This window comes from Pseudomonas sp. PB3P13 (genome assembly GCF_054897735.1).
Genome location: NZ_CM142702.1, coordinates 2,397,966 through 3,313,600 on the forward strand (window position 1 = coordinate 2,397,966; position 915,635 = coordinate 3,313,600).

The 915,635-nt window shown below is 58.9% G+C and carries 799 protein-coding genes, 5 tRNA genes, 33 pseudogenes and 2 riboswitches (2 of these 839 cut by a window edge); of the genes and pseudogenes, 448 read left to right on the plus strand and 389 right to left on the minus strand.

The window, feature by feature from the left end:
• A protein-coding gene (locus ACYZT1_RS11075) for a nucleoside hydrolase (protein ID WP_462018958.1) crosses the window boundary here: on the plus strand, positions 1-341 show its final stretch. The gene continues 688 nt to the left of window position 1, outside the view; only the last 341 of its 1,029 coding nucleotides appear in the window; its start codon lies beyond the left edge, outside the window; it ends in the stop codon at positions 339-341.
• 32 nt (positions 342-373) lie between these two features.
• Here ACYZT1_RS11075 and ACYZT1_RS11080 read toward each other — a convergent pair whose 3' ends face one another.
• Positions 374-586 carry a hypothetical protein gene (locus ACYZT1_RS11080; RefSeq protein WP_462018959.1) on the minus strand — a complete coding sequence of 71 codons (213 nt, stop codon included), beginning with the start codon at positions 584-586 and terminating at the stop codon, positions 374-376.
• A 131-nt stretch (positions 587-717) separates the two neighbouring features.
• On the opposite strand from ACYZT1_RS11080, the gene ACYZT1_RS11085 reads away from it, so the two are divergent.
• Positions 718-1,023 (plus strand): hypothetical protein, encoded by a 306-nt coding sequence (locus ACYZT1_RS11085; protein WP_462018960.1) that lies wholly within the window; start codon positions 718-720, stop codon positions 1,021-1,023.
• A gap of 164 nt (positions 1,024-1,187) precedes the next feature.
• Positions 1,188-1,508, plus strand: coding sequence for an I78 family peptidase inhibitor (locus ACYZT1_RS11090; RefSeq protein WP_462018961.1), 321 nt, complete (start codon positions 1,188-1,190; stop codon positions 1,506-1,508).
• Positions 1,509-1,579: 71 nt separating this feature from the next.
• On the opposite strand, the gene ACYZT1_RS11095 is transcribed toward ACYZT1_RS11090, so the two are convergent.
• Both ACYZT1_RS11095 and ACYZT1_RS11100 read right to left on the minus strand, forming a co-directional pair.
• On the minus strand, positions 1,580-1,792 hold the full coding sequence (locus tag ACYZT1_RS11095) for a cold-shock protein (RefSeq protein WP_003179963.1): 213 nt from the start codon (positions 1,790-1,792) through the stop codon (positions 1,580-1,582).
• Between the two features lie 290 nt (positions 1,793-2,082).
• Entirely contained in the window at positions 2,083-2,385 is a 303-nt protein-coding gene (locus ACYZT1_RS11100; protein ID WP_462018962.1) for a hypothetical protein, read from the minus strand.
• 372 nt (positions 2,386-2,757) lie between these two features.
• On the opposite strand from ACYZT1_RS11100, the gene thrS reads away from it, so the two are divergent.
• From thrS to ACYZT1_RS11145, 9 genes are all read left to right on the plus strand, one after another.
• Positions 2,758-4,680, plus strand: coding sequence for a threonine--tRNA ligase (thrS, locus tag ACYZT1_RS11105; RefSeq protein WP_462018963.1), 1,923 nt, complete (start codon positions 2,758-2,760; stop codon positions 4,678-4,680).
• On the plus strand, positions 4,680-5,231 hold the full coding sequence (infC, locus tag ACYZT1_RS11110) for a translation initiation factor IF-3 (protein ID WP_176469887.1): 552 nt from the start codon (positions 4,680-4,682) through the stop codon (positions 5,229-5,231). Before thrS ends, infC begins: the two co-directional genes overlap by 1 nt.
• 60 nt (positions 5,232-5,291) lie before the next feature.
• Positions 5,292-5,486: a 50S ribosomal protein L35 gene (gene rpmI / locus ACYZT1_RS11115; RefSeq protein WP_003442181.1), complete on the plus strand. Its 195-nt coding sequence runs from the start codon at positions 5,292-5,294 to the stop codon at positions 5,484-5,486.
• Between the two features lie 29 nt (positions 5,487-5,515).
• Positions 5,516-5,872 (plus strand): 50S ribosomal protein L20, encoded by a 357-nt coding sequence (gene rplT, locus ACYZT1_RS11120; RefSeq protein ID WP_007905879.1) that lies wholly within the window; start codon positions 5,516-5,518, stop codon positions 5,870-5,872.
• Between the two features lie 109 nt (positions 5,873-5,981).
• Positions 5,982-6,998, plus strand: a complete 1,017-nt coding sequence (gene pheS, locus ACYZT1_RS11125; protein WP_007905876.1) for a phenylalanine--tRNA ligase subunit alpha — start codon at positions 5,982-5,984, stop codon at positions 6,996-6,998.
• A 26-nt stretch (positions 6,999-7,024) separates the two neighbouring features.
• Entirely contained in the window at positions 7,025-9,406 is a 2,382-nt protein-coding gene (gene pheT / locus ACYZT1_RS11130; RefSeq protein ID WP_462018964.1) for a phenylalanine--tRNA ligase subunit beta, read from the plus strand.
• A gap of 3 nt (positions 9,407-9,409) precedes the next feature.
• On the plus strand, positions 9,410-9,712 hold the full coding sequence (gene ihfA / locus ACYZT1_RS11135; RefSeq protein ID WP_002553164.1) for an integration host factor subunit alpha: 303 nt from the start codon (positions 9,410-9,412) through the stop codon (positions 9,710-9,712).
• Positions 9,693-10,049 (plus strand): MerR family transcriptional regulator, encoded by a 357-nt coding sequence (locus ACYZT1_RS11140; RefSeq protein ID WP_003179985.1) that lies wholly within the window; start codon positions 9,693-9,695, stop codon positions 10,047-10,049. The genes ihfA and ACYZT1_RS11140 overlap by 20 nt, the downstream gene beginning before the upstream one ends.
• Positions 10,050-10,138: 89 nt before the next feature.
• A tRNA-Pro gene (locus ACYZT1_RS11145) sits at positions 10,139-10,215 on the plus strand.
• Positions 10,216-10,298: 83 nt separating this feature from the next.
• On the opposite strand, the gene ACYZT1_RS11150 is transcribed toward ACYZT1_RS11145, so the two are convergent.
• Genes ACYZT1_RS11150 through ACYZT1_RS11160 form a run of 3 tightly spaced genes read right to left on the minus strand, consistent with a single transcriptional unit; the run spans position 10,299 to position 12,135 of the window.
• Positions 10,299-11,453 carry a tyrosine-type recombinase/integrase gene (locus ACYZT1_RS11150; protein WP_462019226.1) on the minus strand — a complete coding sequence of 385 codons (1,155 nt, stop codon included), beginning with the start codon at positions 11,451-11,453 and terminating at the stop codon, positions 10,299-10,301.
• The gene (locus ACYZT1_RS11155; protein WP_462018965.1) at positions 11,354-11,755 is read right to left on the minus strand and encodes a hypothetical protein; all 402 of its coding nucleotides are present in this window, start codon (positions 11,753-11,755) and stop codon (positions 11,354-11,356) included. Before ACYZT1_RS11155 ends, ACYZT1_RS11150 begins: the two co-directional genes overlap by 100 nt.
• Entirely contained in the window at positions 11,752-12,135 is a 384-nt protein-coding gene (locus ACYZT1_RS11160; RefSeq protein ID WP_462018966.1) for a hypothetical protein, read from the minus strand. The genes ACYZT1_RS11155 and ACYZT1_RS11160 overlap by 4 nt, the downstream gene beginning before the upstream one ends.
• Positions 12,136-13,608: 1,473 nt before the next feature.
• Between ACYZT1_RS11160 and ACYZT1_RS11165 the strand changes: the two genes are divergently transcribed.
• Together ACYZT1_RS11165 and ACYZT1_RS11170 are read left to right on the plus strand one after the other, a co-directional pair.
• Positions 13,609-14,517, plus strand: coding sequence for a hypothetical protein (locus ACYZT1_RS11165; protein WP_462018967.1), 909 nt, complete (start codon positions 13,609-13,611; stop codon positions 14,515-14,517).
• A 547-nt stretch (positions 14,518-15,064) separates the two neighbouring features.
• Positions 15,065-15,451 carry a hypothetical protein gene (locus tag ACYZT1_RS11170; protein ID WP_462018968.1) on the plus strand — a complete coding sequence of 129 codons (387 nt, stop codon included), beginning with the start codon at positions 15,065-15,067 and terminating at the stop codon, positions 15,449-15,451.
• Positions 15,452-15,535: 84 nt separating this feature from the next.
• Here ACYZT1_RS11170 and ACYZT1_RS11175 read toward each other — a convergent pair whose 3' ends face one another.
• Positions 15,536-16,792 carry a hypothetical protein gene (locus ACYZT1_RS11175; protein WP_462018969.1) on the minus strand — a complete coding sequence of 419 codons (1,257 nt, stop codon included), beginning with the start codon at positions 16,790-16,792 and terminating at the stop codon, positions 15,536-15,538.
• A gap of 121 nt (positions 16,793-16,913) precedes the next feature.
• Between ACYZT1_RS11175 and ACYZT1_RS11180 the strand changes: the two are divergent.
• Both ACYZT1_RS11180 and ACYZT1_RS11185 read left to right on the plus strand, forming a co-directional pair.
• Positions 16,914-16,991 (plus strand): annotated as a pseudogene (locus ACYZT1_RS11180) (Nmad2 family putative nucleotide modification protein); the annotation flags it as partial.
• 50 nt (positions 16,992-17,041) lie between these two features.
• Positions 17,042-17,503 (plus strand): annotated as a pseudogene (locus tag ACYZT1_RS11185) (Nmad2 family putative nucleotide modification protein).
• Between the two features lie 156 nt (positions 17,504-17,659).
• On the opposite strand, the gene ACYZT1_RS11190 reads toward ACYZT1_RS11185, so the two are convergent.
• On the minus strand, positions 17,660-18,076 hold the full coding sequence (locus ACYZT1_RS11190; protein WP_462018970.1) for a hypothetical protein: 417 nt from the start codon (positions 18,074-18,076) through the stop codon (positions 17,660-17,662).
• Positions 18,077-18,479: 403 nt separating this feature from the next.
• On the opposite strand from ACYZT1_RS11190, the gene ACYZT1_RS11195 reads away from it, so the two are divergent.
• Both ACYZT1_RS11195 and ACYZT1_RS11200 read left to right on the plus strand, forming a co-directional pair.
• Positions 18,480-19,385 carry a hypothetical protein gene (locus tag ACYZT1_RS11195; protein WP_462018971.1) on the plus strand — a complete coding sequence of 302 codons (906 nt, stop codon included), beginning with the start codon at positions 18,480-18,482 and terminating at the stop codon, positions 19,383-19,385.
• Positions 19,386-19,528: 143 nt separating this feature from the next.
• Positions 19,529-19,663, plus strand: a pseudogene (locus ACYZT1_RS11200) (helix-turn-helix transcriptional regulator); the annotation flags it as partial.
• A gap of 68 nt (positions 19,664-19,731) precedes the next feature.
• On the opposite strand, the gene ACYZT1_RS11205 reads toward ACYZT1_RS11200, so the two are convergent.
• Positions 19,732-20,175, minus strand: a complete 444-nt coding sequence (locus tag ACYZT1_RS11205; protein ID WP_462018972.1) for a helix-turn-helix transcriptional regulator — start codon at positions 20,173-20,175, stop codon at positions 19,732-19,734.
• Positions 20,176-20,313: 138 nt separating this feature from the next.
• On the opposite strand from ACYZT1_RS11205, the gene ACYZT1_RS11210 reads away from it, so the two are divergent.
• The 3 genes from ACYZT1_RS11210 to ACYZT1_RS11220 are packed head-to-tail and all read left to right on the plus strand — an operon-like array spanning position 20,314 to position 21,645.
• Positions 20,314-20,478 carry an Arc family DNA-binding protein gene (locus tag ACYZT1_RS11210; RefSeq protein ID WP_462018973.1) on the plus strand — a complete coding sequence of 55 codons (165 nt, stop codon included), beginning with the start codon at positions 20,314-20,316 and terminating at the stop codon, positions 20,476-20,478.
• Positions 20,456-20,854 carry a DUF3077 domain-containing protein gene (locus ACYZT1_RS11215; protein ID WP_462018974.1) on the plus strand — a complete coding sequence of 133 codons (399 nt, stop codon included), beginning with the start codon at positions 20,456-20,458 and terminating at the stop codon, positions 20,852-20,854. Before ACYZT1_RS11210 ends, ACYZT1_RS11215 begins: the two co-directional genes overlap by 23 nt.
• On the plus strand, positions 20,851-21,645 hold the full coding sequence (locus ACYZT1_RS11220) for a phage antirepressor KilAC domain-containing protein (protein WP_462018975.1): 795 nt from the start codon (positions 20,851-20,853) through the stop codon (positions 21,643-21,645). Before ACYZT1_RS11215 ends, ACYZT1_RS11220 begins: the two co-directional genes overlap by 4 nt.
• Positions 21,646-21,691: 46 nt before the next feature.
• Here the strand turns inward: ACYZT1_RS11220 and ACYZT1_RS11225 are convergent, their stop codons facing one another.
• On the minus strand, positions 21,692-22,117 hold the full coding sequence (locus ACYZT1_RS11225; protein WP_462018976.1) for a hypothetical protein: 426 nt from the start codon (positions 22,115-22,117) through the stop codon (positions 21,692-21,694).
• 98 nt (positions 22,118-22,215) lie between these two features.
• On the opposite strand from ACYZT1_RS11225, the gene ACYZT1_RS11230 reads away from it, so the two are divergent.
• From ACYZT1_RS11230 to ACYZT1_RS11250, 5 genes are all read left to right on the plus strand, one after another.
• Positions 22,216-22,485, plus strand: coding sequence for a hypothetical protein (locus ACYZT1_RS11230; protein WP_462018977.1), 270 nt, complete (start codon positions 22,216-22,218; stop codon positions 22,483-22,485).
• A gap of 1,308 nt (positions 22,486-23,793) precedes the next feature.
• Positions 23,794-24,111 (plus strand): hypothetical protein, encoded by a 318-nt coding sequence (locus ACYZT1_RS11235; protein WP_462018978.1) that lies wholly within the window; start codon positions 23,794-23,796, stop codon positions 24,109-24,111.
• On the plus strand, positions 24,108-24,350 hold the full coding sequence (locus tag ACYZT1_RS11240; RefSeq protein ID WP_462018979.1) for a hypothetical protein: 243 nt from the start codon (positions 24,108-24,110) through the stop codon (positions 24,348-24,350). The genes ACYZT1_RS11235 and ACYZT1_RS11240 overlap by 4 nt, the downstream gene beginning before the upstream one ends.
• A complete protein-coding gene (locus ACYZT1_RS11245) occupies positions 24,334-24,552 on the plus strand; it encodes a DUF7940 domain-containing protein (RefSeq protein WP_150712710.1) in 219 nt (72 codons plus the stop codon). The genes ACYZT1_RS11240 and ACYZT1_RS11245 overlap by 17 nt, the downstream gene beginning before the upstream one ends.
• On the plus strand, positions 24,549-25,088 hold the full coding sequence (locus ACYZT1_RS11250) for a DUF2280 domain-containing protein (protein ID WP_462018980.1): 540 nt from the start codon (positions 24,549-24,551) through the stop codon (positions 25,086-25,088). The genes ACYZT1_RS11245 and ACYZT1_RS11250 overlap by 4 nt, the downstream gene beginning before the upstream one ends.
• A gap of 138 nt (positions 25,089-25,226) precedes the next feature.
• Here the strand turns inward: ACYZT1_RS11250 and ACYZT1_RS11255 are convergent.
• The 4 genes and pseudogenes from ACYZT1_RS11255 to ACYZT1_RS11270 all read right to left on the minus strand — a co-directional run.
• Positions 25,227-25,592: pseudogene (locus ACYZT1_RS11255) on the minus strand (terminase large subunit domain-containing protein); the annotation flags it as partial.
• An 87-nt stretch (positions 25,593-25,679) separates the two neighbouring features.
• Positions 25,680-25,829 carry a hypothetical protein gene (locus ACYZT1_RS11260; RefSeq protein WP_462019329.1) on the minus strand — a complete coding sequence of 50 codons (150 nt, stop codon included), beginning with the start codon at positions 25,827-25,829 and terminating at the stop codon, positions 25,680-25,682.
• Positions 25,826-26,233, minus strand: a pseudogene (locus ACYZT1_RS11265) (phage terminase large subunit family protein); the annotation flags it as partial. The pseudogene ACYZT1_RS11265 and the gene ACYZT1_RS11260, both read right to left, overlap by 4 nt.
• A pseudogene (locus ACYZT1_RS11270) lies at positions 26,234-26,704 on the minus strand (minor capsid protein); the annotation flags it as partial.
• On the opposite strand from ACYZT1_RS11270, the pseudogene ACYZT1_RS11275 reads away from it, so the two are divergent.
• Positions 26,700-26,978: pseudogene (locus ACYZT1_RS11275) on the plus strand (terminase); the annotation flags it as partial. The pseudogenes ACYZT1_RS11270 and ACYZT1_RS11275 overlap by 5 nt on opposite strands.
• Positions 26,979-27,233, plus strand: a pseudogene (locus tag ACYZT1_RS11280) (phage head morphogenesis protein); the annotation flags it as partial. It abuts the pseudogene before it with no gap.
• A 1-nt stretch (position 27,234) separates the two neighbouring features.
• Here the strand turns inward: ACYZT1_RS11280 and ACYZT1_RS11285 are convergent.
• Complete coding sequence (locus tag ACYZT1_RS11285; protein ID WP_462018981.1) at positions 27,235-27,750, minus strand: hypothetical protein; 516 nt, start codon at positions 27,748-27,750, stop codon at positions 27,235-27,237.
• Positions 27,751-27,866: 116 nt separating this feature from the next.
• Between ACYZT1_RS11285 and ACYZT1_RS11290 the strand changes: the two genes are divergently transcribed.
• From ACYZT1_RS11290 to ACYZT1_RS11330, 9 genes and pseudogenes are all read left to right on the plus strand, one after another.
• Entirely contained in the window at positions 27,867-28,574 is a 708-nt protein-coding gene (locus tag ACYZT1_RS11290; RefSeq protein WP_462018982.1) for a hypothetical protein, read from the plus strand.
• Between the two features lie 10 nt (positions 28,575-28,584).
• Entirely contained in the window at positions 28,585-29,553 is a 969-nt protein-coding gene (locus tag ACYZT1_RS11295) for a major capsid protein (RefSeq protein WP_462018983.1), read from the plus strand.
• A gap of 50 nt (positions 29,554-29,603) precedes the next feature.
• Entirely contained in the window at positions 29,604-29,906 is a 303-nt protein-coding gene (locus ACYZT1_RS11300) for a HeH/LEM domain-containing protein (protein WP_462018984.1), read from the plus strand.
• Between the two features lie 3 nt (positions 29,907-29,909).
• Positions 29,910-30,413 carry a DnaT-like ssDNA-binding protein gene (locus ACYZT1_RS11305; protein WP_462018985.1) on the plus strand — a complete coding sequence of 168 codons (504 nt, stop codon included), beginning with the start codon at positions 29,910-29,912 and terminating at the stop codon, positions 30,411-30,413.
• Positions 30,414-30,445: 32 nt separating this feature from the next.
• Complete coding sequence (locus ACYZT1_RS11310; protein ID WP_462018986.1) at positions 30,446-30,634, plus strand: hypothetical protein; 189 nt, start codon at positions 30,446-30,448, stop codon at positions 30,632-30,634.
• 20 nt (positions 30,635-30,654) lie between these two features.
• Positions 30,655-31,023, plus strand: a complete 369-nt coding sequence (locus ACYZT1_RS11315; RefSeq protein ID WP_462018987.1) for a hypothetical protein — start codon at positions 30,655-30,657, stop codon at positions 31,021-31,023.
• Positions 31,020-31,616 carry an AMP-binding protein gene (locus ACYZT1_RS11320; RefSeq protein ID WP_462018988.1) on the plus strand — a complete coding sequence of 199 codons (597 nt, stop codon included), beginning with the start codon at positions 31,020-31,022 and terminating at the stop codon, positions 31,614-31,616. Before ACYZT1_RS11315 ends, ACYZT1_RS11320 begins: the two co-directional genes overlap by 4 nt.
• Positions 31,607-32,227: pseudogene (locus ACYZT1_RS11325) on the plus strand (NADP-dependent oxidoreductase); the annotation flags it as partial. The gene ACYZT1_RS11320 and the pseudogene ACYZT1_RS11325, both read left to right, overlap by 10 nt.
• A 12-nt stretch (positions 32,228-32,239) precedes the next feature.
• Positions 32,240-33,136 (plus strand): alpha/beta fold hydrolase, encoded by an 897-nt coding sequence (locus tag ACYZT1_RS11330; protein WP_462018989.1) that lies wholly within the window; start codon positions 32,240-32,242, stop codon positions 33,134-33,136.
• Between the two features lie 138 nt (positions 33,137-33,274).
• Here the strand turns inward: ACYZT1_RS11330 and ACYZT1_RS11335 are convergent, their stop codons facing one another.
• The gene (locus tag ACYZT1_RS11335; RefSeq protein WP_462018990.1) at positions 33,275-33,853 is read right to left on the minus strand and encodes a TetR/AcrR family transcriptional regulator; all 579 of its coding nucleotides are present in this window, start codon (positions 33,851-33,853) and stop codon (positions 33,275-33,277) included.
• A 221-nt stretch (positions 33,854-34,074) separates the two neighbouring features.
• Here ACYZT1_RS11335 and ACYZT1_RS11340 point away from each other — a divergent pair, with 221 nt between their 5' ends.
• The 7 genes from ACYZT1_RS11340 to ACYZT1_RS11370 all read left to right on the plus strand — a co-directional run bounded on the left by ACYZT1_RS11340 (position 34,075) and on the right by ACYZT1_RS11370 (position 40,942).
• Positions 34,075-35,169: an alkene reductase gene (locus ACYZT1_RS11340; RefSeq protein ID WP_462018991.1), complete on the plus strand. Its 1,095-nt coding sequence runs from the start codon at positions 34,075-34,077 to the stop codon at positions 35,167-35,169.
• Between the two features lie 68 nt (positions 35,170-35,237).
• The gene (locus ACYZT1_RS11345; RefSeq protein WP_462018992.1) at positions 35,238-36,026 is read left to right on the plus strand and encodes an SDR family NAD(P)-dependent oxidoreductase; all 789 of its coding nucleotides are present in this window, start codon (positions 35,238-35,240) and stop codon (positions 36,024-36,026) included.
• A 109-nt stretch (positions 36,027-36,135) separates the two neighbouring features.
• Positions 36,136-37,032 (plus strand): alpha/beta fold hydrolase, encoded by an 897-nt coding sequence (locus ACYZT1_RS11350; RefSeq protein ID WP_462018993.1) that lies wholly within the window; start codon positions 36,136-36,138, stop codon positions 37,030-37,032.
• Between the two features lie 69 nt (positions 37,033-37,101).
• Complete coding sequence (locus ACYZT1_RS11355; RefSeq protein WP_462018994.1) at positions 37,102-37,596, plus strand: alcohol dehydrogenase catalytic domain-containing protein; 495 nt, start codon at positions 37,102-37,104, stop codon at positions 37,594-37,596.
• A gap of 288 nt (positions 37,597-37,884) precedes the next feature.
• Positions 37,885-38,505 (plus strand): TetR/AcrR family transcriptional regulator, encoded by a 621-nt coding sequence (locus ACYZT1_RS11360; protein WP_462018995.1) that lies wholly within the window; start codon positions 37,885-37,887, stop codon positions 38,503-38,505.
• A 312-nt stretch (positions 38,506-38,817) separates the two neighbouring features.
• Positions 38,818-39,501 (plus strand): thioesterase family protein, encoded by a 684-nt coding sequence (locus tag ACYZT1_RS11365; RefSeq protein ID WP_462018996.1) that lies wholly within the window; start codon positions 38,818-38,820, stop codon positions 39,499-39,501.
• A 169-nt stretch (positions 39,502-39,670) separates the two neighbouring features.
• A complete protein-coding gene (locus ACYZT1_RS11370; protein WP_462018997.1) occupies positions 39,671-40,942 on the plus strand; it encodes an OmpP1/FadL family transporter in 1,272 nt (423 codons plus the stop codon).
• 101 nt (positions 40,943-41,043) lie between these two features.
• Here ACYZT1_RS11370 and ACYZT1_RS11375 read toward each other — a convergent pair.
• Positions 41,044-41,828 (minus strand): annotated as a pseudogene (locus tag ACYZT1_RS11375) (SDR family NAD(P)-dependent oxidoreductase).
• An 82-nt stretch (positions 41,829-41,910) separates the two neighbouring features.
• Positions 41,911-43,371, minus strand: a complete 1,461-nt coding sequence (locus ACYZT1_RS11380; protein WP_462018998.1) for an efflux transporter outer membrane subunit — start codon at positions 43,369-43,371, stop codon at positions 41,911-41,913.
• 84 nt (positions 43,372-43,455) lie between these two features.
• On the opposite strand from ACYZT1_RS11380, the gene ACYZT1_RS11385 reads away from it, so the two are divergent.
• The 4 genes from ACYZT1_RS11385 to fabF all read left to right on the plus strand — a co-directional run bounded on the left by ACYZT1_RS11385 (position 43,456) and on the right by fabF (position 49,763).
• Entirely contained in the window at positions 43,456-44,070 is a 615-nt protein-coding gene (locus ACYZT1_RS11385; protein ID WP_462018999.1) for a TetR/AcrR family transcriptional regulator, read from the plus strand.
• Positions 44,071-44,145: 75 nt separating this feature from the next.
• Positions 44,146-45,255, plus strand: coding sequence for an efflux RND transporter periplasmic adaptor subunit (locus ACYZT1_RS11390; protein ID WP_462019000.1), 1,110 nt, complete (start codon positions 44,146-44,148; stop codon positions 45,253-45,255).
• Positions 45,252-48,341, plus strand: a complete 3,090-nt coding sequence (locus ACYZT1_RS11395; RefSeq protein ID WP_462019001.1) for an efflux RND transporter permease subunit — start codon at positions 45,252-45,254, stop codon at positions 48,339-48,341. Before ACYZT1_RS11390 ends, ACYZT1_RS11395 begins: the two co-directional genes overlap by 4 nt.
• A gap of 123 nt (positions 48,342-48,464) precedes the next feature.
• A complete protein-coding gene (gene fabF, locus ACYZT1_RS11400) occupies positions 48,465-49,763 on the plus strand; it encodes a beta-ketoacyl-ACP synthase II (RefSeq protein ID WP_462019002.1) in 1,299 nt (432 codons plus the stop codon).
• Positions 49,764-50,667: 904 nt separating this feature from the next.
• Here fabF and ACYZT1_RS11405 read toward each other — a convergent pair.
• Both ACYZT1_RS11405 and ACYZT1_RS11410 read right to left on the minus strand, forming a co-directional pair.
• Positions 50,668-51,072, minus strand: a complete 405-nt coding sequence (locus tag ACYZT1_RS11405; protein ID WP_462019003.1) for a hypothetical protein — start codon at positions 51,070-51,072, stop codon at positions 50,668-50,670.
• A gap of 112 nt (positions 51,073-51,184) precedes the next feature.
• The gene (locus ACYZT1_RS11410) at positions 51,185-51,355 is read right to left on the minus strand and encodes a hypothetical protein (RefSeq protein ID WP_462019004.1); all 171 of its coding nucleotides are present in this window, start codon (positions 51,353-51,355) and stop codon (positions 51,185-51,187) included.
• A 244-nt stretch (positions 51,356-51,599) separates the two neighbouring features.
• On the opposite strand from ACYZT1_RS11410, the gene ACYZT1_RS11415 reads away from it, so the two are divergent.
• Positions 51,600-52,517: a hypothetical protein gene (locus ACYZT1_RS11415; protein ID WP_462019005.1), complete on the plus strand. Its 918-nt coding sequence runs from the start codon at positions 51,600-51,602 to the stop codon at positions 52,515-52,517.
• Between the two features lie 360 nt (positions 52,518-52,877).
• Here ACYZT1_RS11415 and ACYZT1_RS11420 read toward each other — a convergent pair whose 3' ends face one another.
• A complete protein-coding gene (locus ACYZT1_RS11420; RefSeq protein ID WP_462019006.1) occupies positions 52,878-53,135 on the minus strand; it encodes an Arc family DNA-binding protein in 258 nt (85 codons plus the stop codon).
• A 148-nt stretch (positions 53,136-53,283) separates the two neighbouring features.
• On the opposite strand from ACYZT1_RS11420, the gene ACYZT1_RS11425 reads away from it, so the two are divergent.
• From ACYZT1_RS11425 to ACYZT1_RS11440, 4 genes are all read left to right on the plus strand, one after another.
• Entirely contained in the window at positions 53,284-53,595 is a 312-nt protein-coding gene (locus ACYZT1_RS11425; RefSeq protein ID WP_462019007.1) for a DUF3077 domain-containing protein, read from the plus strand.
• On the plus strand, positions 53,592-54,398 hold the full coding sequence (locus ACYZT1_RS11430) for a phage antirepressor KilAC domain-containing protein (protein ID WP_462019008.1): 807 nt from the start codon (positions 53,592-53,594) through the stop codon (positions 54,396-54,398). The genes ACYZT1_RS11425 and ACYZT1_RS11430 overlap by 4 nt, the downstream gene beginning before the upstream one ends.
• 137 nt (positions 54,399-54,535) lie before the next feature.
• Positions 54,536-54,880: a toxin gene (locus tag ACYZT1_RS11435; RefSeq protein WP_462019009.1), complete on the plus strand. Its 345-nt coding sequence runs from the start codon at positions 54,536-54,538 to the stop codon at positions 54,878-54,880.
• Positions 54,877-55,191, plus strand: coding sequence for a helix-turn-helix domain-containing protein (locus ACYZT1_RS11440; protein ID WP_462019010.1), 315 nt, complete (start codon positions 54,877-54,879; stop codon positions 55,189-55,191). Before ACYZT1_RS11435 ends, ACYZT1_RS11440 begins: the two co-directional genes overlap by 4 nt.
• 51 nt (positions 55,192-55,242) lie before the next feature.
• On the opposite strand, the gene ACYZT1_RS11445 is transcribed toward ACYZT1_RS11440, so the two are convergent.
• Positions 55,243-55,668, minus strand: coding sequence for a hypothetical protein (locus ACYZT1_RS11445; RefSeq protein ID WP_462019011.1), 426 nt, complete (start codon positions 55,666-55,668; stop codon positions 55,243-55,245).
• A gap of 97 nt (positions 55,669-55,765) precedes the next feature.
• Here ACYZT1_RS11445 and ACYZT1_RS11450 point away from each other — a divergent pair, with 97 nt between their 5' ends.
• The 5 genes from ACYZT1_RS11450 to ACYZT1_RS11470 all read left to right on the plus strand — a co-directional run bounded on the left by ACYZT1_RS11450 (position 55,766) and on the right by ACYZT1_RS11470 (position 59,443).
• The gene (locus ACYZT1_RS11450) at positions 55,766-56,002 is read left to right on the plus strand and encodes a YdaS family helix-turn-helix protein (RefSeq protein ID WP_462019012.1); all 237 of its coding nucleotides are present in this window, start codon (positions 55,766-55,768) and stop codon (positions 56,000-56,002) included.
• 796 nt (positions 56,003-56,798) lie between these two features.
• A complete protein-coding gene (locus ACYZT1_RS11455) occupies positions 56,799-57,629 on the plus strand; it encodes an oxidoreductase (protein ID WP_462019013.1) in 831 nt (276 codons plus the stop codon).
• Positions 57,630-57,649: 20 nt separating this feature from the next.
• On the plus strand, positions 57,650-58,588 hold the full coding sequence (locus ACYZT1_RS11460; RefSeq protein WP_462019014.1) for an AraC family transcriptional regulator: 939 nt from the start codon (positions 57,650-57,652) through the stop codon (positions 58,586-58,588).
• Positions 58,589-58,758: 170 nt separating this feature from the next.
• Positions 58,759-58,977, plus strand: a complete 219-nt coding sequence (locus ACYZT1_RS11465; protein ID WP_462019015.1) for a hypothetical protein — start codon at positions 58,759-58,761, stop codon at positions 58,975-58,977.
• A 268-nt stretch (positions 58,978-59,245) separates the two neighbouring features.
• Positions 59,246-59,443: a hypothetical protein gene (locus ACYZT1_RS11470; protein WP_462019016.1), complete on the plus strand. Its 198-nt coding sequence runs from the start codon at positions 59,246-59,248 to the stop codon at positions 59,441-59,443.
• 95 nt (positions 59,444-59,538) lie between these two features.
• Here ACYZT1_RS11470 and ACYZT1_RS11475 read toward each other — a convergent pair whose 3' ends face one another.
• The 3 genes from ACYZT1_RS11475 to ACYZT1_RS11485 form a co-directional block, all read right to left on the minus strand.
• Positions 59,539-59,781, minus strand: a complete 243-nt coding sequence (locus tag ACYZT1_RS11475) for a hypothetical protein (protein ID WP_462019017.1) — start codon at positions 59,779-59,781, stop codon at positions 59,539-59,541.
• A gap of 212 nt (positions 59,782-59,993) precedes the next feature.
• Complete coding sequence (locus ACYZT1_RS11480) at positions 59,994-61,031, minus strand: AraC family transcriptional regulator (RefSeq protein WP_462019018.1); 1,038 nt, start codon at positions 61,029-61,031, stop codon at positions 59,994-59,996.
• Positions 61,032-61,040: 9 nt separating this feature from the next.
• Positions 61,041-61,955 (minus strand): GGDEF domain-containing protein, encoded by a 915-nt coding sequence (locus tag ACYZT1_RS11485; RefSeq protein ID WP_462019019.1) that lies wholly within the window; start codon positions 61,953-61,955, stop codon positions 61,041-61,043.
• Positions 61,956-62,377: 422 nt separating this feature from the next.
• Here ACYZT1_RS11485 and ACYZT1_RS11490 point away from each other — a divergent pair, with 422 nt between their 5' ends.
• The 6 genes from ACYZT1_RS11490 (at position 62,378) to ACYZT1_RS11515 (ending at position 70,272) form a co-directional block, all read left to right on the plus strand.
• Entirely contained in the window at positions 62,378-64,906 is a 2,529-nt protein-coding gene (locus ACYZT1_RS11490) for a TonB-dependent receptor (protein ID WP_462019020.1), read from the plus strand.
• 96 nt (positions 64,907-65,002) lie between these two features.
• Positions 65,003-66,862 (plus strand): phytase, encoded by a 1,860-nt coding sequence (locus ACYZT1_RS11495; RefSeq protein WP_462019227.1) that lies wholly within the window; start codon positions 65,003-65,005, stop codon positions 66,860-66,862.
• Between the two features lie 94 nt (positions 66,863-66,956).
• Positions 66,957-67,658, plus strand: a complete 702-nt coding sequence (tolQ, locus tag ACYZT1_RS11500; RefSeq protein ID WP_462019021.1) for a protein TolQ — start codon at positions 66,957-66,959, stop codon at positions 67,656-67,658.
• Between the two features lie 13 nt (positions 67,659-67,671).
• Positions 67,672-68,118, plus strand: coding sequence for a protein TolR (gene tolR / locus ACYZT1_RS11505; protein WP_462019022.1), 447 nt, complete (start codon positions 67,672-67,674; stop codon positions 68,116-68,118).
• Complete coding sequence (locus ACYZT1_RS11510; RefSeq protein ID WP_462019023.1) at positions 68,115-68,933, plus strand: energy transducer TonB; 819 nt, start codon at positions 68,115-68,117, stop codon at positions 68,931-68,933. The genes tolR and ACYZT1_RS11510 overlap by 4 nt, the downstream gene beginning before the upstream one ends.
• 112 nt (positions 68,934-69,045) lie before the next feature.
• Entirely contained in the window at positions 69,046-70,272 is a 1,227-nt protein-coding gene (locus ACYZT1_RS11515) for an RtcB family protein (protein ID WP_462019024.1), read from the plus strand.
• Between the two features lie 6 nt (positions 70,273-70,278).
• Here ACYZT1_RS11515 and ACYZT1_RS11520 read toward each other — a convergent pair whose 3' ends face one another.
• Positions 70,279-70,692 carry a VOC family protein gene (locus ACYZT1_RS11520; RefSeq protein WP_462019025.1) on the minus strand — a complete coding sequence of 138 codons (414 nt, stop codon included), beginning with the start codon at positions 70,690-70,692 and terminating at the stop codon, positions 70,279-70,281.
• A 258-nt stretch (positions 70,693-70,950) separates the two neighbouring features.
• Between ACYZT1_RS11520 and ACYZT1_RS11525 the strand changes: the two are divergent.
• Positions 70,951-71,136: pseudogene (locus ACYZT1_RS11525) on the plus strand (ABC transporter ATP-binding protein); the annotation flags it as partial.
• 30 nt (positions 71,137-71,166) lie between these two features.
• On the opposite strand, the gene ACYZT1_RS11530 reads toward ACYZT1_RS11525, so the two are convergent.
• From ACYZT1_RS11530 to ACYZT1_RS11540, 3 genes are all read right to left on the minus strand, one after another.
• Positions 71,167-72,123 (minus strand): alpha/beta hydrolase, encoded by a 957-nt coding sequence (locus tag ACYZT1_RS11530; RefSeq protein ID WP_462019026.1) that lies wholly within the window; start codon positions 72,121-72,123, stop codon positions 71,167-71,169.
• Positions 72,124-72,276: 153 nt separating this feature from the next.
• Positions 72,277-73,275 (minus strand): NAD(P)H-quinone oxidoreductase, encoded by a 999-nt coding sequence (locus tag ACYZT1_RS11535; protein WP_462019027.1) that lies wholly within the window; start codon positions 73,273-73,275, stop codon positions 72,277-72,279.
• A 158-nt stretch (positions 73,276-73,433) separates the two neighbouring features.
• On the minus strand, positions 73,434-74,156 hold the full coding sequence (locus ACYZT1_RS11540; RefSeq protein ID WP_462019028.1) for a pirin family protein: 723 nt from the start codon (positions 74,154-74,156) through the stop codon (positions 73,434-73,436).
• Positions 74,157-74,372: 216 nt separating this feature from the next.
• On the opposite strand from ACYZT1_RS11540, the gene ACYZT1_RS11545 reads away from it, so the two are divergent.
• Together ACYZT1_RS11545 and ACYZT1_RS11550 are read left to right on the plus strand one after the other, a co-directional pair.
• Positions 74,373-75,323, plus strand: coding sequence for a GlxA family transcriptional regulator (locus ACYZT1_RS11545; protein WP_462019029.1), 951 nt, complete (start codon positions 74,373-74,375; stop codon positions 75,321-75,323).
• A 161-nt stretch (positions 75,324-75,484) separates the two neighbouring features.
• Complete coding sequence (locus ACYZT1_RS11550; protein ID WP_462019030.1) at positions 75,485-76,969, plus strand: ATP-binding protein; 1,485 nt, start codon at positions 75,485-75,487, stop codon at positions 76,967-76,969.
• Here ACYZT1_RS11550 and ACYZT1_RS11555 read toward each other — a convergent pair.
• Both ACYZT1_RS11555 and ACYZT1_RS11560 read right to left on the minus strand, forming a co-directional pair.
• Positions 76,934-79,738 carry an ATP-binding protein gene (locus ACYZT1_RS11555; protein ID WP_462019031.1) on the minus strand — a complete coding sequence of 935 codons (2,805 nt, stop codon included), beginning with the start codon at positions 79,736-79,738 and terminating at the stop codon, positions 76,934-76,936. The two genes, ACYZT1_RS11550 and ACYZT1_RS11555, sit on opposite strands and share 36 nt — an antisense overlap.
• Positions 79,739-79,929: 191 nt before the next feature.
• Complete coding sequence (locus ACYZT1_RS11560) at positions 79,930-80,379, minus strand: helix-turn-helix domain-containing protein (protein WP_462019032.1); 450 nt, start codon at positions 80,377-80,379, stop codon at positions 79,930-79,932.
• Positions 80,380-80,544: 165 nt separating this feature from the next.
• Here ACYZT1_RS11560 and ACYZT1_RS11565 point away from each other — a divergent pair, with 165 nt between their 5' ends.
• The 6 genes and pseudogenes from ACYZT1_RS11565 (at position 80,545) to ACYZT1_RS11590 (ending at position 86,579) form a co-directional block, all read left to right on the plus strand.
• On the plus strand, positions 80,545-81,471 hold the full coding sequence (locus tag ACYZT1_RS11565; protein WP_462019033.1) for a LysR family transcriptional regulator: 927 nt from the start codon (positions 80,545-80,547) through the stop codon (positions 81,469-81,471).
• Between the two features lie 372 nt (positions 81,472-81,843).
• Positions 81,844-81,912 (plus strand): annotated as a pseudogene (locus ACYZT1_RS11570) (LysR family transcriptional regulator); the annotation flags it as partial.
• On the plus strand, positions 81,905-82,516 hold the full coding sequence (locus ACYZT1_RS11575) for an antibiotic biosynthesis monooxygenase (RefSeq protein ID WP_462019034.1): 612 nt from the start codon (positions 81,905-81,907) through the stop codon (positions 82,514-82,516). The pseudogene ACYZT1_RS11570 and the gene ACYZT1_RS11575, both read left to right, overlap by 8 nt.
• Positions 82,513-84,351 (plus strand): amidohydrolase, encoded by a 1,839-nt coding sequence (locus tag ACYZT1_RS11580; RefSeq protein ID WP_462019035.1) that lies wholly within the window; start codon positions 82,513-82,515, stop codon positions 84,349-84,351. Before ACYZT1_RS11575 ends, ACYZT1_RS11580 begins: the two co-directional genes overlap by 4 nt.
• Before the next feature lie 69 nt (positions 84,352-84,420).
• Positions 84,421-85,047, plus strand: coding sequence for an isochorismate family cysteine hydrolase YcaC (gene ycaC, locus ACYZT1_RS11585; protein ID WP_462006554.1), 627 nt, complete (start codon positions 84,421-84,423; stop codon positions 85,045-85,047).
• Positions 85,048-85,154: 107 nt separating this feature from the next.
• The gene (locus ACYZT1_RS11590) at positions 85,155-86,579 is read left to right on the plus strand and encodes an IS1182 family transposase (RefSeq protein WP_462015231.1); all 1,425 of its coding nucleotides are present in this window, start codon (positions 85,155-85,157) and stop codon (positions 86,577-86,579) included.
• 272 nt (positions 86,580-86,851) lie between these two features.
• Here the strand turns inward: ACYZT1_RS11590 and ACYZT1_RS11595 are convergent, their stop codons facing one another.
• Both ACYZT1_RS11595 and ACYZT1_RS11600 read right to left on the minus strand, forming a co-directional pair.
• Positions 86,852-88,288 (minus strand): mechanosensitive ion channel domain-containing protein, encoded by a 1,437-nt coding sequence (locus ACYZT1_RS11595; protein WP_462019036.1) that lies wholly within the window; start codon positions 88,286-88,288, stop codon positions 86,852-86,854.
• A gap of 223 nt (positions 88,289-88,511) precedes the next feature.
• The gene (locus ACYZT1_RS11600; protein WP_462019037.1) at positions 88,512-89,531 is read right to left on the minus strand and encodes an alpha/beta hydrolase; all 1,020 of its coding nucleotides are present in this window, start codon (positions 89,529-89,531) and stop codon (positions 88,512-88,514) included.
• Between the two features lie 136 nt (positions 89,532-89,667).
• On the opposite strand from ACYZT1_RS11600, the gene ACYZT1_RS11605 reads away from it, so the two are divergent.
• The gene (locus tag ACYZT1_RS11605) at positions 89,668-90,561 is read left to right on the plus strand and encodes a LysR family transcriptional regulator (RefSeq protein ID WP_462019038.1); all 894 of its coding nucleotides are present in this window, start codon (positions 89,668-89,670) and stop codon (positions 90,559-90,561) included.
• A 15-nt stretch (positions 90,562-90,576) separates the two neighbouring features.
• Here the strand turns inward: ACYZT1_RS11605 and ACYZT1_RS11610 are convergent.
• Together ACYZT1_RS11610 and ACYZT1_RS11615 are read right to left on the minus strand one after the other, a co-directional pair.
• Positions 90,577-90,965, minus strand: a pseudogene (locus tag ACYZT1_RS11610) (type II secretion system F family protein); the annotation flags it as partial.
• A gap of 661 nt (positions 90,966-91,626) precedes the next feature.
• Positions 91,627-94,011 carry a DUF3772 domain-containing protein gene (locus ACYZT1_RS11615; RefSeq protein WP_462019039.1) on the minus strand — a complete coding sequence of 795 codons (2,385 nt, stop codon included), beginning with the start codon at positions 94,009-94,011 and terminating at the stop codon, positions 91,627-91,629.
• Positions 94,012-94,178: 167 nt separating this feature from the next.
• On the opposite strand from ACYZT1_RS11615, the gene ACYZT1_RS11620 reads away from it, so the two are divergent.
• Positions 94,179-94,400 carry a hypothetical protein gene (locus ACYZT1_RS11620; protein WP_462019040.1) on the plus strand — a complete coding sequence of 74 codons (222 nt, stop codon included), beginning with the start codon at positions 94,179-94,181 and terminating at the stop codon, positions 94,398-94,400.
• A 37-nt stretch (positions 94,401-94,437) separates the two neighbouring features.
• Here the strand turns inward: ACYZT1_RS11620 and ACYZT1_RS11625 are convergent, their stop codons facing one another.
• The 3 genes from ACYZT1_RS11625 to chrA all read right to left on the minus strand — a co-directional run bounded on the left by ACYZT1_RS11625 (position 94,438) and on the right by chrA (position 96,607).
• Positions 94,438-94,941, minus strand: coding sequence for a DUF6644 family protein (locus tag ACYZT1_RS11625; RefSeq protein WP_462019041.1), 504 nt, complete (start codon positions 94,939-94,941; stop codon positions 94,438-94,440).
• Entirely contained in the window at positions 94,941-95,291 is a 351-nt protein-coding gene (locus tag ACYZT1_RS11630; RefSeq protein WP_462019042.1) for a DUF6152 family protein, read from the minus strand. The genes ACYZT1_RS11625 and ACYZT1_RS11630 overlap by 1 nt, the downstream gene beginning before the upstream one ends.
• Positions 95,292-95,407: 116 nt before the next feature.
• Positions 95,408-96,607 carry a chromate efflux transporter gene (gene chrA, locus ACYZT1_RS11635; protein ID WP_462019043.1) on the minus strand — a complete coding sequence of 400 codons (1,200 nt, stop codon included), beginning with the start codon at positions 96,605-96,607 and terminating at the stop codon, positions 95,408-95,410.
• Between the two features lie 215 nt (positions 96,608-96,822).
• On the opposite strand from chrA, the gene ACYZT1_RS11640 reads away from it, so the two are divergent.
• Positions 96,823-97,254: a DNA methylase gene (locus ACYZT1_RS11640; protein ID WP_462019044.1), complete on the plus strand. Its 432-nt coding sequence runs from the start codon at positions 96,823-96,825 to the stop codon at positions 97,252-97,254.
• Positions 97,255-97,325: 71 nt separating this feature from the next.
• Entirely contained in the window at positions 97,326-98,018 is a 693-nt protein-coding gene (locus ACYZT1_RS11645) for a DUF72 domain-containing protein (RefSeq protein ID WP_462019228.1), read from the plus strand.
• 16 nt (positions 98,019-98,034) lie between these two features.
• Here the strand turns inward: ACYZT1_RS11645 and sodC are convergent, their stop codons facing one another.
• Positions 98,035-98,556, minus strand: a complete 522-nt coding sequence (sodC, locus tag ACYZT1_RS11650) for a superoxide dismutase [Cu-Zn] SodC (protein ID WP_462019045.1) — start codon at positions 98,554-98,556, stop codon at positions 98,035-98,037.
• A gap of 232 nt (positions 98,557-98,788) precedes the next feature.
• A complete protein-coding gene (gene ilvD, locus ACYZT1_RS11655) occupies positions 98,789-100,471 on the minus strand; it encodes a dihydroxy-acid dehydratase (protein WP_462019046.1) in 1,683 nt (560 codons plus the stop codon).
• A 377-nt stretch (positions 100,472-100,848) separates the two neighbouring features.
• On the opposite strand from ilvD, the gene mqo reads away from it, so the two are divergent.
• From mqo to ACYZT1_RS11675, 4 genes are all read left to right on the plus strand, one after another.
• Positions 100,849-102,495 carry a malate dehydrogenase (quinone) gene (gene mqo, locus ACYZT1_RS11660; protein WP_462019047.1) on the plus strand — a complete coding sequence of 549 codons (1,647 nt, stop codon included), beginning with the start codon at positions 100,849-100,851 and terminating at the stop codon, positions 102,493-102,495.
• 213 nt (positions 102,496-102,708) lie between these two features.
• Positions 102,709-107,508, plus strand: coding sequence for an RHS repeat-associated core domain-containing protein (locus ACYZT1_RS11665; RefSeq protein ID WP_462019229.1), 4,800 nt, complete (start codon positions 102,709-102,711; stop codon positions 107,506-107,508).
• Positions 107,508-107,924, plus strand: coding sequence for a hypothetical protein (locus ACYZT1_RS11670; RefSeq protein ID WP_462019230.1), 417 nt, complete (start codon positions 107,508-107,510; stop codon positions 107,922-107,924). Before ACYZT1_RS11665 ends, ACYZT1_RS11670 begins: the two co-directional genes overlap by 1 nt.
• Before the next feature lie 451 nt (positions 107,925-108,375).
• Complete coding sequence (locus tag ACYZT1_RS11675; RefSeq protein WP_462019048.1) at positions 108,376-108,609, plus strand: hypothetical protein; 234 nt, start codon at positions 108,376-108,378, stop codon at positions 108,607-108,609.
• A 243-nt stretch (positions 108,610-108,852) separates the two neighbouring features.
• Here ACYZT1_RS11675 and ACYZT1_RS11680 read toward each other — a convergent pair.
• Positions 108,853-109,275 (minus strand): annotated as a pseudogene (locus ACYZT1_RS11680) (catalase/peroxidase HPI); the annotation flags it as partial.
• A gap of 86 nt (positions 109,276-109,361) precedes the next feature.
• Here ACYZT1_RS11680 and ACYZT1_RS11685 point away from each other — a divergent pair.
• From ACYZT1_RS11685 to ACYZT1_RS11700, 4 genes and pseudogenes are all read left to right on the plus strand, one after another.
• Positions 109,362-111,224: pseudogene (locus ACYZT1_RS11685) on the plus strand (RHS repeat domain-containing protein); the annotation flags it as partial.
• A complete protein-coding gene (locus ACYZT1_RS11690) occupies positions 111,224-111,643 on the plus strand; it encodes a hypothetical protein (protein WP_462019049.1) in 420 nt (139 codons plus the stop codon). The pseudogene ACYZT1_RS11685 and the gene ACYZT1_RS11690, both read left to right, overlap by 1 nt.
• A gap of 143 nt (positions 111,644-111,786) precedes the next feature.
• Complete coding sequence (locus ACYZT1_RS11695; RefSeq protein ID WP_462019050.1) at positions 111,787-112,164, plus strand: hypothetical protein; 378 nt, start codon at positions 111,787-111,789, stop codon at positions 112,162-112,164.
• Between the two features lie 343 nt (positions 112,165-112,507).
• Positions 112,508-112,741, plus strand: coding sequence for a hypothetical protein (locus tag ACYZT1_RS11700; protein ID WP_462019048.1), 234 nt, complete (start codon positions 112,508-112,510; stop codon positions 112,739-112,741).
• Between the two features lie 246 nt (positions 112,742-112,987).
• On the opposite strand, the gene katG is transcribed toward ACYZT1_RS11700, so the two are convergent.
• On the minus strand, positions 112,988-115,252 hold the full coding sequence (gene katG, locus ACYZT1_RS11705) for a catalase/peroxidase HPI (RefSeq protein ID WP_462019051.1): 2,265 nt from the start codon (positions 115,250-115,252) through the stop codon (positions 112,988-112,990).
• A gap of 511 nt (positions 115,253-115,763) precedes the next feature.
• Between katG and ACYZT1_RS11710 the strand changes: the two genes are divergently transcribed.
• The 3 genes from ACYZT1_RS11710 to ACYZT1_RS11720 all read left to right on the plus strand — a co-directional run bounded on the left by ACYZT1_RS11710 (position 115,764) and on the right by ACYZT1_RS11720 (position 120,432).
• The gene (locus ACYZT1_RS11710; protein WP_462019052.1) at positions 115,764-118,259 is read left to right on the plus strand and encodes a TonB-dependent siderophore receptor; all 2,496 of its coding nucleotides are present in this window, start codon (positions 115,764-115,766) and stop codon (positions 118,257-118,259) included.
• A gap of 131 nt (positions 118,260-118,390) precedes the next feature.
• Positions 118,391-119,518 carry a GGDEF domain-containing protein gene (locus ACYZT1_RS11715; RefSeq protein ID WP_462019053.1) on the plus strand — a complete coding sequence of 376 codons (1,128 nt, stop codon included), beginning with the start codon at positions 118,391-118,393 and terminating at the stop codon, positions 119,516-119,518.
• A 203-nt stretch (positions 119,519-119,721) separates the two neighbouring features.
• Positions 119,722-120,432: a GNAT family N-acetyltransferase gene (locus tag ACYZT1_RS11720; RefSeq protein ID WP_462019054.1), complete on the plus strand. Its 711-nt coding sequence runs from the start codon at positions 119,722-119,724 to the stop codon at positions 120,430-120,432.
• A 14-nt stretch (positions 120,433-120,446) separates the two neighbouring features.
• On the opposite strand, the gene ACYZT1_RS11725 is transcribed toward ACYZT1_RS11720, so the two are convergent.
• Positions 120,447-121,070 carry a TetR/AcrR family transcriptional regulator gene (locus ACYZT1_RS11725; RefSeq protein ID WP_462019055.1) on the minus strand — a complete coding sequence of 208 codons (624 nt, stop codon included), beginning with the start codon at positions 121,068-121,070 and terminating at the stop codon, positions 120,447-120,449.
• 81 nt (positions 121,071-121,151) lie between these two features.
• Here ACYZT1_RS11725 and ACYZT1_RS11730 point away from each other — a divergent pair, with 81 nt between their 5' ends.
• Positions 121,152-121,760, plus strand: a complete 609-nt coding sequence (locus ACYZT1_RS11730; RefSeq protein WP_462019056.1) for an NAD(P)H-dependent oxidoreductase — start codon at positions 121,152-121,154, stop codon at positions 121,758-121,760.
• Positions 121,761-121,787: 27 nt separating this feature from the next.
• On the opposite strand, the gene ACYZT1_RS11735 is transcribed toward ACYZT1_RS11730, so the two are convergent.
• Entirely contained in the window at positions 121,788-122,729 is a 942-nt protein-coding gene (locus ACYZT1_RS11735; RefSeq protein ID WP_462019057.1) for a class I SAM-dependent methyltransferase, read from the minus strand.
• 217 nt (positions 122,730-122,946) lie between these two features.
• Here ACYZT1_RS11735 and ACYZT1_RS11740 point away from each other — a divergent pair, with 217 nt between their 5' ends.
• Positions 122,947-123,390: a response regulator gene (locus tag ACYZT1_RS11740; protein ID WP_462019058.1), complete on the plus strand. Its 444-nt coding sequence runs from the start codon at positions 122,947-122,949 to the stop codon at positions 123,388-123,390.
• Between the two features lie 51 nt (positions 123,391-123,441).
• A complete protein-coding gene (locus tag ACYZT1_RS11745; protein WP_462019059.1) occupies positions 123,442-124,113 on the plus strand; it encodes an HAD-IA family hydrolase in 672 nt (223 codons plus the stop codon).
• A gap of 136 nt (positions 124,114-124,249) precedes the next feature.
• Here the strand turns inward: ACYZT1_RS11745 and ACYZT1_RS11750 are convergent, their stop codons facing one another.
• Positions 124,250-124,546, minus strand: coding sequence for a DUF2388 domain-containing protein (locus ACYZT1_RS11750; protein ID WP_462019060.1), 297 nt, complete (start codon positions 124,544-124,546; stop codon positions 124,250-124,252).
• 261 nt (positions 124,547-124,807) lie between these two features.
• Between ACYZT1_RS11750 and ACYZT1_RS11755 the strand changes: the two genes are divergently transcribed.
• Together ACYZT1_RS11755 and ACYZT1_RS11760 are read left to right on the plus strand one after the other, a co-directional pair.
• Positions 124,808-125,404 carry a DinB family protein gene (locus ACYZT1_RS11755; RefSeq protein WP_462019061.1) on the plus strand — a complete coding sequence of 199 codons (597 nt, stop codon included), beginning with the start codon at positions 124,808-124,810 and terminating at the stop codon, positions 125,402-125,404.
• Between the two features lie 174 nt (positions 125,405-125,578).
• Positions 125,579-125,989 carry an SRPBCC family protein gene (locus ACYZT1_RS11760; protein WP_462019062.1) on the plus strand — a complete coding sequence of 137 codons (411 nt, stop codon included), beginning with the start codon at positions 125,579-125,581 and terminating at the stop codon, positions 125,987-125,989.
• Between the two features lie 151 nt (positions 125,990-126,140).
• Here the strand turns inward: ACYZT1_RS11760 and ACYZT1_RS11765 are convergent, their stop codons facing one another.
• The gene (locus ACYZT1_RS11765) at positions 126,141-126,335 is read right to left on the minus strand and encodes a hypothetical protein (protein WP_462019063.1); all 195 of its coding nucleotides are present in this window, start codon (positions 126,333-126,335) and stop codon (positions 126,141-126,143) included.
• A 24-nt stretch (positions 126,336-126,359) separates the two neighbouring features.
• Here ACYZT1_RS11765 and ACYZT1_RS11770 point away from each other — a divergent pair, with 24 nt between their 5' ends.
• From ACYZT1_RS11770 to ACYZT1_RS11780, 3 genes are all read left to right on the plus strand, one after another.
• Complete coding sequence (locus ACYZT1_RS11770) at positions 126,360-127,289, plus strand: hypothetical protein (protein ID WP_462019064.1); 930 nt, start codon at positions 126,360-126,362, stop codon at positions 127,287-127,289.
• Between the two features lie 474 nt (positions 127,290-127,763).
• Complete coding sequence (locus ACYZT1_RS11775) at positions 127,764-128,168, plus strand: TraR/DksA family transcriptional regulator (protein ID WP_007907888.1); 405 nt, start codon at positions 127,764-127,766, stop codon at positions 128,166-128,168.
• Positions 128,169-128,366: 198 nt separating this feature from the next.
• Entirely contained in the window at positions 128,367-129,971 is a 1,605-nt protein-coding gene (locus ACYZT1_RS11780) for a methyl-accepting chemotaxis protein (RefSeq protein WP_462019065.1), read from the plus strand.
• Between the two features lie 126 nt (positions 129,972-130,097).
• Here the strand turns inward: ACYZT1_RS11780 and ACYZT1_RS11785 are convergent, their stop codons facing one another.
• Positions 130,098-130,334 (minus strand): DUF2789 family protein, encoded by a 237-nt coding sequence (locus ACYZT1_RS11785; RefSeq protein ID WP_462019066.1) that lies wholly within the window; start codon positions 130,332-130,334, stop codon positions 130,098-130,100.
• Between the two features lie 334 nt (positions 130,335-130,668).
• On the opposite strand from ACYZT1_RS11785, the gene ACYZT1_RS11790 reads away from it, so the two are divergent.
• Both ACYZT1_RS11790 and ACYZT1_RS11795 read left to right on the plus strand, forming a co-directional pair.
• Positions 130,669-131,301, plus strand: a complete 633-nt coding sequence (locus ACYZT1_RS11790; protein ID WP_462019067.1) for a hypothetical protein — start codon at positions 130,669-130,671, stop codon at positions 131,299-131,301.
• Positions 131,294-131,872, plus strand: coding sequence for a hypothetical protein (locus tag ACYZT1_RS11795; protein WP_462019068.1), 579 nt, complete (start codon positions 131,294-131,296; stop codon positions 131,870-131,872). The genes ACYZT1_RS11790 and ACYZT1_RS11795 overlap by 8 nt, the downstream gene beginning before the upstream one ends.
• Positions 131,873-131,960: 88 nt before the next feature.
• On the opposite strand, the gene ACYZT1_RS11800 is transcribed toward ACYZT1_RS11795, so the two are convergent.
• Complete coding sequence (locus ACYZT1_RS11800) at positions 131,961-132,191, minus strand: hypothetical protein (protein ID WP_462019231.1); 231 nt, start codon at positions 132,189-132,191, stop codon at positions 131,961-131,963.
• Positions 132,192-132,343: 152 nt separating this feature from the next.
• Complete coding sequence (locus ACYZT1_RS11805; protein ID WP_462019069.1) at positions 132,344-132,592, minus strand: hypothetical protein; 249 nt, start codon at positions 132,590-132,592, stop codon at positions 132,344-132,346.
• 431 nt (positions 132,593-133,023) lie between these two features.
• Between ACYZT1_RS11805 and ACYZT1_RS11810 the strand changes: the two genes are divergently transcribed.
• From ACYZT1_RS11810 to ACYZT1_RS11820, 3 genes are all read left to right on the plus strand, one after another.
• Positions 133,024-133,473, plus strand: coding sequence for a hypothetical protein (locus ACYZT1_RS11810; protein ID WP_462019070.1), 450 nt, complete (start codon positions 133,024-133,026; stop codon positions 133,471-133,473).
• Entirely contained in the window at positions 133,473-133,676 is a 204-nt protein-coding gene (locus tag ACYZT1_RS11815) for a hypothetical protein (RefSeq protein WP_462019071.1), read from the plus strand. Before ACYZT1_RS11810 ends, ACYZT1_RS11815 begins: the two co-directional genes overlap by 1 nt.
• Before the next feature lie 115 nt (positions 133,677-133,791).
• Positions 133,792-134,808, plus strand: coding sequence for an ABC transporter substrate-binding protein (locus ACYZT1_RS11820; protein WP_462019072.1), 1,017 nt, complete (start codon positions 133,792-133,794; stop codon positions 134,806-134,808).
• 36 nt (positions 134,809-134,844) lie between these two features.
• On the opposite strand, the gene ACYZT1_RS11825 is transcribed toward ACYZT1_RS11820, so the two are convergent.
• From ACYZT1_RS11825 to ACYZT1_RS11855, 7 genes are all read right to left on the minus strand, one after another.
• A complete protein-coding gene (locus ACYZT1_RS11825) occupies positions 134,845-135,222 on the minus strand; it encodes a Na+/H+ antiporter subunit G (protein WP_462019073.1) in 378 nt (125 codons plus the stop codon).
• Positions 135,219-135,497 (minus strand): K+/H+ antiporter subunit F, encoded by a 279-nt coding sequence (locus ACYZT1_RS11830; protein ID WP_462019074.1) that lies wholly within the window; start codon positions 135,495-135,497, stop codon positions 135,219-135,221. The genes ACYZT1_RS11825 and ACYZT1_RS11830 overlap by 4 nt, the downstream gene beginning before the upstream one ends.
• Positions 135,494-135,982: a Na+/H+ antiporter subunit E gene (locus ACYZT1_RS11835; protein WP_462019075.1), complete on the minus strand. Its 489-nt coding sequence runs from the start codon at positions 135,980-135,982 to the stop codon at positions 135,494-135,496. The genes ACYZT1_RS11830 and ACYZT1_RS11835 overlap by 4 nt, the downstream gene beginning before the upstream one ends.
• Entirely contained in the window at positions 135,979-137,664 is a 1,686-nt protein-coding gene (locus ACYZT1_RS11840) for a monovalent cation/H+ antiporter subunit D (protein ID WP_462019076.1), read from the minus strand. The genes ACYZT1_RS11835 and ACYZT1_RS11840 overlap by 4 nt, the downstream gene beginning before the upstream one ends.
• On the minus strand, positions 137,661-138,005 hold the full coding sequence (locus tag ACYZT1_RS11845; RefSeq protein ID WP_007986256.1) for a Na+/H+ antiporter subunit C: 345 nt from the start codon (positions 138,003-138,005) through the stop codon (positions 137,661-137,663). The genes ACYZT1_RS11840 and ACYZT1_RS11845 overlap by 4 nt, the downstream gene beginning before the upstream one ends.
• Complete coding sequence (locus tag ACYZT1_RS11850) at positions 138,005-140,923, minus strand: monovalent cation/H+ antiporter subunit A (protein WP_462019077.1); 2,919 nt, start codon at positions 140,921-140,923, stop codon at positions 138,005-138,007. Before ACYZT1_RS11850 ends, ACYZT1_RS11845 begins: the two co-directional genes overlap by 1 nt.
• Positions 140,924-141,110: 187 nt before the next feature.
• Positions 141,111-142,037 carry a DMT family transporter gene (locus ACYZT1_RS11855; protein WP_462019078.1) on the minus strand — a complete coding sequence of 309 codons (927 nt, stop codon included), beginning with the start codon at positions 142,035-142,037 and terminating at the stop codon, positions 141,111-141,113.
• A gap of 84 nt (positions 142,038-142,121) precedes the next feature.
• On the opposite strand from ACYZT1_RS11855, the gene ACYZT1_RS11860 reads away from it, so the two are divergent.
• Together ACYZT1_RS11860 and ACYZT1_RS11865 are read left to right on the plus strand one after the other, a co-directional pair.
• Complete coding sequence (locus ACYZT1_RS11860) at positions 142,122-142,685, plus strand: helix-turn-helix domain-containing protein (RefSeq protein WP_462019079.1); 564 nt, start codon at positions 142,122-142,124, stop codon at positions 142,683-142,685.
• Positions 142,686-142,739: 54 nt separating this feature from the next.
• Positions 142,740-144,170: an FAD/NAD(P)-binding protein gene (locus ACYZT1_RS11865; RefSeq protein WP_462019080.1), complete on the plus strand. Its 1,431-nt coding sequence runs from the start codon at positions 142,740-142,742 to the stop codon at positions 144,168-144,170.
• A gap of 52 nt (positions 144,171-144,222) precedes the next feature.
• On the opposite strand, the gene ACYZT1_RS11870 is transcribed toward ACYZT1_RS11865, so the two are convergent.
• Complete coding sequence (locus tag ACYZT1_RS11870; RefSeq protein WP_462019081.1) at positions 144,223-144,492, minus strand: hypothetical protein; 270 nt, start codon at positions 144,490-144,492, stop codon at positions 144,223-144,225.
• 180 nt (positions 144,493-144,672) lie between these two features.
• Here ACYZT1_RS11870 and ACYZT1_RS11875 point away from each other — a divergent pair, with 180 nt between their 5' ends.
• Positions 144,673-145,272 carry a DinB family protein gene (locus ACYZT1_RS11875; protein ID WP_462019082.1) on the plus strand — a complete coding sequence of 200 codons (600 nt, stop codon included), beginning with the start codon at positions 144,673-144,675 and terminating at the stop codon, positions 145,270-145,272.
• A gap of 75 nt (positions 145,273-145,347) precedes the next feature.
• On the opposite strand, the gene ACYZT1_RS11880 is transcribed toward ACYZT1_RS11875, so the two are convergent.
• The 3 genes from ACYZT1_RS11880 to ACYZT1_RS11890 form a co-directional block, all read right to left on the minus strand.
• Positions 145,348-145,548 (minus strand): hypothetical protein, encoded by a 201-nt coding sequence (locus tag ACYZT1_RS11880; protein WP_462019083.1) that lies wholly within the window; start codon positions 145,546-145,548, stop codon positions 145,348-145,350.
• Positions 145,549-145,772: 224 nt separating this feature from the next.
• Complete coding sequence (locus ACYZT1_RS11885; RefSeq protein ID WP_462019084.1) at positions 145,773-147,518, minus strand: phosphoethanolamine transferase CptA; 1,746 nt, start codon at positions 147,516-147,518, stop codon at positions 145,773-145,775.
• Positions 147,519-147,788: 270 nt separating this feature from the next.
• A complete protein-coding gene (locus ACYZT1_RS11890) occupies positions 147,789-147,980 on the minus strand; it encodes a DUF6026 family protein (protein WP_462019085.1) in 192 nt (63 codons plus the stop codon).
• Between the two features lie 269 nt (positions 147,981-148,249).
• Here ACYZT1_RS11890 and gnd point away from each other — a divergent pair, with 269 nt between their 5' ends.
• Genes gnd through ACYZT1_RS11905 form a run of 3 tightly spaced genes read left to right on the plus strand, consistent with a single transcriptional unit; the run spans position 148,250 to position 151,571 of the window.
• Entirely contained in the window at positions 148,250-149,230 is a 981-nt protein-coding gene (gnd, locus tag ACYZT1_RS11895; RefSeq protein ID WP_462019086.1) for a phosphogluconate dehydrogenase (NAD(+)-dependent, decarboxylating), read from the plus strand.
• Positions 149,227-150,753 (plus strand): glucose-6-phosphate dehydrogenase, encoded by a 1,527-nt coding sequence (zwf, locus tag ACYZT1_RS11900; RefSeq protein ID WP_462019087.1) that lies wholly within the window; start codon positions 149,227-149,229, stop codon positions 150,751-150,753. Before gnd ends, zwf begins: the two co-directional genes overlap by 4 nt.
• Positions 150,750-151,571 carry an HAD family hydrolase gene (locus ACYZT1_RS11905; protein ID WP_462019088.1) on the plus strand — a complete coding sequence of 274 codons (822 nt, stop codon included), beginning with the start codon at positions 150,750-150,752 and terminating at the stop codon, positions 151,569-151,571. Before zwf ends, ACYZT1_RS11905 begins: the two co-directional genes overlap by 4 nt.
• 73 nt (positions 151,572-151,644) lie before the next feature.
• Here ACYZT1_RS11905 and ACYZT1_RS11910 read toward each other — a convergent pair whose 3' ends face one another.
• The 3 genes from ACYZT1_RS11910 to ppnN form a co-directional block, all read right to left on the minus strand.
• Positions 151,645-152,118: an LEA/WHy family protein gene (locus ACYZT1_RS11910; RefSeq protein ID WP_462019089.1), complete on the minus strand. Its 474-nt coding sequence runs from the start codon at positions 152,116-152,118 to the stop codon at positions 151,645-151,647.
• A gap of 57 nt (positions 152,119-152,175) precedes the next feature.
• Complete coding sequence (locus tag ACYZT1_RS11915; RefSeq protein ID WP_462019090.1) at positions 152,176-153,648, minus strand: nucleobase:cation symporter-2 family protein; 1,473 nt, start codon at positions 153,646-153,648, stop codon at positions 152,176-152,178.
• Between the two features lie 158 nt (positions 153,649-153,806).
• Complete coding sequence (gene ppnN / locus ACYZT1_RS11920) at positions 153,807-155,180, minus strand: nucleotide 5'-monophosphate nucleosidase PpnN (protein WP_462019091.1); 1,374 nt, start codon at positions 155,178-155,180, stop codon at positions 153,807-153,809.
• Between the two features lie 212 nt (positions 155,181-155,392).
• Here ppnN and ACYZT1_RS11925 point away from each other — a divergent pair, with 212 nt between their 5' ends.
• Entirely contained in the window at positions 155,393-155,920 is a 528-nt protein-coding gene (locus tag ACYZT1_RS11925; protein WP_462019232.1) for a DUF3087 family protein, read from the plus strand.
• A 33-nt stretch (positions 155,921-155,953) separates the two neighbouring features.
• On the opposite strand, the gene ACYZT1_RS11930 is transcribed toward ACYZT1_RS11925, so the two are convergent.
• Positions 155,954-156,328, minus strand: coding sequence for a DUF2784 domain-containing protein (locus ACYZT1_RS11930; RefSeq protein ID WP_462019092.1), 375 nt, complete (start codon positions 156,326-156,328; stop codon positions 155,954-155,956).
• A gap of 89 nt (positions 156,329-156,417) precedes the next feature.
• Positions 156,418-157,563 carry an acyltransferase family protein gene (locus ACYZT1_RS11935; RefSeq protein ID WP_462019093.1) on the minus strand — a complete coding sequence of 382 codons (1,146 nt, stop codon included), beginning with the start codon at positions 157,561-157,563 and terminating at the stop codon, positions 156,418-156,420.
• A 328-nt stretch (positions 157,564-157,891) separates the two neighbouring features.
• Here ACYZT1_RS11935 and ACYZT1_RS11940 point away from each other — a divergent pair, with 328 nt between their 5' ends.
• Complete coding sequence (locus tag ACYZT1_RS11940; protein WP_462019094.1) at positions 157,892-159,802, plus strand: hypothetical protein; 1,911 nt, start codon at positions 157,892-157,894, stop codon at positions 159,800-159,802.
• A gap of 59 nt (positions 159,803-159,861) precedes the next feature.
• On the opposite strand, the gene ACYZT1_RS11945 is transcribed toward ACYZT1_RS11940, so the two are convergent.
• Both ACYZT1_RS11945 and ACYZT1_RS11950 read right to left on the minus strand, forming a co-directional pair.
• Positions 159,862-160,134 carry a hypothetical protein gene (locus ACYZT1_RS11945; protein ID WP_462019095.1) on the minus strand — a complete coding sequence of 91 codons (273 nt, stop codon included), beginning with the start codon at positions 160,132-160,134 and terminating at the stop codon, positions 159,862-159,864.
• A 237-nt stretch (positions 160,135-160,371) separates the two neighbouring features.
• Entirely contained in the window at positions 160,372-161,091 is a 720-nt protein-coding gene (locus tag ACYZT1_RS11950) for an SOS response-associated peptidase (protein WP_462019096.1), read from the minus strand.
• Positions 161,092-161,275: 184 nt separating this feature from the next.
• On the opposite strand from ACYZT1_RS11950, the gene ACYZT1_RS11955 reads away from it, so the two are divergent.
• Positions 161,276-161,605: a hypothetical protein gene (locus tag ACYZT1_RS11955; RefSeq protein WP_462019097.1), complete on the plus strand. Its 330-nt coding sequence runs from the start codon at positions 161,276-161,278 to the stop codon at positions 161,603-161,605.
• A 6-nt stretch (positions 161,606-161,611) separates the two neighbouring features.
• Here the strand turns inward: ACYZT1_RS11955 and ACYZT1_RS11960 are convergent, their stop codons facing one another.
• Entirely contained in the window at positions 161,612-162,400 is a 789-nt protein-coding gene (locus tag ACYZT1_RS11960) for an alpha/beta hydrolase (protein WP_462019098.1), read from the minus strand.
• A 95-nt stretch (positions 162,401-162,495) separates the two neighbouring features.
• Here ACYZT1_RS11960 and ACYZT1_RS11965 point away from each other — a divergent pair, with 95 nt between their 5' ends.
• The gene (locus ACYZT1_RS11965; protein WP_462019099.1) at positions 162,496-163,782 is read left to right on the plus strand and encodes an NTP/NDP exchange transporter; all 1,287 of its coding nucleotides are present in this window, start codon (positions 162,496-162,498) and stop codon (positions 163,780-163,782) included.
• Positions 163,769-164,713 (plus strand): aldo/keto reductase, encoded by a 945-nt coding sequence (locus ACYZT1_RS11970; RefSeq protein ID WP_462019100.1) that lies wholly within the window; start codon positions 163,769-163,771, stop codon positions 164,711-164,713. The genes ACYZT1_RS11965 and ACYZT1_RS11970 overlap by 14 nt, the downstream gene beginning before the upstream one ends.
• A gap of 12 nt (positions 164,714-164,725) precedes the next feature.
• Here ACYZT1_RS11970 and yghX read toward each other — a convergent pair whose 3' ends face one another.
• Positions 164,726-165,613 (minus strand): YghX family hydrolase, encoded by an 888-nt coding sequence (gene yghX, locus ACYZT1_RS11975; RefSeq protein WP_462019101.1) that lies wholly within the window; start codon positions 165,611-165,613, stop codon positions 164,726-164,728.
• Between the two features lie 96 nt (positions 165,614-165,709).
• A complete protein-coding gene (locus ACYZT1_RS11980) occupies positions 165,710-167,473 on the minus strand; it encodes an L-lactate permease (protein ID WP_462019102.1) in 1,764 nt (587 codons plus the stop codon).
• A 226-nt stretch (positions 167,474-167,699) separates the two neighbouring features.
• Here ACYZT1_RS11980 and ACYZT1_RS11985 point away from each other — a divergent pair, with 226 nt between their 5' ends.
• Together ACYZT1_RS11985 and ACYZT1_RS11990 are read left to right on the plus strand one after the other, a co-directional pair.
• Complete coding sequence (locus ACYZT1_RS11985) at positions 167,700-167,936, plus strand: hypothetical protein (RefSeq protein WP_462019103.1); 237 nt, start codon at positions 167,700-167,702, stop codon at positions 167,934-167,936.
• A gap of 113 nt (positions 167,937-168,049) precedes the next feature.
• The gene (locus tag ACYZT1_RS11990; RefSeq protein ID WP_462019104.1) at positions 168,050-168,430 is read left to right on the plus strand and encodes a RidA family protein; all 381 of its coding nucleotides are present in this window, start codon (positions 168,050-168,052) and stop codon (positions 168,428-168,430) included.
• 18 nt (positions 168,431-168,448) lie between these two features.
• Here ACYZT1_RS11990 and ACYZT1_RS11995 read toward each other — a convergent pair whose 3' ends face one another.
• The 3 genes from ACYZT1_RS11995 to ACYZT1_RS12005 all read right to left on the minus strand — a co-directional run bounded on the left by ACYZT1_RS11995 (position 168,449) and on the right by ACYZT1_RS12005 (position 169,949).
• Positions 168,449-168,934 (minus strand): hypothetical protein, encoded by a 486-nt coding sequence (locus tag ACYZT1_RS11995; RefSeq protein WP_462019106.1) that lies wholly within the window; start codon positions 168,932-168,934, stop codon positions 168,449-168,451.
• 93 nt (positions 168,935-169,027) lie between these two features.
• The gene (locus tag ACYZT1_RS12000) at positions 169,028-169,276 is read right to left on the minus strand and encodes a DUF6555 family protein (protein ID WP_462019107.1); all 249 of its coding nucleotides are present in this window, start codon (positions 169,274-169,276) and stop codon (positions 169,028-169,030) included.
• A gap of 115 nt (positions 169,277-169,391) precedes the next feature.
• Complete coding sequence (locus ACYZT1_RS12005) at positions 169,392-169,949, minus strand: ATP-dependent Clp protease proteolytic subunit (protein WP_462019108.1); 558 nt, start codon at positions 169,947-169,949, stop codon at positions 169,392-169,394.
• A 336-nt stretch (positions 169,950-170,285) separates the two neighbouring features.
• Between ACYZT1_RS12005 and ACYZT1_RS12010 the strand changes: the two genes are divergently transcribed.
• Complete coding sequence (locus tag ACYZT1_RS12010; protein ID WP_462019109.1) at positions 170,286-170,732, plus strand: cupin domain-containing protein; 447 nt, start codon at positions 170,286-170,288, stop codon at positions 170,730-170,732.
• 7 nt (positions 170,733-170,739) lie between these two features.
• On the opposite strand, the gene ACYZT1_RS12015 is transcribed toward ACYZT1_RS12010, so the two are convergent.
• Positions 170,740-172,164: an MFS transporter gene (locus ACYZT1_RS12015; RefSeq protein ID WP_462019110.1), complete on the minus strand. Its 1,425-nt coding sequence runs from the start codon at positions 172,162-172,164 to the stop codon at positions 170,740-170,742.
• Positions 172,165-172,298: 134 nt separating this feature from the next.
• On the opposite strand from ACYZT1_RS12015, the gene ACYZT1_RS12020 reads away from it, so the two are divergent.
• On the plus strand, positions 172,299-173,216 hold the full coding sequence (locus tag ACYZT1_RS12020) for a LysR family transcriptional regulator (RefSeq protein ID WP_462019111.1): 918 nt from the start codon (positions 172,299-172,301) through the stop codon (positions 173,214-173,216).
• A 126-nt stretch (positions 173,217-173,342) separates the two neighbouring features.
• Positions 173,343-174,407, plus strand: a complete 1,065-nt coding sequence (locus ACYZT1_RS12025; RefSeq protein WP_462019112.1) for a hypothetical protein — start codon at positions 173,343-173,345, stop codon at positions 174,405-174,407.
• Positions 174,408-174,416: 9 nt separating this feature from the next.
• Here the strand turns inward: ACYZT1_RS12025 and ACYZT1_RS12030 are convergent, their stop codons facing one another.
• Entirely contained in the window at positions 174,417-174,611 is a 195-nt protein-coding gene (locus ACYZT1_RS12030) for a hypothetical protein (protein ID WP_462019113.1), read from the minus strand.
• Between the two features lie 60 nt (positions 174,612-174,671).
• Between ACYZT1_RS12030 and thpR the strand changes: the two genes are divergently transcribed.
• Positions 174,672-175,247 (plus strand): RNA 2',3'-cyclic phosphodiesterase, encoded by a 576-nt coding sequence (gene thpR, locus ACYZT1_RS12035; RefSeq protein WP_462019114.1) that lies wholly within the window; start codon positions 174,672-174,674, stop codon positions 175,245-175,247.
• 240 nt (positions 175,248-175,487) lie between these two features.
• Here thpR and ACYZT1_RS12040 read toward each other — a convergent pair whose 3' ends face one another.
• From ACYZT1_RS12040 to ACYZT1_RS12060, 5 genes are all read right to left on the minus strand, one after another.
• Positions 175,488-176,585 carry a polyamine ABC transporter substrate-binding protein gene (locus tag ACYZT1_RS12040; protein ID WP_462019115.1) on the minus strand — a complete coding sequence of 366 codons (1,098 nt, stop codon included), beginning with the start codon at positions 176,583-176,585 and terminating at the stop codon, positions 175,488-175,490.
• 206 nt (positions 176,586-176,791) lie between these two features.
• Entirely contained in the window at positions 176,792-177,676 is an 885-nt protein-coding gene (locus ACYZT1_RS12045) for an ABC transporter permease subunit (RefSeq protein ID WP_462019116.1), read from the minus strand.
• Positions 177,673-178,554 carry an ABC transporter permease subunit gene (locus ACYZT1_RS12050; protein WP_462019233.1) on the minus strand — a complete coding sequence of 294 codons (882 nt, stop codon included), beginning with the start codon at positions 178,552-178,554 and terminating at the stop codon, positions 177,673-177,675. The genes ACYZT1_RS12045 and ACYZT1_RS12050 overlap by 4 nt, the downstream gene beginning before the upstream one ends.
• 29 nt (positions 178,555-178,583) lie before the next feature.
• Positions 178,584-179,726, minus strand: a complete 1,143-nt coding sequence (gene potA, locus ACYZT1_RS12055) for a polyamine ABC transporter ATP-binding protein (RefSeq protein WP_462019117.1) — start codon at positions 179,724-179,726, stop codon at positions 178,584-178,586.
• A 448-nt stretch (positions 179,727-180,174) separates the two neighbouring features.
• Positions 180,175-180,936 carry a gamma-glutamyl-gamma-aminobutyrate hydrolase family protein gene (locus ACYZT1_RS12060; RefSeq protein ID WP_462019118.1) on the minus strand — a complete coding sequence of 254 codons (762 nt, stop codon included), beginning with the start codon at positions 180,934-180,936 and terminating at the stop codon, positions 180,175-180,177.
• A gap of 280 nt (positions 180,937-181,216) precedes the next feature.
• On the opposite strand from ACYZT1_RS12060, the gene ACYZT1_RS12065 reads away from it, so the two are divergent.
• The 4 genes from ACYZT1_RS12065 to ACYZT1_RS12080 all read left to right on the plus strand — a co-directional run bounded on the left by ACYZT1_RS12065 (position 181,217) and on the right by ACYZT1_RS12080 (position 186,604).
• On the plus strand, positions 181,217-182,593 hold the full coding sequence (locus tag ACYZT1_RS12065; protein WP_462019119.1) for a glutamine synthetase family protein: 1,377 nt from the start codon (positions 181,217-181,219) through the stop codon (positions 182,591-182,593).
• A 272-nt stretch (positions 182,594-182,865) separates the two neighbouring features.
• On the plus strand, positions 182,866-184,359 hold the full coding sequence (locus tag ACYZT1_RS12070; protein WP_462019234.1) for an aldehyde dehydrogenase: 1,494 nt from the start codon (positions 182,866-182,868) through the stop codon (positions 184,357-184,359).
• 51 nt (positions 184,360-184,410) lie between these two features.
• Positions 184,411-185,694 (plus strand): NAD(P)/FAD-dependent oxidoreductase, encoded by a 1,284-nt coding sequence (locus ACYZT1_RS12075; protein WP_462019120.1) that lies wholly within the window; start codon positions 184,411-184,413, stop codon positions 185,692-185,694.
• A 361-nt stretch (positions 185,695-186,055) separates the two neighbouring features.
• Positions 186,056-186,604, plus strand: coding sequence for a cupin domain-containing protein (locus ACYZT1_RS12080; RefSeq protein WP_462019121.1), 549 nt, complete (start codon positions 186,056-186,058; stop codon positions 186,602-186,604).
• A 151-nt stretch (positions 186,605-186,755) separates the two neighbouring features.
• Here the strand turns inward: ACYZT1_RS12080 and ACYZT1_RS12085 are convergent, their stop codons facing one another.
• The 5 genes and pseudogenes from ACYZT1_RS12085 to ACYZT1_RS12105 all read right to left on the minus strand — a co-directional run.
• Positions 186,756-186,974 (minus strand): PLD nuclease N-terminal domain-containing protein, encoded by a 219-nt coding sequence (locus ACYZT1_RS12085; protein WP_462019122.1) that lies wholly within the window; start codon positions 186,972-186,974, stop codon positions 186,756-186,758.
• A gap of 117 nt (positions 186,975-187,091) precedes the next feature.
• Positions 187,092-187,517, minus strand: a complete 426-nt coding sequence (locus tag ACYZT1_RS12090) for a hypothetical protein (RefSeq protein ID WP_462019123.1) — start codon at positions 187,515-187,517, stop codon at positions 187,092-187,094.
• 387 nt (positions 187,518-187,904) lie between these two features.
• Positions 187,905-188,756: a CAP domain-containing protein gene (locus tag ACYZT1_RS12095; protein ID WP_462019124.1), complete on the minus strand. Its 852-nt coding sequence runs from the start codon at positions 188,754-188,756 to the stop codon at positions 187,905-187,907.
• A gap of 147 nt (positions 188,757-188,903) precedes the next feature.
• A complete protein-coding gene (locus ACYZT1_RS12100; RefSeq protein WP_462019125.1) occupies positions 188,904-189,602 on the minus strand; it encodes a dienelactone hydrolase family protein in 699 nt (232 codons plus the stop codon).
• A 53-nt stretch (positions 189,603-189,655) separates the two neighbouring features.
• Positions 189,656-189,841 (minus strand): annotated as a pseudogene (locus ACYZT1_RS12105) (DoxX family protein); the annotation flags it as partial.
• Between the two features lie 232 nt (positions 189,842-190,073).
• Here ACYZT1_RS12105 and ACYZT1_RS12110 point away from each other — a divergent pair.
• Positions 190,074-191,576, plus strand: coding sequence for an aldehyde dehydrogenase family protein (locus tag ACYZT1_RS12110; RefSeq protein ID WP_462019126.1), 1,503 nt, complete (start codon positions 190,074-190,076; stop codon positions 191,574-191,576).
• Positions 191,577-191,632: 56 nt separating this feature from the next.
• On the opposite strand, the gene ACYZT1_RS12115 is transcribed toward ACYZT1_RS12110, so the two are convergent.
• Positions 191,633-191,935, minus strand: a complete 303-nt coding sequence (locus tag ACYZT1_RS12115) for a hypothetical protein (protein ID WP_462019127.1) — start codon at positions 191,933-191,935, stop codon at positions 191,633-191,635.
• 131 nt (positions 191,936-192,066) lie between these two features.
• Complete coding sequence (locus ACYZT1_RS12120; protein ID WP_462019235.1) at positions 192,067-192,396, minus strand: hypothetical protein; 330 nt, start codon at positions 192,394-192,396, stop codon at positions 192,067-192,069.
• A gap of 672 nt (positions 192,397-193,068) precedes the next feature.
• On the opposite strand from ACYZT1_RS12120, the gene ACYZT1_RS12125 reads away from it, so the two are divergent.
• The gene (locus ACYZT1_RS12125) at positions 193,069-194,004 is read left to right on the plus strand and encodes a LysR family transcriptional regulator (RefSeq protein WP_462019128.1); all 936 of its coding nucleotides are present in this window, start codon (positions 193,069-193,071) and stop codon (positions 194,002-194,004) included.
• Here ACYZT1_RS12125 and ACYZT1_RS12130 read toward each other — a convergent pair.
• The 8 genes from ACYZT1_RS12130 to ACYZT1_RS12165 form a co-directional block, all read right to left on the minus strand.
• Positions 193,989-194,450 (minus strand): GlcG/HbpS family heme-binding protein, encoded by a 462-nt coding sequence (locus ACYZT1_RS12130; protein ID WP_462019129.1) that lies wholly within the window; start codon positions 194,448-194,450, stop codon positions 193,989-193,991. The genes ACYZT1_RS12125 and ACYZT1_RS12130 overlap by 16 nt on opposite strands.
• Complete coding sequence (locus tag ACYZT1_RS12135; protein WP_462019130.1) at positions 194,447-195,796, minus strand: metal-dependent hydrolase family protein; 1,350 nt, start codon at positions 195,794-195,796, stop codon at positions 194,447-194,449. The genes ACYZT1_RS12130 and ACYZT1_RS12135 overlap by 4 nt, the downstream gene beginning before the upstream one ends.
• Positions 195,797-195,985: 189 nt before the next feature.
• The gene (gene rarD / locus ACYZT1_RS12140; protein ID WP_462019131.1) at positions 195,986-196,873 is read right to left on the minus strand and encodes an EamA family transporter RarD; all 888 of its coding nucleotides are present in this window, start codon (positions 196,871-196,873) and stop codon (positions 195,986-195,988) included.
• A gap of 202 nt (positions 196,874-197,075) precedes the next feature.
• Entirely contained in the window at positions 197,076-198,380 is a 1,305-nt protein-coding gene (locus ACYZT1_RS12145) for an efflux RND transporter periplasmic adaptor subunit (RefSeq protein ID WP_462019132.1), read from the minus strand.
• Entirely contained in the window at positions 198,370-199,851 is a 1,482-nt protein-coding gene (locus ACYZT1_RS12150) for a TolC family protein (protein WP_462019133.1), read from the minus strand. Before ACYZT1_RS12150 ends, ACYZT1_RS12145 begins: the two co-directional genes overlap by 11 nt.
• The gene (locus ACYZT1_RS12155) at positions 199,844-201,052 is read right to left on the minus strand and encodes an ABC transporter permease (protein ID WP_462019134.1); all 1,209 of its coding nucleotides are present in this window, start codon (positions 201,050-201,052) and stop codon (positions 199,844-199,846) included. Before ACYZT1_RS12155 ends, ACYZT1_RS12150 begins: the two co-directional genes overlap by 8 nt.
• Positions 201,040-201,750, minus strand: a complete 711-nt coding sequence (locus tag ACYZT1_RS12160; RefSeq protein WP_462019135.1) for an ABC transporter ATP-binding protein — start codon at positions 201,748-201,750, stop codon at positions 201,040-201,042. Before ACYZT1_RS12160 ends, ACYZT1_RS12155 begins: the two co-directional genes overlap by 13 nt.
• Positions 201,751-201,897: 147 nt before the next feature.
• A complete protein-coding gene (locus ACYZT1_RS12165; protein WP_462019136.1) occupies positions 201,898-202,362 on the minus strand; it encodes a hypothetical protein in 465 nt (154 codons plus the stop codon).
• Between the two features lie 193 nt (positions 202,363-202,555).
• Here ACYZT1_RS12165 and ACYZT1_RS12170 point away from each other — a divergent pair, with 193 nt between their 5' ends.
• Entirely contained in the window at positions 202,556-203,710 is a 1,155-nt protein-coding gene (locus ACYZT1_RS12170) for a glycerate kinase (protein ID WP_462019137.1), read from the plus strand.
• 171 nt (positions 203,711-203,881) lie between these two features.
• A complete protein-coding gene (locus ACYZT1_RS12175; RefSeq protein ID WP_462019138.1) occupies positions 203,882-205,507 on the plus strand; it encodes a methyl-accepting chemotaxis protein in 1,626 nt (541 codons plus the stop codon).
• A 203-nt stretch (positions 205,508-205,710) separates the two neighbouring features.
• Here the strand turns inward: ACYZT1_RS12175 and ACYZT1_RS12180 are convergent, their stop codons facing one another.
• The 6 genes from ACYZT1_RS12180 to ACYZT1_RS12205 all read right to left on the minus strand — a co-directional run bounded on the left by ACYZT1_RS12180 (position 205,711) and on the right by ACYZT1_RS12205 (position 216,537).
• Positions 205,711-206,811: a fimbrial protein gene (locus tag ACYZT1_RS12180; protein WP_462019139.1), complete on the minus strand. Its 1,101-nt coding sequence runs from the start codon at positions 206,809-206,811 to the stop codon at positions 205,711-205,713.
• A gap of 67 nt (positions 206,812-206,878) precedes the next feature.
• Positions 206,879-209,395, minus strand: a complete 2,517-nt coding sequence (locus ACYZT1_RS12185) for a fimbria/pilus outer membrane usher protein (protein WP_462019140.1) — start codon at positions 209,393-209,395, stop codon at positions 206,879-206,881.
• Positions 209,396-209,414: 19 nt separating this feature from the next.
• Positions 209,415-210,170 carry a fimbrial biogenesis chaperone gene (locus tag ACYZT1_RS12190; RefSeq protein ID WP_462019141.1) on the minus strand — a complete coding sequence of 252 codons (756 nt, stop codon included), beginning with the start codon at positions 210,168-210,170 and terminating at the stop codon, positions 209,415-209,417.
• Positions 210,171-210,245: 75 nt separating this feature from the next.
• Entirely contained in the window at positions 210,246-210,791 is a 546-nt protein-coding gene (locus ACYZT1_RS12195) for a fimbrial protein (protein WP_462019142.1), read from the minus strand.
• A 241-nt stretch (positions 210,792-211,032) separates the two neighbouring features.
• Positions 211,033-215,955, minus strand: coding sequence for an RHS repeat-associated core domain-containing protein (locus tag ACYZT1_RS12200; protein WP_462019143.1), 4,923 nt, complete (start codon positions 215,953-215,955; stop codon positions 211,033-211,035).
• A 57-nt stretch (positions 215,956-216,012) separates the two neighbouring features.
• The gene (locus tag ACYZT1_RS12205) at positions 216,013-216,537 is read right to left on the minus strand and encodes a hypothetical protein (RefSeq protein ID WP_462019144.1); all 525 of its coding nucleotides are present in this window, start codon (positions 216,535-216,537) and stop codon (positions 216,013-216,015) included.
• Between the two features lie 212 nt (positions 216,538-216,749).
• Here ACYZT1_RS12205 and ACYZT1_RS12210 point away from each other — a divergent pair, with 212 nt between their 5' ends.
• Genes ACYZT1_RS12210 through ACYZT1_RS12220 form a run of 3 tightly spaced genes read left to right on the plus strand, consistent with a single transcriptional unit; the run spans position 216,750 to position 224,425 of the window.
• Positions 216,750-218,528, plus strand: coding sequence for a hypothetical protein (locus ACYZT1_RS12210; protein ID WP_462019145.1), 1,779 nt, complete (start codon positions 216,750-216,752; stop codon positions 218,526-218,528).
• Between the two features lie 41 nt (positions 218,529-218,569).
• Positions 218,570-221,011: a hypothetical protein gene (locus ACYZT1_RS12215; protein WP_462019146.1), complete on the plus strand. Its 2,442-nt coding sequence runs from the start codon at positions 218,570-218,572 to the stop codon at positions 221,009-221,011.
• A 12-nt stretch (positions 221,012-221,023) separates the two neighbouring features.
• Positions 221,024-224,425 (plus strand): hypothetical protein, encoded by a 3,402-nt coding sequence (locus tag ACYZT1_RS12220; protein WP_462019147.1) that lies wholly within the window; start codon positions 221,024-221,026, stop codon positions 224,423-224,425.
• 130 nt (positions 224,426-224,555) lie between these two features.
• Here the strand turns inward: ACYZT1_RS12220 and ACYZT1_RS12225 are convergent, their stop codons facing one another.
• Positions 224,556-224,873, minus strand: a complete 318-nt coding sequence (locus ACYZT1_RS12225) for a hypothetical protein (protein WP_462019148.1) — start codon at positions 224,871-224,873, stop codon at positions 224,556-224,558.
• A 12-nt stretch (positions 224,874-224,885) separates the two neighbouring features.
• Between ACYZT1_RS12225 and ACYZT1_RS12230 the strand changes: the two genes are divergently transcribed.
• Entirely contained in the window at positions 224,886-229,184 is a 4,299-nt protein-coding gene (locus ACYZT1_RS12230) for an RHS repeat-associated core domain-containing protein (protein WP_462019149.1), read from the plus strand.
• Positions 229,185-229,281: 97 nt separating this feature from the next.
• Here ACYZT1_RS12230 and ACYZT1_RS12235 read toward each other — a convergent pair whose 3' ends face one another.
• Positions 229,282-229,956 carry a response regulator gene (locus tag ACYZT1_RS12235; RefSeq protein ID WP_462019150.1) on the minus strand — a complete coding sequence of 225 codons (675 nt, stop codon included), beginning with the start codon at positions 229,954-229,956 and terminating at the stop codon, positions 229,282-229,284.
• A gap of 600 nt (positions 229,957-230,556) precedes the next feature.
• Between ACYZT1_RS12235 and ACYZT1_RS12240 the strand changes: the two genes are divergently transcribed.
• Complete coding sequence (locus ACYZT1_RS12240; protein WP_462019151.1) at positions 230,557-231,750, plus strand: pyridoxal phosphate-dependent aminotransferase; 1,194 nt, start codon at positions 230,557-230,559, stop codon at positions 231,748-231,750.
• A gap of 136 nt (positions 231,751-231,886) precedes the next feature.
• The gene (locus tag ACYZT1_RS12245; RefSeq protein ID WP_462019152.1) at positions 231,887-233,548 is read left to right on the plus strand and encodes a fibronectin type III domain-containing protein; all 1,662 of its coding nucleotides are present in this window, start codon (positions 231,887-231,889) and stop codon (positions 233,546-233,548) included.
• Here the strand turns inward: ACYZT1_RS12245 and ACYZT1_RS12250 are convergent.
• From ACYZT1_RS12250 to ACYZT1_RS12270, 5 genes and pseudogenes are all read right to left on the minus strand, one after another.
• Positions 233,542-233,712: pseudogene (locus ACYZT1_RS12250) on the minus strand (bifunctional glyoxylate/hydroxypyruvate reductase B); the annotation flags it as partial. The gene ACYZT1_RS12245 and the pseudogene ACYZT1_RS12250 sit on opposite strands and share 7 nt — an antisense overlap.
• A 103-nt stretch (positions 233,713-233,815) precedes the next feature.
• Positions 233,816-234,074 (minus strand): annotated as a pseudogene (locus tag ACYZT1_RS12255) (AraC family ligand binding domain-containing protein); the annotation flags it as partial.
• A gap of 76 nt (positions 234,075-234,150) precedes the next feature.
• The gene (locus ACYZT1_RS12260; RefSeq protein ID WP_462019153.1) at positions 234,151-234,792 is read right to left on the minus strand and encodes a DUF1345 domain-containing protein; all 642 of its coding nucleotides are present in this window, start codon (positions 234,790-234,792) and stop codon (positions 234,151-234,153) included.
• 169 nt (positions 234,793-234,961) lie between these two features.
• The gene (locus tag ACYZT1_RS12265) at positions 234,962-238,060 is read right to left on the minus strand and encodes a multidrug efflux RND transporter permease subunit (protein WP_462019154.1); all 3,099 of its coding nucleotides are present in this window, start codon (positions 238,058-238,060) and stop codon (positions 234,962-234,964) included.
• Positions 238,061-238,075: 15 nt separating this feature from the next.
• Positions 238,076-239,233: an efflux RND transporter periplasmic adaptor subunit gene (locus ACYZT1_RS12270; RefSeq protein WP_462019155.1), complete on the minus strand. Its 1,158-nt coding sequence runs from the start codon at positions 239,231-239,233 to the stop codon at positions 238,076-238,078.
• 268 nt (positions 239,234-239,501) lie between these two features.
• On the opposite strand from ACYZT1_RS12270, the gene ACYZT1_RS12275 reads away from it, so the two are divergent.
• Both ACYZT1_RS12275 and ACYZT1_RS12280 read left to right on the plus strand, forming a co-directional pair.
• A complete protein-coding gene (locus ACYZT1_RS12275; protein WP_462019156.1) occupies positions 239,502-240,203 on the plus strand; it encodes a response regulator in 702 nt (233 codons plus the stop codon).
• Positions 240,204-240,207: 4 nt separating this feature from the next.
• The gene (locus ACYZT1_RS12280) at positions 240,208-241,509 is read left to right on the plus strand and encodes an ATP-binding protein (RefSeq protein ID WP_462019157.1); all 1,302 of its coding nucleotides are present in this window, start codon (positions 240,208-240,210) and stop codon (positions 241,507-241,509) included.
• Positions 241,510-241,659: 150 nt separating this feature from the next.
• Here the strand turns inward: ACYZT1_RS12280 and ACYZT1_RS12285 are convergent.
• The 5 genes and pseudogenes from ACYZT1_RS12285 to ACYZT1_RS12305 all read right to left on the minus strand — a co-directional run.
• A pseudogene (locus ACYZT1_RS12285) lies at positions 241,660-241,857 on the minus strand (tetratricopeptide repeat protein); the annotation flags it as partial.
• Positions 241,858-242,031: 174 nt separating this feature from the next.
• Positions 242,032-242,460 carry an NAD(P)-dependent oxidoreductase gene (locus tag ACYZT1_RS12290; protein WP_462019158.1) on the minus strand — a complete coding sequence of 143 codons (429 nt, stop codon included), beginning with the start codon at positions 242,458-242,460 and terminating at the stop codon, positions 242,032-242,034.
• An 18-nt stretch (positions 242,461-242,478) separates the two neighbouring features.
• Positions 242,479-243,501, minus strand: coding sequence for an alpha/beta fold hydrolase (locus ACYZT1_RS12295; protein WP_462019159.1), 1,023 nt, complete (start codon positions 243,499-243,501; stop codon positions 242,479-242,481).
• Between the two features lie 86 nt (positions 243,502-243,587).
• Positions 243,588-244,022 (minus strand): YqaA family protein, encoded by a 435-nt coding sequence (locus ACYZT1_RS12300; RefSeq protein WP_462019160.1) that lies wholly within the window; start codon positions 244,020-244,022, stop codon positions 243,588-243,590.
• The gene (locus tag ACYZT1_RS12305; RefSeq protein WP_462019161.1) at positions 244,022-244,468 is read right to left on the minus strand and encodes a DUF411 domain-containing protein; all 447 of its coding nucleotides are present in this window, start codon (positions 244,466-244,468) and stop codon (positions 244,022-244,024) included. The genes ACYZT1_RS12300 and ACYZT1_RS12305 overlap by 1 nt, the downstream gene beginning before the upstream one ends.
• Positions 244,469-244,704: 236 nt before the next feature.
• On the opposite strand from ACYZT1_RS12305, the gene ACYZT1_RS12310 reads away from it, so the two are divergent.
• Positions 244,705-244,893 (plus strand): hypothetical protein, encoded by a 189-nt coding sequence (locus ACYZT1_RS12310; protein WP_028620074.1) that lies wholly within the window; start codon positions 244,705-244,707, stop codon positions 244,891-244,893.
• Between the two features lie 18 nt (positions 244,894-244,911).
• Here the strand turns inward: ACYZT1_RS12310 and ACYZT1_RS12315 are convergent, their stop codons facing one another.
• On the minus strand, positions 244,912-245,283 hold the full coding sequence (locus ACYZT1_RS12315; RefSeq protein WP_462019162.1) for a fe2+ zn2+ uptake regulation protein: 372 nt from the start codon (positions 245,281-245,283) through the stop codon (positions 244,912-244,914).
• A gap of 252 nt (positions 245,284-245,535) precedes the next feature.
• Here ACYZT1_RS12315 and pvdQ point away from each other — a divergent pair, with 252 nt between their 5' ends.
• Positions 245,536-247,878: a bifunctional acylase PvdQ gene (pvdQ, locus tag ACYZT1_RS12320; RefSeq protein ID WP_462019163.1), complete on the plus strand. Its 2,343-nt coding sequence runs from the start codon at positions 245,536-245,538 to the stop codon at positions 247,876-247,878.
• A gap of 48 nt (positions 247,879-247,926) precedes the next feature.
• Here the strand turns inward: pvdQ and ACYZT1_RS12325 are convergent, their stop codons facing one another.
• Positions 247,927-248,928 (minus strand): FecR family protein, encoded by a 1,002-nt coding sequence (locus ACYZT1_RS12325; RefSeq protein WP_462019164.1) that lies wholly within the window; start codon positions 248,926-248,928, stop codon positions 247,927-247,929.
• A 98-nt stretch (positions 248,929-249,026) separates the two neighbouring features.
• A complete protein-coding gene (locus ACYZT1_RS12330; protein WP_462019165.1) occupies positions 249,027-253,844 on the minus strand; it encodes a dermonecrotic toxin domain-containing protein in 4,818 nt (1,605 codons plus the stop codon).
• Positions 253,845-254,049: 205 nt separating this feature from the next.
• Here ACYZT1_RS12330 and ACYZT1_RS12335 point away from each other — a divergent pair, with 205 nt between their 5' ends.
• On the plus strand, positions 254,050-255,090 hold the full coding sequence (locus tag ACYZT1_RS12335) for an Ldh family oxidoreductase (protein ID WP_462019167.1): 1,041 nt from the start codon (positions 254,050-254,052) through the stop codon (positions 255,088-255,090).
• A 64-nt stretch (positions 255,091-255,154) separates the two neighbouring features.
• On the opposite strand, the gene ACYZT1_RS12340 is transcribed toward ACYZT1_RS12335, so the two are convergent.
• Entirely contained in the window at positions 255,155-255,472 is a 318-nt protein-coding gene (locus ACYZT1_RS12340) for an ElaB/YgaM/YqjD family protein (protein WP_462015011.1), read from the minus strand.
• 161 nt (positions 255,473-255,633) lie between these two features.
• Between ACYZT1_RS12340 and ACYZT1_RS12345 the strand changes: the two genes are divergently transcribed.
• Positions 255,634-255,885: a hypothetical protein gene (locus tag ACYZT1_RS12345; protein WP_462015012.1), complete on the plus strand. Its 252-nt coding sequence runs from the start codon at positions 255,634-255,636 to the stop codon at positions 255,883-255,885.
• 37 nt (positions 255,886-255,922) lie between these two features.
• On the opposite strand, the gene ACYZT1_RS12350 is transcribed toward ACYZT1_RS12345, so the two are convergent.
• Both ACYZT1_RS12350 and ACYZT1_RS12355 read right to left on the minus strand, forming a co-directional pair.
• The gene (locus tag ACYZT1_RS12350; RefSeq protein ID WP_462015013.1) at positions 255,923-257,212 is read right to left on the minus strand and encodes a hypothetical protein; all 1,290 of its coding nucleotides are present in this window, start codon (positions 257,210-257,212) and stop codon (positions 255,923-255,925) included.
• 270 nt (positions 257,213-257,482) lie between these two features.
• The gene (locus ACYZT1_RS12355) at positions 257,483-257,749 is read right to left on the minus strand and encodes a hypothetical protein (protein WP_462015014.1); all 267 of its coding nucleotides are present in this window, start codon (positions 257,747-257,749) and stop codon (positions 257,483-257,485) included.
• A gap of 349 nt (positions 257,750-258,098) precedes the next feature.
• On the opposite strand from ACYZT1_RS12355, the gene ACYZT1_RS12360 reads away from it, so the two are divergent.
• Positions 258,099-259,424: a sigma-54 dependent transcriptional regulator gene (locus ACYZT1_RS12360; protein ID WP_462015015.1), complete on the plus strand. Its 1,326-nt coding sequence runs from the start codon at positions 258,099-258,101 to the stop codon at positions 259,422-259,424.
• A gap of 116 nt (positions 259,425-259,540) precedes the next feature.
• On the opposite strand, the pseudogene ACYZT1_RS12365 reads toward ACYZT1_RS12360, so the two are convergent.
• From ACYZT1_RS12365 to ACYZT1_RS12380, 4 genes and pseudogenes are all read right to left on the minus strand, one after another.
• A pseudogene (locus tag ACYZT1_RS12365) lies at positions 259,541-259,753 on the minus strand (heme utilization protein); the annotation flags it as partial.
• Between the two features lie 651 nt (positions 259,754-260,404).
• A complete protein-coding gene (locus tag ACYZT1_RS12370; RefSeq protein WP_462015016.1) occupies positions 260,405-260,929 on the minus strand; it encodes an AAA family ATPase in 525 nt (174 codons plus the stop codon).
• Positions 260,926-261,489, minus strand: a complete 564-nt coding sequence (gene pnuC, locus ACYZT1_RS12375; RefSeq protein WP_462015017.1) for a nicotinamide riboside transporter PnuC — start codon at positions 261,487-261,489, stop codon at positions 260,926-260,928. Before pnuC ends, ACYZT1_RS12370 begins: the two co-directional genes overlap by 4 nt.
• A gap of 262 nt (positions 261,490-261,751) precedes the next feature.
• Complete coding sequence (locus tag ACYZT1_RS12380; RefSeq protein ID WP_462015018.1) at positions 261,752-263,386, minus strand: methyl-accepting chemotaxis protein; 1,635 nt, start codon at positions 263,384-263,386, stop codon at positions 261,752-261,754.
• A 286-nt stretch (positions 263,387-263,672) separates the two neighbouring features.
• On the opposite strand from ACYZT1_RS12380, the gene ACYZT1_RS12385 reads away from it, so the two are divergent.
• Together ACYZT1_RS12385 and ACYZT1_RS12390 are read left to right on the plus strand one after the other, a co-directional pair.
• Complete coding sequence (locus ACYZT1_RS12385) at positions 263,673-264,503, plus strand: undecaprenyl-diphosphate phosphatase (RefSeq protein WP_462015019.1); 831 nt, start codon at positions 263,673-263,675, stop codon at positions 264,501-264,503.
• Positions 264,500-264,916, plus strand: coding sequence for a DUF1294 domain-containing protein (locus ACYZT1_RS12390; RefSeq protein ID WP_462015020.1), 417 nt, complete (start codon positions 264,500-264,502; stop codon positions 264,914-264,916). Before ACYZT1_RS12385 ends, ACYZT1_RS12390 begins: the two co-directional genes overlap by 4 nt.
• Here the strand turns inward: ACYZT1_RS12390 and ACYZT1_RS12395 are convergent.
• Complete coding sequence (locus ACYZT1_RS12395) at positions 264,913-265,272, minus strand: MmcQ/YjbR family DNA-binding protein (protein WP_462015021.1); 360 nt, start codon at positions 265,270-265,272, stop codon at positions 264,913-264,915. The genes ACYZT1_RS12390 and ACYZT1_RS12395 overlap by 4 nt on opposite strands.
• Positions 265,269-266,177, minus strand: a complete 909-nt coding sequence (locus ACYZT1_RS12400; RefSeq protein ID WP_462015022.1) for a LysR substrate-binding domain-containing protein — start codon at positions 266,175-266,177, stop codon at positions 265,269-265,271. The genes ACYZT1_RS12395 and ACYZT1_RS12400 overlap by 4 nt, the downstream gene beginning before the upstream one ends.
• A 126-nt stretch (positions 266,178-266,303) precedes the next feature.
• Here ACYZT1_RS12400 and ACYZT1_RS12405 point away from each other — a divergent pair, with 126 nt between their 5' ends.
• Complete coding sequence (locus tag ACYZT1_RS12405) at positions 266,304-266,915, plus strand: FMN-dependent NADH-azoreductase (RefSeq protein ID WP_462015023.1); 612 nt, start codon at positions 266,304-266,306, stop codon at positions 266,913-266,915.
• Between the two features lie 250 nt (positions 266,916-267,165).
• Here ACYZT1_RS12405 and ACYZT1_RS12410 read toward each other — a convergent pair whose 3' ends face one another.
• Together ACYZT1_RS12410 and ACYZT1_RS12415 are read right to left on the minus strand one after the other, a co-directional pair.
• Complete coding sequence (locus ACYZT1_RS12410) at positions 267,166-267,600, minus strand: tail fiber domain-containing protein (protein WP_462015024.1); 435 nt, start codon at positions 267,598-267,600, stop codon at positions 267,166-267,168.
• Between the two features lie 314 nt (positions 267,601-267,914).
• Entirely contained in the window at positions 267,915-269,504 is a 1,590-nt protein-coding gene (locus ACYZT1_RS12415; protein ID WP_084321611.1) for an ABC-F family ATPase, read from the minus strand.
• 487 nt (positions 269,505-269,991) lie between these two features.
• Here ACYZT1_RS12415 and lpxO point away from each other — a divergent pair, with 487 nt between their 5' ends.
• The gene (gene lpxO, locus ACYZT1_RS12420) at positions 269,992-270,891 is read left to right on the plus strand and encodes a lipid A hydroxylase LpxO (RefSeq protein WP_462015025.1); all 900 of its coding nucleotides are present in this window, start codon (positions 269,992-269,994) and stop codon (positions 270,889-270,891) included.
• A gap of 50 nt (positions 270,892-270,941) precedes the next feature.
• Here lpxO and ku read toward each other — a convergent pair whose 3' ends face one another.
• Entirely contained in the window at positions 270,942-271,823 is an 882-nt protein-coding gene (ku, locus tag ACYZT1_RS12425; RefSeq protein ID WP_462015026.1) for a non-homologous end joining protein Ku, read from the minus strand.
• Positions 271,824-272,030: 207 nt separating this feature from the next.
• Here ku and ACYZT1_RS12430 point away from each other — a divergent pair, with 207 nt between their 5' ends.
• Positions 272,031-272,381, plus strand: coding sequence for a hypothetical protein (locus ACYZT1_RS12430; RefSeq protein WP_462015027.1), 351 nt, complete (start codon positions 272,031-272,033; stop codon positions 272,379-272,381).
• Positions 272,382-272,433: 52 nt separating this feature from the next.
• A complete protein-coding gene (locus ACYZT1_RS12435) occupies positions 272,434-273,585 on the plus strand; it encodes a PQQ-dependent sugar dehydrogenase (protein ID WP_462015028.1) in 1,152 nt (383 codons plus the stop codon).
• Between the two features lie 80 nt (positions 273,586-273,665).
• On the opposite strand, the gene eco is transcribed toward ACYZT1_RS12435, so the two are convergent.
• A complete protein-coding gene (eco, locus tag ACYZT1_RS12440; protein ID WP_462015029.1) occupies positions 273,666-274,148 on the minus strand; it encodes a serine protease inhibitor ecotin in 483 nt (160 codons plus the stop codon).
• 304 nt (positions 274,149-274,452) lie between these two features.
• Between eco and ACYZT1_RS12445 the strand changes: the two genes are divergently transcribed.
• Complete coding sequence (locus ACYZT1_RS12445; RefSeq protein ID WP_462015030.1) at positions 274,453-274,722, plus strand: DUF1652 domain-containing protein; 270 nt, start codon at positions 274,453-274,455, stop codon at positions 274,720-274,722.
• 24 nt (positions 274,723-274,746) lie between these two features.
• Here the strand turns inward: ACYZT1_RS12445 and ACYZT1_RS12450 are convergent, their stop codons facing one another.
• The 17 genes from ACYZT1_RS12450 to ACYZT1_RS12530 form a co-directional block, all read right to left on the minus strand.
• Positions 274,747-275,025, minus strand: a complete 279-nt coding sequence (locus ACYZT1_RS12450) for a DUF2790 domain-containing protein (RefSeq protein WP_462015031.1) — start codon at positions 275,023-275,025, stop codon at positions 274,747-274,749.
• Positions 275,026-275,206: 181 nt separating this feature from the next.
• Positions 275,207-275,860 (minus strand): DUF2931 family protein, encoded by a 654-nt coding sequence (locus ACYZT1_RS12455; RefSeq protein ID WP_462015032.1) that lies wholly within the window; start codon positions 275,858-275,860, stop codon positions 275,207-275,209.
• A 17-nt stretch (positions 275,861-275,877) separates the two neighbouring features.
• A complete protein-coding gene (locus ACYZT1_RS12460; protein WP_462015033.1) occupies positions 275,878-276,531 on the minus strand; it encodes a DUF2931 family protein in 654 nt (217 codons plus the stop codon).
• Positions 276,532-276,548: 17 nt separating this feature from the next.
• Positions 276,549-277,202 (minus strand): DUF2931 family protein, encoded by a 654-nt coding sequence (locus tag ACYZT1_RS12465; protein ID WP_462019236.1) that lies wholly within the window; start codon positions 277,200-277,202, stop codon positions 276,549-276,551.
• Between the two features lie 17 nt (positions 277,203-277,219).
• On the minus strand, positions 277,220-277,873 hold the full coding sequence (locus ACYZT1_RS12470) for a DUF2931 family protein (RefSeq protein WP_462015034.1): 654 nt from the start codon (positions 277,871-277,873) through the stop codon (positions 277,220-277,222).
• Between the two features lie 134 nt (positions 277,874-278,007).
• Positions 278,008-278,661: a DUF2931 family protein gene (locus ACYZT1_RS12475; protein WP_462015035.1), complete on the minus strand. Its 654-nt coding sequence runs from the start codon at positions 278,659-278,661 to the stop codon at positions 278,008-278,010.
• On the minus strand, positions 278,654-282,124 hold the full coding sequence (gene tssI, locus ACYZT1_RS12480) for a type VI secretion system tip protein TssI/VgrG (RefSeq protein WP_462015036.1): 3,471 nt from the start codon (positions 282,122-282,124) through the stop codon (positions 278,654-278,656). Before tssI ends, ACYZT1_RS12475 begins: the two co-directional genes overlap by 8 nt.
• Before the next feature lie 310 nt (positions 282,125-282,434).
• Positions 282,435-283,379 (minus strand): carbohydrate kinase family protein, encoded by a 945-nt coding sequence (locus ACYZT1_RS12485; RefSeq protein WP_462019237.1) that lies wholly within the window; start codon positions 283,377-283,379, stop codon positions 282,435-282,437.
• Between the two features lie 13 nt (positions 283,380-283,392).
• Positions 283,393-284,886: a xylulokinase gene (xylB, locus tag ACYZT1_RS12490; RefSeq protein ID WP_462015037.1), complete on the minus strand. Its 1,494-nt coding sequence runs from the start codon at positions 284,884-284,886 to the stop codon at positions 283,393-283,395.
• Positions 284,887-284,899: 13 nt separating this feature from the next.
• Positions 284,900-286,375, minus strand: coding sequence for a mannitol dehydrogenase family protein (locus ACYZT1_RS12495; RefSeq protein ID WP_462015038.1), 1,476 nt, complete (start codon positions 286,373-286,375; stop codon positions 284,900-284,902).
• A gap of 16 nt (positions 286,376-286,391) precedes the next feature.
• Positions 286,392-287,495 (minus strand): ABC transporter ATP-binding protein, encoded by a 1,104-nt coding sequence (locus ACYZT1_RS12500; RefSeq protein WP_462015039.1) that lies wholly within the window; start codon positions 287,493-287,495, stop codon positions 286,392-286,394.
• A 160-nt stretch (positions 287,496-287,655) separates the two neighbouring features.
• Positions 287,656-288,486, minus strand: a complete 831-nt coding sequence (locus ACYZT1_RS12505; protein ID WP_462015040.1) for a carbohydrate ABC transporter permease — start codon at positions 288,484-288,486, stop codon at positions 287,656-287,658.
• A 10-nt stretch (positions 288,487-288,496) separates the two neighbouring features.
• On the minus strand, positions 288,497-289,423 hold the full coding sequence (locus ACYZT1_RS12510) for a carbohydrate ABC transporter permease (RefSeq protein ID WP_462015041.1): 927 nt from the start codon (positions 289,421-289,423) through the stop codon (positions 288,497-288,499).
• Between the two features lie 176 nt (positions 289,424-289,599).
• Positions 289,600-290,910 carry an ABC transporter substrate-binding protein gene (locus ACYZT1_RS12515; RefSeq protein WP_462015042.1) on the minus strand — a complete coding sequence of 437 codons (1,311 nt, stop codon included), beginning with the start codon at positions 290,908-290,910 and terminating at the stop codon, positions 289,600-289,602.
• A gap of 167 nt (positions 290,911-291,077) precedes the next feature.
• A complete protein-coding gene (locus ACYZT1_RS12520) occupies positions 291,078-291,983 on the minus strand; it encodes a helix-turn-helix domain-containing protein (RefSeq protein ID WP_462015043.1) in 906 nt (301 codons plus the stop codon).
• Between the two features lie 96 nt (positions 291,984-292,079).
• Complete coding sequence (locus ACYZT1_RS12525; RefSeq protein WP_462015044.1) at positions 292,080-293,372, minus strand: glycosyltransferase family 4 protein; 1,293 nt, start codon at positions 293,370-293,372, stop codon at positions 292,080-292,082.
• Between the two features lie 91 nt (positions 293,373-293,463).
• On the minus strand, positions 293,464-293,823 hold the full coding sequence (locus tag ACYZT1_RS12530; RefSeq protein ID WP_462015045.1) for a response regulator: 360 nt from the start codon (positions 293,821-293,823) through the stop codon (positions 293,464-293,466).
• A 262-nt stretch (positions 293,824-294,085) separates the two neighbouring features.
• Between ACYZT1_RS12530 and ACYZT1_RS12535 the strand changes: the two genes are divergently transcribed.
• From ACYZT1_RS12535 to ACYZT1_RS12555, 5 genes are all read left to right on the plus strand, one after another.
• A complete protein-coding gene (locus tag ACYZT1_RS12535; protein ID WP_462015046.1) occupies positions 294,086-297,577 on the plus strand; it encodes a response regulator in 3,492 nt (1,163 codons plus the stop codon).
• Positions 297,577-298,410, plus strand: a complete 834-nt coding sequence (locus ACYZT1_RS12540; RefSeq protein WP_462015047.1) for a CheR family methyltransferase — start codon at positions 297,577-297,579, stop codon at positions 298,408-298,410. Before ACYZT1_RS12535 ends, ACYZT1_RS12540 begins: the two co-directional genes overlap by 1 nt.
• Positions 298,407-298,997, plus strand: coding sequence for a chemotaxis protein CheB (locus ACYZT1_RS12545; protein ID WP_462015048.1), 591 nt, complete (start codon positions 298,407-298,409; stop codon positions 298,995-298,997). Before ACYZT1_RS12540 ends, ACYZT1_RS12545 begins: the two co-directional genes overlap by 4 nt.
• Positions 298,991-300,172, plus strand: coding sequence for a hybrid sensor histidine kinase/response regulator (locus ACYZT1_RS12550; protein ID WP_462015049.1), 1,182 nt, complete (start codon positions 298,991-298,993; stop codon positions 300,170-300,172). The genes ACYZT1_RS12545 and ACYZT1_RS12550 overlap by 7 nt, the downstream gene beginning before the upstream one ends.
• 77 nt (positions 300,173-300,249) lie before the next feature.
• Positions 300,250-300,627: a response regulator gene (locus ACYZT1_RS12555; protein ID WP_462015050.1), complete on the plus strand. Its 378-nt coding sequence runs from the start codon at positions 300,250-300,252 to the stop codon at positions 300,625-300,627.
• A 114-nt stretch (positions 300,628-300,741) separates the two neighbouring features.
• On the opposite strand, the gene ACYZT1_RS12560 is transcribed toward ACYZT1_RS12555, so the two are convergent.
• The 14 genes from ACYZT1_RS12560 to ACYZT1_RS12625 form a co-directional block, all read right to left on the minus strand.
• Positions 300,742-302,412, minus strand: a complete 1,671-nt coding sequence (locus tag ACYZT1_RS12560) for an ATP-binding protein (RefSeq protein ID WP_462015051.1) — start codon at positions 302,410-302,412, stop codon at positions 300,742-300,744.
• Positions 302,409-303,911: an ATPase domain-containing protein gene (locus ACYZT1_RS12565; protein WP_462015052.1), complete on the minus strand. Its 1,503-nt coding sequence runs from the start codon at positions 303,909-303,911 to the stop codon at positions 302,409-302,411. The genes ACYZT1_RS12560 and ACYZT1_RS12565 overlap by 4 nt, the downstream gene beginning before the upstream one ends.
• A gap of 112 nt (positions 303,912-304,023) precedes the next feature.
• Complete coding sequence (locus ACYZT1_RS12570) at positions 304,024-305,079, minus strand: tetratricopeptide repeat protein (RefSeq protein WP_462015053.1); 1,056 nt, start codon at positions 305,077-305,079, stop codon at positions 304,024-304,026.
• Between the two features lie 97 nt (positions 305,080-305,176).
• Positions 305,177-307,132, minus strand: a complete 1,956-nt coding sequence (locus ACYZT1_RS12575) for an acetoacetate--CoA ligase (RefSeq protein WP_462015054.1) — start codon at positions 307,130-307,132, stop codon at positions 305,177-305,179.
• A gap of 246 nt (positions 307,133-307,378) precedes the next feature.
• Positions 307,379-308,164, minus strand: coding sequence for a 3-hydroxybutyrate dehydrogenase (locus tag ACYZT1_RS12580; protein WP_462015055.1), 786 nt, complete (start codon positions 308,162-308,164; stop codon positions 307,379-307,381).
• A gap of 7 nt (positions 308,165-308,171) precedes the next feature.
• The gene (locus ACYZT1_RS12585) at positions 308,172-309,563 is read right to left on the minus strand and encodes a GntP family permease (RefSeq protein WP_462015056.1); all 1,392 of its coding nucleotides are present in this window, start codon (positions 309,561-309,563) and stop codon (positions 308,172-308,174) included.
• Between the two features lie 272 nt (positions 309,564-309,835).
• Positions 309,836-311,251 (minus strand): sigma-54 interaction domain-containing protein, encoded by a 1,416-nt coding sequence (locus tag ACYZT1_RS12590; RefSeq protein WP_462015057.1) that lies wholly within the window; start codon positions 311,249-311,251, stop codon positions 309,836-309,838.
• A gap of 101 nt (positions 311,252-311,352) precedes the next feature.
• Entirely contained in the window at positions 311,353-312,927 is a 1,575-nt protein-coding gene (locus tag ACYZT1_RS12595; protein ID WP_462015058.1) for an ABC transporter ATP-binding protein, read from the minus strand.
• Positions 312,928-313,001: 74 nt separating this feature from the next.
• On the minus strand, positions 313,002-314,024 hold the full coding sequence (locus ACYZT1_RS12600) for an ABC transporter permease (protein ID WP_462015059.1): 1,023 nt from the start codon (positions 314,022-314,024) through the stop codon (positions 313,002-313,004).
• A complete protein-coding gene (locus ACYZT1_RS12605) occupies positions 314,024-315,085 on the minus strand; it encodes a microcin C ABC transporter permease YejB (protein ID WP_462015060.1) in 1,062 nt (353 codons plus the stop codon). Before ACYZT1_RS12605 ends, ACYZT1_RS12600 begins: the two co-directional genes overlap by 1 nt.
• The gene (locus ACYZT1_RS12610; protein ID WP_462015061.1) at positions 315,085-316,953 is read right to left on the minus strand and encodes an extracellular solute-binding protein; all 1,869 of its coding nucleotides are present in this window, start codon (positions 316,951-316,953) and stop codon (positions 315,085-315,087) included. The genes ACYZT1_RS12605 and ACYZT1_RS12610 overlap by 1 nt, the downstream gene beginning before the upstream one ends.
• A 134-nt stretch (positions 316,954-317,087) precedes the next feature.
• Entirely contained in the window at positions 317,088-317,369 is a 282-nt protein-coding gene (locus ACYZT1_RS12615) for a peptidylprolyl isomerase (RefSeq protein ID WP_150615470.1), read from the minus strand.
• Positions 317,370-317,455: 86 nt separating this feature from the next.
• A complete protein-coding gene (locus ACYZT1_RS12620) occupies positions 317,456-318,337 on the minus strand; it encodes an esterase/lipase family protein (protein WP_462019238.1) in 882 nt (293 codons plus the stop codon).
• A gap of 296 nt (positions 318,338-318,633) precedes the next feature.
• Positions 318,634-319,701 (minus strand): 3-deoxy-7-phosphoheptulonate synthase, encoded by a 1,068-nt coding sequence (locus ACYZT1_RS12625; RefSeq protein ID WP_462015062.1) that lies wholly within the window; start codon positions 319,699-319,701, stop codon positions 318,634-318,636.
• A 606-nt stretch (positions 319,702-320,307) separates the two neighbouring features.
• On the opposite strand from ACYZT1_RS12625, the gene ACYZT1_RS12630 reads away from it, so the two are divergent.
• From ACYZT1_RS12630 to ACYZT1_RS12650, 5 genes are all read left to right on the plus strand, one after another.
• Positions 320,308-320,772 (plus strand): GNAT family N-acetyltransferase, encoded by a 465-nt coding sequence (locus ACYZT1_RS12630; RefSeq protein ID WP_462015063.1) that lies wholly within the window; start codon positions 320,308-320,310, stop codon positions 320,770-320,772.
• Positions 320,773-320,898: 126 nt separating this feature from the next.
• A complete protein-coding gene (gacA, locus tag ACYZT1_RS12635; protein ID WP_462015064.1) occupies positions 320,899-321,540 on the plus strand; it encodes a response regulator transcription factor GacA in 642 nt (213 codons plus the stop codon).
• Position 321,541: 1 nt separating this feature from the next.
• Positions 321,542-323,365 (plus strand): excinuclease ABC subunit UvrC, encoded by a 1,824-nt coding sequence (gene uvrC / locus ACYZT1_RS12640; protein WP_462019239.1) that lies wholly within the window; start codon positions 321,542-321,544, stop codon positions 323,363-323,365.
• A gap of 32 nt (positions 323,366-323,397) precedes the next feature.
• Entirely contained in the window at positions 323,398-323,958 is a 561-nt protein-coding gene (gene pgsA, locus ACYZT1_RS12645) for a CDP-diacylglycerol--glycerol-3-phosphate 3-phosphatidyltransferase (protein ID WP_462015065.1), read from the plus strand.
• Positions 323,959-324,021: 63 nt separating this feature from the next.
• Positions 324,022-324,097: transfer RNA gene (locus tag ACYZT1_RS12650), tRNA-Gly, on the plus strand.
• Between the two features lie 212 nt (positions 324,098-324,309).
• Here the strand turns inward: ACYZT1_RS12650 and ACYZT1_RS12655 are convergent.
• Both ACYZT1_RS12655 and ACYZT1_RS12660 read right to left on the minus strand, forming a co-directional pair.
• Positions 324,310-324,492, minus strand: a complete 183-nt coding sequence (locus ACYZT1_RS12655; protein ID WP_462015066.1) for a hypothetical protein — start codon at positions 324,490-324,492, stop codon at positions 324,310-324,312.
• A 13-nt stretch (positions 324,493-324,505) separates the two neighbouring features.
• On the minus strand, positions 324,506-326,119 hold the full coding sequence (locus ACYZT1_RS12660) for an IclR family transcriptional regulator domain-containing protein (protein WP_462015067.1): 1,614 nt from the start codon (positions 326,117-326,119) through the stop codon (positions 324,506-324,508).
• A gap of 172 nt (positions 326,120-326,291) precedes the next feature.
• On the opposite strand from ACYZT1_RS12660, the gene ACYZT1_RS12665 reads away from it, so the two are divergent.
• The 10 genes from ACYZT1_RS12665 to ACYZT1_RS12710 all read left to right on the plus strand — a co-directional run bounded on the left by ACYZT1_RS12665 (position 326,292) and on the right by ACYZT1_RS12710 (position 335,887).
• Complete coding sequence (locus ACYZT1_RS12665) at positions 326,292-327,101, plus strand: RraA family protein (protein WP_462015068.1); 810 nt, start codon at positions 326,292-326,294, stop codon at positions 327,099-327,101.
• Positions 327,102-327,103: 2 nt separating this feature from the next.
• The gene (locus tag ACYZT1_RS12670; RefSeq protein ID WP_049708973.1) at positions 327,104-327,550 is read left to right on the plus strand and encodes a nuclear transport factor 2 family protein; all 447 of its coding nucleotides are present in this window, start codon (positions 327,104-327,106) and stop codon (positions 327,548-327,550) included.
• A 12-nt stretch (positions 327,551-327,562) separates the two neighbouring features.
• Complete coding sequence (locus ACYZT1_RS12675; protein WP_462015069.1) at positions 327,563-328,969, plus strand: aldehyde dehydrogenase (NADP(+)); 1,407 nt, start codon at positions 327,563-327,565, stop codon at positions 328,967-328,969.
• A gap of 15 nt (positions 328,970-328,984) precedes the next feature.
• Positions 328,985-329,278, plus strand: a complete 294-nt coding sequence (locus ACYZT1_RS12680) for a Dabb family protein (RefSeq protein ID WP_462015070.1) — start codon at positions 328,985-328,987, stop codon at positions 329,276-329,278.
• Between the two features lie 82 nt (positions 329,279-329,360).
• Positions 329,361-330,650, plus strand: a complete 1,290-nt coding sequence (locus ACYZT1_RS12685; protein WP_462015071.1) for an MFS transporter — start codon at positions 329,361-329,363, stop codon at positions 330,648-330,650.
• Positions 330,651-330,703: 53 nt separating this feature from the next.
• Positions 330,704-331,513, plus strand: coding sequence for an NAD-dependent epimerase/dehydratase family protein (locus tag ACYZT1_RS12690; protein ID WP_462015072.1), 810 nt, complete (start codon positions 330,704-330,706; stop codon positions 331,511-331,513).
• A complete protein-coding gene (locus ACYZT1_RS12695; RefSeq protein ID WP_462015073.1) occupies positions 331,510-332,601 on the plus strand; it encodes a mandelate racemase/muconate lactonizing enzyme family protein in 1,092 nt (363 codons plus the stop codon). The genes ACYZT1_RS12690 and ACYZT1_RS12695 overlap by 4 nt, the downstream gene beginning before the upstream one ends.
• 89 nt (positions 332,602-332,690) lie before the next feature.
• Positions 332,691-333,560: an aldose 1-epimerase gene (locus ACYZT1_RS12700; protein WP_462015074.1), complete on the plus strand. Its 870-nt coding sequence runs from the start codon at positions 332,691-332,693 to the stop codon at positions 333,558-333,560.
• Between the two features lie 49 nt (positions 333,561-333,609).
• Entirely contained in the window at positions 333,610-334,890 is a 1,281-nt protein-coding gene (locus ACYZT1_RS12705) for an OprD family porin (RefSeq protein ID WP_462015075.1), read from the plus strand.
• A 70-nt stretch (positions 334,891-334,960) separates the two neighbouring features.
• On the plus strand, positions 334,961-335,887 hold the full coding sequence (locus tag ACYZT1_RS12710; protein WP_462015076.1) for an alpha/beta hydrolase: 927 nt from the start codon (positions 334,961-334,963) through the stop codon (positions 335,885-335,887).
• A 136-nt stretch (positions 335,888-336,023) separates the two neighbouring features.
• Here ACYZT1_RS12710 and ACYZT1_RS12715 read toward each other — a convergent pair whose 3' ends face one another.
• Positions 336,024-336,887: an SDR family oxidoreductase gene (locus ACYZT1_RS12715; protein ID WP_462015077.1), complete on the minus strand. Its 864-nt coding sequence runs from the start codon at positions 336,885-336,887 to the stop codon at positions 336,024-336,026.
• An 89-nt stretch (positions 336,888-336,976) separates the two neighbouring features.
• Between ACYZT1_RS12715 and ACYZT1_RS12720 the strand changes: the two genes are divergently transcribed.
• On the plus strand, positions 336,977-337,387 hold the full coding sequence (locus tag ACYZT1_RS12720; protein WP_462015078.1) for a winged helix-turn-helix transcriptional regulator: 411 nt from the start codon (positions 336,977-336,979) through the stop codon (positions 337,385-337,387).
• 202 nt (positions 337,388-337,589) lie between these two features.
• Here the strand turns inward: ACYZT1_RS12720 and ACYZT1_RS12725 are convergent, their stop codons facing one another.
• Positions 337,590-338,345: a GntR family transcriptional regulator gene (locus tag ACYZT1_RS12725; protein WP_462015079.1), complete on the minus strand. Its 756-nt coding sequence runs from the start codon at positions 338,343-338,345 to the stop codon at positions 337,590-337,592.
• Positions 338,346-338,480: 135 nt separating this feature from the next.
• Between ACYZT1_RS12725 and ACYZT1_RS12730 the strand changes: the two genes are divergently transcribed.
• From ACYZT1_RS12730 to ACYZT1_RS12745, 4 genes are read left to right on the plus strand one after another with little or no spacing between them, the layout of a single operon-like run.
• A complete protein-coding gene (locus ACYZT1_RS12730; protein ID WP_462015080.1) occupies positions 338,481-339,302 on the plus strand; it encodes an ABC transporter ATP-binding protein in 822 nt (273 codons plus the stop codon).
• Entirely contained in the window at positions 339,299-340,291 is a 993-nt protein-coding gene (locus ACYZT1_RS12735; RefSeq protein WP_462015081.1) for an ABC transporter substrate-binding protein, read from the plus strand. Before ACYZT1_RS12730 ends, ACYZT1_RS12735 begins: the two co-directional genes overlap by 4 nt.
• A 7-nt stretch (positions 340,292-340,298) precedes the next feature.
• Positions 340,299-341,048: an ABC transporter permease gene (locus ACYZT1_RS12740; RefSeq protein ID WP_462015082.1), complete on the plus strand. Its 750-nt coding sequence runs from the start codon at positions 340,299-340,301 to the stop codon at positions 341,046-341,048.
• Positions 341,049-341,100: 52 nt separating this feature from the next.
• A complete protein-coding gene (locus ACYZT1_RS12745) occupies positions 341,101-343,485 on the plus strand; it encodes a hypothetical protein (protein WP_462015083.1) in 2,385 nt (794 codons plus the stop codon).
• 217 nt (positions 343,486-343,702) lie between these two features.
• Here ACYZT1_RS12745 and ACYZT1_RS12750 read toward each other — a convergent pair whose 3' ends face one another.
• A complete protein-coding gene (locus ACYZT1_RS12750; protein ID WP_462015084.1) occupies positions 343,703-344,305 on the minus strand; it encodes a helix-turn-helix domain-containing protein in 603 nt (200 codons plus the stop codon).
• A 159-nt stretch (positions 344,306-344,464) separates the two neighbouring features.
• Between ACYZT1_RS12750 and ACYZT1_RS12755 the strand changes: the two genes are divergently transcribed.
• Both ACYZT1_RS12755 and ACYZT1_RS12760 read left to right on the plus strand, forming a co-directional pair.
• The gene (locus tag ACYZT1_RS12755) at positions 344,465-345,160 is read left to right on the plus strand and encodes a B3/B4 domain-containing protein (RefSeq protein ID WP_462015085.1); all 696 of its coding nucleotides are present in this window, start codon (positions 344,465-344,467) and stop codon (positions 345,158-345,160) included.
• 27 nt (positions 345,161-345,187) lie between these two features.
• Positions 345,188-345,469, plus strand: coding sequence for a dihydrodipicolinate synthase family protein (locus tag ACYZT1_RS12760; protein ID WP_462015086.1), 282 nt, complete (start codon positions 345,188-345,190; stop codon positions 345,467-345,469).
• Positions 345,470-345,621: 152 nt separating this feature from the next.
• Here the strand turns inward: ACYZT1_RS12760 and ACYZT1_RS12765 are convergent, their stop codons facing one another.
• From ACYZT1_RS12765 to ACYZT1_RS12800, 8 genes are all read right to left on the minus strand, one after another.
• On the minus strand, positions 345,622-346,098 hold the full coding sequence (locus tag ACYZT1_RS12765; protein WP_462015087.1) for a hypothetical protein: 477 nt from the start codon (positions 346,096-346,098) through the stop codon (positions 345,622-345,624).
• Positions 346,099-346,201: 103 nt separating this feature from the next.
• On the minus strand, positions 346,202-347,425 hold the full coding sequence (locus ACYZT1_RS12770) for a type III PLP-dependent enzyme (RefSeq protein WP_462015088.1): 1,224 nt from the start codon (positions 347,423-347,425) through the stop codon (positions 346,202-346,204).
• Positions 347,422-349,212: an IucA/IucC family protein gene (locus ACYZT1_RS12775; protein ID WP_462015089.1), complete on the minus strand. Its 1,791-nt coding sequence runs from the start codon at positions 349,210-349,212 to the stop codon at positions 347,422-347,424. Before ACYZT1_RS12775 ends, ACYZT1_RS12770 begins: the two co-directional genes overlap by 4 nt.
• The gene (locus ACYZT1_RS12780) at positions 349,209-350,351 is read right to left on the minus strand and encodes an MFS transporter (RefSeq protein ID WP_462015090.1); all 1,143 of its coding nucleotides are present in this window, start codon (positions 350,349-350,351) and stop codon (positions 349,209-349,211) included. Before ACYZT1_RS12780 ends, ACYZT1_RS12775 begins: the two co-directional genes overlap by 4 nt.
• Complete coding sequence (locus tag ACYZT1_RS12785) at positions 350,336-352,117, minus strand: IucA/IucC family protein (protein ID WP_462015091.1); 1,782 nt, start codon at positions 352,115-352,117, stop codon at positions 350,336-350,338. The genes ACYZT1_RS12780 and ACYZT1_RS12785 overlap by 16 nt, the downstream gene beginning before the upstream one ends.
• Positions 352,114-353,313 carry an ATP-grasp domain-containing protein gene (locus ACYZT1_RS12790; protein ID WP_462015092.1) on the minus strand — a complete coding sequence of 400 codons (1,200 nt, stop codon included), beginning with the start codon at positions 353,311-353,313 and terminating at the stop codon, positions 352,114-352,116. The genes ACYZT1_RS12785 and ACYZT1_RS12790 overlap by 4 nt, the downstream gene beginning before the upstream one ends.
• A 75-nt stretch (positions 353,314-353,388) precedes the next feature.
• The gene (locus ACYZT1_RS12795; RefSeq protein ID WP_462015093.1) at positions 353,389-355,494 is read right to left on the minus strand and encodes a TonB-dependent receptor family protein; all 2,106 of its coding nucleotides are present in this window, start codon (positions 355,492-355,494) and stop codon (positions 353,389-353,391) included.
• Between the two features lie 21 nt (positions 355,495-355,515).
• Positions 355,516-356,280: an HpcH/HpaI aldolase family protein gene (locus ACYZT1_RS12800; protein WP_462015094.1), complete on the minus strand. Its 765-nt coding sequence runs from the start codon at positions 356,278-356,280 to the stop codon at positions 355,516-355,518.
• A 477-nt stretch (positions 356,281-356,757) separates the two neighbouring features.
• On the opposite strand from ACYZT1_RS12800, the gene tssB reads away from it, so the two are divergent.
• The 28 genes and pseudogenes from tssB to ACYZT1_RS12940 all read left to right on the plus strand — a co-directional run bounded on the left by tssB (position 356,758) and on the right by ACYZT1_RS12940 (position 392,668).
• Positions 356,758-357,261 carry a type VI secretion system contractile sheath small subunit gene (tssB, locus tag ACYZT1_RS12805; RefSeq protein WP_462015095.1) on the plus strand — a complete coding sequence of 168 codons (504 nt, stop codon included), beginning with the start codon at positions 356,758-356,760 and terminating at the stop codon, positions 357,259-357,261.
• A gap of 33 nt (positions 357,262-357,294) precedes the next feature.
• On the plus strand, positions 357,295-358,833 hold the full coding sequence (tssC, locus tag ACYZT1_RS12810; RefSeq protein WP_462015096.1) for a type VI secretion system contractile sheath large subunit: 1,539 nt from the start codon (positions 357,295-357,297) through the stop codon (positions 358,831-358,833).
• A gap of 23 nt (positions 358,834-358,856) precedes the next feature.
• On the plus strand, positions 358,857-360,212 hold the full coding sequence (gene tssK / locus ACYZT1_RS12815; protein ID WP_462015097.1) for a type VI secretion system baseplate subunit TssK: 1,356 nt from the start codon (positions 358,857-358,859) through the stop codon (positions 360,210-360,212).
• Complete coding sequence (gene tssL / locus ACYZT1_RS12820; protein ID WP_462015098.1) at positions 360,209-360,892, plus strand: type VI secretion system protein TssL, short form; 684 nt, start codon at positions 360,209-360,211, stop codon at positions 360,890-360,892. The genes tssK and tssL overlap by 4 nt, the downstream gene beginning before the upstream one ends.
• 7 nt (positions 360,893-360,899) lie before the next feature.
• Positions 360,900-362,618, plus strand: a complete 1,719-nt coding sequence (locus ACYZT1_RS12825; protein WP_462015099.1) for an OmpA family protein — start codon at positions 360,900-360,902, stop codon at positions 362,616-362,618.
• Positions 362,619-362,642: 24 nt separating this feature from the next.
• A complete protein-coding gene (locus ACYZT1_RS12830; RefSeq protein ID WP_462015100.1) occupies positions 362,643-363,134 on the plus strand; it encodes an Hcp family type VI secretion system effector in 492 nt (163 codons plus the stop codon).
• 153 nt (positions 363,135-363,287) lie between these two features.
• Positions 363,288-365,951 (plus strand): type VI secretion system ATPase TssH, encoded by a 2,664-nt coding sequence (tssH, locus tag ACYZT1_RS12835; RefSeq protein ID WP_462015101.1) that lies wholly within the window; start codon positions 363,288-363,290, stop codon positions 365,949-365,951.
• Positions 365,952-365,953: 2 nt separating this feature from the next.
• A pseudogene (locus ACYZT1_RS12840) lies at positions 365,954-368,233 on the plus strand (type VI secretion system Vgr family protein); the annotation flags it as partial.
• Between the two features lie 1,706 nt (positions 368,234-369,939).
• Positions 369,940-370,578 (plus strand): DUF2931 family protein, encoded by a 639-nt coding sequence (locus ACYZT1_RS12845; protein ID WP_462015102.1) that lies wholly within the window; start codon positions 369,940-369,942, stop codon positions 370,576-370,578.
• Between the two features lie 46 nt (positions 370,579-370,624).
• A complete protein-coding gene (locus ACYZT1_RS12850; RefSeq protein WP_462015103.1) occupies positions 370,625-371,263 on the plus strand; it encodes a DUF2931 family protein in 639 nt (212 codons plus the stop codon).
• Positions 371,264-371,309: 46 nt separating this feature from the next.
• A complete protein-coding gene (locus ACYZT1_RS12855) occupies positions 371,310-371,948 on the plus strand; it encodes a DUF2931 family protein (RefSeq protein ID WP_462015104.1) in 639 nt (212 codons plus the stop codon).
• 46 nt (positions 371,949-371,994) lie between these two features.
• Entirely contained in the window at positions 371,995-372,633 is a 639-nt protein-coding gene (locus ACYZT1_RS12860; RefSeq protein ID WP_462015105.1) for a DUF2931 family protein, read from the plus strand.
• A gap of 46 nt (positions 372,634-372,679) precedes the next feature.
• On the plus strand, positions 372,680-373,318 hold the full coding sequence (locus tag ACYZT1_RS12865; RefSeq protein ID WP_462015106.1) for a DUF2931 family protein: 639 nt from the start codon (positions 372,680-372,682) through the stop codon (positions 373,316-373,318).
• A gap of 73 nt (positions 373,319-373,391) precedes the next feature.
• Entirely contained in the window at positions 373,392-374,369 is a 978-nt protein-coding gene (locus tag ACYZT1_RS12870) for a hypothetical protein (RefSeq protein ID WP_462015107.1), read from the plus strand.
• Positions 374,344-374,931: a hypothetical protein gene (locus ACYZT1_RS12875; protein ID WP_462015108.1), complete on the plus strand. Its 588-nt coding sequence runs from the start codon at positions 374,344-374,346 to the stop codon at positions 374,929-374,931. The genes ACYZT1_RS12870 and ACYZT1_RS12875 overlap by 26 nt, the downstream gene beginning before the upstream one ends.
• A gap of 33 nt (positions 374,932-374,964) precedes the next feature.
• Entirely contained in the window at positions 374,965-375,228 is a 264-nt protein-coding gene (locus ACYZT1_RS12880; RefSeq protein ID WP_462015109.1) for a PAAR domain-containing protein, read from the plus strand.
• Positions 375,229-375,314: 86 nt separating this feature from the next.
• Positions 375,315-376,466 carry a hypothetical protein gene (locus ACYZT1_RS12885; RefSeq protein WP_462015110.1) on the plus strand — a complete coding sequence of 384 codons (1,152 nt, stop codon included), beginning with the start codon at positions 375,315-375,317 and terminating at the stop codon, positions 376,464-376,466.
• 9 nt (positions 376,467-376,475) lie between these two features.
• Complete coding sequence (locus ACYZT1_RS12890; protein WP_462015111.1) at positions 376,476-379,850, plus strand: ImcF-related family protein; 3,375 nt, start codon at positions 376,476-376,478, stop codon at positions 379,848-379,850.
• Positions 379,847-382,540 carry a type VI secretion system Vgr family protein gene (locus ACYZT1_RS12895; protein ID WP_462015112.1) on the plus strand — a complete coding sequence of 898 codons (2,694 nt, stop codon included), beginning with the start codon at positions 379,847-379,849 and terminating at the stop codon, positions 382,538-382,540. The genes ACYZT1_RS12890 and ACYZT1_RS12895 overlap by 4 nt, the downstream gene beginning before the upstream one ends.
• Positions 382,537-384,363: a phospholipase gene (locus tag ACYZT1_RS12900; protein WP_462015113.1), complete on the plus strand. Its 1,827-nt coding sequence runs from the start codon at positions 382,537-382,539 to the stop codon at positions 384,361-384,363. Before ACYZT1_RS12895 ends, ACYZT1_RS12900 begins: the two co-directional genes overlap by 4 nt.
• Positions 384,363-385,643, plus strand: a complete 1,281-nt coding sequence (locus tag ACYZT1_RS12905; RefSeq protein WP_462015114.1) for an SEL1-like repeat protein — start codon at positions 384,363-384,365, stop codon at positions 385,641-385,643. The genes ACYZT1_RS12900 and ACYZT1_RS12905 overlap by 1 nt, the downstream gene beginning before the upstream one ends.
• A gap of 76 nt (positions 385,644-385,719) precedes the next feature.
• Positions 385,720-387,297, plus strand: coding sequence for a type VI secretion system protein TssA (tssA, locus tag ACYZT1_RS12910; protein ID WP_462015115.1), 1,578 nt, complete (start codon positions 385,720-385,722; stop codon positions 387,295-387,297).
• Positions 387,298-387,320: 23 nt separating this feature from the next.
• The gene (tssF, locus tag ACYZT1_RS12915; RefSeq protein WP_462015116.1) at positions 387,321-389,090 is read left to right on the plus strand and encodes a type VI secretion system baseplate subunit TssF; all 1,770 of its coding nucleotides are present in this window, start codon (positions 387,321-387,323) and stop codon (positions 389,088-389,090) included.
• Positions 389,054-390,151 carry a type VI secretion system baseplate subunit TssG gene (tssG, locus tag ACYZT1_RS12920; protein WP_462015117.1) on the plus strand — a complete coding sequence of 366 codons (1,098 nt, stop codon included), beginning with the start codon at positions 389,054-389,056 and terminating at the stop codon, positions 390,149-390,151. Before tssF ends, tssG begins: the two co-directional genes overlap by 37 nt.
• Positions 390,132-390,656 (plus strand): type VI secretion system lipoprotein TssJ, encoded by a 525-nt coding sequence (gene tssJ, locus ACYZT1_RS12925; protein ID WP_462015118.1) that lies wholly within the window; start codon positions 390,132-390,134, stop codon positions 390,654-390,656. The genes tssG and tssJ overlap by 20 nt, the downstream gene beginning before the upstream one ends.
• Positions 390,657-390,659: 3 nt before the next feature.
• Positions 390,660-391,127: a type VI secretion system baseplate subunit TssE gene (gene tssE, locus ACYZT1_RS12930; RefSeq protein WP_462015119.1), complete on the plus strand. Its 468-nt coding sequence runs from the start codon at positions 390,660-390,662 to the stop codon at positions 391,125-391,127.
• Complete coding sequence (locus ACYZT1_RS12935; protein ID WP_462015120.1) at positions 391,124-392,248, plus strand: OmpA family protein; 1,125 nt, start codon at positions 391,124-391,126, stop codon at positions 392,246-392,248. The genes tssE and ACYZT1_RS12935 overlap by 4 nt, the downstream gene beginning before the upstream one ends.
• Before the next feature lie 60 nt (positions 392,249-392,308).
• On the plus strand, positions 392,309-392,668 hold the full coding sequence (locus ACYZT1_RS12940) for a bleomycin resistance protein (protein ID WP_462015121.1): 360 nt from the start codon (positions 392,309-392,311) through the stop codon (positions 392,666-392,668).
• Positions 392,669-392,774: 106 nt separating this feature from the next.
• Here the strand turns inward: ACYZT1_RS12940 and ACYZT1_RS12945 are convergent, their stop codons facing one another.
• Positions 392,775-394,514: a dipeptidase gene (locus ACYZT1_RS12945; RefSeq protein WP_462015122.1), complete on the minus strand. Its 1,740-nt coding sequence runs from the start codon at positions 394,512-394,514 to the stop codon at positions 392,775-392,777.
• 234 nt (positions 394,515-394,748) lie between these two features.
• On the opposite strand from ACYZT1_RS12945, the gene ACYZT1_RS12950 reads away from it, so the two are divergent.
• The 3 genes from ACYZT1_RS12950 (at position 394,749) to nirD (ending at position 399,187) form a co-directional block, all read left to right on the plus strand.
• On the plus strand, positions 394,749-395,918 hold the full coding sequence (locus ACYZT1_RS12950) for a DUF1624 domain-containing protein (RefSeq protein WP_462015123.1): 1,170 nt from the start codon (positions 394,749-394,751) through the stop codon (positions 395,916-395,918).
• 330 nt (positions 395,919-396,248) lie between these two features.
• On the plus strand, positions 396,249-398,810 hold the full coding sequence (nirB, locus tag ACYZT1_RS12955) for a nitrite reductase large subunit NirB (RefSeq protein WP_462015124.1): 2,562 nt from the start codon (positions 396,249-396,251) through the stop codon (positions 398,808-398,810).
• Entirely contained in the window at positions 398,810-399,187 is a 378-nt protein-coding gene (gene nirD / locus ACYZT1_RS12960) for a nitrite reductase small subunit NirD (RefSeq protein WP_462015125.1), read from the plus strand. Before nirB ends, nirD begins: the two co-directional genes overlap by 1 nt.
• Before the next feature lie 4 nt (positions 399,188-399,191).
• Here nirD and ACYZT1_RS12965 read toward each other — a convergent pair whose 3' ends face one another.
• Both ACYZT1_RS12965 and ACYZT1_RS12970 read right to left on the minus strand, forming a co-directional pair.
• Positions 399,192-399,824, minus strand: coding sequence for a response regulator (locus ACYZT1_RS12965; RefSeq protein ID WP_462015126.1), 633 nt, complete (start codon positions 399,822-399,824; stop codon positions 399,192-399,194).
• A gap of 25 nt (positions 399,825-399,849) precedes the next feature.
• Complete coding sequence (locus tag ACYZT1_RS12970; protein ID WP_462015127.1) at positions 399,850-401,211, minus strand: cache domain-containing protein; 1,362 nt, start codon at positions 401,209-401,211, stop codon at positions 399,850-399,852.
• A gap of 398 nt (positions 401,212-401,609) precedes the next feature.
• Between ACYZT1_RS12970 and ACYZT1_RS12975 the strand changes: the two genes are divergently transcribed.
• Together ACYZT1_RS12975 and ACYZT1_RS12980 are read left to right on the plus strand one after the other, a co-directional pair.
• The gene (locus tag ACYZT1_RS12975) at positions 401,610-403,667 is read left to right on the plus strand and encodes a carbon starvation CstA family protein (protein ID WP_462015128.1); all 2,058 of its coding nucleotides are present in this window, start codon (positions 401,610-401,612) and stop codon (positions 403,665-403,667) included.
• A 14-nt stretch (positions 403,668-403,681) separates the two neighbouring features.
• Complete coding sequence (locus ACYZT1_RS12980; RefSeq protein ID WP_462015129.1) at positions 403,682-403,879, plus strand: YbdD/YjiX family protein; 198 nt, start codon at positions 403,682-403,684, stop codon at positions 403,877-403,879.
• A 91-nt stretch (positions 403,880-403,970) separates the two neighbouring features.
• Here the strand turns inward: ACYZT1_RS12980 and ACYZT1_RS12985 are convergent, their stop codons facing one another.
• Together ACYZT1_RS12985 and ACYZT1_RS12990 are read right to left on the minus strand one after the other, a co-directional pair.
• Positions 403,971-404,201 carry a DUF6555 family protein gene (locus tag ACYZT1_RS12985; protein ID WP_462015130.1) on the minus strand — a complete coding sequence of 77 codons (231 nt, stop codon included), beginning with the start codon at positions 404,199-404,201 and terminating at the stop codon, positions 403,971-403,973.
• Positions 404,202-404,329: 128 nt separating this feature from the next.
• Complete coding sequence (locus ACYZT1_RS12990; protein WP_462015131.1) at positions 404,330-404,635, minus strand: hypothetical protein; 306 nt, start codon at positions 404,633-404,635, stop codon at positions 404,330-404,332.
• Between the two features lie 243 nt (positions 404,636-404,878).
• On the opposite strand from ACYZT1_RS12990, the gene ACYZT1_RS12995 reads away from it, so the two are divergent.
• Genes ACYZT1_RS12995 through ACYZT1_RS13005 form a run of 3 tightly spaced genes read left to right on the plus strand, consistent with a single transcriptional unit; the run spans position 404,879 to position 406,931 of the window.
• Positions 404,879-405,607 carry a hypothetical protein gene (locus tag ACYZT1_RS12995; RefSeq protein WP_462015132.1) on the plus strand — a complete coding sequence of 243 codons (729 nt, stop codon included), beginning with the start codon at positions 404,879-404,881 and terminating at the stop codon, positions 405,605-405,607.
• Entirely contained in the window at positions 405,607-406,038 is a 432-nt protein-coding gene (locus tag ACYZT1_RS13000) for a phage holin family protein (RefSeq protein WP_462015133.1), read from the plus strand. The genes ACYZT1_RS12995 and ACYZT1_RS13000 overlap by 1 nt, the downstream gene beginning before the upstream one ends.
• A complete protein-coding gene (locus ACYZT1_RS13005; protein WP_462015134.1) occupies positions 406,035-406,931 on the plus strand; it encodes a DUF3618 domain-containing protein in 897 nt (298 codons plus the stop codon). Before ACYZT1_RS13000 ends, ACYZT1_RS13005 begins: the two co-directional genes overlap by 4 nt.
• A gap of 61 nt (positions 406,932-406,992) precedes the next feature.
• Here ACYZT1_RS13005 and ACYZT1_RS13010 read toward each other — a convergent pair whose 3' ends face one another.
• A complete protein-coding gene (locus ACYZT1_RS13010) occupies positions 406,993-407,223 on the minus strand; it encodes a hypothetical protein (protein WP_462015135.1) in 231 nt (76 codons plus the stop codon).
• A 194-nt stretch (positions 407,224-407,417) separates the two neighbouring features.
• Here ACYZT1_RS13010 and ACYZT1_RS13015 point away from each other — a divergent pair, with 194 nt between their 5' ends.
• Genes ACYZT1_RS13015 through ACYZT1_RS13025 form a run of 3 tightly spaced genes read left to right on the plus strand, consistent with a single transcriptional unit; the run spans position 407,418 to position 409,113 of the window.
• Positions 407,418-407,666, plus strand: a complete 249-nt coding sequence (locus ACYZT1_RS13015; RefSeq protein WP_462015136.1) for a hypothetical protein — start codon at positions 407,418-407,420, stop codon at positions 407,664-407,666.
• A gap of 9 nt (positions 407,667-407,675) precedes the next feature.
• Complete coding sequence (locus tag ACYZT1_RS13020; protein WP_462015137.1) at positions 407,676-408,842, plus strand: carboxylate-amine ligase; 1,167 nt, start codon at positions 407,676-407,678, stop codon at positions 408,840-408,842.
• A gap of 43 nt (positions 408,843-408,885) precedes the next feature.
• Positions 408,886-409,113: a PLD nuclease N-terminal domain-containing protein gene (locus ACYZT1_RS13025; RefSeq protein WP_462015138.1), complete on the plus strand. Its 228-nt coding sequence runs from the start codon at positions 408,886-408,888 to the stop codon at positions 409,111-409,113.
• Positions 409,114-409,370: 257 nt separating this feature from the next.
• Here the strand turns inward: ACYZT1_RS13025 and aceE are convergent, their stop codons facing one another.
• Positions 409,371-412,040, minus strand: a complete 2,670-nt coding sequence (aceE, locus tag ACYZT1_RS13030) for a pyruvate dehydrogenase (acetyl-transferring), homodimeric type (protein WP_462015139.1) — start codon at positions 412,038-412,040, stop codon at positions 409,371-409,373.
• Between the two features lie 172 nt (positions 412,041-412,212).
• Between aceE and ACYZT1_RS13035 the strand changes: the two genes are divergently transcribed.
• The gene (locus ACYZT1_RS13035; RefSeq protein ID WP_462015140.1) at positions 412,213-412,665 is read left to right on the plus strand and encodes a MarR family winged helix-turn-helix transcriptional regulator; all 453 of its coding nucleotides are present in this window, start codon (positions 412,213-412,215) and stop codon (positions 412,663-412,665) included.
• A gap of 13 nt (positions 412,666-412,678) precedes the next feature.
• Here the strand turns inward: ACYZT1_RS13035 and ACYZT1_RS13040 are convergent, their stop codons facing one another.
• Entirely contained in the window at positions 412,679-413,782 is a 1,104-nt protein-coding gene (locus ACYZT1_RS13040; protein ID WP_462019240.1) for a transketolase-like TK C-terminal-containing protein, read from the minus strand.
• A 99-nt stretch (positions 413,783-413,881) separates the two neighbouring features.
• Between ACYZT1_RS13040 and ACYZT1_RS13045 the strand changes: the two genes are divergently transcribed.
• Both ACYZT1_RS13045 and ACYZT1_RS13050 read left to right on the plus strand, forming a co-directional pair.
• Complete coding sequence (locus tag ACYZT1_RS13045; RefSeq protein WP_462015141.1) at positions 413,882-414,520, plus strand: glutathione S-transferase family protein; 639 nt, start codon at positions 413,882-413,884, stop codon at positions 414,518-414,520.
• 236 nt (positions 414,521-414,756) lie between these two features.
• Positions 414,757-415,482: a helix-turn-helix transcriptional regulator gene (locus ACYZT1_RS13050; RefSeq protein WP_462015142.1), complete on the plus strand. Its 726-nt coding sequence runs from the start codon at positions 414,757-414,759 to the stop codon at positions 415,480-415,482.
• A gap of 18 nt (positions 415,483-415,500) precedes the next feature.
• Here ACYZT1_RS13050 and ACYZT1_RS13055 read toward each other — a convergent pair whose 3' ends face one another.
• Positions 415,501-416,130: an acyl-homoserine-lactone synthase gene (locus ACYZT1_RS13055; protein ID WP_462015143.1), complete on the minus strand. Its 630-nt coding sequence runs from the start codon at positions 416,128-416,130 to the stop codon at positions 415,501-415,503.
• 242 nt (positions 416,131-416,372) lie between these two features.
• On the opposite strand from ACYZT1_RS13055, the gene ACYZT1_RS13060 reads away from it, so the two are divergent.
• From ACYZT1_RS13060 to ACYZT1_RS13080, 5 genes are read left to right on the plus strand one after another with little or no spacing between them, the layout of a single operon-like run.
• The gene (locus ACYZT1_RS13060; RefSeq protein WP_462015144.1) at positions 416,373-417,548 is read left to right on the plus strand and encodes a pyridoxal phosphate-dependent aminotransferase; all 1,176 of its coding nucleotides are present in this window, start codon (positions 416,373-416,375) and stop codon (positions 417,546-417,548) included.
• On the plus strand, positions 417,541-418,059 hold the full coding sequence (locus tag ACYZT1_RS13065; protein WP_462015145.1) for a DUF6190 family protein: 519 nt from the start codon (positions 417,541-417,543) through the stop codon (positions 418,057-418,059). Before ACYZT1_RS13060 ends, ACYZT1_RS13065 begins: the two co-directional genes overlap by 8 nt.
• On the plus strand, positions 418,049-418,852 hold the full coding sequence (locus ACYZT1_RS13070; protein WP_462015146.1) for a dihydrodipicolinate synthase family protein: 804 nt from the start codon (positions 418,049-418,051) through the stop codon (positions 418,850-418,852). Before ACYZT1_RS13065 ends, ACYZT1_RS13070 begins: the two co-directional genes overlap by 11 nt.
• Positions 418,849-419,706: an iron-containing redox enzyme family protein gene (locus ACYZT1_RS13075; RefSeq protein WP_462015147.1), complete on the plus strand. Its 858-nt coding sequence runs from the start codon at positions 418,849-418,851 to the stop codon at positions 419,704-419,706. The genes ACYZT1_RS13070 and ACYZT1_RS13075 overlap by 4 nt, the downstream gene beginning before the upstream one ends.
• Positions 419,690-419,926 (plus strand): Rieske (2Fe-2S) protein, encoded by a 237-nt coding sequence (locus ACYZT1_RS13080; protein WP_462015148.1) that lies wholly within the window; start codon positions 419,690-419,692, stop codon positions 419,924-419,926. Before ACYZT1_RS13075 ends, ACYZT1_RS13080 begins: the two co-directional genes overlap by 17 nt.
• 106 nt (positions 419,927-420,032) lie before the next feature.
• Here the strand turns inward: ACYZT1_RS13080 and ACYZT1_RS13085 are convergent, their stop codons facing one another.
• On the minus strand, positions 420,033-420,854 hold the full coding sequence (locus ACYZT1_RS13085) for a DUF1206 domain-containing protein (RefSeq protein ID WP_462015149.1): 822 nt from the start codon (positions 420,852-420,854) through the stop codon (positions 420,033-420,035).
• Positions 420,855-421,066: 212 nt separating this feature from the next.
• Here ACYZT1_RS13085 and ACYZT1_RS13090 point away from each other — a divergent pair, with 212 nt between their 5' ends.
• Together ACYZT1_RS13090 and ACYZT1_RS13095 are read left to right on the plus strand one after the other, a co-directional pair.
• Positions 421,067-422,725: an MFS transporter gene (locus tag ACYZT1_RS13090; protein WP_462015150.1), complete on the plus strand. Its 1,659-nt coding sequence runs from the start codon at positions 421,067-421,069 to the stop codon at positions 422,723-422,725.
• Complete coding sequence (locus ACYZT1_RS13095; RefSeq protein WP_462015151.1) at positions 422,722-423,861, plus strand: HlyD family secretion protein; 1,140 nt, start codon at positions 422,722-422,724, stop codon at positions 423,859-423,861. The genes ACYZT1_RS13090 and ACYZT1_RS13095 overlap by 4 nt, the downstream gene beginning before the upstream one ends.
• A gap of 132 nt (positions 423,862-423,993) precedes the next feature.
• Here ACYZT1_RS13095 and ACYZT1_RS13100 read toward each other — a convergent pair whose 3' ends face one another.
• Genes ACYZT1_RS13100 through ACYZT1_RS13110 form a run of 3 tightly spaced genes read right to left on the minus strand, consistent with a single transcriptional unit; the run spans position 423,994 to position 427,236 of the window.
• Positions 423,994-425,265, minus strand: a complete 1,272-nt coding sequence (locus ACYZT1_RS13100) for an NAD(P)/FAD-dependent oxidoreductase (protein ID WP_462015152.1) — start codon at positions 425,263-425,265, stop codon at positions 423,994-423,996.
• A 48-nt stretch (positions 425,266-425,313) separates the two neighbouring features.
• The gene (locus ACYZT1_RS13105; RefSeq protein ID WP_462015153.1) at positions 425,314-426,255 is read right to left on the minus strand and encodes a dihydrodipicolinate synthase family protein; all 942 of its coding nucleotides are present in this window, start codon (positions 426,253-426,255) and stop codon (positions 425,314-425,316) included.
• 54 nt (positions 426,256-426,309) lie between these two features.
• Positions 426,310-427,236 carry a 4-hydroxyproline epimerase gene (locus ACYZT1_RS13110; RefSeq protein ID WP_462015154.1) on the minus strand — a complete coding sequence of 309 codons (927 nt, stop codon included), beginning with the start codon at positions 427,234-427,236 and terminating at the stop codon, positions 426,310-426,312.
• A 291-nt stretch (positions 427,237-427,527) separates the two neighbouring features.
• Between ACYZT1_RS13110 and ACYZT1_RS13115 the strand changes: the two genes are divergently transcribed.
• A complete protein-coding gene (locus ACYZT1_RS13115; protein ID WP_462015155.1) occupies positions 427,528-428,301 on the plus strand; it encodes a PAS domain-containing protein in 774 nt (257 codons plus the stop codon).
• A 103-nt stretch (positions 428,302-428,404) separates the two neighbouring features.
• Here ACYZT1_RS13115 and ACYZT1_RS13120 read toward each other — a convergent pair whose 3' ends face one another.
• Complete coding sequence (locus ACYZT1_RS13120) at positions 428,405-429,697, minus strand: PQQ-dependent sugar dehydrogenase (protein ID WP_462015156.1); 1,293 nt, start codon at positions 429,695-429,697, stop codon at positions 428,405-428,407.
• Positions 429,694-430,122 (minus strand): DUF2231 domain-containing protein, encoded by a 429-nt coding sequence (locus tag ACYZT1_RS13125; protein WP_462015157.1) that lies wholly within the window; start codon positions 430,120-430,122, stop codon positions 429,694-429,696. Before ACYZT1_RS13125 ends, ACYZT1_RS13120 begins: the two co-directional genes overlap by 4 nt.
• Positions 430,123-430,584: 462 nt before the next feature.
• Here ACYZT1_RS13125 and ACYZT1_RS13130 point away from each other — a divergent pair, with 462 nt between their 5' ends.
• Positions 430,585-433,434, plus strand: a complete 2,850-nt coding sequence (locus ACYZT1_RS13130; RefSeq protein ID WP_462019241.1) for a PAS domain-containing hybrid sensor histidine kinase/response regulator — start codon at positions 430,585-430,587, stop codon at positions 433,432-433,434.
• Positions 433,435-433,690: 256 nt separating this feature from the next.
• Here the strand turns inward: ACYZT1_RS13130 and ACYZT1_RS13135 are convergent, their stop codons facing one another.
• The 3 genes from ACYZT1_RS13135 to ACYZT1_RS13145 form a co-directional block, all read right to left on the minus strand.
• Positions 433,691-434,566, minus strand: a complete 876-nt coding sequence (locus tag ACYZT1_RS13135) for a phosphate/phosphite/phosphonate ABC transporter substrate-binding protein (RefSeq protein ID WP_462015158.1) — start codon at positions 434,564-434,566, stop codon at positions 433,691-433,693.
• Positions 434,557-436,881, minus strand: coding sequence for a bifunctional diguanylate cyclase/phosphodiesterase (locus tag ACYZT1_RS13140; protein ID WP_462015159.1), 2,325 nt, complete (start codon positions 436,879-436,881; stop codon positions 434,557-434,559). The genes ACYZT1_RS13135 and ACYZT1_RS13140 overlap by 10 nt, the downstream gene beginning before the upstream one ends.
• 219 nt (positions 436,882-437,100) lie before the next feature.
• Positions 437,101-437,188: transfer RNA gene (locus ACYZT1_RS13145), tRNA-Ser, on the minus strand.
• A 123-nt stretch (positions 437,189-437,311) separates the two neighbouring features.
• Here ACYZT1_RS13145 and ACYZT1_RS13150 point away from each other — a divergent pair.
• A complete protein-coding gene (locus ACYZT1_RS13150) occupies positions 437,312-437,983 on the plus strand; it encodes a Bax inhibitor-1/YccA family protein (RefSeq protein WP_150579456.1) in 672 nt (223 codons plus the stop codon).
• Between the two features lie 65 nt (positions 437,984-438,048).
• Here the strand turns inward: ACYZT1_RS13150 and ACYZT1_RS13155 are convergent, their stop codons facing one another.
• Positions 438,049-438,486, minus strand: coding sequence for an Lrp/AsnC family transcriptional regulator (locus ACYZT1_RS13155; RefSeq protein WP_462015160.1), 438 nt, complete (start codon positions 438,484-438,486; stop codon positions 438,049-438,051).
• A gap of 135 nt (positions 438,487-438,621) precedes the next feature.
• Here ACYZT1_RS13155 and ACYZT1_RS13160 point away from each other — a divergent pair, with 135 nt between their 5' ends.
• A complete protein-coding gene (locus ACYZT1_RS13160) occupies positions 438,622-439,518 on the plus strand; it encodes a DMT family transporter (protein WP_462015161.1) in 897 nt (298 codons plus the stop codon).
• Positions 439,519-439,566: 48 nt separating this feature from the next.
• On the opposite strand, the gene ACYZT1_RS13165 is transcribed toward ACYZT1_RS13160, so the two are convergent.
• The gene (locus tag ACYZT1_RS13165; protein WP_462015162.1) at positions 439,567-441,189 is read right to left on the minus strand and encodes an NADP-dependent glyceraldehyde-3-phosphate dehydrogenase; all 1,623 of its coding nucleotides are present in this window, start codon (positions 441,187-441,189) and stop codon (positions 439,567-439,569) included.
• A gap of 185 nt (positions 441,190-441,374) precedes the next feature.
• On the opposite strand from ACYZT1_RS13165, the gene ACYZT1_RS13170 reads away from it, so the two are divergent.
• The 6 genes from ACYZT1_RS13170 (at position 441,375) to ACYZT1_RS13195 (ending at position 451,074) form a co-directional block, all read left to right on the plus strand.
• The gene (locus tag ACYZT1_RS13170) at positions 441,375-442,262 is read left to right on the plus strand and encodes a Dyp-type peroxidase (protein WP_462015163.1); all 888 of its coding nucleotides are present in this window, start codon (positions 441,375-441,377) and stop codon (positions 442,260-442,262) included.
• Positions 442,263-442,471: 209 nt separating this feature from the next.
• Positions 442,472-443,089, plus strand: coding sequence for a transcriptional repressor LexA (gene lexA, locus ACYZT1_RS13175; protein WP_462015164.1), 618 nt, complete (start codon positions 442,472-442,474; stop codon positions 443,087-443,089).
• Positions 443,089-443,706 carry a translesion DNA synthesis-associated protein ImuA gene (gene imuA, locus ACYZT1_RS13180; protein ID WP_462015165.1) on the plus strand — a complete coding sequence of 206 codons (618 nt, stop codon included), beginning with the start codon at positions 443,089-443,091 and terminating at the stop codon, positions 443,704-443,706. The genes lexA and imuA overlap by 1 nt, the downstream gene beginning before the upstream one ends.
• A gap of 7 nt (positions 443,707-443,713) precedes the next feature.
• The gene (locus tag ACYZT1_RS13185; protein ID WP_462015166.1) at positions 443,714-445,129 is read left to right on the plus strand and encodes a Y-family DNA polymerase; all 1,416 of its coding nucleotides are present in this window, start codon (positions 443,714-443,716) and stop codon (positions 445,127-445,129) included.
• Positions 445,105-448,203 (plus strand): error-prone DNA polymerase, encoded by a 3,099-nt coding sequence (locus tag ACYZT1_RS13190; RefSeq protein WP_462015167.1) that lies wholly within the window; start codon positions 445,105-445,107, stop codon positions 448,201-448,203. Before ACYZT1_RS13185 ends, ACYZT1_RS13190 begins: the two co-directional genes overlap by 25 nt.
• Before the next feature lie 228 nt (positions 448,204-448,431).
• On the plus strand, positions 448,432-451,074 hold the full coding sequence (locus ACYZT1_RS13195; RefSeq protein WP_462015168.1) for an excinuclease ABC subunit UvrA: 2,643 nt from the start codon (positions 448,432-448,434) through the stop codon (positions 451,072-451,074).
• Between the two features lie 34 nt (positions 451,075-451,108).
• Here the strand turns inward: ACYZT1_RS13195 and ACYZT1_RS13200 are convergent, their stop codons facing one another.
• Genes ACYZT1_RS13200 through ACYZT1_RS13225 form a run of 6 tightly spaced genes read right to left on the minus strand, consistent with a single transcriptional unit; the run spans position 451,109 to position 456,539 of the window.
• Positions 451,109-453,055 carry a response regulator gene (locus tag ACYZT1_RS13200; protein WP_462015169.1) on the minus strand — a complete coding sequence of 649 codons (1,947 nt, stop codon included), beginning with the start codon at positions 453,053-453,055 and terminating at the stop codon, positions 451,109-451,111.
• Positions 453,045-453,920 carry a sensor histidine kinase gene (locus ACYZT1_RS13205; RefSeq protein WP_462015170.1) on the minus strand — a complete coding sequence of 292 codons (876 nt, stop codon included), beginning with the start codon at positions 453,918-453,920 and terminating at the stop codon, positions 453,045-453,047. The genes ACYZT1_RS13200 and ACYZT1_RS13205 overlap by 11 nt, the downstream gene beginning before the upstream one ends.
• A complete protein-coding gene (locus ACYZT1_RS13210; RefSeq protein ID WP_462019242.1) occupies positions 453,913-454,923 on the minus strand; it encodes an ATP-binding protein in 1,011 nt (336 codons plus the stop codon). The genes ACYZT1_RS13205 and ACYZT1_RS13210 overlap by 8 nt, the downstream gene beginning before the upstream one ends.
• Positions 454,920-455,324: an anti-sigma regulatory factor gene (locus ACYZT1_RS13215; RefSeq protein WP_462015171.1), complete on the minus strand. Its 405-nt coding sequence runs from the start codon at positions 455,322-455,324 to the stop codon at positions 454,920-454,922. The genes ACYZT1_RS13210 and ACYZT1_RS13215 overlap by 4 nt, the downstream gene beginning before the upstream one ends.
• Positions 455,321-455,683, minus strand: coding sequence for an STAS domain-containing protein (locus ACYZT1_RS13220; protein ID WP_462015172.1), 363 nt, complete (start codon positions 455,681-455,683; stop codon positions 455,321-455,323). Before ACYZT1_RS13220 ends, ACYZT1_RS13215 begins: the two co-directional genes overlap by 4 nt.
• A gap of 4 nt (positions 455,684-455,687) precedes the next feature.
• The gene (locus ACYZT1_RS13225) at positions 455,688-456,539 is read right to left on the minus strand and encodes an STAS domain-containing protein (RefSeq protein WP_462015173.1); all 852 of its coding nucleotides are present in this window, start codon (positions 456,537-456,539) and stop codon (positions 455,688-455,690) included.
• Between the two features lie 170 nt (positions 456,540-456,709).
• Here ACYZT1_RS13225 and ACYZT1_RS13230 point away from each other — a divergent pair, with 170 nt between their 5' ends.
• Positions 456,710-456,988, plus strand: a complete 279-nt coding sequence (locus tag ACYZT1_RS13230; RefSeq protein ID WP_462015174.1) for a hypothetical protein — start codon at positions 456,710-456,712, stop codon at positions 456,986-456,988.
• A gap of 57 nt (positions 456,989-457,045) precedes the next feature.
• Here ACYZT1_RS13230 and ACYZT1_RS13235 read toward each other — a convergent pair whose 3' ends face one another.
• The gene (locus ACYZT1_RS13235; protein ID WP_462015175.1) at positions 457,046-457,567 is read right to left on the minus strand and encodes a DUF4142 domain-containing protein; all 522 of its coding nucleotides are present in this window, start codon (positions 457,565-457,567) and stop codon (positions 457,046-457,048) included.
• A 219-nt stretch (positions 457,568-457,786) separates the two neighbouring features.
• On the opposite strand from ACYZT1_RS13235, the gene ACYZT1_RS13240 reads away from it, so the two are divergent.
• Positions 457,787-458,029, plus strand: coding sequence for a DUF465 domain-containing protein (locus tag ACYZT1_RS13240; RefSeq protein ID WP_462015176.1), 243 nt, complete (start codon positions 457,787-457,789; stop codon positions 458,027-458,029).
• A gap of 234 nt (positions 458,030-458,263) precedes the next feature.
• Here the strand turns inward: ACYZT1_RS13240 and ACYZT1_RS13245 are convergent, their stop codons facing one another.
• The 4 genes from ACYZT1_RS13245 to ACYZT1_RS13260 form a co-directional block, all read right to left on the minus strand.
• Entirely contained in the window at positions 458,264-459,373 is a 1,110-nt protein-coding gene (locus ACYZT1_RS13245) for an SMP-30/gluconolactonase/LRE family protein (RefSeq protein WP_462019243.1), read from the minus strand.
• Between the two features lie 195 nt (positions 459,374-459,568).
• Positions 459,569-460,432 (minus strand): LysR family transcriptional regulator, encoded by an 864-nt coding sequence (locus ACYZT1_RS13250; RefSeq protein ID WP_462019244.1) that lies wholly within the window; start codon positions 460,430-460,432, stop codon positions 459,569-459,571.
• Between the two features lie 179 nt (positions 460,433-460,611).
• Positions 460,612-460,926, minus strand: coding sequence for an SCP2 sterol-binding domain-containing protein (locus ACYZT1_RS13255; protein ID WP_008154977.1), 315 nt, complete (start codon positions 460,924-460,926; stop codon positions 460,612-460,614).
• Positions 460,927-461,005: 79 nt separating this feature from the next.
• A complete protein-coding gene (locus tag ACYZT1_RS13260) occupies positions 461,006-461,716 on the minus strand; it encodes a histidine phosphatase family protein (RefSeq protein ID WP_462015177.1) in 711 nt (236 codons plus the stop codon).
• A 202-nt stretch (positions 461,717-461,918) separates the two neighbouring features.
• On the opposite strand from ACYZT1_RS13260, the gene sohB reads away from it, so the two are divergent.
• The gene (gene sohB, locus ACYZT1_RS13265; protein WP_462015178.1) at positions 461,919-462,947 is read left to right on the plus strand and encodes a protease SohB; all 1,029 of its coding nucleotides are present in this window, start codon (positions 461,919-461,921) and stop codon (positions 462,945-462,947) included.
• 63 nt (positions 462,948-463,010) lie between these two features.
• Here the strand turns inward: sohB and ACYZT1_RS13270 are convergent, their stop codons facing one another.
• The 4 genes from ACYZT1_RS13270 to metH form a co-directional block, all read right to left on the minus strand.
• Positions 463,011-463,505 (minus strand): DUF934 domain-containing protein, encoded by a 495-nt coding sequence (locus tag ACYZT1_RS13270; protein WP_462015179.1) that lies wholly within the window; start codon positions 463,503-463,505, stop codon positions 463,011-463,013.
• A complete protein-coding gene (locus ACYZT1_RS13275; RefSeq protein WP_462015180.1) occupies positions 463,489-465,147 on the minus strand; it encodes a nitrite/sulfite reductase in 1,659 nt (552 codons plus the stop codon). The genes ACYZT1_RS13270 and ACYZT1_RS13275 overlap by 17 nt, the downstream gene beginning before the upstream one ends.
• 453 nt (positions 465,148-465,600) lie before the next feature.
• Complete coding sequence (locus tag ACYZT1_RS13280; RefSeq protein WP_462015181.1) at positions 465,601-465,819, minus strand: DUF2970 domain-containing protein; 219 nt, start codon at positions 465,817-465,819, stop codon at positions 465,601-465,603.
• A 107-nt stretch (positions 465,820-465,926) separates the two neighbouring features.
• The gene (metH, locus tag ACYZT1_RS13285; protein ID WP_462015182.1) at positions 465,927-469,637 is read right to left on the minus strand and encodes a methionine synthase; all 3,711 of its coding nucleotides are present in this window, start codon (positions 469,635-469,637) and stop codon (positions 465,927-465,929) included.
• A 262-nt stretch (positions 469,638-469,899) separates the two neighbouring features.
• On the opposite strand from metH, the gene ACYZT1_RS13290 reads away from it, so the two are divergent.
• Together ACYZT1_RS13290 and nfuA are read left to right on the plus strand one after the other, a co-directional pair.
• A complete protein-coding gene (locus tag ACYZT1_RS13290; protein ID WP_462015183.1) occupies positions 469,900-470,934 on the plus strand; it encodes an acyltransferase family protein in 1,035 nt (344 codons plus the stop codon).
• A gap of 57 nt (positions 470,935-470,991) precedes the next feature.
• A complete protein-coding gene (gene nfuA, locus ACYZT1_RS13295; protein ID WP_007898222.1) occupies positions 470,992-471,576 on the plus strand; it encodes a Fe-S biogenesis protein NfuA in 585 nt (194 codons plus the stop codon).
• Positions 471,577-471,901: 325 nt separating this feature from the next.
• Here nfuA and cobM read toward each other — a convergent pair whose 3' ends face one another.
• The 4 genes from cobM to ACYZT1_RS13315 form a co-directional block, all read right to left on the minus strand.
• Positions 471,902-472,648 carry a precorrin-4 C(11)-methyltransferase gene (cobM, locus tag ACYZT1_RS13300; RefSeq protein ID WP_462015184.1) on the minus strand — a complete coding sequence of 249 codons (747 nt, stop codon included), beginning with the start codon at positions 472,646-472,648 and terminating at the stop codon, positions 471,902-471,904.
• A gap of 79 nt (positions 472,649-472,727) precedes the next feature.
• Positions 472,728-473,141, minus strand: a complete 414-nt coding sequence (locus ACYZT1_RS13305; protein ID WP_462015185.1) for a cobalamin biosynthesis protein — start codon at positions 473,139-473,141, stop codon at positions 472,728-472,730.
• Positions 473,138-473,842, minus strand: a complete 705-nt coding sequence (locus ACYZT1_RS13310) for a CbtA family protein (RefSeq protein ID WP_462015186.1) — start codon at positions 473,840-473,842, stop codon at positions 473,138-473,140. The genes ACYZT1_RS13305 and ACYZT1_RS13310 overlap by 4 nt, the downstream gene beginning before the upstream one ends.
• 11 nt (positions 473,843-473,853) lie before the next feature.
• A complete protein-coding gene (locus ACYZT1_RS13315) occupies positions 473,854-474,048 on the minus strand; it encodes a CbtB domain-containing protein (RefSeq protein WP_462015187.1) in 195 nt (64 codons plus the stop codon).
• A gap of 119 nt (positions 474,049-474,167) precedes the next feature.
• A riboswitch (cobalamin riboswitch) is annotated at positions 474,168-474,393 on the minus strand.
• Between the two features lie 268 nt (positions 474,394-474,661).
• Positions 474,662-474,875, plus strand: a riboswitch (cobalamin riboswitch).
• A gap of 98 nt (positions 474,876-474,973) precedes the next feature.
• On the opposite strand from ACYZT1_RS13315, the gene cobW reads away from it, so the two are divergent.
• The 5 genes from cobW (at position 474,974) to ACYZT1_RS13340 (ending at position 483,577) form a co-directional block, all read left to right on the plus strand.
• Positions 474,974-476,035, plus strand: a complete 1,062-nt coding sequence (gene cobW, locus ACYZT1_RS13320) for a cobalamin biosynthesis protein CobW (protein WP_462015188.1) — start codon at positions 474,974-474,976, stop codon at positions 476,033-476,035.
• 3 nt (positions 476,036-476,038) lie between these two features.
• Complete coding sequence (gene cobN, locus ACYZT1_RS13325; protein ID WP_462015189.1) at positions 476,039-479,917, plus strand: cobaltochelatase subunit CobN; 3,879 nt, start codon at positions 476,039-476,041, stop codon at positions 479,915-479,917.
• A 102-nt stretch (positions 479,918-480,019) separates the two neighbouring features.
• On the plus strand, positions 480,020-481,018 hold the full coding sequence (locus tag ACYZT1_RS13330) for an ATP-binding protein (protein WP_462015190.1): 999 nt from the start codon (positions 480,020-480,022) through the stop codon (positions 481,016-481,018).
• Positions 481,000-481,677 (plus strand): vWA domain-containing protein, encoded by a 678-nt coding sequence (locus tag ACYZT1_RS13335; protein ID WP_462019245.1) that lies wholly within the window; start codon positions 481,000-481,002, stop codon positions 481,675-481,677. Before ACYZT1_RS13330 ends, ACYZT1_RS13335 begins: the two co-directional genes overlap by 19 nt.
• 340 nt (positions 481,678-482,017) lie before the next feature.
• Complete coding sequence (locus ACYZT1_RS13340) at positions 482,018-483,577, plus strand: TerC family protein (RefSeq protein ID WP_462015191.1); 1,560 nt, start codon at positions 482,018-482,020, stop codon at positions 483,575-483,577.
• A 353-nt stretch (positions 483,578-483,930) separates the two neighbouring features.
• Here the strand turns inward: ACYZT1_RS13340 and ACYZT1_RS13345 are convergent, their stop codons facing one another.
• The gene (locus ACYZT1_RS13345; RefSeq protein ID WP_462015192.1) at positions 483,931-484,650 is read right to left on the minus strand and encodes a hypothetical protein; all 720 of its coding nucleotides are present in this window, start codon (positions 484,648-484,650) and stop codon (positions 483,931-483,933) included.
• Positions 484,651-484,895: 245 nt separating this feature from the next.
• Between ACYZT1_RS13345 and ACYZT1_RS13350 the strand changes: the two genes are divergently transcribed.
• From ACYZT1_RS13350 to ACYZT1_RS13365, 4 genes are all read left to right on the plus strand, one after another.
• Complete coding sequence (locus tag ACYZT1_RS13350) at positions 484,896-485,285, plus strand: RidA family protein (protein WP_462015193.1); 390 nt, start codon at positions 484,896-484,898, stop codon at positions 485,283-485,285.
• An 87-nt stretch (positions 485,286-485,372) separates the two neighbouring features.
• Positions 485,373-486,137: an IclR family transcriptional regulator gene (locus ACYZT1_RS13355; protein ID WP_462015194.1), complete on the plus strand. Its 765-nt coding sequence runs from the start codon at positions 485,373-485,375 to the stop codon at positions 486,135-486,137.
• 39 nt (positions 486,138-486,176) lie between these two features.
• Positions 486,177-487,394 carry an amino acid deaminase gene (locus tag ACYZT1_RS13360; RefSeq protein WP_462015195.1) on the plus strand — a complete coding sequence of 406 codons (1,218 nt, stop codon included), beginning with the start codon at positions 486,177-486,179 and terminating at the stop codon, positions 487,392-487,394.
• 86 nt (positions 487,395-487,480) lie between these two features.
• The gene (locus ACYZT1_RS13365; protein ID WP_462015196.1) at positions 487,481-488,398 is read left to right on the plus strand and encodes a sugar kinase; all 918 of its coding nucleotides are present in this window, start codon (positions 487,481-487,483) and stop codon (positions 488,396-488,398) included.
• A gap of 82 nt (positions 488,399-488,480) precedes the next feature.
• Here ACYZT1_RS13365 and ACYZT1_RS13370 read toward each other — a convergent pair whose 3' ends face one another.
• Together ACYZT1_RS13370 and ACYZT1_RS13375 are read right to left on the minus strand one after the other, a co-directional pair.
• A complete protein-coding gene (locus tag ACYZT1_RS13370) occupies positions 488,481-488,756 on the minus strand; it encodes a peptidylprolyl isomerase (protein ID WP_028622750.1) in 276 nt (91 codons plus the stop codon).
• Between the two features lie 54 nt (positions 488,757-488,810).
• Positions 488,811-491,348 (minus strand): PAS domain-containing hybrid sensor histidine kinase/response regulator, encoded by a 2,538-nt coding sequence (locus ACYZT1_RS13375; protein WP_462015197.1) that lies wholly within the window; start codon positions 491,346-491,348, stop codon positions 488,811-488,813.
• A gap of 117 nt (positions 491,349-491,465) precedes the next feature.
• On the opposite strand from ACYZT1_RS13375, the gene ACYZT1_RS13380 reads away from it, so the two are divergent.
• On the plus strand, positions 491,466-492,575 hold the full coding sequence (locus ACYZT1_RS13380; protein WP_462015198.1) for a PilT/PilU family type 4a pilus ATPase: 1,110 nt from the start codon (positions 491,466-491,468) through the stop codon (positions 492,573-492,575).
• 109 nt (positions 492,576-492,684) lie between these two features.
• On the opposite strand, the gene ACYZT1_RS13385 is transcribed toward ACYZT1_RS13380, so the two are convergent.
• Genes ACYZT1_RS13385 through mexE form a run of 3 tightly spaced genes read right to left on the minus strand, consistent with a single transcriptional unit; the run spans position 492,685 to position 498,554 of the window.
• On the minus strand, positions 492,685-494,106 hold the full coding sequence (locus ACYZT1_RS13385) for an efflux transporter outer membrane subunit (RefSeq protein WP_462015199.1): 1,422 nt from the start codon (positions 494,104-494,106) through the stop codon (positions 492,685-492,687).
• Positions 494,103-497,285 carry an efflux RND transporter permease subunit gene (locus tag ACYZT1_RS13390; protein WP_462015200.1) on the minus strand — a complete coding sequence of 1,061 codons (3,183 nt, stop codon included), beginning with the start codon at positions 497,283-497,285 and terminating at the stop codon, positions 494,103-494,105. The genes ACYZT1_RS13385 and ACYZT1_RS13390 overlap by 4 nt, the downstream gene beginning before the upstream one ends.
• A gap of 15 nt (positions 497,286-497,300) precedes the next feature.
• On the minus strand, positions 497,301-498,554 hold the full coding sequence (gene mexE / locus ACYZT1_RS13395) for a multidrug efflux RND transporter periplasmic adaptor subunit MexE (protein WP_462015201.1): 1,254 nt from the start codon (positions 498,552-498,554) through the stop codon (positions 497,301-497,303).
• Positions 498,555-498,881: 327 nt separating this feature from the next.
• Here mexE and ACYZT1_RS13400 point away from each other — a divergent pair, with 327 nt between their 5' ends.
• On the plus strand, positions 498,882-499,199 hold the full coding sequence (locus ACYZT1_RS13400) for a helix-turn-helix domain-containing protein (protein WP_462015202.1): 318 nt from the start codon (positions 498,882-498,884) through the stop codon (positions 499,197-499,199).
• Positions 499,192-500,451, plus strand: a complete 1,260-nt coding sequence (locus ACYZT1_RS13405; protein ID WP_462015203.1) for a type II toxin-antitoxin system HipA family toxin — start codon at positions 499,192-499,194, stop codon at positions 500,449-500,451. The genes ACYZT1_RS13400 and ACYZT1_RS13405 overlap by 8 nt, the downstream gene beginning before the upstream one ends.
• A gap of 53 nt (positions 500,452-500,504) precedes the next feature.
• Here the strand turns inward: ACYZT1_RS13405 and ACYZT1_RS13410 are convergent, their stop codons facing one another.
• Positions 500,505-501,920 (minus strand): purine-cytosine permease family protein, encoded by a 1,416-nt coding sequence (locus ACYZT1_RS13410; RefSeq protein ID WP_462015204.1) that lies wholly within the window; start codon positions 501,918-501,920, stop codon positions 500,505-500,507.
• A 250-nt stretch (positions 501,921-502,170) separates the two neighbouring features.
• Between ACYZT1_RS13410 and ACYZT1_RS13415 the strand changes: the two genes are divergently transcribed.
• On the plus strand, positions 502,171-503,082 hold the full coding sequence (locus tag ACYZT1_RS13415; RefSeq protein WP_462015205.1) for a LysR substrate-binding domain-containing protein: 912 nt from the start codon (positions 502,171-502,173) through the stop codon (positions 503,080-503,082).
• A gap of 159 nt (positions 503,083-503,241) precedes the next feature.
• On the opposite strand, the gene argE is transcribed toward ACYZT1_RS13415, so the two are convergent.
• Genes argE through ACYZT1_RS13435 form a run of 4 tightly spaced genes read right to left on the minus strand, consistent with a single transcriptional unit; the run spans position 503,242 to position 506,838 of the window.
• Positions 503,242-504,387 carry an acetylornithine deacetylase gene (argE, locus tag ACYZT1_RS13420; protein ID WP_462015206.1) on the minus strand — a complete coding sequence of 382 codons (1,146 nt, stop codon included), beginning with the start codon at positions 504,385-504,387 and terminating at the stop codon, positions 503,242-503,244.
• Positions 504,384-505,061, minus strand: coding sequence for a DUF1028 domain-containing protein (locus ACYZT1_RS13425; RefSeq protein ID WP_462015207.1), 678 nt, complete (start codon positions 505,059-505,061; stop codon positions 504,384-504,386). Before ACYZT1_RS13425 ends, argE begins: the two co-directional genes overlap by 4 nt.
• A gap of 11 nt (positions 505,062-505,072) precedes the next feature.
• Positions 505,073-505,483 (minus strand): RidA family protein, encoded by a 411-nt coding sequence (locus ACYZT1_RS13430; protein WP_003207327.1) that lies wholly within the window; start codon positions 505,481-505,483, stop codon positions 505,073-505,075.
• A gap of 23 nt (positions 505,484-505,506) precedes the next feature.
• A complete protein-coding gene (locus tag ACYZT1_RS13435) occupies positions 505,507-506,838 on the minus strand; it encodes a flavin-containing monooxygenase (RefSeq protein WP_462015208.1) in 1,332 nt (443 codons plus the stop codon).
• A gap of 195 nt (positions 506,839-507,033) precedes the next feature.
• Here ACYZT1_RS13435 and ACYZT1_RS13440 point away from each other — a divergent pair, with 195 nt between their 5' ends.
• From ACYZT1_RS13440 to ACYZT1_RS13455, 4 genes are all read left to right on the plus strand, one after another.
• Complete coding sequence (locus ACYZT1_RS13440) at positions 507,034-507,831, plus strand: helix-turn-helix transcriptional regulator (protein WP_462019246.1); 798 nt, start codon at positions 507,034-507,036, stop codon at positions 507,829-507,831.
• A gap of 30 nt (positions 507,832-507,861) precedes the next feature.
• Positions 507,862-509,244, plus strand: coding sequence for an aspartate aminotransferase family protein (locus ACYZT1_RS13445; protein ID WP_462015209.1), 1,383 nt, complete (start codon positions 507,862-507,864; stop codon positions 509,242-509,244).
• A gap of 159 nt (positions 509,245-509,403) precedes the next feature.
• Positions 509,404-510,783 (plus strand): APC family permease, encoded by a 1,380-nt coding sequence (locus ACYZT1_RS13450; protein ID WP_462015210.1) that lies wholly within the window; start codon positions 509,404-509,406, stop codon positions 510,781-510,783.
• A gap of 28 nt (positions 510,784-510,811) precedes the next feature.
• On the plus strand, positions 510,812-512,302 hold the full coding sequence (locus tag ACYZT1_RS13455; protein ID WP_462015211.1) for an aldehyde dehydrogenase: 1,491 nt from the start codon (positions 510,812-510,814) through the stop codon (positions 512,300-512,302).
• Between the two features lie 52 nt (positions 512,303-512,354).
• On the opposite strand, the pseudogene ACYZT1_RS13460 reads toward ACYZT1_RS13455, so the two are convergent.
• From ACYZT1_RS13460 to ACYZT1_RS13475, 4 genes and pseudogenes are all read right to left on the minus strand, one after another.
• Positions 512,355-512,428: pseudogene (locus tag ACYZT1_RS13460) on the minus strand (type II toxin-antitoxin system RelE/ParE family toxin); the annotation flags it as partial.
• 2 nt (positions 512,429-512,430) lie between these two features.
• Positions 512,431-512,721 (minus strand): type II toxin-antitoxin system ParD family antitoxin, encoded by a 291-nt coding sequence (locus ACYZT1_RS13465; RefSeq protein WP_462015212.1) that lies wholly within the window; start codon positions 512,719-512,721, stop codon positions 512,431-512,433.
• 268 nt (positions 512,722-512,989) lie between these two features.
• Positions 512,990-513,399, minus strand: a pseudogene (locus ACYZT1_RS13470) (IS4 family transposase); the annotation flags it as partial.
• Positions 513,400-513,431: 32 nt separating this feature from the next.
• On the minus strand, positions 513,432-514,346 hold the full coding sequence (locus tag ACYZT1_RS13475) for a LysR family transcriptional regulator (protein WP_462015213.1): 915 nt from the start codon (positions 514,344-514,346) through the stop codon (positions 513,432-513,434).
• A 269-nt stretch (positions 514,347-514,615) separates the two neighbouring features.
• Between ACYZT1_RS13475 and ACYZT1_RS13480 the strand changes: the two genes are divergently transcribed.
• From ACYZT1_RS13480 to pgm, 4 genes are all read left to right on the plus strand, one after another.
• Positions 514,616-515,638: a zinc-dependent alcohol dehydrogenase family protein gene (locus ACYZT1_RS13480; RefSeq protein WP_462015214.1), complete on the plus strand. Its 1,023-nt coding sequence runs from the start codon at positions 514,616-514,618 to the stop codon at positions 515,636-515,638.
• A gap of 562 nt (positions 515,639-516,200) precedes the next feature.
• Positions 516,201-517,676 carry a hypothetical protein gene (locus tag ACYZT1_RS13485; RefSeq protein WP_462015215.1) on the plus strand — a complete coding sequence of 492 codons (1,476 nt, stop codon included), beginning with the start codon at positions 516,201-516,203 and terminating at the stop codon, positions 517,674-517,676.
• On the plus strand, positions 517,673-519,073 hold the full coding sequence (locus ACYZT1_RS13490; protein ID WP_462015216.1) for an aminotransferase-like domain-containing protein: 1,401 nt from the start codon (positions 517,673-517,675) through the stop codon (positions 519,071-519,073). Before ACYZT1_RS13485 ends, ACYZT1_RS13490 begins: the two co-directional genes overlap by 4 nt.
• Positions 519,074-519,182: 109 nt before the next feature.
• On the plus strand, positions 519,183-520,829 hold the full coding sequence (pgm, locus tag ACYZT1_RS13495; RefSeq protein WP_462015217.1) for a phosphoglucomutase (alpha-D-glucose-1,6-bisphosphate-dependent): 1,647 nt from the start codon (positions 519,183-519,185) through the stop codon (positions 520,827-520,829).
• 98 nt (positions 520,830-520,927) lie between these two features.
• Here the strand turns inward: pgm and ACYZT1_RS13500 are convergent, their stop codons facing one another.
• Entirely contained in the window at positions 520,928-521,623 is a 696-nt protein-coding gene (locus tag ACYZT1_RS13500; RefSeq protein WP_462015218.1) for a pirin family protein, read from the minus strand.
• 234 nt (positions 521,624-521,857) lie between these two features.
• Here ACYZT1_RS13500 and ACYZT1_RS13505 point away from each other — a divergent pair, with 234 nt between their 5' ends.
• The gene (locus ACYZT1_RS13505) at positions 521,858-524,320 is read left to right on the plus strand and encodes a UvrD-helicase domain-containing protein (protein WP_462015219.1); all 2,463 of its coding nucleotides are present in this window, start codon (positions 521,858-521,860) and stop codon (positions 524,318-524,320) included.
• A gap of 67 nt (positions 524,321-524,387) precedes the next feature.
• Here ACYZT1_RS13505 and ACYZT1_RS13510 read toward each other — a convergent pair whose 3' ends face one another.
• A complete protein-coding gene (locus ACYZT1_RS13510; protein WP_462015220.1) occupies positions 524,388-524,669 on the minus strand; it encodes a DUF1652 domain-containing protein in 282 nt (93 codons plus the stop codon).
• 264 nt (positions 524,670-524,933) lie between these two features.
• Between ACYZT1_RS13510 and ACYZT1_RS13515 the strand changes: the two genes are divergently transcribed.
• From ACYZT1_RS13515 to ACYZT1_RS13530, 4 genes are all read left to right on the plus strand, one after another.
• On the plus strand, positions 524,934-525,749 hold the full coding sequence (locus tag ACYZT1_RS13515) for a helix-turn-helix domain-containing protein (RefSeq protein WP_462015221.1): 816 nt from the start codon (positions 524,934-524,936) through the stop codon (positions 525,747-525,749).
• 50 nt (positions 525,750-525,799) lie between these two features.
• Positions 525,800-527,206, plus strand: coding sequence for an NAD(P)/FAD-dependent oxidoreductase (locus tag ACYZT1_RS13520; RefSeq protein WP_462015222.1), 1,407 nt, complete (start codon positions 525,800-525,802; stop codon positions 527,204-527,206).
• Positions 527,207-527,247: 41 nt separating this feature from the next.
• Positions 527,248-527,589, plus strand: coding sequence for a cupin domain-containing protein (locus ACYZT1_RS13525; protein WP_462015223.1), 342 nt, complete (start codon positions 527,248-527,250; stop codon positions 527,587-527,589).
• A gap of 62 nt (positions 527,590-527,651) precedes the next feature.
• A complete protein-coding gene (locus ACYZT1_RS13530; protein ID WP_462015224.1) occupies positions 527,652-528,737 on the plus strand; it encodes a polyamine ABC transporter substrate-binding protein in 1,086 nt (361 codons plus the stop codon).
• Positions 528,738-528,839: 102 nt separating this feature from the next.
• On the opposite strand, the gene ACYZT1_RS13535 is transcribed toward ACYZT1_RS13530, so the two are convergent.
• Positions 528,840-529,055 carry a YgdI/YgdR family lipoprotein gene (locus tag ACYZT1_RS13535; RefSeq protein ID WP_462015225.1) on the minus strand — a complete coding sequence of 72 codons (216 nt, stop codon included), beginning with the start codon at positions 529,053-529,055 and terminating at the stop codon, positions 528,840-528,842.
• Positions 529,056-529,274: 219 nt separating this feature from the next.
• On the opposite strand from ACYZT1_RS13535, the gene ACYZT1_RS13540 reads away from it, so the two are divergent.
• The 6 genes from ACYZT1_RS13540 to ACYZT1_RS13565 all read left to right on the plus strand — a co-directional run bounded on the left by ACYZT1_RS13540 (position 529,275) and on the right by ACYZT1_RS13565 (position 537,981).
• A complete protein-coding gene (locus ACYZT1_RS13540) occupies positions 529,275-530,927 on the plus strand; it encodes a VRR-NUC domain-containing protein (protein WP_462015226.1) in 1,653 nt (550 codons plus the stop codon).
• On the plus strand, positions 530,924-533,203 hold the full coding sequence (locus tag ACYZT1_RS13545) for an ATP-dependent DNA helicase (RefSeq protein ID WP_462015227.1): 2,280 nt from the start codon (positions 530,924-530,926) through the stop codon (positions 533,201-533,203). Before ACYZT1_RS13540 ends, ACYZT1_RS13545 begins: the two co-directional genes overlap by 4 nt.
• Before the next feature lie 118 nt (positions 533,204-533,321).
• A complete protein-coding gene (locus ACYZT1_RS13550) occupies positions 533,322-535,241 on the plus strand; it encodes a hybrid sensor histidine kinase/response regulator (protein ID WP_462015228.1) in 1,920 nt (639 codons plus the stop codon).
• Between the two features lie 93 nt (positions 535,242-535,334).
• Positions 535,335-535,859, plus strand: coding sequence for a cupin domain-containing protein (locus ACYZT1_RS13555; RefSeq protein ID WP_462015229.1), 525 nt, complete (start codon positions 535,335-535,337; stop codon positions 535,857-535,859).
• A gap of 52 nt (positions 535,860-535,911) precedes the next feature.
• The gene (locus tag ACYZT1_RS13560; RefSeq protein WP_462015230.1) at positions 535,912-536,448 is read left to right on the plus strand and encodes a hypothetical protein; all 537 of its coding nucleotides are present in this window, start codon (positions 535,912-535,914) and stop codon (positions 536,446-536,448) included.
• 108 nt (positions 536,449-536,556) lie between these two features.
• Positions 536,557-537,981, plus strand: a complete 1,425-nt coding sequence (locus tag ACYZT1_RS13565) for an IS1182 family transposase (protein WP_462015231.1) — start codon at positions 536,557-536,559, stop codon at positions 537,979-537,981.
• A gap of 109 nt (positions 537,982-538,090) precedes the next feature.
• Here the strand turns inward: ACYZT1_RS13565 and ACYZT1_RS13570 are convergent, their stop codons facing one another.
• The gene (locus tag ACYZT1_RS13570; protein ID WP_462015232.1) at positions 538,091-538,567 is read right to left on the minus strand and encodes a hemerythrin domain-containing protein; all 477 of its coding nucleotides are present in this window, start codon (positions 538,565-538,567) and stop codon (positions 538,091-538,093) included.
• A 340-nt stretch (positions 538,568-538,907) separates the two neighbouring features.
• Between ACYZT1_RS13570 and ACYZT1_RS13575 the strand changes: the two genes are divergently transcribed.
• Positions 538,908-540,134 (plus strand): zinc-dependent alcohol dehydrogenase, encoded by a 1,227-nt coding sequence (locus ACYZT1_RS13575; protein WP_462015233.1) that lies wholly within the window; start codon positions 538,908-538,910, stop codon positions 540,132-540,134.
• A gap of 227 nt (positions 540,135-540,361) precedes the next feature.
• Here ACYZT1_RS13575 and ACYZT1_RS13580 read toward each other — a convergent pair whose 3' ends face one another.
• Together ACYZT1_RS13580 and ACYZT1_RS13585 are read right to left on the minus strand one after the other, a co-directional pair.
• The gene (locus ACYZT1_RS13580; protein WP_462015234.1) at positions 540,362-541,705 is read right to left on the minus strand and encodes a cation:proton antiporter; all 1,344 of its coding nucleotides are present in this window, start codon (positions 541,703-541,705) and stop codon (positions 540,362-540,364) included.
• A gap of 46 nt (positions 541,706-541,751) precedes the next feature.
• Positions 541,752-542,363 (minus strand): Yip1 family protein, encoded by a 612-nt coding sequence (locus tag ACYZT1_RS13585; RefSeq protein WP_462015235.1) that lies wholly within the window; start codon positions 542,361-542,363, stop codon positions 541,752-541,754.
• Positions 542,364-542,532: 169 nt separating this feature from the next.
• Between ACYZT1_RS13585 and ACYZT1_RS13590 the strand changes: the two genes are divergently transcribed.
• Positions 542,533-543,033, plus strand: a complete 501-nt coding sequence (locus ACYZT1_RS13590; RefSeq protein ID WP_462015236.1) for a CinA family protein — start codon at positions 542,533-542,535, stop codon at positions 543,031-543,033.
• Positions 543,034-543,151: 118 nt separating this feature from the next.
• On the opposite strand, the gene ACYZT1_RS13595 is transcribed toward ACYZT1_RS13590, so the two are convergent.
• Positions 543,152-544,009, minus strand: a complete 858-nt coding sequence (locus ACYZT1_RS13595) for an SDR family oxidoreductase (RefSeq protein ID WP_462015237.1) — start codon at positions 544,007-544,009, stop codon at positions 543,152-543,154.
• Between the two features lie 98 nt (positions 544,010-544,107).
• A complete protein-coding gene (locus ACYZT1_RS13600) occupies positions 544,108-545,262 on the minus strand; it encodes a MalY/PatB family protein (protein ID WP_462015238.1) in 1,155 nt (384 codons plus the stop codon).
• A 182-nt stretch (positions 545,263-545,444) separates the two neighbouring features.
• Between ACYZT1_RS13600 and ACYZT1_RS13605 the strand changes: the two genes are divergently transcribed.
• Positions 545,445-546,533, plus strand: a complete 1,089-nt coding sequence (locus ACYZT1_RS13605) for an AI-2E family transporter (RefSeq protein ID WP_462015239.1) — start codon at positions 545,445-545,447, stop codon at positions 546,531-546,533.
• Between the two features lie 30 nt (positions 546,534-546,563).
• On the opposite strand, the gene ACYZT1_RS13610 is transcribed toward ACYZT1_RS13605, so the two are convergent.
• The 17 genes from ACYZT1_RS13610 to ACYZT1_RS13690 all read right to left on the minus strand — a co-directional run bounded on the left by ACYZT1_RS13610 (position 546,564) and on the right by ACYZT1_RS13690 (position 567,045).
• A complete protein-coding gene (locus tag ACYZT1_RS13610; RefSeq protein WP_462015240.1) occupies positions 546,564-548,039 on the minus strand; it encodes a family 16 glycosylhydrolase in 1,476 nt (491 codons plus the stop codon).
• A 30-nt stretch (positions 548,040-548,069) separates the two neighbouring features.
• A complete protein-coding gene (gene galE, locus ACYZT1_RS13615) occupies positions 548,070-549,122 on the minus strand; it encodes a UDP-glucose 4-epimerase GalE (protein ID WP_462015241.1) in 1,053 nt (350 codons plus the stop codon).
• Positions 549,123-549,149: 27 nt separating this feature from the next.
• On the minus strand, positions 549,150-550,568 hold the full coding sequence (locus ACYZT1_RS13620; protein WP_462015242.1) for an oligosaccharide flippase family protein: 1,419 nt from the start codon (positions 550,566-550,568) through the stop codon (positions 549,150-549,152).
• A gap of 136 nt (positions 550,569-550,704) precedes the next feature.
• The gene (locus tag ACYZT1_RS13625; protein WP_462015243.1) at positions 550,705-551,640 is read right to left on the minus strand and encodes a glycosyltransferase family 2 protein; all 936 of its coding nucleotides are present in this window, start codon (positions 551,638-551,640) and stop codon (positions 550,705-550,707) included.
• Positions 551,634-552,962 (minus strand): O-antigen ligase family protein, encoded by a 1,329-nt coding sequence (locus tag ACYZT1_RS13630; protein ID WP_462015244.1) that lies wholly within the window; start codon positions 552,960-552,962, stop codon positions 551,634-551,636. Before ACYZT1_RS13630 ends, ACYZT1_RS13625 begins: the two co-directional genes overlap by 7 nt.
• Positions 552,959-554,071, minus strand: coding sequence for a glycosyltransferase (locus tag ACYZT1_RS13635; RefSeq protein WP_462015245.1), 1,113 nt, complete (start codon positions 554,069-554,071; stop codon positions 552,959-552,961). The genes ACYZT1_RS13630 and ACYZT1_RS13635 overlap by 4 nt, the downstream gene beginning before the upstream one ends.
• Positions 554,068-555,147, minus strand: coding sequence for a glycosyltransferase (locus tag ACYZT1_RS13640; protein WP_462015246.1), 1,080 nt, complete (start codon positions 555,145-555,147; stop codon positions 554,068-554,070). Before ACYZT1_RS13640 ends, ACYZT1_RS13635 begins: the two co-directional genes overlap by 4 nt.
• 17 nt (positions 555,148-555,164) lie before the next feature.
• Complete coding sequence (locus ACYZT1_RS13645) at positions 555,165-555,872, minus strand: WecB/TagA/CpsF family glycosyltransferase (RefSeq protein WP_462015247.1); 708 nt, start codon at positions 555,870-555,872, stop codon at positions 555,165-555,167.
• On the minus strand, positions 555,869-557,227 hold the full coding sequence (locus ACYZT1_RS13650) for a UDP-glucose dehydrogenase family protein (RefSeq protein WP_462015248.1): 1,359 nt from the start codon (positions 557,225-557,227) through the stop codon (positions 555,869-555,871). The genes ACYZT1_RS13645 and ACYZT1_RS13650 overlap by 4 nt, the downstream gene beginning before the upstream one ends.
• A gap of 22 nt (positions 557,228-557,249) precedes the next feature.
• Complete coding sequence (locus ACYZT1_RS13655) at positions 557,250-558,641, minus strand: undecaprenyl-phosphate glucose phosphotransferase (RefSeq protein WP_462015249.1); 1,392 nt, start codon at positions 558,639-558,641, stop codon at positions 557,250-557,252.
• Positions 558,642-558,780: 139 nt separating this feature from the next.
• Entirely contained in the window at positions 558,781-561,093 is a 2,313-nt protein-coding gene (locus ACYZT1_RS13660; RefSeq protein ID WP_462015250.1) for a GumC family protein, read from the minus strand.
• 2 nt (positions 561,094-561,095) lie between these two features.
• Positions 561,096-561,629 (minus strand): polysaccharide biosynthesis/export family protein, encoded by a 534-nt coding sequence (locus ACYZT1_RS13665; protein ID WP_462015251.1) that lies wholly within the window; start codon positions 561,627-561,629, stop codon positions 561,096-561,098.
• Between the two features lie 11 nt (positions 561,630-561,640).
• Positions 561,641-562,801: an outer membrane beta-barrel protein gene (locus tag ACYZT1_RS13670; protein ID WP_462015252.1), complete on the minus strand. Its 1,161-nt coding sequence runs from the start codon at positions 562,799-562,801 to the stop codon at positions 561,641-561,643.
• Positions 562,802-562,841: 40 nt separating this feature from the next.
• The gene (gene rfaH, locus ACYZT1_RS13675; RefSeq protein WP_462015253.1) at positions 562,842-563,375 is read right to left on the minus strand and encodes a transcription/translation regulatory transformer protein RfaH; all 534 of its coding nucleotides are present in this window, start codon (positions 563,373-563,375) and stop codon (positions 562,842-562,844) included.
• 844 nt (positions 563,376-564,219) lie between these two features.
• A complete protein-coding gene (ycaC, locus tag ACYZT1_RS13680; protein WP_462015254.1) occupies positions 564,220-564,852 on the minus strand; it encodes an isochorismate family cysteine hydrolase YcaC in 633 nt (210 codons plus the stop codon).
• Positions 564,853-564,976: 124 nt separating this feature from the next.
• Positions 564,977-566,098, minus strand: a complete 1,122-nt coding sequence (locus ACYZT1_RS13685; protein ID WP_462015255.1) for an ATP-binding protein — start codon at positions 566,096-566,098, stop codon at positions 564,977-564,979.
• Between the two features lie 206 nt (positions 566,099-566,304).
• Positions 566,305-567,045: an SDR family NAD(P)-dependent oxidoreductase gene (locus ACYZT1_RS13690; RefSeq protein WP_462015256.1), complete on the minus strand. Its 741-nt coding sequence runs from the start codon at positions 567,043-567,045 to the stop codon at positions 566,305-566,307.
• A 102-nt stretch (positions 567,046-567,147) separates the two neighbouring features.
• On the opposite strand from ACYZT1_RS13690, the gene ACYZT1_RS13695 reads away from it, so the two are divergent.
• Together ACYZT1_RS13695 and ACYZT1_RS13700 are read left to right on the plus strand one after the other, a co-directional pair.
• Positions 567,148-567,801 carry a TetR/AcrR family transcriptional regulator gene (locus tag ACYZT1_RS13695; RefSeq protein ID WP_462015257.1) on the plus strand — a complete coding sequence of 218 codons (654 nt, stop codon included), beginning with the start codon at positions 567,148-567,150 and terminating at the stop codon, positions 567,799-567,801.
• Positions 567,802-567,823: 22 nt separating this feature from the next.
• Complete coding sequence (locus ACYZT1_RS13700) at positions 567,824-568,765, plus strand: LysR substrate-binding domain-containing protein (protein ID WP_462015258.1); 942 nt, start codon at positions 567,824-567,826, stop codon at positions 568,763-568,765.
• A 19-nt stretch (positions 568,766-568,784) separates the two neighbouring features.
• Here ACYZT1_RS13700 and ACYZT1_RS13705 read toward each other — a convergent pair whose 3' ends face one another.
• Positions 568,785-569,453, minus strand: a complete 669-nt coding sequence (locus ACYZT1_RS13705) for an FMN-dependent NADH-azoreductase (protein WP_462015259.1) — start codon at positions 569,451-569,453, stop codon at positions 568,785-568,787.
• Between the two features lie 352 nt (positions 569,454-569,805).
• On the opposite strand from ACYZT1_RS13705, the gene ACYZT1_RS13710 reads away from it, so the two are divergent.
• The gene (locus ACYZT1_RS13710) at positions 569,806-570,420 is read left to right on the plus strand and encodes a dTMP kinase (protein ID WP_462015260.1); all 615 of its coding nucleotides are present in this window, start codon (positions 569,806-569,808) and stop codon (positions 570,418-570,420) included.
• A 96-nt stretch (positions 570,421-570,516) separates the two neighbouring features.
• Here the strand turns inward: ACYZT1_RS13710 and ACYZT1_RS13715 are convergent, their stop codons facing one another.
• Positions 570,517-570,672, minus strand: a complete 156-nt coding sequence (locus ACYZT1_RS13715; RefSeq protein WP_462015261.1) for a hypothetical protein — start codon at positions 570,670-570,672, stop codon at positions 570,517-570,519.
• Positions 570,669-570,903: pseudogene (locus tag ACYZT1_RS13720) on the minus strand (sterol desaturase family protein); the annotation flags it as partial. The pseudogene ACYZT1_RS13720 and the gene ACYZT1_RS13715, both read right to left, overlap by 4 nt.
• A gap of 266 nt (positions 570,904-571,169) precedes the next feature.
• Between ACYZT1_RS13720 and ACYZT1_RS13725 the strand changes: the two are divergent.
• Genes ACYZT1_RS13725 through ACYZT1_RS13735 form a run of 3 tightly spaced genes read left to right on the plus strand, consistent with a single transcriptional unit; the run spans position 571,170 to position 575,606 of the window.
• Entirely contained in the window at positions 571,170-572,891 is a 1,722-nt protein-coding gene (locus ACYZT1_RS13725) for a type I secretion system permease/ATPase (protein ID WP_462015262.1), read from the plus strand.
• Entirely contained in the window at positions 572,884-574,254 is a 1,371-nt protein-coding gene (locus tag ACYZT1_RS13730; RefSeq protein WP_462015263.1) for an HlyD family type I secretion periplasmic adaptor subunit, read from the plus strand. The genes ACYZT1_RS13725 and ACYZT1_RS13730 overlap by 8 nt, the downstream gene beginning before the upstream one ends.
• Positions 574,255-574,256: 2 nt before the next feature.
• Positions 574,257-575,606 carry a TolC family outer membrane protein gene (locus ACYZT1_RS13735; protein ID WP_462015264.1) on the plus strand — a complete coding sequence of 450 codons (1,350 nt, stop codon included), beginning with the start codon at positions 574,257-574,259 and terminating at the stop codon, positions 575,604-575,606.
• A 186-nt stretch (positions 575,607-575,792) separates the two neighbouring features.
• Here the strand turns inward: ACYZT1_RS13735 and ACYZT1_RS13740 are convergent, their stop codons facing one another.
• The 3 genes from ACYZT1_RS13740 to ACYZT1_RS13750 all read right to left on the minus strand — a co-directional run bounded on the left by ACYZT1_RS13740 (position 575,793) and on the right by ACYZT1_RS13750 (position 583,287).
• Positions 575,793-581,408: a putative Ig domain-containing protein gene (locus ACYZT1_RS13740; RefSeq protein ID WP_462015265.1), complete on the minus strand. Its 5,616-nt coding sequence runs from the start codon at positions 581,406-581,408 to the stop codon at positions 575,793-575,795.
• Between the two features lie 342 nt (positions 581,409-581,750).
• On the minus strand, positions 581,751-582,296 hold the full coding sequence (locus tag ACYZT1_RS13745) for a cysteine hydrolase family protein (RefSeq protein ID WP_462015266.1): 546 nt from the start codon (positions 582,294-582,296) through the stop codon (positions 581,751-581,753).
• 100 nt (positions 582,297-582,396) lie between these two features.
• The gene (locus tag ACYZT1_RS13750; protein ID WP_462015267.1) at positions 582,397-583,287 is read right to left on the minus strand and encodes an MBL fold metallo-hydrolase; all 891 of its coding nucleotides are present in this window, start codon (positions 583,285-583,287) and stop codon (positions 582,397-582,399) included.
• Between the two features lie 234 nt (positions 583,288-583,521).
• Between ACYZT1_RS13750 and ACYZT1_RS13755 the strand changes: the two genes are divergently transcribed.
• Positions 583,522-584,499 (plus strand): GlxA family transcriptional regulator, encoded by a 978-nt coding sequence (locus ACYZT1_RS13755; RefSeq protein ID WP_462015268.1) that lies wholly within the window; start codon positions 583,522-583,524, stop codon positions 584,497-584,499.
• 4 nt (positions 584,500-584,503) lie between these two features.
• On the opposite strand, the pseudogene ACYZT1_RS13760 reads toward ACYZT1_RS13755, so the two are convergent.
• Positions 584,504-584,578: pseudogene (locus tag ACYZT1_RS13760) on the minus strand (DUF2946 domain-containing protein); the annotation flags it as partial.
• Here ACYZT1_RS13760 and ACYZT1_RS13765 point away from each other — a divergent pair.
• A complete protein-coding gene (locus ACYZT1_RS13765) occupies positions 584,545-584,697 on the plus strand; it encodes a hypothetical protein (protein WP_462015269.1) in 153 nt (50 codons plus the stop codon). The pseudogene ACYZT1_RS13760 and the gene ACYZT1_RS13765 sit on opposite strands and share 34 nt — an antisense overlap.
• Before the next feature lie 387 nt (positions 584,698-585,084).
• On the opposite strand, the gene ACYZT1_RS13770 is transcribed toward ACYZT1_RS13765, so the two are convergent.
• Positions 585,085-585,870 (minus strand): LysR substrate-binding domain-containing protein, encoded by a 786-nt coding sequence (locus ACYZT1_RS13770; RefSeq protein ID WP_462015270.1) that lies wholly within the window; start codon positions 585,868-585,870, stop codon positions 585,085-585,087.
• A gap of 654 nt (positions 585,871-586,524) precedes the next feature.
• On the opposite strand from ACYZT1_RS13770, the gene ACYZT1_RS13775 reads away from it, so the two are divergent.
• On the plus strand, positions 586,525-589,332 hold the full coding sequence (locus tag ACYZT1_RS13775) for a TrlF family AAA-like ATPase (RefSeq protein ID WP_462015271.1): 2,808 nt from the start codon (positions 586,525-586,527) through the stop codon (positions 589,330-589,332).
• Positions 589,333-590,260: 928 nt separating this feature from the next.
• Here the strand turns inward: ACYZT1_RS13775 and ACYZT1_RS13780 are convergent.
• On the minus strand, positions 590,261-591,217 hold the full coding sequence (locus ACYZT1_RS13780; RefSeq protein ID WP_462015272.1) for a threonine dehydratase: 957 nt from the start codon (positions 591,215-591,217) through the stop codon (positions 590,261-590,263).
• Between the two features lie 94 nt (positions 591,218-591,311).
• Between ACYZT1_RS13780 and ACYZT1_RS13785 the strand changes: the two genes are divergently transcribed.
• Positions 591,312-592,145 carry a helix-turn-helix transcriptional regulator gene (locus ACYZT1_RS13785; protein ID WP_462015273.1) on the plus strand — a complete coding sequence of 278 codons (834 nt, stop codon included), beginning with the start codon at positions 591,312-591,314 and terminating at the stop codon, positions 592,143-592,145.
• Here the strand turns inward: ACYZT1_RS13785 and ACYZT1_RS13790 are convergent.
• A complete protein-coding gene (locus tag ACYZT1_RS13790; RefSeq protein WP_462015274.1) occupies positions 592,126-592,629 on the minus strand; it encodes a GNAT family N-acetyltransferase in 504 nt (167 codons plus the stop codon). The genes ACYZT1_RS13785 and ACYZT1_RS13790 overlap by 20 nt on opposite strands.
• Positions 592,630-592,697: 68 nt before the next feature.
• Positions 592,698-593,288 carry a YniB family protein gene (locus ACYZT1_RS13795; protein ID WP_462015275.1) on the minus strand — a complete coding sequence of 197 codons (591 nt, stop codon included), beginning with the start codon at positions 593,286-593,288 and terminating at the stop codon, positions 592,698-592,700.
• A 490-nt stretch (positions 593,289-593,778) separates the two neighbouring features.
• Here ACYZT1_RS13795 and ACYZT1_RS13800 point away from each other — a divergent pair, with 490 nt between their 5' ends.
• The 5 genes from ACYZT1_RS13800 (at position 593,779) to ACYZT1_RS13820 (ending at position 600,144) form a co-directional block, all read left to right on the plus strand.
• Positions 593,779-594,138 (plus strand): DUF6124 family protein, encoded by a 360-nt coding sequence (locus ACYZT1_RS13800; RefSeq protein WP_462015276.1) that lies wholly within the window; start codon positions 593,779-593,781, stop codon positions 594,136-594,138.
• Between the two features lie 103 nt (positions 594,139-594,241).
• Positions 594,242-596,368: a TonB-dependent receptor family protein gene (locus ACYZT1_RS13805; RefSeq protein WP_462015277.1), complete on the plus strand. Its 2,127-nt coding sequence runs from the start codon at positions 594,242-594,244 to the stop codon at positions 596,366-596,368.
• A gap of 81 nt (positions 596,369-596,449) precedes the next feature.
• The gene (locus ACYZT1_RS13810; RefSeq protein ID WP_462015278.1) at positions 596,450-597,991 is read left to right on the plus strand and encodes an efflux transporter outer membrane subunit; all 1,542 of its coding nucleotides are present in this window, start codon (positions 596,450-596,452) and stop codon (positions 597,989-597,991) included.
• On the plus strand, positions 597,984-599,102 hold the full coding sequence (locus ACYZT1_RS13815) for an HlyD family secretion protein (protein WP_462015279.1): 1,119 nt from the start codon (positions 597,984-597,986) through the stop codon (positions 599,100-599,102). The genes ACYZT1_RS13810 and ACYZT1_RS13815 overlap by 8 nt, the downstream gene beginning before the upstream one ends.
• Positions 599,092-600,144, plus strand: a complete 1,053-nt coding sequence (locus ACYZT1_RS13820; protein WP_462015280.1) for a DUF2955 domain-containing protein — start codon at positions 599,092-599,094, stop codon at positions 600,142-600,144. The genes ACYZT1_RS13815 and ACYZT1_RS13820 overlap by 11 nt, the downstream gene beginning before the upstream one ends.
• Before the next feature lie 270 nt (positions 600,145-600,414).
• Here ACYZT1_RS13820 and ACYZT1_RS13825 read toward each other — a convergent pair whose 3' ends face one another.
• Positions 600,415-601,323 (minus strand): helix-turn-helix domain-containing protein, encoded by a 909-nt coding sequence (locus tag ACYZT1_RS13825; protein WP_462015281.1) that lies wholly within the window; start codon positions 601,321-601,323, stop codon positions 600,415-600,417.
• Between the two features lie 161 nt (positions 601,324-601,484).
• Here ACYZT1_RS13825 and ACYZT1_RS13830 point away from each other — a divergent pair, with 161 nt between their 5' ends.
• From ACYZT1_RS13830 to ACYZT1_RS13860, 7 genes are all read left to right on the plus strand, one after another.
• The gene (locus tag ACYZT1_RS13830; RefSeq protein WP_462015282.1) at positions 601,485-602,843 is read left to right on the plus strand and encodes a glutamine synthetase family protein; all 1,359 of its coding nucleotides are present in this window, start codon (positions 601,485-601,487) and stop codon (positions 602,841-602,843) included.
• A 164-nt stretch (positions 602,844-603,007) separates the two neighbouring features.
• Positions 603,008-604,096 carry a polyamine ABC transporter substrate-binding protein gene (locus tag ACYZT1_RS13835; RefSeq protein WP_462015283.1) on the plus strand — a complete coding sequence of 363 codons (1,089 nt, stop codon included), beginning with the start codon at positions 603,008-603,010 and terminating at the stop codon, positions 604,094-604,096.
• On the plus strand, positions 604,093-605,385 hold the full coding sequence (locus ACYZT1_RS13840; protein WP_462015284.1) for an NAD(P)/FAD-dependent oxidoreductase: 1,293 nt from the start codon (positions 604,093-604,095) through the stop codon (positions 605,383-605,385). Before ACYZT1_RS13835 ends, ACYZT1_RS13840 begins: the two co-directional genes overlap by 4 nt.
• A 99-nt stretch (positions 605,386-605,484) precedes the next feature.
• A complete protein-coding gene (locus ACYZT1_RS13845; RefSeq protein ID WP_462015285.1) occupies positions 605,485-606,081 on the plus strand; it encodes a paraquat-inducible protein A in 597 nt (198 codons plus the stop codon).
• Positions 606,078-606,740 carry a paraquat-inducible protein A gene (locus ACYZT1_RS13850; RefSeq protein WP_462015286.1) on the plus strand — a complete coding sequence of 221 codons (663 nt, stop codon included), beginning with the start codon at positions 606,078-606,080 and terminating at the stop codon, positions 606,738-606,740. The genes ACYZT1_RS13845 and ACYZT1_RS13850 overlap by 4 nt, the downstream gene beginning before the upstream one ends.
• Positions 606,721-608,376, plus strand: coding sequence for a PqiB family protein (locus tag ACYZT1_RS13855; RefSeq protein ID WP_462015287.1), 1,656 nt, complete (start codon positions 606,721-606,723; stop codon positions 608,374-608,376). The genes ACYZT1_RS13850 and ACYZT1_RS13855 overlap by 20 nt, the downstream gene beginning before the upstream one ends.
• Before the next feature lie 16 nt (positions 608,377-608,392).
• Positions 608,393-608,938 carry a PqiC family protein gene (locus ACYZT1_RS13860; protein ID WP_462015288.1) on the plus strand — a complete coding sequence of 182 codons (546 nt, stop codon included), beginning with the start codon at positions 608,393-608,395 and terminating at the stop codon, positions 608,936-608,938.
• Between the two features lie 213 nt (positions 608,939-609,151).
• Here ACYZT1_RS13860 and ACYZT1_RS13865 read toward each other — a convergent pair whose 3' ends face one another.
• Positions 609,152-610,042 (minus strand): site-specific integrase, encoded by an 891-nt coding sequence (locus ACYZT1_RS13865; protein WP_462015289.1) that lies wholly within the window; start codon positions 610,040-610,042, stop codon positions 609,152-609,154.
• A gap of 312 nt (positions 610,043-610,354) precedes the next feature.
• Here ACYZT1_RS13865 and ACYZT1_RS13870 point away from each other — a divergent pair, with 312 nt between their 5' ends.
• The 3 genes from ACYZT1_RS13870 to ACYZT1_RS13880 all read left to right on the plus strand — a co-directional run bounded on the left by ACYZT1_RS13870 (position 610,355) and on the right by ACYZT1_RS13880 (position 613,459).
• Positions 610,355-611,065, plus strand: coding sequence for an HPP family protein (locus tag ACYZT1_RS13870; RefSeq protein WP_462015290.1), 711 nt, complete (start codon positions 610,355-610,357; stop codon positions 611,063-611,065).
• 132 nt (positions 611,066-611,197) lie between these two features.
• Entirely contained in the window at positions 611,198-612,304 is a 1,107-nt protein-coding gene (locus ACYZT1_RS13875) for an enoyl-CoA hydratase/isomerase family protein (RefSeq protein WP_462015291.1), read from the plus strand.
• 3 nt (positions 612,305-612,307) lie between these two features.
• Positions 612,308-613,459, plus strand: a complete 1,152-nt coding sequence (locus tag ACYZT1_RS13880; protein ID WP_462015292.1) for an acyl-CoA dehydrogenase family protein — start codon at positions 612,308-612,310, stop codon at positions 613,457-613,459.
• Between the two features lie 122 nt (positions 613,460-613,581).
• On the opposite strand, the gene ACYZT1_RS13885 is transcribed toward ACYZT1_RS13880, so the two are convergent.
• Both ACYZT1_RS13885 and ACYZT1_RS13890 read right to left on the minus strand, forming a co-directional pair.
• Complete coding sequence (locus ACYZT1_RS13885) at positions 613,582-614,355, minus strand: enoyl-CoA hydratase (RefSeq protein WP_462015293.1); 774 nt, start codon at positions 614,353-614,355, stop codon at positions 613,582-613,584.
• Positions 614,356-614,368: 13 nt separating this feature from the next.
• Positions 614,369-615,496 carry an acyl-CoA dehydrogenase gene (locus tag ACYZT1_RS13890; protein WP_462015294.1) on the minus strand — a complete coding sequence of 376 codons (1,128 nt, stop codon included), beginning with the start codon at positions 615,494-615,496 and terminating at the stop codon, positions 614,369-614,371.
• A gap of 16 nt (positions 615,497-615,512) precedes the next feature.
• On the opposite strand from ACYZT1_RS13890, the pseudogene ACYZT1_RS13895 reads away from it, so the two are divergent.
• Positions 615,513-615,623 (plus strand): annotated as a pseudogene (locus tag ACYZT1_RS13895) (outer membrane lipoprotein carrier protein LolA); the annotation flags it as partial.
• Positions 615,624-615,632: 9 nt separating this feature from the next.
• Here ACYZT1_RS13895 and ACYZT1_RS13900 read toward each other — a convergent pair.
• The 5 genes from ACYZT1_RS13900 to pssA form a co-directional block, all read right to left on the minus strand.
• Positions 615,633-616,826: an acetyl-CoA C-acyltransferase gene (locus ACYZT1_RS13900; RefSeq protein ID WP_462015295.1), complete on the minus strand. Its 1,194-nt coding sequence runs from the start codon at positions 616,824-616,826 to the stop codon at positions 615,633-615,635.
• A gap of 12 nt (positions 616,827-616,838) precedes the next feature.
• Entirely contained in the window at positions 616,839-617,600 is a 762-nt protein-coding gene (locus ACYZT1_RS13905; RefSeq protein ID WP_462015296.1) for an SDR family NAD(P)-dependent oxidoreductase, read from the minus strand.
• Positions 617,601-617,616: 16 nt separating this feature from the next.
• Positions 617,617-619,281: an AMP-binding protein gene (locus ACYZT1_RS13910; RefSeq protein ID WP_462015297.1), complete on the minus strand. Its 1,665-nt coding sequence runs from the start codon at positions 619,279-619,281 to the stop codon at positions 617,617-617,619.
• Positions 619,282-619,423: 142 nt separating this feature from the next.
• Positions 619,424-620,440, minus strand: coding sequence for an AraC family transcriptional regulator (locus tag ACYZT1_RS13915; protein ID WP_462015298.1), 1,017 nt, complete (start codon positions 620,438-620,440; stop codon positions 619,424-619,426).
• A gap of 110 nt (positions 620,441-620,550) precedes the next feature.
• Positions 620,551-621,894: a CDP-diacylglycerol--serine O-phosphatidyltransferase gene (pssA, locus tag ACYZT1_RS13920; protein ID WP_462015299.1), complete on the minus strand. Its 1,344-nt coding sequence runs from the start codon at positions 621,892-621,894 to the stop codon at positions 620,551-620,553.
• A gap of 194 nt (positions 621,895-622,088) precedes the next feature.
• On the opposite strand from pssA, the gene ACYZT1_RS13925 reads away from it, so the two are divergent.
• Both ACYZT1_RS13925 and ACYZT1_RS13930 read left to right on the plus strand, forming a co-directional pair.
• Complete coding sequence (locus tag ACYZT1_RS13925) at positions 622,089-622,565, plus strand: nuclear transport factor 2 family protein (protein ID WP_462015300.1); 477 nt, start codon at positions 622,089-622,091, stop codon at positions 622,563-622,565.
• A 267-nt stretch (positions 622,566-622,832) separates the two neighbouring features.
• Positions 622,833-623,612: a TSUP family transporter gene (locus ACYZT1_RS13930; RefSeq protein ID WP_462015301.1), complete on the plus strand. Its 780-nt coding sequence runs from the start codon at positions 622,833-622,835 to the stop codon at positions 623,610-623,612.
• On the opposite strand, the gene nudC is transcribed toward ACYZT1_RS13930, so the two are convergent.
• Together nudC and ACYZT1_RS13940 are read right to left on the minus strand one after the other, a co-directional pair.
• On the minus strand, positions 623,580-624,410 hold the full coding sequence (gene nudC / locus ACYZT1_RS13935; protein WP_462015302.1) for an NAD(+) diphosphatase: 831 nt from the start codon (positions 624,408-624,410) through the stop codon (positions 623,580-623,582). The genes ACYZT1_RS13930 and nudC overlap by 33 nt on opposite strands.
• Before the next feature lie 6 nt (positions 624,411-624,416).
• On the minus strand, positions 624,417-625,229 hold the full coding sequence (locus ACYZT1_RS13940) for a crotonase/enoyl-CoA hydratase family protein (RefSeq protein ID WP_462015303.1): 813 nt from the start codon (positions 625,227-625,229) through the stop codon (positions 624,417-624,419).
• Positions 625,230-625,805: 576 nt separating this feature from the next.
• Here ACYZT1_RS13940 and glgA point away from each other — a divergent pair.
• The 8 genes and pseudogenes from glgA to ACYZT1_RS13980 form a co-directional block, all read left to right on the plus strand.
• The gene (gene glgA / locus ACYZT1_RS13945) at positions 625,806-627,392 is read left to right on the plus strand and encodes a glycogen synthase GlgA (protein WP_462015304.1); all 1,587 of its coding nucleotides are present in this window, start codon (positions 625,806-625,808) and stop codon (positions 627,390-627,392) included.
• 12 nt (positions 627,393-627,404) lie between these two features.
• Positions 627,405-629,198 carry a malto-oligosyltrehalose trehalohydrolase gene (treZ, locus tag ACYZT1_RS13950; RefSeq protein WP_462015305.1) on the plus strand — a complete coding sequence of 598 codons (1,794 nt, stop codon included), beginning with the start codon at positions 627,405-627,407 and terminating at the stop codon, positions 629,196-629,198.
• On the plus strand, positions 629,195-631,273 hold the full coding sequence (gene malQ, locus ACYZT1_RS13955) for a 4-alpha-glucanotransferase (RefSeq protein ID WP_462015306.1): 2,079 nt from the start codon (positions 629,195-629,197) through the stop codon (positions 631,271-631,273). The genes treZ and malQ overlap by 4 nt, the downstream gene beginning before the upstream one ends.
• Positions 631,270-634,035 (plus strand): malto-oligosyltrehalose synthase, encoded by a 2,766-nt coding sequence (locus ACYZT1_RS13960; RefSeq protein ID WP_462015307.1) that lies wholly within the window; start codon positions 631,270-631,272, stop codon positions 634,033-634,035. Before malQ ends, ACYZT1_RS13960 begins: the two co-directional genes overlap by 4 nt.
• Positions 634,036-634,056: 21 nt before the next feature.
• Positions 634,057-634,389 carry a DUF2934 domain-containing protein gene (locus ACYZT1_RS13965; protein WP_462015308.1) on the plus strand — a complete coding sequence of 111 codons (333 nt, stop codon included), beginning with the start codon at positions 634,057-634,059 and terminating at the stop codon, positions 634,387-634,389.
• 137 nt (positions 634,390-634,526) lie between these two features.
• The gene (glgX, locus tag ACYZT1_RS13970; RefSeq protein ID WP_462015309.1) at positions 634,527-636,686 is read left to right on the plus strand and encodes a glycogen debranching protein GlgX; all 2,160 of its coding nucleotides are present in this window, start codon (positions 634,527-634,529) and stop codon (positions 636,684-636,686) included.
• Between the two features lie 168 nt (positions 636,687-636,854).
• Positions 636,855-637,655 carry an endonuclease/exonuclease/phosphatase family protein gene (locus tag ACYZT1_RS13975; protein ID WP_462015310.1) on the plus strand — a complete coding sequence of 267 codons (801 nt, stop codon included), beginning with the start codon at positions 636,855-636,857 and terminating at the stop codon, positions 637,653-637,655.
• A gap of 25 nt (positions 637,656-637,680) precedes the next feature.
• Positions 637,681-637,896: pseudogene (locus ACYZT1_RS13980) on the plus strand (autotransporter outer membrane beta-barrel domain-containing protein); the annotation flags it as partial.
• 79 nt (positions 637,897-637,975) lie between these two features.
• Here the strand turns inward: ACYZT1_RS13980 and glgB are convergent.
• The 3 genes from glgB to ACYZT1_RS13995 all read right to left on the minus strand — a co-directional run bounded on the left by glgB (position 637,976) and on the right by ACYZT1_RS13995 (position 645,713).
• Positions 637,976-640,207, minus strand: a complete 2,232-nt coding sequence (gene glgB, locus ACYZT1_RS13985) for a 1,4-alpha-glucan branching protein GlgB (RefSeq protein WP_462015311.1) — start codon at positions 640,205-640,207, stop codon at positions 637,976-637,978.
• Positions 640,208-640,209: 2 nt separating this feature from the next.
• On the minus strand, positions 640,210-643,551 hold the full coding sequence (treS, locus tag ACYZT1_RS13990; RefSeq protein WP_462015312.1) for a maltose alpha-D-glucosyltransferase: 3,342 nt from the start codon (positions 643,549-643,551) through the stop codon (positions 640,210-640,212).
• 167 nt (positions 643,552-643,718) lie between these two features.
• Positions 643,719-645,713 carry an alpha-1,4-glucan--maltose-1-phosphate maltosyltransferase gene (locus tag ACYZT1_RS13995; protein WP_462015313.1) on the minus strand — a complete coding sequence of 665 codons (1,995 nt, stop codon included), beginning with the start codon at positions 645,711-645,713 and terminating at the stop codon, positions 643,719-643,721.
• 205 nt (positions 645,714-645,918) lie between these two features.
• Here ACYZT1_RS13995 and ACYZT1_RS14000 point away from each other — a divergent pair, with 205 nt between their 5' ends.
• Positions 645,919-646,095: a hypothetical protein gene (locus ACYZT1_RS14000; RefSeq protein WP_462015314.1), complete on the plus strand. Its 177-nt coding sequence runs from the start codon at positions 645,919-645,921 to the stop codon at positions 646,093-646,095.
• 47 nt (positions 646,096-646,142) lie between these two features.
• Here the strand turns inward: ACYZT1_RS14000 and ACYZT1_RS14005 are convergent, their stop codons facing one another.
• The gene (locus ACYZT1_RS14005; protein WP_462015315.1) at positions 646,143-646,652 is read right to left on the minus strand and encodes an MgtC/SapB family protein; all 510 of its coding nucleotides are present in this window, start codon (positions 646,650-646,652) and stop codon (positions 646,143-646,145) included.
• Between the two features lie 122 nt (positions 646,653-646,774).
• On the opposite strand from ACYZT1_RS14005, the gene ACYZT1_RS14010 reads away from it, so the two are divergent.
• Positions 646,775-647,008: a DUF3203 family protein gene (locus ACYZT1_RS14010; protein WP_462015316.1), complete on the plus strand. Its 234-nt coding sequence runs from the start codon at positions 646,775-646,777 to the stop codon at positions 647,006-647,008.
• A gap of 70 nt (positions 647,009-647,078) precedes the next feature.
• On the opposite strand, the gene ACYZT1_RS14015 is transcribed toward ACYZT1_RS14010, so the two are convergent.
• The 7 genes from ACYZT1_RS14015 to tpx all read right to left on the minus strand — a co-directional run bounded on the left by ACYZT1_RS14015 (position 647,079) and on the right by tpx (position 659,913).
• Positions 647,079-647,825 carry an SDR family oxidoreductase gene (locus ACYZT1_RS14015; protein WP_462015317.1) on the minus strand — a complete coding sequence of 249 codons (747 nt, stop codon included), beginning with the start codon at positions 647,823-647,825 and terminating at the stop codon, positions 647,079-647,081.
• Positions 647,826-647,943: 118 nt separating this feature from the next.
• On the minus strand, positions 647,944-650,025 hold the full coding sequence (locus tag ACYZT1_RS14020; protein WP_462015318.1) for a putative bifunctional diguanylate cyclase/phosphodiesterase: 2,082 nt from the start codon (positions 650,023-650,025) through the stop codon (positions 647,944-647,946).
• A gap of 211 nt (positions 650,026-650,236) precedes the next feature.
• Positions 650,237-651,718 carry an efflux transporter outer membrane subunit gene (locus ACYZT1_RS14025; protein ID WP_462015319.1) on the minus strand — a complete coding sequence of 494 codons (1,482 nt, stop codon included), beginning with the start codon at positions 651,716-651,718 and terminating at the stop codon, positions 650,237-650,239.
• Positions 651,715-654,822 carry an efflux RND transporter permease subunit gene (locus tag ACYZT1_RS14030; RefSeq protein WP_462015320.1) on the minus strand — a complete coding sequence of 1,036 codons (3,108 nt, stop codon included), beginning with the start codon at positions 654,820-654,822 and terminating at the stop codon, positions 651,715-651,717. The genes ACYZT1_RS14025 and ACYZT1_RS14030 overlap by 4 nt, the downstream gene beginning before the upstream one ends.
• On the minus strand, positions 654,819-657,923 hold the full coding sequence (locus ACYZT1_RS14035; protein ID WP_462015321.1) for an MdtB/MuxB family multidrug efflux RND transporter permease subunit: 3,105 nt from the start codon (positions 657,921-657,923) through the stop codon (positions 654,819-654,821). The genes ACYZT1_RS14030 and ACYZT1_RS14035 overlap by 4 nt, the downstream gene beginning before the upstream one ends.
• Positions 657,920-659,233: an MdtA/MuxA family multidrug efflux RND transporter periplasmic adaptor subunit gene (locus ACYZT1_RS14040; RefSeq protein WP_462015322.1), complete on the minus strand. Its 1,314-nt coding sequence runs from the start codon at positions 659,231-659,233 to the stop codon at positions 657,920-657,922. Before ACYZT1_RS14040 ends, ACYZT1_RS14035 begins: the two co-directional genes overlap by 4 nt.
• 179 nt (positions 659,234-659,412) lie before the next feature.
• Positions 659,413-659,913, minus strand: a complete 501-nt coding sequence (tpx, locus tag ACYZT1_RS14045) for a thiol peroxidase (RefSeq protein ID WP_462015323.1) — start codon at positions 659,911-659,913, stop codon at positions 659,413-659,415.
• A gap of 234 nt (positions 659,914-660,147) precedes the next feature.
• Between tpx and ACYZT1_RS14050 the strand changes: the two genes are divergently transcribed.
• Positions 660,148-660,372, plus strand: coding sequence for a hypothetical protein (locus ACYZT1_RS14050; RefSeq protein WP_462015324.1), 225 nt, complete (start codon positions 660,148-660,150; stop codon positions 660,370-660,372).
• A 123-nt stretch (positions 660,373-660,495) separates the two neighbouring features.
• Here the strand turns inward: ACYZT1_RS14050 and ACYZT1_RS14055 are convergent, their stop codons facing one another.
• The 3 genes from ACYZT1_RS14055 to ACYZT1_RS14065 all read right to left on the minus strand — a co-directional run bounded on the left by ACYZT1_RS14055 (position 660,496) and on the right by ACYZT1_RS14065 (position 662,457).
• Positions 660,496-661,167: a DUF3313 domain-containing protein gene (locus ACYZT1_RS14055; RefSeq protein WP_462015325.1), complete on the minus strand. Its 672-nt coding sequence runs from the start codon at positions 661,165-661,167 to the stop codon at positions 660,496-660,498.
• A 141-nt stretch (positions 661,168-661,308) separates the two neighbouring features.
• Positions 661,309-661,803 carry a hypothetical protein gene (locus ACYZT1_RS14060; RefSeq protein WP_462015326.1) on the minus strand — a complete coding sequence of 165 codons (495 nt, stop codon included), beginning with the start codon at positions 661,801-661,803 and terminating at the stop codon, positions 661,309-661,311.
• 135 nt (positions 661,804-661,938) lie between these two features.
• Positions 661,939-662,457 (minus strand): GNAT family N-acetyltransferase, encoded by a 519-nt coding sequence (locus tag ACYZT1_RS14065; RefSeq protein ID WP_462015327.1) that lies wholly within the window; start codon positions 662,455-662,457, stop codon positions 661,939-661,941.
• A 230-nt stretch (positions 662,458-662,687) separates the two neighbouring features.
• Here ACYZT1_RS14065 and ACYZT1_RS14070 point away from each other — a divergent pair, with 230 nt between their 5' ends.
• Positions 662,688-663,254 carry a hypothetical protein gene (locus ACYZT1_RS14070; RefSeq protein ID WP_462015328.1) on the plus strand — a complete coding sequence of 189 codons (567 nt, stop codon included), beginning with the start codon at positions 662,688-662,690 and terminating at the stop codon, positions 663,252-663,254.
• 84 nt (positions 663,255-663,338) lie between these two features.
• Here ACYZT1_RS14070 and ACYZT1_RS14075 read toward each other — a convergent pair whose 3' ends face one another.
• A complete protein-coding gene (locus ACYZT1_RS14075) occupies positions 663,339-668,243 on the minus strand; it encodes an NAD-glutamate dehydrogenase (RefSeq protein ID WP_462015329.1) in 4,905 nt (1,634 codons plus the stop codon).
• Positions 668,244-668,745: 502 nt separating this feature from the next.
• Here ACYZT1_RS14075 and ACYZT1_RS14080 point away from each other — a divergent pair.
• The 10 genes from ACYZT1_RS14080 to ACYZT1_RS14125 all read left to right on the plus strand — a co-directional run bounded on the left by ACYZT1_RS14080 (position 668,746) and on the right by ACYZT1_RS14125 (position 681,862).
• The gene (locus ACYZT1_RS14080; RefSeq protein ID WP_462015330.1) at positions 668,746-669,099 is read left to right on the plus strand and encodes a hypothetical protein; all 354 of its coding nucleotides are present in this window, start codon (positions 668,746-668,748) and stop codon (positions 669,097-669,099) included.
• 279 nt (positions 669,100-669,378) lie between these two features.
• Positions 669,379-670,338 carry an AAA family ATPase gene (locus ACYZT1_RS14085; RefSeq protein WP_003218556.1) on the plus strand — a complete coding sequence of 320 codons (960 nt, stop codon included), beginning with the start codon at positions 669,379-669,381 and terminating at the stop codon, positions 670,336-670,338.
• A gap of 5 nt (positions 670,339-670,343) precedes the next feature.
• Positions 670,344-671,288, plus strand: coding sequence for a DUF58 domain-containing protein (locus tag ACYZT1_RS14090; RefSeq protein WP_462015331.1), 945 nt, complete (start codon positions 670,344-670,346; stop codon positions 671,286-671,288).
• The gene (locus ACYZT1_RS14095; protein WP_462015332.1) at positions 671,285-671,779 is read left to right on the plus strand and encodes a DUF4381 domain-containing protein; all 495 of its coding nucleotides are present in this window, start codon (positions 671,285-671,287) and stop codon (positions 671,777-671,779) included. Before ACYZT1_RS14090 ends, ACYZT1_RS14095 begins: the two co-directional genes overlap by 4 nt.
• Positions 671,772-672,848, plus strand: coding sequence for a vWA domain-containing protein (locus ACYZT1_RS14100; RefSeq protein ID WP_462015333.1), 1,077 nt, complete (start codon positions 671,772-671,774; stop codon positions 672,846-672,848). The genes ACYZT1_RS14095 and ACYZT1_RS14100 overlap by 8 nt, the downstream gene beginning before the upstream one ends.
• Positions 672,845-674,581: a VWA domain-containing protein gene (locus ACYZT1_RS14105; RefSeq protein WP_462015334.1), complete on the plus strand. Its 1,737-nt coding sequence runs from the start codon at positions 672,845-672,847 to the stop codon at positions 674,579-674,581. Before ACYZT1_RS14100 ends, ACYZT1_RS14105 begins: the two co-directional genes overlap by 4 nt.
• A complete protein-coding gene (locus ACYZT1_RS14110) occupies positions 674,578-676,212 on the plus strand; it encodes a BatD family protein (RefSeq protein WP_462015335.1) in 1,635 nt (544 codons plus the stop codon). The genes ACYZT1_RS14105 and ACYZT1_RS14110 overlap by 4 nt, the downstream gene beginning before the upstream one ends.
• Before the next feature lie 174 nt (positions 676,213-676,386).
• Positions 676,387-677,631 (plus strand): exonuclease SbcCD subunit D C-terminal domain-containing protein, encoded by a 1,245-nt coding sequence (locus ACYZT1_RS14115; RefSeq protein ID WP_462015336.1) that lies wholly within the window; start codon positions 676,387-676,389, stop codon positions 677,629-677,631.
• Positions 677,628-681,269: an SbcC/MukB-like Walker B domain-containing protein gene (locus ACYZT1_RS14120; protein WP_462015337.1), complete on the plus strand. Its 3,642-nt coding sequence runs from the start codon at positions 677,628-677,630 to the stop codon at positions 681,267-681,269. Before ACYZT1_RS14115 ends, ACYZT1_RS14120 begins: the two co-directional genes overlap by 4 nt.
• On the plus strand, positions 681,266-681,862 hold the full coding sequence (locus tag ACYZT1_RS14125) for a glutathione S-transferase (protein WP_462015338.1): 597 nt from the start codon (positions 681,266-681,268) through the stop codon (positions 681,860-681,862). Before ACYZT1_RS14120 ends, ACYZT1_RS14125 begins: the two co-directional genes overlap by 4 nt.
• A gap of 73 nt (positions 681,863-681,935) precedes the next feature.
• Here the strand turns inward: ACYZT1_RS14125 and ACYZT1_RS14130 are convergent, their stop codons facing one another.
• The 8 genes from ACYZT1_RS14130 to ACYZT1_RS14165 form a co-directional block, all read right to left on the minus strand.
• The gene (locus ACYZT1_RS14130) at positions 681,936-682,193 is read right to left on the minus strand and encodes a hypothetical protein (RefSeq protein ID WP_462015339.1); all 258 of its coding nucleotides are present in this window, start codon (positions 682,191-682,193) and stop codon (positions 681,936-681,938) included.
• Positions 682,190-682,402, minus strand: coding sequence for a hypothetical protein (locus ACYZT1_RS14135; protein ID WP_462015340.1), 213 nt, complete (start codon positions 682,400-682,402; stop codon positions 682,190-682,192). Before ACYZT1_RS14135 ends, ACYZT1_RS14130 begins: the two co-directional genes overlap by 4 nt.
• 281 nt (positions 682,403-682,683) lie before the next feature.
• On the minus strand, positions 682,684-682,863 hold the full coding sequence (locus ACYZT1_RS14140) for a hypothetical protein (protein ID WP_462015341.1): 180 nt from the start codon (positions 682,861-682,863) through the stop codon (positions 682,684-682,686).
• A 157-nt stretch (positions 682,864-683,020) separates the two neighbouring features.
• Positions 683,021-684,190 carry a lactonase family protein gene (locus ACYZT1_RS14145; RefSeq protein ID WP_462019247.1) on the minus strand — a complete coding sequence of 390 codons (1,170 nt, stop codon included), beginning with the start codon at positions 684,188-684,190 and terminating at the stop codon, positions 683,021-683,023.
• The gene (locus ACYZT1_RS14150; RefSeq protein WP_462015342.1) at positions 684,183-684,473 is read right to left on the minus strand and encodes a DUF5629 family protein; all 291 of its coding nucleotides are present in this window, start codon (positions 684,471-684,473) and stop codon (positions 684,183-684,185) included. Before ACYZT1_RS14150 ends, ACYZT1_RS14145 begins: the two co-directional genes overlap by 8 nt.
• Positions 684,474-684,650: 177 nt before the next feature.
• Entirely contained in the window at positions 684,651-686,237 is a 1,587-nt protein-coding gene (locus ACYZT1_RS14155) for an aldehyde dehydrogenase (NADP(+)) (protein WP_462015343.1), read from the minus strand.
• A 10-nt stretch (positions 686,238-686,247) separates the two neighbouring features.
• On the minus strand, positions 686,248-687,240 hold the full coding sequence (gene araD1 / locus ACYZT1_RS14160; protein WP_462015344.1) for an AraD1 family protein: 993 nt from the start codon (positions 687,238-687,240) through the stop codon (positions 686,248-686,250).
• Positions 687,241-687,385: 145 nt separating this feature from the next.
• Positions 687,386-688,708, minus strand: coding sequence for an MFS transporter (locus ACYZT1_RS14165; protein WP_462015345.1), 1,323 nt, complete (start codon positions 688,706-688,708; stop codon positions 687,386-687,388).
• 193 nt (positions 688,709-688,901) lie between these two features.
• On the opposite strand from ACYZT1_RS14165, the gene ACYZT1_RS14170 reads away from it, so the two are divergent.
• Both ACYZT1_RS14170 and ACYZT1_RS14175 read left to right on the plus strand, forming a co-directional pair.
• Positions 688,902-690,638: an IlvD/Edd family dehydratase gene (locus tag ACYZT1_RS14170; protein WP_462015346.1), complete on the plus strand. Its 1,737-nt coding sequence runs from the start codon at positions 688,902-688,904 to the stop codon at positions 690,636-690,638.
• 225 nt (positions 690,639-690,863) lie between these two features.
• The gene (locus ACYZT1_RS14175) at positions 690,864-691,583 is read left to right on the plus strand and encodes a FadR/GntR family transcriptional regulator (RefSeq protein WP_462015347.1); all 720 of its coding nucleotides are present in this window, start codon (positions 690,864-690,866) and stop codon (positions 691,581-691,583) included.
• Between the two features lie 102 nt (positions 691,584-691,685).
• On the opposite strand, the gene ACYZT1_RS14180 is transcribed toward ACYZT1_RS14175, so the two are convergent.
• From ACYZT1_RS14180 to ACYZT1_RS14215, 8 genes are all read right to left on the minus strand, one after another.
• Entirely contained in the window at positions 691,686-694,061 is a 2,376-nt protein-coding gene (locus ACYZT1_RS14180) for an efflux RND transporter permease subunit (RefSeq protein WP_462015348.1), read from the minus strand.
• Between the two features lie 25 nt (positions 694,062-694,086).
• Positions 694,087-695,139 carry a WD40/YVTN/BNR-like repeat-containing protein gene (locus ACYZT1_RS14185; protein WP_462015349.1) on the minus strand — a complete coding sequence of 351 codons (1,053 nt, stop codon included), beginning with the start codon at positions 695,137-695,139 and terminating at the stop codon, positions 694,087-694,089.
• 1,305 nt (positions 695,140-696,444) lie between these two features.
• Positions 696,445-699,102 (minus strand): aminopeptidase N, encoded by a 2,658-nt coding sequence (gene pepN, locus ACYZT1_RS14190; protein WP_462015350.1) that lies wholly within the window; start codon positions 699,100-699,102, stop codon positions 696,445-696,447.
• A gap of 10 nt (positions 699,103-699,112) precedes the next feature.
• Entirely contained in the window at positions 699,113-699,943 is an 831-nt protein-coding gene (locus ACYZT1_RS14195; protein ID WP_462015351.1) for a DUF2797 domain-containing protein, read from the minus strand.
• Positions 699,940-700,200, minus strand: coding sequence for a YeaC family protein (locus tag ACYZT1_RS14200; RefSeq protein ID WP_462015352.1), 261 nt, complete (start codon positions 700,198-700,200; stop codon positions 699,940-699,942). Before ACYZT1_RS14200 ends, ACYZT1_RS14195 begins: the two co-directional genes overlap by 4 nt.
• Before the next feature lie 37 nt (positions 700,201-700,237).
• Positions 700,238-701,107: a rhomboid family intramembrane serine protease gene (locus ACYZT1_RS14205; RefSeq protein ID WP_462015353.1), complete on the minus strand. Its 870-nt coding sequence runs from the start codon at positions 701,105-701,107 to the stop codon at positions 700,238-700,240.
• Positions 701,104-702,078: a metallophosphoesterase gene (locus tag ACYZT1_RS14210; RefSeq protein ID WP_462019248.1), complete on the minus strand. Its 975-nt coding sequence runs from the start codon at positions 702,076-702,078 to the stop codon at positions 701,104-701,106. Before ACYZT1_RS14210 ends, ACYZT1_RS14205 begins: the two co-directional genes overlap by 4 nt.
• Positions 702,075-702,965, minus strand: coding sequence for an NAD(+) kinase (locus ACYZT1_RS14215; protein ID WP_047528343.1), 891 nt, complete (start codon positions 702,963-702,965; stop codon positions 702,075-702,077). Before ACYZT1_RS14215 ends, ACYZT1_RS14210 begins: the two co-directional genes overlap by 4 nt.
• Positions 702,966-703,079: 114 nt before the next feature.
• On the opposite strand from ACYZT1_RS14215, the gene ACYZT1_RS14220 reads away from it, so the two are divergent.
• On the plus strand, positions 703,080-704,030 hold the full coding sequence (locus tag ACYZT1_RS14220; RefSeq protein WP_462015354.1) for a DUF1853 family protein: 951 nt from the start codon (positions 703,080-703,082) through the stop codon (positions 704,028-704,030).
• A 150-nt stretch (positions 704,031-704,180) separates the two neighbouring features.
• Here ACYZT1_RS14220 and ACYZT1_RS14225 read toward each other — a convergent pair whose 3' ends face one another.
• Positions 704,181-704,741: an NADPH-dependent FMN reductase gene (locus tag ACYZT1_RS14225; RefSeq protein WP_462015355.1), complete on the minus strand. Its 561-nt coding sequence runs from the start codon at positions 704,739-704,741 to the stop codon at positions 704,181-704,183.
• Positions 704,742-704,919: 178 nt separating this feature from the next.
• On the opposite strand from ACYZT1_RS14225, the gene ACYZT1_RS14230 reads away from it, so the two are divergent.
• Both ACYZT1_RS14230 and ACYZT1_RS14235 read left to right on the plus strand, forming a co-directional pair.
• Positions 704,920-705,180: a hypothetical protein gene (locus tag ACYZT1_RS14230; protein ID WP_462015356.1), complete on the plus strand. Its 261-nt coding sequence runs from the start codon at positions 704,920-704,922 to the stop codon at positions 705,178-705,180.
• Positions 705,181-705,268: 88 nt separating this feature from the next.
• Positions 705,269-706,162, plus strand: coding sequence for a LysR family transcriptional regulator (locus ACYZT1_RS14235; RefSeq protein ID WP_462015357.1), 894 nt, complete (start codon positions 705,269-705,271; stop codon positions 706,160-706,162).
• Here ACYZT1_RS14235 and ACYZT1_RS14240 read toward each other — a convergent pair.
• The 5 genes from ACYZT1_RS14240 to ACYZT1_RS14260 form a co-directional block, all read right to left on the minus strand.
• The gene (locus ACYZT1_RS14240; RefSeq protein ID WP_462015358.1) at positions 706,128-706,742 is read right to left on the minus strand and encodes a GNAT family N-acetyltransferase; all 615 of its coding nucleotides are present in this window, start codon (positions 706,740-706,742) and stop codon (positions 706,128-706,130) included. The two genes, ACYZT1_RS14235 and ACYZT1_RS14240, sit on opposite strands and share 35 nt — an antisense overlap.
• Before the next feature lie 14 nt (positions 706,743-706,756).
• On the minus strand, positions 706,757-709,018 hold the full coding sequence (locus ACYZT1_RS14245; protein ID WP_462015359.1) for an Orn/Lys/Arg family decarboxylase: 2,262 nt from the start codon (positions 709,016-709,018) through the stop codon (positions 706,757-706,759).
• 237 nt (positions 709,019-709,255) lie between these two features.
• Positions 709,256-710,008, minus strand: coding sequence for a DNA polymerase III subunit epsilon (gene dnaQ / locus ACYZT1_RS14250; protein ID WP_462015360.1), 753 nt, complete (start codon positions 710,006-710,008; stop codon positions 709,256-709,258).
• Positions 710,009-710,140: 132 nt separating this feature from the next.
• Positions 710,141-710,593 (minus strand): ribonuclease HI, encoded by a 453-nt coding sequence (gene rnhA, locus ACYZT1_RS14255; protein ID WP_008028618.1) that lies wholly within the window; start codon positions 710,591-710,593, stop codon positions 710,141-710,143.
• A gap of 92 nt (positions 710,594-710,685) precedes the next feature.
• Positions 710,686-711,444, minus strand: a complete 759-nt coding sequence (locus tag ACYZT1_RS14260; protein WP_462015361.1) for a class I SAM-dependent methyltransferase — start codon at positions 711,442-711,444, stop codon at positions 710,686-710,688.
• Between the two features lie 65 nt (positions 711,445-711,509).
• On the opposite strand from ACYZT1_RS14260, the gene gloB reads away from it, so the two are divergent.
• The 10 genes from gloB (at position 711,510) to ACYZT1_RS14310 (ending at position 727,234) form a co-directional block, all read left to right on the plus strand.
• Complete coding sequence (gene gloB, locus ACYZT1_RS14265; protein WP_462015362.1) at positions 711,510-712,277, plus strand: hydroxyacylglutathione hydrolase; 768 nt, start codon at positions 711,510-711,512, stop codon at positions 712,275-712,277.
• Between the two features lie 99 nt (positions 712,278-712,376).
• Positions 712,377-713,831, plus strand: coding sequence for a transglycosylase SLT domain-containing protein (locus tag ACYZT1_RS14270; protein ID WP_462015363.1), 1,455 nt, complete (start codon positions 712,377-712,379; stop codon positions 713,829-713,831).
• Between the two features lie 362 nt (positions 713,832-714,193).
• The gene (locus ACYZT1_RS14275; RefSeq protein WP_462015364.1) at positions 714,194-716,026 is read left to right on the plus strand and encodes an extracellular solute-binding protein; all 1,833 of its coding nucleotides are present in this window, start codon (positions 714,194-714,196) and stop codon (positions 716,024-716,026) included.
• Complete coding sequence (locus ACYZT1_RS14280; RefSeq protein ID WP_462015365.1) at positions 716,023-717,864, plus strand: extracellular solute-binding protein; 1,842 nt, start codon at positions 716,023-716,025, stop codon at positions 717,862-717,864. Before ACYZT1_RS14275 ends, ACYZT1_RS14280 begins: the two co-directional genes overlap by 4 nt.
• 4 nt (positions 717,865-717,868) lie before the next feature.
• On the plus strand, positions 717,869-718,942 hold the full coding sequence (locus ACYZT1_RS14285; RefSeq protein WP_028621121.1) for a microcin C ABC transporter permease YejB: 1,074 nt from the start codon (positions 717,869-717,871) through the stop codon (positions 718,940-718,942).
• Position 718,943: 1 nt separating this feature from the next.
• Positions 718,944-719,963 (plus strand): ABC transporter permease, encoded by a 1,020-nt coding sequence (locus tag ACYZT1_RS14290; protein ID WP_462015366.1) that lies wholly within the window; start codon positions 718,944-718,946, stop codon positions 719,961-719,963.
• A gap of 1 nt (position 719,964) precedes the next feature.
• Entirely contained in the window at positions 719,965-721,575 is a 1,611-nt protein-coding gene (locus ACYZT1_RS14295; protein WP_462015367.1) for an ABC transporter ATP-binding protein, read from the plus strand.
• Between the two features lie 21 nt (positions 721,576-721,596).
• A complete protein-coding gene (gene fabI, locus ACYZT1_RS14300) occupies positions 721,597-722,391 on the plus strand; it encodes an enoyl-ACP reductase FabI (RefSeq protein ID WP_090282903.1) in 795 nt (264 codons plus the stop codon).
• Positions 722,392-722,518: 127 nt separating this feature from the next.
• On the plus strand, positions 722,519-723,352 hold the full coding sequence (locus ACYZT1_RS14305) for a helix-turn-helix domain-containing protein (RefSeq protein WP_462015368.1): 834 nt from the start codon (positions 722,519-722,521) through the stop codon (positions 723,350-723,352).
• Between the two features lie 225 nt (positions 723,353-723,577).
• Positions 723,578-727,234 (plus strand): hypothetical protein, encoded by a 3,657-nt coding sequence (locus ACYZT1_RS14310; RefSeq protein WP_462015369.1) that lies wholly within the window; start codon positions 723,578-723,580, stop codon positions 727,232-727,234.
• Positions 727,235-727,258: 24 nt separating this feature from the next.
• Here the strand turns inward: ACYZT1_RS14310 and ACYZT1_RS14315 are convergent, their stop codons facing one another.
• Both ACYZT1_RS14315 and ACYZT1_RS14320 read right to left on the minus strand, forming a co-directional pair.
• Entirely contained in the window at positions 727,259-727,846 is a 588-nt protein-coding gene (locus ACYZT1_RS14315) for a LysE family translocator (RefSeq protein ID WP_462015370.1), read from the minus strand.
• 134 nt (positions 727,847-727,980) lie between these two features.
• Positions 727,981-729,312, minus strand: coding sequence for an aminotransferase-like domain-containing protein (locus ACYZT1_RS14320; RefSeq protein ID WP_462015371.1), 1,332 nt, complete (start codon positions 729,310-729,312; stop codon positions 727,981-727,983).
• A gap of 100 nt (positions 729,313-729,412) precedes the next feature.
• Between ACYZT1_RS14320 and ACYZT1_RS14325 the strand changes: the two genes are divergently transcribed.
• From ACYZT1_RS14325 to ACYZT1_RS14345, 5 genes and pseudogenes are all read left to right on the plus strand, one after another.
• A complete protein-coding gene (locus ACYZT1_RS14325; RefSeq protein ID WP_462015372.1) occupies positions 729,413-730,309 on the plus strand; it encodes a DMT family transporter in 897 nt (298 codons plus the stop codon).
• Between the two features lie 123 nt (positions 730,310-730,432).
• The gene (locus ACYZT1_RS14330) at positions 730,433-731,563 is read left to right on the plus strand and encodes a bifunctional transcriptional activator/DNA repair enzyme AdaA (RefSeq protein WP_462019249.1); all 1,131 of its coding nucleotides are present in this window, start codon (positions 730,433-730,435) and stop codon (positions 731,561-731,563) included.
• A gap of 39 nt (positions 731,564-731,602) precedes the next feature.
• Positions 731,603-732,223, plus strand: coding sequence for a DNA-3-methyladenine glycosylase family protein (locus tag ACYZT1_RS14335; RefSeq protein ID WP_462015373.1), 621 nt, complete (start codon positions 731,603-731,605; stop codon positions 732,221-732,223).
• A 39-nt stretch (positions 732,224-732,262) separates the two neighbouring features.
• A pseudogene (locus tag ACYZT1_RS14340) lies at positions 732,263-732,390 on the plus strand (GFA family protein); the annotation flags it as partial.
• A 126-nt stretch (positions 732,391-732,516) separates the two neighbouring features.
• Entirely contained in the window at positions 732,517-732,921 is a 405-nt protein-coding gene (locus ACYZT1_RS14345) for a PaaI family thioesterase (protein WP_462015374.1), read from the plus strand.
• A gap of 12 nt (positions 732,922-732,933) precedes the next feature.
• Here the strand turns inward: ACYZT1_RS14345 and ACYZT1_RS14350 are convergent, their stop codons facing one another.
• Positions 732,934-733,548: a MiaE family protein gene (locus ACYZT1_RS14350; protein WP_462015375.1), complete on the minus strand. Its 615-nt coding sequence runs from the start codon at positions 733,546-733,548 to the stop codon at positions 732,934-732,936.
• Between the two features lie 157 nt (positions 733,549-733,705).
• Between ACYZT1_RS14350 and ACYZT1_RS14355 the strand changes: the two genes are divergently transcribed.
• The gene (locus ACYZT1_RS14355) at positions 733,706-734,569 is read left to right on the plus strand and encodes a universal stress protein (protein WP_462015376.1); all 864 of its coding nucleotides are present in this window, start codon (positions 733,706-733,708) and stop codon (positions 734,567-734,569) included.
• A 78-nt stretch (positions 734,570-734,647) separates the two neighbouring features.
• Here the strand turns inward: ACYZT1_RS14355 and ACYZT1_RS14360 are convergent, their stop codons facing one another.
• The gene (locus ACYZT1_RS14360; RefSeq protein WP_462015377.1) at positions 734,648-735,118 is read right to left on the minus strand and encodes a DUF1289 domain-containing protein; all 471 of its coding nucleotides are present in this window, start codon (positions 735,116-735,118) and stop codon (positions 734,648-734,650) included.
• Positions 735,119-735,529: 411 nt separating this feature from the next.
• On the opposite strand from ACYZT1_RS14360, the gene acnB reads away from it, so the two are divergent.
• On the plus strand, positions 735,530-738,139 hold the full coding sequence (acnB, locus tag ACYZT1_RS14365; protein ID WP_462019250.1) for a bifunctional aconitate hydratase 2/2-methylisocitrate dehydratase: 2,610 nt from the start codon (positions 735,530-735,532) through the stop codon (positions 738,137-738,139).
• Positions 738,140-738,229: 90 nt separating this feature from the next.
• Here acnB and ACYZT1_RS14370 read toward each other — a convergent pair whose 3' ends face one another.
• Entirely contained in the window at positions 738,230-739,510 is a 1,281-nt protein-coding gene (locus tag ACYZT1_RS14370) for a serine/threonine transporter (protein ID WP_462015378.1), read from the minus strand.
• Between the two features lie 286 nt (positions 739,511-739,796).
• Between ACYZT1_RS14370 and ACYZT1_RS14375 the strand changes: the two genes are divergently transcribed.
• The 4 genes from ACYZT1_RS14375 (at position 739,797) to ACYZT1_RS14390 (ending at position 743,353) form a co-directional block, all read left to right on the plus strand.
• Positions 739,797-740,180, plus strand: a complete 384-nt coding sequence (locus ACYZT1_RS14375) for a tautomerase family protein (protein ID WP_462015379.1) — start codon at positions 739,797-739,799, stop codon at positions 740,178-740,180.
• A 177-nt stretch (positions 740,181-740,357) separates the two neighbouring features.
• Complete coding sequence (locus ACYZT1_RS14380; protein ID WP_462015380.1) at positions 740,358-741,323, plus strand: 2-hydroxyacid dehydrogenase; 966 nt, start codon at positions 740,358-740,360, stop codon at positions 741,321-741,323.
• 143 nt (positions 741,324-741,466) lie between these two features.
• Positions 741,467-742,534: a phosphotransferase family protein gene (locus tag ACYZT1_RS14385; RefSeq protein ID WP_462015381.1), complete on the plus strand. Its 1,068-nt coding sequence runs from the start codon at positions 741,467-741,469 to the stop codon at positions 742,532-742,534.
• Between the two features lie 51 nt (positions 742,535-742,585).
• Complete coding sequence (locus ACYZT1_RS14390; protein ID WP_462015382.1) at positions 742,586-743,353, plus strand: SDR family oxidoreductase; 768 nt, start codon at positions 742,586-742,588, stop codon at positions 743,351-743,353.
• Between the two features lie 435 nt (positions 743,354-743,788).
• Here ACYZT1_RS14390 and ACYZT1_RS14395 read toward each other — a convergent pair whose 3' ends face one another.
• Both ACYZT1_RS14395 and ACYZT1_RS14400 read right to left on the minus strand, forming a co-directional pair.
• Positions 743,789-744,040: a DUF1652 domain-containing protein gene (locus ACYZT1_RS14395; RefSeq protein ID WP_462015383.1), complete on the minus strand. Its 252-nt coding sequence runs from the start codon at positions 744,038-744,040 to the stop codon at positions 743,789-743,791.
• A gap of 187 nt (positions 744,041-744,227) precedes the next feature.
• The gene (locus ACYZT1_RS14400) at positions 744,228-745,721 is read right to left on the minus strand and encodes a helix-turn-helix transcriptional regulator (protein WP_462015384.1); all 1,494 of its coding nucleotides are present in this window, start codon (positions 745,719-745,721) and stop codon (positions 744,228-744,230) included.
• Positions 745,722-745,889: 168 nt separating this feature from the next.
• On the opposite strand from ACYZT1_RS14400, the gene copC reads away from it, so the two are divergent.
• The 9 genes from copC (at position 745,890) to ACYZT1_RS14445 (ending at position 754,599) form a co-directional block, all read left to right on the plus strand.
• Positions 745,890-746,258, plus strand: coding sequence for a copper homeostasis periplasmic binding protein CopC (gene copC, locus ACYZT1_RS14405; protein ID WP_462015385.1), 369 nt, complete (start codon positions 745,890-745,892; stop codon positions 746,256-746,258).
• A 3-nt stretch (positions 746,259-746,261) separates the two neighbouring features.
• Positions 746,262-747,119: a copper homeostasis membrane protein CopD gene (copD, locus tag ACYZT1_RS14410; RefSeq protein ID WP_462015386.1), complete on the plus strand. Its 858-nt coding sequence runs from the start codon at positions 746,262-746,264 to the stop codon at positions 747,117-747,119.
• A 359-nt stretch (positions 747,120-747,478) separates the two neighbouring features.
• A complete protein-coding gene (locus ACYZT1_RS14415) occupies positions 747,479-748,666 on the plus strand; it encodes an OprD family porin (RefSeq protein ID WP_462019251.1) in 1,188 nt (395 codons plus the stop codon).
• Between the two features lie 286 nt (positions 748,667-748,952).
• Positions 748,953-749,768, plus strand: coding sequence for an NAD-dependent epimerase/dehydratase family protein (locus tag ACYZT1_RS14420; protein ID WP_462015387.1), 816 nt, complete (start codon positions 748,953-748,955; stop codon positions 749,766-749,768).
• A 43-nt stretch (positions 749,769-749,811) separates the two neighbouring features.
• Positions 749,812-750,699 carry an SMP-30/gluconolactonase/LRE family protein gene (locus tag ACYZT1_RS14425; RefSeq protein WP_462015388.1) on the plus strand — a complete coding sequence of 296 codons (888 nt, stop codon included), beginning with the start codon at positions 749,812-749,814 and terminating at the stop codon, positions 750,697-750,699.
• A 65-nt stretch (positions 750,700-750,764) separates the two neighbouring features.
• The gene (locus tag ACYZT1_RS14430; protein ID WP_462015389.1) at positions 750,765-751,736 is read left to right on the plus strand and encodes a TRAP transporter substrate-binding protein; all 972 of its coding nucleotides are present in this window, start codon (positions 750,765-750,767) and stop codon (positions 751,734-751,736) included.
• A 78-nt stretch (positions 751,737-751,814) separates the two neighbouring features.
• Positions 751,815-752,342 carry a TRAP transporter small permease gene (locus ACYZT1_RS14435; RefSeq protein WP_462015390.1) on the plus strand — a complete coding sequence of 176 codons (528 nt, stop codon included), beginning with the start codon at positions 751,815-751,817 and terminating at the stop codon, positions 752,340-752,342.
• Positions 752,343-753,623: a TRAP transporter large permease gene (locus tag ACYZT1_RS14440; RefSeq protein ID WP_462015391.1), complete on the plus strand. Its 1,281-nt coding sequence runs from the start codon at positions 752,343-752,345 to the stop codon at positions 753,621-753,623. It begins immediately after the preceding gene.
• Positions 753,624-753,729: 106 nt separating this feature from the next.
• A complete protein-coding gene (locus tag ACYZT1_RS14445) occupies positions 753,730-754,599 on the plus strand; it encodes an aldose 1-epimerase (RefSeq protein ID WP_462015392.1) in 870 nt (289 codons plus the stop codon).
• Positions 754,600-754,602: 3 nt separating this feature from the next.
• On the opposite strand, the gene ACYZT1_RS14450 is transcribed toward ACYZT1_RS14445, so the two are convergent.
• Positions 754,603-755,403 (minus strand): sulfite exporter TauE/SafE family protein, encoded by an 801-nt coding sequence (locus ACYZT1_RS14450; RefSeq protein WP_462015393.1) that lies wholly within the window; start codon positions 755,401-755,403, stop codon positions 754,603-754,605.
• Between the two features lie 158 nt (positions 755,404-755,561).
• Between ACYZT1_RS14450 and ACYZT1_RS14455 the strand changes: the two genes are divergently transcribed.
• Positions 755,562-756,425: an MBL fold metallo-hydrolase gene (locus tag ACYZT1_RS14455; protein ID WP_462015394.1), complete on the plus strand. Its 864-nt coding sequence runs from the start codon at positions 755,562-755,564 to the stop codon at positions 756,423-756,425.
• A gap of 125 nt (positions 756,426-756,550) precedes the next feature.
• Positions 756,551-757,411, plus strand: a complete 861-nt coding sequence (locus tag ACYZT1_RS14460) for a tyrosinase family protein (RefSeq protein WP_462015395.1) — start codon at positions 756,551-756,553, stop codon at positions 757,409-757,411.
• Between the two features lie 12 nt (positions 757,412-757,423).
• Here ACYZT1_RS14460 and bkdR read toward each other — a convergent pair whose 3' ends face one another.
• Positions 757,424-757,912 carry a Bkd operon transcriptional regulator BkdR gene (gene bkdR / locus ACYZT1_RS14465; RefSeq protein ID WP_462015396.1) on the minus strand — a complete coding sequence of 163 codons (489 nt, stop codon included), beginning with the start codon at positions 757,910-757,912 and terminating at the stop codon, positions 757,424-757,426.
• A 186-nt stretch (positions 757,913-758,098) separates the two neighbouring features.
• Between bkdR and ACYZT1_RS14470 the strand changes: the two genes are divergently transcribed.
• From ACYZT1_RS14470 to ACYZT1_RS14490, 5 genes are all read left to right on the plus strand, one after another.
• The gene (locus ACYZT1_RS14470; RefSeq protein WP_462015397.1) at positions 758,099-759,334 is read left to right on the plus strand and encodes a thiamine pyrophosphate-dependent enzyme; all 1,236 of its coding nucleotides are present in this window, start codon (positions 758,099-758,101) and stop codon (positions 759,332-759,334) included.
• Between the two features lies 1 nt (position 759,335).
• On the plus strand, positions 759,336-760,394 hold the full coding sequence (locus tag ACYZT1_RS14475; RefSeq protein ID WP_462015398.1) for an alpha-ketoacid dehydrogenase subunit beta: 1,059 nt from the start codon (positions 759,336-759,338) through the stop codon (positions 760,392-760,394).
• Positions 760,395-761,681, plus strand: coding sequence for a dihydrolipoamide acetyltransferase family protein (locus ACYZT1_RS14480; RefSeq protein WP_462015399.1), 1,287 nt, complete (start codon positions 760,395-760,397; stop codon positions 761,679-761,681).
• 3 nt (positions 761,682-761,684) lie between these two features.
• Positions 761,685-763,067, plus strand: a complete 1,383-nt coding sequence (lpdA, locus tag ACYZT1_RS14485; protein WP_462015400.1) for a dihydrolipoyl dehydrogenase — start codon at positions 761,685-761,687, stop codon at positions 763,065-763,067.
• Between the two features lie 148 nt (positions 763,068-763,215).
• The gene (locus tag ACYZT1_RS14490) at positions 763,216-764,235 is read left to right on the plus strand and encodes a branched-chain amino acid aminotransferase (protein ID WP_462015401.1); all 1,020 of its coding nucleotides are present in this window, start codon (positions 763,216-763,218) and stop codon (positions 764,233-764,235) included.
• A 53-nt stretch (positions 764,236-764,288) separates the two neighbouring features.
• Here the strand turns inward: ACYZT1_RS14490 and ACYZT1_RS14495 are convergent, their stop codons facing one another.
• Together ACYZT1_RS14495 and ACYZT1_RS14500 are read right to left on the minus strand one after the other, a co-directional pair.
• Positions 764,289-765,131: a TIGR03915 family putative DNA repair protein gene (locus ACYZT1_RS14495; RefSeq protein ID WP_462015402.1), complete on the minus strand. Its 843-nt coding sequence runs from the start codon at positions 765,129-765,131 to the stop codon at positions 764,289-764,291.
• Positions 765,128-766,348, minus strand: a complete 1,221-nt coding sequence (locus tag ACYZT1_RS14500; RefSeq protein WP_462015403.1) for a putative DNA modification/repair radical SAM protein — start codon at positions 766,346-766,348, stop codon at positions 765,128-765,130. The genes ACYZT1_RS14495 and ACYZT1_RS14500 overlap by 4 nt, the downstream gene beginning before the upstream one ends.
• Before the next feature lie 309 nt (positions 766,349-766,657).
• On the opposite strand from ACYZT1_RS14500, the pseudogene ACYZT1_RS14505 reads away from it, so the two are divergent.
• Together ACYZT1_RS14505 and ACYZT1_RS14510 are read left to right on the plus strand one after the other, a co-directional pair.
• Positions 766,658-766,783: pseudogene (locus tag ACYZT1_RS14505) on the plus strand (SDR family NAD(P)-dependent oxidoreductase); the annotation flags it as partial.
• Positions 766,784-766,792: 9 nt separating this feature from the next.
• Positions 766,793-767,128 (plus strand): hypothetical protein, encoded by a 336-nt coding sequence (locus ACYZT1_RS14510; RefSeq protein ID WP_462015404.1) that lies wholly within the window; start codon positions 766,793-766,795, stop codon positions 767,126-767,128.
• A 312-nt stretch (positions 767,129-767,440) separates the two neighbouring features.
• Here ACYZT1_RS14510 and ACYZT1_RS14515 read toward each other — a convergent pair whose 3' ends face one another.
• Entirely contained in the window at positions 767,441-767,779 is a 339-nt protein-coding gene (locus ACYZT1_RS14515; protein ID WP_462015405.1) for an FKBP-type peptidyl-prolyl cis-trans isomerase, read from the minus strand.
• A gap of 146 nt (positions 767,780-767,925) precedes the next feature.
• On the opposite strand from ACYZT1_RS14515, the gene ACYZT1_RS14520 reads away from it, so the two are divergent.
• Both ACYZT1_RS14520 and ACYZT1_RS14525 read left to right on the plus strand, forming a co-directional pair.
• Positions 767,926-768,990 carry a M4 family metallopeptidase gene (locus ACYZT1_RS14520; protein WP_462015406.1) on the plus strand — a complete coding sequence of 355 codons (1,065 nt, stop codon included), beginning with the start codon at positions 767,926-767,928 and terminating at the stop codon, positions 768,988-768,990.
• Positions 768,987-769,310 (plus strand): protealysin inhibitor emfourin, encoded by a 324-nt coding sequence (locus tag ACYZT1_RS14525; RefSeq protein ID WP_462015407.1) that lies wholly within the window; start codon positions 768,987-768,989, stop codon positions 769,308-769,310. Before ACYZT1_RS14520 ends, ACYZT1_RS14525 begins: the two co-directional genes overlap by 4 nt.
• A gap of 44 nt (positions 769,311-769,354) precedes the next feature.
• On the opposite strand, the gene ACYZT1_RS14530 is transcribed toward ACYZT1_RS14525, so the two are convergent.
• Positions 769,355-769,657 (minus strand): RcnB family protein, encoded by a 303-nt coding sequence (locus ACYZT1_RS14530; protein WP_462015408.1) that lies wholly within the window; start codon positions 769,655-769,657, stop codon positions 769,355-769,357.
• Positions 769,658-769,843: 186 nt separating this feature from the next.
• Between ACYZT1_RS14530 and ACYZT1_RS14535 the strand changes: the two genes are divergently transcribed.
• A complete protein-coding gene (locus tag ACYZT1_RS14535; RefSeq protein WP_462015409.1) occupies positions 769,844-771,655 on the plus strand; it encodes a monovalent cation:proton antiporter-2 (CPA2) family protein in 1,812 nt (603 codons plus the stop codon).
• A complete protein-coding gene (locus ACYZT1_RS14540) occupies positions 771,655-772,755 on the plus strand; it encodes a DNA alkylation repair protein (RefSeq protein WP_462015410.1) in 1,101 nt (366 codons plus the stop codon). Before ACYZT1_RS14535 ends, ACYZT1_RS14540 begins: the two co-directional genes overlap by 1 nt.
• An 82-nt stretch (positions 772,756-772,837) precedes the next feature.
• On the opposite strand, the gene ACYZT1_RS14545 is transcribed toward ACYZT1_RS14540, so the two are convergent.
• Positions 772,838-773,734, minus strand: a complete 897-nt coding sequence (locus tag ACYZT1_RS14545; protein WP_462015411.1) for a LysR family transcriptional regulator — start codon at positions 773,732-773,734, stop codon at positions 772,838-772,840.
• Positions 773,735-773,855: 121 nt separating this feature from the next.
• Between ACYZT1_RS14545 and ACYZT1_RS14550 the strand changes: the two genes are divergently transcribed.
• The 4 genes from ACYZT1_RS14550 to lldD all read left to right on the plus strand — a co-directional run bounded on the left by ACYZT1_RS14550 (position 773,856) and on the right by lldD (position 780,702).
• Positions 773,856-775,520: a GMC family oxidoreductase gene (locus ACYZT1_RS14550; RefSeq protein WP_462015412.1), complete on the plus strand. Its 1,665-nt coding sequence runs from the start codon at positions 773,856-773,858 to the stop codon at positions 775,518-775,520.
• 154 nt (positions 775,521-775,674) lie between these two features.
• On the plus strand, positions 775,675-777,297 hold the full coding sequence (locus tag ACYZT1_RS14555) for an MFS transporter (protein WP_462015413.1): 1,623 nt from the start codon (positions 775,675-775,677) through the stop codon (positions 777,295-777,297).
• 267 nt (positions 777,298-777,564) lie between these two features.
• A complete protein-coding gene (locus ACYZT1_RS14560) occupies positions 777,565-778,815 on the plus strand; it encodes an IS256 family transposase (protein WP_462015414.1) in 1,251 nt (416 codons plus the stop codon).
• Between the two features lie 744 nt (positions 778,816-779,559).
• Entirely contained in the window at positions 779,560-780,702 is a 1,143-nt protein-coding gene (gene lldD, locus ACYZT1_RS14565) for an FMN-dependent L-lactate dehydrogenase LldD (RefSeq protein ID WP_462015415.1), read from the plus strand.
• 85 nt (positions 780,703-780,787) lie between these two features.
• Here the strand turns inward: lldD and ACYZT1_RS14570 are convergent, their stop codons facing one another.
• Complete coding sequence (locus ACYZT1_RS14570) at positions 780,788-781,156, minus strand: DUF427 domain-containing protein (protein WP_462015416.1); 369 nt, start codon at positions 781,154-781,156, stop codon at positions 780,788-780,790.
• 278 nt (positions 781,157-781,434) lie between these two features.
• Here ACYZT1_RS14570 and ACYZT1_RS14575 point away from each other — a divergent pair, with 278 nt between their 5' ends.
• Entirely contained in the window at positions 781,435-783,384 is a 1,950-nt protein-coding gene (locus tag ACYZT1_RS14575) for a DNA topoisomerase III (RefSeq protein ID WP_462015417.1), read from the plus strand.
• Positions 783,385-783,478: 94 nt separating this feature from the next.
• Here the strand turns inward: ACYZT1_RS14575 and ACYZT1_RS14580 are convergent, their stop codons facing one another.
• The gene (locus ACYZT1_RS14580) at positions 783,479-783,949 is read right to left on the minus strand and encodes a MarR family winged helix-turn-helix transcriptional regulator (protein ID WP_462015418.1); all 471 of its coding nucleotides are present in this window, start codon (positions 783,947-783,949) and stop codon (positions 783,479-783,481) included.
• A 295-nt stretch (positions 783,950-784,244) separates the two neighbouring features.
• Between ACYZT1_RS14580 and ACYZT1_RS14585 the strand changes: the two genes are divergently transcribed.
• Positions 784,245-785,198 carry a PDR/VanB family oxidoreductase gene (locus ACYZT1_RS14585; RefSeq protein ID WP_462015419.1) on the plus strand — a complete coding sequence of 318 codons (954 nt, stop codon included), beginning with the start codon at positions 784,245-784,247 and terminating at the stop codon, positions 785,196-785,198.
• 38 nt (positions 785,199-785,236) lie between these two features.
• A complete protein-coding gene (locus ACYZT1_RS14590; RefSeq protein WP_462015420.1) occupies positions 785,237-786,313 on the plus strand; it encodes a Rieske 2Fe-2S domain-containing protein in 1,077 nt (358 codons plus the stop codon).
• A 333-nt stretch (positions 786,314-786,646) separates the two neighbouring features.
• Here the strand turns inward: ACYZT1_RS14590 and ACYZT1_RS14595 are convergent, their stop codons facing one another.
• The 11 genes from ACYZT1_RS14595 to ACYZT1_RS14645 form a co-directional block, all read right to left on the minus strand.
• Positions 786,647-787,441 carry a cyclase family protein gene (locus tag ACYZT1_RS14595; RefSeq protein ID WP_462015421.1) on the minus strand — a complete coding sequence of 265 codons (795 nt, stop codon included), beginning with the start codon at positions 787,439-787,441 and terminating at the stop codon, positions 786,647-786,649.
• The gene (locus tag ACYZT1_RS14600) at positions 787,419-788,420 is read right to left on the minus strand and encodes an NAD-dependent epimerase/dehydratase family protein (RefSeq protein ID WP_462015422.1); all 1,002 of its coding nucleotides are present in this window, start codon (positions 788,418-788,420) and stop codon (positions 787,419-787,421) included. Before ACYZT1_RS14600 ends, ACYZT1_RS14595 begins: the two co-directional genes overlap by 23 nt.
• Positions 788,421-788,430: 10 nt before the next feature.
• A complete protein-coding gene (locus tag ACYZT1_RS14605) occupies positions 788,431-789,414 on the minus strand; it encodes a fumarylacetoacetate hydrolase family protein (RefSeq protein ID WP_462015423.1) in 984 nt (327 codons plus the stop codon).
• Positions 789,415-789,519: 105 nt separating this feature from the next.
• Positions 789,520-790,770, minus strand: a complete 1,251-nt coding sequence (locus ACYZT1_RS14610; protein ID WP_462015424.1) for an MFS transporter — start codon at positions 790,768-790,770, stop codon at positions 789,520-789,522.
• Positions 790,760-793,234 (minus strand): efflux RND transporter permease subunit, encoded by a 2,475-nt coding sequence (locus tag ACYZT1_RS14615; protein ID WP_462015425.1) that lies wholly within the window; start codon positions 793,232-793,234, stop codon positions 790,760-790,762. The genes ACYZT1_RS14610 and ACYZT1_RS14615 overlap by 11 nt, the downstream gene beginning before the upstream one ends.
• Before the next feature lie 4 nt (positions 793,235-793,238).
• A complete protein-coding gene (locus ACYZT1_RS14620) occupies positions 793,239-794,345 on the minus strand; it encodes a WD40/YVTN/BNR-like repeat-containing protein (RefSeq protein WP_462015426.1) in 1,107 nt (368 codons plus the stop codon).
• Between the two features lie 61 nt (positions 794,346-794,406).
• On the minus strand, positions 794,407-795,795 hold the full coding sequence (locus ACYZT1_RS14625) for a DUF1329 domain-containing protein (protein WP_462015427.1): 1,389 nt from the start codon (positions 795,793-795,795) through the stop codon (positions 794,407-794,409).
• Positions 795,796-795,807: 12 nt separating this feature from the next.
• Positions 795,808-797,505, minus strand: coding sequence for a DUF1302 domain-containing protein (locus ACYZT1_RS14630; RefSeq protein WP_462015428.1), 1,698 nt, complete (start codon positions 797,503-797,505; stop codon positions 795,808-795,810).
• Between the two features lie 44 nt (positions 797,506-797,549).
• On the minus strand, positions 797,550-798,674 hold the full coding sequence (locus tag ACYZT1_RS14635; protein WP_462015429.1) for an FAD-dependent oxidoreductase: 1,125 nt from the start codon (positions 798,672-798,674) through the stop codon (positions 797,550-797,552).
• A gap of 87 nt (positions 798,675-798,761) precedes the next feature.
• A complete protein-coding gene (locus tag ACYZT1_RS14640) occupies positions 798,762-799,172 on the minus strand; it encodes a Rieske (2Fe-2S) protein (RefSeq protein ID WP_462015430.1) in 411 nt (136 codons plus the stop codon).
• 99 nt (positions 799,173-799,271) lie between these two features.
• Positions 799,272-800,201, minus strand: coding sequence for a VOC family protein (locus tag ACYZT1_RS14645; RefSeq protein WP_462015431.1), 930 nt, complete (start codon positions 800,199-800,201; stop codon positions 799,272-799,274).
• A 279-nt stretch (positions 800,202-800,480) separates the two neighbouring features.
• Here ACYZT1_RS14645 and ACYZT1_RS14650 point away from each other — a divergent pair, with 279 nt between their 5' ends.
• Positions 800,481-801,443: a LysR family transcriptional regulator gene (locus tag ACYZT1_RS14650; RefSeq protein ID WP_462015432.1), complete on the plus strand. Its 963-nt coding sequence runs from the start codon at positions 800,481-800,483 to the stop codon at positions 801,441-801,443.
• 59 nt (positions 801,444-801,502) lie between these two features.
• Positions 801,503-802,660 carry an alpha/beta hydrolase family protein gene (locus ACYZT1_RS14655; RefSeq protein ID WP_462015433.1) on the plus strand — a complete coding sequence of 386 codons (1,158 nt, stop codon included), beginning with the start codon at positions 801,503-801,505 and terminating at the stop codon, positions 802,658-802,660.
• 106 nt (positions 802,661-802,766) lie between these two features.
• Here the strand turns inward: ACYZT1_RS14655 and hppD are convergent, their stop codons facing one another.
• On the minus strand, positions 802,767-803,843 hold the full coding sequence (gene hppD, locus ACYZT1_RS14660; RefSeq protein WP_462015434.1) for a 4-hydroxyphenylpyruvate dioxygenase: 1,077 nt from the start codon (positions 803,841-803,843) through the stop codon (positions 802,767-802,769).
• Between the two features lie 425 nt (positions 803,844-804,268).
• On the opposite strand from hppD, the gene ACYZT1_RS14665 reads away from it, so the two are divergent.
• Together ACYZT1_RS14665 and ACYZT1_RS14670 are read left to right on the plus strand one after the other, a co-directional pair.
• Complete coding sequence (locus ACYZT1_RS14665; RefSeq protein ID WP_462015435.1) at positions 804,269-805,804, plus strand: EAL domain-containing protein; 1,536 nt, start codon at positions 804,269-804,271, stop codon at positions 805,802-805,804.
• A 235-nt stretch (positions 805,805-806,039) separates the two neighbouring features.
• Complete coding sequence (locus ACYZT1_RS14670) at positions 806,040-806,405, plus strand: histone-like nucleoid-structuring protein, MvaT/MvaU family (protein ID WP_462015436.1); 366 nt, start codon at positions 806,040-806,042, stop codon at positions 806,403-806,405.
• 163 nt (positions 806,406-806,568) lie between these two features.
• On the opposite strand, the gene ACYZT1_RS14675 is transcribed toward ACYZT1_RS14670, so the two are convergent.
• Positions 806,569-807,093 carry a DUF4946 domain-containing protein gene (locus ACYZT1_RS14675; RefSeq protein ID WP_462019252.1) on the minus strand — a complete coding sequence of 175 codons (525 nt, stop codon included), beginning with the start codon at positions 807,091-807,093 and terminating at the stop codon, positions 806,569-806,571.
• 143 nt (positions 807,094-807,236) lie between these two features.
• On the opposite strand from ACYZT1_RS14675, the gene gloA reads away from it, so the two are divergent.
• Positions 807,237-807,758, plus strand: a complete 522-nt coding sequence (gloA, locus tag ACYZT1_RS14680; protein ID WP_462015437.1) for a lactoylglutathione lyase — start codon at positions 807,237-807,239, stop codon at positions 807,756-807,758.
• A gap of 71 nt (positions 807,759-807,829) precedes the next feature.
• Here gloA and ahpF read toward each other — a convergent pair whose 3' ends face one another.
• The 3 genes from ahpF to ACYZT1_RS14695 all read right to left on the minus strand — a co-directional run bounded on the left by ahpF (position 807,830) and on the right by ACYZT1_RS14695 (position 811,161).
• Positions 807,830-809,395 carry an alkyl hydroperoxide reductase subunit F gene (ahpF, locus tag ACYZT1_RS14685; protein WP_462015438.1) on the minus strand — a complete coding sequence of 522 codons (1,566 nt, stop codon included), beginning with the start codon at positions 809,393-809,395 and terminating at the stop codon, positions 807,830-807,832.
• A 125-nt stretch (positions 809,396-809,520) separates the two neighbouring features.
• The gene (gene ahpC / locus ACYZT1_RS14690; RefSeq protein WP_028620043.1) at positions 809,521-810,084 is read right to left on the minus strand and encodes an alkyl hydroperoxide reductase subunit C; all 564 of its coding nucleotides are present in this window, start codon (positions 810,082-810,084) and stop codon (positions 809,521-809,523) included.
• Between the two features lie 138 nt (positions 810,085-810,222).
• Positions 810,223-811,161: a site-specific integrase gene (locus ACYZT1_RS14695; protein ID WP_462015439.1), complete on the minus strand. Its 939-nt coding sequence runs from the start codon at positions 811,159-811,161 to the stop codon at positions 810,223-810,225.
• A 180-nt stretch (positions 811,162-811,341) separates the two neighbouring features.
• On the opposite strand from ACYZT1_RS14695, the gene ACYZT1_RS14700 reads away from it, so the two are divergent.
• Complete coding sequence (locus tag ACYZT1_RS14700; protein ID WP_462015440.1) at positions 811,342-812,352, plus strand: DNA-binding protein; 1,011 nt, start codon at positions 811,342-811,344, stop codon at positions 812,350-812,352.
• On the opposite strand, the gene gorA is transcribed toward ACYZT1_RS14700, so the two are convergent.
• Positions 812,349-813,707, minus strand: coding sequence for a glutathione-disulfide reductase (gene gorA / locus ACYZT1_RS14705; RefSeq protein WP_462015441.1), 1,359 nt, complete (start codon positions 813,705-813,707; stop codon positions 812,349-812,351). The genes ACYZT1_RS14700 and gorA overlap by 4 nt on opposite strands.
• A 131-nt stretch (positions 813,708-813,838) precedes the next feature.
• Entirely contained in the window at positions 813,839-814,678 is an 840-nt protein-coding gene (gene galU, locus ACYZT1_RS14710; RefSeq protein ID WP_462015442.1) for a UTP--glucose-1-phosphate uridylyltransferase GalU, read from the minus strand.
• Between the two features lie 288 nt (positions 814,679-814,966).
• On the opposite strand from galU, the gene ACYZT1_RS14715 reads away from it, so the two are divergent.
• Positions 814,967-815,155: a hypothetical protein gene (locus ACYZT1_RS14715; RefSeq protein WP_462015443.1), complete on the plus strand. Its 189-nt coding sequence runs from the start codon at positions 814,967-814,969 to the stop codon at positions 815,153-815,155.
• 142 nt (positions 815,156-815,297) lie between these two features.
• Complete coding sequence (locus ACYZT1_RS14720) at positions 815,298-815,579, plus strand: hypothetical protein (protein WP_462015444.1); 282 nt, start codon at positions 815,298-815,300, stop codon at positions 815,577-815,579.
• Between the two features lie 11 nt (positions 815,580-815,590).
• On the opposite strand, the gene ACYZT1_RS14725 is transcribed toward ACYZT1_RS14720, so the two are convergent.
• A complete protein-coding gene (locus ACYZT1_RS14725; RefSeq protein WP_462015445.1) occupies positions 815,591-815,821 on the minus strand; it encodes a hypothetical protein in 231 nt (76 codons plus the stop codon).
• A 72-nt stretch (positions 815,822-815,893) separates the two neighbouring features.
• Complete coding sequence (locus ACYZT1_RS14730) at positions 815,894-816,250, minus strand: hypothetical protein (RefSeq protein ID WP_462015446.1); 357 nt, start codon at positions 816,248-816,250, stop codon at positions 815,894-815,896.
• Between the two features lie 213 nt (positions 816,251-816,463).
• On the opposite strand from ACYZT1_RS14730, the gene ACYZT1_RS14735 reads away from it, so the two are divergent.
• From ACYZT1_RS14735 to ACYZT1_RS14810, 16 genes are all read left to right on the plus strand, one after another.
• Positions 816,464-816,766 carry a DUF1883 domain-containing protein gene (locus ACYZT1_RS14735; protein WP_007900033.1) on the plus strand — a complete coding sequence of 101 codons (303 nt, stop codon included), beginning with the start codon at positions 816,464-816,466 and terminating at the stop codon, positions 816,764-816,766.
• A gap of 35 nt (positions 816,767-816,801) precedes the next feature.
• Positions 816,802-816,972, plus strand: a complete 171-nt coding sequence (locus tag ACYZT1_RS14740) for a hypothetical protein (protein ID WP_462019327.1) — start codon at positions 816,802-816,804, stop codon at positions 816,970-816,972.
• A gap of 128 nt (positions 816,973-817,100) precedes the next feature.
• Positions 817,101-817,808, plus strand: coding sequence for a 2OG-Fe(II) oxygenase (locus ACYZT1_RS14745; RefSeq protein WP_462015447.1), 708 nt, complete (start codon positions 817,101-817,103; stop codon positions 817,806-817,808).
• 3 nt (positions 817,809-817,811) lie between these two features.
• On the plus strand, positions 817,812-818,480 hold the full coding sequence (gene alkB, locus ACYZT1_RS14750) for a DNA oxidative demethylase AlkB (RefSeq protein ID WP_462015448.1): 669 nt from the start codon (positions 817,812-817,814) through the stop codon (positions 818,478-818,480).
• Between the two features lie 81 nt (positions 818,481-818,561).
• A complete protein-coding gene (gene ada, locus ACYZT1_RS14755; RefSeq protein ID WP_462015449.1) occupies positions 818,562-819,626 on the plus strand; it encodes a bifunctional DNA-binding transcriptional regulator/O6-methylguanine-DNA methyltransferase Ada in 1,065 nt (354 codons plus the stop codon).
• 207 nt (positions 819,627-819,833) lie between these two features.
• Positions 819,834-820,601, plus strand: coding sequence for a molybdate ABC transporter substrate-binding protein (gene modA / locus ACYZT1_RS14760; protein ID WP_462015450.1), 768 nt, complete (start codon positions 819,834-819,836; stop codon positions 820,599-820,601).
• Positions 820,602-821,282: a molybdate ABC transporter permease subunit gene (gene modB, locus ACYZT1_RS14765; RefSeq protein WP_462015451.1), complete on the plus strand. Its 681-nt coding sequence runs from the start codon at positions 820,602-820,604 to the stop codon at positions 821,280-821,282.
• A 3-nt stretch (positions 821,283-821,285) separates the two neighbouring features.
• Positions 821,286-822,365 carry a molybdenum ABC transporter ATP-binding protein gene (modC, locus tag ACYZT1_RS14770; protein WP_462015452.1) on the plus strand — a complete coding sequence of 360 codons (1,080 nt, stop codon included), beginning with the start codon at positions 821,286-821,288 and terminating at the stop codon, positions 822,363-822,365.
• A gap of 75 nt (positions 822,366-822,440) precedes the next feature.
• Complete coding sequence (locus tag ACYZT1_RS14775) at positions 822,441-823,511, plus strand: DNA topoisomerase IB (protein ID WP_462015453.1); 1,071 nt, start codon at positions 822,441-822,443, stop codon at positions 823,509-823,511.
• A gap of 71 nt (positions 823,512-823,582) precedes the next feature.
• Positions 823,583-823,804, plus strand: coding sequence for a hypothetical protein (locus tag ACYZT1_RS14780; protein WP_462015454.1), 222 nt, complete (start codon positions 823,583-823,585; stop codon positions 823,802-823,804).
• A gap of 114 nt (positions 823,805-823,918) precedes the next feature.
• Positions 823,919-824,149 carry a hypothetical protein gene (locus ACYZT1_RS14785; protein ID WP_462015455.1) on the plus strand — a complete coding sequence of 77 codons (231 nt, stop codon included), beginning with the start codon at positions 823,919-823,921 and terminating at the stop codon, positions 824,147-824,149.
• Positions 824,150-824,491: 342 nt separating this feature from the next.
• Positions 824,492-825,001 (plus strand): ferritin-like domain-containing protein, encoded by a 510-nt coding sequence (locus tag ACYZT1_RS14790; protein ID WP_462015456.1) that lies wholly within the window; start codon positions 824,492-824,494, stop codon positions 824,999-825,001.
• A 228-nt stretch (positions 825,002-825,229) separates the two neighbouring features.
• Positions 825,230-825,946 carry an OBAP family protein gene (locus tag ACYZT1_RS14795; protein WP_462019253.1) on the plus strand — a complete coding sequence of 239 codons (717 nt, stop codon included), beginning with the start codon at positions 825,230-825,232 and terminating at the stop codon, positions 825,944-825,946.
• 142 nt (positions 825,947-826,088) lie between these two features.
• The gene (locus tag ACYZT1_RS14800) at positions 826,089-826,523 is read left to right on the plus strand and encodes a hypothetical protein (RefSeq protein WP_462015457.1); all 435 of its coding nucleotides are present in this window, start codon (positions 826,089-826,091) and stop codon (positions 826,521-826,523) included.
• Positions 826,520-828,001, plus strand: coding sequence for an ATPase domain-containing protein (locus ACYZT1_RS14805; protein WP_462015458.1), 1,482 nt, complete (start codon positions 826,520-826,522; stop codon positions 827,999-828,001). The genes ACYZT1_RS14800 and ACYZT1_RS14805 overlap by 4 nt, the downstream gene beginning before the upstream one ends.
• A 9-nt stretch (positions 828,002-828,010) precedes the next feature.
• On the plus strand, positions 828,011-829,033 hold the full coding sequence (locus ACYZT1_RS14810) for a sensor histidine kinase (RefSeq protein WP_462015459.1): 1,023 nt from the start codon (positions 828,011-828,013) through the stop codon (positions 829,031-829,033).
• Between the two features lie 165 nt (positions 829,034-829,198).
• Here ACYZT1_RS14810 and ACYZT1_RS14815 read toward each other — a convergent pair.
• From ACYZT1_RS14815 to ACYZT1_RS14845, 7 genes are all read right to left on the minus strand, one after another.
• Positions 829,199-829,285 (minus strand) — tRNA-Leu (locus ACYZT1_RS14815).
• A gap of 475 nt (positions 829,286-829,760) precedes the next feature.
• The gene (locus ACYZT1_RS14820; protein ID WP_462015460.1) at positions 829,761-830,129 is read right to left on the minus strand and encodes a type II toxin-antitoxin system RelE/ParE family toxin; all 369 of its coding nucleotides are present in this window, start codon (positions 830,127-830,129) and stop codon (positions 829,761-829,763) included.
• Positions 830,130-830,143: 14 nt separating this feature from the next.
• Positions 830,144-830,392: a type II toxin-antitoxin system prevent-host-death family antitoxin gene (locus ACYZT1_RS14825; RefSeq protein WP_462015461.1), complete on the minus strand. Its 249-nt coding sequence runs from the start codon at positions 830,390-830,392 to the stop codon at positions 830,144-830,146.
• A 475-nt stretch (positions 830,393-830,867) separates the two neighbouring features.
• Positions 830,868-830,941: transfer RNA gene (locus tag ACYZT1_RS14830), tRNA-Cys, on the minus strand.
• A 411-nt stretch (positions 830,942-831,352) separates the two neighbouring features.
• A complete protein-coding gene (locus ACYZT1_RS14835; RefSeq protein ID WP_462015462.1) occupies positions 831,353-831,688 on the minus strand; it encodes a hypothetical protein in 336 nt (111 codons plus the stop codon).
• 68 nt (positions 831,689-831,756) lie between these two features.
• Positions 831,757-831,975, minus strand: a complete 219-nt coding sequence (locus ACYZT1_RS14840; RefSeq protein WP_462015463.1) for a hypothetical protein — start codon at positions 831,973-831,975, stop codon at positions 831,757-831,759.
• Positions 831,976-832,118: 143 nt separating this feature from the next.
• A complete protein-coding gene (locus ACYZT1_RS14845) occupies positions 832,119-832,319 on the minus strand; it encodes an SPOR domain-containing protein (RefSeq protein ID WP_462015464.1) in 201 nt (66 codons plus the stop codon).
• Positions 832,320-832,536: 217 nt separating this feature from the next.
• On the opposite strand from ACYZT1_RS14845, the pseudogene ACYZT1_RS14850 reads away from it, so the two are divergent.
• Positions 832,537-832,898 (plus strand): annotated as a pseudogene (locus tag ACYZT1_RS14850) (NUDIX hydrolase).
• Positions 832,899-832,914: 16 nt separating this feature from the next.
• On the opposite strand, the gene ACYZT1_RS14855 reads toward ACYZT1_RS14850, so the two are convergent.
• On the minus strand, positions 832,915-833,814 hold the full coding sequence (locus ACYZT1_RS14855; RefSeq protein WP_462019254.1) for a polysaccharide deacetylase family protein: 900 nt from the start codon (positions 833,812-833,814) through the stop codon (positions 832,915-832,917).
• Between the two features lie 128 nt (positions 833,815-833,942).
• Here ACYZT1_RS14855 and ACYZT1_RS14860 point away from each other — a divergent pair, with 128 nt between their 5' ends.
• Complete coding sequence (locus tag ACYZT1_RS14860; RefSeq protein ID WP_462015465.1) at positions 833,943-834,344, plus strand: hypothetical protein; 402 nt, start codon at positions 833,943-833,945, stop codon at positions 834,342-834,344.
• Between the two features lie 13 nt (positions 834,345-834,357).
• Here the strand turns inward: ACYZT1_RS14860 and ligD are convergent, their stop codons facing one another.
• The 4 genes from ligD to ACYZT1_RS14880 all read right to left on the minus strand — a co-directional run bounded on the left by ligD (position 834,358) and on the right by ACYZT1_RS14880 (position 840,321).
• Positions 834,358-837,030, minus strand: a complete 2,673-nt coding sequence (ligD, locus tag ACYZT1_RS14865; protein WP_462015466.1) for a DNA ligase D — start codon at positions 837,028-837,030, stop codon at positions 834,358-834,360.
• Positions 837,027-838,019 (minus strand): methyltransferase, encoded by a 993-nt coding sequence (locus tag ACYZT1_RS14870; RefSeq protein ID WP_462015467.1) that lies wholly within the window; start codon positions 838,017-838,019, stop codon positions 837,027-837,029. The genes ligD and ACYZT1_RS14870 overlap by 4 nt, the downstream gene beginning before the upstream one ends.
• Before the next feature lie 10 nt (positions 838,020-838,029).
• Complete coding sequence (locus tag ACYZT1_RS14875; RefSeq protein WP_462015468.1) at positions 838,030-839,415, minus strand: iron-containing redox enzyme family protein; 1,386 nt, start codon at positions 839,413-839,415, stop codon at positions 838,030-838,032.
• A gap of 153 nt (positions 839,416-839,568) precedes the next feature.
• Positions 839,569-840,321: a tellurite resistance TerB family protein gene (locus ACYZT1_RS14880; RefSeq protein ID WP_462015469.1), complete on the minus strand. Its 753-nt coding sequence runs from the start codon at positions 840,319-840,321 to the stop codon at positions 839,569-839,571.
• Positions 840,322-840,571: 250 nt separating this feature from the next.
• Here ACYZT1_RS14880 and pcsA point away from each other — a divergent pair, with 250 nt between their 5' ends.
• Positions 840,572-841,294, plus strand: coding sequence for a phosphatidylcholine synthase (pcsA, locus tag ACYZT1_RS14885; RefSeq protein ID WP_462015470.1), 723 nt, complete (start codon positions 840,572-840,574; stop codon positions 841,292-841,294).
• Positions 841,295-841,398: 104 nt separating this feature from the next.
• Here pcsA and ACYZT1_RS14890 read toward each other — a convergent pair whose 3' ends face one another.
• From ACYZT1_RS14890 to ACYZT1_RS14905, 4 genes are all read right to left on the minus strand, one after another.
• Positions 841,399-842,214, minus strand: coding sequence for a class I SAM-dependent methyltransferase (locus ACYZT1_RS14890; RefSeq protein WP_462015471.1), 816 nt, complete (start codon positions 842,212-842,214; stop codon positions 841,399-841,401).
• Between the two features lie 34 nt (positions 842,215-842,248).
• Positions 842,249-842,521, minus strand: coding sequence for a DUF4242 domain-containing protein (locus tag ACYZT1_RS14895; RefSeq protein ID WP_462015472.1), 273 nt, complete (start codon positions 842,519-842,521; stop codon positions 842,249-842,251).
• Between the two features lie 201 nt (positions 842,522-842,722).
• On the minus strand, positions 842,723-843,934 hold the full coding sequence (locus ACYZT1_RS14900) for a cytochrome c biogenesis protein DipZ (RefSeq protein ID WP_462015473.1): 1,212 nt from the start codon (positions 843,932-843,934) through the stop codon (positions 842,723-842,725).
• A gap of 106 nt (positions 843,935-844,040) precedes the next feature.
• Entirely contained in the window at positions 844,041-844,304 is a 264-nt protein-coding gene (locus ACYZT1_RS14905; RefSeq protein WP_462015474.1) for a DUF2790 domain-containing protein, read from the minus strand.
• Positions 844,305-844,608: 304 nt separating this feature from the next.
• Between ACYZT1_RS14905 and ACYZT1_RS14910 the strand changes: the two genes are divergently transcribed.
• From ACYZT1_RS14910 to ACYZT1_RS14925, 4 genes are all read left to right on the plus strand, one after another.
• Positions 844,609-845,349, plus strand: coding sequence for a response regulator (locus ACYZT1_RS14910; protein ID WP_462015475.1), 741 nt, complete (start codon positions 844,609-844,611; stop codon positions 845,347-845,349).
• On the plus strand, positions 845,346-846,659 hold the full coding sequence (locus ACYZT1_RS14915; protein WP_462015476.1) for an ATP-binding protein: 1,314 nt from the start codon (positions 845,346-845,348) through the stop codon (positions 846,657-846,659). Before ACYZT1_RS14910 ends, ACYZT1_RS14915 begins: the two co-directional genes overlap by 4 nt.
• Positions 846,660-846,945: 286 nt before the next feature.
• Positions 846,946-847,992 (plus strand): class I SAM-dependent methyltransferase, encoded by a 1,047-nt coding sequence (locus tag ACYZT1_RS14920; protein ID WP_462015477.1) that lies wholly within the window; start codon positions 846,946-846,948, stop codon positions 847,990-847,992.
• 134 nt (positions 847,993-848,126) lie between these two features.
• Entirely contained in the window at positions 848,127-848,969 is an 843-nt protein-coding gene (locus ACYZT1_RS14925; RefSeq protein WP_462015478.1) for an NAD-dependent protein deacetylase, read from the plus strand.
• A 119-nt stretch (positions 848,970-849,088) separates the two neighbouring features.
• Here the strand turns inward: ACYZT1_RS14925 and ACYZT1_RS14930 are convergent, their stop codons facing one another.
• Positions 849,089-849,988, minus strand: a complete 900-nt coding sequence (locus ACYZT1_RS14930; RefSeq protein ID WP_462015479.1) for a LysR substrate-binding domain-containing protein — start codon at positions 849,986-849,988, stop codon at positions 849,089-849,091.
• Between the two features lie 200 nt (positions 849,989-850,188).
• Between ACYZT1_RS14930 and ACYZT1_RS14935 the strand changes: the two genes are divergently transcribed.
• The 5 genes from ACYZT1_RS14935 (at position 850,189) to ACYZT1_RS14955 (ending at position 854,592) form a co-directional block, all read left to right on the plus strand.
• Positions 850,189-850,887 carry a CoA transferase subunit A gene (locus ACYZT1_RS14935; RefSeq protein WP_462015480.1) on the plus strand — a complete coding sequence of 233 codons (699 nt, stop codon included), beginning with the start codon at positions 850,189-850,191 and terminating at the stop codon, positions 850,885-850,887.
• 36 nt (positions 850,888-850,923) lie between these two features.
• Positions 850,924-851,589, plus strand: a complete 666-nt coding sequence (locus ACYZT1_RS14940) for a CoA transferase subunit B (RefSeq protein WP_462015481.1) — start codon at positions 850,924-850,926, stop codon at positions 851,587-851,589.
• An 11-nt stretch (positions 851,590-851,600) separates the two neighbouring features.
• The gene (locus tag ACYZT1_RS14945) at positions 851,601-852,782 is read left to right on the plus strand and encodes an acetyl-CoA C-acetyltransferase (RefSeq protein ID WP_462015482.1); all 1,182 of its coding nucleotides are present in this window, start codon (positions 851,601-851,603) and stop codon (positions 852,780-852,782) included.
• Between the two features lie 380 nt (positions 852,783-853,162).
• A complete protein-coding gene (locus ACYZT1_RS14950) occupies positions 853,163-853,948 on the plus strand; it encodes a hypothetical protein (RefSeq protein WP_462015483.1) in 786 nt (261 codons plus the stop codon).
• A gap of 77 nt (positions 853,949-854,025) precedes the next feature.
• Positions 854,026-854,592, plus strand: a complete 567-nt coding sequence (locus tag ACYZT1_RS14955) for a DcrB/PsbP domain-containing protein (RefSeq protein ID WP_462015484.1) — start codon at positions 854,026-854,028, stop codon at positions 854,590-854,592.
• 3 nt (positions 854,593-854,595) lie between these two features.
• Here ACYZT1_RS14955 and ACYZT1_RS14960 read toward each other — a convergent pair whose 3' ends face one another.
• The 3 genes from ACYZT1_RS14960 to ACYZT1_RS14970 all read right to left on the minus strand — a co-directional run bounded on the left by ACYZT1_RS14960 (position 854,596) and on the right by ACYZT1_RS14970 (position 856,814).
• Positions 854,596-855,312 carry an alpha/beta hydrolase gene (locus ACYZT1_RS14960; protein WP_462015485.1) on the minus strand — a complete coding sequence of 239 codons (717 nt, stop codon included), beginning with the start codon at positions 855,310-855,312 and terminating at the stop codon, positions 854,596-854,598.
• A 131-nt stretch (positions 855,313-855,443) separates the two neighbouring features.
• A complete protein-coding gene (locus tag ACYZT1_RS14965; RefSeq protein ID WP_462015486.1) occupies positions 855,444-856,223 on the minus strand; it encodes an ABC transporter substrate-binding protein in 780 nt (259 codons plus the stop codon).
• Between the two features lie 156 nt (positions 856,224-856,379).
• Positions 856,380-856,814: a rhodanese-like domain-containing protein gene (locus ACYZT1_RS14970; RefSeq protein WP_462015487.1), complete on the minus strand. Its 435-nt coding sequence runs from the start codon at positions 856,812-856,814 to the stop codon at positions 856,380-856,382.
• Positions 856,815-856,912: 98 nt separating this feature from the next.
• Between ACYZT1_RS14970 and ftrA the strand changes: the two genes are divergently transcribed.
• The gene (gene ftrA, locus ACYZT1_RS14975; RefSeq protein WP_462015488.1) at positions 856,913-857,887 is read left to right on the plus strand and encodes a transcriptional regulator FtrA; all 975 of its coding nucleotides are present in this window, start codon (positions 856,913-856,915) and stop codon (positions 857,885-857,887) included.
• A 48-nt stretch (positions 857,888-857,935) separates the two neighbouring features.
• Here the strand turns inward: ftrA and cobF are convergent, their stop codons facing one another.
• Both cobF and ACYZT1_RS14985 read right to left on the minus strand, forming a co-directional pair.
• Positions 857,936-858,691, minus strand: a complete 756-nt coding sequence (cobF, locus tag ACYZT1_RS14980; RefSeq protein WP_462015489.1) for a precorrin-6A synthase (deacetylating) — start codon at positions 858,689-858,691, stop codon at positions 857,936-857,938.
• Positions 858,688-859,263, minus strand: coding sequence for a histidine phosphatase family protein (locus ACYZT1_RS14985; RefSeq protein WP_462015490.1), 576 nt, complete (start codon positions 859,261-859,263; stop codon positions 858,688-858,690). Before ACYZT1_RS14985 ends, cobF begins: the two co-directional genes overlap by 4 nt.
• 383 nt (positions 859,264-859,646) lie before the next feature.
• Between ACYZT1_RS14985 and ACYZT1_RS14990 the strand changes: the two genes are divergently transcribed.
• The 6 genes and pseudogenes from ACYZT1_RS14990 to hglS all read left to right on the plus strand — a co-directional run bounded on the left by ACYZT1_RS14990 (position 859,647) and on the right by hglS (position 865,717).
• Positions 859,647-860,663, plus strand: a complete 1,017-nt coding sequence (locus tag ACYZT1_RS14990) for an arginine N-succinyltransferase (protein ID WP_462015491.1) — start codon at positions 859,647-859,649, stop codon at positions 860,661-860,663.
• A 61-nt stretch (positions 860,664-860,724) separates the two neighbouring features.
• Complete coding sequence (gene astA, locus ACYZT1_RS14995; RefSeq protein ID WP_462015492.1) at positions 860,725-861,759, plus strand: arginine N-succinyltransferase; 1,035 nt, start codon at positions 860,725-860,727, stop codon at positions 861,757-861,759.
• A 135-nt stretch (positions 861,760-861,894) separates the two neighbouring features.
• Positions 861,895-862,764, plus strand: coding sequence for an isocitrate lyase/PEP mutase family protein (locus ACYZT1_RS15000; RefSeq protein WP_462015493.1), 870 nt, complete (start codon positions 861,895-861,897; stop codon positions 862,762-862,764).
• Positions 862,765-862,826: 62 nt separating this feature from the next.
• Positions 862,827-863,207 (plus strand): annotated as a pseudogene (locus tag ACYZT1_RS15005) (flavin-containing monooxygenase); the annotation flags it as partial.
• A 51-nt stretch (positions 863,208-863,258) separates the two neighbouring features.
• The gene (locus ACYZT1_RS15010) at positions 863,259-864,215 is read left to right on the plus strand and encodes an alpha/beta fold hydrolase (RefSeq protein WP_462015494.1); all 957 of its coding nucleotides are present in this window, start codon (positions 863,259-863,261) and stop codon (positions 864,213-864,215) included.
• Between the two features lie 110 nt (positions 864,216-864,325).
• Positions 864,326-865,717, plus strand: coding sequence for a 2-oxoadipate dioxygenase/decarboxylase HglS (gene hglS, locus ACYZT1_RS15015; protein ID WP_462015495.1), 1,392 nt, complete (start codon positions 864,326-864,328; stop codon positions 865,715-865,717).
• A gap of 51 nt (positions 865,718-865,768) precedes the next feature.
• On the opposite strand, the gene ACYZT1_RS15020 is transcribed toward hglS, so the two are convergent.
• Positions 865,769-866,446 carry a type 1 glutamine amidotransferase domain-containing protein gene (locus ACYZT1_RS15020; protein WP_462015496.1) on the minus strand — a complete coding sequence of 226 codons (678 nt, stop codon included), beginning with the start codon at positions 866,444-866,446 and terminating at the stop codon, positions 865,769-865,771.
• 398 nt (positions 866,447-866,844) lie between these two features.
• Between ACYZT1_RS15020 and ACYZT1_RS15025 the strand changes: the two genes are divergently transcribed.
• The 4 genes from ACYZT1_RS15025 (at position 866,845) to ACYZT1_RS15040 (ending at position 872,928) form a co-directional block, all read left to right on the plus strand.
• Positions 866,845-867,360 (plus strand): Hcp family type VI secretion system effector, encoded by a 516-nt coding sequence (locus tag ACYZT1_RS15025; protein ID WP_462015497.1) that lies wholly within the window; start codon positions 866,845-866,847, stop codon positions 867,358-867,360.
• Between the two features lie 131 nt (positions 867,361-867,491).
• Positions 867,492-869,573 (plus strand): type VI secretion system Vgr family protein, encoded by a 2,082-nt coding sequence (locus tag ACYZT1_RS15030; RefSeq protein WP_462015498.1) that lies wholly within the window; start codon positions 867,492-867,494, stop codon positions 869,571-869,573.
• The gene (locus ACYZT1_RS15035; protein WP_462015499.1) at positions 869,566-870,399 is read left to right on the plus strand and encodes a DUF4123 domain-containing protein; all 834 of its coding nucleotides are present in this window, start codon (positions 869,566-869,568) and stop codon (positions 870,397-870,399) included. Before ACYZT1_RS15030 ends, ACYZT1_RS15035 begins: the two co-directional genes overlap by 8 nt.
• 18 nt (positions 870,400-870,417) lie before the next feature.
• The gene (locus ACYZT1_RS15040) at positions 870,418-872,928 is read left to right on the plus strand and encodes a LysM peptidoglycan-binding domain-containing protein (protein ID WP_462015500.1); all 2,511 of its coding nucleotides are present in this window, start codon (positions 870,418-870,420) and stop codon (positions 872,926-872,928) included.
• Positions 872,929-872,963: 35 nt separating this feature from the next.
• On the opposite strand, the gene ACYZT1_RS15045 is transcribed toward ACYZT1_RS15040, so the two are convergent.
• From ACYZT1_RS15045 to ACYZT1_RS15070, 6 genes are all read right to left on the minus strand, one after another.
• A complete protein-coding gene (locus ACYZT1_RS15045) occupies positions 872,964-873,956 on the minus strand; it encodes a formylglycine-generating enzyme family protein (RefSeq protein ID WP_462015501.1) in 993 nt (330 codons plus the stop codon).
• A gap of 344 nt (positions 873,957-874,300) precedes the next feature.
• Positions 874,301-874,543, minus strand: a complete 243-nt coding sequence (locus ACYZT1_RS15050; RefSeq protein WP_462015502.1) for a hypothetical protein — start codon at positions 874,541-874,543, stop codon at positions 874,301-874,303.
• A 63-nt stretch (positions 874,544-874,606) separates the two neighbouring features.
• Positions 874,607-875,674 carry a lipocalin-like domain-containing protein gene (locus tag ACYZT1_RS15055; RefSeq protein WP_462015503.1) on the minus strand — a complete coding sequence of 356 codons (1,068 nt, stop codon included), beginning with the start codon at positions 875,672-875,674 and terminating at the stop codon, positions 874,607-874,609.
• Entirely contained in the window at positions 875,664-878,135 is a 2,472-nt protein-coding gene (locus tag ACYZT1_RS15060; RefSeq protein ID WP_462015504.1) for an ABC transporter permease, read from the minus strand. Before ACYZT1_RS15060 ends, ACYZT1_RS15055 begins: the two co-directional genes overlap by 11 nt.
• A gap of 1 nt (position 878,136) precedes the next feature.
• Positions 878,137-878,805, minus strand: coding sequence for an ABC transporter ATP-binding protein (locus ACYZT1_RS15065; protein WP_462015505.1), 669 nt, complete (start codon positions 878,803-878,805; stop codon positions 878,137-878,139).
• 206 nt (positions 878,806-879,011) lie between these two features.
• Entirely contained in the window at positions 879,012-880,709 is a 1,698-nt protein-coding gene (locus tag ACYZT1_RS15070) for a sulfatase-like hydrolase/transferase (protein ID WP_462015506.1), read from the minus strand.
• A gap of 388 nt (positions 880,710-881,097) precedes the next feature.
• On the opposite strand from ACYZT1_RS15070, the gene ACYZT1_RS15075 reads away from it, so the two are divergent.
• From ACYZT1_RS15075 to ACYZT1_RS15160, 18 genes are all read left to right on the plus strand, one after another.
• The gene (locus ACYZT1_RS15075) at positions 881,098-882,447 is read left to right on the plus strand and encodes a UDP-glucose dehydrogenase family protein (RefSeq protein WP_462015507.1); all 1,350 of its coding nucleotides are present in this window, start codon (positions 881,098-881,100) and stop codon (positions 882,445-882,447) included.
• Positions 882,444-883,472, plus strand: a complete 1,029-nt coding sequence (locus ACYZT1_RS15080) for an NAD-dependent epimerase (protein ID WP_462015508.1) — start codon at positions 882,444-882,446, stop codon at positions 883,470-883,472. The genes ACYZT1_RS15075 and ACYZT1_RS15080 overlap by 4 nt, the downstream gene beginning before the upstream one ends.
• A gap of 25 nt (positions 883,473-883,497) precedes the next feature.
• Positions 883,498-884,244 carry a sugar transferase gene (locus tag ACYZT1_RS15085; RefSeq protein WP_462015509.1) on the plus strand — a complete coding sequence of 249 codons (747 nt, stop codon included), beginning with the start codon at positions 883,498-883,500 and terminating at the stop codon, positions 884,242-884,244.
• Positions 884,245-884,892 (plus strand): CpsD/CapB family tyrosine-protein kinase, encoded by a 648-nt coding sequence (locus ACYZT1_RS15090; protein ID WP_462015510.1) that lies wholly within the window; start codon positions 884,245-884,247, stop codon positions 884,890-884,892.
• 22 nt (positions 884,893-884,914) lie between these two features.
• A complete protein-coding gene (locus tag ACYZT1_RS15095) occupies positions 884,915-885,940 on the plus strand; it encodes a polysaccharide biosynthesis/export family protein (RefSeq protein WP_462015511.1) in 1,026 nt (341 codons plus the stop codon).
• A gap of 17 nt (positions 885,941-885,957) precedes the next feature.
• On the plus strand, positions 885,958-887,550 hold the full coding sequence (locus ACYZT1_RS15100) for a GumC family protein (protein WP_462015512.1): 1,593 nt from the start codon (positions 885,958-885,960) through the stop codon (positions 887,548-887,550).
• Complete coding sequence (locus ACYZT1_RS15105; RefSeq protein WP_462015513.1) at positions 887,547-888,650, plus strand: glycosyltransferase family 4 protein; 1,104 nt, start codon at positions 887,547-887,549, stop codon at positions 888,648-888,650. The genes ACYZT1_RS15100 and ACYZT1_RS15105 overlap by 4 nt, the downstream gene beginning before the upstream one ends.
• Positions 888,647-890,014 carry an O-antigen ligase family protein gene (locus ACYZT1_RS15110; protein WP_462015514.1) on the plus strand — a complete coding sequence of 456 codons (1,368 nt, stop codon included), beginning with the start codon at positions 888,647-888,649 and terminating at the stop codon, positions 890,012-890,014. The genes ACYZT1_RS15105 and ACYZT1_RS15110 overlap by 4 nt, the downstream gene beginning before the upstream one ends.
• Positions 890,011-890,979, plus strand: coding sequence for a glycosyltransferase (locus ACYZT1_RS15115; protein WP_462015515.1), 969 nt, complete (start codon positions 890,011-890,013; stop codon positions 890,977-890,979). Before ACYZT1_RS15110 ends, ACYZT1_RS15115 begins: the two co-directional genes overlap by 4 nt.
• Entirely contained in the window at positions 890,972-892,108 is a 1,137-nt protein-coding gene (locus ACYZT1_RS15120) for a glycosyltransferase family 2 protein (protein ID WP_462015516.1), read from the plus strand. The genes ACYZT1_RS15115 and ACYZT1_RS15120 overlap by 8 nt, the downstream gene beginning before the upstream one ends.
• Positions 892,109-892,123: 15 nt before the next feature.
• A complete protein-coding gene (locus tag ACYZT1_RS15125; protein ID WP_462015517.1) occupies positions 892,124-893,125 on the plus strand; it encodes a polysaccharide deacetylase family protein in 1,002 nt (333 codons plus the stop codon).
• Positions 893,122-894,426 (plus strand): lipopolysaccharide biosynthesis protein, encoded by a 1,305-nt coding sequence (locus ACYZT1_RS15130; protein ID WP_462015518.1) that lies wholly within the window; start codon positions 893,122-893,124, stop codon positions 894,424-894,426. Before ACYZT1_RS15125 ends, ACYZT1_RS15130 begins: the two co-directional genes overlap by 4 nt.
• A complete protein-coding gene (locus ACYZT1_RS15135; protein WP_462015519.1) occupies positions 894,423-894,554 on the plus strand; it encodes a hypothetical protein in 132 nt (43 codons plus the stop codon). The genes ACYZT1_RS15130 and ACYZT1_RS15135 overlap by 4 nt, the downstream gene beginning before the upstream one ends.
• Positions 894,551-895,243, plus strand: a complete 693-nt coding sequence (locus tag ACYZT1_RS15140; protein WP_462015520.1) for an N-acetyltransferase — start codon at positions 894,551-894,553, stop codon at positions 895,241-895,243. The genes ACYZT1_RS15135 and ACYZT1_RS15140 overlap by 4 nt, the downstream gene beginning before the upstream one ends.
• Before the next feature lie 4 nt (positions 895,244-895,247).
• Positions 895,248-896,459, plus strand: a complete 1,212-nt coding sequence (locus tag ACYZT1_RS15145) for a GNAT family N-acetyltransferase (protein WP_462015521.1) — start codon at positions 895,248-895,250, stop codon at positions 896,457-896,459.
• On the plus strand, positions 896,431-897,231 hold the full coding sequence (locus ACYZT1_RS15150; protein WP_462015522.1) for a carbohydrate deacetylase: 801 nt from the start codon (positions 896,431-896,433) through the stop codon (positions 897,229-897,231). Before ACYZT1_RS15145 ends, ACYZT1_RS15150 begins: the two co-directional genes overlap by 29 nt.
• Before the next feature lie 102 nt (positions 897,232-897,333).
• A complete protein-coding gene (locus ACYZT1_RS15155) occupies positions 897,334-898,026 on the plus strand; it encodes an N-acetyltransferase (RefSeq protein WP_462015523.1) in 693 nt (230 codons plus the stop codon).
• 365 nt (positions 898,027-898,391) lie between these two features.
• Positions 898,392-899,351, plus strand: coding sequence for an EamA family transporter (locus ACYZT1_RS15160; RefSeq protein WP_462015524.1), 960 nt, complete (start codon positions 898,392-898,394; stop codon positions 899,349-899,351).
• Positions 899,352-899,362: 11 nt separating this feature from the next.
• On the opposite strand, the gene ACYZT1_RS15165 is transcribed toward ACYZT1_RS15160, so the two are convergent.
• The 4 genes from ACYZT1_RS15165 to ACYZT1_RS15180 form a co-directional block, all read right to left on the minus strand.
• Positions 899,363-900,292, minus strand: coding sequence for a FecR family protein (locus ACYZT1_RS15165; RefSeq protein ID WP_462019255.1), 930 nt, complete (start codon positions 900,290-900,292; stop codon positions 899,363-899,365).
• Positions 900,293-900,309: 17 nt separating this feature from the next.
• Positions 900,310-900,855 carry a sigma-70 family RNA polymerase sigma factor gene (locus ACYZT1_RS15170; protein WP_462015525.1) on the minus strand — a complete coding sequence of 182 codons (546 nt, stop codon included), beginning with the start codon at positions 900,853-900,855 and terminating at the stop codon, positions 900,310-900,312.
• 103 nt (positions 900,856-900,958) lie between these two features.
• Positions 900,959-901,630, minus strand: a complete 672-nt coding sequence (locus ACYZT1_RS15175; protein WP_462015526.1) for a phosphoribosyltransferase — start codon at positions 901,628-901,630, stop codon at positions 900,959-900,961.
• A gap of 86 nt (positions 901,631-901,716) precedes the next feature.
• A complete protein-coding gene (locus tag ACYZT1_RS15180; protein WP_462015527.1) occupies positions 901,717-903,075 on the minus strand; it encodes an MATE family efflux transporter in 1,359 nt (452 codons plus the stop codon).
• 439 nt (positions 903,076-903,514) lie between these two features.
• On the opposite strand from ACYZT1_RS15180, the pseudogene ACYZT1_RS15185 reads away from it, so the two are divergent.
• Positions 903,515-903,789: pseudogene (locus ACYZT1_RS15185) on the plus strand (hypothetical protein).
• A 62-nt stretch (positions 903,790-903,851) separates the two neighbouring features.
• On the opposite strand, the gene ACYZT1_RS15190 reads toward ACYZT1_RS15185, so the two are convergent.
• The 5 genes from ACYZT1_RS15190 to ACYZT1_RS15210 form a co-directional block, all read right to left on the minus strand.
• Positions 903,852-904,787: an NAD(P)-dependent oxidoreductase gene (locus ACYZT1_RS15190; RefSeq protein ID WP_462015528.1), complete on the minus strand. Its 936-nt coding sequence runs from the start codon at positions 904,785-904,787 to the stop codon at positions 903,852-903,854.
• Positions 904,788-904,882: 95 nt separating this feature from the next.
• A complete protein-coding gene (locus ACYZT1_RS15195; RefSeq protein ID WP_462015529.1) occupies positions 904,883-905,167 on the minus strand; it encodes a YciI family protein in 285 nt (94 codons plus the stop codon).
• A 147-nt stretch (positions 905,168-905,314) separates the two neighbouring features.
• On the minus strand, positions 905,315-906,217 hold the full coding sequence (locus ACYZT1_RS15200) for a LysR family transcriptional regulator (protein ID WP_462015530.1): 903 nt from the start codon (positions 906,215-906,217) through the stop codon (positions 905,315-905,317).
• 30 nt (positions 906,218-906,247) lie between these two features.
• Entirely contained in the window at positions 906,248-907,174 is a 927-nt protein-coding gene (locus ACYZT1_RS15205; protein WP_462015531.1) for a LysR family transcriptional regulator, read from the minus strand.
• A 30-nt stretch (positions 907,175-907,204) separates the two neighbouring features.
• A complete protein-coding gene (locus tag ACYZT1_RS15210; RefSeq protein WP_462015532.1) occupies positions 907,205-908,179 on the minus strand; it encodes a quinone oxidoreductase family protein in 975 nt (324 codons plus the stop codon).
• Positions 908,180-908,594: 415 nt separating this feature from the next.
• On the opposite strand from ACYZT1_RS15210, the gene ACYZT1_RS15215 reads away from it, so the two are divergent.
• Positions 908,595-910,226 carry an MFS transporter gene (locus tag ACYZT1_RS15215; RefSeq protein WP_462015533.1) on the plus strand — a complete coding sequence of 544 codons (1,632 nt, stop codon included), beginning with the start codon at positions 908,595-908,597 and terminating at the stop codon, positions 910,224-910,226.
• 38 nt (positions 910,227-910,264) lie between these two features.
• The gene (locus ACYZT1_RS15220; protein ID WP_462015534.1) at positions 910,265-911,791 is read left to right on the plus strand and encodes a CoA-acylating methylmalonate-semialdehyde dehydrogenase; all 1,527 of its coding nucleotides are present in this window, start codon (positions 910,265-910,267) and stop codon (positions 911,789-911,791) included.
• An 86-nt stretch (positions 911,792-911,877) separates the two neighbouring features.
• Here ACYZT1_RS15220 and ACYZT1_RS15225 read toward each other — a convergent pair whose 3' ends face one another.
• Positions 911,878-912,624: an NADPH-dependent F420 reductase gene (locus tag ACYZT1_RS15225; RefSeq protein ID WP_462015535.1), complete on the minus strand. Its 747-nt coding sequence runs from the start codon at positions 912,622-912,624 to the stop codon at positions 911,878-911,880.
• Positions 912,621-913,013, minus strand: a complete 393-nt coding sequence (locus ACYZT1_RS15230) for a MarR family winged helix-turn-helix transcriptional regulator (protein ID WP_462019256.1) — start codon at positions 913,011-913,013, stop codon at positions 912,621-912,623. Before ACYZT1_RS15230 ends, ACYZT1_RS15225 begins: the two co-directional genes overlap by 4 nt.
• Before the next feature lie 393 nt (positions 913,014-913,406).
• On the opposite strand from ACYZT1_RS15230, the gene ACYZT1_RS15235 reads away from it, so the two are divergent.
• Both ACYZT1_RS15235 and ACYZT1_RS15240 read left to right on the plus strand, forming a co-directional pair.
• Positions 913,407-914,072 (plus strand): polysaccharide lyase family 7 protein, encoded by a 666-nt coding sequence (locus ACYZT1_RS15235; protein ID WP_462015536.1) that lies wholly within the window; start codon positions 913,407-913,409, stop codon positions 914,070-914,072.
• Between the two features lie 148 nt (positions 914,073-914,220).
• Entirely contained in the window at positions 914,221-914,466 is a 246-nt protein-coding gene (locus ACYZT1_RS15240; protein ID WP_462015537.1) for a hypothetical protein, read from the plus strand.
• A gap of 212 nt (positions 914,467-914,678) precedes the next feature.
• Here the strand turns inward: ACYZT1_RS15240 and ACYZT1_RS15245 are convergent, their stop codons facing one another.
• Positions 914,679-914,918 (minus strand): Atu4866 domain-containing protein, encoded by a 240-nt coding sequence (locus tag ACYZT1_RS15245; protein WP_462019257.1) that lies wholly within the window; start codon positions 914,916-914,918, stop codon positions 914,679-914,681.
• A 90-nt stretch (positions 914,919-915,008) separates the two neighbouring features.
• Positions 915,009-915,548 (minus strand): annotated as a pseudogene (locus ACYZT1_RS15250) (nuclear transport factor 2 family protein); the annotation flags it as partial.
• A gap of 50 nt (positions 915,549-915,598) precedes the next feature.
• Between ACYZT1_RS15250 and ACYZT1_RS15255 the strand changes: the two are divergent.
• Positions 915,599-915,635 carry the 5' portion of an AraC family transcriptional regulator gene (locus ACYZT1_RS15255; protein ID WP_462015538.1) on the plus strand. 863 nt of this gene lie beyond the right edge of the window, so the window shows 37 of its 900 coding nt (coding positions 1-37); it begins with the start codon at positions 915,599-915,601; its stop codon lies beyond the right edge, outside the window.

Below are 915,635 nucleotides of genomic sequence, written 5' to 3' on the forward strand. Positions count from 1 at the left end.
GCGACGCGCGTCTGAAGCAGATTGCAGCGCTGAACAACGAAGCCAGCAAGTTGGTCAGCGGGATTCTCAATGAGTACGTCAAAGGCGACATGGAACACTACGGTCTTCCAGGCGGCCCGGTGCATGACGCTACCGTCGTCGCGTATCTGCTCAAGCCTGAGCTCTTCACCGGTCGTTCGGTCAACGTGGTGGTCGATAGCCGCGAAGGCCCGACTTTCGGCCAGACTGTCGTCGACTGGTATGACGGTTTGAAAGCGCCGAAGAACGCCTACTGGGTGGAAAACGGTGATGCCCAGGGCTTTTTCGATCTGCTGACCCAGCGCCTGGCGCGATTGAAGTAACCGCCAAGCCCGCAGGCATCGACCTGCGGGTTCTACTCTCGCACTGAATGCACAATGCCCATGTATTCGGCCGGGTACTTCTCGAAAACCTGCGCAATAAATGACTGCGCCGCTTCGGTGCCCAGTTCCTTGACCAACAGATCGATACCAATGATTGCCAACTCTTCCGGGCTGCCGGGGCTGTAGGAGCTGTGGCCCTGCGGCCACTTGGCCTTGATGTCGGCATCGATACTTACGGTGGTCATGATAGCGCTCGGAAATGTGGATAAGTCTGGGTGCGAGTTAACCATTTTGCGGGACGTTTGACACTCCGACTTAGGCATGAGGGGAGGGCTATGCGACACTTGGTCTTTGATGATTTCCAAAGGATCACGTTGTGCAGATCGATTTGAACAGTCCGGACGGCTTGACCCTTGAAGCTGTGCGTCAGTTGCTGGCCTCTGCCAGCGACGATGAGCACACGCAACTGCGAGTCACTAGAGAAGGAATTGCCTATATTTCGTCCGGCATTGTGGGTGGTACCGATATTGACGGGCTGTTGTTTCGGCTGGAGACGTGGGCCAAAGGCTCGGGGTATGTCGGACTGGTCGCTGCCAGTGATGAGGTCTGGGTGATGCAGATTTTCAACGCGCTCAAGGAGAACTGGCCAAATCCGCCCTTCGACTACATCGACGTCTACTGAGTCCTGTTCATATCCAGTCACGATTGACGGATGGACGGGGCATTTTGCTCAGGCAAACTCGCGGATTCTTCGATTTGCAGGCAGGGTGCTAGCACTCGTCCTGAAACGAAACGCCAGGTTGGCGGTCGCACGATTTCAGTTTAACTAACGAAATAGGAGGCTTCATGCCTTGGAAGCTCGCGTCATTGGGTACTTTGCTGGCAGCAACGCTGCTGGCTGGTTGCAGCAGCACATCTACCGAACCTGCAGCGGACCCCGTCACGGCGACTGATGCCGGTCATAGCCGCTGTGAGGCGAAGGCTGCGCAATTCACTGTCGGCAAAAAAGCTTCGCCAGAATTGCTGGAGCAGGCTCGCGCCCGCGCAGGCGCGCAGAATGCACGGTTCCTGATGCCGTCCGACATGGTGACCCTTGAGTACCGTTCCGATCGACTGAACCTGAACACAGACGCTGATCAAATCGTCACGCGCGTCAACTGCGGCTGATTATCGCGGCTTTTGTCCCGGCCATAAAAAACCCCGTCACATGGACGGGGTTTTTTTAGTGCGCCAGAAACTTACTCTGGGCGAACTTGTGCAGCTTGCATACCCTTTTGGCCTTTCTCAGCCACGAAGGAAACGGTTTGGCCTTCTTTCAGGCTTTTGAAACCGTCGCTTTCGATAGCTTTGAAGTGTACGAACAGGTCGTCACCGCCACCTTGAGGAGTGATGAAGCCGAAGCCTTTTTCATCGTTGAACCATTTAACGGTGCCGGTTTGGCGATTAGACATGGTGTATCTCCAAGAAACTTATATTTTCAGTAGTACTGTGCTGCTCAGGCCAACTGGGCACACCGGGATATCATAGTCGAAATGTTCGATTTGGGAGCCCCCCGGACGTGCTGTTTGACCCTTACTGGCGCATTCTTTGTTGCTCGGTATGGCTGAAAGCCCCGTCTTACAAGGCTTTCAGTCGAAAGTAAAGACCATAAAAAAAGCTGAAAAACCTGCATAAATCGTGTGAAAAAGCTGAAATCCATCACTTTTTACTGGATTGCGACCGCCTCGGAAGGCTGCTTTTCTCATTTTTTCGCCGGTACATCCGCCTTGCATTTGGCGATCTGGCCTAGCGCTTTTTGTTGCAGATCCGGGGTCGCCTTGTTGTCCATTAATGCCTGGATGTCGGCGGCCGGATACGATTTGATGGCATCCGCGCCGCAAGCGCAGTGTGATTTCGCTGCAGCGGCGCCGATTTGTGGGGCGGCAGCCTGAGTGCACTGAGCCATGTACTTATCACGCTCGCCCTTGGGCCAATCGGCGTGGGCGGCCAGCGGCAGCAGCAGAGCGACGGGGGCGATGACGGCGAATAAACGTTTCAGACGCATGCTGGGATGCTCCTTGTGGGTCAATGTCTGGTTATCTGAGGGGTAAAACGGCGATCTAGTTCAGACTCTGGCATAAATTTGACAGATTGGCCCTGCCCAATTCCCCGTTGCCGCGATGACCGTTCATCTGTGCTAGCATGCCCCGCTCGGGCGTTTGCAGGCTCCGGATGACCTTCAGTCCCGGTGGCGGTAACGTTTCGAATAACCCTGATTTGAATCCCAGTCACTCTGGTTCGGTTTTCCGGTTGGCCGCAAGGCTCCTGCCGCTGTAAGGCAGGCGTTCGTCATTGAATGGCCTGAATCGGATCTTGTACTGGCTCATCCCAACCCACGTGACCTTTGGTAGGGGTCACCACTAGGAGAGGAGGCGCCATGCCAACTATTACTCTTCCCGACGGCAGTCAACGTTCATTCGATCACCCGGTTTCCGTAGCTGAGGTCGCCGCATCCATTGGTGCTGGCCTGGCCAAAGCCACCGTGGCCGGCAAGGTCAATGGCAAGCTGGTCGACGCCAGCGATATCATTGACAGCGATTCCACGCTGCAAATCATTACGCCAAAGGATGAAGAGGGGCTGGAGATCATTCGTCACTCTTGCGCCCACCTGGTTGGCCATGCAGTCAAGCAGCTGTACCCGACCGCAAAAATGGTCATCGGTCCGGTCATCGACGAAGGCTTCTATTACGACATCGCCTTCGAGCGTCCTTTCACCCCGGACGACCTCGCTGCGATCGAACAGCGCATGCAGCTGCTGATCGAAAAAGATTACGACGTAATCAAGAAGGTCACGCCGCGCTCCGAAGTGATCGAAGTGTTCAAGGCTCGTGGCGAAGACTACAAGTTGCGCCTGGTCGAGGACATGCCGAACGAGCAGGCCATGGGTCTGTACTATCACGAAGAATACGTCGACATGTGCCGCGGTCCGCACGTGCCGAACACTCGCTTTCTGAAGTCCTTCAAGCTCACCAAGTTGTCCGGTGCCTATTGGCGTGGCGATGCCAAAAACGAGCAGTTGCAGCGTGTTTACGGCACCGCATGGGCCGACAAGAAGCAGTTGGCGGCTTACATTCAGCGCATTGAAGAAGCCGAAAAGCGCGATCACCGCAAGATCGGCAAGCGTCTGGGCCTGTTCCACACCCAGGAAGAGTCGCCGGGCATGGTGTTTTGGCACCCGAACGGCTGGACTCTGTACCAGGTGCTCGAGCAGTACATGCGCAAGGTTCAGCGCGACAATGGCTATCTCGAAATCAAGACCCCGCAGGTCGTTGACCGCAGTCTCTGGGAGAAATCCGGTCACTGGGCCAATTACGGTGACAACATGTTCACCACCCAGTCGGAAAACCGCGACTACGCGATCAAGCCGATGAACTGCCCGTGCCACGTGCAAGTGTTTAATCAAGGCCTGAAAAGCTACCGCGAGCTGCCGATGCGTCTGGCCGAGTTCGGTGCCTGCCACCGTAACGAGCCATCGGGTGCGCTGCACGGCATCATGCGCGTGCGTGCGTTCACGCAGGATGACGCCCATATCTTCTGTACTGAAGAGCAGATGCAGGCTGAGTCCGCCGCGTTCATCAAGCTGACCATGGACGTCTACGCCGACTTCGGCTTCAAAGACGTTGAAATGAAGCTGTCCACTCGTCCGGAAAAACGCGTCGGTTCCGACGAGCTGTGGGATCGCGCCGAAGCGGCATTGGCTGCAGCCCTTGATAGCGCTGGCCTGCCGTACGAACTGCAGCCGGGCGAAGGTGCGTTCTACGGGCCGAAGATAGAGTTCTCGTTGAAAGATTGCCTTGGCCGTGTTTGGCAATGTGGTACCCTGCAGCTCGATTTTAACCTGCCTGTCCGTCTGGGAGCCGAATACGTCTCCGAAGACAACAGTCGCAAGCACCCGGTCATGTTGCACCGGGCGATCCTCGGCTCCTTCGAACGTTTCGTCGGAATCCTGATCGAGCACTACGAAGGGGCATTCCCCGCGTGGCTGGCTCCGACCCAGGCAGTGATCATGAACATCACTGACAAACAGGCCGATTTCGCCGCCGAGGTTGAAAAAACCCTCAACGAAAGCGGATTTCGTGCCAAGTCTGACTTGAGAAATGAAAAGATCGGCTTTAAAATCCGCGAGCATACTTTGCTCAAGGTCCCTTATCTCTTGGTTATTGGAGATCGGGAAGTCGAGATGCAGACTGTCGCTGTGCGTACTCGTGAAGGTGCTGACCTGGGCTCGATGCCCGTCGCCCGGTTCGCTGAGTTTCTCGCGCAAGCGGTTTCCCGGCGTGGTCGCCCAGATTTGGAGTAATTACTATTAAGCGTGAAATGAGACAAGATAAACGAGCTGCACCGAAAGCCCCGATCAACGAGAATATCTCGGCACGCGAGGTTCGGTTAATTGGAGCTGAAGGTGAACAGCTTGGGATTGTGTCAATTGAAGACGCGCTTCTTAAGGCTGAAGAGGCCAAACTGGATTTGGTGGAAATATCCGCCGATGCAGTACCCCCTGTTTGCAAACTGATGGACTACGGCAAATCGATCTTCGAGAAGAAGAAACAGGTTGCCGCGGCCAAGAAGAACCAGAAGCAGATTCAGGTTAAAGAAATCAAGTTTCGTCCAGGGACGGAGGAAGGGGATTACCAGGTAAAACTGCGCAACCTGGTACGTTTCCTGAGTGATGGGGACAGGGCCAAGGTATCCTTGCGATTCCGCGGCCGTGAGATGGCCCACCAGGAGCTGGGGATGGAACTCCTCAAGCGGGTTGAAGGTGACTTGCTTGAGTACGGTTCGGTCGAACAGCATCCTAAGATGGAAGGACGCCAGCTGATCATGGTCATCGCCCCGAAAAAGAAGAAATAATCAACAGGGCACGGCAGGCCTTCTGATTATGTTTATCAACTGAATGCGGAGTATCCGAACATGCCAAAAATGAAAACGAAAAGTGGTGCTGCTAAGCGGTTTCTGAAAACTGCTAACGGTATCAAGCATAAACACGCTTTCAAGAGCCACATCCTGACCAAAATGTCGACCAAGCGTAAGCGTCAGCTGCGCGGTAGCAGCTTGCTGCACCCGTCCGACGTTGCAAAAGTCAAGCGTATGCTGCGCCTTTGCTAATTTTTGGTTAAGAATAGAGGAAGTAACTCATGGCTCGTGTAAAGCGTGGCGTCATTGCCCGTAAACGTCACAAAAAAATTCTGAAACTTGCTAAAGGCTACTACGGCGCTCGCTCGCGCGTATTCCGTGTTGCCAAGCAAGCGGTAATCAAGGCAGGCCAATACGCCTACCGTGACCGTCGTCAGAAAAAACGTCAGTTCCGCGCTCTGTGGATCGCTCGTATCAACGCTGGTGCACGTATCAACGGTCTGTCTTACAGCCGTTTCATCGCCGGCCTGAAAAAAGCGTCCATCGAGATCGACCGTAAGGTTCTGGCTGATCTGGCAGTGAACGAAAAAGCGGCGTTTGCTGCGATTGTCGAGAAAGCTAAAGCCACCTTGGCTTAAGTACCCCCGACAATCACCCGGCCTCACCTCCGTGGGGCCAGGTGTTAAACGTCATAAATAGGGGAAGAGCCTTCAAGCTCTTCCCCTATTTTGTATCTGGAGTCTGTACATGGAAAACCTGGATGCGCTCGTCTCTCAAGCACTAGAGGCTGTGCAAAGCGCTGAAGATATCAATGCCCTGGAGCAAATCCGAGTTCACTACCTTGGCAAAAAAGGTGAATTGACTCAGGTGATGAAGACCCTGGGGAATTTGCCGGCAGAAGAGCGTCCGCAAGTCGGCGCCCTGATCAACGTTGCCAAGGAGCGTGTCACAGAGGTTCTCAATGCTCGCAAGGCCCTGTTTGAAGAGGCCGACCTGGCTGCCAAACTGTCTGCCGAGTCCATTGACGTGACCCTGCCTGGCCGTGGTCAGACCTCCGGTGGTCTGCATCCGGTTACGCGCACTCTGGAACGCATCGAACAGTTCTTCACCCACATCGGCTACGGCATCGCCGAAGGCCCCGAGGTTGAAGACGACTACCACAACTTTGAAGCGCTCAACATCCCAGGCCATCACCCGGCCCGGTCGATGCATGACACCTTCTATTTCAATGCCAACATGTTGCTGCGCACCCATACCTCGCCGGTACAGGTCCGCACCATGGAATCGAAACAGCCGCCGATCCGCATCGTCTGCCCAGGCCGTGTGTACCGCAGCGATTCCGATATCACCCACTCGCCGATGTTCCACCAGGTTGAAGGCCTGCTGGTCGATCGCGATATCAACTTCGCCGACCTCAAAGGCACCATCGAAGAGTTCTTGCGAGTGTTCTTCGAAAAAGAACTGGCCGTGCGTTTCCGTCCTTCGTATTTCCCGTTCACCGAGCCGTCCGCTGAAGTCGACATGGAATGCGTGATGTGCAGCGGCAAAGGCTGCCGTGTCTGCAAACAGACGGGCTGGCTGGAAGTCATGGGCTGCGGCATGGTTCACCCGAATGTGTTGCGCATGTCCGGTATCGACCCGGAAGAGTTTTCGGGCTTTGCCTTCGGCATGGGCGTCGAGCGTCTGGCCATGCTGCGTTACGGCGTGAACGACTTGCGTCTGTTCTTCGACAACGACTTGCGGTTCCTCGCGCAATTTCGCTAGTCGTAACGAATTCTTAGGAGAGCAGGATGAAATTCAGTGAACAGTGGCTGCGTGGCTGGGTAAGCCCGCAGGTAAGTCGTGACGAGCTGGTTGCTCGTCTGTCGATGGCCGGTCTTGAGGTCGATAGCGTTACGCCGGCCGCCGGTGAATTCAGTGGCGTGATTGTGGGCGAGGTGCTCAGCACCGAGCAGCACCCGGACGCCGACAAGCTGCGGGTTTGCCAGGTCAGCAATGGCTCGCAGACCTTCCAGGTAGTCTGCGGCGCGCCGAACGTGCGCCCGGGCCTGAAGATCCCGTTTGCCATGATTGGTGCCGAACTGCCGGGCGATTTCAAAATCAAGAAAGCCAAGCTGCGTGGCGTTGAGTCCAACGGCATGCTGTGCTCGCAAGCCGAACTGCAGGTTGGCGAAGGCAACGATGGACTGATGGAGCTGCCGGTTGATGCGCCGGTCGGCAAGGACATTCGTGAATACCTGGGCCTGGACGACGCCAGCATTGAAGTCGACCTGACGCCAAACCGTGGCGACTGCCTGTCTTTGGCGGGTCTGGCCCGGGAAGTCGGCGCGCTGTACAACGCTGAAGTCACCCGTCCGGTTGTTGCAAGCGTTGCAGCGGTACATGACGAAGTGCGTTCGGTTGATGTCCTCGCACCCGCCGCCTGCCCGCGGTATCTGGGCCGTGTGATTCGTAACGTCGATCTGTCCAGGCCTGCGCCGCTGTGGATGGTCGAGCGTTTGCGTCGCGCTGACGTTCGCAGCATCGACGCCGCTGTGGACATCACCAACTACGTGATGCTGGAGCTGGGTCAACCGCTGCACGCCTTCGATCTCGCCGAAATCAACGGCGGCATCCGCGTGCGCATGGCTGAAGAGGGCGAGAAGCTGGTATTGCTCGACGGCCAGGAAGTCAGCCTGCGTAGCGATACGCTGGTGATTGCCGACCACACCCGCGCACTGGCGATAGCCGGTGTCATGGGCGGCGAGCACAGCGGCGTCAACACCGCGACCACGCGAGATGTGTTCCTCGAGAGCGCGTTTTTCGATCAGATCGCCGTCGCTGGCAAGGCCCGCTCATACGGCTTGCACACCGACGCTTCGCATCGCTACGAGCGCGGCGTGGACTGGCAGCTGGCCCGTGAAGCCATGGAGCGCGCCACCGGCCTGCTGCTGGAGATCACTGGCGGTGAAGCTGGCCCGATCATCGAAACCGTCAACGAAGAATTTCTGCCGAAGATTGCTCCGGTTACATTGCGAGCCCAGCGCATCACACAGATGCTCGGCATGGAAATGGACCCGGTCGAAGTCGAGCGTTTGCTCAACGCTCTGGGGCTGACAGTGACCGCTGACGGGCCAGGGCAGTGGCGCGTGGATGTGCCAAGCCACCGCTTTGACATCAGTCTGGAAGTGGACCTGATCGAAGAGCTGGCTCGTCTTTACGGCTACAACCGTTTGCCTGTCCGTTATCCGCAAGCGCGTCTGGCGCCGCAAGCCAAGGCCGAAGCACGCAGCGATCTGCCTGAACTGCGTCGCCTGCTGGTAGCTCGGGGTTATCAGGAAGCGATCACTTACAGCTTCATCGATCCGAAACAATTTGAGTTGTTTAATCCGGGTGTCGAGCCGCTGCTGCTGGCCAATCCGATCTCGAACGACATGGCAGCGATGCGCTCGTCCTTGTGGCCGGGCTTGGTCAAATCGCTTCAGCACAACCTGAACCGTCAACAGGACCGCGTGCGTCTGTTTGAGAGCGGCCTGCGTTTTGTCGGTCAGCTCGATGAGCTGAAGCAAGAGCCGATGATCGCTGGTGTCGCCTGTGGCAGTCGTTTGCCGGAAGGCTGGGCGCAGGGTCGCGATGTCGTTGATTTCTTCGACGTCAAAGCCGATGTGGAGGCAGTGCTTGGCTTCGCTGGTGCGCGGGATTCGTTCAGTTTCGTGCCGGGCAAACACCCAGCCTTGCATCCAGGTCAAACCGCGCGCATTGAACGCGAAGGGCGTCTGGTTGGTTTCATTGGTGCGATCCACCCTGAATTGTCGAAAACCCTTGGCCTCGATCGTCCGGTCTTTGTTTTCGAGCTGGTTCTGGCTGAAGTAGCACTGGGTAAAATGCCTGAATTCCAGGAGTTATCGCGCTTTCCTGAAGTGCGTCGTGACCTGGCGCTGATTGCGGCTACGGACGTCGCGGCCAGCGCTGTGTTGGACGTAATCCGTGAAAATGCAGGCGAATGGCTGACAGACCTCAGGCTATTTGACGTGTATCAGGGTAAAGGCATTGATCCTGATAGAAAAAGCCTCGCAGTCGGCTTGACCTGGCAGCATCCATCGCGCACTCTTAATGACGATGAGGTGAATACCACAACGCAAAACATCCTCACCTCGCTCGAACAAAGGTTGAACGCCACGTTAAGGAAGTGACGTATGGGGGCTCTGACGAAAGCTGAGATGGCGGAACGTCTGTATGAAGAGCTGGGCCTGAATAAACGGGAAGCCAAGGAATTGGTCGAACTGTTTTTTGAAGAAATCAGGCACGCTCTTGAAGACAACGAACAAGTCAAATTGTCCGGTTTCGGCAATTTCGACCTTCGGGACAAACGCCAGCGGCCTGGCCGCAATCCGAAAACGGGGGAAGAAATCCCGATCACGGCTCGCCGTGTGGTTACCTTTCGTCCAGGGCAGAAGTTGAAGGCCCGAGTTGAGGCTTATGCTGGAACCAAGTCATAACGACGAACTACCCGTCATCCCGGGCAAACGCTACTTCACCATTGGTGAAGTCAGCGAGCTATGTGCGGTAAAACCGCACGTGCTGCGCTATTGGGAGCAGGAGTTTCCTCAACTCAACCCCGTCAAACGCCGCGGAAACCGCCGGTATTATCAGCGCCAGGATGTGCTGATGATCCGGCAGATTCGCGCACTTCTTTACGATCAGGGATTTACCATCGGCGGCGCACGCCTGCGTTTGTCCGGTGATGAAGCCAAAGACGACACCACCCAGTACAAGCAGATGATTCGTCAGATGATTGCCGAATTGGAAGATGTGTTGGTTGTACTCAAGAAATAAAATCGTGCTTTTAAATACTTCCAGTTTTCAAAAGCTTGCGATATATTCTTGAGCGTTCTTCGAGGTGAGGAACGAGTTTCACGCCTAGTCGGGGCGTAGCGCAGTCCGGTAGCGCACTAGCATGGGGTGCTAGGGGTCGAGTGTTCGAATCACTCCGTCCCGACCATATTTTTCAATGACTTAGCCGCCTTTTGGTGGCTTTTTCATTTCTGCCCTAGTGACTTTCCGAGTGAGCTAGGGTTTTTTCATTCAAGCCTGCCTCCTTTTCAGAATCGTCAGCGCTGGTGCGCGTGAATCGGTGACTGATACCTTGTTCGCAGCCTCAATCAGTTGGTCCAGCTCTGCGGCCGAGTAGTGACTGGTGATGCTGCCGTTCTTGTGTCCAAGCAATGCTTTTCGATCCTCTTCGGTGACGCCTGCTGCTCGTAGCCTTCGGCCAAAGGTGTGCTTCAGGTCGTGAACCCGGATCTTGGTGAACCCTTCATGTGGTGCTCGAAGATGTTTTTCGAGCCACTTCTTGCTTGCCCTGACCCTCGCTCGCTTCCAGGCTGAGTCGTTCATCCGGTGGATCATGGTGGGCTCACCATCCTCGTCCGCCTTCCCGGAAGGGAAGACGAAATGCTCGTGCTGCCCTCGCTGCTTTTCGACGATCGACTTGGCCACACTATTCAATATCACCAAGCGCTCGTCCCGGTTCTTCACGCCGGATCGTTCACTCCTGCCACCGAAACTCGCCGGGATCAGAAACACGCTCGTTCCCAGTTCCGGTACCGCAATCTCCCAATCCCACTGAAGTTTGCACACCTCCTGCTCACGGCAACCGGTGTTGACCTTGAACATAGCCATGACCTGCAAATGGGCCGGTAGCTCAGAGAACAGAATCGATTGCTCTTCCCAAGAAAGTGGGTCGGGCTTGCGACTGGTCGTCTTCTCATCCAGCAGCGAGATCATTGGCACGGTATCGAGCCAGGGTCTGCGCTCATCATCTCGCCATTTCCTGGCACACAGGTTCAACACCCGAATGACTCGCTGAAGGGCGATGTTCACCGTCCTGTTTGTCACCGGCTTCTTCCCGTCCTTGGGGTTCAGCTTCGACTTGATGTACGGCGCCAAGGACGCGTCATCTATATGGGTGATCGGCATGTCCCCAATGAAGGGGTCGAGCTGAGCCATGTACGTCGCTGAAATGTGGATCGAGGCTTGGTCCTTAACCTCGAGCAGGAACTTGGTGGAAGCCTCCCGCCAGGTCCTGACCTGCTTTACCCCGTAAACCTTCTGTTGGCGCAGGTTTTCGAGTAGATGAATCAGGAATTGCTCTGCTTCCGCCCGGTCACGAGTGCCAGTACTCGTTTGAATTCTTTCTCCTCGGTAAATTTTGTCGATTTTCCAGATGCCACTCGGCATTTGCTGGAGGCCTGAGATTGCTTTTTGGGCCATGGCGTTTCTCCTTTTGCTCCGCCGTGGCGCTCGCTGCGGGGCTGATTGTTGTCTTGATTGGCGGCCTTTTCAATCGACTTGCGCGCGACATAGGCGTCCGCCCACTCGTCCAGCTCATGCCGGTCGAAGGCAACACCTTGTTTACCGATAGGAAATTCACGGATGTACGGGCGTACCTCGGCGTCAAATACCGCACGACACATCCCCAGGTAGGCCGGCGCCTGCTTCGCTCGGATGAAGCGGGGGAGAAGTGCTAGATCCGTTGTCATTTCTCGCAACTCTCTCGATCGAAGTGGCTAGTGGACTCGGCATCGCGTGTCGACTTCACGGGGGGCTGACGTGTAGGAAATGCCTCTCCCTCCCACTTTCCCGGCTTACCGCGTATAGCACCGTGTCGCGCATAGCAATGTGGTGTCTTGCTGGCAAAAAGCTTCTGGCAAGCTTCAAACAACGCTGTCTCCCCCTCGGTGGCTGCGAGTTCTTGGCCGGCCATCGACCCAACCTGGATCCATCCCGACTTGTCGCGGCCATAGTTTTCAGTCTTGAACAGCCGATAACGGTTCCTGTGCCCGGTATTGGGCGATGAACTCTCTGTGTTCAGATAGAAGTGGATGCCGCGTTGATGGACCTGCAGGATCGTTTTAGCCATTGCGTACCTCTGCTCTTGGGACTGAGCGAAGGTTCAGCAGCTTGATGCCGCAGGCCCTTGCTAGCTCTTGTAGATCCCTCACGGTGGTCTGGTCGCGCTTCATCGCCATGCCCAGGTCTATAAGGCGCTGGCCAAATTCCGCGAATTCGCTTGCTGGGCTCGGTGCTGGAGTGCTCACTGCGTTTCCTCTCGGGTTAAGGCTCGCCAACCGCACAGTTTCTCCAGGGCGAGCAGAGGCCCGCCGCGCTGTTGGGATTCGCGAAATTTGATAAAGGTTTAGGTTTGCCAGGAGACAAAGGAGAAGTAATGCGAAAATAGCAAACGCTAAATATTTCGTCAATACAAATTGCTAAATGATATTTTGCTCATGCGATGATAGAGCGACAGATGCGACGCGGTGCTGCTCGTAGAGGCGATTTAATGGTGCTGAATTTCGCTTCGGTGAGAACTAGCTAAGCCAGAAGAGGCCCTTCTAGGCTAGACCGACATCAGCCGAGCATAAATTGGGACATCAAGTGGAATTGAAGATGTGCACGCGTCAAATTGCCAGTCTATTGCTGGCGACGTCTCTCTCGGGTTGTAGCAGTGCCCCAAAGGAAAAGACTGAATTTGAGAAGCAGCTAGACGCGGCGCCGATGCCCACCACTGAGGCTGATCGGTTAAATCAATGCAAAAATCTCAGCGACCTGCTTTATTTTGAATTACAGGATATTGCCGGCTTAAATGGATTTTCTTCTGCTTTCAAGCCTCATGACCCTTCGAAATCCTTAGCACTTAGCCGGCGCATGGATTCGATAAACTGCACGAAAGCAGAAAGGCGAAACTGGCTCCAACGATTGCAGCCTTAGCAGGATAGATGGCTGGTTACGCTGATGAGGTGAAGGCGGGAAGCATGGTTTGGGACTAGGCTCAGTTACCCCAGATCGGAGTGGTACCTCAAGTGGATTGAGCTTGTCGACGAGAACTGTCGGTTTGTGGAATTGAAGGTTTTTGAGCAGCATTGCAAGGAGTGCGAAATGCCGGTAGTAGCCATATTGAACGACGAGTCGGACCTAAGTGAAATTCTTGGAGCATTGAAGGCCTACGGCCTGGTGCTGGCTAACCACTACACCCGCCCCGGAGCATCGGACCTTACGCGTGAGCTCAGAATTGCGCTGGGTCCTAGAGCTGAGGGGCACCAGCTGTTTTGCCACGAGCTACCTCTGCCAGTGGATGGGGAGCCTTGGTGGACTAGCGTACTCGTCCTCCCGCCTCGCTATTACTTTAAATATCGTGAAACCGTTGCCTTGGCAGCGAGAGCACTGAGCGCTGCGAATGAATCGAAGGAACAGGGCATGTTTATCTACCTTGAGCCCTAGGTAACGCCGGGCGAGGCACGCGGATGAGGTGAGGGCAGGAAATAAAGCCAGAGCTTTGCAAGAACGTTGATGCACACCACCTAAAAACGTTTAAAATCAGAAGGATATGAGAAAAATGGCTAACTTACCCACCAGCCCTAAAGCGCAGCTGCCATTGGCCATTGATGCTCAGATTGAAATCGACGGCATCGGCATGGGTGTGCTATCAGATGGCACGCCATTTCTTACCGCGCGAGGTCTCGCGAGACTGTGCGGCATTCAGCACACGTCGATATTGGATATCGCAAACGATTGGACGTCGAATCGACCTGCCATCACGAAGATCCACTCCCTTCTGCAAACCCACGGGCTCACTTATACCGAACCCTACACGACGGTCGTTGATAAGGGGACGATGTCTCACGCCTATCCAGACGGCGTATGCTTAGCAATTCTAGAATATTACGCATTTGAAGCCGGAATAAATCGTAAAGATGAAGCGCTGATGAATTTCAGGCTTCTAGCAGGGAAAGCTCTTCGTGATTTCATCTACACGCAAGTTGGATACGACCCAGAGAACCATGTTCCTACTCAATGGAAACAGTTCCACGACAGGATGTCGCTGGTTTACAACGCTGTTCCAGCAGGCTACTTTGGGATCTTCAAAGAAATCGCGGACATGGTAGTCCATCTCGGACAGAGCGGCATCCATATAGACAGTACCTTCGTCCCTGACGGCAGCGTGGGGATACACTGGGCAAAACACTGGAAGGGTGCTGAGTTAGAAAACTTTTATGGCGCTCCCATCAAATACGATCACAACTATCCGGATTACTTTCCACAGGCCCTGTCCAATCCTCAGGAATCAAACTGCTATCCAGAGGCGGCGCTGGGAGAGTTCCGTCGCTGGTTCCGTGAGGTTTACATAGGCGCTGGCAAATTTGAGGCATACCTAACAACGAAGGTCAAAGCCAAAGCTCTACCGATATCGGTTGCTCAGTTGGCTATCTCGTCGTATTCAAATCAGTCGCTTCTAAAGAATTGATCTTTGCCACTGTCCAGCCCGGCCAAACGCTGGACTTTTCGCTCCTTCGTTCAAGTAATTTCACAAGCCGCCGATTCCCTGGTACTGCAACTGCAGTGCATGGAGGCGTCATGAAAAAATTTGCTGCGCTTGGCTTGGTCATTCTGCTTTCCGCACTTCCGCTTACTGCGTCGGCCTGCCCGAAAGGCACCCATCCAACAGGCGGGACGGGGTCGCATCATAAAGGCGGAACCTGCTCCTGAGAAAAGCCCGGCTTAGAACCGGGCTTTTTCGTTTGCGCTTACACGCGTTTCCATAGGCTGCCGCATATAGTGACTTCAGCTCCTAGTAATCCATTAGGCTGCGCGACCAAGCGGGCATTACTTTGCCTGCAATTTACTGAGAGGTTCAGAGATTCACTGGAGCCACGAAAACTAGTTCTCTCGCTACCAGAAGCTCAGATGTTCCCATTTGGTTTATGTCTAATCGCAATGCGTACCATCGGCTTCCCCTAATGCTGTCTATCCTTTGGAACTGAACTCCAACCGTTCACGTCAGGGGATCCACCATGAGCAATCCAACATTTACGATGCGAGGCTACAATCCGGACACACAAATAACGATGCAAATAAAGAGATCTACCCCTGAGGGCTTTGGCTACGCGTTATCGGAGGGGGTGCAGTTCAATGTGAATATGCAGGTCCCTCCATCTGGAGCGATATTTGTAGACGCTAATAACAACGGCGTTATAGAGATCGCGTTGACAAGTGAACACTCCATCGATGACGCATGGGCGCTTTTCCCCCTCAGTTCCGAGCCGATCTCTGCCCCACATCTTGAAATTGCCACATTCATAGCGACGGACAAAAAATCAGTCACCTTCAACGTCCGAACGGCGGATTCCGGCGCATTGATATTTACAACTGCGTTCCTTGTTCAGTTCGCTCCTGCTTGAGCTGAGTCGGAATTATCGATTCTGATCCGCACGCCTGAAATTAGCCCGGATCGCGCGGGCGTCTTGGGTGGGCGTTCCCTGTGCTCAAGCTTCAGAGCTAATCTGAGCGACAACGGGGAGGGCGGCCGCGATCTCATCCATCGTCGCCTTTGCTTGCTCAAAATAAGAGGCTCCCGAGTGCGTCATCGCAAGCTGATGGTCACCAATCTCTACGACGTCGACCAAAGCAAAGAGCGAGATCAGGTCTAGCCCTTCGGCTCTGCCGATCTCTGTATCCCACGACTCATTTCCCTCTTTCAACATATCGGCAAAGTCTTTGGCCTCTTCGTGCGTGCCGAAGAGTTCAAGCATTTCTGTCGACGAAATTCTATTGAGATCGCGATACGCCACCGTCTCTGGGGATCCTGGACTCCCGAGATAAAAGGCATGCCTGTTTGTGAGGGCTTGAGTGTCCGGATGGTTGGGCCCGCGCCGAATTATCCAGGCGCCGTTCGGGCCCTTCGCGCTTACATGTGGAATGAGGACGTACTGCTTGATGGTAGGTTCATCATCGAAAAGATTGTAGGGCAGGGACGGCCGGCCCAAGCGTAAAGCGGTAGCGCCGCATCTCAATCTCCCACGATTGCTCTCGAGTGTGTTCCAAATGCCAAGAGGCTTGAGCCTGGCCATCAATCGAATTATTGCCGGTACCAGCACCTGGGACTTTTTGCCCATATAGGATGCGACTCGAATGAGCTTCCTATCCCGTTCGTTGACTTCATCTGCAGCTATCGGCTCGAGGTCCGCAGCAGTGAACTCTGCAAACTCCCACTCAAGCACGCCTTCTTTTTCTAAGGCCGCTAACGCCTTCAAACCCTCCGGCTCCATGTACAGCTGTTCCGACCGTAGTGGGATCGAATCTGTCTCGCGCGCTGCGCGGCCGGCGTCTGGGACGAGCTTAATGGCATCGATCGCAGCCCCCCAATCGCAGCCAGGCCCTGTCCAGATTGGGATTGAGTCAGGGAAAACCACGCCTGACGTGCTGCTCTCTGGCTTGCCGAAGTAATAACTAACGTACGGAACTGCGCCGAAGAACGTCCTCGTTATCGTCCGGGGCATAGGGTGATTCCCCTCGACGAGTCGATACTCAATGACGACATCTAAGTCACCACACAGTAGCGCGCCCCGAGCGTATGAGCCGACGACCCATAGCGAGGTGATCTCGACCTGGGAAGTCACTTCTTTTTTGAAGAAGTCTTTGTGCGCAACGGTGCGGGTCGATGCCTCGTCCAGCCTCTGGCAGATCCGCGCCAGCTTCTTGGTGAACGACTCGCGGGGATAACGCTTTTCGAGTGCTGCCATGCTGTTGACTCTTCACGCGGGGCGAGGAGACTGAACGTACCACCCTGGGCAGCTAAATCACCATTAGCAACTGATGAAGTTAGCAAGTGTTCCGACTGGCTATCTATACGGGAAAATTCACATGAGTCGAATTTATTGTTATGTCGTTATCCATGACACTGGTTTTGCTCCAAATCCCTTTGGAGGATCTTTAACGCTCGCCACCTGTATGCTGTTATCCGGCGCAATGCGAAGCCGGGGAGTTGGCTTGTGGGGACCGGGTCAGCGGTCTACGGTCTGCGCGGAAAGATCATCTACGCCGCCAAAATCGATCAGGTACTCCCGCTTGAGGACTATGGGGGCAATCCGCTCTATTTGGCCAAGCAACCTTCCGGAGATGGAGATGACGCTAATCGCCAAGGGGACAATATTTAATTCAAGGATGAGGTCGGTGATTGGTTTCAACGAGAAAGTGATAATCATGACTGCTCCCACATGGACCATGATCTGAGTGGGAGAAACGTCTTAATAGCTAAAAAATTTTGGTATTTCGAAAGCAAGTCATGCGATCTGCCGCAAGATTTGCAACAGATTATCCAGAATGGGCGGGGTTACAAATGCACCGACTCTCACGAGGTCATTGCCCGCTTGGAGAACTGGTTAGCGTCGTATCAGCCGGGCATCGTTGGTGAGGCTGTAGCTTCCGGCTCGAAGGTGTGCGGTTCGTGCTGACAGTTGCATCGATCTATGGAGCGTACGAAGAATTCGAGTTCTCGGTCGAGGCCGCCATTGAGTTCATCCTTTCCTGCTGCACCGGGTAATGGTGAGTTGAAATCCTGTCTTGTTCAAGTAAAGAGCTCAGTTTAAGTCTGAGCTCTCGCTTCCTAATCAACGTCCAGATTTCCGATTTTCCAGCTCCTTTGAAACGCGCTCTTTCATTTCCCCTATTTGGTCGTACTGCGCTTTAAAATTCACGTTTGGGACATCCATGATAATCCCCTGCAGTCGCATCAATGCTGTGTTAAGTTTTTTTCTCTCCTCTAAAAGTTCTGTATCTGAAGCGGTTTCCACACGAAAATCCGATGTTCGAATGCTCCAAGCAGGCGTTTCCTTTTGCTCAAACGCATAATTAAACAAATCGATTAAAACGTCGAACGGTAGCTCAGGCGAGCCCCTTGAAATTTTACCGCTAGCGTCCTTGTAAGCGTATTTGATGGAGCGCTTCGTGAGTGATCCATCGTCCCAAGACGCCCAGCCAACTCGGATTTCTCCATCGCGGTAGGGGATTTTGTGCGTGGTTATCATGCCTGTAATTCCTATAAAGGGTCAGATTTTTACAGTGTCGACATAGTATGGAGACACTGTGGTGATAGTGTTGGTCCGTGCCGGGGTTGTCAACCGATTTGTATGCTGGCTGGCCCTTTCGCCGATACCGCGGAGCCCAGGGGTAAGGTCGGTAGGGCGTTAGCTATTACATTTTGCTAACTGGCGATAGACTTGATGCTATCGGATCCAGAATTCAGTCAGCTTAAGGTGGAGTGTCATGGCGGCAACTCAATTTCTAGACAGGGTGTTGGATAGTTTTGTGTGCGTGGCTGACCTAATCACGAGTGTCGCGTATTCGGACGAGGGTGCAATCTTGCCTCTACATGACTCCGCTCGTGTAGTGCTGGGGTGCCTACGATCTGTGACTGGACCTATGCAGGAAATGAAGTTGGATAAGTCGGGACTTCCAGTGTTCGATCCCGAGCGCGCAGCTACTGCGCTTTTGAAAAGAGTGGCAGGCAGTCCGAGTTACTCTAGTTTGAAAGTCAGCGATATTGTATTCGACGAAGTATTACGCTCAGAAAGCAAAGAGCTTCTTGAGTTTGGTTTTTCACGGGATATTTGGGACGTTCTTCATGCCGGCGGCATTCAAACTAGTTGGCGTCTGAATTATAAAACTGGCCAGCGTGAGTATTCTTTTCTATCGTCTGTATGGAAAGCTACTCCGCGTGAAATTAGTGTGTTACTGGAGACCCAGGGCTATAAGCGGCCAGTAGTGGTAAGCCTAATAAGGAAGGGGTTTGCCATACCTGCAATTTCGTTAAGTGGTGCGTTGGAGCGCACAACCGACCTCGGAATCGATCAAGAAGTGGATTTAGGAGATGTGAGGCGTTGGTTGACAAAAAACGACATAGACTGGCCAATTCCGTTAATGGTCGAGCGCTCACCAAGTGAGTATTCAAGCATAGTCATTCCCCTCAACGAAAAAAGCGACATCCCCCCAGCGCTACGCCTCAAAAATCTTGAACGTCAAAATAGTGACCTGCTTCAAGAAAACGCCGACCTCCGGGCTCAGTTGCTGAGCTTAACGAATAGCCCGATTGAGAAAGAAACGAATCACCAAGGCCTAAGTTTTCCCTACTCCACAAAGGAGCTTGAGATTATGCGCCAGGTTGCCTTGGATTACTGGGCAAAGTACAAGCCTGAGATGCGCCAACCTACACAGGAAACTATCCAGCGGGAAATTTGCACTTTACTTGGCTTGAATGTGCCGTGGGATAAAACGCCGCCGCACAAGGCTGTTTACCTAGCTACAGCGATAAAACCTGACCATTTAGTCAAGCCATGACATAGGACATGTAACCATGTACTCCCTTTCTGTCATGCGCTTCAGAGAGGCAATCTGTTTCCAGTCCCATCCAATGGCAGGAAACAGATATGTCAAAATCTTTAGATCAAGCTCAACTTGAGCCAGCGAACACCATCATCCGTATGCCCGAGATCGAGAAAATCACCGGTCTAGCGCCATCAACAATTTACAAGCGTTTGAAACTCTATCCATCATTTCCGCGCGCTGTGCCTCTGAGCGATACAAGCACTCGCGGTTCGCCTGTGGGCTTTGTGCTCGCCGAGGTCCAGGGGTTGGTACTGCAGAGAACTGCGCTACAGAGGAGTATCAAACGGCATTCAAGCTATCAGGCAAGATCGTCGTCAGCCTCATCATCATGGTCGTTGATCGTCTCTACAAGGCCGGGTAAATTTTCATCAATTAGCTTTCGCAACTCCGGATCGTTGGCTCTCTCCCGCAATCCCTTCATCACTATTTTCCGTATCAGCTCCTCTATGCTGATACCTAGGCCATTTGCCGTCTTCCGGAGTACCTCCTCCTCTTCGTCACTAAAATCTATCTCGGTTTCATGCGTTGTCTTCTTTAGCTCAGGGAGTAAATCGTAGGCGTCCATGTTCAGTACTCGTGCAAGCTTTAGCGCACCGCCGAGCCTCGGTGTAGATCTCCCAGCCTCATACCTAACAATTTGGGGAAGGCTAATTCCACTCTTGGATGCTAAGTCTTTTTGAGTAAGTCCCGCCTCAGATCTGGCCCATAGGAGGCGCTCTGAGAACGGCTTCGCATCAGTCATTGGTAGCCTTTTAGCCTGTCAATATACGATTAAATATCACTATACCAGACAAGAAATGACGCTATGTGATCAGTATTGACAAGTGACTCGTAGTGGAGCTAAATGATCACAAATGATCACCGTCACGAGGAGGTAGAAATGAAAAAGGCAACGAAGATTCCAACGATCCTCAGGCTTCCTGAGCAGATGAGACACTGGTTGTGTGGCGAGGCTGAAGGGAATGGGAGAACGATCAATGGCGAAGTGATTTATCGCCTGAAGAAAATGATGGAGCAGGAAGATGAACAAAAACAGCGGGCATAAAAAAGCCCCAGGCGGACCAACGCCTGAGGCCTATGAAGCAGTGAACATTTCTGAGGACATTCACATGAGCAAGCATACCGAAGTAAACGAAAAACTCAATGCTGGCGCTATCTGTATGCCGGTCACGGTGGAGTTGTCTTTCACAATTTGCAACCCGAACCAGGAACACTTGCTTGCTGTTCGGCCTGGGGTCCCAGTTACGGATGCCCTTGAAGAGGCGTCCTGCATTCTCAGCGAGCTGAAATCTTCACTTGAAGCAGCTGCCATGGGGGTCGATGGAATAACGCCCAATCAAGCTTGGCTACTGTATCGGGCTGCAAATACAGCGAAGGTGATCGTCGACTCGACGCATGCAGGACTGGAGAGTGCGCAATGAGCATTTCCTCTATTCAGCACAAGCAGAATGGCGTCGCGACGCATTTTCAGATTCAACAGAACGTGTCGTGTCACACCATGTCATCCCGCGAGATCGCGGAACTGACAGACAAGGCGCACAAAAACGTGCTCGCCGATATCCGTAACATGTTCGCCGAACTGGAAATCAACTCGGCTGATTATTCAGCCCAGTACCAAGACAGCACCGGGCGGGCTCTCCCGTGCTTCAACCTTGACCGCGAACTGACTGACACGCTGTTAACTGGCTACAGCGCCAAGATGCGTCTTGCTGTTGTTCGCCGCTGGAGAGAGCTTGAGGGAGCCAATGCGAAGCCTGCCTTCGACTATGCAGCTGCATTGAGCGACCCTCGCACACTCCTGGCGCTGCTTACCGAAAACGTGACGAAGGTCGTTGCGTTGGAAGCGGACAATATCGAGCTCTCGAAAGAGAACCACGAACTGGAAGTGAAGGTGGAGCAGGATGCGCCGAAGGTGGCCTTCCACGACATGGTCGCGGTGTCCCATAAGACGTACAACGCAGCCCAGGCCGCGAAGATCATCGGCACTGGTCGAACTAGGCTGCTGCAGTTCATGCGCCAGAAGGGATGGGTGACGAGGAACAACGAGCCCTACCAGGTGAAGATCGAAGCAGGTCTGCTCGATGTAAAGCTAGGCACTTTCGAGCATCCAATCGACGGCACGATCCCCACGTGCTCGACGCTGATTACCGGCAAAGGGCTGGCAAAGCTTCAGGCTATGTGGCAGAGCAGGGAAGGGGATTTGCTGAGGTAGGAGCGAAGAGAGCCCGGCCTTGCGCCGGGCTTTTGCCATCTCGGATTCAGGATTTTTCGGCGTTGGCTTTTTCGAGCAGGCCGGCGATACCTTCCAGCAGCACCAGATCTGATTCCTTCAGCTTCCCCTTTGCCGCGGCTCTGGCTAGCTTTTCGACGATAGCAATTGCCCGGGGCGAGGCGGTCCCCAGCATCGCTTGGTAGGCAGGCGAATGCTCGCGATGGACTTCATGTCGCGAGAATTCACCCTCGATCACGTTCGATCCGTTGCCGCCAGGGTTCACCAGAAGGCCCGGCGCTAGGCCGATTTTCTGCTCAAGATTGAGCGCAGCTTTCTCGCCCAGGCCTCGATGCCCATTGAGGATCTGGGACAAATAGGACGCGTCCAGATCGTGCTGCTCGGCGAAGTCTTTTTGACTGAGTTGGCCGATCACGCGCCGCAGCGCTTCGACCCGAAGAGTTTTCATATCCATAGGCGAATAGTGGTCTCGATTTAGCAGTTGGTAAATTACTAATCGCTATTGCTATACGATTTAGCATTGTGTAATCTGGAGCTCTTTCGGAGATCAACATGACGCTAATCGACCTCATCCGCTCCCTGGAGCCGGCCCAACTGGATTCCCTGGCAGAGCGCAGTGGCACCAGTGTCGGCAACCTCAAACAAATCGCCTACGGGTATCGCCTGGCTGGCCCCGGACTCGCCATCAATCTAGATCGCGAGTCGGGGAGGGCGGTGACGGTAGGGCTGTTTCGCCCGCGGTTACCTAGCGGTGACAGCATGCTGGCCTTCGCTGCCGAAATCGCCAACAACGTCCCAAGTACTGCGAACTGGAAGGCCTAATCATCTAGTTTGGATGTGATGTGGAGGCGTTTGATAAGTTGATGGTACTACATTTTTGTAGTGATACAACATTTTTGTAGTGATACCGTTGCTGCCGAGTAAATCTTGATGCGCCAGTTCCAAAGCCTCGCCATCGTGGGGGGCTTTTTTGTCCGCTCGTCGAGGGAATTGCACTCTCCGTCCAGGCAGAGCCTCTCAAATGTATGCGCAGACCCTGCGCTTCTGATGGGAGAAAGTTATGGTTGACGACAACAACGGCCCTGAAGCGCCATACCCGGGCCCCGACGAGAACGCGCCCGATACGGGCGAAGGTCACAATTCAGGTCTTGATCAAGCTGAGTCAGAGCCCAAGCAAGGCACGGGCGAGAGGCCAGTAGATTGGGATCCGCCGCCTGGGAATCCAGGATCTGATCAGGATGCCCAGACTGACCGCGAAAACGGCGGAGCTGACTAGCTTCTAACGAATGCATATGCCTCCACGGAACCCGGCCACTGCGCCGGGTTTTCTTAAAGCGTTCGCGGCGTTCTTCTTTCCGATGGTGGCCGGTTCCTGATATTTTAGTGGCCAATTGGAATCAACAGCGCAAAGGGACATTCATGCATTCATTTCTCTCGAAAACTTTTGGTGGATTGACCGCCGCCTACTACGTACGCCAGCTTATTTTTGGATCTCTCTTTCCGATCTTGATACTGTCCTTGATGGCCAATAGTTCCAGTGGTCTCACGGGCAAGCCCGGATTTATCGTTATCTGCGTCGTCTGCACGATTCTTTACCCGTATTCTCGGTTTGTTTACGAAAGCGTCATCGGATACGTCATGGGAAACAACGTGTTCTTCGTGAATGCCTCGCTGATGCTGTTTGTAAAAACTCTTACCATGCTAATGTGTTGGTGGCTGTCGATTTTCGTGGCACCAATAGGCCTCGCCTATCTCTACTGGCGAAATAGCCGACAGATATCACAGTAGAAAAGCCATCTTCAAACTAGCCCAGCCATAGCGTTGGGCTTTTTTATGCCTCGAATTCACCGCCGCCAAGGCGGCCTCACGAAAGGCCTGGACGTCGTTAGCCAGATAGTGCGACGTACGGAATCAACACCGGCAGCCCGCGCACTCTGGCCTCACATGATTGCGGAGTGGCGCGAGACTGAAGCTGCGAGATCGATGCATAAGGGCGTCGACGCTGTGAAGGTCTTTGGCAGACAGCGGGAAAGACTGCGCACCTATTCAGGGCCTCGACATTGATCGGGGCCTTTCTGTTTTGGGCTATGCCCAGGCCAACGCAGGCCTTTTTTATTCACGGTACCGCCTATGACTGAAGTCTCGCGCATTGCAGACAGCACCACATTCAAGGTCGCTGTCCCGATACTGCAAACGATCCTGTCGGCCGGTGCCATTGGCGCGTTTGTGTACGTAGTCGGATCACTCGGCTCGCTTCAAGTGCAGCTTGCCGCCTACCAGACCAGCCAAGCGCTGATCGGCCAGAGGGTTGACTCTTTGGAGCGCTCAAGGGAGTCGACAGACAAGTTCGTCGATTCCCTTCGCACCTCAACCCAGAAGCAAGAGTTCCAGATCAATCAACTCTGGGAGGGCCTAAAAGGGCTCGCCCAGATGGGTAGACCAAAATGAAGCGCCTGTTGATCGTCCTCATGCTGCTCACTGGTTGCGCGCAGAAAGAAACGATCCAGGAGCCTACCAAGGTTCGACGCACAACCGTCTACCGCTATGTGAGTGGTCAATGCGTTCCTGCTGAAGGCCAAGGTGCTGCGCTCCGTCAGGCCCTGAAAAGTCGCGATGAGTGGAAGCGCTATGCCGAAAGCCTCGAGCAACTACCTGCAGCGAAGAAAGCTCATGACCCTAATCCCTGAATGGCGAAAGTTCTGGCGCATGACCAGTGTTCAATGGGCGATTGCTGGCGTGGTACTGAATGCCGCTGCTGCTGGCTGGTCGTCATTCCAAGGGTCGGTTGATCCTCTGGTATACGCCTCGGTGAACATGGTGCTTGGTATCGCCGTTGCGGTATCGCGAGTGATCAAGCAGCCAAAGCTGAATGATGGAGATCCAGAGTGATCGCCGTCCTTAAGCTGGTGCCCGCCTGGGTGTGGGTGGTGCTTGCAGTGGCCGTGTCGTTCGGGGTGATGTGGGTACAGCTCCAGAGTGCGAACACTGAACTGGACCAGGTCACGACCGAGCGAGATATAGCAACCGCCCGAGTGACCTCGCTCACCAACACCCTGCGCCTACAGCGCGAACTCACTGAAGACATCAACCGAGTCTCCGACGATGCGAAAGCCAAGACCGAACACGTTGCCCTCAAGTGGCAGACCTTGTTCCATGACACCCGCAAGCGCTTCCGCGAAGAGACTGCCGAGATCCCGATCGCCAACCGTGCGTTTCGTCTGCGAGCACTGGGTAGATTCGTCGAGAAGGCCGAGACGATGAAGAATATCGCTTTGGCTATGCAGGTGCTGGAGCAAGCCGCCAAGGAAGTCGGCGACATCTACGTCAATCGCCACCGCAAGGATGATCCTGACGATGAGCCAGCAATCCCGACCCGCATTCAAGTAGACGTGGTGGATGCGAGGAAGCCGAATGCCGAGCCTTAACGTTCCGCAATCGCAATTCCTTCTGCTGCCTCACAAGTTTCGCGCATTCGTTGCCGGGTTCGGCTCAGGCAAGACCTGGGTGGGATGCTCGGCGCTGAGCAAGCATTTCATGGAGTGGCCCGGCGTCAACGCTGGCTACTTCGCTCCGAGCTGCTTCACAAACTGCAGGAAGACGAACTTGAAGCCTTCCGGTGTCGTGGTTACGTCGACGCCGTTCTTAAGCCCCGGCAGGTTGTAGCGCATCCGGGCGATGATCTTGCGCTACGCCTGCTGAGCTTTGACCGACGTCAGCACGTCCAGCTCATCCACCAGTGCATGGCCGATCTTGAAACCGACAATCGTCTGCGGCTTCTCCATCGACCGGCAAATCACAGTGCCGCGATATTGCCGGCCGCTGTAGATGTGAACTTCATGGTTCGCCTGGTTGATCTTGGTCTTGAGCCCCCAGTCATAGGCCACTTCATCCATCGTCGGATAGAAGATGTCTCGGATCTGCGGGTAGGTCCGCGATAAGCCGAAGCTGAACAAGATGTACGGCCTAGTGCAGGCCAGCACGTTCGACAACGAGCTGAACCTGCCCGACGACTACATTCAATCGCTGATGTCCGAAGCGTTCGGTCGGGGCAGGTAATAATCGCCTGCAGCCTTGACTGTCTCCGAGCCCTTGCAGACGTCACGCACCAACCGCCAGCGGTATCGCGCCGCTGTGTACTCGGGGCGGGTAAAAGTGACGTCCGTCATCGGGCGACTCCCATTTTCATTGAGGTGACCGGTTTAACGATCGGGTACTCGCGATGGATGAAGTAACCGCCGCCATCGTTGGCGTGGTCGTTGCCCTGGCTCTTGTCCGGCTCGCCGTTGGGCGCCCAGATCTGCTGCTCAAGGCCGTCGGCGTAAGTTGGGCATGTGAACGGATTGACCAGGTAACGCCGTTCGCCCTGCGCGTTGCAGAACATGGCGTTCATGGCGTTGATTCGATCCTTGACTGGCGGGTTGGCCGCCGGCGCTATGACGGCGAAGCCGGCCTGCTTCAACAGGGCGAGGTCTGTTTCACTGGCATTGACCGACTTGCGAGAGTTACCGGACGCATCCGGATAAACCCGGATTTCGCAGGTCTTCTTGTAGTCGTCGCCTGTGTGCTCCCAGTCCTTCGCGAACAAAGCGCTGAAGCGGGTCACCGCGACAATGGTCGATCGGCAATTGATGTGGATCGGCGGCCGCGGCCCCTCGGTCAGCTTGAAGCGCTGCTTATCGAGCGTCCGACACTGGCTGGTGGTCTTCGTGTCCAGGGTGCTGACCCATTCCACCGCCTGCACGACATCAGAGTTTTCTTTCAGCGTTTCCATGCGCGCCTGGGTGGCGACGTGCTGCACCGCAGTTCGCACCAAGGCGCCGGCGTTCCGGTTGGTCGTGGCCAGGATGCCGTCGTTGTATTGAAGCGACTTCGTACCGCGGATGTTCTTGATGATCTGGAAGTTGGTCTGGCCTTCGAAGAAGCCCTGCCGGATCGCGCCAGTAAGGCGTTGTCGCTCGGTGGCGGTGAAGCCATCGATGAACGACTTTAGCAGCTTGCCACCGTCCGCGCCGCGCACACTGAGCGGATTGGTGAGGATGGAGTCGTATCCGCCTCAGCTGATCCTTGCGTACCTGAACGGCCAGTTCGTCAACCTGACGTCGGGATCGATCTATCACGCCTACGACCGGAAGCTGAACCAGTGCTTTGGCACGGTGCAGCCCGGCGAACCGCTCTTCATCGGCATGGACTTCAACGTAGGCAAGATGGCGGCGGTGACACACGTCAAGCGCGAGCAGGGTCTGCCGCGGGCGGTCGATGAGTTGATGGACGGCTACGACACGCCGGACATGATCCGCCGCATCAAGGAACGTTACGCCACCCGGGCATCTATCGGCGATGGCGGCGCCCAGCAGGTGAGGGCAGACCTCAGCTATTACGACTGGCTCAAGCAGCAGCCGGCAGCATTTCAGGACAAGGCTATTGGCCCAGTCCGTGCCAAGCTATTTCGTGAAGGCGGCCTGAGCATCGAACGATTTTCCGAGCTGCAGCTTGATCGCAACTTTGAGCCATTGACGCTGGTGCAGATGAAGGCTCTTGAGCCCCTAGCGTTCGAGTTAGCAAGGATTTAAGTCAGCATCCGCTTCGATCTGACGCTAACTCTTTGAGAGATTGTTGGAAGTCATCATTCCACTGCTGATTCGATTTGTAGAAATCCTGCAATGCCTGTTTAGACTCGCTCTCATCTTCTAAATGAATCGCGTTTTTCAGTTGAGTTACCAGATTCCTGCTCAAAGTTGCGAGTTTCTCAGGTGCGTAAGCGCTGAACGAATAACCAGCCTTCATAAGGTCGTCGAGCCTTGTGTTGTACGCCTCGTTGTCAAGTTTCTTATGTGCTAGGAGCGCCGAAAATCCCCCTAAGGCTACGAGGAACTGGTCCGCTTTTCCGCGAAAGTTTTGTTCCTGAGTATCCAATCGAACAATGCAGGCCTGGCTTTTCGTTGTGGCTGATGACTGCGAAGACGAAATCCAGCTGGTGAGGCCAGTACTCATTACACCAGCAAGTGTAAGCACACTTGTAATGACCGCAATCAACAATCCGTTTCGTAGTTCCAGTTTCTTAGTCGCGCCATTTGCGTCGTTCGTCATTGCTCGCTCCGGTATGTGGGAAATTTTTCGGGGCGCATTGTCATCATTTGGCCACTACAGATCCACCTCTTTTTTTTGCAGGCAGGGCCTGCACCAACGTCTCTGGGAGACAACAAATGCTGAAATTCCAACTGGACAGCCTGGATGGTGTCGACGAAGCCGTGCGCGCTCTTTACACCGAGAAGGACGGCAAGTTCGTACTCGGCATTGAAGGTCTGCCACAGCCCGAGGATGTCTCGGGCTTGAAATCCAAGGTTCAGGAGTTGCTGGACGAGAAGAAGGCTGCCGACAAGGCACGCAAGGATGCTGAAGACCAGGCCCGACTGGAGCGTGAAGAAAACGCCCGCAAGTCCGGCAACGTTGAAGAGCTCGAAAAGTCCTGGTCTGAAAAGTACACCCGTCGTGAAGCTGAGCTGAACGGCATGCTGGAACAGGAGCGTGGAACGCTGAGCACTCAGATCCGGGATCTGACCGTCGGTCGTACCGCTACTGATATCGCGTCTGCCCTGGCAATCCCAGGCAGCGCCAAAGCCCTGTTGCCGCACATCGAGCGCCGTTTGAGCGTCGAACAGCGCGATGGGAAGCCTGTTGTGGTCGTGCTCGACCCTCAGGGCAAGCTCTCGGCGGCAACGCTGGATGAGCTGAAAGCAGAATTCGCAAACGACGTGGCGTTCGCGCCACTGATCGCGGGTAGCAAGGCATCGGGTGGCGGGGCCAACGGTGCTGGGAATGGCGGCGGGGCCGCGAAAGGCAATATCGGCGGCACCAAGACGGAACGCACTGCGGCAATCGCCAGCAAGTTTCCGGACCTCCCTCTCAATTAAGGAATAATTCATGTCCCTGTCTCAAATGCAGGTCTTCAACGATTACGTCATGCCAGCGACGCTGGAGACCCTTGATCAAATGCTCGCGGCCTTCAACGCTGCCAGCAATGGCGCGATCGTGCTCTCGCCCGACGGCTTCACCGGTGACTTTCTGCAAGAGTCTTTCTTCCAGAACCTCGGCGCAGCTCAACGTCGCGTGAACCGCTACGCCGCGCAGGCCGCCGTGACTCCGGTAGATCTGACCGAGCTGCAGAACACCACGGTTAAAGTTGCCGGCGGCTTCGGTCCGGTACGCTACGAGCCGTCCCAGATGACCTGGTTGCAGCGTCCAACTGCTCAAGGCATCGAAGTCGCGTCCCGAGCGTTCGCTGAGATTCTGCTCAAGGATCAGTTGAACACCGCCATTGCTGCTCTGGTTGCCGCCATCACCGCACAGGCCGCCGCAGTCAACGACGTGTCGGCAACCGCCGGCATCTCGCAGGCCAGCCTGAACAGCTCGCATGCCAAGTTCGGTGACGCCAGTCAGAATCTGGTCGCTCAGGTTATGACCGGCAGCTCGTGGCACAAGCTGGTCGGTCAGAACCTGGCTAACACCCAGAACCTGTTCCTGGCTGGCAACGTTCGCGTTGTCGACATTCTCGGTAAAACGTCTGTGGTGACCGACGCCCCCGCACTGCTGCAGGCCGGCACTCCTAACAAGGAGATCATTCTGGCCTTGGCGTCCGGCGCCGCGCTCGTGCATGACGGTCGGGATATCATCTCGAACGTTCAGACCACAAACGGTCAGACTCGTATCGAAACCACCATTCAGGTCGATTACACCTTCGGTCTGGGCCTGAAGGGTTACACCTGGGACACCGCGAACGGCGGCAAGTCGCCTACCAGCGCAGCGCTGGCCACCGGTACCAACTGGGACAAAACCGCCACCAGCATCAAAGACACCGCTGGTGTTGCCCTGATTGGTGATGCTTCCAAGTAAGCCCTGATGACCGAGCCGGGCCGCGCGCCCGGTTTGGCGGAGATTCGATCATGACCAAGAACAACGTTTGGTACCTGCCGGGCCCGTTCCACCGCTACGAAGATGACGTGAAAGCCATCGCCAAGAAAAACGACCTGATCATCATCGACGCAAACGTGACGCCCGACCGTGACGACGAGACCGACAAGCCGCCCAAAGCCAAGCTGAAGCCTGAGTTCGCCGAGGCGGAAGCCGAAACGGACCCAGTGAAGATGGGTGTGGCAGAATTGCGCGAATGGCTGGCTGCCAAAGGCGTCGAATTCGACGCGAAAGCGCCGAAGGCTGACCTGGTCAAACTCATTCCAGCGGAATAATCCATGACTCTCATCATCGAGGACGGCACCGGCAAGCCAGACGCCGAAAGCTACGCGAGTGCTGCAGACCTGGTCATGTACGCCGGAAAATTCGGTGTGGCCATTCCTGCGGACGAGCCAGCACAAGAAGCACTGCTTCGCCGGTCCGCCTTGGCGATGGATGGCATGACCTGGAAGGGCCGCAAGATGGACAGCGATCAGGCTCTGGCTTGGCCGCGCCGCGGGGTTGAACTGGATTGCCAGATCAAGCCTGACAACTACCTGCCGGCGCGGATCCAGTACGGTCAGATGGCCCTGGCTGCCGAGATCCATACCGACGACATCGACCCCATCGACAAACGCAAAGGCGCTGTGACGCTGGAGCGTGTCGAAGGGGCGGTCACTCGCGAGTACGCGGCGATTTCCAATACCAGCGGCCGACTGTTGCCGGCCGCGCCGGATCGGCCGAGCGCCACGCAATTCGCTGATTACTTGCAGAGGCGTGGGTTGTTCGCTGTAAGGGCGTGAGCTACTGTCGACCTTCAACTATGGAGGTCTACATGGCACTAAATGCAGCTGACAGAATTTCTTGGGATCGCTTCTATGCTGCAGCCTTACAGGTGGTTTACCTCGAGGCCGCATCACTCCCTGAAGACAGCCTGAGCAAGCTCAAGAAATCCCATACTGTTTTGCTCGGGACGGCCGCGACTATGGCCGACCATATGCTCGAGCAGCAACGCAAAAGATAAAAACACGAGGTAAGTCCATCATGGCCTTCTATGACGAAATGGCCGTGATGGCTCTGGAGATGATCACAGAGTTCGGCCAGCCCGTGATTATTCGGGCGCTCACCGTCGGCGAGTACGATCCGGACACCGGTACCGCGCCGCCTGACACCGTCGTCGAGCAGACTGCCCAAGGCATCCTGCTCGACTTCACTGGCCAAGAATTCCAGAACAACAGCCTGATCAAGCAGGGCGATAAGAAGCTCAAGATCGCCGCGCAGGGGCTGACGTGGGTGCCTGATTTGTTGAACAAGGTCATCGTTCAAGGCCGGACCTGGTCAATCGTGCCGCCGCTGAAAGAGATCAACCCGGCCGGTACGCCGATTCTGTATGAACTGCAGGTGCGGTCGTGAGTCGGGCAGGTTCCGGTCAAGCCGGAAGCTTTGCCCTGAATTTGGCCGAGTCCGCGGCTCAGGCAACGGAAGCTATCGACGCCAGCCTGCGCGAGATCATCATCGAGGTTGGCAGCAGCGTCATACGCATGTCACCGGTGGGCAATCCCGAGATTTGGGCGCAGAACGCGGTGGCCAGCCAGTACAACAAGGCGGTCGACGATCACAACTCCGACCTGCGAAGCGATCCGGCCAACCTGACGAAGGGCGGTCGACTCAAGTCCGGTCGCAAACTCAACGATGGAATGAACATCGTCGCCCCTGAAGGCTATGTCGGCGGCCGGTTCCGCGCGAACTGGCACCTGTCGATCAATGTCGTCGAGAGCGTCACCTTTGATGAGGTCGACCCGGGCGGCCACTGTTTATTAATACTTCCACTCTTTCACGTTAACGGCATTGTGGTGAGCACGCTCGTCCCGCTATCAAGCGGTGGTCGGGTTTCGATTCGCAAGCGTTTCAACGTCGACACGTTTTTTGAGGATGTCGAGTGGGTTCGACCCACGTACTTCTCTGCAGTGCCCACCATCTACGCAATGCTTAACGCGTTGGCTTGACGGCCTGGCAGGCGCTGGTCGAAAAAGCGAACCTGAAGAAAGGTCAAAAGGTGCTTATCCATGCGGGCTCCGGTGGCGTGGGAACATTAGCCATTCAGCTGGCCAAGCACCTGGGGGCGACTGTCGCGACGACCACGAGCACGGCGAATGTCGAGTGGGTGAAGCGCCTTGGTGCAGATATCGTGATCGATTACCGCAAAGACGATTTCGAAAAGGTCCTGCACGATTACGATGTGGTCTTGAACAGCCTGGGCACGGATACACTTGAGAAATCGTTGCGCATACTCAAACCTGGTGGAAAGCTCATCTCGATCTCTGGACCACCGGATGCTGATTTTGCGAAAAACGCTGGATTGTCCGGATTCCTGAAACTGGTCATGGGCCTGTTGAGTTACGGGATCAGGAAAAAAGCTAAACGCCGTGGCGTCAGCTATTCATTCCTTTACATGAAAGCCAGCGGTGACCAGTTGCGTAAGCTTACTGCGCTCATCGATTCCGGTGTCATACGCCCGGTGGTGGACCGGGTTTTTCCATTCGAATCGACCCCGGATGCCTTGGCTTATGTTGAAACCGGTCGGGCAAAAGGCAAGGTCATCGTCAGGGTGAAATAACGAGACGACCCCATGTTCGAAAACTTCAAAACGCACCAAATTACCGTAGGCGATGTGGAAATTGCCTGTGTTGCAGCGGGTAAAGGCGATCCCATCCTGATGCTCCACGGTTTTCCGCAGACCATGGCGCTCTGGGCACGTATCGCACCTGGGCTGGTCGCGCGTGGCTATCGGGTTGTCTGTGCTGATTTGCGTGGGTATGGGGCATCGGATAAGCCGCCGCTTCAAGCGGATCTGTCAAATTACGGATTTCGCGCCATGGCCGCGGATCAGGTCGGACTGATGCGTGTGCTCGGACATGAACGGTTCCATCTTGTGGGACACGACCGTGGCGCGCGCACTGCATACAGGATGACACTGGATCATCCAGACGTGGTGGCGAGCGTCACGCTGATGGACATCGTTCCTACGGCTGTGATGCTGACAGATCTGCGCAAGAACATAGCCCACAGTTACTGGCATTGGTTTTTTCTTTCTCAGCCCGCACCCTTTCCGGAGCGCATGATTGCGGCGGATCCCGATTTCTTTTTCGAGAGCTGCCTTTTCGGCTGGGGTGCCGCAGGGCCGGAGGATTTTGACGCTGACCAACTGGCGGCGTATCGGAAAGCCTGGCGTGATCCGGCAACGATCGCTGGGTTTTGCAACGACTATCGCGCCGCACTCACTGTGGATCTGGCAGACGACATGTCCGATTCCGGACGACGCATCACCGCGCCCGCGCTGATCCTCTATGGCGCCTCAGGTGCGATGGCCAAGCACTATGATTTACCCGCCACTTGGGTGGATCGCTGCACGGTGATGGAGGCTTCTGCGATAGTGGGTGGACATTTTTTTGCTGATTCCCGGCCGGACGAGGTCATTGAGCGAGTCGCCGCATTTTTGGCAAGCCATCCCTTGCAATCTTGCTGAAAACCTCCCGTGCATCGATGTCAATGTCGATGTCTGCCACGCCCTGTTGATAGCGGATAACGCTCAGCGACGCCGGCTGCGAATGGCTCCACGCCATGGGCGCGCAGCCACTTCTCGGGATTGCCGCTGAGACAACGACTACGTGGCCTGCGACGGTGACAGTGTCGCGAGAATTTTTTCGCGGCAGGCCTCCAGAATCTCATCCGCCAGCGGGGAATCATCCGGACAAGCCCGCGACAACACGACTGCGCCGATCGCATGGGCAAGCATGTCGATCATCTGTGCTCGCATTGTGTGCGGATCCATGTCGCCCAGCGAGTCCTCAGGCTCAAGGACTGCCAGCATGCTTTCGATCCCGTCAGCAAACGTTGCCTTGAGCTCCTCCGATTGACGCGCAGCGTCCCCGCAGAGGGCCGCCATTGTGCAGCCAACGCTGCGGCCATCACGGTGATCTCGTGATATGTAAAGATTGACGAACTCGGTGACGTCGAGGCCTGCGCTATTGACCAGGCTCTGCGAAAGCCCGCTCGCCGCGGCTTCAGCCATCAAATCGGCTTTGGAGCGAAAGTGCTTGTAGAACCCGCCATGGGTGAACCCGGCAGCGGCCATCAGTTCCGCCACCCCCACACCGTCATAACCGCGTTCACGAAACAGGGCGGAAGCCGTCTCGACGATGTGCGCCCGATTCGCCTGTGCCTGCGCTTTGGTGACCCTCATACCCACATGCCTCTTTGAATCTGCTGACTGTCAGGCGGCCAATATACATTGATGTCAATCATCATCAAAGTTATTGACGATTAAGATTATGATCATCATCATAATGGCTCGCTAACTTTTGGAAGGGCTCAGTCCATGAACGACGCCCGCCTGAAAGCGCCGATCGTATGGTGATGCGCACTCGCAACAATGACCATCAGTCAACGTGGGAGAAACAAGATATGACCGGAAAAACTTTATTTGAGCCCTACACCCTCGGCTCCCTGACGCTCTCCAATCGGGTGGTCCTGGCGCCGCTGACGCGCAACCGCGCCGGCGCGGGCTTCGTTCCAAGCGAGTTCGCTGCAACGTATTACAGCCAGCGGGCGTCGGCCGGTCTGCAGATTTCCGAGGCCACACAGATTTCGCAGCAGGGGCAGGGCTACCAGGATACGCCCGGCATCTACTCGCAAGCGCAGATCGACGGTTGGCGTGAGGTCACCGATGCCGTCCATGCGAAGAGCGGGAAAATTTTTCTGCAGTTGTGGCACGTCGGGCGAGTTTCGCATGTTGATCTACAGGAGAACGGCGCCGCTCCGGTGGCGCCCTCGGCCATTCGGGCCGCAACCAAGACGTTCGTCAACAACAGCTTTGTCGACGTTTCCGAGCCTCGGGCGCTGGCGCTCGACGAACTGCCCGGGATCGTCAACGATTTCCGCCAGGCCGCAGCAAACGCTATTGCCGCAGGCTTCGATGGCGTCGAGATCCATGGCGCCAATGGCTATCTGCTGGACCAGTTCGTCAAGGACGGTGCCAACGTACGCACCGATGCCTACGGCGGGTCGATCGAAAATCGCGCTCGGCTGCTGCTGGAGGTGACGGCAGCAGTGGTGGGTGAGATCGGCGCCGAGCGCACCGGTATTCGTATCTCGCCGGTTTCGCCCACCAATGGTGTCTCGAGCAGCGATCCACAGGGGCAGTTCGACTACCTCGTCGATCAGCTCGACGCCTTGGGCATCGTCTATCTCCATGTCGTCGAGGGCGCTACCGGCGGGCCGCGCGAGGTCGCACCGTTCGACTTTGAATCCCTGCGTCGGCGATTCAGGAACACCTACATCGCCAACAATGGCTATAACCTGGATCTCGCTACTTCCCGACTCACCGAAGGCAAGGCAGACCTCTTCGCGTTCGGGCGCCCGTTCATTGCTAACCCGGATCTGGTGGAACGTCTGAAGACCGCAGCGCCGTTGGCGGCGTTCGATCCGACCACGCTTTTCGGCGGTGGTGCTGCGGGATACATCGACTATCCGGCCCTCGCTGACGCCAGCGCCCTGTAACACTGGCGCGGTGTCGATTTGTACGTTGCATGCCCGACATGTGTTCACCTGATCAAGAGAGCAAATACATGGCTACCCATCCCGCAGTCCTCATTACCGGCGCTTCCTCCGGCATCGGCGCCACCTACGCCGAGCGCTTCGCACGTCGCGGCCACGATCTCGTGCTGGTTGCCCGCGACAAAGTGAGGCTGGAGACACTTGCGGCTCGCCTGCGCGAGGAAAACAGCGTCGCTGTCGATATCCTCCAGGCCGATCTCACCAAGCTCAGCGACTTGGCCGTCGTCGAGACGCGCCTGCGCGACGATTCGCGAATCGGCATCCTCATTAACAACGCCGGGGCAGCCCAGTCTGGCAGCTTCATCGAGCAGACGCCCGACGATGTCGCTCGACTCGTCGCGCTTAACACAACCTCGTTGGTGCGACTCGCCAGCGCAATCGCCCCTCGGCTTGCGCAGGCCGGTGAAGGCGCGATCGTCAATATCGGCTCGGTGGTTGGCTTGGCACCGGAATTCGGCATGTCGGTCTATGGCGCCACCAAGGCCTTTGTGTTGTTCCTCTCCCAGGGACTGAGTCTGGAACTCACGCCCAAGGGTGTCTATGTCCAGGCCGTACTTCCTGCCGGAACCCGCACCGAGATTTGGGGGCGTGCGGGCATCGACATCAACGCGCTGCCGGAACTGATGGAGGTGGGTGAGTTGGTGGATGCCGCGCTGGTGGGCTTTGATCGCCGTGAGCTTGTGACCATCCCGCCACTGCACGACGCAAGTCGCTGGACCGCCCTGGATGCCGCGCGACAAGCGCTCATCTCGGACATTAGACAAGCGCATGTAGCAGAGCGGTATCGCACGCTCTCGTAAGTATTGCGCAGACGCGCAGAGGGGGCGTCATCACTTTCAATCGACATGAAGTAGGCCGGGACCTGCCACCTCAGGATTCCCGGTCCACACCAGACACGTGGAGTAAACAATGACCCATTCCGACAATTATCTTGGATCGGGTACGTCCTACGTAACTGCCGTGAACCGCTCGATCAATGTCGCAGGGACTGTGTTTGCCTACCGTGACCTGGGGCCTCGCAGTGGCGTGCCACTGATACTTCTCAACCATTGGGGCGCGGTATTGGATAATTTCGACCCGCGGATCATCGATGGTCTTGCCAGTAGACATCGCGTCATCGCCACTGACTACCGGGGGATTGGCGGGTCGGGAGGAACCGCGCCCGTGACCATCGATGAGATGGCTCGGGATGCGATAGCTTTAATCCACGCGCTGGGCTTGGAGAAGGTTGATCTAATCGGTTTTTCCCTTGGCGGATTCGTGGCGCAGGACATCGTGCTGAAAGCACCCGACCTGGTGCGCAAGCTCATTTTGGCCGGTACCGGGCCTGCGGGCGGCAAAGACATTGACAAGGTAGGGGCGGTGTCGTGGCCATTGATGATCAAAGGCTTACTGACGCTACGGGATCCGAAGTTCTATCTGTTCTTCACGGCCTCGGCCAATGGTCGCCAAGCCGCGAAGGCCTTCTTGAAGCGACTGAAGGAGCGCAAAACGGATCGGGACAAGGGACCCACGCCAAGTGCCTTCTCGCGACAGTTGAAGGCGATCAAGGCGTGGGGGCGGCAGGCACCCCAGGATCTCGGCAGTATCCAGATCCCGGTACTGATCGCCAATGGTGATAACGACATCATGGTGCCGACAGTGAACTCTACTGATATGGCGCGCCGCATCCCGAACTCGCAACTGATCATTTACGAAGATGCCGGACATGGTGCAATTTTCCAGAATCACGCCAATTTCGTGGCGAAGGCGCTGGCTTTTCTCGATCCCGAACATCCTGAAAAAAAGTTACCTGACCCGCTCTAGTTTTTCGGATACACGAGGCGTAGGTGCCTTGAGTTGATTTCGACCCGCAGGGTCATTGAGGAGAATATGATGTCGTTCAAAGCACTGCTCGCAACAAAGACAGACGATAAGATTTCGGCCAGCGTAGTTGATATGCATGAGCGAGATCTCATGCCTGGCGACGTTACCGTCAAGGTCGACTATTCAACCGTTAACTACAAGGATGCGCTGGCGCTGAGTGGTTACGCCGACGTCATCAAGCAGTTTCCATTGATTGCCGGAATCGATTTTGCCGGCACCGTCGAAACCTCTGCCTATCCCGGCATCGCCGTGGGGGACCGCGTAGTCGCCAATGGTTGGGGGCTGAGCCAGACCCATCACGGCGGATTTTCTCAGAAGGCACGCGTAAAAGGCGAGTGGCTGGTCAAGCTTCCGGACGTCTTCTCGACCAAGGATGCAATGGCTATCGGCACCGCAGGGTATACTCGCGCAAGCTCCCGTAAATCCGCCGCTGTAAGTGACTTTCGCTCATCAAATGGGAGCTCTAACCCTCCTGCTTCGCGAAGCTTCTTAACAGTGGGATGATCTTCCATTTTCATAATGCAACGCCTCGCTCGCCAGTTGTACTATTGATCCGAAAAAAACGGCCGATTAAGGCCGTAAAGTAGGATGAACCATTGGAGCTATTGCGCTTGCGTGATACGGAGAGGTGTGTAGGCAGTACGACTCAGCATTCTGCATCCATCCGTAGCCGAAGGACTGCGGCAGCAGGGGATGGGGCGTACAGGGGTGACCTATTCGTCAGTCGTTTGTGACTATATTACGACGGAGTCACAAGTTGTCAACCGTCAAGTGGATGCGTAAGCTACAGGCATGAACCAGCCATCAGTATCTTCGCCCGGCATTCGGGGCCCAGCCGATCATGACATTCGAGATCAGATTGTCGCGGCGGCCAACGAGCATTTCAGCCAGTACGGTTACAGCAAAACCACGGTTTCCGACCTGGCCAAGGCCATCGGGTTTTCCAAGGCTTACATCTACAAGTTCTTTGATTCCAAGCAGGCGATCGGTGAGGCCATCTGCGCAAATTGCCTAGCGGAAATCGTAGCGGCTGTTGAGCATGCCATTAATGTCGATGGGATTTCGTCGACGGAGCGCTTTCGACGCTTGGTCAAAACCTTGATCTCCACGGGTGTAAGCCTGTTCTTTAACGACCGAAAACTTTATGACATCGCAGCGTTTGCGGCGTCAGAAAGCTGGCCGAGTTCCCAGGTTTACGACGCGCAGATTAAACGCTTCGTTTCGCAGATCGTGCGTGATGGACGGGAAAGTGGCGAGTTCGAACGCAAGACTCCATTAGACGAGACGGTCGATTCCATACATCTTGCGCTGCGGCCTTTCGTCAACCCTTTGCTGCTGCAATACAACCTCGACTTCGTCGAGGAGGCGCCCACGCTCACCTCTAACCTGATATTGCGTAGCCTCATGCCATGATTCCGGGGGGGGCATTACACGCAGTCTTCATGTGAAAGCCGAAAAGCGCATATCGAGTTTCAGTTTCAGTCCTTGCCGTGAGCAGTGGAAGGGTGAAACTTTAGCTAGATCGTGACTGTTGACATATAAGGTCACATGAATAAACATGGCGCATCAGCTTTAGAGTGACCGCCATGATTCAGTGCCGCCGTTTGTCGTACCTCTTTCCCAGGAGCAGGTTGTTACTGATTCAGTGGTGACCATCCAAAGGTTTGGCTTTGCTCGTGTGCTGTTTAGTGGTAACTGCGGCCTGTTGGGGCGGGGAGCGCAGACATGACGAGCTTTGCCCCGTTACTGGGGCAATTTGATCCACATGCGCCTTTCGTACCTCCTGCCAACTGGCTTCAGGGCGGTAGCGTCTTCGGTGGCCTGTCTGCAGCGCTGTCATTACGGGCAGTTTTGCACGAGCGTCCGATGGATTTTCCTCCCATCAAGTCCGCGCAGGTATCGTTCATAGCCCCTGTCACGCAGCCCCAGACATTCAATGTAGGTGTGCTGCGTCAGGGGAGATCTGTTACCTCCGTGGCGGTCGATTGTATGTCGGGCGATGAGCTTGCGCTGCGCACGACGCTGCTATTCGCCCGGCCGCGCGGGAGCAAAATTACCCATGATTCATGGTCTCGTCCCAGTGTGGATGGTCCGTCCCAATACCCCACGCTTGAGCTCGATAAAAAGGTTGCACCTGCTTGCGCCTATAACTTTGAGATGCGCCCCGCGGGTGGTTCGTTACCCGTGTCTGGGGCGGAAAATCCCGAGCTATTGATGTGGGTGCGCCACATAGATGCGCAGGGCGTAGACCCAGCGGTCGCCTTGATTGCGCTCTCTGACAGTTTGCCGCCGGCGGTCATGACGTGCTTCACCGAACCTGACGCAATCAGTTCTGCATCTTGGATGATAGATCTACCGCAGCCAGCCCTTGTTGGTGAGTGGTTTCTTATCAACTCTTTCAGTCAATAGGCTTTGGAGGGTTACTCGTTACAGGATATGGAAAATATGGGACGAAAACGGTCGTCGGGTTCTTTGGGCGCGCCAGACTGTGGCAATTTTACTTGATGCAAAAGATTTAAAGCCAATAACAAAACAATTTCTACTGGTTCCTTCCGGTGATAAACGAAGAGTTCTATTAATGAAAAAAATCCTGCTCAAGAGTCCACTTGGACTTGCTGTCGTGCTTGCCTCTTCTAATGCGTTAGCGAGCGGTTTCGCGCTCAACGAACAAAGTATCAGTGGGATGGGGTCCGGGTTTGCCGGTCGTTCTTCTTCTGCTGAGGATGCGAGCACGGTTTTCGGTAATCCGGCGGGCATGGCTCGCTTAAAAAGCGAGCAGGTCAGCGTGGGGGCTGCGACTCTTTTCGCGAAGTCGAATATAAGCCACACGCGCAGTACATTTGGAGGTGAGGAAGACGGCGACATGGTGCCCACGACCACAGTACCTATGGGGTACTACGTCAAGCCTATTGATGAGCATTGGGCATTCGGTGTGGGTTTCTATGTGCCGTTTGGTCTGATGACCGATTACGGCAGCGGTTTTGCTGGGCGCTATTACGCCAACAAAAGCGAGGTCACGACCTTAACATTCCAGCCTACCGTCAGTTATGCCTTTAACGACAAGGTGTCGATTGGATTTGGTCCCACTATCAACCGTATCACTGGTGAGTTGTCCGGGATGGTGCCCAACCCGCTCAGCCCGGGTCGCAATGACGGAAAGCTCAAAAGCACGGGCGACGACACGGCTCTCGGTTTTAACGTCGGCATTTTGATGCAGCCTACAGACCGAACCCGCTTAGGGTTGACCTACCATTCCAAAGTTAGTTATCACTTGGACGCCAAGACCAAGGTCACCGACAGTATTTTTAGCGTGTTAGGGGTCAGTGGTCGCAGCTATGACGCTTCGTTGGATGTGGATACCCCAGAATCAGTGGACATGTCGGTGACTCATCAACTTAATGATGACTGGACCCTATACATGGGGAGTACCTGGACTCGATGGAGTCGCTTCAAAGAATTGACCAGCGAGACTAAGGGTTTGCCGCCTTTATTGAGTGTACAACTGGGTTCCGTCACCGAAGAGCAGAACTGGCATGATACGTGGGCGCACGCTATTGGCGCGGCGTATAAGCTAAATGATCAGTGGGTGCTTCGTTCTGGCTTCTCGGTCGATCAGTCGCCCGCCAATAACACTAATCGCGGGCCACGCATTCCTACAGGCGACCGGAAGGTGATCAGCGTCGGAGCAGGCTGGACACCCGTAGACAATGTCACGATCGACGTTGCTTATTCTTATCTGTGGGAAGAGAGCGTTCAGGTCAACCACGTGACAGCGAGCAGGGGCGCTTATAGTTCCAAGTATAAAAACAGTGCGAGCGGTCTTGGAGCCTCTGTCAGTTATCGGTTCTGATTGGCGGTTGTTCTAAACGCCGGCCGGGAGTACAGCATTACTCCCGGTTGTTTAAAGCACTTCCCAACACTTACCGTTGGGAAAGCTGTTCTTTCACGGGCTCAGACGCCCATCACGTGTTCCATATGCCCTTGATGAAACCGACGAGGCGTAGCCCAAGTCAGTACGCTAATGGCTTTGTTGCCGAAGCCTGGCACCACACTCATACGTCCTGCTTGCAGCGCGCGAATTCCTGCATGTACGACGGGCTGGGGTTGCATCATCACCCGTTTCAAGGTGGGCGTTATCTTTTGCCTGGCGCTTGCCGCAAAGCCGGTGTCGGACATTCCAGGACAAAGCGCAGTCACTATGACGCCGTCACGTTTGAGTTCGCGATGCAGTGCCTCGGAGAATCGCAGCACATACGCCTTGGCGGCGGAGTAAACGGCAAAATTCTTGACGCCCTGATAGGACAGCAGGCTAGCAACCATCAAGATATGTCCTTTGCGCCGGGCTCGCATGTCTTCAGCAAAGAGGCGGGTCATCGCGGTCAGGCTGGCAACATCCATGTCGATTATGGCGAGGGAGCTTTCCATGGGTTCATCCAAGAATGCGCCCTGCAGACCGTAGCCCGCGTTGTTGATCAGTATATCAACGACAATATTGCGATCATGCAAATACCGATGTAGATCGATAATCGCATTAATTGATGAAAGATCCGCCTGTTGTACCAACACATTAATGGTGTAGCGCTCGCGCAATTCATCTGCAAGCGTTTCAAGCCCACTCAGCCTGCGTGCACCAGGATCAGCGATCTTCCTTGGGCTGCATATTGCTGCGCAAACTCTTTGCCGAAACCGCTTGATGCTCCCGTGATGAGTACCCAGGAATTCTCGCTCAACTTCATCGTATGTACTCCGGCTTATTTCTATTGTGTGGTTCGGCACAAGGAGATGGGGCATGTATCGCGTCACGCAGACTTGGCTAGCTCATCTCGTCGCCACAGGTTGGGGGTCAGGAGGTTGCCAGCCACCGCCGAGCGCTCTGAACGCCGCGACCGCAGCCCGAGCAGATTCTGTTCGAGCTTGCGCCCGGGCATCGGAAGCCCGTAGCAGGGTTTCGTCGGCGTGCAGGACATCGATCAGGCTGGCCGTGCCCTTTTCATACGCAATGAAAGACGATTGGCGAGCCTGTGCCAGAGCATCCTCGCCTGTGGTGAGGGTGGTTGCTTGAACTTCACGATTCACCAGGGCAGAGAAGGCGTTTTCGACATCTTCGGTGGCGCGCAGTACTGACTGGCGGTAAGCGGCCAGGGCTTCGGCTTCCTGTCCCTTGGCTTGATCAATCTGGGCGTTTATGCGACCGAAATCGAAAAGTCTCCAGCGCAGCCCCAATACGCCGTCGGCCTGACTGGAGCCGCCGCTGAAAAGGTTGCCGCTGGATACGGAAGTTGCACTGCCGAGCAATGCACTAAGGGAAAACTTCGGATAGTACTCAGCAACTGCTTCGCCGATGCGTGCGTTGGAGGCCGCAAGGCGGCGCTCAGCCACAATGAGATCTGGCCGGCGGCGCAGCAAATCGGCGGGTGTTCCGGTGCCCTTCAACTGTGGCGCGAGAGGAATGTTGGCCTTGCTTGCCAATTGCGCTCGATGAGTGCCGGGTGGCGTGCCGAGGATGACATCCAGCGCGTTCATGGCGGCATCCAGCCCGGTTTGCAGGGCAGGCACTGTCGCCTGGACTTGCGACAGGGCTCCCTCCGTTTGGCGAACTTCATAGCGGGCCGCAAGGCCTTTGCCATAGAGCAGTTGGACTTTATCCAACAGTTCCTGCTGTGTTTTGACTTGCCGGTTCGCTATGTCCAGGCGCGACTGTAATCCACGTAGGGTGATGTAGGTATCGGCGGTCTGGGCGGCGATGGCCAGGCGTGTGGCGTCGGCGCCTGCTTCTGAGGCTTGATACTCGGCCAATGCGGCCTCCCGTCCGCGTCGCAGGCCGCCGAAGATATCTATCTCCCAGCCAGCCTCAAGGTTGAGCTCGTAGGCATTTCCGTACCGGTCAAAGTCAGGTGTCGAGTTCAGCACTTGACCGAGTGGTGTCTCAATTGACTGATAGGAACGCGCAGCCTGGCCGCTGATGTTGCCGGAGGGTATTAAAGCGGCATTCGCAGCGCCGAGTCCTGCTCGCGCTTGTGTTATGCGGGCCGACGCTTGCGCCAGGTCCAGGTTTTGCTCAAGGGCTTTAGCGACAAAGTTGGCGAGCAGTGGATCACCAAAACCTTTCCACCAGTCGACGAGATCGGCGTGCCTCATCCCTTGCCTTTGTTCAACAGCAGACTGACCCATGTAGCGATCGGGAAGCGGAGCGTTCGGACGCTGATAGTCCGGACCGACCGCGCAACCGGCTATCAAGCTGGCGCTCACCAAAAGAGCGAGGGGGCGAAGGGGGAGCATTAAGATTCCTTGAGCCGTATGTCGAGTGACTATAGTACTGTATGGTCACTTTCTGTCAATTCACGTTATTGAGCTATGTTGAAAATGACTGACAACTTGCGCGCATCGCACTTGCGTGGGCCTTCGGAACACGATGTTCGAGATCGGGTCGTTGAAGCTGCAACTGGGCATTTCGGGCGCGACGGTTATGAAAAGACCACCGTGTCCAGCCTCGCCAAATCCATCGGCTTCTCCAAGGCCTATATCTACAAGTTTTTCGATTCCAAACAGGCAATAGGGGAAGTGATCTGTGCGAAGCGCCTCGCTGTTTTCATGGAGGTCGTGGACGCTAGGGTGCTTGAGGTCGCGACGGCGTCCGAGAAGCTGACAGCCTTATTTTTCGGGCTTGAGGCGGCTGGTAGCGACCTGTTCTTCCATGATCGTCAGCTTTACGCTGTTGCTACTATAGCTGCGCGGGAGCAGTGGCCTTCGGTGACCAGGCATGAGGAGCGCCTTCGGGAGGTCATCACCCTAATCATTCTGCTCGGGCGGGATTCCGGAGAGTTCGAGCGCAAAACGCCTCTTGACGAAGTTGTTGGCGGCATCTATTTGGTGATTCGCCCCTACACCAATCCAGTGCTAATGCAATCCAGCCTGGAGGTGGCGAAGAAGGGGGCAGCGCATCTTTCTGCACTGATATTGCGAAGCTTGACGCCTTAACTTGGTGACCATTGACAAAAAGCGTCACAAGCCTAAAAATATGATTTCCGTCCTATTATTGAAATAAGGGAATCTATGCGCCGGCTTCGACCTGTCCCTATTGCTGCTTGCTTGTTGCCTCTTGTCCTGACGGCGTGTGGTGATTCATCCACCGCAGCAGATCCGCGCACGCAAGCCCCTCTGGTGAGGTCCGCAGCAGTTCAAGGCTCCTCCGATATTTCGCGCTCTTTTACGGGGGTCGTGGCTGCCCGTATCCAGGGTGACTTGGGGTTTCGGGTTTCAGGCAAGGTGCTTGAGCGCCTGGTTGATACCGGCCAGACCGTTAAGCGTGGCCAGCCGCTCATGCGCCTCGACCCCATTGACCTGGGGTTACAGGCGCGCGCGCAGCAAGAGTCGGTCATTGCCGCAAGGGCCCGTGCCAAGCAGACAGCAGATGACGAGGCCCGGTACCGTGACCTGGTCGCCGCAGGCGCTATTTCTGCCTCGGCCTACGACCAGATCAAAGCCGCGGCAGACACCGCCAAGGCACAGCTGAGCGCTGCTGAAGCGCAGGCTGATGTTGCCCGTAACGCTTCCGGTTATGCGGTGTTGATTGCGGATTCCGACGGTGTGGTGGTGGAGACGCTCGTTGAACCAGGGCAAGTCGTCAGCCCGGGGCAACCTGTGGTTCGACTGGCGCGGGCAGGGCAGCGCGAAGCCATCGTGCACTTGCCCGAGACGTTGCGTCCGACAGCAGGGTCCACCGCCCAGGCGACGCTTTATGGCAATGCCACAGGCGCAGTTACCGCGAAGCTGCGGCTGCTGTCAGACTCGGCCGATCGTATGACGCGCACCTTCGAGGCGCGCTATGTGCTGGAGGGCGCGCTGGCGAATGCGCCGATTGGTTCGACCGTCACGCTTCGGATTGCTGAAGGCGCAGTGCAAGGGCAAGTGTTGCAAGTACCCATCGCGGCTGTTTATGACCCAGGCAAGGGGACGGGGGTGTGGATCATTGCCGGTACACCCGCGAAAGTCACTTGGCGACCTGTGCAGGTCCTGGGCTTAAGCGACGACTCGGCACGCATCGCCGGTGACCTCAAGGAAGGCGAGCCTATTGTTGCCCTGGGGGCACATCTGCTGCGCGAGGGTGAGGAGGTGAGACTGGCTCCCCAGGGTGACGTCAAGGTTGCCGGGAGTCATCCATGAGCGAGGGTCGTTTCAACCTTTCGGCGATCGCCGTACGCGAGCGCTCAATCACGGTGTTTTTGCTCTTCCTGATTGCTGTTGCGGGCATCTTGTCGTTCTTCCAGTTGGGGCGCGCGGAGGATCCTCCCTTTACGGTCAAGCAGTTGACGGTCATCACCGCGTGGCCGGGCGCTACGGCGCAGGAGATGCAGGACCAGGTCGCAGAGCCACTTGAAAAACGCCTGCAAGAACTGAAATGGTACGACCGCTCGGAAACCTACACCCGTCCTGGCCTCGCGTTCACGATGGTGTCGCTGCTCGATAGCACGCCGCCCTCGCAAGTGCAGGAGGAGTTCTATCAGGCGCGAAAAAAACTCGATGACGAGGCTATCAAACTGCCGGCGGGCGTCATCGGGCCGATGGTCAACGACGAGTTTTCGGACGTGACGTTCGCCCTGTTTGCCCTGAAAGCCAAAGGGGAGCCACAGCGACTGTTGGTGCGTGATGCTGAGTCGTTGCGTCAGCGTCTGTTGCACGTGCCGGGCGTGAAGAAGGTCAACATTATTGGCGAGCAGCCTGAACGTATCTTCGTGTCCTTTTCTCATGAGCGCCTGGCCACGTTGGGCGTTTCGCCTCAGGACATCTTTGCCGCGCTGAATAATCAAAACGTACTCACGCCCGCCGGTTCGATCGAAACCGAGGGCCCGCAAGTCTTCCTCCGTCTGGATGGCGCCTTCGATAAGCTGCAGAAGATTCGGGACACGCCCATTACGGTGCAGCAGCGCACGCTCAAACTCTCTGACGTGGCGACGATTGAGCGCGGGTATGAAGATCCAAAAACCTTTCTGGTACGTAACAACGGTGAAGATGCGTTGTTGCTGGGGATCGTGATGCGTGAGGGCTGGAACGGCCTTGACCTCGGCAAAGCGCTCGACGCGGAGACGCTCAAGATCAATGAAGGCATGCCGTTCGGCATGGCGCTTTCCAAAGTCACCGACCAATCGGTAAATATCGATTCGGCTGTCGGCGAGTTCATGGTCAAGTTCTTCGTCGCGCTGCTCGTGGTCATGCTTGTGTGCTTTCTCAGCATGGGCTGGCGTGTCGGCGTTGTGGTGGCGGCAGCTGTACCGTTGACGTTGGCCGTGGTGTTTGTGGTGATGGCGGCCACCGGCAAGAACTTTGACCGGATTACCCTTGGCTCGTTGATTCTGGCGCTCGGACTCCTGGTGGACGACGCGATCATTGCTATCGAAATGATGGTAGTGAAAATGGAGGAGGGCTACGACCGCATCAAGGCGTCCGCGTACGCCTGGAGCCATACGGCCGCACCGATGCTGTCCGGTACGCTGGTAACGGCTATCGGCTTTATGCCCAACGGTTTCGCACAATCGACGGCCGGCGAATACACCAGCAACATGTTCTGGATCGTAGGCATCGCGCTCATCGCCTCCTGGGTGGTTGCCGTCGCTTTCACCCCCTATTTGGGCGTGAAGATGTTGCCAGACATCAAGACGGTCGAAGGTGGCCACGCCGCCATCTACAACACCCGTCACTACAACCGCTTCCGCGCGGTCTTGACGCAGGTCATCGCGCGCAAATGGCTGGTGGCAGGGACCGTTATCGCTTTGTTTGTCGTGTCGATCCTTGGCATGAGCCTGGTCAAGAAGCAGTTCTTCCCAACCTCGGACCGTCCTGAGGTACTGATTGAAGTGCAAATGCCGTATGGCACCTCCATCGAGCAGACCAGCGTCATCACCGCCAAGATAGAGGCCTGGCTGCAAAAGCAGGATGAGGCAAAAATCGTCACGGCCTATATTGGGCAAGGTGCGCCGCGTTTCTATCTGGCGATGGCGCCGGAACTGCCTGATCCGTCATTCGCGAAGATTGTGGTGCTGACGGACAGCCAGGCGGCCCGTGAGGCCCTCAAGTTCCGTATCCGCGAGGCAGTTGCCGAGGGTCTTGCACCGGAAGCGCGGGTCAGGGTGACCCAGCTAGTGTTTGGTCCGTACTCGCCATTCCCGGTTGCCTATCGGGTGATGGGGCCTGGCCCGGTAAAACTTCGCGAAATCGCCGGCCAGGTGCAGGACGTGTTGCAGGCAAGTCCGATGATGAGAACCGTCAACACCGACTGGGGCCCGCTGACGCCGACGTTGCATTTCACGCTGGACCAGGACCGTTTGCAGGCAGTGGGGCTGACCTCAAGCGCCGTTGCGCAGCAACTGCAGTTCCTGCTGGCGGGCGTACCGATCACTGCGGTGCGTGAGGACATTCGTTCGGTGCAGGTGGTCGGGCGCGCGGCTGGCGATATCCGCCTCGATCCCGCCAAGATAGAAGGCGTTACGCTGGTAGGTACGGCGGGGCAGCGGATTCCACTGTCCCAGGTAGGGGCGGTGGATGTGCGTATGGAGGATCCGATCCTTCGTCGTCGTGACCGCACACCGACCATTACCGTACGAGGCGACATTGCCGAGGATCTGCAGCCGCCGGATGTTTCGAGCGCGATCGTGAAGGATCTGCAGCCGATCATCGACAAGCTGCCAGACGGGTATCGGATCGAACAGGCGGGTGCAATCGAGGAGTCGGGCAAGGCCGGTAAAGCGATTTTGCCGCTATTCCCGATCATGATTGCCATGACACTGCTGGTCATCATTCTGCAGGTCCGTTCAATCTCGGCCATGATCATGGTGTTCCTCACCTCACCGCTGGGGTTAATTGGTGTGGTGCCGATATTGTTGATCTTCCAACAACCCTTTGGCATCAACGCTCTAGTCGGTCTGATCGCCCTATCAGGCATCCTGATGCGCAATACGCTGATTCTGATTGGACAAATCCATCACAACGCGCAAGAAGGGCTGGATCCTTTTCACGCGGTGGTCGAAGCCACAGTACAACGGGCCCGCCCGGTACTGCTGACAGCGATGGCGGCAATCCTGGCGTTCATTCCCCTGACCCACTCCGTCTTCTGGGGGACGCTGGCCTACACGCTGATCGGAGGCACGCTTGTCGGAACCATCATGACACTGGTATTCCTGCCTGCGATGTACTCCATCTGGTTCAAGATCCGGCCTGACAATACGGGCAAATCTCAAACAGCGAAACTGGCGTAAACGAGCGAGGTTCAAGGAGAGGGCGCCCACCGTCCTCTCGTTGATCTCCTACAACAGAGATTTAGGCGTAAGCCATGGCGTTCTGATTTGAGTGAGCGTCGACTGATAAATGAAGAGGGTTCAATGAATAATCTCGAAGGTCAAAGACGAATCGTAGTCACGGGCGTCGGCATTGTCGGGCCTCTGGGGTGCGGAGTTGAGGAGGTCTGGAAGAGGTTGTTGGCTGGGCGTTCTGGCATCCGCAATTTACCCAGCGATATTACGGAGGGTACCGGTGTTGCAGTAGGCGGCCAGGTGCCGTCGCTCGAAGAGGACGCCCTCGCGGGGTATGACCCGGAGCGCATCATCTCGGCCAAGGATCGCAAGAAAATGGACCGTTTCATTGAGTTTGCGCTTGTGGCGGCACACGAGGCACTTGAACAGGCCGGCTGGCACCCGACTGAGAGCGCAGCCCAGGAAAGGACCGCCACGATTATTTCATCAGGCGTGGGTGGGTTTGGCGCGATTGCCGACGCTGTGCGTACCACCGACACGCGTGGTCCTCGCAGATTATCGCCCTTCACTGCGCCGTCTTTTCTCGCCAATATGGCGGCGGGGCACGTTTCCATTCGGCACGGTTTCAAAGGGCCGCTCGGCGCCCCGGTAACCGCCTGTGCGGCCGGCGTACAGGCCATCGGCGATGCAGCCAGGATCATCCGAAGTGGTGAAGCGGACATCGCCATATGTGGCGGTACCGAGGCAGCCATAGACCGAGTGACGTTGGGCTGTTTCGCGGCCGCACGTGCGCTCTCTACCGGTTTTGCCGAGCAGCCGCAGCAGGCTTCACGTCCTTTTGATCGTGATCGCGACGGCTTCGTTATGTCCGAAGGTGCAGGCTTGCTGGTGATCGAGTCACTGGAGCACGCCCTTGCGCGTGGCGCCAAGCCCCTGGCGGAATTGGTCGGCTATGGCACCAGCGCCGACGCTTACCATCTGACGGCAGGCCCGGAAGACGGTAGCGGCGCACGGCGCGCCATGGAGCAGGCACTGCGCCAGGCGGGTGTCAGTCCTGCCGATGTGCAGCATATAAATGCACACGCAACTTCCACGCAAGTCGGTGACAACGGTGAACTGGCCGCCATTCACTCGGTGTTCGGGAGTGGCTCTGGGGTGGCGATCAGCTCGACGAAATCTGCCACTGGGCATCTTCTGGGTGCGGCCGGAGGCATTGAAGCGATCTTCACCGTATTGGCGCTTCGCGACCAAATCGTGCCTCCCACTCTGAACCTGAATCATCCCGATGAGGCGGCTGATGGGCTTGACCTGGTAGGCCTCAAGTCCCGAGAGATACCGATCACGAACGCGCTCTCAAATGGTTTCGGTTTTGGCGGCGTTAACGCGAGCGTGCTGTTCCGACGCTGGGCGCCTGAGTCTGAAGTGTGATGCCAGGTTGCGCTTGTGGCGGCCAGCCATTGGCTCTCGCACGTTCGGCCACGCTCATTTTGGCAATAAGGCTCGGGTGTGGCAGGTAGTCGTACAACACTGCTTGGATGAAATGCCGATGTCGGCATTGCCATCTCTTGATGAAGGAGGGCTGCACGAGCGGTTGAGTGAAGTCGCTAGGGGACTGCAGTTACAAGAGATGCATCCAGTGTCAGTTACGCTTTCCAAAATGTTGGCGCGTTCAACTTCAATACCGGCGCCCATGCTTGATCGATGGCAGCAGCATCATTGTTCACACCGACGGTATTTGGAGAACTTACTGTCTCAAGGGCCGGATTGATTATCAGGGGAGGCGGTGACGATCTCGCTCATCGTCGCTTTATCTTGCTCAAAGTAGATAGCGCCGGCGTGATTGCGAGCTGATGGTCACTGATCTCGACGGCATCCACCAAAGCAAAGTGACATCAAGTCTAGTCCTTCGGCTCGACCAATCTCCGTATCTGGCGCGTCATTTCCCTCATCCAGCATGGCTGCAAATTCTTTTGCTTCTTCGTGAGTACTGAACAGCTCAAGTATTTCCGTCGACCAAAATTTATTCTGATCGCGATGCACCAACGTCTCTGGGGATCCTGGGTTCCCGAGATAGTAAGCATGCCTGTTTGCGAGAGCTTGAGCGTCAGGATGGTTGGGACCGCGCCGAATTATCCATGCACCATTAGGGCTCTTCCTGCTCTGATGTGCGGGATGAGGGCGTATTGCTTGATGGTTGGCTCTTCATCGAACGGGTCTGCCGCGGTAATCTCAACGAATTCCCACTCATGCAGGCGTTCGGGCTCCATGTACAGTTGCTCAGCTCGTAATGGAATCGAATCTGTCTCTCGTGTTGCTCGGCCGGCGTTGAGGTCTAGTTGAATTGATTCAATCGCCGATTCCCATCCGCAACCGGGCTTGGTCCAGATAAGGATTGCGTCATGGAATACCACACCTGATGTGCTGCTATCCGGAGTCCAAAGTAGTAGCGAACATACTGGTGGAAGCCGAAGAACGTCTTCGTTAACGTTGAGGGCGCAGGGTGATTCCCTTCAATGAGCTTGTACTCAAGGACAAGGTCCAAATCTCCGCAAGTCATTGCGCCGCGGGCATACGAGCCGACCACCCCTAGTGAGGTAATCTCGAGCTGGGACGTCACAGCTTTGTAGAGGAAGTTTTTGTGAGTGACTCGTGAGGAAGCCTCGTCTAGCCTCTGGCAGATCCGCACGAGCTTCTTGGTGAACAATTCGCGTGGATTAAGCTTTTCAGCTACGGCCATGCTCTCATCTCCACAGCGGCGCCCATTGAAGGGCTTGTAGATTCACCGTGTCACTAGGGTCAGCTAATTCGCAATTAGCAGACGATACTGCAATAACCCAACATGAATTGGCTCATTGGTTCTGGAGGATGTCACGCGCATAGCTGCTGGCGGATTCAGCCGCAGAGTATGCGTCATCAGCTGAGTCCCTAGCTTCCATTGAAAAGTATACGGATGCACTTGCCAGTACCAGCGTGAGCAGATTGGTTGCTATCAGAAGCTTCAGCAGCTTATTCGTGTTCATCCCGCCTCCTGTATGAGACGGCATCAATACCTTACTTAACCGAACCATGCCAGCCAGCAGTGCTGACTGTACCAACCCATGTGCCGGCCTCAACGCCTGCGAGCCCGGTCGTCCATGGTGTGTTCCTCGGATGCGCCGTAGGGCTATTACATTTTGCTAACGGGCTGGTTAGACTGAGTGCCATCGCTGGTTGGATAGACAGTGCTTAGCCGCAAGCTTGGTTTTCGATAAGGGAGGAGCATTGATGCAAGAGTACGTTTCGCTGGATGTATCCTGCTCCGATGCCAAGGGAAGGAACCCTGCTTTGCTTGCATATATTGCTGAGCGATTATCTTCAATTGTTCAGCCTGATGCAGAGTTTAATCCCGAAACCATCTATATCAAAGGCACCAAAAACGCTGTTTTGGCTATACCGATTACTTATTCGGAATTATCTGAATATTTCAGAAGGGCGACCGATAGGCACGTACCTGCGTTGTTTGAAACTCCCCAGGGGCCGATTGATTCAAATAAGGTCATGGTCAATCGGGAGTGGTTCGATCGACAAGTGAGTGACGCTGAAAAAAAAGCTCGCTTGCAGAGTGGCGAGTTAATTTCAGATTATACAAATGTGCCAAAGAGACAGGAGCCTCAGGCGCGAAGTCATCAACACCATGATGGGCTAGCTGAGCTCGATAGTGACACGTTAATCGTGCGCTCTACCGAAGATCGGCTTGCTTTACTGGAGGTTGGAAACCGCCTTGCCGAGGCTGAGTCCTTAATTGTCGAGCTCAAAGCTAAGGAGAAAGCCTCAGTCGATGATAGCCGAAATCTTTATAACGAGCTCCGAGCCAAGGATAGAAAAATCCAAGAAAAGGATGCGCAGATTGAGCTGTTGAGCGCGGAGCTCGATGTGTTTTTGAAATGCTTCAACCCTGAAAATCCGGTTCACCCGAAAGGGCTATACGAGGCTTTCCAGTGCTGGCAAGCGGTTACTGATAATGGAACTCGCGATCCGTCTGGTCCTGGGGGGAGAGGGGCTCAGAGTCTCGTTCTCGAGTGGCTGAAATCTCGAGGGGACTCTGATGTCGGTTCTATGAAGAAATCTGGTTTACGGGTAAAGCGTCTGGCAACCGTGATTGGCTGGCGCGGGAAGGGAAGCGGTGCAATAAGGTCAAAATAATAGGTCACCCATTCCTAGGCCTTTATTTTTCTAGCTTTTGTCTTTTCAGTCTGGTCGGTTTTGCTGAATGGGTGACCCATTACCATCGGTGCGGGGCTAGCCTGTGCATAACTTTGCGTTCATTCTACGTCTGTGCTCGTCATCATCGACTGATTAATATTGAAGTAGACGATGTAAAAACACGGCGAAAGTCATCTTATTATGGTTTTTTTAGTTTTTTTCGTTCTTGTAACTCGTTTAGCTGTAGGGGCTTCTGCGTCGGGGTCGGGGTCAGAAATTTTTGTATCTAGGTTGGTTGGGCTTGTTATCCAGAGCCGAAAGATTATTGTTTACTTCGGTCTGATGTCGTTGTTTGGCGATTTAATAAACAGTAGTTGCTAGATGGTTAAAGCCCCTGTTTAAGCTGCCTTCGAAATGACGAATTGCATATGTGAGTTCATCGAAACGTTTTCTGGTTTCTTCTGCCGGCAGTGCTGCATCTGTGAAAGAGGTTTCCAGGCGCGCCAGTATTTCCGAGTTGGGGGATCGGCCTTTGACTCTGGCAGCATTTTCGTTGAGGTTGCCAGTAGGGGTTTGAAAGCAGGGTAGGGGAGTTAGCGAAGAAAACCGGCGGAGCATCAACGCGGAGCTTGGATTGCTGGTTGAAGAAGCGTTGCGTTTGAGGGGAAGGGAGCGCGATAAGGAGAAAACGATTGAAAATTAAAGAAAGCCCCGGCGTTTACGAGACGCCAGGGCTTTGGATGCGAATATTTTGAAGGACATTCACATGAACGAGCATACCGAAGTAAACGAAAAACTCAATGATGGCGCTTTTAGGGGGCCGGCGGCGGTGGAGCATTCATTTGCCAGATGCAATGTAGAGCAGCAGGAGCTGTTTGCTGTCCGATCGGGAATTCCGGCTGGAGATGCCCTTGAAGAAGCGTCCTGCATACTGAGCGCGCTTATGTCTTCACTTGAAGGTGCAGCCATGGGGACGGATGGCATACAACCGAGCCAGGTTTGGCTCCTATTTCGGTCAGTAGATTTGGCTAAAGCGATTGTTGACTCTACCCGTGAAGGCCTGGAGGTTGCGCAATGATTACTTCCTCCATTCAATCTGAGCAGCTTTCTGATGGCGCGCCACGTTTTCTGCAATCGCATAACGTGGCGCAACAAATGTCATCGTGCGAGATCGCAGAGCTAGTGGGTTCGCGACACGACAAGGTGAAGCAGTCCATTGAGCGTCTTGCCGCGCGTCTCGATGGCAATGATAAGCCGGTGATCGCTCTTCCCCCAGTGGGGGAATACCTCGACAGCCTTGGCTGTCGCGCTTCTGAGTATCTGCTCTGCAAGCGAGACAGCTTCATTGTCGTTGCCCAACTATGTCCAGAATTCACGGCCCGCCTGGTTGATCGCTGGCAGGAACAGGAAGAGATGTCAGCAATGCCTGCCTTCGACATTTCCAGCCTGAATGACCCCAAGGTCTTGCTCGCGCTCCTGACCGACAACGTCCGCAAGGTCGTTGCCTTGGAAGCTGACAACACTGAACTCTCCAAGGAGAACCACGAGCTGGAAGTGAAGGTAGAACAGGACGCTGCCAAGGTAGCCTTTCACGACATGGTTGTGGTGTCGCACAAGACCTACAACGCCGCCCAGGCCGCGAAGATCATCGGCACCGGCCGCACCAGACTGCTGCAGTTCATGCGGCAGAAAGGGTGGGTGACCCGCTCGAACGAGCCGTACCAGTCGAAGATCGAGGCCGGCCTGCTGGATGTGAAGCTGGGCACCTTCGAGCATCCAATCGACGGGACGATCCCAACGTGCTCCACACTGATCACAGGGAAGGGCCTGACGAAATTGGAAGCTCTGTGGCGGGAGCGAGACGCAGACTTGTTGGCGTAGCAATGAAGAGAGCCCGGCCCAGCGCCGGGCTTTTCGTCAAAGCCTCAGTAATCCTTAATGGCGTGGCAGCGAGTTGGCAGAATGAGTCATGCAGCTACGCTTTTTAAATGTAAGCAACTTGCGTATACTTTATCTCAATGAAAACAGTCTTCTTTGAAACGACAAGCTTCACCGCCACGGTAGGTGACTATCTGACTGACGATGAATATCGGCAGCTCCAGACGGAAATGCAGGCGAATCCTGAGGCCGGTGATGTAATGCCACGTACCGGCGGCTTCAGAAAGCTCCGCTGGCAGGACAATCGCCGCGGCAAGGGGAAGCGTGGCGGACTTCGTGTGATTTATTACTGGTTGCTTAATGATGGCCAGTTTTGGATGTTTTCGATCTATGACAAGGATGAGATGGCGAACCTGACTGCTGCTCAGGAGAAGGCATTGAAGGCTGCTATTGATGCAGAGCTGAAAAAACGAGGTGGGAAATGAAAAAGCGCGATCTGTTTGCTGAGCTGATGCAAGGCGTAAACGAGATGGGCGAGCACCGGCAGGGGAAGATCACACTTCGTCAGTACGAAGTGGAGGCTCTTGCACCTCCAGAGGTGACGGCTGCTGAGATCGTTTCCATCCGGGAGAATCTTCACATGTCGCAGCCGGTTTTCGCCCGGCAAATCAGGACCAGTCCTGACACGCTGAAGAACTGGGAGCAATCGAAATCCAAACCAAATGCCCAGGCAGCGCTACTGATTAAATTGGTTCAGCGCTTCCCTGACATGGTTGAGCGACTCAACGCCGTTTGAATTGATGATTACCTTGAAGCCCGGCCAAGCGCCGGGCTTTCTGCATCTGGCTCAAGGCTTTTCAGCGTTGGCCTTCTCAAGCAGGGCGGCTATGCCCTCAATCAGAACCAAGTCCGACTCCTTGAGTCTTCCCTTCGCCGCGGCCCTGGCGAGCTTCTCGATAACCGCAACTGCTCGCGGCGTAGCCTTGTCCTGAAGGGCTTGGCGGGCCGACGCCGCCTCTCGCACCACATCCTGGCGAGTGTACTCACCTTCGATGAGCGCCGGCCTGTGCCCATTTGGGTTGACCAGCACACCAGGCGTGAGCCCGATTTTATTCTCAAGGTTGTGCGCTGCCTTCTCGCCCAATGAGCGGTGCCCATTGAGGATCTGTGACAAATACGAAGCGTCCAAATCGTGCAGGTCGGCGAAGTCTTTCTGGCTGAGTGGGCCGATGACGCGCCGCAGCGCGTCGACCCGAAGAGTTTTGATATTCATAGGCGAATAGTGTCCCTGCGTTAGCAAACAGTAAATTATAAATGCTATTGTTATTAAGATTAGCAAAATGTAATCCGAGCTTCTTTCGGAGACAAACATGACGCTACTCGAACTCATCCGGTCCCTCGACACACCCTCGGCGGAATCGTTGGCCAAGCGCAGCGGCACCAGTGCCGGGAACCTTAAACAAATCGCCCATGGCTTTCGCCGGGCAGGTCCAGGCCTCGCCATCAATCTTGAGCGGGAGTCGAGCAGGGCGGTGACCTGTGAAGAGCTCCGGCCCGATGTCGACTGGGCCTATCTGCGCAATTCAGGCCAAGAGCCAAATCTTTAATACCGATTAAAAAAAGCCCTGATTGAGGGCGCACCAGTGTCGTCTTCCGTAAGCCTGGCGACGAAAATTTCACAAGAGGGCTATCTGAAATGTGCCTGCAAGAACTGCGCGCTTTGGTCGATGAGATGGTTCAGAGGGGCCACGAAGGGGAGTCCTTGATATACGCGGTTGCCAAGGAAGCTGGTGTAAGCAAGCTTGCTCATGCAGGACGTCAGCGAACTGAGAAGGCAATACGTCAAACGGGGGAGTAGCGAGTAGCAATGGGAGGCGTGATGTTTCTATAGCTCTATGGGCACCTCCAGCTTTGAGGACAGGTGCGAGATCACCAAGGCGGTTGGTTATGACGCCACCTATCTTTCATTCTGGGATGGACGCAACTGGGCAGCTGTCGAGCCATTGAGCACCGTTAAGGAGCGCTACGACCTCGAGTTGGGGGGCATCTAAGTGGTGCTCAACCGGCGCCTTGGCGTAGAGGCGGAGCAGAACGCGGGCATCTATCAGATGCTCCGCGACAGTGAAGCTCACGAATATTTACAGCAGTCTGCCACCTTTGCTCATCGCAAATTTAAGGTCACAAAACGGGTTGTCGCGGATGTTAATTCCGCGGAGCGCTGGGCAACCGCCTATAAGGGTGTCCGCGTCTCTGTCGTCGCGTACGCTGGAAAAGACACCATCGACTCATTTGGCGCATGCTCCCGGTCCAGATAGAAACAGGCAAGACTCACGGATTTCCCGGCATAGGTCTGGATCAGTGATTTCACTACCCTGAGCCTCATTGAACCCAGAGGAATTTCCAATGAGTGCTTACAAAACCTTGTTCATTACCGGGATCAGCAGTGGCTTCGGCAAGGCCCTGGCCACCGCGGCACTCGCTGTCGGGTACCGGGTCATCGGCACGGTCCGCAACCAGGCCGCGGTGGAGGCGTTCGAGTCTCTGTCACCCGACGCCCACGCGGTCATTCTTGACGTCACCGATTTTGAGCGAATCGACCGCGTCGTCGCCGAAATGCACAGCTGCTACGGCCCGGTGGATGTTCTGGTGAACAACGCCGGCTACGGTCACGAAGGGATTTTCGAAGAGTCGCCGCTGGAAGAAATGCGCCGTCAGTTCGACGTCAACGTATTCGGTGCTGTCGCGGTGACAAAGGCGCTCGTGCCGTACTTCCGCCAGCGCCGCAGCGGCCACATCATCAACATCACTTCCATGGGAGGCACCATTACCATGCCGGGCATCGCCTACTATTGCGCCAGCAAGTTTGCGCTGGAAGGTATTTCCGACACCCTGAGCAAGGAACTCAGCCCGTTCAACATCTTTGTCACGGCAGTGGCGCCTGGCTCGTTTCGCACCGACTGGGCGGGCCGCTCGATGCAGCGTACGCCACGCAGCATTGCCGACTACGATGCCAGCTTCAACCCGATTCGCCAGGCGCGTGAAGAGAAGAGCGGCAAGCAGCCCGGCGATCCGCAAAAGGCTGCACACGCCATACTGCAGTTGATCGAGAGCGCCAACCCGCCGGCCCACTTGCTGCTAGGCAGCGATGCGCTGAAGCTGGTGCGCGAGAAGCTCGCGCAGTCGTCGAGAGAAATCGATCAATGGGAATCACTGACCCGCTCCACGGACAATTGAGCGTCGGAAAAAGGGGGCATATGAACCACAGTACCGAGCGTACTCGGCGCATGGTCGAGCTGATGAAACAGCTGGCACCGCTGGAAGGCTATAATCTGAGCCCGCTGGATGATGTCCGTTTTTTGCGCTCCAACCGTCCGCTGACCCGAACGCCGGTGCTCTACGAGCCGGGAATCGTGATCCTGTGTCAGGGGCGCAAGCTCGGTTATCTGGGTGACGACGTCTACGTTTACGACGCCCGGCACTACCTGGTGGTTTCGGTGCCGGTGCCATTCACCATGGAAACCGACGCCAGTGAGGAAGAGCCAATGCTGGCGATTTACATGCAACTGGATTTCAAGCTGGCCGGCGAACTGATCATGGAAATCGATGACACTTTCGGTCCGAGTCACGCCCGCCCCAGAGGTATCTACTCCTCACCCATGGACGAGATGCTCAGCGAGTCGACACTGCGCTTTATCGAAGCCATGAGCCATCCGGTCGACGCGCAGATACTCGGTCCGTCGCTGGTGCGAGAAATCTATTACCGCATCATCGCCGGTGAGCAGGGCGGATCGATGCGCGCAGCGCTTGGCGCACGGGGACATTTCGCAAAAGTGACGCGTGCCATTCGCAAGATCCACAGCTGCTATCAGGAGCGGCTGGACGTCGAGGCCCTCGCGCAGGAGGCGAGCATGAGTGTGCCCAACTTCCATCTGCATTTCCGAACCGTCACCGATTCTTCACCGATGCAATACCTGAAATCGACCCGCCTGCATCAGGCCCGCCTGCTGATGCTGCGCAACGACGTGTCAGCCTCATCGGCGGCATTCAGCGTCGGCTATGAAAGCCCGTCGCAGTTCAGCCGTGAATTCAAGCGATTCTTCGGCCGCACGCCCCATGCGGAAATCGCAAGGATGAAAGCCACCTACGCGCTTCCTGCGCCTGCGTCGACTTCCCGCTACGTTTCGTCGCACTGAGCGCCATGCCGCACGACGTATCGATCGTTCACCCGCGCGATCCCCATCCCCACCCTGAACGCGCTCCGCCGGCGAACAAAACACTTCCCGAAAATTTAGTCCGTTCGTCGGAATCCCAGCACGAACAGTCACTTGGAGAGTCGATCTAGTAGCCCTAAAAGAAGGTTTCTATGCGATCTCTAATTCTCGATATGCCCAACGGCCGTGAGCTCGTTGATGAGCTTGATTTTGCGACTGAGCAGATGATGTCGATCCCGGTCGAACTCATCGGTAGCGCGCAGTGGCAGGATGCCGCCTGCCGGCAGCAACAAGCCTTCAGGAAGTGGCGCGAATATCTTCATCGGATGGCTGATGGGCGCGTGTGTATCGAGGCACTGAAAGTGGCTTGAGACTGGAAAAACGCACCCACAACGAGGAGGGTTTGCCATGACTGACGAAAAGAAGAAAGAGCAACCCAACGATGACACTCCGGCGCATTCCACCGAGCAAGAGCGCGAGCGTTTGAAAGACTTCAACAAGGAAGGCATTCCGCCCGGATCTTGCTAATAAGTCGCTATGATCCGTATGCCGTTCGTCCCTTCCAGGGCACTCGCCAGCAGTCGTCCTCTCTGATGTGTAAGCACGGACATCCCGCGCAATTTAGATCGGAGAGTGAGCATGGACATTGATGAGAAGGCCCCTGGCAACGTCTCGCAGCAGCATGTAACGGTCGGTACCGACAACGAAACGGGCCATGATTCCAAGACCCATGAGGCGCAGAAACAACGGCCTGCTGAAGATGACGCAGCCCTTGAAGAAGATATGGCGGATGTGGATGCCGCTGATTCGGTTTCCCCCGAGCATCCAGGCACCTGAAGAACAATCCAAATGAACAAGCCCGGCCAATTGCGCCGGGCTTTTTATTGCGAGCTTTTCGCGACTGCGGTCAGCCCGGCTACATTCCAGAGCCGTCAGACTGCCTGCTGATGACTGATCAGATGTCCCGTCGCTGGCGATTTCGCGACTAACAAGTGCGAATGCTCTTCCTGCGGGCAGTCGATGTAATGCAGCGTCACGTGCGATGCTTCATCGGGGGTCATCATCTCAAAGCCGCCTACGATCTGGATTTGACGCTTGGAAACTGCAAGCGACTCCTCTACTTGGGCCTTCGCCATTTTCGCGTGGTTCGCTGCGATTTCGCTAAGAGTTGACACGTTGAATCTCCCGGTGACTGGCCAAGCGTTTTGCTGGAGTCGTTATACGTTAATGAAAAATAGCTGCCGCGTCAGAATTTCGACGTTCCATGGCTGCTATGGACGGCCAGTGCAATCGCTAAGCCAGTCAGACCGGTCATTTTTAGCATGGGTTCCATGGGCCGACGAATGGCACTTCGACGCATTCTGCGTCCACTTTCTGGACTGAGTGGTCACCCCGAACTGAACAGCTGACGGATCAAATTCGGTGTGCTGCCGGTCCAGCGTTTGAACGATCTTCTGAAATTCGCCGCGTCGGTAAAACTCAGATAGTCCGCCACTTGTTCGTTGCTAAAGCCTTTGACCTGGTACAAGTACAGTGCCACGTGTTTGCGCACCCGATCCACTTGCTGCTGGAAACCCGTCTCGTGTTTGTGCAGTTTTCGCTTGAGGGTGGCGGGGCTCATGGCGAATGCCGACGCGACCTGCTCAAGGCTCGGCGCCTGGCGAATGTGGGTTTGCAGATAACGATAGAAGCAATCGACAAAGCTGACGGCAAAACCTAACTGCTCTATCTGCAGTTGAGCTTCCTGGCGCACAACCTGGCCGGCAGTGGCCGAGGCGCCGGGCCACGTCATCGCCAGGTATTCCCGAGGGATTCGCATGAAGTCCAGTGGGCGCCGGAACTGGGTGTGTTCACCCAGGTGCACCCAATACTGTTCGACATAACGCGGCTCGGCGTGGCTGAAACTGCATTCCCATGGCAGGCGCTGACCGCTGAGTGCGCGACTCATCGCGATCAGCGAGGTCATGCTCGCTTCCAGCAGAAAACGCCATTGTTCTGTCGCGCCGCAACTGTCCAGCCAATAGAGGTAGGCGTGCTTTTCATCGAGCACCAGCCGAGGCGCTGCCAGAGGGCTGAGCAGTGCCGGTTGCCGTACGAGGGTGTCGAGTGCCTGGTGCAGATTTTGCGCATGACGCAGGGCATGACTGGCCGGGCCGTAATGACCCGGCAACAAACGTTGGCCGAACAGGAAACTGCTGTCATCGGCATCCAGCAGGCGCCGACTGTTGCTGATCAGCCCGAGAAACTGCTGAGGGCTGAGGCGGGTCTGACCGGCCAGAATGTCCTCATGGAACAGCCCGGTGCCGCGTAGCAGGCGATGACTGTCGATGTCGCGGGACAACGCAAGATCGATCAGGGTTGCCGGTTGATAGTGGCCGGGAATGAAACGGCTGTCGTTCTCGTACCACGTCGTCTTAAGCGTCATGGGCGCGCCTCAGGCGGTTTTGGCCAGTGGTTGTTTGGCCCTGGCCAGCGCGAGGTTGAGGCGTTTGAGCAACGCATCCGGCGCCTCGTTGAGCGCCATGACCACCGCCGTGCTGGCGGACAACTGCACGCGCTCGCCGTGTTGGCGGGTTTTGTGCGCCAGGCTTTGCACGGCGTGTTGCAGCTCCAGCGCCAGCAGGCGTGCCTGGGTTTCGCCGGTATGGGGCAGCAGCACCACAAAACGGTCGCCGGCCAGTCGGCAGAGCAAGTCCTGACGGCGCAAATTGAGCAGCAGCAAATGACTGAGCGCCTGCAACACCGCGTCGCCTTCGGCATGCCCGAAGGATTGATTGATGGCAGTGAAGTTATCGACGTCCACCGCAAGCAATGACAGTGGCTGCTGGTGGCGTTGGCTGTCCTCCAGGCTGGCGATCAATTGACGCTTGAGGTAATCGGCACCGCCCAATGGCGTGACTTTGTCGAACAACCGATGTTCGCGGAAGAGCTTTTCGCGTTTTTCCATTTGTGTACCGATCGCCAGTTGTTCGCGGTGCCAGTGATAAATCCCGATGGTCAGCAAAATCATGCCCACCGGCATGGGGCCGGATTCCAGCCAGTGGTCCCAGGTGATGCTGTCGGGCAGGCGGATGAATTCGTCGAGGCTGTCGATCCACCAGGAAAAAAAGATCCCGCTCAAGCCCAGCGCCAGATAATTGGTGACGCGTCCGGCCGGGCGGCTTTTAAGTACCAGGCCCAGCCAGATCAGCGCCAGCAGCGCAGAACCGCCTTCGCCGACAATATCGAGCCAGATCCATTCGCTGACGCTTTTCAGTTCGCCGCAGGCCAGGTGCAACAGCAATCCGGCGTTGGCCGCCAGCAACAGCGTGGCGAGTTTCCAACGATGGGGTTTGAGCACTGAGCACATGTCTGCGGGTCCTTTGAAGTAAAGCGATGCGCGTCAGCACAGCAGATGTTTGTGACAGTGGGGTGACGAGGCGGGGAGGTCGAATCAGCTCGCGGCGCAACGTTATTTTTCTGCCTGGTGAAACTGTGGCGAGGGGGTTTACCCCCGTTCGGTCGCGTAGCGGCCGCCACCGCGGGTTTGACGGGGAGCGCTTCGCACTCCAACGGGGGTAAACCCCCTCGCCACAAAAATCCCTCTCCACAAAGTCAGCGCTCGGCTCAGGTCATTTCAGCTCATTTGCCCGCTTCAACCTACGCAAAACCCTGTTTTGAAGGCTTCGCGCCCATTGCCTGTCACAGAACGGTCATCCGTCGACCCTAGCTTGCGCTTCCAGTTGCCGGGTCTCTTGCCTGGCGTTAGCGGATTTGCGGGGGAGAACATTCATGTACAAGCGCAGCAGCAGCGCAGGCGTGCTCGGGTTCACGCTGACCGCTTTGACCCTGGCCATTGTCAGTGAACGCTTGAGCGCGGCCGACGCCGTCGCGAACACAGAGCATGTCGAAGTGGTCGGGCAAGCGGCGAGCATCGACCAAGCGCTCAAGGAACAGCGCAGTTCCGACAGCATCAAGAGCGTGGTGCACGCTGACGGCATGGCCCAGTTGCCGGACGAAAACGTCGCCGAAGCGGTGCAGCGCCTGCCGGGTGTCAGCGTTGAGCGGGATCAGGGGGAAGGGCGGTTTGTCAGCGTGCGGGGGCTGGGCCCGGACCTTAACAGCGTGACCATCAACGGCACGCTGGTGCCATCGCCGGAGAGCGAGCGCCGCGCCGTCGCGCTGGATGTGTTGCCCTCGGAACTGGTGCAGTCGCTGTCGGTGATCAAAACCCTGACGCCCGACATGGACGCCAACTCGCTGGGCGGCACCGTCGACGTCAAAAGTCTTTCCGCGTTCGACCACAAGGGCCTGTTCTACACCGGAAGCAGCGAGGCCAGTTACGACAAGAACACCCACCAGACCAGCCCGAAATTTTCCGGCGCCGCGAGCGACCGCTTCAGCCTTGGCGACGGCATCGACAACTTCGGCGTGGCGGCCGCGCTGAGCTGGCAGAAACGCGATTTTGGTTCCGACAACGTGGAAACCGGCGGCGCCTGGGATTTTGATCAAGGCGCGCGACTGCAGGAATTCGAACAACGCGATTACGACATCAGCCGCGAACGCGCCGGCGGTGGGCTGAATTTCGATTACAAACCCGACGACCTCAGCAGCTATTACCTGCGCACGCTTTACAGCCGCTACAAGGACAGCGAAACCCGTAACGCCGCGGGCTTCGAATTCGCTGATCCACAAGCCGCAGGTGAGGTCGGCGATGCCGAAGTTTCACGCAAACTCAAACAACGCGAAGAGACTCAGGAGATTCAGTCTTACGTACTCGGTGGCGAGCGCATGTTTGGCCTGTGGACGCTCAGCGGTCAGGCCGGTTACAGCCAATCCAGTGAGGACAGTCCGGGTCATATCGCCAATGCCGCGTTTACCGGCATCGATGATTTGGCCGACAGCGGTTTCTACGACAACGATACGCCGCGACCGATCGTAAGTCAGACGTTCTATAACCCGAGCAGTTTCAGCCTCGACAAGGTTGACTGGGAGAAACAGAACACCACCGACACCGAGAAAAACCTGCGCCTGGACCTGGCCCGCGACTATGACCTCGGCGGCTATGCGTCCCAGGTCAAATTCGGCGGCAAGGTCAGCCGGCGCAACAAGGACAACGATCTCGAAGCCTGGGCCTATGAAGACTTCGACGATCTGGGTTTCAGCGATGACCAGCTCAACCTGTCGGGCTTTCAGAAAGGCAGCGTCGACTACCGCCTCGGCCGGTTTGGCCCGGGTATCAGTGGCAGTGCGATCAAGCAACTGCTCGGCGGGCTGAACCGGGCAGATTTTTACGACGAGACCGAATCCCGGGTCAACGATTTCAAGATCAGCGAAGACATCAACGCCAGCTATCTGATGAACACCGTCGACGTCGACGACTGGCGCTTCATTGCCGGCATGCGCTACGAGGGCACCGAATTCGAAGCGAAGGGCACCGGCGCCACCGACGGCGAGTTCCAGGCCACCGACACCAAACGTCGTTATCACCATTGGCTGCCGGGTCTGCATGCGCGCTATCAGCTGGATAAAAACACCCAGGTCCGCGCCGCGTGGACCAAGTCCGTGGTGCGCCCGACCTTCGGCCAACTGGCGCCGGGGTTTGTGATCGACGATGACGAAGCCACCTTCGGTAACCCGGATCTCAAGCCGCTGGAGTCGAGCAACCTGGACCTCGGCATCGAGCATTACATGGGGCGCGCCGGCACGGTGTCGGCATTCGTCTTCTATAAGGACATCAAGAACTTCGTCTACAACACCGACCTCGCCGGCACTGGCGCCTGGGCCGATTTCGCCGAGGCGCACACGTTCGCCAACGGTGACAGCGCCAAGCTGTATGGCCTGGAACTGGCCTACTCGCAAAAATTCGACTGGTTGCCAGCGCCGTGGAATGGCGTGCTGATCGGCGCCAATACCACCTTCAGCCGTTCGGATGCCGAGATCGAAGGCTTTGACGCCGCCAGTGGCATCAACCGTAAACGCAGCATCGATTTGCCCAATCAGTCCGACACGGTCGGCAACCTGATGCTTGGTTGGGAAGACGACACGTTGAGCCTGCGTCTGTCCGCCAATTACAAGTCCGACTACCTCTATGAGTTGGCCTCGATCAACGACAAGGCCCACGACTCGCACGTGGATGCGCAGACCTTCGTCGATTTCAGCGCCCGTTATTCGCTGAGCAGAAACCTGCAAGTCAGCTTCGAGGCGCAGAACCTCACCGACGAGTCGTATTTCGTCTACACCGGCCACCGTTCCTACAACGGGCAATTCGAAGAATACGGCCCGACCTACAAGCTTGGCCTGACATTTACTCACTTCTAAGCTTTCCGGGGCCGCGGCCTCACGACAAGGATTTGCCTGTTCATGAGCACTTCATTTCTACCCGCGCGCCACTGCGTTGGCGCAGCGATCTGCCTGATGGCGGCTCAGGCGCTGGCGGCCGCACCGAGTCTGACACTCACGCCCTGGGCGGCGAACCTGACGGTCGACGCCGTCGCGTTTCTGCCGGCTGAATCGGCCAGCGAACGCCTCGCCGCCAGCGAGCGCGACGGCTTGCTGCTGCTCGATGCACAAGGTCGCGAATTGTCGCGATTGCCGGGCTCTTTCAGTGGTATCGATAGCCGCGCTGCGGGCCGGCACGCTGTCGTGGCCAGCCTCGACAATGCCCGGCAACAGGCGCTGATCGTGAGTCTCGATCCCGGCGGACGTACCTGGGGAACGCCCGTTTACCTGCCGACGCGGGACTACCCGGTCGACGGCTTGTGCCTGTACCGCGACGACGCCAGCAACCTGTTTGTGTTCCTGGTGGGCGAGGAGGGCAAAGGTGAGCAATGGCTGGTGGGCAGTGGTTCGACGCTGAACCCGCAGCCGCAACGCGTGCGCGCATTGCCGTTGCCACCGTCGGCCAGCGATTGTCGGGTCGACGACGGGGCCAATCAGTTGATCGTCAACGAACAGAATGTCGGCTGGTGGGCGTACCCGGCGCATCCCGAAGCCGACGTCACGCGTACACCGGTGGCCATGCGCGAACCGTTCGGCACGATCAAACAGTCTGCGGGCGCCGTGGCGCTGGTGCCAGGTGGCATCGTCGCGCTCGATCCGCAAGCCGCGCAGTTGCATCTTTATCAGCAGCAGGGCGAAAGCTGGACGGCGCAGGCAGTGTTGCCATTGCCCGGCCTCAAGGAAGCTGAAACCCTCGCCGTGCGGCCGACTGCCAAAGGCTTGCAGGTACTGATGCGCGACGATGATGACGGTCGTCTGTATCAAGGCGACATTGACTGGCGGGCCAGACCGCAGCCATTGGCGCCGGTGCTGGCGAGTGTCAAGCCGCTCGGCCAGAGCGATCCGGTCGGTCGCCAGGGCGATGCGGCAGACGACCCGGCGATCTGGATTCACCCGCAGCAACCGGCGCTGAGCCGGGTGTTGGGCACCAATAAAAAGCAGGGGCTGCTGGCCTACGATCTGCAAGGCAAGTTGCTCCAGGAGTTGCCGGTCGGGCGTCTGAACAACGTTGATGTGCGCCCCCATTTCAAACTCGGCGAGCAGACTGTCGACCTCGCTGTGGCGAGCAATCGCGATCGCAACAGTCTCAGTGTGTTCAGTATCGATCGTCAAAGTGGTGAGCTGCGCGAGGCCGGCGAGATTGCGACGCCGCTCAGGGAAATCTACGGCATCTGCCTGTTTCAGCCGGCGAGTGGCGAACTCTACGCGATCGCTAACGGCAAGGACGGCACCTTCCTGCAATATCGCTTGAGCGCGCCCAACGGCAGCGTGCGCGGCGAGCTGGTGCGGCAGTTCAAAGTTGCCAGCCAGCCTGAAGGCTGTGTCGCCGATGACCAGCGGCAGCGCTTGTTTCTCGGCGAAGAAGATGTCGGCGTGTGGGCGGTGGACGCCCGTGCCGATCAGCCGGCGACGTTGGCGAGCGTGATCAAGGTCGGGCCGCAACTGCATGCGGATGTGGAAGGGCTGGCGCTGTATCAAAGCGCGACCCGCGATTATCTGGTGATTTCGAGCCAAGGCAACGACAGCTATCTGCTGCTGGATGCCGAGCCACCGTTCGCTCCCCGCGGGGCATTTCGAGTCGGTTTGAATGCCGACCTGGGCATCGACGGCGCCTCGGAAACCGATGGCCTGGAAGTCACCTCCACGAACCTCGGTGGGCCCTGGAACCAAGGCATGCTGGTGGTGCAGGACGGCCGCAAACGCATGCCCGAACAAACCCAGAACTTCAAGTTCGTGCCATGGGCCGAGGTCAGCAAAGCCTTGCAACTGCCTTGATCCGGACCGTCATCAACCTGTCATCCGTTTTTCATCGAATAGCTCAAAGGCCGTCGCGCATTGACGGCCCGAGCGCCAGACAAGGAGTTTCACCATGCAGGCCACGCTTGAACACATGACTATCTGGGGCTTGATCAGTGACGCCAGTCTGCTGGTCAAAGCCGTCATGCTGACCCTGTTGCTGGCGTCACTGCTCAGCTGGTTTCTGATCATCCAGCGCAGCCGCGTTTTGCACCGTCAGGAACGGCAGATGCGCGATTTTGTGCAGCGTTTTCGTAGCGCTCCGGACCTGCAGCCGCTGTACCGCGAAACAGCCGAATGTGTGAGTGGTGTGGAACCGATTTTTCACGCCGGGTTGCTTGAGTTCAGCCATTTGCAGCAGCGCTCCGGCAACGGCGCCGACGTGGTGCAACAAGGTGTCGAGCGCGCGTTGTACGTGGCCATCAGCGAGCAGGAAGTGCAGCTGGAAAAGGGTTTGCAGGTTCTCGCCACGGTCGGTTCGGTCAGCCCCTATATCGGCCTGTTCGGCACCGTGTGGGGGATCATGAATTCCTTTCTCGGCCTGTCTCAGGTGCAGCAGGCCACGTTGTCCACCGTGGCGCCGGGCATTGCCGAAGCGCTGATCGCCACGGCCATCGGCCTGTTTGCGGCGATTCCGGCGGTGATTGCCTACAACCGGTTTTCTTCGCGCAGCCAGACGTTGCTCACGCGCTATTACGCCTTTGGCAATGAGCTTCAGGTGCGACTGCATCGCACCTTGCACGGCGCGCCATTGAACCTGGCGGCGGCCGCCTGAAAGGAGCATCGACATGCTGATCAAACCGCAACGCAAGCACGGGCCCAAGGCCGAAATGAACGTGGTGCCGTACATTGATGTGATGCTGGTTCTGTTGGTGATTTTCATGGTCACCGCACCGATGCTCACGCAGGGCGTGAAGATCGAACTGCCCAAAGTCGCCAGCGAGGCGCTGGCCACTGACAGCCGACAGCAGATTCTCACGTTGTCGGTGAAATCCGAGGGTGGTTATTACTGGAATCTGGGCAGCGATCTCGATACCCAACATCAAACCGACAGCGCCGTGACGCTTGACGATATGCGGGCCAAGGTGACGCAAGTGGTTGCCGAGCGGCGGGACACGCAGGTGTACATTCGTGCCGACAAGGACGCCGGATACGGCAGCGTCATCGCGGCCATGGCCGCGTTGCAGCAGGGCGGCGTCACCCATCTCGGGCTGGTGACCGAGGCGCCGCAATGACCGCGATGATCATGCACGGGTCAGCCGCGACGTGGCATGGAAGTCTTCGCAACGGCTTCTGGCAGAACGGTCTGGCTGCGGGTCTGGCAGTCGCGCTGCACGCAGTCGTGTTGGTGCTGCTGGTGCACGGCTGGTCGGTGGATCCACCGCCCGCCGCGCAACCTGCGGTGTTGAGAACGCAGTTGGTGATGCTGCCACCGGCGCTCGAGCCAGCACCTGCTCCGGTGTCGGCAACGCCCGAGCCCGCGCCCGCATCGGTGCAACCGGCACCCGCGCCCGAGCCGGTGATTGCGGCCCCGGTCAAACCCGCTGTCGATCCGCACATTCAGGCGCAAAAGCTTGAGCAGGCGGTGTTGGCGCGCAAGCGTGTCGACGACAAAAAACGCGAGCTGCACGCCGAGCAACAGCGTCAGGCGTCGGAACAACGTTCCCGTGAAGCGCAAGCCGAGCAGCAACGCCTCGCCCAGCAGCAGGCGCAGCAGGCAGAGCAGGCGCGGCAGAGCGCCGAACGCGCGCGTCAGCAAGCCGCACAAAACGCTGCCAGCAGTCGCCAATATCTGCCGTTGAGCAAGCAAGCACCGGACTACCCGCAGCGGGCGCTGGACAAAAATCTCGAAGGCGATTGCACCGTTGAATACACCGTCAACCCGCAAGGCAAAGTCGAAAACCCGAAGGTGCTCGATGGCTGCCATCCGCTGTTCATGCGTCCTTCGCTGGCCGCTGCCAATACCTTTCGTTATCAGCCCAAAGTGGTGGATGGACAAGTCGTCGCGGTGCCGTCGGTGCGCAATACGTTTCACTATCGGATCAAGTGAGGCGTACCGGCCAAGCAGTGCTTTTTCCGATCCGCGTCCGGTGCTATAACTTCCTTGAGCGCAGTGCGAACCTGGGCACACCGCCGGTTCGGCCAACGGAAAAGAGTCGATTATGCAGCAGCAAAACTTCCAGCTACTGGAAGTCGCCAAGGGCAAGCCGATCAAGCTGTGGACCGAAGGCGTCCCGGTAGAGCCCGAAGCCCGACAGCAGTTGATGAACACCGCGAGGATGCCGTTCATCTTCAAACACCTGGCCGTGATGCCCGACGTGCATTTAGGCAAGGGCTCGACCATCGGCAGCGTCATTCCAACCCTGGGCGCGATCATTCCGGCTGCGGTCGGCGTCGACATCGGCTGCGGAATGATCGCCGCGCGCACCTCGCTGACGGCCAGCGATTTGCCGGAGAACTTGCACGACTTGCGCTGCGCCATCGAAAAAGCCGTGCCCCATGGCCGGACCTTGACCCGTTCGAAGCGCGACGAGGGCGCCTGGAACGATGTTCCCCAGCAGGCCGATCAGGCCTGGGGCGCGCTGGCTCCGCGCTTCAAGTTGATCACCGCGAAATACCCGAAACTGGCCAGCACCAACAATCGCGCGCATTTGGGGACATTGGGCAGCGGCAATCATTTCATCGAGGTGTGCCTGGATGAAGCCGACCGCGTCTGGTTCATGTTGCACAGCGGTTCCCGTGGTGTCGGCAATGCCATCGGCAACCTGTTCATTCAATTGGCCCAAGCCGATATGCGTCAGCACATCGCCAATCTGCCGGACCGTGACCTGGCGTATTTCAAGGAGGGCAGTCGCCACTTTGATGACTACGTGGAGGCGGTGAACTGGGCGCAGGACTTTGCGCGGCAGAACCGGGCGTTGATGATGCAAGCGGTGATTCACGCTAGCCGCAAGGTGATCGGAAAGCCGTTCGATGTGGCGCTGGAGGCGGTGAACTGCCACCACAATTACGTGCAGAAAGAGCGGCATTTTGGCGAAGACGTCTTTATTACTCGCAAAGGCGCGGTCTCGGCCAGAAAGGGCGAGTTGGGGATTATTCCGGGATCGATGGGCGCAAAAAGCTTCATTGTGCGCGGCCTGGGCAACGAGCAATCGTTTTGCTCCTGCAGCCACGGCGCCGGCCGCACCATGAGCCGCACCAAGGCGAAAAGCCTGTTCACGGTGCAGGATCAGATCCGCGCCACCGCCCACGTCGAGTGCCGCAAAGACGCTGCGGTGATCGATGAAATTCCGATGGCGTACAAGGACATAGAACGCGTCATGCACGCCCAGCGCGATCTGGTGGAAGTGCTGCACACATTGCGTCAGGTGGTGTGCGTGAAGGGCTGATCCGTCCTACTGATCCTTTTCGCAATTGACCATCCACGACACACCAAACCGGTCCACCAGCATGCCGAAACGTGCGGCCCAGAACGTCGCTTCCAGTGGCATTTGCACACTGCCATCTTCCGACAGCGCCGCGAATACCCGTTCCGCTTCGGTAATGCTGTCGACATTCAGCGAGATCGAACAACCGGCCATGTCATCCGTGGGGCGGTCCGGCGTGGTGTCCGACCCCATGATGGTCTGCTCACCCACCGACAGTGAGGTGTGGATAATCAGGTTGTGCAGGTCGGCCGGAAAATGCTCGCGTGCAGGGCTTTCACCGAACGTCATCATGACGTCGATCTGCCCCTCCAGGGCTTGAGCGTAAAAGGTGAAAGCGGTTTTGCAGTCGCCGTTGAAGATGAGGTAGGGGTTGATCCTCATGATGTCCTCCCTTTTTGAAGCAGGCCATGGGGCTGATCCGCCGCCGGCGCTGCAGTGACTGGATTACTCAGCAAAGCGTTAGGGGGCGGGTTTGGCAAATATTGGTTAGACGGTTTTTTTATAGGGACAGCGTGTCTTATGGCTCCATTTGGCGACGCGTTGACTCACATGATCCAGTCCGGTCGGACTAGACGTATGTCCCGAAAAAAGGCGGCGCTACCGCAGGCCCCCGCACCGGTGGCTGGTTGAAGTAACATGGCGGTGCCGGTATTTTTTGCCGAGGCATATTTCTCCGGCGATGCCTTCAGATTGTTCACCCGGCGCGCACCGGACAGTCGCCAGTAGAACTACATTGAAACGCTGCTTTCCCACGAGGGCTATGTCAAAGAGGTGAAGCTGTTCGGCTTCGCGCCCCTGCTGTTGCAACGTTATGCGCAGCTGTTCAGCCTGCAGGCCACAGGTTATCGATAGGGTTCAGGATTGCCGGGCAGTACGGATCACGGTCGGCCCGGCCATCTGTGCCGGTCTGGCTTTCATCAAACTTTCCAGCGCCTGGCGATACTGGCTGTTGCCCAGGCTCATGCTGTTGTTGTGCGTCGCGCCCGGCACCAGCAACAGGCGTTTGGGTTCGTTGGCGGCATTGAACAGCTGCTGACTGAAGCGTGAAGGCATGAACTGATCCGCCAGACCATGCACCACCAGCAGCGGCATGTCGATGTCGACGATCTTGTCGATCGAATCGAATTTCTGCGACAGCAACCAGCGCACAGGCAGCCATTTTACCGGCAGCTTGCTTTCGGCCACTTGCGCCACCGCATCTCCCAGCGTTGTGAACGTGGACTCGATCACCAGGCCACGCACCGGTACTGCAATGTTGTCCTTTTTTGCCTGGGCGGCGAGATCGGCCGCCAGATCGACGGCCACCGCGCCGCCCAGTGAATGGCCATAGATGAGGCGTTTGCTGGCGTCGGGTTGCATCTGCGAGAAGCGCTCCCAGGCCACTCGTGCGTCCTCGTAAACACTGGCCTCCGACGGCAGATCGCCTTTGCTCCGGCCAAAACCGCGATAGTCGATGGCCAGCACCGAATAACCCATGGCGCGCAGTTGCTCGATACGGAACGCCTGGCCAGTGAGGTTCCAGCGCACGCCGTGCAGATAGAGGATCGACGGCGCATCGCGGCGCGCAGACGGCCACCACCAGGCATGCAGGTTTTGCCCGGCCTTGAAACTGGCGGGTTTGATGTCGAATTCCTGAACATCGTTGGGCAGACCGCGATACCAGCGTGCCGTGCCCGGTTCGATGCGAAACAGCAGCTCGCGCTCTGTTTGCTCCAGCACGCCACAACCCACGGGCAGGCCGACGATCAGCGCGGCCATGCACGTCAGCGTCAGCCAGTGTCGGCGCATGCGGGTGAGGAGGGGAAGGGGCATCGGGCTATTTACCGGTGAATGACTGGAGTCCGGTTTTTAACAGATGCGTGGCAGGGGCGGGAATAATTGCGACAGCCGTGTGTTTTTCGGGCCGCTTCGCAGCCCCAAATTGGCAAAGCTGCCACGCTCAAGCTCCCCGCCAAATACAAACAGTCAATCCACTTTCAAAACAATCTTGCCGATGTGATCACCGGCTTCCATCCGGGAATGCGCCTGCGCGGCATCCGCCAGCGGGAAGATCTTGTCGATGATCGGCAGGCAGCGTCCGGCGGCGAGCACTGGCCAGACGTACTCGCGCAGTTGCTCGGCAATCGAGGCCTTTTCTTCGCGCGTGCGCGAGCGCATCAGCGAACCGGTGATCGTTGCGCGTTTGCCCAGAATCGCCATCAGGTCAACGTCCTTGGCATGTGCACCGCCGAGAAAGCCGAGCATTACCAGGCGCCCGTCCATTCCCAGCGCCGCGATGTTTTGATTCAGGTACGAGCCGCCCATGATGTCGAGGATGACATTGACGCCCTTGCCGGCGGTTTTTTCCTGCAGCACCTCGACAAAATTTTCATCGCGATAGTTGATCGCTTCGGCGCCCAACTGACGGATCGCCGCGCATTTTTCTTCGCTGCCCGCCGTGGCGAACGTCTTGACGCCGAATTCGCGGCACAACATCAACGCGGTGGTGCCGATGCCGCTGGTCCCACCATGAATCAATGCGCGCTGGCCTTTATTGGCGCCGCCGATGTCGAACAGATTCGCCCACACCGTGAAAAAGGTTTCCGGGACGGCCGCCGCTTGTACCCACTCCATGCCGTCAGGAATCGGCAGGGTCTGGCTGGCCGGCGCGACGCAATATTGCGCGTAGCCGCCGCCATTGGTCAGTGCGCAGACGCGGTCGCCGACAATGAATTCACTGACGTCTTTACCGATCGCCACCACTTCACCGGCCACTTCCAGGCCGGGGATCGGGCTCATGCCCGGTTTCATCGGATACTTGCCGGTACGCTGGATCACGTCGGGGCGATTGACCCCGGCGGCGTGGACACGAATCAGCACATCGCCCGCACCGGCGACGGGCAGCGGTTCCTGGCGCGGCTTGAGCACCTCGGGCCCGCCAGGTTCGGTGATTTCAATCAGGGTCATGGTTTGGGGCAGAGTCATTTCGCAATCCTGTTGTGATGCGTTCAATTAACTGGGACCACGCAATGTCGCAGTCGATCAAAAGATCGCAGGCTTCGCTCGACAGCTCCTGCAGAAATTGCCAAATCCCCATAGGAGCTGTCGAGCGAAGCGAGCCTGCGATCTTTTGATCTCCCACATTAAGGCATTTCCGGCAATTCCTGCGGACGCAAATCAAACACCAGCACTTCGGCATCCACACCATTGCTCAACGTCAAAACCTGTTCCTGCCGCAGGCGCACACCGTCGCCTTCCTGCAACTGCACGCCGTTGAGGTCGACGCTGCCCCGTGCGACATGCACGTAGGCATAGCGATTGGCCGCCAGTTCGAGCGTGGCGCTCTCCTTGCCGTCGATCAGCGCGGCATACACCCGCGCATCCTGGCGCACTTTCAGCGAACCGTTGGCGCCGTCGGGCGAAATGATCAGCTGCAAACGCCCACGTTTCTTCTGCGTGCTGAAATGCTCCTGCTGATAACGCGGCTTGGCGCCGCTGATGTCCGGCACGATCCAGATTTGCAGAAAATGCACCGGTCGCGTTGCCGAATGGTTGTACTCGCTGTGGGCCACGCCGCTGCCGGCACTCATGAGTTGCACATCGCCGGGGCGAATCACCGAGCCGGTGCCCAGCGTATCTTTATGTTCCAGTGCGCCTTCCAGCACGTAGGAAAAAATTTCCATGTCGCGGTGCGGGTGCTGACCGAAACCTTTACCCGCCGCCACACGGTCGTCGTTGATCACCAACAGATCGGAAAAACCCTGTTCTTTTGGATTGCGGTAGTTGGCGAAAGAAAAAGTGTGGAACGACTTCAACCAACCGTGATTGGCGGCACCGCGATCAGAGGCTTTGCGCAGAGTCAGCATGATGAAATCTCCTGTGGGGGACGTTGATTCGTCCGAGTGAGGAGAAGGTTAATGGTTACCGGTGGAAGCAATAAGGAGGCGGAAATTGAAATACTGTCCTGATCAGGTTGACAGTGAGCGGTCTGCAACCAAGCCCTGTGTTTTCAGCGATAATGCCGGCATCCCCCTTGCACAGAGCCGGCGTTCAGCCTTTTTGACTTCAGTGATTTCGCATTCATGAAAACCGTAGCCATGGTGGTGTTCCCCGACTTTCTGCTGCTCGACATGGCCGGGCCGATGGAGGTGTTTTCCATCGCCAATCGATATCTGGCCCCGGGCGAGCATTACCAACTATTGACCATCGCCACCGAGCCCGGCCCGCTGCGTGCCTCAAACGGCGTCAACGTGCAGGCCGATCTGCATATCGATCAGGCGACCGGGCGTTATGACTTGCTGCTGGTACCCGGCGGACCCGGCGCCTACAACGAACGACACCCGCCGCTACTGCGCTGGTTGCAGACTGCGGTCAAACGCTCCGGCTGTTACGGCTCAATCTGCACCGGCGCCTTCGTGCTCGGGCATGCCGGCTTGCTCGACGGTTACCGCGTCACCACGCACTGGCATTACACCGAGCGCCTGATCAAGGGTTTCCCCAAGGCCAGCGTCGAAACCGACCAGATCTATGTGCAGGACCGCAACCTGATCACGTCCGGCGGGGTCACCGCCGGCATCGATCTGGCGCTGTGGGTAGTTGCCCGGGACCATGGGAAAAAAGTTGCCCAGGACGTGGCCAAAGTGTTGCTGGTGGTGATGAAGCGCCAGGGAGGACAAGCGCAATTCAGTCCGTTGACGGCCGCGGTGGCCCCTCACGAAACGCCGGTCACGCGGGTGCAGAATTACCTGCTCGAACACCTCGATGAAACGTTTACGATTGAGCGCATGGCCGGTCTGGTGACCATGAGCACCCGTCATTTTGCGAGGGTTTTCGCTCGGGAAGTGAACATGACGCCCATGGAATTTCTTCAGAGCGCGCGCATCGATTGCGCAAGAAACCTGTTGGAAACCAGTGACTTGCCACTCAAGACCGTGGCCTTTAAAAGTGGCTTTGGCAGTGTCCGGCACATGCGCTTTCTGTTCAGTGAAAAGCTCGGTCTGACCCCCACCCAGTACCGCCAACAGTTCAGTTAAGGCAGTTTTGTCCGTTGCGCGCACCGTGATGGCCGCTACGCTCCCAATGTGGCAGTTGTGCCGTCATCATGGCCTGCCAAGATAGCCCTGTACTCTTTGCATTGGAGATGCGCGAGCCTGGCGCAAGCGACAGCGGCCCGGGTTTGCGTACGTGAGCACGCATGAACAGTGTCACTCATTTGAACAGCGCAGCCGTGCTGCAATTCGGCCCCTACGTGTTTCACCCACGACAACGGTTGATCCTCGAGGGTGATCGGCCGTTGCTGATGGGTGGCCGGGCGCTGGATATTTTGCAGGTGCTGGTACAGCGCGCCGGCAGTGTCGTCAGCAAGCAAGAGTTGATCGCCGAGGTCTGGCCGACGTCTGTGGTCGAAGAGAACAACCTGCGCGTACACATCGCGGCGCTGCGTCGCACGTTGGGCGACGGGCATAACGGCGCGCGCTACATCGTCAATATTCCCCAGCGCGGTTACAGCTTTATCGCGGCGGTCCAGCAGGTGTCAGCGAACACCCCGGACTTGCTGACGCCCGCGCAGAAGCCGCAACACAATCTGCCCGCACGCCTCACCCCGGTGATCGGTCGCGATTGCATTGTCGGCGACCTGGTTCGACAGTTGCCGGCCCGGCGCCTGATGACCCTGATCGGCCCCTGCGGTATCGGCAAGACCACCGTGGCGTTGCGGGTCGCGGAGTTGCTCCTGCAACATTTTCGGGAGGGTGTCTGGCTGATCGATTTCGCCGGGATCGATGATCCTGCGCACGTCGTGGATCATGTAACGCGCACCCTCAAACTGGCAATCGACACCACGTTGCAAGTGGTGCGGCAACGGCATGCCCTGCTGGTGCTGGACAATTGTGAACACCTGCTGGAAAGCTGCGGGGCGCTGGTCGAGGACTTGCTCGAGAATGCGCCGCGCCTGTCGATCCTGGTCACCAGTCGCGAGCCGCTCAGGGTCGAGGGGGAAACCGTACAGCGTTTACCTTTGCTGACGGTGCCACCGGCGTCGGCGTTGCACAGTGTCGCCGAGGTGATGGGGTATTCGGCGGTGCAGTTGTTGGTCAGCCGCGCGCGAAACCATCAGCATGGCTTTACCCTGCGCGAACAGGATCTGAAAGCGGTAAGGGAAATCTGTCGACGACTCGATGGCTTGCCACTTGCGATTGAGCTGGCCGCTTCGCACATCGACGCGCTGGCGCTGGTGGGCTTGCAGGCGCAACTCGACAACTGTTCTCAATTGCTGACCCTTGGCCGCCGCACCGCAGTGCCGCGCCACCAGACCCTGAAAGCGGCGCTGGACTGGAGCTACGAGCGGCTGAGCCTGATTGAGCAAACGGTGTTGCAGCGCCTGGCTGTCTTCAAAAGGGCTTTTACTCTAGAGGCGGCGATCGACGTGATCGGTTGCTCGATGCTGTCGCCTGCAGGTGTGGCTGAAGCGTTGCAAAGTCTCGCGCTCAAATCGCTGCTGGCGCTGGAACAAGGCAGTGGTTTGGCCCGTTATCGGCTTCTTAACACCACCCGCACCTATGCGCTGGAAAAGCTTGAAAACAGCAGTGGCCTGCGTGAATTCGAGAGGCGTTACGCCCACTACATCAGCCGGGCGCGCCGGATCTCAAACGGGCAAATGGCTCTGCAACCCGTCGAGTAGCTGCCGGCCTTTCATCACGTCCGGCGTGGTAAAGCCCTCGGTGAACCGGTCGCAGACCGGCGCCAGCACCGCATGAGCGTGCCCGTGACGACCCTGACGCTGCAACAGCTGCGCGAGCGACGTTGCGCTGCGCAGTTCCCACGCCAGCGCGCCCTGGATTTTGGCCACATCGAGCGCTCTGATCAGCAGCGCTTCGGCCGCCGACAATGAGCTCGGGCACTCACCCTTCGACAATGCTTCGGCCCTGGCGCGGAGGATTTCTGCAGTGCTCCAGCCCGCTGTTCCGGTGTCCGCCCGTTGCACTAAATCATCATCGACAAACGCGGTATCGAGCGTGACCATCAGGTCTTTGATCAGCCCGCCCTTCGGCCTGCGCGGCGCCTGCACGCCAGCCTGGTCGATCACCTGCGCATATTGGCGAGCCCAGGTATAGAACAGCAGTACCGAGTGTTTCTGTGCTTGTTCGAGTAGCAGGCGCAGCAGATCGCGGGCTGTTTGCGTGTCACCGTTGTAGTGGGCGATCAGGCAGCCGGCCAGCGCCAGGGTGTAGCAGATGGACGTGCCGTGGTTGATCTGAATCGCGATGTCCAGCGCCTGCCGGGCGGTCCGCCAGGCCTGTTCCGGCTGGCCCTGCAGCCAGAGGATGCGCGCCAGAATCGTCAGCGCTGCAACGCTTTGATCGTATTGCACGCCAAAACCATGGGTGAAGCGGTTGAGGTGGCCGCTCTGGGCCAAGCGCTGAAGGACCTGTTCGGCATTTTCCCGCGCGCCCGGTTGATCCCCGTAGAAGTGCAATGCCAGGACGCGCAGACGCTGCGTGCTGAGGCTCAGCAGTGCATCGCCCTGCAGCCCCAATCGGTCGAATTGCTGGCTTTGTTCGAGCGCCGTCCGGTAGTCCGCGCAGCTGAGGGTCACCGCTATGTGGCCGGATAGCGCACGCAGTTGGCCCGCCACGTCATCGCATTCGCGGGCCAGGTGACTGGCGCTGACGAAAGCTTCAACAGTCTCTGCAGTGCCGCCCTGGGTGTGGTAACAGGAGCTGCCGAGCGCCAGCTTCAGGGCAATCCGCAATTGAGGGCAGGGCGTGGGTGATGCATCGAGCAGCGACAATGCCTTGCGCACATAACCGCCGTGTTCCTTGAGCAGTGAAAGTTCCTGCCACAACGGTGCCGAGGTCGCTGCCAGGTGGATCGCCAATGCCTGCGGGCCATCCGCGCTCAAGCCCCAGTCGAGCGCCGAGCGAATGTCTTCGAGGCTGCGAGCATAGCGTTCGAGCCACACCGCTGCGGGGATCTGCTCCCAATTGAGCTGTGCCTGCCGCATCATCACCAGGCAACGTTCAGCGTGACGTTGGCGGGTGTCTGTCAGCTCGGTGCTCTGTTCGAGCTTCTCGAGGGCATAGCGGCGCGTGGTATCGAGCAAGCGGTAAAACACTTGTTCCTCGCCGACCTCCACGTTCAGCAGCGACTTGGCCACCAGTTGCGTGATCGATCCGAACACTTCACCCGGGTCGATGTGCTCGCCGATGATCACGGCCGCAGCAGACTCCAGCGTGAATCCGCTGCTGAACACGCCCAACCGGCGCAAGCAGGTCTGCTCGCAAGTGCTGAGCAGGGCAAAGCTCCAATCGAGCGTGGCGCGTAATGTCTGGTGTCGGCCAAGGGCGGTTTGCGTGCCCTGGGGGGGCAGGCCGAAACAGCCTTGCAGCTGCGCCAGCACGCCGTTCAAGCCAAGGCTGCCGACTTGCGCGGCAGCCAGTTCAAGCGCAAGTGGAATGCCATCCAGACGACGGCAGATTTCGATGGCGTGGGGCAGCGCATCATCGGTCAGTTCAAAGCGTTCATGGCTGGCCATGGCGCGTTCGACGAACAATTGCAGCGCTGAAAATTTCAGGGCATGAGCACGGTCCAGTACCGCAAACGGCGGCGGGCACTCCAGCGAATCCAGGCGCTGCACGAATTCGCCCTCGGCGCGCAAACTCTCGCGACTGGTGGCGAGAATATGCACCTGTGGCGCGGCGCGCAGGATGCTTTCGCTGAGCAGCGCGATGGCGTCGATCAGGTGTTCACAATTATCGATCACCAGCAGCATGTGCCGGTCGTGCAGCGCGGTCGGCAGATAGCCGGGCGGTTCGGCGTCGTGCAGGGAAAGTTCGAGCAAATTGGCCAGGTGCACAGTGATCATCGAAGGATCGCTGACAGGCGCAAGGTCCAGCAAGCGAATGCCGTCCCGGTAGTGGCCGATCAACTCTTCAGCGACGCGCAGGGCGACGGTGGTTTTGCCGATGCCCCCCGGACCGACCAGGGTGATGAAACGCTGCCGCGCGAGCTGCACGACGAGGTTGTCGATCAGCCCTTTGCGGCCAATCATGCGCGTGCGGCGAACCGGCAGATTGTGGCCATCCGAATTGGCGGCTTTGCCCTCAGGCTGTTGCTCAATGTGCTCGACGAAGAAGGGCGCGACAAAGCTGTAGCCGCGCTGCGCCACGGTGACGATGTAGCGCTGGCCCGCCTGGCCGTCGCCGAGGGCTTTGCGCAGCGCGGCCATGTGTACGCGCAGGTTGATGTCCTCGACCACGCTGTTGGGCCAGACCCCGGCGATCAGCTCCTGTTTGCTCACCACGTTTCCGGCCTGTGCCAGCAGGATCAACAGGATGTCCATGGCGCGGCGGCTCAGGCGCAGCGGCTGATCGGCTTCCATTATCAGCCGTTGTCCCGGGTAGATCCGATAGGGGCCGAAATGAATGGCCGGGGCGGGGGAAAGGGTCAACGGGTCACTCCTGCTGGCATCCGTCTAATTCGCAGTTCACGGGCATATTCCGCAGGTTTTTGCATCAGCGCAATCGACAATTTACAACGTACGGGCCCTCAGGCCTGCAGGAGCCTGGCTTGCCAGCGATGGCGTTTTCAAAATCGCCATCCCCGGCTGGGTGGCTACTGCGGGGTTTTGTGTTTGTTCGATCACATACACAGGCTGGTGGCCTGGAGGCTTTCTGCCGGGGCGGGGCTCAGGCGTGGGCGAACGGCGCGGCAGCGCCACGCAAACGGGTTAATGCCTTCGCTGCGGGTAAAGATGTGGCAGAAATGCGCCTGGTCGCAGAAACCGCATTCGAGGCTGATTTGCGTGAGGCTGAGGTCGGTGCTGCGGATCAGTTGTTTGGCGCGGGCAATGCGTTGGTGGCGGATCCAGTCTTGCGGCGACAGGCCAGTGCTGCATTTGAAAGCTCGAGAGAAATGACTGCGGGACAGGGCGCAGGCGCTCGCCAGTTCGGCGACTTCGATGGTCTCGCCGAGACGATCGAGGATCAGTTGCTTGGCCAGGCTCTCGCGCCACGGAGCAAGGCCGCCGGTGCTTTTCTTGCGCGTTTGAGTGGCTGCCGCGCGCACGACGTTTTGCTGAAAATAAGCCATGGGCAATGTCCGTATGGGTGGTTTGCATTCTTGGCTGCGCGGCTCTGGCCTGCGAGTTAAACGTTGTTAATTCCTCAGGTGGGGTGAGCGCAGCTGACTAAAGTCAGACACAATCGCAGCCCGGCTGACTGGCTGGACGCACACAAACACAAGGGAGCCGAGTCTATGAACCGTAACGATTTGCGCCGCGTTGACATGAACCTGTTGGTGATTTTCGAGGCTTTGATGTTCGAGAAAAACCTGACACGGGTGGCCGAAAAACTGTTCATGGGCCAACCGGCGGTGAGTGCAGCGTTAGGGCGACTGCGCGATCTGTTCGACGATCCGTTGTTGCTGCGTAACGGTCGCGGCATGGAGCCAACGGCGCGGGCGCTGGCCATCCTCAAGGAATTGCAGCCGGCGATGGACGTTATTTCCGGTGCGGTCAGCCGGGCCAAGGAGTTCGATCCGACCACCAGCTGCGATGTGTTTCGCATCGGCTTGTCGGACGACGCTGAGTTCGGTTTGTTTCCGCCGTTGTTGACGCAACTGCGCGAGGAGGCGCCGGGCATTATCGTGGTGGTGCGTCGGGCCAATTATCTGCTGATGCCGGCGTTGCTGGCGTCCGGTGAGATTTCGGTAGGGGTGAGTTACACCACGGATTTGCCGGCGAACGCCAAGCGCAAGACCCTGCGCGATATTCCTTGCAAGGTGCTGCGCGGTGACAAACGGCCGGGGCCGCTGACGCTGGATGAATACTGTGAGCGGCCGCACGCGATGGTGTCGTTCTCCGGTGATTTGAGCGGCAATATCGATCTGGACCTGGCGAAGATCGGGCGCAGTCGTCGGGTGGTGTTGGGCGTGCCGCAGTTCAGTGGGTTGCGTGCGTTGCTGGCCGGGACCGAGATGATCGCCACGGTGCCGGATTATGCGGCGTGTGCGCTGGTTGAGGGGTGTGCGTTGCGGGCGGAGGATCCGCCGTTTCCGATCGAGGCAGCGCAGTTGTCGATGGCCTGGAGCGGGGTGCATGACAATGATCCGGCGGAGCGCTGGTTGCGTGGGCGGATCGCGCAGTTCATGTCGGCGCCTTTGCAGGTTTCCGTGCGCGGCTAACCCGGCATCCATGCCGGGTTGCCCACTGCGCAGAACCTGCACTCAGCCTTCCGAGGGCATGCCGAGCCACAGCGAGGCACCGAATGGAGGGGCAAGAGCCTTTTGGTTACTTTGGGGCTCTTTTCCAAAGTGACTCGCCGTCAGGGCGAAACCAATAGCAGCCCCAACCGCAGCAACGGATATGTACACCCTCAAAACAGAAATCGCCCAAGACAAAGCCATCGCGAGCAAGCTCGGCTCAGGTTTTGCGTACGCCGGGCGGAACCATCCGGGCGATCCTAAGCTTCCCCCCGCAAAACAGCACGTACATCCAATTTCCCCAACCCTCATCCCCGGCACTATCAAACCATTCCCGGCGCACCCTTGCCGGTGGTTTTTATCGCCGGGCCGGGACGGCTGGCGCTCAATGTCCGTTTCGCCGGAGCTTTGCGTTATGCCTGATTCCAACAACCCCGAGCACGCCAAACGAGGCTTCGAGGAAGTCGTGACCCTGGTCATCAAACACCGGGTCAAGGCCGGTTTTGAAGTGCCCTACGAAGTCTGGTTGCGCAACATCGTCAGCATTGCCGGGCAGCAGGACGGGCACTTGGGTGTCGACGTGATGCGCGGTAAAAGCGCCGGCCTCGACCTGTACACCTGCGTGCTGCGCTTTTGCTCCACCGAGGCGATGCAGCGCTGGCTCGATTCACCGCAGCGACAGGCGTTGGTCAACGAGGCCGCGCCGATGCTGGCGGATGGCGACCAGACCGAAGTCAACCCGGTCAACGAGTTCTGGTTCGCCCCGGCCGAAGCCGGTTCACCGCCACCGCCGCGCTGGAAGCAGGCAGTCGTGACGCTGTTGGTGATTCTGCCGCACACGCTGCTGGTGCCGTTGCTCTGGGGGCCGTTGCTGCAACTGCATGCTTTTCTCTCCAACTACGTGGTCGCGACGTTCCTGATCACGCTGACCATCGTGGTCTCGGTGGTGTACCTGTTCATGCCATTGGCGACGCGCCTGTTCGCGCCCTGGCTGTCTCCCTCCACTCAGCCTAAGGAAACGCGATGAACGCCGACCTGATTTTATTCAATGGCCAATTTCATACCGTTGACCGGGAAAACCCGCGCGCCAGCGCCGTCGCGATCAGCGAGGGTCGCTTTGTCGCCGTCGGCACCGATGCCGACGCCATGGCCTTGCGCGGTTCCGGCACTCAGGTCATCGACCTCAAGGGCCGCTGCGTCATCCCTGGCCTCAACGATTCGCACCTGCATTTGATCCGTGGCGGGTTGAACTACAACCTCGAACTGCGCTGGGAAGGCGTGCCGTCCGTGGTCGATGCGTTGCGCATGCTCAAGGATCAGGCCGACCGCACGCCCACGCCGCAATGGGTGCGGGTGGTGGGTGGCTGGAACGAATTCCAGTTCGCTGAAAAGCGCATGCCGACCCTTGAAGAACTCAACCAGGCAGCGCCCGATACGCCGGTGTTCGTCCTGCATTTGTACGACCGCGCCTTGCTCAACCGCGCAGCCCTGCGAGTCGCTGGCTACACACGCAATACGCCGAACCCGCCGGGCGGCGAGATCGTGCGCGACAGCAACGGCGAGCCGACCGGCATGCTGGTCGCCCGGCCCAACGCGATGATTTTGTACTCGACGCTGGCCAAGGGGCCGAAGTTGCCACTGGAATATCAGGTCAACTCCACTCGCCAGTTCATGCGTGAACTCAATCGCCTCGGCCTGACCAGCGCCATTGATGCCGGCGGCGGTTTCCAGAATTATCCGGACGATTATCAGGTGATCGAGCAGTTGGCCAAGGACCAGCAGTTGACCGTCCGCATCGCCTACAACCTGTTCACCCAGAAGCCGAAAGAAGAACTCACCGACTTCAAGAACTGGACCAGCAGCGTCACCCTGCATCAAGGCGACGATTACTTGCGCCACAACGGTGCCGGGGAAATGCTGGTGTTTTCCGCAGCGGATTTCGAGGACTTTCTCGAACCACGTCCGGACCTGCCGCAAACCATGGAAGACGAGCTGGAGCCGGTGGTGCGCCACCTCGTCGAGCAGCGCTGGCCCTTCCGTTTGCACGCCACCTACAACGAATCCATCAGCCGCATGCTCGATGTGTTCGAGAAGGTCAACCGCGACATCCCGTTCAACGGTCTGCCGTGGTTTTTCGATCACGCCGAAACCATCACCCCGCAGAACATCGAGCGGGTGAGGGCGTTGGGCGGCGGCATCGCGATTCAGGACCGCATGGCGTTTCAGGGTGAATATTTTGTCGAGCGTTACGGCGCCAAAGCGGCCGAAGCGACGCCGCCGATCAAGCGCATGCTTGCCGAAGGTGTACCGGTCGGCGCCGGCACCGATGCAACCCGGGTGTCCAGCTACAATCCATGGACTTCGTTGTACTGGATGGTCAGCGGCCGCACGGTCGGCGGGCTGGAGCTGCACAGCGAAGGGCTGTCGCGCCAGACCGCGCTGGAGCTGTTCACTCACGGCAGCGCCTGGTTCTCATCGGAACAGGGCAAGAAAGGCATGATCAAGGTCGGTCAGTTGGCTGACCTCGCGGCCCTGAGCGCGGATTTTTTCAGCGTCGACGAAGAAGCGATCAAGTGGATCGAGTCGCTGTTGACCGTGGTCGGCGGCAAGGTGGTGTACGCCGCCGGTGATTTTGAAAAGCTCGGCCCGGCCAGCGTGCCGGTGCTGCCGGACTGGTCGCCGGTGGTCAAGGTGCCGGGTCACTGGCGTCCGGCCTCGCCGATGCAGGCGCAGGTCCACCATTGCAGCGGTCCCTGTGGCGTGCACGCGCACAGCCATGACCGGGCGCGATTGTCGAACGCGCCAGTGAGTGATTTTGCCGGTTTCTGGGGCGCCTTTGGCTGCTCGTGTTTTGCCTTCTGATGAACATGTAAAAGCGCCGGACGCACGTGCCGGCGCTGTCGGCGACAACCACCCCTCGAGGAGTTTCACATGAGCAACGTACCGTACAAACGCCTGAACAAAGACGACGCAGTGGTGCTGTTGGTTGACCACCAGACGGGTCTGATCTCGCTGGTTCAGGATTTCTCGCCCAACGAATTCAAGAACAACGTACTGGCCCTGGGCGACGTGGCCAAGTTTTTCAAACTGCCGACCATCCTCACCACCAGTTTCGAAAACGGTCCGAACGGCCCGATGGTCCCCGAGTTGAAAGAGCAGTTTCCCGACGCGCCGTACATTCCGCGTCCAGGCCAGATCAACGCCTGGGACAACGAAGATTTCGTCAAAGCGGTAAAAGCCACCGGCCGCAAGCAACTGATCATCGCCGGTGTGGTGACTGACGTTTGCGTGACGTTCCCGACCCTGTCGGCACTGGCCGAAGGTTTTGACGTGTTTGTGGTCACCGACGCCTCGGGCACGTTTAACGAGACCGTGCAGCAGGCAGCCTGGGCGCGCATGGCGGCGGCCGGTGCCCAACTGGTCAACTGGTTTTCGGTAGCCTGTGAGCTGCAGGGCGACTGGCGCAACGACATGGAAGGCCTGGCAAACCTGCTGTCGCCGCGCATTCCAAACTACCGCAACCTGATGAACAGCTACTCGGTACTGAGCGCGAAATAAGTAACGTCACAAAAAATGCCCGCCAAATGTCAGGCTGTGTGAAAACCTAGCAATCTGCCGCCGGGTTTAAGAAAATGCCCGTATCGCAAGATACGGGCATTTTTCTTATGCGCTACATCCAAGGTGAAGATCGTACGCAGGGCACTCTGTTTCCAGTCTCACTGGACGAACTCATTCCCGAAGACCATCTGGTTCGGGTGATCGAGGCGTACATTTCTCTGCTGGACCTTGAGCAACTCGGGTTCGACAAAGCTGCTCCCAAAGCAACCGGGCGCCCTTCGTACCATCCCGGCGACCTGCTTAAACTCTATCTTTACGGCTATTTCCAACAAATTCGATCCTCCAGGCGGCTGGAAGCGGAGTGTCAGCGCAACGTCGAGGTCATGTGGATGTTGGGCCGATTAGCTCCGGACTTTAAAACCATCGCCGACTTCCGGCGCGACAACAGCGCAGCTTTTGTCGCGACATGCCGTGCGTTTGTTCGATTTTGTCGGGGAGCCGGCCTGATTGCTGGCGAGTTGGTGGCCATCGATGGCAGCAAGTTCCAGGCCGTGGCTTCGAACCGAAAACAGATCACCCCTAAAAAGCTCCAACAGCGCGAGGCAAAGCTCGACAAGCGTATTGCGCACTATCTGGCTCAGCTTGATGAAGCTGATCGCGGCGAGCACAAAGAAGCTATTGATCGTTCTGCTGTGCAGACGGCGCTTGAGAAACTGAAGATAAAAAAGGCCAATAACCAGACCTGCCAAGTGCTGATGCAAGCTCAAGGTCTGGTGCAGCATGTGGTGGGTGAGTCCGACGCGCAAAAAATGCGCACCCCTTCAGGCTCGCGTATTTCCTATAACGTTCAAAGTGCGGTTGACGCAAAACACTGCCTGATCGTGCACCATGAAGTGACTCAGGAAGGAACCGATAACCGCCAACTGGAGCCGATGGCCAAGGCTACCCAAGAGGCGCTGGAGCAGGCCAAACTCAGTGTCGTTGCTGATGCGGGTTACTCCAACGGCAGTCAATTCCAGGCATGTGAAGACGCTGGCATCACTCCCTATGTCCCGCCAAACCGAGCCGTTAATACCAAGGGTGATGAAGAGCAAAACTTTGATCGCACACTCTTCCATTACCACGAAGAAAGTGACAACTATCAATGCCCAAACGGCAAGATACTCACGCTTAAAGCCCTCAACAAAGGAGACCGGGTCTATCACGCCGCCGTCGACGACTGCACTGTTTGTCCGCTGAAAAACCGATGTACCAAGGCCGAACGCCGATACGTCACGCGTCATGCCCACGAAGCCGCATTTGAACGAATGGAACGGCGCATGAAAGCCAATCGAGACATGATGAGCCAGCGGCGATCTATCGTTGAGCATCCGTTTGGGAACCTGAAGCAATGGTCTATGGGCAACGCCAGGTTTTTACTGCGTCAACTGAAAGGCGCTCGAACGGAAATGGCGCTTGCGATACAAACGTACAACCTGAAAAGAGCCATAAACGTGCTGGGTGTGCGGCGAATGATGGAATTGATGGGCTGAAAAGCCCTTTTTGCTTTTCAAAACCGGAAAAGCAAATGCCCCGACAAGTCGGGGCATTTGCTTTTGACCGGCACAGGCTGCGTTTTCACACAGCCTGAAATGTGCGGGCATTTTTTTCATTGTCTCAAGGTGATGGGAGTCCCTGTGGCGAGGGGGCTTGCCCCCGTCAGAGTGCGTAGCACTCTCCATCTTTTGGGACCGCTGCGCGCTCCAGCGGGGGCAAGCCCCCTCGCCACAAAGCCCTCCACTACCCATTCAGGCAGCCAAAAAAACTACACCTGTTGGCGTTTCTGCAGCCAGCTGAGGAATCCGCCTTTCTTGATCTGCACCGGTTTGGCCAGCAATGCCGTGCGGCTGTTCTGCTGGCGCACCACTTGCAATTTGTTCATTGCTCGGCGCACTTCAGCACGCTGGTCCATGACAGTGCGGGTCAAGGATTTGTCGATGCGGTAGATGATGCACGAGGTCAGTGCAGTGAAGGTGGCCTGTGAGGGTGTGTCGTCGAGGATGCTCTGTTCGCCCATGACCTCACTCGGGCCCATGCGGCCAGCTTCGATTTGGCCATTACCGTCGGGCACGGTAGCGCTGACTACACCGGTGGCAATCACCATCAGGCCGTCCGGCACTTCATCCAGATCCAGCACCACCTGACCTGCAGCGTACTGCTGGGCAACCATCGACTGCGCCAGCTGATCGCGTTCGTCTTCACTGAGCGAACGAAAGATTTTCACTTCATCCAGCAAGGCGCGTGCGCGGCTCGTCGGTTCGATCACGCCGTCCGGTTGCCGGGAAATACCGGCCGCCTCAAGGTGCCGGTGCGCCAGATCGAACAGTTGATTGCGCACTTCACTTTTGTTGCGGAGTTCGGCGATGAAGCCACTGGCAAGGTACTCGGACATGGTTTCGCCGGCTTCTTTGAGCACCGCTTTCGGCGCTGGATCGAGCAGCAAACGGCTGCTGCCTTGCAGCGTGCGCTCCAGTGCATCGAGTACCCGGCGCGGGCGAATGTGATTGGGCACCATGATGCTGATCGATACACCGTGCCGGTCGTTCGGCCGGCTGAGGTTGACGATTTTGGCCTTCGCCGCAACCGAATTTGGCACCACCGCCGTGCTGCCGGCGCTGGTGAGCAGGTGGGTTGCGCGCCAGTCGATGTCCAGCACTTTGCCCTCGACACCGTCGATCACGATCCAGTCATCCACCTGATACGGCTTGGTGGTGTTGAGGACGATCCCGGAAAACACATCGCTCAACGTGCTTTGCAATGCCAGACCGACCACGATCGCGACGACCCCGGAAGTGGCCAGCAACCCTTTAACCGGCAACTCAAGCACATAACCGGCTGCCGCAACGATGGCGATCAAAAATACCAGCGCACCGATTACATCCTGCAGCAGCCGGCCGCTGTGGCCGATGCGGCGCATCAGCACCAGGCCGATCACTTCGGTGAGCACCCGTGCAGCGTACAGCCACCAGAGAATGCCCAAGGCAGTGGCGCCCAGTTGCGCCACGCGATCCTCGGCCAACAGCGGCGCCTGCAGCGGGCTGACGCCGGCGTTGATGATCACCGCGCTGAACGCCAGAAACAGCGCCAGACGCACACCGACCCGGGTGACGCGATGCTTGAACGGCGCCACGTGCCACAGCACGGTGTCGATCACTAGCAGCACGACACTCCAGGACAGCAGATGAGCGAGGAAGAAGGGCATGGGAAAACTCCAGACAGGGTTTTAAACACTTTTGTGGCGAGGGGGCTTGCCCCCGTTCCGCTGCGAAGCAGGCGTAGATATGACTACTCGTCATACGTCGGGGTCTCTACGAAACCAACGGGGGCAAGCCCCTCGCCACAGGTAATCGGTGGTTCCTTGCCGCGGGTAATCGGTGATCACCAGAAAACCTCGCCGCACAGGGGAGGGCGGCGAGGTGGATTTGTCAGTTCAAATGCGTCTTCAATTCCAGTGCCGCCTGACGCACCGCTGCCTTCACTTGCGGAATCTGGCTCAGCGGATTCAGCAGACCGAAGTCATGAATCATACCGTTATAACGCACCGCCGTGACCGGCACCCCCGCCGCGTCGAGGAGGCGGGCATAAGCTTCGCCTTCGTCACGCAATACGTCGAATTCGGCGGTCTGCACCAGCGCGGCGGGCAAGCCCTGGAGCTGTTCAGCGCTGGCGTTCAGCGGCGAAGCGTGAATCTGGGCGCGCTCGCTGGCGTTGGTGGTGTAGTTGGACCAGAACCACTTCATCATGTTTCGGGTCAGGAAGTGGCCCTCGGCAAATTGCTGGTAGGAAGCGCTGTCGAACTGCGCGTTGGTCACGGGCCACATCAACAACTGAAAGCGTAACACCGGGGTTTTCTGCTCTTTGGCCATCAGGGCCACGACCGCCGCCATATTGCCACCGACGCTATTGCCCGCCACTGCCAGGCGTTTGCCATCGACGCCGATCTCCTTGCCATGCTCGGCCACCCAACGGGTGGCGGCGTAGGCCTGGTTGATCGCGGTCGGGTACTGCGCTTCTGGCGACGGCGTGTAATCGACGTACACCGCAACCGCCCCGGAGCCCACAACCAGGTCGCGGATCAGGCGTTGGTGAGTCGGGTAATCGCCCAACACCCAGCCGCCACCGTGGAAAAACATGAACACCGGCAACTCGCCTTTGACCTTGGCCGGGCGGACGATTTTCAGGTTGATGGTTTGCCCGTCAGCCTTGATCGCGCGGTCGCTGACTTCCACACCCGACAGGTCAACCTTCACCGATGCCTGCGCGCCAGTGAGGACAGCGCGGGCGTCTTTGGGGCTCAGTTGTTCCAGCGGTTTGCCACCGCCAGCGGCGAGGGCTTCGAGAAAGGCCTGGGTGTTGTGTTCGACACCTGGGCTGCCGGCGGCAAATGCGTTGCCGACGGCGAAGGCGAGGAGGGAGGCGGTCAGGGTTTTTTTGACGAATTTCATTGAGTAAATCCTTTTTAATTGATGGGTGTGCTCGTGTTGAAACTGGGCCGTTTCGACACCGTGGACACAGATTAATAGGATGCTTGAAAGTGAAAAAGCCGCTATAAAGTGTTTGACTGTCAACCAAGGCGTGACAATGAACCCTTTCGAAGATATGCGTATTTTTTGCCAGGTGATGGACTCCGGGAGTTTCACCGCAGCGGCTGATCAGTTGGGGCTGTCCAAGCAATTTATCAGCCGCCGTTTGATGCAGCTGGAAGAACGCCTGGGCGTTCGCCTGCTTAACCGGTCGACCCGGCGGCTCGACGTCACGCCGCTGGGGCAGAGCTATTACGAATCGGCATTGCGCTTGCTCGGTGAAGTCGAGCAAGTGGAGCAGGGCATTGCCGGCCAGACCAGCGAGCCGCGCGGGACGATTCGGGTCAGTGCACCGCTGTCGTTCGCGCTGGCGCATCTGGGGTGTCTGCTGCCGCTGTTTTTGCAGCGCTATGGCGACGTCACAGTAGAAATGGATCTGAATGATCGCCCGGTGGATTTGCTCGGTGAGGGTTTTGACCTGGCGCTGCGCATCGGCATTCTTGAGGATTCGACGTTGATTGCCCGGCGCATTGCGTCGGTTCATCGTGTGTATTGCGCCAGTCCGGGGTACCTGGCGGAGCGCGGTACGCCGCTCAGGCCTGAGGATCTGCAAGGGCATGAGTGTTTGCCCTATGGGCATGGTCGACAGGTGCAGTGGCGCTTCGAAGGGCCGGGCAAGCCGCTGGCGGTGAATGTAGCGGGGCGGATGCGGGTCAATAATGGCGAGGTGCTCAAGGACGCTGCGGTGGCGGGACTTGGGATTACGTATCTACCGACTTTCATTGTCGGGGCGGCGTTGCGCGAGGGGAGTCTGGTGACCGTGCTGGATGAGTTTCGCACCGGGCCGCTGACGTTGTCGGCGGTGTACCCGCAGCATCGTCAGGGCTCTCGACCGGTGCAGGCATTAGTGGAGTTTTTACGCGAGCGGCTGGATCGCCAGGATCAGACCTGACAGCTCGCGTCTCCTTCACTGAATGCTCGACGCCAGTTCAAAGATCGGGATGTACATCAGGATCACGATCACTCCGATCAACAACCCGATAAACGTCATCAGCAGCGGTTCGAACAGGCGCACAAACCATTCGATCCAGCGGCTGATTTCTTCGTCGTAGAAGTCGGCGCTGCGTTCCATCATTTGCCCGAGATTGCCGGACTGTTCGCCGGCGCGTAGCAGGCGCAGGGAGACGGGGTGACGAGGTGGTTGAGTTCGAGGGCGGCGGACAGCTATTGCCCTTCGCGCACGCGTTCGCAAGCCTGATCGAGGCGCACGCGCGAGCCGACGGTGAGCAGATTGCGGACCATGCCCATGGCGGTGACCCGCGGTATGCCGCCTTGCAGCAGGATGCCCAGCGATCGACGGCTCGGCGGCTTGCCAATGTCGCTCCACCTGCAGGCTGACCACGCGCAAACCCTGCTCCTCGACAATGCGCCGGGCTTCGCTACGCCCAGGCGCTTCGACGGTCATAGACACCACGCCGGCCTTGCCCACGGCTTTGAGATGAAAGCGCATGCTCGGCACTCCCGTCATTGCCAACTGGTGACTTCAGCGCCGCGGAGCATCAGTCGGACCGCGTCGATGCCACATAGTTGGGTGATCGCCATCAAACCCTTGTGGGAGCGAGGCTTGCCCGCGATGCAAACGCCGCGGTGCATCAGTCAGACCGCGTCGATGCCATCGCGGGCAAGCCACGCTCCCACAGTCAGAGCTGCGTCGAAGCATCGTTTGGGTGATCGCCATCAAACCCTTGTGGGAGCGAGGCTTGCCCGCGATACAGGCGCCGCGGTGCATCAGTCAGAACTGCGGTCGGCTATGAAAGCCCCTCGGCACTCGCCCGCCAGCCCCCCCGGCAGAGTCGCTAAGCTCTTCTATAGTGGTGTTCCGCAGTTTTCCCAACCGTTGATAGCCAGGAGCGCGAGCATGACGATACGTATTGGCGACGAGGCACCGGATTTCACCCTGGCACAGTTTTCGCGACCAAGCGTTGCTCCACAGAGGTTATGTGGCGAGCGTGGAGGGTCAAACCACTGGCGCCGGCTTCGCCAACTCAATCCCCGCCGCGCCCAGACGCTTCAAAATCTCGAACAGTAAATCGCTCTTGGTGGTGCCGACAATTCTCGGGCTGCCGACGTAACCGGTGACGGTCAGGGTGATGCCATCGGGTGTCAGTTTGCTGAAGCGGACCGTCGGCTCGGGTTTGTCGAGGATGGTTTCATGTTCGCAAAACGCGTCGTACAGCAGGTTTTTGACTTGCTCGGGATCGATGTCCAGCGGGAAGGTCAATTCCAGCGACGCCACTCCCTGAGCGCTGCCGCCCAACGTCACGTTGCGCAGGTTCTGCGAAATCAGTTGTGAATTTGGCACGATGACGATCGAGCGGTCGGCCAGTTGAATTTCCGTGGCGCGCACATTGATTCGGCGGATGTCGCCCTCGACGCCGCTGATGCTGATCAGGTCGCCGACCTTCACCGGGCGTTCGGTCAGCAGGATCAGTCCGGACACGAAATTCTTCACAATCTCCTGCAAACCGAAGCCGATCCCCACGGACAGGGCGCTGACGATCCAGGCCAGGTTGGTCCATTCCACACCCAGCGATGACAACGTCATCAGAATGACCAAGGCATAACCGATATTGGCGAACAAGGTGCTGAGCGAAGCACGCATGCCCGGGTCCATATCGGTCTTGGGCAAAAACTCGTCATCAAGCCAGCGCCGCAGCGAGCGGATCAGGTACACGCCAATCAACAGCGCCAGCACCGCATTGAACAGGTGACCCGGGATGATGTTGAGTCGGCGCAACCCGCCGCCGCCGAGGATCCCGAAAACATTGGTGAGCAACTGCCCCAGCGTCGTGCCGACCCCGCCGACCACCAGCGTGACGATCGCCAACAGCAACAGCCCGGCCCGAGTGACGCCCGAGAGAACAGTCGAGATCTGCTCAAGACGGCGGTCCTCGATGCCCATGACCTGTTTGACGGATTTGCCGCTGGCGCTTTTTGGCGAGAACAGGTGTTCGCATGTGTCCTTGGTCACCTGCATCAGCAGGTAGAATCCACAGAGAACGATGAACCCCCAGACCAGTTCATAGGTGATGAAACGCGCCAGCGAGATGTAGCCGGTCAGCAGTGACAGCAGCGCAATCACCGTGGCAAATCCGGTAAACGTATACAGCAGGCCGGTGAAGGTGGTGCTGGCCTCGGCGGCTTCGCCCGAGGCTACTGCCTGGCGGCGCACTTTGCCGGAATGCACCAGTAACACCATCAGAATCATCAACACAATCAGCGCAACGATGCCGCGCCCGGCTATCACCATGCCGCTGCTCACGCCCGCGGCGTTAATCATCTGAACGAGCGTTACCAGGACCAGCAGCACCCCGGCGAGCACGCGCGGAAAAGGCTCCATCGCCAGCGCCACCGAATCGGCGATCGCCGGCAAGCGCCAAGAGGGGTGGTGGGTGGACAACAGAGCGCGGCTCAGTGCACTGATCAGTACGCAGGTGTAGGCGAGTTTTTCAAACTCCTGGGAAAATGTCGTGAGCATCGGCGTGAGCGAACTTTGCCGGGTGAGCGCGTAAAACAACACATGCAACGCCACGCCTGCGGTCAACACCGTCGCGATGACGGAGGCCAGTGCGAGGGCGCTGCGGCGCAAGCGTCCTTCCGGCATGCGATGAATGCACAACCAGGTCAGTCCCCGTTCGGCGAGCCGACGCCCGAGTGTCCAGACCAACAGCGCGAGTGTCAGCAAGGCACAGGTGAACAGACGGTGACCGGGTTGCCAGGCGGGCCGCAACGCGTCTTTGGCCTGCGCAAGGAGTGCGCTCAGGCGCTGACGGTCAGCGACTGACGGGGTCAAGACCGGCCGCCAGAAGCCTGGGTTGAGAATGCTGCGAGTGCTGAGCGTCAGTTCGCTTTCGAGCAGATTGCGCCTGATCCCGGAGATCTGGGTGATCAGGTCAGTGGCGCCGGTTTTCAACGTTGTCAGGGTTTTCAGGGTGGCGTCGACCTTGTTTTTCTGCTCGGTCAGCATGACCCGTTGTGCCGCAATATCCGATTGTTCCGCAGCCACTGCATCGTCCGGCGCCGGGCCGAGTACGGTCAATTGCGCGCGCAGTTGAGTTTGCAGCGGCAGCAGCGCCGCCGTCAGCCGATCGACATCGAGGATGAATACCTGGGCCAGATCCTGCGGAGCTTCCAGCTGGTTGTAATTGTCTACCAGCGAGACCTGCTGTTTGAGGGTGTCCAGACGCAACTGCAGTGCTTGAAGCTCACTTGGCGATACGGCCACGGCTGCGGCGCCAGCCCGTGGGACTGAGGTTTCTGTCAGGTCCGCGGCCCACAGCGTTTGCGCAACCGTAGCCAACAGCGTGAAAACGACGAAGATCATGGCGAAAGCATGACGCATGGAAGTGCTCGACTTGTTGATCATCCAGCCTAAGAGGTTAGGTCAAGCGGCAGTTACAAGGATAAAAGTTTGTCTCAGACCTCGCGTTGTGCCGTATATCGGATGTGCTGAACGCTTGCCGCGGGGAATATTCCAAACGAGGACAGTCCATCGGGTGGAGTTTGAGCATGAACAGTGATCGCAAGCAGCAAGCCCTCACGGCCTGGTATCAACTTTTGAACGAGCCGCTGATCCGCATGGATTGTGAAGATCAGTACGACGAATTGCTAAAGGCGGCTGATGAAATGGAGCGGTTGGGGATCATCGACGGTGCTGAATGGCGTCAGCTGATTCGCGAGGCGGGCCTGGCGTTTGCCAATGCCACCGAAGGCGTAGAAGGCGGAACCTAGCGCCAGCGCTACATCACGTTTACTTCGGCCTGTTGCTTCAGGTATAGGCCAACAGGCGACCGCAGAAAATCACCGAGAACCACAAGGCAATCGACAACAGCGCCTGGCCCTTGGCAAGCGTGGGCGCGGGTACGTTGACGTTCCATTTGCCGACTGTGCGGTAGACGCCGACGTGGAACAGCGCGGCATTGATGCCCGCCGTCGCGATCAGGCCAAGTTTCAAGATGAAAATGGTGTTGGACGCGAAGTCATGCGGATGAGCAGAAAACATCATCAGCCCGGCCGGCACGATCAGCAGCAGCGCGGCGAGGGACCAGACCAGCAAATGACGAGCCAGCGCCGTCACCGCGATGGCTTTGGAGAGGCCGAGCACGCGCAGATCGAACATCACCACAGACCCCACCAGCACGGCGAAACCGATGATGTGCGCCACCTCGACCAGCGGATACAGCCACAGGTCGCCACGCATGGCCGCGCCCAGTGGTGAGTCGTGCAGTCCGTCCAGCCAGCCTGCACCGGCACCGCGGTTGCTGGCCCGCATCAGCGCAGCTCGATGGTTTTATCGTCCACGGAGATTCGCTCGGCGCGCAATTCATCGGCGATGCTGCGGTTTGGGTAACCGACCACCTTGGCTCTGTGGCCGACCATCAGCATCTCCGGGCTCAGGCCCCGATTTTCCATGCGCGAAGGTGGCGCGAGAACGACGTTCCAGGTTTTGTCCGTGGTCTTGAGGCGGACGAAACCATGGGGATGCGAGTAACTGGATTCTTCAATGGTGCCGTCCAGCACCATTTCCTTGCTGGCATCGTATTCGCTCCAGCCGTGATGAGCGAACGCCGCCGTTGCCGTCAGCAAAGCGGACAGTGCGAAGCCACCGAGTATGCCTTTCATGACAGGTCTCCTCTTTTCAGCGCAGATGCCGTTCAAGGATAGTCGGCGGATTTTTCGGCAGCGGGACGAGTCGTCGGGATTGTGTTTCAGGAAAAGTTTTAAATCGCGCGGCGCGCTTACAAGCCCAGAATCCAGCCAATCCCTGCGCAGCCGATCACCACCAGCCACGGCGGACATTTCCAGAACATCAACGCCACCAGCGCCAGCAATGCGAGGGCGAAATCTTGTGGCCTGACGATGGCGCTGGTCCAGACCGGCTGATAAAGCGCGGCCAGCAAAAGGCCGACCACGGCTGCGTTCACACCGATCAGGGCGGCTTGCGCGCGTTTGTTTCGGCGCAGTTGCTCCCAGAAAGGCAAAGCGCCGATGATCAGCAGGAACGCCGGTGCGAAGATCGCCAACAGGCAAATCAGGCCGCCCGTCCATCCATTGGGGGCCATGTTCATTGACGCGCCGAGGAAAGCGGCGAAGGTAAACAACGGGCCGGGTACGGCCTGCGCAGCGCCATATCCTGCGAGAAACGTTTGATGGTTGACCCAGCCGCTGGGCACCACTTCGGCTTGCAGCAACGGCAACACCACATGACCGCCGCCAAAAACCAGCGAGCCGGCCCGGTAGAATGCATCCACCAGGCCCAAGGTTTGATAAGGCAACCATTGAGTCAGCAGGGGTAAACCGAGCAACAGAATGACGAACAGCGTGAGGCAAACGGCCCCGGCCCGCCGACTGACCGGAATTGGCAGCGCCTCATGTTCGGCATCCTGCCCGGCTTTGAACAGCAGCAGGCCGGCGATGCCCGCCACGACGATCACAGCGACCTGACCCCAGGCCGACGGCTCAAGCAGGACACTGCAGGCCGCCAGAGCCATGACGGTGACGCGCACGGCGTTCGTGCATAAATTGCGCGCCATGCCCCATACCGCTTGCGCAACCACAGCGACGGCCACTATTTTCAGGCCCTGCAAAGCCCCGGGCGCGATCAGGCTGCCGTTATGCGCAAGACCCAGCGCAAACAGGATCAGAACGATGGCCGATGGCAGGGTGAAACCCGCCCACGCAGCCACTGCGCCGCTGTATCCCGCCCGCGACAGGCCGAGTGCGATGCCGACCTGACTGCTGGCCGGTCCGGGTAAAAACTGGCACAGCGCGACGAGGTCCGCATAGCTGCGCTCGCTCAGCCAGCGCCGTCTTGTAACAAACTCATCGCGGAAATAGCCGAGGTGCGCGATCGGGCCGCCAAAAGACGTCAGCCCAAGCCGCAAGAAGATCAGGAATATCGCCCAGCCATTGCGGTCATCGGTGTGCAGTTCGGTCATGCAGGTGCCTTCCTGAAACGAACGGACTTACTGTCGTGGTCCGCCATTCTAACCATGGCCTACGCTTGTTCGCAGGTGACAACGACTTTCAAACCACGGAGAGGCCGATTACAGATAAGCAAATTTGCAACGGGCCTGCTGAAAAAACGAACTTGCGGCGCGGTGTTTTCTCGAAGACAGGAACGGCAAACGACTTGGCTGAGGAACGCCCGCCGATGAGCAGAACGATCAGTGCCAGCGATCTGGGCATTCATATCAAGCGCGACGACGAAAGCGCTTTGTTCAAATGGTTTATCGCCAGTTTCCTGATGGGGAAGCGCATCCAGGCTGATATCGCCGCGCAAGCCTATCGCGTGATCGTCGAAAAACACGCACGCGACACGCTACGGAAATTGAGCAATTGCACGCACCGCGAACTGGTTTCGATGTTGGGCGAGGCCCGTTATGTACGCTACGACGAAACCACCGCGGCGCGCCTGTTGAGCCTGAGCAAAAAAATGAACGATGAATACGCCGGCAAGATCCTCAATATTCGCGCCGCCAGCGAAGATCGCCAGGCGTTTGAAAAGCGCTTGAGCGAATTTGAGGGCGTGGGGCCAAAAACCGTGGAGATTTTCATGCGCGACGCCGCGGCGGTGCTCTATTGAACGACCATCGTGATGGGCCTGGGGTGTATGTCGGATGCGCCGGCTGGAATTTGCCACGTGAGCACTGGCCGATGTTTACCGAGCAGGGCACGCACCTGCAGCGGTACGCATCGCAGCTGAACGCGGTAGAAATCAACAGCTCGTTTTATCGACCGCATCAACCGCAAACCTACGCGCGCTGGGGCCAATCGGTACCGCCGGGGTTTCGGTTCTCGGTAAAAATGCCCAAGCTGATTACCCACGTTCAGCGACTGCACAACTGTGATCAACTGCTGGACGATTTTCTGTTCCAGTGCACGATGCTGGGGGAATCCCTGGGGTGCCTGCTGGTGCAACTACCGCCCTCGCTGACGTACGACGAGACCGTCGCTGCACAGTTTTTTCAGGCCCTGCGGCACCGGTATGCCGGAGCTGTAGTGCTCGAGCCCCGCCACGAGAGCTGGTTGCACGCCGAGAAATTGTTGGTTGAGTATCGGGTCGGGCGGGTGGCTGCCGATCCATCACCTGTCAGCGGCGGTGAGGTGCCAGGTGGCTGGCGGGGGATTCACTACTGGCGCTGGCATGGCTCACCGCGCATTTATTACAGCGACTATGGCCTGGAGCGGTTGCAGGCGCTGGCCCGGCATGCGCACGTCAGCGCACAAACCGGCATTGCCACCTGGTGCATTTTCGATAACACCGCGGGTGGCTTTGCCTTGGGTAATGCGCTGACGTTGCGTGAATTGCTGAGCAGCGGGGCGCAGCGTTTGTCTGCTGAGGATTAACGCTGCGCCGGCTGGATCAGAGCACCCCGCACGCCACTCGGTCGCCGCCACCACCCAAAGGTTTAGGCAGGTCTGCGTGGTTGTCGCCGCCCGCGTGAATCATCAGCGCGTGACCTTTGATATCGGCGAGTTTTTTCAGCCGGGGTGCCAGCACCGGGTAGTTGGCGACACCCTCGGCGCTCACGTACACCGCCGGCAAGTCCCCCAGGTGACCGTCGGCGTAAGGGCCGAGGTGCTTGCCGGTTTTCTGCGGATCAAAATGCCCGCCCGCCGCCAGGGCTGCGCCTTTGACGCCATCCTTCATGCCGGCATCGCAACTGCCGTTTTCGTGCACATGAAAGCCGTGGACGCCGGCCGGCAGGGCCTTCAGCTTCGGGGTGAACAGCAGGCCGTACGGCGTCTCGCTGACGTTGATGGTGCCAATCGCTTGCGGCGCGCCGTCGGCGCTCACAAGATCCATCGATACCTCCTGCGACGCGGCGTGGGCAGTGCCCGCCGCGAGAAATCCGATTACGCCAATCCATAGGGAACGAGTCATGGGTTACTCCTGATGTGAAAGGTCCGGTTGATAGCCTGCGGCATTAACCGGGGATGAACTCAGCGTGGCGATGAGGTATCGCCCGCGTAGAAGTGAGAGTCGAGGGGCCTTTCAGAAGTTTTAATCCTGTTGACACGCATTTGTTACCAGAAGCGTTTGAAGCGCACTGACTGATGGTTTTCTGCACGCTGAACCTGTGGGTGCGCGAAGGCGTCATGCCGGCCAAAAATGTCTACAGGTATTTATCGGTAACAGCGCCCTCGGAAGCGCTGGCCACCGTCTTCGCATACTTGGCCAACACCCCGCGCTTGTACTTCGACTCCGGCCGCACCCAACGCATCTTGCGCTCCGCCAGTTCGGCATCGGACACCTGCACCGTGATCTGTCGTGTTTCGGCATCGATGGTGATCCGGTCACCGTTTTCAATCAGCGCAATCGGCCCGCCATCGAACGCCTCCGGCGTGATATGCCCGACCACGAATCCGTGGGAGCCGCCGGAAAATCGTCCATCGGTGATCAGCGCCACATCCTTGCCCAATCCTTTGCCCATCACCGCCGACGTGGGCGAGAGCATTTCGCGCATGCCCGGGCCACCCTTGGGCCCCTCGTAGCGAATCACGATCACATCGCCGGCCTGAACCTCACCATTGAGAATACCCGCCAGCGCGCCTTCTTCGCCGTGATATACCCGCGCCGCGCCTTCAAAGCGCAAGCCTTCCTTGCCGGTGATTTTCGCCACGGCCCCGCCGGGCGAAAGATTGCCGCGCAGCACCACCAGGTGCGAATCCTTTTTCACCGGCCGATCGAACGGCAGAATGACGTCCTGGCCTTCAGGATAATCAGCCACGTTTGCGAGGTTTTCCGCCAAGGTTTTGCCGGTCACCGTCAGCACATCGCCGTGCAACATGCCGGCGTCGAGCATGCGTTTCATCAGCGGCTGAATGCCGCCAATCGCCACCAGTTCGCTCATCATGTACTGGCCGCTGGGACGCAGGTCGGCAACGACCGGCGAGACCTTGCCCAACTCGACGAAATCATCCAGCGTCAGTTCGACATCCACGGCATGCGCCATGGCCAGCAAATGCAGCACAGCATTGGTCGAACCGGCGAGGGCGATGACCACGCGGATTGCATTCTCGAAGGCCGGGCGGGTCATGATGTCCCGCGGTTTAAGGTCCAGCTTCAGCAACTCCATCACCTGCTGACCGGCGCGGAAACTGTCCGAGGCCTTGTCGCTGCCGACGGCATCCTGCGAACTCGACCCGGGCAGGCTCATCCCCAACGCTTCGATGGCCGAGGCCATGGTGTTGGCCGTGTACATGCCGCCGCACGAGCCGGGCCCGGGAATCGCCACTTCCTCGATCTGCTTGACCTGAATTTCGTTGATGTCACCGCGGGCCTGCTGGCCCACCGCTTCGAACACCGAAATGATGTCGGTGTGGCCGGCGCCCGGGCGGATTGTCCCGCCGTAGACAAAGATGGAAGGGCGGTTGAGCCGCGCCATGCCGATCAGGCAGCCCGGCATGTTCTTGTCGCAACCGCCCACGGTGACCAGGCCATCGAAACCCTCACAACCGGCGACCACTTCGATCGAGTCAGCGATAACCTCCCGCGACACCAGCGAATATTTCATGCCTTCGGTGCCGTTGGCGATGCCGTCGGAAATGGTGATGGTGTTGAAGATCACGCCCTTGGCGCCGGCGGCATTCGCGCCTTTTTCCACTTCCAGCGCAAGCTTGTCGATGTGCATGTTGCACGGCGTGACCATCGCCCAAGTCGAGGCAATGCCGATCTGCGGTTTTTTGAAATCCTCGTCGGTGAAACCCACGGCCCGCAGCATGGCACGCCCGGGCGCGCGCTCCACGCCGTCGACTACCTGAGAGGAGTACTTGCGCAAGTGGTCGTTGTCGCTCATGGCTGTGCCTCACCGACGTCGGAAATCAGCCTCAGTATAGTGTCGGGTGACGCCCGTGCCCTGACCAATCAGTCGTGAACAGACGCGCGGATTTGCCTTGTCGTGATATTCTTTGCAACAACTTGGTTTGACCTATTCAGTTTGCGTGTCCTCGAGACGCGCCAACAGAATCACTGTCGCTCAAGTAGCTGAGGCCAAAAACGATAAAAAGTCAGTTCAGCAGGGACATATAAACTGAGGTCGATCAAACACGTCGGCCTTGTGTGCCCACCCTCCGATTCTTGTACGCAGCCCCACGACATCTATCTGATTGCCGTGAAACAACGGCTTCGTCGTGAGAACGGAGGGCGGATGGCGTTTTATCATAGGTGCTACAGATGTTTAAGAAAATGAACACGGCCCTGTTGGGGCTGGCTTTGTCGATGGGGATCACGTCCGTTCACGCGGAAGAGGCAAAGAAAGTTGATGTGCTGCTGATTGGCGGCGGCATCATGAGCGCGACGCTGGGTGTCTGGCTCAATGAGCTGGAACCTGGCACTTCGATGGAAATGATCGAGCGCCTCGACGGTGTCGCTCAGGAAAGCTCCAACGGCTGGAACAACGCCGGTACCGGTCACTCCGCGCTGGCCGAGTTGAACTACACCCCGGAAGATGACAAGGGCAACGTACAGATCCCGAAAGCCGTTGAAATCAACGAAGCGTTTCAGATCTCCCGTCAATTCTGGGCCTGGCAGGTTCAACAGGGTGTATTGAAGAACCCGCGTTCCTTCATCAACTCCACGCCGCACATGAGCTTCGTGTGGGGCGATGACAACATCAAGTTCCTGAAAAAGCGCTATGAAGCCCTGCAAGCGAGCCCGCTGTTCGCCGGCATGCAGTACTCCGAAGACCCGGCTGTGATCAAGCAGTGGGTGCCGCTGATGATGGAAGGGCGTGACCCGAACCAGAAAATCGCCGCCACCTGGTCGCCAATCGGCACCGACGTCAACTTCGGCGAGATCACCCGCCAGTTTGTTGCACACCTGCAAACCACGCCGAAGTTCGACTTGAAACTGTCCAGCGAAGTGCAGGACATCACCAAAAACGACGACGGCACCTGGCGCGTCAGCTACAAAAACCTGAAAGACGGCAGCAAGTCGGAAACCGACGCCAGGTTCGTATTCATCGGCGCTGGCGGCGGAGCGTTGCACCTGCTGCAGAAGTCCGGCATTCCTGAAGCCAAGGAATACGCAGGCTTCCCGGTAGGCGGCTCGTTCCTGGTGACCGAAAACCCGACCATCGCCCAGCAACACCTGGCCAAGGCTTACGGCAAAGCGTCGGTTGGCGCACCGCCGATGTCGGTGCCGCACCTGGACACCCGTGTTCTGGACGGCAAGCGCGTCATCCTGTTTGGCCCGTTCGCGACCTTCAGCACCAAGTTCCTGAAGGAAGGTTCGTACCTCGACCTGCTGACCACCACCACCACACATAACGTGTGGCCGATGACCCGTGTCGGCATCAAGGAATACCCGCTGGTCGAGTACCTTGCCGGGCAACTGATGCTGTCGGACGAAGACCGCCTTAACGCTCTGAAGGAATACTTCCCGAACGCCAAAGCTGAAGACTGGCGCCTGTGGCAAGCCGGCCAACGTGTGCAGATCATCAAGCGTGATGAAGCTGCCGGTGGCGTGCTGAAGTTGGGTACCGAAATTGTTGCTTCCGCTGACGGTTCGATTGCCGGCCTGCTGGGCGCATCGCCAGGTGCTTCGACCGCTGCGCCGATCATGCTGACCGTGCTGCAGAAAGTCTTCAAGGACAAGGTCGCCTCGCCAGCCTGGCAGGAAAAGCTGCATCAGATCGTGCCAAGCTACGGCACTCAGCTCAACAGCAGCCCTGAAAAAGTGGCGCAAGAGTGGGCCTACACCGCCAAGGTGCTGGAACTGACACCGCCACCGGCCATCGGTCAGGCAGCGGCCCCGGTTGCTGCACCGGCTGAAGCGCCGCAGGCGCAGAAAGCCAATGCTGCGAGTGATATGGCTCTGTAAACCAGAGACCTGTCTGAAAACCCACTGAACCGGAAACGGTCAGTGGGTTTTTTTATGGCTGCGATTTAGCGATTTGCCCTACATCCCGCGCTTACTTCCCTGACTTTTTTTCCGTCGGATCCCCCGCAAAGTCTCGAACGCCGATTTTCAGCGCAAGGGACTGCCCATGATTGTCACCGTTTGCCTTTTCTCCTCATGCCCAACGGTGCGGTGATGGATCACATCACGCGTATCGAAGAAGAACTCGGGCATTTCAGCGGCACGTTGAGTATGTATCGCCAGCGACTGGAAGGTGCTGTAAGCCAGAGCGCCGACAAGTTCAGCCGCTTTATGGACATGCCCTCGTTGATGGGCATGGAGCGAGTTATAAAACTGGGCGATACGACCACGTCGGTCGGCAGCAGTGATGACAACTTTTTCTCCACGGTTGCGCAGTGTCCTGACAACGGGATTCTGCAGATCGAGAGCAAGTTTGAGTCGGTTCATGAAATTCCTCTGGGCAATATCCAGGTCAATGTTATTGCCGTGGATGGCGGCCATAAAAAGGTCGTTACGCTGAATGAACACGGCAAGGGAGAGTTCAGAGGATTACCCGGCAAGTTCTACCGGGTCCATGTTCAGAGCGAAGTAACGCCAGAGCAGGTTGATGAGCTTTTTAAATCCTACGACGGCTTGACCCTGGAGTTGAGCGGCTGGTTGCGCACCGAGTGGGATGCATTCAAGCCGCGCTGGTCGCAGTCGACTTCTGCCGCGGTGGGCAATGGAATGCTTGCGGGAAGTTGGGCGGCGATTACCGGTGTCTGGGACAGCATCAGTTTGCTCTCGGACATTCTCCAAGACCCTCGCAAGTATGCCGAGCGGCTGGGCGAGGGTGCCAATCAGCTGGCCGAACTGGCGGAACAATTTCCGGCAACGATGGCAAAGGTTCAGTTGCTGGCCAGCGATGAAGCGGCGTTATGCCTGTTGCTGCGCACTGCCAGTCTTTGGCTGGACATGCTGCCGCCCAGCGATATTGCCGGCAAAACGGCGGAAGCGCTTTCAATGGTTGTAGTGCAGTTGCTGATCGATATCTTGATCGGGATTGTTCTGACTTTCGCCGGCGCGGGTATTGGCATCGCTTACTTGGGCCGGCGACTTGCCCACTATGGCGGGCGAATTCTCGACGCTGTTGTGGGTTTCGTTAAGGCGATCTTCACGATCATCAATAACTTCATGACGTATGTAGATCGTTACAAGACGGTTGCCGCGCGGGGCGTTGCGGCGGGGATTAAAAAGGGACGCATGCAACTGCGCTGGAAGGCGAAGCGCAACACCACGATCAAGCAGGATGAACACTTCGACAACGCGCCGGATCAGGCGAAAAACCCTAACGGCGACAGTACCGAATCTGCAGATAAAACCGCGACCAACAAGTGCCCGGTATCGATGGTCACCGGCGAGGAATTGCTGACGCTGGTTGATGGGACTCTGGACGGCGTGTTGCCGTTCGACTTCACCCGACTCTACCGCACCAGCGCCGTGGAGATCGATGGCGGTCTGGGGTTTGGCTGGAGCCATTCGCTGTCGCATCGCCTGGAGATCATCGGCGACTCGGTGGTCTGGGTCGACCATGAAAACCGGCGTACGACGTTTCCGTTGCCCAGCGCTGAACGTCCGGCGATTCATAACAGTTTGTCGCGCGCGGCGATTTATCTGGGGGATTCAAGCGACGAGCTGATCCTCGCGCAGGCCGGCGAACTGACGCGGTTTTATCACTTTCACAACGGTCGATTGACGGCGATCAGCGATGCGTACGGTAACCGCTTGCGTATTACGCGCGATCGCCAGGACCGTATTCAACAGCTGGATAACGGTGCTGGCCGGGCCTTGCTGCTGCGTTATGACCGCAGCCATTTGATCGCAGTTGATTATCAGGTGTTCGTGTCGGCGCCCAGTCTGGAGGAAGCCTGGCAGACCGAGCAGACGCTGGTGTCCTACCGCTACGACGCCTGTCATCGGTTGATCGAAGCGACCAACGCGGCCGGTGAGAGCGAGCGTTACGACTACGACGACCAGCACGTCATCCTGCAGCGGCAACTGGCCGGTGGGGCGAGTTTCTTCTGGGAGTGGGAAAAGTCCGGCAAGGCGGCGCGATGTATTCGGCATTGGGCGTCGTTTGCGCAGATGGAAGCGCGGTATGTCTGGGATGACGCCGGCAGTGTCACTGTTTTCAATGGTGACGGCAGCGAAGAAGTCTATGAACACGATGACCGGGCGCGGCTGGTGCGTCGGGTCGGGCTGGATGGCGGTGAACAGCTCAAGGCGTATGACGATCAGGGACAGCTGATCGCCGAACAGGATGCGCTCGGCGCCATCACCGAATACCGCTACGACAACGTCGGACGCTTGGTGGCGCTGATTCCACCGGACGAGGAGCCGACGTCCTACGAATACCGCAACGGTTTCCTGCACGCACGCTATCGCGGCAAAGCGGTGTGGACCTATCAGCGTAACGCCCAGGGCGATGTCACTGAAGCGACTGACCCGGACGGTCAGGTCACCCGCTATTTCTACGACGACAAAGGGCAACTGCAAACAATTCGTTACCCCGACACCAGCGGGCATCTGCTGGTGTGGAACGCTCTGGGCCAATTGGTCGAAGAAACGCTGCCGGATGGCGGTGTGCGGCGGTTTTCCTACGATGTTCTGGGACGCCAGACTACCCGGCAGGACGAACACGGTGCCGTCACCCGGTACCACTGGGACGCCATTGGCCGACTGCTGCAGACGACTTTGCCTACAGGGGCGACGCGCGCTTACAGCTACAACGCCTACGGCCAGATCACCGCCGAGCGCGACGAACTGGGGCGCATCACCCGTTATGAATATGCCGACGACTTGCACCTGGTCAGCCGGCGAATCAATCCCGACGGCACGCAGCTCAAGTATCGCTACGACAACGCGCAGCTCTTGCTGACGGAGATCGAGAACGAATCCGGGGAAAAATATCAGCTGGACTACACGCCCGGTGGATTGATCCGACAGGAAACAGGCTTCGACGGGCGGCGTACGGCCTATGCCTACGACCTGAACGGGCAGTTGCTGGAAAAGACCGAGTTGGGTGACGACGGTTCGGTTTTGCTCACCGCGTATGAGCGGGACCCGGCCGGGCGTTTGCTGGTTAAAACCTTGCCCGACGGGGTCAAGGTCACCTATCGCTATGACACGCTTGGTCGACTGATCGGCGTCGACGACGGCCACGATCATCCGCTGGAATTCGAGTACGACCTTCAGGACCGGCTGATCACCGAGCATCAGGGCTGGGGCACGCTGCGTTACGGTTACGACGCCTGTGGCCAGCTCAAACGGATGCGTCTGCCGGATGGCAGCAAACTGGATTATCAGCGTGCCAAGGGTGGCGCGTTGGTATCCATCGATCTCAACGGCGCGCGGCTCACGACCCATCAGTTTGTTTTCGGTCGTGAGCAAACCCGGCAACAGGGCGTGCTCACCAGCCAATACCACTACGACGAACAGGGCCGGCTGCAGGCCCACGCGGTTAACCAGCCGACTCGCCCGCTGTACATGCGCCACTACAGCTATGCGGTCAATGGCAACCTGGCAACTGTCGCCGACAGCCGTCATGGCCAGCGCAGCTATTACTACGACCCGCTCAACCGCCTGACCCGCGTCCGTCACACCCGCGATCAAAAACCCGAAAGCTTCGCCCACGACCCGGCCGGCAACCTGCTGATGCAGGACCGCCCCGGCCCAACCACCTTCAAAGGCAACCGCCTGCTGATGCAGGGCGACCGCCATTACGACTACGACGCCTTCGGCAACCTCATCCGCGAGCGCCGCGGCACCGCGCAAAAACTCGTCACCGAATATCGTTACGACAGCCAGCACCGCCTGATCGGCGTCACAACTCCGGACGGTCGCAGCGCAAGCTACCGCTACGACGCGTTCGGCCGCCGCATCAGCAAAACCTACGACGGGCACACCACGCAATTCTTCTGGCAAGGCGACAATCTTGTCGCTGAAAGCGGCCGCGAGCATTACCGCAGCTACGTCTATGAACCGGGCAGCTTCCGCCCGCTGGCCATGCTCGACGGCAAAGGCCCGAAGAAAGCGTGCCCGTTTTATTACCAGCTCGACCATCTCGGCACGCCGCAGGAGCTGACGGATTACAGCGGCGAGATCGTCTGGTCAGCGACGTACAACGCCTACGGCAAACTGACCGATGTCGTACACGGCGGAGGTGAGCAGCTCGAACAACCGCTACGTTTTCAAGGCCAATACTTCGACACAGAAAGCGGCCTGCACTACAACCGGCATCGGTACTATGATCCGAATATAGGCCGCTACCTGACGCCGGATCCGGTGAAGTTGGCGGGTGGGCTGAATCAGTATCGGTATGCGCCGAATCCGACGGGTTGGGTAGATCCACTGGGGTTGAGCGGGAACTGCCCGCCGCCGAATAAGCCCGGATGTGGGGCGCCGGATGATACGACTGGCGCGAAGGTTGATGAGGGTGAACCGAAGCTTCCGAAGCTGACCGGTGAGCAGCGGCGGGCGAGGATAGATGAACTGGCAGAGGCTAATGCGAAAAAGCGGGTTCTGGCGCTGGAGAAAAAATACAACATGCATACCGTCAAAAAGCACAGCTCGGAAATATCTGATGCGGCGCTCAAGCAGAGGGCTATTAATGGGGCGGATCCTCATACGGGAGAAATTCCGAAGCGCGCAAAAGGTAATCCGAGCTCGCAGTTCATTAATTGGAGGATGCATTCCAATGCATTGAATAAGGCCATGACGCGTGAAAAGTTGGGGTTGAGCTCTCATACCGGGAAAGACCAAGACAAGAACCCGATTGTAAGGATGGAAATACCTGGCGCCGGCCGGGGGTATCGGCCAAATAAAAAAGACATAAACAATCCAAAGCTGAACGAAGACTTAAATTGGTTCGAAGTCAAGCTCGATAAAAATGACGTAACCAGGCCTTTTACTGGTTATCCTTCGGAGAAAAAGTGATGCTGCTAGATCCATTTTTAAATGAAGCATTCCATCCCGACTTGATGTGGTTTATCGGAGTTTTCGGTGTGTACGATCGCGAGGAAACCTTAGGGGTGGAGCTCGAAGTTTATGATCCTAATAACAAGGACGATAGAGCTGATTTGATAAAAAACTACAGTTTGAATTTGAGCTATTTAACCTATCGACATAAGCTGGTGTTGGTGGAATATCTAGCATTTAAATTAAATGAAGATGGTTATGATTTTCAGAATCTTTTTAATATCGAAGAAGACGAAGCTAGAAGCTGGCCTCGCGGCGAGTGGTACGAATTGGAGAACCCACGTGATTTTCTTCAGCACGTTTATACTCTCGCGTTGGAAGTTTGGAGAGACGATCTGCTTAAAGCTAGATTGGAAGATCGGAATACCTGGTAAGGCTTGGAATTCATGACCGCTTCGCGCTCAATCTCAGGAAGTTAACCCACGCGGAAAAATTACGACTTTGCACGCCAAGACCAGTGAAGAGTCCGAATTTTAATTTTTTGGTTTTTTTTTGAAAGTGATCAGGGTCAGAATTATTACTTGGTGTGGGATGAAACGGGGATAGTCGATCATCGGCTTTTTTTGAAGATATCCGTAGGTTGGCAGGCGAAAAATGGAAGACTGATCTCGAACGAGCGGGACTGGAAAATCAGTGTGATTGGTAGCCAAATAGCGAGGTCGCCAATTTTGCTCCGCGCTTAATTGCGGGCATGTCTTGCCAGCGCCAAACACCAAACCCACCAACCGGCGGTCACCCACCTGAATTTTCCCAACCCCCCACAACTCCACAGTTCATGGAGCACTTGCTCTTTGATGGCGATGTATTCCGCCGGGGGACCTTTAAATGATTTCAATCGAAGACTTCAGGATCAACTCTCACGAGTGGCTGATCGAAATGGATGCGGCGACGATGGGGATGATGGTGCTGGTTTCATCCCGTGGTGTGTCGGGGCCGGCGTGGGAGGAGGCGACTTTGCGGCATCACAATGCGTGCGAGGATTGGAATGAATTTCTCAATGCTCGTGACCCTGCGTCGACACCGGGTCCAAAAGAAAAACCAGCGCTCAAGATCGTATAAGCGATGACCACCGGCTGATCCGTATTTTTCCGTCACACCTGCATCTGTTATGCGCGCGGCCAGCGGCTCACACTGGCAGCTCTTTCAGTGGCAAAAGGCAGCGATGGCCAAGATGTCGATTTTCCTCGGCGGATTTCTGGTGTTGACCATTTTGATTGGCGCACTGGCCACAATTTCCCCAGTTTAACCCACGGCCCAAAACACAACGCCTCCACTCAGGAGGCGTTGCAGTTTCAGCAACGGTTATTGAAGGTCGAACCGATCCAGGTTCATCACTTTGGTCCAGGCCGCGACAAAGTCGTTGACGAATTTCTCCTGCGAATCCGCACTGGCGTATACCTCGGCCAATGCGCGCAATTGCGCATTCGAGCCGAAGACCAGGTCGACACGGGTCGCCGTCCATTTCGCTTCACTGGTCTTGCGATCCCTTCCTTCAAACGCTGTGTTGTCGTGCGAGGTGGATTTCCATCCGGCGCTCATGTCCAGCAGGTTTTTGAAAAAGTCATTAGTCAGTGCTTCAGATTGTTCCGTGAACGCGTCATGGCGAGTTTGCCGGACGTTGGTGTTCAAGACGCGCATGCCACCGATGAGCGCTGTCATTTCCGGAGCAGTGTGGTTCAGCAGTTGAGCCTTGTCGATCAACAAGTGTTCGGCCGGAATGCTGTAGTCGTAGTAGGTTCGGTTTTGCTCACCGCGTAGCCTCAACATTCCGCGGTTCGGACATCCAATCGCCGAGGGCTTCCGCAACTAGGCGTTTGCTGGTTAAAACCTTGCCCGACGGGGTCAAGGTCACCTATCGCTATGACACGCTTGGTCGACTGATCGGCGTCGACGACGGCCACGATCATCCGCTGGAATTTGAGTACGACCTTCAGGACCGGCTGATCACCGAGCATCAGGGCTGGGGCACGCTGCGTTACGGTTACGACGCCTGTGGCCAGCTCAAACGGATGCGTCTGCCGGATGGCAGCAAACTGGATTATCAGCGTGCCAAGGGTGGCGCGCTGACGGGCATCGATCTCAACGGGGCACACCTTAGTTCACACACGTTCGTTGCCGGTCGCGAAAAAAATCGCCAACAAGGCTGGCTGCTCAGCGAATACGCCTACGACGATCAGGGCCGTTTGCAGGCTCACGCCCTCAGCCAAAACCAGCGATCGCTGTATCGCCGCGATTATGCCTACAGCGCCAACGGCAATCTCGAGCACATCGCCGACACCCGCCACGGCCAGCGCGATTACACCTACGACCCGCTCAACCGCCTGATCCGCGTCCGTCACACCCGCGATCAAAAACCCGAAAGCTTCGCCCACGACCCGGCCGGCAACCTGCTGATGCAGGACCGCCCCGGCCCGGCAAACGTCAAAGGCAACCGCCTGCTGATGCAGGGCGACCGCCATTACGACTACGACGCCTTCGGCAACCTCATCCGCGAACGCTGCGGCACCGCGCAAAAGCTCGTCACCGAATACCGTTACGACAGCCAGCACCGCCTGATCGGCGTCACCACCCCCGACGGTCGCAGCGCAAGCTACCGCTACGACGCCTTCGGCCGCCGCATCAGCAAAACCGTCGACGGGCAGACCACAGAGTTTTTCTGGCAAGGCGACAATCTTGTCGCTGAAAGCAGTAAAAGCCACTACCGCAGCTACGTTTACGAGCCCGGCAGCTTCCGTCCGCTGGCCATGCTCGACGGCAAAGGCCCGAAGAAAGCGTGCCCGTTTTATTACCAACTCGACCACCTCGGCACGCCGCAGGAGCTGACGGATTACAGCGGCGAAATCGTCTGGTCAGCGCAGTACAACGCCTACGGCAAAGTCACTGATCTCGTACACGGCAGCGGCGAGCAGCTCGACCAGCCGCTGCGGTTTCAAGGCCAATACTTCGACACAGAAAGCGGCCTGCACTACAACCGGCATCGGTACTATGATCCGAATATAGGCCGCTACCTGACGCTCGACCCGGTCAAGTTGGCGGGTGGGCTGAATCAGTATCGGTATGCGCCGAATCCGACGGGTTGGGTAGATCCACTGGGGTTGAGCGGGAACTGCCCGCCGCCGAATAAGCCCGGATGTGGGGCGCCGGATGATACGACTGGCGCGAAGGTTGATGAGGGTGAACCGAAGCTTCCGAAGCTGACCGGTGAGCAGCGGCGGGCGAGGATAGATGAACTGGCAGAGGCTAATGCGAAAAAGCGGGTTATGGCGCTGGAGAAAAAATACAACATGCATACCGTCAAAAAGCACAGCTCGGAAATATCTGATGCGGCTCTCAAGCAGAGGGCTATTAATGGGGCAGATCCTCATACGGGAGAAATCCCAGTACCGCCGAGAGGGAATCCAAGTTCTCAGTTTTCAAACTGGCGAATGCACTTCAATGCATTGAACAAGGCTATGACTAGGCAAGAGTTAGGCATCTCTCCTCATACAGGGGTAGACCATAGAGAAAACCCAATTGTAAGAATGGAGCTTCCCGGAGCTGGTCGTGGCTATAAACCCAACAGAAATAATCCAAATAACCCCGCGCTGAATGAAAACATGAATTGGTTTGAAGTTAAGTTTGACAAAGACGATATAAGCCGACCGTTTACAGGTTTTCCATCGGAGAATAAATAATGTTACGTCATCCGTTTTTAAATGATGAAGAGTTTCATCCAGGCTTAATGTGGTTTATAGGAGTTTTTGATATTTATGATCGAGAGGAGACCCTGGGTGCTGAGCTTGGAATCTACAACCCTAATCTTGAAGATGATAGAGCTGAGTTGATAAAGCAATATAGTTTGAATTTAGGATATCTGAACTATCGGCATAAGCTGGTTTTGGTTGAATTTCTAGCAGCTAAGTTGGCTGACAATAGCTATGATTTTCAGAATTTGTTTAATATTGACGAAGGCGAGGCTGCAAGTTGGCCTCGTGGCGAGTGGTATGAGTTGGAGAGTCCTCGAGATTTTCTTCAGCATGTTTATACCTTGGCGCAAGAGGTTTGGAGAGACGATCTGCTTAAAGCTAGCTTGGAAGATCGGAATACTTGGTAAGGCTTGGAGTCCATGTCCGCTTCGCGCCAAACCGCAGGCAATGACCCAAGCAGGGAAGTTACGAATTTGCACACTAAAAGCAGGAAAGAGTATTGGAAAACTCTAAATGGCGATCCGCAGGATAAAGTGATAAGGCCTAGTGAATGAATAAAAATATAGGAAAAAGCGCGTGCAATATTTCGGATATACGAGGTTTGCTGTTTGTTTTTGATATAGAAAATACACGTGACCTGCGCAGGGAGGAGATTATAGTTTCGAAGAATGTAAACAGCGATGACGAACTGGAAGAATTGTTTGATATTTTGCTGAGGCCGGAATTTCTTAGTTATACCGAAAACGAGCGACACTTATTCATCGCTACGTTGGTACATTTTTTAGATGTGGGTGACAATTTCAATGGAGTATTCTCGAAAATTGTTACTTATTTTGATGAAGAAGTTAAAGATCAAAGGAGATTTATGTCGGTGCTCCTTGAATGTCTGCGACGTTATCAGGCTGAATGGGAGGTGAGAATGCTTTAAAGGATCACCGCTACGATTTCGACGCACTGCTAAAATATGACCCTGAAGTGTATTCTTCATTCTCTGAAGGCTGGGACGAGATGGACAGTACTAGAGTTTTCTTCGAAGATATTCTTCGCCTGGCAAGGGTCGAATGGAAAGACGACCTACAGAAGGCCGCTCTGGAGGATCAAGCTACTTGGAGCTGATATTTAAAGGGCCGATAGATTTTGTGAGCGCTCTTCGTGCCAAACCCACCAACCGGCGGTCACCCCACCTGAATTTTCCCAACCCCCCCCACAACTCCACAGTTCAAGGAGCACTTGCTCTTTGATGGCGGTGTATTCCGCCGGGGGACCTTTCAATGATTTCAATCGAAGACTTCAGGATCAACTCTCACGAGTGGCTGATCGAAATGGATGCGGCGACGATGGGGATGATGGTGCTGGTTTCATCCCGTGGTGTGTCGGGGCCGGCGTGGGAGGAGGCGACTTTGCGGCATCACAATGCGTGCGAGGATTGGAATGAATTTCTCAATGCTCGTGACCCTGCGTCGACACCGGGTCCAAAAGAAAAACCAGCGCTCAAGATCGTATAAGCGATGACCACCGGCTGATCCGTATTTTTCCGTCACACCTGCATCTGTTATGCGCGTGGCCAGCGGCTCACACTGGCAGCTCTTTCAGTGGCAGGAGGCAGCGATGGCCAAGATGTCGATTTTCCTCGGCGGATTTCTGGTGTTGACCATTTTGATTGGGGCACTGGCCACAATTTCCCCCGTTTAACACACGGCACAAACCACAACGCCTCCACTCAGGAGGCGTTGCAGTTTCAGCGTCAACGATTATTGAAGGTCGAACCGATCCAGGTTCATCACTTTGGTCCAGGCCGCGACGAAGTCTTTAACGAATTTCTCTTGCGAATCCGCACTGGCGTACACCTCGGCCAATGCGCGCAGCTGCGCATTCGAGCCAAACACCAGATCGACCCGCGTGGCCGTCCACTTCGCTTCACCGGTCTTGCGATCCCTCCCTTCAAATTCGGTGTTATCTGGCGAAGTCGGTTTCCATTCGACGCTCATGTCCAGCAGGTTCTTGAAGAAGTCATTGGTCAACGCTTCCGACTGCGCCGTAAACGCACCGTGACGAGTTTGCCCGACGTTGGTGTTCAAGACGCGCATGCCGCCGATCAGCGCCGTCATTTCTGGAGCCGTGAGGTTCAGCAGTTGCGCCTTGTCGATCAACAAGTGTTCGGCCGGGATGCTGTAGTGCGATTTGGTGTAGTTGCGGAAGCCGTCGGCGATGGGTTCCAGAAAGCCAAAAGATTCGACATCGGTTTGCTCCTGCGAGGCGTCCATCCTTCCTGGCGTGAACGCCACCGTCACGCTGTGACCGGCGTTTTTCGCGGCTTGCTCGACGCCGGCGCAACCGGCCAGCACGATCAGGTCGGCCAGTGAGATTTTCTTGCCGCCACCCTGTGCACCGTTGAATTCGCTCTGAATACCTTCAAGGGTATCCAGGACTTTAGCCAGTTGCTCGGGTTGATTGGATTGCCAGAATTTCTGCGGTGCAAGGCGCAAGCGACCGCCGTTGGCGCCGCCGCGTTTGTCCGAACCGCGGAATGTCGAGGCTGCCGCCCAGGCCGTGGACACGAGCTGGGAGACCGATAGGCCCGACTGCAGCAGTTTGCTCTTGAGTGCGGCCACGTCGCTGTCGTTGACCAGGGCGTGGTCGACGTCGGGAATCGGGTCTTGCCAGAGCAGTTCTTCGGCCGGCATTTCCGGGCCGAGGTAGCGTGATAGCGGGCCCATGTCGCGGTGCAGCAATTTGTACCAGGCGCGGGCGAAGGCATCGTCCAGCTCCTGCGGATTCTCCAGATAGCGCCGCGCAATCGGCTCGTAGAACGGGTCGAAGCGCAATGCAAGATCCGAAGTCAGCATTGTCGGGTTGCGGCGTTTGTTCGGGTCGTGCGCATCCGGAATGGTGCCGGCCCCGGCCCCGTCCTTGGCGATCCACTGGTTGGCACCGGCCGGGCTCAGGTTCGGTTCCCACTCGAAACCGAAGAGGTTTTCCAGATAGTTGTTGCTCCACTGGGTCGGCGTGGTGGTCCAGGTCACTTCCAGGCCGCTGGTGATCGTGTCCGGGCCTTTGCCGGTGCCGAAGCTGTTTTTCCAGCCCAGCCCCTGCTGTTCGAGGCCGGCAGCTTCCGGTTCCGCGCCGACGTTGTCGGCAGGCCCGGCACCGTGGGTTTTGCCAAAGGCGTGACCGCCGGCGATCAGTGCGACGGTTTCTTCATCATTCATCGCCATACGGCCGAACGTTTCGCGGATGTCCTTAGCGGAGGCGAGCGGGTCGGGGTTGCCTTCCGGGCCTTCCGGGTTGACGTAGATCAAGCCCATTTGCACGGCCGCGAGCGGGTTTTCCAGGTTGCGGCCCTTGTCGGTACGGCTCTCCTCATTTTCGCCAGGCTCTGCGACCAGCGGGCCTTCGCCGGGTTCCTGCATCGGCTCATTGGTTTTGCCATAGCGGGTATCGCCGCCCAGCCACTTGTTTTCCGAGCCCCAGTAAACCGATTCATCGGGCTCCCAGACGTCCGGACGACCCCCGGAGAAACCGAAGGTCTTGAAGCCCATCGACTCCAGCGCGACGTTGCCGGTGAGCACGATCAGGTCGGCCCAGGAAATTTTAGGACCGTATTTTTGCTTGATCGGCCACAGCAAGCGGCGGGCCTTGTCGAGGCTGACGTTGTCCGGCCAACTGTTGAGCGGCGCAAAACGTTGCTGGCCGTAACCGGCGCCACCGCGACCGTCGCCGGTGCGGTAGGTACCGGCGCTGTGCCAGGCCATCCGCACGAAAAGCGGGCCGTAATGACCGAAGTCCGCCGGCCACCACTCTTGCGAATCGGTCATCAGTGCCCGCAAATCTTGCTTGAGCGCTTCAAAGTCGAGGGTCTTGAAGGCTTCGGCATAGTTAAAATTCTCATCCATGGGATCTGACAGGGACGAGTGTTGATGCAGGATTTTCAGATTCAGTTGGTCAGGCCACCAGTCGCGGTTCGTCGTGCCACCGCCAGCGGCGTGGTTGAACGGGCATTTCGATTCGTTTGCCATTTGCGAGCTACCTTTTGGTCGTATTCAATCGGCTACATGGCCCGAGATGGGCGTTGAATAACAACGAGCGAAGTCGATGACACAGGCTGCGGCCCTGCAGTTCGAGCAACTGACCAGATGAACACGCACGGTGTTCAAACAAGGCAATCAAGTGGCTTTACGGGCGGCCTTTTTCCGGCTTCGGACTCATTCCTGTCTCCTTATCAGCACTACATCGGCCAGCTTATGATGCCAGCGCCGGGATAAGGTTAGTCCCGACTTCAGGAGTCAGCTAATAGGTGCAGTGTTGGGGTGTGATAGGGAGAATCTTTCGTCCGCCACCATCGCGAGCAAGCTTGGCCCCCACTGATTCCTGTGGCCTGACACCTCGCTATCACGAGCTGGCTCATCCCCGCATATCCGATCCAGGTGCCGTCAACAATAAAACTAATGCGAATCGCTAACATTCATTGTCTTTTTTCCGGACATGGCCGTCATGGTTAGTAATGTCTTCCCTTTCGCAGGATTTCCCATGTCACGCTTTGCTCGTCCGTTGCATCCCCTGGCGCTGTCGGTGGCGATGGCTTTTGTCGCGGTGCCGCTGTCTGCGGCGCAGTCGTCATCGGTGGAGGCATCTGCCAGTGCGGTGCGCAGTTTTTCGATTCCGGCCGGGGATCTGAGTCGCGCGCTCAACAGTCTGGCCGAGCAGGCGGGGCTGGCCTTGGCGTTTGATCCGGGGTTGACCCGGGGCAAAACCAGCGCCGGGCTGAACGGTCAATTCGCCACGGGGCACGCCCTCGCGCAATTGCTGCAGGGCAGCGGGTTGAGTGCCATCGCGCTGTCGTCCACGCGCTATCGCCTCGAGCCGATGGCCGAGGCCGTCGAAGGCACTCTGGAATTGCAAGCCACCAACATCAACGGCGGGTACCAGAGCGAAAGTCCGACCGGCCCGGTTGCCGGTTACGTGGCCACGCGCTCACTGTCCGCAACCAAAACCGACACGCCGCTCAACGAAACACCGCAGTCGATTTCCGTGGTCACCAAAGACCAGATGCGAGCCCAGGGCGCAGAAAGCCTCAACCAGATTTTGCGCTACACCGCCGCCGTGGTTCCGGAAACTCGCGGCTCGACCGCGTCGCGCCTCGACCAGATGACCATCCGCGGCTTCTCCCCGGCGGTGTACCTCGACGGCCTGCGCATGCCCGGCAGCCGTGACGCCTCGCCACAAAAAGACGCCTTCGACCTCGAACGCGTCGACATTCTTCGCGGGCCGTCGTCGGTCCTGTACGGCCAGGCCAGCCCGAGCGGGGTGGTCAACATGGTCAGCAAGCGTCCGCTGGACACGCCGTTCCATGAGATTGGCGTCGAGTACGGCACCTTCGACAAAAAGCGCACCACGTTCGACCTCAGCGGACCGATCGACGAACAAGGCATCTATTCCTACCGCCTCGCCGGCCTGTATGACGAAGCCGATGGCCAGCTCGAACACACCGAAACCCAGCGCCAGTCGATCTCTTCCGCCTTTACCTGGCGGCCAGACGCCGATACGTCGCTGACCTTGCTCGGGCATTTCCAGAAAGACCCGAAAGCGGCTTCGTACGGTTCGACGCCCGCGTGGGGCTCGGTGCTGGACAGCCCGCTCGGGCGCGATATCGATGTCGATTTCTACGACGGCGAGAAGGATTTCGAGAAGAGTGACCGCGAGTATTTCTCCCTCGGTTACCTGTTCGAGCATCACCTCAACGACGTCTGGACCCTGCGCCAGAACGCCCGATACCTGCGCAGCGAAGGTGACTACCGCAGCCTCTATAACAGCTACCTGCTTGCCGATTACCGCACCTCGAGACGCTCGACCATCGCCGCCGACGTCAACCTCGAGTCTTACACGCTGGATAACCAGGCGCAGGCCAAATTCGACACCGGTCCGTTGCAGCACACCTTGCTGTTCGGTGGCGATTATCAGAACACCAGCACCGACACGAAATCGGGTTTCGGTGTTGGGCCGACGCTGGATGTCTTCGAGCCGGTCTACGGCCTGCCAGTCGCCACGCCGGCTTTTCAAAGCGATGGCACACAACGCAATCAGCAAAAAGGCCTGTACCTGCAAGACCAGATCAAGTGGGACAAGTGGGTGTTGCTGATGGGTGGACGCTACGACTGGGCCGACAATAACAACAGCACCGTGAATCTGCGCACCAACGTCAAAAGCAAGTCCTCGCTGGACAGCGAAGCGTTCACCGGGCGCGTCGGTGTGGTGTACCTGTTCGATAACGGCCTGTCGCCGTACGTGAGCTACTCGGAATCGTTCGAGCCGCAATCGGGCACCGGTTTCGGCGGCTCGGTCTTCAAACCCACCGAAGGCAAACAGTACGAGATCGGCATCAAGTACCAGCCGCCGGGCAGCAACAGTTTTATTACGGCGTCGATCTTCGACCTGCGCCAGAGCAACGTGCCGACGCTTGATCCGGATCCAACCCATATCTGCGGTGCCGGCCGTTGCCAGGAACAGTCCGGCGAAGTGCGTTCCCGTGGCTTCGAACTGGAAGGCAAGGCCAGCCTCAACGACAACCTCGACATCACGGCGGCGTACGCCTATCTGGACAATCGCATCACCCAATCCAACAGTACGGTCAGCTACGCGCCGATCAGCGACATCGCGGTGGGCCCGGCCGTTTCCGCCGAGGGCACGACCACCTACGGCGTGCCCCGGCACACGGCTTCGGTCTGGGCGGATTACACGTTCCACGACGGCGTCGCCAAAGGCTTCGGCGTCGGCGGCGGCGCGCGCTACGTAGGCTCGTCCTGGGGCGATACCGCCAACACATTGAAAGTGCCGGGCTACACGCTGTTCGATGCGTCGGTGCATTACGACATCCCAGGCATCAACAGCCTCAAGGACAACCTTCGCCTGGCGGTGAACGCGAGCAACCTCGCCAACAAAGAATACGTAGCGTCCTGCTTTTCGTATTCGTGGTGCTGGTATGGCGCGCAGCGCACGGTTCAGGCGAGCGCAACTTATCAGTGGTAAATGCGAACCACGTCACGCGCCGCCGGCCGGAGCCTCTGACGCGGTAGTGTGAAGCGCTTGTCCCTGTCGCCATCGTTCGCGGCGACTGCCACAATAGTGGTTTGTCGCAGCGGCTCGATCAGGCGGATCAAATGAGTGACCAGGGATTTCGGTACGACCAGGAAATGGTTATCGCACAGCAGGTGCGCAGCGACCGGTTGCATCAGCTTTTCCATCAATCATTTTCCGCGGTGTTTGGCAGTTTTCTCGCTGCGGTGATGCTGTGCTGGCTGTGTTGGGACCGCTTCGATCATCGCGTGATAACGTGGTGGCTGGCGATTCTGACGGGATCGGCGTTGTTGCGACTGCTGATGTTCGCGTTGTATTTCCAACGCGACGCCGGCGCACTGGAGCCGCAACGCTGGGAACGTGCCTATTGGATCACGCTGGTCCTGTCCGCCGGCATCTGGGGGGCCGGTGCGCTGGCACTGATGCCGCCGAACGATTTGTTGGCTCAGGCGCTGGTAATGCTGTTTACCGTTGGCATGTCGGTCAGCGCGGTGTCGCGTTACTCGGCGTATCGGTACATGACGCTGGTGTCGATCGGGCTGGTGCTGTTTCCGTGTACGTTCTGGCTGTTGTTCCAGCCGTCCTCCATTCAATTTGGCATGGCCATCGCTGTCCTGGTGTTCACATCGTTTGTGGCCAGCGCGACACGCAAGATGTCCGACGCGTTGGAAACCGCCTTTCGTTTGACCCGCGAAATGGAACTCGCCCATCGCTTGTCCCTGCACGCCGCGCAGACCGACGAACTCACTGGCCTGAAAAATCGTCGAGCATTTTTCGCCGAGGCGTACATGCTGTTCAACCATTGCAAAATCAATCGGGTCCCGTTGTGCGCGGTGATGCTGGACATGGACCACTTCAAGCAGATCAACGATTCCTACGGGCATCAGGCCGGCGATCAGGTGCTGCGGCAGATGGGCGTGCTGGTTGGCCAGTGTTTTCGCGAGAGCGACATCACCGGGCGAATGGGCGGCGAGGAATTTGCGGTGCTGCTGCCGGACACCTCCATCGATCTGGCCACGGCCATTGCCGAGCAATTGACCCGTTCAATTTCGGGCTTGATGACCGGGCCGGTTCACCGCATTACCGCCAGCCTGGGCGTGGCGGCGATGGAGGTGAATGACATTGACTTGCACAGCTTGCTGAACAACGCGGACAGGGCGCTGTATCGGGCGAAAGCGCGCGGGCGCAATCAGGTGGCGGTGGCGGAGTGAGGGTGAGTTGAGGTGTCTGTGTTGACCCCATCGCGAGCAAGCTCGCGCCCACACCGGATTCAGCTGGCGTTTACTTTCAGGCGAGCCGTCGTTGCGCGTTATGATAGGCGCGTCGTATCTGCGCGATTGTTACGCAGGCTTCGCCAGCGGCTACAGGGATCAGCGTAGCCTTGCAAATTGTCGATAGCGTTTCAGAGAGTCTCATGCCCCGGATTACCCACTACAAAACGCCGTGCCCCGAGCCCGTTAATAGCCAGATTCTGCAGCTGGTGGTCGATAACCTGACCGACATCAGCAGGGTCGCGATCCCGCCGAGCAACCTGCTGTACAACGTCTACCAGTATGCGATCGGGTTCGAAGTGCATCTGTACCTCGAAGCGTTGAACGCCGCGAAAGGGATTGCGGTGGAGTTGCTGGTGGCGACGGATGACGACGACCCGCAGAAGGTCCTCGGTTTCCTTCTGTACTTGCCGATGCAGGGCGATCCCGATGCGTGCGGCGTGGCGTATATGGCGGTGCAGACGGGTTATCGGCAACAGGGTATTGCCCGGCGGATGCTGCGCGAAATGGTTGGCCGTTATCCGCATGCGGAGCTGACGTGCCCGGTCGCGAAGGTGCCGTATTTTGAAGCGATGGGTTTTCAGGTGACGGGTGCGCGCGGGACACAAGTGCTGATGAATACGCGCGATCATGCCAGCGACGGGTTGATGGGGATGCTGGATGTGGCGCCGATCTACAGCTCGCTGGAGGTCCGGCAGATCCACACCTATCTGCTACAGAAGCACGGCAAAAGGGCCATGCTCGACGCGGAAAAACAGCGCGACCGCCATCTGGATCAGATGACGCATCGAGCGAATGAATTCGTGCGGCAACGGCTTGGTGACAGGATCAGCCAAGCCGAAAAGCTCCTGTAGGAGCAAGCTTGCTCCTACACAGCGATATTTACGCTCCTCCCAACCATCCCCACAATGATTGCAAACAACTCATCCTGCGCCTGCGCAGCGCTGATTTCTCCATTCGCTGCCGCGTTGGATAACGCTTCCGCCGCGCCGAGCATGGCGCGCAGACCGGCAGGACGGATATCGCCCGATCCTGCAAACGGGGCGAGCACGTTGCGGCACTTGGTGAGGAAAATCGCTTCGTACTCGCGCTTGATTTTCTCCAGCTCCGGCGAACCCGCCAGCGCGGCGATCACCCCGGAAATCTCATTACCTTGCAGCAGTACACACTCGACATAGCACGAAGCGATCAGCCCTGCGGTACTGGTCAATGTTGGTTCGCAGCGTTCAAGCGCCTGGTCCATCAGTACCGTCTGGCGGGCGTCGAAGTCTTGATACAGGGCCGCCAGCAAGCCGGGGCGCGTGTTGAAGTGATCGTAGACCACCGGTTTGGTGATGCCGGCCTGCTCGGCAAGGCGGCCCAATGTAAGCGCGTCGGTGCCTTCATCGCGGACGAGTTGCCAGGCGACGTCGAGCAATTGGCGCTGACGATCCTCACGGGAAAGACGCCGTCGAGGTGTCGCTGGCGGTGAAGTCGGTTCAGGGGTTGACATGTTTATGTACCAAAAGTAACTTAGTTCAACTTACTAAAAGTATATAGCTCTCGGCTCACGCGCTCAATCAGGAGTTTCGGCATGCACACGCTGATCGTTGTCGCTCATCATGATTCCCGCTCGCTCACCCACAGTCTGGCAGCGCAAATCGCTAAAGGTCTGTCACAGGGCGATCCAGACGCCACGGTGGAGATCGCCGATCTCTCGGCGCAAGGGTTCGATCCAAGGTTCAGCGCGGCGGACCTGGCGGTGCATCACCAAGAGGCGCCAGCGCCGGCTGATGTGCGCGCCGAGCAAGCGCGGATCGATCGCGCTGATCAATTGGTGCTGGTTTTTCCGGTCTATTGGTGGTCGATGCCGGCGCTGCTCAAGGGTTGGATCGACCGTGTATTTGCCAACGGCTGGGCGTTCGATTTCAGCGCCGATGCAAAGCTCGAGAAGAAGCTGCGGCATTTGCACGTGCACTTGATCGGCGTCGGCGGTGCGGATGCCGGCACCTATGCCCGACATGGCTATGCCGACGCCATGAAAACGCAAATTGATCACGGGATCTTCGACTACTGCGGTGCGCAGGTGGTGACGTCCGAGTTGCTGCTGGAATCTGAAACCCAGGACCCGGCGATTCATCTGCAGGCCGCACTTGCTTTTGGCCAAGCGCTCAGTGGGGACCCGGTGTTGCAGCTGCGTTGAACCCGGTCAGCGACAAACAGCCAGGGTTCAATCGCCCAGCTTGAACACCAGCGCCTTCAACCCGCACGCCACATCCGCATCGGGAAATTCCGGCGGATTCTCCAGCCGCTGCTCAAAACGCAACCCCGGCGCTTCTCGCATCACGCCTTCGATGAGGAAGTCGGCGCCCAGTGCCGGGTCGTTCATGCAGGCCAGCACCGTGCCTTGCGGGCTGAGCAACTCGGGCAACCGGCGCAACACCCGCTGGTAGTCCTTGGTCAGCAGGAAACTGCCTTTCTGAAAGGAAGGCGGATCGATGATGACCAAGTCGTAGGGCCCCTTGCCGATCACCTTGCCCCATGACTTGAACAGGTCGTGACCCAGGAAAGTCACCTTGCTCAGGTCATGGCCGTTGAGGCGATGATTGTCGCGGCCGCGGCTTAGCGCCGGGCTCGACATGTCCAGATTGACCACATGCCCGGCGCCACCCTCAATGGCCGCCACCGAAAATCCGCAGGTGTAGGCGAACAGATTCAACACCCGTTTGCCCTGCGCGTTGGCGCGCACCCAGTTGCGACCGTAACGCATATCGAGGAACAGCCCGGTGTTTTGTTTTTTGCCCAGATCGACGCGATAACGCAGACCGTCTTCGGTGATGGTCATCTCATCGATCGCATCCCCAACCAGCCATTCGGTGGTGCTTTGCAGCAAGTAGCGATGTTGCAACGCCAGGGTATGCGCGCCGGATTGTTGCCATTGGACTGAAGAACAGACCTGCATCAACAGTTGCTTCAACGCGTCCAGTTGCGTCGCTTCCGGCTCTTTGAACAGCGACACCAGCACCACGTCTTGCAGCCAGTCCACCGTCAATTGTTCCAGCCCCGGCCAGCAACGGCCACGACCGTGGAAGAGGCGGCGGGTTTCATTCGGGGCGGCGGCCAATGCCTTCAACAAATGATCGTGGAGGGTGCGGAGGGCGTCAGAGTTCATCGAGTGGCGTCGGCAATTCAGAGGGGCCGGCATTTTACCCGGAATTGCGTCGGTGTGACGCCGCAAAGCGCTGGAACCCAATGAACATCGCTAACAACATCATTTTTTATCAGTTGCTTGTATCAAAAATGAATTTCCGCAGAGCGCGCCGCTCATACCTCATAAGCAGCGGATTTGAGCCCGCAACATTATTTGAGTATTCAGGGAGTGTCAGCGTATGTGTCCAGTATCCAAAGCGGGCGAGAATCTACCTGACGGTTTGATTCTTGTGGTTGAAGATGATCCGTTGATTCTGGAGTTTCTCGTGGAAATTCTTCAGGACGAAGGCTTCGCGGTTGAATCCAGGGTCAGTGCCGACGAGGCATGCGTCTACCTGGAAGAGCATGCCGACAAGGTTCATTTGTTGCTCACCGATATCACGATGCCCGGAGAAAAGAATGGAGCGGATCTCGCTAACCACTTCGGCGACCGCTGGCCGGACAAGCCGATCATGATCATGTCGGGCTATGAAACCCCGGAAACTTCCGGTGTACGGCACGACGTCAAGTTCATCAAAAAGCCGTGGGCGATGGGGCAGTTGCTGGATACCGTAGAAGCGGCGTTCAAGTCGAAAACGGGCGGTAGAAAAATGTCGAGTGGCGCAGTTACCGTGCCTCGCTGATGCTACATTACCGGGCACGTTTGGCCGACTCTCGCGAAAGGAAGTTTGTTCTTGTCAGCGAATGCATCCGTTTTTAACACGCCGTATCGCGCGTTCCTGTTTGATATGGACGGCACGCTGCTCAACTCGATTGCCGCCGCCGAGCGGATCTGGAACACTTGGGCCTTGCGCCATGGTGTAGATGTCGAGTCTTTCCTGCCGACCATCCACGGTGCCCGGGCCATCGACACGGTTACGCGTCTGGGTTTACCCGGTGTGGATGCCGAAGCAGAAGCTGCCTGGGTCACGGAAGCGGAAATCGATGACGTTGAGGGCATCGTCGAGATAGTCAGTGCGGTAACGTTTCTTCAGTCACTGCCCCCTGGCGGCTGGGCTATCGTAACTTCCGCGCCCAAGCCGCTGGCGCTGCGCCGTATGGCCGTTGCAGGTATTGCGCGGCCTTCAGTGATGATCACGGCTGAAGACGTCAGTGTCGGAAAACCTGATCCTGCCGGTTACAGACTCGCTGCCCAACGACTCGGGGTTAAAATAACCGACTGCCTGATTTTCGAAGATGCCCCCGTCGGCATTCGGGCGGCCGAAGCCTCGGGTGCAGATCTCGTCATTATTACCTCGACCCATTCATACCCGCTCGAAACAGCGCATACGACGTTGGTCAACTATGCATCAGTCAGAGCAGTGACTGATCCCGACGGGTTTTTACATCTCACCACCAACCGTTAGGGTTTGACTGCGGGAGCAAAGCTTGCTCGCGCAAGCGGTGGTTCGATAAGCACCCGTCCAACCGGTCACAAAAAACCGGCTGATCGAGCACCTCGAAACAGCCGGCGGTTGCTTTGGATGTGCTGCCGTAAAGGGTTTACTGCGCGAGAATCGCCTGAGCCAGCTCTTCATCGCTCGCTGTCAATCCAGGATTTTTCTGACGAATATCCTGCATTACCGACTCCAGATAAACACCACGAATCGTGCCGCCGCTGGCAACAAAACTGGAGGCATCATCCCGGGCAGGAATCATCAACTTGTCGTCTTTGAACGTCGAGTACAGGGAAGCAGAAACACCCGCCGAGGTAGCAACATCTTTTGCGTCCACATCGGCCAAAGCCGAACCAGCGGGCAAGCACAACACAAGCGAAGAGATGAGTAACGAACGGCGCATGATGGTGTTCTCCGACAGCATGAAGTGTAAGGGATGTATTACATAGTTTAGGATCGATTTCGCAGGCCGGTAGTTCCGGGCGGCAAAAATAATCAATTCTGCCTGCTACGCCTCATCTTGAAAAACGCTGGCGATACTCGCGCGGCGAAACCTTGACCCTGCACTTCATGGAAGTGAGCCGACCGATGATCAGCGTCTGCGCGGCTATGTGTCATGCGGGCTATGCTTGCCAGTGCGCCCATCTGCCATGGGAGAACTGCAATGATCAATGTACGCACTGCCCGCATGCTGACTGACTACAAACGCTGGGCCGACCGACGCCTGTTTGACAGCCTGACGGCCCTGCCGCCCGGTGAGCTCAACAAGGCGCGCGTCTCGGTGTTCAAGAACATGATCGGAACCCTTAATCACATCTACGTGGTGGACTGCATCTGGCAGGCCCATCTTGAAGGTCGCGGCCACGGTTTTAAAACGTCCCACGATCTGCTTCACCCGGATTTAATGGAACTGCAACTGGCGCAAAAGGACATCGATAACTGGTACTGCAGATGGTCGGCGCGGCAGACGGATGCATCGCTGGACACGCCCGTCGAATTTGCCTTCGTTTCCGGCGAGAGCGGCACCATGAGCGCCGGCGCAATGCTCATGCACGTGGTCAACCACGCCAGCTATCACCGCGGTTGGGTGATCCAGATGTACTTTGAAATTCCGGCCATGCCGCCGGTGACCGACTTGCCGGTGTACTTGCGCGAAGCCGATCCGGGTGCTTTTCGCTCGCTCAGTCGACCGGCAACAGAGCCGAAATGTGTTGGCAGATTCGCGAGCGCAACCAACGTTCTGCCGGATCGTTATCGTTGAAGACGTTTCCCTGGCAACCCCCGTTGGGCCAAGATTGTGAATTCGGCTCCGTCGGCGCTTTCCAGTCCCGGCGCGACCAGAGCCGCGCTGTAAACGATTCGCCAGTCGTGGTAGACAGCATGGCAATCTGAAGTTTGGTTCATCTATCAAAAGCATTGAGAGAGTAAAAATTTTATGGCGACTGCATCAGCGACTATCGATATCCCGGTTTCGGCCGAAGAGGTGTGGCGATTGATCGGCGGGTTCAACTCGCTGCCGGACTGGCTGCCGTTCATTGCCCAGAGTGAACTGAGCGAAGGCGGGCGAGTGCGCAGCCTGCGCACGGCGGATGGCGCCGAAGTGGTGGAACGTCTGCGGACCTTTGATGACGCGGCTAAAACGTACAGCTATTCGATAGTGCAGGCACCGTTTCCGGCTACCGATTATCTGGCGACCATTCTCGTTGAAACCCAGGGCAAGGGCGCTCGCGTGACCTGGTCCGGTCGGTTCGCACCGCAAGGTGTGAGCGAAGAGGAAGTGGTGGCGTTGTTCCGCGGGATTTATCAGGGCGGGCTTGAGGCACTTCGAGCCAATTACTCGGCCTGATAAACATTACCACCTGGAGCCGAGCTTGCTCGCGAAAGCGGTAGTCAGTGAGCAGATATCCCTGACCCACCGCCATCGCGAGCAAGCTCGCTCCCACAGGCAGGCGGAAAACCTGCTCGCCTTTCTCGGCCAGCGGCAGGTAAAAATCGTGCTATTGCTGCCGAAAAAATTCATCTAACAGATCCCCTTTTTCAATGCATAAAACCCGTTGCAAACGCCCGGTTCTTGCAAATTGCACGGGCAACAGAAATTCCAAATATATAACCATTTGATAAATAACAATTAATTTGGCGCTCATCATTGGCACGCTGACTGCAACGACCCATTCAACAACTTGTAACAGCATCTTTCCTGCCTGGAGCGACAAACAATGATTAGATCCTCGGATGGTTTCTATCCTGCCGCAGAAGAATCGAACGCCAGGTCCGGCGTTTCCTGGGGCGCGATTTTCGCAGGGGCCGCAGCTGCGGCGGCGTTATCGTTGATCCTGGTGTTGCTCGGCTTCGGCCTGGGCTTCTCGGCAGTCTCCCCATGGGCAAACGAAGGCGTCAGCGCCAAAGGCCTGGGCATTTCAACCATTATCTGGCTGGCGTTTACCCAAATCGTCGCATCGGGGCTGGGTGGTTATATCGCCGGCCGCCTGCGTGTGAAATGGGCCAACATGCACGGTGATGAAGTTTATTTCCGCGACACCGCTCATGGTTTCCTCGCGTGGTGTGTTGCAACGCTGGTGACCGCCACGCTGGTGGTCGGTTCGGTGAGCAGCATCGTCAGCGGGGGCGTGCAAGCCGGTGCCAGCGCCGTGGGTAGCGCTGCGAGTGCAGCTACTCAAGCGGCGGGTACTGCCGCAAGCAACACCGACAGTGACCAGTACGGTTATTTTATCGACAGCCTGTTCCGCGATGATCGCCCGGTTGCTGTCAGCGATGACGCCGCCCGCAGCACCGTTACCCGCATCTTTGGCCGCAGCCTGAGCGACGGCCAACTGTCTGCCGAAGATCGTACCTATCTGGCGCAACTGGTTGCTCAACGGACCAACCTGAGTCAGGCCGATGCTGAACGTCGTGTCGATGAAGTGTATGCACGCACCCAGAAAGCAATCGCCGACGCCAAGCAGGCTGCCAAGGAAGCCGCTGACACCGCCGCTAAAGTTGCTGCCATGACTGCATTGTGGATGTTCGTTGCACTGCTGATCGGCGCGTTCTTCGCCAGTTTTGCTGCAACCTTTGGTGGTCGCCGTCGGGATGCCGTGGAGTACCTCGAGACCGATACCTACGTGACCCCAACCCAAGTTCGTTAATAAGGAGAACTCCCATGCGCTCATTACTGCTGCTGTTCCTTGGCATCCCGATCCCGATCATCATTCTGATTGCGTTGCTGACGTAATATTTGCGAGGCTCATGCCTCTGCCGCTTCCGCCCTGGGTGGAAGCGGCTTTTTTTGGTTGTTCGGCTCATGCATCGGCCATAACCGTCGATATCCCCTACACGTCGAGCCGTTTGTCTTCTATATACAGCCGCTCGATTGAATTTCTTGCTATAAACGCACTCCGATAACCATCGCCAAGGTTGCCATAGAGCACTTTCCGGGCTTTGTCGGCCACATTCGCTGTCTTTTCAGTTGCTGAGGTCTCAAGTCGGCCTTAGACTGCCGCCCCTCGTAAATTGAGTGCCGGGTGGCGCTTGGAATAGACGGCGCCTTTCCGCTGGCCAGACCCGGTCTGCCGGATCGCTCCCTAATTCGCCTTAATGCACGTTTTTTTATAGAGATATCAATGACAAAGGACAAGTTGCTGGCCATGCCGGCGGATGATTACATGAATGCCGAGCAACATGCTTTTTTCTCCGAGCTGCTGCAGAACATGAAAGTCGAAACCCATGAGCGCATCGAGCAGAATCGCATCGCCATCGAGAGCCTGGACACCCCGGCCGATCCGGCTGACGCTGCTTCTGTCGAAGAAGAGCGCACCTGGCTGGTGAACGCGATCGATCGCGATCAGCGCATGCTGCCTCAGTTGGAACAAGCACTCGAGCGCATCAAGGAAGACAGCTTCGGCTGGTGCGACGACAGCGGCGAGGCGATTGGCCTCAAGCGTTTGCTGATCAGCCCGACCACCAAATACTGCATCGAAGCTCAAGAGCGTCACGAACAGATCGACAAGCACCAGCGTCAGGCCTGATCTCGTAACGCCCCGCATCGCGGACAAGCCTCACGCTTTAACGAGCAAGGCATGCCCGCGATGCTTTTTTTCGTCTGCCGAAAAGTGCTGAGTGTTTTAGTTGATCTGCTGCAAAGCCCGACTAACGGACCATGGATAATGGCGTTGTAGTGGCGTTTAATGCTCAAACAACAATGACAAACGACGTGGGGTGACGAAATGACGAGAGACGGATCTCCGGCTATGGCCGTGCCTGGACCAGCGCTTGCTGCGAAAAACCGCTGGCTGGCACCAACGCTGCAAAGCGTCGCCCTGATGCTGTTGTTGTGCGGCATGACGCTGGGCGGCTGGTCGCTGTACATCGGACTGCCAGTGGCAGTCGTGATTGTCTGGCTGCCTCGACTGCGTGCTCGAGCAGTTCCCGAGGAAATCAGCGACGGCGGAAGTGGTTCGATGGCCGAGCTGACGCGCGATCTTTCCTACACCACCAGTCACAACGCTTTGTCAGCTGCCGGCGTCGCGTTCTCTGTGCGGCAACTGGCCGACAAGCTGCAATCGCAACTCGGCGCAGCCGCGCAAATTGTCAGCAGCGCAGAAGTGATGATTGCCACCGAGCAAGCCACCTCGACCCTCAGCCGAGATGCGCTTCGTGCGGCGAGCGAGGCACATCGAAGCAGCGCGGCCGGCAGCGTCGAGCTGAGCGAATCGATTACGCGCATGCACCAGCTCAGCGAACGTGCCAACGGCAGCCGCGAGCTGATCGAGGCCCTGAGTCTGCGCAGCGACGACATTCAGCGCGTCACGCTGGTGATTCAGTCCATCGCCAGCCAGACCAATTTGCTCGCGTTGAACGCGGCGATCGAAGCGGCGAGGGCAGGAGAGCACGGTCGTGGTTTTGCGGTGGTGGCCGATGAGGTCCGCGGCCTCGCGGCGCGTACAGCGACGGCCACCGGTGAGGTCGGTGAGATGGTCGCCGATATCCAGCGACGTACCGCGCAGGTGGTCGAGCAGATTCGGCAGCTGTCCAGCGACCTCGACATTGGCGTCGAGCAGGTTGAACGCACCGGGTCGCATCTGGAAAACATCGCCCGTCTGGCGGCGGGTGTCGAACGTCAGGTCGGTGAGATCGCCCAGGGTGCCGACACTAATCGCGAGCAACTCGACAGCCTGTTTCACGCCATCGAACAAATGCGTAGCGACCTTGCGATCAGTGATCAACAAACCCGAAGCCTCGCCGAGGCGGCGGTGCAGATGGAAGGGCAGGCCGAAACCATTAGCGAGCGGCTGGCCGAAGTCGGCCTGGATGATTATCACCAGCGCATTTATGACCTGGCCCGCGAAGGCGCCAATCAGATTGCAGCACGCCTGGAGGCCGATATCGACGCAGGTCGGGTCAGTCTCGATGACTTGTTCGATCGCACCTACCAGGCGATTCCCAACACCAATCCGGCCAAATACCAGACGCGTTTTGATCGCTACGCCGACCAGGTCTTGCCGGCCATTCAAGAACCTTTGTTGCCGCGCCATGAAGGCCTGGTGTTCGCGATTGCCTGCACGCAGCAAGGTTATGTGCCGACGCACAACAAAGTATTCAGTCAGCCGCTGACGGGCGATGTGCAGATCGACACCTTGCAGAACCGCACCAAGCGCAAATTCGCTGACCGCACGGGCATCCGTTGCGGCAGCCACCAGCAGGCGGTGCTGTTGCAAACTTACACGCGGGACACCGGTGAATTAATGCACGACTTGTCCGTGCCGATCATGGTGAAGGGCCGGCACTGGGGCGGTTTGCGGTTGGGGTATAAACCAGAAAACCCACGCTGATGCGTGGAGGGTATGCGATGCATGAGCGAAGCGTGCTCGCGAAGGACGTCAACGATGATGCGTTTATCGGCAGGATCGAGTTGGCTGGACGTTCTTCGCGAGCAAGCTTCGCTCCTGCACAGGGTGTTATTTGCTGTCGTGCAGGCGCACGTTCAATTCGTCGACCATCATGGCTTCATCGCCGTCGGCCAGTAACCATTCCTTGAGCAGCTGAGTTTGGTGCGGCTCCCAGAAATCCGCTTCTGACACCTTTGTCTCTGGCTCGAGTTGATGCGCTTCGATGAAGCCATCAATGGCAGTCCCTTCAGTAGGCAGGCCCAGTTGAGCGAACAGGGTTTCCAGGTTATTTGCAGGCATGTCCATTTTCATCTCCCAGGGAAGTTCCGGTCGCATCAGGTACGCGATCGACAAATGCGGCGTCATTGCATCTGAGGGAATGGCGCGCCAAGAGTTCGAACAAGTTTGAGCCACCAGCGAATTTCACTCGATGATGGCAATAGGCTATTGATTATCAGGATTCAGCCGCTTACGATGCCGTCGCGTTTTTGGCGTCATAGAGCCGCCATGCGAAAAATCCGTACATGGATGTAGGCGATGCACCCCGGTTTTCCAGCCTTGCAGTGCCGATCTGGCCATCCCTTGCGTGAATTATTTTCGAGCCGACGCATCCCGATTCCGCATGAAGAGGATGTAAGCAGTGAAGCGTCTTATGTATCTGATGGCCATCGCGCTTGGCCTGTCACTGACCGGTTGTGTGTCGTTCACCCCGCTAGGCCCCATTGGCGAGCCCTTGAAGACGGCGTCATCGACGCTTGATCGCAGTGCCGAAATCCGCGATGTGGTGATCTCTGCGCCCAGGCTGGACGAAGCGGTACGCGCCAATGGCAGCCGCCAGCTGACCGAGCAGATCAGCACCTATGTCGACAAAAGCGATTACTTCAAGCGCATCGTTGTATTTCCGGCCAAAGCAGGGGAAGACGATGTGGTGCTCAAGTTCAATCTGACCTCGCTCGCCGGTAAACGCACCATGCACCCGGCTTACATTCCCGGTGCGTTGCTCACGTTGACGATCTGGATCTGGGTCGATGGCCCTATTTACGTCGACAAGTACGACCTGGCCGGCGAACTGATCATCGAAGACCGTCAGGGCAAGCAGTTGGCGAGGTCGATTGAGCAGGTCAGGCTCGACAAGAATGTCGGCCTGTGGAACGCCGACTACTTGAATCCACGACTGGGCAGTACACAGTTGCGCGAACTGATCGCTCAATTGCTGGCCAATGCCACGCCTCAATTGCAGACACCGTCCAAGGAACTCGCCGCCCATGAATAAGTACTTTCTGTTGATATTGTTACTGGTCAGCAGCACCTTGACCGGTTGCATTTCCTATTCCAAACACGAATTGGCGGCGGTGGATCAGTGGCCACCGGCCCAGGCTCGACAGGACAAACCGACGGCCTACCTGCACGTGACCACTCAACAGCAGTTCAACGGCGAACTGGCGGGCGGCGGTGGAAATGCGGCGCTGGTGGAGAAGAGCATGCTCGACACCTTCAAGGAGTCCGGTCAGTTCAAAACCGTGACGACGGACAAAGTCGAGTCGAACCTGTACGTCACAAGCACGCTGACCAACAACGAACAAGGCAATCTGGCCAGTGCGTTTTTGACCGGTTTCACGCTCTTCCTGATTCCGACGACGTACAGCAACACATTTACGCTGGAAACGGTGATCAAGGATCAGGAAGGCAAGTTGCTGGGCAAAATCGTCAAGCAGGAAAGCACCCGCACCTGGATGCAGATTTTCCTGATCGTTGGTCTGCCGTTCAATGAACGCGCAGATGGGCTGCTCAAACACCTGACCCAGAGCACGCTGGATGAAGCGGTCAAACGCAAATTGATCTGACATTTATCTAAAAGCGGCGTGCAACTTTGCGGTTGGCACGCCGTGAACACCTTCAGGCACGGCCGTTCTGCCGCGCTGAACAACGTCTTCAGGCTTTCAAGGCCCCAGCATCGACGGCGGCCTTGAGTTCCATCGCCGATTCCGCTGCAGCGAGGGCGGCGCCGTCCGACGTTTTGAACCAGCGATCTTTCTCGACTTGATGATAAGTCACAGCCGTCAGCGGCGGTTTGGCCCGCATGACAATGACAGCCTGGAATTCGCCATCGATTTCTCTGGCTTCGCCCCGGATAAAAAATTCACCGATATCAAATTCCGTCACTGGGCAGCCTTCCCTTGGTAATTGTCTGTGGTGTTGAACCGCCCGGCCCGGGAACGGATTCATTGGTCGGGCAGTATGGCAGTAGTTGCCTGCCGACGTCGGAGATAAGTCGTCGGCATGACGAAGCGTCATTGAATCGATATATCGAGATTTCAACTACGCCACTCCAGCGCACGGGCGAGGGCGCACGCCTCATTGTGGCTACTGCGGAATCCTCTTACATATCCTGTGGAAATTTCCCTGATATGGAAAAACGCATTGCCGGCCAATATCACCTGGTAACGCGGTCTGGTCTGCTGTTCCTCGGGCTCTGCCGGATCGCGGAACAACGCCGCATGCAGTGTCGAAGCGTTGCGCAGATGTGTCGCCTGGATCGGTGCGCAGTGGGTCATGGTGCTCATATGAAGTCCTTTTCGTGGTTTTGCCGACGTATGTACGTAGTTATGGGTAGTCTGCGATAGCATCGCTGCTCTAGAATCACCCTCACCGGTTGGCGATTGATCACATCTAAAGCAATTTTTTGCCGCCGATATGTAAGAAAAGTACCTTTTTCAAAGCGTCTTTTCCCCAAGATTGGTAATCCGTACTTTCCGGCAACCAACAGGGCTTTTTCCTTCAGCTTTTGGCGAAGGCCCGGCGAGACGCCGTGCAAGACTTTCCATTAGTCTTCACGTACTTCGCGACGAATGAGCCCTCAGTTCATCTCGGGATGCCAGCCGGGTCATTCGGCGAAACCATCGGCATTGCCGCTTTTTTCTGCTGTGCGTTTTCTGCGTACGGCACCAATTTTTCCAGATGTGGGGATGTTTCCTTGGCAGTAAGTAATCTCGATATGCATGCTTTGTTCGTGCTGGGTGATTTGCGAGCGAAGCTTGTTAAACAGTTCCAGTCGCGTTTCGTTTACGTCACCGAGCAAAATGCCGAGGGCATTTACATTGCCGAGCTCGACACCGAATCTGCCCTGGTGGTGGACGATAAGCCCGGTTTGAAACTCAAGGTTGGCGATCACTTCAGCGCGGCCGTTCTACCGAGTCGCGAAGGCGGCAAACTGGAGATCAGGTTCCGCGAAATCAAACTGACGGCGTATGGGCTGGGCGACTATGCCTTTGTCAATACTGCCGACGGTGAGGCGGTGATTTTCAAGGAAGGTCACAGCGTGGTGATGGTATTTGCCGCTCACCAACAGTTGCAGGAAGGCCTGACCAAGACACTTAAAGCGGTCACGGCCAAAGCGGCCAAGTGGCGAAAAGGCGAGTTGATCACCTTCAAGGCCAGCGAATAATGCCCCTGACCCGCGCCGATTTTCATGTGCAAAACCTGGCCAGCGCCAAGGCTGAAGCCCAGCGGCTGTTCGCTCAGAAAATTATCCTGCAGGGCGCCTGGCTGGGTTGGGTCGCCTCGCAGATCTACAGGTTGCAGCCGGCGGAATACGCCAGCATGGTCAGAAGAGAACTGGCGTGCCTGCAGGACACTTGCGCAAAATAATACACACCCCTCGAAAGCAGGAACCTCTACTACAGTCAGTTGACTGAGTATTCTGAGGCTTGCGGTCTTCGTCAGGCCAACCTGCTATTGCTGTGTACAGCACGAGGTGAAACGCATGAACGGATTTCGACGGTTGCTGGCCGCGACGTTGGCCACTTTCGCTTTGCTGATTTCACCCGTCCCGGTATTCGCTGCCCAGTCGCCCATTCACTTTGCCGATCTGAATTGGGAGAGCGGCAGCCTGATCACCGATATCCTGCGAATTATTGTCGAGAAAGGCTACGGTCTGCCCACCGATACGCTGCCGGGAACGACCATCACTCTGGAGACCGCCCTGGCCAACGATGACATTCAGGTAATCGGCGAGGAATGGGCCGGACGCAGCCCGGTCTGGGTCAAGGCTGAAGCCGAGGGCAAGGTCGTCGGTCTCGGCGACACCGTCAAAGGTGCGACCGAGGGCTGGTGGGTCCCGGAGTACGTCATCAAGGGCGATCCGGCCAGAGGCATCAAGCCATTGGCGCCCGACTTGCGCAGCGTGAGCGATCTGCCCCGCTACAAAGACGTCTTCAGCGATCCGGAAACACCGGGCAAAGGGCGTTTTCTAAACAGCCCGATCGGCTGGACCTCCGAGGTCGTCAACAAGCAGAAGCTCAAAGCCTATGGCCTGGACGACAGCTATGTGAATTTCCGTAGCGGGTCTGGCGCGGCGCTGGACGCGGAAATCAGCTCCTCCATCCGACGCGGCAAGCCGGTATTGTTCTACTACTGGTCGCCGACACCATTGCTTGGCCGTTTCAAACTGATTCAACTGCAAGAGCCGGCATTCGATGCCGAGGCCTGGAAGACGTTGACCGACGCTGATAATCCCAATCCGAAGCCGACCCGTTCACTGGCTTCGAAGTTGTCTATCGGCGTGTCCACACCGTTCCAGAAACAGTATCCGCAGATCGCCGAATTCTTCAGCAAGGTCGATTTCCCTATCGATACTTTGAACAAGGCATTGGCCGAAATGAGCGAGAAACATACGCCGTCCCGTCAGGCGGCGGAGGCGTTCATGAAGGCGCATCCGGAGGTTTGGCAGGCCTGGGTGCCGAAGGATGTGGCGGACAAGGTCTCGGCCGGGCTCAAGTAAAGTAGCGAGGGCGGGGTGAGCTTGCTTGCGATGCATTCAACGTTGCACCTGCTCCGTGCCCTTCGAAGAATGCCGACTGCTCACTTCAGCGGGCACATCATCACCCGCCATACGTTTGCGAAAAAGCGCCGCCCGCGCCAGCAACAGAGTGGTCACCGGCACGGTGATCGCCAGCAAAACCGGAATGAGCCAGGCGTGCAGGACCGGCGCAGACTTCAGTGCGGAAAAGTAAATGATCGAGGCCAGCGCCACAGACCAGGCGCCTAACGTCGAGGCCAGCGCCGGCGGGTGCATGCGCTGAAAGTAATCCTTCAGCCGCACCAGACCGACGGCACCCAAGAGCGCAAACAGACTGCTGAGCACCAGCAGGATCGCCACCGCAATTTCCACCCACATGGACAGTTCAGCGTTCACTCGATCACCTCGCCACGCAGCAGGAATTTGGCCAATGCAAACGAGCCAACAAAGCCGAACAACGCGATCAGCAGCGCCGCTTCAAAGTAGGTGTCACTGGCATAACGGATGCCCAGGGTCAGCATCATCAGCATCGCGACGATGTACAGATAATCCAGCGCCAGTACCCGATCCTGCGCGGAAGGGCCTTTGAACAGCCGCGTCAGTGTCAGCACCATTGCCAGGGAAAAGATGAACAGGCTCAGCAGGATCGCATTCGACAGCAGCGGGCTCATTCGAAGATCTCCATCAATGGGCGCTCGTAGGTGGCCTTGAAGTGCTGGATGAACCGCGCTTCGTCCTCCAGATCGAACACGTGCAGCAACAGGATGCTGCGGTCCAGCGCCAGTTCCGACCAGACGGTGCCGGGCACCACCGTGCAGATCATCGCCAATGCGGCCAGCCCGTTGGCATCGCGCAGGTCCAGCGGCACTTTAATGAATGCCGAGCGTGGCGGCCGCCGGCGCGCGTTGAGCACGCCCCACGCCACCTCGAGATTGGACTTCACCACATCGCGACCGACCAGAAAAAACAGCCGCACAATCACGCCGGGCCGACCAATGCGCATTGGCAATGGTCGCAGCTTGCGCATCATCACCGGCGCACAGAACCCCAGCAACGCGCCCAACAACAGATTGCCGGGGCTCAGCGAGAGGTTCAGCAGCAGCCACAGCAGCCACAGCGCCAACGATAACCATGGCGCGGGAAACAGACGATTCATGGCAGCTCCTCCACCAACGCCGCTCTGGCTTCGGGGCTCGGCACCGCGCGTGTCGCCATGACCGCGACCACGTACTGCTGCGGGTTGTTCAAGGCCTGCGCGGCGGCTTGGGTGTAGCGCAGCAACGGTTCGGCCTTGAACGTGAGCACGACGCTCAAACCCAGTAATGCAATGATCGGCAGGCATTCGAACAGGCGCAGCGCCGGCGACGGCCGTTCTTCCGGTGTCCAGAAGCGCTGGACGCCGACCCGCGAAAATGCGATCAACGATGCCAGCCCTGACAGTATCAACAGTGCCAGCAAACCCCACGCCGCATTCGACACCGGTTCATCGGCGCTATTGCCCAGGCCCAGCGGGTTGAGCAGGGCGCCCAGCAGGTTGAGCTTGCCGATGAAGCCGGACAGCGGCGGCATGCCGATGATGAGCAAGGCGCATGCGATGAAACTCAAACCGAGAAACGCCATGGTCCAGGGAATCACCTGGCCGACCACAGCTTTCTGCTCGTCATCGAGGTTAATGCCCTTGGGCGGTTGCAAGGATTCCAGTGGACGGGCGATCAGGTCGCCGTCGTCGTACAGCGGCATTTCATTGGCCGAACGCGAACGCTCGATCAACTCGGCAAGCAGGAACAGCGCACTCAACGCCAGCGTCGAGCTGACCAGGTAAAACAGTGCCGCACCAATCAGGTTCGGCTGGGCAAAACCGATGGCCGATAGCAGAATCCCCGCGGATACGAGAATGCTCAAACTGGCCATGCGCTCCAGGCGTTGTGCGGCAAGAAGTGCCACGGCGGCGCAGACAATGGTCGCCATACCGCCGTAAATCAGCCAGTCGCCGCCAAAGTACGCCGACGCACCGGCCTGCCCCGAGAACAGCAGCGTCCACAAACGCAGCAAGGTGTAGACGCCGACTTTGGTCATGATCGCGAACATCGCCGCCACGGGCGCGCTGGCCGAAGAGTAGGCGGGAGCGAGCCAGAAATTCAGCGGCCACATCCCGGCCTTGGCCAAAAACGCCACAGCCAGAATTCCCGCGCCGGCGTGCAGCAAGCCACGATCGGCTTCCGTCACCAACGGGATTTTTTGCGCCAGATCGGCCATGTTCAGCGTCCCGGTGACGCCGTAGATCAGCGCCGCGCCGATCAGGAACAGCGACGACGCCAGCAGATTGATCGAGATGTAATGCAACCCTGACGACACCCGCGCGCGGCCCGAGCCATGCAGCATCAAGCCGTAAGATGCAGCGAGCAGTACTTCGAAGAACACGAACAGATTGAACAGGTCGGCGGTCAGAAACGCGCCATACAAGCCCATCAGCTGGATCTGAAACAGCGCATGGAAACTCGAACCGGCGCCGTCCCAGCGGGCCATTGCGAACAGCAGGGCGCTGACGCCGATGATGCCTGTCAACACCAGCATCAACGCTGAAAGTCGATCGACCACCAGCACAATCCCGAACGGCACTTGCCAGTTGCCCGGCAGGTAGACGCCGATGGAGCCGGGTACACCGGTCGATTGCGTCCATTGCAGCAACAGCACGGAGATAGCCAGCCCGAGCAGGCTGGAGAGCAGGTTGATACGAGCCTTCAGCGGCCGGTGTTTCTCGCCCAGCAGCAGCATCACGGCGGCCGTCAGCAGTGGCAGCAGAATCGGTGCGGCGATCAGGTGCGTCATTGCATTCATTCTTTAGGCTCCCGGCCATCCACATGGTCGGTACCGGTCAGGCCACGCGAGGCCAGCAGCACAACAAGAAACAACGCGGTCATGGCGAAACTGATGACGATGGCGGTCAGCACCAGCGCCTGGGGCAGCGGGTCGGTGTAATGCAGCAGATCCTGCGGCACGCCGTCCTTGATGATTGGCTCCTTGCCGATGAACAGGCTGCCCATGCTGAAGATGAACAGGTTGACGCCATACGACAGCAGGCACAGGCCCATGACCACCTGAAACGTTCGAGGTCGCAGGATCAGCCAGACGCCGGACGCGGCCAGAACGCCGATGGCGATTGCGATGACTTCTTCCATCAGACGGCTCCCTGGGTGGCGACGGATTTGGGCAGGGTCGCGGTTTTGTGCCCTCGGACCGATTGGTGCGCGATGGCCGTAAGAATCAGCAAGGTCGAGCCGACCACCACCGAGTACACGCCCACGTCGAAGAACAAGGCGCTGGCGATGTGAATCTCGCCGAGCAACGGCACGCTCAGGTGCCAGGTGTGCGTGGTCAGGAACGGGTAACCGACGGCCATCGCGCCGAGCCCGGTGACCGTCGCGAAGAGCAAACCGGTGCCCATCCAGCGCAGCGGGCGCAGACTCATTTGTGCTTCGACCCACTGGGTGCCAGCGACCATGTATTGCAGGATGAACGCCACCGACATGACCAGCCCGGCGACAAAACCGCCGCCCGGCTGATTGTGCCCGCGCAGGAACAGGTAAGCAGACACCACAAGCGCGATCGGCAGCAGCAGTCGCACCAACACAGCCGGGACCATCATGAAGCCCAGCGCGGTGTCGCTGGCCGACCGCGGGTTGACCAGATCGGTCACCACGTCGGGCGCCAGCAACCGCTGTTGGGCTGGCAGTTGCAGGCTTTCCTTGGGCGGGCGGAAGCGTCGCAGGAGGGCGAAAATGGTCAGGGCCACCGCCGCCAGCACGGTGATTTCGCCGAGGGTGTCGAAGCCACGGAAATCTACCAGCATCACGTTGACCACATTGCTGCCACCGCCTTCGGGCAAGGCGCGGCTCAAGTAGAACGACGAAATATCGTTGGGCGTCTGGCGCGTCAGCATCGCGTACGACAGCAATGCCATGCCGGCACCGACCGCAATCGACAGCAGCAGGTCACGCAAGCGTCGGATGCGCGCCTTGCGCAGAGTGCTCGGCAACGGCGAAACCTCCTCGATCCGCCGCGGCAACCAGCGCAGGCCCAGCAGAATCAGTACGGTGGTGACCACTTCGACCACCAGTTGCGTCAGCGCCAGGTCGGGCGCCGAGAACCAGACAAAGGTGACGCACGTCATCAAGCCGCAGACGCTGACCATGGTCAGGGCCGCGAGCCGGTGGTACTTGGCCTGCCACGCCGCGCCGAGCGCGCAGGCAATCGCCAGCACCCAGAAGGTAACGAACACGATGGAGCCTGGAATCTTCGGTCGATCGCCCCAACTCAACTGGCTGTGCAGCATCGGGATCAATCCGGCCAGCACGGCCGCGACCACCATCAGGAACAGCTGGGTTTGCAGGCGTCTGGTACTGACCCGTCGTTCCAGGCGCCGGGCCACGCGCATCATGACCACCTGGCTGCGCTCGAACATGCGCTTGCCGTTGAAACGGCCCACCACCGGTGGGTATTTGAAGCGGCCGCGCTTTAACTGATTGCGCAGCAACAGATAGAGCAGGATGCCGCCGGACATGGCGACCAGGCTCATGATCATCGGCGCGTTCCAGCCGTGCCAAATGGCCAGGCTGTATGGCGGCAGTGTGCCGCCCACCACGGGCAGGGCAGCAGCGGCCAGTAACGGCCCGACCACTTGTGCCGGGAAGATCCCGACGACCAGGCAGGCGAACACCAGCAACTCGACCGGCGCGCGCATCCAGCGCGGTGGTTCGTGCGGAGTGTGCGGCAAATCGGTAGCGGCAGGACCGAAGAACACATCGACGGTGAAGCGCAACGAGTAGGCGACGCTGAACGTCCCGGCGAGGGTCGCGACGATCGGCAACGTCATTTCGATCCAGGCGGTCGCATTGATAAACACGGTTTCGGCGAAAAACATTTCCTTGGAGAGGAAGCCGTTCAGCAACGGCACGCCCGCCATCGAGGCGCTGGCGACCATGGCCAGGGTCGCGGTAAACGGAATCAGTTTGATCAGGCCGCTGAGTTTGCGGATGTCTCGCGTGCCGCTCTCGTGGTCGATGATGCCCGCCGCCATGAACAGCGAAGCCTTGAACGTGGCATGGTTGAGAATATGGAACACCGCGGCCACAGCGGCCAATGGACTGTTGAGGCCCAGCAGCAGCGTGATCAGCCCCAGGTGACTGATCGTCGAATAGGCCAGCAGGCCTTTGAGGTCATTCTGGAACATCGCACAGTATGCGCCGAGCAACAGCGTGCAGGCACCGGCGCCGCTGACGATGTAGAACCATTCTTCACTGCCCGACAGCGACGGCCACAACCGTGCCAGCAGGAAAACCCCGGCCTTGACCATGGTCGCGGAGTGCAGATACGCCGAAACCGGCGTCGGCGCAGCCATCGCGTGGGGCAGCCAGAAGTGGAAGGGGAACTGCGCGCTTTTGCTCAGGGCGCCGATCAGGATCAAAGGAAGCAGGACGGGGTAGAGGGTATGTGCACGAATCAGATCGCCGGCAGCCAGAACCTTGTCCAGGTCATAGCTACCGACGACATGGCCAAGCAGCATGACTCCGGCCAGCAGGCACAACCCGCCCGCGCCTGTGACCATCAACGCCATGTAGGCGCCGCGTCGCGCATCGGCGCGGTGATGCCAATAACCGATCAAGAGGAATGAGAAGAGACTGGTCAGCTCCCAGAAAAACACCATCTGAATCAGATTGCCGGAAATGACCAGGCCGAGCATGGCGCCCATGAACGCCAGGAAAAAGGCGAAGAATCGCGGTACCGGATCGTCCGGCGACATGTAGTAGCGAGCGTACAGCGACACCAGCGCGCCGATGCCGAGCACCAGCATCGAGAACAGCCAGGCAAACCCGTCCATGCGCAGGACGAAGTTCAGGCCCAGGCTGGGCAACCAGAAAAATTCTTCACGAATGACCCCGCCATGGGCGATCTGCGGGTAGAGCAGCGCCACCTGGATCGTACCGATCAAGGCCACCACGCCAGCCAGCAGAGATTCGGTGTTGCGCGCGTTGTGTGGCAGCAGGGCGGCCAGACAGCTGCCGACGAAGGGCAGAAGCAGTAGAACTATCAGGGACATAGGCTTCTAATCTGCGGAAGTTTGTGAAGCATCATACGTGCCAGTCCCCGGATCGCCAAACGCCAAGCTGTCGCAGAATCCTACAAGGTAGTCGGATAATTCCTGTATTTCATTGTGTCAAAGATGTGTGTTCAGCAGGCTTGGCCACCTTTGGAATACCTCTGACAGGCGCTTCAAATCTTCACGCTCAACCTTGGGTTTCCTGCTCCAACTCTTCGTTTACCACAACTTTCTTACCCTTGGTTTTCAACTCACTCACAATCACCGCCGCCACAATCAATCCCGCGCCGAGCAACGCTATTGCCGGCAAACGCTCCCCGGCGATCCGCCCGACAAGCCCGGCCCACACTGGCTCCCCCGCATAAATCAATGTTGCGCGGGTTGGCGAAACGCTTTTCTGCGCCCAGTTCATCGCCACCTGAATCGCCGCACTCGCGGCACCGAGGCCAAGGGCGCTGCACAGCAGGAACCAGGAAAAATCGGGGATTACTTCCTGAGTCGGAACGATCATCAGGAATGCCAGCACCGACGTGGTCGCCAATTGCACCACCGTAACCCGGCGCACATCGACCTGACCGGCGTAGGCGCTGATCAAAATGATCTCTGCGGCGATTGCCACCGCGCTGATCAGCGTAACGATTTCACCCGAGCTGAAATTGAATGAAGCCCCCGCAGGGCCGGACACCAGCATCAGCCCGGCGAAGGCCAGCATGATGCCGATGCTCGGCATCAATCCCGGCCGCCGTCCCAGCACCAGCCATTGCAGCAACGGCACGAACGGCACGTACAGCGCGGTGATAAATGCCGACTGGCTGCTGGGAATGCTTTGCAAGCCGACAGTCTGCAAGCCATAACCGAGCATGATTGCTACGCCGATGAACGCTCCCGCCCTGAGTTCGAATACCGTCAGGTCGCGCAGCTGACGCCAGGAGAACAACGCGACGATCAACGCCGCTGCAGCGAATCGCAGGCCCACAAAAAACATCGGCCCGCTGACCGTCATCGCATGTTGCACCAACAGGAACGTGCCGCCCCAGACCATCGTTATGACGACCAGCACGTATTCGGCTTTACTGAAGCGTGTGAAACGAGGAGAGGAGTTCGACGACGTCATGACCTTGCGCGCTACCTGTGGGAGACGCACAATGCGCCGAATGGTGCGCAGTATACTGCCCAGTCCTGTCAAGTGAGCAATATAGTGCCCAAAAATTCCATACAACGTGCTTCGGTTCTGCAGCACGTCAGCCTTAACGTCCGACGTCTGCGCCATGCGGCCGACATGAGTCAGACCGCGCTGGCGGAAAAATCCGGGGTCAGCCGTCGCATGCTGGTGGCCATCGAAGCGGGCGAGAAGAACGTCAGCCTGACCACCCTCGACCGCGTGGCCGAAGCGTTGAACGTGGCGTTCAGTGATCTGATCCAGGCGCCCGACGCGCGCGATCCGAGCCGCATCAACGAGGTCGCATGGGCAGGAACAATCCCGGGCAGCAAAGCGGTTTTGCTTTCCAAAGCCACCGCGACCCGTGAAGTCGAGCAGTGGGAGTGGTGCCTGCAACCCGGCGAAATTTACCCGTCGCTGCCCGATGCCGACGGCTGGAGTGAACAGATTTACGTCTTCGAAGGTTGCCTGACATTGATGTTGGGCGACACCCCTCACGAAATTGCCGCCGGCGAGTTTTATATGTTCGCCAGCAACCAGCCGCATGCTTATCGCAATGACGGGCCGGTGGCCGTGCGGTTTGTGCGTAATGTGGTGATTTAGCGTTCTGGCGGTTTGCAGAACTGTTTTTGGCGAGTACTGACCAGTGAGAGCGGCATGAGCAAAACCTGCAGTGCATCGGTGCCAGCCGCCATTCGCCACGCAGACATCCTCATCATCGGCGGTGGCCTGAGCGGCACAATGCTCGCAGCGCAACTGGTGCGCTTGCCGGGCAAGCGCTCGGTGCTGGTGATCGAGCCGCGCGCCGAACTGGGCCGGGGCGAAGCGTACAGCGCGGTCGAGCTTGGCCATACGCTCAATGGCAATGCGGCGCGCATGAGCGTCGATCCGGACAACGCCGACGACCTGACGCAGTGGCTGACCGATTACATTGCGGCCGGCGGCTGGCCGGAATCCGATGAGCAGCATCTGCCGGTCAGTGAACTGTTTCCACCACGGGGGATATTTGGCCTGTACGTGCAGCAGCGTCTGGCTGAGGCGCAAGCGGTGGGCGTTGTCGAGGGTTCGACGATTGAACACGTGCGGGCAGAGGTCATTGACCTGCAGACGGATGATCAACGTTGTTTACTCACACTCAGTAATGGTCAGCAGTTGCAAGGTGCGTATGCCGTGCTGGCGACGGGGATGTTTCCCGCGGCGCGCACGGCGCAGAAGGAGTCCAGCGGGGTCAACGCTGCCGCACTTGATCCGTGGGACGTCGCCGCCATGCGTCGGCTCGATCCGCAGTCGACGGTGCTGATCATCGGTTCCGGACTGACCATGGTCGATGCCGTGGTGTCACTGGAACAGGCCGGGCACCGAGGACCCATCGAAGTGTTTTCCCGGCATGGCTTGCTGCCGCACGTACGTCGCCAGCCTCCGGCGTGGGTGGATTTTCTCGCGGTTGACCACAGTATTCGCACCCCGCGCCAATTGGTGCGCGAGTTGCGTCGGCATTGCCGGGACGCCATTGCGCAAGGCATCGACTGGCAGGCACCCCTCGACACCGTGCGCGCGCACATCGGCCGCTTGTGGCGTCAGGCAACGGATGCACAGCGGCGGCAGTTTGTGCGGCACGTGCGGCCGTGGTGGGAAAGTCATCATCACCGCTCACCGCCGTTAAGTGCAGCGTTGGTGGAACGGCTGCACGGGGAAGGGCGGCTGCGGATTCAGGCAGCTTCATTCAGGGGGCTGGAGCCAACTTTGGATCATGGCGTGAGCATTCGCGTTCGTCGTCGAGGCGAGGCGGATACGGTCGTCGTCGGCGGTGCGGCGTTGATCAATTCCAGCGGCATCGAGTACGACTGGCGGCGAGTCGCGCGGCCGCTACCGCAGCAGTTGCTGGCGCGAGGATTGATTCAACCGGGGCCGTTGGCGTTGGGTATCGCTGCGGCAGTCGACGGCGCGGTGCTGAGCGCCGACGGCACATTGGCCGATCGCCTGTTCGCCATGGGTCCACCCCTGCGCGGTATGTGGTGGGAAAGCACAGCGGTGACCGACGTCGCCAGCCAGGCCAAGGCCCTCGCCAGTCGTCTGGTTCACAGGTAGCAGCTACGGGTGTAATAACGGTTGATCAGTTGCGCTGCTCATTTGCTGCCTGTCATGGCTTGCTCAGGCTATTGAAGTAATTCTCCGAAGGGGCTTGCTCAAAATGCAGCGTGCGCAGAAAGTCGTCCAGAGCCCGACAGTCGCGGTCACCCGATAGACGTCGAACATTTTCGAAGTGCTGTTGGAGTTGCTCGTAGCTGTCCTCCATGACCTTTAACGCTTGATCGCCGGGCGCATCGTTGCCGAATAGCGGGTGCCCGCGGGCACGGTATTGTGTCTCGGATGGCGCCTTTCCCGACGCCGGCGCCTTCTGATTTGCCATCGCCAGCAGGCTCGCTCCCACAGGTTTGTCAATTCAGAACCGGGACCGCTTCATGCCGGCCATCAAGGCGATGCAGCAGCATATGCAAGTGATTGCGGTGTATGGCGGCGCCGATCATCGCCTGCAGCCCGGCACCGTTCTGCAACGTTTCGCCGAGGCTTGACCGGAAGGAGTGCCACTGTGCATCAACCCTTGTCCCACCATTTGCTGACCATGGCCTATCAGAATGCGTGGGCCAATCATCGACTCGCCAAAGCCTGGCGTCAGCTGAGTGAGGTCGAGCTGTGCGCGCCGCGAACCGGTTTTTTCCCCAGCCTGCGCGCCACCCTCAACCACATTCTGACCTGCGACTGGTTTTACGTGGATGCGCTGGAACGCGAGCTGCGCGGCGATCCGCCGCACCCCGACTGCCTGGTGTTTTTCACGGAGGACGAGCCGTGCATCCGCGCCGCCGATCTCATGCGCGAGCAATCCCATGTGGATCGCCGGTTGATCGCCTATTGCGAACAGATGCGTGACGCCGACCTGGCCAAGCTCGTGACCATCGCCCGGGAAACGCCGCAACACGACAGTCGCTTGCGCCTGCTGTCGCACCTGTTCGAACACCAGATCCATCATCGTGGACAAGTCCACGCCATGCTCAGCGGCACCTCGGTTGCACCGCCGCAACTCGACGAATTTTTCAGCGCCGGTGAAGCGCATTTACGCGCGGCAGATTTCGCCGAGCTGGGCTGGACCGAGGCATTGATCTGGGGCGCGGGCGGTCAGCCGTTGCAGTAAGCACAGGACGCGCACTACGGTCGCTGGACCTTTCAGCGCGGATGCCGTGCTGAGGCAACCGCGCTGTGATCAACATCACGGCTTGTAATTTTCCGTCACTTGCGCCGTTTGATCGTCCGGAACCTGCAGTTCAGTGGATTTCTGACTCTGGTTCTGTTGCTGGCTGAGCCGCCAACTCTCGTAGTAATAGCGCATGCGTTCAGCACCACCTTCGGCAAACGCAGTCACCGAAACAAAAGTCATCAGCCCGGCAACAATCAAGGGTGCCGTTTTCATGGTCTGCCTCCCACTAACGATGTCGGATGCGATTTCGTCCATGAAGCAATACTGCGCGGACATTATCTGCCAATTCTGTTAATTGGGAATTAACTGAGGCTTGGAGCTTCCAGTCCTGGGGGGCCCGAAGATCCTGTAGCAGCTGCCGAGCCTGCGAGGCTGCGTCCGGCGCGATGGGTCGCGATCGGACGCAGGCTGCGCCAGCTGCTGCGTAGAGCGTGTTGTTACTTGAGGACAAGGTCTGCAGGGTCGGCTGTCACTTTGGGCTTGATCAGGCTGAAGTCGATCAAGGCCTTTTGCTGGCGCTGATAAGGATTACCGATCAATAGCGGTCGCGGTTTGAAACTGTCGCTGACCAGGCTCTTGCTGCGATCAAGCTCGTCAAAACTCAACCCGGCCATGTCCGCCCAGGTGTGAATCAGGTGCGAGCTGCTGTAAGGCCGGCCCAGATCGGCGGTGAAGTTCCAGTCATGGTTTTCACGCCATTTCGGCGACGCCCAGGCCATGAACGGAATCGTGTACATCGGCGCCGTCGGCTTGCTCTCGTTGCGACCCAATGTGCCGTGGCCCGGTGAGTCGAACACGTCTTCGCCGTGATCGGAGAGGTACAGCAGGAAACCGTTCGGATCGGATTTGGCGTAATCCTTGATCAGGCTCGACACCACAAAATCGTTGTACAGCACCGCATTGTCGTAGCTGTTGTACGTCGGCAACTGATCATCGCGCACGCCGTCGGGCACGCCGTTACGGTCTTTGAATCTGTCGAACGTCGACGGATAGCGGTATTGGTAGCTCATGTGCGTGCCGAGCAGGTGCACGACGATCAACTTGCGCGGCGCGGCATCGGTCAGCGCCTTGTTGAACGGCGCAATCACGTCACCATCGTACTGAGCGGCGTTCTGGTTACGGTTGTTGTTCAGGTACACCTGCTCGTCGGCCTGTTCGGAGAAGGTCGTGAGCATGGTGTTGCGCTTGGTCATGGTTTGCTGATTGGTGATCCAGAAGGTCTTGTAACCGGCCTGTTTCATCATGCTGACCAGCGACGGCGTCGACAGGTACAAATCAGGATTGTCTTCATCGGCAAATGTCAGGACTTGCTGCAACGCCTCGATGGTGTAGGGGCGCGGAGTAATGACGTTGTCGAAAACCGACAGCTGATCCTTGAGTTTGTCCAGCTCCGGCGTGGTTTTGCGCGGGTAACCATACAAACTCATGCGCTGCCGGTTGGTCGATTCGCCAATCACCAGTACCAGGGTCTGTGGCTGGTCAGCCGTAGCGTCCTTGAGGTTTTTCAGCGGGGCGATCTTGCTCGCGCTGTGCAGCATGTCCTGCATGCCGGCGAGGGTGTCGAGATAGCGGTGATAGGCCACAGCCATCTGCCATGGCACGGCCGGTTCGATGCGGCTTTCAAACTTCTCGAAACCGCCGGCGAAGCTGCCGGTGCGCAAGGTCTGTTTGGCTAGCGGATAACCGACCACCGCCACCACGAGGGCGGTCGCCGCTACCCATGCGCGCCCGCGCGACAGGTACACCGGGCGCAGACGCGTCCACAGGAACCCTGCGAAAAGGGTGTGCGCGAGGAATGCCGCGACCATCCACCAGGCGAAATACTGGGTCATGTACTCGCCGGCTTCAGCGATGTTCGACTCGAACATGATGAAGATGACGCTTTGCGAAAATTCCTGCTGGTAAATGAAGAAGTAGCCCAGGCTCGCCATCGAGCATGCCCACAGCAGCACGCCGATGACTGCCGCCATCACGCGAGTCTGTTTCGGGAACAGCAACATCGGGGCGAGCCAGATTGCACTCACCACGAAGGCCTGGCGGAACCCGCTGAAACCCGAGGTGCCCGTCAGTTGAATCAGCAGTTGGGTGATGCCGGAGAAGTACCAGAAGAACATGAACAGCCAGAGAAATCCGGCCCAATCGAAACCTTTCGCAGTCGTGTTGCTGCGTTCAAACGTCGCCATTCAGGGCTCCAGCAGATGATTCGAGGTGGCTGGCGCAGGCAGCGGCAGCGAATGGCGACCACGCAGGATTCGGCGGCGGCCACAATGAAGCAACTATGACCGGGGGGCTGTGAAAAGTTCGTGAGCTACTTTATTTTGCGACGGCTGGGGAGGTATCGCGCTGCAACCGCACGCCGCGCAGGGAAAATAAACGGGCACAAAAAAACCAGGCTGATCATCGAGACAGATGGTCTGAGCCTGGTTTTTTGACTAATTACCGTTTCTGGCGAATTAGTTGTGCAGCGCTTTTTTTGTCGTGGGTGGCAGCCGGTAGTCCGTGGGCTGCAACAGCTGCAAACGCTCCTGCAAATGAGCGACTTCGCGCATGAGCAACTCGCGCTCCTCGCGCAACTGACGCAGTTCGTCACGACGAATAGTCACGTACAGGGTTTGTAGGGGACGTGCGGTCATCTGAGTGTCCATGGCTCACCTCGAAGCTTGCATCAACTGTGTTTTGGCCGCTTCTCAAGCGGTACATAACACTATCGGCCGCAATTTTGATTTCTTTTGCCCTGAATGGGAACTTTTTTATTTTTCATGGTCGGTGTGCCTTCAGCACGATTCCCGACGTTATCTGTCTGGATCGGGCACAATGCCCGGAAACTTCAGGCCAATGCTCTGGACTAACCCCCATTAGTCGCGTTGGGCTATAACCTTTGACACACTTTATTTGCAGTAGGGAGCATCAGCACATGCAACTCGGGATTATTGGACTGGGCCGCATGGGCGGCAATATTGCGCGGCGCCTGATGCTCAACGGTCACTCCACCGTTGTGTACGACCGCAATACCGCGTTTGTCGATAACCTCGCAGCCGAAGGCTCCAAAGGCGTTATCGACCTGCCAGCCCTGGTTGCCGGCCTGGCCAAACCGCGCGCCGTGTGGGTCATGCTGCCAGCCGGTGCGCCGACTGAAGACACCATCGAAGTGTTGAGCACGTTGCTGGAACCTGGCGACACCATCATCGACGGCGGCAACACCTTTTATAAAGACGATATCCGCCGGGCGAAAAGCCTCTCGGAAAAAGGTCTGCATTACGTTGACGTCGGCACCTCCGGCGGCGTCTGGGGCCTGGAACGCGGTTATTGCATGATGATCGGCGGCGAAGCCGAAGTGGTTAAACGCCTCGACCCGCTGTTCGCCAGCCTGGCCCCGGGCATGGGCGATATCCCGCGTACCAGGGACCGCAAGTCCGAAGATGACCGTGCCGAGCGCGGCTACATTCACGCCGGTCCGGCCGGTTCCGGACACTTCGTGAAAATGATCCACAACGGCATCGAGTACGGAATGATGCAGGCCTTCGCCGAAGGCTTCGATATTCTCAAGACCAAGGCCAGTGAAAACCTGCCGGAAGACCAGCGCTTTGATCTCAATGTCGCTGATATCGCCGAAGTCTGGCGTCGTGGCAGCGTCGTGTCGTCGTGGTTGCTCGACCTGACGGCTGATGCTCTGGCCAGCGATCCGCAGCTCGAAGGTTACTCCGGTTCGGTGGCGGACAGCGGCGAAGGTCGCTGGACCATCGAGGCTGCCATGGAGCAAGCGGTGCCGGTACCGGTGCTGTCCAACTCGTTGTTCTCGCGCTACCGTTCGCGCGGGCAGGGCACTTTCGGCGACAAGGTTCTTTCGGCCCAGCGCTTCGGCTTCGGCGGCCACGTGGAGACTTCGAAAAAATGACCCGTCTGATCCGCAATAAATCCAAGGCTGAACCCGCTCCGCCGACCACGCTGTTTCTGTTCGGCGCGCATGGCGATCTGGTCAAGCGTCTGCTGATGCCGGCGCTGTACAACCTGAGTCGCGACGGGTTGCTGGGGGATGGATTGCGGATCGTCGGTGTTGACCACAACGCCATTACCGATGAAGCCTTCGCGAAAAAACTCGAAGACTTCATCCGTACAGAAGTGGCGACCAAGGTCGGCAAGGGCGACGACGAAATTCTCGATCCGCACTTGTGGGCCAAGCTCGCCAGCGGCATCAGCTACGTCCAGGGTGACTTCCTGGACGGCAGCACTTATCAAGCCCTGGCGGCAAAAATTGCCGCCAGCGGCACCGGCAATGCGGTGTTCTACCTGGCCACCGCGCCGCGTTTTTTCAGTGAAGTGGTGCGGCGGCTGGGCGCTGCCGGCCTGCTTCAGGAAACGCCCGACGCCTTCCGAAGGGTGGTGATTGAAAAACCCTTCGGCTCCGATTTGCCGACAGCCGTAGCCTTGAACGCTTGCCTGCTTGGCGTGATGTCGGAAAACCAGATTTACCGGATCGATCACTACCTGGGCAAGGAGACGGTGCAGAACATTCTGATCAGCCGTTTCTCCAACAGCCTGTTCGAAGCATTCTGGAACAACCATTACATCGACCACGTGCAGATCACCGCTGCCGAAACCGTCGGCGTCGAAACCCGTGGCAGTTTTTACGAACACACGGGTGCCTTGCGCGACATGGTGCCCAATCACCTGTTTCAGCTGCTGGCGATGGTGGCCATGGAACCGCCGGCCGCGTTCGGTGCAGACGCGGTTCGCGGCGAGAAAGCCAAGGTAGTCGGAGCGATTCGCCCGTGGTCTACCGAAGAGGCGCGGGCCAACTCGGTTCGCGGCCAATACACGTCGGGCGATGTGGATGGCAAGCCATTGCCCGGTTATCGCCAGGAAAACAACGTGGCGCCCGACAGCAGCACCGAGACCTACGTTGCGCTCAAAGTCATGATCGACAACTGGCGCTGGGTCGGCGTGCCGTTTTACCTGCGCACCGGCAAGCGCATGAGCGTGCGTGACACCGAAATCGTCATCTGCTTCAAACCGGCGCCGTACGCGCAGTTCCGCGACACCGAGGTCGATGAGCTGCAACCCACCTATCTGCGGATTCAGATCCAGCCCAACGAAGGCATGTGGTTCGACCTGCTGGCCAAACGGCCGGGGCCGGCGCTGACAATGGCCAACATCGAGCTGGGTTTTGCCTACAAGGATTTCTTTGAAATGCAGCCGTCTACCGGCTACGAAACGCTGATCTACGACTGCCTGACCGGTGACCAAACGCTGTTCCAGCGTGCTGACAACATCGAGAATGGCTGGCGTGCGGTACAGCCGTTCCTCGATGCCTGGCAGCAGGACGCTCGCGTCGAGCCTTACGCGGCGGGTGAGGACGGACCGGCAGCAGCCGAGGATTTACTGGCTCGCGACGGTCGCGTCTGGCATGGCCTCGGATGAGTGAGCCGACGCAACAACCCATCCGATTTCTGCTGAGCGACATGGACGGCACCTTGCTGCTGCCCGATCACAGCCTGAGTCAGCGCACCATTGATGCCGTGCGTTCCCTTCGCGAGGCGGGCGTGCTGTTTAGCCTGGCCACCGGCCGGCCGCCGAAAGCGATGCTGCAACAGATCGAAGCCCTCGGCGTCGATCTGCCGACAGCAGCGTTCAATGGCGGCACCATCATCAATCCGGACGGCTCGTTGCTGGTCGCGCATTACCTGCCAGCGACGGTCGCGCTGACAGCATTGACCCTGTTTGCCGATTTGCCGGACATTGAAGTGTGGGTGTTCAGTGGTGGCGACTGGCTGCTCAAGGATCCGACCGGGCCAATGGTGCCGCGCGAACAGCGTGGTCTGGGGTATCCGCCGGTTGTGGTCGAGTCGTTCGAACCGTACTTGCAGCGCATCGACAAGATCGTCGCGGCGAGCAACAACGCTGAACTGTTGATCGAGCTGGAAGCCCGTTTGCTGGCCAGACTTGAAGGTCAGGCACAGGTCTCACGCTCGCAACCGATCTACCTGGACGTCACTGCGCTGCTGGCGAACAAGGGTGAAGCGCTGGCCACACTTGCCGCGTACCTCGGTGTACCGCTGGAGCAGACGGCTGCCATGGGTGACGGCGGCAACGACCCGGCCATGTTCCACCGCGCTGGGTTATCGATTGCCATGGGACAGGCCGAAGACGCCGTAAAGCGCCAGGCAGACGTCATCACTGCAGCCAACACCGAAGACGGCGCGGCCCAGGCGATCGAACGCTACATTCTCCGCCGATAGCTCAAACCTCTGTGGGCAAAGCTTGCTCGCGAAAGCGGGCTGCACTCCCACATTGATCGCAGTAAATCAGGGGTCACCAGGTGCCGGTCGCAGCCCCCGGCAAACTCAGCTTGCCAGTGTCGACGAACCGCATCGTGCCAAACAAGCCTCCGGCCAGCTTGCCGCGCAGGACGTAGGGCAGGTTATCCAGGGTTTGCGTCTGGCTCAGGCCCAGCGTCTGGCGAAAAATGGAGAACGCCGACACGCTCACCGGCACGGTCAGCACGGTCTCGGAAAAGCGCGCGATCGACCCTGACTGATCACTGACTCCGGAAGCGAGGGGCTGGCCGTTGACCTCCAGATCCAGGGCCACGCCGCTGTAATCGATGGTCGTGTCATTGGGATTCTGCACGCGGATTTTCACCGCAAAACGCACTTCCATGCCTTGACCTTGCATCGGCTCAAGCCCGACCACGTTGATGTTCAACGGGTCGCGCTGGGGCAGCAGGGAGCAGGCGTTGAGGGCCAGCATCAGCAGGGAAAGGATCAACGCGTGGACACGGCGCATGAGCACACTCACTGGAAAGAAAAAGGCTGAACCTCCAGAACTCGGCCTCAAGCCTGCCTAGCGGTTTATCTGTCCGACCACCCCGGGCACTGCCGGTTCAGCCTTGCTCGTCACCTCGGGGTTTTCCATTACCTGAAGAATCGAGGCTTCCGGATCGAAATCATCTTCTTCCAGCTCGATGAATTCTTCCGGCAGGAAGATATTCAGTACGATAGCGCACAGCGCGCCGACGGTGATCGGCGACTCGAAGATGTTGTGCAGCGCCTTGGGCAGTTCACGCAACACCTCCGGCACCGCCGCGACACCCAGGCCCAGGCCGATGGAAATGGCCACGATCAGCATGTTGCGCCGATGCAGGCCAGCCTCGGCGAGGATCTTGATGCCCGCCACCGCGACCGTACCGAACATCACCAGCTCGGCACCGCCCAGCACTGGTTTGGGCATCAGTTGCAGTACCGCGCCAATCATCGGGAACAGCCCCAGCACCACGAGCAGACCGGCGATAAAAAACGCCACGTAGCGGCTCGCTACGCCCGTCAACTGAATCACCCCGTTATTTTGCGCGAACGTCACCATCGGCATGCTGTTGAACACGGCCGCCATCGCCGAGTTGAGCCCGTCGGCCAGCAGCCCGGACTTGATCCGGCGAATGTACAGCGGACCCTTGACCGGTTGCCGGGAGATCATCGAGTTGGCGGTGAGATCGCCCGCGGCCTCCAGCGGCGACACCAGAAAAATCACCGCGACCGGTATGAACGCCACCCAATCGAAATTGAACCCGTATTTGAACGGCACCGGGACGCTCATCAGCGGCACCTCGGGCATGCTGGCGAAATCCACGTGCCCCATCAACCACGCCACCGCATAACCGAGGGTCAGGCCGATCACGATCGCCCCGAGGCGCAGAAACGGCACATCCACCCGGTTCAACAGCACAATCGTCCCGAGCACCAACGCGGCCAGCGCCAGGTGACTGGCGGCGCCAAGGTCCGGCGCGCCAAAACCGCCGGCGATATCGGTCATGGCGACCTTGATCAGCGACAGCCCCATCAACGTGATGATCGTGCCGGTGACCACCGGTGTGATCAGCATCCGCAATTTGCCAATGAACTGGCTCAGCAGCACCTCGATGAACGCGGCAAAAAAACACACGCCGAAGATCGTCGACAGTATTTCGTCGGTGCCGCCCCCGCGAGCCTTGACCATGAACCCGGCGCTGAGGATCACGCTGATGAATGAAAAACTGGTGCCTTGCAGACACAGCAGGCCAGAGCCGACCGGGCCGAAGCGTTTCGCCTGGACGAAGGTGCCCAGGCCCGAAACGAACAGGGCCATGCTGATCAGGTAGGGGATTTCGCTTTGCAGGCCCAGGGCGCTGCCCATGATCAGCGTGGGTGTGATGATGCCGACGAAACTGGCCAGCACATGTTGCAGTGCGGCGAATACCGTTGCGGTCAGGTGAGGACGGTCGTCGAGACCATAAATGAGATCGTTGTTGCGTGGGGCGAAGGCTTTTTCAGAAGCGGTCATGATGATTTGCGTGCCTGCAGGCGGCCGGGTCGGAAAATGGACGCGCAGGATGCCAGAAAGCCCCTTGTCTAGCGAGCGATCAGCCTTTGGATGCCAAGGCTTCCCAATGACGAGCCGTGGCGATCAGGTTTGCTGCTTCGCCACGGTCGTCAGCAGTTTTACGCGACCACTCGATAACACGGCACATAAGCCGCGCCGCCGGGCAGTTTCATCCGGTGCTGGGCGACGAACGCCTTGAGCAACTGATCCAGTGGTTGCATGATCGCCGCGTCGCCGCGGATCTGATACGGGCCGTGTTCTTCGATCAGGCGGATGCCCTTGTCCTTGACGTTGCCGGCGACGATGCCGGAGAACGCACGGCGCAGGTTGGCGGCCAGTTCGTGAGCGGGCAGGTCGCGGCTCAGTTTCAGGTTGGCCATGTTTTCGTGCGTCGGGTCGAACGGGCGCTGGAAGCCTTCGTCGATCTTCAGCAGCCAGTTGAAATGGAATGCGTCATTGCGCTCGCGGCGGAACTGTTTCACCGCTTTCAAACCTTGGGTCATTTGCCGGGCCACTTCCGCCGGGTCGTCGATAATGATCTCGTAATGCTGCTTGGCCGCTTCCCCCAGCGTCGCGCCGACAAACGCGTCGAGTTGCTCCAGGTACGGTGCCGAATGTTTGGGCCCGGTGAGGATCACGGGGAACGGCAGACCTTTGTTGTCCGGGTGCATCAGAATGCCGAGCAGGTACAGAAATTCTTCAGCGGTGCCGGCGCCGCCCGGGAAAATGATGATGCCGTGACCAACGCGGACGAAGGCTTCCAGACGTTTTTCGATGTCCGGCAGAATCACCAGTTCGTTGACGATCGGGTTCGGCGCTTCGGCGGCGATGATGCCGGGTTCGGTCAGGCCGAGGTAGCGTCCGCCGTGGATGCGCTGCTTGGCGTGGGCGATGGTTGCGCCCTTCATCGGGCCTTTCATTACGCCTGGGCCGCAACCGGTGCAAATGTCGAGGCTGCGCAGGCCCAGTTCGTGGCCGACTTCCTTGGTGTATTTGTACTCTTCGGTATTGATCGAGTGCCCGCCCCAGCAGACCACGATCTTCGGCTCGATGCCGGGACGCAAGGTGCGCGCGTTGCGCAGCAGGTGGAACACGTAGTCGCTGATACCCTGGGACGTGCTCAGGTCAATGCGCTGGCTGTCGAGCTCGTTCTCGGTGTAGACGATATCGCGCAGCGCGCTGAACAGCATTTCACGGGTGCTGGCGATCATTTCGCCATCGACAAAGGCGTTGGCCGGTGCGTTCAGCAGTTCGAGGCGCACGCCACGGTCCTGCTGGTGAATGCGAATTTCGAAATCCTTGTAAGCTTCCAGAATGGTCTTGGCGTTATCTACGTGGGCGCCGGTGTTGAGAATGGCCAGGGCGCACTGGCGGAAGAGGGTGTAGGTGCTGCCGGATCCAGCTTCGCTCAGTTGTTGAACTTCACGTTGAGAAAGGGTTTCCAGGCTGCCTTTGGGGCTGACCGAGGCGTTGATGACATGTCGTTGGGTCATTCAGTAATCCTTAAAACGATGTCACCCGCCCGACGGCGCATGGCATCCGAATAGTGTGTATCCATGAAAGAAGATGGCACGAACCGAGCGGTATCGCCACGTTCCCCTTTGACGATGAAAAGATGTAAAGGAGCCCCAGCATAGCTAAATCCCCCACAGAGGCGATAATGCCCGGCAATCTTTTCGTTGATGACTTGAGGAAACCCGTCGCAATGTTCGATATCCAGCCGCAGAATCCCGAGCTCTACCGCCGCCAGACGCGCCGCAGCACAATGATCATCGCGCTGATTTTTCTGGCCCTGGCGATGACGCTGTCGACGGCGGCGGTCAGTCTGTTTGGCGAGCCGGACGGCGACAATCTGCGCTTCAACGTCGGTGGCGTGTTCGTCGCGGTGTTGCTGATGGTCGCGCTGATGCGCAGTGTGTTTTGGGAACAGGCCTGGATGGCCCCGGCGGTGTACGGCTGGCAGCTCAAGCGCAGCCTGATGTGTGTCACCAACGTCATGCATCAGGTGAAAGCGGCGGTGCAAAGGGACGATCCCGGCGCCATGAAATTGCTGCGCTTCTACCACCTGGGTCTGAGCCAGATGCACGAACTCGACGGGAACTCCAGTGATCACGGGCAGCTGTTACAGGAAATGGAACAGCACAAGGCGCGGATGGAAGCGCTTGGCATCGACCCGGACCAGACGCGGTTGAATCCCGCCTGGATCGAGACCGTGAAGCAATCGGCGCCCTGATCAAGTGCCCGGAGTGTATTTGTCCGTTGAGTTTCAAAGGGACCGATGGGTTGTCCGGCGTCTGATCAGCGTGGCGTAAATCAGCAGATTGATCCCCAACACCACTGCGCCCAGCACCCATTGGATGGCGGGGGTCAGACCTGCCGGATAAATGATCAGCCAGACATAATGTTCGATGAATCCGCCGCCATAGCCGGTTTGCCCGGCCGCGCGACGGGTGAGGTTTTCCCAGGTTGTCAGCGGACAGGGCAGGTGCAGTATTTCGACGCATACGCCCCAGACTGCGGCGGGCAGATGCAGCCAGACCAGCCGCCACCATTTGAGCACCAGCAGCCCGCCGAACAGCACGAATAGAATGAACGCCAAATGAAACAGCACCAGGCCGTCGGCGGCGATTCGATAAAGCATCCTGACTCCCGGGCTTGCAGGCCAATGCCGACAGTTTTGCGCGAAGTGTGCTTCGCGTACAGACCGGCATGCAGGTCCCGGTCTGGCAATCAGTCAGCATCAGGTCTTAACACGGGGTTGCGGTGCGCAGGTTTATCGGCAAGCGCTCGACCAAGGGCTTGCCCGGTCATTTCGATATACCGGTAGGTAAACATCGACACCACAACGACACACCCCACTACCAGCAAAGCGATGAGGTTGTTCAGCCATACGTTACCAAGGTCCAGATAGCGGGTGCCGTCGATCATGGGCGCGATGTCGATACCGAAGATTTTTTTCGCGACCATAAACGCTGACACAACGCAAAACAGTACGGCCGCGTGGGTCAGGTAGATGGAATAGGACAACTTGCCGAGAAAACCGAAGAACCGTCCCGCCAATAACCGCGACACCGCTCCACCATCGAAAGCGAAGATCACCACGATCACACCGAACAACGGACTGGCCACCAGGGGCTTTGCTTCAAAGTCATTGACGACGAAAACCAGCGCCGCCGCGACCGCCACCACTTCCAGCGAGGTCAGCAACAAGGTATTGGTCCGGCCGGGATGGGGCATCTTCACGAAGGCGGTATAGGCCAGGCAACCGGTGAAAAAGTAGGCGAGCCCGCGCAGCGACTCAATGGTAAAAAAAGTATTGCCTGCGTACACCAGCGCCAGGGCGACGACGACGGTCGTTGCCCATATCCAGGTTCTGAAGCCAAAAGCAATGCTCAGTATCAGCGCAAAGATCATATAGGTGTAGTACTCGATACTGATGCTCCACGACGGATAATTGAACGACAGTGGATTGGTCAAATGGGTCCAGGATTGCATGAGCAACGCATTAGGCAGGATTTCCGACGGGGCGAACTTTCCGGTAAACGGCGCATTGTTAAAGTCCATGCCTTTTTGAAAAGCAATGTACCGGCCGCACTCCAGTACTATAAATACGCATAACATGAACAGGTGCAGCGGTAACAAGCGGAAAGTCCGCGTTATAAAGAACCGTCTGAAATTAAATTGGATGGAACTGCCGTAAGCGTGCGTCAGTACAAAGCCGCTCAATACAAAAAAGAACGATACAAATACTTCCGCATGGCGAAACAACAACCATTCGGTGAAACTGCCGCTGACGCGCAGGTGATAAAGCACTACTGAAACAGCCATCAGCCCTCTGAAACTGTCCAGCGAATCAAACCGCTGCTCTGCGCGCATGGTCAGGCTCCTTCGTGTGCATGGCGCCTTGGTTGACGCTGAAAAACCGGCTGATCTGATGTGACGTTAGCAGCGCTCTTTGAAAGAGCAAGCCGGTTTATTGCTGTTATGACGAAACTGCAATCGACGCAATTACGGCGTCAAAAAAACTGCGGGTGTCAATGATCTTTCCAGCCCCCGGTGCAGGCATCCCGAATAGAAGTTTTAATACCATTCATCGTAGATCCGTACTATTTTTCTCGTGAAAGTTACATTCGGACTACTGTACAGAGCGAATAATGGCAAAACGCCAAGCTTGTGGGTTGGGCAGACGTAACGGGAAGCAACTATGAACCGCATTGCCGTGGTAGTGATGCTCACATTGTGCAGTTTGGTCGAGGCTGCCCCGATGCGCTGGGGGGATGTTCGCGACGGCAGCCTCTATCTGCAGGCGACCCACGACGACACGTTGCGTGTCAGCTGGGTACCGGCCTGGCAGACCGATTCCAATGAAGAACGCATTTACCTGCTGGACGGCCAGGGGCAGTTGCGAGGCGAGCGTTTCATACCCGCCAGCGAAGGTCGCGGTGAACAAAAATGGGCATTGCCCGCCAGCGCCGCCAGTTATCGCGTGGAAGTGCCAGGCTATAGTTTCAGACGCTATCGATTTGAGCATGACGACCAGACCGTCGCCCTGTTCGCGCCGACAAAGGTGCATTTCAGCGCCGAGACCTCATCCAACACCGAACTGTATTTCAAGGTCCGCGCCGGTGAACGCGCGATTCTGAGTGGCAAATATTTCGGTGGTGTGAGGGTTCTGGCTGCCGAACGACTGGGCGATGGCACCAGAGTCGAGTTGAAACTCAAGCCCCACAAAGAGTACCCGCGGTTCGACCAGATTGACTTGCCCGTCAGCGAAAAGGATCAAGACTGGCGTTTGCGCCTGCAAGGTCGAGGCAAGGCGGCCTTCTGGCTGGACGGCACCGCCAACCTGTTCGCGCAGCGGCCGCAACACTTGCAGACGCTTCGCCAGGACCCTGGCCACACCGAGCTCACCCTGCATTCCGGGGTGCTTGGCCCTACGCCGCGCCTGGGCGTTGCTTTGCCCTACATACTTCCGCCGCCGGCAAGCCATGCCGCACTCGATGCGCTCAAGCCTGGTGCGGGTGCCTTTTACAGCGCCGTCGACATCCTGGCCGCTCAGCCTCATTACGAAGATGCCTTCAGACGTTTTTATCTGGAACGCGGTGGCATTGAGGTGAATATCACCTTGCTGGCCGGCAGTGGGCGCAAGGCCGACCTGGAGGCCAACGGGCAGAGCATCGCGGGGCTGGACGCCTGGCTGGCGGCCACGGTTGCCTTGGGGCGCGGCACTCACTACCTTTCTTTCGCCGATGAGCCCAACTACAACTACCGCGACTATGCGACGTACAAGCGCTTCTTCGACGCCATGTATCGGCAGGTGCGCGATTATCCGGGCGCACGTGAAGCGGGCGTGCGTATTGCAATGCCTGCCAGCTCGCGCTTCGTCAACGGGCCGTTTATCCCGCAAGGCGGCCAACACCGTGGCATCGATTGGGCCCGGCGCATGCTCAAGGAATCGGGACCGCAAATCGATGCCCTGGCCTGGCACGAGTGGATGATTCGCGACCTGCTGGCCACGCGGACATACCGCGATGCTGTTCGCCAGGCTGCGCACGTTGTCGGCCTGCAAGCCGATGGCCGGCCTCGTAAGGCGCTGTTGCTGGACCAGACCAATATTTCCAGCGGTTCAAGTGTCAGCCCCTATGAACAGGAGACACATTTTGCATCGCTCTGGTGGGCGTCGGTCGCCATCAATTCAGCCCAGGACGGATTGCTCGACATGCTCAACTGGTTTCAGGCCGCTGACGATCCGCATCACCTTAAAGGCATGATCCGTATGCCCGGGCCTGATCGCTTCGAGCTCAAACCGGTAGGACTCGCACATCAGTTCATTCAGTCGCACTGGCTCGACCAGGTCCTGCGCCTGGACAACAGCGCGTTCGAGGTCGATGCCTTGGCGATGGTCCGCGGTCAGGAACGCAGCGTATTGGGGGTAAACAAAGGCGAGCGCCTGCAACGGATCAGCCTGCAGGGCGCAGACACTGTCTGCCCGTCCCTGGCGCTTTTCGGCCCTGACAGCCGTAGCCGCATTGCCACTGTCGAGTGCCGGGATGGACGCATTCGTTTTGAAGTACCCGAGGAAACCATCTTCGCCCTGACATGGCGTGCATCGTGAAAGCGATTTGGCGCTGCTGCACAGGCTGGATCAGCAAAGCCAAATGCCGCCAACCCGGATCAATCGTCGTTCGGGGGCAGTTCATCGGGATGGGCTGCCCTGTAACCCAACGTTTTGTCGATCCACGCATTCAACTCGTTGACCCTTACCGGCGGTTTGCCAGGATAGTGCTTGAGGGTCAAACGCAGGCGGCTTTCAATTCCCGAAACTGATCGAAGATTGCGGGTCTTGATGTATTGTTCGATAAAGCAGTCGAGCTGGTAGTGTTCAGTCTTGGACAAATGAACACACGACAGACTCACGACTGGATTCAGTGAAAAATCATCGCGCAAGGGTAATACTCTTCAGGTCTAGGTGTAATGGATTTTCCCGGAATTCGCCGACTCTTTGACCAGCTGAAAAAGCAATGGAAACGCGGCGCAGATGCTATCCGGAGTGACCCAAAATGTATGTAGGACAAGCCGATTGTCTGACAAGCGGCGCGGTATCAGTCTGTCTTGCTGTAACAGAATATTTCGCAGCGGAACAGGCAAGGTAACGAGTGCCGGTTTGAGGGGGCTGTACAGGTATTAATCAATCAGCGGTATTTGGCGATATTGATCGGATCCAATCTCCTCATCGATCAACGAGGCCTGCTTGTTTCGGACATTGCCCACGGCTTTACTGACCCGGTACCACTCGAAAGCGTCACTGTTCTCACCCTGTAACAGCGCCATCTGCTCCGCACGTTCGCGGGGGGTGGCCGGGTCGAGCCATTCCCGCGCCAGCTCCGGGGTAAAGACCACCGGCCGGCGGTCGTGTATATCGAGCATGCCACCGGCGCTGTCGGCCGTGATGATCACAAAGCCGTCATCGTCGCGCGCCAGCCCACCTCGTACAGGAAACTGGCCGATGGCGGCACAGAACACGGGCGCGCGATCCCGACGGCGAATCAACCAGGGCTGGCGGGTTGAATCACCGGCCTCAGTGACCCATTCAAACCAGCTATCGACCGGCACGATCGCCCGGCTCGGCCAGATCGATCTGAAGAAAGGCCCGTGGGCGACTTTTTCGACGCGCGCGTTGATCGGCGCTGCACGATTTTTCGCCCAATGCGGCCGCCATCCCCAACGTACTTTGTCCGCTACCAGCCCGTCATCCTCGAGGTGCAGCAACGCCAGCTGATCCGTTGGCGCGGCGTTGTAACCGGCCAGCGGCTCATTGCCGACGTGATTGATCAACGCATCGGGAATGCTCAACACCGCGACGAAGTCATGGATGCCGCGGTACTGCGTCAGGCGTCCGCACATGGATTTGACCTCCAGCCGAGAATCCTCAGGTTTGTTATCTGGAGTCCTGTCCTGACCTGCAAGTTCGCCCCGGCAGACAGGCAGGCTCAGTCTGATAGTGGAAAACAAGGCATTTTGCTGGCCCCGCTGAAGCCATTGTCTCGGCAAAATCGCTTCATTTTCAGCCGGTTAAGGCAGGGTTCAAATGAGGATTGTATGGATCACACTGGTTTCCCTGGGCCTGACGGGCATCGCTGCCTCCACCTTCGCCAAAGAACTCAAAGAGAATGACCGCTACATGTGCAGCTGGGGCGCGGGCACGGCTGCAAGGGCGCAGGAGCTGAAGCTGGCCGGCGTGTCGTTGTACGCCGCCCGGCAGAAGATCCAGGCGTACAAATTCAACAAGGCGTGGATGCGCATGATGGCCATGGGCATTACCGAGCAGACCTACGACAGCCCGTCGCGACTCAAGCCCGCCGCGCTGCGCAAGAGCTTCTACGACGATTGCCTGCGCTACAAACTGGCGCGCAAGTGATCGCGCTCAAAGGCCTTCCTGCAACAGCTTCAGGTAATCGGGGCTCGCTGACAGCGAATTGTGCCCCACGTCCGGTACGACCTTTAAGGTCGCCACTCCGGCAGCGAAGTGCGTTAACAGCGCCTCCGTGCTGGCGCGCGGGATGACTTCGTCATTCCCGGCTGTGACCAACAACGTCGGCACGGCAATGTGAGCGGCGTATTTCCATGATTCGAATTTGTCCTTCAACAGCCATCTCACCGGAAATACCGGGTTTTGGCGTATCGCGAGATCTTCCAGGCTGTTGTACGGCGTGATCAGCACCAACCGCGCCGCCGGTCGTTGACTGGCCAGGCGCACCGCGACGCCCGAGCCGAGGCTGCGGCCGATCACGGCGATCTGCGGATGCACGTGATAAACACTGTCGAACAGTGTCATCGCATCGCGCTGAATCGCTTCCTCCGACGGCGAACCGCTGCTGCCGCCGAAACCCCGGTAGTGCATCAGGTACAGCGCGTGTTCGGGAAACGCCTCGCTGAATTGGGCCAGGTTCTGCGAAACATCTTCGGCATTGCCGCCAAAATAAAGCAGTGCTTTGGACCCCGCGCGGGGTCTCACGCTGACCAGCACTTGCGCGTCGGCAACCGCCAGCGTCATCAAGGTTTCGGCACCGCCAACGGCACGCGGTTGCGGGAAATAGATCAACGAACGCTGAAAAACGAACAGCGCCCCGCAGAGGGCCAGGTACAGCACGACGACGATAGCGACGATGTACATCAGTGTCCGCGACATTCGACTAACGTTAGAGGTCGGCATCGATTTCTCTCGGCCGTGGTGTGCAGGTGCTGGAGCGCTGTCAGAGTGTAGTTGAAGCCCGCATCGAGCGAGAATGGCCGAAGAGGAGGGGAGCGATGCCCATCGCCGCTAAATGGCTGAACGTTTTGCCCGGCGAAAGGACCGCGCTGATGTTGGGCTTTGCGTTTCATTTTTGCGTGCTCGCCAGCTATTACCTGGTGCGACCGCTGCGCGATGCCTTGGGTCTGGAGGGCGGCGCCGGTCAGCTGCAGTGGTTGTTCACTGCAACGTTCGTGGTGATGCTGCTGATGGTGCCGGTGTTCGGTGCGCTCGCCTCGCGGTTGCCTGCCACGCGTTTCGTGCCGCTGATTTATCGTGCGATTGCTTTGTCGATGCTGCTGTTCGGTGGATTGATCGCCAATCACGTCGCACCGGTGGCGGTCGGGCGGGTGTTCTTCGTCTGGATCAGCATCTACAACCTGTTCATTGTTTCGATTTTCTGGAGCGTGCTGGTCGACCGTTTCTCCAGCGAACAGGGGCGGCGGCTGTTTGGCTTCATCGCGGCGGGCGGCACTCTTGGCACGTTCATCGGGCCGCTCCTGGCGGCGACCATGGCCACGCGACTCGGGCCGGTGGCGCTGACGGTTGCGGCGGCGGTGCTGCTGGAAATCGCGGTGCGCTGCTTTCGTGCCTTGTTGTCACGCACAGACTCGCAAAGTGGCCGTTCGTCGCTGGATGACCGGCGCATGGGCGGTGGCATGCTCGCCGGTATCACCTTGATTTTGCACTCGCGCTACCTGCTCGGGCTGGTGCTGTTCATGCTGTTGCACACCAGCGCGGCGACTTTGTTGTATTTCGAGCAGGGACGAATTGTCGCCGACAGCTATTCTGATGTGGCCAGCAGGACGCAGTTTTTCGCCTTGGTCGATTTGACCGTGTCGGCGCTGACCCTGATCTTTCAACTGCTGCTGACCGCGCCGTTGATTCGCCTGATTGGGGTCGGCGGCGCACTGGTTATGTTGCCGCTGGCGACGATCGTCGCGTTTAGCGCCATGGCGATGGCGCCGGTGCCCGCCACCGTGGCCCTGGCCCAAGGCCTGCGCCGGGCCGTCGAATTTGCCATCGTGCGACCGGCGCGCGAAGTGCTGTGGACCGTGGTCAGCCGCGAAGAAAAGTACAAGGCCAAGAACGTCATCGAGACGCTGGTCTATCGCGGTGGCGACGCCGCCAGCGGCTGGTTGTCCGTCGGGTTGACGACGCTGGGCGCGGGGTTCGGGCTGGTGGCGCTGGTGATCGTGCCGATTGCCGGACTGTGGGGCGTTTTATGTGCCTGGCTGGCCCGGCAACAGGCGCACAAGGCGCAGCGCAACGAAGCGGAGGAACACGGCCATGAGCCGCACTGAAGGTTTTACACGTCGCAGATTACTCACGCTGGCTGCCGGTGCTTCGGCGGTTCTCACCTTCGATCGGGCCTTTTCAGCCACTGCGCCATCGAAGGACACAGGAGGCAAGACCATGCAGACCCGCGCCATTCCTTCCACCTCCGAGCCCTTGCCGCTGGTCGGTCTGGGCACCTATCGCGGCTTCGACGTGGCGCCCGCCGACGCGGCCTACAAGAATCTGCCCGCCGTGCTCAGTGCGCTGTTCGAAAAAGGTGGAACGGTCATCGACAGCTCGCCCATGTATGGCCGCGCCGAACAGACCACTGGCGAATTGCTGTCTATCCACGAACCGCGTTCGCCGGCGTTTCTGGCGACCAAGGTGTGGACGCGCGGGCGCGAAGAAGGCATTGCGCAAATGGAAGCATCCTTCAAGTTGCTGCAGACCGACCGCATCGACCTGATGCAGATCCATAATCTGCTCGACTGGAAAACCCATATGCCGACCTTGCGCAAATGGAAGGAAGAAGGGCGCATTCGCTACATCGGCATCACTCATTACACGGCGTCGGCCTACGATGAGGTAGAGGCCGTGCTGAAGGCCGAGCCGCTGGATTTTCTGCAGATCAACTACGCCCTGGATGATCGTGGCGTGGAGAAACGCATCCTGCCGCTGTGTCGGGAACGCGCAGTGGCGGTGATGTGCAATCGGCCATTCGGCGGCGGCGGACTGCTCAGCCGCTTGCAGGGCAAACCGCTGCCGGGTTGGGCGTCTCAGGTGCAGGTCAACAGCTGGCCGCAATTGGTGCTGAAATTCCTGCTGGCGCATTCGGCGGTCACCTGCGTAATCCCCGGCACCGGCAATCCGCGATACATGGCGGACAATGCCGGCGCAGGGTTTGGCCCGATGTTGACCGGTGCGCAGCGCGAACAACTGATCGATCTTGTGGGGTAGAGCGCGGTTGGTTCAAACCAGATAACGGCGGAACCAGCCCAGCGTCCTGTCCCAGGCGAGCCGGGCTGCCGCTTCGTCGTAGCGCGGCGTCGAATCGTTGTGAAAGCCGTGGTTGGCCCCCGGGTAGATCCAGGTTTCGTACGTCTTGCCGCTTGCTTTCAGCGCTTGCTCATAGGCTGGCCAGCCTTCGTTGATGCGCGTGTCCAGCTCGCCGTAATGAATCATCACCGGCGCCTTGATCCGCGGGACATCCTTGGCGTCCGGTTGCCGGCCGTAGAAGGACACGGCCGCGCCCAGTTCCGGATAAGCCACTGCGGCGGCATTGGCCACACCGCCGCCATAACAGAACCCGGTGATGCCGACTTTGCCGGTGGTCGCGTCGTGCTGCATCAGCCACTCGATGGCGGCGAAAAAGTCGTTCATCAGTTTTTCGGGATTCACGGTCGCCTGCAGCTCGCGGCCCTTGTCATCGTTGCCAGGGTAACCGCCCACGGACGTCAGGCCATCCGGCGCCAGCGCAATGAACCCGGCCTTGGCCACCCGCCGCGCGACGTCTTCGATGTACGGGTTGAGCCCGCGATTTTCATGCACCACCACCACGGCCGGCACCTTGCCGGTGGCCTTGGCCGGACGCACCAGGTAGCCACGGACCTGGCCGTTGCCTTTCGGTGAAGGGTAGGTGATGTATTCGGCAATGATGTCCGGGTCGGTGAATTCGATCTGTTCGGCCAGCGCATAGTTGGGGCTCAGCGCGGCGAGTAGCGCGCCGGCAGTCAAGCCACCGAAGGTGAACAGCGCCGCACGGTCAAGAAACTCGCGCCGGTTGATCTTGCCATGCGCGTAGTAGTCGTAGAGTTCCAGCAGTTGCGGGGCAAAATCTTTTGCGGTGAGTCGAGTCATCTGTTCGGTCCCTCTTGATGGTGGATGAGCATTGATGTTGCAGGAGCCAGGTTTGCTCGCGATGGGCAAACCTGGCTCCCCGTGGTGAAGATCGCGTCAGCGTCCGCCAACGACCATGCTGCTGAACGGTTCCACGTATGCCTGCAACGTCACCAGCCCGCCGACCAGAATGGCCAGGACGATCGAGTGGAAGAAAACGTAGCGCAGGATTTCCCCTTCATGGCCATACCAGCGCGTGGCAGTCGACGCCACCACGATGGACTGCGCGTCGACCATTTTGCCCATGACCCCACCGGAGCTGTTGGCGGCGGCCATCAGCACCGGGCTCAGGCCCAGTTGCTCGGCGGTCACCCGCTGCAGGCCACCGAACAGCACGTTGGAGGCCGTGTCCGAGCCGGTCAGCGCGACGCCGAGCCAGCCGAGCAGCGTGCCGAACATCGGGTAGAAAATCCCCGTCGCCGCGAACGCCAGGCCCATCGTCGCGTCCAGCCCGGAATAGCGCGTGAGAAAGCCCAGCGCGAGCATGGCGACAATGGTGATCAGCGAGTAACGCACCACCCACAGCGTTCGCACGTATTGGCTGATCAGCTGCGGAATCGAATAGCCCATCAGCAACCCGCCGAGGATCGCCGACAACAGGATGCCGCTGCCGGTGGCGGTGAGCCAGTTGAAGCGATACACCGCGTCTTCGGTTTTGGCCGTCGGCACCACTGGCGGTACTTTTTCGATCTGCTGGTGGATGGTCGAGAAGGTGATGGTCGGGGCGAAAACCGGGTTGGCTTCGCGCATGGGCTTGCCTTGCGGATCGAGCTTGGCCGAATGGGTCACCGGGTCGATGACCTGGCGAGTGTCAAAAATGTTCTTGAAGCTCTGCGTGCCCCAGGCGAACACGAAAATGGTCAGAATGATCCACGGCATCCACGCGCGCATCACCGCCGAACGGTTTTCGCTGTTGAAGCTTGAGGTCGCGGTCGGTTTTACATCGTGCTCTTCGGCAATTTTAGAGTTGTCGACCCGCCCCGACAGCGCGGCGGAGGTATGGATGGTCGCCGGTTTCCAGATTTTGATGAAACCGGTCAGGCAAGCCATGGAGATCAGTGCCGCGATCACGTCCACCAGTTGCGGCCCGTGATAGTTCGAGACGATAAATTGCGGGACGGCGAAGCTGACCCCGGCCACCAGAATCGCCGGCCAGATTTCCATCATCTTGCGCCAGCCGGCGAATGCCCAGATCAACCAGAACGGCACGATCACCGAGAAAAACGGCAGTTGCCGCCCGACCATCATCGACAATTCCATTTCGTCCAGCCCGGTCACTTTGGCCAGGGTGATGATCGGCGTGCCCAGTGCACCGAACGCGACGGGTGCGGTGTTGGCGATCAATGCCAGGCCGGAGGCGGCCAGCGGTGAAAAGCCCAGGCCGATGAGGATGGCCCCGGTCACTGCCACCGGCGTGCCGAAACCGGCAGCGCCTTCGAAGAACGCGCCGAAGCAGAAGGCGATCAGCAGCAGCTGCAATCGTCGGTCATCGGTGATCCGCGCCAGGGAATCCTGCAGCACCTTGAACGAACCGTTCTCGGTGGTCAGTCGGTGCAGGAAAATGATGTTGAGCACGATCCAGCCGATCGGCAGCAGACCGTTGGCGGCGCCGTACAGCGCGGCGGAACCCGCCATGTCGGCGGGCATGTCGAAAGCGAAAATCGCAATGAGCAAGGCTGAACCCAAGGCCATCAGGGCCGCCAGGTGCGCTTTGACGTGGAAAAACGCGAGGGCCGCCAGCATCACCACAACCGGCACTGCCGCCATGATGGTTGAAAGCACCGGGCTATTGAACGGATCGTAGATTTGCTGCCAGACCATGTTCCACCTCTGCTTTTATTGTTGGTAATGCAGACCCCGGGGGGGGACGGTGGCTTGTAGTATAGGTGGCATTGCGCCGCTGTCAGGCCGGGCTTTCTATCGGTTTGAGTGAGCCGTTTTGGTGCGTGGTCAGCCTGTGGAAACGAATCTGCTCGCCCCTGGCTGAGCTAAGCTGAGCCGAGCAAATAACGCGATTGACCTGTCCACGACGAAGAGGAACGCAGCGATGACAGAACGGCATCTGGTTCATACTGAAACGCTTTCCAACGGATGCGAGATCAAGGTCAAGGCCGAAATATTGCGGGACGGTTCGTTGGGGATGTTTATCGGGGTTTACTTGCCTGGTGGCACGGCGGTTGAGGAAAACGACCACCCCTCGCTGCATTTCCTCGATATGGAAGCGGCGATGGAGTGGGGGGTTGAACAGGCCAGGACGATCGGCAACAGTCAGCAGACGTTATAACGCTGGGCGTCGAAGGCTTTCCATGGCCACTGCAGGTTTTTGAACGGCTGCCTGAACAACCCGCCAGCGAGCCTGTAAACTGCGCCTCTTTCCTCCCCAAACAAGAGCACCTCATGGCCAACCAAGATATCGCCTTCCTGCCTGACCCTGACGCCGATTCCATCTCATCAGACGTTGCCGGTTTTGGCGGTCTGCTGGTGTCCACGCAGATTCCCACCCGCGCCGATGGCAATCTCGAGTTGGGTGGGATCGTTGAGCAAAGCGAGTGCACGCTGCAGGCGTTGAAGGTGGCGCTTGAGCGTGCTGGCAGTTCGATGGATCGGGTGCTGCATCTGACCATTTACCTCACCGATATGGCCGATCGCGCCGCATTCAATGAGGTCTACAAGCGCTTTTTCGCCAAACCCTGGCCCGTGCGGGCGGCGGTCGGTGTCGCGGCACTGGCAGTTGATGGCATGCGTGTGGAAGTGACTGCAATGGCGGCGAAAGGCTGAAGCCCGAGGATCAGCGCATCACGTGCAACTGACGCTGACGGCTTTGGCGGCGCGTAGCAGTTGCTGTTTGACATCGACCGGGATGCGCTGTTTTTTCAAGCGCTGTTCGAGGAAAATCTGCTCGCCACGGGTGTCCACCTCAGCGTCGATCACGGCGTTCTTGGCTTCAATCGACGCCGCGTGGGCCTCGATGGCCCGGTCCACTTCCGCCTCATTGGTGGCAGCATCCAGCGCCCGGATCAGCGCCGCCACTTCATCTTCCTCGGCCTTGGCGTAATCCTCCACCGTCAGGCCGGCCGCGAGTGCCCGCGCCTGTACTTCCACAGCCTTGAGAGTCTGCTTGGCTTCGCCGCACAACGATTGCTGTGTCTTGGTGCCGACCGCGTCCCAGTGCCAGAGTCCGTAGGTGGTCGTGGCGACCAGCGCTACAACGATGAAAGCGGCCAGAATTCGCTTGGCGGCGACGCTTTCAAATGCCTGGAAGGTGACTTTTCGCTCAAACATTGTGTTGCCTCTGCCAAGGAACTGAAAGCGTAGCACCTGGATCGGTTTACCTCCGATTGGCGTGATCGTGCAAGCAGCACGCGAAGCGGCTGGTCAAACCTCGGTCCAGTCTATGGTTGCGGATTCACGCCATCTCACCTCGGTGATGCCATAACGCTCGGCCTGCGGCTTTGAAAGCGTCTTCAGAGGTGGCCGTCCCGGCTTGGGAATCGGCGCAATGCCGGCGTCACAGCTTGCCCAATGCCACGCGTCCGCGTTCTGCATCATTTGCGCGCGAATGATGAAGGATTTGGCCTTGCCATGAAGGTTGTATTCAATGATGTACAGTCCCGTGCGGTTCATAAGGCCCCCTTAATGCTCTTAAGCAAATGAGTGGACCCGTCAAAAAAAATTCAAAAGATTTGCGCGGTGAATTTTAGCCGTTGATTTGCAATGGATTTTCTTGAGTGCTGCGGGACTATCCGCCGCTGACTGTCCAGTGCTTCACGCCTTCTTCAAACACCATTTGCCTGATCTCGTAAGCGATTCCATACGCCAGGGAGTCTTCGGCGGCAATGACTTTTTCCTCGGCCGACAGGCAGTGGAAAATGTCCAGTTTGGTCTCGGCGTGGGCGGTTTCCAGGGAGAAAATTTGCACATAGCGCGCCAGGTCGTTGTCCAGGCTGGACAGGTATTCGCGCAGGCGCTGGTGGTCGACGGATTTCTGATTGAAATACCAGTTCATCGGATGAATCAGAAAGCGCGAGTGTGGCGAGGTGATCCGATGCCCCGCGGCCAGAAACATGATCATGCCCATCGACTCGATATTGCCGGCATTGACCGCGCAGATCGGCACCGGCAATGACTTCAGAAAGGTGTACAACGTGAAACCGAAGTTGGTACTGCCACCGGTGGTGGACAGATTGAGCATCAGCGAGGTGGCGCCCTGAGTCAGGGCTTCCAGGCAGCAGTCACGGAAGCGCTCGGTGGTGCCCTGATCGATCTGGCAATGGAAGTGGACGATGTGTTCGCTCATCGGCTTGTCCTGCTCTGTGGAGGGCCGGTTCAGCCCGATCACCTGTTTCAAGGATTGACCCGTTTCAGAAAAAATCAAAGTTCCAGCGCAGACGCATCCTTGTATGAGCTGCCGAGCCCGCGAGGCTGCGTCCGGCTCGGGCCGCGATCGGACGTAGCCTCGCAGGCTCGGCAGCTGTTTACGGGGGCCTGCGAGAACACTGGATTTGTATCGCCACGTATCGTCGGCTCGCGCGGCCATGTTCGCTTACAAAACCACGCCTCACCGACACGTGCGCGATACACGGCACCGGCTTAATTGGGCCACCACACACGGTATCCATCTGGAGAAATCGCCATGTCGTCAAGCCAGTTCCACCACCCGGGCCGCCTGTTCACCTTCGCGCTAGCCACCGCGGCTGCCCTCGCAAGCTACTCGGGCGTGTCGCAAGCCGCTGACCCTGTGCCGGCCAAGAGCTGGCAGGCCGGGCTGCATCGCACTGACTTGCTGCGCGAGGACCTCGATGTGTCGGGGCGTGAAGTGATTCAGGTCCGCGTCGACTTCGAGCCGGGCGTCGCTTCCCCGAATCACTCCCATCCGGGTGTTGAGGTGGCTTACGTCATCGAGGGGACGTTCGAATATCAACTCGAGGGCCAGCCGCCGGTGACGCTCAAAGCAGGTGATTCGCTGTACATACCGGCGGGCGCTGCGCACATCGCCAAAAATATCGGCAGCAATCGCGCTTCCGAGCTGGCCACGTACATCGTCGAAAAAAGCGTGCCGCTGGTGGTGATCAAGCCATAGGTGCGAGTCAGGGACGGTTTTGGCGCGAAGCCAGCGGGCGGATGGCCAACGCTACTGTGATCGCCAGAGCCATCAATCCTGTTGCAACGGCAAAGGTGATGCGCATCCCGTGGGCTACGGCTGCGGGCGGCGCTGTGCTGATATCCGCCCCGCCGGCGGCGAGCGCGAAAACTGCGCCCAATGCCGCTGCGCCGCTGATCAACCCGAGGTTGCGCGACAGGGTGAGCAAACCCGCAATAACGCCGCGCTGCCCGACCACAACGTCGATCATGACCGCCGTGTTGTTGGCCGTCTGAAAAACACCATAGCCGAGCGTGAGCAAGATGATCGGCGCGACGTAACCACCCATGCCCAGCGTCGGCGGCAACACCGACAGCGCGAGGCAGCCGACTGCCATCGCGGTCAACCCGGCGAGCGTCATCGGGCGGGCGCCGAAACGGTCGGCAATCCGCCCGGCCGGCACACCCGTCAATGCCGCAACCGCCGGTCCGACCGCCAGAACCAGCCCGACGGTCACGGCATCGAGGCCCAGCGCATGAGCGAGGTAAAACGGCCCAACCACCAGTGTCGTCATCATCACCGTCATGACCAAGGCACTCATGACCAGGCTGCCACTGAGCATCGGGTCGCGGAGCAGCGTCAGGTGAATCAAGGGCGAGGCGGTTCGCGATTCAATGAACACAAACAGCCCGACGCCGACAGCACTCGATGCCAGCAACAACGCATTCAACGTCCCGTACTGACCCCGTCCCAGCGTCATCGCCAACGCATAGGTCGCGAGCGTCAGGGCCAGCACCAGCGTACCCGGTGCGTCGAAGCGGACAGGCGATATGTCCGGTTTTCCACGCTCGGTTGGCAGATAGCGATGGCCGAGCAGCCACGTCATCAGGCCCAACGGTACAGTGATCAGGAAGATTGCGCGCCAGCCGAACCCCTCGATCAGCAATCCGCCGAGGGACGGCCCCATGGCCGTGCCAATCGCTGACATCGTGCCGAGCAGACCCATGGCGCTGCCGGTTTTGTCCTGGGTGACCGTATCGCCAACCATCGCCATGCTCAGTGCCATCATGATGGCTGCGCCGAGCCCCTGCAGTGACCGGGCGCCGATCAACACCTCCAGGGTCGGTGCCATGCCGCTCAGGCCCGATGCCACGGTGAAGACGAGAATGCCGATCAGCAGCAGACGCCGCCGGCCCATGAGGTCACCGAGCCGGCCGACGCTGACGATCAATGTGGTGATAGCCAGCAGGTAAGCGATGACGATCCACTGCACCTGCTGAAAACTGGCGTCGAACGCCTCTGCCAGTGTCGGGAGCCCGACGTTGGCGATACTGGTGCCGAGTGACGATAACAGCATCGCCAGCGCCAGGCCGAGCAAGCCCCAGCGCGCGGACGATGTGGGTTGAGCACTGACGGCGAGGGTTGGTTTCATGCTGTATTCCTTGATGTCGATGGCGCCCGGTGCGGCTGTTCGAAATCTACGCCGGGGCCTAACATGGCGGAAGGCGCACGGATTGCACTGTATACATGCGCTTGACGCTACATCACGTTGCCGCGGAGCGATGCATGTCGATGCCTGATCTGAATTTGCTGATAACCCTGGATGCGCTGCTCGCCGAAGGCAGCGTCGCGCGTGCGGCCAAGCGATTGCGACTCAGCCCCTCGGCCATGAGCCGGGCGCTGGCGCGTTTGCGTGAAACCACTGGCGATCCATTGCTGGTACGCGCCGGACGCGGGCTGGTGGCGACGCCGCGTGCGCTGGAATTGCGCGGGCGCGTCAGTCAGTTGGTGGAAGAGGCACAAGGGCTGCTGCGACCGACGCAACCGCCCGATCTTGCACAACTGAACCGTACGTTCACGCTGCGCATTCGCGAGGGTTTCGTGGAGAACTACGGTGCAGCACTGCTCGCGCGACTCGCTGAACAAGCTCCGGGCGTGTGCCTGCGTTTCGTGGACAAAACGGACAAGGACAGCACGGTATTGCGCGACGGCACTGTTGATCTGGAAACCGGTGTAGTGGGGAAGTCGGCCGGGCCTGAGTTGCGCACCCAAGGCCTGTTCGCTGATCGTTTCGTGGGTGTGGTGCGAGTCGGTCATCCGCTGTGCCGGGGCGACATTTCGCCGGGGCGATATGCGGTAGGTGATCATGTCAGCGTGTCGCGACGCGGGCTCGACAGGGGGCCGATCGATGAGGCGCTGGCGGCGCTTGGATTGCAACGGCAGATCGTCGCGTTCGTCGGCGGCTTCTCGACCGCGCTGGCGCTCGCGCGCAGCACTGAGCTGATCGCCACTGTTCCCGAGCGACATACGGCAAGCTTGCGAGAAGGGCTGTTCAGTTTTGAATTGCCGGTGGCGCTGCCGACGTTCACGGTCGCGATGCTGTGGCACCCGCGCATGGACGCCGACCCGGCACACCGATGGTTACGCAGCTGTCTGCGAGAGGTGTGCGCAGATCATGAAAACCAAGTGGCGCGGGCGAGGTGATCTTCCGACACGTCGTTCAAAAAGCGGAACTCATCGTAACCTCGGGTCAGCCACCTATACTCAATCCAATAGCTTTCGCCCCGCCGGAACATACCGTTCACCGGGGACCTGCAGGAAACCACGATCTTGAGCCTGCGTTCGCTGATCGTTGTCGTGCTGCTGATACTGGCCGGGTGCGCCACGCCCGAGCGCGCGCCGGTTTCAGCGCCGCCAGTGGTGATTTCCCGTAGCACCTGGCAGCAAGTCGACCGCGAGATAGTTGCAGCGTCCCGCTCGGCTACCGAGCAGAGCAAAATCTACGCGCGCGGCGCCATGGACTACTGGCGCACGCGGGTGTACCAACTGACCGAAGAAAATTTCATCCCCTGGTTCAGCAGCTACTGGACCCAGGAATGGCTGTCGATGAAAGTCAGCTGGTACGCCATCAGCGACACGGACGAGCAGGACCAGTCAGAGAAGCGCCTGGCCGCTTATCTGCTGGAGCAATACCGCAAACGCGTGCTGGCGCCGGCTGCGCTGGACATTGATCCGGACCAGATACTCGGCCTGGCCACGGCTTTTTACGTGGATATCGTTCAGGAAGAACTGCAGCGCATTTCCCAGCGCCACGGCGTGCCGATGGCGCAGCTCAACGGCCGGATTCAGAAGATCCCGGCCATTGCGCTGGGCCCGCCAGCGGCGCGCAACGCTTCGCTGTATCAGGTGGTGCGCACGCAACCGCTGAACACGCTGCCGGCCTATGCGGCGTTGATCGACAAGATTCACAAGGCGGGCGGGGACAGAGGCGTGGATTCGACCGACACCGCCATGGCGCCGGTGGCCAAGCGCGCCAGCAAGAGGATCGAAGCCGAGATGGCCCCGCGTGGGGCGGCGAGTGCCGTGGCCGCAGTGGCGGGGAAATTGGCGGGGGCCTTGATTTCTGTCGGCGTGGCAGGTGTGCGAGCGGTCATTCAGGCCAATGACCGGCCCGACAGTGAGGCGCTGATTCGCAGCAGCCTGGGTAACACCTTCGACAAGGCGTGGACCAAACTGGTGCAGAACCCGACCACCGGCGTGATGGCGGGGACGCTGTACCTGGCCGCGCAGATCGAGGGCCACCTGGCCGCCAGCCTTGAACCGTCGGTCGGTCTGGACGGCGGCACGGTCGAGTGGAGTCCTGCGCAATCGAGTAGTCCGCAGATTAACCCCTGACTGGCAAGCTCACTCCGACACCGGGGTGATCCGGCAACTTTTACGCTGCTCAATCTCCAGGTCTGACGGCCGCTCCCGGATAAATTCGAAACGCGGCTCACCTTCGCTATAGTGAACCAGCCAGCCCCATTCCAGCTCGGACTCAGCCTGGCCCGTCTTGGGCGGCATGGCCCACCAGGGCTCTTTGCTGATGATCTGTCGCATGGCGTCCTCCCGTTGAATCGGTTGGGTCAACTATAACGTGCATGCAGGGAGGTGCCAGGCGTGAGCGACGAAGCCCATGAGCCGGTCAAACGGCTGTTTTTTGCCCTGAGCTGCCCCGCCGAACAGCGCCGGGAGATTGCGCAGTGGCGTAGCGCGCTGGCGTTGCGCATCGGGCGTCCGGTGCCGACGGAAAATTTCCACCTCACATTGCTGTTTCTCGGCGCGGTTGGCGCGGCGCAGATCGCTGATATCTGCACAGCGGCGGGCAAGGTGCGCGTACCCGGCGTCGCGCTGCGAGTAGCACTGGATCGCGTGGAGGTCTGGCGCAGGGCAGGGGTGTTGGTGCTGGCGGCCGAACAGGCGCCGCCGGAGTTGCTGCGGTGGGTGTATGCGCTGGAACAGGCGATGTTGCCGTTCGGGCTGGAAGAACCGTCGAAGGAATTTCGACCGCACCTGACGCTGATGCGCGAATTTCGCGCGCCGGTGCCGGAGTCCGCTGCGCCGCCGGAGTTTTCCCTGCGTGCGGATCGGTTTGTCTTGTATGAATCGCACAAGGGCCGCTACCGGGCGTTGGCTGAATGGCCGCTGGTTGCGCAGCAAAAAAAGGCGCCCGAGGAGGGCGCCGAATTCACCTGAACCGAGGAAGCCAGGTGAGGCCGTTCTTGAGAGAAGTGCAGCGGTGGTAAGGCGCTGCGTGAACGGAAACGGTTGAATGGTGTGTGGCCAGTGATGGGTTCTTCGCTGGAATACCGCCATCGCGAGCAAGCTCGGCTCCCACAGGTATTGGGGTCGCCCACAGTTCTGCGTTTCAACACAATCACCGTGGGAGCGAGGCCTGCCCCGGGTGGTGTTCCAACGAAGCGTCGGATTCAGCGCCTATTTCCCGAGCTTCACCCGCGTCCAGCCCCGGGTCATCACGCGTTGTACGCCAATCGGCATGTCCGGAATCGCATACAGGGTTGCCATCACCGCTTGCGAAGGATAGGAGCCGGGATCATCGCGAATCGCCTCGTCCACCAACGGCGTCGCCGCAGCGTTGGCGTTGCTGTAGCCGATGTTGTTGGTGATCTCGGCGATGATCTCCGGGCGCATCAGAAAATTCATGAACAGGTAGGCGTTCTCGACATTCGCCGCGTCCCTGGGAATCGCCACCATGTCGTAGAAACTGCCAGCACCTTCTTTCGGGATGCTGTAATCAATCTGCACCTTGCCGCCTGCCTCCTGCGCGCGGGCCTTGGCTTGCAGCACATCACCGGAATAACCCACCGCGACACAGAGGTTGCCGTTGGCCAGGTCGGAGATGTATTTCGACGAATGGAAATAAGCTACCGACGGCCGGATCTTCATGAACAGCGCTTCAGCTTCGGCGATTTGCGCCTTGTCTTTGGAGTTCACCGGATAACCCAGGTAGTGCAGAGCCGCGGGCAGCATTTCGGTCGGCGAGTCGAGGAAACTGATCCCGCAGGCTTTCAGTTTCTGCGCATTCTCCGGTTTGAACAGCAAGTCCCAGGAATTGACCGGCGCGTTGGCACCGAGCACTTCCCTGACCTTCTGCGGATTGAAACCAATGCCGATCGAGCCCCACATGTACGGGAAAGCGTGCGCGTTATCCGGGTCGCTGGCCGAGGCGTTTTGCAGCAGCACCGAATTGAGGTTTTTCCAGTTCGACAGCTTCGATTTGTCCAGTTCCTGATACACGCCAGCCTTGATCTGCTTGGCCAGAAAACTGTTCGACGGCACCACGATGTCGTAGCCGGATTTGCCGGCGAGCAAACGCGCCTCAAGGGTCTCGTTGCTGTCGAATACATCGTAGGTCACGCGGATCCCGGTTTCGTCTTCAAACTGTTTGACGGTGTCCGGGGCAATGTAATCCGACCAGTTGTAGACGCGCAGAACCTTGTCATTGGCCTGGGCGCCGGTGGTGATCGCGCCCAACAAGGACAGTGTCAGCAGAGTCCTGCCAAACATTTTCATCGGTACAACTCCAATTCTTTTTATTCAAAATCACACTGAACACACGCATCACCCGTGGCGAGGGGGCTTGCCCCCGTTGGGCCGCGGAGCGGCCCTGAAACCGGTTGAACTGTGTGCCTGATGGAACACGGGTGCAGACTTTGGGGCCGGTTCCCAGCCCGACGGGGGCAAGCCCCCTCGCCACTCGTAACTAATGGCTAACGGCACTAGGCCGTCGCTTCGACTCTGTGGTTTTTCGGTTGCTGCCACGACTCGCTGGCGGTCTGGTCCATCGCTTCCTGAATGGCGCGCCGGCGACTGGCTTCAGCGCGGCGGCTGAAATACCAGACCAGGAAGGTCACCAGCGAAACGGCCAGCAGGATCAGACTGGCCACGGCGTTGATCTCAGGCTTCACACCCAGACGCACCGCCGAGAACACTTCCATCGGCAGGGTCGTCGAGCCTGGCCCCGAGACGAAACTCGCCAGCACCAGATCGTCCAGCGACAACGCGAACGACATCATGCCGCCGGCCGCCAGTGACGGCGCGATCATCGGAATGGTGATCAGGAAAAACACCTTGAATGGCCTGGCCCCAAGGTCCATGGCCGCTTCTTCGATGGACAGGTCCAGCTCACGCAAACGCGCCGAAACGACCACTGCCACATACGCTGCACAAAACGTCGTGTGCGCAATCCAGATCGTGACAATGCCACGCTCCATCGGCCAGCCGATCAACTGTGCCATGGCCACAAACAGCAGCAACAGCGACAACCCGGTGATCACTTCCGGCATCACCAATGGCGCCGTCACCAGGCCGCCAAACAGCGTGCGTCCCTTGAAGCGCGTGACGCGGGTCAGCACGAACGCGGCCAGCGTGCCCAGCGCCACCGCCGCAATCGCGGTGTAGCAGGCGATCTCCAGCGAGCGCATTACCGAGCCCATCAGTTGTGTATTGTCGAGCAGGCCGGTGTACCACTTCAGCGACCAGCCGCCCCATACCGTCACCAGTTTTGAGGCGTTGAACGAGTAGATCACCAGAATCAGCATCGGCAGGTAGATGAACGACAGGCCGAAAATCAGCATGAACTTTGAAAATCCGAAGCGTTTCATCCCCGACCCTCCATCTCTTTGGCCTGGCTACGGTTGAACAACAGGATCGGCACAATCAGGATCAACAGCATCACCACCGCCAGGGCGGACGCCACCGGCCAGTCGCGGTTGTTGAAGAATTCCTGCCACAGCACGCGACCGATCATCAGGGTCTCGGGACCGCCCAACAGCTCCGGAATCACGAACTCGCCGACCACCGGAATGAACACCAGCATGCAGCCGGCGATGATGCCGTTCCTGGCCAGTGGCACGGTGATTGTCCAGAAGTTGTTGAAATTGCTTGAGCCGAGGTCCGACGCCGCTTCCAGCAGGCTGCCGTCATGCTTGACGAGGTTGGCGTACAGCGGCAACACCATGAATGGCAGGTACGCGTAGACCACGCCGATGTACACCGCGGTATTGGTGTTGAGAATTTCGATGGGGTGATCGGTCAGCCCGGTCCACATCAGAAAGCCGTTGAGCAAACCGTTGTTGCTGAGGATGCCCATCCACGCATACACGCGGATCAGGATGGCGGTCCAGGTCGGCATCATGATCAACAACAGCAAAACGTTTTGCGTTTCCTTACGCGCTTTGGTGATCGCGTAGGCCATCGGGAAACCGATCGCCAGGCACATCACTGTGCTGAGGAAAGCGACTTTCAAGGAGCCGAAATAAGCCGAGATGTACAGCTCGTCTTCGGTCAACAACGCGTAGTTGCCGATGTTCAGAAGCAGCTGAAATTTCTGCTCGGCGAAGGTGTAGATCTCGGAGTACGGAGGAATCGCCAGTGCCGCTTCCGAGAAGCTGATTTTCATCACCAGAAAGAACGGCAACATGAAAAACAGGAACAGCCACAGGAAGGGAATTCCGATGACGAGTTTGCGACCACTCGGCATCAGCCGCAGGAACTGCTGATTGAGTGTTTTCATGAGCGCAGTACCACGCCGCTGTCGTCTTCCCACCATACGTAGACATTGTCGTCCCAGGTCGGCCGTGCGCCACGGCGTTCGGCGTTGGCCATGAACGACTGGACGATCTTGCCACCGGGCAGTTTCACGTAGAACACCGAGTGGCCGCCGAGGTAGGCGATGTCATGCACTTTGCCCTGGGACCAATTGTATCGGAATTCCGGCTGAGTGGTGCTGACGAGCATTTTTTCCGGGCGGATCGCGTAGGTGATCGACTTGTCCTGCACCGAGGTGCTGACGCCGTGACCGACGTAAATCTTCTGCTCCAGATCCGGACTGTGGATGATCGCGTGACCTTCAAGGTCTTCCACCACGGTGCCGTCGAACGCGTTAACGTTGCCGATGAATTCGCAGACCATGCGGCTGACCGGCGCTTCGTAAATGTCGACCGGGCTCCCGATTTGCGCGATCCAGCCCAGGTGCATGATCGCGATGCGTTGCGCCATGGTCATGGCTTCTTCCTGGTCGTGCGTCACCATCACGCAGGTCACGCCGACCCGTTCGATGATTTCCACCAGCTCCAGTTGCATCTGCGAGCGCAACTTTTTATCCAGCGCGCCCATCGGTTCGTCCAGCAGCAACAGCTTCGGACGTTTGGCCAGCGAACGGGCCAGGGCCACACGCTGACGCTGACCACCGGAGAGTTGATGCGGTTTGCGTCTGGCGTATTGAGTCATGTGCACCAGACGCAGCATTTCTTCGACGCGGGCCTCGATTTCGCTGGCCGGCAGACGGTCCTGTTTCAGGCCGAAGGCGATGTTTTGCGCCACGGTCATGTGTGGGAACAGGGCGTACGACTGAAACATCATGTTGATCGGGCGTTCGTACGGCGGCATGTCGGTAATGTCCACACCGTCGAGGAAGATGTGCCCGTCAGTCGGCCGCTCGAAGCCTGCGAGCATGCGCAGCAAGGTCGATTTACCCGAACCGGAACCGCCGAGCAGGGCGAAGATTTCCCCTTGATGGATCTCAAGCGAGACGTCGTCGACGGCGCAGGTTTCGTCGAATTTCTTGGAGACTCGGTCGACTTTCAACAAGACCTTTTTCGGGGCTTGCTGACCTTCAAGAGCCTTCCTGTGAATGCTGGAGGCGTTTGCCATGTGAAACTCCCAACAGGTTTCAGTCGTCGGGCCAACGCGGCCTGACTTAAGAGTGGATTGCAAGCCCGGGGCGGGCAGTGCCAGAGGGTTCAACGGCCGTCCCTTGGGAAGCGAGCATGGGTGGCGAGGGGGCTTGCCCCCGTTCGATTGCGAAGCAATCGCAAACCGGCACCGTGTTCTAACTCAGGATCACGGTGGCTGATTTTCAGGGGCGCTTCGCACCCCAACGGGGGCAAGCCCCCTCGCCACACAAGCCCCTCGCCACACACGCTCGTTACCACAGGGATTTGCATTTGAATCACTGGCCATACCCATCGGGCTTATTCGGCGCCGCCGTCCTGGCTGCCTGGGTCGTACTTGTTGTTATTGCAGTGTGTTGTTTCGCAAGCACGGGTGGCGCGCAGGCACGTCCGCCGGACTCGCGGGGGCAGTCAATCAATGTCGTGAATCAGCGGGTGTTACGCAATTCAGCCCGTCGCCGGCACGCATCGCCAAACGCCTGGAAAATTCTCAGATAAACAGGGTTGGAAAGTACCTGCCATTCCGGGTGCCATTGCACGCCGACGGCAAAGGCTTCGCTGTCCTCTACGGAGATCGCCTCGATCAAACCGTCCGGCGCGATTGCTTCGCAGCGTAGCCCCGGGGCGAGTCGATCAATGCCCTGACTGTGAATGGAATTCACCTGAAATTGCTCCGGCAGGTCCAGCGCCTGGAACACGCCGCCCGGTTGCACCGTGACCGCGTGCGCCGGTGCGTATTGCACCGCCAGTTCGGGACTGTCCGCTTCACGGTGATCAAGCATGCCCGCCAGCTCGTGCACTTTCTGATGCAGGCTGCCGCCGAACGCCACATTCAATTCCTGAAAGCCCCGGCAGATGCCGAGTACCGGAACGCCTGCCGCGATGGCGGCCTGTAACAGGGGGAGGGTGGTGGCGTCCCGCGCCGGATCGTGATCCGTTCCGGGAGCGCTGGCTGGGCCTTGATAGTGGAAAGGCTCTACATTCGATGGCGAACCGGTCAGCAGCAAACCGTCGAGCTGCGCGAGCAGGTCCTCGATGTCTGTCAACTCACCCAGGGAAGGAATGACCACGGGCAGCCCCATAGCCGCGACGCTGACAGCACGCAAATACTTGTCGCCGCTGACGTGGCAGGGGTGCAGGCCAATCTGTTTGACGCATGCAGTAACGCCGATCAATGGCTTGAATGCCATTTTTATCACCTCGAAGTTTCACACTTGAACGAGCTTTTCCGGAGCTTAGCCTTGTTGATTTTAATTAACAACTCTCATGTAAAAAATTCTAAACGCCGTGCGTCTGTTCGTCAGGATTTCTGCGGTGTGCGTGCAATATCTGGCACTGGTGTGCCCATAAAAGGCCCGAAAATAAAGGATGAGAGGCTGGGTGTTCGCTATTGACTTCACTTTGCCGTTCGGGTTGACTGAGCTCGCGAAAGTGCAGTGAACATAATAATTAACAGTCAATAGGTGCATCATGTCGGTCCCTCTGCGTACCGTTCAACTCAACGAAGCAAACGCATTCCTTAAGAAATACCCTGAGGTTTTGTACGTCGACCTTCTGATTGCGGATATGAACGGTGTGGTGCGCGGCAAGCGTATCGAACGCACCAGTCTTCATAAGGTTTACGAAAAAGGCATCAACCTCCCCGCGTCATTGTTTGCGCTGGACATCAACGGCTCCACGGTGGAAAGCACCGGCCTGGGTCTGGACATCGGCGACTCTGACCGCATCTGTTTCCCCATCCCCGACACCCTCAGCATCGAGCCCTGGCAGAAGCGTCCGACCGCGCAACTGTTAATGACCATGCATGAGCTCGAAGGCCAGCCGTTCTTCGCGGACCCGCGCGAAGTGCTGCGTCAGGTCGTGAGCAAGTTCGATGACATGGGCCTGACGATTTGCGCCGCGTTCGAACTGGAGTTTTATCTGATCGACCAGGACAACGTGAACGGTCGTCCGCAGTCGCCACGTTCGCCGGTGTCCGGCAAGCGTCCGGTGTCGACTCAGGTGTATCTGATCGACGATCTCGACGAATACGTTGATTGCCTGCAAGACATCCTCGAAGGCGCGAAAGAGCAGGGCATCCCGGCCGACGCCATCGTCAAGGAAAGCGCCCCGGCGCAATTTGAAGTGAACCTGCATCACGTCAATGACCCGATCAAGGCCTGCGACTACGCGGTACTGCTCAAGCGTCTGGTGAAAAACATCGCCTACGACCACGAAATGGACACCACGTTTATGGCCAAGCCGTATCCGGGTCAGGCGGGCAATGGTTTGCACGTGCACATTTCGATTCTCGATAAAGAAGGCAACAACATCTTCGCCAGCGAGGATCCCGAGCAGAACGCCGCGCTGCGTCACGCGATCGGCGGTGTGCTCGAGACCCTGCCGGCACAGATGGCTTTCCTCTGCCCGAACGTCAACTCGTACCGCCGCTTCGGTGCGCAGTTCTACGTGCCGAACTCGCCAAGCTGGGGCATCGACAACCGTACCGTGGCAGTGCGGGTACCGACCGGTTCGGCGGATTCGGTGCGCATCGAGCATCGTGTTGCCGGCGCGGACGCCAACCCGTATTTGCTGATGGCGTCGGTGCTGGCCGGTATTCACCACGGTCTGACCAACAAGCTCGAGCCGGGCGCCCCGGTGGAGGGCAACAGCTACGAGCAGAACGAGCAGAGCCTGCCGAACAACCTGCGCGATGCATTGCGCGAACTGGCGGACAGCGAAGTCATGTCCCGCTACATCGACCCGCTGTACATCGATGTGTTTGTGGCGTGCAAGGAAAGCGAACTGGCCGAGTTCGAGAACTCCATTTCGGACCTTGAGTACAACTGGTATTTGCATACGGTTTGATTGGCCGGAAAAGGAAATGTGGCAATGGCGGTGCGCACAGATCGTGTGCCCACCGCCCGGCCTGCGCCAGCGACCTGTGGCGAGGGGGCTTGCCCCCGTTTGAGTGCGTAGCACTCACTGAATCTTCGGTACGCCACAGGTTCCAGGACTGCTTCGCAGCCCAACGGGGGCAAGCCCCCTCGCCACAGGTCGATCCCACAGAGATCGCTTTTTCTGCTCGTTAATTGGTCGGCTTTAACCGGCGACTGCTTATTCCTCTGCACCGAGTCACCATAATGACAAACACCCGCAGCGACTGGGAGCAACGCTTCCAGTCCTTATCCATCGAAGGCCGCGCCTTCATCGACGGTCAATACCTTCCGGCGCTCAGCGGCGAATCCTTCGAATGCATCAGCCCGGTTGACGGCCGTTTCCTGGCCAACGTCGCCAGCACCGATGAAGCCGACGCCAACGCAGCCGTCGCCGTCGCCCGCCGCACGTTCGACTCCGGCATCTGGGCGAAATTAGCCCCGGCCGAACGCAAGCGCATCCTGATCCGCTTCGCCGATCTGGTCCTCGCCAATCGCGAAGAGCTCGCCTTGCTCGAAACCCTCGACATGGGCAAACCGATCAGCGATTCGATGAACATCGACATTCCTGCGGCCGCCAATGCGATTCGCTGGAACGCCGAAGCCATCGACAAGATCTACGACGAAGTCGCCGCCACGCCCCACGATCAACTCGGCCTGATCACCCGCGAACCTGTCGGCGTAGTCGCCGCCATCGTGCCGTGGAATTTCCCGTTGATCATGGCCAGCTGGAAGTTCGCCCCGGCCCTCGCGGCGGGCAACTCGTTCATCCTCAAGCCATCGGAAAAGTCGCCACTGACCGCCATCCGCATTGCGCAGCTTGCGTTGGATGCCGGCATTCCGAAAGGCGTGTTCAACGTTTTGCCGGGTTTGGGTCATACGGTTGGCAAAGCGTTGGCGTTGCACATGGACGTCGACGTGCTGGCCTTCACCGGCTCGACGGTGATCGCCAAGCAGCTGTTGATCTACGCCGGGCAAAGCAACATGAAACGTGTCTGGCTCGAAGCCGGCGGCAAGAGCCCGAACGTGGTGTTCGCCGACGCGCCGGATCTGCGCGTGGCAGCCCAGGCGGCGGCCAGCGCGATTGCCTTCAACCAGGGCGAAGTCTGCACCGCCGGTTCGCGCTTGCTGGTCGAACGCTCGATTCGCGAGCAATTCATTCCACTGCTGGTGGAAGCGCTGCACGTGTGGAAACCGGGGCATGCTCTCGACCCGGCTACCACGGTTGGTGCGGTCGTCGATCAGCGGCAACTGGACAACGTGTTGCGTTATATCCAGATCGGCAAAGACCAGGGCGCGCACCTGATCGCCGGCGGCAACCGCACCCTCGAAGCCACCGGTGGCCTGTACCTGGAACCGGCGATTTTCGACGGCGTGACCAACGCCATGACCATTGCCCGTGAAGAAATCTTCGGCCCGGTGCTGTCGTTGATCACCTTCGATACCGAAGAAGAAGCGTTGGCCATTGCCAACGACAGCATCTTCGGCCTGGCCGCCGGCGTCTGGACCAGCAACCTCGGCAAGGCCCACACCTTTGCCCGCGGCCTGCGTGCCGGCAGCGTGTGGGTCAACCAGTACGACGGTGGCGACATGACCGCGCCGTTCGGCGGGTACAAGCAGTCGGGTAACGGTCGCGATAAATCGCTGCACGCGTTCGATAAATACACCGAACTCAAAGCGACCTGGATCAAGCTCTGACACCTCTAAATCGGCGGCCGCCAGCCAGCGCTCGCGGCCCTCGGAGAAACCATGAAAACAACACATGTAAACAGCTACTACGCCGCCACCCGCAACTTCACCGGCGATTTCCCGGAGCTTGAGCAAGCGGTGGACTGCGACGTCTGCGTGATCGGCGCCGGTTACACCGGATTGTCCTCGGCGCTTTTTCTTTGCGAAGCGGGTTATAGCGTGACGGTGCTCGAAGCCGCAAAAGTCGGCTTCGGCGCCAGCGGTCGCAACGGTGGGCAACTGGTCAATTCCTACAGCCGCGACGTCGATGTCATCGAACAACGCTACGGCGACAAGACGGCTGAAGTGCTTGGCAGCATGATCTTCGAAGGCGCCGACATCATCCGTCAGCGCATCCGGCATTACGACATTCAGTGCGATTACAAGCAGGGCGGCATCTTCGCCGCGCTGAACAAAAAACAACTCAAAGGCCTGGCTGAGCAGAAAAGCAGCTGGGAACGCTACGGCAACAAAAACCTGAAAATGCTCGACGCGGCGGACATCAAGCGCGAAGTTGGATGCGATAACTATGTTGGCGGCCTGCTCGACTTGCAGGGCGGTCACATCCACCCGCTGAACCTGGCCCTTGGTGAAGCCTCGGCGATCATTGGCCTGGGCGGCAAAATTTACGAACAATCGGCCGCGGTGGAGATCACCTACGGTGAACCGATTACGGTGCGAACCGCCAAAGGCATCGTGCGTGCCAAGTATCTATTGATCGCCGGTAACGCCTATTTGCCGCAGGGCCTCGATAATCGCGTGACCAGCAAAAGCATGCCGTGCGGCTCGCAAATTGTCGTCACCGAACCGTTGTCCGAGCACGTCGCGCGCAGCCTGATCAAAAACAACTACTGCGTCGAAGACTGCAATTATTTGCTCGACTATTACCGCCTCACGGCCGACAACCGATTGCTGTACGGCGGTGGCGTGGTCTACGGTGCGCGCGAGCCGGACGACATCGAACAACTGATCAGGCCGAAAATCCTCAAGACTTTTGCCCAGCTCAAGGACGTGAAAATCGACTACCGCTGGACCGGCAACTTCCTGCTGACCATGTCACGCATGCCGCAATTCGGGCGCATCGAAAAGAACGCCTACTACATGCAAGGCTACAGCGGTCACGGCGTCACTTGCTCGCACCTGGCCGGCAAACTGATCAGTGAAATGATCCGCGGCGACGCCGAACGCTTCGACGCCTTCGCCTCGCTGCCGCACATGCCAATGCTCGGCGGCCGCACCTTCCAGGCCCCGCTTACCGCCATGGGTGCCGCGTACTACGCACTGCGCGACCGGTTCGGTATCTAACCGCGACAGCCACCTGCAGGCTTACTCGCCATGGCGGTGCGTCAGGTCGGACATGTGCTGAATGTGCCGGCCCCATCGCGAGCAAGCTCGCTCCCACAGTGATTTCCTGCAGCGGCGCAGATTGTGGGCCAACCACAAAACCTGTGGGAGCGAGCTTGCTCGCGATGAGGCCATCCCTGCGGACTCACATCCAATCGGACACCGCGCAATCACCGTCAACCTCACGCCTACAGCAACGCCCTCAAACGTGATTTAATACCCGCCTTTCACATTTCCGGGACAGGGAAGCGGTACTTTCGCGGCCAACAGTCGCCCGCCATCTACCCCCATAACCCTTAAGTATTTTTCGCATAAGGCTGTCATGGACACGGGCTCACGACTCAAACTGGTACGCGAAAGCTACAAACTCTCCCAGCGCGAGCTGGCCCGGCGCAGTGGCGTCACCAACGCCACCATTTCCCTGATCGAACAGAACCGCGTCAGCCCCTCCGTCAGCTCCCTGAAAAAACTGCTCGAAGGCATCCCCATGTCCCTGGCGGATTTCTTCACCTTCGACCAGCCACCCCGCGAACACCAATACGTATTCCGCGCCAATGAGCAGCCCGACCTCGGCCGCCATGGCCTGCGTTTGCTGCTGATCGGCGCGTCGGTGCCGAGCCGGCAAATGCGTCTCTTGCGCGAGCAATACGCGCCTGGGGCGAGTTCGGGAGAAGCGCCGATTGTGCATTGCGAGGGGGAGGAGTGCGGGTTGGTAACGCGGGGGACGGTTGAACTGACGGTTGATGGGCAGATCAGCGTGTTGAATGCGGGGGATGGTTATTACTTCCCGACGACGCTGCCGCATCGGTTTCGCAATATTGGTCAGGATGAGGCAGAAATCATCAGCGCGAATACGCCGGCGAACTTCTGATCGGAAAACGGACGCTACCCTGTAGCAGCTACCGAAGGCTGCGTCCGTGACCGCGCTCTTATTCCGCTGAAGACAACAAAGCCCCGACTCTCATCGGGGCTTTGTATTTTGAACTGTGCTGATTCCAGAAACGGGTACCCGTGAACTCAAGTCACTGCCTGGCCTGCGGCGAATGCGGATTCGGGTTTTTGTGCTTAGGCCCGGCAAGTGCCCAGGCAATCAACCCGAACAACGGCACGAACACGATGACTACGATCCACACCAGTTTATCGCTGGATTTGCCTTCGGCTTTGCGGACTTTGTTGATAGCCCATAGCTCGACCAGTACAAGAATTGCCGCCAGCACGATCCAGATGGTTTCGATTTGCATTGGTCACCTCCTAAAGTCTTGTCATTAGGTGGTTTGGTGCCGGGAGGGTTCACTTTTAATTCGTGGTAATCGGGATTAAAAGATCGCAGCCTCGTTGCACCCGACAGCTCCTGCGGGTTATTTGGGTTTCCAGTGGCCGCCGCCTGACTCGCAGTCGATTTTCGCCTGGCTCAGGTTGTCGGCGCCGTAATAATAAGTGGTGACCTGCGCATTGTCCGGCACGTTAGGCCGCTGGCTGTTTTTGTCTTTGCTGGTGGAATGTGGATTGGCCAGTGATTCCTGGGTCAATGTGGCGACACAGGTGGCGTGGTAACGTTCTTCGCACTGGGCAACCTTCTTTTTGGTGCTGGTGATCATTTCCTTGCTTTCATTGCTGCACGACCAGTCGATGGAATTCACCGGCATGCCTTCGTACTCATAACAACTGTGGGATTCGACAACCGGTACGGATGGGCTTTGCGAGCGGGTCTGCACGTCACAGGCTTCGGCGAAGACCAAGGTGGGACTCAGGCTGGCGATCAGAAGCAGAACTCTACTGTTCATCGGGGTTTCCTCTCCAATGGCGCTTCCCTGGAGCTTAGTTCAGCGCTGATAGAGTTTCGAAACTAGGGTGAGGCGCGGGTTCAATACGTTTCTGTCAGCCACGTGCAGCTGCTGGACGCAGCCTTCGGCAGCGGCTAGAGGTTCGCGGACACTGCAGATGCCTTCGGCGAGAGCGTTTGCCTGTGAGGGGGCTCGCCTGTAGCGAGGGGCCTTGCCTGTGGTGAGAAAGCTTGCCTGCGGTGAGGGGCCTTGCCTGTGGCGAGGGGCCTTGCCTATGGTGAGGAAGCTTGCCTGTGGCGAGGGGCCTTGCCTGTGGCGAGGGGGGCTTGCCTGTGGCGAGGGGGCTTGCCCCCGTCGGGCTGCGAAGCAGCCCTCTCTTTCAGGCATTCATGGCGTACCGAACATCGCCGTCCAGTAGATCCCGGAATCACTTTTCGGGTCTACCGCATACGCCGCGCCCAGCTCCTGGAACTGCGGGTTCATCAGGTTGGCGCAATGGCCGGGGCTTGCAACCCAGCCGTCGACCACCCTGCGCACGGTGTCTTGCCCGGCGGCAATGTTCTCGCCGACCTGCTGGCCGACGTAGCCCGCCAGTTCCGCGCGGTCGCCCGGTGTTCTGCCGTCGCGGTCCTTATGATCAAAATAATTATTGTTGGCCATGGACCGGGAGTGGCTTTCGGCCGCAGCCCCCAGGACCGCGTTCCACGTCAGCGGCTTCGCGGCGGCGAAGTTTTGGCTGCCACACTGGCGTGCCCGACTGCGCGCAGTATTGAGTTCGGCCAGCAACTTCTGACCTTCCGCTTGCCAGTCGCCCAAGCGTGCGCTCAATAGCGGTCGCGCCAGCACGATTCGCCATTCCCGACCCTCGCGACTGACGCCGATGTCAACGAACTGCGGATCAAGCACCACCTGGCAAAAACTCTCACGTATCGCCGTCATCGCCGACTGCGCGTCCCGCGGCCCCGACAGGCTGATCGCCTGCACATTGACCATCGGATAACCCGCGCTGGCCATGGCCTGCTGCAGATTGCCAACACCGGTGGCCGACAGCGCCAGCCGTGGATCACCGGCCAGTGGCGGCAGCTCCGACGACACCTCGTTGCCACATCGCTGCACTTCGCTGCGGTAAACGTTGATCGAGTCGATCAGTTGTTTCTCGTCGACCGCCCATGCATTCATGGCGAACGGCAGAACAAGCGACATCGCGGCAAGACGCCGGACGATTGATGTGAAACCCATGAAAATCTCCCTTGAGCGGACGGTGCTCATGATGCGTGAAGTTGCCCCTGTTGAGGCAGACTTTTGCGCAAAATGAGCACGGCTTGCCGGCGAAAGCGACCTGGAGGACGCGTTCTCGGTCAAGCTGTGCTCCGTTCAGAAACGTACTTACAGTTCCATGCCCAGGAAGATCAGCGTGTTGCCATGGGCCTCAGCCGATGCGCGCTGGTTGTAGCTGTCGCGGTGCGAGCAGTTGAAGCCGTGTTGCGCCTGCGGATACACGACGATCTCGACGTTTTCGTTGTTTTCGAAGCGCTCGGCGATTTTCTCGACGGCTTCCAGCGGAATGTGGCTGTCTTCTTCACCGAAATGCATCAGCAACGGCACTTCAATTTGATCGGCGCGCTCCAGTTGATTCTGGATGCCGCCGCCGTAGTAGGCGATGGCCACATCCACCAGACCATTGGCGGCAGTGTGATAAGAAAGCAGGCCGCCGAAGCAGTAACCGATCGAAGCAATGCCGCCGTCGAGACCCTGTTGGGCTTTCAAGGCATTGATGGCCAGTTCGATGTCAGCCTGCGCCTTGCCGATATCGGTGGCGTTCATCAGCTCGACGGCGCGTTTCCAGCCCGGCTCGTCATAGGTCAGTTCGATGCGGTGGCCGCTGCGCCAGAACAGGTCCGGAACGATCACCAGGTAACCGTCGGCCGCGTATTGTTCGGCGACCGAGCGAATGTGTTCGTTAACGCCGAAAATCTCCTGGATCAGCACAATGCCCGGGCCCTTCCCGGTGTGCGGAATGGCCAGGTAAGCGCCAAATTTGCCGTCAGCGCTCTCGATGTCGATCCATTGGGTGGTCACGCTCATGGTGGCTCCTGTCTGCACAAGTGAGTGGAAGTGAACGCTGCCACGTTAACATTTCAGCGATTGTTGCGGTGCCAGAAGAATCGTGCCGCCAGCGCATCGAGGCTGAGCTTGCCGGCACCGCAAAAGAATAGCCTTAGCAGGGCGACGAGGTAGATCAGCGGCAATTTGAAGTTGCCGTGGCCTTTGTTGCTGATTGCGTAGCCTTGGGCAAGCTCACTCAATGTAGACCAATCGGCGGGCACAGTGGATCAGGCAGGTGTATTTGCGATGTGTCTTTATAGGGGGGCTTTTATGCGGTGGTGTATCAGGGGCGGGGCCGTATACAGGGTGATACACACACCCGGATTTCCCGCCAAACGCTGGCTCCTCAACTGTTACAGGGGCCGCGTGTTTTCCGGCTGGCGCGATGATGACGCTCCGGCAATTTTGCTATACATTTTCCGGCCGTCCCTTGCCTGGTGAAACCGCTTCATGTCTCTCGCGCTCGAACGTCTGGTTGCAGGTACCCCGATCCCTTTCGCCGGTAACCGGGTCTCAGTGGTCAGCCCCGAACTGGCCGGGCGGTTTCAGCCCGGGGACCATTTGCTGGTTGAACAGGTCCGCGGTGAATTGTTGCTGATCCCCGTGGCAGACCAGCAAGCAGCGACAGTCGCGATCCAGCGTGCCGAATTGGCATTCAAGGCGATGTCAGCCGTTTCCGATGAGGCCATCAGCGAATTTTTTGACCGGTTCGCCCTGCGCCTGGAAGACACGCAATGTTGGGCGTTGATCGCAGCTGCCAACCGTGCCGATATCGAACGGGCAAAGGCTCGGGGACGATCCACTACACGGCTGCTTGCCGATGAGCGCATGCGCCGCGACATGATTGCCGGCCTGCGGGCGTGGCGCGATGCAGCGGGGTCACGCGGCAAAGTGATCAGCAGCGTCGAACATGACGGCTGGACCGTCGAGCAAGTGGTCGCGCCGCTGGGCATCGTCGCTTTCGTGTTCGAAGGTCGGCCCAATGTTTTCGCCGACGCTGCAGGTGTCTTGCGCACCGGCAACACTGCGGTGCTGCGCATCGGCAGTGATGCGTTGGGCACCGCCCAGGCGATCGTCGCCCACGCCTTGAATCCGGCGTTGAACGACGCCGGATTACCGGCCGGGGCGGTGTCGCTGGTGGACAGCGTCAATCACGCTGCCGGCTGGGCAATGTTTGCTGACCGACGCCTGTCACTGGCGGTGGCTCGTGGTTCGGGCCGCGCCGTCAGTCAACTGGGCAGCATCGCGCAACAGGCTGGCACCGCCGTCAGCCTTCACGGCACGGGTGGCGCCTGGTTGATTGCCGACGAAGGCGCCGATGCCACGCGTTTCGCCGCCGTCGTGCGCAACTCACTGGACCGCAAGGTCTGCAACACCCTCAACGTTTGCCTGATCCATCGCAACCGCGCGGCCGACCTGGTGCCGTTGTTCCTCGCGGCGCTGAAACAGGCTGGCGTCGCACGAGGGCAGGGCTGCAAGTTGCACGTTGTGGAAGGCAGCGAAATGTACCTGCCGAGCGATTGGCAAACCGCCAGCGTCGAGGTTTATCGCGCTGAAGGCTACCGCATCGAGCCCTTGGCCGAGTCGTTGCCGGAAGGGCAGCTGGGTCGCGAGTGGGAGTGGGAAGAGACGCCGGAAGTCAGCCTGAAGATCGTTGACGACCTGGACTGCGCCATCGCCTTGTTCAATCGCTACAGCCCACAGTTCACCGTATCGCTGATCAGTGAAAGCGCTGCCGCCCAAGAGCATTTTTACACTTCGGTCAACGCGCCTTTTGTTGGCGATGGCATCACCCGCTGGGTCGACGGTCAGTACGCCCTGAACAAGCCGGAGCTGGGCCTTTCCAATTGGGAGAGCGGACGCCTGTTTGCCCGCAGTGCGATTCTTTCGGGGGACGGCGTTTTCACCATTCGCAACCGCATGCGGCAAACCGATCTGTCGGTGAGACGCTGATCAATGGTTCGACGAGCCTCAAGGGAGACATCGAAGCAAGCGGCTTTGCGGTCGCATCAGTCCTCCACGGATTCGCAGACGCCCTTGGATACTTTGCCCGTGGATGTGACTGCGACCGAGTCGTCATCGGCGACCACGATTTTAAGCGTCACATCCGTGCCCTTGGCCTCGAAACGACGATCATTGATCGCTTTGGTTTCGGCTTCCTTGCTGTTGATCAGTACGGATCCATCCTGATCGGCCTGCACCAGGAGTTTTCCCGGACACTCGACTATAAATGCCGGCACACCTGCGACAGTGTTGGCCTGAGCTGCGTTCGCGGTGACCAATAACGCCATGATTGTCAGAATGGACTTCATCACAAATCTCCAAGGGCTCATTGCACGATACGCTTAACGATAGTCGTATTTGCGCCGCGGAAGAAAAACAAAAAAAGGCCCCGCTCGATGTTTCGGGCGGGGCCTTTTCAGTTCTGGTTACATGGGAACTGTCAGTAGAATCGGTCAATCACCCGCGCTTCGTTCTGATTCTGCATCGAGGCCCAGGCCTGTTTCAGCGTTTGCAGAACATTGCCGATGAAGTCTTTATCAGCGGCGGCTTTTTTGCCGACATAACCCTGGCCGCGACGGTACATTTTCAGGCGGGCCAGCAGGTTCTGATTATTCTGATCGAACTCGGCTTCATGGGCGTGCGGCGACAGGCAGTCAATATGCACCTGGCCGGATTTGCTGATCCACAGAATATGGCTGTCATGGCTGTCTTTTTGCGCCGCGAACAGACGAGCCAGTTCATCGATAGTCGGTTGATTGTTCAGATTCATCATGTAAACCCCTTGACCATTTGGTGATCTTTCAAAGTTGATCCGCTAATACAGGTAGCCCATCGGTTAGTTGATCCCTGGCACCGAAACCAGGACGTCAGCGGTCACCGTCGAAGTGACGGGGTTACGCGTCTGTTGTATGTAGTCGTGTTGAATAACTGCTACGCAATCGCGTCACAACGAAGAGAAACGGCGAAAACCTTTGGCTGCTACCGACGCTTTCAGGGTCGGCCACAAGCATCATGAGGATTGATCGCCAGCGTTTCTCGTCCGTGTACTGGACGTTCGGGCCAGGTCAGTTTCTTCAATCTGCCTTGTGGGCAGCGTGTATCCGGGAATAACAGCTCGGCGGTCAGACGAGCTTGCTCAAACATGTTGCCTGGCTCCCGATCGGGGAGACGTCTGCATCATGCAAGGGCAGATCGGAGGCGTCAACGGTTTTGTAGTGATTATTTTCAGGCACTACATATTGTCCGACAAAGCAGTTTTGGAATTAAAAAGCACGTTTCGTCCTGCCTCGACACCTTGACGCAACGTGCTTTGGGATTGCTTCGACGCCACTAACCCGTCACATTCGTTGCAGCAGTCGCCGCTTGAGCTGTTGTGCAGAATGGCTGCGTCGTATGACACAGTTGAAGCGAAGTCCAAGGATCAATCCATAAGGGAAACAGCATGCGGTATCGACGTCTCGACTTGAACCTGTTGGTCGCCCTGGAGGCTCTGTTGAGCGAATGCAGCGTCAGCAGGGCCGCCGAGCGTTTGTGTCTGGGGCAGTCGGCGACCAGTTCGGCACTTGGACGTTTGCGTGAACACTTCAATGACCCCTTGCTGGTTCAGGTCGGGCGGCGTCTGGAGCCTACTGCCTTGGGGCTGGAGCTCTTGCCCAAGGTGCATGAAGCCCTCGCGCTGACACGGGAAATTGTCGATGCTCCGGCAAATTTCGATCCGGCCACTTGCACTCGACAGTTCACCCTGGTGGCTTCGGACTACGTGGCAGGGGTGCTTATGCCTGCGGTCAGTCGTGAATTGGCGCGCGTTGCACCCGGGGTGCGTTTGAGTCTGCGCGACCTGCCGATACCGCGTGGTGGTGATGTGGTCAGCGAAGCGCTCGATTATCGGCGCAGTGATTGTGTGATCGTGCCACAACGTCGGTTGAACCCTGCTTACCCCCATGTACCGTTGCTGAGTGACCAGTTGGTTTGCGTCGTTTGCGCCCATCAGCCGCAGTTCGCCGAGGGCTTGAGCCTGACCCGCTACTGCGCGGCCGAGCATGTGGTTCGGGAGTTCGCGGAGGGTCGAAACCTGGCGATGGATGCCATGCATCTGCATGAGTTGAGTATTGATAGACGGGTGGCGGTGGCCGTTGAAAGTTTCGCGCTGATGCCTGAGTTCATCGTCGGTACTGCGCGAATCGCCACCGTGTTTCGCCGGCAGGCAGAGCGTTTTGCCCGGCGTTATCCGCTGCGCATTCACCCCGCACCTGTGGAATTTCCGGAGGCCGTACAGGTGCTGCAGTGGCACCCGTATCAGGAACGCGATCCTGCGATGATGTGGTTCCGCGGCCTGTTGCTGGAGCAGGCCGCGATGCTTGATCACCCCGTCAGTTGATCACCGGTATCGGCCAACAGCCCGGCCTGGTCGATTGCCTGCACTGCGCAAAGCTCATCGTTGTCCGAGGTGTCGCCACTGATCCCGACGGCACCCAGAATCTTTCCCTCGGCATTACGAATCAGCACTCCGCCAGGCACCGGAATCACTTCACCGCCGGTCAGGCTGTTGATCGCATCGAAGAACACCGGCATGGCATGCGCACGCCGTGCCAGTTCACGCCCGCCAAAGCCCATCCCCAGGCAGCCGCGCGCTTTGCCGGTGGCGATTTGCGGGCGAAGGAAACTGGCTTGTTCATCGCGCAGGACCGCCAGTGGATGCCCCGCTGCATCCAGCACGACGGCGGCCAAGGGGTTAAGCCCGGTTTCTTGAGCGATTCGAATCGCGCTGCTGGCGATATGAGTGGCTGTGAACAGATCAAGTGTGTGCACGATGTCGATCCTCATACGACCCACTTGCCCAACTGGGCCACTCGGTCGCGGGTATACAGGTCAGTCCATTTCAACGAGTTGAAATCAGACACCTGCTTGGGGTTGTAGGGGCTGCGTTCCATGCGCACCGGCTGACCAGCCTTGTACACGGCCTTGAGGCGCGAGCGGTCCTGGAGGACACGAATGTCGTGCAACGGCGAGCCGTCAAGCAACAGGAAGTCCGCTTGCTTGCCGACCTCCAGGGACCCGATGGTTTCACCGCGCGGCATGCAGCGCGCGCCGACGGCGGTGGCGGCATATAACGCTTCGGCGGGCGTGAAACCCAGACGAGTGACCAGCAGTTCCAGCTCCCGGGCATGCCACTCGCCATAAGGGGTCACGGCAAAACCGCTGTCACTGCCGCAGGCAAAAGGCACGCCGGCGGCCTTGGCCCGTTTGAGCGCCACCGCACCGACCTCCAGCGTGCGGGCGCAGTAACCCGCGTAGCCGGTGCTGATGGCCGGATCGTGAGGCTGACAGAAATCCACGGTATTTTGCGGGAACGTCATGGTCGGCGCGAGGATACTGCCCGCTTCAAGCAGTGCGTCGATACAGGCGTCGTCCATGTAAAAAGCGTGGAACACCAGATCGACGCCGGCGCGTGCGGCGTACATCACCGCCTCTCGGCCATAGGCATGTGTGGCGACTTTGCAGCCCAGACGGTGAGCCTCCTGGACCATCTCGCAGGTTTCTTCGGCAGTGAACGCCGCGATGATTTCGCCGTTGGGCCGGCGGTGAGTGCCGTCCATGGCAATCTTGATCAGGTCCACGCCATCCTTCGCCTGCTTGCGGATTTCTGCCAAGGCTTCGCTGCGGCTGGTGACCAGGCGCGCGGTGAAATATTCGGGGGCACCTACGCGGCTGGGAAACCAGTCATTGAGGCTCTGCCGATTGGTGATGACACGACTGCTGGCCGCGATGCGCGGCCCTTCGAACAGGCCCGCGCCGATCGCATTGCGCACCGCGATGCTGAGCTGGCCGCTATCACCCGGGCAGACCATGCTGGTCACGCCCGCCGCCAACACATGTTGGGCGAAGAACATGCCGCGCAGTGCGCGAAATTCGTCGCTGGTCCAGATATCAATGTCTTCTTCGCTCTGCGCGTTGCCGAAGGCCAAATGGGTATGCACGTCCACCAGGCCTGGCATGACAAAGTTATCGCCGGCGTCCACAACGGCGTCGCCCGGTTGCGGCTGCGGCGCCATGGCGGTCGGGCCGACATACGAGAGCAGGCCGTTTTCCACGACCAGCGTTTGCTGTTGACGGGTCTGCAGACCCGTACCGTCGAACAGGGTTTGGCATTTCAGGTGCAGGGCATTCATGGCGTTTTCACTTTGCTGATTGTTATGCAAAGCAAAGCTAGGACGCCGCCACGGATGCCACCAGCAACTTGCATCAATGGCCGCGTATTGATGACGTCGATAGCTGCTGTCCGGGATTACTTGACCCGTTCGGCTTGCTGGCGATAGCGGCGGTGAATGTCATGCCGCCATCGCGAGCAAGCTCGGCGCCTACATGGATCTGCGGCGCTGCCGGACCAGATGCTTGAACCCCTCAAACACCAACACCACCACGGCCAGCCAGATCGGAATGTAGGTCAGCCATTCCCCCGCCCTGATGCTTTCCCCGAGCAGCAACGCAACGCCCAGCAACAGCACCGGTTCAACATAGCTCAACAGCCCGAACAGGCTGAACGGCAACAAACGGCTGGCGATGATGTAGATCACCAGCGCCGACGCACTGATCACACCGAGCACCGGAATCAGCAGCGACAACCACGGATACTGGTCGAACACAGCAAAACCTTGCTCGCCCGATTGCACGAACCAGAACGCGACGGGCAGCGTCAGCGCCATGTCCAGCCATAAGCCGCCGAGATTGTCCGTGACCAGACGCTTGCGCAGGATGAAATACGTCGGGTAGCCCACGCACACCAGCAAAGTCGCCCATGAAAAACCACCCACCTGGTAGATCTCGTTGATCACGCCGAGGCAGGCAAGCAACACTGCGATTTTTTGCAGATACGACAGACGTTCCCCATAAGCGATGCGTCCAGTCAGGACCATGGTCAGCGGCAACAGGAAATAGCCCAGCGACACATCGAGGCTGTAGCCATTGAGCGGCGCCCACATGAACAACCAGAGCTGCACGCCGAGCAGAGCAGAGGAGGCGAACAGACCGGCGATCAATGTCGGATGGGCGCTCACCTGCCTGACGATCTCGATGACCCGTTTCCATTCCCCGGACACCAGCATGAACACCGTCATGCAGGGCACCGTCAGCAGCATCCGCCAGCCGAAAATTTCTACGCCGCTCAGCGGGGTGAGCAGGGACGTGTAGTAATACATGACGGCAAACAGCACCGAGGCCGACACCGATAGAGCGATACCTTTAGACAAACTGTCCTCGCGAAGTGGAAGGTGAAACGGAGGCGCAGGATACGTGATTTTACGGTTGAATCATGACCGGATGATCACGGACAGTGTGGGCTTGGCTTGCCCGCGAAGCGGACGCTGCGGTTCACGAGCCAAACCGCATGGGTGCCATCGCGGGCAAGCCAGGCTCCCACCCAAGACAGGTTGCCTGAACACTGTAGCTGAATCACCCGTCAGTGGCGGGCTTTGATATCGAGGCGGTAGGCTGGACACGCACGAACCCTGGCGCCAACCCCGACACCTCGACGCCGCTGACCGTGGACCGTCCGGTGACGACGCTCACCTGCTGGCCCGGTTGATCGATGGCCGGGCGATACTCCACTATTTTCGTCACACCTTCGTGGCGAATCGCCTCCGGTGGGACAACGATAGCCTGTTCATTGCGATAGGTGACGATGGACAAGCGAGCGCTCATGCCCAGGCGAATACGGCGCAGTTGTTCAGGCGTCAGCCTGGGCACCGACAGCGTTACCGCGAAGGTCGCGCTTTCAGCGTCTTCCTCTGCGGATTTGGCCAGGTCACTGACGATCTCGACCGTCCCTTCCAGGCGCTCGCCGATAAAACCGTCACCTTCGATTTCGACTGTTTGCCCCGGATGCAGCTGATTGATGTCGAGCTCCGAGACCGAAGCGATGATTTTCAGCTGCTCGATATCGGCGATGGCGAATAATGCCTGGCCTTGGCTGAGCCGGGTTCCCGTCTGTACAGGCACTGACGAAACAGCGCCCGTAACTTGCGTGGCACTGACGGGCATGACCACCCCGGTGAAAGGCGCCACGATATGTCGGTCATCGAGCAGCGAGCGCAATCCCTCGTACCTGACCGTGGCATTTTTCAGCTCCATTTCGGCAATGCGCCGCTGTTCGCCTGCGCCCTGATCCAGCACAAGGTCCAACTCGCTTTGCGCTGCCTGCCTTTCCAGTTCCTGCATCTGCAACTGTTGTTTCAGGTCTTCCAGCTCGTTTCGCGCAATGATTCCGCGCGCCAGCAACAGCTCGCTGTCGCGCACCCGGCGCTGCACATTATTCAAGGTCATAGTCGCCGTTCTAACCGCGCGGCGTGCCCGCAATACCTGCGCCCCCGTTTCCCAATCGACCAGCTCCTGAACCACCCGTTGCGCCTTGAGCTGTGCGGACAGCGCGTCGCGCAATTGCGTTTCAATCGAGGTCGGGTCCATGGTCAACAGTAACTCCCCTTGTTCGACTCGCTGCCCGGGCTCGACGAGCAGCGTCTGAAGGTTACCGTCAAATGGTGCACTGATGACGACAGTCTTATGCGGGGCAATTTTGCCGACCAGGCCGATGGTGTGAACAAGGGGTTGGTGGCTGACGCTGATCCAGTCGTCCACCTCGGGCGCCGGGGCGAACATGGCGTGGGCGAACACTGCACTGCCCAGCAGCGCCGTGGTCGCCCACAGCATCACTTTGAGCCAGCGTCGGCGGATTGAAAGGGCCGCGTTGTCAGTCGTCATTAAGGGCAATTTCCCAGCTCTCCAGTGTCGTGCCGAGGGTCAGATCGAGTTGTGTCTGCGCGTTCAGGTAAGCGATCAATGCGTTCAGGCGGGCATGCTCGGCGCTGCGCAGATCGCTTTCGAAACTGATGATCTGAAAGTTGCTCGAACGCCCGGCGTTGAGCTTTTCGCGCTCGATGCCGAGTTTGCGGATGGACAGTTCGGCGGCGCGTTGGGCAATTTCGTATTGGCGCCAGCGGGTGCCGAGGTCGCGCACCGCATTGTTGACGTTGCGTTCCAGTTCCTGTCGGGCGTCCGCCAGCCGGATTTCCTCGATGTGCACGTTGATGAGCGCATGGGCTTCGCTTTGCCGGGCACTCAAATCGCCAATGGGAATGTCCACCTGGATGCCGGTGTAGCTGTCCCAATTGCGCCCGGCGCCGACGCCGCGATCAGTGCGGCCGTTGACCTGATTGGCACCGGCCACCAGTGACACATCCCATCGCGCCTGATCTTTGGCGAGGAGCAGGTTCAGGTCAGCCTGCTGGCTGCCGAGCAGCGTGGACAAGTAACGGGGCTGCTGAGCCCGCGCCAGGCTCAGGGCCTGCTGAGTGTCGACAGCGAGCCTCGTCGCCTGCAGCGTTTCATTCGCCCGGATCGGCGTGGACAAGTCCAGGGCAAGCAGGTGCAGCAGCGCGAGGCGATGGGTGTGCACCTGGTTCTGCGCTTCTTCTACCGAGAGTTCCTGCGCGGCGATTTCCGCCTCCGTCTGGACGATGTCGAACGCGGCCATGCGCCCGGCGGCAATCAGTGCCTTGTTGACTGCCAACAGCGATTCGCTGCGCTGCAGCGCCTCCTGTGCGATGACCTGTTGCGCTTGCGATCTGAGCAACTCGCGGTAAGCCGTGATGATGTCGGCGATCGCTTGAGAGACACTGACTTTCAGGTTCAGCCGATTCATCTGCTCCGACAGCTGCGCCAGTCGCAGCGGTGCCGTGGTGACATCCCGTCCCGCACCCTTCAACAGCGGCTGAACCACCGCGAGGTCGAGCCCGTCGCTGCGCAGACGGCCGGCGCGTTCGGCCTCATTCATCTGGCGAGTCCAGCCTGCGCTCAGGCGTGTGCCGTACTCGCCCAGCAGACTGACCCCTGGAGACAGCGAGGTCTTTTGGCCGCGGTCATCAGTGCCTTGATGGCGTTCATAATTGCCTTTGAGAAACAGCTGGGGCTTGAACGCGTCCTGCGCCACGCGCAGGTCGAATTTCTGAGCGATACGTCGCAGGTAGTCGCTGCGAATGCCCCTATGGTTACGCAGCCCCAGGTAGACGGCGTCGCTCAGGGACAGTTGGGTCGATTGCAGGCTCGTCGGCGCGCTGCGCAAAGAGTCGCCGGCGTAAGTGGGCGCCGACACTTCGCTGATATCGATCGACGCTTGCGCGCTGCCGGGGGCCAGGCAGAGCAGGGCGAAGACAAATGCGCGCCGGTCAATCATCGCGCAACGCCTCCACCGGTTGCAGGCGGGACGCCAGAACCGCGGGATACAGGCCACAGAATACGCCGACCCCCAGTGTGCTGATGATGCCCAGCGGCAGGGCGGCCGGTGCGAGAAAAAACGTCCACCCGGAAAAGCGCGCATAGATGAAAGCAAAGGTGATGCCCAGGACGCCACCGCCGAGGGCGCCGAGGGCGCTCAACGTGAATGCTTCCAGCAGGAACAGGTTGCGGATGTCCCTGCGACGTGCGCCGAGGGCCATGCGAATGCCAATCTCCCGTCGACGCTCCGAGACATTCATGAGCATGACATTCATGACGCCACCGCCGCCGCCCACCAGGGAAATCCCGCCCAAGGCCGCGAGCAGATAGCTGAAGGTGCGATGTTGTCGTGAGACCCCGTCGATCAACTGTTGCGGCACAAACACATTGACGTTGCTTGTGGGCATCAACACTTTTAGAGCGCCGGTCAGGTTGCGGGCCACTTCGCTCATGGGCTGATTCGCAGCTGTTCGAATCATGATGCTATCGATGCTCGCCGAACCGTCGATGCGGCGCATCCCTTGCAACGGGAAGAATAAGGAGTCATTGGCTCTGATCTGAATCAGCATCGAGGCGGGTCGTTCGCGCAGGACACCAATGACGGTATACAGATAGTCGCCAATTCGCAGGCGGTCACCCACGCGCAAAGCACCCCCCGTCGTTTCCAGTGTTTTAGCGAGCGAGTGGCCGACGACCACATGGGTTTCAGACTGATCGAATTCGGACAAAAAACGCCCGGCGCGCAACGTCAAACCCATGACGCCCGCCAGGTCAGGGGTGGCACCTATCAGATCGGCGGCTACTGAATGCCCGTTGAACACGACTGAGCCTCCCCGTTGCAGGGTCGGCGCAACCAATAGAAGGTTAGGCATTGTTTGTTGAAGTTTCACGGTATCCAGTGTCAGGGGCGCTACAGCCGTGACACGGGGTTTGTCGTGGAGACGGGCAACCATCATGTCGACACCCATGTCCTGGAAAATTTTTGCAGCATCCTGTGTGGCGTTGCTGCCGATGTTGATCATCGCGATGACCGAAGAACTGCCAATGGCGATGCCCACCAGTGCGATCACCGATCGCTTGCCCAATGTGCGCAGGCTGGCAATCACTTCGTGCATCAGCTCAAGCGGCAGCGGCCAGGCACCCGGTGTCAAGCGGAGCATGGGCACAGCTCGCGTACGACGCCGTTATCCACCTGAATCTGCCGATTCAACAACGTGGCGATGCCTGGGTCATGGGTGACGACAATCAGCGTCACGTGGTACTCGCGGTTAAGCGATAGCAGAAGTGCCATGATGTCTTTCGCCGTTTCACCGTCGAGATTGCCGGTGGGTTCGTCAGCCAGAATCAGACGCGGCTTGCCCACCAGGGCGCGGGCGATTGCGACGCGCTGTCGTTGCCCTCCAGACAAGTCGGCGGGGCGATGGTGGGCACGGGGTGCCAACCCGACCTGCTCAAGCATGCGCATGGCCTGATGCCGTGCATCAGCCCGGCCGACACCGCGATAACCGAGGGGCAAGGCAACATTCTCCAACGCGGTGAGGCGCGGCATGAGGTTGAAACTCTGGAATACGAAACCGATAAGTTGATTGCGAATGGAGGCCAATTGATCCGGTGCAGCGGTCGTGGTCTCGTGCCCGCCGAGGCGGTACTGGCCAGTGTCGGCTGAGTCCAGCAGACCGAGCAGGTTGAGCAAAGTGCTTTTACCTGAGCCGGAAGGCCCGAGGATGGCTACACTTTCCCCGGAGTTTATTGTCAGTGAAACATCTCTTAATATGTGAAGCTGATTCGCACCCATATGAAAATGTTTGTTGATTTCGGATAGAAAGACGAAGTCGTGTTGACAGGAAGTGCCAGTCATCTAAGCGCTCATGGGTCTCTGAAATATCGGCGTTTATGCCCATGAATGCCCATGCTGAACTCACCTCCGGAGTTTAAGAGGTGAGTTACAAGGGGCATGCAGGTAGAGTGAAATTTCAATATAGGGAAGACATTTGCCTGAAGTTATTTACGCCGGGCGTATTGCTTCGCAGGTTGGGTCACTCCAGGACTTGTCGAACGTGAACTTGAACTTGACCTGTGTGCCAGCTCCGGGGTAGTTAACTCGCAGATTCAGATCGTGCCACTGGCTGTCCTGCATCAGGTTATCTCCAGACTCATTGAAGAAACTAAAGTCCCCGTTGCTCCCCATCCAGATACTCAGGTTGGCTTTGTTACCGCCGCTCTGTCCCTCAAACCGTTCTATTTTGTATTTCTCTACCTGGAAATAACTGTATCCCGAAGAGACGACAGTGTGCCCAATAATAGAGCCTCTGAACTTATGGTTGTTGGACGGGGAACACCACCAATTGATAACTGCTTTCGCAGAGGTGGCGGAGGTCGTTTGACTTTGGTCCGTAGCAGCTTGGCTCATCAGAGGAAGGCAGGACAACGCCAAGGACAGCAACAGGGTCTTCGCGGAAATTCTAAGCATTTGAGTATCTCTTCTTTGATTTTATTTTCACCTCGTTCAAACAGCGTGTTTAAACTTGAGTACAACGAGGCGATTGCAGACTATCGCCTCTTCGAGGGTATTACTGTAGGAGGCGCCAGCGCGCGTTGTAGGAAAACGACTTCATTGCGTTAATCTTTTACAACGGTGTAAATCCTGAAACTGGAGCATTCCCATGAAAATCGTCATCGCCCCCGATTCGTTCAAAGACAGCCTCGGTGCCCGAGGCGTGGCCGATGCCATTGCGCTGGGCCTGGCCGAGGTTTGGCCCGACGCGCAGTTAATCAAATGCCCGATGGCCGACGGCGGGGAAGGGACGGTCGAGTCGGTGCTGGTGGCATGCGATGGCCTGCGTCGGCGTGCAGTGGTCCGGGGACCGCTGGGCGCGCCAGTCGATGCCGCGTGGGGCTGGTTGCCTGGCAGCCACACCGCGATTATCGAAATGGCCGAGGCCAGTGGCCTGCAATGGGTGCCGGTCGATCAACGCAATGCGTGCATCAGCAGCACGTTCGGTACCGGCGAATTGATCCGCTGCGCCCTCGACGAGGGTGCGCAGCGCATCATCCTGGCGATTGGCGGCAGCGCCACCAATGACGGCGGTGCCGGAGCCATGCAGGCGCTCGGCGTGAAACTGCTCGATGCCCAAGGCCAGAGCCTGGCACCGGGCGGCCTCGCACTCGCGCACCTGTCTCGCATCGACTTGAGCGACATCGATCCGCGCCTGGCGCGAGTGCGCTTCGACATCGCCGCCGACGTCAACAATCCGCTGTGCGGCCCCCACGGTGCCTCGGCGATTTTCGGCCCGCAAAAAGGAGCCACTTCCGAGCAGGTCCAGCAACTGGATCATGCCCTCGGGCACTTTGCCGATCACTGCGCGAGCGTCTTGCACAACGATGTGCGCGACGAGCCGGGCAGCGGTGCAGCGGGCGGTCTGGGCTTTGCCGCCAAGGCGTTTCTGGGGGCGCAGTTCAAAGCCGGGGTTGAAGTGGTGGCAGAACTGGTCGGTCTGGCGGAGGCGGTCAAGGGCGCCGATCTGGTGATCACCGGCGAAGGCCGTTTCGATGCGCAAACCTTGCGCGGCAAGACACCGTTTGGCGTCGCCCGCATTGCTCGCGAACACGGCGTACCGGTGATCGTTATCGCCGGCACGTTGGGCGAGGGCTATCAGGCGTTGTACGAGCACGGTATCGATGCCGCGTTTGCCCTGGCGAGCGGGCCGATGACGCTGGAGCAGGCATGTGCCGATGCGCCACGCTTGTTGCGTGAGCGGGCGAGCGATATTGCCCGGGTCTGGCGCCTCGTTGCACGTAAATCCGGAACAGCCCTGTAGAAGCCCGGAGAATTATATTTCGCAAATCCCCGCAAAAATACTCAACCCCCGCCGATATAGATAACAGGCGCGCCTTCCCGGCGGGCGCCAGACTGACCGGCGCGCGTCAACGCTCGCCCTTCATCGATAACGGCAAGGACGCTCGAAGCCTCAATCACCGAGTACCGTCCTATGTCCCTGCGTAATCTGAACATCGCGCCTCGCGCTTTCCTGGGTTTTGCGTTTATCGCCTTGCTGGTCATCGTGCTCGGCGTGTTCGCCGTCAACCGCATGACGATCATTCGTCAGGCCGCGGTGGATATGGGGGCGACGCAACTGCCCAGCGTCGGCTACCTCGGCAACATGACCGAAAACGTCCTGCGCATGCGCATCCTCTCCTTCCGCGTATTGGTTAACCGTGATCCGGCCGCGTTGCAGGAAGCCCAGGCCCGTATCGGCGTGCTCGTCGACAAGCTGCGCAGCGCCCAGGCCGACTACGCTGCGTTGCCCGCTCAACCGGAAGAAGCCGCGCTGTACAAGACATTCATAGTCACGCTGGAGAACTACCTGCAGGCGCAAAACCAGATGCTGGAGCTGTCGCGGCAGAACAAACTCGATGAGATGCGCAGCCTGATCAACACGCAAATCAAGGACGGCACCGATCAGATGGGCGTGCAGCTCAACAAGCTGGTGGCACTCAACAGCAGCTACGCCAGGTCCGCGCTGACCGAGGCGGGCGAGCAGTACAACAATGCGATCACCGGCATCGTTATTGTCTCGGTGCTCGCCGCGCTGCTGACCGTGCTGCTCGCCTGGTTGCTGACTCGCAGCATCGTCACGCCGCTGAACCGTGCACTGCTGGCGGCGCAAACCATTGCCGCTGGCAACCTCACCAACGTCATCGAGATCGACGGCAAGGATGAGCCGGCGCGCCTGCTCGGCGCCTTGTCGAGCATGCAGACCAGCCTGCGTCAGACCATCGAGCAGATTGCCGGTTCGGCCACACAACTGGGCGCCGCCGCTGAAGAACTGAGCACCGTGACCCAGGAAGCGTCCCGCGGCCTGCAACAGCAAAACAACGAGATCGAACAGGCCGCCACTGCGGTGAACGAAATGACCGCCGCGGTCGAAGAAGTGGCGCGCAATGCGGTCTCGACTTCCGAAGCTTCGAACCAGTCGACCCAGGCCGCCCGCGAGGGTCGCGACCGCGTGGTGGAAACCGTCGACGCGATCCAGACCATGACCCGGGACGTGCAAAACACGTCGCTGATGATCGAAGGGCTGGCGACCCAAGGTCGCGATATTGGCAAGGTGCTGGACGTGATCCGTGCCATCGCCGAACAAACCAACCTGCTGGCGCTGAACGCGGCGATCGAAGCCGCACGTGCCGGTGAAGCCGGGCGGGGTTTTGCGGTTGTCGCGGACGAAGTTCGCGCGTTGGCTCATCGCACGGCGCAATCCACGCAAGAGATCGAGAAGATGGTGGCGGGCATTCAAAACGGCACCGGCCATGCAGTCTCATCGATGCAACAAAGCAATCAGCGCACCCAAAGCACTTTGGCCATGGCACGGGCGGCGGGTGTGGCGCTGGAGCAGATCACCCAGTCCATCCAGATGATCAACGAGCGCAATCTTGTCATCGCCAGCGCCTCGGAAGAGCAGGCGCAGGTTTCTCGCGAAGTGGACCGCAATCTGGTGAACATCCGCGACCTCGCCACCCAGTCCGCCGCGGGTGCCAACCAGACCAGCGCCGCCACCCATGAGCTGTCACGACTGGCGGTGGATTTGAATGCGCTGGTGGCGCGGTTTGTGATCTGAACCCGCACCCAAGGAGCGAGCTTGCTCGCGATGGACGTCAACGATAACGCGGGCTGCCTGACACCCAGCGGCGTTCTCACCTCCACCGTGAGCAAGCTTGCTCCTTCTCTTTTGCGATAGGGCAGATCAGGTGCCGAGAGTCGGTGGACGATCGCTTGCCCCCGGATATCGTGGGCGTTCGTCCTCCGGTTCCGGGCGCGGCGTTATTTATAAGTGATGGTGAACCCCAGTGACGCATCGGCCGATCCCGCGGAGACATCCGCCGTCGGGCCCGTCTGGTAGTAGCGAGCATTGAACTCCAGCAGCATGCCACCACTGGCCGGGATGACGCCTTGATCGACATCGGTCAGCAAGGCAATCGGCGTCACGGCGTCGCGCTTCAGTATCTGGATACCGATGCCTTTTGCGGTGGAACTGCTGCCCAGGCTGAACACGCCATTGGCTGCGTCGATGGCCGTTGAGCCCGCCACCGGGTCCAGACGGATATGGGCGTTCGCCTCGAAGCCCCCCGGCAGCGGATCGGACATGCACGAATTCAAGGCAATGCTGAACGGCACCGCCACCGTGGCGTGGTCCTTTCCCGTGAACTCCGTATCAGGCCAGTCACCAAGCTTCACGGGATCGGCGCTCACGGGGTTGGTCGACAATGTGCATTCGGCCTGGGTGACCGCACCGCTCAAGGTCAGGCTAAAGGCATTGGGAACACCGGTGAATGACGCGTTGACCATTTCCTTGCCCGAATCCAGTGGATGCGTGCCTTGGCCGATCGTCCCGGTTTTGATCAAGGTTACTGTCCCGCGCAGCAACGCGTGCTGGAGCGGGAAAGGCGTATTGAAATCGATGTAGCCATCAAACGGCACCGTGCTGTCAGCGCTGTTGAGCTTCCAGAAACCAGTGGTCGTCCCGTCGTACGGGCTGCCTATTTTGATCAAGGCCCCCACACCCGCGACATTGGTCTCAAGCAACGTACCGTGCGGGGCGACACCGTTCATTCGGGGGATAGGGCCGGGTACCGGTGTGGCCGTGGATGAAGCATTGAACGTTATTCGTGTGCCGTCGGTCAGGCAGTGAACCGCCAAGCCGCCGCCACTGAGCAGGAAGGGTTGCTCCGAGGGGCCGATGGGATCACCAATCCTGGCATCTCTGGGGACATACAGCGTATTCAAATGAGCGACATAGCGAATCGGCCCAGTATTGCCATTTGCCCAGTAACAACCGTTAGCGGCAGCGTTCGGGGCGGTGAAGGGCAAAAGACCGGACGCGGCAAGCGTGAGCAGAACGCCCGGGAATAATTTTTTCGACATGCTGTTTTCCTGGCAAAACGCTAGGCGCCCGGAAAGGGCGCCGAGTGCAAATGAACGAAGCGACGGCTCAACGGCAAATCAAGTCCTGAACCCGATAGCCCTGGTCCATCGGCAAGCTCTGGACATCGAATTGCAGATCACACTGTTCAGTGGCGGCATTCCCCCAACGCACCGTCAGGTTTTGCTGATCGCCGGTTGCGCTGAGCAACACCTGACCGGCCTGGCCGACAATGCCAAGGACTTCGCCATCGGCATGGGTGACTTGTGCACCAAACGGAAGGGCAGCGCCTTGGTCATCCCGAGTGGTCAGTAACAGTCTCTGGACTTTACGTGCCGGGAAGGTCGCCTTGACAATGGAGCCCTTGCGCGGCACCACCTGAGTGATGCCATTGTCGATCTCGACATTCGGATCGAGCTGATCGGTATCGAGGATCACCCGGTTGACCCGGTAAGGTTGCAGGTAAGGAATCAGCGCGTAGCCACGGTCGTTGGTGTTGACGCTGGAAGCATTGAGCAGGCCGACGCCTGGAATGTCGGGAACATGCGCCAGCCCACTGGTTTCGCCCAGATAAGGTCCGAATGCCAGGCCTTCACCGTGCAGCAATACGGCGCCACTGGCGTTGACCGACAAGTTGTTGTAATCGCTACCCTGAGTAATGCCCGCGCCGACGCTGGCGACAGCTGTCTGATAACCCAAGGCCAATTCGGCGGTTTGCTGTTTGTATTCATTGTTGAGCACGGAGGCTCGGTAATTGAGGCGATTACCCTCGGCCTGTCCTGACAAAGAGGCGCGCTGGCTGTACAAGCCGCCGCTTTCGCGCAGGTCGAGGGTGCCAGTCGTCGAACGTCCGAAATCCAGGGGCATCGAGATGCTCAAGCCGAACTGACGGTCATTGAACTGGTTGTCGTTAAGCGATTGAGAGGCGTAGAGGCTATAGCTGACCGATTTATGACGAGTGCTGAAGTTGAACTGGTATTGCCGCTGGCGGTAATCGGAACGCCAGAACTCTTCCTGCGACAGCGTCAGGCTCAAGGAACTGGAGGCGCCAATGTCCTGGAACACCGAGGCTTCCAGCAGACTGCGCCGACTGCCGCGAAAATACTTGTCGGCACTTCGCTCGCGTACCGCTTCGGTAAAATCGCGATAGCCCTCGGTTGAATAACGATAACCGGCAAAACGCAGGTTGGTGCGGGTGTCGAAGGTTTTGCCATACTTGATCGCATAACTCATTCCCTGGACATTGCGGCTGCTGTCATTGCGGTCGATATCGGCCGATGAACGAGTCGCATCCAGCGACAAGGCGCCGAACGATCCCAGGTTGCGGCCGATGCCAACAGTGCTCGCCTGATAAAAATCATTGGCCATCAAGCCGCCGTACAGTGTCGAGTTCCAGCCAATTCCGCTGGCCAGCGTCCCCTGCCAAAGCATCGCATCGTCAACCGAGTAAGACGGCGCGTTGTACTGGCCGAGACTGGCGCTGTAACGCCAGACACCCTCGCGCAGCAGGTTATTGAGCGTCGAGTAGGGTTGCGTAAAGCGTCGTACCTGACCGTCGGCTTCGGTCAGGATGATCTCCAGTTCGCCGCTTCCGCCGCCGGTGATGAGGTCATTGATTTCATAGGGACCGGCGCTGACATAGGTGGAGTAGATCGGGAATCCGTTCTGGCGAATCTCCAGCCTGGCGCGGCTCTGCGCTACACCCCGAACGATCGGTGAGTAGTTTTGCTGCGAGTCGGGCAGCATGCTCAAATCGGACGCGACCTGCGCCCCCAGGATCGGCACACTCCTGAACACATCCCCCGGCGTATAGGCTTCTCCCAGAGTCACGCGCGAATGAGTGCCGGGGAGGTCGCGCTGCAAGTAGGTGTAGGCGCGAGACCAGGCGCTTTCCCCTTGAGCCTCGCTACGAAAGACGTTATTGCTGCGCAAGCGCCAGGCCCCCAGATTCACGCCGCTATTGAGGTAGAGGTCCTGGCTGCTGGAGTTGCCGCCTCGGGCACGGCGACCTTGCTGGGCCGACACTTGATAGTTCACAAACGCCGAGTTGATGCCGTTGTCCCACAATTGCGGATCGACATAACCGGCTACATCACGACGCATGGCAATCTGCGGGATCGAAATCGACAGCGCTAACTGACCGCCATTCAGGTGCGCCAATGCGCCGGGGATGAGTCTTGGCAAATCGACGCACGCGCCGTGCGCCAGCGCCGGCTCGGCCAAAGCATCGAGATTGACCCCGATCTCTTTGAGCAATTGCATCGACAAGCAGGGCGTCAGGCCATCGCCGTGAGCGTTGAGGGTGAACTCGATCTCCTGTGGATCGAATAAAACCCGATTGACGTCGATGCTCACCAGGTAGCGGCCGGGGCCCAGATCCTGGCTACTGGAGAGGGCGCGCAACGCCAGGGCGCCGGCATCGCTGGCATGGTTATCCTGTTGGCGCATGAAGCTGGCTTCAAACTCGGGCTCGCCAGCGCCCACGACGGGCCGGGTGTCCAGTAAAGCCAGGCTGCCCCCGGCCAAAACGGCCAGATGAAGCCAACGCTGCGCGGGCTTTGAAGCCCGGTACGGAAAGAAATTCATGATAAGCATCCGCGCAGGTTTAAAGATCAACATCGACCGGCGACGTGAGGGGAGGGGTGTACCCGCCGTGGTCAGTGATGATGGAGAAGCTCACCTGCATTCCCGGCCGCGGTTTGAACCCTTCAAGCTCGTAGGTGCTCGACGCCAGCGGAAGCGCCATGGGGGTTTCTTTCAAGCGCACGGCCCGCCCGTCCGCTGTGAGCTCGATGCGGACGAATGAGATATGGAAGGGGGTCGGGTTGTTCAGCAAGAGGCGGTGTTTACCCTCGACTTTTTTCACCGACCAGTGAAGTTGTTTAGGTGCATCCAGCGGATTGGCCTTGATGTCGACAGGGCGGTAAAACAGCTTGATTCGCGTGCGCAACGATATGTTCAGCTGATTGGCTTCGCTTGTTTTTCGTTGCGGTATTTCCTGGACGTTGAAATAAAAGACCGATTCACGATCTTTCGGCAATGTATTTGGCAGACCGTTTATTTGTACCTGTTGTTCTTTTCCGGCATTCAAGCGAAACAGCGGTGGCGAAGCAATAAATGGCACGGCAGTGGTTTGGTCATCCGCCGTGGTATTGACCCAGGTTTGCACGGCAAAAGGCTTGTCGCTCGGATTATTGACATTTAAGGAAACATTGCGCTTGTCACTGTCAAATACCACTCGAGTACTGCTGATCGTCAGTGCGCCATAACTGCTGGGTAGCCACAATGCTGTCACGGTCGACAACAGGCAGCCGAGTACGCCAGCCCTCAAATACGCAGGACGGTTAATACAACCAGACATAGTCGATCTCTGAGTCGAAGTAAGGGTCGAAAACAACGGGCGGTGAAGCCCGTTGTTCAATCGAGGGTAAAGTTATTAATTGATATCGACGCGGAAGTTGACGTCTGCATCGGCCGGGCCAGGCGTCACGGCGTCAGCGGTTGCGACGTACACCGCTGTGAAGTACATCAAGGTCGGATCGGTTGCACTGAGTGGGTAAACGGCTGATGCCGTGCCGTTTTTCACCAGGGTATTGGTATTGTCCTTGATGCCCACCGCAACGCCGGTGGCCGCTCCGGCGACGTTCTTGATGCCGTAGTGATCGCCGCCACCGCCTTGAACCGAGGTGAAGGTCACCTTTGCATTAAATTTGTCTATGACGCACGTGGAGTCTGGGGTCAGGCGCATTTGAAAACCGCGACCACCGCCTTCGGTGCCACTCCCGCTGAAATCGCCAGCGTCCACCGAACCCATCGGCACCAGGTTACCTACCGCGCCGCTTTCCGGGTTAACAATTTGAATCGGGCATGTGGCGCTGGTGATCTTGCCGGCGAAGTTGATAGTGCCGTCGAAGGCCAGTGCCGAAGTGGCCGCCATGCTCAATGCCAGACCCAGCGGTAGTGCCAGTAGAGAGGTTTTCATGTAACAAATCCTTAAATAGATCAAGTCCGGCAGTTATTGTGCGAGACGATGCCGGAAGTGCTCACGATCGTTGTGAGTGGGAAAGGTAGTGTGTGTCTCGGCGGCGGCAGTTTAGAGGGGGCGGCGGGGCGGAGATATGAGAGAACTCTCAGTGTTGGAGCGGGGGTGTTTGAAGATGTTTATCTATTCAGGAAATAAAAAAGGCTCCACCTCAAGAGGTGGAGCCTTTCATTGCTTATGGTTAACGTGGCAGTGATGCTGAGACTATATTTCCGATTTTACCTCTGATATCTGCAACTGTGCTGTCTGGTCTGACTCCAATTGGGTCGGTGACCTTGACAGGTCTTTCGCCTCCATTGAATTCTTCATATCGCGAAGTTTGGCTCTGTTCAAGCTTCTCAAAATCCCATGGCTCACTATTACGACTATGCGCTGGGGGAACTGGCTCAGTGGTGGATGGAGGCGCTGGCTTCGCGGCAGGCCTCCTGGGTGGTGATACGGTAGTTGCCGGAACGTTTGCCGTCGCTCCTGCAGGCCCCGGTATTCCTTGCGGCCCCCGAGGCCCCTGAAGGCCCTGTGTCGCGGCAGGCCTGCTCAGAACGGGACTGCGTTTTGTTGCCGTTAAATCGTTCATGGCAGTCAATCTGGATTTGACGTGTGCATGCCATTTCGCCTGAGCCGCCGCCGCCCTGGTAACACCCTTGAGCGCCATCCCAAGAAAGACCCCGCCAAGCGCAGAGTCGATACCCCCAGAGATCAGGGAGTTCATCGCGTGGCTTTCACGGTCGGTCAACTTGGTCGCGGTCGTGGCCATGATGCCTTCAGCTATGCCCCAGCCGCCAAACCCGACCCCGATGGTCGTGAACACGGCCGCCCTTGCGAGAAATATCGCGCTCACGGCCACGCCCCCGATGAGCGGAACCGCTACAGCTGCGATGGTCAGGCCTATACCGATGGCTGACATTATCGCACCTGCGAGGCCCTTCAAGTTAACTCCGCGGTTGGCATGCCCCGTCGGGTCGGTGAAGTTAATTGGATCGCCCGCGCAGTAACAATAAGGATTGATCCCGCCAGCCCCAAAGGGGCTCAACGAATCCGGGCTATGAAAGCGCATTAAAGTCGGGTTATAGGCCCGGTAGCCTTGGCCCAGCAGGTACCAGCCGCTCGTTTGGTCACGTACTTCACCGTTGAAACCGAGCAGGCATTTCAAGTCATCGTCCGGGTTGCGATGTCCATAGGCGCCATAGACCGCTTTTCGCAGTTCATCCTGGCCACCTTCGGCCAGCACACTGTTTTTGCCGTCCGTCAACAGAAGCAAGGTCTGCGCGGGGTCGCCCTGTTCTTGCTGACCCAATGGCTGATCGCCGAGGTAGAGATAATCGATCTTCTGGTCGCCCTGTTCGGTGCGGCTCAGGCGGTCGCCCTGATAAAAGCGCAGGGTTTCAACCTGTGTACCCCGGGTGACCCCCAGCAAATGGTTATGGGCGTCATAGCGGTACTGGCTGACATCCTTGCCACTGGTGTCGGTGACCCGCATCAACCGGCCCTGAGTGTCGTAGTGCAGCGCCTGGCCGTTTTCATCGTGCTTGAGGTGGCCATCTTCGTCGTAGTCAAGCGTGCAACGGGTCGGGTAGTCGGGGTGGTTGTGGGTGACTTCCACCAATTGACAGGGATCGTTCGTAGAGAAATAGCTGAAAGCATCGTCACGTGTACCGTCGGCAAACAGCGTGTAGACCGCGGTCACATTGTCCAGTGCGTCGAACTCGAACAGCTGCTCCTCGATGGCGTTGCCGTATTGATCCCGAGGCAGACCAGGGCCTTCGCAGTTATAGGCCACCATGCGCCCGCGCTGGTCATAATCGAGGGTTTCCCGTAGCTCGGTCTGGCCGCCCACCTGCAATTCACGAACCTGCAACTTGCTGTCATCACGGTAGGTTTGGGTGATGGTTTGCTCCGGGTAACCGTCAAGCTCCATCAGGCGACTGATTTCCCGGCCTTGGTCGTCGTAAGTCAAGGTGGTTTTCAGCGCCTGCCCGGTGTGCGTATTGCGGGTGGTCGTTTCGGTCACCTGGCTCAGGTTGTCGTACACGAGGGTGACGACCAGTTGGCCTTGAGTGAGCGTCTTGAGTCGGGCCATTGCATCGTAGGTGTAGCTGCAGAGCAATCCATTGGCGTCCAGGCGTGTGAGCGCAAGGCCGTTGAGCGTCTGGGTGTAGCGGGTTTCCCATTGCTTGCCCGACCCCGTCTCTTTCCACAACTCTTTAAGCAACTGACCGTTGGCGTTGTAGTTGAAGGTATGCTCGCCCTGAGTGTTTTGCGACAACGTCAATTGCGCACTCTGCCCGTCGTAGTTGAAGCTCGATTGCTCATCGGGTGCAATGCTGCCAACCGGCGTGCCCGTCAGACCCGGCTGGTACTCGTAAGTGATCTCTTTTCCGCTGGCGGTGGTCACTTTGCTCACCTGGGATTGACCACCCGTGTACTCGAACGACTGAACACGTTTTCCGACTTCCAGCTTCGTGCGGCGTTCAAGGCCGTCAAATGTCTGGATGCCAACACTGACAGGCCCCTGACCGGCTTCGACGCTCGTCTCGACAGGCAGATCGCCGGCACTGTGAGCGGCGTAGGTGCGGTGCACTTCGGTGTAGTCCGGCAAAATCGTGGCCTGTACTCGGGTAAACAGATCGAACTCGAAGCGGGTGGACTCGCCCATTTCATTGATCTGCTCTACACAATTGCCCAGGCCGTCATACAGGTATTGGCGGGAACTGATGACCTTGTCCTGTGCATCCAGCGCCTCGATCTTGTCTTCCTTGCCGAAGCGATTGATGGTGGTGCGGCTTTTACCGCTGACTCTGATCGGCGCCACGGTACTTTCAGTCCAGCTGCGCAGGGTTTGTGTCGATGGATCGGTTTCGGTGACCTGCGCCACGCCGTCGGCTCCGACCACCTTGTATTGCTCGCCCCAGGCGTCGTAATGGATGTGGCTGGTCACTGGCTTGTCAGTGGCACCCTCCCAATCGGTAACGGTTTCGCTGATCAGTTGCCCAAGGTTGTTGTAGGTCGCGCTGTAGGTTTCGCGAAACGCCAGCGGATCGTCGCCGAGGGCATCGGCATCCTGTCGCTCTTCCTTGATAACCCGGTTGTGGCCGTCGAGCCAGTTGATGGTTTCGACACCCTTCACGTCCGTGGCTGTTTGCTTGGCCTGTTGACCCGCCGTGCCATTGGTCAGCGTGTAGGTATAGACGCGGCTGGCTGTGTAGGCCGTCGAATCCGGCGCAACGATTTCCTCGATCACCCGACCCAATCTGTCATAGACGTAGGCAATTTGGGCATCGTTGTCATCCTGGCTGAGCAGCTGCTGCCCGGTAAGCAGTGAGTGCTCCTGAGTGATGACTTTGCGTACGGGCTTGCCCGGCAAGTCATCGAAGCCGATCAGCTCGCTTTCCGTGCGCATGACCATGGCCTGCGCCCGGGCGTTTTGCGTAATGCAGTATTTGAATTGGGTGGTGGTCAGGGTATCGGCCCGGCCATGCAGTGTTTGGGTCATCCGCTGGATGAGCCCGTGCGTCAGTGGGTCTGTGGGCGTGCTGAGGTATTCATGAATCAGCTGTCGTACCTGCGTTGAGGTATTGGGATCGACAATATTCAGCAACGTTTCATTACGGAGTGCCAACCACGGACCGTGCCCGGTCAGGCCCGGTTGCGCGGTGTAGGTGTAATCGGTGCGCAGGGTCGGCGCTTTGCCATATTGCGACGCTGCCGGGGTCACGGTCTTGCTTTTAAGGTTGCGCACAAATCCCTGCGGGTCCGCGGGGCAACCGACCTCGCCTGGCGCGGCGTACCATTCGCTGGTTTCGGTCACGCCGTTGGCGTTGATTTGGGTCAGCAGGTTGCCGAAGTCGTCAAACGTGGTGCGGACCACCTCCACGTGGCGCGGCTGGGTAGTGCTTGCATGCCGCCACGTCTGGGTCACGGTTTTCGGTAACTGGCAATAGTTCGGCTGGTCCTCGAAAGCCAGCAACGGGTTGAAGTGGTATTCGGTTTCGGTGGTCTTGAGCGTATCGTCCCTGGCCGGATCGTGGCTGTACTGGAGGGTTTCTTCCAGGGTCAACAGATGCAGGCGGTTGTAGACCCGTTTTGTCTCCCGCACCGCTTTGTCGGCCGAAGCGTCCCAAAGTATTTCCCTGGTGTGGTACTCATACACGGAGCTCACTTTATAAAGGTTGTCCAGGCCATCGTCGCTCCAGGACAGACCGCTGCCGAAGCCCAGAAAGTTTTTGTCTGTGGGGTCGTACTCGTAACGGGTTTCGATGGCCGGCTGGCCGAAACCGGGGTCGCGCACGTGGGCGTATACCCGCGGCAGGGTGCGTCCGGCCACACCCGGAAAATAGTGCGGGCGGGCCGAATAGGTGACGGTCTCATGGCCGCCGGTAGGGGTGTAGACATTCTTGAGGCAGGTCAGCCCGCTCTCGGGAATATAGTCGAAACGCCAGGACGCCTTGTCGGCTGTCGGCAACTCCAGCGTTCTGCTCTCGCCGCCGATGATGCTCATCTGGAACAGGGCTTCACAGGTACTGCCAGGGTGCAGCGCGATTTTCAACAGGTTGGTGGTGCGCAGCAGGCTGAGCAGTGGGGTGCCGTCAGTATCGTTGGTGATGCGGCTCAGCAGGGGCTCGGTACCGAAGGCCGCATAGTCGAGCGTGACGCTGTGCCCTTGCGGCGAGAGCATTTGCACCGGCAGCGCAACCTCGCCCTGGCGGACTTCAAGCACTTCCACCAGGCCGGATTTATGCTCGACGCGGTAGCATTTGTTGCCCAGGTCATGGAAATGAAAGGAGTCGATTTTCTTTTCCGGAATGTGCGGACCATTGGGCCCGCCGAGAATGACCTTGAAGGTTTCACCGGTATACAGCGACAAAATGCCGTTGATGGGATTGAACTGCGACAGTTGCAAGTTCCAGCCCTTGCCGAAACCGCTGTCGGCGGCGTTGAGTGCGTTAAACGCCAGTTGCAGGGGAACGACCGGGCCACAGAGGTTATTGGCCTTGAGTTCAGGCAAAGAGATGGCGCAGGTGTATTGCCCGGTGCGCGGGTCGACCTGGCTTTGAATGAAATCCATGAAGTTGAAGGCGTTGGACTGTAAGGTGGCGGACGTGCTCATTAAAGCGCCTCGTTGTTTGGCCGAAAGACGGAAAATTGAATAAGTTAGCGGGCAAGATCAATTGGCGGGCTGAGAGCGCTCGATGTATACGCAGCTGAGTCGTTCGTTCCAATCTTTGTTCGCATAGTCACTGCCTTCCCACTGCTCCTCCACGCGAATATTTTTGTTCGGAATCAAATCGCCTGCTTGTCTTTTTTTGAAATCATTCAAGGTCATGTTGGCCGCAGGGTTACTCCAGTCTGTCGGCTGTTTAACTGTTTTTAGTTTGACAAAAAAGTTATCGCTAACTTTGGCATCGCTGCAGATTTCCTCGTCATAAAATTGAATGAGCGTTGCCGAAGGTATGTTCCTTAGTGTGAAAGTGACTGCCATGTTGTTCTCACAACTTTGGCTGCTTTGGCTGAAATCAAACGTTTGCCTGGTTTCTGGAACGGACAGCGTGCATTTCTGTTCACCTTTACTGTTGTAAAAAATAATATCGCCATACGTGGCTTTTGTTTGCGCGGCGGCAACGGTGTTTGCACCATAAAGTGCCATGCAGGTGTAAACAGTCGCGGTTAACAGGGTTTTTGAATAATTCACTATGGGTGATCTCTAAACAGGTTGAGGGTAGTCGCGTAAGGGCCGCTTCTTCCCGACATTAGCAGCAGCCCCGCATTTGACAACCTGGCACTTCTGCTAGTACCCAATGTTTGTTGTCAGGCGTAAAACGGAGGTTATCTGTCAAGCGTGCTATTTAATTAAATAGCCACGTTATTATTTTTAATGAAGGACTAAACCCAAGGAGTACAACTATGGCAGCGGGCCATCCGGACGCGCCAACTATTCCACTTCTGATCAACGGCACAATTGATCCTGAGGCGTTGAATGGCGGGCCACTTTCTACTTACGCGAGTTACACCGATCCCCAGTTAGGCGATGCCCTCTATCAAAGCTGGCTCGGGTTGGCAGAGAACGGAGATCCGGTCGATCACGGGAATATAAAGATCGACGTAGACCCTCAGCCGGGTCAAACCGAGTTTCTGATGCCGGTTCCCTACCACACCGTGGTGGCGCTGTTAAAAGGCCAGGTGTTCTATTCGTATTTTGTGGAGCGGGTTGCCGGTGGACCCAGGGAAGAGTCCAAGCGAATTCATTTCGGTATCGGAAAGCATGGGCTGTCATCCGCGGCTCAGATAAAAGAGTCCCATGACCTGCAGTTGGACCCCGACGCGATCGACGGCACCAGTATGACGATCGCGGTGGTCCCCTATACGGTGATGTCCAGCGGTGATGTGGTCAAGCTCGTCTGGAAAGGCGAGCGTGCTGATGGCAGCGCTGGGCCTACCGTGAATATCCCCCCCAAAACCTTGAACGATACCGATACTGACCTGACCAACAACCCCGGCCAGGTGTTGAGCTGGACAGTGCCCAGATCCAGCGCCGTGGCGCTGCGGGGCGGCAAGGTTACCCTGCATTACGAGATCACCTATGCCGCTTCAGTGCTCGCTGACACCGTATCGGCCGAACGCACCTTTCTGGTGGCACCGCCTGCCGCGCCCGAGCTGCCGGCGGCCACCGTCAAGGGGCTGACCGGCACCGAGATCGATCCCGGCCGGTTTCCGGACGGCATCGTTGTGGTGATTCCGGTCTATAAGGGGATTCGCGACGGCGACGAGGTGCTGGTGTACGGCACGCGCACCGGGACGGGTAGTGGTCCTAACAAAAACACAATCCAATATTTGAAGATCGACAGTTCCAACATCGCAAGCGGCAAGATTGAAGTAGCGATCCCGGCGCAGTGGCTGCGGGACAATCGTGGTGGCACTGTAAGCCTGCGTTATCAGTATGCGCGGCCAGACGCCGCCGGTTCCGGTTCGGCACTGAAACTGAGCATTCGAGAACCCCGTGTTTTGCCTACTCCAACGGTTGATCGCAGCGTCCTTGTCGGGGCGCGTGAAGAGCTCAATCCCATCTTGGCTTACAGCGGTGCCTACGTCACGATTCCTGCGCTCGCCACTATTGGCGATGACGAGGAAGTGACGGCGTATTGGAAGGGGTTCGGAACGACTGGCTCTTATGAAACAACAGTTCACAGCCAGCTCAATCCCAGAAAATTTCGTGTGCCCCCCGAGGTATTGCCGCCGAACTTCGGTAAAACCGTTGAAGTCACTTATCAAGTTGCTGGTCAGGATGCGGAGCCTGCGTTGCAACTGTTTATCCGACAACTTACCAGTCATCCCGGCATTAAGTGCGACAAAGCCCAGGTCGGCTCACCCGCAACCCTGAAACTGTCCGATATCCCGGCCGAAGGCGCGGTGTTGAGTGTGGAACTCTGGTCGTTCATTTCAACTCAGCACCGCGTGCGTTTGTGGTTGAGCGCCAGCGGTATTCCAGACCGCGAGATTATTGCTGTACGTGAAGTAAAGCCTGAAGAAGTCACACTCGGCGTCAACGCCAGACTATTCCGGGCAGACCTGGCAGGTATTGCAGCGAATGATACGTTCACCGTGAGAGCCAGTGTGAGCTTTGATGGTGGACACACTACCGTGACATTCAATAAGCCGCTGCAGCTGAAACTGCTGGCGGGATGAATATTGAATCTTTTTATTTGTTACTTTTGAGGTAATGAGCCATGAGTAAAATGACATTGGCGCAACTGGTCGCCCACCTGCAAGGCAAGTCCATGACCTTTGGTTGGGATGCTTTGACAATGTATGATCAACGCAAGGCGAATGAGTTGCTGTTTGAACTATACGTTGAACGGTTCAATACGGCTGATGGCTATATCGAGCCGGCCAGCATGGTTGCCAATTGGGGGGATGGTTCTTACAAGGAACATATTTTCAATTTGAAACTCAGTGCGCCGCGACTGTCGTTCCAAAGTTCGGACCCGAGCCTCGCCGCTCGGGCACGACTGACCATGGACATGATCGGTGGGATGATTATCAGCACTAAAAAGAACAGCGGTGGTGCTGTTTTCGTGTCGAAGATGCTGAAAGTACTTCCGGTGGGCGGACCGCAGTTATGGATGGATCAGCCGGTGACCAAAGGTACGGTCAGCGGTTTGGGTGATGTGGTGATTGACATAAAAAACGCCGACACATTCAAGGCTAACTTCGTTTTTGGTGACCTGGCACAGGAGGATGTCGGCAACCGTTTCAAGGAGTATTTCGATAAAGAGGTGAAGCCGGAGCAGAAGGTTTTCCCGCTGGGGAGGCTGGAGGGCGACCTGAACGGCGAGCTGACGCCAAAGAGTTTCGAAATCCGGACCATGAAATCCGACCCCCTCGCCGTATTGGGAGATGAAAGTTACGGCGATGGCATGGTGATGATGTTCATGACCCTGAAGAGTGGTCAGGACAGCACTACTTTTCCGAATGCCAATTCGACCTACCTTATTCCGGCTGACGAGGGCGGCACCCAATATACGGGAGCGATGATGCTCTCGAGCCGGGTGCTTTTCGACAGGATCATGCGCGATCCGGCCATTGCGGATATAGCGAATGGTATTGATTTTGAACCTTATGACGGCGGTAAGGATCTTGCGTTTCCTTTGAAGGGCTCCGCAGGTGGTCTCTTTCAGGACTACAAGTATCAGTATGATGTGTACCGCGGCGGAATAAAGGTTGGTATCTTTTACTTTTCAGTCCCGCTCCAACTTGACTTCAAGACGGACAGCGGAGGTGCTCCCTTAACTGTCAAGGCGGGTGGTAATCGTATTGAATTCGTGTTGAACAAGTCCTACAAGGCGATGTTCAGGCGGCGGATCGATTATTTCGCCGCTTGGGACAAGGATAAAGATGACAGCGCTCTCATGGATTTTTCAGTTGATTATCGCGTTCACTTCGATATTAAACTCGATAAGGAAACCGGTCTTGTCAGCTTTGAGCGCAATGAAAGCTCTTCGACGTTTAGCCTGACTATTGCCGGGGCGGAAGGGATGGAGGATGTCATCTCCCAATTCCCGAGCATGAAGCCTGGAATTGAAGCGTTTTTCAAACCCCGGATCATCGCACTACTCGATAAATTGACATCGCCCACGCTGGACACCTTCCTGGCCCGTAACCTTTTATTCCCCGGCCAAAACGCCTTGCAATTGACTGACGCCTTTGTCCCTGGCGATCTGGCGGTTTTCGGTCAGGTCGATCCCCTGCGCACAACGACCGCACTCTCTCCGAAGAATTCGACGATCAGTGCGGGAAGCACACTGCAATTCAACCTCACGCCCATGCCCGATAGCGTTCTATGGAGCGTCAAGGATGTCGACGGCAACATCGCTCAGCCGGGTACGATCAGTCCTGCCGGCGTATACACCGCACCCGCCGCGGATACGTTCACCGACGGGTCTATCGTGGTGATGGTGACGGCCAAGGGCACGCTCAATGGCTTGCCGGTGCAAAGCTCGGCGCTGGTCTCCGTCATGCATAGCGCTATCGTGGCTAACCCAATGTATGCCAGTTGTGAGACAGGAAAAACACTGGCTCTTTCTGCCCAGTCGTTGGACCCGAAAGCATTGGTATGGACCATTTTGACACCGCAATTTGGATCTTCGCTGGCGGTAGATCCCAACGATTCCAACCAGCGTGTGTACACAGCCGGTACAAATATGGACGCCGACATACCGTTCCCGATTGACAGGATTGAAATCAAAGATCCTTCCAGCGGAACCGTTTCTTATATTTCATTAATGATCGAGAAACAGCTGATTGCCGTACCAATGGTATTGGCCGGTTCAAGCGATTTGCCGAATGGGAAAGCACACTTTCAGTTGATGGGTGAGGAAGGGCCCATTGTGCCGACTCCAGGAGTGATAAAGGTATCCTGGAGCAAACTGTCAGGAAACGGCAATTTTGATGAGGTGACCGGGGTATATACCGAACCGGACAACATCGTCCCCGGTGACTTCGTTGTCCTTTCCGGCACAGCAGATATCGTTGGAACTAAACTGCGCGGTCAAATTGCCATCCCGCTACCTCTCAGCAAGTATGCAGAACTCATTGAAGCCGTGAGTGATACCGTCGCAAGTAATTCAATCAAACCATCGATCAAACAATTTATTGATCCATCGATTTAAGTCGGGTGTGCCATGTCAAATTACTCTTTAGCTGCACTTACTACCAGGATGCAGGGCAAGTCGGTGACACTCGGCTGGGACGCCGTCGTGTTCATGAATCGGGCTAAAGTCAATAGCCTGCTGCAACAGCAATATATTAGCCGCTTCAACAAAGACAGTTTCCTGAAGCAGATCTTTGGCGCGCCGGCAATGACGCCTGCGGGTGATGAGGTACTTCAGCTGAGCGGGTTGATACTCAGCGAGCCAATGGTGAATTTCGCGGAGGCCTCGCTACGTAATTCTCGTGTGACGGCGACCATGAATATTGTCTCGGGCACCGTGTCTTATGTGAGCAAGGGCAGTGTAAGTGAGCCTGAGACTATCCTTTACAGCTATGTGGTGGGCGCCCAGCAAGGGTTTACTGTCACCATGGACATCGACCTGAAAGCCAGCAAAGGCACGGTTAATGAACAGGGCAAGGTGAGTCTCGATATCGGTGACGGGTACAACTGTCGCTGCAATCTTGTCAAAGATGGCAACTCGCAGTTGATGCTGGGGGAGTTCTTCAAAGCACTGTTCCTCGAGCAAAAACCCGAGGATCGGCTTTATACTTTGGGTATGCTGGACTTGCGCGACGTCGATTTGCTGGCGCCTCGCTCGTTCATTATCCGCACCATGGCAACCGATGAAGGGAAGATTAAAACATCTGACGACTACGGTGACGGTGCGGTGGTCCTGTTCGTCAGGACCAAGGGTAATCCGGATGAGGGTGATGAGCCAACGGAAGGCTCGCTGGACTATCTGATTCCAAATGATCGGGATGCACAGGGCAAAGCCCTCTATTCGGGATCGTTGGTGTTGGCCAGTCGGGTGGTGTTTGACTGGTATATTCAGGACTACATGCAGAAAGTAATCAATAACGGTAATTTGCGTCTGGAGCGAAGCAACGAGTCAGATCATCTCTCCAGGGGGCTTTATGCTGTATCTGGTGAGCAGGCGATAGAGGGGCATAGCTGGCGGGATACTCATTACCCGTTAGAATACAAAGAGATATTAAATAATGGCCCCTTGGCGTTCAAGTATGCAAATAAGTTGGCTGAGAACAGTTTGCGTATATTTCCGAACGCTAAGAACCTGTTGCAGGTTGAACTGTCAGGCTTGCAAGAATTGGACTTTACGCTTAGGGACTACTTTTGGCCTTGGAAAGATGATAGGCATCCTGGCGTAATCCCTGTTATGCCAAACATCAAGGTCGAGTTTTCTCCGGTTGTAAATTCCTATAATGCGGTAAATTTCGTAAGCAAGGCAGACTATTCGTTTGATATAAATACGAGCGTGTTGGTTTTTGATGGGGAGGATTACCCTGAAGCTGTGCAGAGCAGGATCTACGAAAAGTATGTGGGTGTATTCAAGGGGGTTTCAGAACGATTACGGGAGTCGGCACTTAAAGATAGTTTCGGCATACCGGAAATCAATGCACTCGCCATCAGCAATCTACTCTTTCCCGAACGCAACGCCCTGCAACTGACCCAGGCACGACTACCGGGTGACTTGCTGATGGTCGGTCATATCGACCCGAAAGAAACCACCTTCACCCTCGACCCTTTGACGCCGGTGATCAAGGCCGGGGCGAAACAACAGTTCACCATTCGCCAGCTGGGCATCAAATCGGCGGATGTCACCTGGAGTGTGCGCTCTATCGACGGCGTCCGGGCGAAGGGCGATATCAGTAGCAATGGCGAATACACGGCGCCGGCTGTTCAACTGCTCGAAGGCACTGCGGCGCGCAATGTCGTCACTGCGACTTACACGGACGCCACTACGGGTAAAGAGGTGACGGCCTCAGCATTGGTCACTGTCACGATGGCGGGGGTAGTGGTGACGCCTTCGATCGTGCAGATAAATATGCGGGACGATAAGGCGATAGACGTCAAGCTCACAGCAATGACCCTTGGGGGAGGCACGTTGAAGTGGGCGTTGCGGGGCAATCAGGGTTCCTTGAGTGCCAATCAAGGCAACGAGGTGACCTACACACGACCACAGACACCACCTACCGGCACTCTGGAAACGGTGCTGATTGATATAGAGGACAGCATCACCGGTGAGAAATCCATCGCCACCGTATTGCTGCTGAACGGCAACTTTTCACTGAAAGTCACCCCGGCGTTCATTCCTGGTTTGAGGGCAAACAGCCGCGCGCTTCTGAAAGGCCCGGAAGAAGCCGCCTCTCAGATGAAGTGGTCGATGGTTGCCGGTGAGGGCGACGTGGACCCTGATACCGGCGAATTTACGGCGCCAAGTGTCATCACACAACCCTACAGCGTGGTTAAAGGTACGTTGGCCGGTGCGGTTTCCGGCTACAGCATCATCCACCTGAGCGACCACGCCAGGCAATCGAACTGGTTTAAATATGATGTGTTCGACTTTGCCGTGGATCCCAAGCCGACCCGCGTATGGGCCAACGGATTGCAACAAGCCAGGGTGGTTGTTCGGTTCCGTGCGACCGATTATCCGGGGGCGCCCGATCCGCTGGAGCTGTCTGAAGATGAATACAAGAGCATTAGTCTGGTCTCGGCAGAGCAACACATTCCTTTGCCGGAAGTGGGCGAAGATGGAGTACCTGAAGGTGGGAAATGGTATTTCACTGAAGACCCAAATGGTTATAAACCGCACCCGGATTCTGCCACCGCCCATCAATTGACAGCCGCTCCCGGGCAACCTCGTGTCGCGACGATGCACATCAAGGAATTTTTCGTCCAGTGCCACAAGGTCGAGAACCTGATGGTGGCGGCGAGCATTCGCAGCGACAACTACGAAACGTTCTACTCCAACCCCGGCACGTCAGACGGTGAAGTCAATCACAAGGCCCGTAACCTAGTTGCAGTCGAACCGCCAGAGGGAGGAACTATTGGTCAGGTTGTATTAACGTTCGGTGATAATCCACCGACCCGTGTAGAGGGCGACAAAGACGATGAGGTCGACCTGAATACCACGGATTACTATTACTTGAAGTTATTGGTCAGGGGCGTACAGGTCGGAATAAAAAGCATCGAATTTGACCGTAATACCAGCATGATCAAATGGGAAAGTGATACCCAGCTTGAAGATGTCTACAGCATTACCGGGTATGCACTGGCCGATGATAAAGATGACAGAGGCAATCAGATCCTGCACATCGACGAGATTCTGTTGCGTCGATTAGGTCCCAATACTCAAGTGCCAGCGCCCATCGTTAATCCATCAGCGCCTGTCCCAAAAGGGCAGGTTCTATTTAGCTTGCATCGGCGTGAGTATTGGCAGTTTGACAAGTACGCGAAAGCTGATTTCGACACGAGCCTGCATGTAAAGGTTATTGATGATTATGGTAACAGGCACAGTGTGCGAATCGGCTTCGATGGTGTTGATCGAAATAAACTTAAAATAATCGGTTCGTAACAGCGACCGCTTTATTAGAGTGCGATCTTTATTGGGTCGCACTCTTTATTTTTCTCTTATTCTCAGGACGTGAGCCATGTCGACATCGACTTCTGTGCAATCCAACGCCTTTAATTTCATGAGTTTTATATTAAGCCAGGTCGACCCGCGCACCGGGCAATACACCTGCGCCATCTCTTTGCCTGAACTCAAGGCCAATAACCTCTGTGGCCCGGTCGTTCCCCTGCAACTGGCGTTTAACGCACTCAACGCCGCCGACAGCGGTTTCGGCAAGGGCTGGAACTTGCAACTGTCGCAGTTCAATCCCATCAACGGCATTTTGTCGCTGTATACCGGTGAAACCTTCAAGGTCATTCTCGGCGGGCCCAATGGTCCGCACATTCCGGAAAAGAAAATCGACTCCTTTCATTTCCATGACCTGGGCAACAAGCGCTACCGCGTCGAGCATAAATCCGGCCTGGTGGAAGTGCTTGAAGTCCGCCAGGGCGAGGTTGCGCTGCCGGTGCAAATGCTCTCGCCGCAAGGGCACAGCGTGACGCTCGACTATGCGGCCTTCGGTACCGAGCCCCTGCTGAGCCGCATCACCAACGATACTGACGGCACCCCACTGCTCAGCCTGCTGCGCACCACCAACCTGTTGAAAATCGCGCTGCACCCGGGCAGTACCTTTGAAGCCCTGTTCCAGATGAGCATCATCGGCGGCGAGAGCAGAACGCTGGAGTTGCCGACAGCCGACAAGGCGTCCTGGCGTTTCGACTATATTCCCGAGAGCGGGCTGACCTGCCTCAAGAATATCTACACCCCTACCGGCGGCCATGAGACCGTCACCTATTCGGCCCGCCCGCACTATTTTCCGGGTGTGGCCGGACGCACCCTGCCGCGGGTATACGCCCACGTGCGCGACCCCGGTTTCGGCCAGCCGGCCATCGAAACCCGTTACGAGTACGACCCCACAGACAATAACTTTCTGGGCTTCGGCAGCGGTCTGTCGTGGAGCGACGATGGCCTGGACAACCTTTATAAAGTGAGTTCCGTGTATGAGTACCACACCAGGGAAATACTTTGGGACGCTTCGGCCGACAAAGCGGTGCGGGAGACAAAACGGGTCTACAACCGCCTGCATCTGTTGACCCTGGAAGAAACCCTCCAGTACAGCCACGATCCGGCCAGGGACGATACGCTCAAGACCACCGAAACCGAATACCACTTCAACCCGTTGCTGGCTTTCGAGGACCAGCCGAACTATTGCCAGTTACCGAAAACCGTGACCCAGACGTGGCGGCATGCAAGCACTACCCAGCCGCGCCACGTGGAGGTGGTCCGCACCACGTTTGACGACTTCGGCAACCTGCTGACCCAAATCAACGCCAACGGCGTGACCGAAACCAGCGAATGGTACGCCGCGCCAGGCGAGGTCGGTTGCCCCGCGGACCCGCAGGGATTTGTGCGCAACCTTAAAAGCAAGACCGTGACCCCGGCCGCCTCGCAATATGGCAAGGCGCCGACCCTGCGCACCGATTACACCTACACCGCGCAACCGGGCCTGACCGGGCACGGTCCGTGGTTGGCTCCGCACAAGGAAACCCTGAAAGACGTCCGCGCAATCGGCAACTTGACCGTGCAAGAGCGCGTTTTCCAGTACTTCAGTACCCCCACGAATCCATTCGAACACGGGCGTAAATTGCAGGACGCCGTGACGCTCAATGGCAATACCACCGCTACCGATTTCGTGTACAGCCTGGCCAAAAACGCACGCAACGGGGAGACCGTGCTGCGTACGGTCAATACCGTCACCGGTTTCGACGGCGAACAAAAGATCGTCACTCAGGAACACCTCATACTTAACGGCGAGCCGGTGCTCGAGCGCGATGACAACGATGTCGAAATCGCCTACATCTACGATGTGCTGGGCCGGGTGACCAAAGAAACAGTGGCGCCAGGGACACCGTATGAGGCCAGCCGCACTTACACCTACGGACTCACCAACGCCGTGGGTCAGCAAGCCAAGCAAACGGCGTGCAACGTCAAGGGCGTGACCACTACCACTTGGCTGGACGGTTTCAATCGGCCTATCAAGGAGGCCCGTCAGGATGCAGACGCCGCGGGCTTCGATCCCAACGATCCACCCCGCCTGATCTACGAAGCGACGTACGATAATCGCGAGCAACTGGCCACCGAGACAGTGATTGACTGGGAAGGCCCTAAGGATGTGTTTCTGATTAGCCGTTTCAACTATGACGATTGGGGCGAGCAGCGCAGCGTTATCCGGCCTGACGGTGTTGAAGAGCATGAAGTCAATGACCCCGTTGGGCAAACAACTTCCCAGTGGCTGGAGGTTTCAGGCAAGGGGGCCACGGGCAAAACCGTCACCGCCAACAACCTCTTCGAGAAGCCTGACAGCATCAAACGTTACCTTGAAAATGTTGACCCGGCCGTACCGGGCTCTCAGCCGTACAGTGAGCACGTCTACAACTACGACGGGCTCGGCCGAACCGCTGAGGAGTTCGACGCGGTCAGCAATAAAACGGTGTACGAATACGATGTCTTCGACCGCATGGTGAAAACTGTTTTGCCGGATTTTAACGAAGTGACCCGTGAGTACGCGCCGCACAGCAGCAAAGACTTGCCAATCACCATCAGCGTCAACAGTGTTGAGCTTGGAACGCAGGCGTTCGACGGGCAGGACCGTATGATCGTGTCCGTGACGGGCGGGCGCAGGAGCGAATACCGGTTCGCCCCTGGGCAAACCCAGCCCAAAAGCGTGCTGCGCCCCAGCGGTTTGGAAACCAAATACGTCTATCGTCCGGAACTGGGTGAAGACCCGGAACAGCGCATCGCCGTTGAAAGTACCGCCGACTACGTCTACGACGCCGAAAATGCGCGCCTGACCAGAACCGAAGAGCTGGACGCCAACGGTATCAAGCATGTTCTCCAACGGACCTATTTCAGCACGGGCGAACTGAAGAGCGAGCGCCGGGAACAAACCGGTGAACCGCCCCGCGAGATGCATTACAGCTACAGCCGGCAGGCGCGTTTGCTGTCCTACATCGATGTGCTCGGACAAACGCAGACGTATACCTACAACACCAAGGCGCAGCTGACCCAGACTAGCTTGGGGAATACAATTTCGACATTTGCTTACAACGACCTCGCGCAGCTTTCATCCATAACCACGGTTGATGGAGCGCAATCGCTTGTGACCTGTCTTGAGTACGACGATTTCGCTCGCGAAACCCTGCGGACATTCGATTTTGGGAACGGAGTCATCCAGACACTGGCTCAAACCTACGACGAAGTTGATCGACTGACCCACCGGGTGCTGCAAGAAGGTAGCGAAACCCTGCGTGACGAGACCTACGCTTATGACGAACGGGGGCGACTGGTGGATTACGTCTGTGTCGGTGACCAGTGCCCTGTAGACCCGTACGGAAAAAAAATCGACCGGCAGACGTTTGGTTTTGATGCACTGGACAACATCAACTTTCTGGAAACCCGGTTCGCCGGCGGACGCCATTCGATCATTTACGAATTCAACAACCCGAGCGATCCCTGCCAATTGACCGGACTCAGCAATACCTTGGTTCCTGCTGACCCAAGCCATCCGGCCAGAATTGACTTCGCCTACGATGCCGGAGGTAATCTCGTCAGCGACGAGGCGGGGCGCGTTCTGGGCTATGACAGCCTGAGTCGTCTGGTCAGTGTCAGTGATGTGAGCGGCGGCCCCGCGAGCAAATCATACGGTTATGACACCTTGGACAGCCTGAGTAGTAGCCATTCGGCAGGTGCCGAGGAGCGGCGGTTCTACAAGGATGACGAAATCGTGAACCTGATTCGGGGAGCTGACAGCAACACATTCATGCGTGGTGAACAGGTCGTGCTCGCCGAGCACCAGGCAGGTGCTGGCCCAAAGTCCCTGATCCTGGCCTGTGATGATAAAAACACTGTGTTGAGCGGAGTGGAGCAGAATTCGGCGAATGACATTGTTTATTCCGCATATGGGCATCGCAGTGCCGCGCAGCCGGTGATTACGCAGGTGGGATACAACGGAGAATTGCACGAGGCGCAAACCGGTTGGCAGCTATTGGGTAAAGGTTATCGGGCGTTTAATTCGGTGTTGATGCGGTTTCATAGTGCGGACAGCTGGAGTCCGTTTGGGCGAGGCGGATTAAATTGGTATGTCTATTGTCTGGGGAATCCGATTGCCTACAAGGACCCGACCGGTCATTTTTCATTCGGCGTCGTCATGAGATTTTTCGGGATTGCCACGAAGGCTAACAAGAGTGCACGAAAGCTTGCTAAACCGGCTTTGCAAAAGGTGTTCCAAAACGCGAATGACGGTATTTCGCCGCTTAAAAATTCAGGGTTGTCGAGGGAAGCAGCGGTGGCTTTAACTAAATCCTCGGCTAACCCGGGTTCTGCCAAATTCGCCAAGCAAGCGCTGTATAGGGAGGACCTTTATCAAAGCAACAACAGGTGGATACAGAAAGTCGAGATGGGTAACGCTTGGGCGAAGCCTGATTTGTTGAACCGAGTAGTTGCACAGAATAATAGATTGCTGGAAAGCAGTACAAACAGTCGAGAATTGCTCGCAGCAGCGAACAGGCCGGGTCATTCAGCCAGGCTCTCTCCAGCACCCTCGATCCCTTCCGAGGCAATGATCGAGCACCCCCTCGTTAAAGGGGATCTTGCTCCAGCCTATAGTCCTCCTCCTTCATATTCCGCGGCCACGGGACGCAACCAAAAAATTCGTGTCTCTTAAAAGGCTGTAAATAATCGGGATCTTTGAGTCGCCCTCCCGCACGACAGGGAACGTCGTGTCGGGATAGAAGGGGTCAACGACTTATAAAAAAATTGAATCACCCCAACCCACTCACCCGCGCAAACTCCACCAACCCACCGTCATGGTCAAGCCCCAATTTGTCCATGGCGGTGCGTTTCTGTCGGCTGATGGTCTTTTCGCTGCGGTTCAATTGCGCGGCGATCTGCCGGCCGGACATGCCCTGGACAAACATCCTCACCACCTCCAATTCACGCTGGGAAAGGTTCACCCACGGTGCGTCAGTGCTGGAGGCGGGCAAGTGTTGGGTGTTCAGGATTTCGGCAGACGCAAGGCAGAGATGTTGACGACCCCGGCTGACAACGTTTACTGCCTGTTTTAGCTCGCCCAGGTGGCTGCGTTTATTGAACAATCCTCTTACGCCCACCTTGAGCAGCGCTTGCAGCAGACAAGGGTTACGCAGCATCGTCATCACAATCAACGGGATGTGATTGAAGTGCCGCCTCAGATACCCCATCAACGCCAGTCCGTCGGGTAAACGTCCGTCGGGCATCGAATAGTCGCTGATCACCAGATCGCACGGCGTGCGTTCCAGATGCCCCACCAGTTCATCGGCGTTATTGGCCAGGGCGACGATGGAGAATGCCGAATCGAGCGGCGTACACAAGGCCGCTTCAGCACCCATCAGCACGACCGGATGATCGTCGGCGAGGATGATGCGCAGCTTTTGGTTTGGGCGTTGCCTGTGCGACACGGGCGTATCGCCACAGGCACTTTCGCGCAAAAGGCGAAGCGGTGTGGATAGGAGCGACTGGTTCGGGTTCATGAAAGTCTCAGCAGGCTCGGGGGGCACGCGGTCCCGATACTCGGCGGGCGGTGAATTGACCTCAGCGGGTGATGATCAAGCTGATTCATTTTCGCGGCGGTTGGAGTTGATTGCGCATATATCATCATTGACGGCGTGGGCGCGCCAGAATAGTCCTACTTCAGCAAGGCATGGTTCGCGGGACCTTTCTTCAGCCGCCGTGCAGCGCTGCAGGACCATTTTGCTGATATCGCGATGACGATTCTGGAAGCTGACGCGAATTACGGTGCAGGACTTTAATCGGGGTTCTCGGAAAAGTCTGTCGGCAAATACATCGCACTCCTGTAGGAAGCGTCCGGGTGTTCTAAATTCCTACGGACCGAGCGCAAATTGCGGCGTGACAACGAAGATCTCCGCCAAGGAAGTGTCTGTCCGCGTTCCGTGTACGATCAATGCGGGCATGTAGGTACGTCGAGGAAATGTCGGACTGGCGCACTGTTGAATTTGAGATAGGGTGGAGACTGGAAACCCGCGCGACAGGAGAACACCATGCGCTATTCAGCCTTGACCCAACGAATCGCCGGTGACGGAGCGGCGGCCTGGCAGATTCATGATCGAGCGCTGGAATTGCGCGCACAGGGCGTCGACGTGTTGCTGCTGTCGATCGGCGATCCGGATTTCGACACCCCGCAGCCAATCGTCCGCGCCGCTATCGGCAGTTTGCTCGCCGGCCATACACATTATCCGGCGGTACGGGGCAGTCCCGGGCTATGCAACAGCATCGCCCGCCGGCATCGTCTGCGCAGTGGCCAGGTGGTCGATGCCGAGCAGGTGATCGTGTTTCCGGGCGCGCAGTGCGCGGTGTACTCGGTTGCGCAATGCCTGCTCGACCCCGGCGATGAAGTCATCGTCGCCGAACCCATGTATGTCACCTATGAAGGCGTTTTCGGTGCCATCGGCGCGAAAGTGGTACCGGTGGCGGTACGCCCGGAGAACGGGTTTCGTGTTGACCCTGCCGATGTGGCCGCCTTGATCACGCCGAAAACCCGCGCCTTGTTGCTCAACAGCCCGAACAATCCCTCTGGCGCCAGTCTGTCGCTGATGATCTGGGAGGAATTGGCATCACTGTGTGTTCGTCACGACCTCTGGCTGATCAGCGACGAGGTCTACAGCGATCTGTTGTATGAAGGCGAGCACATCAGCCCCGCCAGTCTGCCGGGCATGGCCGAACGCACCGCGACGATCAACAGTCTGTCCAAATCCCACGCCATGAGCGGCTGGCGCGTGGGCTGGATGATCGGCCCGAAAGCCTTGGCCGACCACCTGGAGCATCTGTCGTTGTGCATGTTGTTCGGCATTCCGGATTTTATTCAGAACGCTGCGCAGTTGGCATTGGACGAGGATTTACCGGAAGTTGCGAACATGCGTGAGGAGTATCGACAGCGTCGTGATCTGGTCTGCGAAAGCCTGAGCCGTTGCCCGGGCCTGCGGCCGGTCCGGCCCGATGGCGGCATGTTCGTGATGGTCGATGTGCGCCAGACCGGTTTGTGCGCCCAGCGTTTCGCCGAGCGGCTGTTGGAGCGCTATGGCGTCTGCGTACTGGCCGGCGAAGCGTTCGGGCCGAGTGCGGCAGGGCATATTCGCATCGGGTTGGTCGTCGACCGGTTCAAACTGACGGATGCGTGCCGCAGGATCGCCTCGTGTGCAATGGATTTGCTGGAAACGCGGGAGGTTGTCGGGTAAGCCCGCGCAGTTGCAACACGGACCTGCGCCGCTAACACGAGAAATCAGCGCTCGCCACTCACAGTTCTGTCAGTAGCGCGGCACACGCCTGCGGCGTTGAAATGGACCATTCCGACCAACGCAGGAGCGCACCCGCATGAGCGAACATCAACCCGAGACAGGCTTTTCTGACGTGACGAGTATCGGCCCTCCAGGCGCAATCGTCGCGAAACCACTCTCGCCAAACTCCATCAGTCTCTCGTGGCAATACGATCTGGCAGGTCAAAAAAATGATACCCGTCTGGAGTGGTGGAGCGGGGGAGAGCGGGTCGGCGGATTTGATGTCCTGAACGCTTCAAGAATATACGAAATGACAGAGCTCACTCCTAATACGCCGTACCGCATTTATGCGTTTGGATTGCGGGGAGATGAGGTGTCCTCTTACAGCCGGGACACCAGCGCAACGACGCTGCCGGCGTCCAACATACCGCAGAGCCCGACCCATCTCGTCGCCACACCGTCCGCCAGGGAGATGGACCTGAGCTTTACCGGCTCTGCCAATGCCAGCAGCTACAAAATCAGTTATGGTCTCGCTCCCAGCGGGCCGGTGCTCAACACAGAAGTATGGACGACCACCGCGCATTTCATCGGCGAACTGCACAGTGGCACGAACTATTACTTTGACGTCCGGGCGACCAACAATTTCGGTGATTCGCCTCCCTCCCGCGTCATCAAGCAGACGTTGGCAGTCCCGGCCAAGCCCACTCATCTGAGCGTAACTGCCGGGGTCTCGACATTGATGCCGCAGTGGACGGCCTCCCCGGGTGCCAGCGATTATGTCATCCGTTATGGTGTCGAACCGCCTGCTGGCACGCCCGCGTGCGTGGCGACGACGTTGCTCAAGGAAACGCTGACAGGCTTGACCAAAAACACGCTCTATTTTGTCGAGGTCAGTGCGCGCAATGCCAACGGAGAATCGTTGCCCGCGCAGATCACCCTGAAAACCCTGGACGGACCGCCCGTGCCGACCAAGCCAGGCAACCTGATGAAAACACTGGAGTTTGATAGCGCAAGACTGCACTGGACGGCTGATATCGGCAGACAAAACTTTGCAGTCGCTTATGGTTTCGCTGATCAACATCCACAAACCATCGCCAGTCATGTCACCGAGCACCGGACCTATCTGTTGGCCGACCTGCTGCCGCTGGCTCGCTACTTTGTCGAGGTTCGCGCGTTTAACGAAAGTGGTTTTTCGGACCCGGCTTCTGATCGGTTCACGATCGGTCCCGACGAAACCTACCCGCGCGATTTGAAAGTGCAGGGCCGAACATTTGACCAGGCATGGGTGACATGGAAACGCCCCTTGGATTACTCGCATCTTCGCGACTATGAAGTGAGTTGCCCTGGCCTGGAGACCGTCCACACAACTGAACTGGAAATCATCGTCACCGGTTTGAAACCCGAGCAGGAATACGTGTTCAAGGTTCAGCCCCGGCGCACCGACGGCAAGCGTCCAGCAGCCTCGGCTTCCATCAGCGTCATGACCCATGACCGCGTGCCGCCCGCGCGCCCGCGCACACTCCGCCTCACCCCGAGGGGCGACGGCGTGGAACTGAGCTGGGCTCCCTCGGAAGACAACGTGGGTGTGACGGGTCACGAAGTTCGGCGTAACGGGGGGGCCTGGGTGCCGGCCACCGGAACCACCCACTTCTTCCCCGGCGTGCCGGATGCCAACGCTGAAACGATCGAGGTGCGCGGCAAGGATGCCGCCGGCAATCGCTCTGTACCCACATTGCACGGGAAAAAAATATTTCAGTAACTGGCAGCGGGTGCCCCCTTCCAGGCAGGCGTGTTGACCAGATTGACAGGTCGTTCATACCTTGGCGCCGCCAGCACATTGTCCACCGCACCCTTGGCCATGGCTTCCCGTGTTTCATGGGTCGCCGAGCCAATGTGCGGTGTCGCTGCCACGTTGTCCATTTGCGGCCGATGGAAACGGGTGGTTTGTGCATTGTTGTTATACCTCTGAAACCGGTTTCATTTTTGTGCAAAAAAACAGGTTTATGTTTGCGAGCCGCATCGCGAGGTCGTCGAACAGCGCGCTCAGCTCGCGTTTCAACCACTGTGGGTCGAGGTACAGCATTTGGTAAGTGAAGCCATCCTCCGTCGGTGCTTCGCCATCGTGGATGTCACCCGGCTCCAGCAGAAACACCTTGCCCGGTGACGCCCACCAGAAAACTGTCATGCCAGTGCGGGTCGTAGGCATGGCCTTCAAAATGCGCGCGCAGCGTCTCGATGCCGGTGTCGGCGTCCTGGGCCAGATCGATCCAGTTGTGAGTCGTCATGTTGCACCTGTGAGGCGTTTCGCCAACCTGGTTAACGCACCCGCGCAGGGCTTTGTCTGGAACATTTGTGCACGGATCAGTTGAACAGCCCGGCAGCGATGTTGATCGAAAAACCGAGTATCGCCGTGTTGAACAAAAATCCGATCAGCGATTGCGCCAGCACAATCTTGCGCATCTGCCTTGTGGCCACTCCGACGTCGGACGTTTGTACTGCCACGCCGATGGTGAAAGAGAAATACAGGAAATCCCAGTAGTTGGGCGTGGTCAGGCCTTCGGCGAAACGCAGTGCCGGGTCTTTGCCGCCCCAGGTATAAAACAGGCGGGCGTAATGAACGCTGAAGATCACCCCCATCAGCAGCCACGAACCGATCACGGTCAATGCGGTGAATCCGTAATGCAGCAGTTTGCTCGTGCTGTCCAGGTCTTTGCTGCCCGCCAGTTCAAAGGTGATGGTCGCCAGGCTGGCGAGCGCCGCAATGCACACCACGAACAGCACCAGCCCGGCGTTTTCGTCCTCGACTTCGGCGATCCGTTTGACGTCTGGCGCTTTGGCCCGGGCGCTGAGCCAAAACATCAACAGCAAGTACGTCCAGACACCGGCATTCCAGCCGAACAGGATTTTGCTGATGATTGAATCCGCGGGAGTCAGAATGCCGACCGCGACGCCGAAAGCGAAAGCGGCGGACAGGCGCGGGTGGGTGCGGGCGAGATGGGGCATGGGGACTCACTATGGCGGTGGTCTGAGCTATGCATGACCTGTGTAGGAGCTGTCGAGTGCAACGAGGCTGCGATCTTTTGAACCTGAAAGCAAGATCAAAAAATCGCAACCTCGTTTGACTCGTCAGCTCCTACGGTGGGGATACACCCCATACCGCTGATGTGATGGGTCAGGCTTTTTTGTGTCGCTTGCGCACTAACTTCATCACCACCACAAAAAACACCGGCACGAACACCACCGCCAGTGTCGCCGTGATCATCCCGCCGATCACCCCGGTGCCGATGGCTTGCTGACTTGCCGAGCTTGCCCCCGTGGCAATCGCCAGCGGCACCACGCCCAGGATGAATGCCAGCGAAGTCATGACAATCGGCCGCAAGCGCAAGCGCGCCGCTTGCAAGGTCGCATCGATCAGTTCGTGGCCTTCGTCGACCAGGCTCTTGGCGAACTCGATGATCAGAATCGCGTTCTTCGCCGACAACCCGATAATGGTGATCAGCCCGACCTTGAAGAAGACGTCGTTGGGCATCCCGCGCAAGGTCACCGCCAGCACCGCTCCGAGGACACCCAGCGGCACTACCAGCAGCACCGAAGTCGGGATTGACCAACTCTCGTACAGAGCGGCCAGACACAAAAACACGATCAACAGCGACAACCCGAGCAGGATCGGTGCCTGACTGCCAGACAAGCGCTCCTGCAACGACAAACCGGTCCATTCCTGACCCAGACCTGCCGGCCCCAGTGCGACCAGTCGCTCGATTTCCGCCATGGCTTCACCGGTGCTGTAACCCGGTTTTGGCTCGCCGGAAATGCTGATCGCCGGGTAACCGTTGTAACGGGTCAGCTGCGCCGGCCCCTGTGTCCACTTGGCCTCGACGAACGCGGACAGCGGCACCATTTTTCCAGCATCGTTGCGCACGTTGATCTTCAGCAGGTCGGCGACCTGACTGCGTTGATCGCCCTCAGCCTGCACCACCACCCGCTGCATCCGACCCTGATTGGGGAAGTCGTTGATGTACGCCGAACCGACCGCCGTGGACAGCACACTGCCAATGTCGGCAAACGACACGCCCAACGCGTTCGCCTGCTTGCGGTCGACTTCCAGCTGCACCTGCGGTGCTTCCGCCAGAGCGCTTTCACGCACGTTCATCAGAATCGGGCTGTTCTCGGCGGCTTCCAGCAATTCGCTCCGGGCTTTCATCAATGTCGCATGGCCGAGGCCGCCGCGGTCCTGCAAGCGAAACTCGAATCCACTGGAGGTGCCGAGGCCATCCACAGGCGGCGGCAGAACCGAGAACGCCATGGCGTCCTTGATCTGACTGAAGGCTATATTGGCACGGTCGGCGATCGAGCTCGCCGAGTCGTCGTGGCCGCGCTCCGACCAGTCTTTCAAGGTGGTGAACGCCAGCGCCGCGTTCTGGCCGCTGCCGGAGAAACTGAAGCCGAGAATCACAGTGCTGTCGCCTACACCGGGTTCCGTCGCGTTGTGCTCCTCGATTTGCCTGACCACTTGCACCGTGCGGTTCTGGCTCGCACCCGGCGGCAGTTGAATATCGGTAATCGTGTAACCCTGATCTTCCACCGGCAGAAACGAAGAGGGCAGACGACTGAAGCACCAACCCAGCGCGATCAGCAACACGCCATAGATCAGCAGATAACGACCGCTGCGTTTGAGCGCATAGGCGACCCAGCCCGAGTACCGTTCGGTGAGTTGCTCGAAACGCCGGTTGAACCAGCCGAAAAAACCGCCCTTGGCGTGATGCTCACCCTTGGCAATCGGCTTGAGCAGGGTCGCGCACAGTGCCGGGGTCAGGGTCAACGCCAGGAAAGCCGAGAACAGAATCGACGTCGCCATCGACAACGAGAACTGGCGGTAGATCACGCCCACCGAGCCCTGCATGAAAGCCATCGGAATAAACACAGCGACCAGCACCAGGGTGATGCCGATGATCGCTGCGGTAATCTGCTTCATGGCCTTGCGCGTCGCCTCCTTGGGCGACAGGCCTTCGGTGACCATGATCCGTTCGACGTTTTCCACCACGACGATGGCATCGTCCACCAGAATACCGATCGCCAGCACCATGCCGAACATGGTCAGCACGTTCACCGAAAAGCCCAGCGCCAGCATGGTCGCGAACGTGCCCATCAGGGCCACCGGCACTACCAGCGTGGGAATCAGCGTGTAGCGGATGTTTTGCAAAAACAGAAACATCACCGCGAACACCAGCACCATCGCTTCGAGCAGCGTGTAAACCACTTTGGTGATCGAGACCTTGACGAAGGGTGAGGTGTCGTAAGGAATCTTGTATTCAACGTTGGCCGGGAAATAACGCGCCAGATCATCCATCTTCGCCCGCACCAGGGTCGCGGTGCTCAGGGCGTTGGCGCCCGGTGACAGTTGCACGCCGACGGCGGTTGAAGGCTTGCCGTTCAGGCGCGTGCCGAACTGATAATCCTGGCTGCCGATTTCGACCCGCGCCACGTCGCGAATGCGCACGGTGGAGCCGTCGGGATTGGCCTTGAGTACGATGTCGGCAAATTCTTCCGGCGTCGACAGCTGCCCTTTGACCAGGATGGTCGCCGTGATTTCCTGGGTGCTGCGCGTCGGCAGATCACCGATGCTGCCGGCCGACACCTGTGCATTCTGCGCGACGATGGCGGCATTGACGTCGGCCGGGGTCAGGTTGAAACCGAGCAGCTTCTGCGGATCGATCCAGATACGCATGGCGCGCTCGGCGCCGTACAACTGCGCCTTGCCGACGCCATCCAGACGCTTGATCTCGTTCATCACGTTGCGCGCCAGGTAATCACTGAGCGCGACGTCGTCGAGTTTGCCGTCACTGGATGTCAGGGTGATCAGCAACAGGAAACCGGCGGAGACTTTTTCCACCTGCAAACCTTGCTGGTTGACCGCTTGCGGCAGTCGCGACTCGACCACTTTCAAGCGGTTCTGCACATCGACCTGAGCCATTTCCGGGTCTGTCCCCGGTTGAAAAGTCGCCTTGATCGTCGCGCTGCCAAGGCTGCTCTGCGACTCGAAATACAGCAGATGATCAGCGCCGTTGAGCTCTTCCTCGATCAGGCTGACCACGCTCTCGTCCACGGTCTGCGCGGAAGCGCCGGGGTACACGGCAGAGATTTCGATTTGCGGCGGCGCCACGTCGGGGTACTGGGCCACTGGCAATTGCGGAATGGCCAGCGCGCCGGCCAGCAGGATGAAGAGGGCAACCACCCAGGCGAATACCGGGCGGTCGATAAAGAACTGCGGCATAAAAAAGCGTCCTGCTTACTGACCAGAAGCCTGGGCAAGTGGAAGAGGGGAGTCGTCGATCTGCACTTTCTCGCCGGGTTTGGCGTGTTGCAGGCCTTCGGTGACGATGCGGTCGCCCGGCTTCAGCCCGCCGGTGACGATCCAGCGATCGTTCTGCACGGCGCCCAGTTCCACGGGCTGCAGACCGACGCGTTGATCCGCATCGAGCAGCAACACCTGCGCAATGCCGGCACTGTCACGCTGGATGGCCCGTTGCGGCACGCTGAGCCCTTGCTGATCGACTGCCTGCTCCAGACGCACGCGCACAAAACTGCCCGGCAGCAGATCAAGATCCGGGTTGGGGAATTCGCTGCGCAGGATGATCTGGCCCGTGCCGGGGTCGACCGTAATGTCGGCAAACAGCAGCTTGCCCGGCAGCGGGTAGAGGCTGCCGTCATCCTGAATCAGCGTGGCCCTGGCCTCGCCACGACCGACTTCTTTCAACTGACCGGACCGGAACGCGCGACGCAGGTCGTTGAGTTCGCGGGTCGACTGGGTGAGGTCGGCATGGATCGGGTCGAGCTGCTGGATCAGCGCTAGCGGCGTGGTTTCGTTTTGCCCGACCAGCGCGCCCTCCGTGACCAGTGCACGACCAATGCGTCCGGCAATCGGCGCGGTGACCGTGGCATAGCCGAGGTTGAGTTTCGCCCGATCCACGGCGGCTTTGTTGGCGGCGACGTCGGCCGCGGTTTGCCGTACGGCGGCGCGGGCATTGTCATAGTCCTGACCGCTGATGGCGTTGCCTTCGACCAGTTGCGCGTAACGCTGCTCTTGCAGGCGCGCCTGAAACGCATTGGCCTGGGCTTTGCGCAAGTCCGCTTCGGCGGTGTCCAGGTCAGCCTTGAACGGCGCCGGGTCGATGCGAAACAACACGTCGCCTTTCTTGACGTCGGTGCCTTCACGAAAGACGCGCTCCAACACCACGCCCGCCACCCGCGCCCGGACCTCGGCCATGCGCGGCGCGGCAATCCGCCCGCTCAATTCACTGCTGATCGATAGCGGGCGAGCGGACAGGGTTTCGATGCGCACGGTGGCCAACGGCGCCGGTGTCTCGGCGGTCGTGGCCTGTTCACACGCGCCCAGCGTCAACGCCAATGCGATCAGGCCAAGCCTGGCGAGCAGATTCTTCGACATGGAATACCCCAGTAATGATCCCCGGCATCCTACGGGGAGGCGACGAGAGTAGCGGTGAAGTTTTGTAGTTGCTGTGTGAAATTGTGTAAGGGTTTTGCTCCGGTGTGCGTGAGGGCGTATATCCTTCACCGCTTGAAATCCATTGCGCCTTCCCGGACGCCTTCGCGGGCAAGCCTCGTTCCTGCAGTTGAAATGCGTACCCCTGTGGGGGCGAGCTTGCTCGCGATGGCGGCCTGGCGGGCGCCACCGCACCTTGTGGAAACACCCCATGCCCAACATCCTGCTGGTCGAAGACGACTCCGCGCTTTCCGAGCTGATTGCCAGCTATCTGGAGCGCAACGGCTATAACGTCAGCGTGATCAGCCGCGGCGATCAGGTGCGTGAGCGGGCGCGGACCAATCCCCCGGACCTGGTGATCCTCGACCTGATGCTGCCGGGACTGGACGGCCTGCAAGTCTGCCGCCTGCTGCGTGCCGATTCGGCGGCACTGCCGATCCTGATGCTGACCGCCCGTGATGACAGCCATGACCAGGTGCTGGGTCTGGAAATGGGGGCCGATGACTATGTCACCAAGCCTTGCGAACCACGGGTGTTGCTCGCGCGGGTGCGAACCTTGCTGCGTCGCAGCAGCCTGGGTGAGCCGCAGACCGCCAACGACCGGATTCTGATGGGCAACCTGTGCATTGACCTGTCAGAGCGCACCGTGACCTGGCGCCAGCAACCGGTCGAACTCTCCAGTGGCGAATACAACCTGCTGGTCGTGCTGGCCCGGCACGCCGGCGAAGTGCTCAGCCGCGACCAGATCCTGCAACGCCTGCGCGGGATTGAGTTCAATGGTACTGACCGTTCGGTGGACGTCGCGATTTCCAAGCTGCGACGCAAGTTCGACGACCACGCCGGCGAAGCGCGCAAGATCAAAACGGTGTGGGGCAAAGGTTATTTGTTCAGCCGCTCCGAATGGGAATGCTGAGCCGATGTTCAGACTGCTGTTTCGCCTGTACCTGGTGACGATCATTTCTTACAGCGCCGCGATTTACCTGGTGCCTGAAGGCGTGATCAAGCTCTTCCATGAGCGTTTCGTCACTTACAACCTTGATTACTCGCGAGGGCTGCAAACCCTCATCGTCAAACAGTTTCACGCGGTGCCGCAGGCGCAATGGCCGGCGTTGGCAGCCGAAATGGACGCCGATTTCCAGCCCTTGCACATCGTCCTGGCGAACACTGACGATGCGGAGTTCACCGCGACGGAACAGCAGCGTTTGCGCCGCGGTGAAAACGTGGTGCGTATTGGCGACTGGGGCTGGCGGACCCTGGCCGTCACACCCCTGAACGAGCAAACCGTGGTGCAAATGGTGGTTCCACCGGACCCGATGGACGTGAACCTGTTGTACTGGAGCATCAACGTGCTGATCGGCGCGACCATGCTCGCCTGTTTGTTGCTCTGGCTGCGTCCGCACTGGCGTGATCTGGAAAGGCTCAAAGGTACTGCGGAACGCTTCGGCAAGGGCCATTTGAGCGAGCGAACGCGGATATCTGCGCATTCCAACATTGGCAGTCTCGCGCATGTTTTCGACACCATGGCGGGCGATATCGAAAACCTGCTCAACCAGCAGCGCGACCTGCTCAATGCCGTTTCCCACGAGTTGCGCACACCGCTGACCCGCCTGGATTTTGGCCTGGCGCTGGCGTTGTCGGACGACTTGCCGGCGTCCAGCCGCGAACGCTTGCAAAGTCTGGTTGCGCACATCCGCGAGCTGGACGAACTGGTGCTCGAGTTGCTGTCGTACAGTCGTCTGCAAAACCCGGCGCGTGTACCTGAGCAGGTGGAAGTTTCGCTGGACGAATTCATCGACAGCATTCTCGGCAGCGTTGACGAAGAGCTGAGTTCGCCGGACATCGTGATCGATGTGCTGCTGCACGGTCAGCTCGAACGCTTCAGTCTCGATCCGCGCTTGACGGCGCGGGCCATTCAGAACCTGCTGCTCAACGCGATGCGGTATTGCGAAAAGCGTATCCAGGTCAGCGTGCAGGTGAGCGAGGAAGGCTGCGAGATTTGGGTGGACGACGACGGCATCGGCATCCCGGATGATGAGCGCGAGCGCATCTTCGAGCCGTTCTATCGCCTCGACCGCAGCCGCGACCGCGCGACCGGAGGTTTCGGCCTGGGTCTGGCCATCAGCCGTCGCGCCCTCGAAGCGCAGGTCGGAACCTTGACCGTCGAGCCTTCACCCCTGGGCGGCGCACGCTTCCGTCTCTGGCTGCCCACCCCCAGCTGACGAAAACCCCTGCAGCAGCTGCCGAGCACCGCGAGGCGGTGTTCAGTCGCGCTGCAGTTTCCAGATCGGTTTATAACCACGCAATCCCAGACGCAGCCTCGCGGTGCTCGGCAGCTGCTACGGGAGCGGTGGAGGTGGCGGATCCTATATCGTGCGATACAGGTCTGACACCAGGTTACTGTTCTGCATCAGGCAACGTTGCGATTTGCTGTCCCAGACCTGGCCTTTGGGGCAATTGGGTTTGGCCGGCTCATCTTTCTGCTTGTCGCCCGTGGCCAATGCAAGAGAACTTGAAAGTGCGACGGCCAGCAACAGTGGCGTGGCGAATACAGCGAATTGGATGTTCATGACGGATGCTCCACACGGTGATGCATTTCAGTCGAATCACGCCTCGAATGCTCTGACAGGCATAGCGGGTGATTACTGTTGCGACATCGCGAAGAGCAGGAAAGTCGAAAGGATATGTTTCGTCCCGTCGGAAATAAGTGACGGTGCTTCGCGTGCAGTTTCGCGAACGCCGTATCAGTTCAACAGCCGGACAGGCGCCCCGACCGCCCAGGCATCGATATCCTCGATCATCTGCGAATAGAACTGATAGTTCTGCTGGCTGACATAACCGACATGTGGCGTAGCGAGCACATTCTCCAGCGTTCTGAAGGGGTGTCGAGCCGGCAAGGGCTCCTGCTCGAACACGTCCAGTGCCGCCCCGGCCAGGCGTTTCTTCTGCAACGCCTTGATCAGCGCCGCCTCGTCGACAATCGGCCCGCGCGCTGTGTTGACCAGCATCACGCAGATGACTTCAAATTCGCGCAAACGCCCGGCCAGCGTTGCGTTGTCAGCCGGGTAATCGTGCAGGAAGTGCACCTCGCCGACATCGCTCAACGCCGACCAGTCCACCACGTCGCGCGCGACATTTTGCCAATCATCGATCACTGCAATCCGCACCGTCATTGGCCTGGCCTCGTCAACTCAATTTACCGGACTGGTCTTGTTCAGCCAGTCGAGCAGGGCGGCGTGGAATTTTGCCGGTTCTTCCATCTGCGGCGCGTGGCCCATGCCGGGGAATTCGACCAGGGTCGATTGCGGAATCAGTTTCGCCACTTGCTTGCCGAGCACCTCGTAGTGACCGATTTTTGCCTTCACTTCCGGCGGCGCTATGTCCTTGCCGATGGCAGTGGTGTCGGACGTACCGATCAGCAGCAGCGTCGGGACTTTCAGGTCCTTGAACTCGTAATACACCGGTTGAGTAAAAATCATGTCGTAGATCAGCGCCGAGTTCCAGGCGACCTGAGTCTTGCCGGGGCCTTTGCTCAGACCGGCGAGCATGTCCACCCAGCGATCGAATTCGGGTTTCCAGCGGCCGTCGTAATAGGTGTTGCGCTCGTACTCGCGAATGCCCTGGGCGGTGACTTTCAGCTCGCGTTCATACCATTGGTCCACGGTGCGATACGGTACGCCGAGGGCTTTCCAGTCTTCCAGGCCGATGGGATTGACCAGCGCCAGTTGTTCGACCTGATCGGGATACTGCAGCGCGTAGCGGGTGGCGAGCATGCCGCCGGTGGAATGCCCGAGCAAGCTGGCTTTCTGGATGCCCAGGGCCTTGAGCAGTTGCTGGGTGTTGGTCGCCAGTTGCTGGAAGCTGTACTGGTAATGGTCCGGTTTGCTCGAGGTGCAAAAACCGATCTGGTCTGGTGCGATAACCCGGTAACCGGCGTCGCTCAGGGCCTTGATCGAGGTATCCCAGGTCGCGCCGCAAAAATTCTTGCCGTGCATCAACACGATGCTGCGCCCATTGGCCTTGCCATTGGCGGCGACGTCCATGTAGCCCATCTGCACGGATTTGCCTTGGGACTCGAAGGCGAAATGCTTGACGGTGTAGGGATACTCGAAACCCTGAAGTTCCGGTCCATATTCCGGACCTTCAGCGGCCATGGCGGGCAGGGCGGCAGTCAACAGCAGACCGGGCAACCAACGGGAAAGGGTCAAGGGCATGAGAAAGCTCCGTAGGGAAATCTGCCGATCGTGGCTCGGCATCATTAGGGCGACATTAAACACAGGCAATCGAAAAGCAGGATCGTTCATCCCGTCCACCCCAGCGTGGCCAGCGCCAGCACGCCGTAGCGGGCGCCTTTGGCGAGGGTCACGATCAGCAGGAAGCGGCCAAGCGGCTCGCGCATGACGCCGGCGACCAGGGTCAGCGGATCGCCGATGACCGGCAGCCAGCTGAGCAGTAGCGACCAGTGACCGTAGCGCAGATAGTGGACGCGCGCCTTGTCAAGGTTGGCTGGACTGATGGGAAACCAGCGCCGCTCGCGAAAACGCTCGACGCGCCGCCCCAGCCACCAGTTGACCAGCGAGCCAAGAACATTCCCCAGTGTCGCAACCGTCAACAGCGCCCAGAGCCCATATTGCTCGCTGAGCACCAGCCCCACCAACAACGCTTCGGACTGCAGAGGCAATAATGTCGCCGCGCCGAATGCCGCAAAAAACAGGCCGATGTAAGCACCGAACATCAATGGGCAGGGTAGTCCGCCATCACCACATCAGTGCCGTCTTTTTTCAGGCCGATGACCTGGTAGGCGTCACTCATGCCATCCATTTCCATGCCCGGCGAGCCCATCGGCATGCCCGGCGCGGCGACGCCCAGCAGATCGTCGCGTTTGCCCAGCGCCAACACCTGCTCGGCCGGCACATGGCCTTCAACGAATTTGCCGTTGATCAAGCCTGTGTGGCAGGACCCCAGGCGGGGAGGCACGCCGTGCTGTTTCTTGAATTCGCTCATGTTGCTTTCGACATGATCGGCGACCTTGAAGCCATTGGCCTCCAGATGGCTGATCCATTTTTTGCAGCAGCCGCAATTGGCGTCGCGGTGGACGTCGATCGGGATAAGGTCGGCGGCCTGGGCGAGGGAGGATACAAACAGGGCGCTCAGGGCGGCCAGACGCAGGTGATTTCGCATGGGGAATCTCGTCTCGGAGTGCGGGCAAAAACGCATTCTGACCGTTTTAGCCAACCACGAGCCACGAGAGTGTTTCCAAGTGATGCAGATAATCGAGCGGCGATGAAGCGCCAATGAAGCCAAATCGCTTCATCGGCGCTAACATGAGCCCCGGTCCGCAGGCCCGTCTGTGAAATCTGACGGGGCCCGCCAGGCAACGGATTACACACCGCAAACCTCAGCTTCAGGAAATGGCAATGACCCAGTCGCAACGTTTGAAATACTCGATTCTGATCTCCCTCGTCGTGCTGGGAATCATGTTTGGCCTGTCGTATCTGCAGAATACCGGCGTCATCAGCGAAAAGCTGTTCCAGTACATCGCCATTGGCGTGGCGGTGATCGTGGTAGTGATCAATGGCGTGATGCGCCGCAAGGTCAAACCCTGAACCACGCCATAGCCGCCGTTATTCGCCGTGCAGAACAGCGGCAGCTTGCGGGTGCAGGCTGTAGCTTTTATCCGCGTTCAAGGTGATCACCCCTTCGCTGCACAAGCGCTTCAACACTTCGCGCACGCTGAGAAACGACAGCGGAATGTCGAGGTCCAGCAGATGACTGTGCACGCCACGCACGCCCAGACTGCGGTCGCCGTCGGCAGCGGTCAGCAGGGCGTCGATGACCTTGAGGCGGATCAGACTGGTGCGCAGGCCGAAGCTCTTGAGCAACACACGGATTCGCTCGTTGCCGCGACGTTCGTTGCGCTGACTGAACAGGCCTGAGCCCATGGATGTTCCCACTGGCGCCTTGCTACCGTCCGTTGGCAGTTGCGAGTTGTACATGCAAAAACTCCTTCTCAGAGCCTGAACCGGAAAATGTGATGAGTGCTCTTAAGCAATAAGACGTATGAGCACGCCAAATCATGAAGACCTGCGTGTAGAAATTTCGTCGCCAACCTGTGATCGGGCCGTCAAATGGCCGGGGCAGGGGGCTCAGGTCTCTAATTTTTTTTTCGTGACCTTCGTTCTGATAGATAGCACTGGTCCGTCGCATGGCACGTGGGCCAGGACCGTCGATGTCGATCAGGAGCGAGCGTGAATATTTCCAGGCAATTAACCCGGTTGAGCCTTGCAGGTGTGGTGCTGGGCTTGAGTCTTGCGGCAAACGCGCGCGAGGGAGCGGATCAGGTATCGGCTGACATCCGCCGGACCAGTTTCGGCGTGCCGCACATTCGTGCCGCCAACGAGCGCGGCCTTGGCTACGGGATTGGCTACGCCTACGCGCAGGACAATCTCTGCCTGCTGGCCAACGAGGTCACCACGGTCAACGGCGAACGTTCGCGGTATTTCGGACCCGACCAGCTGACAGTCGAAGAACGTCCAAACGCGGCCAGCGATGTGTTTTTCGCCTGGCTCAATTCACCACGGGCCGTCGATGCTTTCTGGCAAGCACAGACCCCGCAAGTCCGCGACCTGATTGAAGGTTATGTGACGGGTTACAACCGCGTCCGCAAAGACCGGCGCGACCAGGGTTTGCCGCAGCAATGCCAGGGCGATTGGGTTCGCGATATCACGGCGCTGGACATGGTCAAGCTGACCCGCCGTTTGCTGGTCGAAGGCGGAGCAGGGCAGTTTGCCGAGGCGCTCGCGGGTGCAACTCCGCCATCAGCGACTGCTGTGGTGCAGCCCGACGACGCGTCATTTCAGGTTGCCGGTTCGCGCCTGCAACGCTTTGCGCTGGACCGTGGCAGCAACGCCGTCGCGGTGGGCAGTGAACGTTCGTTCAACGGTCGCGGCATGTTGCTGGCGAACCCGCATTTTCCGTGGGTGGGCGGCATGCGTTTCTATCAGATGCACCTGACCATCCCGGGCAAACTCGATGTGATGGGCGCGGCGCTGCCGGGCTTGCCGATGATCAACATTGGCTTCAACCAACACCTGGCGTGGACCCATACGGTCGATTCGTCCAGACATTTCACCTTGTACCGCTTGCAGCTCGATCCAACAGATTCGACTCGCTACCTGCTTGATGGCAAATCACTGCCCATGCAGCAGCAGACGGTAACGATCAACGTCAAGCAACCGGACGGGCAGGTCAAAGCGGTGTCCCGCGTGATCTACAGCTCTCTGTTCGGTCCGGTCGTGCAATGGCCCGGGAAGCTCGATTGGGACACTCGGTTTGCCTATAGCCTGCGCGACGCCAATCTGGACAACGACCGTGTGCTGCAACAGTGGTACGCGATGAACCGCGCGAAGAGTCTGAAGGAGCTGCAAATTTCGGTTCACACGCTTCAGGGCATTCCGTGGGTCAACACGGTGGCGGCAGACGACCAGGGGCAGACGCTGTACATGAACCTGTCGGTGGTGCCCAACGTCAACGCCGCCAAACTTGCCCGATGCAGCGACCCGCGAGCAGGGTTGCAAATGATTGTTCTCGACGGTTCCAACAGTGCCTGCGCTTGGGACAACGACCCTGCCGCTGCGCAACCCGGCATATACGCGGCCGATAAATTGCCGCAAATCCGGCGCACGGACTTTGTCCAGCACTCCAACGATTCAGCGTGGATGGCCAACCCGGATCAGCCACTGACCGGTTTCTCGCCGTTGATCAGTCAGGACGGTCAGCCGTTGGGTCTGCGTTCGCGGTTTGCGCTTGATCGTCTGGCGACCCTGAATAACGCCGGCAAGGTAGCAGCGAAGGATCTGGTCAGCATGGTGATGGATGATCAGGTTTACCAGGCGACGCTGGTGATGCCGGATTTGCTGCAGTTCTGTGCGGGTCTCGGCACCGATGCGCCGACGTTGGAGCCGTTGTGCGCCAACCTGAAATCCTGGGACCGCAGCGCGAATCTGGACAGCGGTCTGGGCTTCATGCATTTTCAGAATGTCATGCTGGCATTAGAGGGAGTATCTGGTGTCTGGCAGGTCGCGTTTGATCCGCAAGACCCGCAGCACACCCCGCGTGGTCTGGCGATAGATCGCCCGGAAGTGGCAAAAGCCGTCCGCGAAGCCATGCTGGCCTCCGTCGATAGCGTCAACAAGAGCGGACTCACCAGCGCCAGCCGATGGGGCGACGTCCAGGTGGTCAGTGGCGCGAACCGGCAAACGCCGATACACGGCGGGCCTGGCTCGCTGGGGATTTACAACGCCATCCAGAGCGTGCCGGCAACCGATGGAAAACTGGAAGTTGTCAGCGGCACCAGCTATCTGCAAGTGGTGACCTTCGACGATAAAGGTCCGCAGGCGCAGGGGTTGCTGGCCATGTCGCTCTCCAGCGACCCGACCTCCAGGCATGCCAGTGACCAGACGCTGGCGTTTTCGAAAAAACAGCTGAGTGTGTTGCCGTTCACCGAACAGCAGATCACGTCGGATCCGCACTACCAGGTGGTGACCATAGGCGAGCAGGACGAAAAGGCCCGGAAGGTGGCCAGGCACTGAAAACGCTGGAGGCAAAAAAGAAGGCCGCACCCGCAAGGGGCGCGGCCTTCAGCTTTTGGGTGGTTGTCGGGGAATGGAATTAAGCACCGGGTTGCCGTGCTTGTTGCGCGTCACGTAAACCGGCAGGACCTTGGGCAGCGAGCCCACCAGGCTATTGAGTTCCTTGATGTTGTAAATGCCGCCAACGCGGATCGCGCCAGTGCTGGTGTCGGCCAGCATCACCGGTTTGCTCAGGTAACGGTTGATCAACGGCATGGCTTCGGACAACGGCAGGTTGTCGAGCACCAGTTTGCCATTGCGCCACGCCAGTGAACTGTCGTCGGCGTCGGTCTGGCTGATTCGTGGCGTGTAGTCGCCCTGTTTATACCGCGCCTGCATGGACGGGGCCAGGCGCACCCCGTCGCCCGGCAGATCATCGTTGCTGTTGACCAACACCGAACCTTCGATCAGGTTCACGCGCACCTGATCTTCGTACATCCAGACATTAAATCGGGTGCCGGTCACCCGAATGCTGCCATCCGCCGCCTTGACCACAAACGGGTGGGTGGCGTCATGGCTGACATTGAAAAACGCTTCGCCTTTCTGCAAGGTGAGCCGCCGCTCGTCCTTGTAATTGCTGAATGTCAATGTGGTGCCGAGGTTCAGCTCCACCTGCGTGCCATCGCTCAGAGTGACCTGACGAACCGCAGTGGTCGCCTCGAACCGCTGCCAGGAAGTGGGCAGCAACCCCAGACTCCATCCGCTATACGCCGCCAATGGCAGCGCTACCGCACAAACGGCAGCAGCGATGCCCATGGCGCGCCAGGGTGTTGGCGATTTCGTCTGTACCGCTGGCGCAACCTGCGCCAGCGCTGGCAAATTCCCCGCAACGTCCCAAATGTCCAGCATGGCTGCGTACTCGAGCGCATGAAGCGGATCGGCATTGAACCAGCGATCGAACGCCAGACGCTCCTGTGCGGTGCAATCGCTGGCGTGCAAGCGCATGCACCAGTGCGCGGCGGCGTCGGTGATGGCGTCAGTTTGGGCTTGCGATAGAGAATTGTCGGTCATTGACTGGTCCTGATTTCGCTCATTCTAACCCCGAGCAGAGCGCGTCGAGAACCACAGTCATGGCAATTGCCCATCAAACGCGCTGATTATTATTCCGCTTACGGGGTGTCGACGTGCAACTGGCGGCCCAATTGAGCAATCAGCGAGGCCACGCTGTCAGCATTGGCCAGTTGCACGGACAGTCGGACCAGTGGATCTCTCTTGAATTTTTGCCGGGCTCCGGCGAGGTTCTCCTCGCCCGTCAATTTCAGAATAATCGCTTTCGCCCGATCGGTTTCTTCCGGGAAGGTATCGCCGAGCTCCTTCCAGATGCCGGTATCAGGTTCCTCGTGCATGAATAATTGCGTATAGGGCGTCATGATGGACAACGTCTTCTCGCTGATATGGGCCAGCACGGTTCTGAGTTCTCTACCCTTGCCGGTGGTCTCGTCAATCAGATCGAAAAACGGCTTGGACGGGTCGAGATAACCGATATCTTCGGTTCCGCTGACCATGTGCGAGAGTTCATGAATCAGGGTCACGGCCCGGGCATGTCCACTGATCGGGAAGGCAGTGTCTGTGAGGTGTCGGCGGTAGTGGTCGTATTGGGGCCTGAAGAATTTTTCGGCCAGGTAAATTCGGTTTTTCTTATCAGTCGCCACGGTGAAGGCGAATGTATGCTCGACCGCGTGGAAAACGCTGCCGATCACGAAACGCTTCGATTTCGCCTTTCGCAGTGTGGGGTCCAGCAGGGCGGCAAATATCTCCAGGATGGTCTTCTCGATCTTGTCCACATAGGCGGGCTCAACGGCCGTAACGCCGATGAAATCCATGATCAGCTGATGCACTGCAGTGGTTTTACTGTCCGTGGCCTTCAGTAGTTGCAAGTTGCGAAAGGCATTCCAGGCGTACGTCGTGGCCAGGTCCAGAGCTTCATCGATCTGGCGCGCCTTGACCGGATACAGCAGCCGGATGGCTTCCATGCCACGGGCATCAACATACATGTCCGCAAAGACAGCAGCGGCGGTATCGAGGCGATTCAGAAGGCTGAAGCGGGGGGGCGTTGCTGACTTGCTGAACAACCATTCTTTTTTCAGGTTTTGTAGCACCTTGGGACCCCGGGCTTTCCCCCCGTCGATGCGCCACTGCTGATTGTATTTCTGCACGGGGAATACTTTGCCTGCGATCGGTGCAAAGTGCTTCTTCGTCGTGCCGTGGGTATACAGTCCCAGCGTCGTGTCGTGTGTCAACGCGCTCAGATCAACTTCAGTGCTCGCCAGTTTCTGCAGGCGCGTGCGGTCGGACGCGGTGATATCAGCGTCCTTCCACGCAAACGCGGTCGAGGCTGCCTCCGGCGTCGGCTCGCTGACCGGCGAAACGGTCGCCATCGGGTTGTCCATCGCCTGGCGCAACCTGGCCAATTGCGCGACGGCGCTGATGAATCCCTGGAATGCCGCGCGCCATTTGTGCGTCTGCAAGTCTTCAGCTGACTGTTGAAGATCACGGAAGCTTTGCCAGACCGTAAGCGGGTACGCGAGTTTGCCCATGACGAAAGAACTCGCGACGCCGAGATCTTCATCGAGCACGTGCCTGATCGCCGTCCATTCTTGCGCGGTATCGGTGTCCGCCTGGCAGCCCAGCAGGCGGCCGAGCAATGCGAGGTTGTCGTCGAACAACTGCCTGAACAGCCCGCCTTTGATCGGGTTGGACGCCAGGCTGACGGGCCGTGAAGTTATGCTTACGGATGACAAGCGCGCCTTGTACAGCGAGCGATCAGCGTCAGGCAAGCGGTTGAGCGTCCAGTCCTGCAATCGCCCTTTGCTGTTCAGCTCGGCCAACAGCAGGTCTTCATTTTCGTATTCTTTAATGCTGTGCGTCGGGCTAAGCGGCGCGATGAGAATCTGCCGTCCCGAGGCCGGCTGCCTGGGGCCGACCAGCCACATACCCGGCACCTTGATCGTGGAGCCGCTTTTGATACCGCCAAGCTCCAGCGGCCGGATGATCGCGTTCGTGCCTTCCACTGCCTCGCGCGCTATCGCGTCAGGCATGTCCATGATCTGACAGATGAGGCCAAAGCCTGCGGCACTCAGGCGCTCTTGGAGTTTTTCCGCGTGGGCATGCAGCATCAGTTGCCAGGGCAGTTGCGCGGCAAAGCGTTTCCTGCGGTCGACTGCATCCGTGGCCGTGCCGGCAAACGCTGCCTTGAGCGCTGTTTGCTGATGTTCACCCAGCTTCAGCTTGCGTATCAGGGCCTTGACGTAGCTTTGGTCCATTCCTTTCGGGACATCGCGGGCATCCAGTGATTTCACCGTGAAGCTTGCGTTATCCAGGTCCTGAAAGTGGCTCAACGCAAATTGCGTCAGGGTCTGTTCGTTGGCGGCAGACAACAAACGCGGGGTAATCTGTACCTTGTCGGGGTCAACATCAAAGGTGTCTGCTTTCAGCTGTTTCTGCAGTTCATGGTGCGCAGTGCGGGCCAGGGTACGAACGCCGCTAAGGAAATCCTGCTCCTCGGTGACATTGTTGACGTATTGCTGGGCCAGTTCTGCGTGCAATACCTGATCTTCGAAAGAGGCCGTGGCCAGCCATGCCGGCAGCTTTTCCGGGGTCGCCAGGTAGTCGGCAATGCTGGTCGCGCGATGCAATCCGGTTTGCGGTTGGCGCAGTGAGACAAGGTTCAGGAGGCTGGTTTTCTCCTTCGTCGGCAATGCTGTGGCCAAAGCGGCGGTGACACTTGCCCTGTCCAGCTGAACATTGGGTTTTTGCAGGGATTCAATAAAGTGGCTATCGATACGCTGCAATGGAGCCAGGGAGTATGTCTTTGCAGGTGATCGTTCGCTGCGTCCGAGGTTCTCCAGCAAAAGGGTTCGAAGGTTTTCGTCCTGGAGACGTCGATCAAGCTCAGCCCGTAAAAGGTTCACACCGGCAAAGGTTTCAAAACCCTGGGCCGGTGTCCACAGGACAGCACGACCCGAATGCGCGGGGTCCAGACCACCTCGTTCGGTGGCGACAAAGCAACTTGCCAGTTTCAGTATGTCGGCGGATTCAGCCGTTTTCAGCGCCAGTGCAAACACGTCGGGGAAAAATCCGTTCAGTGCAGCACGCTGAGGGCGTTGCGGACTATCAAGCAACGTTTTGATGAGCGCCTGTTCCGACGCGTCCAGTGTGCGGTCGAGTGCGCGCAAATCGAGTTCGCTGCGCAACGCGGCGGACATGATATGGGTGACGTCCGCCTGTAAGCCGGGCAACGAGGGATTGATGACGAGTTGGGCCTCGGCCACTGTCCCGGTCGTGGGCGCGATGGCGGTGCGGCCTTCGAGGCGTCGTTCGAGGGCTTGTTCCACTGTGGTCAGCAGGGTCAGTTGCGCCTTCGCCGATTCGGCACGCACGGTCGCCGGACGCGAACTCCAGCGCTGGTCGACGCGGGTGCTCCAGCGCCCGCCAGTGTCGGTGGTCAGCAGCCGAACATCGATCAAGCCGCGTACATCCAGCGCACTGTCGCACAAGGCGCCCGGGTCGAGGGTGCCCTCGCTTTCCCGATAACGATTCAACGCGTACGAGAAGTTTGCCAGTTGCTTGCCGAGAACGTCGGCCATCAGCTGTTCAAACACCGCGCCTTTGACAGGTACGCCTTTTATCTCGCGCTCTTGCGCAGGCAATGCGAGAAAGGTCCCGCGCTCCTCCAGCGACATGAAGTTGAGCAACGTGTCTTCATGACCTTCGCTCTTCAGCATATCCAGTACGATGGTTTTCACTGCAGCCAGATCGCCGGTCGTGTCAACGCCCCTGGACGGGGTGTAGAGAAAACCGGGCGTCTCCTGACTGCCGATCATCAAGGTTGAGGCCAGCTCTGCGTAATGTTTCAACGGGGCGGTCACCCGTACTTTTTCAACGTTGAGCAGGGCGTCCGTTACCGACGGCAGGCCAACAATCCTCAGGCGCACATATTCATCCGCCGTAAGAACACCCGACTGGTGCTGCAACAGGAGTTTCGCGTAATAAACGTCGCCCATCCCTTCGCAGAAGAAGTCCAGGCGTGCTGTGCCGTTGCTCATCGATGAGTTCCAGAACGTTTCGATCAGGCTTTGCAAGTGCGGTGTGAAACTCTGCGCGATTTCCTTGATGGCGGTTTCCCACGCCGGGTTATCGGCGACGGCGTTCACGATGTGTCGGGGGTGGGTGAATACCCTGGAATCGCCGGGAGGCCATTGGTTGGTGAGGTAGTAATGCATCAGCGCATCGCTCAGAGACAACGATGACTGCGCGTGCGGGTACTCACTGCCATCAACCGGAGAAATCGTCCTGGCATAGGTGGTTAACCGGGTCAGGCGCTGGTCGAGTTGCGGAAACGGTTTGAACAGTGCATTTTTCAGTGTCTCGTCCAGCATCGCTTGCAGAGTCGGCGTCTTCAACAGCTCGTCGGTCATCCGTTGCAAGTTCTGTTGCTGATTGAGTTCCAGCACGCCCTCCTGGTCCTCGAAGACCGCGCCATCAATCTCCACTGCGGAAATATCCGCGGCAGCGCCGTCCGACAGGGCGCCACGCTGCTCGATAGAGAGAAAGCGCAATAACTCGCGCTTGCCGTCGTCCAGTGCCAGCCATTCTCTCAGCTTGCTTTTAAGCCCATCCATGTCTGCAAATTTGATCAAGCCTTTCCACGGCGTATAAAGCGTGACTTCTCTGCCGTTGGGCCGACTCAGCGCAAAAGCGCCTGCCAGTGGCGTGTCTGCGAGGCCGGTTTGGGTCACCAGCAACCGGTGTGCAAGCATGGGCTCATTGTGGTTTTTGCGAGCTGTCTGGGTGGCCAGATACACATTTTGCAGCCACTTGAGATCGCCGAGGCTCAAGTTCAGGGCCTTTTCACGAGTGCCAGGTTGTTTGGCTCTGGATGCGATTTCTGCTTCGTCAAAAAAATACGGCAGGGGGGATGTCGTCATGGCTGTTTCCTCCAAGGGTTAAATCGAGGAAGCAGGTTAGAACCGGGCCAGTGGCCGGGTGCGGTACATATTGCTTGGCGCAACGGTGGTGCCAGGACTTGACAGCGCGCCGGTGCAACAGCGCTTAATCGGTACTGTTCCGGGATGCCACGCTTCCTTCGCCTGACCCTGTCGCCCGTCCTCAATAATAAAACTGGAGCCTCAGATGACCGCAACGCCCGAAGTAGCCGTCAAAGCGCCCATGCAATCGCTTGAATTCAATGCGCTGGTTGAATTGCTTGAACAGATTTTTTTGCGGCACGGCACTTCCCCCGACGTAGCCCGCACTCTGGCTCTCAACTGCGCCGGCGCCGAAAGGGATGGCGCTCACAGTCACGGCGTTTTTCGCATTCCCGGTTATGTTTCGACCCTGCAGAGCGGCTGGGTCGATGGTCAGGCCGTGCCAGTGGTCGAAGAGGTGGCGTCGGGATTTGTGCGGGTCGATGCCGGTAACGGTTTCGCCCAGCCGGCCCTGGCGGCGGCCCGCTCGTTGCTGGTCGAGAAAGCGCGCAGGGCCGGGATCGCGGTGCTGGCGATTCGAAATTCTCATCACTTCGCAGCGCTGTGGCCAGACGTCGAACCGTTTGCCTATGAAGGGCTGGTGGCCTTGAGCGTGGTTAACAGCATGACCTGCGTGGTGCCCCATGGCGCAGACCGACCGTTGTTCGGCACCAACCCGATTGCCTTCGCCGCGCCGCGTGCCGATGGCGATCCGATTGTGTTCGATCTGGCCACCAGCGCCATTGCCCATGGCGATGTGCAGATCGCTGCGCGCAAGGGTGAACGTTTGCCCGAAGGCATGGGCGTCGACAGTCTGGGACAACCGACTCAAGACCCGAAGGCGATTCTTGAGGGCGGTGCACTGTTGCCGTTCGGCGGGCACAAGGGGTCGGCGCTTTCAATGATGGTGGAACTGTTGGCTGCGGCGCTGACGGGAGGCAATTTCTCGTTCGAGTTTGACTGGTCGAATCATCCGGGGGCCAGAACACCGTGGACCGGTCAACTATTGATCGTGATCGACCCGAGCAAGGCAGCGGGGCAGGGCTTCGCAGAGCGCAGTCAGGAGCTGGTGCGGCAGATGCATGGCGTAGGGCTCAAGCGTTTGCCGGGTGACCGGCGTCATTCACAGCGGGCGAAATCCGCAGAGCAGGGCATCGAGCTGGACAGCGAAACGCTGGAGAATTTGCGGGTTCTGGCGGGGCTTTGAGCGCGGGATTCAGGTGGTGAACCGGCGGGAGTTTGCTCCCGCCAGGCGTTAACAGGTCATGCGATTAACGGCGACCCAGCAACAAACCGACAACCAGACCGAAACCTGCGGAGATCGCCACGGTTTGCCAAGGATGGCCACCGATGTAGGTTTCTGTCGCCTGAACCGCCGGCATCGTACGGTCACGCACATTACCGACCGAGTCCCGTGCCTGCTGGAGCTTCTGCGCAATCTGGCCGCGCAGGGTTTCCGCTTCTTCGCCTACCAGCGAAGCACTGCTTTTGAGCAGCTTTTCCGATTCCTCGATCAAAGCCTGAAGCTCGCTGAAAGCCTGATCCTTGATCTGTTCTTCGGCGGTTTGTCCGGCAGTTTTCCGAGCCATTGAGTTACTCCTTGCAGTTAATGGGCAGTGAACAATGGAGTCGCTTGTCGGGTAAAAAGTTGCACGGGTTGAATGCATCCGGCTGACCCCGGAAAAATCCAGCGCAGGAGATTTCACCCCAAGGTGTAAGATGTCGCCAATTTACGCAGCAGGAAAATCCCATGAGCTTCAATCTGGCCGACAAACCCCATGCCGAGCGCGCGGCGCTCGAAGATGAAAAGTCCCGCCTGTTCGATTTGTGGCAAAGCAACCTTGGCAAAGCCAAGGGCGAGGCTGCACGGTTGTTTGGCGAACGCGCCAAGCGCAAAGGCAAATGGGCCGAGTGGGTCCGTTCGGAGCTCGATAGCCTGTCGCCTCCAGAGTTCGCCAACATGGTGCGCAGTGAAGTCAATCGGCTGATGGCGGCAAAGTAGTTCTGGTGGTGTGCCATTTGGCAAACGCGAGCAGACTTCATCCCAGGTAGCGTGCGACGACCGCGCGGTAGTTACCGTCCAGTGAATAACCGCCGACGACAATATTGCCGTCGTCCTGCACCGCCACCGATGTGGCGGTGTCCAGGCTGCGGCCCAGACGCGTGCGAACCCAGCCTGCGCCGTTGCCAAAGCGTTCATCCAGCTGACCATCGGGCCGATACCGGGCCAGGATAAAGTCGGCTTCGACACCGCCAATCGTTGCGCCAACGCTCACCACACCGCCATCCGCCAGCTTCTGCGCCGCCGTCCACTGGCAACCGTTCTGGCCGATTTCCAGCAACTGCGCCTGGCCGCCGTTGCAATGCACATCCGGGCGACCATTGCTGTGGATTTTCAACGCCATGCACTGCATCGGATCGCTACTGCTGCCGAAACACTGCACATCTGCGTCGCTCAACTGAACAATCTGTCTGACCTGAGCGCTGCGTCTTTTGGCGGTGAAACTCATGAAGCCGTCGACCGCGAAGCACTCATCCAGCCGACCATCCGGCAGGTAGCGCGCAAGCAGGCCTTCCTCGGGAAAATTGATCGAACCGCCGACCATAATCCGGCCATCATCCTGAATCAACAGGCTGCCAAGCCAGGTGTTCATCAGCAACTGCCTGACCACGACAAAGCCGCGACCATTGAAGGAACTGTCGAGCGACCCATCGTCGTTGAGCCGGATCAGCATCGCGGCGTGATCCGCCAGTTGAAAATGATGATTGGCCACCAGCACGATACGGCCGTCGGCCTGCACCCCCATGGCGCACACTTCAGCACCGGGTATGCCGGGTGGCAACCACGCGTCGCGGATGCCCTGGGAAAAGTTGCCCGGCAGGCGCACAACACAGTGTCCGTTGTCGCCGAATCCTGGAACCGGTTTGCCATGTTGATCAAAAAGCGCGAGCGCGGGAAGCGTGAGATGGGCGTTTTCGTAATGCAGGCCGGCCACGAGGATATGGCCATTGGACAGGACGCGAACGTGCCCGGCCATGGCCTCAAAACCATGCTGGAACTGGCCGATCACGCTGCCCTGATGAGCGAACGTCAGATCCGCCGAGCCGTCCGGGAGCAACCGCGCCAAACCAAAACGGCTACCACCCGCAGTGCCGACCTTCGCCGCCACCAACAATCGGCCACTGTCATCAATGGCGACGCCATTGGCCATGCTTGAAACGCTACCAGGGAAATACACGTGGGTTTTGCCAGCGGCGGCGAAAGTCTTGTCGAGTGTTCCAGCGTCATGAAGCGCTGGTGCCAGCGCGGTAACGTTCTGGACTGACATGAACGCGTCTCCTTGCGAATCGTCCTCATCCAGGGATTGGAAGGCGACTTATATAGGAGAGGTATTCAACCGCTGAACACGCCCGTGCACAACTGACAGGAATAACGGATGGAGGGGCGTTGTGTGCCAGAACAATGGCTTTTCGAACCACTTCAAAGCCTGACAACTAAATGCAGTTCCAACCCGTGCATCTGAAAACCTGCGCCAGGCAAAACTGCGCTACAAGAAAAGAGGAAAGCGCGGATTACTTCGCAGTAATCCGCAGCGACTTCAATGTGGCATCGACCACGATTGCAGCGCATAGCCTTCACGGCTCAGTTCTTCACGTGCCTGCTCCAGCACATGTTCAAGTTGCACCGGGTCAGTGTAAGCACTGCTGGGGATCTGTCTGCGACCAATGCGCGTGTTAGTGCGATCGATGACGGTCAGGCTCAGTTCGCCGTTACCGTCCTGTGGGGCCCAGGCCACGCATTGAAACGGTTGGAATGCGCGGTCGGCAATCAAAAGAGCTTCGTTGATACGGAGCGGGGCGGTCATGGGATGTTCTCTCTTTATGCCCAATCAAGTGATGTGCCGTCGGTTGGGCTTACCGTGCGGCTGGTTACTTGTACTGATGTCCGAACGCTGGGTCCGGGTCACACATGAGCAAAAGAAATTTCACACTTTCTTTCATTTAACCGTTGAATGGTCCGCCGATGAAAGACCGGTGAAAGTTAAGACTTGATCAGGTCGCTAACGGTGCCCCCCCCCCCGCTTATAACTACTTTCTGGGTTTGTTATAGTCAAACGGTACAAGTCCATGTCAAATTATTGCTAATGTTACAGCCAGACCCGCCAATCGACTGTTTTTACTAATATTTCTCATTTTTGGCGCCAAGGAACAGTCATGATCGAAGCGGTTGCTTTACGACGATTATTGGTAGTGGATCCCTGTGACGATTGTTATCGCCTGCTTCCGGGCTTGCGTTCAATCGGTTGGGACGTTGACAGCTGCACCCTCGAAGACGCTGCCCAGCGGACCTGCGACGTCGGGTTGCTACGCTTGCAACCCTCTCATCTGGAACGCCCGGATGCGGTCAAGGAGCTGATCAGTCGCAGCGGGACAGAGTGGATCGCGGTGCTCAATCAGGAAGTGCTGCGTCTGCAGAACGTCGGCGACTTTGTCTGTGAATGGTTTTTCGATTTCCATACATTGCCGTTCGACGTCTCGCGGGTGCAGGTGACCCTGGGCCGCGCATTCGGCATGGCACGGCTGCGCGGGCAGGGCACGGTTCACATCAATCAACCCGAGCACGAGCTGATGGGCGACAGCAAGCCGATTCGCGAACTGCGCAAATTGCTCGGTAAACTCGCTCCAACCGAGTCGCCGGTATTGATCCGTGGCGAAAGCGGCACCGGCAAGGAGCTGGTCGCGCGCACGCTGCACCGGCAATCCCAACGGCACAGCAAACCCTTTGTCGCGATCAATTGCGGCGCCATCCCCGAACACTTGATCCAGTCCGAATTGTTTGGACATGAGAAAGGCGCGTTCACCGGCGCGCATCAGCGCAAGGTCGGACGCATCGAGGCGGCCCATGGCGGCACGTTGTTTCTCGATGAAATCGGCGATCTGCCCCTCGAACTGCAAGCGAATCTGCTGCGTTTTTTGCAGGAAAAACACATTGAGCGTGTAGGTGGCCATCAGCCGATTCCGGTGGATGTGCGGGTTCTGGCGGCGACACACGTCGACCTCGAAGCGGCCATCGAGAAAAAGCGCTTCCGCGAAGATTTGTACTACCGCCTCAACGTTCTGCAGGTCGTTACCGCACCGTTGCGTGAGCGGCATGGCGATTTGTCGATGCTGGCCAACCACTTTTCACATTTCTACAGCCATGAAACCGGGCGCCGGCCGCGCAGTTTCAGCGAAGACGCGCTGATCGCCATGGGCAAGCATGACTGGCCAGGCAATGTTCGCGAACTGGCCAACCGGGTCCGTCGTGGTCTGGTTCTGGCCGAAGGGCGGCAGATCGAAGCACGCGACCTGGGGTTGATCAGCCAGCACGCAATTGCCGCGCCGATGGGCACTCTGGAAGATTACAAGACCCGCGCAGAACGCCAGGCACTGTGCGATGTATTAAATCGGCACAGCGACAACCTCAGCGTCGCCGCCCGCGTGCTGGGCGTGTCGCGGCCGACCTTTTACCGCTTGCTGCACAAACACCAGATCCGCTAGGGCGGGGTGAAACGAAAAGGCCCGCTGCGATGAGGATCGCAGCGGGCCTTTTCCATGGCGGTCAAAAGCAGTACGCAAATTTCAGGCTGAAGGAGGGGCTTTCATTGCGATCGCGATTACAGACAGTTTCTGCAGCCGGCCGCAATGGACGGCGAGTTGCTCTGCCGGTTGACCACGCCCGACGATACGTTGGCGCCGCCGTTGCCGGAGTAGCTGTTCATCGAGTTGGTCATGGGGGATACGTGGGTCACGGGGTTTTTCCAGCCGTCAGCTGTCAACACTTGTTGAGTGGTCACGCCTGCCAGGCCGAATACGCCAACAGTCACGAACTCAGCCGTGCTGGCGCCGCTGTCGGCGAGGCCGTGGCCGGCCCGGTTGTTGCCTTCGGTTGACGCGGTGATGGCGTAGCCGACAATAGACGCTTCATCGGCATGGCCGTAAGTGCGGCCACTGTCATTCCCTTGATCGGTATCCCGGCCGTCGGCTTGTGCTGCGATTGCCATCACTGCTGCGAGAGCGAAAACCAGTGGTTTCAAGGCCGTTGTAGGTTTCATGCTGTTTCTCCGTGCCCATTAGTTAAGTGTTGCTACATTCCCCCACGACACCCGGGTTGACGCCCAGAATCCCTGTGGGCGGTCCGCCCGTGTGTGTGCCGGCGGAGGGCCAGCATCGTGATGGCACAGCGAAAGTTGTGCCGGATTTGGAATAGTGAGGAAATTCAAAGGGTTGGCTATAGAGGCAGGCAAAGCGGCATCACCAGTGTTTCACCGATGAGACAAGTGAGAAGCCCGTTTGCGAACGAAGGGCCTCGAATCACTCTGGCGCGGGGTTTGCGGGAAACTGTAACGCCCGCGTAACAGTCGCGGGGCTATCGACTCAGGGCCTTTAAAATGGCCTGTTCAGGAGGTAGAGAGTGTTTCAAAAATGGACACTTTCCCCCAGGCCAAGGATATCGCAGGGCGAAATCCCCAAATGCCGGTTTAGCCGCTCAGCAATGCGCTGACTGCTGCCAAGGCCTGACGCCGGCGTTCGGCCCAGTCACCGCGCAAAATTTGCAGTGGCTGTTGATGGCGCTCCAGCCACGCCAGCGTCTGCTCGAAAAATGCCTGGCGGGCGCTGAGCTCGGGTTGGCACCGCTGGCCATCGTCGGTCCATTCAATTTGTTCGGGCGACAGCAGCAAGTGCAGGTCATAGTGGCGCGAGAGCAGGGCCTGCCCGATCCAGGCCGGGCACTCGCCAAACAGGGTCTGGCTCCAGAGGATATTGCTCAGCAGATGGGTGTCGAGAATCAGCAGCGGCGGCTGCAGCGCACGGGCGGCGTCTTCCCATTGCAGTTGGCCGCGAGCAATGGCAGGTATGTCGGCCAGCGTTGTCTCGCGCGGATTTTGCTCGATGAACCAACGCACATATTCATCGACCAACAGGCCGCCAAATTGCGCTTGCACTTGTGCCGCCAGCCAGCTTTTGCCACTGGATTCAGGACCGGTCAGCACCAGCACTTTCATGTGCGCAGGACCGGATCGGCCCGCCATTCGCGCCAGCCCTGCACCGCCAGCAGGGTGAACAGCCCGTAGAGCGCGGCAGTCACGTACAGCCCTTTATAGAGGAAGAGGCCGACGAAAATCACATCGACCACAATCCACAGCGGCCAGCACTGCAGGCGTTTTTGCGCCATCCATGATTGTGCGACCAGGCTGAAACCGGTCAGCGCAGCATCGAGCCAGGGCTGCGCTGCGTCGGTCCAATGGGCCATCGCGGCGCCCAGCAGCAGACTGCCGACGGCACCGATGGCCAAGCTGAACACGACGGCTTGTCCGCCGAGACGAGTGACCTGCCGGCCTTCATGGGCGTCGCCCGCCCGCGTCCACTGCCACCAGCCATAGAGCTGCAACGCGGCGTAAATGACTTGCAGCAGCATGTCCGAATAGAGCTTCACTTCGAAGAAGATCCAGCTGTAGAGCAGCACCATGATCAGCCCGATGGGCCAGCACCACGGGTTCTGTTTGACTGTCAGCCACACGGCAATGACGCCGAGGGCGGCGGCAAACAGTTCAAGCCCGGACATGGCGTTTCCTTGGGGAAGTTGCGCAGGGTGGCGATTGTAACGGCAGGCGCAGGCAAAGGAGAACCATCAAAGCCGACACGACCCCGTAGCAGCTGCCGAGCCTGCGAGGCTGCGTCCGGCCGCGTAGCAGTCGTACATCTGGAGAACGCGGTTTTCCTGATGCACCGCATTGCCTGATTTTACTGCCGCTGCGCCCGATCGCGGCCCGAGCCAGACGCAGCCTCGCAGGCTCGGCAACTGCTATAAGACCGCGTCGCGAGGGCTACACCCGAAACTGTCTGAGCAACCCGTTCAGCTGTTCACTCAGGTCCTTGAGCCGCACGCTGGCCACGCTGGATTGCTCCGCCGCCAACGCCGTGCTGTGGGACAAGCCGGCCGCTTGGGTGACGTTCTGGTTGATGTCCTCGACCACCTGAGCCTGTTGCAAAGTGGCGCTGGCAATCGACGCGTTCAACCCGTTGAGATTGCGCAGTGCCTGGCCGATGGCATTCAGGCTGGCACCGGCAAGACCAGCCTGTTCGATGGTCAGTTGCGAGGCGCGGCTGCTGTCGCCAATCACCTTCACCGCTGCTTCCGAATGATTTTGCAGACGCTCGATCATCGACTGAATCTCGGCCGTCGACTTTTGCGTGCGTTGCGCCAGCAACCGCACTTCATCGGCAACCACGGCAAATCCGCGTCCTTGCTCGCCGGCCCGGGCCGCTTCGATCGCGGCGTTGAGCGCCAGCAGGTTGGTTTGTTCGGCGATGGAGCGGATCACTTCCAGAACGCTGCCAATCTGTGTGCTTTCAGCGGCGAGGGTGCGAATCACTTCCACGGCCTGATCAATCGTCGACGACAATTTGTCGATCTGTTGCAGGCTTCCGTCAATGTTGACCTGACCCTGTTGCGCCTGGGATTCGGCATCGCGCATTTCACTCGCCGCGTGCTCGGCATTTTTCGCCACATCCTGCACGCCGTAAGTCACCTCGTTGATGGCTGTGGCGACCAGCTCCATCTGCTGCGATTGCTGCTGGCTGCGCTGTTGCGCCTGCGCCGCGTCGTTGCCGAGATCACTGGAGGACTGGCCCAGTGCGCTGGCCGAAATCTGCAGTTCGCCGATCACCAGGCGCAACTTGGCGGTGAACGCATTGAAATGCTGCGCCAGTTGCGTGACCTCATCCTGCCCATGGGTATCAAGGCTGCGGGTCAGGTCGCTTTCGCCGCTGGCGATGTTGGCCATCGCGTTCACGGTTTCCTGAAGTGGGCGAACGATGCTGCGGGCAATCAGAATCACCAGCAGCGCCATGATCGCGGCGATCACCAGCCCGACGAACATGGCTTTCCAGACCTGGGCGGCGAACTCGGCCTGCATGTCATCGATGTACACGCCCGAGCCAATGACCCAGCCCCAGGGTTCGAACAATTTGACGTAGGAGGTTTTTTCAACCGGCGCCTCGGCGCCCGGTTTTGGCCAGCGGTAATCGACGATGCCGGCCCCTTTGCTTTTGGCCACCGCGACCATTTCATTAAAGACCGCAAAGCCATCCGGATCGCGGATCGCGGCGAGATTTTGCCCATCGAGTTTCGGGTTGGTCGGGTGCATGACCATGACCGGCGTGAGGTCGTTGATCCAGAAGTAATCGTTCTGGTCGTAGCGCAGGCCGCGAACAGCGGTCAGCGCCTGCTTTTGCGCGGCGTCACGGGTGAGGGTGCCAGCGCTTTCCAGGCCATGGAAGTACGAAAGAATGCCGCTGGCCGTCTGCACCACGTGCTGGGTTTTCTGCGCCTTGGCGTAATAAAGGTCTTCATGAATCTGCTTGAGCATCACCACGCCCAAGGTCAAAAGCATCACCACCGCCACGATCAGGATGAGCCATAAGCGGCGGCTGATCGACATGGTTCGCAAGCTGTTCATACCGCTGTCACTCCTGCGTCTTGTTCTTGTCATAAAGGGTCGCCAGCATCCGTCACGCTCTGCTCAATGGATCTGTCCGATCCAGTTCTTATAACGTGGCAGCGTTAATCAGGCTTGTCTGATAGGATTTCGGCCCCGCGCGGGAAAACCTGAGTCCGGAACGAACTTCAGCCGATGTTTTTCGGCTTCGCCTGGCTGCAGCGCGCGGGGCAGACACGTTGACCGCAGTGAACGTTTGAAAATTATTATTGGGGCATGCCGCAGCGCATCGCCCCCTGGGGGATTGATGGACCTTTGGACCGCCTTGCAGGCATTGATACTTGGGGTTGTGGAAGGGCTGACGGAGTTTTTGCCGATTTCCAGTACCGGGCACCAGATTATCGTCGCGGACTTGCTCAACTTTGGCGGAGAACGCGCCATTGCGTTCAACATCATTATTCAACTGGGCGCCATTCTGGCGGTGGTCTGGGAGTTTCGCCGCAAGATTTTCGACGTGGTCACAGGCCTGCCAACGCAGCCCGGCGCGCGGCGCTTCACCGCCAACCTGTTGATCGCTTTCATGCCCGCCGTCGTGCTGGGCGTGCTGTTTTCGGATCTGATTCATGAATACCTGTTCAACCCCATCACCGTTGCGGCGGCGTTGGTGGTGGGCGGGGTCGTCATGCTCTGGGCCGAGCGGCGTCAGCATGACGTGCACGCCGAAACGGTCGATGACATCACCTGGCAGGACGCACTGAAAGTCGGTTTCGCTCAATGCCTGGCGATGATTCCAGGCACTTCGCGCTCCGGCTCGACGATCATCGGTGGTTTGCTGTTCGGCTTGTCGCGCAAAACGGCTACCGAGTTTTCGTTCTTTCTGGCGATGCCGACCATGGTCGCCGCAGCGGTGTATTCGGGCTACAAATACCGCGACCTGTTCGTGCCGGCTGACTTCCCGGTGTTCGCCATCGGTTTTGTCACCGCGTTCATCTTCGCGATGATCGCCGTTCGTGGTCTGCTCAAGTTCATTGCCAGCCACAGTTATGCGGCGTTCGCCTGGTACCGGATCGCGTTTGGCCTGGTAATTCTGGCCACGTGGCAGTTCGGTTGGGTCGACTGGACCGCCGTTCAGCCATGAATAACGCCAGCGCGCGCAATCCTTCCCAGGGGGGTATCCAGCACCCACGGCTGAAGTTGCTGGTGTTCTCGATTGTGTGCGCGCTGCCATTGCTGGGTTCAGTGACGTTGTGGCTGCGCGGTATCTCGCTGGTTCCCCTCGCGGCCTACGGCATTGTCAGCGTGCTGGCGTTTTTGCTGTATTGGGGCGACAAACGCAAGGCCCGCACCGACCTTTGGCGCACGCCAGAAAATGTCTTGCACGCCGTCGAGTTCGCCGGCGGCTGGCCGGGCGCGATGCTCGCGCAGCAAGTGTTTCGGCACAAAACGCGCAAGGTATCGTTTCAGGTGCTGTTCTGGGCCATCGTGCTGCTGCATCAGGTGTTCTGGATAGACCAACTGTTTCTCGGCGCCAATCTGCTCGCACTGTTCTAAAGCAGCAGCCCGACCCGAGTGCGCTTGGGCAATTTGCTCACCACCAACTGATGCGAACGTTGCAGCAAGTCTTTCAGCTCTGCGGCGCCAAGCGGGTAGGGCGTCTGCATGATGATCCACTGCGCCCTGGCCAGATATGGCGCCGGGTGAATGCCTGGGCGGTCGCAGTGACCCGCGAACACATCCTTGTCGACTTTGAACGCGAGGGAGTCGCCGCGCAGGTTTTGCAGGGCGAACATCTTGTTGCCGGCAATCGAAAAAACCCGCACGCCGCCCCATTTGTAATCCTCCCGCGCCCCCGGCAGTGAAAGGCAGAAAGCCGCAACGTCGTCTTCGCTCATGCGTCCCGCCTTCATAGCAGTCGCTCCCCGCAGGCATCGAATGATTCGACCATGTGGTCGATCCAGGCACGCACGGCCGGCATCACCCCGCGCCGATGAGGGTAGACGGCTTGCAGCCAGCCGCCCGGCAGTGACCACTCTGGCAGCAATTGCACCAATGAGCCGTCTTCCAACGCTTGTTCGCAATACATCATCGGCAGCATCGTAAAGCCCTGGCCGGCCAGCGTGCAGGCTTTGCGCACGATGAAATCCTCTATACCCAGGCGCGCTTCGAGGCTCAGGTCGACTCGTTTGCCCTGTTGATCGAGCATGCGAATGTGCACCATGCGGTCCGCTTCCAGGGCGCCGAGCACCGGCAGGTTCTTCAGGTCATCGGGATGATTGATCGCACGCCCGCGTAAAAGAGCAGGGCTGGCGACCAGGAGCATTTGCGCCTGACGCAGGCGGCGGGTGACCAGCAAGGGGTCTTCATCACCCGGCTCGCGCACACGCAGGGCGACGTCGACGCCTTCGGTCACCAGGTCGACGCGGCGATTGAGCAGCATCATCTCCAGTTGCACCAGCGGATATTTCTCCAGAAACTGCGCAATGATCTGCGGCAAAATCTCGTGCGCCAGGCCCACAGGACAGGTGACCCGTAACCGTCCGCGCGGTTCGCTCGACATGCTCGCCACCGCTTCATCGGCCATTTCGGCTTCCAGCAGCATCGCCTGGCAGTGCCGCAGGTAACGCTCGCCCACGGCGGTCAGTTTCAGTTGCCGGGTGGTGCGTTGCAGCAGGCGCGCACCCAGGCGTTCCTCCAGCTCGGCAATGCGCCGCGATAATCGCGACTTGGGAATTCCGAGCAGGCGACCGGCCGCCGCAAATCCACCGGCTTCGACCACTTTGGCAAAGTAATACAGGTCGTTGAGATCTTGCATTCAGGTGCTCGATTGTTCTATCAGTGGGACAAACTATCGCATGATTGCCGGCTAATCAGCCATTCGTTTCGTCTGTAGGATGATTGCATCAGATCGCCGGTGGCGGTCCTCACTTGGAGATCCCACATGAAACTGTTGCACATCGATTCGAGCATTCTGGGCGACAACTCGGCCTCCCGTCTTTTGAGCCGCGAAGTGGTCGGTGCCTGGCAGGCCGCTGAAACCAACGTCATCGTCACTTACCGTGACCTGGCCGCCGACGCCATCAGCCATTTCTCGGCAAACACTTTGGTCGCCGCCGGCACCACCGCAGAACTGCGTAATGCCGCCCAGCAGCACGAAGCGGATCTCAGCGCTTCGACTCTGACCGAATTCCTCGCTGCCGACGCCGTGGTCGTCGCCGCGCCGATGTACAACTTCACCATTCCGACCCAGCTCAAGGCGTGGATCGACCGCATCGCGGTGGCCGGTCAAACCTTCCGCTACACCGAAGCCGGCCCTGAAGGCCTGTGCGGCAACAAGAAAGTCGTGATCGTTTCGACCTCCGGTGGTTTGCATCACGGTCAGGCGACTGGCGTGGCACACGAGGAATACCTGAAAGTGATGTTCGGCTTCCTTGGCATTACGGATATCGACTTCGTCCGTGCCCACGGCCTGGCTTACGGCGACGAAGTCCGTACCAAGGCGATGAGCGATGCGCAGGCGCAGATCAGCGGGCAATTGTTCGCCGCTGCATAAGGCCTGAGACAAGCGGTGAAACATCGCGAGTACGCGCGAAAAACTCTGTATCTGATCATGCAAGTGGCAGATGCGGAGTTTTTTTGTTTCTGGGGTTTGGGGTGGTGTTTGCCCGGAGGGTTTGGGGCAGATAACGGAGTGTTGAAACGGGGAGGCGGTGTCGTTCGGCGGGAAGGGCGAGCGCTGAGTTCGGTGGCAGCACTGGCATGCAAACCGCCGATCAATAATTAACCGGCGGTCGCATTGTTCGTTACTTGTTAGCCGCTGCACTTTCCAGTGTCTGGACTCGGGCATTTAGTTCGCGAACTGATTCAATCAGAGGTGCCACCAGTTTCTGATAATCAACTTGCAGGTGATCGCCTTTGGTGTGCACTAACTGCGGGTAGACCTTCTGCACGTCCTGAGCGATCAGGCCGACATCCGCCTGTTCGTTGTGTTTCCAATTGAAGGATACACCCTGCAATTTCAGCAGGTTTTCCGTTGGATTTTCCAGACGCTGGACTCTGGTTTTCAGTCGCTCATCACTGAATGGGCAGCATTCGCTACCAGGAGGTCCGCCGATGTCCCAGCACACACCGTTATAGCAAATTTGCTCGGCCAGGCTCCCTTGGTCTGTGGCTTGGGCGGTGGAGTGGAATGAGAACAACAGAGCAGAGGCGACGGACGTCAGAAGTAATGTACGCAAGTTGGTATTCCTTGTTATTAGGTTTGATGATTTGCAGCGCGGGCATTTTGTCGAAGTGGAAACTTAACGCAATGATGGTGTTTTGTTTTAACTGTTTCGTCATTTTGCAATAACAAAAATGGTGAGGCCGATTATTATTCTGTTACTTATATCCTGTTACGTATATTTTGTTACTTGTTAATCAGGCAAGTTTCAACATCCGCAGATATGGGGCTTTGAGCACCCGCAAACGCACTCACCCTCAAACGCAAAAAGCCCTGTCACAACGACAGGGCTTTTACATGCAGCTTTCAGCTTGAAACCAACGGTTGGTCTTAGAACACCACACCCTGACTGCGCAGATAATCGTCGTACGTGCCGCTGAAGTCGATCACGCCGCTTGGGCTCAACTCGATGATGCGGGTCGCCAACGACGATACGAACTCACGGTCATGGCTGACGAAGATCAGCGTGCCCGGATAGTTTTCCAGCGCCAGGTTCAGCGCCTCGATGGATTCCATGTCCAGGTGGTTGGTCGGTTCGTCCATGATCAGCACGTTTGGCTTTTGCAGGATCAACTTGCCGAACAACATGCGACCTTGCTCACCACCGGAAATGACCTTGACCGACTTGAGAATCTCGTCGTTGGAGAACAGCATGCGGCCCAGGGTGCCGCGAACCAGTTGCTCGCCGCCCTGGGTCCACTGGCCCATCCAGTCGAACAGGTTGCAGTCGTCTTCGAAATCGTGCGCGTGGTCCTGGGCGTAATAACCCAGTTCCGCAGCGTCGGTCCACTTGACGGTGCCGGCATCCGGGGTCAGTTCATTGACCAGGGTGCGCAGCAGGGTGGTTTTGCCGATGCCGTTTGGGCCGATGATCGCCACGCGTTCGCCAGCTTCGACCTGGAAGCTGAAGTCCTTGAACAACGTCTTGCCGTCGAAACCCTTGGCCATGCGCTCGACGATGACCGCCTGACGGTGCAGCTTCTTGGTTTGCTCGAAACGAATGAACGGGCTCACACGGCTCGAAGGCTTGACTTCGGCCAGCTGGATCTTGTCGATCGCCTTGGCGCGGGAGGTCGCCTGCTTGGCTTTCGAGGCGTTGGCCGAGAAGCGGCTGACGAACGATTGCAGTTCGGAAATCTGCGCTTTTTTCTTGGCGTTGTCCGACAGCAGTTGCTCGCGGGACTGGGTCGCCACGGTCATGTACTCGTCGTAGTTGCCCGGGAACAGGCGCAGCTCGCCGTAATCCAGGTCAGCCATGTGGGTGCACACGCTGTTCAGGAAGTGACGGTCGTGAGAGATGATGATCATCAGGCTGGAGCGCTGGGTCAGCACGTTTTCCAGCCAGCGGATGGTGTTGATGTCCAGGTGGTTGGTCGGTTCGTCGAGCAACAGCACTTCCGGATCGGAGAACAGCGCCTGGGCCAGCAATACGCGCAGTTTCCAGCCTGGCGACACTTCGCTCATCGGGCCAAAGTGCTGCTCGATGCCGATACCCAGGCCGAGCAACAATTCGCCGGCACGAGACTCGGCGGTGTAGCCGTCCATCTCGGCGAACTCGGTTTCCAGTTCAGCGACGGCCATGCCGTCTTCTTCGGTCATTTCCGGCAGCGAGTAGATGCGGTCGCGCTCGGCCTTGACCTTCCACAGCTCTTCGTGACCCATGATCACGGTGTCGATCACGGTGAATTCTTCGTAGGCGAACTGGTCCTGGCGCAATTTACCCAGACGCACGTTCGGCTCGAGCATGACCTGGCCGCCAGACGGCTCGAGATCACCACCGAGGATTTTCATGAACGTCGACTTGCCGCAACCGTTCGCACCGATCAGACCGTAGCGGTTGCCCGCGCCGAATTTCACCGAAACGTTTTCGAATAGCGGCTTGGCGCCGAATTGCATCGTGATGTTAGCTGTAGAGATCAAAGGTTTTTCCTGTGAAGCATTCAGAGTATCGGGTTGCGGCAGTACCGATTCAGTACCCGTGTCCGTTGTCCAGACCACGGGAAATACATCCCGGTCAGAAGCGGAAGGTCCATCTGGCAATAAGTGGACAGCAGCATGAGGCGCGCTTGGCCCGAGTCGAAGTGCGCTGAGGACGTTTCAAACCGTCGTCAACCAAGGGGGGCGCATAATGTTTGGCGGCGATTGTACTGGTCTGGCTCTTTAAACGATAGGGCATTGAGGCCGCACGGGTGCTTTGGCGGTATGAGTGGACAGATTTTCACATTTGAAGGTTAACCATAAGTTACAGAATGTGACTAAAATGCCATCTTCCGCGTGATGCCAAGGGTCGGCACGGCTCTAGGAAGCGCATCAGGAAGCTTTATTGAATGCAGACGCTGCACAAGACCCTTCGGCCAATCGGGCGCAAGAGGCGCAGTTTGTTCACTTCTGACGTGTGACGATTGCCTTGAAACTCATCATCGCTGCCATTTACGTTGTATCGATTGCGTACGTTCATTTACGCGGTCGCGTGCGCCACAAACTGGGCCGGCAACTGAGCGATCACTCGACGTTTCTCGCGCCGATCAATTGCTTCCTGTATCTGTTTTCGAAAATCCCCAACAAACCTTACCTTGACCCTGCCGATTTCCCGGACCTCAGCCTCTTGCAAACGCACTGGAAAGAAATCCGCGCGGAAGGGCAAAGCCTGCTGCGGGCCGGTGAGATCAAGCGCTCGAGTCAATACGATGACGTCGGCTTCAACTCTTTTTTCAAAACCGGCTGGAAGCGCTTCTACCTCAAATGGTACGGCGACAGCCATCCTTCGGCCATGAAGCTCTGCCCGCGCACTACCGAGCTGGTGCAGAGCATCGGCTCGATCAAGGCTGCGATGTTTGCCGAGTTGCCACCAGGCTCGAAACTGGTCCGCCACCGCGACCCGTATGCCGGTTCCTATCGCTACCATTTGGGCCTGGACACACCGAACGACGCGGGTTGTTACATCAACGTCGACGGTGAGCATTATCACTGGCGCGACGGTGAAGCGGTGATCTTCGACGAGACTTTCATTCATTACGCGCAAAACACGACTCAGCAGAACCGCATGATCCTGTTCTGCGACATCGAGCGGCCCATGAAATTTCGCTGGGCCGCGGCGTTCAATCGCTGGTTCAGCCGTAACGTGATGTCTGCGGCCGGTGCACCGAATGAGGTGGGTGACAAGACAGGAGGGCTTAATCGCCTGTTTGCGAAGATCTACACGATTCGCCTGCGGGGCAAAGCGCTGAAGAAGCGTAATCGCAAACTCTATTACCTGGAGAAGTGGGCGATCTTTGCCGGGTTATTGGCGATATTTGTATTGATTTGAGTGACCATGGGCATCCTTTGGAGATGCCCTTGGTTTCCCGGATGTTTGAATCAACCGCTCGACCGCTTCGAAGCTTTTTTCGCCGGAGCTTTCTCTGTGGTCTTCTCAGCCGCTTTGCTCTTGGCCGCCGGTTTGGCCGGTGCCTTGCCTCCGAGACTGCGTTTGAGCAGCTCGGTCAAATCGATGACATCGGCAGTTTTGCGTTCCTCTTCGCCCGACACCGTTTCCACGTCCTCGATCTTGCCTTCGTTGGCCTTCTTCTCCACCAGCGCCATGATCTTGTCTTCGAAACTGTCGCGATAATCCTCCGGGCTCCAGTCGCCAGCCATGTCGTCCACCAGCCGCTTGGCCATCTCCAGTTCACCCTTGGCCAGTTTCGCGTCTTTGACGTCGCTGCCCAGTTCGAGCGTGTCGAGACTGCGAACTTCCTCCGGCCAGCGCAACATCACCAGCACCATCGAGTCTTCCAGCGGCATCAATGCGGCCAGATGTTGACGGGTATGTATCACGACGTTGGCGAGGGCGACCTTATTGGTTTGTTTCAGCGTTTCACGCAGCAAGGCGTAAACCTTGCCGCCGCGCTTGTCCGGCGCGAGGTAATAGGGTTTATCGATGTTCTGTAACGGGATCTGTTCGCTGTCCACAAACGAAAAGATATCGATGGTCTGCGTGGACAATGGGTGTGCCGATTTGATTTCCTCTTCACTGAGCACCACATAGCGACCCTTTTCGTACTGGACGCCCTTGACGATGTGCTCCTTGTCGATTTCCTTGCCGGTGACCTTGTTGACACGCTTGTATCCAACCGGGTCCATGCTCCGGCCATCGAGCCAGTCAAAATCCACGCCCTGAGATGACGTAGCCGAAACCAGCGCCACAGGGATATGCACCAGTCCGAAACTGATTGCGCCTTTCCAGATTGCACGTGGCATCGTCGTCTACTCGCAAGTGATGATCAGGTGACCCGTGCCCGCGCGAAAAAGTTTCAGCGGCTTTACTCCGCGCCATAGGGGCGGATCAGTGGTACGGTCAAAGGGTGTTACATCTTGCTGGACAGGTTTCGGTTAACAAATCCGAACCCTCGGCATAGCGTGCTATCGAAAGGCAGACTCCTGTCACGAGCCTGTAGAGAGGTTGCGATGAATCGAATAATGCTTGGCCTTGGCGTGTGGACGTTGAGTGGCGTGCTGAGTCTGCCCGCCCAGGCCGACGTCGCGCCGACGCTCTTGTTGCTCGCGCAGAGCCCGACGGGCAATGCCGGCAATCCTTACAACAGCCCGATCCGCCGGGCCAACCCCAACAGCATGCAAGGCACCCAGCCCAGTGCGCCGGCGATCCGTGGTCCGAACACCGTGCCGGTGCCGCGACCCCCGACGCTCGACAATGGCGGCATCGGCAATCGTTATCCGCAGGACCGGTCGGCGCCCGTCAGCCCGCCGACATTCATTCCCAATCCACCGCACCGAGACGCGCCCACCGGCAACCGTTAAATCCCAGGGCAGAAAGCCTTGCGAGCCATTCTGACGACAAAAGGAATCGTGCATGTTGCGTAAAACTCTTCTGGCCACATTCTGCGCCAGCGCATTCATTACCGCTGCGGCGCCTGTTGTTGCGGCATCGACTCAAGAATTGAAAAGTGAACAGGGGACGCTCGAAGTCACCCGGATTGCCAAAGGCCTGGATCACCCGTGGGCATTGGCGTTTTTGCCCGATCAACAGGGCATGCTGGTGACGGAACGGCCGGGGAATCTGCGTGTGGTCAGCGCCGACGGCAAACTCTCGGCGCCACTCGACGGCGTACCGCAGGTGTGGGCCAAAGGGCAGGGCGGCTTGCTCGACGTGGTGCTTTCACCCGACTTCAAGCAGGACCGCACGGTCTATTTGTCTTACGCGGAGGGCGGTGGTGCGGGCAACAAGGCCGGCACGGCAGTCGGTCGCGGACAATTGTCCGAAGATTTGAAGACGCTGAAGAATTTCAAGGTGATCTTCCGCCAGGAGCCCAAGCTTTCGGTTGGCCATCATTTCGGATCACGGCTGGTGTTTGATCGCGATGGCTATCTGTTCATCTTGCTCGGTGAAAACAATGACCGGCCAACCGCACAGGACCTCGACAAACTGCAAGGCAAAGTGGTGCGCATCTACCCGGACGGCAAGGTGCCCGACGATAACCCCTTTGTCGGTCAGAGCGGCATCCGCCCGGAAATCTGGTCCTATGGCCAGCGCAACCCGCAAGGCGCCGCGCTCAATCCCTGGACCGGAGTGCTTTGGGAAAACGAGCACGGTCCCCGTGGTGGTGACGAAATCAACATCATCGAGCGCGGCAAAAACTATGGCTGGCCGACGGCGACCCACGGCATCAATTACACAGGTCAACCGATTCCGGAAGCCAATGGCAAAACTGCCGATGGCACTGTCGCGCCGCATCACGTCTGGGAAAAATCTCCCGGCCTGAGCGGCATGGCGTTCTACGACGCCGACCGGTTCAAGCCATGGCAGCACAACGTGTTCATCGGCGCGCTGGTCAGCCAGGAGTTGATCCGCTTGCAGTTCGACGGCGATCGCGTAGTGCATGAAGAGCGTTTGATGGGTGAGCTCAACAAGCGTATCCGCGACGTGCGCCAAGGTCCGGATGGTTATTTGTATGTGCTGACCGATGATGACGATGGCGAGTTGCTCAGGGTCGGCCTCAAATAGTTTATCGCGCGGAATCCGCTCTAGCAGCTGGCGCACCTGCGTCCGGCTGCGCAGCAGCTATAAAACCGAGTGAGGTCACGTTATTCCTGAACCGCTTTCTCGACTGTGTTCGACGCCGACCAGACTCGATAACGAACTTCAACGTCCTTGGGCGCATAAACAACAATCGGCAACTTGCTGTTGTAACGCAACATGAAGCCGTCACCCACCACCGGCACGAAGTCTTTCTTGCTTTTGCCATCCGGACACGCCATCTGTGTGCTCATCGGCCCGATCACAGTTTCCAGTCGATAGAACGGATACCCCCAACCCTCAAGATTCTTTTCCTCCAGCATGCCGCCAAGGCGCTGTCGATTGCAGTCCACGGTGAGCGTCTTGCCAGCGAGAATCTCGACCTGAAGGCTGTCTTCCCGGGTTTGCGGAGCGAGGTGGATGACCTGACGCGAGAACCCTTCCTCTGGCTTGGGAAATGGCGCAAATTTTTCAAGCGGCGCGGCTTGAGCGAATGAGCACAGCGCAGCAGCGATCAGCCCAACGGTAGTGACACAGGTCAGTGAACCCATGGTGCCTCCTTGCATGTAAGTGAGGTCAGCGGATACTGAGCTGACACACTGCATTCTTACCGCCGTTCGCAGCCAATGCAAACGAGAGTGAGGGGGCTGCAAAATGCATGGGCCTAAAGGCGTGATCTTGCAATTTGCATGAGCTTATAGAAGGGACAGTTGGCTAAGTCCTTGATTCATGGACGGTCTGCGGCGCAGGAATTGAGGCATGTTTTATGCTGTAGATGTCTATTGATGCTGACCGGATTTATACAGAGCCAGCACTTACTTTTTTTGGCTATCTCACAATCAGGAGAGAATCGCCATGTTTTTGTCTGCCTTGGAAATTCGCAGTATCGTCGAGAGCGGTTTTTTACCGAAACGCTGCCAGTGTTCGCTTTCGCCGGATCTGAAAATGACTGTTAAAGTTTTCGCCGATGATAAATCTGAACAGGTTGATCTCTTGGTGACCGGCATCAATGCCAGTCAGCTCAACAGCAGCCGTGCGATCAGTGATTTGATCGCTGGCCTGCGATCTGACTTGCATCAGCAGGCGAACGCTCAGCTTTTGCACCCGAGCAAGCACGCGCTGTAACCGTTGGTCGCCGCTGTATCTCAGTCAATTTTGCAGCCGGCATGCTTCAGACAGTTTGCGATAGCTGATCTCTGCGGGTCGGCCCGCGGAGTCGATGTATCGCATGTGCGCCAACACGACCTCACACTCCACAGTAGGCGGCTCGGTCAGGGAAACAACCTTGGTCACGTGCAGCGGCATGCCGTAGTGATACGGAGCCTCTGCAAGAGAGGGGTCGTCTGTGGCTTGGGCAACTCCGATGAAGCCGGCGCAGCTGACGGCGGTGAAGAGAACGCAACACGCATTTTCATAAAGGTTCTCCAATGCGGTCTATGGGTCAGCTCGACAGTGAGTCGGGCGTGCCGCACTGGGTGTCAGAAGGCTCTTAGGGCGTGCGGTCCAGGGGATTTTTGAATCGGGAGGTTAAGCGGTTGTTAACGAGGCGAATATCGAGGGTGATATTGCCTTTCAACAGTCCCATCGAATACATCGATGCGGCACGGACTTACTTCCAAGAGTCGTACGGTACACCAAACTTCTCCACATACGCCTTGGATACCTCGGAGAGAGAATCGTACTCACCACCAGACTTACCTTCATACGGGCCACGTGGATCAATCTCAGCCTTCACCGTTGTCACTTCGATTGGGGTCATACATGGACCGGTCACCCAGACTTTGGCAATGCCTCCGGGCACTAGCCTTACAGCGATGGCGTTCCTATACCCTATAATTCTTTTTCCGTCGGCCTTACAGTAAACATCTTCTCCTTTTTGCATCATATCCCGAGTGGTCTCGGGTACATCGATTTCCATCTTGTACGTTTGAAGCTCGGCCAGCGATTGCCAACGCACATAGATTTTTCTAGGTAAGTCTGCTCCGGTAACGTACTTGCCTTTCCCCCAGCCAGCCCTTTTCGGCCAGCCTCGGGGATCGCCGGAATTATTGGCGGGAGTGAGTATGGCAGCGTTCCCGCTCATGGCACGTCGGTAGACTTGGCCTTGAATGTCAACAACATCTGCTGTTTCGATCCAGACCTCCATATAAGCAGGAGCCGAAAATCCCAAGCGCCAGGCTTTGTATGGCAACGACTGGCTATCCGCGAATGTGCATGCACTCAGTAGGAATATGGCAAGAGCGACATATATAAGCTTGTTCATTGGGATCTCGACGCGGGTTACTTCCAAGAGTCGTACGGTACACCAAACTTCTCCACATACGCCTTGGATACGTCGGAGAGAGAATCGTACTCACCACCAGACTTACCTTCATACGGGCCACGTGGATCAATCTCAGCCTTCACCGTTGTCACTTCGATTGGGGTCATACATGGACCGGTCACCCAGACTTTGGCAATGCCTCCGGGCACTAGCCTTACAGCGATGGCGTTCCTATACCCTATAATTCTTTTTCCGTCGGCCTTACAGTAAACATCTTCTCCCTTTTGCATCATATCCCGAGTGGTCTCGGGTACATCGATTTCCATCTTGTACGTTTGAAGCTCGGCCAGCGATTGCCAACGCACATAGATTTTTCTAGGTAAGTCTGCTCCGGTAACGTACTTGCCTTTCCCCCAGCCAGCCCTTTTCGGCCAGCCTCGGGGATCGCCGGAATTATTGGCGGGAGTGAGTATGGCAGCGTTCCCGCTCATGGCACGTCGGTAGACTTGGCCTTGAATGTCAACAACATCTGCTGTTTCGATCCAGACCTCCATATAAGCAGGAGCCGAAAATCCCAAGCGCCAGGCTTTGTATGGCAACGACTGGCTATCCGCGAATGTGCATGCACTCGGTAGGACTATGGCAAGAGCGACATATATAAGCTTGTTCATTGGGATCTCGACGCGGGTTACTTCCACGAGTCGTACGGTACACCAAACTTCTCCACATACGCCTTGGATACGTCGGAGAGAGAATCGTACTCACCACCAGACTTACCTTCATACGGGCCACGTGGATCACTTACGGCCTTTACCGTCGTCACCTCTAGCGGTGTCATGCAAGGACCGCCTACCCAGACTCTGGCGATACCTCCGGGAACCAGACTTATTCCGATCGACTGCCGATAGCCAGTGATCCATTTGCCATCGGCAGCGCAGAAAGCTTTTTCACCCTTGCGCATGAGCTCCCGAGTCGCCTCGGGGATTTTAATTACCATCAGGTAGGTTTGCGGTTCGGCCAGCGACTGCCAGCGGACATAGATCTGTTTGGGCAAGTCAGCTCCTGTTACATTTTTGCCTTTGCCGATGCCCGCTCTTTTTGGCCAACCTCTTGGATCGCCGGCGTTGTTGAGAGGCGTTGATATGGATGCAACGCCACTCATCGCTCGTGGATACACATGGTCCTGAATATCAACGACATCGGCTGTTTCGATCCAAACTTCCATGTAGTCGGGGGCCGAGAACCCTAGGAACCATGATTTGTATGGCATTGACTCGCTGTTGGCGAATGTGCAGCCACTGAGCAGAAAAGCGGCAAGAGCGACACGTATAAGGTTACTCATGTGGATGTCGATGCGTGTCACTTCCAAGAGCCATATGGCACACCAAATTTGTCGACATAGGCTTTCGAAACATCCGTGAGAGTGTCGTACTCGCCACCAGATTTACCTTCGTAAGGGCCACGAGGATCAATTTCAGCCTTCACTGTGGTCACTTCGATCGGTGGCAGGCACGGGCCCAGTACCCAGACCTTGGCAATTCCCCCCGGGGCCAAATTTACAACTAATGCTTCGCGGTAGTCTGTTACAGATTTTCCGTCAAAAGCGCAAAAAGCCTTTTCTTCTCTGCGCATAAGTTTCCTGGTCGACTCGGGTATTTCAATTACCATCCTATAGGTCTGAGGTTCAACGAGCGATTGCCAGCGCACATAGATTTTTTTGGGGAGGTCTGCACCTGTCACGTACTTTCCTTTACCCCATCCAGGTTTTTCAGGCCATCCTTTCGGGTCCCCGGCATTATTTGGGGGGGTCTGTATCGCAGCGGTGCCGCTCATGGCGCGGCGATAAACATCACCTCGTACATCGATTACATCCGCCGTCTCAATCCAAACCTCCATGTAGTTAGGGGCTGAAAAGCCCAAACGCCATGCGTTGTAAGGTAACGATTTGCTGTTGACGAATGAGCTTCCCCCTAGCAGTAAACAGGCGATAGCAATTCGGTAGACATTACTCATTGGGATGCACCGTGCGCACATAGTTTTCGTCTGGTCGGCTAATGAAAACTTATTCAGATCGTTATATTTCGATTTTTTGCGGCGTTCCAGTAATCGGAGAAATGAACGTAACGGCTTAAAGGGCCAGCTTTGACCTACTTCCAAGAGTTGTACGGGACACCAAATTTTTTGACATAGGTTTTGGATACAGCTGAAAGAGGCCGGTGGTGCCCTCCAGACTTACCTTCATACGGGCCACGTGGATCAATCATGGCTTTTACCGTCATCACTTCAATGGATGTCATGCAAGGACCGCCTACCCAGACTCTGGCGATACCTCCGGGAACCAGCCTTATTCCGATCGACTGCCGATAGCCAGTGATCCATTTGCCATCGGCAGCGCAGAAAGCTTTTTCACCCTTGCGCATGAGCTCCCGAGTCGCCTCGGGGATTTTAATCACCATCAGGTAGGTTTGCGGTTCGGCCAAGGACTGCCAGCGGACATAGATCTGTTTGGGCAAGTCAGCTCCTGTTACATTTTTGCCTTTGCCGATGCCCGCTCTTTTTGGCCAACCTCTTGGATCGCCGGCGTTGTTGAGAGGCGTTGATATGGATGCAACGCCACTCATCGCTCGTGGATACACATGGTCCTGAATATCAACGACATCGGCTGTTTCGATCCAAACTTCCATGTAGTCGGGCGCCGAGAACCCTAGGAACCATGATTTGTATGGCATTGTCTCGCTGTTGGCGAATGTGCAGCCACTGAGCAGAAAAGCGGCAAGAGCGACGCGTATAAAATTACTCATTCGGGTGCACCGTGCGTACAGAGTTTTCGTCTGGTCGGTTAATGAACACTATATTTAGATCGCTATGAGTGCGATTTTTAGCGGCGTTCCAGTTATCAGAGATATGAACATAACGCCGGAACATCAATTCTTCCTCCTGCGAGGTTAGCCCAGCTGTTCTGCTTTTCCCTTGAGCGTAAGCCATCAGTTTTTCGGAAATGGATAGGAGTTCTGCAGGCAGCGCAAGCCGAGGCTCACCTTGGTCAATCTCGCCGAAAGGTACGCCGTTTTCCACGGCCAGTTCGCGCATGATCCGATAGTAGACCAAGGATAAATCACTTCGAACTTCGCGCTGGCTGCTGACTGCTGAATAAACGTATTTCATGTTTTTGCGGTTGTCTTTATCAGTGCTGCGAAACGGCACTTCCCAAGTTCGGATTTCCAGCGAAAGGTGATATTGAGCCAGTTGATCTTGAAGCCGACTCAAGTCTTGCTGGGCGAGTTTGTAACTGTTGGCTTCAGCGAAGGGCGTCCTTTCATCAACCGCGCTTCTACGCGGTTTGCTGAGGAGAATGCGTTCCATGGCCTTTGGTAGATAGCCGCCACCCAGATCCGAATGCACACCAGGCAGGACAATATCGGCCGAGCCAAGACTGTTGAGGGCAAAGTTATAACGGCGTTCATGTCGAGCGACCAATTGGACGACTTTCCTGGCCGCGTCAGGGGCTAAACGGATATTGATACCCGGGTTATAAGCGTTGTTACCAGTCCAGTCCCCCACTAGCGGATTGGCAATGGCCGCGACGGTGTCGTATACGCCAATGAAATTTATGGACACATCGGTATGCGGTTTCCAGGCGAAGCTATCCGACAAAACCGGGGCACCTGTAGGTAACGCTTTGGCGAGGATACTCCGGTTACCCTTCAATACCTCATTGGCAAAGTCCCTCGCTGCTGCCGAGCCACGGCTGAACCCGAAGATATCGAACTCTATTCGAGCTGCGCGCTTATCGGGGTTGTTCTCCTGAAATGATTGGATCGCCTGAAGAATCAGCGACGGTGTTTCCTCCACTCGCGCCCTGACGCCTTGCACGCCTATCCCGGTACCTTGCGAAAAGGTGGAATCCCCAGCAGTACTACTAGTACCTATTCCATCCACGTAAATGGACAGGATTCCAGTTTTGGCATCGACCGGCAGTGTTATGCCCCTTTGGTCCAAGTAAAGGTCATAGAGCCGGGCCACGTTACTTACATCATTCCCATAACTGTTATCCGGCGAACTCCCCTTGCCGTCATAACCATGAGCTGCACAGAACTGACGTATATCTTCAGCTGCTTCCTCCAGGTTCACATCCGGTGCAAAACAACCGTAAACCCGCTCACTATTACTGCGATTGTTCCCCGTCCCATCAAAGAACACCCCGATCCGCAAGGTAATTTCTTCCAGCTCAACTTCTTCTTCCTCTTCCTCAAGCTCTTCCTCCACGGGAGGTGGGGCGACGTTGAGATTCCCGACAGGTGGGGCGGTGAGTAGATGCCCAGCAATGGCTGCGGCAGCGGCGCCTGGAATAAGCGGGGTGAGTATCTGAATGCCTGTACCAACGCCTGGCGCTCCGCCGGAATTGACTTTCACATCAGCACCACTAATCGTTACACCCCCCGCATCCACCTTCACAAAACTTCCGCCAGCCTTCGCTGTGAGTTCCATGCCGGCCTCGATCACGACTTTTTCGCCAGCGCTGTAGTGGATCTCCTGCCCAGCCTCGACAAACTGCGCCGTCCCGACCTTCACATGTCGGGAAACCGCCACGGTCAGGTGATCATCCGCCCGCGTTTCCGTCTTGCGGTCCAGATGCGTGATGCGGTGCTCTTCGGCCTTGAACTCGCTGTAAACATTGGCCTCGACCGTGTCATGGCGCTCGTTGCCGATGCGGATTTTCTGGTCGTGTTCGATGTTTTCGTCCCAGTCACGCTGGGCGTGCAGGTAGATCTGTTCTGCGCCTTTCTTGTCTTCGATGCGAAATTCGTTGTAGCCCTTGCCGCCCGGTGAGCTGAGGGTTTTGAAGGTGCTGCGGGTTTTGTTTGCCGGCAGGTCGTAGGGGACGACGTTTTCCTTGTGGTACAGGCAGCCGGTGATCAGCGGTTGGTCGGGGTCGCCTTCGAGGAAGGTGACGAGCACTTCCATGCCGATGCGCGGGATGGCGATGCCGCCGTAGGCGCTGCCGGCCCAACCGGTGGCCACGCGCAGCCAGCAACTGGTGGTGTCGTTGCTTTGGCCATCGCGGTCCCAATGGAACTGCACTTTGACGCGGCCGTATTCATCGCAATGGATTTCTTCACCCGGCGGGCCGGTGACGACGGCGGTCTGGCTGCCGAGGACTTGCGGTTTCGGGTGTTCGAGGGCAGGGCGGTAATGCGCGTCCCACGGGGTGGCGAGGAAACGGTTGCGGTAGCCCTGGTGGAAATCGTCTTTGTTCCCGGTCACGTCGCTGCTGACGTTCGCGCCGAGCACTTGCGGTTGCTTGCCCTCGTGGACGACTTCCAGCAGCAGCCAGAGGTCGTTCCATTCGCTGCGCGGGTGTTCGCTCAGGGCCATGAAGTGACCGCTGGCCAGCGCGGGTTCGTCGCTTTTGCCTTCAGCCAGTTTGTAATCGCTGCGATGGCGTTCGAGGGCGCGAGTGGCCAGTTGTTTGCCACGGGCCCGGTCAGTGAAGCGGCCGGGGTAGTCGTAGTCTTCCAGGTCCGGGGCAAAAGTGCTTTTAGCGGCACCCTCGGGCAGGATCCGTGGCTTTTCGAAGTCGTAGTCGCGACGGCTGACGCGGGAGGTGCGGGTTTCCAGGCGCAGATTGAAGCGCTTGACCACCGGCTTCTCGGCGGCCATCCCGGAGTCTTGCTGGTAGGCCACGGCGGCAAGTTTGCGGAACACGGTCTGATCGTCACCGAATACCAGTTTGTGACCGCTGGCGCTGTGCTGGAAGTGGAAGTGAATGCCTTCTTCTTCGCACAGACGCTGGATGAAATGCAGGTCGGACTCATCGTACTGCACGCAATACAGCCGTTCGGGGTAGTTCGCGCCGAGCTGGAAGCTGTAGGCATCGGCCAGAATGCCGCGCGCTTCCAGCACTTGGGCGATGATCTTCGGCACCGTCAGATGCTGAAAGATTTGTTGATCACGGTTGTGCCGCAGGTAGGCGAGTTGCGGTACCAGACTGATGCTGTAGCGGGTCAGGCTTTTGCCCGAGTCGCCTTGCTCGATGCGATAGACCAGGCCGTGGATCACGCCTTCGCCGGTGGCGCCGAAAGTCAGGCAACCACGCTTGTGCAGCAACTCTTCGAGCTTCAGGTCGGGGCGGGCGCTGACCAGTTCGATGTCAAAACTGAACGGCTGATTGAGGGCTTCGCGACCGACAAAACCGAGCACTTGAAGGTCAACGGAAACACCCTCGAGCGAGAGGGAAATATGAGTAGCGTTTGCGTCCAGCATGCCTTGAATTCCGTCCTTTGGATAAGCTGGGCCGGATGGTGCAGGATTAAAGCGACTGGTTCAAGGCGCAAATGCCGTAGGTGAAACGCCCGGGTGGCATAGGGAAATCCCTGATGGGGCGTGTTTTGGCCAATGGACAGGGAGGTTTCATTGGGTGAACTGCACCCCCGGTGTCGTTGGGGCGCTTCCTTGCCGAAGAAAATTTAGTGCCGGACCCAAAGCCATCGCGAGCAAGCTCGCTCCCACAGTGGATCCGGGTTGAACGCTGAATTTGTGCTCGTCAACATGCAGAGCGAACCGGCCATCAGTTTCAGCGCAAATCCAGCTGATGCCGATACGGCAGGTCCGGCCCGGTCTTGCCGCAGGTCAGCGCTGCCGCCTGCACGGCAAAGCGCAGCATCCTGTCGATCTGTTCGCGGCTCAACATTCGCACACCTTCGATCGAGTCCAGTTCATGCTCGGTCAGCCAGGTAATCAGGGCGGCCTGAAAGGTGTCGCCGGCGCCCACGGTGTCTGCCATTGTCACGGCGCAGGCCGGTACCGACCATGAACCGTGTTGACGGCTGAACACTGTCGCGCCATCGCCACCGCGGGTCAGAAATACCAGCTGACAGCGGTGCTGCAGCCAGCCCTCGATGACCCGCCGGGGATCCTGCTCGGGATACAGCAGGCTCAAGTCTTCATCGCTGACTTTGATCAGGTCGGCATGTTCGACCAACGTTGCAACCCGGCTACGCCAGAGCTCGATATTCGGTTCGGGATTGAGTCGCACATTCGGATCGAGACTGATCAGGCGCTTGCCACTTTCGCGCAGTACCAGTTCCAGCAAGGTGTCGGCAATCGGTTGCACCACCAGCGAGAACGAGCCGATATGCAGGCCGCGCACTTGCGGGCCCAACTGCGGCAGATGTTCAGGTTTCAATTGCCGATCCGCGCAGCCTTCACCGCGAAAACTGTAGTGCGGCGAGCCATCGGCGCCGACCGCCACCATCGCCAGCGTGGTCGGCGCTGCGAAGTCGACGAGGTAGTCCGGGCGCACGCCTTCCTGCTGCAGCACTTGCTGCAAGCGGCGGCCCAGATAGTCGTCGGAGAGCCCGGCGAACAGCGCCGCGTCCACGCCGAGGCGGCGCAAACCGACCGCCACATTGAACGGCGAGCCACCGGCTATTGCCTTGAAATTTACTTTTGAAGCCAGACCGCTGGCGTCGTCTTCACTGAAGAAATCGAACAGCGCTTCGCCACACACCAGATACATGATTGTTCGCTCTTCAAAGGGTTGCGACATGCTGTCGATAGCGTTCATAGGCCTGCTGAGCGGCCGCCACATTTTCGGCGATCGGCCAGGTTTCGCTGGTCGGATCGCGTTTTACGCAGCGCTCGCACAACTGCGCGAGGCTTTCTTCATGGCCATTTTCCCGGGACACGCACCACGCTGCCTGAATCGCCGCGCCGAGGGCGGCGGCTTCACTTTGTTCGGTGCAGATAACCGGGGTGTTCATGATGTCGGCGACGATCTGCCGCCACACTGCGCTTTTCGAGCCGCCACCAGTCAAGCAGATGCTGCGGCTTTGTAAGCCATTGTGCCGTAACAGGTCCAGCCCGTAGCGCAATCCGAATGTCGTGCCTTCGACCACGGCGCGGCACAGATTGGCCTGGGTCAGGTTGGTCATGGTCAAACCGTGCAGGCTGCCGCTGGCGTGGGGCAGGGCAGGGACGCGTTCACCGTTGAGGAACGGCAGCATGCACACGCCCTCGGCACCGATTGGTGCTTGCGCGACCCGTGCGTTGAACGAGTCGATGTCGAGTCCGAACAGGTCGCGAATCACGCCGGTGGCATTGGTCAGGTTCATCGTGCAAATCAGCGGCAACCAGCCGCCGCTGGATGAGCAGAAGGTTGCGACCGAGGCGTCGGGGCTGACGGTCGGTTGATCGGCGTAGGCGTACACCGTGCCCGAAGAGCCGAGGCTCATGGTGATCGCGCCGGGTTGAATATTGCCGGTGCCGATCGCCCCCATCATATTGTCGCCGCCGCCGCTGGCCACCAACGCTCGCGGACTGATGCCGAGGTGCTCGGCGATGCCCGGCAGAATCGTGCCAACCGCTTGTTGCGCGTCGATCAGTTGCGGCAGTGCGGTTTCCAGACGTCCGCCGGGATCGATGTGCCGTAACAGTTGCAGATCCCACTGACGGCTGCGCACGTTGAAGTAGCCAGTGCCGGACGCGTCGCCGTATTCGCTGCAGGCGCGACCTGTGAGCCAGAAGTTCAGGTAGTCGTGGGGCAGCAGAAACCGTGCGATGCGTTCAAAAACGTCCGGGTGATTTTCTTGGGTCCACAGCAGTTTCGAGACAGTGTAGCCCGGTGCGATGACCACGCCGAGACGCTCCAGCGAGCCTTTTTCGCCGCCGAGGTGGCTGAGTAACCGGTCGTTTTCCGGGGAGGATTGGGTATCGCACCAAAGCTTGGCCGGGCGTAAAGGCTGCCCTCGGTCATCGAGCACAACCAGGCCGTGTTGCTGACCCGACACGCCGATGCCGAGGATGTCCTGGCCGTCGACCTTTGCTGTAATCAATGCATCGCGCGTCGCCAGAGTGAACGCCTCAAGCCACTGTGCGGTGTCCTGCTCGCGCCGGCCATTGGCGCCGCTGATCAGCGTATGCGCGGCGGCACCCTGGCCCAGAACCTGCCCGCTGCGCGCGTCGAGGACCATGGCTTTGGTGCCTTGGGTGCCGCAGTCGATGCCGAGGAACAACTGCTTTGTCATGAAACACCTTCGATCAGATGGCCAGAATACGTTCGAGGGTTTTTGTGACCCCCAACTCGCGCAGACTGCCAAAGCACCACTCAAATGCTGCGACAAACTCCGCTGATTGTGGAATTGCCGTGCCAAATATCTCCTCAACCTTCAATAGCCGCTGCGTGATCAGCGCATTATCCGCCACCAGCGCCTGGCAAAACGGTGCGCGCGGATCCGGCACGGCGTAGGTCACGCCATTCTCATCCACCCCCCTCAAATACAGCGCCCAGGCTGCGACCACCAACGCCGCCCGCCGGGTATCCTGCCCATCGGCAATCAACCGGTTAATCGTTGGCACCGTGAACTTGGGAAACTTCGACGACCCGTCCGAGCACACGCGCTCCAGCTGATCGGCAATCGCCTGATTGGAGAACCGCGCCACCAGCGTGTCCTTGTACGCCGTCAGATCAATTCCCGGCACCGGTGACAATTGTGGCGTCACGTCCAGGTCCATGTAGGCGCGCATATAACGCACGAACAGCGGGTCGTTCATGGTCTCGTGGACGAAGCGATAGCCCTTCAAAAAACCGAGATACGTCAATGCCAGATGGCTGCCGTTGAGCAGCTTGATCTTCATCTCTTCGTACGGCGTGACGTCGTCGGTGAACTGCACGCCGACCTTTTCCCACGCGGGACGGCCATTGACGAACTTGTCTTCCAGCACCCATTGCACGAACGGCTCGCAGACCACTGGCCAGGCGTCGTCGACGGCGTGTTTGTCGGCCAGTTGCAGGCGATGTTGGGTGCTGGTCATCGGTGTGATTCGGTCGACCATCGCATTCGGAAAACTGACGTGGCTGTCGATCCAGTCGCGCAACGCCGGATCATGCAAGGCAGCGAAGGCCAGCAATGCCTTGCGGGTCACGGCGCCGTTGTGCGGCAGGTTATCGCAAGACATCAGGGTGAACGCTGCGGTGCCGGCGGCGCGGCGTTTGGCCAAGGCGGCGCAGAGGAAACCGAACACCGTTCTGGGCTCATCCGGGTGGGCCAAATCGTGCTGGATCTGCGGCAAGTGCGCCATGAATTCGCCGTTGCTGTCATCGATGCAATAACCGCCTTCGGTGATGGTCAGCGAGACAATGCGGATGTCGGGACTGGCGAGTTTGTCGATCAACACTTGCGTGCCGTCCTCGGCCAGCAGCATCTCGCGAATTGCGCCGATGACGCGGACTTCGGTGTTGTCGCTGTCGCCCAGCTCGAACAGCGTGAACAGGTAATCCTGCTCGCGCAAATCGTCGCGGGCGCGGCGGTCTTCGGCGCGCAGGCCAACCCCGCAAATCGCCCAGTCGAGGCCTTCGCCGGTGTTCATCAAGGCGTCGGTGTAATACGCCTGATGGGCGCGGTGGAATCCGCCGACGCCGATGTGCGCGATGCCTTGGCGGGTATCGTCGAGGGCATAGGCGGGCAGCATTACTTCGGGCGCGAGATGGTGCAGATTGGGTTTGTTGAGTTTCATCACAGGCTCTCGAAAATCAGGCGGCAACGCGCAAGGGACGGGTCACCGCCACGCCATCGGCATCGAATAAATGGCAGTGCCCGGCGTCCAGATGCAGGTTCAGGGTTTCGCCATAACGGCTGGCGAGGTCGCCGCGAACGCGCATCGTCAGCGCTTCGCCGGAGGTGGTGACGACGTGGCAGAAGGTGTCGCTGCCCAGCCGTTCGCTGACGTCGGCAGTGACTTGCAGCGTGCAGTCGTCGGGTTGCGCCAGTTGCAGATGCTCCGGCCGAATACCCAGTGTCACGGCGCCGCCAACACTGAGCGTGGCACCGCTCAACGGCAAGCTGATGCGCGTGCCGGCGTCCAGTTGGACTTCGCAGTGCTGCGTGTCGACGCGGGTCAGCCTGCCTTTGAGGAAACCCATTTTCGGCGTACCGAGAAAGCCTGCGACAAACAGATTGGCCGGTTGGTGATAAAGGTCCAGCGGCGAGCCGACCTGCTCGATCTTGCCACCATTCAACACCACCACTTTGTCGGCCATGGTCATCGCCTCGACCTGGTCGTGGGTGACGTAAATCATCGTTGCCTGCAGGTCCTTGTGCAGGCGCAAAAGCTCCAGGCGCATTTGCACCCGCAGCGCCGCATCGAGGTTGGACAGCGGTTCATCGAACAGGAAAATTTTTGGATTGCGCACGATTGCCCGGCCGATTGCAACGCGCTGCCGCTGACCACCGGAGAGCTGTTTAGGCTTGCGTTCGAGCATCGGTCCGAGTTCGAGGATGCGCGCCGCTTCGCCGACCTTTTTCTCGACTTCGGCCTTGGGCACGCCAGCGAGATCAAGCGCGAAGGACATGTTTTTACGCACGCTCATGTGCGGGTACAGGGCGTAGGTCTGGAACACCATCGCCAGGTCGCGTTTGGCCGGGCTGACTTCGGTGATGTCGCGGCCATCCAGTTCGATGGTGCCGCCGCTGACTTCCTCAAGGCCGGCGATCAGCCGCAGCAGGGTGGACTTGCCGCAGCCGGACGGGCCGACGAAGACCACGAATTCCTTGTCGTTCACTTCCAGGTCGATGCCTTTAATGATGGAAAATCCTTCGAAGCCTTTTTGCAGATTCTTGATTTTCAGGTTGGCCATGATTGTGGGCCTCCGCATGCTGTTATTCGGTTGAACCTGTGGGAGCGAGCCTGCTCGCGATGACGGCCTGACATTCATTATTGATGTCGACTGACCCACCGCTATCGCGAGCAGGCTCGCTCCCACAGGGATTTGCATTGAGTCAGGAGTACGGGAGAATTCATTTCACCGCGCCAAACGACAGACCGCGCACCAGCTGTTTCTGGCTGATCCAGCCGAAGATCAAAATAGGTGCGCAAGCCAGCGTCGACACCGCCGACAACTTGGCCCAGAACAACCCTTCGGGGCTTGAGTACGAAGCGATCAACGCAGTCAGTGGCGCCGCTTTCGACGAGGTCAGGTTCAGCGACCAGAACGCCTCGTTCCAGCACAGAATCAGCGACAACAACACCGTCGAGGCCAGGCCGCCCTTGGCAATCGGCAGCAACACCCGGACCATTTCCTGCCACAGCGTCGCGCCGTCCAGACGCGCGGCTTCGAGGATGTCTTTGGGGATGTCCTTGAAGTAGGTGTAAATCATCCAGATCACGATCGGCAGGTTGATCAGTGTGTAGATCACGATCAACGCAATGCGCGTATCCAGCAGGCCGAAGCTCTTGGCCAACAGGTAGATCGGCATCAGCACGCCCACCGGCGGCAGCATCTTGGTCGAGAGCATCCACAGCAATGTGCCCTTGGTACGCTGGGTTTCATAGAACGCCATCGAGTAAGCCGCCGGCACCGCGATCAACAGACACAACGCCGTGGCGCTGAAAGAAATCACCACTGAATTCCAGGCGAAACTGAAGTAATCGCTGCGCTCGTTGATGTGCAGGTAGTTTTCCAGCGTCGGCGTGAAGATGAATTGCGGCGGTGTGGCGAAGGCGTCGATTTCGGTTTTGAAGCTGGTCAGCAGCATCCAGAAAATCGGGAAAAAGATCAGGATCGCGATGGCCCAGGCGAGGGTGCCGAGCAGCAGGCTTTGCAGGCGACGGGATTGCTGAAGAGTCATAGCGCGGGCCTCAGGCTTTGTCGGTCAGGTTTTTGCCGATCATGCGCACCAGCACGATGGCCGCGATGTTGGCGATCACCACCGCGATCAGGCCACCGGCGGAGGCCATGCCGACGTCGAACTGCACCAGCGCCTGGTTGTAGATCAGGTAGGCGAGGTTGGTCGAGGCGTAGCCGGGGCCGCCATTGGTGGTGGTGAAAATTTCGGCGAATACCGAGAGCAGAAAAATGGTTTCGATCATCACCACCACGGCAATGGGCCGGGCCAGGTGGGGAAGGGTCAGGTGCCAGAAAATCGCAATCGGCCCGGCGCCGTCCAGGCGCGCGGCTTCTTTTTGTTCCTGATCGAGCGATTGCATGGCGGTCATCAGGATCAGGATCGCGAACGGCAACCATTGCCAGGACACAATGATGATGATCGACAGCAGCGGGTAATGCGCGAGCCAGTCCACCGGTTGCGCGCCGAACAGCTTCCAGACGTAGGCAAGAATCCCTGAAACCGGGTGGAAGATCAGGTTTTTCCAGATCAGCGCGCCGACCGTGGGCATGATGAAGAACGGCGAGATCAGCATGACCCGCACGATGCCGCGACCGAAAAATTCACTGGCTTCGAGCAGGGCGCTGATCAGCACGCCCAGTACCACGCTGATCAACAGCACACTGCCGACCAGCAACAGCGTGTTGGTGGCGCCGGGCATGAAGCCGGAATCAGTCAGGAAATACGTGAAATTTTCCAGCCCGACAAACTCGTTTTCACCGGGGTACAGCAGGTTGTAGCGGATCAGCGAGAAATACACGGTCATGCCCAACGGCACGATCATCCACAGCAGCAACAACGCCACCGAGGGGCTGACCAGAAACCAGCCAGGGTTGGCCAAACGGCTTTTGCGCACCGGTTGGGGGATGTCCATGTGAGCTTTGGCAGTTGAGGTGTTCATGGTAATTAACCCGAATCGTGCAGACTGGTGAAGGTCAAAATGTGGGAGCGAGCTTGTGTGGCGAGGGGGCTTGCCCCCCGTTCGGCTGCGAAGCAGTCGCACGTTCTGGGACCGCTTCGCGATCTAACGGGGGCAAGCCCCCTGGCCACAAACGCTGTCCCTTATGAGTAAGCAGGTTACTTGGGATAACCCGCCCGTTTCATTTCGCGTTCGCTGGTTTGCTGTGCGGCCGCCAGGGCCTGGTCGACCGTGGTCTGGCCGATCAACGCGGCCGAGAACAACTTGCCGACCTGCGTGCCCACTGCCTGAAACTCGGGAATAGTCACCAGCTGAATGCCGATGTAAGGCACCGGTTTGGCGCTCGGCTTGCTCGGATCGGCCGCTTTCAACGATTCCAGCGTGACCTTGGCGAACGGTGCGGCGTTCATGTACGCCTCGCTGTAGGTCGAAGCGCGGGTGCCGGGCGGCACGTTGGCGATGCCGTCTTTTTCCGCAACCAGGGCACCGTATTCTTTCGAGGTGGCCCAGGCGCTGAAGATTTTCGCTGCATCTTTGGCTTTGGAACTGGTCGGGATCGCCAGCGCCCAGGAATACAACCAGGCCGAGCCTTTGTCCGTGGTTTCATGCGGCGCGAAGGTGAAACCGACGTGCTCGCTGACTTTGCTCTGGGTTTTGTCGGTGACGAAGGAGCCGGCCACGCTGGCGTCGACCCAGATCGCGCACTTGCCACTGTTGAACAGCGCCAGGTTTTCGTTGAAACCATTGCTCGACGCGCCCGGCGGGCCGGATTTTTTCATGGTGTCGACGTAGAAATTCAGCGCGTTTTTCCACTCCGGGCCGCTGAATTCAGGTTTCCATTGTTCGTCGAACCAGCGCGCGCCATACGCATTGGCGACGGTGGTGATCAGCGCCATGTTTTCGCCCCAACCGGCCTTGCCGCGCAGGCAGATGCCGTATTGTTCCTTGTCTTTATGGGTCAGTTTCGCGGCGTATTCGCTGATTTGCGTCCAGGTCGGGCGCTCAGGCATGGTCAGCCCGGCCTCCTTGAACAGGTCGGTGCGGTAATAGGTGATCGAGCTTTCAGCGTAGAACGGCAGCGCGTACAGCGAACCTTTGACCGACAGGCCTTCACGTACCGAAGGAAAGATGTCTTCGAGCGCGTAACTCGCCGGCAAATCCTTCATCGGTTCCAGCCAGCCCTTGGCGCCCCAGAGTGCAGCTTCGTACATGCCGATGGTCAGCACATCAAACTGGCCCCCCTGAGTCGCGATGTCCGTGGTCAGGCGCTGACGCAGCACGTTTTCTTCCAGAACCACCCAATTGAGCTTGATGTCCGGATGCTCGGCCTCGAAGGTTTTCGAAAGTTTTTGCATGCGGATCATGTCGCTGTTGTTGACGGTGGCAATGGTCAAGGTCTGGGCGCCAAGGCTGACGCTGCTGAGGGTGATGCAGGTGAGGGCGAGCAAAGCTTTTACAGAAGGTTGCATCGAGCACTCCTTTTCCGCACCGCGAGGGTACAGAAGGACAGTTATTGTTTTTGTGTCTTCCGAGGGCGGGAAGAATGTGCACTGATTACAGCCTTCATTTGAAGATGAAACAAATCATCCATCGCACTTCAACCGATACTTTTTTGCACTGCGTACACGGGGGGATTTCAGTGCGGATTCTGCTCAGTCAACCGCTGCACCGCCAAGCGCCGGTAATGCGAAGGCGTCATGCCTTTGAGCTGCTGAAAACGCCGATTGAAGTTGGAGATATTGTTGAACCCCGATTCGAAACACACGTCGGTGACCGGTTTGTCGCCGTCGGCCAGCAGTTCGCAAGACTTGCTGATGCGCAACCGGTTGACGAATTCAATGAAGCAACGCCCGGTCGCCTGCTTGAATACGCGACTGAAATAAGTCGGCTTCATCCCCAGGTGTTCGGCCACTTCCTCCAGCGGCAGTTCACGGGCGTAATGCGCAAAAATGTAATCCACCGCCCGGTTGGTTCGGTCAATATTGTGTTCGTCTGCCAGTTGCGGCGTCGTGGCGCCGGAGAGCAGTTGGTAATCGTCGCAGGCCGCCAGCAACTCCAGCAGAATAAAGAAGTGCCCAAGCCGGGTCACACCGCTGGAGTCGGCGATCCGCTGCATCAAATCGGTGGCCTGGCGAATCGTATGCTGGCAGCGAAATTCGATGCCGTATTGGGCGCGCTCCAGCAAAGGTGAAAGTGATCTCAATTCGGCAAACACCTGATGACCGCTCTCAAACAACTCGTCGGTGAAATTGACCAGCATGTCGCGCTTGGGCACCACTTCATCTTCGGCTACCTGGCTGATCCAGTTGTGCGGCAAGTTGGGGCCGGTCAGGAACAGCGTCTGCGGATAGAAGTTGCCGATGTAGTCGCCAATGAACACCTTGCCGGAGCTGGCAACGATCAAGTGCAGTTCGTATTCCTTGTGAAAGTGCCAGCGCACCAATGGACAGGGAAATCCATGCTGGCGATAGATAATGGACAACCCGTTATGGTCGTCCATCAATTCGTAGGAGGGGTCGGTCACTCTGGCCGTTCGGGTCATCTGAGCCTGCTTTTATTGTTATCGCCTCCCGATCATGCCCTGTCCCCGACGCTTAAAGCCAGTGCGACGATTTTCGTCGAGTGGCGAACGGGCTATTTACTGAGGGCGGTTCTTTGCTTCAATCCATTGCGCCATGTATTGAGTGCTCTTGTGTTGATGGTGACGCAACATACTGCCGGTAAAGTTGGCAATCCGCAGAGGCTCCAGATGCTGTCGGCAATGCAGCAGTTTGTCGATCAGGGCGGGCCCGTGAGTGGACTGCCGATAACGCTCGGCCAACAGCGACAGTCCGTGCTTTTGCGCGTTGAGCCACTGCTGTTTGTCGCTGTAGAGCTGCACCGCGTGATCGGCTAGTTGACGTGCCGTGCTGGCGACTGCGCCCGGCCATGGCGCATCCCCGTGCATACCCTCTGCGCCGATTGGCGTGGTAACAGTTGGCGTGCCGCAAAGCATTGCATCGACAATCTTGCCCTTGATGCCGGCGCCAAACCGTAACGGCGCCATGCACACCCGTGCCGCCGACATCACTTGCAGGGCATCTTCGGCCCAGTTCATCACGTGGAAGCCTTGCGCTGCGTTATGCAGTGCCGTGGCTTTGGGCGGCGTGTAAGCGCCATAGATGTGCAGCTGAGCGTTGGGCAATTGTTCGCGAATCATCGGCCAGAGTGTGGTCTTCATCCACAACACGGCATCCCAGTTGGGCGCATGGCGGAAATTGCCAATACTCAGGAAGTGCGCGCGGCTTTCAAAAGACGCTGGGGCTGTCGTCGGTAGATCAACCATCAACGGGCACCCATGCAGCAGGTCGCGCGGTACTTTGAACTGCTCTACCAGCAACTCGATTTCCACTTGGGAAATCATCAGGTTCAAATCACACCGATAAATCGCCGCGATCTCACGCTTGGCCAGATCGGTGTTGGCCATGAGCGCAAACTCTTCGGATAACGCGGGCGCGAACAATTCGCTGAAGTCGTTGCCGTCGTCGTTGGTCTTCAGACGATCTTTGAGGCGCTGATGCCGCGCATGCCGCAAACTTTGCAAATCCTGGGTGGCCAGTACGCGCAAGGCATCGGGGCAGTGTTTTTCGACCCGCCAGCCGAACTGCTCCTCCATCATGAATTGCTCGAACACAACGATGTCTGGCGTCAGTTCGCTGATGAAAGCGTCGAAGCTGCTGTTGTTGAGTTCAATCGGCACTTCACGGATACCCAGCGCCGTCAGGTCTTCCTGATGTTCGCCAGCGCCGGCGGGGCTGCTGAAGGTCACGTCCCAGCCTTGTTGGAGGAACGTCCCGAGCAATTGCATGACATAGCCGCCCGCCGCAGAGGAGCGGGGTTCGGGCCAGACGTAACCAATCATCAGGACTTTGGTTGCGCAGGTGTGACTCATAAGGGGCAATTCCTTGAAGCGGGGCCGGGATGACAGCGGGGCGCAATTAAACCACAGCCGCTGGCAGAGCCTGAGCCCGCATCAATCGCTGTCAGGCGAGTATGCCTTTGACCTTGTCACGCAGCTGATCGATGGAGAACGGTTTACCAATGACTTGCATGCCGGCCGGTGCATCGATGTTTTCCGCATAACCGCTGGCGAACAGGACAGGGAGTTCAGGGCGGAGCATGCGCGCCTGAGTAGCCAGCTCCTTGCCATCCATCCCGGGCAGGCCGACGTCCGTCATCAAGAGGTCGATGTGCTGATCTTCATCGTTGAGGAACTCCAGCGCCTCTTCACACCCGTTCGCCTCCAGCACTTTGTACTCCAGCTCCTCGAGGACATCGACAATCAGCATCCGCACGATGTTGTCGTCTTCTACGACCAGGATGATGGATTTTTCGGCGGACATAGTGGGGCTCTCAAAAATGGAAAGTGCGTTGGCCGGCCGATAAAAATGGGCAAGGGCCTTGCATGAGTAACTGGCGGAACCTGAGAAGTTCCCGAATTCACTGCAAAAAGAATGGCAGTACCAGAGCGGGCAAGGATAACCGCTACCGTGCCCGAGAGCAGCTGAATGTAGGGATTTGCTTAAAAACACGTCAGAAGATTGGAACAATGCAGCCGTTCTGGGGCAAACTCCCGGGTTTTCAACAGTTCGACAAGGCTTCCTTATGACCACTGCGTCTTCGGTTGATGAGCAGAGATTTCGTAAACTATTGAGCCGTAACGTCAGCCTGCCGCTGGGGGTGGGCGTGGTGAGCGCGGTTTTCTTTGTCTCGCTGATCACTTATTTGCTATCGGTGATTCAGTGGGTCGAGCACACCGACCGGGTGATCAATAACGCCAATGAAGCGATCAAGCTGACCGTCGATCTGGAAACCGGCATGCGCGGTTTTCTGCTCAGTGGCGACGAGAAATTTCTCGAACCCTATGAAACGGCGCGGCCGAGAGTCACCGTCGCACTCAATACCTTGCTCGAACTGACCGCAGACAACCCGGTGCAGACCGATCGGCTGAAAAGGCTGCAGGCCCTGCAGACCGAATGGGCCAGCTACGCGCAGGGCATGATCGAGCTGCACCGGGCTGGCGGTGACTACCGTGGCGCGGTCAAGGCCGGGCGTGGCAAGCGTCTGACCGACGAGATACGCAGGCAGTTTGAAGACGTGATCGACATGGAGCAGCAGCTGCGTACCTCGCGCAACCTGGACGTGCGCCGTACCACGATCTGGAGTATTGGCCTGTACGTGCTGTTCATCGCGGGCATCAGTGCCTTGCTCGCTTATATCGGCCGCCGCGATCTGGTCAACCTTTCGCAAAGTTACAGCACCAATCTGGCTGCGCAACAGGCCAGCGCCCGGCGTCTGGAGCAACAAGCCTGGTTGCGCAACGGCCAGACCGAACTGGCCGAGCAAGTGCTCGGGCAATTGTCGCTTAACCTGCTGGGCCGCAACATTCTGCAGTTCTTCGCGCAATACCTCGACACCGCCGTGGCGGCTATCTATGTGCGTGAGGAGCACGGCGGTCTCAAACGTGTGGCCACTTATGGCTTCTCCCGGGACCAGGAACAGCGCGCCCAACAGATTTTCAGCGGCGAAGGGATCGTCGGGCAAGTGGCGGAAAATAACCGTCTGATTCGCCTGGACAACGTACCCGATGACTATTTCAAAGTCAGTTCCGGCCTCGGCGAAGGCCTGCCGCGCAGCGTGCTGGTGGTGCCGACCAGTGATGACGAGCGGGTCAACGGTGTTATCGAACTGGGCTTCCTGCGTCCGCTGGATGAGCGTGACGTCGAACTGCTGGAATTGGTCGCCGGCAACATCGGCACCTCGATCGAAGCCGCGCGTTATCGCCAACGCCTGCAGGAAGTCCTGGCAGAAACACAGCAGTTGAACGAAGAGCTGCAAGTGCAGCAGGAAGAGCTCAAGACCGCCAACGAAGAGCTGGAAGAACAGTCGCGGATTCTCAAGGAATCCCAGGCGCACCTGGAAACCCAGCAGGTCGAGCTTGAACAGACCAACGAACAATTGGCCGAACAGGCGCAGATCCTCGCCGATCAGCGCGACGCCATGGACATGAAAAACACCGAGCTCAACCAGGTGCAAATTCAACTTGAAGAACGCGCCGATGAATTGCAGCGCTCCAGCAAGTACAAGTCCGAATTCCTCGCCAACATGTCTCACGAACTGCGCACGCCGCTGAACAGTTCGTTGATTCTGGCGAAGCTGTTGGCAGAAAACCCGCAGGACAACCTCAGCGCCGAACAGGTCAAGTTTGCCGAGTCGATCTATTCGGCGGGCAACGATCTGTTGAACCTGATCAACGATATCCTCGACATTTCCAAGGTCGAGGCGGGCAAGCTCGATGTTCGCCCGGAGAACACCAGCGTCGCCCGACTGGTCGACGGTTTGCGCGCAATGTTCCAGCCGCTGGCGGCAGACAAGCAGCTGGACTTCCAGGTCGAGTTGCAGCCCGGTGCGCCGCTGATGATTTACACCGACAGCCAGCGCCTGGAGCAAGTCGTCAAGAATCTGCTGTCGAACGCGGTGAAATTCACCGAAAAAGGCACAGTCAGCCTCAGTGTTGCCAGCCAGCCTGATAACGGCATTGCGTTCGTCGTGCGCGATTCCGGGATCGGGATTGCCGCTGATCAACAGGAAAGCATCTTCGAAGCGTTCCGTCAGGCGGATGGCACCACCAATCGCCGTTACGGCGGCACCGGGCTGGGCCTGTCGATTTCCCGCGATCTGGCCGCATTGCTGGGCGGCTCCATCAGCGTCAACAGCGAGCCGGGGCAGGGCAGTGTGTTTACCCTGATGCTGCCGCAACACTATGTTGAACCGGGAGAAGAGCCCGTCCAGCCGATGAAGACTTCACCGGTTGTTGTTGCACAGACCGCGCCGCCCGCCGCACCGGTGCCATTGATCGCCGACGTCGATATCCCGCGTTTCAACGACGACCGCAGCCAGGCACCGTTTGCCACTCGCTGCATTCTGGTGGTGGAAGACGAGCCGAACTTCGCGCGCATCCTCTATGACCTGGCGCACGAATTGGGCTACCAGTGCCTGGTGGCCCACGGCGCCGACGAGGGTTACGACCTGGCCAGGGAGTTCATTCCCGACGCCATCCTGCTGGACATGCGCCTGCCGGACCATTCCGGTCTGACCGTGCTGCAACGTCTGAAGGAACACGCCGAAACCCGACATATCCCCGTGCATGTGATTTCGGTGGAAGACCGGGTCGAAGCGGCGATGCACATGGGTGCCATTGGTTACGCGGTCAAACCGACCACCCGCGAAGAGCTCAAGGACGTTTTTGCGCGCCTGGAATCCAAGCTGACCCAGAAGGTCAAGCGCGTGCTGCTGGTGGAAGACGATGATCTGCAGCGCGACAGTATCGCCCGGTTGATCGGCGATGAGGACATCGAAATCACCGCCGTCGGCTTTGCGCAAGAGGCGCTCGATCAACTGCGCACCACGGTGTTCGACTGCATGATCATCGACCTCAAGCTGCCGGACATGCTCGGCAACGACCTGCTCAAACGCATGTCGATCGAGGATATCTGCTCGTTCCCGCCGGTTATCGTCTACACCGGGCGTAACCTGACCCGCGATGAAGAGGCCGAGCTGCGCAAGTATTCGCGCTCGATCATTATCAAGGGCGCGCGCTCGCCGGAACGTCTGCTGGACGAGGTCACACTCTTTCTGCACAAAGTCGAATCGCGGTTGTCCCATGAACGGCAGCGGATGCTCAAGACCGCACGCAGCCGCGACAAGGTGTTCGAGGGCCGCAAAGTGCTGTTGGTGGACGACGATGTGCGCAACATCTTCGCCTTGACCAGCGCACTGGAGCAAAAAGGTGCAGTCGTGGTGATTGGTCGAAACGGCCGTGAAGCGATTGAAAAACTGAATGAAGTCGAGGACATCGATCTGGTGTTGATGGACGTGATGATGCCGGAGATGGACGGTTTCGAGGCGACGACCTTGATCCGTCAGGACCCGCGCTGGCGCAAGCTGCCGATTATCGCCGTCACTGCCAAGGCCATGAAGGACGATCAGGAGCGCTGCCTGCAAGCCGGCTCCAATGATTACCTGGCCAAGCCCATTGACCTGGATCGCCTGTTCTCGCTGATTCGAGTGTGGTTACCGAAGATGGAACGCATTTAGTGGAACGCATCAACTCCGAGGGGCGAAACGGCGAAATCGAATTGCGACTGTTGATTGAGGCGATTTACCTCAAGTACAGCTACGATTTTCGCGATTATTCCGGCGCTTCAATCAAGCGCCGGGTCATCCATGCGCTGACTCAGTTCGAGTGCGCAACCATTTCTGCACTGCAGGAAAAGGTGCTGCATGACCCGACGGCGTTCATGCAATTACTGCAGTTGCTGACGATTCCGGTCAGCGAGATGTTCCGCGATCCGTCGCACTTCCTGGCGATCCGCAGGGAAGTGGTGCCGCTGCTCAAGACTTATCCGTCAATCAAGATCTGGATCGCCGGTTGCAGCACGGGTGAGGAGGTCTATTCGATGGCGATATTGTTACGCGAAGAAGGCCTGCTTGATCGCACGATTATCTACGCGACCGATATCAATCCGCGTTCGCTGGAGAAAGCCAAGCAAGGCATTTTTTCCATGGAGAACGTCCGTGCCTACACCCGTAATTATCAGCAGGCTGGCGGTCAGCGATCGTTTGCCGACTACTACACGGCAGCGTACGACTACGCGATTTTTGACAAGACCCTGTGCGAGAACGTGACGTTCGCCGATCACAGTCTGGCGACCGACAGTGTCTTTTCAGAAACTCAGTTAATTTCGTGCCGTAACGTGCTGATTTATTTCAATAAAAAATTGCAGGATCGTGCTTTCGGGTTGTTCCATGAATCGCTGTGTCATCGCGGATTTCTGGTGTTGGGCAGCAAGGAAACCACGGATTTTTCAGCGTTCGCCAATCAATTTGAACCTCTGGTCAAGCAAGAACGGATCTACCGAAAATCATGAGCACCGAAGCGCTGCCTCGCGTCGAGGCTATCGTGATTGGCGCCTCTGCGGGCGGGGTGGAGGCGTTGTTGAGTATTCTCGGCCCTGTGCGCGAAGGTTTTGTGCTGCCGATTATTGTCGTGTTACACCTGCCCGACGAACGTCGCAGTCACTTGGCGGAGGTGTTCAGGTGCCGGGTCCTTATGCCTGTGCTTGAAGCGCAGGATAAAACGCCGGTCGAGCCCGGAACGCTGTATTTCGCCGGCCCCGGTTATCACCTGTCGGTGGAGCAGGATCGTACGTTTTCCCTGAGCCTTGAAGACCGCGTGCATTATTCGCGGCCCGCCATTGATTTCCTGTTTGAATCGGCGGCGGATGCCTATGGCTCGGCGCTGGCCGCCGTACTGCTGACCGGCGCCAACCGCGACGGTGCGAACGGTGTGGCCTACGTCAAACGATGTGGTGGTATGACCATTGTGCAGGACCCGCAAGAAGCCCAGGTGGCGACCATGCCGCTGGCGGCGCTGGCGACCCACCAGCCAGACCACATTCTCCCTTTACGCGGCATCGGCCGTCTGCTTGTCGAGCTGGAACGAATCGCATGCTAAGTAACATCCAGGCCAAATTGCTGATAGTCGACGATCTGCCGGAAAATTTGTTGGCACTTGAAGCGCTGATCAAGCGTGAAGACCGCATTGTCTACAAAGCCTTGTCCGCCGACGAAGCGCTGTCGCTGCTGCTGCAGCACGAGTTCGCCATGGCCATTCTCGATGTACAGATGCCTGGCATGAATGGCTTCGAGCTGGCTGAGCTGATGCGAGGCACAGAGAAAACCAGAAACATTCCGATCGTGTTCGTCAGTGCGGCGGGCCGTGAACTCAACTACGCATTCAAGGGTTACGAAAGCGGCGCTGTCGACTTTCTCCACAAGCCGCTGGATATTCATGCGGTGAAGAGCAAGGTCAATGTGTTTGTGGATCTGTTCCGCCAGAGCAAGGCCATGAAGGAACAGGTGGTAGCCCTGGAGCGCAGCCGTCGGGAGCAGGAGGCGTTGCTGCTGAAGTTGCAAAGCACTCAGCTGGAACTTGAGCAGGCGGTGCGGATGCGCGATGACTTCATGTCGATCGTCGCCCATGAAGTACGCACCCCGCTCAATGGACTGATTCTGGAAACCCAGTTACGCAAGATGCACCTGGCGCGGGACAACGCTGCCGCGTTCTCGCTGGACAAGATGCACGCAATGGTTGACCGGGACGAGCGCCAGATCAAAAGTTTGATTCGCCTGATCGAAGACATGCTGGATGTGTCGCGCATTCGCACGGGCAAGTTGTCGATCCGGCCTTCGCGGTTCGACCTGTCGACGCTGGTGCGCGGGCTGCTGGAGAATTTCGCGCCGCAGATCGAGGCCGCCGAATCTTCGGTCCGCCTGGACGCCGAACATCCGGTGATTGGTCATTGGGATGAATTTCGCATCGAGCAAGTGATCTCTAATTTAATCACTAACGCTTTGCGTTACGGCGCCAAAAGCCCGATCAGCGTCAAGGTATACAGTGAGGGTGCGCAGGCGCGGGTGGAAGTTCGGGATCTGGGGATCGGTATCAGTGAAGAAAACCAGAAGCGTATTTTCCAGCAATTCGAACGCGTCACGGCCAAGCATGCCGTTGCCGGATTGGGCCTGGGGCTGTTCATTTCAGAACAGATTGTGACTGCCCATGGCGGTTCGATAACCGTCGAGAGCCGAATTGGCGAAGGCGCCTTGTTTCGTGTTTGTCTGCCGCTGTAGGAAAACAGCCAGATAAACGCAACCTCTGATCGACCCTACGGTCGTATCAGCAGCTATTGACCGAACAAAGGCTTCCCATGAGTGAAGATGCGCAAGATGTCGTATTGATCGTCGAAGATGACCCCTCCATCCTGATGGTGCTTTCCGCCTATTTGTCCGGCGAGGGCTACAGGGTGTTGCAGGCGGAAAACGGCGAGCAGGCCTTCGAGATTCTCGCGAGCAAACCGCATTTGGACATGATGATTACTGACTTTCGCCTGCCGGGCGGGATTTCCGGGGTGCAGATCGCGGAGCCTGCCATGAAGTTGCGGCCGGAGTTGAAGGTGATCTTCATCAGTGGTTACCCGCAGGAAATCCGTGAGACGGACAGTCCGATTACGCGTAAAGCGCCGATATTGGGCAAGCCGTTTGATCTGGACGTGTTGCAGGAGTTGATGCAGGACATGTTGTCCTGATCGGCTGGCAACTCGTGTGGGGCCTGCGGTACATGCAGGAGCAAAGCTTGCTGGCGATTGGTCCATGAATGTTGTTTGGACCACCGCCTTCGCGAGCAAGCTTTGCTCCTGCAGTCAGATCCGAATCATTTCCCGCACCTTCGCCGTCAATAGATCAAACGTAAACGGCTTGGCGATCATCTGCATGCCCGGGTCAAGAAAGCCGCCGCGCACTGCCGCATGCTCTGCATAGCCCGTAATGAACAGCACCTTGAGATCCGGCCGATATTGCCGGCCGATTTCCGCCAGTTGTCGACCATTCATCCCGGGCAGTCCGACGTCGCTGATCAACAGATCGATGCGTTGTGTTGAATTGAGAATCGGCACCGCGCTGGGGGCGTCGGCGGCTTCGACGAAGGCGTAACCCAGGTCACTCAGCACCGTGCTGACCAGCACGCGCACGGCTGGATCATCTTCGACTATCAGCACGGTTTCACCATTCTCGGCGATCAGCGCGTGTTGAATATCGACGGGTTCGTCCTGATAGACGTCGCCCCCGTAACGGGGCAGGTACAGACTCACTGTCGTGCCTTTGTCTTCTTCGCTATCAATCACCACGTGGCCCCGCGACTGTTTGCTGAAGCCGTAGATCATCGACAATCCAAGGCCGGTGCCCTGGCCGATCGGCTTGGTCGTGAAAAACGGGTCAAAGGCGCGATTGATGGTGCTTTGCGGCATGCCGCAACCATTATCCGTGACGCTCAGCACTACAAATTCGCCAGGTTCGAGATTGCTGTGGGCGGCAGTGAAGCTGGCATCCAGAAATTGATTGCTGGTTTTAACCACCAGGTTGCCGCCGTCGGGCATGGCGTCGCGGGCGTTGATGACCAGGTTGAGCAGGGCACTTTCCAGTTGATTGGGATCTGCCTCCGCTACCCACAATTGCGGGTCCAGTTGCATGTCCAGGTGTATGGTTTCATTGATGCTGCGTTGCAGCAGTTCGCCCATCGCAACCACCAGCGCGTTCATCTCGACGGGTTTGGAATCCAGCGACTGACGCCGGGAAAAGGCCAGTAGACGATGGGTCAGGCCGGCCGCGCGGTTTGCCGAGGTCACGCCCAGATCGATCAGGCCGTCGAGGTCCTCGGTGCGGCCCCGGGCGATGCGCCGGCGCAGAAGCTCGAGGCTGCCGATGATGCCGGTCAGCATGTTGTTGAAGTCGTGGGCAATACCGCCGGTGAGCTGGCCGACCGCTTCCATCTTTTGCGATTGGCGCAGGGCTTCTTCGTTATGGCGCAATTGGGCCGTACGCTCCTCGACCTGCTGTTCCAGCGTCTCGAGGGTAGTCTGCAAGCGCATTTCGCTTTGGCTGAGGTCGATCAACCGATCCCTGGCTTCGTATTGTCGTCGGCGGCCGCGCAAAGCGGTGGTCACCAGACTGATCAGCGTCACCGGATGAAACGGGCGCTCAAGAAAAGTGACGTTGCCCAGCTGCGGGCCGAATCGAGAGGCGGGGTTCTGTTCCGGGCCGCCGTGGTACGTCATCAACACGATAGGCAGATCCGACCAGGCCGGCTGTGCCTCGATCAGGCTGAACAGCGGTTCAAGGTCGCTGCCCAGGACAGCCTCGGAAGAAATCAACAACACCCCTGCACCGTTCTCCAGCTCCGTGCAAAGTTCCATCAGATCGCGAGTGATGATGCCCTCGTAACCGGCTTCGTTGAGCATCTTCAGAGCGATTTGGCTGTCACGTCCCAGCGGCGCGAGAATGATCGCGCGTTCGGAACTCGCCTGCGCAACATTCACGGGGTTTGATCCTCAAGCAACGGTTTGCTTTCACCCATGTAGGTCGGCACGCCGCGCAGTACACCCTGAAACGCATCCAGCGGTTTGCCGATGGTCATGCCGGATGCACTGATGCGGTATTCCCGAATGGTCGTCTCATGGCTGCCGGTTCGTTTCTTGATGACCGAAATCGCCCGACGCACCTGTCCCAATGCCTCGAAGTAACGTAGCAGAATCACGGTGTCGGCCAGGTAAGTGATGTCGACCGGCGATTGCATGTCGCCGACCAGGCCATGCTGGGCGACCGTCATGAACGTCGAGGCACCACGGCGATTGAGGTACAGCAGCAGTTCATGCATGTGCAGGACCAGTGCGTTCTCTTCGGGCATGGCGGCCTTGTAGCCGTTGATGCTGTCGATCACTACAGTCTTGATATCGCCTTCATCGACGCAGTGGCGAACGCGGTGTGAAAACTCGCCCGGCGACAGTTCCGCGGCGTCGACCTGCTCGATCAGCAGGTTGCCGGTGGCTCGCAGGGCCTGCAAATCGATGCCCATGTTATTCATGCGTTCGAACAACAGGCCGAGCTCTTCGTCGAAGATGAACAGTGCGGCTTTTTCGCCGCGCGCCACTGCCGCTGCCGCGAAGATCATCGAGATGAGCGATTTGCCGGTACCGGCCGGGCCGAGGATCAAGGTGCTGGACCCCGTTTCGATACCCCCGCCGAGCAGGGAATCCATTTCGCCGATGCCGCTGGTCAATTGCTGGCGCTGGTAACCACCGCGATGTTCGGCCGCCACCAGACGCGGGAAGACATGCACGCCGTCGCCCATGATAGTGAAATCGTGAAAGCCGCCGCGGTACTTTTGACCGCGGTATTTCACGACGCGGACGCGGCGGCGTTCGGCGCCATAGTTCGGGGCCAGTTCTTCCAGGCGGATGACACCGTGCGCCACGCTGTGCACGGTTTTATCGAGGGATTCGGTGGTCAGGTCGTCCAGCAACAATACGGTGGCGTCGTAGCGCACGAAGTAATGTTTGATCGCCAGAATCTGCCGACGATAACGCAGCGAACTCTGCGCCAGCAGACGAATCTCGGACAGGCTGTCGAGCACTACGCGGGTTGGCTTGACCCGTTCGACCACTTCAAAGATCTGTTTGGTGGCTTCGCCCAATTCAAGGTCGGAGGAGTAGAGCAGGCTCTGCTGGTGGTCGGCGTTGAGCACGCTTTCCGGCGGTGTCAGCTCAAAGATGTGGATGTTTTCATCCAGCTCCCAGCCATGGGACCGCGCGCCCTGGCGCAACTCATGTTCTGTTTCGGAGAGGGTGATATACAACGAGCGCTCGCCGGCTCTGGCACCGGCCATCAAAAATTGCAAAGCAACCGTGGTTTTACCCGTTCCGGGCTCGCCTTCCAGAAGGAAGACATGACTGCGGGACAATCCACCGGCGAGGATGTCATCCATACCTTCGATCCCGGTGGCGGCTTTTGCACTGAACAACTCGTTAGACTTCGACAAAAAATGCCCTCTCATGACTAGGGGAAGCGAGGCAGCAAGCTGAATAGCTGAATGAACTGCCTGTTCACTTGACCGTTGGCCGAGACAGCGGTTCCACATCATCGATCAGTTATTAAAGACCTTGTTGCAGCGCCGGGTCGTCCGGATTCATTTGTTCCAGTTGCGCGAGCAGGATCTGCACGTTCTGCAGCTGTCCGCTTTCCTTCCAGTAATTGATCAACAACACCCGGGCGCGGCGGTCAGCGGGATGGCGCTGAACGATTTCCTGCAACTGGTTCTGCGCGGCCTCCAGTTCTTCCTGGTCATGCAGCGTGGTGGCGAGGTCGTAGCGATAGTCCTTGTTGTCCGGTTCCAGCTCCACGGCTTTCGACAAGCCCAGCAGGGCGAATTCACTTTGATCATGATGCAGCAACCACATGCCCAACGCGTGTTGCAGGTACGCCGAATCAGGCTGTGCTTTCAACTGTCTGGCCAATAACAGGCGAGCGGCTTCACTTTGCCCCCGTTTGTCCAACACTTCGATTTGCATCACCAGCGCCGGCAAATTGTCCGGAGCAAGGCGCAAGGTGTGTTCGAGCGCCAGTTGCGCGTCCTTGTACTCGCCATTGTGCAGGTGCAGCCGAGCCAGCTGGATCTGGTTGTCTGCGGTCTCCGGGGTGTTTTTCAGCGCTTGCTTCCATGCGTCGACCGCCTGCTGCAGCGGCCCGAAATACAGCCCGAGAGTGTCCGGCGACAAGCCGAGCAGGGCGTTGACCGCGGCAAAGCGTACGCGTTGATCGCTGTCGTCCAGCAAAGGCCCAAGCAGCAAACTGCGTTGCCCGCCGGGGACCAGGCCGCTGATGCTTTTGATCGCAGCAACGCGCACATCGGCCGAGGGGTGCTGCAGATCGGCGTCGGCCAGTTTCAGGGCGACCGAGCTGGGGTAATTCGGCAGTTCGGCATGCAGCCAGATGCGCCGTTTGGGCGAGATGTCCGGGCGGCCGAGTTGCTGATACAGCATGCGCGCTGCACCTGGGCGGCCTTCGCGGGCCTGGGTCAGGGCTTCGCTGTAACCGCGCTTGATCGCTTCCGGTATCACCGGCGTGCTGCTGCGCAGATAAAGCGAGGCAACACCAATGGCGAACAAAGCGCACAGGCTGATGATCAGGTAGCGGCGGGACTTGGTCATGCACGTATCCGAAGCTGGCAAGTTTTGCAAAGTTGCCAGCTTCGGTCAGGCTGGGCCGTGAGTCAAACCTGGCATGTCCTGTACCGGTGGCGGCCGATCAATCGAGCAGCTCCGGGCGCCGGCGAAACTGTTCGAGCGCTTCGGGATTGGCCAGCGCATCGGTGTTTTTGACGGGTTGGCCATGCACCGCGTTGCGCACGGCCAGCTCGACCACTTTGCCGCTGATGGTCCGCGGAATGTCGGTCACGGCGACGATTTTCGCCGGCACATGGCGCGGCGTGGTGTTGGCGCGGATCAACTGGCGGATGATGTCCCGCAAAGCGTCGTCGAGCTCGATACCGTTCTGCAGACGTACAAATAACACCACGCGCACGTCGTCCTGCCACTGCTGGCCGATGACGACGCTATCGGTCACCTGCGGAATTTTTTCAACCTGACGGTAAATTTCCGCCGTGCCGATGCGCACGCCGCCGGGATTGAGCACCGCGTCCGAGCGACCGTGAATCAGCATCGCGCCGTGCGGCAACTGTTCGGCGTAATCGCCCTGCGCCCACACGCCAGGGAACTGGCTGAAGTAGGACGCGCGCAGTTTTTCTCCGCTCGGGTCATTCCACAAGCCGATCGGCATGGCCGGGAAGTGCCGGGTGCACACCAGCTCACCTTTCTCGCCGATCACCGGTCTGCCGGCGTCGCTCCAGACTTCTACGGCCATGCCGAGGCTCTTGCCCTGGATTTCGCCGCGGCGTACCGGCAGCAGCGGATTGCCGTTAACAAAGCACGAAACGATGTCGGTACCGCCGGACATGGAAGCCAGGCACAGCTCGCTTTTGAAATCGCGGTACACATAGTCGTAACTCTGCGGCGACAAGGCAGAACCGGTGCACAGGAGGATTTTCAGGCTGTCCAGCGCATGGCTTTGCCGGGGTTTGACACCACTGCTTTGCAGGGTCGCGAGGTATTTGGGGCTGGTGCCGAAGACGCTGATGCGCTCGTCGTCGATCAAATCGATCAAACGCTCGGGCCCCGGATAAAACGGCGAGCCGTCGTACAGCACCACGGCACTGCCCACTGCAAGGGCCGAGACCAGCCAGTTCCACATCATCCAGCCGCAGGTCGTGTAGTAGAACAGACGGTCACCGGCCCCGAGATCGCAATGCAGGCCATGTTCCTTGACGTGCTGCAACAGCACGCCGCCGGTGCTGTGAATGATGCATTTGGGCACGCCGGTGGTGCCGCTGGAATACAGGATGTACAGCGGATGATCGAAGGGCACGGCGACGAAGTCAGGCTCGCCGCCTGGTTCGTAGAAGTCATCCCACAGGGCAACATCGCCCTGCGTGTGAAAATTTTCCATGCGTGCCTGTGGCCGCGCGTACGGAACAACGATCAGCTGTTGCAGGGTCGGCAGCCGTTCGAGGATTTCGTTGACCTTGGCAGTCTGGTCGATGCCCTTGCCCGCATAGTGGTAGCCAGCGCAGGTGATCAGCACTTTTGGTTCGATCTGGCCGAAGCGGTCGATCACGCCTTGGGTGCCGAAGTCTGGCGACGAGCACGACCAGATCGCGCCGAGGCTGGTGGTGGCGAGCATGGCCACCAGCGTTTGCCAGGTGTTGGGCATGCACGCGGCAACCCGGTCGCCCTGACCAACACCAGCCGCCTGCAGGCTATTCTGAAAACCGGCAACGTGTTCCGCCAATTCTGTCCAGGTCAGCTGTTCGCGCTGACCGTTCTCACCAATGGCCACCACGGCCACGGCATCGTCGCGCCGGCGTAGCAAGTGCTCGGCGAAGTTCAGCGTGGCGCCGGGAAACCATTGCGCACTGGGCATGTGCGCACTCTCGACCAGTACCGCATCCGCTTGGGTGTGGAAGCGCAGGTCGAAGAAGTCGACGATCGCCTGCCAAAAATCCTCGCGATGCTCGATAGACCACTGGTGCAGGGCGGGGTAGTCGTCGATTTTCAGGTGTTGACGCTGGTTGATGAAGCGCCGGAAGGCATCCATGCGGGTTTTGCCGATGCGTTCAGCGCTGGGTTGCCAGAGAATGTCGGACATGGTTTGCCTCTTTTTTATGCATACACGCAGGCTACTTTAGAGCGGGCCTCTGTGGCGAGGGGGCTGCTGTGGCCTGGGATTTATCTGTGGCGAGGGGGCAAGCCCCCGTTGGGTGGCGCAGCCGCCCCAGTCGGCCTCACCGGTATTGATCGGATACCGGGACCGCAATTGGGACGGCTGCGCCGTCCAACGGGGGCAAGCCCCCTCGCCACGGACAGGTCCACTCACCACGAAATGATTGGTGGGTTATTGCGCCAACCACCCACCATCAATATTCCACGCCGCCCCGCGCACCTGGCTACCGGCATCGCTGCACAGGAACAACACCAGTTCGCCCAGTTGTGGCGGCGTCACGAATTCCAGCGACGGCTGCTTTTCGGCGAGCAGATCATGCTGCGCCTGCTGCGGATCGATCCCTTTGGCGATGCGGTCATCAATCTGCTTCTGCACCAGCGGCGTCAATACCCAGCCGGGGCAGATCGCATTGCAGGTCACGTTGGTGGTGGCCGTTTCCAGGCCGACCACTTTAGTCAGCCCGATCACGCCGTGCTTGGCCGCCACATAAGCCGCCTTGCCCACCGAGCCGACCTGGCCGTGCACCGAGGCGATGTTGATGATCCGCCCCCAGCCCTTGGCGCGCATGCCGGGCAGGCTCAAACGAGTGCTGTGAAACACCGATGACAGGTTGATCGCGATGATGGAATCCCAGCGCTCGACGGGGAAATCCTCCACCGACGAGACGTGCTGAATGCCGGCATTGTTGACCAGAATATCGACGCCGCCGAACTCGCGCTCGGCGTAAGCGAGCATGTCGGCGATCTGCGCGGGGTCGCTGACGTCGGCCGGGTGATGGCCCACCTTGCCGCCGCTGCTTTTATTGAACTGCTCGACTTCGGCAATCACCTTCGCGGCATCGCCGAAACCGTTAAGGACAATGTTCGCGCCGGCCTTGGCCAGGCTGAGAGCGATGCCCAGACCAATGCCGCTGGTGGAACCGGTTACCAATGCAGTTTTGCCCGTAAGAGTTGTCATCAATACCTCACACAATGCCAGTGGCGTAGAACGTACCGATCACCACGAAAACCGCCAGGGTCTTGATCAGCGTAATACAGAAAATGTCTTTGTAGGCTTCGCGGTGCGTCAGGCCGGTGACCGCGAGCAAGGTGATCACCGCGCCGTTGTGCGGCAGGGTGTCCATGCCACCACTGGCCATGGCGGCCACGCGGTGCAGCACTTCCAGCGGAATGTTCGCCGCATGCGCCGCAGCGATGAAATCGTCGGCCATCGCCGCCAGGGCAATGCTCATGCCGCCGGATGCCGAACCGGTGATGCCCGCCAGCAAGGTGACTGTGATCGCTTCGTTGACCAGCGGGTTGGGGATGTTTTTCAGCCAGTCGGCCAGTACGAGAAAACCCGGTAACGAAGCGATCACGGCACCGAAGCCGTATTCCGAGGCGGTATTCATCGCCGCCAGCAGCGCACCGCTGACCGCGCTTTTACTGCCTTCAGCCAGCTTGCTGCGAATCGCCTGAAAACCGAATGCCAGCACCATCAGAATGCCGATCAGCAACGCTGCCTGAACCGCCCAGATGGCCGTGAGCTTGGCGATTTCGGTAGTGACCGGCGCGCTCATGCCCGGCAGCGCAAGGCTGTGGGTTTTGCCGTACCACTGCGCAATCCACTGGGTGAACAGCAGGTTCATGATGCCGACCGCGAGCAAAGGCGAAAGGGCGAGCCACGGATTAGGCAGTTTGATATCTGCTGCGGTTTCCGGCTCATTGCGCAACTCGGTGCCGTAGCCTTCGCCACTGCGCTGAGCCTTGTTACGTTGACGCTGCAGGAACAGCATGCCGGCGCTGAACACGAAAATCGTGCCGATCACGCCCAGCCATGGCGCTGCCCATGCGGTAGTGTTGAAAAAGGTGCTGGGGATGATGTTCTGGATCTGCGGCGTGCCGGGCAGGGCGTCCATGGTGAACGAGAAGGCGCCCAGAGCAATGGTCGCCGGGATCAGGCGTTTAGGAATATTGCTCTGTCGGAACATCTCGGCGGCGAACGGATAGACCGCGAAGACCACCACAAACAGCGACACGCCTCCGTACGTCAGTATCGCGCAGACCAATACGATCACCAGCATCGCCTGACGGGTGCCCAGCACGCGAATGGCAGCGGCAACAATCGAGCGCGAGAAACCCGACAGTTCGATCAGCTTGCCGAACACTGCACCGAGCAGGAATACCGGGAAATACAGTTTGATGAAGCCGACCATTTTTTCCATGAACACCCCGGTAAATGCGGGGGCAACGGCGGACGGGTCGGTGAAGAGCACGGCGCCGAGGGCGGCAATGGGGGCAAAGAGAATAACGCTGTAGCCACGGTAGGCGGCGAGCATCAGCAGCGCGAGGGCCGCCAAGGCAATGGTCACACTCATGGTGTGTCTCCTGGATTGTTATTTTTTTGGGGTGAGGCTGGTGGGAGAGGGCTTTAGCGAGATGTGTGCCAGATTGGTAATGTGTTGATTTAAATAACAATATTTTTGAAGCTGCTATGGGGAGGCTCGGGCAGTCTCTATTTCGAGAAATTATGTGTTTGTAATGGACCCTTCGCGGGCAAGCTTCGCTGCTACGGGATTGCGCTTGGCCCTTGTAAGAGCGAGGCTTGCCCGCGAAGAGGTCCGGTCTACCAATAGAGATCAGCGTCTCTTTATGGAGACTCGGCAATCCCCAAAGCGACCATCTTTTTGTACAACGTCGAGCGCCCCAACCCCAATCGCGCCGCAGCATCAATCACTTTGCCCTCGCATTGCGCGAGTGCATTCTCGATCAGCTGCCGATCAAACCGCTCCCGCGCCGCGCTGAACGTTTCCAGTGCGGGCGGTTCAAGCGCTATCGGAGTCGCGCGCTCCACCGGCGTGAATGTACCGATCGCCGCGCGGATATCCCCGGCATTCAACATCAGGTCATCACTGAGCAGCGCTGCACGTTCCAGCACATTGCGCAGCTCGCGAATATTGCCCGGCCAGGCGTGTTGCCCCAATAATTCCAGCGCTTGCCGGTTCAGTTCGTGCTGACTGCGCAGTTCTTCCAGAATCGCTTCGCTCAGGGCTGGCAAGTCGTCGAGGCGCTCGCGTAGCGGCGGAACCTGGATCGGGAGGACGTTGAGGCGGTAATACAAGTCAGCGCGGAATTCCCCGCGCTTGATCGCCGCCTCAAGGTTGGTGGACGTTGCGGCGATCACTCGCACATCGCTCTGGATCACCTCATTGGAGCCGACCGGCTCGAACTCTTTCTCCTGCAACACCCGCAGCAGTTTGCTCTGCAAGGGCAGTGGCATGTCACCGATTTCATCGAGGAACAGCGTGCCGCCCTGAGCGATCTGCAACTTGCCGGCGCGGCCCTTGCGATCAGCGCCGGTAAACGCGCCGGGGGCGGTGCCGAAAAATTCCGCTTCCAGCAAGGCTTCGGGAATGGCCGCGCTATTGACGCTGACAAAGGCTTTGTGCGCTCGCGGCGATGCGCCATGAATTGCTTGCGCGAGCAGTTCCTTGCCGGTGCCGGTTTCGCCCAGCAACAACACCGGCGAATCGGCGCTGGCGCTGCGGCGGGCGCGGCGTTTGACTTCCAGGCTGGCTGCACTGGTGCCGATGAAATGGGCAAAGTTGTACTTGGTCTGCCGGGCACGCAACAACGATCGGGTGGAGGCCAGTTCTTCCTGCATGCTCATATAGCGTTTGAGCATTGGCGACAGGCTGCGCAGCTCGTCGAACAAGGCAAAACCGATCGCGCCGATCACCACGCCAGCATCGTCTTGAATCGGCAGACGCATGACCACCAGCGGTTCTTTGGGCGTGTCCTGCATGTCGAGCAGAATCGGTCGTCCGGTGCGTACCACTTCCCGCAGCAGGCTGCCGGGGATCACGCTTTCGCAGGCTTTGCCGATGGCCACCTCAGCCGATTCCAGGCCAAAGCGTCGGGCGTAGCGCTCGTTCATCCAGACGATGTTGGCGTCCCGGTCGACAATTACCGTGCCTTCACTCGACTGCTCGATGATTTCGAACAACGAGCGGATCGCCAGCAGGCGAACGCGTTGGTAGTCCTTCAGGCTTTCGGTGGTGTTCATGGTGGTTGGTCCTGGTTGTGTATTGCCTGTGTGGACGCCATCGCCTGTTGGAGCAAAGCTTGCTCGCGAAGGCCGCGACCCGGTGTAACGACTGGACTCCGTTACCGCGGATGCGCCGCCGCCAACAGCTCTTTGGTATAGGGGTGCTGCGGCGAATCAAATACCTCATGGCTGGCACCGCGTTCAACCACTTTGCCGTCCTTGACCACGATCAGGTCATGCGCCAGCGCGCGCACGACCGCCAGATCATGACTGATGAACAAATAGGTCAAGCCATGTTTTTCCTGTAAATGGCGGAGCAGGGCGACCACTTGTTTTTGCACGGTGCGATCCAGCGCCGACGTCGGTTCATCGAGCAAAATCAGCGCCGGCTTCAACACCAATGCCCGCGCGATGGCGATACGCTGGCGTTGACCGCCGGAAAACTCGTGCGGATAACGATGCCGACTCAGCGGGTCAAGGCCTACTTCCTGCAGCGCTTGAATCACCTGCGCGTCGCATTGCTCGGCGCTCGACTGGCTGTGAACTTCAAGGCCTTCGCTGATAATCTGCGCCACCGTCATGCGCGGGCTCAAACTGCCAAACGGATCCTGGAACACCACCTGCATCTTCTTGCGCCATGGCCGCAGTTGCTTTTGCGTCAGACCGTCCAGCGCTTCGCCCTCGAAGCGAATGCTGCCGTCCGAATCGAGCAGGCGCAGGATCGCCTGACCGAGTGTCGATTTGCCGGACCCGGACTCACCGACAATGCCCAGTGTCTTGCCGCGCTGAATGTTCAGGCTGATGCCGTCCACGGCGCGCAGGTAAGTCTTGCGTCTGAACAGACCGCCACTCAATTGAAACTTCACATTCAGGTCGTCCACTTCCAGAACGTTTTCGCGCTCGTCCCGAGCCAGCGCTTCACCCTCGGGTTCGGCATTCAGGAGCACGCAACTGTAGGGATGCTGCGGTTCGGCGAACAGGGTTTCGCACGACGCTTGCTCGACGATTTCCCCGGCCTTCATCACGCACACGCGCTGGGCAATACTACGCACCAGATTGAGGTCATGGCTGATCAGCAGCAGCGACATGCCAAGCCGCTGTTGCAGGGATTTGAGCAGGATCATGATTTTGCGCTGCACGGTCACGTCCAGCGCTGTGGTCGGCTCGTCAGCGATCAGCAACTGTGGTTCGCAGGCCAGTGCCATGGCGATCATCACCCGCTGCCGTTGGCCGCCAGACAACTGATGCGGATACGCCTTGAGGCGATCCTTGGGTTTCTGAATGCCCACCAGCTGCAGCAGTTCGAGAATCCGCGCTTGTGCAGGTTTGCCGGTCAAGCCCTTGTGCAGCAAGAGGGTTTCGCCGATCTGCTTTTCAATCGTGTGCAACGGATTGAGCGAGGTCATCGGCTCCTGAAAGATCATCGCGATGCGGTTGCCACGCAGTTCCCGCAAAACCCGGGATGAGGCGCCGAGCAATTCCTTGCCGTGATAGCGAATGCTGCCGGTGGTGTGAGTGCCGGTCTCGGGCAGCAGTTGCAGGATGGAGTGCGCAGTGACCGATTTGCCGGAACCGGACTCCCCGACCAGCGCCAGGCATTCGCCGGGGCGGATATCCAGGGACAGGTTGCACACCACGGTCTGGCCATTGAAGGCGACGCACAGATCACGGATTTCGATCAGGTTGAGACTCATGCTTGTCATCTCCGCATCAGCATCGTTGTTCAAAAGCGACGGCCAGAATCAAGATCGCCGATCAAGATCGAGGATCAAGATCGCGGATCAAACGCATCGCGCAATGCTTCGCCAATGAACACCAGTAAGGAAAGAATCAGTGCCAACGTGAAAAACGCCGTCAGCCCCAGCCAGGGTGCTTGCAGGTTTTGCTTGCCCTGACCGATCAGCTCGCCTAACGACGCGCTGCCGGCCGGCATGCCGAACCCGAGAAAATCCAGCGCCGTCAGCGTTGAGATCGCCCCGGTCAAAATGAACGGCAGGTAACTGAGCGTGGCATTCATCGCGTTGGGCAGAATGTGCCGCACGATCATTTTACGGTCGGTCAGGCCCAGCGCCCGGGCGGCTTTGACGTATTCCAGATTGCGCCCGCGCAGGAACTCGGCGCGCACCACGTCGACCAGCGCCAGCCAGGAAAACAGGGCCATGATCCCCAGCAGCCACCAGAAATTCGGTTCGACGAAACCCGAGAGGATAATCAGCAAATACAGCACGGGTAACCCCGACCAGACCTCCAGCACACGCTGGCCGATCAAATCGACCCAGCCACCGTAGTAACCCTGCAAGGCGCCGGCCGCGATGCCGATCAATGCGCTGATAACCGTCAGCATCAACGCAAACAGAATCGACACCCGCGCACCGAAGATCACCCGGGCCAACACGTCGCGCGCCTGGTCGTCCGTGCCCAGCCAATTAACATTCGACGGCGGACTGGGTGCGGGTTTGCTCAAGTCATAGTTGGGCGTGTCGTCACTGAACGGAATCGGCGGAAACAGCAGCCAGCCACCGTCCTTTTTGATCAGGTCCTGCACGTAATCGCTGCGATAATCGGCCTGAAACGGCAGTTGCCCGCCGAACGCCTGCTCGGTGTAGCGTTTGAACACCGGGAAGTACAACGAGTCCTGGTAGCTGACGACCAGCGGCTTGTCATTAGCGATCAGTTCACCACCCAGGGTCAGCAGGAACAGGCCAATGAACAGCCAGAGTGACCACCAGCCACGACGGTTTTTCTTGAAACGTTCGAGACGACGACGAGCCAGGGGCGAGAGCGTAAGCATCAGGCGTTCCTCGCAGCAAAATCGATGCGCGGATCAACCAGGGTGTAGCACAGGTCGCCGACCAGTTTTATCAGCAGCCCAAACAATGTGAAGATGAACAATGAACCAAACACCACCGGATAGTCCCGCGACACGGCGGCTTCATAACTCATGCGACCCAGGCCATCGAGCGAGAAAATGACTTCGATCAGCAGCGAACCGGCGAAGAACACGCTGATGAACGCCTGGGGAATACCCGACACCACCAGCAACATCGCGTTGCGAAACACATGGCCGTACAGCACCCGGCGTTCGCTCATGCCTTTGGCGCGGGCGGTGACCACGTATTGGCGGGTGATTTCGTTGAGGAAGGCGTTTTTGGTCAGGATGGTCAGGGTCGCGAAACCGCCAATGACCAGCGCCGTCACCGGCAACACCAGATGCCAGAAGTAATCGGCAATCTTGCCCACGGTCGACAAGGACTCGAAGTTGTCCGACACCAGACCGCGCACGGGAAACCAGTTCAGCGACGTGCCGCCGGCGAACACGACGATCAGGAACATCGCGAAGAGAAACGCCGGCATCGCATAGCCGATGATGATCGCGGTGCTGCTCCAGATATCGAAATGACTGCCGTGATGCACCGCTTTGCGGATGCCCAGCGGGATGGATACCATATACGTGATCAGTGTCGCCCAGAGCCCCAGGGAGATGGTCACCGGCATCTTTTCCAGGATCAGGTCGGTGACCGTGGCGCCGCGGAAGAAGCTCTTGCCGAAGTCCAGTTGCGCGTAGCTTTTGAGCATCAACCACAGCCGCTGCGGTGCCGGTTTGTCGAAGCCGTATTGCTTTTCGATTTCCTTGATCAGTTGCGGGTCGAGGCCACGGCTGGCGCGCGAGCTTGCGCTCATGACGTCGCCGGAACTGCCGCCGACACTTGCGCCACCGATCCCTTGCAAATGCGCGATTGCCTGCTCGACCGGGCCACCGGGCGCGGCCTGGACGATGACGAAGTTGACCAGAAGAATGATCACCAGCGTCGGAATGATCAGCAGCAGGCGCCGCAGACTATAAGCCCACATCAGTGCGGCCCTCCGGGTCTGCCACGCTTGATCAGCTCGGCGGTCATCTGCTGGTTGGTCAGTGGCGTGGTACTGACCTCCCACCAGCTTTCGATCACCTCGTCGTTGGCCGCCTGCACGCTGGGTATTCCGAAGCGGTTCCACCACACCGTCGAACTGCCCGGCGGGTAATAGTTGGGGATCCAGTAATAATTCCATTGCAGCACCCGGTCCAATGCATGGGCGTAGCGCAACATGTCGGTCTTGGTGGACGCACGCACCAGCCCGTCGACGAGCGTATCGACAGCCGGGTTTTTCAATACCATGTAATTGTTCGAGCCCGGATCGTTCGCCGCGACCGAGCCGAAATAGTTGTACAGCTCATTGCCCGGCGAGGTGGTCACCGGGTAGCCGGTGACGATCATGTCGTAATCGCGCGACATCAGGCGATTGACGTATTGGGACGAATCGATACGACGGATGTTCAGGTCGATGCCAATCTGCTTCAGCGTGCGTTTGTAGGGCAGCAGCATACGGTCGATGCCGTTCTGGCTGACCAGAAAGGTGAAGCTCAACGGCTTGCCATCAGCGTTCACCAAATGATCACCGTCGGGTTTCCAGCCGGCCTGCTCAAGCAGCTCCAGCGCGTGTAACTGCTTGTCGCGGATCATCCCGCTGCCATCGGTTCTCGGGGCTTCGAACACTTGGGTGAACACTTCGTCCGGAATCTGCCCGCGCAACGGTTCGAGGATGGCCCGTTCGGACGCATCGGGCAGCTCGCGGGCGGCGAGTTCGCTGTTGGAAAAATAGCTTTGCTGGCGGATATAAAGGCCACGCATCATCTGCCGGTTGGTCCATTCGAAATCCCAGAGCATTACCAACGCCTGGCGCACGCGGCGATCCTGGAACAGCGGATTTTGCAGATTGAACACAAACCCTTGAGCCGACTGCGGCGCGTTTTGCGCCAGATGCGCTTTTTGCAATCGACCATCGCTGAGCGCCGGGCTGTCGTAACCGATCGAATAACCGGTCGCGGAGAATTCACGATTGTAATCGTACGCGCCGCCGCGCAAGACCTGCCGCGCTACGTCCGTGTCGCCAAAGTACTCGATGCTGAAGTGATCGAAATTGTACAGGCCACGACTGACCGGCAGGTCCTTGCCCCACCAGTCGGGATTGCGTTCGAAGGTAATGGTGCGGCCCGAATCGACTTTGCCGACTCTATAAGGGCCGCTGCCCAGGGGCGGCTCGTAACCGCCGCCGCCGGCAAAGTCGCGGGTCTTCCACCAGTGTTCGGGCAATACCGGCAGGGTCGCGATGTCGAGGGGGAGGGTGCGGTTCTCGTTGGTTTTGAAGTCGAAACGCACGGTGCGCGGGGCTTCCACTTCAACGCCTTTGACGTCGGCAAACTGCGCGCGGTAGCGCAGGCTGCCTTGGGTCATCAGCAGGTTGAAGGTGTAACGCACGTCTTCAGCGGTAATGGGCTTGCCGTCGGCGAAACGCGCTTCGGGATTCAGATAGAAACGTAGCGAGAGACCGTCATCGGCGCGTTCCATGTACTGCGCCACCATGCCGTACACGGTGTAAGGCTCATCCTGCGACCGCTGGGCAAGAGGCGAATAGAGAAGGCCGTCGATCTGCGACACGCCAATGCCTTTGTCTATATAAGGAAGGATGTGATCAAAGTGACCGATCTCAAGCGCCGACCGCCGCATCGTGCCACCCTTGGGGGCCAATGCATTCGTGTAGTCGAAATGGGCGAAACCGGCGGGGTATCTGGCCGGCTCACCGTAAACGGTCAGTGCATGTTGCGGGGCGGCATTCACACCGGCGGCACCCAATAACAGGGCCACGGCAGTGAACAGGAAAGTCGGGAAAGCCAGTCGCATTGTCAGCCTTAAAGCCGGGAGGTCGATGAGCGTAATTTGTACGCTAGCGGCACGTTCCTCGCCAGCCGTATCGCGTAGCCAAAACACAACAGCCCACCAGAAGGCGGGCCGTTGTTGGGGCAATCAGACGATGATCAGTCTTGACGGCTGGTCACTTCGAGCAGGTGGTAACCGAATTGGGTTTTCACCGGGCCCTGCACGACGTTGATCGGCGCGCTGAACACCACGGTGTCGAATTCCTTGACCATTTGGCCCGGACCGAACGAACCCAGGTCGCCGCCCTGACGGCTGGAAGGGCAAGTGGAGTTGGCCTTCGCGACTTCTGCGAAATCAGCGCCGCCCTCGATTTGCGTTTTGAGTTCGTTACATTTTTCTTCGCTGGCAACCAGGATGTGACGGGCAGTGGCTTTAGCCATGGGTAAATTTCTCCTTTCAATGTTCGGTAAAGTGACGAGCCTACCGGATTCAGTGGCCCATTTCTTCTCAAAGTTCAGTCGGATGTCTACAGGCCGGCCTTTCGCAGCCGTTCGGCGTGCTGCACGTACAATCCGATCGGATCGACGCCGGGACGTACTCGACCTGCGGTCTGATTGATACTGTCCATATGGTCCAGCGGATAGTCTGAGCGAATCACCTTGCCCAGGTGGGAGCTGAAGCGTCCGACCATGCCATCGTTATGCTCGGGCTCCGAGCAGAAATAGCGGGAAAAGGCACGACAGATTCCGTGCAACGGGTCGAGCGCATTGAGGCCCTCGTCAAATACGCTTCCCTGCAAGGTGCCGCTCCAGGAGTAGTAGCGAACCCCATTGACCTGATCGCGCCCCTTGCCGCCCCATGTGGTAGGCAATCCTTGCGGGTATTTGGCGTTAAAGGCACCGACCCCTTCAGTGGTCAGCGCGTTCAGCGCAGCGACGGCATTTTGCGGCAGCTTTTGGTGACCGCTAAGGATCGAGATGAAATCTGCAAACAAAGTGGCAGCAGTTTCTGCGACTGCTTCCGGGAGTTTCCCCGGGGTGAGGGCCTTGCGCAGGAAATCGGCCAGTTCCGAGCCGTGATTAGGCCCGCTGACAGAGGTGACCGAAGCGACCAGCTCTGGCGCAACCGCTGCGGCATAACGCACGGTGAGTGCCCCTTGACTGTGACCTATCAGGTTGACTTTTTCTGCGCCGGTACCGTCGAGCACTCGTTCGATTTGCGCCAGCAGTTGTTCGCCGCGGGTTTCGTTGCAATGGGTCGCTGAAAGATGAGGAATGAACACCCTGGCGCCAGCGCTTCGCAGGGCTTGTTTGATGTCGTGGAACAGCTCGACCCGGCCAATTCGATCAAAACCGAACAGTCCGTGGACCAGCAGGATCGGAAACTGAGTGGTTGCATTCCGTTGCATGTGCGTACCTGTTACTGAAGTGGATGGGGTATCGAAGCTCACTCTAAAGCAGTCCCACGCCACTGCGATGTGCGAAAAGTCCGCTGTAGCTGGGCGAAAACGGAATAGGGAAAGTACGAATGCTCGAATATCCACGAGGCTTTGTTCCGAATATTTGGACGTCCTTTCGACAGCTTTTGCCTGTGGCCCTTGAAGGGCTTACGGGAGGAGGGACGTTTGCCCATGTGTTCCGGCGACGGGCCCGGCGTGCGGTCTTGACGTCGTCCAGCCTTGGGCGAGGCTGGACGACTGGCGCCTTAGTGCCGGCGAAGCCGCTCTGTTGCCTCAAGCAACAGTTGCTCCGTGCCGCTCCAGCCCAGGCAAGCATCAGTGACCGAAACACCGTAACGCAGCGAGGGGCTCAACGGTTGGCAACCTTCGAACAGGTGACTTTCAATCATCATGCCGATCAACGTGGTGTCACCTCGCAAACGCTGTTCGAGGACATCGTTGAAGACTGCCGGTTGACGCAGCGGATCCTTGCCGCTGTTGGCATGGCTGCAATCGACCATGATGCGCGGCGCAATGTTCAGCTGGCTCAGATCGCTTTTCACCTGTGCGACGCTGGCGCTATCGTAGTTCGGTCCGCGATGGCCGCCGCGCAAGACCAGATGAGTGTCGGGATTGCCCGGTGTGTGCACGATTGCGGGATGCCCCTGGCTATCGACCCCGAAATGACGGTGCGGGTGGGCGGCCGACCGCATGGCATCGCTGGCCACGGTCACGCCGCCGTCGGTGCCGTTTTTGAACCCGACCGGCATGCTCAAACCGCTGGCCATTTCCCGATGTATCTGCGATTCGGTGGTGCGTGCGCCGATCGCGACCCAGCTGAGCAGGTCGTCGAAGTAGCCAGCGGCCATCGGCTGCAGCAATTCGGTAGCAACCGGCAATCCAAGCTCGAGCATTTCGCGCATCAGCGCCCTGGACAGGGTCAGGCCGTGGGCCATGTCATCGCTGCCGTTCAGATGCGGATCGTAGGCGAGGCCCTTCCAGCCAATCGTGGTGCGCGGCTTTTCGACATAGGCGCGCATTACCAGCAGCATCTGGTCACTGACTTCGGCGGCGAGGCGGGCAAGATTGTGGGCGTACTCAAGAGCGGATTCGGGGTCGTGAATTGAGCAGGGGCCGACGATGACCAGCAAACGCGAGTCGTTACCGTTGATTATCGAGCGGATGGCATCGCGGTGGCTGGCGACTTGACGGGTCAAGGCATTGCCGAGCGGTAATTGCTGTTTGAGTTGCAATGAGGTCGGCAGGCGCACGGTCAGCGCTTCATTGGCGGGGCTCAGGGTAGGCAGTGGCAGAGCGGAGACGGACGAGTTCATCTTCAGGATTCCTGGGCTGGCGGCGGGTTCGTTCCCGCGCACTCGGCCCTATTGGGGTGTTCGACAATTGGCCGGGTTGACCGCGCGTGTGTGCTTGCCACCTGCAGGTGACCGATCGGAGGCGGCAGGCTGTCCCGAGCGGAAGTTGCTAAATCGCCAGGCGCTAAACATGTCGTAACGGTAATAAGTGGCGTAGTTCATGTCGTAAAACCTCAAGTGAGTGCAAAAAGTGGCGAGCCAGAAAAACAAAACCCCCGGTCGGGAAGCCGACCGGGGGTTGAGAAATCTCTGGTGGCGACCCGTTTGAAGTGGGCGCCTTGTGGGTATCAGGCGCGCCAGTGGCTAAACCAATACCCAAAATAAAAGCTGACCGGAGTACAGACGTCGTTCACCGGGGCAGCCGCCACCGAGCGCGGGGCGCTGGTGATATGAGGCGGTAAGAGGGTGTCGAACATGGTCTGTCTCCGATGAATGCCCCGAGCTTACTAGAGGCGGGTAGCCGGATTCAATTGGAAAATGCAGTTGATTGACGAAGGTGTTTTCTATTGCTTGAGCGCAGCGAAGGTTGTGACACACTTCAGCGAACAGATCAGGTAACGCCCGAACATGATCCAATCGTCCCTTCCCGCCGAATTTGAATTCAGCCCGGCCACGTCGCGGGACCTGGAGTTTGCGCGAACGCTCACCTGTGAATCCATGCTGCGCTATTACATTCAGCACGATCTGCGCTGGGAGGATGACGCGTTTGACGTTGCATGGGCTGGACGCGAAAACCTGCTGATCATGCAAGGTGGAGAGCGCTTGGGTTATGTGAGTCTGAGTCGCGACGCCAGGGCCTTGTACATCCGTGAGTTGCACGTGCAGCGAGTCTTTCAGGGGCAGGGCGCCGGTTCCTGGGTGATCGATCAGGTTTTCGCGATGGCTATCAAGGAACAACGACCGGCACTGCGGTTGACGGTATTCCAGAATAATCCAGCTAAAGCCTTGTATGAGAGAAAGGGCCTGAAGGTGGTCGGCACAGACGATTGTTTCCTGAGAATGCAGCGTGACGTGAGGGCCGCGAATGTCTGAAACGCGCAGGCGACAAGCGTTTCAAGACGAATTGAAACTGTTTTAATGACGCTTGCCGCTAGGTCTGCCAGTTGCTTTTTGCTAAGGTGTCGGCAACTCAATATGACCATATCGCGAGGTGTCTGCTTGATTAGGGTGCTAGTGGTCGATGATCATGATCTCGTTCGTACCGGCATTACACGAATGCTGGCAGACATCGATGGCCTGCAAGTGGTCGGCCAGGCCGAGTCAGGCGAAGAAGCCCTGCTCAAGGCGCGCGAACTGAAACCCGATGTGGTCCTGATGGACGTCAAGATGCCTGGCATCGGCGGTCTGGAAGCCACGCGCAAAATGTTGCGCAGTCAGCCAGACATCAAAGTCGTAGCGGTCACTGTGTGCGAGGAAGATCCGTTCCCGACACGCTTGCTGCAGGCCGGTGCTGCCGGTTACCTGACCAAGGGCGCCGGGTTGCCGGAAATGGTCCAGGCCATTCGCCTGGTATTTGCCGGACAACGTTACATCAGCCCGCAAATCGCCCAGCAACTGGCCATCAAATCATTCCAGCCGAGCAACGATTCGCCCTTCGACGCGTTGTCGGAGCGGGAAATCCAGATCGCCTTGATGATTGTCGGCTGCCAGAAAGTGCAGATCATATCCGACAAGCTCTGCCTCTCGCCTAAAACCGTGAACACCTACCGTTATCGAATTTTTGAAAAGCTTTCGATCAGCAGCGATGTCGAATTGACGCTGTTGGCGGTTCGTCACGGCATGGTAGATGCCAGCCTCTGACATGACCGAAACTTTCGATCCGAGCGCATTCCTGTCAACTGTCAGTGGCCGTCCCGGCGTCTACCGCATGTTTGACAGCGAGGCGCGCCTGCTCTATGTCGGCAAGGCGAAAAACCTCAAGAATCGACTGTCGAGCTACTTCCGCAAGACGGGCCTCGCGCCCAAGACCGCCGCGCTGGTAGCGCGAATCGCCCAGGTCGAGACGACGATCACAGCGAACGAAACCGAAGCCTTGTTGCTTGAGCAGACGCTGATCAAGGAATGGCGGCCGCCCTACAACATTCTGATGCGCGACGATAAATCCTATCCCTATGTGTTTCTTTCGGACGGGCAATTTCCGCGCTTGAGCATTCACCGCGGTGCGAAGAAGGCCAAGGGCAAATACTTCGGTCCGTATCCGAGCGCGGGGGCGATTCGCGAAAGCCTTAGCCTGCTGCAAAAAACCTTTTTCGTCCGCCAGTGTGAAGACAGTTATTACCGAAACCGTACGCGCCCGTGTCTGCAATACCAGATCAAACGCTGCAAGGCGCCGTGTGTCGGTCTGGTCGAGCCCGAGGTTTACGCTGAAGATGTGCGCCACTCGGTGATGTTTCTTGAAGGACGCAGCAATGCCCTGACGGACGAACTGTCGACGGCGATGGAAGAGGCGGCGATCAATCTGGAATTCGAGCGGGCTGCCGAACTGCGGGATCAGATCTCGTTGCTGCGCCGGGTGCAGGATCAGCAGAGTATGGAAGGCGGCTCTGGCGACGTTGACGTGATCGCGGCGTTCATCAATCCGGGCGGCGCATGCGTTCACCTGATCAGCGTGCGGGGCGGGCGGGTGCTCGGAAGCAAGAACTTCTTCCCGCAGGTGGGTATTGAAGAAGACGTCTCTGAGGTCATGGCAGCGTTTCTTGGACACTATTTCATCAGCAGCCCCGAGCGCGACCTGCCGAGCGAACTCATTGTCAATGTGGTTCACGAAGATTTCCCCACCCTGATCGAGGCCATTGAAGAATTGCGCGGTCGTGAGTTGACCATCAGCCACCGGGTCCGGGGTACACGCGCACGTTGGCAACAGTTGGCCGTGACCAATGCCGAACAGGCGCTGGGTGCGCGGCTGGCCAACCGACAGCATATGGGTGCCCGTTTCGAGGCGCTGGCCGAAGTGCTCAAACTCGATGAACCGCCGCAGCGACTCGAGTGCTACGACATCAGTCACTCCAGCGGTGAGGCCACGGTGGCGTCCTGTGTGGTATTCGGTCCGGAAGGCCCGATCAAGTCCGATTACCGTCGTTACAACATCGAAGGTGTGACGGCGGGCGACGATTACGCAGCCATGCACCAGGCGCTGACCCGGCGCTTCAGCAGACTCAAGGACGGCGAAGGCAAACTGCCGGACATTCTGCTGGTGGACGGTGGCAAGGGCCAGTTGTCGATGGCTCGCGATGTGCTCAATGAACTGGCCGTGCCCGACCTGATTTTGCTCGGTGTGGCCAAAGGCGCAACGCGCAAGGCGGGTTTTGAAACGCTGTATCTGAACGATGCCGCGCACGAGTTCACCTTGCGCGGCGACTCACCGGCACTGCATTTGATTCAGCAGATACGCGACGAGGCGCACCGTTTCGCGATTACCGGGCACCGCGCCCGTCGTGGTAAAACCCGCCGCACGTCTACGCTTGAGGGCGTTGCAGGAGTCGGGCCGACGCGCCGCCGCGATTTGTTGAAACATTTTGGTGGATTGCAGGAGCTGTCTCGTGCAAGCATCGAAGAGATCGCCAAAGCACCCGGAATCAGTAAAAAGCTTGCAGAGTTGATTTATGCAAATCTGCACAGCGAGTAGAATGCCACCTCACCTCGTAGCCAGTTGTGCCGATGAATATCCCTAATCTGATTACCGTACTACGCGTCCTGCTTATCCCGATCTTCATTTTACTGTTCTACCTGCCATACCATTGGAGCTACATGGCGTCCGCTTCGGTATTCGCATTCGCTGCAGCAACGGACTGGCTGGACGGGTACCTGGCCCGCCGTCTGGAACAGAGTACGCCGTTCGGGGCCTTCCTCGATCCGGTGGCCGACAAGCTGATGGTTGCGGTCGCCCTGGTGTTGCTGGTGCAAGAGCACGGTAATCTGTGGCTGACACTGCCCGCAGCCGTGATCATCGGGCGAGAAATTGTCATTTCGGCGCTCCGCGAGTGGATGGCCGAACTCGGCGCGCGTGCACACGTTGCAGTATCGAATCTGGGCAAATGGAAAACCGCTGCCCAGATGCTGGCGCTGGTGATCCTGCTGGCCAACCCGTCAAGCTTCACGTTCTGGGTTCTGCTGGGTTACGCCTTGCTGCTGATCTCGGCGGGTTTGACGCTGTGGTCGATGGTCCAATACCTTCGCGCAGCCTGGCCGCATCTGAAGACGGACGTTGAAAAGAAATAAAACATTTTTGAATCAAAGGGTTGACGGGGCATTCGCTTTCTATAGAATGCGCCTCACCAAGACGCGGGAATAGCTCAGTTGGTAGAGCACGACCTTGCCAAGGTCGGGGTCGCGAGTTCGAGTCTCGTTTCCCGCTCCAGATATTGTTCTGCAGATTTCCACTGAATTCTGTAAGTGATTGAAATAAGGGCCTTTTGGCCCTTTTTTCGTTCCAGCGGGAACCACTGAAATCCAGCTCCATCCAGTGCTTTCGAGTCCCGATTTAAGTTCCGAATGAGGATCTTGGATTTGGATGTGCACTGAATCGGTTTTTTGCTGGGGCAGCTTGGATAGCGAGACGAGGAGACGCCTTCAGCTGCAATAGATCCCCAGAAAAAACGAACCGCTGATCACGCCGGCTGCCAGCAGAAGTGCAGGCTTGCGGCCTTGATGCATTGCCACGCCCATAATCCGCATGTTGCTGGGGCCGGGGTTCGCCGCTCCAACGATGTAGGCTGTGAAGACGAACAGCAAGTGATGAAAATCAAATGACATGAGTAACCCCTTGTTAACTGTCTAGGCGCCAGCAACTCGCCGCCACCGTCTGTCCTGCAACTTCTGCTTCCAACTGCAGCAGGCAGCCTGAGTCAGGTGCCCCTCCGAGCACTTCCAGCTTGAGTTCCTGACGGGAACTGGTGATGTACAGAGTGGTGCCATCTTTGCCTGCGAAGCAAAGGTCGGAAGGGCTGGGTACTGGAAGGCCTATCATTCGGTCCAGATTGCCCTCTGCATCGAAGCGCGCGAGACTCCAGCCATCACGCTGGGTTGTCCACACGCCGCCTTGTGCGTCCAAAGCCAAGCCGCTTAGGCTTCCCCCGCCGCGTGGCAAGGTAGCCAGTCGGCGCACGGTGTTGCTACCAGGCTGCATCCTGAGGATGTCGCCTGTCCCTGGTGCGATGGCGTATAACGCTGTGCCGGTTGCATCCCACCGAAAGCCACTGACTTGTTCACTCAAGCTCCAGCCATGGCGCAGTTCCCCCTCAACACTCACCTCACCAATTACGCAGCCGCTTGACGTTCTGGTACATCCCCACAGCGTGCCTGATGGATGGGTGCCCAAGGCCAGGAGGCGGGAGCCCAGAAGATCCTGCATGGAATGCTCCGCGCCTTTCCAATCGATGAGTGACCAGCCTCCTGCGTGGGCTACCAACAAGCCATCATGGTGCATCTCCATGGCACGCACAGGGAAGTCCAATCGGCTCAGAATGCGGCTGCTGCGACCGTCCCAGCAATGTATCGCCGGTGCAAGGGTGTCCGCCCAATAAAGCCGTTTTTGCTCGGCGTGCCAGCGCGGGAAGGCACCATGGAAAGCCCATGGCCCGGGCACTACATTCGTAGCGCTGGTCGCGTGGGCTGAGGGTTCACCCCGCAGTTGTTCTCCGACCCGTCGCGCGGCATCTGCCAGCTCCGGACCGAGCAACGTCAAACGCTCCAAGGTGAGTCGATAGGCCGGCCCGGCGACGCTCAGCGCACCGCGCACGTTGCCGTGCTTATCGATGATCGGGGCGGCGACGCAACGCACTCCTAGCCGTATCTCTTCATCATCCAGCGCGTAGCCGCGAGTACAGGTGATCTGCAATTCGGCCAACAAGCGCCGGCGATCGGTGATCGTCAGCGGTGTCAGCGGCTCCAGCACCAGCCCCTTGAGAATATCGTCACGGGCGCCAGGCGCCAGCGCCGAAAGGATGGCTTTACCCTGGCCGGTGCAGTACACCGGCTTGCCCTGGCCCAGGCTGGCTGCAGAGCGCAGGGTGTGGGCGCCATCGCAACGCTCAAGCGACAACACTTGGTTACCGTCCAGTACAGCCAGGTAAGAGGTTTCGCCTGTGAGGTCACGCAATGCACGAAGCTCGGCGCTGGCGGCGGCCACAAGGTCCGGCTCCAGGTACGCGTTACGCACCATCTCCAGATAATTGAAGCCCAGCCGGTAGACCTTGCGTGTGGGGTCGCGCCGAATCATGCCGCGCTCTACCAGCGTGGCGAGGATCCGGTACATCGTTGTGCGTGGCAATTGAACCTGAGCGGCCAATTGCGTTTGGCTGATGCCGTTGGGAGTTGCGCCAACGGCTTGCAAGACATCCAAGGCTTTTTCCAGCGCGCCCGTGCCATCCCCGGTCTTCATCGAATATTCCCACCTTTTGGAACTGCTCTGGTTGGTTACCCATTCTGCTGCTTTTTCATTCGGTTTTCCGCCATAGAATCGAACTCAGCGGGGCAAGTTACGGGTTGAGTTCCACATGGTGGGAATGCCGGACTGCTCATCAGATGCCGTATCGTTTGGAGAACTTATAAGAATGTCCACCATCCACACCTACGCTGACGCTCATGAAAGCGCTTCGGGCAAGCGGGTAGAAGTCAGTGATGAAGTCCTGGCCAGGCTCGCCACGTGCAGCAGTGGTTCGTTAACGACCCAGTTATTCAAGCGTGGCTTTCGCCAGCCCGCGCTGGTCGGCCTGCGCGCCATGACGCGCGACACCAAGCCGTTCGCTGGACGCGCTTTCACCATGCGCTTTATCCCGGCGCGTGAGGATATCGATACCTACGCGACGATGACGACCAAACCCAATGACGACAACCTGCAGTGGCAGGGCGTCGAACAGATTCAGCCGGGTGATGTATTGGTGATCGATAGCCGCAATGACCCGGCCGCCGCTTCCGCTGGCAACATCCTGGTGACCCGGCTGCTGGCACGCGGCGCCAAGGCCATCGTGACAGACGGCGCCCTGCGCGACGGCAGCGAAATTGCTGGCATGAACCTGCCGGCCTACGCCCGTGAGATCACGGCCACTACGCGCATTTCCTACCACCACGTTGCCGATCTGCAAGTACCGATTGGCTGCGCCGGTGTCGCGGTTTATCCCGGCGACATTATCGTCGGTGATGCTGATGGCCTGACCTTGGTGCCGGCCCATCTGGCCGAAGAATTGGCCGAGGTCTGCAGCGTGCAGGATGACCTCGAGCATTACCTGGCCATGCGCATTGCCGCAGGTGAAGCCTTGTGGGGCGTCTACCCACCCAGCCCGGCTTCGATCGCCGATTACCACACCTGGGTCGCCCATGGCCGCCCGACCATTCCTTCAATCATTGCCCGCAAGGAGGACTGACCGTGGCCGAGCACACTTACGCCCAATTGATTCGTCGCTATTTCGATGCCTGTAACGAGGCTGACTACGACAAATTGGTGTCCTGCTTCACTCCGGATGCGGTGCATTACTTCCCCGCCGGCCTGCCGGATATTCCATGGCGCACGGCCGACGCCATTGCCCGTAAGTGGCAGTGGTGCGTGGAGAACCTCGGTTCACAGTGGACCATCGAGAAAATCCTGGTCAGTCACGACAGCCATGAAGCGGTGATCGAATGGACGCACTGGAAAAGCAAGCTGAACACGGCCCTGCGCGGGGATGAGTGGTATGTATTCGACGAGCAGAGCGGTCTGATCAAAGAGATTCGTGCGTATTACGCCTCGCCTGCGGACAAGGCCGTCGCGATCAATGAACTGGTGGATTTCGACTACGCAGGTCGTGGTTACAACCTCGGCCCTGCGCCGCACTGAACGGAGATCGACATGAGTAATCAACAAGACCCCGCATTGGTTGGCATCGACAAGGTGGTGGCCAAGGCAGTAGACGCCGCGGTTACCTGGGCCGAATCATCAGCCGCTGTACGTGCCACTTTACTGCGTGGATTAGCCTCTGCCCTTGAGCACAACCAGGCGCAACTGGTGGCCATCGCGGACCGTGAAAGTGGGCTGGGTGAAGCGCGGCTCAACGGCGAAGTCGCACGTACCGCGTTCCAACTGCGTGGGTTCGCCAGCGAAGTGGAGGCGGGCGTGCCTTTTCGCCGCGTTGTCGATGAGGCCATCGCCGGTGCCCCACCGGTTGGCCGGCCGAAACTGGTGCGAGTGCAGCGTCCGCTGGGGCCTGTAGCGATGTTTTCCGCGAGCAATTTTCCGTTCGCTTTTTCGGTACTCGGCGGCGACACGGCTTCTGCGCTGGCAGCCGGCTGCCCGGTGGTAGTCAAGGCACACTCGGGTCACCCTGCGCTGTCTCGTGCTGTATTCGAGGTGGCCGCAGCCGTCATTCGCGAGCAAGGGTTGCCCGAGGGCGTACTGACTCTGGTTGAAAGCACCTCACGTGCAGGCGGTATTTACCTGGTGCAGCATCCTGCAATTGCCGCCGTAGCGTTCACGGGCTCTTTCCAAGGGGGCAAGGCATTGTGGCAAGCGGCAAATGAACGTGCGCGTCCGGTGCCATTCTTTGGTGAGTTGGGCTCTATCAACCCGTTGGTCGTGTTGCCGACGGCACTGGAGCACAACAGTGAAACGCTCGCCAAGACACTGGCGGCCTCCATTACGCTTGGCAGCGGTCAATTCTGCACCAGCCCAGGCCTGATAGTTGTTTTGGAATCGCCCCAGTCCCAGCGTTTTGTCGCTCAATTGGCCGAAGCCATCGCACCCATCGGCACGCACCGCATGCTTACAGCAGGCATGCAGAAGGGGTTCGAGGCCGCCGTTGCCACCGTGGCGCAGCATGCGACACCTGTCTTTGACAAAGCTGCGGAGGGGGCCGGACCGGCACCTCAATTGTTGGCCGCCGATGCAGAAGCATTTATCGCCAACCCGCACCTGCGTGAGGAGATGTTTGGTCCTGCCGCGTTGATCATCACTGCCGGGTCACTGGCTCAGGTCATTGAGGTGCTGGACGTGGTGGGTGGGACCTTGACCACCACGCTGTGGGGCGCCGAAGAATCCAGTGAATTCAATCGGCAATTGGTGCGTGCTGCCGAGCGTGTATCAGGTCGCGTCTTGTTCGGCGGCGTGCCGACCGGAGTGGCTGTGTGTCACGCGCAGCAGCATGGCGGACCATGGCCGTCGTCGACCACTCCACAAGCCACCTCGGTCGGTTATGCCGCGCTCGAGCGCTTCTTGCGCCCGGTGGCGTTGCAAGACGCGCCGGCCTGGGTCCTGGGTTAAACGGAGGGCGTAACGATGATGCGACATATCGTAATGTTCCGGCGCCTGGCGGGTGTCGAACCGCAGCCTGAACTGGAAGCGCGTCTGGTCGCGCAGATGCGCGGCCTGGAGGCGGAAATTGACTTCATTCGCCAGTGGAGCGTGGCCGCTAATGAGCTGCACCGGCCGATCTGCTGGGACTACATCCTTGAGTCCACCTTTGATGACGGGGCGGCGGTCGAGCGTTACCTGCCGCACCCCGCGCACCAGGCCTTGGTGGCGGACCTCAAACAGTACTTCGAATGGGTGGCAGTGGATTACAGCGTCTAGACCCCAGCAGCGCCTGGCCTGTTGCCCGGGGCAGGCGCTATAACAACAAGATCCGGCATTGCAATGCCGGGCGGAGATGTAAATGAACAAGAAAAAGAACTACCGCTGGACAATCCTGACGATGCTGTTCCTCGCCATGGTCATCAACTATATCGATCGCGCAGCCTTGTCGATCGCAATGCCGTTTATCACCCAGGAATATCACCTCACGCCTTCGGAAAAAGGCATGATCTTCAGCAGCTTTTTCTTCGGCTACGCGCTGTTTTGTTTTATTGGTGGTTACCTCGCCGACCGCTTCGGCCCCAAGCGCGTACTGACCTGGTCCATGAGCTTCTGGTCGGTGCTGTGTGGCTCCACTGCGTTGGCGTTCAACTTCTGGTCGCTGCTGATCGTCCGCGCGCTGTTTGGCGTCGGTGAGGGGCCGGTGTCAACCACGGCCAACAAAACCGTCAACAGCTGGTTTCCAATCAAGGAGCGTGCCCGCGCCATCGGCCTCAATCAGGCCGGGGGGCCATTGGGCGGTGCCTTGGCCGGTCCCATTATTGGTTTTCTCGCCCTGTGGTTGGGCTGGCGCGTTGCCTTTGTGGTCATTGCCGTGATCGGCTTGGTCTGGGCGGTCGCCTGGTACCGACTGGCCACGTCGACCCCGAACGAACACCCTAAGGTCTCGCCCCAGGAACTTGCCGAGATTAACGAAGGCCGTGAAGCGCCTGTGTCTACCGTAGAAAACGCGCCACGCACGCCTGTCCTGGAGATCATTCTGCAGCGTTCGGTGTTGGTCACTGGTGTGTCGCTGTTTTGCTACAACTACATCCTGTACTTCTTCATGACCTGGTTTCCCAGCTACCTGATCGACGCCAAGGGCATCGACCTCAAGGCCATGAGCATCGTTACCGCCTTGCCTTGGCTGGTGGGCACCGTTGGTTTTGTCTGCGGCGGCCTGCTCATTGACTGGGTGTTCAAGCGCACCGGCAAGCAGTTGTTTTCGCGCAAAGTGGTTCTCGTCACGTGCCTGTTGATTGCGGCGGTGTGTATCGGGTTGACCGGTCAGGTTCAGAGCGTGACAGCGACCGTGGCGGTAATGACCGTCGCCATCGGTTTCTTGATGCTCACCGCGCCGGCCTACTGGTCGCTGATCCAGGATGCTGTACCGGATCACCAGGTCGGCACAGCAGGCGGGTTCATGCATGGGCTGGCCAATCTGTCGGGCATTGTTGCGCCAACGGTCACTGGCTTTATCATCCAGTCCACCGGCACTTACAGCAGTGGTTTTGTCTTGGCAGGTGGTCTTGGCATCCTCGGTGCGCTGATCGTGGCGTTCTTTGTTGGCCAAAAGCCGCAGAAACGCGAAATGGCTATCGCCGTCGCCTGACCCTGTGAAACGTCGGCGAAAGTCGGCGACCGTAACGAATTTGGGAATTTGTCATGCCTACGCTGCTTATCACCGGCGCTGCCGGTATCGTCGGAACCGCGCTGCGGCCCTTTCTTCGTCAGCGCTATGCGCTACGCCTGCTTGATCGTAAACCTGTTGAAGGTCTGGTGGCAGGCGAGACGGCGGTGGTCGGTGATCTGACCGACCCGGCCTGTGTGCAACAGGCCGTCAATGGGGTAGATGGCATCCTGCATCTGGCCTGCGCTCACGGCACCGACATTGAGTTCATCAGCACGGTCGAGCCCAATTATCACGCCACCTTGTACCTGTTGGAGGCTGCGTTGCAGCACGGCGTAAAGCGTTTTGTGTTCGCCAGCAGCCATCACGTGTTGGGCCAGCACCGCAGTGACGCCGCTGAGTACTTTGACGACATGCCCGTGGCGCCCGACAGTTACTACGCGTTGAGCAAGGTATTTGGCGAAGCCGCCTGCGCCATGACCTCCCAGCGCAGCGACTTGGCCACGTTCATTGTACGTATTGGTAATGCTGACCCTAAGGTGTCCGACGCCCGCCGTTTGCGCATGTGGACCAGCGCCCGCGACTTGGCGCAATTGCTATTGATTGGCCTGGAGCACCCGGACGTGCATCAGGAAATCGTCTACGGCGTCTCCGAAAGTCCTAATCCGCTGTTCCACAACCGGCGCGCTCGCGCCTTGGGCTACACGCCGCAAGATAACGCCGGTGAGCATCTTGCCGAGCATTATCTGCCCTACGAGGCGATGGCACCCGTAGGGTCGGGCCGTGACCACGTGGGCGGAGCCTATGCCGGTGTGCCGTTGGCCAGTGTCTTGGAGCGTGTATGAAGATTCTCCGTGTCGACACGATAGTGGCGGAGATTCCATTCCAGGATGGTGGCAAAGGGCAGGGCGGTACGCCTTCTACCTGGCGCACCCTGGAAAACGTACTGATTCGTCTTGAAGACGAGCAGGGCAATATCGGCTGGGGTGAAGCCTTCGGTTACTTCGTTGCCGACGCAACCAAGGCACTCATCGATCGTCTGATTGCACCGCTGTTGCTGGCGCAAGACATTACCGATATCCCCGCATGGAACCTGGATTTGCAGCGACGTCTGCACCTGTTTGGCCGTTATGGGTTGACGCTGTTTGCCATCTCGGGGATCGACATCGCCCTGTGGGATTTGGCCGCTCGCCGTCAGGGCGTGCCGTTGCATCGACTGCTGGGTGAGTCCTGTCGAGACCAGGTGCCGGCGTATGCCAGCCTGGTGCGTTATGGCGACGACAAGATCGCCCCGGCGACCTGCGAGAAAGCCTTGGCGATGGGCTTCACCGACCTCAAGCTGCACGAGGCGACCCTGCACGACATCGCCGCCTGCCGACGCGCCGTGGGTAATTCGGTGCCATTGGCCACCGATGTCAATTGCTCGTGGAACGTGCAGGACACCCGCGAGTGGCTGCCGGCGTTGGCGGACCTCAACTTGGCCTGGCTGGAAGAGCCGATCTTTCCGCCCGAAGACTTCGCCACGCTCGCCAGCCTGCGGGGCCAGGGCGTACCGATTTCCGCCGGGGAAAACTGGTGCACAGCCGTGCAGTTCGAGCAGGCCTTGACGAGGGGGGCGGTCGATTCGATCCAACCCAGTGTGACCAAGGTCGGCGGCATTTCCGAATGTCTGCGCATTGCCGAGTTGGCGCGCGAGCACGATGCCGTGGTACTGCCGCATTGCCCGTACTTTGGCCCCGGGTTGATCGCCACTCTGCACTTGGCGGCGGTCCAGCCTTGGGTTCCCCAGGTGGAGTACCTGTTTGTGGAACCGGCGGACTGGCTGTACCCGGTCGAGTCGCTACGCCAGGGTAACCAGTTACTGATTCCCCAGGATGTCGGGCTTGGCGTGGACATTGATCTGCAGGTGATCGAGCGTTTCCGGCGTAGTTGACGTTTCATCCTTTTGTAAATTGATAAACCGTAGTCGCCGCGCAACCGGCGGCCGGGTTTGCCGTGCCTGATCCAGGCGCAGGAGGTCCCATGCAACCTGTCGTACTGAGCAATGCCACTTGGACATTGAGTTTGCTGCCCGCCTGGGGCGGTCGTATTGCCACCCTGCGCGCGAAGGGGCTGGATGTGCTGGTTCCGATCGACAGCGAAAGTTTCGATCCGCTGAACTGGCCCAGGGCGGGCGCTTATCCGCTGATGCCGTACTCCAACCGCCTGCGTAATGCGAAACTTAGTTTCAACGGTCGCGTGCACGGCTTGCCGGCCCATCCAGCTGCTGCCCCCCATACCTTGCACGGCGTGAGTCACACGCTGGCCTGGGACGTGGTCAGGGCAACTGCCGATCACGTGCTGATTGCCTGTGATTATAAAGGTGAGCATTGGCCATGGGCGTTTCGTGCCGAGCAGCATTTTTCCTTGCTCGGCAATCGCTTGCGTATCACGTTAGCGTTGACGAACAACGGCGAGCAGCCCATGCCCGGCGGACTCGGCTTGCACCCGTATTTCCAGCGCCACCCCGGTCTGCGCGCGCACTATGCGGTCGGCCGTGATTGGGCCATTGATTGCGACTACCTCGTCACTGGCGAGTACCTCGACCAACTGCGCAACGTGGTGTTCGAGGCGGACGATGCGAGCGCACTGGCCCATTACCAGTCGAGTTGGAATGGGCATCTGCAACTGGCGTATGAGAGCGGCCAGCTCGACCTACACGCATCGGCACCGCTGAGTCATTTCGTCGCCTTCGCCCCGGCCAATGCCACCTACCTTTGCCTGGAGCCGGTGTCGCACCTTGCCGACGCCTTCAACCAGCCGCGTCCAACCTGGCACGACGTGGGCACTCATGAACTGGCACCAGGGCAACGCCTGAGCGCAACCCTTGATTTCACCTGGCACGACACCTGACGTCATCCACTGACCGCTGAACCGACACCCACCACCGAGAACAATAATAATGAAAAGATCCTCACATGAGGCGGGCTTCGCTCGCGCTGCAAAACCTCTGACACTGCTGCTCAGCCTTGGCCCCTTGGCGGCCCAGGCCGATCTGATCGATGACGCCCACGGCAACCTGACCTTGCGCAACTTCTACTACAACCATGACTTGCGTGACTCGACCAAGCCGGCACAGTCAAAGTTGGAGGAGTGGGCACAGGGTTTCATCTTCAAAGGCGGCTCGGGTTACACCGACGGTATCGTTGGCGTAGGTGTGGATGTCTACGCAGGCCTGGGGCTCAAGCTCGACTCGTCGCCCTCGCGCAGTGGCACCGGATTGCTGCCTGGCGCTTACGACCGCGCCGGTGGTCCGCGCAATGCCGACCCGCGTTCGGTCGACAATTTTTCCGAGGCCACCGCTGTGCTCAAACTGAAGTATTCCAAGAGTGAACTGAAGGTGGGTGGCCTGTTTCCGAAAATCCCGCTGGTCACTTCCGGGGATTCCCGACTGCTGCCGCAGTTCTTTGAAGGCGCGATGCTCGACATTCGCGAGTTCGATAATCTCGATATCAGCCTGGGCCAGATGCGCCGCGTCAATCAGCGCGAATTCGCGGGCAGCCGTGAGATTCAGGTGGGCAATTACTACAGCGTGTTCAGCGACCGCTTCAATTACCTGGGCGGTACCTGGCGCATCAACCCGCAATGGACCGCAGGTGCGTGGGGTGGACGTCTGGAAGATGTCTATCAGCAAAACCTGTCCACCGTGACCCATACGCACAAGGCAGGTGAGTGGAACCTGTCGGGTACGCTCAATTACCTCGACACCGGTGAGTCCGGCGCTGAACAGGCTGGCAAACTCGACAGCCGCATGACGTCCGGGATGCTCAGCGCCAACCTGCGCGCGCAGACTTTCCGCATTGGCTACCAGTACAACGCCGGTGACAGTGCGCTGCCGTTTATTCACGACACCGACCTGCCAGGCGTGGCTAACGCGGTTCAGGTTCTACGTTTCGACCGTGCACAGGAGCGCTCGTGGCAGGCGCGTTATGACCTGGACTTTGCGCCGCTCGGCGTGCCCGGCCTGACGGCTTTTGCTCGTTACGTGAAAGGCGACAATTTCAAGGTTGCAGGTCAGGACGCCAGCGAATGGGAGCGCAACCTGGATATCACCTATGTGATTCAGGACGGCCCACTGAAAAACCTTGCGCTGCGCTGGCGCAATGTCCAGTTGCAAGGGGATGCAACCGGGCGCCGGGATGAAAATCGGGTGATTCTGGCCTATACCTTGCCACTGTTTTAGTAGCCGCAATTGATCACGTTGCCGCACTGCTTGTAGTGCGGCAGCTTTGTTTTATGGAGGTGCATGTATCGTGACTCAAACCTACCAACTCGATGCTGCCATGCAAGCCTATGTCGAGGCCAGCCAGCGCTTCTCCCCCGCAGATGGCAGCCTGGCCGCTCGGCGCGAAGCGTTCTTGCGTGCCTGTCGAGCGTGTACGCCGTCTGCGCCTGACGACTGGCGGATTGATGATCTCCGATGGCAGGGAGTGCGCTTGCGATGCTACCGACCCGACGACATCACCCCCGTGGGAGGTTGGCCAACTCTGCTTTATATCCACGGCGGCGGCTGGGATTTGGGTAGCCTTGATACCCACGACTGGTTTGCATACGCCTTGGGCCAGCGGTTGAAGGTGGCCATCGTCGCGGTCGATTATCGGCTTGCACCTGAGCATGGCTATCCTGCTCCATTGGAGGATTGCCTAGACGTTTGGCATGGACTGCGGGAGGGACTCGTCGATCCTGATCTCAGTACCGAACGCTTGATGGTCATCGGTGACAGTGCCGGAGGTACGCTGGCGGCGGGTTTGTGTATGGCCTTACGACGAGATGGACATCCTCAGCCGTTGGCCCAGGTACTGATCTATCCGGTTTTGACGGTTGCACATCAACTTCCATCCATGCAAGAACATGCAAATGCACCGATGATGACAGTGACCGGTCTGGCGAAGTCTCTGGAAGGGTTTCTGCCGAATGCGCAAGACCGACTGGACCCATGCGCCATGCCTTTGGAAGCGAAAGACTTTCGTGGGCTCGCGCCGACGTTCGTTGCCGTGGCGCAAATTGATCCTCTGCGAGATCACGGAGTGTTCTATCACGATGTATTGGCGGCTGATGGCGTGGACACACAATTGCACATCGCGCGAGGCATGGTGCACTCAGGGTTGAGGGCTTTCGGAGCGCCAGTAGTGGAAGCCGCTTGGGACTCCATCGCACTGTTCGTGGAGAAAAAACTGTAGCCTCAGTGCTGCCAACGATGGATTCCAACCCTGCTCTGATCAACCTGCGGCCCTGGTTTAATGTGCTGGGTCCATGGGTGGGTGCCAGCTTCAGGGCCACTGTCGTTTATCAGTAGATCTTTAGCTCAGTTATGAATCACAGGGTTTGACTGCCGCTACTTTTAAGGGCGGCAGCGACTGCCGCTGAAAGTGAGGTGGTGGTCCTGCCGATCAGCTTCGATAGCTGGTGGCTGTCATCGAAGAGTGCACCCTCAGATGCGCTGATATCGTACCCAGCGACGGCGCGCGCCACTGGTTCTGGCAAGCCGAAACCCGTTAGAGCATTGGCGTAGTCCGCCTCAGGCAAATTCTTGTATGGAATGTCTTTGCCGATTTGTCGTGAGACTTCTGCAGCCAGCTCAGAGAGTGTCCACGCGGTGTCGCCAGCCAATTCGTAAGTTTTGTTCTCATGGCCTTCACGGGTGAGCACTACTGCAGCGGCGTGTGCGTAGTCTTCGCGCGTCGCTGCGGCAATCTTGCCAGCCCCGGCGCTGCCAAGAAAAGCGCCGCCAGCAAGCGCTCCTGGGATGAAGCCAGTGTGATTCTCGGCGTACCATCCGTGACGCATGAGGGTGAACTCAAGGCCCGAGTCTCTGAGCGCTGCTTCGGTTTGGCGGTGCTCCCCGGCGAGGCTCAATGGTGAGGTGTCTGCATGAAGAAGACTGGTGTAAACGATGCGCTTCACGCCTGCCTGCTGCGCCGCATTGATGACGTTTCGATGCTGCTCCACGCGCTTGCCGATTTCGCTTGATGAAATCAAAAGCAGCGTGTCAACTCCCGTGAGGGCCGTAACAAGGGTTTCAGGCTTAGAGTAATCTGCTGTTCGAGCCGCTACGCCCAACTCGCTTGCCTTGATCGGGTTGCGAACGAGGGCGACGATATCGGACGCGGGTACTTTCTGTTTGAGTTTCTCAACAACGAGTCGGCCGAGTTGGCCAGTCGCACCGGTGATGGCAATCATGAAGAAGCTCCTTGTACAAAAAATGTAGGCGCAGGCAGAATATTGGCCTGGCAATCTTTTTGTAAGTACGCACCTGAAGGTAAGTATGTATGTCTGATTCTGTTCCTCGTGAAGTTATTGAGCGGCCCACGACCGTGGCTAACCAATTACGTGAGGGGCAGCTGTTTGACCCAGGCTGCCCTTTAAGGATAATCCTTCAGCACGTCACGAGCCGTTGGGGCGTATTGGTACTGGTAGCGTTAATTGCAGGTACGCACCGCTTTAGCGATCTGCGTAGAAAGATTGGAGGTGTAAGCGAAAAGATGCTTGCACAAACACTTCAGTTTTTGGAAAGCGATGGATTTGTTATACGTAAGTCCTACCCGGTAGTACCACCTCATGTTGAGTATAGCCTTAGCCCTATGGGGCTTGAGGTGGCGCGTCATGTAGAAGTCCTCGCAGATTGGATTGAAGCGAATCTACCAGAAATTATGAATGCGCGTCTCTCGCGCCAAGATTAATAGGTAACTTTTTTAACGCCTTTGCTCATAATATGAATTTGTTGTTTTTTTTTGTTTGTGAAACAAATTGATCCTCACTCCTTAATATATTTGAGTGGGGAATAACTGTTATTGCTTCACTGCATACATTCTTGGTCGAGCCTGCAGTCGAAACTAAAATATTATATTTTTGACATTGTTACCTCAGATTAAAGAGTGCTCTCTAAGGCGCATACACACTGACGGGGTTGGACTTGAAAACTCCGCTGAGAATGAAGGCATAGCGTTCGGGCCGGATAAAAAAGGTCGTGCGGTCACAGCAGCGGCCGTTGGCGAAGTATGACGTGCGTTCCATCACCAGCAGCGCCGCACCACGTTTGACGTTCAGCGCGCTGGCCAGGCTTTTGTCGGCTTCCTGAGCGCGAATCGCCAGGTCGGCACGGCTCACGGGCAGGCCGGTGACCGCCTCCAGCACTGAGTAGATCGGCTGGTGCGCCACATCCGCCCAGACCACGCTTGCCAGTTCGGCGGGCAAGTAGCTGCGGCCCAAGGCGATGGGTTCTTCATCGACAAAATGCAGGCGCTCCACTTGCAGGCAGCGCGCTGCGTCCGCAAATAACTCACGCAACGCCTCTGGCACCGGCTGCTCGCTGTGGCTGATCACGTGCATGCTCGGCTTGAGCCCTTGCAGTAACAGCGCCTCATGAAAACTGCGCAGGGCATCGAGGCCGTGGCGCACCTGCTTGGCCGCGACAAACGTGCCTTTGCCTTGTTTGCGCTCGACCACACCCTCATCGCTGAGCCTGCCAACGGCCAGGCGCACGGTAACGCGGCTGACGCCAAACCGTTGGCCCAACTCGGCCTCGGAGGGCAGTTTGCCGCTCGGTTCGAAATCGCCGCGCTGGATCTCTTCCAGCAATCGATGGGCAATCTGCTCGTAGAGCGAGGTGGTGCTGTCGCGAAGAATAGACGTGGGCACTGTCGGTTCCTTGACCTTGGAGCGGGGCAGGTGTGCCTTCACTTCTAAGGTTATAGAAATAGGTTATTGGGACGACTAGTATTAATACGTATTATGTCGAGCAAGCCCATTGTAAACGACCTGACGACACTTGCCATGCCCAAAACCCCTGCTTTTCTCGACGACGCGCTGACGGTCGACGCCATCAGCTTCAGCTACCCCAATGGGCATCGGGTGTTTTCCTCATTTAGCCTGAGTGCCAAGCCGGGTGAGTTCGTGGCGATCCTCGGGCCATCGGGGTGTGGCAAGACCACGTTGTTGAACCTGTTAGCCGGTTTCCAGCAGCCGCAACGTGGGCAGATCCGCATCAACCAGGCGGCGGTGCGGCCTGAGCTGGCCGAGTTGGGCTATGTGTTCCAGTCGGCGCAGCTGTTTCCGTGGTTGAACGCACTGGAGAACGTTCGGTTTGGCTTGCGCATGACGGCCAACACCGGTGACGCCGAGCAGCGTGCCCATTCGTTGCAGTATTTGCGCCTGGTCGGCCTGGAGCAGGCGGCGCACCGCTTGCCGCATCAACTGTCCGGCGGCATGCAGCAGCGTGTCTCCCTGGCGCGGACCCTGGCCCTGGAACCCAGCGTATTGCTGATGGACGAGCCCTTTGCTGCACTGGATGCCATCAGTCGCAACAGCATGAATGAAGAAACCCTGCGCCTCTGGGCGGAGCTGGGCCAGACCGTGTTGTTCATCACCCACGATATCGACGAGGCGGTGTTCCTGGCGGATCGCGTGATCGTGCTCAACATCGCGCCGGGCGGCATTCACAGCGAGCTGAAGATCGACCTGCCGCGCCCGCGCTCCAACCTGCAAACCCGCCGCCTGCCGGCCTTTCTTGATTACCGCAATGAACTGATGGAGCGCATCTCGCAAGTCATGGAGGTGCCTTCAACCCCCACCCGTCAACCCGAGTTAACCGCATGATCAAACGTTCACTGCTTGCCCTTTCCCTGACGGTCGCCGCGCTGGCAGGTGGTGTGTCCGCCGCCGAGAACCCTCTGCGCATCGGCTATGTGTTCGCCATGGCCAACGCGCCGGCGCTGATTGCCGATAAACAGGGCTTCTACCGTGAAGAGGGGCTGAATGTTGACCTAAAGGCCTTGGGCGACGGCCCGGTGATCCAGCAGGCGCTGGCGGCCGGTGAACTGGATGTGGCGTATGTTGGCACACCGCCGGTGTACCAATGGTTCTCGCGCGGGTTGCAAAGCCGGATCCTGGCCAAGGTCAACTATGGCCAGGCGGCGGTAATCGTCGACGCCAAGAGCCCGATCAACAGCCTGCAAGCACTCAAGGGCAAAAAGCTCGCCGGGGTGAAGAAGGGCAGTGGCATGGACGTGCTGTTGCGTGGCTATGTGTTGAAGGAAAACGCCGGGCTCAACCCCGACAAGGACCTGGACATCATCGACATGCCGCCGGGCAATATGAACGCGGCGTTGGAGCGTGGCGTTGTCGATGCGGCGTTTTCCTGGGAACCCTTCGTCAGCCAGTCCTTGCTGCGTGGCTCCAGCCGGGTGCTGCTGGATGTGAACCAGCCGCTGCCGAATTACCCGTGGTACGTAGTGATTGCCTTGCCGAAAACCTTGCAGGAACGTCCGGACGACGTGGTCAAGTTGCTGCGCGCGCACCGCAAGGCCATCGCGTTCCTGAATGCGCATCCCGACGAGTCGAATCGCATCATCGCCGAGGCGTTCAAGCTTGAAGCGGTGCAGGGCGCAGACGGCACGACCGTTGCCCCCGAAGCCATTGTCGCCCAGGCGCGCACGCGTCTCGGCTGGTCGGCGGACCTGCAGGCCACGGATATCCAGTTTATCCAGCGCCTGATGAACTACTCCTACGACCTGGGTTTTATCGACACGACGCTCAAGACCGAGCAGATCGTGGACACCTCCTATCTGGAAAAAGCCTCGCGCTGAGTCTGTCATGCATTTGCCAAAACCGAATTGGGGATGGGCTTCGCTCCCATTCCTGCTGTTGATCTGGATCGCCCTGGCCAGCCGCTTTCCTACGTACATCCTGCCGCAACCATGGGATGTGGCGCGCGAAGCCGTACGTTGGTTGGCGGACGGATCGCTGTGGCGACACCTGCGCGGCAGTGTGCTGGAAGAAATCGGCGGTTTTTGCGCGGCAGTGATCGTCGCAATCCTGCTGGGCACGGCCGGAGGGTTGTCCTCGCAGTTTCGCGACTTTATCTCGCCGCTCAACAGCCTGTTCATGGCCATTCCGCCTATCGCCTGGGCGCCGCTGATCATGATTATTTTCGGCCTGGGCTATGTGTCCATCGTGCTGGTGATTTTCATCGCAGCGGTGTTCCCCATGGCGGTGACGATCCAGGAAGGCGTGCAAAGCATTCGCGGCGGCGAGGTGCGCGCGGCCCGCACCTTGGGCGCCAATCACTGGCAACTGCTGGCGCATGTGTATTTGCCGGCGTCGCTGCCGTTTGTCACGGCGGCGCTGCGCATCGGCTTCAGCCAGGGTTGGCGCGCGTTGGTCGCTGCGGAAATGATCGGTGCCTCCCAGGGGATTGGCTGGATGGTCTCCACCGGCGGGCAGATCGGAAACAGCAGCCAGGTGCTGCTGGGCATCGTAATGATCGGCCTGATCGCCTGGCTGATGGAGAGTTTTGTGTTCCGGCGTATCGAGCGTCATTACCAGAAATGGCGTGTGCAATAAGCCACGGCCGACCTATTCGAACCCTTCAGTGGACCACTGCACGAGGTGTCAAGTGAGCAACGTTTTCGATCCCCGCGAAGCCGGGCATTACATCGCCCCGCAAGGCCTGTACGAACGCAACAAAAAACGCCCGTTTTTGGGCAGTATCAGCTGCGACCGCAGTACGGTAGTCGCCGGCCAATGGGATGAAATCACCCTGGTCTACGAGGTCGGCGGCAGCGGCCTGGCGGACGGCGCCTGGTTGAAACTGGCGTTCAAGTTCTACTCCGACTGGGCGCTGTTCCAGACGGCCAACCCGGCCGGCCCCCACTACGTCAGCGCCGAATACCAAGCGGGCGCGCTGGTTCCCGGCCAGAGCCAGGCAACGGTGCAGCACCTCAAGGTGCGCTTTGACCAAAAGGGCCATGAACGGCCGTTTCAGAAAGCGATCATCATCGACATCGTCGACGGTTACCTGAACCCTGGCGACAAGATCACTATTCGCCTGGGGGATCGACGTCAGGGCGGCGCGGGCACGCGGGTGCAGAGTTTTGTCGAGAAAGACTTCCGCTTCCGCTTGTTTATCGACCCGCTGGGCAGCTCCAAATTTGCCGAAGTGCCGGGCGACCCTTTGCTCGATATCGTGCCTGGCCCGGCGCAGAGCGTGCAGTTGATTGCGCCGCGCCTGGTGAGTGCCGGCGAGGCCTTCGATGTGCTGCTGCGGGTGGATGATGCCTGGGGCAATACCTGCCGTGATCTACCCCTTGAGGGTCTGTTGACGCTGGTTGATCCACAAGGCGAGACGCTGGAGCAAGCGTTCACATTGGCGACTGACGGCTGGGCGATTGCGCGGCTGGAAGGTTTGGAGCTGGTCGGAGCAGGGGAGTGGCGCTTGTTTGCCGACGTGGCGGGGGCCCGTGTCAGGGGCGCTCAAGCCTTCGTCACGGTGGATCCGGCGGGCACGGCATTGCGGCCGTTATACGCCGATCTACACGTGCATTCCGATGACACGGTGGGCACCAATGACACGCTGTACAACCTCAGCTACGGCCGCGATGTCGCCGGGCTGGATATCCTTGGCTACACCGCCAACGACTTTAATATCACCGAACAACGCTGGGACCAGGCGGTCAAGCTGATCCATGAGCTGAATGAGCCGGGGCGTTTCGTGTGCTATCCCGGCACTGAATGGTGCGGCAACTCCTGCGCCGGCGGCGACCGCAACGTGGTGTTCCTGCATGACCGTAAACCCGAGTTCCCCTTCGACAACCAAGGCCGGTTGGTGCGCTCCTTTGAATGGAACGAGTTCACCGCCGGCACCATCAAGCCCGGTGCATGGCCGGTGGACGAACTCTACGCGGCCTATGCCAAGGACCCCGAAGGCCACCTGATGATGCCCCACGTCGGCGGCCGCCGCTGCAACCTCGACTGGCACCACCCCGAGCTGGAACGTTTGATCGAGGTGGGCTCGGCCTGGGGGCAATTCCACTGGGTCTACGCCGAAGCGTTGCAGCGCGGTTACCGGGTGGGCGCAGCGGCCAACAGTGACGAACACCAGGGCCGGTGTGGCGGTGGCGTGCCGGCCACGGCCGTGTTTGGTTCGCGTGGCGGACTGACCGGCGTGGTGGCCGAGCGTTTTGATCGCGCCAGTGTCGGCAAAGCCTTGCGTGCCCGCCGTACCTTTGCGACAACGGGCGAGCGTTCATTTGCCAGCCTGCGCCAGGGTGAGCATTTTATGGGCGAAGTCTTCAGCGCCGATGCCAACGCGACCCTGGACTACCGATTGCTCGGCGAAGCGGGTTGGGAGCAGGTCGACCTGTTCGACGGCGACAAGTTGATCTGGTCACGCAACCTGCACCAGGAGCTGGGTCTCAGCAAGCAACGCATCCGCCTGCGCCTGGGCGGCGCGCGGATCAAGGACCGTTATCGCGGCGCCTACTGGACCGGCGAGATTCGTGTAACCGGAGCGGTGATCAACGGTTTCCGCGCCCTGGGTCTCGATCACCCGGAACAGACCGTATGGCGCAAGGATGCGAAGGTGCTGGCGTTCCGCACCGACACCAATGGCGACACCGACAGCATCGAAATCGACGTGTCCCATCTGGCGGGTACGACCTTGCAGGTCCACAGCCGGATCGACAATTACATCAAGGTGGGCGACCCCTCCGAGCCGCAGCCGTACGTGCATGCGCCGACGGTGCTGATGGAGGTTGCCGGTGAGGATCTATTGGCTCAACCCCAAGTGGTGGAGTTGCCGGGGGCGGAGCTGAAAGTGTCCCTGGAGCGTACAACAGCTGCGCCATTGCCTCGGGAGTTGCAAGGCAAGATTGAGCTGGCCGAACTGAACTTGCAGCCGGGCCGTGAGCATCCCTTGTTTATTTGTGCGCGGCAGCGGGATCAATCCAGGGTTTGGACGTCAGCATTGTTCCTTACTCCTGCCTCGAGCGAACTTAGGTGATGTCTGTGGCCCACATATACGCTTGGATGATCACCTGAATGTCTTATCGCCAAGGGCGCTGGGTACATTCAAATCAGCACAGCACCTGTTCGGTGCTGCGCGCGTGGGCTTGTCCAAGTCCGCGGTAAACGCTGCAGCTGATAGGTCAAACTCTGTGTCTTGGTCTTGAGGGGCACCAACCTTGAGGCTGCGGACTCGCTGATGAGTCTGAGTTCGTCTACTGGTGTATTTCAGTGACCGACATGGTGAAGACCAGCTTGGACCTACCCGCATTGGCGTAGGAGTGTGCAACATCTGTTTTTGCCACCGCAGAGCTACCTGCAGGGATGACTAATTCTGTTTCCCCGACCACACATTTCAGCGTCCCTTTCTCCACATGAAACAATTCAAGCGTGCCCTGAGGATGCCCCTGGGATGAAAAGGACTCACCCGGAAACATTTCCCAGCGCCATAGTTCAATCATGTTGGGGCCAGTCGTTCCTGCAAGCAGCCGAGCTGTCCCGCCCAGATCACCGGTCCAGAGAGTAGGGATCTCCTGACTGTTGATGATGTGAGCAGCAGGGGCGTCTGTCACATTGACGATGTCTGCTACAGAAAGCCCCAACGCCGCGGCGATTTTGCACAGGATGCCAATGCTCGGGTTAGCCGTGCATTTCTCAATTTCGACGACCATTCCTTTACTTACACCTGAGCGGCGGGACAGCTCATCCAAGGTGATTTTCTGATTCTTTCGTGCCTGTTTGAGCGAGCGTGCAACTGCCAGGCCCACTGTCTGAGCATCGGCGCCGGGCGTGGTCGATATACTGTTGTTTAGGGTCATTGCTGAGGGTCATGAGAGAAAGTTGAAGGAATTCTCGACGCTTGCTGCTGGTGTCGTCAATCTGCCCGGGGGCTGGACCTGATTCGATGGTCGATATATTGACTATGTTGGTCGTCACTGACTAGCATGAACCGACATGCGGATCACTGGAGATTCTTGATGCTGTGCGTACTGCCGTTAATTGACCAATCGGTTGCAGATTTGGCACCGGGCTTCCGGGCGCTGAGTATCGTTGTGAAGGCTGCCCCCCTCACCAACTCTGGCGTCGCTCAAGAGGCCTTGGACCGCGCTTGCGAGGCAGTGTTGGCAAGCGGTCCCGCTTGGGGAGAAGCGCATCTGGCGGCATGGGCAGAGACCTTCCGAAAGTTTGGGGCCAAGCCACAACGCACGCCTTGCTCAGCTGAGGCATTGCGCAAGCGTGTTCTACGAGACGGTAGCTTACCGAGCCTGGATCCCATGGTTGATCTCTACAATGCCATCAGTATCGAGTACGCGATCCCTGTAGGTGGGGAAAATATAGACGCCTATGTGGGCACGCCGCGGCTCGTCGTCGCAGACGGTACCGAGCCTTTTGACACCATGAAAGAAGGCGCTCCCGCTCACGAGTATCCCGACGCCGGCGAAGTGGTATGGCGGGACGATAAAGGCGTGACATGCCGCCGTTGGAATTGGCGGCAAGGTGTCAGAACACGCCTGGGTGCCGATGCAAAACACATGTGGTTCATTCTGGAAAGCTTGCCAGCGATGCCTCTTGAAGCGCTGACAGAGGCAGGCGACAAGCTTATTGAGGGCCTGCAACTGATGATGCCAGGCGTTCAAATTGAAAGCTCACTGATTGGTCCTGGATCTAATTAGTCGGAAGACGAAAGCCTGGAGTCATGAATGATATTTACCGGCCTTAGCGCATTTCCCTTGACGCCTATGAATGAGCAGGGCGTGGATGAAAACGCCTTTACTCGTCTTGTTGAGCAACTGGCAACCGCCAATGTCGACTCTATCGGCGCACTCGGTTCTACCGGTAGCTATGCGTATCTTTCTCGGGTTGAGCGGACTCGCGTTGCGCAGTTGGCAGTAGAGGCAGCGGGCAGTGTGCCTGTTATGGTCAGCATTGGATCGCTACGCACGCGTGAATGGGTGTCCGGTTTCATTAGACCACTACAGTGATCATTAACCGCTCGGCAGACTGTGTAAAAACTTGGCAATCTGCATCGCTGTTTAAGAAAATGCCCCGTATCGAAAGATTCGGGGCATTTTTTGTTATGGCTACCTCTTGGACGAATCACGCTCCAGCGAATGGAATCTGTCGCTCTAAGCATTTACGGCTGTGGGCGGGAGAGTTTCAGTGTCTGGGTGAAGGTGCCGTCCGGGTTGGGTTGCGAAGTCATTTCTCCGCCATAACCTGCATATTTTCCGGTGCTACCGATCACCGCGACCACCGACTGGCCTACCTCATGCTCTTGCCCTGCGACGACCAGGGTGCCTTCGACTTTCCCCGCCGTGTCAGTGAACAACAGCGTCCATTGGCATTGACTGTGCAGGGCTGGCAGTGTGTTGATGCAGTAGCCACTGTTGCTACCGATATCGTGTCGATCTTCGTTCATCAGGGGTTGGTCGAAGACGAAAAGGTCACCCTGTGAAGGGCCGGGGGGTCCGATGTCGACAGCGTTCTTGGTGCCACGGTTACCGTCGGCCAGAGTGACGAGCGTTAGCCATTCGGGTTCGTGGGCGTGTGCGGTCAAGGGCAGGGTGATCGTCAATAACAAACCCAGCGTGCGAAGAACGGTTGTAGTCATCAAGGTGGCTCCATTTTATGAAGGGGAGTTGTGCAGCGCATCGAGCTGCCGCGAAAAACACTAACAGCCAGTCATTCGACGTGAGAGAAAGTTATGTGAGCGTCTATGACAGAACGGTGTCCGTGTACGGCGAACCGCAATCAGCCCTCGATAAAAAAACCTTCAACGGTGGTTCGTGCATCAGGAAGTTCTGGTGCGAGATGTTCCAGGCATAGGCGCCCGCGAGAGTGAATACCAGCAGGTCACCAATCGCTAACTGCGCTACCGGTTGTTGCCTGGCGAGGACGTCCTTTGGCGTACACAACTGACCCACCAGCGTCACGGACTGATTGCTGATTTGCGCGGGCTGCGAACCTCGCAGTACCGTGAACGGATGGTCGTGGCCTTGAGCTGCAGGCGTGCGGAAGTGATGAGTACCGCCGCGTCCGATGGCAAAAAACTCGCCGTGGCTGCTTTTGATGTCCAGCACCTGCATGACGTAGTAACCACAGGCAGCGCTGATGAAACGTCCGATCTCGAAGCGTATGCGGGTCGCGCCCATGGCATATTCATCGATCAACCCTTTCAGGCCCTGACAGAACGATGGCCAATCGAACGACTTCGCCGCATCCTGATAATTGATACCCATCCCTCCGCCAACATTCAGCAGCGGCAGTTGCAGGTCATGGTCGGTGCACAGCTGGCGGAAGGTCAGGAAGTAGCTGCGAATCAGTTCCAGGTGTGCGTCGACATCCAGCTGGTGCGACAGCAGATGAAAGTGCAGCCCCTTGAGCTCCAGCGACGGCTCTTCGCGCAGCAATTGCAGGGCGCTTGCCAGACCTTCTTCATCCAGGCCGAACGGTGTGGGTTTGCCGCCCATGACCAATCGACTCTGCGGTGCCTGAGCCAGCTTCAGATTCAATCGCAGCATCACCGGAGCCCGCACCCCGCGTTCCCGGGCGATGCGTGCCAGGCTTCGCAGTTCGGTCACGCTCTCCACGTGAAACGCCGAAATCCGGTACTGCATGGCGATGTCCAGTTCGCGATCGAGCTTGCCGGGGCCACCAAAAATCAGCGGCTGGTTGGGGCACTGCTCATGCAGCCACGTCAGTTCGCCGCCCGAGGCCGCCTCGAAACCATCCACCCACGGGGCCAGGGTTTTCAGCACCAGGGCTTCCGGATTAGCCTTGGCGGCGTAGAACAATTCGCAGTTTTCCGGCAGCACCTGACGCATTGCCTTTACATGCCGTTCAAGGGCAGGCAGGTCGTAGACGTACGCGCACAATGGTGCGTCGTGTTCAGCCTTGAGCTGCTCGATGCGGCGGGTGACGGAGGCAGGAAGATTCATGCGCGTTTCCTCTTTTCAATGATCGCCAGGGGACTGGGCAGTGAGGTGTAACCGGCCTCGCGGTCGGCGCGCATCATCAGGCGCGTCATGAAGTTTTCTTTGCTCGGGAAGGGCGCGCCGGCGCACAACTCGCGCAGTTCTGTCGGATGGCCGAGACGCGCGGATTGCGTGTGCAGCAGGTCGCCGATTCGCGCCCACAGTTGTTGTTCCAGCAGGTCGCTGCCGTTGGCCAGATGGAAAATCGCTTCGCCGAGATTGTTCACCAGTGCGCAGTAACCGACTCGTTGCCAGGCCTTTTGCGCGCTGTAGTACACCGAGCTGCGGGTGCGTTCATCCAGCGCACTCAGACGCTCGGCGGGCCAGATTTCAGGGACCAGCTTGGTGCCTTCCAGATCGCGAATCCAGACCTGGCCAGGCAGGCCGTCTTCACCGAAGCCAATAACCGTGTTCTGCAGATGCGGCTCCAGCACCACGCCCTGGCGGAACAGGCAATACAGCACACCGCCGAGCATCTGGCTGGCGTAGGCATCCAGCCAGTTCAGCGTGGCGTGTTCAATGGTCAAACCCGCCTTGTCGGCGTAGCGCTGCACCTGTTGGCGGCATACGCTGCGACCTTCTTTATCCCAGGTGAACAACGCCATTGCCACTTGCGGCTGGTACCGCTCGCAATCGGCGACGGGAAGGTTTTCCCGGTAAACAATACCGAAGCATTCGGTGACTTCGCGGGCCTCCTCCAGCGTACCCAGGGCGCTGAGGTCCAGGCTGGTGGCGCTGGGCTCTGGCATCAACATGAAGCCCGGTTGTTGCGTCGCCAGCTCACTCATGACCGGGCCGAGCAGACGAGTGAGGGCGACGGCGCTGTCCAGTTCATACCAGGCGTTCTTGCGCACGCAGTTGGTCAGGCGCACATGCATCGAAAACTTCATGAAATAGGGCATCTGCGGATGGTAGAGCGTGCGCACCGACGACGTTGGGTACATGCCTTGGCCCAGGGGGCCGAGGTATTGGATCAAACCCTGTTGTTGCGCACGCTGTACCAGCGGGTCGGCAAGCACGCGGGCGACTTCCCAGGGGTGGCACGGGTAGGCGTCGTCGCGTCCCGACAGCTGGCGCAGAGTGCTGCGCGGATCTTCGCCCTGATGACGAATCAGCCTGGGATCGACCTTGAACCAGTGCAGCTGAAAGTGCGCCCCGACTTCCGGCGAGCAGGCCAGCAAATCGTCATGGGAGATGCCTTCGCGACTTTTCGGTGTCGGATGCAGGGCATGGCCCCACAGCTGATACTGCTCGGACGTCAGCAGGCTGTTGGCAGCGTCGTTGGCCGGGCGTGAATGACGCAGAAAGGTGCGGGTGACCTGCAGACTGTTGGCCACCTGTTGCAGCATCTCGCCGACGCGGTCGGCGCCACTCAACGGGGTACAAAGCAGGCGCGCCAGTTCGAGGGCTTTCAACGGGCGCCAGCTCTGGCTGTCGCCTTTGAAATAGGGTGCGCTGGTGTAATGGCAGCGACCCAGAAGACTGGCGCGATCAATGCGCACAACCAAGCGGCCACTGGTCAGGCGAATGCTGATGCAACGACCGTTGGCCTGGCGCAGGCTCATCGGCAGATCCAGCGCCTGATAGTTCAGGTTCGCTTCGTTGCGTGGCAATGCATACTCGCGCAGATAGCAATTGAGCAGGCACTCGATGGCATGTCGCTGGGCTTCGCCGTCGAGGGCGTGATCATGCAGGGATACTGGTTTCAGCGATGAAGTATTCAACGGTGCGGTGTCGAGAACGAGCGTCATGCGGGAATCTCCCGGGAGGTCATCAAGAGAGGGCGCGCAAGCACCATGGCCGTCACGGCTGCCAGGCACGCAATAAGAAAGGGGGACGCGATGCCGCAAGTTTGACTGACCAGCGCGGCGGCGCCACCGGCAGCGGTGCCGGCCCATTTGCCACTGGAGTCGAACCAGCCGAACAAGCGACCGGCGCTGCCTTTTTGGCTGCGCTGGCTAAGGCAGCGGTGCAGCCCGACAAAACTGAGCAGCATGCCGGCCCCGCTGAGCAGACGCAGAATGAACAGCGGCTCGGCCTGCACACTCCAGAATTGCAACGCGTTACTGATTGCGAGCAACGCCAGCCCCGGCAACAGCAGATTGCCCTGACGTTTCTGAACCCAGGGCAGCGCCAGCAGGTAAACCAGATGCGGCAGGCTGTAAAGCACGCCGATCACGACATCGCTGCCAATTCCCAGTTGCTCGCCGAAAGGCATGAAGTATGGAAAGGTGACGACCATCGCGAAGCTGAACAAAAACTGCACGGCCAGTAGCCGCGGCATGTCGTCTGGCAGTTCGCCCAATGCCACCGCTTTTTTGCTGCCCAAGACATGTTTCGGGGCGTCTTTGGGCAGCGGCAGGATGAGAACGAAGGCCAGTAGCGGTAGCCAGGCCAGATAGCGATACAAACTCAATCCCATGCCTTGCGCGGTCAGCAGCCCCAGCAGGATCGGGCCACTGATCATCGCCAGGCGCGCCGAATATTGAGTCCAGTTCAGGGCTCGGGATAAATCGCCGCCTTTGAACTGGGTCGACAGGTAAGCATTGGACGCCGCCATGGCGCCGCCGAAGGTACCCTGGATGATCAACGCCAGGACGAATACCGTCAGATTGGGGCTGAAACCTGCCAGCAGAAAACCTGCGAACAAACCGGCATGAGCGCGCAGCAACGACAAGCGACAGCCGTTGCGATCGGCCCAGCGTCCCCAGATCGGCGCCGCCAGTGCGGTGCATAGCGTCGGCAACACGAACAGCACGCCGATAGCCCAGCCTGGCGTGTCAGGTGCGAGGTCAGCAAGGATGCGCGGCAGGTACAGTGGAATACCCAGCGCCGTGAAGGCCGAGAGGTAATGTCCCAGCAAGACGCTGGAGATCAATCGTCGTTGCATGGAATATCCTCCCGCAGGAAGTTCGCCGCGCTGTAGCCATAGAATTTGTTGATGTCGCTGGCACCGGAGTGTGCCTTGCTGAACAGGCTGCCGGCGCTGAGCAGGTATTTCACCGGCAATTTCGGGCTGTCGAGCAGCCACCGGCGCGCATCGTCGCAGTCAATGCCTTCGGCTTCGAGTTGTTGCAGGCAGGCCATCAGACGCTGACGCAGCGCGCCGTACAGAACGGATCGCGAGCTCAGGCCAGCGGTCGCTATCGCATCCAGGATCGCAACGATGTTCAACTGCAATGTAATGGTGCAAAACATCTCGGCCAGCGGCTGGCTGCTGTCGACGCGAATGCGCTCATCCTGCAGGGCTGCCGGCAGATCAGCGAGATCCGGGCAGGCAGTGGCGAAACGCTGCGGCCACAAGCGAGCGGCGTCGTTGTCCTTCATCAACAGCCGCAGTGGCTGACCTTGTTCGAACATCAATACGGCGTTCTGCTGGTTGGCTTCCAGAGCGATGCCGTAACGCAGCCACAGTCGCAGATGCACCTGCAGCAGCAGATCGAGATAATCCTCCAGCCAGTGTTGCAACGAACCTGCGTAGAAACGCTCGGCCAGTTGTTCGAGGAACAGGCGCCCGTCGGCAAGCGGGCTGGCCAACGCGGCGACAGGCACCAGTGTGATGTTCTCCAGCCCCGTCGGATAACGGCGCGCGATATAGGCCAGATGTCGACTCTCGGCGGCATGGCCTCCGTGTTTTTCGTCAACGTGCAGATAACGTGATGCCAGTGCCGGATCGCGCTCGGTCAAGGCCTGCAGGGTGGTCTGGAACCAGTGACCGTCGTAGAGGGTGCTGGGCTTGATCAGGCGCAAATTGCGCGCGCCGAGCGTGCTGACCAGCAACGGCAGTTTGATGTGCCACTGAGGGTCAGTGAGGCAGACCACTGTGCGCACGGACAACGTTGGCTCGACCTGCATGGCGGTACGTGGAGCCTTGAACGTGCCTTCAGGCAAGCCATATTGCTCCAGTTCGCCCCAGGTCAGCGGGTGTACTGGCAGTAATGAATGGCTGTTTTGCAGGACCGATGGCAAGCCGACTTCCTCGAAGTTCGGCCAGTGCGGCGGCTGCTGGCTGGTCAGGGTCAAGGCGTTGTCGGGAATCGCCAGCCAATTGAGTTCGAAGCGCGGCGCGAACTCCGGCGCGTAGCCTCTGAGCGCGGCGGCATCGAAGCCGCTTTTGGCCCTCGCCGTTGGATAAAACGGGTGATCCAGGTAGCTCGCCAGTTGATCGATTTTCAGCAGCCTCTGCGACCAATCCTTCAGGTTGGTCACATCGCTCAGCGCGGGCGCATGTTGGCGATACGCCCGGTTGCACAAGGTCCGGTGTTCGTTCGCACAATCTGCTTCTTTCAGATACGCCGCGAACAGTGCCAGACTTTCTTCGTCCAGACCCTGGCTCAGGTGGCCCAGCCAGAGCCCGTAGCCTCGTTGAATCTCGACGTGGCTCTGCGGCGACACCTTGATCCAGGCGTCGCCAGTACCGATCCAGTCCTGCAACGGATACGCCTTGACCACGGGCAGCCACAGTTCGTCGGCGCCCAGATGGGCGATGCGCAGCCAGCTTGCGTCGGCCTGATGCTGCAAGTGTTGACTCAGTTCTTGCGGCATCCTGCAAATCTGTCCTGCGCTGACGATCCCCCGGATGTCCTCGCGCAGGCAGCAATCGATGATGCGTCGAGTGATGTACGCCTGATCCCCAAGGTCCGGATGCAGGCTCATGCCATCACCCACTTCAAGTCGTTCAGCGTCAGGTTCAGCTGCGTTTCGAGGCTCGCTTCATCCGGCGCGATCAGTCTCAGTACGCCGACGTAGTCCTTGTTGGAATGGCTGATGGTCACGGTGTCGCCGGTGGTGTGAAGGGCACGGTAATCGCACCAATGGCTCTCACGTTCGCTATTGAAGCTGGCACTGGCCTGTTTCAGCCGTCCCGGACGGTCAGCCACAAGGTAATGAACGGTAGCTTCGGCCTGCGCGGGTTGCGTGTCGACCAGCTTTTCGCCCAGATGCAAAGCGATGATGCGGTCGAACCAGCCCTGTGGCAGCAGCCGATCCAGCAGGAACTCGCGGCCATCACCGATGCTGCGGTAGTTGATCTCAACCAGTACCGGGCCTTGGGCGGTCAGAATGAACTCGCTGTGACAAACCCCGAAATTGACCCCGAACGCGGCCACTTGAGCCAGCGCGCCGGCGCGCTGCGCGCGGCTGAGTTGGCCATTCCAGCGTGCGGCGAGTTCCACGAAATGCGGCGGTGCCGAAAGGGTGACGTCGAAGCCACCGACGGCTTGCAGATTGCGCCCGTCGCCCAGCGTCTCGAGGGTAAACAAAGGACCCTCCATGTATGCCTCCAGCAACAACGCGCGGTCCGGTTGCTGCTGCCAGAACTGTTCGCAGTAAACGGCCAGATCGGCGGCGTTGTGACACAGTCTGACGTCCAGGCTGGCGACGCCTTCACGGGGCTTGGCGACCACCGGCCATGGCGCATCGGTCGGCAGTGTGGAGTTCGATGTAATCACCTGGAACCACGGGCCGGGCAAGCCCAGACGTTGCATGCGCTCGCGCATCGCCGCCTTGTTCTTTGCCGCATAGCACAGTCGCCAGTCCTTGCCGAGGCATTCGAATATCTCGGCCACCATGGCTGTCGCGGTCTGCAGGTGATCGCTGTTGGAGAACACTGCGGCGGGGCGCAAACCCTGACTGTTGAGGGTCTCGACGACCGCGAGCGGGTTGAACACATCACATTCGATAACGTGCAGCTCATCCGGCGAAATAGGCGAGGTAGCGAGCAGGCGCCGGTGCTCCTGAGCATGGTCGGTGATGACCACGATCGGCAACCCGCGCGCGTGCGCAGCAGGCAGAAAACCCTCGAGAATGGCGGGGTGGGCGACGTGGGCAAGAATGACGAATGGGCGTTCCATGGCGGTTTCCTGGGGGCAGCTGCTGACCGTCCCGGAGGATCGGGCAGCAGGTTTACAGGGGCGCAGATGCGCGGTTTAGAATTGGTAGTTGACGCCTACGGTGAGCGAGCGCTCGGGCGCGGCTTGACGACCCCATGGGCTGGTGTCGATACCGCGGAAGTAGTACTCGCGGTTGAACAGGTTGCTGACGCCCACGGACGCGGTCAGAAGGCTTTCGTCCGCCAGCTTGAATTCACGCTCAAGGGCTGTGTTCCAGACCCAGTAGGCAGGCAGTTCGCCCACGCTGGCGGTGGCATCTTCCTCGCTGGAGTTGGCGGCATCGGTGTAAGCGCTGCTGATATACAGGCCGTCAAGGTTGTAGGTCCAGTGCTCGGCAAAACGGTAACGACCGTCGATCGTGAACTGATTGCGCGAGGAATACGGAACTTCGTTGCCCTTGAATGTGCCGTTGCGTTGCTTGGCATCGAGGTACGCAAAGCTGGCGTGCAGGTCCAGATCAGGTAGCGCTTGCGGCGTCCAGAAAATTTCGCTCTCGAAACCCTGGTGACGTGTGCTGCCAAGGTTATTGAAGCGGTCAGTCGTGGCGTTGTAACTGATCTGGTCGTCGAAATCGATGCGGTACAGATTGAAATCGACGCGCAGGCCGTCCCACGGGGTATAGCGCACGCCGGTCTCATAGTTCCACGCCAGTTCGGCGCCGACATCGCCTTCCTTGACGATCTGCGTGACTTGCGGTGGGCGCAGGGACTTCTGGGCGTTGGCGTAGAAGAACCAGGTGTCGGTCGCCTGATAACCCACCGTCAGGCCCGGCAGCCATTCTTCGGATTTGTTCTGGCGCGAGAAGCCGGTGATGCCGTCTGCGTAATCCATGCGGGCGTTTTCGTAACGCACGCCAGGGGTGATGATCAGGCGATGATCGAGCAGGCTGATGGCGTTGCTGAGGTAGAACGCGCGGGCGTCGTCATCGAACTTCCAGTCCCGGAATGGCGTCGTTCTGCCGGTAGCGACGCTCTGGCGGTTGACCTTGTAGTCGATGTCTTCGCTGACATATCGGGCGCCCAGCAACCAGGTCTGGCCAACCGTGTCGCCGTCGATGGTGGCACTGATGCGCGGCTCCGAGCCCCAGACTTTAAAGTCGCGTGGGCCGTCTTGTTTCGTCACCGCCGTACCGTCCGGAGTGAACGGCAGGCCGACGACGAAGTTGCGGTAGCTGTCGTGGGCGAAATTGGTCCAGCTGTATTCCACTGAGTCGAACGGCCCCATGGCGCCCAAGCGTTGGGTATAGGTGCCCCACACGCGATTGGTGTCGCCCTCGAAACGGTCCAGCGGACGCGTCGATTGCCGAGGATCATCCTTGTAATCCTTCACACTGAGTGCTCCGGCCAGATCCATATCGGCCTTGTAGTGCTGGATACCGAAGCTCAGATCGCGATCATCATCAATGTTCCACTGTCCACGCAGACGGTAGTTCTGAACATCGGTTTCGGAGTGCTCGCGGCCGTACTCGCCACCCAGGGTATTGATGTCCAGCTGCAGGCCGAAGTTGTCGGTCAGGTAACCGCCGGTGCCCAGATAGTTGTCCCACAACCGGCGCCCGCCAGCGTTGAACGTCAACTTCTCCTGCAGCGTGGTTTCCCACTCGCGCGGAATCGGCTTGCTGATGAAGTTGATCACCCCGCCAACGTTGTTCGGACCGTATTGCACCGCAGCGCCCCCACGCACGATATCAATACGGTCCACAGTGGCCATGGTCATTGGAAACAGCGACATACCCGTCTGGCCGTACGGCGCCAGTGCCAGCGGGATGCCATCTGACAACGCTTGAATCCGGCCGCTACGACTCTCGTACAGCCCGCGTACCGATATCTGCGGCAAGGCGCCGGTGCCGGTTTCGTCAAAAATCTTCACGCCCGGTACCCGTTGCAGCGCATCGTCCAGACCGCGCACGCTGGCTTTTTTCAGTTCGCTTGCGTCGACGACGCTGCGGCTGCCGGCATAGGTGCGCACCTCTTGATCGCTGGCCGTGCCGAGAACGTCACCCTGAATCGTGGTGGGTGCCAGTTCCAGGTTACTGGCGGGGCTGGTGGACACATCGACGGGTTGATCAGCGGCCATGGCACCGTGACAAATACTCAACGTGATAAGACTGAGTGAAAAATGCAGGGATTTTGTTGTTTTCATGTGGGCTACGTTGGCTCATCTTTACGGTTGGAGAGAATGCAGGCGGGCTTTCAGTGCGTTATGCAGCAAGCCGCGGTCTTCACCGGCCAGAAAACTTCGGACCCCGCGAGCGCGCCACAGCGTGTTCTGTTCGGGCGTGCGGGGATTTGCGCAGAAAGGTATTGCGGCGCGGAGGCAGGCATCGGCCATGTTTTGCAGTGTTTGCCAGACTTGAGGATTGAGCGGATCGGGTCCCAAGCCTAGATCGAGGGACAGGTCCAGAGCGCCTTCCATGATCATGCCGACGCCCCGCAGCTGCAGGATTTCGTCGAGAGCGTCGACCCCGGCGCGGCTTTCGATCATGGGAACAATTGGCGTCTGACGGTTGGCCAGATCAATGTATTCGGGTAATGGAAGGCGACCGAACCCGGTGATACGGCCGCCGGTGATTCCACGTTTCCCCAAGGGGGGAAAGAAGGCCGCTTCGATGGCGCGCTGAACTTGCGCAGCACTTTCGGTACGTGAAAGGACGATAGCTTCGATACCGGCATCCAGTGCCCGACCGATCAGTTTTTCGTCCACTTCTGGTATGCGCAGCCAGGGCGAAATACCAGCGGCCTCACACGCGCGGACACAATGCATGATGTCTTCTTCGGAGCGCAGTAAGTGCTCAAGATCCAGAATCACGAAGTTGTAGCCCGCGAATGCAAGCATTTCGCAGAGCATCGGTGACGGCAGAGAGTTGAGCAGGCCGTAGACGTTGTGCCCTGCGTGTAACCGGGAGAACACCGGAGAGGTTCGTATCACTGCGCTAATCCTTCAGGCTGGGTGGCGCTAATAGTAATCATTCCCAAACATAAGTAAACATTTTTAGTCAGCGATACGTGATATTCGCGATGGCCCTCATCAAGTGCGGTCTGTTCGATGGCCAGACGCTGATCTGTTCGCAAGGTCGGTGACCTTCAGAACCGCAACCCCATACCGCGCACGTACTGCCCGCTTGGCGTAAACGTGACAGCAAGGTGCGTAGGAAATGTTCCCGGTAGGCTGTCGAAAATTCCTCTTTGTAGTGATCCTGGGCACGTAGGGGCTAGGAAACGACATTTGAAATAACTCACTCTTGGATCCAAGGAACTGGGCGCAATACCTGTAGGCGCTCCATGACCTCTAAAAAGGAATTTATGTACTGCAGTTGGCTGTGTGTCGAGCCAGCTGGAGGTATAGGTTTCAGTCTTAATTTTCGCGCCAGAATTTGCCGGTGCGAGGTGTCTGGAGGGAGGGGTTATGGCTACAAACAGTTTTCAGAATGAAGTGCCCAAAGCGCGGATCAATATCAAGCTTGACCTCCATACCGGTGGTGCACAGAAGAAAGTCGAGTTACCCCTCAAACTGATGGTGATGGGTGACTACAGCAACGGCAGGGAGCAGCGCCCGCTCTCTGAACGAGCCAAGATAGACGTAAATAAAATCAACTTCGACAGTGTCCTGGGTGAGTTTGCGCCTGGCCTGAAACTCGCAGTCAACAACACCTTGTCCGATGAAGCGTCCGACACTTGTGTCGAACTCAGTTTTCAGAGCATGAACGACTTCGAGCCCGAGCAGGTTGCGCGGCAGATTCCGCAGCTACGCGCCTTGTTGGCCATGCGCAACCTGTTGCGTGATCTCAAATCCAACCTGTTGGATAACGTGACCTTCCGTCATGAGTTGGAGCGCATCCTCAAGGATGACGCGCTCAGTGATGAGCTTCGCGCCGAATTGGCTGCATTGGCGCCTGAGCGCGAACGTTAATTCACATCGGTTGTACTAAAGGGAAGTTCCATCATGTCCATAGAAAATTCCAGCGTGCAATCGCGCGGCGCCACAGTGTTGTCTGAAGATAACAGTAGTGTTTATAGCGCTTTGTTTAACAAGATCAATTTGAGTCCGGTTACTGAGTTGGGAGGTATCGAGGTTTTCCAGCACTCTGAGGCACTGTCGGAGGTGTCGGCCGATGAGCGGGTAACGGCTGCTGTCAGTGTGTTTCTGAAGTTGCTTAAACAGTCGCCGCAGAAAGTTGTACGCTTGGACAAAGTTCTACTGGACGAGCATATCGCTTCATTGGATCTGCAGATCAGCGGTCAACTCGATGCGGTCATGCACCATCCGGACTTTCAGCGCGTCGAGTCAACCTGGCGTGGCGTGAAGTCGCTGATCGATCAGACGGATTTTCGGCAGAACGTGCGCATAGAACTGCTGGATATCAGCAAGGCTCACCTGGTGCAGGACTTCGAGGACGCGCCGGAAATCGCCCAGAGCGGTTTATACCTGCAAACCTACACCCAGGAATACGACACCCCTGGCGGTGAGCCTATTGCTGCAGCCATCTCCAATTACGAATTTGATCGCAGTCCTCAGGACATTGCCTTGCTGCGCAACATTTCGAAAGTCGCCGCCGCAGCGCATATGCCGTTTGTGGGTTCAGTCGGCCCAGCCTTCTTCGGCAAAGAGTCCATGGAGCAAGTGGCTGCGATTAAAGATATCGGCAACTACTTTGACCGTGCGGAGTACATCAAATGGAAAGCATTCCGCGATAGCGACGATGCACGTTACATCGGGCTGACGATGCCACGCGTTCTGGGTCGCCTGCCTTATGGTCCCGACACCGTACCGGTACGCAGTTTCAATTACATCGAAAGTGTCAAAGGGCCGGATCACGGCAAGTACCTGTGGACCAATGCGTCGTTTGCGTTCGCCGCCAACATGGTCAAGAGCTTTATCACCAATGGCTGGTGTGTACAGATTCGTGGGCCGCAGTCGGGTGGCGCAGTCACCGGGTTGCCTATCCACTTGTACGACCTGGGCACCGGAAATCAAATCAAGATCCCGTCCGAAGTGATGATCCCGGAAACGCGCGAGTTCGAATTTGCCAACCTCGGCTTCATCCCTCTGTCGTATTACAAGAATCGCGACTATGCGTGTTTCTTTTCGGCCAACTCTGCGCAGAAGCCGGCGCTGTACGACACGGCCGATGCCACCGCCAATAGCCGAATCAACGCACGGCTGCCTTACGTCTTTCTGCTGTCACGCATCGCCCACTACCTGAAGCTGATCCAGCGCGAAAACATTGGCACCACCAAGGATCGCCGCTTGCTGGAGTTGGAACTCAACAAATGGATCGGCGGGCTGGTGACCGAGATGACCGATCCGGGCGATGACCTGCAAGCCTCACACCCACTGCGTGATGCAAAGGTCACAGTGGAAGACATTGAGGACAACCCCGGTTTCTTCCGCGTCAAGTTGTACGCCGTGCCGCACTTCCAGGTCGAGGGTATGGACGTGAACTTGTCGCTGGTTTCGCAGATGCCCAAGGCCAAAGCCTGATTCAGTCGTAGGGAAACGATGCCATGAAGATCGATCGCCCGCTATGGGCTGCCGGTGCGTTGCTGTCTCCGCAGCAATTCCAGCAACAGGCGCGCTGGGAGGACTGGGCCAACGAGCAGCTCGCTCATCTGAGCCTGGTACACCCTTGGGGTGTCCAGGCCGTGGAGTTCGACGCGGACGCATTGCGACTTGGCAAGCTCAAGGCGACTCAACTGCGTGTGCGTATGCCCGATGGCACCTGGATCGATACTGAGCAGGTGGACCGCCTGCCGCCCGCCGTGGACCTGCCGCCACTGCTGACCGGTGCGGATGATCACGCGATTCTGCAGTTGGCCTTGCCTCTGGAGCAGGCCAACGGCAACAACTGCCTGTTCGAAGGCGGGCGAGCCGATCGACCCATGCGTTATCGCCAGTCCTGGCGCGCAGTACAGGACATCTATGCTGACGAGGTGCAGTCGATCGGTGTGCTGGAGCACGCGCTAAGCCTGCGCCTGCACAGTGACGACAACGCCGATTACCTGACCTGTCCGGTCGCACGATTGAAGCGCGACGGGCAGGGCGCCTGGAGTCTCGATTCTGCCTACGTGCCGCCACTTCTGAGTTTTGCCGCCCATGCGGGGTTGTTAAACCAGTTGGACAACCTGTTGACGCAGCTATCCGCCAAGCGACAACGGCTGATGGGCATGCGCCGGGAAAGCAATCAGCGCATGGCCGACTTTGCCGTGGCCGATGTGTCGCTGTTCTGGCTGCTGAACGCCTTGAACACCTGTCAGCCGGTATTGGCGGATCTGTTGAACTTCCCGGTGCGACACCCTGAACAGGTCTACCAGCAGTTGATCAAGCTGGCTGGCAGCCTGCTGACGTTTTCACTGGAACACGACATGGACACGATCCCGGCCTACCGGCACGAGTCTTTGGAGACGGTGTTCCCGCCGTTGATGCGCACCATTTCCCTGTTGCTGGAAGCCAGTCTGCCGTCGCGAGTGATTGCTCTGGATCTGGAGGAGCGCGGGGCCAATCGCTGGCAGGTCACGCTGAATGACCCTCGCCTGCGCGAGCGTGAGGGTGCCGATTTCTATCTGTCGGTGCGTTGCCGTTTACCGGCCGCGCAGTTGCAGGACCAGTTCCCGCGCCTGTGCAAGATCGGGACGCCGGACGAAGTCGATTACCTGGTTAATGCGGCACTCGACGGCGTTCCGCTGCAGTCCCTCAGCCATGTACCGGCGGCTGTTCCGTTACGTCTGGAAAACCAGTATTTCGCGATGGATCTCGCTCACCCCAAGGGGCAGGCCATGCTGGACGAAGGGGTTTGCGCTTTCTATGTACCCGGCACGCTGGTCGATGTGAAGCTTGAATTGTTTGCGGTGCTGCGCTCATGAATCTGAATGCCTCCAGGGAGCACACCACAATGGCTGTGGATATTGATGAGCTGTTGCAGGACACCTACCTGTTGGTGGTCGAGTTGCGCCAGGGCGCCTCCGTGCCGCGCAGCCAGGACCTGTCGCAACTGTGTGTGGAGCATGTTGAGCACGTTCGGCAGCAGTTGAGACTGGCCGGCTTGAGCCAGCGCAACATAGACCACATCAGTCATGCGCAATGCGCGCTGCTCGACGAAACCGTGCTCACCTGCGCTAAAGGTGAGGCACATGCCGCCTGGGCCAGCGAACCGTTGCAGACCCGGTTTTTCAATCGCCATCAGGCGGGCGAGTTTCTGTACGAGGACATGCGCGAGGTCTTGCGCGAGGCAGCGCCGGACCTGCATGTGCTGACGGCGTTTCAGCGGGTATTGATGTTGGGCTTTCGCGGCCGCTACCGTGACCTTGGCGATCCCGAGCGTGAGCAGTTATTGGTGGCCCTTGGGGCACAGACTACGCCGCTCAAGGTCAGTCACGGCTTGATAACGCGGGCGGGCGGCAGTGAGCTGATTTCAGGCTTGGCCTGGCTGCGATCACCTTTGATCCATGCAGTGCTAGTGGGGCTGTTGCTTGCAGCCACATGGTGGGGATTGGATCACCTGTTGAGCGGCGCGATTGCCTCGCTCTTGCCTGATCAGGCGTGAAGGCGAGATGACCGTCAACCTGCATCGAATCCTTCTGCTGTGGGCGGGGGCGCTGGTCCTCGCTTTGCTGGTCATCATTCCGCTCGGCATGTGGATGCGAGCCTTCGGGGTATTGATCGCAGTCGGTTGTATTGCGCTGACCTGGGCCTTGTTGCAGCGCCGCGCAGTTCAACAGCGTGAGCGGGTCGAATTAGCCGATAACACGGTGCTGCCGGCGCCCGCGTTTCGTCACCCCGTGGTGTTGGTCTGCGGTGATGGTCTGGACGCGCTATTCGGCTCGATTCCGGCCGGGCAGTTGGCGCTGCGTGCGACCGAACAGGGTTGCTATGTGCGGATACCGAACCTGGAGCAACTGTGGGCCGTCACTGATGGCATCCGCGCGCTGCGCCCTGGCTGGGACGCGCAGCTCAGTGTGATGCTCACCGTCAACCCGGGCGAGCACAGCGACGGTGCGGTACTCGCCGGCCAGATGCGTGCTTTCAGTCATCAGGTGGCGCTGGCGCGTAAACGTGGCATTGCGTTGCCGCTGTTGCTGGTGAGTTATTTGCAAACTTCACAGGCTGAGCAGCCGTGGTTCAGCTGGAACAACGCCCAGCCTGATGCCCGTGTGCGTGACACGGGTGCTTGTGTGAGTCTGACTGAATGGCAGCAGCACGCTGCCGACGCCTCCCTGCAAGCGGCCCGGATGCACGCAAGCGTACAGCTGAGCAGTGTGATGGCCTGGGTGCGTCACGCTGTGCTGCCACATCTGGCGACTCCCAGCGCTCCCGGTTTGCCGACTGTCTGCGCAATAAAGCTGGTCCCGGCATTGCCTGCTGCCGTGAGGGGAAACCTGTGGCAGCAATGGTTGCGCAAGAAAGTGGCACTGACTGACAACAGACCTCTGGAGGCGGATGCGCCCCTGCCGTTCCCGGACGCTTTACTCAGCCTGCTCCCGCTCGGCCCGCTGCGCTCCCCGGTACAACGCGCAAGCGTCGCTGCGCTGTGGTTTTTCGCCGTTGCAGGTGTCGCGGCCCTCGCCAGCTCAGCCTGGCAGAACACCTTGTTGGTGCGCCAGGTCAGTGACGATCTAAGGCGATATGCGGCCATTCCCCAGCCAACCCAGCCTGGGCAGCGCGAGTTTCTTTGGCGCGAGGATGCCGTGACCGTTCTTCGTCAGGACGCCCGGCGCCTGGACAGCTATTACCGACACGGTGCGCCCTTGGCCTTCGGCTTGGGCCTGTACCGCGGCGAACGTCTGCGCGCGCCACTTTTGGCAGTCCTGGCCGCTCATGTAGAGCCGGCACCGGCCTCGGCATCTGTGCGGCGCGCCAGCCCGGTGCGGCTGGACAGCCTGTCGCTGTTCGCCACCGGCAGCGCCCGACTCAAGCCAGGCTCGACCAGAATCCTGATCAATGCACTGGTCGACATCAAGGCACAGCCGGGCTGGCTGATTGTGATCGCCGGGCATACCGACGCCACTGGCGATCCACAGAACAACCTGCGGTTATCCCATGCCCGCGCCGCTGCCGTACATGCCTGGATGCAGCAGATGGGCAGCATTCCCGAGAGCTGCTTTGCAGTACAGGGCTTTGGCGCCAGCCAACCGGTCGCCAGCAACGACACCGAAGCGGGGCGTGCAGTCAATCGCCGCGTCGATATCCGTCTGGTACCAGAGGCTGGGGCGTGTGCGCTCTCTACCTCGGGGCCAGAAAGGCAAACCCCTGTCGCAGCACGCGACATTTAGATTCTCAAGGAAAAGGAGCTTCACATGGCAATTCCCGTTTACCTCTGGCTGACAAACGACGGCGGCGCAGAAATCAAGGGTTCGGTGGACGTGCAAAAACGCGAAGGCAGCATCGAAGTGGTTGCCCAGGACCACAGCCTGTACATCCCCACCGATAACAACACCGGCAAGTTGACCGGTACGCGAGTCCACACCCCGTTTCTGTTCTCCAAGGAAATCGATGCGTCCAGCCCTTACCTCTACAAGGCGGTGACCACTGGCCAAACCCTCAAGAGTGCGGTGTTCAAGTGGTACCGCATCGACGATGCCGGGCATGAAGTCGAGTATTTCATCACCAAGCTGGAAAACGTCAAGGTGGTGAAAGTCGCGCCGAAAATGCACGACGTCAAAGACCCGGGCAAAGAGAAGCACAACCACCTCGAACAAATCGAGTTGCGTTACGAGAAGGTCACCTGGACCTACAAGGACGGCAACATCACCCACGCCGATTCGTGGAACGAGCGTCAAAGCGCGTGATACGCCTGGGCCAGCGGGCGGACTTTCGCCTGCTGGCCCACGGTGTGCCGGGTGAGCGTCCGTTCGCGGGCGTTCAGCCGAATACATCGAGTTGTAAAGCCCCGGCCGATTTTATCGACGACACCCCAAGATTCCCGAGCAAGGATCTACTGCATGGCACTCAATTCCACTCGCTTGCTTCGCCGTCTTAACCCCTACTGCGCCCAGGCGTTGAGTGCGGCGGCTTCACTGTGCCAAACCCGAGCGCACGCGCAGATCAGCATTGAGCATTGGTTGCTCAAGTTGCTGGAGGGAGGCGGTGATCTGACGGTGATCGCGCGTCGTTACGAGTGGAATATGGAGACGCTGTGGTGCGGGCTGCTTGAACACATCGATCAATTGCCACGCAGTGTGCAGAGCAAGCCACAACTGTCGTCGCCGTTGCAGCAACTGATCAAAAGCGCCTGGTTGCGCGCCTCGCTGGACGAAAACAACGACAGCCTGCGCTCTGTCCATTTGCTGGGCGCATTGATGGACACGCCTGGCATGCTGGCGTGTGAGGCGGCATGGCCATTGCTCAGTCTCAGTGACGCTCAGTTGCAGCGATTGATGGTGCTGCTGGATCAGACCTCCGAGGAACGCCCCGAGGTGCAGGCTTCAGCGACCGACAGCCTCGAATCTTCTTCCGAGTTGCTCGCCACATTCCCATCCAGTGCAATGACGAAAGATGATGCGTTGCAGGCGGTGCTGGACAGATTCACCCAGGACCTGACCGCCAAAGCAGCACAAGGGACGATCGACCCGGTATTTGGTCGTGATGATGAAATTCGTCAGGTCATCGATATCCTCAGTCGCCGGCGCAAGAACAATCCACTCCTGGTGGGCGAGCCCGGCGTCGGCAAAACGGCCCTGGTCGAAGGCCTGGCGTTGAATATCGCCCAAGGCAAAGTGCCGGACAGTCTCAAATCGGTCAGCGTGCGCACCCTCGACCTGGGGTTGTTGCAAGCCGGGGCAGGGGTCAAGGGCGAGTTCGAACAACGTCTGAAAAACGTGATCGACGCCGTGCAGCGGTCGGAAAAACCGGTGCTTTTGTTTATCGATGAGGCCCACACCCTGATCGGCGCCGGCAACCAGGCTGGCAGTGCTGACGCTGCCAATCTGCTCAAGCCTGCTTTGGCCCGTGGCGAGTTACGTACCATCGCCGCGACCACCTGGAGCGAGTACAAGCAGTACTTCGAACGAGACGCGGCCCTGGAAAGGCGCTTCCAGTTGGTCAAGGTGGATGAGCCGGATGACGCCAATGCCAGCCTGATGCTGCGTGGCCTCAAAGGACGCTACGCCGCCCATCACGGCGTCCACATTCAGGATGCGGCCGTGCAGGCAGCGGTCAGCCTGTCACGGCGCTACCTCACCGGTCGCCAACTGCCGGATAAAGCCGTCGACCTGCTGGACACCGCCAGTGCCCGGGTTCGCATGAGCCTGGACTGCGAACCGCAGATATTGATCCGCCTGCGTGCTCGGCAAGCAGCCTTGGAACTGGAGGGCGCGGCGCTGCAGCAGGATCAGTGTCTTGGCAGCCAAGGCGCCGATGAGCGTCTGGCAGCGATTGCCGCACAGCATGCCGAAATTCAACGCCAATCCGTCGATCTTGAACAGCAATATCGACGAGAGCTTGGTCTGACCCAACAGCTGATTGATGCGCGTCAGGCGCAGCCACCGCAACGGGAAAAGTGTGCGCAGTTGCAGCGGCAGCTGAGCGATGTCCAAGGCAACCAGCCGCTCCTGTCTCTGGATGTCGACGCGCGCAGCGTGGCCGAAGTCATTGCCGATTGGACCGGGGTGCCACTGGGCAGTTTACTCAAAGACGAACAGGCCAGCCTGCTGAGGTTGGAGCAGCAACTGGGCGAGCGCGTTATCGGGCAGACGCCGGCCCTGAGTGCCATGGCCCAGCGCTTGCGCGCCGCCAAAACCGGGCTTACAGATGACAAGGCTCCGCTGGGCGTATTCCTGCTGGTCGGCACCAGCGGCGTCGGCAAAACCGAAACGGCCCTGGCCCTGGCCGACAGCCTGTTCGGTGGCGAAAAATCGCTGATCACCCTCAACTTTTCCGAGTACCAGGAAGCCCACTCCGTCAGCCAGCTCAAAGGTTCGCCGCCCGGCTATGTCGGTTACGGCCAGGGTGGCGTGCTTACCGAAGCCGTGCGCCAACGGCCCTACAGCGTGGTGTTGCTCGACGAGGTGGAAAAGGCCCATCGCGACGTCCTCGATCTGTTCTACCAGGTCTTTGACCGCGGTTTCATGCGCGATGGCGAAGGGCGCGAAATCGACTTTCGCAATACCGTCATCCTCATGACCTCCAACCTCGGCAGCGATCTGCTGCACACCTGTGTGCAGGAGCAACCTGACGCATCGGACAGCGTGCTGCACGAACTGCTGCGGCCGATCCTGCGCGAGCACTTCCAACCGGCATTGCTCGCCCGTTTCCAGACCCTGATCTATCGCCCACTACAGGCCGACGCGCTCAAGCGCATTGTGGCGATCAAGCTAGGCCAGGTGGTCAAACGGCTGCACCGTCATTACGGCCTGGAGTGCCAGATTGACAACGCACTGAGCGATGCTCTGGTTGCCGCCTGCCTGCTGCCCGATTCCGGCGCGCGCAACATCGACAGCCTGCTCAACGAACAGATCTTGCCGGTACTCAGCCAGCAACTGCTGGAGCGTCGAGCGGCGAAGCAGCGTATCCATGGCGTGTTCCTGGGCTACAGCGACGATGGAGGCATCAGCCTGCATTTCACCGATGTTCAAGAGACGGCTCAGCCCGTCGCTTTGGAGGCGTGAGCATGTCTGGCCGAATGCAGAACTTCTTCGACCACAGCCGCCACACCCTGAACGTACGCGACGTGGAGGCGCGGCTTGACGTGTTGGCCTTCGAAGGCCAAGAAAACCTCAGCCAACCGTTCAACTACCGCGTGGAATTCACCAGCACCGAGCGTGACCTGGCCGCAGAAAGCATGCTGGGCCAGGACGCCAGTTTCAGCCTGTACGCCGCGCCGCAAAAGCTGCCAGTCGCCGGGCTCGGTGCACCGGCGGTCAAACCGCTGCGCACCCTGCATGGTGTGATCACCGGCTTCAAACGCCAGTCCGGCTCCAACGACCAGGCCAGCTATGAGATCACCTTGCAGCCGCGTCTGGCCCTGCTCGGTCGCGGCCAGCAGTTTCGCATCTACCAGCATCAATCGGTGCCGGAAATCGTCGAAAGCATTCTGCGTAACCGCCACGGCTTCGAAGGCCAGGACTTCCTGTTCAGCCTGAAACGCGTCTACCCCGAGCGCGAACAGGTCATGCAATACGGCGAAAGCGACCTGGCCTTTATTGCTCGTCTGCTGGCCGAGGTGGGCATCTGGTACCGCTTCACCAGCGACGAACGCCTGGGCATCGATGTGGTGGAGTTTTGCGATGATCAACGCCTCTACCACTTCAACATCGAGCTGCCCATTCGCCCGCAATCCGGGCTGGGCAGCAGTGGACAGGATGCGGTGTGGCAACTGCAATCGAGCCATGAGGTAGTCGAACAACAGGTGCATTTTCGGGCTTACCACCACCGCGATGCCAGCGCCCACCTGAGCGGAGAGATCGACCAGAGCCGGGGCGCGACCACCACCTACGGCGAGGCCTACCACTACGCCGAACCCTACCGCGCACTCGGCGATGCGCAGTCTCAGGATGAAGACCTGCACAGCGAAAGCGGCTACTTCTACGCCCGCCTGCGCCACGAACGTTATCTGAACGGGCAGACCCAACTCAGCGGCATCAGCAGCAGTGCCACCCTGGCACCGGGCCAGGTGCTCAAGGTTTGCGGCGGCGCGCCTCAGGCCTTCACGCCCGGTGCGGTGATCACCGGCCTGACCACCACGGCCGCCCGCGACCGCAGCTTTGAGGCAACCTTCCAGGCCATGCCCTATTCAGAAACCGTGTGCTTTCGCCCGACATTGAAGGACAAACCGCAAATCGCCGGCACCGTCCCGGCGCGCGTCACCAGCCCACAAACCAACGACCCCTACGCGCATATCGATCTGGAGGGGCGCTATCGGGTGAATTTCCTGTTCGATCGCGACAGCTGGAAAGCTGGCGAAGAAAGCGTCTGGCTGCGTCTGGCCCGGCCCTACGCCGGCGACACCCATGGCCTGCATTTACCGCTGATTGCCGGCACCGAAGTGGCCGTGGCCTTTGAACAGGGCGACCCGGACCGCCCCTACATCGCCCATGCCCTGCACGACAGCCAGCATGTCGACCACGTGACCCTGCGCAACGACAAGCGCAACGTGCTGCGCACCCCGGCCAACAACAAACTGCGCATGGACGACACCCGCGGGCAGGAGCACATCAAGCTCAGTACGGAGCACGGTGGCAAGAGTCAGCTTAACCTTGGGCATTTGGTGGATGCGCAGAAGCAGAGACGCGGTGAAGGCTTTGAACTGCGCACTGATGGCTGGGGTGCGATTCGTGCAGGTAACGGTATTTTCGTCAGCGCAGACGGGCAGCCCAAGGCTCAGGGTCAAGTGCTCGAGATGGACACCGCCCTGGATCGTTTGCAGCAGGCAGGCGAGCAGTTGCAAAAAATCTCCTCTGATGCCCAAGCGAGTGAGGCAGATCCCGCCGACGTACAAGCGCAACTGAATCTGCTCAGGCAAGACCTGCAACAACTCCAATCTTCAGTGTTACTACTCAGCGCCCCACAGGGCATAGCGCTCACCAGCGGCAAGCATCTGCAACTGGCGGCGCAGAACAACGTGATGATCAACGCCGGTGGTGAAGCCGACATCAGCGTGGTCAAGCGCCTGTTCATGGGGGTGGGGCAGGGGTTGAGCTTGTTCGTGCGCAAATTGGGTATCAAGCTGATCGCCAACCAGGGGCCGGTGAGTGTCCAGGCACAGAATGGCAAGCTGGAATTGCTGGCTCGCCATGGCCTGAACATTACCAGCAGCGAAGACGAGATCCGCATCACCGCCAAGAAAAAGATCACCCTCAATGCTGGCGGCAGCTACATCACACTCGACCCGTGCAGCATCGAATCAGGCACGGCAGGTGACTACAACATCAAGTCCGCGCACTTTGAGTACTTCCCGAACAAAGCCACGCTGGCTGCAGGCATCGCAACGCTACCGGCGATCATCGACCCACCGCTCGAATTCCACGAGCAGTTCCGGATATTCGCCAGCGATGATGAACAGGTACTGGCCGGTACGCCCTACAAGATCACCGCAGCCTCTGGACAGGTTTGGAGAGGAACCACTGACAGCCAGGGTTTCACCCAGCGCGTTTACACCGCGGCGCCTGAAAAGCTCTCGCTGAGCTACGGCATGGAAGAAGAGGAAGAAGAGGAAGAACTCGACGGCATTACTTTGCGTCTGGGCCTATTCTTCGATGGCACCGGCAACAATCAGGCTAACTCGGCAGCCACTGAGCAATGCCGTCGTGAAGACCTGACACTGTTCGACCGCAACGAACTGGCAAGCATCATCCAACAGTGCAAACGGTACGGTTTTGGTGAGTTCGACGGTACCGGCTTCAACGGAGCACCGGATAATAGTTACGGCAATGCGCCTACTAATGTGGTGCATCTGTCGAGGTTGTATCCCGATCATGCCTCCGACGGCGTCCCTACCGGAGCTGAAATCGGCTATGTTCCTGTTTATCTAGAGGGCATCGGCACCCGCAGTGGCGCTAAAGACTCGCTTTACGGTCAGGGGCTGGGGAGAGGTGAAACCGGAGTTGTGGCGCGGGTTGAGCAGGCGCCGGGCGCAGTAATTGAGCGACTTCGTGACTTTACAGCGGCCAACCCTGGCACCTCTATTCGCCGCATAGAGTTCGATATCTTCGGTTTCAGTCGCGGTGCCGCTGCGGCACGGCACTGTGCCAACGAACTACTTAAACCCGGTCTGGGTCTGTTCGGCGAAGTGCTGCAAGGCGGACGATTTGGCTTACTGGCGAGCTTCGACCCGGTGGTGGACGTCAAGCTTAACCTGATCGGCCTGTTCGACACCGTTGCGGCTATTGTGGACATTGCGCGCGGCGATCTAACCCCAACGGATGCCAATAACCCGGGGGTCAATCTGTATCTGCCACCTGGCTGTGCACGCCAGGTTATCCAGTTGCACGCTCGCGACGAACACCGCCTCAATTTTGCGCTCAACAGCGTGCTGCACGGTCACCAGCAAATCAGCTTGCCCGGCGTCCACTCCGACATTGGTGGGGGTTACTTGCCTCGTGCTCGTGAACGAGTCTGGTTGACTCGGCCACGTAGAATTACCCTGCCGGTCCACCGTCCTGTGGAGGCGCATCCGTTGTGGGTGCAAGCCCGTGCACAAATGTTGGCCCTGCGCGCCAGTGGTTTGGCCGGCGATGGCAGCATTGGTATCAAAACCTGGCCGATACCCCGGCCACCGCGCGACAGTGGAGAGCACAGCGAGCAGGACCACTTGTTGACGATTGAGCTTGAGCGGCCAGTGCGCGGCGAGTTGGCCTTGATTGGCCTGCGTTTGATGCGTGAGCTAGGCGTACGCCATGGTGTGCCTTTCAAGAACCTAGAAGCACGACCTGACTTGGCCCTTCCAGAGGAGCTGCAATCTATCGCCGCGCACATCCTGGATCAGGCATTGGGAGGTACTGAAGTCAGCCTCGACCCTGACCAAGAGCGTTTGCTGCGTGGCCGCTATATCCACCAGTCCGCCCACTGGACGCCCAGTAAGGGTTTTATGATCAACAAACCAGCGCCGGATAACGCCCGTAATGTTTATCCCAACCTGCCACAGAAGGGTTACCCCCAATGAAGCGTCTAATCCTGGTGGTCGGTCTGCTATTTAGCTTGTGTGCCTGTGCCAGCGGGCCAAAACCACCCGCTCCGCCCAAGTTGCCTTACGGCAGTTGGTACGTAGGTCTGGCCGCCCCGCGTTATATGGAGGTTTGGGTTGAGACCGTAGATGTGCTCGACCAGCGTGGGTTGGCGTTTTTCGATGTACATGGCGGTGTCGCCGGTTACACCCGCCAACCAGAAGGCTGGCACAAAGGCGGAGGGAAAATGATGCCAGTAAGCAACGTCGACTTGCCGGAACGGCTCTTTCTGCGTTGGCAATCGCTGGTGGAGCCGCAGGCCTACAGGATCAGAATCCCGATCCCGCAATGGGTGCGCGATGAAATGGTCAAGCCGGAACGGGTGTTTTGCGCAGCGGACCAAGAAAACGTAACGCTTTATCGCAACAGAATAACCCTTGGCATGGCCCCTGGTGGCATCGTCAAGGTTTGGGTTGGGGCTGGCTGTCTTGGGTACAAGGAGGTTGGGCGCTTTCAGGCTGAAATCGAGGCTCTCGGACCGTATAGAGGCAAAAGCAAGGGGAAATATATTCCGATAGAACCCGAGAACAAAGCTTATATCGACCAGCACGGTATTCCCTATGGCACCTGGTAAGCGCGCGCAGCGTCTATCCCAACCTGCCACAGAAGGGTTACCCCCAATGAAGCGTCTAATCCTGGTGGTCGGTCTGCTATTCAGCTTGTGTGCCTGTGCCAGCGGGCCAAAACCACCCGCTCCGCCCAAGTTGCCTTACGGCAGTTGGTACGTAGGTCTGGCCGCCCCGCGTTATATGGAGGTTTGGGTTGAAACCGTGGATGTGCTCGACCAGCGTGGGTTGGCGTTTTTCGATGTACATGGCGGTGTCGCCGGTTACACCCGCCAACCAGAAGGCTGGCACAAAGGCGGAGGGAAAATGATGCCAGTAAGCAACGTCGACTTGCCGGAACGGCTCTTTCTGCGTTGGCAATCGCTGGTGGAGCCGCAGGCCTACAGGATCAGAATCCCGATCCCGCAATGGGTGCGCGATGAAATGGTCAAGCCGGAACGGGTGTTTTGCGCAGGGGACCAAGAAAACGTAACGCTTTATCGCAATAGAATAACCCTTGGCATGGCCCCTGGTGGCATCGTCAAGGTTTGGGTTGGGGCTGGCTGTCTTGGGTACAAGGAGGTTGGGCGTTTTCAGGCGGAGATTGAGCCGCGAGGGCCCCATCTGAACGACAACGGTATTTATTACCGAGCGCCGAAGCCTGAGGCTCAAGCCTATATCGACCAGCACGGTATTCCCTATGGCACTTGGTAAGCGCGCGCAGCGTCTATCCCAACCTGCCACAGAAGGGTTACCCCCAATGAAGCGTCTAATCCTGGTGGTCGGTCTGCTATTCAGCTTGTGTGCCTGTGCCAGCGGGCCAAAACCACCCGCTCCGCCCAAGTTGCCTTACGGCAGTTGGTACGTAGGTCTGGCCGCCCCGCGTTATATGGAGGTTTGGGTTGAGACCGTGGATGTGCTCGACCAGCGTGGGTTGGCGTTCTTTCGCGTACATGGCGGGGTAGCCGGCTACACCCGCAAGCCAGAAGGTTGGCACAAGGGAGGCGGGGCGATGAAACCAGTCAACAACGTTGACCTGCCGGAACGGCTCTTTCTGCGTTGGCAATCGCTCGTGGAGCCGCAGGCCTACAGGATCAGAATCCCGATCCCGCAATGGGTGCGCGATGAAATGGTCAAGCCGGAGCGGGTTTTTTGCGCAGCGGACCAAGAAAACGTAACGCTTTATCGCAACAGAATAACCCTTGGCATGGCCCCTGGTGGCATCGTCAAGGTTTGGGTTGGGGCTGGCTGTCTTGGGTACAAGGAGGTTGGGCGCTTTCAGGCCGAAATCGAGGCTCTCGGACCGTATAGAGGCAAAAGCAAGGGGAAATATATTCCGATAGAACCCGAGAACAAAGCTTATATCGACCAGCACGGTATTCCCTATGGCACTTGGTAAGCGCGCGCAGCGTCTATCCCAACCTGCCACAGAAGGGTTACCCCCAATGAAGCGTCTAATCCTGGTGGTCGGTCTGCTATTCAGCTTGTGTGCCTGTGCCAGCGGACCTAAACCACCCGCCCCACCCAAGTTGCCTTACGGCAGTTGGTACGTAGGTCTGGCCGCCCCGCGTTATATGGAGGTCTGGGTTGAGACCGTGGATGTGCTCGACCAGCGTGGGTTGGCGTTCTTTCGCGTACATGGCGGGGTAGCCGGCTACACCCGCAAGCCAGAGGGTTGGCACAAGGGAGGCGGGGCGATGAAACCAGTCAACAACGTTGACCTGCCGGAACGGCTCTTTCTGCGTTGGCAATCGCTGGTGGAGCCGCAGGCCTACAGGATCAGAATCCCGATCCCGCAATGGGTGCGCGATGAAATGGTCAAGCCGGAACGGGTGTTTTGCCAAGGCTCCAAAGAATGGAGGGACGACTATCGAGACTCGATCACCTTAGGCATGGCCCCCGGTGGGATCGTCAAGGTCTGGGTGGGAGGGGCTTGCCTAGGTTTCAAGGAGGTTGGGCGTTTTCAGGCGGAGATTGAGCCGCGAGGGCCCCATCTGAACGACAACGGTATTTATTACCGAGCGCCGAAGCCTGAGGCTCAAGCCTATATCGACCAGCACGGTATTCCCTATGGCACCTGGTAAGCGCGCGCAGCGTCTATCCCAACCTGCCACAGAAGGGTTACCCCCAATGAAGCGTCTAATCCTGGTGGTCGGTCTGCTATTTAGCTTGTGTGCCTGTGCCAGCGGGCCAAAACCACCCGCTCCGCCCAAGTTGCCTTACGGCAGTTGGTACGTAGGTCTGGCCGCCCCGCGTTATATGGAGGTCTGGGTTGAGACCGTAGATGTGCTCGACCAGCGTGGGTTGGCGTTTTTCCATGTGTCTGGGGGTGTGGCCAGCTACACCGGCAAAGCAGAGGGCTGGCACAACGGGAGCGGATCTATGATGCCGGTGAATAACGTTGACCTGCCGGAACGGCTCTTTCTGCGTTGGCAATCGCTCGTGGAGCCGCAGGCCTACAGGATCAGAATCCCGATCCCGCAGTGGGTGCGCGATGAAATGGTCAAGCCGGAACGGGTGTTTTGCGCAGGGGACCAAGAAAACGTAACGCTTTATCGCAATAGAATAACCCTTGGCATGGCCCCTGGTGGCATCGTCAAGGTTTGGGTTGGGGCTGGCTGTCTTGGGTACAAGGAGGTTGGGCGTTTTCAGGCAGAGATTGAGCCGCGAGGGCCCCATCTGAACGACAACGGTATTTATTACCGAGCGCCGAAGCCTGAGGCTCAAGCCTATATCGACCAGCACGGTATTCCCTATGGCACTTGGTAAGAATTAGTTCAACCGGATTTGTTCTTTAACGAACTCGGCGTCATTACGGACGCATTTTTTTGGGGGCGAGACCATGCAGCAAGTAAAGCATGCTGGTAATACCAATAATTCTGATAGCAGTGTGATCAAAGTTGTATCAGCCGAAAGTACCTTGACATGGGTGTCGCCAGCTGAAAATGAAGTCTTCATGGTTACGCAAGATGCTGAGCTTCCGAATATTGTTTTCGAATTTCGGACGCAAGCCCCTGGCGATTATAAATGGTCGTGGACGATTGAATGGGAAGCAAAAGTCAGTGGATTGAGGGAGCGGGCACGAAAGAGTGGTGTCTTGGAGACCTTCAAAGACGCAGGGTCGTTTGTATGTAGTAACACCGTGTGGACGGCTGATTTTTCTGGAAGGGTCTTGGGCGGAAAGTTAACGGTTACGGTGATTGCTGGTCAAAAGACGCTGGTCAGAACTGTTTTGATTGGTGGACAGAACCCTACGCCAGAGAGTGTTACGACCTATGTGGCTACCTTGGAGGATATGAGTGGCTTCGAGAAACTTCTGGAGCAAGAAACGAACTCTAAACACTTTATCAATTTTGATGGCGAGCCAATTGTCGCCTTTGACAAAGGCTACGGCATCACACAAATGACCAATCCAGCACCCTCCTATGAGCAGGCGTGGAACTGGAAAGCCAATATCGTGGCGGGGTCCTCTATTTACAAGGACAAGGTGCGGGCCGCCAAGAAGTATCTGGGGCAGGCAGGCAGAACCTATACGGATGATCAACTACAGCATGAAGTGTTCAGCCGCTGGAACGGTGGCGCCTATCATGTATGGGACACCGGCTCAGCTTCCTGGGTCAGGAAAAAGAACATTCTCTGCGACTCTAATACCGGGAATATTGGCTGGTCGATGGACAGTGAAAAAAATAAAGGCAAAACGGAGTCTGATCTGCGTGAGCGCGATAAGAGTACCTATGAAAAAGGCACAAAGGGACAGTCCGATGATCATCCGTGGGGATATAAAGGCGTGTGCTATGCAGATCATGTTCTTGCGGAATGATTTTTGGCGAACGTTGGTTTTTATGTGGCTGGCTTTAGCTGTGGCGGGTAATGTTTTTGCCAATACCTCAATGTCATGGATCAGTAATAAAAATGGGCGAGTGAGTTTGGAGGCAACTGACGGCAGTGTCTATGAACTAAAATTATTTCCTGATGTAAGTGGTGTTTTTTACGACAAAAGCAAACACTTGATTGGTGATGAGCATTATGTGGCAGTGTTTCAGGTTTCACCTTCTAGCCGTGTAAGACCCAACGGATTCTGTGGGGCTGGAACCGAAATTTGGCTGTACGTATATAAAGCGATAGGTGCCGAGTTAAATGTGCAGACAAGAGTGCTGGTGAGCAGTTGTTTGCGCTCGATCTCGTTGGTTAGTCAGAACTCGGGGGAAGAAACGCAAGATTCTGATTTTTCTTCAGTGCAATGGAATGGTCAGGGTTTTTCGATTGATTGGTTTGACAATGTTGACGTTGCTGGAAGAGCGTTGAGCTCAACAAACTATGTATTGCGGGACAACATTTTTTCACCCATGGAAATATTGAACAAAGAAAACCTGGGTGAGTAAGTGCACAGTGTGATTTTTAGCATAGGAGTAATTATGAAGGGCATCATCCGTATTGGTGACAAAACGACCGGGGGCGGAGCGGTTCTTTCGGGGTCTACAGCCATGTTGTTCAGCAGCATAGGTGTGGCTCGGCAGGGTGACCCGGTGAGCTGTCCGGTTCCGGGCCATGGCCGAACTGTGGTTGCTGAGGGGCATCCGGCTTTTCGCGATGAGGGTGTTCCGATTGCATTTCACGGGCATCGATGCGCGTGCGGTTGCACCTTGATTTCGTCACTGCCTGAAGCGAGCGCGAGCTAGTTATGTCGGTCAGATTGGATCAAGTCCCTGTCCCAGCGCCAAGACCTGCACGGCCGAGGGCTTGGCTTTGGCTAGGCGTATTTCCAATGCTGCTGTTGCTGCTGGGTGTGTGTGGGACGTTTTTGTTCGGCACTCAAGCGTTGCACCAACAACCAGTGAGTTTCTGGGGGCTGGCCTTGGGAGTACCGCTCTTGGGTTGGTGCCTGCTGAGTTTTGGGCGTGTTTTGCTGTATTTCGGTCAGCAGCAGGTCGCTGATGGGTGGGATAAGGCACGTGAAGAGGATTTGATTCACAAGGTCCGGCGTGGTCGGCGCGTACAGCAGGTATTGGGTGTCAGTCTGCATACAGCCCTGTTAGCACCAGGGGAGAAGGATGCCCTACAACTGAATGCCTTACTGAGCGGAACCAAAGCTATAAAGACACAGCCGTCTTGGCTGGGCGGATCGATGCTACGTCATAGTCGATTGCCTGGTGTTACGAATGAAGCCTCTGAATATGTATTGCAGCAGGTGGTGGAACAAGTGCTTTCCGACCTTGCGCAAACCCTAATGCAGCTATCTGACGATGCGCCGTTGGCCTTGTTGTTAGAGGTCGATAGCGCATTGCCGGAGAACATGTTGCAGCGGGTATGGCGACAAGCCTGGAGCGAGTCCGGTATCCGCCAGTCGACAGTGTCTGTTGAAGGGGATGGGCTTGAGGCCGTGGATCAGTGGCTCGATCAGCGTATTGGTGATCAGGCGTTGCTGTTGGTGGTGGCGCTACAGTTCATGCCGCAACAGCCTGAAGGGACGGCTGAGGTTGCCGTCGGACTGCTGTTTGGCAACCGCCTGACGCAAAACACTCTGCCCTCAATGGCCTATCTGCATCGCCCGGAGCAGGAACGTGAACCGACCACAGAGGCTTTGCTTTATGCCGCGCACCAGGCCTTGGACTGGGTGCCGCTGGATCCGCAATCAATCGAGCAGACATGGCGAGTGGGGGTTGATGCGCGACGTGATGCAGCGTTGACCACGGTCATGGCTGAAGTGTCGCTCCCATCGAAGCACAACCAGGGGTTTTACGACCTGGACACCCAGTTGGGGCACCCGGGCAAAGCATCACCGTGGCTGGCGATTGCCGCCGCGACGCAGACCATTCAATGCGGCGCTGGGCCGCAGTTCATTTTCAGCGGGGGCGGCTGTGTTGATGCAGGGCTCTGGAGCACGGTCTTAACGCCTGTGTCATCGCTCTCGAAGTAGGAATTTCGAATGCCGTTTCGACGTGTTGTGTGGTTGGCGGTTCTGGTCGTCGCGCTGTTGCTGATCGGTACGATCCTGAGTGTATTGGTTTGGCATTACCCAGGGGTATTTGGGTTTAGATCCGGAAGTGATCGCCAAACTACAGGATTGTGGGTGATATCCGCTACGACCTTGATCCTGGTGCTGTGCGTGGGTGGCTACCATTTGCTGGGGCATCAGTTGGGGCGTTCGGCTTACCGCCAGCAGGAGGAGGATGATATTCCCCCGTCCGCACAGGCTAGCGACCTTGAATCTCGCGATGCCCAGGCTGCGCAACGCGTCTCCTCGATTAAAGCCCGCCTGCGCGACCACTATGGCCTCTTCTGGCGCCGTAAAGTTCGCCTCCTGTTGGTCGTCGGCGAACCCGATCAAATCGAAGCCATCGCTCCGACCCTGGCCGAACAATTCTGGCTGGAAGGTCAAGGCACCGTCCTGCTATGGGGCGGCAGTGCCCAGTCGACGCTGGATCAGTCATTCTCTAAACAATGGGGTGGACTAAGTCGCTGGCGTGCGCTGGACGGGGTCGTCTGGGCACTGAATAAAACTCAGGCCGCCGATGATGCCGCGATGGGCGCGGGCGTGCGCCAGATGCAGTGCCTGGCCCGTGGCCTGAACTGGCAGTTGCCGTTGTACCTGTGGCAGGTCTGCGACAGTGCCTGGTCGCAGGACAACCGCAAGGCACGGCCGGTAGGTTGCTTGTTGCCGGCACGCTTTGATGCGCAGGCGTTGCAAGGTCGTTTGAATAGTTTGCTGGAGCCTTTACGTCGCGAAGGCCTGGTGCAGATCAACAATATGATGGGCCATGACTTCCTGCTGCGCCTGTCCCGCGATTTGCAGGCCGAGGGCATAGGCCGTTGGCGTCACACGCTCGCCGCGTTGGCCGGCGAGTTTGCCCGTGGCGTGCCGTTGCGTGGGCTGTGGTTCAGCCTGCCGGTGCCGCGCACACAGCACGACTTAAAACATCACTGGCCAGCCGCTCCGGTGTGGCACGGCGTGCTCGACGATAATGCCAAAGGTGGCCGCTTGGGCTGGAGCATTCCGCGAGTCGGCTATGCACTGGTGCTAGGGTTGGCAGTGCTGTGGGGAGCCGGGTTATTGCTGTCGTTTGTCAGTAACCGTGTGCAGATTGCCCAAGTGCAAACTTCGTTGGCTGCATTGCAGCAACCGGGGAATAGCGACGAGCAACTGAGCGCGTTCAACGATTTGGTACGCGAGTTGGCACGTCTGGATTACCGCGCCGAACACGGCATGCCTTGGTACCAGCGCTTTGGCCTGAATCAAAATCAAGCCCTGCTGGACGCGCTGTGGCCACGTTATGTCGAAGCCAACAATCGCCTGATCCGCGACCCGGCCGCCGAGACTTTGCGCCAGCAACTGCATGCGCTGGTCAAGCTGCCCCCGGACAGCCCCGAGCGTGCTGAACGTGCCCGTGATGCCTACGACCAGCTCAAGGCTTACCTGATGATGACGCGCCCGGAAAAGGCCGATGCCCACCTCCTGGTCAAAACCCTGAGCGAGGTTGAGCCCTCGCGCGCAGGGGTAGCACCTGGGCTCTGGCAAAGCCTGGCGCCGAACTTATGGCAGTTCTATGGCGAACACCTGGCTGCCAACCCGACCTGGCGTATCGAGACAGATCCAAGGCTGGTGGCACAAGTCCGGCAGGTGCTGCTCGGTCAATTGGGCCAGCGCAATGCCGAGGCCGGCCTCTACCAACAATTGCTCGATAACGCCGCCAATCACTACCCGGACCTGGGCCTTCACCAACTGGTGGGCGACACCGATGCCCTGGCTCTGTTCTCCACCGATACCAGCGTGCCGGGCGTGTTCACCCGCCAGGCCTGGGAGGGGCAGGTGCGCCAAGCTATCGACGAAATTGCCGAGGCCCGCCGCGAGGAAATCGACTGGGTGCTCAGCGACAAGCCCGCCGACATCGACACCCGTTTGAGCCCGGACCAGCTCCGCGAGCGGCTCACCGAACGGTACTTCCAGGACTACGCCAGTGCCTGGCTGGATCTGCTCAACAGCCTGCGCTGGCGGGAGGCCGCGAGCCTCGACGCGGTGATCGACCAGTTGACGTTGATGAGCGATGTGCGCCAATCGCCGCTGATTGCGTTGATGAATTCCCTGGCCTACCAGGGGCAGGCCGGCGCTCGAACCCAGGCCTTGGCCGAGTCTCTGGTCAAGTCCGCACAAAAGCTGATCGGGCAAGACAAGGCGCCGCTGATCGACCAACGCGTCCACACGCCAAGCAGTCCATTGGACGCGACCTTCGGCCCGTTGCTGGCGCTGCTGGGCAAAGACTCTGAGGGCAAGAACAGCGCTGATGGCCTCAGCCTCCAATCCTTCCTCACTCGAGTGACTCGCGTACGCCTGAAGTTGCAACAAGTCAGCACGGCGCCCGACCCGCTGGAAATGACTCAGGCACTGGCGCAAACCGTCTTTCAAGGCAAGAGCATCGACCTGACCGACACCCAATCCTACGGCAGCCTGATGGCGGCCAGCCTGGGCGCGGAGTGGAGCGGGGCAGCACAAACGCTGTTCGTTCAGCCGCTGGAAAACGCCTGGCAGCGGGTCCTGCAACCGTCGGCGGCAGGGATCAACAGCCAGTGGCAACGCTCGATCGTCAGTCATTGGAACGATGCCTTCGCCAGCCGTTACCCCTTTGCCGCCACCGCCAGCGATGCGTCCTTGCCGATGCTGGGTCAGATGATCCGCGCGGACTCCGGTCGCATCGAGCAGTTTTTGCAGCGGCAATTGAGTGGCGTGTTGCGCAAGGAAGGTAACCGGTGGGTGGCCGATCCGCGCCACAGCCAAGGCTTGCGCTTCAACCCGCAATTTCTCACTGCCATCAATCAACTCAGCGACCTGGCCGATGTGCTCTACACCGACGGTGGTATGGGGCTGAGCTTTGAGCTGCAAGGCAAACCGGTACGCGATGTGGTGCAAACCACCTTCATCCTTAACGGCGACAAGCACCAGTATTTCAACCAGAAGGAGAGCTGGCAGCGTTTCAACTGGCCGGGGCGCAGTGACTATCCCGGTGTCAGCTTGAGCTGGACCAGCCTGTTGGCTGGCGAACGGTTGTTCGGCGATTACCCCGGCACCTGGGGCCTGATCCGCTTGTTGGAAAAAGCCAAGGTCACGCCGTTGGACGACGGTGACAGCCGCTACCGCATGGTACTCAAGGCGCCCGATGGCTTGAACCTGATCTGGTACTTGCGCACCGAGCTGAATGCCGGGCCGTTGGCGTTGCTCAAACTGAGGGGCTTCAAGTTGCCCCGGCAGATATTTCTTAGCGAAAAGACCGTTGATATGCCTTACGCACATAACGGGAGGTTGAAATGACTTTGCTTGGCTTCTTCGACCACAGCCGCCACACCCTGAACGTACGCGACGTGGAGGCGCGGCTTGACGTGTTGGCCTTCGAAGGCCAAGAAAACCTCAGCCAACCGTTCAACTACCGCGTGGAATTCACCAGCACCGAGCGTGACCTGGCCGCAGAAAGCATGCTCGCCCAGGACGCCAGTTTCAGCCTGTACGCCGCGCCGCAAAAGCTGCCAGTCGCCGGGCTCAGCGCACCGGCGGTCAAACCGCTGCGCACCCTGCATGGTGTGATCACCGGCTTCAAACGCCAGTCCGGCTCCAACGACCAGGCCAGCTATGAGATCACCTTGCAGCCGCGTCTGGCCCTGCTCGGTCGCGGCCAGCAGTTTCGCATCTACCAGCATCAATCGGTGCCGGAAATCGTCGAAAGCATTCTGCGTAACCGCCACGGCTTGGAAGGCCAGGACTTCCTGTTCAGCCTGAAACGCGTCTACCCCGAGCGCGAACAGGTCATGCAATACGGCGAAAGCGACCTGGCCTTTATTGCTCGTCTGCTGGCCGAGGTGGGCATCTGGTTCCGCTTCACCAGCGACGAACGCCTGGGCATCGATGTGGTGGAGTTTTGCGATGATCAACGCCTCTACCACTTCAACATCGAGCTGCCCATTCGCCCGCAATCCGGGCTGGGCAGCAGCGGCCAGGATGCGGTGTGGCAACTGCAGTCGAGCCATGAAGTGGTCGAGCGGCAGGTGCATATCCGCGCCTACCAGCACCGCGACGCTGGCGCCCATCTGAGCGGCGAGATCGACCAGACTCGAGGCTCAACCGCCACCTACGGCGAGGCCTACCACTACGCCGAACCCTACCGCGTACTCGGCGATGCGCAGTCTCAGGATGAAGACCTGCACAGCGAAAGCGGCTACTTCTACGCCCGCCTGCGTCACGAGCGTTATCTGAACGGGCAGACCCAACTCAGCGGTCTCAGCAGCAGCGCCACCCTGGCACCGGGCCAGGTGCTCAAGGTCTGCGGCTGCGCGCTACAGGCCTTCACGCCCGGTGCGGTGATCACCGGCCTGACCACCACGGCCGCCCGCGACCGCAGCTTTGAGGCAACCTTCCAGGCCATGCCCTATTCAGAAACCGTGTGCTTTCGCCCGACATTGAAGGACAAACCGCAAATCGCCGGCACCGTCCCGGCGCGCGTCACCAGCCCACAGGCCAACGACCCCTACGCGCATATCGACCTGGAAGGGCGCTACCGGGTGAACTTCCTGTTCGATCGCGACAGCTGGAAAGCTGGCGAAGAAAGCGTCTGGCTGCGTCTGGCCCGGCCCTACGCCGGCGACACCCATGGCCTGCATTTACCGCTGATTGCCGGCACCGAAGTGGCGGTGGCCTTCGAGCAGGGCGACCCGGACCGCCCCTACATCGCCCATGCTCTGCACGACAGCCAGCATGTCGACCACGTGACCCTGCGCAACGACAAGCGCAACGTGCTGCGCACCCCGGCCAACAACAAACTGCGCATGGACGACACCCGCGGGCAGGAGCACATCAAGCTCAGTACCGAGCACGGTGGCAAGAGCCAGCTTAACCTTGGGCATTTGGTGGATGCGCAGAAGCAGAGACGCGGTGAAGGCTTTGAACTGCGCACTGATGGCTGGGGTGCGATTCGTGGCGGCAAAGGCCTGTTTCTCAGTGCCGACGCACAGCGCCGCGCACAGGGGCCGATGCTGGAGATGACCGCCGCCGTGGGCCGGTTGCAGCAGGCCGGTGAGCAGCTGCAGGCCCTCTCCGTGGATGCCGAAGCCAGCCAAGCCGATCCGGCGGATGTGCAGGCACAACTCAACCTGCTGCAGAAAGACCTGGAACAGCTCAAATCGTCGGTGCTGCTACTGAGCGCCCCACAGGGCATTGCATTGACCAGCGGCCATCATCTGCAACTGGCCGCTGAGCACAACCTGATGTTGAACGCTGGCGGCCAGGCCGATATCAGCGTGGTCAAGCGCCTGTTCATGGGCGTGGGGCAGGGGTTGAGCGTGTTCGTGCGCAAGCTGGGCATCAAGCTGATCGCCAACCAGGGCGCGGTAAGTATCCAGGCCCAGAACGACAAGCTGGAAGCCAACGCAAGGCAAGGATTGGAGATCACCAGTACCGAGGATGAAATCCGCATCGTCGCGAAAAAGAAAATCACGCTCAATGCCGGCGGCAGCTATATCAGTCTCGACCAGAACGCGATCGAGTCGGGTACGGAAGGGGACTACCTGATCAAGTCCGCGAGTTTTGACCGCCCCGGCCCCGCCAGTATGAAGGCTACCCACCCGGACTATCCGAAGCAGTTGGCGAAACAGCCGTTGCGACTCAACGTTCTACAAGCGCCGAATGCCTCAAGCCATGGCTGGGCGGGCATGCCTTATATCCTCTATGCCGACGGTAAAGTGTTGCAGGAAGGAGTCCTTGACGAGACGAGCCAACTAGCATTCGACCATCAGATAGTCACCCGTCAATACCGACTGGAATTAGGCAATGGCATCAATTATGAAATTCCGATTCCCACCGAATACAGCAACCCCGAACAGGGGCATCTGGCAAATCAAGGCTTGCAAAGTTTGGCCGTCCTGGGCGATTCGCAGGTCAACCAGCCCAGCGTTCATAACGATCTTCGTCTGTTGTACGCATCACTGCTGAAAGATGAGGGAGGTGTTCCATGAGCCACTGTAGCATTGTCGTGCCTATCGCATTGAAGCACACCAACGAAGGGGTCTGTACGGCGCCCTGGTTTGTTCCTGACGCAGAATATTCAGCGACCATGACCAACTATGAGCCGTTGGTTAATGGTGAAGCCGCCTTTAGTTCTGTGTACAAGGCCATCGAAGCCGCCGAGAAGTCCATCGACATCATCTGTTGGGGCTTTCAGCCTTCAATGTATTTTGTTCGTGATGGTGCACACACCTCCATAGGTAAGTTGCTCCATCAGAAGGCTCGTCTCGGTATACAGGTGCGTGTGCTGTCTTGGGAAATGCTTGGAAACTCCGCCGGTTTGGCGGGCGAAGCCAACCTGCCAGGAAAGGGAAGCATTTCAGACCGAAGGGGGCAGGCCGCCACTGACGTCCAGCACGCATACGACGAATTTTGGTTCAAGGCTTTCAGTGTGGAAGGTGAAAAGGCCACACAGCGTGTTCTTGAGAGGGTTCCGGTCCTCGTCACGCGTGGTTTCAGTGGCAGTGAGCGAAATCAGATCCGTAAAGATGTCAATAATGGTCTTGATCGAGAGGTCAGTAGGGCGGCGAAAAACGCAATGATGGCTGCGCCTAGCCATCACCAAAAGAGTGTTCTGGTCGACTATGAGTTACCGGATAAAGCTATCGGCTTTGTCATGGGGCACAACATGCTCGATGAATATTGGGATACCGACACGCATTCGGCGCTCAGACGGCCCGATCCCCAAAAACCTAACCCCAATCCCTTTACTCACGACCCCGACCGTGGTCCCCGTGGCGTCCTGCCGCGGCAGGACATTTCCTGCCGTGTAAGCGGGCCGATTCTTGAATATCTGCACCAAAACTTCGCCGAAGCCTGGCAGAAGGAAACCGGTGAAAATCTGCTTGCACTCCGCAATGCGAAGGAAGTTGGTAAGTTCTTCAAGTGCAGCACAGGCGATTCTGGTACCCGTTTGCTGGCTCAACTGTTACGCACCCAGGGCGGCAGGCACGATATTGAGAAGGCCTACTTGCAGGCAGTGAACAACGCCACCCAGTTCATCTACATCGAAAACCAGTATTTCCGCTGGCCGCCTTTAGCGGAACTGATCAACAAGGTTGCCGCCACCCAGACCGCAAAAGGCCGCGACCCAGGTAAGCACGGGGCGCTCCATCTATTTGTCACTACCAACGTCAGCGACGGCGGCATCGGTTTAGGGGTAGTGAACACCCAGCGCATGCTGGAGTCACTGGGCCGAGCCGACACTACCCCCAATGTGACCTTGCTGCGCCGCATTGACCAGGAAAAAAGGGAAATGCCCCCCGAGCCTCGGGTCACCGATCCGCGAGATACACGTGGGTTACGCGAACGGGAGCTATGGCAGCAGGAACTGGATCGAAGGACCAAGCGCCTCGAAGAGGACATCAAGATTCCGGAAAATCGTCCCGGCCTGAAGATCCATGTTTGTTCCCTTGTCGCCTCCGACTCCCCAGCAGGCAAACCATGGATGCCGGTGTACATCCACTCCAAGCTGATGATTGTCAACGATGTCTACACCATCCAAGGTTCGGCCAATATCAACACCCGCAGCATGCGAGTAGACAGCGAACTGAACCTTGCTCACGAGTGGCACCCCGTGACACGCAAGATGCGACGCAAGTTGTGGAACATACATACGGCAGGACTGGGGACTCAGGACGACCCGGCGGAGGCCTTTATGGCATGGCAAAAAATTCTCCATGAGAACAGAAAGCGCCAGGAGGCCAAAACCATGCCGTGGGCCTCGCTCGTAGAGTTTCATTACGACCAATTCAGCAGGAGCGACCTGGACTGATGTATCGGATTCTTTTATTGAGCATTCTGCTCCAGGTTGGCTGCGGTATTTCTGGCGTCGCACATTCAAAGAAGGATAGTGCTTTGGACCCCCTTTCCCATATCAAGACCAGCTTGGCCTTCACCTGCGTATATGAGCGCATCCCTGAGGCCTCGGCGGACGCCGATGTGTTGTTCCACTATGCCCGTTGGTTGCAGAAGAACAACCAACTCAAGCAAGACAAAATTGTTGATGCGGAGATTGAACGCCTGTACCGAATCGCCGCCGAGAATGGTCATCACAAGGCCAATATCAACCTGCAGAATGGTGCCTTGCGTGGCCACTTCAAACTGCGGGGAGAGGAGCATCTACGACTAAGTCAGGAACTGATCGATGCCGGAGTCGCCACGGGTTACTACTTCGTCGGCATCTACCTTAAGCAGGGCTCAGCGGGATTGCAGAAGGATCCGGAGATGGCGTTACGTTACTTCCGCAAGGCGGCCGATGAGGGCAATGCTAATGCTCAAGCCTATATTGGCGACAAGTTAGCGCCAATTGATATAGCGCCGAATATCGCACGGCAGATGCGTCAATGCGCTGCTTCGCAAGGGCAGAGTGAGGCTGCCGTCATGCTCTTCATGTATCTTCGGGATGACAAGAAATATAGTGAGGCTGTTGAGGTGTTGCAGATGGCCGTAGCTTCGGGCGATGAAAATGCTGCTGGGCGTCTATCAGATTCTTTCCGTGGCCCTAGTCCGGACAATCAAGTTGACTACTTGGAGTTACAGCCTGATGTGGTGCGCGCCGACCGCTACAAACAAATATGGCGGATTCTTGCGAACTATTCCTACGCGAATCCCAAAGTTCCCGAAATCAATGAAATAGTTCCGCTCCCTCCCGTCGAACTGCCGCCGTGGGATGGCAAGCTGAAGTGGCTGGAGGAGCGCGAAGCTAATATCCCGCCTCCCAAACCCAGCGAGACGTTGATTCAGCAAATGGCCAAGGCCAAGGTCCTTGATCCTGTCACCGGTAGACCCATGCCAGGCTCACCCGCGTTCATCAAAGCCACAACTCCAGCGCCAACCTGCCAAAGCGGTCAGGCCTGCCCGCATGCCGGTTACTGGCAAGCCTCACGCCTGACTGATGCATCGCAAGCCAGTTTGCAGGGCGGCACGATCCGTCACTTCGAAGAGGGCGAAATTCTGCCGTTGCAAAGTGTCGAGCGTCACCATCGCCGTTTCCTGCGGGCCGACATCACTACGATTGAGGATGAAATTGTTGAGTGGAGGCTGCTGGGATGACGCACAGATATCTGATTGGCGGATTGCCCCTCGATTGGTCGGCGCTCCTGATGCGTCCGGAAAATGGAAGGTCTGAATGAGCCTGCGCACCTTGATCGCCCGCTGTCTGGGAGAACGCGACGCGCTGTCCGTCGCCCGCGAACAGGCCACCCACTGGCAACCCTGGCTGCAACCCATCAGCGCCGATTCACCCGTGGGCGAAGACCCCGGCTACAACGATGACTTCCAGCATATGCGCGAAGAGGTCAACAAGCTCTCGGGCGCCGATGCCGAGCAGGTGGCTCAACTCGCGCTGAAGCTGTTGACCTGCAGCTGCAAGGACCTGCGCGTCGCTACCTACTACCTGTGGGCGCGCCTGCACAAGGACGGCGAAGTCGGTCTGGCTGATGGCCTTAGCCTGCTGGCGGCGTTGGTGGAACGCTTTGCCGACGCGGTGCTGCCCACCCGCCCCAACAGCCGCACAATGGCCCTGGAATGGCTGGCCAGTGGCAAGGTGCTCGACACGCTGTCGTTGTACCCGGAAGTGGTCAAGGCCGAGGCCGAGCGTACCGCCGCGGCACTTGCCTGGCTGGAGCGTGGGCTGAGTGCATGGCCGCAGGAACAGCGTCCAAACCTGGAACCCTTGTATGCCGCCTTGTCCGCGAGACTGGTGCAGTCCGGCGGTATGGACGCCTTGGTGCCGCAGAACACCGTCAGCCATGAGGCGACGACGCCTGCACCAGCACCGCAGATCAAGTCCGGGCGTGACCTGTTGGACAGCGGCCGAGCCTTGGCGGGCTATCTGCGTGAACAGCCCCTGGGTTGGCTGGCAGCTCATCGCCTGATGAAGAGCTTGCGGTGGGACACGGTGCATCAGGCCCCACCTCAAGAGGCGAACGGCCATACACGCCTGACGGCGCCGCGCGGTGACTATCGGGCGCAGCTCAAGCGCCTGTACCTGCAACAGAACTGGTCGGAGTTGATCGATCAGGTCGAGCGCATTTATGCCGAGGGCGTGAACCATTTCTGGCTGGACCTGCAGTGGTACCTGTACCAAGCGCTGAGCAAACAACCCGCGCCGCAGGACCGTTGGGCCGATATCGCCAAACGTGATCTGGGCATGTTGCTTGAGCGCCTGCCGGGTCTGGAAGTGCTGTGCTGGAACGACGGTAGCCCGTTTGCCGACGAGACCACCCGCGAGTGGATTGCCCAGCACGTCAGTGGCAACAAACCGCAACAATGGTTACCCCTGCCTGCGATGACACCGGCCACCGGCGATGCCGACATCCTGTCCCTGGAAGGCGAGGCCGTGGCCCAGGCCGACAGTGACGGCGTGGATCACGCGCTGGCCTGGCTGGCTGCTCGCCCGGGCATCCACACCGGGCGCCAACGCTGGCTGCTGCGCCTGCTGATGGCGCGCGTCGCCGAACAGTACGCCAAGACCGACCTGGCCATTCACCTGCTGGCGGAACTCGACGCCACCGCGCAACGCCAAGCCTTGGCCGAATGGGAGCCCGAGCTGAATTTCGAGGTCAAGGCGCGTCTTCTCAAGCTGCTGCGGGTGAAAGCCCAGCGCAACGACGCCGACAAACCCACCCTGGCGCGGCGCATGGACACCTTGCTGGCGGCCCTGGTGGCCATCGACCCGGTACGCGCCGCAGTGCTTTGCGGCTAACCCTTCTACATCAGGATTTTTCTGTGAGCATGGACAATCTGACACTGCGCTATTTCGACGCTGAAATGCGCTACCTGCGCGAGGCCGGCAAGGAGTTCGCCGACGCATTCCCGGATCGGGCGGCGCAGCTCAACCTGGACAAACCGGGCGCGCAGGACCCCTATGTGGAGCGTCTGTTCGAAGGCTTTGCGTTCCTGATGGGCCGCCTGCGGGAAAAACTCGACGATGACCTGCCTGAGTTGACCGAGGGCCTGGTCAGCCTGTTGTGGCCGCATTACCTGCGCACCATTCCGTCGCTGTCAGTGGTCGAACTGGCGCCTGAACTGGCGCAGATGAAGCGCAGCGAATTGATCACCCGGGGCTTTGAGGTGCTGTCGCAACCCGTCGGGCCGCAAAGCACCCGCTGCCGCTACACCACCACCCAGGATCTGACCCTGCGGCCGCTGGCCCTGGAATCGCTGAGGCGAGATCATGAGCCGGATGGTCGCTCCAGGCTAACCCTGCGCTTCGCCTGCGGAGCATTGACTGACTGGAACCAGATCGACCTGAGCCGGCTGCCGCTTTACCTGAATGCCGACGCGCCGCTGGCCAGTGCGTTGCATCAGGCGTTGACCCTGAATGCGCAAGCGCTATACGTACGCTGGCCCGGGGGCACCGAACGTCAGCCTTTGCGCGCGCACTTTTCGCCCAAGGGCTTTGCCGATGAAGACCGGCTGTGGCCCAAGGGCGACAGCGCTTTCAGCGGTTATCAGCTGTTACTGGAGTATTTCAGCTTCCGCGAAAAATTCATGTTCGTGTCCCTGTGCGGACTGGAGCAACTTGAGATTGCGCCCGGCACCGCCTGGTTCGAACTTGAGGTGGTGCTGCGAGAGCCGTGGCCGGCCAACTTCGACGTGAGCAGCGAGCACATTCGCCTGCACGCGGTACCGGTGATCAACCTGTTCGCGCTGGAGGCCGACCCGCTGACCCTGGCGCCCTTGCAAACCGACTACTTGCTGCGCCCGATGCGGTTGCAGGACGGCCATACCGAGATCTATTCAGTGGACCGGGTCACCGCGTCGAAAAATGCCGAGCGCCTGGACTACGTGCCGTTCACCAGCTTTCGCCACAAGGGCGGCATGCTGCGTGACGAGGCCCCGGAGCGTTACTTCCATACGCGGCTCAAGCGTGCGGCCAACGGTTTGCATGACACCTGGTTGATCCTCGGCGGCGAGGGCTTCGATAAGGACCGTTTGCTTGAGCGTGAAAGCCTCTCCTTGCGCTTGACCGGCACCCACGGCCAATTACCCCGAAAAGCGTTGCAAAGCACCTTGCTCGATACGGCGGTGCAGTCCACCCAGGCCGGTTTGCGCGTGCGCAACCTGTGCGCGCCGACCTTGCCGTGCTACCCGCCCAATCGTGACCGCTTCCACTGGCGAGTGCTCAGTCACCTGGGCTCCAACTTCCTGCCGATGCTCGACAACGCCGAAGTGCTGCGAGGGACATTGGCGCTTTACGACTGGACGGGCAGCGAGCTCAATCGTCGTCGCCTGGCGGCGATTGCCGAGGTCAAACATCACCTGGTGCAGCGCTTCGAAAAAGGCTTCTTGCTGCGCGGCGTGGATATCGAAATCACCCTGGACGCCAACGGCTTTTCGGGGGAGGGCGACATCAGCCTGTTCGGTGAGATGCTCAATCGCTTCTTCTCCTTGTATGCCGACATTCATTTGTACACCCAGCTCACGCTGATCCTGCAACCTACTGGAAAGTGCCTGCGATGGAACGAGAACCACAGTCAGCGTATTCCCGGTTGAAGGCCGGCGGTCTGCTCGACGCTTTGCGGGGGCAGGTGGCCGAGGCCAACCTGTACCGTTTTTGCCAGTTGCTGGAACAGGCCTTGCCTGGTCAACCACTACTGGGCAGTACCGCGCATCCGGCCGACGACGCGGTGCGCTTTCGGCCCGACCCAGGCATGGGTTTTCCGGCCAGCGAATTGAAGGCGATTGAAACCGATGAAGCTCGCCCGGAGCGCCCGGCGACAGTGCGCACCCGTCTGCTCGGGTTGTACGGGGTCGACTCACCGATGCCGACGGTATTTCTGGATGACATCGCGCAGCGTCGGGAAGGGCATGCCGCGCTGGAAGCCTTCCTGGATATTTTCAACCACCGAATTTTCACCCAGTTCTACCGCATCTGGCGCAAGTACTCCTACCCGGCGACGTTCGAAGCGGGCGGCACCGATGCCACCTCGCAATGCCTGTTGGGCCTGATCGGCCTGGGGATTCCCGGCACCGCGCAGCAAATCGCCACGCCTGTCTCGCGCTTTCTGGCTTTGCTCAGTGTGATGCGCCTGCCCACGCGGAATGCGGAAGGCATCACCGCGCTGGTCAAATTGCTGGCGCCCAACACCCAGGCCCAGATCACCCCGCATTGGCCACAAAAAATTTCGCTGGACCGGCCAGCGGCACTTTGCGCTCAGTGCCCGGTGAGCTTGTCCCAGGGGACGCCGTTGGGCAGCGTCGGCTTTGAGGCCAACAGCCAGCTGCGCCTGACGCTCTATACCGAAGACACGCAGGAAGCCAAGGGTTGGTTGCCAGAGGGGCCGTTGCACTGCGACCTGTTGGTGTTGCTGCGCGTGTACCTGGGGTGGCGCTGCACGGCGAAGCTGCAGTTATCGCTGCCGATCCACAGTTTGCCCGTGCCGGTGCTGGGGCACGCGCCCATTCGCCTCGGCATGACCGGGGTTTTGGGCTTGGGCAACGATAGCTGGCAGGTGGCAGAGCACGACACGCTCACGATCAACCTGGGCCGCTACCAAGGCCTTTCGATGAATCCCCACAACAGGGAAACACAGCATGTTGCGTACCATTTTTAGCGTGGTGATATTTGTGGCGCTCGGCGGGTGTGGCCTGGCCCAAACCGTGGCGGATGGCACCGCCTCCACCGCCAAGGCAATCTTTTACAAGCCGGTAAAAACCCTGCACCTGGATTTCAGTGCGCGCACCGCGCTGAACACCGATGCCACGGATATGAGCGCCTTGTCGGTGCCAACCCTGGTGCGGGTGTACCAACTGCGCGACGGCAAGGCGGTAGAACAGGCGACCTACGACGGATTGCTGGGCTATGACGAGCAGCTGTTGGCGGGCGCGTTGCTGGACAAACGCTCGGTGGTGGTAAAACCGGAGGAGGGCACACAGTTGAATGTACCACTCGACAAGGACGCGCAGTTCGTCACGGTGGTGGCGTTGTTTCGCAGCCCCGATACCCAATTGAACACCTGGCGCTTGACGTTGCTCCGGGATGACCTGAACCCGGACCGCGCGCGGGTCATCGAGTTGGGGGATAACCGTTTGACCCTGCGGCCCTTGGCCAAGGATTGAACCATGACCGAGTACAATCCCTCGCTGTACGAAATGCTGTTGCAGAATTTCGACGGTGAACTGGAGCTGCCTCGCGTCAGTGAGGAGGACCAGCACGCCCTGTCGGTGCTGGACAACCTGCAGCGCATCCTCAACAGCCGCGCCGGCGCCCTCAGCCATCTGCCGGATTACGGGTTGCCGGACATGGGCCTGATCCTGCAAGGGCTGCCCGCCACGGCCCATGGCTTGATCGGCACTATGACCGCCACCCTGCTCAAGTACGAACCGCGGCTGGCGGCGGTCACCATCGAACTGCGTCCGCAGACGCGTCCTGGGCATCTGGAGTATGCCCTGGACGCGCAACTCAAGAACGGGCAGCACGTGAACTTCGGCACCCTCCTGACACCCGAGGGCAAGGTGCTGGTGCGTCACTTGAAGCGTCAGCACTACCTGACCAAACCTGTCACCGATAACGGAAGGGAAGCCCAATGACGGCGTTGTATGAGATGCGTATTCGAGTCGGCGGTGATCCGCGCGGCTTCGGTGAATTTACGGCATTGCGCGAAGAAATGGCCAAGCTCAACCATCCGGCCTGCCCGGATGTGGACTGGGGCAAGGTGGAGCAATTGTGCCTGGCGCTGTTCCAGCAAAACGGGGCAGAGCTGCATACGGCCTGCTTTTACACCTTGGCGCGCGGTCAGCGCCACGGGCTGGAAGGCATCACTCAGGGTGTGGTGATGCTGGAAGCCTTGAGCAGCGAATGGCCTCGTCTGTGGCCGCTGGCGGAATCCATGCGCCTGGATCTGCTGGGGTGGTTGTTCGATCAATTGCAATTGCTGCTGCGTAGCCTGGCGGTGACAGCGCACACTGGAACTGCGCTGAGCCAACTGGATATTGAACTCGCGCGTTTGCAGGCGCGTTTACTTCCTCAACTATCCAGCCCTCTGATGACGCTGCAGGTGTTGCGCCATCAAGTTGGCAACGTGGTCCAGCGCCTGGGGCAGAATCATGCAACGGGCGAAAGGATGCTGACACCCATCCGGCTGACGCCGCCGACATGGGTGACCCCCGTGATCATTTTGCCGCCCCCTGAAGTGGAGCCGCGCAGGCGACGTCTGGCGCTTTGGCTGTTTGCCGGGGCACTGATCGCTGCCTTGCTTGGGGGGATTGCCTGGCGGGCGTGGCTGGCCGGTCAAGACACTCCACCCCTCATGCCAGAGCCGGTGCGGCTGGACAGCCTGTCGCTGTTCGATGCCGGCAGCGCCATCCTCAAACCAGGCTCAACCAAGGTGCTGATCAATGCCTTGGTTGGCATTAAAGCCCAGCCGGGCTGGCTGATCGTCATCGCCGGGCATGCCGATGCGACCGGGGCTGCGGAGCAAAACCTGGCCTTGTCCCACGCCCGCGCCTCAGCCGTGCGCGACTGGATGCAGCAGATGGGTGACATCGCCGACAGCTGTTTTGCCGTGCAAGGCCTTGCGGCCAATCAGCCGATCGCAAACAATGAGACCGAGACAGGGCGTACGGCTAATCGGCGTGTGGACATCCAGCTGGTACCACAGGTCGGAGCCTGTGAGAGAACCGCATCGGCGATCGAGAAGGGTCAATCATAAAGGGCCGGCGCCAGGGTCCACCTACTGGGCCAGGTGCCTTTCAATGTTATGGAGAACACGATGACCGACACCACGCCACGCCTTTGCAAAGCCATTCCGATTCTGGCGTCGACTGATATTGCACGCACACTCGATTTCTACAGAGGCTTGGGTTTCAAGGCTCATCATGTTGAAGATTTTTCCTATGGGATGGCCGCTTGGGGAGAAGTCGAGCTGCATTTCTGGAGCTGCGCCGACAAGCGCATCGCCGAGAATACGTCCTGCTACATCCGCGTGGATGATATCGCTGCCGTACACGCGGTTTTGAAGGGCGCGTTGCCCGAACTTCAGGACGTGACCCGCACGGCGTGGGGTACCGCCGAATTCTACGTCATTGACCCGGACGGCAACCTGCTGAAGTTCGGGCAGTCGCTTGATTAATTTGGCGTGCTGCGGTGCAGCGACAACAGAAAAAGCCACTCACTGAGTGGCTTTTCTACTTCCCCGGTTCACATTCCCCGGAGATCGCCGGTCAGTACATTACGCATCACAGCTTCGGCAATTGCCCGATGCGCCCCATCATTTCCGTCACGATCTGCAAGTCCAGCAGAAACTGGTCAACCGTCTTGAACTCGTTGTCGGTATGGCCCGTGTATTTGGCCTCCGGCCGCGCCAGGCCGAATTGCACGCCATTGGGCAATTCATGCACCGAAGTCGCCCCGGCCGAGGTGCCGAAGATGTGCTCCATGCCAAGGTTTTCGCTGGCCACCGCCAGCAGCGCCTTGACCCATTCACCTTCAGGGTTGCGATACATCGGCTCCGCGACCGAGTAATCGAAAGCCACTGCGACCTTGGATTGCTTGCTCCAGGCGTCCAGTTTCTCGGCGATTTCAGCCTTGAGCACTTCCGGCGACTTGCCCTTCGGCACGCGCAGGTTGACCGCGAGTTTGAAGGTTTTTTCATCCATACCGACAAAAGTCAGCGAAGTGGTCAGCGGTCCCATGAAAGCATCAGAGAAGCCAACGCCCAACTTGCCACCCAGGTAATCCAGGCCCCAGTTGTCAGCGGCGTAGCGAGCGGCGTCGGTGATGTAGTTGTGTTTGAGCGCGACTTTGCCGTCGAGGCTGTTAATGAAGTCGAGCATTCTGGCCACCGGGTTAACGCCTGTTTCCGGCTCGGAGGAGTGTGCCGATACGCCGGTCACTGTCAGTTTGACGTCCTTGTCGACAACGTTGGCGGTCACGCTGAAATCGCCGCCATTGCGGTTGGCATAGTCCGCACCGGCTTTCTCGAGTGTGGCGGCCAGTTCGGCGGGTTTGTCAGTGACCAGCGTGGCGACCGAAGCGGAGGGAATCTGGTTGGTCGCCAGACCGCCGATCATGCTGGTGATTTCGGCACCTGTGCCCTCGGCAGGACGGCGAGCAAAATGGGCCATGACCGTACCGTAGCCTTTTTCGGCGATCACCACCGGGTAGCCGCCGTCCAGCGCCAGGTTGTAGTTGGGCGTCGGGTTATGTTCGAAGTAGTAAGGAATGGCGTCACCCGTGGTTTCTTCGGTGGTGTCGACCAGCAGCTTGAAATTGCGCGCCAGTGGCAGTTTCTCTTCCTTGATGACCTTCATCGCGTACAGCGAGACGACGATGCCGTTCTTGTCATCCTCGGTGCCCCGGCCGTACATGCGGTCGCCGATCAGGGTGACCTTGAACGGGTCGAGCCGCGTGCCGTCTTCGAGCACCCAGTTTTCCGGTGTCACCGGCACAACGTCGGCATGTGCGTGGATACCGACGACTTCGTCGCTGCTGCCTTCAAGCGAAATCTCGTAGACGCGGTTGTCGATATTGCGGAATTTGAGATTGAAGGCCTCAGCGAGGCCTTTGATTTTGTCGGCGATCTTGATGAATTCAGGATTGTCATGCTGTGCCACGCCCTCCACCTGGAAGGTCGGGATGGCCACCAGTTCGCGCAGTGTCTCAGTGGCGGCGCTGCCATATTTGACCCGCGCATAAAGACCGAGCAAACGATGAATTTCGTTTTGCTGCTCGGCGGTCAGGGATTTGTTGTCGAGGAAGGCACTGATCGCCGGGCCGATGTCATGGGTTTTGGCCAGATCAGTTTTCGTCAGGCTGGTGAGGAATTGGCGGAAATCCGTAACCGAGCTTTCGTCGAACGTCTTGAGAATGTCAGCGCTTTGTAGTGGCGTGAGATTGGCGTGCGCAGCGGTAGTGAAACCGCAAAGGCTGGTCAGCAGCAACGTTGTGGCGGCCAGGTGCTTGAGTGAAAAGTGCATGGCGGAGCATTCCTTTGCAAGGTGATGGAGGTGATTGAAACAAAACATTTCCAAAGTAGCACCACTGAGTGATTGGGCAATGGCGCAGTCGGGATATGTCGCGGAGCAAGCTGAAAGCGACGCCGAGATATAAAAAATGAAATTCGGCTGGCTACGTTATAGGGTAACAATATAACCTGTGTCCCGATTTCCCTGCGGCGCTTTCACTCACCCCTTTGTAGTGCGAACTTTTTCATGACTGTTGCTTCACACTCTCCCACTGGAACGGCGGTTGGCCGACTCCTGTCTATCGATGCCTTACGCGGCATGGTGATTCTTTTCATGCTGCTCGACCATGTGCGTGAAACGTTTTTCCTGCACCGGCAGGTGTCCGATCCCATGGACATCGCCACGACGGAACCGGCGCTTTTTTTCAGCCGCGCCCTGGCGCACTTGTGTGCGCCGGTATTCGTCCTGCTCACCGGCCTGTCCGCCTGGCTTTACGGCGAGAAATACGCCGGCAAAACCGACGTATGCAGCTTTCTGTTCAAACGCGGTCTGTTTCTGGTGGTGCTCGAATTCACCTTGGTGAACTTTGCATGGACGTTCCAGCTGCCACCGACTGTCATCTATCTGCAGGTCATCTGGGCGATCGGGCTGAGCATGATTGCGCTGTCGCTGATGGTCTGGTTGCCGCGACCGATATTGCTCGCGCTGAGCCTGGCGATTATCGCCGGTCACAACCTGCTCGACGCGCTGCATTTTCCGGTTGAATCAGCGATGCACGTGCCGTGGGCCATGCTGCATGACCGCGGCTGGATCGACGCAGTCGATGGGCTTCGTCTGCGCACTTCGTATCCGGTCCTGCCATGGATCGGTGTCATCGGGCTGGGTTACGCCATCGGACCGTGGTTCGGGCGGGCAGCCGATGCGCAGGTTCGTCAGCGCAGACTGGTGATCGCAGGTGCTCTGGGATTGACCGGGTTCGTGGCGCTAAGGCTGCTCAACGGTTACGGCGAGGCGCCGTGGCATGAGGGCGAGACCGCCTTGCAGACGCTGATGAGTTTTTTCAACATCACCAAGTACCCGCCGTCACTGCTGTTTGTCACACTGACCCTGAGTGTTGGCTGTCTGCTGCTTCTGTGGTTCGAACGCCTGAACAACACTCGGTGGTTGCGGCCGCTGACCGTATTCGGTTCGGCGCCGATGTTCTTCTATCTGTTGCACCTGTACGTGCTGAAAGTGCTGTACCTCATCGCCGTCGCGCTGGCAGGGCCTAATCAGGGCAACTGGTTCGGTTTCGACTCGGTGGGCGCGGTGTGGGTGGCTGCGATTCTTTTGGCGATTGCACTGTATCCGCCGGTGAAATGGTTTTCTGGATTGAAGGCGCGGCGGCGTGACCTTGCGTGGTTGAAATACCTGTAACCCGTGCACTTTTATAAAGCCCGAGTACTTGCATTGCACTAAGCGAAGGCATGGCGTTGAACGAGTACCGCGCTTAGCGCCGAGAAAGCCCTTGTAACACAGCGGTTTAGTAATCTGGCACAAACACTGCAACACATTGATCAGGCCCACCGCCAACGCAATCGAGTGGGCAGCCCCTCGGTCAACGACGATCGATTCGCGGGCAACATCGGTGGACCAGGCGCAGTCGTCTGCAGTCGACACCGCGAAAGAACAGGCAAAGACGCCTGGAACCGAAAGGTTTCAGGCGTTTTTTTTTGCTTTTTGAACCGCTTTAGCCGGGTGCTTCTTATGAATTCCAATGTTGCCGCGTTGAACAAATTGCAAACTCTGGTGGTGATCGGCAATGGCATGGTCGGCCATCATTGCGTCGAACAGTTGATCGAGCGGGGTGCGCTTGAGCACTATCGGCTGCACGTGTTCAGTGAGGAGCCGATGCGCGCCTATGATCGCGTGCACCTTTCCGAATATTTCAGCGGCCGCGATGCCGAGTCGCTGGCCCTCGGGGAAGCCGCGCTCTATCAGACGCCGGGCGTCACGCTGCATCTGGGCGTACCGGTGCTGGCAATCGACCGCGCCCGGCGTCAGGTGATGACCGCACAAGGGTGCATCGCCTACGACAAACTGGTGCTGGCCACGGGTTCGTACCCATTTGTGCCACCCGTCGAGGGTGCCGAGGGCGATTCGCGGCTGGTGTACCGCACCCTTCAGGATCTCGACGCCATTCGTGCGGCCGCCGCTAACGCGAAACGCGGTGTAGTGGTGGGCGGTGGTTTGCTGGGTCTTGAAGCGGCCAATGCGCTGAAAAGCCTTGGCCTGGAAGCGCATGTTGTCGAGTTCGCGCCGCGCCTGATGCCGGTGCAGCTGGACGAAATGGGTGGCATGGCGCTCAAGTCGCAGATTGAACGCCTCGGCGTCGGGGTCCATTTGTCCCGCGCTACCCAGTCGATCACGGCGGGTGAGCAGTATCGCTATCGCATGAATTTCGCCAATGACGAATTCCTTGAAACCGACCTGATCGTGTTTTCCGCCGGCATCCGTGCGCAAGACGCGCTGGCGCGGCAATCGGCGCTGGACATTGGACCGCGTGGCGGCGTCGTGGTGGATAATCAGTGCCTGAGCAGCGATCCGCACATTTACGCCATCGGCGAGTGCGCTTCGTGGAATGGCAGCCTGTTCGGCCTGGTTGCACCGGGCTATCAGATGGCGCGCGGGGTGGCGGCAGTCTTGTGCAATCAAGTCGCCGAGCCCTTTATGGGCGCGGACATGTCGACCAAACTGAAATTGCTCGGTGTCGATGTCGGTTCCATCGGCGACGCTCACGGCAGCACGCCGGGCTCGCGCAGTTATCAATTTATCGATGAAGCCAGCGCCAGCTACCGGCGCCTGGTGGTGGATGCCTCGGGCAAACAGGTGCTCGGCGCCGTGCTGGTCGGTGACAACAGCTATTACGACACCCTGCTGCAATACATGCAGAACGCTATCGCCTTGCCGGCTGAACCGGCCAGCCTGATTCTGCCTTCTTCCGAAGGCGCGCCCACCCTGGGCCCGGGCGCGCTGCCGGAATCAGCCACCGTCTGCTCGTGCCACAACGTCACCAAGGGCTCGATCTGCTCGGCCATCGACGCGGGCTGTAGCGACCTGGGCTTGCTCAAGGTGCAAACCAAGGCCTGCACCGGTTGCGGTGGTTGCGCCGGTTTGCTCAAGCAGGTTTTCGAACATGAGCTGATTGCCCGTGGCGTCAGCGTCGATAAAAGCCTGTGCGAGCATTTCGCCTACACCCGCCAGGAGTTGTACGCGCTGGTGCGCGTTGAGGGGGTGATCACTTTTGAGGAATTGCTCGCCCGACACGGTCGCGGCCACACCGGTTGCGATGTGTGCAAACCCGCCGTCGGTTCGATCCTCGCCTCGTGCTGGAACCAGCCGATCATGGACGCTTCGCTCGTGCCGCTGCAGGACACCAACGACACCTTCATGGCCAACATGCAGAAAAACGGCACCTATTCGGTGGTGCCGCGCATTCCGGGCGGCGAAATCACTGCGGACAAGCTGATCGCGATCGGTGTGGTGGCGAAAAAATACGACCTCTACACCAAAATTACCGGCGGCCAGCGCATCGACCTGTTTGGCGCGCAATTGCATGAGCTGCCAGACATCTGGGCCGAGCTGATCGAAGCCGGTTTCGAAACCGGGCATGCCTACGGCAAATCGACCCGTACGGTGAAGTCTTGCGTGGGCAGCACCTGGTGCCGCTACGGCGTGCAGGACAGCGTGCAAATGGCGCTGACCATCGAGGATCGCTACAAAGGCTTGCGCTCGCCGCACAAGCTCAAATTTGCCGTGTCCGGCTGCACCCGCGAATGCGCCGAAGCGCAGAGCAAAGACGTCGGCGTGATCGCTACCGAGAAAGGCTGGAACCTGTATATCGCCGGCAATGGCGGCATGCGTCCGCGCCACGCCGAGCTGTTCGCCACCGACCTTGATGACGCCACGCTGATCCGCTACATCGACCGTTTCCTGATGTTCTACATCCGCACCGCCGACAAGCTGCAGCGCACTTCGGTCTGGCGCGAAAGCCTTGAAGGCGGCCTCGACTTCCTCAAGGACGTGATCATTCACGACAGCCTGGCGCTTGGTGCCGAACTCGAAACGCAGATGCAGTTGGTGGTCGATCGTTACGAGTGCGAATGGGCCAATGCCTTGAAGGATCCCGAAAAACTCAAGCGCTTCCGCACCTTCGTCAACGATAAACGCCCCGATCCGGACATTCATTTCGTTCACGAACGTGGCCAGCGACGCCCGATCATGGCCGCCGAACTCAACCTTATTCCCGTCACCGAGGAGATCGTCTGATGAGCTCGATCAATACGCAAAGCATCCCAGCCATGACCTGCGCCGAGGTGTGGACGCCGGTGTGTGGCCAGCAGGATCTGGTCGACAATTCCGGTGTCGTCGTGTGGCTGGATGGGGCGCAAGTGGCGCTGTTCTACTTGCCCGGTGCGCAGGGCAAAAGTCTCTATGCCATCGACAATCACGACCCGCAATCGGGCGCCAACGTGATCGGCCGTGGGCTGATCGGCAGCATCAAGGGCGAGATGGTCGTTGCATCACCGATCTACAAACAGCATTACCGCCTGGAAGACGGCAGCTGCCTGGAATATCCGCAACAGCGTCTGCGCGTCTGGCCGGTGCGCTTCAATGAGGGCGTGGTGGAAGTTGCGCAGGCTTGATGGTTCACCTGGAGATAAGCCCGTGGTCCATCGCGTACTTGACCAGTGCTGCGGGCTTGTCGATGTTGAGCTTGCGGCGGATGCTCAGCCGGTGGGTTTCCACGGTGCGCACGCTGATGTCGAGCTCGCGGGCCATTTCCTTGTTGTTCAAGCCTTGCGCCATCTTCGACAGCACCTGGCTCTCGCGCGGGGTCAACTCGTTGTCGGTGGTTTTATCGGCAATCAATCGCTGAGCGATGTCGGCACTGTAGAAGGTGCCGCCGCTGGCGATGGCTTCGATAGCGGCAATGAATTCCCTTGACGGCGCGTTCTTGAGCACGTAGCCGCTGGCGCCGGAGCGCACCGACTCACTGACGTACTCGTAATTGTCGTACATGCTCAACACCAGCACTTTGAGCATTGGGTATCGACCGCGCAGGACGCGAGTCAGCTCGAGCCCGTTGATGTCCGGCAGGCTGATATCGACCAGCAACAGATCCGGCTGGCAGCGGCCGACCATCTCGATGGCGCCCGCACCATTCTCGGCTTCGCCCACGACTTCAAGTTGTGCCATGACGGACAGCAGCGCCTTGATGCCGTCACGAACCAGCGAGTGATCGTCAACCAGGGCAACGCGGATCGGGGAGGGCAGGTTCATCGCGGGTATCACTCTTGAGGATGGATCAGCGTTTTGCGCCGGGGATTTTCATCGGTAGCAGCACATCCAGCATGCTGCCGCCCGGCATTGATATCAGTTCAAAGCGGCCACCGAAATGTTCGACACGTTCGCGGATATTGCGCAGGCCGATACCGGCCTGATGGCGTTCAACCTGAGCGACGTTGAACCCGATACCGTCGTCGACAACCGTCAGCCGAATGGATGCCTGGCAGCCGTGCAGGGTAACCGAGACACGCTTCGCTTGCGCGTGGCGCTCGATATTGGTCAGGGCTTCCTGGACGATGCGAAACAGTGATACGGCAGCGCCCTCGACCAAATGGCAGTCGAACTCATTGTCGTTGTACGTCACCGTTAGCCCGCTGCGTTGCTCGAATTCTTCGGCGAGCTGGCCGATGGCTGCGGACAAACCCAGGGTGTCGAGCAGGGATGAGCGAAGGTCGTGCGAGAGGCTGCGCACCTCGCCAATCGCCTCGCCCAGCCGGTGGTTGGCTTCGCGCAAAATGCTCAGGCCTTTGTCCTGGCCATTTTCCAGCACGTGGCTGGCGAGTTCGAATTGAAACTTGATTGAGACCAGCACCTGACTGATGCCATCGTGCAGCTCGCGCGAGACCCGTGAGCGTTCCTCTTCCTGCAAACTGACGATACGCTGGGTCAGGCGCTGCAGTTTTTTGTCGGCGAGGCGGTGTTCGCTGACATTGAGGGTCATGCCGCTGGCGAACACAAACAGCACGGCGACCAGCGCCACGGCGGCAATCGCCAGCATCGTGGTACGAATGCCTTGCGCCACTTCATCGCGAGCCTGTTGAGTGGCGCGTTCGACGTCTTCCAGGTAAATGCCCGTGCCGAGCATCCAGCCCCAACGGTCCAGCATCACGACGTAGGCGAGTTTGTCGGTGACCTGACCGGACGACGGTTTGTTCCAGGCGTAACGCTGAAAGCCTTCCCCGGATTGCGCGCTTTTGAGCAACGCCTGAATGACGGGCAAACCCTGCGGATCTCTCATGTCCCACAGGTATTGACCCACCAGTTCGGACTGACGCGCGTGCATCAGGCTGCGGCCCTCGCGATCGTAGACGAAGAAATAGCCGTTGATGCCGAAGCTGAGTTTGCGCAGTTCTTCCAGCACCTGGCGCTGTGCCTGCGCGTCACCCTGACCGTTGTCATAGAGCGGAGCGATCAGGCTCTGCGCCATTTCGACGTAGTTTTTCAGCTCGGCACGCTTGCTGGCCAGGATGCTGTCTTCGATCAACTGCGCCTGTTGCTCACCGAGTTGCCGATTCAGCGAAATCACCAGCGCGCAAATAACTGCAATCGCCAATACCAACGGCAGAATCCCGAGTGCGACGATTTTGTGTTTGAGCTGCATAGGGGCTCCTGACCGGAACATGGGCAAGCGGTGGCGGAGCATCATATGCCATTGCTGCGCATGCCCAGAAGTGCGGCGGGACGGAATGACTGCACGACCTGGATCTGCAGATTGAAATGCAAAAAACATGTGGGAGCGAGCTTGCTCGCGATGGTGGCTGCAGCGCCAACATCAGTTGTGCCTGACAGGCCCCCATCGCGAGCAAGCTCGCTCCCAAAAGTGGATTATTGTTAGCCAACAGAATTGGCGGCGTCTACGTAGAACTACGTAGACCACGGGTACGTAGTAACGCGGATTTATTTGTGGACGGCATACGCGGATATTGGGCCAGCTCCGCACAGCGGACACAATTATAAAAATTACCGCCGCAGTCACTGGCTGTCGGCAGGAGACACGCTATGCCCCGTCTGGCTAAACACCTCGCCTGGTTTGCCGTGGCTGTCCTGGGAGCGTTTGCGCTGAGTGTCGTGGCCCTGCGCCGCGGCGAAGCAATCAACGCCCTCTGGATCGTAGTCGCAGCCGTCGCTATCTACCTCGTTGCCTACCGTTATTACAGCCTGTTCATCGCCACCAAGGTGATGCAGCTGGACCCCAATCGTGCCACGCCCGCCGTGCTCAACAATGACGGTCTGGACTTCGTGCCGACCAACAAACACGTACTTTTCGGTCACCATTTCGCGGCCATTGCCGGTGCAGGTCCGCTGGTCGGCCCCGTGCTCGCAGCGCAAATGGGCTATTTGCCCGGCACACTCTGGCTGATCACCGGTGTCGTGCTGGCGGGGGCGGTTCAGGACTTCATGGTCCTGTTCCTGTCCACTCGCCGCAATGGCCGCTCGCTGGGCGACATGGTCCGTGAGGAAATGGGTCGTATCCCCGGCACGATTGCGTTGTTCGGTTGCTTCCTGATCATGGTCATCATCCTTGCGGTGCTGGCGCTGATCGTGGTGAAAGCACTGGCGGAAAGCCCATGGGGCATGTTCACCGTGATGGCGACCCTGCCGATTGCGATGTTCATGGGCCTTTATATGCGCTACATCCGCCCCGGTCGCATCGGTGAAATCTCGATCATCGGCGTGCTGCTCTTGCTGGGTTCGATCTGGCTGGGCGGGCAAATTGCCGCTGATCCGGTCTGGGCCAAGGCATTCAGTTTCACCGGCGTTCAGATCACCTGGATGCTGATTGGTTACGGTTTCGTCGCAGCGGTGTTGCCGGTGTGGCTGATCCTGGCACCCCGTGATTACCTGTCGACCTTCCTGAAAATCGGCACCATTGTCGCGCTGGCGATCGGCATCCTGATCACCATGCCCGACCTGAAAATGCCGGCTTTGACGCAGTTTATCGACGGCACCGGGCCGGTGTGGAAGGGCGGTCTGTTCCCGTTCCTGTTCATCACCATCGCCTGCGGCGCGGTCTCCGGTTTCCACTCGCTGATCGCTTCCGGCACCACGCCGAAATTGCTCGCCAACGAAGGCCATGCCCGTTACATCGGTTACGGCGGCATGCTGATGGAATCCTTTGTAGCGATCATGGCCATGGTTGCCGCGTCGGTCATCGAGCCGGGCGTGTACTTCGCCATGAACAGCCCCGCGGCCATCGTTGGCAGTGACGTGGTGTCGGTCGCGCAAACTGTCAGCAGCTGGGGGTTTGCGATCACGCCGGAAGCGTTACAGGCGGTGGCCACCGACATCGGTGAAACCACGATCCTGGCCCGTGCCGGCGGTGCGCCGACCCTGGCGGTCGGTATCGCGCAGATTCTGCACAGCGTATTGCCGGGTGAAAACACCATGGCGTTCTGGTACCACTTTGCGATTCTGTTCGAAGCGCTCTTCATCCTCACGGCGGTTGACGCCGGTACCCGCGCCGGCCGGTTCATGCTGCAGGATCTGCTCGGTGCCTTCGTGCCGGCACTGAAGCGCACCGAATCCTGGACCGCCAACCTGATCGCCACCGCCGGGTGTGTGGCGATGTGGGGTTATCTGCTCTATCAAGGCGTGATCGATCCACTCGGCGGCATCAATACCTTGTGGCCGCTGTTCGGCATTTCCAACCAGATGCTGGCCGGTATCGCGCTGATGCTGGCGACCGTGGTGCTGATCAAGATGAAACGCCAGCGCTACGTCTGGGTGACCATGCTGCCCGCCGTCTGGCTGCTGATCTGCACGACCACCGCTGGCTTTATCAAGCTGTTCGATGCCAACCCCGCCATCGGTTTCCTGGCCCTGGCGAAGAAGTACAGCGATGCACTGGCCAATGGTCAGGTGCTGGCACCGGCCAAGAACATCGATCAGATGCAACATGTCATTTACAACGCGTACACCAACGCGACGTTGACCGCGCTGTTCCTGTTCGTGGTCTTCAGCATCCTGTTCTTTGCGCTCAAAGTCGGTATCGCCGCCTGGGGTACCAAGGAACGCACGGATAAAGAAGCGCCGTTTCAACCGCTGCCAGACGCCTGAAGGAGGAGGGGCGCATGTTCAATGACCTGAGTCGCCTCGGGAAGTACCTTGGTCAGGCCGCGCGTCTGATGGTGGGAATGCCCGATTACGACAACTACGTCGAACACATGCAGACCCGGCATCCGGACCAGCCGTTGATGAGTTACGAGGTGTTCTTTCGGGAACGTCAGGAGGCTCGTTACGGCAGCAAGGCCGGACCGAAGTGCTGTTGAAATACGTTTTCAGGTAACACAATACAACCGCAGCAGCAGAGCTTGGCCAGTCTGACTTCTGCGGTTTTTTTTCGACCGTCATAAAACGGGCTCACGGCAATTCTTCCCACGAGACCTCGGTCAAACCGACCGAACTTGCGTGTTCAAGCAAGCGCAAGTGCTCGTCCTGCGGGTAACTTTCTCCATACAGCAGGCCCACGCCCGAGTGCAGGCACGCGTAGTACCAGGCATCCTCATCGGTCATGTGTGAATCCGGCTGGACGAATATCTGGCGGGTCTTGCTGTAGCGGTAAGTGATTTGAAAATGCCGAGGGCGCGTCATCCGATTCTCCAGGTGATGTCGCTACGACATTAGTGGCGGAGTGCCAGTTCCGTTGGCACTTTAAAATTATATGCCCGGTCAAGAAAAAGCCCGCTGATCGCGGGCTCCAGACACATCACGCAAAAGATTCAACTACCGCCGCCGCTACCTCCTTCACCGCCACCACTGCTGCTGCCCCCACCCACCTTGTCAGCACCGCCGGTTTTCGCGCCGCCAGGGGTTGGGCCGCTGTCGGTAGTTCCACCATCGGCACCTTTGGGCAACGTGCCGGCGTCCGGATCGGCATTGGTGCTGGGGGAGGCAGGCTGCCGGGTTTGCGTGGCGTCGTCACTGGACGTAGTGCCCGTGCCGGTCGAGGTGGCCGCCAGGACGTGAAGCGAGTACGCCGACAGGATGCCAGCAAGCGAGAGCACCGCAATTCTGTTCTTCATCATTTTGAATCTTCCTTGCGAGTGGATGACATCGAATTGGAAGCATGGCGCTAGAAAACGTGCGAACCAGCGGACGAGCGGCGTGCTCAATCGATGATTTTCGCGGGTTCTGGGCCGAGAACGTATCGCTCATCAATTCGTTGGAACTCCCGTACGCAGTCCTCCGTCATCTGAATGGATGGGCTTCAGGCAGATGACGCTGCAGCCCCGACACGCTTGTTTTTCATTTCCAAGGTGAGGGACGACATGAATACTTCAGATAACAGGACTGACAATCAGCCTGGCAACCAGCAATCCGGGGGACCGGAAAAGGGCTTTGACCAAATCAAGGAAAATGTCACAGAAGCGCTCGGTGGTGCGCGGCAGCATGCCGATGCGCAATTCGGTCAATACCGCGACACGGCAGCAGACCAGATTGAAGCACTGGCCCAGGGCGCCAAGTCTGTGGTCTCGGAAATGGAAAGCAAGGACACCCTCGGCATGTCCGATTACCTTGCCGATGTCGCCGACTCGATGACCGGGCTGGCCAGCAATCTGCGTGGTAAAAGCGCCGAGGAATTGCTGCACGACGGCGCCGATCTGGCGCGGAAAAATCCGACACTGTTCATCGCCGGCAGCATCGCGCTGGGCTTTGCACTGTCACGGTTCCTTAAGGCCGGTACGGCACCGGCTGCGTCTTTCAACGAAGACCATGATTCGGCCCAAAGCAACTCGATGCCGCCTTCCGGTGGTTTCGGCGCTCAGCGACCCTACGAAAGCTCCATGCCTTCACGCAGCGGTTCCGAGTCTGGGCTGGCGACCGGTAGCACTCCGGCTTCGCCCAATGAGCATGACCACCCCTCGGACTTCGCCTCGTCTGCAACGCCCGGGTCTTCGCCATCGCCATCGCCATCGCCGTCGAACCCGACCTCCACACCGGGCTCGGCAAACTTCAACTCGCCGCCAGGTTCCTCGAACTTCAAAGGAGAACTGTGATGAACAGAGACGATACCGATCTGCCGGGCAGCCGTCCTGCCCCCGTGCCGGAAAATGACGCCTCGGTCGTCGGACTGTTGCGACAACTGTCCCGCGAAGTGCCAGCGCTTTTCACCAAAGAGCTGGCGCTGGCCAAAGCCGAGCTGCAAACCAGCCTTACCACCCTGAAGGCCGGGATTGCCGGTGTGGCCGGCGGCGCGATTGTGCTGCTCGCCGGTTTCATCATTTTGTTGATGGCGGTGGTTTACGGCCTGAGCATGGTCATGGCGCCGTGGCTGGCGGCCCTGATCGTTGGCGTGGTGGTGATGATCATTGGCTTCACCATGCTGCAGTCCGGCAAGAAGCAATTCGAGCCATCCAACCTCAAGCCTGATCGTACGCTGGACGCTTTGAACAAAGACCAGGAAGCGCTGCGGAGGAAAGTCTCATGAACCGTGAATTGGATATCGAATCAGAGAAAAGCCCTGAAGACATCGAGCGTGAAATCGATGCTCAACGCGAAAGCATTGGCAACATTGTCGACGCCCTGGAAAGCAAATTCACGCCCGGGCAAATGTTTGACCAGGCGATGGGCATGATGCAAAACAACGGCACGACGTTCCTCACCAATCTGGGGACCAGCGTGCGCAACAATCCTGTACCGGCGGTCGTGACGTCGGTCGGGTTGCTTTGGCTGATGATGAGCCAGAACCGTCCACCTGCAGCTCGCCACGTGTACCGCACAGGGCCGGACCAGGACAGGATGGGTCAGTGGGCCGACGGCCTGTCAGACGGCGTCGACAGCGCCCGCGACCGTATGCACCAGACCGCCGATTCGCTCAAAGGCGGTTATCAATCGGTCAAGGACAAGGCGGCTCATCTGGCGGATAACCTGTCATCCGCCACCGACAGCCTCAGCCACACGGCGCATGATGTCAGCGATCGCATCAGCCACACCGCTCACGACGTCAGCGACCGGGTGGCGCGTAGCACCCAGCAAATGGGCACCCAGTTCAATCAACTGCTCAGGGACCAGCCGTTGGTTGTCGCGGCCGCAGGGATTGCCTTGGGCGCGCTGTTGGGCGCTGCTTTGCCTTCGACCCGCACCGAACAGCGCTACATGGGCAAGACCAGTGCGGATCTGGCGGACAAGGTCAAGCAGCAGGCGCGCGAAGGGATGGAAGTGGTGCGCGATACCGTCACGAAAACCACCGACCATTCCGACACGAACGCCGATAAAACAGCCAACACCAGCAACACGAACACGAACGCTCAGCCGGGGACGCAATCGTCCAGGCCAGGCGGGTCCTCGGCGGATCTGTCGGGAGGGCTGGGTACGTCTTGAGTAAACCTGCGCGGGAGGCCTTGATGGCCTCCCGACGTTTCAACCGTTTCCGAACGGGGGGCTAGTTACCGTCCGCCACTTTGCGTTCGATCTCCGCAGTCTTGCGTTGCAGTTCCTCCACTTCTTGCTCTTTGGCACGAGTTGACGAGGGGGTGATCGTTTTATCTACGCCCTCGGTGTCGCTGTCACCGTCCCGAAGGTCGCGTTCAACCACATTGACGGGTTTGCCTGCCGCATCGGTCGGTGGAGCATTTGCAGCAGGCACAGTGTTTACGCGGTCGTCATTGTTCATAGCGTTTACCTCCATTGGGTTACACCAGTGGAGCATCGCGAGGATGTAAAAGTTTGATCCGGCTGACCGGGAATCGACAGTTGGTGCCGCGCATTCAGAGGGGCTTTCCTGCTTGAACCACCTCCGGTCGGCGATCATGAACCTATGTCGACGTCCATTGATCCATCCAGAAATACTTCAGGAATTCCATCGCCATGAACTCCTTCAGAAACCTGCTGACGCCGGCACATGAGCGAAGACTTCGCGCACTCGATCATTGGTACCAGACGCTCGACAACATCGAGTTGCGCAAGGACTCTCCGGATGCCTATCACGAAGAGTTGCTACGGCAAACCGATGAGATGGATCGCCAGTGCATTGTCAGTTGGGAAGAGTGGCGCGATCTGCGCTGTGAAGCAGATCAGGCGTACTTGCGCGCGGTTGCGGGTGACGACTATCGCTGAGGACTGTCGATGAAAACCAATCCGAGGTTCGGCATCGAAGAGGAATACTTCATCACCGAACTGGACAGCCTAAGCCTGTGCGGGCAACCCCCTGCGGCTGCGATTCAGGCATGCGAAGCAGCCTTGGGTCCATGCTTTGCACTGGAAATGTTCCAGGGCCAGATCGAAGTCGCCTCGCCGGTGTTCACCGACGTCGCCGAGGCTGCGCAGTATCTCGATGAGGCCCGTGCCAGCCTGCGCCGCGCACTCCAACCTCATGGGCTCGCTTTATTGAGCGCCGGTAGCCATCCTTTGGCCGATTGGCGCGAGCAATGTGCCACAGAGCAAACGCATTTTGCCAAATTGTTCGAAGATTACCGGCACGTCGCGCAACGTAGCGTGCTCTGCGGGTTGCACGTGCATGTTGAAGTGCCCGGCCACTTTGATCGTATCAAAGTGATGAACGAGGTCCTGCCCTGGACGCCGTTATTGCTGGCGTTGAGTTGCTCATCGCCGTTCTGGAACGGCACTGACAGCGGCTACATGAGTTATCGCCAGACGGCCTGTGATGAGTGGCCGAGGATGGGCATTCCAGAGTTCTTTGCTGACCAGCCTGCCTACGACGCCTACGTGGGGCTGCTGATCCGCACGGAAGCGATCAAACAGGCCAGTGATTGTTGGTGGGGCGTTCGACCGGCGGCCAGGTACCCGACGCTGGAATTGCGCATGACCGATGCCTGTCCGCGTCTGGACGATGCGCTGTGCATCGCCTCCTTTTTCCGCTTGCTGGTTGCATACGCGATTGAGCACGCACAGCCAGGCGCGGATTACTCGCAAAACTCGCGCTGGATACTGATGGAAAACCGCTGGCGGGCAAAACGCCACGGCACTCAGGCAGCCTTCATTCTCGAGGGTTACGACCGGCCTTTCAGCGCTGAACAATGGTTATTCCGGGCGGAACAGATTTTCGGCGACACGGCGTGCAGGATGGGTGTGGAAGAGGTGTTTGCACATGCGCGTCGGATTCTCGCTGAAGGCACCAGTGCGCAGCGTCAGCGGGTTGTCTTTGAGCGCGCGTTGATGACCAGTCGGGATCCGCAGGCAGCCATGAAAGCGGTGGTCGACCATCTACTGGAGGAAACCGCCAAACGCTCGTGCGTCATTGCGCCTATTGCGAAAAGTTTGAACGCCGTCTGAACCACTCAGCCTAATGTGAACTACCTACCTGGAGAGCACGGCCATGTCAGAAGCACTCAGTTATTTCATGATCGCCATTGCGGTGTTCATAGTGCTCGTGGACCTTTGGGCCATTGTCAGCGTATTCAGAAGCGACAAGCCCGTCGGCATCAAGGCGGCGTGGGCCATCGGTCTGATCGTATTTCCCGTGATCGGTCTGATTGCCTGGGGAATCGCCGGCCCGCGTGGCGTCAAGGAAGGACCGACGTCGCCGGAGCACAGCAAGGGGTGAAGATGCGATCGGGACCCAGCCGTAAGGACCAGCCCCTGAAATTCAGGGTCTAGTCATTTTCATGATTGCGTCAACAGCAATTACTGTGCGGGTTCTATAAATCCATGCCGCACCACAATTCCGGTGGGAGCGTGGCTTGCCCGCGAAGGCGGTGGATCAGTCAGCAAAGATGCCAACTGTTCGGACCCCTCCGCGGGCAAGCCACGCTCCCACAGGTTTTGGGACAAGCCGCAGATTGCATCCCCCACGGCTGAAATTCAGACTTTCGCCGGATTTTGCTTCTCCGGATCGATGCCATAAAGCGCGATCGCCTCAGCTACTGTTTCCCTCGCTATGCCTCCGTCATCCGCCAGCGCTTTTAGCGCCGCCAGCGCGATGAAGTGGCGATCCACTTCGAAAAATCTGCGCAGCGACTCGCGAGTATCCGACTGTCCGAAGCCATCAGTGCCCAGCGCCACGAAACGTCGTTTGGGCACAAACGGGCGGATCTGGTCAGCGAATATCTTCATGTAGTCCGTCGCGACCACGACCGGACCTTGCTTGGTTTGCAGGCAACTTTCAACGTGACTGATACGGGGTTCCTGCTCGGGATGCAGCAGGTTCCAGCGTTCAGCATCCTGCCCCGCGCGGCGTAGCTCGGTCAGGCTGGTGACGCTCCACACCTCACTACTCACGCCAAAGTCCTGCTGCAGCAACTGTGCAGCGGCGATGACCTCCTGCAGGATCGAACCGCAACCCATCAGTTGAACATGCTTGCCTTGCACTGGCTTTGCCGATGCCGAAAGTCGGTACAGGCCTTTGAGAATGTCTTGTTCGACACCTTCGGGCATCGGCGGGTGGGCGTAGTTTTCGTTGAGCAGCGTGATGTAGTAATAGATGTCTTCTTTATCGACATACATGCGCCGCATGCCGTCCTGGATGATCACCGCCAGTTCATAGGCGAAGGTCGGGTCGTAGGAAACACAGCACGGTACGGTGGAGGACAACACGTGGCTGTGCCCGTCGTCATGCTGCAGACCTTCGCCCATCAGCGTGGTTCTGCCGGACGTGGCGCCCAGCAGGAAACCCCTGGCGCGGGCATCACCTGCCGCCCACGCCAGATCGCCGACACGCTGGAAGCCGAACATCGAATAGAAGATATAGAAGGGCACGGTCATCACGCCGTGGGTGCTGTAAGACGTGCTCGCGGCGATCCATGAAGAAATGCCACCGGACTCGTTCAGGCCTTCCTGCATGATCTGGCCGTCCCGCGCCTCCTTGTAATAACTCAACTGGCCCGCGTCCTGCGGCGTATACAACTGGCCGACGTGGGAGTGGATGCCGATCTGGCGGAACAGGCTTTCCATGCCGAAAGTGCGTGATTCGTCCGGGACAATCGGCACGATCAACTTGCCGATGTTGGGGTCCTTGAGCAGCGTGCCGAGAATGCGCACAAATGCCATGGTGGTTGAGATCCCGCGCTCGCCGGTGCCTTTGAGCTGGGTGTCCAGAGCCGACAACGGCGGGATCTGCAACGGCTCGACGGCACTGAAGCGTGCCGGAATATAACCGCCCAGCTGCGCGCGCCTGGCTTGCAGATAAATGGCTTCGGCACTGTCTGCTGCCGGTTTGAGGTAGGGCATGTCGCCCAATTGTTCGTCGCTGAGGTCTAGCCCGAAACGATCGCGGAACGCCTTGACCGCGTCGTCGCCCATCTTCTTCAGTTGATGGTTGATGTTCTGTCCTTCGCCCGCTTCGCCCATGCCGAAACCCTTGACGGTTTTCGCCAGGATGACCGTCGGCCCACCGGTATGGCGCATCGCAGCGGCGTAAGCATTGTGGACTTTTTCCGGATCATGGCCCCCGCGTGACAGCTTCCAGATCTCGTCATCGCCAAGGTCGCTGACCAGTTCCAGCAACTCGGGGTATTTGCCGAAAAAGTGCTCGCGGACGTATGCGCCATTCTGTGATTTGTAGTTCTGATAGTCGCCGTCCACGCACTCCATCATGCGCTGGCGCAGCAAGCCGCTTTTATCTTTTTCCAACAAGGCATCCCAACCGCTGCCCCAGATGACTTTAATGACGTTCCAGCCAGCCGCCCGGTACAGGCTTTCAAATTCCTGAATCACCTTGCTGTTGCCGCGCACCGGTCCGTCCAGACGCTGGAGGTTGCAGTTGACGACAAAAATGATGTTGTCGAGTTTTTCGCGACCTGCCAGGGAAATCGCCGCCAGGGATTCCGGCTGATCCATTTCACCGTCGCCCAGAAACGCCCAGACTTTGCGACCCTGATGCTCCTTCAGTCCACGGTCTTCGAGATAGCGCATGAACCGGGCCTGATACGCGGCGGTAATCGGCCCCAGTCCCATGGAGACTGTCGGGAATTGCCAGAAGTCGGGCATCAACCTTGGGTGCGGGTAGGAAGAGACGCCGTCGCGGTCGGTCTCGCGGCGGAAATTATCCAGCTGATCCTCGCTCAGGCGACCTTCAAGATAAGCGCGCCCGTAGATACCCGGCGAAGAATGGCCCTGGATGTACACCATGTCACCGGCAAACTGTTCGGTGCGCCCGCGGAAAAAATGCTCGAAACCGACGTCGTACAAAACGGCCGCCGAAGCATAGGAAGCAATATGCCCGCCCACGTTCGAATGCTTGCCGGCGCGCAGCACCATGGCCAACGCGTTCCAGCGGATGTAGGCATTGATCCGGCGCTCGATGGCCAGGTCACCGGGGTAGGGCTGCTGACGGTCGACCGGGATGGTATTGACATAGGGCGTTGTCACGCGCCCATAAAAATCACCGTGACGGTTGGCATCAAAATCGAGCATCTGGTCGATCAGGTAGTGAGCGCGAGAACGCCCTTCGACGCTCGCCACCGATTCGATGGATTCGAGCCATTCGCGAGTTTCCTGTGGATCCTCGTCGAGAAACAGGGGTTGTTGAGCCATCGTCGTCTCCTGGACAGTGCAGCAGCACCGAGTCGTTGGGTGCCTGGTGAAGGGGCGTGGGTCGACGCCAACCTTGAAGAATTTTTGTAGTTGTAATTGCAACTACGAGTGAGAACTTATCCTGCGCCGCGCTACAATTGCAACTAAATCGAACTCATCAGAAGGGTGAAGCATGTCGTCAAGCGATCCGGATACCTGGTTCAGATTCGTCCGGGCCCACCGTAGCCTGATCCGCGAAATCGAGCGTCGACTGGCGGCCGCCAAGCTCCCTGCCTACGCGTGGTACGACGCGTTATGGGGTCTGGAAAGCGGCCCCGACGGCAGCCGACGCATGAGCGAACTGGCTGACGTCATGGCCATCGAGCGCTACAACCTGACTCGCCTGGTGGACCGTCTGGAGGCCGAAGGCCTGGTCACCCGCACCCGTGCCAGCGATGACGGACGTGGTGCCTATGCCGTTATCACCGAGAGCGGCAAAGTGCTGCGTAAAAAAATGTGGCAAGTCTATGAAGGGGCGGTGGACGAGTTGTTTCTGGCGCAGTTCGATGGCGAGCAACAGCGGACCTTCAGCGATGCGCTTGAGCGTGCGGCGACGGCCGCGCGCAACAGTGGGCGCGCGGGTTGAGCAAAGTTCGCAGTCATTGCAGCAAATAACGGTTCATCGCCTGAGCGACGCTCGTCTGTGCAATACGCCCTTCGTCCGCCAGAGCGCGCAACGCCAGCACGACGATCCAGTGTTTATCCAGCGTTGTGTCGAGCGGCGTTTCAGTGGAGTCAGCGCCAAGCGTTACGAAGCGTGACTTGATATGCGCACCGATCTGATCGGCGACATGCCGGCCATATCCGGTCACAGCCACCACCGGACTGTCATCGAGGCTCAAGCAGTCGAGCAAATGCGATGATCGCCGCGGCATGTCGGGATGCATGCGGTTCCAGCGTTGTGCCTTGTCTGCCTCCCGGGCCAGCCGGGTGTAGCTGGGGCAGCTCCACAACTCGCTGTCGATGGCCCAATCCTCACGCAACAACTGCGCCGCTGAAACCACTGACTGCAACGCCCGGCCAGCGCCCAACAAGCGAACCCGGGGACCGGCAGCCTCAGCGTCGAAATCGTGGAGCCTGTACATACCCTTGAGCGCGTGGCTCGCACTGACCTGGCTGACAGGCGCGACGAAATCATAGGGTTCGTCATGCAGCGCCATGTAGTAAAAACCGTCGTTGCCTTCCACATACAAGCTGTGCAACGCAGCAAGCGCAATGGCGTGCGCCTCCGCACCGCTGGCCGGGTCGAAAGGCAAGCATTGCGGGTTGGCCGCCAGCCAGATCGAGACCCAGGGGTGAGCGCCCTTGGGCCAGCGCGAGGGTAGGGTTTCTATGTCGTTGCACAGAATGCCGCGATGGGCCGACTCATTTGAAAGGGCGCACAGCTCGGCTGACGTCGCAGAACTGGCCAGGTACAACAGCGGTTTTTCGCTGGCACATGCGGCAGGACTCAAACGCAGCGGCCAGGCATTGATTCGGGTGTGGGCGCCATCAACTTGCGACTGCCTGTTGGCGCGGATGACCCAAACGTGTCTGGCCGTTCCAGGATCTCGTTCCAATTGATTGGCGATGTCAATCATGGTGTAAAGCGGAGAGCAAGAACCCACCCTGTGCTGTTGCGTCATGGTGCGGATTTTATCAATGCAAGCCTGAGCGGCAACGCGGGTATCCGGTGTTTTGCTGAAGCTGGAAAAGCCGATCATATGCATGAAATCTCCGTGCGATCCTTCGTACTTGCACCATACTGCACGCCTCAATATGATTGCAAATGCAATTAGAAAGCCTTTAAACGGAGATTTCTCATGAGCGCGTCCTGCCCTATAACGCTTTACACAGCCGATACACCCAACGGTCAAAAGATCAGTATTTTCCTGAAAGAAGCGGCCATTGAGTGCGAAATAGTGAAGTTCGACCTGTCCGCAGGCCGGCAACATTCGCCGGAATTCCTGCAAATCAATCCCAACGGGAAAATTCCGGCCATCGTTGATCATCAGGCTGGCATTTCGGTTTTCGAATCCGCTGCCATTCTCGGGTACCTGTCACAGAAGTTCGATTGTCTGCAGCCTGATTCTTCTGCCGATAAACTCTCGGTTCAACAATGGTTGTACTTCCAGGTCGGGGCCATCGGTCCGATGCTGGGGCAGTTATGGTGGTTCCTGCATGGCAGCACGACGCGCAACGAGGAAGCTCTCGCGCGTTACCGCAAAGAGGCGTTGCGAATCTATGGTGTGGTGGACAAACAACTGGCCTCGCACACTTGTCTGGCGACCGATGAGTACTCAATCGCCGATATTGCAGCGTTTACGTGGCTACGTACTTATGGGGAGCTAGGGCTGGATATCTCACCGTTTACCCATGTAGTGCGCTGGTTGACGGTTATTGAGGCGCGTCCAGCCGTGCAAGCAGGACTCGCCGAATCCCGGAACCTCCCGGCGGACTAAGTCTGGCCTGGCCCGGGAATCTCCCAGGCTTTAATGCCACTGACGGGCACAGAGGAGGGCAGTTGTGCAATCGACAGGTTTATACCGGTTACGCGGGTATTGAATCAGTGCCCAATTTGCTACAAATGTAGCGTTGATTTGGCTTTACTACGTCGCCGGACCGGGATTGAATCATGCCTCTCACTTGATATGCAGCAGCGCAACCGTCAACTGCAACCATAAAAAAAGGAGTTTTTATGAGCACTCAGTATTTGAAAAGGGGCAAAGCGTTAAGCCTCAATTCCGGAATGGATGAAAGCCTGAGAACTGCCTTTGAAAAGTGCCTGCTGCCTTTGGAGGGTTGTCATTACGCGTATTTCATCACTAGCAAGACGCGTGAGGTCCAACCCAGGATCTTTTCCAACTACCCTGAACGTTGGCTTGATCTGTATAAATCCAAGGGTTATCACCATATAGATCCCGTGATCAGACACGGCATGAAATGCGTAGCGCCGTTCTTTTGGCATGAGGCGCTCGAATCGAGGGATTCAGGCACGGGGCAGGAGGTGTTCGCTTCGTCGGAGAAGTACCGGATATCCGATGGTTTCACGTTCAATTTGCATGACGCCCATGGACTTTTCGCCGCCTTGAGTATCAGCAATACCGAGCGCCGTAACGATTTCGAGCAGGTCATGACGTTAAAGGCGGCGGAAATCCAGATGATGCTCATTCAATTTCAAAGCCAGATGACCAATTGTTTTTCCCTTGATGAGCTTTTTCCTGACCTGGAGACCGGCCTGTCGGATCGCGAGTTGAGCGTGCTCAAGTGGGTGGTCATGGGCAAGGCTTACAGGGAAGTTGCCGACATTTGTGCCATCTCGATTCGCACCGTGAAATTCCACATGGCGAATATCGTCAACAAACTTCAAGTCTGCAATGCCAAACAAGCCGTGTACAAGGCTGTGAGTCTGGGGCTGGTTTGAAGCGGGCTGTTGCATTGATCAGCAGTTGACTTCCAGTGTCTTGCGCAATGGGTGTTTGCACTTCGACTCGATCACCTCTTTCAGTCGCCGGGCATTTTCTGGACGGACCGGCATATTCAGCAGTAGCACTTTCTCCCCGGGTGAAGCTTCGCCTGTGGCCAATACTTCATATTGCCATCCCGCCCTCAGGACGATGCGCGACATGGCCTGGCTGACCACCGTAATGATCGAGACCAAACCCGCCTGAGTGGCGTGATCGTGCATCGCCAGAAGCAACATTTCAGTGATGGGTGCTTTACTCAGCCCTAATGCGCGCGAGCGTGTCTTGTCTACGAAAAAGCGACTGGATTCAGCAATCAGCCGATCTTTGGGCAACGTGCAATTGAAAAAGCCGCGAAACGGTCCTTCCACCATATAAGGGTTCTGGGTATTGATCAGGCGCAGGCTCGCGAGGGGCATTCCTGCATACACGCCTACCAGGTAGGTTGAAAAGGCGTTGTCATATTCGTCAATTTCCCTGCCTTCGTTAACGATGACCCGCCAGTCCAGACGGTCAGCGAATACCTCCTTTCTCAATCGGAACAGGTTGCCCATAAGTTCTTGTGAGGCATCCGAATAATCGGCTTTGTAAAAACTGACCTTGTCCATGTGTGTATGACTTCCGCCCGTATACAACAACGTGAATTGGTTTGTAACGCGCGAGGAGGATGCCGCTGGAGGTTGCAAAAAACAACTGTACCTAAAGACAGGCGTAAAAAAAGCAGAAACCTGCACTGAGGTACAGTTGTAGAACAATCGAGCAGCGCTAATTATTGAGCCGGGTTTATCTGCAGGTTTTACAGCAGGCTATCTGTGTAGATAACTAAGTTGACTCTTACAGGAATAACAATATGAGTGTTGCAGCCCGTCACGAAGTTAAGGAAGACATCACCCAGCATGAAATATCTGCCCTGAAAACACGCTTTAACCTTGCTGATGCCCACACGCACCAGGATCAAAGCGTCACTCAACGAAAAATTGTCGAGCGCTTGCCTGAACTCTGGTATCGCGCCCAAAACAGTACCCAGTATCAAAGCGAGCAGGAGTTCATCCAGGCGTTTTTTTCGTTTCATGGTCAAGCGCACGCCCTCAAGCGACACGATGAAATTTACCTCGTGTATGCCGCTTCAATTGCAATGCACATCACTGCAACCTATCTGCGCAAGCGCAACATGAGCGTCGGGTTGATCGAACCGTGTTTCGATAATCTGCATGATCTGCTCAAACACATGGAAGTGCCGTTGACAGCACTGGACGAGAGCCTTTTCCAGTCGCCAACACAGGTTTACGCCAACCTTCAAAAGGCAGCAGTCGATGTTGACGCGATTTTTCTGGTGGATCCCAACAATCCGACCGGTTCAAGCATGTTTGCCACCGGTGCCGAAACATTTGTCGAGGTGGCCCGTTACTGCAAGGAGCACGGAAAGCTGCTGATTCTGGACTTTTGCTTTGCGGCATTCTTCAAAACTGCAGGGGGCAGCCGGTTCGACGCTTATGCAATCCTGGACGACATTGGCACCCAGTACATCGTTATGGAGGACACCGGCAAAACCTGGCCACTGCAAGACACCAAGTGCGCAACGATCATGGCCAGCAAGGACATCAATGCAGACATTTACAGCATCGTCACGAGTGTATTGCTGAACGTCTCGCCCTTCGTTCTCAAAGTGGTCACTCAGTACATTCGAGACAGCAGCGAAGATGACTTCGAGTCTGTTCGCAGCGTGCTTGAAGTTAATCGCACAGGCGCCAAACGCCTCCTGGACGGCAATTTTCTACGTTACGTGACGCCCATGGTCGAGACCAGTGTCGCGTGGTTTGAAATCATGCGCGGGGGTGTGACGGCCGATGACTTGCAGGCGTATTTGATGGAGTACGAAGTCTACGTGTTGCCCGGCAAGTACTTTTACTGGAGTCAGCCGCAAGCAGGGCAAAAGTATATTCGTCTCGCCCTGGCCCGCAAACCCGATGAGTTCGAGCAGGCCGTTAAAACCATCGCCCGTGCCCTGGAGCAGTATCATGACTGATCCCGTTATCCCGGTTATCGATGCCACCGTGTTCATGGGCATGCACCATGCCGATCAGGGCATCCGTGAACAATCATTGGGTTTTTTCAACGCCTTCTATTCGCGTCGGGTCTTGATGAGTTTCGGTCAGATCGGAATTTGCGATGCCATCATCTGGAAGAAGAGCCGCCAGTTGCAGGATGTCTATTACCCCTTTATGGACGTCCTTCATACGGACATGAACATTCAGCGTCGGGGTTACTGCAACAAGGTCTTGAAACGGGCCTGCCTGGAATCGGACTGGGCGCACCTGAGCGTCGAGAAAAGGTTGTTGGCCGCACAGGTGGTCGAACATCAACACCCATTTTTCACCCACGACAGCGCACTGCGCGAGCTGGATACGCTAAAGCCTTTTCTGCAAACGTTCCCCTCATCGAAGACTGGCTCCGTCTTCCCTGAAAGCCTGCAGAGTCTTTACGAGCAGTCCTGTGCAATGAGCATCGAACAGAAGGATTTTCAGCATGTCGGCTAAACATATTTTCGTCCCGCTGATTACGCCTCTCGATGAGCAGTCGCGCATTTGTGAAACCAGCGTCCGCCGGTTAATGCACTGCTCTCGACCCTTCGTCGATGGTTACATCCCCTGCCTGACTTCCGGCGAAGGCTGGCGACTGGCCCGTCGAGACTGGCAGCGGATGCTCGAACTGACGCTGGCCCATGCACGGGATAAAACAGTGATCGCGGGTATCGAACGCGAGACGACGGCGCAAGTGATTGAATACGCACTGCTGGCTCAGCAGTTGGGTGCTCAGGCCATCATGTTCACTTCGCCGTTTGCATCGGGAACGAGTCAGCAAGACATCATTGAGCATTATCGCGCCGTGCATGACGCGGTGTCCCTGGACATCTTTATCTATAACGAGTCTGCGCTGTCGGGCAACGAGAAAACTTTTGACACCTTACTGGCCATTGCCCGGTTACCCAGGGTCATCGGCATCAAGGACTCACCCTCACAACCTCGCGTTCAAAGCGAGATCAATCAACTGCGCAATGAAGGTCTCGATTACTTCCTTGGCTGGGAAATGCTCCTGGCGAGGGATCTGGAGTCCGATGGCAATGTTGTGTCGCTGGCCAATCTGGAACCTGCACTCTGTCGTCTGGCGATAAGCGCACGGCAACCCGCGGTGGGCGCGCTGGTGGAATCGCTGGACCAGCGCTTTGAACTCGGTGCGGACGATTGGTACGCGCAAGTCAAAAAGGAGCTCAAGGCGCGGGGCATCATCAGCACGGACAAGGTATTTGCAGAAGAGGAGGCCATGGCATGAGCGAGCTGCAAAAAGAACTGTTCCTGGCCAATCGCGCCTGCATCAAACGGCTGCAGCCATTGCCAGACCATATCCTGGCCTTCGAGCGGGACTGGATCGATTCGACCATCAATAAAACGCGCACTGCCACCACGCCGTCCGACCTGGCCGGGTTGCGCACACAACTTGCCGAACTGGTAGAGCTGGAACGCAGCGTGCTGCCGCCCAGCGCAGCCTACGTCGCCGATCAGATGACGCGGGAGGAATTCAAGATCCTGGTGCAGGAATTTGCGCTGGATGGCCTGACCGAGGCGCAGGTGTTCTATCACCTGATGCCTCGACTCAGCCTTGCCGCTCAGATGCCCATGTTGCGGATGATGATTGACGAATTTGGATCGGGAAACCTCAAGCGGTCCCATACCACGTTGTACACCGACTTGCTGGCCGAGCTGCAGATGCCGACCGACCTGGGGTTCTACATCGACGTCAACGCTGCAGCCGGGTTCTCATTCCCCAATATGTTTTGCTGGCTGACCATGCGGGCGGATGATCCGTCGTATTTCGCGGGGGTGATTACTTACTTCGAAACGGTCGTGCCGTTCTTTTTCGAGTGCTACACATCGATTTGTTCGCGTTTGCAAATCAAGTCTCATACGTATTATTCCGAGCACGTCCATATTGATGTCTTTCACGCCATCGAAGGCCAGCGTTTGCTTAAAGCGATGGATGCGACGGGGGATCTGGACCCGGTCAAAGCGTGGGAGGGCATCTGCATGGGGCGCGAAATTACCAACGCTGCTTTTGATGCGGCCGTCGAGAAGGCAAGGCGTCAGAAGTTTTTCGACAAGGAGCGAGAAATTGAGCGAGCCCTCTGAATTTCATCGCCCGGGCAAATTTACCGTGGTAATCGGCGACCAGCACTTTGCAGTGCCGCACACCTGTCCGCATCGCGCCGGGTGGCTGGAGCACGGGATGGTCAATGAGCAGCGCAAGAGCATCACGTGTCCCTTGCACTTCTCGGTGTTCAGTCTGGAAACCGGTGAACAACTGAGCGGCCCACCCTGTGGGCGCCTGGATGTCAGGCGCTTGACTTGAATCACACCGTGGGAAGGTCCTTCGCTGCAATCCACATGGAATCCCCAACGTTCACTTCCGGGTCAGCGCTTTGAAAGATGACCTGGAGGAACGGGAGGGATGCGCTTCAACCTTGGTTTCGCGACACGCCGGGCACATCCATATTGATCTTGCGCCACGCCGCCTCGGCAAAGCTGTAGACGGAAAAAGCGATCAGGCCCAAGGCGATCACCATCAAAATCACCGCGCCAGCCGGCAGGTTTTGCAGTGCATCGAGCGCGTCTTTCATGCCGGGTGGGTCCATGGCTTTATAGGCCGAGCCACTGACCAGCAGTAACACGGCGATTTCGATAAAGACCACGCCCCGGGCAATCAGACCGAATCGCGACACCGGACGCACATAGCGCATTACATCTTCATCGGCTTCGAAGTACTTCTCGAAGGTCGCCTTCCAGCCTTTGATGATGTGAGCAATGCCGACACCCAGCGGCACCAGGGCGACGAGGTAAAGCAATACATTGGAATATTCCCAGGCCAGCAAACTTGCCAGCAGGTCCCTGGTTTGATCACCTCCGGAATTGCCGGAACTCCTGTGCCCGCTGATGAGCAGGCCCAAGGCAAAAAACGCCAGTGCGCCGTTGACCGCACCGCCGGCCAGTAAACCCGCACGAATCACCAGACCTTTGGCTTCCTTGCCGTGATGATCGACGTCGCGCGTTGCTTGCAGCACACGCCAGGCGGCGAACGCGAGCAAGCCTGCGACCACCAGTCCGACCATAACGTAGCCGAACGGCTGGCTTAGCAAGGCTTCCAGGCTTTTATGACTATCCTTTGGTTTAGTCGAGTCGAGCGCCGCCAGAAAAGCGAATATCCCGATGATGAGATAGATGACACCTCGCGCGGCATAACCGCCGCGTGCGAGGACAACCAGGCCTTGATGAGCGGACATACGTTCTAATTCCAGTAAAAGTATTACTAGAGAAGACCAATAAACCCCACAGGCGTTCGAAAAATCAGCAGGCGGATCAGGGACGTCGTGCAACCCTCTTGAGCGCAAACTGAACGCTCGTACGATCCTCCTGTCCTTAAGCCGAAGGTCAGGGTTGTACAGATGCCCTCGCTGAAACCCGCAAACCGAGCTTTGCTCCTGGGAAAGCTTCAATGGATCGATACGCCGCGCGCAATTGGCAGCCCCATGAGCGACCCAATCTGCCGGGCTCGCCTTCGACGCCACTGCATTCCACACCCAAACGTCTGGCCTATGCGCTGGTCGGTTTGCTGGTGGCGCTGACCGGTGGCCTCGGTAATTCGCTGGTGATCGCCAACTTGCCCTACCTGCAAGGCTCGCTGGGCGCGACCACTGCGGAGATGGCCTGGCTGCCGGCGGCCTACGTGATGACCAATGTGTCGATGAACCTGCTGCTGGTGAAATTTCGCCAGCAGTTTGGATTGCGCGCGTTTACCGAAGTGTTTCTGGTGCTGTACGCATTGGTGACGTTCGGCCATCTGTTCGTCAACGACTTGAATTCGGCAATCGCCGTGCGGGCGGCGCATGGCATGGTCGGCGCGGCGCTGAGTTCGTTGGGCCTGTATTACATGATTCAGGCGTTTCCCGCGAAGTGGCGGATGAAAGCACTGGTGCTCGGCCTCGGCACCTCGCAACTGGCCTTGCCGTTGGCGCGACTGTTTTCTGAAGACTTGCTGCAAATCGCCGAATGGCGCGGCTTGTATCTGTTCGAGTTGGGCATGGCGCTGCTGTCGCTGGGCTGCGTGTTGCTGCTGAAACTGCCGCCGGGAGATCGCTTCAAAACCTTTGAAAAACTGGATTTCCTCACCTTCGCGATTCTCGCCAGCGGCGTGGCGTTGCTCTGCGCGGTGTTGTCACTGGGGCGCATTGACTGGTGGCTGGAGGCGCGCTGGATCGGCATCGCGCTGGCGGCCTCGGTAGTGTTGATCCTCGCCGGCCTGGCGATCGAACACAATCGCAGCAATCCATTATTGATGACCCGGTGGCTGGGCAGCGGGGTGATGATCCGGCTGGCGCTGGCAGTGATCCTGATTCGCATGGTCGCTTCCGAGCAGTCCACAGGCGCCGTCGGGTTCATGCAGATGCTTAACATGAGCAATCAGCAACTCAACAGTCTTTATGTGGTGATGCTTTTGGGCAGCGTCGCCGGGCTGCTCATCAGCGCGTTGACCATCGACCCGAAACACCTGCTGATGCCGCTGATTATTTCCTTGGCGCTGATGGCGACGGGCTCGGTCATGGACAGCTTTTCCAATAACCTGACCCGCCCGGAAAATCTCTATTTCAGTCAGTTTCTGTTGGCGTTCGGCAGCACGTTCTTCCTCGGTCCGACCATGGTGCTGGGCACCCGCAACGTGTTGACGAACCCGCGTAATCTGGTCAGTTTTTCCGTGCTGTTCGGGATCTGCCAGAACCTCGGTGGCCTGATTGGCGCAGCGCTGCTGGGCACTTTCCAGATCGTGCGCGAGAAGTTTCATTCCAGCCATATCGTCGATCACCTGACCTTGTCCGATCCGCTGGTGGCCGCCCGGGTGCAGAACGGCAGCTCGGCAGTGGGCGGAGTGATTGCCGACCCGAACCTGCGCAACCTGCAAGGCATTCGCAGCCTGGCGAACGCCGCCTCGCGCGAGGCTAACGTTTTGGCTTATAACGATGTGTTCATGCTGATCGCGGTCATCGCGGTGTTGACCATGATCTGGATTTCCATTCGTGCGCTGTGGCTGATCAGCGTGAATAAAAAGACAGCGTCCGCCACGCCTCCCGTTCAACCCAGCGGTGCCATTTCTTCATGACTGAACCCACCACGACCACCACCAATGCCATCGCCGCCACCCCTGAGGCTGAGGCGCCACCCGCGTCGCCAGCCACCGAGCCGCGCTCGTTGCGTGTGCGCATCATCTCGTCACTGGGCTTTGCCGCAATTGCCCTTGTCGGCCTGTTGATCGTGCTCTACGCATGGCAATTGCCACCGTTCAGCAGCGCCATCGAAACCACCGAAAATGCGCTGGTGCGCGGTCAGGTGACGATCATCGGCCCGCAACTCAATGGCTACGTATTCGAAGTGCCGGTGCAGGATTTCGAGCACGTGAAGGCCGGCGACTTGCTGGTGCGTCTCGACGACCGCATCTATCAACAGCGTCTCGATCAGTCGCTGGCGCAGGTGGCTGTGCAGAAAGCCGCGCTGGCCAATGAAGTGCAACAACGCAGCAGCGCCGAAGCCACCATAAAATTACGCGAGGCTGCACTGGCCGACGCCCAAGCCCAGGCGCGCAAGAGTGACGCCGATTTGCGTCGAAACAAAGAATTGGTCAGTGACGGTTCGGTGTCCAAACGCGAGTTCGACGTGACGCTCGCCGCCAGTGCGCAGGCCCGTGCAGCAGTCGCTCAGGCCAAGGCATCACTGGAGATTGCCCGGCAAGATCTGCAATCGGTCATCGTCAATCGCGATTCGCTGGAAGCCGCCGTCACCAGCGCCGAAGCGGCGGTGCAACTGGCGCGGATCGACTTGTCGAACACTCGCATCCTCGCCCCGCGTGACGGCCAACTGGGGCAAATCGGTGTGCGTCTGGGTGCTTATGTCAATTCCGGCGCGCAGTTGATGGCACTGGTGCCGCCGCAGAAATGGGTCATCGCCAACCTCAAGGAAACCCAGATGGACCATATACACGTGGGCCAGGTGGCGAGTTTCACCGTGGATGCGTTGAACCATCGCAAATTCACCGGTCGTGTGCAGCGTATTTCACCGGGCACCGGGTCGGAATTCGCGTTGTTGCAGGCCGACAATGCCACCGGCAACTTCGTCAAGATCTCCCAGCGCGTGCCGGTGCGTATCACCATCGACCCCGATCAGACAGAAAGCGAACGCTTGCGCCCGGGGATGTCGGTGGTGGTGAGCATTGATACGGCTACCGATGATTCGCCGCAGTGAAGGGCTGGATCGGACAACAGATACGATCTCCATGTTTCTGGGAGCGCCATCATCGCGAACTTCATCCGATCATCCCGGTCGACCAGTCAGCCGCTGAGTTTTTCAGGCAACAACACTCGCAGGAATGTGAGCTCAGAAGCGATCCAGTCGATAGGGGTGCAGCGCGGGCAAACCGGGCTTCGCAGAACCCGCTGACAGCAGTTCGCCGATCAGTTCGGCAGTTACCGCCGCCTGGGTCAAACCCAGATGCTGGTGCCCGAACGCCAACAGCACCTTGCCGTCACACACGCGGTCGATGATCGGCAGGGAATCCGGCAACGACGGGCGAAACCCCATCCACGGCGTCGCGTCTTCGGTATTCAAATCACGCTGAAACAGGCCTTTGCTCAGGTGATGCAACTGCCACGCGCGCTGCATGTTCGGTGGGCTGTGCAGGCCGGCGAATTCGACGGTGCCTGCCAGCCTCAGCCCTGCGGACATCGGGGTCATGATGAATCGGCGTTCCAGTGAGGTGACGGCAAAGGGCAGGCGATCGTGCTCATGCGGCAGCATCAGGTGATAACCGCGTTCGGTATCCAGCGGAATTTTTTTGCCGGTCAGCATGGCGGTCAGATTGGCTGAATGTGCGCCGCAAGCGATCACGACCTGTCGAGCCTGCAACGTGCTTTGGTCGGTGCGTAATGAAACCCCATGCTCTTGCACGTGCCCGCCCTGAACATGCTGTTTCAGAAACTGCACGCCACTGGCTTGCGCGGCTTCCACCAGTTCGCAAACCACTTGATAAGGGTCGAGAAAATGCCCGGTTCGCGGGAAGAACAGCCCGCCCTGAATCTGTTCGCTCAGTTGCGGCGCGGCGTAACGCACCGAGCGGGCGGACCAGAAATCGACCGGCACCTGTTGCTGACGCAGACGCGTCTGCAACGCTTCGATCGCCTGTCGCGAGTTGGCGCGTTCGAACACCAGCAACGAGCCGTCCTCTTTCAGCAGGTGTGGGCGTTTCATGGAGGCCAGCAGCCGTTGCCATGCACCGAGGCTGTTTTCATTGAGCGCACGCAGGCCGGCGACCGTTTGCTGAAAAGGCGCCGGACGCAAGTTCAGCAACAGCCGCGTGAACCAGGGCAGGGCGCGCGGCAGGTATTTCCAGTCCAGACGCAAGGGCCCCATCGGGTCCATCAACATTGACGGTAGCCGCCTGATAATCGAGCGGTCGGCAATCGGAAAAACCTGCTCGGTCGCCAGATGCCCGGCGTTGCCGAACGACGCGCCGTGGCCAGGATCCTGTCGGTCAATGACCACGACACGCAAGCCCTGGCGCGCCAGTCGCAGGGCGCAGGCAACACCCACGATGCCGGCGCCGACGACGGCGATGTCGTGTCGGTCGTTTGCAGTGCTGTGGTCAGGCATATTTCGGGGATCCTCAAGCTGATCAGGCAGCGACAGATGGCTGTTTGTTCAGGCCAGCTCAGCTGACCAGTGCTCATACCATTGGCGGAACAACGCGTATTGCTTCTCGGCGTACCGGCGCTGCGAATCACTGAGTACGTCGGTCTCGTTGAAATGCAGTGCGTAACCCTGATCGCCGTTGAGCACCATCAGGTGCTTGTAAAACAGCACCAGGTCGCAGCCTTCATCGAACGACGACAATACGGCCAGCGCCGATTCCAGTTCGCGGGCCAGTCGTCGGGCCTTGGCGTCGCCGTTGGCGGCCTGCCTGCTCAGGGCCACCAGGTGCAGCACTTCGCGCGGCAGGGCATTGCCGATCCCGGTGATGGCGCCGGTGGCATTGCAATTGACGAAACCGTGGACCACTTGAGTATCGACGCCGACCATCAACGTCACGTTGTCGTCTTTGGCGGTGATGTTCTCGGCGGCGTAGCGCAGGTCGGCAGCGCCGCCAAATTCCTTGAATCCGATCAGGTTTGGGTGCTCGCGGCGCAGCTCGAAGAACAACTCGGCGCGGGTGGCGAAGCCGTAATAAGGGCTGTTGTAGATGACGGCGGGCAGCTGCGGCGCCGCGTCGAGAATGGCCGCGAAATGAGCTTTTTGCGCGGCGGCGCAGGCACCCCGGGACAGTACGCGAGGAATCACCATCAAGCCGTGCGCGCCGACGGCTGCCGCATGCGCCGCGTGAGAAACCGCTTCGCGACTGTTGACGGCGCCGGTGCCGACGATGGTCGGCACGCCTGCAGCCACCAGGCGCGCCACGCCCTCCTGGCGCTGGGCTTCACTGAGCAGCGGCCAGTCGCCCATCGAGCCGCAATACACCACGGCGCTCATGCCGATATTCACCAATTCGCGACCTTTGGCCACGAGTGCATCGAAGTCCGGTTGTCGCTCGGCGGTGCAGGGGGTCATCAACGCAGGAATGCAGCCAGTGAAAATAGTAGCGCTCATCGTTGTAGCTCCTCGGAACATTGATTTCGACTGAATGAGGGGAGGCAGGGCGACTCAAATGCCCCAGGCGAACGGGTCCTGTTCGTCGATCAGCAATGTGCTGTCGGCGGTCATGAACGCGCGGCCGGTGATGTACGGGCGAACACGCTCGCCTTCCCATTCGAAGCGGCCCTGGAACTGGCTGCCGGTAATACTCGCCTGCACCCAGACAGCCCCCTCGGCGAGTTTGTCATCGGCCGCCAGACAGGCCAGTTTGGCGCTGGTGCCGGTGCCGCAAGGGGAGCGGTCATAGGCTTTGCCGGGGCACATGACGAAGTTGCGGCTGTCAGCCTCGGTATCGTCAGCGAACAGTTCGACATGGTCGATCAGCGCGCCGTCTTCGCCATGAATGCCTTGAGCTTCCAGGGCTTTGAGCATTGACCAGGTGAAGGCGGTGAGGGCGTCGACGTTGTCCATTTGCAGCGTCTGGCCGTGCTCGGCCACCAGGAAAAACCAGTTGCCGCCCCAAGCGATATCGCCATGGACGCGGCCGTAGCCGGGCACGTCCACCGGGACCTGTTTGCGGTATCGGTAGGCGGGCACATTGCGCAGGGTCACTGCGCCATCTTCGTGCAGGGTGGCGCTGACCGGGCCGACGGGCGTGTCGATCGTGTGCACACCCGGGCCGATGTGTCCCAGGTAATGCAAAGAGGCAACCAGGCCGATGGTGCCGTGTCCGCACATGCCGAGGTAACCGGCATTGTTGAAGAAGATCACCCCGCAAGTCGCGTCGGCCGAGACCGCCTCGCAATACAGCGCGCCGACCAGCACATCGTTGCCTCGCGGTTCCAACAGACAGGCGCGCCGCCATTGATCATGTTCATCGCGCAGGACGTCGCGCTTGTCGGACATGGAGGCGCCTGGCAGGTCGGGGAAACCTGACATCACCAGGCGCGTGGGTTCGCCGCCGGTGTGGGAATCGATGATGTGGAGTTTGTTCATGGACGTGTCCCATTCAGTGGCGGCTCTGCCATGACAATGAACGGATTGGCGATAGCGAGATTGATGTTTTACGCAGGCTTCGATGACGAAATCGGCACAGTCGGAGTGCCGGGGTCGCTGCGCCACCCAACGGGGGCGAGCCCCCTCGCCACAGGTGGCCGGCGCTCGACACCGGCGCAACCGTGCGGCAATCTGACAGCACTTGTAGGAGCAGAGCTTGGTGGAAGCAAAGCTTGCTCGCGAAAGCGCCCTGTCAGTCGCGGAAAATCTTGGCCAAAAGGTAGTAAACCCATGACACCCAACGCACTCACTAACCTCTGCCAAGGTACTGACTCATCCTGCCCGCCATCCCTCGAACACCTGCTGTCTAGCGTTGCACTGCTATTACCCATGCTGGACGCCATCCCCAACGCAACGATTTTCATCAAGGACAGCCAGGCCCGGTATGTCATGGCCAATCGCACACTGGTGCAGCGCTGCGGCTTGAAAGACTTGAAACCGTTGCTGGGCAAAACCAGCGCCGAGGTGTTTCCGGCACAGTTGGGGCCAGGCTATACCGAACAGGATCGCCGCGTGCTGGAGCAGGGTCTGGTGCTGGAAGACCAACTGGAACTGCATTTATACGGCAGCCGCGAGCCCGGTTGGTGCCTCACGTACAAGCAGCCGATCCTTGATCGAGAAGGTGCAATCATCGGCTTGACGGGCATTTCGGTCGACTTGCAATCAGCCGCTGACACACACCCGGCTTACCAGCGGCTGGCCGCCGTCGATGAACACATTCGCACGCATTTCCATCGGCGCATCGCACTGGCCGAATTGACGCGCATCGCCGGCATTTCGGTGGCGCAACTGGAAAGATACTGCAAGCGAATATTCCACCTGACGCCGAGGCAGATGATTCAAAAAGTGCGCCTCGAGCATGCTCATCGACTGCTGCATACCGAATTGCCGATTACCGAGGTCGCGCTTCAGTGCGGCTATACCGACCACAGCGCGTTCACGCGTCAGTTCAAGGCGTTGACCGGGTTCACGCCGCGCCAATACCGGCTAGCCACTTCGGGTTGAGCAGGGGGATTCAAATCAATGGCTCTGCTGATGGCCAGAACCGACAAAGCCCTGAATGCTCAGGGCCTTGTTGTTTTACCGGGGGGCAAATGTAACGTCGCAATTACCGGTTGCGAGTCACCCGCCACACGGTATTGGCAAGGTCATCAGCGATGATCAATGCGCCGCGCGGGTCGACGGTGACACCCACCGGGCGGCCGCGGGTTTTGCCGTCCGTGCCACGGAACCCCGTTGCAAAATCAACGGGCTCGCCAGCCGGACGACCGTTGCTGAACGGCACGAAAATCACTTTGTAGCCAACCGGGTCAGGGCGGTTCCAGCTCCCGTGCTCGCCGACGAAAACGCCATCGGCGAATTTCTCGCCCATCTCCGGTATCGAGAAATCGACGCCAAGCGCCGCCACGTGCGAGCCGAGGCTGTAATCGGGTTTGACTGCAGCGGCGACCTTTTCCGGATTCTGCGGTTGCGCACGTGGATCGACGTTTTGCCCCCAATAGCTGTAAGGCCAGCCATAAAAGCTGCCTTCGCGCACGGAGGTCAGGTAGTCCGGCACCAGATCAGGCCCCAGCTCGTCGCGTTCGTTGACCACTGCCCATAACTGTCCGGAATCCGGCTGAATGGTGAGTGCGGTCGGGTTGCGCAGACCGGTGGCATACGGCTTGTGCGCGCCGGTTTCGGCATCGATCTGCCAGACCATGGCCCGGTCGATTTCGACCTCCATGCCGCGTTCGGTCACATTGCTGTTCGAGCCGATACCGACATACAGGAAGCGACCGTCAGGGCTGACTGCCAGCGCCTTGGTCCAGTGGTGGTTGATCTCGGCGGGCAGGTCAGTAACTTTCACCGGCGGGCCGCCGGCCTGCGTCTGGCCTTCGGTGTAGGCGAAGCGCACCAGTGCATCCTGGTTGGCTACATACACGTTGCCATTGGCGAAGGCCAGGCCATAGGGAGCGTTGAGGTTTTGCGCAAAAACGGTTTTGGTCTCGTAGGTACCGTCGCCGTCAGCATCGCGTAGCAAGGTCAGGCGATTGCCGCCCTTGACCTGGGTGTTGCCCTTGGCCTTGATGTAGCTGGCGATAACATCCTTGGGCTTGAGCTTCGCGGCGCTGCCACCTCGGCCTTCGGCTACCAGGATGTCACCGTTGGGCAGCACCAGCGTCTGCCGCGGAATTTTCAGGTCGGTGGCGATTGCCGTGACGCTGTAGCCTTCCGGCACCGTGGGTTTTTGCTCGCCCCATGCCACGGGCTCGGCGATCTTCATGCTCGGCAGTAACGTGCGTTGCACTTCCGGCATTTTCGGGTCTGGCCCGCGTGCCTGGGTTTTGTCACCGTCGGCACCACATGCGCTCAGCAACAGCGCCATACTCAAGGCAGTCAGTGCGCCTGGATAATTCATCGCTCATCTCCCGAACGCAGATTGGTCAGCCCTGTCCATGCGGCGACGAAGGCCAGAAGCGTCACGATCACCGACAGCACCAGGCCCGAAGGCATGGCTGCCCACGCGTCCTTGGCGTGTTCGAAAGCGTTGATCAGCCCCAGCACCCAAGTCACCAACAGCAGCAGAAAATACATGACCGGTCGCCCGGACTTGCGCTCTGCGCGGACCAGATTCACCAGCGCGAACAACAGCGCGAATCCACAAAACACCAGACCGCCGGCAATCAGCCACGAGGCAAAATTGCTCCATTGAATCTGGTAGCTCTTGTAATAGGCAATGTCGCTCAGCAGACCGCCGAGAAACAGCGGAACAGTACCTGCGAGGAGGATGGCATGAAGCGGGCCTGGCGTACTTCGGTAGGTCGGGTGAACGGTAACGGTCATGTCGACTCCTAATGGTTCTGCGACCCTGGGCTGAATCTCAGCGCTGATCGGGTCCATCAGTGGCGCGCAGGTTGCGCTTAGGAATGATCGTGTCGCGAGCGCGATAGTTCCCGCGGATTTCAGACCAGAATCCTTGTACGAGCATGCGGGCGGCCATCCGGCTTGCCCGCGAAGACGTCTATCCCTATTCTCACCCACCGGGCGGACTGCAGTGCCACGAGAGCGCCCAACTGATGGCCGCGCGGGTATTTGAATCCATTGTGCAAACCGTTGTCACAAGCGCTGGGGTCCTGCGGCGTAATTAATGTAACTTCATCTCAGCCTGGAAAAGTGACGGTGCATCAGTTGGGAGACAACCTGAAACATTTATCCCGAGAGGCGCTTGAAGCCGAGGTCGCGAGCCTGCGTTTGGCGCTTGAGGCGTCCAGGCTTGAAGCGCAAAAGCCGAGCTCCGGCCAACGCATGTCAGAACAAATCCAGGCGGAGCTGGAGGCGAGTCGCTCGGCACTGGCCAGCAGCGAAGCGCGGCAGCGGGCAATCTTCGACAGCGCCATTGATTTTGCGATGATCCTGAGCGACCCGGACGGCAAAATCACCGACTGGAACTCGGGCGCAACTCAGGTGACGGGCTGGACCGCAGAGCAAATGCGTGGTCACACCGCAGCACGTTTTTTCACCCCGGATGACCGCGCTGCCGGGCGGATCGAGCTGGAAATGGCCACCGCACTCCGTGAGGGCCGGGCGTCGGATGAACGCTGGCACCTGCGTCAGGACGGTCAGCGCTTCTGGGCCTCCGGCGAAATGATGCCGCTGTGGGGTGATAACGACGTTCACCTCGGGTTCGTCAAGATTCTGCGCGATCGCACCAATGAGCACCTCGCCGGCCGGGCGATAGAAGAAGCCCAGGCGCGTTACCAGTTAGTCGTCAAAGCCACCAACGATGCCATTTGGGATTGGGATCTGACGTCCAACCGTGTGCAGTGGAACGACGCATTGGAGCAGGCTTATGGGTATCCTTTAGCCAATATCGAGATGACCGGAGACTGGTGGATCGGGCACATTCACCCTGATGACCGGCAGCGTATCTACGCGTCCATCCACGCAGTCATAGATGGCAGCGGTACTGGTTGGACCGAGGAATATCGCTTCCAACGAATCGATGGCTCGTACGCCGAAGTACTTGATCGCGGGCATGTCATTCGCGACAAGGAAGGGCGCGCGCTGCGCATGATCGGCGCGATGCTTGACCTCACCCGCGTGCGCAGCACAGAAGCTGCACTTCGGCAGAGCGAGGAGCGTTTTCGTACGATTCTGGAAACAATCGAAGCGGCGTTTGCCATCGTTCAGGTCAAATACGATGCCGACGACCAACCGGTGGATTACCGATTTCTGGAAGCCAACCCTGCTTTCGAGCGTCATGCAGGGGTCAATCTACGCGGCAAATGGGTCACTGAATTCGCGCCCGATCTGGAGCGTTTCTGGTTTGAAACTTATGGCCGGGTGGCAAAAACCGGCGTGCCGGCCAACTTCGAAAGTTACGCCAAGGCGTTCGGTCGCTGGTTTGACGTGCGCGCGGTGCCCGTGGGCGATCGCGCCGATCGCCAGCTCGCCATTTTATTCAGTGACGTGACGGGAAGACGTGCTGCCGAAGAACGCCTGCGCCAGAGCGAGATGATTGCCCGGGCAAACGTCGAACGAGTGCAGCTTGCGCTCGCGGCGGGTGCAATCTTCGGCACGTGGCACTGGGATCTGACCAAAGACAGTTTCACCGTGGACGAAGCGTTTGCGCGCGCCTTCGGCACGGATCCTGCGCTGGGTCACGAAGGTTTGAGCCTCGAACAGGTCATCGCCACCGTCCATCCCGAAGACCGGCCCGGGCTGATCACCGCCATCGACGAGGTAATTGCCCGCGGGGGTGCCTATGCCCACCAATATCGGGTGCGTCGCGCAGACGGCAAGTATTACTGGATCGAAGCCAACGGCCGGGTTGATCACGCGGAAGATGGCACGCCGACCAATTTTCCAGGTGTCGTGATCGACGTTGAAGAGCGTCGCTCGGTCGAGGCGCAGCGCGACCGGGCCACCGCCGCGTTGCGCTCGCTGAACGACACCCTGGAACAGCGCGTCGCCGAGCGTACGTCCGAGTTGATGCAAGCCGAGGAGAAGCTGCGTCAGTCACAAAAAATGGAAGCGGTGGGTCAACTGACAGGTGGCCTGGCCCATGACTTCAATAATCTGCTGGCCGGCATTTCCGGTGCTCTGGAACTGATGGGTACGCGGATCGCCCAGGGACGTTTTTCGGATGTCGGTCGGTATTTGCTGACGGCGCAGGGGGCGACCAAACGGGCGGCGGCGTTGACGCATCGACTGCTGGCGTTCTCCCGACGGCAAACGCTCGATCCGCGACCGACCAACGTCAACACCCTGGTCGAGGGCATGAGTGAGCTGATCCAGCGCACCGTCGGCCCCAGTATTTCACTGGAGACGGTCGGCGCCGAGGACCTCTGGACGGCATTAGTGGACCCCAGCCAGCTGGAGAACGCACTGCTCAATCTGTGCATCAACTCCCGCGATGCCATGCTCAATGGTGGGCGGATCACCATCACCACCGCCAACCAATGGGTGAGCGCGCAGGAGACGCCGGCGCTGGATTTGCCGGCAGGCCAGTACCTGACGCTGTGTGTCAGTGACACCGGTACAGGCATGACGCCCGAGATCGTTGCCAAAGCGTTTGATCCTTTCTTCACGACCAAACCGATCGGGCAAGGCACCGGTCTCGGCCTTTCGATGATTTACGGTTTCGCCAAACAGTCAGGCGGGCAGGCGCGTATTTTTTCCAAGGTGGGCAGCGGGACCACAATGTGTATCTACCTGCCGCGTTACGTGGGTGGCGAAAGCGTTCAGGAGCATGCCCAAAGCGATATTGCACAGGCGTCTGCAGCAGTCGGCGAGACAATTCTTGTGGTGGATGATGAGCACACGGTGCGCATGCTGCTGGTGGAGGTGCTGGACGAATTGGGCTACTTCGTCATCGAGGCGGCGGACAGTGCTGAAGGGCTCAGCGTTCTGCGCTCAAAGGTGCGTATCGATTTGCTCATTTCTGATGTGGGGTTGCCGGGTGGCATGAACGGACGGCAAATGGCGGACGCTGCCCGCGAGGTTCGTCCGGGGCTCAAAACCCTGTTTATCACCGGCTATGCCGAGACTGCTGCCATAGCTCAGGGCCATCTTGAACCGGGGATGCATGTGCTCACCAAACCGTTTGCGATTGATACGCTGGTTTCGCGGGTGCGCAGGTTGATGGGCGAGTGAGTGTGGCATTCCGGGGAGCCCATTGCGCAGAACCTGCGCCCGGCTTTCCGAAGCGCACTATGATCGAGGCGGCATCTTCCAGGTCATAAAACAGCGCTTGCTGGGCTGTTCTCGGGCCTTGGAGGCCACGCATCAAGTCTGTCATCTGTTTTGTCCGTCCTGAGTCATGGCTCAATTCCTTGCCCAGGTATCTATCAGATACCGCCAGCGCTTCGAAAACCTGCTTTCGCAAAAGCCAGTCATGATTCCAGCATGATCAACGCTGAGGGGAAATCGACCGTATTTTCTGAAGCAGGGGGGCATATTGTGCATGTCCCACTGGCACGATTCCCGATGCCTCCTGAGAACCCAGAAAGTCCTGCAAGCCTTTGGTGTCAACCAGCATCGCGTCGCGGATTTGCTTCTTGAGACCGGCGCAGAGGGCGCCACGGAAGACAAAAGGATCATAGTAGATGGGTTCCGAGCGCCACAGCACTTTGAGGGTCTCGCGGTTTATCAGCCCTTTCTTGAGATATTCATCCACTCGCACACTCGCAACAAAAGCGGCCTCGACCTTTCGATCCAGCAATGCGTCCAGCGATTTGTCGTGCGAGCCCGAATACACCACGGTGCTGAAGAACTGCGCCAATGGAATGCCAACCTGGCTTGAGAACTCGGCGTTAGGCACCACGCTGCCCGATGTGCTGGCTGGATCAGTCAGTGCGACCCGTTTCCCGCGAAGGGCGTCGATCTGCTCGGCCACCTCCGGGCGTGCCAATAGCAGTGCCTGATAATATTGACCGGCTGGCGTGAAATAGCCTTGAGCGATAGTGAGGCTCGCGAACGGCTCGATTCGGGAGTCACGTTGATTGGCCATGATGTAAGAGGCCGGCCCAAGCCAGGCTACGTCCACCCCGCCAGAAACGATTGCATCCACTACGCTTTCATACGACGAGGATGGAACGATTTCCACCGGCATTCCCGTCGCTGCACTGAGTCGCTCGGTCAGAGGCTGATGCTCGCGTAACAGGACATCCATGCTTTTCTTCGGGATAACCGCAACCCGCAGACTCTGCTGCGTACACTGACCATAAGCCAGGTCGACCAGCGCCAGGGCTGTCACGAGAGACCCCATAAATTTCATCACACGCATGCGTTGTCTACCAGGTTCATGAAGGGCGGGTACTTGTGTAGCTGCGCGACAGTCAGCGGTCGGCTGAAATGATAGCCTTGAACAATGTCGCAACCCGCAAGCTTGAGGCAGACGACCTGCTCGCGGGTTTCCACCCCTTCAGCTACAACTTCAAGCCCAAGGCGCTTGGCCAGGATGATGGTGGACGAAACAATCGGGTTGTCATCGGGGCTATTGGACAGTTGGGCGATCAACGCGCGGTCGATCTTGAGCTTGTTAAGCGGCAACAGTTGCAAATGCGCGAATCCGGCGTACCCACTGCCGAAATCGTCAAGGCTGATACGCACCCCCGCCACACGCAGGCACTGAAGATGCTCAAGTGCCTGGCCCTGCGGATCCAGCAATGCCGTTTCGGTGATTTCCAGTTCCAGATGATTTGGCTCTATTCCTCGGCCGGCTAACTCGCGCAGCAGTCTTTCGCTGAAGTCGGCCTGGTGCAGCTGAATCGCTGATACGTTGACAGCGATCTTCAGTTCCCGTCCTTGCGTATGCCACTGCACCAGGTCTTCGCAGGCAAGACGCAACACCTCCCACCCGAGCGCCACGATGAAGCCAGTGCGTTCCGCCAATGAAATGAAGCGATCCGGGTAGAGGAGGCCGAAGTCTGGATGCTGCCAGCGAACCAGCGCTTCGTAACCATCAACGCGCATCGCGTCCAGGCGGATCTGCGGTTGATAGTGCAGAACAAATTGACGGTGGCTCAATGCCTGGCCGAAAGCCTGCTCAAGCATGAATTCTTCAACATCAGCCACATTGAGGGATGAATCGAAGAACCGATACTGGCCCCGACCGGCGCGTTTGGCGGAATACATTGCTGCATCGGCGCCGCGAATAAGCTCCTCTACATCCTGACCGTCCCGGGGACAGATACTGACGCCTACGCTGGGGCTGGTCGTTACCTCATGTTCATTGAGTGAATAAACAGCCGAAAGCTTTTCAACCAGAGTTCGCACCCAGGCATCGATCTGCTCTTCAGTGCGTTCGCCTGCCAACAGGACGACAAACTCGTCCCCCCCGAAGCGCGCTGCTTCATCCCCGGGTTCAAGCGCGCGGCTGATGCGTCCGGCGACTGCTTGCAGCAGCATATCGCCGACCTTGTGTCCCAGCGAGTCATTGATGGATTTGAAGCGATCCATGTCGATGAACAGAATGGCCACGAGTCGGCGCTTACCGCGTTGCGCAGAGAGCACTTGTGTAGCAACTTCTAGAAACTGGCGTCGGTTGTGCAGGCCACTCAAATGATCGGTCGCCGCAGCGTGGCTGCTGTGGCGGTGCTGCTCCTCCAGTCTGCCAATCAGTTCTTGATTAACCTGCTGGGCATGTTCCAGCGCTGTGAAAGCATCCTGACGTTTGCGCAGCACACGCAGCGTCCAAAGCAGGGCGCCGAGAATCAGCACGGTCATGGAAAGATTCAGCCAGAACTGACGTTGGTACGTGAGCACCGACGAAGCGAGTATCTCGTCATTTACCTGGCTCACTATGACGCTGAATCCTCGTTGGGCAACGTGCAGATACATGCTTTGATACAGACCAGCGGGGGAGTGCTGAAGAAGTGTCCCGGAAGCGCCTCCGGCAATGGGTAACTCGGGAACAAGAGGTGCGCCAGAGAACACCACGCCGCTGCTATTGATCCGCAGACGCTCCCGCCCATCGTTGTCGATCAGACGCATCATCCCGCTTTGACCCAGGTCGATGTGTTCAAACAAAGCGGCCAGGTATCCCACGTCCAGCTGTATCACCAGAATGTCATCCATTCTGCCGGTAGAGGAGTCCATAAGCGGCAACAGAAACGGTAAACGCCAGCTGGGCCCAGGAAGGCTGCTCTGTTGAGCCGGTGAAGAGGGCAGAAGCGCTTTGAAACCATATTGAGCAGCATGGGCCTGCAGTTGTGCGACCCACTCGACAGGTAGTTGCGCAGGCTCGTCCGAATGGCTGGCGGAGATCAGGTGGCCGTCGTTTGCATACAAACTCATGCGTTTGATAACCGGATCCTCGGCCAGCATTCGCACCCAGCCTTGACGACGTATTCCAAGCTCTTGCATATCGCTGCGGGTGACCCTGCCGATGGCCTGCGCCCTGTCGACCAGCTGACGCAGGTTTTCCGCCGCTATCGTGGCAAGGTTCAGATGTTCCGCAGCCTTTGCTGCCAAGGCTTCCTGACGAGACGAAGCCTTTTGCTGGAAATGCAATCCCCACAGAAACAACAGCGTCGCCGCGCACAGCAGCACCAGGAGAGATTGAAGGAAACTGGGCGAGGACAAGGATCGACGAATCACTGGATTCTTCCGACAGCAGATAGTGGCACTTTACCACTAACACATTTCCGTACCGTGACTGTATCAGGCACAGAATTCCGGCAACGAAGACGTGAAATTATGGCCGCTGGTCGAATGTCAGATATTTTTCCCAAGGTATGGGCGGGTATGGGCGGGTAGTTAATGTCCAGCTTCGGAAACGAAAAAGCCCTGAATAATCAGGGCTTTTTCGTATAAAGATGGCGGAGGCGATGGGATTCGAACTCATGGACCTGTTACAGTCGACGGTTTTCAAGACCGTTGCCTTAAACCACTCGGCCACACCTCCGTTTGCGTTGCGGGCGCCATAATACCTGAATGAAACACACTGTCAAACTCTCTACGTAGCTTGTTACAGAGCGTCTGTTATGATCTTTGCGACTGAACGTTTCAAACCAACAGGAGTGTCGCCATGCGCGAACAGGATTACGCAGTTAACAACAGCGTGCAGGCTGGGCAGCTAGAGGTTAGCCGCGTCCTGCGCAACACTTATGGCTTACTGGCCCTGACCCTCGCATTCAGCGGCGTGATGGCGTATGTCGCCCAGCAGATGCGTGTTGGCTACCCGAATATTTTCGTGGTGCTGATCGGTTTCTACGGCCTTTTCTTCCTCACCAACAAACTCCGTGATTCCGCCTGGGGCCTGGTGTCGGCGTTTGCCCTGACCGGTTTCATGGGATTCCTGCTCGGCCCGATCCTCAACCGTTACCTGGGCATGCAGGGCGGCGCGGAAGTTGTCAGCTCGGCCTTCGCCATGACCGCACTGGTATTCGGTGGTCTGTCGGCGTATGTGCTGATCTCCCGCAAGGACATGAGTTTCCTCGGTGGTTTCATTACCGCCGGTTTCTTCGTGTTGCTGGGTGCGGTGGTCGCGAGCTTCTTCTTCCAGATCAGCGGTCTGCAACTGGCGATCAGCGCAGGTTTCGTGCTGTTCTCCTCGGTCTGCATTCTGTACCAGACCAGCGCCATCATTCATGGCGGCGAGCGTAACTACATCATGGCGACCATCAGCCTGTATGTATCGATCTACAACCTGTTCGTCAGCTTGTTGCAGCTGTTCGGCATCATGAGCCGTGACGATTGATCGCAGGCCATGAATGAAAAACCCGCTTCGGCGGGTTTTTTATTATCTGCGATTTGCCCCAGCTGTCAGGCCATCGGTGGCAGGCGACGTTTGACCGGGGTTTTCTTGACGATGGCGGTATTGGTTTCGGCATGGCTGTTGAGGCGGTCGAGCAGGGCGTCCAGCTGTTCCATCGAGCGCACGTGCAAGCGCGCAATGAAACAATCGTCGCCAGTGACCTTGTCGCATTCGGTGAATTCGGGAATGGCCTGAATCTGCCGCTCGACCTCCTGCAGCTGCCCTGGGAGCGGGCGAATGCGCACGATGGCCTGGAGCTGATAGCCAAAGCACTTCGGGTCTATCTCGACGGTGTAACCCTTGAGCACGCCGCGCTCCTCGAGGCGCCGCAGACGCTCGGCCACACTCGGCGAAGAAAGGCCGCTGATACTCGCCAGCGCTTTGAGTGAACGGCGCGAATCCTCCATCAATGCAGTGATGAGCACTTGATCAATGTCGTCGGTCATGGCGAAGTCCATATTAGGCAATTGTTCAAAAAAGCCTTGATAAGAAAGGCAGATTTAGAGTTTAGCCTGATTTAAGCGCTGGAGACGGCCGCAGAGGCATTGGCATAATTTGCACTCAATCAGAGGAGTCAGGTGATGGACAATTCGCTTCGTCGGGGATCATTCGAGATGACAGCTGCCATGCTGATCTCCGGGACCATCGGCTGGTTTGTGTTGGTATCCGGGCAACCGGTGCTGGACGTGGTGTTCTGGCGTTGCGTATTCGGCGCCGGCACGTTACTGCTGATTTGCGCGGCGTTCGGCTTTCTGCGCCCCGGCATCCTGACCCGCACTACGTTCTTGCTGGCGGTGCTCAGCGGCATGGCGATTGTGGGCAACTGGGTGCTGTTGTTCGCCTCTTATTCCCGCGCCTCGATCGCTATCGGCACAGCGGTGTATAACGTTCAACCCTTTATGCTGGTCGGCCTGGCCGCGCTGTTCCTCAACGAAAAAATCACTCTGCAGAAGCTGTTCTGGCTGGGCGTTTCGTTCTTCGGCATGCTGGCGATTGTCAGCGCCCATGGGCAGCAGGGCGAAAGCGGCAGCGATTACCTGGTGGGCATTGCGCTAGCGCTGGGGGCTGCGTTTCTGTACGCGATTGCGGCGTTGATCATCAAGCACCTGACTGGCACGCCGCCGCATTTGATCGCGCTGGTCCAGGTCAGCACCGGCGTGCTCCTGCTCGCGCCATTTGCGCATTTTTCGGCGCTGCCGCAAGCGCCAGGTGCCTGGGCCAGTCTGGTGACGCTGGGCATTGTTCACACCGGCGTCATGTACGTGCTGCTATACGGCGCGATTCAAAAATTGCCGACGGCGCTGACCGGGGCCTTGTCGTTCATTTACCCGATTGCAGCGATCTTCGTCGATTGGTTTGCCTTCGGCCATCGTCTGGAATGGCTGCAATGGATAGGCGTCGCCGCGATTTTGTTGGCGGCTGCCGGCATGCAACAAGGCTGGAGCCTGAAATTTCGCCGCGTCGCCGCGCAGTCATGATCGCCCGGATGTTCCAGCGCGGCGCCGTCCTGCTCAGGCGTGATGTCCTCAGAAGATGTAATCGGTGGTCAGGAAACTCGAACGGCGGCCGCTGATGATCTCGCTGATGAGGTCTTTGTTGGTTTCCTGAAATTTGGTCGCGACCAGCGTCCGAATCGAAAACACCCGCAGCGCATCATGCACCGACAACGTACCTTCGGCCGAGTTCTTGCGGCCGTTGAACGGGTAGGTGTCCGGCCCGCGTTGGCACTGGGCGTTGAGGTTGATGCGCCCCACCTGGTTGGCGAAGGTGTCGACCAGTCGGCCGACCGCCACCGGATTGGTGCCGAAAATGCTCAGTTGCTGGCCGAAGTCCGATTCCAGAACGTAATCGATCACCGTGTCCAGATGCCGGTACGGCACGATCGGCACCACCGGGCCAAACTGTTCCTCCTGATAGACGCGCATCTGCGGCGTCACCGGGAACAACACCGCCGGGTAGAAAAACGAGGCGCGCGCTTCGCCGCCATTGGGGTTGACCACGGTTGCGCCCTTGCTGACCGCATCCGCCACCAGCGCGTGCAGGTAATCGACCTTGCCCGACTCCGGCAAAGGGGTCAGCGCCACGGCGCTGTCCCACGGCATGCCGGGTTTCAGTGTTGCCAGTTTGGCGTTGAATTTTTCGATGAACGCCTCAACCACGTCTTCATGGACGAAGAGGATCTTCAACGCGGTGCAGCGTTGGCCATTGAATGACAGGGATCCGGTCAGCGCTTCGCTGACGGCATTGTCCAGGTCAACCTCAGGCAGGACGATGCCCGGGTTCTTCGCATCCAGACCCAGCGCGGCGCGCAACCGGTGCGGTTTTGGATGGAGTTTTTTCAGGTCGCTGGCGGCTTTGTTGGTGCCGATGAACGCAAAGATGTCGATCTTGCCGCTGGCCATCAAGGCGCTGACGGTTTCGCGACCACTGCCGTAGATCACGTTGATCACTCCGGCCGGGAAGCTGTCGCGGAACGCTTCCAGCAGCGGACGAATCAGCAGCACGCCCAGTTTGGCCGGTTTGAACACCACGGTGTTGCCCATGATCAGCGCAGGAATCAGTGTGGTGAAGGTTTCGTTCAACGGGTAGTTGTAAGGTCCCATGCACAGCGCAACACCGAGCGGTACGCGGCGAATCTGGCCAAGCGTGTCCTGTTCCAGCTCAAAACGGCTGGAGCGGCGGTCGAGTTCCTTCAGCGCGTTAATGGTGTCGACGATGTAGTCGCAGGTGCGGTCGAACTCTTTTTCCGAATCCTTGAGATTCTTGCCGATTTCCCACATCAGCAACTTGACCACCGCTTCGCGCTGTTCGCGCATGCGTCCAAGGAAAGTTTCCACGTGCTGGATGCGTTCGGCCACGCGCAGGGTTGGCCAGAGTCCCTGGCCCCGATCGTAGGCGCGCACGGCGGCGTCGAGGGCGGTTAATGCAGTGTCTGCGTCGAGCAAAGGCGTGCTGCCGAGAATGACTTGTTCATCGCCACTATCGCCGCTCAGGTAGACCGGGCTGCGGACCTGGGCGAGGGCGCCGGGCCAGGTTTTCAACTTGCCATCGACCAGATATTCACGCTGTTCGGTGGGGCCGTCGAGGCGGTGCTTTTCCGGAATTTCGCTGGAGTGTGGAAACAGTTTGCCAAGAATCGCTGTGGTCATTTCGCTACTCCCTGTGATGTAAGCCACACATTGGCGGCTGGCCGTTCGGATTCACTTCAAAGGTTATACGCCTTATTGGCCCGACTTTTTAAGTGCCGATCCGCCAACCTCGCGATCTTTTGACCTCAGAACACACAACCACCAGTGCTGCAGGTAAACTCCGCGCTCTTTCCAAAGGAGTTCATATGAGTCACTACCAGCCGGGCATTCTCGCCACCCCCGTTCCGCCTCACGCCCGTCATATGTTCTTCGCCCTGCAATCCCTCGAGGCCTTGCCGGCAGCGCTCGACAAGCTGATCACGCTGGTGGACGGCAAGTCGGCGGTGGTGGGGTTTGGTGAATCGCTGGTCAAGGCGCTGCACGCGCAGATCGATGGCTTGCGGGTCTTCCCGGCGATGGCTGGCGTCGGCGTCGATAACCCTTCGACGCAGCAGGCGTTGTGGTGCTGGCTGCATGGCATCGACCGTGGCGATTTGCTCAACCGCAGCAATGCCCTCGAAACCGCGCTCGCCCCGGCGTTTCGTCTAATGCAAATGAATGAAACCTTCCGCCACCTGACCGGCCATGACTTGACCGGTTACGAAGACGGCACCGAAAACCCCCACGACGAAGCGGCGGTCGCGGCGGCGCTGCTGGGTGAGGGCGCTGAAGGTCTGGTCGGAGGCAGTTTCGCGGCAATCCAGCAGTGGCAGCACGATTTCAAAGGCTTTGGCGCGATGGCTCCCCATGAGCGGGACCACATCATGGGTCGCCGTTTGAGCGATAACGAAGAGCTCGATGACGCGCCGATTTCCGCCCACGTCAAACGCACCGCTCAGGAAAGCTTCGCCCCCGAAGCGTTCGTGGTGCGCCGTTCGATGCCGTGGATCGAAGGGGATCGCGCCGGTCTGATGTTCCTTGCGTTCGGTTTTTCGCTCGATGCGTTTGAAGCGCAGTTGCGCCGAATGAGTGGACTCGAGGACGGCATCACCGACGGTTTGTACCGCATGAGCCGACCGGTCACTGGCGGCTATTACTGGTGCCCGCCGCTCAAGGATGGCTACCTGGATTTGCGTGCGTTAAGTATCAGCTGATTCACCAGCCCCAAATGCCCACAAAACCTGTAGCAGCTGCCGAGCACCGCGAGGCTGCGTCATGCGCCGTGAGGTCTGCCTGACGGACGCTGACGCAGCCTCGCGGTGTTCGGCAGCTGCTACTGCAGTGAATCAAACTTTTAATCATTCGATTGCACCTGTAGCGCCGGACTAACGGCTCTTGCCGGAAAAATGGCGAAAGAGTACAAATGTACTCCATGACGACTCTCACTCCCCGCCGTACCGCCATTCTGACTTTCATCCGTGATCGAATCGCGGAGCACGGTCAGTCCCCAAGCCTCGCTGAAATCAGCGAGGCGTTTGGTTTCGCCTCTCGTAGCGTGGCGCGCAAGCATGTGCTGGCGCTGACCGACGCCGGGTTTATCGAAGTCAATCCGAATCAGGCCCGAGGCATTCGGCTGCCCGGGCAACCGCCGCGGCCCGAGTTACTGGATATTCCGGTGCTTGGTCGCGTTGCCGCGGGTGCGCCGATAGGTGCCGATGCCGAGGTGCACAGCCGATTGCTGTTTGATCCCTCGATATTCTCCCGAGTGCCGGATTACCTGCTGCGGGTCCAGGGCGACTCGATGATCGAGGACGGCATTCTCGATGGCGATCTGGTCGGTGTGCATCGCAATCCCGAGGCGCTCAACGGCCAGATCGTGGTGGCGCGGCTGGATGGCGAAGTCACCATCAAGCGCTTCCAGCGAGTCGGTGACGAGGTGCAACTGTTACCGCGTAACCCGGCGTACAAGCCGATTCAGGTGCGCGCCGATCAGGACCTGGCGATTGAAGGGGTGTTCTGTGGCCTGGTGAGGCAAGGGTGATGGGTGCCGTCGTCGCGCTGGATACGTTGTTCAATGGCGGTCAGGTCTGGAAGGGCCGACCTGCGCCACCGGCCGCCAGCCCACAACCGACCGGACATGCCGCGCTGGACGCTGCGCTGCCCACGGGCGGTTGGCCGGAGGCGGCATTGACCGAAATCCTCCTGGCCGGGCAAGGCGTTGGTGAGTTGCAACTGGTGTGGCCGGCACTGGCGCGACTGTCGGCGGCCGGTGAGCGCATCGTGCTGATAGCGCCGCCTTACGTGCCATACCCCATGGCCTGGCTGAATGCCGGGGTCGATTTGCGCCAGTTGTCGATCATCCAGGCCAGTGAGCGCGATGCCCTGTGGGCGGCGGAGCAATGCCTGCGCTCGGGCAGTTGCGGCGCCGTGTTGTGTTGGCCGCAAAAGGCCGATGACCGTGCTTTGCGCCGCTTGCAGGTGGCGGCGGAAACCGGTTCGACCCTGGCGTTTGCCTATCGCTCGATCCAGGAAGCGGTGAATCCTTCACCTGCCGCGCTGCGCATAGCAATCGATGCCCGGCCCGCGCAGTTGCGAGTGCTCAAGTGTCGCGGCGGTCTGGCCCGATCGGCACCCATTGCTTACCCCGTGGGGCATTGAGGTTGCCATGCGCTGGGTTTGCATTCTTTTCCCGCAATTGGCGCTGGACGCAGTCCTGCGTCAGCGGCCCGATCCCGACGAGCCGCTGGCGTTATTGACCGGCCCGGCGCAGCGCCGGGTGTTGCAGGCGGTCAATGCTTCGGCCCGCGCGCTGGGCCTGCGCCCGGGTCAGTCGATGACGGCTGCACAAGCCCTGAGCAAAGGCTTTGTTACCGCGGAATATGACAGCGCCGAGATTGAGCACTGGCAACAGTTTCTCGCCGCGTGGGCCTATCGATTCAGTTCCCAGGTCAGCGTTCATTACCCTCGAGCGGTGGTGTTTGAAATCGAGTCCAGCCTTGGCCTGTTCGGCGATTGGCCGCAATTTGAAACGCGATTACGCAGTGAACTCGGCGAACTGGGCTTTCGTCACCGGATCGTCGCCGCGCCCAACCCGGCGGCCGCGCGGATCCTCGCCAACGCTTATGACGGTCTGGTGGTGCCTGACAATTGCGCCTTGCAGCATCACCTTGGTCAATTGCCCGTTGACCGGATCGGCCTGGAAGCAAGCGTCGCCACGGCGTTGACGCGCATGGGTTTGCGCACGCTGAGTCAGGTCCAGGCATTGCCCCGGCAAAGTCTCGCCCGTCGTTTTGAAGTTCAGGTGCTCAAACATCTGGACACTTTGCTCGGCACACGACGACTGGCGCTGGCGTTCTATTTGCCGCCGGACCGTTTCGACGTGCGCATTGAACTCAACTTCGACGTGCAATCGCATCAGGCATTACTGTTTCCGTTGCGCCGCCTGACCGGTGATTTGTCGGCGTTTCTTTGTGGCCGGGACAGCGGTGTGCAGCGATTCGATCTGCACCTTGAACATGCCGGGTTGCCGGACACTTTGATCAAGGTCGGCCTGCTTGGCGCCGAGCGCGATCCGGCCATGCTCTTTGAACTTGCCCGAGGCAGACTCGAACAGGTTCAAGTCGAAGCCCCCGTGCGCGGTTTTCGCTTGCGCGCCGAAGATCTGCCGACCTTTATTCCGCAATACCAGGAACTGTTCGACGATCGCCCTCAGCAGTCCTTGCCCTGGGAACAATTGCGCGAACGCTTGCGCGCACGGCTGGGGGACGAGGCCGTGCAGGGCCTGCGCTTTCAGGCAGACCATCGGCCAGAGTGCGCCTGGCAGGCCAGAGTCGATAACCAGCGCAGTGAAGCGCTACCGGGTGTGCAACGTCCGGGGTGGTTGTTGACCGAACCGCAGGCTGTTCACGAAAACTCCACGCGCATTCTCATGGGGCCGGAGCGTATCGAGTCAGGCTGGTGGGATGGCGGCGATGTCCGTCGCGACTACTACCTGATCGAAACCCGAACCGGCCAACAAGGCTGGGCCTATCGTGCGGTGGGTGAGGAAGGTCCGTTATGGTTGCAGGGCTGGTTCGCATGAGCCTCGATTATGCCGAGTTGCATTGCCTGTCGAACTTCAGTTTCCAGCGCGGTGCTTCCAGTGCGCTGGAGCTTTTTCAACGAGCCAAAAAGCACGGTTATCGGGCGCTGGCGATCACCGACGAGTGCACCCTGGCCGGCATCGTCCGCGCCTGGCAAGCGGCCAAATCCGTGGAAATACCGCTGATCATCGGCAGCGAAGTGCGTATCGAAAACGGCCCGAAACTGGTGCTGCTGGTAGAAAATCTTCAGGGTTATCAGACCTTGTGTCGGCTTGTTACCCTGGCGCGACGGCGTACGCAGAAGGGCCAGTACCAAGTGCTGCGCGAGGATTTCAGCGATCCATTGCCCGGGTTGTTGGCGTTATGGGTACCGGATGCGACAGATGATATCGGGCAGGGTCACTGGCTGAGGCAAGTGTTCGCTGGACGTCTCTGGCTGGCCGTTCAACTGCATCGCGGTCAGGACGATACGCAGCGGTTGAACGGGTTTCTGAAGCTGGCAAGCGAGCTGCAAATCCCGGCCGTGGCCAGCGGCGATGTGCACATGCATTGCCGGGGACGTCGCGCCCTGCAGGACACCATGACGGCGATTCGTCATCACCTGCCGGTGGCCGAAGCCGGCATGCGCCTGCACCCCAATGGCGAACGGCATTTGCGCGGTCTTGACGCGTTGCACTCGATCTACCCGCAAGCCTTGCTCGACGAGACGATGACCATCGCCCGGCGTTGCACGTTCGATCTCGACCAATTGCGTTATCAGTACCCACGCGAGCTGGTGCCGCAAGGCCAGACGGCTTCGTCCTGGCTACGCGTTCTGACCGAACGAGGCATGCAGTGGCGCTGGCCCGACGGGCCAAAAACCGAAGTGCTGACCCAGATCGACAAGGAACTGGAGCTGATTGCCGAGCTGGGCTACGAAAGCTACTTTCTGACGGTGCACGACATCGTGCGCTTCGCCCGTGAGCAGCGAATCCTCTGTCAGGGCCGGGGTTCGGCAGCCAACTCGGCGGTGTGTTTTGCCTTGGGCATCACCGAAATCGATCCGGATCGCACCACGCTGCTGTTCGAACGCTTTCTCTCCAAAGAGCGCAATGAACCACCGGACATCGACGTCGATTTCGAGCACGAACGTCGCGAAGAAGTCTTGCAGTATGTATTTCAGCGTTATGGCCGCACCCGTGCAGCGCTGACGGCAGTGGTCAGTAGTTATCACGCGGCAGGTGCCGTGCGCGACGTTGCCAAAGCCTTGGGATTGCCACCCGACCAGATCAATGCACTGGCCGATTGCTGTGGTCACTGGAGCGATGAAACCCCACCGCTGGAACGTCTGCGCGAGGGCGGTTTCGATCCCGAGAGCCCGGTGCTCCGTCGGGTGCTGAGCCTGACCGGGCAACTGATCGGATTTCCCCGGCACCTTTCCCAGCACCCCGGCGGTTTCGTGATTTCCGAACAGCCACTGGACACACTGGTGCCGGTGGAAAACGCGGCCATGGCTGACCGCACCATCATCCAGTGGGACAAGGACGATCTGGACGCCGTCGGCTTGCTCAAGGTCGATATTCTGGCGCTGGGCATGCTCAGTGCGATACGCCGATGCTTCGACCTGCTGCGGCGGCACCGTGACCGTGACCTTAGCCTGGCGACAATCCCGGCCGAGGATGCCGCTACTTACGAAATGATTACCCGTGCGGACACAGTGGGTGTGTTCCAGATCGAGTCGCGGGCCCAGATGTCGATGTTGCCCCGGCTCAAACCCAGGACCTTTTATGATTTGGTCATCGAGGTGGCCATCGTCCGCCCCGGGCCGATTCAGGGCGGCATGGTTCACCCTTATCTGCGCCGCCGAAATGGTCAGGAGGCCGAGACCTATCCGTCACCGCAACTGGAAAAAGTGCTCAAACGCACCCTCGGCGTACCGTTGTTTCAGGAACAGGTGATGCAGATTGCGATTGTCGCGGCAGATTACAGCCCCGGTGAGGCCGATCAGTTACGCCGCTCGATGGCCGCCTGGAAACGCCACGGCGGGCTTGAGCCGCACAAGCTGCGCCTGGCGGCCGGTATGAAAAAAAATGGTTACACGCCGGAATTTGCCGCGCTGATTTTCGAACAGATCAAAGGCTTCGGCAGTTATGGTTTTCCGGAATCCCACGCCGCCAGTTTTGCCTTGTTGACCTACGCCAGTTGCTGGCTGAAATGCCACGAACCGGCGGCCTTCGCCTGCGCGCTGATCAACAGCTGGCCGATGGGTTTCTACAGTCCGGACCAGATTCTGCAAGACGCGCGCCGGCATCATTTGCAGATCCGTCCGGTGGATGTGCGGGCCAGTGACTGGGACTGCAGCCTTGAGAAAATCATCGGTGCGCAGCCGGCTATCCGGATGGGCCTGCGGATGATCAAAGGTTTTCGCGAGGACGATGCCCGACGTATTGAGCACGCCAGGTCGCAGGGGGCTTTCATCGACATTGCCGACCTTGGCGAACGGGCGCGACTCGATGCCCGGGCCCAGGAACAGCTTGCCGATGCCGGCGCGCTGCGGGGGCTGGCCGGTGACCGGCACCAGGCGCGCTGGGAAGTGGCGGGTGTGCACAAGCAGCTCGGTTTGTTCAGCGGTATGCCCAGTCAGGAAGAACCGGCGGTATACCTGCCCAAACCCACGGTGGCCGAAGACCTGCTGGCCGATTACAACAGTGTCGGCACCACCCTCGGCCCGCATCCGCTGGCGTTGTTGCGCGGTGAATTGAACGCCCGGCGCTGTCGCAGTTCCAAAGAACTGCTGGAGGTTGAACATGGCCGGCCGGTCAGCATTGCCGGGCTGGTGACCGGTCGACAACGACCGGGAACCGCCAGTGGCGTGACTTTCGTCACCCTCGAAGATGAATTCGGCAACGTCAACGTCATCGTTTGGCGCGACCTGGCCGAGCGACAGCAAAAGGTTTTGGTTGGCTCACAATTGCTCAAGGTCGATGGCCGCTGGGAGAGTGAGGGCAATGTCCGGCATTTGATTGCCGGACGATTGAGCGACCTCACTCCGTTACTGGATGGCATCAGCGTAAGGAGTCGGGATTTCCATTAAATCCCGCGCAGTTATGAACAGTTCGGTAGTGGCGACAAACGCGCTGTCAAACAGGCCAGTCAATGCTCAGCTATAACTCTATGAAACCATTGGCAACCTCGGTGCTCGAAACAAACGGGCGCGCCGATGGCTGCAGGGGTGGGCAGTTGAGTGTGTACAGTGTGGGAAAGAGCCTGCTCAAGCCCCCGCGTGTTCGAAATTTTCCTGTGATTCAATCAAGGCCAACCAATGACTTCCAGGCGCACCTCGAACCCTCCTTCCGGCATGGTCAGAGTGCGTGGCGCTCGGGAACACAACCTCAAGAATGTCGATGTCGATATTCCCCGCGATGCCCTGGTGGTGTTCACAGGTGTCTCTGGTTCCGGTAAATCTTCGCTGGCATTTTCAACCCTGTACGCCGAAGCGCAGCGGCGCTATTTCGAGTCAGTTGCGCCTTATGCGCGACGACTGATCGATCAGGTCGGCGTGCCCGACGTTGATTCAATAGAGGGTCTGCCGCCCGCCGTGGCGTTGCAGCAACAGCGGGGTACGCCGAGCACACGGTCCTCGGTGGGCAGCGTGACGACGTTGTCGAGCCTGATTCGTATGCTCTACTCCCGCGCCGGCAGCTATCCGGCGGGGCAGCCCATGCTTTACGCCGAGGATTTCTCGCCGAACACGCCGCAAGGCGCTTGCCCGGAATGCCACGGCCTTGGGCGGGTTTATCAAGTTACCGAAGCATTGATGGTCCCGGATCCGAGCCTCACCATCCGCCAGCGCGCCGTCGCTTCGTGGCCGACGGCCTGGCAGGGGCAGAACTTGCGCGACATCCTTGTGACCTTGGGTTACGACGTCGATAAACCCTGGCGTGACCTGCCGAAAAAACAGCGCGACTGGATTTTGTTCACCGAGGAAACTCCGACGGTGCCGGTGTACGCCGGGCTCACACCCGAGGAAACCAAAGTCGCGCTCAAACGCAAGATGGAGCCGAGTTACCAAGGCACGTTCACCGGTGCGCGGCGTTACATCCTGCATACCTTCAGCCATTCGCAAAGTGCGCTGATGAAAAAGCGCGTTTCGCAATTCATGCTCGGCAGCCCATGTCCGCTGTGCGATGGCAAACGGCTCAAGCGCGAAGCGCTGTCAGTGACTTTCGCCGGTTACGACATTGGTGAGTTGTCGCAGATGCCGTTGCTGCAAGTGGCAGAAGTGCTGAAGCCGGTGGCCGCTCATGGTTATCTCGAACAGGCCGAAGAAGCCGGTGAGGTGCTGACCCATGAGCAGACCCGGGAGGCTCGCCAGCAACGGGTGGCTCACGGCGCCAGTGCCCATGCCAATGCCCCCGATGTGCGCCACACGCCCAATCTGTCGGTAGAAAAACGCCTGGCTGCGCAACGGATCGCCCAGGATCTGCTGGAGCGAGTCAGCACACTGACCGATCTGGGCCTCGGTTATCTGGCGCTGGAGCGCAGCACGCCGACACTGTCGTCCGGGGAATTGCAGCGGTTGCGCCTGGCCACACAATTGGGTTCGCAGTTGTTCGGGGTGATCTACGTGCTGGACGAGCCTTCTGCCGGTTTGCATCCTGCGGATGGCGAGGCGTTGTTCGAGGCGTTGCAGCGTTTGAAGGCTGAAGGCAATACCTTATTCGTGGTCGAACACGACCTGGAAACCATGCGCCGCGCCGATTGGCTGATCGACGTCGGCCCCGCAGCCGGCGAGCACGGCGGACGCATCCTGTACAGCGGGCCGCCGTCCGGACTGGCGCAAGTGGCGGATTCACAGACACGTGCTTACCTGTTTGCCGATCAGGTCGCTTCGCCGCACACCCGTCGCAAGGCTACCGAGTGGCTGCGCCTGGAGGGCATAACCCGCAACAATCTGAATAACCTCAGTGTGGAGTTTCCGCTGGGCTGTTTTACGTCGGTGACGGGTGTGTCGGGTTCCGGCAAGTCGAGTCTGGTCAGTCAGGCATTGCTGGAGCTGGTCGGCGCGCACCTCGGTCGCCCCAGCCGCGACGGCGAGACCGAGGAGATCAGCCTTGAAGACGATGCACCGCAAGTCAGCGGTGGTCGGGTGACGGCCGGGCTGGACTCGATTGCACGACTGGTTCAGGTGGATCAGAAACCCATCGGGCGCACGCCACGTTCGAATCTGGCGACCTACACCGGGCTATTCGACAACGTGCGCAAGTTATACGCCGCCACGCCCGAGGCGCAGGCCGAGGGTTACGACGCGGGGCAGTTCTCCTTCAACGTCGCCAAGGGGCGATGCCCGACGTGCGAAGGCGAGGGGTTTGTCAGCGTGGAGTTGCTGTTCATGCCCAGTGTCTATGCGCCATGCCCGACCTGTCATGGTGCGCGTTACAACCCGCAAACGCTGGCGATCAGTTGGCAAGGTTTGACTATCGCGCAGGTGTTGCAACTCACGGTAGATGAGGCCGTCGAGGTATTCGCCGGTCAGGCGGGCATCTACCGGTCTCTGGAAGTGCTGCGTGACATCGGCCTGGGTTATTTGCGCCTGGGGCAGCCGGCAACAGAGTTGTCCGGCGGCGAAGCCCAGCGCATCAAACTGGCGACCGAGCTGCAACGCAGTCAACGTGGCGCAACGCTGTATGTGCTGGATGAACCGACCACCGGGTTGCACCCGCGCGATGTCGATCGCTTGCTCGAACAGCTGAATACACTGGTGACGGCAGGGCACACGGTGATCGTCGTTGAACACGAGATGCGCGTGGTGGCGCAAAGTGATTGGGTGATCGACATCGGCCCGGGAGCCGGCGATCAAGGGGGCCAGATTGTCGTTGCAGGCACGCCCGGGAAAGTCGCCAAAAGCAAAAAAAGCCGGACTGCGCCGTATCTGGCAAGGACGCTGGGGCCGTCATCCTCCTAGCCCCTGTGGGAAGCCAGCCTGCTGGCGATACGCTTCAGGAAGCGCCGTCCAGCGAGCGACGGACCTTGTCCAGCAGTTCGTTGATCTGGAAAGGTTTGATCAGCATGTCCATGCCGTCGCCCAGGAACACCTGGCGATTGACTGCGTTTTCCGCATAACCGGTCATGAACAGAATCGGCAAACTTTCACGCCAGCCGCGAGCGACGTCCGCCAGTTCACGCCCGTTCATGCGAGGCAGGCCGACGTCGGTCAGCAGCAGGTCAATGCTTGCGTCGTTCTGCAGGCGTTCAAGCGCGGTTTCGACATCGCCGACCTGCGTACAGCGGTAGCCGGCATCCAGCAGGACTTCTGTAACGAACATGCGCACCGACGCCATGTCTTCGACAATCAGCAGGTGTTCGCCCGAGCCCTGCGGATCCACCACGCCCGGCATTTCCTGAACCGGGGTAGAGTCGGCAGTGGCCGGCAGCATGATGGTCACTTCCGTGCCACGACGGGCGACGCTGCGAATGTTTGCATCGCCCCCAGACTGCCGGGCGAACCCGTAAATGCTCGACAGTCCCAGCCCGGTGCCCTGGCCCAGTGGCTTAGTGGTGAAAAACGGATCGAACACCTTGTCGATCACGCTGTGTTCAATGCCTGTGCCGTCATCGCGAACCGATAAAGCCACGTAGGCGCCGTCCGCAATCTTCAGGTCACCGTGTGAATACGCGGCATAAGTGCTGACCCAGATGTTGCCACCTTGCGGCAGCGCATCGCGGGCGTTGATCACCAGGTTGAGAACGGCACTTTCCAGCTGAATCGGATCAACCAGCGCGATGGCCGCCTTGGACGTCAGTTCGAGTTTGAGGGCAATGTGCTCGCCAATCGTGCGCACCAGCAATTCTTCCAGCGAGCGAATGTGCTCGTTGATGTCGACCGGGCGCGTATCGAGCGGTTGTTGACGGGCAAACGCCAGCAGTCGATGAGTCAGGGAAGCGGCGCTCATGGCGGAATTCAGCGCCGCATCAGCGTAAAACTGAACCTTGTCGGTGCGAGAATCGGCGATGCGCTTCTGGATCAACTCCAGGCTCGTGATGATGCCGGTCAGCAAATTGTTGAAGTCATGAGCGATGCCGCCGGTCAATTTGCCCAACGCGTCCATTTTTTGCACTTGCAGCAGCTGAGCTTCGGTGCGCACCCGCTCGGCGATCTCATGTTCAAGCTGCGACGTCGCGTCGTCGAGTTGTGCCAGGTGCGAGCGCTCACGGCGACGATGCTCGGTCACATCCTCGACGAACACCAGGCTCAACTCCGGGGTGCGGTACGGCGAAATCTGCCATTCGGTTTCCCGCAATTCGCCATCCACGCGCATATTCAGCGTGCCTTTCCAGCGCTCGCCGGCCGTGAGGCGCAGGCGCAGCTCATCGAGGATCGCGTTCTGCTGATCGGCGAAACATTCGCGCAGGGCCTCGGCGTCACGGTTGTCGTGAATCAGTTGAGTGAACGCATGGTTGCATTCATGCACTTTGAACTGTGCGTCAAGCACAGCGATGGGCGCCGACACATTGACGAAAATCTCGCGAAACCGCGCCTCACTTTCACGCAAGGCGTTTTCGGTGTCACGAACCCGCAACAGCGTGCGCAGGGTCGCCAGCAGCACGTCCGGGTCGACGGGATGAATCAGGTAGGCGTCGGCACCGGCATCCAGGCCAGTGATGATATCGCCGGTCTGGATCGACGCGGCCGACACGTGAATCACTGGCAGCAGGGCAGTGGCCGCTTCGCAGCGCAGTTTGCGCACGATGTCGAAGCCGCTCATGTCTGGCAGATTGACGTCGAGGATCAACGCGTCGATCGCCTCTTTGTCGATCAGCGCAAGGCCTTCGCCACCGGTGCCGGCTTCGCGCACGATGTAACCGTGGCGTTCCAGACGTCGACGCAGGGCGTAACGCGTGGCGACGTTGTCATCGACGATCAACAGGCGAATGTCACGTTTCATCGGCGGATTCCGTTGCGATGGCCAGCGGGATGATCACAAAGAAGGTCGAGCCAACTCCCGGGGTACTTTCCACCCCGACCTCACCCCCCAGCAGCGCCGCAAAGCGCTTGCACAAGGACAGTCCCAATCCGGTGCCGCGCAGACGCTTTTGCAGCGGCGAATCGACCTGGGAAAAGTCCTCGAACAATGCCCCATGCAGCTCGGGTGCGATACCAATGCCGGTATCGCTGACAGCAAATCGCACGTGGTGCGCGCCTTCGAGCCGTGTGGAAACGCGCACTTCACCGCGAGTGGTGAACTTCAGCGAGTTGGAAATGAAGTTGCGCAGAATCTGCCCGAGCTTCTTGTCGTCGGTATAAAGCCTTGGCAAACCGACCGGCTCCTGGAAGATAAGGTCCACGGCGCTGGCATCGACAATCGGCCGAAACATGCCCCGCAGTGCGGCGAACAGATCAAACATGTCGAACCAGGCCGGCGAGATGCTGATGCGCCCGGCTTCGATCTTCGCCAGATCCAGCAAATCGTCGACCATGTCGCTGAGCTCGCGCGCCGCGGTGCTGACGAAGGCGACCTGCTTGTGCTGCTCGACGCTCAAGGGTCCGTCGAGCTCGTCAGTCAGCAGACTGGCGATGCTCAAGATCGAACCCAGCGGCGTGCGAAATTCGTGGCTCATGTATGACAGAAAACGGCTTTTAAGGTCCGAGGCCTGGCGCAGCTCTTCGGCCTGATTATCGAGCTCGGCATACAGGGCCAACACGCCCTGATTGGTTTCATCGAGCTCTTCGCGCAGAGCCGTGGCTTCACTTTGCAACCTGGCGATCAGCGCGGTCTGCTCGTCCAGCTGACTCACGGGGACTTCAGCCATGAGTGGCCTCCAGAGCAATGACAAGCACGGTGACGTCGTCCCGGCCGCGGCAGAAATCGCGGTGCAGGAGGGTAGCAATCACCGCAGGATGGCGATGCATCAGGCCGGGGTAATCCTGAAGATTCCAGCGGGATTGAAGGCCGTCGCTGTACATGATCAATAGCTGTCCATTCACATGAGCGTAGTCAAAAGATTGTGCTTTGCGGTATTGCCCGCCGACGATGCCTGGGTGAGAGGCCATGCCGCGGGATTTATCCGGTGCGATCAGGCAGGCGCCAATGTTGCCGATGCCGACGAATCGCAAGGTATCGTTGTCGCCATCGAACTGCGTGATGGCCAGCGCGCCACCACGGGTGCCGATCATGGCGTGATGGATGTCTTCAAGCAATAGCATGGCGGAGGTGAACGGCGTCAGAGCGAAAATTTCCTCGCCGGCCCGGGCGGCGTGTTCTGCCTCCTCACCATGCCCCAGACCATCGATGACCAGCGCACTGATGCGCGCGCCATCGAACGCGACGTGCCAGACGTCGCCGCAGGCAGGGTCGTGGTGCAGAGAGTGCTGGCTGACCCCCATGCGTCGATCCGCTGTTCTGTCGTGTCGCGGATAGAAACGTGTCAGCAGTACCGTACCCCGCGAATCGGCGTAGACATCGAACACTTGCGCCTGCCGCGCCACGGCACCCAGGCCAATGCCTTGTGTTCCGCGAGTGGAGAATCCGTCAGTCAGGCATGCGTGCACATCAAAACCCGTGCCGCGATCCACGGCGAGCATTTCAATGCCATTACCGGATGACCGTGGCAACACGCGCAAGTGCAATTCGCCACGCCCGGCGTGTTTTAGAATATTGCTGGCAAGTTCTGTGGCGACCAATGCCACACGCCCGGCATCGACCGGATCGAAGCCGTGTTGTTCAGCAAGTTGCTGCGCGGTACGTCGTGCATGACCGATCTGACTGGTGTCTTCGATCGGCAGCACTTGCGTCAGCGTGCCTGTGATATTCATGTCCATCGGGTGATCGTTATGCGTGTGCCTTTGCCCGGCTCAGTCTCGAGTTCGAATTCTTCAACCAACCGCTTGGCGCCCGTCAAGCCGAGGCCGAGTCCGCTGCCGGAGGTCCAGCCGTCGGTCATCGCCAGTTTAAGGTCCGCAATGCCGGGACCTTCATCGCGGAAGACCACACGCAAACCAGTGCGCGTGCCGTCCTCGATAATTTGCCAGTCCATGTCGCCGCCACCGCCGTACACCATGGTATTGCGCGCCAGCTCGCTGACCGCCGTGACAAATTTGGTCAGGTCAATCAGGCGCATCCCGCATTCCTGCGCGAGCTTGCGCGCCAGCTGCCGGGCAATCACCACGTCTTGCTCAACACCGATCGGATGAGTGCCGTTGCTGAGCACGTTCATTTTCCCAGCACTCGGTCGTGCAGCAGTTTCATGCCGCGCTCGACATTCAACGCCGTGCTGACCCCGGGCAAGGTCATGCCCAGCTCCACCAACGTGATGGCAACCGCAGGCTGCATGCCGACCAGCACGGTTTCGGCGTCCATGATTTTCGACAGGCCGGAAATGGTACCGATCATCCGGCCGATAAAAGAATCGACCATGTCCAGCGCCGAAATGTCAATCAACACGCCGCGGGCCGATGTACGGCTGATACGCTTGGACAGGTCGTCTTGCAGCGTCAGGGCCAACTGGTCGTGCATGTCAACCTGAATGGTCACCAGCAGAAAGTGGCCCATCTGTAAAATCGGAATACGGTCCATCGGCTCAATCCGCCTTGTTGACGGAGAGTCCCAGCCGGGTGAGGGCCAGTTTCAATGCGTCGGCCAGGTTGGCTTTGGTCACCACGCCTTGCAGGTCCAGCCCCAGGTGCACGATGGTCTGCGCGATCTGCGGACGTACGCCGCTGATGATGCAATCGGCACCCATCAGGCGAATGGCGGTGACGGTTTTCAGCAAATGCTGAGCGACCAGGGTATCGACCGTCGGCACGCCGGTGATGTCGATAATGGCGATTTCCGAGCCGGTGTCGACGATCCGCTGCAACAGCGATTCCATGACGACTTGAGTCCGTTGCGAGTCGAGGGTGCCGATCATCGGCAGCGCCAACACGCCGTCCCACAATTTGACAACCGGGGTGGACAGTTCCAGCAGCTCTTCCTGCTGGCGCTTGATCACGGCCTCGCGGGATTTCTGGAAGGTCCGGATGGTGTGCATGCCCAATGCGTCGAGCAATTCGGAGACTTCCCAGAGTTGCTCGGCCAGCAGTGCCGGATTGTCCTGGTAATGATTCTGCAGCAGCGCAAACAGCGGGCCTTTCAAAGCAAAGATAAAGCTGGCGGTCTGGTGAGAATCCTGACCGAGCAGGGCGCGACTGTGGGAGAGTTTTTCCAGGTATAGACGGATCTCATCCCAGCCGGGTGCCGCGACATTCTGGCCGTTGCCTTTTTCCAGACCGGAGATAATCAGTTGCAGGAACTCTGCAGTCTGCTGCTTCAGGTCATGTTCTTTGAGATTGCGCGTGGCACCACTGGCCTCGAGTCCTTTTGACCATTCAGCGAGCAACTGCGCCTGATTGTTCTTCAGTGCATCGAGTGTGTTGGTTTGCAGTGCTGCCATGTGCTGTGACTCCCTGGAAAGTGTCTGCCGGCTTTTTTAAAAGTGACCGGCGCTCATCAGTGACATTTGCGGTATGAAATAGTTGTCCGCCAGGCAGGATAATTCATTTCGGGTACAAACTACTCTAGCCGGCACAATTATCGCTGCGTTCACTTGACCGGCATCAATGAATGGATGGAACCCTGTGCATTTACCGACTTCGAAACAACAGGGCCGATTGTTTTACCGCAAATGGGCCATTACTGAACGAGGTGACCATGAAAGAGCAAGCGACGCCGCAAGCGCAGGACTCACAAACTGGCGAGCCGCAAAGTGCTGATAAAGCGGTGGATCAGAAGAATCATCATGACGACAATGACAACGAGTTCAGCCCGGGCTTCAAACCAAACCCTGATCGGCCGGCGCCCAGCGATGCCACCGATGCCGATATTGATACCGACGGCGGCTAGTTGAAAGTCTGAATAAAAAGGCCGCATTAGAGGATGCGGCCTTTTTACTGCGTGCCGTTATTCGCTCGGGTGAGCCGCTTGCAGCTTTTTAGCCATTTCCAGATGCTTTTTCAGACCTGGCAGCATTTGCTGTGAAAAACCTTTCAACTCGGTGGCGCCTTTGGTTTTGTCATCAGTGACGGTGTTCGCTTGTTTTTCGAACAGCTTGATCGTTTCTTCGTGCGCCATGACCTGGTTATCGGCATAGGAAGCGTCGAACGATTCGTCACGCACCTCGAGGATTTTTTCCTTGGCCTGTTTTACCAGCGTCGTGGTGTCGGGCACTTCGATGTCGTGCTTCTTGGCGATGGCAGCCAGTTCATCGTTTGCCTTGGAATGATCGGTGATCATCATGTTGGCAAATGCCTTGATGTCAGCCGATTTACTTTTTTCGAGAGCAAGACGGCTGGTCTCGATTTCTGCGATGCTGCTGGCCGCTGCGTTTTCGACAAAATCATTGTCGGTGGCAGCGAAAGCGGTGCCCATGCTGGCGCTCAATGCTACTGCCATAGCGAGGTGGCGCAGGTTAAATCGGTCCATTGGTCAATCTCCCATACAGGTTTATTGTATGCGATCAAGTTGATCGTTATTTAATGGAGGCCTGCGCGTTGACAAAGGTTTTATCGCGTTTGGCAGAGGACGACGAACGGCACCGCTGGTCTGATTGTCAGTCGACAGAACCCTCAAACCGAGGCCATTCTGAGGATTGGCAAACGCAATCGATCGCGTTTGCTGCCGATCAACCAAAGGAGGTGTTCCATGCCGGTGACCCACGATCTTTATCAGGATTTGAAACTGTCAAAGGAAGAGATCCAGCAAAAACGCACCAAGGATCCATTACTGGATTCATTGATCAACAAGTATTCGCAGGCGGATGCCGACGTGGTGAAGGCTGAAAGTGCCCGGTCGGACGCGCCGACCGATGATGCACTGAAAAAACTCAAGGAAAAGCGTCTGCAGGTCAAGGACAAGATCGTCCAACAACTTCAGGCGCCGTCCTGATGTTCGTCTCGCCGCCGACGACCAGTGCGTGAATGACTGAACGGCATTAAAACCCGGCACCTCGAATGATCAGGATCCGCATCAACGGATGCAGGCGAGGTGCCTCAGCACAGATCGCTCACCATGGTCGACCTGGATCTGGCTGGATTTTGCGGGGCTGGACTCAATCCCCTGTGGGGGGTGGCCTGCCAGCGACTGCGGTACCAGGTTTCTGCTGGCGCAAACCCACCCACCTCAATTCAAGGCATTCAAAGGTTTCTGCAGCGCCGTGCTCAATGGCAACCTGGCCATATGCGTGGCTTTCAACGAGCCAAAATACAGCCAGTCCCCATACTCACGCACCGTGGTGATCGGCGAATAATTACCGTCGCTGCCATCCTGCAGATTGGCGATCACCTTGCCCCCAAGGTCCAGCCCCAAAACAAACGCCCGCTTCTCGACCGGTATGGGCAATACGGCCAGCGCCCGCACGATCATCTTGCGGGCAAACGGATGCTGGGCCGTGGCGTCAAGCAGTGCGTTGCGCGGCGAATACAGCGCTACCCAAAAACGATCCTTGCCATTGAACGAGAGGTTGTCCGGCAAGCCCGGCAGATTGTCGATGAATACATCATGATTGCCGGCTAACGGACCCTTCAGCCAGTAACGGCTGATGCGATAAGCACCGGTTTCGTTGACCAGCACAAAAGCCTCATCGGGCCCCAGGGTCACACCATTGGCAAACTCCAGTTTCTCCAGCAAAACGTCGGTCTTGCCGGTCTGGAAGTCATAGCGCAGCAAACGCCCATCGCCGCCATGCTCGATAATTGCCTCGCCGTCCTGGCCATACCCAAAGCGGCTGGACGCATCGCTGAAATACGCAAAGTGCCCGGACTCGTCGATCACCACATCGTCGGTGAAGCCGAACGGCACACCATTGGCCTCGGTGCTCAGCGCAACCACCTGACCCTGCGTGTCCAGTGACAGCAAACCCTTGACACCGTCGGCGATCACCAGCAAACCACCGGGGTGGCGAGCCAGGCCTAGCGGCCTCCCACCGGTATCGGCCAACACGGCGGTGGTGTGGCCATCCAGACTGGTGCGAAAGATACGGCCGTCATGCAGGCCGGTGATCAGAACGTTTTCTTCCAGCAGCAAGGCTTCCGGTCCATCAATGCCGGCGGCGCCGACCGATTCGATATTTTTCAGATGTTGATTGTCAGCATAGAGGCCGCTGGAGAGCGAAGGTGCCGGCGCCGGTGACCAGGCCACCGGTTGCACCTTGGTCGGCATCAGCAGCAAAAACGCGCCACCCGCTACCAGGAGCGTCAAAACCCCATGGCGAAATTTGAAGGCTCGACTCATGTCAGTGCTCCTGTCGCGGCCAGGATTGCCGGCGATATCGATCTGATGCTGCATGCGAGTCATGGACGTTCTCGTCGGGTGCCGATGGGTAGGCCCGATCCGTGGTGTCGGCGTGCCACCAGAGTAGCTGATAGTGCGTGTCGATGCGGGCTTTACCTGGGTGTCACAAACGCCATGATTCGGTGAAAAGCGAATTCACGTCAGCGGGTTCCAGCGTTGCGACCAGTCATCGTCGGATTTGATCACCTCACGCAGCAGATCAAAGGCTCGCTGCAAGGTGGCCGAGTCACGTTCGCGGGAATAGACCAGATAGGTCGGGTAACTGAATTCCGGGGCCTTGGGCACGGGTTCGAGTACGCCACTTTCCAGATAACTCTGAACCACCCTCGTCCTGAAATAGCCGCTGCCGCCGTTCTCCAGAATGTATTGCAGGGCCAGTGGGCCGAGATTGAAGCTCAATGCGGCCTTGGCTTTTTCCGGCAGCGCGGCATCATGCTGACGACGGAAGTCCGGCCCCCAATCAATGTAAACATAGGGGTCGGGATTGCCGGCCAGACGAACCAGGATCAGCTTTTCTTCCAGCACCTGCTCGACTTGCAGGCGCGGCCCATATTCCGGCTGGTACACCAGCGCCGCATCGAGGACGCCCAGTTCCAGTTGGCGCAGCAGGTTCTCACCATCACGAATTTCCATGCGCAGGGCATGTCCCGGAATTTTCTCGCGTAATTCGCCGGCCCAACTGAGCATCAGCGGATTGCACAAACTCACCTCGCCACCGATGTGCAGCACGTCGTGGTAACCCTCAGGCAACGGCAAATCCCGGCGTGCTGCTTCCCAGGTTTCCACCAACTGATGGGCGTACACCACAAAGGCTTCGCCGTTCGGCGTCAGGCGCGCACCGGCACGGTTTCGCACAAACAGCGTGCTGCCCAGCTGGCTCTCGAGTTTTTGCACGCGCGCGGTGATCGCGGTCTGAGTGACGTGGAGTTTCTCGGCGGCCGCAGCGAGGCTGCCGTGGCGAACGATTTCCAGAAAAGTGCGGGCGAGGTCGATGTCCATGGAGTGGCCGGTGCGGGGAGTGCGCCATTGTAATCGCATACGTACCCGACAAGGGACCGGTCAGAAGACGAAACATGAGCAACCAGATGTGCTTCACAATGCCGTAAACGACGAATCCCGCCTCAGGGGCGGGATCGGTTTGCAGCCAGACGCGCGTCCTGCAAAAGGGCGCGACGTGCTTACGCCGGGAACAGCTCGGACAGCTTCATTGCCAGCATCATGTCGCCCTCAGCGCGCAATTTGCCACCCATGAACGCTTGCATGCCATCGGTCTCGCCGCTGACGATGCCTTCCAGCGTTTCGCCGTCCATCACCAGAGTGACCTGAGCGTCCGGGTTCTCGCCTTCTTGCAGTTCGCAGGTGCTGTCCTTGACGATCAGCGAGAAGTTCTTGGTGTCGTCGATGCGGAAACCGAAAACCAGGTCCAGACCGGCAGCGGCGGCTGGGTTGAACTTGGCTTTCATTGCTTGTACAGCGTCAGCTACGGAGGTCATGGTTCGATCCTTTTCTTTGGGAATTACAGCTGGAGAATTACAGCTGGGTGATGACAGCCAGGGTCACAATAGTCCGGACTCAGCGAAACGTGATCAGGTCCGGGGCCTTCAGCAGTTGCAGGTGCGCATACCCGTTGAAGGAAGCCAGGGACACCTCGCGACCGCGAAATTTCAATTGGTTGAGCGAGGTGTTGACGATTTGCCAGTTCAATTCGAAAGCCTGTTTGGCAGGCATCCGGGTGATGAGGTGGAGCAGGGCAGTGATGGTGCCGCCGGAGGTGAACACGGCGATTTTCTGCGTATTGTCGGCCTGCTCGAGGATACGGTGCAGACCGGCTTGAACCCGCTCGACAAACCCTGGCCAGCTTTCCAGACCGGGGGCGTCATACGTTCCCGCGAGCCAGCGTTCGATGATCAAGGCAAAGATTCGCTGAAACTCCGCGCGGTTTTGCGCGGCGTTACGCAAGATGTCCAGGGCTTCGGGTTCATCGTCCAGCATGGCCGGCAGCAGCGCGCGGATGACCGCGTCGGCGTCAAACTCGTTGAAGGCGGAGTCGGTTTCAAGTGTCGGGACCGGCACGCCAGCGGCGGCATATTGTTCCAGGGCGCTGCTGGCCGTGTGCTGCTGGCGGCGCAGGTCGCCGGCAAGGCAGCGGTCGAAGCTCAGGCCCAGGCCTGCGAGGTGCTGGCCGAGGATTTCTGCCTGGCGAATACCGGTCGGCGACAGAACGTCGTAATCGTCTGCACCAAAGGAGGCCTGGCCATGTCGAATCAAATAGATGCTGCCCACGTCCGCGTCATCCCGGTACGTTGAAGGTTTGGCGAGGTTATGAGGATGGCGGTGAGCTGTCAATGAAAAAACATACGCTTGTTTGAAAGGCTTGTTTCAGCCTTGTTGCCAGAGGTTTCCCGGCTGGTCGCCGACGCGGCGCATGGGTATGCTGGCGTCATTCCGCGCAATATGTATTGCGCATTGTATTGAAGGAGTCCGTGTGGAGTTTTTGTCCGAGTACGCCATCTTCCTGGCGAAGACGGTGACATTGGTGATTGCCATTCTGGTGGTCCTGGCCAGTTTTGCCGCGCTGCGCAGCAAAGGCCGGCGCAAATCGGGTGGCCAGTTGCAGGTCAGCAAGCTCAATGATTTTTATAAAGGCCTGCGCGAGCGCCTGGAGCAGAGCCTGCTCGACAAGGATCAGCTCAAGGCACTGCGCAAATCCGAAGGCAAGTCCGAGAAGAAGCACAAGAACAAACCCGACGGCAAGGCCAAGGCCCGTGTGTTCGTGCTGGATTTCGATGGCGACATCAAGGCCTCCGCGACTGAAAGCCTGCGTCACGAGATCACAGCGCTGTTGACCCTTGCAACGCCCAAGGACGAAGTCGTCCTGCGTCTGGAAAGCGGCGGCGGCATGGTTCACAGCTATGGCCTGGCCTCCTCGCAACTGGCGCGCATCCGTGACGCCGGCGTACCGTTGACCGTGTGCATCGACAAGGTTGCGGCCAGCGGTGGTTACATGATGGCCTGCATCGGCGAGAAGATCATCAGTGCACCGTTTGCCATTCTCGGCTCGATCGGCGTGGTCGCGCAGCTGCCCAACGTCAACCGCCTGTTGAAGAAGCACGACATCGATTTCGAAGTCCTGACCGCCGGCGAATACAAACGCACGTTGACGGTGTTTGGCGAAAACACCGAGAAGGGGCGCGAGAAGTTTCAGGAAGACCTTGATGTCACCCATGAGCTGTTCAAGAACTTCGTCGCCCGCTATCGCCCGCAACTGGCCATCGATGAAGTGGCCACCGGCGAAATCTGGCTGGGCATTGCCGCGTTGAACCGGCAATTGGTAGACGAACTCAAGACCAGTGACGAATACCTTGCAGAGCGGGCGAAAACTGCCGAACTTTTCCATTTGCATTATGCCGAGCGCAAAAGCCTGCAGGAGCGCATCGGCATGGCGGCCAGCGGTTCGGTTGATCGCGTGCTGTTGACGTGGTGGAGCCGCTTGACCCAGCAACGCTTCTGGTAAACCAGGCGACACAAAAAAGCCCTGGACCGGATGTCCGGTTCAGGGCTTTTTCATGAGCAGCGATTAACGGCGACGGAACAGCGGCAGCGGTTCGTCGGTGGCGGCCTGATAGGTCACCGAGAAGTCCTTGAGGCCTTCGAGGGCTTCGTACGGATCTTTGTCAGGACGAATCGCGAATGCATCAAAGCCGCAGCGATGCAGGTAGAACAGCTGATCACGCAACACATCGCCAATCGCTCGTAATTCGCCTTTGAAGCCATAGCGATCACGCAGCAAGCGAGCGTTGGAGTAGTTGCGCCCATCGGTGAAAGCCGGGAAATTCAGGGCAATCACCTCGAACTCGTCGACGTCATCACCGATCTCTTCCGCTTCTTCGTCAGCATCCAGCCACACACCGAGGCCGCCATCGCGGGCCTTGAGCATGCGGCTGTGTTCACGCCACAGTTGCAGCGGAACGATGTAGTCGTCGCAGTTGGTGATTTCGTCGATGCTGAAGTCCTTTGGCAGCAAGTGCCAGGTTTCGTCGACGACTTCGTTGTTTTTAATGATTCGCTGCATAGACGCGTTCCTTGAAGAGGTCGATGCCAATACGCTGATAGGTATCGATGAAGCGCTCGTCTTCGGTACGTTGTTCGACGTACACGTTGATCAGCTTCTCGATCACGTCAGGCATGGCTTCCTGGGCGAAGGACGGGCCGAGGATCTTGCCCAGGCTCGCATCACGGCTGGCACTGCCGCCGAGGGAAACCTGGTAGAACTCTTCGCCTTTCTTGTCGACACCGAGAATGCCGATGTGGCCGACGTGGTGATGACCGCAGGCGTTCATGCAACCGGAGATGTTCAGGTCCAGCTCGCCGATGTCGAACAGGTAGTCCAGATTGTCGAAACGACGCTGGATGGATTCGGCGATCGGGATCGATTTGGCGTTGGCCAGCGAGCAGAAATCGCCGCCCGGGCAGCAGATGATGTCGGTCAGCAAGCCAATGTTCGGTGTTGCAAAACCTTGCTCGCGCAATTCGCCCCACATGGCGAACAACTGACTTTGTTCGACGTCAGCGAGAATGATGTTCTGTTCGTGGGACGTGCGCAGCTGGCCGAACGAGTAACGGTCAGCCAGATCGGCGACGGCGTCGAGCTGCTTGTCAGTGATGTCACCGGGTGCAACGCCGGTCGGCTTCAGCGACAGGGTGACGGCAACATAACCCGGCTTCTTGTGCGCCAGGGTGTTGCGGCTGCGCCAGCGGGCGAAGCCTGGGTGCTGCCGGTCGAGTTCGGCGAGTTCGGCCGACAGGTTGTCCAGCGCCTTGTATTCAGGGTCCACGAAGTGCTTGGCGACGCGATGCACTTCTGCTTCGGTCAGCGTGGTCTGGCCACCGCGAAGGTGTTCCATCTCGGCATCGACCTTTTGCGCGAACACTTCAGGCGTCAGGGCTTTGACCAGAATCTTGATCCGCGCCTTGTACTTGTTGTCGCGACGGCCATAGCGATTGTAGACACGCAGGATGGCGTCGAGATAACTCAACAGGTCTTGCCACGGCAGGAATTCGTTGATGAACGCACCTACCACCGGCGTACGGCCGAGGCCACCACCCACCAGCACACGGAAACCCAGCTCGCCGGCGGCGTTGTGTACCGGCTCCAGGCCAATGTCGTGGACTTCGATGGCGGCACGGTCGGATGTTGAACCGTTGATGGCAATTTTGAACTTGCGCGGCAGGTAGGCGAATTCCGGGTGGAACGTGGTCCACTGACGGACAATCTCGCACCAGGGGCGCGGGTCGATCAGCTCATCGGCTGCGACACCGGCGAACTGGTCGGTGGTGACGTTGCGCAGGCAGTTGCCGCTGGTCTGGATCGCGTGCATCTGCACAGTCGCCAGCTCAGCCAGAATATCGGGAATGTCTTCCAGTGCCGGCCAGTTGAACTGCACGTTCTGCCGGGTACTGATGTGGGCGTAGCCCTTGTCGTAGTCGCGGGCGACCTTGGCCATCATTCGCGTCTGGCGCGAAGTCAGTTGGCCGTAAGGCACCGCCACGCGCAACATCGGCGCAAAACGCTGGATATAAAGCCCGTTTTGCAAGCGCAGAGGGCGGAATTCTTCTTCGCTCAGCTCGCCTGCCAGATAGCGTCGGGTCTGATCACGGAACTGCTTGACGCGGTCCTCGATGATCCGCTGATCGTACTCGTCGTATACGTACATATAAGTCCTGTTCTCAGGCTTGGGCCGGTCGGATCCAGTGGCGTTTTTCGCTTGCTGAAGTTTCCGATACTGCCTCGGCAATTCTGCGCGCACGGCCGCGCACTCCCTACGGAGCCGGGGCAAGATACCAGTTTGGAGTTATGCGCAAAAGTGATGTTTGAATATATGTAAAGAACTAAAAAGACTAACGACATGCAATGTCGATAAACCCACATTTGTGGTGCGGGCAATCCTCGTCTTTACTGTGATCGAGTCTTTATGCAATCACCGATAAAACCGACAAGAGGCGATGCAATGAGCAACCCTACCAAAGCTACAAAGCCTGACAGTACGGTCGATGCCTGGGCCATTTTGTTTCTGATCGTGCTGGTGGTGGGCACGGCAGTGTTCTGGGTCAGTCACCAATAATCGACAGTGTCCGGGCGACGGTCATAAGGCCGTTGCCGGGCTGACTCAAGTTCCCGCCAGATGCACCACCAGTGTGACAATGCCAAACAGTGCCAGCGCAAACAGCGCCGTGAACAGCACCCCCAGCATCACAAAGTGACTCGGCTTGCCGTGGGTGAAATCCCGTTCGCGATTTTTCCCGCTCTGCACCCCGAGCGCGGCCGCCAGGACACTGTGCACCATCTGCCACAGGGTGGGCGGTTTGTGATATGCTGGATCGTCCATAAGTCCCTCGTCCCGTGTGGGTGAAGCGTCAGCATAGACAACTCACCCAAGACTGGCGCTCCCACAGGGCGGTGCGTTGGCCACAAAATTGTGGCCAATGGAACAGGTTAGTTGTCGTAACCCAGGTTCGGCGCCAGCCAGCGTTCGGTCACACTCAATTCCTGACCCTTGCGCGACGTATAACTGTGCACCTGGTCCTTGTCGATTTTGCCGACGGCGAAGTATTGCGCCTGCGGATGAGCGAAATACCAGCCACTGACCGCTGCTGCCGGGAACATCGCGTAGTGCTCGGTGAGGAACACGCCGCTGCGACCTGCTTTCATCTCACTCGCTTCAGGGTCGAGCAATGCAAACAGTGTCGACTTCTCGGTGTGATCCGGGCACGCCGGGTAGCCCGGAGCAGGGCGGATGCCGGTGTATTGCTCCTTGATCAGCGCTTCGTTATCGAGCGACTCGTCCTTGGCGTAACCCCAGTAATCCTTGCGCACCTGCTGGTGCAGCCACTCGGCGCAGGCTTCCGCCAGGCGGTCGGCCAAGGCCTTGACCATGATCGAGTTGTAATCGTCGCCAGCGTCCTGATACGCCTTGGCCACTTCTTCGGCACCAATGCCGGCGGTGGTGATGAAGCCGCCGACGTAGTCAGTGATCTCGCTGTCTTTGGGGGCCACGAAGTCCGCCAGGGAAAAGTTTGGCTTGCCGTCGGTCTTGATGATCTGCTGGCGCAAGTGATGCAGTCGGGCCAACGGCTTGCCGTCGTCGCCATACACTTCGATATCGTCGTCGCGCACCTGATTGGCTGGCCAGAAACCAAAGACTGCGCGGGCACTGATCAGTTTTTCGTCGATCAGTTTGGCGAGCATTTCCTGAGCGTCGGCGTACAGCGCGGTGGCGGCTTCACCGACCACTTCGTCCTGCAGGATGCGCGGGAATTTGCCGGCCAGGTCCCAGGAAATGAAGAATGGCGTCCAGTCGATGTATTCAGCGAGGACTTTCAGGTCGATGTTGTCGAGCACTTTGGAGCCGGTAAACGTCGGCTTGACCGGCGCGTAGGTGCTCCAGTCGAATTGCGGCTTCTTGGCAATCGCCACCGGGTAGCTCAGGCGCTCGGTGCGGGCACTGCGGTTGGCGGTGCGTTCGCGCACGTCGATGTAGTCCAGACGGGTTTTTTCGACGAAGCCGGCTTTCAATTCTTTCGACAGCAATTGCGTCGCCACGCCGACCGCGCGGGATGCGTCGGTGACATAAATAACCGCGTCGTTGCTGTACTTCGGCTCGATCTTCACCGCCGTGTGCGCTTTGGAAGTGGTGGCGCCGCCGATCATTAACGGCAGATGGAAATCCTGACGCTGCATCTCGCGCGCGACGTGGACCATTTCATCCAGCGACGGTGTGATCAGACCGGACAGGCCGATGATGTCGCACTTCTGCTCCTTGGCCACCTGGAGGATTTTCTCCGCCGGCACCATCACGCCCAGGTCGACAATGTCGTAGCCGTTGCAGCCGAGCACCACACCGACGATGTTCTTGCCGATGTCGTGCACATCGCCTTTCACCGTGGCCATCAGGATCTTGCCCTTGGCTTCCGGCTTGTCGCGTTTTTCCAGCTCGATGAACGGGATTAAATGTGCCACGGCCTGCTTCATCACGCGGGCGGATTTGACCACTTGCGGCAGGAACATTTTGCCGGCCCCGAACAGGTCGCCGACGATGTTCATGCCGGACATCAGCGGGCCTTCGATCACTTCGATCGGGCGGGCGAACGACAGGCGCGATTCTTCGGTGTCTTCGACGATGTGCGTGGTGATGCCTTTGACCAGCGCATGCTCGAGGCGCTTGTTGACCTCCCAGTTGCGCCACTCTTCGGTTTCGGCTTCCTTGACGCTGCCATCGCCCTTGTACTTGTCGGCGATGGCGAGGAGGGCGTCGGTGCCTTCAGGGGTGCGGTTGAGGATCACGTCTTCGACGGCTTCGCGCAGTTCCGCCGGGATCTGGTCGTAGATCTCCAGCTGACCGGCGTTGACGATGCCCATGGTCAGGCCATTACGGATCGCGTACAGCAGGAAAACCGAGTGAATCGCCTCGCGGACCGGGTTGTTGCCGCGGAACGAGAACGACACGTTGGACACGCCGCCCGACGTCAACGCATATGGCAGTTCATCGCGGATGTAAGCACAGGCATTGATGAAGTCCACGGCGTAGTTGTTGTGTTCTTCGATACCGGTGGCCACGGCGAAGATGTTCGGGTCGAAAATGATGTCTTCCGGCGGGAAGCCGACTTCGTTGACCAGAATGTCGTAGGAGCGTTTGCAGATTTCTTTTTTGCGCGCTTCGGTATCGGCCTGACCGGCTTCGTCGAACGCCATCACCACTACGGCAGCGCCATAGCGCTTGCACAGCCTGGCGTGGTGAATGAACTGCTCGACGCCTTCTTTCATGCTGATCGAGTTGACGATGCCTTTGCCCTGAATGCACTTGAGGCCGGCTTCGATGACTTCCCATTTCGACGAATCGATCATGATCGGCACGCGGGAGATGTCCGGCTCCCCGGCAATCAGATTGAGGAAGGTGACCATCGCCTTCTTCGAATCGAGCATGCCCTCGTCCATGTTGATGTCGATGATCTGCGCGCCGGCTTCGACCTGCTGCAGTGCAACTTCAAGGGCTTCGGTGTAGTTGTCTTCGCGGATCAGGCGGGCGAATTTGGCCGATCCCGTGATGTTGGTGCGCTCGCCGACATTGACGAACAACGAGCTGCGATCGATGGTGAACGGCTCCAGGCCCGAGAGGCGGCAGGCCTTGGGGATGTCCGGGATTTCACGCGGTGCGTAACCGGCCACGGCTTTGGCGATGGCTTCGATATGGCCCGGCGTGGTCCCGCAGCAACCGCCGACGATATTGAGGAAACCGCTTTGAGCGAACTCTTCGATGACCTTGGCGGTTTCCGATGGCAGTTCGTCGTATTCGCCGAATTCGTTTGGCAGGCCGGCGTTGGGGTGCGCGGAAACATGGGTGCTGGCCTTGTTCGACAGCTCTTCGAGGTACGGACGCAGTTCGCTGGCACCGAGGGCGCAGTTCAAGCCGACCGAAATCGGTTTGGCGTGCGCCACTGAGTTCCAGAACGCTTCGGTGGTCTGGCCCGACAAGGTGCGGCCGGAGGCATCGGTGATGGTCCCCGAAATCATGATTGGCAGTTCGATGCCCAGTTCTTCGAACACCCCTTGCACGGCGAAGATCGCGGCTTTGGCATTGAGGGTGTCGAAAATGGTTTCGATCAGAATCAGGTCGGCGCCGCCTTCGATCAGGCCTTTGGTGGCCTCGGTGTAGTTCTCCACCAATTCATCGAAGGTCACGTTGCGATAGCCGGGATTGTTGACGTCCGGCGACAATGAGCAAGTGCGGCTGGTCGGCCCGATCACGCCGGCGACGAAGCGCGGCTTGTCCGGGGTCTCCAGTGTCTTGGCGTCGGCCACCTTGCGCGCAAGGCGTGCGCCTTCCACGTTCAGTTCGTACGCCAGGCCTTGCATGCCGTAGTCAGCCAGCGAAACCTGGGTCGCGTTGAAGGTGTTGGTTTCAAGAATGTCGGCGCCGGCATCCAGGTAGGCTTTCTCGATCGAGCCGATCACGTCCGGGCGGGTCAGCACCAACAAGTCGTTGTTGCCCTTGACGTCGCTCGGCCAGTCGGCGAAGCGTTTGCCACGGTAATCCTGCTCTTCGAGCTTGTAGCTCTGGATCATCGTACCCATGCCGCCGTCGAGAATCAGGATGCGCTCTTTGAGGGCGTGCTTGAGAGCTTGAAGGCGAACACTGCGATCGGACATTGGGACTACTCGAAAAGACCATGACGAAGGGGCGGGATCATAACAAACCTGTGCGGTTTTTGAGCATGGTGCGTTTTTGCATGAATATCGCTCATGTTGAGGAAGGCACTGTCTCGATCCGATCGAAGAGGGGTGTTGGACATGAACTGCTGCTTCGGGAGTCTTTCAATCGACCTTTGAACACTGCCCGGTGTCGGAGGCTATGGACACCGCCGATCCTACAGAGATCTGCGGGAATTCGCGGACCGACTGGGAGCCATCAATGTTGATTTCAGTACAGGCATTGCGTGCACTCGCAGCCTGGACGGTGGTTTGCCACCATTTCATGCAGATTTTTTTCGACTTCAAGGCCCACGGGCCGATTGGTCAGCTGTTTATCGACAAGGGCGCGGTGGGCGTCGACATTTTCTTCGTCATTAGCGGTTTGGTGATCTTCCTGTCGACCGAGGGCAAATCGCTGCCGCCCGGACGTTTTCTGCTGTATCGCTTGTTCCGCATCGTGCCGGCGTATTGGTTGTACACGGTGCTGATGGCGTTGCTGGTGGTATTCGCCCAGCCGTTGGTGCCGGATCAGACGGTCAGCTGGTTACATTTCCTGCAATCGTTGCTGTTTATTCCTACCGCGAACCCGGGCGGCTACGGGATTTATCCGACGCTCAATGTCGGCTGGACCCTCAACTACGAAATACTATTCTACGTGCTGTTTGCCTGGGCGCTGTTGTTCCGCCTGCAAGCGCGCCTGCTGATCGTCGCGGCACTGCTGTTTGCGGTATGTCAGGCGTGGACAGGCTACGGCTGGATCAGTCAGTTTTATCGTTCGGACATCGTTTATGAGTTCCTGCTGGGGATCGCCATCGGCATGATCTACCGGCGCGGCTGGATCAAACCTGGTTTATGGCTGCCATTGTTGAGCATTGGCGTGGCAGTGCTGGCGATTTATCACCTGCCGCCGCAGCCGCGATTGGTGACCTGGGGATTGCCCAGCGCGGTGCTGGTGATGGCCTGCATGTCGCTGGAGCGTTTTTTCGAGCACAGTCGCTTGTTCAAGCTGTTGGGCGATTGTTCCTACTCGGTGTACCTGATGCATGTGTTGGTGCTGTCCGCAGGTGGATTCATCGCACAGCGTTACGAGGTGAATCCTTACGTGATGTTCGCTGTGTGCGTGGCGACGATTGGTGTGGGGTCCTGGGCCAGTTATATCTGGGTGGAACAAAGCAGCTATCGGTGGCTTAAATCCCGCGTTGATGGCCAATCCTCTGAGCGTAGTGAGCTTGCGCTTTCCCGACAAAAATACTAGGACTTTGTCCCGCGCGATGATTGGCGTAAACTGCGCCCAAGCCTGCGAGGAGTTTCCATGACCGCTATTACCATTACCGACGCCGCTCACGATTACCTGGCTGATCTGCTCTCCAAGCAGAACACCCCGGGCATCGGCATCCGCGTTTTCATCACCCAGCCTGGCACCCAGTACGCCGAAACCTGCATTGCCTACTGCAAGCCGGGCGAAGAGAAACCCGAAGACACCGCGCTGGGGCTGAAAAGCTTCACCGCTTACATCGATTCGTTCAGCGAAGCCTTTCTGGACGACGCGGTGGTCGACTACGCCACCGACCGAATGGGGGGGCAGCTGACCATCAAGGCGCCAAACGCCAAAGTACCGATGGTCAACGCCGACAGCCCGGTCAACGAGCGTATCAACTATTACCTGCAAACCGAAATCAACCCGGGGCTCGCGAGCCACGGCGGTCAGGTCAGCCTGATCGATGTGGTTGAAGACGGCATCGCCGTGCTGAAGTTTGGCGGTGGCTGCCAGGGCTGCGGTCAGGCCGACGTTACCCTTCGCGAAGGCATCGAGCGCACCTTGCTCGAGCGCATTCCTGAATTGAAGGGTGTCCGCGATGTGACGGACCATACGCAGAAAGAAAACGCCTACTACTGAATAAGGTGTTCGCTGCAGAAACCAAAAAACGGCAACCGTGAGTGCCGTTTTTTTATGGGTGCCCGGTTACCCATGGTCCGCTGTGGCGAGTGAGCTTACTTTGGCAAGTGAGCTTACATGTGGCGAGGGCTTAACTGTGGCGAGGGGCTTAACTGTGGAATGAGGCTCGTCTGTGGCGAGGGGGCTTGCCCCCGTTGGGCTGCGAAGCAGCCCCATTCTTTTCGCCAGCCAATGCCCGCCAGCAGATCATGCGACGGCTTCGCCGCCGAACGGGGGCAAGCCCCCTCGCCACAGGAAGCGGTCTTACCACAAAGGTGTGTTTTGCTTATGGCCTGAAAAGGTGCGCATGCCCGACGCGGTACAGCGACGATTCGCTGAACTGATCACTGCCCAGCACCCGACCCACCAGGATCAACGCCGTGCGGCGGAACCCTTTGGCTTTTACCTTTGCCGCAATGTCGGCAAGGGTTCCCACCACCCAATCCTGATCCGGCCAGGTTGCCCGATGAACCACCGCGATGGGGCAGTCCGCGCCATAGTGCGGCAGCAATTCGAGCAGAATCTTATCAAGGTGATTGATCCCCAGATGGATCGCCATGGTCGCGCCATGCTGCGCCAGACGGCCCAACTCCTCACCGGCCGGCATGGCCGTCTTGTCGGCGTACCGCGTCAGAATCACGCTTTGCGACACGTCCGGCAGCGTCAGCTCAGCCCCCAGCAGCGCCGCACACGCGGCGGTGGCGGTAACGCCGGGAATGATCTCGAACGGAATGTCGAGCTCGCGCAAGTAACGTATCTGTTCGCCGATGGCGCCGTACAGACCCGGATCGCCGGAGTGTACGCGGGCGACGTTGTGACCTTGGGCATGCGCGCTCTTGATCAGCTCAATGATCTGTTCCAGGTGCAGCTCGGCGCTGTTGACCACTTGTTCAGCCTGATGACCTTCGAGTACCGCCGCCGGTACCAGCGAGCCAGCGTAAATGATCACTGGGCAACTTCGGATCAGCCGCTGGCCTTTGACGGTAATCAATTCCGGATCGCCGGGACCTGCGCCAATGAAATAGACGGTCATCGTCGGTTCCTGTCAAAAAGAGGGCGGCAGCGCTTCAGATGAAGAACGCTCATGATCAAAAAGCGGATTTTCAGGTTTTTTAAGCGGCGCCTGCCAGGGCGAGCGTGGCTTGTGCGTATTTTTGCCGGCAAATCAGCAGCTTCGCCGGAGCCTGAGTCAGCTGTTCGGCCAAGGCGAGCGCTGCACTTTCCGCTACGCCGTAGCAGCCAGTACGCTCGAACGCGATCTGTGAACGGTGACTGAGTTGCAGTTGGTAGCCGGCCAACTGTTCGCTACTGAAAGACATCAAGGGCAACCCCAGTTGCTCGGCCAGTTCGATCAGGCCCGCTTCCTCACGCTTCAAATCGATAGTGGCCAACGCCTTGATCTGATGAAGCCCGATCTGGTGCGCTTGCAAGGCCTGATCCAGCAGTGCCCGCAATGTGCTGAGCGGGCAGCCGCGCTGGCAGCCCAGGCCGACCACTAATGTCGGCGCCGCGCCGGCATTTGTCATGTGTCGTACGGACCCGCGCTGTTGCGGCGGAACAACCCTGCGCTGATCAAGCCCAAGGCCAGCCAGAACGCGACATTGGTGAGTTGTGATGCAATTTTAAACTGCGTTTCCAGCGTTTTGGGGGCGAGCATCGAATGCACCTCCGGCTGCGGCGCGCCGATCACATGCGGTACGGCAAGGATCGCCACGCCGAGGATTTTCATCAGCCAGTGACGGCTGAACACAATGAACGCGATGCCAACTGCCGTGGACGCAGCGGTGCCGATCCACCAGACCTGGCGCTGGGCCAGATCGGCTGCGGCCGTGCCCGGCAATTCCGGTGGCAGGCCCAGGGTCGGCGCGAGCACGAAGGTGGCATAACCGGCCAGCCCCCAGAGCAGACCCTGGGCGGTTTGGGTTGGCGCGCGCAGGGTATAAAGACCGGCGAGCATCAACGCGAAACCGACAGCGACCACCAGGTTGCCACCGGTGGTGGACAGCACGCGCTGCCAGCCGTCTTCCGGTTCCCAGGCTTGGGCGTCGTGAGTGTGTGCGGCAGCACCGGCAGTGTGTTCGTGCAATTCAACAGCAGCCGGTTCGGATTTTTCGTACGTCTCGGCCTGGGTAATCAGTGGCGAAACCCAGAAACTTTGCAGAAGAGTCAGCAACAGGGCCGCCAGCAGTCCGGAAAAACCTGCGGTTTGCGCAATACGCTTGATCATGTCAGCAGGTCTCAATGGCACGGAAAGGCAGCGCTGTGGCGGGTATCGTGGGCGGCGTTGTGCACGGCCTGGATGTGCGAGAAACCGGCGAAATACACCAGAGAGATGCCAAGGATCGATGCGCAAAGGGCAGCGGCCAGGCGTTGGGTCAGGGTTGTGGTGGTGCTTTTCCCGGCAGTGCTGCCGGTGCTGCTGATGATCGACATGGCGCATCCCTCTGGGCTGTCAGCGGGTGAATGGAGCGCATGAAAAACCCCGCGAATCAGGCACGCAGAGGCTCGAACAGCGCCCGCCCACCGCGGGTTTGTCATTCGGCGAGCGTGATGCTCACCGTGTGCTGCGGGCCGGTCTCCGGGCTCACGAGGGGTTTGGCGTCAACCGGAACCTGCAAGCATCACCTTCCCATGCCGACTATCCGGCACAGTGGATTTGACGCTTCGCTCGCTTACCGTTGCGGGGGCAGCACCGGACTGACATGGCTCTGAGTAAAGCACATGATTCACCGGTTTCCCGTTTCACCCTGTAAGGGCACCCGTAACTAGGCGTGTAGGAGAGCATGGGCGGGGGTTGGGCGTCAATTGGCATGGGTTCTCATCTTTGTGGCGAGGGGGCTTGCCCCCGTTGGGTTGCGAAGCGACCCCATCATTCTTCCAGACATACCGCGCAAGCAGGTCTGACGACGGCTTCGCCGCCGAACGGGGGCAAGCCCCCTCGCCACAGGAAAATCCTCATCACAGGCAAGCCCTTCAATACAGGCAAGTCCCCTGACCACAATCGTCGGCGACCACTCCCGAACATTGACCCGCCCCAAGACCATGCGTAGCCTTGCGTGTTCGAGGTTCTTCGGCGGCTGCCGAAGCTAAGAAGGGAACGCGGTCAATGCCGCGGCTGCCCCCGCAACTGTGAACGGTGCTGTTTGCTGCCACGCCACTGCAGGTCCTGTCCAACGGATCCGCGGGAAGGCGCAGCGAACGCTGGGCCCAACGCCCGGCACACCGTCAGCCAGGAGACCTGCCTCGATACAGATTCTCACTACAACCGGGCGGGGTGATCCGGTGGCGAACTCTTCCGCGCGCGTGCGTCGCTGCGATTGTCGTCCCGTATGCCCGCCACCTTGCGTTAGGGCATCCGATGAAAACACTGGCCAAACTTCCCGTCACCATCGTCACCGGTTTCCTCGGCTCGGGCAAAACCACCTTGCTGCGGCACATGCTCGACAACGCCCATGGCCGCCGCATTGCGGTGATCGTCAACGAGTTTGGCGAACTGGGCATTGATGGCGAAATCCTCAAGCAATGTTCCATCGGCTGCACCGAAGAAGAAGCCAACGGCCGTGTCTATGAACTGGCCAACGGCTGCCTGTGCTGCACCGTTCAGGAAGAATTCTTCCCGGTCATGCGGGAGCTGGTCGCCCGTCGCGGCGACCTTGACCACATCCTCATCGAGACCTCCGGTCTGGCCCTGCCCAAACCCTTGGTGCAAGCGTTCCAGTGGCCGGAAATCCGTAGCGCCTGCACGGTGGACGCGGTAATCACCGTGGTCGACAGCCCGGCCGTGGCCGCCGGTACTTTCGCGGCGTTCCCGGATCAAGTCGATGCCCAGCGCAAACTCGACCCTAATCTGGACCACGAATCGCCGCTGCATGAATTGTTCGCTGATCAACTGGCGAGCGCCGACCTGGTCATCCTCAACAAGGCCGACCTGATCAGCCCTCAAGACCTCGCCCGCGTGCGCCTGGAAGTTGCCGAAGAATTGCCGCCCGCCGTCAAAGTCATCGAAGCCAGCAGCGGCCGCGTGCCACTGGACGTACTGATCGGCCTCGGCGCCGGTTCTGAGGAGCACATCGACAGCCGCCACAGCCATCACGATCATCACCATGTAGGCGAAGACGATCACGATCACGACGCCTTCGACTCCATCTCGATCGAACTGCCGCAAGCCGACGAAAGCCTGCTGCTGGATGCGCTGACGCAACTGGTGGTCAAACACGGCATCCTGCGCGTGAAAGGCTTTGCGGCGATTGCGAACAAACCGATGCGCTTGCTGATTCAGGGCGTGGGCACGCGGTTCGACAAGCATTTCGACCGCCAGTGGGGCGCCGACGAAGTGCGCACCACGCGCCTGGTGCTGATCGGTCAGGAACTCGACGCCGCCTTGCTTGAAGCGCAACTGCGCGCTGCGCTCAGCGTTTAAGCCATGCACCTGCTCAGGACCCAACCCGGCGGCTTTGTCTCGGATGACAACATAGCCGACCTTGGCCAGACGCCCGCCGAACTGGTGATCCTGTGCAGCGGTGACTCCAGCCTTGCGTTGCTCGCGGAAGCGGCGCGGCAATTGCCCGATGATTACCCGAGCGTGCGCCTGGCCAATCCGATGCAGGTGCAGAATCATGCGTCAGTCGATCTGTATGTCGATCAAGTGCTGCGCCACGCCAAGGTCATTCTGATTTCCCTGCATGGCGGCATCGGTTACTGGCGCTACGGCATCGAACGACTGGTAGGGCTGGCCGCGCGCGGCGTGCAGCTGATTCTGGTGCCCGGCGATGATCGCCCGGACCCGGAGCTCAGCGACCTGAGCACCGTGAGTGGGCCAGATCGCGATCGGCTCTGGCAGTTCTTGCGTCAGGGCGGCATGACCAATGCTCTGGATTTCTTCCATTGCCTGGCGAGCAGTTGGCTTGGTCGCGATTACGCTTGGGCCGAGCCACAAACCCTGCCGCGCACCGCGATCTATCATCCGCAAAAAAGCCCGGCGAACCTGAGTGACTGGCAAGCGCAATGGCGGCCCGATCAAGCGGTGGCGGCCGTGTTGTTTTACCGCTCGCATTTGCAGGCGGCGAACACGGCGTTCATCGATATTTTTTGTCAGCGTCTGCAAACGGCCGGCCTGAACCCATTGCCAATCGCCGTCGCCAGTCTGAAAGAATCCGGCTGCCTGACAGTGGTCGAAGACTGGCTCGATGAAGTCGACGCCAGTGTCATTCTCAACACCACCGGATTTGCCCAATCCAGCCCGGAAGCACCGCACCTGCGGCCGTTTCGCCGTAATGTTCCGGTGATTCAGGCGATTTGCGCGCAGGACAATGAAGCCGGTTGGCGTGCCAGCGAACAGGGCCTCGGGCCTCGGGACCTGGCGATGCACATCGCGCTGCCGGAACTGGACGGACGAATCATCAGCCGTCCGATCAGCTTCAAGGACCTGGCGTGGCGCAGCGAGCGCAGTCAGTCGGATGTGGTGTGCTATCGAGCCCAGCCCGAGCGCATGGATTTTGTTGCAGAGCTGGCCCGGCGCTGGGTTGATCTGGCGCGCGTGCCCAACGCTGAAAAACGCATCGCGTTGATCCTCGCCAATTACCCGACCCGCGACGGGCGCATCGGCAACGGTGTTGGTCTCGATACGCCGGCGGCGGCGCTGAACATCCTGCGGGCGTTGCATCAGCAAGGTTATCCACTGCCGGCCGAATTGCCAGACAGCGGCACTGCATTGATCCGGCAATTGCTCGGCGGCGTCAGTAATGACCTCGACAGCCTTGATCAGCGTCCTTGTCATCAAAGCCTCTCACTGGACGAATACCAGCAGATGTTTGACGCCTTGCCGGCGGTCAATCGCCAAGCCGTGGTCGAACGCTGGGGGCCGCCGGGCAATGATCCGATGTGCCGGGGCGGGCGCATGATGATCGCCGGTTTGCGCCTGGGGCTGACCTTTGTCGGTATTCAGCCGGCGCGGGGTTATCAGGTGGACCCAAGTGCGGTGTATCACGACCCCGAGCTGGTGCCGCCGCACGGTTATCTGGCGTTCTATTTCTGGCTGCGCCACACCTTCGGCGCCCACGCGGTGATCCATGTCGGCAAACACGGCAACCTGGAATGGCTGCCGGGCAAGGGCGTCGGGCTTTCGCACAACTGCTGGCCGGACGCGTTGCTCGGGCCGATGCCGAACGTTTATCCGTTTATCGTCAATGACCCGGGCGAGGGCGCACAGGCCAAGCGCCGCACGCAAGCGGTGATCATCGATCACCTGATGCCGCCGCTGACCCGCGCCGAAACCTACGGTCCGTTGCGTAATCTTGAACTGTTGGCAGACGAATATTACGACGCGCAATTGCTCGACCCGCGCCGCGCCCGCGAGTTGCAGCGCGACATTTTGCAGCTGGTGCGCGACACGCACATCGACCGGGAATTGCAGCTGGACGCGCGACTCGACAGCAACGCCGATGCGGCCATCTGGCTGCCGCGTCTCGACACTTATCTGTGCGATTTGAAAGAGTCGCAAATCCGCGACGGCTTGCACATTTTCGGCGAGTCGCCGGGCGGGCGTCTGCGCATTGATACCTTGCTGGCGTTGCTGCGAATTCCCCGTGGCGACGGCCGAGGCGCACAGTCGAGTCTGCTGAGGGCACTGGCCAATGCTTTCGAGTTGGGATTTGATCCGCTGGATTGTGCGTTGGCCGAGCCGTGGTCAGGCCCGCGTTCTGAAGCCCTGTTAGCGATCAGCGATGAACCGTGGCGGACCGCCGGGGACACCCGCGAACGCTTGGAATTGTTCGCGGCTGAGCTAATCGCCAACACTGATCTCCCAGAAAATGAGCCGTTGTGGCGAGGGGGCTTGCCCCCGTTGGACTGCGCAGCAGGCCCAGATCTTGGGGCCGCTTCGCGACCCAACGGGGGCAAGCCCCCTCACCACAAAAACCTGTTGCCACAAGAACGTGATTGGTCCGAGGTCAACGCAATCCTCGACCACCTCCGCGAAGTCGTCGCCCCGCGATTGGACGCCTGCGGCCCCGCAGAAATGCACGGTCTGCTCGATGCTCTCAGCGGACGCTTCGTCCCGGCCGGGCCAAGCGGCGCGCCCAGTCGCGGGCGTCTGGACGTGCTGCCGACCGGGCGCAATTTCTATTCGGTGGACGTGCGCAACCTGCCGACCACCACAGCGTGGCGCATCGGTTTCCAGTCGGCGAACCTGATTCTCGAACGACACTTGCAAGATCACGGTGATCACCTGCGTCAGCTCGGCTTGTCGGTGTGGGGCACGGCGACGATGCGCACCGGCGGCGACGACATCGCTCAGGCCATGGCGCTGATGGGCGTGCGTCCGGTGTGGGCGACGGGCAGTCAGCGCGTCGACGATTTCGAAATTCTGCCGCTGAGCCTCCTTGATCGGCCACGGGTGGACGTGACGTTGCGCGTCTCCGGATTTTTTCGCGATGCCTTTGCCAATCTGATTCGTCTGTTCGATGCGGCGGTGCAAGCCGTCGCCGGGCTGGATGAACCGGACGACCTTAATCCGTTGGCGGCCAAGGTTCGCGCCGAGCGTGAAGCGTTGCAGCAATCAGGCCTTGATACCGAGGCTGCGAGGCGGCAGGCCGGCTGGCGTATTTTTGGAGCCAAGCCCGGCGCTTATGGTGCGGGCGTGCAGGGTGCTATCGACGGTCGTCTGTGGCAGAGCCGCGAGGATCTGGCCGAGGTGTACCTGAACTGGGGCGGCTACGCTTATGGCGGCAGCGACGAAGGCACGGCCGCCCGCGAACAGTTCGCCCAGCGCCTGAGTCAGGTGCAAGCGGTGCTGCACAATCAGGACAATCGCGAGCATGACGTGCTGGATTCCAACGACTATTACCAGTTTCAGGGTGGCATGCTCGCGGCAGTGGAAAGCCTCAGCGGGGAAGCGGCAGCCAGTTACCACGGTGATCACAGTCAACCGGACCTGCCGAAAATCCGCACCTTGAAAGAAGAGCTGAACCGGGTGATCCGCTCCCGGGCGGCCAACCCGAAATGGATCGACGGGGTGAAACGTCACGGCTACAAAGGCGCGTTTGAACTGGCGGCGACCGTCGACAATTTGTTCGCGTTCGACGCCACCACGCAGTTGATCGATGATCATCAATACGCCTTGCTCGCAGATGCGTATCTGCTGGACCCGGCGACCCGGGACTTTGTCCGTGAACACAATCCGCACGCCCTGCGCGATATGACCGAGCGGATGCTGGAAGCGCAGCAGCGGGGGATGTGGCAGGAGCCGGGCGAGTACCGCGAGGCGCTGGAAAACCTGCTGCTTGATATAGAAGAAGACAGCTGACACGGCAACGTTTCCCTAGGGAGAAGAACACAGCTGACACGACACCGCTCCCACAGGGGCCAGCGTGTTCTGGACACCACCGACCCTGACTGAGAATTAACAATGTCCGATACCCCGCATTTCCCGCTCTCCGCCGTGGTCGGCGCCGACGACCTGAAACTCGCGTTGTACCTGACTGCTATCGATCCGAAGATCGGCGGCGTGCTCATCGAAGGGCCGCGCGGCATGGCCAAATCGACCCTGGCCCGAGGCCTCGCCGATCTGCTCGCCAGCGGCCAGTTCGTCACCTTGCCCCTCGGGGCGACCGAAGAGCGCCTGGTTGGCACCCTCGACCTGGATGCCGCGTTGAGTGAGGGCCGCGCACAATTTTCCCCCGGCGTTCTGGCCAAGGCCGACGGCGGCGTGCTCTACGTCGACGAAGTCAATCTGCTGCCCGATCACCTGGTCGATCTGCTCCTCGACGTCGCCGCCAGCGGCACCAACGTCATCGAGCGCGACGGCATTTCCCATCGGCACTCGGCGAAGTTCGTGCTGATCGGCACCATGAACCCGGAAGAGGGCGAATTGCGTCCGCAGTTGCTCGACCGCTTCGGGCTGAACGTTGAACTCGGTGGCCACGTGGCACCGTCCGAGCGTGGTCGGATCATTCGACGGCGACTGGATTTCGACAGCGAACCACAACGTTTCTGTGCTCAATGGGAAGGTGAGCAGCAAGCGCTGCGCGAACGTTGCCAGCAAGCTCGCACGGCATTGCCCGGCATTCCCCTGGATGACGCCGCGTTAACGCACATTACCGAGCGCTGTTTTGCCGAAGGTGTCGATGGCTTGCGCGCCGATCTGGTCTGGCTGCGCGCCGCCCGTGCTCACGCCGCTTGGCGGGGCGCACAGGCCATTGCCGAAGAAGACATCGACGCTGTTGCCGAGTTTGCCTTGCGCCATCGTCGTCGCCAGCAATCGCCGCCCGCAACGCAACAAGGCCAGGCACCGTCGACCCAGCCCTCCAGCCCGCAAGCGGGCGAGGGTCAGTGGGGTGAAATGCCTGCGCAGGCATTGCCGACCGGTGCCCGCCGTGGAGTGCCGAGCTGGCCAAAAAAGCCCTAGGCATTCGCCCTCGCTCCAACGCGGGGGCGAATGCCAGACCCCGCGCCGGCCACCTCGCTCAAGGCAGGCAGGGTACGCGTCACGCAGCACGCAGTGGCTCGATCAATTGGCCCGGCACCTTGCTCAACGGCCGTCCGCGTCAGCGTGCCGACGTGTTATTCGAGATGCGCACGCGCTCGTCGCATGAGCTTTGGCTGGTGATTGTCGATGCTTCGGCGTCGACCCGCCGGCATCACGCATTGAGCGACGCCAAGGGTTTGCTGGCGCAATTATTCGAAGATGCCTATCGCCAGCGTGCCCGGTTGGCATTGTTGACGGCCAGCGGGAATACGCCGTCCTGGCAAGTGCAGGGGTTGAAGGCGTCTGCGGGTTTGCGCCAGTGGCTTGATGATCTGGGAGCCGGCGGAGGCACGCCTTTGCTGGCAGCGCTGGCTCAGGCGCGGCAGTGGCTCAGCGTGCGCCGCAAGCGTTTCCCGGCGGAGCAGCAGCGTTTGTTGCTGATCACGGATGGCCGGGTGAAGGAGTGGGCGGGCCTGCCGACGCTGGACTGTCCGGGGTTGCTGATTGATATCGAACGCGGGCCGATACGGCTGGGGCGGGCGAGCCAGTTGGCGATGGAACTCAGCGCCCATTATTGCCATATCGATCAGTTGACTTGAGGCTGAACGTTTCTCGCCAGCAGCTTCGCTCCGACAGGGATCGCGCCGGCTCGTTCGCGGGCAAGCCTTGCTTTTACAAATTTTGTAATGAATTCCCGCTGTAGGAAAAGTCTGTTCAGCCTGTACTCTTCAAGGCCGTTTTCCTTTCTGGACTTGCATGAACACCCTCCTGGAGCCTCCCGGTTTCTCTCCATCCCTGCGCAAACGCGCCGCCCCGAAGCACGCGAAGTACCCGGTCTTTCGACTTCTGAACCCTCTTGCCATTGCAGCCCCACGGCCTCTGTGCCGCGCTTTGCCGTGCCCGGCATTCTGAATTCACTGAAGAGATCGAGACATTTTTATGGAATGGATTGCTGACCCCACCGCGTGGCTGGGCCTGTTGACGTTGATCGTGCTGGAGCTGGTGCTCGGCATCGATAACCTGGTGTTCATCGCGATCCTCGCGGACAAGCTGCCCCCCGAGCAGCGCGACCGGGCGCGGCTTATTGGTCTGTCTCTGGCGTTGTTGATGCGCCTTGGCCTGCTGGCCAGCATTTCCTGGCTGGTGACCCTGACCCAGCCGCTGTTCGAGGTGTTCGACAAAAGCTTCTCCGGCCGTGATCTGATCATGCTGTTCGGCGGTGTGTTCTTGCTGTTCAAGGCCACCATGGAATTGCACGAACGGCTCGAAGGGCATGTCGGCGAACGCTCATCCAACACGGCGTACGCGCTGTTCTGGCCGATCGTTGCACAGATCGTCGTGCTCGACGCGGTGTTCTCGCTCGACGCAGTGATCACCGCCGTGGGCATGGTCGATGAACTGGCGGTGATGATGATCGCGGTGATTATTTCCATCGGCCTGATGATCGTCGCCAGCAAACCGCTGACGCGCTTCGTCAACGAGCACCCAACCGTGATCATGCTGTGCTTGGGCTTTTTGATGATGATCGGCTTCGCGCTGACTGCCGAAGGCCTGGGTTTCCACATTCCGAAGGGCTACCTGTACGCGGCCATTGGCTTCTCGATCCTGATCGAAGTGTTCAACCAGATTGCCCGGGCGCGGCGCAAGAAATCGGCGCAAGGTGTGCGGCCAATGCGCGAACGCACGGCCCATGCGGTTTTGCGTTTGCTCGGCGGGCGCAAAATGGCTGCCGAAGAGGTTGGCGAAGACATTGCCGATTTGCTGGATAACGGCGAGACGCCGAATGAAGAGCTGTTCGACCGTCGTGAACGGGTGATGATCAGCGGCGTGCTGCAACTGGCTGAACGACCGATTCGCAACTTCATGACAGTGCGGGCGGACGTCGACCACATCGACCTGGCCGACGATGCCGAAACCATTCGTACGCGATTGATGCACTCGTCCTACTCGCGACTGCCTCTGATCCGCGACGGCGCCGTGGATGAGCCGTTGGGCTTCGTGCACAAAAAGGAATTGCTGAAGGAATACCTCGCCGGTAACGAGCCCAGCCTGGAGCACTTGGCCCGTCAGGCCATTAATCTGCTCGACAGCTATTCGATCCTCAACGCCCTGGAACAGATGCGCAAAGCCTCGACGCACATCGCATTCGTGGTTAACGAGTTCGGCGATTTCGTCGGTTTGCTGACCATGACCGACATTCTTGAATCGATCGCCGGCGAGTTGCCCGATGCCAGCGAAATCGAAGGCCCGGATGTGGTCGAAGAGCAGGGTGGATTCCTCGTCAGCGGCGCGTTGAACCTGATGCGCGTACGCCAGCTAACAGGGTTCGCAGCGCAACCTACCGAGGATTATCAAACGCTTGCCGGGTTGGTGGTGAGCTTGCTGGATCGCCTGCCGATGAGAGGTGACAGCCCGGAATGGGAGGGCTGGCGGTTGACCGTGGTGGCGGTGGAGGAGCGGCGCGTGACGCGGGTGTTGCTGGCTAAAACGGAAGCTTGACTGTCCGCGCTGGCAAGACTGGGCACGGTCGCAGCGGGCGGCGGCTTGTCGCACGATACGTGAGCAACATTGTTGTAACCAGATTACTGCCATATCGATCAGCTAATTTCAGGGTGAACGTTTTTCGCCAGCAGGCTGGCTCCCACAGAGATCGCGCGCAGTCTGTGGGAGGTTCATGAATTCGCCAGGTATTCGCTCTGGTTGTTCATCAGCGTAAGCCACCCGACCTGGATTCCTCGGATGTCTTCAGCCCCTGAGCGAAGTTCGCTCCCGATGGCGGGCTTTAAATTGCCTGAATGGTCAAAGCTGTACCCGGCCCGCTGGGGAATTTGCCGGTGATCACTCGGTTAATCTCAGCGGGGCAACACGATTGTGGGCACAGGATAAGTAAATACCTCGCCCTCAGAGTTGTCCGAATAAACCTCGATACTTTGTCCAGGTGCCAATTGAGGGGGAAGTTCCCTGAAAAAACCTATCTTCCTTTCAGGCCTCCACGAAATGTAGTCCAAGGCCATCAATTGGGGAATGATGGTCGTCCCCCCATAATATTCACCACTTGGCACTGCAACGATCGCGGTGATCGAGGATTTCACCGGGAAAAGAATCGCCCCTGGGTGCGTGGCACACCTTGGAAAACCAGGTTGGTCAATGTTGCATTTGCTGGGAGGCACTTGTCCCACCACCAGGTTGGTCGACGGCGACTTTATACCGTTTACCATTACTGTGAATGAAATGGCTTTGCCCGGCAGGTTGCGAAGATCTAAGGCGCTCATTGTGAAGTCGCCATTCGCCAATGTGGAGACCTGCTTCACCGTGCCGCCATCACTGTTTACCGCTGTCACCATGAAAGGTCCGGTTGACCCGGCGCTGACGATGGTTCCGGCAATGCTCGTATCGGTTTTCGAAAGGGGTGTCGTCACGCACACTTCGGGGCCGTTCTGGCCAATCAGTTTCATGTTCAGCAACTCCCTGCATTCTTCTGGAACCGTTGCGACACTCGCGCCACGCTGAAGGCTGCAACCCGCCACTAACAGTCCGGTTATCACCGTAAATGCCAAGATCCTGATATTCATCTTTCGAACTCCCTTCGCCTGCAGTGCTTGAATCAAGAGGAATTTGAGTATTGGGCGGTATTTGCCAGGCTGTCTACTGACATAAATGACAGTTCTTATCGAGAAAATGGCTTTGTACGTTCGCGGGACATTGCCTGCATTCATTTCACCATCTGTGGCACACTTTCCGTGATCTTTCCGCTATTGCATATTCAAATCCGCTATAGCGGAATTTGCTGTTAAGTATTCAGGCAGGAGAAACACTCATGAGCATTACTCGTTACGGCACAGGCGGTACCGCCGGTGGCGGCCAGCCCCGTCCCTTCGCGCGTGCCGTGGAGGCTGATGGCTGGCTGCACGTGTCTGGCCAGGTCCCGGCAGTGGACGGCGAGATTGTCGCGGGCGGTATCGTCGAGCAAACGCACCAGACCATGAAAAACCTGATCGCGATCCTCGAGGAGGCCGGTTATGGCCTGGAAGACGTGGTGCGCACCGGCGTATGGCTGGAAGACCCACGGGATTTCTGGAGTTTCAACAAGGTATTTTCCGAGTACTTCAAAAGCGAGCATGCACCGGCGCGGGCGTGTGTGCAGGCGAGCATGATGGTCGACTGCAAGGTCGAAATCGATTGCATCGCCTACAAGAAAAAGGCTTGAGACCTGCGGTGAATTCATCGCGAGCCGGCCTGACTGTCGACGCAGCACTCTGAATAAACTCGGGGCACCTTGCAGGGAATCACTGACATGACCGAAGACACCATCAAGCGCCGGGCTCGGGGTCTGGACCGGGCGTTCGATATCCTCGATTTTCTCAAGGAGATCGGCCAACCTCTGCGCCCGAATGAAATCGCCAGCGGCATCGGCAGCCCCAAATCCACGGTTTACGAACTGGTCGCGTCGCTCCTGGAACGCCGTATTCTGGAGCCCGTCGGCAAGGACGGGCACGTCTACCTCGGACGACAGCTGTACTTCCTTGGTCAGGCGCACCTGCGCCATTTCGACCTGACCCGCGAAGCTGATCACGCCTTGCAGGACATCGTCAGCCAGACCCGTGAAACCGCGCAGATGTGCCTGCTGAACGGGCGCAAATACACGGTGGCCTTGATGAAAGAGGGCGAGCGCCACTTCCGTATTTCTTCGGACATCGGCGAAAACGCGCCGATCCCGTGGACCGCCTCCGGACGTCTGCTGCTGGCGCACTTGAGCGACCAGGCCATCGCTGACCTGATCGACCCCGACGACTTCATTCTGCCGGACGGCCAGCGTTTGCCGCTGGAGCAGTTTCTGGCGCAAATCCGTCAGGCGCACATCGACGGGTTCTTCTCTTTCGACAGTGTTGCCGACACGTTCACCCATTGCTTCGCCGCCCCGGTCAATGACGCGAACGGCGTGGCCATCGCGACCCTGTGCATCGTCGCGCCACGGGCCGATGCCAGGAAAAACTACAACGACTATCGCCGGGTGCTGATCGACAGCGCCAACAGCCTGGCGCGTCGCATCAACGAATAACAGCGGCTGCTCACGGCCGCGTACACGAGGGATTTGCACATGTCTTCTGCCCACTCTTCGTCCGCCGTGGAAAAAGGCGCTGCGCACACCGGCGCCAACCTGGTGAGCGACGTCAGCCTGCCCGCGCTGGTGCTGCACCGCGAGGCGCTGGAACACAACATTCGCTGGATGCAGGCGTTCGTCAGCAACAGCGGTGCGCAACTGGCGCCCCACGGGAAAACCAGCATGACCCCGGCGCTGTTTCGCCGCCAACTGGACGCCGGCGCCTGGGGCATCACCCTCGCCAGCGCGACGCAAACCCGTGCGGCGTATGCCCACGGCGTGCGCCGGGTGTTGCTGGCCAACCAGTTGGTCGGCACGCCGAACATGGCGCTGATTGCCGACCTGCTGGCCGACCCCGCATTTGAATTTCACTGCATGGTCGACCATCCTGACAACGTGGCAGACCTGGGTGCGTATTTCGCCTCGCGCGGTGTGCGCCTTAACGTGATGATCGAATACGGCGTGGTCGGTGGTCGTTGCGGCTGCCGCTCGGAAGACGAAGTGGTCGCACTGGCCCAAGCCATCGTTGCGCAACCGGCCCTGGCGCTGACCGGCATCGAGGGCTACGAAGGGGTGATTCATGGCGATCACGCAGAAACCGGTATCCGCGCATTCGCGGCTTCCCTGGTGCGTCTGGCCGTGCAACTGCAAGACAGCGGCGCGTTTGCCATTGCCAAACCGATCGTCACAGCCTCGGGTTCAGCCTGGTACGACCTGATCGCCGAATCGTTCGAAGCACAGAATGCCGGTGGCCGTTTCCTCAGCGTGCTGCGTCCGGGCAGTTACGTGACGCACGACCATGGCATTTATAAAGAAGCGCAATGCTGTGTGCTCGATCGGCGCAGCGATCTGCACGAGGGCCTGCGCCCGGCGCTGGAGGTCTGGGCGCACGTGCAATCGTTGCCTGAACCGGGGTTTGCAGTGATCGCGCTGGGCAAGCGCGACGTCGCCTACGACGCCGGTTTGCCGGTGCCGCTGATGCGTTACAAAGCGCACGTTACGCCGGCAACGGGCGACGATGTCAGCGCCTGCAAAGTTACGGCGGTGATGGATCAGCACGCGTTCATGACGGTTGCGCCTGGCGTGGATTTACGCGTCGGGGACATCATTGCTTTTGGTACGTCGCACCCATGCCTGACCTTTGACAAGTGGCGGGTCGGTTGTCTGGTGGATGAGCAGTTGAACGTTATCGAGACCATGGAAACCTGTTTTTAAGGTTTCAGACCGAGGCGTGGCCTTCGCGCGCAGGCTCGCGAGAGGGCCCTTCCAGACGACACCGCATCCGCAGAGACTTTATGCCAATGAATACCCGAACCTCCCCACGCATCGCCCTCATTGGCGAATGCATGATCGAGCTTCAGCAACGCGCTGACGGCACGCTGCAACAAAGCTTTGGCGGCGACACCTTGAACACCGCCGTCTATCTCTCCCGCGCACTCGGCAGCGCCGGCACGGTGGATTACGTCACCGCGCTGGGTGATGACAGTTTCAGCGATGCCATGTGCCGCAGTTGGGCACAGGAAAATATCGGCCTGTCGATGGTCCAGCGTCTGGCTGGTCGACTGCCGGGTTTGTACTGCATCCAGACCGACGCGGCCGGTGAACGGCGGTTTCTTTACTGGCGAAACGAAGCGGCCGTGCGCGACTGCTTTACCACGGCGGCGGCCGCGCCGATTCTGGCGGCGTTGCCACAGTACGACGTGCTCTATTTCAGCGGCATAACCTTGGCGGTACTGGGTGTGCAAGGGCGCGAAGCGTTATTGAAGACCCTGATGGAAGCGCGTGGGCGCGGCGCTCGGATCGTTTTCGACAATAACTATCGGCCGCGCTTGTGGGCGACGGTCGAAGAGGCGCGAGCGGCTTATCGCAGCGTTCTGCCCCACGTTGATCTGGCGCTGCTGACCGTGGATGACGAACAGGCGTTGTTTCACTTTTCCGATTACGATGCGGTATTCGCGGCGTATGAGCAGATTGGCACGCCGGAAGTGGTGCTCAAGCGCGGTGCCGAGGCGTGTCTGATCCGGTGTGCGGGGGAAGTGTTTGAGGTGCCTGCGCAGAAAGTCGAGCGGGTAGTGGATACGACGGCGGCGGGGGATTCATTCAGTGCGGCGTATCTTTCCGGGCGGCTCATGGGTAGCAGCCCGGTTGAAGCGGCTGAAGCGGGGCATCGTTTGGCGAGCCAGGTCATTCAGGTGCCGGGGGCGTTGATCCCCCGGTGATGCGACGCCTGCTGCGCAGTCGAATCGCGAGCAAGCTCGCTCTCACATTTTTGAGAGGCGCTCAAAAGGCTTGGCCCAACCGTCAATCGCGATAAAACACCTGCACCAGGTGATAACCAAATTTGCTTTTGACCGGCCCGTGCACCACCCGCAGCGGTTTTTTGAAAATCACCGCGTCGATCACCCCAACCATCTGCCCCGGCCGGACCTCGCCAAGGTCACCGCCCCGTTTGCCCGACGGGCAGGTGGAATACTTCTTGGCCAGCACATCAAAGGCTTCGCCCTTGGCGATGCGTTGTTTGAGTTGCTCGGCTTCTTCCGAGGTTTTCACCAGAATGTGGCGGGCTTGAGCTTTCATCAGGACGATACCTTGCAACGGTGGTGACAGCGGGGCGCGCGATTATGCCTCAAGTCACTCGCAATGGCTGATCATCGCGCGAATCTTGTTGGCCAGCAGATCGATCGAAAACGGTTTGGCAACCATGTCCATGCCGTCCTCGAGAAACCCTTGGCGCTGCGCAGCTTTTTCGGCATAACCGGTCATGAACAGCACCTTGAGGTGCGGCCGGTGCTGACGCGCAATTTCGGCCAACTGACGGCCGTTCATGCCTGGAAGCCCGACGTCGGTGACCAGAAGATCCACGCGCAGGTCGGATTCGAGCAAGGGCAGGGCGGACAGGGCATCCTTGGCTTCATGGGCGTGGTAACCCAATTCATTCAGCAGATTGAGCACGAGCATGCGCACCGCAGGATCGTCTTCAACCAGCATCACCGTTTCCCCGGCAATCGCCGGGGGCGCCTCGCCCGAGAACGGCAACAGGGTCGCTTCAACCTCCGACAACAACAACCGTGGCAAGTACAACCGCACGCACGTACCTTGGCCCGGCACACTGTCGATGTCGACGTGGCCACCGGATTGCTGGGCAAACCCATAGATCATCGACAACCCCAGCCCGGTACCCTGACCGATAGGTTTGGTGGTGAAGAACGGGTCAAACACTTTGGCCAGCACTGAGGGCGTCATGCCCGTGCCATTGTCGCTCACGGCAATCATCAGATAGTCGCCGGGCTTGGCCGTTTCAGCGGTCGTCACAGCACTGCCAATGAGGTGCACATTGGCCGTTTCAACCAGCAATCGGCCGCCCTCGGGCATGGCATCACACGCGTTGATCACCAGGTTGAGCAAGGCATTTTCCAACTGGCTCACATCGGTGTTGACCGCCCAGATATCGGCGGCAAGTTGCAGATTCAGCTCGATGTGGTCGCCCTTGGTCCGACTGAGCAGATCTTCCAGCGAGTGGATCAATTCGTTGACGTTCAGGGGTTTGCGATCGAGCGACTGGCGCCGCGAGAACGCCAGCAGACGATGGGTCAGCGCAGCGGCGCGGTTCGCCGACGACACGGCCGCTTCGGCAAACCGGCCGATTTCCGCAGCGCGGCCGTCGGCGATATAACGCTGCACCAGGTCGAGGCTGCCGATGATGCCGGTGAGCATGTTGTTGAAGTCATGGGCGATGCCGCCGGTCAACTGGCCGACCGCTTCCATCTTTTGCGCATGGCGCAGCGCGTCTTCCGCGCGCTCGCGCTCAAACATTTCAGCGAGCAGGTTCTCGTTGGCTTCGGCCAGTTGACGAGTGCGGGCGGCCACTCGTTCTTCCAGCGTTTCATTGAGATTGCGCAGGGCTTCTTCAGTCTTTTTGCGCTCGGTTTCATCGATCACAAAAATATAGAAACCGTTCACCGCACCATCCGCGCCATGGCGTGGCAGGTAGTTCATCAAGGCCTGGCGGATACTGCCATCGCGGTGCGGAGTACTGATGCTGAAACAACAGGTCTTGCCGGCAAGCGCCTGTGCAATGTAATCGGCGCGCTGGGCATAGGCCTGCGGCCCCAGCACCTCCAGAATCGTTTTGCCGTAAAGCTCCTGCGGCGTCAGGCCATACCAGTCCAGGTACGCGGCGTTGTTCAGGCGAAAACGTTGCTCGCTGTCGACGTAACTGATCAGGATCGGCATGGCATTGATGATCAGCTGCAACTCGGTCTGGCTCTGCCGCAGTGCCTGTTCGATGTGTTTGCGATCGGTCAGGTCCAGGGCGGCGCCAAGGAAGCGGATCGGCCGGCCATGGTGGTCCTTGTAACAGCGGCCTCGCGCGAACACCCAGCGGACCTGGCCGTCGGCTTGCAACAGGCGATATTCCTCGGCGTACTCGGTGCCGTTGGTGATGCAATGCTTGATGCTGCGCGTGACCATCGAACGGTCTTCGGGGTGCACCGCCTCAAGGTAATCGCTGATCGGCAACTGGCTGGCGCGTAGCGGGTCAACGCCGTGCAGCTGGGCGAAGTGCGCGTCGGCTATAAAGCGGTCTTCGGCGATGTCCCAGTCCCAGGTGCCGACCGCATCGGTGGCGGCCAGCGCCAGCTGCAGGCGCTCTTCGGTTTCGCGTTGCGCTTTGAGGCTGGCGGCGGAACGCTGCTCCAGTTCGAGGGCGATGCGCCGGCGTTCGTTGGTTTGGATGGCGGTGACCAGAATGCCGGCCACTTGCGCACTTTCATCGCGGATCGGACTGTAAGTCAGGTCCAGCCAGAAGTCGCAATCACCTTCGTCGCGCTGCAGGCTGAAGCGTTGCTCGCTATAGGTGCGCACCTGGCCTTGCAGGACGGCGCGGTAGATCGGCGCGGTAAAGTCTTCGAGTTCTGGCCAGACCTGGTGTGTCGGCTGTCCGAACGCGGCAGGGTGCTTGTTGCCCGCCAGCAGCGCGAAGCCGTCGTTGTAGATTTGTGTGAGCTGCGGCCCCCAAAGCAACAGCATCGGCATCGGTGAATGGATTACGATGTCCACCGCGGTGCGCAGGCTTTGTGGCCAGGTGCTGGCGGCGCCGAGCGGCGTGGCTGCCCAGTCCAGTCTGGCAATCAGCGCTTGGGCATCGCTGCCGGTGGGTGATGCGTTCATCAAGAGTTCCTGCACGTCAGTCGGTGTGGCGGCGTCTACTATCCTCTGTTGGTAGACGCGGGACGAACCTTTTTCGGTCATTTTTTATTCATTGAATGTTTGCGGATGCTTTTTGCCATGGAAATCGATGCCCTGTTACGCCTCTTGGCCACGCGAAATGGCTCCGATCTTTTCCTTTCGACCGGGGCGCCACCGAGTGCCCGATTCGACGGCGTCCTGAAGATCCTTTCTGACCAGCCGTTCAAACCTGGCGAGATCGCATCGATTGCAGCGTCCATCATGGACGCCGAACAGCGCCTGGAGTTCGATCGGGAACTGGAGATGAATCTGGCAATGTCGCTGCCGGGCGTCGGTCGTTTTCGGGTCAATATTTTCAAGCAACGCAACGATGTCTCGATCGTGGCGCGCAACATCAAGCTGGATATTCCGCGCTACGAAGACCTGAATCTGCCGTCGGTGCTGCTGGAAACGGTGATGCTCAAACAAGGGCTGATGTTGTTCGTCGGCGCCACCGGCTCGGGCAAGTCCACGTCACTGGCGGCGCTGATCGACTACCGCAACCGGCATGGCAGCGGCCACATCATCACCATCGAAGACCCGATCGAGTTCATCCATCGGCATAAGAAATCGATCATCAATCAGCGTGAAGTGGGCGTCGATACCCGCAGTTTTCACGCGGCCCTGAAAAACACCCTGCGCCAGGCGCCGGACGTGGTGCTGATTGGCGAAATCCGCGACCGCGAAACCATGGAGCACGCCTTGGCATTTGCCGATACCGGTCATCTGGTGATTTCCACTTTGCATGCGCACAACGCCCATCAGGCACTGGATCGCATCATCAATTTCTTCCCGGAGGAACGCCGCACCCAGTTGTTGCATGACCTGGGCAACAACCTCAAGGCGTTTGTTTCGCAGCGATTGGTGCGTACCCACGACGGCCAGCGAAGGGCGGCAGTGGAAGTCATGCTGGGCACACCGACCGTTGGCGACCTGATCCGCCGTAACGCGTTCGATGAGCTCAAAGGGATCATGGAGAAATCCGTCGAGTCGGGCATGCAGACTTACGACGGGGCCTTGTTTGCGCTCGTCGTAGAAGGCGCGATCACCGAAGAAGAAGCACTCAAGCATGCCGACTCGGTGAATAACCTGCGTTTGCGGCTCAAGTTGCATGCCGAATCAACAGCCGGCGCTCAAACACCGCCCGGTGAATGGGGACTGATGGATTAGCGATGTTCGTCGATTACGTTCAGCCGGACAAAAAAAACCCCGCGACCGAATGAAGGCGCGGGGCAAAAATCTGGTTGGTTGCGGCCAACCAAAGGAGCTCGTGGAAATTCTATTTGGCGGCGACCGTCTCCGGTTGCCAGCCACCGCCGAGTGCTTTGTAGATTGCGACAATGCCGCGGTACAAATCGACTTCGGCCTGGGCCTGTGAATCTTCTGCCGCGAGGCGCTCACGTTGAGCGTCGAGCAGCACGAGGAAATCGTCGGTGCCTTCGCGGTACCGGATCTGCGCCAGGTCAGCAGCGGCGCGGCTGGATTCACTCTGGCGAATCAGAGAGATGAGGCGTTGCTGACGCTTGCCGTAATCGCTGAAGGCGTTTTCCGATTCTTCCAGTGCCAGCAACACTCGCTGTTCGTAGGTCGCCAAAGCGCCTTCGGCCTCGGCATCGGCGCCGCGTAAACGCGCGCGCACACTGCCCAAATCGAACGCTGCCCAGGTAATGCTCGGGCCGAGTGCCCAGGCGTTGGCCGCCGACGAACCGATCTGCGACCCGCGCCCTGCGGTAAAACCGAGGAAACCACTCAAACTCACTCGCGGAAACAAGTCAGCCTTGGCCACGCCGATGCGCGCAGTGGCGGCCGCCAACTGGCGTTCGGCACTGCGAACATCCGGACGCCGTTGCAGCAATTCGCCCGGATCTCCAATCGGCAACGCCTTGGCAATCGCCGGCAAGTCTTTCGGACTGAGGTCTACGCTCAGCTTGTCCGGGCGCTCGCCCAGCAGGGTGGCGATGCGGTTTTTCTGACGAACCTGTTCGGCCTGCAGTTGCGGCACGCTGGCTTCGACGGAGGCCAGGCGGGCATCGGCACGAACCACGTCGAGCTGATCGCCGACACCGGCATCGCGCAGGCTTTCAGTAATCTTGCGCGATTCCTGCTGGTTGTTCAGGTTGGCCAGGGCGATTTTCTCGCGCAGTTGCGCACCACGCAGTTGACCGTAGGCGTCCACCAGTTCGGCAATCATGCTGACTTGCAGTTGGTACAGGTCCGCTTCCGCGGCTTGCTGTTCGGCGTCGCTGGATTCCAGATTGCGCTGGATCCGTCCGAACAAGTCCAGTTCCCACGCCATGTCCAGGCCCAGGTCGTAGCGTTCGCTGTTGACCCGTTGCGTGGTCTGGCCCGGAATCTGGCCTTTACCCACTTCGCTGCTGGCCCGGCTGGTGATGGTTGGCATTGCGTCGTTGCTGGCGTCGTCGCGAATCGCCCGGGCGGCTTTCCAGCGAGCGAAAGCGACGCGCAAATCCCGGTTGCCCTGCAGCGATTGCGTGACCAGACGGTTGAGGGTCGGGTCTTCGAATTGCTGCCACCAGATGCCTTCGAAACGTGCGCGGTCAAAGTTCTTCTGGCCTGCCGCGCCGTCGGTGGCACTGGTGATGTTGGCCCGTTCGGTGGCGGGCGTCTGGTAGTCCGGGCCGACGGCGCAAGCGCTCAGGGCCAGCACCAGCAGGCTCGGTAGAAAGGCTTTCAAGCTCATTGTTGCGCCTCCAGTTTCAGCGCTTTGGCCGCTTTGCGCTTTTCACCGCGCTCCACGAAGTTACGGATCAGCACGTAGAACACCGGCGTCAGCAACAGACCGAAGAAGGTCACCCCGAGCATCCCGGAGAACACCGCCACACCCATGGCGTGACGCATTTCGGCACCGGCACCGCTGGAGAACACCAGTGGCACCACACCCATGATGAACGCGAAGGAAGTCATCAAGATCGGCCGCAGACGCAAGCGGCACGCTTCGAGCACCGCTTCGAGCGGGCTCATGCCTTCGTCTTCCTGTTTATCCTTGGCGAATTCGACGATCAGAATCGCGTTCTTACAGGCCAGTCCCACCAGTACGATCAAGCCAATCTGGGTGAAGATGTTGTTGTCGCCTCCCCAGGCAATCACACCGGTAATGGCCGACAGCAGGGTCATCGGTACGATCAGGATCACCGCCAGCGGCAGGCTCCAGCTTTCGTACTGTGCGGCGAGCACCAGGAACGCCAGCAATACGCAGAGCGGGAACACGAACAGCGCTGTGTTGCCGGACAGAATCTGCTGGAAGGTCAGGTCGGTCCACTCGTAGGTCATGCCGTTGGGAAGTTCTTCCGCGAGCAGCTTCTCGATGGCTTTTTCGGCCTGGCCAGAGCTGTAGCCCGGAGCGGCTGCACCGTTGATTTCAGCGGTGATAAAGCCGTTGTAGTGCATCACACGGTCCGGCCCCGAGGTGTCGCTGACCTTGATGAAGGTCGCCAGCGGGATCATCTCGCCCTTGTTGTTGCGCACTTTCAGCTGACCAATCTGGTCCGGTTCGAGGCGGAACTGCTGCTCGGCCTGAACGTTGACCTGATAGGTACGACCGAAGCGGTTGAAGTCGTTGGCATACAGCGAACCCAGGTAAATCTGCAGGGTGTCGAAGATGTCGCTGACGGCCACGCCGTGGGTCTTGGCTTTTTCCCGGTCGATGGCGGCATCGACCTGGGGCACGTTCACCGTGTAGCTGGTGAACAACGCGGCCAGTTCCGGCACGTTGTGGCTCTTGTTGATGATGTTCATGGTTTCTTTGTACAGCTCGTCGTAACCGAGGTTGCCACGGTCTTCGATCTGCAGACGGAAACCGCCAATGGTGCCCAGGCCTTGTACCGGCGGTGGCGGGAAAATCGCCATGTAGGCCTCCTGAATCCCGGCAAACTCGCCGTTCAAGGCACCGGCAATCGCACCGGCGGACATGCTGGCGTCTTTACGTTCGTCGAACGGTTTGAGGGTGACGAACACGATGCCGGCGTTCGGGCTGTTGGTAAAACCGTTGATCGACAGGCCGGGGAAGGCCACCGCACTTTCCACACCCGGCTGTTTAAGCGCGAGGTCGGACATGCGTTTGATCACGTCCTCGGTGCGGTCCAGGCTCGCGGCGTCCGGCAATTGCGCGAAGGCCACCAGGTATTGCTTGTCCTGGCCGGGGACAAAACCGGTCGGGGTGCTGGAGAAGCCGAAGAAGGTCAGCACCATCAAACCGGCGTAGACGATCATGGCGATGCCGCTGCTGCGGATGACCCGGCCCACCGTCCCGACATAGCCATGGCTGGCGCGTTCGAAGAATCGGTTGAACGGACGGAACAGCCAGCCGCCCAAGAGTTTGTCGAGCACTTTGGTAAAGCGGTCTTTCGGCGCGTCGTGGCTCTTGAGCAGCACGGCGGCCAAGGCAGGGGACAGCGTCAGGGAGTTGAACGCGGAGATGACGGTCGAGATGGCAATGGTCAGGGCGAACTGTTTGTAGAACTGGCCGGTGAGTCCGGAAATGAACGCCGCCGGAATAAATACCGCACACAGCACCAGTGCCGTCGCGATGATCGGCCCGGTCACCTCACGCATGGCTTTCTTGGTGGCTTCTACAGGCGTCTCCCCCAGCTCGATATGCCGTTCGACGTTCTCCACCACCACGATTGCGTCATCGACCACGATACCGATGGCCAACACCAGGCCGAACAGTGACAAGGCGTTGAGCGAGAAGCCGAACAGATGCATCACGGCAAACGTACCGATCAGCGAGACCGGCACCGCCACCAGCGGAATGATCGAAGCGCGCCAGGTCTGCAGGAACAGGATCACCACCAGCACCACGAGGATCAGCGCTTCGAAGAGGGTGTGAACCACCGCCTCGATGGAGCCGCGCACGAAGATCGTCGGGTCATAGACGATGCTGAAATCCATGCCTTCCGGGAAGTTCTTCTTCAGCTCGGCCATCTTGCCGCGCACGTCATTGGAGATGTCGATCGCGTTGGAGCCCGGCCGCTGGAAGATCGGAATGGCCACCGCCGGCTGGTTGTTCAGCAACGAACGCAGCGCGTATTGGCTGGAACCAAGCTCGATGCGAGCAATGTCTTTGAGGCGAGTAATTTCACCGTTGTCGCCGGAGCGGATGATGATGTTCTCGAACTCTTCCTCAGAGACCAGACGACCCTGCGTGTTGACCGACAGCTGGAATGCGGTGGCATTCGGCGCAGGCGGAGCGCCCAAGGCACCGGCAGCCACTTGGCGGTTCTGCTCGCGAATCGCGGTCACCACATCGGTCGCCGTCAGGTTGCGTGAAGCAGTTTTGTTTGGATCGAGCCACACCCGCAGCGAGTAATCGCCCATACCGAACAGCTGCACATCACCCACACCGCCCAGCCGCGCCAGCTCATCCTTGATGTTGAGCAGGGCGTAGTTGGACAGGTACAGCATGTCGTAGCGTTTATCCGGCGAGGTCAAGTGCACAACCATGGTCAGGTCGGGCGAAGCCTTGTCGACAGTGATACCGATGCGCGTCACTTCCTCGGGAAGTTTCGGTTCGGTACGTGTCACGCGGTTCTGCACCTGCACCTGCGCGTTGTCCAGGTCAGTGCCCAGCGCGAAGGTGATGGTCAGGGTGATCTTGCCGTCGGCGGTCGACTGCGAGGACATGTAGAGCATGTTCTCGACGCCCGTGATGGCTTGCTCCAGCGGAGCGGCCACGGTTTCGCCGATGACTTTCGGGTTGGCACCCGGGAAGTTGGCACGGACCACAACGGTCGGCGGCACGACTTCCGGGTATTCGCTGATCGGCAACTGGAACAGCGAAATCGCGCCGGCAATCAGGATCAGCAGCGACAGCACCGCTGCGAAGATCGGCCGGGAAATAAAGAATTGGGAAAAATTCATCTGGTTTGTCGTCCCTTAACCGCGTGGGGTCGCGGTAGCCACTTTTACAACCGCACCTGGCGCGGCCTTGGCAGGCGCGACTTGGGGCAGGTTGCTGGCTTCCAGCGCTTGTCGTTGTTGAGCCAGCGCGGCGAGGGTTTGCTCGCTGGCCATCGGGATGACTTCAGGGGTGACCGGCGAACCTGGACGTACGCGTTGCAGGCCCTTGACGATGACCGTGTCGTCCTTGCTCAGGCCACTGCGCACGATGCGCAAGCCTTCGATTTTCGGACCCAGCTCGACGGAGCGGTAGGCGGTGTTGTTCTCGCCATCCAGCACCAGCACGAATTTTTTGCCAAGGTCGGTACCCACCGCTTCGTCATTGATCAGCACGGCGGAGTAAGTGCCACTGCCGACCAGTTTCAGACGTGCATAAAGGCCTGGGGTGTAGGCGCCATCGGCATTGTCGAAGACAGCGCGACCGCGAATGGTGCCGGTTTGCGGGTTGACCTGGTTGTCGACGAAGTTCATGACGCCCTGGTGCGGGTTGCCTTCTTCGTTGGACAGGCCCAGGTAAACCGGAGTGGTGGCGCCGCGTTTGCCTTGGCGGGCGAGGGCGGTGTACTTGAGGAACACACGCTCGTCGGCATCAAAGTAGGCGTAGACCTTGTCGGTGGAAACAACGCTGGTCAGCGCGGTGGTGTCGGCGGTCACCAGGTTGCCGGCGGTGATTTCGGCACGGCTGACGCGGCCGCTGATGGGCGCTGTAACGCGGGTGAAGCTCAGGTTCAGTTTGGCCAGATCCAGTTGCGCCTGCAGCGCGCCGACAGCGGCGCGGGCTTCTTGAGAAGCACTGGTGCGCGAGTCGGCCAGTTCGGCGGAAATCGCGTTGCTGGTGCGCAGGCGTTCACCGCGTTGCGCCTCATTTTCACTGCGAGTGGCGGTGGCGCGAGCTTGGGACACCAAAGCTTCAAGGCGGCGGACCTCGGCCTGGAACGGGCGCGGGTCGATCTGGAACAACAAATCGCCTTTCTTGACCAGTGCGCCTTCGGTGAAGGCCACGTCATCAATCTGGCCGGAAACCCTTGGACGGATCTGAACGGTTTCCGGCGCTTCGAGCCGCCCGGTAAATTCGTCCCACTCATTGACCGGTTGCTCCAGCACTTTGGCCACGCTGACCTTGGCGGCGGGCGGAGCGGCGGCTGTGTCCGGCGTCTTGCCACAGGCGCTCATCACCAGTACGGCCAGCAAGGCCAACGGGAAGCGCAAATGTTTGAGTGATTGTTCCATGGATGCATCCGCCAATGTATTAAGAATGGGCGGATGATGCTTGGCGAGGGGCGTATCACACGAATCGAATGGGGCGAAGGTAACTATCATTCGGAATGATACGAACCCGAACGGAGCTCTCTAGCGTGCGCCTTTCGTTAGGCGGCTATCAATTGGCTTGAGGGTAATACTGTATTGCCTGGGCCGCAAGAATCCACCGCATGCTAGCGCGAGTTACAGTGATCAGCCCTGAACCCGCGAAACAATGATGGAGGCATCGAGCTAACTGAACTATAGTAAATCCATGATTTTGGGTATTAAACAGATAACTGGCGAGTAACACACAGTATGCTGGAGTTAAACTTTGTTAAACCAGACGAACTCGTCAAGCGCCTGTGTGATCGTTTGCGTAAAGAGCGCTTGGCCCTGCAATTGACGCAAGCCGATGTCGCCGGACGCGCCGGTATTGGCACCAATACGGTGTCCAACCTGGAGGCAGGGCGAAATGTCGGGTTCGAAAACGTGGTCCGTGTAGCGATGGTGCTTGGACGCACCAAGGAACTCGAAGAACTGTTCATGCCAAAGCTCGACAGCCTCGAAGACATTCGCCGGTATGAAACCAGTGTTAACCGCCAGCGTATCAAAAGGAGGATGACCGATGCTTGAACAGGTTGAGGTTTTCTACGTTGGCTGGGGTGAGCGCTGGCTGTGGGGCACGCTTGTGTCTACGACCGCAATCACTGGCCGCCCGCAGATCATGTTCGAGTACAGTAATTTGGCAAAGAGCAAGGGACTCGAGCTGTCGTCCTACACGCTGCCATTGGAGGGTGTCCAGTTACGTCGAGGCTTCCCTTCCCATCAGTTCGGCCTCCCAGGGCCCGTCTATGATTCTTTGCCCGACGGTTGGGGCATGCTGCTGATGGACCGGTTGTTCAGGCGCCGCCATCTAAATACAGCACGGATAGGACCTCTGGAACGCTTGGCCTACATTGGCAAAAATGCCATGGGCGCGATGTCGTTCGAGCCCGTAGCGCCCGAGGGGGAAGTGTCGCAGACGCACATCCCCGTTGAGTCGCTCGCCGCCGAGATTCAGGAAGTTCTCAATGGCGAGGGCGGGGAATTTCTGCAGACGCTGCTGCTGGTGGGCGGCTCGCCGCAAGGTGCGAGGCCAAAAGCGTTGGTCTTTCGCGACCCCCAGGATGGGGCGTTTACCACCGCCGCCACACCGGGCTTCGAAGCCTGGCTGATCAAGTTTCCGGCGAAAGACGAACATCCTGAAGTGTGTGCAATCGAAATGGTCTACGCCGAGTGCTTGCGCAGGTGCAACATCCCGACCCCGGACACACAGCACTTCAATCTGCCCAACGGGCTGGCAGCTTTCGCGAGTAAACGCTTTGATCGCATCGACGGTCAGCGCGTCCCCATGCAAAGCCTCGCCGCCTTTACCGGAGCCGACTATAAGTCGCCGGGATCGCTGGATTACTTGAATTTCTTGCGTGCAACACAGATGTGCACGAACGATGTGCGGGAGAAAGCGTTCGCTTTCGAACGTGCGGTCTTCAACGTCGCGTTCAACAATCGGGACGATCATCCGAAAAACTTTGCTTACCTCATGTCTCGTTCCGGCACATGGCATTTGGCGCCGGCCTATGACGTGACTTTCTGCGAAGGCCCCGGTGGCTATCACCAGATGGATGTGCTGGGAGAGGCGTTGAAAATCAGTCGAGAAGCGATGCTCAGACTTGCAGAAGAAGCCGAGGTCCCGATGGAGTCGGCAGCGGCCATCATCAGCAGGATTTGCGAATCGGCCAGCCAGTTTGCAGCCTTGGCGCAAAGCATGTTTGCGCGAATGATCACCGCTGAGACAGTGCAGCGTATTCAACAACGAATCAATGAGAACGTCCGCCTGCTTCGCTAGCTCGATGCCCTCGGCCGTGAAGCGGTCACCGGGCGAGCGAAGCTCGATAGAAGTCAGACGCTACCGACCAGTTTCCCCTCCGTCATTCTGCGCTTATAGGCACTATCGCGACTCGCCAACCAGAAATACAACGGCGAAGTCACCACCAGCCCCACCACCCAGGACAAATCCGCCCCGTTGATGTGCTGTGAAATCGGACCCACATACAGCGGCGTGTTCATGAAGGGGATCTGCACCACAATCCCCACCGCATACGCCAGCAACGCATGCGGATTGAAGCGGCCATATATCCCGCCATCCACGCGAAAGATCGAGGCTATGTCGTACTTGCCCTTATGGATCGCGTAAAAGTCGATCAGGTTGATTGCTGTCCACGGCACCAGCACCACCAGCAACACCAGTACCATGTCCACGAAGTGGCCGATGAAGTCTTTCGAGGCGAATACCGCTGCAATCGCGCACGCCGCCAGCACCAGGATGGAGATCACCGCACGGCTTTTGGCCGTTGGAATCCAGCGATATGCGAAGGTCTGTACGAGCGTGATGATCGACAGCACCGCGCCGTACAGGTTGAGGGCGTTGTGGCTGATGACGCTGAGCAGGAATAGCACCAGCATCAGGGGGCCGATGGAGCCGGTGGCGAGTTTCACGGCTTCCATGGTGTCCATGCCGACCGGAGTGGCAAGGACAGCGACGGCGCCGAAAATGAACGACAGGCTGGAACCCAGCGCCGAGCCCAGGTAAGTGGTCCAGAAGGTGGACGCTACGGGCACGTCAGCCGGCAGGTAGCGGGAGTAGTCCGAAACGTAAGGGGCAAACGCGATCTGCCACAGCGCAGCCAGGGAGACAGTGGCGAGCCAGCCAGAGATGTTGAAGCTTCCGCGCGTCAGGAAATCCGTGGTCTGAATGTGGGTGAAGATGTAGCCGAAACCCAGAACGATCCCGGCGCCCAATACCCAAGTGCCAATGCGGTTGAGCACGTGGATGAAACGGTAGCCGATGATGCCGATAATCCCGGAGCCGATGGCGCCGATCACGATGCCCACCGGTACGGGCACCGCGTCGACCACGCCGTGCAGGGATTTACCCGCAAGCACGATGTTGGAGGCAAAGAAGCCGACGTACATGACGCCAGCGATGACTACCACCAGCAACGCGCCGAGAGAACCAAACTGCGCGCGGCTCTGGATCATTTGCGGGATGCCCATTTGCGGGCCCTGGGCCGAGTGCAGCGCCATCAGCACGCCGCCGACCAGGTGGCCGACGAGGATGGCGACGATGCCCCACATCAGGTTCAGTTGGAACAGTTGCACACCCAGGGCGCCGGTCACTATCGGCAACGGCGCGATATTGCCGCCGAACCACAGGGTGAACAGGTCGCGTACCTTTCCATGGCGGTCTTCCGGGGGCACGTATCCAATGGTGTGTTTTTCAATAAGCGGTGCGGAGGATGTTGCAGTGGTAACCATGACGAGCTCCAAGGCAAGGTGAGTACGTGGGCGTACTTCGCAGCGCATCGCCTGCGCGACGCTTTGTTGTTGGAGTGATCATCTGTAAAGGTGGCAGAGAGGTAAATTAGTAAGTTTGTTGCTACAGACCTTAAAAAAAGTATCTCGCATGCCTTTTTGCTCCGGTATGTTGCATGCGCCATGAGCGCTGCACAAAGCAGCTGTTTCTTGCACCCGCATGGGGCAAATTCCGACGTTTACCGAGGTTCCGATGGCTGCCTACAACCTGCGCCAACTCAGATATTTTGTGACCACGGCTGAGTGCGGCAGCGTCGCCGAGGCGTCGCGCAAGCTGTATATCGCGCAGCCGTCGGTCTCGACCGCCATCAAGCAGCTGGAAGACAGCTTTGGCGTGCAGCTGTTTATCCGCCATCACGCCCAGGGTGTGTCGTTGACGCCCAGTGGCGCACGGTTCTACCGCAAGGCGCTGGAGCTGTTGCGGGTGGCTCATGAGTTCGAGCAAAACGCCTTGGCGGACAATGATGTTGTAGCGGGGCAGATCGATATCGGCTGCTTTGAAACGGTTGCGCCGTTGTACCTGCCGCGTTTGATCGCCGGCTTCAAGGCGCGTTGGCCGGGGGTGGAAATCCGCATTCGCGATGGCGAGCAGCAAGAGCTGGTGCAAGCGCTGACGGCGGGCAGTATCGATGTGGCAATGTTGTTCGAGCATGACTTGGGCGGCACCATCGAGACCACGCCGTTGATGCCGCCGCAGCAGCCGTATGCGTTGTTGCCGGCGGATCACCGGTTTTCGCAGCAGGCCAGGGTGTCGTTGACGGACCTGGTGCTGGAACCGATGATTTTGCTGGACGTGTTGCCCAGCCGCACGTACTTCGTAAGCATCTTTGAAGAGCGCGGGTTGACGCCGAATATCGTGTTCAGTTCGCCTTCAATCGAGATGGTGCGGGGGATGGTGGGCCGGGGGTTTGGTTTCTCGATCCTGGTGACCAAGCCGTTCACGGAGTACACCTACGATGGCCAGAAAGTCGTGTGCATCCCATTGGCTGAAACCGTCACTGGGTCTGGCTTGTCGGCGGTGTGGCTGCGGCGGGCGCCGCTGACCAAACCGGTGCAATTGTTCGTTGATCACTGCCGCGAAGAACTGGCGCGAATCCTCGGCTGAACATGGAATGCAATCTGCATCGACAATAGAGATCAATTGTGGGAGCCGGGCAAGCCCGCGATGGCGGTGGGTCAGTAGCCAGGGACGCTGGCTGATACACCGCCCTCGCAGGCAAGCCAGCTCCACAGGTTTGGCGTTGTTGCAGAGACGGTGTTCAGTTCACGCGCGTACCGACTCCAGCATCCGCAGCAGCATCGCGTCACACTTCGCCAACTGCGCCACACTCACAAACTCATCCGGCTTATGGCCCTGGTCCATGCTGCCAGGCCCACACACCACGGTAGGAATGCCGACCGCATCGAACAACCCGCCTTCGGTGCCAAACGCCACCGTGCCGAATTCCCGCGATCCGCAAAACGCCGCAATCAACTCCGCGGCCTGGCTGCGCTCATCGGTGACCAAACCGGGGTAGGCGGACAATTCGGTAAAGCGAATCGCACTTTGCGCGCTAACGGCTTGCATGCGTGGCAACACCTGTTGTTCGGCGTAAGCCATCAACGCCGACGCCACCTCACCCGGATCCTGCGACGGCAGCGCACGGACTTCAAAATCAAACCGACAGTCCGCCGGCACGATATTCAGCGCCTTGCCACCACTGATCACCCCGGTTTGCACCGTGCTGAAGGGCGGGTCAAACCGCGGGTCTTGCTTCTCCCGCAGTTGTTGCCCGATTCGCCCCAGCTCACCAATCAACTCTACGGCATGCTCGATGGCATTCACGCCAGAAGGCGCATAGGCCGAATGACAAGCCTCGCCATGCACATCACAGCGCATCGCCAACTTACCTTTATGCCCAAGCACAGGTTTGAGTTCCGTCGGTTCGCCGATAATGCACAGCATCGGCTTGACCGGCCGCTGCTCCAGCACCTTGAGCAATGAGCGCACGCCGAGGCAACCCACTTCCTCGTCGTACGACAGGGCGATATGCACCGGTATCCGCAACGGCGCTTCAACCAACGCCGGCACCAGGGCCAGCACGCAGGCGATATAGCCCTTCATGTCCGCCGTGCCCCGGCCAAACAGCTTGCCGTTTCGCTCGGTCAATTCAAACGGCGGTACCGTCCATGGCTGGCCATCGACCGGCACCACGTCGGTATGCCCCGACAGCGCGATACCCGGCCATTCAACCGGGCCGATGCTGGCGAACAGGTTAGCCTTGCTGCGTTCTTCGTTATGGATCAGCTCGCTGGTCACGCCGAAACCCGCCAGGTAATCGCGCACAAACGCGATCAGTTGCAGGTTGGACTCCCGGCTGGTGGTATCAAACTGCACCAGCGTTTGCAGCAGTTCACGGCTGCTGCTCATCGATCGTCACCCGCCACGCCGTAGCCGGGAGAGCGGTCGGGGGCGAGGGCACGATCGATATAGTCCTGCATTTGCGGGCGATAGGCGTCCCAGAGCTTTTGCAGCTGACCGATGGGTTGTTCATCGGCCCAGTCCACCCGCAGGTTGATGATCGGCCAGGTCAATTCGCCCACCACCACCACCGCGGCCGAATGCACCGGGCCGGCTTCGCCACCGGCGTCGATGGCGGCGTTCATCGCGGCGAGCAAACGATCGGCCAACTGACCTTCACCTTGCTCGAACGCCTGGACCATCGCCTCGATCACCGCGCGGTCTGCAAGCATATTGCCGGCCGCCACGCACTGTTCGCCTGACACGGCGTTGTGGGTGCCGAGGGTTTTGCTGCCGCTGAAATGCACGGCGCGGCCCAGGTGATCAATCGCCGTCAGTTGCCGGTATTGGCTGTAGCCGTTACTCGTCAGCGCTTTATCGAGGGCGTCGGCAGGGGCCAGGCCCAGTTCCAGCAGGTCAAGCACCTCCGGGCCCAGGGCTGGCAGCGTGATGTTCTGGGTCGACACTGCGCCCACACCCGGGCGCAGCCACGGGCAGCGCGCCCCCACGGCGATGCTCGATGAGCTGATGGCGATGCCCAATTGGCCGGTGTCTGCGCAACGGGCGACGATTGAAAAGGTCATGGGTAGCCTCCTTATTCCGGGATAACCGCGATCACGTCGATTTCCATCAGCCATTGCGGCTGACCCAGGGCGGACACCACCAGCCCGGTGGAGATCGGGAACACGCCCTTGAGCCACTTGCCGACTTCCTGGTACACCGGCTCGCGGTAGCGTGGGTCGATCAGGTAGGTGGTGGTTTTGACGATATGACTCAGGTCGCTGCCGGCCTCTTCGAGCAGTTGCTTGACGTTTTTCATGGCTTGTTCGGCCTGGGCGCGCGGGTCGCCAAGGCCGATCAGGTTACCGTCGAAATCGGTACCCACCTGGCCGCGGACATACACGGTGTTGCCGGCGCGCACCGCCTGGCACAGGTCGTTGTCCAGACTCTGGTTGGGGTAGGTTTCCTTGGTGTTGAACATGCGAATACGGGTGTGGGTAGGCATCAAAAAAACTCCGGCAAAAGTGATCAGGCGCTGACAGGGGATTGGCGAACGACCGGTGCGGTTTCGCGGTATTCAAGGTATTGGCGCTGGATGGCGATATGGTCGGCGACGTACTTGGCGTCGTGCCACACGCCCCAGATAAACGACGAGCCACGGCGCGACTGCCACGGCAAACCCAGGAAGTAGATGCCCGCTTCGCTGGCCACGCCTCGCTGGTGCTGCGGCTTGCCGGCGGCGTCAAACGCATCGACTTTCAACCAGCTGTAATCCACGGCAAAACCGGTGGCCCAGATGATCGAGGTGATGCCGGCCTTGGCCAGGTCCAGTTCCAGGATCGGGTGCTTGATGCAATCCGCGTCGGGGAACACATGACGGGCTTCAGGTTCCAGGGGCAGGTCCAGGCCGTTACGCTCGACATAGGCGTCTGCGGCATCCAGCAGGGCCAGGTAGTTCTCATCGCCACGCGCGAGGTTTTCCACCAGGTTGGGCTGAAACGTCGCGACGCTGCCATTAAAGGATTGAGTCAAGCCGACCAGTGTCATGCCTTGCCGGGCCAGTTCACGGAAGTCGATGGTCTTGCCGCCATGGGCGCCGCTGACTGCGATGGTCACGTGCTCACGGCCGGGTTTCATCGCGGCCTGGTCCCACTCGCCCAGCACCCCCAGCCACCAGCAGAAATCACGGTTGCGATAGGCACGAGGCGGGCGGTCGTGGGCGCCAACGGACAGGAACACCTGGCGACCGGAGCGCTGCAACTCATCGGCGATCTGCACCCCGGAGGAGCCTGCGCCCACCACCAGCACGCCGCCGACCGGCAGTTGCGCGGGGTTGCGATAGTCAGCGGAATGGATCTGGTGCAGCGCCACGTCTTGCGGCGCGATAGCCGGAATCACCGGCTTCTGAAATGGCCCGGTCGCGGCCACCACGCGATTGGCTTCGATCACGCCTTCGCTGGTATGCACGGTGAAGCCTGGGCGCCCCACGTTGCGAACCACCGAAGTCACGTCTACGCCGGTACGAATCGGCGCGTTGAATTTGCGTGCATAGGCTTCAAAGTAGTCCGCCACCCGCTCTTTTGGCGCAAAGCCATCGGCGGCGACGTCATCAAATTCCAGGCCGGGAAAACGGTCGTGCCAGGCGGGGCCGTTGGCAACCAGCGAATCCCAGCGCCCGGTGCGCCAGCGCTCGGCAATACGGCTGCGCTCCAGCACCAGGTGCGGCACGCCTTGCTTGCTCAAGTGTTCGCTCATGGCCACGCCAGCCTGACCGGCCCCCACCACCAAAGTGTCTACTTTTGTTATCGCTTCAGTCATGTGTCTGTCCTTGCGTAATGCAGTTGGATTCAGGTCGTGCATGACTTCAAGGCTAGGGGGGAGGGGGGTATTAATAAAATATTATTAAGCTGGGAAGTGAGCATAAATATCGGATGCAAGCTCACCCTATCGGGTGATTTCGATGATTTCCCGGGTGTGGGACCATCATTTCCATTCATTCAATGAGTCTTTGATGTGGAAAACGACCGGCTTTCTTCTGCGCAATGGTTCGAGCAAATGGCTCATGTCACCGAGAGCATCGGGCAGGCGGGCTTCGCGGCTGCTTTGTTCGATGCCCTTGGTTGTATCTGGCCGATTCAGGCCACAACGCTGTATTTGTACCCGCACGGCGGCATGCCCAGCGCGTTGTTCGAGCTGGAAGGGCCATGGTTGCCACAAGGCAACGTGCGCCAGTACCTGTCCGGTTTTTACTTGCTGGATCCGTTTTACGGGGCGTGCGTGGAGAGGGTTGCCTCAGGGTGTTACGACCTGGCGGATGTCGCTCCCGATCATTTCGAACTCAGCGAATATTTCCAGTCGTTTTACCGGCACTCGCACCTGGAGGATGAGCTGAACTACATCCTGCAGTTGAGCAATGGGTCGAGCCTGGCGGTGTCACTGGCGTTCACGCAAAAGCTGGACGCGGCCACGACACAACAGTTCAAGCGTATAGCGCCTTGGGTGCTGGCCGTGCTGGGCAAGCATTTTGTCGGCCTGGATGCACAGGGTTCGCGCTTTGAAAGCCAGCTGGAGCAGCGCATCCACGCAGCGCTCAACAATTTTGGCTCCTCGATTCTCACAGAGCGCGAATGCCGGATTGCTCAACTGATACTGCGCGGCCACTCCACCCGCTCGCTGGCCGAGCGCCTTGGCCTGTCGGAAGACACCATCAAGTCTCACCGCAAACACATCTACAGCAAGCTCGATATAGGCGCGCAATCGGAACTGTTTTCCCTGTTTATCGATTCGTTGGCCGAAGCCCAAGGCGTGCTCAGTAAAGATCCCCTTGAAAGTTATATGAACAAGATCCGCTGAGCGGATCACTACTAACAAGAGAGAAAAAACATGAACTTACCATTCGAACCCAAACGCCAGACCGAGGAATATCAGAAGTCCGACGCGGCCCACCATATCCACGCGTTTGTGGATCAAAAGGCGCTGAATGCCGAAGGCCCCCGGGTGATCGTCCGCGGCGAAGGCCTGTATGTGTGGGACAGCGAAGGCAAGCGCTACCTGGACGGCATGTCCGGCCTGTGGTGCACCCAGCTAGGTTATGGTCGCAAGGACTTGACCGCCGCCGCGGCGGCGCAGATGGACCAGCTGGCCTACTACAACATGTTCTTTCATACCACCCATCCGGCGGTGATCGAGCTGTCCGAGCTGCTCTTCAGTCTCTTGCCAGGCCACTACAGCCACGTGATCTACACCAACTCCGGCTCCGAAGCCAACGAGGTGTTGATCCGTACCGTTCGCCGTTACTGGCAGGTGGTTGGTCAGCCGCAGAAAAAGATCATGATCGGTCGCTGGAACGGCTATCACGGCTCCACCCTGGCGGCTTCTGCGCTGGGCGGGATGAAATTCATGCACGAGATGGGTGGTTTGATTCCTGATGTCGCGCATATCGATGAGCCTTACTGGTACGCCCAGGGCGGCGAGTTGACCCCGGCTGAGTTCGGACGCCGCTGTGCCCTGCAGCTGGAAGAAAAAATCCTGGAACTGGGTGCCGAAAACGTCGCGGGCTTTATCGCCGAACCTTTCCAGGGTGCTGGCGGCATGATCTTTCCGCCGGAAAGCTACTGGCCGGAAATCCAGCGCATTTGCCGTCAATACGATGTGCTGCTCTGCGCCGATGAGGTGATCGGTGGCTTTGGTCGCACGGGCGAGTGGTTCGCCCACGAGTACTTCGGTTTCGAGCCGGACACCCTGTCGATCGCCAAAGGCCTGACCTCCGGCTACGTCCCCATGGGCGGCCTGGTGCTGGGCCAGCGCATAGCCGATGCGCTGGTAGAGCGGGGCGGCGTCTTTGCCCACGGTCTGACCTATTCCGGACACCCGGTCGCGGCGGCGGTGGCGTTGGCGAACCTCAAGGCGCTGCGTGATGAGGGCATCGTGCGCACGGTGAAGGAAGACACCGGGCCGTACTTGCAACAGATCCTGCGTGAAGTGTTCGGCAACCATCCGATGATCGGCGAGATCCAGGGCGCGGGCCTGCTCGCCGCCTTGCAGTTCGCCGAGGACAAGAGCACGCGCAAACGCTTCGACAACGAAAACGACCTGGCCTGGCAATGCCGCACCTTTGGTTTTGAAGAGGGGGTGATCATTCGTTCGACACTGGGCCGCATGATCATGGCGCCAGCATTGGTGGCCACTCGCGCGGAACTGGATGAGCTGGTGGAAAAAACCCGTCTCGCGGTAGACCGCACCGCTCGAATCGCGGAAAAGCTGTGAAGTGATCTGATCACCACCCCGTGCCCGGGGTGGTGATCGTCATCTTTACATCGCCCTGCGGGTAAAGCGGACAGGCATTTGTTCAGCGGATGAATCACTGACGGTACCGATCCCATCGGGTACCGCGGCGCCCTGCATTCAAATTTCCAGGAGTCAGCAATGAATACAATAACAAACGCGGCCGATACTCCCTCCCATCACTCTCCCTCCAAAGTGACATCGTCTCGCCGATTTCGACAACCCCTCGGGCTTGTCGGGCTGGTGCTCTTCGGCCTGGCGTACATGGTCCCGCTGGCCGTGTTTACAACCTACGGCCTGGTCACCCAGATGACCAAGGGCCACTTGCCAACCGCCTACCTGCTGACGCTCGCGGCCATGCTTCTGACCGCTTATAGCTATGGACGCATGGTCCAGGCGCATCCTTACTCAGGATCGGTCTACACCTACACGCGCAAGGCGTTCGGCGCCTACTTTGGCTTCATCGCCGGGTGGACCTTGCTGCTGGACTACATCTTCCTGCCGCTGCTCAGTTATTTGCTGATCGGCATCTACATGTCTGAATACTTCCCTGCAGTGCCAACTGCCGTATGGGTGCTCGGTTCAATTGCCTTGGTGACCGTTCTCAACCTGGTCGGGATCGAGTCGATCACCCGGGTCAACTGGATACTTGTTGTTGCCCAGTTGGTGTTCATTGTGGTGTTCGTGGCGTTATCGGTGCACAACCTGAGTGGGCACTCCGAACCGGTTTCGCTGCTCGCACCCTTCCACCACGAAGGCTTCAGCGTGCCGTTGATCATGACCGGCGCAGCGGTGCTCTGCCTGTCCTTCCTCGGCTTCGATGCGGTGTCGACAATGGCCGAAGAGACGCCCGACCCGCGACGCACAATCCCGCTCGCAATCATGGTGGTGTCGTTGTTCGGCGGGCTGCTGTTTCTCGTCGTGTCCTATTTCGCCCAAATGGTTTTCCCCGAATGGAACAGTTTCGCCGACCCCGACTCAGCCTCGGTGGACGTGATGCGTCGCGTCGGTGGCGAACTGCTGGTGACGGCGTTCACCGCCACCTATGTGGCGGGCTGCTTCGCCTCGGCAATGGTCTCCCAGGCCAGTGTCTCCCGCGTGCTGTTTGCCATGGGACGCGACGGTGCGCTGCCTCGAGTGTTCGGCAAGCTGGTTTCGAAAAAACGCGTACCGGCCACCGCGATCATGCTGGTCAGCCTGTTTTCGTTGATTGCGCTGTTCATCACCCTGGACACCGTGGCCAACATGATCAGTTTCGGTGCGCTCTTCGCGTTTTCGGCGGTGAACCTGTCGGTGATCAAGCATTACCTGGTCGACCAGCAGTTGCGGGGTACTCGTAACTACCTGTTGTACGCGGCGCTGCCTGGATTGGGCTTTCTCAGCACTATCTGGCTGTGGACGAGCCTGTCCGGCATGTCGTTCACCATTGGTCTGGGCTGGATGGGGCTTGGGCTCATTTGCCTGCTGGGTATCACGCGCGGGTTCCAGGTGAAGATGCCTGAACTGCACATGGCGGAATAAAAAAATGTCATCCATTGGGAACTACACCATGTTCGATCTTGACCACTGGCAGCAACGTGCTGCCCGCCAAACCTTTATCGACAGCGCCTTGATCGACGGCCAGCAAGTGGGCGCGTTGTCCGGGGCGACTTTCGACGCCATCAACCCTGCGACCAACCAGCTGCTTGCGCGCGTCGCGGCGTGTGGCATTGAGGAGGTCAATCTGGCGGTGCGTTCTGCCCGCCGTGCTTTTAACGAAGGCCCTTGGCGACGTATGTCGCCTGGGGAGCGCAAGAAAATCCTGATCAAACTTTCCGGGCTGCTAATGACCCACCGCGAAGAGCTGGCGCTGCTCGATTCGCTGAACATGGGCAAGCCGGTGATGGATGCCTACAACGTGGATGTGCCCGGTGCCGCACAGGTGTTCGCCTGGTACGGCGAAGCCCTCGACAAGGTCTACGATCAGGTCGCGCCCACCGCCCGCAATGCGCTGGCCACCATCACCCGCGAAGCGTTGGGGGTGATTGCTGCCGTGGTGCCGTGGAATTTCCCGCTGGACATGGCCGCGTGGAAACTGGCACCTGCATTGGCCGCTGGCAACAGCGTTGTACTCAAACCCGCCGAGCAATCGCCATTCTCCGCCCTGCGCCTGGCCCAACTTGCCCTGGAGGCAGGCGTCCCGGAAGGCGTGCTGAACGTGGTTCCGGGCCTGGGCGAGAGCGCCGGCAAGGCGCTGGGATTGCATCCGGACGTGGATTGCCTGGTGTTCACCGGCTCCACTCAGGTCGGTAAATATTTTATGCAATATTCCGCCCAGTCCAACCTCAAGCAGGTCTGGCTGGAGTGCGGTGGCAAGAGCCCGAACCTGGTGTTTGAAGACTGCCAGGATCTGGAGCTGGCGGCGGAGAAGGCCGCCTTCGGCATTTTCTTCAACCAGGGCGAAGTCTGCTCGGCCAACTCTCGGCTGTACGTGCAACGCTCTATCCACGACGAATTTGTCGAGCGCCTGATCAGCAAGTCGCGTGCGTGGATGCCCGGTGATCCTCTGAACCCGGGTAGCGCTGCAGGGGCAATCGTCGACAGTGAGCAAACCGCCCGCATCATGAAAGCAATCGGCCAGGCGCATGCAGACGGTGCCACGCTGTTGGCCGGTGGTGAGCAGTTAATCATCAACGGTTCCTCCAACTTCATCCAGCCGACCATCTTTGGCAGCGTGAAAAGCGACATGAGCATTGCGCGGGATGAAGTGTTCGGTCCTGTTCTGGCGGTCAGCGCCTTTGACTCTGAGGAGGAGGCCGTACAGCAAGCCAACGACAGCATTTATGGCCTGGCGGCGTCGGTATGGAGCGATGACCTCAATCGTGCCCATCGCGTAGCTCGCGCCTTGAATGCCGGGACGGTCTCGGTCAACACCATCGATGCGCTGGATGTGTCGGTGCCATTTGGGGGCGGCAAGCAGTCGGGTTTTGGTCGCGATCTGTCGCTGCATTCCTTTGATAAATACACGCAACTGAAAACCACCTGGTTTCAGCTGCGCTAAGACGCTGTTAGACCTTCGCTATTCCTGGTCAGTTAAGCCGTTGGGCCAGGTCGAACTGCGTTTGGGAGAGCCTGAGGATGTCGACAATGTCGGCGCGCGCCGGGTTGGAATCCGATACTGCGGCATGCTCAGTGCTTCTCTCTCGCGGGGAGGGTTGCCTCCAGGCTCAAGCCCTCGAGGTAGTGCTCCAGATCCTTTTCGTTCACCTGAGTAAAGCGCCCTTGCTCAAGATCCACGATACCGATCGAGGTGGCCTGTCGCAGGGCCTCAATTTTGGCAGTGTCTTCGGCGATACGCTGTTCCAATAGCCGCAAACCTTCCCGCATCACTTCGCTGGCATTCTGATAGCGGCCAGACTGCACCAGGTCATGGATAACCTGTTCCTGATGAGGGGTGAGCACAACGTTTCGCGTCGCCATAATAAGCTCCAGCTTTCGACAAACAGTATCTTTCTTTCATTGGCATATTATGCCATTTCACCTGGGTGCACATAGTTTGGGATTTGAGTCTGACGAACTGTGACGTACGGGGTCGTCCTTTGTAGCAGGCGCACAAAGTCAAAAAAGGGCTGTCGCAGCGGGACGTCGTAGCCAGCTTGATGAGTGTAGGCCTTTGGCCTTCAGTTTGGCCAAGCCTGGTTTGATGTGTCAGGCGCTCTCTAGCGTTCCGCCCTAAGCCTCATCCCTTTCAAGGTCTTTTTGTTTTAGCAGCCTTAATTACCCGGTCGTTGAAACATGTGCATGCACTGCGGCGCCTTGAACCCATGTCTTGGGCTTGGGCACCTTTGGACCACGAGGGCTTTTCGCAACTTGTTTGGGTTGAATGTTTCTGGCCAGCTCCAATAAGCGCTGAGCCAGTTTTTCCAGTGGAACGGCGGGAAGAAATTCCGAGGGCAACGCAATCTGCGTTCGCTCATAACCACTTCTGACCTGCACCGCCAAGTGATAGATCGAAGCTTCCCATCCTTCAGGCTGGCTATCGCGATGAGCCTGCTCGACGCTGCGTTTGAGGACGGCCAGGACGTTGTAAGCCAGTACCGCAGTGGTGAACCCGAGCAAGGCAGCCTTTGGACTGCCAAGGGTTTCAATTCGGGTATCCCTGAATGAAATTTCAGCCTATCCGGCTACGCCTAAAGACTCTCAGGGTCGCCAAAAAACATCTGAATGCGCGAGCGCAACCAGCGCTCACCCGGATCGTTGTCCTGCGACCCCCGCCAGGCCATGTGCAATTCGAACGTTTGCACTGGCAACGGCGGGTCCTCTGCGCGTACGCCGCCCGCCGCTGTTAGCGCTTCAGCCGTGTAATCGGGCACGGTCGCGACAATGTCGGTGCCACTGAGCAGCGTACTCAAGCCGTTGAACTGCGGCACGGCCAGCACTACGTGACGTTTGCGCCCGAGTTTTTCCAGTTCTTCATCTATGAAGCCACTGAGGTCGCCGGCGAATGACACCAGCGCATGCGGCCGCGCGCAGAAATCGTCCAGGCTCAGCGGGCCGGGCACGGTGTCCGCGCGAAGCAATTTCGGCAGGCTGCGGCGCAGCACCTTGCGTTTGGCGTTGGCCGGCAAGTCCTGCGTGTAGCTCACGCCAATAGAGATTTCACCCGAGGCCAGCAGGCTGGGCATCAGAATGTAGTTGGCACGACGCACCACCAGGACAATGCCCGGCGATTCGGCACGCAGGCGCTTGAGCAGCATGGGCAGCAAGGCGAATTCGACATCGTCCGACAAACCGATACGAAACACAGCGGTGCTGGTCGCTGGATCGAAGTCTGCCGCGCGGCTGACGGCGGTGGAAATCGAATCCAGCGCCGGCGAGAGCAGGGCGAAGATCTCTACGGCCCGGGCCGACGGCTCCATGCTGCGGCCAGTGCGTACAAACAAAGGGTCGTCGAACAGCCCGCGCAGGCGTGAGAGCGCAGCGCTGATGGCCGGTTGGCCGAGGAACAACTTCTCCGCAGCCCGGGTCACACTGCGTTCATGCATCAATGTTTCGAACACGATCAACAGGTTCAGGTCGACACGACGTAGGTCATTACGATTCATCTGGTGTCCTGGCAGAGTCAAAGCTTGACGAGGGCGGTCATATGGGAACAATGGCCGGCATGAATATTACGGGCAAAGACTGGTACTCTGCACCGGGTAAATTCAGATTTCCTACGAAGCTGGCTCCCGGCTTCCTACACTGCTTTGCCGATGCTGCAGATGTTGCGAATCAATGACAGGCATGTCGACTATTAATGGCCACTGATGGTCTTGGGTTCAAAGCCCATATAGAGTTCAGGGCATTAGAGGTTTATTTGACGAGGTTTGCGATGTCACGCACGATCCGTTTTCACAAGTTTGGTCCGGCCGAGGTGCTCAAATGCGAAGAGCATGCGGCCGCTCTGCCGGCGCCCGGCGAAGTGCAGGTGCGCGTCGAAGCGATTGGCATCAGCTGGTATGACACGCTCTGGCGTCAAAACCTGGCCTCGTCCCATGCTCGGCTGCCTTCAGGCTTGGGCCACGAAATGGCCGGCGTCGTCACGGCGCTTGGCGAGGGCGTCGAGGACCTCGAAATCGGTGACAAGGTCGCCAGTTTCCCGGCCGAGAGCCCCAACGATTATCCGGTCTACGGTGAGCAGATCGTACTGCCGCGCACCGCACTGACACGTTACCCGGATGTGCTCAGCCCGGTTGAGGCCAGCGTGCATTACACGCCGCTCTTGATCGCCTATTTCGGTTATACGGATCTGGCGCGGGTCAAGCCGGGTCAATTCGCCCTGGTGACGGACGCCAGTCACTGCGCGGGACCTTCGTTCGTGCAGTTGGGCAAAGCCTTGGGCGTGCGAGTGATTGCCGCGACCAAGACCGCCGATGAGCGCGAATACCTGCTGTCGCTGGGTGCCGAGAAAGTGATTGTCACCGAGGAAGAGGATCTGCTGCTGCGGATCAACAAGATTACCGACAATCGTGGCGTCGACGTTGTGTTCGATGGTCTCGGCGGCCCGCAGATGTCGCTGTTGGGGGATGTACTGGCGCCGCGTGGCAGCCTGGTGTTGTATGGCCTGCAGGGCGGTAACCAGACGCCGTTCCCGGCGTGTGCAGCGTTCCAGAAGAACATTCAGTTTTTCGTGCACTGCATCGGTAATTTCACCGGCAAACCGGAGCTGGGCATCATTCAGGATCAAGTGGCCCTGCAACGTGCATTGCGCGATATCAACCAGCTGACCGCAGACCGTGTGCTGCTGCCGCTCAAGACCCGGGTATTTCCGTTTGCCGAGTTCGTCGAAGCGCATCGCTATATGGACGAGTGTCCATGCCGCGAGCGAGTGGCCCTTGAGATCGAACCTGCGTAAACCTTTTGAAAAGTCCGTGCCAGCACGGACTTTTTTTCGCCACCCGCAAAGCCACCTCCCGTACTCCCGTGGCGCGTCGGTTTCACCCGTTCAGCAACTGAACCGGTTTTTGCTCTCCATCTGTATCTTCTAATCAGCATTCAAGCCCTGATAATTGAATGAATATTTTCATCTCAAGGAATGAGTCATGGCTGAGTATCATGGTGATACTTTTCATTGCGTGACGTTGATATACGTGCGAACAGTCGTACAGTGTTATGCCGCTTCCAGAATATCCTCTGCTATATCTTTCTTTATTTGTTGTACTCATTGTCTGTGGGATGCTGTGGGATATTTCCTAGGACGGTTTCCTGTCGGGCAAAACCCCGGCACCACAAGGCTTTCCAGCCATTCGTGGGTCGTCGGGTTGCGTGCAACGTTCAGGCACCCTGAATAATTAAACCCGAAGTTAAGTGCTAGCATTTGACAATCAAGACCCGCACTTATTAGTGGCCGGCAATGCGTCGCGCAGAGCTTTTCAGTGGTTGCGTGATATAGAACTTACAAGCATCAGGTAAACAAGATGACCAGTATTCATGATCAGGCGATGAACTATGTCTATCAGCAAGTGCTCCAGCGCTTGCTTGGTTTTTTCTCCCGTGCCGAGCGCACGGCATTACAACTGTTGATACAGCGTTTGGTCCTCGCCGCAGGCGGCATGGAACGCATCGGCGAATACAAGGTTCTGACCATTCAGAACGGCACTCGCGACAGCTGCCATACCTTGGCGCTGCTACGGGCGGCTCAATTGAGTATTGCCGGACGCGCACCCGTCACGTTTCAGCTGCGCGTGGCCTCCTTGCGCCTGAATGGCACCAGCCCGACGGCCCGCGAGAACATCCAGCGCAGCTACAGTGCGCTGTTCTTGCACGACGACCCGCGGGTCGAAGTGGTGGTGGTCGATCATCGCCAGGTATTGGCGTTCGATCCGCATGCAACGATCTCCAATGCCGGGCGCGAAGCCAATCGCCTTAATCTGCTGATGGTGGGCCATCGTCGGGTGTGGGACCAGCCGATCAATATCTGGGACGACCACTATCTGGCCACCGGGGAGTTTTATGGGCAGGTCGCACGCTGGCGGGGCGGCGTCGATGCCCTGGTCTGCAGCGACAACCTGCGTCAGCAAAGGCTCTACATCGATGCAGTGAAGCGGGCGGCCGCCAAGGTCGGGGTGCAGATTTGCACGCCGGGGAACGATGGCTTCGAGCAGCTTTTCGACGTGCTCGATGAACTCGGCAATGACTGCTATCGCGCGCTTTATACCAGGCAAGCGCAAGCGCAATGGCGCCCGGCCGAGGAGTTCGAAGAATGCCGTCGCACTTCATACGTCGACATCCAGGACATTCTCGTCAGCAACCTGGAAGAGCGCTGGCCCCTGCTGACCGAATTTTTGGGTTATCAACCTGACGAATTCTGGGCCCACCTGGGGGATAACGAATGCGTCAGCCCGTGGATAGCAGCCCATGTGCGCGGTTTGCATGCGTGCTTTGTGCAAGGGCGAAGTTATGAATCAGGTGTAACCGAGTATCTGCAGCGCGCGCTGGTATTGATGCGTCGTCGGCAGGTGCCCGAGCGATTGTGCGATCTGGCGGTGGAAGCCTTCGGCAACCCGGCCAGGGCTGCGGAACGCCGTGCTCATGCGGCAGCAGACGCGCAAAAGAGCCTGGGACTGAGCGAGGCGCAACTGGTGTGTCTGCTGTTTGCTCCCTTTAACGAAAGGGGCGCTTCACTGGAGCGTTTTCTGCGTCAGTGTCATCCCGGCATGCTGGTGGCCATGCCTGACTTGCATCGGGCCATGCAGGGGCATCCGGTGTCGGATCAGATTATGCAATGGATGGTCGATGTCAGCGGTTTACCGGTGAACCTGATCGGCACGCTCTATCACATGGGCCCTGCGCCCGAGCGCGAAGGGCGTGCAACTGAACTCACAGCCGTGGAAAACGCCAGTGTCGGGGACGGTACGGCCGCGGCGGCGGGTGAATGGTCTGCAGGGCGTTGAAAGGACCACGCGAAACCGACTTCGCCTATCAAGCGGTGTATCGATACCTCACCCACTTGATCAATGAACCTGGCAGCGACACGCAGGTCCGTTTGCCGTCACTGCGACAATTGGCGGATCGCTTGAATGTATCGATATCGACTATTCAGTACGCGTATTCGTTGCTGGAAAAGGAGGGGCGCGTCTTTTCAGTAGCCAAATCCGGCTACTTCGCGTTGCCGGTGTCCTCGATCGATCCGCTGGACAGTGGCCGTGACTTGCTCGAGACGGTGTATGCCAGCGCCCGTCGCCCAGGCATGCTGGTCTTGAGCGCCGATGAACCGGCGTTGCTGCAACCTCTGGACAATCCTCTGCTGTTGCTGGAAAGAGAATTGCTGCGCCAGTATCCACGCCAGCCACATACCCTTTTGCAACCTTGCGGAGAACTGCAATTGCGTGCCGCACTGGCGGCCCGCTATACCACTTCGCCGCTGCGCTGCTGGCATGCCCATGATGTGTATATCGGTGCGGACCTGCGCGGCGTGCTGGAAATACTCATCGCGGTGCTTGGCCTCAAAGACGCCACGGTGCTGCTGGAGTCACCTTGTGACTGGGTGATTCTGCGTCTGTTTCAGACGGCGGGGGTCAACGTGATTGAATTACCGCTGCAAGCCGAGGGTGGTGTTGATATTGATCAGCTCACAGCGTTGCTGGAGACCCGGCCAGTGCGCCTGGTGATGGTTTCATCTGCGGTGAGCATGCCACGCGGCAGTCAGGCGCCCGACGACAACAGGCAGGCAGTTGCGCGCCTGCTGGAACGGCACGGCAGTTGGGTGCTGGAAAACGACTGTTATGCCGAACTGGAATTTGAAGCGCACGGCGCACGCTTTCGCGATTGGCTGGACCCGGACAGGCTGATCGTGTTTTCGACACTGGAAAAAATTCTCGGCTCGGAGGCGCCTTACGGGTTCGTGCTTTCACGTCATTTCAGCGACGCCTTCCAGCGACATTTTCTGCTGCGTTCGTTTCGTCTGTCGCCGATTCGCCAAAAAGCCATCGCCCGGCTGTTCAGTAACGGTCGAATCGACCAGCATCTGCAGGTATTGCGGCGCTTGCTCAACGAGCGCAAGGGCCACATGACACAGCTGTTGCAAGAACGCCTGGGCGATGCCTTGCATTTCGTCGAGCCGCAAGGAGGCGCGACGGTCTGGGTGCGTTCGCTGCGCCAGGTGGATACGCGCCGGGTGTTTCGAAGACTGCTCACGCACCATGTGGTCATCGCGCCGGGTGAACTGTTCAGCCTGCAAGGTCTGCACTCTCAGCATCTGCGCCTGAGCCATACGTTTGGTGGCGATCATGATCTCGGCACCGCATTGAGTTTGCTCGGTGACGCCTTGCGCCTGGAATCTCTGGACTGAGGCGCATGCCTGTCTGCCGAGGCTGTTGGATCGATCCCGTCGCGTTGCGGTCAAACTGCCAGTAAACTGCCTTCCACTTCCTGAACCACTCTTTCCCAGAGGTTTTTGCATGACACTCAGTCCTTTTGCGGGTAAACCGGCACCGGCAGAACTGTTGGTCGACATCCCGCGACTGGTGACGGCTTATTACACCGGTCAGCCCGACGCGAGCATTTCCACCCAGCGTGTGGCATTCGGCACCTCCGGACACCGCGGTAGCTCGTTCGACCTGAGTTTCAACGAATGGCACGTTCTGGCCATCAGTCAGGCCATTTGCCTGTACCGCGAAGCCCAGGGCATCGATGGTCCGCTGTTCGTCGGCATCGATACCCATGCGCTCTCGACTCCGGCCGGCGCCAGCGCACTGGAGGTGTTGGCGGCCAATGGCGTGACGGTGATGATCGCCGAAGGTGACGAGTACACACCGACCCCGGCCATTTCCCACGCCATTCTGTGCTACAACCGCGGCCGCACCTCGGGCCTGGCGGACGGCGTCGTGATTACGCCGTCGCACAACCCGCCGCAAAGTGGTGGCTACAAATACAACCCCACCAACGGCGGCCCGGCCGATACGCACATCACCAAATGGATCGAGGCCAAGGCCAACGAGCTGCTGGGCAACAAGCTCGCCGGGGTCAAACGGATCAGCCACGAGCAGGCGCTGAAGGCGAGCACGACTCACCGCCATGACTACCTCAACACGTATGTCGCCGACCTGATCAACGTGATCGACTTTGACGCCATTCGCGATGCCAGACTGCGCCTGGGCGTAGACCCGTTGGGCGGAGCAGGGGTGCGTTACTGGTCGGCAATTGCCGAGCATTATCGACTGGACCTGGAAGTGGTCAACCAACAGGTCGATTCGACTTTCCGCTTCATGACCGTGGATTGGGATGGTCAGATTCGCATGGACCCTTCGTCCAGCCACGCCATGCAAGGCTTGATTGGCTTGAAGGACCGCTTTGATGTGGCGTTCGGCTGCGACCCGGATCACGACCGCCATGGCATCGTTACGCCGTCGGGCGGTTTGCTCGCTCCCAACAACTATCTGGCGGTGAGTATCGATTACCTGTTCCGCAATCGTGCGCAGTGGCGCGCCGATGCCGCCGTCGGTAAAACCGTGGTCAGCAGCGGTTTGATCGACCGCGTGGCCAAGCGTCTGGGCCGTCACCTGTATGAAGTGCCGGTCGGTTTCAAATGGTTTGCCGATGGCTTGTTCGACGGCTCATTGGGTTTTGGCGGCGAAGAAAGCGCCGGCGCGTCATTCTTGCGTAAGGATGGCGGCGTCTGGAGCACTGACAAGGACGGTTTGATCCCTGCATTGTTGGCGGCAGAAATGACCGCGCGCACCGGCCGTGACCCGAGCCAGGCTTACCGCGCATTGACCGATGAACTGGGCGAACCTTTCTCGGTGCGCGTCGACGCCAAGGCCAATCCGGAGCAGAAAGCGTTGCTGAGCAAGTTGTCACCGGACCAGGTGAAATCCACCCAACTGGCAGGTGAAGCGATCCAGAGCATTCTCAGTCATGCCCCGGGCAACGACCAGGCCATTGGCGGTTTGAAAGTCATGACCGAAAACGGCTGGTTCGCGGCGCGTCCTTCCGGCACCGAAGACATTTACAAGATTTATGCGGAGAGTTTCGTCAGCGACGAGCATTTGAAACAGTTGGTGGCCGAGGCGCAAACATTGGTCGATGGCGCCATTTCGGGTAAATGACGGACCGGCGAATACGCCAGCACGTGCACTGAAGATTGAACCTGATGCAAAAAAGGGCGACCGTCGAAGGTCGCCCATTTTTTTGCCCGTGCATTCAATCAAGCCAGGTCAACCAAGACTATCTCACTGTCCTCGACCGCGGTCACTCTGAGCAATTGCTCATCAGCCACTGCAACACCGTCTCGAGCTTGTGCACGCAAACCATTGACTTCAATGACCCCGGTCGCCGGAACCAGGTAAGCGCGACGGCCATTGTCCAGCCGATATTCCGCCGACTCGCCAGCTTTCAGGTTGGCAGCCACCAAGCGCGCGTCGGCACGGATACGCAGGCTCTGATCGTCGCCGGACTTGCCGCTGGCCAAAGTCACAAAGCCTTCACGTTGACCCTTGGGGAAGGGCTTGGCGCCCCACGATGGTGCTGCGCCGGCTTCGTTCGGAATGATCCAGATCTGGAAGATTTTGGCTTCGCTCGATTCCAGATTGTATTCGCTGTGAGCGATCCCCGTGCCGGCACTCATGACCTGCACGTCACCTGCTTCGGTGCGCCCCTTGTTGCCCAGATTGTCCTCGTGGGTGATTGCCCCCTCACGCACGTAAGTGATGATTTCCATGTCCCGGTGAGGGTGCTTCGGGAAACCGGTACCAGCAGCGATGATGTCATCGTTCCACACCCGCAGGTTGCCCCAGTTCATGCGGTCAGGGTCGTAATACTCGGCGAACGAAAAATGGTGATGGGCATCCAGCCAGCCGTGATGGGCACCGCCCAGTCGATTGAAAGGTCTGAGTTCGAGCATGTTCGTCTCCTCGATAGGTGGTAATGGCGAGCATCATCAATCAGATACGCATCGATAAAAAGCGTAAAAACTGCAGTGTTATGATCGATAACACCGATATTTCAATAAATCAGCTTGTTGGCTCATAACCTTCAGTTCGTCGCATAAGCCAATGACCTGTAAGCAATTCACTGGAACTGAAAGGCAAAAACGCACACCATGGCTTCACAGCCTCACACCCTGGAGTCAGTCCGCGTGCCGCAACACACCCCCGATCTTCCTCCCGAACTACGCCCCTTGGCCGAGATGCCGTTACTTAAACGTCTGGCCGCACGATTTTTCGGGCATGGCCTGACCCGCCTGCGCGCCCAGCACCGGGCGTCCTGGCTTCACGGGCAAGCTGACGGTTTTCGCAGCGGGCATAGCGCTGGCGTTGATTACGGCTATCAGGAGGGCAGGATTGAAGGGCTGGAAGAGGGGCGGCAGGTATTACTGATCCGCGACTCACGCTCGACCGATCACCGTCCGCCGAACATCGATGACCACCTGTTCGACGACTGGCGGCTGCCGTTGACGGCGGACCTGAAGAAGCGCATGAAGGCCGACGTTGCCCGACTACTGGCACCCCACGCGCAGCCCAGCGCCGCGCAGTGGAAAATGATCTTCAGCGATACGCCATCGACCTCGGTGATTGCCGGTGCTGGAGCGGGCAAATCCACTACGCTGGCGTTGCGCATTCTGTTGCTCAGCCACTACCTGGGCTTTGAGCTGAGTTCGATGACCGTGGTGACGTTTACCCGAGAGTCGCGCAAAGACTTCATCAACAAATTGATCGAATTATTCGCGCTGTGGGGGCGGGTAGTCAGTCTCGGAGAAGCTCGGGAGCTGGTGCGCACGTTCCATTCGCGCATATTGCCGATGGTCCGCAGCCTGCCGGGTTTCGAACGTCTGCAGGCTTTCGAAAACCTCAGTCATCGCGCCCAGGGTCGGGAGGAGGAGGTCGACAGCAATCCCTTCGACCTGCGCATCAACGACGCGCAGCGTCAGCAGCTCAACGCCTGTTATCACCAATTGCATACGCGTGACGAACGATTCCGCGAGTTGATCAAACCGCTGTCCCGGCATGCCTTGCAGCTCAAGGAGCTGGAGCGCGACCATCCCGACGTGCAAAAACGCGTCGCTGTGACCGAATTGGCGGCCAGACGCGACGAAGAACTCTGCGACCTGATCGAGGACTTGTGGTTTCGCGCCGACGCCTGGCCGATCAAAGGCATTGAGCCGAAGCGGCAGACGTTCGAGATCAACGGTTCTACCTTTCACAGCCATGGCTACATCCCGAGCCTGGACGCTTGGGTGGTGCTGGGGTTCGATCCTCGCGAAAACCCGCAGGTCGGTCGGCCGGGGTCCAAATTGTCGCTCCGCGCAGAATGGGCGGTAAAGCGCACTCTGTTTCAAGCTTTCTGCCGTAAGCCACTGATATGGCTGGACAGTTATGAAATGTCCAAGCGCGTTTTAGCTTCGTTGGCTGGCGATGCCAGCGCCGGCCCGGGCTTCGAATACAAAGTGAAAGGCGAGCTGGGTTCCGCGCCATTGCTGGACTGTTTTGTTGCGGCCGCCGGGTTCATCGAAAACCTGGGGCTGGATGTGCCCGACGCTGTTGGCCGGATGAGTTTTGCCAAAGACGATCCGGACCGGTTTTTCTTTGAAGCTTTGAGCCTGTATTGGCGTGCGCTGGAGGATCATCTGCTGGACCACAAGCCGCCGATAATGACCTACAACCGCATGTTCGCCTTGTTCAGCGAGCATTCTCCGGAAAATCTTAAGCTGTTGAGCGACGAGTTGTTGCGGCCAATGTCGCACCTGATGATCGACGAATTTCAGGACGTTTCGCCGCAGATCGTCTCGTGGATTCGCGCCAGTCTTGCTGAAATACGCAGCCGCGGCCCGGCGATGCACGTGGGGCGCGGCGCGCAGCGCTCATCGTTGCTGTGTGTAGGGGATGACTGGCAATCGATCTATGGCTGGCGCGGCAGTTCGCCGACGTACTTCATGGAATTCAACAGGGAATTCCCGTCGCCGAGCACCAGTAAAGTCATGCTCAGCGAAAACTACCGAAGTCATCAGCACATCATTGACGCCGCCGAACACATTGTTCGCGCGGCGCCCGCGATCGCCGGGAAAAAGGCCAAGGCCAGCGCAGAAGCGAAACCGCTGCTGCCCGTCCATGTGCTGGAGCGCAATGATCAGGGACTCGCCAGGCAGCTCATGGATCACTACGAACGCGGCGATTCGATCCTCATGCTGTATCGAAAAAGCAGCGATAGGTTATTGATTGAGCAGCATATTCAGCCTGTAATTAATGTTGATTCGAGTTTGCCGTACGCGTCGCGCAGGTTGAAGCAATTGACCTATCACAGTGCCAAGGGCCTGCAGGCGGATGCCGTGTTTCTATTGGGCGATTGCCAGCACCTGACCAATTCGCCGTTCAAAAATCAGGTGTACCGCATGGCCGGGTTGGGCAAGGCCGGGGACAACGAAGCTTACGATAATGCGCAGAAGGACGAGATTTTGCGTTTGGCTTACGTCGGCATCACCCGGGCGGTGAGCCATTGCTATTGGTACGTGGATGCGTCGGACACTCAAGCGGCGAATATGCCCAAGGCCTCTGATCGGGTGGACAAGAACAAGCCGTTCTTCATCGATCATCGAGGCAATTAAGAGACACCGCGCCCTGTCGCAGCCGGACGCAGGCTGCGCCCGCTGCTACAGGATCGCGTACTGAGACTCAAGCATAGCTGTGCATGCGCAGCGCAGCAGAAGGAACAAACGACTCCAGCTCATCCTCCACCGCCTCGATAATCCGTTCGACATCCGCAGCATTCATCACCGTCGCACAGGGTATGCCGGCAATGGCGATCAGGGTCTCGCCACTGGCACGATCGAACAGACGGGCAATCATGCTGCCCGGCGCATCCATGCTCGCCTCGAAACCCATAGGGTGAAAATGCCAGCGCATGAGCTGGCAGGCATTTGGAAAGGTAACCTTGTTGCTGAAGCCTTTGTTCATGTGTGGCCCACCTGCATCATCGAGCGCTTCCGTTAGCTCATGTTAGGAGGGAAGAGCCGTCGTTGGCCCAACCGGTGATTGCCCTTAAAAGTAGCATTTGCATGTGAAATTAATGTGGATTTTTCAGGCCGTTTGGCGATTGGTTCAATTTTTTTTGATGCAGGTCGCGGCGTCCAGGTATTTTTCAGGACCCCCACCAGCGATTGATCGTTGATCAGGGCAGGGAATTTCGGCAAGCTCGGCTTTTGCGTAACAGAGCCGTCCATGCAAGCCGATGAAGAGGGTCCGCTGCAAACCGGGATCACCCGCGACACCGTCATGCGCTATCACCTGCGCTGGAAACACCGGGATCTGGACGGGGTGATGGCGCTGTATCACCCCGACGTTCAATACAACGACTTTTTCCAGGACCGGGTCATGGGCCTGGATGAATTGCGCGAGTACGTGCGCAGCAGTATGCCGCGCGACCCGGACGAGGCACTTGAGCACTCGGACCGGATTCGGCTGGACGGCGACACGGCGTTCATTCAATACCGCATCACCCTGCGTGGCGGTGAAGGCCTGGTGTCGTTCCGTGCCAGCGAGGCAATCACCGTTCGTGACGGCCTGATCTGGCGGGTCAATGAGTATGCGTCCCTGGTGCATGAACAGAACGCCCGTACGAGCGCCGTTACCAAGCGGCCGGCGGTCAGTCGCCTCGGGTTGTCGCCGCGCCAGTTGAGCTTCATGGCGGATGACCTGCAACAGTATTTCCAGCGCCAGCAACCGTATCTCGATCCCACGCTCGATCTGCAAAGGGTGGCCAGGGAGTGTGGGTACAGCCGCAATCAGATTTCCTATCTACTGAACCAGGTGCTCGGGCAGAGTTTTTATCGATACGTCAACCAGGCCCGCTTGCAGCACTTGCTCGCGGCGCTGAACACGACCGCACCGCCGGTGCGCATAGACGACCTGGCCTTCGCCGCCGGTTTCAATTCCTTGTCGGCGTTCTACAGCTGTTTTCGCCAGCACACTGGCGAGTCGCCAAAGGCTTACGCCAAACAAATTTCTTTGCGGGCACGCGCGCAAGACAATTCCTGAGACCACGCACTAGGATCGACGCCATCGAAGTTTGATTGGCGGAGTCTGGCATGTCGGCGTGGCGCAACATCAGTTTATGGATGGACCAACTCGAAGAGCCGCTACTGGCGCGTGCGACGCTGGAGCAGGATCTGGATGTCGACGTCGCGATCATCGGCGCCGGTTACACCGGACTCTGGACCGCGTATTACCTCAAACGTCTGGCCCCCGAGCTGACCATCGCCATCGTTGAAGCACAGACTGCCGGGTTCGGTGCGTCGGGGCGCAACGGTGGCTGGCTGATGGGCAACATTCTTGGCGAAGACCGCTTGCTGGCTGATCTGTCGCCGGTGCGGCGTCGCGCTTCTTACGATCTGCTGCACAGCATTCCCGATGAGGTGGAAGTGGTCCTTGAACGCGAAGGCATCGCGTGCGACTTCCGCAAAGGCGGCGCGTTGTATTGCGCTGCGCGCTATCCCGAGCAGGAAACCAGCCTGCGTCAATACCTCGACAAACTGTACAGCCAGGGCCTCACAGAGCGCGATTATCGCTGGCTTGATCGAGAGCAACTGGCGCAACAGGTTCGCGTGGCCAAACCTTACGGCGGCATCTACACCCCGCACGTCGCAACGCTGCATCCGGCGACACTGGTGCGCGGGCTGGCGAGGACGGTCGAGGGTTTGGGCGTGAAGATCTACGAAAACAGTGCGGTCACCCATTGGCGCTCGGGCAGCTTGCGCACCGACAAGGCTCGGGTTCGCGCCCGTTGGGTTGTGCCGGCCGTAGAAGGTTACGCCACCACATTGCCGCCGCTGGGCCGCTATCAGTTGCCGGTGCAGAGCCTGATTGTGGCCACCGAGCCACTGTGCGCTGCGACCTGGGACGAGATCGGCCTGAGCCACGGTCAGGCGTTCAGCGAAAGCAGCCGTCAAGTCACCTATGGACAGCGCACCGCTGACAACCGTCTGGTATTCGGCGCCCGCGGTGGTTATCAGTTTGCCGGCAAATTGCGGCATGACTTTGACCTGACCACCCGCGAAGTCGAACTGCGCCGCTACCTGTTCAGCGAGCTGTTCCCTCAGCTCAAGGACGTGCGCATTACCCATGCCTGGGGTGGCAATCTGGGTATGTCGCGCCGATTCAAGCCGCACATGCTCTGCGACCAGGCGAGCGGCATCGCACTTGCTGGCGGTTACGGCGGCGAGGGCGTGGGCGCCAGCAACCTGGCCGGCCGCACCTTGGCCGACCTGATTTTGCAGCGCGACAGCGAACTGGTCAGTCAGCCGTGGGTGATCGTTCAGGGCGGCTTCCAGGCGCTCAAGGCCTGGGAACCGGAACCCTGCCGCTGGCTCGGTTACAACGCGATCATTCGCAGCTTCGTCCACGAGGACCAGACGCTGGCCAATCCGGCCAGCCCACCCTGGCGGCGCGCGCTGTCCAGCCGGGTGGCCGGGTTCATGGAAAGTCTCATGCAGTAATCACCAAGCTTTTCATTCAAAGGCTTCATCGAGGTAACCCTATGAGCATCACGCAATTCAAAAACACCGCCACCCTTGAGCTGCACGCGTCGAATCCGGTGGCCGTACCGTTGGGCACACCGGTCGCGGTGGCGTCGACCACCACCGTTGAACACGACGATGGCGTCGAAACCGGCGTGTGGGAGTGCACTCCGGGCCGTTGGCGGCGCCAGATCGTCGCCCAGGAGTTCTGCCATTTCATTCAGGGCCGCTGCACGTTCACCCCGGATGGTGGTGAAACCCTGCACATAGAAGCCGGCGACGCACTGATGTTGCCGGCCAACAGCCTCGGTCTCTGGGACATCCAGGAAACCGTGCGCAAGAGCTACGTTTTGATTTTCTGAACCTTGGTCATTTGATTGCCTGCCAGCCTAAAAAAGACAAAAGCCCTTACAGGAATCGACGCATGAACCGCAAGACACTGACACTGGCCCCCCTTGCACTGGTCGCGACCCTCGGTCATGCGGCCGAGACCGTTAAAATCTACAACTGGTCGGACTACATCGCCCCGGACACCACGAAGAACTTCCAGAAAGAAACCGGTATCGGTTTCAGCTACGACGTCTACGACAGTAATGAAACCCTGGACGGCAAGTTGATGACCGGTAAATCCGGCTATGACGTGGTGTTCCCCTCCAACCATTTCATGGCTCGACAGATTCAGGGCGGGGCGCTGAAGAAACTCGACAAGAGCCAGCTGCCGAACTGGAAAAACCTCAACCCGGCTTTGCTCAAGGCCCTGCAAACCAACGACCCGGGCAACGAGCACGGCTTTCCGTACCTCTGGGGCAGCACCGGCATCGGTTACAACGTTGCCAAGGTCAAGGAAGTGTTGGGCGATCATGCGCCGGTGGATTCCTGGGACCTGATCTTCAAACCCGAGTACATGCAAAAGCTGCAGAAGTGCGGTGTCGCGATTCTCGATAACGGCCCGGAGATGTTGCCCGCCGCATTGAATTACCTCGGGCTGCCTCACCACAGTACAAAACCGGAAGACTACAAGAAGGCTGAAGCGTTGTTGATGAAGGTCCGCCCCTACGTCAGCTATTTCCACACGTCCAAATACACCAGCGACCTGGCCAACGGTGACATCTGCGTGGCGGTGGGCTTCTCCGGGGACATCCTGCAAGCGGATGGCCGGGCGAAGGAAGCGAAAAACGGTGTAGAGATCGGTTACGCCATTCCCAGGGAAGGAGCGCCAATCTGGTTCGATATGGTGGCAATGCCGGCGGATGCCCCGGACGAAAAGGCCGGCTACGCATTCATGAACTACCTGCTACGCCCCGACGTGACCGCCAGCATCACCAACCACGTGCATTACGCCAATGGCAACGAGCAGGCGGACAGCCTCATCGACCCGGCGATCAAGAATGACACCAAGGTGTATCCGAGTCCGGAAATGATGGGCAAGTTGTTTGCGCTGGAGGCCATGCCGCTGAACATCGACCGGATTCGGATGCGGTTGTGGAACAAGATCCGGACCGGGAGTTGAGGCATATTTTGTAAGGATCGAGGGCCTGTCGGACGTTTGATATCGCTGTAAATTCTTGCCTCCCTGGATGACTGCCGCCAATCAGCCTCGGGCTCAGTCTTCCTAGCGAACCGTCGCCACTTCATCAGCGCGAACTTTCACCCTGGACCCGGAGATGTCTTCAAACTCGTAAAAGCCATCTTTAGTCTCGGTTTTCGGCATGTCCTTGGTCAGGTACTGAGTACCGTTCTGCAGCGTCACCACCGTTTGCGTCGAGCAACCGGCCAGCGCCAGAACAGCGACGGCGACCAAGGGCAAACCCAGCTTTTTGATATTCATGACTACCTCTCATCCGTAAAAAAACAATGCGATCGCGTCGTTGCAGCAATCGGTACTGTACCTGACGCGGTTGGTGCGGCGGATCACTGGAAAGTTCTACCTGCGCGCAAAAAAAACTGAAATATCCATGCCGCTTATCCTTTTCCATTTGCGCCCCACCGTGCACAGCTGGTATCTGTACGCATAACCAGTACTCGCTCGCCATGGCCCTGTTTTCCCGTGACCGCACACCCGCTTGAAAATCCGCTGTATTACCTGAACAACTTCATGCAAGTCCTTGATTGGCTTGAGCATCGCTATGCCGATGTGTTGAGCGACCAAGAGCAATCCTTCATCAAACAGTTCGCCCGGTTACCCCAGCCTTCACGGGCTTTGCTGGTGCGCCTGGTCATGCGCAAGGGGGTGCACTTCCGGGTGAGCAAGCTTCATTACCTGGAGATAGGCGACATCGCCATGGCCGCCGAACCGCTGTTGGCACTGGGGTGGATCGATGAGCACTCGCCGCTGCCCCTGGATGCAATTTTCGACGTGCTGCTCAAGGCCGAAATCATCCAGTGCTTTGGCTCCTCAATTACTCAGCCCAAAGGCAAGAAGAACGACTGGCTGCCCGCGCTTGCCGAACAGTTTCCTGGTGCCAACCCGTTCACCCACTGGTGCCCGACATTGGCTGACCGCTTGTTCAGCCTGACCATCATGGAGCTGTGCGACCGATTGCGCCTGATGTTCTTCGGCAATCTTTACCAGGACTGGTCGGAGTTCGTTCTCGCCGACCTCGGCATCTTTACCTACGAGAAAGTCGAATTCAGCGCAGATTCCCGAGGTTTGCGCAGCCGTGACGATGTGGATGCCTGCCTGTTCCTTCACGCCTGCCAGCAGCGCTTCGAGGCCGGCGAAGCGGTGCTGCAGATCGTCGAGCAAGTCAACGGGCTGGCACTGGATAATCCCTGGCTGCAAAAACGCCGCAACAAGTTCCTCTTCCAGATTGCACAGTTTTGCGAGCGCACTGCAGATTTCACGACGGCGCTGATGATTTACCGCCACTGTGCATGGCCCGGCGCGCGTCGGCGACTGATCCTGGTCCTGGAACGTTGTGGCGAATGCGCATTGGCTCTGGACATCGCCACGGTGGCCGAGCAAGCGCCGGAAAGCGCCGCCGAGCAGCAGCAATTATTGCGCATGTTGCCCGGGCTGCGGCGCAAGCTGGGTGGGCCGCCTATCAAGCGTGTTTCTCGTCGGGACATGCTGCGACTTGATCTGCAATTGCCCCGGACCGATTCGCTGCTGTCGGTGGAGTTTCACGTCAAGGCGCATTTGGCCGAAGAGTCGGCGCCGGTGCATTACGTCGAAAACAGCCTGATCAATTCACTGTTCGGCCTGCTGTGCTGGCCCGCGATTTTCGCGCCGTTGCCCGGCGCGTTCTTTCACCCGTTTCAGCGTGGCCCGGTGGATCTTCATCATGAAGACTTTCACGCGCGCCGGGCGGAGCTGTTTCAAACCTGCCTCAGCGAGCTTGACGATGGGCGTTATCTGCACACGATTCGCCAACGCTACGCCGCGAAATGGGGCGTGCAGTCGCCGTTCGTATTCTGGGGCGCATTGAACGAAGATTTGCTCGATCAAGCCCTAGACTGCCTGCCGGCCGAGCATCTCCGGCACTGGTTCAACCGGCTGCTGCTGGACATCAAGGCCAATCGCACCGGCATGCCGGACCTGATCCAGTTCTGGCCGCAAGACAAGACGTACCGCATGATCGAAGTCAAAGGCCCCGGTGATCGCCTGCAGGATAACCAGTTACGCTGGCTCGACTTTTGCCATGAGCACCAGATGCCGATTGCCGTGTGTTACGTGCAATGGGCGGAACAGAGCGCGTGAGCTACAGCATTGCCGTGCGGGCGTTATGCGAATTCACCGCCAAGGTCGGCGACCTCGATTTGCGCTTCACACCCTCGCCGACTGCGCTGGAGGGCATCGTCGGTCACCGCACGGTGGCGTCACGACGCAGTGAGGGTTATCAAAGTGAAGTAGCACTGGAAGGCCTGTTTCACACCTTGAAGGTCCGGGGCAGGGCGGACGGCTACGATCCTGCGCAAAACCGCCTGGAAGAGGTCAAGACCTATCGCGGCGACCTGAGCAAACAACCGGCGAACCATCGCCATTTGCACTGGGCGCAGGCAAAAGTCTACGGCTGGCTGATGTGTCAGAAACTCGACCTGCCACACCTCAACGTGGCGCTGGTGTATTTCGACATCGTCAGCGAAAAGGAAACCTGCCTGGTCGAGGCCTTCAGCGCCACAGACCTTCAGGTGTTTTTCGAACAGCACTGCCGTCTTTTCCTCAAATGGGCCGAGCAGGAAATGGCCCATCGCCAAGCGCGTAATGCAGCGGCGCAGCAACTGGCGTTTCCACACGTCAATTTTCGCGCCGGACAGCGGCATTTGGCGGAATCGGTGTTCAAGGCCGTCAGCACCGGCCGTTGCCTGATGGCCCAGGCGCCGACCGGCATCGGCAAAACCGTCGGCACACTGTTCCCGATGCTCAAGGCGCTGGCACCGCAGCAACTGGACAAGGTGTTCTTCCTCACGGCGAAAAGCCCGGGACGCAAACTGGCGCTCGACGCCGCGCAAGTGATTATCGACAGTGCCGATGCGCCACCCCTGCGCGTGCTGGAAATGATCGCCCGGGACAAAGCCTGCGAGCATCCGGACAAGGCCTGCCACGGTGAATCCTGTCCGCTGGCACAGGGGTTCTACGATCGCCTGCCGGCAGCTCGCCAAGCCGCCAGCGAGCTGAGCGTGCTGAATCAGAACGCGCTGCGCGAAGTGGCCTTGAAGCACGACATATGTCCTTATTACCTGAGCCAGGAGATGGCCCGTTGGGCTGACGTGGTGGTCGCTGACTACAACTACTACTTCGATTTCAGTGCCTTGCTGTTCGGTCTGGCCCAGGCCAACCACTGGAAAGTCGCGGTGCTGGTGGACGAAGCACACAATCTGGTGGAGCGCGGTCGCCAGATGTACAGCGCCAGCCTGGACCAGTCGACCCTCAACAATGTGCGAAAAAATGTGCCCGAGTCCTTGAAGAAGCCCCTGCAGCGGGTCAACCGCGAGTGGAACGCTCTGCATAACCTACAACTCAGCGCGTACCAGGCGTACGACAAACCCCCGGAAAAGCTCCTTCAGGCACTGTTCACCTGCAGCGCCAGCATCGGTGATTACCTCAACGATCATCCGCAGGGCCTGGACAGTGCCTTGCAGAACTTCTACTTCGACATGCTGCAGTTCTGTCGAGTGGCCGAGCTTTACGATGAGCAGTTCCTGTTCGACATCAGCAAGCGCGACCTCGACCGCCCGCGTCACTTGTCGCAACTGTGTTTGCGCAATGTGGTACCCGCCGGGTTCCTTGGCCCGCGTTTGACGGCTGCGCGCAGCACCGTGCTGTTTTCGGCAACCCTGAGCCCGCGGCACTATTACGCTGATCTGCTCGGCGCTCCGGCGGACACGGTATGGATCGACGTCGAATCGCCGTTTCATGCCGGCCAGTTGGCGGTGTCCATCGTCAACCAGATATCCACGCGTTTTGTTCACCGCCAAGCGTCACTGGCGCCGATCGTGGAACTGATCGCCCGACAGTTCGGCGAGCGACCGGGCAATTACCTGGCGTTTTTCAGCAGCTTCGATTATTTGCAGCAGGTCGCGCAGTTACTGGCGCAAAAACATCCCCACATCACGCTGTGGTCGCAATCGCGTGGCATGGCGGAAGGGCAGCGTCAGGACTTTCTCGATCAATTCACCATCCACAGTCAGGGGGTTGGCTTTGCCGTGCTGGGCGGCGCTTTCGGCGAGGGCATCGACCTGCCCGGTGCACGGCTGATCGGCGCGTTCATCGCCACGCTGGGGTTGGCACAATTCAACCCGGTCAACGAGCAGATGAAGCATCGAATGGCGGCCATTTTTGGCACGGGCTACGACTATACCTATCTGTATCCGGGCGTTCAGAAAGTGGTGCAGGCCGCAGGAAGGGTCATCCGCACCCAGCAGGATGAAGGGGTAGTGATGTTGATTGATGACCGGTTCGGCGACAGCAAGGTCAGGCAGTTACTGCCGCGCTGGTGGTCGGTCAGTACTCAACAGATGCCCTGCGACGGCTAAGTGATTTTTTGCGTCCATGGGTTGCTGGATAACACTTTTGGTCTGGACGTATTTTTGACCTTTTCAAATTTTCGGTTTGTTTCATACTCCACCCACGAAATTCGGAAGCGAGACCCCAATGCGCGAGGATCGAAGCAAAGCCAGCACCATCGAGGAAGGGCGGTTGCGCCTGTTGATCGATGCTGTGGTTGACTATGCAATCTACATGCTGGATCCCGACGGCATCATCACCAGCTGGAACGCCGGCGCCAGGCGGTTCAAAGGGTATGAGGAAGCCGAGATTCTCGGACAGCACTTTTCCCGGTTCTACACCGATGAGGATCGCCGTAACGGGCTGCCGCAACGGGCGCTGGACACGGCAAGGGTTGAAGGGCGCTTCGAAGGGGAAGGCTGGCGCGTGCGCAAGGACGGCACACATTTCTGGTGCCACGTGGTCATCGATCCAATCGTCAGTCCGACCGGTGAGCTGCTGGGGTTTGCCAAGATTACCCGCGACCTCACCGATCGCAAGATGGCCGAAGAAACCCTCAAACAAAGCGAGCAGCAGTTCCGGCTGCTGGTGCAGAGTGTCACCGACTACGCCATCTACATGCTCGCGCCGGACGGTCGGCTGACCAACTGGAATCCGGGGGCTCAACGGATCAAGGGCTACCGGCCGGAAGAAATCATCGGCCAGCATTTCTCGCTGTTTTACACACCGGAGGACCGGGAGGCCGGTGAGCCGCAACGTACCCTCGACAGTGCCGTGCGGGAAGGTCGCTTTGAAAACAAGGGTTGGCGTGTGCGCAAGGATGGCACCCGGTTCATGGCCCACGTGGTGGTCGACCCCATTTGGGGCGACACCGGCACCTTGCTCGGTTTCGCCAAGATCACCCGGGATATCACCGAAGCGACAATTGCCCAGCAAACCCTGGAGAAAACCCGCGAAGCGCTGTTTCAGGCGCAGAAGATGCAGGCAATCGGTCAGCTCAGCGGCGGCATTGCCCATGACTTCAACAATCTGCTGACGGTGATACTGGGCAATCTGGAAATCGTGCGCAAACGTGTCGGCGAAGAACCGCGCATCACCCGCCTGCTGGACAATGCCACCCAAGGCGCACAGCGGGGTGTTTCTCTGACTCAGCGGATGCTTGCTTTTGCCCGCCGCCAGGAACTCAAGACCGAGGTGGTCGAAATACCCAAGCTGATTCTGGGCATCAGTGGTCTGTTGCGCAGTTCCCTCGGCCCATCGGTTGTTCTGGAAACGCAATTCTCACCCACGCTCGAACCGGTCATTGCGGACGTCAATCAACTTGAACTGGCAGTGCTCAACCTCGCGACCAATGCCCGCGACGCCATGCCCCATGGCGGGAAAATCATCATCAGCGCGAAAACCGAAGAGACCGACGAGCAGCCACAGTTGCCCTTGGGGGACGGCCGCTACGTCCGCCTGAGTGTCACCGATACGGGTGAGGGCATGGACGAAACCACGCTGTCCATGGCCATGGACCCGTTTTTTACCACCAAAGGCGTGGGCAAAGGCACGGGGCTGGGGTTGTCGATGGTGCATGGTTTCATCGAACAACTGGGTGGCCGCTTCATTCTCGAAAGTGAGAAGGAAAAGGGCACCATTGCCCAATTGTGGTTGCCGGTGTCAACGCGGGGTGCGCGGGCCAAGCCAGCACCGGAACAGGTCGCTGAGCCGGTGCCCGGTTTATGTGTGCTGGTGGTGGACGACGACAGCCTGGTCCTGACCAGCACCTGTCTGTTGCTTGAAGACCTCGGGCATCGAGTGATCAGTGCGGTCTGCGCGGCACAGGCGCTGAAAGTGTTCGACAGTGATCAAACCGTCGATCTGGTGATTACTGACATGGCCATGCCGCAGATGAACGGCGCTCAGCTGGCAAAAGAGATCAGACACCGCAAACCGGACTTGCCGATCATTCTGGCTACCGGGTACGCCGAGCGGCTGGAAGGCTTCGCGACGAGCCTGCCGCGTTTGTCGAAGCCTTTCACCCAGCTCAATCTTGTGGAGATCATTGCTTCGACGATGAAGTGACGAGGGTTGCGTTGGGGACGCCTGCGGGCAACGGCAGGGAATTATTTGCCGTTGTGCCGCTCAGAATCTTACGGTCCTGCGGAGCGCTCCACCATGAATCATCCCACCGAAAACTCGCTGATTCAGTTGTTTTTCGAAGATGACGGGCAGACGCCCAATAGCCGCCTGCCGGTGTTGCTCTATACAAGCGTCGCGCTGGATTCGGCGGACACGGCCAGCGCCTTCGAAGCGTTGTTCAGCGCCAATCACTGGCCTGCGCAATGGCGTGCGCAGGTGTTCGACTATCACCACTATCATTCGAATGCTCACGAGGTACTGGGCGTCGCCAAAGGGCGAGCGCGGTTGAAACTGGGCGGGCCTGCGGGTGCGGAGCAGGTCGTGGAGGCGGGTGACGTATTGATTCTGCCAGCTGGCACTGGCCATTGCAGCCTGGAGCAAAGCAGCGATTTTCTGGTAGTGGGTGCCTACCCGCAAGGTCAGGAGGACTACGACATTCAACGTCCCGACCCGGCTACCCACGATGAATCCATCGCCCGAATCGCGAAAGTGAAGTGTCCCGCAATCGATCCGGTTTATGGCGACAAAGGCCCTTTGGTCGACACCTGGCTTGCCGGCTGAACTTGTCGGCTGACGGTTCTTCTAACCCCTTTCGATTTCGTGCGTGATTCCCGTGCCAAGAATACTGACTGACGTTCCGCTGGACGATACCCTGTCCGATCATAATGCCAAGATGTTCGGCTCACCCAAGGAGCGCCTGGATTTCTATCGGCGTGAAATTCAGTACGAAACCAGCATCCTCGCCAATCGCACCGACGCTTACCTGACTGCGCAGTCCTTTCTGGTGATTGCCTTCGCGTCGTGCATGGCCAACCTGAATCCGGAATGGGGGAAGTTGTTCACGCTGGTCGTACCGCCGTTTCTGGCGCTGCTTGGCGTACTCAGTTCCTTAAACGCCTGGCCAGGCATTCGTGCGGCCTACGACATCATTGATCACTGGCACTTCAAACAGAGCGAACTGCTGCGCAGTGAACCGCTGATGGGCATGGCGTATGACGAATCGCCGTTGTTCAGCGAGATGGAGTCGACGCACAAGGGTTACCGCAAGTCCTTGCTGTTTTCCGTGCGCACACCGTGGATTTTCGCCACATTCTGGATCCTGCTCGGGTTCTACGCTTTCTATATTCAGGTTACCGACCCGTTGGGTTGAAACCAGATAGCATCAACAAGCCCGGCAATATCAGGCTGTGTGAAAACCTAGCAATCTGCCGCCGGGTTTAAGAAAATGCCCGTATCGCAAGATACGGGCATTTTTCTTATGCGCTACATCCAAGGTGAAGATCGTACGCAGGGCACTCTGTTTCCAGTCTCACTGGACGAACTCATTCCCGAAGACCATCTGGTTCGGGTGATCGAGGCGTACATTTCTCTGCTGGACCTTGAGCAACTCGGGTTCGACAAAGCTGCTCCCAAAGCAACCGGGCGCCCTTCGTACCATCCCGGCGACCTGCTTAAACTCTATCTTTACGGCTATTTCCAACAAATTCGATCCTCCAGGCGGCTGGAAGCGGAGTGTCAGCGCAACGTCGAGGTCATGTGGATGTTGGGCCGATTAGCTCCGGACTTTAAAACCATCGCCGACTTCCGGCGCGACAACAGCGCAGCTTTTGTCGCGACATGCCGTGCGTTTGTTCGATTTTGTCGGGGAGCCGGCCTGATTGCTGGCGAGTTGGTGGCCATCGATGGCAGCAAGTTCCAGGCCGTGGCTTCGAACCGAAAACAGATCACCCCTAAAAAGCTCCAACAGCGCGAGGCAAAGCTCGACAAGCGTATTGCGCACTATCTGGCTCAGCTTGATGAAGCTGATCGCGGCGAGCACAAAGAAGCTATTGATCGTTCTGCTGTGCAGACGGCGCTTGAGAAACTGAAGATAAAAAAGGCCAATAACCAGACCTGCCAAGTGCTGATGCAAGCTCAAGGTCTGGTGCAGCATGTGGTGGGTGAGTCCGACGCGCAAAAAATGCGCACCCCTTCAGGCTCGCGTATTTCCTATAACGTTCAAAGTGCGGTTGACGCAAAACACTGCCTGATCGTGCACCATGAAGTGACTCAGGAAGGAACCGATAACCGCCAACTGGAGCCGATGGCCAAGGCTACCCAAGAGGCGCTGGAGCAGGCCAAACTCAGTGTCGTTGCTGATGCGGGTTACTCCAACGGCAGTCAATTCCAGGCATGTGAAGACGCTGGCATCACTCCCTATGTCCCGCCAAACCGAGCCGTTAATACCAAGGGTGATGAAGAGCAAAACTTTGATCGCACACTCTTCCATTACCACGAAGAAAGTGACAACTATCAATGCCCAAACGGCAAGATACTCACGCTTAAAGCCCTCAACAAAGGAGACCGGGTCTATCACGCCGCCGTCGACGACTGCACTGTTTGTCCGCTGAAAAACCGATGTACCAAGGCCGAACGCCGATACGTCACGCGTCATGCCCACGAAGCCGCATTTGAACGAATGGAACGGCGCATGAAAGCCAATCGAGACATGATGAGCCAGCGGCGATCTATCGTTGAGCATCCGTTTGGGAACCTGAAGCAATGGTCTATGGGCAACGCCAGGTTTTTACTGCGTCAACTGAAAGGCGCTCGAACGGAAATGGCGCTTGCGATACAAACGTACAACCTGAAAAGAGCCATAAACGTGCTGGGTGTGCGGCGAATGATGGAATTGATGGGCTGAAAAGCCCTTTTTTGCTTTTCAAAACCGGAAAAGCAAATGCCCCGACAAGTCGGGGCATTTGCTTCACACAGCCTGAATATGCCGGGCTTGCTGTGAATCAAACTGGCAATCAGGCAGCCATATTGTTCGCACTCATCTCTTTCTTGTACTGGGCCTTCATCTTTTCCATCTGAGCGCCCAGTTCTTCCAGAGTCGCGTTGCCCAGCAGCTTTTTGGCCTGCGGGAACATTTCCTCTTCTTCTTCCTCGATGTGGTGCTCCAGCAGTTCCTTGACCACTTTCACGCGACCAGAAAATTCAAGGCTGGCCGGATCAGTATTTTTCAGGTCAGGCAGCACCAGCGAATCCACGGTGCGATGCTCTTCCTTGGCTTCGTAATACATGATGTCTTGCTCTTTACCGCCAGCTTCTTTGAAAGCCGGGTACAGGATTTCTTCTTCCAGGCGAGTGTGAATGGTGACTTCCATTTCCAGTTTGGCGAGCAAGTCGGTGCGTTTTTTCACACCGCGCTCGGTGGACTCGCTCAACTGAGTCAGGATGGCTTTCACACGTTCATGGTCGGCTTTCAACAGGTCAATGGCGTTCATGGTCGAATCTCTCATCTAGTCAGGGTTGAGCGCGAACGGTCTCAAGGCCGAATGTCGCTCTTACCCTTGGAGCATATGCCGTGCCGTTTTCTGGAAATTCAAAAAACATAAGCAATTCAGTCGCTTAAATGTTGCGAGCGAAGTCGATGATCGTGCAGGTTGCATGAGGCTTCAATTTGACTCATGCAGTTCGCGGCAGCGCCGCAATCGATGCGCTCAAACTAAATTTTCAACTTCAACCGCTGATCAGATACGCCACATTTTCAACTGAACTCGCGTGCGGACGCCGTTCCCTTAATACAGACAGACCATGATTTTATTGATCAGCGAGGATGCAGCCATGCGTGCGATGACTTACCACGGAGCCCATGACGTCAGGATTGAAACCGTGCCTGATCCTGTTATTGAAGCACCCGACGACATTATTCTGCGCGTTACAGCCACTGCCATTTGTGGTTCGGACCTGCATCTTTACCGTGGGAAAATTCCGACCGTCGAGCACGGTGATATTTTCGGTCACGAGTTCATGGGCATCGTTGAGGAAACAGGCAAAGACGTCACTGCCGTCCAGCGCGGCGATCGGGTCGTCATCCCGTTCGTTATAGCCTGCGGAGATTGCTTCTTCTGCCAGCAGGAACAGTTCGCCTGTTGTGAAACCACCAACAGCGGCCCGGGTGCAAGCCTTAACAAGAAAATCATTGCGCCTCCGGCGGCCCTGTTTGGTTTCAGCCGTTTATATGGTGGCGTCCCTGGTGGCCAGGCCGAGTTGGTCAGAGTGCCCAAGGCCAATACGGGTCCGTTCAAGGTTCCCGGAACATTGGCGGACGAAAAAGTCTTGTTCCTCTCGGACATCCTTCCAACGGCCTGGCAAGCCGTGCTCAACGCTGGCGTCGGACAAGGTTCCAGCCTGGCCATTTTTGGTGCCGGACCGGTCGGATTATTGAGCGCTGCCTGCGCAAGCATGCTCGGCGTCGATCAGATTTTCATGGTCGACCATCACGACTATCGACTCGCTTACGCCCAACGGACCTACGGCGTCATCCCGATCAATTTTGATGACGACGATGACCCCGCCGATACGATCATTCGCCAAACGGCCGGCAGCCGCGGGGTGGATGCCGTGATCGATGCCGTAGGTTTCGAAGCGAAGGGCAGCACCACCGAAACCATTCTGGCCACGCTGAAGCTCGAAGGCAGCAGCGGTAAGGCGCTGCGCCAGTGCATCGCGGCCGTACGTCGAGGCGGGATCGTCAGCGTGCCGGGCGTTTACACCGGGTTTATCCACGGTTTCCTGTTTGGCGATGCATTCGACAAAGGCCTGACGTTCAAAATGGGACAGACCCACGTGCAGCGTTATCTGCCGGAACTGCTTGGATACATTGAGACCGGGCGCCTGCAACCGGACGCGATCATTTCGCACCGGATGTCGCTGGAGCAGGTGGCCGAAGGCTACAAGATGTTCGACAAGAAACAGGAAGATTGCCGCAAGGTCATTCTGACCCCTGGATCGAGCGATGTGCCGCTGACTGAACGCATTGATGACGCCACGCCAATCCCGGCGGTATAGAGTGAATGCCTGGTTCCTGCACTGCAACCGCAGGCGCCAGGCTTGGCGGGCATGCTCTGGATTCGTACGAATCCAAGTGACGTTGCGTGAGAGGCGGGGCCATCGTTTGCGACGGGAAACTCCCATTCAGCAAGCGTAAAAGCTCAATGGCTTCCCGTGTTTCAAATCGGCTTTTCTGCGCATGGCCTGGTACCGGTCGAACTGTTCGGCGTCCCGTTCGCTTGAAATCAACTTTCTCGCTGCTTCCGTTTTTCATACCGCGCAAGTATTGGCTGAGTGCTGATGCCGTGAACGAGAATACTCAACGCCACCACCGACAACGTCAGGTTGATGCACACGCTGGCCACCGACGGTTCCAGACCATGGTTCAAGGCATAAAACAGGTAATACAAACTGCCAATCCCGCGGATGCCGAACCAGCCGATCAGGGCTCGCTGACGCATCGGCAGCAAACCGCCCCATGGCATGGCGACTACACAAAGCGGGCGAATCAGACAGAACAGCACGGCGGCAATCGGCAGCGCTCGCCAGTCCCAATGGGCGATCAGGATCACCCCCAGCAGCGTCACCAGAAACACTTCCATCGCACGCTCGACCAGCCCGCCGAAGGCCAGCATGTCGCTCATCATGATGCCGGCGGCTACCTGACTGTCTTCCAGGTTTTCGGTGTCGCCATGCACGGCATGCTCCGGCTCGACATGCTGGTGGCCGACCACGGGCTGGACAAGATGCTCGGCAGGCAGGGCGTCGTCGCCGGTGGAGTTGACTTCTTCATGGCGCAAGGCGAGACCTGCCGCAAACACCGACAGGAAGCCATAACCATGCACCGCTTCCGCGCCGACATACGCCAGCGCAATCAAGGCAAGCGCGAGGTAATCGTTGGGCGATAAAGTACTGTCCTCATTCTTGATGCGCAGGGTCAATGTCAACCGGCCGATGGCACGGCCCATGATATAGCCGGTGAGCAAACCCGCAGGAACCGCCCACAGCACGTCTTGAAGCGCCCAGTCAGCAATCCAGCCGGGCTGGCTGTCTTGCTGCAGCATCAGCAGACCGAGGATAACGAACGGGAAGGCAATGCCATCATTGAGCCCGGCCTCACCGGAAAGACCGAAGCGCACGCTGTCGTCATCGCGGGCGTCATTGACCTGCACCAACGCGGCCAGCACAGGATCGGTGGGCGCGAGGATCGAGCCGATCAACACCGAAGCGCCCCAGGACAATCCGAACGCGTAATGCAACAGCAGGGAAACGCCGCCGATGGTGAGCACCATGACCGGCCCCGCCAGACCGTAAGCCACTCGCCAGGTTTTATCCCGCAGTGGCAAGCGCAGTTTCAATCCGCAGACAAACAGCGAAAACAATACGGCGACTTCCGTGAGATGCTCCATCCAGACGGCGGCATCGTCGGTATTGAGCTTTAGAAAACCCAAGCCCGACGGCCCGATGGCGATGCCCAGCAACAGGCACACGGCCGACGTCGTGACGGGCATCCAGCGCAAGTGCGATGAGGTCAGCGCCAGTGTCAGCAGAACAGCACCGAGCACGGCCACCCAGACGACGAAACTCATGAGGGGCTACTGCCAGCAAATGTCGGGATGAAGTGTGCCAAGGGAATCAACCGACAGTCGCCCGCACGTATTCCGGCGTCAGTACGTTGAACCACAGCAGAATCATCTCAACCAGAATGGTCACGAGCACCAACAACCCTACACCCCATACGCAGGCAGCATTGAGCAAGCCTTGCTGCTTGCGCTCGTGCATGAAAGTCGGCAAACCCACGAACAACAGGAAAGTGGAATACACACCGGCGGCGCCCAGCACCACGATTGCCAGCCACCGGCTTGGGTACAGCCCCGCAATACCGGCCAGGAAAAATGGCGTTGCGGTGTAAGCCGCGAAGCCGATGCACTGATTCAGAGTAGGGCGCGAGTCGAACGCGCGGGACATCCAGCGGATAAACATGCCCATTACCACCACACCAATGATGATGGTCAGGTAGAGCATGACGCACAGTTGCAGCGCACTGCCGGTGCTCAGTTTGACGGTCTCGTTTTCTGCCAGGCTCCACCCGACATAGGTAGTCCCGATAAACAGGCACACCGCAGGAATCAAGGCAAGTAACAGCAAATGAGGGAGGTAATGACGCGGGTGCGCTTCCTCTTCCTTGCGAATATCCGTCCACGCGAAATTCGGTTGCGTGAACAGCTTGACGATGGGTGCGGACATGACGACCTCCTGATCTGGATCGGCCTGTGACAGAAGCCGCTTAACGTATTGAGGTCCGGGTTTCCTCCGGGGTTCATTTTTTCATCGATCTATTGCGCGAGCGTTCAATAGACTGAATGTTTAATCGCCGCAAAGGTCAACCGAGCAGCTCTCACTCTGGAAAGTTGCCATGACGCTTAGTGAATCGGTTGTCGAATACCTGCGCGAGAACCGCCTGCTGCTGACCACAGCGGAATCCTGCACCGCCGGCAAAATTATCACCCTGTTAGCGGAAGTGCCGCACAGTGGCGATCTGATCGAGAGCGGCTACGTGGTGTATTCCCCCCAGGCCAAGCAGCGGCTGCTCAGCGTCAATCCGTACACGATCGAAACCTTCAACCTGACCAGTTGTGAAGTCGCCAGTGAAATGGCCTTGGGCGCCTTGCGCGACAGCACGGCCAACGCGGCGGTGGCGACCACCGGCATTCTTGGGCCGGAAGACATGGATGGCATTCCCGCAGGCACGGTGTGTTTTGCCTGGGCCTTCCAGTCTGCAGATGGCCGCTGCGTGTTCAGTCGGCGCGAGCGGTTTTTCGGGACACGTTGTGAGGTGCAATTGATGGCGGCCGAGCATGCGCTTGGGGAGTTGGCGCATTTTCATCGGCGGGCGATGGCGGGGGAAAAGGAATGAAATACGGCGCGGTTCATGCGTTGTCGCGTATGGCCTGAACGACTGCTGCGCAGCAGTCGTAAAAATCCGGAGCCGGACGCATCCGCTCAACGTCCGGCTGCATTGCAGTCGTTACAACCTAGAGCATCGGCTTGCCGCCCGTGATGCCATAACGCTGACCGGTGATGTAACTCGCCTCATCCGATGCCAGCAACACGTAAATCGGCGCGACCTCCACCGGTTGGCCGGGGCGACCCAAGGGTGTCTGGCCGCCAAAGTTTTGCACTTCTTCGTCCGGCATCGTCGAGACAATCAGTGGCGTCCAGATAGGGCCTGGGGCCACGCAATTGACCCGGATGTTTTTCGGACCAAGCATTTGCGCCAGCCCGCCGGTGAAGTTGGCGATCGCGCCTTTGGTGGTGGCGTATGCGAGGAGGGTGGGTTTGGGCATGTCGGAATTGATCGAGCTGGTATTGATGATCGAACTGCCCGGCTGCATGTGCTTGAGCGCCGCCTGACAAATGCGGAAGATGGCCGTGATATTCACGTCGAACGTCATTACCCATTCCTCATCGGGAATGTCTTCGAAGTTTTCGTGGGTCATCTGGAAAGCGGCATTGTTGACCAGTACGTCGATTCGGCCAAAACGTTCGACCGTTTTATCGACCAGCTTCTGGCATTGCTCTTTCTGCGCCAGATCGCCCGGAAGCAACAGGCACTGACGCCCGGCCTGTTCGACCCAGCGTGCAGTTTCCTCGGCGTCTTCGTGTTCATTGAGGTAGGCAACCACCACATCCGCGCCTTCGCGGGCAAATGCAATGGCGACAGCGCGACCGATGCCGCTGTCAGCCCCGGTGATCAGGGCAATCTTGCCTTCCAGCCGGCCCGAACCTTTGTAACTTTGCTCGCCGCAATCCGGGTACGGGTCCATTTTTTTCTGGGAGCCGGGGACGGGTTGAGCCTGTTTCGGGAACGGTGGTTTTGGGTAGTCGATCATCGGAAATCTCCTGTTCAAGGTAAACGAGCCAAAGGGTTGACCCCGTGCTTTCACCTTGAGTTCGGTTGGATTTCCGGCTGGCCTGCCGGCGATTCACATCAAACGCTACGGCCGCGCAAACTGCGTTCCATCCGCGCAATGCCTTCCTCCAGCAATGCCCGTGGGCAGCCGAAATTCAGGCGCACGAATTGTTGGCAGTCATCGCCAAAATCCAGACCTGCACTCAAACCGACCTTTGCCTGTTCAAGGAAAAACCGCTGCGGATCGGCCAACCCCAGCGCCGAACAGTCGAGCCAGGCCAGGTAAGTGCTTTGCGGCCTGTTCATGCTGACGCCCGGCAGGCGGGTGCGAACCGCGTCTATCAGATAATCGCGGTTGCCCTGCAGATACGCCTTCAACTCTGCCAGCCATGGACCGGCTTCGCTGTAGGCAATACGCGTCGCCTCCATGCCCAGCGGATTGACGCTGTCCACCATGCCGCAACGCGCATGATTGACCCGATCGCGGATGGCGCGGTCCTGAATGATCATGAACGATGTCTTCAGCCCGGCAATGTTGTAGGCCTTGCTCGCCGACATCAGCGTGATCGTGCGCCGGGCGGTGTCCGCGCTTAATGACGCGGTCGGAACATGCACGCGACCGTCGTAACACAGCTCGGCGTGGATCTCGTCGGAGATGATCCAGGCGTCCTGCTCCAGGCATATTTTCGCTACCGCTTGCAGTTCTTCCCGGGGGAAGGCTTTGCCCAGCGGATTGTGCGGATTGCTCAGCAGCAAGGCGCCGCCGCCCTCGAGTGAGCGGCGCAACGATTCCAGCGGTGTGGCGTAGGTGCCGTCTGCCATCGCGGCGAAATTCAGCTCGACTTTGTTCAGGCCCCAATGGCTCGGCGCGTGACGCAGTGGCGGGTAATTCGGCACCTGCACGACGACGTTTTGTTGCGGCTCAACCAGCGCACGCAAAGCCATGTTGAAACCCGATTCCACGCCCGGCAGGAAAATCAGCGCTTGCGGCTCGACGCGCCAGGCATATTTTTTCCACAGATCGGCGACGATCGCTTCGCGCAAATCCTGCTGCGCCACGCTGTAGCCGAGCAATGGATGTTCCAGACGTTTTTGCAGGGCCTGGACGATCACCGGCGGGGCGGCGAAATCCATGTCGGCGACCCACATCGGCAGGACGTCGGCCGGGTAGCGGCTCCACTTGGTACTGCCGGTGTGATGGCGGTCGAACACCTGATCAAAATCGAAAGTCATGCGCAGTCTCGTCACAGCAGGGTTGGGGAAAGGCCGCCATGATAATCCCCTGCATCGGTTGGGTGCGAGCCTGCTTGCAAAGGCATCGTTTATTGCCCGCCCAGCACCTCGCGTTTTCCCGCGAACGTCTATGCTGGCCTAACCAATCCCGCGCCTTTGCCTGGACCTGCATGGAGTCGTCAATGGAGCCCATCTCCCTTTCCGAAAAAGCCTTCACGCGCAACCTGCTCGACGTGCTGATTCGCGCCGGGCTGATCGCCGTTCTGGTGATGTTCTGCTTCGAGATTTTCAGGCCGTTTCGCGACCTGATGTTGTGGTCGCTGATCCTGGCCATCACCCTTTATCCACTGCAACAGCGACTCAGAGGGCCGCTTGGAAGAAAGGAAGGGCGCATCGCAACGCTGATTGTGCTGGTCGCGATCCTCATTTTGATGGTGCCGGTTTACCTGCTGGGCACCTCGATTGCCGACTCGGTGGAGAATGCGATAAACGTTGTCAGGACTGAAGGCTTAACGATCCCGCCGCCTTCCGACTCCCTGGCCGGGTTCCCGTTGCTGGGCAAGCCGCTGTCGGCTGTCTGGCTGCAGGCGTCGACTGACCTGCCGGGGCTGATGCACAAATACATCCCGCAGATCAAAGGGGTGAGCCTGGCCCTGCTGGGCAAACTGGCCGGTGTCGGCATGGGTTTCCTGACGTTCATCTTTGCCCTGATCATCGCCGGTATTTTTATGGCCTATGGCGAAAGCGGCGCTCGCAGTGCCGTGCAAATCTCGTCGCGCTTCAGCGGTCCGGTCAGAGGCCCGGAAATCGCCGGCCTGTGCACCGCGACGATTCGTGCGGTGGCTTTGGGCGTGGTCGGAATCGCGTTCATTCAGATGTTGCTGGTGGGCCTGGGTTTTGTGCTCAAAGGCGTGCCCGGCGCCGGTTTGTTCGCCCTCGCGGTGTTGCTGCTGGGCATCATGCAGCTGCCGGCCACCTTGATCACGCTGCCGGTGATTGCTTATGTGTTTGCCACTGAAGGCGCGAGCACCGCGACAATCGCCTTTGCCGTCTATGTATTCGTGGCCGGTCTGGTCGATAACGTGCTCAAGCCGCTGCTGCTGGGACGTGGCGTCGATGTGCCGATGCCGGTGATCCTGATCGGCGCACTCGGCGGCATGGTCACCGGCGGCATCATCGGGTTGTTCATTGGCCCGGTGGTGTTGGCTGTCGGCTATCAACTGTTCTGGCAATGGGTGCAGGACACGCCGGACGTGGCGACACCGCCCTGAGCGAGCCGGTTTACCGACGCACAGCGCGGGCTAGTTCCCGCGCTTCCACACCTTGACGTAGTCGATGCGAAACGTGGAAGGCAGGTCGGCATCGTCAACCACGCCGAACCATTGCCACATCGCCTCGCTGTCGAAAACGATCTGCATCGGGAAGAAGAAGTTGGTATTTTTCGCTTCCCGAACCAGCACGCCATCGACGTACCAGCGCAGTTTGTCCTGCTGCCAGTCGAAACCATACACATGAAAGGTGCTCGCCAGCCGCCACGGTGCAACCCAGGTGCTGCCATCGCTGAGGTGCTCATCGCTCTGGGGCGTCGCCCAGATGTGGGCGTTCATGTTGTATTTTTTGTCGAAAGCGCCGTCCTTGGTCTTGCCGCCGATTTCAAAAATATCGATCTCGGTGGCGTTGTCGGGCAGCCCGGTCCAGGCCAGCCAGAACGCACTGGAGCCGGCCGAATTCATCGGTTTTGCCCGCGCTTCGTAATAGCCGTAAAGCCCACGCTCATGGGTGCGCACCATCGCCGAACTGTAATCCTTGTAGCCGAGTTTGACGTACTTTTCGGGCAGGGTTTCCTTGCGAAAGTAAATGTTCAGGTTGCCATTATTGACAACGGCATTGGTCGGCAGAAACAGCGCCGGCTTACGCCCCAGCGAATCGGTCCCGGTGGCGTTGTTGACATGCCAGCGCGTTGCGTTGAGCGTCGTCCCGTTGAAATCATCCGACAGTTGCGTGTCCAGCACCCATTGGCCGGCGTTGGCCTGATCGGACAACGGTGCGTTGGGGTTGGTGTGTTGTGGCACTTCGCCGAGGGGACCGACGCGGGTCCAGGCCGTGGATTTCGACGGTCCGGCCACCGACCACTTTTGCGCCAGGTAATCAAACGCGGTTTGTCGCTCGTCTTGCGAGCTCAACGCGCGGTCGTAGACCAGCACTTCGGCGATGTCGCCACGCAGGATTTCCGAAGTACCGACCACATTACGCGCCACCGCAAACGGGCCGATGGGCACGTCGTAAATTTCGAGAAAGTCCAGCTTCGGCTCGTAGGCCGTGGTCTGTTGCACACTGATGCCGAAGTTCGGCAGCAGGTTGTCGTTATCGGCAAGTAGCGGCCGCGAACTGAACAAGCGCTGCCAGGCTTTGCCACCGGCCTGCTCAGGCAAGCGCCGTGACACCACGAACACCGTGGCCGGACCTTTGCCCGTCCGGATTGACGGGCCGGAAAACGCCGCAGTACCGCTCAAACGCACCACCGGGCGGCCATTCATGGCGTTGTCGACCCGCAAGGGCAGCGCCGTGGCCGTCACAGGGTCGACGATCAGTGCAGTGGCCTTGGCGGATTTGTCTCGCCATCGCGTCACGCGGTTTTCACCATCGACGGTAAAGGTCGAAGCATCTGCAGCGTCGAGCCAAAGCACCAGACCGTTAAGTGGCGGGCTGGTGACATTGGCAAACGCGTTCAAAGCTGCCGCCATCAGCAGCGTGCCCAGCGATATTTCCCTGACCATGTGCATCTCCTGTCATCTGAGCCGAGGGGCTCACTTGTGGGCAAACTTCAGTGCCGGGGGCGTGCGATAACCGAGCGGGTTGTGCGATTGCCAGCGCCAGCTGTCGGCGATCATCTGTTCCAGGCCACGTTCGGCCGACCAGCCCAGTTCGCGTCCAGCCTTGCTCGCATCGGCCCAGCACTGGGCGATGTCGCCGGGGCGACGCGGGGCAAAGCTGAATGGAATGGCGACCCCCGTAACGGACTCGAAATGGCGGATCATCTGCAAGACGCTATAGCCAACGCCGGTGCCGAGGTTCCAGACATGCGCCCCGCAACTGTCGCGCAAGGCTTGCAAGGCTTTGAGATGGCCGTCGGCAAGGTCGACGACGTGGATGTAGTCGCGCACGCAGGTGCCGTCGACGGTTGGGTAGTCGCTGCCGTAGACGGTCAGCTGCGCAATGCGCCCAATCGCTACCTGAGTGAGGCAGGGCAGCAGATTGCTCGGCTTGCCGCTGGGGTCTTCGCCGATCATGCCGCTTTCATGGGCGCCGATCGGGTTGAAATAACGCAGCAGCGCGATGCTCCAGCGCGGATCGGAAATGGCCAGGTCATTGAGCATTTCCTCAATCATCAATTTGCTGCGCCCGTACGGGTTGGTCGGTTTGCCGGTGCCGAGGTTCTCCAGAATTGGCGTTTGCGCCGGGTCGCCATACACGGTCGCCGATGAGCTGAACACCAGATTGAACACCTTTGCACGCGCCATCGACCGACACAGGCTGAGTGCGCCGGCGACGTTATTGGCGTAATAGTCGAGTGGGTTGCGCACACTTTGCTCGACCGACTTGAGGCTGGCGAAATGCACCACCGCGTCGATGTCGAAGTGACTGAAGATGTCATCGAGCAGCTTCTGGTTGCGCACATCGCCTTCAATGAACTCCACCCGCGTATGAGTCAGTTGCTCGAGGCGCGTGATCGACTCGCGACAGCTGTTGCTCAGGTTGTCGAGCAATAGCACTTGCTGGCCGGCATTGATGAGGGTCAGAGCGGTGTGGGAGCCGATGTAGCCGGCCCCGCCTGTGATCAGCGTGGTTTTTCTGAGCATGATGGTGATTCCTGTGCGAGAACCGGTTCAGCGGGTGGTGAAAACCGACTTGAATTCTTGCGGCCAGCGCGGGTGCAGCAGGCTGTAGGCGAGGGCATACGACAGGGCGCCGATGGCGATGTTGGCAATCAGATGTACATAGCCCGTCAGGCTCACCTGAGTGGCAAAGGTCACCACGCTGGCAGCCATTACGAGCGAGGCGATGACGCTGCGGTAGTTGCACTCCAAAAATGCCCGCCAGCCGTAACCGATGGCGATGTTCAGGCCGCGAACCTGCAGCGGGGTGATGATCAGCATCCGTACCAAAAGCGCCAGCGCTGCGGCCATGCCGCCGTAAATCGGGCCAAGGCTGTACACCAGGGCGAGGGCGAGCAGGGTGGTGCCGACTTCGGCCTTGAGGGTCAGACGAGTGCGATTGACCGCCACCAGGGCGGTGGTTGCGTACATCGCGGTGTTGCCGAGGGCGGCGGTGCAGGCCAGCACTTGCAGCAGAGGAATGGCGTCGGCCCATTTGGCGCCGAAGATCAGCAGGATGATGTCGTCTGCGGTCAACGCGATGCCGATAAACAGCGGCGTCAACAGAAAACCGCTGAGCGCCGTCGAGTCGCTGATCAGGCCGATCAGCCGCGAAGAATCCGCGCTGCGCCGGGCGAATGCCGGCAACGCGTAACTCATCAAGCCGTTATAGATGGCCGTGCGCGGCAGATCGATGATGCGCATGGCCAGGTTGAACATGCCGACGGCGCTGGCACCGGCGGTGATCCCGAGCACCACATTGACGCCGCGTTGCAGGGTTTGCGAACTGAGCACATTGATCGCTACCGGTGTGCCCGCCCTCAGGGTTTCGCGCAGAAACCGGGTGTCGATGTGGAACGCGATGCGTTTGGGCTCGCCGCGCATCAGCACGATCACCGAGACGAATTCCATGATCAGCGCCTGCGCAATCACGGCCCAGGCGCCAAAGCCCCACAAGGCGACCGCGATGCCACCGACGCCGCCCAGCACCTTGCCCAACAGTGTACGGGTGGCGAGCATCTTGAAGTTGCCGCTGCGGCGCATCTGCACCACATACACCCGCGCCATCATGGTGAAGAGGATTTTCACCGAGGCCACCGCCGTCATCCATTGCAGGGCGGGTGACGGCGCGTACAGCATCGCCAGGCCGCTGATGACCAGGATGGACACCAGGCTGATCAACACGGAAAACCAGAACGCGGTCGAGATATGCCGGTCGTCCAGCCGATCCTGCCGCACCAGCGGATCTTCCAGCACTGAGGAATAAATGATGCCGACCACTTCGACGATGGCGATGATAACGGTACCGATGCCCAGTTCAGCTGGCGACAGCAGCCGCGCGTAAACCACAAACGTGATCATCGACAGGAAAATCAGGCCGAATTTTTCGGTGAAAATCCAGATCAATGTAACCAGACGATGATTGGCCATGGGCGAGACCTGGGAATCCAACGAAAAAGGGAGGAAACAACGAACCGAATGAACCGGCGCGCGTAGCACCGCCCGCTGCTACAGGGTCGCGTTATCAAGAGGCGCGTTGTCGGGGTTCGCGTTGTTGGGCGGCTCGTCAGGGGGCTTTGCGCAGCATCTTCATCCGCGCATACAGGTAGCGCAGGGTCGGTTTGCCGTTGAAGAAAATCAGCGTCTGCCAGGAGTGCTTGAGCATTTTCTGAAAGACCTTGATCACCAGAGCATGCTCGCCGCGCCGGGAGAACGTGCCGAGGAAGTCGGCATGATTGGCCAGCACGAAATCGATGCGCTGCTGACGCGTCAGTCGGGGGCCATAAAGCTCCAGGTACATATCGATGAACTTGAGTTTGTGCGGGTAATATTTTTGCGGCTGGGCGGTGATGTTGCTGGCGTTGACACCGCGCCGGATCAACACTTGCGGCACTGTGTGAACTTCCCAATGCTCCGCGATCCGCGTCCACAGCAAGCGGTCTTCGGCGTATCGCAGCTTCTGATCGAAGCCGCCGAGCGTGAGGATCGCCTCGCGTCTGACGACAACCCCGGAAGTGCCGTTGATGACGTTTTCCCGCATGAAATCGGCAAAGTGATTGCCACTCTTGCGCCGCTCTTCCCGTTGTTCCTTGCCATCGCTGAACACGCTCAACTGATAGCAATCGATCAGACCGACCCGATGCCCTGTGCGCGTCAGCTCGGCATAAAGCGCCAATTGCTTCTCGAGTTTTTCCGGATGCCACTGGTCATCGGCATCCAGAAACGCGATGAACGTTTCCTGAGCCAGGAAAATGCCCTTGTTGCGCGCACTTCCCGGACCCTCATTGGGTTGTTGCAGCAACGTTACAGGGAACGGCGCCACAAAGTCCCGGACCATCTGCGGGCCGTCATCACTGGAACCGTCGTCGACGATGATGACGTTATCGGGCAGGCGGGTTTGCCGACTCAGCGATGCCAACGTCTGCTGAATGCTGCCGGCGGCGTTGTACAGCGGAATGACCACGCACACCGTACCGGGTGATGAGGAAGCGTCGTTCAGCATGGGCTTTTCTCCTTGGACCGGGTGCCGACGGACAGAGCCTGTGAGCGCACGGCATGATCCGGTGCAGGCGAGCGAGCGGCCATGGCCGGTCGTTTGGCATGGTGATGGCGGAACGTCAGGGCAAGCGTGCAGAACACCAGGAACTCCGCAGAACGGTAGTTGGGCACCACGTACGCCACGTAATTGGTGACGATGAACAGCGCGATGATGACCAGCGCGCTGGCCCGGAACTGTGCCGATCGATCGGCCGTGACCGCGCGGTATTGCTTGATCAGCGCTTCAGCGAACAACAGGATCAGCGCCGCCAGTTGCAGCGCGCCGCCGTTGAGCAAGGTTTCCATGTAACCGCTGTGCGCATTGCCGATGTAGCCCCAGCGCTTGATGAAAACGTCGGCATCCGGGCTCGACCAGAACGCGCCGAAGCCGTAACCGTTGAGAAACTTGCTATCGATCAGCGGCGTGAGCAATTCCCAGATCAGCGTGCGGTCGGTCAGCGACGGATCGCGCCCCATCATCTCCAGCAGCAGCGTGTAATTGCCGTACATGAAGGCGCAGATCAGCAAATAGACAACGGTCGCGGCGAAGAACGCCAGCAACGAGCGGTTGATGCGCAGGCGGATCATCGTCAGGAAATACCAGTAGCTGGCCGCACCCGTGACAATCAGTGCAATGCCCGTGGCCGATTGCGCGAGCAGAATCGCCACCAGCGAAAAACTCGCGTACAGAATCGCCATGACATTGCGCTGACGAATCATCGGCAGCAGCAACAGAATCGCAATGGCATTGATTCGTGCGCCGGCATTCTTCTCGGTAAAAATCCCTTTGAACGCGCCGTCCCGGATACCGCCCGAGATGAAGGCGATGTCCGGCCTGATCACGGCAAAGATCAGACCGATCAACGCGGCAGCACCGATCACGGAACCGATCATGAAAGCAATTTTTTCAATGCTGTAGTTGTAAGCAACAAACCCGGCAAAGAACACCACGCTGACCATCGCGATAAAGCGTTTGAAGCTCAGCATCGGGTCGCTGGACCAACTGATCGAGGCTGCCACGCACCCCAGAAACAGCAATAGAAAAAGGTTGTTGCGGTAAAAGCTTTTGCTGAGGAAGACCTTGTTGCGGATGAAGAAAAACAGCGGTACCAGCAAAGTGACCAATCCACCAATCTGATTGACCACGTTACCCTCCATGTCCCTCTGCGCATCGTCCAGGGCAGCGCCTTGCCCGAGGAAAAAAGCAATCACCTGGATGTAGAACAACACGCCGAACAACGTAAACGCGTCGCGCAGCGTGGAGTACCTGACTTCCAGTTTCCTCATGACCGTTCGCCCCCCAGCATCGCCGCCAGATACGTGTGCACTGCGCGGCCGCTGACGAAGCGATTGGCGGCGGCGATACGCGCCCGGCGATTCGCATCACGGGTGGCGCCGAGCTCGCCGGCGATGGCCTGCGCCAGCGCGGCCGGATCGTCGACATTCACCAGCGGCGCGACCGCACCGTTGTCGAGAATGTCCTGCGGACCGTGCGGGCAGCGAGTCGACACCACGGGCGTGCCGGTGGCCAAGGCTTCAACCAGGGCATTGGGACTGCCTTCGAAGCGAGATGACAATACAAAACAATCGGCCGCCGCCACTTCCGCCATAGGCTGGCGCGTATAGCCCGGCAGATCGACGCGACTGGCCACGCCCAGGGCGGCCGCTTGTGCCTGCAACTGCGCGCGAAGGTTGCCTTCGCCAAAAATGATCAGACGCGTGCCTGAATCGGGCAAACGGGCGAACGCTGCAATCAGCGTATCGAAGCCTTTCTGTGGAGCCAGACGCCCCAACGCAACGATCACCGATGTGGTTTTTTCCAGCAGCCAGGGATGGCTCGGCAGGCCCGGTGGTTTTTCAAGGAAATCGTTATCCAGCACCGGATTGTCGGCAATCGTCACATCGCGCTTGCGCGCAATCGTCGTGTCGACCAGGTCTTGCGCGACGCCGCGCGATACGCAGATGACCGGGTTGGGAATCAGCCGATACAGCAACGGCGCCAGCAGATAAGCCGCCCGCACCGCCATCGCCGGGTTGACGTGTTTGTCGTGGGAAAAGGCGTTGCGTTCGCTGACGTGCAGGCGTCGCAGCGTGCCGGACAGCATCGATGCAGCGATGGCCACTACATTGACGTGGGTGAGGGCGGCCAGTTGCGCATCGAAGCGATTGCGCCGCAGAAACCTTGCCAGCGCCGGGACCGCACTGGCGCTGCGCGGGCTGTTCAGTTCCACCTGTTTGACCCGGGGATCGAGCAGCGCGACGTTAAGGCCGCCGCCGGTGAGCATCAGCAGCGTGACGTCGTTGCCGGCGTCGACCAATGCACCGGCCAGTCGCGCCATCATTTTTTCTGCGCCGCCACCGCCGAGGTCGTGGAGAATGATCAGCAGCTTCTTCATCGGTTCCATACCTGGTAATAGGCCTGTGCGGCGTGGTGGCTGGTGTATGGGCGGACGGCCTCGGCCAGCGATTGCCCGCCAGGCGTGACCGCGTCAGACATCGCCAGGCTTTGCAGCAGACCTTCGGCCAGCGCCGGCACATCGTTGACCTTGACCAACTGCCCCAGGCGGCCGTGATCAAGCAACTCCCTCGGGCCGGTATCGCAGTCGCACGCCAGCACCGGGGTGCCTAATGCCAGCGCCTCGATCAATACGGTAGGCATCCCTTCGTGCGATGAACTGAGGATCAGCAGCCGGGCCTGGCGGATCAGCGGATAGGGGTTGCGCATAAACCCGGTGAAATGCACCCGGTTCGCGATGCCCAGGCGCTGCGCCTGTGCGGTCAGCGCACCGCGTTGCGGGCCGTCGCCAGCGATCACCAGATCGGGCAGCGGCTCGCGGCTCAAAGCCAGCGCATAAGCGTCGAGCATCAGGTGAAAGCCCTTGAGTTCCACCAGGCGACCGACCCCCAGCCAGAACTCGCTGGGCAAGTTGGCGGGCACGGGGGTCTGTGCGGCGTTGAGCAGGTGTTCAGTGACCACCGCGTTTGGGCAATACGAAATGCGTTGGCGGCCCCAGGGTATCCAGTCGGCCAGAGCGTGGCGCAGGCCTTGGGAAACCGTCACGACTTTGCCGCCGCCGCACAGGTAAAGCGCGTAGAGCAGACGCAGGCTGGTCACCCCGGTTCTCTGCTCGGCGCAATCAAGCGCGGTGTGGCGGGTGTATATGACTTTGCATGAACGCCCCAGCGTGGCGAACCAGGTGCACAGGTTGGCCTGTTCCTTGGCGCTGATCAGGTGGGTGACCTTTTCGCGGCTGATTGTTCGACGCAACAGGACGATGGACTTGAGCATTCCGATCACCCCGCTGCCGGCGCCATCGATGGCTGTCGCGCCGGCAGCGTCGGGTGGGTCGCCATTGATGACAAAAAAACTGACACGATGGCCATCCTTCAGAAATTGCTCGGCCAGACGTTGCTGTACCCGTTCAACGCCGCCATCGGGCTCAAAGTCTTTGAGAATGAAAAGAATGTGCATAGTCAATGGCCCGCTGTTCAGGGTGTGCTGATGTCGATCGACAGCTTGCGTCGAACGATCATCGCCAACAGGTGGCAAAAGTTGCTCGGGTAGTCGATCAGGTAGCGCTTGATCGTGTGCGGTTCGCGGTACATGCGGTAGAAGGCGCGCAGATGCAGGCGGTCAACCAGCGCCGGGTAGTACTGCTGCGTGGCCATGGCTTCCTGACGAATGAAACCGCCGCAGGTAAACGCCACACCGCTGAAGCCGGCCTGGAGGGCATTGTCGACAAACCGCTCCTGCAACCCGGCGCCCAGGCCGACGATCAGAATGTGCGTCTCGCTGCGGCAGATGTCGGCGTGAATAGCCTCGGCCTGCTGAGCATTGAAATAGCCGTTGTGATAACCGGCAATCTGCAACGCCGGATAGCGCAACAGAATTTTTTCGATGAACAATTGCATCTCGTTCTGCCGCGCGCCGACGAAATAAACCCGTTTGCCTTGTTCCTCGGCACTGCGCAACACCGGGTCGGCAATGGAAGTGAAATCAAAACTGACCCGGCCCACGGCTCGTCCGGTCACACGCGACATGAAGGTCGACATCAACATGCCGTCGCAAAAGTAGGCAACGGCGTTCGAGGGCTGCTTGAGGAAGCTGCCGATGGAAGCGAAGTTGACGAAGGAAAAGGCCTGATTGACTTCCAGCAGCGCCGGCGAGTACTGCTCGATCACATTCAGCTTGATCATTGCATGCCTCCCTGGGCGACATCCGGCCAGGTCTGCCGGCCGACGGACACATAGGTGAAACCGCGCTTGCCCAGGCGTTGCGGATCGAACAGGTTGCGTCCGTCAAAAATCAGCGGCTGCCTGAGGTGGCGAGTGAGCAGGTCGAAATCCGGTGCGCGAAACGCTTGCCACTCAGTGACGATGATCAGTGCATCGGCATTTTTCAGTGCCGCTTCCTTGGTACCCGCCAGCGTCAGGTCATCGCGCTCGCCATAGAGACGCTGGGCCTCTTCCATGGCTTTGGGGTCGAAGGCCTGAACGCGGGCCCCGGCTTTCCACAGCGCTTCCATCAGCACCCGGCTCGGCGCTTCGCGCATGTCGTCGGTGTTGGGCTTGAAGCTCAACCCCCACAACGCAAACGTCTTGCCCTGCAGCGCACCGCCGAAGTGCTCGAAAATCTTGCTGAACAGCGTGGTTTTCTGTTCGTTGTTACGCGCTTCGACTGCCTTCAGAACGCGGGCATCGATGTCCACGGCTGTCGCGGCGTGAATCAACGCTTTCACATCCTTGGGAAAACACGAGCCCCCGTAGCCAACGCCGGGGTAGATGAATTGGTAACCGATGCGTGGATCGGAGCCGATGCCGTGGCGGACCATCTCGATGTCGGCGCCAAGCTTCTCGGAAAGGGCAGCCATTTCGTTCATGAAACTGATCTTGGTGGCGAGCATGCAATTGGCGGCGTACTTGGTCAGCTCGGCACTGCGGATGTCCATGACGATGATTTTTTCGCGGTTGCGATTGAATGGCTCGTACAGTTCGCGCATGACTTCTTCGGCGTGCGCGCTGTCGGTGCCGATGATGATGCGGTCTGGGCGCATGCAGTCGTCGACCGCGCAGCCTTCCTTGAGAAATTCCGGATTGGAAATCACGTCGAAGGTCAACTCGCCGCGCCCGTTCTCGGCGAGCACCTGTGCGATGCGCGCGCGAACCACATCGCCAGTGCCCACCGGCACCGTGGACTTGTCGACGATCACCTGATAACGGTCCATGTGCAGCGCAATGGTTTGCGCCACGTCGAGAACGTAGTGCAGATCTGCCGAACCGTCCTCGTCGGGCGGGGTGCCGACGGCGATCAGTTGCACATCGCCGTGGCGCACGGCAGCCGCCATGTCAGTCCCGAATTTCAGTCGGCCGCTCTGGTAGTTGTCGCGAACGAGGGTTTTCAAACCGGGTTCATAAATGGGCAACGTGCCTTCGATCAGCGCCTGGACCTTGGCGGCGTCGACGTCCACGCACATTACCGAGTGGCCGACTTCCGCCAGCGCGGCGCCCTGTACAAGCCCAACATAACCGATGCCGAATACGCTCACATTCATGGTGAAACCTCAAGTTGGGGCGTCAGTAGATGTTTTTGGAAAAAAGAGTGAACGGCGTTTTCACGAGGATTTTGATGTCCAGCCACAGCGACCACTGATTGATGTAATTGAGGTCCTGGGCGACGCGCTGCTGCATCTTTTCCAGCGTTTCGGTTTCACCGCGATGGCCGGTGATCTGCGCGAGTCCGGTGATACCCGGTTTGAGACGATGCCGGGCCATGTAGGCGCGAACCTTGCCGGTGTAATAGATGTTGTGAGTGACTGCGTGGGGGCGCGGGCCGACCAGCGCCATCGCGCCGAACAGCACGTTGAACAGCTGCGGCAATTCGTCGATGGAGGTGCGGCGCAGAAAGCGTCCAAGCGGGGTGACGCGATCATCGTCGCGGGTGGCCTGGCGGACGTCGTCGTCCTTGTGCACACGCATCGAGCGAAACTTCCAGATCCGGATCACTTCGCCGTCGCAGCCATGCCGGTTCTGCTTGTACAACACCGGGCCGGGGGAGGTGAGCTTGATGGCCACTGCTACGGCCAGCAGCAGCGGGCTGAGCACGGTGATCGCGACCAACGCCAGGCTGCGTTCCAGCAGGTCTTTGCAGAACAGACTGCCGGGATGTGAGCTGATCAGGCTTTCATTGAGGTAGAACGCCGGCATCCGTTCTATTTCCGAAATCGACTGATTGAGCAGCACCAGACTGCTGAAATCGGGGATCCATACCACGTCGACGTTCATGTCCAGCAGGTCGATGTACAACGCCTCGATGATCGCGGCCTTGTCCATCGGCAACACCAGATACACCCGGCGTATCTCCATGCGATCGATGATTTCCCGTATGTCATCGACCGAGCCGAGCAGCGGCAGGATGCTCGGCGCGGGGCCGGCATGGTCTGCGGTGGCGACAAATCCGAGCACCCGCGCACGGTTTGGTCGCGACAGTTTGCGCGCCAGTTCATGGGCGGTCGGGCAGGTGCCGAGGATCACCGAGCGGCGCTCGTTGCAGCGCTTGCTCGAGTGCATCCGGGTCAGGCAATGCAGGGGGATGAAACTGGCGGCTTGCAACAGGTAGCCGGCGATGGCCCAGACGATGATGACCTGTCGCGAGAAAATCGCACTGGTCTGGGTGATGAACGCGATGCTGATCAGCACCGCCAGCAGGATCAGCCAGCCGGCCAACAAGCGAGCCAGCCCGACCAGCAAACCGTGACGTTTGTGGTAGACCTGCATGGCGCCGTAGATCGGTACCGAACCGAGCACCGTGAGAATGATCAGCACGCGGTAGGGACTGGCCAGATAGCCAACGCGCCAGTAGACGAGCACCATCAACAGCACGTTGACCAGGGTCAGCGCGCACAGCCACTGGCCCCAAAACGTCAGGCCTTTGCGATGGGCGACTTGAGCGGTGTATTGCGGAGTCATCGGCTCAACCTCTGGACATGGGGCATGCATCGCGCCGACCCATGAATTCACGGCGTCGTGGCGCGCACGCTGGTATGTGGCTCGATTGAGGTGAAACGGTTTTCAGCGAAGGGTGCAGCGCAGTGAGCAGCGACCAGCGTTACCTGGAGGCATAATCGTAATCGTAGAATGTGTCCGAATGGCTATCGCCGTACTTGCGCGCCTTGCGCAGGTCGACCTGGTTAAGCACGATCCCGAACACTGGAGCGTGGCTCTGCTGCAACGTCGCGAGTCCCTTCTGCACCTGGCTGACCGGGGTGCTTTCAGCCTTGACCACATAGATCACGGCGTCCGAATGCTTGGCCAGCAGCAGCGCGTCGCTGACCATTTCGGCCGGCGGCGAATCGATAATGATGTGGCGGTAGCGCAATTTCAGGGCATCAAACATGCGCGCCACCCGCGGTGAGCTGAGCAAGTCCTGCGGCGGCGGCTGACGCGAGCCATGGCGGCGCTCGCCAGGCCCCGGCAGGCGCGGGGAGGTCAGCATGTCGAGCGAGGAGGGCGATACATTGCCGGCCGGCAACATGTCGAGATTGCCCACTGTGCGGATGCAGTCCTCCAGGCGTGCGGTACCGGCAATCACGTTGGCCAGCCCTGGCGCGTCGGCCGGGAAGTCGAAGTTCGACGACAGTGTTGGCTGGCGCAAGTCAGCGTCGATCAGCAACACCCGCTCCAGCGGCGTCAGCGAGCAGGCCAGGTTGTTGGCGATGGTGCTTTTGCCTTCACCGGAGACCGTCGAGGTGACCAGCACCACTTGCGCCGGTTGCTCGTTACTCTGCAGCATCAGCCAGGTACGCAGGTTGCGAATGGTCTCGGAAAAACGCGGATGGTCGTTGTCGTCAAACAGGCGCGCCAGTTGCCGGCGACTTTTCTTCATTACCAGCGGCACCACGCTGAGCAGCGGAGTATTGAGTGTGCTCTCGATGCTGTCGTCAGTCTTGAAGGTGTTGCTCAAGGTGTCGAACAGGAACGCCAGGATCACGCCGATCAACGCGGCAACCACCGCGGCAATCGCCACGATCAGCATCTTGCGCGGTTTGCTCGCTTCAAGCGGAGCGATGGCCGAGTCGACGATGCGAACCTTGGTGGAATCCATGTCCGAGGTCGCAGCGGTTTCTTTTAAACGGGTGATAAAGGTTTCATACAAGGCGCGGCTGCTGTCGACTTCGCGCTGGAATTCGCGCAGCTGGAATTCTTTGCGCGAAATGTCCTGAATCTGCGCCTTGTTGGTGTTGAACGAACCTTGCAGGGCCTGCTCGCTGGCCACCGCCAGTTGGTATTGGCGCTCGATACCGGCAATGACTTGCTGCACTTGCAGGCGCAGACTGGTGGTGGCGGCGCGCAACTCCGATCGTGCCGAAACGAGGGCCGGGTGTTTAGGCCCGTAGCGTCCCGACAACTCCTCGACCTTGGCTTGCGCCTTGGCCAGTTCGCCCTGAAATTGCTGAACCAGTGGATTAGTCAGCACCGCCGGCACACTCGACAACCGGCTGAGGTCACCATTGCTCAGGGACTTGGCCTGACGGTACTGGCTCTCGGCTTCGGCGCGATTACGTCTTGCATCGATCATCCGATTGCCGGTCATTTCCAGTTCGTTGGCGCTGATGGTGGCGACGCCGCCGACATCGACCAGCCCTTGTTCTTCGCGGTAGCCCTGCAATTTGTTCTCGGCACGGCGCAGGTTGTCGCGCAGTTCGATCAGGCGGGTGTTCATCCAGCTTGTGGTGGTTTGCGAGGACTTCACGCTGGTGTCGAGCTGGCTGTCAATAAAGCCCTGGGCCAGCGCGTTGGCGACGTCGGCGGCCAGTTTCGGGTCAGGCAGTTCCACTTCGATTTCCAGCAACTGGCTTTTGCCGACAAATTTGATGCTGGTGTGCAGCATCAGGTTCTGCGTCACCTGGTTGAAGATGTCCAGTTCCGTGGGCGTGGTCTGCACCGGCGTAAGGAAGGCCAGCCCCGGCAGCCATTGTCCGCTGTTGAGTTCGGCCAGCCACTTGCGCGGGGTGAACCACGGCTTCGGTTGTTGCCGGGGATCGGTGATCGGGTTGGTCGTGAGGTTGAGCTTTCTCACGGCTCGTTCCGCCAGGTCCCGCGATTGCAGCAATGCTTGCTGGGTCTGCAGGTAATCGGTGGAATTGGTGGACGAGTCCTTGACCTGCTGGAACGACATCAGCGGCGGATTTTTCTCGTTGATCAGCAAGGTCGCGCTGCCGACGTACTGCGGGGTGATCATCGACACCGTCACGATCGCCAACACCACACTGAACAACACCAGCCAGCCGATATTCCATTTGGCGCGCCAGATCACCCGCCACAGTTTCATCAGGTCGATGGTGTCCTTTTCTTCCCCATGCTGCTGATACAGATGCGGTTGAAGAGGGCGTTCAATGTAGGTGCTAGGGCTGTTGTCCATGATTAGAAAAAGCCTTGTGCAATGGAAATGGTGTCGCCGGGGGCAATGACAGTGCTGCGCGTTACAGCGTCGGTCAGGGTCGGACCGCCGTCGCCACGCACGATGGTGACGCGCTTGATCGAGGCGCGTTCGGTCAGCCCGCCGCCCAGGGCGATGGCTTTTTCCAGGGTCAGCCCGGGCACGAACGGATAGCTGCCGGGTTTCTGCACCTCGCCGTTGATGTAGAACGAGCGGTATTCGACCTGGCTGAGGCTGACCTTGGGGTCGACCAGATAACCTTGCTTGAGACCATCGACGATGATTTTTTCCACTTGGCCCGGGGTCATGCCCAAGGCGTTGATTTCCCCCAGGAACGGGTAGGAAAAGGTTCCGGCATCGCTGAGCCGGATCTTTTTCATACTCAGCTCCGGCTCGCCGAAGACGATAATGCGCAATACGTCACCGGCCGCCAGTTTGTATTGAGTGCCGGGTTCCGCTGCCTGAGCGTTGGGCAGCAGCCAGAGCGCGAGCACAAGCATGAAAATGCGCGAGTTCATGGGGGAAACCTCTAGAGGCTTACGTTGAAACTGATCTGGAAGACGTTGCGCTTGAAGCTTTCATCGTCGGCATCGGAATCGTTGTCGCGGTGCCGATAACCCAACTCGATGTCCAGCCAGCGGCGCATCTCGTACGCCACCGCCAGGTTGTAATCCTGAAGGTCGTCGGTGCGGTCCTGACCTTCGTATTCGTAGCTGCCCCTGCCGGCTTCGGCAATGGTGGTAATGCGTTCGGTCCAGCCGTGACGCCAGCCGATCTGGGTAAACGTCGACTTTACGGCGTCGGAGCCGTCGTCGCCCTCGGCCATCGCCTGCCTGGCCAGGAAGGTGAACCTGGAATAGGTGCGGGGTTTCCAGTCCAGGTTGACCTGCCAGGTCGGGTTACTGAGGTCGCCGGAGTCATTCTCATCGAACTCCTTGCGCTCATAGCCGACGCGCACCTTGCCGGTGGTACGGGCAGTGACATCCCACTCGGCGCCCCCCAGGAGGGCATTGGATTTACTGCTGCGCGGGCTGTCGGGCTCGACGTAATCGAAAATCTTGTGGTCGTACTGGAGCAAACTGCGGGTGTTGCTGCCGAGGCGGTGGTACCACGTGGTGGACAGCGCGGTGGTGTCACGTTCCTTGTCGTCGTTGATACCGTCGGCATTGTCGTAGCGCAGGCGATCGAAGCTGGCACCCAGGTCGATCTGATTCAGAGCGCTTTTGGCGCCGTAGGTGTACACGCCGCTGACACGCTGACTGCTGATCTCATCGTTGATGCCGTTGATCGCTGTCGAGGTGGTGCGTTCGTACTCGCGCGCTTCGGCTTCCAGTTTCAGGCGATGGCGGTCCGTGAACTCCATGACGCTGTCTGCTCGCAAACGTTGCGCCGTGTTCGAGGCATCGGAGTCCTCGTGATAGATGTAGCGCGTCGGCTGCCAGATCAGGCGCGTGCCGCTATTGCGGTCTTCAGCCTTTAGCTCGAACGTGGGGGCGATTTTGGTCACCATCGTCGACTCGGCGTCGTGCTCCAGCTCGCGGAAGTTATCGTCGTAACTTTCGGAAAATAACAAAGTGGGTGTGAAGTCGAACCCGTAGACATCGATCGATTGCGGTTCGAGGCTCCAGGCAACGCCAGGATAAAAGGAGACCATGACCAGCATGAGAGGGCAGTTGGACTTCAAACCCATATGTTTGCTCCCGATGAACAGCTTGGCTTTCAGTTATTGGTCATTTGTTTATAGCTGCCATTGGCTGTCGTTCAAGGTGACTCAAGGGCACACATACGTGTTGCTCTCTGTTCAGAAACTGCAATAACAGCATCACGCGCTCGGCACCGAGCATGGACAGGAAGACGCCTTCCAGTGGCGACAGCGGGCCGCGGATGATTTGCAGGGTGTCGCCGGGTTCAAGGGTGGGCTCGGAATGCGGCTCCAGGGAATTGACACACCGGGTGCGCAGATGCTCGATGACATGATCGGGCACCGTGGCGGGTCCATGGTTGAATTCGACAATGCGGCTGATACCCCGCGTGGAACGGATGGGGCCCCAGTTATCTTCGCGGCTCAACTGAATGAACAAGTAGCCTGGAAACAGCAGTTCCAGCGTTCGCTGAGGCTTGCCCCGTTGCAAGCGTTCACCGACCAGTTGGGGGCAAAACGTGATGTAGTTCTGTTGAAGCAGGTTGATCTGAGCTCGCTCATCTTGCCGTGGCTTGCATTGCAACAGGTACCATTTGGAAGGGTGGGCGATATCTTCTTGCATGGGGGAGCTCCATACATAGCGTAGATAGTTCAGCAGGCGACAGGCCTGGCAACGCCATCGCGCTTGCCATCATGCAGCTAGTAGGCAGGTGGCCCATGGAGGCCGGAATCGTCAGAAATAAAGCGTCAATTGATAGTGTGGGGAACTTGCATGTATCAATAGTGGAACACTTACGAGTACTTCAGAAAGTTGTTCACAACGCGCAGACGCTCTAGCTCTATCAAAAGGCGAGTGTTGAAATTACCTAATGCGATATGCAAATTCATATTCGGCATCAAACTGCTTTCGACTTTCATCAAGGCAAAGCTACCGCACGGTCAATACTTGCGACCCTGATTAATTAGCTGAGTGCCTGAACCGACTAACCCGGCACCGCCTAAGTTTAATTGCACACTTAAGGGTAATCCTCCGAGCCGATATAGTTATCGTCCAGTCTTGCCGAGCTGTCAAACGCTACAAGTCAAAAACAATGCCTTTGATCGAATAGCAAAATTGATGATTTGTAAGTCACTGATGGGTAAGGATGATTACACTTTGTCGGAGAAATCAAACCTTTTTCTAGTTTGGTAGTCTTTGCAACTGCTATCACAAAATGAAGTCATTTTGATGTCAGTTAGTTGCTGGCGCTAGTGTTGGGCCGGGCGGCAGAGCAACTTCGCGGGTGCCGCTCCCCAACTTCGGGCACTTTGCACCGAATCGAGGAGCGAATCCAGTTTGTTGTTGCAAGGGTTTTCGGGGCTATGCCTGCGTCAGATCCAGGTGCGGGTTGGCGTTGAAATGCAACACAAAAGGCGCCGGGTCCTTCACAGGAACCCAGCGCCCGACACTCGGGGGTAAGCCGTTATTACGCCTGGCGCGCAACCATTGCCGAATAGCTGTTCATGAGGTTGCGGTAGTTCGGAATACGCTGGGACAGCAGGTTGCCCAGACCTTCAATATCGTTGCGCCAGTCACCCTGCAATTCACAGGCAACCGAGAACCAGTTCAACATTTGCGCGCCGGCCTGGGTCATGCGGTTCCACGCAGCCTGTTGCACGGTGGTGTTGAAGGTGCCGGAGGAATCGGTAACCACAAACACTTCAAAACCCTCGGCCAGCGCCGACAGTGTCGGAAAGGTCACACACACGTCAGTTACGACGCCGGCAATGATCAGCTGTTTGCGACCGGTCGCTTTGATCGCCTTGACGAAGTCTTCATTGTCCCAGGCGTTAATCTGACCAGGGCGAGCAATGTAAGGCGCGTCCGGAAACATTTCTTTCAACTCTGGAACCAGTGGGCCATTGGGGCCTTGTTCAAAACTGGTGGTGAGGATAGTCGGCAGCTCGAAAAATTTGGCGACGTCGGCCAGGGCCAGTACGTTGTTCTTGAACTCGTTGGGCGAGAAGTCCTGCACCAGGGAGATCAAACCGGTCTGATGGTCGATCATCAGAACGACAGCGTCGTCTTTGTTCAGGCGGTTGTAAGTAGATGTGCTCATGGTGAGATCCTTTATCGAGTGGGTTGGGCGTCGTTCAACATGGGCTCAGATTAAGGAAAGACGAGAAGGGGATAAAGGCGCTGAAAACGGTTTGACTGTCCACTCAGGCAGGACAGTCATGCGGTTATCCCAAAGGAAGCACAACGACGAATGTGGTGCCCGATTTGATTTGCGAAGTGACTTCGATACGGCCGCCATGAGCGCCAACAATTTGATCGGCAATAAACAGGCCCAGGCCCAGGCTGGAATAGGGTCCATGTTCGATCGATGCTTGCGGTGAGTAGCGTCCCATCGGATTGAAAATAAACGGCAGTACATCTTCCGGGATAGTGCTGCCGCTGTTGTGAACGCTGAACAGCACGGTGTCGGCGGTGAGTTCCAGCTTGACGCTAACAGGTTTACGCCCATCGCCGTGCTGGACCGCGTTATTGATCAAGTTGGAAAACACCTGCTCAAGACGGTCGCCGTCGAATTGTCCCGTCGCCCGCTTGACCGATTTCAACTGAATATTGATCTCCGGGTACACCGTCCTGGACTCATCGACAATCCGCTCGCAGATCGGGCTGAGATCAATCTCCTGCTTCTTGACCGGGATGCCCGGGCCAACCTGGGAACGGGTGAAATCAAGCAGGTCGCCAACGATCTGGCTGGCACGCTTCACACTGGAGTAAATGCGCGAGGCGATTTTGGTGGGCCGCGGCCCCAGATCGTCCGAGCGTAACAAAACGTCTGCGCCCAACAGTATCGCGCTCAGTGGCGTGCGCAGGTCATGCCCGAGGATGCCAAGGAAGATATTGCGCGAGGCCTGCACTGCTTCGGTGTAACTGTTGATGGACTCAGCCAGGGCCTGATCGATGGCTTCATTGAAGCGGATCATGTCTTCGACCTCCAGTGGCGTTCCGGCCTGTGCCCGTGTCATCCAGTGACTGATCACGCTCGCGCGCAATGCGCGAAACTCCGACACCAACTGATCGATGGTGAATCCCGACATCAACCGGGTAATGGCGTGAGTCTTGGCCGCGGTTTCATCCTCTGATGCGCCATGGCCCTGGGATTTTTCTACCTGCTCTTGCGCGGTCTGGTCCGTCTGCAGATCCGCCGCAATGGTGCGCAGCATCAATTCGGCATGATCGCGCAGCGCCGCGGTGTCAAGCGGTTTGCCAGGGGTGTGCATGGTTCGCGCGAAATTTTCCCATTCCTGAACAATGGCTTCGATATTTTCGAGGATGAATCCGGATAAACGCATAGCAGTCGAAACCTGGTCGTTGAACCTTGCATCGGGCGGGTTCGGTGACTCAGTAGAGCATTAATCGCGCTCAAGGGGTAAATTCACCCCTGTTAGAAATGTACTTTCGAATAACCCGAATTACCCATCTTGATCCGAGGTTCTTCGCGCTATGGAGTTCGTGCAACGGGCGGTTAAAGGGGCGCCTACCCGGCTTTGCAGGACTTTCATGCGTTGGCGCCGCCATCGATGGTCAAACCAGTGCCGTTGATCGAGCGAGCTTCTTCTCCAGCCACAAATGCGACCAGCGCTGCAATATCCTCTGCCCGGCCGTATGTCTTGATTGCCATGCGATTCAGCTGGGCCTCGGAACCCGGGCCACCGGCGGGGTTCATGTCCGTGTCAGTAGAGCCGGGGTGTACAACATTGACAGTGATGCCTCGCGGTCCAAGGTCTCGTGCCAGGCCTTTGGTCCAGCCGATCAGTGCCGCTTTGCTCATCGAATACAAGCTCAATCCCTCGCCAGGCACTTGTTCGGCGAGGTTGCTGCCAATGGAAATGATTCTGCCGCCAGCTGGCAGGTAAGCCAGCGCTGCCTGGGAGGCCAGCAGCACCGCTCTTATGTTGACTGCCAAGGTGTCGTCGATGTCTTGCACAGTCATGGCTTCAACCGGGCCAGCCCGGAAGATGCCGGCGTTGTTGACCAGGATATCGAGCCCATCCAGTTCAGCGGCTGCGCGATCAACCGCCTGGCGGACCGAATCCGGCGATGCGGCGTCCATCTGGATCGCCACCGCGCAGCGGCCAGCATTGCGAAGCTCTTCGACGATGGCCTGGGCGGCAGCGGCGGATTGCTCGTAAGCAATCGCAACGTCGGCGCCTTCAGCTGCGAGCCTGCGAGCAATGGCCGCGCCGATGCCGCGACTCCCGCCTGTGACAAACGCGCGCTTTCCGATAAGTGACGACATGGTGAAACCTCTATTTATGTAATGATCGACACACAACATAATTCTTACTGAAAAACGCGTCAACGATTAATATGTCGATCGACACACAATTGGAGTTTACAAATGGTTGTTCGTGGACGGCCCCGGAATTTCGATACAGAAAAAAGTCTTGCCAAGGCAATGGAAGTTTTCTGGGAGAAGGGTTACGAAGGAGCTTCGATGGCGGAATTGACTGCGGCAATGGGCATCGGCTCGCCAAGCCTGTATGCGGCTTTCGGTTCCAAGGAAGAACTGTTCAGGGCGGCCATGGAGCTTTATACCGCGACCGATGGCGCTGCGGTTTGGCGTGAAACGCTTGCCGCGCCCTCGGCCTATGGCGCTGTAGAAGCGTTCCTGATGACTTCAGCCCTTCAATTCAGCACGCTTGATAAACCAAGCGGGTGCTTCATCACCCTTGCAGCCTTGCACTCGACGCCTGCCAGCGCCGCTGTCAGAGCCGAGCTATCCGCCAGAAGAGTCCACAACGTCCAGATTCTGGCCGATAAGCTGGCTGAAGGCGTTCAGAGTGGTGAGCTCGACGAAGGAATTAACGTAGAGGCGGTTGCGCGTTTTTTCGTCACGGTTCAACAGGGTATGTCGATTCAGGCGCGCGATGGCGCCAGCGGTCAAAAGCTCGAAGAGATCGCTCACAGCGCGCTGGCCGCGTGGTCGGCCCTGACGGGCGCTGATGGCGTAATAGGGAAGCGCGACACGGATGTCATGCGACTGGGCTCATGAGACGAGGCGTGCGGAGAAAGCCATGCGCAAAATACCTCCCCTGAACTCTGTGCGAGCGTTTGAGGCTGTCGCTCGTCACCAGAGTTTTTCCATGGCTGCCAATGAGCTCTCGGTCACGGTCGCAGCGGTCAGTCATCAGGTGCGGCAACTGGAAGACGGGTTGGGCCAAAAGCTCCTGGAACGGGGGCGGACGGTCACCCTCACGTCCGCCGGCAAAGCCATCTACCCGCTGTTGCGAGACAGCTTTGATCAGATAGCCCAGGCATTTGCCCTGATTGGCACGCCAACCGAGGGGGATGCCATCGAGGTGTCCACCACACGTGCGTTCGCAGAACGGTGGCTCATGCCGCGCCTGGCGCAATTCAATGCGATCCACCCGGATATCGTGGTGTCCATTCACGCTTCGGAGAAACTCGTGGACCTGCGCGCCGGGAAAATCGATCTGGCCATCCGCTATGGCCCGTTCGATGCCGACGCCCGTGGAGCGGTATTGTTCGAGGATCGCTACGTTGCGGTGGCGGACAAAAGCATTTGTCCCGCCGACCGTCCTGCAACGATCAACGACTTTCATGATCGCTCGTTACTGGCGTTCAAGTGGAAAAATCAGGCGCTCGACGTGCCGTCATGGTCAACCTGGCTGAGCCGGGGCGGGCACGATACATCGCGGGATTGGCGCACCTCCTGGTACAGCGAGGAAACCCTCGCGCTGCATGCGGTCGAGCGTGGGCTGGGGCCGTTGTTGTGCAGCAATGTACTGATCGGCGATGGGCTGCGTTCCGGCAGAATGCATCGGGTGGAAGGCCCGACCTTGCCCGGATTCACTTATTACCTGATAGAAGACCACCAGCGTGCTCCGCGCCGCAGCCTGTCGGTGTTCAAAGACTGGCTTCTGAGCCAGGCCAGCGCCTTCAAGGAAAACGCCGCGACTGATTTGACTCAACACCGATCGACGATCACTTCATAAGGTCGGCGGCACCTGACCTTCAGGCTGGCGAAAGCCGGCGTTGTTGTTCTGCGAGCATCTGCCGGATCAGCACGGGAATGGCATCGAATGCATCGGCGATGGACGCTTCATGGCGTGCGTCTGCGAATTCCTGATAGTCGATGGCGATGACGTGGGTTTCGTTAACGCCCAGGTAGTGAGCGCAGGTCTGAATATGCGTGTCGAGGTGGTTCATGGTTTCGCGAACACCCCCCGGGCCAAATCCGAACTCACCCCGGGCGGACAAAACGATCAGCTTCTTGCCACTCATGGTCGGCTCCAGCGGATAGTCGCCCCGGTCGAGATCAAAGGTAAAAGTCTTGCCGATACGAATCACTTTGTCGAACCAGGATTTGAGGGTTGCCGGCATTCCGTAGTTGTACATCGGCGTGCCGATCACGATGACGTCAGCGCGATCCAGTTCATCGATCAGCTCATCCGAGAGCCGCAGCTCCTCGCGTTTTTCAGGGGTCATTTGCGCTTCGGGGGTGAAGACTGCAGCAATCCATTCCTCGGTCAGGTACGGAGGAGGGGCGTGCCCGACGTCACGGACGATGACTTGCGTGTTGTCATCGTGCGCTATCCAGGATTCGACAAATGCCTGGGACAATTTACGGCTCAGGGAGCGATCAGATCGTGCGCTGGCATCAATATGAAGAAGAGTGGTCATGTGGCGGTTCCTTTAAACCGGAGGCGTTATTACCTCGGCGGCTTAAACAAGTTGGCCATGGCGAACGAGCGTTCGGCTATTGATCATTATTTGAGTGGCCTCAAATAAATCTCAACTCGATGGAATCCTCCGTAGCCGGTCAAGAAAAAATCAGGATAATCCCATGGAATCAAGATTTCCTGGCGCGCTGAAGAAAGTTGCGCGGCGACAGCACAAAATCAAGGATTTGCGCCATGAAGCGCTGGATTACATTGAGCAGGTCACACAGTCCCGCATCTGAGAGCAAGCGCCGGAAAAACAACCGGGCGAGGTCAGCGATGAGTAAGTGGAATCAGCCATCACTGTGTGAACAATGAGTCGTCCGCTGTTCGTTTCTCTGGATGGGCCCAAGGGTACCGGCAAAACCACCTTGTTGGAGGCCGTCACGAAAGCATTGAGGGCCGATAACAAAAAGGTGATTCGGCTTTCCGAGCAGAAAAGCGATCCCTTCAGGGCTGAAACAATGGCGCTCGTTAACCTTTTCGTCAGAAATCCCTCCCGTGATCTGGAGCTCGCGGTTTGTGAGCGCTTTGCTGATAGCCGTGCCTGGATTTCCCGGCATGTGCTGACTCAACAGCCACCAGACAGCATCATCCTGATCGATCGCTGGTACCCATCCGATGCCGCGTTTCGTCGGTTAATCCCCTTTGCAGAGATTCTTCAATTAAACATCGATCGAAACGTGCGAGTCCCAGACCTGCATGTCGGGGTTGTCACCGCCCCTGATATTTCATGGGCGAGGGCAGCGGCACGACGGCGTGGGCTGGGCAGTACCGTGATCCATAAGCTGGAAGATCAGGCCGCTTGTACCATGGCGTTCGAGCGAGCGATTGCAGATTACGGCTGGGTGTTATGCCGTAATGAAGGAACGATCGAAGACGCAACGATGCAGGTGGTATCCGAAATCTGCAGAGTCGGCATAAGCTAAAGAATAGCCCGCGGTTGAGCGCGCGGACTTTAAAGATCGCAAGGAGCATTTCCGAGGATGGGCTGATGGATATTCTACGTGCCCTTCAAGTTTTCTTCAGGCCAAAGGGGCAGGGGAAGAGGCCAGGTCAATCACTTCGCTGGATTCGCAAAGTTCGAGCTGCTCCAGTCGCAGACGAAGATAGCGGGCGACCTTGAGTGATTGACTGTTGGACCGGTTGGACCCCGACAGCAGCACGATGTGGCGATTCATTGAGGCACCTTCTGTTGCCCTTCGTACTTGGGCGCTGTACGGCGCGATCGCACGATGGGCCAGAAGAGTTCTTCTTTCCAGCTGATGGGCTTTAGATGTTCGATACCGTAGGCCGGCAGACGCTGACGGGTAATCCTGGCCGTGCCGAACAGTACATCCCAGAAAAACAACAGGTTGCCAAAGTTGCCTTTGTAAATGGGTGACACCATCATCAGCCGTCAAACCATGATGTTCACCGTCCAGCCCTGCAACGTGGCGGAATGCATGGGTGGGCGGGTCATGTCAAGCGCTGCTTCCCCCGCGGATAATTCGGAATCAGTCAGCGTGTTTGGCACTAACCCGAGGTTGAGCTGTCAGTAGCTGGCGCCAGTAGCGACGAGGACCTCTCTGATAGCGAAATGTCCGGCTACGCTTAGCGTTTTCTCCAATGCCTTTGGGCAAAACGCTCGCGACGGATCGCGGCTTGGATCGACTATTTCTTTTGCGGGCGACATTCTATGGGTTTGCTTCTTGATCCGCGTCACGACATCGATGCCGCTTTATTGAGCTATCGCCGGGTGTTCTGGTCCCTGGCGCTGTTCAGCGGTGTCATAAACCTGCTGGTGCTGGTGCCGTCGCTCTACATGATGCAGGTGTACGACCGGGTCCTCACCAGTCGCAACGAAACCACCCTGATGATGCTCACCCTGATCGCACTGGGACTGTTCATGTTCAGTGCCTTGATCGAATGGGTGCGCGGCGAGGTGATGATTCGCATGAGCGCGGGGCTGGACGAGGCGCTGGGCGAGCGGGTTTTTGACGCCGCGTTCGCCCGCAGTCTGCGTGAGCACAACGCCAACCCGGCGCAGGTGCTTACCGATCTGGCGACACTGCGGCAGTTGATCACCGGCCAGGGCCTGATCGCCTTGTTCGATGCGCCGTGGTTGCCGATCTTCCTGGTGGTGGCGTTCATCTTTCACCCCTGGTTCGGCGTGCTGACGCTGGTGCTCGCGCTGGTGCTGATCGGCTTGGCGCTGTGGGGCGAATTGGTGACTCGCGCGCAACTGGGCGAGGCCAATCGCCTGGGCGTGCAGTCATCGATCTATGTGAACAGCACCTTGCAAAATGCCGAGGTGATTCAGGCCCTGGGCATGCTAGGGCCGTTGCGCCAGCGCTGGAGCCTGCTGCAGCAACGCATCATCGCCGCCCAGGCGCATGCCAGCGATCGCAGCGCACGTATCACCTCGGCCACCCGTTTCGTGCGTATTTCGGGGCAGTCGCTGGCCTTGGGCCTGGGGGCGTTGCTGGTGCTGGAGGGGCAAATATCGGCAGGCATGATGATTGCGATGTCGCTGTTGCTGGGGCGCGCGTTGGCGCCGGTAGAAATCGCCATTGGCTCGTGGAAGCAGTTCAACGGTGGCCGCCAAAGTTATCAGCGCCTGAGTCAATTGCTGGTTCAGCACCCGCGCGAGCGCCTGCGCATGCCGTTGCCGGCGCCCACCGGCGCGTTACGTCTGGAGCAACTGTATGCCGGCCCGCCGGGCACTTCGCAACCGATCCTGCGCGGAATCAATTTGAGCCTGGCCCAGGGCGAGGTGCTCGCCGTCGTCGGCCCCAGTGCAGGCGGCAAGTCAACGCTGGCCAGGACGTTGGTCGGGGTCTGGCCAGCCATGGGCGGTTCGGTGCGCCTGGACGACGCCGAGATCAGTCAATGGTCCCACGACGCTCTGGGACCGCACCTTGGCTACTTGCCGCAGGACATCGAACTGTTCGACGGCACGGTGGCCGACAACATTGCCCGCTTCGGCGAGCAGGACGCCGACAAGATCATCGCTGCCGGGCGGCATGCCGGCATTCACGAAATGATCCTCAGGTTTCCCAAGGGTTACGATACGCCGCTGGGCCCTGGTGGATTGGGCCTCTCCGGTGGACAAAAACAACGCCTCGGCCTGGCGCGTGCGCTCTACGGGCGCCCGTCGCTGATCGTGCTCGACGAACCCAACTCCAACCTCGATGAAGCGGGGGAGCTGGCACTGGTGGAGGCGATCACTGCGCTCAAGGCAGCTGGCAGCACTGTCGTACTGATCACCCATCGACCCAATGTGCTGGCGGTGGCCGATCACATCCTGGTGCTCAAGGACGGTACTCAACAAGCATTCGGTCCACGGGACCGGGTGCTCAAGGCATTGATGCCAGGGCCAAGAGCGGCCGTGGTCAGGGAGGCTGCAAAGGATGCGTGACTTGACCCCCGCGGCACCCGCCCGCAGCGACTCGCTGCTGACCCTGCGCGACACCACAGCGCTGCCCCGCGCCAGCTCCGATGCCGGGGCAGCGGCGCGCTATGGCATGGGTTTCCTGATCCTGACGCTGGGCGCTTTCCTGCTCTGGGCGTGCCTGGCGCCCCTGGACCAGGGTGTGGTCGGCAGTGGCACCGTGGTGGTGGCGGGCGAGCGCAAAGCAGTGCAGTCGCTCGTTGGCGGGGTCGTGGAAAAACTGCTGGCCAGCGATGGTGACCGCGTCACCCAGGGTCAGTTGATGGTGCAACTCAATACGGTGCAGGCGCAGTCGCAATTGGACGTGACCCTGGGCAAGTTGCTCAACGATCGCGCCGTCGAGGCGCGATTGATTGCCGAGCGCCTGGGTGCAGCCGAGATTCAATGGCCAGCGGAACTGGCGGAACGCGCTACCGAGCCGCGGGTCAAGGCGGCCATGGCGTTGCAGAGCCAGTTGTTTCTGACCCGCCGCGCAGAATTGGGCAGTCGCTTGCAGATCATCGAACACGAGGCCGCGGCGCTGCAGCAGCAATTGCAGGGCTACGAAGGCGTCAAACGTAACTACGACGCGCAGATGCGCTTCCAGCAGCAGGAGCTGGAAGGTCTGCGCGATCTTGCCCGCGAAGGCTACGTCCCGCGCAACAAACTCTTCGAGTCCGAGCGCAACGCCGCCCAATTGGCCGGGCAGATTGCTTCCGGGATCGGCGATGTCGGGCGCACGCGCCAGGCGATCAATGAAAGCCGGCTCAAGGCGTTGCAGGCACAGCAGGAATTTCGCCGCGATGCCGAAACCCAGCTCAGCGAGGTCTCCGCCGAGGCCGCGGGTTTCGCCGATCAGATTCATGCCTTGCAATTCGAAGTCGATAACGCGGCAATCCGTGCGCCGGTGTCCGGGCAGGTCATGGACGTGAGCATTCATACGGTGGGCGGCGTGGTGCAGGCCGGTCAAACGCTGATGCAGGTGGTGCCGCTGGATGCGCCGATGGCCATCACTGCGCGCTTCGAGCCATTGATGGCGAACAAATTGCGCCCCGGGTTGCCGGTGCACGTGCATTTCACGGCGTTGCAACGGGTGGATACGCCGACCGTCACCGGCACGGTGACCACGGTGTCGGCGGACCAGTTGATCGATGAGCAGACGAAGCAACCGTACTTTTCCGCCAAGGTCGAAATCCCCGCCGACACCGTCGTCTCGCTGCAGGCTGCCGGGCTGCTGGTGCGCCCCGGCATGCTCGCCGATGTCACAGTCGTGACGGGGGAGCGGACCTTGATGAATTACCTGATGAAACCGTTGCGTGAGCGCTTGCTTGCAGCGTTCAAAGAGGAATGAGCATGACCGCCCGTTGTCGCTATCGCTCCGGCATGTTGCTGGGTTTATGTACCAGTTGGGCTGCAATCAGTCCCGTTTGGGCCGCCGAAAACGGCGTGAGCCTGACCGCTGCTTACGACGCCTCGCGCCTCAATGATCCGACCGTGCAATCGGCTGCCCATGCCTTTGATGCGTCGACCCATGAGGAGGCCATCGGCCGTGGGGGGCTCTATCCGCAAGTGTCGCTGAGCTCGCGCTACGGTTACGGCGGGCGCATCGATGGCGGCGACGACACCAGCTACGTCAACAGCAACGATTACCAGGCGAACAACGTTACCCTCGCGGCACAACAGCCGCTCTATGACAAGGGTCGCTGGGCCGCGTATCAAGAGGGCAAGGCACGCGGCCGGTTGGGCACACAGATGTTCGATGTCGCGACACAGGCCCTGTACGACCGGGTTGCCAAGGGCTATTTCGACGTCGCCCGGGCCGAAAACGAGATCAAGTTGATCGCCCAGCAAAAGGCGGCCATCAGCGGGTTGGTGATCCAGAGCAAAAAGCTTTATCAGGGCGGGCAGGGGGCAATTACCGATGTTGACGAGGCGCAGGCGCGGCTCGATCTCGTCGAGGCCCAGGAGGCGGAGGCCCAGGCCCGCCGCGTGGCTGCGTTGCGGGCGTTGTCCGGCCGCGCCAGCGTGCCCATCGAAGACATTCAGCCGATGCGCGAGGAGCTCGCCGCCGGTAGCCCGATCCCGCCGGAGCGCGACTTGCCTTATTGGACCGCGATTGCCCGCGAAGCCAGCCCCGAGCTGGCCGCCCGACTGGCGACGGTGAAGGTTGCCGAAGCCCAGGCCGACAGCCAGCGCGCCGGGCATTATCCGACCTTGTCGCTGACCACTCAGGTGAGCCGTCGGGAAACCCGTCAATACCAGGAACTTGATCCGCGCCAGGATTCTTATTACGTCGGGGTTCAGCTGGATATTCCGCTGTACCGCGGCGGGGCAGTCCGCGCCTCGGTGGCCAAGGCGGAAGCGCAACTGGCCGGCGCCCAGTCCGACTATGACGTGCAGCGCCAGCAATTGGCCGAAGACATCGAGGCCGATTACCTGGGCGTTGTGGCCGGATTTACCAAAAGCAAGGCGATGCAGCGAGCGGTGGAATCCAACCAGCGGGCGCTGATCTCCACCGAGAAAGGTTTTCAGGGTGGCGTGCGCTCCACCGTGGATATTCTTGATGCACAGCAGCGCGTGTTTCAGGCGCGCCGAGACCTGCTCAACACCAAACTCGACATGTTGCAAAGCTACGTCAGCCTGCACACCCACACCGGCCAGATGAACCGCGCGGTGCTGGAACAGGTGCAAAACCTGTTCTGAAGCAGCCCGAATCCGGTGTGGGAGCGAGCCTGCTCGCGATGCGGAGTGTCATTCAGCATTAGTACTGAATGTGGCGCCCTCATCGCGAGCAAGCTCGCTCCCACATTTGGATTGTGTTAAACGCTGGATTTTGCATCCGCCCACAGTACCGTTGCGGGAGCGAGCCTGCCTCGCTCCCGCCTCAGGTCAGGCAGTAAAATCGCTGGCGTGCAGCTCCTTCACGCCGACCAGTTGGATTTCGAAGTCCGGCGTGGCGTCGGCGTTGACGCTGCCATAGAGGATGCCGTCGGCGAAGCGCAGTTGGCCGGTGGCGTTGGTGGCGTCGAAAGCGTTGCTGCCGATGAAGGTGAAAGCGTCGATGTCGGCGGTCAGCGGGTTGGCGTCGAGACCGGAGAAATCCAGGTGATCACTCTCGAGGGTCTTGAACCCGTTGATCACATCGCGCAAGGCTCCCACGTTCATGTCCGATAGCGCAGCGAATGCGTAGGTGTCCGCGCCCGTGCCACCGGTAAGGGTGTCGGTGCCGGCACCGCCAATCAGTCGATCATCTCCCGACCCGCCTACCAGTGTGTCGTTGCCCGCCCCCCCGTTGAGGATATTCCCGGCGCTGTTGCCGGACAGACTGTCGTCATAGGCGCTGCCCGTCAGGTTCTCGATAAACTTCAAGGTGTCGAGCCCAGATCCCACGGTGTTTTGTTGCGCCGATGTCGAGAGGTTAACCGTCACCCCCGCCAATGCCCGATCGAAGGACACTGTGTCATTGCCCTCGCGGCCGTCCAGGACGTTGTTGCCAGCACCGGCGAACAGCGTGTTGTCGAGCGCGTTGCCGGTGCCATTGGCAGCGCCAGCGCTATCGACATACAGGTTCTCGACATTGCTGGCGAGCGTGTACGCCGCGAGGCTGCTGTGCACGCTATCGATTCCACCGGGTACCGCGTTGCTGTTGGTTTCGATCACGGCATCGTCGGCGTTGTCCACATAGTAAGTGTCGTTGCCATCGCCACCGCTCATGCTGTCAGCGCCTGCTGCACCATCGAGCACGTTATTGGCGGCATTGCCGGTGATGAAATTGCGCCGCTCATTACCGGTACCGTCGATTTCCGACACACCGCTGAGCACCAGGTTTTCCAGGTTTGCGCCCAGGGTCCAGCTGACCGAGGCTTGCACCGTATCGATCTGCGAGGCCGAATCGTTGGATTCCACTACGCTGTCGAACGCGTTATCGACCACGTAGACGTCGTTGCCATCGCCACCGGTCATGGTGTCGGCGCCCATGTCGCCAGAAAGCGTGTCGTTGCCCGAGCTGCCGACCAGCGTATCTGCCTGGTCCGTCCCGGAAATTTTCCCGCCCTGGTTCTGAGCGTTGTCGAAAATGTCCTGCACGCTGTTGTTGTCGTTGGGGTTGCCCTGGAAGCCCAGGTCCCCGGCGATGTAATCAGCGAGGCGCTGGCCGACGATCTCCGCCGACTCCTCGTGCAAGTGCCAGACGTCATCGGGATACATCACTGGATCGACTTCGTGGCGCAGGGGCAGGTCGGTGTAGTCCACGGCCAGCTTGACGTCGGCACGCTCGGCGGCGAGGGCTTCCTGTGCAGCGCGAACATAGCCGACGCCCTCGACGATGGCGGCGATCTTGTCCTCCGCATAGCCACGGGCGCGCGCTGCGTCCTCTTGGTAGTGGCCGGTTTCCATCATGTACACAGTGAAGTTGCCGAATTGGGCATGCAGATAATCGAACACCTTCAGCGTCGCCGCTTTGTAGGCCGCGGCAGCTGCGGGTTTATCCGTGGCGCGGGCGATCTCCTGGGCGGCTTCTTCGCCCTGGCCCCAGATGATGCCCATGGTGACGTTGTCGATGGATTTCAGTTCGGTGAGTTGGTCCTGCAGCAACGCCACGGCACGCAACAATGCTGGCCCGGGTTGGTTGGTGTCGGTCAGCCACCAGCACAACTTGAGTTCCTCGGCGCTCAGGGTCGACAGACCATTGACGGTGCTTCCACCCACTGCGATGTCAATGCCATTGCCATCGGCATCGGTGAACTGGCTGCGCACGTCATACGTGGTGTAGCGGGCCAGGTCCTTGACCAGCATCGAGGTGCCGGACTGATCGTCGTCCTCGGTCATGCGCAGCAGGCGCGCGTTGGATTGGCCGAGCGTCGGCAAGTAGAGGATGTCTTGCTGGGCACGCGTGCCGAACACGAAATCATCAGCGGTCAAGGTGTTGAGGTAGTTGCCGTTGAGGGCAATTTCGAAGCGGTTGCCTGCAGAGTCGGCCTCGGCGGATTTGATGTAGGTCTTGTCGCCAGCGGCGTTGAGGGTCATGTACAGCGTGCCATTGCTGCCGTTGCCGAGGCCAAGGAAACCCAACGCGGAAACGTCGATTTTGTCCACGCCCGCGGTGAAATCGTAGATCGTGTCCGTGGCCGTGACACCGCCGGTGTCGTAGTCGCGGTAGCTGTCGAGCACATTGGTGTAGCGGAAGGTGTCGGCGCCGTCGCCGCCGTAGAGCGAATCCCGTCCGGCGCCGCCGTCGACGATGTCTGCGCCCGTGCCGGCCTTGATCGTGTCGTTGCCGCCAAGGCCAAGGATCAGGTCCCCGCCTGTCGTGCCGGTAAGGGCATCGGCGTTGCCGGTGCCGGTGATGGTGCTGGCCGGCGCATTGGCGACTGCCAGTGCGAAGCTGTCGCTGACTGACGCGCCTGCCGGATCGGTGGCTTTGAGCAGCACGTTATAGGTGCCGGACGCGGTGCTGGTCGGCGTGCCGCTGAACGTCAGGTTGCTCGCATTGAACGTCAGCCATGCGGGCAGCGGGCTGCCGTCGGCGAGGGTCGCACTGTAGGTCAGCGTATCCTGATTGGCATCGGTGAAACTGTTGTTGGTCACGGTGTAATTGAACAGCGTGCTTTCGGTGGCGCTCTGGTCGAGGAGGGGAATGGCCACAACCGGCGCGACATTGCCCGGGTTGTTCTGGTTGGCGAAGACAAAATGACTCGCCGTCAGCGTGCTCGTCAGGTTGCCGGCCAGCGACACTTCGAAGCGGTTGCCGTTGGCATCGGCGGTCAGGTCCTTGAGGTAGGTGCGATTGCTCGAGGCGCTGTAGGTCACTTGCAGCGTGCCGTTCAGGCCGTTGCCCAGGCCGGTGTAGCCGAGCGCGGAGACATCGATCTTGTCAGCGGCCGCGTCGAAATCGAGGATCTGGTCACTGGCGCTGGTAGAACTGGTGCGGTAGCTGTCGAGCTTGGAGGTGTAGCGGAATACATCGGCACCCGTACCGCCGGTGAGTTTGTCCGCACCCGTGCCGCCGACCAGAATGTCGTTGCCGGCGCCGCCGTTGAGCGTGTCGTTACCCGCACCACCGAACAGTTGCTCGTTGGCAGCGGTGCCGGTCAGCGTGTCGTTGTTCGGCGTGCCATTGATCACAGTGGGGCCCGCGGGCATGTCCTGTACGGCCAGGGTAAAGCTGTCGGTCACGGAGGCATTGCTGCCATCGGATGCCGTCACCTGAATGGAGTAGGTACCGGAGGCCGTGTCGCTGGGCGTGCCGCTGAAGGTGCGCGAGGCGGCGTCGAACGTTAGCCAGGCGGGCAGGGGGCTGCCATCGGCCAGTTTGGCGGTGTAGCTGAGGCTGTCGTTATCCGGATCGGTGAAACTGGTGGCTGGCACCACGTAGCTGAACGCGGTGTTTTCGGTCGCGTTCTGGTCCAGCAGAGCCGTGGCCACTACCGGCGCACGGTTGACCGTCGGGGACGTGGCAAAGACGAAATTGGCGCTGGTCAAGGTGTTGAGGTAATTGCCGTCCAGCGCCACTTCGAAACGGTTGCCATTGGCGTCGGCTTCCAGCGACTTGATGTACGTCTTGGTCCCGGCCGAGTTGAGCACCAGGTACACCGTGTTGTTTTTACCGTCGCCCAGACCGGTAAAACCCAACGCGGAGAGGTCGATTTTGTCGGCCCCGATGTTGAAATCCGTGATCAGATCGCCGAGGTTGGCGCCACCGGTGTTGTAGTTGCGATAGCTGTCCATGCGGCTGGAGAACACAAAGGTGTCCGCGCCAGCGCCGCCGGTTAGGGTGTCCATGCCGGCACCGCCGTCGAGCTTGTCGTCGCCCGCGCCGCCATTAAGGCCGTCGTTGCCCGCGAGGCCCAGCAAGGTGTCCGCCGAATCAGTGCCCGCCAGCGAGTCGTTGCCGCTGGTGCCGGTGACCACCCGATTGAAGATGAAGTTGCTCGCGGTCAGGGTGCTGCTCAGGTTGCCGGCAAGGATCAACTCGAAGCGATTGCCGCTGGCGTCGGCATCGTAGTCCTTGATGTAAGTCCGGTCGTTGCTGGCGCTGTAGCTGATCTGCAAGGTGCCGCCGCGGCCATTGCCCAGACCGGTGAAACCGAGGCCGGCGAGGTCGATCTTGTCCTGGGTGACGTCGAAGTCCGTGATGGTGTCATCGAAGCTGGCCGTGGCGTTGCGGTAACTGTCGGACTGCGAAACGAAGCGGAACGTATCGGCGCCGGTACCGCCGGTGAGTTTATCGATGCCTGCACCACCCACCAGAATATCGCTCCCGGCGCCGCCATTGATCGTGTCGTTGCCAGCCGCGCCATAGAAAATTTCGCTGGCGGCGCTGCCCACCAGGGTGTCGTTGCCAGCAGTGCCTTGCACCGTGGTCATCGGCACCGTGGCGCTGACGTAACTGCCGTCGCCATAGACCAGCGTGGCGCCCTTGCTGGTATTGCTGATGGTGTTGCCAATGATGGCGTTGCGATCCGTGCCGTCTTCGTTGCGTTCTGCGACGCCGTAAGTCGACAGGTTGCTGCCGCTGATGATGTTGCCCTGGATGAGGTTGTCGCTGCCGTTGAAGTACTTGCCGGACACGCCCAACGTATCGTCGTAGGACTGGATGATGATTTCCGGTACGGGGTTGGCCAGGGAATTGTTATTGAGCGTGTTGTCGATCACTTCGACGTGGTTGCTGCCGTAGATACGGATCCCGGCGCTGCCGTTGTCATGGATATCGACGCCGCTGACCGTCACATCACTGGACAACTTGACCAGCACGCCTTCGGCGCCGTTGCCGTACACCTCGCCACCGGTGATGGTGATGTTGCTGGGGGAGGGGATGTCCTCGCTGCCGCGCTGCACGACGATGCCGTTGCCGCCATTGTTGTAGGCCACGTTATTGGTGAGGGTGAAGTCATGAGTGCTGGTGACGACGTTGAAACCGTGGCGGTCATTGTTGTAGGCCACGTTGTTTTCGAAAGTGCTGTTGCTGAGGAAGTCGGCGACGAAGCCGTCCAGGCCATTGCCATGAGACACGCTGTTCTTGATGACCATGTTGACGGTCTGCTCATGGGGGTCGAAGCCGTACCCGGAGCAATCCTTGATCTCGACGCTGTCGAGGGTCACGTTGGAGTCGTAACCTTCCTGGCCGGGAATGTACCCGTTGAACCAACCGTCGATCTTGCCGGTGGTGTTGTCGCGGTTACCGTCGATGGTGAGGTTGCTGACGCCAAAATCGTGGGTTTCTTCGCCATACGCCGAGCGGATCACACCGGTGATCTTGGTGTCGGAACCGTCCGCTACCTTGACGTTGGTTTTACCCATGCCGTCGCCGTACATGTAGACGTTGCTCTTGATCATGAGGCAGCCGTCGGACGGTTCCTCGCCGCCAGAAACAATGTAAGTGCCGGTCGGCATATACACCTCACCGCCGCCTGCCGCGGCCGCCGCATCAATCGCACTTTGGATGGCCGCCGTGTCGTCTGTGATGCCATCACCTTTGGCGCCAAAATTTTGTACGTTAAAAATCATGAACTTATCTCCGTATTAGGCTAGAAACGCGACAGACGCCAATAATCCATCGACGACCACCGTGTTATGACCCACCGCGGAGAAAAAGTTGTGACCGAATATCGTAAAAGTGTCAAAAAAACGTGAAAACCGATAGACGGTTATGTGGTGTTTCAAAAAGGTAACGATCTATTGACGCTTTCGCACTGATTAACCTCGAACCACTTGGGGTGCCCGAGGTGCCAGACGATTGAAGCGGGCGAGCGATTGACCGCCGAGCCTGTGGCGTCAGGTCGTGAGACCGAGATGAAATTCAAGGCCCGCCACGCGGCGGGCCAAGGACTCGGGGCTGTGGCGCGCGCGTCAAGCCGAAAGGTACTCGTCCACGGTTTTAACCGTGCCGTATCCAAACTCAAAGGCTGCCATGATCGCCGCATGCGCTTGAGCGGCCGGCACCTTAACGCCGCGAAAGGTCAAATCCAGAGTGGCGCAGGCGTCATGCAGCACAGTAACCGGATAACCCATGTCTGCTGCCGCACGTACTACTGCGTCGATGCACATGTGGCTCATTGCACCAATGACCACGATCTCCTGGACATCGAAGGCGTCCAGCTGCTGCTTGAGATCAGTTTCTCTGAAGGCATTGATGTGTTTTTTCACAATCACCGGTTCCTGACCTTCAGGGGCGACAGCCGGCTGGATTTGCGCGCCGCCAGATCCCTTGACGAAGATTGGAGCGCCTTCTTGATCGGACTCATGCCGAATGTGAAAAACCGGGATACCCGTATCGCGCGCGTGGCTGATTACCCGAATAGCATTAGCAACAGCCGCTTCGATGCCGGTCAAAGGCAATTTGCCAGTGGGCAGGTATTCGTTTTGCAGGTCAACTACTACAAGACCTCGTTCCATGCACGATCTCCAATCAAGTTATCAACGTGAGTTTGTCGTGAGGGCCGGGCTGTTCGCGGGAAAGTAAGCCAGCACCAGCTACGGCCCACCACGGTTTAAATCAGAATTCCAGTAAGGCGCCGTCTTCCGGAATATCTACGCGAGTCTCAATACCTTTCTTCTTGACGTAGGTGCGCAGCTCTTGACGGGTCAGGGACATATGGTTGACTGCGTCCATGTGCACAGCGACGATTTTTGCGTTTTTCGCAGCCTGTGAAGCACGCAGGACATCCTCTTCACCCATGATGATCGCCCCCTCATACCCCGTCATTTTTGCCTTCCCGGCATTAAGCACGATGACCTCAGGGTGATATTTCTCGATGGCCTGGTCGACCTCTTTACGCCAGATGGTGTCACCGGCGAGGTAGAGGGTCTTGTAGCCTGGCGCTTGAAAAACGACGCCCATTGCTTCGCCCAGAGGCTTGGCGAGAGCGGGTACTGCATACATTTCGTCGGTGCCATGCTGACCACCGGTCTTGGTGATTTTGACGCCACCGAATTCAGCTTCATCAGTCAGTACGCGTACATTCTTGAAACCTTGGGAGCGAATCAGCTGTGCATCTTCTTCATGCTGGGCAAACAGGGGAATGTCTTTGGGCAGCGCCTTTTGTGCGGCATCGTCCCAGTGGTCAAGATGCGTATGCGTGACGATGACTGCGTCAACACCAGAGATCACTTTTTCGGGCGACTCGGTCAGATCGACCAAGGGATTGCGCAGGTTGCTGCGGTAGGTATTTTCAAATCCTGGATAGGTTCCTTTCTTGGCCAACATCGGGTCGATCAGGAAGGTCGTGCCGCCGTAGGTGATTTTCACCGTTGCATTACGAACTTGCTGCAAGTCCACTTGACGGGCTACGTCCGGGGCCTTGGTGACGGTTGAGTCTGCCAATACTGGTGTGGCGGCCGCGGCGCAAGTAATGCTGAGGGCAAGAGGTAGAGTTCTGAAGTTCATGTGGTTGATCCTGTTGATACATCGAGAACCCCATTCTCGCGGAATGCCTGGAAGCCTGACAGTGGCCTGAATGACATATTTCGATATAATCGGGCCAGACGATACGTGGTGTCTGGAAAAGACATGAAGAGCGGAGGGGAACGTTCCCTTCGATCCTTGAAATACATCGCTGTGAAGGGTCGCTCATACACGTGCGCGCTCGATAGCAATAACCCGGCAAATCCGAGGCGCCTCATGCAATCCATACGCGTTGCTGTTCTAGCTTTCAATGGCGTGAGCCTGTTCCATCTCTCCGTGCCGGGAGTGGTGCTGGGGACGGCTCGATCCGCACCTGATGAACCTCAATATGAGGTCAATTACTGCGCAGAGACTCCGGGAATGGTGAGTAGCGACCAAGGCATTGGCTTGGAGGTCACTCATGGTCTGGAACTGATGGAGTCCTCTGACGTAATTGTCATTCCAGCGTGGGGCGATCAGTCGGTCGCTGCATCTGCACAGCTTGTGAAAGCCTTGCAGGGCGCTAATGCCCAAGAAAAGCTCATCGTCGGATTATGTCTGGGAGCATTCGTGCTCGGCGATGCAGGGTTGCTTGATGGCAAAGAAGCAACCACTCACTGGGCAGTGCGAGAGGAGTTTGCGCGACGTTTCCCTGAGGTTCGCTTCAGGCCCGAGGTGCTCTACGTCAGGGACGGCAATATCGTGACCTCCGCAGGAACCGTGGCGGCAATCGATTGTTGCCTTCACTTGGTACGCCAGCGGCTCGGCGCCGACGTGGCGAATCGCACCGCAAAAATGCTGGTGACACCGCCGCACAGGCAGGGCGGTCAGGCTCAATACGTTGAGCATCCTGTGCCGCAGCTATCCAGCGAGACTCATCTGTCTGATGTGCTGGTATGGGCCCGAATGAACCTGGCCAATGATCTGTCGCTCGACGTCCTGGCAGACATGGCAAAAATGAGCAGGCGCACGTTCACTCGACGCTTCAGAGAAGCCACTGGCAGTACCGTCTCTAAATGGTTGAATGCTGAGCGAGTCGCCAGAGCGCAACAACTGCTCGAAACGACTGACCTGCCTATCGAGTGTGTCGCCAGTGAGGCAGGATTTGGAACGCCCTTATCGTTGAGGCAGCAGTTCGGCGCTCAGCTTGGCACCTCGCCTTCTGAGTATCGGCGAATGTTTTTCCGTGAAATGAAGCTTGAAGATAAAGCATAAGGACCGTGTACTGCGGCAGAAAATGCCGGTAGTAATTGGAGGGTAATGCTGCCAATCCTGCATGCCCGCAACAGCCATCTGGCGAACGCCGTCAACGCGTATTCCCTGGCCAACACCCTGCAGTCTCCCATCCTGATCATGGCAAAGCGCGCGGCTTTGTTGCGAGTGCAGGGCAGGGCGGGGATGTCACAGACCTGACGTTGGGGGAGCCGGGCGTCAACGCGCCGCCCGACGACCTTGAGGCTGCGCACCGCGTTCAGCGTCGCCTGACCTACTCACCTTCACACGGTATTGAGTCACTTCGTCACGCGATCCCCGGATCAAAACAGGATGCTCAGTCTATCGCGCCCGCCTTGCTCGAAGCAGGCAAGGCATCTCGCTCGTCAGATCGCGAATGCCGCTCGGTCTTTGGGCGCGCGGGCTCTCCTGCCAACGCAGGAGTACTACTGTTAGCAGGGCAGGCGAGAAGCTGATTCTGACCATTTGCTATCTTCATCACGGGCAGCAATCGGACCCATTGCAGCCTTTCATTGGAGCACCTGATTCAGTCGGAAAGGATCTTTTTCGATTTTTGCTGTTCGGGATTTAAGACTCGTTCAATAGCTGGCGCAGCCTCGACCGAACCCTCATGGGCGGCGTATGTGCCGGGCCAGGTTTCGACAGCAGGAAAAATTTCAGCGGGCTTGGACAACTTAGCTCCGTCAAAGCGACCAATTGGCCATTGAACGCGTCTAGAGAGTGAATCGCCGGATTCCACAGGGCGATGCCCAATCCTGAGCGGGCGGCTTCGAGTGCCTGGGCGTAATCACCCATGACCCTGTCCGCAGGCTTAGAAACTAGGCGTTTGCCGTGATGGCTCATGAATGCTCGCCACAGTGTCGTATCGCCGGTGTGAAGTAACGGCATGTCAGCTATCAAGGACAACGCCTGTTCGTTCATGGCGATGACTTCAGGTGCCGCCACAGGGCAAAGCAATTCTTCGAAGAGTGAATCCTCTTCTCCATCATTCCATTTTCCTCGCCCGTATCGAATAGCCAGATCGACCTCACCTGAAGAAAGGCTGGCATTGAGCGCGGAGGTGACCAACTCGATACGTAAGTCCTGGATGATACCTTCCAGTTGGGTCAGGCGGGGGATCAACCAGAAACGCGCGAAGGATGACGTCGTGGCCAATTTGACAATAGGCAGGGTTGGGCCTGCAGGTCGGGGTTGTCGTGCTTGCTTGAGCTGGTCGAAGGCATGAGCGACTTTGGCCAGCGCGAGTTGACCTGCAGCTGTAACGGTGACACCGCGCGCATGGCGGTCGAACAAGGAACTTTTAAACCAGTTTTCAGCCATTTCCACACGACGGCTGATGGTGGCATGTGTCACCTCCGGAACTGAAACGGAAACGGGTGCCGTGTTGCATCAAGTAAGCGTTCAGCGCTCACCGGTCTCAACTTCCTTTGTAGAAAATATCAACGGGGTCTCACGGATAATTTTTGAGGTACGGATGCACCAGGGGTTTCTTCCGCGTCCAAACCGAGAGCCTTACGTACTGGGAGAAAGCGCGCGCGTAGAGCGACTAAGTAACATCGGCATGGAAGCTCTAGCAAGGACTCAGGCCTCGTCGATAGTTCAAAGCCCCTAAAGTCTGCTCGTCGCTATCTGAAGTTTTGACCCGAAGCAGCCCTTGTTCGGACGACCGCTCTTGGCCCAGAGTGTGTAAAAAAGCGCGGGTGTACTGTCGGCGCGCAGTGCCGATGGTTGTTAGCCGAGTAGCTGCTCGCGGCAAGTCCTACAGGTCGTCACTATGGTCGTGGAGGCACCAGCGAGGCTTCTAGCGTGCCAAGTAAGCAACGAAGCCAACCCTTTCACGCCGACAACGCTTTCATTAAGCTGCTGGCGCCGAGGATTTTCATAACCCGCTTCATGTGTAGACGAGTACGTTCAAGCTCATTTCTGCACTGACGCCTTGCAGTGGAGCAGAAGGGCTCCTAAAGGTGTTTAATAACGCGCGCAAATCAGATGATGGAGTAAGGCGCAGTGAGTGAATATCAAGGAATGCGGTGGTTCAAAGCTGACTTTCAGGTGCAAACACCCGAAGATAGCAAGCATTGGGCAGATGTCGATCTCCGGTTAGGCAATCCGCGGCGACCTAGGATCGATGGCCAGATTTCCGAGCAAGGTATCCAAGACAAAGCCCGCACGTTCCTGAGTCGCTGCCACGAGCTCGAACTTCAAATCATAGGCATCACTGACCACAATTTCTCGGAACAGCTTGATGCTGATGACTGGTTTCTCACGCACCTGCTCCGGCAAAACAAATCCGTAGCCCAGGAACTCGGGCGGGAGCCTATCCATTTCTTCCCAGGCTTCGAAGTCGACATTGGCTACCACGTGCTCTGTCTGTTCGAAACCACCACCAAGGTCAATGACCTGATGCGTGTGAACACGGTGCTCACCAAGCTTGGACTGGCAGAGCCCGAACGATTCGAGCGCGGGCTTCCATTACCCTTACGGCAACGAGGTGAGACAGTTAGCCTCTCGAAGTTGCTGGATATTGTTCAAGGGGAATATGGCGGGTTGGTCATCCCGGCGCATGCCGACCAAGAGGATGGGTTACTTCAGCGTCCTGGAAACCGAATGGACTACCAGTTGCCCGACCTTATGGCACTGGAGGTGACCCAGTATCCCTTGAACCCAAAAGCCGCCGGCATCCTCAATGGTACCAACCGTGATTGGGCAAGGCCTGGTAAGCAGCCGGCCTATGTCCAGTCTTCGGATGCCAAGTCGCTTAAGACGGACGAGCACGGCAACCCCAAAGCCAATTCGTTGGGATATCGCTACACGTGGATCAAATGCTCACAGCCGTCGATAGCTGCACTCAAGCAGGCGTTCCGCGATCAGGACTCCAGGATCAGCCTTGAAAAAATGCGTCCTAGCGATCGCGAGACTCATCCCCGCATAAAATCGATAAGCCTTACCAACACGCGCTACCTCCAAGACCAAACGGTGGTTTTTTCCCAGAATCTGAATACCTTGATCGGTGCCAGGGGGACGGGCAAATCGACAATCCTTGAACTGCTGAGGATGATGTTCGCTCGCGAGCAAAGCGACGCACTGTCGGAGAAAACTCGGTCAAAAGCCGATCGAGCTAAGAACACCCTTTTGCCCGATGCCCAGATCCATGTTCGATGGGAGGGCATCCCCGGGCAGGTCGATACCCTGCACTTTTCTCCCGACAACGGACTCTCGTTATCCGAAGGGGAGGCGTTCGATCTCCCAACCTACCTGCGCCACCTGCCTGTTCAGTTTTACAGCCAGCAACAGCTCAGTGACTTGACTGCTCCAAGCGGTCAACTGCAACTGCTGGAGATGCTCGACGAGGCCTGTATTGAAGAGCTCAACAAGCTCAATGGCGAAGAACGCACTCTGGCTGCCGAAATCAAACGACTATTCGCAGCTCAAGACCAGGTCGTCGCTATAGACGAGCAAATAACCGGCTTAAGCCAGGAGCTGGTTGAGCTTGAGCGCCAATGGCAAGCACGCAAAGACGTCCAAGGTGAGGCTATCGCCTATCAGCATGCCCAGCGCGCTAAACGATATCTTCAAGGATTGCAGGATCAGATCGGAAAGGATGTCGAGAGCGTCAAGGAGGCGGTCGAAGCGTTTCGCTCGAATGGCGACCTAGGCACAGCAGTATCAGATGCTTGGCCACATTCAGCCTGGTTCACAGGAAAAACCAACGACGTCGCGGCCGTACGCAACCGCTTTAAGGCCAAGCTTTCCACCTTGCTAGATGAGATGGCCGCAGAATCAGAGCGTCTATTCGGACACGGCGCCCAGCTAGATGAGGTTAAGCTTGATCTGGATGCTGCACAAAACGCCTTCGTGAAAGCCTGCGAGGTGAAAGGAATTCAACCCCAAGATGTTAGTCGACTGCAGGAGCTTGATCGAACCAAACAGGCTAGGCAGCAAAACCTTGATGACAAAACTCGTGAACGTCAGGCCCTGGACGGTACGTCAGAGGCATTGCATGGAGCAATGAACAGACTTTTCGATGTCTGGGCCCAACAGACTGCACTGCGCACCAATGTCGCTGACGAGCTGACCAGAAAAACCGGTCGATCTATCCGCATTTCGATCAAGCCAATGGCTTACACAAGGCATTTCGAGAAGCTTTGGATGGCGCTTGAACCGGATAGACGTACGCCAGTAGGACGAGAGTGGCAGGTCATAGGCGAGACGCTCTTCCAGGAGTTCGTAACTTCCGAATCGCGGGCGCCGTCTCCCTGGGAACATATCGGTGAAGTGCTTGCTGACCCCGCTAAGCTGCCTGAGATCCTGCGGCAGTTCGACGGCAAAATCAGGACTTATCTTGCGACCAAGATGGAAGACTGGCGCTCGTTACGGACGACACGGATTCCGGATTTGGTAGATATCGAGCTCTACCGTGCAGATGGCAGCTTAGTAGGCAACCTAGAGGGAGGGCATCTGTCCGAGGGGCAGCGGAACACCGCCATACTTCACATGCTGCTCGTCAAAGGTGATGGCCCCATCATTATCGATCAGCCAGAAGACGAGGTGGATGCTAGCTTCATCTACAAAGATCTCGTGCCGCTGCTGCGACAGTCCAAAGCGACTCGTCAAATCATTCTCGCAACCCACAACGCCAACCTACCCGTGAACGCCGATGCCGAGTTCGTTTTTGCACTGGAATCCGTGAACGGTAAAGGTGGGGTATTGGCGCAAGGAGGGTTGGATAGGAAGGAGGCAGCGACCGCAGTGCTGGACATCATGGAAGGATCGGAGGAAGCCTTCAGGCGGCGATTAGAGAAGTACCACTTCTAGATCCAAGGATGGTGTCTCCTGTCGAGGATTCAAACTCCGAGTTCTCGACAGGAGAGCAGATGTTGTGAGTGCGGGCCAGGTAGCCGTTGCGATTCATCTAGCTCCGCAATGACCTAAAGAATGCTCTGATCTCATCAGCAAGAATTTCGGGCAGCTCTAATGCTGCGAAATGACCTCCGCGCGCCATGTGTTCCCAGACCAATTAATTTTCAACGCTTACATTCGTCGCCGTCCTCTGACATTCGTAGTGTTATCCAAACATACATAATTTAACATAATATACATTCCACGTAACAGGATGTTGCCGCGCCAGCCCGGTTGCAGGTGCATTTTGCAGATGTGATTTCCCTGCCGTCGTCTCTATTCCCTGAAATGTAAATCAGCGCTCAATATCGCTTCGATAACACCCTCGACATGTGCCATCCACGTTTTGTCGCGATTCTCTCTCTGACTTCATATCTTTGCGCTGCCAGGTTCATGCGGCGGCGCCCGCGCCCGATCACCGCATCCAACACGCGCACAAGCCCGGGTTCCAAGTCACCAGTTCACATCCAGCGCGTAAATCCACCACCGGTGTGAATGGTTTTTTTTTTCTGGAATCTGGTTTCCCGGAATCCGAATCGCGTCGCTACTGCGTAACGTGTGAGCGCCAACCCAACAGATCTGCAGGCACGAGGAGTTTGCGCAAGCTCACACTGCGCACCCTGTAACTGTTGAACCGAGCCCTCGATATTCAGCCTCTAATAACGACCGTAGTCATTCCCGTCAGTTGCGACTGCGTACTACGATCGATCAACTGTTCGGATCAGCGATAAACTCACTAGCCTTTGAAGGCGATGACTATCCAACACCGAGGAATTTTTCATGGCAACACCATAACTACGCTAAAGAGCTATTTAGTAGAGCTATAGCTCTAATTCCACCATGATCATTGAATCACCCTCGCATACACCGCCCGATCAATATTCCCGCCGGACAAAATCACCGCCACGTTTTTACCTTCCGAGTCCTTGCGTTCCTGAATCAGCGCTGCCAGTGCCGCTGCACCCGCGCCCTCGGCAAGATTGTGGGTATCGGTGTAATACACGCGCATGGCTTCAGCAATTTCGCTGTCGCTGACCGACACGATTCGCGCCGCGCCGCTGCTGTAAATAGCCAACGCCTCGGGGATTGGCCTGCGCACGGCGAGCCCGTCCGCGAAGGTATTTGCAGAAGCGGTTTCGCAGATTTCGCCTGACTCGAACGACAGTTTTGCCGCCGCTGCCGCCTCGGACACCACACCCACGACTTCAATTTTCAAGCCCAGTGCATCGCGGACCGCAATCACTGCGCAAATTCCCGAGCCACAGCCGATCGGCACGTAGACAGTGTCCAGATCCGGCGCTGCATTAAACAGCTCGAGCGCATACGTCGCCACGCCTTTGACCAGTTCGGTGTGGAACGGCGGCACCAGGTACAGGCCATGCTCTTGCGCCAGGCGTGCGGCCTCTTCCCGGGCATCATCGAAATCGTGGCCGAATTCAACCACCTCGCCACCGAAGCCGCGCATGGCGTTGTTCTTCTCCACTGAGTTACCTTGCGGCACCACAATCAATGCCTGCAAACCCAGCGCCGTTGCTGCCAACGCCAGGCTCTGGCCATGGTTGCCGCGTGTAGCGGTAACGATGCCTTTTACCCCCGGGTGCGTCTGTTTCAGCCAGTGCATGAAGGTGATGCCGCCGCGTACTTTGAACGCGCCCGTCGGGGTGTGATTTTCATGTTTGACCCACACGGTGCAACCCAGCCGCTGCCCCAGCAATGGCCAGGCGTATTGGGCAGTGGCCGGCATGACTTGATAAACCTGGCGAGCCGCTTGTTCGATTTCATCGCGAGTCAGACTGTACATGGGCACCTCCGGGAAATTTCGTTCAGTCTAGACAGACACGCAGGCGCCGGCTTTCAAAAAACTGACCTGACTTTTGGGCGCCCTCTTCATTACTATGCTGATCATGCGCCATCGAAATCGCTTGCAGCCATCGCCCGTCCCGGAACCGATTCGCCGTGTCGAGGCAGGCCCGTGGCTGATCGAATTGTTACCCGGTTCCGCCTACGCGGCACGCTACGTCGCGACCCATTGCGCGATCGGTTTTGCTTTCGACAGCCAGCAGGGCCTGCATGCGATTGGCAGCGACCGCGTGCTGCCTTTTGTCTGTGCGCCAAACAGCCTGGCGTTCGTGCCTGCCGGTTGCGACGTGTTGTCCGAATCGCCAACTGGCGGTGAATACCTGCGGGTTGTTCATACCAAGGGCCTGGAGTGGATGGCAGATCGCGTTTTCAACAACCGTATTGATCCGCAGGCCATTGCCCTCGCGCTGCGTATGCGCCGTAGCCTGTTGCGGCCCTCGTTCGATGACGATTGGGAATCCTGGGCGCCCGCCCTGACTGATCGGGCGCGAGATTCCAGTGCGCTATCGCCTTCGCCCCAAGGCTTGATCAACAGTGGACGCATGCGCTTGCTGGATGAATTCATTGATGCTGGCCTCGAAGGCCCGTTGAGCGTGCAGGCCATGGCCGGGCTGCTTGGTTTGTCCGAAGGCTTTTTCATGCGGGCGTTCAAACAGGTGACGGGCAAAAGCCCGCACAGTTACCTGATTGATCGGCGCCTGGCCAGAGCCCGCGCCTGTTTTCGCGATTCAGCAGCCAGCCTGTCGGAGATCGCCCTCGCCTGCGGCTTCAGTTCCCAGTCGCATATGACCACCGCTTTCAAGCAGCGAATCGGTGTGAGTCCGGCGCACTTGCGGGCCCGTTCCGGGATTAGCAGATCTCAAGGATAAAGCGGCGCTCGGCGGCAGCGTTGTCATCGCCCGTCGGTTGCTGAGACAGAAAACCACATCGCTCGAGTACTTTTCTCGAACTCGCGTTGTCCTGGTAGACGTAAGCGATCAGCTGCTTGAGTTTCCAGCGCTCTTGAGCTTCCTGAATCAACCGCCTCAGCGCGAGTGTTGCCAGGCCTTTGCCGCACAATTGCTGGTCAATCCGATAACCGACTTCGGCAGAACTCAACGTCGAGTCGATGCTTTTGAGATTGGCACGCCCGACGATGTTTTGATTGGCATCTTCGATGACAAATGGATGCCAGCCGCCGATTTCAAAGTCATTCAAATAGCCTTCGATATGCGCGGCGACGCCACTCAAGGAATAGAACGCAGGATCGCGCGCATCGATATGAGATTCGAACCACTCACGGTTTCGAATTTCAAAGGCCAACAGCGCTTCAGTATCAGCGCTTGTCAGTTCACGAATTTTGAATGGTGTCACCAGAACTACCTCCTATGCCAAGCTCGAATCGGCATCAGCCACATCAGCCACATCAGCCACATCAGCCATCACAGCATGCCGGTCAACTTGGCAAGTACGGCGACAACGTAGCCCCCAATAATCGAAAGGCCGAGGACGCCCCATGGCCGAGTCCACCACTCTCCATCCGGACTAGGTGGCATGGGTTGCTGGTAAATATTCATTTGCTCGATCACCCCAGCAGAAACCTGCGTTCCCGCCGTTGCGCCACCCGTCATCATGGAGTTGTGCCATTGCATTTCTTCGACACGATCAATCTGCCGCTGAATGCGCGCTTTCAGCCGCCTGCCGGAAAGCATCAATTGTTTGCCTACGATCATGACGCCGATTAGCCCCAGGAAAAGAAGGTTGCCGTCATTGAACGGGTCAGCCTGGTTGAGGGTAGGCACGTTGCGCCAGACGAACCCTATATAAGGTTCGGTGATTTGGTAGAGGGCAAAAATGAAGCTCTGAATCTTTGCGCCAACCTGCGCCAGGAAAAGCGAATGGCTCATGGATTCCGCAGTGCGATAGAGCGCCATTAGCAAACTGACAAAGTAAAAAAGTGCGCCACCGATTAACAGTATGCCGCCGACGCCTCGCTGAGTACGGGAGCGCCTTACCGCTTGCTGTATGTTCATCCTTGTTCCGTTTTTTGTGTTGAGACCTTGGGTAGAAGCAGATGTTTGTGCGCTTTCCGGATTGGAGCGTTCGCGAAGAAGCAGCGCCCGAGAGCCTATCAGAGCGAATTAAACGTGTCCGCTGATGCCTCCAATCATCGCGAAAAACGCTTGTTGAAATACGCCCCTCTTTACTTCCTGAAAGCTACGCAACCTTGCGTCGTTGCCTACGCATACGCCAGAATCCGCCGGCTTGTGCGCCCGGAGGTAGCCCGGTAACTTGATACCCGTCACTGCTCATCAGTGATCGGGTTTAGTCGCCCGGATAAGGTAAAGCGGTCGTACAAATATCGTCAGTCAGGCATTCGCCTGATTCTATGGTAGCTGTGCGCATGGCGTCCTCGGACGCGCCGGTTTTGCTTCTCCTTACCGGTCGACTAACTTGCGCACAGCTGCCACCCTTTCGTTTAGTCGCGAGACGGTTGCGGCCCTTATTTAAAGGGAAGCATTCATGTTCAAAGTCACCCCCAATCCCCCCGACACCGATCCAGTCTCCCCGTACGAATCTGATTCAAACAAACTCAACCAAGCCGCCGAACGCGCTCTGGACTTCCACTTCCCGTCGATCGCCGATATCAAGGCCACGCCGCGCACCCCAAGCACTCTGTTCATCGTCGACCCAGCGGCGACCACCGAAACGCTCGTGGTCTATCTGGTCGAAACCCTGGCCTCGGTGGACGTCATGGTCCATGACCTGGTGGATCAGTTGGACGGTGGTTCACGCCACGCGTTGCTAGGCATCTCCAACAGCATCATGCTCGCCGAGATCACCGCGAACCGGGTGCTGGATCAGATCGATCCGCCTGCGTAGGCGCCCTGCCCGCGCAAAAAACAAAATCTCCATGTGTTTCCTTTGAGACTCCCGGCGTCGCAGTTCTTCACTGCCCGTTCCTGCACGTCTGGAGTTTCGCTCAATGCCCTCGCCCAAATCCTTGCCCGCTGCGCTGCTGGGCCTGGCCCTTACCTGTCCGGCCATGGCCGAGACGCAAGGTCTGGAGCTAGGGCAAGTGTTGATCCAGGCTGAAGGCCTGAGCGGCGAAGATCAGGCAGTCGAAGAAGCAAAGGCCCGGCTGGCCGAGGTGCCCGGCGGCACCAACGTCGTCGACATGCGCCGCCCGTTACAGGGGCGCGTGGCCAGCAATCAGGATGTACTGGCCTATCAACCGGGAGTCTATGCCCAGTCGGCCGGTAATGAAGGCGTGAAGATTTCGATTCGCGGATCGGGCATCAACCGCGCGCCGGGGGCACATGCTTCAGGCTTGTACACGATGCTCGACGGCTTGCCGCTGACCGGCCCGGGCGGCACGCCATACGAATTGCTCGAACCGTTGTGGCTCGACCACGTGGAAGTGCTGCGTGGCGCCAACGGTTTTGACCGAGGCGCCCTCGCCCTCGGCGGCGCCATCGATTACGTCAGTCACACCGGTTATGACGCGCCGCTATTGCAGGTGCGTTACGCGATGGGCAGCCACGGTTATCAGCAACGTCAAATCAGCTCCGGACAGGTGCTGGGCGACTTCGATTATTACCTGTCCGCGACCGACTCGAACGCCGACGGTTATCAGGATCACACCGCCAGCGACAGCCAGGGCGTGATCGCCAATGTCGGTTACCGCTTCAACCCGAATCTGGAAACGCGCTTCTACCTGCGCTATCGCCAGACCGACAACGACCTCGCCGGGCGAGTCAGCAAACATTCTCTGGAGCACACACCACGCGCGGCCAATCCCGCCTACGTAGCGCGCGATGACAGCCGCAAGCAGCCGGGCAGCACCTTCATCGGCAACAAAACGACCTATTATATTGATGATGACTCCAGCATCCAGACCGGCCTGGTCTATCACGACTATCCGATGGATTTGCGTGAGGGCCCCAACCGTCTGAAGGTGGCTTACACGGACGTCAGCGGTACGTTCGATTACAAACGTCGCGACAGCCTTTGGGGTCTGGAAAGCCGCAGCACGATAGGGCTGCGCGTGACCAAGCATTTGCCCAATGCCGGCGCCAGCGAGCGGGTGCGCATCCCGAGCGGCAACACCGCCGGCTACGCGCCGGGCACGCACATGCGCAACTTTACCTATCAGGGCTCGGACACCGTCCTGCACTTGGGCAATGACCTGGAGATCGCCGACGATCTGTGGCTGACCACCGGCCTGGCCGCCATTTATACCCGTCGCGAAAGCGCCGTGACCTATCCCGATGGCGGCGGCAAGACCAGTCTGGGCGATTGGGATTACGCCCCGCGCTTGGGGCTGCGCTACCAGCTGACGCCCGATCTGCAGGTGTTCGGCAATCTCAGCCGCTCGGTCGAGGGCCCGCATCCCTGGTCGCTGATCTACAGCGCCAACCAGCGTTTTCCGGCCGGTAACGGCGCCGCGACCGGCACTCAGCGCGATCCGGTAAAACTGCAAAACCAGACCGCGACCACCCTGGAAATCGGTGGGCGTGGCGACAGCGCGCTGGGGCAATGGAGCCTCGCCTGGTATTTTTCGCAAGTGCGCCACGAATTGCTGTCGGTGCTGCCGGACGCCAACGCCACCACGCCCTATGAGCTGAACGCCAGCCCCACCGTGCACCAGGGCGTGGAAGCCAGTCTGCAAAGCAACCTGTGGTCGAACGCCGATGACGGCCAGTTGAGCCTGCGCCAGAGCTACACGTTCAGCGATTTCCATTACCGCGATGACGACCGGTTCGGCGATAACCGGTTGCCGGGCCTGCCGATGCATTATTACCAGGGCGAGCTGCGTTACGACTGGTCCCAAGGCTTCTTTGCCGCGTTCAACACCCAGTTAGTGTCGAACGTTGAAGTGGATTACGCCAACAGCTATGAGGCCGATCCTTATGCACTGTTCGGCGCTACCGTCGGCTACAATGCGCCCAAAGGCGACTGGCAAACCTGGTTCGACATGCGCAACCTGACCAACAAGCGCTACGCCGCCACCGTCACACCCGGTTATGACGACAAAGGTCTGGACGCCGCACGATCAACCCCTGGCGAAGGTTTGGGGGTTTATCTCGGGGTGTCGTGGAGCCTGCGCTAAACCGGCGAATTGAACACCGCCGAGCAACCTGCCACCGGCCGTCTATGCTCCTGAGAGTTTCGTTCAGCGGACTCATACGCAATGCTTTCAGGCGCCACCCTGTCGCTGCACCCTGCCCGACTTTTACTGCTTGGCGTGCTCGGCTTGAGTGGCTGCGTGCGTCTGGGCCCGGACTTTGAATCGCCCCGACCGGCATGGTTGCAGCAGTGGCATAGCGCGGCGCTCGAACACGCCACTCACCGCAGCCCGACCCCGGACGTGCGTCAGTGGTGGCAGGTATTCGGCGACCCGCAACTCGACCATCTGATCGCCGCGGCGGACGCGCATAACTCCGACCTGAAAATCGCCGGCTTGCGGGTCATGGAAGCCCGCGCCCGGCTGGGCATTGCGCAAGCCGGGCGTTATCCGCAAGTGCAGCAAGCCAGTGCCGACAGCCTGTATTTCAACCGCCGGCAATCGGGCGGGATCAATCCGCAGGATACCCACTTCTGGCAATACAGTGCCGGTTTCGACATCGGCTGGGAGCTGGATTTCTGGGGCCGTTTCAGCCGCGCCATCGAATCCTCGGACGCTAGCTATTTCGCCGCACAGGCCAATTACGAAGACGTGCTCGTGCTCCTGCGCGCCCAGGTCGCCGACACCTATTTCGCCTTGCGCACCACCGAGGCGCGCTTGCAGGTGGCCAGGGAAAACGCCAAACAGCAGCAGCGAAACTTCGAGATCACCGAAAAACTTTTTAACAGCGGCCAGAGTGCCGAACTCGATTTGCAACAGGCCCGCACCCAATACCTGGGCACCTTGAGCACCCTCCCCGACTTTGAAGATCAGTTGCTGCGTACGCGCAATGCGCTGGCGATATTGATCGGTCAGCCGCCCGGCGGGCTGCCCATGCTGGCCCACAATGAAGGGCTGATTCCGCTGGTGGACCGTGCGGTGCTGCAGGATGTGCCGGCCGATTTACTGCAGCGGCGTCCGGATGTGCGCGCGGCCGAACTGAATGTCGCCGCGCAATCTGCCTTGATCGGCGTCGCGGTGACCGACTTCTATCCCTCATTGACCTTGCTGGGCAGTATCGCCTGGTCGGCCGATACCCTCAATGGCACCTCCAGAAGCCTGGACCTGATCGGCGGACCTAGCCTGCGCTGGAACCTGTTCGACCATGGCCAGATCAGCAACAACGTGCGCGTGCAGGATGCGCGTTTGCAGCAGCTGATCGAAGCCTACCGCGACAAGGTTCGGCAGGCGGCACGCGAGGCCGACGATGCCGCCAGCGGCCTGATCAAATCCTTGGAGCGCGAGCGAATCCTCAGCGAAGCCGAAGTCGCCGCCAAGCGTTCGCTGGTCCTGGCCAGCGCTCAGTATCGCGAAGGGTATTCAGACTTTCAGCGCGTGCTCGATGCGCAGCGCGCCCTGCTGGAGCAACAAGACAATTACCTGGTCAGCCGCAGCAACGCGGTGAGCAACCTGATCGCTCTGTACAAGGCGCTGGGCGGTGGATGGTACACCGCGCAAGGCAAAGTCGACCCCGCCACGCGCCAGCAGATGCAACAACGCACGGACTGGGGCGATCTGCTCGATGAACCCGCCGCCGCCCAACCGAACAAGGGAGACGACCATGAGTGAAACCGCGCAGCCTGCGTCCACGGCGACGCCAGCCGATCCGGCAAAAAAAGGACTCAAGTGGGTATTACTGCTGATTATCCTCAGCCTGACGTGGTACCTGTTGGCCGACCGGGTTACCCCGTACACCCAGCAGGCTCGGGTCGGCGCCTTTGTCATACCGGTGGCCTCGGAAGTGGCCGGTCGGGTCACCCGCGTCAACGTGCGCAACAACCAGACTGTCAATGCCGGTGACGTACTGTTCGAGGTCGATCCGCAGTCCTATCAGATTGCCGTCGAGCGCGCCCGGGCCGACCTTGAATCGACACGTCGCCAGATCGGCGCCAGCACCGCCGGCATTGCCTCGGCTCAGGCCAACCTGCGTGCGGCGCAGGCCAACGAGCTAAAGGCGCGGCAGGACAATCAGCGTCTGGAAGGCCTGTATCGCGACGACCCGGGGACCGTCTCCGTGCGCCTGCTGGAAGTGTCGCGCGCCAACCGCGAGCAAGCCGTCAGCCAGGTCGCGGCGGCTCGCGCCGAAGTTCAACGGGCACGTGAACAGGAAGGTGGCAGCGCGGAAGACAACGCTTTGCTGCGCAGTGCTGCAACAGCGTTATCGAAGGCCGAACTGGATCAGGCCAACACGCAGATTCGCGCGCGGGCGGCCGGCCTGATTACCGACTTGCGCACCGACGCCGGGCAATTCGCAGCGGCGGGCAGCCCGGTGATGACCCTGATCGCCATACATGATGTGTGGATCAGCGCGGACATGACCGAGAACAATCTTGCGCGAGTGCGGCTCGACACGCCGGTGGCGATCGTCCTTGATGCGCTGCCGGGCGAAGTGTTCGAGGGCCGCGTGCGCAGCGTTGGTTATGGCGTCAGCGTTGGTCAGCCCCCGGCGCCCGGTACCTTGCCGAATGTGCAGAACAGCCGCGACTGGCTGCGGCCGGCGCAGCGTTTCCCGGTGATCATCGAATTCTCCGAGGCCTCGCGAAACACACTGCGTGACAGTGGCGCGATTCGCGCGGGCGGCCAGGCTGAAGTCATGGCGTTCCCCACTGAACGCAGTCTGCTCAACCCGCTGGGGCGGTTTTTCCTGTGGCTGATGAGCTGGCTGTCGTATGCGTACTGAACGCTCGCCCCGGGCTCAGCGCGCATTGCGCCTGGCGAGCGGCACCGCGTTGTGCCTGGCCACCAGCTTCGGGCTGAACCTGCCGATTCCCTTCCTGTCGCCCGTTCTGGCCGTGCTGTTGCTGGCCACGCTCAATCGTCCGTTGCCATTGAAAGCCGCGCTGGTACTGGCGCTGGCGGCAATGCTGACCACCGGTACCGGGCTGCTGCTGGTCCCGGTTCTGAAGTATTACCCGCTCAGTGGCGTGCTGCTGATCGCTGCCTGTCTGTTCCTGGCGTTCCGCTTTGGGCTGCGTGGCGGCAATAACCTGATCGTCACTTTTCTGGTCATCGGCCTGACCATGATCTCGTCGGCCGGTGTGGCAGATTCCGGTTTGGCGGCGATGGTCATCGGCGCACTGGTCAAAGGGCTGTTGCTTGCGATTTCAGTCGTGGCGGTCAGTCACTGGCTGTTCCCTGAACCGGCCAATGCACCACCGTCGCCCGTCGCACCGTTGTTGCCAGCGTCAGAGGTCGGCCGGGTGGCGCTGCGGGCCACCCTGATCGTGTTGCCGACATTTCTGCTGGCCTTGGCCGATCCGGCCAGCTATCTGCCGATCATCCTCAAAGCGGTCAGCCTCGGTCAGCAAAGTTCCACCTCCAATGCTCGTCATGCCGGTCGCGAACTGGTCGGTTCGACCCTGCTCGGCGGCGTGCTCGCCGTGATGTTCTGGTGTGCCCTCAGCCTGGTTGTGCACCTCTGGATGTTTTACCTGTGGATGCTGCTGTTCGGTTTGTGGCTCGCACGCAAGCTGTATGGATTGAGCGTCACGCGGTTGAGCCCGGGGTTCTGGCTCAATACATTCATCACGCTAATCATTCTGCTCGGTCAGTCGGTTCAGGACAGCCTCGCGGGCAAGGATGTCTACACAGCGTTTGTCGTGCGCATGGGCCTGTTCATCGGCGTGACCCTTTACGCCGGCCTGATGGCGCAGCTGCTGGATCAGCGCAAACCGACCGCCCCGCGTAAATGTCCGCCACTGGCAGGGGGCGGCGCGGCCTGAATGGCCGCCACGCTATTACAGTCGTTGAAGTCGAGCTGGATTTGTTGCGAGTTCTGCTCCTTCAACGGCACCACCGTTTCGGCCTCGACCGAGATGGCACCAGTCAGTCGCAGAGTCCGGCGACGAGGTGGATCAGGCAAACGTTGCATTCCGATTTTACGACGGCTCGCAGCCGGACGCAGGCTGCGCCAGCGGCTACAGAGACCGGGCGAGGCTATGTCATTTGCTACAGGTGTTTGGCGTAGCTCGGGATCGGCGTTGGTTGGCAGATCAGATTTGCCGGGAGCGCTTCAGCGTCTCGCTCGGCAGTTCGTTGAACAGTGCACGGTAGCTGCTGGAAAATCGGCCCAGGTGCCAGAACGACCATTGCATGGCCACTTCAGCCACGGTGGTTTCCATGGGCGAGCGCTTAAGCAATTCACGGTGCGCACTGTTCAGGCGACGCAGGCGCAACCAGTGAGTGGGCGTCATCCCGGTGTAGGCCTTGAACGCATGCTGCAACTGGCGAAGCGAAACGCCGGCGACGCGTGCCAGTTCGACCAGATTGAGCGTTTCTTCCGGAGAATCCGCAGCCCATTCGCCAATGCGCTTCATCACCGCGCGTTCTTCACTTCGACGTTGCAAACCACCGCGATCAAGGCACACGCAGGCATTGTCGAGAATGTACAAACAGTCCTCGAGCAATTGTTGGGTCAATGCTTCCTTGCTTGGCGGATCGGGCGCATTCGTCAGACGGGTCAGTGTGCCGCTTAGCCAGCGGCTGAACAGCGCGTTCTGTCCGCAATTCAGCGGCGCCATGAACAAGCCTTCCAGCCGGGCCACATTCAAGCCGTGACGTTGAACAAATTGCGGGCCGAACACCACGGCGATTTCCTGATAGTTCTCCGGCGTGATCCAGATGTTGCGGCTTTCTTCATTCAAAACGTACAGGGCGTTGTCGTTGCGATCGAAACAGAACGCCAGCGAACCCTCGGGCGCGCTGAAATTTTGCTCGACACGGGTGTTCATGTGCTCCTCGTAGATCTCCACCCCTTGCAGGTCGAGATAACGCACGCGCCCGGCAAAATGCCCCGGCGACATCTGCTGATAATGCTGGACCCAGCCAGGCGTGGCACGGATTTGTTCGGCGACATCGGCGGTGTCGAAGGCTTGGACCTGGAGCGGATTATACGTTGTCATGGGTGACCTTACGCACTCGTTTGGTGCGTTTTGGTGCTGCTGAAAGTGGATAGATGGAACGGCAAGGCTCGCCCAAGATAGTCGTCAACGCGTCCCAGGGGAAGTCTGTGGCGGATGAAACCACCCTCCCCGGCGTTAATGAAACCAATAACGAGGTCTTTATGAATGTCCCTTTCGATCAGCTGTTCACGTGGCTGAAAGATCACAAGATTACCGAAGTCGAGTGCGTCGTCAGCGACCTGACCGGCATTGCACGCGGCAAGATTGCACCCACCAACAAGTTCCTGCATGAGCGAGGCATGCGCCTGCCGGAAAGTGTGCTTCTGCAAACGGTAACCGGGGACTTCGTCGACGACGACATTTACTACGACCTGCTCGACCCGGCCGATATCGACATGGTGTGCAAACCGGTGTCGGACGCGGTTTACGTGATCCCCTGGGCGATCGAGCCAACCGCCATCGTCATTCACGACACCTTCGACAAATTTGGCAACCCGATCGAACTGTCGCCGCGCAACGTGCTGAAGAAAGTCCTGCAGCTGTACGCCGACAAAGGCTGGCGGCCGATCGTTGCGCCGGAAATGGAGTTTTACCTCACCCAACGCTGCGAAGACCCGGACCTGCCATTGAAGGCGCCGCTGGGCCGTTCAGGGCGTGCGGAGAGTGGCCGGCAGTCGTTTTCCATCGACGCCGCCAACGAATTCGATCCGCTGTTCGAAGATGTTTACGACTGGTGCGAATTGCAAGGCCTGGACCTCGACACGCTGATCCACGAAGACGGCCCGGCGCAGATGGAGATCAACTTCCGTCACGGCGACGCGCTGGACCTGGCCGACCAGATCACCGTGTTCAAGCGCACCCTGCGCGAGGCGGCGCTCAAGCACAACGTGGCGGCGACGTTCATGGCCAAGCCGATTGGCGACGAGCCAGGCAGCGCCATGCACATTCACCAGAGTGTGGTGGACATTGCCACTGGCCAGCCGATTTTTGCCAATGACGACGGCAGCATGAGCGAGTTGTTCCTGCAGCACATTGGCGGCTTGCAAAAGTACATCCCCAAAGTGCTGCCGATGTTCGCGCCTAACGTCAACTCGTTCCGCCGCTTCCTGCCGGACACCTCGGCACCGGTGAACGTGGAATGGGGCGAAGAGAATCGCACCGTGGGCCTGCGCGTGCCGACGTCCACGCCGGATTCAATGCGTGTGGAAAACCGCTTGCCCGGCGCCGATGCCAACCCTTACCTGGCGATTGCCGCGAGTTTGTTGTGCGGATATCTGGGCATGGTCGAGCGCGTTGATCCGAGCGCTGGAGTTCAGGGTCGGGCTTATGAACGGCGTAACCTGCGTCTGCCGATCACCATCGAGGATGCGCTGACGCAAATGGAAGAATGCGACACCGTCAGCCGGTACCTGGGCAACAAGTTCGTTCGCGGGTATGTCGCGGTGAAGCGCGCTGAGCATGAAAATTTCAAACGCGTGATCAGCTCGTGGGAACGCGAGTTTTTGATGATGAGTGTCTGAAAAACCATGTGGACATCACGCAATCCTTGTGGGAGCGGGCTTGCCCGCGAAGAGGCCATCACCTTCGACATAGATGTTGTTTGATGGACCGCCATCGCGGGCAAAGCCCGCTCCCACAGGGACGGTGAACACCCTAAAACCGAATAAATCCAAGAGGTGTCGATATGCGTCTACTGAAAACCCTGGCTCCCCTCGCCCTGGCCATGTTCGTCAGCGTCAGTGCGCACGCCGAGCAGAGTGTCAGCGTCTACAACTGGACCGATTACATCGGCGAAACCACCCTCGCCGACTTTCAGAGCAAAACCGCCATCAAGGTGATTTACGACGTCTTCGATTCCAACGAAACCCTGGAAGGCAAGCTGCTCGCCGGTCGCACCGGTTATGACGTGGTGGTGCCGTCCAACCACTTCCTCGCGCGTCAGGTCAAGGCCGGCGCGTTTCTCAAACTGGACCGCGCGCAGCTGCCCAATTTCAAGAACCTCGACCCCAAATTGCTGGCGTTGCTGGAGAAGAATGACCCGGGCAACGCCCATTCGGTGCCGTACCTGTGGGGCACCAACGGCATCGGTTACAACGTCGACAAGGTCAAGCAAGTGCTGGGCATTGATCACATCGATTCCTGGGCGGTGTTCTTCGAGCCGCAGAATCTGAAAAAGCTCAGCCAGTGCGGTGTCTCGATGATGGACTCGGCGGATGAAGTGTTTCCGGCGGTGCTGAACTACATGGGCCTGGACCCGCGCAGTGAAAACCCGGAAGACTATAAAAAGGCCGAGGCCAAGCTGCTGAGCATTCGCCCGTACATCACTTATTTCCATTCCTCCAAGTACGTTTCGGACCTGGCCAACGGCGACATTTGCGTGGCGTTCGGTTACTCGGGCGACGTGTTCCAGGCGGCCAATCGTGCCAAGGAAGCCAAAAACGGTGTGAACATCGCCTACACCATTCCCAAGGAAGGCAGCAACCTGTGGTTCGACTTGCTGGCCATTCCCGCCGATGCGGGCAATATCAAAGAAGCGCACGCGTTCATCAACTACCTGCTTGACCCGCAAGTGATCGCCCAGGTCAGCGCTTCGGTGGGTTACGCCAACCCGAACCCGGCTTCGCAGCCGTTCATGGACGCCGAACTGGTGAACAATCCAGAGGTGTACCCACCACAGTCGGTCCTCGACAAGCTGTACATTTCGAGCACCCCGCCTCAGGCGATCATGCGGCTGATGACCCGTTCCTGGAGCAAAGTGAAGTCCAACAAATGAACAACGAACACGCTCATTCCTATTACGCGGCGACGGCCAACAGCCAGGCGCCCTATCCGGCGCTGGCCGAGGACAAGGTGGTCGATGTCTGCGTGATCGGCGGCGGTTTTACCGGGGTTAACACGGCGATCGAACTGGCACAGCGCGGGCTTTCGGTGATCTTGCTGGAAGCGCGCCGAATCGGCTGGGGCGCCAGCGGCCGCAACGGTGGTCAGTTGATTCGCGGCGTTGGCCATGACGTCAGCGGTTTTGCCAAACATGTCGGCGAAGAAGGCGTGCGTTACCTTGAACGTGCCGGGGTCGAGTCGGTCGAGCTGGTGGGCCGGCGGATCCGTGAACACAACATCGACTGCGACCTGCGTTGGGGCTTTTGTGAACTGGCCAACACCCCGGCGCAGTTCGAGGCGTTCAAGGCCGAGCAGCAAAGCCTCGCCGAATCGGGGTATGCCCATCAAACCCGCCTGGTCCCGCCAGAGCAGATCCGCCAACAGGTGGTGAACTCGGGCGTGTATGCCGGCGGACTGATCGATATGGGCTCCGGGCATTTGCACCCGCTTAACCTGGTGCTGGGCGAGGCGCGGCTGGCGCAGTCGTTGGGCGTGCAGATTTTCGAGCAAAGCCCGGTGCTGGAATTGATCCATGGCAGCACCGTGCAGGTGCGCTGTGCCGGTGGGACGGTGCGGGCCGGGAACATCGTGCTGGCGTGCAACGCGCATCTGGAGGAACTGGAGCCGAAACTGAGCGGCAAAGTGCTGCCGGCCGGCAGTTACATCATCGCCACCGAGCCGCTATCGGCCGAAACGGCAGCGCAGTTGATTCCCCGGAACCTGGCGCTGTGCGACCAGAAAGTCGGCCTCGATTATTACCGGCTCTCGGCAGACCGACGTCTGTTGTTCGGCGGCGCCTGCCACTATTCCGGGCGGGATCCGGCGGACATCAGTGCCTACATGCGCCCGCACATGCTCAAGGTATTCCCGCAACTGGCCGACGTGCGCATCGATTTTCAATGGGGCGGGATGATCGGCATCACGGCCAATCGCTTTGCGCAGGTCGGGCGTTTGGGTCAGCACCCTAACGTGTTCTACGCCCAGGGTTACTCCGGACATGGGCTGAACGTGACCCACTGGTGCGCACAACTGTTGGGCGAAGCGATCCATGCCGGGCACAGCAAAGGCTTCGATGTCTTCAGCGCCGTGCCCCATATGACCTTCCCCGGCGGCCCGATGTTGCGCTCACCGCTGCTGGCACTTGGCATGTTCTGGTACCGCCTGCGCGAGCTGCTGGGCTAAGGCGATCATCAGTCGTTTGTGCCTTTCGATTTGCTCAATCGCAAGGCACTTCTATATTGTGGGTGTGCTCTGAATTCCCTGTCTCCTGGCGAGCGGCCCATGGCTACGACTGTTCCATTGATCATCTGCGAACACTGCGACTGCGTGTACCAGAAAGTCACGCTTGCCAAACATCAGAAAACCCAGTGCATCCGTTGCGGCGGCGTGCTCCAGCGTTATAACGGCCTGACCGTGGAACAGCGCCTGGCGCTGGCCTGGACCGCAGCTGTGCTATGGACGTTTGCCAATTTATATCCGGTGATGAGCATCAGCCTGCAAGGACTGAAAAACAGCGCGACCCTCTGGGATTCGGTGCTGGCTCTGAGCCACGGCCCCATTACATTCATCGCCATGGTGGCCGCCATCGCGATGATCATCGCACCGCTTTTCCAGGTTTTGCTGTTGCTCTGGGTGTTGAGCTATGCCCTTGTCGGGCAGCGCTCCCCCGGTTTCAGGTTTTGCATGCGCTGGCTGGAAACACTCAGACCCTGGAGCATGCTCGAAGTGTGCCTGCTCGGCGCTATGGTCGCGGTGTTCAAACTGGCCGGCATGCTCGACGTGCTGCCCGGCATCGGTCTGTTAGCCCTTGCCGTGCTCAGCCTGATGATGATCCGCATTGCCGGTCGCGATATCCGTGACCTGTGGGACATCCTGTGAACAGGCCCCCGGTTGCCAGTGAGCTAAACCTGTCCCTCTGTCACAGCTGCGGCCTGGCCTGCGACGTGAAGGTCGATGCCCATGAATGCCCGCGCTGTGGTGCGCCATTGCATCGGCGCAAGGCCAATTCGATGAACCGCACCTGGGCCTACCTGCTGGCGTCCCTGGTGTTTTACATTCCGGCCAATCTGTTGCCGGTGATGAACACGACGATGCTCGGCTCAGGTGCGGACAGTACGATCATGGCCGGTGTGCTGGATTTCTGGAAGCACGGTGCATGGGACATCGCTCTGATCATCTTCATCGCCAGTATCGCCGTACCAGGTATCAAGTTCGTGGCGATGACGCTGTTGCTGGTTACCGTGCAACGCAACAGTTTGTGGGCGCGCAGGGAGCGCTCGAAACTCTATCGCTTCGTCGAGCTGATCGGCTATTGGTCAATGCTCGATGTGATCGTCGTTGCATTGGTGGCTGCACTGGTCAAGTTTCAGGCGTTGGGCGATATCGAGCCTCGTGCAGGTATTCTGTTTTTTGGTCTGGTGGTGGTGTTCACCATGCTGGCCGCAATGAGTTTCGACCCGCGCATGATCTGGGATAACGATCCTGTGCGGGACAATCCGCCAACCGAGGAGATCATGGATGAAGTCGCAAGTCACTGACGGGGCGCCGCGCCCCGGCCAGGCCCCCGTGAAAACCCGCCGGTTCAGCGTTTCGCTGGTGTGGATCGTGCCGATCGTTGCGGTGCTGGTGGGCCTGTCATTGGTGGTCCACAGCATGATGCAGGAAGGTCCGACGATCACCGTTACGTTCAAGACCGGCAGCGGCCTGACCGCCAACAAAACCGAAGTGAAATATCGCAACGTGGTGATCGGCCATGTGTCCGACGTCGAGTTGAGCGACGATCAGAAAAGTGTCAACGCGACGATCAAACTGGACAAGCAGGCAGAAACCTTCACCCGCCAGGACTCGCAGTTCTGGGTAGTGCGACCGCGCATCGGCGCCGGCGGCGTGTCGGGCATCGATACGTTGCTGTCCGGTGACTATATTGGCGCTGATATCGGCCAGTCCGAGACCCGGGCGAAATCCTTCAAAGGCCTGGAAAATCCGCCGCCCATTACTTACGGCGAACCGGGCAAACGCTTCACGCTGCACTCCGACAATCTCGGCTCGCTGGACATCGGCTCTCCGGTTTACTACCGCAAGATTCCGGTCGGCCAGGTGGTGGCGTATGCGTTGGACGACGACGGCAAAGGGGTCAACATCGACGTGTTCATCCACGCGCCTAATGACGCTTATGTGACCGAAAACACCCGTTTCTGGAACGCCAGCGGCATCGATGTCAACGTCGGCGCCAACGGCTTTGCCGTGAAGACGGAATCGTTATCGTCGTTGCTGGTCGGCGGCATTGCTTTTCGGGCGCCGCAATACAGCCCCAACGACACCCCGGCAGTGGAAGACAAAACCTTCGAACTGTTCGACGACCAACAAGTCGCCCTCGCCCCGCCCAGTGGCAAGCCGCAATACCTGAGTTTGCGTTTCGACCAGGCACTGCGCGGGCTCAAGGTCGATGCGCCGGTGGAGTTCCTGGGCATCGAGTTCGGTCGGGTGGTGTCGGTCAACCTGGACTTCGACGCGAAGAAACGCACGTTCCCGGTCAATGTCGGCATCGTCATCTATCCGCAGCGTCTCGGCCAGGCGCACACCAAAATGCTCGAAGTATTGAAGCACGACCCCAACGATGAAGCCGCAGGCGTGCGTCTCATGGGAACGTTCATCGAAAACGGTCTGCGCGCACAGGCACGCAGCGGCAATCTACTGACCGGACAGCTTTACATTGCGCTCGATTTTTACCCTAAAGCGGAGAAAGTCACCTTTGATCCGACAGCCCGCCCGGTCTCGATCCCGACCATCCCGGGCAGCCTCGAGCAGCTGCAGGAAAAACTCGAAGGCATGGTCAACAAGATCAACAATCTGCCGGTTGAACGCATTGCCAACAATCTCGACAGCAACCTCGTCGAGTTGCGCAAAGGTCTGACGCAATTCAACGCGAAAACCTTGCCGGGCGTGCAATCGACCTTGGCGGAAGTCAGCAAGACGCTGCAATCGGCCAGTTCGACGCTGGCGGAAGATTCACCGCAACGCGAGCAGCTGGGCCAGACCCTGGACGAGCTTGGGCGAATGTCGCGGTCCTTGCGTGAGCTCTCGGATTACCTCGGCCGGCATCCCGAGTCGCTGCTTCGCGGCCGCCCCGACAATGCTGCGCCACTGGACTTGAAGGCGCCGCCACGCAATTGATCACAGGAGCAACACCATGGCTTTATCGCTGAAGTTCACCCTGGTCACCGCGTGCCTGCTGTTGGCAGCGTGTCGCAGCGACCCGATTCAGTTTCATACGCTGACGCCGGCACAACCCGTCACTGCGCGGGGCAACGCCGGGGAAATTGTGATCGAAGGACTGAGCGTACCGCCCCAGGTCGACCGGCCGCAGATCGTCGTCCGTCAGGGCAACAGCAGCCTGGCGATTCTGGAAACCGAATGGTGGGCCGCGAGTCTGGTCGACGAGTTGCGCAGCGCATTGGTGGATCAACTGGGCAATGGTGCCCAGCGCAAGGTGTCGGTGCGCCTTGACGTGCAACGCTTTGACTCGATTCCCGGGCAATACGGCCTGATCGATGTCAAATGGCGCCTGCGCAATGGCGACGGCGCGTTGCTGACGTGCCGAAGTACATTGCAGACATCGTCCGGGCCCTCCATCGATGAGCTGGTGGTTGCGCAGCAGACTAACGTCAAGCGGCTGGCCGCACTGATCAATCGCGCCGCGAGCGGTACGCAGTCAGGCTGCCCGGCGGATGTTTAGCGTTTTTGGGGCCGCCTGGCAGCCCAACGCGGTGATGCGGCATTCCGACAAGTCCCCTCGCCACAAAAGCCACTTCACCCATAGACGGCCGCTGCGCGCCCGGACGCAGCCTTCGGCAGCTGCTACACATCAGAATGCGCCGCAGATTCTGCAGCTGGCGCAGCCTGCGTCCGGGCGCGTAGCGGTCGTCTGCGGTGCGTCGGCTCAGCACATTCAAAGATCAAAACGATCAACGGCCCGCCGCCGTTCGTTGTCGTCCCGCACGTCGTAGTTGGCAGTTGTCTGGATGTTGCTGTGGTGCGCAAGCTTCTGCGCAATCGACAAATCGTGCTCTTCGATCACCCGGGTAATGAATGAGCGGCGGAAATCGTGCGGCATGATCTTCACCCCCACCTGCGCGCCGCGCTGGCGGGCAATGTAATAAATCGCGTGTTTGGTGATGCGCTCGCGGGTGATGTGGCTGCCACGACGGATGCGATTGAACAGGAACGGATCATCCGCCTCACCTTCCTTGAGCTGCGAACGGCGCAGTTCCAGCCACGCATCAAGTTTGGCGAACGCCCAGGCCGGGGCGTACTTGATCAGCTGCTTGTTGCCCTTTGCGGTGACCCGCAGGCTGCGCTCGGTGAAATCCACCTGGGCAAGGTCAAGGTCCACCGATTCCGATTTGCGCATCCCCGAGCCGTACAGAATCCCGATGATGGCAGCGTCTCGCAGCCCCTGAGGCCGTGGGTCGGCGGCACAGACCGCCATCATTTCCTGGATCAACGAACGACGCAGGTTGCGCCCCTGCGACAGCCGCGTGCTGGCGATGGGCTTGACCGAACGCATTTTCAGCAAGTGATCCTGACTGATCAGGCTCATGCGCCAGGCTTCATTCATGACCCCACGCACGGCGTTGACGTACAGCGACGAGGTGTTCGGCGCGTAGCCGTCAGCGCGCAACGCCGCGACCAGTGCAATCACATCTTCGGGTTGCAGCTGGTGCCACGGAATGTCTTCGACGTTCATGTCTTCGAAGCCCAGGCGATCAGCGGCATCCTGCAGCACATAGCGCATGGTCAACTGGCTGGAGGGTGCCAGCCGCGCCAGATACACGGACATCGGGTTGGTCCTGGCGGTATTTGAATCTGCTACGGGTAAGTCGATCAAAACGGACGAGCCTTGAATGGCGGTGAAAAAAGGGGCGTCCAACCTGCCGTTGATGGCGGCAAAAGTCAAATGGTCCTCGCGGTGGATCTGAGATGCTTTACTTCATTAATACTGCACTGAAACTGCATTAATATGAATTTGTCATAGCCTTGAATGGACGGCACACTGTGCCGGTTCCTCCCCCAATAGTTGGAATACCTTCAAAGGGCTTTCTGGATTACCAGACAAGCCTTTTTTTTTCCGAATTTTCTGGATCAACTGCCAATGCTTGCTCGCTGGTTACCCGCCGCCATCAACACCCGTCCGAGCGAATGGAGCCGTGCCGCCATTGGCATGTCGCTCGGCACACTGTTCAGCGTCTGGCTTTGCAGTCAGTTTTTCGGCATCGAAGTGGCGCAGCATTTGATCGGCCCGCTGGGTGCGTCGGCGGTGTTACTGTTTGCCGTGTCTTCGGGTGCTCTCGCCCAGCCATGGTCGATTGTAGGCGGCTACCTGAGCGCCGGGGTTGTCTCGTTGCTGATCGCTCACGTACTCGGTCGAACCCTGGGCAGCGCTTGCCTCGCCGCCGGCATGGCGTTGGTTTTGATGTGCTGGCTGCGTTGCCTGCACCCGCCCGCTGGCGCTTTGGCATTGTTGATGGTGCTGGCAGACCCGGCGACGATCGCCATGGACTGGAAGGCCCTCGCCCCGGTAATGCTCGCCGCGTTCACCTTGCTGTTCAGCGCGCTGGCCTATAACAACCTCACCCGCATTCGCTATCCCAAGCGTGCGGCCGAGCCGGTGACTGTGGTGCCTGCCGATCACCCGCCTGTCGACAGCCAGGCGATCACCGCCCAGGACCTGAAACTGGCACTCGCCGACATGGAAGCGTTCATCGACGTGACGCCCGAAGACCTCGAACAGTTGATTCACGCTACCGAGTTGCAGGCTAAACGTCGCAGCATTGGCGAAGTGCTGTCGCCTCGCATCCGATAATTTGCGTACGGCAAAAATGCAGACTAAACCTGCACGTATCCGGGTTGTACTGGGCAAATTTGCACTGGTACGATCCGGGACCGCGCGCCTACGAGCTTTTCGATAAAAAACAATAAAAGCAGGGAGTTAGTGATGACTGCTCAGGTTTCTTCTCCGAGGACCCAGTCCATGGATGCCACCCAAAACGAAGTACTGGCCGAGGTCCGTAATCACATTGGTCACCTCACCCTCAATCGCCCCGCCGGTCTCAACGCAATCACCCTCGACATGGTCCGTCACCTGCAGCGTCAATTGGATGCCTGGGCGCAGGATCCGCAGATCAACGCCGTGGTATTGCGCGGTGCCGGCGAAAAAGCCTTTTGCGCCGGCGGCGACATTCGTTCCCTCTACGACAGCTTCAAAAGCGGTGACACGCTGCACAAAGATTTCTTCGTCGAGGAATACGCGCTCGACCTCACCATTCACCACTACCGCAAACCCGTGCTCGCCCTGATGGACGGCTTCGTCCTCGGCGGTGGCATGGGTCTGGTGCAAGGCGCGGATTTGCGCGTGGTTACCGACAAAAGCCGATTGGCCATGCCGGAAGTTGCCATCGGTTACTTCCCGGACGTCGGCGGCAGCTATTTCCTGTCGCGCATTCCCGGTGAGCTGGGCATTTACCTGGGTGTCAGCGGCGTGCAGATTCGCGCGGCCGACGCGTTGTATTGCGGGCTGGCCGACTGGTACCTGGAAAGCGCCGGGCTGGGTGCGCTTGACGAACAGCTCGATCAACTCGAATGGCACGATATGCCGCTCAAGGATCTTCAGGGTTTGTTGGCAAGACTCGCGGTCCAGCACCTGCCCAACGCACCGCTGAGCAGCCTGCGCCCGGTCATCGATCATTTCTTCGCCCTGCCTGATGTGCCCAGTATGGTCGAGCAACTGCGCGAAGTGACGGTTGCCGACAGTCATGCCTGGGCCATGGCCACCGCTGAGTTACTGGATAGCCGCTCGCCGCTGGCGATGGGCGTGACCCTGGAAATGTTGCGACGTGGCCGTCACTTGAGCCTGGAGGAGTGCTTCGCCATGGAACTGCATCTGGACCGCCAGTGGTTCGAACGCGGCGATCTGATCGAGGGCGTGCGCGCCCTGCTGATCGACAAGGACAAAAAACCGCGCTGGAACCCGCCGACGTTGCAGGCGCTGGACGCCGGGCATGTCGCGAGTTTCTTCCGCGGCCTCGACCAAATTGGGAGCTGAGCCATGCACGACATCGAATTAAGCGAAGAACAGGTGATGATCCGCGACATGGCCCGGGATTTTGCCCGTGGCGAGATCGCGCCGCACGCACAAGCCTGGGAAAAGGCTGGCTGGATCGACGACGCTCTGGTGGCGAAGATGGGCGAACTGGGCCTCCTGGGCATGGTGGTACCCGAGGAATGGGGCGGCACCTACGTTGACTACGTGGCCTACGCCTTGGCGGTCGAGGAAATTTCCGCCGGTGACGGCGCCACCGGCGCGTTGATGAGCATCCATAACTCGGTGGGTTGCGGGCCGGTGCTCAACTACGGCACCGAGGCGCAGAAGAAAACCTGGCTTGCGGACCTCGCCAGCGGCCAGGCCATCGGCTGCTTTTGCCTGACCGAACCGCAGGCCGGGTCCGAAGCGCACAACCTGCGCACCCGCGCTGAATTGCGCGACGGCCAGTGGGTGATCAACGGCGCCAAACAATTTGTCAGCAATGGCAAACGGGCACAGCTGGCGATCGTGTTTGCGGTGACCGATCCGGATCTGGGCAAACGTGGTATCTCGGCGTTTCTGGTACCAACGGACACCGCCGGGTTCATCGTCGACCGCACCGAACACAAAATGGGCATCCGCGCCTCCGACACGTGCGCGGTAACGCTCAGCCATTGCACGATCCCCGAAGCCAACCTGCTGGGCGAACGCGGCAAGGGGCTGGCAATTGCCCTGTCGAATCTCGAAGGCGGCCGCATCGGTATCGCCGCCCAGGCATTGGGTATCGCCCGGGCGGCGTTTGAGGCGGCGCTGGCGTATTCGCGGGATCGGGTGCAGTTTGACAAACCGATCATCGAGCACCAGAGCATTGCGAACATGCTGGCGGACATGCACACCCGACTGAACGCCGCACGTTTGCTGATCCTGCACGCCGCACGCCTGCGCAGCGCCGGCAAGCCGTGCCTGTCGGAGGCTTCGCAGGCCAAGCTGTTTGCTTCAGAGATGGCCGAGAAAGTGTGCTCATCGGCGATGCAGATTCACGGCGGGTACGGGTATCTGGAGGATTACCCGGTGGAGCGCTATTACCGCGATGCGCGGATCACGCAGATTTACGAAGGGTCGAGCGAAATTCAGCGGATGGTGATTGCGCGGGAGTTGAAGCATTACCTGATATAAGGCTTGAAAATGGTGTCGGCCTATCGCGAGCAAGCTCGCTCCCACACTTGATCGCATTCCTGAAGAGATGTGATCGAATGTGGGAGCGAGCTTGCTCGCGATGGCGGCGTTGAAGCTACAGATTATTTACCCTGAAACTCTGCCTCGCGCTTGCCAATAAACGCGGCCATCCCTTCCTTCTGATCCTGTGTCGCGAACGCGGCATGGAACACTCGTCGCTCGAAGCGCACGCCTTCCGACAAGCTCACCTCAAACGCACGGTTTACACTTTCCTTGACCATCATCGCGATCGGCAACGATTTTTTCGCGATCAGCGCTGCGACTTTCAGCGCCTCGTCCAGCAGCTCGTCCGCCGCAACGATCCGCGCCACAATCCCGCAACGCTCGGCTTCCACCGCATCGATCAAGCGCCCGCTGAGGCACATCTCCATCGCCTTTGCTTTCCCTACCGCACGGGTCAGGCGCTGGGTGCCGCCCATGCCCGGCAGCACGCCGAGATTGATTTCCGGCTGACCGAATTTCGCGTTGTCGCCGGCCAGAATGAAGTCGCACATCAGTGCCAGCTCGCATCCGCCGCCCAAGGCGAAACCGTTGACCGCGGCAATGATCGGCTTGCGGCGGTTAGCCACGCGATCGCTGTCGCTGAACAGGTCATCCAGGTAGATCTGCGGGTAGGTCAGCTCGGCCATTTCCTTGATGTCCGCCCCGGCAGCGAAGGCTTTTTTCGAGCCGGTGAGGACGATGCAGCCGATGTTCGAATCCGCCTCCAGACCATCCAGCGCATGGTTCAGCTCACTGACGATCTGCGCGTTCAACGCGTTGAGCGCTTGCGGACGGTTCAGGGTGATCAGACCCACGCGGTCGCGCACTTCCAGCAAAATCGTTTCGTAGTTCACAGGGGACTCCTTCTCAAAGATTGCGCGAAATAACCATGCGCTGAATGTCGCTGGTGCCTTCGTAGATCTGGCACACGCGCACGTCGCGATAGATACGCTCCAGCGGGAAATCGTTCAGATAACCGTAGCCGCCCAGGGTTTGCAATGCCTGGGAACACACTTTCTCGGCCATTTCCGAGGCGAACAGTTTGGCCATCGACGCTTCCACCAGCGCCGGTTTGCCGCTGTCGCGCAGGGCCGCCGCGTAGTGCACCATCTGCCGGGCGACCGCGATCTGCGTGGCCATGTCGGCCAGGCGAAAGGCGACGGCCTGGTGTTCGATGATCGGCTTGCCGAAGCTCTCGCGCTCGCGGGCATAATCGCGCGCCGCTTCAAACGCGGCGCGGGCCATGCCGACCGATTGTGACGCGATACCGACACGGCCGCCCTCAAGGTTGGCCAAGGCGATGCGATAACCTTCGCCCTCTTCGCCCAGGCGATTGGCCACCGGCACTTTGACGTCTTCAAACAGAATCTGGCAGGTGTCCGACGCATGCTGGCCGAGCTTGTCTTCGACGCGGGCGACTTTGTAGCCCGGCGAATCGGTCGGCACGATCAGCGCAGTGATCCCGCGTTTGCCGGCACTCGGGTCGGTCACCGCAAACACGATCACCACGCCGGCATTCTGCCCGGAGGTGATGAATTGCTTGCAACCGTTGAGCACGTAATGATCGCCTTCCAGACGGGCGCGGGTTTTCAAGCCGCTGGCATCTGACCCGGCCTGTGGCTCGGTAAGGGCGAAGGCGCCAAGCATGGCCCCGCTGGCCAGAGGCTTGAGAAATCGCTCTTTCTGCTCATCAGTGCCGTAATTGAGGATCGGTACACAGCCGACCGAGTTGTGCACGCTCATGATGGTCGAGCACGCGCCGTCGCCGGCAGCGATTTCTTCCAATGCCATGGCGTAGGCCAGGTAGCCGGTGTCGCACCCGCCCCACTGCTCCGGCACCAGCATGCCGAAAAAGCCCAGCTCCGCCATCTCGCCGATGGCCTCCTTGGGGAAACGGTGCTCACGGTCCCAGTCAGCGGCGAACGGCTTGAGCCGTTCCTGGGCAAACTGCCGGGCCGCTTCGCTGATCTGCAGTTGTTCGTCATTGGGAATCATGGGTCTACCTTAAGATGTGAGTGCCCCTGTAGGAGCGAGCCTGCTCGCGATAGTCGTCAACGATAACGCTGGCCACCTGACGCCCCGCGGCGCTCTCAGGATTATCGCGAGCAGGCTCGCTCCTACAGGGATCGGGTCAGTACAAACACTCAACCGCCATCGCCGTGGCTTCGCCACCGCCGATGCAGATCGCCGCGACGCCGCGCTTCAGACCTTTCTGGCGCAGCGCCGAGAGCAAGGTCACCAGAATGCGCGCACCCGAGGCGCCAATCGGATGGCCGAGAGCACACGCGCCGCCGTGGACGTTGACCTTCTCGTGGGGAATTTCCAGTTGAGTCATGGTCGCCAGGCCAACCACGGCGAAGGCCTCGTTGACTTCCACCAGATCGACGTCATCCAGCGACCAGCCGGTTTTCTGCATCAGCTTCTTGATCGCCCCGATCGGAGCGACCGGGAACAGACCCGGCGTGTCGGCAAACGCAGCATGCCCGTGGATCACCGCCAACGGCTTCAAACCGCGTTTCCCGGCTTCGGATCGGCGCATCAGCACCAACGCTGCCGCGCCGTCGGAGATGGAGCTGGAGTTCGCCGCCGTTACCGTGCCACCTTCACGAAACGCCGGTTTCAACGAGGCGATCTTGTCCAGTCTGGCTTTTGGCGGCTGCTCGTCGTTGCTGATCAACACCTGCTCTTTGCCGACCGTCACGGTGAGCGGAACGATTTCGTCCTTGAACGCGCCGTTGTTGATCGCCTGCTGAGCGCGGGTGGTCGAGGCAATCGCAAACGCGTCCTGAGCTTCACGGCTCAAGCCATTGGTTTCGGCGCAATCTTCAGCGAAAGTGCCCATCAGGCGGCCCTTGTCGTACGCGTCTTCGAGACCGTCGAAAAACATGTGGTCAAGCACGCGACCGTGGCCCATGCGGTAACCGCTGCGCGCGCGGTCCAGCAAGTACGGTGCGTTGGACATGCTCTCCATGCCGCCGGCCACCACCACCTCGGCGCTGCCGGCGACCAGCATGTCGTGGGCCAGAATCGCCGCTTCCATGCCCGAACCGCACATCTTGTTCAGGGTGGTGCAGCGGGTCGATATATCCAGGCCTGCACCCAGCGCAGCCTGGCGTGCAGGCGCCTGGCCCAGGCCAGCGGACAGCACGCAACCAAACAACACTTCTTCCACCGTATCGGCGGCGATACCGGCGCGTTCGACGGCAGCGCGGATAGCCGCCGCACCGAGTTGCGGCGCGGTCAGGCTTTTCAGTTCGCCCTGAAAGCCGCCCATGGGCGTGCGCACGGCGCTGACTATAACAATGGGATCGTTAGCAATCGTCATGACGAATTCTCCTTACCTGGCGGCCATACGCAAGGCGCCGTCGAGACGGATCACCTCGCCGTTGAGCATGCTGTTTTCAATGATATGCCGGACCAGCCCGGCGTACTCGGCCGGTTTGCCCAAGCGTTGTGGAAACGGTACACCGGCGGCCAGCGAGTCGCGGACTTCCGGGGTCATGCCGGCCATCATCGGTGTTTCGAAAATGCCGGGGGCGATGGTCATCACGCGAATGCCGAAGCGCGCCAGTTCGCGCGCGGCGGGCAAGGTCAGGCTGGCAATTGCGCCTTTGGAAGCGGCATACGCCGCCTGGCCGATCTGCCCGTCGAAGGCAGCCACCGACGCGGTGTTGATGATCACGCCGCGTTCGCCGTCGTTATTCGCTTCGGTCTCGGCGATGGCAGCAGCGGCGAGGCGCAGCATGTTGAAGCTGCCGATCAGGTTGACGTTGATCACCTGGCTGAAATTGGCCAACACGTGCGGGCCGTTCTTGCCGAGGATTTTTTCGCCACGCACGATACCCGCGCAGTTGACCAGGCCGTTGAGGCCGCCGAACGCTTTGACTGTCGCCTCTACCGCCGCCTCGGCGGCGGCTTCATTGCTGATATCGGCAACCACGCTATGCGCACCCAGGCGCTGGGCGTGAGCCGTGAGCGCTTGAGCGTTCATGTCCACGAGCATCACTTTCGCGCCCGCCGCGACCAGCATTTCAGCGGTCGCTGCACCGAGCCCGGATGCGCCGCCGGTGACGATAAAAACCTTGTTTTCGATCTGCATCATCGTTTCCCTGAATTCAGGCTGAAGGGGTCTTTGCCGCAGCCGCTTGAGCCTTGGCGATTTCCTGGTTGCGCAAGATAAAGCGCTGCAATTTACCGCTGGGGGTTTTCGGCAATTCGCTGACAAATTCGATTTCACGGGGATAGGCATGCGCGGCCAGGCGCTTGCGTACGTGTTGCCGCAGTTCTTCGGCCAACTCGGGCGCGGCACGGTACTGCGCGCTGAGCACGACGAAGGCTTTGACCCGTTCGGTGCGCTCCGGATCGGGCTTGCCGACCACCGCAGCTTCGATGACGGCCGGGTGTTCGATCAAGGCGCTTTCGACGTCGAACGGGCCAACGCGATAACCGGACGTGGTAATCACATCGTCACTGCGGCCAACGAAACTGATGCTGCCGTCCGGGTTCCACTCGACGGTATCGCCGCTCAGGTAATAGTTGCCGACGAACGCCTTGGTCGGTACGCCTTCGTAGCCGCCGAACCAGCACATCGGTGACTGGCTGCGATCAATCGCCAGAATGCCCGGCTGACCCACGCCGAGTTCGTTGTATTCATCATCCAGCACCACGATGCGGTGGCCCGGCGAAGCAAAACCGGCAGCACCCATGTGGATCGGATGCTCAAGACCGTGGTGATTACACAGGACCATGCCCAATTCGGTCTGGCCGTAATGGTCGTGAATCACTACGCCAAGGTGGTCGGCGAACCAGCGAATCACTTCCGGATTCAGCGGTTCGCCGGCGCTGCTGACGATGCGCAGCGTGCCCTTGATCGACCTGGCGAAGTCGTCGCCACCGGCGATCAGCAGGCGATAAGCGGTGGGCGAGCCAGTCAGGTTGGTGATCTTGTATTTGTTGATCACACGGCAGGTGCTTTCGAGGGTGAACGGGCCATCGTAAAAGGTGATCGGGTGCCCCATCGCCATCGGCCCGGTGACACCGAAATAGATGCCGTAGGCCCAGCCCGGATCGGCGACGTTCCAGAACGCGTCTTCCGGCCGCAGGTCTACCGCGTCGCGAGTGTAGCTCTGGAAGGCGACGATAGCCTTGAGCGGCACGGACAAGGCTTTTGAAGGGCCAGTGGTGCCCGAGGTGAACATCAGCAGGAAAGGGTCTTCGCCGCTGAGCAGAACCGGTTGGCACTCAGCGCAATGGTTGGCCAGTTCGGCCCAGAAACTGAAGTCGCCACGGACAATGCCCTGACCTTTCGCGCCGCCAACGGTAACGATGGTCGGGCAGTCGGCGACTTCTGCAAGTTTGGGCCGGTTGACCGCGTCGCTGACGACTATTTTCGCGCCGGAACTGCCCAGGCGATGCTCGATGGCTGTGGGACCGAATGCGGTGAACAGCGGCTGATAGACGGCGCCGATGCGCCAGGTGGCAAAAACGGTGATCAGCAATTCGATATTGCGCGGCAGCAGGCCGGCGACCTTGTCGCCCTGCTTCACGCCTTGGGCCAGAAGGAAATTGGCGAAACGCGCGGCTTTGTCCTGCAGGTCCGTGAAGGTGTACGTCGCACTGTCGCCGTCGCGGCCCTCCCAGAACAGCGCGATGCGCCCCGGCAAGGCGTGGCGGTCACAACACTCGACACAGGCATTCAGTGCAGCCAGATTGCCCGTGATCGCGGTGTCGACGGTGTGCTGGTAATCGAACTGTGACGTGGCAGACAAGTAATCGCGCATGGCCAGAATCCCTCTGTATTTTTATTAGGTTGGAGGAACCGTAATCAACAGGGAAATAGTCGCGCTGCGCGGGGCGCGGTGCAATGGTCAAAGCGGCCAAGTTGGCTGACTGGTTTGGCCAAGGTTTGACAGGTGTGCTGAATCAATCCGCCTCGTTCAAGATCAAACTCCGATAATGCCCCGGGTTCGAGCCCGACCATTTGCGAAAAGCCTTGTAGAACGAGCTCGTATCGGCAAACCCCAGCCGTGTAGCAATCTCGGCAAAACTGATCGTCGGCTCGGCCAGCCAGACGATCGCCAACTCCTTGCGCACGCTGTCCTTGAGCCCTTGATACGTCTGCCCTTCCTCGGCCAGACGGCGTCGCAAGGTCGAGGCCGACATGCACAGCTGCTGTGCCAGCGCTTCGGTCTCCGGCCAATGTTCGGCCGGCACCAGGCGCAAATCGTGTTTGATCCGGCTGGCCAGGCTCTGCGGATCGCGGTACTTCACCAGAATGTTTGCCGGCGCATGGGCGAGGAAGCGCTTGAGCTCTTCGGCGCTGCGCTTGATCGGCAGGTCCAGGCAGTCCGCAGAAAAAATCATCCGCGTACGGGGCCGGTCGAAACGCAGGTTTGGCGAAAACATCACCTGGTAATCATCGCAAAAATCCGGCTCCGCGCAGCGCAATTCGATGGCCAGAATCGGAATTCGCCGCCCCGCCAGCCAGCAGGCAACGCCGTGCACGATCATCCAGTAGGTGAAATACGTGAAGGCTCGACGCGGCGCCTGGTCGTCTTCGAGCAGAACGATTTCCGCCAGGCTTTGCTGACGCACCAGTTGCGCTGGCATCTGTTCAAGCATCAGCGAGAGAAAATCGAGCCCCGACGTCAGGCCCGCCGCGAGGGTCGGCTGGACCATCGAGCAGCGGCACAGAAACGCCAGGCTGCCGGACTTGAGCTGGCGCGGATCCATGCCAAAAAACTCGTCGTCGCGCCGCCGGGCCAGCAAGCGCCACAGACGGGCATACGCTGTGGCCGGGACGCGGGCCGTCGGGGTCTGCAGAAGCGCAGGGGCAATGCCGACCTTGTGTAAAACCTCATCGGTGGCCGCGCCCGGCGCGCAACTCTGCAACAGTGCTTCGCGCACCAGTTGGATGGAGATGGTGTCTTTTTCCGCCATGGAGCGAGTGGGCCGTGTTGTTTTTGGAATGGTGCGCATACTAGCGCATGGCGCTCATTCCCGTAGGCGCGCGCGAAAGCGTCGTCACTGCCGACGCCTGTCTGGCCGGATTACAAAATCCGGTACAACCAGCGCTCAATCCGCACCCGACTCACGCGCTTGAGAAACTTCGCCACCCCGGCCGGGTAATCCGGCATCGTCTGCAAATCCTGATACCGCTCGATGCGCGTGGTGTGCTGGAAAATTTCCTGCAGCTCCCGTGCGCGCGGTTCCAGCATTTCGCCCTGCGGATCATCGATCAACAGGCCGTTTTCCAGATCAAGCCGGAACGCGCGCGGGTTGAGGTTGTTGCCGGTCAGCAAGGTGTAGCGCTCGTCGACCCACAGGCCTTTGAGGTGATAGGTGTGGTCGCCATCCTTCCACAGGTGCAGGTTCAACTCGCCACTCTCGACGCTGCGATGGTGACGCTTGGCGAAGCGCCGCAGACTGATTTCATACAGGTACGGCAGCGCCGAGATCACCTTGAACGGTTCACTGGGCGGGATGTAGAAATCGTTGGCGGTCTTGTCGCCGACCACGATGTCGATTTTCACGCCCCGAGCCAGCGCCCGATTGATTTCCCGGGTCACGGCCAGCGGCAGGTTGAAATACGGCGTGCAGATGGTCAGTTGATGTTTGGCGCTGGCAATCAGCTCGCAGATCACCCGGCTCAGCGGATTGTTCTTGCCGACGCCCAGCAACGGGCTCACCGAAAGGCCAACCCGGTCCGTGCTGCCTTTGGTGGTGTCATACGCTGCGTGCTTGAGGCGACTGCGCAGGTCGCCAATGTCGTTGCGCAGGCTGCGGGTGGTGGGCAAATTCGGCAGGTCGAGACGATGTACCGCCTTGGAAGTGATCAGTCCGTGCTGAATCAGATGCTGCATCGAATCGGCCAGCGCGGCGTTGTTCAACAGGTGATAGCGGTCGTATCGGTACTTGTCGAACTTGTGCAGATACACGTTATTGAGGCTCGCGCCGCTGTAGATCACGCAGTCGTCGATGACGAAACCTTTCAAATGCAAAACGCCGAACAGTTCGCGGGTCTGCACCGGCACGCCGTATACCGGTACTTCGCTTTGATGTGTGCGGGTTTCCTCCTGATACCACGCCGAATTGCCCGGCTGCTTGCCGGCACCGATCAACCCGCGCTGGGCGCGCAACCAGTCGACCACCACCACCACGTCCAGCTCCGGACGCGCCAGTTTGGCGGCGTGCAAGGCATCGAGGATTTCCTGACCGGCTTCATCCTGTTGCAGGTACAGCGCAACGATGTAGATTCGCCGGGTCGCGCTGGCGATTCGTTCCAGCAGGCAACGACGAAATTCGGCAGCGCCAGAGAGGATGGTGACGGCATCGGCGGTCAGTGGAAAACTGCGCAGTTTAGGCAGCAGGGAGCGTTTGAAAAGCGACGGCATAGGGCTCGCATGGGTCGAATCCGAAGAGCTTGAGAGCTTACACCATGGATCGGTTCGGGTCTTGTGGGTGTCGTATTGGCCAACGTCGAGGCAAGCTATGCTGCTACAGAAGAACGGGATCAACGTGGGAAGTTGTTGGACCTGTAACCCGTTGATCATTGACTGCAACGTTAACTTGATAAGGAGACATTGATATGCCCAGTGCAGAAGTTCGTCCGCCGTTGCCGCCCTTCACTCGTGAATCGGCGATTGAAAAGATCCGCCTGGCCGAAGACGGCTGGAACTCCCGCGACCCTGAACGGGTTTCGCTGGCCTATACCCTGGACACCCAATGGCGTAACCGCGCCGAATTTGCACACAACCGTGAAGAAGCGAAAAACTTCCTGACGCGCAAATGGGCCAAGGAACTGGACTATCGCCTGATCAAGGAACTCTGGGCCTTCACCGACAACCGCATCGCCGTGCGTTACGCCTATGAATGGCATGACGACTCGGGCAATTGGTTCCGCTCCTACGGTAACGAGAACTGGGAGTTTGATGAAAACGGCCTGATGGCGAATCGGTTCGCCTGTATCAATGACATGCCCATAAAAGAAAGCGATCGCAAGTACCATTGGCCACTGGGCCGCCGTCCGGACGAGCATCCGGGTCTGTCGGAGTTGGGGTTGTAAATACACGTCGTCTGTGGGAGCTGACCTGCCGGCGATGGCGGGTGTCAGCAGCGATAATTGCGAAAAGGGGCCTCTTCGCGGGCAAGCCTTGCTTGTAGGGTTAGACTTGAAGGGGTGGTGGGAAGAACATCAGGCCAGACGCGGGACCTGTGGCAGCCGGGCTTGACCGCGATGGCGGCGGAGCAGTCGCCGCCCACCTCCGATATGGGTAAGATATCGGCCCTCCCCGCAGCCAAAGTCCTGCATCCCGCCGAATAAGTCGATTCCATGCCTTTCGAACTCAGCGTTGACCTCACTACCCTGGCCATCCTCGCGGTCGTTGCCTTTATTGCCGGTTTCATCGACGCCATCGCCGGTGGCGGGGGGCTGCTGACGACGCCTGCGCTGTTGACCGCGGGCCTGCCGCCGCATCTGGTCTTGGGCACCAACAAGCTCAGTTCGACGTTCGGCTCGGCCACTGCCAGTTTCACGTTCTACCGACGCAAGCTGTTTCATCCCCGGCAGTGGGTGCACGCCATCGTCGGTACGCTGGTCGGCGCGCTGACCGGGGCGGTGGTCGCGCACTACCTGCCCGCCGAATGGCTGAACAAGATGCTTCCGGTGATCGTCTTCGCCTGCGGCCTTTATCTGTTGTTTGGCGGCACACCCAAGGCACCGCTGGACAGCGACGCGCCGATCAAGAAAAAGTGGCAGTCGACCCAAGGCTTCACGCTCGGTTTCTATGACGGAGTGGCCGGCCCCGGCACTGGCGCTTTCTGGACAGTCAGCAGCATGCTCATGTACCCGATCGATCTGGTCAAAGCCAGCGGGGTCGCGCGCAGCATGAACTTCGTCAGCAACATTGCGGCGTTGTCAGTGTTTATCTTCTCGGGCCAGGTGGACTGGATCATTGGCCTGAGCATGGGCCTGTCGGTGATGGTGGGCGCATTCTTCGGCGCGCGCACCGCCATCAGCGGCGGCGCGAAATTCATCCGGCCGGTATTCATCACCGTGGTGCTCGGCCTGACCGTGCGTCTAGCCTGGCAACACTGGTTCAGCGTGGCCTAAACGGCGCGCCACATAGGCATCGATCAAATAACGGGCGATGGAGCGTGACGCGGGCAACGGCGGCAGGTCATGCACGTTGAACCACTGGGCGTCCTCGATCTCGTCTTCCTGACAGACGATCTCGCCCCCGGCGTATTCGGCGTGGAAACCCAGCATCATCGAATGCGGGAACGGCCAGCACTGGCTGCCCATGTACTGAATGTTTTTGACTTCGATCTGCACTTCTTCGCGCACTTCACGAATCAGGCAATCCTCGGCAGATTCTCCCGGCTCGGCGAAGCCAGCCAGCGTGCTGTAGATACCCGTGACAAAGCGTGGTGAACGCGCCAGCAAGATTTCATCGCCGCGGGTAATCAGCACAATCATGCTCGGCGAAATCCGCGGGTAGTAACGCAGATCACACGGCTGGCAATACATCGCCCGCTCACGGGGAACCTGATGCGTGGCCTGCCCGCAGTTGCCGCAGAAACGATGCTCACGCGCCCAGGTGCCGATCTGCGCGGCATACCCGAGCACTCTGAACAGCGTGTGATCGTCTTCGAGCATGAACGCCCGCAGGCCTTTCCAGTTGCAACCCGGTACCTCGCTGGAACTACGCAGCTCCAGCAGGTAAACCGGCTCGCCATCCAGATGACCGATGCCATGTTCGGTCAGTACCGACAAGTCCTGCCGCTTGAGCCATTCACGCGGGAATAGCGCGCCATTGTCATCGAACAGGAAGCCTTCGGGGCTGCGCGCAACAGCCCAGCCGCCCGGTTGATCGGTGTCCAGTACCGCAGTGGTCCAGCGTGAAGTCATGTTCAATCAATCCAGAAATTGGGGTTTCTGTTTGCTCATATGGGCGGCCATGGCCACGCGCAAATCATTGGATTGCAGCATGGCGGCGTTCCAGGTGGCGACGTATTCGAGGCCGTCATCAATGCGGTGGTCGCGCATGTAACTGATCATCTCTTTGGTGCCGCTAATGGCGATCGGCGACTTGCTGGCGATCTCGCGGGCAATGCCCATCACGCCATCAAGCAAGCTGGCCGAGTCGCTGTAGACACGATTGACCAGGCCGAGTTCGCGCGCTTCCCCGGCGCCGAAGGTGCGACCGGTATAAGCCAGTTCACGCAGCATGCCGTCCCCGATGATCCGCGGCAAGCGTTGCAGTGTGCCGACGTCTGCAGCCATGCCGATGTCGATTTCCTTGATCGAGAATTGCGCGTCCTCGGCAGCGTAGCGCATATCACAGGCGGCAATCAGGTCGATCGCCCCGCCCAGGCAGTAGCCTTGAATCGCCGCAAGTACCGGTTTGCGGCAATTGTCCACGGCATTGAAAGACGCTTGCAGGGTGAGAATCTTGCGCCGCAGCAGACGCGCATTGCGGCCGACATCCTTGCCCATTTCATTAGCCACGCCGGCGAGCATCATCAGGTCGATGCCGGACGAGAAATGTTTGCCGGCACCGCTGAGCACTACCGCGCGCACTTCGTCGGTGTCATCGATCCATTGGAAGATTTCGATGATTTCACGCCAGAAGGCAGCGTTCATGGAATTGATCTTTTCCGGACGATTAATTTGCACATGGGCAATGTTATCGGCGAGTTCGACGATGAACGCGGTGTATTCAGACATGGCAGCGATCCTTTACCGAGCAAAAACGAGGTCTGGACTATATCAAGGTGCGGCAGTGGCGAGTAAGGCAGCGCTTCGGCCAAACACAGGACTTATGTTGCAGCTTATTGGTGCGTCATGGTGGTGCAAACGGCCTGCGCGACAGTGCTCCCCTATATGACCCATGAGTCACTTTTTAGCTCGCTGACAAAAAAAACCTGCTCTTCGTCGGTGCAATTGCGTTTTATGCAGGACGTTCGTACCGAGTTAAACCGATTGTCGAACAATTTAGCCATCCACACCGCGCCGCTCTATGTTCTGGCCTAGACTGGGTTTCGGGCGCGTAAACCGGTCAGCCGGAAAGGGCGAAAATAATCGAAACTTTTGCCGTTCGGGGCCAGTCCTCTTAATGGTAGGTGGGTTGCACTGGTGCAATCCTTGCAACCTGCACCCCAGCCATTCTGCTTCAGCGCATGGTTAGCGTTTGCTCAATTTTGCGTGGCGTGATTGCGCCTCGCGCTTGCGCCCGGCCACAGGAATCGGCCATGGACCATTGCTCGCCAGACCAGAACCAGATCAATAACACGGGAGATTCAAATGATCAGTGCGGCTTTAGATATTCAGGGAGAACGTGCTCATCAGCAGGCCGGCGAATCGAGCGCTGTGAGCATTAGCAGCAACCTCCCGGTGATTGCTCCCGGTGCACGGATGCTCACCCCGACACCGAGCCGGAATCCGAATCGCAAGAAAGTCCTGTTCGTCACCTCCGAAATTGCCGACCTGGTGAAAACCGGTGGCCTGGGCGACGTCTCCGCAGCGCTGCCCCGCGCCATGGCGCATCTGCATGATGTGCGCGTGCTGATTCCCGGCTATCCGCAAGTATTGAACAGCGAGAACCCGATCCACATCATCGGTGAGCTGGGGGGGCATGCGGCACTGCCGCCTTGCAAGATCGGGCGCATGGACATGCCTGACGGTCTGGTCATTTACGTGTTGATCTGCCCTGAGCTGTACGAGCGCGAAGGTTCACCTTATGGCGCCAACAACGGTCGCGACTGGCCGGACAACCATATTCGTTTCGCCCGCCTGGGTCTGGCCGCAGCGGACATCGCCGCTAACCTGGCGCAGATCCACTGGCGCCCGGACCTGGTGCACGCCCATGACTGGCCGGCGGGTCTGGCGCCGGCTTATATGCACTGGCGCGGCCAGCGCACTCCGACCTTGTTCACCATTCACAACCTGGCCTACCAGGGCGTGATCGGTTTGGGCTCCTGCCCGGAGCTGGGCATTCCGGCACACGCGCTGCAACAGGAAGGCATGGAGTTCTACGGCAAGATGTCGTACCTCAAGGCCGGCATGGCCTATTCGAGCCACATCACCACGGTCAGCGCGACCTACGCACAAGAAATCACCACGCCGACCTTCGGCTGCGGCCTCGACGGTTTCCTTGCCGCCAAAACCCAGCAAGGCCTGCTGAGCGGCATCCCCAACGGCATCGATGAAAGCTGGGATGCGGCGACAGATACGCATCTGTTCCGCCCGTTTCAGATTGGCGATTGGGAAGGCAAAGCAGTCAACGCGGCGCATGTTCGCGATCTGTTCGGTCTTGAAGATTCCAAAGGCCCACTGTTTGCGGTGGTTTCGCGCCTTGTTTACCAGAAAGGCCTGGACCTGACCGAAGGCGTCACTGAATACATCGTCAAATCCGGTGGCCAGATCGCGATCATCGGTCGCGGCGAACCGGAAGAAGAACAGGCCATGCGCGAACTCGCCCTGCGCTTCCCGGGCCAGGTCGGCGTGCGCATTGGTTTCAACGAAACCGACGCCCGGCGCATGTTTGCCGGCAGCGATTTTCTGCTGATGCCGTCGCGTTACGAGCCTTGCGGCTTGAGCCAGATGTACGCGCAGCGCTTCGGCTCATTGCCCGTGGCACGCAACACCGGCGGCCTGGCCGACACCATTGAAAACGGTGTGACCGGGTTCCTGTTCGATGAATCCACGGTAGATAGCTACCAGGAGGCGTTGAGCCGGGCCTTCAAGGTTTTCGCTTACCCCGATTTGCTTAATGCCATGCGCTGCCGCGCCATGGCCGCTCCCTTCAACTGGAGCAAAGCAGTAGAACCCTATGCCGAACTTTATGAGCAACTCGTCGCTAAAGCGCTCGGTAAATCGCACAGACAGTAAGAGGTTTCACCCATGCCGTTACGGACCCAAGAGACCTGGCCCCACGGCGCAATAATGCTGGACGCCGAACACACGCGTTTTGCCTTGTGGGCGCCAGATGCAGATTCTGTCAGTGTCGAACTGGAAGATGGACAATCCTTGCCACTGTTGCCTCAGGCCAACGGCTGGTTCGTGATCGAGGCGCGCTGCTGCGCCGGCACGCGTTACCGTTTCAAAATTGACAATGAGCTGGAGGTGCCCGATCCGGCCTCCCGCGCCCAGGACGGCGACATCGACCGCCACAGCATCGTGATCGACCCCCTCGCCTACTCCTGGCACCACCGCAACTGGAAGGGACGGCCATGGAACGAAGCGGTGATCTACGAGCTGCACGTCGGTGCGCTCGGTGGTTACAGCGAAGTCGAAATGCAGTTGGCGCGACTCGCGGAGTTAGGCGTGACCGCTATCGAACTGATGCCCATCGCGCAATTCCCCGGTGACCGCAACTGGGGCTATGACGGGGTCCTGCCCTACGCGCCTCAAGCCTCTTACGGCACCCCCGAGCAACTCAAACATTTGATCGACACGGCCCACGGCCATGGTCTGGCGGTGCTGCTTGACGTGGTTTACAACCATTTCGGGCCGGACGGCAATTACCTGCACCGTTACGCCAAGGGGTTCTTCAACGAAGACAAGCACACCCCCTGGGGTGCAGCGATCGATTTCCAGCGGCGCGAAGTGCGCGACTTTTTCATCGACAACGCGTTGATGTGGTTGTTGGAGTATCGCTTCGACGGCCTGCGCTTCGATGCTGTGCACGCCATCAAGAGCCCGGATTTTCTGCAAGAGCTGGCGGAACGAGTGCGTGAGCAAGTCGACCCCGCACGGCACGTCTGGCTTACCGTCGAGAATGAGCACAATCAGGCCAGCCTGTTGCAGGAAGGCTTTGACGCGCAATGGAACGACGACGGCCACAACGCCTTGCACGTCCTGCTGACCGGTGAGACAGACGCTTATTACGCTGACTACGCCGACGACACGACAGAAAAGCTCGCACGTTGCTTGAGCCAGGGTTTCGTGTTTCAGGGCCACACAAATCGCCACGGTGAAGCTCGCGGTGAACCCAGCGGGCACCTGCCCCCCAGCGCTTTTGTGCTGTTCCTGCAGAACCATGATCAGATCGGCAACCGCGCCTTTGGCGAGCGTTTGCCTCAACTGGCTCACCCGGACGCCTTGAAAGCTGCGACTGCGCTGCTGTTGCTGTCGCCGATGATCCCGCTGATGTTCATGGGCGATGAGTTCGCAGCGGCGCAACCTTTCCTGTTTTTCACCAGCCACCACGGTGAGCTGGCTGAACTGGTCCGGGAGGGACGACGCAATGAATTCTCCGCGTTCAGCGCTTTTGCCGATCCCGAAAAGCGCGAGCGGATTCCCGATCCAAACGCTCGGGAAACCTTCGAGGCATCGCGCCCTGACTTGCGTGAGCGCCCTTGCGCAACCCGGGACCTTTATCGGCAATTGCTGCAACTGCGCCGCGAACACATCGTGCCGCATCTGACCGACGCAGAGGCCCTCGGCGCCGACGTGCTGGCCAAAGGCGCGGTGTCCGCACGCTGGCGCCTGGGCAATGGCAGTGAGCTGCGAATCGACCTGAACCTCAGCGATACGGCAGTGGTCCACTCCCCACAGACCGACGCTTTGCGGATATTCGAACATCCACCGCAATCGTTCGGCCTGCTGGATCAGGGCATGCTTGCCCCGTATAGCGCGCTGGTCAGCCTCACGGCCGCAGCCCTTTTGCTACCCCCGGATGGAGAGCGCCAATGAGTGATGCGCAACTGGAAATACTCGCCAGCCAGGCTGGCTTGGCGGTCGACTGGATCGACGCCAACGGCCGCCAACAGAAAGTCGCTCCAGCTGTACTGCGAAATGTCCTGACCGGGCTTGGCCACCCTGCCAGCACGGCGCAGGAAATCGACGCCAGCCTGCTCGAATTGCAAGCCGTGCAACAGACCCGGCACCTGCCGCCGTTGCTGACCGCTGACGTCGGCGTCGGCCTTGATCTTTCACGGTACTTCGCGCCGCAGACTCCATGTGAAATCCATCTCGAAGACGGTTCACGCATTGACTTGAAACTGGACACCGAAGCGATTCTGCCGGGTTTGATCCCGGTCGGTTATCAGAACGTGCGTATCGACGATCAGGAATTTACCCTGGCCGTCGCGCCGCAGCGTTGCTACAGCGTGGGCGACGCAGTGGAAAATCCTTTGCCCCGGGCGTGGGGCCTGAGCGTGCAGCTTTACTCGCTACGGCGTGCCGGCGACGGCGGTTTCGGCGACACCCAGGCGCTGGAAAATCTCGCCCGAGTGGCCGGCGAACGCGGTGCCGATGCGCTGGCGATCAGCCCGATGCACGCGATGTTCAGCAGTGACACCCATCGCTACAGCCCGTATTCGCCCTCCAGTCGCCTGTTTCTCAACAGCCTGTACGCCGCACCCGGCGCCATTCTCGGCGAACGGGCCCTGCGCACCGCAATCGATGCGACAGGCCTTGCCGCGCAACTTCAGGAACTCGAAGCACTGCCCTTGATTGACTGGCCGGTCGCTGCGCAGGCCAAACATCGGGTGCTGCAAGCGTTGTACGAAGGCTTCGTTCAGGGCGAACACCCGCTGCATGCAGATTTCGGCAGTTTCCGTCATGCCGGCGGCGAAGCGCTGGAAAATCATTGCCGCTTTGAGGCCATTCAAGAGGCCCGCGCCGCCAAGGGCGAAAGCCTGGACTGGCGCGAGTGGCCCGAGCAATGGCAGGACCCGCGCAGCAATGCACTCGCCGAATTTGCCGAAGAGAACGCTGGACGCATCGGGTTCTTCGCGTTCTGCCAATGGCTGATTACCCGTTGCCTGGAGCGCGCGCAAACCGCCGCCCGCAGTGGCGGCATGAGTATCGGTCTGATCGCCGATCTGGCGGTGGGTGCCGACGGTGGTGGCAGCCAGGCCTGGAGTCGCCAGGACGAACTACTCGCGGCGCTGACCGTTGGCGCACCACCCGATATTCTCAATCGCAGCGGCCAGGGCTGGGGAATCTCCGCGTTCTCCCCCGAAGGTCTGGTGCGTCATGGGTTCCGGGCGTTTATCGAAATGCTGCGGGCAAACTTTGCCCACGCCGGTGGCTTGCGCATCGATCACGTCATGGGCTTGCAACGGCTGTGGGTGATTCCCAACGGTGCGCCGCCCGCCGATGGCGCGTACCTTTATTACCCGATCGACGACATGCTGCGCCTGCTCGCGCTCGAATCCCATCGTCATCAAGCGATTGTTCTGGGCGAAGACCTCGGCACCGTGCCTGAAGGTCTGCAGGAAAAGCTCATTGACCGTTCGATTCTGGGCATGCGCGTGATGTTGTTCGAGCAGGACAATACCCATTTCAAGCCAACACTCGACTGGCCGGACAACGCGCTGGCGACCACCAGCACCCATGACCTGCCGACCATCAACGGCTGGTGGCACGGTCACGACATCGACTGGAATGCCCGTTTGGGGCTGGTCGACGCGCAAGGCGAAATCGAATGGCGCCAGCATCGCGAACGCGAGCGTGAAGGCCTGCGCCGTGTGCTCGCCGAAGACCCGCAAAACTTCCGTGAAGAGTCCCATGAAACCGATCAGGTGCTCGACGCCACCATTCGTTTCCTGGGCCACACGCCCGCACCCCTGGTGTTGCTGCCGCTGGAAGATGCCTTGGGTATCGAACAGCAGGCCAATCTGCCCGGCACCACCAACGAACACCCTAACTGGTCGCGGCGCCTGCCGGGCGACAGCGAAACCTTACTGGATGACCCGGACGCCGCACGGCGTCTGGAATTGCTCGCCTGTGCGCGACTTCAAGCAGCTGAGCGTGACCGATGAATCAAGCATGTGTTAAACCACTGCGGGCAACCTTGCGCCTGCAATTTCATAAAGATTTCACCCTCGATCAAGCGGTGCCGCTAGTACCGTATTTCGCCAGCCTGGGCATCAGCCATATTTACGCTTCGCCCCTGCTCGCCGCCCGTGCAGGTTCCATGCACGGTTATGACGTGGTCGACCCGACCCAGGTCAATCCCGAGCTGGGCGGTGAGCCGGCATTGCGCCGACTGGTCGCCGCACTGCGCGAGCAGAACATGGGGCTGATCCTCGACATCGTGTCCAACCACATGGCCGTCGGCGGCGGTGATAATCCCTGGTGGCAGGATTTGCTGGAATGGGGACGCCTGAGCCCCTACGGTGAATTCTTCGACATTCAGTGGCATTCGCCCGACCCGCTAATGGAAGGCCAGTTGTTGCTGCCGTTTTTGGGCAGCGACTACGGCGTCGCCTTGCAGGACGGCACGCTGCATTTGCGCTTCGACGCGCAACGCGGCGCGTTTTATGTCGAGCATTACGATCACCACTTCCCCATCTGCCCGAAGAATTACGGCGAGTTGTTACGCGTCGATAACGAAGCGCTCAAATCCCTGGCGGAGCGTTTCAGCGCCCTGAATTTCCAAAGCGACGCTCACAGCCTGGCGACGCCGTTGAAGGATGAGCTGCGCGAACTGGCGAGCGATCCGGCGATTCTGCAACTCATCGAGCATTCCCTGAGCGCCTACGACTCGCTCAAGAGCGAAGGCTTCGAACGCCTGCACGCGTTGCTCGAACGCCAAAGCTACCGCCTCGCGAGTTGGCGCACGGCGGGCGACGACATCAACTGGCGGCGCTTTTTCGACGTCAACGAATTGGGGGGTCTGCGGGTAGAACGCCCTGCCGTGTTCGAGGCGACTCATGCGAAAATTTTCGAGCTGGTTGCCGCGGGCCTGATTGACGGGCTGCGCATCGACCACATCGATGGTCTGGCGGACCCGCGCGGTTACTGCCGCAAACTGCGCCGCCGGGTCGACAGCCTGTGCCCGGATCGGCATTTGCCGATCTACGTGGAAAAAATTCTCGGCGAAGGCGAAACCCTGCACCGCGACTGGTCGGTGGATGGCACCACCGGTTATGAATTCATGAACCAGGTGTCGCTGCTGCAACACGACCCGGCAGGCGCCGAAACTCTCGGTGAATTGTGGAGCAGCTTCAGCCAGCGCCCTGCGCACTTTCTGCAGGAAGCGCATCAGGCACGGCAACAGATACTCAATGGCTCGCTCGCCGGGGACTTTGAAAGCGTTGCACAGGCCTTGCTGCAAGTGGCCCGCGATGACCTGATGACGCGCGACTTGACCTTGGGCGCCATTCGCCGGGCGTTGCAGGAACTGATCGTGCACTTTCCGGTGTACCGCACTTACATCAGCCCTCGTGGCCGATCCGCTGAAGACGACGTGTTTTTCCAGCAAGCCATGGAGGGTGCCCGGCAAACGCTCGGGGAGGCCGACTGGCCCGTACTGGATTGTCTGGCCCGCTGGCTCGGCGGTGAACCGTGGCGCAAGCGGCCGGTGGGTCGCTCGCGCAAGATCCTCAAACACGCCTGCGTGCGCTTTCAGCAATTGACGTCGCCAGCAGCTGCGAAAGCTGTCGAAGACACGGCGTTCTATCGTTCGGCGGTGTTGCTGTCGCGCAACGATGTTGGCTTCAGCACGGAACAGTTCAGCGCGCCCATCGCGGATTTCCATGCGGCTTGCCTCAATCGCATGCAAGAGTTCCCGGACAACCTGCTGGCCACTGCGACCCACGACCACAAACGCGGCGAGGATACCCGCGCCAGGTTGGCGGTATTGAGCGAGCGCAGCGCGTGGTATGCCGAACAGGTTCCGTTGTGGCAAACCCTCGCCCGTGCGCTACGCACTGATGAGCAAATGCCCTCGACGGGTGATGAACTGTTTCTTTATCAGGCGTTGCTTGGCAGCTGGCCGCTGGACCTGCGCAGCGACGATCACGCCGCGCTTGAAGCCTACAATCAACGCGTCTGGCAGTGGCAGCAAAAAGCCCTGCGGGAAGCCAAGTTGCAAAGCAGCTGGAGCGCTCCGAACGATGCTTATGAGCAAGCCACGCAACAATTCTTGCAACGACTGTTGCTGAGCCCCGAAGGTGAGCCGCTGCGCACCGCCATCGGCAAAGCTGCAAACGCCCTCGCCGCCCCCGGCGCCCTGAACGGTTTGGCGCAAACCTTGCTGCGCATGACCGTGCCAGGCATTCCCGATTTGTACCAGGGCAACGAGTACTGGGATTTCTCGCTGGTCGATCCGGACAACCGTCGCCCAGTGGATTACGCCAGTCGGCAGCAGGCCGCGCAGGCGCCTGCACAGCTGCCGGAATTGCTCAGCCAGTGGCGGGACGGGCGAATCAAGCAAACCCTGATCCAACGCACCCTGCAACTGCGCGCCGAGCATGCCGAACTGTTCAGACACGGCAGCTATGAAGCGCTGGAAGTGGTCGGCAGCCATGCACATCGTGTGCTTGCTTTTGCGCGATCGCTGGAAGGCAAAACCGCCATCGTGATTGTGCCGGTCCGCTGTGCCCAATTGCTGAACGATTGTGGCGAGCCGCACATTGATGCGCGGCAGTGGGGCGATACTCGGGTGCAGTTACCGTTCACGGCTTGCGGCGAAAATCTGAAGGGACTTTTCAGCAGTGCCGCAGTCACAGAACACAGAGAGCTGGCCATCAGCGCAGCGCTGGGGAATTTCCCAGTCAACGTTTTTATCAAAGTTTGAGTTGAGTTCAGGAGCAATGCGATGAGTACTGACGATAAACGCGTTCGAGAATTTGCCTATCAAATCTGGGAGTCGGAAGGGAAACCAGAGGGCCAGGAAGCCCGCCATTGGGAGATGGCTCGCAAGCTGGCTGAAGCCGAAGCGCTGGCGCCGAGCAAATCGCCCAAAGCTGCCGGCAGCAAATCGGCGGGAAAAACGCCGGTGAAGAAAGCGGATAGCAACGTGATCGACGGCAAGGGCGCCGAGCCGAAAGCCAAGGCCAGGAAACCAGCAGCGGCCTCTTCAGTGGTTCCGCCTGGCGAAAAAGCAGCGGATAAAAAGCCTCGCGCTGCGCGTAAACCGCCAGCAGTCTGACGCCCTCAATACTGTGTCCTGAATGACTCGTGGCGAGCACGCTCGCCACCGAGGCTTCGCTCGTCCTCGAAAAACCCGAGCCGCGTATCACGCACCGCTATTCGAACAACGTTCGTCCCCTATTTGCAGGAGCACTTATGAACAGTCCAAAAAATGCCGTCCCAGAAGCCAAGGCCGAGCCTTCGCGAATTCGTGAAGGCTTACCGTTCCCGTTGGGCGCGACGTGGGATGGGCTGGGGGTCAACTTCGCCTTGTTTTCCGCCAACGCCACCAAAGTTGAACTGTGCATTTTCGATGATTCGTGCGAGGTCGAACTCGAGCGCATCGAGCTGCCGGAGTACACCGATGAGATCTACCACGGCTATCTGCCCGACGCGCATCCGGGGCTTATCTACGGCTATCGCGTTTACGGCCCTTATGACCCGGCGAACGGCCATCGCTTCAATCACAACAAACTGTTGATCGACCCGTACGCCAAGCAACTGGTCGGCGAACTGAAATGGTCCGAGGCGCTGTTCGGCTACACCATCGGCCATCCCGATGCTGACCTCAGCTTCGATGAGCGTGACAGCGCACCTTTTGTGCCCAAGTGCAAAGTGATCGACCCGGCGCACACCTGGGGCAACGATCAACGCGTTAGCGTGCCGTGGGACAAGACGATCATCTACGAGACTCACGTGCGCGGTATCAGCATGCGTCACCCGTCCGTCCCGGAAAACGTGCGCGGGACTTTCGCCGGCTTGATGGTCGATGACGTGCTGGAACACATCCGCAAGCTCGGGGTGTCGTCGGTGGAATTGCTGCCGATTCACGCGTTCGTCAATGACCAGCACTTGCTGCACAAGGGCATGACCAACTACTGGGGCTACAACAGCATTGCGTTCTTTGCCCCGGACCCGCGCTATCTGGCCAGCGGCAAGATAGCCGAGTTCAAGGAAATGGTTGCGCACCTGCACGAAGCCAATCTGGAAGTGATCCTCGACGTGGTCTACAACCACACAGCCGAGGGCAACGAACAGGGCCCGACTCTGTCCATGCGCGGCATCGACAACGCCTCTTACTACCGCCTGATGCCAGACGACAAGCGTTATTACATCAACGACTCCGGCACCGGCAACACGCTTGACCTGAGCCACCCGTGCGTGCTGCAAATGGTCACCGATTCGCTGCGTTACTGGGCCACGGAAATGCACGTGGACGGTTTCCGCTTCGACCTGGCGACCATCCTCGGTCGCTACCACGATGGCTTCGACGAGCGTCACAGCTTCCTCGTCGCCTGCCGCCAGGACCCGGTACTGCGTCAGGTGAAAATGATCGCCGAACCGTGGGACTGCGGCCCGGGCGGTTATCAGGTCGGCGGCTTTCCACCGGGCTGGGTCGAATGGAACGACAAGTACCGCGACACCGTACGGTCATTCTGGAAAGGCGATGAAGGCCAATTGGCCGATTTCGCCAGCCGCATGACCGCCTCTGGCGAGATGTTCAATCAGCGCGGCCGTCGTCCATATGCGTCGGTGAACTTCATCACCGCGCACGACGGTTTCACCCTCAATGACCTGGTGTCGTACAACGACAAACACAACGAAGCCAACGACGAAAACAATCAGGACGGCAGCAACAACAACCTGTCGTGGAACCATGGCGTCGAAGGTCCGACCGATGATCCGCAAATCAACGAACTGCGCCAGCGGCAGATGCGCAACTTCTTCGCCACGCTGTTGCTGTCGCAAGGCACGCCGATGCTGTTGGCCGGCGATGAGTTTGCGCGCACTCAGGATGGCAACAACAACGCCTACTGCCAGGACAGCGACATCGGCTGGGTCAACTGGGACCTCAGTGAAGATGGCAAGGCGCTGCTCAAGTTCGTCAAGCGCCTGATCAAGTTGCGTCTGGCTTACCCGATCCTGCGTCGTGGTCGCTTCTTGGTGGGCGATTACAACGAGGAACTCGGCGTCAAGGATGTCACCTGGCTGGCGCCGGATGGCAGCGAAATGTCGATCGAGCAATGGGAAGACGCACACGGCAAATGCCTGGGCATGTTGATGGATGGTCGAGCGCAGGAAACCGGGATTCGCCGCAAGGGCGCAGACGCGACCCTGTTGTTGGTGGTCAACGCGCACCACGACGTGGTCAATTTCATCCTGCCGGAAGTACCGGACGGTGGTCACTGGACTTGCATGATCGACACCAATCAACCGTCGATTCGCGGCCAGGAACGCTTCGAGATCGGTCACGAGTATTCGGTCACGGGTCGTTCGCTGCTGCTGTTCGAATTGCAGCATGACGAAGATGAGTGACATGGACCTCGGGACGCTCCTTCTGCGACGGTAACCGGAATCACCCTGGCGCCGACGCGTCAGGGTGCTTCTTCATATCGGCTGATGGCGGTGTCGGACGAAGCACGCTGAACTGCTCGCCCTCGTGTTAGTCGCATGCATAGGCAAGCCTGATTCAGAGGAGTAAATGTGACCAGCGATTCCAAGCCGCAAGCCATCGAACCCGTAGCATTGGACGCGCGACCGGCGATTCATCGACTCAGGGTGCTGACGGTCAACACCCATAAAGGCTTCACCGCGTTCAACCGGCGCTTCATCCTCCCGGAATTGCGCGAAGCGGTGCGCAGTACTTCGGCGGATCTGGTGTTTCTGCAGGAAGTGGTCGGCGAACATGAGCGTCATTCCAACCGCTTCAACGATTGGCCGCAAACGTCGCAGTACGAATTCCTCGCCGACAGCATGTGGAGCGACTTCGCGTACGGCCGCAATGCCGTCTACCCGGACGGTCACCACGGCAACGCGTTGCTGTCCAAATACCCCATTCGCGAATACCGCAACCTTGACGTTTCCATCACCGGGCCGGAACGTCGTGGGCTCCTGCATTGCGTTCTGGACGTGCCGGGACATGCCGAAGTCCATGCGATCTGCGTGCACTTGAGCCTGTTGGAAAGCCATCGCCAATTACAACTTCAGCTGTTGTGCCAACTGCTTGAATCGCTGCCCGACGACGCCCCGGCAATCATCGCCGGCGATTTCAACGACTGGCAACTGCAAGGCAATGCCGCCCTCGCCCGCAAGGATTACTTGCATGAAGCCTTCGAGCGCCACCACGGTCGTCCGGCTAAAACGTATCCGGCACGCTTCCCCTTATTGCGCCTTGACCGGATTTATTTGCGCAACGCAAGCAGCCACGACCCTCGAATATTGGGCAATAAGCCATGGACTCATTTGTCGGATCACCTGCCGCTGGCAGTGGAAGTGCATCTTTAATCGGAGTTCAAACGACCGGCGATCCTGGCACACGGTTTACAGCGGCAACACCGTGACCCTCGATCAGGTCGACAAGATCAGCAGCAGTCGCAAATCATCGACCGTGGAAGTGGGTCTGGGACTGGTGGCCAGAGTGACGCCCGCCGTGAGCCTGTACCTCAGCGCCGATTACAGCAGCGATGTCGATGACAACGATTTGAACGGTCTCATCGGCAGCCTCGGGGTGAGAATGCGCTGGTGAAACAACGGCGTCAGCACCTCGCCGGACGGTCATGCCGGTGCATCGGCACGCATGACCGCCCCGCGAGCGCCGCTGGACGTTAACCCTGCGGCCGGAGCATCAACACCGCCAGCGGCGGCAGATTAAGCACCAGCGACTCCGGTTGACCGTGGCTCGGTTCCGCCTCGGTAAACGCCCCACCGCCGTTACCGTAGTTCGACCCGGCGTACTTCTCCGAATCACTGTTGATCAGCTCGGTCCAGCGTCCGGCGAACGGCACGCCGATGCGATAGGCCTCACGCGGCATCGGCGTGAAGTTGGCCACAACCAGCACCGGTCGCCCGTCTTCGCTCCAACGCAACCAGGCGTAAACGCTGTTGATCGCATCGTCGCCAATCAGCCACTGGAAACCCGCCGGTTTGTGGTCCTGATCGTGCAGGGCCGGCTCTTCGCGGTACAGCTGATTCAAGTCGCCGACCAGTTTCTGCACGCCCTGGTGTTCCGGGTATTGCAGCAGGTACCAGTCAAGCTGCTGGTCGTGATTCCACTCGCGCCACTGGCCAAACTCGCAGCCCATGAACAGCAGCTTCTTGCCCGGATGCCCCCACATGAAACTCAGGTAGGCGCGCAGGTTGGCGAATTTCTGCCAGCGGTCGCCGGGCATCTTGTCGATCAGCGAGTGCTTGCCGTGCACCACTTCATCGTGGGAAATCGGCAGGATGAAGCGCTCGGACCACGCATACATCAGGCCAAAACTCAGCTCGTTGTGGTGATGCGCACGGTACACCGGATCCTGTTGAATGTAATGCAGCGAATCGTGCATCCAGCCCATGTTCCATTTGTAATCGAACCCTAACCCACCCTGTTGAGTCGGTTGGCTGACCCCTGGCCATGCGGTGGATTCTTCGGCGATTACCAGCGCGCCCGGCGCTTCGAGGTTGACCACGTCGTTGAGATGACGCAGGAAGTCGATGGCTTCGAGGTTTTCGCGACCGCCGTGACGGTTCGGTACCCACTCGCCAGCCTTGCGCGAGTAGTCGCGATAGAGCATCGAGGCCACTGCATCGACCCGCAGGCCATCGATGTGGAAATGCTTGAGCCAGTGCAATCCCGAAGCGAGCATGTAGCCATGCACTTCGGTGCGACCGAGGTTATAGATCAGCGTGTCCCAATCCTGATGGAAACCTTCCTGCGGGTTGCCGTATTCGTACAGGGCAGTGCCGTCGAACTGGGCCATGCCGTGGGTGTCGGTCGGGAAATGCGCCGGAACCCAGTCAAGAATCACACCGATGTCGGCCTGGTGGCAGGCGTTGACGAACGCAGCAAAATCATCCGGCGAGCCGTAACGGGCGCTCGGGGCGAACTGCGAAAGCAATTGATAACCCCACGAACCGCCAAACGGATGTTCCATGATCGGCATCAGTTCGATGTGGGTGAAGCCCAGTTCCTTGACGTACGGAATCAGTCGCTCGCCCAACTCGTGCCAGGTGTACTGGCGGGCCACCTCGCCAAGATCGTCGATTTCACACTGCCAGGACCCGGCATGCAACTCGTAGATCGACAGCGGCGCACTCGCCTTCTGGCGCTCGAGGCGCGCCTCCATCCAGCCGTGGTCTTGCCATTCGATGCTGAGCGGTGAAGCGACTTTCGAGGCCGTGTCCGGAGGCAGCGTGGTCGCCAGTGCCATCGGGTCAGCCTTCAGCGGCAGAATGCCGTGGGCACCGAGGATTTCGTATTTGTAGGTTTCCCCCGCCTGCAGACGCGGGATGAACAGTTCCCAGACCCCGGTCGGGTGCCGCAAACGCATTGGATGACGACGGCCGTCCCAGTTGTTGAAGTGGCCGACCACCGAGACACGTTTGGCGTTTGGCGCCCATACGGCAAAACGCACGCCGTCCACCCCGTCGATGGTCATCAACTGCGCACCAAGGCAACTGCTCAAATCGCGGTGATTGCCTTCGGCAAACAGGTACAAATCCATTTCGCCAAGCAACGGGCCAAAACTGTAAGGGTCTTCAGAAAGCTGTTCACCGCCGGCCCAGCGCGTGCGCAGTTGATAGCCTTGTGCACGGTCGAAATGCCCGACGAACAGCCCCGGCGTTTGCGTGGCTTGCAGATTGCCGAGCTCTTCACCGGTGTCCTTGGCCACCACCTGCACGCTCAACGCGTCCGGCAGATACGCACGAATGAATTGCCCACCGGCGTTATCGCCATGGGGGCCGAGAATCGAGAAAGGGTCATGGTGCTCAGCGCGGACCAATGCGTCGATGTCTCGCGCATTGGGCATCAGCGCCTCTTGAGCGTGACCCTGTTCCTTGTTCGAGAAACTCATGACTATTCTCCACCAAGTTCGGAAAAGGGTTTAAGCCCATTTAATAATCCATACAAACCATGCAGCGGCACGGGCAACCAGGTCGGGCGATTTTCTGCTTCGTACGCCACTTCATAGGCGGCCTTCTCCAGACCGAACAACGCCAGCGCAGCGTCCTCGCCTTCCGGATCTTGCCATGCATGACCAAGACTAGCTGCCGCCAGCCGATAAGCGTCGACAAAGGCCTGTTTTGCTTCCACCAGATAACGATCGGACACACGCTGGCGGGCATCCTGTGCTTCATCGGTGTTGTCGACGTTGTGCACGTTGATCGCCATGGCCGCGGCGTAATCAAAAGAACGCAGCACACCGCTGACGTCTTTGTACGGGCTGTGCTTGCCGCGACGTTCCGACAATGGGCGCGCCGGTTCGCCTTCGAAATCGATCAGGTAAGCGTCGCCCTTGATCACCAGCACCTGACCCAAATGCAGATCGCCGTGGACGCGAATGCGCAGGCCGCCGATGGCTTTTTTCCCCAGCTCCTGCACATGCGCCAGGATGGCTTGCCTGTTGTCGAGCAGCCGCGTGACGGTAGCCTGATCGGCCGGGTTCAGCTCGTGCTGATGCTCGTTGAGCAACTTCAAGGCGCGCTCCACCTGAGCCGCGACATCCTTGGCCGAAGCGAGTGCGTCTTTCTCGTTGGTCACCTGCGGGGCGAAATCCGCGTCATCGGTCGGTGCGGCCAGCACCTGGTGCATTTCGCCCAGACGCTGGCCGAGCATGCCGGCGAAATCGCGCAACTCACCCAGCGCGTTGTAATGCTGTTCCTGCTCGGACATGGCGTCTGCCAGTTCGTCGCGCAGCGCTCGCTCGAGGTTGTTCTGCGTCCATTCCCACGCGTCGCCCTGATTGCTCAGATAACCTTGGGCGATCATCAACAGATTGTCTTCGCCTTCGGCATCGCGACGCACCACCGAACCCAGCAACGGCGAAATGTTGCTGAAGCCGGCATTGGTCAGGTACGCGCTCATTTCCAGTTCCGGGTGCACACCCGACGCCACCTTGCGGATCAGTTTGAGCACCAGACTGCTGCCGATCACCACCGAACTGTTGGACTGCTCTGCCGACAGATAGCGCACTTCCGATTCGCCGGTCAGGCCCAGTTTGGCCAGTTCCGCGGTCGGCTCAAAACGAATTTCGCCGCCATCCGAAGGCAACACCGTATTGTCCTGCATCCCTTGCAGCACGGCGCGAATGAAGTTCTCAAGGCTGAACGCGTCGGTGATCAAGCCAACCTGAGGCCCGCGTCTGACTCGCGACAGCGCCAGTTGTTGCGGCAACGCCGGGCCGACCTGATCGTCAGCCATAAAGCCGAACGGCAATTGATAGCGACTGGTCTGGCCGCCGCTGGTGACTTCGATTTCACTGAGCAGCACCGGGTGCCGGGCATCGCCGAAGCGCACGCCGTAGGCGAGGTTGACCTTCTCGATGGTCGCGTCCTTGCCGGCAAACCAGCGGCGATTTTGCAGCCAGTTCGGCAGGATGGTCTGCTCCAGCGTGTCACGGGACGGCGCTTCGAGCAGTTCCTCCATGCGTTTTTTCAACACCAGTGTGGTGAAGTCCGGCAGGCTATGCGCCGGTTCTACGTGCCAAGTGGGCATTTGATTCTCCGCAGCGAGTCCAAACCAATAAAAGCCGTAAGGCGCCAGGGTCAAGAGAAAATTCAGTTGGCCAATCGGCGGGAATGCATTGCCGCCGAGCATTTCCACCGGAACCATGCCGACGTAGGCCGACAGGTCCAGTTCCGCCGCTTGGGCGCTGCGCGACACGTTGGCCACGCACAGAATGATTTCGTGTCTGCCATCCGCGCCGGTGTACTCGCGGGTGTACGCCAGAATCCGCCGATTGCTCGGCGAGAGCATTTTGATCGTGCCGCGCCCGAATGCCTTTGACTGTTTGCGCACGGCGAGCATGCGTCGCGTCCAGTTGAGCATCGAATGCGGATCGCCGGACTGGGTCTCGACGTTCACCGACAGGTAGCCGTATTGCGGATCCATGATCGGCGGCAGCACCAGGCTCGCCGGGTCGGCGCGAGAGAAGCCGCCGTTGCGATCGATCGACCATTGCATCGGCGTGCGCACGCCGTCGCGGTCACCGAGATAGATGTTGTCGCCCATGCCGATTTCGTCGCCGTAATACAGCGTCGGCGTGCCCGGCATCGACAACAACAGCGAATTGAGCAATTCGACCCGGCGACGATCACGCTCCATCAACGGCGCCAGACGCCGGCGAATACCCAGGTTGATCCGCGCCCGACGGTCGGCCGCATAGTAATTCCACAGGTAGTCACGCTCTTTATCGGTGACCATTTCCAGCGTCAGTTCATCGTGGTTGCGCAGGAAAATCGCCCACTGACAGTTGGCTGGGATTTCCGGGGTCTGGCGCAGAATATCGGTGATCGGAAAACGGTCTTCCTGAGCCAGCGCCATGTACATGCGCGGCATCAACGGGAAGTGGAACGCCATGTGGCATTCATCGCCATCAAGGCCCTGTTCGTCCGTACTGCCAAAATACAGCTGCGTGTCCTCAGGCCATTGATTGGCCTCGGCGAGCAGCATGCGGTCCGGATAATTGGCATCGATCTCGGCGCGGATCTGCTTGAGGACGTCGTGGGTCTCGGGCAGGTTTTCGTTATTGGTGCCGTCGCGCTCGATCAGATACGGGATGGCGTCCAGGCGCAGGCCGTCGATGCCCATGTCGAGCCAGTAGCGCATGACCGACAGCACCGCTTTCATCACCTGCGGATTGTCGAAGTTCAGGTCCGGCTGATGGGAGTAGAAACGGTGCCAGAAGTATTGTTCGGCGACCGGGTCCCAGGTCCAGTTGGATTTTTCGGTGTCGAGAAAGATGATGCGCGTGCCGTCGTACTTGTGATCGTCATCGGACCAGACGTAAAAGTCCCGCGCCGCCGAACCTTTCTTGGCCTTGCGTGCGCGCTGAAACCAGGCGTGTTGATCCGAGGTGTGGTTGATGACCAGCTCGGTGATCACCCGCAAACCACGGTTGTGCGCCTCGGCGATAAAACGCTTGGCATCGGCCATGGTCCCGTAGTCAGGATGTACGCCACGGTATTCGGCGATGTCATAGCCATCGTCGCGGCGTGGCGAGGGATAGAACGGCAGAAGCCAGATGGTATTGACGCCGAGATCGGCGATGTAATCGAGTTTGGCGATCAGGCCGGGAAAGTCACCGATGCCATCGTTGTTGGAGTCGAAAAAAGATTTGACGTGTACTTGATAGATCACCGCGTCCTTGTACCAGAGCGGGTCCTTGATAAAGGTAGCTCCATTGGATTTCTTTGCCATTTGAAACTCCTGTTGAATTCGAAAAAACAGCTGAGCCCGTCACCCGCTTCTTACGCAATGGTTAACCTGGGGGAGCGAGCTTGCTCGCGATGGCGGCGTCACATTCAGCACATGTATCGCCTGACGCACCGCTATCGCGAGCAGGCTCGCTCCCACAGGTTTCGCGTTTAAACGGTGATGCGCCAAATCCCGAACGGCTGCACAGCCGGGTCAATTCGCATGAACTGGTACTTGCCGTGCCAGGTCCAGCGGTGCCCATTCATCAAATCTTCGCCCTGAGTGCTGGCGTCGTCGGGCAAGCCCATTTCCCATAACGGCAGTTCGAAATTGGCTTCCTGCACGTTGTTCGGATCAAGGTTGATGGCGACCAGGATGAAGTTGCTGCCGTCCTCGCTGCGTTTGCCGAAGTACAGAATGTTGTCGTTCCAGGCGTTGTAGATCGTCAAGCCCAGATGCGTGTGCAACGCCGGGTTCTGCCGACGAATGCGATTGAGCTGAGCGATCTCGGCGATGATGTTGCCAGGCGCATTGAAATCCCTCGGGCGAATCTCGTACTTCTCGGAGTTGAGGTACTCCTCTTTACCCGGCACGGGTGCTGACTCGCACAACTCGAACCCGGAATACATGCCCCACAAACCGGAACCCATGGTCGCCAGCGCCGCACGAATAAGGAAGCCGGGACGGCCGGACTGATGCAGGAACGGCGGGTTGATGTCCGGTGTATTGACGAAAAAGTTTGGACGGTAGCATTCACGCCACGGCGATTCGTTAAGCTGCGCAAGGTAAGTCGACAGCTCGTCCTTGGTGTTGCGCCAAGTGAAGTAGGTGTAACTCTGGGAGTAACCGACTTTGCCCAAACGCGCCATCATCGCCGGGGTGGTGAACGCTTCAGCCAGGAAGATGACTTCCGGGTGCAACGCGCGCACATCGGCAATCAGCCACTGCCAGAACGGCAAGGGCTTGGTGTGCGGATTATCGACGCGAAAAATCTTCACGCCCTCTTCCACCCAACCCACGACAATGTCGCGCAGTTCCACCCAGAGGCTTGGGATCGCGTCGGCGGCGTAGAAGTCGACGTTGACGATGTCCTGATATTTTTTCGGCGGGTTTTCCGCGTATTTGATCGTGCCGTCCGGCCGCCAGTTGAACCAGCCCGGGTGCTGCTTGAGCCACGGGTGATCCTGAGAACACTGAATGGCGAAATCGAGGGCGATTTCCAGGCCGTGCGCGGCAGCGGCCGCCACCAGCCGGCGGAAATCTTCGCGAGTGCCGAGCTGCGGGTGAATCGCCTCGTGACCGCCCTCCTCGCTGCCGATCGCATAAGGGCTGCCCGGATCATCCGGGCCGGCGGTCAGGGAGTTGTTAGGGCCTTTGCGGAAACTGCGGCCGATGGGGTGAATCGGCGGGAAGTACAGCACGTCAAAACCCATGTCCTGGATCATCGGCAGGCGCGCATGCACATCGTTGAATGTGCCATGGCGGGCCGGATCGTCGGTGATCGAGCGCGGAAACAACTCATACCAACTGGCAAACTGCGCGAGGTCGCGCTCGACGTCCACCGGGAATTCCGGGCTGACACTGACGAAGGCCCGATGATCGGCCTGCTCCATCAGATCAGCGCTACGCGTGTGCAAAAACAGCGCGACCTGCTCGGTTTCGAGCAGCGCGGACAGTTGATGATGCAGCGCGGCCAGGTCTTCGCTCAGCTGACCTTCAGTGCGCTCAGCCGCTTGCTGGACGTGATTGCGGCCTTCCTGCAACTCGAGGCTGACGGGGACGGCTGCGAGATGCTTCTTTTCCAGTTCATAGCAGAACGTGGCGAACTGGTCGATCCAGGCTTCGATGCAATAAACGTAGCGGCCCTGTTCAGCCACCTGGAAGCGACCTTCCCAGCCATTATTGCCCAGCTCTTCCATGACTTCGCTTTGCCAGGTTTCATCGCCCTCGGCACGCCAGCGGATGCGCACGGCCAGCTTGTCGTGGCCATCGGCGAACACCTTGCTGGTGACCACGACATCCTGGCCGACCACGGCCTTGACGGCAAACTGCCCGCCATCGAGGATCGGCATAGTGTTTTCAATCGCGATGCGCGGCAACAGTAACGCCTGCGCCAACGGCATGTGCGGGTTATAGCCAGGTTCTGCGATGTTTTCGGCAGTCATCGAGCATCTCTCCGTAACGCCCCATGGACGCTCATTGTCTGATCAGCGTTCTCACGAGGCGGTCTGCCCCGTTATGAACTCGCTTAGGTTCCGAGCTATGGCCTTGAGTAAAAGTTCACGCGGATGTGGGGGAATCAATTCCTTTATCGAGTGGTCAATCGACTTAAGCACGTCTTACGCCATGTGCCACCAGGAGGCCGCAACGATGACCCTTCCCAACCCCGTAGAAACACCCGATCCGAACATCGATGACCCTGTCAATCCCTCGACTCCGCCGACCGAGCCGCAACCGGAGCCCGAGCAGGAACCGCCGGGGACTACACCGCCGCCTCGGGAGGATCCGCCGGATACCCTGCCGCCAGTGGTGGTTGCGGCCCGATAATCTGCATCTCGGTGATCGTTCCCGCTGATGCGGGAACGATCTGTCGCTCAAGGCTTGTCCTCATCCCCATTCCTGTCCAGCATCCGCACGATCTTCGGCATTACGCTGAAAATCGCCAGCGCGAGCAATGTACTCAGTACCGCCGTTGCCTCGCGGCCCAGCCCGGCCGATACGCCGATGGCGGCCGTCATCCATAAACCCGCCGCAGTGGTCAGGCCTTTGACGTGACCCACGTTGCCCTCGGCGTTTTTGAGTATGGTGCCGGCGCCGAGGAAGCCGATACCGGCAATCACACCCTGCAACACGCGGCTCATGGCATCTGCCTGCGAACCGGACATCTGCGGCACAAGCACAAAGAGCGCCGCACCGAGTGCGACCAGCATGTGCGTTCGAACCCCCGCCGCCTTGCCCTTCTGTTCTCGCTCAAAACCCAGAATCCCGCCCAGAATCGCCGCCATCAACAGTCTGACGGTGATTCGTGTCAACTGAGAGGCATCGGTGATGTCAGAGAATTCCGCTTGAAGCGTTACCCAAACTTCGTGCAACCAGGCGTCCATGGAGCCCTCCTCGTCATTATTGGTAGAGCATGGACCGCACCGACCATTAATCAGTTGCACAGAACGATGTCGCCTGGATGCGCCCTAACCCCTTATCAACCGTGAAAAAAAGGACGCCTGACATGACTGTTCGCACCCAGGATCAAACTGTTTTTTTCACCACCGACAACGGCGAAGAAATTCGTCTGGCTGAAGATCTGGTCGTCATCACTGATCCGCACATGCGCATGTCGGCGGTTGACCTTGATGGGAAACGTATCTTCCTGACTGAAGCGCAAGTCGACATGTTGACCGTAGCAGGGGCGAAGGACGGTCGCGAAAACCTGAAAGACACCGACAGTGATTCGGTGGTTTGACGCGTCTCTGGGCGCAAAGCCAGAGCCGATGTCAGCCCCCGCCATGCGGGCGCTTCGATGCGTCGCAGGCTTAACGCCCGCCCCCCAGGTCAACGAACGTCCCGGTGGCATACGACGCCTTGTCCGACAACAGCCAGACGATGGCCTCCGCCACCTCATCGGGACGGCCACCCCGCGCCATCGGGATCGCCGACTCGAGTTTGCTGACCCGATCGGGATCACCGCTCAGGGCGTGGAAGTCGGTGTAGATGTAACCGGGCCGGACGGCATTGACGCGGATGCCTTCCCCGGCCACTTCCTTCGACAGGCCGATGGTGAAGCTGTCCAGCGCCCCCTTTGAGGCCGCGTAATCCACGTATTCATTGGGCGAGCCCAAACGAGCCGCCACCGAGGACACGTTGACGATGCTGCCGCCCTGCCCGCCGTGCTTGGGCGACATGCGCAGGATCGCGTGCTTGGCGCAGAGGATCGGTGCCAGAACGTTGGTCTTGAGGATTTTAAGGATGCGGAACTCGGACATTTCATCAACGCGGGACTTGTGCCCCACAGTGCCGGCGTTGTTCACCAGCGCGGTGACGCGGCCCAGCTCTGCGTCTACACGATGAAACAGGGCGATCACTTCGTCTTCGATGCTGACGTCGGCACGAATGGCGATGGCCTGCGCGCCGAGTGCGCGGACCTGCTCCAGGACATGTTGTGCCGCATCTTCGTCGGACTGGTAATTGATGCAGATTCGGTAGCCCAGCCCCGCAGCCAGCAATGCGGTGGCGGCACCGATGCCACGGCTGCCGCCGGTGATGACGATGACTTTGTCCATGCAGTCTGTTCCCCCATTACACGCCTATGCAGTCGGGGCAAAGGATAACCGCCATCGGTGGTTTTTGCATGACCTGTAGCAGCTGCCGAGCCGGCGAGGCTGCTGCTACAGGAATGGTTCAGCCCGCCGCCAATTGCTCGCCACGAATGATATCGACCATGAAGCGGTCGGCCGGTAGCGGGTGGCCAAGCAGATACCCTTGCAGCGAATCGCAACCCAGTTGCGTCAGAAAGTCCTGCTGAACACCGGTTTCCACACCTTCGGCAACGATGCGCAAACCCAGTGCCTGGCCCAGTGCGACGATGGCGGACACGATGGCTGCGTCGTCGCTGTCGTGCTCCAGATCGCGGACGAAGCCGCGGTCGATCTTCAGCTCGTTGGCCGGCAGGCGTTTAAGGTACATCAGGCTCGAATAACCCGTACCGAAGTCGTCGATGGACAGGTCAACCCCCATCCGCGACAGCTCCTGCAATACCGTCATACTCGCGTCGGCGTCGCTCATGGCGGTGGTTTCGGTGATTTCCAGGGTCAGGCTGTTGGCCGGCAATTGGTGAGTGGCCAGTGCCTTGGCGACACTTTGCACAAGTCCGGCGTGGCAAAACTGCAATGCCGAAAGATTGACCGCGATGCGCCAGTCGGTATAACCAAGGACGTACCAATCGCGCATCTGCCGACACGCTTCGTTGAGCACCCATTCGCCAATCGGAATGATCAGGCCGGTCTTCTCCGCAAGATCGATGAACTTGTCCGGCAGCAACATTCCTTGAGTCGGGTGCGCCCAGCGCAGCAATGCTTCGGCCCCGACCGGGCGACCGTTGCTCGCGTGGAATTTGGGTTGGTAATAAAGGCTGAACTGACGCTGATCCAGCGCCGTGCGCAAATCCTGCAGCAGTTGCAGTTGCTTGCGGGCGTTGCTGTTCATGGACGCATCAAAAAAACTGTAGCCGTTTTTGCCGGCCCCCTTGGCGTGATACATCGCAGCGTCAGCATTCATCAGCAATTCATCGGCAGTCTCGCCGTTGCCTGGATACAGCGCTATCCCGACGCTAGCAGATATCTGCAGATCATGTTCGACCACGCGAAACGACCGTGCAATCAAGCTCACCTGCCGCGCGGCCAAGGCTAATGCGTCATTCGCCTCAGCCAACTGCACCAGCAGGACGAACTCGTCGCCGCCGATTCGCGCCAGTGTATCCGGGCTACGTAAATCCTCTCGTAGACGCAGGCCTACCTCGCGCAACAAATGGTCGCCCATGTGATGGCCAAACGCGTCGTTGACCGGTTTGAACCCGTCGAGGTCAATGAACATCAACGCAAAGCAACCGCCCTGCTCCTGAACCGCCGCCATCGCCTGATGGATGCGATCTGCCAGCAATATGCGATTGGGCAGACCGGTCAGGTTGTCATGCAAGGCCAATTGCGTGAGCTCGCGGTTGGCTTCGGACAGCGAAGAGGCCAGGCTGGCCGTTCTGGCTTCCAGACGGGCGTCCAGGATCGAAGTGAGCAACGCGATGCTCAGTACCGCCAGCGTGGTCACCAGCACCAGGCTGTCGAGGCCTTTCCCGTTTAGACCATTGAGCGCAGCGCCGCAGAAACTGCCGTCCGCAAACCGCGCGGCGGCCATGCCCGTGTAGTGCATACCGACGATGGCGACGCCCATGATCACCGCCGCGCCACCACGGATCAGGCTGACGTAAGGGGAATGTTGGCGCAAACGGAAGGCAATCCACAGTGCCGCGCCGGATGCGCCGACCGCAATCATCAACGAGGCGCTGAACAGCATCGGATCGTAATCGATGCCCGGCTGCATGCGCATCGCAGCCATCCCGGTGTAGTGCATTGCGCTGATGCCGCCGCCCATGACCAGCGCGCCGAAAGCCAGCTGCCAGGCCGGCAATTGCGGTTGACTGACCAGCCACAGGGCGAAGCCGCAGGACAAGACTGCCGTCAGCAGCGACAACGCCGTGAGGGTCACGTCGTAACCCAGCTCGATCGGTAAATCGAAGGCGAGCATGCCGATGAAATGCATCGACCACACACCAATGCCCATGGCGACGGCACCGCCCGCCGTCCAGAAATGCACGGCCCAGCCTTTGGCGGTCGCAATGCGCCCGGTCAAATCGAGCGCGGTATAGGAGGCGAGAATCGCAACGCATAGCGAGACGACAACCAGCGAGGTGGAATAAGTGCCGATGAGCATGGAGGTTCTGTTTCTCGAGAATAACCCGCCGACACGCTTCTATTCTCGGTGGGCAAAGCGCGCGATTGTACTGATTCCCCAACCGAACGCACTGAGAAAATGAGCAAAAGGCCAGCAAGCCGATGAAACGCTTGTTTTAACATTTTACGTCAACCGCGAAACGCCCCAGTCCGTTGCAGCTGCCAAGCCTGCGAGGCTGCGTCCGAGCCGATCAGCGTTTCTCAGGCGCCTGCAGCGCCCCATCCCAGCCGCCGCCCAGTGCTGCGATCAACTGCACGCTGGCGATCAAACGGTTTTGCATCAAGTCCAGCATGTTGCGCTCGTTGTTCAGCGCGGTGGCTTGCACCAGAACAACATCCAGATAAGCGATCAATCCGGCCTTGTACTGGTTCTGCGTCAGGCGCAACGACTCACGCGCCGCGTCGAGAGCCTGCTGGCGCACGGCGGATTCATCTTCCAGCACCTTGAGCTGCACCAGATAATTTTCCACTTCACGAAACCCGTCGAGCACTGTCTGACGATAGGCGGCAACCGTTTCGTCATAGGCGGCCTCGCTGCGGTCGACTTCCGCCGAGCGCTGTCCACCGTCGAACAGGGTCATCGCCAATTGCGGGCCGACCGACCAGAAGCGGTTCGGCACGCTGATCCAGTTGTTGGTCGTGCTGCTGCTGTAGCCGCCGTTCAGGCTCAGCGTGAGGTCCGGATAGTACGCAGCCTTGGCCACGCCAATGTTGGCGTTGGCCGCCATCACCGAGCGCTCGGCGGAGGCAATGTCCGGCCGCCGCTCGAGCAATTGCGAGGGCAGTGCCAGCGGCACGTCCGGCAGCGCCGGAATGTCCGTGGTTTCAGCGAGGCTGAACTCGGCCGGCGGCAACCCGATCAGCACCGCAATGGCATTTTCGAACTGCGCCCGTTGCCAGATCAGATCGACCATCTCGGCTTCGGTACTTTTGAGCTGCGTAGTCGCCTGGGCCACCGCGTCTTTGCCGGACACACCGGCGCGGTACTGGTTTTCGGTCATCTTCAGCGACCGCTGATACGCCTCGACGGTGGCCTGCAGCAAGCGACGCTGTTCATCGATTACGCGCAATTGCAGGTAGTTCTGCACCAGCTCCGATTGCTGGCTCAGGCGCATCGCCGCCAGGTCGGCGAAACTGGCCTGGGCATTCGCGGTGTCGGCTTCCAGGCCCCGGCGCAATTTGCCCCAGACATCGGCTTCCCAACTCACCCCGGCCTGGGCCGTATAGGTGTCGCGAATACCGCTTGAAGAGCTGGTCAGGCTGGAACTGCTGCTACCCGTGCCCTGACTCGAGCGGTTTTTGCCGACGGTCAGATCCACTGTCGGAAAAAACGCGCCGCGCGCACTGCGCACCAAAGCCTGGGCCTGACGATATTGAGCCTCCGACTGCGCAACCGTCTGGTTGGAGCGGTTGAGATGCTCAATCAGCTCATTGAGCTGACGGTCGCCGTACAACTCCCACCACGCGCCACGCGCCAGGGAATCGCCGGGATTGGCCTGACGCCAGCCGGCCGCTTCTTTGTACTGCATCGGCGCAGCGGCCGGCGGACGTTGGTAATCCGGGCCGATGGCACAGGCACTGAGCAGCGCCACGCAAAGCGCAAGGCTCAGTAAACGCGAGCCTCGTACGGTGATCAGCGATGCAGGAACACGGGTGAGCGAACGGTCAGTCATAACGGAGTTTCCAAAGCAGCATCGGTACGCACCCCACGCCAGTGGTTGAAACGATGGCGCAGTTTATCGAGATAGAGGTAAACCACCGGGGTGGTGTAAAGGGTCAGCACCTGACTGAACACCAGACCGCCGATAATGGTCAGGCCCAGTGGCTGGCGCATTTCTGCACCTTCGGCACGGCCGAGCAACAGCGGCAAGGCGCCCAGAATGGCCGCCAGCGTGGTCATCAGAATCGGCCGCAGGCGCTGCAGGCAGGCACTGCGAATGGATACCAGCGGCGCCAGGCCTTGATGCCGCTCCAGTTGCAAGGCGAGGTCGATCATCAAAATGGCGTTCTTCTTCACCACGCCAATCAGCAGGAACAGCCCCAGCAACGAGATCAGGCTGAACTCCCCGCCCAGCACATAGATGGACAACAACGCGCCGACCCCGGCCGACGGCAAGGTCGAAAGGATGGTCAGCGGATGAATATAACTTTCATACAGCACGCCCAGTACCAGATACACCGCCACCAGCGCCCCCAGAATCATCCACGGCTGGCTCTTTTGCGTTGCGGCAAATGCGTCGGCAGTGCCGGACATTTTCGCGATGACCCCTTCCGGCAAGCCAACCCGGGCGATGGCCCGCTCGATGGCAGCGGTGCCCTGCTCCACCGTGACGCCTTCGGCCATGTCGAAAGCAATGCTTTCGGAGGCAAACTGGCCTTCGTGACTGACTCGATCATCGGCCAGGCTGTTTTCGTAATGGGCAATCGTCGACAACGGAATTCGCGCACCATCGGCAGTGATCACCTTCACCTGATTAAGGGTGACGGGATCCTGCGCGTACTTCGGATTGACCTCCATGACCACCTGATACTGGTTGAGGCTGTCGTAAATTGTCGAGATTTGCCGCTGGCTATAGGCGTTGTTCAAGACCGAGGTCACCCTGTTCATGTCGACGCCCAAACGCTTGGCCTGATCACGGTCGACAATCAGCGTGACCTGTTGCGCGCCGCGCCCCTCGCGCGCATCAATCGCGGTCAGCTCCGGCAGCGCCTTGAGCGCCGTCACCACTTTTGGGTACCACTCGCGCAACAGGCTCAAATCACCGCTTTGCAGAATGTAGGAATATTGCGAAGTCGTCTGTTCGCGCCCGCCGCCAAATTGCAGGTCCTGGTCGGCCATCAGCATCAGCTGCGCCCCCGCCACTTTGGGCATGTCCTTGCGCAGTTGCTCGATGACCTTTTGCGCATTGATGCCGCGCTCCTTGATCGGCTTCAAACGCACGAGCATGAAAGCGTTATTGGTGCCGTTGCTGCCACCAATGAACCCCGCGACGCTCTCCACCGCAGGATTCTTCAGCACCTCGCGGCGGAAGATTTCCATTTTCGGCTGCATGACGGTAAACGACAGGCCATCGTCACCGCGTACAAACCCGATCAGTTGACCGGTATCCTGTTGCGGCATAAATGTTTTTGGAACAACGATATACAGCGCGATATTCACGCCGATTGTCACGATCAGACTGAGTAATGTCAGACGCCGATGACGCAACACCCAATCGAGGCTGGTGGCGTATTTGCCGACCATCCAGTCGTTGGTACGCTGACTCCAGCGTTGCAAATGGTTTTCCTGGCCTGGCGTGTGGGGCTTCAGCCAGCGCGCGCAGAGCATCGGCGTCAGGGTCAGCGAGACCACCAGCGAGACAATGATGGAAGCTGCCAGGGTGATCGAAAACTCACGGAACAGGCTTTCGACGATGCCGCCCATGAACAGGATGGAGAGGAACACCGCCACCAGCGACACGTTCATTGAAAGCAGGGTAAAGCCGACTTCCTCCGCCCCCAGATATGCCGCCTTCATCGGTGGCACACCCTGGTCGATGTGCCGGGAAATGTTCTCCAGCACCACGATGGCATCGTCAACCACCAGCCCGGTCGCCAGAATCAGCGCCATCAGCGACAGGTTGTTCAGCGAAAATCCGTAGAGGTACATCACCGCAAAGGTGCCGACCAGCGACACCGGCACCGCCAATGTCGGAATCAGCGACGCACGGAAATTACCAAGAAACAGGTACACCACCAGAATCACCAGTGCCACGGCAATCAGCAGGGTCATCTCCGCTTCATGCAACGTGGCCTTGATGACCGGCGAACGGTCCATTGCCAGGTTAAGCTTCACACTGGCCGGCAACACCGCTTGCAATGCCGGCAACTGCGCCTTGATTTCATTGACCGTCTCGATGATGTTGGCACCCGCCTGGCGGTTAATCACCAACAGCACCGCGGCATCGTTATTAAAGAATCCGCTGTTGTAGCGGTCCTCGACACCGTCGCTGACCTTGGCCACGTCCTTGAGGCGTAGCGCGGCACCGTCGGCGTAGTGAATGATCAGCGACTCGTAATCCTTGGCCTTTTCCAGCTGATCGTTGGCCTGCACCTGCCACAGACGCTCGCCGTCTTCTACAGAACCTTTGGGCCTGCGCACGTTGGCATTGGCGATGGTAGTGCGCACGTCGTCCAGCGCCACACCGTACTGGTTCAGCGCTTGCGGTTCGAGTTCGATGCGCACCGCCGGCAACGAGCTGCCGCCGATCTGCACTTCACCCACGCCCTGCACCTGGGACAGGCTCTGCGACAGGATGGTCGAGGCCAAATCGTAGAGCTGACCCTTTTCCAGAACATCCGAGGTCAGCGACAGCACCATGATCGGCGCCTGGGACGGATTGACCTTCTTGTAGGTGGGCATGCTGCGCATTCCGCTGGGCAGCAGGTTACGTGAAGCGTTGATCGCCGCCTGCACTTCCCGCGCGGCACCGTTGATGTCGCGGTCGAGGTCGAACTGCAAGATCACCCGGGTCGAGCCCTGGCTTGAGCGGCTGCTCATCGTGTTGACGCCGGCGATGGCGCCAAAGGATCGCTCCAGCGGCGTTGCCACGGTCGACGCCATGACCTCGGGACTGGCGCCGGGCAAACTGGCCTGCACCACGATCACCGGAAAATCCATCTGCGGCAGCGGCGACACCGGCAACAACCCGAAGCTCACGCCACCCAGCAGCATGATTGCCAGGCTCAGCAGCATGGTGGCGACCGGGCGTTTGATGAACGGTCCGGACAGATTCATGGCTGCTCAACCACGGCCGCCGCCTCGGACTTGCGCCCCCAACGGCGGCCAAGACGATCGAAGTACAGATAAATCACCGGCGTGGTAAACAACGTCAGCACCTGACTCAGCAGCAGGCCGCCAACCATCACCAGACCCAGCGGCTGACGCAACTCCGCGCCGGAGCCCGTGGCCAGCATCAGCGGAATCGCACCGAACAATGCCGCAAGCGTGGTCATCAGGATTGGCCGGAACCGCAAGAGTGCCGCCTGATAGATCGCTGTCTCCGGGTCCAGGCCCTGATTGCGCTCGGCGTCGAGGGCGAAGTCGATCATCATGATCGCGTTCTTCTTGACGATACCGATCAGCAAGATGATGCCGATGATCGCGATCATCCCCAGGTCATTGCCGCTCAACAGCAACGCCAGCAAGGCTCCAACCGCGGCTGAGGGCAAGGTCGAGAGAATGGTGATCGGGTGAATGTAGCTCTCGTACAGCACGCCAAGCACGATGTACATGGTCACCACGGCAGCCAGAATCAGCAGCAAGGTGCTCGACAGCGAGGCCTGAAATGCCTCGGCCGCGCCCTGAAACTGGGTCTGCACGCCAATCGGCATGCCGATGTCCTGCTGCACCTGCTCGATGATCTTCACTGCATGCCCCAGCGCCACGCCGGGCGCCAGGTTGAAGGACATCATCACCGCCGGGAACTGGCCAATGTGGGTGATCGCCAGTTGCGCCTGCCGCTCTTCAATGCGCGCCAGGCTGGACAGGCGAACCTGCCCACCGTCGGTGGTCTTGACGTGAATCTGATTCAGCGCATCCGGGCCGATTTTCTCGCCCGATTGCGATTGCAGAACCACCCGGTACTGGCTTGCCTGGGTGTAGATGGTGGAAATCTGCCGCTGACCGAACGCGTCGTACAGCGCATCGGTAATGTTCGACACCGATACGCCAACCCGGGACGCCGCATCGCGGTCGATGACCAGATAAACCTGCAGGCCTTTGTCCTGCAGGTCACTGGCAACATCGGTCAGCTCCGACCGTTGAGCCAAAGCTTCGACCAGACGACCGCTCCACAGGCTGAGCAACTCCGAATCCGGCGACGACATGCTGAATTGATACTGGGTGCGGCTGACGCGGTCTTCGATGGTCAGGTCCTGCACCGGCTGCATGAACAGGCGAATGCCAGGCAGTTTGTCCAGTTCGGGCTGCAGACGGCCGATCACTTGCGTCGCGCTCAAGTCGCGAGCGCTGTGAGGCTTGAGGTTGATCAGCAGCCGGCCGCTGTTGAGCGTCGAGTTGTCGCCGTCCACACCGATGTAGGACGACAGGCTTTCAACTGCAGGGTCCGCCAGAATCACTTTCGCAAGACCCTGTTGACGCTCGCTCATCGCCGCAAACGAAATCGACTGCGGCGCCTCGGAAATACCCTGGATCACTCCGGTGTCCTGCACCGGGAAAAAGCCTTTGGGGACGACCATGTACAGGAACACGGTCAGCGCCATCGTGCCCACGGCTACCAGCAGCGTCAGGGGCTGGTGCTTGAGAACCCACGTTAACTTACGGCCGTAAGCCGCTATCATCCAATCAATTGTTGCACCGCTGGCCCGATAGAAGCGGCCCTGTTCTTCCTCCTTCGGTTCACGTTTGAGCAGCCGTGCGCACATCATCGGCGTGAGGGTCAGCGACACCACCAGCGAGATCAGAATGGCCACCGCCAGGGTGATCGCGAACTCACGGAACAGGCGCCCTACCACATCGGCCATGAACAACAGCGGGATCAATACCGCGATCAGCGACAGGGTCAGGGAAATCAGGGTAAAGCCGATCTGTTTGGCGCCCTTGAGCGCCGCATTCATCGGGCTGTCGCCCTCCTCGATAAAGCGCGAGATGTTCTCCAGCATCACGATGGCATCGTCGACCACGAAACCGGTGGCGATGGTCAAGGCCATGAGGGTCAGGTTGTTGACCGAGAAGCCGGCGAGGTACATCACGCCGAAGGTGCCGATCAACGACAGCGGCACGGCCACCGAAGGAATAATTGTGGCACTGAAACGCCGCAGGAACAGAAACGTGACCATGACCACCAGCGCGATGGCGATCAGCAATTCGTGCTGCACGTCGGTGACCGAGGCGCGGATAGTCTGGGTGCGGTCGGTGAGTACGGTGACATCAAGACCCGCGGGCAGGTTGTCAGTGATGCTCGGCAGCAACGCTTTGATGCGGTCGACCACTTCGATGACATTCGCGCCGGGCTGACGCTGGATGTTCAACAGCACTGCCTGGTTTTCGTTGGCCCACGCGGCCAGACGCTCGTTCTCGGCGCCGTCGACGATTTCTGCGACGTCCTTGAGCCGCAACGGTGCGCCATTGGCATACGCCAGGATCAGGTTGGCGTAATCCTTGGGCGAAGTCAGTTGATCGTTGGCGTCGAGCATCGATACGCGTGTCGGGCCGTCAAAGTTACCTTTTGGCTGGTTGACATTGGACGCGCCGATCAGCGTGCGCACATCGGACAGGTTCAGGCCGTTGGCGGCGAGCGCTTCCGGGTTGACCTTGATTCGCACCGCCTGACGCTGGCCGCCGGCGATACTGACCATGCCGACGCCGCTGATCTGGGCAATTTTCTGCGCCATGCGCGTATCGACCAGATCATTGAGTTTGGGCAGCAACATCGTTTTCGACGTGATGGCCAGGGTCAGCACCGGTGTGTCCGCCGGGTTGACCTTGTTGTACACCGGCGGCGCTGGCAAATCGTCAGGCAGCAAATTGGTCGCAGCGTTGATCGCCGCTTGCACCTGCTGCTCGGCGACGTCCATGTTGATGTCGAGGCTGAACCGCAGGGTCAGCACCGAGGCGCCGCCGGAACTGGTCGAAGCCATCTGGGTCAGGCCGGGCATCTGCCCGAACTGGCGCTCGAGCGGCGCGGTGACTGCACTGGTCATCACGTCCGGACTGGCGCCGGGGTACATCGTCATCACGCGGATGGTCGGGTAGTCGACCTGGGGCAACGCCGAGACTGGCAGCAGTCGGTAGGCGATCACACCGGCCAGAATAATGGCCAGCATGCTCAGGGTCGTTGCAACCGGACGCAGGATGAACAGCCGCGAGATGTTCATGCGCCGCCCTTTTTCGCCTTGTCGGAGACGCTTGCATCAGGCGCGCTGGCGGCCGATTTACCCTGCAAGTGTTCGGTCGGGGTGGTCGGCACGTCCTTGCTGTCATTGACCACTTCCACTTCGCTGCCTTCCTTCAGGCGATCGGTGCCTTCCAGCACCACGCGATCACCGGCGGCCAGACCTTCGGTCACCACCGTGTGCTCACCATCGCTGGCACCGACTTTCAACGCACGGATGGTGACCTTCTTGTCGCCGTCCAGCGCATAGACAAAAGTACCGTTGGTGCCGAACTGGATCGCGGCAGAAGGCGCCAGGATCACGTCTTTCAGTGTGTCGGCCAACAGGTGAACGTTGACGAACTGATTGGGAAACAGGGCCTGATCGCGGTTGTCGTAACGGGCCTTGAATTTCAGGGTGCCGGTGGTCACGTCGATCTGGTTGTCGAGGCTTTGCAGCACACCGGTGGCCTGAATTCTGGTGTCGCCACGGTCCCAGGCTTCGGCCGGGAGTTTGGCGCCGGTGCGATAACGGGCCAGCACCACATCCAGGCTGTTTTCCGGCAATGTGAAAGCAACGCTGATCGGTTGTGTCTGGGTGATGATCGCCAGCGCGGTCGTGTCGTTGGCTGCGACCAGATTGCCGACGTCGAGTTGACGCAGGCCAACGCGGCCGGCGATCGGCGCACGTATCTTGGTGAACTCGAGATTGAGCCTGGCATCGTTGACCGCTGCCTGATTGGTTTTCACAGTGCCTTGATACTGGCCCACCAGTGCTTCGGCGGTGTCGAGCGTCTGCTTGGCGATACTGTCTTCGCGGAAAAGGCCGCGGTAGCGCTCAACATCAACCTGAGCATTTTTCAACTGTGCCTGATTCTGCAGCAAGGTGCCTTCGGCCTGGAGCAAAGCGTTCTGGTAAGGACGTGGGTCGATTTCGGCCAGCAGATCGCCCGCCTTGACCATCTGTCCCTCCTCGAATGACACCTTCACCAATTCACCGCCGACCCGGCTGCGCACATTAATGGTGTTCAACGCCGTCACGGTGCCCAGCGCCTTGTAATAAAGCGGGAAGTCGCCCTTCACCGCCGGCGCCACGCGCACCGGAATCGGTCCCGCCGCACCGCCAAACCCTGGGCGCATGCCACCCGCCCGACCGGTTTGTCCGGCCGCTGCTTTCTGCCCCGCCACTTCTTTTGGCGCAGCGCCGCCCGGCCAGAACTTCCAGCACAGCACCGCGACAACCAGCAGGACAAGCAGGCCGAATAGCCAGCGACGAGAATGACGGGGAGAGGATTGCATTGAATGATCAACCATTGGGCGCGTGGGCTTCTTTTACGGGAGGCTGAACGATAAGCACTGGAGCAACTTAAGCAAAGCGCCTTTACCGGCAATTTACCTTCGGCTTACGTAACAGGAAATTTATCTAAAGCACTGAAGCACAAATGAAAACGGCCTGGCGGAGGGCCAGGCCGTTAACAATTGTAATGGTTTGATTATTTCAGAACGGCCAGAGCCGCTTCGTAGTTCGGCTCTTCAGCGATTTCCTTGACCAGTTCGCTGTGCAGCACGTTGTCATTCTCGTCCAGTACTACAACGGCACGGGCGGTCAGGCCTTTCAAAGGACCATCGGCAATCGCCACGCCGTAGCTTTCGATGAACTCGGCACCGCGCAGGGTTGAAAGGTTCTGCACGTTGTCCAGACCTTCTGCGCCGCAGAAACGGGCCTGAGCGAATGGCAGATCGGCGGAGATACACAGTACGACAGTGTTGGCCAGTTCGTTGGCCTGGGCGTTGAACTTGCGTACCGAGGTCGCGCAGGTCGGGGTGTCGACGCTTGGGAAAATGTTCAGCACTTTGCGTTTGCCGGCGAAGCTCGCCAGGGTCACGTCGGACAGATTACCGGCTACCAGGGAAAAGGCTGGCGCCTTGGAACCGGCTTGTGGCAATTGGCCGTTGACTTGAACCGGATTGCCTTTGAGAGTGACTTGAGCCATGAACGGAGTCCTTCTGAACGTTGATATGGAAATTCGACGAGGCAGAAGTTAACCATGAAAAGGGCCGCAGACCTACGCCCGGATACAAAATGCCGTAGTTCGCCCTCGGTCCTATGCCTGGCAATAACTCGAATCAATCCCCGCTGGTGCACCCCACGTTAACTGCTAACTTCAGTAGAGCGCGCCACTACGCTTGCCTGGATCAACGTCACTTTGGCAACCAGGAATTTCGATATGCACGGTGCAATTCGGGCGGCGGGCTACAGCTTGATGACTCTGTTCGTCAGCTGCCGGGTGGGCGCCGAAGACGTCGCAAGCAGTGCAAAGACCCACTTCAGCGCGACTGCGCAGGAAGCACGGGCGATCGCCAGGCAAGCACCTTTGCCGACGGACAATGGAAAATGCCGGTGCTCGAACTCGCCGGACAATGACAGGCAAGCGGTCGATGAGGTTACTTGATGGGTCAGAACGGATACGCGGACAAGCCCGCCTCCACATAATGTTCAATGGCCACGTACTGTGAACCCCATCAAACCTTGTGGCAGCGGGCTTGCTCTCGAAAGGGCTGTCAGCCTGCCTGCGTCATTCGGATTTCAGCTTCAGATACGACTGATGCATGTCCGACGCCCAGCCATCGATCACGCCTTTCACATCATCGGCCTTCATGACCTGAGCTTCATTTTCCAGCGGCTTGCCGATGCCTTTGCGCACCACCTGGGCAACGACGCTGTTGTTGCTGCCATCGAGAAACACCGCTTCCGTGGCCAGGTCGGTGTCCTGATCACGAATACCGCTGGCGGTACTTACGGCCGCCGCTACCAAGGCTATCGGAATCACTTCGTAAGGCTTCAGACCTTGGGTTTTGCTGCTGACTGCCGTAATGGCTGCGCGCACCACGAGCACACCGGGGCCCGGGGCAGCCGCCAGCGGCAATGATCGGCTGATTTCGCGTTTGAGCGCTTGATCGTAGTAGCTGGTTATACCGTTCAACGTCGCCTGGGGGATTTTCGCCGTCGGCTGCGGCTGGGGATAGAGCTGGGTGGGTTCGATGTAGACACTGGAAAACTTGTCGATCTCGATCTTGGGGTCAATCCAGCGCATTACCGTGGCACCTGAAGGGGATTTGGTTTCGCGCAACTGGCTGTAGTCCTTCAAAAAGCCCGAATACTGGTCCGGATCAACCACTTTGCTGGAGCAGCCCACCATTCCAATCGAGGCCATGCACAGGGTGCTCATCATTACCGCTAGCTTCATGCTCTAACTCCTGGGTCGACAATCGTCTGAAGACGGGTGATACAGGTATAGCCAAATGCACGAGTTTTTGTACTGAATAACGAAATATTCATCTATGGCGGTAAGCAGAGGCAGGGTCAGTGCCAACTTGGCCAAGCTTGATTAGCCGCGATCGCGGGGAATCAGGCTCTGCAATTGCTGAGCAAGGAAATTTGCATCGAATACAAAAGTGTCCGGGTCTTTCAAACCGTTGGTCTTGCGCCATTGCCAACTGTTCGAAGGCGGCTGGCAGACCAGCGAGATGCTGCCATAACGGGCGGCGGTCAGGCCCATCACCGCCAACGAGATCTGGCCACCGGAACCCATCACATCAGGCACGAATTCAACTGGCTTGCCGGCGATGATGATGCTCATTTTTTCAGTCTTGAACGTAGACGTCTCAACCGGAACGCTGGGTCCGGAAGCAACATAAGGTTCGCGGCTGACCACCAGCAGGTTCGGCGCCTTGACTGGCTCAAGCCATTGCTGGATCTCATCGAACAACTCGCCAATGCGCGTCGTCCACACGGACGATTGCGACTCGAACAGTTGTTTTTTGTGCGCTTCGCTGTCTGCATAAAGACGAAGCATTTCGCCCAGTTGCTGTACGTCGTCCATTGCGATGATCCTTTGATTCAAGCGGTGTTACGGAAATTGAGCATGGCAGATGCGCGGCCGCGACGTACGACTAAAACGCCTGAGCGGTCAATCCGTCGATGGACCGCGAGGCGTTGGCACGGGCCGGCCGATTGATCAAACCCCGAGCGTGCGCCGCAGACGGGCCATGCTCAAGGTATCCACCAACCTGCCGTCGCGTACTGCGTAGTCGCGAAACAGCCCCTCGGTCTCGAAACCGAACTTGCGGTACAAGCCTATGGCGGCTTCATTGTCGGCATACACCGAGAGCTCCACCCTCTGCAGGTTCATCCAGTTGTCGGCGACGTCCAGTGCCGCCGCCAGCAGCCTTGAGCCGACGCCTTTGCCCTGCCAAGCTGCAAGCACGCCCATGCCAAAACTGCCGGCATGACTGCGGCGCACGCGCGAAAATTGTTCCAGGCCCATATGGCCGATGACGGTCCCTTGATGCAGCGCCACCAATTTCAGAGCGCGCTCGTCATCCGCCGCCAGACGCTTGCGCCAGACCTCGGTCGATTGGAAAGGCATTTGCAGGACCTGACGGGCGACCGCCGGCTCGTTGTAGAGCGCAGCGACACCATCGATGTGGGCTTCGTTGAAGCGTTCGAGAGTAATGATGCTATCGACTGAGTGCATGGGTGAATCTTCCTTGAGGCCGACATGGCTGGTCACTCTATAACGTGTTCTCTCCAGTGGCGAGTTCAACACCATTAAAGCCCAGGCCGCCCGCGCCCCAAACTTTTATTCCTTCTTCGACAAACGGTAATAAGCCGCAACTATTGGGGGCTTCCATTCGAATACAATCTAACTAAATTAACGTCTTGCAGGACGCAAGACAAAATAAAACCCATTTCAAGGAAGACTATATGAACTTCAGCCAGAAAAAATCATTTATTGCGCACGTAGAGTGCAACGACAAACGCCTGACCTTTCTCGACAGCATCCTGGGTGAACGTTATGTCGCAAGTGAGGCCAACGTACTGACCACCCTGCCGCCTTACCGCAGGCATCCCTCCGGAGTGCAGCGTTCTACTCCAAAGTTTCTTGCATTTTTCGAGTGTTATGACGACTACTACAACATACAGATCCGAAGCGCTGATTATTTCGGAAAATATCTCAGCAAAAACGCTAACGGCAAGCTTGGCGCCTTTCCAGGCGCCGGAGCAGAGACCACTTCATTTAACTTGCTGGATGATAACGAAAGAATAATCACACTTGACGACCTGAGTTCCAGAACCGCCAACATTTATTTGAAAGCCCGCAATGCAGGCATCATCAAAGCCAACAAGCACCCAACTAGCGGGAGAGACGCTTATTACTTCAACGACTATTCAGGAGAAAAACTAAAGTTTAATTTCGAGATACTCGAAAGAAATGTGCCCTATCCGACCAGTACCACGCCCGACCAGTACAATGATTATGACGAAGATTGAATTCGCGCCTACTAATCGATCATAACGCCAGAATTAAAAAAGCCCCGGCTCTTTCGAGTCGGGGCTTTTTCATTCAGCGCCTGATCAGGCCACAGGCTCCAGTTCTGCGCTGGCAGTCGCAGTAGCGGCAGGCACCACTGCTTGCCCGCTCAACGCCAGGTCCAGCAACTCACGGTTGGCCACCGCGTACATGGCGTAGTCCGTGCCGCTCGCCGCACGAATTTCCACCAGCATCGCGCGCCAGCGCGCGATCATGCTCTGATGCTCCTTCATCCACAGCGCCAGGCGTGTTTCCACGTCCTGAGTACCGTCGCCCTGTTGCAGGACCGAGATGGTGATCGCACGTTGCTGCCAGTCGACGTCATCGCGGAACGCTTCACGCGCCAGGGCCTGCCAGTTGTTTTCCACCGGCAGAGCGCTGATCTGCTGCAGGTACCAGGTGACGTCCAGCGCGCTGCCAACGGCGAAGTAGGCCTTGGCCACGTCCGCAGGGTTCTGGCCGGTCACGTCGGATGCTTCGATGATCGGCAGCAGGGTGTACAGGTGCGTAGTGCCAGCCACCATGCGTGCCAGCAACTCCGGCACACCGGCTTCAACGTACGCCTGATAGCGCGCCTGCCAGGTTTCACGAATTTCGCCGCTCAGCAGATCGTCGAGCTTGAGGCCCAACTCTTTGAGGTGCGGACCGAAATGCGCGACGTCACGGGCAGCGTTCTGCTCGTTGCGACGGGCGCGCAGGAACCAGCGCGTGGCGCGACGGCCCAGACGCATCAGCTCGTCCATCAGCTCCAGTTGCACGTCCGCGGAAACCTGATAATCCAGGGCTTCGATCTGACGGAACCAGTGCGGGAGGTGGAAGATGTCACGCACGATCACGTAGGCGCCGGCCACGTTCGCCGGGCTCATGCCGGTCGACTCTTTGAGTCGCTGCACGAACGTGATGCCCATGTGGTTGACCAGATCGTTGGCGATCTGGGTGCTGACGATCTCACGCTTGAGACGGTGACGACGCATGGCTTGCGAGAACTTGCTCACCAGGCTTGGCGGGAAAGCGGTTTCCATGTCGCGCGTCAGGTAATCGTCATCCGGTACCTGCGAGTTGAGCAGCGCTTCCTTGAGGTCGATCTTGCTGTAGGAGATCAGCACCGACAGCTCGGCACGGGTCAGGCCGTGGCCTTCGGCGACACGCTCGTTGAGCGCCTCTTCAGCCGGCAGGAACTCGATCGCACGATCCAGCTTGCCGCGACCTTCCAGGTCGTTCATCAGACGCTTGTATTCAGCGATCCGCGCATACGCGCGACGGGCCGCCAGGGACAAGGCCTGAGTCTGCTTGTAGTTGTTGCCCAACACCAGATTGCCGACTTCGTCGGTCATGCTGCCGAGCAACTGGTTACGTTGCTTCTCGGTCATGTCACCGGCCTGAACCACTTCGTTCAGCAGGATCTTGATGTTCACTTCGTGGTCAGAGCAGTCCACGCCACCGGCGTTATCGATGAAGTCGGTGTTGGAGCCACCGCCATTCACACCGAATTCGACACGACCCAGCTGGGTCATGCCGAGGTTACCGCCCTCGCCCACGACTTTGCAGCGCAGTTCGTTGCCGTTGACACGCAGCGCATCGTTGGCCTTGTCGCCAACATCGGCGTGGCTTTCGGTGCTCGCCTTGACGTAAGTGCCGATGCCGCCGTTCCACAGCAGATCGACCGGCGCCTTGAGCAAGGCGTTCAGCAGTTCCGTTGGGGTCAGCTTGTCAGCCTGAATGTCGAAGCGTTCTTTCATCTGCGGGGAAATTGCGATGCTTTTCGCGCTGCGAGAGAAAATCCCGCCGCCTTCGGACATGATGCTGGTGTCGTAATCCGACCATGCCGAACGCGGCAGGTCGAACAGGCGCTGGCGCTCGGCGAAGCTATTGGCCGGTTCAGGGTTTGGATCGATGAAGATATGCAGGTGGTTGAACGCTGCGACCAGTTGCAGCTGGTCCGACATCAACAGACCGTTACCGAAAACGTCACCGGCCATGTCGCCGACGCCCACGACGGTGATGCTGTCTTCCTGAACATTGATGCCGCGCTCACGGAAGTGGCGCTGTACACCGACCCATGCGCCTTTGGCGGTGATGCCCATTTTCTTGTGGTCATAACCGGCCGAGCCGCCGGAAGCAAAAGCGTCGCCGAGCCAGAAGCCGTAGTCGATTGCAATACCGTTGGCGATGTCGGAGAAGGTTGCAGTGCCCTTGTCCGCCGCGACCACCAGGTACGGGTCATCGTCGTCATGACGCACGACGTTGACAGGCGGAACCAGTGCGCCGTCTTTCAGGTTGTCGGTGATGTCCAACAGGCCCGAGATGAAGATGCGGTAGCAGGCGATGCCCTCGGCTGCGATTTCGTCACGGCTGCCGCCCAGTGGCAGGCGACGCGGCAGGAAGCCACCCTTCGCACCCACGGGCACGATCACCGAGTTCTTGACTTGCTGGGCTTTTACCAGGCCGAGCACTTCCGTACGGAAGTCTTCTTCACGGTCCGACCAGCGCAGACCACCGCGGGCGACGTTACCAAAGCGCAGGTGAACGCCTTCGACGCGTGGCGAGTAGACGAAGATTTCGAACTTCGGTACCGGTTTCGGCAGCTCCGGAATCTGGTGCGGGTTGAACTTGAAGCTGAAATAGGACTTGTTCTGACCGTTGGCGTCGGACTGGTAGAAGTTGGTCCGCAGAGTCGCCTTGATCAGGTCGAGGTAGCGACGCAGGATGCGGTCTTCGTTCAATACCTGAACATCGTCCAGGGCGGTCAGAATCGCCTGTTCCAGACGTTGTTGCTTGTCTTCCAGATCATCGCTGGACAGCTTGCGCGCCAGGTAGAAACGGGTTTTGAACAACCGGGTCAATTCACGAGCGATGTCGGTGTGGTTGTTCAGGGTGCTGGCAATGTAGCCGAGATCGAAGCCCAGACGGATCTGTTTCATGTAACGGGCATAAGCGCGCAGCAGCGCCACGTCGCGCCAAGGCAGGCCGGCAGTCAATACCAGACGGTTGAATGCATCGTTTTCGGCATCGCCACGCACGATGTGGACGAAGGCGTCCTGCAAGGTGTCGTTGAGTTGCTGAATGTCGAGTTCCAGACCTTCGGCGGCAGTGAACGCAAAATCATGAATCCAGAATTCGCGGCCATTGTTGTGGCGCAGGCGATACGGGAATTCACCCAGCACGCGCAGGCCAAGGTTTTCCAGAATCGGCAAGACGTCGGACAACGCCAGCGGGGTGTCGGCGTGGTACAGCTTGCAATGCAGCATTCGCTGGCCGGAAACCTGCGCCAACGGCTGATAGAAACTCATCACCAATGGATTTTTTTCGGAGAGGCTCAGCAGGTGCTGCATGTCGACCACGGCCGAATGCGCGGCGAAACGCTCGCGATAACCCGCCGGGAAGCCTTTGGGGAAGTCCGCCAACACGTTGGTGCCGCTGGCTTCACCGAAGCTTTCAACCGTCAGGCTGGCGTAATCGTCCTGCCAGCTGCGGCAGGCTTGCACCACTTCTTTTTCCAGCAGAACGGGGTCGATGTCCAGGCGGTTCTTCGGATCGACCCGCAAGATCAGTTGCACCCGAGCCAGCACGGACTCGGAGAAGAATGTCCAGAACTCGCAGTCCGACGCTTTCAGGCGATCCATCAGCACTTGCTGGATCTTCTGGCGCACTTCGGTGGAGTAGATGTCGCGCGGCACGTAGGCCAGGCAGTAGCAGAAACGGCCGTACGGGTCTTTGCGCAGGAACACGCGAATCTTGTTGCGTTCCTGAATCTGCACGATCGACATCACGGTGCTGAACAATTCGTCGACCGGCGTCTGGAACAGGTCATCACGCGGCAATACTTCGACAACCTGCGCCAGTTCCTTGCCCAGGTGAGCCTTGGCCTGGAAACCCGAACGGCGTTCGATTTCTTCGACCTTGCGGCGAATGTACGGAATGACCCGCACGCTCTCGCCATACACCGACGAGGTGTACAGGCCCATGAAACGGCATTCCTTGACGACTTTGCCATCGGCGTCGATTTCGCGGATCGACACATAATCCGGGTAGGCCGGACGGTGCACACGGCTTGGGTGTGCAGCCTTGGCGAACGACAGCAGCGTCGGTTCGCGCAGGTAGTTGACCGCGTAATCTTCTATCCGCAGGTCTTCGTAGGTCAGACCGTTGCGCAACAGTTTGGTCAGGCCGAGGAAGGACCTCTGGTCATAAACGATGTGGCCGCCGTCGGCTTCATCGCGCACCACGAACTCTTCGTAGCCGAGGAAAGTGAAGTGGTTGCCCACCAGCCATTCCAGGAAACTTTTGATTTCGGCTTTTTCTTCAGGATCGGCAGCGAACTGGCTGTTGTCCAGACCCGTGAGGATCTCGAGAACCTTGGCTTTCATCGGCTCGAAATCGGCGACCGCTACGCGGACTTCGCCGAGAACCTGTTCCAGCTCCTTGCTCAGGACGTTCATTTCTGCCGCATTGGCGCAACGGTCTATTTCCAGGTACATCAGGGATTCATGCAGGATCCCCTCGCCCTGAGTGCCCTTCGGCAGGATTTCCAGCAACTCGCCCTTGCTGCCGCGACGCACGCTCAGCACGGTGGTTTGCAGGGTATGAATGCTGTAGCCGCGACGGTTCAGCTCGGTACGCACCGAGTCCACGAGGAATGGCAGGTCGTGGTGCAGCACTTCCACTGCCGTGTGCGTGGACTGCCAGCCGTGGCGTTCGTAATCAGGGTTGTAAACGCGCACCTGCGGCTGCGCGTGATCGAAGCGCTCAAGCAGGCGCCAGGCAGAAAGGGTGCAGCCGGCGAGGTCGGACAACCGACGCTGGGTCAGCTCGTCCAGGGAAATGATGCCGAAGAATTGCTCAGCGAACAGCGCCACTTGTGGCAGTGCCTGTTCACTGATGTGCTGCGCCAGTGCCGCTTGCAGTTGGTGCTGGAAGTCGGCTTTGCTGGCTGCGGTGAAGAACGCCATCTGTGGTACTCCGCTTGGGCTTGTTATTGATGGAAGCGTCGCGTGCAAAACCCCTTTCGGGGCGTTCCGTCGCCCTGTTCCTGAATCTCGGGCAGAGGAAACAGGGTGACAGGTGGGTGAAGCTGGACGAGACGCTCAGGTCACATTCACCTTCCATGAATGGGCATCTGCAAAAACGACTCTGCGATCAATTGCACAATGTCTTTACAGGTATCCATTCGATGCGCAGCTTAACCAGTGCGGCGAGGCCCGTGCTTGCGGTGCTGCGACATATTCGGTCATCGGAATGCTGCTCATGCCATGTGCCCGTGACAACACTAGCAGCCGTGGAGGAAATCGGGCGTTTTATGCCTGCATTTACACTGTTCGAGTACCGGAAATGACCAGCCACCCACCCGTTGTTCACCACGCATCCTCTGACACTGCGACGAGCAGAAATTCCCGAGTGCTGGCAGAATCGGCTTTTGTTGTATTTACAACGCTCGCCGATTCGGGATTTCCCATGCAAATGACTACTGCCCTTTTGATCGTCAACCCTTGTGATGAGGAAGAAGACGACATGGCCATGCTCGCCTGCCACAGCGACCAGGGTGAAATGTTCCTGATGACCCGCTACCCGGACGAAGACGAGCTGGAAATCACCCTCGACGGCGAACCTTCGACGCTCGACGGTGTGAAGGTAACGTTGAGCGCCACCCGTTTGCTGATCGAAATCGCCGCTGCCGATGCAGATGCGTTGAACGGGGATGATTCGCTGGAGATCATTCACCGTACGGATGCGGGTGATCTGGCGGAGGTGGAGGAGACTTTGCAGAACATGCTCAAGGGGACCGGGACTTATATCAGCGCGCTTTGATGGTGCCTTGACCGGCCCCATCGCGAGCAGGCTCGCTCCCAACGTTGACCGAGTTGCCGGGTCAAGATGCGATCCGTGCGGGAGCGAGGCTGCTCGCGATGTGGCCTGAAGGCACAACATGACTCTGTGCACCTGCAATTTCTGACAATTTCACCCATCTATTCCCGCACTTTGCACAAAATGCCGTTAGTCGCCGCACCCCACGATGGATTAAAGTAACGCCCCCAGCCCTGGCGTTACCAGAACGTCTGCGGTCACCCTTCCCAGGAACAGTCACCGATGGAACATCGTGAAGCGCTGCTTGCGCTGCGAACCTTTCTTTCAACGCAGATTCTCGGCCAGGAAAAGCTCATCGAGCGCTTGCTCATCGCCCTGCTCGCTGACGGCCACATGCTGGTCGAGGGCGCTCCTGGCCTGGCCAAGACCAAGGCCATCAAAGAACTCGCTGAAGGCATCGAAGCCCAGTTCCATCGCATCCAGTTCACCCCTGACCTGTTACCTGCCGACATCACCGGCACGGAAATCTATCGCCCGGAAACCGGCAGCTTCGTCTTCCAGCAAGGCCCGATCTTCCACAATCTGGTGCTGGCGGACGAAATCAACCGGGCGCCGGCCAAGGTGCAGTCAGCCTTGCTGGAGGCCATGGCCGAACGTCAGGTCAGTGTCGGGCGCAGTACCTATGAGTTGTCGCCGCTGTTTCTGGTGATGGCCACGCAGAATCCGATCGAGCAGGAAGGCACCTACCCATTGCCCGAAGCGCAGCTCGACCGGTTTTTGATGCACGTCAAAATCGGTTTCCCGGATGCCGCCGTCGAGCGCCGCATCCTGCAGCAGGCCCGTGGCGAAGCGCTCAATGGCGAAACCAAGCCCGAGCGCCGCGTCAGCCAGCAGGCCATTTTTGCCGCGCGCAAGGAAATCCTCGGTTTGTACATGGCCGATGCCGTTGAGGAATACCTGGTGCAGTTGGTCATGGCCACCCGCACGCCGGCCAAGTTCGACCCGGAAATGGCCGAGTGGATCGCGTATGGCGCCAGCCCACGCGGTTCGATTGCCCTCGACCGCTGCGCCCGCGCCCACGCCTGGCTGGCCGGTCGTGACTTCGTCAGCCCGGAAGATATTCAGGCGGTGCTGTTCGATGTGCTGCGTCACCGCATCATTCTGTCCTTTGAAGCCGAAGCCGCGGGCATTGATCAGGACCGTGTGGTCCAGCGGATTCTCGACGTCGTAGCCGTCGCTTGACCCCGATGAACGCCAGCCTGCCGCCCGAGCCGGGCATCCGTGTCAGCCTCACAGAGCTGATCGAGATGCGCCATCGCGTGCGCGAAGTGCAGCTGTTTTCCACGCCGAGTCAGCGCAGCCCGCTGATCGGCCTGCACCATTCCAAACTACGCGGGCGCGGCGTGGACTTCGACCAGGTGCGGGTTTATCAGGCTGGCGACGACGTCCGCACCATTGATTGGCGCGTCACCGCCCGCACCCAGGAACCGCACACCAAACTCTTCCACGAAGAGCGCGAGCGGCCGATTTTCATCATGGTCGAGCAAAGTCGCCGGCTGTTTTTCGGCTCCGGGCTGATGTTCAAATCGGTGCTTGCCGCGCAGGCCGCGAGTTTGATCGGCTGGGCCGCCCTTGGCCACAACGACCGCGTCGGCGGGCTGGTGTTCGGCGATCACGAGCACTACGAGATCAAACCGCGGCGCAGCAAACAAAGCCTGCTGCAGCTGCTCAACCGTCTGGTTCGGGTCAACCAGTCGCTGCACACCGAAAGCGAGCACAATCGCGACTCGTTGAACATGGCCCTGCGCCGCGCCCGCGAGGTATTGCGCCCCGGCAGCCTGGTGATCGTGATCTGCGACGAGCGCGCGCTGACCGAAGGCTCCGAGCAACAACTGAGTCTGTTGTCGCGGCATTGCGACCTGTTGCTGCTGCCCGTGTCCGATCCGCTTGACCACGCCCTGCCGGCCGCCGGCCTGCTGCGCTTCGCCGAACGCGGCGCGCAACTGGAGCTCGACACGCTCAATTATGACTTGCGCCAGACGTATCGTGCCCAAGCCGAAGCGCGTATCAACCGCTGGGAACTGCTGGCGCAAAAACTGCGTGTGTTACTGATGCCGCTGAGCACCCAAAGCGAAATGGTCGAACAGCTGCGCGAGTACCTGAACCCGGAACGTCCAGGGAAAGGCCGATGAGCAGCCTCGATCAACTGCAACCGCTGATTTCTCCGCCGCCGATTGGCTTCTGGCCGCCGGCGCCCGGCTGGTGGTTGTTGCTGTTGTTAATGCCGCTGCTCGGCTTCGGTCTTTGGCAACTGCGCCGCTTTCTGCCCGCCAAACGCGCCGTCGAGCCCCTCGAGCAACCGCTGGATCCCGTGCGCGTCGCGGCGCTCGCCGAGCTGGCGCTGATGCCCAAACCCTACGATGGTGCGCCCGCCGGAGCGTGGCTGCAGCAGCTCAACGGTTTGCTCAAGCGTCTGTGCCGCAACCATTACCCTTACAGTCAGAGCCACACGTTGAACGGGCGCAAATGGCTGGCGTTTCTCGACAATCGCTGTCCCGCCGCCGGTCTGACGCGCTGGATGATCCTGGTCGAAGGTGCCTACAAACCGGAATGCAAACTCGACGACAAAGCCATCGCCGGGCTGACCCAAGCCGTCGATACGTGGATCCGCAAACATGTTTGAGTTCGCCTGGCCCTGGATCTTCGCCCTGCTGCCGTTGCCCTGGCTGTTGCGCATCGTATTGCCGGCGGCCGACAGCGGTGAGCCGGCGCTCAACGTCAGCTTCCTCAGCGACCTCGAAGGTCTCGCGCGGCGCCGCGCCCGGGCCAATCTGCCTGCCTGGCGGCAACAGGCGCCATTCCTGCTGCTGTGGTTGTTATTGCTGATCTCGGCGGCGCGCCCGCAATGGCTGGGCGAACCGCTGCCCATCGCCGCCAGTGGTCGCGATTTGCTGGTGGCGGTGGATGTCTCCGGCTCCATGGATTTCCCTGATATGCAGTGGCGGGACGACGAAGTCAGTCGCCTGGCGCTGGTCCAACACTTGCTCGGGGATTTCCTCGAAAGTCGCGAAGGCGATCGGGTCGGCCTGATTCTGTTCGGCAGCAAAGCGTATCTGCAAGCGCCGCTGACATTCGATCGGCGGACCGTGCGTATCTGGCTGGACGAGGCCCGGATTGGTATTGCCGGCAAAAACACGGCGATCGGCGACGCGATTGGCCTGGCACTCAAGCGCTTGCGCCTGCGTCCGGCGCAGAGCCGAGTGTTGATCCTGGTGACGGATGGCGCCAATAACGGCGGCGAAATCGATCCGTTGACGGCGGCGCGCCTGGCCGCACGCGAAGGCGTGAAAATTTATCCGATCGGCATCGGCGGTGATCCTGAACAAAGCGGCACGGCGGGGTTTCTCGGCGTCAACCCGAGCCTGGACCTGGACGAACCCTCCTTGATGGCGATCGCCCAGGTCACCGGCGGCCAATACTTTCGGGCCCACGACGGCGAGGAACTGCAAGCGATCAAAGCCACCCTCGATCAACTGGAACCGGTGACTCAACAACCGACCCAGGCACGCCCTGCCCAGGCGTTATATCAGTGGCCCCTGGCACTGGCGTTGCTGCTGAGCATGTTGCTGGCCGTGCGCGAACGCTGGCCGCATAACCCGATACAGCGGTTGTTTACCAAAGATCTGTTACAGACGCCATTGCCTGACTGGCGCCAGCGGCTCAACCGCCTGCGTCTACGGAGGCGCCGATGAGCGTGCTCTGGCCGTATTGGTTTCGCCCCTGGTGGCTGCTGCTGTTGCCGGTGCTCGGCTGGCTGCTGTGGCAACTCTGGCATCGGCAAAAGCGCGCCGGCCGCTGGCAAATGATCCTTCCGCCAGCCTTTCAAGCCGCATTGCTCAGTGGCGGCAACGGTCGCGAGAGCAAATTGCCATGGGTCGCCCTCGGCGTCGCGTGGGCGCTGACCGTTTTGGCGCTGCTGGGGCCCAGTTGGGAGCGTGTCGAGCAAACCAGCCAGAAACCGGCCGATCCACTGGTGGTGATTCTCGAACTCACGCCGCAAATGCTTGCCACCGACGTTGCTCCCAATCGGCTGGAACAAGCCCGGCGCAAAGTGCTCGACCTGCTGCAAAGGCGCAGCGATTCGCAAACCGCCATCATTGTCTATTCCGGTAGCGCACACACGCTGGTGCCACTGTCGGACGACCTCTCCACCAGTCGCAACCTGCTGGATGCGCTCAAGCCTTCGCTGATGCCGGCAGCCGGCCATCGCGCCGATCTCGCCGTGCGCAAAGCCCTCGCACTGCTGAGTCAGGCCGCACTGGGCGACGGGCGTATTTTGTTGATTGGTTCATCGCTCAACGAGCTGGAGCGCGAAGGCATTCATCTGGCGCTGAAAGGCAAGTCCACCCAATTGCTGATGCTCGGCATCGGCACCCGCGAAGGCTCACCGATTACCCAGGAAGACGGCAGTTTTCTAAAGGATGAACTGGGCGCGATCCTCGTGTCGCGCCTGGATGAGCCTCAGTTGAAAACCTTCGTTGACAGCGTGGATGGGCGCTATCGCCATGCGCGCCTGGGAGACACCGATCTGCGTGCACTGGGTCTGTTCGACGGGCCTCGCCACCTGCGCAATGACGGCCAGACCGTGCGCCTCGATACCTGGGCCGATCAGGGTTACTGGTTGTTGTTGCCGCTGTTGCTGCTCGCCGCCTGCGCGGGCCGGCGTGGCTGGCTATTCTGTTTGCCCCTGTTAATTCTGGTACCGCAACCGAGCCATGCCTTCGACTTCGAAGACCTGTGGTTGCGACCTGATCAGCGCGGGCTGCATCTGCTCAGGCAGAAACTGCCGGCGCAAGCTGCGCAGCACTTTGAAGATGCGCAATGGCAAGGTGTGGCGCTGTATGAGGCCGGCGATTACAGTGGCGCCGCCCAGCGCTTCGCCGAAGGCAAGGATGCCCACGCCCACTACAATCGTGGCAACGCCCTGGCCAGAAGCGGCGAACTGGAAGCCGCACTCGATGCCTATGAGCAGGCGCTGGAACGCCAACCGGATTTACGCCCGGCCCTGACCAACAAGGCGCTTGTAGAGCATTTGCTGAAGCAGAAAAACACCTCGCCGCCGGCTGAACCGGACGAGGCCCCGACCGAGCAAAACCCGTCGGCGCAAGAACCTCCGCCGGGCGCCGCGACACCGCCCTCCAGCCAAGGCGATCCGGCTGTCGATACCGGCCAACCGTCGCCAGACACGGAACCATTGGCGACCGCGCCACCCAAACCGGGCGGCAATGAAGTCCCGGGCAGCGAGCTGGGCGATGAACAGCGCACCACCCCACCGCTGCGCCCGGCCACCGACAGCATTGATGGCGAACAACAGCAGGCGCTGGAGCAATGGCTACGCAAGATTCCGGACGATCCGGGTGAATTGCTCAGACGCAAATTCTGGTACGAACAGCAACAACATCAGGATCAGGAAAAAACCCGATGACCCGCTTCACAACTTTCACGCTGGCAGTGCTGCTCTGGACCACCGAGGCTCAGGCGTTGGGTCTGGTCGCCAGTGTCGACCGCAGTCGTCTGAACTCGGGTGAAACCGTTGAACTGACCCTGGAATCCACTGACGTGACGCAGTTTGGCAAACCTGATCTGGCTGCGCTGGAGCCACAGTTCGAGGTCCGCGGCACCCGTCAGGTCAACCAGTTGAACACCATCAATGGTGATTCGGGCGCCACTACGCGCTGGATCATCACCCTGCTGCCCCGCCAGAACGGCACCGTGGTAATCCCGTCGCTGCAACTGGGCGACGGACAGAGCCAGCCGATCACCCTGCAAGTGGTGGAAGGCGACTCCCAGGACAGTGCAGGCAAGCTGGCTCCGGTGTTCATCGAGGTCAGCCTCGATCAGCACAGCGTTTATGTGCAGGCCCAGGCGATCCTGACCTTGCGCATCTACCATTCCGTTTCGCTGTACGACGACAGCAGCCTGACGCCGCTGCAGATTCCCGATGCACGTATCGAGCAACTCGGTGAATCGCGCACCTATGAAAAAGACATCAAGGGCGTGCGTCACGGCGTGATCGAGATGCGCTATGCGATTTACCCGCAACACAGCGGGCAGCTGAGCATTCCGGCGCAAGCGTTCAGCGCCACGCTGGTCGACGCACAACCGGCCGAGGATGCCGAGTCGCCGAGATCGGGGAAAATGCTGCGCGTCAGCTCCAGTGAAATGTTGCTGACGGTCAAACCCCAACCCGCCGCTTACCCTGTGGACGCGCCATGGCTACCGGCCCGTAGCATAAGCCTGAGCGAAAGCTGGAACCCGGAGCCGGAACAGGCCCAGGCGGGCGACTCCCTGACCCGCAGCCTGACGCTCAAGGCCGAAGGCCTCGCCAGCTCGCAGTTGCCACCGCTGCCGGCCACCGACATCAACGGGCTGCGTCGTTATCCGGATCAACCGGTGCTGGGCAACCAGAACAGCGAGCGAGGGTTGATCGGCAGTCGCGAAGATCGCGAAGCACTCGTGCCGATCCGTAGCGGCAAGCTCGAGCTGCCCGCGGTGGACGTCGTCTGGTGGAACACCTTCGAAGATCACCTGGAACACACCAGCCTGCCCGCCAGGACCTTGCAAGTGGCGAACAATCCGAGCCTGCCGGTCGACACACCGGCCAGCACGGCACCACTCCCCGCCGCTGCCGACGGCGACACGTTGTGGCGCTGGCAACTCATCAGCCTGATTCTGCTGTGCACCACGCTGCTGGGCTTCGGCCTTTGGTGGCGCGCACGCTGGCAACCGGCGATCCTGCGGGCCGCGCAAGCCGGCCCGAGCACCCGCACGGTACTCGACGAACTCAAACGCGCCTGCCTGGCCAACGACTCCCACGCCACCCGCCAGGCGCTCGACGCCTGGGCCCGGCAACAGCCGGAAACCCTGGCCGACATGGCGGCGCGTTTCGTGCCGCTGTCGGACGCTCTCGACGGCCTCAACGGCGCGCTCTACAGCGAGACCGGCCAGCACTGGCAAGGTGAGGACCTGTGGAGGGCGATCCGCGCAATCCCGACAGCGGAGGGCGTTCAGGCCCCGGTGGGTGACAGTGGTTTGCCGCCGTTGTATCCGAAGTAAGACCAGCAGATCGCAGCCTTCGGCAGCTACGGCCACAACACTCCCTCAGGAAGCTGCGCAAGGCTACGATCTTTGCGCTCTTCTGCATTACCCCCCGTTTACCCGTAAACTATCTCCGCTTTCGCCGCCCTCATTTTCCACGCGGCCATTACCTTATTTCCCACGGAGTTCGCCTTGCGTCTGTTTCACACCTCCGACTGGCACCTTGGGCAGAACCTGCACGGCCAGGAACGTGATTTCGAACACGGTTGTTTTCTTGACTGGCTGTTGCGTCAGCTGAAGCTGGATCAGCCCGATGCGCTGCTGATCGCTGGCGATATATTCGATACAGTTAACCCACCGGTCAAAGCCCAGGAACGCCTCTACGATTTCATCGTCAGCGCCCATGAGCAACAGCCGAAGCTGACCATCGTGATGATCGCCGGCAACCACGATTCCGGCTCGCGGATCGAGTTGCCAGCGCCGTTGATGCGCCGTTTACGCACACATGCGCTCGGTCGTGTGTTGTGGCTGGACGACGGGCAGCTGGACGCCGAGCGCCTGCTGCTGCCACTGCCGGACGCCAGGGGCAAAACCGTCGCCTGGTGCCTGGCGCTGCCGTTCCTGCGCCCCGCCGAAGTGACCGGCGCCCATTTGGGTGACAACTACCTGCGCGGTATTGGTCAGGTGCACGAATGGCTGATCGCAGCCGCCAACGCCAAGCGCAAGAAGGGCCAGGCATTGATTGCCATCAGTCACGCGCACATGGCCGGCGGCTCGGTGTCCGAAGATTCCGAGCGCAGCCTGATCATCGGCAACGCCGAGGCGCTGCCGGCCAGCCTGTTCGGTTCGAGCATCAGTTACGTCGCCCTCGGGCATCTGCACAAGCCGCAGAAGGTTAACGGCGAAGAGCGCATTCGCTACAGCGGTTCGCCGATTCCGCTGTCGTTTTCCGAAATCGGTTATCAGCACCAGATCCTTGATATTCAGCTCGACGGCGAGACCCTGGTCAGCGTCCTACCCAAGCTCATTCCCCGCGCCGTCAACCTGCAACGCATCGGCCCAGCGCCGTTGGCGGACATTCTCTTGCAACTGGCCGACCTGCCGAACATTGATCTGCTGGCCGACATTCAGCGCCAGCCGTGGCTGGAAGTCCGTGTGCGCCTCGACGAACCGCAACCCGACTTGCGCCATCAGGTCGAAAGCGCTTTGCAAGGCAAAGCCGTTCGGCTGGTGCGCATCGCGGCCGAATATGCCGGCAGTGGCGGTCGCGACGGTGCCGATGACGGTGCCAGCCTGATCGATCTGGATCAGCTGACTCCCCAGGAATTGTTCAGTCGCGCCTGGCTGGACAACTATGGCAGCGAGGTCGATGAGCAGACGCTGAAGGACTTTGCCGAACTGTTGCAGGACGTGCAGATGGAGAGCGAACAGCCATGAAAATCCTCGCGATCCGCTTGAAAAACCTTGCCTCGCTGGCCGGGCCATTCGAAATCGATTTCACGGCTGAACCGCTGGCCAGCGCCGGATTGTTCGCGATCACCGGGCCGACCGGCGCCGGTAAAAGCACCTTGCTCGACGCCTTGTGCCTGGCGCTGTTCGGCGCCGTGCCGAGGCTGAGCAACGCGCAAGTATCGGCCAAGGCACCGGACGCCGACGGCGAAATCAGCACCGGCGACCCCCGCACGCTGTTGCGCCGCGGCACGGGTGAAGGCTATGCCGAAGTGGATTTCGTCGGTATCGACGGGCGCCGCTATCGTGCGCGCTGGGAAGCCAATCGCGCCCGGGAAAAGGCCGGCGGCAAGCTGCAGGCCAGTCGCCAGAGTTTGCGCGACATCGATCAGGACCAACTGCTCGCCAGCCAGAAAATGGATTTCAAGACCCAGCTGGAAGCCGTGCTGGGCCTGAATTTCGAGCAGTTCACCCGCGCCGTCCTCCTCGCTCAAAGTGAGTTCAGCGCCTTCCTGAAGGCCAACGACAACGAACGCAGCGAGCTGCTGGAAAAACTTACCGACACCGCGCTTTACACGCGTTTGGGCCGCCGTGCATTCGACAAGGCCAAGGATGCACGAGAAAACCATAAGCTGTTGCAGGACCAGGCTATCGGCGTGACGCCGTTGTCGCCCGAAGCCCGCGCGGAACTGGATGAGCGCTTCAACGAAGCGCAAAATCAGCTCAGGACTCAACAATCGCAACTTAAACAACTTGAGCTGCAACACACCTGGCTAAAAGACCTGCGCCAGCTGCAGGACGAGCAACAGAGCGCCGCCCAGCAGTTGACCAGCGCCCAAACGCATTGGGAACGTCTGGCCAGCGAACGCCTGAAATGGACGCGCCTGGAGCAACTGGCGCCACAGCGCCATCAGTTTGCTCGCCAGACCGAACTCACTGTGCAGCTCGCCCCCCTGGCCGAGCAGATGCAAGCGCACACCCGCCAGCAAGCCGAGCTGAACGAACGCCGCGCGCAACTTGAACAGAGCCTGAGCGCCGCACAAACCGCACTGACCGAAGCGCAAACACGCCACGCGGCCAGCGCGCCGCTGCTGCGCCAGGCCTTCGAGGCACAAAGCACCCTCGCCCGCCTCGGCACAGACGCCAGCCTGAGCGCCGAGCGCAAACAACAGGCGGAACAGGCGTGCACCCAAGGCCAAAGTGCGATTCAAGACTTGCTCGACCAGCAGCAGCGTGTGGCCGAGCGCTTGCAGCAGATCGCCGCCGGGCTTGAGCACAGTGCGCACCTCGCGCCCCTCAGCGACGCCTGGAACGCTTACCGCGATCGTCTGCAACAACTGATGCTGATCGGCAATCGCCTCAACAAGGGCCAGGCCGAACTGGCCTCGCTGGAACATCAGGCCACCGCCGCTGCTGAACAACTGACCGCGCAAAAGCAACATTTGGAAGTGCTCTACAAAGAGGCCGGCGCCGAACCGGAAGCTGTCGCCGAACAGATTCAGTTGCTGGGCAATCTGTTGCAGGACAATCGCAAGCAACTGCGTGCCTTTGAGGAGCTGTCCCGGCTGTGGGCCAGGCAGCAAGAGCTCGACAAGCGTGGTACCGAGCTGCAACAGCGCCAGCTCAGCGCGCAGCAGGAACGCGAGCGCCTGACCCAGGAAGGGGTCAAGACCAAAGCTGCGTTAACTGTCGCCGAACAGACGTTGAGCGTCACCCGCGAATTGCTCGAACGCCAGCGTCTGGCCCGCAGCGCCAGTGTCGAAGAATTGCGCGCGCAGTTGCAGGACGATCAGCCGTGCCCGGTCTGTGGCAGCCCGGACCACCCGTACCATCAGCCTGAAGCCTTGCTGCAAAGCCTCGGTCGACATGATGAAAGCGAACAGGCCACTGCGCAGAAAGCGGTGGATACGCTGAAGGAACAGCTGACCGACTTGCGCACCGAAGTGGGCGGCGTCATCGTTCAACAGAAAGAACTGCTGCAACAGCAGGAGCAATTGGCCACTCAGCAGCAGGACCTGACGCCGAGCCTTGACGCGCACCCGTTATCGACACAGCTGCTCGGCCAGGATGCTGTTAAACGCGATGCCTGGCTGGCCCAGCAAAACAATCAGTTAACCCAGAGCATTAGCCAGGACGAGCAGCGGCAAACCGCCCTGCTCACCCTGCAACAAGAGGCGGCGCGACTTCATCAGCAATTGCGCAACGCCGAAACCGCCAGTCAGCAGGCCGCTCAGCATCTGGCCAACCAGCAACGCGAGTTGAACAGTGATCGCCAGCGTCTGGACGAGGAACTGAATGCCTTCGGCGCCCTGTTGCCGGCAGATACGCTGCAGGCTTTGCGCAACGAACCGGCGGCGACGTTCCTGCAGCTTGATCAGCAGATCGCCCAGCGTTTGCAGCAACTCGAACAGCAACGCGATGAACAAGGCGAGCAACAGCAGCGCCAGCAGACGCTGGAAAAAGAGCAGGATCGCCAGCTCACCCGGACGCAGCAGCTCCAAGCCGCGCAGCAACAGTTCGCCGCACTGACCGCGCAGCAGCAGGCTTGTGAGCAAACCCTCGCGCAGCTATTGGGGGAGCACGGCAGCGCCGAGCAGTGGCAACTGCAACTGGATCAAGCCGTCGAACAGGCCCGCAGTGCCGAAGCGAGCGCCGGTCAGGAGTTGCAGAGCGTGCGCACGCGGCTGGTGCAACTGGCCGCCGAACTCAAAGCGCAGGAAGACCGCAGCCAGGCCCTTGCCAGCGAAACTCACGAGCTGGGCGGCAAGATTGCTGATTGGCGTGCGCTGCATCCGGAACTGGATGATGGCGAGCTGCAAGCGCTGTTGAGCGTGGACGACCAGCAAGTCAGCGAGCTGCGGCAGCACTTGCAGCAGAGCGAAAAGGCCATCGAGCAGGCGACAGTCAGATTGCAGGAGCGCGATCAGCGACTGCTCAATCATCAGGCGCAACACAACGGTAATCTCGATGCCGAACAACTGGCCAGCGCACTCGCCCAGTTGCAGAACCTGTTCGCCAGCAGCGAGCAGCGTTGCGCCGAGTTGCGTGCCGAACAGGCCGAGGACCAGCGTCGGCAGAATGCCAATCAGGCGCTGGCCCAGCGAATTGCCGAGGCATACGCCGAATATCAACGCTGGGGCCGTTTGAATGCGCTGATCGGGTCGGCCACCGGCGACACCTTCCGCAAGATTGCCCAGGCCTACAACCTCGACTTGCTGGTGCATCACGCCAACGTCCAGCTGCGGCAACTGGTGCGTCGCTATCGCTTGAAACGTGGCGGCAGCATGTTGGGCTTGCTGGTGATGGACACCGAGATGGGCGACGAACTGCGTTCGGTGCACTCATTGTCCGGCGGCGAGACTTTTCTGGTGTCGCTGGCCCTGGCGCTGGGCCTGGCGTCGATGGCCTCCAGCACACTCAAGATTGAATCGCTGTTTATCGACGAAGGCTTCGGCAGCCTCGACCCGGAATCCCTGCAATTGGCGATGGACGCGCTTGACGGACTGCAGGCTCAGGGCCGCAAGGTCGCGGTGATTTCCCACGTGCAGGAAATGCATGAACGGATCCCAGTGCAGATTCAGGTGCACCGCCAAGGCAATGGCCTGAGTACGCTGGAGGTGAAATGAATACGCTGTATTCCTTCCGCCGCTGCCCCTACGCCATGCGCGCAAGAATGGCTCTGCGCTACTGCGGGGTCGCGGTCGACATCGTCGAGGTCAGCCTGAAAGCCAAGCCGGCCGAGATGCTTGCCCTGTCGAGCAAAGGCACGGTGCCGGTGTTGAGCGTCGATGGCGAGGTGATCGATGAAAGCCTGGCGATCATGCGCTGGGCGCTGGCGCAGAACGATCCGCAGGACTGGTCGCTCAAGGAGGATCCCGTCGGGCGGCAGCGCATCGCCGAGTTGATCGAAGAAAATGATCACGTGTTCAAGGTGCACCTTAATCGCTACAAATATGCCGAGCGATATCCCGAACAGCCAATGGAAGTTTATCGGTCCGAGGGCGAGGTGTTTCTGCGTAGGCTGGAGGCGTTGCTGGAGGGACGCGATTATCTGGTGGCGGACCATACCAGCCTGGCGGATGTGGCGCTGATGCCGTTCGTGCGCCAGTTCGCCCATGTTGATCGCGAATGGTTTGCGCAGACGCCGCATGTTCGGTTGCAAGCCTGGTTGCAGCGGTTTCTAGTGTCGGATTTGTTTACCCGTGTGATGCAGAAGTAATCGCCCTCGCTCACCTGTGCAGCAGCTAACACAATCATCTGTGGCCTGTTGCATGGGATGAAGCAACGTCAGTTCAGGCAAACACTTCACACATCTGCAACACCGAGCAATCCACCTGGAACGGGCCGAAAAAATCCACATCACGTTTGATCGGTGGATTGCCAGCCAGTAGCCCCATGGCTTTGGCGGTATCTATCGCGTGGGCCAGGTTGTGGTTGGCTTCTATGGCGCGGGCCACCGAGCCTGCCGATCCCTGGCCGATGCCTAAAAGCGAAGAGCCATTGGTTATGAACGCCAGCAAAGCGATGACCCCCAGTTTCCCTCCTTTCATGATCCGGCGACTCCTGCGAGTTCGGCCCGATCAATCAGCGCGCTTTGGGTGCGGTGGTCGAACTGGATACCAGGATGAGCGACCTGGATCGGTGCTTCGAATTCGTGTTCAGTCTGAGCCGAAATACTGACACCCAGAACCATGACCAGGTACAGACCGATGGCCAGGTAGGCGCCGCGTTTGGCAGAAGAAAGGATTGCGCTGGCCATGGTGTTCTCCCGTGGACATGTTTTTGATGTCCACAGAATCAATCAGAAAACCCGTGACAGCCACTCAGCGTTATCCATAGTAACCATCAGCTTCGTTGATTATTTAGCCAGTCTATCTGCCGACTCGATAAAACTTATCAGGCTAGCTCCGGGCGCCGGGAGCCCTTCAAAAAACCGCCGAAACGCGTTATGCAGGAGCGACCTCACTCAACGTTTCCCGAATTTTACTTCGATCCGCGCAAGTGACTTCGCTCCTGCATAAAGGGTGCAGGATTTACATTTCAGGCTTGGGTTTTGTGATCCAGCGCTGCGTAGAAGTTGGCGCTTTGTTGCAGGTATTTCTGGGTGTAGCTCTGGGCGTGGGATTTTTTGTCGCTGAGTTCAATGTTGGCATTGGCTGGCAATGCAACAGTGGCAGAAATGGCTGAAGCGGCGATCACGGAGAAAAGGTTGAAGTTCATGGCGGTAGTCCTCGGAGTCAGTTGGCTTTGCTTGCCCGGTGGGGCCGTGAAGCAAACTTAACCTCCGAGGGTTTGTCCCTTGAAATGCTTTGTAGCACTTTCACATATCAGTCGTTTTGATACACGTGCGCAGGCCCCAGCAAGCGGGGCCTGCGACTCATTGACGCACCAGAAACTTCAAGTCGCTCGGGGCATCGATCGGATGTTTCTGCACGGTTTTGCCCAGTAAACCGCTTTTGGCATCGCGCTCGACCACGACGATCTGGTTACTTTTCTGATTGGCAATCAGCAAGAACCTGCCGCTGGGATCGAGGCTGAACTCGCGCGGGTGATCGCCTTCCACGGAGCGCCGCTGCAGTTCTTTGAGCTGGCCCGACGCCGGGTCGATGGCGAACACCAGCAACTGATTGGCCGTGCCGCGGTTGCTGACGTACAGGAACTTGCCATCGGCGGAAGCATGCAAGGCTGCCGCAGCCTTGGCCGACGCTGGCTGCCCCGCTGCCAGATCGACCATCTGCGTTTGCTCAAGCTTGCCGTCCCGGTAATCGAACACGGCAATTTGCGCGCTCATTTCCATGGTCAGCCAGGCGTGTTTGCCATCGGCGCTGAACAGCAGATGCCGCGGCCCGCTGCCCGGTGGGAGTTGCACGGAAGACGGGGTAGCGGCGGTCAATGGCAGCTCGGGATTGGCTTTGGGATCGAAGCGATACACGAACACCTTGTCCGCGCCCAAGTCGTTGGAGAAAACATATTTGCCGTCCGGCGACGATACCGTTGAATGCACGTGCGCCGACATCTGCCGCTCAGGATTGACCCTGCTCGAGGTATGGCTGCTCATTTGCACCACGGATTTGAGTTGGCCGTCCGCGCCCACCGGTAATACCGCCAGGGTGCCACCTGGATCTTCAATCACCGAATAATTGCTGACGAACAAGTGACTGGCATCGACGCTGTGGCTCGAATGGGTCGGCTCATTGCCCAGGCTCTGCACCTGATTGATCAGGCTCAATGCATGGGTCTTGGGATCGATTGCAAAGCTGCTGACGCGCCCGACCGGATCGGCCTGCCCCGGGCCGTTTTCGTTGACTGCGAACAGGTAGCGATGATCCTTCGAGATCGTCAGCCAGGACGGGTTTTCGCTGTTGATCACTTGCAGCGGTTTGGCGTCGATCTGGCCGGTGGCGGCGTCAAAGCTCAGGCGGTATATGCCCTCGCTCTGGCCTGCGGTGTAGGAGCCGACCAGCAAGTCATAGCGCTGGTCTGCTACCGCCTGCATCCCCATGGCGCCGACGCTGCCGGCGATCAACAGAGGCCAGAAGTTACGCATCCTCATTCGTTTCGTCCTCGTCGTCGCCGCCACCGATGGCCTCCATCGGCACCAGCCGGTGTTCGCCCGAATCGCCTGTGATGATCCAGCTCTTCAAATCAGCATCGAAGGTTGCGGCCTGAATCTGCGCCATGCTGAACGCCCAGCGTTTGAGTGCGCGGCCGTCCATGCATTCGATGTGCAGGTGGTCGTCTTCATCGAGAGAGAAATCGAACGCGTGCAGCCCGTCGATTTCGAGCATGTCGCAGTTTTCGAGGGCATTGAGCAAGGTATCGGCAGTCATGGCAGTCAATCTTTGGAGAGGAAAGACGCAATGATAGCGCAATGCGTCAAACACAAATCAGGGAACGTCACAGCCCCCTGTAGGAGTGAGCCTGCTCGCGATTGCGGCGTGTCATACAACACCGATGTCGCCTGATACTCCGTCATCGCGAGCAGGCTCACTCCCACAGGATATGCGTTAGCCCTTGATCGCGTCGCGCGATGGCTGGCCATCCACCAGGCGCTGAATGCGCAATGGATTGGTGTTCTTCAACGCGTCCGGCAGCAGGCTGTCGGGGTAGTTCTGGAAGCACACCGGCCGCAGGAAACGGTCGATCGCCAGCGTGCCGACCGAGGTGCCGCGGGCATCGGAAGTCGCCGGGTATGGCCCGCCGTGCACCATCGAATCGCAGACTTCCACGCCGGTTGGGTAGCCGTTGAGCAGGATCCGGCCGACCTTCTGTTCCAGCAACGCGGTCAATTCGCCGAACTGCTCGAAATCTGCCGGCTCACCGATGATGGTTGCGGTCAACTGACCATGCAAACCGTTCAGGGCAGCGCTCAATTGCGCCTGATCCGCCACTTCGACAAACACGGTGGTTGGACCGAACACTTCTTCCTGCAACACTTCATCGCCGTTGATCAGCAGGCTGACATCGGCTTTGAACAGTTGCGGCTGCGCCTGATTACCTTCCTGCACGCGACCGGCCAGATGCTCAATGCCAGGATGCGCGAAGAGTTTTTGCAGGCCTTTGCCGTAGCTGCCCAACGTGCCGGCGTTGAGCATGGTCTGCGCCGGTTGATCGCCGATCAATTGCGCAACCTGCTGCGCGAATGCAGTGAACTGTGGCGAGCGGATACCAATCACCAGGCCGGGGTTGGTGCAGAACTGGCCACAGCCCTGAACCACCGAAGCGGTGAGGTCACGCGCCACTGTTTCTGCGCGGGTATTGAGCGCCTGCGGCAACACGATCACCGGGTTGATGCTCGACATTTCCGCGAACACCGGAATGGGTTGAGGGCGCGCCGCCGCCATGTCGCACAGCGCACGGCCTCCTTTGAGCGAACCGGTAAAGCCGACGGCCTGAATCGCCGGGTGCTTGACCAGCGCTTCACCGACGCCTGCGCCGTAGATCATGTTGAACACGCCGGCCGGCATGCCGGTTTTTTCCGCAGCGCGAGTCAGCGCACAGGCCACCAGCTCGGCGGTTGCCATGTGCCCGCTGTGAGCCTTGAACACCACCGGGCAACCGGCGGCCAATGCGGATGCGGTATCGCCACCGGCCGTGGAAAACGCCAACGGAAAGTTGCTTGCGCCGAACACAGCCACGGGGCCCAGGCCGATGCGGTATTGACGCAGGTCCGGGCGCGGCAACGGCTGGCGATCGGGCAACGCCTGATCGATGCGGGCGCCATAAAAATCACCGCGACGCAGTACCTTGGCGAACAGACGCATCTGGCCGCTGGTGCGACCGCGTTCGCCCTGAATGCGTCCGGCTGGCAGTGCGGTTTCACGGCAGACCACCGCGACGAAGTGATCGCCCAGCGCGTCCAGTTCATCGGCAATTGCATCAAGGAATTGCGCACGTCGTTCGGCGCTCAGGCTGCGATAAGCCGGGTAAGCGGCAGCGGCGGCTTTGGCGGCGGCGTCCACTTCTTCCGGGGTGGCCTGATAAAACTCGTGGGGCAACGGCTCGCCGGTGGTGGCGTCGACGCTTTGCAGGGTCTGTGAGCCGGCGGCGCTACGCTGACCGCCGATGTAGTTGTGGCCAAGAATGCTGGTCATGAAGTTCTCCTTAAAGAGTGCCGATGGTGCCAGGTTCGTATGACGCTTCGACAGGCAGGATGCCATTGATCAACGGCGCGCCGAATTCGGCCTGGCTGATCTCGAACACGTCGCCTGGCTGTGTGCGAATGCCGTCGGCGAACGACAGTGTCGCGGTGCCGAAAAAGTGGATGTGCACATCGCCCGGCCGCAGGAACTGGCTGTACTTGAAGTGGTGGTACTCGAGGTTCTCGAGGCTGTGGCACATGTTGGCCTCCCCACTGAGAAACTCGTTCTGCCACAACACTTCACCGTCGCGCAGGATACGGCTGGTGCCTGCCAGATGTTGAGGCAGTTCGCCGACCCGAAGTTCCGGACCATAACTGCAACTGCGCAATTTCGAGTGTGCAAGGTACAGGTAATTCTTGCGCTCCATCACGTGGTCGGAAAATTCGTTGCCCACGGCAAAACCAAGGCGATACGGCTTGCCGTCGTGACCGATCACGTAGAGGCCGCTGAGTTCGGGCTCTTCGCCGGCATCCTCGGCAAACGGTGGCAGCGGGAACGGTTGGCCCGGGCGCACGACAATGCTGCCGTCACCTTTGTAGAACCATTCCGGTTGTACACCGGCCTGCCCGGCTGTCGGTTTGCCGCCCTCAACACCCCATTTGAAGATGCGCATGGTGTCGGTCATCGCCGTTTCGTCGCCGGCCTGCTGGTGCATTTTGTCCCGCGCCGAAGCGCTGCCCAAGTGAGTCAGGCCGGTGCCGCTGACCAGCATGTGCGCAGGGTCCGGATGATCCAGCGGGGGCAGGATGCGCAGTTGGGCCAGCAGGTCAGCGTAGTCATGGGTCGTGCCCAGGCCCAGGGTTTTCACTTGCTGCTCAAGGTTTACCCCGGCCTCGATGGCCGCCAGGGCAAGATCACGCACCGTGCGCGCGTCCTGGACTTCACGGACCAGATGGCCCTCGACCACGCCAACCCGGCGCTCGCCGTTAATCAATTCGAATTGAACCAGACGCATGATTTTCTCCTGTGTTATTCGAAACACCGCAGATTCCTGTAGGAGTGAGCCTGCTCGCGATAGCGTCGGCACATCCAAAATTGTTGGTGGCTGATACACCGCTATCGCGAGCCGGCTCACTCCTACAGGGGCCGGTGTCAGTCATTTAGGTACGCGTAGCACCCCGCGCACTCGCGGCAAACTGATCCGCCGGCAACGCGTGCTTGCGCTCCAGCACCCGGTACACCACGCCCGTCAGCACCAGGCCGAACACCATCACGCCCGACAGGAAGTACAAACCCGAGGCCAGATTGCCGGTGTATTCCTTCAGCGCGCCAATCACGAATGGCCCGATGTAACCGCCCAGGTTGCCGACCGAGTTGATCAATGCAATCCCGGCCGCCGCACTGGCGCCAGCAAAAAAACGGCCCGGCAAGGTCCAGAACACCGCCGTGCAGGAAAACAGTGCGAACGCCACCAGGCACAATGCTGCCAGCTGCCACACCGGCACTGTCAGCCAGGCGCTGAAAAACAGGCCAATGGCGCCCAGCACGTAAAGCACTGCCAGGTGGCCGTAACGATCATTCAAGCGATCGGAACTGCGCGGAATGATCAGCAAACCGATAATCCCGAAAATGTAGGGCACCGATGACACAAAACCGGTCACCAGGTCAGTGCCGCCAAACTGCTTGATCAGTGTCGGCAACCAAAGACCGAGACCATAAATGCTCAGGGTCACCGGAAGGTAAAACAGCGCCAGCAGCAATACCCGTTTGTCCTTCAGCGCGTGCAATGGATTGCCGTGGCGGGTCTGGCCGTACGCTTGCAGATCTTTCTTCAGCTCCTCGGTCAGCCAGTCCTTTTCAGCCTGGTCCATCCATTTCACTTGCTGCGGACCGTCCGGCAGCCAGCGCAGCACCGGCCAGGTCAACAGGATCGCCGGGGCACCAATGACGATGAACAGCCACTGCCAGCCGTGCAGACCGAGAATCCCGTCCATGCCCAGCAGACCGCCGGACACCGGACCGGTGATCAGCATGGCGATCGGTTGCGACAGGATGAACAGCCCAAGAATCTTGCCGCGATGGCGAACCGGGAACCACTGAGTGATGTAGTAGAGAACGCCCGGGAAGAACCCGGCCTCAGCGGCACCCAGCAAGAAGCGCATCACGTAGAAGCTGTGCGGCCCCTGAACGAACGCCATGCCGATGGTGATGGCGCCCCAAGTGATCATGATTCGCGCAAACCAGCGGCGGGCGCCAAAGCGTTCGAGCATCAGGTTGCTGGGGATTTCGAAGAGAAAATAGCCAATGAAGAACAGCCCGGCACCCAGACCGTAGGCCGCATCACCGATGCCGATGTCGGCGCCCATGTGCAATTTGGCGAACCCTACGGCGGAGCGATCCACATAGGCGATCAGGTACAGCAGGATCAGGAAGGGGATCAGTTTCAACGTGATGCGACGAATCAGCCGCAGTTCCTGGCTCATGAGATCGGTCTCCGATTGTTGTTGTTATAGAAACTCGGGGGACGCCTCTCGCGAAAATCGCCAGGGCTGATCCCTCCGTTGAAAGCGACTATATAGTAATACTATTTGCGCAACAACACTTCCAAAGCGGCGAAAACCGGCTTATGTTACGCCTCAGCTCGAACAATATAGTCATACAATAAGAGAATCGATCATGTCTGATAAAAAACCCACCCTGCGTTCCGCCCAATGGTTTGGCACGGCCGACAAAAACGGCTTCATGTACCGCAGCTGGATGAAGAATCAGGGCATCGCCGACCACCAGTTTCACGGCAAGCCAATCATCGGCATCTGCAACACCTGGTCGGAACTGACCCCTTGCAACGCGCACTTCCGCCAGATTGCGGAGCACGTCAAACGCGGGGTGATCGAGGCCGGTGGCTTTCCGGTGGAATTCCCGGTGTTCTCCAATGGCGAGTCCAACCTGCGCCCGACCGCCATGCTCACCCGTAACCTGGCCAGCATGGACGTCGAAGAAGCCATTCGCGGCAACCCGATCGACGGTGTGGTGCTGCTGACCGGTTGCGACAAAACCACCCCGGCGCTGCTGATGGGCGCGGCCAGTTGCGACGTGCCGGCGATCGTCGTCACCGGCGGGCCGATGCTTAACGGCAAGCACAAGGGCAAGGACATTGGCTCGGGCACGGTGGTCTGGCAGCTCAGCGAGCAAGTAAAGGCCGGCACCATCACCCTCGACGATTTCCTCGCGGCCGAAGGCGGCATGTCCCGCTCAGCCGGCACCTGCAACACCATGGGCACCGCCTCGACCATGGCTTGCATGGCTGAAGCGCTGGGCACTTCCCTGCCCCACAACGCGGCGATTCCTGCCGTCGATGCGCGCCGTTATGTGTTGGCGCACATGTCAGGCATGCGAGCCGTAGAAATGGTGCGCGAAGATTTGCGCCTGTCGAAGATCCTCACCAAGGAAGCTTTCGAAAACGCCATCCGGGTCAACGCTGCCATCGGTGGTTCGACCAACGCTGTCATTCATTTGAAAGCCATTGCCGGGCGTATCGGCGTGGAACTGGACCTTGATGACTGGACGCGCATCGGCCGCGGCATGCCGACCATCGTCGATCTGCAACCGTCCGGGCGCTTTCTGATGGAAGAGTTTTATTACGCCGGCGGTCTGCCTGCTGTGTTGCGCCGCCTGGGAGAAGCCAACCTGATCCCCAACCCGAACGCGTTGACGGTCAACGGCAAGTCGCTGGGTGAAAACACCAAAGACGCACCGATTTATGGTGAAGACGAAGTGATCCGCACCCTCGACAACCCGATCCGCGCCGATGGTGGCATCTGCGTATTGCGCGGCAACCTTGCGCCGCTTGGCGCTGTTCTCAAGCCATCCGCGGCCAGTGCCGAGCTGATGCAGCATCGCGGTCGCGCGGTGGTGTTCGAGAACTTCGACATGTACAAGGCGCGCATCAACGATCCGGAACTGGATGTGGATGCCAACTCGATTCTGGTGATGAAGAATTGCGGGCCCAAGGGTTACCCGGGCATGGCCGAGGTGGGCAACATGGGCTTGCCGGCCAAGCTGTTGGCGCAAGGTGTGACGGACATGGTGCGGATTTCCGATGCGCGCATGAGCGGCACCGCCTACGGCACGGTCGTATTGCACGTGGCGCCGGAAGCGGCTGCCGGCGGACCTCTGGCGACGGTGAAGGAAGGCGACTGGATCGAGCTCGATTGCGCCAATGGCCGTCTGCATCTGGACATTCCGGACGCCGAGCTCGCCGCGCGCATGGCCGATCTACGGCCGCCGCAGCAATTGATCGTGGGCGGTTATCGTCAGCTGTACATCGATCATGTGCTGCAGGCGGATCAAGGTTGCGACTTTGACTTCCTGGTCGGTTGCCGTGGGTCCGAGGTGCCGCGTCACTCTCATTAACTGCAGAAGGTCGCAGCCCGCGGCAGCATCTATATTTGGAACTTCAATCCCCTGTGGGAGCTAGCCTGCTAGCGATCGAGGTCTGTTAATTGCCATTCATGTTGGCTGACACACCGCTATCGCTGGCAGGCCAGCTCCCACATTTGGTTGCGTAGCCACCTCAGGATTGTGCCGTGCCTGCTATCATGCGCCACACCTCCATCGCACAGGATCGCGCCGCTTCCCATGGATTACCGTAAACCCTCCGACCGCAAAAGCATGCATTCGCGCATCGTCCAGGAACTGGGCATGCAGATCGTTTCCGGGCGTTTCAAGCCGGACGACAAACTGCCCGCCGAGGCGCTGTTGTGCGAGGAATACGCGGTGAGCCGACCGGTGCTGCGTGAAGCCACCCGCGTGCTGGTCGCCAAGGGCCTGGTGTATTCGCGGCCACGTGTCGGTACGGTGGTCAAGCAGCGCAAGGAATGGCACATGCTCGATCCGGATGTGTTGCACTGGCTCATGCAAAGCAGTCCGCAAAATGAATTCTTCGATCTGCTGACCAGCGTGCGCAGCATCATCGAACCCGCTGCGGCGGCCCTTGCTGCGCAATTCGCGACCGACGCCGACATCGCTTCGATCGGTGAAGCTTACCAACGCATGGAAGCCGCACCGACGCCCGAAGCGTTGCTGCAACCGGACCTGGATTTTCACAGCCGCATTGCCGATGCCACGCACAACGACTTGCTGGCGAACCTGTGCAACATGCTCTCGGTCGCGATTGCCGAAGCATTAAAACACTCCAACCAGCGGCCGAATCTGCATGAACTGGCGCTGCCGCGACACAAGGCCATCCTCACCGCCATCGAAAACCGCGACGCTCTCGGCGCCCGGCATGCCACGCTGGTGCAGCTCGACGATGCGCGCAGTGCGTTGAGTGTGGTGCTGGGTAGCGATCCCGCATAACGAACGCCGTGTAGTAGCCGGCTTGCTGGCTCCTACGGGGAATGCGTGCACGATAAAAAAGCCGCAACCCTCAGGTTGCGGCTTTTTCGTTTGTGCCCGCGATCAGTGAGCGAACAACGAGTTGCCCTTCTGCCCGGCGAGCTTCTCCGGTTTGATCAGGAAACGTGCCAGCGCTGGTAACAGCCACAGCGCGCCGAACATGTTCCAGAGCAGCATGAAGGTGAGCATCAGGCCCATGTCGGCCTGGAACTTGATGGCCGAGAAGATCCAGGTGCACACCCCAATGGCCAGGCACAGACCGGTGAACAGCACGGCTTTGCCGGTGGACTTCAGCGTCTGGTAGTAAGCCTCTTGCAGCGGCAGACCCGCGCGCAGGAAGGTTTCGAGACGGCTGTAAATATAGATGCCGTAATCCACGCCGATCCCCACCCCGAGCGCCACCACTGGCAAAGTCGCGACTTTGACGCCGATGCCCATGAACGCCATCAGCGCGTTACCCAGTACCGACGTCAACACCAGCGGCAACACGATGCACAAGGTCGCCGCCCAGGAACGGAAGGTGATCATGCACATGGTGGCGACGCAGATGTAAACCAGAATCAGGATGGTCAGTTCGGATTCCCTGATCACCTCGTTGGTTGCCGCCTCAATGCCCGCATTACCTGCAGCCAGAATGAATTCCAGACCATCCTTGTTGTTTTCCTTGGCGAACTCCTGCACCGCATGCACCGCCCGATCCAGCGTTGCAGCCTTATGGTCGTTGAGGAACACCAGCACCGGTGCCAGTGAGCAACTGTTGTTGTACAAGCCGTCGGCCCGGGCGATGGAGTTGTTCAGCACATCAGGGTTGCGCGACAGGGTTTCCCATTTAAGGTTGCCCTCGTTCATGCCCTTGATCATCTGCTTGGACACCGTCACCAGCGAGATTGCCGATTGCACGCCCTCGGTATTCTGCATCTTCCACATCAGCTCATCGATAGGCGCCATTGCTTCGTAGCGCGAGCAACCTTCCGACTTGGTCTTGACCATCACCACCAACACGTCGGAGCTGGTGGAGTAGTTGCTGATGATGAAGTTGTTGTCCTTGTTGTAGCGCGAGTCCGGGCGTAGCTCCGGGGCACCCTGATCGAGGTCGCCGATCTTCAGGTTCTGGCTGTACCAGAGACCGCCACCGAAGGCCAGCAAGGCCAGAACGATCGACACGGGCGCGACTTTCGGGCTGGCAAAACCGGACAGCAAGCGCCAGAAAGGATGTTCGCGGTGCGCATCTTTCTTGCTGCGCTCGACCGCGCGTTTGCTGATCCCCACGTAGGAGATCGCTACCGGCAGCAGGATCAGGTTGGTGAATACAATGACCGCCACGCCGATGGACGCGCCAATGGCCAGCTCGCGGATGACGCCGATGTCGATGATCAGCAACGTGATGAAACCCACCGCATCGGCAAGGATCGCGATCATGCCCGGCAGGAACAGTTGACGGAAGGTGCGCCGCGCTGCGGTCAGGGCGTTGTCGGCCTCACTCGATTGCAGGGCGATCCCGTTGATCTTCTGCACACCGTGGGAGATACCGATGGCGAAGATCAGGAACGGTACCAACATCGAATAGGGATCGAGTCCGAAGCCGAAAAAGTGCATCAGGCCCAACTGCCAGATCACTGCCACCAGCGTGGTGCTCAATACCGCCACGGTGCTGCGCATGCAGTTGGTAAACCAGTACAGCAGGATCAGCGTGATGACAAAGGCAATGCCGAAGAACATCACCACCATCACCAACCCGTCAATCAGGTCGCCGACCTTCTTGGCGAAACCGACGATATGGATCTGAACATTAGGGTTCTGCGCTTCGAACTTGTTGCGGATCTTGTCTTCGAGTTCGTGGGAGAACTTGCGGTAGTCCAGCGCCAGCAACGTGCCCTGATCCTGCGGGTCCGGGTAGGACTCCAGCAGCGGGATATCGACGATGCTTGACTTGAAGTCATTGGACACCAGGCGTCCAACCTGGCCGGACTTGAGCACGTTGTTGCGCAACAGATCGAGGCTTTGCTGCGAACCGTTGTAGCTCTGCGGGATGACCTCGCCACCGGCGAAGCCTTCCTCCGTCACTTCGGTCCAGCGTACGCTCGGGCTCCACAGCGACTTGAGGCCGGAACGATCGACGCCGGAGATGTAGAACACCTCGTCGTTGATCTGACGCAGGGTCTCCATGTATTCCTTGGAGAAAATGTCACCGTCGGTGGCTTCCACCGAAATGCGCACCGTGTTGCCCAGGTTCGCCAGATCGTTGCGATGCTCCATCATCTTCTGAATGAAGGGATGCTCGAGCGGGATCATTTTTTCGAAACTGGTGGACGGCCGAATCAGCGTCGCCTGCCAGAACAGGAAAATGCTGACCAGCAGGCAGATTACGATCACTGCCGGGCGGTTGTTGAAGATCAGGCGTTCGAGGAACGTCGCCTTGTCCTGGTGATGACTTGTCATGGATGTCATAGCTCCGCCTTTCTTGTTATTTGCCCAGCTCGGCGCCGGTTGGCGAAGTGGCGCGAACGCCGCCCTGTCCTGCCAGTATCAGATTGCCGTCGCCCGCCGCAGTCACTGCCGACACGGAGATGCGGTCCGCTCGATTGAACACGCTGAAAGTCAGGCCGTCGTCGCTGCTGCGCACCACGCTTCCACCATTGCCTACGATCACGATGGAACCGTCGTCAAGCAGCGTCGCTCCGGACAGGCCAAACTCCAGCGCGCCGCGGGTGGCTTTCAACTGGACCGGCTCCCAGCTGGTGCCGAAATCGGTAGAGCGAAACAGGTTGCCGCGCAGCCCGTAAGCCAGCAGCGTATTGGCCTGAGCGGTACCGATCACACCAAAAAATGAACCTTCGTACGGGCCTTCCAGCTTTTCCCAGGTCTGGCCCCAATCGGCTGAACGAAACATGCTGCCCTGCTCGCCGACAACGAACAGCCCGGCATCCTTGACCGCCGCGATGGCGTTGAGGTGAAACTGGTCTTCGTTGTCGAGACGATCACTGACGTCTTCCCAGTGTTTGCCGCCATCGGTGGTGGCCATCAATGCACCGTAAGCGCCCACGGCAAAGCCGCTGTCGACGTCCTGAAACCAGACGTCGAGCAGCGGCGATTCGCGTTTCAATTCTTCGAATTGCTTGGTCCAGGTGGTGCCGCCGTCCTCGGTGGCGAGGATTTGGGCATCGTGGCCGACGGCCCAGCCGTGCTTGTCATCGACAAAAAACACCGCCGTCAGCAACTGGCGGGTGGGCACCCTGGCTTGCGTCCAGCTTTTGCCCTGATCATCGGAATACAGAATGTGCCCGCGGTCGCCGACCGCGATCAGGCGAGCGCCTGCGTGCACAACGTCGAGCATCAGGCTTTTGCTGGCTTTGGCGGACTCAACGGCATAAACAGCATCGGATGCCGTCGCCGCAGCGGCCAGCACAGGTGCCGACAACACGGCACAGCCCAACAGCGAGAGCGCTGTAGCCAGCAACGCGATTCTGCGTAGCGCCGGCGGGCGGCAGACACCCACACCCATGACAGGCTCACTCATAGACCTTCCCCCATTATTATTGTCAGGTCGTTCAACCTTTCAGGGCGCCGTCAGGGGTGCTCGCAGGGAAAGACAAGTCAGGAGCATAGTCCCGAAACCCGCAACCCAGAGCCCCTTCGGAAGCTGGCCTATCCTATCGGGGTTTGGAAAGGTCTGACAATCGACGCCACGTTATCTTTTGTTAACCTGTGTGGTAGACGGGTTGGCTGAATGTTGGGGTATCAGGTGGGGTGATTGGCGATGTGATCCGCACGCACGGGCGGTGTGTCAGGCCAGAACTTCCCCGCGGATGGACTCGCTCAACTGTGGGAGCGAAGCTTGCAAGCGATGGCTTTGTCTTGGGCGACATCTGTTTCGTGGGTGTACATATCCGATTTTTCGGTGATGGCTTTAATTGGTCCCGCCCTTACGGCGGGTCACTTGGAAGAGCGCCAAGTAACCAAGCGCCTGCGCCCCTGACGTACGGTGGCTCGCTTAGGCTCGCCATACCCTCGCTCCGGTCCTGCTCCGTAGGCCCGCCGCCATCGGCCATCCATGGCCGGGGGCGGCTAACCCGGCATCCTTGCCGGGTTGCCCACTGCGCAGAACCTGCGCTCGGCCTGCCGACGGGGCAGATCAAGATCAAGATCAAGATCAAAATCAAGATCCAAAGCAAAGCCAAAGCAACGGCGCCGTCTGGACAGGATCATTCTGTCCGATACGAGAAGGACCTGTACGATAAGGACCTGTAATTGGATGGACTCGCCCAAGCCGAGGCGTCAATGCGCCACGGTGGCAGTCTAAACAGCCAACGACAGCGAGGGCGAGTCCATCCAATTACACAGATTTATGTTGCGGCGCAAACTGCGAGCCAGGTCGGCTATCAGGCCGCCTCGGCGGCTGTGGCGGTTAGCGCACCGTCGGGAGGCTGAGCGCAGGTTCTGCGCAGTGGGCAACCCGGCATGGATGCCGGGTTAGCCGCGCACGGCCAAGGATGGCCGATCGCGGCGGGCCCACGGAGCAGGACCGGAGCGAAGGAATGGCGAGCACTAGCGAGCCACCGGACGTCAGGGGCAAGAGCACTTGGTTACTTGGTGCTCTTCCAAGTGACTCGCTGTAAAAGCGAAACCAATAGTAGCCCTGACCGCAGCAACGGATATGTACACCCAAAAAACCCAATCGCCCAAGGCATAGCCATCGCCGGCAGACCGGCTCCCACATTAACCCGAGTACATCCTCAGGAATGCAGCCGAATCCAAAACAGCCTTCGCCAGCAATCTTCGCTCCTGCAGAATCAGCACTGAACCCGCAGGAGCAAAGCCGCACTCAAGCCAGGCTCTTGCTGATCACCTCAAACACATCACTCGACAACTGACCCGACCCACGAATCCGCTCCAGCTCGCCTTTCATCAACGCCTGACGCTTGTCGTCATATTTGCGCCAGCGAGTCAGCGGTGCCAATTGCCGCGAAGCAATCTGCGGATTAAACCCGTTCAGCTCGATCACCAGATCCGCCAGGAAGCGATAGCCCGAACCATCCGCCGCATGGAAGTTGATCAGGTTTTGCCCGGCAAACGCACCGACCAGCGCCCGCACCTTGTTCGGGTTCTTGATGTTGAAGGCCGGGTGCTGCATCAATTGACGCACCCGCTCCAGTCCACCCGGCAACGGGCTGCCGGCCTGCACGCTGAACCACTGATCCATGACCAGCGGGTTGTCCTTGAAGTGGTCTGCAAACGCCGTCAGTGCCGAGGCTTTCTGCTCTTCGAACGGCGAATTGACCAGCACCGCCAGCGCGGTCAGCCGCTCGGTCATGTTGTCGCTGGTCTCGAACTGCTCGAGCGTCGCCGCCAACACTTCGGCCTTCTCGCTGAGCATCAGGTAGGACAGCGCAATGTTTTGCAGCGCGCGGCGGGCAAAATGCTCGGCTTCGGCCACGTAAGGCGTTTTCTTCGACAGATCGCGGTTGGCCTGATAACGCAGCCATAGCGGTTCGAACAGATTGTTCGCCAACTGTTTGCGAGCAAATTCCCGGGCGATGTGAATGGCATCGACGTCAGCCACTTCGCTGATTTCTGTCAAATACGCCTCACCCGGCAACGAGAGCATCTCGGCGACCATCGCCTGATCCAGCGTTTCATCGGTCAGCACACTGTGCAGCGCGGTGATCAGACGCTGATCGAGCACCAGCGCTTCGCCCTTCTGATGATCGGCAATCAGCTCTTGCAGGACCTGTACCGACAATTGCTGGCCGGCATCCCAACGGTTGAAACCGTCGCTGTCGTGCTGCATCAGGAACATCAGTTGATCGCGGGTGTAAGGGAAGCTCAGTTTCACCGGCGCGGAGAAACCACGCAGCAGCGACGGCAGTGGTTGTTCGGCGATGTCGACAAACGTGAACGTCTGCTCGGCTTCGGTCACTGAAATCACCCGGGAAAAACCCTGAGCGCTGGCCTCGCCCACAAGACGCAACGCAATCTCGCCCCCCTTGCTGTCGAGCAAACCCAGTTCCACAGGGATCACGAACGGCAGTTTTTCCACCTTGTCCGGGGTGGCCGGGCAGCTTTGGCGGAACGTCAGGCTGTAGGTTTTCGCGGCGGCATCGTAGAACTCGCTGACCGCCAACCGCGGCGTGCCGGCCTGGCTGTACCAGCGTTTGAATTGAGTCAGGTCGACGCCGTTCGCATCTTCCATGGCTTTGATGAAATCATCGCAGGTCACGGCCTGACCGTCGTGGCGTTCAAAATACAGGTCGCTGCCTTTACGGAAGCCATCGGCGCCGAGCAAGGTGTGGATCATGCCCACAACTTCCGAACCTTTTTCATACACGGTCAAGGTATAGAAGTTGGAAATTTCGATAAAACTGTCCGGGCGCACGGCATGCGCCATCGGACCGGCGTCTTCGGCAAACTGGTGCGTGCGCAGATACGCCACGTCCTGTATGCGCTTGACCGTGGCCGAGTTCATGTCGGCCGAGAAACCCGCATCGCGGAAAACCGTAAATCCTTCCTTCAGCGAAAGCTGGAACCAGTCGCGGCAGGTCACGCGGTTGCCCGACCAGTTGTGGAAATACTCGTGCGCAACGATCGCTTCGACCCGTTGATGTGCGGCATCGGTGGCGGTCTCGGCGCGTGCCAGCACCGCGCTGGAGTTGAATATGTTGAGGCCCTTGTTCTCCATCGCGCCCATGTTGAAGTCGTTCACCGCGACGATCATGAAGATGTCCAGATCGTATTCGCGGCCGTAGACCTCTTCATCCCAGCGCATCGACTTTTTCAGGCTGTTCATGGCGTGCTGGCACTTGTCGATGTTTTCCGGCTCGACGTAGATGCGCAGCGCTACAGAGCGCCCGGTCATGGTGGTGAACGTGTCTTCGACGCACCACAAGTCACCGGCGACCAGCGCGAACAGGTAAGCCGGTTTCTTGAACGGGTCTTCCCACGTTGCCCAGTGCCGGCCGTCTTCGCCGGGGCCGCTGGCAATCGGGTTGCCGTTGGACAAAAGCACCGGGTAGCTGTGCTGTTCGGCGACCACGGTGGTGGTGAACGTGCTCATCACGTCCGGCCGGTCGAGGTAATACGTGATCTTGCGGAAGCCTTCGGCCTCGCACTGGGTGCAGAACATCGTGCCGGACTTGTACAGGCCTTCCAGCGCGGTATTGGTTTCCGGGTGGATCCGGACGCTGGTGTCGACCGTGAAGCTTTCGCTGGTCGGTTGCAGGGTCAGATGGTTCTCGCTTAACTGGTAGTCCGCTTCGCCCAGCTCACGGTCGGCCAGGGTGACCGACAGCAACTCCAGTTGCTGACCGTCCAGCACCAGCGGCGGCAGGCCCGGGCCACGCTCGGGATTGCGGCGCATCACCAGTTGCGCATGGACCAGGCTGTGGTCCTCGTACAACTCGAAGGTAAGGTGTGTCTCGTCGATCAGGTACTCGGGCGCCTGATAGTCTTTCAGGTAAATCATCTTCGGTTGTTCGGTGCGCATGCTGGAGTCCTTACTGATGCACGGCGAGCTGATAAGCCGTGTATTTGCGAATATTGATCACGCCGGTGTCGAAAATCAGGTATTGCCCTTTGATTCCCAGCAGCGTGCCTTCGGCGATCGGATTCTTGTCCAGGTTGAAGCTGACGATCTTGGCCGGGTACTGCTCGACCGGGTAGCGGATTTCGATGGGTTCCACGTCGGCAATTGTCTGAAGGGCCTGCAGGCCGAATCGTTCCTGCAAACCTTGCAAACCCTGCGCGCAGCTCTCGAACAGCTGATCACGCACCTGTGCCAGATCCACCGACACCGCTTCGCCCTTGAGTAAAGCACGCCAGTTGGTTTTGTCGGCCACCTGACTGCGGAACAGGTCTTCGACAAAACCCGATTGCTGACGGGTCGAGACGCGCATGATCGGCAAGGCCTGACGCGCGCCTTGGTCGATCCAGCGCGTGGGCAGCTGGGTGGCGCGGGTGATGCCCACTTTGACCCCGGAAGAATTCGACAGATACACCACATGATCGGTCATGCAGAACGTGTTGCCCCACTCCGGATCACGGCAGGTGCCCGCGTCGTAATGGCAACGCTCCGGGCTCATGATGCACAGATCGCACTGGGCCAGTCTGGTCATGCACGGGTAGCAATAACCCTGGCTGAAACTGGTTTTGGTCTTGCGACCGCAATGGGAGCAATGAATCGCCCCCAGAAACTCCAGACGCACCGTGCGGCCGATCAACGGATTGACCGGCAACTCGGTATCGCCCAGACGAAACGCGTACTGCACGTGCGGCCCGTCGAGGCGCGCCGACATCTTGCTGATTGCACCGCGGCCAATCTCGATCAATGGATGGCATCCGACTTGAACAGAATGTTGGGCACGCTGATCGACTTCGAACTGCATTCCTGCGGGCCCATGTAACCGGTGCGCTCTTCCTCGGGCAGGTTCTGGATTTCCCAGGCAATCATCGCTTGCAGCGACAGTTCGCGTTGCTCGGCGGTAAGCTTGTTGCCGTCGGACCATTTACCGATCTCCACCGCCAGTTTCAGGCTCTGGTAGATATCAGGCGTGATGTTGCTGATCATTTCGTTGAAAGAGGACATTCGGTCTCCGCGGTCTCTTGATACACACGTAACATTTTTAGACGGGCAGTTTACGGCGGTTGTACAAACCGCCCAACAAACCGGTCAGGCATCCGACGAGCAACCCGCTGACGTGGGCCGCGTTGGCGATTTCCCCAAAGCCGATCAACGAGATCACCCCGGACAGGCAGACCAGCAACCACACCAACATCATCACCAGCACGCCTCGCGGCAGGCGATAAGCCGGGTTCGGCGCCAGCACCTGAAAAATCCAGCAATGCCCGAGCAGGCCATACAGTACACCGGACAAGCCGCCAAACAGGGTCGGTCCGCTGAAAACGAACTGGGCATAGTTGGAGGCCACAGCGAACAGCAACGTCAGGCCAATCAGGTTGATGCTGCCCTGCCGCGATTCGATGCGCCGCCCCAGTTCCCAGTACCACATGCCGTTCATCGCCAGGTGCAGGATGCCGAAATGGATCAGCATCGGTGTCACCAGTCGCCACCACTGCCCCGCCGCCAGGCTGTCGGCCAATGGCACGAAATGGATGTAGTCGCCCACAATGCGGAAATCGAGGAAGGTCAGCCAGCGCACGGTATCGAGGTTTTCCCCGAGCAGCGTCACCGCACCGACCATCAGGCTGAAGATCAGCACCAAAGCGGTCGCTTTGGCATGGCGCAGTTGCTCGATAACACCTGGACGCCTGGCAGCCTGTGCCGCCGGGATGTCCAGGTGCTGATCGGGGTCGCCCGCCGGGAAGCGTTCATACAACGAGCGCACGTCTTCGCTGATGTTGGCCGGCACCCACAGCACTTGCTCGCCTGACTCTTCACTGACCCGGTGCGGCACTTGCATGCGTTGCAGCAGTTTGACGAAGCCGCTGAGATCCACGTTCAGCGGCAGTCGCAGGACGGCCACGGTACTCATTGCAGCACCTGCGGACGTTCAACGTCGACCCAGACAAATTTGTGCGGGTCGAGCCGGGTTTCCTGGTCGAGTCGATAGGCGCACAGCTTGCCGTACAGCACCGCGCTGTAATCCAGGCAGGCCAGATTCGGCCGGATGGGGGCCGGTTTGCCGCTGCGCCAGTAATGGCCGACGAACAGCAACGGCTCATCCGCGCCGTAGCGCAACAGGGTGTTCTTTTCGTTGGACGACAGCGGCGTCAGGGCCACCGGTTCAGGCAATGCGTCGGGCTGGAACACGATGTCTCCGTAGGTTTGCGGGTCGTCTTCCCAGAACTTGGTGCGGAAAAACGACCGGGTCAGGCCGTCGCCGCTGGTCATGGTCAGCCCGTCGGGCAAACGCATGTCGGTACCGCGCAACAGCCGGTCGAAAACCGCGCAGGCGAAACTGCCGGGGATCGCCGACGCCTGCAGGAAAGCCTCGTCGACGCAGCCGTCGGGGAACAACCCCCGCAGTGGCGCGATCAGCCCCGCATCCCAACAGGCGTGCACCACGCGAAAACGCCCGGCATCGACGAACAATGGCATGTCGTAGAACCACTGCTGAAAATCATGCCAGTCGCCCGGATGGTCCTCGAACTGTTTCAGGGTTTCCCCCAGCAAACGCGCATGGCGCGGGGTATGTTCGCGCACGAACTGTTTGCCGCTGCCGGGCGGCGCCGGTGTGCTCCAGCCGAGCGCGTTGAATTCGTGGTTGCCCATGATGCACAGCGCCTGCCCGGCCTCAACCATGTCGTGGACAATGTGCAGCGCTTCGCGAATTCGCGGGCCGCGGTCGATGATGTCACCGACGAACACTGCCATGCGCGACGGATGTCGCCAGACGCCGCCTTGTTTGTGGTAACCGAGCCGGTCGAGCAAGTGCTCAAGGGTCAGAGCGCAACCGTGCACGTCACCGATCAGGTCGTAGCTACGCGCGGGATCGAGCATCAGTCGCCTCCACCACCCAGCTTGCTGCCCCAGCCGAGTTTGGTCCGGCAGACTTCGTAGTAGTTGTGGTCGAGCGGATGAATCAGGCGCAGCTTCTGCGCTTTTTTGCTGACGGTGATGGTGTCGCCTGGCGCGCAGGTGAAGTGGTTCTGCCCGTCGCAGGAGACTTGCGGGTAGATCTGCATATCTTTGGACACGACGATTTTCAGCTCACTGTTGCCATCGACCACAATCGGCCTGCCCGACAAGGTATGGGGGTACATCGGCACAATCACAATAGCGTCGAGCTTGGGGTGCATGATCGGGCCACCCGCCGACAGGGCGTAAGCGGTCGAGCCGGTGGGCGTCGCGACGATCAGGCCGTCGGCCTTCTGACTGCAGACGAACTGGCCGTCGATGTACAGTTCGAATTCGATCATTCGCGTCGATTTGCCCGGATGCAGCACCACGTCGTTCAGTGCATCGCCCTGACCGATGGCCTCGGCGTGACGCCGGACTTCGGCCTGCAGCAGGAAGCGGTTTTCCACCAGATAGTGGCCGTCGAGCACTTCGGCGACTTTGATTTCCAGTTCGTCGGGGCGGATGTCGGTCAAAAAGCCGAGGCTGCCACGGTTGATGCCCAGCACCGGAATATTGTGTCGCGCCAGGGCGCGCGCGGCCCCCAGCAGACTGCCGTCGCCGCCGACCACAATCACCATGTCACAGACTTCGCCGAGCATCTTGCGCGACGAGGTTTGCAGGCCGTGCCCTGGCAAGACTTCCGCGATGGTGTCTTCGAGGATCACGTGCAGGTGGCGATCGAGCAGAAAGCGTTTCAGTCGGCGGACGGTATCCAGCACCTGCGAACTGCCCAGGCGACCGATGATGCCGATATTACGAAATTGCTCCATGGGGCTCCTGCGGGGGTCTGCGGCGGCGAAAAACACGATTATGGGCGAAAGCGCGGGATAGACAAAATCCTTTCACCCCAGAGGTCCACTCAGGTTTGAGGCTATGCTCGCAAGATGATTCTATTTCCCGATTTGCTGCAGTTACCTCACCAGTTGCGCCACCCGGAAGTGCGCGACCTGGCGTGGGTCATCCTCGCGCCGCCGATGCTGGAGAACACGCCGTGGCCGCAGCGTCATCCGCTGACGGGCAGCGACTGGGTGCAAGCGCCGGAACGGCTGGAGCGCTGGCTGCACCAACTGGACCGCGACAGTTACGACTTGCTGCACTGGCTCGCTCAGGCGCGCACCCGACGGCTGGGCTTGTATTACGAACGTTTGTGGCAATACGCCGTGAAGCAGGCGCCGGGCATCGAGTTGATCGCCGCCAACCTGCCCATCCGCCGCGAAGGCCACACGCTGGGTGAACTGGACATGCTGCTGCGCGACCGCGACGGCGTGCATCATCTGGAACTGGCGATCAAGCTTTACCTCGGGCCGCAAGATGGCGATGGGCAGGAAACGGCGCAGTGGCTAGGCCCCGGCTGTCATGATCGGCTGGACCGCAAACTGGCGCATCTGAGCCAGCATCAACTGCCGATCTCTGCCCGCCCGGAAAGCCGCGAAGTGCTGGCGGCCCTGGATATTCAGCAGTTCCGTGCGCATTTGTGGCTGGGCGGCTATTTGTTGTACCCGTGGCCGGGTCAGGCTGAACCGCCCATCGGTGCCCATCCGCGGCACTTGCGGGGCAGCTGGTTGCATCAGAAGGATTGGCCAGACTTTGTTGCTCAACGTCCGGCCGGCCGTTGGCAACCCCTGCCCCGCCATGCCTGGCTGGCACCGGCGCATTATCCGGCTGATCAGACGTGGGGCAGTGAACAGTTGAATGCCTGGCTGACGGACCTGGCGCCACTGGCGCCTGCACAGTTGCTGGTGCGCCTGATCGAGAATGGCGATGGGGATTGGGAGGAAGCGGAGCGCTTGTTCCTGGTCGCGGATCTTTGGCCGAATGTGCCGGGCAATGGCTGACAGGTGGAAGCAAAGCTTGCTGGCGATTTCGGTGGGTCAGTCATGGTTTGGGTTGAATGACGCAGCGCTTTCGCGAGCAAGCTCGGCTCCTGCAGTTTTTGGTCGGCCGCAGATTTTGGCGGCGCACGCTCGACGGTGTCTACAGGGGATTCAGACCTTTTTGTGTTGTTCGACCCACCGAGCGTAAGCATCGATGAATTTTTGCAGGAATGGCTTGACCGTCTCGGACAAGTTACCGGCCTCGTCAAACGCCGTACCCGCCCCGCCCAGGTACGCTTCCGGCTGCTGCATCAGCGGCACATCGAGAAATACCATGGACTGGCGCAAATGGTGGTTCGCCCCGAAGCCACCGATGGCGCCCGGTGAAGCACTGATCACCGCTCCAGGTTTACCACTGAAGCAGCTTTGGCCATAGGGCCGCGAGCCAACGTCAATCGCGTTCTTCAAGGGTGCCGGCACCGAACGGTTATATTCCGGCGTCACGAACAGCAACGCGTCGGATGAACTCACTTGTTGTCGGAAAGTGCTGTAGGCTGCCGGCGGTGAAGCGCCATCGATGTCTTCGTTATAGAGCGGCAGGTCGCCGATTTCGACAATGTCGAGTTTGAGATGGGCAGGCGCCAGGTCAGCAAGGGCCAAAGCGATCTTCCGATTGATAGATTCCTTTCTCAAGCTGCCGACCACAACGGCGATCGTGTAAACGTTGCTCATGGAAATGTTCTCGACTGTCCGATGGAAAGAGCTTGTAGTTATAGATGACGATCCAGGCAGCGGGCGAGTGATAAATGCGGCTCCCTGACTATTTTTTCCAGGCAGGAAAACTTACTTCGCCCAAGCACGGTCTACAGGTCCGCAAATTGAGTGATTTATCCCCAGAGGTTCTAAGCAGATGGCAGCAGTACTCGTCGGTCAGTTCCATGCAAGAGACGCGGAAGGCCGCGTTTATTCCGTGCATGAGTTCCAGGAATCCACCCCGTCGGCAGACGGCTTCACTGGCTCGGCGCCTGTGACCACCTACAAACTGGCTATTGGCGATCGCGTCAACAAGCTCGACGACAACCAGTTTCTGCTGGTGCAATCGAACATCACTATCGTGCGCGAACCCGACACCTACGTCGGCAGCCTGCCGGAAACCAACGTCGCCTCATAACCTCGCGTTATGAGCAGAAGTCATGTGCGCGGACTTGGGTTAGGATTCAGCCACTGACCCCCTCACCTGCCGAACATGGACTTCACGCATGCGTTTACGCCACATCGAAGTGATTCAGGCGCTGCTGCAGACCGGTCACCTGGGCACCGCCGCTGATTGGCTGCAGTTGCCAGTGGCCGACGTCGAACACCTGCTGCAGGACGCCGAGAGCCAGTTGGGGTTCATGCTGTTTTCCAGCGTGCGCGGTCGATTGCAGGCCACGCGCGAGGCGCGAGAGCTGCAGGGCGAAATTGCTCATCTCTACGCCGCGCTCGAGCCGATACAACGGCTGGCCGCGAGCCTCAAGCACTATCATGCACCGCCCCTTCGAATCCTTTGCACGCCACCGCTTGCGCACCAATTGTTGCCCTGCAGCATTGCGGCGTTGCGCCGACGTTTTCCCGATGCACCTTGCACGCTGCTGAGCGAACCCACTTGCGGCATCATCCGCAGCCTGCTGCTGCGCCAAAGCGACGTGGGTTTGAGCCTGCACGATCCACACCATGTCGATATCGAATGCCAGCAGATTGCTCAGGGTAAATTGCAGTTGCTGGCGCCGCATGGCTGGCTGCAGCCAAAGCAAAAATACATTTCCCTGCAGGACCTCGCCGGCCAGGCGCTGGTCGGCCTCGAGGGGCACGAGTCGCTAAGTCCGGCGTTCGACAATAAACTGCAAACGCTGCGCCCTGCCCCGGTGATCCATATCCGTGTGCAGACGCATCAGATGATGCGCAGCATGGTCGAGGCCGGCGAAGGCCTGGCCCTTGTTGACCCGTTCACCGCTCTCGGCGCCAGGCATGCCGGACTGGATGCCTGCCCATTGGTGCCCGCGGTGCCCGTCTGCCTGTATGCGTTGACATTGAAGAATGCCGAGCCCTCGCCCGCCGCTCAGGCGCTGCTGGAAATCGTCACGGTACAAGCCGCGGCGATGTTATCGAGCTGAGCGTACTTTGCAGCGGATTATCGAACAGTCGGTACCAGAACAGCGCCATCTCCGCCGTATTGGGATCGATGCCGCGATATCGCAGATGATCGACCCCGCCAATCACATAACCGCAGCGTTCATAGAGCCGGCACGCGCCGAGGTTGTTGTTCTGGGTCTCGAGCATGATGCCCGGCAATTTTTTCTTGCGGCTCCAGAACTGCGCAACATCCAGCAGTGCCTTGGCCACGCCGTGCCGACGGGCCGGCGTATGCACCGCCAGTTCATCGATGTGGGCGAAACCGTTCCAATTGGTGCTGATGACCAGGTGGCCCACCGGCTCATCGTCCAGAAAGGCCATGAAGATCGCGCTGTCGGCGGCATCGCGAAAACTGCCGAATTCCTCGGGATCGATGCCATAGCACTTGCGGTATGGGGTAATCGGCGTTACCGGCCACTGATCGACCGGTTTGCCGGGTTCGGCTGCTGCATAGGCGGCGACTTCAAAACTGAAATCGCTGCCCCAGATATACGCCGCGAAACCATCATCGGCTACCCGCACCGACAGTCCTGGGTATTTCGGATTCATCACCGGTTGCATACTGGGAAAGGTCCTCACTCCTTGACGCAATCGACGGTATAAACCCGCCCATTGCCCTCATCTTGATGTTCGTGTTGCAAGCCGTGCACATCGGCCACAAAGCCTGGAAAGCTGCTGTCGAATGTTCGGGCAAACGCCAGGTAATCATTGATCGAGCGCGTCGCTTCGGTGAACCGTTCGCCCGGCATGATCAGCGGAATGCCGGGCGGATACGGCACCAGCATCACCGCCGCGATTCGCCCCTGCAGAGCATCAATCGACACCGCCTCGACCTCGCCACGCACCAGGTGATCATAAGCCTCAGCGGGCGACATGGCGATTTCAGGCAGCACCGTGTACATGCGCTTGAGATGTTTGGCCGTGGCGTTACTGCGGTAGCAGGCGTGCAGTTGATCACACAAATCGCGCAGCCCCATGCCCCTATAACGCGCGGCATCCTGTTGAACCACGCACGGCAGGCAGCAGGCGAGGCTGACGTTGGCGTCGTAGCTGCGTTTGAATTCCAGCAGCTCGGTGAGCAACGTGCTCCATTTGCCTTTGGTGATGCCCATCGAGAAGAGCACCAGAAACGAATACAGGCCAGTCTTTTCAACGACCAGTCCGCGTTCCCAGAGAAACTTGCTGACTACCGCAGCGGGGATGCCGCGCTCGCTCAGCGCGCCGCCCGCCGTCAAGCCGGGCATCACCAGCGTGACCCTGATCGGATCCAGCAGCACATAGTCGTCTGTCACGCCGGCAAAACCGTGCCAGTCGGCGTCGGGTTGCAGCAACCAATCCACGGTAGACACCTGTTCGATGCCTTCGACCGAGGGCGGCTGCCAGATGGAGAACCACCAGTCATCGGCGGCGATGTGCTGACGCAGGTTAGCCAGGGCGCGACGAAAACTCAGGGCCTCGTCGAACATTTCCTGTAACAGCGAATGCCCGGCCGGGCCTTCCATCATGGCGGAGGCCACGTCCAGCGAGGCGATGATGCTGTACTGCGGCGAAGTGGAGATGTGCATCATGAACGCTTCGTTGAATCGGTCGCGATCAAGTTGCCGTGCGCCACCGTCCTGCACGTGAATCATCGAAGCCTGGCTGAACGCCGCGAGCAATTTGTGCGTGGAATGAGTGGTGAACACCAGCGGGCTGTCGTCACTGCGCGAGGTGCCCATGCCGTAACGTCCGGCAAAAAATTCGTGAAATGCTGCGTAGGCGTACCAGGCCTCGTCGAAGTGCAGCACCTCGACGCTGTTGCCCAGACATTGCTTGATCAGCTCCGCGTTGTAGCAGAGACCGTCATAGGTCGAGTTGGTGACCACGGCGAGCTTGACCTTGGGCTCACGCCCCTTGGTCAACGGGCTGGCGTCGATCTTCGCCTGGATCGACTCCCGACTGAATTCACTGAGCGGAATCGGACCGATGATCCCCAGTTCGTTGCGCTCGGGACACAGGTACAACGGAATCGCGCCGGTCATGATGATCGAGTGCAACACTGACTTGTGGCAGTTGCGGTCCACCAGCACCAGGTCACCGCGGGCCACCATCGAGTGCCATACAATTTTGTTGGCGGTCGAGGTGCCATTGATCACGAAAAAAGTGTGATCGGCGCCGAAATTCCGCGCCGCGCGCGCTTCCGCCTCGGCCAGTGGACCGGTGTGATCGAGCAACGACCCAAGTTCGGGCACCGATACCGACAAGTCCGAGCGCAGGGTGTTTTCCCCGAAGAACTGATGAAAAGCCTCGCCGACCGGGCTCTTGTGATAGGCCACACCACCGCCATGGCCGGGCGTATGCCAGGAATAATTGGAATCGGCCGTGTGCTGGACCAGCGCCTTGAAGAAAGGCGGGAGTAAACCATCGAGGTATTTGCGTGCAGCGCGTGCCACTTGCCGGGCGAGAAACGGCACAGTGTCTTCGAACAGATAAAGAATGCCGCGCAGCTGATTGAGTTCATCCATGGCGTCGGCGGGTGCGTTTTCGAGGGTGACCTGCTCGCCAAGGGCGAAAATCGGCAAGTCCGGGGCACGCACACGCGCCAGACCGATCAGGTCGGCCATGTTCTGCAGCAGGTGGGAATTGGCGCTGGGGTCTTCGGCCGCGATCAGCATGCACGAGAGGCCGTGATGCGTCGAAGCAACCAGACGCCCCTCGGTGTAATCGACCGCCGAAACAATGCTGAAGCCCTCCTGCTCCAGCTCCCGGGCAATGCCGCGCACGCGATCACCGGCAACGGTGTCTGCCTTGATGTCGCGATGGACGATCAACACCGGGAATTTCAAGTCTTTGTACATAAGGCCATGTCCTGAGGCGGCAGTCAGAGACCCGCCAATGAACTCAGGGTAGAGGGTTGAAGCGAATGTGGCGAGGGGGTAAGCCCCAAGGTGGATCACAGGCGCCCCCTGATGCTGCAAGTTTGCACACCTGTAGCAGCTGCCGAAGGCTGCGTCGGCGGTCAACAAGATGGCCGGTGAAAATCAATTGAACAACCGGCTCCGCCGCACGCTGTCTGCGGCAGCTGCTACAGAGACTTAGGCTTGGGCTTTGGCCAGTTGCTGCCACAGCGAAGGAGCGCCGGCCGCTTTGGCGATGGCTTCCAGACGCGCCACGTGCTGCGCCAGATCGTCATCGTTGGCTGCGATGATCCGCGTTGGACGACGATCGACAGGAAGGCGACGGATTTCGGTGGCCGAGTTGTCCGCGCCCTCGCCCGCGCCATTGCCATCGGAGGCGTTGCCTGCCAGCGACAGGCTGGTCTGGCCACCCGTCATGGTCAGGTAAACGTCGGCGAGAATCTCGGAGTCGAGCAAGGCGCCGTGCAGTTCACGCCCGGAGTTGTCGACGCCATAGCGTTTGCACAAGGCGTCGAGGCTATTGCGCTGCCCCGGGTGACGTTCCCGGGCCATCATCAATGTGTCGAGGATCGAGCAGTGTTGCGTGATGTCCGCGCGATCGTGCTGGCCCATCAGGGCGAATTCGTTGTTGATGAAGCCAACGTCGAACGCCGCGTTATGGATGATCAGCTGCGCGCCCTTGATGAACTCGAAGAACTCATCGGCCACTTCCGTGAAACGCGGTTTGCCCACCAGGAATTCGTTGGTGATGCCGTGCACGCCGATGGCGCCCTCGTCACTCTCGCGATCCGGTTGCAGGTAAACGTGGAAGTGCCGGCCGGTCAGGCGTCGGCCGATCAGTTCGACGCAACCGATTTCGATAATCCGGTGGCCGTCGGTTACCGGCATGCCGGTGGTTTCGGTATCGAGTACTACGGATCTGGTGGCCATCGGTGCTCAGCTCTCAACGGGTCAATCGTGCAAAAGCGCGGATGTTACCACGCGGGTGGGGAGCTTTCAGGTACACCGTGTCGCACCCATCGCCAGCAGGGTGGCTCCCACAAGCAGTGCACCCACACCAAATCAGGCTTGCTTGTACCCGCGCACTTCATCGACGCCACGGTTGGCCAACTGATCGGCGCGCTCGTTACCGTGATGGCCGATGTGCCCGCGCACCCATTTCCAGGTGACGTTGTGGCGGTTGACCTGCTCGTCGAGGAGTTTCCACAGGTCAGCGTTTTTCACCGGTTCTTTCGCGGCGGTTTTCCAGCCGCGTTTTTTCCAGTTGTCCATCCACTCATTGATGCCTTTCATCACGTACTGCGAGTCTGTAACGAGCAGCACGTCGCACGAACGCTTGAGTTCTTCCAGGCCACGTATTGCGCCCATCAGCTCCATTCGGTTATTGGTGGTGTTGGCTTCGCCGCCCCAGAGTTCCTTTTCCACACCTTTGCACACCAGCAGCGCACCCCAGCCGCCAGGGCCGGGGTTGCCTTTACAGGCGCCGTCGGTAAAAAGTTCTACGCTATCGCTCATGCCAATCTATCCAGAAAAATGCTGTGGCTCGCCGATTTGCGGTCAGCGATGCCCGAGGCCGGGGCGAACCCGGCCGGGAATAAAAACAGGTATTACGGTTCGATGTTGCGACGATTGACCTTGGCCATCGGCAAGGGGATCAGCTTGCCCATCGGCTCGCGTCGTTCCTGACGCAGAGGTCGCAGGCCCACCACGATCTTGCGCGCGACCAACAGATAAAAGCCGCCACCCGACAATTGCCAGTCACCGGCCTTGCGCTCCCAACCGGCCAGACGAGCTTGCCAGGCGGGGGATGCGAGCGGCGGACGATAGCATCCGAAGCGGCGTTTCTCCAGCGCGAAGCCCAGCAGGTTCAGCCAGTCGCCAACCCGCGACGGCGAAATGCAGCGGGCTTTGCGCAAAGCATCATTGGCAAACAAATGCCGCAACCCCCAAGTGCTCCACGGGTTAATGCCGATGATCAAGAGATGCCCGCCGGGGCGCACGCTGCTCGCCGCTTCACGCAACAAACCGTGGGGCGACAGACAAAAATCCAGCCCGTGCTGCAGGACCACGACATCGGCGGCGTGCTCGCTCAAAGGCCACGCCTGCTCTTCGCAAACGATCTCCACACCCGGCAGCGGCGCACCCAGACGCACATTACGCTGCACCTGCGTCGCAGGCGGCGGTGTTTGCGCCGAAGGCCCGTAATGCACCAGATAGCCACCAAAGAAGCGGCCCAGCTCGTCTTCGAGCATGCGCCGTTCTTCGTCCAGCAAAAACTGCCCGATCGGCCCGGACAACCATTCACGGGCCGCACTGATCAAGGCAAGCCAGTCAGGATCAGCCTTAGCGAACGCTTTATCAGTCATTGCATTCTCCAACGCGCCAGGAAGTTCTAAGATGCGCCATTGTTTACCGCTTGGCGAATCCGACGATGATACAGATCACAGCCCTGCCCGCCTTCACCGACAACTACATCTGGTTGTTACAGGACCGCGATACCCGCCGCTGCGCCGTGGTCGATCCGGGCGATGCCGCGCCGGTGCAAGCCTGGCTTCGCGCGAATCCGGACTGGGTGTTGAGCGATATTCTGATCACTCATCACCATCACGACCATGTCGGCGGTGTCGCGCAACTGAAAAAAGCGACGGACGCGAAAGTCTATGGCCCTGCCCGTGAGACCATCCCGGCGCGGGAAGTGGCCCTCAAGGACAACGACCGCATCAACGTCCTTGGGCTCGACTTCGATGTCATCGATGTTGCGGGGCACACCAGCGGGCATGTCGCTTTTTACCACCCGGGCATGCTGTTTTGCGGCGACACCCTGTTTGCCGCGGGTTGCGGGCGGTTGTTCGAAGGTACGCCCGAGCAGATGCACGCCTCGCTGACGCGCCTGGCGGCATTGCCCGACGCTACGCAAGTCTACTGCGCGCATGAATATACGCTGAGCAATCTGCGCTTTGCCGCAGCAGTCGAACCTGGCAATGCGGACATTGCCGATCGTCTCGCCGACGTGATCGAAAAACGTCAAGCCGGGACCATCACACTGCCGTCGAACCTGGCTCTGGAAAAGCTGACCAATCCGTTTTTACGAACCGGCGAAACATCCGTTAAAGAAAAAGTGGACGAACGGACCGGGACCTCTAACCGCGTGCCGAGCGCAGTTTTTGCGGCACTCAGGGCGTGGAAAGACACGTTCTAAGGGGGCTGGCGGACGGTGCGTAAAATCTCAATGGTTGACCGCAGAGGGTGCGCTTTCTAGAATCGCCCGACATTTTTGCCCGGAACTTACTTCCAGCCAATGTCGTCATCTACTCGTCGGTCCATCCATTCAGATGCATTGACCCGCCTGGCTCAAGCCATCGCGGTGGCTGTGTCCGCCACCCTGGCGGGCTGTTCCAGCCACGTGCCGCAAACCGAAGTGACCCACACTCCGCACATCGCGGCACGCGCCAAACAGAAGCCTGTCTGGCTTACCGAAAAGCCTGTTCCACAAATTCCCCAGGACGTCTGGGAGCGCATGCGCCAAGGCTTTCAGCTGCAGGACAACGTTGGCGTCAACCCGCGCGTCGAGCAACAGCGCTTGTGGTTCGCGAGCAACCCGTCCTACCTGGAAACGGCTGGCGAACGCGGCAGCCTCTACATTCACTATATTGTCGAGCGCCTCGAAGAGCGAAACATGCCGCTGGAACTGGCCCTGCTTCCAGTGATTGAAAGCTCCTACAACCCGATGGCCTATTCGCGCGCCCATGCCGTGGGTTTGTGGCAGTTCATTCCATCCACCGGCCGCTATTTCAATCTGCGTCAGACGCGTTTTTATGACGGCCGCCGCGACATCACCGCGTCGACCACCGCGGCAATGGATTATCTGACCCGCCTGCACGACATGTTCAACGGTGACTGGTTGTTGGCGCTTGCAGCCTACAACGCCGGTGAGGGCACGGTGAGCCGCGCCATCGAGCGCAATGAAAAGCTGGGTTTGCCGACCGACTACTGGAACCTGCCCCTGCCCGCAGAAACCCAGGCCTACGTGCCAAAGTTGCTGGCACTGTCGCAAGTGGTGCTGGCCCCGGAAGCGTATGGCGTGAACCTCAGCCCGATCGCCAACGAGCCTTACTTCCAGGTGGTCGAAATCAGCCAGCGCATGGACCTGTCCAAGGTCGCAGCGGTGGCTGACATCGACGAAGACGAGCTGTTTCAGCTCAACCCGGCGTTCAAACAGCGCACCACCATTGACGGCCCTCAGCATTTGCTGGTGCCGACGTCGAAGGCGCAGCTGCTGACCGCCAGCCTGTCGACCATGCGACCGGACGAGTTGATCAGCCAGAAGCCGCTCAAACCGGTCTTCGAGGGTATCGACCGCAACGAGATCGCCAGCCTCAAACGCGCCTATCGAGTCAAACGCGGCGACAACCTGGGCACTATCGCCAAGGCCAACAAGGTCGACGTCAAAGACTTGCAGCGCTGGAACAGGTTGTCCGGCAAAAACCTCAAGGTTGGCCAGACCCTGGTCATGCAGGACACCACCAAGCGTGGCTCCGGACGGGTCAACACCGTCGTGGCGGCGAACAGCAAGTCCGCTGGCAAATCCACCGGCAAAAAGCAGCAGACTCAATACAAGGTCAAGCAAGGCGACTCCTTGTACATGGTGGCCAAGCGTTTCAATGTGGAAATGCAACACCTCAAGCGCTGGAATCCTCGGGTTGGCCAAGCGCTGAAGCCCGGCCAGATGCTGACGGTGTCCTCGCCGCATTAAAAAAATAGCCCCTGACATTCAGGGGCATTTTTTTGCCTGCGATTCGAGGTCTGCTGAAATCTCGCGGCTGCAAAGGTCCTGTGGCGAGGGGGCTCGCCCCCGTTGGGTCGCGAAGCCCCCCTTTACAATCCTTTTGCCCCCAGAGTCTGCAGGATTTACGACTGCTTCGCAGCCGGACGGGGTGGTGCGGCATTCCGACAAGCTCCCTCGCTACAGGATGAGCAAGACCTCCAGCAATATTGTGTTCACCAGGTGATCGCGTCTGCAATTAACAACGCATTAATTCAGTGTCTTTTTCCTGTCCATACAAGCTGTTACTGTACGGCCCACAAAGCCCAAGCCGCCTGGATCGGATCTCTGACTTGAAGCGTCCTCTCCTTCTTTGCCTGATCAGCCTGGCCTTGAGCTCCCCCGCAAGCGCGACGATTAGCGAAAGCCATGGTTATGCGCAGTTCGGCACGCTCAAGTATCCGGCCAGATTTACCCACTTCGATTGGGTCAACCCGCAAGCGCCCAAGGGCGGTACGTTGCGGGTGATGGCGTTTGGCACCTTCGATACGCTCAACCCCTACACGTTCAAGGGCTCCAGCCCGGTCGGCACGGCCAATTTCCTGCAGTACGGCATCAACGAACTCAACGAACCGCTGATGGTCGGCACCGGACAGTACGCGCCCTCCGGCGATGAGCCGACGTCCAGCTATGGCCTGATCGCGCGATCGGTGGAGTACGCAGAAGACCGAAGCTGGGTGGTTTTCAACCTGCGCCCGGAAGCACGATTTCACGACGGCACGCCGATCACCGCGCACGACGTGGCGTTTTCCTACCGCCTGTTGCTCAAGGAAGGTCATCCGCAGTACCGCACCAATCTGCAGGAAGTGTTGCGGGTCGATGTGCTCAACCCCCACCGCATCCGTTTTGTCTTCAGGCGGGCCGGCAATCCGTTGCTGATCCTGCGCCTGGGTGAGCTGCCGGTGTTGCCGCAGCATTACTGGAAGGGTCGCGACTTCAAGGCCACCACCTTCGAACCACCACTGGGCAGCGGCCCTTATCGTACGACCTCGGTCACGCCCGGGCGGCAGCTGGTCTTTGAACGGGTCAAGGATTACTGGGGCAAGGACTTGGCGGTCAATCGTGGCAAATACAATGTCGACCGCATGGAAGTCGAGTTTTACCGCGACAGTGATGTCGCGTTCGAAGCCTTCAAGGCCGGCGAGTTCGACATCTATATCGAGCACCAGGCAAAGAATTGGCAAAACGGCTACGACTTTCCGGCGGTGCGTCGTGGCAATGTGATCAAAGCGCAAATCCCGCACCAGATTCCGACGCAGACCCAAGGCCTGTTCATGAACAGCCGGCGTGCGACCTTCGCCGATCAGAAAGTTCGTGAAGCCCTGGGGCTGATGTTTGATTTCGAGTGGACCAACCGCACGCTCTTCAGCGGTGCGTATAAGCGGGCCCTGAGTTACTACCCCAACAGCGAGTTCTCCGCCACCGGGCTGCCGGTCGGCCACGAGTGGCTGATGCTTAAACCGTTTCGCGAGCAGCTGCCGCCCAAACTGCTGACCGAACCGTTCAGCCTGCCCCAAACCGACGGCCGTGGCATCCCGCGGGAAACCATGCGCAAGAGCCTGAAGCTGCTGGCCGAGGCTGGCTGGAAACTCAATGGCCAGCGCGTCGAGAACGCCGACGGCCAGCCGCTGCGCATGGAAATTCTGCTGGTCAATCCGAATCTTGAACGCATCCTCCAGCCCTACGTCGAGAATCTCGCCAGCATCGGCATCGACGCACGGCTGCGCACGGTGGATCGCGCCCAATACAAACAACGCTTGGATCAGTTCGATTTCGACATGGTCCTGTTGACGCTCAACCAGACGCTCAGCCCCGGTCTTGAGCAGTGGCAGTACTTCCATTCCAGCCAGGTCGGGATCAAGGGCAGTAAAAATTATGCCGGCATCGCCAATCCGATCGTCGATCACTTGCTGGAAGAACTGCTCGCCGCACAAACCCGCGACCAGCAAATCGCCGCCGGCAAAGCGCTGGATCGTGTCCTGCTGTGGCAGCACTACATCATTCCCAACTGGTACCTCAATTACCACCGTCTGGCTTACCGCAACCGGTTCGCCTTCGTCACTACGCCGCCCTATACCCTGGGCCTGAGCGCGTGGTGGTTGAAATCTTCGGAGAAAGATCGATGAAACCTGTACGCGCCCTGCTCTTGCAGGCCGGTGGCCTGTTGTTCGCCGGGCTGGCCTGCGCCGCCCCGCAACATGCGCTGACCCTGTACGACGAACCACCGAAATACCCGGCCGACTTCAAACACTTCGATTTCGTCAACCCGGACGCGCCCAAGGGTGGCATCTTCCGTCAGGCCGGTTCCGGCGGCTTTGACAGCCTGAACCCGTTCATCAGCAAAGGTGTGCCGGCCGATGACATCAGCCTGATCTACGACACCCTCGCCAAACAGAGCCTGGACGAACCGTTTACCGAATATGGACTGGTCGCTGGCAAGATCGAGAAGGCCCCTGACAACAGCTGGGTGCGCTTTTACCTGCGCCCGGAAGCACGTTTTCACGACGGCCATCCTATCCACGCCGAAGACGTTCAATTCAGCTTCGACATGCTGACCAAGGAAGGCGCGCCGTTGTATCGCGGCTACTACGCCGATGTTGCCGAGGTCGTCGCAGAAAGCCCCCACATCGTGCTGTTCCGGTTCAAGCACAGCAACAACCGCGAATTGCCGCTGATCCTCGGTCAGTTGCCGGTGCTGCCGAAGCACTGGTGGGCCACGCGCGACTTCAACAAGGGCAATCTGGAAATGCCGCTGGGCAGCGGGCCTTACAAAGTCAGTGAAGTGAAGGCCGGACGCTCGATTCGTTACGAGCGGGTCAAGGATTACTGGGGCAAAGACCTGCCGGTCAATCGCGGCTTCTACAATTTCGATGTGATGATGACCGATTACTACCGCGACAACACGGTCGCGCTGGAAGCACTCAAGGCCGGGCAATTCGATTACTGGCTGGAAATGACCGCGAAAAGCTGGGCCAACGCTTACAACGTGCCGGCCGTCACCGAAGGTCGGCTGATCAAGGAACAGATCCCCAACGGCAACCCGACCGGCATGCAGGGTTTCGTGTTCAACCTGCGCCGCCCGGTGTTTCAGGATGTGCGCGTGCGTCAGGCCATGACCCTGTTGCTGGATTTCGAGTGGACCAACAAACAATTGTTTAACGGCGCCTACGCGCGCACCCGCAGTTATTTCGAAAACAGCGAGATGGCGGCGACCGGTCTGCCGGATGCCGATCAATTGGCGATCCTAGATCCGTTTCGCGGCAAAATCCCTGACCAGGTGTTTAACGAAGCCTTCGAGAATCCAGTCACCGACGGCAGCGGCATGATTCGCAGCCAGCAGCGCAAGGCTTATCAGCTGTTGCAGGAGGCCGGCTGGCGCATCGTTGACGACAAGATGGTGGACGCTACGGGCAAGCCGGTGAGCCTCGAGTTTTTGCTTGCGCAGACCGAATTCGAACGGGTGCTGCTGCCGTTCAAACGCAACCTGAGTGATCTGGGCATCGAACTGGTGATCCGCCGGGTCGACGTCTCGCAGTACATCAATCGCGTGCGTTCGCGGGATTTCGACATGGTTGTCGGCGGTTTTCCGCAGTCGAGTTCGCCCGGTAACGAGCAGCGCGAGTTCTGGATGTCTGCGGCGGCGGACAAGCCCGGCAGTCGCAACACGATGGGCCTGAAAGATCCGGTGGTGGATCAACTGGTCGAGCAACTGATCAACGCCGATTCGCGCAAAAGCCTGGTGGCCCATGCGCGCGCGCTGGACCGCGTGCTGCAATGGGGCTATTACGTGATCCCCAATTGGCACATCAAGACCTGGCGCGTGGCGTATTGGAATCACATCGGCCATCCGCAGGTGCCGCCCAAATATGACGTCGGCATCAACACCTGGTGGATCAAGCCGGATGCGAAACCGGCGGTAGAAATCGAAACCAAACTGCAAGCCGACCCTGCGGGCACGGAGTAATCAGATGCTGGCGTATATTTTTCGGCGACTGTTGCTGATCATCCCGACCCTGTTCGGCATTTTGTTGATCAATTTCGTGATCATTCAGGCCGCGCCCGGTGGGCCGGTCGAACAGATGATCGCCAAACTCGAAGGCTTTGAAGGCGCGACCAGCCGGATCGCCGGCGGCGGTGCCGAAGTGTCGGTGGCCGGCTCCGCCTATCGCGGGGCACAGGGGCTGGACCCGGCGCTGGTGAAGGAAATCGAGCACATGTACGGCTTCGACAAATCGGCGCCGGAACGCTTGTGGATCATGATCAAGAACTACGCCACGCTGGATTTCGGCGACAGTTTTTTTCGCGACGCCAAGGTCATCGACCTGATCAAGGAAAAGATGCCGGTGTCGATCTCACTCGGGTTGTGGAGCACGCTGATCATGTACCTGGTGTCGATCCCGCTGGGGATCGCCAAGGCTACGCGACACGGCAGCCATTTTGACGTATGGACCAGTTCGCTGATCATCGTCGGCTACGCGATACCGGCGTTCCTGTTCGCCATTTTGCTCATCGTGGTATTTGCCGGGGGCAGTTACTTCGACTGGTTTCCACTGCGGGGCCTGACGTCCAACAATTTCGACGAACTGACCATGGGCGGCAAGATTCTCGATTATTTCTGGCACCTGGCCCTGCCGGTGACCGCACTGGTGATCGGCAACTTCGCGACCATGACCCTGCTGACCAAAAACAGCTTCCTCGACGAAATCAACAAACAGTACGTGGTCACCGCCAAGGCCAAGGGCCTGACCAACCACCGTGTGCTCTACGGCCACGTGTTCCGCAATGCCATGTTGCTGGTGATTGCCGGGTTCCCGTCGGCGTTCATCGGCATCTTCTTCACCGGCTCGCTGCTGGTGGAAGTGATCTTTTCCCTTGATGGTCTGGGCCTGATGAGTTTTGAAGCGGCGATCAACCGCGATTACCCGGTGGTGTTCGGCACGCTGTTTATCTTCACGTTGCTTGGCTTGATCGTGAAATTGATCGGTGACCTCACCTACACCTTTGTCGATCCGCGCATCGACTTCGAAAGCCGGGAGCATTGAGATGAACCTGTCCCCACTCAATCGCCGACGTTTCGAACTGTTCAAGGCCAACAGGCGTGGCTGGTGGTCGTTATGGCTGTTTCTGCTGCTGTTCGGCCTGAGCCTGGGCGCCGAATTGATCGCCAACGACAAACCGCTGGCAGTGCATTACGACGACGGCTGGTATTTCCCGGCACTCAAGCGCTACCCGGAAACCGCGTTCGGCGGCGAATTCCCGCTGGAGGCCAACTACAAGAGCCCGTACATCCGCGAACTGCTCAAGGCCAAAGACGCCTGGGTGCTGTGGGCGCCGATCCCTTACAGCTATCAAAGCATCAATTACGATCTGAAAGTTCCGGCCCCCGCTCCGCCCTCGGCAGACAACCTGCTGGGCACCGACGACCAGGGCCGCGACGTGCTCGCTCGGGTCATCTACGGTTTCCGCATTTCGGTGCTGTTCGCCCTGACTCTGACCATCCTCAGTTCGATCATCGGCGTGATTGCCGGTGCGTTGCAGGGCTTTTATGGCGGCTGGGTGGATCTGGCCGGGCAGCGCTTTCTGGAGATATGGTCCGGGTTGCCGGTGCTGTATTTGCTGATCATCCTGGCCAGTTTCGTGCAGCCGAACTTCTGGTGGCTGCTGGGGATCATGCTGCTGTTCTCGTGGATGAGCCTGGTCGACGTGGTGCGCGCCGAGTTCCTGCGCGGGCGCAATCTCGAATACGTGCGTGCGGCCCGGGCTCTGGGGATGCAGAACGGCGCGATCATGTTCCGTCATATCCTGCCCAACGCGATGGTCTCGACCATGACGTTCATGCCGTTCATCCTCACCGGCGCCATCGGCACGCTGACTGCGCTGGATTTCCTCGGTTTCGGCCTGCCGCCCGGCGCACCGTCGCTGGGCGAGCTGGTCGCCCAAGGCAAGTCCAACCTGCAAGCGCCTTGGCTGGGCATGAGCGCGTTTGCGGTGCTGGCATTGATGCTGAGTTTACTGGTGTTCATCGGCGAGTCCGCTCGCGATGCCTTCGACCCGAGGAAGTGAAATGAGTCAGGACAATCTGATCGAAGTGCGCGACCTGTCCGTCGAGTTCATCGTCGGCGAACGTTGTCAGCGCGTGGTCGAAGGCGTCAGTTTCGACATCAAGCGTGGCGAAACCCTGGCGCTGGTAGGTGAAAGCGGCTCCGGTAAATCGGTGACCGCGCATTCCATCCTGCGCCTGCTGCCCTACCCGCTCGCGCGGCATCCGTCCGGGACCATCCATTATGCCGGCAAGGATATGCTGAGCCTGAACGAGAAAACCATCCGGCATATTCGTGGCAACCGGATCGCGATGATTTTCCAGGAGCCGATGACCTCGCTCAATCCGTTGCACTCGATCGAAAAGCAGATCAACGAAGTGCTGGGGATTCACAAAGGCCTGGTCGGCAAGGTCGCGACCAAACGCACGCTGGAACTGCTGGAAATGGTCGGCATCCCCGAGCCGCACAAACGCCTCAAGGCCCTGCCCCATGAATTGTCAGGCGGTCAGCGCCAACGCGTAATGATTGCCATGGCCCTGGCCAACGAGCCGGAATTGCTGATTGCCGATGAGCCAACCACTGCGCTGGACGTGACCGTTCAGCTGAAAATCCTCGAATTGCTGAAGGAATTGCAGGCCCGTCTGGGCATGGCATTGTTACTGATCAGTCACGATTTGAACCTGGTGCGAAGAATTGCGCATCGCGTATGTGTCATGCAGCGCGGTTGCATCGTCGAACAGGCATCGTGCGAAGAGCTGTTCCGCGCCCCGCAGCATCCGTACACTCGGGAACTGCTGGCCGCGGAGCCCAGCGGCAAGCCGGCGACCAATGAAATCGGCCCGCCGTTGCTGCAGGTCGAGGACCTGAAAGTCTGGTTCCCGATCAAGAAAGGCTTGCTGAAAAAGACCGTCGATCACATCAAAGCGGTCGACGGCATCAACTTCAGCCTGCTGCAGGGCCAGACATTGGGGATCGTTGGCGAAAGCGGGTCCGGCAAATCGACCCTCGGCCTGGCGATTTTGCGGCTGATCGGCAGCAAAGGTCTCATCCGTTTTGAAGGCAAGCAGCTAGACTGCCTGACGCAGCAACAGGTTCGCCCGCTGCGCCGGGAAATGCAGGTGGTGTTTCAGGACCCGTTTGGCAGCCTGAGCCCGCGCATGTGTGTCAGCCAGATTGTTGGCGAAGGCCTGCGGATCCACAAAATGGGCACCGAGGCGGAACAGGAACAAGCGATTATTGCGGCACTCAAGGAGGTAGGTCTGGACCCGGACACCCGGAACCGCTACCCCCACGAATTTTCCGGAGGGCAGCGGCAGCGAATAGCCATTGCCCGGGCGTTAGTGCTCAAACCGGCGCTGATTCTGCTGGACGAGCCGACTTCGGCGCTCGACCGGACGGTACAGCGCCAAGTGGTCGAGTTGCTGCGTTCACTGCAAAGCAAGTACAACCTGACGTATCTGTTTATCAGCCATGACCTGGCTGTCGTCAAAGCGCTGAGCCACCAGCTGATGGTGGTCAAGCATGGCCAAGTGGTCGAACAGGGAGACGCGCAAAGTATTTTTGCCGCTCCCCAACATCCGTATACACAGCAGTTGCTGGAAGCCGCTTTCCTGGCACCAGCCACTGCGCAATAACCTGAAAGAGAGGAGCAACACATGGGTTTTCTCGCCGGTAAGCGCGTACTGATCGTCGGTGTCGCCAGCAAGCTGTCCATCGCATCCGGCATCGCTGCCGCCATGCATCGCGAGGGCGCTGAGCTTGCCTTCACTTATCAGAACGACAAACTGAAAGGTCGTGTTGAAGAATTCGCGCAAGGCTGGGGCTCGAGCCCTGAGCTGTGCTTCCCGTGCGACGTGGCCAGCGATGAAGAGATCGCCAAGGTCTTCGAAGAACTGAGCAAGAAGTGGGACGGCCTGGATTGCATCGTGCACTCCGTCGGGTTCGCCCCGGGCGACCAGCTGGACGGCGACTTCACCGAAGCCACCACCCGTGAAGGTTTCCGCATCGCTCACGATATCAGCGCCTACAGCTTCGTGGCCCTGGCCAAGGCCGGCCGCGAAATGATGAAAGGCCGCAATGGCAGCCTGCTGACCCTGTCGTACCTGGGTGCCGAGCGCACCATGCCGAACTACAACGTGATGGGCATGGCCAAGGCTTCGCTGGAAGCTGGCGTACGTTATCTCGCTGGCTCCCTGGGCCCGGACGGCACTCGCGTCAACTGCGTATCGGCTGGCCCGATCCGCACCCTCGCCGCTTCCGGCATCAAGAACTTCCGCAAGATGCTGGCGGCCAACGAAGCGCAAACCCCGCTGCGCCGTAACGTCACCATCGACGAAGTCGGCAACGCCGGCGCCTTCCTGTGCTCGGACCTGGCGTCCGGCATCAGCGGAGAAATCATGTACGTGGACGGTGGCTTCAACACCACGGCCATGGGCAACATCGAAGAGTAAGGTTTGAGGTGACACAAAAAACCGCCGAGACATCGGCGGTTTTTTTTCGTCTGTACCCGCTGATCAAAATTGTCCATAGACCCGACCGGGAATACACTGCGCAACAGACCTGCCGAGGACTGCCCCGATGAAGCATCCCGCTGCCAAAAATGCCGACACGGCCCCGCGCTTCTGGCGCGACGACGCCCTGCCCTTCATCGAAGCCCGCTCCATCGCCGATGGCCGTGAGGTTTGCTATACCCGGCATTCCCACGCGCATTTTTCCATCGGCGCGATCACGGCCGGGCGCAGCACTTATGTGCATGAGCAAACGCAATGCGAAGTCAGTGCCGGCACGGTCGTGTTGATGAATCCCGGCGATGTGCATGCCTGCAACCCGATCGACGACCAGCCGTGGTCCTACCTGATGCTGTATGTGGAAACGCCGTGGCTTACCGGCCTGCAGCAGCAGCTCGGTTTCAGCCAGGACCCGACGTTTCGTCGGTTTGCCGTCACCCACAGCGCCGATACGACACTGTTCCGCGGTTTGAGGAACCTGTACGACGTGCTGACCGATAACGATCAGGACATCCTGTGCAAACACAGCACGGCGGTGGAATATTTCACCGAGGTGCAGCAACGCCTCAACCCCGCCGACCAACCGCTGCGCGAAGCCAATTCCCGGCTGGAACGCGCGGCCGAATACATTCGCGACAATTGCACGAAGATGCTCAAACTCGACGACATTTGCGAGGCGGCGCAACTGTCACCGTCATACCTGATACGCGCCTTCAAACAGCATTTCGGCATGACACCCCACGCGTTTCTGGTCAACCGACGCATCCAGTTTGCCCGGGAACAACTGCGCCAGGGAAGACTGATTGCCGATGTCGCGCTCGAAGCCGGTTTTGCCGATCAGGCGCACTTCCAGCGAGTGTTCAAGCAGCATTTGGCGGCGACGCCGGGCCAGTATCAGCGCTAAGTCTGATGTACGTTCACGTGCACGGCAACTTCATATACAAAACAAAGAGAACTTCCTGAATTAACTCTGCGCGACAAGCACTGACGCCCGCCCAACTCTTAAAACATACAAACCGACACACAGAACATAAACTCTCATCACGCACTTGCACTAACCTTCGCCCTATCAAAAAAACCAATACGAACCTTGTTCGCCCTTTTCGAAAAAAACACGGACGTTTTTCACATGCAAACTACGCCTTACACAAACACAACTTCTGAAAATGAACACCAACTAATGGAAGTCAGAACCGCACTCATTCAAGTGATGAATAACGAATCACTTATGCGCGATCTGGCTTATACATTGAACAGCATGGGTGGTAACGCCGTGGCCGGTTCCAGTCTGGATCAGGCACAGCGAGCTGGAGCGATTTGTTTGGCGCGCCTGACAGCCGATTTTCCGGTTTCCAGGGCCGGCACGTTCTATCTCGTGCCGGAAAAAGCAACGCTCCTGACGTTCGAGGTGGAAACCGGGACCGACGATGTTGCCAACATTCATTCGACCGGGATCAACAGCTTCATCAGAAGAATCAGTCCCGCGTCGGCCCTCAACGCGGCTCTTCCCAAAATGACCGCCGATCTGCAATCACTCGCTGATCTGGCCAGGTTGAGCGGTGGGTCGATCAGCTCCAACGGGCGAATTACAATCGGTCAATGGCTGCGCTTCCACGGGCTACCGATTCCCGAGAACTACGCGCAATTGCAACAGTTGATCGATGCGCTGGGCTTCGCCGTTTTGCCCGCACGCCCGTCACTGGACAACTATTGGCAAGTTCTCGATACACCCGATGACTCAATGTTCAACCTGACCGATCGCACCCGATTCATTTTCGCCGAGCAAACCGGGCTATTGCGCGGCGATGCGCCCTCCCTGCTTTTCAGGTTTGGCGTAAATGTCGCCTGGGAAGGCAGCGGGAAGCTCCCCACCAGCATTGATTACCGGATGCACAGACTGTTGTCATTCGCCCGGCGAGCTTCGAAGTCAGCGCAGCACTACCTTGATGCACTGGGCTGGTTTACCGATGACAATGCCGAACAACTTTCACCAGCGTTTATCGATCAGCTACTGATCGCCGCCATGCTGTTGGAACTCGATCCGGACGTGGACAATGCGAATACCGCGTTTGCCGGATTCGACTTGTATGCAAAACGCTTTTTACTGCGCAAGCCTGAATCCATTCCCGTGGAGCTGGGACAATACCTGGTCGAAAAATTCCAGCTACAACCGGTTATCGCGCCGGTCGTCGTGCAATGGGTGCTGGCGGGCATGGCCCCACAGTTTCTTGTCCACGATCTGCCGCCGGATTTGAAAATCGGCACGCCGGCCTGGGTCATCCTGAGCCAGGCGGTCAATCTTGTGGAAAGCATCGTCCCCGGCGCGTCGCGCTCGATGAGCTATGAGCACCTGCTCGGGTTCACTCAGATTCCCGGGCTATTGCCACAACTCGAGCCGTTGCAGGCAGGCGGCTCGCTGGACCCGGTGATTACCTGGGCACTGATGAACGGGCTGATCACTGCCGACGCAAACGGTAAGCTGAGTCAGGCAGCCATCGGTGACGCCATTGCACAATACGATCGATATGTAACGGCGTTGACCCAAGCCATCAGCGACGCCGACACACCGATTCCCAGCCGCAAGGCCATCGCGTTGGCAGAACTGACCCGCGAGGTACCTGGCTGCAACCCTCAAGAGCTGCTGGCCAAGTATTACGGCAATGACGGTTGGACCAAACCCAGTGTATCGATACTCGACCTGTACCTGGGAGGTGAACTGGCAAAAGCCACTTGGGGACGAACTCGAGGAGTCGACGTTTATCAGCAGTTTCCTGCGTTAAAACATTTAACACCTGCCAACCTGTTATATGAGCAAGCCATTCAAGCGCATCACGGCAAACTGTCGACTGCACTTGAAATAAATATCAAACATGCTTTGTCGCATCTGGATGAAGCCGAAAGGGCATTCATCGAGACGTCGCAACTGGCGATTTATCAGCTAACCGAAGATCAGCCACATGGATACATTGACACACTCACCACTGTGGCGTCGGTGACCAGCCCGATCCTGAGCCCGTTCTTGCCTGCCAAAACCGTTGCAAGCCCGGGTCGTTATGGGGTCATCCTTTGTGCGTTAAAAGGCCCATGGGTTCGCTGTTACGAACTGTTTGCGTTGCAAATGACCGCCCGTTTCCATGCCGCCTTCGACGAGCGATTTACCTTTCGACTGCTGCACTCGACAGGAACACTGGTCGACCGAAAACTTATTCATGATGCGCCCGTCGACTTGGCCGCTTACACGTCGAATCTCCCCTCTCGCCCGCATATGACCGCTTCGGTAAGGTTTACAAAAATCGGGGAATTCGAGGCATCGAACGAAGCGCCAACTTTTGCATCGCCAGTGCGCTACTTCCAGTCCAGACGAGTGGACGCTATTGCCACCCTCATTGCCGAAAAAGCCCCATTCCTGACTAGAGAGGAGCTTAGTCAAATAGGCCGGGATCAGACAGGTCGAGAAAAGGAACTTGAGGCGATAAGCAAGGTGTTTACCGTGATTCTTAACCTGATTATCCCTTTCAAGGAATGCATTGAGGAACTCTCTTCGGGTGTGGGGTCACGACAGAAAAATGCGATCGCTGGCTGCATTACCGAAGCAGCGTTGATTGCCCTGTCTTTGGTCGCTGCACCTTTCAAAGTGGTCGCTGCAGTCACTAAAGGTGCCACGCTGGCCGGGAAATTGTTTGCGGCCTCACGCGTTACTGCACACACCGTGATCGCACTGTTCAACCCACTGGACGGGGTACCAAAATTGCTCAAGGGCGGTGGAAAACTGGTCGGCCGCCGTTTGGCGAAGATGCGTGCAAGGTCGATATCGGACGTCGCCCGCACGCAACTGTTGCGATTGACCGGCTCCAACAGTTACGACTTGCTCGCAGCGGTGAAACATTCCGGCTCGGCGCCCGAACTGCGCATGTCGCTTGACACTGTGGGGCATGGTCGAGCGCTGTTCAAGAATGACCGCATCAGCACCGCCGAAGATGTGCTGCAGTCCATTTACACACGCGATACAAAGCTGCTGCAAAATGTTCCCGAGCGAGAGCTTGAGCATCTGATGCATAACTCGATGGCGGACATTGCGCTTAAATCCGACAGTGCCGCAGCATTGGGGCAAGTTGTGGAATTCGACGTGGTTGAGCAACTGGCGCGCCGGCATGCACAGACCTATTACCTGGACAATCTACGTCAAATCCCGGAAGCCACGGAGCTGGTCGATACCCTGAACAGCGCCTTGAAAGTGGAATACAAAAACCTCACGGCCATGCTGGCCCACCAAAAGGGATTGCTGACCAAGGATCTGGGGAAAATGCCTTACCACGGCATCGCTGAGGAAATCCGCTTCAACTCCACGGGCGTGACAGAGAATGCGGATCGCGCGACGGCGTGGATTGTGAGCGCATCGAATTCCCAAAACGAGTCCACTGCCATTCGCGCCGTGCTCAGGGAGTTCAGCGCCAGCAACGCGGCGTTAACCGATCCGGCAACGTACAAGGAACTGCACCGCCGGTTGGCCCCTCAGGCAATCGACAGGTATCGCAGTCCTCACCCGGACGTTCGCTACCCATCCAATATCACCGGCGCCGCGATGCTGGAAAAACATTTGGCGGACATTGATCCCGCGCATGAACATTTTGGCAAACATCTGATCGGGTCCTTCCTCGGCTACCACGCGTTCTCCGACGGTAATGGCCGTCTGGCCCGCGCGGCCTATGCAATTACCGAGCTGAGAAAGGGCCGTTTCAACGCACTGGACCGAGCGACAGAAAACCTGTTGAGCGGTTTGAGTTAGCGGTCTACCCGCTCTGCGCCGGGTTCAGGAATACAGCAGGTACCCGGCGCTGATGGCCAATAACACGGCCATCGTCCGGTTGAACCAGCGCAGGTTTCGGGGATTGTTCAGGTATTCGCGCAGGAACGTCCCCGCATACGCCCAGCAGGCGACCGACAGATAACAGATCACCAGGTACACCGCCGCAAACTGCCACACCAGCCGCGTATCGCCATCCGCAACGAACGCGCCAATGCCGGCGACGCACGCCAGCCAGGCTTTCGGGTTAAGCCACTGCATGATCGCACCGTAGAGCATCGACGGCGCCGTCCCGGCCTCTGTGCTTTCCAGCTCACCGTTGTCCGACGCCAGTTTCCAGGCCATGAACAATAGAAAAGCGACGCCCGCCACCTGCACCACTTGGGTCAACACCGGCCACATGATCAGTACCTGATGCAACCCCAGCCCCATGAGGACCAGCAGCAACACAAAACCCAGTGTTGCCCCGGCCACGTGTCGCTGACTGGCACGAAAGCCGTACTGCGCGCCGGAACTCAACGCAACGATGTTCACCGGTCCCGGCGTAATCGATGCCACCAATGCGAACGCCGCCATCGACACCAATACACTCATCGCACACCCGCTCTATCCGTTGAACACGGGCCCAATGTAGCGAACTGGCATTAATGGGTATTGAACAAAACTCCCCATCATCGAAGCCTCCGTAGCAGCTGCCGAAGGCTGCGTCCGGGGCGAAGTCCTTCGCCCTATGCATAAGCCCCCACTACCCGCTTCACCGCGATCAATGCGGTGCGTAACGAAGCCATGTCCACCGACCCCAGCGCCAGCCGGATCGCATGGGGAACACTGGCGGCGATGGAAAAAGGGTCGGCCGTCGAAACGGCTACCTGCTCCTGCATCAATGCCACAACGATCTGGTCGGCTCGGGCATCCTCACCCAAGGGCAGCCATAAAAAGTACGAAGCCGGATGGCTGATGTAAGGCAACCCCGTCAGAATCTCCCTGGCAAGCGCTTGCCGCGCCTGAGCATCTGCACGCTTTTGCGCCTCCAGTGTTTGGACGGTGCCATCGTCCAGCCATGCGCAGGCAATCGCGGTCATTACGCCGGGCGTGTTCCAGGTGGTGGCGCGGATCGTGCGCTCCAGTGCCGGCACGCGGTCTGTCGGCGCGGCGACGAAGCCGACGCGCAGCCCCGTGGCAACGCTCTTCGACAGACCCGACACATAAACCGTCCTCTCCGGGGCCAGATGAGCCAGCGGAGACGGCGGGTCCTCGGCGAGAAACGCGTAGGCGCCGTCTTCGATGATCAACAGGTTGTGCAGACGTGCGATCGAAACCAGTCGATCCCGCCATGTCCCACTCTGCACCCAGCCGAGCGGGTTGTGCAGCGTGGGCATGGAATAGACGGCCCGCACCGGTCGACGCCGGCACAGGGCCTCGAGCGCATCCAGATCCGGCCCGGTGTCGTTGGCAGCGATGGGCACAAGTTCCAGATGCAGCGCCTGGGCCAGTACCTTGAACCCCGAATAGGTCAATGCGTCTGCCGCGACCACATCACCCGGTTTGAGCAAGGCCATCATCGTCACTGCCAACCCATGTTGCGCGCCGCTGACGATCAGAACCTGCTCGGCCTGCACGCACAATCCGCGTGTGCGCAAGTGGTTGGCCACCGAAGCTCGTTCATGCAGGCGACCGGAATGGGGCTGGTAGCGCAAATGCGACTCGAGGTCGCCGGACAGGGCGAGTTGACGCAAGCCGCTGCGCAGCAAGTCAGCCTGCCCAGGCAACGCCGGGTAATTGAAATTGAGGTCGAACACACCAGCCGCCACGTCGGGCTGGTCGACGCCATGATTGGGCGCCAGCGACGTTTCGCGCACAAAAGTGCCGCGGCCGGCTTCACCGCTGATCAGCCCCATGGCTTCCAGCTCGGCATACACACGGCTGGCGGTCACCAGCGCGAGCTTCTCGTTGGCGGCCAGTTCACGGTGAGTGGGCAGGCGAGTGCCCGGTGGCAGCCGTCCCGAGCGGATGTCGGCGGCGTAGGCATCCACCAGCGATTTATAACGAGCGCGCGGCATATCGAGATGTATCCATGACAATTTTTTGATTGTCTTGATAGTCGGCCATACCATGCGCTCAAGGCAACCCCCTATCGACATCCTTCACGTGAGCGCCGCCATGGAACGAGCAACCAGACTGGACAGCCAGACCCGCGAGAAGACCTCCAGCGGCTGGGTCAATGGCTTGATTGGCGTGCTGATTTTCAGCGGTTCGCTGCCGGCCACGCGCGTGGCGGTGCTGGAATTCGATCCGGTTTTTCTCACCGTCGCCCGTGCGACCATCGCCGGGGTGCTTGCGCTGTGTCTGCTGTGGCTGTTCAAGCAGCGGCGCCCTACTCGTGATCAATGGCTGCCACTGCTCATCGTTGCCCTTGGCGTGGTGGTCGGGTTTCCGCTGCTGACGGCGTTGGCGCTGCAGTACGTGACGTCCGCGCATTCGATTGTTTTTGTCGGTCTGCTGCCCCTCGCCACTGCCGCGTTCGGCGTTTTGCGCGGTGGCGAGCGACCTCGTCCGGTGTTTTGGGTGTTCTCCATTTTGGGCAGTCTGCTAGTGTGCGGTTTTGCTCTGTCGCAAGGAATGACGGCCTCACCCGCCGGGGACCTGCTCATGCTATTGGCCATTCTGGCGTGCGGGCTCGGTTACGCCGAGGGTGCAAAACTGTCCAGAACACTCGGCGGCTGGCAGGTGATTTGCTGGGCGCTGGTGCTGTCGCTGCCGGTGATGGCGATGTTGACCGGCCTGCTCACGCCTGCGTCATTCAGCGGGATCAGCACGCCCGCGTGGCTGAGCCTGGGTTACGTCTCACTGTTCAGCATGTTGATCGGTTTCGTGTTCTGGTATCGCGGGCTCGCACAAGGCGGGATCGCCGCTGTCGGTCAACTTCAGCTGCTGCAGCCCTTCTTCGGTCTGGCGCTGGCGGCCACATTGCTGCACGAGCAGGTCAGCCCGGGGATGCTGGTGGTGACGCTGGCGGTCATTCTCTGTGTGGCAGGCGCGAAGAGGTTCGCCAGGTAGTCGACCCGTTACGACTACCGCGGTGCCTGAATGCATGGTTGATCGCGAACACCTGAAAGCGAGTCAGAATTGCCTGTCGATTTTTCGGTGGAGCACTTGCGCAACCCGACTTATGCTCATTCCATGAACCTACAAAACGCTGCACTTCCGCCCCATGCCGAGATGATTCGCGCCATGCTCGAACGGGACACCGCCTACGAGGGGGTGTTTTTTACGGCGGTGAAAACCACGGGCATCTTCTGTCGTCCCAGCTGCACGGCGCGCAAGCCGAAGCCGGAAAATGTCGAGTTTTTCGCCCATGCCGATGACTGCCTGTCGGCCGGCTATCGCGCCTGCCTGCGCTGCAAACCGCTGGACGCTGCGGCCATTGCGCCGGACTGGGTGCAGACACTGCTGAGCGCGGTGGACGCCAATCCCGAAGTGCGCTGGAGCGATGCGCAGTTGCTCGCCGAAGGTGTCGAGCCGCTGAAACTGCGACGCTGGTTCAAGCAACATTTCGGCATGACCTTTCACGCCTGGCTCCGCACCCGGCGCCTCGGCATGGCGTTAGGCGGGATCAGGCAGGGCAACTCGATTGACCACGCGGCGTTCGATTCCGGATATGAATCCCTGAGCGGTTTTCGGCATGCGTTTCAAAGATCCTTCAACATAACCCCCGGTCGCGCTGGCACCAGCGAGCCGTTGCTGTTCAGCCGGCTGACCACGCCATTAGGCCCGATGATCGCCATGGCCGAGCGGCGCGGTCTAGTATTGCTGGAATTTCTCGATCGGCCGGCACTGACCCGTGAAGTCGAAGCCTTGCAACAGCGCTACGGTTACGCCGTGGCACCCGGTCACAACGAGCACTTGGGCCAGGTCGAATCAGAACTGGCGCGATATTTCGCCGGCGAACTCAGTGAGTTCACCGTCGCCCTGCACTTGCCGGGCAGCGAATTCGCCCGGCAAGTCTGGGCGCAGCTGGCGAAAATCCCCTACGGTCAAACCAGCACCTACGGCACCATTGCCGCGGTAATGGGCAAGCCGGGCGCCAGTCGTGCAGTGGGCCTGGCCAACGGGCATAACCGGGTATCGATCATCGTGCCCTGCCACCGGGTGATCGGTGCGGATGGTTCGCTGACGGGCTATGGTGGCGGACAACCGCGCAAGGCGTTTCTGCTCAGGCTTGAGAAAGCGGCGGTGCAGATCGGGCAAGCCGGGCAGACTGTGACGGCGTCTTCGCGAGCAAGCTTTGCTCCTACAGGGGACTTGTTCTGAGCGTGCTTTCACATTCCACCCTCACCTCAGGAGCAAGGTTTGTCCGTAAATCCGTATTTGCCTGCCAGTGAATTTCTGTCGAGCATCGACGACGACTGGAATCACCACATCGCCGCCATTGGCCCGTGCCTGCATCAGCCGCATCCCGCTCGCGATCCCTACCAATCGCTGGTGCGGGCCATTGCTTATCAGCAACTGCATGCCAAAGCTGGGAATGCAATTGTCAAGCGGCTGCTGGCGTTGTTCCCGGGAGATTCATTCCCGCGTCCCGAGCAAGTGTTGGCCGCAGGGTTCGACCAACTGCGCGGCTGCGGTTTTTCCGCGAGCAAGATCGCGACTATCCAGGGTATCGCCCAAGCCACTCTGGACGGCGTGGTGCCGGATTACCCGACGGCGCTGGCCATGGAAGACGAGGCGTTGATCGAGCGCTTGATCACCTTGCGCGGGGTCGGTCGCTGGACGGTCGAAATGTTGCTGATCTACAGCCTGGAGCGGCCCGATATCTTGCCGGCGGACGATTTTGGCGTGCGCGAAGGCTATCGGCGATTAAAAGGGCTGGAGAAGCAGCCGGGCAGAAAGCAGATGATCGAGACCGGGCTGGCGTGGAGCCCGTATCGGACGGTGGCGGCGTGGTATTTGTGGCGTGTGCCGAACCGATAAACCGCGAGTTCCTGCCGCCGCGGCGCTGTTTCATTCAGCCTGACCAGCGCCCACCCTTCCCTTACCAGCCCTGCTACTGCTCGATCTGTCGCAAAATCCAGGGCGGGGATGGTTATGCGATCAACATCGCTGGCGATGCCACCAGCATGAAGGTGCGCGGCCGCAAAGTTGAATTAATTAATTTCAGCCCGTCGGCATTCACGAAAAACCCAAAGGCCCATCACCTTCCCTGATCGACAATGACTTCCCGCCCACTCGGGCGCATGTTGATGCCTCAACCGGAGGGATTAGACATGCTCGACACACTCAAACAGATCAACTCAACCTCAGCCTTCAATCGCTGGGCGGGTTTTGACGTCACTCGCGCCGAGCGTGGCGAAGTCGAACTGACCCTGGTTTTTCGCCCCGCCGACATGGCGCAATATGCAGGGTTTCTGCACGCAGGCCTGATCGGCGGGCTACTCGACACCGCCTGCGGCTTCGCGGCGGGGACGGTGGCCGGTAATGTGTTGGCTTCACATTTTTCGGTCAATTGCCTGGCCCCGGCCGTCGGCGAAGTATTCGTTGCCCGAGGGCACGTGGTGAAGGCAGGCAAGAAGCAGGTGTTCGCCCGCGCCGAGCTGTTTGCGCAAAGCGTTGATCAACTGAAACTGGTGGCAACCGGTGACGCGATTCTGGTGCCGGTGGACGCCCGCTGAGGGATCGGTCGGTTAAGCGGACGCAGCCATCGGCACGCCGCTGTGAAAACGAAATTCCACGTCCGGCGATTCGATCAGTTCCTGCTCGGCGGCGCGGACCTTGTCGATCACCTGAGCGATGTCCCTGGCATCACCGTACTGGTAAGCCAGTTTCAGATAACCCTGGAAATGCCGCGCCTCGCTCTTCAGCAGTCCGAAGTAGAACTTGCCGAGTTCTTCGTCCAGATGCGGCACCAAGGCTTCGAAGCGTTCACAGCTGCGCGCTTCGATGAAGGCGCCGACGACCAGGGTATCGACCAGTTTCACCGGCTCATGGCTGCGCACCACTTTGCGCAGGCCCGATGCGTAGCGGCCGGCGGACAGTTGACGCAGTTCGACCTTGCGCTTTTTCATCAGGCGCATCACTTGTTCGTGATGCACCAGTTCTTCCCGGGCCAGACGCGACATCAGATTGATCAGGTCGACGTGGCTGTGGTACTTGGCAATCAGGCTCAACGCAGTGCTGGCGGCCTTGAATTCGCAGTTCTTGTGGTCGATCAGCAGGGTTTCCTGATCGGCCAATGCGGCCTGAACCCAGCCATCGGGGGTGCGGCAGCCGAGGAACTCGTGGATTTCGGGAAGGATCATGGGGCTCACGGCAAAAGGTCTGATACGAAGGGCGGCGATTATACCGGCCTGCCGCCAGACCACCAGTCGCGACCGTTGATAGGCATCAAGTCCCGGATGCGCGCCCAGCAACTATAGTTGTTCAACGCCGAGTTTTTCCCTTCTGGAGATGCCGATCATGCAAGCCATTCGCAGCATTCTGGTGGTCATCGAACCTGAACATCCGGAAAGCCTTGCGCTTAAACGGGCGAAATTGATTGCCGGTGTGACTCAGGCCCAGCTGCATCTGCTGGTCTGCGACCGCAAGCATGATCACAGCGCCATGCTCAGTGTGCTCAAAGCCGGGCTGCTTGAGGATGGTTACAGTGTCACCACCGAGCAAGCGTGGAATGAAAGCCTGCATGAAACCATCGTCGATGTGCAGCAAGCCGAAGGCTGCGGGCTGGTGGTCAAGCAGCACTTCCCTGATTCATCGCTCAAGAAGGCCCTGCTGACCCCGGCGGACTGGAAACTGCTGCGCTATTGCCCGGCACCGGTATTGCTGGTCAAGACGTCCCGGCCGTGGACGGGCGGCGTGATTCTGGCGGCGATCGACGTCGGCAATACTGACGGAGAACACCGCACGCTGCACGCCACCATTGTCGATCACGGCTATGACATCGCCAGCCTGGCCAAGGCGCACCTGCACGTGATCAGCGCCCATCCTTCACCGATGCTGTCGGCGTCCGATCCGACCTTGCAGCTCAGCGAAACCATCGAGGCGCGCTATCGCGAGCAGTGCAAGGCATTTCAGGCGGAATTCGACATTGATAATGATCACCTGCACATCGCCGAAGGACCGGCGGATGTGTTGATTCCCTTCACCGCCCACAAGTTGGGGGCGGCGGTGACGGTGATCGGCACCGTGGCACGGTCCGGATTGTCCGGGGCGCTGATCGGTAATACGGCGGAGGTGGTGCTGGATACGCTGGAAAGTGATGTGCTGGTATTGAAGCCGGACACCATCATGGATCATCTGGAGGAGATCGTTACCCAGCACTGAGATGTGCGGCGCCTGGTGGATCGCCTTCGCGGGCAAGCCGCGCTCCCACACCTTGTACGCATGTTGCCCGCGATGCCTTCAGCCGCCGAAGGCATCCTTGAGAAACCCCGGCGCGATGTAGCGCTGGTAATGCGCCTCGGAGAGCAGAAAGAACTCCCGATCGATCGCATCCCGCAGCTCCGGCAAGTTCCACTCGCGAAACTCCGGCATCAGCACCATGCCATAAGCCTCAAGATTGTTGATGACTCGCGCGCCGCGGGCGATCAGCTGATAGGCCCAGCAATATTCCGACTGATGGGGCACAAAGCGAATTTTGCGCTGTTCCAGCTGCAGACGCAGGCGCTGGGGGTCGAAAACCTCGAGTTTGCTGGCCATCACCTGGGACAGCAATTGCTCCAGACGCAACCACACCGCGCGTTTTTCTTCCTCGTTGTAACCATTCCAGTTGATCACTTCGTGGTGGAAACGCTTGCAGCCGCGGCAGACCAGGTCACCGTAAACAGTGGAGCACAGGCCGACGCAGGGGGTCTTGATGGTCTGATTGGGCATAGGTAGAAAAGCACGAAAAAGCAGAACAGGTCGGCATGTTAGCCCTTTGTCCGACATTCATCACCCACCAAAGTCCAATGGCCCCTCACTTACCTTTAAATTTTTTTTGCCGTAGAATCAGCCAGCCTTTTAAGGCGCCAATGTCCGTTTGAAGCTGTTTTCAAAGCGTCACGAGCACAGTCGTTCCTTCAGAGCGGTGTTGGCGAGGGGTTTTTCCAGCGGGGAAAAATCCAGCGCCAACCCTCATCAGCTCCCCGTTCTGCAGGCGTAAAACTTTGAAAGCAGCTTCTGTAAGGAATGGTCGGGTAATTCTGGCTAACGGGCCCAAAACGCCCTGCAGTGCATGAGTACGGCCATTTCGGGATGAGCGTCCCGGACACCCATTTGGGACCACTGATGAGGGTAATAACTGTGCTTGAAGCCTACCGCAAACATATCGAAGAGCGTGCAGCACTGGGTATCGTTCCCCAGCCGCTTAACGCCGAACAAACTGCAGGCCTGGTCGAGCTGCTGAAGAATCCCCCGGCTGGCGAAGAAGCTTTCCTCGTTGACCTGATCACCAATCGCATTCCACCTGGCGTGGACGAAGCGGCTTATGTGAAGGCCGGTTTCCTGTCTGCACTCGCCAAAGGCGAAGCCACCTCCCCTCTGATTGACAAGAAACGCGCTGTAGAACTGCTCGGCACCATGCAGGGCGGCTACAACATCGTCACCCTGGTTGACCTGCTCGACAGCGAAGAACTGGCTGCCGTGGCGGCCGCTCAGCTCAAACACACCCTGCTGATGTTCGATGCGTTTCACGACGTCGCGGAAAAAGCCCGCAACGGCAACGAACACGCCAAGGGCGTGATCCAGTCGTGGGCTGACGGCGAGTGGTTCCGCAATCGCCCGACGCTGGCCGACAAGATCAGCCTGCGTGTGTTCAAGGTCACCGGCGAAACCAACACCGACGACCTGTCGCCTGCTCCGGACGCCTGGTCCCGCCCGGACATCCCGCTGCACGCTCTCGCCATGCTGAAAATGGCCCGCGAAGGCATCGTGCCTGACGCCCAGGGCGTAACTGGCCCGATGAAGCAGATCGAAGAAATGCGCGGTCAAGGCTTCCCGATCGCCTACGTCGGTGACGTGGTCGGTACCGGTTCTTCGCGTAAATCCGCCACCAACTCGGTGCTGTGGTTCTTCGGCGACGACGTTCCGTACGTGCCGAACAAGCGTGCAGGCGGCTTCTGCTTCGGCAGCAAGATCGCTCCGATCTTCTACAACACCATGGAAGATGCCGGCGCACTGCCGATCGAATTCGACGTCACCAACATGAACATGGGTGATGTGATCGACCTGTATCCGCATGCTGGCAAAGTCTGCAAACACGGCACCGACGAAGTCCTGACCACCTTCGAAATGAAGACCCCGGTCCTGTTGGACGAAGTTCGCGCCGGCGGCCGTATCCCGCTGATCATCGGTCGCGGTCTGACCGACAAGGCACGTGCCGAACTGGGCCTGGGCCCTACCGATCTGTTCAAATTGCCTGAAGCACCTGTCGACACTGGCAAGGGCTACACCCTGGCACAGAAAATGGTCGGCAAGGCCTGCGGTCTGCCGGAAGGCAAAGGCGTGCGTCCTGGCACCTACTGCGAACCGAAAATGACCACCGTCGGCTCTCAGGACACCACCGGTCCGATGACCCGTGATGAACTCAAAGACCTGGCGTGCCTGGGCTTCTCGACCGATCTGGTGATGCAGTCCTTCTGCCACACCGCGGCCTATCCAAAGCCGATCGACGTGACTACCCACCACACACTGCCTGATTTCATCATGACCCGCGGCGGCGTGTCCCTGCGTCCGGGCGACGGCATTATCCACAGCTGGCTGAACCGCATGCTGCTGCCGGATACCGTCGGCACCGGTGGTGACTCGCACACCCGCTTCCCGATGGGCATTTCGTTCCCGGCAGGTTCCGGTCTGGTTGCCTTCGCTGCCGCCACCGGTGTGATGCCGCTGGACATGCCGGAATCGATCCTGGTGCGTTTCAAAGGCAAGATGCAACCGGGCGTCACCCTGCGTGACCTGGTCCACGCCATTCCCTACTTCGCGATTCAGGCTGGCCTGCTGACGGTCGAGAAGAAAGGTAAAAAGAACGCCTTCTCCGGCCGCATTCTGGAAATCGAAGGCCTGGACAACCTGAGCATCGAGCAGGCTTTCGAGCTGTCCGACGCCTCGGCCGAACGTTCGGCGGCCGGTTGCACCATCAAGCTGTCGAAAGAGTCGATCACCGAATACCTGAACTCCAACATCACCCTGCTGCGCTGGATGATCGGCGAAGGTTACGGCGATGCTCGTACTCTGGAACGTCGTGCTCAAGCGATGGAAGCCTGGGTTGCCAACCCGGAGCTGATGGTTGCCGATGCCGACGCCGAATACGCCGAAGTCATCGAAATCGACCTGGCCGACATCAAGGAGCCTGTGCTCTGCGCGCCGAACGATCCGGACGACGCCCGTCTGCTGTCCAGCGTTGCTGGCGAGAAGATCGACGAAGTGTTCATCGGTTCGTGCATGACCAACATCGGTCACTTCCGTGCTGCCGGCAAACTGCTCGACCAGGTCAAAGGTCAGCTGCCAACCCGTCTGTGGCTGTCGCCGCCGACCAAGATGGACGCTCACCAACTGACCGAAGAAGGCTACTACGGCATCTACGGCAAGGCTGGCGCGCGCATGGAAATGCCAGGCTGCTCGCTGTGCATGGGTAACCAGGCACGCGTCGAGCCGAATTCGACCGTGGTGTCGACGTCGACCCGTAACTTCCCGAACCGTCTGGGTGACGGCGCGAACGTTTACCTGGCTTCGGCCGAGTTGGCGTCGGTCGCTTCCATCCTGGGTCGCTTGCCGACAGTCGAGGAGTACATGGAATACGCGGGCAAGATCGACAGCATGGCGGCTGATGTATACCGCTACCTGTCGTTCGACCAGATCGCCGAATTCCGTGAAGCGGCAGCGAACGCCAACATTCCGTTGGTCCAAGCGTAAGGTTTCACAGCAATAAAAAACGCCGCCCATCGTGAGATGAGCGGCGTTTTTTTTGCCTTGATGCTTGATGTCGGGGGTTCTGCAGATCCATCAGGCGCTGAGTGAATAAATCAACGCCGAAATCGCCACCAGCCCCACCGCCGTTACAAACACATTGGAGGCCTGTCCACGATACCGTGCCATCGCCGGCACTTTGCGGATCGCATACATCGGCATCAAGAACAGAATCGCCGCAATGATCGGCCCACCCAGTGTCTCGATCATCCCCAGAATGCTCGGGTTCAAGGTCGCTACAATCCAGCAAACCACCAGCATGAACGCCGCCGTCAGACGGTCCAGGGTCTTGGGTGCCGGGCGTTTACCGCTCTTCACGATCAAACCCTTCAAGCCTTCACTGGCACCGATGTAATGCCCGAGAAACGACTTGGAAATCGCCACAAACGCAATCAGCGGCGCTGCAAAAGCAATAGTCGGATTGCTGAAATGGTTCGCCAGGTACGACAGGATCGACAGGTTCTGCGCCTTCGCTTGCGCCAGTTGCGCCGGCGACAGGGTCAGCACGCAGCTGAACACGAAGAACAACACCATCACCACCATCAACGCATGGGCGCGCGACAGGATTTGCGAACTGCGTTCTTCCGCGTGCTCACCGTAACGGCGCTTCTGATCCACGGCGAACGCCGAGATGATTGGCGAATGGTTGAACGAGAACACCATCACCGGAATCGCCAGCCACAGCGTATGCAGTAGCGCCGAGGGTTCCGGCAAGGTGGTGGCGGTGCTGAGGATGCCGCCGTTCCAGTGCGGAATCAGGAACACCGCCAGAAACAGCAACGCGACGATAAACGGATACACCATCAGGCTCATGGCCTTGACGATCACCTGCTCGCCGCAACGCACCACCGCCAACAACCCAAGGATCAGAACCAGCGATAAAATCGCGCGCGGTGGCGGCGTGATGTGCAGTTGATGTTCGAGGAAACTGCCCACTGTGTTGGTCAGCGCCACACTGTAGATCAACAGGATCGGGAAAATGGCGAAGAAGTACAGCAAGGTGATCAACGCACCGGCCTTGATGCCGAAATGCTCCTCGACCACTTCGGTAATGTCCGCGCCCTCGCGCCCGGACAAAACGAAGCGAGTCAGGCCACGGTGCGCATAAAACGTCATCGGAAACGCCAATACGGCAAGAACCAGCAACGGCCAGAAACCTCCCAGCCCCGCGTTGATCGGCAAAAACAGCGTGCCGGCACCGATTGCCGTGCCAAACAGGCCGAGCATCCAGGTGGTGTCATGGCGATTCCAGCGGGTCAATGTCGCTGGAGTCGCCGCTACATAGCGTTCGTCGACGCTATTGGCCTGATCATTCATCCGGTGGGATCTCCGCATTCCGGTCAGTTGCTACCCGGCCAGGACGAGTCGGAAAAATCCGACAGGCAGCGTCCCGGTCGAAACAGGGGCGCGATTGTCCGGGATAAATGAACAGAAGCAAAGACTTGGCTGAGGAGCGGTGCTGCGGATCAGATTCGACTGCGTCACTACAACCCCGTAGGCGCAAGCGCGGCGATCGCATCCAGTCGCCAAACAGCAGCGCGCTTGATATCTGCCTGCGGTCATGCATTTATAAAACCGTCTTCATCCCACTGAGGTTCCTGCCATGCCCCTGGTCCGCGTCAGTATCAAACAGCAAGACGATCCCACTTACGCCAAGCGCATCGGCCAATTGATTTTCGCCGCCATGCACAGCGCTATCAATGTTCCGGAAAATGACAATTTCCAGATTCTTACCGAACATGATGAACAGCACTTCATCTACGACCCGCAATACCTGGGCATCCAGCGCAGCGACAATCTGGTGATCATTCAAATCACCCTCAGCGAGGGTCGAACCGTCGACCAGAAAAAGCTGCTCTACAAAACCATTGCCGAGAGCCTGAATGCGCAACTGGCGGTGCGACTTGAAGACGTTTTCATTAGCCTGGTTGAAGTGAAAAAAGAAAACTGGTCGTTCGGCAACGGCATCGCCCAGTACGCGCTCTGACATTCAACCGCCGAACCGCTGCCCGCAGAAGTTGAAAGTGGCGGGAGAACTTTTTCGCCGTGCGAAAACCTTCCGCTGCCGTTCCGCTATGATCATCCTGACGCCGTGATCTCTGCTCATTGCCAAAGCGCATTCCAGCCAGCGATTTCAACGGATTTCGAGCCACAGGAGCCCAGCATGCCCGCAACTGTTCTGGTACTGGTTGAAACCATCAACGATTATTTGCCGATTCTCGAACATCAGGGCTTTCACCTGATTCTGGCACCCACTCCTGCCGAACGCGCTCAGGCCATTGCCACCCACGGGGCACGTATCGATGCGGTGCTGACCCGCGGCCCGCTGGGTCTGTTTGCCGATGAAATGGCCGCCCTGCCCTCGCTCAAGATCATTTGCGTGATCGGCGCCGGTTACGAACACGTCGATCTGCAAGCCGCGTCCGACCGGCGCATCACCGTGACCAATGGCGCTGGTGTCAACGCCTCCTCAGTGGCCGACCACGCCATGGCGATGCTGCTTTCACTGGTGCGTGACATTGCCCGCTGTGACGCTGCCGTACGTCGCGGCGAGTGGCCGAAGATCATGCGACCTTCGCTGGCCGGCAAGCACCTGGGCATTTTGGGCCTTGGCGCGGTCGGCATGGCCATCGCCAAACGCGCCGCCAACGGTTTCGACATGAAGGTCTGCTATCACAACCGCCAGGTTCGCAGCGATGTGCCTTACACATTTTGCTCGACCCCCACTGAACTGGCCCGCGCGTCGGACTTCCTGATCATTGCCACTCCCGGCGGCCTGGGCACCCGGCACCTGATCAACCGGCCGGTGCTGGACGCGCTGGGCCCTAACGGGTTCATCGTGAACATCGCACGCGCCAGTGTTGTGCAGACGGCCGATCTGATTGCTGCGTTGGAACAGCGTCGCATCGCCGGGGCAGCGCTGGATGTCTTCGATCGCGAACCACAAGTGCCGGACGCACTCAAGGCGTTGAGCAATGTGATTCTGACCTCGCACGTGGCGGGTCTGTCGCCGGAAGCCACCAAGGGCACCGTCGAACTGGTCGGCCGTAACCTGGCCGCATTCTTCTCCGGACAACCGGTCCTGACCCCGATCGACTTGCCGGCAGCGGAAAGCCAGGCGGTCCTGTAGGACAATTCAAACAGGCGTATCAAAAGCAATGATTGCCCGGCAACACGCTCACCTATAAGGGCTGAACAGGGTTGTGGGCACTGAGGGTGCGGATTAGATTAGCCAACAGTTTCAGGCCTCCAGAATAAGCAGAAGGGATAAGCATGGCGCTTACTGACCAGTCCACCCGAATCCGCACTGGCGAAGAACTCGATGCCAGCCTGATCGATCCGTACCTCAAAGCGCACATTTCTGGCTTGGACGGTTTGCCGCAGATCAGCCAGTTTCCGGGCGGCGCGTCCAACCTCACGTACTTGCTTGAATACCCTGAACAGGAATTCGTGCTGCGTCGCCCACCGTTCGGGCACAAGGCAAAATCCGCCCACGACATGGGCCGCGAATTCCGCATCCTCAATCAATTGCGCGACGGCTTTCCGTACTGCCCCAAAGCCTATGTGCATTGCACAGACGAATCGGTGCTCGGCGCCGAGTTTTATGTGATGGAGCGGGTCAAAGGGATCATCCTGCGCTCTGAATTGCCGCCTGAGCTTGGCCTGGACTCGGCGAAAACCGAGGCCTTGTGCAAAAGCTTCATCGACAAATTCGTCGAATTGCACCGGGTCGATTACCACGCCTATGGCCTGGGCGATCTGGGCAAACCGCAAGGCTACGTGGCGCGGCAGATCAAAGGCTGGAGCGATCGCTACGAAAAAGCGCTGACCCCCGACGCTCCGCAGTGGGATGCCGTCAAAGCCTGGCTCAACGACAAAATGCCGGCCGATCACCCGACGTCGAGCATCGTGCACAACGACTATCGCTTCGACAACGTCATCCTCGACCCGAGCAACCCGATGCAGATTATCGGCGTACTCGACTGGGAGCTGACCACCCTTGGTGATCCGCTGATGGATCTGGGCAACACCCTCGCCTACTGGATAGAAGCCGGCGACCCCGCGCCGGTGCAATTGCTGCGCCGTCAGCCTAGCCACGCGCCGGGCATGCTCACCCGCCGTGAATTCGTTGATTATTACGCCCAGCGATCGGGCATCGAGATCGACAATTTCGACTTCTATTACACCTATGGCTTGTTCCGACTGGCCGGCATCGTGCAGCAGATTTACTACCGCTTCTTCCATGGTCAGACCCAGGACAAACGCTTCGCATCGTTCATTCACATGAACAAACTGCTGGAGCAGATGAGCCTGCAGGTCATCCACAAATCCAGCCTCTGATCGCGCCTCTGGCCAATTTTCCAATAACAAGACTGTTCACAAGGGAATCCCATGTCCAAGACTCAGTTGTTCGACCTCGATGGCAAGATCGCTTTTGTGTCCGGTGCCAGCCGCGGCATCGGTGAAGCCATCGCCAAATTGCTGGCCCAGCAAGGCGCTCATGTGATCGTTTCAAGCCGTAAACTCGACGGCTGCCAGCACGTCGCCGACGCCATCATCGCCGCTGGCGGCAAAGCCACGGCGGTTGCCTGCCACATCGGTGAAATGGAGCAAATCAGCCAGGTGTTCGCCGGCATCCGCGAACAGTTCGGGCGCCTGGACATTCTGGTGAACAACGCGGCGACCAACCCGCAATTCTGTAACGTGCTCGACACCGACCTCGGCGCGTTTCAGAAAACGGTTGACGTGAACATTCGCGGCTACTTCTTCATGTCCGTCGAAGCCGGCAAACTGATGCGCGACAACGGCGGTGGCAGCATCATCAACGTGGCTTCGATCAACGGTATTTCGCCGGGGATTTTCCAGGGCATCTACTCGGTGACCAAGGCTGCGGTGATCAACATGACCAAGGTGTTCGCCAAGGAGTGCGCGCAGTTCAATATCCGTTGCAACGCCTTGTTGCCCGGTTTGACTGACACCAAGTTCGCGTCGGCGCTGGTAAAAAACGACGCCATCCTGAAGACCGCTCTGGCGCAGATTCCGCTCAAGCGCGTGGCGGACCCGAGCGAGATGGCGGGCGCGGTGCTGTTCCTGGCCAGCGATGCGTCGAGTTATACGACAGGGATTTCGCTGAATGTGGACGGTGGCTTCCTGTCCTGATCGGTCGCCCGGCCAGACCAGGTTACTGGGTCACACACCGAGTCATCCTGGTCACTCGTGTCACCTGCCCGTCCGCCCTCACGTCACCCAGCACATCGGTTTTTTCAGCGGTTTCGCAAGTGCGTTGCGGGACAGGTGGCGGCGCGGCAGGCGGTGGGGGCGCAGGACTGGCGCAACCACCGAGAAGGGCTGCACAGAATGCGAGTGACATGGACGCAATAACGCGTTTTCCGAGACTGTTCATAGGCTGACCCGCGATGAGTGATCGACAGATTTTCGCAACATGACGCAGGCCGACTCATGCAAGGCCGACTCGTCATGCAAAATCCTTCGTATTTCTTATAGCTCAGTCGGGTGGCAATGCCAGTATCGGTCATGCGTCGACAACCTGGGTGAAGGGCGGTCCGTCAGGCCGTCTTGCGGGTCATTTACCGTTCACAGAACAGGGTCTGGACGATGCAGGGTGTTACTTTCCAGCTCGTAGCGCAGTTCCCCGATCAAGGCCTGCACTGATTCGGGGCTGCCCAGATTGGCGACATTCAGCCCGGTAACCACCAGGTCTACTTCGCCGGTGTCAGGGTTATACAGTTTTACTGTCAGCGAGTGATCCCCCGTGAGCGTGCATTCACAAGCCAGAGGGGAAAAGCTTTGTTCCAACTGCGCGCGCAGATGTGCCAGATAAATCATTTCGATCCACCTTGGCGCAAATGCCCGGTCAACCGCCTGTTTCCTGCGACCATATTGAGTGCTGATCCTTAAACGCATCGAGGGGAGGCGACACCGACGCCGTCAGGTGTCGCACCCTCACAGACTAAGAATCACAGCCCTGATCCAACACATGAATATGCACCAGCCAGCTTAGTGCATTTGCACCTTAACGCTGCGCCAAATGTCGGTCGCTGGAAAACAGCCCCCGCTCGCGCGCCCACACGATGGCCTCGCTGCGGCTGTGCACGTCGAGTTTCGAGTATACCGTTGCCACATGATTGCGCACGGTGTTGGGTGCAAGCTTGAGGCGAGCGGCGATTTCCTTGTCGGCCAGTCCTTCGCAGATCAACCCCAACACGTCACGCTCGCGGGCGGTCAGGTCGGTAAACGAAACGCTCGGCAGACTGGGCGAATTGACGCTTTTCACGTTGGCCAGTTTTTCGATGAGCGTGCGGCTGAACCAGGAAGCGTCTTTCATGACTTCCTCAATAGCCGCCACCAGTTCGAGCTCCGTGCGTTTGCGCTCGGTGATGTCCATCAGCACCAGCAGATAGCATGGATTGTCCTGAATGTTGACCGTGTCTGCCGAGACGGCACAATCGATCAGCTCGGTGTCTTTCTTGCGCACCCGCACGTCCACGCGATCCAGTCGGGCATTTTTCTCCAGCGCCGCGAACAGCCGTGAGCTGGCCGCCTTGTCGTGGAAAAAACCGATCTCGGCGACACTCTTGCCCAGCACTTCCTCACTGGGATAAGCCAGCGTATCGAGGAAGGCTTCGTTGACGTCCATCACCACCTGATTACTCGCGCTGCACACCAGAATCGGCACCGGGCTCAGGCGAAAAGCCTTGGCAAAGCGCTCCTCACTCTGGCGCAGAGCGACTTCTGCCTTGCGTCGGGGTTCGATGTCTACGAATGAAAACAGCATGCAGGCCTCGTCATTCAGCTCCAGCGGCTGGCCGGCGACGATCACTTGCTTGACGCCTCCGTCGGGAAGGTTAAGTTCAGCCTGCATCTGCGGGATGGTGCTGCCCTCGCGCAAACGCTGTTTGGCGAGGTCCTTGTTCTCGGCACCTTCCAGAATGTCCAGCTCATAGGTCGAGGTGCCGATGACCTGATCGCGGGCATACCCGGTCATTTCGAGAAATCCCGGGTTGACCTTGATGTAACGCAAATCGCTGAGGCGACAGATCACTGCCGGGGCCGGGTTGGCGTTGAAGGTTTTTTCGAAGCGCTGCTCGGCGCTCGCCCATTCGGTGACATCGTCCATGATCAACACCATCGATTCCGCTTCGCCCTGGTTGTCGGTCAGCACCATACCGCGGACCCTGTGCACCCAGTTGCGCTCGTGGTCGTCGGCGTGAGCGACTTCCACCAGCACATCGTTGAACGTTTCCCCACGCGACACGCGATGGATCGGGTAATGGTCGGCCGGGACCGGGTGATTATTGCGATAGCGCAACGCAAATCGCTTGGCGTATTCCCTGGCGTTGCGCCCCATATCACTGACTTGCGCCACGCCGTGCATGGCCAGCGCAGCCTCATTCGCCCAGCGAATGGTCTGATCGGGTTCCAGCACAATCACGCCGTCGGACAAACCGGCAATGATCTGCTGCAAATGGCGACGATTGGTTTCGCTTGACAGGACGTCCTGGCTCATTGGATCTCCACATTTCTTGTCACGCCAGCGTGTGGCGCTCTGTGAAGATTACGACCGCAGGGGGTTGCGATAGTGCGTCGCGGCGACCTGGTAAAACCAAACGTCGTAAGCCCGGTCTCTCGAAGGTAAACTGCGCGCTTCTTCGAACCTGCCCGCGAGGTAACCACGATGCTGTTCAAAAACGCCCTGACCGCCGCCGCCCTGCTCGGCTCATTGCTGGTCGCGTCATCGGCATTTGCCCACGCGCATCTGAAAAGCTCGACACCGGCGGCCGACAGCACCGTGAGCACACCGCCGTCAGAACTGAGCCTGGTGTTCACCGAAGGCGTCGAAGCCGATTTCAGCAAAGTCACGCTCAGCCGGGACGGCGACGAAGTACTGGTAAAAACCCTGAGCACCAACGGCAGCGACAAGAACACCCTGATCGTGTCGCCCGCAGCGCCACTGACGGCAGGGGATTACACCGTCAAATGGCAAGTGACGTCGGTCGATACCCACCAACTGGAAGGCACCTACAGCTTTACGGTCGGCGAGTAACCCATGCCGGATGCGATGGTGCTGTGCCGTTTTGTGCACTTCACCGTAGTACTGATGCTGTTCGGCGCGTGGGTGTTCAAACCGTTATTGTCGCGTGGTGAAACCGCAATCGATGCGTCGATGTCGCGCATCAGTCGATGGCTGGCAGCAGTGGCGCTGATCAGCGGCGTTGCCTGGTTGCTGGTAATCACCGCCAGCCTGACTGGACGGCCGGACGCAGCGTTCGACCCGACCCTGCTCGGCAAGGTGCTGGCCAAAACGTTTTTCGGTGAAGTCTGGGCCTGGCATTTGTCGCTCAACGCTGTGTTGGTGATCGTGCTGCTGACACCGTTGCGATTCAATCAGGCCCTGTGTTCAACACTGAGTGGCACGTTGCTGGCCACGCTCGCCCCGGTGGGGCACGGCGCGATGCTGGGCGGCTTGAGCGGCCAGTTGCTGATCCTCAATCAGGCTGTCCATCTGGGTTGCGTGGGTGCATGGCTGGGTGGATTGATGTGGCTGGTGATGATTCTTCGGCAACCCGCCGGCCATGATGCCCGCGCGATCCTGCGTCGCTTCAGCGGGATCGGTTATGCGCTGGTCGCGGGACTGGTGATAAGCGGGCTGATCAACGTGCGTGTATTGACCGGGCAGTTCTGGCCTGCGCCGCTGTTCAGCGGGTTTGCATTGATCCTGCTGATCAAGGTGATGCTGGTGGCGCTGATGCTCGGGTTAGCCTTGTTCAACCGCATGCAGATCACTGGCTGCGAGCAGCGGCTGGGGACGTTGAGGACAAGCGTGATGCTGGAATGGCTACTGGGGATGGGTGCCGTGGCAGCCGTTTCGTTGTTGGGTACTTTGCCGCCGATGATTGCCGGCTGACGTCCATTCGCCTGCAGGAGCAAAGCTTGCTCGCGAAGGCGGTCATCCATTCGATAATGATGTTGAATGACAGATCGCATTCGCGAGCAAGCTGCGCTCGTACACGGGTCAGGGTGATAGCCGCCTATCACGTCGAATCATCCTGTAACTTCTGATTGACTTTCCCTTGAACACTCGCAAATAATCGCGCCAATGTTGTACGACGACGTATAACGACAATAAAAACAAAAAAGCAGCAAGGGAGCGTCAAAGTGATCAATCTCATCCGCAATTCCTCCGTTAAAAGTCTCCATCCAGCTTTCGAACCTCGTCATTCCCTGAGCCTGATCGGTCTCGGTGGATTGGCCTTCGCTCTGCCCATGACCGGCAACGCTGAAGGTTTCGTTGATGACGCCAAGGCCACGCTGAACCTGCGCAATGCCTATTTCAACCGTAACTTCACCAACCCGGCCGCCCCGCAGGGCAAGGCTGAAGAGTGGACGCAGAACTTCATTCTTGACGCCAGGTCCGGGTTCACTCAAGGCACCGTAGGCTTCGGCGTTGATGTACTGGGCCTGTACTCGCAGAAGCTCGACGGCGGTAAAGGCACCGGTGGTACCCAGTTGCTGCCGATTCACGATGACGGTCGCCCGGCGGACAACTTCGGCCGGCTCGGTGTAGCGCTTAAAGGCAAAGTGTCGAAGACCGAATTGAAGGTTGGCGAATGGATGCCGGTGCTGCCGATCCTGCGCTCCGACGACGGCCGCTCGCTGCCACAAACCTTCCAGGGTGGCCAGGTCACCTCCAGCGAGATCAACGGTCTGACGCTCTACGGCGGCCAGTTCCGCGGCAACAGCCCACGTAACGATGCGAGCATGGAAGACATGTCCATGAACGGTCGCGGCGCTTTCACCTCGGACCGGTTCAACTTCGGCGGCGGTGAATACGCGTTCAACGACAAACGCACACTGGTCGGCGTCTGGTATTCGGAACTGTCCGACATTTACCAGCAGCAATATTTCAACGTCAGCCACAGCCAACCGGTCGGCAGCTGGACCTTCGGTGCCAACCTGGGTTTCTTCAACGGCAAGGAAGACGGCAACGCTCTGGCCGGCGACCTCGACAACAAAACCGCATTCGCCCTGCTCTCGGCCAAATACGGTGGCAACACCTTCTACGTCGGCCTGCAAAAACTCAGCGGCGACAGTGCCTGGATGCGCGTCAACGGCACCAGCGGCGGCACACTCGCCAACGATAGCTACAACGCCAGTTACGACAACGCGAAGGAAAAATCCTGGCAACTGCGTCACGACTACAACTTCGTCGCCGTCGGCGTACCCGGCCTGACCCTGATGAACCGCTACATCAGCGGCGACAACGTGCACACCGGCACGATCACCGACGGCAAGGAATGGGGCCGCGAATCGGAACTGGCCTACACCGTGCAGAGCGGCGCGCTAAAAAACCTTAATGTGAAATGGCGTAACGCGACAATTCGTCGAGACTTCAGCACCAACGAATTCGATGAAAACCGTATTTTCATCAGCTATCCGCTTTCGTTGTTGTAAGGCGTTATCGGGCAGACATAAACACGGATGTCTGGATATGCCCGATCAATGTGGGAGCTAGCCTGCTAGCGATGAGGCCGTGTCAGTTGCCATCACTGGTGGCTGGCCCACCGCATCGCGAGCAAGCTTTGCTCCCACGGGTCCATCGCTATTCGGAGGTGAGACACCCTCCGTCAACTTCCACCAAAGTCACATTGACAAGACCGGGAAAGGCTTACGATACTTCGATAATGTCGTACGACAACCTACAACAAATTTAATAACGACTGCGTGTCCAGGGACTTTCATGACTACCACTTCAGCCCCTTTCAATCGTTTGCTGCTGACCGGTGCCGCCGGTGGCCTAGGCAAAGTCCTGCGCGAAAGCCTGCGCCCCTACACCAACGTGCTTCGCCTCTCCGATATCGCCGACATCGCCCCAGCGCGTGACGAACACGAAGAAGTGGTCATCTGCGACCTCGCCGACAAGCAGGCCGTGCATCAACTGGTCGAAGGTGTGGACGCGATCCTGCACTTCGGCGGCGTATCGACCGAGCACTCGTTCGAAGACATTCTCGGCGCCAACATTTGCGGCGTCTTCCACATCTACGAAGCGGCACGCCGGCATGGCGTCAAGCGGGTGATTTTCGCCAGCTCGAACCACGTCATCGGCTTTTACAAGCAGGACGAAGTGATCGACGCCCTCTCCCCTCGGCGCCCGGACAGCTACTACGGTCTGTCCAAATGCTACGGCGAAGACATGGCCTCTTTCTACTTCGACCGTTACGGTATCGAGACCGTCAGCATCCGCATCGGCTCGTCGTTCCCGGAACCGCAAAACCGCCGAATGATGAGCACCTGGCTGAGCTTCGGCGATCTGACACAATTGCTCGAACGTGCGCTGACAACTCCGGGCGTTGGCCACACCGTGGTGTACGGCATGTCGGATAACAAAGACGTCTGGTGGGATAACCGTCACGCGGCGCTGCTGGGGTTTAAGCCTGAAGACAGCTCCGAAGTGTTCCGCGACAAGGTCGAAGCCCAGCCGATGCCGGCCGCTGATGATCCGGCCCGGGTCTATCAGGGTGGTGCGTTCTGCGCGGCCGGCCCGTTCGGCGACTGAACCCGCAACTATCCCCACAATAAAAGCCTAGGGAAGAGTCGCCATGCACGCTGAATTGATTGTCGATGCCCGCAATGCGGTCGGTGAAAGCCCGGTCTGGGTGCCAGAGGAAAATGCCCTGTACTGGGTGGATATTCCGGCCGGTGGCCTGCAACGCTGGAAGGCTGACAGTGGCCACGTTGACGCATGGACCGCGCCGCAAATGCTTGCCTGCCTGGCGCGTCACCGCAACGGCGGCTGGGTCGCCGGCATGGAAACCGGCTTCTTCCAGCTGCGCCCGAACAACGATGGCAGCCTCGACAGCGAACCGCTGGCACACGTTGATCACGCACGCCCCGATATGCGTCTCAACGACGGGCGCTGCGACCGTCAAGGCCGTTTCTGGGCCGGCAGCATGGTGCTGAACATGGGCGCCAACGCTGCCGATGGCGCGTTGTATCGCTACAGCGCCGGCCAGCAAGGACCGATCGCCGCTCAACTTGGCGGCTTCATCGTGCCTAATGGGCTGGCGTTCAGCCCGGACGGCAAAACCATGTACCTGTCAGATTCCCACCCGTTGATTCAACAGATCTGGGCGTTCGATTACGACATCGACAGCGGCACGCCGTCCAACCGTCGGCTGTTCGTTGATATGAATCAGCATCCGGGGCGCCCCGACGGCGCTGCGGTCGATGCCGAAGGCGGCTATTGGATCTGCGCCAACGACGCCGGGCTGATCCACCGTTTCACCCCGGATGGCCGCCTCGACCGTTCGCTGCAAGTGCCGGTGAAAAAGCCGACCATGTGCGCCTTTGGTGGCAGTCGAATGGACACCCTGTTCGTGACGTCGATCCGTCCTGGTGACGATCAGGATGAACAGTCCCTGGCGGGCGGCGTGTTCGCCCTCAACCCTGGCGTGAAAGGTCTGCCTGAACCTGTTTTCAATCCCTAGCGACACTGCTCCACCGCTGCGCCTTGAATGAACACAAAAAAAATAACAACACTGGAGACACCCTCATGGGCTTCAAACGCACTTTGCTCGCCGCTGCACTCCCGCTGGCCTTCACCTTCAGCAGCATGGCTCACGCACTGGAACTGAAAATTGCCGACATCCACCCCAAGGGTTACCCAACCGTGGTGGCGGAAGAACAAATGGCCAAAACCCTGACCGCCGAGAGCAACGGCACACTGACCGTTAAAATGTTCCCCGGTGGCGTGCTCGGTTCGGAAAAGGAAGTCATCGAACAGATGCAGGTCGGTGCCATCCAGATGGCTCGCGTCAGTCTTGGCATCGTTGGCCCCGTCGTGCCTGATGTGAACGTGTTCAACATGCCGTTCATCTTCCGCGACCAGGCCCACATGCGCGCCGTCATCGACGGTGAAGTCGGCGACGAAATCCTCGCGAAAATCACTGACTCCGAATTCGGTCTGGTTGCACTGGCCTGGATGGACGGCGGCACCCGCAACATCTACACCAAGAAACCGGTGCGCAGCCTGGCCGACCTCAAAGGCATGAAAATTCGCGTGCAGGGCAACCCGATGTTCATTGAAACCATTAACGCCATGGGCGGCAACGGCATTGCGATGGACACCGGCGAAATCTTCAGCGCGCTGCAGACCGGCGTGATCGATGGCGCGGAAAACAACCCGCCGACCCTGCTCGAGCACAACCACTATCAGAACGCCAAGTACTACAGCCTGACCGGCCACCTGATTCTGCCTGAGCCTATCGTGATGTCGAAAATCACCTGGGAAAAACTCACGCCTGAGCAACAAGCGCTGGTGAAGAAAACCGCCAAAGCCGCACAGGCCCAGGAACGCACGCTGTGGGACGCCAAATCCGCCAGCAGTGAGGAGAAACTCAAGGCTGCCGGTGTCGAGTTCATCACCGTCGACAAGACCCCTTTCCGCGAAGCGACCGCCTCGATCCGCGAGAAATACGGCGCGCCTTACGCCGACCTGATCAAGCGTATCGAAGCCGTTCAGTAACCCTCCCTGCATAAACGAAAGGCCCGGCGCCGCTGACGCGAATGTCTGTCAGCGTGCGCCCGGTTACGGTGGAACCCGATGAAGAATTTGCTGTTGCGTATTAACGACAGGATCTACATGTCCTGCATCTGGGTGGCCGGTCTGTCCGTGTTAGCCATCGCGTTAATCATTCCCTGGGGCGTTTTCGCTCGCTACGTCCTCGGCACCGGCTCGAGCTGGCCGGAGCCTGTCGCGATCCTCATGATGCTGGTGTTCACCTTCATCGGTGCCGCCGCCAGTTATCGCGCTGGCGCGCACATGGCCGTGGCCATGCTGACCGACCGCATGACGCCGCAAATGCGCCACGCCATGAGCATCATTTCACAGCTGCTGATGGCCATCATCTGCCTGTTCATGACCATCTGGGGCACCAAGCTCTGCATGTCGACCTGGAACCAGTTCATGAGTGCTCTGCCCACCCTGCGCGTGGGCGTCACCTACATGCCGATTCCGGTGGGCGGCTTGTTGACCCTGGTGTTTGTCCTGGAAAAACTCCTGCTCGGAGACCAGAGCAACCGGCGGGTCGTGCGTTTCGACCTGGTTGAAGAAAGCGAAGGTGCCGCATAAATGGACGCTCTGATTCTGCTGGGCAGTTTTATCGCATTGATCGTGATCGGCATGCCGGTCGCTTACGCCTTGGGCCTTGCCGCCCTGATCGGCGCGTGGTGGATCGATATTCCGTTCCAGGCGGTGATGATTCAAGTCGCCGGCGGTGTGAACAAGTTCTCTCTGTTGGCGATTCCGTTCTTCATTCTGGCGGGCGCGATCATGGCCGAGGGCGGCATGTCACGCCGGCTGGTGGCATTTGCCGGTGTGCTGGTCGGTTTCGTGCGCGGTGGCTTGTCGCTGGTCAACATCATGGCGTCAACGTTCTTCGGCGCGATCTCGGGTTCCTCGGTCGCGGACACCGCTTCGGTAGGTTCGGTGCTGATCCCGGAAATGGAAAAACGTGGCTATCCGCGTGATTTCGCCACCGCAGTCACAGTCAGCGGTTCGGTACAGGCGTTGCTGACACCGCCGAGCCACAACTCGGTGCTGTACTCGCTTGCCGCGGGCGGCACGGTGTCGATTGCTTCGCTGTTCATGGCAGGTATCGTCCCTGGCCTGTTGATGAGCGCATGCCTGATGGTGCTGTGCCTGATCTTCGCGAAAAAGCGCAACTACCCCAAAGGCGAAGTGATTCCGATGCGCCAGGCGCTGAAGATCTGCGGCGAAGCATTGTGGGGCCTGATGGCGATGGTCATCATTCTCGGCGGCATTCTCTCGGGTGTCTTCACCGCGACTGAATCGGCGGCGATTGCTGTGCTCTGGTCGTTCTTCGTGACCATGTTCATTTACCGCGATTACAAGTGGAGCGAACTGCCAAAACTGATGCACCGCACGGTACGCACGGTGTCGATTGTGATGATCCTGATCGGCTTCGCGGCGAGCTTCGGCTACATCATGACGCTGATGCAGATCCCGGCGAAAATCACCACGATGTTCCTGACCCTGTCGGACAACCGTTACGTGATCCTGATGTGCATCAACGTCATGCTGCTGTTGCTCGGCACGGTGATGGACATGGCGCCGCTGATCCTGATTCTGACGCCGATTCTGATGCCGGTGATTCTGGGCATTGGCGTCGACCCGGTACAGTTCGGCATGATCATGCTGGTGAACCTGGGGATCGGATTGATAACACCGCCGGTGGGCGCGGTGCTCTTTGTGGGGTCTGCGGTGGGTAAGGTCAGTATCGAAAGCACCGTAAAAGCACTGCTGCCGTTCTACGGCGTACTGTTCCTGGTACTGATCGCGGTGACCTACATTCCAGCACTGTCGCTGTGGTTGCCGAATCTGGTGTTGTAATCCATCCATAACCTGTAGCAGCTGGCGCAGCCGGCGTCCTACTCGGGCACGTCCGGACGCAGCCTTCGGCAGCTGCTACAGAGGCATGGTGTATTTGAGGAATGATATGACTTTAAAACTTCTCGAACTCCACGACTCATTCACCCTCCTCACCCTCTCCCCTGAACGCGGCGGCGCCATCGTCAACTGGACCGTGCTTGGCACCGGCCAGCCGCTGTTTCGCCATAGCGACGCGCAAGCGCTGAACACCGGTCTGGCAAACAAACTCGGTTGTTTCCCGTTGGCGCCGTGGTCCAACCGTATCGCCGAAGGCGGGTTCGATTGCCCGGACGGTTGGCTGGCACTGACGCCCAACAGCCTTACCGAAGCGTTGCCGATTCACGGCAGTGCCTGGCAGCAACCGTGGCAGGTCTTGTCGCACACCGCCGATGAGATCGTCCTGCAACTCGACAGCGCCACACCCTTCGCTTATCGCGCCCAACAGCGCTTCCATCTGGGCGACGGTTGCTTGAGCATCGAGCTGCGGGTGACTCATCTGGATCAAAACGCAGCCTGGCACGGTCTTGGTCTGCACCCGTATTTTCCGCGCACCGCCCGCACACGGTTGCAGGCCAAGGCAGAGCAGGTCTGGTTGTGCGAGCCTTCCAGGTTGCCGAAAACGCTGAGCAAAGTGCCCGCCGAATGGGATTTCCAGCGGGTGCGAGCGTTACCCGACACCCTGGTCGACAACGGTTTCTGCCAATGGGATGGCCACTGTCGGATCGAGCAACCCGACCTGGGTTATGCGCTGGACTGCCAGGCCAGCGGCGGCGATTACTACCTGCTCTACTGCCCGGTGGATTTGGGGTTTTTCTGCATCGAACCCGTCAGCCATCCGGTCAATGCGCACCACTTGCCCGGCCGGCCGGGATTGAAACTGATGGAGCAAGGGCAGTCCGCCGAGCTGACGTTGTCCCTGAACTACCGTCCACTCTGAGGTTCAAGCGCGGATCAGCATGTAAACCGCGAGCATCAGGCAAATACTCGCGAACCCGACCTGTAACGCCCGCGCCGGCACTTTCGCGCAAAGCTTGCGGCCAATGATCATGCCGACGATGCTCGCAACAATAAATGCCACGCCGACATCATCCAGGCGCACCCCGGCATGCAATGCACCGATCACGCCGATCGCCGAAATCAGGCTGATCACCATCAGTGAAGTCGCGACAATGCCGCGCATCTGCACATCAGTCAGCTGCTTGAACGCCGGTACGATCAGAAACCCGCCACCCACCCCCAACAGACCGGACACCACACCCGTCACCGCGCCCAAGGTAGCCAGTGTCGCCGTGCATTTGGCGGTCCATAAGAAACGCCCGGTGTGCTGGTCAAGCATGCAATTCTTCTGGCCCCAGCTGGCGTGGCCATGGTCACTCGGCCCCTGCCCCCGACGTTCCCGGCGCAGCATGCGCCAGGCCACCATGACCATCAGCAGGCTGAACAGAATCATCAGGATTTTTTCCGACAACTGATGGGCGAAGTAGATACCAACCGGGGAAAACACCGCGCCGAGCAAGGCGATCAGCAGCGCGGCGCGATAACGCACCAGCCCGTGGCGCAAGCCGTCCAAAGCGCCTACCGCCGCTGCGCTGCCCACCGCGAACAGTGCGACGGGGGCGGCCTGGGTCATGCTGAATCCCAACCCCAGCACCAGCGCGGGAACAGCCAGAATTCCACCTCCGGCGCCGGTCAACCCCAGCACCAGGCCCATGAACACTCCAAAAAAACTTGCCAGCAGCATAAAAGGCTCACGATCCTTGAAAAGCCGGGAACGCCCGGAGACGATGCGTGACAGGATAAAGCCCGCGCCGCTGTTTCGTGCATCGAATTAATTCAGGGCTGGTCAATGCAGGGAAAATGAATTTACCCTCATGGTTCGTCCAGAAAGAATCTGCTGCCATGTCCGCCTTGATCGAACCCTTCCTCGACCCCGTTTCATCGACTTACAGCTACGTGATCTATCAAGTCGACGGCGGCCAGTGCGCGATCGTCGACCCCGTGCTCGACTACGATGCGGCAGCCGGGCGAACCACCACGACGCAGGCAGACAAAATCATCGCCTTCGTCCGCGAGCATCGCTTGCACGTGCAATGGCTGCTGGAAACCCACGCCCACGCCGATCACCTGTCATCCGCGCCGTACCTGCGCCGTGAATTGGGCGGCCGGATCGCGATTGGCCAGTCGATCAGCAAGGTTCAGGACGTGTTCAAGACGCTGTTCAATCTTGAGCCGGAATTTCGCAGCGACGGCTCCCAATTCGATCATCTGTTCGCGCCCGACGAGTCGTTCATGATCGGCGATCTCAAAGCCACCGCGCTGCATGTGCCCGGTCACACGCCGGCAGACATGGCGTACGTGATCGACAGCAATGCGATCCTGGTCGGCGACACCCTGTTTATGCCGGACGTTGGCACCGCGCGCTGCGACTTCCCCGGTGGCAATGCCAGCCAGATGTTCAAATCGATTCGCAAACTGCTGGCCTTCCCGGCCAGCGTCAACCTCTACGTCTGCCATGACTACCCGCCTGAGGGCCGTGAATCGAGGTGCATGACGACAGTGGGCGAACAACGCCAGAGCAACATTCACGTTCGCGATGGCATTGACGAGACTGCCTTCGTCGAGATGCGCACCCGGCGCGATGCCGGGCTGGGGATGCCGACGCTGTTGTTGCCGGCGATTCAGGTCAACGTGCGGGCGGGGAACCTGCCGCCCGCCGAAGACAATGGCGTGACCTATTTGAAAATCCCGATAAACGCGCTGTAAGAAAAACTCGCGGGCGACACTGATCCAGGAGATTTCCGACATATCGCGTCGAATGCGATGAACTGGAATTATCGCAGGCAGCAGGCAGACTTCATGGGGTAATCAACCCAAGGAGTGTGTGCAATATGGATATTCGCCGTAATCACCGTGATATGTCTCGGGACCAGAAAGCCGCCTTTATCGCGGCCATCCTGCGATTGAAAAACAATGTCGACAGCGTGCTGCGTCCCGGGCTGCAAAGCCGCTACGACGACTTTGTTCAGATCCACAAAAATTCGATGGGCCGGGGCAATCCGGTTATTCCAAACCCACACCGCAGCCCACTCTTTTATCCTTGGCACCGGATCCTGATTCGCCAGTTCGAACTGGCTCTGCAGGCCGCCACCAATAACACCCGCATCACCCTGCCTTACTGGAACTGGCAACTCGGGGGCGCCGATAACCCGTTCACTTCGGATTTCATGGGCGGCAATGGGGACAACACCCAAGATCAGCGCGTATCGAACGGGCCCTTCTCCCATGAGCACTCCCAATTTCAGGTCGCGGTGTGGGACGAAGGGACTGGCAACACCGGTGTGCGTCGTAATCTGGGGGCGCAGGGAGCGCTGCCATCGCCCGAAACCGTCATCTCGACACTGAACCGGACGCCTTACTGGCGGGAGCCGGACGGTTGGGAAAATGCTTCGGAAGAAAGCCTGCACAATCCGGTTCATGCCTGGATCGGCGGCAACATGGGGGAATCGTCCTCTCCCAACGACCCGATCTTCTTCCTGCATCACTGCTATCTGGATCTTTTGTGGGAACGCTGGAAACAGCAGCACCCGACTCGCGTCTTCCGCCCGGCCGAGGACGGTTGGCCTGAGGGGATGATGGACCAGGCACTGGTTTTTCATCCCGCGAATGAGCCCGCCCCCTGGACGCAGACCTACACCGTCCAGCAGACGCTGTTCACGCAGGATCTTGATTACCAATATGACCACCTGTGAGCGGCGGCGCGATTAACTCCCGAGGGTCAGTCCGTTGGCCGGCAGTGGCAACGCGGTTTTATAGCGCACCTGCTTGAGCGCGAAACTTGAGCGGATATTGGCCACGCCGGGGACTTTGGTCAGGAAGTCCATCATGAAGCGCTCCAGCGACTGGATGGTCGGCACCAGCACCCGGATCAGATAATCCGGGTCGCCGGCCATCAAATAACACTCCATGACTTCCGGCCGATCCGAAATCGCTTCTTCAAAATGTTGCAGCGCTTCCTCCACCTGCTTCTCCAGGCTGACGTGGATAAACACGTTAACGTGCAGCCCCAGCAAATCTGCATCCAGCAGCGTGACCTGCTCACGAATCAGCCCCAATTCCTCCATCGCCTTGACCCGATTGAAACACGGCGTCGGTGACAGATTCACTGAGCGCGCAAGGTCAGCGTTAGTGATGCGCGCGTTCTCCTGAAGGCTGTTGAGAATGCCGATGTCGGTACGGTCCAGTCTGCGCATGAGATAAAACTACCTGTTTTTTATGCTTATGCAGGTTTTTTATCTCCAAATGATCATGAGCGCAACGAAACAGAGAGAAATATTCTCCTGCGCGGCGCCTATGATGTTTGTAGGACAAGATTTCCATCACCCATGGAATGACAGTCAGCTCACTACAAAAAATTCACAAGATCGAGCGTAGAAGCCATGAATCAAGCGTACGAACCGCTGCGCCTGCACGTTCCTGAACCCTCGGGCCGTCCGGGCTGCAAAACCGACTTTTCCTACCTGCGACTGACCGACGCCGGTACGGTGCGCAAACCCGCCATTGACGTAGAACCTGCCGACACCGCCGATTTGGCCAAAGGCCTGATTCGCGTGCTCGACGACCAAGGCAATGCCCTCGGTCCGTGGGCTGAAGGCGTGCCGGCCGAGATTCTGCGCAGAGGCATGCGCGCCATGCTCAAGACGCGAATTTATGACAACCGCATGGTAGTCGCCCAGCGTCAGAAGAAAATGTCCTTCTACATGCAGAGCCTGGGCGAAGAAGCCATCGGCAGCGGTCAGGCCCTGGCGTTGAATATCGACGACATGTGCTTCCCGACCTATCGCCAGCAAAGCATCCTGATGGCGCGCGACGTGCCATTGGTCGACCTGATCTGCCAACTGCTGTCCAACGAGCGCGATCCGCTCAAGGGCCGTCAATTGCCGATCATGTACTCGGTCAAGGACTCCGGCTTCTTCACCATTTCCGGCAACCTCGCTACCCAGTTCATTCAGGGTGTGGGTTGGGGCATGGCGTCAGCGATCAAGGGCGACACCAAAATCGCTTCGGCCTGGATCGGCGACGGCGCCACTGCCGAGTCCGATTTCCACACGGCCCTTACCTTCGCCCACGTGTACCGCGCGCCGGTCATCCTCAATGTGGTCAACAACCAATGGGCGATCTCGACGTTCCAGGCCATCGCCGGTGGTGAAGCCACCACGTTTGCCGGCCGTGGCGTCGGTTGTGGAATTGCCTCCCTGCGGGTCGACGGCAACGATTTCGTCGCGGTCTACGCCGCTTCCGCATGGGCCGCCGAACGCGCCCGCCGCAACCTCGGCCCAACGATGATCGAATGGGTTACGTACCGTGCCGGCCCGCACTCGACCTCCGATGATCCCTCCAAATACCGCCCTGCCGACGACTGGAGCTTTTTCCCGTTGGGCGATCCGATCGTGCGTCTCAAGCAGCACCTGATCAAGACCGGCCAATGGTCGGAAGAGGAACATGCCGCCGTCAGTGCTGAGCTGGAAGCCGAGGTGATCGCCGCGCAAAAAGAAGCCGAGCAATACGGCACCCTCGCCGGCGGCCAGATCCCAAGCGCGGCGACCATGTTCGAAGACGTCTATAAAGAGATGCCGGAGCACTTGAAGCGCCAGCGTCAAGAGTTGGGGATCTGACATGAACGATCACAACGCCAATATTCAGCCGGAAAACGCCATGACTACCACCACCATGACCATGATCCAGGCCCTGCGCTCGGCCATGGATGTGATGCTCGAGCGTAACGACAACGTTGTGGTGTTCGGCCAGGACGTCGGCTACTTCGGCGGCGTGTTCCGCTGCACCGAAGGCCTGCAGACCAAGTACGGCACTTCGCGCGTGTTCGATGCACCGATCTCCGAAAGCGGCATCGTCGGCGTCGCCGTCGGCATGGGGGCTTACGGTTTGCGGCCGGTGGCCGAAATTCAGTTCGCCGACTACGTCTACCCCGCGTCGGACCAGATCATTTCCGAAGCCGCGCGCCTGCGTTATCGCTCGGCCGGCGAATTCACAGCACCGATGACCCTGCGCATGCCCTGCGGCGGCGGCATCTACGGCGGCCAGACCCACAGCCAGAGCATCGAAGCGATGTTCACTCAAGTCTGCGGTTTGCGCACGGTCATGCCGTCCAATCCGTACGACGCCAAAGGCCTGTTGATCGCCTCCATCGAAAACGATGACCCGGTCATCTTCCTCGAGCCGAAACGCCTGTACAACGGGCCGTTCGATGGCCACCATGATCGCCCCGTCACGCCCTGGTCGAAACACCCCGCCGCGCAAGTACCCGACGGTTACTACACGGTGCCGCTGGACGTTGCCGCCATTACCCGCCCGGGCAAGGAAGTGACCATTCTGACGTACGGCACCACTGTTTACGTGTCGCAAGTCGCCGCCGAAGAAACCGGCATCGACGCTGAGGTCATCGACCTGCGCAGCCTGTGGCCGCTGGATCTGGAAACCATCGTCAAATCGGTGAAGAAGACCGGACGTTGCGTGATCGTTCACGAAGCCACTCGCACCTGCGGATTTGGCGCCGAACTGGTCGCCCTGGTGCAAGAACATTGCTTCCACCACCTGGAAGCGCCCATCGAGCGCGTCACCGGCTGGGACACCCCCTACCCGCATGCGCAGGAGTGGGCGTATTTCCCAGGGCCGACCCGAGTGGGCGCGGCGTTGAAACGGGTCATGGAGGTCTGAATGGGCACGCACGTTATTAAAATGCCGGACATTGGCGAAGGCATTGCAGAAGTTGAATTGTCGGTGTGGCACGTCAAGGTCGGCGACATGGTCGTCGAAGACCAGGTGTTGGCCGATGTGATGACCGACAAAGCGATGGTCGACATTCCTTCGCCGGTGCACGGCAAGGTGATTGCGCTGGGTGGTGAGCCGGGCGAAGTCATGGCGGTCGGCAGTGTGCTGATCAGCATCGAAGTCGAAGGCGCGGGTAATGTCAAAGAGTCGGCGCAGCCGGCAGTGGCTGTCGCCTCGAAAGAAGCGCCGGTTGCGACGCGCAAAGTCGAGCCTGTCGCTGAAAGCAAACCAGCCGTGGCCGCAACCCCATCGCCACGCGCCGAGGTCTGCCAGGACCCGATGGTTGCGCGTGAAGCGGATGAGCGGCCGTTGGCGTCGCCTGCCGTGCGCAAACATGCGCTGGACCTCGGCATCCAGTTGCGCCTGGTGCGCGGCACTGGCCCGGCAGGTCGCGTGCTGCATGAAGACCTCGATGCCTATCTGGCGCAGGGTCAGTCCAACGCATCGAGCACCGCTGGCGCTTATGCCCAGCGCAACGATGAAGAACAGATTCCGGTGATCGGCATGCGCCGCAAGATCGCCCAGCGCATGCAGGACGCGACTCAACGCGCAGCGCACTTCAGCTATGTCGAAGAAATCGACGTGACTGCAGTAGAAGAACTGCGTGCCCACTTGAACGAAAAACACGGTGCAAACCGTGGCAAGTTGACCTTGTTGCCGTTTCTTGTACGCGCCCTGGTCGTCGCCTTGCGTGACTTCCCGCAAATCAATGCCCGGTATGACGATGAAGCTCAGGTGATCACGCGCCTCGGCGCGGTGCATGTCGGCATCGCCACGCAAGCCGACATCGGCTTGATGGTGCCGGTGGTCCGCCACGCCGAAGCCCGGAGTCTGTGGGACACCGCGGCGCAAATCTCGCGTTTGGCCACTGCTGCGCGCACGGGCAAGGCCAATCGCGATGAGCTCTCGGGCTCAAGCATCACCCTTACCAGCCTCGGCGCTTTGGGCGGGATCGTCAGCACGCCGGTGTTGAACCTGCCGGAAGTGGCCATCGTCGGCGTGAACAAAATCGTCGAACGGCCAATGGTTGTGAAAGGCCAGGTGGTGATCCGCAAGATGATGAACCTCTCCAGCTCCTTCGATCACCGCGTGGTCGATGGCATGGACGCGGCGCTATTCATCCAGGCCATTCGTGGCTTGCTCGAACAACCCGCCACCCTGTTCATGGAGTAAAAGATGCAGACTTTGCACACCACACTGCTGATCATCGGCGGCGGCCCCGGGGGTTACGTGACGGCTATTCGCGCCGGCCAGCTGGGCATTTCGACCATTCTGGTGGAAGGCCAATCGCTGGGCGGCACGTGCCTGAACATCGGCTGCATTCCTTCGAAAGCGTTGATTCATGTTGCCGAGCAGTTTCATCAGACTCAGCACCATAGCCAGCATTCGGCATTGGGTATCAGCGTTTCCGCGCCGACGCTCGACATCAGCAAGAGCGTCGAGTGGAAGGACGGCATCGTTGATCGCCTGACCACTGGCGTGGGGGCACTGCTGAAGAAGAACAAGGTGCAGGTCATTCAGGGCTGGGCCAAGGTCATCGACGGGAAAACCGTCGAAGTCGGCGACACGCGGATTGAATGCGAGCACCTGGTGCTGGCCACGGGTTCGAAAAGCGTGAACTTGCCAATGCTGCCAATCGGCGGACCGGTGATCTCTTCCACCGAAGCGCTGGCGCCGACATCCGTGCCCAAGCGTCTGATCGTGGTCGGCGGTGGCTATATCGGGCTGGAGCTGGGGATTGCTTTTCGCAAGCTCGGTGCAGATGTCAGCGTGGTCGAGGCGCAGGATCGAATCCTGCCGGCTTACGATGCGGAACTGACGCAACCGGTGCATGACGAACTTAAAAAACTCGGCGTGAAACTTTACTTGAAGCATAGCGTGCAGGATTTTGATTCTGCAGGGAATATCCTTCAGGTTTCGACCCCGGACGGGGGTGCGTTGAATCTGGAAAGCGATCAGATTCTGGTGGCTGTCGGTCGCAAACCTAACACTCAGGGCTGGAACCTCGAAGCGCTGAATCTGGACATGAACGGTTCGGCGATCAAGATCGACAGCCGTTGCCAGACCAGCATGCGCAACGTCTATGCTATCGGCGACCTGAGCGGCGAACCGATGCTTGCGCATCGGGCCATGGCTCAAGGCGAAATGGTTGCTGAGCTGATCAGCGGCAAATCCCGTGAATTCAGCCCGACTGCGATTGCGGCGGTGTGCTTTACCGATCCTGAATTGGTGGTGGTCGGCAAGACGCCGGAAGAAGCCAAGACGGCCGGTCTGGACTGCATTGTTTCGAGCTTCCCCTTCGCTGCCAACGGCCGGGCGATGACTTTGGAATCGAAAAGCGGTTTTGTGCGGGTCGTGGCGCGGCGTGACAATCATGTGATTGTTGGTTGGCAAGCCGTGGGTGTCGGGGTTTCGGAGTTATCGACCGCGTTTGCGCAGAGTCTGGAAATGGGCGCACGGCTGGAAGACATCGGCGGCACCATCCACGCTCACCCGACCTTGGGCGAGGCGGTTCAGGAAGCCGCTTTGCGAGCATTGGGGCATGCGCTGCATCTCTAAAACGCATGCAATCCTGTAGCAGCTGCCGGGATACAGAGATCGAATTGCAGGCTGCGAAATGGGTCCGGAATGAAGTATTGTTGTCCCCATCCAAAATATGTCAGAAGCCTTGAACCGTTTCGGCGGTTGTTCAGTGATAGAGGGTGTCATGGGTAACGAAAGCATCAATTGGGACAAGCTGGGTTTTGACTACATCAAGACAGACAAGCGTTTCTTGTCGTACTGGCGTGACGGCGCCTGGGACGAAGGCACCCTGACCGAAGACAACGTGCTGCACATCAGTGAAGGCTCCACTGCCCTGCACTACGGTCAGCAATGCTTCGAGGGCATGAAAGCCTATCGTTGCAAGGACGGCTCGATCAACCTGTTCCGCCCCGACCAGAATGCCCTGCGCATGCAGCGCAGCTGTGCACGCCTGTTGATGCCGTTCGTGGAAACCGAACAGTTCATCAAAGCCTGCAAAGCGGTGGTTCGCGCCAACGAACGTTTCATTCCACCTTATGGCACTGGCGGTGCGCTGTACCTGCGTCCATTCGTGATCGGCGTGGGTGACAACATTGGCGTTCGCACTGCGCCTGAGTTCATCTTCTCGATTTTCTGCATTCCAGTCGGCGCCTACTTCAAGGGTGGCCTGACCCCGCATAACTTCCTGATCTCCAGCTTCGACCGTGCAGCCCCGCAAGGCACCGGCGCGGCCAAGGTCGGTGGCAACTATGCCGCCAGCCTGATGCCAGGTTCCCAGGCCAGGAAAGAGAATTTCGCTGACTGCATCTACCTGGACCCGATGACCCACTCGAAAATCGAAGAAGTCGGCTCGGCCAACTTCTTCGGGATCACCCACGACAACAAGTTCATCACGCCGAAGTCACCTTCGGTTCTGCCAGGCATCACCCGTCTGTCGTTGATCGAACTGGCCAGTTCCCGTCTCGGCATGGAAGTGATTGAAGGTGACGTGTTCATCGACAAGCTGTCGGACTTCAAGGAAGCCGGTGCCTGCGGTACCGCTGCCGTGATCAGCCCGATCGGCGGCATCCGCTACAACGATCACCTGCACGTGTTCCACAGCGAAACCGAAGTCGGCCCGATCACCCAGAAGCTCTACAAAGAGCTGACCGGTGTACAAACCGGCGACATCGAGGCGCCAGCAGGCTGGATCGTCAAGGTTTGACCTGACATCCGCTCCATTGAGGCCCTCCATTGCTGACGCGATGGGGGGCTTTTTCATGATCCCTGATTACGCTCCTGTTCGCCCAGAGCGATGCGCTTACCGCCCCTGCCTTTGATGCTGCTGGCTTGTCCGTCCTGCTGCTTGCCGGTGCGCGCCTGGGTGATCAGCCCGGGAATCAGTGCGCCCTCCGGCAAATTTTTCCAGAATCGTGTCGGCAAATGCCCTTGCATGACTTTCGGGTTCAGCCGCGCCGGATTGAAGATGTGGCTGTAATACGTCAGCCACATGTGTCCGTGTGGATCATCGACGTTCTTCGCCAGTTGCTGCCATTCAGGCGGGCATTGTCGCTGGTGGATCAACTGTTCACCGTCGTAAAACACCCCATCCCGCGGGGTCGCGATCAACCAGCGATGGCGCCCCATGCGTCCGATAAAATGTTCACTGGCGCTGTGGAGGATATCGTGCGCCGGCTCTTGCCAGGCGACGTACTGCGGCCCATCGCTCAGAGGCGTTGCCACGAAACGGACGAACGCGTGCAGATGATGAGCTTCACGCCGTACCTGCTTGATTCTGCGCTGCAACTCACTGCCCAGTTTGTCACCGGCCATCATCGCCGTGCGGTCACCATGACTGACCCGCCACAACACTTCGTACAGCAGACTCCAGCGTTGATCTCCTCGATAACGCGCGGCACTTTCCAGGGTCTCGAGCAACGTTCGAGGGATTCGCGCTTGAAATGGCCCCTTGCCGTCCGGGGGGGCGTCGTCGCTGGCGAACAGGTCAGCCACGCCCTCGCTGGCCCAGCTCACCTGACTGGGGTCGACCTCATGACTGAGCAGCCAGCGGGCTTGCTGGCGCCAGATGTCGAACAAATCGTCGCAGTCAAGGTTGATCATCCCCACAACCCCATCTGCTGCGGTTGCGGCCGATCGCGCAGTTGCTGATAAAGCAGGTGACTGGTCACTTCCGCCTGCTGCGGGTGGTAATCGCTGGTGATGAAAAACGGCTTTGCCTTGGCGAGCACACAGCGCATCCGCGCCAGATCCTCATAGCGGATGCGACGCTGTTGACGCAGCTCCAGCAGACGCTCGGTCGTGCGCAGGCCGATGCCGGGAATACGCGCAATCAAGGAGGCCTCCGCACGATTGAGATCCAGCGGAAACACCTCGCGATTCTCCAGCGCCCAGGCCAGTTTCGGATCGATGTCGAGCGCCAGATGCCCAGGTCCCTTGAACAATTCACCCGCCTTGAAGCCGTAACTGCGCAGTAGAAAATCAGCCTGATACAAACGGTGTTCGCGCATCAATGGCGGCGCAGCCAGTGGTACGCTTTTCGGACTGTTGGGAATCGGGCTGAACGCCGAGTAGTACACCCGGCGCAATTTGTAATTGCCGTACAACGCCTGCGCGCCGTGCAGGATCGTGCTGTCGTCAGTGTCATCGGCGCCGACAATCATTTGCGTGCTCTGCCCGGCCGGGGCGAACTTCGGCGAGCGCGGCTCGTTAAGCACGGTTTGTTCACCGGTGTAGATGGTCTGCATCGCTTGCTTGATCGAGCCCAGCTGTTTCTCCGGCGCCAGGGTTTGCAGGCTGGCATCGGTGGGCAACTCGATATTGACGCTGAGGCGGTCGGCATAACGCCCCGCTTCGGCAATCAGCGCCGGGTCCGCTTCCGGAATGGTCTTAAGGTGGATGTAGCCGCGAAATTCATGATCCTCGCGCAGCAATTTGGCCACACGGATCAACTGCTCCATGGTGTAGTCGGCCGAACGAATGATCCCGGAGCTGAGAAACAGCCCGCTGACGCAATTGCGTCGATAGAAATCCATGGTCAGCGTTACTACTTCTTCCGGCGTAAAACGTGCGCGAGGCACATCGCTGGAACGTCGATTGACGCAGTACTGACAGTCGTACAAACAGAAATTGGTCAGCAAAATTTTCAGCAGCGAAACGCATCGTCCGTCCGGCGTATAGCTATGGCAAATGCCCATGCCATTGGTCGAACCCAACCCGCTCTTGCTCTCGGAGCTGCGCTTGGGCGCGCCACTGCTGGCGCAGGACGCGTCGTACTTGGCGGCGTCGGCGAGAATGCTGAGCTTGTCGATGAGTTCCATAGGGCACGCCTTTACTGTGTGGATATACAGTAAATCGTCGGGCGTGTGGAAACAAGTCGCCGATTTACCCTTGGTCGGGTTGTGCGATTTCCACGGATATCCGAAGAACGTCAGAACCGAGTCATAACGACTACCTTCCGGGTTTTGTTGACTCTTTCACAACGAGTCAGAAAAACAACACCACTTCCCCAAGCCCCTGATTTACGGGGCCTCCTCCACTGGCGCGAATTTTGAGCTGGCAGTAGCGCGCTCAAAAGTTTTGATCGCAGCACTCACTCGGGTTGTTCAATCAAAAAGAGGACTTGCGGTATGCACAATGAATTTCTGGATTGCCTCGCCGTTGTGACCGGCGCCAGCTCTGGCATCGGCTTGGCCGTTACCCGGCAGTTGCTGGAACGAGGGTCGCGTGTGCTGGCAATGTCACGTCAGGCAGGGAGCTAAACAGTGAATCTCACGTACCACGATCCGTCGATTAGCCATGACGAAGCAATAATGCTGTTTGATAGCGGCCTGGAACAGAACATTGTCACCGCACTGATTTCCATCGGATTAAACGAGCAAGACAATGCTTGGGCTCAGAACGTTTGCCTGAAACATATGGAAAGCGGCACTCAGTCGGTCGCTGCGGCAGCTATCACCGCTCTCGGACATGTTGCCCGCAGATTTGGAGAGCTGGAAATGCAAGCTGTGATGGCCGCCTTGGATTCAGTGCAAGCAAAATACCCTGCGCTTGAAGCCACAGTTGGCGACACGCTCGACGACATTGAAATGTTCACCTGACTCGCTGAATCAGCACCAGACATCATTCTCCAATTGCAGATACCCCATCATTTCGCCCTAACAGCCAGGGTGGGGTTTACCACTTCAGGCTTTGTGGTGAGGGGGTTTGCTGCCGTTCGGCGGCGAAGTTGTCGCGAGACTTGCTGGCGAGTGTGCCTGAGAGAATGAGGGGCCGCTTCGCAGCCCAGCGGGGGCAAGCCCCCTCGCCACAGGCAAGCCCGCTCGCCACAGGCAAGCCCCCTCGCCACGGGCAAGCCCCTTCGCCACATGAGGTCTCCTCGCCACCCTGGTCTCTGGGTAGCATCCAACAACTCAATCATCCCGCGTCAGCACTTCCAGCAATTCAATCTCAAACACTAGATTCGAATTCGGCGCAATGGACCCCATTGTTCGCTCGCCATAACCCAGATGCGCCGGCACCTGCAGTTTGCGCTTGCCGCCAACCCGCATCCCCATGATTCCCAAATCCCAGCCCTTGATCACCCGACCCGTGCCGATCACGCACTGGAACGGTTTTCCCCGGCTGTAGGAAGAATCAAACTCGGTACCGTCTTCCAGCCATCCGCGATATTCGGTGGTGATCAGCGCGCCTTTGACGGCCGCTTTCCCCTCACCCCACTCCAGATCAATTATTTGCAGTTCGTCGTTCATGCGCCTCACTCGTCAACGGTCGCCCGGATGCAAAGGGCGCGGACGGGGGTTTTCGCAGAATTGGCCGCCAATGGCAATCCATGGAACCGAAAGCCTTCCGCCGGCTCACATGAATAACGACTCCGTACTCGGGTAAGGACGCTCTGATGACCGACTCACGACCGCTGCACAGTTTCATTCCACCCTACATTCTCAACCGAATCATCGCCCATGGTTCCGAGCGCCAGCGCTCCAGCGCAATCAGCACGCTCACCCACGTCCGTACGCTTCGACACATTCCCGCCCCGCCGCAACGCCCGCCGGCGCCCACCTTTCTGCCACCACGTGGACGACCCGGCCTGGCGCAACGCAGCATCCATGACGCGCAAGGCAAAATGCTTTTGCCCGGCATGCCGGCCCGATTCGAGGGCCAACCCGCCATAGGCGATCCGGCGGTTGACGAGGCCTACGACGCCTTGGGCGCCAGCTATGATTTTTTCTGGAAAGTATTCGCTCGCGACTCTATCGACAACCAGGGTTTTGCGCTGATCGGCAGCGTGCATTATGGCCAGGACTACGAAAACGCTTTCTGGAACGGCGCGCAGATGGTCTTTGGTGACGGCGATGGCGAGATTTTCGAGCGCTTCACTCGCTCACTGGATGTCATCGGCCACGAATTGACTCACGGCGTCATCGAAAGTGAAGCGGGTTTGGTTTACGCCAATCAATCCGGCGCCTTGAACGAGTCGATTTCAGACGTGTTCGGCGTGTTGATCAAGCAACACGTGCTGGGCCAGACCGCGGCACAGGCCGACTGGCTGATCGGCGCCGACCTGCTTACGCCGCGAATCAAAGGCACCGGTTTGCGCTCGATGTCGCATCCCGGCACCGCCTATGACGATCCGCTGCTGGGCAAGGATCCACAGCCGGACCACATGCGCGAATTCGTCATCACTCAAGAGGACAATGGCGGCGTGCACATCAATTCGGGCATTCCCAACCGCGCCTTTTATCTGGCGGCCGTGGCGCTGGGCGGATTTGCCTGGGAGAAAGCCGGACGCATCTGGTATGACACGTTGTGCGACAGACAGCTGTCCAGCGAGGCGACATTCGAACAATTCGCCTTGTTGACCGTGGCCCATGCACGCAGCAATTTTGGCGCTGACGGGGTTCAAGCCGTCGCTCAAGCCTGGACTGAAGTGGGCGTCAAACTGACTGAGGAGGGTGTATGAAAACCTTGCCGACGCTGGGCGATGAAGCCGTGGTGCGTCTTTCGCGCCAAGGCGGCTTTGCGCCGATCCATGCGCTGTCGCGCCCTCGCGAAATCGAATTCGCGCAATGCGACACCGATCAGCGCACGCGAATTTGCACGTTGCTGGAAGGTTGTCTGCCGCTGACGGAGGAGTCCTCCGGCCAGGGTGACCAACGCTTCTATCAAATCGAAGTGCGCTATCGCCTCAATGAGCAGGATGACCAGATGGTGCTGAAAGTGCCCGAGAACCAGGCGCCTGGAGAGTTGGTGCATCTGTGGGACAAGGGGGAAATGATCTGAAACCCGTGCTGGCCCTCCATGGCCAGCGCATCACCGATAGTCGGTCATTTTTTAACCGGGGTGATTTCCACGATCGTACCGTTGGTGGTCTTCACTCGCATGTACTTGCCGTTGTTCTCAACCCACTGCTCTTCTTTACCAGGGGCTTTCAGGCCTTTGGCCTTCCAGTTGATGGCCTTGTCGGCGCGCATGTAAATATCCGGGGCACGATCGTTTTCCACCAGCTCGCGGGTGTTGGTGGAGCTAGGCTGAACGGTTTTGTGTGGCTCATCTGCCTGAACGATCGAGCTGACACTGGCCATGCCCGCAACAAGGGCAAGGCTGGCAATAAGGGTCTTGTTGTTCATAGGTGAACCTCCGGTAATGATTTCATGACAGCACTCCGACTGCGGCGCTCACAAAACATTCCGTATTGTTGCGCGTAAATCCGCAACAAGCGCTCATTCATACAATCTTCCCTGTCTCAGGCTGACGTTCGCCGTCCCACGCTTTATCCTTGTCGCCCCCGCCGTATCGAGTTCTGGAGTTTCCCCATGCCCCATGAAGGCAACCTGTTGCAAGCCGCCGTCGTGTTCCTGTTGGCGGCAGTGCTCACCGTTCCTTTGGCCAAACGCCTGCAACTGGGGGCGGTGCTCGGGTATTTGTTTGCCGGCGTGATGATCGGCCCGTCAGTGCTGGGTCTGATCGGCAATCCGCAAAGCGTTAGCCACTTCTCGGAACTGGGGGTAGTTTTGCTGTTGTTCATTATCGGCCTTGAGCTGTCGCCGCGACGATTGTGGGTGATGCGCAGAGCAGTGTTCGGCGTTGGCCTGGCGCAGGTGCTGCTGACCGCCTCGGTGATCGGCGTTGTGGCGCTTTATGTGTTCGGGCAGGCACTGAACAGTGCCATCGTGTTGGGCTTGGGTCTGGCGCTCTCTTCTACCGCTTTTGGCCTGCAAAGCCTGGCTGAGCGCAAGGAACTGACCAGCCCTCACGGGCGGCTGGCCTTCGCGATTCTGTTGTTCCAGGACATCGCCGCGATCCCGTTGATCGCCATGGTGCCACTGCTGGCGGGCAGCGATCACACCACCAGCACTGCCCAAGACTTGAATCACGGGCTGCAAGTGCTGGGCAGCATCGCCGTAGTGGTGATTGGCGGCCGTTATCTGTTGCGCCCGGTGTTTCGTGTGGTGGCTAAAACCGGCTTGCCCGAAGTCTCCACGGCAACAGCATTGCTGGTGGTTATCGGCACGGCGTGGTTGATGGATCAGGTCGGCGTGTCCATGGCACTCGGGGCGTTCCTCGCCGGGTTGCTGCTGGCGGATTCCGAGTACCGTCACGAACTGGAAGCGCAAATCGAGCCGTTCAAGGGCCTGCTGCTGGGGCTTTTTTTCATCAGCGTCGGTATGAGCGCGAACTTGAGCTTGCTGCTCAGCGCGCCGTTTGTCGTGTTGGGGCTGACGCTGTTGCTGATCGCCATCAAGTTGCCGCTGTTGTTTGTGGTCGGACGACTGGCCGGTGGTCTGGGCAAGGTCAGCGCGATTCGCCTCGGCATCGTGCTCGCGGCGGGCGGCGAATTCGCCTTCGTCGTGTTCAAGATCGGCCGCGATCAGGGCTTGTTCGAACCGCGTCTTTACGATTTGCTGGTGCTGACGATTACCCTGTCCATGGCCGTTACGCCGTTGCTGCTGTTGGTGTGCGCGCGACTGGTCAGCCCGAAAGTGCAACCGGTAGTGGTTCCGGAGCAATTTCGCGAAATCGATACCGATGAGCCGCGGGTAGTGATTGCCGGGATGGGCCGGATGGGGCAGATCGTGGCGCGGATCCTGCGAGCGCAGAACATCAAGTTTGTCGCCCTTGATACGTCGGTGGAAACCATCGAGCTGTCGCGCAGTTTCGGCGGCGTGCCGGTGTTCTACGGCGACCCGATGCGCCCGGAGATTCTCAGCGCGGCCAAGGTCGAGCAGGCGGAATATTTCGTGATCGCCACGGACGACCCGCAAACCAATATCAAGACCGCCGAAGTGGTGCACCGTTTGTACCCGCACATCAAAATCATCGCCCGCGCCCGTAACCGTCAGCACGTGCATCGGCTGGTCGACCTGGGCGCCGAGGCAATTCGTGAGACGTATTATTCGAGCCTGGAAATGAGCCGGCGCACGCTGGTCGGACTGGGCCTGACCCAAGCGCAGGCCGACGCACGAATCAAGCGTTTCAAACACCACGATGAACAGGTGCTGGAAGCGCAACACGCGGTTTACGACGATGCGGCGAAGCTGCTGCAAACCGCCCAGGAAGCGCGGGCGGAACTGGCGAAGCTGTTTGAGTCGGATCAGCTGGAAGAGCAATCGGCGAGGAATCCATAATGGCTGCAGATCAACCCGCCCCTGCCCTCAAGGAAATCTTCAACGCCACCCGCCTTGAGCATATCGCCCGCGAAATGACCGCGGTCTATCCGGCGTTCAACGCCAAAGCATTCCTGGAAATGGCCAATGAAGGGCTCGCCGACCTGTCGATCATGCAGCGCATGGCCCGTGTCAGCGAGTCCTTGCATGCGGTATTGCCGCTGAATTACGAAGAGTCACTCGATGTGCTCTACGCTCTCGCTCCGCGCCTGAACAGCGGTTTTGTCAGCATTGCCTTGCCGCATTACGTCGCACTGTACGGCGGCCGTGACTTCGAGCGTTCAATGCAGGCGCTTGAATACTTCACCACGTTCGGCTCTGCCGAGTTTGCGATTCGGTATTTTTTGCGCAGCGATTTCGAACGCACCCTGGCGGTGATGCACGAATGGTCGCTGGACAAAAACGAGCATGTGCGACGGCTGGCCAGTGAAGGTTGCCGACCGCGTCTGCCGTGGTCGTTTCGTCTTGAGCGCATTCAGGCGGACCCGACGCTGGCTGCTGCGATCCTCGACTACCTCAAAACCGACGAAAGCCTGTACGTGCGCAAGTCTGTGGCCAATCATCTGAATGACATCACCAAGGACCATCCCGAGTGGGTACTCGACCTTATCGAAGGCTGGTCACTGGAGAATCGGCACACCGCGTGGATCGCCAAACATGCGCTGCGCAGCCTGATCAAGCAGGGCAATAACCGCGCGCTGGCTATCATCGGCGCGGGTGGCAAGCCTGAGGTCGAGATCATTGACGCGAAAGTTGCACCCGCCGTTGTCAGGCTCGGGGAGAAAATCACCCTGTCCTTTACCGTGAAATCGACCATCGAAGACAGTCAGCGGCTGGTGATTGACTACGCGATCGATTACGTCAAAGCCAACGGCGGTACTTCGGCGAAGGTGTTCAAGCTCAAAGCCCTGACACTGCCCGGCATGGCCCGCGAATTCGTGGCTCGCAGCCAGCAGATCAAAGAACTCACCACCCGCAAGCATTACGCCGGACGCCACGCCGTGCACATCCTGGCCAACGGGGAACGGGTGGCCAGCAGTGAATTTGAAATATTGCCTTGATGCAGAGGCGATCAGACTCGCCCGCGGTGTCAGTCACTTTTGTCATCGCCTGAGCCACCGCCCTCGCGGGCAAGCTTTGCTCCTACGGCGCTGGCATTCCCAATAGCAGGCTTTGCTCACGTTCGCACAATTGCAACACGTGATCCCACACCACGCGCAACCGCACGGATTTGTGCAGTTCGCGTCGGGTGCTGATCCAATAACTGCGCTCGATGCTGTCCTCGGGCAATAAAGGCACCAGGTCCGGATCGGCGCTGGCCATGTAGCACGGCAGCACCGCAATCCCCAGCCCGGAGCGCGCGGCCTGTTGCTGGGCGATGACGCTGGTGCTGTGGAATACCACCTGAGGATTGCGGCAGAAGCCATTGAGGAACATCAGCTCCTGACTGAATAACAAGTCGTCGACGTAGCCAATCCACGCGTGCCTTGCAAGGTCTTCGCGGCTGCGCAAAGGCGGCGAGCGGTCCAGATACGCCTTGCTCGCATACAACGCCAGACGATAATCCGTGAGTTTGCGCGTGACCAGCATGTCGGCAGCCGGGCGCTCCAGATGGATGCTGATCTCGGCCTCGCGGTTGAGAATGCTGACAAAACGCGGCACCGCCACCAATTCCACTTCCAGCCCCGGGTAACGCTCGAACAAGGCATTCATGCGACTGGCGAGGAACATGATGCCCAGCCCCTCCGTCACGCCGACGCGAATCTTGCCCAGCGGCGCCGTCGACTGAGTGATTTCTTCTTCAGCCAGCAGCGCCACATTCTCCATCGCCTGCGCGTGCTTGAGCAGTGCCTCCCCGGCCGGAGTCAGCTCATAGCCTTGCGCGTGCTGAACAAACAACGCGGTGCCGAGACTCTTTTCGATGGCTTCGATATGCCGGGCCACGGTGGCATGCGTGGTGTTCAGACGTCGCGCAGCGGTGAGCAAGCGGCCGCTGCGCTGCAACTCCAGAAAGAACCTCAGATCATTCCAGTCGAACATGGACCTTCCTTGACATGGGAGCTGTTCAGAAACGCACAGCGGCTGCGCAAAAACTAACATTCTTTAAACGAAAGCTAACAACTAGGATGACTGACAACAAGAACAACAACATGAGGTCAGAATGCAGACTTCCCTCGAGGACTTCGACTACATCGTGGTCGGCGCCGGGCCGGCCGGGTGTCTGCTGGCCAATCGACTGTCGGCCGCGCCTCAAAACCGTGTCTTGCTGCTCGAAGCAGGCGGCCGCGACAATTATGCGTGGGTTCATATTCCGGTGGGGTACCTGTACTGCATCGGCAACCCGCGCACCGACTGGTGCTTCAAAACCGACGCACAACCGGGCCTGCAGGGTCGTGCCCTGAGTTATCCGCGGGGCAAAGTGCTGGGCGGTTGCTCATCGATCAACGGCATGATCTACATGCGCGGCCAGGCCGCCGATTACGACAACTGGGCCGCCGATGGCAATCCGGGCTGGGCCTGGAACGACGTACTGCCGCTGTTCATGAAAAGCGAAAATCACTTTGCCGGCGACTCGCCATTCCACAGTGCTGCCGGGGAATGGCGCGTGGAACGCCAACGTCTGTCATGGCCGATCCTCGATGCCTTTCGCAGCGCGGCCGAGCAAACCGGCATCGCCAGCGTCGATGATTTCAATCTGGGCGACAACGAAGGCTGCGGGTATTTTCAGGTCAATCAAAAAACCGGGATTCGCTGGAACGCTGCGAAGGCCTTTCTCAAACCGGTCCGCCAGCGGCCTAACCTGACCGTGTTGACCGGTGTCGAAGTCGATCGCGTGTTACTGGACAACGGCCGTGCATCAGCCGTCAAGGCACAGTGGCAAGGCCAGGCGAAAACCTTCAAGGCGCGCAAGGAAATCATCCTGTGCGCCGGCTCCGTCGGTTCGCCGGGCATCCTGCAACGCTCCGGGATTGGCCCGCGCCCGCTGCTGGAAAAACTCGGTATCGGTATCGCACGGGACTTGCCGGGAGTCGGTGGAAATCTGCAGGACCACCTGCAATTGCGCCTGATCTACAAACTGGAAAACGCACGCACCCTGAATCAGATCGCCGGCAGCCTGTGGGGCAAGATGGGCATGGGTCTGCGTTATCTTTACGATCGCAGCGGCCCGCTGTCGATGGCGCCGAGTCAACTCGGGGCGTTCGCCCGGTCGGGACCGGAACAGGCCACGGCCAATCTCGAATTCCACGTGCAGCCCTTGTCGCTGGAACGCTTCGGCGAGCCGTTGCACACCTTCCCAGCCTTCACAGCGTCGGTGTGTGATCTGCGCCCGCAAAGCCGTGGACGCATCGATATCCGTTCGGCCGACCCGCAAGAGGCACCCTCGATTCAACCCGATTATTTGAGCCATCCGGAAGATCTGCGCGTTGCTGCCGACGCCATTCGCCTGACCCGGCGCATTGTTGCTGCGCCGGCCCTGCGCGCATTCAAACCGGTCGAGTATTTGCCCGGCGACAGTTTGCAGACCGAGCAAGAGTTGCACGAAGCCGCCGCGCGCATCGGTACGACGATTTTTCATCCGGTGGGCACGTGCCGCATGGGCAACGACGGGCAATCGGTGGTCGACGCGCAACTCAGGGTTCACGGCATCCCCGGCTTGCGCGTCGCCGACGCCTCGATCATGCCGCGCATTATCTCGGGCAACACCTGTTCGCCTACGCTGATGATTGCCGAAAAAGCAGCGCAACTGATTCTGGAGCCTTCGACTCTGGGCCTCTCCCCGGTGGGAGCGAGCTTGCTCGCGAAGGCGGTACTACCCGCCACATAGAGGTCGACTGGCTCACCGCTTTTGTCGGAGTGCCGCCCAGAGCAGACTCGTTCCCACCAAGGATCGGGCCAGGCTCACGGACGTTGAAACACCGCTACAAGGACTACGCAACACCAGTGGAACAACAAAAACAATCACTGTGAGGGATACCGTTATGTCAGAACATGTTCAATCTCTGGATGCCGTGCCCGGTGCGATGACCAGCCCGGATACGCGAAAAGTCATCTTTGCCTCATCGCTCGGAACGGTCTTCGAGTGGTACGACTTTTTCCTGTATGGCGCCCTCGCGGCGGTCATCAGCAAACAGTTTTTTGCCGGGGTCAATGACACCACGGCGTTCATATTCGCCTTGATGGCATTCGCCGCCGGCTTCATCGTGCGCCCATTCGGCGCGCTGGTGTTCGGCCGCCTGGGGGACATGATCGGGCGCAAATACACGTTCCTCGCCACGATCATCCTCATGGGTGTGGCGACATTCTGTGTCGGCTTGCTACCGACCTACGCAAGCATCGGCATCGCTGCGCCGATCATCCTCGTGGTGCTGCGCATGCTCCAGGGGCTGGCGCTGGGCGGCGAATACGGTGGTGCCGCGACCTATGTGGCGGAGCACGCGCCGATGGGTAAACGGGGCTTTCATACCAGCTGGATTCAATCGACGGCGACCCTCGGTCTGTTGCTCTCGCTGCTGGTGGTGCTGGGTTGCCGCTACTTCACCGGCGATCAGTTTGAAGTCTGGGGCTGGCGCCTGCCGTTCCTGTTTTCCATCGTTTTGCTGGGCATCTCGACCTGGATCCGCCTGAGCCTGCACGAATCGCCCGCCTTCGTAAAAATGAAAGAAGAAGGCAAAGTCTCGAAATCGCCGCTGCGTGATTCCTTCGGAAAATGGGACAACCTCAAGGTGGTGCTGATCGCCCTGTTCAGCATCAACGCCGGGCAAGCGGTGACGTTTTATGCCGCGCAGTTTTATGTGCTGTTCTTCCTCACGCAGTTCCTGCGGATGGACCCGGCGCTGGCCAACAGTTTGCTGATCGTCAGCGTGATGATTGGCGCGCCGTTCTTCATCTTCTTCGGCTGGCTGTCGGACAAGGTCGGACGCAAGCCGATCCTGATGATCGGCCTGTTGCTGGCGACCGCGCTGTACTTCCCGATCTTCAAGACGCTGGCTCATTACGCCAACCCCGCCATCGATCAGGCCAGCCGTCAGGCACCGATTACTGTTCTGGCCGATCCGGCAACCTGCACCTTTCAGTTCGATCCGGTGGGCAAGGCGAAATTCGACAGCCCGTGCGACAAAGTCAAGACCTTCCTGGTCAAACAGGGCCTGCCCTACTCCAGCGCTGTCGCCCCGGCGGGCAGTGGCGTGCAGGTCAGCATCGGCGATGTGAAAATCGACGGCTACGACGAATCGGCCCTGCGCGGCGCGGTGACCCTGGCGGGCTATCCATCGCAGGCTGATGCGCAGTCGATCAACAAGCCGATGATCGTGGCGCTGATTGTCGCGCTGATCATCATCTCCGCGATGTGCTACGGGCCGCTGGCAGCACTGATGGTCGAGCTGTTCCCGACGCGAATCCGGTACACCTCGATGTCGCTGCCGTATCACATCGGCAATGGCTGGTTTGGCGGTTTTTTGCCGACGGTGTCGTTCGCTTTGGTGGTGTACACCGGGGATATTTTCTATGGGCTTTGGTATCCGGTGGTGATTACCGGCGTGAGCCTGGTGGTGGGGATGGTTTGCTTGCGAGAGACCAGGAACGTGGACCTGGATACCAACTGACCGGTCTGGATGGGTCGGATTGCAGTGGCGGGCTTTGATTTGGTGGGGCTTACATATCCGTTGCTGCGGTTAGGGCTGCTACAGGTTTCGCCCGTCGTACGCGTAACCTGGAGCCGAGCTTGCTCGCGATGGCTTTGTCTTGGGCGACTTCTGTTTTTAGGGTGTACATATCCGTTGCTGCGGTTGGGGCTGCTATTGGTTTCGCCCTGACGGCGGGGACTGTCAGAAATTTTGTGTTCGGGCATAACATGAGCAAGAGGTGCATGTATGCCAACCAAAAAGAAACCCGCGTTGCGAGAATTACCAAAAATACCGAAAGAGCTGCTCGAGCAGTTTGCTGACGGGCCGATGACCGCTGAAGCCATCGAGGATGCGTCTGCGGCGTTCAAGAAGGCTCTGATCGAGCGCGCCTTGAACGCCGAACTCGGCCATCATCTGGGCTATCCGCCGGGCGCGCAGCGCCCCGAGGATGAAACCAACCAGCGCAATGGTAAAAGCGCTAAGACGGTTCTGACCGGTGACGGCCCGCTGCGGCTGGATATTCCCCGCGACCGAGACGGTAGTTTTTCACCCATTCTGATTCCGAAACACGAGCGGCGGTACACCGGCTTCGACGACAAGATCATCGCCATGTATGCCCGTGGAATGACTGTCCGGGAAATCCGTGCATTTCTCTCCGAGCAATATGGGACGGATGTCTCGCCTGACTTCATCAGCTCTGTCACCAGCGAAGTCATGGACGAAATCACTTCGTGGCAACAGCGGCCTTTAGAACCGATGTACCCGGTCATTTTCTTTGATGCCCTGCGCGTCAAAATCCGTGAAGAGGGCTTGGTGCGCAACAAGGCAATCTATTTGGCATTAGGGGTTTTGCCCGATGGAACGCGCGATATTCTGGGGATCTGGATCGAGAACACTGAGGGTGCAAAGTTCTGGATGAAGGTTTTCAACGACCTCAAGACACGCGGCGTCGGTGATGTGCTGATCGCTGTAACAGACGGCCTAAAAGGCATGCCAGAAGCCTTGAGCGCGGTGTTTCCGGCGACGACGTTGCAAACCTGCATCGTTCATCTGATCCGCAATAGCCTTGATTACGCGGCGTGGGATAAGCGCCGGGAACTGGCCAAAGCGCTCAAGCCGGTCTATCAGGCAGTCACCGCCGAAGCGGCCGAACAGGCGCTGGATGCTTTTGAAAACGGTCCATGGGGCAAGCAGTATCCGACGGTAGTGGCAGCCTGGCGGCGCGCTTGGGATCGAGTAATTCCATTCTTCGTCTTCCCGCCCGCCATTCGAAAAGTGATCTACACAACCAACGCAATCGAGAGCATCAACGCTCAGCTACGCAAGATCATCAAGACCCGCGGGCACTTCCCAACCGACGATGCGGCAACCAAGCTGATCTGGCTGGCACTACAAAACATCACCGCCAATTGGGGCAGCGCGGCGCACGACTGGAAGAGTGCAATGAATCAATTTGCAATTCTGTACGGAGACAGATTTATCAGGCCGACCTGGTAAAAATACGGCCTGCCTGACGGCAGGCCATTACCGGCCCGCACACAAAAAATCTGATACTCCCTGACGGCGAGTCACTTTGGAAAAGAGCCCCAAAGTAACCAAAAGGCTCTTGCCCCTCCATTCGGTGCCTCGCTGTGGCTCGGCATGCCCTCGCTCCGGCATTGCTCCGGGGGCCCGTCGCCATCGGCCATCCATGGCCGGGGGCGACTACCGCGGCATCCTTGCCGCGGTGCCCCCTGCGCAACGCCTGCGTTCGGCCTCTGGGAAAGGGGCCGGTGGATCAAGATCAAGATCTGAAGCAAAGCAAAGCGCTTCGCCTGCCGCGCAGGATTCCAACTCGACACATCACCTGTAGCAGCCTGCTACAACGTTCGCAGCGCTCCCTGGAAGTCATGAACACGCATACCCGCCCGAGTCAAGTCGGCTATCAGGCCGTCTCGGCGGCTGTGGTTGTTAGCGCCACCTCGGGAGGCTGAGCGCAGGTTCTTCAACCACAGCAACGAATATGTACACCAACAAAACCTGACAGCCCCAGACAGAGCCATCGCCGGCAGGCCAGCTCCCACAATGAACCGCATACATCCTTAGAAATCCGGCCGAATCCAGACAAGCTTTGCTCACACAGGCCTGGCAAGCATCCACACTCTCACACAATTCAAGGCCAACAGAATTACCGCAAACCCAAGCCATTTTCGCTACTCTGACCCAACGCAACCGCCCCGCCACTTACCCGACCGAGGCACCATGATCATCTCATCCGCATCCGACTACCGCGAGGCAGCACGCCGCAAACTCCCGCGATTCCTCTTCGACTACATCGACGGAGGCGCTTACGCCGAACACACCCTCAGGGCCAACAGCGCCGACCTCTCCGGTATCAGCCTACGCCAGCGGATCCTCAAAAACGTCGAAACCCTCAGTCTTGCAACCACCCTCTTCGGCCAGACGCAGTCAATGCCTGTGATCCTCGCGCCGGTCGGCCTGACGGGCATGTTTGCCCGCCGTGGCGAAGTGCAGGCGGTCAGAGCGGCCGAGAAAAAAGGCATCCCGTTGTGCCTGTCCACGGTGTCGGTGTGTTCGATCGAAGAAGTAGTGGCGCAAACCGAGCAAAACATCTGGTTCCAGCTGTACGTGCTGAAAGACCGCGGCTTTATGAAAAACGCGCTGGAACGGGCAAAAGCCGCCGGCGTCAAAAACCTCGTGTTTACCGTCGACATGCCTACACCCGGCGCTCGATATCGCGACGCACACTCGGGCATGTCCGGCCGTTTCGCCTCGTCGCGGCGCTTGTTGCAGGCCATGACCAAACCTCAGTGGGCCTTCGACGTCGGTCTCCTGGGACGTCCGCACGACCTGGGCAACATATCGAAATATCTCGGCAAAGCCGTCACCCTTGAAGACTACATGGGCTGGCTGGCCAACAACTTCGACCCGTCGATCAGCTGGAGCGATCTGGAGTGGATTCGTGACTTCTGGCAGGGCCCGATGATCATCAAAGGCATCCTCGATCCGCAGGATGCTCGCGATGCCGTCAGCTTCGGCGCGGATGGCATTGTGGTGTCGAACCACGGCGGGAGGCAGCTGGACGGCGTGCTCTCCACCACCAAGGCGTTACCGCCGATCGTGCAAGCGGTCGGCGACGATCTCACGGTACTGGTCGATTCGGGCATACGCTCGGGGCTCGACGTCGTGCGGATGCTGGCGCTAGGCGCAAAAGGTGTGTTGCTCGGGCGCTCCATGGCTTACGCGCTGGCAGCTGATGGCCAGCGCGGTGTGGAAAACCTGCTGGACATCTTCGCCAGGGAAATGCGCGTGGCGATGACCCTGACCGGGGTGACGTCGATTGCGCAGATTGATGAATCGACGCTGGTGAGCGCGGCCCGGTGAGCGAAACACCCCCGCAAAAAACGCCGCGCACATGCACGGCGATGGGCGCTGGCATTCACTTTAGAAACTCGCTTTGACCGACAGCTCATTCCACGTCTTTGAGCATTTCGAATGTCACCTGATCGGGATAGAACGCCACATACTTCCTGATCTGCTCGACCGAGACTTTGGGATCCTCGTAAGACCACACCGCATTGGCGCCCTCGTGCCCGGGGACCTGCAGGCTGTAATAACTCGCGTCGCCCTTGTAGGGGCAATAACTGGTGTGGTCGGTACGGACGAAATATTCCTCGGCGATGTCTTCGCGCGGCACGTAATAGACGGGTGGATAATTGGCTTCCAGCAGCACCAGCGCACGGGTGGACGCGGCGACCTGAATACCGTGGAATTTCACCAACAGACAGCCTGGTTGTTCGGCAATGGTGATGACAGGACTGGGACCGGTGCTTTTCATGACAGGCGTTCCTCGAGACGATAAACCTGTGGGAGGCTGCAATGCGGGACCGACGTGCCCGCGACGGCGCGCGAAGAAGCGGCCACAAAAAGTGAGACCGCGTTACATCAGGTATAACGCAAATTTTTCTGTCCCGACCGTCTCACAGCCCAACGGGATTCCGCCAGCGGCAAACCGGCGCAACAGCTTTGCTGTACATCCATACAGATAAAGATTGCTCCGGCGCTCATCAACGGCCATTCTGTGCACCTCCCCGCAGTTGATGAACGATGGTGGTTATGCGGCTGTACCTTTGTGAAAAACCTTCTCAGGCCAAAGACATTGCGGCGGTGCTCGGCGCCCAGCGACGCGGCGATGGCTGCTGGCTGGGAACAGACGTCACAGTGACCTGGTGCATTGGCCATCTGCTGGAAACCGCCCCGCCGGATGCTTATGACGCGCGCTACAAACGCTGGGTGCTGGCTGATCTGCCGATCATTCCAGACAAGTGGAAGATGACCGTCAAACCGCGCACCGCCAGCCAATACAAAGCGGTAAAGCGCCTGCTCGGTGAAGCCGATGAATTGGTGATCGCCACCGATGCTGACCGTGAGGGCGAAATGATCGCCCGGGAACTGGTCGAGCACTGTCGTTATCGCGGTCCGATCCAGCGATTGTGGCTGTCGGCACTGGACGATGCCTCGATTCGTAAAGCCTTGGCAGTTTTAAAACCGGGGGCCGAGACCTTTAGCCTTTATCACTCGGCACTCGGGCGCTCGCGGGCCGATTGGCTGATCGGGATGAACATGAGTCGATTGTTCACGCTGCTCGGTCGCCAGTCAGGTTATCAAGGGGTCTTGCCAGTGGGCCGGGTGCAAACGCCGACCCTGCGCCTGGTGGTGGATCGCGATCGCAGCATTGGCAATTTCGTGCCGGTCGCTTACTGGGCCATTGATGTGCAGCTGCTGCACGACGGCACGCCGTTCACCGCGCAATGGCGTGCGACCTCTGACGTTTGCGACGATCAGGACCGCTGCCTCAATCAACCGCTGGCGCAACAAGCAGCGGCAGCGATGCTCGGCGCCACGACTGCCCGTCTGATCAAGCTACGCACCGAGCGCATGCGCGAAGTGGCGCCGCTACCCTTCGACCTCGGCACGTTGCAGGAAGTCTGCTCGAAGAAACTCGGGCTCGGTGCGCAGGAAACTCTCGACATTGCGCAGGCACTGTACGAAACCCATAAAGTCATCACCTACCCTCGCAGCGATTGCGGTTACCTGCCGGTCAGTCAGCACACTGAAGCGGCGAGTATTCTCGCGGCACTGCGACAGGCCGATCCGGCGCTGAATGTCCTGCAGGACTATTTGCAACCGCAACGCCGTTCGCGCGCCTGGAACGACGCCAAGGTCAGCGCTCACCACGGCATCATTCCCACGGCGGCAGCCAGGAACCTCGACCGATTGGTTGGCAAACAACGAGCGGTCTACACCCTGATCCGCGCCCGCTATCTGGCGCAGTTTCTGTCCAGTCACGAATACGATCGCACCCAGGCCGACTTTGACTGCGCCGCAGAATCCTTGCGCGCCGTGGGCAAGCAGATTGTTGAACCCGGCTGGAAACGCGCGTTGCCCGAGGCCCTGGCACCCGCCAAAGGTCGCGAAACGCCGGCGCCACAGACACTGCCGACATTGGCCGAGGGTTGTGAGTGCGCGGTGGCCGACGTGAAACTCAAAGACCTCTGGACCCAACCCCCCAAGCCATTTACCGAAGGCGATTTGATCAAAGCGATGAAAAACGTCGCCAGACTGGTGGAGGATCCACTGCTCAAGCAGAAACTCAAGGACACCACCGGCATCGGCACCGAAGCGACCCGCGCTTCGATCATTCAAGGCCTGCTCGATCGCGGTTATCTGGTCAAGAACGGCAAAGCGCTGGCTGCGACGCCGGCGGCCTTCAGCCTGATCGACGCAGTACCGCGCGCCATCGCCGACCCTGGCACCACAGCCATCTGGGAACAAGCACTGGACATGGTGCAAAGCGGCGAGATGAGCCTGGAAGAATTCGTCACCAAGCAAGCCGCGTGGATGAGCAAGCAGGTTGCGCGATGCGCCGGCCTGAGCCTGACCATCAGCGGTCCGGCAAGCCCGGCCGGACGTGGCGCGACGCCATGGAAAAACAAACGCAAATCCGCCAAGCGCAAGCCTGCTACAGCTGCAAACCGCAGCGCAAAACCTGCCATTAACGCCTAATTGTCATACGTTTCCAAAAGAGAGCGAGGCCGAGCAAGTCGCCAAAGGCACGAAAGCGACATCATCTTCGGGCGTCAGGCCTTGATGTGCCGGTTCAAGCGTCTACCGGGTCGTAGTCGTTCACATTGGATACCTGGGCATGCATTCGGCCCAATAACTCGATCAGGGTGTCCACTTCCGCGGGTGAAAGCCCGCTGAGCAGCCGACGTTCGCGTTCCAGTGCAACCTTGAGCACCCGACCATGTAAGGCTTTTCCGCTGTCAGTCAGGCTGACGGTGTAACGCCGTGCATCCTGCGAATCGACTTGGCTGTAAATGTGCCCTGCAATTTCAAGCGACTGCAGTGAACGGCTGACCGCACTCTTGTCGAGCCCGATCGTCTGACAAATTCGATTGGCGGTGATGTCATTTTCCACGGCGAGCATCGAGAGCATTCGCCACTCGACCACGCCGATGCCGAAGTGTTTGCGATAGCACTGCGATGCTCCGGAAGAGAGCTTGTTGGACAGGAAATTCAGCAGTGCAGGGACATAACGGGTGAGGTTCAGTTGTGATTCTGCGGACATTGAGCGAACACCTTGAATCGGCAGGGTCTTTGAATATTAGTTGACACCGCAACCAAATAGCCGGAAGATTTCTCTACCGAACGTCGCGGGCGATGATTTGCATGATAGGCCGTCGCCCTGACTCATAAAAATAATTATTCAGGTCTTGGTCATGAACCCCTCCAGTCTCGTCTCCTTCGCCCTGCTCAAGCAAATGATCGCCGTCCAGGCGCCAGCGCCCGGCTGACCCGTCCTCCAGCCAACGTTCTAACCAATGCTTTTTTTCAGCAGCCACTTGAGTGTGGAGGGGCAAGTCATGATTCAAGTCAATGTCACCCGCAAAGCAGATGAAGCCGAAGGCATCTGCAGTTTTGAACTATGTGCCGCGGACGGCGGTACGTTACCGGCGTTCGAGGCGGGTGCCCACATCGACATTCACATCGCCGATGGCCTTACCCGGCAGTACTCCTTATGCAACGATCCCAGGGAACGCCACCGCTATCTGATCAGTGTGCTCAAGGCCCCCAATTCCCGCGGCGGCTCTACGGCGATGCACGAGCAAATACAGTCTGGGCAAACGCTCACTATCAGCAATCCGCGCAACCTTTTCCCGCTTGATCACTCAGCCAACCGACACCTGCTGTTTGGCGGTGGCATTGGTATCACGCCCATGCTGGCCATGGCCTATGAACTATCGCACCAAAATGCCGACTTCGAGCTGCACTACTGCTTTCGGTCAAGCGAACGCGCGGCGTTCGTCGCGATGCTTGCACAAACGCCTTTCGCCGGTCGCATAAAGCTTCACGACGATAGCGGCGCCCACACTCAGAAGCTGGACGCGGCCGCCCTGCTCGCCACACCAGAAGCTGACACACATCTTTATGTCTGCGGGCCCACCGGATTCATGAACTACCTCCTGGATGCCGCTCGAAACGCAGGCTGGCCAGAGGACCGCGTGCACAAAGAGTTTTTCGTCGCAGACCCTGTCGATCAAAGCGCCAATGCGCCCTTCGAAGTCGAACTGGCATCCAGCGGCCAGGTTTTTCAGATTCCCGCTGAACGCACGGTGTTCGAAGTACTGGACGAGGCCGGCATAGAGATCGACTCATCCTGCGAGCAAGGCGTCTGCGGAACCTGCGTAACCCGTGTACTGATGGGCATACCCGAGCACCGGGACACGTTTATGACGGTGGCCGAACACGCCGCGAACGATCGCTTTACCCCCTGCTGCTCTCGCGCCAAATCATCACGCCTGGTTCTTGATCTCTGAATCGAACAACACCATCAACGTGCTTCCTGGAGAACACCATGAATACATCCACTCTCCAAACGCTGGCCGAAGAAATTCCGGCGCCTGCGTTGTCGAGTTTTCCCTTGAACCAGTGGTACGTCGCTGCCCTGGGTTGGGAGTTGAATGACAAGCCCGTGGGCCGGACGCTACTCAACAAGCCTGTCGTGCTGTTTCGCAAGGCTAACGGCGAGGTTGCTGCGCTCGAAGACCGCTGCTGCCACAGGGCACTCCCCTTGTCGAACGGCACCCTGGAGCCAAGCGGTATTCGTTGCGGATACCACGGCCTGTTGTTCGATGAACGGGGTAAATGCGTCGAAATCCCGGGCCAGAACAAGATCCCGAGCAAGGCCAGAGTACCCGCCTACCACGTGCGTGAGCAGGATCAGATCGTCTGGATCTGGTTTGGCAGCGAGGCTCAATCCGAGCCGATCTGCGAGCCGCCGACCTACCCTGTCCACAGCAGCGGCAAGTATTTGTTCGACGGTAGTGTGTATCACTACAACGCGCCTTATCAGTTGATTCACGACAATCTCATGGACTTGAGCCATCTGGGTTATGTCCATCTGCGCACCATCGGTGGCAATGCCAGCATCCACATGAATGCCCGGATGAGTGTGGAAAGTGAGGGCAATGTAGTACGGGTCGTTCGCCACATGCCGGACTCTGTTCCACCACCCACCTACACGGCGGCCTACCCCTTCAAAGGTACCGTGGACCGTTGGCAGGAAATCGAATTTCACGTCAGTCATCTGCGCATCTGGACCGGCGCGGTAGAGGCCGGCACCGACGACCTGGATGACCCCGATCGGGGTGGCTTTCATATGCGCGGATTCCACGGAGTCACACCGGAGACTGAAACCACCAGTCACTACTTCTGGACCATTGCCACCAACCCCGAGAGCGATCCCGAAGCCACCAAAGCCAAGGTGGTTGAGCAAACCGTATTGACCTTCGATGAGGACAAGGAGGTTATCGAAGCCCAGTACCGGAATATGTGCCGGTTTGGCGTACGCCCGATGATCGACATACACGTTGATGTGGGCGCCAATCGTGCCCGCCGCATCATCGAGCAACTACGCCAATCCACCTCTTGAATGCACAGCGCACGCACACAGGTTGAGTGTACGTGCGCAGAATGGTCCTGAAGCTTTATAAGCCCTTGAACAGAGCCAGGGTTAATGCGCGGGAAACACCCCACCTACTTGCTGCGCCTACAGCAGCCATGCCGTCTTCAACCGCTGCACCCTCTGCGGTTGAGTGGCCGCGAGGTCGGTCGTTTCGCCGCGGTCGTCCGCCATATCGAACAACTGCCAGACTGCTTCCCATGGCCAGCAGGGCCGCGAGTAACGTATGAGGCAGACGCGAAAGAGGCATGTGTTCTCTCTTGTTGTGTTTGATCGGCGACTTTTTTCGCTTTCCCGTGCGGATTACTCTTCAAATATCGCCACCGCGCGAACAAAACCTGCCGATGCGTGCTTGATCTTGTAGGGGAAACACGACACTACGAATCCACTGGCCGGCAGAGATTCCAGATTAGCGAGTTTTTCCATTTGCCCGTAACCGATATCGCGCCCGGCCTTGTGCCCTTCCCAAATGATCGAGGCATCGCCGTTGGCTGAAAAACGCTCTCGGGTGTATTTGAAAGGTGCGTCCCAGCTCCATGCATCGGTGCCGACGACACGCACGCCACGTTCCAGCAGGTACAACGTGGCTTCACGGCCAATTCCGACGCCGGCATCCAGATAACCCGGTTGACCGAATAACTCACCGGCACGGGTGTTGATCAGCACGATGTCCAGCGGCTGCAAGTCATGGCCGATTCGCACCAGTTCGGCTTCGATCTCGTCGGCTGTCACCACATGACCATCGGCCATGTGCCGAAAATCCAGCTTCACCCCCGGTTGCAGGCACCAATCCAGCGGCAACTCATCAATGCCAAATGCCGGCTGCCCGCCGTCGGTGGTCGAGGCGTAATGCCAGGGCGCATCCATGTGCGTTCCGCTGTGGGTGGTGATGTTCAGCCGCTCGGCTGCCCAGGATTCGTTGCCCGGCATCTGATCCAGTTGCAGCCCCGGGAACATGGCGGCCATTTCCGGCCAGCCCTGCTGGTGGTCCATGTAATCGATCTTCGGCAGCAACGGTGGCGGATCGGTGTAAGGGTTATTGTCGAGGGTGACCGACAGGTCGACGAGACGACGTTTAGGCTTGGTTGGCAGTGGCATGAAAAGCTCCGGTCAGCGGAAGGTGTCGGGGGGCGGCGGGATTCAGGGCGTTGCGAACGAGCGCGGCCGCATTGCGGTCATGGTTGAAACCGGCGGTACGAGCCTGCGGGGTTTTCAGCGGCGGCATGCGTCCGAACAACGCCTCCAGCCCGGTATCGGGTGCATGGCTGATGAGCCCACGGCGGGCCTGCCCATAGCGCTCAGCCAATGCGTCGATCACCTGGGCAATGGACAAATGCAGTACCGGCAACTGCCACACCCGTTGAGCACCCAACGACGCACCATCCAGCTCTGCAGCGAGGATCAGGTTATTCACGCAGCAGCGAGCCGACATCCACCAGGCCGTCGCCTCTGGCGAGACCGGGCACTGATAGGTCTCCCCCTCGGCAAACGCCCGCATCAGGTCGCTCATGAAAGCCGAGCGCAAGCCAGCGGACCCACGGGGCCGGGCGACGATGCCCGGCAGACGCAACGCACGACCGTCTACTTCGCCCCGTCGCGCAAGGTCGCTTACGGCGCTTTCCACCATGGCCTTGTGCGTGCCATAGGACAATTCGGGATGCAGTGCGGCCGCCTCGGTCATGCGCTCCGGCAGCTGAGCGCCATACACCGCGACGCTGCTGGCATACACCAAAACCGGTGGTTGGCTCCTGTTGCGCAGTTGATTGAGCAGTTCAAGGCTGGCCAGCAAGTTGACCTGATAACCCAGTTCGTAGTGCTCTTCAGCCGCGCCACCGGGAATGCTGACCAGGTGGAACACCACGTCGATGCCGTCGGCCAGCACCCGACGCATCAATGCCGGATCGGTCACGCTGCCGACATGCCGACGCAGACGGGCGTCATCCGCCAGGCCCTGCAAGTCGCTGTCCAGGACCAGCAATGAATCTATGTTACGGCCCCGCAAGCTGCCGCGCGCCAACAAACACCGCACCAGTTCTCGTCCGACAAAACCGTTGGCACCGGTAATCAACACACGCATAGGGCGCCCCTCAGCCTTGAGCCTGAACGACACGTTGATCGATTGCGCCGAACAACGACTGGCCATTGCTATCCAGAACATCCATGTACACGCGGTCGCCGAAGCGCATGAAGCCGGTGTGCGCGGCGCCGTGCTCGATCATTTCAATGGCGCGACGCTCGGCAATGCAGGCCGACCCCGCACTGCGCTCGGCATTCGAAACCGTACCGGAGCCGATCAACGTGCCCGCGCGCAGCCTGCGAGTCAGCGCGGCATGGGCGATCAACTGGCCAAAATGGAAGTTCATCTGTCCGCCGTGCGGATGACCGAACCATTGTCCATTCCAGTGCACTTGCAAAGGCAAATGCACACGCCCATCGCGCCAGGCATCGCCCAACTCATCCGGGGTAATGGCCAGCGGAGCGAAGCTGGACGAGGGTTTGGCCTGCAAGAATCCAAACCCTGTGCGCATTTCCCGCGGAGCCAGGGCGCGCAAACTGACATCGTTGATTTGCAGGATCAATTTGATGTGCTGCAGCGCTTTTTGCGCGTCGCACCCCATCGGCACGTCATCCACCAGCACCACGAACTCGCCCTCGAAATCGATGCCCTGGCTCTCGCTCGGCAACGCAATATCGTCGTGTGGCCCAATAAAATCGTCACCCGCGCCCTGATACATCAACGGCGTGTTTTCAGCGCCATCGATAGGATCAAGGTTGAACGCTTTCTGCATCAGCGCACCATGGCTGAGGTAGGCCGAGCCGTCGCACCACTGATAAGCGCGTGGCAACGGCGCCATGGCCTGGTCGGGATCGAATGCGAAAGCACCTGCCGCTTCGCCCGCATTCAACTGACTGGACAACGCCTGCAAGCGCGGCTCGGCACTGCTCCAGCTTTCCATGGCTTGCTGCAAGGTCAACGCTACAGAACCGGCATCCAGTGCCCACGCGAGATCCCGCGAGACCACGACGAGCTGACCATCACGACTGCCGTTTTTCAGCGTGGCGAGTTTCATACTGATGCTCCTCGGGCCGGGCTCAACTCAATCGCCTGGCCATGCTGATCGTGACCGGTGACCACTCTTGTGAATTCAGGAAGCGCTTGCATGGAAAATCCTCGTTCAATTTTCGTCGCCGATGGTGGTGCCACCGACAACAACATTGGCTTGGGGCAACAGGCCTCCGAGCCGTGGCACGGCCAGACAAAACACCGCCACCACCAGTTGCAGCCCACCGACAATGGCCAACGCATGAGGTAGCGCCATTGCGTCACCACGGGTCATACCGAGAACGACCAGGGGGCTTATGAATTCGCCTGCGAAAATGGCCGCGGTAAAACACCCCGCCGCCCGCCCGCGTTGATGGAAATTGACTTGCGCCATGATCCAGGTGATCAGCGTCGGCAACATCAAGCCAATGCCCAGGCCGTTGATCGTCACTGCGACCACGACCTGTAAATGCGTCACGGCCCCGGCCATCAAAAGCCCGCCGATACCCGCCAGCGCATAGGCAATCAACAGCATGTGTTGGCCACGCATCCCGCTGAACAAGCGAAAGCTGAGCGCACCAATGAGCACGCCCAGTTGATTGGCGCCCATGGTCATGCCGATTTGTTGCGGGGCGTCCACGTGCAGCAGGTTAAGCAGGTAACCGGCCTGCACCGGCACGACAAACAGGCTCAAACCTGCCAGCAGCGCCAACAGGTACATGGGCATAAGTGCGCGCCACGGGAATTTGCCTGTCGGCACTGCCGCCGTTGTTTGCCCTGTTTGCGATCCGGCCTGTGGCTCCCATAGCTTCCACGCCATCAGCGGCAGGAAAATCAAACCCACTGCGTACAGCGCAAACGGCGTACGCCAGTCGTCTTGACCAAGGAAGCCACCCAGCGCGATAAACACGGCGGCGGATAACGAGGTCGCGACCATCTGCAAGGCAAACAGCCGTTCACGTCTGGCGCCGCTGTAGTAGTCGCCCATCAGCGTGGTGCAGCAGGTCATGATGCCCGCCTCGGCCAAACCGATGCCCGCGCGACTCCACACAATGGCCGGCAACGAGTCGAGCCAAAGCGGCAGTACGCCGCAGAGGACGTACAACAACATGCTCGCCAGCAGCAATGGTTTGCGCCCCAGGCGATCGGCGATCAGCCCGGCGAACGGCGCCAGCAGAGCAATCACCAGGGCCGGCAAGGTCAACACGACAGGCACCAGCACGGCGCTGCCGGCCACATCGGCAAAATGCGCCTGCACCCGCGGCAACACCGGGGCCAGCAACACCGCGCCCAACACCGGCAAGCAGCTGCCCAGCAGCAACAACAGCGATTGCGCCAGCCCGGCTTGCCGGACGGGGCGTTCTACAGAGGTATTAGCGACCATGGCAGGGCTCCTTGCTGCGCAGGTGATGAGCGTTCGCAACCGCCGTCGTCTCAGTACCCGCCACGTTGATCACCGTCATCGGCACCACGGCATCGTCCACCTCGCTGCGTGCGGGTAACAGGAAGTACGCCAGGGCCGGCAACAACACCAACGCACCGACCATGTTCCAGACAAACATGAAGGCCAGCAGCACGCCCATGTCGGCCTGGAACTTGATGGGTGAAAACGTCCAGGTCGCCACGCCGATGGCCAGGGTGATACCGGTCAGCATCACCACCTTGCCGGTGGACACCAGCGCGCGGTAATAGGCTTCGGACAGGCTCGCCCCTTGGCGCAGATGACCCAGGAGGATGCTCATCACGTACAACGCATAATCGACGCCGATACCGACGCCCAGGGCGATGACCGGCAGCGTGGCGACTTTCACGCCAATGTTCAGCCAGACCATCAAGGCTTCGCAGAGAATGGAAGTGAGCATCAGCGGAATCACCGCGCACAACGTGGCGCGCCAGGAGCGGAAGGTGATCAGACACAGCACAATCACCGCGCCGTAGACCCAGACGAGCATTTCGCGGTTGGCTTGCTTGACCACGATATTGGTCGCCGCTTCAATGCCGGCGTTACCGGCCGCCAGGAGAAACTGCACCTCATCGGTGTTATTCGCGGCGGCGAATTGTTCCACGTGCTCGACCAGGCGGGTCAGCGTTTCAGCCTTGTGGTCGGTGAGGTAGGCGTACAGGGTCAACAGGCTGCAGTCTTCGTTGTACAACCCGCGGGGCGCGCTGGCGGTGATCATGTTGAGCATCGCCTGGTTGTTCTGCAGCTCGTACCATTTGGGATTGCCTTCACTGAGGCCGACCAGCATGCGCCGGTTCAGCAACGCCAGCGAGTTGGTCGAATCCACGCCGGGCAAAGCGCGCAGTTGCCAGTCCAGGGCATCGACTTTGGCGAGGATGTCGTAGCGTGCACAGCTGCCGGCCGGAGTTTTCACCATCACCGCGAACAGGTCGCTGCTGGCGCCGTAATGCCGGGTCAGATAGGCATCGTCCTGGTTGTAGCGCGAATCCGCACGCAGCTCCGGCGCGCCGGCGTCGAGGTCGCCGATTTTCAGTTGCAGGCTGACCAGGAAGCCCACCACGGCCAACGCAAGGCTGATGGCGATGCACAGGCTGGCCCAGCGACGATGGGTGAACAAGTCCAGAAAACGCCAGAACGCATGGCGCGTCTGCCCGGTTTGCTCGGCCTGTTCACTCTTGAGGCTCAGTTGTGCCGCGCGCGGTGAAACACCCACATACGAGAGCAACACCGGCAACAGGATCAGGTTGGTGAAGATCAACACCGCAACGCCAATGCTGGCGATCACCGCGAGGTCCTGAATGACCTGGATCTTGATCAGCATCAGCACCGCAAACCCCACCGCATCGCACAGCAGTGCCGTCAGGCCGGCGAGAAACAGGCGTCGGAAGGTGAATCGCGCAGCCACCTCCCGATGCATGCCTCGGCCAATGTCCTGCATGATGCCGTTCATTTTCTGCGCGCCGTGGCTCATGCCGATGGCAAACACCAGGAAGGGCACCAGCACCGAATACGGGTCCAGCTGGTAGTCCAGCAATGGCAGCAAACCGAGCTGCCAGACCACCGCCACCAGCGAGCACAACACCACCAGCACGGTACTGCGCAGACAGCGGGTGTACCAGAAAAGCACGGCGGTGGTGATCAGAATCGCGACCGCAAAGAACAGCAGGATCTGCTTCAAGCCCGCAATCAGGTCACCGACCTTTTTCGCAAAACCGGTAATGTGAATAGCGATGTTGGCGCTTTGATAAGTGCTGCGCAGCGTCTCCAGTTGCTCGGACAACACCGCGTAATCCAGCGGCTTGCCGTTCGGGGCAGTGGCCAGCAAAGGCACGTAAATGATGCTGGACGTCTGGTCGAGAGCCACCAATTGACCGAGTTCGTTGGAGCGCTGAACATTGCGGCGCAGCGCATCGAGGTTGGCGGCGGTGCCGCTGTAGTCATCGGGGATCACCGGGCCGCCGTCGAGGCCGTCTTCGGTCACTGCGACCCAGCGCGTGGCGGGTGTCCATAGCGACTTCATGTAAGCGCGATCGACACCCGGCAGCAGATAGAGTCTGTCGCTCATGGCCTGCAGGGTTTTCAGGTATTCGGCGTCGTAGATATCGCCCTGCCGGTTAGCCACCACGATGCGCAAAGCATTGCCCAGGCCCGTGAGCTGTTTCTGGTGCTCAAGGTAGTTGGCAATGTAGGGCTGTTGTGTGGGGATCATCTTTTCGAAGCTGGCATTAAGCTCGATTCGAGTGGCCTGGTACCCGAGCACCAGGGTCGTCAGCACACACACCAACAGTACCCACAGCCGATGGTTGAACAGTGTGCGTTCCACCACTGAACCGGAGCGTGGATCGAAATTCGCCAGGCTTGCCGTGGCGTTGTCGAAAGACTTCATAACCTCACTCCGAAGCGGTAGTGATTGACGGCGACAGGCGCGTCAACCCAGTGAAACCCGCCAGCGTCAGGCTGCCATCGGCGGCCTGGATAACACTGGCAACAGGCTTGCCGAGCGGTCTGCCGTAGGGTTTGAGCAATGCGCCGGGCTGGCTGTGGGTGCGAAACAAGGCGCCGCTTTGATTGACCAGCAGTAACTGGCCGTCATCGGTGCGAATCGCATCGCTGAAAGACACCGGCATCGAAACCGGCGCGGGCAGGAAAGTCTCGCCATGGTCACTGGAGGCAAACACATTGCCCTTCAAACCGGCCACCAGCAGGACGCCGTCATCGCGCATTTGCAGGGTGAAAAAACTTCCCGCGTAGGGGCTTTGCAACTGCGTGAATGACTGGCCGGCATCGTCCGAACGAGCGAGATAACCCTGCTCGCCTGCCAGGAACCAGTGCGCTCCTTGCTGAGCGATGGCAGACAGGTGCGCGCCCACCGGGTTATCAATTTGCCCGATGATGGATTGCCAGGTGGTGCCGCCATCGTCGGTGCGAAAGGCCAGGCCGTACGCCCCCACGATCACGCCGCGGCGGGCGTCCACGAACTGCAGCGCGAGAAACGGTTTGTCAGCACCCTCGCCGGCCAGCCGTTCAGCCGTTTGCACGCGCGCAGCGGCGGCATTCTGGTCGGTGGCAGCCGGCAATTGCTCCCTGGCGGCGACCAGCTCTAGCTGTGCCGCACGCAAGCCGTCCAGTTGCACAACCCAGTGTTCACCTGCGTCACGGGTGGCCAGCACAACACCGGCATGCCCGACCGCCCAGCCGGTGTTGGCGTCGACGAACTGCACGGCGGTGAGGCTGACCGAAACCGGCACGTCGGCTTGCCGCCAGTTGACTCCGTTGTCATCAGAGAGCAGCACGATGCCCCGCTCCCCCACCGCCACCAGCCGCGTACCCGCACGGGCCAGGTCCAGCAGCACCGCGGATTTCGCTTGCGGCGCCAGCATCGCCGGCGTGTCAAGCGCGTCGCCTGCCGCAGCGGCATGCACCAGGCTCAACGGCAGCGCCAGAGGCAGCGCTGCAAGCGCTATCAGCCGACCAACCACCAGACAGATTCTGTTCATTAACAACCTCGAAAACCGTTTGAGACCGGATCACGCTGCGCATGCCGCGATCCGGCCCGAATCAACGAACCCCGGCACCCGCCATCGCCGCGGGCGAGAACTCGGAGGACTTGTAGCGATCGACCACGCCGTACTGCTTTGGCTGGCCGGTGTAGACGTTCTGGATAAACCACGCACCGGAAGTCAGGTCGTAAAAGCCTGAAGACAATTGCGCTTGCGCGGGCAGGTCTGGCAGGACCGCTGGCAGCGACCACAAGGTTTTGGCCAGTTGGCCGTTGGCATCCCAACGGTCGCCCAACATCGCTTGCCAGGTGTCTTCATCGAGGTAGTAGCGGCCCTTCGGCAGCTGGTGACGCTTGCCCGGCGCCAGGTCCGCTTCAACCACCCACACCCGATGCAGTTCCCAACGAACGTAATCCGGGTTCATGTGGTGTGCCAGAAACAGGTCCTCAGGCTTGGCGGCGGTTTGCACCTTGTTGGTGTTGTAGGGGATGTACATCTCCTGTTTGCCGACCAGTTTCCAGTTGAAGCGGTCCATGCGCCCCTGAAACACGCTCAACTCGTCAAACGACATCACCCCGGCAGTCGCCGGTGTCGGTGTGTCGCAGCAGGCATTGGGCAGCTTGCGCACTCGGCGTTGACCTGTCAGGTAAACGTGCGCCTGGGACAGGTCGCCGTTGATGTTGGTACGGCCCAGGATTTGCTCGCCGGCGCGCAAGGGTGGTCCGACATTGAGTAAACGGAACAGCCAGTAATCACCGGCAAACGACTCCGGCGAACCGTCCTGGTAGTAATACGGCATCTCTTGAATGGCCTGGCCGTCAGTGGTCATCACCTGCTTGCCATCCGCGGTCATCAGGTAGTGACGAAAATGCATCGACAGCGAAGTACCGCGCCAATTCAGCACGTGGTTCCACATGGCTTCGGCCCCGTTTTTTGGCACCGGGAACGGGATGCCGCCATAGGCACCCTGGGGGACGGGACCGGCGCTGCTATCGACCAGTTTGGCGCGGGTGGCATTTTTCAGCGTGTTGTCATACACCCACTGCGGCGCAGCGGCCGTGCGACGGGTCGGGTACACATCGATGCGATAGCTGTCCGGGAAGCGCTTGAACATTTCCTTGGTGCCATCGGTGAGTTTGCCGGCGTATTGCGCGAGGTTTTTCGAGGTAATACTGAACAGCGGCTTGTCGGCAGCGAACGGGTCGGTACGCTTGCCGCCTTCCTTGAACGAAGGATCAACCTTGGTGTAACCACCGTCCCAGGCAGGAATGGAGCCGTCGGCATTACCGGCGCGCTCGGCTCCGAATGGCGTGAGGCTGCTCGACAGTGTGGCCGACTCTTGCGCCGTCGCTGCACTTGCCATCTGGTTGCAAATGGCCAGACTGCCGAGCAGTGCGAAGGCAAGCGCGTTGAGCTTGAACGCTGCGGTTTTCTTGTTGTGGGTCATGCGCAAGTCCTCTTAAAACGTGGTCTTGACGGAGAAAGCCAGGTAGTCCCGATCTTTCAGCGATTGCTTGAAATTGAACTGGCTGGCGGCGTTGAGGTTGGTGTCCTCTGCACCGTAGTAATGCGTGTAGGTCAGGCCGGCGGTCACTCGATCCAGGTAAGTCGCGGTGATGCCGATGTTGATATCGCCGCCGTTGTCCGGGCCGAAAGAACTGACAACGGCCGATTTACCCAGCGGGAAGTAGCTGAGGCCCACTGGAATACTGATATCGATACCGGAGAAGAACTGGCGGTAGGTCGGGGTGTAGACCACCTTGAATCCAAGGCCGTCATCGGTAGCATCAGGGTCAAGGGCGGCACGGTTTTTAGTGACGCTGAGGAGTCGGTTCCAGGCGATCTCGCCGACCAGCCCCGATTCCCTGGCAAGGAAGTTCGGCCCGAACGAGGCCAGAACGTTGAGGTTGACATGAGCGGTACGGCCGACCGCGTACAGGGCATCGTCATCGTTATCAGCGACGACCCCGGGCAGCACGGTTTGACCGTTGGAAACCAGCGGCATGTTCCAGCGCATGGAGGCTTCACCGGCGAAACTGTATTCGTCGACGGTGGTGGAAAAACTGGCGCCAAAGGCGCGAATTTCTTCCGGATACACCCAGTAGTACTCGCCGATCTGCCCAGTACTGAAGTTCGGTGTACCGGTGGAGGGCTTGAGGTACAGCTTCGGTGTTTTGTCGTGATACTGAATCGCGTACAGGCCGTACTCGACCGTTTCCGCGCTGTACTTCAACTGCAAGCCGCCCTGCCCCGAGCTTTTCGCTTCCTTGTCATTACCATGGAAGAACGCCGCCGGGCTGCTGGCATTGCCACCGAGGAATGCAGGAAATGGCGCCCCCACGATCAAACGCTCGTTGCCTTCGCCAATGGTGTCGCTGGTCGAAAAATAACTGCCGGCACCCGGCAGGCGTGTCTCTTCCCATTCCAGCTGATAAAACGCGCCGAGCGACACGTCATCAGTCAGTTGAAAGGTCCCCGAAAGCTGATTGACCGGCCGGGTGATTTCCTTGAACTGGGTGTTGGGTACGGACTGCGCTTTCACCACATCGACCGGCGCCATGCCGCCGGCAATGCCGTTGGCCCCAAAGAACAGACTCTCGCCCCAGATCAACCCGTGGCGCCCGGCACGCACGGACGTGGCGTGATCGGCCAATTCGCCGTTCCAGTACACAAACGCATCGAGCCATTCGGCGTCGCCGCCATGCAGATGGCGGGTGTCATCGGTGAATTCGTCGTAGCCCACCGACCGCGCGTTGGCCCGTGCCGGATTGTCATTATCGTTGTCGTGCTGGTATTGGGTGTCATACCAGGCGGCACCACTGAAACGCGCGCCGACGTTATTGAACGACATATCCAGCTCGGAGAGGATGTCCGTGCGGTTGGAGATCAGGCCCTTTTTGAAGGCACGATCGCCATCATCCTGATTGAGCGCCACCTGCCCCTCAGTCAGTTTGCTGCCGGGGTTCTGGGTGCGCCAGGCGGCGCTGTACTTCACGGTGTTATCCCAACGCAGCTTGAAATCCGGATTGCCGGTATCCACCGAAAAGGCATGGACGGCCTGGCTGCACAGCACCAGCGCTGCGGCAAGACTGAAACCAAAGGGTGCAGACGTGCAGACCGGGCGGCGCGCAAGCGACGCAGTCGTGGTACTAACCATCGCGTTAACCTCTTGTTTTTATAGTGGTAACTGCTGTGGGTGAATCAGATCGGCTCGGCCGTCCGCGCGAGCATCTGCTTGATCAGGCCAATGCGGTCGAACGCGCGGTCATGCTGCATTTCCTTGTCGCCGGCCAGTACCGAGCTTTCGCTGATGTATTTGCAGCGCTCGAAGCGGCGCGCCATGAAGCGCTGGAGCTGTTGCCCGACGTTGCCCTCGCGTGTCAGCTCTTCGCTGAGCACGATCGCGTCTTCAATCGCCATCCCGGCCCCCTGGCCGAGGTGCGGCGTGGTCGCGTGAGCAGCATCGCCGATCAGCAGGATGCGACCGCGGTACCAGGGTTCATCGACGAAGACCACTTCCATCGGCTTGTACACCACCTGGCTGCTGTCGGTGATTTGCTCACGCAGTTCGCCGATCAGGCCGGTGAAACCCTGCAAGCGCTGGCGCATTTGTTCGGCCAGGGTCGCGGGGTCCATCCACGGGTTGGACGGTTCGTGTGAAGTGAGAAACAGGTACATCAGGTTACCGGCCAGCGGCACCAGGCCGGCGTTGCCTTCGGCGCTTTGGTAATTGGCGAGGTGATCAATCTGCGGGGCACGCGGGAAGTTGTAGCGCCACACCGATTGGCCGGTGAAGCGCGGTGTGTAGGTGTCGCCAAACAGCAAATCGCGAACCCGGGAAAACAGACCGTCAGCGCCGACCACCAGGTCGTAGACCGCGCGGCTGCCATCAGTGAACAGCACGTTCACGTTGTCGCCTGTGTCCGTCAAGGATTCCACGCTAAGACCCAGGCGTACCCGGGCGCCAAGTTCCAGCGCGGTTTCGCTGAGGACCTTGTGCAGCGCGAGTCGTGAGATACCGACGTTGGCCGGGTACGCAGGCCCTGCCAGTCGTTGCCCCGGGATGCGCGCCATCAGCTGACCGGCCGGGCCATAAATGCCGACGTCTTCGAAGGCGTACGCGGCATCCAGATAACCGTCGAGCACACCCAGCCTGGCCATCTCTCGGACCACGTTACTCTGCTGGATGATCCCGACGCCGTACACAGTCCACTGCGACTTGAGCTCGATCAGATCAACCTCAATGCCCTCGCGGCGCAGGGCGATGGCCGCACACAAGCCACCAATTCCACCGCCAACGATCAGAACCTTGTTCACTGTACTCATGGCTTTCTCACTTTTTATTCTTGTGATTCGATGCGGCGCCGGGCACTGCTTCGTTGGCTCCAGCTTCCCGTCAACGCAGGGATTTGACTAATCGCGAGTAGGGATGCGATGTATCGTCAAACGCGATACCTCAACGTGGGTCGGTGAGTACTCGATGCCAGGCATCTGCAGCACCAGCCAGCCTTCCTCCACACGCCACGACAGCGCCTCCAGTTTCTGCCCCAGACAGGGGCCGTAGACGCATTCCCCGGTGCCCGGCAAAAACTGCGCACCGTGCGCGTAACACACGATCATTTGGCCGTCGGCAGATAAAAAACGGTCTTTGCGGTACTCCAGGCGCACGTCCAGATGCGGGCAACTGTTGCGATAAATCCGCACCTTTCCCTCGTGCACCAAGGCAAAAACACTGTCCCTGCCAGACTTTAATGGATCGAATCCGCGCGCCTGCCCTTCCATCAGCTCCTCCAGCCGGCACAGGGAAAAATCGCCGTGGTGCATAACACAAACCTTTGAGCGAGCTTGCTCGCGATGGACTTGAGGGCGACGCGTTTATCCAACAAACACGCGTTATCGTTAACAACCATCGCCAGCAAGCTCTTACCGAGGCGGGCCGCCGGGTGCCCATTTTTCTTTCGAATTGAACAGGAACAGCTGCGAGTTATCCGCGGACAAGGGCGCGCGACGGGCCTCCCAGGCATCATCGTGTTTGTCCATGTCGGCGTCGTATTCGATGTGGCAGCCCAGCGGACTGTTGAAGTACCAGAACCAGTTGGAGCCGAAAAGGTGACGGCCAGGGCCCCAGAAACTGGTCCAGCCTTTTTGTTCGAAACGGGTGCCGGCCAGCAGCACTTCGGTGCCGCTGCCCATGTGAAAGGTGAAGTGCTCGCAGCCTTTCATGTGCGGCGGGGTCTGGATCATGAACAGGCAATGGTGATCATCGCTACCCGCCGGGCGCATGAAAGGACCGGCGCCGATAAAGGTGTCCGTGGTCCGAAAGCCCAGGCGTTGGGCATAGAACGCTTCAGCCTTGGCCGCGTCGGGGACGAAATACACTACGTGGGACAAGGTACGTGGCACCGCGCTCATGTCCAGGGTAATGCCAGGCTGGTTCAACGGGCGTTGAGGCGAATGGCCGGCGGCGTTGGTCAGATCGTCCGGGGCGCTGTACGCCTTGCGGACAGTGACCTGGAAAGCGATCGCAAAACCCATGTCGTCGACGCTGTGCAGCACGCCATTTTCCCGGGACACCTGACGATCTCGCGCCAGCTCGTCTTCGATGGCGTCGAGGTCCGCCGCGCTGGCAACGCCGTAAACGGTTTCGCGAATCGACGGTGCCGGGCCAATGGCGACTGGCAAAGCCGGATCGTCCGCACGGCGAATAATCACCGCAGTGCCGTCCAGCGCTTCAAAACGCCCGCCACGGCTGTCGACGTCAACCGGGGTCAAACCGTAATCACGCAGGCAATCGGTACAGGCTTGGATGTCATCGACGCCAAAGATCAGGGCATCAAGGCCAATGATGTTCATGGCTACCACTCCGTTGAAATTATGATCCGGAGACTGCAGCCAAACGCTCGACCAGGCCGTTCAGCGCTGCATGGAATCCGGTGGTGGTGTCGGCCACAGGTCCGACTGCGGCGAAGGTTGACGTGCGATCTGGCAGCTGACTAATCGCGAGTGAGGATGTGACCTATCGGTAAACGCGATACCTGAGTGCGGGGGAACGCGGGTGCGCAGAAGGGATTGACGCGGCGATGAATTCACCGGAATGTATCGTCACAATAAATACAAAAGCGGACATGCCTGATGCGTTTCAACCACCTGGATCTCAATCTGTTAGTGGCACTCGATGTGCTGCTCGAAGAGCAGAACATCACGCGTGCCGCCGAACGCCTGCACATGACGCAGTCCGCGACCAGTGGCGTGCTCGGTCGTCTGCGCAGTTATTTCGAGGACGAATTGCTGGTGCAGGTGGGGCGCAAAATGCAGCCCACGCCCTACGCCCAGGAGCTCGCCAAACCGATCCGTGAAGTATTGCTGACGATTCAATCCTCGATCACTGCCAAGCCGGTGTTCGACGCCACCACCAGCAAACGTCACTTTCGCCTTGTGACCTCGGACTACCTGATCAGCGTGCTGTTCGCCCAGGTGGTTCAGAAAATCCACCAGGAAGCTCCCAACATCACCTTCGAGATGCTCGGCCCCGGCGACAATTCCGGTGATTTGCTGATTCGTGGCGAGGTCGACCTGATGATCGTGCCCGAGCGCTACATCATCGACGGTCATCCCCACAAACTGCTGTTCGAAGAAGAACATGTCTGCGTGGTGTGGGACGGCAATACCCGCGTCGGCGACAGCCTGACCCTTGAGCAGTACATGGACATGGGCCACGTCTCTGTCGGTTTCGGTCGCAGCCGGCACTTGAGTATCGAAGAGTGGTTCATGAACCAGTATGGTTTCAACCGCCGTATCGAGGTCATCACCAGTGACTTCAACACCCTGCCGCAACTGGTCGTCGGCACCCAACGCATCGCCACCATGCACCAGCGTCTGGCGCGGTTGTACGCCGAGCACCTGCCACTGCGCATACTCAATCCACCGGTGAATATCCCCGTCATGCGCGAGGTGATGCTCTGGCACCGCAGCGTGGACGGCGATCCGATGCACCGCTGGCTGCGTGAGCGCATCTGCGAATTCATCGAGCATCTGGAACACGATCCTATCGCCGCTCGCGATACCTCTCATCCCGAGTCACGATTGGTCAATTAGCCGGGCTGTCCTTAACGTGCCTTGTGACGCCCAAGGCCACCAAAAGGACAACAACAATCATGTTCCGTTATTTCCCGACCAATTACGTTTGGAACCTCTCCGTCGACCTGGCAATTGAGATGGGCGCCCGACTGGGCGAAATCGAAGAGATGTGCGCGCCGCTGCAGGAAGCCGCGCTGCAGCCAGACGCCGCGGGCACCAAGGCGTTCCGCGAAACCTGGGCAAAGATGGCCGACAAACTCTGCGGTCTCGCCGAGGAAGACGAAGGCAATGGCCGCCTGCTGTCTGCCGGCGAAAAATACAACCGTGCTGCCACTTATTACCTCACCTGCGAGCGCTTGCAGGCCCACGGCGCGCCGGGCCGTACCGAACTCTATCAACGTTTTTTGCAGACCTTCAAACGCGGTATCGAACTGTCGCGGGAGAACTGCGAGCGCGTTGAAATCCCCTACGAGGGCAAACATATTTCCGGCTTGCTGGTGCGGGCCGAAGGCATCACCGGCCCGGCTCCGATCCTGGTGCAAGTCAACGGCCTGGATTCGACCAAGGAAATGAAATACCGCGTCGGCCTGCCGGCCTGGCTGGCAAAACGCGGGATCTCGTCGTTGATCATCGACCAACCCGGAACGGGTGAAGCTTTGCGCCTGCATAACCTGATTGCGCGCTACGACAGCGAGCACTGGGCGAGCCGCGCGGTCGACTGGCTGGAAACCCGCAGCGACGTGGATGCAAAGCGTATCGGTCTGGAGGGCGTTTCACTCGGTGGGTATTACTGCCCGCGCGCAGTGGCTTTCGAGCCGCGATTTGCCTGCGGTGTAGTGTGGGGTGCGAACCATGATTGGCGCGATGTGCAAAAGCGTCGGCTGGAAAAAGAGGGCAGCTTCCCTGTACCGCATTATTGGACGCACGTGCGCTGGGTATGGGGCGCCAAGGATATGGATGATTTCATGGCGATTGCCGAAAACGTACATCTGGACGGCGTGCTGGACCGGATCAAGGTGCCGTTCCTGGTGACCCACGGTGAAAAGGATTCGCAGATCCCGCTGAAGTGGGCGCATCGTACGTACGAGCAACTGGTCAACAGCCCCAAGCGTGAGCTGAAGATTTTCACCGAACGCGAAGGTGGCGTGCAGCATTCCAGCTTTGACAACAGCATCAACGCGGGTCACTACATCGCCGACTGGGTCGCCGAAACCCTGGGCGGCCACACTGCCTGACCTGACCCTGCGGGGGCTGGTTTGCCAGCGATGACGGCATGACATTCGCTATCGAAATCGCCATCGCTATCGCCAGCAAGCCAGCTCAGATTCACGGCATGCAGGTTCAGTCGGTAGACAACACGCCACGACGAACCTGGTCCCGCTCGATCGATTCGAACAGGGCCTTGAAGTTGCCTTCGCCGAAACCGTCATCGCCTTTACGCTGGATGAACTCGAAGAACACCGGGCCCATCAGGGTTTCCGAGAAGATCTGCAACAATAGACGGCGATCGCCCGACTCCGACGAACCATCCAGCAAAATACCGCGCGATTGCAGTTCGTCAACCGGCTCGCCGTGATTGGGCAAACGGCCTTCGAGCATTTCGTAGTAGGTGTCCGGCGGCGCGGTCATGAAGCGCATGCCGATGCTTTTCAGGTGGTCCCAGGTTTTCACCAGGTCATCTGCAAGGAAAGCGACGTGCTGGATGCCCTCCCCGTTGAACTGCATCAGGAATTCTTCGATCTGCCCCGCGCCCTTGGACGACTCTTCGTTCAGCGGAATGCGGATCATGCCGTCCGGCGCAGTCATCGCCTTGGACGTCAGGCCGGTGTATTCGCCCTTGATGTCGAAGTAGCGGATCTCACGGAAGTTGAACAACTTCTCGTAGAAGTTCGCCCAATAGGCCATGCGACCGCGGTACACGTTGTGGGTCAGGTGATCGATGATTTTCAACCCGGCGCCCACCGGGTTGCGATCAACGCCTTCGATGAACACGAAGTCGATGTCATAGATCGAGCTGCCTTCGCCGAAGCGATCAATCAGGTACAGCGGCGCACCGCCAATGCCTTTGATCGCCGGCAGGTGCAGCTCCATCGGACCGGTTTCGATGTGGATCGGCTGAGCGCCGAGTTCCAGTGCACGTTTGTAGGCCTGTTGCGAATCCTTGACGCGAAACGCCATGCCGCACACCGACGGGCCGTGCTCGGCCGCAAAATACGAAGCGACGCTATTGGGTTCGTTATTGAAAATCAGATTGATCGCGCCCTGGCGATACAGGTGCACGTTTTTGGAGCGGTGGGTCGCGACTTTGGTGAAGCCCATGATCTCGAAGATCGGCTCCAGCGTGTTCGGCACAGGCGATGCGAATTCGATGAATTCAAAGCCCATCAGGCCCATTGGGTTTTCGTATAAATCTGCCATGGTTTGGCGCCTCATCATTTTCTTGTCAATTAACGGATCGTTAGTGGCGAGTCATGCTGAGACCGGCGGGTGGCGCGCAGGAGATGCCCCGCACGCTGCGGGCGAGAAAGTCACCGTAGATCAATTGAAACCCGTAACTCTTCATTGTCGACCCAGGGCTGATGCGGGCGAGGCTTCTGCTGCCAGAAGACGATTATTCTTATATGCGTAACCGGATTCTACACAGCGTAAATCGTTTTGTCCGTCTCCTGTATGAAATCCCCTTTTCCCAAGCCAGCGCAAGGCCTGGTGTATACGATAATCGCGGCATAAGCGGCGCGAGCCGCCAAGTCCAACTATCATGGCCTCTGATCGAACGCTTTTGGGAGGCCCGCCGCTCACCTGCCAGCATTTGAGAGCCCATTACATCGTCACAGGTTTCGCAAATGCCCCTGAACGTCAAAACCCGTCGCAACCGTCGCGCCCGCATTGTCGTCACCGTTTTAAGCGGCTTGATCCCCGTGGCACTCGGGGTCGCCATCCTTTATATGCAAGCTCAGCGTACGCTCCAGCAAAGTACCGGAAGCACTGCCGAAGAGGCCATTCGTCAATTTGAATTGATGCTCGATAACACCGCTCAAGCGGCGCGCGAATTACTGCCGCTGGCAGGCCAGCGTTGCGACGAGGTGAAACTCGCGCTGCGTGAGCAGGTGACTCGCCGGCCGTTTGTGCGCTCGACCAATCTCGTGTGGGACAACAATCTTTATTGCAGCTCGTTGTTCGGCGATTATCAGGAGCCGGTCAATGCAGGTGATTACACCGACGGCAAGTTGTGGCTGATGAACGGCAACCCGGTCACGCCCAATACGTCCTTGCTGGTGTACCGGCTCAGCGAAGGCAAACAGGGTGCTTTGACGACGCTGGACGGCTATCACCTGAGCAATGTGCTGCGATTGATCGGCCGCAAGACTTCCCTGCTGTTACAAATAGGTCCCAACTGGCTGTCTGCCGACGGCAAGGTACACAGCGAGGCCCTCCCCGATCTGCCGGTGGCCGAAAGCAGACTCACCTCCAGCCGCTATGCCTTCACCGTGGCTGCCGGTTTTCCCGAAGGCGAAACCTGGCGCTATATGAGCAGCGAGTATCCCCCGCTGTTCAGCTTGTTGATGTTCTTCGGCATCGTGTCCGGTTCGATCGGGCACTTTCTGCAAAAGCGCGCGACCTCGCCCAGCCAGGAAATGCAGCGGGCCCTGGAAGCTGCAGAGTTCGTCCCGTACTTTCAACCGGTAGTGCTCGGCGATAGCAAAAAATGGTCGGGCGCCGAAGTGCTGATGCGCTGGAATCATCCGCGCGAGGGGCTGGTGCGACCCGACTTGTTCATTCCGTTCGCCGAGCACTCCGGACTGATCGTGCCGATGACTCGCTCGTTGATGCAACAGACCGCCCGGCTGCTCGCGCCCGCGCAGGCTTCTTTCAACGGACCGTTCCACGTGGGTATCAACATCACTGCCAGCCACTGCAAAGATCTGGAACTGGTCAACGATTGCCGCGCGTTCCTCGACGCTTTCGCGCCAGGTGCGGTCACTTTGGTGCTGGAGCTGACTGAACGCGAACTTATCGAGCCGACCGCCATCACTCATCAGTTGTTCGAGCGGCTTCACGAACTGGGGGTCATGATAGCCATCGATGACTTCGGCACGGGCCATTCAAGCCTGGGTTATTTGCGCCAGTTCAACGTTGATTTCCTTAAAATCGATCAGAGCTTCGTGGCCATGATCGGCGCCGATGCGCTTTCCGGGCATATTCTGGAGACCATTATCGAGCTCTCGGCCAAGCTCGAACTGGGTATCGTCGCCGAAGGCGTGGAGACCGAAGAGCAAAGTGCGTACCTCACTGCCCACGGGGTCAACTTTCTCCAAGGTTATCTGTATGGCCGCCCTATGTCCGGCGCAGATTTCGTTAGTGCATTAAGCGATCATTAACTGAAATTAAATGACGCTCAGACAACGAGTTACCGCACCAAATTGAATCAAAACACTACACTTGTTACATGCAGAAAAGGTCACGATTTACTCTTTACTGATTAACTACTACAATTTTTCGAGCCCGCCTGTATTGAGCGGGCAAGCCAGTTATCACAGGGTCGCTTCAAGGCTTTTTGGCTTATAGCTTTGTTCGCGGTTGGTATCAGCCAAACACACTATTGGAGTAAAGATATTGTCCAGACTCGCTGAATTTCGTGCAGCCGAAAAAGCCCTTCAAGAACAGCTCAAGCAGCTGGAATCCCTGAAGAACGATGCCGGGCTCAAGAAAGAAATCGAATTTGAAGAGAAGCTCCAGGGACTGATGAAGACCTATGGCAAGAGTCTGCGCGACATCGTTGCCATTCTCGACCCAAACCCCTCGAAATCCAGCCTGCAACAGGCTGCCGCTCCAAAAACCCGCCGTGCCCGCGTGGTCAAGGTCTATCAAAACCCGCACACCGGCGAATTGATTGAAACCAAGGGCGGCAATCATCGTGGTCTGAAAGCCTGGAAGGAAAAATACGGCGCTGCTACCGTCGATTCCTGGCTGCGCGGTTGAACACAATAGCTACTCAGAAAAGCCCTGTTCATCCAGGGCTTGCTGATGATCTTCCTCTAACCACGACGAATTTCGCCCAATTCTTCAGCGGCGGGAACAACTTGCATTTAATGCGTGAGGACGTGATCAACGCATTGATAAAACGCTGAATAAATGTCTGCCACTAAAGTTTCAAACTGTTACGCACGGCGTCTATTTCGACTTGACTTGCTTTGTAAGCCTCGGCCTGCCCGGCGTACGACAAAACATAGGCCTTATCGGCATCCACTGCGGCCACCAATGTTTGCGAAAGTACATGCCGGCCGTTCTGCGTAATGGTGCAGGTAGTTTCCAGTGCTGCCAACCGGCTCAAGGTTGCCGGGTGAATTTTGTTGCAGACGCTCTGATAGCCACTCTGGAAGAAATCTTTCTGCACCGACTTGCGCATCTCCAGCAATACACCTTGGAGATTCACCTGATGATCGCTGGGGACCGGTGTCATGGTCAGCTCCATCACGACCACCGGCGTGCCTGCGGCATCGTTTTTGACCGCGCGCTGGCGGGACACCCTGGACAAGGCGTCCTCCTGAGGCACGGCCTCGACTTCCCAGCCGGTTGGCCAACTGATCACCGGCGTATCGGCATGAGCAAACGGCACGCCGGACAACAGGCAGATCAGCACAAACAGCGTTTGTTGGAATCGGATCATTGCGCGGACGACTCGTGAATTGACCGCCAAAGTCTGAGCCTCGCGCACCCGACAGGCAATAGCTGGCGGTTTGGGTTTGGTGATGCCGGCACCCTTGCGTATCATTGACACATCGTCAGCCCCAACTATTTTCCGGAGGGCCCATGAGCCTGCAAGAACTCAACAACGTCCCGGGCGTCACTGCCCAACCCGACACCGCCACCCAGACATTCGTCTTCAACCACACCATGTTGCGGGTCAAGGACATCACCAAATCACTGGACTTCTACACCCGCGTGCTCGGTTTTTCGCTGGTGGAAAAACGCGATTTCCCGGAAGCCGAATTCAGCCTTTATTTCCTCGCACTGGTCGACAAAAAACAGATCCCTGCCGACGCAGCGGCCCGCACTGAGTGGTTGAAGTCGATTCCCGGCATCCTCGAACTGACGCACAACCACGGCACCGAAAACGACGCGGAGTTTGCCTACCATAATGGCAACACCGATCCACGGGGTTTTGGCCATATCTGCATCTCGGTTCCGGACATCGTGGCCGCGTGCGAGCGCTTCGAAGCGCTGGGCTGCGACTTCCAGAAGCGTCTCAATGATGGCCGCATGAAAAGCCTGGCGTTCATCAAGGACCCGGATGCTTATTGGGTTGAAATCATTCAGCCTGCGCCGATGTAAGCAAAAGCAAAAATCCAGATAACAAAAACCCCATGATCACTCATGGGGTTTTTTGTTTTCAGTGTCAGCGATTACGCAGGGGCGGACGTGCGGATCAGGTGATCGAATGCACTCAGAGATGCCTTGGCGCCCTCGCCAACCGCAATGACGATCTGCTTGTACGGCACCGTAGTCACATCACCGGCAGCAAACACGCCCGGCATCGAAGTTTCACCGCGGGCATCAACGATGATCTCGCCGCGAGGTGACAGCTCGATGGTCCCCTTGAGCCAGTCAGTGTTCGGCAGCAGGCCGATCTGTACGAAGATGCCTTCAAGGTTGATCGTGGCGAACTCACCGGAATCGCGATCCTTGTACACGAGGCCGTTGACCTTCTGGCCATCACCCTTTACTTCGCTGGTCAGTGCACTGGTGATCACGTCAACGTTGGGCAGGCTGAACAACTTGCGTTGCAGCACGGCGTCCGCACGTAACTTGCTGTCAAACTCCAGCAGCGTGACATGGCTGACGATACCGGCCAGATCGATTGCCGCTTCCACACCGGAGTTGCCGCCGCCGATCACTGCGACGCGCTTGCCTTTGAACAGCGGGCCATCGCAATGCGGGCAGAAGCACACGCCTTTTGCTTTATATTCCTGCTCACCCGGCACACCCATTTCGCGCCAGCGAGCGCCAGTCGCCAGAATCAGCGCTTTGGTTTTCAGGGTCGCGCCGCTTTCAAAGCGTACTTCGTGCAGTTCGCCGGGATTCTTTGCCGGGATCAGCGCAGTCGCACGCTGCAGGTTCATGATATCGACGTCGTACTGCTTGACGTGTTCTTCCAGCGCGCTGGCAAGTTTCGGCCCTTCGGTTTCCTGCACGGAGATGAAGTTTTCGATGGCCATGGTGTCCAGCACCTGCCCACCAAAACGCTCCGCCGCGACGCCGGTGCGAATGCCTTTGCGCGCCGCATAAATTGCCGCCGATGCGCCGGCCGGGCCACCGCCGACTACGAGCACATCAAAGGCTTGCTTGGCGTTGAGCTTCTCGGCCTGACGCTCGATGCCGCTGGTGTCGAGCTTGGCGAGGATTTCCTCGAGGCCCATGCGGCCCTGACCGAAATTGACGCCATTGAGGTAGATGCTGGGCACGGCCATCACCTGACGCTCATCGACCTCGGCCTGGAACAGCGCGCCGTCAATGGCGACATGGCGGATATTCGGGTTCAGCACGGCCATCAGGTTCAGCGCCTGGACCACGTCCGGGCAGTTCTGGCAGGACAACGAGAAGTAAGTTTCGAAGCTGAACTCGCCCTTGAGCGAACGAATCTGTTCGATGACTTCGGCGCTGGCTTTCGATGGGTGACCGCCGACTTGCAGCAAGGCCAGTACCAGCGAGGTGAATTCGTGGCCCATCGGGATACCGGCAAAACGCAGGCTGATATCGGCACCGGGGCGATTGATCGAGAACGATGGCTTGCGGGCATCGTCACCGTTATCGAGCAAAGTAATGTGAGTGGAAAGACTGGCAACGTCTTTCAGCAGTTCGAGCATTTCACGGGATTTCGCACCGTCGTCGAGGGAAGCAACGATCTCGATCGGTTGGGTGACCCGTTCCAGGTACGATTTCAACTGGGCTTTAAGATTGGCGTCCAACATACGGGCGATTTCCTTTTGATTGAGGCAAAAAAACGCCCGAGCGAATCTCGCCCGGGCGTTTTTATTGGGCGGTGCAGCTTACTTAGAAGGTGCGGAATTCCGCCCCGATGTTGCGCGTCACAGACTTAGATCTTGCCGACCAGGTCCAGGGACGGAGCCAGCGTGGCCTCGCCTTCTTTCCACTTGGCTGGGCAAACCTGGCCTGGGTGAGCAGCGACGTACTGAGCAGCCTTGATTTTGCGCAGCAGCTCGGAAGCGTCACGGCCAACGCCGCCATCGTTCAGTTCAACGATTTTGACCTGGCCTTCAGGGTTGATCACAAAGGTGCCACGGTCAGCCAGACCTGCTTCTTCAATCAGTACGTCGAAGTTGCGGGAGATAACGTGAGTCGGGTCGCCGATCATGGTGTACTGAATTTTGCCGATGGCTGGCGAAGTGTTGTGCCAGGCAGCGTGGGCAAAGTGGGTATCGGTGGAAACGCTGTAGATTTCGACACCCAGTTTTTCGAACTCGGCGTAATTGTCAGCCAGATCTTCCAGTTCAGTCGGGCAAACGAAAGTGAAGTCGGCCGGGTAGAAGAAAACGACCGACCATTTGCCTTTCAGGTCAGCGTCCGAGACTTTTACGAAGTCGCCGTTTTTGAATGCATCAGCTTTGAACGGTTTAACTTGGCTGTTGATGATAGGCATCAGTGACTCTCCGTCATGGGTTAAGAACTTGATGGAGTGAACTCTACCGGCTCGACGGACGGATGGCTCATTGGCAAACTTGATGCTGCTGATGGGTTTTGGCTATTAGGCAACGTTATTAATAGAAGAAAAGCGTCTCTAGAGTGGCATGACCTTTTCCTCAAGTCGCGCCACGCCAAGGAAGGGACTCGCTTCGATGTAGCGCATCGCCGATTTCACGTCCTTCCACCCCACATAGCCCATCAGCGATTTGAGATCCCAGCCGCTCTGATGCGCCCAACTGGCGAATCCTCGCCGCAGGGAATGGCTGGTGTAATGCTCGGAGGCGATACCGGCGCGTTCAAGTGCATGGCGCAATAAGGGGATGACGCTGTTGGCGTGCAGCCCCTCCTCGCTCAAGTTGCCCCAACGATCAATGCCACGGAACACCGGGCCTCGCACCAGCGCGGCTTCGGTAATCCAGGCGCTGTAGGCCTGCACCGGACATAAGCGCTGCAACGCCGGGGTCTGATAGGTCTTGCCCAGGTTCTCGCGATCACTTTTGCTGCGCGGCAAATACAGCGTGATGCCCGAACCATCGACCACGCGCACATGCTCGATTTGCACGCGGCATAACTCGTCACTTCGAAAACCGCGCCAAAAACCCAGCAGGATCAGCGCCAGATCACGCCGGGCTCGCAAGAGCGCCGGCTGATCCCGTTGTGATCGGGCGACGTCGGCTTCCAGCTCCAGTGAGGCCACTGCTTGCTCCAGGTGCTGAAGCTGCAATGGCTCGGCCTGCTTTTCCTGCGCCGGGTGCAGCGCGCGAATGCCCTTGAATACCTTGCGCACCACGGGCGCCTTGGTCGGGTCGGCAAAGCCCTGGCTGTTGTGCCACTGGGCCAGCGCGGACAAGCGCAACTTCAATGTGTTAATCGATAACTCGCCGGCGTATGCCACCAGGTAGCGCGCAATGCTGTCGGCTGTCGCGGGCAGAAAACCGCCCCACGTCACCTCGAAATGCTCGATAGCGGCGCGGTAGCTGCGTCGCGTGTTGTCGCGAGTGGCGGCCTGAAGATAACGATCAAGCTCAGTCATGGACTTATCTCGGGAGATTTTGTACGAAGCTTTGCAGCGTAAAACGGAGCAAACACGCCTCACACGGGATAATACCAGTATATCCCGCATCAGAAACTTACACTTTATTCCTTTAAACCGCGCATGGTACAGTAGCTGATAGGGTGGTACGTACCACAGTACAAAATCGTAGGAGACAGCATGGCTCGCGGCGGCATTAACAAAGCAGTAGTTCAAGCAGCGCGATTGGCGATCCTGGCTCGGGGCGAACACCCCAGCATCGACGCCGTGCGAATCGAGATGGGCAACACCGGTTCCAAGACCACGATCCACCGTTACTTGAAGGAGCTGGACGACGGCGTGGAACCTGACGCCTCCTCCTCCGAACCGATTGACGATGAGCTTGCAGCGCTTGTCGGGCGACTGGCGCAGCGCCTCAAGGAACAGGCCCAGGAACTCATCGATCAGGCGCGCGAACAGTTCGAGCAGCAGCGCAAAGAGCTGGCAAACCAATTAAACGAGGCGCAGGAAGCGAATGACGAATTGCAGCAGCAATACGAGCTGCAAACCCTGGCGCTAACCCAGGAATCCGAGACGCTGCAAAACACCCTTTCCATGCTGCAAGGCGAACAGACGCGCAACGCCGGGTTGAACCAGGCGCTGGCCGATTTCGAATTACGCTTGCAGGATAAAGACGAGCAGATCCGCTCGCTGGAAGAAAAGCACCTGCACGCTCGCGATGCACTGGAACACTATCGCAATGCGGTCAAAGAACAGCGTGAACAGGAGCAACGGCGCCACGAAGGCCAGGTGCAGCAGATTCAAATGGAGTTGCGCCAGGCCCAGCAAAGCGCCCTTGTGCGCCAGGATGAGATCACCCAACTGCACCGCGATAACGAACGCCTGCTGACGGAAAACCGTGGCACATTGCGGGAGCTGAGCCTGCTGCAGGAACAACTCAAGCACACCCATACCCGACAGGATCAGTTGCTGGAACAGGTTAACCGGATCGACAGCGAACGCACCCTCCTCCAGGAACGCTTGCGCGCCGCAATGCTGGAAAGCCAGTCGTTGAAGCAGAACGTCGAGGAACAGTCGCAGATCAATAAAACGCTGGAAGTCACGCTGCTAAAGACTCAGGCGAGCCTCGACGAAAGCGTGCGTCTGGCCGCTGTCGTTGCGACAGCGCCAGATGCACGCAAGGACGATTAGCCTGTGACAGGGGTGCGCATGGTGACGAACTCTTCCGCCGCCGTTGGATGCACGCCAATGGTTTCGTCGAAGTCGCGCTTGGTCGCACCCGCTTTCAGGGCGATGGCCAGGCCCTGGACGATTTCACCGGCATCCGGTCCGACCATGTGGCAGCCCAGAACCTTGTCGGACCTGGCATCCACCACGAGCTTCATCAGCGTGCGTTCCTGACACTCCGTCAGGGTCAGCTTCATCGGGCGGAAACGGCTCTCGAAGATCGTCACGTCATGGCCGGCTTCGCGCGCCTCTTCTTCGGTCAAACCGACTGTGCCAATGTTCGGCAGGCTGAACACGGCAGTCGGGATCATCTTGTAATCGACCGGACGATACTGCTCGGGCTTGAACAAGCGACGCGCCACGGCCATGCCTTCAGCGAGCGCAACCGGCGTGAGCTGTACGCGACCAATCACATCGCCGAGCGCCAGGATTGACGGTTCGGCGGTCTGATATTGGTCGTCAACTTCGATGAAGCCTTTCTTGTCGAGTTTGACGCCAGTATTTTCCAGCCCCAGATTGTCCAGCATCGGACGCCGCCCGGTGGCGTAAAACACACAATCGGCCTCCAATTGACGACCGTCGTTAAGCGTTGCCTTCAGGCTGCCATCGGCGAGTTTTTCAATGCGCTCGATGCCGGCGTTGAATTGCAGGTTCATGCCGCGTTTCGTGAGTTCTTCCTGCAAATGCTTGCGCACCGCACCGTCAAAACCGCGCAGGAACAGGTCGCCGCGATACAACAACGTGGTCTCGGCACCCAGGCCGTGGAAGATCCCGGCAAACTCGACCGCGATATAACCACCCCCAACGACCAACACGCGCTTGGGCAACTCTTTGAGGAAGAACGCCTGATTGGAACTGATCGCATGTTCGTGTCCGGGAATCTCCGGAATCTGCGGCCAGCCGCCAACGGCGACCAGAATGTTCCTGGCGCTATGGCGCTCGCCATTGATCTCGACCGTATGCGGATCAACTATTTTGGCGTGACCTTCATGCAGCGTTACACCGCTGTTGATCAGCAGATTGCGATAGATGCCGTTAAGGCGGTTGATCTCGCGATCCTTGTTGGCGATCAATGTCGCCCAATCGAATTGCGCCTCACCCGACGTCCAGCCGAAACCGGCAGACTGCTCGAAGTCCTCGGCAAAATGGGCGCCGTAGACCAGTAGTTTTTTCGGCACGCAGCCGACGTTCACGCAGGTACCACCCAGGTAGCGGCTTTCCGCCACAGCCACTTTCGCACCGTATCCGGCAGCAAACCGCGCAGCCCGCACACCGCCCGAACCGGCGCCAATCACATAAAGGTCAAAATCGTAGGCCATCTTCACTCTCCTCGGCAGGTCATCAGCATACCCGTAGCCGAAGGCTGGGCAAGCGCTGCAAATAATTTGGGTTCGGAAAATGAAAAAGCCACCCGAAGGTGGCTTTCAATACAAGCAGGTCGGCCGGGCTATCAGTAAGCCTTGCCAGTCTTGTAGAAGTGCTCGAAGCAGAAGTTGGTTGCTTCGATGTAGCCTTCAGCACCGCCGCAGTCGAACCGCTGGCCTTGGAACTTATAGGCGATGACGCAACCATCTTTAGCTTGCTTCATCAGCGCGTCAGTGATCTGGATTTCACCGCCTTTGCCTGGCTCGGTTTCTTCGATCAGCTTGAAGATGTCCGGGGTCAGGATGTAACGACCGATGATCGCCAGGTTCGACGGCGCATCTTCAGGGGCTGGCTTCTCAACCATGTCACGGACACGGATCAGGCCATCGCCAATATCGTCACCGGCAATCACGCCGTATTTGTTGGTTTGCGATGGGTCAACTTCCATGACCGCAACAATGGTGCAACGATACTTCTGGTATAGCTTGACCATCTGGGTCAATACGCCGTCACCGTCCAGGTTTACACAGAGGTCATCCGCCAGTACGACCGCGAACGGTTCGTCACCGATCAGCGGGCGGCCGGTGAGGATCGCGTGGCCGAGGCCTTTCATCTGAGTCTGACGGGTGTAGGAGAACGAGCACTCGTCCAGCAGCTTGCGGATGCCGACCAGGTATTTTTCCTTGTCGGTGCCTTTGATCTGGTTTTCAAGCTCGTAGCTGATGTCGAAATGGTCTTCCAGTGCACGCTTGCCACGACCGGTGACGATGGAAATCTCGGTCAATCCGGCGTCCAGAGCTTCTTCGACGCCGTACTGGATCAGTGGCTTGTTCACCACCGGCAGCATTTCTTTGGGCATGGCTTTAGTCGCTGGCAGGAAGCGAGTACCGTAACCGGCTGCTGGGAACAAGCATTTCTTGATCATAAAAGTCCTTGAAAGGGCTGTGTGTACGAGTTTCGGCGCAGTCTAATCAGGCGGCGTGCACCTTACAATGCCCCGCACTGGCTAACCGATGCCATCATAGAGAAATATTCAGGCTGATAGTTCCGCATATAGTTCCGCATCGCTTCGCCGTCCCTTATAGATAGCAGAAATTCGAACCGTCACCGGCGGATCCGCGAAGATCGCACGGGATCACCGTACGCGCAGCAGCCCCGGGTGCATGCATTTGGCGCTATCATTGCGCAATTGAACCAGCCAACGAGGCAGATGATGTCGGTAGCAAAAAGCGTCAACGGGTTCCTGATCAATCAGGCAAAAGATGGGCAATGGTGGGTGGACAGCGCTGCCGGCGAAAATATCGCCGGGCCGTTTCCGACCGAAGCGCTGGCGATTGAGGTGGCCTGCGTATTGGAGCTTGAACACCCGGCCCCCAAACGGCGCGGCAAGGACAAGACCTGATTCCGCACCGCCATGCCCGATCAAGCCCTGCCCTGCGCAGGGTTTTTTTGCGATATCCTGCAACGAAGTGGCCTTTCGCTATAACCTTTTGACACCAGCGCTGTCACAGGCTCAGCCCATCAATACTGACGACGATCACAACATGACTAAATTCTTGCCTCTGTTTGCTTTACTGGCCCTTGGCGGCTGTGCAACTTCCGAAAAAACGTACCTGGACAACGGCCAGACCGGCCTGACCATTGACTGTTCCGGCGAAGCCAATTCGTGGGCCGCCTGCTACGAAAAAGCCGACGCATCGTGCGCCGGCACTGGCTACCGCATCGTTGGCACCGACGGCACGCCGTCTACCAAAGAAAGTGACAAGACGCTCGGTGTCGATGTCGGCAACTATAAAAATCGCAGCGTGGTGGTGGTCTGCAAGTAGGGCGCCCTGCCCTACATGTGAATTTCGGCGAATTTGATTCCGAGACCGCGCACCGTCTCGATCAAATCGTCGAGACGTGCAAAGGATTCGACTTCATCGTTGTCGTCGACCAGAAAAAAACTGCGTCCTGCACTCTTTTTGAAAAATACAATCCACTCCTCCGGCGTTGCCGGATTCTGGATCACATGCGTTGCGCGAACATGCCCTTGCGCATGCTGCTCCCGTACTTGTTCCCGCTTCATATCCGACTCCAGAAATGACGATGCCGTCAAAGCCTCGCTTTGACGGCATTCATGGTGATCGCGGGCAGTTTATCAGCCGGAGATGCACGCGGTCGCGGCGTTGGGCACATCCCTGGGCCGAAACGGCACGTTGGAAATGCGCTCGTGCAGCTTGATAGCGCTGCCACCGGAACGTTCTTCGATATCGAAAACCGCCGCAGGGTCCGACGAGAATTTCTGCGGCACAATGACCCGCACGCCATCCTTATGCGACTCAATTTGCAAAGCGCCGCGGCTGCTGGCCAGTTTGTCGCTCAGGCATTGCGCGTACTCATGGGGCTTCTTGCCCGAAATCACGTTCATGGTCGGCAGCGTCTCGTTGATCTCGGTGACGCTTGCGCAGCCACTCATCAGCAACGCCACCGGCAAGGCCCAGGCACCCCACTTCATAGATAACCTCCGATAAACACCCTCCGACAGCAACACGGCTGGTTTTCTCCGAGGCTCACTGCTTTTATCGCTCATAGAATTCCGAATATCTGTTGTTTAATTGTCAAAGCGGGAGCCGACGACCGGATAATAACCCGTTCGGGCTGATAAACTGCGCCAATCGCCCATGCTATCGTTTTGATTTTGTAGAAAAAGCCCTTCTGGAGGCGCCTCATGAAATTTATTCACCAGCGCGAGCACCTCAACGAGGACGACATTGTCGTCATTCAATGCTCGCAAATGTGCAACATCCGCTTGATGAACGACGCCAACTTTCGCAGTTTCAAAAATGGCGGCCGCCATACTTACCACGGCGGAGCGTTCGACACCTTCCCGGCGCGAATTACTGCACCAAGCACCGGCTTCTGGAACATCACCATCGACACGGTCAATCGCCGCCCCATTAGCGTGACTCGCAAACCGACGCTGACGCACTCGATCAAGATCATCCGCCGCTCCAGTTCGAAACTGAGCTGAGTGATGCCCCCATGCCAACGCCAGCAGGAATGACCGTGGCTCAGACGACCAAATACGTCATCAAATACAAGCTCAACGGCGAACGCCGCTTCGATTTTGCCCAGCTTGAAAACGGCACCGAAGCAGAAGCCAAAGCCGCTCTGGACAAGATTCATGGAACCGGCGACGACGTCATCAGCGAGATCAGCGTGAGCAAAGCGCTGTAACCGGTACGGGTTACCAGAGGACAGGATGTCCGGCCTCTCCCCCCTGAGTTTGACCGCAATTGGCGGAGTTCAATTACCGCTCCAACATCCCAGACTTCCGAATTCATCAGGGATTCAGGAGTCGGAATATGTTTGACGCGCGTTCGCTTGAAGCAGTCGACTGGGCTGAAGTTGAACACCAACTCGATCAGGATGGCTGCGCCATTATCAGCTCAATGCTGAGTTCCGATGAGTGCAGTGCGGTCAGCGCGCTCTATTCGCAATCGGCTTTGTTCCGCTCGCGAGTGATCATGGCCCGGCATGGATTTGGTCGCGGCGAGTACCAATACTTCAACTATCCATTGCCGCAACTGATCGCCGGATTGCGCAGCTCGCTTTACCCTCGACTGGTGCCCATCGCCAACCGCTGGCACGAGCACATGAATCTACCGGGGCGTTTTCCTGATGCACACGAGGCGTTCATTGAGCGCTGCCATGCCGCCGGTCAGGAACGACCCACGCCGCTGTTGCTGCAATACGGTCCGCAGGATTACAACTGCCTGCATCAGGATGTGTACGGCGAACAGGTATTTCCGTTGCAGGTGGCGATTCTCCTTTCTGCACCGGGTGAAGACTTCACCGGCGGTGAATTCGTCCTCACCGAACAACGGCCGCGCATGCAGTCGCGCCCTCAAGTAATCAACCTGAAGCGTGGCGACGCCCTGATCTTCGCTGTCAATCAACGACCGTTTCAGGGTGTTCGCGGCTACTATCGAGTGACGATGCGGCATGGCGTCAGTCGCCTGCACAGCGGAAAGCGGCATACCCTTGGGATCATTTTTCACGATGCGTTATGAGCCATGACACCAGACACTTTCGACCTGTTTACCGACGCCGAGCCCGAGCAACCGCCACGGCATGAAAAAATCGGCGAACAGTCCTGCGTGTTGCGCGGTTTTGCCCTGCCGTGGCTGGAACGTCTTCTGCCTGCGCTGGAAACGGTTCTGACGTCTGCGCCCTTGCGCCAAATGATCACCCCCGGCGGTTTCACCATGTCTGCGGCCATGAGCAGTTGCGGTACCTGGGGCTGGACCACCGACCGCAGAGGCTATCGCTATACCCGTGAAGATCCGCAGACGGGCCGATCCTGGCCGGCCATGCCGGAGGCATTTATGCAATTGGCCCAAGCGGCGGCACGGGAAGCCGGTTTCGCCGATTTCTTGCCGGACGCCTGCCTGATCAACCGCTATGTCCCAGGCGCAAAAATGTCTTTGCATCAGGACAAGGACGAAACCTCCTACGCGGCGCCTATCGTTTCCGTATCCCTGGGGCTGCCGGCGATGTTCCTGTTTGGCGGATTCGAGCGCAGTGATAAAACCCGGCGTGTGCCGTTGTTGCATGGTGACATCGTGGTCTGGGGCGGTGTGGATCGCTTGCGTTTTCACGGCGTCTTGCCAATCAAGCAGGGGCATCATCCGCGCCTGGGCGAGCAACGTATCAACTTCACATTTCGCACCGCGCGATCATGAAGAATTTGACCGCAAGACTTGGAGTGCGGCGAGATGGCCGGCTGATTAATCTGGATCAAACAGATCAACGGACATAAAGCCATGACACGCCAGACCACACCCATCGCCACTGAAAACGATCCACGCTGGGCCGCCGTCGTCGCCCGCGACCCCAGTGCTGACGAGCAGTTTGTTTACGCGGTGAAAACCACCGGCGTCTACTGTCGCCCCAGCAGCCTGGCGCGTTTGCCGAATCCGCAGAACGTCGAATTTTTCGATACGCCAGAGCAAGCGCGGGCAGCGGGTTATCGTCCGAGCAAACGTGCGGCAAAAGACCAAAGCGAGCTTGCGTCACAGCATGCCGCGACCGTCGCCGCGGCCTGTCGCCAGATCGAACAGGCCGAGAATCTGCCAACCCTCAACGAGCTGGCGGTTGCCGCGGGTTTGAGCAGTTTTCATTTTCATCGGGTGTTCAAAGCTGCGACCGGATTGACGCCCAAGGGCTACGCAACGGCGCATCGCTCGCGCAAGGTGCGCGAACATTTGCGTGACGGCGGTTCGATCACCAATGCCCTGTACGACGCCGGCTTCAATTCCAACAGCCGCTTCTACGAGGCAGCAGATCACTTGCTGGGCATGAAGCCGGGCGAATACCGCGCCGAAGGGCACAACAACGAAATTCGTTTCGCCGTTGGCCAGTGTTCCCTGGGCGCTATTCTGGTCGCGCAAAGTGCTCGCGGTGTCTGCGCGATCTTGCTGGGTGATGACCCGCAGCAGTTGGTGTGTGATCTGCAGGACAAGTTTCGCCGGGCCACACTCGTCGGCGCCGATCATGATTTCGAGCAGTTGATCGCCCACGTCGTCGGTTTCATTGAAGCGCCGGCTATCGGTCTGAATTTGCCGCTGGACGTACGCGGCACCGCGTTTCAAGAGCGTGTCTGGCAGGCGCTGCGGGAAATACCGCTGGGCAGCACTGCCAGTTACGCGGACATTGCCCGGCGCATCGGGTCGCCGAAAGCGGTGCGCGCCGTGGCCCAAGCCTGCGGCGCGAATAGCCTGGCCGTAGCGATTCCTTGTCACCGCGTGGTGCGCAGCGACGGTAATCTTTCCGGTTATCGCTGGGGCGTGGAACGCAAACGGCAGTTGCTCGACCGCGAATCGCATTGATCCAGGATGCGCCCGTTCAGCGACGCACGCGCTTGTAGCAGCTGCCGAAGGCTGCGTGCTGCCTCTGCAGCAGTCGCCCAACCCACTGAACCAGACGCAGCCTTCGGCAGCGGCTACAGGGGGGTTGATCCGCGTTCCCTTCAGGAAACATTCGCTATATATTCCGCTATACAGCGAACTACCCATTTCCAGATTCGGAGCCGTTTCATGACCTCGCGCGCCACACGCTTCGCCTCAACATGCCTGGCAGCCCTGATGGCTGCCGTCGCCATCGGCACTGCTCACGCAGACGAAGTCCAGGTCGCCGTTGCGGCGAATTTCACCGCGCCGATCCAGGCCCTCGCAGCAGACTTCAAGAAAGACACCGGGCACACGCTGGTCACCTCTTCCGGCGCTACGGGTCAGTTCTATACACAAATCAAGAACGGCGCGCCGTTCGAAGTATTTCTCGCCGCAGACGACAGCACCCCGCAAAAGCTCGAAAGCGAAGGCGACGCGGTCAAAGGATCACGCTTCACCTACGCGACCGGCACGCTGGCCCTGTGGTCCGCCAAGGACAATTATGTCGATGCAAACGGCAAAGTCCTGAGCGACAACCAGTACCGCCACCTCTCCATCGCCAATCCGAAAGCCGCGCCTTATGGGTTGGCGGCCACGCAGGTACTGGCGAAATTGCACCTGACAGACACAGTCAAAGCCAAGCTGGTAGAAGGTCAAAGCATTTCCCAGGCCTATCAGTTTGTATCCACCGGCAACGCGGAACTGGGCTTTGTCGCGCTGTCGCAGGTCTACAAAGACGGAAAAGTCACTGGCGGCTCGGCGTGGATTGTTCCGGCTGACCTGCACGACCCGATCAAGCAAGATGCAGTGATCCTCAACAAAGGCAAAGACAACCCGGCTGCCAAGGCGTTGGTGGATTATCTGAAGGGGCCAAAAGCCGCGGCGATCATTAAATCCTACGGTTACCAACTCTAAATGACGTTATCAAGTGCCGATCTTTCCGCTATCTGGCTGACCGTCAAACTGGCTTCCCTGACGACGCTCATCCTGCTGATCATCGGTACCCCGATTGCCTTGTGGCTCTCGCGCACCCGGTCCTGGTTGCGCGGTCCGGTCGGGGCCATCGTCGCCCTGCCCCTGGTGTTACCGCCGACCGTGATCGGCTTTTATCTGTTACTTGCACTGGGCCCGAACGGGTTCGTCGGCCAGTTCACGCAGTCGCTGGGCCTCGGCACGCTGACGTTCAGCTTTGCCGGGCTGGTAGCAGGTTCGGTCATCTACTCGATGCCATTCGTGGTTCAGCCCCTGCAAAATGCCTTCTCCGCCATCGGCACCCGCCCGCTGGAAGTAGCGGCAACCTTGCGCGCCAATCCCTGGGACACCTTTTTCAGCGTGATCCTGCCGCTCGCCCGTCCGGGATTCATCACCGCAGCCATCCTGGGTTTTGCGCATACCGTGGGCGAGTTCGGCGTGGTGCTGATGATTGGTGGCAACATTCCTGACAAGACCCGCGTGGTTTCGGTGCAGATCTACGATCACGTCGAAGCCATGGAATACGCCCAGGCCCACTGGCTGGCGGGCGCGATGCTGGTGTTCTCGTTCGTCGTGCTGCTGGCGCTCTATTCCAATCGTAGAACCAAAGCAGGCTGGAGCTGATCGATGATCCATATGCGCCTCGACGTGAGCTACTCCCCATTCGCTCTGAATGTGGACCTGCAATTGCCTGGCCGCGGAGTGACAGCGCTCTATGGCCATTCCGGCTCCGGCAAGACCACCTGTCTGCGCTGCATCGCCGGGCTCGAACGCGCCGAACGGGCATTCATTCAGGTCAATGACGAAGTCTGGGAGGACAGCGACAACGCTGTTTTTGTCCCGCCGCACAAGCGCGCAGTGGGTTATGTGTTTCAAGAGGCGAGTCTGTTTGCGCATCTGTCAGTGCTGGCCAATCTGGAGTTCGGTTTCAGACGTATCCCAAAAAAACAGCGTCGCGTGGACATGGCGCATGCCACCGAATTGCTCGGGATCGGCCATTTGCTGCACCGACATCCGCACAACCTCTCGGGCGGTGAGCGCCAGCGTATCGGCATTGCGCGCGCCCTGTTGACCAGCCCTGAACTGCTTTTGATGGATGAACCGTTGGCAGCGCTGGACGCTCGGCGCAAAAGTGAAATCCTGCCGTATCTGCAACGCCTGCACGACGAACTCGACATTCCGGTGCTGTACGTCAGCCATTCCCAGGATGAAGTCGCACGATTGGCCGACCACCTTGTGCTGCTGAGCGACGGTAAAGCGCTGGCCAGCGGCCCCATCGGCGAAACCCTGGCACGCCTTGATCTGCCGTTGGCGATGGGCGATGACGCGGGCGTGGTCATCGAGGGCCACGTCAGTGCTTACGACGCCGATTACCAATTGCTGACGTTGCAGCTGCCAGACACTGCGTTAAACATTCGCGTCGCGCACACGCCGATGCAGCTGGGGCAGACACTGCGCTGCAAGGTTCAGGCGCGTGATATCAGCCTCAGTCTGCAAAGCGTCGAGCACAGCAGCATTCTCAATCGCCTGCCGGTGACGGTGATCAGCGAACTGGCCGCCGACAATGCCGCCCACGTGCTGATCCGGCTGGAGGCGGCTGGCACACCGCTACTGGCGCGCATCACCCGCTACTCGCGCGATCAACTGAATGTGCACGCCGGCCAGCCACTCTGGGCACAGATCAAAGCGGTGGCGGTGCTGGCGTAAATTCGCTGGCACGACTGCGGGGGCGTGCGGTCAATGGCTTATCGGCCTTCTGATTCGACGCCAAGGATTACCGCCATGCCCGATTCCGCATTACTCGACGGGCTGCCGCCCGACCTGCACTACGTTGACGACACCCTGCCCGGCATTACCCGCAAGAAGCTGCGCGGCAAGTTCTGCTACTTCGATCCAGACGGTCAACGCATTACTGACGCCGACGAAGTGAAACGCATCAATGCCCTCGCCGTCCCTCCTGCCTATACCGATGTATGGATCTGCGCCGACCCCCGCGGGCACCTGCAAGCCACGGGGCGCGACGCCCGTGGGCGCAAGCAATACCGCTATCACGCGCGTTGGCGCGAAGTGCGCGATGCTGACAAGTACTCGCGTCTGTATCAGTTCGGTCTGGTCCTGCCCAAATTGCGCAGAAAACTTGAGGCCTTGTTGGAAGCCCCGGGTTTCAGCCGGGACAAAGTCATGGCCACGGTGATTACTTTGCTTGATGCGACGCTGATTCGCGTTGGCAATACACAGTACGCTCGGGACAACCGTTCTTATGGGCTTACGACACTGCGCGACCGTCATGTGGAAATCAATGGCAGTGCGATCCGCTTTCAGTTTCGTGGCAAAAGCGGCGTGGACCATCAGATTACGGTGAAGGATCGGCGTCTGGCGCGGATCGTCAAACGTTGCCAGGAAATCCCGGGACAGAACCTTTTTCAATACCTGGATGAAAACGGCGATCGCCACACCGTCAGTTCTTCCGACGTCAATGCTTACCTGCAAACCCTGACGGGCGCAGATTTCACCGCCAAGGATTACCGCACCTGGGCCGGCAGTGCCCTGGCATTGTCGGTATTGCGCACGCTTCAATGGCAACCGGAATCGGACGCCAAACGCCATGTGGTGGACATGGTCAAAAACGTCTCGCAGCAGCTGGGCAATACACCTGCCGTCTGCCGCAAGTGTTATATCCACCCCGCCGTGATGGACGGTTTCCTTGCCGGCGCGCTGGAACAATTACCGCGTCCGAGGGTGCGCAAAGGGCTCAAGGCCGAGGAAGTGGCCCTGGCGATGTTTCTGGAGAAAGCCATGGAATCGGCGGAGGCAGTACAAGTCCTTCGTAGCGCCGCCGAACCGACGAGTTGATCCATGCTTTTTTTGCAGAATGAAGAATGGGTTCTATAGTTGACCGGACACACATCAGCTTCGGTGAGGCCATGGAAGACATCTTCGTTGTGAAGCGGTGCAATAAAATCATCATTCAGGGCCGCCGAGCTGGAGAAGCCAGGCACCTGCCACCTGAATCCGAAGTCTGGTATCGCATTGTCGATACTCGCACCTTGGGCTTCATCGGCGATGGATTCGACACCGAAAAGGCCGCCGAACGTGAGTGCAAGCAATTGAATGCACGTTCGCAGGTATCCGTCCTGCAAGGCTGACCCCACGGTCTATACTGACGGTTAGCTCAGGGACCTGCGTCTGATCGGCGGAATGCTCGCTCTTGGCGGGCATTTTGTTGCCATTACACGATGTCTTCAACGGAGGTGTTCGTCATGTCCGAAAAAGAGTCCATCACCGCCCTGCTCACCTTGCTGGATACCCGCCAGGCGCGCCTTGCTGCGGCATGCAAGGAAATTGCCGACTGGGTGGACCATCAAGGTGGCCACCCGACTGCCCTTAGAATCCGTGATCGTCTCAATGAAGTGGAGAAGGATGCGCCGTTGATTCGCAACAAATTGTCATCGTTGCAACCAGTCGAGCCGCCACTCCCAAGGTTCAGATGACCGAAAATTTCATATCGAATCTGCAGTGCGGCCTGATTCACGCCAGAACCACGAACGGGGACCATTTTGTCACCGGGTTCGTGCTTGCGTGAACAGTACCACCGCCTCGTCTGCCTCCCGGCAAGACATCGGAATTTTTTGACTTTGATTTCACATGGTCTTCACAACTGAACCAGTACAGTCGACTCACTCCTCTGATGAACCCCTTGGCCCGCCCGCATGCGGGCCATTTTTTTGCCTGTTGCAAAGGGTTGGAGGCAGTTCGTCCGAAGCCTGTAATTATCCTGAACTGTCGCGCTCACCGGGCAATCCACCTCATACACCCACGATGAGGAAATCAACATGGCTACTCCACAAGCAAACCTGCTGGACTGGCTGCGCGATGCGCACGCGATGGAGCAACAAGCCGAAAATATGCTGAAGGCTCAATCCAAGCGGTTAGAGCACTACCCGGCCCTCAAAGCCCGGATCGATCAACACATTCAGGAAACGCTTGGCCAGCAAAAACTCATTGACCAATGCCTTTCCCGACTCGGTGGAGACTCGTCCACCATTAAAGATATGACGGGCAAGCTCATGGCGTTTGGTCAGGCGGTCGGCGGATCTATGATGAGCGATGAAGTGATCAAGGGAGCCATGGCGGGCTACGTTTTCGAGAACGTCGAGATTGCGGCTTACACCGTCTTGATCGCCGCAGCAAAAGCCGCTGGAGATCATGAAACCCTGGCTGCGTGCGAGAAAATCCTTCCGCAAGAAATCGCCATGGCCGAGTGGCTGCTTGAGCACCTGCCAGAGCTTACGCAAGCCTTCCTGGTACGCTCGGAAGACCCGAACCTGGAAGCCAAGAAATAAAACCGATGCGCAGCCTGCCAGGCTGCGCATCACTTTCGCAGCTCTGTGAACTCACCCGGAGTCAGACTGGCGTAAAACGGCGTAAGACCGCCCTTTGGACTGGACTGAGGCGCCAACATGAAAATCATCGATCCCCGTCTCCCCTGCAGGTCTTCTCAACAAAGGGCCTGCGACGAAGTAAATACCCCCCCTGCTGGAAGGTTCAACGCGTGCAACTTCTCGCTGGCCATGGCTATCGCCGCAATACTGACCGGCTGCGCAGGTAACAATACGTCGTCCAGCGTTTCTGCTCCGGGGGAGGCTATGACATCGACCACAAGAACCCTGGATGCGGGCGCAGCGCTCATGCAATCCCGCCCGCCAATAGACGCGTTGAATGCCTATCTCGATGGATTCCATTTTTACAATGGCAACATGGGGATGCAGATGGAAGCACATCACTACTGCTCTCACTTGAACGAAGAGGTCATCCAGTGTGTGATCTACGACGGCAACCGCAAGGACGCGAAGCTCATGGGGGTGGAGTACATCATCAGCGAACCATTATTCAGCCAATTGCCCCAGACGGAAAAAGCGCTGTGGCACAGCCATGTTCACGAAGTCAGGTCTGGTCAATTGGTGGCTCCCGGCATTCCGGAAATTGCGGAACATGCACTCATGCAAAAGCTCGTCCATACCTACGGCAAGACATGGCATACGTGGCACACCGACCTCAATAAAAATTTACCGCTGGGTGTTCCTCAACTCATGATGGGCTTCACTGCAGATGGCCAGGTCAAGCCGGAGCTGGTGCAAGAACGGGACAAACGTTTTGATATCAATAGTGCCGAGAAAAGGCAGCAGCGCACTGACATTTCCGCACCCGCCGTTGATGCCGGCGCCGATGCCTGGGGCAAGGGAAAGGTCATTCAAATTGAAGACCCGACGCAGAGTTCGCATCACTGATCCTCCGCAGCTACCACGTCTGCTCTACGATTTTTCAAACTAATCATTCCGGCCAATTGTCTACGAGTGTGAGGACGGTTGAGCAACCACCTCCCCCCGGTTCGTGTCAAATTCACGGACACATATCGGAAATTCAGAAACCATGCCTACGGATAGCGAAGAGGGCCGTCGGATCATCGCGTCTCTGGCGCTCCGTTTCGACAGCCTCTCAAGCATCGACCATGTCGCTGATGTGATCATCTCGATGCTGGGAGACACAAGCGCCTCTCTCGCTCCGGTTATCGGACCCAGAGGGGTTGCGGCTCTCCACCGCCGTAGCCTTCACGTGTCCCTCGCTGCGCATCCCCGCCTGGACGACAAGTACCGTTGCTTGAATGACCCACTGGATTTGATGGCTCTCAAATCCATTCTGGTCGAACAGACTCAAACCGACGCCATATTCTTTGGCGAGCAATTGTTGACAGCGCTCTACGAGTTGCTGACCAGGCTGATTGGTTCATCGCTTTCCCGACGTCTGCTGCTGGACGTGTGGGATAGCAGCCCGAGCGCCCCACCTTCGCAGGAAACTTCGCCATGAGCACCAAAGTGATAATCAACCGTTTGGCCACCGGCGTACCTGGGCTCGACGAGGTGTTGGGCGGGGGGTTGCCGGAGTTTTCCTTCAACTTGATTGCCGGCCCGCCTGGTTGCGGGAAGACCACGCTGGCGCATCAGATGATGTTCGCCTTGGCGACACCGGAGCGCCCGGCGTTGTTTTTCACGGTGCTGGGTGAACCACCACTGAAAATGCTGCGCTACCAACAGCAATTTGACTTTTTTGACAGCGAGGCGATCAACAAGTCTGTTCGTTACATCAACCTTGCGGATGACACCCTCGCGGGTGATCTGGACGAAGTGCTTCGCCGTATTGTGATTGAAGTTGAGACCCATACACCCGCTCTGGTGTTTGTCGACTCGTTTCGTTCGGTTGTGCTGGCGAGCCAGACTCAGGTGAACCCGAACAACAATCTGCCGCAGTTCGTCCAGCAGTTGGGCATGTTGATGACGACGTGGCAGGCAACTACCTTCCTGATTGGCGAATACTTTAACGAAAATGATACCAACCCGATTTTCACTGTGGCGGATGGCCTGATCTGGCTTCGCCAAAGCGTGCAGCGCAACTCCATGGTGCGCAAGATGGAAATCATGAAGATGCGCGGTCAACCGACGCTGCCGGGGCTGCACACTTTCCGGATCGATAGCTCCGGCATGCAGGTTTTTCCGCCCGCCAGCGCCAGTGTGGACGTGGTGAAGCCCCGGACAATCAAACAATCCGGGCGATTGAACATGGGCGTGCAGGCTCTTGATGAAATGCTTGGCGGGGGCCTGCCGATGGGTTACTCATTGCTAGTGGCAGGGCCCTCCGGTTCAGGGAAAAGCATTTTGGCGTCTACGTTCCTGGCCGAAGGTGCCCGCAACGGGGAGACCGGGGTCATCGCTGTCTTCGAGCTACGCCCGAACCGTTTGCGCAATGCGGAGCTTGAGGCGTTGATGTTTGAAGGCAAAGTGGGACTGGTGGAGAGTCACGCGCCAGATTTGTCTATCGACGAAATCGTCCACTTGCTGCACTCGGAGATACGCCGCCTGGGAGCCACCAGGGTAGTCATCGACTCGCTATCAGGTTTCGAAATGGCGGTGGCACCGACATTCCGCGAGGATTTTCGAGAGTCTTTGTCGAGACTGGTGAGCGCACTGACCGGCATTGGTGTTACGGTGCTGATGACGTCCGAACTCGAAGACCGTTACACCGACCTGCGCTTTAGCCCCTACGGCACCGCGTTCCTGACCGATGCGATTATCGTTCAGCGCTACATCGAAGTAGACAGCCGACTGCAGCGCATTCTGGGCGTGGTGAAGGTTCGGGCCAGCGCTCACTCAGACGAACTGCGCCTGTACCACATTGACCGTAACGGCTTGCAGATCGGGCAAATGCTTCAAGGAAGAGAAGGCTTATTGGGGGGGCGGCCGAAGAAGAGCATGCCCAACGACCCACGCCTCGGAGATGATAATGGTTGAGTGCCTGCTATGAGCGATACCGATAGCAAGAACGAACGCAGAGCGGAAAATGCCGCCCGCGAACTCTTACTGTTGGCTAAAAAAATCGTCCAGTCCCGCGAGCTGCTTGTCTCGCTGGAAAACGATCTGATTGGAGTACAAGGCGATCAACGAGACAAAAAGAAAATAGAACTTCTGATTGAGGCTAATCAGGAACTGGTGTTGAAGCTCCTCGATGAACAATCGGATTCTGCGGGGTCTCAAGGTGCAATAGATCCTGATCAATACCAGGAGACGCTTGAAGCCAATGAGCAGCTTGTTTTAGCCGCTTTTAATGCTCAAGACATGCAATCCAAAGCCGAGCAGGCATTGGCAGAGCAGAAAAAAGCGCTGGCGAAGGTGGCACATGAGCTGCGTAATCCATTGACCCCGATCAGCATGATTGCCGAGCGAATGGTCAGCGTGCCGAGTGTTGAACTTCCCCGAATGCGCGGACTGATTGAAGGTCAGGTTCAACATCTTTCCCGCATCGTTGAGGATCTGCTGGATGTGTCCCGCGCCAGCGGCGGACAGCTGCGTATCACTCGGGTTGACGTAGACTTTAGCCAGATTATCAATGCCGCGATTGATGCGTGTCGCCCAATGATGGCCGCCAAAAATCTGCACTTCAGCACCCGTCTTCCATCTGGACCAGTGATTGTGCATGGCGACCCTGTGCGACTCACTCAGGTTCTGCACAACCTTCTCAACAATTCGCTCAAGTACACGCCTGATGATGGCCACGTGGCGTTATCGGTCACCCTCGAGCCAGAATTGATCACAATCAATGTCTCTGACAGCGGCATCGGGATCGGAGCGCACACACTCCCCTTCATATTCGATCCCTATGTGAGAGACGCCAAGGCCGTAGGTTTCTGCGGCACTGGCCTGGGGATTGGTCTGACCGTAGTGCGTGAAATCGTGGAAGCACACGGCGGAAAAATTTCGGGGCAAAGCGCAGGCGAAGGTCAAGGTAGTGAATTTATTCTAACGATTCCAATAGAGCGCACTTAACGAGCTCAGGGCTCAGCACATTCCTCTCGGATCGTGTAATAACGCTCACCTTTCGTCAGGGAGCAGCTTCAGGTGATTGCTCCGCCGATCGAGAATTTCAGACACGGAAGACAAAAAAAGACCTCCGAAGAGATCTTTTAAGTACCTGACTTAACAGGGTTTAGATGGTGCCCGAAGCCGGAATCGAACCGGCACGCCCTTACGAGCGGGGGATTTTAAGTCCCATGCGTCTACCAGTTTCGCCATTCGGGCGGTAGCGCGATCAAGCGGTCCAGGGTCTGCCATGAAAACCTGGCACGCCTGACGCTTGTGTTGCAGAGGGGGGAAATATATACATCCACCCCCTGTGAAGCAAGTTCGCCGACGCCCGATTCAAGACTAAATCTTGCAGCGAGGCGGCAATAAAAAAGCTCCATAAATCATAGATCTACGGAGCTCGTTTAAAGTGGAGGCCGAGGTCGGAATCGAACCGGCGTAGGTGGATTTGCAATCCACGCTACAAAGCTAAGTAGATCAATAGGTTAGCATAGGAAGCGTTCCGCAAGCTAACGATTTGTAGCGCTCAAAAGAAGACACTCTGCTGCTGTCAGCGGCTTATTTCTATCAAGGATATTTTTTCTGCATGTCGGTACAGGAATGGGCGGGGATTTGACGCAGTGCCCGGCCCCAGCACATTAGCGCCGGGATAGAGCCACTTTCAGTCCGCTCATGACGAGAAGCGTCAAAGCTAGTCAGCGACACCTCGCAGGGGCTCGTACATGCTGAGCAAACAGTAACGGACGAGCGCGTCGGGAACGCTTTGCTTGTCTCTCAAAACCAGGCTGACGGCGACAGCCTTATCCGTTTCGAAAATTTCGTAGAAAACGCGATAACCATCTGTGTTGAATTCACGATATTGCATGACACCCAGCTCGCTAAGCTGAGGGCTTACAGGGTAACCATAGGGCATGGCCGAGAGCTTTTGCTCGATGCCATCAATGACGGAGTAAGCCCGTGTTTCGGCAGTTGAACGCCCGTGGTAGGCAGCCAGATGCTCAATCTGGTCTTCAATGCTGTACTCAGCAATTGCGGTGATGCGTAACGTGAACGTATGCATTCAATCTCCTGCTGTTATTTGTGGGCTAATCTCCTGCTTAAACGGGCTTTCAGCTCATCCGTCGAACAGTGTTTACCTTGGGCATACTCGCGCGAACTGATTGCAAGCATTTTCACCAAGGCGATTGCTTCGTCGCGACGCTTACGTTCAATGTAAGACTCCACAACATATGCGGGTACACCGTTTTGCGTGACGACCATTGGCTCATCCAGAGGCAGGTCAGATGCATGTTTTTTCAAAAAGCTAATTGTTTCTACTCGCATGAGTGGAAACCTCCATCCTGGCTGCGCCCGTCTTGTCAACGGGCGTCTGATCACGGAAAGATTCTGAACGGAAGACGATCAGACCCTTTAAAATAAATGGACGACACAAACTCGACCACCTGCGGATTACTCTACACGCTATTCAGGCCAAATCAAGACCCGAAAAAAGTTCGGCAATTAATAGTTTGTCAATTTATTTATGAGTTATTTGATAAGCGGAGTAGCACCCGCATGCGCTGGCAAGTTAGGCTCTTGCGGGGCGCTGGGTTAACGGCTGGTTAGGGATGCAGCGCTACGACGGGTAGCTGCCGATCAAAAGCAGAACACATGCGCGGCAGCATACTAATCACGCTCAGCGCTCCAGGCGCTCCAGGCGCAGCAATGGCGGCACCACCGCCATAAATTGCGGAACACTACACTTTCCGGCAGTCCATAAAAAACCCCGTAGATCAGTGATCTACGGGGTTTTCAATAGTGGAGGCCGAGGTCGGAATCGAACCGGCGTAGGTGGATTTGCAATCCACTGCATAACCATTTTGCTACTCGGCCTCAAGCACCTGATGTCATCTAGCACAACACCCGACGCGTACAAATCTGGAATTAGATTCAAGATCTAACCCCTTGAAAACATTGAGCTTTTTCAGCGGCCAGTGCTTTCGATGGCGTGAATTATGTACTGAAATCCGAGGACTGGCAACCCCTTGATTTCAAAAAAAAATCTTCACGGTTGAATGCCAGGCAAAAAAAATCCCGGGCAGCTGATGGACGCCCGGGACTTAAAAATGCATAAACCGTGGTGGTGAACGCAGGGCGGATATTACCGGATATTTCTTCTCGTAACAAGGTGGTGTTGCTCACTATCTGGTTACTAATACCCATAACCCATTAAATATCCACACTTTTTCTAAGGGAGCCGGTCTTCTGTCAGTGAAGCCAGTGCCTGTGAAGAACATCTGCGCGTTATAGGCAGTCGCGTACGGCCTGACGCAACGCGCCAGACTTGGCCCATGGTGGCCCTTGATAAAGTGAAACGTGACTGCCGTTTTTCGATTTCACGATGTCGACAATTTCATCCGCCGTGATGATGCTCGGGGCCGTGATTCGATAGCCGTTGGAAATGCCCATTTGAGTGGACTTCGACACATGGGTCTGCCAGATCGGCAAGACGCAGGCGGCGTAGTCCTTGGGTTGCTTTTCACTGAACTTGCTGACATTAGGCTCACCCGGCACCAACGACGCAGGCAACGAGCATCCCGTCAGCGTCGCCATCACCACACCCCCCATCCACATCCGCATGACGCATCCTTAATTTCAAAACGGCGAATGTATCGCGTCATTGCGCAGACATCCATTGCTTGAACCGTTTATTGCGGTGCCTTCTGATCAGCGGAATCAGGATAGGACCTGGCGTTCAAATAGGTCATCCACCTTTCATATGCCTCATGCTGCCATTTGGAGACGCGCTCCCATTCCGGTCCGTTTAGCTGATGAGCGCAAATCAGTTTCATCATTTCAGTGGTCGCCGCGTCGAGATCGACGATCAGTTCATGTGCGTGGAATCGAAAATCATCGGTGGTCGTCATTTTGAAGAAGCCTCAAGCACTGGCGAGAATTCACTACCTTCAATACGACATCCAAACCCGACGATCACCTGCACTTTCCCGACAGAAGGCAGTACCGCCCGATAAGAACAAGAAACCCCGGCGGACCGGGGCTTCAAGGCGTGCTACTTATCGGCTTTATGACTCGCCGGTGTCCTGGTCCGGGTTCGATATCCCGGCAGCGACGCGGCGAAAGCCAGCGCCTCTTCCCTGCTGCCAAAAGAACCCAGGCGATCACCTTGTGTGCATACCCGCCAGGGTCCGTTGTTCACGCTGAGAACGTCGTAACCGTTCATGTGCATCTTATTCAGCATCGGAACGCTCATAAGTCACCTCCATTTCGGTACCTGATATCCAGACCTGACGTGCCTACCTTACACCGCCACTTTGAAAAATGGTCAACCAGACGTCGTGATGTCGAAAGTCCGGTCGCACGATTGCAACAGATTCCTGCTCAAATAGATCAGCCCTCGACAATCAACTCCTCGTCCGTTTACTGCATTTTATGTGACACTTTTGTGACAACGAGTGGTCAGGCAATACATGAAAGTACGTGCAACCGTTATTTGTGAACATGATCGATACATACTCCTGGTGCGCAAGCCTGGGAGTCGCTGGACTTTGCCCGGTGGAAAGGTCGAACGCGGTGAAACTGTGGCGGGCGCCGCGATGCGCGAGCTACAGGAAGAAACCGGTCTGGGCGTCGACGGATTGCTCTATCTGATGGAATTGCAATCGGGCAGCACTCAGCATCACGTCTACGAAGCTTCAGTGTTGAATTGCGATGAGGCTCGGCCGCAAACGAAATCTTCGATTGCATCTGGTACCCGTTGAATGCGGTACAGAACCTCGACACCAGCGACGCCACGCGCAGGATTATCCGGGCGTTTCAGCGTCGCCTGTAATGGAAATTCGAGAATCTCAATCACCGTCACTGCTCCAGATCAAGTTCCAGATCCCCGGCAATTCCACCGGTTCGGAGCCGTCGCGAACCGTACGCGCCATAGCGGCTCGGTGCAGTTGCGCAGGATCATCGTAGAACGCTTTGGGCGCGAGTTTCAGGTTCAGAGTCCCGGCACTGTCGACGAGGATTTGCAGGTATTCGCGCAAGTGCCGGGCGGTGTAACGGTTGAGATCGTGGAACGTCACGACCACCGGGATAACCCCGTCCACTGCAGGCAACTCCCCGCGAGCCACCCTCTCGCGCACCTCGGACAACTGGCGCTGCAGGTTGGCCCGGCGCCGCGGGCTGGCGTTGAAACCCCAGATTTTGCCGTCATTGGCGCTCAGGTCGGTCAGCAGCACACGCAGCCCATGGCGTTGATAAGCGGCGAAGGTGCGTTTGTCATAGTTCCAGAAAGGAGGCCGGATCAGGCTCGGTGGCGATCCGGTGATTGACGCGATGTCAGCGCTGCCGTTACCAAGTGTCTGTTCCAGCTCGGCTGGCTCGAGCAATCGATGGTTGCTGTGACCGGGCGTTGCGGTGTGCAAGCCCAGAATATGCCCTTCGGCGTGTTCGCGGCGCATGAGCTCGCGGCCCCGCTCACTCCCTCCAGCGCGAGAAGCGCGAGTTTGCACAAAAAACACCGCTGTGATGTCGGGTTGCAGTGGATTGCTCGCCAGACTTTCAAGCACGGTTGCGGTGGGATTCCACCAGTTTGACGCACTCGGGCCGTCGTCGAATGTCAGCAGAAACCGGATCGGCGGTTGCCCGTGCAAACGCTGTTCCGTCTGTGGCGTCAGTTCGATGGGCGCAGCGATGCAACCGAACAGGCTGATCGCCAGGGTGAGGATTGCAATAACCTTGAAGAACTGCTTCATGAATACCTTTGCGCCCAGGCGTCGTGCACGCACGACGGTACGCGCACGGGTTGGAACAGGGTACACAGATTTTGTTCCGATGCCGCGGGGATGGGCAAACCCTGGGGGAGCACTCTATGATTGGTTTCATGACAATCCCGCTCTCGATCCGCCAACCCTGCCCGCCCGGCGCTTGCAACTGCGAGCGTGAGCCGCTGCTGGAAAAGCCGGATGCAGACCTTCGAATATTGTTGCTGACGCGCAATGAAGAAAAGCGTCTGCTTGAGCGCCTGGAGAATCTGCAGAGCCTGAGCGATCTCGAACGGCTGCAACAACGCATGTTTGAACAATTGGGTATCCGTGTAGCAATCGCTCCCGGTTTCAATGAAGTGCGCACCATGCGCGGCATCGCCATCTCCATCGACGCTCTGCCGGGACTGTGCCGCAAGACCCGCCAGGCAATACCGGCAGCCATCCGCCGCGGCCTCGAAAAGCGTCCGGAAATCGCCTACGAGTTGCTGAACGCCAACGACCTGCTGCGGGACGCCTGACCGACCGTTGCGACTACTTTTTCATTCCGACCCTGCGCCGCATTTCAGCGGTGATCGTCTGCTTCGCTTCCTTCCAGTCCGCCCACGGCTCGTTGCCGATTTCGACCAACCGCGCATGCACGTTGTGTACGTTCCACTGATTGCCGCCTTTAAGCTCGGCCACCTCTTCGCGAAAGATCGGCACGGACACCGGCAGGCCTTCGCGCGTACGCGCGGCGTAGGCGCAAATAGTGGTGGCGCCCAACCCATTGCGCAAATAATCGACAAAGATCCGCCCTACCCGGTTTTTTGGCCCGGACACCGCGGAAAAGCGGTCAGGCAGCAGCTTGGCCATATGAGTGACAATCGCATGGCTGAAATCCTTGACCTCATCCCAGCCAGCTTTGCGGGTCAGCGGCACCATCAAGTGAATGCCTTTGCCGCCGCTGGTCTTGAGGAATGCCTTGAGGCCCAATTCATCCAGTACGGTGAGCGTCAGTTGTGTCGCCTCGACCATGCTTTTCCATGGCAGTGCCGGGTCCGGGTCGAGGTCGAGAACGAAGCGATCCGGTTTGTCGAGGTTGACCGAGGTGGCGTTCCAGGTATGAAGCTCGACGGTACTCATTTGCACCGCACCGATCAGCGCTTCGGGATTATTGATGAGCATGACCGGCTGACCCGTCAGCGCCTTGTCCAGCGTACTGATCCCGGGGATCGCCAGACGCTCGGCGTTTTTCTGGAAAAACAACTCGCCGGCAATCCCGTCCGGGGCGCGCACCAGCGCCACTGGGCGGTCCTTCAGTTCGGGCAGAATCCACTCGGCAACGCTGGCGTAGTATTCGGCCAACTGTAGTTTGGTGGTACCGCTGCTGGCGTCGATGACCCGCTCTGGGTGGGTAATGCGTACTTTGCCGCCGCCCAGCCCCAGCTGTGAAGGCGCGGTGTCGGCTTTGACAGGTTTCTTCGCGGGTGCGGCAGCGGGTTTGTCTGCACTGGCTTTTTTCGCAGTGGCGGGCTTTTCAGCAGCGGTTTTTTTTGCTGCGGCAGCAGGTTTTTTTGCAGAAGATTTTTTCGCAGGGTCGGCTTTCACGGCTTTTGGACGCTCCTCTGTGATGGCTTCGGCAGGCTTGTCGTTGCGCAAGCCATGGAACACGGCGTGGCGCACCGAGCCCTCCTTGGTCATTTCCGCGAAGGCCACCTCCGCCAGCAGTGTCGGTTTGAGCCAGTGCACACCCTTGGCGTCGAATCCGGTTGGCGGGTTGACCACGACCGGTTTCTTCGTCTGCAGCGGTGTCAGCTGTTCGTAGATACGCTTGAGGGTTGATTCGTTGAAGCCGGTGCCGACCTTGCCGGCATAGCGCAACTCGCCGCTGTCGCGGTCGTGCAAGCCCAGCAGCAAAGCGCCAAAAGAATTCCGTGAACCCTTGGGATCGGTATACCCGACAATGACGAATTCCTGCCGGTGTTTGCACTTGAGCTTGATCCAGTCATTACTGCGCCGCGACACATAGGGCGAGCCCAAACGCTTGCCGATCAGCCCTTCCATTTGCATCTGGCACGCACTGTTGAGCAACGCGTCGGGCTCTTCGCCGAACGAATCAGAAAAACGCAGCAGCGGGTCCTCATTCGGCTTAAGCACCGTGGCCAGTGCCGCCCGCCGCTCTTCCACCGGCACTTCGCGCAGGTCCACACCGTTGAGGTACGGCATGTCGAACAGGTAGTAAATGATGTTACCGCTGCGGCCCGAATCGAAAGCATTTTGCAGCGCCTGAAAGTCCGGCACGCCCTGCTCGTTGGCCACTACCATTTCACCGTCAAGCCAGGCCGATTCAAGGCCTAGCGCCGTCAACGCCTCGGCTTGTTTCGGCAGTTTGTGCGTCCAGTCGTGGCCGTTGCGGGTGAACAGCTTGACTTCACCATGGTCCAGGCGCGCCATGATGCGGTAGCCGTCGAACTTGATTTCGTAGCTCCACTCGCCGCCGGGGGCCTTTTCCACCAAGGTCGCCAGCTCAGGTTTCAACGTGTCGGGCAGCTTGGCTTTGTGCGCACCGGTCAATGGCGAGGACTTGGCCTTGGACGCCGCCGGGGCCGGTTTTCTCACCGGCTTGGGCTTGGCCGCCGCTGTTGTTTTCGATTTCTTCGGCACGATGGTACGGTCGCTGAGTACGCTGTCCGGCGCGGCGACCACCACGTCGTAATCACTTTCAGGTTTGGCGGCGCTGTCCTGATGCTTGATCAGAAACCATTGCTCCTGTTTGCCGGGCATGTGCGTGCGTACCAGGTTCCACAGCCCGCCAAGCTTCTCGCCCTGCAGCTCGAATTTGAGTTTGCCTTTGGCATACGCCGTGGCGGGGTCCTCTTGAGGAATCCACACGCCCCGGTCCCAGACGATCACATCACCGGCACCGTAGTGGCCTTCAGGGATGCTGCCTTCGAAGGTGGCATAGTCGAGCGGATGGTCCTCGACGTGCACGGCCAGGCGTTTGACGTGTGGGTCCAGTGACGGGCCTTTGGGCACCGCCCAGCTTTTCAGAGCGCCGTCGAGTTCCAGGCGAAAGTCGTAGTGCAGACGCGAGGCGTCATGCTTCTGGATGCAAAATTGCAATGCGTGGTCTTTGGCGGCTTTGCGTCTGGAAGGCTTGGCGGCCGGCTCCGAAGTCGCCGAGAAATCCCGCATGCGATTGTAGTCATCCAGATTCTTGCTCATGGCGCACCTGCCGATTCAACGCTGCCCCCGATTCCGGGCCCGATACGGGTGACGGTCAAGCCGATGACCGCGATCCTTTCCACGCGTTGATAACCGGGGGTCAGCAGCTCTTCGCCAAACACGTCGGGATCGAGTTCACGGTAAGTCCAGGCAAACAACGGTGATTGCAGACGCGGGATCAGCGCATCGAGAAACGGATCGTGCCCGTCGATCATCGCCACGCCGGTGTACAGCACCAGGGACCCGCCCGGAGCCAGTCGATCAAGGGCTTGCTCAACGATGCGCAGGGACAATTGTTCGCCAAACTCGCCTCCGCCGTGGCGGTAAGCGCGCTCGGCGGGATCGGCCATGTAGGGTGGATTAGCGACGATCAAATCGAACTGGCCGTCGACGTCCTGGAGCACATCGCTGGTCCCGACGCTGAGGTTGGCCAGCTCGGCCAGCGCAGCATTGATGGCCGTCATGCGTAAAGCCGCCGGATTGATGTCAACCGCCAACACCTCGGCCTCGCGGCGGGCGCGGGCAATCACAATGGCGCCGACGCCAGCGCCGCAGCCGATATCGACAGCCCGCCGCACGGGCGCGAAACTCTGTTGCAGATGCGCATGGATCAGTTGCGCGAAACGATAGGAATCCGGGCCGAAAAACACGGCGTCGGCGGCCTCTGTCGGGAACCCGGAATGGACGAACAGCAAATCGTCCAGACTCGACCAGCGCACGCGACTTTTCAGGCGCCCATTGCTCTCTTGAAGAATATGCGTTTGTTGCAACTGACGCTGCTCATCCACCGATAACAAACCCGGCTCAAACGGCCGCGACCAGCCGAACACCTCGCGCAGCGTGCGTGCAGGCTGGCCGACAGCGCGGTCGTTGACACGCTGGTGTGTGAGCGGTGTCGGAGTGGTGAAACGGTATCCATCAGCCTGCAAACGGCGGCCCAATTGCAACAATGCGAGATCGGCGCCGTCGAGTCGTTCTTCCTGATTCATGCAGTGCTCCCTAACGAAGGCCGGACTTGAGTTCGATAAATCGTCGAGTGGCCATCAGCCCGGCAGGATGGGAGTGGCGACGCGCCGATAGCCAGGGAATCAACGCCTGCATTTGTTCATGGCCGGCCAGTCCTTCGAGTGCCGATTGCAGGCTCTGAATATCCGGGTCGTTGACAGGCAATGCGGGTTCGACGGCGGCGCAGGTGCCGCGACGGACAGCGGACGGCGAGCGATCGGGCTTCCAGTCGCCGGCAATCCAGTCTTGCAGAAGTTGTTTTTCATAAGGGCTGAACACGCCGAACATGGCGGCGCCGTCACCCTCGATCAACTGCCAGAAGCGGCTTTCCTGCGGGTCCTGATGACGCTTGATCCAGCCCTTGTTCTGCATCGCGGTGAGGAAATCCGGAAGTTGCTCCGGGGAAGACAACCACTCATTAACGGTTTTGCCTTCAAAGCGGCAGTAATCGGAATGCATGTGCTGGCCAAACGGACGTTTGCGCTCAAGCATGTTCAATACTTCACCATACAAGTCGAACGACTCGATGATCACGCGGCTGCCCTGCCCCAGGTCATTGAGCCGATAGCCCAGCGCCACCCTGCGCATGAAATCTTCGCGGTCACCCTCGATCGGCAGCAGTTCAAGCACCGACTGCACCGCCTTGTGGGCGTGGCCGGTGCTGGCATTGTCGATGGTCACGTGCAAAGTGAAATAATACGGATCGATGCCCAGTTCACTGAGTTCGTAAGAACTGATCAGCAGGTGCAAGGGAAGCTGCTCGTAGCCGAGGTTATAGCCGATCACTTCTGGCAGGAAACGGTCACTGCATTCGCCCAGGGCCAGTTGAATGGCACCCTGCAGGTAGTGCTCGTCGGCAATGACGCCGTTGTCCTGCAAACCGTGTTCGGCGAGCAGTTTGCGATAGATCACCACGTGGTTCTGCGCCGGGTTGCCATCACCCAGTTCTTCCAGATATGTGCAGATCAGCCCTTGGAAACGCGGGTCACGCCAATGTTGCAACAGGCCATACAACCACGCGCCATCCACCAGTTTGGTGGGTCCCACGGCTTGCAGGAAAAACAACGCGTGAGCCTTGTTGCTGAAGAACTGTCGGGGGCCGCCTGCCTTGCGTTGTTGCAGGTAGTCCGCATACTGGCGGGCGACATCGGCGCTGTGCTGCTCGACAAAAGACTGCAGGGCCGACAAGTCCCGGGGCATTTCCTCGGGCAGTTGCGCGGCATCAAGAATCTGTTTTTCCAGGAAGCGTTGGGCCAGCGCACAACGGTGCTCGGCGTCATCACTTTGCAGCAGCTGTGCGTAAATCTGCTTGGTCGTGCCGGCCCCAGGAATCGGATGTTCGTGGGCAGGCCGGGATTCAAGTCTGTTCAGGGCAGTCATGGAAATATCTCTTGGTCTGAGGCCAGTGGCAGGACGCTGGGTCAGCTCGTCTCTACATCAGCAGAGCGATGATTCCGGAGAAAAATTCCATTCGTGTTGAAAATGCCCTGACAGACGGCCTTCAGACCAGCACCGGGATTGATCCGTAATCAATCAGGCGAGGGTACCGCTGGCTTGCTGCTCCAATTGCACCTGCAACTGCGGATCGAGCTTCAGGGCGGCGGCGAGTGCATCCAGGTAACTGCGCTCGGCGTCCTGCTGATCGTTTACCAACATGACGCTGGCCAGGTACATTTCGGCGGCCATCGCCGGGTCCTTGGCGGCTTGCGCCACGTCGGCAACGTCCAGCGGCCGGGCCACTTCGTCGTTCAGCCAACGCTGCAACTGCGGATCGTCCGTGTTCCGACGGATCTCGTCGCTGATCATCTGCTGCTCGGCTTCATCAATGTGGCCGTCGGCCTTGGCCGCTGCGATCAACGCGCGCAGGATCGCATGGCTGTGATCCTCGACTTCCGGACCGGACAACAGGTCCACCGTACGCAGCGTCTGCTGCGGCGCTGTCGCCTGCTTGCTCTGCCACGCCTGGTAGGCCTTGAAAGCCATCATCCCCAGCGAGGCCAGTGCTGCGTAGCTGGCGCCTCCGCCCGAGCGACTGCGACCGGCGGTCGAGCCGCCGCCCACCAGGCCACCGAGCATGCCGCCCAGACCACCCAAGCCGCCCAGACCACCCAGGCCACCCGAGCCACCCGCTCCCACGCTTGAGCGGGCACTGCCACCCAGCAGACTGCCGAGTAATCCGTCCAGCCCACCGAGCCCGCCCGGGGTCGCTGCATTGCCGGCGCCACGTTGCGACGAGGCACCCTGGCCGCCGCGCAGGAGTTGTTCGAGCAGGTCGCTGGTGTTCATGATGAGATCCTCTTGAGTAGCGAAAATTCTGTCAGACAACGATAGTCCGCGCAGGCGATTGCGCCACCACCGTCTGGCTGATACGAACCCGGATTTATCTGCAGTGCTTTCTCGCGGCCCAGCTAAGATTCATGAGGGATGAACCTTATTCGCGAATTTTTGGTCGATACCTGCAACCCGACCGGTCTGCCGCCGCCCTCATTGAACGAGGGCGATGACTGGCTTGCTTCACTTTTTGGAGAACACCCCCGTGATATCCACCGTACACATCGCCAGGCTCAAAGCATGGGGCGCCCATGGTTTTACCGCCACTGGTGTGGTCACCGCGTTCCTCGCCACCCTCGCGCTGCTGGAAAACCAACCGACCAATTGCCTGCTGTGGCTGGGCGTCGCGCTGATCGTCGACGGTCTTGACGGCGCATTGGCGCGCAAGGTCAATGTGCAATCGGTTCTGCCGAGCTTCGACGGTTCGATCCTCGACCTGGTCATCGATTACCTGACCTACGTGTTTATTCCGGCGCTGTTCATCTACCGCTATATTCCCCTGCCCGATTACACCCTGCTGCTCACGGTGTCGCTGATTCTGGTGTCGTCGCTGTTCTGCTTCTGCAACGTCAACATGAAAAGCAAAGACAACTACTTCCAGGGCTTTCCCGCTGCCTGGAACGTGGTCGCGCTGTGCCTGTACATTATTGCTCCGTCGCCGTGGATCACCTTTCTGACCGTCATCGCGCTGGCGCTGCTGACCGTGACGCGGATGAAGTTTCTGCACCCCTTCCGCGTGCGCAAATTCATGCCGATCAACATTGCCGTGACCGCCATCTGGTTGCTCTGCAGCTTGTCGCTGGTGGTCAACCATCCGGTAATCAATCCGCTGGTCATGGGCCTGTGGCTGTTGATGTCGGCGTACTTTTTGGGCATCTGCATCTGGCGGACCGCCATGGAATGGTTCGACGGTTCGCGACTGAAATGAGTCGCTGTGGGTCAAGCCTGTGGGACCGGGCTAGCTCGCGACAGCAGTAGTTCAGTCGGCATTGGTGCCAGATGAACCGCCGCCATCGCGATCAAGCTTTTCTCCTACAGACGTCGATTGATCACCACTTCAAGGTATTCGCTCGGTACCACCAACGAGTTTTCCCCGGCCCGGTTCATACTGTTTAACAGCTCGGTCAAGTCGCCTTCCAGTAGCGTGGCGCCTTCCGGTGGCAGTGCAGCGAAGGCCTTGTGGACCGGGCCGTACCAGTTGCGGAAGGTGTCGATGAAGTGCGCGGCGGAACGGTAACGGAAGTTGAAATGCCGGCGTGTTACCTGGATCAGAAAATCACTCTCATCGAACCGGGAATGCAACCATTCCTCCCGGCCCCAATTCGACGGTGGTTGCGCACCCGCCGGTGGTGGCAAGTGCTGACCCAGCGTTTTGAACATCTGCCCGACAAAACTTTCCGGCGTCCAGTTGGCCAGACCGATGCGGCCACCCGGCCGACAGACCCGCCCCAATTCTGCGGCAGCCTTTCCCTGATCGGCAGTGAACATCACGCCGAAGGTCGATAGCACCGCATCAAAACTACTGTCCTCAAACGGCAGATCCTCGGCGTCTGCTACTTGAAAAGTCACTTCGAGGTGTTCGGCCCGCGCGCGGTCCTGGCCGCGCTCCAGCAGTGCGGCGACATAATCGGTGGAGGTGACGAGACAGCCCCGCCGCGCTGCCGCAAGTGTCACGTTGCCGTTGCCCGCCGCTACGTCGAGCACCTCTTCGTCGCAGAGCAAATCGCAGGCTTCGGCCAACCCCTCGCCGACAATCTGCAGAGTGGTGCCGATCACGGCATAGTCGCCACTGGCCCAGGCAGCCATCTGACGGTTTTTCAAAGCACTGAGATCAATGGAGGTACTCATAAGATCTGCTCCGTAAAAATGCACGGGCCCCGGCTTATTCTGCCGTGGTGGGATCGATGATGCTCGTGACACGAGAAACACTGTTCGCAGGGAACCCACCCTGCCTGGCGTGTTCCCGGACCAGCTCCTCGTTGGGTGCGATGTACACGCAATAAACCTTGTCGCCCGTGACATAACTCTGCAGCCACTGAACTTCCGGGCCCATCTGGCGCAGCACATCGCAGGACTTTTGCGAGATACCCTTGAGCTCTTGCTCTGACAGGGTTCCGGCGCCCGGCAGCTCCCGTTCTATGATGAATCTGGGCATGGCAGCCTCCTGATTCCTGTTACTGATGACAGGGTCGAAAGCATGAACCCTGTTCGCTGACTATCGCTCTGGAGCGCATCATTGGCACGACCGGTGGTCTGCTCGCACGGCGAATCAGCGCTTTCGCCGATAGGCGGCGCAGATCTGTTTCAGCTGCGTAACAACCTTTGCGTAACCTGTGAGCGACTGGATTGCAGCGTTTTACGCAGGGGGCGTCCTGGCCTCTTCCAGCAACTGCTGAATCATCTTCTCCTGCGTCTCGTAGCGCCCTTCGCCGAAGTGCGTGAAGCGCACCTGGCCGTTGGCATCGATCAGGTAGTGCGCGGGCCAGTACTGATTGTTGAAGTTGCGCCAGATCGAGTAATTGTTGTCGATGGCCACCGGATAGGTGATGCCGAGTTTTTTCACCTGATTCCTGACGTTGTCGATGATCCGTTCATAACCGTATTCAGGGGTGTGCACGCCGACGACCACCAGGCCATCCTTTTCGTATTTTTCCGCCCAGTCTTTCACGTACGGCAAGGCGCGCTGACAGTTGATGCAGTCGTAGGTCCAAAAATCCACCAGCACCACTTTTCCTTTAAGCGACTCATTGGTCAGTGCGGGCGAGTTGAGCCATTGCACGGCGCCAGCCAGCGACGGCATTGCGCCCTGGGCATTGTCCATCGCCGTATCAGCCTTGACCTTGCTGACGAAGTAATCGACCACTTTCGGCACGGTTTCCAGTAAGTGCGTTTCGACGCTGCTGATGCCTTCGGATGAGGCGCCGGCCAGCAGGGTTTTGTCCGCCCCCGTGGAGATCACCGCAGCACCGGCCAACACGGCGACGCCGGTTGCGCGGCGCAACCAGCCGGTCACAGGAACCGAAGCTTTCAAGCGATTTACCAGGCCGCGACCGGCGAAGATCAGGGTGCCTAGGGCCAATGCGCTGCCAAGCCCGTACGCCACCAGCAAAAGGCTGGTCTGCGGGTTGGCACCTTGCAGCATGGCGCTGGTGAGGATCACGCCGAGGATCGGCCCGGCGCACGGTGCCCAGAGCAAACCAGTCGCGATGCCGACCATGATCGAGCTGAGCGGACCGGACATTTTTCGACTGTCGGGGTCGATGCGATTGCCCAGCAGCACGAAGGGACGCGTCAGGCAGTTACCGACCCGCGCGGAGATCAGCGACAGGGCGAACAGCATCATCACGATCAGCGCAACGTGACGACCGATATTATTGGCCTGAACCACCCACTCGCTGCTGACCACGGCCAGGCTGGAGATCAATGCGAAGGTCAGTACCATGCCGCCCAGGGTGAGCAGGATGGATGAACGCGTGCGGTCGACGCCCGCGAACAGGAACGGCACGACTGGCAAGATGCACGGACTGAGGACGGTCAACAGGCCGCCCAGGAAGGCGATGAGTAACATGGGATTCACCGGATGCGAATGAAGGAGTGGTTGACGCGATCGTGCGGGAGCGGCGTTTCGACTTGCCCGCTCCCACACCGGAATGGTGAAGGATTCAGAACATGACTCAGTTACCTTCGTTGCAGCTGTCGGCAAATTTGCGGTAGTCCAGCACCTGGGTTTTGCCTGCGTAATCCAGATAGGTCATTTGGGCATTCACCACCCCGCAGGAAGGTGCGGCATCCTGTTTCAACGACAGCACTTTCTTGATGTCCAGAGGCGTGCCGTAGGTGTAGGTTTTCGCTGTGACGTCGGCTTCGGCGCGGGCCGAGAAGGTGCAGATATTCAGTGCGGCAAACAGGCTAGCGGCGTAGATGGCTTTGGTGTTCATGGTCGTATCCTCAAGGCTTCAATGGGCAGGTCGTTCAATTGAGCCGAGGCGGTTGGGTTTGCCTCGACGGAGCTAATTAGAAGCCCGCGAGGTATCTGCTCTGTGTCAAAAACAGGCTTGGATCAATCGGTTCGTATCAGAACCCCGTCCTGATACACAGCCATACAAAACCCCTGAAATTCGTTGTTTTTGCCTCTGCATGTATCCCTCGACAGAGCAGATACACTGCAATACAAACCGCAGCGGCGAACCGCTGAAGGCTCTATAGACTGAGCCGCAATCCCCATTTAAAGAGGCTTGGCCCATGGAACACGTTGACCACATCCTCATCGTCGACGATGACCGCGAGATACGAGAGCTGGTAGGCAATTACCTGAAGAAGAACGGCCTGCGCACCACCGTCGTTGCGGATGGCCGGCAGATGCGCTCGTTTCTCGAGTCCACGCCGGTGGACCTGATCGTGCTGGACATCATGATGCCCGGCGACGATGGCCTGATCCTCTGCCGCGAAATTCGCTCCGGCAAACACAAGGCCACGCCGGTGCTGATGCTGACCGCCCGCAACGATGAAACCGATCGCATCGTTGGCCTGGAAATGGGCGCCGACGATTACCTGGTCAAGCCGTTCGCGGCCCGTGAATTGCTGGCGCGCATCAACGCCGTGTTGCGCCGCACGCGCATGCTGCCGCCCAACCTGGTCGTGACCGAAACCGGAAGGCTGCTGGGGTTCGGGCGCTGGCGTCTGGACACATCCGCCCGCCATCTGCTCGATGAGGACGGCACCATGGTCGCCCTCAGCGGCGCCGAATATCGCCTGCTGCGGGTGTTCCTCGACCATCCGCAACGGGTACTCAATCGCGACCAGTTGCTCAACCTGACTCAAGGGCGTGACGCGGACCTGTTCGACCGTTCCATTGATCTGCTGGTCAGCCGCCTGCGCCAACGCCTGCTCGACGATGCCCGCGAACCGGCTTACATCAAAACCGTGCGCAGTGAAGGTTATGTGTTCTCGCTGCCGGTGGAAGTACTTGGAGCGCCCGCATGAAGCTGTCGATGCGCTGGCCTCGCACCCTCGCCTCGCGGCTGTCGCTGATCTTCCTGATCGGCCTGATTCTGGCGCAGGCACTCTCCTTCGGCGCGCAATACTACGAGCGCTACGAAAGCGCGAAGACCACCATGCTGGGTAATCTGGAAACCGATGTCTCGACCTCCATCGCCATCCTCGACCGCTTGCCTGCCGAAGAACGTGCGGGCTGGCTGCAGCAGCTGGATCGGCGCAACTATCGCTACCTGCTGAATGAAGGTTCGCCCGGCACACACATGAGCGACACCCCTGTCGCGATGACCTCGATCAAGGACGCCATCGGCATGGATTACCCCATGACCGTGACCGACATTCCCGGAGCGCAGAAGCACTTTCAAGTACACCTCAAGTTGTCCGACGGCAGCCCGGTGACGATCGATGTGCGACCGGCGATGGTGCCGTTGTCACCCTGGCTGCCAATGGTGTTGCTGGGCCAATTGGCGCTGATGATTCTCTGCACCTGGCTCGCCGTGCGGATCGCCATCCGCCCGCTCACCCGTTTGTCTCAAGCAGTCGAGAGCCTCGACCCCAACGCCCATGCCGTGCTGCTGGACGAAAAAGGCCCGACCGAAGTCGCCCATGCCGCCAAGGCGTTCAATGCCATGCAGGCGCGCATTGCCGCTTATCTGAAGGAGCGCATGCAGCTGCTGGCGGCGATTTCCCATGACCTGCAAACGCCCATCACGCGGATGAAACTGCGCGCCGAATTCATGGATGATTCCGGTGAAAAAGACAAACTCTGCAACGACCTGGGCGAGATGGAACATCTGGTGCGCGAAGGCGTGGCGTATGCCCGCAGCATCCATGGATCAACAGAGGAAAGTCGTCGCACCGATCTGGATTCATTCCTCGACAGCCTGGTGTTTGACTATCAGGACATGGGTAAAGATGTGCAGCTCAACGGCAAGAGCGGCGCGGTGATCAACACCCGCCCGCATGCCCTGCGGCGAGTCCTGGTGAACCTGACCGACAACGCGTTGAAATTTGCCGGTGCGGCCCGATTGCAGGTGGCATCGAAACCCGACGGCGGGCTGTCGGTGAAAGTCCTGGATCGTGGCCCCGGCATTGCCGAAGCACAACTGGCGCACGTCATGGAGCCGTTCTACCGCGTGGAAAACTCGCGCAACCGCAGCACCGGCGGCACAGGACTCGGGCTGGCAATTGCTCAGCAACTGGCCCTGGCAATCGGCGGGTCGCTGACGTTGAGCAACCGCGAAAGCGGTGGACTTTGCGCAGAGCTGACGCTGCCCGGGAACAAGTCAGGTCAGTAAGCAACCGTGACACCAATCACCCCTGCACCGTGCAACTGCCGCAACAATACCAGTCCGCTGTCCATGAAGGTTTGCACTGCGGTGGCGTCGGCCTCCCGTGCCAGACCTCACTGTGGCACAGGCTGCACTTTCGTCGCCCCGACCGGCGCAGTACGGCGTGCGAACTAAAATTAATCCACGCAGGACTCGCCGAGCCTGTCCTGTTCATTCCCACGACCACCGCCCAGAGGTGCAAGCCTCGACCCAAACGTCTCTGGACCGTGATCCTGCAACAGGAGCACCTGAGATGGACGAGGCCAGACTGAATGATTTCATGGGCAAACTGGTGAATGACATGGGCGGTGCCGCGATGCTCGCCAACGTCATTCTGGGCGATGAGCTCGGTTTGTACCGGGCCATGGCCGACAGCCAGCCGATAACCCCGCAAGCACTTGCCGATAAAACCGGCTGCAACACCCGCCTGGTGCGCGAATGGCTCAGCGCCCACGCCGCTTCCGGCTACATGGAACACCGCGACGGTCAGTTCCGCCTGCCGGAAGAACAGGCGCTGGCCCTGGCGATCGAAGACTCGCCGGTCTACATCGCAGGTGGCGTCGGAGTGGTCGCTTCATTTTTTCATGACAAGGACAAGCTGATCAAAGCCATGCGCGGTGACGGCGCCCTGGCCTGGGGGGATCATCATCCTTGCATGTTCAACGGCACGGAACGCTTTTTCCGTCCCGGCTACAAAGCGTTTCTGGTCGCCGAATGGCTGCCGGCGCTCGAAGGCGTCGTCGCCAAACTGGAAGCCGGCGCGAAGGTTGCGGACATCGGCTGCGGGCATGGCGCCTCGACCGTGATCATGGCCCAGGCGTTTGCCAATTCGCGCTTCCTCGGATTCGATTACCACGCGCCCTCGATCACCATTGCCAGCCAGCGCGCCGAAGCAGGTGGGGTTGGAGACCGGGCGCAGTTTTTCCAGGGCACGGCAAAAGACTACCCCGGCAACGACTACGACCTGGTCTGCTACTTCGACTGTTTGCATGACATGGGCGACCCGGTAGGCGCGGCGAAACACGCCTACGAGACACTGAAACCAGATGGCACGGTGCTGCTGGTGGAACCGTTCGCCTGCGACTCACTGGACGACAACGTCACACCGGTAGGCCGGTTGTTCTATGCCGCCTCGACATTTATCTGCACGCCGAACTCGTTGTCTCAGGAAGTAGGTTTGGGGCTGGGTGCCCAGGCCGGTGAAGCGCGCTTGCGCAAGGTGTTCAGCGAGGCGGGGTTCAAGACATTCCGCCGGGCGACCGAGACGCCGTTCAACCTGATTCTGGAGGCGCGAAAGTAAGCACCGAAGACGGGACGCAACACGCACCCTGTAGCAACTGGCGCAGCCTGCGTCCGGCTGCTACAGGTCATCTTGCTCGCGCTCCTGCGGCAAATGTTACCCTGCCAACACCCGAACCCACCGGAGTGTTGAACATGCTCGACAGCCCTGTCCGCGAACAGCTCGACCAGCTTCAGCGATTGATGCTCGACCAACCGTTCGTGGTCCTGACCGGCGCAGGCATCAGCACGCCGTCGGGCATTCCCGATTATCGTGATAACCAGGGCGTGCGCCGCGGTCGGCAGCCGATGATGTATCAGGAGTTTCTCGCCGCCCCGGAATCGCGCCGGCGCTACTGGGCGCGGGCGATGCTCGGCTGGCCGCGGGTGCGCCAGGCGCAGCCCAACGTGGCGCATGAGGCGTTGGCCAGTCTGCAACGCACGCGGCTGATCGGCGGACTGATCACACAAAATGTCGATACCCTGCACGACCAGGCGGGCAGCCATGACGTGATCGAATTGCATGGCAGTCTGCATCGGGTGCTGTGCCTGGACTGTGGCCAGCGCACCGGTCGCGATTCGATTCAACACGTGATGGAGACGCAAAATCCGTATCTGGCCGGGGTCGATGCCGTCCAGGCGCCCGATGGCGATACCCTGCTGGACGCGGCGTTCGAAGCAAGGTTTCAGGTGCCGCATTGCCCGCATTGCAGCGGCGAGCGGATGAAGCCGGATGTGATCTTTTTTGGCGAGAACGTCGCACAGACCACGGCGGCCAAGGCGATGGCGGCGATTGATAAAGCCGCGGGTTTGCTGGTGGTTGGCTCCTCGCTGATGGCGTACTCGGCATTTCGCTTGTGCCGGGTGATGGCCGATCAGGGTAAGCCGTTGATTGCGATCAATCTCGGCAAGACGCGGGCGGATGAATTGCTGGACATGAAAATCGAAGCGTCGTGCGAGCAGTTGTTGCCAGTGCTGGCGCAAGGCTTGACCCAGTAGGAATGGGAGAAACCCGAATCCTGTGAGAGCTGGCCTGCCAGCGATGGCTTCAGCAGCCTCAATCCGGGCCGTCAGCGAATCGGCCATGACAAGCAGGCGGCTCGAGGAATTTCGGGTTATCAGGAAGAAACGCGCTCGCCCAACTTCTCCTGCCTGAAAATATCGAACAACGCCTGAGCCGCCGCCGACAGCTCCACGCCAGGCTTGGTCAGCACGCCAATCGCCCTCTCCACCACCGGATCATCCAGCGTCAGACACCGTGCGCCCAATTCAAGCATCTGCCCGGCACACAACGCCGGGACTGCACTGACGCCTAATCCGCTGGCAACCATCCTGCCGACCGTCGCCAATTGATGACTCTCAAACTCAACCGGTAATTTCATACCGCGCGCCTGCAGGTGTTCTTCGAGCATCACCCGCACGGTAGACGGGCGCTGCAAGGTAATGAACGGTTCTTTGAGCAGCGTCTGCCAATCGATGTCATTGCGTTGCGCGAGCGGGCAATCCTGCGGCACCACCGCCACAAAGCGATCTACGTACAGCGGCGTGAATTGCAGCGACGAACCCTGCAGCGGTTCGAACGCCACGCCCAGCTCCACCTGACGATCACGGACCATCTCCAGCACCTGCTCGTTGATCACGTCGTTCACCGTAACGTTGACCTTGGGATAACGGGCGCGGAAAATTTTCAGAATCGGCGGCAGCAAATTACCGGCGAACGACGGCATAGCCGCCAGGGTGACGCGCCCCCGTTCAAGGGTGAATCGCTGGCGCAAGTCGTCTTCGGCATTGTCCCAGTCCGCGATCAGGCGACGTGCCAGCGGCACCAGCGCCTGGCCTTCGGGCGTCAGCGCCACATTGCGCGTGTTGCGGGTAAACAGCCTCCCGCCCAAACCGTCCTCCAGGGCCTTGATGGTCAGGCTCAGCGCCGATTGCGACAAGTGCAACCGCTCGCAAGCCACTGCAAAACTCAAACTCTGCGCTACGGCCAGAAACGCCCTGATCTGCTTCACTGTCATGTCTGATTGCCTGTAGGCGCAAAGCTTGCACGCGATGACACTGCAACGAAAACCATCGCAGGGCGCTATCGCAAAAAATTCCATTGGTGAGTTTTATCTATCAATCGAACGTAAAAATCAACTTAACAAATTAATGCTGCGGCGAGACACTCCATTCCATACGGCTGGCCAGCCGCCCACGAACAATAAAAGAGGTGCATATGGCAGGTTTCGACAAGCGCGTGAGTTCCTACGAGGAAGCTCTGGCAGGACTTGAAGACGGCATGACCGTGATCGCTGGCGGCTTCGGCTTGTGCGGCATTCCGGAAAATCTCATCGCCGAAATCAAACGTAAAGGCACACGCGGTCTCACCGTGGTGTCCAATAACTGTGGCGTCGACGGTTTTGGCCTGGGCGTGCTGCTGGAAGACCGGCAGATCAGCAAAGTGGTGGCCTCCTACGTTGGCGAGAACAAGCTGTTCGAAGACCAACTGCTCAAAGGCGAAATCGAAGTCGTCCTGACGCCCCAAGGCACTCTCGCGGAAAAAATGCGCGCGGGCGGCGCCGGTATTCCGGCCTTCTTCACTGCGACTGGCGTCGGCACCCCGGTTGCAGAAGGCAAGGAAGTGCGCGAATTCCATGGCCGTCAGTACCTGATGGAAGAGTCCATCACCGGTGACTTCGCCATTGTCAAAGGCTGGAAAGCCGACCACTTCGGTAATGTCATCTATCGCCACACCGCTCAGAACTTCAATCCTCTGGCCGCCACCGCCGGCAAGATCACCGTGGTCGAAGTCGAAGAAATCGTTGAACCCGGCGAGCTGGACCCGTCGCAGATCCACACCCCCGGCATCTACGTCGATCGGGTCATTTGCGGCACGTTCGAGAAGCGCATCGAACAGCGCACCGTGCGTAAGTGATCCCCTGCCCCCGGACCGAATGAAGGAATAACAACAATGGCACTTTCCCGCGAACAAATGGCTCAACGCGTCGCCCGCGAAATGCAGGACGGCTTTTACGTGAACCTCGGCATCGGCATTCCGACCCTGGTCGCCAACTACATTCCTGAAGGCATGGAAGTCATGCTGCAGTCGGAAAACGGCCTGCTCGGCATGGGTCCTTTTCCAACCGAAGAAACCATCGATGCCGACATGATCAATGCCGGCAAGCAAACCGTGACCGCGCGGATCGGCGCGTCGATCTTTTCTTCGGCCGAATCCTTCGCGATGATCCGCGGTGGCCACGTCGACCTGACCGTGCTCGGCGCCTTTGAAGTCGACGTGCAAGGCAATATCGCTTCGTGGATGATCCCGGGCAAAATGGTCAAGGGCATGGGCGGTGCCATGGACCTGGTGGCTGGCGCCGACAACATCATTGTCATCATGACTCACGCGTCCAAGGACGGTGAGTCCAAGCTGTTGTCGCAATGCAGCCTGCCGCTGACCGGCGCGGGGTGCATCAAACGCGTGCTGACCGACCTGGCCTACCTGGAAATCGACAACGGCGCGTTCATTCTCAAGGAACGGGCACCGGGTGTCAGTGTCGAGGAAATCGTCGCCAAAACCGCCGGTAAACTGATCGTGCCTGATCATGTTCCGCAAATGCAGTTCGCTGCGCAGTGAGGAATCATTCCATGCAAGAAGTCGTCATTGTTGCCGCCACCCGCACTGCCATTGGCAGTTTTCAGGGCGCGCTGGCCAACGTCTCCGCCGTTGATCTGGGCGCTGCGGTGATCCGCCAGCTGCTGGAGCAAACCGGCCTGGACGGGGCTGAAGTCGATGAAGTGATCATGGGCCAGGTGTTGACCGCTGGCGCCGGGCAGAATCCGGCACGCCAGTCGGCGATCAAGGCCGGCCTGCCGTTTACCGTGCCGGCGATGACCCTGAACAAGGTCTGCGGTTCGGGCCTCAAGGCGCTGCACCTGGCAACGCAGGCGATCCGTTGCGGCGACGCCGACGTAATCATTGCCGGCGGCCAGGAAAACATGAGCCTGTCCAACTACGTCATGCCCGGCGCGCGCACCGGTCTGCGCATGGGGCATGCGCAGATCGTCGACACCATGATCAGCGACGGCCTGTGGGATGCGTTCAACGATTACCACATGGGCATCACCGCCGAGAACCTCGCTGACAAGTACAACCTGACTCGCGAGCAGCAGGATGCCTTCGCCGCAGCCTCTCAGCAGAAAGCCACCGCCGCCATTGAAGCCGGGCGGTTTGCCGAGGAGATCACACCGATTCTGATTCCACAGCGCAAGGGCGATCCGCTGTCCTTCGCCACCGACGAGCAACCACGCGCCGGCACCACCGCCGAATCCCTCGGCAAATTGAAAGCCGCCTTCAAGAAAGACGGTTCGGTGACAGCAGGCAACGCCTCTTCTCTGAACGACGGTGCCGCGGCTGTCATCCTGATGAGTGCCGAAAAAGCCAAAGCCTTGGGTCTGCCGGCGCTGGCAAAAATCGCCGCGTACGCTAACGCAGGCGTGGACCCGGCGATCATGGGCATCGGCCCGGTCAGCGCCACCCGCCGCTGCCTGGACAAGGCCGGCTGGTCGATTGATCAACTCGACCTGATCGAAGCCAACGAAGCCTTCGCCGCGCAGTCTCTGGCAGTGGCCAAGGACCTGGAATGGGACTTGAACAAGGTTAACGTCAATGGCGGCGCCATTGCGCTAGGCCACCCGATTGGCGCATCGGGCTGCCGCGTGCTGGTGACCTTGCTGCACGAAATGATCAAGCGCGACGCCAGGAAAGGCTTGGCCACCTTGTGCATCGGTGGGGGTCAGGGCGTGGCGCTGGCGATCGAACGGGCGTAAAGCGTTGAAGGACCGCGCGGGGACCCACGAAGATCCGCGCAGCTCGGCAACACCCCCGGTGCGACGCCTGTCGCATCGGGCTTTTCCACGCATCTGTAGCACCTGCCGAAGGCTGCGTCAGGCTCGGGCCGCGATTGGACGCAGCAGTCGTGAGAGCAAGCGCAGCCGTTTTCTGTTGCAGCGTGTAGGCCGGTTTTCGACGGGAACGCCGCCGGACGCAGCCTTCGGCAGCTGCTACAGGGTCAACGTTTGGTCGCCCGGTATCTCGTCGAACTCCCCCGGAGGCAGATCAATATATTGTATACAATGTCAATTAATCGGTTGAGCAATCCACTCCCCACAGTGTTACCGTTGCCGTCCCACACATCGGAGGTGTACGCGTGCTGTTGCTCAAACTGCTGGTCATTCCCGGATTCCTGTTGCTGATTTCCCTCGCCGGCAAGCGGTGGGGCCCAAGCGTGGCCGGGTGGCTGTCGGGACTGCCGGTGGTGGTCGGGCCGATTCTGTTTTTTCTCGCCATCGAACAGGGCGAGGTCTTTGCCGCACAGGCCGCGACCGCGGCGTTATCGGCAATGTTTGCGATGATCGCCTTCTGCGTGACCTACGCCCAGGTTGCGCAACGCACCGGTTGGCCAATGGCTCTGGCGTCCTCCTTCTTGGTCTGGGCCACAGCAGCGGTTGCCTTGTCGATGATTCCACCGTCGCTGGCGTTATCGGTGATCGCTGCCGCTGCCGCATTGCTCGCAGCACCGTATCTGTTCCCCAAAGTGCAGCCGATCGTCGCGGGCCCCGCGCCGAAGTCGGACAAATTATTCATGCGCATGCTTGCCGGCGCATTGTTGACCCTCGCGGTGACCCTGTTGGCCAGTACGGTCGGCGAACGCTGGAGCGGCCTGCTCGCGGTTTTCCCGGTGCTGGGCAGTGTGATGGCGGTGTTTTCCCAACAAACCAGAGGCCCGGCGTTCACTGCTGCGTTGTTACGCGCCACGGCCACGGGGATGTATTCCTTTGCCGCGTTTTGCCTGGTGGTAGCGCTGACACTGCCCGATAGGGGACTTCCCGCGTTTGGCCTCGGCGTCGCGGTGTCCGTGGCGATGCTGGGTGTGACAAAGCGACTGTTGGCCAAACCGGCCCCCGCCCCCGCTCCGGAAATTCACAAAGTTTGAACGTAGTGGCGGCTACATGAATCGCAATTCCATGGGATGATTGCGCCCACCGCGTCGCCATCCCTGGAGAGTTCCGAATGTCTTTGTTGAGCAAAAAAGTCGTCGTCCTGTTGCTGACGGCGGTCGCCAGCCTGGGTGCATTGAATGCCTACGCGGCTAAAGCCGCGCCAGCTGCCCCGGAACAAAAAGTCTCAATGCTGGGCGACAAGCTTAAATTCATCTTGCCCAAAGGTTTCAGCGCCAATCAACTGCCCGCGAGCCCGACCGGTGCGAGCGGCACCATGTACACCAACGAGACCACCAAAACCGTGGTGATCGTCGCGCAAAACACCATCCCCGGCGGAGTCAACGTCAAAGATAACGACGGTCAGTTTCTCGACTCGGCAGCGGCCGACTTCGCCACAGAGCAAGCCAAGGCGCTGCCGGATTTCACCAAAATAAGCGAGAAAAGCCTGACGCACAAAGGCACCGGCCTGGGCCTGCGCCAGATCGACAGCTCGGCCACCCAGGGCGGTGGCAAAACCCTCGACACCACGCTGATGGCCGCGTCCGGCACGCGCATGGCATTGATCCAGGTCATCTCTCGCCTGAGCGACAACGCCGGTCACGACACTCTGGTGAAGAAAATCATCAGCGGCAAATAGACGTCATGGGTTCAAGCGTTGCAGCCAGTTGCGCAAATCCTGTAGTTCCGCGCCACTGATGCTGTGACCGACGCCGGGGTAGGCGTGAAATTCAGGCTCAAGTGACAGACTCTGCAACAAGCTGTCAGCCTCGGTGCCATCGTTGAATGGAAGGCGCTGATCCAGCGTGCCGTGGCCGATGAATATCGCCAACGACTGGCGTCGCTGATCAGGCTTCAGTTCGGCTCTGAGGACCGGCAGAATCCGCCCGCTCAACGCCGCGATCCCGCCCACGGCGTCGGGGTGACGCAACGCGACCTCGTAGGACATGATCGCGCCCTGGCTGAAACCCACTAGGAATACCTTATCGGGCTGCGTGCGATATTTCTTCGCCGCCTGTGCGATGAAATCCAGCAGCACCTGACCGCTGGCCTTCAGATCCTCGGTCTCACCGTTGTAGCCTGCGTTGCCTTTCTCGCGAAACCACTTGTAACTCCCCTCCTCCATGATCATGGGTGCCCGCACGGACACATAGTTGTACTCCGGGGGCAGTTCATCCTTGATGCCAAACAAGTCTTCTTCGTTGCTGCCATACCCGTGGATGAAAATAATCAGCGGCTGGCCGGCGGATTCAGCGTGGGCTTGCGCCAGATATTTCAGCGGCAGGTCAGCGTGCAGCGGAGTTTGAGCGTGGACGGCGGCGGACGCCAGGAGTGTCATCAGTGCGAGAAACTTCAACATGAGCCTTCCTTCACAGGTGCAGGGTTCGGGTCAGAGCCTAACATTGTGAAGGACGCGCGGTGTGCGGCCAAACCGCGAGGCAAAAAAAATGGCCACCGTTTTAGCGGGGGCCATTGTTTTACACGGAGCGATTAATGACCATAAACGTCAAAGGCGAAATACTTGTCCTGCACTTGCTTGTATTTGCCATTGGCGCGGATCTCGGTGATGGCGGCGTTGAATTTGTCTGCCAGCTCCTTGTCACCCTTGCGCACGGCGATACCGGCACCGCCGCCAAAATACCTGGCGTCTTCATAGGTGGGGCCGACAAAGGCAAACCCTTTACCTGCGTCGGTTTTCAGGAAACCGTCGTCAAGGTTGACCGAATCGGCCAGCATCGCGTCAAGGCGACCTGCGACCATGTCCAGGTTGGCTTCCTGCTGGGAGCCGTAACGCACCAGAAAAATCCCGGCCGGTTGCAGTACTTCCGTGGCGAAGCGGTCGTGGGTACTGGCGCGCAGCACACCGACTTTCTTGCCCCGCAGCTCGGTCAGCGGGTCTTTCACGTCGGTGCCTGCCTTCATGACGAAGCGCGCCGGCGTGTGGTAGTACTTGATGGTGAAATCGACGTTTTTCTTGCGATCGTCAGTGATGGTCATGGACGACAGGATCGCGTCGATTTTCTTCACCTTCAATGCCGGGATCAGGCCGTCGAATTCCTGCTCGACCCACGTACATTTGACGTTCATCTGCTCACACAGCGCGTCGCCGATGTCCACATCGAAGCCGGTAAGTTTACCGTCCGGGGTTTTCATCGAGAATGGCGGGTAGCCTGCTTCGATACCGACTCGAATCGGTTTGGCGTCCTCGGCCACCGTGGTCAGGGACAACATCGACAGTGCCAAGGCACCGCACATCACTAGCGTCTTCATTTATAACTCCTGGAGGCGGAGACTTTATTGGCAGCGTTAGATAGACAGCATTCGGCGAGAAAGCCGAAGTGGCCGGCAGTCTAGAGCGGCTCCAGGAGTTCGAACAGTGTTGAGACGACAAATTTCTCTAAAAAATGACCTGCGCGTTTGGCGAAATCAACATTCACATCCGATCGACCTGCTGTTCGACCGCGGCGCGACACTGCTCAATTGAAACCCTTCGTCCAGCCACCCGGTCACACCGCCGATCATTTCCTTGACCGGGTAACCCAGGGCCGCCAGTTTCACCGCGGCCTTGTTGGCGCCATTGCAATGTGGCCCTGCGCAATACACCACAAACAGCGTTGATTGCGGATAGCTGGCCAACGCTTCGGCGGTCAGCAATCGACCGGGAATGTTGACTGCACCGGGCACGTGGCCTCGTTCGAACGCCAGCGGACCCCGCACATCCACCAGGATAAAATCCACTTCGCCGGCCTGTTGGCTGCCATGCACGTCAGAACAATCGGTTTCGAAGGTCAGACGGTTATTGAAATGCATCAAGGCAATCGCCGAAGGGGCTGCAGGAATTTGACGGACCAGGCTGGTCATGGGTGGTGCTCCGTTTCGGTGAATTTGAAGCAACTTTATCGGCGCCGTGCTTGGCGCTACAGTGGCGCACAGGACATTCACCGGGAATTTTCCGCCAAATGCACACCCACCCTGGATCAGTCGCGATTCTGGCCTACGACGGCCTGTGTACGTTCGAGTTTGGCATTGCCGTGGAGATTTTTGGCCTGGCGCGGCCCGAGTTCGATTTCCCCTGGTATGAACACTGTATCGCCGCTGTCGATCCAGGCCCGATGCGCGCCATGGGTGGCATTCAGGTGCTTGCCGACGGTGGCCTGCACCTGCTGGACGACGCCCGGACGATTATCATCCCCGGCTGGCGCGACCGCAGCGCGCCCGTGCCGCCAGATTTGATTCGGGCTCTGCGCCAGGCGCACGACCGCGGCACGCGCCTGTTATCGATCTGTTCCGGTGTGTTTGTGCTGGCGGCCACCGGTTTGCTCAACGGCCGCGGGGCCACGACACATTGGCGCTACACCGCGGAACTGGCCGAGCGCTTTCCGGACATTCTGGTGGACCCGCACGTGCTGTATGTCGACTCGGGTCAATTGATCACCTCCGCGGGCAGCGCAGCGGGCATCGATGCTTGCCTGCATCTGGTCAGCCGTGATTTCGGTACGCAGGTGGCCAATTCGGTGGCGCGGCGGCTGGTGATGTCACCACAACGTACCGGCGGCCAGGCGCAGTTCATTCCCAGCCCGGTCAGCCCTGCGCCGCGCAGCGATCTCTCGCGGGTGATGCAATGGGCGCGGCAGCGTTTGCATCTGCCGCTGGAAGTGCGCGAACTGGCCAGCGAAGCCGCAATGAGTGAACGGACGTTCTTGCGTCGGTTCAGCGAAGCAACCGGCATGCCGCCCAAAGCCTGGTTGCAGCATGAACGGCTCGGACGCGCCCGCGAGTTGCTTGAAAGTACTTCATGGAACACCGATCAGATCGCCGAACGCTGCGGTTACCGTTCCGTGGAGAGTTTCCGCGTGGCCTTTCGCAGCGTGGTCGGTGTACCGCCGTCGGTGTATCGGCAACGATTTGGACCCGGGGTGAATGCAAGGCAGTGAGCGCCGGGCTTGCCTGCTTTCGGGGGTTGGCAGCTGTGGTGAGGCTGCCTAGGGCTTGCGCAGCAAATAGGTGTCCATGATCCATCCATTGGCCAGTCGGGCCGCTTTGCGTACGCGCTCGATCTCATCAGCGACATCTTTGAGTTTGCCGCTGATGAGGATTTCATCCGGCGTTCCCAGGTAGGCTCCCCAGTAAATCTGCGTTTCCAGGTCAGCCACGTGGTGGTAGGCGTCCTGCGCATCCAGCATGACGACCAGGCTGTCGGCATCGCTCACCCGCCCCTCCGCCAGTCGCCGTCCTGTGGTGACCTCGATCGAACGGCCAATGCGATTCAGTGGCACTTTGTGTTGCGCAGCCAACGCCTGAACGCTGGTGATACCGGGGATGACTTCAAACTCGAAAACGCAGCGACCTGACGCCAGAATGTCCTGCAGGATCCGGACGGTACTGTCGTACAACGCGGGGTCGCCCCATACCAGGAAACCAGCGCATTGGTCGTCAGACATTTCCTCGTTGATCAGCCGTTCAAAAGTCTGCTGCTTGGCGAGGTTCAGCTCTTCAACCGCCGATGCGTAGTCGACATCCCCGCGCTCGCGCTCCGGGCTGCGGGCCTCGACGAAGCGCCAGGCGTCATGGGTAATGTAGCGCTCGCAAATCTCGCGTCGCAAATCGATCAGTTTGTCTTTGCTCTGGCCTTTATCCATAAGGAAAAACACATCGACACTGTTGAGTGCTTTCACGGCTTGCATCGTGATGTAGTCCGGGTTGCCAGCGCCGATGCCTATGACTTTGAGCTTTTTCATCCATCGATCACCTCAGCGTTACCGCCGGTTAAACGCAAGCGCCAGCGACCATTGAACCGCAGTTCGATCGCCGACAGGGGTTCGACGTCGATGTCGTTAAATGCTGCGCTGCTTAACACCTGGGTCAGCGCGGCGCGAATGACATCAGGATGAGTGACGGCAATGACATGTCCAGGTGTCGATTCCAGCGTCATCAGCCACGCGGCGATTCGGTGACGAAGCTGCACCCGCGACTCACCGCCATGTGGCGACAGTTCGGGGTTATCAAGCCAGGCCTGTAGCGCTGCCGGCTCGGTTTTTTGCAGATCTTTGATCCACGCGCCCTTCCACCGGCCGATATCGTAATCGCGCAACGCGCTGATTATTTCCATGTCGCCGCCGAACAACCCGGCGGTTTGCCGGGTTCGCAATTCTGGACCGCAGACTAACCGAAAGGCTTTTTTGAACGAATGACAACGAGGTTTCCGCGCCGCGTGCCCATCCATTTCCACAGGCTGATCCGTAGGAAATTGCGCCAGTTTTTGTGCGACTGTTCTAGCGTGGCATATCAGGGTTAAACGGGTTGCCTGCACGACAAGTTACTCGGTAGTGAGCGTAGAGCGGCCCCAGGCCGTCAGTAGTCACGCAATTGTGCCGCATTCAGCACGATTGGAGACATTTGCTTTCAACACGTTTCCTGCCCGTTGGCAAAGCGAGTCAGTAATATCCGACACGTTTGTCAGTCACGACCTACAACAACCATCGACAATGACGTAGCCCCCGGCACACGGGCGTTCCGCCCTGTTTTTGACGCTTGATAAAACGCGCAAAATTTAACTAGACAGAGATCGCGCGTTACATAAATACTGGTTTAAAAGATGAACAAATATAAACGACATCTCATCAACACGCGTGGAACTGACAGTGATAGTCAGGTTTGGCCGAAAGCCGGACCCATCGATACAGGAGTGCATCCATGCTGGTCTTTCGTCCAGTTGATTCAGGCGACTTGCCCCAGTTGCAGCGGCTTGCCCGGCAAAGCCTTGTCGGCGTCACATCATTGCCCGACGATATCGAACATTTACGACTGAAAATCTTCGACTCATGTAGTTCGTTGACAACAGAGGTACAGAGCCACGGCCCGGAGAATTACTTTTTCGTGCTGGAGGACCAGGACAATCAACGCCTGGTCGGCTGTTCGGAAATTCTCGCAACGGCCGGTTACAACGAACCTTTCTACAGTCTGCGTAACAGGCCTTTCACCAGCGCCTCGCGTGAGCTGAACATCGAGCACGGCGTGCCGGCCCTGGCACTGTGCCAGGACCTCAACGGCCATACCTTGCTGCGTGGTTTTCATATAGAAGCGCAATTGGAACGCACCGCGTTCTCCGAGTTGTTGTCACGGGCGAGACTTCTGTTTATCGCCGCTCACCCGCAACGGTTTGCCGAGGCGGTCATCACCGAAATCGTTGGTTACAGCGACGATGAGGGCCACTCACCCTTCTGGGACGCCCTGGGCAAGCACTTTTTTGACCTGCCTTACGCCGAAGCCGAACGCCTGTGCGGACTCGAAAGCCGGACTTTTCTCGCTGAATTGATGCCTCATTACCCCATCTACGTGCCAATGCTGCCTGCCGCAGCCCAGGCCTGCATTGGTCGCATTCACCCGGGGGGGCAAGAGGCTTGCGACATCCTTGAGCGCGAGGGGTTTGAAACCAACAGCTACATTGACCTGTTCGATGGCGGCCCGACGCTGTTTGCACGGGTACCTGCCATCCGCTCCATCTCGCAAAGTAAAACAGCGACCGTGGCAGTCGGCTCATGCATCGACGCGCGCGGTCGCTACCTGATCGGCAACGATTCGTTGCACGACTACCGCGCCATCGTTGCCGACCTCGACTACACCGCCGGGCAAGCCATCGTCCTGGACAGCGATATGTGCGCGGCCTTGAACGTGAGCGAAAACAGCTCCATCCGGGTCATCGAACTTTGAGTGTCACCGGGCACCGAATCCGATCTCAGCGCACCGGCACGCGCGTCAAGGAAGCTGCGCAATGATCGTCAGACCGGTTCAGGGCACCGACCTGCCCGCCCTTCTGGCACTGGTGCAACAGGCGGGTCCCGGATTCACCTCGCTGCCCGCCACCGAAGACCTCCTTGCCCACCGGGTGCGGTGGGCGCAACGGACCTTCGCCGGGCAGGTGGAGCGAGCAGATGCCGATTACCTGTTTGTCCTGGAAGATGACGATCAACAAGTGCTCGGGGTCAGCGCCCTGACCGGGGCCGTGGGCCTGCGCGAGCCTTGGTACAATTATCGGGTGGGGCAGACGGTCAGCTCATCACCCGATCTGGGCATTCAACGCCGAATTGCGACGCTGTTCCTCAATAACGAAATGACGGGGCAGTCGGAAATAGGTTCGCTGTTCCTGCGACCTGATCAACGACACGGCCACAAGGGGCGTCTGTTGTCGCTGGCACGGCTCCTGTTCGTGGCGGAATTTGCCGAACTGTTCGGCGACAAGTTGATTGCAGAGCTGCGCGGTAGCGCCGACGAGCACGGCTGTTCGCCCTTCTGGGACAGCCTTGGCCGGCATTTTTTCAAAATGGATTTTTCCCATGCCGATCACCTGTCCAGACTGGGCAGCAAATCATTCATCGCCGAATTGATGCCCCGTCAACCGCTGTACACCTGCCTGCTCACCGAACAAGCACAGGCGGCCATCGGCAAACCACATCGCAATATCGAGCCGGCGCTGAAAATCCTCACCGATGAAGGGTTCGCTCACAATGGCTACATCGACATCTTTGACGGGGGCCCGGTGATCGAAGCTGAGCTGTCGAACATACGCACCGTTCGCGATAGCCAGTCTCTTTCCCTGGCCATCGGCGCTGCGGACGAACAAGCTCCGGTGTGGCTGATTCACAATCGCCGCCTGCAAAACTGCCGCATCACTGCCGCGCCTGCGAGGCGTGAAGGCAACACGCTGGTGGTTGATCGACTCACCGCCAAACGCCTGCAAGTGCAACCCGGTGATTCGATTCGCGCGGTGCCGTTCCCTGGTCGGCAACGTCGAGCTGCAGCGGCCTGATGACCCGAAAACCAGCTGCCAGGCAGAAAACCGCTTAAATTCGTCACCATTCCCGCCCCTCTTGCGTGATAGCCTTTTGTTTCTTCGGCGTTGACACTTTTGCTCAAGCCTTCCATTCCATTGGTGGAACTCTCTATGTCCCGGCTTTCTCATCAAGATTTGCGCCGTAATTTTCGTGAATTGTTTGCTTCCACTACTTGCTATCACACGGCATCGGTGTTTGACCCTATGTCGGCGCGGATCGCCGCCGACCTGGGTTTTGAAGTAGGCATCCTCGGCGGTTCGGTGGCCTCTTTGCAGGTGTTGGGTGCGCCCGACTTCGCCCTGATCACCCTCAGCGAATTCGCGGAGCAGGCCACACGCATCGGCCGCGTGGCTCAGTTACCGGTGATCGCCGACGCCGACCATGGCTACGGCAATGCGCTCAACGTGATGCGCACCATCGTCGAACTGGAACGGGCCGGCATCGCGGCGCTGACCATTGAAGACACGCTGCTGCCCGCACAATTCGGGCGCAAATCCACCGATCTGATTTCGGTCGCTGAAGGCGTCGGCAAAATCCGCGCAGCCCTGGAAGCCCGGGTCGATTCGGAGATGGCAATCATTGCCCGCACCAATGCGGGAATCCTGCCGGTACAGGAAATCATCAGCCGCACCCAGCAGTACCAGCAAGCCGGCGCTGACGGGATCTGCATGGTGGGCGTGCAGGATTTCGAGCAACTGGAAAAGATTGCCGAACACCTGAGCGTCCCACTGATGCTGGTGACTTACGGCAACCCGTTGCTTCGCGACGACAAGCGTCTGGCCGAACTGGGCGTGCGCGTCACCATTGACGGCCATGGTGCTTACTTCGCAGCGATCAAAGCCACTTACGACAGCCTGCGCGAACAGCGACAGATCTTCACTCAGGCTTCGGACCTGAGCGCGACCGAACTGACACACACCTACACGCAGCCTGAAGAATACATTCGTTGGGCCAAAGACTTCATGAGCGTCAAAGAGTGATGTGAAACCGGATTGAACTGCATCGCGACAACCCGGCGCACGTGGCTGGGGTTAATGAGGAGAGGCATGCAGACTTTCAGGTATTGATCATCGGCAGCGGTTGGTCCACCGGTTACGACGCCACCGACGGGGTCATTTCCTACCCGGTCAGTAGAAAAAACGGCAAACAGCTCAGCGATTTTTGGGCGAATGAACTACATCATCGATTGCATTGCCACGCTAAAAAAACCCGGCTTGTGCAGCATCGAAGTACGCGCCGAAGCGGAACGTACCTACACTGAAATGATTCACAGGGAAATGGAGCGCACCGTATGGAAATCCGGCGGCTGCCACCGTTGATATCAAAGCAGGAGCGGACGTGTCATTGCGATGTTTCCGGGATTCAGTTTCAGCTACTACCCTTGACCCGGGCGCTGAAACCCTCCGATCACATCCTGACGTGATCTTCTCAAAAAGAGCTATCTCAACAAGAGTCATCCCAAGGGAGGCGCACGATGCTTTTACTGTTGGCTGCATTGGCGGTATTCGTGGCCTGGAGCTGGTTGAGTTATCCGGCGATCGGTTACTGGCTGTATGACTTGAGCATGGCGGCAGAAGCCAGGCTGTATCGCCTGCACAAGATTGTCGTGCCGATCTCCGAAATGACCGTTTCGACTTGGCAAGGCGGGCCATACGAAGCCTCCAGCAGCGTATTGATGCTGCACGGCTACAGTGCCGACAAAAACCTGTGGTTACGTTTTGCCCGGCATTTCGTCGGCGCTTACCGGGTGATCATCCCTGACATAGCAGGGCATGGCGAAACCGGCTTCAAGGCGGGCGGCGGGTATGACATCCCGTTGCAGGCCAAACGGATGATTCAGTTGCTGGATGTGTGTGGGGTGGAAAAGGTCCATGTCATCGGCAACTCCATGGGCGGCTACATGGCGGCGTGGCTCGCGGCGACTTACCCGGACCGGATTGCCTCCGTTGCCTTGATCGACCCGGCGGGCGTCACAGCGCCTGAGGCCAGCGATCTGGAGCGGCATTTGGCCAAGGGTCACAACCCGTTCCTGATCCGTTCGCGGGAAGAATTCCGCCAGTTCTACGAGATGACCATGGCCCAGCCACCCTGGATGCCCGGCGTGGTACTGGACGCCGTCGCCCGGCGTTATCAACGCTGCCGCGAGGATCTGGAAGAAATCTTCCGGGATTTTCGCGCGAGCCCGCCGATGGAGCCGCTACTGCCCGACATCAAATGCCCGGCACTGCTGGTGTGGGGGCGCAAGGATCGTTTGATCGATGTGAGCAGCGTCTCCGTCTGGAGCAAAGGCATCGAAGACCTGCGCGTCGAGGTGCTGGAAGGCATTGGTCATATGCCCATGGTGGAAGATCCTTCGGGCACGGCGCGCCTGTATCGAGAGTTCCTGGCATCCCGACGTCTGGAAAGTCCGCAGGATCAGCGCATGCGTTGAGCGACCAGTCTTTTGCAGAATGAAGTCCGTAAGATTCTTCGTTTGTCGGCGTCGCTGAAGGCTGCGATCTTTTCTCGCAACCTCCATGTCACCGCACCAGGAATTTTTTCATGAGCCCACCGAGCTTCGTCAGCCCTGACCTGATCCGCCAGCGCTTCTCCAAAGCGATGTCCGACATGTACCGCGAAGAAGTGCCGCTGTACGGCGCGCTGATGGCGTTGGTGGAACAGACCAATCGTCATGTGCTGGACAGCGATCCGCAGGTCGCCAGGCAATTGAAGAGCACCGGCGAAATTCAGCGTCTTGACCTGGAACGCCATGGCGCCATTCGGGTTGGCACCGCAGAAGAGCTGGCCACCCTCGCCCGGCTATTTGCGGTGATGGGCATGCAGCCTGTCGGCTACTACGATTTGACTCCAGCCGGTGTGCCGGTGCATTCGACTGCGTTTCGCGCGGTGCATGAAGCCGCGTTGCAGGTCAGCCCGTTTCGGGTGTTTACCTCGCTGCTGCGTCTGGAATTGATCGAAGATCCAGAACTGCGGGCTTTTGCGCAATCAGTGCTGGATAAACGTTCGATCTTCACACCGGCGGCATTGAAGCTGATCGAGCGCGCCGAGGCACAAGGAGGCCTTGGCGAACAGGATGCCGGGGATTTCGTCGAGCAGGCACTGGAAACCTTTCGCTGGCATCACAGCGCCACCGTCACAGCCGAGCAGTACCAGCAACTTGGCGCGCAACATCGGCTGATCGCAGACGTCGTCGCCTTCAAAGGCCCGCACATCAATCACCTGACACCGCGCACGCTCGACATCGATATCGTCCAGGCACACATGCCTGCCCACGGCATCACGCCCAAAGCAGTCATCGAAGGACCGCCCCGCCGTCATTGCCCGATCCTGTTGCGCCAGACCAGTTTCAAGGCGCTGGACGAACCCGTGGCTTTCAGGGATCAAGGCAACACGCTCGGCAGTCACAGCGCCCGTTTTGGAGAAATCGAACAACGCGGCGCTGCCCTTACACCCAAAGGCCGGGCGCTTTACGATCGCCTGCTCAGCGCCGCCCGCGACGAATTGCATGACTTCCCCAACGAAGGCAATGCCGCACGTTACAACGCGCTGATGACGCAGCACTTCAGCGAATTTCCTGACAGCGTCGAAGGGATGCGCCGACAGCAACTGGCGTACTTTCGCTACTTCGTGACGGAAGAAGGCCTGTCGGCGGACGGCCTGGGTGATGCATCGCTCGAGGACCTGCTGCACGATGGCCACGTGCGAGTGGAGCCGCTGGTGTACGAAGATTTCCTGCCCGTCAGCGCGGCAGGGATTTTTCAGTCGAATCTGGGGGATGCGGCACAGATCCATTACCGTGAGCATTCCAATCGGCAGGCGTTTGAAACTGCACTGGGCCGGCCGACGATTGACGAACTGGGTTTGTACGCCGAGACGCAGCGACGTTCGATCGACGATTGCTATTTGGCTCTCGGCGTTGCACCGATCAGGTAATGGTTTTTTGCAGCGGCTGACGCAGGCTGCGCCAGCTGCTAAATGCCTGTGCTACTTGAGGGTTGCCAGCAACGCTTCGGCCGCAGCCTCCGAGGACGCCGGATTCTGCCCGGTGATCAGCAGGCCGTCGGCCACTACATAACTGGCCCAATCAGCGCCCTTGGTGTAATCGCCACCCTTCTCCTTCAGCATGTCCTCCACCAGGAACGGCACGACATCGGTCAACTGCACCGCCTCTTCCTCGCTGTTGGTGAAACCCGTCACCCGCTTGCCTTTGACCAGAGGCTGACCGTCCGCGTCCTTGACGTGACGCAGCACGCCCGGCGCGTGACAGACCGCAGCCACGGGCTTGCCGGCCTGGAAAAACGCCTCGATCAACGCGATCGAAACCGGGTCTTCAGCCAGATCCCACAATGGACCGTGGCCGCCCGGGTAGAACACCGCGTCGTAGTCATCCGCGCGCACGCTGCTCAGCAAGCCGGTTGAGGCCAATGCCGACTGGGCGGCTGCGTCCTGGCGAAAACGCTCGGTCGATGCGGTTTGTGCGTCCGGCTCATCGCTTTTCGGATCAAGCGGTGGTTGACCACCCTTGGGAGAAACCAGGGTCAGCTGCGCGCCTGCATCCTTGAAAGCAAAATACGGTGCGGCAAATTCTTCCAGCCAGAAGCCGGTTTTCTTACCCGTGTCGCCCAACTGATCGTGGGACGTCAAGACCATCAGGATTTTCATGTCGCGCTCCTTGAATAGGTAGGTGTTCAGTTAGCCTGGCGCTGGGTTGGACCCTGGGGTTGTGCCGTTCGTTGCACGTTTCAGCGTGATGGCTTGCAGCCTTGATGCGCAAGAAGTTGCGCACTGGATCGTTCTAAACGTTGCCGAACCCCGCTGAGCATGCGACGGGGCAGGCCCTGCAGCTCAGTGCGCAAGAAGTTGCGCAGCACTGCGCAACTTCTTGCGCACATCTCATGGTTATCCCCAGGCGCCAAGGCCGGCGATGCGTGCGAACCGTCCGGCAAGCCTTGATTTACGGGACACTGCGCCTGGCTGGCACGCTCCTTGATAACGCTGTGGTACCCACCGGGCGATACCGCCTCCCGGGCATCTTCATTTTTTCAGCAAGGAGCACACCCATGGCTACACCAGCGTACATGTCCGTCACCGGCGAGAAACAAGGCCTGATCACTGCCGGCGCTTTCACTGCTGACTCCGTTGGCAACACCTATCAGGAAGGTCACGAAGACCAGGTCATGGTTCAGGCGTTCAGCCACGACGTGATCATCCCGCGCGACCCGCAGTCCGGCCAACCGACCGGTCAGCGCGTTCACAAGCCAGTCGTGATCACCAAGGTCTACGACAAGGCTTCGCCACTGCTGCAAGCCGCGCTGACCTCCGGCGAGCGCATGAGCGAAATCGTTATCCAGTGGTTCCGTACTTCGGCTCAAGGTACCCAAGAGCACTACTACACCACCAAACTGGAAGACGCGATCATCGTCGCCATCAACAACAAAATGCACAACTGCCAAGATCCAGGCAACTCGCACTTCACCCACCTGGAAGAAGTGCAGTTCACCTACCGCAAAATTACCTGGACGCACGAAGTATCCGGCACTTCGGGTTCCGATGACTGGCGTTCCCCGGTCGTCTGAATCAGGCCGACCGTCTAAAGCATCGGCCAGCACTGCTGGTCGATGTTGTTTTCGCCTCTCCAGAATTTTGCGTCTGCTGATTCTTTTTTCAGGTCTTGGCAAACGCCGCTGTACAGCACGAGGAACAAGGGATGTTCGCGCCGGCCAATCAGACTCACTTCGCCCTGACCATAGAAGGTCTTGGTCACGACTTTCAGGTGCTTGCCCTGGAAGGTCGGGAAGCCATCAGCCAGCCTTTTGTGTTCGAGGTGCAACTGGTCAGCGAAAAACCGGCGCTGGACCTCGAAACAATCCTGCACAAGCCAGCCTTTTTGCAGCTCTCACCTGATGGCACCGGCATCCATGGCCAGATCTATCGTGCCGCTCAGGGTGATGCGGGCAAACGCCTGACCCGTTACGCCGTGACCCTGCGCCCACAACTGTCCTACCTCGCGCATCGCATCAACCAACGCATCTTCCAGAACCTCACGGTGCCCAAAATCATCGCCAGTGTTCTTGAAGATCACGGCATTCAAGGCAATGCCTACGCCTTCAAGGTCGGGGCGGTTTATCCCGAGCGCATCTATTGCGTTCAGTACGACGAGTCAGACCTGCAGTTCATTCAGCGCCTGTGTGAAGAAGAAGGGATTCACTACCACTTCGAGCACAGCGCCACCGGCCACAGACTGGTGTTCGGCGACGACCAGACGGTGTTCCCGAAACTGGCCCCGGTGGCCTATCAGCAAGACTCCGGTTTGGTCGCCAGCGATCCGGTGATCAAGCGTTTCGACCTGCGCCTGGAAACACGCACCAGCCGCACGACCCGCCGCGATTACGACTTCGAAAAACCGCGCCTGACCCTGGAAAGCGAGAACCGTGGCGACGCCCTCCCCGATCTCGAAGACTACGATTACCCCGGCAGGTTTGTGGACCGCGAACGCGGCAAGCACCTGGCCAAACGCGCACTTGAACGTCACCGCAGCGACTTCCAGCTGGCCGAAGGCAGAAGTGACGAGCCACGACTGGTCAGCGGCCATTTTCTGGCCCTGACTCAACACCCCAAGCCCAAATGGAACGACCTGTGGCTGCTGACGGAAATCCTGCACGAAGGCAAACAGCCGCAAGTGCTGGAAGAGTCGGTGACCAGCGACACCACGACGCTGAAGGACGATTTCCATCAGGGTTATCGCAACCGCTTCCAGGCGACGCCGTGGGACGTGCCGCACCGTCCGCCGCTGACCCGGAAAAAACCGCGCATTCTCGGCAGCCAAAGCGCGGTGGTCACCGGCCCCAAGGGCGAAGAAATCCACTGCGACCCATACGGCCGCGTCAAAGTGCAATTTCACTGGGACCGCGAAGGCCAGGCCGACGACAAAACCAGTTGCTGGCTGCGCGTCTCCTCCGCCTGGGCCGGCGCGCACTACGGCGGCATCGCCATCCCGCGCATTGGCATGGAAGTGCTGGTCACGTTTCTGGAAGGCGACCCCGATCAACCACTGGTCAGCGGTTGCCTGTTCCACAAGGAAAACGTCGTCCCCTACCCTCTGCCGGCGAATAAAACGCGCACCACCTTCAAAACCCTCAGCTCTCCGGGAGGCGCGGGCTTCAACGAACTGCGCATCGAGGACAAAAAGGGACAGGAACAAATCTTCCTGCACGCCCAGCGTGACTGGGACGAAAACGTCGAGCGTGACCAGAAGATTCGCGTTGGCAACGAGCGCCATGACACGGTCGAGAAGAACAGCTACACGGAATTCAAAGCCGAGGAACACCACACGGTGTATGCCGACCGCAAGGTTGAAGCTCGTGCTAACGATCACCTCACCGTGGGTGTTAACCAACACATCAAGGTGGGTACCGGGCAGTTCATCGAAGCCGGCCAGGAAATCCACCTGAGCAGCGGTTTGAAAGTGGTTCTCGAAGCCGGCAGCGAGCTGACACTCAAGGGCGGCGGCAGCTTTATCAAGATCGATGCCGGTGGCGTGACGTTGAGTGGGCCAGTGATCAATATGAACTCCGGGGGCAGTCCGGGCATTGGGACCGGGGCGGCGCCGTTGTTGCCGGGGGTGTTGAAGCAGGCGGATGTGGATAAGGCTGGGGAGGTCGTGGCGCCATCGCTTGCGTCGTATAAAGCACAATCCAAAATTGGTGTGCTGCTACCGACGCCTTCTTGCCACCTCGATGCCTCAGGCCGTTGCCCAATTCATCAACCTGCAGGCAGACAGCATGATTGATTCAATATCGTCGCCCTTCACGCAACCTGTGTCCGCGGGAGTGATGTGCCTGATTTTGGATAGCAGTTTTGATCCGGAACTGCTCGGCCAGCTACTCCGGAGAGATGAACAATTCCGGCCAACCTGTATTCCGCTGTTCACAAATACCCCATACACAGAACTGCAGTCTGCCGGCCCTTACGTTGTCATGTACCCGGAAAACCAGGCCGCCGCGCCCTATATCAGTATGTTACTGGAGCAGACTAACGCCGGGTGTGTCGCGTGGTTGAGTAATTCAGCATTGTTGGATCAGGGCGTTGAACACTGGCGCAGCCTGCTCACGGTACGAACTGACGAAGAACCACTGCAAATGATGCGATTTTTCGATCCGCGCTGGCTTGAGCCATTACTGCTCTCGCTCCCTGAGACCGAGCAAAGGCAGTTCATTGGGCCGTTCAGTGGCCTCGCATGGCGTAACGAAATCGGCTGGCGATACTACGCAAAAGCGACTCAAAGTCCGGAAGCGGCCGTCCAGCCACCAGCATGGTTGTACCTGAGCCCCGAGCGTCAGGAATTGGTTGAACAGAGCCGGTTGAAGGTCATAGCGACCCGCTTGGCGGCTGACTACCACGAAGTTTTACCCACGGACGGCAGCATCGAATTTGTCCATCGTCAATTGCTGGCCGGGCGGGACATCGGCTATGAACTAATGGCCGATCAGGAACGATGGCTTCGCTTGGCCATTCAGCGCGGTGACAGTTTCTGGGATCACGCTCCAGCCGCCGCGTTGCTGGCACGTGACGACGTCGCACTGGGCGACAAGCTGAATCAACTGGAAAGTCTGTAATCACAAGGACGACGAGCAATGAGCAACACCTACACTGTTAAGAGCGGCGACACTCTGGGCAGCATTGCCGCCGCTAACAAATGCTCCGTGGCAGAGCTGCGGGCACTGAATCCGATCATTACCGACCCCAGCCACATCAAGAGCAGCTGGGTGTTGAAATTGCCCTCCACTTCGGTCAACGCAGTGCCGCCGCCCAAGCACGCGGACAACCAGAGTACTACCGCCGTCAAGGGTGCAGTCGATTGCAAAGATGAACTGGTCGAAGTCATCCATATCACCGGCGAAGAGCACTTTTACGTCCTGACGGAAAAAGAATCGACCGTGCTGAAGCAGCAGTCAGACATTGTCAAAACACTCATGGACGAACTGCATCAGAATCTGACCAAGGCGACCGAGGCCAGCCAATGTGCCAAGACCAAAGATCCTGAGGGCAGTTGCCGTTGCAGCCGCTGCGTCAAAGACGCATGGAACGCCAAGGCCGAAGAGGCAGGCCTACTCCAGCGATCCGAGCCTCCGGTGGAAAAACCTAAAACCGTAATCGAGCGCAAGGAGGATTTGCAGGGCCAACTGGCGACCGTGCAACAGGCCCGTGATTGGTATCAGCGTTACACGCCGAAGGCCGCGTTGGAAGGCAGCTATATGGAAAGTAACTGGAAAGGCTTGCAGGCAAAAAAAATCGCCGAATTAAACGCAGAGATTCAGTCTCTGCGTACCCGGATTGCAACACAGGGCAAGATCGAAGCTGGCGACAGCTCCACCAGTGCCCAGGGTGCAGCACCTGACATCAAACACGGCAAGGGCAAAGGCACGGAAACCCAGAATGGCAAGCAGGTAAAAACCGGCATCACCGTGGTTGAATACATATCCTTCCGTGATCCCACCCGCCGCCACTACATTCCTGTCCGCACTAGAGAGCAGCTCACGTGGCGCCTCAAAGTTCCTACCACGGTGATGCATGGCAAGCCGCTCGATAAAAATCTCGCCAAAGATCTGATCAAGGACATTCGTAGCGCTGTTAGCGATGGCCGAAAAACCAGTCCTCTGGGCAGTTTGGAAGCCAAGTTCACTTCATGGACGAGCAAGGACGACAACCTGCTCAATGCTCTGCACAAAGAGTGTTCATGGACTTCCAACGAGGCGGACTCGGCCAAATACGCCGTATCAGCCGAAGCCCACGCCTTGCGGTTTGCCGCCACGGCCAGTGCCGGCATCAACAGTTGGGAACCCGGCAAAGGCAACATCGAAGTTGGCGTCAAAGGCAGTGCGGCGATCTCGTTGGCTGAAGGCTCCGTAGCGCTCAAGAGCTTTTTTCCTGATCAGGGCGGCTATGTAGTCCGCATGCCTTATCGCAATGCCGAAGGTAAGGAAGTGGTCAGCGATATCGGCGTCTTTCGATTCGATGGCAAAGTGGAGTTGTCGTGCTTCCTCGGTGCCAGCGCACAGGGGCAGGCCGGTGTCAAAGCACAATACAGGCCCAAAGAGGTTGAAGCCTCTGGTGCGACAGCACTGTTGAGCCCCCCTGACATGGCGGTCGATAAAAAACGCGGCGGCAGCTTGGGCCTCAAAGGTAACGCCTTCGCGGGCGTGCAAGCCGGCGGTACTGTGACCGGTACATTGAAATGGCTTGATTCAACCAAACAAGGGACAGGCAAGATCACTGCCGGGCAAGCTAACGACAGTGGGAGTACGGATTGGTCGAGTTTGGTGGAAATTAAGGCTGAGGGTAATGCGGCACTGGGTATTGGGGCCGGCTTCGACTTTGGTATCGAGATCAGCGCCAACCGCTTGGCAATCAACTGCAAAGCCAGCCTGGTTTTTGGGCCTGGAGCGGGTGGTGGCTTTGGAACCTCGGTCGACCTAGAGAAAATTGCTGATTTAATATATGTATGTTGCGATGCGCTGTCTAAAGCAGACTTTCATTATCAATTAGCGATAACTGAAGATGCGTTTAACTACATGGCAGTCGGCTTATTCAAAATTGCTACAAATCCAGGACAATCTGTTGCTAGCGCTTTTGAAGGTGGCTTCAGAAAAATGTCGTTGTGGTGGAAACAAAGAGAATCTACGAAGCAGGAAGCACAACGACTCGCAACATATTTAATAAAAAACCAATCAATAAAAATTGATACGAAAATAATACCCATTCAAAAGCTTCCACCCCAAACCATTGGACCAATGCTCTATTTGTTAACTGAAAGTTTTGTGGAAAGCTGGGCTGAAGATCAAGAACAAGCAATTGTTTTAGTGCTGTCTCATTTGCGTAGCTGGAGACACTTTATAGAAACACTAGAGCACTGCTCAAAAAACGGCAAGAAAGTAAATGCCATGGCTAGCTTGGACCGTCTTAATTCCATACTCGATGGCGCAGAACAGCAGCAATTCAACCGTTTCCTCAACACGCTGACAGTAAACATAAGCAGTTCAACCATTGATTATGGGACGCTCGCATGGAGTCCAAGCCCACCTTGGCGCAAAGAAAAAACATTGATTGCAGCAAAGCACAGCATCAATTTTGATGGTCTGGCATGAAAGAAGGCACCTAGTAGCGCCTTCTTATTGCATATTCAAAGTGACTTATCCGTTTGAATCGCACAGCGGAAACTTGTACCTGGATAATACGCCTCTTCATTTGGATTTTCAGGCCAGCGCCGTACAACTGGAGCTGCGGACAAGGGCGCTTCCGGATAATTTGAACCCCGCTTTACTTTCTGCTCCCCGTTTTGTGGACCTTGCGGATTATCCATCGGAGATTCCTTGTAATAATCCTTTCCATACCAATCATTTACCCAATCGGTTGCATTACCGGACATATTATAGATACCTAAAGGATTAGGAAGAAACCTGTCAACAAAAAAAGTCGCTCCCTCCCCTTCAACTGGAAAATTCGTACCGAAATTCAGGCTCCCATTATCAGTCGGAAACAATATATGCTGCCCACGATTTCTCGCCGCAAACTCCCACTGCGCTTCGGTCGGGAGATCTACGGCATAGCCACTGAGGTCCCCTATCCACTGACAGAAGCCCTTAGCTTCCTGCCATGTTTTAGTAGGGACAGGAAGCTTGGGAGAGTACATGCTCTGTAAGTCTTCTCTCTCTCGGAGTTTAGCATCAAACAGCTCCTTTCCCTGCGCCATAAAGAAAATATCAAAATCACGCACGGTAGTCTGAAATTTTGAAAGATAGTAAGAGCTCAACTTTACCGGATGCACAAAATCGTCATCATCATTGCGGCTAATATTACAAAGCTGTTCCGGCTCCTGACCGCAAGGCCAAGTGCAAACATCCTTCTCGTCATACTCACAAACCCACCCGAAATCGCCCATATCAAACTGGCCGCCTTCGACGAACACCATATTGTCGATGGACTGCACAACGGTATTGAGCACCCTGCCACGTAGCTCTTTGGACAGATCTGGATACTTTTTCTCAATAGTAGTTGCAATAGACGCGACTTTTTCCGGTGCAAGGCTCTTGCTGCTGGACAAAGGGCCGGATTCTGCCTCACAGCCTCCCAGAAACATCATGGCTGGCAAGGCGAGTAAAAACTGACGTAGCACTGGTAATATCCTTATAAAAACGCATCAAGAACTGAACATTAACATCCCCCGCCCGCACAACAAAGGGTCGCGCGATGCGAACAGTACAAATAATAGTGAGTTATGGAATCGAACTTAGGCGAAGTCGCTCATCCAAAACCACCAAACTTCAAAAAGCACTCAAGACCTGTCCGCAGTCTCCTGCGCCGTAGACTCCCCACTCTCAGTCCCTTTGCCGTTTTCCTCTCGCCGCTTCGGATCCGTCGGTCTCAGTGCATCGTTATCCCGCTCCACCTCTCCCGGCGGGTACGGTTCTTCAGGATCTTGCGCAGTGTCTTTCGGTTCGCGACTCATGATGGTTCTCCCTAAGCTTCAGGATCGTCGACTTCGCGGGCGACGTTCTCAGCGGGTGAGTTTCTGTGAGACTGCTCGGCCTTGACTTTCAGTGTCTGCCATTGCTCAAGGTCGATGGCGCCTTGCCCTAGCAAGTCGTTAGCCACACGTAATAATTCGGCGTAGTGCGCGTCGGGCGATTGTTGCCAATACGCCTTGTCGTCAAAAAGCCTTTGCCACGAGGCAAGGTCAGGCAGTTTGAGGTCATCGCTCATGGGCGAACTCCTGTAATCGGGCTTCTTCACTTAGGAGGACGCGACACGCACGAGAGTTCCGATTCAATAGCCGGTCATTTCCAGATAGCCCTGCCCTGCGTGGCTACCACTCAGGCGCACCGGGCCTTCCCAGTACGGAAAGCGCAAGTCCATCCATGCGTTGGGGTTGAGCGCGTCGACGTTGATATCGAGTTGTTTGCCGGGGATTTTCACCGACCAGCGCACGGGCATCGAACGCCCGGCAACCTCAGCGGTATTTTGCGGGACGAGGCTTATATCGGACGCGTGCAATGTCTGGGTCCGGCCTTGCGCATCGATCCAGGTGCCGGTCAGGTAAGGCTCACCGGTCTTGTGGCGCATGCGGTAAAGCATGACTTCCTCGCCGGTCTCCAAGTGCAGCGAAAACCAGTCCCAGCCCGTTTGATTCGCGGTCAGGGGCTGGCTGCTCCATTCGCGGTCGAGCCAGGCCGGACCGCTGACCTGGTAAGCCGTGCCGTCGATTTCCAGGGTGCCGGAAGCGTGAAAAAACGGCTGACTGTAGTAATACGACGCCTGGCCTTGCTCGGATTTCTGGCTGAAGCCGTTGTCACCTTGCAGCACCAGTGGACGGGTGGATGTCAGGTGCAGTCGGTAACTGAAATCCTTGTCGCGGGCGCTGAGTTGCAGATCGGTAAAGGTGTCTGAATCCTCGCTGTTGAACCGCCAGTCATCGATCCACGCGTTGAACGGCCCCAGGGTTACACCCGCTTGCCCGACGCCACCGCGGGCGTAGCGTTCGGCGGCACGGTGCTGGGTCGCCGACGTCACGGCCGCGTGCCCGAGCCAGATCAGTTGATTGGCCCAGCCCGGCACTTCGGGAGTCGCGTTCAGGGCGCTGCGAAACAACGTCCATTGCACGCCGAATTCGCGCCCCTGATCGTCCTTGAGGTTGGCGGTGACGTACCACCATTCAATGCGAAAACCGTCGTGCGGCCCGTGATCCGCAGGAAAACTGAAGATACGCTCAGGCACCACCGGCGTGAACGCGGCAGCCTCGCCGCCCAATCCGGCGAAACCTTTTTCAACCGGCGCAGAGTCATCGCAGGCGCTTAACAGCAACGCCAGCAGTAACACCCAAAATCTAATCCTCATGGGCAAACGTCCTGAGCAGATCGGCCGGTTGCGTGCGGTACAACGAATACAACGGCCATGCCGACGCGAGCAGTGTCGCCAACAACGCCAGCCCCATCAGCTGCAGCAACTGCAGCGGGAACACGCGTAATGGCAGGCGCCAACCGAAGGCCTGGACGTTGATCACCGTGTCCAGGCACCACGCCAACGCAATACCCAGGGGCAGCGCCAGCACCAGGGTCAGCACTGCCAGCAGCCACGTCTGGCCCAGGTTGAGCAACATCAATTGCCGGCGCGTCACGCCCAGCGCCCACAGTGGGGCGAGTTGCCCGAGGCGGCTTTGGCTCTGGGTCAGCAGGCTGATGAACAAGGCCACGCCCGCGACGGCAAGCGTCAAACTGTTGAGTGCAGCGGTGGCGGCGAAGGTGCGTTCGAACACTTGCGTGGACCAACCCTTGAGCCGCGCCTGATCGACGATGCGGCTGTCATCGAGCGCGAAGCGTGAATCCAGTGCCTTCAAAAAATCTGGAATCAACGTCGGCTCGATACGCAAATTGAAGCGGTTGGGCGTCACCTGCGGCCAGGCGCGCAGCAGGTGCTCGACGTTGACCAGCACATGACCTTTGGGATTGCCGTAGTCGGCGTAGATGCCAATGATCTGCGGCGCCCACATGCCGCCCGGCGTGGGGATGGTCAGGTGATCACCCAGTTTTAGCTTGAGGCGCCGCGCCAGTTGTTCGCTGAGCATCAGCGTGTCGTCTTTCGCCAAGCGGTGCCATGGGTCATCGCCAAGGGCTTCGAGCAGCGGCCAATGCTGGCGATAGGTCGGATGGTCGATCATGCCGAAGACATCCGCCGGCCAGCCCTGCAATTGAACCGACACTTGCCAATTGGGCAGCACAGCGCTGACGTGCGGTTGCTGCTTGAGCCAGCCTTGCATTTCGCTGGCCTGGGTAGGGTTTTGCGGATTGAGGTAGAGTTCGGCGGTCAACCGTTGTTCCAGCCAATTGTTGAAGGTTTCGCGAAAACCGGCAGTCATGCTGCCGGCACCGATGTTGGCGGCCAGCGCCAGCAGCAGCGCCATCAGTGCCAGGCTCAGGGCCGGCAGTTGCTGTCGGCAATCGGCGAGAAACCATTGGCCCAACACCGAGCGACTGCGTTTGAGTACTAACTTCAGCACGGCACTGAGCACCACGGGCAAGGCCAGCGCTGCGCCGATCAACAGTGCCGCCATCAACACAAATCCCGCAGCCAGACTGTTGCCGAAGATCCAGGCCAACAGTGCGATTACGCCTGCCATCGCAGCTACCCAACCCTGCCGACGTAGCCAGCGCGCGTGAGCCTGATGCCAGGCTTGCGGGTCGGCCAGGGCGAGCAACGGCAAGCGCGCGGCGCGTAACAGACTGCTGGCGCCGGCCAGCAATGCACCGAGCAGGCTCAGACCAATGCCGCTCAACCACCAGCCGACACTGAGGTGCAACTGCCCCGCCACTTCGGCGCCGTACAAACCGCGCAGGCTGGCGGCGATATCCGGCAACAGCACGCCGGCGAGCAGGTAGCCGCTGACGACCCCGAACAGGCCGCCGATCAGCGCCAACGCGCCCAGCTCAACGACCAGACAAGTGATCAGCATTCGCGCGCTGACACCGCAGGCGCGCAGGGTTCGCAGCAAACCGCGGCGTTGCTCCAGTGCCAGCCCGATCGCGGCGTGCACGATGAACAGGCCGACCACGAACGAGAGAAAGCCCAAGGCGTCGAGGTTAAGGTGAAAGCTTTCGGTGAGGCGCGAGAGATTGTTCTCCTCGTCACTGGTTTTCAGTTGCAGCTGCCCCTTGAATGACTCGGGCAACGTCGCGCTGAAATCCTTCGGCAACAGCAGGCGCGAAAGCTGATCCGGCAAGCCGAGGACCTGTTGGGCGAAACCGATGTCCACCAGCAACATGCCCGGCGCCATGTCGGTCTGGCTGCGCAGCGGCGGCAGCTTCATACCGTTCGAACTCTGCGGCTGGTCGCCTTCACTCAGGCCCAAGGCTTGCAACGTCTGCGGCGAAATCCAGGTGCTGCCCGGGGGCGTGAAAAATTCGACAATCTGCTCGATGGGCAGAGTCTGGCCGGCCACTGCGGAACCGGCCGGCAACGACACCGGTTCGATGCCCATCACCTGCAAGCGTTGCCCTTCATGGCGCTCCAGCGTCACCCGACCTTGCAACACGGGTGACACTGGCCAGCCGGCGCGGCGCAGGTCGACAAACAGTTGCTGGGAGAACGTCGCGCCGCTCGGGGTGGCGAGGCTGGCCTGGGGTTCGCCACCAATCAGTTGACTGGCCCGGGCATAACTTTCCCGCGCCTGACTGTTCAGTGCTTGCACGCCCGTGAGCAGGCTGGTGGCGAGCCACAGCCCGGTCAGTACACTGAAAAATTGCACCGGGTGCTGCCGCCAGTGGCTGAGCAGCGCGCGCAAAGTCTCGCGAAAAACCCGCACGTCAGCGCTCGTCTGCGCTGGCCAGACGGCCACGGTGCAGGATCACTTTTTCCGCCAGTCGCGCTGCAACTCTGTGGCTGTGGGTGACCATCAACAGAGTGGTCGGGCTGTCGTCGAGCAGTTCCAGAAGCAACTTCAGCACTTCGTCGCTGGTGCTTTCATCCAGGCTGCCAGTGGGTTCGTCGGCCAGCAGCAGCCTGGGTTTGGAGGCCAACGCCCGGCCCAGTGCGACGCGTTGTTGTTGGCCGCCGGAAAGTTGCTCGGGGTAGCGCTCGAGTAAATCAGCCAGGCCCAGGCGTTGCACCAGATGCGCTTGCCAGCGCGGATCATGGCGGCCGGCGAGGCGCGCCTGAAATGCCAGATTGTCTTCGACGCGAAGACTGCCGATCAGGTTGAATTGCTGAAACACCAGGCCGATTTCGGTGCGGCGCCAGGTGGCCAGTTGTGCTTCGCTCATGTGTTCCAGATGATGGTCGCCGCTGCGGATGCTGCCGCGATCGACTTTGTCGAGGCCGGCGATCAGGTGCAGCAAGGTGCTTTTGCCACTGCCGGATTCGCCCATCAGTGCGAGGCTGCTGCCGGGTTTCAGGCTGAGGTCGATGCCTTGCAATACCGGCAATGGGCCTTGGGGAGTGGCGTAGCTTTTGAAGACGCCTTGAACCTGAAGCATGGGGAGAGGCTCGCTGGATGCAGTGAGCCTAGGATAGCGGACGGCAGGTGGACTGCGTCATCGTTCTTCGCGGGCAAGCCACGCTCCCACAGGAATCTGCGCAAAACCATGCTCACCGGAATCGGGCAAGCCTTGCTCTTACGGGGCTCGCACATCCTGTGGGAGCATGGCTTGCCCGCGAAGGGGCCCGGCCCGCGTACGCAAATCTATTGCCCCACCACCACATCCGCAGGCGCCTTGGTCGGCGTGACAATGTTGTTCAAGTCGATGTGCTTCCACTCCGGCTTCGCCCCCAGTCGCGCATTGAAGCGATAGTTGAAAGTGAACGCATCCTCGGTCGGCACCGTCAGCGGTTTGCCATACACCGACTCGATCCCGCCCAGGTCATAGCCCATCAGCTGCAACAGGGTCGGGAAGATGTTGTAGTGGCTGGAGCGATCCTTGTTGCCAGGCAATTGGGCTTGCCAGTCGAGAGTCTTCAGATCGCTGCCCTGAATCACCACCAGCGGCACCAGCCCCTCCTCGTCCACCGGGTTACCGCCGCAATGGGTGTTCAAGCCGGGATTGCCGCGCTCATGTAAATCCTGGCCATGGTCCGAGGTGTAAATCACCACGGCATTGTTCAAATGCCCCTGGGTCAACAGCCGCGAAAAGAACTCGCCAACATTCCACAACAGCGTGTTCTTGTAGGCGTTGCGATACAGCAACCAGTCATCCGGCTTGCCATCAAAACCATCGCGTTTGCCGGTTTCCGCCACCTCTACATACTGCCCGCGAGGCAGCGTTGGCCGATACGCCATGAACGCATCCGGAAACTTGTCATGCACCGGAAAATGCGCGCCCACCTTGTTGATCAACACCAGTTGCGCGCGGTCATCGTTGATCAACTCGATCAGCTTCGCGGCGGCGGCCATGTCACGTTCAAGCACGCTGGTCTGATCAAATTGCACAAACTCGTCAATGTCGTTTTTTTCCGACTCTTTCATCAGATTCTGCAGATGACCGCCCGTCGTCTGCGCGTCGATATACACCGTGCTCAAACCGGCCTTTTTGGCGTACTGCCAGATCGACGGCAGCGTGCTGTTGATGCGCACGTAGTCGGCGCGCGTACCGCCGTAACGCAGCGTGACATTGGTGTCGACGCTGCAGTTGGCAATCGATGCGGCGTAGCCGTAATTGAAAATCTCCACGCCCCGCGGTGGGGACTTGAGGTTGCTGTGCACGCCGAACGGCGCGTTGATGTCCAGGTAATTGCCGGAAATGCTCTCATCGATAATCAGCACGATGTCGTGCCCTACCGGACGGTCGGCGCGTGCCAGGGTGACCGATTCGCGCGGTCCGACCGTGTTGTGCAGCGATTCGTAAGCAAACAGATTGAGGTACGCCAGCGGCGTGAACATCACCGGCAAGCCGCGCGCGCCCTCCCCGGCGCGCACGAACAGCACAGCGCTGAGCAGCATCACACCAAGCACCGGCGCCGCTACCAGCAACCCGCCCGGCAGAGGCATGCGCCGACGCGGTTTCAGCGCAATGCCGAACAGCAACAGCAAGCCGCTGAGCAGCCCATTGAAAATCGCCTCGCGGTATTGGTACGCCGCTTCTTCGATAAAGCCACCGGAATAAACCAGCGAGACGAAGCTGCTGTAAGTGAGGTAATCAGCCGTGACGCGGGTGTAAACGTCAAAGAACACCGCCGAGCCGAACATCGCCAGAGCAAACAGATAACGAATCAGCGTCTGACGAATGTACGCAGTCATGAACAGCGCCACCGTCAGAACAACAAACATACCGCCGTAAAGCAGCACAGGAAAACCGATGCCCATGGCGCTCAGGCGCTCGAAATAGTAGTCGTAAAACTGGAGTAAATAGACAACCAGGAACAGTTCTTTGAGGTATCGAATCATAGTCTTTCCGAAGTTCGTCCAGGCAACAGGCCAAGAGTTTGTCGGCCAGATTTTGACACTAGCACCGGGCCACTAAAGAGCAAGAAACGCCGGATATTTTGCGAAAGCGTCAAAAAACCGTTGACTCAATTCTGACACACTCACTTCTCTGCAAGGCAGGTATTTCCGGGCCTGCGACCGTTCATCGCTTTGTTGAAACTCTCATAAACCCCTTAAAAATGCGGCAGATGCAGCAGTGGCAAGCACTTGATGGCCAATCGCCGGCAAAACACGCCCGTAAGTAGCACTACAACATGTCATTTTGCTGACACGATTTCCCACGGCTGGTCTATACCCCTTCTGACAGTCTCAATTCTGAATTCTCCACCGTCTTACGAGGCACGCCAATATGGACGTGAGCGTATTTGGTACGGGCTACGTTGGCCTGATACAAGCAGCGGCACTGGCCGATGTCGGACATCGTGTTTTGTGTGTCGACATTGATCCAAACAAGATCAAACAACTGCAGCAAGCGGTACCGCCGATCAGTGAACCGGGCCTGTCCGGCACACTGGAAGAGAACATCAAAGCCGGTCGATTGCTGTTCACCACCCAAGCCAGCGACGCGGTCGAGCATGGCGAGCTGATCTTCATTGCAGTCGGTACACCGGCCGATGAAGACGGTTCCGCCGACCTCAGTCACGTGCTCAACGTCGCCCGGCAGATCGCCAACCACATGGAGGCGGACCGCACGCTGATCATCAAGTCCACCGTGCCGGTTGGCACCGCAGACCAGGTGGCTGCCACCGCCAACGAAGAACTGCAACGCCGCGGCAAATCCCTCAAAGTGCGGGTGGTTTCCAACCCGGAATTTCTCAAGGAAGGCAGTGCACTCGCCGATTGCATGCGCCCCGACCGGATCATCGTTGGCACCGATGACGATCAGGCCCGCGACCAGTTGGCCGAACTCTACGCGCCCTTCTGCCGCAACCGCGAAAAACTGATGTTCATGGACAACCGCAGTGCCGAGCTGACCAAGTATGCGGCGAACGCGATGCTGGCCACGCGCATCAGCTTCATGAACGAGCTGGCCAACCTCGCCGAATTGCTCGGCGCCGACATCGAAGCGGTGCGCAAGGGCATTGGTTCGGACCCGCGCATCGGCTACCACTTCATCTACCCCGGTTGCGGCTTCGGCGGTTCGTGCTTCCCCAAGGATCTGCGCGCCCTGCTGCACACCGCCGAACACAACGGCATGCCGCTGCGGTTGCTGCGCAGCGTGACCGATGTCAACGACAGTCAGCGCCACATCCTCTTCGGCAAACTCAAAGCGCAGTTCCCTGAAGGATTGGCCGGCAAGTCCATTGCGATCTGGGGCCTGGCGTTCAAACCCAACACCGATGACATGCGCGAAGCGCCCAGCCGCTACCTGATGGAGGCGCTGTGGGCCGAAGGCGCGAGCGTGCAGGCCTACGACCCGGAAGCCATGTCCGAATGCCGGCGCATTTACGGCTACCGCAACGACCTGCACCTGTGCGCGACCCGCGACGACACCCTGGAAGACGCCGACGCGTTGGTGATCTGCACCGAGTGGAAAAACTTTCGCGTGGTCGACTTCGACCTGCTGGCCGGCAAGCTGCGCTCGAAGGTCATCGTCGACGGCCGCAACCTCTACAACCCAGAACACGTAGCAGCGGCGGGCTTGCATTACAGCGGCATCGGCCTGCGCCACATTGCTCCCGAGGCTTTGCAACCATGAAGATTCTTGTCACCGGAGCCGCTGGCTTCATTGGTGCCCACTGTGTGTTGCGGTTATTGCGCGACGGGTACGAGGTCATTGGCCTGGATAACTTCAATAGTTACTACGACCCGCAGCTCAAACACGATCGGGTGAATTGGGTGCGGGAGCAGGTCGGCCCCTTCCAGCTCGCTACGCTTGACCTGGCCGACGCGTCGGCCATCGCAACCCTGTTTGCCGAAGAGAAACCCGAGGTGGTCATCCACCTCGCGGCTCAGGCCGGGGTGCGCTACTCGCTGGAAAATCCACGGGCCTATGTCGACAGCAACCTGAGCGGTTTCCTCAATATTCTCGAGAGCTGCCGCAATCACCCGGTCAAGCACCTGATCTACGCCTCCTCGAGCTCGGTGTACGGCGCCAACCAGACCACCCCTTATTCGGTGAAAGACGGCGTCAATCACCCGCTGTCCCTCTACGCGGCGACCAAAAAAGCCAACGAGCTGATGGCGCACAGTTACGCCCACCTGTTCAACATCCCCTGCACCGGGTTGCGCTTTTTTACCGTGTACGGGCCGTGGGGCCGGCCGGACATGTCACCCATCCAGTTTGCCCGGGCAATCGCCGAAGGCACGCCGCTGAAGCTGTTCAACTACGGCGAGCACCAGCGCGACTTCACCTACATCGACGACATCATCGAGAGCATCGCTCGCCTGATCGACCTGCCGCCGCACGCCGCACCTGAATGGAATCGCGAGCAGCCCGATCCATCCAGCAGCATGGCCCCGTGGCGGATCTACAACATCGGCGGTCAGCACCCGGTGGAACTCAAGGAATACCTGGCGCTGCTGGAAAAACACCTTGGACAAAAAGCCGTGGTCGAGTTGCTGCCCATGCAACCCGGCGATGTGCTCAACACCTGCGCCGATGCCAGCGACCTGGCCCAGGCGACCGGTTTCCAGCCCGGTATAGCGCTGGATGAGGGGCTTGGGCGTTTTATCGCCTGGTACCGCTCGTACTACCCACTGCTATCGCCAACGCGCCGCTAGCGGCTGAACCCAGGCGGAGGAACCCATGACTGGACATGAACAAGGTGTACCGCTCCAACAGCTGCGCCGCGACAAGCGCCTGGACCCCGAGCACAGAATGCGCCTGGATACGGCGATCCACAGGCAGGGTCGAGGCTGGATGACCGGTCGCGACGGCGGCCGCCCGTGGACACTGTCGCGCACCAATCGGGTGTTGGCGTGCCTGGGCGCCATGCTGATCCTGCTGCTGATTTCCCCGTTGTTGCTGGGCCTGGCACTGGCGATCAAATCCAGCAGCCCGGGGCCTGTGATGTTTGTGCAAAAACGCACTGGCTACCGCGGCCGCAAGTTCGGCATGTACAAATTTCGCACCATGGTCGTGAACGCCGAAGAGCTCAAGGAGTCCTTGCGCCACCTCAACAAGCATGGCGCCGACGCCATCGACTTCAAGATCGACAAGGATCCGCGCATCACCCCCATCGGCGGGTTTCTGCGACGCAGCAGCCTCGACGAATTACCGAACCTGATCAATGTAGTGATAGGCGATATGCGTCTGGTCGGCCCGCGGCCGACCTCGTTCACCAGCTATCGCTACAAGGACAATCATCTGGCTCGTCTGAGCATCTACCCCGGCATGACCGGCCTGTGGCAGATCTCCGGGCGCAGCAATATCGACTTCGACCAGCGCGTTGAGTTGGACCTCAACTACATCGCCGAGCAGAGTTTGCTGCTTGATCTGAAGATCCTGTTGAAAACCCCCTTCAAAGTATTCAGCGGCCACGGAGCGAGTTAAATGGACGGTTCATCAGCCAAAAGCCTCACCATCGCAAACCCGAGCGAGTCCAATTTGACTTCGACTGTGCTCGATCAAGATCTGCGGATCCTGTTCCTGACCGCCGCCAATCCCGGCGCGGGCACCACCACCAGCGCCCTGGCACTGGCGAGCCAACTGGCGCAAATGAGCAGCGGCGAGGTGCTGCTGGTCGACGCCAGCCATTCGACGACCAACCTTTCGCAACTACTCGGGTTGACCAAGGAGCGCGGTTTGCGCGACCTGCTGTTCAACACGCAAAACCCGCCGCTGTTGCAGGACTGTGTGGTGAACGTCTCGAGTCTGCCGTTTCACGTCATGCCCAACGGCCGCTTTGTGCCCGGCACCGAGCACCTGACACCGGAACGCCTGAGCCCGTTGCTCGACCAGCTGGGCAGCCAGTACCGCTTTGTTGTGATCGACGGCGACGCGGTGTACTCGGCCGCCGACACCCTGGTTATCAGCACTCAGGTGGACGGCGTGATTCTGGTGGTGCGCTCTGAAGACACTCGCTGGGAAGTCGCGCAGGCTGCGGCTCTGCGCCTGACCCAGGCCGGCGCGAAACTGGTGGGCAGCGTGTTCAACCGACGCAAGTACTACATGCCTAAATGGCTTTACAACAACCTGTAAGCCACTGCAAAAGGATGACGCCATGAACGCCAAAATGCTTGTCCTGCTGTTGCTGCCGCTTGCGGGTTGCACCAGCACGTCTGAAACGCAAAACATGCCGGTGAATATCCTCACCGCCGCGCCGGCCAACGCCCAGGCCACCGACATGCCCCGGGTCGAACAGACCCTGCGGCCACAGGATGTGCTGGACGTGATCTTCCGCATCAGCACCAGCGGTTCGGATGCCTACCGCGTGCAGTCCGGTGACCAGATCGGCCTGAACTTCACTGCGGCCAGTCAGCTCAACGGCAGCCAACTGGTACTGCCCGACGGCACCATCGAGCTGCCCGGCGCCAACACGTCAGTGAAAATCGCCGGGCTGACCAGCGAAGAAGCGCGCCAGGAAATCCAGCGCGTCTATCAACGCAAGCAGCTGTTCCAGCCTAACCGCAACCAACTGTCGGTGCAGGTCATCAGCCCGCTGAGCAATGAGGCCAACCTCAAAAGCGCGTTGAACCACCCCGGCACCGGCATGAGCCGCGAGATCACCGTGGGCACCGACGGTTATGCGAGTTTTCCGGAAATCGGCTCCGTGCCGCTACAGGGCATGACCGTCAATCAGCTGGAAACCTTCCTCAACAAACGCTATGCCGAACTGCCCGGACGGATGACCGTCGATGTGCTGCTCAAGTCCACCGCCGGTAATGAAATCTTCGTGCTCGGCGAAGTTGCCCAACCCGGCTCCTATCCGATCCGTCGCCCGGTCTCGGTACTTGAAGCCTTGACCCTGGCCCGTGGCACCAACATCAAGGCCAGGCTCGATTCGGTGGTGATCATGCGCCGTAACGGCAACCAGGTTCAGGCACGGCGCTACGACGTTGAAAAAGCGCTGTCGGGCGATGCCTCGCAAATCGCCTACCTGCAGCCGGACGACATGCTGTACGTGCCCAAGACCAGACTGGCCAGCGCCGGTGAACTCGCCCGACAACTGGCGGACGTGGTGTTGTTCCAGGGTGTGGGCCTCAGCTTCGGCTATCGCCTCGACGACAAAGACAGTGACAGCAACTAACTCTCAGGTGAATCGACATGAATCCAAAGGAAAACTACCTGCATGAGTTCTTCAGGATCTTCTTCGCCAACAAACAGTTGGTGAAGCGAGTCTTCCTGGTCTTTGCAGTGATCGCGCTGGTCTTGCCGCTCATGCTCAAGCAGAGCTTCGATATCACCGCCCAGGTGATCGTGCAGTCCAAAAAACTTTCACAGGGTGACGCCACCACGTCCCTCAATCAGGAGAACGCCTCGTTCATTCCACCGTCCCTGGCGGACATGGAAACCGAGAGCAATATTCTCCGCTCCCCGGCCCTGATTCGGCAGACCGTCAGTGACTTGCGCGAGCAGGGCGAATACACACCGCCGCCGAGCGTGTTCAATAAACTGGTGACTGAGCCGTTCAAACGCTATGTGGTCAATCCACTGCGGGCGAAGGTGATCAATCCGATGCGCGATACACTAGGGCTCGAGACCGATCCGGTGCGCGACACCACGCTGGACTCGCTCACCGCTCAGGCCATCGACAGCCTGAAAATCGAGACGCTGCCAGGCTCCAACGTGATCTCCGTCGTTTACAGCTTTGGCGATCCGGCGCAAGGCACCAAGTTCGTCGCCGCCCTGCTGCAGAACTACCTGGCCAGCCGTCAGGCCCTGCAATCGATCGACCTGCCGCAGAGTTTCTACGAAACCAAGAAGATGCAATACCAGGTGCGTCTTGACGGCCTGGAAGGCAATCGTCTGGGGTTGCTCGAAGGCGTGGGCTCGTCCGATCCGAAGGAAGAAATCACCTTCCGTCTCAATGCGATCAACACCGAGGAGCAAGCGCTCAACCTGTACCGCGATCGCCTGCTGCAAAGCCAACGCTGGCTGGAGTACCTGAAAACCAGCCTGGCCGCCGCCAAAGACTCCAAACTCAACGATTACACCTTCCCCTACACTTTCACCACCACCGTGGACAACGTCGCCTTCGAAGATCGCGAGATCAAACAGATGGGCGAGGCGCTGACCACCCAGGTGAGTCGCTACATGAATGACCTGGCGATTTTCCAGCCGGGCAGTGAACCGATGCTGCTGACCCGCGAGCAAATTGCCCGCACCCGTCAGCAATTCCTGAAAGTGGTGAGCAACCGGATTCAGGAACGCACCAATGACATCGCTATCGTCAGTTCGGTGATCGAGCAGAAAACCGCCCGCATTGCCGAGTTCAAGGAGCGCATCCACCAGCTGCAAGTGGCGCAAAGCAAACTGCGCCAGATGGACACCGAGATCGACGCGCTGCACGCGGCTTTCTCCACCTATGCCCAGCGTTTTGCCGAAAGCAGCAGCGCCCGCTCGCTGGACAGTGACCTGTCTAACGCGCGCGTGCTCAGCCCGCCGTACGAACCGACCGAAGCCGCGTTTCCGAAACCGATGCTGATCATTCCGTTCGGGTTGTTGGCCGGCCTGTTATTGGCCATCGCGTTGGTCTATGTGCGTGAGTTCTTCGATCATCGCTTCAAGCACCCTGCGCAAATCAGCCATGAGCTGGGCCTGCCCGTGCTGCTGGTGATCAACGAGCAACACGTGCTGCCAACCAACCCGCACAGAAGCATCTCCATGCGTGGCTTTGCGCACTGGGTGCGCAATTGAACGCGCCGCTCAGCGCCACCCGTCACACCAGCGCCCTGCCGATCATTCATTTGCTCAGCAGCGGCGGCTTCTATGGGGCTGAGCGGATGCTGCTGGACCATTGCCTGGCCACGCCGGGGCAGCACCAGGTGCTGTTTCTCGATGCGCCGCCAGACCTGATCGCGAGGTTTCGCGACGCCTCGGTGGACTGTCGGAGCTGCGCCGGGCTGGGGCAATTGCTGGGGCATTTGCGTCAGCGGCGCGCTGAAAAGCCGCTGATCAATACGCACAATTTCAAAGGTCTGTTGTTTGGCTGGGTGGGCGCCACGTTATGGCGCCTGCCGCTGGTGATTACGCAGCACGGGTTCACACCGCGCAGTCGCAAGCAAAAATTTTACACCTGGCTGAGTTTGCAGCTGTGCCGCACTGCCTCGGTCAATCGGGTTGTCTGCGTTGCCGAAAGCATCGCGGCGCTGCACCGCAAAGCCAGCGTGCGCGCGGACAAGTTGCAGGTGATCCCGAATGGTTTACCGGCGGCCAACGGACCGTCCGCACACACGGCTGAAAAGCCGCGCTGGCTGGCCGGTTACGTCGGACGCCTGAGCAGCGAGAAAGGCCCCGACCTGTTTCTCGATGCACTGATTGCGCTGTGCCTGCAACACCCGCACCTGGACGCCGTGATGCTCGGCGACGGTCCGGAGCGCGAGCGCTTGCTGGCGCGCATTCAAGCCGCAGGTTTGCAGGCGCGCATCACGCTGCCGGGGTATCAGGCCGACATGAGTGTGTGGTGGCGCCAACTCGATGCGCTGGTGATCAGCTCGCGCACTGAGGGCACACCGATGATTCTGCTGGAAGCCATGCAAGCCGGGGTGCCCGTGGTGGCCTTCAGCGTCGGCGGCATTCCTGATGTGCTGGAACACCGGCACAACGGGCTGCTGGCGACACCCGCCGACAGCACCGCCCTCGCCCTGCAGATCGGCACGTTGCTGACGGACCCGGCGCTGGCTGACGAGCTGATCGACAACGCAAGACGTACGCAACTGGATCGCTACGACCTCAAGGCCCTCGCCGAACGCTGGTCGCAGCTTTATGTCCGTACTGCACGGGAGGCTCGCGTGTGATATTTCCACTCTCGATCGTCAGTTTGCTCGCCCTGGTCTGCCTTGGTTTGCTGGCCAGCCCTTATCCGTTTCTGGCACCGGCCGCGGTGCTGGGCCTCGTCGGTGTCTCGCTGCTGTACCGAAAACCCACGTGGGGGTTGCTCGGGATTGCGGTGCTGGTGCCGTTCGAAGGCTTCTTCAAGGAAAACGCTTTTTCCGGCACCAAGTTCATCGGCGTGTCACTGGCCGTGATCCTGATGCTGCAACTGGCCATCCACCAGATTCCCTCGGAGCGCCTGCGCAGCAACATCTGGCGCTACCTCGTGTGGTTCATCGCCTTGTACATGCTCAGCCTGCTGCTCACCGACAACCTCGGCATGTCAATGAGTCACCTGCGCGAAATCAGCGTCGGCCTGATTCTGTTTGTGATCACTCTGTTGATCGGTCGCGAACTGAACATGGACCTGTTTGCCCGGTTGGTGACGCTCAGCGTGACCGCGACGTGTGCGCTGGCGATGTTTTCCGCCAAATACCAGGATCAGGGACGCGCCTCCGGCCTGCTCGAAGACCCGAACGGCTTTGCCATGCTCATCGCGTTCGCAGTGCCGCTGGCCCTGTGGCTGGTGATCAGCAGTCCGAAACTGTTGCATCGGTTGTTCTGGGCCACCTGCTTCATTCTGCTGCTGGGCGGCATGACCAAGACCGAATCGCGCTCCGGGCTGGTGGTGCTGTTTCTGAGCCTGATGATTGGCGTCTGGCACTACCGCACCGAGCTGGCACGCATCCGGCCCCGGCACCTGGGCTTTGCCATGCTGGGCGCGGTGATCGTGATTCCGCTGGCGATCTATGCGATGCCGGCCGGTTATGTGGAGCGCATCAAATCCTTGAGTATTCTGAGCGCCGGCGCGCGCAGTCAGGACGCTTCGCTGGGGCGTCGCGCCTCCTACCTCGTGGTTGGCAGCGAGATGATCCGCGAAAACCCGTTACTCGGCACGGGTCCCGGAACCTTCCCTCTGCACTACGCCGCCACCGGTTACGCCAAGGCCTTCTCGGCCAATCGCAAGATCGGCGACCTGTACCGGCGCGCGCACAACACCTACCTGGAAATCTTCAGTGAACTGGGCATCCCCGCCGGGCTGATGTTCGTCGGCATGCTTGGCCTGGGCCTGTACAACCTGATCCGCGCGCGGGCTGCCTGGCTGCTGCGACGTAACGGCGCGCAGGCGGATCTGTTGACCCACTTGAGCATGAGTTTTCTGTCACTGACGCTGTTCCTGATGTTCCTCAGTGCGCCGAACCAGAAGTACGTGTGGATCATGCTCGCCTTGACCAGCGTGCTGCGTATGAAAGCCGAAGAAAGTCCGTTGCCGGAGGCCAAGGCATGAGTCAAATCAGTATTGTCATCCCGATGTACAACGAAGCGCGCCACATTGGCCGCACGCTACTCGCTGCGCAGAAAGCCGCCCACGCCGCCAATCTCGAATGCGAGTTGATCGTGGTCGACAACGGCTCCATTGATCAAGGCCCACAGATTGCCCGCCAGTTCGGCGCGCAGGTGCTGGTCGAGCCGGGTGCGCTGATCGGCGCGCTACGCAATCGCGGTACGGCAATTGCCACGGGGGAATGGCTGGCGTTCATCGACGCCGACGTGGAAATGCCGGAAGACTGGCTGCGGCAATTGATCGAACTGGAAAGCGCCGGCCAGGCGGATGTCTTCGGCCTCGATCTGCACACCCCGGCCCAGGCGCCGTGGTACGCCACGGCCTGGCAACGACGCACGTTGCGCCCGTCCACCCACGCAGTACGCAAGGTCGACTGGCTGCCCAGCTGCAATCTGTTGATGCGCCGCGGCTGGTTCGACAAGGTCGGCGGTTTCGACGAACGCCTGCGCACCGGCGAGGACAAGGATTTCACGCTGCGCCAGCACCAGGCCGGCGCGCAAATATTGGCGATCAATCAAAGCGTCGCCCTGCATTGGGGTTACGAGGCCAACTGGCGCGAATGGGTGGGCAAGGAACTGTGGCGTCAGGGCAGCCATCTGCAATTGCTGCGCAACAACGGTGTCAGTCTGCGACTGCTGCGCTTTCCACTGTTATCGCTCGCAGCCTGGCTGCTGGACTTCCTGGCGGTATCGGCGCTGATGGGCGGTTTCGCTCATCACGCACTGCTGATGCTCCTGCTCTCCACCGTGCCGGCCCTGGTGATGAGCGTGCGTCAGAGCCACAAGCACCGCAACCTCGGCCTGACCCTGCAACTCTGGGGTTTGCATTGGGTGCGACTGCATCTGGCCGGCGCCGCGTTTATCCTGAGTATGTGTCGCTGGACTGCCAGGAGGCCTGCCCGTGGCTGAATTCATTTTCTGGACGTGCCTGTTGCTCCCTGCCTACGCCTACGTCGGCTATCCATTGCTGCTGACCGTGCTGGCGCCGCTGTTTCCGGCGCGGCGCATCACACCGCCGGGGCCGATGAATATCAGTATCGTGATTGCCGCGCACAACGAGGCGCGTCACATCGAACACAAGTTGCGCACCCTGCTCGCACAGGATTATCAGCCGGCCTCGCTGCAGATCATTCTGGCCAGCGACGGTTCGACCGACGACACCGTGGCGTGCGCGCGCCGGGTGGTTGATCCACGCATCACGGTGCTCGACCTGCCGCGTCATGGCAAAGCCGCCACGCTTAACGCCGGCGCAGCGCTGAGCACCGGAGACATTCTGGTGTTCACTGACGCCGACAACCAATGGTCGCGCGACACCCTCGGACATTTGCTCGCGCCCTTCGCCGACCCTGACGTCGGTGCGTGCGCCGGGCACATGGTGATCCCGGTGACGGGCGGTGGTCTGAGTGTCGGCGATAGTCTTTATCGGCATTACGAAGGCTGGCTGCGCAGTGTCGAAAACCGCACCGGATGCATGGTCTCCGCCGACGGTGCGTTGCTGGCCCTGCGCCGCGAGTTGTTCCAGAACATCCCGGCGGAGGTCAACGACGATTTTTTCATCAGTACCTGCGCGCCCGTGGCGCATAAACAGATCGCCTACGTGCCCGAGGCGCAGGTCATCGACCACGGTGTTGACGAGGCCGACAAGCAATGGCGTCGGCGTCAGCGCGTCACCGTCGGCGGCCTGCAAAGCCTGGCCCATCGCAGTGAACTGCTCAACCCGATGAAACACGGCCTCTATTCGATTGCGCTGATCAGCCACAAGCTGATTCGCCGACTGGCGCCGATCCTGCTGGTGCCGTTGCTGCTGAGCAATTTCTGGCTGTGGCAAGAACACGGTTTTTATCGCCTGAGCCTGATCGCGCAACTGTTCGGCTATGCGGTGGCCATTGCCGGCCTGATGGATTCAAAACACCGCTTGCCCAAACCCTTTCGCCTCGCCGCGTTTTTTCTGGTGACCCTCGCCGGGATGAGTATCGGTCTGTGGCAGTTCCTGCGTGGCCAGCGCTACGCACAATGGAATCCGGAACAGAATCGTTGAAAAAAAGGAAGTGCCATGGCGATCAGACAATTGTTAAAACGCACCAGTGGCTGGCTGTACCTCAACTCCCCGGTAGGGCGCAATCAGTTGCACGGCGCCGGGGTGATCCTGATGCTACACCGGGTGCTGGCCGACGATAATGCCGCCGACCTGCCCCACCGCAATGAATTGTGCGTCGGGCCGGAGGCCTTCGAGCACTTGTTGATCTGGCTCAAACGCCACTTCGATTGCGTACCGCTGATGGACATTCTGCAACCCGGCACGCTGCGCTCGCAGCGGCCGAAAGTCGCGCTGACGTTCGACGACGGCTGGCGCGACAACGCCCTGAATGCCTTCCCGCTGCTGCAAAAATACCAGGTGCCGGCGAGCATCTTTCTCTCCACCGATTTCATTGGCAGTCGGCAGCGGTTCTGGTGGGAAAGCATCGGCGAAACGCTGTGGGGCAGCCATGGCGAGAAGGCCCGCGCGCACATCATCAGTCGCCTGAACATGGCCGGACGGCCGGTGCCGGCACAGCTCGCAGAAGGCGATGTGCAGCGCCGCAGTCTGGGCCTTCTGCAGTTTCTGCAAACCCTGAAAACCCTCGCCCCGCACGACCTCGGTCGCCTGACCGATGACTGCCCGCAAGAATCGATGCCACAAGCGCTGGACTGGCATCAGGTGCGGTCGCTGGAAGCCTCCGGTCTGGTGCGTTTCGGCCCGCATGGCGCCAGTCACGCGATCCTCACCGGCCTTGATGATCAACGTCTGGACGAGGAGTTGAGGCGCAGCCGCGACGCTCTTCTGAACAGCTGCAATCGGCCGCTGCCGGTCTACTGCTACCCCAACGGCGACAACGACGCGCGCGTACGCCAACACGTGGCGCAACACGATTATGCGTTTGGCCTGGGCACCGGCACCGGCATCTACCGGGGTGCCGAAGACCCGCTGGCGTTGCCGCGTTTTGGCGTCAGCCAGCGCACCGCGCGTAACCCGCAATTGTTGTCGTGGCGTATTTTTCGCGGGGCACGGCCATGAGCCGCAGCAACTACCTCAAACACTTGGCCATGAGCATGGGCACCAAGCTGGCGATGATCGCTTTGCGCTTGCTGCGCAACGTGTTACTGGCGCGGATCCTCGGGCCGAGCGAACGCGGTCTGTTTGCGCTGCTCAGCATCCTGCCCGACCTGATCAGCGCCGCCACCAGCGGCGGGCTCAATTCGGCGGTCGGTTTCCAGGCGGCCAAGCAGCGGCCGATGGGGTTGTTGCTCAGTCAGGTGCTGGTCTTCGGTTGCCTGCTGGCGGGTTTGCTGACGCTGCTGGTGGTGGCGCTGACCCGCGAGTTCGGCGCCGAACTCGACATCACCACGCAACTGGGGCTGCTGGCCTGGCTGTTGCTGTTGGCGGTGCCGTTGACCGTGCTCAAAAGTGGTTTGCTGACGTTGCACAATGCCTCTGGCGGGATCATGGCGTTCAACGTCCTGCGCCTGATCGAGTCACTGGCGCCCTTGCTGTTGTTTCTCGCCCTGTTCTGGATGTGGAAAGACGCGGCGCTTGAAGCGGCACTGATCAGTTGGCTGGCGGGCATCAGCCTGGTCGTGCTGACGGGCTGGTTCTGGCTCAAGCGCGCGCAACCGCTGAAGCTGCAATGGGACCGCGCCAGCCAGAACGAACTGCTGCGTTTCAGCGCCCGCAGTCATCCCGATCTGCTCTTCCAGCAAGTGATCTTGCGCTCCGATTACCTGTTCATCGGCGCCCTGCTTGGCAGTACCGCGCTGGGTCATTACGCCATGGCCAGCGCCGCTGCGGAATTGCTGCTGATCGTCCCCGAAGCGGTGACCACGCCGCTGATGAAGCGTCTGCTGCAGCAGGATGAAGGCATGGACAAAGTCACACCGCTGGCACTGCGCCTGACCGCGACGGTGATGCTCGGCGCTTGCCTGACCATGGCGGTGATCGGCGAATGGCTGATCGTCACGCTGTTCGGTGTCGCCTATCAACCGGCCTACCCGGCGTTGCTCGCGCTGCTGCCGGGCCTTCTGGGCCTGTGCTACGCGAGCATCCTGCGCCTGGACTTGCTGGGCAAGAATCGCCCCGGCACGATCTCGCTGCTGATGGGCCTGGGCGCCCTGCTCAACCTCGCGCTCAACCTGGTGCTGATCCCGATGTACGGCATTGTCGGCGCAGCAGCCGCGTCGTCCATCTCGTATCTTGCGGTGACGGTCGCGTTGCTGGTGATGTATTGCCGATTGAGTGGCGTGCCGGTCTGGCAAACCCTGATCATCCTGCCCAGCGACTTCAGCCCCATGTTGCAAATGCTACAGCGCAAGTCGGCATGAAACGCCTGATCCTGTTATTGACCCTGGGCATCGTCATGATCCCTCATCGCATGGTTTGCCGCGCAAGCATCTGGCTGCACGGTAGCCACTCCATCCACGGTCAACACCGTCAGGAGCCAGTCACATGAGTGTTTTTTTGAAAAAACTCCGCGAGCGCATCCGGCACAAAGGCTGGCGCGCCACCGCCGCCAAAGGCTGGCAACGTTACGTCTATTTTCATTGGGAATTGTTATGGATGGAGCGCGATCTGGTCACACCGGTCCCGCCGCATAAACTGCGACCCTACCCGCCGCTGAAAGTCGTCAGCATCACCCCGGAAAACGCCGTGGCGTTCACCCGTTATTTTGGTGACCGCGTAGACACCATGGCCGAGCTTGCCCGTGAAGGCTTCACCGGTCAGATGCACGTCGACGACGCCGGTGACGCAGTGGCATTCATCTGGGGCGCGGCCCGCGACTATCACGACAAGCACTATTACGGCTGCAGCTTCCCGGTGAAAGCCGGCGAATTCTTCGAGTTCGGCGGCGAACTGAGCCGGGCTTACTGGGGCACCCGATTGTCGATGGACCTGCAGACCAGACTGTGGGAAGCCATGCAGGCACAGGGCTGCAACAAGGTGGTGGATGTGTGCGATTCACGCAATATTCCGGCGCTGAAATTGCACATCCGCACCGGCTATACAGAACAGGGACGGGTGATGAACGTGTACGGGTTGTTTGGCCGTTGGCGTTTTTACCGGGAAACCCGTTACAGCGGTTCGCGTCTCGATGCCCTGCGCAAACCGCAACGTTCAACCATTACAGAACCGGTGACTTGAGCTTATGGCAGCGCGATTCGAATGGCGCACTTCGCTGTGCGCAGCAGATTTCCCCGCAGCGGCCCATGAAGCGCTGCGCCTGCGAGTGATGGACCACACGCCGTTCAACGCGCTGGCCTGGATGTGCGCGTCCGAACAGGCACTGACCGGCGCGCATCGTTTGCACGTGCTGCTCGGCTGGCAGGGTACCGAACTGGTGTTTTGCCTGCCGCTGGTCGCCTCGGTCGAGCGTATCGGCAGGTTGCCGTTTCGGGTTCTGCATCACCTTGGCTACCCGCTGACCGATCGGCTCGCATTGCTTGCTCGCGTGGATGCCGACGACATGCGCAAGGCCCTGATCGAGATTCGCCGGCGGTTGCCGCATGCCCTGCTGCAACTCAACGAGTTGTCCGAGCCGATTGGCGCTGAAAGCGCGTTGACCGAATGGATGGCCCACAGCTCAACCGGCGAACGGCGCCTCAGTTGCCGGGTGCCGGTGCACCTGATCAGCGACGCCGACCGCCAGGAAGTTTCCGGTGCCCCGCGCTACAAACTGCGCCGGGCGCGCAAACGGATCGCGGCCTGCGGTGCCGTGATCCGCCGTATCACACCTGATGCGTCGAGCATGGGGCCGTTGCTGCAAGCCATCAGTGAAGTCGAGGCGGTGAGCTGGAAAGGCGACGAAGGCGTGGGGATTTTCTCCGATGAACGTCATCGGCAATGGATGGACCGCGCCTTCACCGCCCTCGCCGCGCAAGGGCTGGTGCGCGTGGTGGTGCTGGAACTGGACGGCCGTTGCATCAGTTATCGACTGGGTTTGCTGGAACAGGGTCGGCTGTACGATTACAACCTGGCGTTCCTGCCGCAATACGCTGACCTGGGCAGCGGCCGGGTGCTGCTGGAAGAATGGATTCGCTGGGGGCTGGACGACAATTGGCGCTGGATCGATGCGTCGCGGGTCAGTCTGGAAAATTCCAGCCATCAGCTGCATGAACGCATGAGCGGCCAACTCGAGCACTGGCGCTGGAGTTTCTATTCCTGGCGCCCCAGCGGCCTGGCACTCGGATTGGCCCTGCGCAGTTGGCAGCGATGCAGACCCTGGCTGTACAAATGGCGCTCCAAACGGGCTGCAAACGTGACGGTGCCCGCGGCGCCGTTGCCGACCGCCAAAGTTGCCGCACACACCGAACCTCAAAGGGAGAGCGAACATGCCACGCCAAGTCATAGTCAACGCTGATGACTTCGGTCTCAGCCCGTGCGAGAACGCGGTGATATTGGGTGCGTTCCAGGCCGGTGTCATCAGTTCTGCCACGGCGATGGCGAACATGCCAGCGTTCGAAGCGGCGTGCGCCATGGCCCGACACCCGCTGCTTGAAGGGCGGATCGGCCTGCATTTCAACCTCACCTATGGCCGTCCTTTGAGCCAGAGCATTCTCGCCCGCCCTAATTTTTGCGACAGCGCCGGAGTCTTCGACCTCAACCTGCCGCGCCACCGTTTGCGGCTCGATCGTCAGGACCGCAATGCCGTACTGGAAGAACTCGAAGCGCAGTGGCAACGCTGCCTCGACAACGGCGTACGGCCCAGCCATCTGGATTCCCATCAGCACGTGCACAACATTTGGCCGATCGGTGAAATCGTCGCCCGCTTCGCCGCACGTCAGGGCGTCGCCGTACGGCTGGCGCGCAACGTGGGGCAAAACCTGAACCTGCCCAAGCGGGTTTTCAAGGCACTGCTCAACCGTCGTTTGCGCAGGCTCGCAGGCACGACGGCGGATTACGTCTGCACGCCCGTGGGCTTGCGCGACGGTGACGTGCCCACCGATGGCGTGCTGGAAATTGTCGCCCACCCGACCCGGCTCGGCGCCGATTTCGGCGACGCCTACCTGTCCCCACAGGAATCGTTGAAAGCCCTGCTGAGCCAGCGATTGCTGGGCGTCCCACGCGTCTCCTATGGCGTCCTCAACGAGGATTCGCGTGGGCCTGGCGCGTCGCTGGAGCGACCTGCATAAGTTGCATCATATTCAAAGCTGGCGCTTTGATGAGTTCCACCGCGTGATCCATACCCAACAAGAGCGTCCCCACCACACCTTGCTCCGTCTTTGGAGAGCATCATGAAAGTCATCGACAAGCTTCGCGCACAAATCAAACAAAAAGGCCTGAGCCGCACGTTCCGCACACTGTGGAGGCGTTATGTTTTTTTCCATTGGGAGTTGTTGTGGATGGAGCGTGACCTGGTCAGCCCGGTGGCGCCGCACAAACTGCGCCCTTATCCACCCGTGCGAATGGCGGTGATCACCACGGAAAACACCTGCGCCTTCGCCAAACATTTTGGCGACCGCGTCGGCACCATGGCCGAACTCGCCGCGGACGGGCACACGGGGCACATGTACCTTGATGATGAAGGCCATGCCATCGGGTTCATCTGGGCCAGCACCCGTAACTACCACGACCGCCACTATTACGGTTGCTGGTTCCCGATCAATCCCGGCGAGTTTTTCGAATTCGGCGGTGAAATGATCCGCGCCTATTTCGGCACCAGCCTGTCGGTGGACGTTCAGGTCGCCCTGTGGGAAACCATGGCCGCCAAGGGCTGCAACAAGGTGGTGGACGTGGTCGAAACCCACAACATCCCGGCGATGAAGCTGCACATTCGCATGGGCTATCAGGAGCAAGGCCGAGTGACTCACGTCTACGGTCTGTTTGGCTCCTGGCGGTTCTACCGGGAGACTCGCTATACCGGCTCGCGCCTCGACCCGCTGCGCAAAACGGGCCGGCCGATGATGACCGGGGCGGCGAGTGCATGAAGGCTGACTGAAGGCCACTCTCTGTGCCGGGGCAACGCAAACCGGAACGCCGCACCGCTCGCTCCTACCAGGATTTTTCCCGGCGATTTGCAGGAAGCAAGTCGCCGCAAAACCTGTAGGAGCCGAGCTTGCTCGCGAAAGGGCATTAACGTCTATAACGTTAAGTCATACGATCTCCTCGCAACAATTTCCAGGTGAACTGGAGACCTGCCCGGCTACACAACCCAGCATTATCGTGGCTTTAAAACTGGCTCGCCCTTGCCCACCCATTCCAATTCCGGTAAAACTCGAGCAGTTGTACGATGACATAATAAAAACACGAAGCCATCCTGGGAGATGGCACGTACCCTTCTCGAGAACCTGCCATGACCCGCCCCGCCCTCGCTTCATCCACCCCAACGCCTTTTCCCCGTCACATCGCCGTGCTCATTTTGTTGTGCATGGGCTGTGCTTTCGCCGGCAACCACGTGGCAGCCCGAGTCGCCTTCGATGATGGCGCCGGAGTGTTGCTGGCGATCCTGATGCGCTCGGGCGGGACCTTGCTGGTGCTCGCCGCGCTGGTGCTGTGGCAACGACAAAGTTTGCGCTTGCCGGCGGGTGCCTGGCGCTGGCAACTGCTGTTGGGTTTGCTGATTACCGCGCAAAGCTTGTGTCTTTATTCCGCTGTCGCGCGGGTGCCAGTCGCCCTGGCGCTGCTGGTGGCCAACGTCTTCCCGATCCTGCTGGCGCTGCTCACCTGGGCGCTGGGCGGGCCACGGCCGACGGCGCGCACGGCCGCATTAATGGGGCTGATTCTGGTAGGGCTGGTATTTGTGCTCGACGTGCCGGGGCGCCTCTCGGCCAATGCCAGCGTTGGCCCGCAATGGTTGCTCGGCGTGGCCCTGGCGTTTTGCGCCGCTACGGTCTTCGCCTGCGCGCTATGGATCACCGATCACAAGTTGTCTCAAGTGCGCGGTTCGGTGCGCAGCCTGCTGACCATTTTCATCGTCTTCAGCAGCGTCAACCTCGCCGGTTTGACCGGCGCCCTGCCCGGCGGCCTCAACCTGCCGGCGACGTCCACAGGCTGGCTGGCCCTCGCGACGCTGGTGGTGCTGTATGGCACGGGTTTCATCGTACTGTTCATTTCCGTGCCACGTCTGGACATGCCACGCAATGCGCCGGTGATGAACATCGAACCGCTGGCGACCCTGCTGATGGGCTGGATTGTGCTGGATCAGATGCTAAGCGCGGGACAGGTCCTGGGCGGCGTGATTGTCGTGACGGGCATCGTGCTGTTGACCTACCGCAAGGCCGTGACAAAGGTTGAGGCGAAAACTGCGGTTTGAGAACAAGCAGGTCAGCGGGGTTTGACGACCACCAACAGATCCGTGAAATGCTCGACCTTGATCGGCAGGTTATCCGCCAGTGTCGCCAACGCCGCATCGGTATCGTCGAGGCGGAACACCCCCGACACCCTCAACGCCTGCAGCGCTTGTTCGTCATAACGCACCAGGCCGTGGCGGTACCTGGCCAGCGCTTGCAGTACTTCGCTGAGTGGTCGGTCGTCGACTTTCAGCAAGCCGCGGGTCCAGGCGTCCGGGTCGGCGGTGCCGATGGCGCGCGGTGCCTGCACCCTGCCCTCTTTCAACAGGGTTTGCTCGCCCGCCCTGACGTTAACCGCTTCGGCCCCATCCGCTTTGGCGGCAACGACCGATTCGAGCACGCTGACCATCGTGGAGCCGTCCGCTTCGCGCTTGACCAGATAACGGGTGCCAAGCGCCGTTGCGGTGCCTTGGTCGGTGCGTACGACGAAAGGTCGCTGGGCGTCCTTGGCCACTTCCACCCACAACTCCCCGGCCAACAACTCGATCACCCGTTGCTGCCCGTCGAATTTCACGTCCAGCGCCGACTGGCTGTTGAGTTGCAGATGGCTGCCGTCCGACAACGTCAACTCGCGCCGCTCGCCCATGCCGGTGCGCTGATCGGCCATCCAGATCGGCAGGTTGTCGACACCGACCCAGCCACACACCAGCACCCCCAGCAGCGCCAACGCCTGAGTTGCACGACTTGAGGCGAATCGACCCGGTCGCGCGAAAGCCTGTTTCAACGCAACCCGTGCTGGGGCGACCGGCAGTTCATCGAGGCTGGTCCACAAGCTGCACATGCGCTCAACGGCAACCGCATGCCGTGGATCGGCTGCGCACCAGGCATCGAATGTTGCGCGCTCGGCGTTACCGATGGAGTCGTCATGCAGCAACGTCAGCCAGCGCGCCGCTTCGGTAATCATCTGCTCGGTCGGTGGCGTCACGATGGCTGATCCGCCCCGTACAAGGTGTTGTAACAATGAACCAGTGCCGCCGCGACGTAGTTTTTCACCGTGCTGGCCGATACCTTCAATTCCAGTGCAATCTGGCTGTAGGTCAGGCCATCAAGCCGACTCAGCAGAAACGCCTCGCGGGTTTTGGTCGGTAATCCAGCGAGCATCACGGCGATTTTTTCCAGCGCCTCAAGAGCGACATGAATCGCCTCGGGGTCCGGCATGCCGGCATCACTCGCCTGAATCGCCAACGCCTCAAGATACGCCTGCTCGATCCGCCGGCGTCGGGCGCCATCGATCAGCAAACGCCCGGCCATGGTCGCCAGAAACGCCCGAGGCTCCTTGATGGTGTGCGGTTCAGTCAATGTGAGTACGCGGATGAACGCGTCCTGGGCCAGATCGGCGGCCCGTTGCGAACAGCCGAGTTTCTTCCGCAGCCAGCCATGCAACCAGGGATGATGATCGCTGTAGAGCTGGGTGAATGTCCGATGACGGTTCACCAGATCGTCATTAGCCACGGAAAAGTCGCGCATACGAAAAAATTTCTCAAATAAGAAAGATTACCAGTAGCGACAACATGACAGCAAATCCGCGGCAGAGCAAGCCGAGGCGCAACGACGAGCGGCTGCCTTGCCGTCAGACCGGGGGCAATCCCTGCCAAGCCCGCCGCAACAACCAGACCACCTCTTCATCCGGGGTCTGAGAAAAATCCACGTACCAATGCCCGATCGACATCAGCCACTCGGGCATCAGCGGACAGATCAGCTCATCCACTTCATCGCGTAGCGCCTCTGCGGTTTCGATGGCGGCCACCGGCACCGCAACGACAATGCGCGCGGGCATCTGCAAGCGCACTGCATCAATAGCCGCCCTCATCGACGCGCCCGTCGCCAGCCCGTCGTCGATCAGAATCACCGTCTGCCCATTCAACCGCACAGCCGCGCGCCCGCCGCGATAAACCTGCTCGCGACGCAACAGCTCTCGCGTCTCGCGAGCGACAATGGCCTCAAACTCGGCTTTGCCGACCGGGTGAGCCCGCAGCGCTTCTTCATTGAGGATTTGAATGCCGCCACTGGCAATCGCACCCATGGCCAATTCCGGCTGGGATGGAACGCCCAGTTTGCGCACCAGAATCAGGTCCAGGCGCACCGCCAGAGCGGTCGCTACTTCGCAGGCAACCGGCACACCGCCACGCGGCAAGGCGAGAATGATCACGTCGGATTGATGGGCGTAATGGCGTAGCGGCTCGATCAAACGGCGGCCGGCATCGGCGCGATCCTGCAAGACCGTGGGCGAACAGAAACTCATCTGAAAACCTCCACAGGCGATCACGCCTGCCGGTTAGTCCCCAGATGAATTGTCGGCCCGAGTTCCAGCGACGGCAACCCGCCCCACTACACCAACCGCTCGATTTTCTGATGCTTCCACACCCGTTTGTAATACAGCGTCTGCAGCACCAGCATGCCCAGATACGCCACCGGAAATGCCATCCAAACGCCCTGCAGACCGAAGTGTCCGTCCAACACATAGGCCACCGGCAACTGAACCCCGACCACGCAAAAAATCGAAATCGCCATCGGCACCAACACATTGCCGCTGGCGCGCATGATGCCGCCGATGATCGCCTGGAAGCCAAACACCAACAGGCTCCAGAGCATGATGTGCAACAGTTGCTCGGCCTTCGCCCGCGTCAATTCATCGGTCAAAAACAGGCCCAGCAACCAGTGCGACAGCAGGTAACCCAACACCACCAGACCACCGGTCAGGCACACGTTGATCAGCAGACCCGTGCGCAAAATCGGCCCGATCCGCTCGACCCGCGCCGCGCCAATCGCCTGCGCACCAAGGATCGAGGCGGTGATCGCAATCGACAGCGCCGGAAACTGCACGTAATTGACGATCTGCGTCACTGCGCCATACGCCGCCGTCGCCTGCGAACCGTGCTGATTGACCAGCGCGAGAATCACCAGCTCCGACACCGACAACACCACCATCTGCAACCCGGTCGGCAACCCGATGCGCAATACCTTGCCCAGAATCACCCGGTCCAGTCGCATCGCCGCAAACATCTCGCGATCCGGCGCCAACGGATGCCCCCGCCTGATCAGCCGCCACGACAACCAGCCCATCGCCGCCAGATTGCCCACCAACCCCGCATACGCCGCACTTTGAATCCCCATCATCGGTAGCCCCAGCCAACCGCGAATCAACGCCGGCGTCAGCGCCAGCCCGATACACGTCGACACCACCAGCGCCACCAGCGGCGACACCGTATCGCTCACCCCGCGCAGCAACTGCGTGAACAGCACGTACACCAGCAGCGACGGCATGATCCACATCATCACGTGGGCATACGCAACGGCATCGTCCAGCACATCCGCCGGCGTGCCCAAACCCTGCAGCGCCGCCCGCGCAAATACGCTGCCGAGCACCGCGGCTGTCAGGCCGATGATTGCACCCAGGAGCAACGTCGTACCGGCAATGGCTTTGACCAGATGCGGTTCGCGTGCGCCCCAGGCCTGACCAATCAACACCCCCGCCCCGGCGCCGAGGCCGATCACCAGCGCGATGAAAAAGAACACGATGGGGAACATGCCCGACACCGCGGCCAGCGCTTGCGTGCCGAGCATCTGCCCGATGTAAATGCTGTTGATGGTGCCCGACATCGATTGCAGAAAGTTGGAGAGAACCATGGGCGCGAGGAAAAGCAGGTAGGTTTTCCAGAGGTGGTGATCGGTGGTCGGAGTTTGCATTGGGTGAAGATCCGGCTCGACTGCGGGGTACGGTTTGCAAGGATAGCGTCAGCGGCGATGAACACGGTGAAATGATGGGTCAGGGTGTGTCCGTTTTTTTGCGCGACGGGGAGTAGACGTCGTAGGACCGCTATAAAGTTCCTGCGCAAAGCTCGGAACCGCTCACCTTGCCGGGGGATGCGATGAGGCTTATAGTCCGGTCCGTCGTCCGGATGGGCGATTCGGGTTTGGCGACCTGATAACAGAGAATGCGAGGGCTCCAGGCTTTATTGCAGGGGTCGTCGCACCCGCAAAGCCGCTATTATGGCGGCTGTGCGCGGGAGACCTTCGGGTCTGCCGGTTTTCTCTGTTGCCGGTTCGCCAACCTGCGCACAGCTGCCACCCAGTCGTTTGGCGACGACTGAGTGACGGCGTTAGCCAATCAAACAGAGATTTTCATATGAATAGATACATGCCCTTAACCGGAATCGACCTGATCCCGGCTCTTTGCTCATCGACACCCAAGCCCCACTCGACGTCCTGCAAGCCATGGCCGACCACCGCATTCGCTCGGTCACGCAGGTACTGGAAAACATCGCCTATCGCGCAGAGCTGGGTTGCGACACGGTGGTGTTGACGGACTTTTCTCAGCTGCTGGTCATTCCGTTGCGCGATGGCTGTGATTTGATGGATGTGATTGGGCGGCGGTTGCGCGCGCAGGTTGCGAGTGAGTGATGAAGACGGGCGCTGAATGCGCCCGTTTTTCGGTGAGTCTGCTTTCGGCGATTAACTGCCGTTCACGAGCGACCGCTTCCTGCCAATGCCTTTTGCGGCACCGTTTGCTCAGCAGCTTCTTTCAGGCTGAGCACCAGGGAAGTGGCGTCCATATCCGCGCCGCCGTTGTCGATATGATTTTTCAGAATGGCGTAAGCGGCTTCTGCAGTTGCGATAGTAGCGCCCACTTCCCGGCCAGCGTCCATGGCAAGGGTCAAGTCCTTGGCGAGTAGCCAGGTCTTGAAGCCCGCCTTATAACCCTTCGATGCGGGAGCGCTTGGAACAACACCCACACCGGGGTTCCAGACGCGGAAAGTCCAGTTGTCGGCAGTGGAGCGGATGGCGATTTCAAAGAACTCTTTCAGGTTCAAACCCAGACGCTCAGCCAGTGCAGTAGCTTCGCAGTTCACTGCGACGCAAACACCCATAATCAGGTTGTTAACGACCTTGGCAGCTTGACCTGCTTCCGGGCCGCCAGCATGTGCGATATAACCGCCCATCGGGCCCAGCAGCTCTTTGACACGGGCCACGTGTGGGTCTTCGCAACCAATCATGAAAGTCAGACTAGCGTCTATGGCACCTTCTGTACCACCGGAGACCGGCGCCTCAGCGAAGATGCGGCCTGCCTTTTTGGCAGACGCGTGCACGGCGCGGGCGTTTTCAATACCAATCGTAGAGCAGTCGATTACAACCGTATCTGGATCAATACTCGCAAACACGCCGTTTGGGCCAGTCAAGACTTCTTTGACCTCAGCACCGGTAGGCAGCATCGTGAACACGGCATCTACGCCCTTACAGGCTTCGGCCACGGTGGCACAGATCTCGACGCCATTCCTGGCAGCCCCTTCACGGGCTGTTGAGTCAATATCTACACCTTTAACAGTGTAGCCAGCGTTCAACATGTGTTTGGACATCGGATTGCCCATGAAACCGAGACCGATCCAAGCGATAGTTTTCATTTTTGTTCTCCATTGCTTTAAAGGATTTATGTCAAACAATTCTGCGCATTCAATATCAGCTGCGTTATTCGGCGCCTTGGTGGTGCACGCAATACTTAACGCTGATCAATTGACTTTATGTAGGGATTTACGCTTACTTCGCTCCAAACACCATTCAGAGCGAATGGATCACTACGCTGAAACTCTTCAGCTTGCTCAAGAGTCTCCGCCTCTACTACAAGCATGCTTCCAATTTTCTTATCGCTATCAGCGGAAGTGTAGGGCCCAGCAATTAAGATTTTTATTGACGCGCTTTTTAAGTACGCACGATGCGCATCATACAATTCATCGCGCCTTGTTGGTGTAGAGGGATTATCTCTGCAGTAGATGACGTATAGCATGCTGCACCTGTTATTATTTTTCGGTACCTTCCCATAAGTTAGACCCTCAAAGAATGGTCTAACTCGATGGGATTACGGTACTTCCGCCGGTGGTGCCTTCACAACACAATAAACACACATCCGGCGTGCAAAAAATCACTGATGTCGCTATAGGAAGATTTCCTGATTGGCATTGACCTGGTCTGCGATGAACCTTGCCACCTCTCGAATGTGTGCAGCTTTGCGATGATCCTCGTGCACATGCATGTAGAACGAGCGCTTGATGCTGACCTGGTCTGAAAGGACAGGAATCAGCTTGGGAAAAGAAGTAGCAATGTAGGCAGGGAGAATCCCTAGCACCGTGCCCCCCAAGACTGTATGCAGCTGAGTAAGCAGGTTGGTGCTGCGCAAGCGCGAAACCAGCTCCACGTCTAATCCACTGGAAAAATTGAGTTCAGGTGCGAACAAAAGCTCCTCGACGTACCCCACAAATGGGTGACGTTCCAGATGCTTCTGTGTTCGTATCGGAGGGGACTCATCAAGGTATTGACGGGTGGCGTAAATTTGAAGGCGATAGTCTGTAAGGCGTCGCGAAGCAACACGCATATGTTCCGCTGTAGCCAGGCTGATGCCGATATCTGCCTCACGCTTGGAAAGACTAAACACACGGGCAGCTGCGTAAATCTCTATTTCTAGATTGGGATGTTTCTTTGTGAGTTCGGCAAGTTTGGGAGCGAGAAAAACGCTGCCGAAGCCATCCGGGGCACCAATTCTTACCAGACCGGAGATTTGGCCAGGATCGGTTTCATCGCTCTTGTACGAGAGCAGAATGCTCTCCATACTTTCAACAGCGTTTCGAACCCTCTCCCCCTCGGGAGTTAAATCGTATCCGGAATTGCTCTTGTGGAAGAGTCTTATCTTCAGTCCATCCTCTAATGCTGCGATATGCCGTGCAACTGTTGTATGTTCCGTCCCAAGTTTTTCGGCAGCGCCTGACAAAGTACCGGCCCTTGCCACGGCTAAGAAATATCGAAAGTCATCCCAGTTTTCGTTTTTTTGTTTTTTTGACATCTCTTAATTCCTAACCTCAGTGAGAAATTACTACTCAGGATCCTCCCATGGAGCCCTGTTAGTGAATCTGGACTCAATGTAAGTTTTAAAGGCCTCGACTTTTGCCGATGTGTAGGCAGATGAAGGTCTAACAAGGTACACGCCCGAGTCAGCGCCGAATGTCCAGTTTGGAAGTATTCGAACGAGCTGACCTTTCTTCATGGCTCTTGCCACTAGCCACGTACTGCCAGCCACAATACCTAAGCCATGGATGGCAGAAATCAGAAGGCCTTCGTTATCGTTACTTTTGATTGAGCCTTTTGGCCTGACGGTGACGGCCTTACCATCCGACACGAGCCGCCAGTCAGGAAAAGTGCTGAAGCCCGTGTAGGACAAACATTGGTGGTTCACCAAATCGTGAGGGTGCTGGGGTGCTCCATGTCGCTCGATGTACACCGGCGAGGCACACATGATCCGCCTTTGATCGCAAAGCTTTCGCGCAATCAGCCGGCTATCTGGCAAATCTCCGATACGTATCGCCAAGTCATGGGCCTTCGAGACGATATCCACGAATTCGTCGGTGTACTCGAGTTCCAGCGAGAGAAGCGGGTGGAGTTTGGCGAACTCAGCGATCAAAGGACTTAACCACATCCGGCCCATTGCGGACGGCAGCGACAATCTGAGCGTGCCCTGGATCGCCGAAGCGTCTTGAAGCGCTTCGGATTGGGCTTCCTGAATCAACCGCGCAGCGGCGCGGATGTTCTCAACAAAACGCGCACCGACGTCAGTGAATCTGACGGCTCTGGTTGTTCTCTCAACCAGCCGAACACCCAGCTTCATTTCCAGTGAGGAAATTCGCTTCGACAAAACGGATGGATGCCGCTCGAGAACCTTTGCTGCCGCTGAAAACGTGTGATGGTCTGCAAGCGCCAGGATTGCTGAAAGTTCATCGGATTTGCGGCTATCGAACGGATCCATCAACAACCTCAGCAGGGGCGGGATTCAGAGTTAAGGGATCAGAACAATTGAGCCTTTGGAATGCCCGTTCTCAATGTCCTGCTGGGCCTTGGCTGCTTCCTTCAAAGGGTACGTTTTGGAAACATGGGCTTTGATGATGCCCTTGGCGATAGCGTCGAGTACGTCAGCTGCACGTTCCTGATAAGCCTCAACTGTAGCTACATGCGCCATCAAGGAAGGCCGGGTGAGATACAACGAGCCTTTGGCATTTAGTGTCCCTACCGCGATAGGATCCGGCACCCCACTGGAGATACCGTAAGAAACCATCAGGCCACGCACGCGCAGGCAATCCAGCGAAGTGTCAAAGGTCTGCTTGCCGATTGGGTCATAGACAACGTCGGCCTTCTTCCCACCGGTGACTTCCTGGACGTTTTTTGCCAAGGTCGCGCTGTCGAAAACGAAGACGTGATCACAACCGGCAGCGCGTGCCCGCTCTACGCTCGATTGTTTCGACACGACTCCGATTACGTTCGCACCCAAGTGCTTTGCCCAAGACGCCATCAGCTGACCGACACCGCCTGCGGCGCCATAAAGCAGAACGTTTGTGCCGTTGACGACCGGGTAGGTGGTTTTGAGCAGGTACTGAGCGGTGATGCCTTTGAACAGGATCGACGCCGCCTCTTCAAAGCTCATATTGTTGGGTAGCTTGACCAATCGCTCTGCAGGATAAAGTCTGACAGCGGCATAGCTTCCAATAGGGCCAGTTGCGTATGCCACGCGATCACCAACCTGAACGCTCGTTACGTTCGGCCCAATGGCCTCCACAACGCCAGCGCCTTCCAAGCCAATGCCTGAAGGCAGCGGGATCTTCACTTCACCACGGCGCTGACTGATATCCAGGGGATTCACCCCCACCGCGTATTGCCTGAGACGTACCTGTCCGTCAGACGGCTCACCCACCTGAACGTTGTCCAGATGAAGTTGCTCGGCACCGCCAAAGCTCTCAAAACGCACTACATCATTCATCACTCATCTCCCGTGGAATCCACTGTATCAAAAGTCGCACCTTGCACCCAAGGCAACAAGCCATGTCAGGTGCAGCACAGAAGTGCACTGAATGCACGAATCTGATTGTTTTCACGGGAGGGTTTGGGTTCAACGGGCTGTGCGATAGGTGGGTGGCTGTCAGCGCGGCATTCCCTTTTTTCTGCACATCCGTTGAGCAGATTCTGCTCTGTGACACGCCATAGGCCACTCCTAGACTCAGTTGCGTTCCCTCGGGTGCCAGGCGACTTGGCTCCCGTTGTATGGAGTACGAACCATCGAGCATCACCGAATTGTCGGAGCGTCAGCTTCAGATAATCCAACGATGGCGGCCAGTTCGATTGGCCGGCAGTCAAGAACAAAAACAAAATGAGCCCACCGGGCCGAGGAACTGCAAATGAACGAGATAGCGCAAGAGCAAACTGTTGGCTCATCCGAAATAGGACGGCAAGACAAGAAGGTGATTTTCGCCTCTTCTCTTGGGACGATTTTCGAGTGGTACGATTTCTTCCTGTATGGCGCCTTGGCAGTCATCATCGGCAAGCACTTTTTCTCAGGGGTTAATGACACAACCGCCTTCATTTTTGCCCTGATGACATTCTCCGCCGGGTTCCTTGTAAGACCCTTCGGCGCGTTGGTGTTCGGTCGCTTAGGCGACATGATTGGCAGAAAATATACCTTCATGGTAACCATCATCCTGATGGGCGTGTCGACCTTCCTGGTAGGGATCCTTCCCACCTACGCAACCTGGGGCATTGCCGCTCCAATCATTCTCGTCTTTCTGCGTATGCTCCAAGGCCTGGCGCTTGGTGGCGAGTATGGCGGGGCTGCCACCTATGTGGCCGAGCATGCGCCAAGAAACAAGCGCGGCATGTTCACTGGCTGGATTCAGTCCACAGCGACCTTCGGACTGTTGCTCTCACTGCTGGTCATCTTGATCTGTCGTAAAATCACCGGCGATCAATTTGAAGTATGGGGCTGGCGGATCCCGTTCCTCTTATCTCTGGTGATGGTCGGCATCTCTGCATGGATTCGTATGAGCATGCATGAATCGCCCTCCTTCAAAAAAATGAAAGAAGAGGGAACCACTAGCAAATCGCCCATCCGCGACTCATTCGGCTCCTGGGAAAATCTGAAGGTTGTTCTCATTGCGCTATTCGGGATTAATGCCGGTCAAGCCGTAACGTTCTATACCTCGCAATTCTATGTGCTGTTCTTCATGACTCAGTTCCTGAAGATGGATCCCGCACAATCCAACATGTTGTTGATCATCAGCGTGGTAATCGGTGCACCCTTCTTCGTCATCTTCGGCTCCCTTTCCGACAGAATTGGCCGTAAGCCGATTCTCATGGTTGGGTTGCTGCTTGCTACTGTCCTTTACTTCCCACTGTTCAAAGCTTTGAGCTACTACGGAAACCCTCAGATCTCGCAAGCAAGCGCTGCCGCACCTGTCACGGTGACTGCAGACCCTGCTTCGTGCACATTCCAGTTTGACCCTGTTGGCAAAGCCAAATTTGATAGCGCCTGCGACAAGACCAAAACTTACCTGGCCAAGATGGGCATCCCTTATGAAACCGTTGCTGCCCCGGCTGGCGGTGAGATTAAAATCGCCGTAGGCGGCACCGTCCTCAATGGTTTTGACGCTGAAGCCATTAAAACTGTAACTGTTGCAGCAGGCTACCCAGCAAGCGCGGATCCGGCACAGGTCAACAAGCCAATGGTGGTAGCGATCATCGTCGCTCTGATTCTCATTGCCTGCATGACCTACGGCCCTCTGGCCGCAACGATGGTTGAGCTGTTCCCGACCCGTATCCGTTACACCTCAATGTCCCTGCCCTATCACATTGGTAATGGCTGGTTTGGTGGCCTTCTACCGACGATCTCTTTTGCTTTGGTGGTTTACACCGGCGATATCTACTACGGCCTCTGGTACCCCGTTCTCATAACAGGCGTCAGCCTCGTTATCGGTGTCATCGCACTTAAAGAGACTAAAAACGTCGATCTCGATGCCGTCCAGACTTCGAAGTGAAAGCGTCGATTTTAGAAACCTTAATCCAAGGAGACATCATGAATGCTTTGCTGAACAAGAACGACACTGCAGTGGCTCAGGTCAAGTTGCTGATCAACGGCGAGTGGGTTGATTCCAAGACCAACGAATGGATGGACGTGGTAAACCCCGCCTCGCAGGCAGTATTGGCGAGGGTACCAATGGCCACTAAAGAAGAAGTGAAGGCTGCCATTGATTGCGCTGAGCGCGCATTTCACAGCTGGAAGAAGACGCCCATCGGCGCTCGCATGCGCATCATGCTTAAACTGCAGGCTTTGATACGTGATAACTCCAAGCGCATTGCTGCCGTGTTGAGCGCTGAACAAGGTAAGACCATTGCTGATGCTGAAGGCGATATCTTTCGGGGCCTTGAAGTAGTGGAGCACGCTTGCTCAATTGGCACCTTGCAAATGGGCGAGTTCGCCGAAAACGTCGCGAGCGGCGTCGACACTTACACGCTTCGACAGCCCATCGGCGTGTGCGCTGGCATTACGCCGTTCAACTTCCCTGCGATGATCCCACTGTGGATGTTCCCGATGGCGATTGTCACGGGCAACACCTTCGTCCTGAAGCCATCGGAACAGGATCCTCTGTCGACCATGATGCTAGTGGAGCTGGGCCTGGAGGCCGGCATCCCGGCGGGCGTTCTGAACGTAGTTCATGGAGGCAAAGAAGTCGTCGATGCTCTGTGCACTAACCCGGATATCAAAGCCATCTCGTTCGTAGGTTCTACCCACGTCGGCACACACGTCTACAACCTGGGCAGCCAGCACGGCAAGCGCGTCCAGTCGATGATGGGTGCCAAAAACCACGCAGTGGTGCTGCCTGATGCGAATCGCGAGCACACCCTGAACGCACTGGTTGGCGCCGGCTTCGGCGCTGCGGGCCAGCGCTGCATGGCCACCTCGGTGGTCGTCCTGGTAGGCGAAGCCCGCAACTGGTTGCCCGATATAAAGGAACTGGCTCTGAAGTTAAAGGTGAACGCAGGCTCCGAGCCTGGCACCGACATCGGCCCAGTGATCTCGAAGCGCGCCAAACAACGAATACTTGATCTAATCGAAAGCGGTGTGCAGCAGGGTGCGAAACTGGAACTTGATGGCCGTGATATCAACGTCCCAGGCTTCGAGGACGGCAACTTCATTGGCCCTACCCTGTTCTCGGGCGTAACGACCGAAATGGATATCTACACCCACGAAATCTTCGGCCCGGTTCTTGTGGTCCTTGAAGCTGAGACCCTGGACGATGCCATCGCTTTGGTTAACGCCAATCCATTCGGTAACGGCGTGGGGTTGTTTACCCAAAGTGGCGCCGCTGCCCGCAAATTCCAAAGCGAAATCGATGTCGGCCAGGTGGGTATAAACATCCCCATCCCGGTACCAGTTCCTGCGTTCAGCTTCACCGGCTCTCGCGGTTCCAAGCTTGGAGATCTCGGTCCTTATGGCAAGCAGGTTGTCCAGTTCTACACCCAGACCAAGACCATCACCAGCCGCTGGTTTGACGACAAAACGGTGAATGACGGCGTGAACACCACCATCATACTGAAGTAACCGATTCGGTTGCCCGGCGCAGAGCCGGGCCCCTCCCTTTAGCTGCCGCCCTTCCGAGCACCGCAGTTTTTGCGATGCAACGGAGATTACATATTTATCGCCCGCACCAGCCGCACACCCCAGTCTGCATCCGGATTGGTCGTGCCATCGCCGAGCCGCTCCTGCATCACAGCAACACCCAAATCTCGTCGTTTTGGCAATCTATCTTTTTCTGCCGCAACCAGCGCAGCCTGGATTTCGTTTATTTTGAGGTCTGTGCAGTATGCTGGAGCGCCGGGCTGCTGCCGCCATGAGTCTTCGAGCGATCCCGCGTCGAAAGGGTCAAGTCCGGTATCTTCGACAAGCGCTTTAGCCACCTCACGATCCCGATCTCTATTGGCGGCAATCGGCAATGCGATGCGATCTGGATCGCCCGCGGGTTTACCTTTGCTCGCTAATGACGCCGAGCCGATTGCATTCCAGGCTTTTGCAACAGGGCGACCCAACTGCTCAGCCACCCAAATACTTTCTACCTGTCCAGCTTCAAGAGCGGCGATCTTCTCATCGCGGAAAGGATAATAATTGGAAGTATCGATCACCACTGTCTCACTTGGGACAGTGGACAACAGCGCGGCGATGCCAGGTATCCGAATGAGAGGAATAGACAGAATAACTGCGTCGACATCCGTCACGGCCTCTTGCGCTGTTACCGCCTTTGCGCCTGAGGAAAGCAAATTTTTTTCGATTGTCTCTGGGCCGCGTGAATTCGCAACCTTTACGTCGTGTCCTGCAAGGCTTAGCTTGCTAACCAAAGTCTTGCCGATATTTCCAGTGCCAAGAATGCCGATTTTCATGTTATCTCCGTTGATACGATGGGTTGTTCCTGTGACAGGTGGGCCAGGCCATCCAGAATGTGCCGAAGATTCTCTACGCCCTTCTCATCCAGCTGACACGCGGACCTGATCTGACCAGTGACAGCCTGAACTTCGGTCTCCAATGCCCGCCCGTGCGACGTGAGATCTACCAGCACGCGGCGCTCATCTCTGGGATCCCGTGCGCGCGTGACAAAGCCCCCAAGTTCCAGACGCTTGAGAAGCGGAGTGATCGTTCCAGTGTCCATACTCAGGCGTTCGCCGAGAACGCCAACGGGTTGCGGGGCGGCATTAAGCAGCTCCAGCACCACCAGGTATTGGGGAAATGTGAGGCCCAGAGGCTCAAGGAAGGGCTTATGTAGCCGCACCATACGATTTGCCGCACCGTAAAGGGCGAACGAAAGTTGCTGACCTACGCTGTTTCTCTTCAATGCATTTCCCCTAGCTCGCTATTATCTAGCTCGCTAGACAATAGCTCACTCTGAAGCAGCTTTCCAGACTCTTCCATGGTATTGACCTAGCGTTTGCTACTGACAATGGAAGCCGTTGTTCGGTTGCTCGGGTTGCTCGGGTTGCTCGGCAGCTCGTACGCGAACAGCGTGACCGTTTGATCACCTGCGGTTTGGTGGTTGCTCATTTCATGTTAAACATGGGGGTGATGTGAGCATTCTGGTGTTCATGAACATTCCGGGGAAGACGAAAGCCCTGTGGGTCAGAGCTTTTGCTTTACCTGCGAATTAACCGACTATCAGTGAGCCCATGCCATGATTGATCTAAGCACTTGGAACCTGACCATCCCCGTTGGCGCGCCTGCCCGGGTTATCGAGACGCCGCGCCTGGTGGACGGTTACTCGGATTCGTATTTCCGCTCCGGCAATACGCTGTTCTTCTGGTCGCCGGTGACGGGCGGGACGACGGCCAAATCCGAGTTTGCACGCAGCGAACTTCGCGAGACGTACAAGGACGGTGAGCTGCGCAATTGGAAATACCCCGAGGCCGATCACCGGATGACGGCCAACCTGTCAGTCAATCAGGTGCCGTCGGAAGGCAGAGTGGTGATCGGGCAGATTCATATCTACCAAGGCAAGGGCCCGTTGCTGAAGGTGGAGTATGTCTATGACAAAGCCAGAAAGACCGGCAGCGTGATTGCCAACTATCGACTCAAGCCGGGCAGCGAGGACACCAAGGTGGTGATTGCCGAAAATGTCGAGTTGAACCAGCGGTTCGACTACGAGGTTCGCTTGAGCTCGGCGGGCTACCTGCACGTGATTTCGCAAGGTTACCAGTGGGGCAAGCAGCTCAGCAAAAGCTGGCAGAACAAACAGCTGTATTTCAAGGCCGGGGCCTACACCCTGGACAACACCGGCTACAAGAGCGAAGGCGCGCAAGCGACGTTCTACAAGCTGGAGGTCAAGCACAGCAAGGGTTGACCGGTTCAGTTCAGTTCAGCTTCTTGTCGCATCTATCAACGCGACTCGACGCATCAAAAAAATTGAACCGCTTTTGTACGCGCTCGCCTAATGTTCAGCTTGTGGAGAATCGCACAGGCATTGTGCCAATACCGGCATACTCCGAGAGGTGGTCAACGTGGCTAAAGACGAGAAGAAAAGCAAAGGTGAAGATTCGAAATCCAGCAAGGAATTGAAAGACAAAAAGTCCTCACCGCCAAAAAAATCTGCGGCCTCGGCTTCTTCGAAATCTTCCGAAACGAAAGACAAGAAGAAAGATGCCGAACCAAAGAAATCTGCTAAAAAAGCTGATAGCAAGCCAGAAAAGGCCAAGAAATCAGAAAAGGCAGAAAAGCCGGCGAAGAAGAAAAAGTGATAACGGGTATCTGCTAGGGCTTTACGCCCTAGCATCCTCAATCCTTGTTGCATTCCGTAGCCATGAATAGAACACAGTCGATATTGGAGTCACGGCTCTACAGCCTGTGAGCAAATCCTTTCGACGACTACCGCCTGTTGCCCGTCTAAAAAGTAACAACAGCTGCGCGCCTTGGCCGTATGCCCAAGTCGACTCCATGGCCAGACGATCCGTTATCGACGGCGGAAGATCATCCCGCCGTGATGAAGGGTGGTCTCATCGACGAATACGCCGTCGGCCGTGAAGCCGGTATCGTCCCAATAGTTGATCTTATTGCCTGTCATTTCATAGCGACCTTGATAAGCGCTTTCACGAGTTCCACGCGCTTCGTCGTAGCGGCCGTTGGGAAGCAGTTGATGGCGGATGTGGCCGTCATCGGTCATCCACATGCCGACGTAGGGGTGCTTATTCATTGAGATATCGCCTTGCGCGTCAAGTGGAATACGCCTGATGACGTCGTCGTAGGGAACCAGGTCGAGGAAGGCAATGACTTCGGTTGCGCGCAAATTGTGCAATCGGATAATCCATACGTAGCTGTTGCGATAAGGCGCGCCATCGGCTGCAGTTGCGAAGCCGTCCCAGTGAACAATCACGTCATCGCCTTCGGCCCAGATATCCGTCACTGTCGGGCGAACGGGTGAAGAAAGGCGTTTTGCGAAGGGTGCCACTGCCCGCTTCAGGAAGTCATCCCGCCCCCGGTAAGTACCTGCCGAAGGACTCGTTCCCTTGATCGTCCAGATCACCTCGGGAGCCAGCACATCCTGAAAGAACGTTCGGCCACCTTGAGACCACTGTTCGAATGCTTGCGCAATGAATTGGCGGTTGCGTTCCGTAGTCGGTTCGCTGGCCACCGCGGGCACCAGCCCACCAATCAGCGTGGTGAAGACCAGTGTTACTGCCGTGAAAAGTCGTCGAAGAAGCGGCATTTCGTGTGCTCCTGAATCTATCGAATGGGCCCGCCGAGCGTGATGGGCGGTTTCTGAAGTGTGACTTGCAGGCTTGAGTGGCCGTAGCAGGATCGTGCTGATTTCTTGCTCGATCATCCGATAAGCTAGAGGTTGAACACCTGCATTCGGACGTTATGGAGTTGCGCTTGAATTCTCTTGTAAAGCTTGTCGATATCGTTGGTC

What these genes read in the sequence shown, in the direction of transcription:
- ACYZT1_RS11080 (WP_462018959.1), bottom strand. Translation starts at nt 586, where the DNA reads ATGACCACCGTAAGTATCGATGCCGACATCAAGGCCAAGTGGCCGCAG.
- ACYZT1_RS11090 (WP_462018961.1), top strand. Translation starts at nt 1,188, where the DNA reads ATGCCTTGGAAGCTCGCGTCATTGGGTACTTTGCTGGCAGCAACGCTG.
- ACYZT1_RS11095 (WP_003179963.1), bottom strand. Translation starts at nt 1,792, where the DNA reads ATGTCTAATCGCCAAACCGGCACCGTTAAATGGTTCAACGATGAAAAA.
- ACYZT1_RS11100 (WP_462018962.1), bottom strand. Translation starts at nt 2,385, where the DNA reads ATGCGTCTGAAACGTTTATTCGCCGTCATCGCCCCCGTCGCTCTGCTG.
- thrS (WP_462018963.1), top strand. Translation starts at nt 2,758, where the DNA reads ATGCCAACTATTACTCTTCCCGACGGCAGTCAACGTTCATTCGATCAC.
- rpmI (WP_003442181.1), top strand. Translation starts at nt 5,292, where the DNA reads ATGCCAAAAATGAAAACGAAAAGTGGTGCTGCTAAGCGGTTTCTGAAA.
- rplT (WP_007905879.1), top strand. Translation starts at nt 5,516, where the DNA reads ATGGCTCGTGTAAAGCGTGGCGTCATTGCCCGTAAACGTCACAAAAAA.
- pheS (WP_007905876.1), top strand. Translation starts at nt 5,982, where the DNA reads ATGGAAAACCTGGATGCGCTCGTCTCTCAAGCACTAGAGGCTGTGCAA.
- pheT (WP_462018964.1), top strand. Translation starts at nt 7,025, where the DNA reads ATGAAATTCAGTGAACAGTGGCTGCGTGGCTGGGTAAGCCCGCAGGTA.
- ihfA (WP_002553164.1), top strand. Translation starts at nt 9,410, where the DNA reads ATGGGGGCTCTGACGAAAGCTGAGATGGCGGAACGTCTGTATGAAGAG.
- ACYZT1_RS11140 (WP_003179985.1), top strand. Translation starts at nt 9,693, where the DNA reads ATGCTGGAACCAAGTCATAACGACGAACTACCCGTCATCCCGGGCAAA.
- ACYZT1_RS11150 (WP_462019226.1), bottom strand. Translation starts at nt 11,453, where the DNA reads ATGCCGAGTGGCATCTGGAAAATCGACAAAATTTACCGAGGAGAAAGA.
- ACYZT1_RS11155 (WP_462018965.1), bottom strand. Translation starts at nt 11,755, where the DNA reads ATGACAACGGATCTAGCACTTCTCCCCCGCTTCATCCGAGCGAAGCAG.
- ACYZT1_RS11160 (WP_462018966.1), bottom strand. Translation starts at nt 12,135, where the DNA reads ATGGCTAAAACGATCCTGCAGGTCCATCAACGCGGCATCCACTTCTAT.
- ACYZT1_RS11165 (WP_462018967.1), top strand. Translation starts at nt 13,609, where the DNA reads ATGGCTAACTTACCCACCAGCCCTAAAGCGCAGCTGCCATTGGCCATT.
- ACYZT1_RS11170 (WP_462018968.1), top strand. Translation starts at nt 15,065, where the DNA reads ATGAGCAATCCAACATTTACGATGCGAGGCTACAATCCGGACACACAA.
- ACYZT1_RS11175 (WP_462018969.1), bottom strand. Translation starts at nt 16,792, where the DNA reads ATGGCAGCACTCGAAAAGCGTTATCCCCGCGAGTCGTTCACCAAGAAG.
- ACYZT1_RS11190 (WP_462018970.1), bottom strand. Translation starts at nt 18,076, where the DNA reads ATGATAACCACGCACAAAATCCCCTACCGCGATGGAGAAATCCGAGTT.
- ACYZT1_RS11195 (WP_462018971.1), top strand. Translation starts at nt 18,480, where the DNA reads ATGAAGTTGGATAAGTCGGGACTTCCAGTGTTCGATCCCGAGCGCGCA.
- ACYZT1_RS11205 (WP_462018972.1), bottom strand. Translation starts at nt 20,175, where the DNA reads ATGACTGATGCGAAGCCGTTCTCAGAGCGCCTCCTATGGGCCAGATCT.
- ACYZT1_RS11210 (WP_462018973.1), top strand. Translation starts at nt 20,314, where the DNA reads ATGAAAAAGGCAACGAAGATTCCAACGATCCTCAGGCTTCCTGAGCAG.
- ACYZT1_RS11215 (WP_462018974.1), top strand. Translation starts at nt 20,456, where the DNA reads ATGAACAAAAACAGCGGGCATAAAAAAGCCCCAGGCGGACCAACGCCT.
- ACYZT1_RS11220 (WP_462018975.1), top strand. Translation starts at nt 20,851, where the DNA reads ATGAGCATTTCCTCTATTCAGCACAAGCAGAATGGCGTCGCGACGCAT.
- ACYZT1_RS11225 (WP_462018976.1), bottom strand. Translation starts at nt 22,117, where the DNA reads ATGGATATGAAAACTCTTCGGGTCGAAGCGCTGCGGCGCGTGATCGGC.
- ACYZT1_RS11230 (WP_462018977.1), top strand. Translation starts at nt 22,216, where the DNA reads ATGACGCTAATCGACCTCATCCGCTCCCTGGAGCCGGCCCAACTGGAT.
- ACYZT1_RS11235 (WP_462018978.1), top strand. Translation starts at nt 23,794, where the DNA reads ATGACTGAAGTCTCGCGCATTGCAGACAGCACCACATTCAAGGTCGCT.
- ACYZT1_RS11240 (WP_462018979.1), top strand. Translation starts at nt 24,108, where the DNA reads ATGAAGCGCCTGTTGATCGTCCTCATGCTGCTCACTGGTTGCGCGCAG.
- ACYZT1_RS11245 (WP_150712710.1), top strand. Translation starts at nt 24,334, where the DNA reads ATGACCCTAATCCCTGAATGGCGAAAGTTCTGGCGCATGACCAGTGTT.
- ACYZT1_RS11260 (WP_462019329.1), bottom strand. Translation starts at nt 25,829, where the DNA reads ATGACGGACGTCACTTTTACCCGCCCCGAGTACACAGCGGCGCGATAC.
- ACYZT1_RS11285 (WP_462018981.1), bottom strand. Translation starts at nt 27,750, where the DNA reads ATGACGAACGACGCAAATGGCGCGACTAAGAAACTGGAACTACGAAAC.
- ACYZT1_RS11290 (WP_462018982.1), top strand. Translation starts at nt 27,867, where the DNA reads ATGCTGAAATTCCAACTGGACAGCCTGGATGGTGTCGACGAAGCCGTG.
- ACYZT1_RS11295 (WP_462018983.1), top strand. Translation starts at nt 28,585, where the DNA reads ATGTCCCTGTCTCAAATGCAGGTCTTCAACGATTACGTCATGCCAGCG.
- ACYZT1_RS11300 (WP_462018984.1), top strand. Translation starts at nt 29,604, where the DNA reads ATGACCAAGAACAACGTTTGGTACCTGCCGGGCCCGTTCCACCGCTAC.
- ACYZT1_RS11305 (WP_462018985.1), top strand. Translation starts at nt 29,910, where the DNA reads ATGACTCTCATCATCGAGGACGGCACCGGCAAGCCAGACGCCGAAAGC.
- ACYZT1_RS11310 (WP_462018986.1), top strand. Translation starts at nt 30,446, where the DNA reads ATGGCACTAAATGCAGCTGACAGAATTTCTTGGGATCGCTTCTATGCT.
- ACYZT1_RS11315 (WP_462018987.1), top strand. Translation starts at nt 30,655, where the DNA reads ATGGCCTTCTATGACGAAATGGCCGTGATGGCTCTGGAGATGATCACA.
- ACYZT1_RS11330 (WP_462018989.1), top strand. Translation starts at nt 32,240, where the DNA reads ATGTTCGAAAACTTCAAAACGCACCAAATTACCGTAGGCGATGTGGAA.
- ACYZT1_RS11335 (WP_462018990.1), bottom strand. Translation starts at nt 33,853, where the DNA reads ATGAGGGTCACCAAAGCGCAGGCACAGGCGAATCGGGCGCACATCGTC.
- ACYZT1_RS11340 (WP_462018991.1), top strand. Translation starts at nt 34,075, where the DNA reads ATGACCGGAAAAACTTTATTTGAGCCCTACACCCTCGGCTCCCTGACG.
- ACYZT1_RS11345 (WP_462018992.1), top strand. Translation starts at nt 35,238, where the DNA reads ATGGCTACCCATCCCGCAGTCCTCATTACCGGCGCTTCCTCCGGCATC.
- ACYZT1_RS11350 (WP_462018993.1), top strand. Translation starts at nt 36,136, where the DNA reads ATGACCCATTCCGACAATTATCTTGGATCGGGTACGTCCTACGTAACT.
- ACYZT1_RS11355 (WP_462018994.1), top strand. Translation starts at nt 37,102, where the DNA reads ATGTCGTTCAAAGCACTGCTCGCAACAAAGACAGACGATAAGATTTCG.
- ACYZT1_RS11360 (WP_462018995.1), top strand. Translation starts at nt 37,885, where the DNA reads ATGAACCAGCCATCAGTATCTTCGCCCGGCATTCGGGGCCCAGCCGAT.
- ACYZT1_RS11365 (WP_462018996.1), top strand. Translation starts at nt 38,818, where the DNA reads ATGACGAGCTTTGCCCCGTTACTGGGGCAATTTGATCCACATGCGCCT.
- ACYZT1_RS11370 (WP_462018997.1), top strand. Translation starts at nt 39,671, where the DNA reads ATGAAAAAAATCCTGCTCAAGAGTCCACTTGGACTTGCTGTCGTGCTT.
- ACYZT1_RS11380 (WP_462018998.1), bottom strand. Translation starts at nt 43,371, where the DNA reads ATGCTCCCCCTTCGCCCCCTCGCTCTTTTGGTGAGCGCCAGCTTGATA.
- ACYZT1_RS11385 (WP_462018999.1), top strand. Translation starts at nt 43,456, where the DNA reads ATGACTGACAACTTGCGCGCATCGCACTTGCGTGGGCCTTCGGAACAC.
- ACYZT1_RS11390 (WP_462019000.1), top strand. Translation starts at nt 44,146, where the DNA reads ATGCGCCGGCTTCGACCTGTCCCTATTGCTGCTTGCTTGTTGCCTCTT.
- ACYZT1_RS11395 (WP_462019001.1), top strand. Translation starts at nt 45,252, where the DNA reads ATGAGCGAGGGTCGTTTCAACCTTTCGGCGATCGCCGTACGCGAGCGC.
- fabF (WP_462019002.1), top strand. Translation starts at nt 48,465, where the DNA reads ATGAATAATCTCGAAGGTCAAAGACGAATCGTAGTCACGGGCGTCGGC.
- ACYZT1_RS11405 (WP_462019003.1), bottom strand. Translation starts at nt 51,072, where the DNA reads ATGGCCGTAGCTGAAAAGCTTAATCCACGCGAATTGTTCACCAAGAAG.
- ACYZT1_RS11410 (WP_462019004.1), bottom strand. Translation starts at nt 51,355, where the DNA reads ATGAACACGAATAAGCTGCTGAAGCTTCTGATAGCAACCAATCTGCTC.
- ACYZT1_RS11415 (WP_462019005.1), top strand. Translation starts at nt 51,600, where the DNA reads ATGCAAGAGTACGTTTCGCTGGATGTATCCTGCTCCGATGCCAAGGGA.
- ACYZT1_RS11420 (WP_462019006.1), bottom strand. Translation starts at nt 53,135, where the DNA reads ATGCTCCGCCGGTTTTCTTCGCTAACTCCCCTACCCTGCTTTCAAACC.
- ACYZT1_RS11425 (WP_462019007.1), top strand. Translation starts at nt 53,284, where the DNA reads ATGAACGAGCATACCGAAGTAAACGAAAAACTCAATGATGGCGCTTTT.
- ACYZT1_RS11430 (WP_462019008.1), top strand. Translation starts at nt 53,592, where the DNA reads ATGATTACTTCCTCCATTCAATCTGAGCAGCTTTCTGATGGCGCGCCA.
- ACYZT1_RS11435 (WP_462019009.1), top strand. Translation starts at nt 54,536, where the DNA reads ATGAAAACAGTCTTCTTTGAAACGACAAGCTTCACCGCCACGGTAGGT.
- ACYZT1_RS11440 (WP_462019010.1), top strand. Translation starts at nt 54,877, where the DNA reads ATGAAAAAGCGCGATCTGTTTGCTGAGCTGATGCAAGGCGTAAACGAG.
- ACYZT1_RS11445 (WP_462019011.1), bottom strand. Translation starts at nt 55,668, where the DNA reads ATGAATATCAAAACTCTTCGGGTCGACGCGCTGCGGCGCGTCATCGGC.
- ACYZT1_RS11450 (WP_462019012.1), top strand. Translation starts at nt 55,766, where the DNA reads ATGACGCTACTCGAACTCATCCGGTCCCTCGACACACCCTCGGCGGAA.
- ACYZT1_RS11455 (WP_462019013.1), top strand. Translation starts at nt 56,799, where the DNA reads ATGAGTGCTTACAAAACCTTGTTCATTACCGGGATCAGCAGTGGCTTC.
- ACYZT1_RS11460 (WP_462019014.1), top strand. Translation starts at nt 57,650, where the DNA reads ATGAACCACAGTACCGAGCGTACTCGGCGCATGGTCGAGCTGATGAAA.
- ACYZT1_RS11465 (WP_462019015.1), top strand. Translation starts at nt 58,759, where the DNA reads ATGCGATCTCTAATTCTCGATATGCCCAACGGCCGTGAGCTCGTTGAT.
- ACYZT1_RS11470 (WP_462019016.1), top strand. Translation starts at nt 59,246, where the DNA reads ATGGACATTGATGAGAAGGCCCCTGGCAACGTCTCGCAGCAGCATGTA.
- ACYZT1_RS11480 (WP_462019018.1), bottom strand. Translation starts at nt 61,031, where the DNA reads ATGACGCTTAAGACGACGTGGTACGAGAACGACAGCCGTTTCATTCCC.
- ACYZT1_RS11485 (WP_462019019.1), bottom strand. Translation starts at nt 61,955, where the DNA reads ATGTGCTCAGTGCTCAAACCCCATCGTTGGAAACTCGCCACGCTGTTG.
- ACYZT1_RS11490 (WP_462019020.1), top strand. Translation starts at nt 62,378, where the DNA reads ATGTACAAGCGCAGCAGCAGCGCAGGCGTGCTCGGGTTCACGCTGACC.
- ACYZT1_RS11495 (WP_462019227.1), top strand. Translation starts at nt 65,003, where the DNA reads ATGGCGGCTCAGGCGCTGGCGGCCGCACCGAGTCTGACACTCACGCCC.
- tolQ (WP_462019021.1), top strand. Translation starts at nt 66,957, where the DNA reads ATGCAGGCCACGCTTGAACACATGACTATCTGGGGCTTGATCAGTGAC.
- tolR (WP_462019022.1), top strand. Translation starts at nt 67,672, where the DNA reads ATGCTGATCAAACCGCAACGCAAGCACGGGCCCAAGGCCGAAATGAAC.
- ACYZT1_RS11510 (WP_462019023.1), top strand. Translation starts at nt 68,115, where the DNA reads ATGACCGCGATGATCATGCACGGGTCAGCCGCGACGTGGCATGGAAGT.
- ACYZT1_RS11515 (WP_462019024.1), top strand. Translation starts at nt 69,046, where the DNA reads ATGCAGCAGCAAAACTTCCAGCTACTGGAAGTCGCCAAGGGCAAGCCG.
- ACYZT1_RS11520 (WP_462019025.1), bottom strand. Translation starts at nt 70,692, where the DNA reads ATGAGGATCAACCCCTACCTCATCTTCAACGGCGACTGCAAAACCGCT.
- ACYZT1_RS11530 (WP_462019026.1), bottom strand. Translation starts at nt 72,123, where the DNA reads ATGCCCCTTCCCCTCCTCACCCGCATGCGCCGACACTGGCTGACGCTG.
- ACYZT1_RS11535 (WP_462019027.1), bottom strand. Translation starts at nt 73,275, where the DNA reads ATGACTCTGCCCCAAACCATGACCCTGATTGAAATCACCGAACCTGGC.
- ACYZT1_RS11540 (WP_462019028.1), bottom strand. Translation starts at nt 74,156, where the DNA reads ATGCTGACTCTGCGCAAAGCCTCTGATCGCGGTGCCGCCAATCACGGT.
- ACYZT1_RS11545 (WP_462019029.1), top strand. Translation starts at nt 74,373, where the DNA reads ATGAAAACCGTAGCCATGGTGGTGTTCCCCGACTTTCTGCTGCTCGAC.
- ACYZT1_RS11550 (WP_462019030.1), top strand. Translation starts at nt 75,485, where the DNA reads ATGAACAGTGTCACTCATTTGAACAGCGCAGCCGTGCTGCAATTCGGC.
- ACYZT1_RS11560 (WP_462019032.1), bottom strand. Translation starts at nt 80,379, where the DNA reads ATGGCTTATTTTCAGCAAAACGTCGTGCGCGCGGCAGCCACTCAAACG.
- ACYZT1_RS11565 (WP_462019033.1), top strand. Translation starts at nt 80,545, where the DNA reads ATGAACCGTAACGATTTGCGCCGCGTTGACATGAACCTGTTGGTGATT.
- ACYZT1_RS11575 (WP_462019034.1), top strand. Translation starts at nt 81,905, where the DNA reads ATGCCTGATTCCAACAACCCCGAGCACGCCAAACGAGGCTTCGAGGAA.
- ACYZT1_RS11580 (WP_462019035.1), top strand. Translation starts at nt 82,513, where the DNA reads ATGAACGCCGACCTGATTTTATTCAATGGCCAATTTCATACCGTTGAC.
- ycaC (WP_462006554.1), top strand. Translation starts at nt 84,421, where the DNA reads ATGAGCAACGTACCGTACAAACGCCTGAACAAAGACGACGCAGTGGTG.
- ACYZT1_RS11590 (WP_462015231.1), top strand. Translation starts at nt 85,155, where the DNA reads ATGCGCTACATCCAAGGTGAAGATCGTACGCAGGGCACTCTGTTTCCA.
- ACYZT1_RS11595 (WP_462019036.1), bottom strand. Translation starts at nt 88,288, where the DNA reads ATGCCCTTCTTCCTCGCTCATCTGCTGTCCTGGAGTGTCGTGCTGCTA.
- ACYZT1_RS11600 (WP_462019037.1), bottom strand. Translation starts at nt 89,531, where the DNA reads ATGAAATTCGTCAAAAAAACCCTGACCGCCTCCCTCCTCGCCTTCGCC.
- ACYZT1_RS11605 (WP_462019038.1), top strand. Translation starts at nt 89,668, where the DNA reads ATGAACCCTTTCGAAGATATGCGTATTTTTTGCCAGGTGATGGACTCC.
- ACYZT1_RS11615 (WP_462019039.1), bottom strand. Translation starts at nt 94,011, where the DNA reads ATGCGTCATGCTTTCGCCATGATCTTCGTCGTTTTCACGCTGTTGGCT.
- ACYZT1_RS11620 (WP_462019040.1), top strand. Translation starts at nt 94,179, where the DNA reads ATGAACAGTGATCGCAAGCAGCAAGCCCTCACGGCCTGGTATCAACTT.
- ACYZT1_RS11625 (WP_462019041.1), bottom strand. Translation starts at nt 94,941, where the DNA reads ATGCGGGCCAGCAACCGCGGTGCCGGTGCAGGCTGGCTGGACGGACTG.
- ACYZT1_RS11630 (WP_462019042.1), bottom strand. Translation starts at nt 95,291, where the DNA reads ATGAAAGGCATACTCGGTGGCTTCGCACTGTCCGCTTTGCTGACGGCA.
- chrA (WP_462019043.1), bottom strand. Translation starts at nt 96,607, where the DNA reads ATGACCGAACTGCACACCGATGACCGCAATGGCTGGGCGATATTCCTG.
- ACYZT1_RS11640 (WP_462019044.1), top strand. Translation starts at nt 96,823, where the DNA reads ATGAGCAGAACGATCAGTGCCAGCGATCTGGGCATTCATATCAAGCGC.
- ACYZT1_RS11645 (WP_462019228.1), top strand. Translation starts at nt 97,326, where the DNA reads ATGTTTACCGAGCAGGGCACGCACCTGCAGCGGTACGCATCGCAGCTG.
- sodC (WP_462019045.1), bottom strand. Translation starts at nt 98,556, where the DNA reads ATGACTCGTTCCCTATGGATTGGCGTAATCGGATTTCTCGCGGCGGGC.
- ilvD (WP_462019046.1), bottom strand. Translation starts at nt 100,471, where the DNA reads ATGAGCGACAACGACCACTTGCGCAAGTACTCCTCTCAGGTAGTCGAC.
- mqo (WP_462019047.1), top strand. Translation starts at nt 100,849, where the DNA reads ATGTTTAAGAAAATGAACACGGCCCTGTTGGGGCTGGCTTTGTCGATG.
- ACYZT1_RS11665 (WP_462019229.1), top strand. Translation starts at nt 102,709, where the DNA reads ATGGATCACATCACGCGTATCGAAGAAGAACTCGGGCATTTCAGCGGC.
- ACYZT1_RS11670 (WP_462019230.1), top strand. Translation starts at nt 107,508, where the DNA reads ATGCTGCTAGATCCATTTTTAAATGAAGCATTCCATCCCGACTTGATG.
- ACYZT1_RS11675 (WP_462019048.1), top strand. Translation starts at nt 108,376, where the DNA reads ATGATTTCAATCGAAGACTTCAGGATCAACTCTCACGAGTGGCTGATC.
- ACYZT1_RS11690 (WP_462019049.1), top strand. Translation starts at nt 111,224, where the DNA reads ATGTTACGTCATCCGTTTTTAAATGATGAAGAGTTTCATCCAGGCTTA.
- ACYZT1_RS11695 (WP_462019050.1), top strand. Translation starts at nt 111,787, where the DNA reads ATGAATAAAAATATAGGAAAAAGCGCGTGCAATATTTCGGATATACGA.
- ACYZT1_RS11700 (WP_462019048.1), top strand. Translation starts at nt 112,508, where the DNA reads ATGATTTCAATCGAAGACTTCAGGATCAACTCTCACGAGTGGCTGATC.
- katG (WP_462019051.1), bottom strand. Translation starts at nt 115,252, where the DNA reads ATGGCAAACGAATCGAAATGCCCGTTCAACCACGCCGCTGGCGGTGGC.
- ACYZT1_RS11710 (WP_462019052.1), top strand. Translation starts at nt 115,764, where the DNA reads ATGTCACGCTTTGCTCGTCCGTTGCATCCCCTGGCGCTGTCGGTGGCG.
- ACYZT1_RS11715 (WP_462019053.1), top strand. Translation starts at nt 118,391, where the DNA reads ATGAGTGACCAGGGATTTCGGTACGACCAGGAAATGGTTATCGCACAG.
- ACYZT1_RS11720 (WP_462019054.1), top strand. Translation starts at nt 119,722, where the DNA reads ATGCCCCGGATTACCCACTACAAAACGCCGTGCCCCGAGCCCGTTAAT.
- ACYZT1_RS11725 (WP_462019055.1), bottom strand. Translation starts at nt 121,070, where the DNA reads ATGTCAACCCCTGAACCGACTTCACCGCCAGCGACACCTCGACGGCGT.
- ACYZT1_RS11730 (WP_462019056.1), top strand. Translation starts at nt 121,152, where the DNA reads ATGCACACGCTGATCGTTGTCGCTCATCATGATTCCCGCTCGCTCACC.
- ACYZT1_RS11735 (WP_462019057.1), bottom strand. Translation starts at nt 122,729, where the DNA reads ATGAACTCTGACGCCCTCCGCACCCTCCACGATCATTTGTTGAAGGCA.
- ACYZT1_RS11740 (WP_462019058.1), top strand. Translation starts at nt 122,947, where the DNA reads ATGTGTCCAGTATCCAAAGCGGGCGAGAATCTACCTGACGGTTTGATT.
- ACYZT1_RS11750 (WP_462019060.1), bottom strand. Translation starts at nt 124,546, where the DNA reads ATGCGCCGTTCGTTACTCATCTCTTCGCTTGTGTTGTGCTTGCCCGCT.
- ACYZT1_RS11755 (WP_462019061.1), top strand. Translation starts at nt 124,808, where the DNA reads ATGATCAATGTACGCACTGCCCGCATGCTGACTGACTACAAACGCTGG.
- ACYZT1_RS11760 (WP_462019062.1), top strand. Translation starts at nt 125,579, where the DNA reads ATGGCGACTGCATCAGCGACTATCGATATCCCGGTTTCGGCCGAAGAG.
- ACYZT1_RS11765 (WP_462019063.1), bottom strand. Translation starts at nt 126,335, where the DNA reads ATGCTGTTACAAGTTGTTGAATGGGTCGTTGCAGTCAGCGTGCCAATG.
- ACYZT1_RS11770 (WP_462019064.1), top strand. Translation starts at nt 126,360, where the DNA reads ATGATTAGATCCTCGGATGGTTTCTATCCTGCCGCAGAAGAATCGAAC.
- ACYZT1_RS11775 (WP_007907888.1), top strand. Translation starts at nt 127,764, where the DNA reads ATGACAAAGGACAAGTTGCTGGCCATGCCGGCGGATGATTACATGAAT.
- ACYZT1_RS11780 (WP_462019065.1), top strand. Translation starts at nt 128,367, where the DNA reads ATGACGAGAGACGGATCTCCGGCTATGGCCGTGCCTGGACCAGCGCTT.
- ACYZT1_RS11785 (WP_462019066.1), bottom strand. Translation starts at nt 130,334, where the DNA reads ATGGACATGCCTGCAAATAACCTGGAAACCCTGTTCGCTCAACTGGGC.
- ACYZT1_RS11795 (WP_462019068.1), top strand. Translation starts at nt 131,294, where the DNA reads ATGAATAAGTACTTTCTGTTGATATTGTTACTGGTCAGCAGCACCTTG.
- ACYZT1_RS11805 (WP_462019069.1), bottom strand. Translation starts at nt 132,592, where the DNA reads ATGAGCACCATGACCCACTGCGCACCGATCCAGGCGACACATCTGCGC.
- ACYZT1_RS11810 (WP_462019070.1), top strand. Translation starts at nt 133,024, where the DNA reads ATGCATGCTTTGTTCGTGCTGGGTGATTTGCGAGCGAAGCTTGTTAAA.
- ACYZT1_RS11815 (WP_462019071.1), top strand. Translation starts at nt 133,473, where the DNA reads ATGCCCCTGACCCGCGCCGATTTTCATGTGCAAAACCTGGCCAGCGCC.
- ACYZT1_RS11820 (WP_462019072.1), top strand. Translation starts at nt 133,792, where the DNA reads ATGAACGGATTTCGACGGTTGCTGGCCGCGACGTTGGCCACTTTCGCT.
- ACYZT1_RS11830 (WP_462019074.1), bottom strand. Translation starts at nt 135,497, where the DNA reads ATGAGCCCGCTGCTGTCGAATGCGATCCTGCTGAGCCTGTTCATCTTT.
- ACYZT1_RS11835 (WP_462019075.1), bottom strand. Translation starts at nt 135,982, where the DNA reads ATGAATCGTCTGTTTCCCGCGCCATGGTTATCGTTGGCGCTGTGGCTG.
- ACYZT1_RS11840 (WP_462019076.1), bottom strand. Translation starts at nt 137,664, where the DNA reads ATGAATGCAATGACGCACCTGATCGCCGCACCGATTCTGCTGCCACTG.
- ACYZT1_RS11845 (WP_007986256.1), bottom strand. Translation starts at nt 138,005, where the DNA reads ATGGAAGAAGTCATCGCAATCGCCATCGGCGTTCTGGCCGCGTCCGGC.
- ACYZT1_RS11850 (WP_462019077.1), bottom strand. Translation starts at nt 140,923, where the DNA reads ATGTCCCTGATAGTTCTACTGCTTCTGCCCTTCGTCGGCAGCTGTCTG.
- ACYZT1_RS11855 (WP_462019078.1), bottom strand. Translation starts at nt 142,037, where the DNA reads ATGACGTCGTCGAACTCCTCTCCTCGTTTCACACGCTTCAGTAAAGCC.
- ACYZT1_RS11865 (WP_462019080.1), top strand. Translation starts at nt 142,740, where the DNA reads ATGAGCAAAACCTGCAGTGCATCGGTGCCAGCCGCCATTCGCCACGCA.
- ACYZT1_RS11870 (WP_462019081.1), bottom strand. Translation starts at nt 144,492, where the DNA reads ATGGCAAATCAGAAGGCGCCGGCGTCGGGAAAGGCGCCATCCGAGACA.
- ACYZT1_RS11880 (WP_462019083.1), bottom strand. Translation starts at nt 145,548, where the DNA reads ATGAAAACGGCACCCTTGATTGTTGCCGGGCTGATGACTTTTGTTTCG.
- ACYZT1_RS11885 (WP_462019084.1), bottom strand. Translation starts at nt 147,518, where the DNA reads ATGGCGACGTTTGAACGCAGCAACACGACTGCGAAAGGTTTCGATTGG.
- ACYZT1_RS11890 (WP_462019085.1), bottom strand. Translation starts at nt 147,980, where the DNA reads ATGGACACTCAGATGACCGCACGTCCCCTACAAACCCTGTACGTGACT.
- gnd (WP_462019086.1), top strand. Translation starts at nt 148,250, where the DNA reads ATGCAACTCGGGATTATTGGACTGGGCCGCATGGGCGGCAATATTGCG.
- zwf (WP_462019087.1), top strand. Translation starts at nt 149,227, where the DNA reads ATGACCCGTCTGATCCGCAATAAATCCAAGGCTGAACCCGCTCCGCCG.
- ACYZT1_RS11905 (WP_462019088.1), top strand. Translation starts at nt 150,750, where the DNA reads ATGAGTGAGCCGACGCAACAACCCATCCGATTTCTGCTGAGCGACATG.
- ACYZT1_RS11910 (WP_462019089.1), bottom strand. Translation starts at nt 152,118, where the DNA reads ATGCGCCGTGTCCACGCGTTGATCCTTTCCCTGCTGATGCTGGCCCTC.
- ACYZT1_RS11915 (WP_462019090.1), bottom strand. Translation starts at nt 153,648, where the DNA reads ATGACCGCTTCTGAAAAAGCCTTCGCCCCACGCAACAACGATCTCATT.
- ppnN (WP_462019091.1), bottom strand. Translation starts at nt 155,180, where the DNA reads ATGACCCAACGACATGTCATCAACGCCTCGGTCAGCCCCAAAGGCAGC.
- ACYZT1_RS11925 (WP_462019232.1), top strand. Translation starts at nt 155,393, where the DNA reads ATGTTCGATATCCAGCCGCAGAATCCCGAGCTCTACCGCCGCCAGACG.
- ACYZT1_RS11930 (WP_462019092.1), bottom strand. Translation starts at nt 156,328, where the DNA reads ATGCTTTATCGAATCGCCGCCGACGGCCTGGTGCTGTTTCATTTGGCG.
- ACYZT1_RS11935 (WP_462019093.1), bottom strand. Translation starts at nt 157,563, where the DNA reads ATGCGCGCAGAGCAGCGGTTTGATTCGCTGGACAGTTTCAGAGGGCTG.
- ACYZT1_RS11940 (WP_462019094.1), top strand. Translation starts at nt 157,892, where the DNA reads ATGAACCGCATTGCCGTGGTAGTGATGCTCACATTGTGCAGTTTGGTC.
- ACYZT1_RS11950 (WP_462019096.1), bottom strand. Translation starts at nt 161,091, where the DNA reads ATGTGCGGACGCCTGACGCAGTACCGCGGCATCCATGACTTCGTCGCG.
- ACYZT1_RS11955 (WP_462019097.1), top strand. Translation starts at nt 161,276, where the DNA reads ATGAGGATTGTATGGATCACACTGGTTTCCCTGGGCCTGACGGGCATC.
- ACYZT1_RS11960 (WP_462019098.1), bottom strand. Translation starts at nt 162,400, where the DNA reads ATGCCGACCTCTAACGTTAGTCGAATGTCGCGGACACTGATGTACATC.
- ACYZT1_RS11965 (WP_462019099.1), top strand. Translation starts at nt 162,496, where the DNA reads ATGCCCATCGCCGCTAAATGGCTGAACGTTTTGCCCGGCGAAAGGACC.
- ACYZT1_RS11970 (WP_462019100.1), top strand. Translation starts at nt 163,769, where the DNA reads ATGAGCCGCACTGAAGGTTTTACACGTCGCAGATTACTCACGCTGGCT.
- yghX (WP_462019101.1), bottom strand. Translation starts at nt 165,613, where the DNA reads ATGACTCGACTCACCGCAAAAGATTTTGCCCCGCAACTGCTGGAACTC.
- ACYZT1_RS11980 (WP_462019102.1), bottom strand. Translation starts at nt 167,473, where the DNA reads ATGGTCTGGCAGCAAATCTACGATCCGTTCAATAGCCCGGTGCTTTCA.
- ACYZT1_RS11985 (WP_462019103.1), top strand. Translation starts at nt 167,700, where the DNA reads ATGACAGAACGGCATCTGGTTCATACTGAAACGCTTTCCAACGGATGC.
- ACYZT1_RS11990 (WP_462019104.1), top strand. Translation starts at nt 168,050, where the DNA reads ATGGCCAACCAAGATATCGCCTTCCTGCCTGACCCTGACGCCGATTCC.
- ACYZT1_RS11995 (WP_462019106.1), bottom strand. Translation starts at nt 168,934, where the DNA reads ATGTTTGAGCGAAAAGTCACCTTCCAGGCATTTGAAAGCGTCGCCGCC.
- ACYZT1_RS12000 (WP_462019107.1), bottom strand. Translation starts at nt 169,276, where the DNA reads ATGAACCGCACGGGACTGTACATCATTGAATACAACCTTCATGGCAAG.
- ACYZT1_RS12005 (WP_462019108.1), bottom strand. Translation starts at nt 169,949, where the DNA reads ATGAGCGAACACATCGTCCACTTCCATTGCCAGATCGATCAGGGCACC.
- ACYZT1_RS12010 (WP_462019109.1), top strand. Translation starts at nt 170,286, where the DNA reads ATGTCGTCAAGCCAGTTCCACCACCCGGGCCGCCTGTTCACCTTCGCG.
- ACYZT1_RS12015 (WP_462019110.1), bottom strand. Translation starts at nt 172,164, where the DNA reads ATGAAACCAACCCTCGCCGTCAGTGCTCAACCCACATCGTCCGCGCGC.
- ACYZT1_RS12020 (WP_462019111.1), top strand. Translation starts at nt 172,299, where the DNA reads ATGTCGATGCCTGATCTGAATTTGCTGATAACCCTGGATGCGCTGCTC.
- ACYZT1_RS12030 (WP_462019113.1), bottom strand. Translation starts at nt 174,611, where the DNA reads ATGCGACAGATCATCAGCAAAGAGCCCTGGTGGGCCATGCCGCCCAAG.
- ACYZT1_RS12040 (WP_462019115.1), bottom strand. Translation starts at nt 176,585, where the DNA reads ATGAAAATGTTTGGCAGGACTCTGCTGACACTGTCCTTGTTGGGCGCG.
- ACYZT1_RS12045 (WP_462019116.1), bottom strand. Translation starts at nt 177,676, where the DNA reads ATGAAACGCTTCGGATTTTCAAAGTTCATGCTGATTTTCGGCCTGTCG.
- ACYZT1_RS12050 (WP_462019233.1), bottom strand. Translation starts at nt 178,554, where the DNA reads ATGCCGAGTGGTCGCAAACTCGTCATCGGAATTCCCTTCCTGTGGCTG.
- potA (WP_462019117.1), bottom strand. Translation starts at nt 179,726, where the DNA reads ATGGCAAACGCCTCCAGCATTCACAGGAAGGCTCTTGAAGGTCAGCAA.
- ACYZT1_RS12060 (WP_462019118.1), bottom strand. Translation starts at nt 180,936, where the DNA reads ATGGCATTCAAGCCATTGATCGGCGTTACTGCATGCGTCAAACAGATT.
- ACYZT1_RS12065 (WP_462019119.1), top strand. Translation starts at nt 181,217, where the DNA reads ATGTCGGTCCCTCTGCGTACCGTTCAACTCAACGAAGCAAACGCATTC.
- ACYZT1_RS12075 (WP_462019120.1), top strand. Translation starts at nt 184,411, where the DNA reads ATGAAAACAACACATGTAAACAGCTACTACGCCGCCACCCGCAACTTC.
- ACYZT1_RS12080 (WP_462019121.1), top strand. Translation starts at nt 186,056, where the DNA reads ATGGACACGGGCTCACGACTCAAACTGGTACGCGAAAGCTACAAACTC.
- ACYZT1_RS12085 (WP_462019122.1), bottom strand. Translation starts at nt 186,974, where the DNA reads ATGCAAATCGAAACCATCTGGATCGTGCTGGCGGCAATTCTTGTACTG.
- ACYZT1_RS12090 (WP_462019123.1), bottom strand. Translation starts at nt 187,517, where the DNA reads ATGAACAGTAGAGTTCTGCTTCTGATCGCCAGCCTGAGTCCCACCTTG.
- ACYZT1_RS12095 (WP_462019124.1), bottom strand. Translation starts at nt 188,756, where the DNA reads ATGGGTTTCACATCAATCGTCCGGCGTCTTGCCGCGATGTCGCTTGTT.
- ACYZT1_RS12100 (WP_462019125.1), bottom strand. Translation starts at nt 189,602, where the DNA reads ATGAGCGTGACCACCCAATGGATCGACATCGAGAGCGCTGACGGCAAA.
- ACYZT1_RS12110 (WP_462019126.1), top strand. Translation starts at nt 190,074, where the DNA reads ATGTCTCTCGCGCTCGAACGTCTGGTTGCAGGTACCCCGATCCCTTTC.
- ACYZT1_RS12115 (WP_462019127.1), bottom strand. Translation starts at nt 191,935, where the DNA reads ATGAAGTCCATTCTGACAATCATGGCGTTATTGGTCACCGCGAACGCA.
- ACYZT1_RS12120 (WP_462019235.1), bottom strand. Translation starts at nt 192,396, where the DNA reads ATGAATCTGAACAATCAACCGACTATCGATGAACTGGCTCGTCTGTTC.
- ACYZT1_RS12125 (WP_462019128.1), top strand. Translation starts at nt 193,069, where the DNA reads ATGCGGTATCGACGTCTCGACTTGAACCTGTTGGTCGCCCTGGAGGCT.
- ACYZT1_RS12130 (WP_462019129.1), bottom strand. Translation starts at nt 194,450, where the DNA reads ATGAGGATCGACATCGTGCACACACTTGATCTGTTCACAGCCACTCAT.
- ACYZT1_RS12135 (WP_462019130.1), bottom strand. Translation starts at nt 195,796, where the DNA reads ATGAATGCCCTGCACCTGAAATGCCAAACCCTGTTCGACGGTACGGGT.
- ACYZT1_RS12145 (WP_462019132.1), bottom strand. Translation starts at nt 198,380, where the DNA reads ATGACGACTGACAACGCGGCCCTTTCAATCCGCCGACGCTGGCTCAAA.
- ACYZT1_RS12150 (WP_462019133.1), bottom strand. Translation starts at nt 199,851, where the DNA reads ATGATTGACCGGCGCGCATTTGTCTTCGCCCTGCTCTGCCTGGCCCCC.
- ACYZT1_RS12155 (WP_462019134.1), bottom strand. Translation starts at nt 201,052, where the DNA reads ATGCTCCGCTTGACACCGGGTGCCTGGCCGCTGCCGCTTGAGCTGATG.
- ACYZT1_RS12160 (WP_462019135.1), bottom strand. Translation starts at nt 201,750, where the DNA reads ATGACTGGCACTTCCTGTCAACACGACTTCGTCTTTCTATCCGAAATC.
- ACYZT1_RS12165 (WP_462019136.1), bottom strand. Translation starts at nt 202,362, where the DNA reads ATGCTTAGAATTTCCGCGAAGACCCTGTTGCTGTCCTTGGCGTTGTCC.
- ACYZT1_RS12170 (WP_462019137.1), top strand. Translation starts at nt 202,556, where the DNA reads ATGAAAATCGTCATCGCCCCCGATTCGTTCAAAGACAGCCTCGGTGCC.
- ACYZT1_RS12175 (WP_462019138.1), top strand. Translation starts at nt 203,882, where the DNA reads ATGTCCCTGCGTAATCTGAACATCGCGCCTCGCGCTTTCCTGGGTTTT.
- ACYZT1_RS12180 (WP_462019139.1), bottom strand. Translation starts at nt 206,811, where the DNA reads ATGTCGAAAAAATTATTCCCGGGCGTTCTGCTCACGCTTGCCGCGTCC.
- ACYZT1_RS12185 (WP_462019140.1), bottom strand. Translation starts at nt 209,395, where the DNA reads ATGAATTTCTTTCCGTACCGGGCTTCAAAGCCCGCGCAGCGTTGGCTT.
- ACYZT1_RS12190 (WP_462019141.1), bottom strand. Translation starts at nt 210,170, where the DNA reads ATGTCTGGTTGTATTAACCGTCCTGCGTATTTGAGGGCTGGCGTACTC.
- ACYZT1_RS12195 (WP_462019142.1), bottom strand. Translation starts at nt 210,791, where the DNA reads ATGAAAACCTCTCTACTGGCACTACCGCTGGGTCTGGCATTGAGCATG.
- ACYZT1_RS12200 (WP_462019143.1), bottom strand. Translation starts at nt 215,955, where the DNA reads ATGAGCACGTCCGCCACCTTACAGTCCAACGCCTTCAACTTCATGGAT.
- ACYZT1_RS12210 (WP_462019145.1), top strand. Translation starts at nt 216,750, where the DNA reads ATGGCAGCGGGCCATCCGGACGCGCCAACTATTCCACTTCTGATCAAC.
- ACYZT1_RS12215 (WP_462019146.1), top strand. Translation starts at nt 218,570, where the DNA reads ATGAGTAAAATGACATTGGCGCAACTGGTCGCCCACCTGCAAGGCAAG.
- ACYZT1_RS12220 (WP_462019147.1), top strand. Translation starts at nt 221,024, where the DNA reads ATGTCAAATTACTCTTTAGCTGCACTTACTACCAGGATGCAGGGCAAG.
- ACYZT1_RS12225 (WP_462019148.1), bottom strand. Translation starts at nt 224,873, where the DNA reads ATGCTCGACGCGGTAGCGCTTGTTGCCCAGGTCATGGAAATGAAAGGA.
- ACYZT1_RS12240 (WP_462019151.1), top strand. Translation starts at nt 230,557, where the DNA reads ATGCGCTATTCAGCCTTGACCCAACGAATCGCCGGTGACGGAGCGGCG.
- ACYZT1_RS12245 (WP_462019152.1), top strand. Translation starts at nt 231,887, where the DNA reads ATGAGCGAACATCAACCCGAGACAGGCTTTTCTGACGTGACGAGTATC.
- ACYZT1_RS12260 (WP_462019153.1), bottom strand. Translation starts at nt 234,792, where the DNA reads ATGCCCCATCTCGCCCGCACCCACCCGCGCCTGTCCGCCGCTTTCGCT.
- ACYZT1_RS12265 (WP_462019154.1), bottom strand. Translation starts at nt 238,060, where the DNA reads ATGCCGCAGTTCTTTATCGACCGCCCGGTATTCGCCTGGGTGGTTGCC.
- ACYZT1_RS12270 (WP_462019155.1), bottom strand. Translation starts at nt 239,233, where the DNA reads ATGTCGAAGAATCTGCTCGCCAGGCTTGGCCTGATCGCATTGGCGTTG.
- ACYZT1_RS12275 (WP_462019156.1), top strand. Translation starts at nt 239,502, where the DNA reads ATGCCCAACATCCTGCTGGTCGAAGACGACTCCGCGCTTTCCGAGCTG.
- ACYZT1_RS12280 (WP_462019157.1), top strand. Translation starts at nt 240,208, where the DNA reads ATGTTCAGACTGCTGTTTCGCCTGTACCTGGTGACGATCATTTCTTAC.
- ACYZT1_RS12290 (WP_462019158.1), bottom strand. Translation starts at nt 242,460, where the DNA reads ATGACGGTGCGGATTGCAGTGATCGATGATTGGCAAAATGTCGCGCGC.
- ACYZT1_RS12295 (WP_462019159.1), bottom strand. Translation starts at nt 243,501, where the DNA reads ATGCCCTTGACCCTTTCCCGTTGGTTGCCCGGTCTGCTGTTGACTGCC.
- ACYZT1_RS12300 (WP_462019160.1), bottom strand. Translation starts at nt 244,022, where the DNA reads ATGTTCGGTGCTTACATCGGCCTGTTTTTTGCGGCATTCGGCGCGGCG.
- ACYZT1_RS12305 (WP_462019161.1), bottom strand. Translation starts at nt 244,468, where the DNA reads ATGCGAAATCACCTGCGTCTGGCCGCCCTGAGCGCCCTGTTTGTATCC.
- ACYZT1_RS12310 (WP_028620074.1), top strand. Translation starts at nt 244,705, where the DNA reads ATGACCCAGTCGCAACGTTTGAAATACTCGATTCTGATCTCCCTCGTC.
- ACYZT1_RS12315 (WP_462019162.1), bottom strand. Translation starts at nt 245,283, where the DNA reads ATGTACAACTCGCAACTGCCAACGGACGGTAGCAAGGCGCCAGTGGGA.
- ACYZT1_RS12325 (WP_462019164.1), bottom strand. Translation starts at nt 248,928, where the DNA reads ATGACCGACAATTCTCTATCGCAAGCCCAAACTGACGCCATCACCGAC.
- ACYZT1_RS12330 (WP_462019165.1), bottom strand. Translation starts at nt 253,844, where the DNA reads ATGACGACATCCCCCCTGCCGTATTTTTTTGACGAAGCAGAAATCGCA.
- ACYZT1_RS12335 (WP_462019167.1), top strand. Translation starts at nt 254,050, where the DNA reads ATGACCGCAACGCCCGAAGTAGCCGTCAAAGCGCCCATGCAATCGCTT.
- ACYZT1_RS12340 (WP_462015011.1), bottom strand. Translation starts at nt 255,472, where the DNA reads ATGGCTCGGAAAACTGCCGGACAAACCGCCGAAGAACAGATCAAGGAT.
- ACYZT1_RS12345 (WP_462015012.1), top strand. Translation starts at nt 255,634, where the DNA reads ATGAGCTTCAATCTGGCCGACAAACCCCATGCCGAGCGCGCGGCGCTC.
- ACYZT1_RS12350 (WP_462015013.1), bottom strand. Translation starts at nt 257,212, where the DNA reads ATGTCAGTCCAGAACGTTACCGCGCTGGCACCAGCGCTTCATGACGCT.
- ACYZT1_RS12355 (WP_462015014.1), bottom strand. Translation starts at nt 257,749, where the DNA reads ATGACCGCCCCGCTCCGTATCAACGAAGCTCTTTTGATTGCCGACCGC.
- ACYZT1_RS12360 (WP_462015015.1), top strand. Translation starts at nt 258,099, where the DNA reads ATGATCGAAGCGGTTGCTTTACGACGATTATTGGTAGTGGATCCCTGT.
- ACYZT1_RS12370 (WP_462015016.1), bottom strand. Translation starts at nt 260,929, where the DNA reads ATGAAAGTGCTGGTGCTGACCGGTCCTGAATCCAGTGGCAAAAGCTGG.
- pnuC (WP_462015017.1), bottom strand. Translation starts at nt 261,489, where the DNA reads ATGTCCGGGCTTGAACTGTTTGCCGCCGCCCTCGGCGTCATTGCCGTG.
- ACYZT1_RS12380 (WP_462015018.1), bottom strand. Translation starts at nt 263,386, where the DNA reads ATGAACAGCTTGCGAACCATGTCGATCAGCCGCCGCTTATGGCTCATC.
- ACYZT1_RS12385 (WP_462015019.1), top strand. Translation starts at nt 263,673, where the DNA reads ATGGACCTTTGGACCGCCTTGCAGGCATTGATACTTGGGGTTGTGGAA.
- ACYZT1_RS12390 (WP_462015020.1), top strand. Translation starts at nt 264,500, where the DNA reads ATGAATAACGCCAGCGCGCGCAATCCTTCCCAGGGGGGTATCCAGCAC.
- ACYZT1_RS12395 (WP_462015021.1), bottom strand. Translation starts at nt 265,272, where the DNA reads ATGAAGGCGGGACGCATGAGCGAAGACGACGTTGCGGCTTTCTGCCTT.
- ACYZT1_RS12400 (WP_462015022.1), bottom strand. Translation starts at nt 266,177, where the DNA reads ATGCAAGATCTCAACGACCTGTATTACTTTGCCAAAGTGGTCGAAGCC.
- ACYZT1_RS12405 (WP_462015023.1), top strand. Translation starts at nt 266,304, where the DNA reads ATGAAACTGTTGCACATCGATTCGAGCATTCTGGGCGACAACTCGGCC.
- ku (WP_462015026.1), bottom strand. Translation starts at nt 271,823, where the DNA reads ATGCCACGTGCAATCTGGAAAGGCGCAATCAGTTTCGGACTGGTGCAT.
- ACYZT1_RS12430 (WP_462015027.1), top strand. Translation starts at nt 272,031, where the DNA reads ATGAATCGAATAATGCTTGGCCTTGGCGTGTGGACGTTGAGTGGCGTG.
- ACYZT1_RS12435 (WP_462015028.1), top strand. Translation starts at nt 272,434, where the DNA reads ATGTTGCGTAAAACTCTTCTGGCCACATTCTGCGCCAGCGCATTCATT.
- eco (WP_462015029.1), bottom strand. Translation starts at nt 274,148, where the DNA reads ATGGGTTCACTGACCTGTGTCACTACCGTTGGGCTGATCGCTGCTGCG.
- ACYZT1_RS12445 (WP_462015030.1), top strand. Translation starts at nt 274,453, where the DNA reads ATGTTTTTGTCTGCCTTGGAAATTCGCAGTATCGTCGAGAGCGGTTTT.
- ACYZT1_RS12455 (WP_462015032.1), bottom strand. Translation starts at nt 275,860, where the DNA reads ATGAACAAGCTTATATATGTCGCTCTTGCCATATTCCTACTGAGTGCA.
- ACYZT1_RS12460 (WP_462015033.1), bottom strand. Translation starts at nt 276,531, where the DNA reads ATGAACAAGCTTATATATGTCGCTCTTGCCATAGTCCTACCGAGTGCA.
- ACYZT1_RS12465 (WP_462019236.1), bottom strand. Translation starts at nt 277,202, where the DNA reads ATGAGTAACCTTATACGTGTCGCTCTTGCCGCTTTTCTGCTCAGTGGC.
- ACYZT1_RS12470 (WP_462015034.1), bottom strand. Translation starts at nt 277,873, where the DNA reads ATGAGTAATGTCTACCGAATTGCTATCGCCTGTTTACTGCTAGGGGGA.
- ACYZT1_RS12475 (WP_462015035.1), bottom strand. Translation starts at nt 278,661, where the DNA reads ATGAGTAATTTTATACGCGTCGCTCTTGCCGCTTTTCTGCTCAGTGGC.
- tssI (WP_462015036.1), bottom strand. Translation starts at nt 282,124, where the DNA reads ATGCTGGACGCAAACGCTACTCATATTTCCCTCTCGCTCGAGGGTGTT.
- ACYZT1_RS12485 (WP_462019237.1), bottom strand. Translation starts at nt 283,379, where the DNA reads ATGTATCTGGTGTGTGGCGAAGCGCTGTTCGATTTCTTCAGTGAAGAC.
- xylB (WP_462015037.1), bottom strand. Translation starts at nt 284,886, where the DNA reads ATGACAAAGCAGTTGTTCCTCGGCATCGACTGCGGCACCCAAGGCACC.
- ACYZT1_RS12495 (WP_462015038.1), bottom strand. Translation starts at nt 286,375, where the DNA reads ATGAAACTCAACAAACCCAATCTGCACCATCTCGCGCCCGAAGTAATG.
- ACYZT1_RS12500 (WP_462015039.1), bottom strand. Translation starts at nt 287,495, where the DNA reads ATGGCCAACCTGAAAATCAAGAATCTGCAAAAAGGCTTCGAAGGATTT.
- ACYZT1_RS12505 (WP_462015040.1), bottom strand. Translation starts at nt 288,486, where the DNA reads ATGACTCTTCAGCAATCCCGTCGCCTGCAAAGCCTGCTGCTCGGCACC.
- ACYZT1_RS12510 (WP_462015041.1), bottom strand. Translation starts at nt 289,423, where the DNA reads ATGAACACCTCAACTGCCAAAGCTCACATGGACATCCCCCAACCGGTG.
- ACYZT1_RS12515 (WP_462015042.1), bottom strand. Translation starts at nt 290,910, where the DNA reads ATGCAACCTTCTGTAAAAGCTTTGCTCGCCCTCACCTGCATCACCCTC.
- ACYZT1_RS12520 (WP_462015043.1), bottom strand. Translation starts at nt 291,983, where the DNA reads ATGACCCGAACGGCCAGAGTGACCGACCCCTCCTACGAATTGATGGAC.
- ACYZT1_RS12525 (WP_462015044.1), bottom strand. Translation starts at nt 293,372, where the DNA reads ATGAGTCACACCTGCGCAACCAAAGTCCTGATGATTGGTTACGTCTGG.
- ACYZT1_RS12530 (WP_462015045.1), bottom strand. Translation starts at nt 293,823, where the DNA reads ATGTCCGCCGAAAAATCCATCATCCTGGTCGTAGAAGACGACAACATC.
- ACYZT1_RS12535 (WP_462015046.1), top strand. Translation starts at nt 294,086, where the DNA reads ATGACCACTGCGTCTTCGGTTGATGAGCAGAGATTTCGTAAACTATTG.
- ACYZT1_RS12545 (WP_462015048.1), top strand. Translation starts at nt 298,407, where the DNA reads ATGAGCACCGAAGCGCTGCCTCGCGTCGAGGCTATCGTGATTGGCGCC.
- ACYZT1_RS12550 (WP_462015049.1), top strand. Translation starts at nt 298,991, where the DNA reads ATGCTAAGTAACATCCAGGCCAAATTGCTGATAGTCGACGATCTGCCG.
- ACYZT1_RS12555 (WP_462015050.1), top strand. Translation starts at nt 300,250, where the DNA reads ATGAGTGAAGATGCGCAAGATGTCGTATTGATCGTCGAAGATGACCCC.
- ACYZT1_RS12570 (WP_462015053.1), bottom strand. Translation starts at nt 305,079, where the DNA reads ATGACCAAGTCCCGCCGCTACCTGATCATCAGCCTGTGCGCTTTGTTC.
- ACYZT1_RS12575 (WP_462015054.1), bottom strand. Translation starts at nt 307,132, where the DNA reads ATGTCCGACATTCTCTGGCAACCCAGCGCTGAACGCATCGGCAAAACC.
- ACYZT1_RS12580 (WP_462015055.1), bottom strand. Translation starts at nt 308,164, where the DNA reads ATGACAACTCTTACGGGCAAAACTGCATTGGTAACCGGTTCCACCAGC.
- ACYZT1_RS12585 (WP_462015056.1), bottom strand. Translation starts at nt 309,563, where the DNA reads ATGAGTGTGACCATTGCCTTGGCGGCCCTCGCGCTGCTGATGCTCGCC.
- ACYZT1_RS12590 (WP_462015057.1), bottom strand. Translation starts at nt 311,251, where the DNA reads ATGAACACCACCGAAAGCCTGAAGGACTACCAACGCGTTCGCCTGCTG.
- ACYZT1_RS12595 (WP_462015058.1), bottom strand. Translation starts at nt 312,927, where the DNA reads ATGAGTCTCAACCTGATCGAAATCCGTGATCTGTGCGTCGCCTTCAAT.
- ACYZT1_RS12600 (WP_462015059.1), bottom strand. Translation starts at nt 314,024, where the DNA reads ATGCTTACGCTCTCGCCCCTGGCTCGTCGTCGTCTCGAACGTTTCAAG.
- ACYZT1_RS12605 (WP_462015060.1), bottom strand. Translation starts at nt 315,085, where the DNA reads ATGTGGGCTTATAGTCTGCGGCGCCTGCTGCTGATCATTCCGACGCTG.
- ACYZT1_RS12610 (WP_462015061.1), bottom strand. Translation starts at nt 316,953, where the DNA reads ATGCGACTGGCTTTCCCGACTTTCCTGTTCACTGCCGTGGCCCTGTTA.
- ACYZT1_RS12615 (WP_150615470.1), bottom strand. Translation starts at nt 317,369, where the DNA reads ATGGCTAAAGCCACTGCCCGTCACATCCTGGTTGCCAGCGAAGAAAAA.
- ACYZT1_RS12620 (WP_462019238.1), bottom strand. Translation starts at nt 318,337, where the DNA reads ATGCAACGGAATGCAACCACTCAGTTTCCGATCCTGCTGGTCCACGGA.
- ACYZT1_RS12625 (WP_462015062.1), bottom strand. Translation starts at nt 319,701, where the DNA reads ATGAACTCGTCCGTCTCCGCTCTGCCACTGCCTACCCTGAGCCCCGCC.
- ACYZT1_RS12630 (WP_462015063.1), top strand. Translation starts at nt 320,308, where the DNA reads ATGATCCAATCGTCCCTTCCCGCCGAATTTGAATTCAGCCCGGCCACG.
- uvrC (WP_462019239.1), top strand. Translation starts at nt 321,542, where the DNA reads ATGACCGAAACTTTCGATCCGAGCGCATTCCTGTCAACTGTCAGTGGC.
- pgsA (WP_462015065.1), top strand. Translation starts at nt 323,398, where the DNA reads ATGAATATCCCTAATCTGATTACCGTACTACGCGTCCTGCTTATCCCG.
- ACYZT1_RS12655 (WP_462015066.1), bottom strand. Translation starts at nt 324,492, where the DNA reads ATGTCATTTGATTTTCATCACTTGCTGTTCGTCTTCACAGCCTACATC.
- ACYZT1_RS12660 (WP_462015067.1), bottom strand. Translation starts at nt 326,119, where the DNA reads ATGAAGACCGGGGATGGCACGGGCGCGCTGGAAAAAGCCTTGGATGTC.
- ACYZT1_RS12665 (WP_462015068.1), top strand. Translation starts at nt 326,292, where the DNA reads ATGTCCACCATCCACACCTACGCTGACGCTCATGAAAGCGCTTCGGGC.
- ACYZT1_RS12675 (WP_462015069.1), top strand. Translation starts at nt 327,563, where the DNA reads ATGAGTAATCAACAAGACCCCGCATTGGTTGGCATCGACAAGGTGGTG.
- ACYZT1_RS12680 (WP_462015070.1), top strand. Translation starts at nt 328,985, where the DNA reads ATGATGCGACATATCGTAATGTTCCGGCGCCTGGCGGGTGTCGAACCG.
- ACYZT1_RS12685 (WP_462015071.1), top strand. Translation starts at nt 329,361, where the DNA reads ATGAACAAGAAAAAGAACTACCGCTGGACAATCCTGACGATGCTGTTC.
- ACYZT1_RS12690 (WP_462015072.1), top strand. Translation starts at nt 330,704, where the DNA reads ATGCCTACGCTGCTTATCACCGGCGCTGCCGGTATCGTCGGAACCGCG.
- ACYZT1_RS12695 (WP_462015073.1), top strand. Translation starts at nt 331,510, where the DNA reads ATGAAGATTCTCCGTGTCGACACGATAGTGGCGGAGATTCCATTCCAG.
- ACYZT1_RS12700 (WP_462015074.1), top strand. Translation starts at nt 332,691, where the DNA reads ATGCAACCTGTCGTACTGAGCAATGCCACTTGGACATTGAGTTTGCTG.
- ACYZT1_RS12705 (WP_462015075.1), top strand. Translation starts at nt 333,610, where the DNA reads ATGAAAAGATCCTCACATGAGGCGGGCTTCGCTCGCGCTGCAAAACCT.
- ACYZT1_RS12715 (WP_462015077.1), bottom strand. Translation starts at nt 336,887, where the DNA reads ATGATTGCCATCACCGGTGCGACTGGCCAACTCGGCCGACTCGTTGTT.
- ACYZT1_RS12720 (WP_462015078.1), top strand. Translation starts at nt 336,977, where the DNA reads ATGTCTGATTCTGTTCCTCGTGAAGTTATTGAGCGGCCCACGACCGTG.
- ACYZT1_RS12730 (WP_462015080.1), top strand. Translation starts at nt 338,481, where the DNA reads ATGCCCAAAACCCCTGCTTTTCTCGACGACGCGCTGACGGTCGACGCC.
- ACYZT1_RS12735 (WP_462015081.1), top strand. Translation starts at nt 339,299, where the DNA reads ATGATCAAACGTTCACTGCTTGCCCTTTCCCTGACGGTCGCCGCGCTG.
- ACYZT1_RS12740 (WP_462015082.1), top strand. Translation starts at nt 340,299, where the DNA reads ATGCATTTGCCAAAACCGAATTGGGGATGGGCTTCGCTCCCATTCCTG.
- ACYZT1_RS12750 (WP_462015084.1), bottom strand. Translation starts at nt 344,305, where the DNA reads ATGACCCTAAACAACAGTATATCGACCACGCCCGGCGCCGATGCTCAG.
- ACYZT1_RS12755 (WP_462015085.1), top strand. Translation starts at nt 344,465, where the DNA reads ATGCTGTGCGTACTGCCGTTAATTGACCAATCGGTTGCAGATTTGGCA.
- ACYZT1_RS12760 (WP_462015086.1), top strand. Translation starts at nt 345,188, where the DNA reads ATGATATTTACCGGCCTTAGCGCATTTCCCTTGACGCCTATGAATGAG.
- ACYZT1_RS12765 (WP_462015087.1), bottom strand. Translation starts at nt 346,098, where the DNA reads ATGACTACAACCGTTCTTCGCACGCTGGGTTTGTTATTGACGATCACC.
- ACYZT1_RS12770 (WP_462015088.1), bottom strand. Translation starts at nt 347,425, where the DNA reads ATGAATCTTCCTGCCTCCGTCACCCGCCGCATCGAGCAGCTCAAGGCT.
- ACYZT1_RS12775 (WP_462015089.1), bottom strand. Translation starts at nt 349,212, where the DNA reads ATGACGCTCGTTCTCGACACCGCACCGTTGAATACTTCATCGCTGAAA.
- ACYZT1_RS12780 (WP_462015090.1), bottom strand. Translation starts at nt 350,351, where the DNA reads ATGCAACGACGATTGATCTCCAGCGTCTTGCTGGGACATTACCTCTCG.
- ACYZT1_RS12785 (WP_462015091.1), bottom strand. Translation starts at nt 352,117, where the DNA reads ATGAGCCTGCATCCGGACCTTGGGGATCAGGCGTACATCACTCGACGC.
- ACYZT1_RS12790 (WP_462015092.1), bottom strand. Translation starts at nt 353,313, where the DNA reads ATGGAACGCCCATTCGTCATTCTTGCCCACGTCGCCCACCCCGCCATT.
- ACYZT1_RS12795 (WP_462015093.1), bottom strand. Translation starts at nt 355,494, where the DNA reads ATGAAAACAACAAAATCCCTGCATTTTTCACTCAGTCTTATCACGTTG.
- tssB (WP_462015095.1), top strand. Translation starts at nt 356,758, where the DNA reads ATGGCTACAAACAGTTTTCAGAATGAAGTGCCCAAAGCGCGGATCAAT.
- tssC (WP_462015096.1), top strand. Translation starts at nt 357,295, where the DNA reads ATGTCCATAGAAAATTCCAGCGTGCAATCGCGCGGCGCCACAGTGTTG.
- tssK (WP_462015097.1), top strand. Translation starts at nt 358,857, where the DNA reads ATGAAGATCGATCGCCCGCTATGGGCTGCCGGTGCGTTGCTGTCTCCG.
- tssL (WP_462015098.1), top strand. Translation starts at nt 360,209, where the DNA reads ATGAATCTGAATGCCTCCAGGGAGCACACCACAATGGCTGTGGATATT.
- ACYZT1_RS12825 (WP_462015099.1), top strand. Translation starts at nt 360,900, where the DNA reads ATGACCGTCAACCTGCATCGAATCCTTCTGCTGTGGGCGGGGGCGCTG.
- ACYZT1_RS12830 (WP_462015100.1), top strand. Translation starts at nt 362,643, where the DNA reads ATGGCAATTCCCGTTTACCTCTGGCTGACAAACGACGGCGGCGCAGAA.
- tssH (WP_462015101.1), top strand. Translation starts at nt 363,288, where the DNA reads ATGGCACTCAATTCCACTCGCTTGCTTCGCCGTCTTAACCCCTACTGC.
- ACYZT1_RS12845 (WP_462015102.1), top strand. Translation starts at nt 369,940, where the DNA reads ATGAAGCGTCTAATCCTGGTGGTCGGTCTGCTATTTAGCTTGTGTGCC.
- ACYZT1_RS12850 (WP_462015103.1), top strand. Translation starts at nt 370,625, where the DNA reads ATGAAGCGTCTAATCCTGGTGGTCGGTCTGCTATTCAGCTTGTGTGCC.
- ACYZT1_RS12855 (WP_462015104.1), top strand. Translation starts at nt 371,310, where the DNA reads ATGAAGCGTCTAATCCTGGTGGTCGGTCTGCTATTCAGCTTGTGTGCC.
- ACYZT1_RS12860 (WP_462015105.1), top strand. Translation starts at nt 371,995, where the DNA reads ATGAAGCGTCTAATCCTGGTGGTCGGTCTGCTATTCAGCTTGTGTGCC.
- ACYZT1_RS12865 (WP_462015106.1), top strand. Translation starts at nt 372,680, where the DNA reads ATGAAGCGTCTAATCCTGGTGGTCGGTCTGCTATTTAGCTTGTGTGCC.
- ACYZT1_RS12870 (WP_462015107.1), top strand. Translation starts at nt 373,392, where the DNA reads ATGCAGCAAGTAAAGCATGCTGGTAATACCAATAATTCTGATAGCAGT.
- ACYZT1_RS12875 (WP_462015108.1), top strand. Translation starts at nt 374,344, where the DNA reads ATGCAGATCATGTTCTTGCGGAATGATTTTTGGCGAACGTTGGTTTTT.
- ACYZT1_RS12880 (WP_462015109.1), top strand. Translation starts at nt 374,965, where the DNA reads ATGAAGGGCATCATCCGTATTGGTGACAAAACGACCGGGGGCGGAGCG.
- ACYZT1_RS12885 (WP_462015110.1), top strand. Translation starts at nt 375,315, where the DNA reads ATGCTGCTGTTGCTGCTGGGTGTGTGTGGGACGTTTTTGTTCGGCACT.
- ACYZT1_RS12890 (WP_462015111.1), top strand. Translation starts at nt 376,476, where the DNA reads ATGCCGTTTCGACGTGTTGTGTGGTTGGCGGTTCTGGTCGTCGCGCTG.
- ACYZT1_RS12895 (WP_462015112.1), top strand. Translation starts at nt 379,847, where the DNA reads ATGACTTTGCTTGGCTTCTTCGACCACAGCCGCCACACCCTGAACGTA.
- ACYZT1_RS12900 (WP_462015113.1), top strand. Translation starts at nt 382,537, where the DNA reads ATGAGCCACTGTAGCATTGTCGTGCCTATCGCATTGAAGCACACCAAC.
- ACYZT1_RS12905 (WP_462015114.1), top strand. Translation starts at nt 384,363, where the DNA reads ATGTATCGGATTCTTTTATTGAGCATTCTGCTCCAGGTTGGCTGCGGT.
- tssA (WP_462015115.1), top strand. Translation starts at nt 385,720, where the DNA reads ATGAGCCTGCGCACCTTGATCGCCCGCTGTCTGGGAGAACGCGACGCG.
- tssG (WP_462015117.1), top strand. Translation starts at nt 389,054, where the DNA reads ATGGAACGAGAACCACAGTCAGCGTATTCCCGGTTGAAGGCCGGCGGT.
- tssJ (WP_462015118.1), top strand. Translation starts at nt 390,132, where the DNA reads ATGTTGCGTACCATTTTTAGCGTGGTGATATTTGTGGCGCTCGGCGGG.
- tssE (WP_462015119.1), top strand. Translation starts at nt 390,660, where the DNA reads ATGACCGAGTACAATCCCTCGCTGTACGAAATGCTGTTGCAGAATTTC.
- ACYZT1_RS12935 (WP_462015120.1), top strand. Translation starts at nt 391,124, where the DNA reads ATGACGGCGTTGTATGAGATGCGTATTCGAGTCGGCGGTGATCCGCGC.
- ACYZT1_RS12940 (WP_462015121.1), top strand. Translation starts at nt 392,309, where the DNA reads ATGACCGACACCACGCCACGCCTTTGCAAAGCCATTCCGATTCTGGCG.
- ACYZT1_RS12945 (WP_462015122.1), bottom strand. Translation starts at nt 394,514, where the DNA reads ATGCACTTTTCACTCAAGCACCTGGCCGCCACAACGTTGCTGCTGACC.
- ACYZT1_RS12950 (WP_462015123.1), top strand. Translation starts at nt 394,749, where the DNA reads ATGACTGTTGCTTCACACTCTCCCACTGGAACGGCGGTTGGCCGACTC.
- nirB (WP_462015124.1), top strand. Translation starts at nt 396,249, where the DNA reads ATGAATTCCAATGTTGCCGCGTTGAACAAATTGCAAACTCTGGTGGTG.
- nirD (WP_462015125.1), top strand. Translation starts at nt 398,810, where the DNA reads ATGAGCTCGATCAATACGCAAAGCATCCCAGCCATGACCTGCGCCGAG.
- ACYZT1_RS12965 (WP_462015126.1), bottom strand. Translation starts at nt 399,824, where the DNA reads ATGAACCTGCCCTCCCCGATCCGCGTTGCCCTGGTTGACGATCACTCG.
- ACYZT1_RS12970 (WP_462015127.1), bottom strand. Translation starts at nt 401,211, where the DNA reads ATGCAGCTCAAACACAAAATCGTCGCACTCGGGATTCTGCCGTTGGTA.
- ACYZT1_RS12975 (WP_462015128.1), top strand. Translation starts at nt 401,610, where the DNA reads ATGCCCCGTCTGGCTAAACACCTCGCCTGGTTTGCCGTGGCTGTCCTG.
- ACYZT1_RS12980 (WP_462015129.1), top strand. Translation starts at nt 403,682, where the DNA reads ATGTTCAATGACCTGAGTCGCCTCGGGAAGTACCTTGGTCAGGCCGCG.
- ACYZT1_RS12985 (WP_462015130.1), bottom strand. Translation starts at nt 404,201, where the DNA reads ATGACGCGCCCTCGGCATTTTCAAATCACTTACCGCTACAGCAAGACC.
- ACYZT1_RS12990 (WP_462015131.1), bottom strand. Translation starts at nt 404,635, where the DNA reads ATGATGAAGAACAGAATTGCGGTGCTCTCGCTTGCTGGCATCCTGTCG.
- ACYZT1_RS12995 (WP_462015132.1), top strand. Translation starts at nt 404,879, where the DNA reads ATGAATACTTCAGATAACAGGACTGACAATCAGCCTGGCAACCAGCAA.
- ACYZT1_RS13000 (WP_462015133.1), top strand. Translation starts at nt 405,607, where the DNA reads ATGAACAGAGACGATACCGATCTGCCGGGCAGCCGTCCTGCCCCCGTG.
- ACYZT1_RS13005 (WP_462015134.1), top strand. Translation starts at nt 406,035, where the DNA reads ATGAACCGTGAATTGGATATCGAATCAGAGAAAAGCCCTGAAGACATC.
- ACYZT1_RS13010 (WP_462015135.1), bottom strand. Translation starts at nt 407,223, where the DNA reads ATGAACAATGACGACCGCGTAAACACTGTGCCTGCTGCAAATGCTCCA.
- ACYZT1_RS13015 (WP_462015136.1), top strand. Translation starts at nt 407,418, where the DNA reads ATGAACTCCTTCAGAAACCTGCTGACGCCGGCACATGAGCGAAGACTT.
- ACYZT1_RS13020 (WP_462015137.1), top strand. Translation starts at nt 407,676, where the DNA reads ATGAAAACCAATCCGAGGTTCGGCATCGAAGAGGAATACTTCATCACC.
- ACYZT1_RS13025 (WP_462015138.1), top strand. Translation starts at nt 408,886, where the DNA reads ATGTCAGAAGCACTCAGTTATTTCATGATCGCCATTGCGGTGTTCATA.
- aceE (WP_462015139.1), bottom strand. Translation starts at nt 412,040, where the DNA reads ATGGCTCAACAACCCCTGTTTCTCGACGAGGATCCACAGGAAACTCGC.
- ACYZT1_RS13035 (WP_462015140.1), top strand. Translation starts at nt 412,213, where the DNA reads ATGTCGTCAAGCGATCCGGATACCTGGTTCAGATTCGTCCGGGCCCAC.
- ACYZT1_RS13040 (WP_462019240.1), bottom strand. Translation starts at nt 413,782, where the DNA reads ATGATCGGCTTTTCCAGCTTCAGCAAAACACCGGATACCCGCGTTGCC.
- ACYZT1_RS13045 (WP_462015141.1), top strand. Translation starts at nt 413,882, where the DNA reads ATGAGCGCGTCCTGCCCTATAACGCTTTACACAGCCGATACACCCAAC.
- ACYZT1_RS13050 (WP_462015142.1), top strand. Translation starts at nt 414,757, where the DNA reads ATGAGCACTCAGTATTTGAAAAGGGGCAAAGCGTTAAGCCTCAATTCC.
- ACYZT1_RS13055 (WP_462015143.1), bottom strand. Translation starts at nt 416,130, where the DNA reads ATGGACAAGGTCAGTTTTTACAAAGCCGATTATTCGGATGCCTCACAA.
- ACYZT1_RS13060 (WP_462015144.1), top strand. Translation starts at nt 416,373, where the DNA reads ATGAGTGTTGCAGCCCGTCACGAAGTTAAGGAAGACATCACCCAGCAT.
- ACYZT1_RS13065 (WP_462015145.1), top strand. Translation starts at nt 417,541, where the DNA reads ATGACTGATCCCGTTATCCCGGTTATCGATGCCACCGTGTTCATGGGC.
- ACYZT1_RS13070 (WP_462015146.1), top strand. Translation starts at nt 418,049, where the DNA reads ATGTCGGCTAAACATATTTTCGTCCCGCTGATTACGCCTCTCGATGAG.
- ACYZT1_RS13075 (WP_462015147.1), top strand. Translation starts at nt 418,849, where the DNA reads ATGAGCGAGCTGCAAAAAGAACTGTTCCTGGCCAATCGCGCCTGCATC.
- ACYZT1_RS13085 (WP_462015149.1), bottom strand. Translation starts at nt 420,854, where the DNA reads ATGTCCGCTCATCAAGGCCTGGTTGTCCTCGCACGCGGCGGTTATGCC.
- ACYZT1_RS13090 (WP_462015150.1), top strand. Translation starts at nt 421,067, where the DNA reads ATGGATCGATACGCCGCGCGCAATTGGCAGCCCCATGAGCGACCCAAT.
- ACYZT1_RS13095 (WP_462015151.1), top strand. Translation starts at nt 422,722, where the DNA reads ATGACTGAACCCACCACGACCACCACCAATGCCATCGCCGCCACCCCT.
- ACYZT1_RS13100 (WP_462015152.1), bottom strand. Translation starts at nt 425,265, where the DNA reads ATGCCTGACCACAGCACTGCAAACGACCGACACGACATCGCCGTCGTC.
- ACYZT1_RS13105 (WP_462015153.1), bottom strand. Translation starts at nt 426,255, where the DNA reads ATGAGCGCTACTATTTTCACTGGCTGCATTCCTGCGTTGATGACCCCC.
- ACYZT1_RS13110 (WP_462015154.1), bottom strand. Translation starts at nt 427,236, where the DNA reads ATGAACAAACTCCACATCATCGATTCCCACACCGGCGGCGAACCCACG.
- ACYZT1_RS13115 (WP_462015155.1), top strand. Translation starts at nt 427,528, where the DNA reads ATGACACCCAACGCACTCACTAACCTCTGCCAAGGTACTGACTCATCC.
- ACYZT1_RS13120 (WP_462015156.1), bottom strand. Translation starts at nt 429,697, where the DNA reads ATGAATTATCCAGGCGCACTGACTGCCTTGAGTATGGCGCTGTTGCTG.
- ACYZT1_RS13125 (WP_462015157.1), bottom strand. Translation starts at nt 430,122, where the DNA reads ATGACCGTTACCGTTCACCCGACCTACCGAAGTACGCCAGGCCCGCTT.
- ACYZT1_RS13130 (WP_462019241.1), top strand. Translation starts at nt 430,585, where the DNA reads ATGTCAGAACAAATCCAGGCGGAGCTGGAGGCGAGTCGCTCGGCACTG.
- ACYZT1_RS13135 (WP_462015158.1), bottom strand. Translation starts at nt 434,566, where the DNA reads ATGCGTGTGATGAAATTTATGGGGTCTCTCGTGACAGCCCTGGCGCTG.
- ACYZT1_RS13150 (WP_150579456.1), top strand. Translation starts at nt 437,312, where the DNA reads ATGCGCGAACAGGATTACGCAGTTAACAACAGCGTGCAGGCTGGGCAG.
- ACYZT1_RS13155 (WP_462015160.1), bottom strand. Translation starts at nt 438,486, where the DNA reads ATGACCGACGACATTGATCAAGTGCTCATCACTGCATTGATGGAGGAT.
- ACYZT1_RS13160 (WP_462015161.1), top strand. Translation starts at nt 438,622, where the DNA reads ATGGACAATTCGCTTCGTCGGGGATCATTCGAGATGACAGCTGCCATG.
- ACYZT1_RS13165 (WP_462015162.1), bottom strand. Translation starts at nt 441,189, where the DNA reads ATGACCACAGCGATTCTTGGCAAACTGTTTCCACACTCCAGCGAAATT.
- ACYZT1_RS13170 (WP_462015163.1), top strand. Translation starts at nt 441,375, where the DNA reads ATGAGTCACTACCAGCCGGGCATTCTCGCCACCCCCGTTCCGCCTCAC.
- lexA (WP_462015164.1), top strand. Translation starts at nt 442,472, where the DNA reads ATGTACTCCATGACGACTCTCACTCCCCGCCGTACCGCCATTCTGACT.
- imuA (WP_462015165.1), top strand. Translation starts at nt 443,089, where the DNA reads ATGGGTGCCGTCGTCGCGCTGGATACGTTGTTCAATGGCGGTCAGGTC.
- ACYZT1_RS13185 (WP_462015166.1), top strand. Translation starts at nt 443,714, where the DNA reads ATGCGCTGGGTTTGCATTCTTTTCCCGCAATTGGCGCTGGACGCAGTC.
- ACYZT1_RS13190 (WP_462015167.1), top strand. Translation starts at nt 445,105, where the DNA reads ATGGTTGCAGGGCTGGTTCGCATGAGCCTCGATTATGCCGAGTTGCAT.
- ACYZT1_RS13195 (WP_462015168.1), top strand. Translation starts at nt 448,432, where the DNA reads ATGACTTCCAGGCGCACCTCGAACCCTCCTTCCGGCATGGTCAGAGTG.
- ACYZT1_RS13200 (WP_462015169.1), bottom strand. Translation starts at nt 453,055, where the DNA reads ATGAAACGTGACATTCGCCTGTTGATCGTCGATGACAACGTCGCCACG.
- ACYZT1_RS13205 (WP_462015170.1), bottom strand. Translation starts at nt 453,920, where the DNA reads ATGGCTGAAGTCCCCGTGAGTCAGCTGGACGAGCAGACCGCGCTGATC.
- ACYZT1_RS13210 (WP_462019242.1), bottom strand. Translation starts at nt 454,923, where the DNA reads ATGAATATCACAGGCACGCTGACGCAAGTGCTGCCGATCGAAGACACC.
- ACYZT1_RS13215 (WP_462015171.1), bottom strand. Translation starts at nt 455,324, where the DNA reads ATGAACGTGCTCAGCAACGGCACTCATCCGATCGGTGTTGAGCAAGAC.
- ACYZT1_RS13220 (WP_462015172.1), bottom strand. Translation starts at nt 455,683, where the DNA reads ATGGACCGTATTCCGATTTTACAGATGGGCCACTTTCTGCTGGTGACC.
- ACYZT1_RS13225 (WP_462015173.1), bottom strand. Translation starts at nt 456,539, where the DNA reads ATGGCAGCACTGCAAACCAACACACTCGATGCACTGAAGAACAATCAG.
- ACYZT1_RS13230 (WP_462015174.1), top strand. Translation starts at nt 456,710, where the DNA reads ATGGATGGAACCCTGTGCATTTACCGACTTCGAAACAACAGGGCCGAT.
- ACYZT1_RS13235 (WP_462015175.1), bottom strand. Translation starts at nt 457,567, where the DNA reads ATGGACCGATTTAACCTGCGCCACCTCGCTATGGCAGTAGCATTGAGC.
- ACYZT1_RS13240 (WP_462015176.1), top strand. Translation starts at nt 457,787, where the DNA reads ATGCCGGTGACCCACGATCTTTATCAGGATTTGAAACTGTCAAAGGAA.
- ACYZT1_RS13245 (WP_462019243.1), bottom strand. Translation starts at nt 459,373, where the DNA reads ATGAGTCGAGCCTTCAAATTTCGCCATGGGGTTTTGACGCTCCTGGTA.
- ACYZT1_RS13250 (WP_462019244.1), bottom strand. Translation starts at nt 460,432, where the DNA reads ATGGACATCGACCTCGCCCGCACTTTTCTGGAAATCGTTCGCCACGGC.
- ACYZT1_RS13255 (WP_008154977.1), bottom strand. Translation starts at nt 460,926, where the DNA reads ATGACCTCCGTAGCTGACGCTGTACAAGCAATGAAAGCCAAGTTCAAC.
- ACYZT1_RS13270 (WP_462015179.1), bottom strand. Translation starts at nt 463,505, where the DNA reads ATGCAGCGAATCATTAAAAACAACGAAGTCGTCGACGAAACCTGGCAC.
- ACYZT1_RS13275 (WP_462015180.1), bottom strand. Translation starts at nt 465,147, where the DNA reads ATGTACGTATACGACGAGTACGATCAGCGGATCATCGAGGACCGCGTC.
- ACYZT1_RS13280 (WP_462015181.1), bottom strand. Translation starts at nt 465,819, where the DNA reads ATGGACGATCCAGCATATCACAAACCGCCCACCCTGTGGCAGATGGTG.
- metH (WP_462015182.1), bottom strand. Translation starts at nt 469,637, where the DNA reads ATGTCCGATCGCAGTGTTCGCCTTCAAGCTCTCAAGCACGCCCTCAAA.
- ACYZT1_RS13290 (WP_462015183.1), top strand. Translation starts at nt 469,900, where the DNA reads ATGTTGATTTCAGTACAGGCATTGCGTGCACTCGCAGCCTGGACGGTG.
- nfuA (WP_007898222.1), top strand. Translation starts at nt 470,992, where the DNA reads ATGACCGCTATTACCATTACCGACGCCGCTCACGATTACCTGGCTGAT.
- cobM (WP_462015184.1), bottom strand. Translation starts at nt 472,648, where the DNA reads ATGACCGTCTATTTCATTGGCGCAGGTCCCGGCGATCCGGAATTGATT.
- ACYZT1_RS13305 (WP_462015185.1), bottom strand. Translation starts at nt 473,141, where the DNA reads ATGACAAATGCCGGCGCGGCGCCGACATTAGTGGTCGGCCTGGGCTGC.
- ACYZT1_RS13310 (WP_462015186.1), bottom strand. Translation starts at nt 473,842, where the DNA reads ATGATCAAGCGTATTGCGCAAACCGCAGGTTTTTCCGGACTGCTGGCG.
- ACYZT1_RS13315 (WP_462015187.1), bottom strand. Translation starts at nt 474,048, where the DNA reads ATGTCGATCATCAGCAGCACCGGCAGCACTGCCGGGAAAAGCACCACC.
- cobW (WP_462015188.1), top strand. Translation starts at nt 474,974, where the DNA reads ATGAAAACACTGGCCAAACTTCCCGTCACCATCGTCACCGGTTTCCTC.
- cobN (WP_462015189.1), top strand. Translation starts at nt 476,039, where the DNA reads ATGCACCTGCTCAGGACCCAACCCGGCGGCTTTGTCTCGGATGACAAC.
- ACYZT1_RS13330 (WP_462015190.1), top strand. Translation starts at nt 480,020, where the DNA reads ATGTCCGATACCCCGCATTTCCCGCTCTCCGCCGTGGTCGGCGCCGAC.
- ACYZT1_RS13340 (WP_462015191.1), top strand. Translation starts at nt 482,018, where the DNA reads ATGGAATGGATTGCTGACCCCACCGCGTGGCTGGGCCTGTTGACGTTG.
- ACYZT1_RS13345 (WP_462015192.1), bottom strand. Translation starts at nt 484,650, where the DNA reads ATGAATATCAGGATCTTGGCATTTACGGTGATAACCGGACTGTTAGTG.
- ACYZT1_RS13350 (WP_462015193.1), top strand. Translation starts at nt 484,896, where the DNA reads ATGAGCATTACTCGTTACGGCACAGGCGGTACCGCCGGTGGCGGCCAG.
- ACYZT1_RS13355 (WP_462015194.1), top strand. Translation starts at nt 485,373, where the DNA reads ATGACCGAAGACACCATCAAGCGCCGGGCTCGGGGTCTGGACCGGGCG.
- ACYZT1_RS13360 (WP_462015195.1), top strand. Translation starts at nt 486,177, where the DNA reads ATGTCTTCTGCCCACTCTTCGTCCGCCGTGGAAAAAGGCGCTGCGCAC.
- ACYZT1_RS13365 (WP_462015196.1), top strand. Translation starts at nt 487,481, where the DNA reads ATGAATACCCGAACCTCCCCACGCATCGCCCTCATTGGCGAATGCATG.
- ACYZT1_RS13370 (WP_028622750.1), bottom strand. Translation starts at nt 488,756, where the DNA reads ATGAAAGCTCAAGCCCGCCACATTCTGGTGAAAACCTCGGAAGAAGCC.
- ACYZT1_RS13375 (WP_462015197.1), bottom strand. Translation starts at nt 491,348, where the DNA reads ATGAACGCATCACCCACCGGCAGCGATGCCCAAGCGCTGATTGCCAGA.
- ACYZT1_RS13380 (WP_462015198.1), top strand. Translation starts at nt 491,466, where the DNA reads ATGGAAATCGATGCCCTGTTACGCCTCTTGGCCACGCGAAATGGCTCC.
- ACYZT1_RS13385 (WP_462015199.1), bottom strand. Translation starts at nt 494,106, where the DNA reads ATGAGCTTGAAAGCCTTTCTACCGAGCCTGCTGGTGCTGGCCCTGAGC.
- ACYZT1_RS13390 (WP_462015200.1), bottom strand. Translation starts at nt 497,285, where the DNA reads ATGAATTTTTCCCAATTCTTTATTTCCCGGCCGATCTTCGCAGCGGTG.
- mexE (WP_462015201.1), bottom strand. Translation starts at nt 498,554, where the DNA reads ATGGAACAATCACTCAAACATTTGCGCTTCCCGTTGGCCTTGCTGGCC.
- ACYZT1_RS13400 (WP_462015202.1), top strand. Translation starts at nt 498,882, where the DNA reads ATGCTGGAGTTAAACTTTGTTAAACCAGACGAACTCGTCAAGCGCCTG.
- ACYZT1_RS13405 (WP_462015203.1), top strand. Translation starts at nt 499,192, where the DNA reads ATGCTTGAACAGGTTGAGGTTTTCTACGTTGGCTGGGGTGAGCGCTGG.
- ACYZT1_RS13410 (WP_462015204.1), bottom strand. Translation starts at nt 501,920, where the DNA reads ATGGTTACCACTGCAACATCCTCCGCACCGCTTATTGAAAAACACACC.
- ACYZT1_RS13415 (WP_462015205.1), top strand. Translation starts at nt 502,171, where the DNA reads ATGGCTGCCTACAACCTGCGCCAACTCAGATATTTTGTGACCACGGCT.
- argE (WP_462015206.1), bottom strand. Translation starts at nt 504,387, where the DNA reads ATGAGCAGCAGCCGTGAACTGCTGCAAACGCTGGTGCAGTTTGATACC.
- ACYZT1_RS13425 (WP_462015207.1), bottom strand. Translation starts at nt 505,061, where the DNA reads ATGACCTTTTCAATCGTCGCCCGTTGCGCAGACACCGGCCAATTGGGC.
- ACYZT1_RS13430 (WP_003207327.1), bottom strand. Translation starts at nt 505,483, where the DNA reads ATGCCTACCCACACCCGTATTCGCATGTTCAACACCAAGGAAACCTAC.
- ACYZT1_RS13435 (WP_462015208.1), bottom strand. Translation starts at nt 506,838, where the DNA reads ATGCACGACCTGAATCCAACTGCATTACGCAAGGACAGACACATGACT.
- ACYZT1_RS13440 (WP_462019246.1), top strand. Translation starts at nt 507,034, where the DNA reads ATGGCTCATGTCACCGAGAGCATCGGGCAGGCGGGCTTCGCGGCTGCT.
- ACYZT1_RS13445 (WP_462015209.1), top strand. Translation starts at nt 507,862, where the DNA reads ATGAACTTACCATTCGAACCCAAACGCCAGACCGAGGAATATCAGAAG.
- ACYZT1_RS13450 (WP_462015210.1), top strand. Translation starts at nt 509,404, where the DNA reads ATGAATACAATAACAAACGCGGCCGATACTCCCTCCCATCACTCTCCC.
- ACYZT1_RS13455 (WP_462015211.1), top strand. Translation starts at nt 510,812, where the DNA reads ATGTTCGATCTTGACCACTGGCAGCAACGTGCTGCCCGCCAAACCTTT.
- ACYZT1_RS13465 (WP_462015212.1), bottom strand. Translation starts at nt 512,721, where the DNA reads ATGGCGACGCGAAACGTTGTGCTCACCCCTCATCAGGAACAGGTTATC.
- ACYZT1_RS13475 (WP_462015213.1), bottom strand. Translation starts at nt 514,346, where the DNA reads ATGAATCGTAATGACCTACGTCGTGTCGACCTGAACCTGTTGATCGTG.
- ACYZT1_RS13480 (WP_462015214.1), top strand. Translation starts at nt 514,616, where the DNA reads ATGTCACGCACGATCCGTTTTCACAAGTTTGGTCCGGCCGAGGTGCTC.
- ACYZT1_RS13485 (WP_462015215.1), top strand. Translation starts at nt 516,201, where the DNA reads ATGACCAGTATTCATGATCAGGCGATGAACTATGTCTATCAGCAAGTG.
- pgm (WP_462015217.1), top strand. Translation starts at nt 519,183, where the DNA reads ATGACACTCAGTCCTTTTGCGGGTAAACCGGCACCGGCAGAACTGTTG.
- ACYZT1_RS13500 (WP_462015218.1), bottom strand. Translation starts at nt 521,623, where the DNA reads ATGCTCGAACTCAGACCTTTCAATCGACTGGGCGGTGCCCATCACGGC.
- ACYZT1_RS13510 (WP_462015220.1), bottom strand. Translation starts at nt 524,669, where the DNA reads ATGAACAAAGGCTTCAGCAACAAGGTTACCTTTCCAAATGCCTGCCAG.
- ACYZT1_RS13515 (WP_462015221.1), top strand. Translation starts at nt 524,934, where the DNA reads ATGCAAGCCGATGAAGAGGGTCCGCTGCAAACCGGGATCACCCGCGAC.
- ACYZT1_RS13520 (WP_462015222.1), top strand. Translation starts at nt 525,800, where the DNA reads ATGTCGGCGTGGCGCAACATCAGTTTATGGATGGACCAACTCGAAGAG.
- ACYZT1_RS13525 (WP_462015223.1), top strand. Translation starts at nt 527,248, where the DNA reads ATGAGCATCACGCAATTCAAAAACACCGCCACCCTTGAGCTGCACGCG.
- ACYZT1_RS13530 (WP_462015224.1), top strand. Translation starts at nt 527,652, where the DNA reads ATGAACCGCAAGACACTGACACTGGCCCCCCTTGCACTGGTCGCGACC.
- ACYZT1_RS13535 (WP_462015225.1), bottom strand. Translation starts at nt 529,055, where the DNA reads ATGAATATCAAAAAGCTGGGTTTGCCCTTGGTCGCCGTCGCTGTTCTG.
- ACYZT1_RS13550 (WP_462015228.1), top strand. Translation starts at nt 533,322, where the DNA reads ATGCGCGAGGATCGAAGCAAAGCCAGCACCATCGAGGAAGGGCGGTTG.
- ACYZT1_RS13555 (WP_462015229.1), top strand. Translation starts at nt 535,335, where the DNA reads ATGAATCATCCCACCGAAAACTCGCTGATTCAGTTGTTTTTCGAAGAT.
- ACYZT1_RS13565 (WP_462015231.1), top strand. Translation starts at nt 536,557, where the DNA reads ATGCGCTACATCCAAGGTGAAGATCGTACGCAGGGCACTCTGTTTCCA.
- ACYZT1_RS13570 (WP_462015232.1), bottom strand. Translation starts at nt 538,567, where the DNA reads ATGAACGCCATTGACCTGTTGAAAGCCGACCATGAACGTGTGAAAGCC.
- ACYZT1_RS13575 (WP_462015233.1), top strand. Translation starts at nt 538,908, where the DNA reads ATGCGTGCGATGACTTACCACGGAGCCCATGACGTCAGGATTGAAACC.
- ACYZT1_RS13580 (WP_462015234.1), bottom strand. Translation starts at nt 541,705, where the DNA reads ATGAGTTTCGTCGTCTGGGTGGCCGTGCTCGGTGCTGTTCTGCTGACA.
- ACYZT1_RS13585 (WP_462015235.1), bottom strand. Translation starts at nt 542,363, where the DNA reads ATGTCCGCACCCATCGTCAAGCTGTTCACGCAACCGAATTTCGCGTGG.
- ACYZT1_RS13590 (WP_462015236.1), top strand. Translation starts at nt 542,533, where the DNA reads ATGACGCTTAGTGAATCGGTTGTCGAATACCTGCGCGAGAACCGCCTG.
- ACYZT1_RS13595 (WP_462015237.1), bottom strand. Translation starts at nt 544,009, where the DNA reads ATGATCGACTACCCAAAACCACCGTTCCCGAAACAGGCTCAACCCGTC.
- ACYZT1_RS13600 (WP_462015238.1), bottom strand. Translation starts at nt 545,262, where the DNA reads ATGACTTTCGATTTTGATCAGGTGTTCGACCGCCATCACACCGGCAGT.
- ACYZT1_RS13605 (WP_462015239.1), top strand. Translation starts at nt 545,445, where the DNA reads ATGGAGCCCATCTCCCTTTCCGAAAAAGCCTTCACGCGCAACCTGCTC.
- ACYZT1_RS13610 (WP_462015240.1), bottom strand. Translation starts at nt 548,039, where the DNA reads ATGGTCAGGGAAATATCGCTGGGCACGCTGCTGATGGCGGCAGCTTTG.
- galE (WP_462015241.1), bottom strand. Translation starts at nt 549,122, where the DNA reads ATGCTCAGAAAAACCACGCTGATCACAGGCGGGGCCGGCTACATCGGC.
- ACYZT1_RS13620 (WP_462015242.1), bottom strand. Translation starts at nt 550,568, where the DNA reads ATGGCCAATCATCGTCTGGTTACATTGATCTGGATTTTCACCGAAAAA.
- ACYZT1_RS13625 (WP_462015243.1), bottom strand. Translation starts at nt 551,640, where the DNA reads ATGCTGAACGACGCTTCCTCATCACCCGGTACGGTGTGCGTGGTCATT.
- ACYZT1_RS13630 (WP_462015244.1), bottom strand. Translation starts at nt 552,962, where the DNA reads ATGAGGAAACTGGAAGTCAGGTACTCCACGCTGCGCGACGCGTTTACG.
- ACYZT1_RS13635 (WP_462015245.1), bottom strand. Translation starts at nt 554,071, where the DNA reads ATGAAGAAGCTGCTGATCATTCTCCACGACCTCGGCGGTGGCGGCGCA.
- ACYZT1_RS13640 (WP_462015246.1), bottom strand. Translation starts at nt 555,147, where the DNA reads ATGCACATTCTTTTCATTCTCAAAGACTTTGAGCCCGATGGCGGCGTT.
- ACYZT1_RS13645 (WP_462015247.1), bottom strand. Translation starts at nt 555,872, where the DNA reads ATGATCAAGCTGAATGTGATCGAGCAGTACTCGCCGGCGCTGCTGGAA.
- ACYZT1_RS13650 (WP_462015248.1), bottom strand. Translation starts at nt 557,227, where the DNA reads ATGAATGTGAGCGTATTCGGCATCGGTTATGTTGGGCTTGTACAGGGC.
- ACYZT1_RS13655 (WP_462015249.1), bottom strand. Translation starts at nt 558,641, where the DNA reads ATGACTCCGCAATACACCGCTCAAGTCGCCCATCGCAAAGGCCTGACG.
- ACYZT1_RS13660 (WP_462015250.1), bottom strand. Translation starts at nt 561,093, where the DNA reads ATGGACAACAGCCCTAGCACCTACATTGAACGCCCTCTTCAACCGCAT.
- ACYZT1_RS13665 (WP_462015251.1), bottom strand. Translation starts at nt 561,629, where the DNA reads ATGAACTCGCGCATTTTCATGCTTGTGCTCGCGCTCTGGCTGCTGCCC.
- ACYZT1_RS13670 (WP_462015252.1), bottom strand. Translation starts at nt 562,801, where the DNA reads ATGGGTTTGAAGTCCAACTGCCCTCTCATGCTGGTCATGGTCTCCTTT.
- rfaH (WP_462015253.1), bottom strand. Translation starts at nt 563,375, where the DNA reads ATGCAAGAAGATATCGCCCACCCTTCCAAATGGTACCTGTTGCAATGC.
- ycaC (WP_462015254.1), bottom strand. Translation starts at nt 564,852, where the DNA reads ATGAGCACATCTACTTACAACCGCCTGAACAAAGACGACGCTGTCGTT.
- ACYZT1_RS13685 (WP_462015255.1), bottom strand. Translation starts at nt 566,098, where the DNA reads ATGCGTTTATCCGGATTCATCCTCGAAAATATCGAAGCCATTGTTCAG.
- ACYZT1_RS13690 (WP_462015256.1), bottom strand. Translation starts at nt 567,045, where the DNA reads ATGTCGTCACTTATCGGAAAGCGCGCGTTTGTCACAGGCGGGAGTCGC.
- ACYZT1_RS13695 (WP_462015257.1), top strand. Translation starts at nt 567,148, where the DNA reads ATGGTTGTTCGTGGACGGCCCCGGAATTTCGATACAGAAAAAAGTCTT.
- ACYZT1_RS13700 (WP_462015258.1), top strand. Translation starts at nt 567,824, where the DNA reads ATGCGCAAAATACCTCCCCTGAACTCTGTGCGAGCGTTTGAGGCTGTC.
- ACYZT1_RS13705 (WP_462015259.1), bottom strand. Translation starts at nt 569,453, where the DNA reads ATGACCACTCTTCTTCATATTGATGCCAGCGCACGATCTGATCGCTCC.
- ACYZT1_RS13710 (WP_462015260.1), top strand. Translation starts at nt 569,806, where the DNA reads ATGAGTCGTCCGCTGTTCGTTTCTCTGGATGGGCCCAAGGGTACCGGC.
- ACYZT1_RS13715 (WP_462015261.1), bottom strand. Translation starts at nt 570,672, where the DNA reads ATGAATCGCCACATCGTGCTGCTGTCGGGGTCCAACCGGTCCAACAGT.
- ACYZT1_RS13725 (WP_462015262.1), top strand. Translation starts at nt 571,170, where the DNA reads ATGGGTTTGCTTCTTGATCCGCGTCACGACATCGATGCCGCTTTATTG.
- ACYZT1_RS13730 (WP_462015263.1), top strand. Translation starts at nt 572,884, where the DNA reads ATGCGTGACTTGACCCCCGCGGCACCCGCCCGCAGCGACTCGCTGCTG.
- ACYZT1_RS13735 (WP_462015264.1), top strand. Translation starts at nt 574,257, where the DNA reads ATGACCGCCCGTTGTCGCTATCGCTCCGGCATGTTGCTGGGTTTATGT.
- ACYZT1_RS13740 (WP_462015265.1), bottom strand. Translation starts at nt 581,408, where the DNA reads ATGATTTTTAACGTACAAAATTTTGGCGCCAAAGGTGATGGCATCACA.
- ACYZT1_RS13745 (WP_462015266.1), bottom strand. Translation starts at nt 582,296, where the DNA reads ATGGAACGAGGTCTTGTAGTAGTTGACCTGCAAAACGAATACCTGCCC.
- ACYZT1_RS13750 (WP_462015267.1), bottom strand. Translation starts at nt 583,287, where the DNA reads ATGAACTTCAGAACTCTACCTCTTGCCCTCAGCATTACTTGCGCCGCG.
- ACYZT1_RS13755 (WP_462015268.1), top strand. Translation starts at nt 583,522, where the DNA reads ATGCAATCCATACGCGTTGCTGTTCTAGCTTTCAATGGCGTGAGCCTG.
- ACYZT1_RS13765 (WP_462015269.1), top strand. Translation starts at nt 584,545, where the DNA reads ATGCTGCCAATCCTGCATGCCCGCAACAGCCATCTGGCGAACGCCGTC.
- ACYZT1_RS13780 (WP_462015272.1), bottom strand. Translation starts at nt 591,217, where the DNA reads ATGTACAGTCTGACTCGCGATGAAATCGAACAAGCGGCTCGCCAGGTT.
- ACYZT1_RS13785 (WP_462015273.1), top strand. Translation starts at nt 591,312, where the DNA reads ATGCTGATCATGCGCCATCGAAATCGCTTGCAGCCATCGCCCGTCCCG.
- ACYZT1_RS13795 (WP_462015275.1), bottom strand. Translation starts at nt 593,288, where the DNA reads ATGAACATACAGCAAGCGGTAAGGCGCTCCCGTACTCAGCGAGGCGTC.
- ACYZT1_RS13800 (WP_462015276.1), top strand. Translation starts at nt 593,779, where the DNA reads ATGTTCAAAGTCACCCCCAATCCCCCCGACACCGATCCAGTCTCCCCG.
- ACYZT1_RS13805 (WP_462015277.1), top strand. Translation starts at nt 594,242, where the DNA reads ATGCCCTCGCCCAAATCCTTGCCCGCTGCGCTGCTGGGCCTGGCCCTT.
- ACYZT1_RS13810 (WP_462015278.1), top strand. Translation starts at nt 596,450, where the DNA reads ATGCTTTCAGGCGCCACCCTGTCGCTGCACCCTGCCCGACTTTTACTG.
- ACYZT1_RS13815 (WP_462015279.1), top strand. Translation starts at nt 597,984, where the DNA reads ATGAGTGAAACCGCGCAGCCTGCGTCCACGGCGACGCCAGCCGATCCG.
- ACYZT1_RS13820 (WP_462015280.1), top strand. Translation starts at nt 599,092, where the DNA reads ATGCGTACTGAACGCTCGCCCCGGGCTCAGCGCGCATTGCGCCTGGCG.
- ACYZT1_RS13825 (WP_462015281.1), bottom strand. Translation starts at nt 601,323, where the DNA reads ATGACAACGTATAATCCGCTCCAGGTCCAAGCCTTCGACACCGCCGAT.
- ACYZT1_RS13830 (WP_462015282.1), top strand. Translation starts at nt 601,485, where the DNA reads ATGAATGTCCCTTTCGATCAGCTGTTCACGTGGCTGAAAGATCACAAG.
- ACYZT1_RS13835 (WP_462015283.1), top strand. Translation starts at nt 603,008, where the DNA reads ATGCGTCTACTGAAAACCCTGGCTCCCCTCGCCCTGGCCATGTTCGTC.
- ACYZT1_RS13840 (WP_462015284.1), top strand. Translation starts at nt 604,093, where the DNA reads ATGAACAACGAACACGCTCATTCCTATTACGCGGCGACGGCCAACAGC.
- ACYZT1_RS13845 (WP_462015285.1), top strand. Translation starts at nt 605,485, where the DNA reads ATGGCTACGACTGTTCCATTGATCATCTGCGAACACTGCGACTGCGTG.
- ACYZT1_RS13855 (WP_462015287.1), top strand. Translation starts at nt 606,721, where the DNA reads ATGAAGTCGCAAGTCACTGACGGGGCGCCGCGCCCCGGCCAGGCCCCC.
- ACYZT1_RS13860 (WP_462015288.1), top strand. Translation starts at nt 608,393, where the DNA reads ATGGCTTTATCGCTGAAGTTCACCCTGGTCACCGCGTGCCTGCTGTTG.
- ACYZT1_RS13865 (WP_462015289.1), bottom strand. Translation starts at nt 610,042, where the DNA reads ATGTCCGTGTATCTGGCGCGGCTGGCACCCTCCAGCCAGTTGACCATG.
- ACYZT1_RS13870 (WP_462015290.1), top strand. Translation starts at nt 610,355, where the DNA reads ATGCTTGCTCGCTGGTTACCCGCCGCCATCAACACCCGTCCGAGCGAA.
- ACYZT1_RS13875 (WP_462015291.1), top strand. Translation starts at nt 611,198, where the DNA reads ATGACTGCTCAGGTTTCTTCTCCGAGGACCCAGTCCATGGATGCCACC.
- ACYZT1_RS13880 (WP_462015292.1), top strand. Translation starts at nt 612,308, where the DNA reads ATGCACGACATCGAATTAAGCGAAGAACAGGTGATGATCCGCGACATG.
- ACYZT1_RS13890 (WP_462015294.1), bottom strand. Translation starts at nt 615,496, where the DNA reads ATGATTCCCAATGACGAACAACTGCAGATCAGCGAAGCGGCCCGGCAG.
- ACYZT1_RS13900 (WP_462015295.1), bottom strand. Translation starts at nt 616,826, where the DNA reads ATGACGATTGCTAACGATCCCATTGTTATAGTCAGCGCCGTGCGCACG.
- ACYZT1_RS13905 (WP_462015296.1), bottom strand. Translation starts at nt 617,600, where the DNA reads ATGCAGATCGAAAACAAGGTTTTTATCGTCACCGGCGGCGCATCCGGG.
- ACYZT1_RS13910 (WP_462015297.1), bottom strand. Translation starts at nt 619,281, where the DNA reads ATGCGCGATTACTTGTCTGCCACGTCACAGTTCGATTACCAGCACACC.
- ACYZT1_RS13915 (WP_462015298.1), bottom strand. Translation starts at nt 620,440, where the DNA reads ATGGCGGAAAAAGACACCATCTCCATCCAACTGGTGCGCGAAGCACTG.
- pssA (WP_462015299.1), bottom strand. Translation starts at nt 621,894, where the DNA reads ATGCCGTCGCTTTTCAAACGCTCCCTGCTGCCTAAACTGCGCAGTTTT.
- ACYZT1_RS13925 (WP_462015300.1), top strand. Translation starts at nt 622,089, where the DNA reads ATGCCCAGTGCAGAAGTTCGTCCGCCGTTGCCGCCCTTCACTCGTGAA.
- ACYZT1_RS13930 (WP_462015301.1), top strand. Translation starts at nt 622,833, where the DNA reads ATGCCTTTCGAACTCAGCGTTGACCTCACTACCCTGGCCATCCTCGCG.
- nudC (WP_462015302.1), bottom strand. Translation starts at nt 624,410, where the DNA reads ATGACTTCACGCTGGACCACTGCGGTACTGGACACCGATCAACCGGGC.
- ACYZT1_RS13940 (WP_462015303.1), bottom strand. Translation starts at nt 625,229, where the DNA reads ATGTCTGAATACACCGCGTTCATCGTCGAACTCGCCGATAACATTGCC.
- glgA (WP_462015304.1), top strand. Translation starts at nt 625,806, where the DNA reads ATGATCAGTGCGGCTTTAGATATTCAGGGAGAACGTGCTCATCAGCAG.
- treZ (WP_462015305.1), top strand. Translation starts at nt 627,405, where the DNA reads ATGCCGTTACGGACCCAAGAGACCTGGCCCCACGGCGCAATAATGCTG.
- malQ (WP_462015306.1), top strand. Translation starts at nt 629,195, where the DNA reads ATGAGTGATGCGCAACTGGAAATACTCGCCAGCCAGGCTGGCTTGGCG.
- ACYZT1_RS13960 (WP_462015307.1), top strand. Translation starts at nt 631,270, where the DNA reads ATGAATCAAGCATGTGTTAAACCACTGCGGGCAACCTTGCGCCTGCAA.
- ACYZT1_RS13965 (WP_462015308.1), top strand. Translation starts at nt 634,057, where the DNA reads ATGAGTACTGACGATAAACGCGTTCGAGAATTTGCCTATCAAATCTGG.
- glgX (WP_462015309.1), top strand. Translation starts at nt 634,527, where the DNA reads ATGAACAGTCCAAAAAATGCCGTCCCAGAAGCCAAGGCCGAGCCTTCG.
- glgB (WP_462015311.1), bottom strand. Translation starts at nt 640,207, where the DNA reads ATGAGTTTCTCGAACAAGGAACAGGGTCACGCTCAAGAGGCGCTGATG.
- treS (WP_462015312.1), bottom strand. Translation starts at nt 643,551, where the DNA reads ATGGCAAAGAAATCCAATGGAGCTACCTTTATCAAGGACCCGCTCTGG.
- ACYZT1_RS13995 (WP_462015313.1), bottom strand. Translation starts at nt 645,713, where the DNA reads ATGACTGCCGAAAACATCGCAGAACCTGGCTATAACCCGCACATGCCG.
- ACYZT1_RS14000 (WP_462015314.1), top strand. Translation starts at nt 645,919, where the DNA reads ATGACCCTTCCCAACCCCGTAGAAACACCCGATCCGAACATCGATGAC.
- ACYZT1_RS14005 (WP_462015315.1), bottom strand. Translation starts at nt 646,652, where the DNA reads ATGGACGCCTGGTTGCACGAAGTTTGGGTAACGCTTCAAGCGGAATTC.
- ACYZT1_RS14010 (WP_462015316.1), top strand. Translation starts at nt 646,775, where the DNA reads ATGACTGTTCGCACCCAGGATCAAACTGTTTTTTTCACCACCGACAAC.
- ACYZT1_RS14015 (WP_462015317.1), bottom strand. Translation starts at nt 647,825, where the DNA reads ATGGACAAAGTCATCGTCATCACCGGCGGCAGCCGTGGCATCGGTGCC.
- ACYZT1_RS14020 (WP_462015318.1), bottom strand. Translation starts at nt 650,025, where the DNA reads ATGCTCATCGGCACTTATTCCACCTCGCTGGTTGTCGTCTCGCTATGC.
- ACYZT1_RS14025 (WP_462015319.1), bottom strand. Translation starts at nt 651,718, where the DNA reads ATGACTGACCGTTCGCTCACCCGTGTTCCTGCATCGCTGATCACCGTA.
- ACYZT1_RS14030 (WP_462015320.1), bottom strand. Translation starts at nt 654,822, where the DNA reads ATGAATCTGTCCGGACCGTTCATCAAACGCCCGGTCGCCACCATGCTG.
- ACYZT1_RS14035 (WP_462015321.1), bottom strand. Translation starts at nt 657,923, where the DNA reads ATGAACATCTCGCGGCTGTTCATCCTGCGTCCGGTTGCAACGACCCTG.
- ACYZT1_RS14040 (WP_462015322.1), bottom strand. Translation starts at nt 659,233, where the DNA reads ATGGTTGATCATTCAATGCAATCCTCTCCCCGTCATTCTCGTCGCTGG.
- tpx (WP_462015323.1), bottom strand. Translation starts at nt 659,913, where the DNA reads ATGGCTCAAGTCACTCTCAAAGGCAATCCGGTTCAAGTCAACGGCCAA.
- ACYZT1_RS14050 (WP_462015324.1), top strand. Translation starts at nt 660,148, where the DNA reads ATGCACGGTGCAATTCGGGCGGCGGGCTACAGCTTGATGACTCTGTTC.
- ACYZT1_RS14055 (WP_462015325.1), bottom strand. Translation starts at nt 661,167, where the DNA reads ATGAAGCTAGCGGTAATGATGAGCACCCTGTGCATGGCCTCGATTGGA.
- ACYZT1_RS14060 (WP_462015326.1), bottom strand. Translation starts at nt 661,803, where the DNA reads ATGGACGACGTACAGCAACTGGGCGAAATGCTTCGTCTTTATGCAGAC.
- ACYZT1_RS14065 (WP_462015327.1), bottom strand. Translation starts at nt 662,457, where the DNA reads ATGCACTCAGTCGATAGCATCATTACTCTCGAACGCTTCAACGAAGCC.
- ACYZT1_RS14070 (WP_462015328.1), top strand. Translation starts at nt 662,688, where the DNA reads ATGAACTTCAGCCAGAAAAAATCATTTATTGCGCACGTAGAGTGCAAC.
- ACYZT1_RS14075 (WP_462015329.1), bottom strand. Translation starts at nt 668,243, where the DNA reads ATGGCGTTCTTCACCGCAGCCAGCAAAGCCGACTTCCAGCACCAACTG.
- ACYZT1_RS14080 (WP_462015330.1), top strand. Translation starts at nt 668,746, where the DNA reads ATGCAAATGACTACTGCCCTTTTGATCGTCAACCCTTGTGATGAGGAA.
- ACYZT1_RS14085 (WP_003218556.1), top strand. Translation starts at nt 669,379, where the DNA reads ATGGAACATCGTGAAGCGCTGCTTGCGCTGCGAACCTTTCTTTCAACG.
- ACYZT1_RS14090 (WP_462015331.1), top strand. Translation starts at nt 670,344, where the DNA reads ATGAACGCCAGCCTGCCGCCCGAGCCGGGCATCCGTGTCAGCCTCACA.
- ACYZT1_RS14095 (WP_462015332.1), top strand. Translation starts at nt 671,285, where the DNA reads ATGAGCAGCCTCGATCAACTGCAACCGCTGATTTCTCCGCCGCCGATT.
- ACYZT1_RS14100 (WP_462015333.1), top strand. Translation starts at nt 671,772, where the DNA reads ATGTTTGAGTTCGCCTGGCCCTGGATCTTCGCCCTGCTGCCGTTGCCC.
- ACYZT1_RS14105 (WP_462015334.1), top strand. Translation starts at nt 672,845, where the DNA reads ATGAGCGTGCTCTGGCCGTATTGGTTTCGCCCCTGGTGGCTGCTGCTG.
- ACYZT1_RS14110 (WP_462015335.1), top strand. Translation starts at nt 674,578, where the DNA reads ATGACCCGCTTCACAACTTTCACGCTGGCAGTGCTGCTCTGGACCACC.
- ACYZT1_RS14120 (WP_462015337.1), top strand. Translation starts at nt 677,628, where the DNA reads ATGAAAATCCTCGCGATCCGCTTGAAAAACCTTGCCTCGCTGGCCGGG.
- ACYZT1_RS14125 (WP_462015338.1), top strand. Translation starts at nt 681,266, where the DNA reads ATGAATACGCTGTATTCCTTCCGCCGCTGCCCCTACGCCATGCGCGCA.
- ACYZT1_RS14130 (WP_462015339.1), bottom strand. Translation starts at nt 682,193, where the DNA reads ATGAAAGGAGGGAAACTGGGGGTCATCGCTTTGCTGGCGTTCATAACC.
- ACYZT1_RS14135 (WP_462015340.1), bottom strand. Translation starts at nt 682,402, where the DNA reads ATGGCCAGCGCAATCCTTTCTTCTGCCAAACGCGGCGCCTACCTGGCC.
- ACYZT1_RS14140 (WP_462015341.1), bottom strand. Translation starts at nt 682,863, where the DNA reads ATGAACTTCAACCTTTTCTCCGTGATCGCCGCTTCAGCCATTTCTGCC.
- ACYZT1_RS14145 (WP_462019247.1), bottom strand. Translation starts at nt 684,190, where the DNA reads ATGCGTAACTTCTGGCCTCTGTTGATCGCCGGCAGCGTCGGCGCCATG.
- ACYZT1_RS14150 (WP_462015342.1), bottom strand. Translation starts at nt 684,473, where the DNA reads ATGACTGCCGATACCTTGCTCAATGCCCTCGAAAACTGCGACATGCTC.
- ACYZT1_RS14155 (WP_462015343.1), bottom strand. Translation starts at nt 686,237, where the DNA reads ATGACCAGCATTCTTGGCCACAACTACATCGGCGGTCAGCGTAGCGCC.
- araD1 (WP_462015344.1), bottom strand. Translation starts at nt 687,240, where the DNA reads ATGCGTCTGGTTCAATTCGAATTGATTAACGGCGAGCGCCGGGTTGGC.
- ACYZT1_RS14165 (WP_462015345.1), bottom strand. Translation starts at nt 688,708, where the DNA reads ATGAGCCAGGAACTGCGGCTGATTCGTCGCATCACGTTGAAACTGATC.
- ACYZT1_RS14170 (WP_462015346.1), top strand. Translation starts at nt 688,902, where the DNA reads ATGTCTGATAAAAAACCCACCCTGCGTTCCGCCCAATGGTTTGGCACG.
- ACYZT1_RS14175 (WP_462015347.1), top strand. Translation starts at nt 690,864, where the DNA reads ATGGATTACCGTAAACCCTCCGACCGCAAAAGCATGCATTCGCGCATC.
- ACYZT1_RS14180 (WP_462015348.1), bottom strand. Translation starts at nt 694,061, where the DNA reads ATGACAAGTCATCACCAGGACAAGGCGACGTTCCTCGAACGCCTGATC.
- ACYZT1_RS14185 (WP_462015349.1), bottom strand. Translation starts at nt 695,139, where the DNA reads ATGAGTGAGCCTGTCATGGGTGTGGGTGTCTGCCGCCCGCCGGCGCTA.
- pepN (WP_462015350.1), bottom strand. Translation starts at nt 699,102, where the DNA reads ATGCGCACCGAACAACCGAAGATGATTTACCTGAAAGACTATCAGGCG.
- ACYZT1_RS14200 (WP_462015352.1), bottom strand. Translation starts at nt 700,200, where the DNA reads ATGTCCTCTTTCAACGAAATGATCAGCAACATCACGCCTGATATCTAC.
- ACYZT1_RS14205 (WP_462015353.1), bottom strand. Translation starts at nt 701,107, where the DNA reads ATGAGTACCGTGGCCGTCCTGCGACTGCCGCTGAACGTGGATCTCAGC.
- ACYZT1_RS14215 (WP_047528343.1), bottom strand. Translation starts at nt 702,965, where the DNA reads ATGGAGCAATTTCGTAATATCGGCATCATCGGTCGCCTGGGCAGTTCG.
- ACYZT1_RS14220 (WP_462015354.1), top strand. Translation starts at nt 703,080, where the DNA reads ATGATTCTATTTCCCGATTTGCTGCAGTTACCTCACCAGTTGCGCCAC.
- ACYZT1_RS14225 (WP_462015355.1), bottom strand. Translation starts at nt 704,741, where the DNA reads ATGAGCAACGTTTACACGATCGCCGTTGTGGTCGGCAGCTTGAGAAAG.
- ACYZT1_RS14230 (WP_462015356.1), top strand. Translation starts at nt 704,920, where the DNA reads ATGGCAGCAGTACTCGTCGGTCAGTTCCATGCAAGAGACGCGGAAGGC.
- ACYZT1_RS14235 (WP_462015357.1), top strand. Translation starts at nt 705,269, where the DNA reads ATGCGTTTACGCCACATCGAAGTGATTCAGGCGCTGCTGCAGACCGGT.
- ACYZT1_RS14240 (WP_462015358.1), bottom strand. Translation starts at nt 706,742, where the DNA reads ATGCAACCGGTGATGAATCCGAAATACCCAGGACTGTCGGTGCGGGTA.
- ACYZT1_RS14245 (WP_462015359.1), bottom strand. Translation starts at nt 709,018, where the DNA reads ATGTACAAAGACTTGAAATTCCCGGTGTTGATCGTCCATCGCGACATC.
- dnaQ (WP_462015360.1), bottom strand. Translation starts at nt 710,008, where the DNA reads ATGGCCACCAGATCCGTAGTACTCGATACCGAAACCACCGGCATGCCG.
- rnhA (WP_008028618.1), bottom strand. Translation starts at nt 710,593, where the DNA reads ATGAGCGATAGCGTAGAACTTTTTACCGACGGCGCCTGTAAAGGCAAC.
- ACYZT1_RS14260 (WP_462015361.1), bottom strand. Translation starts at nt 711,444, where the DNA reads ATGACTGATAAAGCGTTCGCTAAGGCTGATCCTGACTGGCTTGCCTTG.
- gloB (WP_462015362.1), top strand. Translation starts at nt 711,510, where the DNA reads ATGATACAGATCACAGCCCTGCCCGCCTTCACCGACAACTACATCTGG.
- ACYZT1_RS14270 (WP_462015363.1), top strand. Translation starts at nt 712,377, where the DNA reads ATGTCGTCATCTACTCGTCGGTCCATCCATTCAGATGCATTGACCCGC.
- ACYZT1_RS14280 (WP_462015365.1), top strand. Translation starts at nt 716,023, where the DNA reads ATGAAACCTGTACGCGCCCTGCTCTTGCAGGCCGGTGGCCTGTTGTTC.
- ACYZT1_RS14285 (WP_028621121.1), top strand. Translation starts at nt 717,869, where the DNA reads ATGCTGGCGTATATTTTTCGGCGACTGTTGCTGATCATCCCGACCCTG.
- ACYZT1_RS14290 (WP_462015366.1), top strand. Translation starts at nt 718,944, where the DNA reads ATGAACCTGTCCCCACTCAATCGCCGACGTTTCGAACTGTTCAAGGCC.
- ACYZT1_RS14295 (WP_462015367.1), top strand. Translation starts at nt 719,965, where the DNA reads ATGAGTCAGGACAATCTGATCGAAGTGCGCGACCTGTCCGTCGAGTTC.
- fabI (WP_090282903.1), top strand. Translation starts at nt 721,597, where the DNA reads ATGGGTTTTCTCGCCGGTAAGCGCGTACTGATCGTCGGTGTCGCCAGC.
- ACYZT1_RS14305 (WP_462015368.1), top strand. Translation starts at nt 722,519, where the DNA reads ATGAAGCATCCCGCTGCCAAAAATGCCGACACGGCCCCGCGCTTCTGG.
- ACYZT1_RS14310 (WP_462015369.1), top strand. Translation starts at nt 723,578, where the DNA reads ATGCAAACTACGCCTTACACAAACACAACTTCTGAAAATGAACACCAA.
- ACYZT1_RS14315 (WP_462015370.1), bottom strand. Translation starts at nt 727,846, where the DNA reads ATGAGTGTATTGGTGTCGATGGCGGCGTTCGCATTGGTGGCATCGATT.
- ACYZT1_RS14320 (WP_462015371.1), bottom strand. Translation starts at nt 729,312, where the DNA reads ATGCCGCGCGCTCGTTATAAATCGCTGGTGGATGCCTACGCCGCCGAC.
- ACYZT1_RS14325 (WP_462015372.1), top strand. Translation starts at nt 729,413, where the DNA reads ATGGAACGAGCAACCAGACTGGACAGCCAGACCCGCGAGAAGACCTCC.
- ACYZT1_RS14330 (WP_462019249.1), top strand. Translation starts at nt 730,433, where the DNA reads ATGAACCTACAAAACGCTGCACTTCCGCCCCATGCCGAGATGATTCGC.
- ACYZT1_RS14345 (WP_462015374.1), top strand. Translation starts at nt 732,517, where the DNA reads ATGCTCGACACACTCAAACAGATCAACTCAACCTCAGCCTTCAATCGC.
- ACYZT1_RS14350 (WP_462015375.1), bottom strand. Translation starts at nt 733,548, where the DNA reads ATGATCCTTCCCGAAATCCACGAGTTCCTCGGCTGCCGCACCCCCGAT.
- ACYZT1_RS14355 (WP_462015376.1), top strand. Translation starts at nt 733,706, where the DNA reads ATGCAAGCCATTCGCAGCATTCTGGTGGTCATCGAACCTGAACATCCG.
- ACYZT1_RS14360 (WP_462015377.1), bottom strand. Translation starts at nt 735,118, where the DNA reads ATGCCCAATCAGACCATCAAGACCCCCTGCGTCGGCCTGTGCTCCACT.
- ACYZT1_RS14370 (WP_462015378.1), bottom strand. Translation starts at nt 739,510, where the DNA reads ATGAATGATCAGGCCAATAGCGTCGACGAACGCTATGTAGCGGCGACT.
- ACYZT1_RS14375 (WP_462015379.1), top strand. Translation starts at nt 739,797, where the DNA reads ATGCCCCTGGTCCGCGTCAGTATCAAACAGCAAGACGATCCCACTTAC.
- ACYZT1_RS14380 (WP_462015380.1), top strand. Translation starts at nt 740,358, where the DNA reads ATGCCCGCAACTGTTCTGGTACTGGTTGAAACCATCAACGATTATTTG.
- ACYZT1_RS14385 (WP_462015381.1), top strand. Translation starts at nt 741,467, where the DNA reads ATGGCGCTTACTGACCAGTCCACCCGAATCCGCACTGGCGAAGAACTC.
- ACYZT1_RS14390 (WP_462015382.1), top strand. Translation starts at nt 742,586, where the DNA reads ATGTCCAAGACTCAGTTGTTCGACCTCGATGGCAAGATCGCTTTTGTG.
- ACYZT1_RS14395 (WP_462015383.1), bottom strand. Translation starts at nt 744,040, where the DNA reads ATGATTTATCTGGCACATCTGCGCGCGCAGTTGGAACAAAGCTTTTCC.
- ACYZT1_RS14400 (WP_462015384.1), bottom strand. Translation starts at nt 745,721, where the DNA reads ATGAGCCAGGACGTCCTGTCAAGCGAAACCAATCGTCGCCATTTGCAG.
- copC (WP_462015385.1), top strand. Translation starts at nt 745,890, where the DNA reads ATGCTGTTCAAAAACGCCCTGACCGCCGCCGCCCTGCTCGGCTCATTG.
- copD (WP_462015386.1), top strand. Translation starts at nt 746,262, where the DNA reads ATGCCGGATGCGATGGTGCTGTGCCGTTTTGTGCACTTCACCGTAGTA.
- ACYZT1_RS14415 (WP_462019251.1), top strand. Translation starts at nt 747,479, where the DNA reads ATGACCGGCAACGCTGAAGGTTTCGTTGATGACGCCAAGGCCACGCTG.
- ACYZT1_RS14420 (WP_462015387.1), top strand. Translation starts at nt 748,953, where the DNA reads ATGACTACCACTTCAGCCCCTTTCAATCGTTTGCTGCTGACCGGTGCC.
- ACYZT1_RS14425 (WP_462015388.1), top strand. Translation starts at nt 749,812, where the DNA reads ATGCACGCTGAATTGATTGTCGATGCCCGCAATGCGGTCGGTGAAAGC.
- ACYZT1_RS14430 (WP_462015389.1), top strand. Translation starts at nt 750,765, where the DNA reads ATGGGCTTCAAACGCACTTTGCTCGCCGCTGCACTCCCGCTGGCCTTC.
- ACYZT1_RS14435 (WP_462015390.1), top strand. Translation starts at nt 751,815, where the DNA reads ATGAAGAATTTGCTGTTGCGTATTAACGACAGGATCTACATGTCCTGC.
- ACYZT1_RS14440 (WP_462015391.1), top strand. Translation starts at nt 752,343, where the DNA reads ATGGACGCTCTGATTCTGCTGGGCAGTTTTATCGCATTGATCGTGATC.
- ACYZT1_RS14445 (WP_462015392.1), top strand. Translation starts at nt 753,730, where the DNA reads ATGACTTTAAAACTTCTCGAACTCCACGACTCATTCACCCTCCTCACC.
- ACYZT1_RS14450 (WP_462015393.1), bottom strand. Translation starts at nt 755,403, where the DNA reads ATGCTGCTGGCAAGTTTTTTTGGAGTGTTCATGGGCCTGGTGCTGGGG.
- ACYZT1_RS14455 (WP_462015394.1), top strand. Translation starts at nt 755,562, where the DNA reads ATGTCCGCCTTGATCGAACCCTTCCTCGACCCCGTTTCATCGACTTAC.
- ACYZT1_RS14460 (WP_462015395.1), top strand. Translation starts at nt 756,551, where the DNA reads ATGGATATTCGCCGTAATCACCGTGATATGTCTCGGGACCAGAAAGCC.
- bkdR (WP_462015396.1), bottom strand. Translation starts at nt 757,912, where the DNA reads ATGCGCAGACTGGACCGTACCGACATCGGCATTCTCAACAGCCTTCAG.
- ACYZT1_RS14470 (WP_462015397.1), top strand. Translation starts at nt 758,099, where the DNA reads ATGAATCAAGCGTACGAACCGCTGCGCCTGCACGTTCCTGAACCCTCG.
- ACYZT1_RS14475 (WP_462015398.1), top strand. Translation starts at nt 759,336, where the DNA reads ATGAACGATCACAACGCCAATATTCAGCCGGAAAACGCCATGACTACC.
- ACYZT1_RS14480 (WP_462015399.1), top strand. Translation starts at nt 760,395, where the DNA reads ATGGGCACGCACGTTATTAAAATGCCGGACATTGGCGAAGGCATTGCA.
- lpdA (WP_462015400.1), top strand. Translation starts at nt 761,685, where the DNA reads ATGCAGACTTTGCACACCACACTGCTGATCATCGGCGGCGGCCCCGGG.
- ACYZT1_RS14490 (WP_462015401.1), top strand. Translation starts at nt 763,216, where the DNA reads ATGGGTAACGAAAGCATCAATTGGGACAAGCTGGGTTTTGACTACATC.
- ACYZT1_RS14495 (WP_462015402.1), bottom strand. Translation starts at nt 765,131, where the DNA reads ATGATCAACCTTGACTGCGACGATTTGTTCGACATCTGGCGCCAGCAA.
- ACYZT1_RS14500 (WP_462015403.1), bottom strand. Translation starts at nt 766,348, where the DNA reads ATGGAACTCATCGACAAGCTCAGCATTCTCGCCGACGCCGCCAAGTAC.
- ACYZT1_RS14515 (WP_462015405.1), bottom strand. Translation starts at nt 767,779, where the DNA reads ATGAACGACGAACTGCAAATAATTGATCTGGAGTGGGGTGAGGGGAAA.
- ACYZT1_RS14520 (WP_462015406.1), top strand. Translation starts at nt 767,926, where the DNA reads ATGACCGACTCACGACCGCTGCACAGTTTCATTCCACCCTACATTCTC.
- ACYZT1_RS14525 (WP_462015407.1), top strand. Translation starts at nt 768,987, where the DNA reads ATGAAAACCTTGCCGACGCTGGGCGATGAAGCCGTGGTGCGTCTTTCG.
- ACYZT1_RS14530 (WP_462015408.1), bottom strand. Translation starts at nt 769,657, where the DNA reads ATGAACAACAAGACCCTTATTGCCAGCCTTGCCCTTGTTGCGGGCATG.
- ACYZT1_RS14535 (WP_462015409.1), top strand. Translation starts at nt 769,844, where the DNA reads ATGCCCCATGAAGGCAACCTGTTGCAAGCCGCCGTCGTGTTCCTGTTG.
- ACYZT1_RS14540 (WP_462015410.1), top strand. Translation starts at nt 771,655, where the DNA reads ATGGCTGCAGATCAACCCGCCCCTGCCCTCAAGGAAATCTTCAACGCC.
- ACYZT1_RS14545 (WP_462015411.1), bottom strand. Translation starts at nt 773,734, where the DNA reads ATGTTCGACTGGAATGATCTGAGGTTCTTTCTGGAGTTGCAGCGCAGC.
- ACYZT1_RS14550 (WP_462015412.1), top strand. Translation starts at nt 773,856, where the DNA reads ATGCAGACTTCCCTCGAGGACTTCGACTACATCGTGGTCGGCGCCGGG.
- ACYZT1_RS14555 (WP_462015413.1), top strand. Translation starts at nt 775,675, where the DNA reads ATGTCAGAACATGTTCAATCTCTGGATGCCGTGCCCGGTGCGATGACC.
- ACYZT1_RS14560 (WP_462015414.1), top strand. Translation starts at nt 777,565, where the DNA reads ATGCCAACCAAAAAGAAACCCGCGTTGCGAGAATTACCAAAAATACCG.
- lldD (WP_462015415.1), top strand. Translation starts at nt 779,560, where the DNA reads ATGATCATCTCATCCGCATCCGACTACCGCGAGGCAGCACGCCGCAAA.
- ACYZT1_RS14570 (WP_462015416.1), bottom strand. Translation starts at nt 781,156, where the DNA reads ATGAAAAGCACCGGTCCCAGTCCTGTCATCACCATTGCCGAACAACCA.
- ACYZT1_RS14575 (WP_462015417.1), top strand. Translation starts at nt 781,435, where the DNA reads ATGCGGCTGTACCTTTGTGAAAAACCTTCTCAGGCCAAAGACATTGCG.
- ACYZT1_RS14580 (WP_462015418.1), bottom strand. Translation starts at nt 783,949, where the DNA reads ATGTCCGCAGAATCACAACTGAACCTCACCCGTTATGTCCCTGCACTG.
- ACYZT1_RS14585 (WP_462015419.1), top strand. Translation starts at nt 784,245, where the DNA reads ATGATTCAAGTCAATGTCACCCGCAAAGCAGATGAAGCCGAAGGCATC.
- ACYZT1_RS14590 (WP_462015420.1), top strand. Translation starts at nt 785,237, where the DNA reads ATGAATACATCCACTCTCCAAACGCTGGCCGAAGAAATTCCGGCGCCT.
- ACYZT1_RS14595 (WP_462015421.1), bottom strand. Translation starts at nt 787,441, where the DNA reads ATGCCACTGCCAACCAAGCCTAAACGTCGTCTCGTCGACCTGTCGGTC.
- ACYZT1_RS14600 (WP_462015422.1), bottom strand. Translation starts at nt 788,420, where the DNA reads ATGCGTGTGTTGATTACCGGTGCCAACGGTTTTGTCGGACGAGAACTG.
- ACYZT1_RS14605 (WP_462015423.1), bottom strand. Translation starts at nt 789,414, where the DNA reads ATGAAACTCGCCACGCTGAAAAACGGCAGTCGTGATGGTCAGCTCGTC.
- ACYZT1_RS14610 (WP_462015424.1), bottom strand. Translation starts at nt 790,770, where the DNA reads ATGGTCGCTAATACCTCTGTAGAACGCCCCGTCCGGCAAGCCGGGCTG.
- ACYZT1_RS14615 (WP_462015425.1), bottom strand. Translation starts at nt 793,234, where the DNA reads ATGAAGTCTTTCGACAACGCCACGGCAAGCCTGGCGAATTTCGATCCA.
- ACYZT1_RS14620 (WP_462015426.1), bottom strand. Translation starts at nt 794,345, where the DNA reads ATGAACAGAATCTGTCTGGTGGTTGGTCGGCTGATAGCGCTTGCAGCG.
- ACYZT1_RS14625 (WP_462015427.1), bottom strand. Translation starts at nt 795,795, where the DNA reads ATGACCCACAACAAGAAAACCGCAGCGTTCAAGCTCAACGCGCTTGCC.
- ACYZT1_RS14630 (WP_462015428.1), bottom strand. Translation starts at nt 797,505, where the DNA reads ATGGTTAGTACCACGACTGCGTCGCTTGCGCGCCGCCCGGTCTGCACG.
- ACYZT1_RS14635 (WP_462015429.1), bottom strand. Translation starts at nt 798,674, where the DNA reads ATGAGTACAGTGAACAAGGTTCTGATCGTTGGCGGTGGAATTGGTGGC.
- ACYZT1_RS14640 (WP_462015430.1), bottom strand. Translation starts at nt 799,172, where the DNA reads ATGCACCACGGCGATTTTTCCCTGTGCCGGCTGGAGGAGCTGATGGAA.
- ACYZT1_RS14645 (WP_462015431.1), bottom strand. Translation starts at nt 800,201, where the DNA reads ATGAACATCATTGGCCTTGATGCCCTGATCTTTGGCGTCGATGACATC.
- ACYZT1_RS14650 (WP_462015432.1), top strand. Translation starts at nt 800,481, where the DNA reads ATGCGTTTCAACCACCTGGATCTCAATCTGTTAGTGGCACTCGATGTG.
- ACYZT1_RS14655 (WP_462015433.1), top strand. Translation starts at nt 801,503, where the DNA reads ATGTTCCGTTATTTCCCGACCAATTACGTTTGGAACCTCTCCGTCGAC.
- hppD (WP_462015434.1), bottom strand. Translation starts at nt 803,843, where the DNA reads ATGGCAGATTTATACGAAAACCCAATGGGCCTGATGGGCTTTGAATTC.
- ACYZT1_RS14665 (WP_462015435.1), top strand. Translation starts at nt 804,269, where the DNA reads ATGCCCCTGAACGTCAAAACCCGTCGCAACCGTCGCGCCCGCATTGTC.
- ACYZT1_RS14675 (WP_462019252.1), bottom strand. Translation starts at nt 807,093, where the DNA reads ATGATCCGATTCCAACAAACGCTGTTTGTGCTGATCTGCCTGTTGTCC.
- gloA (WP_462015437.1), top strand. Translation starts at nt 807,237, where the DNA reads ATGAGCCTGCAAGAACTCAACAACGTCCCGGGCGTCACTGCCCAACCC.
- ahpF (WP_462015438.1), bottom strand. Translation starts at nt 809,395, where the DNA reads ATGTTGGACGCCAATCTTAAAGCCCAGTTGAAATCGTACCTGGAACGG.
- ahpC (WP_028620043.1), bottom strand. Translation starts at nt 810,084, where the DNA reads ATGCCTATCATCAACAGCCAAGTTAAACCGTTCAAAGCTGATGCATTC.
- ACYZT1_RS14695 (WP_462015439.1), bottom strand. Translation starts at nt 811,161, where the DNA reads ATGACTGAGCTTGATCGTTATCTTCAGGCCGCCACTCGCGACAACACG.
- ACYZT1_RS14700 (WP_462015440.1), top strand. Translation starts at nt 811,342, where the DNA reads ATGGCTCGCGGCGGCATTAACAAAGCAGTAGTTCAAGCAGCGCGATTG.
- gorA (WP_462015441.1), bottom strand. Translation starts at nt 813,707, where the DNA reads ATGGCCTACGATTTTGACCTTTATGTGATTGGCGCCGGTTCGGGCGGT.
- galU (WP_462015442.1), bottom strand. Translation starts at nt 814,678, where the DNA reads ATGATCAAGAAATGCTTGTTCCCAGCAGCCGGTTACGGTACTCGCTTC.
- ACYZT1_RS14715 (WP_462015443.1), top strand. Translation starts at nt 814,967, where the DNA reads ATGTCGGTAGCAAAAAGCGTCAACGGGTTCCTGATCAATCAGGCAAAA.
- ACYZT1_RS14720 (WP_462015444.1), top strand. Translation starts at nt 815,298, where the DNA reads ATGACTAAATTCTTGCCTCTGTTTGCTTTACTGGCCCTTGGCGGCTGT.
- ACYZT1_RS14725 (WP_462015445.1), bottom strand. Translation starts at nt 815,821, where the DNA reads ATGAAGCGGGAACAAGTACGGGAGCAGCATGCGCAAGGGCATGTTCGC.
- ACYZT1_RS14730 (WP_462015446.1), bottom strand. Translation starts at nt 816,250, where the DNA reads ATGAAGTGGGGTGCCTGGGCCTTGCCGGTGGCGTTGCTGATGAGTGGC.
- ACYZT1_RS14735 (WP_007900033.1), top strand. Translation starts at nt 816,464, where the DNA reads ATGAAATTTATTCACCAGCGCGAGCACCTCAACGAGGACGACATTGTC.
- ACYZT1_RS14745 (WP_462015447.1), top strand. Translation starts at nt 817,101, where the DNA reads ATGTTTGACGCGCGTTCGCTTGAAGCAGTCGACTGGGCTGAAGTTGAA.
- alkB (WP_462015448.1), top strand. Translation starts at nt 817,812, where the DNA reads ATGACACCAGACACTTTCGACCTGTTTACCGACGCCGAGCCCGAGCAA.
- ada (WP_462015449.1), top strand. Translation starts at nt 818,562, where the DNA reads ATGACACGCCAGACCACACCCATCGCCACTGAAAACGATCCACGCTGG.
- modA (WP_462015450.1), top strand. Translation starts at nt 819,834, where the DNA reads ATGACCTCGCGCGCCACACGCTTCGCCTCAACATGCCTGGCAGCCCTG.
- modB (WP_462015451.1), top strand. Translation starts at nt 820,602, where the DNA reads ATGACGTTATCAAGTGCCGATCTTTCCGCTATCTGGCTGACCGTCAAA.
- modC (WP_462015452.1), top strand. Translation starts at nt 821,286, where the DNA reads ATGATCCATATGCGCCTCGACGTGAGCTACTCCCCATTCGCTCTGAAT.
- ACYZT1_RS14775 (WP_462015453.1), top strand. Translation starts at nt 822,441, where the DNA reads ATGCCCGATTCCGCATTACTCGACGGGCTGCCGCCCGACCTGCACTAC.
- ACYZT1_RS14780 (WP_462015454.1), top strand. Translation starts at nt 823,583, where the DNA reads ATGGAAGACATCTTCGTTGTGAAGCGGTGCAATAAAATCATCATTCAG.
- ACYZT1_RS14785 (WP_462015455.1), top strand. Translation starts at nt 823,919, where the DNA reads ATGTCCGAAAAAGAGTCCATCACCGCCCTGCTCACCTTGCTGGATACC.
- ACYZT1_RS14790 (WP_462015456.1), top strand. Translation starts at nt 824,492, where the DNA reads ATGGCTACTCCACAAGCAAACCTGCTGGACTGGCTGCGCGATGCGCAC.
- ACYZT1_RS14795 (WP_462019253.1), top strand. Translation starts at nt 825,230, where the DNA reads ATGGCTATCGCCGCAATACTGACCGGCTGCGCAGGTAACAATACGTCG.
- ACYZT1_RS14800 (WP_462015457.1), top strand. Translation starts at nt 826,089, where the DNA reads ATGCCTACGGATAGCGAAGAGGGCCGTCGGATCATCGCGTCTCTGGCG.
- ACYZT1_RS14805 (WP_462015458.1), top strand. Translation starts at nt 826,520, where the DNA reads ATGAGCACCAAAGTGATAATCAACCGTTTGGCCACCGGCGTACCTGGG.
- ACYZT1_RS14810 (WP_462015459.1), top strand. Translation starts at nt 828,011, where the DNA reads ATGAGCGATACCGATAGCAAGAACGAACGCAGAGCGGAAAATGCCGCC.
- ACYZT1_RS14820 (WP_462015460.1), bottom strand. Translation starts at nt 830,129, where the DNA reads ATGCATACGTTCACGTTACGCATCACCGCAATTGCTGAGTACAGCATT.
- ACYZT1_RS14825 (WP_462015461.1), bottom strand. Translation starts at nt 830,392, where the DNA reads ATGCGAGTAGAAACAATTAGCTTTTTGAAAAAACATGCATCTGACCTG.
- ACYZT1_RS14835 (WP_462015462.1), bottom strand. Translation starts at nt 831,688, where the DNA reads ATGCGGATGTGGATGGGGGGTGTGGTGATGGCGACGCTGACGGGATGC.
- ACYZT1_RS14840 (WP_462015463.1), bottom strand. Translation starts at nt 831,975, where the DNA reads ATGACGACCACCGATGATTTTCGATTCCACGCACATGAACTGATCGTC.
- ACYZT1_RS14845 (WP_462015464.1), bottom strand. Translation starts at nt 832,319, where the DNA reads ATGAGCGTTCCGATGCTGAATAAGATGCACATGAACGGTTACGACGTT.
- ACYZT1_RS14855 (WP_462019254.1), bottom strand. Translation starts at nt 833,814, where the DNA reads ATGAAGCAGTTCTTCAAGGTTATTGCAATCCTCACCCTGGCGATCAGC.
- ACYZT1_RS14860 (WP_462015465.1), top strand. Translation starts at nt 833,943, where the DNA reads ATGACAATCCCGCTCTCGATCCGCCAACCCTGCCCGCCCGGCGCTTGC.
- ligD (WP_462015466.1), bottom strand. Translation starts at nt 837,030, where the DNA reads ATGAGCAAGAATCTGGATGACTACAATCGCATGCGGGATTTCTCGGCG.
- ACYZT1_RS14870 (WP_462015467.1), bottom strand. Translation starts at nt 838,019, where the DNA reads ATGAATCAGGAAGAACGACTCGACGGCGCCGATCTCGCATTGTTGCAA.
- ACYZT1_RS14875 (WP_462015468.1), bottom strand. Translation starts at nt 839,415, where the DNA reads ATGACTGCCCTGAACAGACTTGAATCCCGGCCTGCCCACGAACATCCG.
- ACYZT1_RS14880 (WP_462015469.1), bottom strand. Translation starts at nt 840,321, where the DNA reads ATGAACACCAGCGACCTGCTCGAACAACTCCTGCGCGGCGGCCAGGGT.
- ACYZT1_RS14890 (WP_462015471.1), bottom strand. Translation starts at nt 842,214, where the DNA reads ATGAGTACCTCCATTGATCTCAGTGCTTTGAAAAACCGTCAGATGGCT.
- ACYZT1_RS14895 (WP_462015472.1), bottom strand. Translation starts at nt 842,521, where the DNA reads ATGCCCAGATTCATCATAGAACGGGAGCTGCCGGGCGCCGGAACCCTG.
- ACYZT1_RS14900 (WP_462015473.1), bottom strand. Translation starts at nt 843,934, where the DNA reads ATGTTACTCATCGCCTTCCTGGGCGGCCTGTTGACCGTCCTCAGTCCG.
- ACYZT1_RS14905 (WP_462015474.1), bottom strand. Translation starts at nt 844,304, where the DNA reads ATGAACACCAAAGCCATCTACGCCGCTAGCCTGTTTGCCGCACTGAAT.
- ACYZT1_RS14910 (WP_462015475.1), top strand. Translation starts at nt 844,609, where the DNA reads ATGGAACACGTTGACCACATCCTCATCGTCGACGATGACCGCGAGATA.
- ACYZT1_RS14915 (WP_462015476.1), top strand. Translation starts at nt 845,346, where the DNA reads ATGAAGCTGTCGATGCGCTGGCCTCGCACCCTCGCCTCGCGGCTGTCG.
- ACYZT1_RS14920 (WP_462015477.1), top strand. Translation starts at nt 846,946, where the DNA reads ATGGACGAGGCCAGACTGAATGATTTCATGGGCAAACTGGTGAATGAC.
- ACYZT1_RS14925 (WP_462015478.1), top strand. Translation starts at nt 848,127, where the DNA reads ATGCTCGACAGCCCTGTCCGCGAACAGCTCGACCAGCTTCAGCGATTG.
- ACYZT1_RS14930 (WP_462015479.1), bottom strand. Translation starts at nt 849,988, where the DNA reads ATGACAGTGAAGCAGATCAGGGCGTTTCTGGCCGTAGCGCAGAGTTTG.
- ACYZT1_RS14935 (WP_462015480.1), top strand. Translation starts at nt 850,189, where the DNA reads ATGGCAGGTTTCGACAAGCGCGTGAGTTCCTACGAGGAAGCTCTGGCA.
- ACYZT1_RS14940 (WP_462015481.1), top strand. Translation starts at nt 850,924, where the DNA reads ATGGCACTTTCCCGCGAACAAATGGCTCAACGCGTCGCCCGCGAAATG.
- ACYZT1_RS14945 (WP_462015482.1), top strand. Translation starts at nt 851,601, where the DNA reads ATGCAAGAAGTCGTCATTGTTGCCGCCACCCGCACTGCCATTGGCAGT.
- ACYZT1_RS14955 (WP_462015484.1), top strand. Translation starts at nt 854,026, where the DNA reads ATGTCTTTGTTGAGCAAAAAAGTCGTCGTCCTGTTGCTGACGGCGGTC.
- ACYZT1_RS14960 (WP_462015485.1), bottom strand. Translation starts at nt 855,312, where the DNA reads ATGTTGAAGTTTCTCGCACTGATGACACTCCTGGCGTCCGCCGCCGTC.
- ACYZT1_RS14965 (WP_462015486.1), bottom strand. Translation starts at nt 856,223, where the DNA reads ATGAAGACGCTAGTGATGTGCGGTGCCTTGGCACTGTCGATGTTGTCC.
- ACYZT1_RS14970 (WP_462015487.1), bottom strand. Translation starts at nt 856,814, where the DNA reads ATGACCAGCCTGGTCCGTCAAATTCCTGCAGCCCCTTCGGCGATTGCC.
- ftrA (WP_462015488.1), top strand. Translation starts at nt 856,913, where the DNA reads ATGCACACCCACCCTGGATCAGTCGCGATTCTGGCCTACGACGGCCTG.
- cobF (WP_462015489.1), bottom strand. Translation starts at nt 858,691, where the DNA reads ATGAAAAAGCTCAAAGTCATAGGCATCGGCGCTGGCAACCCGGACTAC.
- ACYZT1_RS14990 (WP_462015491.1), top strand. Translation starts at nt 859,647, where the DNA reads ATGCTGGTCTTTCGTCCAGTTGATTCAGGCGACTTGCCCCAGTTGCAG.
- astA (WP_462015492.1), top strand. Translation starts at nt 860,725, where the DNA reads ATGATCGTCAGACCGGTTCAGGGCACCGACCTGCCCGCCCTTCTGGCA.
- ACYZT1_RS15000 (WP_462015493.1), top strand. Translation starts at nt 861,895, where the DNA reads ATGTCCCGGCTTTCTCATCAAGATTTGCGCCGTAATTTTCGTGAATTG.
- ACYZT1_RS15010 (WP_462015494.1), top strand. Translation starts at nt 863,259, where the DNA reads ATGCTTTTACTGTTGGCTGCATTGGCGGTATTCGTGGCCTGGAGCTGG.
- hglS (WP_462015495.1), top strand. Translation starts at nt 864,326, where the DNA reads ATGAGCCCACCGAGCTTCGTCAGCCCTGACCTGATCCGCCAGCGCTTC.
- ACYZT1_RS15020 (WP_462015496.1), bottom strand. Translation starts at nt 866,446, where the DNA reads ATGAAAATCCTGATGGTCTTGACGTCCCACGATCAGTTGGGCGACACG.
- ACYZT1_RS15025 (WP_462015497.1), top strand. Translation starts at nt 866,845, where the DNA reads ATGGCTACACCAGCGTACATGTCCGTCACCGGCGAGAAACAAGGCCTG.
- ACYZT1_RS15030 (WP_462015498.1), top strand. Translation starts at nt 867,492, where the DNA reads ATGTTCGCGCCGGCCAATCAGACTCACTTCGCCCTGACCATAGAAGGT.
- ACYZT1_RS15035 (WP_462015499.1), top strand. Translation starts at nt 869,566, where the DNA reads ATGATTGATTCAATATCGTCGCCCTTCACGCAACCTGTGTCCGCGGGA.
- ACYZT1_RS15040 (WP_462015500.1), top strand. Translation starts at nt 870,418, where the DNA reads ATGAGCAACACCTACACTGTTAAGAGCGGCGACACTCTGGGCAGCATT.
- ACYZT1_RS15050 (WP_462015502.1), bottom strand. Translation starts at nt 874,543, where the DNA reads ATGAGCGATGACCTCAAACTGCCTGACCTTGCCTCGTGGCAAAGGCTT.
- ACYZT1_RS15055 (WP_462015503.1), bottom strand. Translation starts at nt 875,674, where the DNA reads ATGAGGATTAGATTTTGGGTGTTACTGCTGGCGTTGCTGTTAAGCGCC.
- ACYZT1_RS15065 (WP_462015505.1), bottom strand. Translation starts at nt 878,805, where the DNA reads ATGCTTCAGGTTCAAGGCGTCTTCAAAAGCTACGCCACTCCCCAAGGC.
- ACYZT1_RS15070 (WP_462015506.1), bottom strand. Translation starts at nt 880,709, where the DNA reads ATGATTCGATACCTCAAAGAACTGTTCCTGGTTGTCTATTTACTCCAG.
- ACYZT1_RS15075 (WP_462015507.1), top strand. Translation starts at nt 881,098, where the DNA reads ATGGACGTGAGCGTATTTGGTACGGGCTACGTTGGCCTGATACAAGCA.
- ACYZT1_RS15080 (WP_462015508.1), top strand. Translation starts at nt 882,444, where the DNA reads ATGAAGATTCTTGTCACCGGAGCCGCTGGCTTCATTGGTGCCCACTGT.
- ACYZT1_RS15085 (WP_462015509.1), top strand. Translation starts at nt 883,498, where the DNA reads ATGACTGGACATGAACAAGGTGTACCGCTCCAACAGCTGCGCCGCGAC.
- ACYZT1_RS15090 (WP_462015510.1), top strand. Translation starts at nt 884,245, where the DNA reads ATGGACGGTTCATCAGCCAAAAGCCTCACCATCGCAAACCCGAGCGAG.
- ACYZT1_RS15095 (WP_462015511.1), top strand. Translation starts at nt 884,915, where the DNA reads ATGAACGCCAAAATGCTTGTCCTGCTGTTGCTGCCGCTTGCGGGTTGC.
- ACYZT1_RS15100 (WP_462015512.1), top strand. Translation starts at nt 885,958, where the DNA reads ATGAATCCAAAGGAAAACTACCTGCATGAGTTCTTCAGGATCTTCTTC.
- ACYZT1_RS15115 (WP_462015515.1), top strand. Translation starts at nt 890,011, where the DNA reads ATGAGTCAAATCAGTATTGTCATCCCGATGTACAACGAAGCGCGCCAC.
- ACYZT1_RS15125 (WP_462015517.1), top strand. Translation starts at nt 892,124, where the DNA reads ATGGCGATCAGACAATTGTTAAAACGCACCAGTGGCTGGCTGTACCTC.
- ACYZT1_RS15130 (WP_462015518.1), top strand. Translation starts at nt 893,122, where the DNA reads ATGAGCCGCAGCAACTACCTCAAACACTTGGCCATGAGCATGGGCACC.
- ACYZT1_RS15135 (WP_462015519.1), top strand. Translation starts at nt 894,423, where the DNA reads ATGAAACGCCTGATCCTGTTATTGACCCTGGGCATCGTCATGATCCCT.
- ACYZT1_RS15140 (WP_462015520.1), top strand. Translation starts at nt 894,551, where the DNA reads ATGAGTGTTTTTTTGAAAAAACTCCGCGAGCGCATCCGGCACAAAGGC.
- ACYZT1_RS15145 (WP_462015521.1), top strand. Translation starts at nt 895,248, where the DNA reads ATGGCAGCGCGATTCGAATGGCGCACTTCGCTGTGCGCAGCAGATTTC.
- ACYZT1_RS15150 (WP_462015522.1), top strand. Translation starts at nt 896,431, where the DNA reads ATGCCACGCCAAGTCATAGTCAACGCTGATGACTTCGGTCTCAGCCCG.
- ACYZT1_RS15155 (WP_462015523.1), top strand. Translation starts at nt 897,334, where the DNA reads ATGAAAGTCATCGACAAGCTTCGCGCACAAATCAAACAAAAAGGCCTG.
- ACYZT1_RS15160 (WP_462015524.1), top strand. Translation starts at nt 898,392, where the DNA reads ATGACCCGCCCCGCCCTCGCTTCATCCACCCCAACGCCTTTTCCCCGT.
- ACYZT1_RS15165 (WP_462019255.1), bottom strand. Translation starts at nt 900,292, where the DNA reads ATGATTACCGAAGCGGCGCGCTGGCTGACGTTGCTGCATGACGACTCC.
- ACYZT1_RS15170 (WP_462015525.1), bottom strand. Translation starts at nt 900,855, where the DNA reads ATGCGCGACTTTTCCGTGGCTAATGACGATCTGGTGAACCGTCATCGG.
- ACYZT1_RS15175 (WP_462015526.1), bottom strand. Translation starts at nt 901,630, where the DNA reads ATGAGTTTCTGTTCGCCCACGGTCTTGCAGGATCGCGCCGATGCCGGC.
- ACYZT1_RS15180 (WP_462015527.1), bottom strand. Translation starts at nt 903,075, where the DNA reads ATGCAAACTCCGACCACCGATCACCACCTCTGGAAAACCTACCTGCTT.
- ACYZT1_RS15190 (WP_462015528.1), bottom strand. Translation starts at nt 904,787, where the DNA reads ATGAAAACTATCGCTTGGATCGGTCTCGGTTTCATGGGCAATCCGATG.
- ACYZT1_RS15195 (WP_462015529.1), bottom strand. Translation starts at nt 905,167, where the DNA reads ATGCTATACGTCATCTACTGCAGAGATAATCCCTCTACACCAACAAGG.
- ACYZT1_RS15200 (WP_462015530.1), bottom strand. Translation starts at nt 906,217, where the DNA reads ATGTCAAAAAAACAAAAAAACGAAAACTGGGATGACTTTCGATATTTC.
- ACYZT1_RS15205 (WP_462015531.1), bottom strand. Translation starts at nt 907,174, where the DNA reads ATGGATCCGTTCGATAGCCGCAAATCCGATGAACTTTCAGCAATCCTG.
- ACYZT1_RS15210 (WP_462015532.1), bottom strand. Translation starts at nt 908,179, where the DNA reads ATGAATGATGTAGTGCGTTTTGAGAGCTTTGGCGGTGCCGAGCAACTT.
- ACYZT1_RS15215 (WP_462015533.1), top strand. Translation starts at nt 908,595, where the DNA reads ATGAACGAGATAGCGCAAGAGCAAACTGTTGGCTCATCCGAAATAGGA.
- ACYZT1_RS15220 (WP_462015534.1), top strand. Translation starts at nt 910,265, where the DNA reads ATGAATGCTTTGCTGAACAAGAACGACACTGCAGTGGCTCAGGTCAAG.
- ACYZT1_RS15225 (WP_462015535.1), bottom strand. Translation starts at nt 912,624, where the DNA reads ATGAAAATCGGCATTCTTGGCACTGGAAATATCGGCAAGACTTTGGTT.
- ACYZT1_RS15230 (WP_462019256.1), bottom strand. Translation starts at nt 913,013, where the DNA reads ATGGTGCGGCTACATAAGCCCTTCCTTGAGCCTCTGGGCCTCACATTT.
- ACYZT1_RS15235 (WP_462015536.1), top strand. Translation starts at nt 913,407, where the DNA reads ATGATTGATCTAAGCACTTGGAACCTGACCATCCCCGTTGGCGCGCCT.
- ACYZT1_RS15245 (WP_462019257.1), bottom strand. Translation starts at nt 914,918, where the DNA reads ATGAATAAGCACCCCTACGTCGGCATGTGGATGACCGATGACGGCCAC.